Consider the following 922,746-nt stretch of genomic DNA (forward strand, 5'->3'; position numbering starts at 1 on the left):
GTTCAAAAACCTGAATTAAAAACTTAAGTCACAGGCACACAGTCGCCTCTCTTCCCGCAGGAAATATTGGACGGTTTCCGCGGGAGGAGAGGCTTTTTTGATTTTGCGGGACAAGGAAAAGCATGGGGGCGGGTATAAAATATTCCATTTCCATCCCATACTATAGGGTGAATACGGGTCATATAGATGCGTAAAGCGAAAGGAAGATCACCCATATGGAACAATACAGCAATCTAACTTCTGGCAACGAGGAAACGGAAGCGCCAGATCAACCAGAAATTGGGCAAAGACCCGCTTTACCTGCTATGGAGGCTTTGCAGCAACTGGGTCAAACCTCCATGCCTGGAGGCGAGTCCAATATTTTTTGCATGACGATTATCGGTCAGATTGAAGGGCATCTCATTTTACCGCCTCAAAACAAAACGACAAAATATGAGCACATTATTCCCCAGTTGGTAGCGGCAGAACAAAATCCTCGTATCGAAGGATTAATGATTTTGCTGAATACAGTTGGTGGTGATGTAGAGGCAGGACTGGCTATTGCTGAAATGATCGCATCGATGAGTAAACCAACGGTGACTATTGTCATAGGTGGGGGGCATAGCATCGGTGTGCCCATTGCTGTGTCTTCCACTTATTCCTACATTGCGGAGAGTGCGACGATGACCATTCATCCCATTCGTATGAACGGTCTGGTCATTGGAGTACCACAAACTTTTGAATACATGGAAAAAATGCAGGAACGTGTTGTACGCTTCGTCGTTTCTCATTCTCGTATTACAGAAGAGCAGTTTAAGGAACTGATGTTTAAAACCGGTGAGTTAAACCGCGATATTGGTACAGCGGTTGGGGGAGCCGATGCAGTGAAGTATGGATTGATGGACGCGGTTGGAGGTATCGGAGAGGCTTTAAAACAGCTGAACACCATTATTGAAACGCGGCGTCAGCAAAACGGGATCGCTGGGATCCAACAGCAGGCCCCGTATGCTCCTTTTTCTCCCAGTGCCACAGGAACTCCTACAGAGACACTGTCAGGGGAGCATAGCGGGGAGCTACCTCAATGACACTATATACTGTAATGCCAATGGAAATGGTATGGCAAGGGATGTGGAAAGAGGCTGAGGAGCTTGCAGAGGTTCGGGTAGACGGTCTACTTATGCAGGTACAGCCGCTTGAAAGTCGTCGGGGGATCATTGTACGGTTGTTGGACTGTCCGCTGGAAGCCTACCTGAATCCGCGTTATGGACCAGGTCAAGTCATCGAGTGGTCGTAGAAGGTGTCGAATAGTATAGAAATAGGTCATTTACTGCTGAAAAAGAACATATGTGCGGATACCGGGTGACGTGGTATAATATTCTTCTGGGGGGTGACCTTGTATGTCCAGAAGAAGAAAAAGAAAAAAGAAAGCCGCATTTGGCGGAGTTCTAAAATTTGAAATTTACGGCATTGTGCTGATTACATTAGCGGTCATTGCGTTGTCGGGTGAAGCGGCAGTTGGTCGGTCGCTATCCAAGATGTTTGGGCTCGTACTGGGGAAATTCTATTTTGTTATCCCTCTCATTGGCATTTATTATGGTCTGATGGTGATGATTCACCGCAAGTGGCCGAACCAGTGGAACTCGCGTAAAACGGGTTTGCTCCTGTTGGTGTTTGCCTTTACACTTATGAGTTCAATTTCATCTATGGAGCAGCGTTTGGGGCCGATCAATGCGCTTCAGCCGGGCGGAGTGATGACCCAGATACATATAGATATGCGTGAGCAGTTGCTGTCGCCTGACCAGCAGGGCCATACCTCAATGCTGAACAAGGATATCAGCGGGGGGTATGTAGGCGCATTGCAGCTTACTGTTCTGTTGTGGCTGTTTGGTCTCACAGGAGCTAAACTGATCATGATTGTTATGTTCGTCATTTGTTTCATGCTGATGACCCAACTGTCCTATGTGGATTTGGTACGGATTGTAAAGACCAAGCTGCTGACAGTCGGGGGAAGCGTGCGCAAAAAATGGACTGGTAAAGCTACTCCGCTTTCGGCATCTAGCAAAGGTAGTGGAAATAGAAAAATCAAGTCTGAGCCGATTCCTGCCTATGAGGAAGACATGGATGATGACTTTGACGAAATGCAGCCTCCTGCACGCAAACAACCGATTTTCTTTCAGTTGTTTGGTCTCAAAAATTCAGATAAAGCGGACAAGGGGGAGCATTCCGTCGATACGGATGAGGATGATCATGATCTTTCATATGAAGCTGAGGACGCGCAGGCCCAGTGGAGAAACGGAAACCAGAGTGAAGAGCTGTCTGACGTAGTCGAACACGCTGAGCAGGAAGCTGCAATTCCGGTAAAGAGGTCGCCCATTATTAGGGATTTCTTCGAACAAGTAAAGCATGAGGAAAGAAGACCGGAAGCTGAATTTGGTGAGTCCCTGACAGGGGCAGAGCAGACAACTTCCATTATTGATGAATCCCTGGATGATGACTTTGTGGATGCCCATGCGAATACGGATATGGATGATTCGACAACGATCCAGGGGACATTAGAAGGTGCTCAGGGACAAGCTCAGACGATTGCAACTGGGGTTGCAGGCGAAGAGGCTGAAGGTACCCATACAGCTATTCCGGCTCCGCCGCCGCCTAAACCGTACAAGCTCCCATCGTTTCGTTTGCTTGCTAAACCACAAAACGCAGGCAAAGGTATGGGACAAAAGGATTACATGCAAACAGCACGCAAGCTGGAAGCAACGCTGGAAAGCTTTGGTGTGCGTGCGAAGGTGCTGGAGGTTGTCCGTGGCCCTGCCGTAACGCGTTATGAAATTCAGCCGGACATTGGAGTGAAGGTCAGCCGCATTGTGAGTCTGACGGATGACATTGCGCTTGCGCTTGCTGCCAAAGATATCCGTATGGAGGCTCCGATTCCTGGCAAATCTGCTATCGGAATTGAGGTTCCGAATAATGAAGTTTCTATTGTCACGATGCGTGAGGTAATGGAGACAACCGTTTTCCAGGAGTCAACTTCCAATTTATCCATTGCATTCGGACGTGATATTGCAGGACAGACGATTGTTGGTAATTTGGCCAAGATGCCCCATCTGCTTGTGGCTGGGGCAACAGGTTCGGGTAAATCAGTGTGTATCAATGGGATCATCACGAGTATTTTGTACAAAGCAAAGCCGGATGAGGTCAAATTTTTGATGGTCGATCCTAAAATGGTGGAGTTGAACGTGTACAACGGAATCCCGCATTTGTTGGCTCCGGTCGTGACTGATCCAAAGCGTGCCTCACTTGCATTGAAGAAAATTGTAGTTGAAATGGAAAAAAGATATGAGTTATTTTCCAAATCAGGAACCCGTAATATTGAGGGCTATAATAATCTGATGAAAGATAACCCGGATGCATTTCTGCCTTACATCGTCGTTATTGTGGACGAGTTGGCAGATTTAATGATGGTAGCTGCGGGAGATGTGGAGGATGCGATTGCACGACTTGCCCAAATGGCGCGTGCAGCAGGCATCCACCTTATCATTGCAACCCAGAGACCTTCGGTTGACGTAATTACCGGGGTGATTAAAGCCAATATTCCTTCACGTATTGCCTTCGGCGTTTCCTCGCAGGTAGACTCCCGTACCATATTGGACATGGGCGGAGCCGAGAAGCTACTCGGACGTGGTGATATGCTGTTCATGCCAATGGGTGCTTCCAAACCTGTCCGCGTTCAGGGAGCGTTCATGAGCGATCAAGAAGTCGAAAATATTGTTAACTATGTACGTGAACAGGGTGAAGCGCAGTATGATGAAACGCTAGTGCCGGAGGTGGAAGAGGTATCGGCTGATGCAGATGAAATGCTGGATGAGCTGTACGATCAGGCTGTCAACATCATTTTAGAGGCTAAACATGCTTCCGTTTCGCTCCTTCAGCGCCGTATGCGGATCGGTTATACACGTGCTGCTCGACTGATTGACTCCATGGAAGCTCGCGGAGTCATCGGCCCTTACGAGGGCAGCAAGCCCCGTGAGGTCCTTATCTCAATGGAGCAATATCAGCAAAATAAAGTTAGTTCCTAAGCATGATCTCTATCCAGCACTACATTAAAACGCTGTTTGTTCGCATGGTGGTTGTTCTAATATGACAACTCTAAGTGAACAAACAGCGTTTTTTTGTGATGTTTGTTTTTTTGAGGTGTGGCGACTACCTGCTGAAAGAAGATTAAAAGGGTGAATAGCTTTAAGCGGAGCTTGTCATAATAAACGTAGCCATCCTGTTAATCCCACAAAAGAAAGGTAGAGCGCAGCATATGAAAAAGACAATGGTCTGGATTTGCACGGGTATCCTCGCAGCCTCGGCTATTACGTACACAGGACTTTTTAAAAATGACTCTGCACAGCAGCAAGCAGAGCCGCTGAGCACACAGCAGAAAGTACAAGCGGCGCAACCTTCCCAGCCGACATTCAGCTCGGGAGCGGTTGATTTTGGATCTTACGGTCAGGATGTATATGAGTTGCAATCACGTTTGAAGTTGCTGGGCTTTTTTGGCGGGAAAGTGGACAGCCATTTTGGCAGCAGTACACTAAAAGCTGTCAAGGGTTTTCAAAAGGAATTTGGCATCCGTCCCGATGGAGTGGTCGGAGCAAAGACGAAATTAAAGCTGGTGAATGCTACTCCTAACTGGAAGCCAACGGAAACTCCTATGCATCGTAACAATCAAGGTTCCGCTCAGGGACAGACAGCGGACAATAACGATAAAGCGGATCAAAATGATGAAACGATGGGATCGGCCAACACCATGGGACTATCTGAAAATGATCTTAAAATTATGGCCAACGCGGTCTACGGTGAATCCCGCGGCGAGCCATTTGAAGGACAAGTTGCCGTCGCGGCTGTTATTTTGAACAGGGTTAAGTCACCCAGCTTTCCCAACTCACCATCTGGAGTGATCTTTCAGCCAGGAGCTTTCACAGCTGTAGCAGACGGCCAAATCTGGCTCACACCGAATGAGACTGCACAAAAGGCGGTACGCCAAGCCCTGAACGGCTGGGACCCAAGCGGAGGATGTCTTTATTATTTTAACCCAAAAACAGCCACCTCCAAATGGATTTGGTCCCGTCCGCAGGTGAAAACCATCGGGGAGCATATTTTCTGCATGTAAAACGCCGAAGCAGCCGGGAGCTTGTCTCCGGTTGCTTCTTGGCTTTTGCATGGTTAGAATAAAGATTGGTACACTTTACCTCTTTACAGGAGGATGATTTACAGCAGCTAATGCTAATCAAAGGCTAGACGCAAATTGACGTCACAAAGGAGTTTTGGACTTGAACAAAACAGGTTTCGAGCGTGGCACACGCAGACAACTGAGGATTCATGTACTGCCGACCAAGCGCTTTAAGACGTTTGCCATATCGTTGTATGTAGGTACTCCGCTACGTGAGGAAACCGTAACCCGAGTGGGGCTGGTACCTTTCGTTCTGCGACGGGGTACAGAATCGTATCCGCAGACTACACAATTCAGAGAACAGTTAGAACAATTGTATGGCGCGGGTTTCGGATTCGATGTATACAAACGTGGAGATTATCAGATCGTGCAATTTCGCATGGATACGATTAATGACAGCTTTGTAAACAGTCCGGATAGTTTGCTGGATCGTTCGTTTGCTTTTCTCGGAGAAGTGCTGACGAAGCCTGCATTGGAAAATGGTGCATTTCAAACGGGATACGTCCAGCAGGAACGAGAAAATGTGCGTAAAAAGCTGGAATCTATAGTTAACGATAAAATACGTTATGCTGGCGAGCGCTGTATGGAGGAAATGTGCAAAGATGAGCCTTATCGTCTGCACCCTCTTGGTCAACGATCCGATCTGGACAGCATAGATGCACAGAGTTTGTATCAGGCTTATGGAGAATGGCTGAATCATGCTAGCATGGATTTATACGTTGTGGGAGATACGACGCTGGAAGAAGTTGAGAAGTTTGTTGATCGTTATTTTCAATTGAACCGTTCAGCGGAAACAGGGTATGTTCCTGAACAGCCCAAGTCAGTAGAGCGTGAGGTTCAAACCGTTGTAGAGCGTCTTGATGTGAACCAGGGCAAGCTCAACATGGGGTTGCGCACCCCTATTACGTATGGAGACGATCGCTATGCTTCTGCTCTGATGTACAATGGCATTTTGGGCGGGTATCCGCATTCAAAGCTGTTCGTTAATGTAAGGGAAAAGGAAAGTTTGGCGTATTACGCTTCATCGCGGTATGACGGGCATAAAGGGATTGGTACGATTCAATCTGGTATCGAAATTCCTAATTATGAAAAAGCGGTTACTATTATCCGCAAGCAACTGGAAGATACGCAAAATGGAGCGATTACCGAGCTGGAAATGACCCAAACGCAGGCGATGATTCGCAACTTGCTGAAGGAGATGCAGGATTCCGCTTTTGAAATGATCGCCTATGATTTTAACAGACAGCTTTCCGGTAAAGAGCGGACGGTAGATGAACTGCTGAGTCAGGTGGAGGCAGTCAAGGTGCAGGATGTTCAGGATGCCGCCCGGACGTTCCGACTGGACACTATTTATTTCTTGAGAGACCAGAAGGGGGAATAGCGGTGGAGCATATACCTTATGAGCATTTGCAGGAAACGCTGTACTATGAAGTAATGGATAACGGTTTACACGTTTATGTGTTGCCCAAACCGGGTTTTCAGAAGACGTACGCCACATTTGCGACTAAATACGGCTCGGTTGATAATCATTTCCGCGTAGAAGGTCAACAGCCCGTAAAGGTGCCGGATGGCATAGCCCATTTTTTGGAGCATAAAATGTTTGAAGAGCCTGAAGGAGATATTTTTGCTACCTTTTCCTCTAATGGGGCATCGGCGAACGCATTTACGAGCTTTGATCAAACAGTATATCTGTTTTCGGCAACTGAGCGTATTCAAGAAAATTTGACCACGCTAGTCAATTTTGTGCAGCATCCTTACTTTACAGATGAAAATGTAGAGAAGGAAAAAGGCATTATCGGCCAGGAAATCAATATGTATGAAGATAATCCCGATTGGCGGAGTTACTTTGGTCTTATCGAGGCGTTGTACAAGGTACATCCGGTGCATATTGATATCGCAGGTACTGTTCAATCCATCAGTACGATTACAAAGGAAACGCTGTACAGTTGCTATGAAGCTTTCTACCACCCAAGCAATATGATTCTTTTTGTAGTGGGCGGAGTGGATCCAGCTGAAGTAATAGAACTGGTACGTAACAATCAGGCTAAAAAGGACTATAAGCCGCAGGGAGAGATCGAGCGGATTTTCGACGATGAACCCACTACAGTTGCAGAACCACGTCGTGAGGTAAAGCTGGCCGTTTCTCTGCCAAAGCTACTGTTTGGATTCAAGGAGGCTGAAGTAGGCCTAACGGGTGAAGAATTGCTCCGTCATGATCTAGAAACCAAGCTGATGCTAGATCTCCTGTTTGGCTCCAGTACACAACTGTATCAAAAGCTCTACGATGAGGATCTGATTTCGGATAGTTTTGGTCATGAGTACAATAGTACGCAGCAATATGCATTCTCTGCAATCGGTGGGGATACCAAAGACCCGGATCGGCTGTTGGCGAGAATACGTGAAGAGGTGGAGTCCATCCAGAAGCAGGGCTTTGCAGCAGAACATTTTGAACGGGCGCGCAAAAAGAAAATCGGTGGTTATCTGCGTACACTCAATTCACCAGAAAATATTGCGCATGAATTTACAAGACATCGCTTTCGGGGCAGCGATTTTTTCCAACTGCTTCCGATTTATGAAAGTATCACGCTTGAGGATGTAAATCGCCGTCTGAAAGACCATATCCAGTGGGATCAACTCGCAATATCACTAGTGGTGAGTCCGTAATGTCCAGGGAGAGGGAAACGATGACCACCGAGGGCGGAGAATTAAAAGCGATTGGCGATACAACCGTACTGATTACAGGAGCAAGTGGCGGAATTGGTGCGGCTATTGCTGAGCGTTTTGCAGCTGTAGGGATGAATGTGGTTATTCACTACATGAAGTCCCATGAAAAAGCAAATGAAGTTGCCCGTCGTTGCATGGCTTATTCAGGCAAGGTAATGACCGTGTCAGCGGATCTGCGGAGCAAGGAGCAAATCGAACGCATGCGTGAAAAGCTGGATAATCACGGGATGAAGCCGGATATTCTTGTGAACAACGCCGGACTATCTCATTATGGGCTGTTGACAGATGTTTCGGAAGAGGAATGGGACGAAGTGATGGCTGTCAATGTTAAGGGAACCTTTCTGTGCACGCAGGTTTTTATGCCGCATATGATTTCCCAACGCTATGGCCGCATTGTGAATGTTTCATCCGTGTGGGGGATATGTGGTGCTTCGTGCGAGGTGTTGTATTCCACCACCAAGGGAGGCATTAACGCTTTCACTAAAGCGCTGGCTCAAGAGGTAGCACCTTCCGGGGTGACAGTGAATGCTGTAGCTCCAGGTGCAGTGGATACGTCGATGCTGGATCATTTGGATGAAGGCGAAATTACCAGTTTGGAAGAAGAAATTCCTGCCGGACGATTGGCTCGACCTGATGAAATATCGTCCCTGGTTTATTTTCTTGCGCTTCCTGAGTCAGGTTATATTAATGGTCAGGTCATAAGTCCTAACGGAGGATGGGTGACTTAAGGGAAATATCGCTTGGAGGAATCCACCAGTATAGTAAGCGTCTGAGAAGAGCATATTACAACTGTTGATTTTAAATCTGAATCATCTAAGGAGGATTTAAGTATGTCAACAGTTGTTCAGAATTTTGATGTTTGGAAAAAGTTCCTTGGTCAGCGTGTAGAGCAAGCGGAGAAGTTGGGAATCAGCCAAGATACCATTTCAGAGCTTGCTTATGAAATCGGTGATTTTCTGGATGAGAAGGTCGATCCAGCCAACCACTCCAACCGCGCACTGAAAGAACTGTGGGGAGTTGCCGATGAGGACGAGCGTCACACCATCGCCCGGCTAATGGTTAAATTGGCCAAGAGCAACGCATAAGTAGGAACCAACATGAAAAGCTCCCTTTTGGGGGCTTTTCTGTAATGGTTACAGAGCTGTTCTTGTAATTCCATTGTAATTTATATATCATAAACGTGATTGAGGCTTACAACACAATGCAGCCTATCAAATTTCAATAATTGGTTTTGTCGAAAGATGTTATTTTATGATACAATAATGCTTTGATTTGGAGTTGTTGACGGTTTGAATGTGAATGAGGTGCTAACGTGACGGAAGAAACGAAACAGTGGTACATGGAGTACAAGATACATAAAAATCGACCCGGACTGCTGGGAGACATTGCTTCCATGCTTGGTATTCTGGGGGTTAATATACTGACGATCAACGGTGTTGAAGGCGAAAGACGGGGGATGTTGCTTGAAACGGACGATGACGAGAAGATACGTATTCTCGGAGACACGTTAAAAAAAGCGAGCAACATTACAGTCACGGCCTTACGTGCTCCGAGACTGGTTGATATATTGGCAGTAAGACACGGCCGTTACATCGATCGGGATTCGGATGATCGTAAAACATTTCGCTTTACACGCGATGAGCTTGGGTTGCTGGTCGATTTTTTGGGTGAAGTATTAAAGAGGGACGGCAATCAGGTGATCGGTCTTCGCGGGATGCCACGTGTGGGCAAAACGGAATCCATTATTGCCAGTAGTGTATGCGCAATGAAGCGTTGGACTTTTGTGTCTTCAACGTTACTACGACAGACGGTGCGCAGTCAGCTCTCTGAAGAAGAAATGAACCCAAACAATGTGTTTATTATTGATGGTATTGTGAGTACAATTCGGTCAAATGAAAGACATTATCACCTGCTTCAGGAAATCATGAGTATGCCAAGTACTAAAGTGATTGAGCATCCTGATGTATTTGTACGTGAATCAGGATACAGCTTTGACGATTTCAATATCATTATTGAACTTCGCAATAATCCGGCTGAGGAAATTATTTATGATACCTTTACAGCCAGTTATACAGAAGATCTTTAAATAAGCGTAATTACACAAGGAGATGATGACATGTCAGAACTGGGTCAGCAATTAAAGGAGGCCCGGCTGCAAAAAGGATTGAGCCTTGACGATGTTCAGGAAATGACGAAGATACGCAAACGTTATCTGGAAGCCATTGAGACGGGCGATTACAAAGTGCTGCCGGGAAGCTTTTATGTCAGAGCTTTTATTAAAACATACGCTGAAACGGTCGGGTTGAATCCCGATGAGATTCTGGAAGGGCATCAAAGCAATGTGCCTGAACCTGAGCCGGAAGCAGTCATGGAGCCTGTTACACAGAAACGCTCCAGCCGTCCCGCCACGATTGGTAATCTTAAATGGTTGCCTACAGCGTTAATGTGGCTTTTTCTAGTTCTCATTGTTGGGGTTATTTATGCTTATTGGGTGAGCAACAACCATTCAACTCCAAAAACAGCAGAAAACACAACGCCGATTACAACACCAAGTACAACACCAAGTACAACACCAAGTACAACACCAAGTACAACACCAAGTACAACACCAAGTACAACACCAAACACAGCACCAAGCACGTCTACTCCTGATACCACTACGACACAGCCGAACAGTGGTCAAACGACGGCTCCAAATGGTGCTGGCGGGCAGACTCCTGATGCGGGTCAAACTGGCCAAACTCAGCCAGATGGTACCGGGAGTACGGATGCTACTACTCCAGATACTGGACAGCAGCCGGGTACGACTACGCCACAACAAGGTGTAACTGTGGCACAGGACGGCAAGCAAGGCAAGACGACGATTTTCAAAGTTTCCAGTTCAACGGGAGCCGCGGTCAAGGTTGATATTAAAGCGACGGGCGAAAGCTGGCTTGAAGTGTACAAGGGAGAAAATTCCCGTGGAGAAAAGCTGAGTTATGGTATGACTAAAAGTGGAGATGCCATGTCTTTCGATATTGGTCCAGAAGGTTTATATATCAAATCAGGACGGTCTTCTGCCACAGATATTTCCGTAGCAGGTCAACCGATAACCGATAATAAATCGACTACTCGTGTACTGATCCAGCAAGGAGAAGCTTCTTCGACCGGAACGAGCGCAGGAGTGACGGGTTCACCTGCAGATTCTACGACAGGTAGCAGTACGGATTCAGCACAAAGTGGTACAGATTCTACAACTACTGATGGTGAATAAACGCCTTGGTGCGAGGAAATACTAATGACTGTAATTCCTGGAAAGGCAGTCATTTCATTTTCCGCAAAGTGAGGTGTATACGTTATGACCGTCAGCTGGATTGTGACTGGGCTCGGTATAATTGTCAGTTTACTGGGCTATTATCTGACACCGAATGCATGGGGCTATGGCATACTGGGCTTTGGTCTTGCTCACATTGTGCTTGGACTTTTGGATATGTTCCGAACTCCAACACGAAGCCATAATTAGATATTTTGACCGTAAATGAAATAAAGGCGTTTTTGTCAGGAAAACTGGCAAGAACGCCTTTTTAGTCAACGGATTATTGGATTTTTGTAAATGACTAGCCTATAATTAGATATTGAACTTTGTTGTGGAAAGGAAAGTGAAACGATGGCTTCAGAAAATTCATTTGATATCGTCTCCAAAATGGATATGCAGGAATTAACGAATGCGGTTCATCAGACGGAGCGTGAAATTGAAACACGATTTGATTTCAAGGATAGCAAAAGTAGCCTCAAGCTTGAGAAAGAAGCTCTTACGATTGCATCGGAAGACGAATACAAGCTGAATGCGGTGATTGATATTTTGCAATCTAAAATGGCCAAACGAGGTCTGTCCCTTAAAAATGTGGAGTATGGCAAATTGGAACCCGCCTCTTTAGGTTCAGTGCGTCAGCGTCTTTCGCTTAAGCAGGGAATTGATCAGGATAATGCCAAGAAAATTAACATTCTTATTCGGGACTCCAAGCTAAAAGTTAAAAGTCAGATTCAAGGTGATCAAATCCGAGTGACTGGAAAAAACAGGGATGATTTACAGGCGATCATTCAATTGCTGCGTAAAGCTGATTTGCCATTGGAGCTTCAATTTACAAACATGAAATAAAGCCGTTTTCCCTCATACATTTTGTAGGAAAAAATGTTGCTTGATGTGCGGCAGGTTATTTTGACATGCGTTTTGCGCCATATTATACTTGTAACGAAAATGCAGACAATTCAGGTGTATAGCGCTCGTCGATAGCGATTTACATAGGATTGAATTTAATCCGAAAACTGCCATTTGTAATCAAGTACGATAATCAGGGGAGAGTGTGTTGTGAATTTACCCAACAGAATTACAATAACGCGGATTTGCCTTATTCCGGTGATGATGCTGGCTTTGCTGGTGGACTTTGATTTTTATCCGCCGCCGATTGAGATCGGAGCTTTCAAGCTGCCGTATAATCAGCTGATTGCGGCTATCATTTTCCTTGTAGCAGCCAGCACGGATGGTCTTGACGGATATTTGGCACGTAAAAATAATATGGTCACCAATTTGGGCAAGCTGTTGGACCCCCTTGCTGATAAGCTTTTGGTAACCGCCATTTTGGTTTCCTTGGTAGAAATGGGAAAAATCGATTCATGGATTGTCGTTGTGATTGTTAGCCGTGAGTTTGCGGTTACGGGTCTGCGTCAGATTGCCTTACTGGATGGTTCTGTGGTTGCTGCAAGCAATTGGGGCAAATTGAAGACGATCATCCAGATCGTTGCTATTGTAGCGTTGCTCATTAATAATTTCCCGTTTGTTTTTCTTGGTATCCCGTTTGATTTAATAGCGATATGGGCAGCGGTGTTGATCACGATTTATTCGGGTATTGATTATTTTGTGAAAAATATCCACTTGCTGAGCTCCTCCAAAGTTTAACAGGATAAATTTTATGGAAGCAGCAATAGGGACTAAACTTATTGCTGTTTCTTTACATAATTCCCATAATATTCGCAGTACAGGAGGAAGAATTGATGAAAGCTGAAATAATTGCAGTAGGTACAGAGTTATTGCTCGGACAAATAGTGAATACAAATGCTCAATATTTGTCACAAGAGTTGGCTACAATCGGAATCGATGTATATTTTCAGACTGTAGTTGGCGATAACATAGATCGGCTTCAGGAAGCGATAAGAATTGCTCAGAAGCGTGCGGATATTATTTTGTTTTCGGGCGGTCTGGGACCGACTCAGGATGATTTGACGAAAGATGCGATAGCGTCTGTATTGGGGCGAAAATTGCACATTGATCGTCTTGCAATGGACAAGCTAGATCAGTTTTTCCGTAACCGTGGGGTAGAAATGACCGAGAATAACCGCCGGCAGGCACTTTCTATCGAAGGCGCTACTCCGCTTGAAAATGAGACAGGGCTAGCTGTGGGCGACGCAATTGCACAGGACGGTAAATTTTATGTAGTTTTGCCTGGACCGCCTAAGGAACTTAAACCCATGTTTGCAAACCAGGCGAAACCTTGGTTGCTTCAGCAGGCATTGAGTGGTGAGGAGATGCCAATTTATTCAAAAATGCTAAAATTTGCAGGGATCGGTGAGTCAGCTCTTGAAACCCATTTGTTAGATCTGATCCAATCCCAGACAGACCCCACGATTGCTCCTTATGCCAAGGAAGGGGAAGTCACGATCCGTATATCCACCAAGGCGGCTAGCGAAAGTGAAGCATTAATTAAGCTGACGGCTACAGAAGTAGAAATTCAGCAGCGTCTTTCGGAATATATGTATGCAAGCGAAGATGTTACGCTGGAGAAGGTTATCGTAGATCTAATGGCCAAACGCGGACTCACTGTGAGTGCGGCAGAAAGCTGTACAGGTGGAATGCTGATGGAACACATCACTTCTATACCTGGCAGTGCTGTTATGTTTCAAGGTGGCATCGTGTGTTATTCCAATGAAATGAAGATGAAATTGCTCAACGTGCCTAATGATTATTTGGAAGGGGATCATGCGCCAGGCGCAGTGAGTAAGGAAGTAGCCCTTGTGCTTGCAGAGCAGGCGAGAATGATCATGGACAGCGATTTTGGACTTTCAGTTACTGGTGTAGCTGGGCCCGGGTATTCGGAACGGAAGCCAGTTGGTCTGGTGTATATTGGCATTGCTGAGCGCGACAAAGAAACGGAAGTACATGAGCTGAGACTGGGTGGTAACCGTGAAACAATCCGACTGCGATCAGTCAAAGCAATTCTGTACAGATTGTGGCGCAGACTGGTAGAGAACGAGAAACTCTCTTAATTATCTATGTACAGTGTGGCTCATAGAGTTGTTTTAGATAGATATTCATGATATAATCATCTTATCGGAAGAACCGTTGCAAAGCCTTTTGCCAGCGGTTCTTTTTTTATTTTAAGAGACAGGTGTAATTATAGAAGAGTTGCATGAATAAAAAAACGAATGTATGTTCGAAAAAATGCTTGGCAAGCGTGTCAAAACAAGGTATTATTAAAGCACAAACAATGAAGGATGTGAGTTTATTGTCAGATCGTCGTGCTGCGCTGGATATGGCGCTCCGTCAAATAGAAAAGCAATTTGGTAAAGGTTCCATTATGAAGTTGGGTGAGTCCACCCACATGCAAGTGGAAACGATCCCCAGTGGTTCGATTGCTTTGGATATTGCGTTAGGAACGGGCGGCTTCCCGAGAGGCCGAATTATTGAAGTATATGGACCAGAATCATCCGGTAAAACAACAGTAGCTCTTCACGCTATCGCAGAGGTGCAAAAAACAGGCGGACAAGCCGCTTTTATCGACGCCGAGCATGCTCTTGATCCGTCGTATGCCAGCAAGCTGGGTGTCAATATTGATGAGTTGTTGCTATCGCAGCCAGATACAGGAGAGCAAGCACTTGAGATTGCCGAAGCGCTTGTACGTAGTGGAGCGGTAGACATTGTTGTTGTTGACTCTGTAGCGGCACTTGTGCCAAAAGCGGAGATTGAAGGTGAGATGGGAGATTCCCATGTTGGTCTTCAAGCTCGTTTAATGTCACAGGCATTGCGTAAGCTGTCTGGTGCTATTAACAAGTCGAATACCATTGCTATCTTTATTAACCAATTACGTGAAAAAATAGGTGTTATGTTCGGTAACCCTGAAACGACACCAGGTGGACGTGCTCTGAAATTTTACTCTACAGTTCGTTTGGATGTCCGCCGCATTGAAAGCTTGAAAAACGGTAATGACGTTGTAGGTAACCGCACACGTATTAAAGTGGTGAAGAACAAAGTCGCACCTCCTTTCCGTCAGGCGGAAGTGGACATTATGTACGGCGAAGGCATCTCCAAGACAGGCAGTTTGATTGACATTGGTACGGAGTATGACATTGTCGATAAGAGCGGAGCCTGGTATTCCTATGAAGGTGAACGACTAGGTCAGGGACGTGAAAATGCGAAGCAATTTTTGAAGGAAAATCCGAACATTGCTAGTACGATTGAACAAAAAATTCGGGTGGCCAGTAATTTGGTAACGACGGTTGTTCCACCTACAGAAGAAGAGTTGGCACAGCAAGCCAAGGAAGAACAGGAATTGCTGGAGCTTGAATAAAGCTTGGTGAATCCTGGTTTGTGAACTGGAGCCAGGGTTATGACACAGTCCGTTTGAATAGCATGATTCTGATGCCCTGCACAGTTGTGCAGGGCATCTTTGCATTGAATATGGCCTGCGTGTCAGCTACATTTTACTTTTGCGTGGCGGGCGTTCTCAGCTTGCTTTCGTGAATATCAAAGTGAGGGAAGCACATTGCAATTGGAAGATGAAGATGAACACACTTCGAAAGAAAATGAGCAGCAAGGCATTTCCCTTTTTCCTGATCATGAGGAATTGATGGTTACTAGGGTGGAACAGGGGCAGGGCAGGAAACGCGGAAGATACACGATTCATTTGGGTCCGTATTCATTGTCCGTACTGGAAGATGTAATGATCAAGTACAATATGTTCAAAGGAACGACTTTCGTCAAAAAGGAACTGGAAGAAATCGTTCTGGCGGACGAAAAGCAACAGGCATACGTGCACGCGCTTCGTTATTTGGGACGAAAGCCGCGTACACGTCAGGAGATTGAGCAGCGTTTGACACAAAAGGAGATGGGACAAGCTGTTATTGATGAAGTGCTGAATCGTCTGGAGCGGGAACGACTTGTGGATGACGATCTGTACGCACGTCAGTGGGCAAGGCAGCGCATAACAAGCCAACGTAAGGGGAAGATGTGGGTTAGGCAAGAACTTCGTCAGAAGGGCATCTCTAAAGCCTCTATTGGGGAAGCGTTAGGTGAGATCACCGACAATGAGGAGTGGGAGAGCGCTTTGACGGTCGGACGAAAGAAATGGAATCAGGTACGTGGTGATATAATGGAGAAAAAAAGGAAAACCTACCCTTTTCTCATGAGACGCGGATATTCGGGAGATATGACACGCCGGGTAGTCAATCATCTTACTGCGGCCGAGCATGACGCTGCTTCAGATGACGAGGAATTGTTACAGTGGGAGGAATAGTTGCCAAACGGCTGCTGAACCTTTGGCTAATATGAACGGACAGGATGAGCCGGTTATTACATGGAAAGCTACACGCTAGTCTACTAATGTTTGCATTCCCTTGACAATGCCATTTGTCAAATAATAAAATATATATGAAACGATACTCGTGGAACGCCCTTTTTCCTTCCAAAAAAGCGGAATCCACGGGTGAGTTCTCATCGCCAAATAACAAGTGATGCCGCTATGCCAGGCGGAATTGTACATGTGAAAGCATGTGCATATGAAATGAAACGACCTTGTGTCGTAATCTTAGTTTGACGATCAAAGTAAATGTGACAATTGCAAAAAGTCCCAAGGAATGCCTTGGAGGAACCAACGGGGAGGTGAACAGTATGATGACTGCGATCTGGTTCGTTCTCGTTGCTGTAGCCGCGTTATTCTTTGGGTTCGGGATTGGTTATTTTATTCGCAAATCTATTGCAGAAGCTAAGATCTCCAGTGCGGAAGAAGCTGCCGCGCAAATCGTGGAGAACGCGAAAAAAGAGGCAGAAGCGCTGAAGAAGGAAACGGTATTGGAAGCGAAAGATGAAATCCACCGCATCCGTGCCGAAGCTGAAAAAGAAACTCGTGAACGTCGCAATGAAATTCAACGACAGGAACGAAGATTGCTGCAAAAAGAAGAATCGCTGGATAAAAAATTGGAATCACTGGAACGCAAAGAAGAACAAGTGGCCAACAAAGAGAAACGAATCGATGAAACCCAGCAGCAAATTGATTTGATTTACAAGAGTCAGGTAACTGAGTTGGAGCGTATTTCCAATCTGACGATGGAGGATGCAAGAAGTATTATTCTGACCAACGTAGAGCAGGAAGTTCGTCATGAAACAGCTCAGATGATTAAAGAAATTGAACAGCAGGCCAAAGAAGAAGCGGACAAAAAGTCTCGTGAAATCATCACACTGGCCATCCAACGCTGTGCGGCAGATCATGTAGCAGAAACGACGGTTTCTGTTGTTACATTGCCGAACGAAGAAATGAAAGGCCGGATTATCGGGCGCGAAGGCCGTAATATCCGTGCACTTGAAACCCTTACAGGAATTGACCTCATTATTGATGATACGCCGGAAGCTGTTATATTGTCCGGATTTGATCCGATTCGTAGAGAGATTGCGCGTACTGCGCTTGAGAAGCTCGTAGCGGACGGACGGATACATCCGGCTCGTATTGAAGAGATGGTGGAAAAATCTCGTAAAGAGGTGGACGAACGAATCCGTGAGTATGGTGAACAGGCCACCTTTGAGGTGGGTGTGCATAGCTTACATCCGGATTTGATCAAGATCTTGGGACGTCTCAAGTTCCGTACGAGTTACGGACAGAACGTATTGAAGCACTCGATGGAAGTTGCATACTTGACAGGTCTAATGGCCGGGGAACTGGGCGAGGACGTTGTACTGGCAAGACGGGCAGGCTTGCTGCATGACATCGGGAAGGCGCTGGATCACGAAGTGGAAGGATCACACGTTGAAATTGGCGTGGAACTGGCGAAGAAGTACAAGGAACACCCGGTCGTCATCAACAGCATTGCTTCACATCACGGCGACTGCGAAGCGACTTCAGTGATCGCCATGCTGGTTGGGGCGGCAGATGCCCTGTCAGCAGCAAGACCGGGAGCGCGGCGTGAAACGCTAGAGACGTACATCCGTCGTCTTGAGAAGCTGGAACGCATCTCCGAATCTTTTGAAGGCGTTGAAAAATCATACGCGATTCAAGCCGGACGCGAAGTTCGTGTCATGGTACAGCCAGAGAAAATTGATGATGCGGAAGCATTCCGACTGGCCCGCGATATTACGAAAACGATTGAGAATGAACTGGACTATCCGGGACATATCAAGGTTACCGTCATACGTGAGACCCGTGCGGTAGAATACGCAAAATAAAAGTATTTCAATGAAAAGTGGCCGCTGCTTGTAGGGCCACTTTTCATTATGTAAGGCAGACTAGGGAGGGCTTTCTATCAACGTATTATTTATTGGAGACATCGTCGGCAGTGTAGGCAGAAAGGCACTGAGGGAGAATCTCCCTTCGCTAAAATCAAAATACAACCCGCATGTTATTATTGTGAACGGAGAAAATGCGGCATCGGGAAGAGGAATTACCCCAGCCATCGCCAGAGAGTTTTTTGATTGGGGCGTTCATGGGATTACGATGGGAAATCATACTTGGGACAATAAGGAAATATTTGATTTTATAGATGATGAGCCGCGGATCATCCGCCCGGCTAACTTTCCACCAGGAACACCGGGCCGGGGTTATACCGTTGTAAAGGGTGGAGGTAAGGAGCTGGCTATTGTTAATCTGCAAGGTAGAACCTTTTTGCCAGCTATTGACGATCCATTCCGTGCAGCAGATGAAATTGTCGATGAGCTGCGCAAAAAACATAAACATATCCTAGTTGATTTCCACGCCGAAGCAACCTCGGAAAAAATCGCTATGGGTTGGCATTTGGATGGACGTGCTTCAATCGTGGTAGGTACGCACACACATGTACAGAGCAATGACGATACGATTTTGCCACAAGGAACTGCGTATCAGACAGATGCGGGAATGGTAGGTCCTTATGAGGGAGTGCTTGGGATGCAGAAAGAGGCTGTGTTACAGAAATTCCAGACCCAGCTTCCGGTACGTTTTCAAGTGGACATGGGCAAATGGCATTTTCATGCCATCAGCGTAGAGCTGAATGATAACGATGGAAAAGCTCGCAAAATTCAGAAAATCAGACTCAAAGAAGATGAATGGCGGATGGATTAACCTTTTTGTGAGCTACTTAAGGAAAGAATAAGGAAAACTGTCACCAAAAAGCAGGAATTTTTTGCTGACCCTCGAATAACATCTAATAGTGGAATCAAACCATCATCATTCCCAGGGGAGGTACTTACTATGGATGTATTAAAAGTATCAGCAAAATCCAATCCCAATTCAGTTGCAGGCGCACTCGCAGGAGTACTGCGTGAACGCGGAAATGCAGAATTACAGGCGATTGGAGCGGGTGCACTAAACCAAGCCATTAAAGCGGTAGCCATTGCCCGGGGATTTGTCGCACCAAGCGGAGTGGATTTGATTTGTATTCCTGCTTTCACAGACATTGTTATTGATGGAGAAGATCGGACTGCGATCAAATTGATTGTAGAGCCAAGATAATAAATGTAAGTTGCCTGAGCCTGTTTACGATTTGTAAACGGGCTTTTTTGCTTTGTGAGTCTGTTACTATGATTTTTAAAATAAATTTGTGGTGCTTCAATCTATAGATGGAGGTAAGGTGCATGAATGATAAGCTAAAAGTGAATTGGCCAGTTGTTGACTTTCATTGCGATGTGTTATGTAAAATGCAGCTCGATGCGCAGATCGATTTCAGTCATCCATCGCTTGATGTCACAAAAGAACGTTTGCTAGAAGGTAACGTGCGGTTGCAAACGTTTGCTATATATATTTCTCAGGTATTGGGCACGCCAAGATTTGAGCATGTGGTTCGTCAAATTGAGCTGTTCAGGCAGCATGTTACCTCTATCTCCGGTGGGTTGAGACCATTGCTGTGGAAGGAAGACTTGGCAATGTGTAAAAATACGTCAACAGTGCATCAGGAGGAGCAAGTAAAGCAGGCAGGAGAAGAGAAGCGCATGGAAAAGATAACGTATGTGGATGGTAATGGGACGGATCATACATGGGCACCTTGGGCTTTGCTCTCACTGGAGGGGGTAGATGCGCTGGAAGGGAAACCGTTTTATGCAGAATTGTGCTATGCCATGGGAATACGATTGATTGGGCTGACATGGAATTATGCGAACTGGGCAGCTGACGGCATTATGGAACATAGAGGTGGCGGGCTGACTAGCAAGGGGCGCGATTTGGTCAATCGCTGTAATGATCTGGGACTGCTGCTAGATGTATCGCATTTGTCCGTACAGGGCTTTTGGGAGGTGCTGGAGGAGGCCACTCTACCGCCCATCGCTTCGCATTCGAATGTTTTTGCGAGATGTGCTCATCCTCGTAATTTACGGGATGAACAGATTCGTGCACTGATCGCCCGTAATGGACGGATTGGTTTGACCTTCGTCACAATGTTTCTCAAAGAGCAGGGTACGGTAACCGCTGAGGATCTGCTACCGCACATTGAGCATATTTGTTCATTAGGCGGCGCAAGGCATTTGATGTTTGGCTCTGATTTTGACGGTATCGAGCACCATGTGCAAGGGCTGGAGCACTCGGGGAAATATCCGGTTTTTGCAGAACTGCTGCTGAAGTATTACCCTGAGGAGCTAGTCAAGGGATGGCTGGGAGGACATGCGCTGGAATACTTGCAAACGAATTTGCCTTCCAAAATGTCTTCTTAAATAGCTATTTACTAGGAGTTGTTTTTGGCTGCGAATAGCTTGACAAAGTGAGAACGATTACGAAATAATTGGAGCATCTTAGAATTTCATGGTGCTAAAATAAGCATAAATACGGCAGACGTTGGAGCAAGACTGACGGTACACTATGCTGCACCGCCATATCAGAGGGGGCTCCATTACACAATGTTAATAAAAAAAGTTACCTGGCTTGAGCTCTTTTATGACTTATTGTTCGTAGCTGCTGTCTCTAAGGCCACTCATGTTTTACTACATGTTGAGCATGGTAGTATATCGTGGGAACATATGGAAAAGTTTATTATGATTTTCATCCCGATATGGTGGGCTTGGGTGGGACAAACTGTCTACAACAACCGTTTTGGTCAAGACAGTATAACGCATCGAATCTTTATGATCCTGCAATTGTTTTTCGTGTTAATCATGACCGCCAGCCTTAATATAGATTTTGATGCGTATTATGTATCTTTTTTTGTTGGCTATATTGGGTTAAGAGGTTTGACTGTCGTTCAATATTTACTTTCGGCACCTAGAGAAACGGCTCATAAACAGGAAACAGCTCGTTTTTTCGGAACCTATTTTTGGATTGGAATAGTCATCTCTAGTTTCTCCCTCTTCTTTGACTCTTGGGTTCGATATTTGATTTTATATACCGGTATAGCTGTTGATATCCTCGTTCCTTTGATTGGTCGTAAAAAGTTGGTGATCACACCAATCCATACGGAGCATCTTTTAGAACGCTTTGCACAGTTCACCTTAATTCTGCTTGGCGAATCTGTGATAAGCATGCTTTCTGTTTTACAATCCGATCATTTTACGGTTTCTTCTGTTGTATTTGCTGCTTTGGCTTTTGTATTAGTCATTGCAATCTGGTGGCAATATTTTGAGAATATGGAGAAGCGCGTAGATAAATCAAAACAATCAGCAGGACAGACTATTATTTATGGTCATTTGTTTATTTATCTTTCCCTTAGCATGCTAGCTGCTTCGATTCAGCTCTTGTTTTTGGGACAAGCAGACTATATCTTTGTGCTTTGCTTTACCTTTGCTTCTGTTTTTATTTACTTTTTGTCGGTTTTGCTGGTATTTCATCAGTACCGATTAAGTCATCTTAAACCTCGTCTCAGAGTCATTATTTTCTTAACTGGAATACTCTGTGTCCTGTTTATCCTTAATATATTTATTGTCGTTCCCCCTCATCTCATCGTAGCTGAAATCATGCTTTTCTTTCTCTTGTTCGCTAAAACGACGGTTTGATCCGATTTCTATGGACGATATTTAACGCTGATTGGGGCGAAAAAGGAAACTTTATACGCTCTCCTTTTCTTTCTTGGCAAAATAGGAGTATAATAGCATAGATGTGTAAAGTATTGTATAGAGAAAAAGGAGTGACCACACGATGAGTAAGATCGTAACTGTCGGCGTTTCAGCCCGTCATATTCACCTGACTCAAGAGCATATTGAAATTTTGTTCGGAGCAGGCTATCAATTAACTGAATTTAAACCTTTGTCCCAACCAGGACAATTTGCCGCAAATGAAACGGTAGCTGTAATTGGTTCTAAGGGCCAATTTGATAAGGTTCGCATTTTGGGACCTGCTCGTCCCGCATCCCAATTGGAAATCTCTCGCACTGATTCCTTTGCTATTGGTGTAAAAGCACCTGTACGCGAATCTGGTAGCATTGATGGTACACCAGGAATCACGGTAAAAGGACCAGCTGGTGAAGTGGAACTGCAAGAAGGTGTGATTGTAGCAGCCCGCCATATTCATTTCCATACATCTGATGCAGCTAAATGGGACATTAAGGACAAGCAGTTGCTGAAAGTACGTGTCGGCGGCGAACGTGGCCTTGTATTTGAAAATGTTCTTGCACGTGTGTCCGATTCTTTTGCTTTGGATATGCACATTGATACAGATGAAGCGAACGGAGCCGGTGTGAAAAACGGTGACAACGCTGAAATCGTAGACTAATATACACGTATTTAAATGCCGGAAGGCTTAAAGAGTCCGATTCTTGCAAAAGAATCGGGCTTTTTACATACTATATAATTCACAAATACTTCACTTATGTACAAAAAGAACATGAGTTCAAATTGCACTCAATGGTATCTGCGGTTGATCTATGGCGATGGCCTATAAATCATGCTATAATTTAGTGTAATGCCTTTTTTAAAGGTTTTTTTAGAACTTAAAATAAATTTACCCATGCCTGAAGATACAGTAAAATCACAAATTAGCTCGTGAAATAGATAGTGTAAGGAGTGACTAAGGAATGGAAAAGAAAACAAAAGATTACTCCAAATATTTTGATTTCTCGGATGCGAAGATTATTTCTGAAGATGAGCATAGCAAAAAGATCCGTATTCGCGGACGTGAAATCAACATTATGGCGGAGCCGAACCATAGAAAAGAAAAGCAACGCGGTAAAGAGGATGTACAGGTATTATATGATAACGCAGTCCCGGATGAGCTAAAGCATATCGGTGAGGGAAAGCATTATATCGTATACACATTCGGTTGCCAAATGAACGAGCATGATTCCGAAACCATAAAAGGCTTGCTGGAGCAAATGGGCTACCAGGCAACCGAGGATCGGAAGGAAGCAGACATCATTTTACTGAACACTTGTGCTATCCGTGAAAATGCGGAGGATAAAGTGTTTGGCGAGCTGGGTCACCTCAAGCATCTCAAAACAGAAAAGCCAGGACTGCTGCTCGGCGTGTGTGGCTGCATGTCACAAGAAGAGAATGTCGTTAACCGGATTATGCAAAAACACGGTTTTGTCGATATGATTTTTGGTACCCATAATATTCATCGTCTGCCTCAGCTCGTCAAGGAAGCACTCTTTAGCAAAGAAATGGTGGTCGAAGTGTGGTCTAAGGAAGGCGACATTATCGAAAACCTGCCGAAGAAGCGCGAGGGTATGCGGGCTTGGGTGAACATTATGTACGGTTGTGATAAATTTTGCACCTATTGCATCGTTCCCTTTACACGGGGTAAGGAAAGAAGCCGCCGTCCAGAGGATGTTATCGCTGAAGTACGGGATTTGGCACGTCAAGGCTTTAAAGAAATCACCTTACTGGGGCAGAATGTTAATGCTTATGGCAAGGATTTGAAAGATTTGAATTACAGATTCGGGGATCTGATGGATGATATGCGCAAAATTAATATCCCGCGTGTACGTTTTACGACATCACATCCACGTGATTTTGATGACCATTTGGTTGAAGTGCTTGGTAAGGGTGGCAATTTGGTGGAGCATATCCATCTGCCTGTTCAATCCGGTAATACGGATATATTGAAGAAAATGAACCGAAAATATACCCGTGAGCGTGTTCTGGAACTGGCTGCGAAGATTAAAACAGCTGTTCCGCATGTTTCTCTGACAACAGATATCATCGTAGGTTTCCCGGGCGAAACAGACGAGCAGTTTGAAGATACTCTATCCCTGGTGCGCGAGGTCGGCTATGACTTTGCCTACACATTTATTTATTCACCACGTGAAGGTACGCCAGCTGCTTCGATGGAAGATAATGTGCCTATGTCGGTCAAAAAAGAGCGTCTCCGGCGTCTGAACATTGCTGTGAACCAAAACAGCCTTCGCTTTAATAGTCGATTGCGTGGCGAAGTGGTTGAGGTGCTGGTGGAAGGCGAGAGCAAAAATGACAGCAAAGTGCTTGCCGGTCGGACCCGTTCCAATAAGCTTGTACATTTTGAGGGTTCTAAGGACCTGATTGGTTCCTTTGTTCAAGTGAAAATTACGGAACCTATGACCTTTTACATCAAAGGGGATCTGGTTGAAACGGCTGTAGCAGTTAACGGATAAAAGAATATTCTAGCGGGTTGCATGCGGTCTGAGTAAAGGGCTGTGTGCAAGGCCGTCTAAGTGAGAAAAGGAGCGATGGACAATGACAGAGGAGCGGTTGCAACAAACAGAACTTCAATCGGCGGCGCGCCAGCATGATCATTTGGTCAATCGCGAAATGATATTGGCAAAAGCCAAAGAATTGGCAGGTATTTTGGGTAGCAGTGAGGAAGTACAGGTATTCCGAAAAGCAGAAGAAAAGATTCAGGATCATGGGCGCATCCAGCAACTGATTGCAACGATGAAAAAGAAGCAAAAGGAAATTGTAGCATTTGAATCCTTGAAGAATCAAAAAATGATTGCCAAAATAGAGGCCGAACTTCAGGAGCTACAGGAAGAGCTTGACGGTATTCCAATTGTAACCGAGTTTCAGCAGAGTCAGGTGGAAATTAATGAGCTACTGCAAATGGTGATTATGGCGATCCGTGATACCGTTGCCGAGAAGGTAAACGTAGAAGAGGGAAAAAGCACTTCCTCGTCGAATTGCAGTGATTAGAATGAAATCTATGGTGTGGAGGCGTAGCTTCCACGCCTTTTTTTCGAAAGCGTTTTGCCATCGTATATGGTTATAGGACATCAAGAGAAATGGGACAACATAGAAGGGATGGAAGCAAGGGAATGGATAAGTTGGGTAAGATGCTAGAGGGAGAGAATAATACTTTTTGGGAGTATTTAGGGTGTGAACTGATTGCAGCTGATGCAAACGAGGTACAGATCGCTTTGGAGGCCAAACAAGAGCATACCAATGTGATGGGTATTGTCCATGGGGGTGTACTTACTTCATTGATGGATCAGGCGATGGGGATGGTCAGTATGGCTTCACGAAATATGGATCCATGTGTAACGACGAACCTGAATGTTCATTTCTTGTCAGCCATGAGGCAAGGACGACTGGAGGTTAGGGCGCGAATTCTCCATCAGGGAGGTCGCACGATAACTACTGAGGCGGAAGTAAGAGATAGTGAAGGCACACTCGGTTCTACATCTACAGCAACCTTCCGAGTATTACGTACACAAGCAAGTGATTCAGGCAAGGCCTGACACTTGACAAAAATTTTTATTATGTCATAATGAATTTATCAAAACGATATAATATGGTGATGCCAATGGATAGCAATCGTATAAACGAAGAGGCGCAAAAGGCGTCGTACAACATTAAGAAATACCGCACCCCGGATGGAGCTCCAGCGGATATCGTTATGTTTACCTTAACGAAGCGGGAGCGCAAGACGGTAACAAAGACATTGCCGATTCGGGAGCTGAAAGTGATGCTCATCAAGCGCCGCAGTTGGCCTTTTGCAGGACGCTGGGCGTTGCCTGGAGGGTTTTGTCAGGAAGATGAATCCATGTATGGAGCTGCCAAGCGGGAGCTGTTAGAGGAAACGGGTGTGGACGGCGGGCATCTGGAGTATTTGGGTGTATATAGTGGACCGGGACGTGATCCGCGCGGGTGGATCATATCGCATGCGTTTTTTGCGCTGGTAGAAGAATGGATGTTGGAGCAGCGTCAGGCGGCCGATGATGCTTCCGAGGTCGGGCTATTCACGATCCGCGAAGCGTTGGAGGAATTGGAGCTGGCATTCGATCACCGGGATATCATAGTAGATGCTTATCGCAAAATTCAGTTGCAGATGCTTCAGACGACGATAGCCAAGCAATTTTTACCGCTACATTTTACACTGGGTGAATTATATCAGGTGATTCAGAGTGTCGTACCGGATTTCGAAGAGCCAAACTTTATTCGCAAAATAACATCGACTCGTAGCAGGCAGGGAATACTGGAAGAGGTGCGTGATGAGAACGGCAAACCGCTCAGTTCCAACCAGTATTCACAAAGACCGGCACAGTTGTACCGTTTTAGTGACAGAGTACCGCGTTTATCTATCTACACGTAACGTCTAATGTAATAGGTTACGCATAGAACGTACAATTTCACTTTGAGGATAAGGAGCTGACCGTACGATGCAGGCACTAATTGTTATTGATTACACGAAAGATTTTGTGGACGGTAGTTTGCCTGTAGGACAACCTGCGATTGAGTTGGATGAACGGATCGCAGCAATTACGCAGGCATATGTGGATCAAGGGGACTTTGTTGTCATGGCTGTGGATTTGCATGAGGAGAACGACCTTTATCATCCGGAGAGCAAACTGTTTCCTCCACATAATATACGTGGAACCAACGGACGACATTTGTATGGCAAGCTTCGTAGCCTCTATGAGCAACAAAGTGATCTTATCTACTGGTTGGATAAAACACGGTACAGTGCTTTTACAGGCACAGATCTGGAGCTCAGGCTGCGTGAACGTGGTATTCTGGAAGTCCATCTGATTGGTGTGTGTACAGATATATGTGTGCTGCATACGGCTGTAGATGCTTATAACAAAGGTTTTGCTATTACTGTATACAAGGACGCTGTGGCGAGCTTTAATCAAGCTGGACATGATTGGGCTTTGGGTCATTTTGAGGGAAGTCTTGGAGCTGCGGTACAGTCGGCTGAGAATACGGTTTTACGCCAGAAGAAGTAAAATAACTTAACGATTGTGCACCAATGTCCGATAACAAAATGGAGCCGGATATTGCTGAATCTGGGCAGATGAGGCGGTCGCCGCCACAAACCTGGGGACAGTCAGAGAGGATGATTACGATGCAGTCAACGAGCCTCGCATTACATACAGATAAATATCAGATTAATATGATGTACGCCCATTGGGTGAACGGAAGTCACCAGCGTAAAGCTGTGTTCGAGGCGTATTTTCGTAAACTCCCTTTTGGTAATGGATACGCCGTGTTTGCTGGTCTGGAACGCATTGTGAATTATATTGCAAATTTGCGGTTTACAGAAGAGGACATTCGCTACCTATCTGAACAGGAGGAGAAGTACGATCCCATGTTCATGGAGGCGCTTCGCCAGTTTAAGTTTGGTGGAACGGTCCATTCGATGAAAGAAGGGGCACTTGTTTTTCCAAACGAGCCTCTGGTACGTGTCGAAGGAACGATTATGGAAACGCAGCTTGTTGAGACGGCGTTACTGAATTTTATGAACTATCAGACACTCATTGCGACAAAGGCATCGCGCATCAAGCAGGTGGCAAGTGACGATACACTGCTCGAATTTGGAACACGGCGTGCGCAGGAAGCTGACGCAGCGATTTGGGGAGCACGGGCAGCTTATGTTGCAGGTTTTGACGCGACTTCTAATATGCTGGCAGGCGAGCACTTTGGAATCCCGACGAAGGGGACACATGCCCATTCATGGGTGCAGACCTTTATGACGGAGCAGGAGGCGTTTGACGTGTATGCGAAGGTTTTACCAGACCAGGTTACACTGTTGGTAGACACCTTTGACACGCTGGAAAGCGGTGTTCCTCATGCGATTCGGACAGCAAAAATGCTGGAGAGCCAGGGCAAGCGTATGAATGCAATCCGTCTGGATAGCGGTGACTTGGCTTATCTATCCATTCAGGCGCGGGAAATGCTCGATGCTGAAGGCTTAGATTACGTACAAATTGTAGCTTCCAATGATTTGGATGAAAATACGATTTTTAACCTGAAAGCCCAAGGGGCACGTATTGATGTATGGGGTGTAGGAACACAGCTTATTACGGCTTCAGATCAACCTTCGCTTGGCGGGGTGTACAAGCTGGTTGAGCGTGAAGTGGATGGCGAAATGTTGCCGACGATTAAGATCTCGGGTAACCCAGAAAAAGTATCCACACCAGGCAAGAAGGATGTATATCGCATTGTGGATAAGAAGAAAGGGAGAGCTGTGGCCGATTATATTTCTTTCCCGGATGAAGAGCGTCCGCGTAATGGTAAGCGCCTGAAGCTGTTTAACCCTTTGCATCCGTATATGAAGAAGTATGTAGAAAATTATGAAGCTGTACCAATGCTTGAGCCTATTTTTATAAATGGACAGAAGGTATATGAGCTTCCTGAGCTGGATGAAATTCGTGCCTACCATACTTCACAGTTGAAACTGTTTTGGCCAGAATATTTGCGGAAGCTGAACCCTGAAATTTATCGTGTAAATCTGAGCGAGAAGGTATGGGAGCTGAAGCAAAAGCTGATCGACAGCTATATGCAGCCCGAAGTTGAAGAAAAAGAATAGTTGGAAGAGGCACCTCATGAATGTATGGGGTGCCTTTTTGTGTCGCGGCATGTAGGAAATAGGAGCTTATTTATAAATTTCTCTCATCACATGTCGTAGCTCAGGGACAATAATGCGTTCCATTGCCAAACGAACGGCTCCGCGTGAGCCAGGCATAGAAAATACAGCTGTCTGGCCCACAGTGCCAGCTACAGCCCGGCTTAATATAGCTGCTGAACCAATGTCCTCAGCAAAGCTTAAATAACGAAAGATTTCTCCAAAGCCAGGTAGTTCCTTATCCAGTAGAGAGGAGACGGCTTCATATGTAGTATCACGTGGAGAAATACCAGTACCGCCTGTCAAAAGTACAGCCTCGATGTCATCCTGTGCCGCTGCTTCGGATACTAACTGCTGAATACCTTCGTAGTCATCCTTGACGATGACATATCGAACAACCTTATATCCATTGGTTTCTAGTAGATCCATGAGCAGTCGCCCCCCAGTATCTGTTTCCACGGTGCGTGTGTCCGAGACAGTCACGACCATGCAATTAACCTGTTGCGGGGATTCCTGTCGATGCTCCTCTACAGAAGACATATTCATTGAAATGCTCACTCCTTGATCGGTGGTTAGACATACACTTTTTACAATAGAGCAATGACTGAGTGTATGCAAGTCAGAAACAGGGGCTAAAAATCCATGTGATTAATATCCTTGCACTTGCACACTGGAATATAGTACACTTCCTTACATAAGTCGGGATTACTTTGTTTTTATTTTATTGAAAGCGCGCACATCAAATGATTAATCTCAAGGGTCAGCGGGTAATAGTACAGCAGGGTCAACAACTGGGAGGTAATGTAATATGAATCATTCATACCAACAATGCGTGGATGCTTGCCTGGAATGTATGAACGCTTGCAATGTATGTTACGTAGCGAGTTTGAAGGAATATGATTTAGCTATGCTGCGTGAATGTATTCGAGTGAGTAGGGAATGTGCAGAAATATGCGGATTTGCTGCTCAAATGCTGCAGCGTGGAACGGATTTTGCCGAGCAAATCTGTGAGCTGTGCGCCAAGGCCTGTGAGGTATGTGCTGCTGAATGCAGCAAGCATTCCCATGATCATTGCAAACATTGTGCAGAAGCCTGCCGTCGTTGCGTTCAGGCATGCCGCCAATTGGTGGCAGTGTAATTACATATATGGAACCAGTGCCTGAAGAGGAAATAAAAGGTTGCTTTCTACTGAATAGGTTTGTATAATGGTTGGAATTAACGTCATGGAACGGGAGAGTAGCAGCGGAGCCGTATCATTACAGCGAGCCGGAAGAGGTGGAAGCCGGTATGAGGTCCGATGTGAAGCGCACCTGGGAGACGGTTGATCCAACGAACAGAACTTCTAGTAGATCAGCCCGGCAGACACCGTTATTAGTCATTGGAGTGAAATCGCGATTTGTGTAAGTTAGCTGTAGCTACACACCGATTTACGAAGAGTGGTACCGCGGGGATATTAAAGTTCTCGTCTCTTGAATTATTTCAAGAGGCGGGGGCTTTTTTTGTTAGATTCTATAAAAAGAGGAGAGAGATCATGTTGATGAGGATTGCTGCTCAAGCGATATTGGCCCATACGGGCTTGGAGGAGAAAGAAATTTTATCATTATTTGAGGTGCCTCCGCAGCCTGAATGGGGAGATGTGGCGTTTCCCTGTTTTGTGCTGGCTAAAAAGTTTCGAAAGTCTCCACAGCACATTGCACTGGAATTGGCGGAGCTAGTGAATCATGAAGAAGGTTTAACTGCTACAGCATCGGGTGCCTATGTAAATATAACATTGGATCGATCTGTTCATATTCCGCTTATGCTTGCTGAATTGAGCAAGGCCGATTTCCTGAGGCCCAATATCGGGCACGGACAGCGGGTAGTTATTGATATGTCCTCGCCCAATATTGCCAAACCGTTTGGTATCGGTCATCTTCGCTCTACTGTTATCGGTGCTGCCTTGTATCGCATTCTTGGTGAAACCGGATATGTTCCAATTAGTGTGAATCATCTTGGGGATTGGGGAACACAGTTTGGCAAGCAAATTGCGGCCTATAAAAGATGGGGAAATGAGGAGCAGCTACAACATGATCCGATTGGTGAATCGCTGAAGCTATATGTTCGTTTTCATCAGGAGGCCGAGCATGATCCGACTTTGGAGGATGAAGGCCGCGAGTGGTTCCGACGTTTGGAGCATGGGGATGCTGAGGCTCAACAACTATGGGAGTTTTTTGTTGAAGTTAGTCTGGGTGAATTTGATCGTATGTACCAGCGTCTAAACATTACATTTGACCATGTGCTGGGAGAAAGTTTTTACAATGATAAGATGCAGGTTGTTGTTGCTCAATTAAGAGCAAAAGGATTGCTGGAGGAAAGTGATGGCGCGCTCGTGGTTCGTCTGGAAGATGAGGAACTGCCTCCGTGTCTTATTCTAAAAAAGGATGGGACCACCATTTATCCGACACGTGATCTGGCAACAGCGATTTATCGTCATGAAGTGATGAAGGCTGATCGGTTGCTGTACGTCGTTGGTGGGGAACAGAAGTTGCATTTCCAGCAGGTGTTTGCGGTGCTGAAGCATGCAGGGGAGGCTTGGGCGGAGCAATGTGAGCATGTGCCGTTTGGATTAATGCGGTTTGCAGGTAAGAAAATGTCCACAAGACGCGGAAAAGTTGTCAAACTGGAGGAGGTGCTGGATGAAGCTATAGCGCGTGCACAAGCCATCATTAATCAGAAGAACCCCGATTTGCAGGAACAACAGGCAGTAGCTGAGGACGTTGGCATTGGGGCGATTATTTTTGGTGATTTAAAAAACAACCGGCTGAATGAAGTGGATTTTTCGTTGGAGGAGGCGCTGACCTTTGAAGGCGAGACCGGGCCTTATGTGCAGTATACTCATGCGCGCCTCCGCAGCCTTTTGGAGAAAGCTCACGCTCGCGCCGATGTTGATGTTAATACTAATCCTAGCGACAACGACCTTGTCCAAGATAGCCATTCTCGTGATTTGAATGACGTATCGGATGAAATGTTGGGTGACGCAGGTTGGGCGCTACTTAAGCAGTTGGGTCGATATCACGGACAACTGATACGTGCGGCTCGCCAACTGGAGCCTTCGGTTATTGCGAGATTTGCATTGGATACGGCCCAGGCGTTTAACCGTTTTTACGCCAAGGAAAGGATTGCCGATGGTGGACAGTGGCGTATTCAGTTGGCGGAACAAACTGCCGATATTCTGGCATGCGCGCTGCAACTTCTTGGTCTGAAAGCACCGAATCGGATGTAAGCAAAGCGAACAAAGGGGAGCGAGTTTTTGCTGGCGGGATGACTGTTACCCAGACCCGGCTCTTCCAAAGGAATACTGTAAAAGATTAATCTGTTACAGGCACTTTTGGGTATGTATAAAGATTGTGAGCAGAAAAGAGTTAGACGGGTTACACTAATCGCAGGTATTCCACTGTTTTGCAACCAATTTGTGCATATTTGAAACATTTGATGCTTTTATTACGTCGGTAAGTGTAGAAGCAAAGTAAACATGGAGGTGTATCTCATGAAAAAGAACAAAAGCGTGACAGCTGCCCTGCTTGTCATCTGCTCATTGGCAGTAGCTACGTCGGCTTCTGCTTTTCGTGATATAAAGGGAGCTGAACAGGAAAAGGTCGTAAACTCACTTCAGGACAAAGGAATTATTCAAGGAATAACCAAGGATAAATTTGCACCGGATCAAACGCTCACGTATGCACAAGGAGTACACTTGGTTGTTCGTGCAATGGATCTTCAGGTAATGCCTGATTTCACAACGGGTTCCTTTGCAAACATTCCGGCTTCCGCATGGTATGCTCAGTCCTATCGGATTGCAGCCCAACACCAAATCCCTTTGTCACCAGATATTGATCCAAGCACCCGTATGACAAGAGAACAATTTGCGAATATTCTGTATAAAGCAGTGAGTGCAACGGGCGAATATCCAACTGTCCGTATGTTAATTAATGTAGCAGATGGCAAAAAACTAGACCAGGAATCAAATGCAGCCGTTCAATTCTTGCTATTGACCAAAATTGCAAAATTGGACGAACAGAGCAACTTTAACCCGGATCGTAAAGTAACGCGGATGGAGGCAGCAGAAATGGTCTATAACGCATCCGAATTTGTACAAAGTCATAAAACGGTTGAAGCTACTCCTGAAAATCCGGCTGAGCCTGTAGATCCGGTTCAACAAAATAACATTAGTATGAGTATAGAGAAGGCAAATGACCAGCAGAACAAAGTGACAATCACCCGTCTGCAGGCACCTAATCCAGGTTACGGCATTGAAGTGGATCACATCGACTACGTAGATGATACGAATGCAGTAATTTACTACAAGCTGACTAGTCCAAAGCCAGGGGAAATGAATATTCAGGTCATTACGGATACCCACACAAGTACATTAGTAGACAGCAAGTATAAGGTTACGCTTAAAGCAGTAGATGGAACAGTGCTTCCGCCCACAGGAACAGGCACGTCTGTAGCTAAATAAAATTACAAGCCATATGTTATAGATATAAATAAAACCAGCGAGCCTCCAATTTGTAGGGGAGACTTGCTGGTTTTTTTATACCAAATGTTAATCGTTAGCCCTAAGCAATAGGGCTTTCAAGCTTTAAATGCTGACTTTGCCTGCAAGTAGGTCATCTTGCGCAGCATGCGTAGCAGAGGATGAAGCCGAATCTGTTGCAACTGTTCCCGACTGGAGCTGATACATTTGGAAGTAACGACCACCTTGGGCCATAAGTTCGTCATGGCTACCCCGTTCAACAATTTCACCCCGATGCAGCACCAAAATTTGGTCCGCACTGCGAATGGTGGACAAACGGTGAGCAATGATAAAGGTCGTACGTCCCTTCTTGAGTACCTCAAGAGCGGATTGGATGAGCGCTTCCGTTTCGGTGTCAATATTGGCAGTAGCTTCATCCAGAATTAAAATTGCGGGATCAAAGGCTAGTGCACGAGCGAAGGAAATAAGCTGGCGTTGCCCGGCTGATAAAGTGCTGCCTTTTTCAATAACAGGCTCATCGAATCCTTGCGGCAAATGGGCCAGCAATTTGTCGGCTCCAACGTCATGCAGCGCTTTATTCACCTGTTCTCTCGTGATTCGGCTGTCTTCGAGACTGACATTAGAGGCTACCGTACCAGTAAACAAATATGGATCTTGAAGAACAATACCCATATGATGGCGAAGCCATTGCTTAGGGATGTCTTTGACAGACGTTCCGTCAATGGTGATCGTTCCTTTTTGCGGATCATAGAACCGGAATAGCAGGTTGATAATCGAACTTTTGCCTGATCCGGTATGTCCGACAAGGGCAACTGTTTGCCCGGGCTGTGCTGTAAAGGAAATATGTTTAAGTACATCATCCTTTTTGTAGGCAAAGGAAACGTCGTTAAACTCTACCTGGCCTTTGTAGCGCGGCATCGTGCCATCCGTCACCGGCTCTCCAGTTTCGTCCATCAACTCAAATACGCGTCCTGAGGATACGATGGAAGTATCCAGTACGGCCAGTTGGTTAACCATACCCGTCATAGGTTGGAACAGTCGACCCAGCACATCGACGAAGGCATACAATACGCCTAGTGAAACAGCACTACCTGTAGTTCCGAGCGCCTCAGATCCGAAATACCACAACACGACGGCAAAGGCGAGATTTCTCAACACGTTGACTAAATTGTGCGAAGTGAAGGCGTTCAAATTCAGCATTTTATTCTGATGCTTCATATAGTCATCATTCAGTTCTTCAAACTCTTGCTGCGTTTGTTTCTGGTGCCGGAACACGCGAATAATGGACATCCCTTGAATCGATTCATTGATAATCGCATTAATTTCACTGAGTCTGGACCGAATGATCGTATTATAGCGGGTGGCGACCTTGCGATACAATATAATCCACAAGATCAGTAACGGTACAATAAACAGAGAGATAAGACCCAGTCTGAAGTCCAGCAAAAAGAGTGCAACATATACTCCTGCCATCGTCACAATCCCTGAAGTGAAATTTGAGAGCACAGCCACAAACAAATCTTTGACTGCCTCAGTGTCATTCGTAACACGGGATACGACTTTGCCTGCAGGCAAGTTATCAAAAAAGTAAACTGGCAACCGCTGGATGTGCGCGTAGAGATCAAGCCGAAGCTTTTGAATGACCTTGTTCGCCGAGGATTGCAGCCAGTATGTTTTGCCGAATTCAGCAAAAATGGAAATAACCAGGAAGAAGCAGTACCAGCCAATCAGCTGAAAGATACCGGGCATTTCCGGTTTGTAAAAGCTATACAGTTCATCAGCAGTCAGAGCCTTAGCTTCATAGCGAAAGGTGTCGGAACCGCGTGTCACAGTCAGCGTTCCGTTCGTAAAGGAGCGGTTACCGTCAGCCACTTGAACCGAGCCATCGACAAATACGAAAGATTTCCCAACTTGTAAAATCCTCGCTTCGCGACCTTTAGTCTCCCCGGACTCAAAGCGATCTTCACGCTTAAAGTGGGTTCCAGCATAGCTTACAGTGCTGTCCACACTAGTTGTTTCATAAAATGGTTTTTCAATAGCGAGCATATGGTCGTCAATCATCGTTTTGGCAATGAAGGGACCAGCCAGCTCGGCGGCTACTCCGATAGCCAAAGCGATGAGAGCGGCAATAAAGCCTGCTTTGCTCGTCAGCGCGTACTGGAATAGCCTTTTGCCGATATTAGGTTTCATTAGGATACCTCCCCTGAGGTCAGATCAGATTCCACTTGTTGCCGTTCATACTGTTGTCGGTACCATCCGTCAGCCTGAAGCAACTCGTTGTGGGTCCCTTCCTCAATAATGCGTCCTTGCTCCAGCACGACGATCCGGTCTGCATGTTCTACAGCAGAGAGGCGGTGGGTGGAGATCAAGGTTGTTTTACCCGAGCGCTTACGTCGGATATTGTCAATAATCCTTGCTTCCGTCCGGGCATCTACTGCAGATAGTGCATCGTCGAGCAATAGAATATCCGGATCACCGATAAAGGCACGTGCCAGCGAAACGCGCTGCTTCTGGCCGCCGGACAGGGCGATACCTTTTTCTCCGACCAGTGTATCCAGCCCATCAGACAGAGTACCTAAATCCTGGTCGAAGGCAGCAGTACGGATAGCTTCCATAATGTCGTCATCATCTGCACGAGGTTTCCCGAACTGAATGTTCTCGCGCACCGATTTGGAAAACAAAATTTGCTCTTGTGGCACGTAGCCGATCCAGCTGTGTAGTTGTTCTACTGCAATGTCCTCCAGACGTATGCCGGAGATTAAAATATCACCGCTACCTGTTGGATATTCATGCAGTAGCTGTTTGAGCAGAGTGGATTTCCCGCTACCGGTTCTACCGACGACGCCTAGCGTTTCTCCGCGTTTGAGCTCCAGACTCACATGTGACAGATTGTCAATAGTAGAGGTAGGGTAACGGAAGGTAACGTCTTTCATCCTGATGGATTCGAGGCGGTCCACTGGAACTGGTTGAGCTGCATCCTGAACGTCTGGCTGGACATCGAGAGTTTCATTGACCCGGTCCAGGGAAGCGCTACCGCGCTGCATAATGTTAATCAGCTCTCCAATGGCAAACATCGGCCAAATCATCATTCCTAGATACATATTAAAGGAGACCAATTCGCCTAGCGTGATATCGTTATGAAATACCAGATAAATACCATAACCGAGACCAATGACATAGCTAAGTCCTACACATAAACGAATCGTTGGTTCAAAGAGAGCATCCATCCGAGCGACAGCCAGATTTTTACGAAATACATCGTCGGTAATATCAGCGAAACGCTTTTCGTCCATTCGCTCTTGCACATAGGCGCGAATGACTCGGATACCTGCCACGGATTCCAACACCTGATCGTTCATATCACCAAATGCATCTTGTGCCAGTGTGTAACGCTCGTGAACGGCTTTACCGTAAATGCTCATAGCCAGTGCAATAAAAGGTAGGGGCAGGATAGCTGCCAGTGTCAACTTCCAACTTATTAGGGTACCCATGGCAACTAATACAACGCTCAGATAGACCGTAGAGTCTGTCAGTGTCAGCATGCCGAAGCCCGCCGTACTTGCTACGGAGCGAAGGTCGTTCGTAGCACGAGCCATTAGATCGCCAGTGCGATTACGTTCAAAAAATGGAGGGGTCATCCGCAGTAGATGATTCATAAAGCGTGTGCGCAGTAAGCGCTCCACCAGATTGGCACCACCAAACAGCTTGTGCATCCATATGTACGTAATGTAGTAGATGACGGCTAGAATGCCTATGATGTACAAAATATAACGCCAAAGTGAGGACCAGGAAATTGAACCGCGCACAATCTCATCAATGGCACTACCTAGCAGCCGAGGTGGAGCAAGCTCCAGCACACCAACGGCTATCAGCAAAAACAATCCAATGGAGTATCGGCTTCGTTCTCTTTTAAAAAACCAGCTTAAATTTTTAAGTACCGAAAACAAGAGGAATCCCATCCTTTCATGACAAGTTCATTCGAGAGTTGTGTACCATTTTGAAGAAACAACAGGCCTTGCTGCCACAAGTATGATCCGGCAACAGGCGCAAAAAAGGCATACCGTCCGCAGACGATATGCCTTAAATCTCAATATCATATGGCGCGCAGGTATTTTCAGCACACTCACCACTGAAAAACTGCTCAAACGCAGGCAGCCACTCGTATTAAACCATACAACGTGAATGGCCCAATTCTGAAGGATGCAACAGGGGAGATGCTCCGGTATGAAGTTGTTGTGTTTGTAGATGTGGGTAAAATGCAATAGGAAATTTTAGCACCGGTAACACTCCTTTCTTCCTCAAAATGGGTTCATTCTAACATGAGTAATCGTTCAAATTGGTAATAAATTTCAAAATGGATCTCGTATGGTTGAATCTTAACACCCTTTTTTGCGAATTGTCAAACCTTTTTCAAAAAAATGTATATGACTTGTCCAAGAAGCTCGCTGGGTTGGGAAGGTTGGTGGTCATTCTAAAAGATGCTATGATATAGTTGGCAGACGTCATTGTACAAGGAGATGAGCATAACGTATGAGCATACAGGTAACTGAACCTGCGGCACAGTGGTACATTAAGGAACTTAGTTTGAATCGTGGAGATTCGATCCGTTTTTTTGTTCGCTATAGCTCTGGCGGCGGGTTGCATCCAGGCTTTTCTCTGGGAATTGCCGTAGAGCCTCCGCAGCACCCCGTATTAAAGCATGAAGCGGCTGGCATTACGTTTTATATGGAGGACCAGGATTACTGGTATCTGAAGGGCCATCATCTGGAAGTTAAGTATTTGGAGGAACATGATGACATTATTTACACCTATGTTGAGGATGGACAAGCTTAGCGCTCCACTGTCAATCATAGCGTGCAAATAGTTGTTCTTGGACATGAAAAGCGACGGAGTATCGTGTTACAGGAGATGAACCTGTACATGATGCTCCGCCGCTTTTTTGTGGTTAAGGCGGGTATGTCGTATGTTAAGGGTTGTTAAGTATTGGGCCATCGAGTGCAAAATCAAAATCATCAATGTCGTACACATGTACAGGTACGGAAGCTTCGATAATGCGGTGGATCCAGTCCAATTGATCCGTCAGAATAGGTAATGATTCACGCTGAGCTGTCAACACCAGTTCAGTCTCAATTGGATCAAAATATTCTCCGTAATGCGCAGTATCAACAGCATTAATGATAATGAGTGATGTATTGGCATCGAATAGAATAGGCAAGCTCTTGCCCCAAGGCATCTGAAGGGCACGCCGAATTTTCTTCTGATTCAACGGTTCCTCAAAATAACTGATCAACTCGCTTACCTTCCGCTTCACATGTTGATCGTCCATAGGATTATCCATGAGCGGCTCTGTGCTATCCTGGAATTCGTATAGCTCTAGCAGTGATGTGTAAGGCACTATATATTCCACAGGGGCGGGAGATGTAAGTAGTTGGCCGTATATAGCCACCATTACAGCTTCCGTTACAAATTGTCGAGACATCGGTCAAGCCTCCTGCATTTACCAAATTATGCGATATGAGTATACCACAAAGCGGGACTGAATTCAGCCCGACATGCAGATTGCTATCATTTATTCCTATATTTGTTGTGCGAATTTAGCTGCGGCCGATTAACAAGGAAAGCAATCCGGCAGCAATCAGAGGTCCAACAGGAACTCCTTTAAAGAAGGCAACGCCAATGACGGTCCCGATCAGTAGACCTGTCACAATAATGGGCTGTCCAGACATCAAAGTTACTCCGCGGCCGCCAAGATAGGCTACCAGAATTCCGATACCAATCGCGAGCAGTGATTTCCAGTGCAGGAAAGACTCCATCACCTGATTGATACTGATTTTACCGCTGGCTAGCGGGGTCATGACCCCAATCGTCAAAATAATAATTCCGATCGTCAGGCCATACTTTTCAAGCCAGGGAAAAGCAGAATGAAAGCTGGTTACCCGCAGCAGCAGTAATACAACCATGGCAATAGTCACGGTAGAGTTGCCACTAACAATCCCAAGACCAGCCAATACCAGTAAGATAAGTGAACTGTAATCCATACAGATGTTCTCCTTCGTTTATTTAGCTTTGAATATGTTCGGCGATTTGACGCCCGTGCCAGCGGCCTGTTTCAATAAACACTTCATTGGCATTGCTGCCTGAAGCGATGACCCCAGCGACATATACACCTGGGATGTTCGTTTCCATCGTGGCAGGATTAAATTCTGGTTTGTCCAGATCCTCAGCCATGTGGACGCCAACAGACTCCAGTAGTTTTCGTTCTGGGTGAAATCCAGTCAGTGCCAGTACAAAATCATTTTCGAGCCGGAACGCTTCAGTGTCCAGTGGAGTGACTAAGACATGGTCTGGATGAATTTCGGTAATACGTGCGCCTAAGTGCAGCGTGATTTTCCCTTTTTGTACCATACTGTCAAACAGTGGACGAACCCACGGCTTGATGTATTGGGACAACTCGCTTCGACGATATACCATATCAATCGTAGCTCCGACCCGCACCAATTCCATTGCAGCATCTACCGCAGAGTTACTGCCACCGATGACTGCGACCCGGGTTCCTGTATAGGGATGGGCTTCGCTGAAATAGTGCGTGACTTTATCCAATTGTTCCCCGGGAATGCCCAAATAGTTCGGATGATCAAAATATCCTGTAGCCACAACGACATAGCGTGACGAATACGTTTTGGCTATTTCCCCTTTACTCAGAGTATGTACGGTAAATGTACCGTCATCCTGGCGATGAATGGACTGGGCCTCCTCATAATGCTGAATGTTCAAGTTATAATGAGTGGCTACCTTACGATAGTACGCCAGTGCTTCATGACGAAAAGGTTTATCATTAGGGGTGCTGAATGGAACATCACCGATTTCCAGTAGTTCGGCGGTGCTAAAAAACTGCATGTTCGTCGGATACAGAAAAATGGAGTGAACGATGTTGCTTTTTTCAATAATGACAGTTTGCAAACCTCTGCGGCTGCATTCGATTGCAGCGGATAGTCCGCAGGGTCCGCCACCGATAATGATTACGTCGTACATTTGGATGAACCTCCAGTTGTATTGGTTTATTATGCCAGTTTTGTAGGGTTAACATTATTTTGACGATTAAAAACGGATCTTAGGATTGAAGCAAATAGCTCAGTATGTGAGAAGTTTTCAAATAATAATCCTACCGCAATGCGAACACAATATCCAGCCGTTTTCAGAAAGTGATGATGGAAGGTGAAGATTGACAGCTACTTTTAGTAAACATATAATTAGATGTATATCTATTTTGTGTGATTAAATTCGCTTGCATAGCAAGTATGTACTAGTGAAAAGAGGTGCAATAACGATGCAACTGGATAAAATGGTCAATTATCATAAAGCACTTGCTGATCCAACGCGTATGCGAATATTACTTCTTTTGTCCCGTGGGGAGATGCATGGCCAAGCTTTGGCGAAAAAGCTGAATTTGTCCCAGCCGACTGTTACACATCATGCTTCCAAACTCCGTGAGGCTGGGTTGATTAAGGAACGACGTGATAAAAACACGGTGTATTTTACACTGAATCCAGAGCTGATCCGGCAGCATGCCGAGGCGACGGTGCGATTTATTTTCGAAAAAGGAGAGGGGGAGGAAGAGATGTCAGAGTTGAATGAAACGCTGGAGGCGTCGGTCTTACGCAATTTTTTTTCCAAGGACGGCAAGTTGCGCCAAATCCCTGCGCAGTATAAGAAAAAATTAATCGTACTTCAGATGCTGGCAGAAAAGCTGGAGCCAGGCCGCATGTATCCTGAACGTGAATTAAACGAGTGGATCAAGCAATACCATGAGGATTTTGCAACGATTCGGCGTGAGCTGATTATGCATCAGTTTATGTACAGGGAACGGGAAATGTACGAATTGAACCCGCGTGAGATGTGGACGCGCTGGGATCAGGTACACTAAACGAAACTTGACAAAGATTTCAAAAAAGTTTCGTGGGCAGCCTTGACAGACAATTGATGGACTTGTATGATAAAGGAAATTTTAGGAGGAGGCGATGTTATATGCGTACGAACATGAATGGATGGGTTCAGCAGCAGAATGACTTGTCTCCCGCACGGACGATGCACGGTTAAAGACTGTATAGATCTATAGTCTTGGCTTAGCAGTTGGTTGGCAGTAGAACCAACGAAATCCGCAGGGAGTGATTCCCTGCGGATTTTTTATGGTTAGGCATCTTGTTATCCAGTTGCTGGTTCTGGGGAGTGGTCTGTGAAGACTGCTTGCTTAAGTGAACGAACGGATCACATCGGCCTGAATCGTATACCCTCCGCAGGGAAACCCCTGCGGATTTTTTGCGTTGTTTGCATGCGGGGAGAAAAATGTATACCGATCGAATAACACTACGCTCAAAAAATTAACAATGATTTCAGGAGGAAAACAATGAGTATACATGAATACGGTTGGTCTGATTACTGGAACGGTTTTTGGGACCAATGGAAGCAAAGTTTTGAGGAACGCGCAGGAAATACACAGGTACGTCCTGCCCGCTTGATTGCCGATTATGGACAAAAGGTGAAGCTTATCACAATGGATGGAGAACGCTGGGGAGCAGCTTCAGGTAAGCTACGACATGCTATTGTCGATCCGGCGGAAATGCCTGCCGTAGGGGACTGGCTAGCAATCACTACGCCAGATGAAGTGTCGGATGCAGTCATCCATGCCGTCTTGCCACGGAAAAGTCGAATATCTAGACAGGCCGCGGGCTTTGAGACGAAGGAGCAGCTGATCGCTACCAATGTGGATACGTTGTTCCTTGTTAATGCGCTGAATCATGATTTTAATATGCGCAGACTGGAACGGTATTTAATTATGGCTTGGAACAGCGGGGTAAACCCGGTTGTCGTTTTGAGTAAGAGTGATCTTTGTGAAGATGTCGAACAACGGGTTGCTGAAGCGGAGGGAGTTGCCCCTGGTGTACCTGTTATCGTTATTTCTGCTTTGCAGAACGAAGGCAGAGAGCAACTGGAGGCGTTTCTTCAACCTGGCTGTACAGTTGCTTTGACAGGCTCTTCCGGTAGTGGAAAATCCACGATAGTAAACTGGCTCTCCGGGTCTGAAGTTCAACTGACACAGGATGTGAGGGAGGAAGACAGCCGGGGCAGGCACACAACCACTCACCGACAGCTTTTTCCCATCGCAAAGCAAGCCGTTTTGCTGGATACACCTGGTATGCGCGAGCTTAATCTGTGGGATGATTCCATGGGTGTCGCTCATACCTTTACGGATATTATGGAAACAGCGCAGCAGTGCCGTTTTGCAGATTGCAAGCATAAGGGCGAAGCTGGATGTGCAGTGGAGGAAGCTATAGAGAGAGGAGAATTGTCGGAATCCAGAGTAAACAATTATCGCAAAATGCAGCGGGAACTGGAATATCAGGCGCGTAAGGAAGCAGACCGGCGCAGGAAAGATAGCCGTTCAAGCACAACCCCGGGTCGTAGGGATCAGCGAAGCGGCTGGCGACGTGATGTGGAGTGGTAAGCCGAACTGCAGTGAAGCATCAAATGTAAAAATATAAGAAAATCTATGTTGTAGTCGGCATATGGTATAAAGGGGTGAATATATGCCGAACTACAGCATTACGGTGGATTTATCGGATCGTCGTTTATATTTGAAAGATGGAGATCAGATTGTTCTTAGTTATCCAGTCGGTATTGGCAAGCTGGCTACACAGACACCGCATGGGCAATTTACGATTATTAACAAACAGCCCAATCCCGGCGGCCCTTTCGGAGCGTTCTGGATGGGGCTGTCCAAGCCGCATTATGGCATTCACGGCACCAATGAGCCATGGTCCATTGGCAAGATGGTGTCACATGGCTGCATTCGAATGCAGAATAAGGATGTGCTTGAGCTTCAGGAGAAGGTAAGTATAGGCACGCCAGTCACGATACAGCCGTAGCGGTTAGACAACACTAGATACTGTACCTGCTCAGACGTGGAAACCGCGTCATAGGCTGTATCTGTGAAGTGTATTTCATGGCGAACGGCCGTAACTTTAAGTTAGATGCTGCGTTTTGTTACGATTTGGGTTGGATAGGGATACGGGCTTCAATCTGTTTGGAGCCCTCTTTGTCGTCTGCGGATTTGACTAACGGTCCCGAAAGACGTTCTCCTTGTGTACCGTACGCCTGTTTGGCGTTGGTCCACATATCTTCGTTTGGTTCGAAACTTATGACTATGGTGTAGCGGTTGGCAAGGCTCGGCTTTTTAACCCTCATGCTGAAGGAGCCGTCAGGCATAACTTTGGTTTGATCATCGTAGCCAAACTGCCATCGTCCCGGAAAATCAATCGTGAGTTTGACGTCCGACCCTTCCAGCAAATTGCTGCGCGCATATACATGATAATAGTTACCTTCTTGCTTCACATCAGGCTTAATCCACACTTGAGGGCCACCGTAGTCCTTAGGCTTGTTCCAGACGGGCTTAACTAAAGGAGTATTGCGTTCTTGTTCAGGATCAAATTCAGCCCCAATCCGAACTTCATGCAAAAGCTGTTTGTTTTCTTCGTATTGATATACATAAGGACCTTCCAATTTGTTTCCACCGCTACCATACAGATTTCGTATCTCATTGTCTTGGTCATCCGGACGGAACAGAACAGTCAGATCCATACTGCCCTGTATTCCAGGGCGTTGTACCTGAAGTACAAAACTTCCGTCCTTTTGAATGGTGGTCTCATCCGTGTACCCAGTTAACAGGGAGTTTTTGACCGCAAGATTCCCTTTGATCCGTGCTCCGGCCGGGAGGTTGGAATGTCCTGTAACCTTCACGGTATTTTTATCAATGCTAACGCCACCTGATATTTCGACATAGCTGCTGCCTTGCTGATGAACAGGTGTATGATTGGCAGCTCGTTCATCAAGGGATGATGCGCCTTGGTTGGGATTACCCGTTACAGTGTAGGCACGTGCTTCAGCTTCATGTTGGGCCATACTCCGGGTTGAAGCTTTTTCCCTGCTGCATGCAGCCAGCATCGTTAGGATTAAGAATGCACATAAAAGGTTCCAGCCTATTTTTGTAATCATGTGTTTACTCATGGTTTTTGCTCGCTCCTTGTCCATAGCTTCCAGGCTTAACGTGATAAAATTTTCGAAACTTTATGTATTTACCCTAATTAAAGGGTATGTAATCCCGCCTGCTTTATCCTATAAGGAACGTACCTGTTTAAACAACGTACAGAATGGTTAAAAATGGATAGCCTGATCATCCCCTTAAAAAGCAGGGGCAGCTTGCTGTAAAGGAGCCTGAGTCATATGTCCATTGACCGTTTTATCTTAAAAAAGCTGGACAACTGCCGGGAAGAGCATACACGCGCTAATTTACTAGAACTGTTTAGAATACGGATTGAGAAGGCGCAGAATAAGGAACGAGGCGGTAAAAAAGGTTATCGCAGAATACTTTAAATAGAGTCTGATCAAATGCATAAGCTGCGGTAAGTCACATGTATCATGTTTCAAAGCTGCTGATATGGAGAGGGTGCTGAAATGCCCCTCTCTTTTTTGTGTCTAATGTGGACAAAAAAAAGTCCCTCTTAATAGAGGGACAATGCCAATGAATCATTTTCACTAACGCTATGCAGGATGGCTTCACAACCGACAATCTCTATACTGATCAAAGAGTTAAGACATTTTTGAAGGGCACGCTTGCCGCTGGAGATTTTATTCTCCAAAGTGTTACTTAGAAGTTTTAAAGTTTTTTGTACCGGTTGCTTATTTTCTTGATTGAAGTATACGGGAATACGTTTGTTTTGAAATGTAATTAATGTTCTCACAAAAATCACCTCGCCTGAGTTATTTCATGGCTTTATTGTAGTGCCCGTTTCTTAAAATTACCTTAAAAACACCTTATAAAAACATAAAGGTCTGAAAAATTTACAAAGTGTTCACAACAATCTAGGGAACAATCGAATTTAGTTCTAACTAATCGACAAAATGACGTATATAGCCGTATTAGAAATGATTAAATACATATTATTGATACCAATGACTCTACTAATGTGAGAGAATATGACTAAAGTCGCTGTTTTATTTTTAGAGTGGGTATTTTGTAACAAATTGACAGTCTAATAGTCGGATGCTACAGTTACGATAGCCATATTTCCGTTGAAATAGGCTTTTTGCGTGAACTTTGCTATATATTAAGGATCGGGAGGGATGACAGATGATCCTGACCGTGCTTTCAGGACGACAGGAAACAGAGTGGTTTGACATCGAGGTAGCTGATGAATACTCGGTGGAACATTTAAAGCTGATGCTGGGTGTGCGCATTTTCGGCGAACCTCCGGTGGAAGGCATGCAATATATTATGGAAGCAAAGTTCCCGGGAGGGCTTTGGTTCAGGGTGGGGGATAACCAGCTACTCACAGGATCAGGCTTGCGGGAAGGATGTACTGTGCGTATTCAGCGCGCTTTTTCGACAACTCAGGACGAAGCGCCTGTGTATGGAAGGCGTTCTCTGTTTCAAAGTGAAAAAAATGGGTAAATACACACATGAAATTATATGAAACCTTGGTAAAATGAAATAGTAAGCGAAAAGGGGGACTTTTGTCTTGAATGCATTATACCAGCGATCCCCGAGATTAAGGCCGGCGCTCCGAGAGGAGAAGCTGGAGATTTTACGGCCTCCGGCTGAGCCGAGCAAGCCGTCTTTTTCTATTATATCTATACTTATTCCGTTAATGATGACGTTGGTGACTATAGGCTTTTACGTATATATAAGCAAAACAGGCAAGATGGGTAACAGTAACTATTTGATGTTCCAGATGGTCACCGTGGTCATGATGCTTACATCTTATACGATTCCTTTTTTCGTCTATTTAAATAATAAGAAGGAATACAAGCGTAAGCTGGAGGAACGGGACCGGATGTACCGAGAACAACTCCAAAAGCATCGTGAAGAACTTGAAATGAAACGCGAGGAGCAAATTCGCACACTATATGAAATTCACGGTGACCCGCAAATATGCACTCAAATCGTCAAAAACCGCAATAGTTCACTCTGGGAACGATCACCTGAGGATGAGGACTTTTTGCAGGTGCGTATTGGGACTGGACAAGTTCCCTTTCATATTAAATTGCAAATTCCACGCCCAGACGGTTATGACCGAGATCCTTTGTTGGGAGCTGCGGATGAACTGGAAGAAGAATTTCGTCTGGTAGACGCCGCTTCCATTGCATTACCACTGTTTCAATCCAAAGTGGTTGGATTGGTCGGCGAACGGGAGCATACCCTTGCTGCGTTAAGAGTCATCTTGGCACAAGTGACGGTTCGCCACTCGCCAGATGAAGTGAAAATCGCTTCCTTCTACGACGAGCGAGAGGAAAGTGAATGGACTTGGATGCGCTGGCTCCCACATGTGTGGGATGATGACCGAATCCAGAGGATGATGTCAGACCGCAGTAGTAGTGCACATCAATTAGCTGATTTTCTGTTTGCCAGACTGAACCGCCGTAAAAATAATCGCAATGATCGCCAGGGCAAAGGGATGGAAGTCCCGTGTTATATCGTTGTTTTATCTGACACCCAGCTGATTGAGGAAGAACCGTTGCTGCCGTTGTTACTGGAGGACGGTCGAGCCATTGATGCGTGTACGATTGTGCTGGCTTCTCGTAAAGAGGCTTTGCCGATGCAGTGTCAGCTGATTGTGGAAGCTTCCAAAGAGCAGGGCGTATATGCCCGCAAATCAGAATCGGCGGAGGTTGAACAGCAAAGTTTTAAACCGGATCGTTTGTCAAAAGAGGAAGCCGATGCATTGGCGAGGTACATGGCTCCTATTCGCTTGAAGCGTTCCTCTGCTTCTGACATTCCCGCCGTGCTACCTCTGTTTGATATGATGAGCGTAGCGAGTGTGGAAGAACTGGACGTGGCAGATCGGTGGCGACGTAACCGCCATCCCGATACCTTACCTGTGCCGATGGGCGTGCGAGCAGGCGGTAAGCGGATTATGATTAACCTGCATGATAAGATAGAGCGTCAAGGACATGGTCCCCATGGCTTGATCGCCGGTACAACGGGTTCAGGGAAGAGTGAGGTTATCCAGTCCATCGTAGCCTCGCTTGCTGCCGAGTTTCATCCGCATGATCTTGCTTTTATGCTGATCGATTACAAGGGCGGAGGCATGTCCAACACGTTCGTTAACTTGCCGCATGTTGTGGGTACGATCACGAACTTGGACAATAATTTGATTGAACGCGCCAAAATATCTCTTAAAGCAGAACTGGTTCGTCGACAGAAGATATTGAACGATGCAGGCAATTTACAGCATATTGATGAATATTACAGACTACTCCGGCAGCGGCAGGAACAACCGCTGCCTCATCTGGTTATTATTATTGATGAATTTGCACAATTAAAGCGGGATCAGCCAGAGTTTATGGATGAGCTAATCAGTATTGCCGCGATTGGGCGGACACTAGGTGTCCATTTGATTTTGGCGACGCAAAAGCCCGCAGGTGTCGTAGATGATAAGATCTGGAGTAACTCCAGGTTCCGCATCTGCTTACGGGTGCAAAGCGAAGGTGATAGCCGTGACATGTTGAAAATACCGAATGCCGCGTGGATTACGAAGCCGGGACGAGGATATTTCCAGGTCGGTAGCGACGAGGTGTTTGAAGAGATGCAGTTTGCTTGGAGCGGTGCGCCGTATATAGGCAACAGCGATATTTCTTCTGCACTACCTGTACATGAAGTGAGACTGAACGGGAAACGTGAAGCGCTACTGACGGGCGGCGAACGGGCAAGCTCAGGCTTAAAAGGAGAAGAAGCCCCTAAACAGCTTCAAGTATTTATTGATTATATTGCGAATGAGGCTGCTAAGGCAGGGATCGAACGACTTCAGGGACCGTGGCTTCCGCCGCTGCCTGAATTGCTGGATTTAACAAATCTGCCGGCATGCACCGAAATAGATAGTACATCATCACCTTTGGAGTTGAAGGCCCTTATTGGTCTGGTCGATGATTTGCCGAATCAGCGGCAGGACCCAATTTATGCATCGCTGGATCATGGTCATTGGGCTGTGTATGGCATGCCGGGCATGGGAAAGACGACCTTTTTGCATACATTGCTGATGTCCACGGCTCAGCGTTTTGCAGCGAATCATTGGAACGGTTATATCATTGATATGGGTCGAACGATGCGCGACTTTGGGGAACTTCCCCAAATCGGGGCTGTTATGATGGCTGAGGAGGATGACCGGATCAAGCGACTGTTCCGTTATCTGTTCAAGATGGTGGCCGTACGCAAGGAAATGCTTTCCGAGGCTGGTGTCAAAACAATAAGCTCTTATCGACGTTCTGCTGTTGAGGATGTTCCGCAAATTGTCGTAGTTATTGATGGATATCTTAATTTCCGTAATGCTTATCCAGATGAAAATGAACTGCTGGAATCTCTTTTGCGAGAAGGAGGCAGTCTAGGTATTACGTTTATCATTACAGCGAACCGGATTACCGATGTGTTTGAGAAATTCCGCAGTAACATACCGAACGCTGTTTCTTTTGAAATGTCCGACCCGAGTGACTATTACTATGCGGTAGGACGACCAGCCAAAACGCCAGGACCGTTAATTCCAGGCCGCGCTCTGGTTAAAGGGCATGTTCCTCCGCTGGAGTTCCAGACGGCATTGCCTTCACCAGGAGAAGATGAGGCGGAGCGATCAGCACGGTTACGCCGCAATATTGCTGGCATTGTGCAGGAATGGAAAGGCAAGCACGCACCAGCCATCCTCCCATTACCTGAGCGGATTCCATTGTCGGAACTGCTTCAGCAGTGGGATCGGACGAGTGGACCTTCGGGTGCACTTCCTTATGAAGTACCTGTAGGTCTACAGAGTGACGATCTTGAGCCTTTTCTCCTGAATCTGAAAGAAGGGCCCAATTTTATAGTGGGTAGTCCAATGGAGGGTGGAAAAACCTCTTTTCTAATGAGCTGGATTATATCGCTTGCTTATTACACATCACCCGATCAATTGGAGGTCTATACGATCGATACACGCTATGGAGGCGGAGGACTATCTAGATTACGGCATCTTCCTCATGTTAAGGCTGCTGCCGAAAGCGAGGAAGAAATGGGACCTCTGGTACAGAAAGTGTATGATATCGTTCAACAGCGGAACAAGGAGGGGAATGATCCCGAATTGCTCCTGGTCATTGATGATGCGGATATGTTAAGTAAGCAACTGAACGATTTTATGATAAAGGATCAGCTCTCCGCCATTGTACGGTTGGGACGTGATCGCAATGTGCATGTCGTGCTATCGGGTGTGCCATCTGATTTCCCTACCTTTGGTGTGGACTGGTTTAATGATGTCAAGGCAAGCCAAAGCGGTATGCTATTTGGAACACTAGATTCGAATGATCTATCGTTCTTTCGTATCCCTTATTCGGAGGCGAACGCCGCTGCTGGTGGCCTAAAAGTCCTGCCACCTGGGCAGGGATACTACGTACGGCGCAAATTTACCAGGATAAAAGCGGCAATTCCCTTCTCAGAGCAAGTGAGCTGTGAGGATTGGATAACGAAAATTCGTGACCGATGGCATGTTGTAGTTTGAAGGGAGGTGGCTCATAATGTTAACGTTTCAAGCTTCCAAGCAGAAGTTAATAACCCTCAAGGCGAAGGAACTGTTTTTTCTGGCAGGCGTACTGGGTTCTGACAGACTGCTTGGGGTGGAAGATCCGTTTAAGGGCTATCTAGCAGAGGAGTTGGCGGAAGAGTGGGAGCAGGTAAAAGCTACTCTTTTGGAAAAGGGTTATCTAAAGCGGGTAGATAAGGGCAAAGAGCTAGCAATGCCTCCTACCGTTTTTTCAAGAGTCGCTATCGCGGGATTATCCAACAGGGCTTGCCGTATACGCTATGTGCGGGGAGGTAAGCAGTTTGAAGGCTATCTCCATTGCACGAACGAGCGTGTAGTGGAACTCGTGAAATCCGCTGATGAACCCGATGAGTATCGACTGTATGATCTGGGTAATGTGGAAAAGGCTTGCGAGACATTGATTGATAAAATGGGTTGGGTAGATCGACTTGTGCCTGAATCCCCCGCACTTATGTTCTCCAAGCAGGCATTTAATAAAATTTACGAGCAATCGGCAGGAGAAAGTGTGTCTCTGATCAGCAGTAAACTGACCGAGGCTAGCGGAGATGCAGAGGGGGCTGCAAGACTGGCTCAGTCTTTGAGTTCCCGTGTAGCCGAGGGAGAACTGCAATTGCTGGTATGGAACGGCAGGGAGTGGGAATCACAACGGGCAGCCTTTGTCCTGTGTCCTGCAATGAACTGGATATTTCGGATGAGCTCTAGTGGTAACGGAGACTGGCTGATTGCAGCTATGGCTTCAAGAGATCAGTTTGTGGATTTGTTATTAAATTGGTTGAAAAAGTCGGCAGTGAATGAAGAAGTGACAGAAGAAGGGTGATGGATATGCGCATTCGAGTTGAACCGGATGTGCTTCGGGGGCTTAGCGGGCAGCTACAGCATGCGGCGGAGCAAATTCAACAGTTAACAGCAGGTTTGGAGCAGGCGTTACAATCGCTGGATTGGGATGTATCTGCACGCGAGGCGATCTTAAATCATTGGATGCAGGCCAAGCGGATGTCAGAACAGATTCATGCTTACCTCCATACATCAGGTACACAACTGAACCGAAAGGCAGAGCAGTTTCAGTCTGTTGACCACAACTATCAAACGATTCTGTCATTTGCCAGCCAACCATTGGGACGACCCGTCACGATGCTCGATTGGTCGAATCAGCAATCACCGTCTATTCTGCCTGGGCAAGCTTCGGAAGCAGGCAGTCTGATTTCAAACCCGCAGTCTGTCGTACATGCCATTGCTGGTGTACAGTCTTCGGATGTAGAAACGTATCATCAGGATATTCTGATGCAGGCGTCTTCTAGCAGTCCGCAGGATTGGTATTTTACTGATCCGTCTACAACAAGAGATCAACCTGTCGCTTAGTTGGGATCGCGTTCCAGGACATTCTGGATCGACTGCACAATTTACTTGATTCGTTTCGCAATTCCCGACTTTATGGGACTTATTAGGTGGTTGTTTTGTTAATATTATACTGTTAGGTGCTGTTTTATAGTTAAAAAGTGGGATTGTTACAATTAGGTCCTTTGCCTTTTGTAGGGAATTAAATAGCCATAGTACAATTTGAACTAGATAAAACAAAAACATTTTTATCATCAAGGAGGACGCAAAAAATGGCAGGACGCATTTTAATTACCCCAGAACAGGTTGATCAGGTGGCTAACCAATTTAAACAAAGTGGTGAGCAAAGCCAACAGATCGTTTCCAGTTTGACACAGTCCATCTCAGGTATGGAAGGTCAATGGGAAGGTATGACTAAACAACGCTTCTTCCAAGAGTTTCAGGAAGCTAGCAAACAAATGCAAGCTTTCGTAACGACTTTGAACAGCATCAGCCAAGAATTGACAGCTATCGCTAACAAATTCCGTACGGTTGACCAAACGAAATAAGTTGCCTTGCCTGATAGGCATTAACTTATCATATACCACTCTATAAGAAGCAATATGTGAGCCATTCCTCACGGTTTGGCACAGGATGTTCAGGAAAAACCGGGCGATCTTCGGATACCCGGTTTTCTTGCCATCCATAGATGTATATAATAAGGTGAGGAAAACTAGCATACTGAATGATGTAAGGAGAGGGATGTTTCATGTCTTTTCAACCGAATCCGGGAGACGAATTGATCATAAACGGCACAGCTTATGTGGTTGGACGACATCCCGCTGCACCCGGTTTAGCCTATGCTCAAGCAGGGCGGCAGGGAATTGTATACCAGCTGAATGCCAAAAATGGAGCGCCGCATGAGGCAAAAGCCCTTAAAGTGTTTTTTCCGAAGTTTCGCATCCCGGCTATGGTTTATCAATCTGAGCATATGGAAGCATACGGGGATATTCCCGGTTTGCAGGTATGCAAGCGTGATGTGCTCACTCCAGAAAGAAACGGAAGTCTGATCGCCGAGCAGCCTGATTTGCTGTATGCGGTGCTGATGCCATGGGTTCACGGTATGACATGGTTCGATTGTCTCACAGATCAGCGTCAGCTTGAGGCTTCCGATAGTCTGGCTTTAGCCAGAGCATTGGCAGGGATCGGTTCAGCTATGGAGCAAAAAGGATTGGCGCACTGTGATTTATCGGCGCCGAATGTGATGCTTCCGTTTTTTTCTGAAGTGGAACTGCCTCAAGGCACGTCAGCTGTGGAATTGGTGGACGTGGAACAAATGTATAGTACTAAAATGGATCGTCCAGACGCTCTATTGGCAGGTTCGCCAGGGTATGCCGCACATCGTACCGTCCACAGCGGGTTATGGAGTGCGTATGCAGACCGTTTTGCAGGGGCAATTATTATAGGAGAAATGCTAGGCTGGTCTGACCGTGTAGTAGTCGACAAAGCGTGGGGCGAAAGTTATTTTGATCAGCATGAAATGCAGACGCCTTGCGAACGTTATTTTATTTTACGAAAATCACTTGAATCCCGTTGGGGCAGCAAGGTGGTAGAATTGTTCAGCCGCGCCTGGGATAGTCAGGATTTAAGCAGTTGCCCTACTTTTGGCGAATGGCTGGTTGTACTTAATGCGGTTACTGAGCAGGAAATTCCAGTTGAGGCTATAGAACCGGAGCCTGCTGTGACAGAAACAATAGAATCGGTATCGGTGAGTGGCCTTTCCAGTGAAGCTGCATCTTCTTTGTCAGCGCCTGCACCGCTCAAGGCTGAACAGGCTGCACTGCTAAATCAGGCTGCCCTGGAGCAGGGAGAGCGTGGGGTAACGGACAAGCTGTTCCGACAGGCACGTGATTTGGAGCAGCAAAACAAACCTGCTGCAGCGCTGGAAGTATACCGGTCGTTGTATCATTTTGTAGAAGACGGCAGTCCTCTGCATGTGGAGGTGTCGGCTGCGATCACAGGGCTAGAGGAGCAGTTGAATCCCAAGACGCCGGAGCAACCTGAACAATCAAAAGCCTGGTATCGCTCCAAAGCGTTTATCGTGACAACTGCGGCCGCAGTCGTTCTGTTGGCAGCTGGAATCCCAGCCGTGAATATTCTTGCAGATCAGTCCAATCAGCGACAAATCGAGGCAGCCAAGCAGGAAGAGGTAGAGAAGGCTGCAAAGGCGGCCGAGGAAAAGCTGGCAGACGAGCAGGAAGCCGCTCAAAAATTGCTGACGGAGAAACAACGCCAGGAAGCGGAACAGCAGACCAAACAGCAGGTACTTGTCGCTCAAAAGCAACAGGAAGAGCAGAAGAAACAGCAAGCCCTTATTGCTCAACAGGTTAAATATGAAGCTTATCTTGCCCAAAAAGAACAAAATAAGCAGGCGGCTGCCAAGTTGGCGAAGCAAAAAGCGTATGATCAACAGGCAAAGTATGAAAAATACTTGGCTTTGAAAAAAGAGCAGGAAGCCCGTGCCGCCCAGGAAGAGGCAGCTCGTAAGGCAGCAGCCGAGGCGGAACAAAAGCAAAAAGAGTCCATGCATGCACGAAACAAGGAGAACGTTCTTCAGCTTATTTCCCTGTACAACAAGGCATATGCCTCTCAGGAAGGTGGAAGCGCTGCGAAGGCAAAGAGCTTTGCGAAGCGTTTTAGAACACTATATGATAGTAATCCTTCTTATTATCGTTCGGTAGGTGAAGTGGGATATCGGGCTTCCTCGATCTATAACTTTTTAGGAGATACGAATTTTAGACTGCCTAAAATTTAATATTTCATATGTTTATATATGGGCGGAATGATAGATACGAAACAGATGGGGATAGAAGGTAACTGAGGGGAGCATGTACAAACCATGAATTATACAATACAGGCTTCACAACGCACTCCCGCCCTGATCATTTACCTGATTGACATCAGCGCGTCGATGAACATGCTGATGGAGGGGCGGCGGCGTATTGACGTTGTATATGAAGCTATATCGTTAGCGATCCGGCAGATGGTTTTCCGATCAACCAAAGGAAATCGGCTGACAGCACGCTATCGGATTGCGATTTTAGCTTATAGTGACGACGTGTATGACCTGCTGAATGGTGTCAAGGGAATTGATGAAATCGCGGCCATTGGTTCGTTGCCCGATTTGACACCCAAACGATTCTCAGATTCAGCAAAAGCCTTCTTGCAAGCTGAGCGTATTTTGCAGGCAGAATTACCAGGGATGCAGGACTGTCCTGCACCTTTGGTCTGTCATATGACAGATGGGGTTTCCACAGGCGATGATCCGGAACCGATTGCGAAGCGCATTATGAGCATGAGTGTACCGGACGGTAATGTACTGGTGGAAAATATATTTTTATCCGACAGGTTGCTGGAAACGCCTATTCAGGACCCCCGTCGCTGGAAAGGTCTGACACATAATACGCCGTTGCAGGATGAACATGCTGTGAAATTGCGTGATATGTCTTCTGTACTGCCTGAAAGCTATCGAGAAATGCTATTTGAGGCAGATTATCAGTTAGGTGAAGGAGCCATTATGATGCTGCCCGGAACCTGTGCGGAACTGGTGTCCATTGGGTTCCAAATGTCGGCCGCAACGCCTGTACGGTAAGGAGGTAAAAGCATGAATCCACTGCTGTCCCTGCTCCCCGCGAGCAAAAAAAAGGGAATGAATGCAAGGCTGACTCAGCAATTTGCTTACATAAGCTCTCAGACAGGCGATCAGCCTTTATCATCTCATCACAGTCGTTTTATGTGTCGTTATGGCTATGGAAGATCTGCCGAATCTGCCAGTATGGGAGAAAGCGGACAGGATTTCGCCGCAGTACGTATTCATAAATCCGTCTGTTGTTTTGTCTTGTGTGATGGTGTCGGGCTCAGTTACCGAGGAGATTTTGCAGCCCGCTATCTGGGTTCTTCTTTACTGGATTGGATGGAACGGGGACAAGATCTGTCTGCTGATCAGTTGAGGGTGTACCTTGAACGTTTGGCAGGTACAGCGGCAGAGGAACTGGATCGGCAGCCTTTGGATCACGAATCAGGCTTAATGCGTTCGGTATTGGAAGATAAACGTCGTCAGGGAAGCCAGTCCATGTATATTTGCGGTAAAATCGAACTGCCGAAGCGTGGTAGCCGTGGCCGTCTTCGACTTGCCTGGCAAGGGGATTCACGTTTGCGACTATGGAACGGTGCCGAGGAAATCAGCGAGCTGTTCGATCATACCTTTTCTACAGCGGAGCGCTGGTCTACAAGTCGTGGGCCAATTGGTGGGAAGCCTCATTGGTACGAAAGAAGTATACCCGCAGATATGCCGATGAGATTACAGGTGTATACGGACGGTTTATCCGATTTGGACCCCATTCGCGAGCCTGTCCCTGATGAGCAGATACAGGTATTGCTGGATGCATCCCATACCGGGGGACTTGATGATGATGCTGCATTTATTGAGCTGCAGTGGTGAATAAATAAGCAAAAGGACGTTATACAACCGACGTTATACAACCATGGATATGGATGTATAACGTCCTTTTTTTGATGAATACATAGAAAATTACGATTCGTTAAGATATTTATAGAATGTAACGAGGAGGAGAAGGAAAGATGCGCTAATGCGCGTAATATTGGTCCTTTTCTTAAATATCGCAAAGGAATAGCAAAAAATGCGCAAAAATGGTGATTATAAAGTATATCCTTTTGGGTAATCTTGTGATTATACAGATTACTGAAAGGGAGCGATACATATGAGCTACACATATGCAGGAGGCGCACGCTTTGAAGGCAAAACGGCTCTGATCACGGGGGCTGGTTCTGGGATTGGCAAGGCAACGGCCATTCAAATGGCTAGAGAAGGAGCGAATGTCGCTCTTTTTGACGTAAGTAATGAGCGTATTTTGGAGACAGAAAGAGAAATTAATGCTATACGTGAAGGGTCAGCGCGGGCATTTGACGTGGACATTGCCGATCCGGTGCGTGTGGAAAAAGCAGTTCTGGAAGCGGTTGAATTATTTGGCGGTCTGCATATCATTTTTGCTAATGCCGGGATTAACGGGGTCGTCGGACCGATCGAGGATCTGAGCATTGAGGATTGGCGGCAAACATTGTCCACGAATCTGGATGGTACCTTCCTGACGGTGAAGTATACAATACCACATTTGAAAAGGAACGGTGGCGGCAGCATTATTATTACCAGCTCCATTAATGGAAATCAGCGCTTTACCAGCTTTGGAATGTCAGCCTACAGCACATCGAAGGCGGGTCAAACCGGTTTTGCTAAAATGGCTGCGCTGGAGCTGGCTAAGTTCCGTATTCGTGTGAATGTCATCTATCCGGGTGCCATTTCGACGAATATTGATGAAACCACGGAGAAATCGGAAGGGTTAAAGCAAATTACCATCCCCGTCAAGTTTCCCGAAGGAGGACAACCGTTGGCTGATGGGCCGGGTCAACCCGAGCAGGTAGCTGATTTGGTGACATTTTTGGCCTCTGATCATTCGCGACACATTACTGGCGCACAAATTGTCATTGATGGGGCAGAGTCGTTATTGTTTTAGAAATAGAGCATTCTCTGGGACAGAGAAATGTTTTGTGGTATCCTGAGTGTATTGTCTTGGTTACGGTGCGAATGTGAAGCTCACATAAAAACCCCGGGTCCTTCGCACCTCGAAATTTGTCGAAATGGTTTTAAATTAGCTTTCTTCGTTAGAAGTCAATAGTCGATTCAAGCTTTTTTAGCATCGTTTTTTTCGAAAATGTATGGAATTGATATCATTAGGGTATTAATTCCTGCATTTTCGCTGTCGCACTCTATGTGAGTGCGTGGATTGAAATTTGCTAGGACTTGAAGAATTAACAGTAGAAGCTAAAGTCGCACTCTATATGGGTGCGTGTTGGAGACGTAGTATATTTCATAAGGAGGTTTTGTATTGGCTCCGGCGCATTATCGCTACTTTTTGGAGTACGGAAGAAGACAATGACGCTTTTTAGTCAGGTGTTCAATCTCTTCTAATGAAAATCTCAGAACAATACAAACTAACGTATGGCGAAAAAACACAGCTGCTTGCTTCAATGATACTAGAGTATTCTAAATACGTAATAAGATGGGAACGTCACGGTACAATGAATGAAGAAGGAGAGTGGGAGTAATTGAGACAAATGCGGCTCTGGAGTTGAACGAGCTGGACTTGATAGAGGAGAGATTGAAATCTTCTGTATGGCTACATAATTATACTCAATTCACAGCCCTAGGACCTATTAGCACCGAGAACAGTACCATTTTGCGTGGCTCTAAGGGGGAAGAGCGGCCACCTTAGAGCCAGTACATCCCGCCAAGGAATTTAGTAGCAGGACGGCGTGTTTTTATTGAGTGAGTTAATTTGTCCGAAAAGGCACATATAAGTTATTACCTGCCAGTCATTATTTATATTTTTCTAATACACTTTTCTTTAGCTCATTATACTGATTATTAGTAGCTTGTAATGTTTTTTCTTCTGCATCAGTCCCAGATAAATCATGCTTTCCTTGTTCTAAAGCATTAATCCAATATCCACCAAGCGGTTCACTCCATACTAAAAATAAGATGTATTCCTTCCCTTCTTGCATTGGTGTGTAATCTTCATAATTCATTCTAATACTGCTCTGCTTGTCTTGGATCACATAGGTAGGCTCGAATGCTACAAGTTCAGAACCGATTTCCTTTTTTATGGAATCTTTATATACTTTAGTTACTTTGACCTTAGTTTCTGTTCTACCTGAAGGCCCCCAATCAAAATTTTCAATGACATTTTTGCTTTCTCCGGTTGCAATGACTTTAACTACAGCATCGGATTGAGCTTCCGCATCATCTGCATTTGTGAAAATTGCATGGTTGGCTTCAATTTCACCTGTACGTAATATAGATGAAGGGTCTTTCATAGCAATTGGATTAGCATTATGTTGGGCTTGCTTATTTATTGCCGCACTATTTGAATATGAATAGGAAAAAATCCCCATTCCAAGTGCTAGAGAAGCAGCGACCGTCAATACCAGTTTTTTCCGCATGTTTAATCCCCCCATTTCTTAACCACATGTGAAGTATCTGTTGATGTAGGTGATGAGAGAGCATATCTACCTGATTTCATCCAATGTTCTCCTGCATGAGCAGGAGCATTTTGAAAGTGGTTTAAGCCAAGTACATGACCAAGTTCGTGACCAGCATTCATAAATCTTTCTGATTGTGACCAGCCGCTTGTCCAGCCTGCATCTAATACAACTCTAGCCACATCATAATTTGACCCATTTGTTATGGCTCCAGCGTCAACTTGCTGTCCGTTAGAAAGAAAGTAAGAGGTTGATCCGTAAGTACCTCCAGGAAGTGAGTAATTCCCGGCATAAACTTTTAATTTTGCACTTGAGGAACTTCCAGAACTCCATCCAATTCTAGATGATGCTGCATCCCACTTACTTCTCGCATTGTCTACAGCACCAGTTTGGCCGTATGTTGAAAGAGATGAATCGTACCAATAGGAGATATTACTTGCCCCACCTGATATAGAACCAATTTTAATATGCGCGGTTCCAGTGTCAGCGCTTACTGTTGCTGCCATTAAAGATAAAACAAATGTCATTGAAGTGATCATCAATTTCTTTTTCCATTTCACTTTTCTCAATGTTTGTTCCTCCTATGGAATTTTTTATAAATCAACGATCAACTATATAGACGTTGTTATTCAGCAAAAAGTTTCCATATTATAATATTTTTTGTCATTTTTTATTTCAGTAGCCTTGATAAGAGGAGGAGAATGAAAACCTCTGTATGGCTACATAATTAGAATGGCAAAAGTAAAGCTGATCCCTTCTTAGATCAGCTTTACTTTAACTCAATTCACACCCTACGACCCATCTGCAAGGAAAACAGTACCATTTCACTTAAGGGATTTTATGGTTTTAGCGTTCTTCCCTTAAAGAGAATATACGACAGCTCATTTTTGATGATTTTATTATTCTCAATTGTTTTCACATAATCTATGTCATATTCGCGAGTTACAATTTCATCCTTATCTATATTGGGTCTTTTACGATTTCTATTTTCCCCGGCTATGCTATTGTCAGAAAAAATAAAAGTAGTATTTAAATCTTCAATGCCCTCACTAATCTTTTTCCCTGTCATATTCTTAGCTGTAATAGCCAGATGAATTTTTTCTCCCATGGTCAATTTGTACGATAACAAATGGAATGCATTTTCATCATCAACTTGTTCTCTAAAATGATCCAAATCTTCTACATTCTCCATCATAGGTGTCTTCATTAATTCCTTCCCAGAGAGGGAATACAGTTTATTTTGTTGATCCCATTCCTGGTATATATCTAAGTGCTTAGTAAGTACCCCTAAAGGAACAAACATCGCATTTTTATAAAGTACAGGGACGGTATCCATCACGGACGTGTTCGAGTCGGTAACAATCTCAGTGGAGTTCATTTTAAACTCAACCTTGTGCGTTCCAAACTTAATTGTGGCCGTATTAGAAGTTGGGTTATACGTAGTCTGTCCTCCCAACAAATCATTAATGGATCTCAAAGGCACCATATAGCGATTGTTCTGGTCAATATAAGGGGCTTTGGGGGCTGTGAACAAGACATAGTAATTGTTAATCTTCAAAAATTGAGTGCTTGGAGCTATACTCTGAGCTGACATTTTTCCTGTATAGGGTTGAGAAAAGCAAAAAAACAATGCGCCTATAAGTATAATCCTGAACAACATCTTTCCCACAAAATTTCCTCCTTAAAAGAGAGGGGCGAGCAGCCCCTCACAAAATTCAATCTAAAAATATACTATCTGTCTCCTCTCCTCCATGTACGTAATCCACTTCAACTTTACTCCGTGGCATAGAACAATAGTCATAAGTTTGACTGTTTCGCCAAGGGATATTATCTTCTGAATTTGTACCGATATAGGATGTAGCCCAACGAACTCTTCTAATGTAAGATCCGTCATTATAGTCTTGTCGATCTTGTATCTGCCCTATACTTGTCGTTCTTTTGATAAGGTTACCGTTGCCAGTAGCGGTCCAACCTGGGGCCGGCTCGACATAGCTCCTACTTATCTTTTCACCGTCTGCATAACCTGTTACAGTCAAGGCAATGTTACCGTCAGAAGGAATATAAAATTTCATTTGTACTTCCTGATCGGGTTCAAAACGTGGCTTAAAAGTATAAGGGTTCTTCACACCTTCAATAAGCATAAAAGGAGCCCAGTCATTATATTTTGTACTATGCTGCAATCCAACATCAACCGCCATATTGGTGTTGCTCCAACCACCCATATAGATGAATCCTGTGCTTCCATTATAACCACTATTATTATCACGAATCTGTCTAGCACTTGGTAAATGAACTCGTGTACTAGCCCATGCAAACCCTATATGTGACCATACTGAACGATACGGACCGTTTCTCAGGTCTCGACATTCAGGGAAGCTCGCGGAGTTAGTGTTAAAATCCATTGGTGTTAATGAGTGATTTCCCATACACGCTGGTTTAGGCTGTAAGACGGGTAAAGTATATAGCTGCCCCGTTGAATCTTTATACCTATTATTTTTATACGTAGTATCAGTTACGGATGTGAGGGATGAATTCGAATTCTTATACGTAACCTGACTCACTGGTTCCAGGGGGATAACTTCCTGCGTTAAACTTTCCTTGTTTACCAGCACTTATGATGTACATTCAATCTCGTATGATGATGATATAAACAGGGACTATTGAGGTATTTATATGAAAACTGGATTATATTATCATCCAGGCAGAATTAAATCTGACCAATGTCCTGTCATCATGAACGCATGGCATCACAGAGAAGTGGAGGAGCTGGTGATTTTACGCTGTTTGGAGGGGAGGGAGGCGGTTCAGTACAATTCCGTTTGGGATGAACTGATTTTGTAGTGAAAAATTGATTTTTACTTCCATGGACGCCATAAGCGCCCGCCGTTAGATCATGTGAATGCTTTGTTATCTTTTGCCTATACACTACTGCCCAACGATATGAAATCAGCACTGAAAGCCGTCGGCTTGGATGCTAATGTAGGTTATCCGGGATGAGCCTCCTTGACACTGGATATGATGAAAGAGTTTCGAGGCGTATGCCGGCTGTTTTGTCCTGTTTTTGATTAACAAGAAAATGATTAGATAAAGGATTTTACAAAAAAAGAAAATGGGCTGTCATGATGAAACGATGATATAAGGAAAATCGTAATGAAGGCATGGTACAATGAAACAGGATAGGATTATGTATCTCTATTTGAATGTATTTTGGATTTGACCCAATTTAGACGTTTAAAGTATGAACTAGAAGAATTAATAGACGAAAGAGAACTTAGCCTGCATTTCTACAATTTGGGTGATAGCTATAAAAAGAAGAAGAGCATATAGGGGCTAAGGAAGCTTCCAATATGGAAAGCTCACTGATTTTATAAGGTGCGAATGTGAAGCTCACATGAAAACCCCGGGTCCTTCGCACCTCGGAATTTGTCGAAAAGTATAGAAAATGCTATCAGTGAGAAAAAGTCAATGGTTAATTTAAGCCTTTTAGACATTGCTTTTTTCGAAAATGCATGGAAATGATATCATTAGATAATCAATTACTGCATTTTCGCTGTCGCACTCTATATGAGTGCGTGGATTGAAATTCAATCGCCGCTTGCAACTCCGTAGGCGATACCAGTCGCACTCTATATGAGTGCATGGATTGAAATATGATGAATGGAGGACGTCCTCAAGAAAGAAATAGGCGCACTCCATGTGACAATTGACGATGCGGCAGGATTCACGGTCAGTCGTTACGGCATATGGTTTTGTTTGACTGGTATGCTTTGCATAGTTCTCAGGGCTTCAGCCGCAGAAGGAAGAAAATAAAATCGAAGTGAAACGATCTTTGTGATATGTACAATGCTCGCAATGGGCGCGATGAGAGGCAATGATGCGGGGGAATGAGGCAAGAATATGAGGGCGTACAGGGGATAAAATGCGGAAGAACCACCGAAGGATGAAAAATCCAGTGCGGTGGTTCTTTTTTTTCACTCGTCTTGTATGCCATCATTATAGGGGGAGGGGATGAAGGATGTTCCAGGATTTCAAGCTCGTAAGTGACCGCCCGGTCTCGATACAAGTAAAAGAATACGTCAATCGTTTAATTATAAAAGGGGCGCTTCAGGCGGATCAGAAGCTGCCTTCCACACGAGAAATGAGCGTTCTGCTTAAGGTGAGCCGCAATACAGTCATTGCAGCCTATGAAGGCTTGGAGGATGACGGGTTTACGTATGCAATTCCCGGAAAGGGTAGTTATGTGGCCGCCATGGTGGGCCAGTCGGCCGTAGATAACGGAGGATCTGACGGCTCTGCCACCTGGGAGATCGACTGGAAGGCAAGAATGAACGAGTATGCCGTATTGGCTGTTGATCTGGATATGATGAAGCAGGGCATTCGTGCCCAAAAGGGAACTATCTCGTTCACAAGCATCGCTCCGGATGAGCAGCTGTTTGATCTGGGGGATGTAAGGCGAGCTTTTATGGATCGGATGGCAATCGAAGGGCAGGTGCTGCTCAACTACGGCTATGCCAAGGGCTACAAGCCGCTGATTGATTATCTGATTCATTATATGGAGAACAAAGGCGTTGATATAATTGGCAAGGATATGCTGATTACAGGCGGGTTTACAGAAGGCTTTGACATTGTGCTGTCGGCTTTACGCCCTTCTGCACGCCGTGGAGCGGCAATTTGTGAAAATCCGACCCATCACACAGCGATCAAAAATTTGAAGTTGCAAGGATTTGAGATTACCGGCATTCCGATGGAGTGTGACGGTATTGATGTAGAGCGGCTAGAGGAGGTATTGCAGAACAATAGCTTCGATTTGGCCTATTTGACTCCTTCCTATCACAACCCGACAGGCATCGTCATGTCGCCGGCAAAGCGCAGCGCTGTTATGAAATTAATGGCGCGCCATCAGATTCCGGTGATCGAGGATGGATTCAATGAGGAGCTACGCTACTCGGGAGCGCATGTTGCGCCCTTAATAGCGACAGCAGGGCAAGGGAACGGAGTAATCTATATTGGCAGCTTCTCCAAGGTGCTGTTCCCTGGCTTGCGTGTAGGCTGGGTGCTTGGAGACCGAGCACTGATTGACACTCTGGAAAGCATTAAGCGTGCGCGCACCATTCATACCTCAACAATCGATCAATCGATTTTATACCAATATATGCTTAACGGAAATTTCGATAAACATGTAAAAAAAGCACGTACAGAGTATAAGCGCAAATATGAGTTGACAAAGGCATGCTGTGAAGCACATCTTCCTGAGGCGCAGGTGTCTGGTGACGGGGGCTTGCATTTGTTCCTTACCTTCCCGACAGGCGTAAATACGCGCCAGCTGCTAGAAGCTTGCACTGAACAGGGCGTCATTTTCACACCGGGAGACAAGTTTTTTATTCAAGAAGGCGAAGGGACGAATACATTGCGGCTTGGGTTTTCACGAGTAACAGATGAAAATATCGAACGGGGTATTCAAATAATCGGCAAACAGACGCTTAACTTTCTTAAGCATAATGGTTAGAAAAGAGCTACAGAGACGGAATATTGTTCTGAAGAAGCACCAGCGATCAAAAGAACAATCCGTAACCACATAAAGATTTTGAAGAAAAATGAGGTGTCATGATGAAAATTGGTGTTATTATGGGCGGTATTTCCTCTGAGCGTGAGATTTCTTTGCAGACAGGTCAAGAGATGATCAATCATTTGGATCGCAGCCGTTATGAAGTGGTTCCAATGGTGATCGAGCAGCGAGTGGATTTGATCACGCAGGTCCAGCAGGCTGGCATCGATATCGCGCTACTGGCACTACATGGTCAGTATGGCGAGGACGGCACGGTGCAGGGAGCGCTGGAGACGCTCGGCATTCCCTACACAGGCAGCGGTGTCCTGGCAAGCAGCTTATGCATGAATAAGCAGTTGTCCAAGACGCTGCTGAAGGCAGCGGGTGTGCATACGCCTGAAGGCCTTTGTTGGCAGGGGATGGACGATTATGATCCGCAGGTGGTGGAGCGTTTGGGCTACCCGGTAATTGTGAAGCCGAATACGGGGGGATCCAGCATTGGCATCCAGCTTGTACAAAATGAGAAGGAGCTGCTACCAGCTGTTCAGGAGGCTTGCAGCTTGGATCAAGCGATCTTGATTGAGCACTATTATAAAGGGACGGAGATTACCTGCTCCATCGTAGATGGCGAGGTATTACCGATTATTAGCATTAGCTCCGCTCGTTCGAAGTGGTTCGACTACCAAGCGAAATATGAGGTCGGCGGCGCTGAGGAGAAGGTGGTCGAGCTTCCCCCCGTTATTGAGCAGCGTGTGCGTGAGGCGGCACTGGCCAGCTACCGGCTGCTGCAATGCAAGGTCTATGCAAGGGTCGATATGATTTTGTGTCAGGATAGGCCTTACGTGCTGGAAATGAATACATTACCGGGTATGACCGCCAACAGCCTGCTTCCGAAAAGTGCCGCAGCTGCGGGTATAACCTTTACACAACTGCTGGACCATATTATTGCCAGCTCGCTCCATGAGCGTAAACAGGAATGGGGGATGGCATAATATGTTTAATGAAAAGGGTACAGGGTGGTTTGTATCCTCGCGTGTACGGGATATTCGGCCATCGGGAATTCGCACTTTTTTTGATCTGAATGCAGCAGGAGGAGATACAATCGCCCTTGGGGTCGGAGAGCCTGATTTTGTTACACCGGAAAAGGTACGTGAAGCTTGCATTCAGGCATTGCGTGAAGGGCAGACGAAATATACTTCGAATGCCGGCTTGATGGAGCTGCGGGAGGAGATCTCTGCTTATTTTTCCGGCAGCTTCGCGCTTTCCTATGACCCTGAGCAGGAAATGATTGTGACGGTGGGGAGCAGTGAAGCCGTCGACCTGGCGCTGCGAGCAGTGATCGATCCGGGTGACGAGGTGCTGATTCCAGCACCAAGCTATATTGCCTATGAACCCATTACCCATCTGCATGGCGGTAAAATTGTAGAGGTGGCGGCTACGGCAGAGGAGCAATTCAAGCTGACCCCGCAAGCGCTGCAAGCGGCAATTACTCCTCATTCAAAGATTTTAATGATCAATTATCCCTGTAATCCGACTGGAACAGTTATGACGGAGCAGGATTGGCTGCCGATTACAGAGCTCATTATCAAACATAATCTGGTCGTCATTTCGGATGAAGTGTATGCCGAACTGACTTACGGGAGAAAGCATGTCAGTATCGCCTCTTTGCCGAGCATGAAGGAGCGTACGATTGTCATCAGCGGTTTTTCCAAAGCATTTGCGATGACAGGCTGGCGGGTAGGCTATGCGTGCGGTCCGCATGAGCTGATTGCCGGCATGCTGAAAATCCACCAGTACACAGCCATGTGTGCGCCCACCATTGCACAGATTGCCGCGCTGGAATCATTGCGTCATGGCTTGGCTGCCAAGGATGAGATGATGGCGAGCTACAATGAACGTCGCAAGCTGTTTGTGGCCGGCTTGAATGCAATCGGGCTCGCTTGTCATGAGCCTGAGGGGGCTTTCTATGCCTTCCCTTCAATTACTTCTACTGGCATGTCATCTGAGCAGTTTGCACTTCGTATGCTGAAGGAAGCGAAGGTGGCGGTCGTACCGGGACATGTATTCGGATCAGGCGGAGAGGGCTTTATTCGCTGCTCATATGCAGCCTCGCTCGTCGATTTGGAGAAGGCGCTGGAACGGATGGGAAGGTTTATGCAGGTAATGCAGCCGGTATGATGAACAGGGTTAATAACTCAACTTTTGCCGAACGTCTTCATAAAATATTTTACAAATACCTTTATGTTTTTTTGAAAACATAAAGGTATTTTTCTAGGGCGTGTATTCAAACTATAAATCATAGTTAAATGATGGTAAATTGAGATATGAAAAGACGATACGAAATACGCGACGATCAATGGGATCAAATTAAAAAACGATCTAGAGGCGGATTAACTACCTTTTGGTAGTTAATCCGCCTGCCATTTTGCATTAATTGAACATGTGGAACCCGTCGGTGATCAGCGGCATTACCCGCACAGCCAGCTCGGAGGGGGGCTCTGTTCTTCCCTCCACGTTCCAGCGATAGGTAACACCGTATAAAGACCAGCTTAACAGGGTTGCTGCGGTTGCGAGCGACTTCGAGTCCGCAGCGGCGTCTGCTCCAGAGATCAGCTGAAGGGTGAGTTTCTCAAGATGCAGCTTGATATTTTCTTCAAGCAAGAGGGCCACTGAATCGTATTTCTTGAAGCAGTGGTGGCTTGTTTCATGGTAATTACATAATGCCACAATAAGCTCCAGAAGCGTCTTCTTCGTCAAAGGTCCTTTCGTATCGACTTTACAGACTACCATATTCGTAAATGCGTCCAGCAAAAAGGCTTCGAACAGCGCATATTTATCCGGGAAATGTGCATAGAAGGTCGCCCGGTTAATCGTGGCTGCCTTGGTGATGTCACCGATAGTTATCGAGTTGAAGTCCATGATGTTCAACTGCTGAATGAAAGCATCCAGAATTAATTGACGTGTCCGAATGACGCGCGGGTCGTTTGGATTGGGAGGAAGTACACCAGCCATCCTTTGAACACTCCTTTCAGTAAAGATACTAATCTCTTATTATAAACATGTGTTGAATAGACAACAATTATTATCTCCCAATACGACAGTTTTTTTCACTTCTTGCTTAAGCAACAAATTAGTCGGATTGTTGGTTGAAGCGGGAACAGGAGCTTGATACTATTGCACTCATATCCACTTTGAAAATAATTATTGAAACTATAGGAGGCGTAATTCTTGACTAAAGAGCAGCAGCAAACTCATTCACTGGAGGCCTTATTTGAACCTCATACGGTTCATCAATTAACTATACCTAACCGGATTGTAATGTCGCCGATGGCGCGTGCTTTTGCACCGGAAGGAGTGCCGGGTGAGGATACTGCCGCCTATTACCGACGCCGCGCAGAGAACGGGGTAGGGCTCGTCATCACCGTAGGCATGATTGACCATCCGGCTGCAACAAGTGAGCCCGGACTTCCTAGTATCTTTGGCGAAGCCGCTTTGAACGGCTGGAGGGAAGTGGTCAGACAGGTCCATGAGGCTGGAGGGGTCATATTCCCGCAGTTATCGCATATGGGGATGATTCGCCCCGTGGGTTCCCAGCCTTACCCGGACGCTCCGTCGATTGGGCCTTCGGGACTGGATATGCAGGGGAACAAAGTAAGCGAGCCGATGACGGAAGAAGAAATTGCCAAGGTCATCCAATCCTTTGCCGATGCGGCAGTAAATGCACAGCAGGTTGGCTTCGACGGAATTGAGCTGTCGGGCGGTCACGGCTTACTGATCGACCAATTCTTCTGGGAGAAAACCAATCAACGGACGGACCGCTATGGCGGCGATTTCCTGAAGCGTACCCGGTTTGCAGCCGAGATTGTCCAGGCAGTCCGCGCTGCCGTCGGCCCGTATTATCCGATCTCCATGCGCCTGTCCCAGTGGAAAATGGCAGATTATACGGCGAAGCTGGTAGATACGCCGGAGCAGCTGGAGCAATTCCTGACTGTGCTGGTACAAGCGGGCGTAGACATTTTTCATATCTCGACGCGCCGATTCTGGGAACCGGAATTTGCAGGTTCGGAGCTTAGTCTTGCCGGATGGGTGAGGAAGCTCACCGGGAAGACAACGATTACTGTTGGCTCCGTAGGCATGGACAATGATCCCGCAGATGGAGAGGAGGCAGACAACCAAGGACTGAAGGAGCTGCTGAAGCGGCTGGATAACTGTGAGTTTGATCTGGTAGCTGTCGGACGCGCGCTCCTGGGTGATCCGGCATGGGCGAAGAAAATCCGGGAGGGACGGACAGAGGACATTCTAGCCTTTACTCCTGAGTCTGCAGCCAATCTGTATTGATTGCGTGCTTGTCATAAGAAGGTGACATAAGAAAATCAAACAAGCAGGTTAAGACATCCAGCCTTGATCCGCTTGTTTGATTTCATAAATTAGGGTGATGGTATATTTGTATAAAGACAATGTAAACAACCAAACGAAAACAGATGGACGATAAGATCAGAAAAAGAATACACTGACGAAGACGATTGCGGCCTGCTATCCCCAAACCGAAATCCAAAAGTGTATCAGGCTGTGCGGTTTGGAAGGGACGGCGACGGTTCAGTACAATTCCGTTAGGATGGGCTGATCTTACAGCAAAAAGATGATTTTCACTTCCATGGACACCATAAACGCCCGCCGTTAGATAATGTGAATGCCCTATTATCTTTTGCCTATACACTGCTGTCCAACGATATGAAATGGGCACTGGAAGCTGTGGGCTTGGATGCTTATGTAGGTTTTCTGCATAGAGGTTGTTCAGAGTGAGCCTCATTGGCATTGGATGTGATGGAAGAACTTCGAGAAGTATATGCCGGCCGTTTTATCCTTACATTGATTAATAAGAAAAATGATTAAATAAAAGATTTTACAAAAAAAGAAAACGGGGCTGCCATGATGAACGATGTTACAAGGAAAAATCGTAATGAAGGCATGGCACAATGAAACAGGATAGAATTATTTATCCCTATGTGAATGTATTTCGGATTTTACCCAATTCGACGTTTAAAGTATGAACTCGAAGAGTTGATAGACAAAACAGAAGACAGCTTGCGCTTCTACAACTTAGAAGATAACTACAAAAAGAAAGTGGATCATATAGGGGCCAAAGAAGCTTACGATATGGAAAGTCCGCTGATTCTGTAAGGTGCGAATGTGAAGCTCACATAAAAATCCCGGGTCCTTTGCACCTCGAAAAATGTCGAAAAGCAATTGAATCGGTTGCCTTCAGAAAAGGGCAATGGTTGATCCAAGCCTTTTTGGCATCGTTTTTTGCGAGAATGTGTGGAATTGATATCATTAGGGTATGAATTACTGCATTTTCGCTGTCGCACTCCATGTGAGTGCGTGAATGATATGAAAAAAGAAGTCTTATTTCGTGGTCTGCCCAGCAGTGAATAAGTGCAAATTTCTTTTTAACGGATTATTCGACAAATTCCCCCTTACTTTTATACAATAATGAACTAACATTTACTATGTTGAAGTATAAAATAAGGTGGGAGTTGCTTATGAGGATTTCCATTAGTAAGTTTCTAAAGCGTTATGCAACGATTCTATTGAACTACGCAATAGTTATAGGGGTATTTTACGCTTTGGGATATCAGATGAGTGCTATGGGAATCTATGCAATTCTGACAGGAATTGTGAGTGGAGAAATAATCAATTTGGCAATATCAAAGCGAGAGAAATGAACCTATGTATCCCTTGATTACATCAAAATCGGGGGATTTTTCATTTGATTAAAAGGTTCAACAGAGTTTCTACCTGGGAACTCTATATCATTTACTAATAGTAAGAATATGGAGAAATGAAATAGTCATGTCAACTCTGTGAAACCTTTTATTTCGGCAATCCAATTTTACTTTTGCTACTCGTTTTCACAATCTTCCCTTGTGTGTAAGTTATGCTGAATTTTCGCTATAAACATTAGTTGCATAATATATTGACAGATGGTTAATTATGGAGAAGAATAGAGGGTGATTTTTAAAATAATGGAATTTTTATGTGAAGGGTGGTTATGACTTGAAGCATACACCTACGATTTCAGCGGAGTTTGAGGATTATCTAAAACAAAATGATATGACATTGAGTCAATTTGCCGAATATTCAGGGGTTCATCAAAGAACGCTTAGTAATTGGATAACTCAGCATCGTCCTGTTTCCGTACAGCAGCTAGACCGAATCACTGTGGCTATGGATTTGCCAGAAGGCTATTTTTACGATCTATACATAGAAAATTACATCATTGACCTTTCCCCGAATTTTAGGCGAATCGAGCCATTATTGTATCGTTGTGCGGAGCTGGACAAGCTGGATGCAATCCGTCGAATGGTTGGACATATCATGGATAATCCGCTGTATGCGACTAGGCTATTTGATGTTGCAGAAGCATTATTTGAACAGGGACGACATACTGCTGCGCTGCCTCTCTATGAGAATGTCGCAGAAGTGGAGAAATATCAGCATTCTGAACGCTTGGCCACCTGCCAATATCGTATATTCACGATTCAAGTTGGAGATGATCAGAGCCGTAATCTCAAGGCAGCAACGCTATTTGAACCCTTTGTGGAACGTCTGGATGAAATAGACCAACTTGATGCGCTAAAAGATTTGGCGAATGTGTTTCGTTCTTTGCGCTTATGGGACAGGCTTGATGTGACCGCTCGAAAAATGAGAGTTAGAGCGGAAATTCAATATACATTAGAGCATCAGCAGAAAAAACGAAAGCCTGCGGAACTTGAAAAGAGGCTGAGCCGTCCATTGTTTGTGTACATCACCTATTCTGATTTACTGTGTGCCAGTGTATATGAGGCCAAAGGAGATTATGAGCAGGCATTAGAATATACATACGCCTACGCTAATTTAGATTGGGTCAAAGAGACTGACGAGGATACTCTGCATTGGATTAAACAGTTTCAAGATTGGGCGTTATGTAATACGTATGTTAATAAACTACTGTTTGGAGATATAAGCGTGCTTTCGGATTATGTTGAATATATTGCTGCATCAAAAGCCGATAAAGAAATGGTTACTAAGTTACTGAATGTAATGTTTACTGCTAACCGGTATCAGTTAAATGTGAATCACGTACTTGAGCGCTTTGAAACCCTTATTGACTTTTTCGTGAAACAGGGGCAGTCATCATCTGACATGTATACTAAACAAGTTATACCTGAACAGTTTGCACGTCTTGGATATGAGTTAGCTTATTATTATTTGTATCAAGGAAAGTATAACGATGGCTTTAAATACTTGATGTATGCAATGCTAAGGTCACATATAATAAATAATGAGACTTATTTTATAAATTGTATGGGTTTGTTTTTACATTTTCGGGAATATGCGATTACTGAAACTAAAGCGGGTTTTTTAAATCTTATTGAAAAGGTGTGGTTAGAGAATGTTGAAAAAAATGGTACTGCTGATCATCGCGGCTAGTTTTTTGTTTATTGTTACTGTGCCGGTTCATTCGCATAGTCACATCCAACTTAATGACCAAGTCGGAGGAGCCTAAAGGGAATTGGTTAACCTTGCTGTTTAACGGGTGTTGTTGGTTGCAAGTTTAACTCTGAACAACTTGAAACCAACTGAAAATAAACATATACCGACAAAAAGTGCCTCTGGAATATTCCAGAAGCACTTTTTTTGTTAAGCGTATTTTAAAAAAATCCAAAAATTTACGTTTTGCATTAGGATATGACACAGAAGGGGGAATCATGCTGATGAATCCAGGTGTGACTTTACTTCGTGTCGAACGGGCCAGAAAAAGACTGTACCAAGTCCAGAAGAAATACGGATTTTTAACGCATCCCAAAGTGATTGAACAATCCATGAAACTGGATGAACTATTGAATCAATACCAAACCTGCAAACTGAAATCTTAGCTAATTTGTGTGCATGACGCTTTTAAAGGAAGAAGACGAACTCCAATCTCCAAACCCCAATCAAAATTCTAAATCCTATACTTATGAAGAGGCGATAACTTTGTTGAACAAACGAAATCCTGTAACCCCTTTTGGCTGGAAAATCAAAGAAAAGCTAGTCGAGAGGCAAATGGATCAGAGAACATTTTGTGATACCTACCATATTCCTGCTAGTCGCTTGTCTAATCTCATTCATGGAACACGTAAGGCCAAAAAATATAGAGTACAAGTATGTCAATTGCTTGGGATCGAAGAATAACCCTCTTTCTCCTTTATGGAAACAGGGCATCCTAATGATATATAAGCTACAGTGGCAAAGGACTCCAGGTTTCTTTAATATAGATTGTACATAGGATGTTTAATACAAGGAGTGGAAAGGGGCGATGGGGATGTTCTCCAGAATGGCAGAGCAGAAGATTGCCGAGGCGATGGCCAAAGGTGAGTTTGATCATTTACCTGGAGCGGGAAAGCCATTGGTGATCGAGGATTTGTCACATGTTCCAGAGGAGCTGCGGATGTCGTACAAGCTGTTGAAGAATGCAGGCATTTTACCGGAAGAGCTTCAGTTACAAAAGGAATGTGTCCAGCTACGTGATTTGCTTCACGCTTGTCATGAGGCAGGAGAGCAACAACGGATCAGTCGCAGGCTGACTGAAAAATCACTTCGTCTCCGTATGCTGCTGGAGGAAAGAGGGCTGAATACGTCGTCTGTATTTTATGAATATGAGTCCGCTATGCGTAAGCGACTGGAGGAATAGAAGCGAGAGGAGCAAAGGGCGGAATACCCTTGCCCGTACACTTTGATTTCCGTGCTTTACCTCATTACCGTTGCAGTGCAGATAATCTCGTGAGGCATTGCTTCGTCAGGATGACGGGCTCTTTGGGCAGTTTGTCCAAATGAAAGTCATCGATTAAATCCACAGCCTTCACAGGCTCAGGTGAATCCAGCAGCCCGGAAAAATAGGCGAGCCAGCCAATGACTGCTTCCGGTGTGACACCTTGTCGGCGCATAGCTCGGAGTGCTACGCCACCATGTCGTTTGGCAAGCCTTCGTCCATCAGGGCCCAGGACAAGGGGAACGTGTGCGAAACGTGGCGGCTGCAACCCCAAAGCTTGGTACAGTAATAGCTGACGGGGCGTTGAATCGAGAAGATCATACCCGCGTAGTACGTCGGTCATATGCATATCCGCATCATCGACAACGACGGCAAGCTGATAGGAAAACATGCCGTCCGCCCGTTTGACGATAAAATCGCCCCCATCTGCCGCACCAAAGGCCACATGACCTGCTACCTGATCATGAAACGAAATAACGGCATCTGGATTTTGCGGTACTTTAAAGCGAAGTGAAGGGAGTTTATGTTGTGCTTTGGCTACGACATCTTGAGAGCTAAGGTTACGACATGCCCCCGAATACGCAGGCCCTTCACCAGACAGTCCATGTGGAGCATGAGCGGCAGCCAGAATGTCGGCCCGACTGCAAAAACAAGGATACAGTAAATCTTGCTCCTGTAGTATCTCCAATGCAGATTGGAAGCGTTCCAGCCGCTGGCTTTGAGTATAGGGACCGTATGGACCGCCTACGTCGGGTCCTTCGTCCCAATTCAGCCCGATCCAGCGCAAATCTTCCATAATCCCTTGCGCCAACTGGCTGCGAGCTCGCGTCATATCAATATCTTCCATGCGCAAAATATAGGTTCCGCCCAGGGAACGAACGTGCAGCCAGGATAATAAGGCAGTACGAGCGTTTCCTAAGTGTATCCATCCCGATGGTGTTGGGGCAAATCGCCCTCTGATGGGTTGGGCTTGTAATTCCATACGAAAGTGACCTCGATTCTATGTTCCGTCCTTCAGCAATCCATATCAACCATATTATAAAACGAACTTGCCGCGAGTGCATCCCGACAGGTATAGGAGCTAACACAGGAAACTTACATAGCCGCGATGGCCAGACGGGAAATTTAAATATCTGTATAATAGATTTAGAAGGATTATGCACGACAGACCGAAGAGAAGTCCCAGAGGGGTAGCTTAACTTTTTCTATTCAGTGCTCGATAATTACAGGTAATGAAAAATTCACAATAATAAGAAATTAAAACTTAGATTCTACGCATCAAGCGTATCATTGGAGAGATTTCATTGACAGATAAACAACTGCCTATTATGCAAGTGATCCCCGAGCTTAAACATATACTGCAATCCCATTCGGCGGCGGTACTGATTGCCCAGCCGGGAGCGGGGAAAACGACGGTAACACCGCTGGAGCTGCTGCATGAGCCGTGGCTGGCAGGGCAAAAGATGATTATGCTGGAGCCGAGGCGTTTGGCAGCACGTGCAGCAGCAGCGCAAATGGCGAAAGCGCTGGGAGAGCCCACCGGGAAGACCGTGGGTTATCGGGTTCGTATGGATACAAAAGTAGGGCCAAACACGCGGATTGAAGTGGTTACGGAGGGCGTACTGACCCGGATGCTACAACATGACCAGGCGTTGGAGGGAGTCGGCCTGATTATTTTTGATGAGTTTCATGAACGCAGCCTGCATGCAGACTTGGGATTGGCACTTGCCCTGCAAAGCCAGGCGCTGCTGCGACCGGATTTGAAGATATTGATCATGTCTGCCACCCTGGAGGCAGAGCCTGTATGCAGACTATTAGGGGATGCGCCATTGCTGGAATGTCCAGGCACCGTATTTCCAGTAGAAACCTTTCATATGTCCAAACCTTCGTCAACTTCATTAGAGTCCTTTACGGCTGAGACGGTAGAAAAGGCGCTTGATGCTCATGAAGGCGATCTGTTGGTGTTTTTACCAGGGGCTAGAGAAATCCATAGAACGGAACGAGAATTGGCTTCAAAGCATTTACCCGCACACGTCAAGGTAATTCCGCTGTACGGCAGCATGAAGCTGGAGCAACAGGATGAGGCAATACGCCCGTCGGCTCCGGGCAGTCGAAAAGTGGTATTGGCCACCTCGATTGCCGAGTCCAGCTTGACCATCGCCGGGATCACGGTGGTGATCGATAGCGGACTGTCGCGGGAATCGGTGTTTTCCGCGCGAACTGGCATGAGCCGTTTGACCACCGTCAAGGTGTCCAAGGCCTCCGCCGACCAGCGGCGCGGACGGGCGGGCCGCCTCCAGCCGGGCGTATGCTACCGGCTGTGGAGCGCGCAGGAGCATGCGGCGCTCCCCGATGCCAGCCGCCCGGAAATCGTGGCGGCGGATCTGGCCCCGCTCGCGCTGGAGCTGGCGGCCTGGGGCGTGCGCGAGCCCGCCGAGCTGGCCTGGCTGGATGCCCCGCCTGAGGCCGCGTACCGCCAGGCCACAGGTTTGCTGCACCAGCTCGGCTGTCTGGATGCAGCAGCCGATGGCACTACAGGCGGCATCACCGCGCATGGGCGCGAGGTGTCCGTCCTGGGCACGCACCCGCGCCTCGGGCACATGCTGTTGCGCGCAGCCGCCCTTGGCCTGGCCCCGACTGCCGGCCGTCTGGCTGCGCTGCTGCAAGAGCGGGACCCGTTCCGCGCTCATGGCGGAACGGATTTGCGCCCGCGGCTGGATGCCCTGCGCGAGGCGGCCCATGCCCGCGGTACGCACAGCCTGCTGCGGGCAGCAGACGATACGGTGATTCGCCGTATTGTGCAGGAGAGCCGGCAGCTGCTAGCCACGCTGCCAACAGCAGCCGCAGTGCAGGACGAGCCTGACGGCTCCGCGGCTTGCGGGCTGCTGCTGGCCTTTGCGTATCCGGATCGGATCGCGCAGGGCCGGGGGGACGGCCGCTTTTTGCTTAGCGGCGGCCGGGGAACGCGACTCCGACAAGTGGAGTGGATGTCGCGTTCGTCTTATCTCGTCGCCGCTGAAGTGGACGACGAGGGAGCAGATGGCGCCATTCAGTTGGCGGCACCGGTTGAACTGCAAGAGCTGATCCAGCATTGCAGCGAATTGCTGCTAGAACAAGCCAACGTATACTGGGATAGCTCCGCCTCAGCAGTGAGAGCCCGCAAGGTACTGCGGCTGGGCTCACTCGTCTTAAAGGAAACGTCCTATGAGCGACCTCCGGCAGAGGAAGTAGCTGCTGCCTTGATGCAGGGTGTCCGTGAACGAGGTCTGAAGCTGCTGTTATGGAATCGGCAAACCCTCCAGTTGCAGGCTCGTTTGATTTTTATGCACTTCTCGGCGCCTGAGGACTGGCCGGACTGCACGGAATCGGCATTGCTGGATTCACTGGAATCGTGGCTGTTGCCTTTTGCTCTAGGAGCCAAAAATGTATCCGATCTGCAACGGCTGGACAGTGCTGCATTGCTGCTTGGCAGGCTAGATTGGGAACAGCGGCAGCAGCTTGATCAGGAAGCGCCGACGCATATCCGCGTACCCAGTGGTTCCCGCATTCCTGTCGATTATTCGAATCCTGAGGCACCAGCGCTGGCCGTACGACTACAAGAGTTGTTCGGTATGAGGGATACGCCTCGTATTGGACGCGGACGCGTACCCATTGTATTGCATTTACTGTCACCTGCCCAGCGACCTGTCCAAGTGACTTCCGACTTGTCCAGCTTCTGGAGCGAGGCTTACTTTGAAGTCAAAAAGGACCTGAAGGGCAGATATCCCAAGCATTATTGGCCGGATGATCCACTGGAAGCTGTGGCGACCAACAGAGCAAAGCCAAAGCGTTGACCAGCAGCTGTCTTATTATGCGACAGAACGGTGTGAGAAGTAGTGAGCTGAATTCAAAAAATTCACATAAAAACGGAGTAGGCAGAATGGTGCTGTACAAGCGGAAGCGGTCGCCTTTGTCCCCAGGTTTCTACTCTTGCACGTTCATTCAGGAAATCTGGGGACAACAGCGATGGGAAGCACCATCTGACTGAGCAGTGGCTCCATATGTAACTTTTATAGAATGGGTTCAAATTGAAGGGTATCGACTTTTGAATTTTCGTAAAATCGTTTAAACGTCATAATGGCGGGGTAATGAAAGACGAACCACTCAACACCAAAATATTGGGAGGTAACTATCATGACTAATAACTTAAACGATTATAATGAAAAGAAAATTGTTGGTGTTTTTGATACAGAGCAGGAAGCATCTCGTGCGATAGGACAATTGCAGAGCAAAGGAATCCCAAGCAGTGAAATTTCTGTGATCACCCGTGACCGTGACGAGCTAAGGACGATTAGTGAAGAGACAGGCACCAAAGCACCGGAGGGTGTAGCGACTGGGGCGGCTACCGGCGGTATTGTGGGAGGCGTTGCTGGCTTGCTGGCAGGCATCGGGGCCTTGGCTATTCCGGGTATCGGACCGATCCTCGCTGCTGGACCTATCGCGGCTACTCTTACCGGAGCAGCTGTCGGAGCGGGAGCAGGTGGCTTAGTCGGTGGACTGGTTGGGCTAGGTATTCCAGAAGATGATGCACGTCAATACGAGACATACGTCGATCAGGGCAAGATTTTAGTGCTGGTGGATTCAGCTGACCATCACAGAGATGTTTATGATATTTTCCGCACCAACCGTTCGCTGAATGCGGATCGTTACAGAACGTATGATGATACGGTGGCGGAGACGCGGACAGATGCGTACACAGATACTAGAAGGAACCTCTAAACAACTAACGGCTAGTTGAGAACGTGATTTAACAGGCTTTCCTATCTCCTTTGTATATAGGTTGTTTCTACAGCAGCAGTCTTCCCTTTCGGGGAGACTGCTGCTTTTACATGTTAGTGAATCATAGAATAAACCTGAGATAAATGATGCTTTGCTTGCTGTTGGCACGTTTATCCTTCTATATATTTTTACAGAATTGTCGTTATAATAGATTTGAGGATTTTGAAAAATCCTGGATTTATAAATTGCTAGATGTAACAGGAGAGTGACATGAGTCAAAAAGAGAGAATTTCCGAAGTCGCTTTGCTAAGAGGGCTGGCTTTTGCCGCCGTTGTTCTTCAGCATTCCGTCGCACATTATGCGGTTGCGCAGGGGGCGCGCATCCAGGACGGGGTTTTGATGACACTTTTACTGCTGTGTTCCAAATTTGCAGTTCCTGTGTTTGTGTTTATCACGGGCATGGTGCTATTTTACAATTATGACGGGGTCTTAAAGTACGGAACATTTTTACGTAAAAGATTCATGGACATCATCGTTCCTTATATCATATGGTCTCTTTTATACGAATTGGGAAATCAGCTTACCCAAAGTGGAGGATATATTCACCCGCTAGATTTTTTTCAGAAGCTGTTGAACGGGAAAAGTAGTTATCATCTGTGGTACATCGTAATGATTATCCAATGTTATGTGTTATTTCCTGTGTTTCGTTATGCTGTCCGTCGTTTATCTGCGTTACTGCCATCAAAATGGCGACCCGCTGTATTGGCTGGATTCGGCGCGCTATATGTTTTGCTCATGTTCGCCGTTGGACCCGTATACCAAGTGATGGATAAGCTCCAGCTCCCGGTCATTACCTCTTGGTTTACCCTGTACGCTGACCGGAATGTGATCTACTTTTTCTTTTATTTTGTGTTAGGAGCGGCAGCCGGGATGAACGTCAAGCGTTGGAATGCTTGGGTAACCAAAGCACAGATGATATACTGGCCGTTGTTTATCGTGATTACAGGTTACTTACTGTATGAGATGATCGGTCAGTTCCAGACGCCGCGAGGTACAATTCTTTCCTTTAACTATCTGTCTCTACTGCGTCCGGTCATGGCTGTATATTGTGTCGCGTCTATTTTTGTAGCTTATCGGGTAGCAACGTGGATTGCTCATAAGGGGGGACGTGCGGCGAGTATGCTGACGGCCATCGGAACGTTGTCCTATGGAGCGTATCTTCAGCATGCCTTTATGCTGCGTGTGACCTATTATTTTGACGAGACGTTGTTTGCAGACTGGAGCCACGTTCTTCGTATGCTGGCTTCGTTCGTTCTCTGTATGATCTTTTCCGTTGCCGGAACATGGCTGCTGGCACGTTTGCCTCTGGGCAAATGGATCGTGGGGCTTCGGGTTCGTCCTCGCCCGACTGGAGGTCCGCCAGCCTTACAAAAGCAAGCCTGATTTGATAACCCAATCACATATGTTCACAAGAGTATCCCAAAGCCAAGAAATAAGGCCAAGGGATACTTTTCTATCTACATTTGTTTAATAGTATACATACTGATAGACTGGATGTTCCTTTACCAGTAAGGTGAAGGAACATCCATATGGGAGGGTCGCAAAATGAGTGGTCCAGATACAAGAAGCGTTTTTCCGATGAAAAATATTAGAAGTCTGTGTTTTTTAAAAAATGTAGTGGTTAATCCATATATCGAAATCGGGGATTATACCTATTATGACGATGATGATAACCCTTTGGATTTTGAGAAAAATGTCCTTTATCATTTTGATTTTATAGGGGACAAATTAAAGATTGGAAAGTTTTGCGCGATTGCAGCCAAAGCCAAATTTATTATGAATGGCGCTAATCATAATACAAATGCGTTTACCACTTTTCCTTTTGGAGCGTTTGGCGGAGATTGGGAAGTTGGTTTACCCAATTTAAGTGGGGGCTACAAAGGGGACACTGTGGTTGGAAATGATGTTTGGATTGGTTACAATGCTACCATTATGCCCGGAGTTCAAATTGGTGATGGCGCGATCATTGCGTCAAATGCCGTGGTGACTAAAGATGTTCTGCCATATTCCATTGTAGGAGGAAATCCCGCGAAGTTAATTCGTTATCGGTTTGATGAGGAAACTATAGCTATGCTCCAAACCCTGAAATGGTGGGACTGGGACATCCAAAAAATAACAGAATATATTCCTGTTTTGACAAGTAACGATACGGAGGCCTTAAAACAATTAATCCAGTCTTAGTAATCTGTAACTCTATTTTTTAGCTTCAATTACATTATTTCAACATATGAAAAATTCATAATAGTAAAAACAATAAAATCATTTCTCAGCGTTTCGCACACTACTCTATATCGCCTCATTCTATATCTCTCGCCATCTTAAAACAGGTCACAAGGGATGAAGGATTCTCATACTCTCTCATATCATCAAAGGAAATAGTGTATGGACGCAGAGTGGTTTATAATGGAAGATAAGGTGCACGAATAAGGTGTGGAGGAGGCTGTGAAATGGCGTTTATGATATCCCAGCGGGCTTTTATCAAAATTTATCTGATCACAATGGTGGAGAGGCATCGCGGTTATGGATATCAGATGCTCGAATCGATGAAGGATGAGTTTAGTGGCTTTGGGTATGTTCCGCCTCAGAGCGAGGTTTACCGGGCGCTGCATGAGCTGGTACAGGAAGGCGTTTTTTACCGTACTAAGCGATTGAAAGGAACAGACCCGCGCGTGGATTTTCAGGAGATTGTACTCTATCACTTTACAGATGATGGGGAGGAGAAAGCCCGACTGTACAAGAAGCAGGTCAAAGCCGATTTGGACCGTTGCTTAGGTATGCTGCATAAAGCGGAACAAGACAACTATTCCTAACCACGAAAGGATGAGAATGATGGGTAGAAAGCTGAAATGGGGAATTTTAGGCACTGCGGAGATCGCCCAAATCGCTGTAATTCCTGCGATTCAGCAATCCGAACGCGGAGAAGTGCTTGGGATTGCTAGTCGTAATGCGGATAAAGCAGCTGAGGCCGCCCGGGAGTTCGATATTCCGAAAAGTTATGGAAGCTATGATGAACTGTTGGCTGATTCCGAAATCGGAGCGGTGTACATTCCGTTGCCGAACCATCTGCATGAAGAGTGGACCATTCGGGCAGCAGAGGCTGGGAAGCACGTTTTGTGTGAAAAACCATCTTCTCTTAGCTCGGCCGGGACAAGCCGCATGATTGAAGCATGTCAACATGCAGGAGTGATCTTTGCAGAGGCTTTTATGTATCGCTATCATCCCAAACATCGAAGAATTAAGGAAATTATCAATAGTGGGGAAATTGGTGACATTCGCGGCATTCATTGCACGTTTACGTTTAACAATACCGATCAGGCAGATAATGTGCGCTTTAATAAAAACATGGGCGGCGGCTCGCTATATGATGTGGGCGTCTATCCGATATCAGCCGCTCGTATGTATTTGGATCGGGAGCCGGAGGCAGTGACGGTACATGCCTTATTTTCCCCGGAGCATGACAACGTCGATATGATGGCTTCCGGTTTGCTGGAATTTCCGGGTGGAGTCAACCTTACTTTCGATTGTGGCATGTGGGCAGCCAATCGTTCCAACATGGAAATTCTCGGTAGCAAGGGTACGATTGCGATGCCCAAAATGTTCGGTTGGGAAAGAACGTCTGTTGTACCGCAAATTTTCGTCCACGTCGGTTCGGTCACGCGTGAGGAACGTCTGAAAGGCTTTAATTCCTTTGAACTGCAAGCGGATGCTTTTGCTAAAGCGGTGCTTGACGGTGTCCCGTTGCCGTATGAGCCAGAAGATGCGGTGAGCAATATGAAGGTGATCGACGCTTGTATTGAGTCAGCTCGCAGTCGGAAACGGATAGAAATTAGATAAACGGGATCACCGTATTCCTGTAAGACATAAAAAGCAGCCTGTCCAAAGGACAGGCTGCTTTTTTAGATGAACGAATACATAAGCATATAGCATTACATATTTTCATCATAATCGGTGACATCACGCTTGGCGGCAGTTGCAGGCGAGTTTGATGTACCGTATTTTTCCACCGCATCCCATGCGCCCGCATCGTCAAATCGTCCTGCATTCCGTTGGCGAACCTCACCTGCACCCTTGGGCGGCGGAGTCATAACCTGTTCCTCTACAGGACGGTCATTCGATAATTCTCGAGTTGGCGTGTGCTCGATTGTATAGGCTGTATATGGAATGGCTTGCAACCGTTCAAAAGGAATTTCTTCCCCGCTCTCCACACATATTCCGTATGTCCCATCCTTCATTCGTTGAAGGGCTGCATTGACCTGCTCCAGCTCGTCTTGCAACGAATCATTAATCGCCAGATCACGGGACCGTTCAAAGGTTTCTGTCCCTATATCAGCGGGGTGGTTATCATAGGACGAGAGCTCACCTGTAGAATCTGTCAGTGTTTCTCCCAATTGAGCGTTTTCCTGCCCGTTTTGTTCAAAATGCTTTTCTAAATCCTTTTTCTGCTCCAGCAACATATGTTTCAGCTCTGCAAGCTGCGAATCGTTCAAATGGTTCATGATCATCTCTCCCCTTCGTGATCTGTATAAGTGACACGTATGCTCTTTTATACCCGTTCATAGGGCCGGGCAATCAGCAGAGACTTTTATTCCCAGCCTAGAATGTGATATAAAAAGAATAGTGTGTTAAGGAGGGAATAACCGATGGATGAACATATGAAGCGTCGTCTGGATAAACAAAAGCAGTTATTTAAACAACTGGGTATTCAGCTGGACGCGCTCTCCATTCATGAGAAACAGTTTAAGAATAAAATGCGCGGCTATGATCCGGACGAGGTGGATGCCTTTCTGGATGAAGTGATCAAGGATTATGAACGCTTTTATGCGAATATAGCCGACCTGATGGACAAGTGGCAGGAGCAGCAGGCAACCATACGTGATTTGAAAAATGCACCCAAGCCTGCCGCCGACCTTAATGGACTTGACCGTCGTCAACTGGAGGATATCGTTAAGCAGTTGGAATATAGTGTACGCCAATTAAAAGTGCGAGTACGTCCTGAAAATGACTATTTTCCGGAGTAAGATGCAGTAAGCACTGTGTTGGTGCCTCTATTGTGGTATGATGGAAACAAGCATTTTACCAAACATTTAATGAGGCACACACATAAAGGTGGTTAACATGAGTACCCATTTTTCCGTTAGTATCCATTGTCTGCTTCTTCTGGCTGAAGGGGCACCGGAGCGAATGACATCGTCACTTATTGCTTCCAGCATCAATACAAATCCGGTAGTTGTGAGAAGGATTATGAGCCGACTCAAGCAAGCGGGTTTGGTAGATTCGTCACCTGGAGCACGCGGCTTTCGTCTAAGCATGTCCAGTTCAAACATCAATCTGAAAATGATCTATGAGGCGACCAAGGATGAAGGTCCGTTGTTCGCCATCCATACCGATAGTAATCATAATTGTGAGGTAGGCAGGAACATAGACGCATTATTGGATGGTTTATATACCGTGGCAGAGCAGAAAATACAGGCGTTTTTCGAGACCGTTACGCTGCGAGATCTGGAGCAAGCACTTCAGCAGCGCGTGGGGCAACAAAGTTCATCTGTGTAAAGACGCTGGTAAGGAGTAATTGATATGAAAATCATCGTACTTTCAGACACTCATATGCCGCATAGAAGCAAAACGTTGCCTAGTCGGCTTGTACAGGAGTTAAAAGGCAGTGACCTCATTCTCCATGCCGGAGACTGGACGGATTGGTTCGTATATGAACGTCTAGCTGAATTTGCGCCTGTGCAAGGCATTGCTGGAAACAATGATGGAATGGACATCGTGGAGCGTTTAGGCTATCAGCGAATCGTTGAAGTTGAAGGCAAGCGGATCGGTATGGTTCACGGTCACGGCTGGCGAGGAACGACAGAAAATATCGCATTGAATACGTTTAAGGGAGAAACGCTGGATTGCCTGATTTATGGACATTCGCATATTCCGGTGGTCAAAACGATTGACGGTCAGCTTGTCCTTAATCCGGGGTCTCCGACGGACAAACGCGGCGAAGACGAATATTCATTTATCGTGCTGACGATTGAAGCTGGTCAGATGGAAGCACAGCTTGTTCTTTATCCAGATAAACATTGATTTAAAACCAACAACTGTTGATTAAAGGGGAAGCTATGGCCATTTTTGAATTAGAACCGATGAAGCATCATGTGTTGATCTGCAATGGAGGCACATGTATGCGACATGAGGGTGAAGAAGTTACACAGGCAATTCGGGATGAAATTCGTAAACAAAATGCTGAAGCATATATTCACACGACCAGAACTCGCTGTAATGGGCGTTGTCATGATGCTGCGGTTGTGATCGTATATCCTCAAGGGGACTGGTATGGTCAAATGACCCCCGACTCGGGGACTCAACTGGTGCAGAAGCTCGTAACGGGAGAGAAACTGGAACCTCATCTTTTTTATGAGTGTACAGGTAAATCCAGCTCGGAATAATCCAATCAACCATTTATAAGAACAGAGTAGAGAAAATCTTTGCAGAGATTTTCTCTTTTTTGCGTTTAATCCCCGATGTGAAAGGTAAAAGTATACTGTGGACACCAATCCGATAGGGAGGGAAGTAAAATGGCCCCATTTGAAGATAACCTGCACGATCAGAATGAGCAGAAAGGACAGACGGGGAGAGGAACAACGGAGTCTAAACATCAGGAACAGTCGATCAATCGAGATCATGCAGAGCAGTATCCGACAGAGCAGGAAAGCTTGTTTGACCGTTTTGAGAATGAGCAGACGGTAGACGCCATTCCCGTAGAGGATTTGAAGATGGAAAGGCAGGAGGAGAGAGACAAGGATGCAACCAAGCACACCTCTTCCAGTGAGAAAAAATATAATGGTGGCGTATAATCATCAACTAACTGGTAATATTTAAAAAGAAATCTCTTGACTTTAAGATATATGTAATGTATATTAAGTTACGAAAAGTAATTAATTTTTCTCAGGAGGTAACAAAATGGCTAAAGACTTCTTCACAGCTCTGAAAGACAGACGCTCCTATTATGGTATTAGCAAAGAACAAGTCATTTCTGACCAACGGATTCAAGAGATTGTAGAGGAAGCTGTTAAGTACACACCTACCTCTTTCAACTCCCAAACTTCACGCGCTGTAGTGCTGCTTGGAGAGCATCATGACAAACTATGGAATATTACAGAAAATATTTTGCGTGAGGTTGTAGGCAATGAGGAGCAATTCAAGTCTACTGCCGAGAAAATGAACGGTTTCCGCAGCGGATACGGAACAGTCTTGTTCTTTGAAGACAATAACGTGGTGGCTGGTCTACAACAACAATTTGAAGCCTATGCGGACAATTTCCCGATCTGGTCCAACCAATCTAATGGTATGCTGCAATTGGTTGTATGGACGGCTCTGGAGCAAGAAGGACTGGGGGCATCCCTTCAGCATTACAACCCATTGATTGATGAAAAAGTGAAAAACGAATGGAACATTCCTGAGCATTGGAAACTGATTGCTGAAATGCCATTTGGTAAACCGACATTCCAACCAGGTGAAAAAGAATTCCAGCCTGTTGAGGAACGCGTAAAAACATTTAAATAATGTTCACGATAAAATGACGTTTCAGGTTCAGCCTGATTAGAGCACTGTGGTTATCTACAGTGCTCTTTGTCATTCTATTTTTAAGGCATATAAGCTTTTGATATATACGGACACAGGGGTTAATTCATCCGTTAGTGGGTGATATTATGTTTAAAATTGGATGAGAAGTTTACATAGGTGTTATTGCGATTTTATGCAGATGTCTAGGATAACGCGCATTCAAAGGAGGAAAAGTGATGAACTATGATTGCATTATTGTTGGTGGGGGAATTGCCGGATTGCAAGCAGCGATTCAATTGGGGAGATACAGCAGTCATCGAGTTCTAGTGATAGATTCGGGCTATGGTCGATCTACGCTGTGCCACCAGTATCATAATATTTTGGGCTTTCCTGACGGAATTTCTGGTGAAGAGCTGCGACGGCTTGGACGTAGTGAAGCCACGAAACTAGGTACTGAATTTGTTGAAGGGAAGGCGGTAAAAGCCGCCAAAAGAGATGAGCTTTTTGACATTCAAGTGGAGGGAGGATCCGTGTATTCGTCAAAAACGCTGCTGTTGGCGACAGGGCTAACGGACCGTTTTCCAAAGCTGGATGGGTTACAAGCCTGCTTGGGCAACAGTGTATATGTGTGCCCGGATTGTGACGGTTATGAGGTTCAGGATCGCAGTACGGTCGTTATGGGGGCAGGCAAAGCAGGAGCTTCCATGGCTCTGATTTTATCAGCGCGCACCGATCAACTTGTTTATGTCAATCATGAGCGTTCAGAGGTGCCGGACGAGCTGATCGTAAAGCTGCGGGAAAAAGGGATTGGCTATAAGGAAGCAGCCATTTCAGAGATTATAACCGGAGAATGGGGCTGTTTTGAAGGAGTGCGGCTGGCTGATGGACATGTGGTTCGAGCAGAGCGGGGCTTTTTAGCCTTTGGCAGCAATCACGTTCATTCAGAGCTGGCGGAGCAACTGGGTGTACATCTGCTGCATAATAAGCATATTGAGACTCATCCTCGCAGCAAAATGACAAATGTGGAAAATGTATGGGTAGCCGGGGACTTAGGAGCTCATGCCGAGCAAGCGACTGTGGCGATGGGAGAAGGAGCTATGTCAGCGATTTGGATACACAAGGTATTAACTGGTATGAGAACAAAAGAACCGCAGCTCTGAGAGCTGCGGTTTAGAACGATGGGTGTGTACTCGTTGGGAGTTGAAGTTCGAAGCGTTTTAATTGATCGCTCATGCCGTACTTACGTAAAATTTCCGTCTGTTTGTTGCCGATAAGATCAAAATGCGGATAGGGCTGACGCTGATGAATATATTGGGGGTTCAATCCGTTATGGTTGCACCATAAGCGCAGCTTGTCCAAATCAGAACATCCCACCTTGGTGACGGTTGTAATGCCTGGAAAGCGATCATCCAGCCAGTAATGTGTCAGGAAAGCAATTTCACCACGACTGACCTCTCTTTTCCAGGCCATAAGCTCCTGCCGGGTAATGCCAAATGCCATCGTTCTCATCCTTCCTTGGCTCATTCTGAAATCATGAGCTGCTGCGCGGTTGTTCCATTATTTTCGTACTATAGTTTGTATTATGATCCACATGGGGTAACACAATAACAGGAGACCCTGTGTGACGACCTCCTGTTAGCGGTTAAAGCCATCTCTCGGCCCAGCTCTCCACACCATTTAATGCATCACCTAGCTCTTTACCCTTGCGTGTCAGCGAATACTCGGTACGCACAGGCCGCTCTGTGATGACATTGCGAAGGATCAGGCCGGAAAGCTCTAGTTCCTTGATGCGTTCGTTCAGCATGCGTTTACTAAGATCAGGTATGGAGACGTGAATTTCACTAAATCGTTTGGGATGTTCCATCAAAGTATGAATGATGAGAGCGGTCCATTTTTTGCTGATGATCTGAAAGGACTGTTCCACCTTACCGCACAAAAGCTTAGGCTGCCTGTCGTCGCTCATCTGAATCCCCTCAATTTCATTGTTGTTTTAAACAGTATACTAAAAGTAACTCTGTATACCAATAGTAACTATAACGCTTTGTATCAACTGTGACATATTTAACAGTTTTTTTCTCTTTCCTTTCGTCAATCATACCACAGAAAACGTTATCATTACAGGATATATCGAATGTTCACGATTTCGCTAAAATTTGATTGACTTGCCCCTTATTTTGGGTGTATTATGGGTTACGTTAATTCCTCAGGTAACTTTTAATAACCTCATCTTTATAATGGGAAGAAGGAATATTTCATGGATTCAATGACATTTGTCTTATTTGGAGCGACAGGGGATTTGGCGAAACGCAAAATTTACCCTGCCTTGTATAATTTGTTTGTAGAAGGTAAAATTCCGGCTTCCTTTTCTGTAATTGGGATGGGGCGTCGTGAAGTGGCGGATGAGCAATTTCAAAGTAATGTAGAGCAATCCATTAAGGATTTTTCCAGACACGTGAATGAAGACCGTGCACAGATGGATCAGTTCTTAAGTGCTTTCCGTTACAGCGCATTGAACGTCAACCACCCGGAAGATTATAAAAAGCTGCTACAGCTTGCTGAGCAACGTGAAAATGAATTGGGAATTCCGGGGAACCGCATGTTTTACTTATCGGTGGCACCGGAATTTTTTGATGTGATTGCCCTCAATATTCGGGAGAGTGGTTTAGCTGAAACAAAGGGTTGGAAACGGCTCATTATCGAAAAACCATTTGGACATGATCTGGAATCAGCACGTGAGCTGAATGATCGCCTGAGCAGAACCTTTGCTGAGGATGAGATTTATCGTATTGACCATTACTTAGGTAAGCCCATGGTGCAAAACCTGGAAGCCTTAAAATTTGCTAATCCATTGCTCCAAGGGATATGGAACAATCAATACATCGCCAATGTGCAAATTACCGCTTCCGAGACTGTAGGGGTGGAGGAGCGAGCGGGATACTACGATCACTCCGGCGCTATTCGTGATATGGTACAAAATCACATGCTGCAGGTGTTGATGATGACGGCTATGAACAAGCCGGGACATGTCACGGCTGACCAGGTGCGTGATGAAAAAAGCAAGGTGATGGACGCGCTTCGTGCGCTTGATCCTTCCGATATTGCTTCCAACGTGGTTAGAGGCCAATATACCAACGGTGAGATCAACGGAAAAGCAGTTCCTTCCTATAAAGAAGAGCCGGATATCGGACCTGATTCGCAAAATGATACTTTCATTTCAGCTCGCCTATGGATTGACAACGAACAATGGTCGGGTGTGCCTTTCTATATTCGTACTGGCAAACGCATGAAAGAAAAATCTACTCGTATCGTTGTGGAATTCAAAAAGGACAGCACAGATCCTTATGCCGCTCAAGGGCAACCGACTGACCCGAACTTGCTGATCATCCATGTTAACCCGGATGAAAAGGTAACGCTGCGTCTGAATAGCAGAGACCCGCTAAACGCTGGTCAACTGGAAACGGTTCTGATGAATTATCATTCCGAGGCTAAGGATGTACCAGAAGCCTATGAACGACTCATCTTTGATGCGCTGCGCGGCGATTCCACCTTTTTTGCTCATTGGAACGAAGTTGAGCTTTCATGGGTGTGGGTTCAACCTGTACTGGAAGCTTTTGCTCGTGGTGAGGTTCCACTTCACACGTATGCAGCAGGCTCTTACGGTCCAGAAGCTTCAGATCAATTGTTGGAAGAGCAAGGCTTTACATGGTGGTTGGACGAAAAGTCCGAAAGCACTGAAAAAGCAGTCGTTCGTTCTTAACACCAACAAGAAAGTATATACAAAATATATTTGCTACGGCAGGAGGCCTTTACTATGCAAGTAGGATTAATTGGTTTGGGGAAAATGGGCTTGAATCTCGGGAAAAATTTGATCGATCATAAGCATGAACTTGTCGCTTACGACGTCAATGCAGCTGCCATCCAAGAAATGAAGGATTATGGAGCTACAGGTGCTTCTACATTGGAAGAGCTTGTACAGGCAACTCAATCCCCTAGAGTATTGTGGATTATGGTTCCTCACCAAATTGTTGATTCTGTGCTGGATCAGCTTCAACCGATGTTGTCCAAAGGGGACATCATTATTGAAGGTGGTAATTCTCATTACAAAGAGTCTATTGCTCGTCATGCCCGTCTTCAAGAATATGGTATCAGCTTCATGGATGCTGGAACCTCAGGCGGGATGGAAGGCGCACGCAATGGCGCTTGTTACATGATCGGTGGCGATTCGGAAGCTTGGGCGGTTGTTGAGCCTATTTTCCGCGACACAGCAGTGGAAAACGGATATCTGTATGCAGGTAAATCCGGAAGCGGACATTTTCTGAAAATGGTTCATAACGGTGTGGAATACGGCATGATGGCTTCCATTGGTGAAGGATTTGAAGTGCTGGAAAAAAGCAGCTTTGACTTTGATTATGAACAAGTAGCGCGTGTGTGGAACAACGGTTCTGTTATTCGCTCTTGGCTGATGGGCTTGACTGAACGTGCATTCTCCAAAGATGCAAACCTGGACGAAATCCGTGGGGTTATGCACTCTTCTGGTGAAGGAAAATGGACGGTTGAGGAAGCACTGGACATTCAGGCTGCAACTCCAGTCATTGCTTTGTCCCTGCTGATGCGCTACCGGTCTCTTGATGCGGACACGTTCAACGGGAAAGTGGTTGCTGCGCTGCGCAATGAATTTGGCGGTCACGCGGTAGAAAAGAAGTAATAACAATATAAGCTAGTATCTATCCCCGTAGCTTCACAACTGCGGGGATATTGCTATATGTTTTGTCGTTTATTGGAATTTTGCAAAACCTGCATATGCATATTTTTCCTTGTATATCCGCACAATAGGTGAAAAAGGCGGAAGGATGAATAGCATATGTGCAAAAGGTTTTCGTTATCGGCTGATTTGGATGAGGTAAGGGATCATTTTGGTATACAACGGGTGATGTATTATTACAAAACACGCTATAACATGAGCCCCACCCAGCATGTTCCAATTGTGCTGCATCAGGATGGAGAACGGGTACTTGATGAATTTCGCTGGGGATTTATTCCCTACTGGGGCAAGGATTGTGTCAATGCAGACTTGAATACGGTTCGGGTAAATCCGAGTTATCGCAAGATGGCGGAAACCCGACGCTGTATCATTCCATGCAATGGATTTTATTATTGGCGCAAATTGGGTAAACGCATGTGTGCTGTACGGGTGGTATTGCCGGAACAGAAGATGTTTGCGGTCGCGGGGCTATATGAAGTATGGCAGGATAGTCGTAAGGAGCCTTTACGCACCTGTACGATGATGACAGTTCATGCCAATACGGATATACGTGAATTCGATACCCGTATGCCGGCTATTTTGGAAGCTGATCATATAGATTCATGGTTGGACCCGTCTGTCCAGAACATAGATGAGCTGTTGCCTCTACTGCGCACGTATGAGCAAGGAGACATGAGTATCTATCCAGTGACCCCACTGGTGGCCAAGGATGAACATGATAACCGTGAATGTATTCAGGAAATGGATTTGCAGTGGTCCTGGATTAAACCTTAAACGTATGGAGATTTTCATCCATTATTGATCATAAGCTTCCCGCCACCTGCATAGGTATGTATTGGGGAACAAGCGTCATGATCCGGGGAGAGGGGAAACGGCCGAAGGAGTATCTCATATGGGATGGAGGCGATTGGAATGAGTAACGATACACTCATCCAGCTGCTGGTGCTCATGGTGACGATCATCGGTCTGGTCCAAAACCGGTAAGTGGCAGGTTCCAGAAGGCGGGAGAATTGCCGTAGGCAATCTTCCGTTTTTTTCTGTGTTAAAAAGCTCGCAGATTAAGGAAGCTTACGGTACAATAGATGCTAGGCTACAGGTGACAAGACACCTGAATATACGTCTACATACGATATATTTTTAAGGGAGAGCGAATCATGAGTGAATTAACTTCATTACCACCAGCCAAAAAAAGAAAATTGCTGTTTAGCGCAGGGCTCAGCTGGTTGTTTGATGCTATGGATGTGGGGCTGCTTTCATTTATAGTCGCAGCGTTGGCAAAGGAGTGGCATCTGGGATCTGAGCAAATTGGACTGCTGACTGCAATGAATTCTATAGGGATGGTGTTCGGAGCCGCTTTGGCGGGGATTTTGGCTGATCGTTACGGCAGACGTGCTATATTAGTGTGGACATTGTTGATCTTTTCTATTGCCAGCGGCTTATCAGCTTTGGCGACAGGACTCGGAATGCTGCTGGTGCTGCGTTTTATTGCTGGTGCAGGCTTGGGTGGGGAATTGCCTGTTGCTTCGACGCTGGTGTCAGAATCAGTGCCTGTGAAAGAACGAGGAAGAGCGGTTGTGCTGCTGGAAAGCTTCTGGGCGGCAGGCTGGATCCTTTCGGCTCTTATTGCTTATTTTGTTATTCCAAAGTATGGTTGGCAAATGGCATTTATTCTCGGCGCAGTACCTGCGCTGTACGCTCTTTATCTGCGCAGAGCTATTGATGATTCACCGCGTTACAAGCAGCAAAGCGTTAAACTTCCGCTGCGTGCACGATTGGCTTCGATTTGGTCGGAACCCAATCGCAAGTCTACGCTGATGCTGTGGATTTTATGGTTCACAGTTGTATTTTCATACTACGGCATGTTCCTTTGGCTACCGAGCATTATGTTTATGAAAGGTTTCGAACTGGTTAAAAGCTTTGAATATGTGCTGATCATGACGCTTGCGCAACTACCAGGTTACTTTACCGCCGCCTATCTAATTGAAAAGCTGGGGCGAAAATTCGTACTGATCATCTACTTGCTGCTCACAGCAGTGTCCGCCATTTGGTTTGGCACCTCGGAAACGGCGGGAATGCTGCTAGCTGCTGGTATCTGCTTGTCCTTTTTTAATCTTGGTGCATGGGGAGCCATGTACGCCTATACTCCGGAATTGTACCCGACAGCTGTACGTTCAACTGGTGTGGGTATGGCGGCTGCGTTTGGCCGTATTGGAGGCGTTATCGGGCCTTTTGCGGTCGGTATACTCGTAGGACAGGGCGTAGCGTTACCATCTATCTTTGTGATTTTCTTCGTAGCTATCTTGATTGGAGCAGCGGCTGTATGGTTGCTGGGTACGGAAACTAAAAATCAGGAGATTGACTAACCTTTACATTCACCTGTGTAAAGATTCATAATATAAGAGAGAGGAGTGACCTGAAATGGAGCATACCTTTCTGCTCAAGGCAGACTGGAACGGGGGGCGCAACAGCGACGGCCGTATTGAGGCTGGACAGTTGCGGACTGCAATTTCGATCCCGACTGAGATGGGAGGCCCTGGTGTGGGCACCAATCCAGATGAAATGCTGCTCGGTGCCGCCGCTACCTGCTATTTGATTACTTTGGCGGCGATGATGGAGCGCGCGAGTCTCCCGGTGGCATCACTGGCGCTGGAATCCGAAGGGATTGTCGATGTAACGAACAATATTTTTACATATCGCCGAATTGTGCATCGTCCGCAGGTTCAATTGGCCGCCGATGCGACAGAATCGCAGATCGAACAAGCATTGCGACTGGCAGAGCAGGCAGAAACCTCATGCATGATCTCGCGTGCCGTAGCGGGAAATGTGGCGTTGTCCACAGAGCCCGTGGTGGAGCGCGCCTCTTAAAGCGATATTTGTAACAGGAGCAATCATTCCAATTGCCCATCATTTTTTTAATCCAAGGAGGACACAACCATGACAGCACAACAAAAATTGCTCGTATTCGCAGGCTCTTACGCCGAATTGGAAGGTAACGGAGTTTATTCGTACACTTTTAATGAACAGACAGGAGCACTTACACTACAGGATGAGTTCTCCGGCTTGAAAAATCCTACATTCCTGAATGTGGACGTCAAAAATCGGAAGCTGTATTCCATTGGAGAGACGACTTCTGCTGCAGGAGCGAAAGTAGGAGAAGCCTCTGCTTTCGAAATTGACCCAGTTAAAGGAACATTTACATTACTGAATCGTGCGGAAAACGTGGGTGCAACAACTTGCCACATTCAGCGTGACCCATCTGATCGTTACCTTATTGTAGTCAGCTACCACGGAGGTATGGTGGGACTGGTGTCTCTGACTGAGGACGGACGTATCGGTGAGTTGCTGGATGTTAAACAGCATGAGGGCAAAGGAGCGCATCCTGAACGTCAGGATCGTCCACATCCACATTCCAGTTTCTTTAGTCCGGATGGCCGCTTCCTGTTCGTACAAGATCTCGGTCTGGATCTGATCCGCGTTTACACCATTGATGACAGCAAAGGACAACTGGTGCTTCATGGTGAAACGAAAACCCATGCAGGTGCAGGTCCACGTCATTTGACGTTCCACCCGAATGGTAAATTTGCTTTTGTCATTAACGAAGTGGATTCTTCCATTACTTCTTTTGCATATGATGCAGAGGCTGGCAAGCTCACTGAGCTTGAGAGCGTACCGACATTGCCGTCTGACTTTACAGGTGAAAACACAACTGCTGAAATTGCGATTTCGGGGGATGGAGCTTATCTGTACGGTTCCAACCGTGGGCATGACAGCATTGTGATATACGCTGTAGACGGAGCAACTGGCAAGCTGAGCTTGGTTGAGCATGTAGCTGCTGAAGGAGAGCATCCACGCCATTTTGCTTTGACTCCAAATGGTGATCATATGCTCGTGGCCAACCGCGATACCAACAACATTGTTACGTTCAAAGTGGACAAGGCAAGTGGACGTTTGACCTACACTGGGCAACAAGTAACCGTGTCCAAGCCAGTATGCGTACAGCCTTTTTACTTTTCTGTATAAAAGGAGCGCTACATTTATATCATGCGGAGTGGTTAAGTGATAGTGATGCGGATAATGGTCGCTACGAGGACGGATCATTCTTCCGATCGCTGTTGCCCCCAGATTTCTTGTTTGTATGTTCAAGGGTAGAAATCCGGGGACAAAGGCGAACGCTCCGCTTCTTCAGAACAATTCCGTCCTCTCCGCTGCTTTAGTGCTTTTGGCGACCATTTTTTATGCAGAAACAATAAATGAACACGTATATGTTGATGGTACTGATAGATTAACCAAGCATTGAAAATTTTTTAGTGAAAACGGCTCGTAGGATAACCTACAGCCGTTTTTATGTTAGGGCTTAGTCATTTCAAAAGAAGTCACTACCTACAAAAATAATATAAAATTTTATGGTTACAAATAAGATACGAATAATCTCGGCAGGAAAAGGGTACATATGTTATAAGCGGGACAAGAATCTCTCAAGCACTCCGATAATGCAAATCTAGGACAAGCATTGTGAGTTCCATATAAGGGTTAGAGGCTTTAAATAAAAGTATTATATTTGGCCTAAGTATTAGTTTAGGTCGTTGGCTTTTTTAGAGGCAAACTCATGAAAAATGAGCAATGGCAAGGATAAACTGAGTAACGAAGCGGGCAGATGGATTTCGGAGAAGCGATAGCGTTCGCCTTTGGAACTTGATTTTAACCATTAAAATATATTCAAAAAATCAAGCTCCAACAGCGATGGGAGAAACCATCTGATCGCGAAGTGGGCCTCACAGACCGATAAGAGTATATAAAGGAGGAAACGAAATGAAAATTATCATTACGCAAAAGGAAGCCGTTGACAAAGGAATATGGACAGAGATCATGGGGATGTTTGCTGTAACCAAAGAGGACGAAGTATGGCAAAATGAAGAGTTTATTCTCACCGAAGAACAGGCACGTGAGGTCGGGTTATTAAGATAGCAAAGATAAATAGGACATGTTATCAAGTTTTAAGACCAAGTCTTAAAAAATCGTAACTTCTTTTTTATGTATCTGATACACTTTTTAACCGTGCAACGTTTATGATAAGTACACAAGGGTAATGAAGCTTACAGACACCGTGTACATACCCAAACGGCAAGGAGAGATCAGACATGATGAAACTAGCTTCGAAATGGACCGTATTGGCTTTAATGATGATGCTGATTACGACGGCAGGGGCAACAGCGCAAGGCTACACGCCTGTAGCAGCTGCTGAAAATCAGGAGACCGTATATATAAACCAAATGGAGATTCGTGACGGACAAATTTATTTGTCGGCAGACCCGATTGAATGGTATGAAGGCGCGGCAGCTGACAAAGCATTATTGGAGCATGAAGGAAATACAGGATTGGATGGAGCTCCAGATGGCTACTACATCGTAAACAATTCCGTGCAAAATGACGTGTATCAGGTTGCGCCAGATGCTTCGGTAGAGGTGCAGATTTATGATCACACGGGTAACATAGAAGATACAGACGTGCAATGGAACGAATCGATTCCTCTGGCACAGTTTGAGAAAGATTTTGCTAAAAAGGACGTTCTGGACCTGAGTCAATTTCCATACCATATTACGCTTCGTGAGGGTAAAGTTGTAAAAATCGTGCAGCAATTCATTCCCTAAAATAGAAGTAATCTCATTTCACAGACACGTGCTTTCTCCTGATTACAGATCAGGGGAGCACGTGTTTTTATACTTTATAACAAAAAAAAGAGGATATCCAGCCCATATAGGGCGCGGATATCCTCTTCTCTTCATAATATATGATTAGAACGATTTTGCTGTGTCTACTGCACGTTGTACAGCAGAAGCAACGATTTCTTGTGCTTGATCTGGGGATTGATTATGTCCTTCCAGTACAACTTTCACGATGTCTTTCACTCCGAAGAAGGATAAGATGTTGTTCATAAAGTTCAAAGACATTTCAGCTGCAGCAGCTGGTCCTTCGGAATAAACGCCGCCTCTTGCATTCAGCAGGGCTACTTTAGTTTCAGTAACGAGACCAACAGGACCTTCAGCAGTGTATTTGAATGTTTTACCAGCTTGGTTCAGGTAGTCAATGTACGTATGCAGTACAGCTGGAATCGTCATGTTCCAGAGCGGGAAAGCAAATACGACTTTGTCTGCTGCCAGGAATTGATCCAGGTAGCCATTAGCGATGTTTGCCAGGCGAGCTTCTTCTGCGTTCAGCTCCATGCCTCTAGCGGATTTGAACGTGCCGTTGATCATGTTAGCGTTCAAATAAGGAAGCTCGACGGAGAACAGGTCCAGCTCAGTGATTTCATCAGTTGGGTGGGAAGACTTGTAGCTTTCTACGAAGGCGTTATACAATTTAACTGTTGCAGATTCTTCAGCTGTACGATCATTAGCTTTGACAAATAATACTTTAGACATGATTTATTTCCCCCTAAGTAAGTTGAATAAGTAAGTTAAGTTAGTAAGTTACCACGTAATATTACAATATAAAGATAATATCTGTCAACACTTTTATATTAAATTTACTTTGAAAAGCTACTTTATTTTTTACACTGTGAATTTAACTTGTTTCTTTTGCAAAATATCAGTTTTGCGGTAAAATTTAAATGTAAAGTTTAATGAAGAGAATGGTTTGAGTAGGCGAAGAAGAAAATGAACATGGTGCCAGCAAGATATGGCACAATAGTTGAACGAAAAAAGGTGAGTAGCTTGAAGATAGGTTTTTTTGATTCAGGATTGGGTGGAATTACAGTATTGTCCGAGGCACTAAGACGTTTGCCAAACGAAAATTTTGTATACATGGCGGATACCCTTCATGTGCCTTACGGGACGAAAACTCCCCAAGAGGTGCTTGGTTATGTCAAGGCTTCAGTACAAACGATTCTAAAAGAAGATGTTAAGGCATTGGTAATTGCCTGCAATACGGCTACAAGTATCGCGGTTGCGGAGCTAAGGAAAGAATATCCTATTCCGATTATTGGTATGGAGCCAGCAGTGAAGCCAGCGGTCGAGATGAACCGATCCAATGGTAAAAGAGTTCTGGTGTTAGCCACACCATTGACGTTGAAACAATCCTGTTATGCAGCGCTGGTATCCAGGGTTGACGATCATGGGAGCGTGGACTCACTACCTCTGCCGGAGCTAGTACAGTATTGCGAACAGTTGAATTTTGACCGGGCAGAAATGTCCGAATATTTTAACCGTGAGCTGTCTTCGTTCAATCTCGACATATATGGTACGGTGGTATTGGGATGTACTCATTATCCTTTTTATAAGGAAATTCTCAGGGAACTACTGCCTTCTCATATTCAGTTAATTGACGGGAGCCAGGGAACAGTCAGACGGTTGAAACAGGTGTTGTCTGAGCGTAATTTGCTGGAGCCTTCGCCAAAATCCGGTCCATCACAGGAGGGACACATTACATTTCTATGTTCTAGTCAGGATGAGGCCTATGTGCATAAGATGGAGCGGGCGCTTGAAATCTATGCGGAGCATGAAAAGATTTATTTTTAAAAGAAGAGCGGCTGGCGAACGTGTTGGATCTTAATGAAATATCCAAATCGCCAGCCGCATTGTCGATCAGACGCATGGAGGGAGGGCGTAAGATGGATGTTCAACTGATCCTGAACGAGCTTCACGAAACGGGCGTGCTTGAAAGCCATATGCGAAATCTCAAACCGCTGACCGGCGGAACTTCGAGCAAAGTGGTTGTTGTCATGGACGAAACTAAGCCGCGATACGTGATTAAGCAAAATGATCCCGCTGTCGTAGAAGCCGAGGCGGAATTCTTACATACCTATGTACAGGTTGAGAAAATATCGCGTTTGGTTTATGTAGATCCGTTGCACCGTTATTTGGTGTACACGTTCAGGTCGGGGCTCACACAGTATCATGGACGAAACAAAAGCGATTTGTTGCTTCGTCTGGCGACGGAGGTGATCTCGCACTACAAGCCTATTGGAGAGGAACGTCATTATGGTTATTCGGATCATCCGTTTGTGGAATGGAGAGATTTTTTACTGCACAGAATGAAGGAATCCGAAAAAATTATACAAGACGTTTTACCCCCAGAGGATCATCGGTTCGTCCATACCCTTGTGGCCGGATCGCCGCAACGGAATATTAAATATTTGCTTCATGGGGACTGTGGAGTACATAATTTTGTGTTTGCCGAAAATGGTACGTTGACAGGCATTATTGATCCTGACCCAGTCGTGGGAGAGCCTCTGTATGATTTGATATACGCCTTTTGTTCTTCACCCGATAGGCTGACCGTCGATACCATTTTGCCTGCGGTAGAGAAGCTTGGGCCTGAAATGACAGGGGAATACGAGCTGAACAGGGAGGTACTACAAGGATTATACTTTCGTATAGCTACCTGCATTCGCCATCATCCGGGAGATCTAGATCAATATACAGAAGCGTGGACCTATTGGCTAGACAGGGTTCGCTGAAAGGAATAGGGAACATGAGCATACAAGGGTGGAATCATATTTGCTTTTCGGTGTCTAATTTGGAGAAGTCTATACATTTCTATCAGAATATACTAGATGGAAAACTGCTCGTTAAAGGACGTAAGTTGGCTTACCTGGACTGCTTGGGAATGTGGCTGGCTCTCAATGTGGAAGAAGATATCCCAAGAAATGATATTCATCATTCCTATACGCATATTGCATTTTCGATAGCGGAAGCGGATTTTGAGCGCATGCTTAACAAGCTGAGAACTTTTAATGTCACCATTTTGCCCGGACGAGTGCGGAATGAACAGGACAAAAGATCGGTCTATTTTACAGATCCAGACGGACATAAGTTTGAATTCCACACAGGACAATTGCAGGACCGCTTGGACTATTATAGAAACGATAAAAAGCATATGACTTTTTATGAATGAGTAAGCGTTATCAAGAATGATGTGTGAACAAATATTGGATTTACATACAGGAGGAATACAGAAAGTATGTCACTGTCGCAGGAAAGCGGCTCCAAGCAAGCACAAGCCGTTAAAACGATGACGGTTTTTGCAATCACTTGGCCGATCTTTATAGAGATGTTGTTTCACATTTTGATGGGTAGCGTGGATACGTTCATGCTAAGCCATGTTTCTGATGAGGTTGTATCGGCTGTAGGTGTATCAAGACAGTTGATTGAATTTACGATTATACTTTTCAATCTGCTTGGTCTTGGTGTAGGTGTGATTATTGCTCAGCTATTGGGGGCGCAAAAGCATGTGGATGCAAGCCGTGTTACGGCTTCGGCACTAACCTTTAATCTGGTGTTTGGTCTGGCGCTGAGTTTGATGTTTATTGTGAGCCGGGATTTTTTACTATCCTTTTACCATATTACCCCGACGATTAAGGAAAATGCAGAGATTTATATGATGCTGGCAGGGGGTTCGTTGTTTCTGGAAGCACTCATGCTAACTGCAGGTCCGGTTATTCGATCGCATGGTTTTACTAAAGATACGATGATCGTGGGCATTGGTATGAATATATTGCATATCGTGGGAAATGCGCTGCTCATTTATGGCTGGTTTGGTCTGCCGCAGATGGGAGTGGCGGGAGCAGCGATTTCAACGGTTATTAGTCGTGCTGTAGCATGTGTCTGGATTTTTCTACTGCTGTACAAGCGTGTAAGTGCGCCGATTCGCATTCGGTATTATGTACAGCTTCAGTGGAGTAAGCTGGTAGCCATCCTGAAGATTGGTATTCCTGCCGGGCTGGAATGGTTGTCTTATCAGCTTAGCCAAATGATGGTGACCCGGTTTGTCAGCTTTATGGGTACAACGGCGATCGCAACCCATTTTTATACGAATACAATTGTGTACTTTTTTATGGTATTTGGAATGGCTGTAGGTGAGGGGACAGAAATTATTGTTGCCCGCCTGATTGGAGCAGGAGACAAGGAAAAGGCCTATCATCAACTTTTACGGAGCCTGAAATGGTCTTTGGTCATTACAATTGCTGTGATCGTGGTAGTATCCTTTTTCCGATATGAAGTGATGGCGATCTTTACAGATGAGCCGGCGATCATTCAATTAGGGGCAGCGATTTTGCTCTTCTGTATATTGCTGGAGCCGGGCCGAGTGTTTAATCATGTTGTCATTAACTCCTTGCGAGCAGCGGGAGATGTTCAGTTCCCGTTAATGATGGCTATTATTTCAATGTGGGGGATTAAAATCCCGCTAGCATATGTGCTGGGCATTCATATGGGATATGGTGTGCTGGGTGTGTGGATTGCACATGCCTGCGATGAGTGGGTACGAGGCATTTTCCACTATTTACGCTGGAAGGGGCGGAAATGGCAGCACAAATCGCTGTTATCTAAGGCTGAACTTCAGGCGGAATCAGCCTAAGGCTGAAAGAGATTCTACAACAGACATTCTCCAAACGAATTGGAGGATGTCTGTTTTTTTTACAAAAATAAGCAAAATGGGGATGTTCAAACTTTTCAAAAATTGCTAGAATATAGTAACCTCGAATGTAGTAGAGGTTTTCAAAGTTTCAAAGACGGATGGTTTCCGATTGAATCCATGAAGGAGGGAATAGGATGGAACGTAAAGTGCATATCATTCCTTACCAAGTGATCAAGCAGGAGCAACAAGTGAATGAAATACCGCGAGGTGTAGAGCTGATTCAGGCTCCTGCGGTATGGAACCAGACTCGAGGCCGAGGCGTGAAGGTGGCGGTGCTGGACACGGGCTGTGATTCGGACCATCCTGATTTGAAGGCGCGCATTATTGGCGGCCGGAATTTTACGGATGATGATCAAGGTGATCCGGAAATTTTCAAGGATTACAACGGTCATGGTACGCATGTGGCAGGAACCATTGCGGCAGCAGAAAATGCGGATGGTGTCGTGGGTGTTGCTCCAGAGGCAGACCTGCTCATCATCAAAGTGCTAAACAAGCAGGGCTCCGGTCAATATGACTGGATTATTCAAGGCATCTATTATGCGATTGAGCAAAAGGCAGATATCATATCGATGTCACTTGGCGGTCCTGAGGATGTGCCAGAGCTTCATGAAGCAGTAAAAAAGGCTGTAGCTAGCCAAATCTTAGTCATCTGTGCAGCTGGAAATGAGGGAGACGGTGACGACAGAACGGACGAGCTCGGCTACCCCGGCTGCTATAATGAAGTGATTAGCGTAGGTGCTATCAATTTTGACAGGCACGCCTCAGAATTCAGTAATTCTAATAATGAGGTGGATTTGGTTGCACCGGGAGAAGATATTTTGTCCACCGTTCCGGGCGGCAAATATGCGACCTTTAGCGGAACTTCGATGGCTACTCCGCATGTAGCAGGTGCATTAGCGTTGATTAAGCAGCTGGCGAATGCGAGCTTTGAGCGTGATCTCACGGAACCGGAATTATACGCACAACTCATCAAACGCACGATTCCACTTGGCAATTCTCCTAAGCTGGAGGGCAACGGTCTACTGTACTTGACGGCAGTGGAGGAGCTTTCTCGTATTTTCGACGCGCAGCGTGTAGCGGGAATACTAACTGTAGGATCATTGAAGGTTAAATAAACCGTAACTTCAATTCGGATATATAGCGGCTCTCCTAAAGGGAGGGTCGTTTTTTTGGATTTCAATCTTAGGAAAAACTCCATTTACATTGCATTTAAATGTCGGGTAACATATATCTCAAAGATAGGCATGAGTCAGAAGTGGAGGAGAATATGAACGATATCATGGCGCAAGCTGACGAGCTTAGACGAACAGGGCAAGCAGAGAAAGCACGTAAGTTACTTTTAAAGGCAATAGAACAGCAGCAAAATGATGCAGAATTGTGGTATCAGACAGCTTGGACGCATGATTCATTGGGCTTAGAGCGGGAAGCGGTTGCCTATTATGAAAAAAGCCTAGGTATGGCGTTATCTGCAGAATCAAGGAAAGGAGCTATCCTGGGATTAAGCAGTACATATCGTGTATTGGGAGATTACGCCAAGGCGAAAGCGTGGTTGGACACAGGAATGAACGAATTTCCGGATTACAGACCGTTTCGGGTATTTTACGCGATGGTGTTATACAATCTGGGGGAATACGGGAAAGCCATGCAGGAGCTGCTAATGGAGGTGGCTGAGACGACCTCGGATTTATCTACACAGGAGTACTCACGTGCCATTCAATATTATGCAGATAAACTGGATCAGATCGAGGCATAGGTGAACCGGAGTGAGAGCATAAGCAGTAACGTGTATATACGCTCGTACATAAAAAGATCACAGACAGAGAGCACTAATTCTCTTCCCTGACTGTGATCTTTTGCTGTTTATTGTTTAGCTATAGAGTCCGTTACTTGATGAGTTATATAACTGCGATTACTGCGCACCTTCAGTAACGGCGATTTCCTTCTCCAGGTTTTCTCTGGACAGGTTAGCCTTCAAGTAATCCGGGGTATCGGGCAGGACCAGGTGCAGATTGGATTTTTGACAAATGCGGATGGTGCACTTTTCGACGATAAAATCAAAGACATGCCCGCCTCCGGTGCGTTCATCGTTAATAAAATGCAGATGAAATCCGGCTACCCCAATACCTTGAGCATAGGCAGGTGTCCAAAAACCTGTGATCACGCCGGAAGCCTCATTAAAAGTGAAGGTAGGCTGTGACTTGGTCGCTTCGATAAACGGTCTGTATGGTTTAACTTGGTGAGGCACGGTCCGTGTCTTTACTTCACGAAAAGTACCATCCATACGGAAGGCATAGAACAGATTACGGCTTGGAAACAACGTTAACAGCAGAGCCTCCAGCTCTTCACGATGCATGGGACGGTCAATAGTATATGTGAAATCTTCATGAAAAAAGGTGACGGTGGAAAATGGAGTAGTTTCTTCTGGTTTTACGCGATGGGCCGTACCGTCTGGAAGCAAGTGATAAAATTCACCATCGAACGCGATCATCTCGCCATTGAGTTGATCAAAGGTACCGAGTCCGAAATCCCCGTGCTTTTGCAGTTCCTCGAACGCAACGACTCCGTCATAAAGACCATCTAATAAAGCAAGCATGGTGGACGTTTGGTAAATATCATGATCAGTTTCTTGCTTGGTTTCCAATTGTGCAACGGTCATGGCAATACACTTCCTTTTGTAATTGTATGCATTTATTTTCTTTCTTTTTCAATAATAAACGTAAATTTTCAGTAAATAACATGAATAACTCAAAAAAATCATAAAAAAAACGTTATACTCCATAATTGTCATTAAGCCGTCACGAGTGAGTCATGGTTAAGGTTAGTTTAATTGGTTAGGCAGCAGTTTACGTCCCAATTGGATGTTATCCTGGTAATCAATCGGAATATCGACAACCACAGGACCATCGGTATGAAGTGCCTGTTGCAATACACTTTCTAGTTCTTCAGGTGAGTGCACGCGTAATCCAGTGGCCCCGAAGCTTTCAGCATATTTCACTACATCAACATCTCCAAATTTTACACCAGACGTTCTTCCGTATTTAATCTGTTGTTGAAAAGCGACCATGTCATAGGAACCATCTCTCCATACGATATGCACCAACGGTGAGTTAAGACGTACGGCGGTTTCGAGCTCCATAGATGAAAAAAGAAATCCTCCGTCTCCGGAAATAGAAACGACTTTTTGACCGGGGTTGACGAGTGTAGCAGCAATCCCCCAAGGAAGTGCTACGCCTAACGTCTGCATCCCGTTGCTGAATAGAAGGCGACGGGGCTCATACGAACGGAAATATCGTGCCATCCAAATGTAGTGTGAGCCGACATCACAAGTGACTGTGACGTTATCGTCAATCAGGCTGCGCAGTGTGCGAATGAATTGTAATGGATGAATCAGATAGTCATGCTTGTGTACAGGAACAGCTGCTTGCTCGTTTAGATCATGATGAAGACGTTTTAATTGGTTGCAGGAGGTTCTAGATAGCTTTAAGGTAGGCAATTCTTCTGCAAGGCTACTCACAATCAGGGCTATATTCCCGATAAGCTCGTAATCAGGTTGATAATCATGATCAATATCTGCTTGATGATCATCCAGGTGAATGAGGGTTCGGTTTGCAGGAATGTTCCAGTTTTTTGGATCATATTCAATAGGATCATAGCCAATTGTCAGTACCAGATCTGCCGCTCCAAGAAGCATGTCACCCGGCTGATTATGGAACAGACCGACTCTTCCAAAATAGTGGCTTTCCAGTTCCCGGGAAATGGCTCCAGCGGCCTGAAAAGTTTCAACTACAGGCAAATCCGTGTTTCGAATCAGTGCACGGATGGCTGCTGTGGCTTCGGGCGTGCTAGCTTTCATGCCGAGGAGAAGTACGGGCAGCTTGGCTTTTTTGATTTGGCCTGCGACTTGTTTGATGAGCCCGGCTGGTGCGATTCCAAGCTGGGGAAGGGAAATTTTCTCAATGGCTGTTACTTCAGATGACGAAGTCAACACGTCCTGCGGCAGACTGACAAAGGTGGCTCCAGGCTGGGCTGAGGTCGCAATCCGAAATGCGTTAGTTATAGCTTCCGGTACATTATCAGGATGCTCTACTTCTACACTGTATTTGGTAATAGGCTCGAATAGTCCGGCGTTATCCATGGATTGATGCGTGCGTTTCAGGCGTGCGGATCTTGGGACTGCACCTGCAAGAGCGACGACAGGATCACTCTCGGCATTCGCGGTGACAAGTCCTGTCGCCAAATTGGATGCGCCGGGGCCAGAGGTGACAAGACATACGCCCGGCTTTCCAGTTAATCGACCGACTGCAGCGGCCATAAAGGCAGCATTTTGTTCATGACGGCATATGATTAATTCTGGACCCCGATCTTGAAGAACATCAAAAACAGAATCGATCTTGGCACCTGGAATGCCAAAAATATGCGTCACCCCTTGCTTGATTAAACAATCGACAACAAGGTCTGCTCCTCTAGTATCGGTCTTTGCTTGGACAGCTTGAACTTTGGTACTCAATGCTACCACCTCTTCTTCTCATCTTTGAAATAAACTAATGAAATACTTTCAATGTAAAACAATGGATGTATATGACAATTATAATACAATAACTGGTATTTTCAAGAAGGAAATTTTCTGAAAAAGATTGAAAATATATAAAGCGTTTTCAAAGTTTGATTCTTCGGGGAAAATAAAAAATGTGGAGATTTGGAATGGGTTGCTATTGCAATGGCAGATTTCTCGGCGGATGTGAAGGAAAAGGCACCTATCACAATGAGTCTTTTGAAAATTCCTTTTTGCTGTTGGCTGGTGCAAGACATAGACGAAATGCAAAACAGATCTGCCCCAAAGGGTGGAAGGTCGGTTTTTTTGTCCTCTCACATGATAAAAATCACTTTCCTCTACAAAGGATAGCGGTTACAATGTAATTGTTGTTAACGTAAACATTAAATTTAAGGTGAAGTAATCCAACTTGAAATGATGTACAGGTATCTTATTATAGCTATATTATCTTGTGTAATCACGAGGCCTGCTATGTGGTGGCGAATGTTATTGTTGAAAAACAAGTAGAGTACGAACATTTTTGTTAACGTTAACAATTTATTAGGAAACACGATTATAGAAGGGATGAGAGAGTAATGACTAAAGCGTTTTTAGACGAAAACTTTTTGTTGAGCAATCCAACGGCTGAAATCTTGTACCATCAGTACGCCAAGGATATGCCGATTATCGACTATCATTGTCATTTAAGTCCACAAGAAATTTATGAAAATAAAGCGTTCAAGAATATTACGGAAGCTTGGTTGTACGGAGATCATTACAAGTGGAGACTTATGCGGGCCAATGGGGTTGAGGAACGCCTGATTACGGGGGATGGTGAAGATTATGATAAGTTTTTAGCTTGGGCCAAAACCGTACCTACACTAATCGGCAATCCGCTGTACCATTGGACGCATTTGGAGCTTCAACGCTTTTTTGGTGTCTATGAGCTGCTGAATGAACAGAACGCACCAGTGATCTGGGAAAAGGTAAACCAAAAGCTGCAGGGAAAGGGCTTTGGCGCACGTGATCTGATTGTGAACTCGAAGGTAACTGTGGTGTGCACCACGGATGATCCGACAGACCATCTCGAATACCACAAACAAATCAGCAAGCTGACCGATTTCCCAGTGGCAGTGCTGCCAAGCTTCCGCCCCGACAAAGCTTTGGAAATTAATCGTGAAACTTTCCAGCCTTGGGTGGCTCGGTTGGGTGAAGTCAGCGGACTGGATGTTTCTGGCCTGGAAGGATTTTTGAATGCGCTGGCGAGCCGGGTGCGCCATTTCCATGCTGCCGGAGGCCGGGTATCTGATCATGCGCTGGATACTGTAGTCTATGAAGAAACGACACTGGAGGAAGCGGCAGCCATATTCAGCAAGGCGCTGGAGGATGGCCATGTGACTCCTTTAGAGGAGGCGAAATATAAATCATACGTTCTGGTTTTCCTTGGCAAACAGTATGCAGAACATGGCTGGGCTATGCAATACCACATTCACGCTCTGCGTAACAACAACACGGCTATGTTCCGTCATTTGGGACCGGATACAGGCTATGATGCCGTAAATGATGGCTCTATCGCTCGTCCATTGGCGGCATTGCTGGACGCACAGGAGCTGGCAGGAGGATTACCGAGAACCATTTTGTATTCGCTTAATTCGGTTGATTATCCAGTACTGGCAAGTCTCGCGGGCTGCTTCCAATCCGGTGGAACTGTAGGGAAAATCCAGTTTGGCACGGCATGGTGGTATAACGACCATATCGAAGGCATGCAGGAGCAGATGAAGTTGCTGGCTAACTACGGGGTGCTGTCCCGCTTTATTGGTATGCTGACGGATTCCCGCAGCTTCCTCTCCTACACACGCCATGAATATTTCCGCCGTATACTCTGTGACTTAATTGGGACGTGGGTTCAGGAGGGTAAGGCGCCTGAGGATCTGGAACTGCTCGGAGCAATGGTACAAAACATTTGCTACAATAACGCTGAGCAATATTTTAATTTCCCAACGGTTGTTCATAGTAAGTGAAGCTACCGCCTAAGGTGAGAACTCACTAACTTTATAAAAATAGCTCTTGCCAGGAGCTTGTTTCAAACTCCCGGTAAGAGCTATTGAAAACAAAATAGTTATCAACTGAGGATTTTGCAAAAATCCCATAAGCGACTTCCAATGAACAAGATATAGATCGAAATGGTTTAGTTCGTCTATATCTTGCACTTCGGAGCGACTGAAATCGAATTTTGCAAAATCCTGAACTAAATATGTGAAAATAATTACAAACATAGAGGAGTGTGTAGGTATGGGAGTGCCTATCGTGCAGGAGAGCGTCCAAACTGACAACAAGACAGGCGAGCATATTAGCCTGAAAGAAAAGATTTCGTATGGTATGGGTGACTTTGGAAACGGATTCATGTTTGATTTGGGGCAGTTGTATTTGCTGAAATTTTTTACAGATGTAGCAGGGGTTTCTGCAGGAGCCGCTGCAGGCATTTTCTTGGTCAGCAAGCTGTTTGCCGCCATCTGTGATCCCATTGTCGGGTCCTTTGTTGATTATCGCAAACATATCGGTGCACGTGGAAAATTTAGGCCTTTTCTTATCGTTGGAAGCGTTATCCTTGCAATTCTTACGGTTCTAACCTTTATTTCGCCGAATATTTCACCCACAGGCAAACTCATTTACGCCTATGCGTCCTATATGATCTGGGGGATCGGCTACTCTATTGTAAACATTCCATACGGCTCGCTGGGTGCCGCCATTACGCAGGATACTCATCAGCGTGCTTCATTGTCATCTTTCCGTCAGGCAGGATCTCTGGGCGCATTATTCGTCACCAGTGTCGTTGTCATGCCGCTTATTTTACTGTTTCCTAACCATCATGTTGGCTATCCAGTTGTGATGGGGATTATGTCACTCATTGGTGTGATCGCTTTCATCATATGTTACCGAGGAACGAAAGAACGTATTATTAGCCAGTCCGGACCAAAAGAGAAGCTATCTATAGGCGTTATCGTCCATACCTTTACGAATAACAAGCCTTTGCTGGTACTCGTTTTGATGACGATTTTCACCATATCCGCGTACAATATTAAGTCCGCACTGCTGATCTATTTTGCCGAATATAACTTGGGGCATGTAGAATTAATGGCTTATATGAATTTTATTATTATCGGTTCGTCGCTACTGGGTGTGTTGTTCCTGCCTAAGCTGGTACGGCGCTTCGGTAAACGAAAAACAGCTATACTGGGGATGATGGTTAGTGTCATTGCCGACTCCATTAACTTTTTCATGCCTTCAAATGTATATATTTTCACAATCCTGGCCAGTATTTCGTTCATTGGTATTAGTATTCCTAACGGGGTTACCTGGGCATTCGTGTCCGATATCATTGATTATGGCGAATGGTCATCCGGGGAGCGTAAGGAAGGGATTACTTACTCGTTATTTAACTTTTCACGTAAGCTGGCTCAATCCTTGTCTGGCTTTCTATCGGGTATTGGACTAGCGCTCATCGGCTATGTTCCGAATGTGGTTCAGTCCTCTGGAACGCTGCTTGGGATCAAGGCATTACTTTGTCTCTATCCGGCTGTTGCCCTGGCTTTGGCCATGCTGGTCATCGGTAAAATGTACAAGCTGACTGACAGTAGACATGCAGAAATGGTTCAAGAGTTACAGCGTCGACATGCGGACAACCGCGTATAATTTGTGAAAGTCTTCTTTTCCGGGCGGCTCCTGTGGTATGGTGGGTATATAATTTTTTTAGAGCCTCACTAAGGAAAGGATACGTATATGGCAGCTACCATTAAAGACATTGCCAAATTGGCTAATGTTTCCCATACAACCGTCTCCCGGGCGCTCAATAACAGCCCGCTGATTAAAGAAGATACGAAACGCAAAATTATGGAGTTGGCAGAGCAACTCAATTACATTCCAAATTTTAATGCCAAAAGCCTGGTTCTCCAGCGCTCGCATACGATTGGCCTGTTTTTCACCAGTATTTCAGAAGGCACCAGCTCCAGTTTTTTTGCGGATACCATCCGCGGAGTTAATCATGTCATCGGGGTGGATTACAATTTGTTTGTGCGAGGAATTGACGATTACGCCGATTTTTCGGCCATTCACCGCAAGCGTTTTGATGGTATCATTCTGATGAGCCAGAGCGAGGCGGACAACCCTTTTATTTATCATGTGCTTGGTCAAGGTATTCCGCTTGTTGTACTGAATCGGCAGGTGTCCGGTGCGGGGATTGTAAATGTGATTTCTAATGATAAGGAAGGGTCCTATGAAGCGGTCTCCTTTCTCGTTGAAAGCGGGCATGAACGCATTGCGATCATTGAAGGGGTAGAAGGTTTCAAGTCTACCCAGCAACGCCGCGAGGGTTTTATGAATGCGTTGATTGATAGTGGTAAGCCGATTCGACATGAATATATCGTGCAAGGTCATTATGATACTGAAAGCGGAAGCCAGGCCATGAAGCAACTGCTTTCCTTGCAGGAGCCGCCGACAGCGGTATTTTGCTCTAACGATGATATGGCTATTGGGGCCATGAATGCGGTATTCGAAAACGGCTTGAAGGTACCAGAGGATATCTCAGTCATTGGTTTTGACGATATCGGGTTCTCAATGTATACGACTCCACCGTTAACAACGGTCAAAAGACCGATTGAGCAGATAAGTGAGCGCGGAGCCGCCTGCATTCTGGAACGAATTCAGTCACCGTCCAATGAGGGTGAGCTTATATTTATGGAGACTGCGCTTAAGAAACGGAAATCAACGGCAGGCAGACCACGCTGAGTTTCGATTTATTAACAGGCAGGCCAAAGGGGCAGAAACCATGCTAGATGTATGGCTTCTGCCCCTTTTAGGTTGAAATGAGCTCTGCCTCGTCTGTATTTAACGAAAGAGATTGGTTTTAGCCAGTTCTACAATCTCGTCACCGCGTCCGTTCAGCATCGCTTTCATCATCCACAGTGTAAATCCTTCTGCTTGTTTAAGATTAATTTTGGGTGGCATGGATAGCTCTTGACGGTTCACCACCACGTCTACCACAACAGGGCCATCATGAGCCAATGCTTGCTGAATGGCATCCTCCAGCATTGTCGGATCTTCAACCCGGATGCCCTTGAGTCCCATGGCTTGCGCTACAGCACCAAAATCAGGATTCACCAGTTCAGTGCCGTTTTCCAGGAATCCGGCCGCTTTCATTTCCAGCTCGACAAAACCGAGAGCGCCATTATTGAAAACAATGACTTTAATAGGCAGCTGATGCTGCTTCAGGGTGAGCAGGTCGCCCATCAGCATCGTGAGCCCGCCATCGCCTGAGAGGGCAATCACTTGTCGGTCAGGCTCAGTGGACTGCGCTCCGATTGCCTGCGGCAGCGCATTTGCCATCGTGCCATGGTTGAACGAGCCGAGCAGCCGACGCTGACCGTTCATCTGCAAATAACGCGCCGCCCATACAGTGGGAGTACCGACATCACAGGTGAAAATAGCATTTTCCTGCGCGGCGTCACTGATGACCTTGGCGAGATATTGTGGATGGATCGGCGTATGACCTGGTTTACCGACGGCAAGGCCATCCAACTCATGGCGTACCTTGGTATAGTGGGAGACGGTTTTCTCTAGATGCTTGGAATCATGCTTTGACGTTAAATGCGGTAGCAGCATTTCCAATGTGGCTTTTACATCCCCGCATAAACCATACGTCAACGGAGTACGTCTACCGAGATGGGCTGGCTCTATATCTACCTGTAGGATAATCGCATCTTCAGGGTAAAATTGTCTGTAAGGGAAGTCTGTTCCGAGCATAAGCAGGACGTCACAATCCATCATCGCATGGTATCCGGAAGAATACCCGATCAGTCCCGTCAATCCAGCATAATAAGGGTTGTCATACTCCAGATATTCCTTGCCTCGCAGAGCGGATACCATAGGGGATTTTAACTTGTCGCATAGCTGCATGAGCAATTCATGAGATTGTGCACAGCCGGCGCCGCATAGTAACGTAATTCGTTTGCCTTTATTCAAATATTCGGCCAGTCGGGAGATTTCGGAAGCTGACGGATGCACTACAGGTGCAGTGGGATGGTAGACATGTTCAGGCACGGGTACCTTTTCCGCCTCCAAAGCTGCTACATCTCCGGGAAGAACAATGACGGATACACCTGAACGTGAAATTGCCTGTTAAATGGCCATGGTCACCGTTCTGGGAATTTGACGCGGTGTCGTAATAACCTCACAGAAGTGACTGCATTCTCTGAAAAGATGCTCAGGATGGGTAGCTTGAAAATATTCACTTCCGATTTCGTCGCTTGGAATATGAGCGGCAATAGCCAGTACAGGCACCCGATTGCGGTGGCAATCATATAAACCATTAATCAGATGTAAATTTCCGGGACCACTGCTTCCAGCACATACAGCAATGCTGCCACTAAGGTCAGCATCTGCTCCAGCTGCAAAGGCAGCCACTTCTTCATGCCTTACATGAATCCATTCGATTTGACCGTTGCTGCGAATGGAATCAACCATATTATTTAGAGAATCTCCAACAATGCCATAAATCCGCTTGACCCCTGCATTGACCAAAACTTGTACAATAGTATCTGCGATTGTCTTCATAGATGTTCCTCCTGCCTAGTAGGTAGTGTTATCCTGCCCGTGCTTTCTTGCGTCTATTCTCCTGAAATGTATATAAGAACAAGGTCTCGGGATAGGGTGATAGTTAGCCTTAACCGTCTTGGATCAGGTGCGAAACAACAGAAAAAGGACGATATACTTGCAAATTTTTATATAAACGTATATGTTAACGTGTTCATATTATTGTCATTATTATTTTTTTAAACTAAAAATATTGATAAAACTATTTTGTTAACGTGTGCATTGTGATAAAATAACGATGAAATCATTATGGTAATTGTGGGAGGTTACTCCGGATGAAACAAGTAGATGAATTAGACCAATTAAACAGAAAAAGCTTTATCGTTACTGAACCACATCCCGAGAAGGTGCTGCAATTTGGGGAAGGGAACTTCCTGCGTGCTTTTGTAGACTGGCAATTTGACAAAATGAACAAGCTGGCCGAATGGAATACGGGAGTTGTGATTGTACAACCGCAGCCAGGAGGTCTCGTGGAGAAGCTTAACGAGCAGGATGGCCTGTATACGGTTATTCTTGAAGGGATTAAGGATGGGAAGGCCATGAAGGAGCATACCGTTGTGGAGTGCGTCACTCGTGGGATTAATCCGTACGGTTCGGACTTTTTGGAGTATGAAGCATTATCCCAAAAGCCGGAGCTACGTTTTGTCGTGTCAAACACGACGGAAGCGGGGATCGCTTATGCACCAGAGGATCAGCTAGAAGATCGTCCGCAAAAGAGCTTCCCAGGCAAACTGGCCGCCTTTCTGTACAAGCGCTTTCAATTTTTCGGGGGCGATCAGAGCAAGGGACTAGTGATCATTCCGTGCGAGCTCATCGACCGTAATGGAGACGCTCTCAAGGAAATCGTATTGAAATATGCGGACCAATGGAAGCTTGGGGCTGATTTTATTGCATGGTTGGAGGAATCGAATACGTTCTGCAACAGTTTGGTCGATCGGATTGTACCTGGTTATCCCAAAGACCGGATTCATGAGATTCAAGCAGAATTGGGTTACAAGGACGATTTGGTTGTTGTGGGCGAACAGTATCATTTATGGGTTATTGAAGGGCCACAGTGGCTTAAAGAAGAATTACCTGCTCATTTGGCCGGATTGAATGTACTGATTGTCGACGATATGGCGCCATACCGTACACGGAAAGTACGCATTTTGAATGGAGCACATACGGCGCTTACACCTGTAGCTTATTTATATGGCCTGGACACGGTGGGGCAGGCGGTCGAGCATGATATTATGGGAAACTTTATCCAGTCGCTGATTCGAGAAGAAATTATTCCGACGCTGGACTCGCCAGAAGCGGAATTGAATGTATATGCCGACGATGTTATTGAACGATTCCGTAATCCATATGTAAGTCATTATGTCATGAGTATTGCGTTGAATTCGGTGTCCAAGTTCAAGACACGGAACTTGCCATCCTTGCTCCAGTATGTGGCTCAACGTAAGGCGCTGCCTGTCAAAATCGTGTTTTCACTGGCGTCTTTGCTCGTATTTTACCGGGGTGACAGAAATGGCGAGTCGATTGCGTTGGCAGACGAAGCTGAAGTGTTGAGTACGTTTGGTGAACTGTGGAGTCAATATGACGGTACTCTCGCCGGGGCGAAGCAATTGACTGCGCTGGTACTTGGCCGGCAGACATGGTGGGGGCAAGATCTGAACCAGATCGAGGGGCTGGCTGAACAAACGGCACAGCACGTGTATGAAATTACAAGCAGAGGAATGAAGGAGACGCTCGATTCTCTAACCGGGAACAGCGTGCCCAGAGCATAAGCAAGGAGGAGACCGGAATGCTGGAATTCATTCAAATTCATGATCAAGATAACGTGGCTGTCGCCTTGCGTGATTACAAGCAGGGAGAGACACTGGCGTGGGGAGCACAAGAAGAACAACGGGTGGAGCTAGCCGAGGATGTAGCACGTGGGCATAAAATCGCCTTGCAAGATATAGCTGAAGGTGGGCATGTTCTGAAATACGGATATCCCATCGGTCATGCTATTCAGCCCATTCAGGCAGGTCAGCATGTGCATACGCATAATACGAAGACGAACCTGACGGGCGTGGAGGAGTACACTTATAAGCCTAAGCCAGCTCCTCATTTATATGAACAGGAGAGTCGTACGTTTCAAGGTTTTCGGCGAAAGGACGGCCGTGTGGGGATTCGCAATGAGTTGTGGATTGTGCCGACGGTCGGCTGTGTGAACGGGATCGCTGAACTTATTTTAAACCGTTTCAAGCAGGAAGCGGGAGATATTTCACCTTTTGAAAATGCACTTGTGCTCAAGCATAACTATGGTTGTTCTCAGTTGGGTGACGATCATGCACATACGCGCACGATTTTGATTGATGCCGTGAAACATGCGAACGCAGGTGGCGTACTTGTACTGGGTTTGGGCTGTGAGAACAATGAAATGAAAGAATTTAAGGAAGCCATCGGGGAATATGATTCGGAGCGGGTAAAGTTTTTGCTTTCCCAGGATGTGTCGGATGAAGTAGAGGAAGGGGTAAGGTTGCTTCATGAAATTTTTGCGGCCGTGCAAGAAGATCGGCGGGAACCTGTACCTTTGTCTGAGCTGAACATCGGCTTGAAATGCGGTGGATCTGATGGCTTATCGGGTATTACTGCCAACCCACTACTCGGACGATTGTCGGATTATATGGCCGCGCAAGGTGGAACAACGGTCTTGACAGAAGTACCTGAAATGTTCGGCGCGGAGACGATTTTAATGGAGCGCGCTGCCGATGAGCAAGTATTTAATAAGATCGTACATCTGATTAACGATTTCAAACAATATTTTCTGGATTACAAGCAGCCAGTATACGAAAATCCGTCACCGGGCAATAAAGCAGGGGGCATCACGACGCTGGAGGATAAATCACTGGGCTGTACGCAAAAATCCGGGTCTTCCACGGTCACTGATGTTATTCAGTACGGGGAGCGTCTCAAGACCAAGGGACTCAACCTGCTCAGCGCGCCGGGGAACGATCTAGTGGCATCTTCAGCTCTCGCCGCAGCGGGCTGCCAGCTCGTCATTTTCACAACCGGACGCGGTACGCCGTTCGGCTCCTTTGTTCCGACGATGAAGGTCTCAACCAACTCGCCGTTGTATAAGGCTAAACCTCATTGGATCGACTATAACGCCGGTTCATTGGTGGAGGATGTCAGTATGGAAGATGCGCTCCGCAACTTTGTCGATTACATCGTCGATGTAGCCAGCGGAACTTGGGTGAACAATGAGAAAAACAATTTCAGAGAGCTCGCTATTTTTAAAAACGGTGTTACGTTGTAAAAGGCTGTAGTGTAAGGGAGCGGAATTATTCCGCTTCCCTTTTTGAGTTTGTATGCTTCTAAATAGGCATGTTAGAAAACTGGAATATATTATCATAATGTACTTGTCACATGCTTGAATTTATGATATAACTTAATTACGTAATAAATACGTAATTAAGTTATTTTTAGTTAGGATTTAGATCTTACTTTTGTTTGGTGAATATAAAAAGTCGGACAAGGAGGCGGGAACGGTGGATGATCTTGTTCACTCCGACATCACAGATCTAGACACACTTGTTAACATGATTAAGCTGTCTTTTTCATTTGCGGATGGTGCCAATATGATTGCTTTATGCGACCGGCTGTATAGCCATGTCAACCAAAAGTATCAGGAATTGCAGCTCTACAAAGCGCGCAAGAAACCTATACAACCCATACATACCAAACGGCCGCTAGTCTACTACTACGGCTACAGTCATCTCATGAAAGGCATGGCCTTCCAAAAACAGGGCAAGTATGAGGCCGCTCGCGATTGCATCGAAAAATATGCAGAATTGGGCTGGTTTAATGGTCTCGACCAATATGGGGAGGCAGAGGTAGAATATTACCGCTATGCTGCCAGAGCTAATTTGTATGCCCTTGAAATTTTGTCAGGCCATGCCGAAGTGTTGCAGGAATACGTCCAATTTCTTCGTAACAATCCGGAAGAGCTGTTACCGGGGCTTCTTTCCATCGTTGAGGGAGCGTCGAGATACGACTATCCTTTAGAGGCTGTGCTTAAATCATTTGCCGAACAAATTGAAGGTTTTAAATATTTTGAAGAGCCTGTGAATGTATCATATTATTTTCGCTTCTGTTATCAACTGGCTCTTTATTATATCAAGCAAGAACAGTTTACGGTTGCGTTGGGCTATATCCTGCAATCTCTCATGCTGTCCGATACCCTGGGTATGGAACATGAGCATGAGTTTAGGAAATGTACCGCTATATTTGAAATTTTCAGATCCCAAGCTACAGCAACACAGCAAGACCAATATATAACTATTTTAAAAGGAGTGTTAAAGGATGAAAAAATTGATTTCACGCCCTCTGTCGCTCAGTCTGTTTAGTTTGCTAGTGTTTGTTACAAGTCATGACCTCATCACGGTGTTCTATCATGGAGCCAATCATTAAGAACGCAGAAGTAAAGTAGAAAATTAGTTGTTTTTGCAGGTAGGCAGTTGATTTGAAAATATGATGTGGAAGTAAACCCAATAGCAAGTAAGCTCATTAAGATCAGGGCTTACTTGCTATTTGGCGTATTATAAAGACCGATCATAATGTATTTATAACGTGGCACATGTCCCAAAAATATTTAAGCTGTTGTAGGTTTATGCAGCAAACCCTGTTCTGATGGATGCAATGAAATCCTTGTCTGTTGGTAAACGGGGAATGGTTCTTCCGTACTGTATGATCTCCTTTTTAACGCTGCATCCAGTGCCCGTAGCAAGGAACCTATGAATTGCTCTGGAGAATAGAAAATGCTTTTCCCGACCATATGAATGTGAAGCTCGTTATGGTCACGGTTGCTTACAGACAGCAATATACCTTGACCCTGAAAACCCGTACCGATTGCGCGTATTTTGTTTATTCCCGAGAGTAGCATTTCCGTTTTCACCGCACGCCCCTGTTCCTCTACAAATACAGAAATCAGGCGTTTGTCTGTAACGATAACAATTTGGTTACCCCGAAACGTATGGCTCAGGTGTAGAAAATCTTTATATACCCCAATAGTCTGCTCATGCGGAGAAACAATCCCCATCCGTACAAACTCCTCCAGCTCAGTGACATCGGGTTCCTGATGATTTTTAATTCGTTTTTTGATACTGAACTGAATAGTCAGGATGCCCAAGATAGCTATGAGAAAAGCGCTAAGTCGGACGTTAAATATAAAGAACATCAGGACAATAAGGCTGCCTACTAACCACTGTCCCCAAGTTAGATAGCGCAGCTTTTGTTGTACCGTACGGCGATAATAACCGTAGCCCTTTCCCGGTTGATACTCTTTAGTAAACTTTGACATACCACGCATCATGGTTAATCCATAGACGGATAAAATTGTCATCGCGAGCGCCAAGAGCGTCATAAGCCATTCCTGAGCTGCAACGCCAACTAAAGTACACAGACCAAACATGATGAGCCCCGCCCAGCAGGCAACCTTTTTAATTCGAACCTGTTTCTGAATCGAACGAACCAATTCTTCCATTCTTAATCCTCCTGATCTAGGTAAATAGGTAATGATTGGAATCACATATAGTCTTATCGTACCATCTGATACTCTTCTTCGTAAATTAATAGATGTAAAAAATCCAAAGTATGGAAGAAGATTTTTGCGTATTGTCAGATCCCCACCTGAACTTTAGATACCAAAATCAAAAAATCCAGTACTACTCATTCGAAGCAGAAGCCTCTAAAATAATAAATGTAAGTGCTTACATTACAAAGAAGGGAGGTCTTCGTATGAGAACAGGATGGAAGAATCCGCAGCCACAGCCGCCGGTTCGATCGGGTAGAGGGGCATCACTAGCGCGCAAATGGGTTCAACAAAGACATTTGCAGACTATGGCGCTGCTTGGGGTGGTTTGGATGATTATTTTCCATTACATTCCGATGTACGGCATTTTGATTGCTTTCAAACATTTTGATATTATTGGTACCCTATCAAGCGCACCTTGGGCGGGGTTAGAGCATTTTCGTGCCTTTGTGGAGGATGATAACTTTTGGTACATTGTCAAAAATACACTGGGCATTAGCCTGCTCAAGCTGGCCATTGGGTTCCCATTGCCCATTGTATTTGCTCTGTTCCTGAATGAAATACGATCTACTCGGTTCAAAAAATCTATTCAGACCATTTCATACCTTCCTCACTTTTTATCTTGGGTCATTCTTGGTGGGATCTTAACAACGTGGCTGGCAGATACCGGGATGATTAATCAACTGTTGCTAGCCTGGGGTTGGATTGACCAGCCGATCAGTTATTTGGCAGAACCGAGCTATTTTTGGGCTATCGTCGTTAGCTCGGATATCTGGAAGGAGCTTGGATGGTCAGCTATTATCTATTTGGCAGCAATGGCGGGGGTATCTACGGACATGTACGAAGCGGCCACCATTGACGGGGCCGGACGGTTTCAGAAAATGTGGTACGTCACACTTCCCGCTATCAAGGGGACAATATCTATTTTGTTTATTTTGGCGGTTAGCGGCATATTGAACTCCAACTTTGATCAAATTCTCGTCCTGCGTAACTCGCTGAATGAAAGTGCAAGTAATGTAGTTGATATTTATGTATATCAGGTGGGCATTCAGCAGGGCCGTTTTTCGTATTCTACCGCGGTGGGGTTGCTGAAATCGGTTCTTGCTCTCATTTTGCTGCTAATTGCCAATTCGGTGACCAAACGGGTAAATAATACATCCCTATTTTGAAGGAGGACGGCTGCATGCAGCTATTGCAACGCAGAACAGCAGGCGAAGCGATATTCGACTTCATGAACAACGTCTTCATGCTGATCATTTGTTTTGTCACGTTGTATCCCGTGTGGTATGTGCTGGTGAACTCCTTTAACGAAGGAGCAGACGCTATGCGGGGCGGCATTTACTGGTGGCCAAGAGTATTCAGTCTGGGCAGCTATCAGGCCGTATTTGCTAACAACGGTATTATGACTGCGATGGGAGTGACTATTGCCAAGACGCTTATCGGCACGATTGTTCATGTGTTTTTTACCGCTATGATTGCATATGCATATTCCCGTGGGGAGTTGATCGGGCGCAAGCTGTATATGCTGATTGGCACCATTACCCTGTTTTTCGGTGGGGGATTGATTCCGACGTATTTGCTGATTCGTGATCTCGGACTGCTGGACAGCTTTTGGGTGTACATCATTCCTGCAATGTTCAGCTTTTTTGACCTTATTATTTTTATGGCTTTTTTCCGAGAATTGCCGGATGCACTGGAAGAGGCGGCGAAAATAGACGGTGCGAACGATTTCGGTATCTTTTGCCGGATCGTGCTTCCTGTATCCATGCCCGTTGTAGCGACGATTGCCTTGTTTCATGGGGTATACCAGTGGAACGATTATTTTACTGGAATGATCTATATTAATAATACGGATCTTCAGCCGATTCAAACATATTTGTACCGGGTTGTTGCCCAATCCAGCTCTAATCAGATGATGGCTGCTGCACCGGGGGTCGTTGCCCAGTCCGTCACTTCGCAATCGATCAAGCTGGCGACAATGGTCGTGACGACACTGCCCATTGTACTGGTATATCCTTTTCTGCAAAAGTATTTCGTCAAGGGTCTGATGATCGGCTCGATTAAGGGATAGCACATCATCCAAGGGGGAGATTATGATGAACATTCGCAAATGGCAGAAGGGGCTGTTGGCTTCTGTTCTGCTGGTGGGTTTGCTCGGGGCATGTACGTCCGGCGGAGGCGGTACTATCACGGAATTACAAGACGAGAAGACCAAGGCTACCGCAGATGCACCGGGATGGAAGGCGGATATGGAGCCGATTACGTTTGACTGGTATTTGAACTTTTCCTGGTTCCCGAACAAGTGGGGAACGGATATGACCTCGAAGTATGTTACGCAAAAGACCGGGGTCAGCGTCAATTTTATCGTGCCCGCAGGGAATGAAAATGAAAAGCTCAACACCATGCTGGCCTCCGGCAAGCTGCCTGATTTTGTCACGCTTGGTTGGGGAGAGGACGCGGTCAAAAAAATGATTGAGGGCAAGATGGTGCTTCCGCTCAACAAGCTGGCCGAGAAATACGATCCGTATCTGATTAAAATAGCTGATCCGGCGAAAATGTCCTGGTATCGCCAAACGGACGGGAATGTATACGGGTATCCTAACGCTTCTTCTTCGCCACAGGATTATCAAAAATACGGCCAAAATTTTGTTTCCAACCAGACGTTTATGGTTCGGAAGGATATGTACGAGGCAATAGGTAAGCCGGATATGAGAACACCGGAAGGATTTTTGAAAGCGCTTCAAAAGGTGAAAGAGAAATTTCCGGAGGTGAACGGTCAGCCTCTTATCCCGATGGGATTCCACGAATTTACGGATAACGGAAATTATTCTTTTGAAGACTATTTACTCAATTTCCTAGCCATTCCTCATGAAAAGAACGGCAAGCTGGTCGATCGTCGTTCGGACGAAGAGTATATTCGCTGGCTCAAAACATTCCGTCAAGCAAATGAGCAGGGCCTGATCGCCAAGGACGTATTTATCGACAAACGTCCGCAAATGGAGGAAAAGGTGGCACAGGGCCGATATTTTGCCATGTTATATCAGCGCTCCGACTTTGCCACACAACAGGTAATGTTATATGCGAAGGACCCGAACTCCGTCTATATCGCGGTGGATGGACCTTCGAACAGTAAGCTGGACCCGCCGACGCTGGCCGGGCCGGGTATTTCCGGCTGGACGGTGACGCTTATTTCGAAGGATGTCAAAGACAAGGAGCGGGCTATTGAATTTCTGACTTATCTGATTAGCGAGGAAGGAAATCGCGACCTATATCTGGGGGAGCAGGGCAAGCTGTGGGACATGGTTAACGGTAAGCCAGCCTTCAAGCCGGAGGTGCAGGAGCTGCTGAACAAGGATCGTTCTGCTTTTGATAAAAAATATGGCGCCTCCTTTACCTTCTGGATGCTGATGGATACGAATATGAATTTGCAGTGGGCGCCCCCCAGCGTCGAGCCGTATAAGCAGCCAGAGGATTGGACGAAAGGCAAGACGAAAGGCTTCTCCCAATATGACAACATCAAACCGACCGGAACTTCGGCAGAGGGCATTGCGTCAGGCCAGATAGATAAAATTTGGGGCAAGACATTGCCGAAGCTGCTGCTGGCTTACTCAGATGAGGAATTCGACCAGCTGTTTGCTCGCTTTTTGGAAGACCGCAGAAAAGCAGGATACGACAAAGTTATGGCCTATCAGCAAAAAGCCTATGAGGAAAACCTTAAGAAAATTGAACAGTTCACCAAATGATCTAATTCAATGACTTAATCTATTGAACCCCTAAGGATGTGATTTCATGCCAGGCCGTGCACGTTCACAGATGAAGAGCCTGCTGCGCCGCACTATATGGCAGTGGATGAAGGGGACGGCCGATCGGCTTGGCGGTTGCTCCCTTCAAGTTAAGCTCATTGTCGCGTATATCGGAGTCATTTTAATTCCGGTGGTATTGTTCTCGCTATATACCTTTCACCAACTGTACGAGAATACCATGCAAGACATTACCGTACAAAATCAGTATGTGTTGGATACAGAGCTGGCCCATATTCACAGCAATATGGAAATTATGGAGCGAACCGCACAGCTTGCGATCTCAGATCGCAACGTACTTCGTTACCTGACCGAGGAACGTGAAATAAGCAGCGATGAGCTGGTCCAATTCAACTTGAATGTGTTTCCAAATTTACAGCACTTACTGTACAGTAATCCCAATGTAGAGAACATTCGACTGTATACGAGTAATCCTCAGGCACATGAAATATGGCCGATGATTTTCAATGAATCACGACTGCCTAAAGCCTCCTGGCTGAAAACGGCCCAACTCCGACAAGGGAAAATATGGTGGGAAATGTACAAGGGGCCGAAAAGCTTACTTCTGGGGCAATCCCGGCAGGAAAGTGAGACAGTGCAGTATATGGCACTGCTGCGTGAAATTCAGTCTACCGGAGGAAGACACGCAGGGTTGGTAGAAACAAACATGAGGCTGGAGCTATTTTCACCTAGAGTATTTGGAATCCAACAGCGTGATCGCGCATGGCAAATGTTCATTCTGGACGGCGACGATTCCAGCTCAAGGAACGCTGATAAACCAATGTCTTCTACCGATATAGCTACAGCTTCCGCTCAATCAGATTCAATTTCGATCCCTCTGTCCCATGTGCACCATCTGTTTCAGTCCCAAGTTCAGGGACCGGGTGGTGCTTTTGATTTTTCCTATGAGAATAAGCCTTATCTCGGTATGTACCGTTATATAGAAGGGTTGAACGCCTATCTGCTAAATGTGGTGGCGCTGGACGGTCCGCTAGGTGATCTCCGTCAGAAACGCAATGCCATGCTACTCATTATTAGTATGCTGATTTTGTTTATGTCCGTCATTTCTTATACCCTGCATGCCTTCATTCTCAAACAGCTACATACACTGCGTGAATCCATGAAAAAAGTAGAGCAGGAGGGTGACTTTCAGCTTAGAATTCCAGTATATGGGCGGGGAGAAGTGGCTGAGTTGGCTCTATATTTTCGCAGTCTACTGAGTCGGATTAACGGACTCATTGCCGAGGCAGTACACAAGCAGGCCGCTGCTCAGGAGGCTGAACTGCTAGCGCTCAAGCATCAGATTGATTCCCATTTTCTCTATAATACATTGGAAAATTTAAAAATGATGGCGGAGATAGAACGACAGTATCCGCTGTCGGATGCCCTTACCTCCCTTGGCTCGATGATGCGTTATAATCTCCAATGGTCGGGGTCGTGTGTTGCTTTGCGGGATGAAATCCGCCATATTCAGCATTATGTGGCCATCATGAACATTCGCCACGATAACCAAATTGGATTGGAAATTCATCTATCGTCGGCGTTTATGGAACTGGAGATGCTGAAAATGTCGCTGCAGCCTGTAGTTGAAAATGCTATCAAGCACGGTTGGAGTGCATTGCAAAGCCCATTCAGCATCACGATTGAAGCCTGCCCTAAGCAGGATATTATAGAATTGCGCATACAGGATAACGGAGTAGGGATATCTGAAGAAAGAAGAAACGCCATCATGGCTGGTCTAGCGCGAACGGAAATGGATTCCCACGAGCCCGGGATGAATGGGGGAATCGGTTTGTATAATGTGCATCGCCGTTTGAGTATGCAGTATGGCGAAGAGTATGGCATAAGACTGGACAGCATCCACGGACAATCGACGACAGTGACCTTGATTTTGCCTAAACGTTACATGATGAGGGGGGCAGACCATGACGACCAAGCTGTTGATTGCGGATGACGAGAAAAATATTCGAATGGGACTTCAAGCTATGATCGAACGGGAATTTTCCGGTCTCTATGAATGTGTACTGGTCAAGGACGGAATGGAAGCCTGGCAGCATGTGAAGCAGTTTTTGCCCGAGTTGGTGATAACGGATATCCGTATGCCTGTTATGGATGGCATTATGCTGATGCAGCATATTCGCGAGCTAGAGCCGGGTCGCAGACCTTTGGTAATCATTCTCAGTGGATATGACGAGTTCCAGTATGCGCGTGAAGCGATTCGCTGTGGGGCACGGGAGTATTTGCTCAAGCCGATAGTAAGGGAGGAACTGTTCGGTGCGCTGGCAGTTTTGAATGAGGAATTGAAGCAGAGGAACCACCTCATATACGATGGTGTTGTCAGCGTAGAGAAAGATAGACCAGCTGGCGCGAGTGCCATCGTCGATAGAAGCGGTAGCATGACACGTGCTATCCAATACATCCATGCTCATTACAGCGAGGATTTGAATATGGCAGTAGTATCCAATTCAGTATCCTTAAATTATACGTATTTTAGTCAGGCGTTCAAAGCCTATACAGGCCTTAGCTTTGTTCAATATGTAAAAAGGCTGCGCATTACAGAAGCCAAAAAGCTGCTGGAGTGCCAAGGGGGCAAGATTTATGAAATTGCGGCTAACGTGGGCTTTGACAATGCAAAGCACTTTAACAAAGTGTTTCGTGAGCTGGAGGGGATGACCCCGCAGCAGTTTCGAGTGCAGAATCAAAGGGGTAATTAGATATAAAGAGGGGGAAAACTCCACTGCCTTTTTACTCTTATCCTGATATAATATACGTATGCATAACCATGGCCTTCAATCAGAGAGTTTGTATACAATCACACGAATTGCCGAACGGAAGGGGAGAGCATATGGTTATTTATGAAACGGACCAAGCTTACATCATGACGACGCAGCATGACCATGCCCATATTTCAGGTGAGTTGGCTTCACAATGGGAAGAGAGTGCCTTCAAGAATAGACGTCATAAGCAGGATTTTGTATATGCAGCAAGGGAGCATGACCGGGGCTGGATACAGTTAGACGCTGCTCCTTTCTGGAATGATCATGTATCTGCACCTTATACGTTTATTGATTTTCCGCTCAATCCGCGTTTTGTTTTCTATCGTCTTGGGATTGATGAAGTCGAACAAGGTAATACGTATGCGGCGTTGCTGTGTAGCTTGATGTACAAGGAGCTAGTCGGACGGACCGAGCATCAAAACGCTCAGGACAAGCAGATTACGCATGCTTATCAGGAAGCGGAGGCACAGCGTCGTCAGAGGCTCAAACAGGAGCTGGCATGTGGCGTAACCTTCGACCATCAAGTGCGGACGGATGTACGGAGAATGTTGTTTTGTGACGAATTGAGTCTGTTTTTGTGCAGCCGAGAGCCGGGTACGCCTACAGCAGATTATGAATGGTTTGCTGAAGGTTTAAGCTTCCCGGCTGTTCGACATGAAAGCGGGCGAGTTTGGGCCGAGTGGCTATCGGATCAGACTGTAGGTCTTTCCTTTTTTCCTTTCAGGGGCAAGGTAGGGATTACTCATACCTTTAAGAAGGTGGACAAGGAGAAAATTCGTACCTTTGGTCTCCTAGAGGCTTACCGTTCTTCTGAATGGACGCATCGAACCTTTACCGTTGAACATATCATGGAAGTAGAAGAACATAAGGAGAATGCCTGACCGTCTACGGATACAGCCTCGAACAATATTTTGTTCGTAGACGCAGAGAAAAGTCAGAGCAAAGCCTCCCTGAAACCATGCTTCAGAGAGGCTCGCTTTTTTCTAGCTTTAACATTTTACGATTTTGCAGATGTTTTCGCACGATTGACAATAGTCTGTACTTTATTCAATACCTTATCGCGTGCCCCTTTATTTTTCATCAGATACGTAACACCCATTCCCAATGCTGCTACCACCCATTTTTTATTCTTCATGAATAACGCCTCCTTATGATCATGTTGTCATACACGATTGCTTTAAAAGCATCCAAAATGTGAAAAGATGAACGGGATTTTACGATTTAGTGATTCCTTGCACTCGTTCCGCATAACTATGATTTTACCCTTCTCCATCAAATCTTACCCGTTCCTTCGCCAATGAAACGATTACGACTGTCTTTTCATGTTTAATGGATATTATTAAATATCCCGCCACAATTGCTTCAGACGCACATGACAGGGAGGTCTTTGTTATGAGAAAGAAGGAAGTGGTTGCCATGCTGCTCGCCGGCGGACAAGGCAAAAGACTCAAAGGACTTACCCGTACACTAGCCAAACCGGCAGTATTTTTTGGAGGAACTTACCGCATTATTGATTTCCCTCTCAGCAATTGCACTCATTCTGGTATAGACACTGTAGGCGTATTGACCCAATACGAGCCGTTGGTGCTTCATTCCTACATCGGCGTTGGGAGCGACTGGGATTTGGATCGCCTGGATGGAGGAGTTTTTGTTTTACCACCGCACGAGAAAGAAAATGGAAACAACTGGTACAGGGGCACGGCGGATGCAATTTATCGAAACCTGCATTTCTTGGATCAGTATGACCCGGAGCATGTACTCATTCTGTCAGGGGATCACATTTATAAAATGGACTACAGTCGAATGCTTCACTATCACAAGGAGAAGGAAGCAGACTGCACCATTTCTGTCATCAATGTCACGATTCAGGAAGCCAAACGATTTGGGATACTTAACGCCGATGATGACCTGAAAATATATGACTTTGAGGAGAAGCCTGAACAGCCGAAAAGCACATTGGCCTCCATGGGCATTTATTTGTTCAAATGGGAGGTGTTACGTCGCTATTTACTGGAAAGTGCAAGCGATTCTGAATCCTCACATGATTTTGGCAAGGATATCATTCCATTGCTGCTTCAGCATGGCCGGTCGTTGTATGCGTACCCGTTTGCTGGGTACTGGAAGGATGTAGGTACCATTCAGAGCTTGTGGGAGTCCAACATGGATCTTCTGGTTCAGGATCCGCCTTTGGATCTGAACGATCCTTTCTGGCGCATCTATACCCGCAGTCCCAATCAACCGGCCCAGTATATAACCCAACGGGCGATCCTGAAAAACAGCATTGTAAATGAAGGCTGCATGGTGGATGGAGAAGTAAGGCATTCTGTACTATTTTATGGGGTCGAAGTAGGTGAAGGGAGCGTTATTACCGATTCTGTCATCATGCCAAACGTAAAAATTGGGCGCAATGTACGTATCCACCGGGCTATCGTAAATGAGAACATCGTTATTGAAGACAACGCGTTTATCGGACCTGAAGATAGTTCTGATGAGATTATTTTGTTCGATCAGGAAAGCCAGCTTCATGCACGAATTTAACCCGGATAAGGACGGTGTCTGCTATGAGCCGACTCATTGGAGTTATCAACCTGGATCACGAACTGGATCAGTTGAAGGAGTTGACCTATTTCCGGTGCGGGGCCGCAGTCCCCTTTGCCAGTCGATATCGGCTCATTGATTTTACCTTATCCAACATGATGCATGCAGGGGTGCATGATATTGCACTGTTTATCCGCCGCAAATACCGTTCGCTGCTGGATCATCTGGGTGAAGGTCGGCCTTGGGATCTAGACCGCAGACGGGGAGGGTTGTTTATTTTGCCACCGGACTGGAATGATCCGACGGATGCATCACGTGGGGATTTGCAGCATGTGCACAACAATCTGGACTTTTTCCATCGCTCATCGGGGCAAACCATTATTCACGCAGGAACTCAGCATGTCAATAAGGTTGATATCGAGGATGTATACCGTTATCACCGGGAGAAAAATGCAGATGTTACCCTCGTATATAAACCCATCGACCAGCTCGAATCTGAGCATGCTCCTTGTGCACGACTGGAGATTGATGAGAACGGACGAGTAACTGGTATTCATCAGGAGCAGGATCATCATAATATTTATCTGGAAATGTTCGTAATGGACAAAGGCTTGTATCTGGATCAGGTGAAGCATTGCATTGCCCATCAGGATAATCATTTCTTTCGCGATGCCATCCAGAAAAACCCAAGTGGACTGCGCATTTATGCGTATCGTTATGAAGGTTATCACGCGGTCATCAATTCTATCGAGAGCTACTATAAAAATAGCATGAAGCTGCTGGATCAGCAGCAGTATCAAGCACTGTTTCAGAATCAGCCGGTGCATACCAAAATCAAGTATGAAGCCCCGACCCGTTATACGCATAGCGCCGAGGTGGATCATTCACTTGTTGCCAATGGCTGCACCATTGGGGGCAAGGTCGAGAACAGTATTCTTTTCCGTGGAGTGCGGGTAGAGGAGGGCGCGCGGGTAAGCAACTCGATTATTATGCAAAAATGTGTCATCCGTAAAGGGGCAGTTGTGGAGAATGTGGTTTTAGATAAAGATGTACAGCTTTCACCAGATCGAACTCTGATTGGAGACATTAGAGTTCCCTATGTCATTGCCAAGAATAGCGTAATTTAAAGGATATACTTAGCCATTAAAACGGAAATAACAGGAGGTACAACTTTGTTCAGCAATAAAGAAGCATTTAAGCAGGCTTTTCGAGAGCAACTGGTCGGAAGGCTGGGCAAACCGATGCAGGAGGCTCAGTCGGAAGACGTATATAAGGTTTTGGGTGGCATGATTCGTGAACAAGTCGGCAAAAATTGGGCAGAAACGAACCAAGCCTACAAAGAAGGACAAGAGAAGCAGATTTATTATTTTTCACTGGAATTTTTGATAGGTCGTCTACTGGGCAGTAATCTGCTGAATTTGGGCGTACTGGATATGGTTCGACAGGCATTGGGTGAACTGGGCTGGGATCTGGAGGAAATTGAAGAACAGGAGGCAGACGCGGGGCTAGGCAATGGTGGTCTCGGCCGTCTGGCGGCTTGCTTCATGGACTCGCTGGCATCCCTTGGCTATGCAGGACATGGTTGCGGTATCCGATATAAATATGGTCTGTTTGAACAGCGTATTGTGGACGGCAATCAGGTTGAACTGCCGGATTACTGGCTACAGAAAGGGAATGTCTGGGAGGAACGCCGTCCTGACAAAAAGGTTGAGGTTCATTTTTGGGGAAGAGTGGAAACCCGTGAACAGGAGGGACGTCTTGTATTCGAGACAAAGGATGCTGAAACGGTCTGGGCTGTCCCTTACGATATTCCGCTGGTAGGCTATGGTCATGCGCAGGTGAATACGCTGCGGATTTGGAGTGCGGAATCAGCGCTTGATCCCGTTCGAGGACCGATTCGAGGCGAGGGCGGTTATTACCGCTTTCTCGACTACAATCGATCGGTGGAATCCATCTCGGCATTTCTATATCCGGATGACTCCAATTATGAGGGAAAGCTGCTTCGCTTGAAGCAGCAGTATTTCCTGTGCTCGGCCGGATTGCAAAGTATTTTGCGTACGTTTGAGAAGCTTCGTTTACCTTATAGCCAGTTGCCCGATAAAATAGCACTGCACATTAACGATACACATCCGACGCTGGTTATACCGGAACTGATGCGTATTCTGATGGACGTGAAGGGCTTGGGCTGGGACGAAGCATGGGATATTACGACGCGAACCGTTTCATATACGAATCATACGATATTAAGTGAGGCGCTGGAACAATGGCCTGTCAATATGGTACGGGAGCTACTACCTCGTATTTCCTTGATCATTGAAGAAATTAACAAACGTTATTGCGCTATGCTACTGGAGCGTTACCCAGGCCAGGACATCAAAATTGGTGAAATGGCGATTATTCACGGTGAACAAATCCGTATGGCTCACTTGGCAATTGTCGGCAGCTACAGCGTTAATGGGGTGGCTGCGCTGCATACGCAAATATTAAAGGAACGAGAGATGAAGTCGTTTCACGAGCTGTACCCTGACCGTTTTAATAATAAAACAAACGGGATTGCCCATCGCCGCTGGCTGATGCACGCCAACCCGGAGCTGACAAGCTTATACGATGAGACTATTGGCACACGCTGGAGGACCCGTCCAAGGGAGCTCATCGACCTGCTTCGTTACAGTGGGGACGAGTCGTTCAAAGAACGGATACAGGCGATTAAGCGAAATAATAAAGTCAGGCTCGCTGAGCATGTTTTTGCAAAACAGGGCGTGCGACTGGATACGTCCTCCATTTTTGACGTACAGGTCAAACGGTTGCATGGTTATAAGCGACAGCTGCTCAACATTTTGCATGTGATGCATCTCTACAGCCAGCTTAAAAGTAATCCTGGCCTAGATGTGACGCCACGCACGTTTATTTTTGGAGCCAAAGCCGCTCCCGGTTATTTTCTCGCCAAACAGACGATCAAGCTTATTAACAACGTGGCGGACACGATCAATCGGGATGTAGAAGTCAAGGACAAGCTGAAAGTCGTTTTCCTTGAAAATTATTCGGTCTCGCTAGCGGAGCTGATTATTCCTGCGGCGGATGTCAGTGAGCAGATTTCCACGGCAGGCAAGGAAGCCTCAGGCACAGGGAACATGAAATTTATGATGAACGGTGCGCTCACAATAGGTACATTGGACGGAGCCAATGTTGAAATGCATGAAATGGTAGGGGATGCCAATATGTTCATTTTTGGATTGAAGGTGGATCAGATCGAGGCATATTACCGGGACGGCCAGTATTCGGCGCGCAAAACAGCCAATAGTGACGAAAGACTGCGTGAAGTGTTGGATCAACTCGTGAACGATGCTCCTTTTACGCGACATGAACGGGAATTTGAGGCCATTTATCAATCCCTGATTGATCATAATGATGAATACTTTGTGCTCAAAGACTTTGCATCCTATGTGGATACACAGGTTCATATTGAACAGGTGTATCGGAATCCCTCGGAGTGGACTCGGCGTGCTATTGTCAATATGGCGCACTCTGGTAAATTTTCTAGTGATTGTACGATTCAGCAATACGCGGCTGAGATTTGGGACATTGTGCCTCTCCAAAACGATGTCAACAAGCGAATTCTGTCCTAAAACGGCGAAACAGGCGGAATAACATTGCTTTTCGAACGCTGAGGGTTATAATGACAGTATAGACATAAGTAAGGATGGGAGCTGTTTATACTCATTCCTGAACTTGAATTGTACTGTTGAAGGAGTCCTCCTATTGATAAAGCTCAATCCGAAAAGGCTCAAACCTCATAAATCGAAGAAGAAATATAATATGTTTCAAAATATATGGCGTGCGATTCGGCTGAATTTCATCAAGCTATTGCGAGCCCCTGGTGGAGTTAAAAAGATCTCTTTGGGCTTCGCCATTGGCTTTGCGCTGGAGATGATTGTGATTTCCACGGCTTCTCTGGTATACCTTGTTTTTTATCCGATTGTTCGTCTGTCCGGAGGCTCGCTGCCTGCGGCCATTGTGGGTAACGTTGTAGGTAAGCTAACCTTTTTGCCAATTGTACTGATGCCATTCGCCAAGCAAGTGGGGGCTTGGATTTATCCATCTCATTATCCGGTACATGTCAGGGGCGGACGACTTCACGAGCATTCTTTTATGGAGCTGTTTCACGGCAACTGGTCTGTATTCAGAGACTTGCTGCACGGAGGCTTGCACATCCTGATCGGTATGTCGATTTTCGGTGTGGTGCTGGGCATTATCTCGTATTTTGTCATTCAGGTTCTGTATAATCGTTCGCTGCACAAACGGTTGGAGAAGCGGAAGTTGCGTCATGGTGCAGCATTTTCGGCGGCCAGACTGCTGAAGAATGGATAACGATGCATAAGAAAGAAGCTCTTCGAGCCTATTTATTAGGTCCGAAGGGCTTCTTTGAGTTGGGGCAAGCAACTTTTATTTTTGTATTACGTCTAAGGAATATATGTATCCATTCTTTTAAGTCTCTTTTGAGACATCAGGAGGAATTGCCCCATGAAAAAATGGAATTCTATCATTGCAACAGTTGCGGCAATATCCATGCTTTTGGGAACGGCTCTAGTTGCATGGGCACAGCAGCCCGCCGCTGCCATAGCTCAAAACGCACAAACTTCTGTTAACTTGGACCCAACCGCCACTAAGCGTTTAACAGATGTGCTGAACACATTAGCGGAGAAACAAACGATAGAGTTTACAAGTGCAGACACTTCTTTTGACGCTTGGACGGTAAACGGTACTTTGAGCGGGACAGCTAATGCTGATTTCATCCAAAATTACGATTCCAAAAAGGGAATCGTGCAATCCACCAGCATTATTTATGATGCGGCTGATCTCAACAAAGTGATGGACAATAATCTACGCAGCAAGGTTGCATCGTTCCTGAAAACATTTGATTCTGATGGAGTGTTTAAAACGGAGGCCGTCTGGCGTGCATATTCCCCGAATGACGAAGGAGAACTCAAAAATTATTGGGTACTATGGGGGCATGACCAAAGTCTTTACATTGACCTTGATCAAGGAAATAAAATAACGGCCAGCATAATGTATTCGCTCAAAGACGTTAAAGCTTCACTGACCAACAAAGCGAATCGTTCGCTCAAAACACTTGGTATTCCTTCGAGCAATCCGTTCGAATATGTGTTTCGTCAGCATGAAGGCAATGATACCGTTTGGAATTTCCGGGACGATAATGAGTTAAACAACGTGCTGATTGGCGTGAAAACCGGTAAAGTGTGGGCCGTAAAAAACGAGCTTGGCATGGATTGGACGGGGGAAAAGGATTTTGTCAAAGCATTCGCTAAGCCAAAGCTCAGCCAAACTCAGGCGCTTTCAGCTGCGAAGTCGAAAGTGCAATCCCTTTTTGGAATTAACCTAAAAGGATATAGCGTAAAAATTAAGGATAACGAGTATACGTTCTCGCAAAAAGGCGCAGTTACTGTTGTGGGAAAAATCAATAAAAAAGGGGCATTTTATTCCCTAGAGGCTATACCTGCGAATGGAGTTCGAAATTAAGCAGATTGATTTTAATAAAAAGCGTATGATCTCTATAAGAGACATACGCTTTTTACATATTTTGTAACAGGATTGGCTTCATTCGCTCGAATCGTTTACAATACGTGTGCATACAACAATGGACGACAGGTTAATGTACATACAAGGAGTGATGAAGTTGCGGAAGATATGGCAAATCTACTTAACAGACTGGAGAAATGTATTCAAAGTATCGACCGGGACTTTATTAGTCATTGGCATCATTCTTTTGCCTTCTGTCTATGCATGGGTGAATTTGAAAGCGATGTGGGATCCGTATGCGAATACATCTGGGATTAAAATTGCAGTAACCAGCCAAGATCAAGGTGCAGAAGTGAATGGTAAAAAGATTAATATCGGCGATGAGGTTTTGCATAACCTTCAAAATAACAAGAAGCTGGGTTGGACTTTTGTCAATGAAGCGGAAGCACGAAAAGGTGTGTTGAATGGTGATTATTATGCCAGCCTGCTGATCCCGAAAGATTTTTCAGAGAAAATTACGAGTGTGCTGACGGAAAATCCGCAAAAGCCGGAAATTGATTACGCCGTAAATGAAAAAATTAATGCAGTAGCTCCGAAAATTACATCTTCGGGGGCAACCTCTCTGACGAATCAGATTAGCCAAAACTTTATTGAAACTGCCAGCCAGGCGGTATTGACGAAGTTGAAGGAAGCAGGAGTCAAGCTGGAGGAGGAACTCCCGACGATTCGTAACATTGAGAACCGGGTGTTGGAGCTAAATAATCGATTACCGGATATCGATAGGTTGGGCAAACAGGCATTGGAGCTGGAGCAAAATCTGCCGAAAATTAAGGCACAGGGACAAAAGATCATTGCATTGAAGGAGAAAATTCCTGAAATTAACCGTGCTGGTGACCTGGTGCTCAAAATTGACAAAAACATGCCTGAGCTGGACAAGGTAGCCGCTGTTATTTTGGATATCCAAAAAAGACTACCTGATATTCAAAAGGCCGGTGATCGAATTGTTGAACTGGATCAAAATTTCAGCAAGGTAGAAAGCGCACTGGCCACCGCCCTAGAGGACACGCAAACGGCTCTTAAAGTCATTAATGCTGCCCAGAAAGCACTGCCAGAAGTAAAGAAAATAGCGGACTCAGGCAAGGATTTTACAACCGGTTTACTTGAATTTCTGGACAAAAACGAGGGTGCGCTTGATTCGATTGGTACAGTAGTTAAAGAAGACTTACAACTGGTACAACAAATCGCGAATGAAGTTTCTCAGATTACAGACATTATTCGTGGTGTGGATTTTGATCCTAAAGCAGCACAAGCTGCGGTGAATCGTGTCAGCGGTAGGCTGACAACTGCCGTGGGAGTGTTGGATCATATTTCTCAATTGCTGAACCGTGTGAACGGATATTTGCCAAGTCAACCTCTGGATTCACTTATTTCGCGTGTGAGCGGGGTAGAGGATCGTTTCCGTCGTTTGAATAGCACAGTAACTAGCATCGGGGATGCCATTCAGCGCGGCGAAAAGCCTGCGCAAAATCTGCTGGATGACACTGATCGCCTTGCAGGAGAAATCAGTAGCGGAATTGACAGCATTTTGGGCAATTATGATACGGAGTATGCACCCGCCATTCAAAAGGCGCTGGACCAGATCAAATCCGTTGCCCGCAATTCTGCCAATGTGCTGACTACAGCTCAAGAGCAGCTACCGAATATTGAAAAGCTATTAAATGACGCACAGGCTGCAGCAGAATTCGGTCAGCAAGAGCTAACACGTCTCCAGCAGGATCTGCCACAATACCGTCAAAAATTGCATGAAGCGGCGACGACGATTCAGGGGCGCATGGGCGAGTTTACGAATGCTGTGAACAAAGCGGCAGACTTTGTAAATAACGATTTGCCAGCGGTTAAAAGTAAAATTCATCAGGCAGCAGATTTTGTGCGTAATGATTTGCCTAAAGCGGAACAACAGTTTGTCAAAATGGCTGACTTAATAGAAAATAAATTTCCTGAAGCAGAAAAAGCGGTACACCAAGTAGCCAATTTTGTAAGGACCGATCTTCCAGCCGCCGAGGATTCCATACGTCAGGCTGCAGACACAATTCGCAAGCTTAAGGGCGAAAATGCACTCGGACGCGCTATTGCATTGCTCAAGGGGGATGTGAAAAAGGAAAGTGATTTTCTCGGCAGTCCGGTATCGTTGAAGCAGGAGCGGATATACCCAATCCCCAACTATGGTTCTGCGATGTCACCTTTTTACACTACATTGTCGATTTGGGTAGGTGCGATGCTACTGGTCTCGATGTTCAGGGTAGATGTGGATGACCCGGAAGGACAATTTAAAAGCTACCAAGTGTATTTCGGACGGCTTATGACATTCTCCACGATTGGCATTTTTCAAGCGCTGAGCGTATCTCTCGGTGACTTGTTCCTGCTCGGGGCGTATGTGGATGCCAAAGTAGCTTTTGTACTATCCTCTATGCTGATCAGTCTGGTGTTTACGGCGATGACCTATACACTAGTTTCTGTGTTCGGCAATATCGGCAAGGGACTGGCAGTCATCCTGCTGGTGCTTCAATTCTCCAGTTCAGGAGGGACATTCCCGATTGCGACGAGTACACCGTTCTTTCAGGCGCTGAATCCGTTTGTACCGTTCACCTATGCGGTTAGTCTGTTACGAGAGACAGTAGGAGGGATGTTGCCTTCAACGGTGATACGGGATGTGGTGATGCTGTTTGTATTTATCGGTGTTTGCTTCCTGTTTGGATTGGTATTTAAGAAGCCGCTCAGCAAGCATACGAAAAAAATGGCCGAGCGAGCAAAAGAAACGAAATTGATTCCTTGATTGTAAAAAAAGAATGAGTTACGGTGGCTGAAGTGAGCCGCTCCGCGAAGGATTTGATCTTACGATCGCTGTTGCCACGGAATTCTTTGGATTGGATAGGACATGACAAGGTAAGAATCCCATGGCAAAGGCGAGCGCTCCGCTTCTCCAGATTCAAATTCTCCGCTCCGCTGCCCAACCGCCGTAAAGTCACTATTTTTTCATATGGAGTAGGTAGTATGGTAGGAGATGCCTCGCGCTTGCTGCTTCGGCGGTGCGTGGGGCTTTTTTGCATGCGCTATCCAACCTTAAATTGCATTTGGGGTTGTTTCAATGTGGTTTTTTCTGGTGAATAAACGGAGTATGGTCTTTTTTGGCATGTAATTTTGCGGAATTTTAAAATCCTTAGGCAAAGGCGGGAAGCAGTATGGAGTATTCATACTTAGGAAAGTCAGGCTTGAAGGTTAGTCGGTTATGTCTGGGGACGATGAATTTCGGACCAGAAACCGAAGAAAAGGATGCGTTTAAAATTATGGATGCTGCACTGGATGCGGGCATTAACTTTTTTGATACAGCTAATGTATATGGCCATGATCGTAAAGGCTGGACAGAGGAAATTATCGGACGCTGGTTCCAGCAGGGCGGCGGAAGACGCGAGAAGGTCGTGTTGGCAACGAAGGTATACGGAGACATGAAAAATGAACATGACGGACCCAATGCAGGATCAGGCTTGTCTGCTTACAAAATTCGCCGTCATTTGGATACGTCGCTGAAACGTCTTCAAACCGACCATGTAGAGCTATATCAAATGCATCACATTGACCGAAATGTGTCATGGGATGAACTGTGGGGCGTATTCGAGTCCGTGGTGGATCGGGGACAAGTTGATTATATCGGTTCCAGTAATTTTGCAGGCTGGCATATTGCGGTGGCGCAGGCAGAAGCGAAGGCACGGCGTTTTCTGGGGCTTGTATCCGAGCAGCATTTGTACAACCTGAACGAACGTTCCGCCGAGCTTGAAGTATTACCAGCAGCTCAAGAGCTGGGTCTGGGTGTGATTCCATGGAGCCCGCTGGCGGGCGGACTGCTGGGACGGAATGCTTTAGCTGGTACGGGTTCTCGCAGCGCACGCGCCAAAGAAAAGGTGGAGCAGAATCGTGCGAAGCTGGAGCAATTTGCAGCATTGTCCCGCGAGCTGGGTGAAAAGGAAGACGTGATTGCACTGGCTTGGGTACTGTCCCATCCGGCCGTAACGGCTCCAATTATCGGACCACGAACCTTAGAACAGTTAGAGGATGCTCTACGGGTACCTGAGGTCAAATTGAGCGAAGATGTGCTTGCCAAGCTGAATGAGATTTTCCCCGGTCCGGGAAAACCTGCGCCAGAAGCCTACGCTTGGTAATAATACTTCGTACTCGTAATAAAACATCATTCTTTGTGAGAAATAATCGGCAAAAAAGCAGCAGATCAGGAGCTTCCTCTTTGATCTGCTGCTTTTTTTCTGGTGCCTGATCCACACTTGAACGACCGTAACAAGAATAAATATGCGCTAAATGGGATCTATCTTTTTAGATATGATTTTCTGAGTGGTTTTCTTATGATGTGTTACATAACTGTGCAGAATCATGCCGAGGATGACGATGAACATACCCATCCATGATAAAGGAGACGGCATGGGGATAGACAAAAAGATTAATTCTCCCATTAATGCAAAAAGAACTTCCAGCGATTGTGTTGCTTCTACGGTCGCCAGCTTTTGCATATTTTCACGAACCTGATCTGTAGCTTTAAAAAATAAAACCGTAGCGATCACACCTGAAAACATGGCCACCAAAGCAGACTGTATCGTCTGTTCCTTACTCGGCATTCCCGCGCTGAAAACTCCATATAACGAAAGCAATAACCAGAAGGGTAAGCTGGCTAATGTCATCCCGAGCACACGTTGATAGGCATCCAATCGTCCCGCACAGACTTCCATCATTTTACGATTACCTAATGGATAGGCGAATGAGGCGAGTATGACAGGCAGAATACCGAATAAAAAATCTTGGGTAGAAATAGATTGCGACTGTTCGACTTGCATAACAATAATGCCGATTAAAATAACGAGAGACATCAACAGTCCCTGGAGGGGGATTTTTCCTCGTATTTTGACAGGGCCGTTCTCCGTTTGGACAACCTCAGCAAATAAAGGGACAAGCAAAGAACCAGAAATAATGGTAATTTGCCAGGTTCCCGCGATCAACCAACCCGGTGAATAAGCCGATGCGAAGCATAACGGAGCATAAAATAAGCCAAATCCGATGAAGCTCCACCACAACCACGTTCCTGGTTGTTCCTTCATGACTTTCCAAAGAGGCTTAAGCTTTTGTTGGGTCATCACAATGACGACTAGAATAGGAACCATAAACAGATATCGCAATGAAGCACTCCAGATCCAGCTCCCGCCAGACAGCTCCATAGACCGGTTCAGAACAAATGTAAAAGCAAAAAAGAAAGCCGCCAACACACCTAACCAGATTGAGCGCATAGCAATCACCTAATTCTTTAAGTATCGTTATTTCTCATATTAATAACTTTAGATCATTCAATTCAAGAGTTTCTTACAGTTGACAAGGTAAAAGGGATGCTGTATATTACTGAAAGTTGATGTTAATAGTAATTATTACGATTTAAAAAATGAAAATGAAAAGCCAATATTCAAGGGAGCGTAACTGCGATGAATAAGAAAGCAATACCGGTAACAGTGTTGAGCGGATATTTGGGTGCAGGAAAAACAACGATTTTGAATCATGTATTAAACAATCGGGATGGAATGAAAGTGGCAGTCATCGTCAATGACATGAGTGAAGTGAATATAGATGCTGAGCTGGTTAAAAAAGAGGGCGGCTTGTCCAGAACAGAAGAAAAACTGGTCGAGTTGTCTAATGGTTGTATTTGCTGCACATTGCGTGAAGATTTATTGCTGGAGGTCAAGAAGCTGACGGAACAAGGCGATTTTGATTATATTTTAATCGAATCTACAGGCATCAGTGAACCCGTGCCAATCGCTCAAACTTTTACATACGTTGATGAAGGAACGGGCATTAATTTGGCATCGCTGGCAAAACTGGATTGCATGGTGACCGTAGTTGATGCGAACCGTTTCTGGCATGATTTTGAATCAGGAGAAACGTTACTGGATCGCAGACAGGCTACTGGTGAAGACGACACGCGTGATATCTCGGACTTGCTGATTGACCAGATTGAAACCTGTGATGTATTGATTCTGAATAAGTGCGATCTGGTTCAGCCTGCGGAGCTGGACAAGCTGGAGGGTGTGCTGCGGAGATTACAGCCTGAAGCCCGAATCATTCGTACTTCTAAAGGAAAGGTCGCTCCTTCGGACATTTTGAATACAGGGCTGTTCAATTTTGACAAGGCTAGTCAATCCGCTGGATGGATTCGTGAGCTGGAGCTTGAAAGCCATACGCCGGAAACGGACGAATATGGGATCAATTCCTTTGTATATCGCCGTAGAAGACCATTTCATCCTGCGAGATTGGCTGAATTTATGAACTACTGGCCGGAGGAGGTCGTTCGTGCCAAAGGTTTGGCCTGGATTGCAACCCCGCAGGATTGGGCAGCGAGTATTAGCCAGGCAGGACCATCTATTCAATTTGGCCCTGCGGGAAGCTGGCTTGCTGCGTTATCTGAAGAAGAACGGCAGGAGATCGTCGCAGCCGACCCTGAGGCTCTGGACCATTGGGATGAACAATGGGGCGACCGCATGAACGAAATCGTCATGATAGGTATCGGAATGAATCGATCGGACTTGGAAGAAGAGCTAGATGAATGTCTACTGAACGATAACGAAATGGATATGGACTGGTCCAGTTTTGAGAATCCGCTTCCTTGGCCGACATGCTGAAGCTAGTTGATCCATTCAGTAATAAAGTCCATACATTTTTTAGCTGCTGGAGAAACATTTTTTAAGGAAGCGGTAGCGATACCGATAGTACGAGAATGCCTTTCGTCCAAAGGCCGAATAGAGATGTCGTAAGGAATGTGAGACAGGATCATTTCAGGAAGAATACTCACGCCTAGGCCATTCTGCACCATAGCCATAATCGCATGGTCATCTTCTAATTCATATTTGATTTTAGGTGACATATTATGCTGTGAAAAAATATTTCTTACATCGGTGTCACAGCCTGCAACAGGCATAATGAAAGGCTCGTCTCTGAGCTGTTCTACTCGAATTGAGGCTTGCTTTCCAAGAATATGATCGGAAGGAAGTAGACAAAGCATGCTTTCTTCTTTTAATGGCAACGCCTCTAATGTGTCTAACGTGGGTAGGTTCACAAAGCCGAAATCAGCTTCCCCACTGACTATCCAGCTCTCAATTTCATGGTAGTTCCCATCGAGCAGTTTTACTTCAATAAGAGGAAACTGCTCATTGAATTTTTTTAGAATACGGGGCAGCCAATGAATAGAGACGCTTGAAAATGTGCCGATCTTTACGGTTCCGATTTCCAATCCTTTAATTAAAGCTACCTCTTGGTAAAGCTTTTCGTCCATTTGTACAATCTCTCTAAATCGCTTCATTAATCTTTCCCCGTTATTGGTTAATCTGATGCCTGAACGACCTCGGATCAGAAGAGTCAGCCCTAGTTCATGTTCCAATCCAGAGATCGCATGGCTGATTGCTGATTGTGTAAGATTTAAAACTTCCCCGGCCTTTGTGAAACTTCCCATTTCAACTACGCAAAGAAAAATCTTATATTTAAACAAATTCGTGTTCACTCCTATTTTTTTATGAAATATATTCATGAATCATATCAGATATATTCATTTTTTTTATTTATTATTTATGATTATAATCAAATTAAAGAAAGGTTATTTAATTTTGTTTTAGGAGGGTCATATGAATTCAATTGCTAAAACTCCTCGTCCGCCCTATTATGCGGCTATCTTTACTTCTGAACGTACGGAAGGAGATGGCGGATACGGAGTAATGGGAGACAAAATGGTGGAACTGGCTGCCCAACAGCCTGGTTTACTAGGTGTGGAAAGTGTTCGTGACCACAATGGAGTAGGCATTACAGTTTCCTATTGGGAGTCTCTGGACGCTATAAAAAATTGGAAACATAACGAGCTGCACAAGGTAGCGCAGGAAAAAGGGAAATCCGAGTGGTATAAAACATTTGGTTTAAGAGTGAGCAAGGTAGAACGAGATTATTTTTTTACAGTGTAAATAGGTTCAATATCAACGTTAGTGCTTAGCATGAAGCCGAATCTGGAAATAAAGGTTTAATTCCATTATTCCATTAAAAGGACATCCATGAGATGAAGCCAAAGAAGTCCCATATAGGGACTTCTTTGGCTTCTCTGTCAGAAAGGCATCGTCGACCATTTTGGAAAACGTAAACGGTTCTATTCATATTCAGTTCATAAACGTGGGTTATCCTCTCTATAGAAACCGTACAGGGAGGATATGAATGTGGATTATACAGACAGAAAAGAGACCTTGGCCATTGAAGCAAGGGGACTCGTAAAAGCTTTTGGTGACAAGCAGGCGGTTGACGGTGTCGACCTGAACGTGCGTGCTGGCACGATCTACGGTGTGCTTGGTCCTAATGGAGCAGGCAAAACGACTACCATCCGAATGCTGTCAACGTTATTGCGGCCCGATGGAGGATCAGCCCGTATCTTCGGGCACGATGCAGTAAAGGAGCCGCAGGTTGTGCGTCAATTGATCGGGGTGACAGGCCAGTACGCATCGGTCGATGAGTCACTTAGCGCTACCGAGAACCTGATCATCTTCTCCAGACTGCTTGGACTGGGACGTGCCGAGGCGCGTCATAAGGCAGCGGAGCTGCTGGAGGAATTTGGCTTGGCCGAAGCGGCCAAACGACCGCTAAAGCATTTCTCCGGAGGTATGCGCCGTCGGCTGGATTTGGCCGCAAGTCTCATTGCCAAACCGCCGCTGATTTTCCTGGATGAGCCGACTACCGGACTAGACCCGCGCACGCGTGTCCAGATGTGGGACACGATCCGGCGTCTGGTCAAGACCGGTTCCACCGTACTGCTCACAACCCAGTACCTCGACGAGGCGGATCAACTTGCTGACCGAATCGCGGTGATCGATCATGGCCGGGTAGTCGCTGAGGGTACGGTAGATGACCTGAAAGCGGCAGTGGGGGCGTCGACTCTGCAACTCAAAGTGCAAAATCAACAGGACATCGAGAGAGCTGTTCAGATCGTTGAACAGGTGCTTTCAGTTAAGTCCAGCGTGTCAGTGGAAGCTGGAAAGATTATCTCTCCGATGGCCAACGCAGATCGGGTAACGGACCTGCTGATCGCCCTCCGTACCGGAGAGATTCGTCTAGCAGAGATGAGTGTGCAGAAGCCGACGCTCGACGAGGTGTTTTTGTCCATCACTGGTCATGGGGCACAAGTAAACAGACAGCAGACGTCCCAAGGAGCGCATGCTATGGAGGGGGCGAGAGCATGAAGAGTATTACTATTATGACAGGTTCTGATCGCACATTGAAGAAGTCTGTGAGTTTCAGGCAGGCGTTCTTCAATTCCATGACGATGGCCTACCGGGGCATTCTGAAGATCCGGCATACTCCCGAGCAATTGTTTGATGTCACGCTCCAGCCAATCATTTTCACCCTTATGTTTACCTATATCTTTGGCGGCGCCATCTCAGGAGACGTGCAGCATTATTTGCCGGTTATTATTCCAGGCATCCTCGTGCAGACTGTGATCTCGACCTCCGTCGTTACCGGCGTCCAACTACGTGAGGATATGGACAAAGGAGTGTTCGACAGGTTCAAGTCACTCCCAATCGCACGCATTGCGCCTTTGGCTGGAGCTCTGCTTGCTGACAGTATCCGATATACTATTGCGACTGTACTTACCTTCGCCATGGGGTATATTTTGGGGTATCGGCCAGAGGGAGGACTGCTGAGTGTCGCTATCGCCGCGCTTTTGGTCATCGTGTGTTCCTGGGCAGTCAGCTGGATTTTCGCCTTCTTTGGCGTGATTGCCCGCACTGCTTCCAGTGTACAGGGCATCTCCATGATTGTTCTGTTTCCGCTCACTTTTGTTTCCAATGCATTTGTGCCTGTGGACACAATGCCTGGTTGGCTGCAGTGGTTTGTGAACGTCAACCCGATTTCACATCTTGTGAACGCAGTCAGGGAGCTTGCGAATACGGGAACGATTGGCGGGGAACTGGCGATCTCCCTGCTTGGCGCTACAGTCATTGTGGCGATCTTCGCGCCGCTTACGGTGCGTGCTTATATGCGTAAAGCATAAGATGGCGGTCTTCTTGACGAGGATGAGAGATTTAAGGCAGAGTTAGTTAGGGGGGATTGGAATGACGCGTGTATTGGTCGTTGATGATGATCCGCATATTCGTGAACTGGTCGGACACTTTTTGAGAATGGAAGGTCTGGAGGTAGTCGAGGCGGTGGATGGTTTGGACGCGATGCGCATTTTTGATGAAATCAAGGTTGATTTGCTTGTTCTTGATATCATGATGCCGGGAATGGATGGTTGGGAGCTGTGTCGTAAGCTGCGAGAGCAGACCGACCTGCCGCTGCTTATGCTTACAGCCAAAGGCGAGACGTCACAGATCGTGAAAGGCTTCGCGCTCGGAACGGACGACTATCTTGTCAAGCCATTCGACCCCATGGTGCTTGTCGCACGTGTGAAGGCTTTATTAAAACGTTATCGTATCATGGCTTCAAAATCAGTGACTGTCGGAGATCTTGTCCTGCGCAGCGATACATTTGAGTGTCGGGCTGGAGAGAAGGAGATTACCCTGCCGCGCAAGGAGTTTGAGCTGCTCTTCAAGCTGGCCAGCTATCCTGGCAAAACCTTTACCCGCGACCAGTTGATCGAACAGATCTGGGGTTATGATTATGAGGGAGACGAAAGAACAGTTGATGTCCATATCAAGCGCCTTCGGGAACGGTTTCCGGAGGCAAGGCACTCCTTCCGGATCAGTACGATCCGGGGACTGGGTTATCGGCTGGAGGTACGGCAATGAAGAGGGAACCGGGATTCCTCCATATCCTTGCGAGACTCATGCTGGTGTTATTGGTGCTGTATCTCAGCTGGACTGCCGCGTACTTTATTACGGCGGCGATCTATTCGCGCATGTCATGGGCTTTTCATGATTTGTTCGTCTTTCTTATTAATGCGACGCTTGGCTTTTTCTTCTTCGGTATTATCAGTATGACGGTAAGACGCTTCATCCAGCCTAGAGAGCAGCACGCTTTTACCGAAATGATCGATGCTTTAAAACGTATTTCGCAAGGAGACTTTCACATTAATCTGGATTGGGACCTCGGCGGGCGGAACGGAAAACATCGGAGACCGCATCCTTATGTACAGTTGGTGGACAGTATCAATGAAATGGCTGCAAATCTGAAGGCTATGGAAAAACTGCGGGAGGAGTTTATTTCGAACGTATCCCATGAAATCGGCTCACCACTGACCTCGATAATCGGATTCGCCAAGGCGCTTAAGGATGAGAATCTGGATCGTGAGCAGCGAGATCGGTATTTGACGATCATCGAGACGGAGTGTATTCGTCTATCCAAGCTAAGCGATAATCTCATGAAGCTGGCGATTCTGGATTCGGAGCGGCATCCGTTTCGTCCGTCCCTTTATCGGCTGGATAAGCAGCTGATTTCGCTTATTCTCGCCTGCGAACCGCAATGGGAGGCTAAAAAAATCGATATGAATGTTGAGGTGGATATAGTTGAGGTCAACGCGGACGAGGATCTGATGAGCCAGGTTTGGGTGAATCTTCTTCACAATGCCATTAAATTTACACCACAGGGTGGAAGCATATCTATTTCTCTTTCAAGTAACGGTGATCAGGCGGTTATCTGCATTGCGGATACGGGACAGGGCATCAACGAACAGGATCAGCAGCGCATTTTTGAACGTTTTTATAAAGCAGACCAGTCACGGGCCCGAACCGCAGGAGGCAGTGGCTTGGGACTTTCCATTGCTTATAAAATAACAGAGATGCATACCGGCTCTATCTCTGTATCCAGCATGGTGGGAGAAGGAACGGTATTTACAGTTATGCTGCCGCTGCGCAAGAAAGTAATGAAAGGCAGCAGCAACTGTGAAACGTACACCGGCACAGTAATTTAAAAAGGAGCGTCTTCAAAGCCACAAACGGCTGAAGGACACTCCTTTTTAGTTCCCATACTTATACTCTTATGGCATATGCGTATGTGCTCAGGACTTAGATGTATTCACCGGCTGCATCTCCTGTATAGCTTCTTTCAAGCTTTGTGAGCATTGCTCATATAGCTGTTTTCTTTGTTGCTCACTGGAACCAGATGCGAGTTTTTGCAACTCCGTTGTGCATTGTTCCAGCAAAGTCAGCACGGCTTGATTCGAATCCTGCACCTTGTTTAGCTGTACATTATCACTATATTGGTCAATGTACAGTTCTCCTTGCGGGTCCACCTGCGCGAAAAACACATCTTTGACCGTTAGACTCTTTTCCTTTAGCTTGGCATCCAGCCATTGTTGAGTGATCCCCATATATGCCATTTGTTGCTCCATAAGTTGTCCATCCATAATGACTGCTGTTGGTTCCTTCTCCGGTAATTGCTGCATATTCAGATCCTTAAGTGTAACAGGCTGCTTGTCTTTGGTTAACAGCACATTGACTTCGCCACTGGTTTCCATAAGAGCAAATTCCACGTCAGATACTTTGAATACATTCTTGCTTCGAAGCTGCTCCATGAGTTCATCCAGGGTAAGCCGTTCTTTTCTCAGATTATCCTCTAAAATTTTGCCGTCTTTGATCAGGATTGTTGTCCTTCCATCTGTTATATCTCTGATTTTCTTGCTTTTAATTTGCAAATATTCAATGCCAAGTGTTGTCAGTACCCATACTGACAAGGCTATGAGGCCTAGATACCAGGTGGATTCACGCTCCATAGGAATGGTAGCAGCCAGGTTACCTATCGTGATTCCTGTTATATATTCGAACAAGGAAAGCTGGGATACCTGACGTTTTCCAAGAATTTTGGTGATTAAAAATAATATAGCGACAGCCATTAATGTGCGTATAGCAACCTCGGCCCAATCCTGCATTTGCTCAACCTCATTTCATTTCGCCACAAGGGCGCTACTATTCCAAGGATATCCGCGTCAAGGCACATTTAAACTCCAATTTCCCTAAATTTAAATAACCGAGCTGCCAACAAACCGATTGATTACGATATGAAATTAAAATTTTCTATCGTTGAATTGTCAATGTCTATTACACAAGCGATTGACGGAAAAGGGACGGCAGGATACATTATAAATATAATTCTTATTTAATTCATCGGGATTATAAACATTAAGCTCACGGAGGTATGTATATGTCGTCCAAACCTAAAGTTGTATTGTGGAGTAAAACCGGCTGTCATTTTTGTGGAGAGATCAAATCGTACCTGGAATCCCAAAATCAGCCGTATGAAAATATCCAAGTGGACGGAAATGATGCGCTGCGTGACGTGCTGGAGACCAAATATGGTATTCGTTATGTCCCTGTCGTCGAGGTAGGCGGGGATAACAAATATGAAGCACTGCTCAACCCGGATCTGGAAGAGTTGGGTAAAGTGCTGGAAAGTTACAATCAAGTGGTATAAGCCGACGGGAAATCATTATTTTCAAGAGAGGTGGAAGGGTTATGGCTAAGAATAGACAAATTAAATTTGGTGCGATTATTCACGGTGTTGGGGGAAGCATGACGACTTGGCGTCACCCTGAAGTACCTGCGGATGCGAGTGTTAACTTTGAATTTTATAAAACGCAGGCGCAAAAGGCAGAGGAAGGAAAGTTTGACCTCGTATTTATCGCAGATGGCCTGTTCATTAACGAAAAATCCATCCCCCACTTTCTGAACCGTTTTGAACCAATTACGATTCTGTCCGCTTTGGCTGGGGTGACGAAGCATATCGGACTGGTCGGCACACTGTCGACCTCCTATAGCGAACCGTTCACGGTAGCACGCCAGTTTTCTTCCATTGATCATATTAGTGGAGGTCGTGCAGGCTGGAATGTGGTGACTTCTCCGCTGGAAGGCTCTGCCCTTAACTTTAGCAAAGGCGAGCACCCGTCGCATCCGCAGCGCTATAAAATTGCAGAGGAGTATTTACAGGTTACCAAAGGACTGTGGGACTCGTGGGAAGAGGATGCGTTCGTTCGTGATAAGGAAGCCGGCGTATTCTTTGATCCTGAAAAGCTGCATACATTGAACCATAAAGGTGAGTTTTTCTCTGTGCAGGGTCCACTGAACATTGGACGATCCAAGCAGGGACAGCCGGTTATTTTTCAGGCAGGTTCCTCGGAGGATGGCAAAAACCTGGCCGCCAAGGAAGCGGATGCTGTATTTACAGGACATGAAACGTTAGAGGAAGCGCAGCAATTTTATCGTGATGTGAAAGAACGTGCGGTACGCTATGGTAGATCAGAAGAGGATATTGTCATTTTGCCGGGCATATCGCCGATTATTGGCAGCACGACGGAGGAAGCGGAACGTAAGTATGAAGAGATCACTAATCTGGTGACGATTGAGGCTGCGTTAAAATATTTGGGACGTTTCTTCGATCATCATGATTTCTCACAATATCCGCTGGATGAGCCATTCCCTGAGCTTGATGGTATTGGCAGCAATGCGTTCCGCAGCGGTACAGATAAAATCAAACGAGTAGCCAAGGAACAAAACTTGACCTTACGCGAGGTTGCGTTGCGTTCAGCTACGCCGAGAACCTCTTTTATCGGAACCGCCGAGCAGGTAGCGGATCGAGTGCAGGAGTGGTTTGAAAGAAAAGGAGCAGACGGATTCATCATTGGTTCTGATGTACCATCGGGTCTGCATGACTTCGTAAATCTGGTTGTGCCTATTTTGCAGGAACGCGGTATTTACCGTCAGGATTATGAATTTAGCACACTGCGTGAAAACCTGGGCGTGCCTATTCCTGAGAACCGCTATACAGCAGCCAAATCCAAAGTGAAGGTTGACGCATAACAGAAGGAGGAAAAAATATGTCCAAGGTTGTCATCCTATCAGGCAGTCCGTCTACACAATCCCGTTTATACGGCTTGATTAACTATACAACAGAGCAGTTGCAGCAGGCTGGAGCGGAGGTCACATTACTGAATGTGGTCGGCTTGCCAGCTGAGGATTTGATAAAGGCTAACTTTAATAGTCCCGACGTCACTGCATCACTTGCGCTGATTGCAGCAGCGGACGCAGTTATTGTGGCTTCTCCAGTCTATAAGGCGTCCTATTCAGGACTATTGAAAATATTCCTGGATTTGGTTCCGCAGGAGGGGCTAAGAGGGAAACCTGTCTTGCCTTTATTTATCGGAGGCACGCTGGCTCACCTGCTGGTCATTGACTATGCCTTGAAGCCGGTTATTAATGCACTGGGCGGAAGACATATTCTTGGCGGGGTGTACGCAGTGGATCAGTGGGTCGAACGTCTGCCGGATGGACTATACGGGTTGTCCGAAGAATTGGTGGCACGGTTGGAACGTTCTGTTAAAGAACTAAATGAGCTATTAAAGTTATAGATATTTTCAATATTTCCATTGACAGGTCGTTCAGTGAGTTTTATGATACAAAAAAACCAAGTTAACGTATTGGATAAATGTATATAAAACTTACTGGGGGACTTGCGTATGAATATCGAGAATATGGAAGCCTTTGTATACGTGAATCATTATGGGAGCTTTAACAAGGCGGCAGAAGCCTTGTTCTTGTCCCAGCCCTCTGTCACAGCACGGATTCAGACGCTAGAGCGCGAGCTAGAATGCAAGCTGTTCGACCGCCAAAGCAAGCAAACGGTTCTGACGGAGGATGGACGAAAGTTTCTTCCTTATGCGGAGCAGATGCTTCAGGTGCTGCAAAAAGGGAAGCAAAAGCTCCAACAGCGTAAGAAAGCCCCTCAGCAAATTCGAATTGGCTGCACGATATCGGTGTCGAACTACATCATTCCTGAAATATTAAAGCAGCTTCGTGCCCGTTATCCAGAGGTTAACTACAAAATTGTGACGGCTACGACGGATCAACTGGTACATAAACTGTTGAACCGTGAAGTAGACATTAGTTTTGTCCGTAAAGTGATGCATCCGGCTATCCGTACGCTTGCTTTTTATGAAGATCCGATTTCCCTGTATGTATACGACGGCCATCCGTTTATGAAAACAGGAAAGGCCAGCATACAGGATATTCAACGTGAAACACTGGTATTTTTCGAATGCGGATCACTAGATTGGATGAGGATTCATCGCGCTTTTGAATCACTGGAGCAGCCACCGGACATTGCTTTTCAGGTAGACAATGTGGTCACGGCCAAAAAGCTGGTATTGGAAGAAGCGGGTATAGCCTTTTTGCCGGATGTCTGTGTGAACCGTGAAGTGAAAGATCAGAAACTGTTCCGTATCCATGTTCCAGAGGTAGCTGGGGTGTCTATGCAGATTAGCATAATAGCGACCAAAGAAGACTGTGCAGTGACCTCGGATTTTGCAGATGCACTGACAGAAGGTTTCCGGGGTGCTGTTTTGTTATAGAAATGTTCTATAGCTTGGTGGATTGACGTATAGGTTTCCAGGTGTTAAATTAATCACATCCTAAAACCAATTAAACTTATAGGAATTATGAATTATTAGATGTTGTAGCTACCATGTATGTCGCAAACTGCTGATATACAAAGAGATGAGGGGGATTCATATGAAAAAGTGGTTTGCAATATTGTCTGTTATGGCAATCATCCTGGTGTTGGCAGGCTGCGGTTCCTCAGATAACGAGTCTAGCGCGTCAGGTTCAAGCGGAGACGTGAAGAAAATTATCGTAGGCACAGGTACTCAATTCAAAAATGTATGCTTTATTGACGAAAACGGAAATTTAACAGGTTTTGATGTGGAGCTGATTAAGGAGCTGGACAAGCGCCTGCCTCAATACGAATTTGAATTCAAAACGATGGACTTTGGAAATTTGCTGCTAAGTCTCGATGCCGGCAAGATTGATCTGGTATCGCATCAAATGGAAAAAAACCCGGAGCGCGAAGCCAAGTATCTGTTCAACAAAAATCCGTATAGCATTTTTCTGAACAGAGTCGCTGTAGCGAAGGATAACAATACCATTCATTCAATTGATGATTTGAAAGGGAAAAAGGTACTCACCAGCCCAACCAGTAATGCGGCGTATGTGCTGAAAGAGTATAACAAAACCCACGGAGATGCACTGAATATCGTTTATACGAGTGGTGCAGCCAATGATACGGTGCAACAAATTACGAGCGGCCGTATAGATGCTACCGTTACGACAGACTTTGCGAACCGTTTTAACACCGATGAAAAAGGAGAAGTAGCTCTGAAAACCGTTGGTGATCCTTTGACTCAATCGGATGTACTGTATGTACTGAACAAAAATGAGCAAGGGTTGGCGGATGACCTGGACAAAGCCATTCAGGAAGTGAAGGACGACGGTACGTTGTCGAAGCTGAGTATTAAATGGCTTGGAGAGGATTTCACTAAGTCTCTGGAAGATGTGAAAAAAGAAGGTAGCAGTAAGAAGTGAGGATAGACTTGGACATTTCAGCGGTCAGGGTACTCTATGTATTCTGACCGTTGATGTATAGAAAGGAGGCAGGCATATGAGCAGAGAGTTCAATATTGACTATGTTTTTAGCTTTATCCCGAAAATGCTGTCTTACTTACACATCACCTTATTTATTGTGGCAAGCTCGCTTGTATTGGGGCTTATCATTGGTCTGTTGGTTGCGCTGCCTCGCATGTATAACATTCCATTTCTCAAACGTGTTTCTCAAGTGTATGTTTCCTTTTTTCGCGGAACACCTATTCTAATCCAATTGTTTCTGGTGTATTACGGCCTGCCAGAGCTACTAAAGCTGGTGGATATCAATTCCTCTAGATGGGATGTGCTGTGGTTTGCCGTAGCGACCTACGCGCTCAATAGTGGAGCCTTTATTTCCGAAATTATCAGGTCAGGAGTAGAGGCAGTAGATCGAGGACAAATCGAGGCTGCGCAGTCCGTCGGCATGTCAGGCTATCAGACCTTTACACGTATCATAATGCCGCAAGCGCTGGCTGTGGTGGTTCCGGTATTTTCCAATCTGGTGATTGGCAATCTGAAGGATACTTCGCTGGCATTTACGATCGGAGCGATGGAGATGACAGGGAAATCACAGACATTAGGGTCGGCTACCCAGCATTTTGTTGAAACCTATATCGCGTTATCCCTTATCTATCTGGTGATCAGTCTGATTTTACAAAAATTGTTCAAGGTGCTGGAAAATACGCTTCTCCGGCATGAGCATCGGGATGCAGTACAGAAAGAACCCGAAAAACGAAAAAGTTTTGTGGTGCGCTACCTGAGAAGTCCTCGTCTTAGTAAAGGAGGTAAAGGCATATGAGTCTGGATTTTGGATTTATATATACTGCCTTTTTAGGGTTGTTCTCCGCGCTGCCCAACACTTTAATTATTACGGTGGTTTCCGTACTGGCAGGGTTGGTCATCGGTATTATAACGGCACTGGCGCGAATCTATAAGGTTCCTGTGTTGTCCCAAATTTCTCACGGTTACGTTACCTTTATCCGTGGCACACCGATGCTGATGCATTTGCTGCTTATTTATTTCAGTTTGCCTTTGTTGATTGATGCGGGAGCGAAGCATTTCGGCTGGCCTCTGCATTCCAAAGATGTTCCTTATATGGTATTTGCACTCATTTCGTTTTCCATTACCAGTGGCGCGTATATGTCAGAGGTCGTCCGTTCTGGAATCCAATCGGTCAACAAGGGGCAAATCGAGGCGGCTTATGCCGTTGGTATGACGACGTGGCAAGTGCTGAGACGGATTGTATTTCCGCAGGCGTTCGTGGTGAGTTTGCCAAACCTGACGAATTCCGTTATTGGAATGCTTCATGGCTCTACCTTGGCCTTCACGGTTTCGGTCACAGAAATCCAGGCACAGGCTGAAATTCTAGCATCTACCAACTGGAAATATTTAGAGGTATATATCGCGGCTGCACTGCTATTTTGGGGCTTGACGGTATTAATTGAGCGAATATCCGGCTTGGTGGAGAAGAAAATCAATGTGTTTAATGGAGGTCGAGCATCATGATCCGTCTGCAAAATATAACGAAGTCGTTCGGCAAACATGAAGTGCTCAAAGGCATTGATTTGACCGTGAACAAAGGCGAGGTCGTCGTTATTTTAGGCCCGAGCGGTTCAGGAAAAACGACTCTGCTACGCTGCATTAATTATCTGGAAAAGCCGAATGATGGGGAAGTCAGCATTGGCGATTTTACAGTGAACTGCAAGCGACCTGCGAAGAAGGATGTTTTGGCTCTACGTCAAAAGACGGCTATGGTTTTTCAGCAGTACAATTTGTTCAAGCATAAAACAGCACTGGAAAATGTCATGGAGGGACTTGTCGTTGTCCGCAAGGTCAAGCAGGAGGAAGCGAAAAAAATTAGCATTGAAGTGCTGGAAAAGGTCGGTCTGGGTGAAAAGCTGAATCATTATCCAAGCCAACTATCCGGCGGGCAGCAGCAGCGTGTTGGCATAGCGCGTGCCTTGGCGCTGAACCCAGAAGTGATTTTGTTCGATGAGCCGACTTCGGCGCTGGACCCTGAGTTGGTGGGTGAGGTGCTGTCGGTGATCCGCAAGATTGCGAAGGAAGGCATTACAATGATTGTCGTTACACATGAAATGGGTTTTGCGCGCGATGTTTCAAATCATGTGGTATTTATGGATGGCGGTCATATTATCGAGGAAGGCACACCGGACGACATTTTTAACCACCCCAAAGAGGAACGTACCAAACAATTCCTGAAACGGATTACACCGGAATATAACTATTCAATTTAGACGGGAGAGGGAGACATGAGTATTAAAATCGGAGTATTGGATCAAAGCCCTATACACGAGGGGGAAACAGCAGCGCAGGCCCTTCGTAATACGATTAAGCTAGCACAGCGTGTAGAGGAATTGGGGTTTACGCGCTTCTGGGTATCAGAGCATCACGATTCCGAGCAGGTTGCGGGCTCTTCGCCAGAGGTACTCATTTCCCATTTGCTGGCACGTACTGAGCGTATTAAAGTCGGTTCTGGTGGAGTGATGCTTCAGCATTACAGCCCTTATAAAGTAGCTGAAAACTTTAATGTGCTGTCCTCTCTTGCACCGGGTCGCGTAGATTTGGGAATCGGACGCGCGCCGGGCGGGTTGCCGAAATCCACACAGGCATTACAACGAAACGTTCATGATGCCCCTTCTCTCGAAGAAAAAATTGATGAAGTAAGTCGCTATATTCATAATATTCCGTCTGAAGAAGGACCGTTAGCCGGGTTACAGGCGAATCCGATTCCAGAAATACCAGCGGATATTTACGTTTTGGGTACAAGTACAGACAGTGCTGGAATTGCTGCGCGTTTGGGGTTGCCCTACGTTTTCTCGCAATTTATCAATAGTAATGAGCAGGTTGCATTGGAATCATTCCGTACGTATCGGGAGTCTTTCGATTATAGTTATGGACGTGAGCCGAAAGCTCTTTTTGCGCTTTCAGTCATCGTGGCGGACACTTCCGAGGAAGCTGCGAAGTTGGCAGGTGAGCACAAGCTGTACAAAATTCATCTGGCCAGTGGCAAAACGGCTACGGTGGGCACGCTGGAAAGTGCAGAAGAGTTCGGCAAGCAATCAGGTGAAGAATATACAATTGAAGCTACACAAGCACAAATTAACAAAGGGAATAAAGACGAAATCTATGCTGTGTTGACGGAAATTCAAGCGAAGTATCAGGCCGATGAGCTAATTGTTACGACAGGAATAAGGGATATACACAAGCGCGTGCGCTCGTTCGAGTTATTGCATGAAGCTTTTGCTGGGTTGCCTGTGCAGTCCTAGATGTTGTTGGTCTGAGAGAATTGTAACTATTTTGGGTTCACGAAGGAGGAATAGGGATGAGTGGATCAACCGGGACGAAGGAGCAGGTTTTGGAGCAGAAGCTGGTGGACATTCGCCGCCATCTGCATCGAAATCCCGAGTTATCTAACGAGGAGGTTGAAACTACCGCCTTTATCCGCCGTCTGCTGGAAGAACAGAACATAACCATTCTGGATGTGCCGCTGCGTACCGGATTAGTAGCGGAAATCGGCGGACAGCAGGAGGGACCAACTGTCGCGCTTCGTGCAGACATTGATGCGTTGCCTATTCAGGAGGAGACGGGATTGCCTTATGCTTCGGTGCATCCCGGCAAGATGCATGCCTGTGGGCATGATTTTCATACCGCATCCCTGTTAGGAGCAGCCGTATTGTTGAAGCAGCGGGAGCAGGAGCTGAAAGGCACGGTTCGGCTGGTGTTCCAGCCAGCTGAGGAAAAGGCCAAAGGCGCTGTCCAAGTGCTGGACAGCGGTGCGTTGGCAGGGGTGCAGGCCATATTTGGCCTACATAACAAGCCAGACCTGCCCGTAGGCACGGTCGGCATCAAAGAAGGTCCGCTAATGGCAGCGGCGGATGGTTTTTACATCGAGGTGGAGGGTCTGAGCACACATGCGGCAGTGCCGCATGCAGGGATTGACCCCATCGTGGTATCGTCACATATCATTACGGCGCTGCAATCCATTGTGAGTCGGAGCGTTAATCCACTGGATAGCGCGGTCATTAGCGTCACGAAGCTTCACAGTGGCAACGCCTGGAACATCATTCCTGACCGTGCACATTTGGACGGAACAATTCGCACATTTGATGAGAATGTTCGCGCCCAGGTGACTGAGCGTTTCGAGCAGGTCGTAAAAGGCGTTGCCGATGCTTTCGGCACGAAAGCAACCATCCGCTGGATCGAGGGTCCGCCACCTGTGCTGAACGACGGTAAGTTGGCCGTCATCGCGGAGGAGGCGGCCGAAGCGGTCGGTCTGGAAGTCGTTCGTCCCATACCATCCTCGGCGAGCGAGGATTTTGGGTTTTATCAGAAGAACATCCCCGGTGTGTTTGTCTTTGTCGGCACTGCGGGAAGCCAGGAATGGCATCATCCTGCCTTTGATCTGGACGAACGCGCGTTGCCCGGAACAGCGAAGCTACTGGCTTCACTGGCAGAATCGACATTGATATCCATAGAGTAGGAGTGCGAGCCTAGTCTATGGATACTTATCCCCTCCTTGTAGAGGGGATATTTTTGTTTGACGCTATATCATTCCAATGATAGTATAAAATTGTAATTTTATTCAAAATCGAGAGTGGGTGTAATAAGAGAGTAGGCGTTGTCGTTTTAGATGTCTCGTAAAAATAAAAGGTATGGAGGTTAAATAAATGCCGAAGAAAAAAGGAATGATCATGGCTTCTTTTTCATTGGTAGTGGCTGCTTCTTTACTGGTTGGCGGGGCTAACGTGGGTTCAGCAGCCTCAGATTTGGAAAGCACTTCTGATATAGAGTCGACAAATATTAATTTGGCAGCTGCTGATATACCTGCTAAATTTAAGCCATCGGTAGAATGGGTTTGGAAGAATAGAATGGTCAAAGAAGGCTCCACCAACCGTGAAAATTTGATTTTTGATCAAATCTATGCGGGAAAAGGAACGCTAAATTATGTAGTGCGTTGGCAATCCTCTAAAAATATCACTCTTCAGCAGCGTAAAGATATGGCTTCCATGCTGAGTCGCCAAATCAATAATTGGAATAAGCAGTTGAAAGGGTATGATGGCTGGCCTTATAACAATATTACAGTAAAAATAGTAGGCTGGGCCGTTGCGAATCCATCACAGATTCTTAACAAACAATCTAATGAAATCGTTTACACGGATACCATTACGGATGACTTAAGTAAAACAGACCCGAATATTCCAGCTAAACTTCCGGTTGCTCCTAACGCACTATCGAGATTTGAACATTTTATGGACCCTAACTATTCTTACCCGGGTGGACTGGACAAGCGGTTTGATATGTACTTATGGGGAACGTCCAATTTTCAAGGCGGAGCCGGCGGGGATTGGGGGCAACGTATGCCTGATGATTATATCCTGAACACCTTGAATTCGGATGAAATCCAGATTACAGAGCACGAGATGGGGCATGGATTCGGGTTGCCTGACTTCTATGAAGAACATGAGCGTCCACCCGGTGGTTTTCCTGTGCCAACTATTATGTGGGCTGGAAATTCTCCCAAAATAACAGAGTGGGATACCTGGATGTTGCGTTATACCTGGAGCCAGGTCAAGAAGGATACTACTCGTTTTCCTACCCGCTAAAAAATGCTAGAGTAGTGTGAAAAAGCTTATAAATAGAGCCGTTTGTTCCAAAATCAAATTCCGTGGTGGAATTGATTTAGTGAATAAACGGTTTTTTCATTTTATAAAATACCAGTTTTGTGCATGCAAAGATCAAGTATATGTTCCAATATACGATTAAAATGACTAATTTAAATCATTAAGGAAAATATTGACGATGCAATAATCCAGTGATAATATGATTTGTGATTATTTACAAAAAACGACAAGGAGGATTGATAGTGTACTCTTGATCTCCTAGATTAGTTCGCAAACACGAAAAGAGAGGTGATAGAGATCATCGTTTCAAGAAAACTATTGCAATAATACCAATGGATATGGAGGTACATACATGTTGAACAGAAAAGGAATGATGATGGCTTCTTTTTCAGTAGTCATTGCTAGTTCATTACTGATGGGAAATGCTAGTTTTGTATCAGCGGATTCTCATCTAAACGGGGATTCTGTGGTTGCGGCAACGGGTGATTCGACGTTAGCTGATATGCCAGCTTATCTCAAATCCTCAGTGGAATGGGTTTGGAAGAATAGAATGTTGACCGAAGGCTCGACGGCTCGTAAAAATACGATTTTTGATCAAATTTTTGCGGGAAAAGGGACTCTTAATTATGTTATACGCTGGCAATCCTCTAAGCCCGTCACACTGAAGCAACGCCAGGATATTGCTAAAATGATAGATCGGCAGATGAACCATTGGACAGAGCATCTTCAAGGATATGACGGCTGGCCCTATAAGAATATTAAAGTAAAAGTGGTAGGCTGGGCTGTTGCCGATCCTTCACTGCTCCTGGACAAGCAGCCTGACGAGGTCATTTATACGGATACCATTACAGATACACTAGCTTCTGAAAAACCGGAAATTCCTGCTGCGCTTCCGGTTGCGCCTAATGAAATATCCCGATTTGAGCATTTTTCGGACCTGAACTATTCGTATCCAGGTGGATTGGATAAACGCTTTGATATGTATCTCTGGGCCACAGAAAATTTTGGCGGGGGAGCCGGCGGCGACTGGGGACAGCGTATGAATGATGAATACGTTCTGAGTACGGTGAACGCTGATGAGATTGAGATTACTGAACATGAAATTGGGCATGGATTTGGATTAAACGATTTTTATGAAGAACATGAGCGTCCACCAGGTGGATTCCCAACGAACACCATTATGTGGGCCGGCAATTCCGATCATATCACCGACTGGGATGTTTGGATGCTGCGGTATACCTGGAGTCAAATCAAAAAGGATACGGCTCGTTTCCCAATCACGACTAAAGACGACGATGGCCCAATTGAAACAGATCCTGATGAAATCGTGAACATAGCACCTGCGGCAACGGCTAGCAGCTCTTATACTTCATCTTGGGAAAATGTAAGCGCGCTAAACAATGGATTTGAACCTGCCAATTCCAACGATAGAAGTCATGCCGTGTATGGTAACTGGCCTGAGACGGGTACACAATGGGTCCAATATGATTTTGATCAAGAATATATGATATCCCAAACCGATGTATATTGGTTCAAAGATGGCGCTGGCATTGATGTTCCTAAGTCTTACAAGATTAAGTACTGGAATGGTCAGGGCTGGTCTAATGTCAAGCAGGCCAAAGGGCTGGGCACCGTGGTAGATCAATATAATACGACTACTTTTACGCCTGTAAAAACAGCGAAATTAAGAATTGAAATGGTATCCAAAGGATCGGCATCTACAGGAATCTTGGAGTGGAAAGTAGCAGCTAACAAACATTAAACATCATACTATTTGTCCAGAGGTTGTCTCCTACAATATTTGTGGGAGACAACCTTTTCTAATTCATAGCTGAACAGTTAGAGGTTGATGAGATCAGGCTTTTTTTCGTCTTGATTATGACGTTTGTTTCCTTCATATTTGTATCTATGTTTTGCTAAATTCTCGTATAAATGGATCACTAAGAATGAACGGGTGTACGATAGTATGTATAATGGACATCAGACATGAAAGAAAAGAGGACAGAAAGCGATGAGTCACGACGTGAATGCTCCTTACGATGTACATGTAGCATATGGACCGGTGTTTGAGCTGCTCAGCAGCTTACACACCTTTATTTGCCGCAAGGCTTACAAGAAGACCGATTTATCAGCCGGGTGGGCGGAGCAAGTGCGTGGAACGCTGTCCCCAGGCTTGTCCAAATTGCTGGAGTCCATGGAAATCAATGCAGATTGGAAGGTTATTTATGGACTCGTCTGTATGCTTTCTGATCACGGGAAGGTTAAAGAGGTCGTAGACCGTCTGGAGAACCGGAGTGTACAGGAATTAAACGAACTGGCATCAGCCCATGGGATCGAGCTGCCTGACAATATGGAGAAGCTTCGTAAACTTGCTTTGCAACTGCTATCTGGCTGGGACGAGGAGTATTTTCGCCATGTGGATACGAGTATTCTAAGCGGTCTGGAACAGGAAGCTGAACGGAGAAATAAGGAGAAGGGCGTATATAGCACTATGGAGTGGGTGGATCGTACCACTAATGGCTTCCGGTTCGAGCCTTCCAAAGGATTGACGCGGGTGTTGCTGGTGCCTCAATACCATTTTCAGCCGATTAATATCATTTATCGATTTGGGTCGCTCCTGTTGTGCCATTATTCGGCAGGGATTTATGTTCAGGAGGATGATTTTTTATCCCCACAGGAATATCGAATGATCCGAAGTTTGGGGGAGAAGAGCAGGCTTAAGATTTTAAAATATTTGTATCAAAGCCAGTCTCCACGAACCTTTATTGAGATTGTCCGTCATCTCAAGCTGTCCAAGGGAATCACGCACGATCATATTTTCAAGCTCCGGGCCTCTGGCTTCATCCATGCACATTTTGATGGCGAAACATTACTCGGATATAGCGCACGGCTTTCGGCTGTGGATGAAATGCATCGGAGCATTCTTGGCTATATGGAGCGAAATTAGGCTGCACGCACCAGTTAGACTTTAACACTTTAAACAAATAGACGTCGATCATTTGGAATCCAGATGAGTTCACGTCTATTTTTTTACATAAAAAATGGAGTTCTCTCTTTACAGAACCGGAATAGATTCCTATAATGAGATTTATCTTATTAATTACAACTTGTTTGATCGGAATTTACTAAATTAACTCGGGGGGATTATTTTGAAAAAGGGAATTATTCTACTCAGCAGTCTACTTCTGGCAAGTTCTACCTTATTAGCAGCTTGCTCTAGTGGTGGATCAGATAGCGCTAGCGATGCTACTTCGCAAAATAGTGATGTCGCACAGACAGCCGCTACAGCGCAGCCATTAACAAGTCTGGTACAAGCTTCAGATTTATCCAAATTGCCGGAAGTTTCCAAAAAGAGAAGCGACACGATTATTGTTGGTCTGACTGACCCAGCCGGGGTGTTTACTCCGTATTTTAACCAAAGCGGCTATGACGGCAACGTGATTTCGCAGTTGTGGACTCCGCTGGTCACGGTAGACGAGAAGGGGCTTCCGCTGCCCAATCTGGCTAAGAGCTGGGATATTTCTAAGGATAATCTAACGTACACGTTTCATCTGGTTCCCGGTACAAAATTCAGTGATGGCTCTCCTTTGACAGCAGAGGATGTCGCTTTTACCTGGACGTTGATCTATGACAAAGCCTATCCTGGTGACAGCCAAATCCGAAAGCTGAACATTAAAGGCGGCAAAGACTATACGGAAGGCAAGGCAAAACAAATTGAAGGAATCAAGGTGATTGATGCGCAGACCATTTCTGTGACGTTGGAAAAACCAAACGCGCTGGCTCTGCCGATTCTGGGTGACTATGTACTGTCCAAAGCCTACTACGGCAAGGATTACAAGTTCGGACAGCTGGATTATTTTAAAAATTTACATAGTAGCCCTCTGGGAAATGGGGCTTATAAGTTGGAAAAGTTCATTCCAGGGCAAGAAGTTCGTCTGGAGGCGAATGATCACTTTTTCAAAGGCAAACCTAAAACACAGCATTTCATTTACAAAACAGCAGAAGGCGACGCTTGGCAATTCATTGAAACAGGCGATACCGATTTTGCTCAATTCACCGCAACTCAGGAAAATATCGACAAACTAAAAGGGCTTGGCTTTTTAAACATTTTGCCGTATACCCCTAGCACTTACGGATATTTGCAAGTAAATCTTGAAAATGAAAAGCTTAAGGATAAAAAGGTTCGTCAAGCATTGACCTATGGACTGGATCGGAAAAGCATTTATGTCGACGCAGCTCAGGGAGCAGGGGCGGTAGCAAACATTCCAGCTTCCCCAATATTCTGGTCTTACACCACCGATGGAATCAATCCATACAACTACGACCCAGAGCAAGCGAAAAAGCTGCTGGATGAAGCGGGTTGGGCAGAAGGTAGTGACGGCATCCGTGAGAAAAATGGTCAGAAGCTGACCATTCACCTGCTGACCTCTAAACGTCCAGAAACAGACACCTTTATTGCGCTTGCGGCTGAAAATTACAAAGCGATTGGCGTTGACCTACAGCCGGAAATCTTTGCAGACTTTAATGCAATGGTCGCCAAAGTAGAAGGTAAAGATTATGATCTTGCCGCCTTCTCGACAGGCATGCTGACAGATCCTTCAGATGGAATCGAGCAATTCGTCAATGGAGAAGTCAAGGGATATAACAATCCAAAGGTAAAAGAGCTATATGAAAAAGGCTTGTCTACGACGAATATGGAAGAACGCAAGAAAATATATCAAGAATTATATGTGTTGCTAAACGATGAATTGCCCGTAATTTTTACCAACTATAAGAAGACGGTGTATGCCTACAATGGTCGGATGGAACATGTAAAGGTCAGTCCGTTCATTGGCTTGTCTGGTAATCTGTTCGAATGGTCCCTTAAATAAGCCACATTTGCGGGCCCCTTGTGAAGAACATCAGGTTCGGATCAAGGGGCCTCCCAAATGGGGAAACGTAATGAGTAGCCTGACCTTGAATTGAAAGGAGTCTGTCATGAGCTCGTTTTTAACGAAAAGACTGACGTATATGGTTATTATTTTGTTGGCCGCTTCGATGATGATTTTTTTCCTGTATGCCATGACACCGGGAGATTTCATTAGCGGCAACCTGAAGCTGTCGCCAGAGAGAAAGGCGGAGCTGAGGGGAATTTACGGCCTGAATAAGCCTATTCTTGAACGCTATGGAAATTGGCTGGGCAATGCGCTGCATGGAAATTTTGGTTATTCACTTGCCCAGCAGAAGCCGGTGCTGACCTTATTTAATGAGTATATCTGGAACTCGTTTTTGTTGGCCGTTGTATCGACCTTCCTGACCTGGTTTATCGCGGTCATTATCGGTGTGGTTGCTGCTTATAAGCAGTATTCATGGTTTGATACTTTGGTAATGGTGGTGATTTTCGCTGCCATGTCTGTGCCCTCATTTTTTATCGGGTTGTATCTGATTAAAATCGCAGCGGTTGACCTGAAGTGGTTGCCACCCGGTGGCATGCTCAATACGGGCAGTAACGCTACAGGTATGGAATATGTGAAGGAGGTTCTCCAGCATATGACCTTGCCAGTGATCGTTATGACGCTGCTGGGACTGGGATCGTTGACCCGCTACTTCCGTAGCAATATGATCGACGTGATCCAGCAGGATTATATACGCACAGCCCGTGCAAAGGGCTTAAAGGAAAGAAAGGTACTTTTTACGCACGCATTGAGAAATGCATTGCTGCCTGCCATTACGCTCGTTGGCTTCGAATTACCTGCGCTGTTTGGCGGGTCCCTGATTATTGAAAAGATTTTTAATTGGCCGGGAATCGGCCAGTTGTACATGCAATCCTTTTCGCTCCGGGATTATCCGCTACTTATGGGCTTTACGATGCTGATTGCCATATTGAGCGTTATCGGGACACTGTTGTCCGATATTTTGTATCGCATCGCGGACCCGCGTGTGAAAGTGTAAGAAGGGGGCTAAGGAATGTCATCCGTGAGCAGTAATTTGAGCAAGAGCAACGGCAGACTGCGAACAACTGTTAAATCTTCAATGTGGCAGCAAGCGCTCCGGCAGCTGTTCAGAAACAAGCTTGCTATGGCTGGTCTGCTCGTCGTGGTATTTATGTTTTTGCTCTGTTTTATCGGTCCGTTATTTTCTCCTTATTCCGATAATAAAACAAATATATTAATGATGAACAAGGCGCCCAATATCCATCACTGGTTAGGAACTGACAAGCTGGGGCGGGATGTGATGACACGCGTGATGCAAGCAGGTCAAATTTCTCTTACCGTGGGTTTAGCCTCAATGGTATTGTCAGTCTTTCTGGGGGCTACGCTGGGGGTCATATCCGCATATTTTCGCGGGATTGCGGATCAGATTATTATGCGTGTTGCTGATTTGCTGCTGACGATTCCCAGTTTGCCCCTGCTATTTATTATGGGCGCGCTGCTATCGGACTGGAAGGTTCCACCCGATCAGCGGATGTATATTGTCATGTTGATGCTTAGTCTAGTCAACTGGCCGGGGATTGCACGGATGGTGAGGGGCCAGATGCTTAGTTTGCGGGAACGTGAATTTATGCAAGCCGCGACGGTACTGGGACTCTCGAATCGTCGAAAGCTGTTCAAACATCTGCTGCCGAATATTTTACCGTTGTTGATCGTTATCGCTACATTGAATATTGGCGGAGCTATCTTGAGTGAATCTGTACTCAGCTTCTTTGGCCTTGGCGTGCTGCCCACGACACCGACTTGGGGCAATATGATTGATGCCGCTAACAATGTGCTGGATTTTCAGCAACGTCCGTGGTTGTGGATACCGCCAGGACTGTCTATTTTTGCTACAGTCATCGCTATTAATATTTTTGGTGACGGGCTGCGGGATGTACTTGACCCGAAACATAAGAGGTAGGTGATCATACACCATGGACAATTTACTTTCTATTGAACATTTAAGCACTCATTTTTATACAGAAGAAGGAACGGTTAAAGCGGTGGATGATATCAGCTTCCGTGTGAAACCCGGGGAAACGGTATGCATTGTCGGTGAATCGGGATGCGGCAAAAGTATTACCGCGATGTCGATCATGGGTCTGATCCAGAGTCCCGGTGGTAAAGTGGCAGGCGGAAGCATCCGCTTTGAGGAAACCGATCTGCTAGAGCTTAGCAGAAATGAGATGCGCACGATTCGCGGACATGAAATATCCATGATTTTTCAGGAGCCGATGTCTTCATTGAATCCAGTCATGACCATTGGTGAACAGCTATCCGAACCACTGATTGAGCATTTGAAAATGGGCCGTAAGGAAGCTCGTAAGCGAGCACTGGAGCTGATCGAACAGGTCGGTATATCCCGGCCGGAGCAGATTTTAAAAAGTTATCCGCATGAGCTGAGCGGGGGGATGCTGCAGCGAATTATGATTGCCATTGCTGTTTCTTGTGGTCCCAAGCTGCTTATCGCGGATGAGCCAACCACGGCGCTGGATGTAACGATTCAGGCGCAAATCCTGGATATGCTGCGTGAATTTAAAGCCCAATCCAATATGTCGCTCATGCTAATCACCCATGATCTGGGTGTTGTCGCCGAAATGGCTGATTACGTCATTGTGATGTATGCAGGCAAGATCGTCGAGGAAGGCGAAGTGGTACAGCTGTTTAATCATCCCAAGCATCCTTATACACAAGGGTTACTAAAATCCAAACCGGTGCTTAATCAGCGCCAAGAGGAACTGTATTCCATTCCCGGGCAGGTACCTAATCCGCTGGAGCTGACGACTTCCTGTTATTTTCATGACCGCTGTGGGCAGTGCATGGACATTTGTCGTGTAAAGGAGCCTACATTAAAAGAAGTTTCAGCTCAGCAGAAAGCATCCTGCTGGTTATATGAGGAGGCGGTTGTTCATGGCTGAGCCGTTGTTGGAAATAGACCGCTTAAAAACGTACTTTCCGGTGAAGTCCGGGTTTATGAACCGTACTTCAGGACATGTGCGGGCGGTAGACGATATCAGCTTTACGATCCGTCAGGGTGAAACCTTCGGATTGGTAGGGGAATCGGGGAGCGGTAAAAGCACGGTGGGCCGCACGATTGTTAGATTGACGGATAAAACGGACGGTACCGTAAAATACAAAGGGGTGGATCTACACAGCTTGTCAGCCAAAGGGATGCAGGAACTTCGTCCCAAAATTCAGTTGATCTTTCAAGACCCATATAGCTCGCTGAATCCGCGTTTACGGATTGGTGATGCCATTGGTGAGGCGCTACTGGATCACGGTATAGCAACGAAGGAGGAGGTCCGGCAGATTGTGCTGGACGTGCTCAAGCTATGTGGATTGTCAGAGTATCATATCGACCGTTTTCCCCATGAATTTTCGGGAGGTCAACGCCAACGGATCGGCATTGCCCGAGCGCTGGCGCTTCAGCCGGATTTAATTATCGCTGATGAGCCGGTATCAGCGCTGGATGTGTCCATACAGGCGCAGATTATTAACCTATTCGCCAAATTGCAGGCCGAACGGGGTCTGACATATTTGTTCATCTCGCATGATTTGAGCGTGGTGGAACATTTGTGTTCCCGTATTGGCGTGATGTATTTAGGCTCCATGGTCGAAACGGCATCGCGTGACGAGCTATTCGGGAATCCGTTGCATCCGTATACGAAGGCGTTGCTGTCGGCTGTACCTATTCCGGTGCCGAAGCTGAAGAGAGAACGTATTTTGCTCAAGGGGGATATTCCAAGTCCGGTTAATCCGCCTTCGGGCTGCAAGTTCCATACTCGCTGCCCCTTTGCAATCGACCGTTGCTCCAAAGAGATTCCACTCTATCGTGAGGCTCGTCCAGATCATTGGGTAGCTTGCCATTTGGCTGAATGAACAAAGTCAGTCAGCAAATTTTAAAGCCGTTGAAACGACAGACCGTTCACAAGAGTGAAGGGGGCTGCTGTTTCAACGGCTTTTTAATGTCGTGATTCAAACCGCTTGGGTTGACAACACACCTGGAGCAGCGTTATATTAAATAGTAATCGTAATGATTACTATTTAAGGTATAAAATCATGTCCATATCCGTGTTCATCAATCTCGCGGTAGTGATGGTGAACCTTCATGATTGGCATATATCACAAGGAGGAGCTTTACATGGCCAAGAAGTCAAAAGTCGTAAAAGAGAAGAAACGCCAGGAAATTGTAGCTAAATATGTGGACCTGAGACGTGAATTGAAAGCAAAAGGGGACTACGAAGCTTTGCAAAAGCTTCCGCGTGACTCATCTCCAACCCGCCTGAAAAGCCGTTGCGAGCTGACAGGCAGGCCTAGAGGATACTTGCGCAAATTCAAGCTGTCTCGTATCGCGTTCCGCGAGTTGGCACATAAAGGCCAAATTCCAGGAATTACGAAATCAAGCTGGTAAACAGGCACTTATGTCGATCGTCAGCGCATGGAGATTATCTGTGTTGTTAACCTGAGGGTATGTCTGATAGAAGGTTGTAACGGGAATGCTTCATGTCGTAGGGGGACATGGGGCATTCCTTTTCCATGGAAAATATTATCGTTTGTATTGATTCTCCTCAGATGGTTAGGTAGAATATGGACGGGTTAAAAATATACATAACAAACGATTACATAATGTGGATATATCAGATTATGTATACCTCAGGAGGAGCTACAAGATGGAAGTGAAACAGAGAGAGGACTCCTTTTGGAGTATGGTCAAAAAAGGAAACAAATCCTCGGGCTCGGCGGCGTTAGGTAATACCGGCATTGCTCTGATTAAGGGGATTGCTTTTGCCTTGACAGGCAGCGGCTCTATGTTTGCTACGATGATGCATTCCATTGCGGATGCAGTGAATCAAATGTTTGTATTCGCGGGCAGTGTATTGGCAGAGAAAAAACCGACAAAACGCTTTCCTACCGGCTTTGGACGAGTGATTAACCTGTTTTGTATGGTTGCCGTTATTGTTGTAACGATTATGGCCTATGAAACCGCATTGGAAGGCATTCATTTGCTGCAGCATCCGGCTGAATCTACACATGGATTTTGGATTAATGTAGTAGTGCTGATTTTGTCACTAGTGGTGGACGGATTTGTATGGAGCAAAGCGATGAAAGAAGTGCTGCATGAATCCAGAGTAGAAGCGAAGGGGCTAAGCATTTTCACCACTGCGTTCCGCCATGTGGGGCGTGCTGCACCGCCAACCCGTCTGGTGTTTTATGAAGATTTGGTAGCAACAACGGGTGGAGTACTTGCTCTGCTAGCAGTAGTGGTTACATCGCTGACAGATTTTAAACTGCTGGACGGAATTTCGAGTATACTCATCGGTTGTCTGATGGTCGGTGTTGCTTTCCGGGTCGGTTACGACAACATGGTAGGTTTGATCGGTGTATCTGCTCCTCCTGATATCGAAGAACGTGTGGCTTCCATTATTCTAGCAGACACACATGTAACGGATATTTATCAAATGCGTATTTTACAGGAGGGACGCTACTATCACGTGGAAGGGTTGATTGAGCTTACACCGGGCATGACGCTGGCAGATGCTGACGATATTAAATTTAGAGTCGAGGACGCTTTGCTACGTGATCCTAATATCTCAGATGCAGCATTGGGTATTCTGGAAGATGACGGGATTAGAAAATGGAAACAAGAGAAACCCACAGTTTAGAAAAAATGATCAAAGCGAATCTGGACGGGGATTGGCAATAGTGTAAAACAAGAACTTCCATGACCACGGCAACGGGGCATGGAGGTTCTTTTATTTTTTCTCAATTGTTTTACTACCCCTTTGAATTTAGGATGATTGTTAGATACAATGAAAGCGTTAACAAAAAAAGGTGAAACAAATGCTTCTCATGGGGAGGAAATGCAAATGAGTCTTCTGAGGGAGGCTTGGCCTGCTTCGCGGCTCGTTAAGGCGCTGGCTGGCGGCATACAGGATTCAGCAAGGCAACGGTTAAGGAGTAATTGGACAAAAAGGCTGCGGACGACTGTCTCTGAGCCGATATACGCCGAGCTTTGGATGGATATTGAGCGTGTCTGTAAAGATAATCGGGAAGCATCATGGCCTGAACTGCCGTTGTCTCTGTTTCGGGAATTTGCTAATACAGGAGAGCGCAAGCCGTATGAGGATGTGTACTTTGAACGGCGTGGACGACTGGTTGCTATAGTGCTGGAAGCTGTTGTCAAGCCGGAGCCTCGAAAGATGAAAGAGGTGGAAAGCGGTCTGCTGGACATATGCAGCGAGTACACATGGGCGCTTCCTGCACATGTCAATGAAGAGGGCACAGTAACACCGCCTTGGCAGCAGGTGGATTTATTCGCGTCCGAAACAGCACAAACGCTGGTTGAAATTTTATTGCTGCTAGGAGAACAACTGGCTAGCCATGTGGTCGCTAAGGTGCACGAAGAGATTGAACGTCGTGTGCTGGAACCCGTTTTTTGGAAGCCTCGTCATTTTGGATGGGAAACCGCAGATCATAATTGGTCGGCAGTATGTGCTTCCGGTTGCGGAATTGCAGCATTGCTGCTGGTAGAAGACGACTTTTCCAGAGCGGTAGCCATTGAGAGTATGCTGGGCGCGCTGGATTGTTTTTTGGCAGGCTACAGAGAGGACGGGGGATGTCCCGAAGGCGTAGGTTACTGGGTATACGGCTGTGGTTATTTCACTTATTTTGCCGATATGCTGCGTGAGTTTACCGAGGGAGCTGTGGATATTCTGAACTCGGAAAAGGTTAGGCAAATCGCAGCCTTTGCAGAGCGGGTTCATCTGTCGAATGGAATTTTCGCTAATTATTCGGACAGTAGTGAAACTGAACGATTGCCTTCCGGACTCATCTCTCATTTGAATTCATTGCAAGAACGACCATCTACACTCCCTTTCCGCGTACCTGGTCTGTTGGAAGACCCCTGTCGCCGCTGGGCTCATGTATTGCGCAACTTGGTCTGGACGAATCCTCTGGCATTCGGGAGCGGTGAGACCGTTACCAATTATTTGCCGCAACTCGGTTGGCTGATGTGCCGCAACCGCAGTTCCAGCCATAGTGGACCCGGAAGCCAAAAGGGTGAAACAGGTGTCATGCTTGCATTTTCAGCGAAGGCTGGGCATAACAATGAACCGCACAATCATAACGATCTTGGACATTTCATCCTTCATGGCGGTGGCGAAAATATATTGTGTGATCTGGGAGCAGGCCTGTACACGAAAGCCTATTTTTCATCGGGACGAGAGTCGATTATCAATATCTCCTCCGGCGGTCATTCCGTGCCTGTCATCAATGGGACTATGCAGCAATCGGGCACACAGGCAAAGGCGGTTGTGCTGGATATTGCTTTGGATGAGCAGGAGGAGGTACAGACGGGCACAAGGCTTAAGCTTGATTTGACATCTGCTTATCCTGTAGAAGAATTGGCGGTCTTCACCCGCTCCTTTACATGGAATGTGCTGGAGGGAAACGAGGGGGCAAGGCTTACCGTCACCGATCATTTTGAGTTTGAAACGTCAGGTGTGAGTATGAAGTCACGGGATGTGGAGGAGGTTTTGATCAGTCGTATTCAGCCTAATCTGGGAGCAGGCTTCGTGGAATGGAAGGGAGCGAACGCAGTCGTCAGGCTAGATTATGATGCCGGCGTGCTGCGGGCGGGGTTGGAGGCTGTGAAGCACATAGATCATGACGGAGCTCCCTTTGTGTTTTATAAAACATCGCTGCAACTGGATTCCAATCAATGGAACGGTTATGCAAGCGTAGATTGCAATCTGTTTTTTACCATACATTAATTTTCATTTTGAATGGGAGGCAGACAGGATGAATAAGCTGCAGACAGGCAGCGTGTACCCTTGGCAGACGGAGCTGGAGAGATTTATAAAACAGGTGGAAAGCGCGCCAAATCGAGTGAATGACGGATGGACTCACCAACATAAGCTGGCTGTGCTGGAAAAGCTGGTTCGCGCATATGCCCTGCATCAGGATGATACCGGAGCTATCATTGACCCCCATTCTGAAAGTGAACGGTACTACTCCACCCCCTCCTATGCGTTGGCTGCGGCGGTGTTGGTCAAAGAAGGCCGGCATGATTTACTGGAATCTGCTGCTGCGGCCTTGACGCATAGCATAGCTTGTGTAGTGGAGGAAAAAGCGCCAGATCACCACCCAGACTTTTTTCCAATTATGATGATGGGAGCGTATCGGCTCCTTAAAAATCTGCTACCAGAACAAGCCATGGCATGGAAGCAGCAACTGAGCAGAATTCAGCCGGAGCAGACCTACATTTTTACGATGAGCAAAATGAAAAATCCGAACCGGATGATCAACTGGAATGCGATTATGATTTCCGGCGAGTTTTTGCGTGCAACGGAAGGAATTGCAGCCGATTCGGAATGGATGGAGACGTATATCCGCAGCTACCATTTGCCTCGTTTTACCGGGTTGGGCCTGTATCAGGATGGTCCGTTGGATCGGCCCAATAGCCCATTTGCCTACGATATCGTTACACGTTTTCATCTGGGCGTGATGCTGGAGAACGGATATGATGGCAGCTGCGCACTCGAACTGCGTGACCACCTTCGCAGGGGGGCGCTCAGCACATTACTGGCGCTATCCCCGCACGGGGAAATTCCGCCGCGTGGAAGAAGCGCCCAGCATCAGTGGAACGAAGCGGCGGCTGCCTTTGTCTTTACAACACATGCTCAGCAGGCTATTACAGCAGGAGAGCATGGGCTCGCAGGTGCGTTCCGACGGGCAGCAGATCTATGCTGGCAAGCGATTAGTCGCTGGCAGACGGATGACGGCAAGCTGCATATCGTCCGGAACCATTATTCGTCCGAGGCACGACATGGCTTTGAGGTGTACTCAAATCATACCTGTTACAGTCTGTGGACGGCGGCTGTGCTGGCCCACACCCTTCTATATGGGGAGGAGATGGATCACATTTCTCCAACCTTCATCCCGGCGGAGATCGGCAGCCGGGTGTTGGCAACGGATGGCTGGTTCCAGACTGTCATTGCAGCCGTAGACGGGCAGCAAATGCTTGTGCAAACATCGGTCAACGACCCGTACAATGTTCCGGGCATCGTGCGTATTCAGCAGTCTGCGCTGCCGTCGCTGATCGGTCCGTCCTCAGCAGGTCATGCAGACCGCGGATTTACAGGCTTCGCGGAGGGAGATATTTTCCCGCTGAGCTATACTCCGGCCTGGCAAACGGAGGACGGAAAGTGGCACAGCTTGTCGGAAGGCATTCCCGGTACGCTGGAGTTCGACCGGGATGGAGGGATTGACCCGCAGGATGGTGGAGGAACCGTACAGATGGAACAAAGCTCAGCGTCTGACGGAGCAACGGATTTTACACTCCTATGGGAAGGCCCATTCCCGGGAGTGAGGGAAATCCGAACGCATTATCGTCAGGTGCCGGGCAAAATTGAAGTGGCGTATGAGCTTAAAGGCAATATTCAGAATGTAGGGGCACTTATTCCCCTAATGGCGTACGACGGTCGGGAGCGCAGTGTTATTCATCATGTCATGTCAGCTGGGAAAGAAACGGAAAGCATTCGAGTAGAATACGCAGGTGCAAGCCTCGAAGTCATCCCGACGACGGAAGGAACGAACGTGGTTTGGCCGGAAGAATTAGCTTCTGTGGCCTGTCGGAATGGTTTACTTAAGGGAGCGCGTCTGGAATGTGAAGGCAACCGCATTTCCTTTATCATTCGGTTACCTGAATAAATGGAACTGGTGTAGCCATATATATTTTTAAACATGTGGAAAAAGGAGAGGAAAAGAAATGACGAAAGCAGAAGCATGGCTGGAGCAATCGTGGGAGCTGGCTTTGGATAAGACGCTTGCCTTGGCGGCAAGACTGGGGGACGCTTTTCCACATGTTGCAGAGGGTGGACGTTATGATAATCGTGAAGAAGCGTGGTGGACAGCAGGCTTTTATCCGGGGCTCCTATGGCTAGCCAATCGGGCGCGTCCTGACAGTGTGGCAGCCGGGATTGCACAGCGGTGCGAGGGTCTTTTGGAAAAAATACTCTATAATAGCGAAGCTGTAGACCATGATCTTGGCTTTATTTGGCTGCTCAGCGGTGTGGCCGCCCATCGGCTGACCGGAGATTTAGAGTCCAGAAGACGTGGGTTGTTGGCTGCCAATCTGCTGGCTGCCCGTTTTAACGTGAATGGCCGTTTTATTCGAGCGTGGAACTTCCCCTCGAAGGACATGGATACACGGGGCGTTGCGATTATAGATAGTATGATGAATCTACCTTTGCTTTATTGGGCTTCGGAGGAAAGCGGAGATCCGCGTTTTGCCGCTCTCGCTGTGCAGCATGCAGATACCGTAGCACGTGAATTTGTCCGTTCGGACGGCTCTATCGCACATGTGATCGAATTCGATCCAGAGATTGGAAAAAAGGTCGCCGAGCATGGCGGACAGGGATTTGCTCCCGGTTCTGCCTGGGCACGTGGCACGGCTTGGGCTTTGTATGGTTTTACGCTTTCGTATGGGTATACGCGCGATTCGCGTTATTTGAAGGTGGCCGAGAACACGGCTGACTTTTTCCTGTCCCAGCTGGGCGATGTTTGCCTGCCTGTGTGGGATTTTAGAGCAGAAGAAGAAGAGCACCGCGGGGCATGGGATTCATCGGCTGCGGCAATTGCGGCCAGTGGTTTGCTGGAGCTGGCAAAATATTCGACGCGTGCAGAACATTTTACAGAAGCTGCAGCATCTATCCTCGAGGGCTTGCATCATACGTGTACGGCGTGGGGCGAGGAGCATGAGGGATTACTGATGAACGGGACCGTACATTATCCTGAGCAAAAATACATCAACGTTCCCATTATCTATGGCGATTATTTCTTTGTCGAGGCATTGGCAAAGCTGCGCGGAGAAGAAGGTTTGTTTAGTGTTGAATGCAAAAAAAATATAGTGTATAAGCGTGCAAGAACGAACTCATTTTAATCGTACGGTCGTTTGTCAGATTTACGGAATGAATTGTGAGGCAGCGTGTGTGTAATTTCATTTACATATACGCTGTTTTTTTATGCATGAAAAGACTGGATTTATTTCGATGCCAAAGTACTACTTATAGGGGGTTAAGAGATTGTAGTTGCGCTTATTTTGTACCCCATCGGAGAAAAATCATTGTACATAAGCTCTTAACTCCTATGAAAATTTTCATTTTGATGCATGGATATAGGTCCTTTTACTTGTTTAAGAGTATTTACTCGTAAATTGACAATATAGGTGGGTAACCGTATGATATCTTCTTGGATAAAGGAATAAACTGGATTTTAAATCTCATTTGCAAAAGGAGTTATACATATCATGACAGCAACAAGTGATTGTACAAAAAGAATATACGGAGGGTTTTGGATAAGAACAGTAGCGTTTGTGATTGATCTGATCATCCTTACTGCCATAGTCCTTTTAGTAGGGGGCGCAATTTACATTATCCCAGATCTTCTGGACATAAAGGAGACGGGTTTCATACAAGTACTGCTTATGTTGTGGCCGCTGATCTTATGGCTCGTAGTGCCATGGTTGTACTGTGTGTTATGGGAATCATCGAAGGTAAGAGCAACACCGGGTAAGCTTGTGTTCTCTTTAATTGTTGTAGACAAGGAAGGAAAGCGTCTTGGATTCATGCACGCGTCTGGACGGTACTGGATTAAAGCCATTTCCTTTATGTTTGTTCATATTATTTATATTGTGGTCGCTTTTACTGCGAAGAAACAGGGAGTCCACGATCTTTGTACCAACACTTTAGTTGTGAATAAAAAAGAGTTGCAACGACATCAGCAACAATTGCCCTTCCCTCCAGTAGCTTCTAATATCATGAATTAAGGAAATTTCCGTTGCAGAAGATGGGTCTATTATGTAATATTAAGTCAATGATAATGATTATCATTTTCTGTAGACTATATAACTTGGAGGATACATCCATATGCTACATGTAAAAAAATCGACCAAACTCCCTATACTGGCGGGAGTACTGCTCATTATAGCCGTTGTACTATCAGCTTGTAGCTCTCAAGGAAATGTTGTCCAAACTTCCCCTACAGCAGAACAGGCTGCAAACAGCACGGTTCAAAAGGAAGAGGCATCAACAACGTCGACCACCCGAGAATATACAGACTCTCAAAAACGTAAAGTAACGATTCCGGTAAATCCACAGCGGATCGTTTATGTAGGCAGTGATCCGGGGGATTTGCTTGCCTTGGGTGTACGTCCAGCAGGTGCGAGTCTGAGTGTCATTCAGTCACAAATTGTGTACGCGGACCTTACCAAGGATATTACCGATGTAGGCTACCCGGTGAATCTGGAAAAAGTGACGATGCTGAAACCGGACCTTATTCTTCACGACAATTGGGATGAAAAGGCGATTGATACGTTAGCTAAAATTGCACCTACCGTGGCTCTCAATTCCGAACAGGCAACTTTTGAACGTATGCAGGAGCTAGGTAAACTTCTTGGAAAAACTAAAGAGGCAGACCAATTCAAAACCTTATATGACGAGAAGGCCAAACAAATGAAGGCCAAGCTGGATGTTGACATTAAGCCAGGAGAGACAGCGACAGTGCTGTTAGTTATGGGTAAAAACCTGTATGTTATGGGACATCAGGGCGCGTCCGTGTCCTTGTATGATGTGCTTGGCTTTAAACCGGCTCTCAAGGTACAAACAGACCTGATTGATAAAAAAGAGCGTTTTGCTACCATTTCTATCGAGGTGCTTCCTGCATTTATCGGGGATGAACTATTTATCCTGTCGGATCAGAGTAAAGAAACAGTTGCAGTTACTAATAATCTGATGAACAGTGAAATATGGAAGACCATTCCCGCCGTTCAAAACAAACGGGTATATACACTCGACAGCTCATGGAATTTTGATGATGCCATCACGAGAGAACGGCTTCTTGAACAAATTCCAGATCTGATGAAGCAAAAGTAAGCATGGAACCAGCCAGTGCCTGAAAGCATTAGCTGGTTTCTTTGTTTTCTCATTATGCTATGAATACTTCCCTTGCTTAACCTATCTCTTATCAAGCTTTCTCCACCAAATCCTTCGCCAAATCCTCCTCGTAGCGTACTCACACAAACGAACCCTGATGTCCTTTATTTATAGAATTTCATGGAGAAATAAAAAATGTAAGCTGTTCTTACAGTTTTCATGTTCTTTTTAGCTTGTTTTGCGTTATAATGAAAGGATGCACATTATGAACGAATTGGAGGCACAGCCCGATTGACTACTTACCCTTTTGCCTTTGATCCGTCCAAGCCGTTTATTGAGCAGGCAAGTGACTGGATTGCGGATGTATTTTATGAAGTTTTGCCTGAAGTCGGCTTTGAGGTTCGGGATGAACAAATTTATATGGCATTCCAGCTAGAGCGTGCCTATAAGGAAAAAAAGACCATTTTTGCAGAAGCAGGTGTGGGCACTGGTAAAACGCTGGTATACCTGCTGTACGCTATTGCATATGCCCGATACATGAGAAAACCGGCGATTATCGCCTGTGCGGATGAATCGTTAATTGAACAATTGGTAAAGCCGGAAGGGGACATCGCCAAGCTGGCACAGCATTTGAGTCTGACGATTGATGCCAGATTGGGGAAGTCGCCGGATCAGTATATTTGCCTGAATAAGCTGGATGAGGTGCGAGGCGGACTGGATGAGGACGCAGATGTTTTCCGGGATATTTATCAGGAACTTCCGGATTTTGTTCATTTTCCAGATACGTTACAGTCCTTCACTCCTTACGGAAATCGGAAGGAGTATCCCGAGCTAACAGATGGACAGTGGAGCAGACTCGGATGGGATGTATTTCAAGACTGTCTCGTTTGCCATCAGCGCCATCGTTGCGGTCAGACGTTGTCTCGTGATCATTACCGCAAAGCGGCAGATCTGGTCATTTGCTCTCATGACTTTTATATGGAGCATGTATGGACCTACGAAGCGAGAAAGCGCGAGGGTCAGCTGCCGTTGCTGCCGGAGCACAGCTCTGTCGTCTTTGACGAAGGGCATCTGCTGGAGACAGCGGCACAAAATGCACTTACCTACAAGCTTAAGCACGCTCAGTTTGAGTCTATTATTACCCGACTTCTCGAGGGGGAAGTGCGAGAATCTTTGGCAATGACGATCGAAGATGCGATCTCCCAAAGTGAGGCTTTGTTCGCTGCGCTTGATAAGAACAGTCAGCCTGTACAGGGTTCTAATCGCAAGGAGTTCATCCTGAATGAGTCACTAATTCGAGAGGTAAACCGCTTTGGTGAACTGATCGGCACGATTGAGGAAGAGCTTGTATTTGAAAGCGGGCTATTTTCTTTGGATGAGTATCAAGTCAAAATTGTGGAAGAACATTTGGAAATGATTCAAACCGCATTGGCTTTGTTTAAGCGTCCTGAACTTCTCATTTCGTGGGTGATGGAGGATCAGGATGGATTAACGCTTGTGGTTATGCCGAAGATGGTAAAAGAGATTCTCAAAGAACGAGTATTTGCGCAGCATATACCAATCGTATTCTCTTCAGCTACGCTTTCCGTAGAGAGCTCTTTTGACTATATGGCACAGAGTCTCGGTATTGAAAATCCACTAACGTTTTCTGTTGCTTCACCTTATGACTACAGCGATCAGATGCAAGCTGCACTGTACCCGTTGCAAGCGGGGCATGATCCAATCCAGAGAGCGCTGGCACTGCTGGAGAAATCGCAGGGAAGAGCGCTTATCCTGTTTCCTTCACAGGAGGAATTGGCTGCATTCAAGAAGGATCTCGTTGCTTACCCGGAGGCATCAGCCTATCGTTTTCTGTACGAAGGTTCGGCTGAAATCAGCCATCTGATCTCAGCTTTTCAGAATGATGAGGAAAGTGTGTTGTGCGCTGTTACATTATGGGAGGGATTGGATATTCCTGGACCTTCTCTGTCGCACGTCATTATCTGGTCACTACCATTTCCTCCGAATGATCCGGTTTTTACGGCTCTGCGCAAGGATGCAGCAGATCCGTTTATTCAGATAGATATGCCTCACATGGCACTTAGACTCAGACAAGGCATAGGGCGTTTAATTCGCTCGCGTAATGATCGAGGCTGGATATCCATCATGGGCCAGGATTTGAGTCGTCAAGAAGTACGCACACAAGTTGAACAACTACTGCCTGCGGGCGTAGAATGCACCGTAATTGAAGGAAACCCGGAGGGAATAAAAACATGTTGAATTTTACAACGTACACAGTAGATCAGATTAAAGATGCTTTTGGTATTTTGACTGGACAGCGTTATGAATTTATCATTGATGTAGAGGTAGAGGAGGACGACGAGCTATACACTGAAAACGGACTGTATATCCGTTGTCTTTATTTAGTAGACGAAGAAAAGACGGGACTGCTAAAGTATGAATTAATTGAAAAAGTAACGAATAGTTACATTGATCTTGAACTTGAAGATGATGAGCTGCAAGCTGTTGAGAACTTCTGTAAAGAACATGTACAGGATGAAACAGTGAAGTAACAGTATAGAACACTTAGCTAGTACAGCTCGTATATAGCTAACATATAATGAAGATATCAAGGAGTCCTGGGATGACCAGGCTCCTTTTTTATGGTCTAATGAAGAGAACTTATTTGCTCTAGCGCAGTCTATCCCACACATTCACCATAAACAGCATAGTCCCCCCCGCGAGTAACACCCACCCTATGGCGACCCAAACTCCAGCCTCTGGAACCTCGTAATTTTCACCTATAATTGCCAATATCAACACAGGCAGACCGATATTATGCATCCAAAAATGGATATGTGCCAGAATAGTAACTGAAAGTGCAGGAAAGGTCACATAGATCAGACCTATAATTCCAAGTGCAATCCAACCCAACAAATGGATATGAGACTGAACATTGGACAGGCTGTAATCACCCGACAAGCCAATAATTACACTAAGCAGCACACTGAGGGCAAAATATACGGCAGCTATCTTCAGAAATTGCTTTCCCATATATGAACTCCTCCTTATGTTGCACGGGGATATTTTGTGACATCTTCTCTATCATATCGAGCAAGCAGGCAGGGTGTGTGGGTATTGTGACTGGTCCATTTGACAAAAGCTTCAAATACACATAAAATCTTATTGCATCAATACTTACCGTATTACTGTGTTTTCTCGGAGATGATAGCGAACTTCTCCGACAATAGGCGTTAATTTTGACCATTGGTTTATTTTGGATTCGCCATTAAAAGGAGCTTGAAATTATGAATGTATATCAAAATACCCTTGAACTCATCGGACGTACGCCATTAGTGGAGCTGAACAGCTATTCTCTGCCGAGAGGAATTCGCCTGTTTGCGAAGCTGGAGTTTATGAACCCCGGCGGCAGCGTAAAGGATCGGGTAGGTAAGGCTCTAATTGAAAAAGCATTAAAAACAGGTCAGCTGAAGCCAGGTGGGACATTAATTGAAGCAACAGCAGGCAACGCAGGTATTGGTCTTGCGATGGCGGCGCTTCATTATAATATCTCTGTTATTTTTGCTGTGCCTGAGAAGTTCAGCCAAGAGAAGCAGGACCTGATGAAGGCATTGGGAGCACGCATCGTTCATACCCCGACAAGTGAGGGGATGAAAGGAGCTATCGAAAAAACAAAAGAATTGGCTGCTGAAATAAAAGATGCATACTTGCCACGGCAATTCAGTAATCCGGATAATCCCGAGGCATATTATACGACAATGGGACCTGAAATATGGAACGATCTGGACGGCAAAGTGGACGTATTTGTGGCAGGTGCAGGCTCGGGGGGAACGTTTATGGGAACCTCGCGTTATCTTAAGGAACAAAATGCAGCCCTTAAAACGGTCATCGTGGAGCCGGAAGGGTCCATTTTGAATGGCGGCGAGTCAGGTCCACATAAAACGGAAGGAATTGGCATGGAATTAATCCCTGAATTTGTGGATAAAGGATATTTTAATGCCATCCACACCATTAGCGATGTCGATGCTTTTGACCGTGTCAAGGAACTGGCTGCACGTGAAGGTCTTCTCGTTGGCAGTTCTTCAGGGTCTGCTTTACATGCCGCTTTACTGGAAGCCGAAAATGCACCGGATGGCGCACATATTGTTACCATTTTCCCGGATAGCAGCGAACGTTATCTGAGCAAAAAAATATATGAAGGCGGGATATAAAATGAAACGCAAAACAAAACTGATTCACGGCGGACTTCCTACCGATCCCCATACAGGTGCGGTTAACGTTCCTATTTATCAGGTAAGCACTTATGAGCAAGAGGAAATTGGCGTCCATAAGGGATACGAATATTCGCGTACAGGCAATCCGACCCGGTTTGCTCTGGAGGAACTGATCAAGGATCTGGAGGAAGGAAAGCGTGGTTTTGCTTTCGGTTCGGGTATGGCAGCAATTCATGCGGTATTTTCACTGTTTAATGCAGGGGATCATATTTTGCTGACCGATGATGTATACGGAGGAACCTACCGTATTGTAAGCAAAGTCCTCAGCCGTATCGGAATTGAGTCCACATTTGTGGACACGACTGACCTGGAAGCCATCTCCAAAGCAATTCGTCCGAATACGAAGGCATTGTATGTCGAAACGCCCACGAACCCACTTTTGAAGGTTACGGATATCCGCGCTGTTTCGGAACTTGTAAAAAAACATGATCTTTTACTGATCGTCGACAACACATTTGCTACCCCTTATTGGCAGACGCCAATTACACTTGGGGCTGATATCGTCATTCACTCTGCTACCAAGTATTTGGGCGGCCACAGCGATGTTGTAGCCGGCCTGGCTGTTGTGAACAGCGACGAGCTGGGAGAACAACTTCATTTTCTGCAAAACGCCATTGGTGCTATTCTCGGCCCGCAAGATTCTTGGTTATTGATCCGAGGTATTAAAACATTGGGTCTGCGTATGGAAGCGATTGAGCAAAACGCGAAGGAAATTGCAGCCTTTTTGGAAAAACATCCGAAGGTTAGCAAAGTGTACTATCCTGGACTGGAAAGCCATGCACAGCATGAATTGTCCAAAATCCAGGCCGAAGGCTTTGGCGGCATCATTTCCTTTGATGTAGGTAGCGACGCTAACGCGGTTGCACTTCTGAAAAAGGTGAAATATTTTACACTGGCTGAAAGCTTGGGAGCGGTTGAAAGTCTGATTAGTGTTCCGGCACGTATGACGCACGCCTCTATTCCAGTAGAACGTCGTGCAGAGCTAGGTATTACCGAAGGTTTGGTGCGGATTTCGGTTGGGATTGAAGATCTGGAAGATTTGATCGAAGATTTGCAGGCAGCATTGTAAGAAAATAATTGTAATGTTCAAGAGAGGTAGCTGAGGCTGCCTCTTTTTTTGTGTATTGTAGAATAAAGTATTGCTTTTCCTTAATAACCGAGTATAATACTTGGTAATAGATTGAGCCCTAAGGAGAGAGACCCTATGAAACAGATAAAAACACGCAGTTACCTGCAGGTAGATGACTATCTGGATCTTCTTAATTATGCGAAACAATTGAACGATATAGATTGGCAACAGGAGCTCAAAGAAGCCCTGCGGCATCAATTGCTGGAGAATGGCAAAGAGACTAAAGATTCTGAGATTAATACGCTGTGGCGGCATTTTGATCAGATAAACGATGAATTGCTGAGGTTGTTTGATCTCTTACGAAATAGTAATAACGCGGCGGATCGAAACTCGTGGAGCGAACAGATTTGGGAGCTAAAGTTAGAACGCATTAAGTTGGAAAAGCAAATTCAAGCGAGTTATGCACATTTTTAAAACAACGCATAGAAAGATATAAAACAAAAAAGGCACGCAGCTGACACTGCAATGCCAAGAATTCGCGAAATAAGTTGAGACTAATGCCTATACCTAAATTATTGTGAAGTTTGCTTCATGTCACGCATCATTTTCATCATCATCGTCATCATTTCGTCGCATTCTTGCATTTTAGTCATCATCATATCCGTGTTCATATCCATCATATCCATATCAGACATCTTTTCCATGCACATTTTCATGCTTTTCATTTTAGCCATCATGTCTTCCATACACATGGTCATCATCATTTCCATACACATTTTTTCCATTGTTTCTCCTCCTTGGTATTAAAAATAGTAACTTCACCCTAAACATACTATACCCTAGTATTGTTAGCAACAATCATGGCAGCATTAAATAGGTTTTTAGATATAGAAATTTTTAATAACGAAGTGAAGCACTCCGCTTTCTTCGTTTTTTGTTTTATCATAGCTACTTTTTTGAGAAGAACAGAGGAGTACGTAGAGGTAATAACGAATAGTTTTATATAGTTAAATTGAATGTTAAACGGAATATAACCGCGACTACGTCTCTGAGGAAACAAAAACCTGGAGGGGGAATGTTATGAGGTTCACACATCTGGAAAAAGCAACAACTGTGCTGTCGGATCATCCGGTACGTCTGAGGTCTGCTTATGCAGTCGGTCCGGTCATGCTCCCGAAAAATTGCGGTGTGGGCAGGGAATGGACAAGTTATTTTGCCCATGAGGAATGGAATTTGGAAAAGGCTTGTGATGAAGAAGGAGTAGAGCTTTCAGCCGGAGGAAAGGCAGCGTGCCGATTATTGACCGAGCTGGACCCACGGACTGCCGAACTGAATCTAGGTGTTTTTCCGCCTTTGGCCGAACAAGAAAGGCTTTTGCTGGTTTCAAATCTTCGTTGTATGGCTGCACAGGAAGTGATTTTCAGACCCTTTGAAGGAACGGGACAAATTTGGATAGATGGCACACTGGTATATGCGGAATCCGGTCCTTTTCGCTTGTATCTGGAGGAAGGCGATCACACGGTAGTTATCATTGCTGCGTTTATTCCCGAGGAGGCCCGCTCTATTCGTATCAGTGGAAATCAGGTATGCGACGAACCAGATGTGACAGAACTGCATCGTGAATTTGTAGAGCGTAATATACGTTTTCATATGGCTTGGTTAGAGGTTGAAAAAAGTGCTGGCAGGGAGGGTGAAGACAGCCCGATCTTATTTTATTTACTGCGTAAGGATCGGATAGATCTTCCCTTAGATCAAACGTTATGGGTCGAGGTAACAAATGATGAAGGCATGAAGCTGGATCGCTTTCCAGCACATTGGGAGCAGGAGCAAAGCTATGACTGGGATGAAGAAAAGGCCAGGAATACGGGAATGCTGCACTTCACCGTTACATATCGGGATCATGAGGCTGTGGAGCATCATTTTGTGTATTCGGCACTTGTGCGGCCTTTGTCAGTTGTCGTGGAGGGCTTGCAGGAAGAGTATGACCGGTACATTCAAGCCCGCGCTATAGATATTCTTCATTCTGCGCAGAAAATACAAATAGAGGGCCTGCTTGAGGAATTAAAAAGGTTAACGGATTTGCCGGAAGATCCTTTTGAAATCTGGGATTACCGGGTTGTACGTGAATATATCAAGCTATTAAAACAAATCTTCACGTGTGGACATAACGAACAGTCACACTCCCCATCCTTACTTCAAGAAGAACACATCTTTTTGTCTAATGACGGAATTGGGGAAGGATTTTTTGTCTCCCGTTTGGACAATAGTTTGCAACGCTATACAATTCAGCTTCCCAGAAGCTATTCGACTGACCGACTGTATCCTCTGATCGTTCTGATGCCAGGCAAGCGATATGAACTGGGCTTGCCGGATTTTCAGAATCGAGGTTTTGGGCAAGGCTGGGAAGAGGAAGCTATATTCGTTACTTTTTCATGCCGTGGTGTAACGTTGGGCAGTTATATTGGAGAAGCTGCTTTTTTGGAGGCGCTGGATGTCATACTGCAAGCATACCGAGTGGACGAAGAGCGGATCTATCTGACGGGTTATTCGAACGGAGCATATGCGGCCTGGGCGATGGCACAGGCTTATCCTTCTCGGTTTGCGGCTATTGCGGTTATCTCTGGAGCGCCACATCCCAAGCATCTGATAAATCTGTTGAATATGCCAATATTGAATGTATGCGGAGATCAGGATTACTTATTTGCACAAGCATACACAGCCCCTGTAACAGAGCTTCCATCTGATCATTTTAAAGGTGTCGTAGAGCGGAAGTCTAATCACTGGGATACGCATGAGCTGAGACTTCTGGACGGCGTACTGGGTTGGCTTATGCAATGGAAAAGAGATGTCGTACCTCGGCGTATTGCCTATCGTACGGAACGGGGCAGACATAACCGGGCTTACTGGCTGGAACTGACGCGAATGGATGAAAATGAGGAATATGCCGAGTTGTACGGTGAAATGAGTGCCACAGGTGAGTTGGATATCGAGGCAGTTCACGCCGAAGAATTTATCGTTCATCTTTCTCAAGAGGTCATGCCCTTGGAATTGGCCCAAGTTCGTATCGGAGCCCGTATTTTCGTGTTGGACTTGCGGGAATACAGCCGCTTTCGCTTTGTTAAAACACACTCACATAAACGTCCCTCACCTGAATACCGTTTGATTGCTGAACGGGAGGAAGAAAGCAGTGAATGCTTTTCAAAAGAATCGGATGCCAAAAAGGAAATTGTGGATTCGAAAAGCGTGGGAAGAAACGTTTTGAGCCATGGTATGGGTGTGCTTGACGTTTATATGGATCGTCTTCACATTGTCCTTCCATCCAGCTATGCTACACCGGAGGAAGAGCAGGCGGTGAGACGGACGGCGAACGCCTTGGCTAGCCCACGAACAGCAACTTGGAATCCGTATATCGGTGTTCATTATCCGGTGGTGTCTTCCAATGATATTACGGAGGAAGCACTGGCTGATAGCAACGTGATTTGTGTCACTTCGGGCTTGTCCAGACATGAGCTGCTTCAGAAGCACCAAGCCGATCTGCAAATTACATGTACGGAGGAAGGATATACATTGGGCGACGATTTTACGGCAGGCGAGTATTGTCTGTCATATATTCAACCTAGCCCATGGTCTGCAACCCAGCAAATGCTTGTCGTAGCGACCAATTCCCCCCGTATGTTGGGTAAAAACCTATTTATGCGCAGACTGATTATGCCTGGATACTTTAATGGTCTACACCCGTATTTGAATAAAGAGATTATTGTGTATGATAGCAAGGGAGTGCGTGCTTTTAACTTTACTTCCATTAGACATGCGCAGCAAAAACTGCAAGGCCAATAAAAAAGATAACAATGTTATAATAATCTATAATTAAAAAAACCGTCTGGAGGCACGTTGGCGATCCTGACGGTTTTTTGCTGGTTCATTGCAGTGATTTGTGATCGGGATGACGTCATATAAAGAAGGGCATTGTGGCAGCTTAGCTTTTATATTGCTCCATCAGGTACATGATCTTTACTTCATCGGCCAAATCTCCAAAGGGTTCTAACGGATTCTCTTGAATGATATGATATAAACGCTGGACTCTTTCCTTTGGCAGTTTGCGTACATATCTGGAAATGAAAGCGGCATGGGTGACTACGTAGCGCTTTTTACGGACAGCTGCACTGGCTACGCGGACGAGAATATCTTCGCCCCCTGCCAATTCCAGAATACGGCGCTCATAAAAGACTACGTATCGGAATGTCCGGTCCTTGATCAGCTCACGATTGAGTCTGGCAATCTCTCCGATATATCTGACCATAAGCGGCTCGAAGCTCTTGATCAGGAGAGGATCGAGCGTTAATTCCATGTCTTTGCGGAGAACAAAAGATTGCAGCAGGGCGACCTGCTGGAGCCTTATCCGATCATTGTGAATGAGTACAGCCATCTCACGCAGCATTTCATAGGAGACACGCTCACTGAGCTGCCGCAGGGCAACCGCGTTTTTATGATTAACGTTTAGTCCTTCCTGGATCTGCCCTATACGACCTCTGAACAGACGTATAAGCTGCCTACGCTGTTCATAAGGATAAATACCCTGCTGTAGAAGCACCAAGGGCAGCAGAAGAAGCGCACCGACGATACCGCACAAAAGCATTTGTTGTGGCGAGTGGCCGAAAAAGACAGTAGCGGCCAGCAATATGACACTGACAGCAAGGTCTTTACGAAAATAACGTTTGGCTCTGAGTCTGGCATATTGCTCTACAGGAACTAGTGTATCCCGACCACATGATGTGCACTTTTCTTCCCAAAGGGCGGTAAATTGCCCACAACGCTTGCAGACTCTTAGCTTTTGGAAGGCGTGCTCTGTGCGGGTAAATGGGCGAAATTGTACAGCTTGTTTGGAACTATTCATTGCGCTCACTTCTCCGGTTCAGCAGTGCCAGAAGCTCGGTGTCGATTTGTGTAATCGACGGGGCGCGTTTTTTATGTATATAGTAAATTAGTGATTTGATGGCGACAAAAAGAAACATAATCGCCAGACATCCGTATGAGATCATAGTGTACTTCCTCTTTCTGCTTGGATTTTTACTTCAATATTTTACATGGGCGGGTTTCGCTACTGTCATTTTTGTCGTATAAAGGAGAAGGCTGGTGCCCGATTGCCCTTGTTGGGGTATAATTATATCATTACTGCAGGATATTGGTAAAATCACGCGGTATAACAGGCTTTTTGGTTGGATTCAGACCATTCGGGCAGTATTTTCAGCTGGCGCTCATGTAAAACTCATTATAATTTAATAGTAGGGGAGTACAACTGTAATTTAGAATGAGAATTAACCGGCAAAGGGGTACAAGCGATGTTTAGTAGAGACAGAAAATGGTTTTTGGTCATCGGAATCATATGTACAATGATCATGACCTCGATTTTGGCATGGCAGCCACAGATGGCGAATGCCGCTTCACCCTCTGCTTCTAAGGTGGATGCGGTACTGGTCGTCGATGTAAGTAATTCAATGAACACCAGTGATCCTGGGAAAATTGGCAATGAAGCCATGAAAATGTTCATTGATATGCTGTCGACGCAAAATGACAAGGTCGGGATTGTAGCGTATACGGATGTCGTACAGCGCGAGAAAGCCTTGCTTAATATTACATCCGAAGCGGATAAGCAGGAACTGAAGACGTTTATTGACGGACTGAACCGGGGGGCGTATACTGACACCTCCGTGGGTGTCAAGGAAGCGATCCGCATTTTGCAAGATGGTAAAACAGCTGGACATGCGCCTATGATCGTCATGCTGGCCGACGGTAACAACGATTTTAATAAGACGACAGGCAGAACCGAAAGCCAATCCGATCAGGATATGGCACAGGCTGTAGCCGAGGCTAAAAATAGCGGTGTTCCGATCTACACCATCGGGTTGAATGCAGATGGGAAGCTGAATAAAAACAAGCTCGCCGACATAGCGCAGCAAACGGGCGGCAAGTCCTTTATTACAAGCTCAGCGGATGACTTGCCGAACATTTTGAGTGAAATTTTCGCCAGCAATTTGAAGTTGAAAGTGGTGCCTTTGCAGTCCATTACGGCAAACGGCGACTATCAGGACGTAACGGTAACCGTACCGAACGATAGTGTGCTGGAGGCTAACATTTCGATCATGTCCTCGAAACCGGTGGATGCGAGACTGATAGACCCGTCGGGCAACACCAAGCCGATTCCTTCGAGCGATGTGCTGCTGTCCAAGTCCAAAAGCTACTCGCTGATTAAACTGCTCAAGCCTGTGGCTGGTGACTGGAAGCTCCAAGTCAAGGGAGTCCAGCAGGATCAGATTGATATTAATCTGGTGTTTAACTATGATCTGGAGCTAAAAATGGACGCACCGTCCGCCAAATCATACAAGAAAGGCGATGCGGTTCAAATTCGTTCCTACCTGACGAGCAATAGCCAGCAACTTCAGGATCAGGAATTGTATGCAAATATGAATGCTGTTCTGAAGGTCAAGGATCTGGATTCCGGTACAACGAATGAGGTGCCGTTAACCAATGCAGGGGATTCTTTTACCGGTTCCTATACGATTCCAGATGAGCATGACTACGAACTAACCGTTAGAGCAGAGGAGAAGAGCTTCTACCGTGAAACACAGCCTGTAACCATCAGTGCTAAAGCAGGGGCGACGAGCGGTACGAATACAGGCACAACTCAGCCAACAACACCTGCTGAAAAGTCCAAGCTAATGCCACTCATTCTTTTAGGGCTGGGACTGCTCATTCTGCTGGTTGCCGCATATTTCATCTGGAAGGCTGTCAAAAAGGCCAACCGTGGCTTTGTCGGTCAAATCGTACTGGAAATCCGGGATGAGAACACTGGCGAAAAAACGTATCCACAATACAAGAAGCTGAACACCTTCCGGGGCAAATTTAATCTGCACCAGTTGCTGCAACTGGCACCGGAATTTGCTGGAACCGACAAGGTCGTGTTCACACCAGCCAATCAGGATCGTATCATTGTGCACAGTACCCCCGAGATTACGATTGAGAAATCCGGACGGGCTGTAGACACAGGCAACGGTCTTGAACTCAAAAACGGTGATCGTCTGACCATCCCGTTAGCCAGTGTGGACAAAACCATTTTACTGGAATTTATTTCAGTAAACAGCTAAACGAACCCTTAGGAGGTCATATCTATGAAACCAGTAGTTAGAGAGCATATCCAACAATTAGACGTATCACTCGGCGGGGGGATCGTAAGCGATAAGATCAGAGTTGATACTATTGATAATCCTATTTTAATTATCGGACTCGGAGGCACGGGAATTGATGCCCTTCTCCGCTTGAAATATCAAATTAACCGCAGATTCAAGCTTCCAGCAGATCCGATCTCCAAGAAAAAGAGCGATAAACCGGACAATGTGGAATTTCTCGCTTTTGAAACGAATGAACAAGACCGCAACAAAAAATACAAGGGGATTGGTTTGGACCCCATCAATGAGTTTGTACTGCTATCTAATGCGGAAATCGGCGGATTGCTGCAAAACCGCAGCATTCTAGAGCCGTACATTACCGATTGGCTGTCTCCAGAGCTGAGCATTACAGATGGTATGAACGGGGCGGCAGGGGTACGTCAGGCAGGACGATTGCTGTTGTTCACCAAAATCAATCAGGTCGTACAAAGCATTGACAAAAAAATCAAAACCTTGTCTGAAGGCACCAACAAGAAGCTTATGGTGTTCTTGCTGTCCGGTTTGTCCGGCGGTACAGGAAGCGGTACTTTCCTCGACATCTCATATATCGTCCGAGGAATTATTGAGCGTGACTATGGCTCTGCAGGTGTAGACCGTGTAAATACATTAGGTTATCTGTTTACACCGGATATTAATTTAGCGAACAAAAGCCTGAGCGAGCATACACGTGAATATATTAAAAAGAACGGCTATGCTGCACTGAAAGAGCTGGACTATTGGATGAATGTAGACAGCCGTGGTGAACGCTTTAAGCAGCAGTACGGAAATATTTTGACCGTGAACTCGCCGCTTCCGCCGTTTAATCTGTGTCATCTCATTTCGGCCACGAATACGGAAGGCAAGCTGTTGGAAAATGCTTATGATTACTGCATGAATGTCACCGCCGAGAACATCACCAACTTTATGGCGAGTGAGGAAAAACAGTCGGGCGAAGAGTTTGCCATTCATGATTATATCAGCAATATCCGTACCAACATCGCACAAATGAATAAGGCCTATCCGGCAAACTACGATTACAATATTATCGGGGCTTCCTCGGCGGTACTGCCAATGGAGGAAATGACGACATATCTGGCCTATCGAATGTTTGGCAAAATGTCCAAAATGTTTGAGCAATCGCCAAATCAAGAGGATGTAGAGAAGTTTGCCCGCAAGCTGGGCGTGGATTTGGATAGCATGATCAAAAACTTTGAATCCCGTGTACCTGAGCCGCTTCCGGGCTTTGAAAACAGTGAACGGTTAAGTTATAGCAATGTTGTTAAAATGCAAGTTGTCAATATGGACACCGAGCTGGAGCAAACGTTCCTGACGCGTGCCCGCGAAGAGTATATCAAAGCGAAGAAACAGCTTCCTGGCGAAATTACAGGACAGTTTACGGACCAAATCCGCCGGATGTTTCTGCATCCTGAGCAAGGGCCGTTTTATGTATCCCGCATGATTTATACTGAAAAAGGATTTAGCTTGCTGAAAATGCTGCTTTCATATGTTGAGACGTTGCGTGAATCACTGCACCGTATTCCAACGGACATTGAATGGGCACGTGAGCAGGCGAACGAAAAGCTGGGCGATGCCAAGAGCGCGTTTGTGTCCAAGGATAAAAAGAAAAATGCGTACATTGAAGCGAAAATTAATGAATATTGGCTGCGGGCTGATGTGGAACGTACAGAGCAGCTCATTGAATTTTATGAAGACCTGTATGACCTGTTGAACAAGGAAAATAGCCGCATTTATAATGTATTTACTGAAATTTTGAACGCATTGAGCGCAATTTTCGAGAAGAATGGCGATCTGCTGATTAACGGCGAGGAACAGTCCGATCACAAAGGTAACAAAACGTACTATTGGAATCTGGTAAGTGTACCGGATATTTCTGAAGTTGTGACCAAGCTGCTGGATAACCGCAACGGTGACGATTTGATTCGTGATTTTGCCCAAGAATTGCTCGAAAATTCAGATCAATGGGTGAAGGATCAGGATATGGACATCATCAGCTCAATCTCCAATTTCTTGACTGATAAGTTCGGTGATCTCATTACCCGTTCCATGGAGGATTTCCTCGTCATGAAATACGGGCAAGATGAAGCCATTGAAAAATTTGTGGAGCGCTACATTGCGAGCAAACTGGATGAGGAAGCTGTACCTGTGTTCCATCTGAGCAATAGCTCTGGCAACTTGTACTTCCCGTCATGGGGATTCGTTTCAGTACCTGTACAGTCGCCTAATATCCTGAAAGGCGTTCGCAATTATCAAAATAATGCAATTGGCAAATCACACTTTACTATTAAAGAGAGTGAAGTTCGTAATCGGATTTTCTGGCTGAATACGCGTAATGGTGTTCCTCTGTTTGTATATACGCCGCTCAAAGTGTATGAAGAAAGCTATGAAAAAACGATTCTTGACCGCGAAGGTATTGGCCGTCATCTGGTGCAAACAGGTCAGAACAATTGGACTAATCTGCCGTCGCCGATTCCTGAAAAGTCATGGGGCGAAACTTACGTCAATTCGCGTGTGCAAGCTTACAATGCCCGCATTCGTAATGATTTTGACCGTGCCAAGTCACTTGGCGTGATTCGGGAAAAGGATGTCGATCAGAATACGAGCAGCCGCTTCACTGTAATCCGTTCACATGCGCTAGATCTGAATGCGATGCTGGCAGGCTACGATATGCGCTTGCAGGAATCCAAGCCGAATTTGGGTGAGGTAAAAAGAGCATGGTCTGAGTTGAAACGTCTGCTGGCTGAAGGGCTGGAGCAGGCCGGAAGCAAGGACATCTTTGGCAGCATCAATGAAGAAATGGCGAAGGAAAACCTGATCCGTTCACCAGAGTTAACACAGGTGGTTCGTGAAGAACTGGCGAAATATACACAAATTGAAGCGAAAGCCGCTGAACTGGAAGCTTTGCTGGGCAAATATCAGGATGAAGAAAAATGGCTGGATCAGTTCATTCAGGCACTCTATACGGACACGATTACGAAAAAAGGTGCTTTGTACGTCTATGATCGCGACGAAGAGGAAGAGGCTTGGGAGCCGTTTGCCAATGTCATGAAGAGCCGTAATTATGTGGAGTTTGAAGTGTTTACAAACTTCCGTGGTTTGGAAGAAAAGAAATTTGCTGTTCTAATGCGCAAGGCGGATCGCCGTGATGCTGTATTGACTTCATCTGAGGATATTACACCATTGCTGGCGAAGCTGGATGAATTGGCTGCAACTTACACAGAGGCCCGCAATCAATTGGAATATGAAAAGGTGGAGCTGGCTAACGGAGCGGAACTTTATGCATTCTATGCTCAAATGGCTGGAAAATTAAACGACATCCGCAGAAAGTTGAAGTAAAGTATGAGAGAGCAGCTGTTACGTTATGCGGCTGACTATGCAGCCGCAGAGGACCAATTAATCGGAAGCGGGGATGGACGCAGTAGCATCCATTTCCCGTCCGTGTTTCTTTTTATCGGTGATCGCATGAACCCAGTGATGAACACCATTGCAGATATCAACCGGACCAAGTGGGATAACAGCACGGGAGTAACGTATATTCAGATCCGCTCGCAGGAAGAACATGCGGCTGTAGATCGTTCGGTGGATGCTATTGTTCATACGATAGCGGTACCGGAGGAAAGTGGCCACCAAACGATACGCCGTGACTTGCACCAGGCTTTTTATACACATGAATCGCAGCTAATTGAGCTTAACACCGCGTTGCGCCGGGCTAGTGGACATCTGGCAGATTACGGTCGGTTGTATTCTTCGTTCGAGCGTGTCCATTTGTCGATTTTGACGACAGCGGATGACCCCATGAACGTATTAATCCCTGAAATTACGCTGTTGGCGGAGTATATTTTTGCGCAGTCTTTTAAATCGGTACAAATGGATCTGTATGTGTTGGTGAATGAAAGTGATCAGGCTGTCCAATTCGGCTACAGTAGTGCAACGTCCGTTGCTTTCATGCGGGAGCTGGACTATATCCAGAGTCCAGAGTATACGTTTACGGCACCGCTTCATATGACCGAGGACAAATTGACCATTCCAGTATCCCATGCTCCATCACCGTTGTTCGATCTCGTCTATGTGCTGTCCGACAAGAACGAACGCGGCGTAACGGTGCCGAATAGCCTGCGGGAAAGCTGTGACATCATTTGCCACATTCAGCTTCTTAAAAACCGCTATCAGGCAGGAGATTCCTATCGGTCACAGGATGGGGGATACAACAATACATCGTTTAAAAACAACATCATGACGGAATCCGGGCGGCAGGGTTATGTGTCGGCTGGATTTTCCCGAGTCAACCGCCCTAACCAGTCAATCGCGCTCACGGTGCTGTATCACTTTTATGTAAAGCTGCTAGAGCGTATGAGAACAGAGCAGGAGTGGGACATACGCGATAAGCTGAATTATTTTGGTTTAGATGCTGCTGAGCGCGGTCGCACGCGAAATGATCTAGTTCCTGGTAATGAGGCGATCACGGACATGAGTGCACTGATGACCAGCGGAGCCAGCTACGGCTCGTTGAAGCGAATGACATTACGTGAGGCGGAGGAAGCCTTGTTTGGTCAGGGCTGCGAAGCCTTTTTCCGCGATAACTGTGAACGGATTGTGCACAAACGGTTGGGAGATTTTCAGGCGGAATCAGGTCTGCAATTGGCTGTGAATGCAGCTTCCAAGGAATATCCTGAAATCGGCTTATTCGAGTTGACAGACTGGACGGATGAAAATAAAACAGGGAATGTGCTTACGGCCATTCGGGGACTGATTCGGGATACGTCCAATGACTTGCAGATTAGTACCGCTGAACTGGACACCCTGTATAGCGGTCAGGTGGAGGACCAGCCTTTTCAACGACTGCCACTCATGGATAAGCATAATGTGCGCAGCTTGATCCGTTACCTGACCGAGACGGTTTACGGGCACAAGCTGCACATGCTGCGAATTCAAGCGGATTTGGAGTTACTTCGCCGCTATGAACTGGCACTAGAAAAATGGCATGCACAAGCGAAGCATATTACAGTACAACTTTCCAGCCTGGAGCGTGAATTACATCAAGCTGCAACGGACAGTATTCGGCAGGCCGACAGTTACACAGGTCAAAACCTGTTCGAGTATTACGAGCGTGTGACGGAGGATGTCATGCGTGAGCTGGAAAGCAAGCGGGGAAAATCTATATTCTTTGATACCCGGCATATGGGGCCTGTATCCGGATTGCTGGACGGGGGCCTGTCCGCATTGGTGGATCGACTTACGCAGACCTGTCGCACCTTGATTCTCAGTTCGCAGCCGTTTAATCAGACCTTCGAAGAAGAATTATTGCGGCGTGCGAATGTAGCTGCTGCATATGAAAATCGGCTGGTCGTTCCGAAGGATGAGCTGTTTAAAAAACTGTATCAAACGTTAGAGGAACATGGTGGAATTAACGTACGTTTGCTCGACTATACCCATGAGCATCGGTATGAAGAAAAGTACTTCTTTGGTGACTACGAAGGCGAATTTCTTCCTTATGCGATGGATGTGGACATTACTTCGCGTATTTACAAGCTGGGTTTTGTACATGAGCGTCGCAGCAGCGGGGTGGAAAAGCTGCATTTGATGGGCGGCTTCCATCTGGAGGATCTGATGGTTTACCGCAACGGCAAAACGTATTATGAGACATATACTGCGAATGGTTTCGTGTTTCACGGAATCGACGTGGACCGGTTGCCGGAATTGCGGTAGCCACATATTAATCCTACTTTAATGATGGAAGGAAGCAACGATTCTTATGAAGCAGCGTAAATTTAACGTTCTCCTATTGCTGTTCGGCTTGCTGGGCGCTGTAGTAGGCTTCATCTTGGGAGAGCTTATTCTTCACAAATTGATAGGGCACTGGCCGCATATCGTCGTGATTGGGCTGTATTTTGGCATCATGGCACTGTGCATTGGCCTAGGTTGTCTGATCGGCGAATTAATTTCGCCACAGTTAAATGGGCATTCATGGCGGCAGCGCTACTCCGGGTTATCCTGGAAGTTACTGGTGCCTGCTACGCTGGTGATGTTGTTCGTGGCAGGTCTGCTATTGGAGTTGGGCTATCAGGTTAACCCTGAAGGGCGCAAGAGCGTACAGGACCTCGTGCTTGTGATTGATAATTCCGGGAGTATGCAGCAAACAGATCCTGATAATGAACGCCTAACGGCTGCCAAGAGTCTGATTGGCCAAATGGATGGAGACAAGCGGGTAGCCATTGTTTCATTTGAATCTGCTGCGCAGTTGGTTCAGCCATTTACTCCCATTGGCACAGATGCAGAGAAGCAAGCGGTTTATTCCAAAATCGATAGTATGCAGACTATAATGTCAGGCGGTACAGAGATCGGGCTTGCTTTGGACGAGACGATCAAGGAGATTGAAACCCAAGGTAATGCAGAAAAAGGTTCTCTCGTTATTATGCTCTCTGATGGCTTTAGCGATCTGGATACCCAGACAGCATTGGCTCCTTATATCGCCCGCCAGATTCCGATTAATACGATCGGGCTGAAACTGGCAGAGTCGGATGGTATAGCCTTATTGCAAAATATTGCTGACCTAACAGGCGGAACTTATTCTAATGTAGCCAATGCCCAAGGACTTACTCAGGCGTTCGGAAAAATATATAACAAAATCGGTGATCGCACACTGGTAACGGAGCGAACAGGTGAGTATGCCGACAGTCTGTATTTTGCCATTTATCGCGTAACGGCTCTAGTCATTATCGGAGCTCTATTGGGATTAGCTCTTGGGCTGATGTTCGATAACCGTTTTCTGGCTCGGAATTTTGCGATTGGAGGAGTCCCGGCAGGCTTGCTCGCTGGCTTTATTTTGGAAAAGGGATTATCTGGATCGCCTATAGGCGACTTGATGATTCGTTTGGTGGCAGCGCTCATACTGGCAGCCCTTATTGCTGTCTTTTCGCTTGTTCTGCCGATTGCGGAAAATACTCGCCGATCTTCCGGTGGAGGAAGTCAGGGTGCGCCGTCAGGACGCCGGAGAGGGGCACCGGAAGCCCCGACGCGCAATCGACGCAGCAGTGGATTTTAGAACGGGAGGCTGGAACTTATGCAGTATAGGGAAGCACAGCCCGGTGATCCTATTATTTCGGAGCTGAGCCACAAAATTGATGACAACCGGGTTGTGTTACGCTGGCAGTGGCCTGAGGGCGCAGCCGTGGTATATATTGCGAAACAATCAGCCGATGCAGGTGTGAATGGGCAAAATGAAGGTGAAGTTTTACCGCCTTTTTCAAGCCTAAAACTTTTTACACGCGAGGAGTATAAGGCTGCTGGCAGCTATCGTGACCGAATTGAAGGCATTGGACGCGTGCGGTATACCGTATATCCGGCTGTTCGGGAGGGTGGAGACACTTACGTGATCCGTCAGCAAGACGGAGCCAATCAACTGGAGTTGAGCACGGGGAGGGCTAAAATCAGATATGCAGTTCACCATAAAAAAAGCTGGTTTCGCAGCCGCAAAACCGTCCAGATTCAGGTGACAGCCGAAGTTCCTGTCCCGCAGGAGGCGCTTTGCTACGTGAAGAAGCGCGGGGGCTATCCGGCAGATCGGGACGATGGAACCTTGTATCCGTTCACGGCACCTTTTGCCGCGGGACGGAATGTTTTACCCGCTGTTGAAGTGGGGGGAGATGAATATGTGCGGCTGTTTTTTACGGACGGCCAGAAATATGGCACGGTATATGAATTAGTCCCTGAATGAAAGGAGGCCGCAACCGATGAGTTTTCTTAGCAATTTATTCAGAAGAAAGCCACAGGCAGCGCCAAGGCCGTTATTTTATGATATTGTGTGCCCTTATTGCTTTAGTAAATTCTCCCCGGAGGAAGTGGTATTCCGTGCTTCTCATCACCGTGAAGATGACGAGGACTACGCTTTGGGTGAAGATGAGCTGTTGAACAAATATCGGGAGCGTTTTGGTTTGGACAGTGTGCATGATATGGAGGCGATTTTGCATCCCCATGATGTCCCTGAGGAACATCGATTGTATTCTGATCATGTACTGACAGGACTGACGGACCGTTATGGCGAGCTGACGCGTCACCGACTGTGCCCGCACTGCCATAACGAGCTGCCCGTGACCGCGGGTAAGGTGCCTAGCAATATCATTTCGATCATTGGAGCTTCGCAGGCGGGGAAATCTGTTTATATGACCTCCCTGATTCACACGTTGCAGCATGTTACGGCCGATCATTTTGACGCGGCTTGCATGCCGCTCAATGCAGAGATCAGCCGAAAGTTCCGCACCATGTATGAGGAACCCCTATTTGAACGAGGGGATCTGCTTACATCGACACAAAAAGAAAAGATGCAGGAGCCTTTTATCTTCCAGTTTGTATTTAAGGATGAGGAAAAGCCGCCACTGACGCTGGTATTTTTTGATGTCGCCGGTGAGGGAATGGTAGATCAGGACTATCTGGGACTGCATGGACAGCATATTAAAAATTCTGCAGGTATTCTCTTTATGGTCGATCCACTGCAAATCCGCTCTATTCGGGAGCGCATTAAGATTAACCTTGGCGATAAACCGGGTGAATGGGTCTCGCAATATGATGAACCGCGTGATGTCGTACTTACGATGTTCGGTGATTTTATCGCTTATCAGGAAAAAGGGAAAACGGACATTCCGACCGCTGTCGTCCTGACCAAAAGTGATATGCTTACTGCGTTGGCAGATGAAGAAGGCACATACATCAAGACGAACAGCAATATTTTTAATCCGATGGAGCATCGCAAATATATGGATTTGGATGAGTTCGCGAACATTGATGGCGAAGTTCGACGCTTCATCGAAAAGGTGGATAAGCCGTTCAAGGGTACGATGGATGTATATTTTACGGATACGGCCTATTTCGCGGTTTCCGCGCTGGGTAGCAATCCGGTGGAGCAAAAGCTGCAAGGGTTGGTTAGTCCGATCCGTGTGGATGAGCCATTCATTTGGCTGCTTTATAAGTTGAAGTACATTGAGGGGAGAGAATCACAGTGAGTTATTCTACCTCTCATTTAATACAACAGCAGATGTACACACGGGAACGGCGTGGTATTTTCCGTTCTACGGAAGGCTTTGATACAGTGGCTAATTCCAAAGGATTGGATGCTTCTTTTATTAAAAAGGTGCTCCATCCCTTATGTGTATATGATGCGCCTGCTGCTTTGACGGCGCGTGGTGAGAAACAGGAAAGCGTCTATCCGGAAGCCATGCATCTGGTACGGACGGAGTCCGGGGATGTAGTGCTTGGCCGCAGTATTTATAAGGCCGCGGATTTTACTGGGCTGCGGAGCGCCTTTTTCACGCACAACTATGTGATTCCAGCCGGACATGGTGAATCTCCGTCTGACTATAAGCAGTGGCTGAACACATCCTTTGTTGATACCTATGATATTGAGCAGGGAACGGATTTGCCGGAATTGGAGCGTCTACCGGGTGGAAGTGTATTTCCGGCTGTTGACCCGTCTACAGTGCTGGCTCAATTGCAGCTGAGCGAAGAAGTGTTCAAACAGCTTTTATACGCAGTCATGATGTCCGCAGCAGGTCGCAAAAAGGTATATGTAGCGCTGAATGTTCCTGTAGAAGCGGTCGGATCTTCAGCCAAGCAGCTACTGGGTGTGCTGTATGCGGCACTGCCTTATGCATTTCGTAACAGACTCGGATTTCTTACATATGCACAGGAACCGAACAGCAGAAAAGGCATTCACTTGATGTTCGTTGAGCCTTTTAGTTTGCGTCCCGGTGATCGGAATGTGGAAAAGGACTTTGTATTTGACCTGTCTAACCATAGTCGAATACTTAATGTGGATGCAGAGCAGGTGAGACAGCCGTATTTTGACTGGATTGTCCGTACGTTGCTGAATGGTGAGACGCCGGACGATTTCTTCAAATTTGCCGAGCAAATGCTGACGGGCATGGAGGCCGGGCGTGATTTGACGCCATCCAGCTATCATGAGCTCATTACGTTGTACAGAATTGAGCAGGGAGAGCGGGCATTATACAACGAACAACGAATCGCTGTATTACGAAGCTTGACTGATTATTTATCGCCACCCGATTCACTGCCACGTAAAATGAGGCTGAATGATCTGTTTCTATCGTTTTTTGATCATGAATTTGATCGTGTGAAGGATGGATATATTCCAGATGTAGGTCTAGTCGATAGTTTCAAGGACTATTATAAAGTTCATGCACGCAGCAGCGAAAATCGGTTGGTGGAATATTTAATCCGTTCGCTAAACAATGCTTATACTGCCAGAAATACGGAAGCAGTCACGTATATTTATCATACGATTGAAGAGAATCCATCATTAGGCAAGGCATATTTTACGAAAGTGTTGGGTAATCCAGCACTTACAAAAATGCTGTTCATTCCCTACATGGACAGTCAGATGAAAAGAACACCGGATGCCAAGGGACTGCTGGCTGTTGTGCACGAATGGGGCAGTCGGTATATCGAAGTGTCGGCGAATGCCGATTTTCAGCTTTTGGCAGAGTCTGCGCTGATGGGCAGACTGCGTGCCGAAAGAAAACCAGTAGAGGCTGTGGCTGCCATTCACCAACGCTTGCGTCAATGGGACAGCAGCTCTGCCGTAGGCAAACTGTCCCCGCTGGAGCAATCTGGATTGACAGAGCGCTTGCAGGAAGCGTCGGATCGGTATTTACTTACCGAAGTAGAGCTAAAAGAAATATCACCCGATCAGGTCGTACAGATTCCATTTTTTACCCGGCCCGATTTGGTGCAGTGGGTTGGAAAGCTGCCTGCTCCTCTCAAGGGACAAGCAGTGCGATTGATTGCGGCTTATGATTGGTTTAATACGGAGGAACCGGAACCGTCGGTGCTGGACGGCCTGGAGCCTGGCGAAGTAGAAAAGGTACAGGATTGGGCTTATGGCTGGCTGCCCCAGCAGCTTGCGGAAGGCTATTTTGCCCGTCTGTTGCCTGCTTTCTATCGTTCTGACGGGCCGGGAGAAGGAATATTGGACTACGCTCGCCTAGTCAGTTCGATCCGCAAATGGGCGAAGGATAACGATACGATGTATCGCTTTATCCGATGGTCAGAGGAACACCCCGAGTTTGCTACTCCACGTGGCGGTTTCGAACCGGCGTATCGACGTGCGCTACTTCTATTCTTCCAAAAGGAAGGACGAGAGGGACTGCATAAAAAAACGCTGTGGCGTCAATATTTTGAACCTGCAAAGCCTGCTTTTAAAAATTTCTATTTGGCAGCAAAGCGGGAGACGGACACGCCGTTGGTCAAAACACTTCGTCGTTTCCGTAAAGGTGGGGTGATTTCCGGGATTGTGCTGATTGTCATTGCAGGTACGCTAGGCGGCCTTAAAGCAACCGGGGTGATCGGATCTGGTGACACACCTGCGCCTGTTGCTGCTCCGAAGCCTGTACAACAGCCTGTAGAGCCTACAGTGCCCGTAAAAGAGGAGCCTACGGCGATAGTGACACATGTGCCTAATACCAAGTCCACTACGAAAATGGTCAAGCTGTTGTTTGCGTTTCAGACATCGACAGAGCAGGCAGAATTTAAGCCGAAGAAGCTCGTCATTGTCGGGGCGGATCAACAGGAGCACTTATACGAAAATTTTACGCTTGCTGAACAGAACGACAAGGAAGCAGCCAGTAAAGCGAACATTGATCCATCTGGGGACGTAAACACTGGGAACGCCACTACAAAAAGCACAACAGCAGATGGACAATCCACGGATATTGGTTCCACAGCTCGTGGTGGTACATCCAGTGGAAAAAGCGGCGATCAGTCTGGAGCAGTGACAGACAATACGGACGGAGGCTCGACTTCAGAGATTTCTACTGAGGGTAGTGGTAATGGAACCAACACAGACACTGACGCACCATCGGAGTATGATCTGAAGAAGTATCCTTATCGTACGCTGTTGACCATTTGGCAACGGCTGGAGCTGAATGATGCTAGTACGGTTACCGTTGATGGAGAAGAATATCCGCTAGTTCAAGTGAAAACTGCGGAATAAGCAACTATAAAACAGAAATGAATGATGAATGAAGTAAAAGACGGGTTTCCTTCAAGGACTCGTCTTTTATTATGACTATATTTCCATAAAGGATGAATTCGTAATTTGAAATTCACCTTATCTAGTAAAACATCATTTTACGAAAGTATTGACACCAAGTAGGCAGCTGATTAAAATTAGTTGGAATTCAAACTATTAAAATTAGATAGATATGGAGGTTAGTAGTGAGATGGGAAGTGAGGTGTATCCCGTTTGTCTTCCTTGGGAGGAAGAGAGCACGATGTATTTAATTAAATGGATTTTCACTACCGTCCGGCGCGAAATTGAAACAGCACTGCGCCCTTTGGGGCTCACCTCCCCACAATCGCAGACGCTCTATATACTGGCGATGTCGCCTGGAGTCACCAATACGGATTTGGAAAAGCTATTGCTTATTGATAAATCAAGCGTTACCAGCCTGGTTAACGGGATCGTTAAGAAAAACTGGGCAGTACGCAAAAGTCACCCGGAAGATGCACGAATGAAGCAAATCTATTTGACTGAGGAAGGTTTGGAGATTCACAAGATAGCTGAACGTACCATTGAGGCAATTAAAAGCTCGGTAGGTGAAACGTTATCTGTCGGAGAATCGGAGACGCTGCGCGGCCTGCTTAAAAAAATTCTCCACGATTACCGTTATGCAAACACCCGCGTTTGAGCGGATATATAGAGAGTTTGCCCGGATAGGGATATTCAAAAGCAGTGAAATACGATCTTAGATAAGAGGTTTACAGGAGAGGGAGACAACCAAATGATAAATGAACAAACTTATCCCAATGCGGATAAGCTTATGCGTGTGTTAGCTTTCACACTTGTTTTTTCAGTGATGAACGCTTTTATGTTTAATGTAGTTATGCCTGTGATTCGGAAGGAGTTTCATATTAGTGCTTCCGATGTAAGTTGGCTGCTGACTGGCTATATGATCGTGTATGCGGTTGGCTCGGTGACCTACGGCAAATTGGCAGATAAATATCGTCTTAAGGATTTGCTGACGTTTGGGATTATCTTTTTTGCACTGGGTTCGCTTATTGGACTGTTGGCCAATCAATTTTGGATGCTCATTGTAGCTCGTTTGCTTCAAGCTGCAGGGGCTGCTGTTATTCCGGCAACTGCTATGATCGTCCCAGTCCGTTATTTCTCGGCTGAAAAAAGAGGACGTGCTTTGGGCGTCACAGCAATCGGCTTGGCGTTAGGTACTGCACTGGCTCCGATTATTTCCGGTTTGATCACAGGTTTTGCAAGCTGGCGTTTTTTGTTCGTCATTTCCATGCTGCCACTAATCGCATTGCCTTTCTTTCGTAAATATTTGGACGATCAGCGTGGAGAGGATCAGAAGTTCGATTTTCTTGGTGGATTATTGCTGGGTGGAACAGTAGCCTTCTTATTACTTTCGATTTCGCAAACCAATATGATGTTTTTTCTGGTCGGTATGGTGTTATTTGCACTGTTTATATGGCGCATTAACACTGCGCATGATCCATTCATCCAGCCGAAGCTGTTCCGTAACAAGCAATATTCATACGGGCTGCTTATCGCTTTTTTAGGGACGGGGATTAGCTTTGGATTGCCGTACTTGGCACCGCAGTTTCTGAACAGTCTCAATCAGCTTACGCCGGCAATAATTGGACTGGTTATGTTTCCGGCTGCTATTGCTTCGGCTCTATTGGGTAAAAGAGGGGGGCGTTTGGCGGATAGTAAAGGAAATTCGTTTCTCGTCTATACAGCTGTATCGCTTTTGTTCATCTGTTTTATCAGCTTGTCTACGTTTGTGGGTGCATCTCCGTATCTGATTTTATTTTTGCTTATTTTCGGAAACGTAGGTCAGACCTTCATGCAAATTGCCATGTCCAACACGATTTCTCGTACCTTGTCGAAAGACCAGATTGGTGTTGGAATGGGGCTGCTATCTCTGCTGAATTTCATTGCCGGCGCGATCACGACAAGTATTTTGGGCAAAACGCTGGATAGTTCGTCGTCCTTTCATTTGAATCCTGTCGTATCTAATGTGCAGGTGTTCAATTTTAGCAATATTTTTACGGTGCTTGCACTGATTGCGCTTGTGACGATGGGACTTTATGCGTTGCAATTCCGAAGGGGTTCACGCCGTAATACGCCTGCTGTTGAACAAGGATAAACATTTGATGCAAACTCATGCCAAAACAAGGGTATAATATAGAAGGAAAAGTTCATCTATGGAAGGACGGAGTGTCCGGCATGACAAGAAACCTTCAATATGTACCCTATGGTTATGAGCCTCCGATCGAGACGCATAAAGGGACCATGGTCTACTATGATACGTTTGAGCAGATTACAGCCAGAGAGCTGGAGCTTTTTGCCGAAACGGGGGCTGCATTATCTTTTACAAAGCTGGTGCTGTATCCGCTACATGAAGAAACCGTCAGAAGAATGTGGAAGCAGCCGGTACGTTCGTATTACAAGCGGGTGGATGAGCTGGGAGAGTGGCAGCGGGAGCAGGCTTTGAGTGCTGTTGTGATTGAGAGTTGGGAAGGTAAGCGTAAAAAGTATACGCCGATTGAAGCAGCCATCCGTTTTTTGGCGGAAAAGTATACGACCCCACTTTTTTTGTACATGAGTCCTGAAACTGCAAATTTGTGCGCTTCCTATGCATCGTTTGGAGAATGGATTAGAAATGTCAGATTGCTGCTTTCGAGCGTACCCCAGGAACTTCATCCGAAGCTTGCACAGTACCGTAATCGCTGGAACACGGTCGAAGAAGCGACAAACCGTGACTCTAAGGTTGACAAAGCGGAGCATGAATTATAGAATAGAACTAATCGTAAAAATTACTATTGTAATTGTATACCATGTATTCCAATTAAGGAGGAAGAGAAATGCGCGTAATTGTTACCTTGGCATGCACCGAATCCGGTGATCGCAACTATACAACAACCAAGAACAAAAGAAATCATCCGGAGCGTCTTGAAATGAAAAAATACTCTCCGCGTCTGAAAAAGTACACGATCCATCGTGAAACTAGATAATTTGAGGCTTGCTATATAGCAACCTGAATGATCCTGCATCCTGAACGGAGCCTGTAATTCTAATGAATATGGGGCTTCATGAAAGGAGCTGCGGCATGATCTCTCCAGTTAACGATGAAGAAATCGTGTTAAGTTTGCAAAAGCCTGCGTTATGGAACCGGCGAAAACTTGAATTAGTCCAGTGGACAGAGCGTCCAAAGTTAAAGCTTGCACCTAAGAAAACGGCTTTTTATCAAGGCTGTATGATAGATGCCGAGCTACATGGCACGCTTTGCCTTTTGAATCGAAAGCACGTGGCTACCGAGTTCTCCTGTGCTGGTGTCAGCATTTGGGACGAGCCGGAGGACCATTCACTATATGCTTATATAACGATGAAGGCTGACGAAAGATCCGGAGCGTTCGTGCAATGGGCGATGCGATATATGCGGCATCGTTTGCTTGTCGTTTACGAGCTTGAGCGCAACCGTTATGATCTGTCGTCTTTTTTTCTGGGACATAACCGTTCCTTTTGCCAACTGATGGAGTATTGCGCCAGTACGTTTGAGTTTGAAACTAAAACTATATGAAAGATTAGGTGAAACTAATGAAAAAAGATATTCATCCAACATTGAACAAAGTTATCTTTTTGGACCCTAGCTGTGGATTTACTTTCCTGAGTGCTTCCACTAAATATTCGCAAGAAACGATGGAATGGGAAGATGGCAACACATACCCAGTTATCCGTGTAGATACTAGCTCCGCTTCCCACCCGTTCTTCACTGGTAAACAAAGAAACGTGGATATCGGTGGCCGTGTGGATCGCTTTAACAAAAAATATAACCTTAAGTAAGAACAGTCGAGCGTTATGTTTATGGATTATGCTAATAATCCGTGAACATCGCTTTTTAAAAAACCTCCTGCAGATGCAGGAGGTTTTTTTGTCTTAATCTAGACCTGTCATTTATAGCGAAATGAAGCACTGTTCCCATTGGTCGGTAATGGATGCTTTGTCGAGCTGCTCCCCAATGAGTGTGACATATCCCTGACTCACGGGAAGTGCAGTAGGCTGCCACTCCAAGTGATTTCCTGAGAATTGCAAAAGCATTGTACCTTCCTGAGGAAGCACGCAATAACCTTTCGCTCGAAGCAGCGAGGAACCTAACCCGGTTAGAAAGTTTTCTAATCGTTGTTTTTCGAGTGGCTGAGGAGAATATTGATGCAGCGTTAAGCTCTCCAGACGGGAGAACGAATGAGGCTGCTTAGGATCGTGGTCATGACTGTGTGCCGAAATAACTTTGAAAGCCGTACTTCTGGAGACGCTACTGGGTCGTCCGATACTTTTGACGGGAATGGGGACGAACGGTGCATCAGTGAGCTGGACCTGTGCAGGTGCTGGTTGAGGTGTCTGTGCAGGTTTCGCGGCAACGGATGTGGAGGCCAGAACAGGCTCTAGTAGTGGTTCAAGGTCAACCCGGCTATATTCAGTAGTTTGCAGCTTGGCCGTATCGTTGAGCTTGCGGATGCTCTTGACGACCTTCGTCACTTCACGGCTGCTTGCTGCATCCGTCTTGTTCACCACAATGAAGTCTGCGGTGCGCAGCTGTCCGTGCAGGGTGCGAACCAGTTCTTTATCAGCCGTAAAGCGGCTATTGTATTCATGGAACAGCTCAGCATCCACAACACTGATGCTGTGAACCTGATAAAGCCGATCTGCCAGTAGGGGGGAGCGAAGCTCCTCAAGTACTTGCTCGGGGTTGGCTACCCCGGTGGTTTCTATGAAGATCAGATCTGGCTCCTGGCTGAGCAGGGTATGCAGAGCCCCTGCCAGTTCATCTCTTTTGCTGCAACAAATGCAGCCTTCTAGCAATCCTTCTACTGTTACGTCAGGCATTTCCTCTGAAATTATAGCGCTGTCTACATCATATTCACCCATTTCGTTCATTAAAACAGCAGCACGAAGGGGAATTTGGCGGGTATGGGCTAACAGGCGCAAAAGCAGTGTTGTTTTGCCGCTTCCAAGAAAACCACTGATTAAAATAACAGGAACTTTGTTCATCATTTTTCCTCCTTGGTGGGTTTAGTGTACTGTGTTCAAGCGATCAAAGGTAGCTACCGAGTCTGCTTGGGTATAGACATAAGGGGATTCTGGCTGCTCGACAGCGGTTATTTGTTCGGATCGAATTTCAAGTACGGGAGCGTTGCCCTTTTGTGTGGCATGCAGTGTTCCTTCAATGGTCACCCAGGTATCCTTGTCAAAAGACGGGGCTTTCTGGGATTGAACGATGATCCCGAAGGGCATGGCATCGGCAGTACAACACATGACGAGGAATCTACCTACTGCAAATAGGCCTTTACCTGGCAGGTTGTCGTCTTTATAGACAAAGCCGGTCACCTGTACTTTTTTTCCTTCAAAAGCTTGTTTATATAATTCAATGGCTCCAATAGTTTCGGAAAAAATCTCCGGCTTGATCTGTATGATAGGTTGCTGATACAGGCGTTTTGCCAGCTCAGCGAATTCTACATTGTACTTATCAGGCGGAACGAACAGCTTATCCAGCGTTTCCTGACTCCATTTTCCCTCTGGAGGGTACGAAGTTGGGACAGAAGATGCAGTTGATAAAAGGGAGGAGGTGGATGCTTTCGTGGTCTGTGTATCTGTTTTTCGTCGGATATCCGGGTTGGGATACGTGAAGGACATGCCTTTTTTGGCGGCCATATCACTACCAAGTGCCTGATTGGGCAGCAGAGAACCGAACAGGAGCGGGATGAGCAGCATTCCATATACGAGTGTTTTTTTGAACCAGCTTTGCGGCAACGGATGCTCACAATCACATACGTCCTCACCGTCCCGCTCTCCAACGATTCCGTGCCATGCCATCGCCAATGCGATGAACAAGAGTGGTACAGGACAGAGTAGGAGCAGCTTTTGCATATGGGGAGCTAGGTAGTAATGAAGTGCATTCGTACGGTTTAATGAGATAATGTACACAGCCAATCCGATCAGGAGCAAGGAGCGCATGCCGTATTGCCAGCGAATGCTAAAGGTTGAATTCACGTTTGTATTCACCTCCCCAATAACCATTCAGCAGCTATAGAACCCACTAGGACGAGTGAAACAATAAGCAAGCCCAGGATGGCGACAAATTTGGTGCGGAAGGTGCTTAGCAGCATGAGCGTGCCTTTGAAGTCTAGCATCGGACCGAGTACAAGAAAGGCTGCCAGCGGACCCAGTGTAAAGGTATGTGAAAAAGCAGTGGCTACAAAGGCATCGGAGGTGGAACACAACGACAGTATGTAGGCAAAACCCATCATAAAGGCGTACGCTCCGACCGTTCCGTTGCTCAACGAAAGCATTTCATCGCGTGGGATGAAGGTTTGAATGCAGGCTGTTAATAATGCGCCGATAATGAGATATTTACTCATGTCCAAAAACTCGTCACCAGCATGTACAAAAAAGCCCCGCCATGTGCGAGTATGCCGATGAGTCTGATTGTTCTGCTTTTGCTGGTTAAAAGAGAGCAACGACCGTTTGAGCGGATGCACTCGCACAAAGGCATACACGATCAGCCCGATGATCGCGGAGACGGCAAAAGCCAAACCCATTCGAACGGCAGTGACCTCTGGATGGGAAGGGAAAGCCATCATCGTCGCAGCCAGTACCACAGGATTGATAATGGGCCCGCTTAAAATAAAAGTGATACCCATATAGGCAGGCATTCCCTTGAGCATTAATTGGCGAACGACAGGGATCATGCCGCATTCACAGATGGGAAACAGCATACCTAGTAAGGAGGCCAGCAGGACACCCGGTACAGGATGCGCAGGCGCTATTTTGCGAATCCATGTCTCCGGTACAAGCCACTGCAAAAGGGATGAGACGAGCACACCGATAAGGAGAAACGGAACAGCTTCCAGAAAAATACCCATAAATACCGTTTTTAACGGTTGCAGCTGCCCCATATCTAACAAACGAAGCCACTGGGGAGATAGCGTGACAAGCACAGGGATGAGAAAGGCAAACGGAATCATAAAAGGCAGCATCTTCAACAGCGTACTGTTTTTCATTCCACGTCTCCTTGGGAATAAGGGTTCTTATCTACAGCCTATGTCTGTAAGGGGACAATCATGCTCGCTGGATTATGCTTGTATCACCTCCTATATTGACAATTCAAAGAGTGGTCGTATATATTTATGTTTATTATTAGTAATAATTACGATTAATTTTTGATAAAGGATTGCAAGAAGGAAATTTTTACGGTACGATCCATATTAAATGTTGCAAAGACAAGGAGGGGTTATATGATACCGATTGTTGTTTTATCCGGTTTTTTGGGTAGCGGTAAAACCACTCTTCTTCAGCATGCGCTGGCTTACTACAAGGAGAAGGGCCTCAAGCCAGCCATTTTGATGAATGAGTTGGGTGATGTTAATCTGGACGGCAGTTTGGTGAATGGCCAAGCACCCATGAAGGAAATGCTCAGCGGTTGTATATGCTGTACCATTCGCGGGGATTTGGGCGTCGAGCTCATGAATCTTGCTGAGGAATATAAGCCGGACGTGATTATTGTAGAATGTACCGGAGTGGCTAACCCGATGGAGATTGTAGATGCAGTGACAGACGCCTCCATTTATTCTTCTATGATTTTACAATCCGTTATCACGGTCATAGACGCGCGTCAATTTCTGGATTTTGCCTTGGGGAACGAGAGAAGTAAGTCGCTTCGTTTGATGCAGGATCAGCTTCGGTGCGCTTCCAAACTGATTATTAACAAGACCGATCTATTGACTGCGGGCGAGTTACAGAAGGTACAGGCCCTCGTAAAAGAGTTAAATCCATATGCTCTGACTGTGAGCACGCAACGAAGTGACGTGGACGCGGGTATTTTTTTCTCCACTCAAGGAGAGGAGCGTATGGACGTTTCGCGGCATAAGGAATCCGCAGTTGATATTGAGAGTGGACATCCTCATTCGGAAAATCATTTGCACACGTATGATCATGATAACCATACAGACCATCAGTCTCATGATCACCATGATCACGCCCATGACCACGAACATGGGGAGCATTATCATTCCTACGACCATGTAGTTGTTCACACGCATTTCTTTGGACAACCTGTGCGACGATCCGAGTTTGAACAGTTGTTCCGCAGTTTGCCAGCTGAAATTTACCGGGCCAAAGGAATTGTGCGGTTTCTGGAATCAGAGGGCCAGATGATGTTTCAATTTGCCTATCGGGAGCTGGAAATCATTCCGATCCGCCCGCAAAAGCCAGTGAACGATGTAGCGGTTGTCATGGGTGAGAATTTCTCTGCTTCCGAGATCGAGGAACAATTGAGAAAGCTGGAAACGGCCGAAAAGCCATTGAGTAGTTCATGACTTCGAGAACGAGCAACCTTAATCCATCAAGACCCAATCCATCACAACATAATTCTCGCGCACACCTAGCTGGCAAGCCTACTTGGGGATTTACAACAATTCTGCTGCTGACTGCTGGGCTGTTGCTTTCGGTCACACTCGCGGTTATGCTGGGTCCTGTAGCTGTCGCACCGGGGACGATATGGCGAATTGCACTGTCCCATCTTCCCTGGCTGGACCAGTGGATACCCATGACATGGACCAAGCCTGAGCAATATATCGTTTGGGAAATCCGCTTTCCACGCGTGCTGCTAGGTGTTGTCGTAGGAGCAGGACTTGCTGTTACAGGGGCGACTATACAGGCATTAATTCGTAATTCGTTAGCGGATCCCTATATTTTAGGAGTCTCGTCTGGGGCTTCGGTAACAGCCACGTTGGTGATTGTGTTCGGAGCTTTCGGATTTTTAGGACGACTTGCGCTGCCTTTATCTGCTTTTATAGGTTCGTTAACTGCAATGTTTATGGTGTTCGCGTTAGCCCGTGTGGCTGGGAGCATATCGACGACCCGCTTATTGCTGGCAGGGGTGGCGGTGTCTATGATGCTGTCGGCTGTGACTAGCTTTATCGTTACGATGGCCCCGAATGAAAAAGGCATTCGCGATGCGATGTATTGGATGATGGGAAGTCTGGCAGGTGCTCAATGGGACACGCTTTTTATTCCAAGCCTCATTGTAGCCGTTGGAACGGCTGTGCTCCTGACCCGATACCGTTCGCTGAATGCTTTGCTAACGGGTGAAGAGACCGCAGTAACGCTCGGTGTGAACGTACAGGCGTTCCGCGTATTACTAGTTGTTGTGGCGTCTCTTTTAACCGGGGCAGTCGTTTCAGTTAGTGGCTCGATTGGCTTTGTCGGGCTTATGATTCCGCACATCGTTAGGCTGATAGTGGGATCAGATCATCGGCGTGTACTGCCCGTCAGTTTGTTGGCGGGAGCTATTTTTGTCGTGTGGGCTGATGTATGTGCCCGGCTCGTGCTGGCTCCACAGGAGCTGCCGATTGGTATTGTGACCGCTGTGTGCGGAGGACCCTTTTTTGTGTGGCTGCTGCGTCGTAGTTCCTACTCGTTTGGAGGCGAAAAATGAATATAGAAGTCGAATGCGTGACCTTCAGTATTCACGACAAACGGCTGATCGACGGCATCTGTCTCCAGGTAAAAGCAGGGGAGCTGGTCGGATTGATCGGTCCGAATGGCAGCGGGAAATCGACGTTGCTCAAAAATATGTATCGTGTGCTAAAGCCTGACAGTGGTTTGGTTACGTTGGATGGCGAGGATATGCTGCGGATGAAGTATAAAGAGACGGCACGACAAATGGCAGTGGTGAGTCAGGATGCGCCGCAAACGTTTGATTTTTCAGTACGGGACATCGTGCTGATGGGTCGCCATCCGCATAAGAAACTGCTGGAAGCAGATACTGTCGTCGATCATGAACTGGTCGAGCAGGCGCTGGAGCGGGTAGGCATGAATGCTCAGGCGGATCAGGGCTTTGCCACCTTGTCTGGCGGCGAAAAGCAACGGGTATTGATCGCCAGAGCTTTGGCCGGGCAGGCGAAATTTCTTGTTTTGGATGAGCCGACGAATCATCTGGATATCAGGTATCAGCTGCAAATTTTGGATTTGGTCAAAACACTTCGGATAACTACGCTAGCTGCACTACATGATTTGAATTTGGCGGCATTTTATTGTGATCGAATGTATGTATTAAAAGAAGGCAAAGTGGTAGCCTCTGGCATAACGGAGGATGTGCTTCAGCCAGACCTGCTATGGAGTGTATTCGGTGTGGAGACAGAAATCTGCATTCATCCAAAAACCGGGAAGCCGAATATTACCTTCTTACCGGATTCTCTCAGGAGAGGAGGCTATCCATAACGTCAACAGAAAAGGTGATACGATGAGGTAAGATAAACTACAAATAAAAGAGGAGACGGTACATATGAAAAAATATAGCAAGCCCGCGTTACCGCTGGTTATGCTCGCTTTGGCGATGATGCTGTTGTTATCAGCCTGCGCAGCAGGAAACACGGCTCAAACAAGCGATCCATTGGCAAACGGGCAGCAACCTGCCGCATTGCAATCGGCAACCAATAAGACGTCGGTAGAGCTTGAGAACATGGGCGTTAAAATGGCATTTCCCGAGGCGCCCAAACGTGCGGTTACATTGAACCAGCATGCAACTGAGGTTATGCTGGCTCTTGGACTGGAATCCTCTATGGTAGGAACTGCGTATTTGGATGATCAGATTTTGCCAAAATATAAGGCTCAATATGACAAAATCCCGGTACTGGCCGGACAATATCCATCCAAAGAGGTGTTTATGGCCGCTGCACCGGATTTTGCCTATGCGGGCTGGAAGAGTGCCTTTAATGATAAAAATCTGGGTTCCCGTGAGGAGCTAGCCAAACAAGGGGTGCTGACCTATGTACAGGAATCCTCCAATAAACCGGGTCCCACTTTAGAAGATGTGTATCAGGATATACTAAATATTGGGCGTATTTTCAGGGTTGAGGAGCGTGCAGAAAAGCTGGTAAATGACATTCGTGAACAAGTGCAGTCCATTCAGACTCAAATTGGTGTTGTTGAACAGGCACCCAAGGTGTTTGTCTATGACAGCGGAGAAGACAAGCCCTTTACGGCTGCCAACAATTACCTAACGTCTTTGATTGAAATTGTGAAGGCGAAAAATATTTTTGATGATATCGACAAAAGTTTTACCGAGGTAAGCTGGGAAGAGGTTGTGAACCGTAACCCTGATGTGATCGTCATTCTCGACTATGGTGATACTTCACTGGCTGATAAAGAGAAGCTGCTCCTGAGCAAGCCTGCGCTGGCTGGTGTGGAAGCGATCAAAAACAAACGGTTTATAGTCCTGCCATTATCCGCGGCAGCTGAAGGTGTACGTGCACCGATTGCACTGAAAACCTTGGCTGAAGGCTTGTACCCGGACAAAATGAAGTAAACAAACAAAAGAGTTGCCAAAACATTGACGAACCTTGCCTAAACTGTTAAACTTGCTAATGCGTAAAGGTTACGTTTATCAAACGCTTATTTTTTTATTACCAAATCGTAATAATTACGGTAGATGGTTTAATGATCATAAACGACCTGGAGAATCTGCGCAAATGATGATCGCTCAGATGGCTCCAGGCTTTTTAAAGGAAAAGGAGATTTGCGTCATGTTATTGGCCTCATTGGAACAGGTCACATTTGGCTACGGAGACGTTCCTAACTTGGTGGATGCCAATGTTGAAATTTTTTCGGGAGAATTTGTGGCTATTACCGGACCGAATGGTGCTTCCAAATCAACCATGCTCAAACTATTGCTCGGCTTGCTTCAGCCTTGGAAGGGCAAGGTGTTTATGTCTAACCGTACAGGTGAAGGCAAAAAGCTCGTTGTCGGCTTTGTATCCCAACAAATTGCTGCTTTCAATGGCGGATTTCCAAGTACGATTTTGGAATTTGTCCGTTCAGGAAGATATACTCACGGCTCTTGGTTACGCCGTATGCGGTCTGAGGATCATGATCTGACTGAGCAGGCGCTGCGTCAGGTAGGGATGTGGGATTTGCGTCACCGTAAAATCGGCGAATTGTCGGGTGGACAGAAGCAACGTATTTGTGTGGCAAGAGCGCTCGCTCAGGAATCGGATTTGCTCATTTTGGATGAGCCCACGACCGGAATGGATCAAGAAAGCCGCCATCACTTCTATGATCTGATGAATCAGCAGGTTAAGGAATATGGAAGAACCGTGGTCATGGTGACCCATGGACTATCGGAAGTACAACATTATCTGGATCGAATTATTGAGCTTGAAAGGAAGGAAGATGGCGGATGGAAATGCTGCACTACGACTTCATGCAGCGGGCATTTTGTGCCGGTGGGGTAATTGCACTGCTGGCCTCGGTGCTTGGAGTATACCTGATGCTGCGGCGTCAGGCTCTCATGGCGGACATGCTATCGCATGTATCGCTGGCAGGGGTAGCAGCGGGTGCCTATTTAGGCATTAACCCGACGATAACCGGATTTATTGTTGCCGTAATCGGCGCGATTATCGTTGAATACGTCCGCAGGTCTTATAAAACATATAGTGAGATATCTGTGGCTATTATTATGGTAGGTGGCCTCTCGACGGCCGTTATTTTAATGAATCTGAATCAGAGCATCAACAAAGGGTTTTCCGCTTATTTGTTCGGTTCGGTCGTAGCGGTCAATCAGACAGAGCTGATGTTGATGATTGTAGTGGCTGTGATCGGAGGTATTTTCTTTTTTGTATTCCGGCGTCCATTGTATCAGATTACCTTTGATGAAGAAACGGCGAAGACTAATGGTCTTCCTGTCAAGTCCATCTCATTTGCATTTAGTATTTTAACAGGAATGATTGTAGCTGCTGCAATGCCGATTGTCGGTGTGCTGCTTGTCTCCTCACTCATCGTGCTCCCCGCGGCGCTGGCGATTCGAATTGCACCGAGCTTCGCGGCAGCCATCTGGATATCTATGGTCACTGCATTGATCGGCGTATTTATGGGTTTAACAGCATCGTATGAACTCAGTACACCCCCAGGGGGGACGATTGCCATGGTGCTGTTATTATTCCTGATTGTAGGAGCTGGTATTCAAAAGCTGGTCCGTAAGCTGGGCAAGCAACAGGCTTCCCGACGGAAGAATGCGACAGGCCAGTGAGTGTAATTACAGTGAGAATAACTAAAAAATCTAACGCATAAAGGAGTAATGAATATGAATACATGGTTCAAAAAATCATTTGTATTGTCTGCGGGACTAGCACTTATTTTATCTGGCTGCGGAGCCAAATCTGATAATACAGCTACAAATGCTTCCCAAACCGAGCCGAATGCGGCACAAACAGCAGACAAGCTGAATGTGGTCACCACTTTTTATCCAATGTATGAATTCACCAAGCAAGTTGCTGGAGACCATGCTAACGTAACCGCGTTGATTCCTGCTGGTGCTGAGCCGCATGACTGGGAACCGAGCGCCAAAGATATGGCACAGGTTAAGGATGCTGACGTATTTGTTTATAACGGTATTGTCGAGGGTTGGGCAGAACAGGCTTTGAGCAGCGCGTCCAATGATAAGCGTGTTGTAGTTGAAGCGAGCAAAGGATTGAACCTGATGGAAGGCACGGCTGAGGAAGAAGGAGAAGAAGCGCACGCAGAGGAAGGCCATGATCACGATCATGTGCTGGACCCTCATGTATGGCTTAATCCAGTCTTGGCTCAAAAAGAAGTAGAGTCCATTGAAGCAGGGCTTGTGGCAGCCGATCCGGCAAACAAAGCTGATTATGAGAAAAACGCTGATGCTTATATCGCCAAGCTGAAAGAGCTGGATACCGAGTTCAAAACAGGTCTGAAAGATGTAAAACGTAAAGACTTTATTACGCAGCATGCTGCTTTTGGTTATTTGGCTAAGCAATATGGTCTGACCCAAGTACCCATTGCCGGATTATCTCCGGAACAAGAGCCTACACCAGACAAGCTGGCGGGTATTATCAAATTTGCTAAAGAAAATAATGTAAAAACGATTTTCTTCGAAACTCTTGTTGATCCCAAGGTCGCTGAGACCGTAGCTACTGAAATCGGTTCAAAAACCGATGTACTGAATCCGCTCGAAGGATTGACGGATGAAGACAAACAGAAGAACCTGGATTACCTTGGTGTGATGAAAAACAATCTGGAGGCTTTGAAAAAAGCTCTGAATGAATAAGGAATTCTTAAACGAATAAGTTTAAAAACTGACGTCGGAATGATACCGGCGTCAGTTTTTTTGTACTTTTTTGGCTAGTGCTCTAGATACAGTAGATATATAGTCCTTTGTAATTTGCTTTTCAGAAATGATTTACGTCATTGTGAAACGTTTTTTTGAAAACTAATCCTGTAGTAGCTAGTTTCAAATTTCTTTTATAATTCATTGGTAGCGTTTTTATTTTTACAGATTCTTTCTATTAATATTACTGGTTTTTCCACCGATATTGAAGTTTGGGCGTGCATATCATTTGACAACGGATTGGAGAGGTTAATTTGGCAACAGTTATAGTAGTGGATGACTCTTTATTTATGCGTTCTGTGCTTAAGGATATTCTTTTGGATTTAGGTCACGCTGTTATCGCGGAAGCAGAAAATGGGTATGATGCTGTTTTGAAATACGCACACTTTCGTCCCGATTTAATCACCATGGATATTAATATGCCTAAGATGGACGGACTTGAGGCTGTTAAAAAGATTGTAGAGCTTGATCCCCAAGCCAACATTTTGATGTGTTCTGCTTTGGGGCAGCAGGAAGCGATTATAAAAGCATTTCAGGCAGGTGCAAAAGACTTTATTGTTAAACCATTTGAGATGGAAAGGGTCGTGAATGCAGTCACAAAAATGTTGGGGAGTTAATGAATCAAGATTTTTAATACATAAATATTGAACATGTTGAAGCGAGAATTCCATGCTTATTTTCACGAATATGGAGATGAATAGGATGAGCAATCGAGTGTTGTCTCAAAAAGTATTTATAGACGAACTGATCGCTACGATCAAGAATGGAGGGCTTGTCCCTGTAAATTATGAACACCTCGTCAGCGAACAAAGGCAAAGAATGGATGCTCTTAACAATGAACTTACCCTTCGTATTGAGGGATTAGAGACCGATTTGATCTCTGCTTCGACACATTCCATTCCTTTTGCCAATGGCGAAATTATGTTTCTTGCTCGCTATATTGTACTCATTGGGGATCATACCGAGGGATATTTTGTGTTCTATCGAGCAGAAGACTGTGAAAGTCCAGAGGAATATCAATTTTTAACAAGCTCTTATCAACTTCCACATTTATTACTTGAATTATCTCTTTCTTTAAAAGAACATGGTACTAATGAGCCGCTTGATATTCTTACTTATTGGAATGGCCCTGTCTATCCGCTGAAAGATTTGAATAAAGAAGATATTAAGCTATCCACCTATGAGTTTTAAAGCGAGGAAATAGGATTAGGGGCATCGACGTTTGGTAATTACTTATACAAAGGAGTTGAAAAATCAATGATTAGTAAAGTCGGGCAAATTATGTTGTATGTAAATAACCAGGATGAGGCACTGGATTTTTGGACAAAAAAAGTTGGATTTAATGTAATTTCTGAAGAAAATAATGGTCAAGGAATGAGATGGATTGAAATTGCTCCGACAAAGGGTGCAGAAACAAGCATCATTCTCCACAATAAGGAATTCGTTGCTAAAATGTCGCCTGAATTAAATCTCGGTACACCTTCTTTAATGTTTTTTTCGGAAAATCTGGATCAATTATATGACGATTTATCAAATAAAAATGTCAAAGTCGGAGAAATTGTAACTATGCCTTTCGGAAGAATATTTAACTTTGCAGATCATGAAGAAAATTACTTTGCTGTAAGGGAACAAACTAAATCATAAAAGGTAACTTTTAAGTTCAGCTTATATTGTTATGAATTCCCTTGAGAGAGTCAAATCCCTCAGGGGATTTTTTTACATTGATAATCAAACGCATGTTCGCATATAATACAAACAAACGTTCTGATAAGGAGTGAAGGATCATGTTGGAAAAATACGTGGGGCAGATCGTGGAAATCGTGTATTTGGATCGGAAGGGCAAACTGTCTCATCGGCGTATCGAGGTGCATCGTGTGCAGAATGGCTTGATACGAGCCACCTGTTTACAGACAGGCCAGCCACGTGTTTTTCGATTAGATCATGTATTGGCATGGCATCCGGTAACCAGAACAGCATAGGAGGGGCTTACGATGGGGAAAAAGCTTGAAGGAAATGGCATATGGGAAAGCTCGCGCATGATTTTGCCAGAGCATCGGGAGGCATATTTAAGACTGATGAAGGAGCAAGGAAGGCGCGGCAAGCCAGCACTGGACGATCAGGAAATGCAGCAGATTGAACAGGCCATTATCGTATCCTATAACGAACGTAAGCCTATTACGCTAAAAGTGTTCAATCCATTTGATGATGAGGAGCTGCGTGGACTGGTCACGGTGATTAACACAAGTCGGCGAGAAGTGAAGCTGTCCCGTGGGGAAGAGGATTTTAGCTGGATAAAGTTGGAGGAAATTATCGAGGCGGATATATAAAAACAGTCTGACTAAGTCGGAGTGTTTTTTACATTTGTCCCGCCGTTTTTTAAAATTAAGATTGTAGCTCTATGAATCCATATTTAAAATAAAACTGTAATTGCAAAAGGAGGAGTTCAATATGAAAATAAGTAAAAATAATGCTGAACATTATATATGGGGAGATCAATGTGATGGTTGGCGCTTGGTGAAAAATAATGATTTGAGCATTATTCATGAGCGGATGCCCAGAAATACACATGAGGTCAGACATTATCATCATCATGCGCGCCAATTTTTCTTTATTTTATCAGGTACAGCGGTACTTGAAGTCGATGGTGAACGAATCCAATTAGGATCTCAGGAAGGGTGTGAGGTTCCTCCTATGGTGCCTCATCAAATGTTTAATGAAACGAATCAGGATGTTGAATTTTTGGTTATTTCTCAGCCTGCGAGCAGAGGTGACCGGGTTCTGGCCGAAAAATAATATTTTGGAGCAGACATGTTCCAGCGAAGGTTGACAAGTCTTTTTTAGTACCGTATAGTGCTAAATATGATGAAAAAAAATAAAATCACAAATCGGGATGTTGTTCTGCGCATTGCCACCTCATTGTTTCTTACCCAAGGATATCATGCAACAAGTATGGATGAAATTGTGGCTGTGAGCAATGTGTCCAAAACGAACATTTACTATTATTTTAAAAGTAAAGAAGAGCTACTTTCAGCCATTCTGGATCAACTGATTCAAACGTATAATGAGATGATTTATGAAATTGTTTCGCGTAAGGATCAGTCTGTTCAAGAACGTTTTGAAATCCTTCTTCAATTGCTGACAGAGCAAGAGACAGATTGTTTAGGAGGCTGTCCCTTTATTACTCTTTATACGCAAATGCCTCAAGATAGCGCCTTGTTTCGGAATAAAATAAGCCAGTTTTTCCAAAGCCAAATCACTACCGTAGAAATATTGCTGAACGAGGGAAGGGAAAGATTAGAGATTCAGGCTGAACTTCCTGCGAGGTCGACGGCCCAATTCATCGTCTCGGCCATTGAAGGTGCGCTCTTTCTGCAGCATGCAAGCCAGGACCCGAGCATACTCGAAAATTTAAAATTTACTTTAGCACTTCTGCTAAAGTGATTTTTTTAATCTTCATTAGTACTATGAAGTACTAAAAAATAAAAAAGGCAGGTTTCGTATATGGCACATATCTTTATCACGGGCGGCACAGGATTTATCGGCATGCATACGTTACGGCAACTTTCCGAGGAGGAACACACTATTACCGTCCTGGTTCGTTCGCAGCAAAAGTGGGAACAAATATGCAGACAAATGGATTTGGAGACAGCATGGCATATCGGGAAATTAACACCGGTTATTGGCGATTTGAGTATACCTGCTCTAGGATTAAATCCTGTTGACAGGCAACTCGTGGAGACAGCAGATGTGATAATTCATGCAGGAGGTCCGATGGATATTCTGCTGGGAGAGGAGGATGCGAGAGCAGCTTTTCTACAAGCGGCAGAAGAATTGATAACGTTGGCTACACATATTCATGCGAGCAAAGGGTTACGACATTTTATTCATTTGGTTGGGTACAAAAGCCCTTTTAATGATCATAACTGGATTACTCCCGAGCCGGTCATCGCTCATTTGGAACAGGCACCTCCATATGAACGGATGAAATTTTTGGCTGATTTGCGTATCCGTCAAGGAGCACACAAGGAAGGATTTCCGCTTTCGGTTGTCCATTTGAGCGTTGTCATTGGTGACTCAGAGTCTGGGGATACGCCCCAAACTGGTGGGCTAGGCATTCTCGTAGGTTCTACAGCGCGCAAGCTTATGGGACTTGTCCCCGGCGGAAAATCTCATTGGCTTCCCTTGGTCCATGTAGACCATGCAGCCGAATTGATCAGTGTTCTTGCGAAGGAATCACATCCTGCTAGTGAAACATACTACTTGATGGATGACAGGCAGCAGAGTCCAACGATGATAGAGCTGGGAACGAATATGGCGAAGGAGCTTCGTGTCTGTAAACCGCTCGGTTCGATTTCGCCAGCTTGGCTAACCAGTATACTGGGTACTCCTCTGGGCCAAAAGTTAGGTATTCCGAAGGAATCACTCGATTTTATCGTGGATGTGGACTACCCACTGGATGCAGCACGAGAGATTCAACGTAAATACGGGTTGTCACAGGCGATGAACAAAAGCGTGTTCCCATTTGTTATTACTGATCTTGATTTCAGGATTGCTCATTCCACCATAGATACAGATGGATATGTCCGCAACAGACGTGGGCCATTAGCTACACTGGAGCGAAGGGTGAAGAATGGAAATCCAACGATCGTATTAGTTCACGGTACTTTCAGCGGGGCAGATTGTTTGATACCGCTGGCAAATCAATTTCCGGAATCCTCTGTTTGCTTGGTGGATCTTCCCGGTTTTGGCCGTTCCCCATACCATCATAAGGAGAATGTACTAGAAGGCCACATTGAATCGTTAGTGCAGGCTATTCAGGCTTTGGAAACGCCAATCTGCCTTGTAGGTCATTCGTTCGGCGGACTACTAGCTGCTAAGGCATGGGAACGCGTACCTGAGCGTATCAGTAGCTTACACCTATTGCAGCCTGTATTGCATACTGCTCCGCGCAGATATCGGAGCGCACGAATTACGGAGATTATGCTAGGCAGACTCAGCGAGTCAGTCTTACGCAAGCAATTGCTTGCGCAGACTTGTTTTGAAAGTATCGACGATATCCCGTCAGCATACGTCACGTATGTTCTTGAAGAAATGCGTTCCCCACGCGTAAGAAAGACGACTGCGCAAGCCCTAACCATGCTAACGAAGTCCGATAGCTTCCGGTCGGTCCCTGAGATATCCGAAAGAATGTATAAAGAGGAGGTTTCGATTCTATGGGGTGTGAAGGATCAGATCTATAAGTTGCCCGAGCCATTTCATGCCCTGCATACGCTGAATATTCCGGCAGCTCATCATTTTCCGATCTCGCAACCGGAACGAACAGCGCAATATCTAAAGCAGCACATAGGACAGAATAACGTTAGTGTATAAAAATAAAACCAGCCTAGCACATATAAATCAAGTGCAGACTGGTTTTTTATCAATAAATGTCCTTAGCATCTGCTGGGAGAGCTTTTACGTGATGGAGATAGTTTGTAACACGTTGATCGTCCAGAGTCGGATATTTGTAACCATAATGGTTCGCCACTTCCAAGGCAACTTCTCTAAATAAATTTCCCATGATCAAAAGAGACTGCCACATATGTTCATAATCTGCATCCGCAAATGTTTGGATGTAGGCTGTCCAATGTTCAGGCTCAAGGTGGTTCTCGAAATATTTTCCCTGTTTACCCGGATCTGCCGCGAAGTCTGTTCGTATACCAATATGCCATTCCAGCATCAAGTGAAGCGCATCTCTAACAGGCCGATCCAGCATAAATTTAGCATAGGGCAGCTCTTGTCGCCATAATCCTTTAGCCACATAAGTACTGACCCACCAGAACTCGTTGCAGGAATTCGTATAGACATGGGCAGTTGGAGGTATCGTCTTATAATCTTGAAGACTTGGCGGTGGGAAAGGCTCCACAAGCCCGTCTTTATCCAGCAGCAGTACACTTAAGCTGTCTCGGGTCCAATTGGCGATGTTATTCGCAGGGTAGAGTGTAAGATCTATGCGATTGCCGTCCGTAAATAACATGAGAAAAGCAAAACGATCACGGGGCATCGGAGTAGGTTCCATATGCTCATCGGGCGTCTGCATAATGATCAATTCACCAAAATGGTTGATCCAGCGACGTTCCTGAATAAAGCTGTCCATGGAGGATACGAGAAAGACGATATCATAATCCTGAAAAATGTCCCGTGGAGCATGTGGATTGGCGTGTGAACCATTCAGAATCACGGCACGTACCCGTTCGTCCTCTTGAGCAAAATGGAGAATGGTATGAAGCATTTCATGTTCACTTCTCATAATAGTTGTCTCCACAAGCGGTATCTAAAGGAGAAAAACGTGGACAAGGGAGAAATAGAAATAATGGCCACTAGCTCAAGGATCATCAAGGAAAACAACCTCCTGTAAGTTCTTTTATCTGGGAAAAGTCTTCTACCCTTACAATAGCCTATACACAGAAGCCATTCAATTGTGCTGCCGAGGCCTTCTTCATTACTAAAAGTACACTTGACCGAATTGTATGTTTTATCCATAATGAAGCGAGGCATCAAGTACAGACCATCTTAGAGCCTAATCCTCTAATACGTTTAAAGGAGTGATGATGTTTGAATACGAACAAACAAATCAAAAAGCTTATGAGAGGTTTATGTATTTAGATGAATAAGAAAGAATCTCTCATAGGCTTATGGGAGGCAAATCGGACAGATGTGTGCTCATCACATGATTCAAGGAATAGAACTTGCGGAATCTTATTTTTATAAGGCATTCGGTCTTTTTAATACAATGAAGCACCACATATCGATTCAAGGTGTCATTAGCGGCACCATACCGGGTAGAATTTTTTTATCCAATGATGGGGCGACCGCCCGCTTGGGGAGGATATCGTAGCAATAGATCGTGAACTATTAAAGCAGCGGCATCTGATCGTAATTGTAGAGGTGCTGAGCTTCAAGACTTGGTACCTACCGCAAGCATATGCGGGCTCATACCAATTACGGATTCCTGTTCTTCAACCTGCCGTGCTATATCCAGCAAACGGCTACGATGGGAAGGGATGGCCCACTTCTCTTCAAATCCGGGTGCAATCCAGACGGGTCCTTCCACGCCCAGTACACGAGGCTTCGGCAATCCAGCCGCCTCCCAGTCTGCGCGCAAGGCATCCGGTGTATGGAAGTAGGAGCGTGTGAGAAAAGAGGGATAAGCAGCAGGGCGCACATGCTGACCGTCTGTTAGCTCCTGTCTGACCATATCCATGAACGCATCTTCCTCCACAATGGTATTGCACTCACCGTACACCGATAGCCCCCACAGTAGCGAGCCAAACCTGGAAATAGCTGAAGTAATCAGCGTTCCGCCCTTCTTTAAGACACGCGCCGCTTCTTGCAGTGCTTTTACTCGATCCTTCTGTTCCGTTAAATGATATAAAGGTCCCATCAATAGCACGATGTCCGCGCTTTCATCTTTACGATCAAGATTTCTGGCATCCGCGGTTTCCAGCTTGCTGATGATGGGTTTATTCAGTTGCTGCTGACGAGCGAATTCAATGGCTTGGGAAGATAGATCAAATAGATGAACTTCGTATCCCAGCTCCGCCAGCCATAAAGAGTAGACCCCTACACCGCCGCCGATATCGTAAATAACATGAGTAGACTCCCTGAGATAACGTGAAATGATTTCTTTTGATCTTTCCAGTTCTATTTTTCCGATGCCTCGCTCTAACCTGCCTATTTCTGCACCGCCATCATAATAAGCCAGAATTTCATGCGTATCTTTTTCAAGCATAGCGCACCTCATCTCAAGTGATTGGAATAATATAACATTATCACTTACATCATGAACAAGTCTACCGTGTTCAGGATTAAGAAACCATCGGAAGCATTGGGAAAGAAAAAAGCTGTTCCCCAGTAGCTAAACCTACTTTTTGGGAACAGCCCATATTTAAATGATGTTTGTTTCCAGCATGCCTTCGAGATCTTCTTTGGTAAGATGGTAGTGTGCGTTACAAAAGTGGCAATGAGCTTCAGCCTGTCCATCGGTATGGATCATATCTTCTATTTCCTTATTCCCTAAGCTGATAATGGCATTGGTAACGCGCTCTTCTGAGCAGGGACAATGAAATTGTACAGGCATGGTTTCCAGTATGTTCATGTTGCTTTCTCCTAAAATCTGACCCAGAATCTGCTCTGGTGTAAGACCTTCCATGACCATTGCGGAGATGCTTGGAATGCTCTCAATTCGTCTCTCGATAAAACTGATAACCTCTTCTGGTGTATCTGGCATCAGCTGAATAATAAAACCTCCAGCCGCCTGTATAGAGTTATCTGGGTTAACAATAACTCCCGCTCCCACAGAAGAAGGAATTTGTTCGGATTGGACGAGATAAGATGTGAAGTCCTCGCCCAGTTCACCCGATATGAGAGGGACCTGTCCAACAAACGGGTGTTTTAAGCCGATATCTTTGGATACAATTAGCGCTCCATCTGTTCCTACAGCTCTGGCGACATCTAATTTCCCTATCTGATTAAGCTCAAAATGGGTTTGTGGATTTTTTACATAACCTCTAACTTCACCTTTGGAGTTGGTATCGACAAGAATGGTGCCGATAGGTCCGCCACCGTTGATTCTGATCGTCAGTTTATCCTCATCTTTAAGCATGGCTCCCAGCATGACGCCGACCGTCATAGAACGTCCCAATGCAGCCGATGCTGTGGGCCAGGTATAATGACGCCGTTGGGCTTCACTTACCGTTTCCGTTGTTCTCACGGCATAAGCCCGTACCTGATTGTTGTAGGCAAGAGCTTTTACTAAATAATCGTTCATGTTCATATTCCTTTCTGTTAATTAGAGTTCTTTACAAGACCATTTTTTCCTCAATCCAGTTCTCCAAAGAAGTAATTTTGTCATCATATCCTTCTTTAAAAAAGTCGGCGGATAGTGACGCGATGGTTTCCCTTTTCAGAACGGCCTTCCAGGAGGCTTCCGCTTCTTCCATCAAATTTGCCAGTAAACAACACTGATCGTCTTTCTTTAATTCAAGCATTTCATTGTATATACCACTGGAAGAATAAAGGGTTTGTTGTCCCTCAATCGCTAGATAAATATCAAATACCCGTATATCCTCAGGTTTTTTCTTTAATTTGAACCCGCCCTTGACACCAGGTACAGAAGTAATCAAATCGGAGCTAACCAATTTTCGTAACAGTTTATGAAAATAAGTAGGTGAAGCACCTAACTGCTGACTAATGGCCTCCCCAGGTAAAACGGCTTTGTCCGGCAGCATCGTGAGTAGAAGAAGAGCGTAGACAGATTGTTCGACACCTGTTTTCATATGCACTAGCAATCACCTCAATATTTATAACCAGGCTAACGTGGATAAACATTATCCACATATATTGCATAATAGATGAGCTTATCATAAAAGTAAACTGTTTTTTGATAAAAACTAAAAATTTAAATCATTTGCAATTCATAACAGAACACATTATCATAATTGACGTATCAATTGATGGGTCAAAGAATTAAGACGTTGAGGGAAATATGTAAAATAATATTTTGACAGGGGGTTTATATATAATGACTACGGGTAATGTTGCACTATCTATATTAGATCTTGCACCTGTCATTGAAGGCGGCACTCCTGCCGATTCCTTCCGCGACACGGTGGATCTTGCCCAGCATGCTGAACAATGGGGGTACCATCGGTACTGGCTAACGGAGCATCATAATATGCAGGCGGTCGCTAGTGCGGCTACGTCCGTGATCATCGGGCATGTAGCTGCACATACAAACAAGATTCGGGTCGGTTCAGGCGGTATTATGCTGGCTAACCATGCTCCACTCATGATTGCAGAGCAGTTTGGAACCCTAGAGTCGCTCTATCCGGGACGAATTGATCTGGGACTTGGCCGGGCTCCAGGCACGGATCAACCCGCGATGAGGGCACTGCGGCGAGGGCTTCACAGTACTGGGGAAGATTTCCCCGAGCAATTGAATGAGCTGCGTTCTTACCTGAATCCAGCGCTAAACGGAGCTGTTCCGGGAGTAAGAGCGATTCCTGGAGAGGGGCTGGACATTCCCATCTGGTTACTGGGATCAAGCGGATTCAGCGCACAGCTGGCAGGTCAGCTTGGGTTGCCGTTCGCGTTCGCCAGCCACTTTGCCCCGGCTCATTTGTTACAGGCTTTAGAGTTGTATCATCGCAATTTTCGGCCATCCAAAGCACTGGATAAGCCATATGTGATGGTCGGTGTTAATGTGCTTGTTGCAGATTCTGATGAGGAAGCAAAATGGCTCTTTACATCACAAGAACAACAGTTTCTAAATGTGCTGCGCGGGCACAGCGGAGGACTGAAGCCACCAGTGGATGACATGGAAAAGCTTTGGAGTGAGCACGAGAAGGAGATGGTTCGTGGTAATATGCTGGGGTATTCAGCCATCGGCAGTCCTGACACCGTCAAGCAAAAGATGGATTTGATAATCGACCAGACGAGAGCCAATGAGCTGATTACAACCTCTCAGGTATATGACCATCAAGCGCGCCTGCGCTCGTACGAGCTGCTAGCCAAAGTGATGCGTATAGTTGGGTAACTAGATGAGTTAAATAAATGAGGCTGTGCCAGAAAGGTTCTTATAACCGATTCTGACATGGCCTTTATTTTCTGCGTGGAAATGATCGTTTTACAATGAATATATCCGTTTTATAGATGAGTAAAAATTAAAATTTATTTTTGATTATTTTTGTATTACTTATTTTCAAATTAAAACAAAAGTGTTATAGTCTCCATAAACAAAGAATAACCACTGTAATAAAGCCTTTCAAAACTAAAACTAAACTTGGAGGTCTTTTTCCTATGGTACAAAGTCTGTGGATTTCTTCACAAGCATCTGAGCAGAAAAGCACGCTGGAACAGCTCGTATACCGTTCTAACCTGATTGGCACAGATAGGAGTGTGTGCAACTGGGGAGGCGGTAACACTTCGGCCAAAACGACGATACCAGATTTTCGCGGGCGTGAAGTAGAAGTGATGTACGTCAAGGGCAGCGGTTCCGATCTCGCAACAATGAAAGCGCATAACTTCACTGGTCTTCGTATGGAGGATATTCGTCCTTTATTTGAAAGGGAAGATATGTCTGACGAGGATATGGTGGCATATTTGGCGAACTGTATGATAGATGCCAAGCATCCACGGGCTTCAATTGAGACGCTATTGCATGCTTTTCTGCCTTTTAGACATGTGGATCATACACACCCGGACGCGATTATTAGCTTGTGCTGTGCACACAACGGCAAGGAAATCGCTAAGGAAATTTTCGGTGACCGTTTTGTATGGGTGCCTTATATCCGTCCTGGATTTAAGCTGTCGAAAATGATTGCCCAAGGTGTACTCGATCATCCACAAGCTGAATTGGTATTGATGGAAAAGCATGGTCTGGTTACGTGGGGAGAGACATCCGAAGCGGCTTATGCGAAAACAATCGAAATCATTCAAGAGGCAGAAAGCTATATTAAAGCTCGTCAAGAGGAAAAGCAGGCATTTAAAGGCACAAAATATAAAGCGCTTACTTATGAAGAGCGCCGTAGCATGGCATCTCGAGTTATGCCGTCGGTTCGGGGAGCGGTCAGTGATGAGAAAAAGATGATCCTCACCTTTGATGACGCGGAGGATGTGTTGGAGTTTGTGAACGGCCGGGATTCTGCGGCTTTATCCCAGGTCGGGGCTGCGTGCCCGGATCATCTGGTCCATACCAAGATGAAGCCACTCTATGTAGATTGGGAACCGGATGTGGAGGATGTAGAGGGCTTGAAAGTTAAGCTTGCCGAGGGTATAGCAGCCTATAAGGAGCAGTATCAAGCTTATTTCGAGCGCAATCGGCTTGAAGGAGATGTAATGTTTGAGGCTGCGCCACGTGTAATTTTGATTCCGGGTGTCGGTATGATCAACACAGGTAAAAGCTGGAGCAATGCGCAGGTGAGCGGTGCTCTGTACCATCGGGCTATCGCTGTTATGCGAGGGGCAACGACGTTAGGGGAGTTTGTTTCGCTCAGTGAGAACGAGTCATATAACGTGGAATATTGGCCGCTGGAGCTTTATAAGCTGTCACTCGCGCCAGCAGAAGCTGAATTTTCCCGTAAAATCGCGTTCATTACAGGCGGTGCAGGCGGAATTGGCAGTGCAACCGCACGTCGTTTGGTGGATGAAGGCGCACATGTCGTATTGGCAGATCTGAATCTAGAAGGCGCGCAAAAGGTAGCCACAGAGATAAATAGTAGCTACGGAGAAAATCGTGCCATCGCCGTAAAAATGGATGTGACGCAGGAGGAGCAAATTCAGGCTGCCTATGCAGAAACGGCATTGACCTATGGCGGTGTAGATATCATCGTCAACAATGCAGGCCTTGCTACATCCAGTCCGTTCGATGAAACATCGTTAAGGGAATGGAATTTAAATGTGAATGTGCTGGGAACGGGTTATTTTCTGGTTGCACGAGAAGCGTTCAAGCTCATGAAGGAGCAGACACTTGGTGGCAGTATGGTGTTCGTCGGCTCCAAAAACTCGGTCTACGCAGGTAAAAATGTAACGGCCTATAGCTCGGTCAAGGCGCTGGAAGCGCATTTAGCCCGTTGTATTGCCGCAGAAGGCGGCGAATACGGCATCCGTGTGAACACCATTTTGCCGGATGCCATTCTGCAAGGCTCGGCAATCTGGAACTCCAATTGGCGCAACGAGCGCGCTGCCGCCTACGGCATCGAGCCCGACCAGCTGGAGGAGCATTACCGCAAACGGACGACGCTGCTGGTCAACATTTACCCGCAGGATATCGCCGAGGGCATTGCCTTTTTCGCCTCATCCAAGGCTGAGAAAACGACAGGTTGTATGCTGACCATCGACGGTGGCGTCCCCGCAGCATTTACACGCTAGCCGAATTAAAATGAACCTATGTAAGCGATAGACTCATTTCGACGGCTCAACACTTAGGATTAGAATGAACTAATTTAATGTACTAATCTATTTCACTAATCCAAGCCACATGACGATAGTTTCGAAGGGTTGTAAAACACTTTGAAAAACACGTAAATAAGAAATATGACGTATTTACGTGTTCTCATCCTTTATATACACACTAACACTTTAAAAATAGAAGTGACTTTATGGGTGGTCAGCAGCGGAGCGAGCGGAATTGTTCTGAAGAAACGGAGTGTTCGCCTTTGCAACGGGATTTTAACCTTATCATGTGTTATAAAATGAAAAATCTCGTTGCAACAGCGATCGGAAGAACAATCCGCACGCGAAGCGGCCTCCCGTAACTCACTTTATTTTCCAAGGAGGAACCACGATGAGTGACAAAGCGTATGCCTTATTCGAGGAGCAACAGCAACAACGAGGCATTGACCTGGGGCAAGTAAGGGCAAAGCTGAAAGCGCTTAGCATAGAAACACCATCCTGGGGATATGGAGACTCAGGTACACGGTTTAAAGTCTTTCAGAAAACAGGCGTGCCGCGTGATCCATTCGAAAAGTTGGAGGATGCCGCGCAAGTTCATGCCGTGACAGGCCTATGTCCATCCGTTGCGATCCACATTCCGTGGGATACAGTAGACAATTACGGCAAGCTTCGCAGTCATGCCGAAAGCCTCGGTCTGCGGATTGGGGCCGTGAATCCCAATCTGTTTCAAGACGAGGACTACATGCTCGGCAGTGTCACCAATGTAGACCCGGTCATCCGCCGCAAAGCCATCAACCATTTGCTGGAATGCGTGGATATTGCGAAGGAAACGGGCTCTAACGATTTTAGCTTATGGTTCGCAGACGGAACGAATTATCCCGGTCAGGGGGACATTCGCAAGCGGAAAAATTGGATGCTGGAAGCGCTCAGTGAAATGTATAAGGCGCTTACTCCTGACATGCGCATGTTGATTGAATACAAGGCGTTCGAGCCAGCCTTTTACCATACGGATATTGCCGACTGGGGTATGGCGTACAATTTCGCAACCAAGCTGGGGCCGCAGGCACAGGTGCTGGTGGATACAGGGCATCATCTGCCGGGAGCCAACGTGGAGCATATTGTCGCATTTCTAATTGATGAAAAACGATTAGGTGGGTTCCATTTTAATAGCTACAAATATGCGGATGATGATCTGATCGTGGGCTCCGCGAATCCGTATGAACTGTTCTTGATTTTTTATCAAATTTTAAATGCCGCTCAGGATGTAGATGCGGATATTCGCCATACCGTGGACAAAATTGCTTATTTGATCGATCAGTCGCACAATATTGAACCCAAAATTCCGGCGATGATTCGTTCGGTGCTGAATGTGCAGACTCAATATGCGAAGGCACTCCTGATCAATCATGCAGAGGTGGAAGAAGCGGCGAGTCGCCAGGATGTGCTGGGTGCGGAGGATGCTGTACGCCAGGCGTTTGAGTTTGATGTGGCACCATTGCTCAGAGCGATCCGTGAAGAGCAAGGGTTACCAGCAGACCCGATGAAAGCCTACTTAGCGTCTGAGTATGGCACGCAGATTTTGCAAAGAGGCAAGGGTGGTGCAAGCTGGTGAGTATCCTCGCTTATGATTTGGGGGCAAGCAGCGGCAGGGTTCTACTCGGAGAATTGACAGATTCACGTATAGTGGTGGAGGAAATCCATCGCTTTTCGAATGATCCGGTCAAGGTTGGGGAACGTCTGCACTGGGATCTGTTGCGTCTGTATCACGAGGTTCAGCAAGGATTGCTCAAAGCCAAGCATATGGGAGTGAATCCGTCCAGTCTTGCGATTGACTCCTGGGCGGTCGATTTTGGATTAATTGGGGAAACCGGTGAATTGCTGGGGAACCCTTATCATTATCGGGATTGGCACACCCACGGGGTGATGGAAGAAATACAGGGACGGCTGGGAAAAGACTCCATTTTTCAGCGCACAGGCATTCAGTTTTTGACGTTTAACACGATTTATCAGCTGGCTGCTATGCGAAATGCGAGTTCACCGTTGCTGGAGCAGGCAAAGCATTTCTTGATGATTCCTGATCTGCTGCGGTATTTTCTGACAGGTGAAATGTACAATGAGTTTTCGAATGCGACCAGCACGCAATTATATAATCCGTTGCAGCAAAAATGGGATGAAGAGCTTTTGTCTGGAATCAATATCCCCCATTCCTGGTTTGGTGAGGTACTGGAGCCAGGAAGTGTTGCAGGAACTATCCGCTCGTCGGTCATGACCGATCTGGGCATTGGAGCGATTCCTGTGATTGCAGTAGCAGAGCACGATACGGGATCTGCTGTGGCTGCCGTGCCTGCGCTGGAGCGCTCGTTTGCGTACTTGAGCTGCGGAACATGGTCCCTGATGGGAACGGAAACGGCACAGCCTGTAATCAATGACGATACGCTTCGTTTTAATTTTACGAACGAAGGTGGGGTCGGTCGAACTTACAGGCTGCTTAAAAACATTATGGGCTTGTGGATTTTACAGGAGGCGCGCAGAGAATGGGAGCGGCAGGGATACTCCTATTCCTTCCCCGAACTGGTTCATATGGCAGAACAGGCTCCAGCATTCACTTCTTTGATTGACCCGGACGATGAACTGTTTCTGCACGCCGGGGATATGAAAACACGTATTCGCCAATATTGCCGTAACACCGGGCAGCCATTGCCCAAGACGCCGGGAGAAATAACGCGCTGTATTTTGGAGAGTCTGGCGTTAAAGTACCGTTACATTTTGGAGCTTACGGAGCAGGTGTCAGGACAACGGTTTAATGGTTTGCATATGGTCGGAGGAGGGATTCAAAATCGCTTGCTGTGCCAATGGACGGCCAATTCGATTCAAAAACCAGTGTGGGCGGGACCTGCAGAAGCGAGCGCAATCGGCAATCTTGCGGTACAATGGATGACACAGGGAAAGTTCGCCGATATATGGGAAGCACGCCGGGCCATCGCGGATTCTATTTCCGTGGAGGAATATGAACCTGCCGAGTCAGAAGCGTGGGAGGATGCCTACGGGCAATTCCGGCGGGTGGCGAGACTTTTTGTACATTAAAGATGTGGAGTGAGATTGCCATGCTGGTCGCAGAAAGATATGAGATGATTGTGCAGCTCGTTAATGAAAAAGGAAGCATACGGGTGTCCGAATTGAGTGAGTTGTGCAAAGTAACGGAGGAAACGATCCGCCGTGATCTGGACCGCCTGGAGCAGGCGGGACGACTGCGCCGTTCGCATGGGGGAGCGGTCAGTGTCAAAAACGAGCAGCCTGAAACGCCCTATGCAGTACGGGAAATTATGAACGCAGAGGAAAAGCGTAGGATTGCCGAGGAAGCGGTCAAGCAGATTCAGCCGAATGATCGTATTTTGCTGGATGCCAGCACAACCGCCTGGTATATGGCGTCAAGTTTACCGGATATTCCTTTGACAATATTAACAAATTCGATTCGGGTAGCTACAGAGCTTGCGGGTAAGGAAAAAATCGAGGTCATTTCGACGGGGGGGCAGTTGCTTCAACGCTCGCTGTCATTTGTAGGCCCGCTCGCAGAGCGTTCACTAGAAACCTATTATGTGGATAAATTGTTTTTCTCCAGCCAGGGGGTTCATCTGGATCGCGGTATTAGTGAATCGAATGAACTGCAAGCACGTTTGAAGCAGAAAATGGTCAGCATTGCAGACCGTGTGATTTTACTGGCGGATGCGAGCAAATTTGGGCAACAGGCGTTTACGCATGTCGTGAACCTGTCGCAGGTATCCGAGATTATTACGGATTCGCGGTTGTCGGACCCGATTCGCAGTCAACTTGCGGAGCTGGCTATTCCAGTTACGGTTGTGTAAAGCGGGGAGTTTCCAAGGTGAAGGCCGCTTTGTGTTTCATTTGGTCTTACGATCGCTATTGCAGTGGGATTCTTTGATGATGTAAAAAAGTTATAAGTGAGAATCCCACTGCAAGCTTCTAAAGTATCACTTCCCCCGGATTTTTAGCATTGAGTAAAGAATCTGGGGGCAACAGCGATGGGAAGCACCATCTGACTGCACAGTGGCACTATAGGTAACCTTTCAGTTATAAAGTAAGAGCAATTCCATGGACGGAAGGGGTGTTCCGTATGAAGGTATCTTTATTTATTACCTGCCTGAGTGATGCGATTTATCCCAAGGTAGGGGAAGCAATGGCACGCTTGCTTGTCAGATATGGTGTTCAGCTGGATTTTCCGAAGATACAGACATGCTGCGGACAGCCATCCTATAACAGCGGCTATTGGGATGAAACGAGGGTTGCGGCTAAAACGATTTTGAAAGCGTTTAACGACAGCGATTTTGTCGTATCTCCTTCCGGCTCTTGCACATATATGATTCATCATTACCCGGAGTTGTTTAAGGATGAACCCGAATGGCTCGATTCGGCACGGAGGCTGGAGCAAAAGACGTATGAGTTTACGCAATTTATGGTGCAGGTGCTTGGCGTGACCGATGTGGGCGCGTCTTTTCCGCATACGGTAACCTACCATCCGTCTTGCCATGGCACACGTTTGCTCGGCGTGAAGGAGGAACCGATGAAGCTGCTTGGCAGTGTAAAGGGGCTGCAATTAGTACCGCTTCCCTTTGCTGAGGATTGCTGTGGCTTTGGGGGTACTTTTGCGGTGAAAATGCCGGATATTTCGGGAGCGATGGTGACTGAAAAAGTGGACCACATCAGGGAGACCGAAGCCGAGGTACTGGTCGGACTAGATATGGCCTGTTTGATGAACATTGCCGGAAATCTTCGGTATCGGGAGGAGCCAGTTCGAGTGATGCATCTGGCTGAGCTGCTGTACGAAGGGGTGAAGCACGCATGACCGCCGTACACTCACATTCCATGAACCAAAAGGTCAAAAAACGCGCAGAGCTGGCCCTAAATGATGATTTTCTGCGGAATGCAGTTCGTTTCACTACGGAGCGGCTGCGCAACGGCAAGCGGGTGGCTTCAGAGCAGCACGGAAATTGGGAGGAATGGCGTGAACGGGGCCGTCAAATTCGTCTGCATACCATTGCCCATCTGGACTATTACTTAAATCTATTTGTAGAAAATGCCCGTGCCAACGGGGTGCATATTCATTTTGCCGATACAGCAGCCGATGCCGTACGCATTACACTGGATATTGCTGCACATAGCCAAGCTGGCTCCGTCGTCAAATCCAAGTCGATGGTGTCGGAGGAGCTGCATTTGAATCAGGCGCTGGAGGGTGCGGATATCGAGACGATTGAAAGTGACCTCGGTGAATATATTATTCAACTGGCAGGAGAGCCCCCGTCTCATATCGTCATTCCGGCGATTCACAAAAACCGCTATCAGATTGCCGAGCTGTTATCCAAAGAAGCAGGGGAGAAATTGTCCGCGGATACGACGATTTTGGCGGGCTTTGTCCGCAAAAAGCTGCGTGAGAAGTTTCTAGAAGCGGATATTGGCATGACCGGGTGTAATTTTGCCATCGCCGAGACAGGCTCCATGGTCCTGTTTGAAAATGAAGGCAACGCACGAATGGTATCCACTTTGCCCAAAACGCAAATTACACTGATGGGCATGGAACGGATTATTCCATCCTGGACGGATTTGGAGGTGATGGCTACATTACTGCCACGATCCGCTACTGGACAGAAGCTGACCATGTACATGTCTGGTATTTCAGGCCCTCGGCGCAGCCAAGATGCCGATGGGCCTGACGAAATGCACATCATCATCGTAGATAACGGACGTTCACTACAGCTAGGCAATCCCGAGTTTCAAGAGTTGCTGAATTGCATTCGCTGTGGGGCTTGCCTGAATGCCTGTCCGGTGTACCGACACATTGGCGGGCACGCGTATGGCGGGACATATAGTGGCCCTATCGGTGCAGTGCTTACGCCTGCCCTTCATGGCAACATCGAAGAGTGGAACGATATTGCGAGTGCGTCCAGTCTGTGTGGTGCGTGTTATGAAGCCTGTCCAGTCAAAATACCGCTGCATGATATGCTGGTATATTTGCGTAGACGCAAGGTGGAGGCGGGACAAGGAGATAAGCTGGAAACGGCAGGAATGAAAGGTTTTGCGACCGTGGTTTCCAGCTCGAAGCGATTCGCAGCGGCGATTCGGCTAGGGCAGATCGCCCAGAAAGCAGTCGTCCGTAAGGGCGAAATTACCCTTAAGCTGGGCCCCCTAAAGGGATGGAATACGTACCGTGTGGCTCCCTCTTTGGCGAAAAAATCCTTCCGTCAGCAATGGAACACGCTGGAGCATAAGCTGGAGCAGGAACGCAACGTGATGCAGCCGGATGTTCTCAGTCGAATGGAGAAGATTTTGGCAGATAGAAGTAAAGGAGGGACGCAGCATGAGTGAACAGAGTAATCCTTCTGCGCAAGCAAAAGCGGCCCATGAAACGTGGCTTCATCAAATGGAAGCAGAATCCCGTGCCAAGCAGGTACGCTTTATGGACGGCATCGCGACGCGGCTCAAGCGTCCACGACAAACGGAGCCGCCAGTTCAGCCGTTTCGCGGCGCACCTGCATTTTGGCACGAATTCGAATGGAGCGCGGAGCAACGCATCGAGGAATTCACCGCCAACTTTACAAGTGTTGGCGGGCATGTCGTGCGTCTGCCGGATTTGGAGCAGACCGCAGACTGGATCGCGCACAAAGCGCGAGAGCTGGGAGCGGCCTATATCGTCCGGCAGAATGAGCCGGACCTGGATGCGCTCCAGCTGGAATCGGCGCTGCCGGAAGTCCGTTTATCGGTGTGGAACACCGATCCAGTCGAGGATTGGAAGGCCCGCGCCGCCGAGGCGGATATCGGCATCGTCATCGCCGACGAAGCGGCTGCTTACACCGGTTCGGTAGCGGTGCTATCCTCGCCGGAGAAAGGCCGTGCAGTCAGCCTTTTGCCAACTGCACTGATCATTCTTCTGCCAGTAGAGCGCTTGCGAACACGACTGGGCGAAATTCTAAACCGCTTTGACGAAGCTGGGCGTGAGCAATTGCCCGCAGGCATTCATTTTATTACTGGACCGAGCCGCTCGTCGGATATTGAAAATGATCTGACGATCGGTGTACACGGACCGGGTATCGTCTATACACTGTTGATTGGTTAGTTTGTAGATGGATTAGCAGGTAGACTGGCGGACCTTCAATTCAAAAGCAAGGGAGACTGGCTCCAAAGGCTGCCCGTTCAATTGCTGATATAATGTACGGAACATTTCCTGTCCGATTCGCTGCAACGGGTTCGTAATATTGGTCAGTCCCATGGCGTCGGCTACCTGACTTTCATCAGCTTCAAAGCCGACCACTGCCAAATCTCCTGGAACCTTCCAACCTTTACTACGAGCGGCTGAGATAATACCGCATGCCACCAAATCATTGGTTGTCATGATGGCATGGGGACGTTCCTTTAACGACTCCAGCTTGGCGAACGCTCGCATTCCATCCTGCACCGTATGTATACCACTGAGCAACCATTCCTCATTCACTGGCAGCTTCCTTGCTGCGAGCAGGTCATAATAGGCCTGGAGTCTTCTTTGGCTGTTTACGCTGTTTTTTCTGCCTACGGTGCAGGCGATTTTTTCAAATCCCAGCTCGGCCAAATGCTCTAATCCAATCCGAAATCCTTCATAATGATCGAGATAAATGGATGAAATCTCTTTATTTTTTAATGGCTCGCAGGTCACAATCGGCCCATACTTGGTGTAATGCCTCACAGCGGACCAATCCAGCATACGCCGTAAAATGACGATCCCGTCCACTTTTTTCTGCCTCAAAAGCTCTAACGTCGCGCTTTCCAAATCCTGATTTTCCTCCGTTTGGTAGATCAAAACCTGATAATCTTGCTCTTTACCCGCATTGGATACTCCCTTGATGATTTGCATGTAATAATTGTTAATCGTTGGGGTCATGATCCCAATAACCTTGGTACGGCCTACTTTCAACTGCACCGCATTAATATTCGGAATATAATCCAATTCCCGAATGACTTCCATCACCCTGGTCCGCGTTGCTTCACTGACATATGGATGATGATTAAGCACCCGAGACACGGTACTTGTCGATACCCCCGCAATTTCAGCAATTCTTTTTATATTATGCATGACATTCAACTCCAAAAATTTAGTTCTTGACCTGGAATGCATCCCAGATTGTAGCATAAAGCGTATGCAGCAATCCGAGATGCATTTAAAGGACATGGGTTCCGCATACTTCTTCACAAATTATAACCTACTTGGAGGAATGCAACATGGAACAGGCAAAAGGTTTTCCCAAGAACTTTCTATGGGGCGGGGCAGCCGCTGCCATGCAGATTGAAGGGGCTTACAACGTAGATGGAAGAGGACTCTCGATTTCTGATGTATTTACCTTTGATCCAGCACTCGACAAAAAGCATTGGCTGGATCAGTGGCATATGATGACCCATGCGCAGGTCAAGGAAGCATTGGACCCAAACAGCACCAAAAATTATCCCAAACGTCGGGGAAATGATTTCTACCACCGTTATGAAGAAGATATTAATCTGCTGGCCGAAATGGGTTTTAAATGCTTTCGCACTTCCATTTCCTGGACTCGTATTTTCCCGAATGGCGACGAGACAGAACCCAATGAGAAAGGGCTGCAATTCTATGACAAGGTTTTTGATGCCCTGCTGGCCAAAGGAATTGAACCTGTCATCTCGCTGACCCATTACGATATGCCTTTGTATCTTGTCACCGAATATGGTGGCTGGAAAAACCGGAAGCTGATTGAATTTTTCGTCCGTTTTGCCGAGACTGTATTTACCCGTTACAAGGATAAAGTAAAGTACTGGATTACGTTTAACGAAATGAACTGTGTCAAACACCATCCGTTTGTCAGCGCGGGGATCATTGAAGAGAATCACCCGAATCTGGAGCAGGACAAGTATCAATCTGCCCATCATCAGTTTATAGCCAGCGCGCTGGCAGTCAAAGCCTGTCATGAGATTATACCAAACTCCCAGATTGGGTGTATGATCAGCTATCTGTTGCTTTATCCGAATACTTGCAATCCGGATGATGTGCTTGAATGCCAAAAGGAAGAACGAGTGTCCTTCTTTTTCAGTGATGTACAAGCTAGAGGGTATTATCCGTCCTATACCGCACGTATGTTCAAAGAAAAGGGTGTTGTTCTGCATAAAGAACCTGGCGACGATGAAATCTTGCGAGATAACCTCGTGGACTTCGTGTCCCTGAGCTACTATATGTCCAACAATGCCAGTGCCACTGCCGATCAGCATGCCAAAGCAAGCGGAAATCTGATTGGTGGCGTGAAAAATCCTTACCTGGAGCAGTCCGAGTGGGGATGGCAGATTGATCCTAAAGGATTACGTTATGCGCTCAATAACCTGTATGACCGCTATCAAAAGCCACTGTTCATTTCAGAAAACGGCGTGGGTGCGACAGATCAAATGAATCCTGACGGGACCATTAACGATGATTACCGTATCGACTATCTGAAAAAACATATCGAGCAAATGAGGGAAGCCATTGAGGATGGAGTGGACCTGTTCGGCTACACCGCCTGGGGTCCCATCGACATGATCAGTGCTTCGACCTCACAGGCATCCAAGAGATACGGCTTCGTCTACGTCGACCAGAATGATCTGGGCAACGGAACACTGAACCGCTACAAGAAAAAAAGCTTTGACTGGTATAAAAAAGTGATTGAATCGGGCGGAGAAGTGCTCTAAACGGAGGCGTATGATGCATGAAAGGCTTGAGCCTGCTCTTATGCCTGATCTGGGGCTTTAATTTTGTCATCATGAAATTGGGCAATGGAGCCTTTGAACCTGTTCAATTTGCGGCTCTCCGGTTTCTCACAGGGACGCTGCTTCTGTTCGGAATTCTGATGTGGAAACGGGTTCCGAACCCTGACAAGCACACGATAAAATGGTATATACTCTGCGGGATTCTCCAGACTACCTATTTTAATATTGCGATTCAGATATCCCTGAACTACATTAATGCGGGCTTAACCTCCGTGCTTACGTACAGCATGCCGCTGTTTTTATCCATTATGGCTCATTTTATGATTCCTGGTGAGCGGCTGAACACACGCAAAACGATTGGAATTGCTACAGGGGTCTTGGGGCTATTATTTGCTATGGACATTCATTTGGGCGGCAATTTGTGGGCCATGCTGCTTGGGGTGAGTTCAGCGATTGCTTGGGCACTTTCGAACCTGATTATCAAGCTCAAGCTCCAGCATTGCGATAAAACCCAGTTCACGACCTGGCAGATGGCGTTCGGTGCGCTCGGATTGTTATTGTACTCCCTGTTGTTTGAGCGATGGGAGCCGAACTTTAGCGCTGCGTCGATCTTTTATATCTTATTTTCCGGCATTGTGGCGTCTGCTCTTGCATTCCTGCTGTGGACTCATATTCTCACTAGAATGGAAGCAAGTAAAGCTTCTGTTACGCTGTTGCTGGTTCCTATCATCGGTGTTGTGTCCGGCTGGATCTTTCTTCACGAGGCACTCAAAGCGGCTACCTTGCTTGGCATTTTCTTAGTACTGGCGGGCATCTGGATTGTGAATCGTTCAGGGACTCCGAAGCCGCAGTAAGCGGATGGAAGGCTTTTTTTAATAAAGGGTTGACAGAAAAAAAGAAACTCTATTATAATGAAGTCAAGAAAACGATTACAAAAATGAATCTCATAATTTTCAGGGTGTTACTATTTTAGGCATAACCTGAATGGAGTTCCGGTAAATGGGCGATAACGTCTATGAAGCGGTATTCTGTTCAGGTTTTTTAGTGTATGCACATTTTTTAACAGAGTCTTTTAAAAAATGGCCTTCCAGTAAATAAAAGCAGGTGGTCGCATGATTTTGAAGAAAGCGCTTAACAACAATGTCGTTTTAGCAGAGGAAGAGGACGCCCAAGAGGTCATTGCGACAGGAAATGGAATCGCATTCAACCTGAAACCGGGGGATACCATCGATGAGCGAAAAATCACGAAGCTGTTTGTAGTCAAAACTCAGGATTTATCCGCGAAGCTGGCGGATTTGCTGAAAGATGTGAAGATGGAATGTATTGAAATCGCGGATGAAATCGTGGAGTATGCCAGACCGAGATTGGCTGGAGACATTAGTGACTATATTTACCTAGCCCTGATCGACCACATTTCATTCGCCATCCAGCGGCATGAACGGGGAACACCGATTGAAAACCGGTTTCTATGGGAGATCAAGCGGTTTTATCGCGAAGAATTCGCGATCGGAAAACACGCGCTGGAGATGATTCGTAACAGGATCAACATCACGTTCGATGAGAATGAAGCCGGGTTTATTGCCCTTCATTTCGTTAACGCCCGCCTGGATAACCAGAAGCTTGATCTGACGCTAAAAACGTCAAAAGTCATCAAGGATATTATGGATATTGTAAAATACCACTTCAATGTCGAGATTGATGAAGATTCATGGAATTACAACCGTTTTGTAACCCATCTTAAATTTTTTGCCCAGCGGCTTTTTGCCCACGAATCGGCAGACCCGCAGTACATGAATTTGTTCGAAGACCTGAAAATCAAATTTCCAGAAGAGCACAGATGTGTACAAAAAATAGGGGTGTATGTGAATAAGCAGTTTGAGCAGAAATTAACCAATGATGAAATGATGTATCTTATGATTCACATTTCCAGATTGGTCAACAGAACTGAAAACTAACAGGGTGTTACCATTCGTGGGCATTACCTGAGTGATTTCGATACTAAATTGCATTTTGGTATCGGTGATTACTCAGGTTTTTTTATATCAACCAGAGAGCATTGGAGGCAGGCATTATGAGCAAACATGATGAATTAGCGAAATTCATTGTAACTAATGTAGGCGGAGAAGAAAATATACGTGATCTGTACCATTGTATGACCCGTCTGAGATTTACACTTAAGGACAAGCAAAAAGCCAATAAACAGGTTTTGGAAAATTCCGACAGTGTCATTTCCGTGATAGAAAGCGGAGGGCAGTACCAGGTGGTGATCGGCAATCATGTCAACGAGGTTTATGATACGATTGCGAAGAACTATAACCTTCAGGTAAAAAGCGGCAACGAAAAGAAAGAGGATCATGCAAAGGAAGGTAATTTCATCAGTCGTGCTTTTACCGTCATGAGCTCTATCTTCCAGCCGATTGTACCTGCTTTGGCTGGTGCAGGGATGCTGAAAGCTATCCTGGTTATTCTTACACAGTTAGAGTGGTTGGACAGTACCTCCAGTACCTATGCTATCCTTGCTGCCGCAGGCAACGGCGTATTTTTCTTCCTACCACTGATGTTAGCGTTTTCAGCTTCGAGAACATTCAAGACCCAGCCTATCGTATCTGCTGCCATTATGGCCGCTCTGCTGGAGCCTAACTTCACCAAGCTGATGGAAAACACGGGGGATATTGCTTCCTTTATCCACATTCCCGTTGTCCTGATGAGTTATACGACATCCATTATTCCAGCAATTTTAGCCATTTGGCTGTATTCATATCTGGAACGGTTTCTGAAGCGGGTGGTTCCGAAAAGCATTGAATTATTTATGGTCCCGCTTGTTTCCTTATTAATTATGGTTCCGCTTACCGCCATTGTGATCGGTCCACTGGGAGTGTACACCGGTAAAGGTATTGCGGATGGTATTGAATTTTTGAGTACGCAAAGCGGTCTCTTGACTGGGGCCATTCTGGGAGGCGGCTGGACCTTCCTGGTGATGTTTGGTTTACACTGGGGGATTGCACCTGCGATGATCAACAATCTTTCCCTCAAAGGGTTTGATACGATCCGACCTATGATGGCTTCTGCGACCTTCGCCCAATCGGGTGTCGCTCTTGGGGTCTTTCTGAAAGCCAAAGACAAAAAGCTGAAAGCTTACGCACTGTCATCTATTTTCCCTTCACTGTTCGCAGGTATTACAGAACCTATCGTTTACGGATTGTCCGTGAAGCTGAAAAGACCAATGATTGCCGCCGTCATCGGGGGAATGATCGGAGGGGCTATTGCCGGACATTTCCAGACGACCGTGCTTGCTTATGTGTTCCCGGCAATAACAACTATTCCGGCATTCTTTACGAATACAATTGCTTTTTATTTGATTAGTATCATCATTTCATTTGTGGTTACTACCGTATTGACTTATATTCTGGGCTTTAATGAAGGAAACGGGGCAACGAATGCGGAGACAGGAAAGACGGAAGCAGAAAAATCCGAGCCTGCCTTACAAACTGAACCTGGACATACCGAAGTCACCGAGAATGTCTATGCGCCTATCCATGGTCAAATTGTTCCGCTTCATGAGGTGCCTGATCCTGCGTTCTCTACAGAAGCGATGGGTCAAGGAATAGCCATTCTACCGAGTGAAGGAAAGGTATATTCACCGGTTTCTGGGGTTGTCTCGCTCGTATTTCGAACTGGTCATGCGATAGCCATCACCTCAGATAACCATCTGGATCTGTTAATTCATGTGGGACTAGATACGGTTAAGCTGAAAGGCAACTATTTCACGAAGCATGTAGAGCAAGGGCAACGGATTGAACGAGGCGATTTGCTGCTTGAATTTGATATTCCGAAAATCCAGGCAGCCGGTTATGACCTGACCACTCCAATTATTGTTACCAACAGCACTGCTTACCAAAAGGTTACCCAGACACAGCAAAAATCCGTAGATTTGCAAAGTATTTTGCTCACTGTACATTAAATAAAGGAGGAAATGAATTATGACAGCACAAATAGCCAAAAGTTTTCCTAAGAATTTTCTATGGGGTGGTGCTATAGCAGCGAATCAGGCTGAAGGGGCATGGAACGAGGATGGTAAAGGGCCAGCAATCAGCGATGCATTTCGGGGAGGAATAGTAGGCGGGACGTTTGATGATACGATTGATGAAAACAAGTACTACGCCAGCCATGAAGCGATTGATTTTTACCATCGTTATAAAGAAGATATCGCCCTGTTCGCTGAAATGGGCATGAAATGCTTTCGGACTTCCATTGCATGGTCCCGAATCTTTCCGAATGGGGATGATGCCGAGCCAAATGAAAAAGGGCTGCAATTTTACGATGATCTGTTTGATGAGCTACTGAAGTATGGAATTGAGCCGGTCATCACCATTTCTCACTTTGAGCTGCCTCTGAATCTGATTCGTAAATACGAAGGCTGGAAAAGCCGCGAGCTGATTGGATTCTACGTAAAGTATGCGGAAGTTGTCTTCAAGCGTTATAAAAATAAAGTGAAATATTGGATGAACTTCAACGAAATCAACCATTTTCATACCATTCCCTTGGCGGCAGGAGGCATTGTTGTTCAAGACGATGAGCACAAGCTGCCGACCATTTATCAGGCTAGTCACCATGTTTTCGTTGCCAGCGCCCTGGCTACTAAACTGTGTCATGAAATTATCCCAGGAGCGATGATGGGCGCTATGTTATCCCTGAGTCCGATCTATCCGAATACCTGTAATCCGGACGATGTGTTTGAAGCCTATGAGCTGAGAAGAAGATCCTTATTTTATTCGGATGTGATCCTTAGAGGCTATTATCCAAGCTATGCCAAACGGATCTGGAGAGAGCATAACATCATGGTCCAAATGGAGCCCGGGGATGAGCAATTACTGCGAGAGCATACAGCTGATTATTTAGGATTTAGCTATTATCGAAGTACGACACATAAAGCAGGTATGCCCATCTTGGGCAACACAGGGGGAATTATGGGACTCGACAATCCCTATTTGGAAAAAACGCCCTGGGGATGGCCAATTGACCCGAAAGGCTTCCGCTATGTGTGTAATGAGATGTACGACCGATATCAGAAACCTCTGTTTGTTGTAGAGAACGGCTACGGCAGTCATGATGAAATTATGGAAGACGGTTCAATTCATGATCCCGAGCGGGTAGACTATCTGAACAAGCATCTGATCCAGCTGCATGAAGCTATTGAGGATGGCTGCGAAGTGCTCGGCTATACCTGGTGGGGTCCAATCGACATTGTCAGTGCGGGAACAGGAGAAATGAAAAAAAGGTACGGATTTATCTATGTAGACAAAAACAACGATGGTACGGGTACGCTGGAAAGAAGAAAAAAGAACAGCTTCTACTGGTACCAAAAGATTATTGAATCCAATGGGGAAGTATTGTTTGAACAAAATAAAGGAATATAGTCCTGTATTAAATAAAAGTCAGAAACGAACCGGCCAGAGATACGATCTTTGGCTGGTTCGTTTGTTTATGTGTAGGAGTAGAGGGGAAAACGGGTTTCAAAATCTGTTTGTCTGCGATTGCTCCTAACCGAAATGCGGCCATCATGCAGTTCGGTAATACTTTTGGTAATCGCAAGGCCCAGTCCGGTGCCTCCGGTTTCCTTGGAACGTGATTTGTCCACCCGGTAAAACCGTTCAAACAAGTGCGGGACATCTTCCGCAGGAATTGGGGTGCCGTAGTTGGTGCAGATTACCACCGCCTCGTCGTCTTCGCGTCCTATGGTGATATCGAGGCGTTTGCCGTCTTTTCCGTATCGAATAGCGTTGGAAAACAAATTTTCATACAGGCGTACCAGCTCGTCGGTATCGGCTAGAATCCGAACAGGCTCGACGATTCGGACACGGTAGGACATGTCTGCCTGTTCCAGCGAGGGTACAAATTCCTCAGCAAGCTGAGTGAGCAATTTGCCGAGATCTACAGGCTCCAGCTCCAGTGGCAGACTGCCACCGCTCACACGCGTGTATTCAAACAGCTCGTCGATCAGCTTTTTAAGCGTCAATGACTTTTCATAAGCAATGTTCACATAATAGCGCAGCTCAATTTCATCCCGATAGCGATCGGTTTCAATATATTCCAAAAAACCGATCACGGATGTTAGCGGGGTACGAAGATCATGAGATACGCCGGTGATCAGGTCGTTTTTGGCTTTGGCGGAAGCCCGTTCTTCTTCCAGTGAGAGACGGAGCTTGTCCGCCATGGTGTTCATATTTTTCGCCAAGGTACCCAGCTCGTCCGCTGAAGAAACAGGGATCGTATAGGACAGATCTCCATCAGCAAACTCCTGCATCCCCGTCGTAATTTCGCGAAGGTAGCCAATCGTATTTTTGGTAAAAAGGAAAAAGAAATAGATATATGTAGGTAGCCCGCCCACCAGCATGATCAGTGGGGACCCAATGTGATTTACGGTCCAGCGAACCAGACGGGTGCCAAAAAATGAACGGGAAGGGTTCAGCCATAGTAGCAAAGATGCTCCATAATAAAACACCATCAAAATCAGTCCAGTTAGAGCGAAAGCGGCAAGGCTAAGGGCTGCCAGCTTCCAACCCAATGTGTCATATCGTTTTGCCTTCAAGACGTGAATCCTCCATTAATCGAATTTTTCCATTTTGTAGCCAATGCCCCACACCGTTTTCAGGTATTTGGGTTTTCTCGGATCAGCCTCAATTTTCTCGCGAATTTTACGCACATGAACCATCAGCGTGTTGTTGGATTCCAGATATTGCTCCTTCCACACTTTTTCATAGATCTGCTCCATGCTCAGCACTTGACCACGATTACGTGCCAACAGCTCGACAATGGCAAATTCACGCGGGGTCAGCTTAATGGATTCTCCAGCGAGAGTGACCTCATGCGTAGCAGAATTAATGGAGAGTTCATCCAGTATCATTTCATGCTCCAATGCAGGGGAGGAGTGGGTGTATTTCCGTACTCTGCGCAGCTGGGATTTGATGCGTGCCACCAGCTCCAACGGGCTGAACGGCTTAGTGACATAATCATCGGCCCCAACGCTGAGTCCTGTGATTTTGTCCATATCTTGTCCCTTCGCAGACAACATAATAATCGGAAAATGCTCGGTTTCCCTGATCTTCATGCAAGCTTCAACCCCGTCCATATTGGGCATCATCACATCAAGCACCATCACATCTATCGATTCCCGACTGACTTGCTCCAGCGCTTCCAGTCCGTCTCGTGCCATAAGCAGTCGATATCCTTCATTTTCCAAATAAATTTGCATCAGCTTAATAATTTCAGGTTCATCGTCTACTAATAAAATGGTTCCGTTATGCATGGTTGTGCACCCTTTCTGTTCTTTCCAGCAGTATACAATATGGGCGTATTATATACCTTTTTAAAGTTGGAGGCTATGGACACTCATCTCAGTTCGCTTGCTTGGGGTCGTTAGCCTTTGGATAGTGCTGTTTCAGTTGAAGAAATACGGTTTTCTTGCTTGAATTGTCTTTTTTCTATTTCTGGTAGTTGACCGAACAAGATCCAAGCAAATGGAAGGAAACGGGAGATGATCGACACGACGAGCCAAGAGCAAAGAAGTGCAAAGCAAAAACCTCCGGCATACCACACATGAATAAGCTGCGGAGAACTGATATGTGGTGAAAACTGCCGATACAGGAGTAGGAAGAACGGATGAATCAGATACACACCAAAGGACAGTGTGCCCAGACGTTCCAGTTTGCGAGTGACAAAGGAATGTTGTCGTCTGTACATTAAAAAGGAAATCTGTAGTATTACCAGCGTGCTAGACAGGCTGTACATATTATACATAAGTTCAAAAACTAGCGAATTGTACGAGATTCCGTACATTCTATTTTCGTACCACATATAGACATGCATGGTGGCTGAAATCAGCCATAAAGCCCAAATTGCGATCCATGCCAGCACTCCGGCAATACTTCGTTCCCCCTTACGCATCAGAAACCACGTTCTCAGCTGTGGGTAGTAGTAACCGAGAGCAGCACCCAGCATGTAGCAGGCTATATAAGACAGTGCCCAACTGCCCTTATTTTGAACCTGAAATAGAAATTTATTTCCAATAACAAATGACCACTGTACCAATAGCCCAAGGACAATAGACCATTGTGGAAGTTGCCGACAACGCTGGAACAGCCACAATACGAATGGGAATGCAAGATAGAATTGCATCATGATAAAAATATAATATAAATGAGTATAAGCTTTGCCTGTGGCCAGTTTCAGAGCAAAGCTCTTCGCAAGTGTGACTATATTCCATGGTTCGGAGCTGCCAGCCGTAAGGGACAGGAAGAAATAAAACAGAGAGAACATGACATAAGGTAAGAGGATGTACAGCAATCTCTGCTTATAAAAGCGGCTTAAGAGCTGTCGTCCCATCGGACGATCCTTGTAGTTGTAGAACAGCACCATACTGCTAAGCGCGATAAATACGGGGGTTCCATACTTCATCAACACATTGAGCGCATTGTATACAACATATAGGCTGGAATTTGTAAGCTGAACCGTTGCATAAGAAGTGGCATGTACCATCAAGACGGCTAAAATCGCCATGGCTCTGACCAACTGCAATTCGGGAATTTTTTCTTTGGTCTTAGGCTTCATAAGCTTCATTTCCTTTCAGGAGTGAACTGTATCTTGTTGAACTCTTTCTATTAAAAGATAAAGTTCTTAACAACCTTGAAGGGAAGGGCTTAAGAAACGCTTATGAACTTCTTAACTTTTGTTAAGAATTGAGGATTTTGCAAAAATCCCATAAGCGACTTCCAATGAAGAAGATATAGATCGAAATGGTTTAGTTCGTCTATATATTGCACTTCGGAGCGACTGGAATCGAATTTTGCAAAATCCTGAATTAAAAAGAACTTCCATAGCCTCAAAATGAGTGGCATGGAAGTTCTTTTTTATACTCATGATCATTCGTTATTTGCAGCGTTTGATAGGTGCGCGTCTAATTTGTCCACGAATGGCACCGTTCGGATGACGGATCGTGTGGACATTGACGTAGGCATTGCCCTCTCTAATTTGGCACACCAAATCATAAATGGTTCTGCCTCTGAGCGGACCGATAAGATCACATGCACGTAGCACACCACTAACGACGCCTCTTCTAACGGTTATCCCAAACTTCGAAGGACCAAACAGTGTAGCAACAACAGGACCATTTTCACCTCTTCGTCCCAGATGAATATGCGCTTCGGTTACTCGTGAGATATTGCGCACAGTCAGTTCAAAGCTTAATTGCTGGCTCGTTGGACGGTAACGAAATTCGGCTGTTCCTGTTGCATTTGTTCTGACAGGAGGCACTTCATTAGCCCCCCTTAAGGTGGCTCTAAACTTATTAGACATGACATCCCTCCTTTCCCAGTGTTGGTTTAGTGTATTCACAGGGCCAGAGAAAGGGCTGCACATTAGCCTATTCATCAGAAGTTGTGTGTTTTACAAGTTATTCAGTCCAAGCACAAAACAAACTTTTTCATAGTCTATGAGTATCTGATAGAGAGAGGAGGGGAAACCATGGGAACATTTATTGATGGAAGAACATCCCAAAATGCTTCGACAGCTAACTCTATTGCCATTCCGATCACGGTTTTGAATACGCCTCAATTGTTTGGGCAGATCGGATTAAACACACTGGGAGCTACAGGTACGCCAAGGGTTCTGCTTAAAGGAACCATATCGCTTCAACTTCCGCTTGCTTTAGTCGGAATAACGATCACTATTGTAAGAGGTACCCTGGTCACTGACCCTGTTGTTTATTCGGCTACGTCTACTTTCAGTTTGAGTTTATTAGCTCCACAGGTTATTGCGTTCTCAGCCGATGACTTTAACCCGCCGATTACACCACAATTGGTTTATACAGCTTTTGTTTCTTCTAACCTGCTAGGTACAGTACGAGTAGGTCCAGAGAGCTTTGACGGAATTCTGGTTGCGGATTAATGCAGTAATTTTGAATTAACGAAATTTTGCTTCAGGAAGCTTCGCAGAGGTATCTGCGAAGTTTTTTTGTGTAGAAGTACAAGTTTCAGCTTAACGAATAAACTACTTTTCTTTTGCATAATAATCACATAGGCATAACCCTGCAACAATTGGTAGAATTTTATGTATGCGCTTACAAAAAATAAATTCTTTGCTTCGTACAATTGAAAATCTGGAGGAGGAATGAAGAATGAAGTGGAAAAAAGGATTGACTGGTATGCTTTTAGCAGCTTTTTTATGTGGTGCACCAGGTGTGGGCATAGCTACGCCTGCACATGCATCCGCTGGTGAGTACAAGTTTGATTTTGGAGGAGGTACGGTCGAAACGGGTTATACTGGCGTGAGCGCTTCGCTGTCCTATGACTCAGCACGTGGCTATGGCTTTCGTACCCCTGAGAATATGCGTAATGTCAGCGCTTCGGGGACTGGAGTGGCAAGTGATGCGGTACGGTTCCTGGCTACAGGTACGAAAAGCGAGAATACTTTTGATGTTGATCTTCCTCCTGGTTTGTATGAGGTGTCGGTTACTTTAGGAGATACCTCTCGTTCGAGTATTGCGGCTGAAGGGGTGTATCAGGTCATTAATATGACAGGGAATGGGGCCAAGGATCGCTTTCAAATTCCAGTGACAGATGGACAGCTAAATCTGCTGGTTACTGAAGGCAAAGAGGGCGCGGTCTTCACACTCAGTGCATTGGAAATCAGGCAATTATCTAGCAATCCGGTTACGAATCGAACGATTTATATCGGTGGAGATTCTACGGTTTGTAACTATTATCCGCTAGATAGCAGCGTGCAGGCGGGATGGGGCCAACTGCTGCCAGAGTTTGTGAACACGAATACTTTTCAAATTCGCAATATGGCATCAGGAGGCCAAATTGCTAGAGGCTTCCACCAGGACGGTCAGTTGGAGGCCATCGTCCAATATATTAAGCCGGGGGATTATTTTATTCTCCAATTGGGCATTAATGACACCAATCCAAAGCATAACGAAAGCGAAGCCGAGTTTAAGGACTGGATGCGGGATATGATTCGGCAGGTTAAGGCTAAAGGGGCGACGGTAATCCTGTCAACTCCGCAAGGACGAGCCACTGACTTTAATGCTAACAATGTACACAACGCAGAAAATAGATGGTATAGAAGCGCTATTTTGGCACTGGCTCAAGAGGAACAAACGCCTTTAGTCGACCTGAATGTTCTTAGCTCAGCTTATTTCACTTCTATTGGTAAAGACGCTACACTGGCCTTGTATATGAACGGCGATACACTCCATCCAAACTATGAAGGTGCAAGGGAACTGGCCCGATTGGTAGCACAGGATTTAAAAAGGCAGGGTCTGAGCGGATTCTAAATTTAAACGATGGGTTTTCCCCTGTTTCTTACATTCGTTAGGAGCAGGGGTTTTTAGCCTCTGTTCAGGGTGCTATAATTATTGAAAAAGCAATAGTAATACGGAGGAATTAGAACATGCAGCCTTTCACTGCCCGTGTGCTTCAAATTATACTGTTGATCCCTGAGGGAAAAGTAATGACTTACGGTCAAATTGCGGCAGAGGCCGGAAGCCCAAGAGGTGCCAGGCAGGTGGTGCGAATTTTGCATACATTGAGCCAAAAACACCGACTTCCTTGGCATAGAGTAGTCAACCGTTTGGGGGAGATTGCTTTGCAGGAGGATGAGTCCGCATCCCTGCAGCGTCTGTATTTGGAGGAGGAAGGCATACGTTTTAATGAAAGCGGGCGAATTCCACTGGATCAATATCTCTATGATCCGCAGGCGGAGATGGAAGAATAGGAACGGAACGAGCTATGCGGTTTTATATTAGATTTGATTATCACAAAAATCCGGGACAAATCAATTATCGATTTGTCCCGGATTTTTTTCATCTAGCATACGAAGCAGATAACTAGAGGTAATCTGTTATTTATAGCATAAGATTCACTTGTCATTTTATCCGATAAGATGCTGCTGATCCCGTTGGGCAAGGTGAAAAGAAATGCTGTTCATCAGCGGTATATCGTTATTTTTCCGGGCTTCCCGGATTAGTTGTTTCTTTTTTTGTTCTGATTCACGTAAAAAGCGGGTCATCCACAAATCAGACGGTTCGTTAGTGGTTGTCATGCGAGATTCTTTTATCATCTATTAACCCTCCCAGTGAGCGGCTGTTATTCTTTCTCTAGTATATGTTCCAAACCTTAATAGATGCTGTTGGTTTCCTTAAAATTAGCTGAAAATTAGGTAAAGTTCAGGTAAAAATAGGTTGAATCAATATCTCATTGGACGAAAAGTAGTATAAAGCGAGTAATCAGGAAGTAAAGGTTACAAAAATGTATTGTTTTGACACCTTGTACCAACATAAACCTGAAAGTACAATTAGAATGCAGAGAGTTCGTGGAAGTTTATGTCGAAAAAAATGGAAAAGATTCGGGGAATGAACCGAAAGGGGAGAGATTCATCTATGAAGCAAAAAGCGGCTGTCGTGCTGCTTGTATTGTCCTTATCATCAGGATTGGCCTCCACTGTACAGTCTGAGAGTTTATCAGGAAATGTAGCATCAAGTACGTCGGTTAGTCCATCTACTGCGGCTACATCAAAGACATCATCCGTAACGGGTCAGGCTTTACCTACATTAACACTCAAGCAGGCCGTGGAATGGGCACAGACGAACAGTTACAATACGCGTACCGCCGAACGGGACGTTGAGCGTCGCAGAATGGAACTGAAAAATGCAGAAAAGGATCTGGGAAATGCATTTGTTGATTTTATAGACGGTGAATATGTTGATGATAATACCTCTTGGAGAAGTTATAACTCTTCGACGCTATCTTATCTAGCCAGCAAAAAGCAGGCGCAGTTCGCCAAAGACCAGATTTATTTTAATGTGATGAAAAGCTATCAAAGTGTGTTCGTGGCAGAGAATCAAGTGAAAAATGATCTAGAAGCGCTTGAAATTGCCCAAGCGGAGGAAAAGATTGCACTTGCCAAATTTGCGCGCGGCAAGCTGTCTGAGTATGCAAAAAACGAGAGTACACAGGCCAGAAGCCAGGCTCAGCAAACAGTAGAACAGGGGAAAATTGCGTTGCAAAAATCCAGGGATGCTCTGAACTTCCTCATGGGACAACCTAACGGAACAGCCTATGAAATGGTGGATCGACCCGTGTACAAGGAACCAAAGAAACTGGATATCGAATTACATATACAACAGCTGACAGACATGAATCCAAATTTATGGAAGCTGGAGGATAGCATCAAAACTTCGGAACTTAATGTGAGATACTTCGATTTTAACAACGGTGCAGGTGCTTACGATCTAGCTAAAATGGATGTCGATACGGCTAAAGAGGAGCTCGACAAAGGTCAAAAGGATTTTGCCGAATCACTCCGTAATTTGTATGCCACGGTTAAGGAAAACCAAAAAAAATACGTACAACTGGAAGAAAGCTTGCGTACGGCAAAAGAGGCCTTGGAGTTATCACGCAAAAAGTGGGCCAGAGGTCTAATTATAGAGATGGAATTGAAAAATAATCAGTTGAAAGTGAACCAGATTGAACGGCAAATGGAAGAGCTGGCGATCGAGTTGGATCAAAATGAGTATACGTTGAACAAGCCATGGAGCACATAGGGAGGAAAAGGCGTTGGCAGAAACGGTTTTAAATGATGCTTTAATCAAGTTACGGAAAAAACGGAGAAAAAAGTGGATATGGACTGCAATTGTTCTACTGATTGTAGGTGGAGGCGGAGCGGCAGTATATCTGAATCTGCCCAAGGAGCAGGCGGCACCATTGGTTCAGGATGAGACGCTTAAAGTAGAGCGCGGCGATGTGAGTGAGAAGCTGGACACGTCCGGTACCGTGCAAGCGTCCAAGGAAGTGAAGTTAAACTTCACGAGTGCAGGCGATAACAAGCTGGCAGTGGTAAATGTGAAAGCCGGGGACAAGGTGAAAAAAGGACAGGTGCTGGCTCTTCTGGACAGTTCAGAAATTAAAATGCAAATTCAGACTGCGTCTGATACTTTGGAAATATCCAAATCCAAGCTGGCTGAATTGGAGAAAGGTCCGAAGGCAGAGGACATTGAAATTCAGAAAACAAATGTACTTCGGGCCAAAATGGCTATCGATACAGCGCAAGAATCATTTGAGCTGGAAGAAGCCGAAAGTCAGAAGAAAACTTCCCAAAAGCAGTTGGAACAGGCGCGAAAGGCATATGAAGACCAAAAGTTTTTACATGATGCTGGTGCGGTGTCCAACAGTGAATTGGAGCAGGCAGAGCAAGCACTTGATAAAGCACAGACGGACTATGATGGTCTGGATCTGCAGTTCCGCAAAATCATGTCGCAAAAACGTCGCACCATTTCAGAAGCTGAAATCGGATATCGTACGGCAATGGCAGAGCTTCGCAAAATTCAGGTTCCGGCTGATGCATCCAATATTCAAGCCTCACGGATAGAGGTTCGAAGACAGGCGACGGAACTGGAGCAGAAGAAAAATGAATTGAACAAGCTTCAGGTCACAGCACCTTGGGACGGGGTAATCTTGAAGGTGAACGGGGATGTAGGGACCAGTCCGACGGCTCCATTCATTGTCATGAATAACTCGGATTCCAACGATCTTAAGGTGGTTGTGAAGGTAAGTCAGACCGACATTGTCAAAGTAAAGAAGGGGCTCTCAGCCGTGTTGACTACCAATGCATATCCGGGTGAATCGTTTCCAGGGAAAGTGCAATTCGTCTCACCGGAAGCCTCTACGGATGAAGGGATGACGACGTATCTGATGGAATTGTCTGTTCATGACCCGAAAGGCAAGCTCAAAACGGGCATGATTATGAATGTGGCCGTTATTTTGGGAGTACACAAAAATGTACTGTTCGTACCTGCGACTGCGCTGAGATCCGAAGGGGGACAGGATGGCGTGTATGTTTCCGCCAATAACGCTGCGAATCCAGGGGCGCGCACATTCAAGCCCGTAGAACTCGGATTTTACACGCCAGATCGAGTCGAGCTCAAGTCAGGTGTAAAGGAGGGTGACACGCTTATCGTGCCTGCTCCTGAACCTCCGCCGGACCCTTCCGCTATGGGCGGCATGCAGGGAGGCTTTTAAACGGGTATGAGATACGTCATTCAGATTGAGGATTTGAAAAAAGTGTATCAGGTCGGAGATCAGGAAATTCATGCCCTGCGTGAGGTACAACTTGATATTGCTGACGGTGATTTTGTTGCGATCATGGGACCGTCTGGATCAGGCAAGTCCACGATGATGAATGTCATCGGCTGTCTGGATTTACCTACATCGGGACAATTTTATTTGGATGGCTATTCGATATTAGATGCCCGCGAGGATGAACTGGCTATTATACGTAATCAGAAAATCGGATTTGTATTTCAAAAATTCCATTTGCTCCCGCGAGCAACGGCCTTGGAGAATGTGGAACTGCCTATGATCTATGCGGGTATTTCTGCCAAGGAGCGTCGTTTGCGGGCAATGGAGGCCCTCACTAGCGTAGGTCTAGGCGATCGGATGAACAATAGGCCGAACGAATTGTCAGGCGGTCAGCAGCAGCGGGTGTCAATTGCGCGCGCACTTGTGAACAATCCGGTCATTCTCTTGGCGGATGAACCGACAGGCGCATTGGACTCCAAAACAAGTGTTGAAATAATGGGGATTTTTCAGCGTCTAAATGATCAGGGGAAAACGGTTGTATTGGTTACTCATGATCAGGAGGTTGCGGAATATGCCAAGCGTCTGATTCATTTTCGGGATGGGCGGATTGAAGAGGATCAGCCTGTTGGGAAACGAAGAATGGCGGCAGAGGAAGTGAAGGCATGAAGTTTAAGGAAATTATCCGTGTATCGCTCAACAGTTTGCGAACCAATATGCTGCGATCTTTGCTGACCATGGTGGGCATTATTATCGGAGTGGCCGCTGTGATTATGATTGTAGCCATCGGTAAAGGATCAACGGCTACGATTACATCTCAGATCAACAGTATGGGAAATAATCTGCTGATGATCTATCCTTATGCTCCATATGATGGCTCCAGCTCCATGTCGTTCAGTCAGACGAAAGGAATATCTCTGGAAGATATCGATGCGCTAGAGCAGCAAAAAGCAGTAGCAGAGGTAGCACCAAGTGCCATGACCAATGCAGATATTACGTGGAGTCGCAATAAGGTCAGCGCGCAAATTGAGGGGACTTCGCTGGCATTCGTTCATGTGAGAAAGCTGTCACTAGCTCAAGGCAGGTCGTTTACCCACTATGAAGTGGATAAACAAATGAATGTGGCCGTGCTTGGGAGTGATGCGGCCCGTAATATTTTTGGTCCGGATGCCTCCAGAGCGGTCGGTGAGACGATCATGATTAAACAGCTTCCTTTTAAGGTGGTTGGTGTGCTGGCAAATTCCAATTCCAATATGAGTAACAGTGGTCAGCAGGTATATGTACCGATTACAACGGGGATGGAACGGCTAGGCAATATGAGTATTCAGCAGGTGAACGCCTCCGCAACAACAGAGGAGAAGATTAATCAGGCAAGTGCTGAAATTCGGCAGGTGCTACGTGCCAGACATGAGCTAAAGCCATCAGAGGGCGATGACTTTCAGATCATGACCCAGACGGAAATCTTAAAAACAGTGTCCGGGGTTGATCGAATTATGAATATGCTGCTGGTCGGTGTAGCTGCAATTGCGCTTGGCGTTGGAGGTGTCGGCATTATGAATATTATGCTGGTGTCCGTCACGGAACGTACGAGGGAGATCGGGATTCGTAAAGCGATTGGTGCGCAACGCAGTGATATTATGCTGCAGTTTGTGGCTGAGGCTGTTTTTCTCAGTCTGATGGGTGGACTGGTTGGCGTAATGGTGGGTCTCGGAGGTGCAAAGCTGCTCGAGAAGTTCGTCCAAATGCCGATTGTGTATTCGATAGAGCCCGTGCTTTACTCTTTTCTGTGCTGTATGGGGGTTGGAGTGTTGTTCGGAGTATATCCGGCGCGAAAGGCGTCGAAGCTGCGTCCAATTGATGCTTTAAGATACGAATAAGGGAGCGGGTACTTTGCCTTACTCGAAAGAGCAGGGTGCAAAGTACCCGTTTTTTGTGTTAAATAAGTGTTTTAAATGATAAAAAGACATGAATAACCGCCTTAATTTTATATATGTGATGTTTTATATGCTTTTTATGGTTGATTTATTGTTATATATGACGTATTATATTCAATATTAGATCGCAAGAAAAAAGGAGGGACGTTCATCATCGACCTTACGGCAAGACAAGTAGAAATTTTAAACATCGTACAAAAGCATGCCCCGATTACCGGGGATCAGATTGCGGAAATGCTTAATCTCAGCAAGGCGACCATTCGGACCGATCTATCCAAATTGGGCATTCTGAATTACATAGATGCAAAGCCCAAGGTCGGATATTTTGTTGGAAAGCGGGGCACGCCGAACCGGGAGGAAAAATTCCGGCTGTTGCAAATGAAGGTCGGCGATCTTCATGGAGTTCAAGTCATCGTACGAGAAACAACAACGATTCAGGAAGCTGTCGTAGCTCTCTTTTTGGAAAATGTGAGCAATTTGATCGTCACCGATGAAGACGGAGATTTGGCAGGGGTAGCTTCCCGCAAGGATTTGCTTAAGGTAACGTTAGGGAATCCCAATGCAGCAACCATTCCTGTCAGCCTTGTGATGACCCGACAGGCGAATGTTGTCACCGTTTCCCCAGAGGATACGGTATTAGAGGCAGCACGCAAAATTATTGCCCGTCAAATCGACAGCCTGCCTGTTGTCGTCCCTTCCGACTCCGACAAGCCAGGGGAGCACTGGAAAGTCGTGGGACGCATTACAAAAACGAATATTATTAAAATGTTGCTCGATATGGTAGCAGAGGATTAATGGGAGGAATCGAATGGTTCAGGTGAGCAGTCATTTTATAGCGATCTGTTCAGACTCGATTGGCGAGACGGCAGAAGCTGTCGTACAGGCGACCATGCGCCAATTTGAGTTACCGGACACAGAGATCAAAAGATTTATGAACGTGAGGGATGAAGACGAACTGAGTCGGGTGATGGAGGAAGTAGCCGAGCGTAAAGGCTTCGTAGCTTATACGCTGGTACAGCCAGAATTGAGAGAAGCGATGAAAGAGGAGGCTGTCCGGCTGAATGTGCGGGCTGTCGACATTATGGGACCGATGATGCAGGCGTTTGCCGATACGTTCCATAACGATCCCAAAGAGAAGCCTGGTCTGCTGCACCGACTGGACGATAACTATTTTCGCCGTGTAGAGGCCTTGGATTTTGCGGTTCAATATGATGATGGCAAAGATGTCAGCGCCATTCTCAAAGCGGATATTGTATTGCTTGGAGTATCCCGTATTTCCAAAACCCCTTTATCCATGTTTCTCGCGCATAAAGGTTATAAAACGGTCAACATACCGATTGTACCGGAGTTGACACCGCCTGTTCAGTTGAAGGATGTTCAGCGTGGTCGAGTATTCGGATTAACGATCGAGCCAGAGTTACTGTTGAAAATACGCAGTGAGCGACTAAAGGTTATGGGGCTTCCTAATAATGTGCAGTATGCTACAGCGATGAGGATAGAAGAGGAAATAGCGTATGCGCAGTCTTTGTTTAAAGAGCTGAATTGTCCGGTTATTGATGTTACAGATAAGGCGATTGAAGAGACGGCAGGTTTAATTATCAGAATGTTATAGAGCCTAGTAGCTGCTCATATAACTAAAAATTAAAATCGTAGGACACAGGAGTTTAATAGATAAATAGAAAGATTGCAGCAAAGTTGCCCTAAATAATTCATTTGCTTAAGGGTAACAATTAATTTTTAGGAGAGGTGGAGGGATAGGTATGGAGAGTCAAATGGCATTGGAATTCGTTCGGGTAACAGAGGCAGCGGCACTGCAATCAGCACAATGGACAGGGCGTGGAGATAAGAATAGCGCAGACGAGGCGGCTACGGTAGCCATCCGCACTCATTTTAATGCGGTATCCATGGACGGCACGGTCGTCATTGGCGAAGGCGAAATGGATGAGGCTCCCATGCTGTATATCGGGGAAAGAGTAGGCAATCGCAGAGGACCGGCTATGGACATCGCTGTCGATCCACTAGAGGGAACCGAAACGGTAGCAAATGGTTTGAATAACGCTCTGTCGGTCATTGCTGCTGCACCTCGTGGTAGTCTACTCCACGCTCCGGATATGTACATGCAAAAAATGGCCGTTGGCCCGGCATTGGCTGGAAAGCTGTCACTTGAGGACCCAATTCCAACTACATTGTCAAAAGCTGCACGAGTACTCGGTAAATCCTTGTCTGATCTTACTGTGTCCATTCTTGATCGTACACGGCACGCCGGGATCATCAAGCTTCTGCGGGAAAGCGGCGTTCGAATCAAACTGCTTGGCCATGGGGATGTGATGGGCGCGATTGAAACATGCCTGGATAGCGGTGTGGATTTGCATATCGGTTCTGGTGGCGCTCCTGAGGGTGTATTGGCCGCTGCAGCGCTGAAATGCATGGGCGGAGAAATCCAGGGTCGCCTGCTGCCTCATGGTGAAGAAGAGATTGAGCGTTGCAAGCGTATGGGCATTACTGATCCCGGTGCGTTGCTTTCCATGGATGATATGGTCGGACGCCAAGGCGTGATGTTTGTGGCTACAGGTGTGACACCTGGAGAGTGGTTGCAGGGGGTTCGTTCTCTTCCCGGTCACAGAGCGGAAACTCATTCAGTCGTAATGCACTCAGAAACAAAAACGATTCGCTTCGTGCGGAGTATTCATCATACAGCGGATTCTTCCGGTACGCTTGCGGTAGCGGCATCCTCTTGAACATTGAAGTCATGGCTTCCTAAATCTGTTCCCACAGTAGGCGAAAGGTTCTTCTTCACCTTGCATCGTCCAGAGGTGAATTCAAAGCAGAAGTTTCGTATGCTGTAAACACAATACGGAGATTAAGTTTATCGTTTAACAAACAAGGAACGATAGTTCAAAAAAAACAGCGGTATCTAGGACTCATCCAAGGATACCGCTGTTTTTCATATTTCGGGGTCAATCTAACTGTCATGGAACAGATGAAGTTATCAACTTCATGGAATACGCATTGAGTATAATCTCACTTTCATTGAGTGACGTAAGCGTAATTATTTTTGCCGTTTTTTGGTCCGTATTAGAAATGTGGTTTTCATTTACGTGCTTTTTTTTATTAAACACACAGTCAGATAACCTAGTGCTACTACTCCTGTGCTTATAAAGCAAACTCTTAAACCATCTATTTCTACTTTTTGAGTAAGTAAATAAATAGCGAAGAGGCCAGTGAAAAATGTAAGGATTAAGTTCATAATAAATTTCTTCATAATTATCAACTTCCTCTGAGAAAAATGCATCCAAAAAGAATATAAATAGTATTACTAGCATCAAAATCAAATGAAATACAAGAAGGATCAACCTTCGAAAACATCTAAGAACTAATTGACAAAGCCAATCCTTATGTAAAATTAGAATAAAACAGATTTAAGTAATACTTCCACCCATGGGGAGTATGAATCACTTTGATGTATTATCTATAGTTGTCTATCAAAAGGAATTAATTCCAAGTTGATTTAATTTGGTATACATGTTAGATTACTAGTCCAGCCGATAGAACAAGATCAAAGATTTTTAATAAGTTCGAACAAGCTGGGAATTTTTACAGGTAGACTTGATCGGTTTAAATTGATATATTATTATTCCAGCCCGAAAGTGATTGTTAACTAATAAGGTTTGGATAACTCACCTGTAATTATTTACAGGTTGATTAAATTAGATGAAAATGTTATATTATTGTTCTGGCTCAAAAAGCCGCGTGAAAATTTGATCTTTGAAAACTGAACAACGAGTGAGTACGGATTTTGTTTACAAAATCCAACGCTGAAATTTTGGTACATGCCGTCAGGGTGTATGAAATGGAAGCGAACAAGAGATATTTTATCTCGTCAGTTTCAACATGAGCTTATCGCTCTTTCTATAAACCAGCTTCGGTTAGTCTTTAATGGAGAGTTTGATCCTGGCTCAGGACGAACGCTGGCGGCGTGCCTAATACATGCAAGTCGAGCGGGGTCGTTTGGAAGCTTGCTTCTAAACGACCTAGCGGCGGACGGGTGAGTAACACGTAGGCAACCTGCCCACAAGACAGGGATAACTACCGGAAACGGTAGCTAATACCCGATACATCCTTTTCCTGCATGGGAGAAGGAGGAAAGACGGAGCAATCTGTCACTTGTGGATGGGCCTGCGGCGCATTAGCTAGTTGGTGGGGTAAAGGCCTACCAAGGCGACGATGCGTAGCCGACCTGAGAGGGTGATCGGCCACACTGGGACTGAGACACGGCCCAGACTCCTACGGGAGGCAGCAGTAGGGAATCTTCCGCAATGGGCGAAAGCCTGACGGAGCAACGCCGCGTGAGTGATGAAGGTTTTCGGATCGTAAAGCTCTGTTGCCAGGGAAGAACGTCTTGTAGAGTAACTGCTACAAGAGTGACGGTACCTGAGAAGAAAGCCCCGGCTAACTACGTGCCAGCAGCCGCGGTAATACGTAGGGGGCAAGCGTTGTCCGGAATTATTGGGCGTAAAGCGCGCGCAGGCGGCTCTTTAAGTCTGGTGTTTAATCCCGAGGCTCAACTTCGGGTCGCACTGGAAACTGGGGAGCTTGAGTGCAGAAGAGGAGAGTGGAATTCCACGTGTAGCGGTGAAATGCGTAGATATGTGGAGGAACACCAGTGGCGAAGGCGACTCTCTGGGCTGTAACTGACGCTGAGGCGCGAAAGCGTGGGGAGCAAACAGGATTAGATACCCTGGTAGTCCACGCCGTAAACGATGAATGCTAGGTGTTAGGGGTTTCGATACCCTTGGTGCCGAAGTTAACACATTAAGCATTCCGCCTGGGGAGTACGGTCGCAAGACTGAAACTCAAAGGAATTGACGGGGACCCGCACAAGCAGTGGAGTATGTGGTTTAATTCGAAGCAACGCGAAGAACCTTACCAGGTCTTGACATCCCTCTGACCGGTCTAGAGATAGGCCTTTCCTTCGGGACAGAGGAGACAGGTGGTGCATGGTTGTCGTCAGCTCGTGTCGTGAGATGTTGGGTTAAGTCCCGCAACGAGCGCAACCCTTATGCTTAGTTGCCAGCAGGTCAAGCTGGGCACTCTAAGCAGACTGCCGGTGACAAACCGGAGGAAGGTGGGGATGACGTCAAATCATCATGCCCCTTATGACCTGGGCTACACACGTACTACAATGGCCGGTACAACGGGAAGCGAAATCGCGAGGTGGAGCCAATCCTAGAAAAGCCGGTCTCAGTTCGGATTGTAGGCTGCAACTCGCCTACATGAAGTCGGAATTGCTAGTAATCGCGGATCAGCATGCCGCGGTGAATACGTTCCCGGGTCTTGTACACACCGCCCGTCACACCACGAGAGTTTACAACACCCGAAGTCGGTGGGGTAACCCGCAAGGGAGCCAGCCGCCGAAGGTGGGGTAGATGATTGGGGTGAAGTCGTAACAAGGTAGCCGTATCGGAAGGTGCGGCTGGATCACCTCCTTTCTATGGAGAATCGTTTCCTGCAATGGAAACATTCAAATAAGCAAGTACAATGTACCTGCGACTGGATATTCAATTCGGTTCATCACATTCGTGTGAATGAAATGAATATCCTTAACTTACTCACTCGTTGCTCAGTTTTGAGAGTTCAAACTCTCACATAGGATTTCCAAAATATACTTGTATTCAAGTGTTGAGGAATTTGATATGATGTTTTTCCGGGGTTAAAGCCGGAGAGAATATGCACCTTGAAAACTGGATACCGAAACGAAATTGCGTTTTAGAATATTCCTTTAAGCTGATCTTGTGTAAACAAGTGAAATAAAGGTAGCTGCCTTGAATTTCATTCACACATTTGTGTTGAACCGAAATTCAAAGCAAATCGTATTTACCATGTAAATACTAGGTTAAGCTACAAAGAGCACACGGAGGATGCCTAGGCGCCAGGAGCCGACGAAGGACGTGGCGAACAACGATAAGGCCTCGGGGAGCTGTAAGCAAGCTTTGATCCGGGGATGTCCGAATGGGGAAACCCGGCTGTCTTCATCGACAGTCACTTTCTGCTGAATACATAGGCAGAATAGAGGCAGACCAGGGGAACTGAAACATCTAAGTACCCTGAGGAAGAGAAAACAATAGTGATTCCGTCAGTAGCGGCGAGCGAACGCGGATTAGCCCAAACCAAGGAGCTTGCTCCTTGGGGTTGTGGGACGTCTCACATGGAGTTACAAAGGAACCGGTTAGATGAAGAGGTCTGGAAAGGCCCGCCAGAGAAGGTAAAAGCCCTGTAGTTCAAAACTTGTTCTCTCCGAGACGGATCCCGAGTAGTGCGGGGCACGTGAAACCCCGTATGAATCCGGCAGGACCATCTGCCAAGGCTAAATACTCCCTGGCGACCGATAGTGAAGCAGTACCGTGAGGGAAAGGTGAAAAGCACCCCGGAAGGGGAGTGAAATAGATCCTGAAACCGTGTGCTTACAAGAAGTCAGAGCCCGATCTATGGGTGATGGCGTGCCTTTTGTAGAATGAACCGGCGAGTTACGTTCCCGTGCAAGGTTAAGGTGAAGAGCTGAAGCCGCAGCGAAAGCGAGTCTGAATAGGGCGAATGAGTACGTGGACGTAGACCCGAAACCGGGTGATCTACCCCTGTCCAGGGTGAAGGTGCGGTAACACGCACTGGAGGCCCGAACCCACGCATGTTGAAAAATGCGGGGATGAGGTGGGGGTAGCGGAGAAATTCCAATCGAACCCGGAGATAGCTGGTTCTCCCCGAAATAGCTTTAGGGCTAGCCTCGGAAAAAAGAATCGTGGAGGTAGAGCACTGATTGGGTGCGGGGCCCGCAAGGGTTACCAAGCTCAGTCAAACTCCGAATGCCATAGATTTAGTTCCGGGAGTCAGACAGTGAGTGCTAAGATCCATTGTCGAAAGGGAAACAGCCCAGACCATCAGCTAAGGTCCCCAAGTGTGTGTTAAGTGGGAAAGGATGTGGAGTTGCACAGACAACCAGGATGTTGGCTTAGAAGCAGCCACCATTGAAAGAGTGCGTAATAGCTCACTGGTCGAGTGACTCTGCGCCGAAAATGTAACGGGGCTAAACACACCACCGAAGCTATGGCTTGATGCTTGCATCAGGGGTAGGGGAGCGTTGAATGCGGGTTGAAGGTGTACCGTAAGGAGCGCTGGACTGCATTCAAGTGAGAATGCCGGTATGAGTAACGAAAAGATCTGTGAGAATCAGATCCGCCGAAAGCCTAAGGGTTCCTGAGGAAGGTTCGTCCGCTCAGGGTAAGTCGGGACCTAAGGCGAGGCCGATAGGCGTAGTCGAAGGACAACAGGTCGAAATTCCTGTACCACCGTAATCCGTTATGAGCGATGGGGTGACGCAGTAGGGTAGTGACGCGGACTGATGGATGTCCGTCTAAGCAGTGAGGCTGGTGTGTAGGCAAATCCGCACATCGTAAGGCTGGGCTGTGATGGGGAGCGAAAATTGTAGTAGCGAAGGTCATGATCTCAGACTGCCAAGAAAAGCCTCTAGCCAGGAGAAGGTGCCCGTACCGCAAACCGACACAGGTAGGCGAGAAGAGAATTCTAAGGCGCGCGGAAGAACTCTCGTTAAGGAACTCGGCAAAATGACCCCGTAACTTCGGGAGAAGGGGTGCCTCGGTAGGGTGAATAGCCCGAGGGGGCCGCAGTGAAAAGGCCCAAGCGACTGTTTAGCAAAAACACAGGTCTGTGCGAAGCCGCAAGGCGAAGTATACGGGCTGACGCCTGCCCGGTGCTGGAAGGTTAAGGGGAGTGGTAAGCCCTTCGGGGCGAAGCTATGAACCGAAGCCCCAGTAAACGGCGGCCGTAACTATAACGGTCCTAAGGTAGCGAAATTCCTTGTCAGGTAAATTCTGACCCGCACGAATGGCGTAACGACTTGGGCGCTGTCTCAACGAGAGATCCGGTGAAATTTTAATACCTGTGAAGATGCAGGTTACCCGCGACAAGACGGAAAGACCCCATGGAGCTTTACTGCAGCTTGATATTGAATTTGGGTACGATCTGTACAGGATAGGTGGGAGCCGTTGAATCTTGAGCGCCAGCTTGAGAGGAGGCATCCTTGGGATACCACCCTGATCGTATCTAGGTTCTAACTTGGTACCGTGAACCGGTGCGAGGACAGTGTCAGGTGGGCAGTTTGACTGGGGCGGTCGCCTCCTAAAGAGTAACGGAGGCGCCCCAAGGTTCCCTCAGAATGGTTGGAAATCATTCGAAGAGTGCAAAGGCAGAAGGGAGCTTGACTGCGAGACCTACAAGTCGAGCAGGGACGAAAGTCGGGCTTAGTGATCCGGTGGTACCGCATGGAAGGGCCATCGCTCAACGGATAAAAGCTACCCTGGGGATAACAGGCTTATCTCCCCCAAGAGTCCACATCGACGGGGAGGTTTGGCACCTCGATGTCGGCTCATCGCATCCTGGGGCTGAAGTAGGTCCCAAGGGTTGGGCTGTTCGCCCATTAAAGCGGTACGCGAGCTGGGTTCAGAACGTCGTGAGACAGTTCGGTCCCTATCTGTCGTGGGCGTAGGAAATTTGAGAGGAGCTGTCCTTAGTACGAGAGGACCGGGATGGACGTACCGCTGGTGTACCAGTTGTTCCGCCAGGAGCACCGCTGGGTAGCTATGTACGGAAGGGATAAGCGCTGAAAGCATCTAAGCGTGAAGCCCCCCTCAAGATGAGATTTCCCAGTATGTAAGACCCCTTGAAGACGACGAGGTAGATAGGTTGGGGGTGGAAGTGCAGTAATGCATGGAGCTGACCAATACTAATCGGTCGAGGGCTTATCCTAAAATAAAACGCAAATGAGTTTCGGATCCAGTTTTCAGGGTGTAACCTTGAAGGTATGTACAAGTGACATACGACAAGCGCATGGCTATTCATTCACACGATAAGTGATGAACCGAATAACCGTACGGTAGAATTTACGATGTAAATTCATGTTTGGTGGCGATAGCGGAGGGGTTCCACACGTACCCATCCCGAACACGACCGTTAAGCCCTCCAGCGCCGATGGTACTTGGACCGCAGGGTCCTGGGAGAGTAGGACGTCGCCAAGCAAGATAAAAGAGCACAGCCTTAACGGGCTGTGCTCTTTTTGTATACCATAAGGCTTTTGCGTTTTGGAAAATATACAAGAAACCCATACATATACTCCATTCCACTAAATTAAAAAGATTGGGGCATAACTACAATAAAGCTTACAACACTCTGCATATCGACCGATAGTGAAGTCAAATATAATGAATTTATAAAGCAGCAAGTCTCCAACAACAGGGAGACTTGCTGTTTGCCGTTACTTTTTTTTTGAGGGGGTCAAAGATTAAAAGTAAGGCTATAAATTTCTAGAGAACAGGCACTTTTGAAGCGAGATAGAAACGTTTCTATTAGAGTTTGAAAAGAAAATTCATAGCTTTGGAAGAGAAAAACTCAATCCGAACTGAATTTTTTAGACGAAGAGTCAGAAAAAAATATGCAAAATTTGGTCCTTTAGGACTATGAAATAACAATATTTATTACAAAATTAAAGAATTATTAATTTTGGCTTATGTGAGCTTGATAGAAATTCGATCCATTATTTAGGAGGTTAAAGAGAGTTGCGGAAAAAGGCGGAATTTGTCGGATGATATCAGGTTGAATTTGTTACATTTATGTTAATGGCGTGTAAAGATAAAATTGTTGTAGGATAAGGGGTTGGAGCTTCAATGTAAATCATAATGAGTTTAGTTTTACAAAATTCGTGAAAACCTAAAATTTCGTTTTAAACTAAATTAACAGATCATGATTGACAGATAACTAATACAAAAAGTGAAATTGTTGCTTATGAAGTTTGGAAACAAATAACATAATATGGATTTTGTTTTATTTTTATGAGCTCTATCAATTTAGCCCTTTTGTCCCATGCCAAGCGGTTTTAAAGTTTGTATATTTAAAAACAGTTAGAAAGTGTTGGAAGAAAAAAAGAGATATAAGGATTTATTGTAAAATTATGAACTGCATAGAGGATGGAGGAATTCATATGACGACTCGATCACAATCTTGGTTTGCGAAAACAGAGGTCCAACCGACTGCGAAGCTCCAACTATTTTGCTTCCCCTACGCCGGTGGTGGTGCTTACATATTTAACTCTTGGAAGTCTAGGTTTGCGCCTGACATTACCGTGTTGCCTATACAACTTCCAGGACGTGAAAGCCGTTCAACAGAAGCTCCAATGGATACTCTTCAAGACATCGTTCAATCGCTGGTTCCCGCAATGGCTCCATACATGCATAAGCCGTTCGCTTTTTTTGGGCACAGTATGGGGGCACTGATTGCATTTGAAACAGCACGGCAATTGTACAGCAAAACTGGAAAGCTACCTGTGCACATCATCATATCTGGTAAATCCGCACCACATCTTCCATACTCCAAAAAACGACTCCATGATTTAGCAGACGATTCTTTCACCGAAGAGCTTCGTTTAATGCAGGGAACACCTGAAGAGGTGCTGCAAAATGCAGAATTGATGCAAATTATTATGCCTCGTCTGCGTGCAGATTTTAAGGTATGTGAAACTTATGTTTATCAGCCGGGAAATCCACTGGTATGTCCGATGACCGTTTTAGGCGGAATGAAGGATTTTGAGGTTAGCACAGATTCACTCCATGCCTGGCAACAGCATACGACATCACCTATGGATGTTCGGATGTTCGAAGGTAATCACTTTTTCATCCATGAACAAGAACAAGAGGTTATGTGCGCAGTCGAGAACATTCTTTCCGCATCCTCGCCGATGGCCCACGCGGCGGCAGCTCATACAGCTTACAACACAAACACCCTACAACCACGATTCAGACAGAGTTGAATGTCCCACACATCACGATACACTTCGTTATTACCATCTCAGCAACAATCGACAACCAACCCACAACCAAGATGCAAATTCCAGCATAGTTCAAAATCGCATTTTATTCTGTACGGATACTCATGCATCCAAACCCATAGTTTATCTCAACGACGTCCACAGCCAATATAAAAAGTTCGCACTGAAAAAGTGTGGGCAACGAAAAGAGGGATGCCCTTGTTTCGATCAAATTCTGCTTTTCGGAGACTCGCACGTTATGTAAGGCCGTATAATCTATGGGTTTTCATAACGGTGATCGCCTCCTTGTGTTTGGCAGCTATTGACATTATTTTGGGTAAGGCTATTGAGCAAATGGCACAGGGGACATTCTCCTCTACCCAGAACATGATCTATCTGGTTGTTGGTATGACGCTAATTGGAATGCCCTGTAAGTTTGTGATGAGGTACGCTTCAGCGCGATTTAGTGTTAGTGCTCTGCGCGACTTGAGAGGCGATCTCGTACATAAGTTTTGCGATTTACCAGTTTCCAGCGTGGAAAGGAAATTCACCGGAGATTTGGTATCCCGTCTAACCAATAATACGGCAGTATTACAGAACTTTTTTATCCAGCAGTTTTCCAATCTGTTTTATTTACCGCTTGTGTTTACTGCATCACTCATATTGCTTTTACTGACAAGCTGGAAACTGATATTGGCAAGTCTTGCGCTCATGCCAATAGGAATGATCATAACATCACTAATGAGCAAGCCGATTGAAAAATATTCCGCGGATCTTCAGGAGAAAATTGCTCATTTGAACGCTGTGGGGCAAGATGCAATCGGAGGAATCCCTATCGTCAAGGCATTCAATATGCAAGCTGTGCTGTTGAAGAAGTATATGGTGATTATGGAGGAGGTCGTCAAGCGCGGCTTAAGGCTAGAAAAGCGCTATGCAGCCATTACTCCAGTAGGTGTGATGATGCTGGCAACACCGATTATTTTGGTCATTGTATACGGAGGATACCTGATACAACAAGGAGAGCTGAATGCTGGAGGCATTGTACTTTTTTTATACCTGATTTCGTTCATACTGCAGCCGATTGCCATGCTGCCGACAATCATTTCGCAAATGAAGGAAGCGGGTGGAGCCGCAAAGCATTTGTTTGAGGTGCTGGATTGGCAGAATGAACGTCAGGACGGCGAAATGACCTTGGTAGATCAGAGGCGAGAGAATAGGGCGCCTCATTTGGAAAACGATGCAGATGGGAAAGCCAACCGAATGAGTGAAGGCGGAGCAGAAAGCGATGATGACGTTGATGGTGTTGCTGTAGTCAGCTTTGAGCATTTGACCTTTGGCTACGATGAAGGGAACACAGTGCTGAAGGATATCAGCTTCCAGGCAGGGCAAGGGGATATGGTGGCGATTGTCGGTGCCAGCGGTGGCGGTAAAAGCACGATTTTCAAGCTGCTTTGCGGATTTAGTGAACCTGGAGAGCATGCCGGAACCATTCAACTATTTGGAAAGAGTTTGACAGATTGGAATTTAACAAGCCTGCGCAGTCATATTTCGATGGTATCTCAGGAGTCGTCGCTTTTTCCGGCCACCATTGCAGAAAATATCGGATATGGACGTCTGGAGGCGACTCGGGAAGAAATTGTCCAGGCGGCGAAAGCGGCACATGCTCATGATTTTATTGTTCAACTTCCCGAGGGCTATGAAACCCTGTTGAGCGAGCGGGGAGGCGGATTGTCTGGCGGTCAAAAACAGCGTATTTCTATAGCAAGAGCATTACTGAAAAATGCTCCGCTACTTCTATTGGACGAGCCGACTTCAGCACTCGATAGTCAGTCGGAGGCTCAGGTGCAGAATGCGATGAATGCGGTAATGCAAAACCGGACGGTACTGGTCATTGCTCATCGACTGTCAACTGTACGTCAGGCGAACCGTATTATTGTACTTGATCAGGGGAGCATTGTGGAATCGGGTTCTCATGAGGAATTACTAGGTCGTGATGGTGTGTACCGAAAGCTGTATTTGAAAAATTTTGAAGAAGAACAGCATACGGTGGAAAACGGTAATTCGTTGCCTGAGGAAAGGAGTGAGCGTCGTGACCTTCAAGCAGGGGTTTTATGAATTTAAGCAGTTGATGTCCCTGATGAAGCCGCACCGAAAATGGTATTTTACCGGGCTGGTTGGCAATAGTCTGACCAATGCCAGCATCACGATTTTACTTTCTTTCGTGGTGCATTATTTGCTGAATTTCGCAGTTAATGGCGATGTACAGGAGCTATACCGAGCGGTCTATTTGGTCAGTGGTACATTTTTGGCATTAAGTCTTATTTCCCCCCTGTGCAGCTATATGTATAAACGGTGTGTAAAGCTGGCGATTGCCGATGTACGAATGAAACTATTTGGCCACATTGTCAAGCTATCGTACGAAAAAGCCGAAAAACACCATTCGGGTGATCTTGTATCCCGTATGACGAACGATGTACAGGCGCTGGAGCAGGCTTACACCGTTCATATCCGCTCGATTATACTAGAAATTTCGCTTTTCTTGGGCTCGTTGGTCATTTTGATGGTTCTGGATTGGCGATTTGGGATTATGGCGGTTTTACTTGGGCTGGCTTCAGCCTGGATAAATGCTCATTTCGCGAAGAAAATGCGAAAGACGAGTGAAGAGTTACAGGGACGGATGAGCAGGTTCACGGAACGATTGAGTGATTTGCTTTCCGGTTTGCAGACGGTGAAGTTGTTTGGGTTGAGGACAAAGGTAGGAGGACTTTGTAACGATGCAAGCGAGGACATAAACCGCATCAGCATCCGGCAGGGACGTCATATGGGCTTGCAGGATATGTGCAATTTTGTCATAGAGTTCATCACGCTGGGCGGTGTGCTTGTCGCTGGATTGATTCTGGTATCGCAGAAGCAAATGGAACTGGGAGTATTGGGACAGATTGTGCAGCTGCAAACCGGTATTTCAACGGTGTTTTTGGAGCTAGGGGCGGCTGTAACACTGTTACAAAACTCCTTGGCAGGCTTGGCGCGTATTCGCGAAATTCTGGATGAGTCGAAGGAAGAGGAGCAGTTCCCCGCGGCTAAAAAGAAGGAACCGCTGACTAGGCTTATCGATCCCGAGTCGGCAGCTTTATCAGCCCGTGAATCTGGGGAATTCTATGGCGATGTTGAGACCTTGCGTTCAGACCACGCCATTGAACAGACTCCGGCTGCGCTGGAGCTGCACGACATCACCTTTGGCTATCAGTCTGACCATCCAACGCTGCAAAGGTTAAACTTGGTCGTGCCGGAAGGGCAGGTAACCGCGCTTGTCGGCCCGAGTGGTGGTGGCAAAAGCACAGTCATGAAGCTGTTGCTGGGATTTTACCCACCGGACGAAGGTGTGCTGCGGGTTCGTGGTCGCTTGGCAGAAGAATTTCCGTTGGATGAGGTCAGGGATTTGATGGCCTATGTACCACAGGAGGCTACGCTGTTCCACGGTACAGTAGCGGATAATATCCGTTTTGGCTCACCGGCTGCCACGGATGAGGAAGTAGAGGCTGCGGCCAAAACAGCCTATGCCAGCGGCTTCATAGCCGAGCTGCCAGAGGGGTACGACACGATTGTCGGTGAACGCGGAGCCAATTTGTCCGGCGGTCAAAGACAGCGGATCGCAATTGCCCGGGCTTTGCTCAAAAATGCACCGATTTTGCTATTGGATGAAGCGACCTCGGCTTTGGATGCAGAATCGGAATATGAAGTCCAGCAGGGCTTAAACGAGCTGATGAAGGATCGTACGACATTAGTTATTGCCCATCGATTGTCTACGATTGAACGGGCGGATACGATCTGTGTCCTTGCCGATGGCGAACTGAAAGAGCAGGGTACCCATGATCAGCTCCTTGCCGAGGGCGGTCATTATGCAGAGCTGTATGAGCTTCAATTTCGAAAGCATCCCGAGGAACAAACCGCATAAATATGCGAATTTCCTTTTTACCAATATCTATTTTGCGAGGAGAGAGACGGATGACACAGCAAGATGTTCAATTGTTTTCGCTAAGCCAGCCACAGCAACGGATTTGGTATACGGAGCTTCTGTATCCTAATCGGAACACATCAACAATTATTGCAACAGTAAAAATCAGGGGAACTGTTCGTATAGATGCCTTGCAACAAGCAATGAACCGGGTGATTGCCCAGAATGATTCTTTCCGTATCAAGATCACTGCTCAGGATGGGATTCCATATCAATATGTAGAGCCGTTTACGGCGGAAAGTATAGAAACGCTCCAAGTTACCCCGGAAGAAGCAAAGGAATGGCTAAAGTGCTATAATCCACAGCCATTCTCATTGTTGGATTCGCAGTTGTACCGATTTGTTATCTTGCAGCTCGGAGCAGAAGAAACCTGGTTTAATTTTAAAATGCATCATATTATTTCAGACGGTGTGTCCATGAATCAGGCCATTAATGAAATCACCGGACATTATATGGATATTGTGCATGGTACAGGTCAAGATGCACCGACCAAAGGCAATCCCTATCTGGATTTTATCCAGGTAGAGCAAAGCTATGAGCAATCAGACCGTTATCAAAAGGACAAAACGTACTGGACAGAAAAGTTTGCCGATTTGCCAGAGACTACAGGTTTGAAATCATATAACCCACTGACACTGAGCACAGCTGCACGCCGGGAGAGCTTTATACTGGAACATGAGTTGTATCGTGGTGTTACGTCTTTTTGCGAGGAACATAAAATTAGTATTTTTACGTTCTTCCTGGCAGCTCTGTATATTTATTTGCATAAAGTGACGGGAGAGCAGGACTTAACCGTGGGGACACTCTATGCCAACCGTACGTCTAAGAAGGAAAAGGATACCATCGGTATGTTTGTCAGCACCGTGGCTACGCGTCTGTTGGTCGAACCAGAATCCGAACTGCTGACCTTCCTGCAGGGTGTAGGGAAGGAGCAGGCGTCCATTTTGCGCCATCAGCGTTACCCATACAACAAAATTATTCAGGATTTGCGTGAACAGCAAAGCAGTCTGGACATTCAGCGTCTGTTTGGTGCTTCTATTCAGTACCGTACATTGAGTTTCTCCCGGTTTGATGAAGCCATTCAACAGGTAGATAACGATTTCTGCGGAGATACGGTGAACGACTTCGATATTCACATGGTTGAAATGCTGGATGACGATAGACTCGTGCTGTACCTAGATTATCGTACCGAGCTGTTTAGTGAACAGGAAATTGCTCGAATTATTCGACAATTTTTGAGTGTGGCGGAGCATATGGTGCAGGGCCCACACAAGCGGATACAGGAATTGTCGCTAATCGGTGAGGAAGAACGGGCGCAAATCGTCGACGTATTCAATGCTACTGGGGTGGAATATCCACACGAAGCAGGCATTCATGAGTTGTTTGAGGAACAGGCTGAACGTACACCGAATCAGACAGCAGTTGTGTTCGGAAATGCCCGTTTAACTTATGGCGAACTGAATGTAAAAGCAAATCGACTGGCTCACACGTTGCGCGGACACGGTGTTACCGCCGAGCAAACTGTAGGTATCGTTGCTGAGCGTTCCACGGATATGATTGTCGGCATGTTGGCGATTCTCAAAGCGGGCGGCGCATATGTGCCGATTGACCCTGATTATCCGGCTGAACGTGTACGTTACCTGCTGGAAGATTCGGGGGCGAAGTTGCTGCTGGTGCAGCATGCAGAACAGAAACTGGAGGAATACACCGGAATCGTACTGGGTCTGAGCGATGCTAAGGTGTACGGGGCAGAGGATGACCAAGGCTTGAATACCGTACATTGGGAGCAAAACGAGGCTTATCATGCGGATTATACCAATTATACTTATCTGAAAAATGAGATTTTAAATGAATCATCCTCGTCTGTCATAGACAGCACTGCTGGAGAACAAGAACGTAAATTTGGAAACCGACTAGCTTATTTGATGTACACTTCGGGCACGACCGGACAGCCCAAAGGGGTTATGGTAGAACATCGCAATGTCGTGCGTTTGGTGAAAAGTACAAACTATGCGCAATTAGATGCTGATACACGCATTTTGCAAACTGGCGCCGTTGTCTTTGACGCGTCCACCTTCGAAATTTGGGGTGCGCTATTGAATGGTGGACAGCTCGTGCTGGTAAGTCAGGATGTCATTTTGGACGCTCCAAAGCTCAAGGAAGCCGTGCGCAACCATGGTATCACGACAATGTGGCTGACTGCGCCGCTCTTTAACCAGCTATCTCAGCAGGACTTGGAGCTGTTCGAGGGGGTACAAGAACTGCTGGTCGGTGGTGATGTGCTGTCCGTACCGCACATTAACCGGGTGCTGGAGGCTCATCCGTCCCTGCGGATCATTAACGGCTATGGGCCGACAGAAAATACAACTTTTTCTACAACTCATGCGATTGCCAGCGTGCAATTGGAAGCGGTGCCGATTGGGCGTCCGATTCACAACTCCACAGCGTATGTCGTAGACCGTTCCATGCAGCTTCAGCCTGTCGGGGCATGGGGGGAGTTGATCGTCGGCGGCGACGGGGTGGCACGTGGCTACCGGAACCGTCCGGATTTAACGGCTGAAAAGTTTGTAGACAGCCCGTTCCGCAGCGGAGAGCGCTGCTACCGCACAGGCGATTTGGTGCGCTGGAATGAGGACGGGACGTTGGAATACAAAGGACGGATTGACGCACAGGTGAAAATCCGGGGCTACCGGATTGAGTTGGGCGAGGTGGAAGCACAGCTGCTGAAGCTGGAGGCGGTGCAAGAAGCCGTCGTCATTGCACGTGAGGATGAGCAGGGGCAAAAGCAGCTCTGTGCATATGTAGTCACCCTTGCGGATATCGCGGCTAGCGAGCTGCGAAGCGCCTTGAGCCAAGAATTGCCGGGTTACATGGTACCGTCATATTTTGTGCAGCTGGAGCAATTGCCGTTGACACCAAATGGCAAAGTGGATCGTCGGGCATTGCCGCAACCAGAAGGAAGCGTGGATTCCGGTGAGGATTACGTAGCGGCACGTAATGAGGTAGAACGTACGCTAGTGTCCGTGTGGCAATCTGTACTTGGTATTGAGCATATTGGTGTGCTGGATAACTTTTTCCATCTGGGGGGCGACTCGATTAAGGCCATCCAGGTGTCTTCAAGACTGCTGCAAAATGGTTACAAACTGGAAATGAGAGAGTTGTTCCAGTATCCGACGATTGCTGAGCTGAATGGACGAGTGCAGCGGGTGAGCCGTGTTTCCGATCAAGGAGAAGTCAGTGGAAACGTGGCATTGACACCGATTCAACACTGGTTCATTGAACAGCAGCCATCCAATCCCGAACACTATAACCAGGCGCTGATGCTGCATCGTGAGGATCGATTGGATGAAACGGCGCTTCGTCAGGCACTGCAACGCATTGTCGAGCACCATGATGCTTTGCGCATCGTATTCCGCCAAAATGCGGACGGTGGGTATGAAGCATGGAACCGTGGCGTGCAAGAAGGAGAATTGTACAGCCTCGAAGTGGTTGATTTTACAAATGAGTCTGACTTTGCTCATTTGCTGGAGAACAAAGCCAGCGAAATTCAAAGCAGTATCCGTCTAGATGAAGGCCCTTTGGTGAAGCTGGGTCTGTTCCATTGCACCGATGGAGACCATTTGTTGGTAGCGATCCACCATTTTGTGGTCGACGGCGTGTCTTGGCGTATTTTGCTAGAGGATTTGGCATCCGGTTATGAGCAGGCTTTACAGGGCGAGTCTGTCCGTTTACCCAACAAAACGGATTCCTTCCGTCTGTGGGCAGATCAGCTATCCGCTTATGCGAACAGTGGAGCGTTGGAGAATGAGCGTGCGTATTGGGAGCAGATTGAGCAAGCAGGGAAGAGTCAGGCATCCTTGCCTAAAGATTACACTCGTAAATCTCAGGCTAAGCCACAGCTTCGCGATGATCGGACTTTGACAGTAGCGTGGACGGTAGAAGAAACGGAACAATTCTTGAAACAAGCTCATCGCGCCTACAATACGGAAGCAAACGACCTGTTGCTGACAGCTCTGGGCACTGCAATTCAGGAGTGGGCAGGCATCCGTGAGGTGCTTGTAAATCTGGAGGGGCACGGACGGGAAGCTATTTTGCCGGATGTGGATATTACGCGGACGATCGGTTGGTTTACCAGCCAATTCCCGGTTGTACTCGATATGGGCGAGGAACAGAATGTGGGACGGCGTGTCAAGAACGTCAAAGAAGGACTGCGCCGTTTGCCGCATAAAGGGATTGGATACGGGATTTTGAGATATCTTGCTGACAGGGAAGGGGAAGCACCTTTTATCAGCGAGCCGGAAATCAGCTTTAACTATCTCGGACAATTCGATCAGGATTTAAAGAATAATGCCTTTCGCATGTCTCCGTATTCCATCGGAGCTTCCATTAGTGACACGTTAACCAAGCGGTATGCTCTGGATATCAACGGCATGATCACGGACGGTGCACTGGAGTTGACGATCAGCTACAGCAACAAAACGTTCATGAAAAAGTCAATCAAAAAGCTGGCTGATCTGCTTCAGGAGAGCTTGCGTCAGGTATTGGCTCACTGTGTGGAAAAAGAGTTGCCAGAGCTGACGCCAAGCGACTTGTCCTTCCAAGGACTGACAGCTGGAGAGCTGGATCATATTGTAGAGCAGACGGCTGCTGTGGGAGAGCTGGAAAACATTTATTCGTTAACACCCATGCAAAAAGGCATCCTGTTCCACGGCTTAATGGAGCCGAAATCCGGGGCGTACTTTGAGCAGGTGACATTTGATCTGCAAGGCAGCTTTCAAGTGGAGGCTTTTGCCGAAAGCTTAAATCAACTGGTGGATCGCCATCAAATATTCAGAACGAATTTTTATAGCGGCTGGAATGAGCAGCCTTTACAGGTGGTGTACCGCCACAAACATGCCGGGTTCCGTTTTGAAGATGTGCGTTCAATGGGACAAGGAGAGCAGGACGCATACATTGCTGATTTTGCTGAGCGTGACAAAGTCGAAGGCTTTAATTTCAGCTCAGGCGAGCTGATGCGGGTGTCTGTTTTGCGTACAGGCGAGGAATCGTACCGTTTTGTATGGAGCTTCCACCATATTTTGATGGACGGCTGGTGCTTGTTCCTGGTTGTGGGGGAAGCATTTAATACGTACTTTGCCATCCTCGAAGACCGCAAGCCGGAGCTTGTCCCGATAACGCCATACAGCGAATATATTGAATGGCTGGAGCGACAGGACAACGCGGAGGCTGAACGGTTCTGGAGTGATTACTTTGCTGATTTCGAGCAGCAGACGGTATTGCCGCAGGCAAAACAGCTGGACGGTCACGCTAAAGAATATGAAGTGGACAAGCTTTCGTTTACACTGGGCCGCGAAGTGACGGAACGAATGAACAAGCTGGTTAAGCAAAAGCAAGTGACGGTCAACACCCTTCTGCAAGCAGCATGGGGCGTTGTGCTGCAACGGTATAACAACAGTCGGGATGTTGTATTTGGCAGTGTCGTATCCGGCAGATCAGCGGATATTCCGGGCATCGATAAAATGATTGGTTTGTTCATTAATACGGTTCCTGTACGGATTCACAGTGAGAAAGATATTACGTTTGCTGCGTTAATGAAGCAGATACAAGAGCAGGCACTGGCTTCCCGTGCTTATGAAACCTATCCGTTGTATGAAATTCAGGCCCTGACAGAGCAAAAACAGGACCTGGTGAACCATATTATGGTGTTTGAAAACTACCCAGTGGAACAGCGTATGGAGCAAATGGGTAGCCGTGGTGAGAATGGTTTTACGATTGCAAATGCTTCCGTATCGGAGCAAACGAACTATGATTTCAACATTACGGTTGTGCCGGGTGATGAAATTCATGTCCATTTGGAGTACAACGCGCGAGTATTGGAACGCACAGCTGTAGAGCAAATCCGCGAGCATTTGCTGCATATTATTGAAGAAGCGATTAACAGACCAGATGCGCTGGTAGATGAGCTTGAGTTGGTGACTGCTTCGGAAAAAGCAAAAATCATCGACGGTTTTGGATCAGTGGGCGTATCTGCATGGAGTGATGAAACGCAATCAGAAGGGTTGTTCCACGCCTATGTGGAAGAACAAGCGCAACTTGTGCCGGATCACGTGGCAGTTGTATACGAGGAGCGGCAGCTTACGTATCGCGAGCTGAACGAGCGTGGGAACCAGCTTGCTCGTAGATTGCGGAATGAAGGCATTGGGCGTGAATCCATTGTTGGTATTTTGAGCGAGCGATCGGTGGACATGCTGGTCGGCGTATTGGCGGTATGGAAAGCCGGAGGTGCATATGTACCTTTAGATGCGGATTATCCGTCTGACCGTATCCGCTTTATGCTGGAGGACAGCGGTGCGACAGTGCTGCTTACGCAAACAGGTTTGCAGGAGCGTGCCCAAGCATGGCTGAATGAAAGCCGAGGGGCTTTGGCCGAAGGAAAGGCTGAGGGTGAGCTGGAAACGGCGGTTAGCATTGAAACGATGGAAAGAGACAGCCTTAATGAGGGATTAAGCTTGAAATCAGATTCGGAGTCTGATAGCGAAGCAGCATCCGAATCCGCAGTGAACTTGCGTCTACACACCGTACTGGCGCTGGACGATGAGTCGTTGTACACCGGGGATGCCACGGATGTGGAGCACATCAACGAACCGCAGGATCTGGCGTACGTGATCTACACGTCCGGTACAACGGGACGTCCAAAAGGGGTCATGATTGAGCATCACAGTCTGGTAAACACAGCCGCGGCCTACCGCCGAGATTATCGTCTGAACCAGTTCCCGGTACGGTTGCTGCAACTGGCGAGCTTCTCCTTCGACGTGTTCGTCGGCGATATTGCGCGGGCGCTCTATAACGGTGGCACGATGGTTATCTGCCCGAAAGATGATCGCATTGACCCAAGCCGTCTATACGGCTGGATTCACGATTATCAGATTACGGTGTTCGAATCAACCCCGGCCTTGATTGTACCGTTTATGCAGCATGTGCATGAACAGGGGCTGGACATGAGCAGTCTGGAATTGCTGATCACCAGCTCGGATAGCTGCAGTGTGACGGATTACCGCGTGTTGCAAGAACGATTTGGCGCAGATATTCGCATTATGAACAGTTACGGCGTCACGGAAGCGGCGATCGACTCCAGCTTCTACGACGAAGAACTGTCGAAGCTGCCGGACAGCGGCAGTGTACCGATTGGTCAGGCGTGGCTGAACGCACGCTTCTACATCGTGGACAGCCAGCTGAATCCGGTGCCGATCGGTGTGCTGGGCGAGCTGTGCATTGGCGGAGCCGGGGTAGCACGGGGATACCTGAACCGTGCGGACCTGACGGCCGAGAAGTTCGTAGCGAACCCGTATGTAGCCGGTGAACGATTGTATCGCACAGGTGACCTCGCGCGGTGGATGCCAGACGGCAATGTGGACTTTATCGGCCGGATGGATTATCAAGTGAAAATTCGGGGCTACCGGATCGAGCTGGGCGAGATTGAAACGGCAATCCAGCGGGTGCCGGGTGTGCGTCAAGCGGTAGTCATCGACCGGACGGACGAGCGTGGACACAAGTACTTGTGCGGGTACATTACAGGAGAAATCGAGCTGCGGATCGAGGAGGTACAGGCCGAGCTGGAAGCAGGACTGCCAGCACATATGGTACCTGCACGTTTGATGCGTCTGGGGACCTTGCCACTGACCCACAATGGAAAAATCGACCGCAAGGCCTTGCCGGAACCGGAAGGAAGCATCCATACCGGGGCAGCCTATGTGGCTCCACGTACTACGGTAGAACAGGTTTTAGCTTCAGTGTGGGCCGGGGTGCTGGGTGCCGAAACGGTAGGCACGCAGGATAACTTCTTTGAACTGGGCGGCGATTCGATCAAAGCGCTGCAAGTATCATCCCGATTGCTGCAAGCAGGGTATCGACTGGACATGAAGGATTTGTTTAGCAATCCGACGGTAGCGTCACTCAGTCCTTTGCTTCGCACAGATGGCAAGATTGCCAGCCAGGAAGAGGCAGTAGGTAAGGTAGATCTGACACCCATTCAACGGTGGTTCTTCGAGCAGCAGCCGGTTGATCTGCACCACAGCAACCAGGCGATGATGCTGTATCGAGCTGGGCGCTTTGATGTCGACGCGCTGCGCCGTACGATGGAACGTATTGTCCAGCATCATGACGCATTGCGCACTGTATTCCGTGAGACGGAGCAAGGCTATGCCGCTTGGAACCGCAGTGTGAAGGAAGGCGAGCTATACACGCTGGACATCGTAGATTTTAGCAGAATTGAAGACGAATCCACCGCTGTAGAAGCCAAGGCGAGTGAAATTCAAGCGAGCATTCACTTGAGCGAGGGTCCACTTGTGAAGCTCGGTCTGTTCCATTGCGCTGAGGGCGATCATTTGTTAATCGTCATTCATCATTTGGTCGTGGACGGTGTATCGTGGCGTATTTTGCTGGAGGATTTGGCATCGGGTTATGAGCAGGCCGTTACAGGTAAAACGGGTAAAGCTATTCGACTGCCGCATAAAACAGATTCATTCCAGGTATGGGCTAAACAGCTGTCAGCCTACGCGAATAGTGCGACGATAGAGCGGGAGCTCGCATACTGGCAGCATATCGAACAAGCAGAAGCCAGCCTAGCGAAGCCTTTGCCGAAGGATTTTGCGAATGACAATGCACTGCTTGGCGACAGTGAGGTTGTGACGGTCCGCTGGACGAAGCAGGAAACCGAGCAGCTGCTCAAACAAGCTCATCGCGCATACAACACGGAAATGAATGATCTGTTGCTGGCTGCGCTCGGAAAAGCCGTCTATGACTGGTCTGGTTCCGAACGAGTGCTGGTCAACCTCGAAGGCCATGGACGGGAAGCCATTGTACCGGATGTGGATATTACGCGGACGGTCGGCTGGTTTACGAGCCAGTTCCCGGTTGTTCTGGATGGAAGTCTGGGACAAGGAGGAAATACCGCTCGTCTGATCAAACGGGTCAAGGAAGGGCTGCGTCATATTCCGCAGAAAGGCATCGGCTATGGTATTTTACGATACCTGTCGGATACAAATGTTCTGGAGAAAGCAGACGTGCAGTTAAAGGCGCAGCCTGAGATCAGTTTTAACTATCTGGGTCAATTCGATCAGGATTATAAAGGCAACGATCTGGATCCTTCCTCCTATTCCATCGGTGTGCCTGTTAGCACGAACGCGTCTATGGATTTTGCATTGGATATTAACGGAGTAATCGAGGACGGCGAGCTGGTTTTCACTATTCGCTACGGCACCACACAATTCCGTCATGAAACGATTGCACGGCTTGGAGAGCTGCTAGCATCCGGCTTGCGTGAGGTGATTCATCATTGTGTCGCCCAAGAGAGAACAGTGTTGACCCCAAGTGATGTCCTGTTAAACCATGTAACGCTAGACGAGCTGGAGCAATTGGTGGAAGATACGCGAGATCTGGGCGAGCTGGAAAATGTGTATGCCTTGACACCGATGCAAAAGGGCATGCTTTTCTACAGTTTAATGGATGAGAATTCGGCAGCTTATTTTGAGCAGGCCACCTTTGAGTTGCACGGACGGTTTGATGTGGTTGCTTTCGGCCAAAGCTTTGATCTGCTCGTACAGCGTCATGAGGCGTTACGGACGAACTTTATCAGTTCATGGAAGGATGAGCCTGTGCAGGTTGTCTTCCGTGACCGCAGCGGAGAATTGTATTACGAGGATTTGCGCGAACTGGAAAAGGAGAAACGTGAAGCTCATGTTGAGGCATTTATCCTTGCGGATAAAGCCAAAGGATTCCGCCTGTCAGAGGATGCACTCATTCGTGTCTCCATTCTGCAAACTGGGGATGAAACGTACCACTTTGTTTGGAGCTTCCATCACATTTTGATGGATGGCTGGTGCTTGTCTTTTATGACACAGGAGGTATTCGGCAGCTATCTAGCAATTCGTGCGGGTCAGGAGCCAGTACTGGAGCCTGTTACGCCGTTCAGTCGTTTTATTGAATGGTTGGAGCGTCAGGATCGTGAGGCGGCTTTGCAGTACTGGAGCAGGTATCTGGCTGATTATGAGCAGCAAATTACGCTTCCACAGCAAAAAACACAGCCTAAATCCATACAAGCCGGGGAATATGTCGCTGAAGATATGGAATGTGACTTCCAGCCAGAGCTGGTGGCTCAGATCGAACGGGTGGCGAAGCAAAATCAGGTGACGGTCAATACGCTGATTCAGACAGTATGGGGCGTTTTGTTGCAAAAATATAATAACAGTTCGGATGTCGTGTTCGGCAGCGTTGTGTCCGGTCGTCCAGGGGATATTCCAGGTGTGGAGCACATGATCGGGCTATTTATTAATACGATTCCAGTGCGCGTGCAGTCAGAAGAGGGCGAAGCCTTTAACGAGCTGATGAAACGAACACAGCAGCAAGCACTGGCTTCCAACGCTTATGATGCGTTCCCGCTGTATGAAATTCAAGCACTCACCGAGCAGAAGCAGGATTTAATCAATCATATTATGATATTTGAAAATTATCCGGTGGAGCAACAGGTAGAGCAGCTGGGAGGTAAAGGACAGGAACCATTCACGATTTCGAATGTGGTGGCTACAGAGCAAACCAACTACGATCTGAACGTAGCTGTTATGCCGGGAGAAGGTATTAAGATTCGGTTTATGTATAATACGCTCTGCTTTGATCGGAAAGGCATTGAGCGTCTGTATGGACATTTTATCCGTCTCTTGGAGCAAATTTCGCTCAACCCAAATGTTCGGGTTGAAGAGTTGGAATTGGTCACAGCAGCGGAAAAGCAACAGATTACAGCGGCATTTAATGACACTGCTTGTGCATTTCCGTCCAAACAGACGATCCATCAGCTGTTCGAGGATCAGGTGGAGTGTACGCCAGACCAAGTGGCATTGGTGTTTGGAAATCAGAGTCTGAGTTATCGGGAGCTGAATGAACGGGCCAATTCATTGGCCCGAATGCTTCAAGCCCAGGGAGTAGGACCTGACAAACTGGTGGGTCTGATGGTGCAGCGCTCAGTGGAAATGATCGTAGGTCTGCTGGCCGTTCTAAAAGCAGGTGGTGCTTATGTGCCGATCGATCCCGAATTTCCGTCATCTCGTATTGAATACATGCTGGAAGACAGCGAGGCCGCAGTGCTTCTGACCAGTCGTGAGCTGGCAGAAGAGCACCACGGCCATGCTAATACCATGTTTCTTGAGGAAGCAGCATTGTATCAGGGAGAAAGCAGCAACCTGGAGACGATTGCCCACCCAGAGCATTTGGCTTACGTCATCTATACCTCGGGTTCGACTGGAAATCCGAAAGGAGTTATGCTCCAGCATCGCTCGGTACTCAACTTTATTACCGGGATGCGCGAAGCCATTGACTTTGAAGCGAGCCAAACCATTTTGTCACTCACGACCATTTCATTTGATATTTTCGTCTTGGAAACCATCTTGCCCCTGCTGGGTGGAATGTCTGTTGTGCTTGGCGACCGCCAGCATCAGGTGAACCCGCAGGCGCTTGGTGAGTTGATTACTCAACATTCTATTGAGATGTTGCAAATGACCCCATCCCGGCTGCAAATGCTGCTGGGTCATGAAGCAGGTTCCCGCGCGCTGCGAAACGTGAAGGTCATTATGGTCGGGGGTGAAGCCCTTCCGTCCAAGCTGCTCGCAGCATTGCAAGATATAAACGGTCCCCGCATTTATAACATGTACGGACCTACAGAAACGACAGTGTGGTCGGCCGTACAGGAACTGACCCATGCTCAAGACATTAATATCGGACGTCCTATCGCGAATACCCAAATCTATATCATGAATGCGAGTGGAGAATTGCAGCCAGTTGGTGTGCCAGGCGAGTTATGTATTGCAGGGGAAGGATTAGCCCGTGGGTATTGGAAACGCGAAGAACTGACGGTCGAGAAATTTGTAAATAATCCATTTGCTGGTGGCAAGGTAGGCCATGAGCGGATGTACCATACAGGCGATTTGGCGAGATGGACGCCGGACGGCAACATTGAATATTTGGGGCGGATGGACCATCAGGTAAAAATCCGGGGCTACCGGATCGAACTGGGCGAGATCGAATCGCAGCTGTTGCAGGTGGAGTCGGTACAAGAAGCGGTCATCATGGCCCGTGGGGACGAAACGGGCCAAACACAGCTAGTGGCGTACTACGTCGCGAGTCAAGAGCTTGGAGCCGGTGAACTGAGACATGAGCTGGGGCGGGAGTTGCCAAGCTATATGATACCGTCGTATTTCATTCAGTTGGAGCAGATGCCGCTGACACCAAACGGTAAAATCGATCGCAAGTCCCTGCCAGCACCGGAAGGCAGCCTGCAAAGCGGAGCGGATTATGTAGAGCCGCGCACTGCACCGGAACGGGCACTCGTAGCGGTCTGGCAATCCGTCCTAGGCGTGCCAATCGTCGGAATGTTGGACAATTTCTTTGATCTGGGCGGCGATTCGATCAAGGCGATTCAAATCGTGTCCCGTGCGTTCCAGGCAGGCTACAAGCTGGACATGAAGGATTTGTTCCGCTATCCCATCGTCGCAACCCTGGCACCGCATATGCACGAGGTCAGTCGTATGGCAGATCAGGGAGAAGTGAGCGGAGAAACGACGTTGCTTCCGATCCAGCACGGGTTCTTTGCGCAGGAGCAAGTGGATGCGCCTCACTTTAATCAGGCCGTTATGCTGCACCGGGAGCAGGGGTTTGACGAGTCTGCTCTGCGTCAGGCGCTTGGCAAATTAACAGAGCATCATGATGCTCTGCGGATGGTGTTCAGCAAGACCGAGCAAGGCTATAAGGCATGGAATCGCGGAATACAGGAAGGCGAGCTGTATCACCTGGATGTGTTGGACTTTAGGAATTTGACGGATGAAGCCATGCTCAGCGCGGCAATTGAGGCGAAAGCCAGTGAAATTCAAAGCAGTATCCAACTGCATGAAGGGCCGCTGCTTAAAGCGGGGTTGTTCCACTGTGCCGATGGGGATCATCTGCTGATGGTGATTCACCATTTGGTGGTGGACGGGGTATCCTGGCGTATTTTGTTTGAGGATTTGGCTACTGCCTATGAACAGGCCGTTCATCAGGAAGTGCTTCAGCTGCCGGACAAAACGGATTCCTTCCGTTCCTGGTCTGGGCGACTTTCCGCGTATGCGAATAGCACAGCCATGGAAAGTGAACACGCCTATTGGGAGCAACTGAACGCAGCCGCTTGGGCTGACCAAGTACGTTTGCCTGAGGACCAAGTGCAGGCTGAGCCATTTACCCTAGCTGACACGGATACAGTGGTTGTCCAGCTTACGGAAGAAGAGACCGAACTGCTGTTGAAGCAAGCACACCGCGCATATAACACGGAAGTGAACGATCTGCTCCTGACTGCTTTGGGCATGATGCTGTACACATGGACCGGCCATGAACGCAGCCTGATCAACCTGGAGGGACACGGACGTGAGGATATTTTGCCGGATACGGACATTTCTCGTACGGTAGGCTGGTTTACGAGTCAATATCCGGTATTGCTGGACATCGGTCGTGATCACGCTTTGTCGGGACGCATCAAACAGGTCAAAGAGAGCCTGCGTCATATTCCGAATAAAGGAATGGGCTACGGAATCTGGAGATATTTGAGTGAATCCGGCCAAACGGTTGGTCAGCAAGCAGATGCACGGCACCTTGGTCAACATCAAGGTTTTGCCGAGCCACAAGTGAGCTTTAACTATCTCGGCCAGTTTGATCAGGACTTGCAAAACAGCGATATGCGTAGGTCTCCTTACTCGATTGGATCAGTCGTTAGTGACCGAACGAAGATGAAATATGCTCTGGATGTGAGCGGAATCGTAACGAACGGCATCCTGGAACTGGACATTCGGTATAACGGCAAAGCCTTCCGTAAGAACACGGTCCACATGCTAGCCAATCTGCTGAAATCCAATCTGCTTGAAATGATCGAGCATTGTGTCACACGGGAGCGGACCGAATTGACTCCAAGTGATGTATTGCTAAAAGGTCTGACTCTGGAGCAATTAGATACGATTAAGGAGCAGACCAAGACGGTTGGGGAACTGGAAAATATGTATCCGTTAACGCCCATGCAAAAGGGGATGCTGTTCCATAGTTTGATGAATGCAGAAACAGGAGTGTATTTTGAACAGGCGACCTTTGATCTGGAGGGGTACTTTGAACCGTCCCTATTCGAGGAAAGTCTGAAGCTGCTGGTTAGCCGACATGCTATATTACGGACGAATTTCTACAGTGGTTGGTATGGCCAACCGTTGCAGATCGTCTATCGTCATAAAAATCCGAGCTTCCGTTATGAGGATGTCAGAGGGCGTGAACACGCTGTAGCTGAATTTGTGGCCCAGGATAAAGCTCGAAACTTTGATGTAAGCAAGGATGCGCTCATGCGCGTAGCCGTCTTCCGCACGGGTGATAGCTCCTACCGTTTTGTATGGAGCTTCCATCATATTGTGATGGACGGCTGGTGCCTGTCGCTGGTGACGGACGAAGTGTTTGGTGCATATGTTGCCCTGCTGGAGCACAAGCAGCCAGAGCTCGCACCTGTCAAGCCGTATAGTGACTATATCGAATGGTTGGAACATCAGGATGCACAGGAAGCGACCCGTTATTGGAGTGACTATTTGGCGGGTTATGAGCAGCAAACCTTGTTGCCTGGTGAGAATGCGCAAGCTTCTGTAGTCGCACGGGATGAAGAACCAGACGGAAGCGGTGCGGGTTCCCATTCCGGCTATGTTTCGGAAAAGCTTCCATTTATGTTGGGTAAAGAACGGACCGCGGCATTGAACCAAATGGCCAAGCAACAACATGTCACGATTAACACATTGCTGCAAAGCGTGTGGGGCGTTATTTTGCAGCAATACAATAATCATCAGGATGTTGTATTTGGTGGTGTAGTATCTGGTCGTCCGGCAGACATTCCAGGCGTAGAGAACATGATCGGTTTGTTTATCAACACGATTCCGGTACGCATTTGCAGTGCACCGGATGCTACATTTGCTGAAGTATTGCAGCGCACACAGGAGCAGGCTTTGGCCTCCGGTGTCTATGACACGTTCCCGCTATACGATATCCAGGCACTGACTGCACAAAAACAAGACCTAATTAATCACATTATGGTCTTTGAAAACTACCCGATCGGGCAACAGATGAAGCAGGTGGGTGGTTCCGGTGAGACAAGAGCACAAAATGGCTTCTCTATTGCCAATGTGGCACTTGCCGAACAAACCAACTACGATTTCAACCTGATTGTCGTGCCTGACGAGGATATCTCCATCCTGCTTGAATACAATGCTCTGGTGTATAACCGGTCTGCCATGGAGCGTATCCAGGGCCATATCGACCACGTCATCGGACAAATCGTGGACAATCCGAATATCCGTGTGAATGAGCTGGAATTGGTAACCCCGCAAGAACAGGCACAGATCGTTCAGGTGTGGGGGGATACGGCGGCAGCCTATCCGCAGGATCAAACGCTAAGTGCACTGTTCGAGCAGCAGGTAGCCAACACACCGGATCAGGTGGCGGTGTTGTGCGGATCGGAATCGTTGACCTACCGTGAGCTGAACGAGCGAGCCAATCGTCTCGCACGCACCTTGCGTGCGGAAGGTGTTGAACCGGATCAGCCTGTAGGCATACTGGTTCAGCGCTCGCTGGACATGATCGTAGGCATCTACGCGATCCTCAAAGCAGGCGGAGCCTACGTGCCCATCGATCCAGAATATCCGGCGGACCGCATCCGCTTTATGCTGGAGGACTCGGAAGCGAAGCTGGTGCTGACGCAATCGCATCTGGCAGAGCAAGCATCGCTGAGTTTCAACGGCCAGGTGCTGGTGTTGGATCGTCATGAGCAGGATGGCCAAGATATTTACCACGAAGACGGCTCGAATCTGGAGCCACTGACCGGGCCGCACCATGTAGCCTATGTCATCTACACCTCCGGCTCCACGGGAAAACCGAAGGGCGTGATGGTGGAGCACCATTCCGTGCTGAACCGGATTTTGTGGATGCATGATCGTTACGGCTTGAGTGCGGAAGATACGATTCTGCAAAAGACCGCCTTCACCTTCGACGTGTCGGTGTGGGAGCTGTTCTGGTGGTCGCTGGTCGGCTCGAAGGTGAGCCTGCTGTCAGTCGGAGGGGAAAAGAACCCGGAAGACATCGTCGACACGATTGCTCGCGATGGCGTGAGTACGATGCACTTTGTACCCGCCATGCTGCATGCGTTCCTGGAATATGTGGAGCAGCAGCCACGGGAAGTGATGCAAGCGAAGCTGGGAACGTTGCGTCATGTCTATGCCAGCGGCGAGGCATTGCCGCCACAGCATGTGGCACGATTCCAACGGCTTGTGTCGAGCCTGGCTGGAGCCAAGCTGATCAACTTGTACGGCCCAACCGAAGCGACGGTGGACGTATCGTACTTCGATTGCGAGCCTAATGAAGCCTATTCGGTCATTCCGATCGGAAAACCGATTCAAAACATTCGTCTGTACATCGTGAAGGAAGGCACGGAGCAATTGCAGCCGATTGGGGTTGCGGGTGAGCTGTGCATCGGCGGTGTCGGCGTAGCCCGAGGCTATCTGAACCGTCCAGAGTTGACGGCAGAGAAATTCGTAGCCGATCCGTTTGCAGGCGGAGAAGCAGACTATGAACGGATGTATCGCACAGGCGATTTGGCGAGATGGATGCCGGACGGCAACATTGAATATCTGGGCCGGATCGACCATCAAGTCAAAATCCGGGGTTACCGGATTGAGCTGGGCGAGGTCGAATCGCAGCTGCTGCAAGTGGAATCGGTACGCGAAGCCGTGGTCATGGCGCGTGCAGACGAAACGGGCCAAAAACAAATGGTGGCGTACTATGTCGCGGGGCAAGAAATGGGTGCTAGCGAGCTGAGAAGTGAGCTGGGCCGGGAGCTACCAAGCTACATGGTGCCATCGTACTTTGTACAGCTGGAACAGATGCCGCTGAGTCCAAATGGGAAAATCGACCGCAAGGCCCTGCCAGCACCGGAAGGCAGCCTGCAAACCGGAACAGATTATGCAGAGCCGCGTACCGCGCAAGAACGAGCTCTGGTAGCGGTCTGGCAGTCGGTACTGGGACTACAGACTGTTGGTATTTTGGACAATTTCTTTGATCTGGGCGGCGATTCGATCAAGGCGATCCAAATCGCATCGCGTGCGTTCCAGGCCGGCTATAAGCTGGACATGAAGGATTTGTTCCAGTATCCAACGGTTGCAGCACTGGCACCGCATATGCATGAGGTCAGCCGTATGGCAGATCAAGGAGAAGTGAGCGGGGAAACCGCTTTGCTTCCGATCCAGCATTGGTTCTTTGCGCAGGAGCGCGAGCGTCCGCAGCACTTTAATCAGGCGGTCATGCTCTATCGTGCCAAGGGCTTTGATGAGACGGCGGTTCGCCAAGTCATGGATCACATCGTAAAGCATCATGATGCGCTTCGTACGGTTTTCCGTCAGGCTTCATCCGGTTACGAGGCTTGGACACGTGGTGTAGATGAAGGCGCGTTGTATACGCTGGAAACCGCAGACTACTGTGAACAAGTAGCCTATGCGGAAGCGCTGGAAGCAAAGGCAAATGAAATTCAAAGCAGCATCGACCTGTCCGCAGGACCTTTGGTCAAACTCGGATTGTTCCGCACAGCAGAGGGAGATCATTTGCTCATAGCCATTCACCATTTGGTGATAGACGGGGTGTCGTGGCGGATTCTGTTTGAAGATTTCTCGACAGGCTACGAGCAGGCGATCAAGGGCGAGCCTGTACGATTGCCCTATAAAACGGATTCCTTCCAAACATGGGCACGGGAGTTGTCGTTTTACGCCAACCGTTCTGCGGAGGCATCGGATACAGTCTACTGGCAGCAGCTGGAACAGGCCAAAGCGGAAGCGGCGCCGCTGCCGAAGGATTTTTCCTATGAGGGCTCCTTGAATGCAGACAGCGAAGTGCTGACGGTAGAGTGGACCGAAGCTGAAACTCAGCAACTGTTAAAGCAGGCACATCGCGCCTATAACACCGAGGTCAATGATTTGCTGCTGACTGCGTTAGGATTGGCAATGCACAACTGGACAGGCGCAGGACAGGTGCTGGTGAATCTGGAGGGACATGGCCGGGAAGCGATCCTGCCAGAGGTGGATATTACACGTACGGTAGGCTGGTTTACAAGCCTGTACCCGGTGCTGCTGGAGATAGGCAAGGAAATGGCACTGACACAGCGGATTAAAGAAACGAAGGAAGGTCTGCGCCGAATTCCGCATAAAGGGCTGACGTATGGCACATGGCGCTACCTGTCCCCTGCGTTCGCATCGGATGAAGCGCGTACGATTGGAGCAGAACCGGAAATCAGCTTTAACTATTTGGGACAGGTCGATCAGGATGTACAAAACAGTGGAATCACATTGTCATCCTATAGTGCAGGGGAGACAGAGGATGCCCATTCACCGCTGCAATATACGCTGGATTTGAACGCGATGATCTCGGAAGGCACGCTGCGCTTGACGATCGCTTACAATCGTAAGCAGTATCGCAAAGAAACGCTGGAACGTGTGGCGGGACTGCTGCAATCTGCTTTGCAAGAGGTGATTACACATTGTGTCGCTCAGGAACAGCCGCAGCTGACGCCGAGTGATGTGTCCTTCAAAGGTCTGACGACGGGAGAACTGGAACAAATTGCGAAACAGGCTGCACGTACAGGGGAGCTGGAAAATGTATACGCGCTGACGCCGATGCAAAAGGGCATGCTCTTTTACAATCTGATGGACTCGCAATCGGGAGCTTATTTTGAACAGGCCTCCTTTGATCTGCAAGGACATTTTAATATCGATGCGTTTGCGGCAAGTTTGGATGTATTGGTGCAGCGGCATACGGCACTGCGCACGAATTTCTACAGCGGCTGGAAGGATGAACCGCTGCAGGTCGTGTACCGCAATAAGCGCAGCGAACTGTATGTAGAGGATTTGCGGGATATGGAGGAAGAGCAGCAAAACGAGTACATCCTCGAATTTACGCGCAAAGACAAGCAAAGAGGCTTTGATCTGGCACAAGATGCCTTGATGCGTGTCGCTGTTTTGCGCATAGGTGAGGATGCGTACCGTTTTGTGTGGAGCTTCCATCATATCGTGATGGACGGCTGGTGCTTGTCGCTGGTGACAAACGAAGTGTTTGCAAGTTATTTTGCGCTATTGGCCCATAAACAGCCGGAGTTGTCGCCTGTAACGCCGTACAGTCAATATATCGAATGGCTGGAGCAGCAGGATCGTCAGGCCGCATCAGGTTACTGGAGCAAGGTTCTGGAAGGATATGAGGAACAGTCCCGCCTGCCACAGGCAAAAATCCAGGGTAAGACGGGGTATCAGGCGGAGCGTCTGGATTTTGACTTGGGCGCGGAGCTAACGGCAGGCATTCAGCGCATAGCCAAGCGTTATCAGGTAACGATCAATACGTTGATGCAGACGGTGTGGGGCCTTTTGCTGCAAAAATATAATGGCACAGATGATGTGGTGTTTGGCAGCGTGGTATCTGGACGTCCGGCAGACATTCCAAATGTGGAGCACATCATAGGTCTGTTTATCAATACCATTCCTGTACGCATCCGCAGTCAAGTGGACAGCTTATTCTCAGACGTGATGAAGCAAACCCAGGAGCAATCCATTGCTTCCCATGCCTATGATACGTACCCGTTGTATGAAATTCAGGGATTGTCGGAGCTTAAGCAGGATTTGATCAATCATATTCTTATTTTTGAGAACTATCCGGTAGAGGAACAATTGGAGCAATTAGGCAACGACGATGAGTCCAGCTTCAGTATCACAGGAGCCGAGTCTGTCGAGCAGACCAACTATGACTTTAACCTGGTGGTACTGCCGGGGAACACCATTCACATGAGTTTTGGTTATAATGCCTTGGCCTTTGAACGGGAAAGTGTAGAGCAAATTCGAGGTCATCTGGTACAGCTGCTGGAACAGGTGACAGCGAAGCCGGATATCCGTGTTCATGAACTAGATATGGTAACCGCGCAGGAGCGTGAGCAAATCGTCGAGGTTTGGGGCAATACTGCGGTAGCCTATCCAAACGAGCAAACGATCCATGGCTTGTTCGAGGCGCAAACCGCGCGGACGCCGGAGCAGACAGCACTGTTCTTCGAAGGAGAGCAGTTGACCTATCGTGAACTGAATGCACGTGCCAATCGATTAGCTCGTACCTTGCGTAACCAAGGCGTGACGAAGGATCGTCTGGTAGGTCTGATGACCGAGCGTTCGGTGGACATGATCGTGGGCATCTTCGGGATTTTGAAGGCCGGGGGTGCATATGTCCCTATTGATCCAACCTATCCGGAGGAGCGTATCCGCTACATGCTGGACGACTCGGGTGCGAAGCTGCTGTTGACGCAAAGCCATCTGGTAGACAAAGTCACGTTTGACGGCCGCATGCTGGTGCTGGATGGAACGCAGGATGTGTACCATGAGGATCATTCCAATTTGGAACCGTGGTCCGGTCCGAATGATTTGGCATATGTGATTTATACGTCGGGTACGACGGGGCAGCCAAAAGGCGTAATGCTCGAGCATCATGGGCTATGCAATTTGAAAACGTATTTTGATCAGACGCTTCGGATGAGCACGTCGGATCATGCGTTGCTGTTCGCCAGCTATTCGTTTGATGCGGCTTGCTGGGAAATCTTTCAGGCGCTATTCTGCGGAGCCACGTTGTATGTGCCAACGTCAGAAACGATTTTGAACTACGAGCGGTTTGAGCAATATATGGCGGATCATCAAATCACCGTGGCCGCTTTGCCACCGACCTATGCGGTCTATCTGGAGCCAGAACGGATGCCAAACCTGCGTATTCTGTTCACTGCGGGTTCCGCATCTTCAACAGAATTGGTATACAAGTGGAAGGATCAGGTGGCGTACTACAACGGCTACGGTCCCACCGAAAACTCGGTGGCGACGTCCATCTGGCCCGTATCCGAGGATGAGAGAGCCGGACAGATGATTTCTATCGGACGCCCTGTGCCGAATCATCGGGTATACCTGGTGGATGTGCATGGACATTTGGCTCCGATAGGCGTAGCGGGTGAACTGTGCGTGTCCGGTCCGGGTCTGGCTCGGGGTTATCTGGATCGTCCAGAGCTGACGGCTGAGAAATTTGTATCGAATCCGTTTGCGGCTGGTGAAGCAGGGTATGAACGGATGTACCGTACGGGTGACTTGGCGAGATGGATGCCAGACGGCAACATCGAATATTTGGGCCGGATCGACCATCAGGTGAAAATCCGGGGCTATCGGATCGAGTTGGGCGAGGTCGAGGCACAAATTTTGAAAGTAGAAGATGTACAAGAGGTCATCGTACTGGCCCAGGCGGACGATCAAGGGCAAAACCAACTGGTAGCGTACTATGTTGCTGAACGGGAAGTAAGCGCGGGTAAGCTACGCAGCTTACTGGGCGAGGAGCTACCAAACTACATGGTGCCTCCGTATTTCATCCAGCTGGAGCAGATGCCGTTGACACCGAATGGTAAAATCGACCGCAAGGCACTGCCAGCACCAGAAGGCAGCCTGCAAAGCGGAGCGGATTATGTAGAGCCGCGCACAGCGCTGGAGCAGACGTTAGTGTCCATTTGGCAGGCTGTATTAGGAGCGAAGAGAGTCGGGATTTTGGATAATTTCTTTGATCTGGGTGGCGATTCGATCAAGGCAATCCAGGTATCCTCCCGTTTGCTGCAAGCGGGCTACAAGCTGGACATGAAGGATTTGTTCCAATATCCTTCCGTCTCGCTGCTGAGTGGTTATGTACACAAGGTCAGCCGTACAGCCGATCAGCGGGTGGTTTTGGGAAGCGCCAAGCTAACCCCGATTCAGCAATGGTTCTTTGGACAATTATCAGCAGAGCCGCATTATTTCAATCAGTCGGTGATGCTGTATAGAGCACAAGGCTTTGATGAAGCCGCATTGCATCAAACGGTGACCAAGGTAACGGAGCATCATGATGCGTTGCGTATGGTCTTCCGTCAGACCGAACAGGGCTATGAAGCGTGGAATCGCGGTTTGAACGAAGGTCAGCTGTACAGTCTGGACGTTGTGGATTTGACGGATGTGCAAAACATTGCAGATGTTGCAGCAGCAATTGAGGTGAAAGCCAATGCCATCCAAAGCTCCATTCGTCTGGACGAGGGAGCACTGGTCAAGCTGGGACTTTTCCGCTGCATAGATGGGGATCATTTACTGATTGCGATTCACCATTTGGTGGTGGACGGCATTTCATGGCGGATTGTGTTTGAAGATTTTGCCGCGGGATATGAGCAGGCGGTTCGTGGAGAAGCCATTCGTTTGCCATATAAAACGGACTCGTTCTCCACTTGGGCAGAGCGCTTATCACAATATGCGAATAGTCCGGCCATCGAAGACGAACGCGAATACTGGCACCGTCTTGCCCAAACGGAAGTTGCATCGTTGCCTAAGGATCAAGAGCGAGCAGAGGGACAACATTCTCTAATCAGAGACACTGCGACGGTGAGCGTAGCTTGGAGCGAGCAGGAAACACGACTGCTGCTGCAGGAAGCACACCGTGCGTACCACACCGAGGTCAATGATCTGCTGTTAACCGCACTCGGCACAGCGTTATATAACTGGAGCGGTCAGGAGCGCGTGCTGGTCAATCTGGAGGGACATGGCCGGGAAGCCATTGTTCCAGATATCGACATCACCCGTACCGTGGGCTGGTTTACAAGCCAATATCCGGTGCTGCTGGGTGTGGACGGAAAGGCGGAAGTAGGGCAGCGCATCAAGCGGGTGAAGGAAGACCTGCGTCATGTGCCGCATAAGGGCATTGGCTACGGTATTTTGAAATATATGTCTCAGGATGATGCCCATCCTTCCTGGACCTTGCAGCCTGAAATTAGCTTTAACTATTTGGGACAATTTGATCAGGACTTGGAAAATGGGGATATCACGCTGTCTTCACATCCAGGTGGAGAGCCGATGAGTGATCATACCGTTCTGGAGCATCCGCTGAATGTGAACGGAATGATTACAGCGGGCGCGCTGACACTGGAAATTCGCTATGACAGTAAGGTATATCATCAGCAAAATGTAGAAAACTTTGCGCAGTTGCTGCAGGAAAGCTTGCAGGAAGTGATCGCTCATTGTGCCTCCAAAGAGCGGAGTGAACTAACACCAAGCGATGTATTGTTCAAAGGCTTGACACTGGAGCAACTGGAGCAATTGACGGAGCAAACAGCTTCTGTGGGCGAGCTGGAAAATGTATATGCTCTTTCGCCAATGCAGAAGGGAATGCATTTCCATAGCTTGATGGAGCCGGAGTCAGGCGCCTACTTCCAGCAAGCCTCGTTTGATCAAAAAGGGAGCTTTGATGTAGCTGTTTTCCGCAAGAGTCTGGATGTACTGACACAGCGTCATGAAGCGCTACGGACGAATTTCCATATGTTTGAGACAGGGCACAGTCAGGAGCCATTGCAGATCGTGTTCCGTCACAAAGATAGCGACCTTTCCTTCCAAGATGTACGCGGCATGCAGGAAGCGGAGCAACAGGCGTATATCCAGGCGTTTAAGCAGGAGGACCAGGCTTGGGGCTTTAATCTCGGTACCGATGCACTCATGCGCGTACAGGTATTGCAAACAGATGAAGAAACGTATCACTTGGTATGGAGCTTCCATCACATTGTCATGGACGGCTGGTGCTTATCGCTGGTTACTGGTGAAGTGTTTGGTACGTACTTTGCATTGCTGGAGCAGAAGCAGCCGGAGCTTGCTCCTATCACACCATATGGCCAATATATCGAATGGCTGGAACGTCAGGATGAACGTGCGGCAAAAGATTATTGGAGCAGCTATTTGGCGGGCTTTGAACAGCAGACGTTGTTACCTGGATCAGATGCTTCATCGAAAGACCAAGCGGCGGACAGCAGGGAAAATACTGTATCCACTACCACAAGCGACACCAGCAAATATATCTCTGAAAAAATAACGGTAGATCTGGATCCAACGTGGAGCGAAGCCATACACCGGATTGCGAAGCAGCAGCAGGTCACGATTAATACGCTGATGCAGAGCGTGTGGGGCCTTATTTTGCAGAAATATAATAACAATGAGGATGTTATTTTCGGTAGTGTCGTATCTGGACGTCCGACGGATATTGCTGGCGTAGAGCATATGATTGGTTTGTTCATTAATACGATCCCGGTGCGGATTCAAAGTGAACGGAATGCCACTTTTGTGGAAGTGATGCGGAAAACGCAGGAACAGGCACTGGCCTCGGGAGCCTATGACAGTTTCCCGCTGTATGAAATTCAGGCGCTGACGGAGCAAAAGCAGCATCTGATTAACCACATTATGGTATTTGAGAATTATCCGGTAGAGGAGCAAGTCGAGCAGTTGGGTGAAGTTCGTCCGTCCGCTTTTGAAATTACGAATGTAGAGGTTGTTGAGCAAACGAATTATGATCTGGACTTGATTGTGATGCCAGATGAAACCTTCCGCATCATGTTTAGATACAACGCCAATGTATATGATCGGTCTACGATAGAGCGAATGCAGGGACATGTACTGCATGTCATCGAGCAAATCGTGAATAATCCGCATATCCGAGTGAATGAGCTGGAATTGGTAACACCGGAAGAACAGGCACAGATCGTTCAGGTCTGGGGGGATACGGCGGCAGCCTATCCGCAGGATCAAACGCTAAGTGCACTGTTCGAGCAGCAGGCAGCGAAAACACCGGATCAGGTGGCAGGGTTGTGCGGAGCGGAGTCGTTGACCTACGCGGAGCTGAATGAGCGAGCCAACCGTCTCGCACGCACCTTGCGTGCGGAAGGTGTTGAACCGGATCAGCCTGTAGGCATACTGGTTCAGCGCTCGCTGGACATGATCGTAGGCATCTACGCGATCCTCAAAGCAGGCGGAGCCTACGTGCCCATCGATCCGGACTATCCGGCGGATCGTATCCGGTTCATGCTGGAGGACTCGGGAGCGAAGCTGGTACTGACGCAGTCGCATTTGGCCGAGCAAGCGTCACTGAGTTTCGACGGCCAGGTGTTGGTGCTGGATCGTCATGAGCAGGATGGCCAAGACATTTACCACGAAGACGGTTCGAATCTGGAGCCACTGGCCGGACCGCACCATGTAGCCTATGTCATCTATACCTCCGGCTCCACTGGGAAACCGAAGGGCGTGATGGTGGAGCACCATTCTGTGCTGAACCGGATTTTGTGGATGCATGATCGTTACGGCTTGAGTGCGGAAGATACGATTCTGCAAAAGACCGCCTTCACCTTCGACGTGTCGGTGTGGGAGCTGTTCTGGTGGTCGCTGGTCGGCTCGAAGGTGAGCCTGCTGTCAGTCGGCGGGGAAAAGAACCCGGAAGACATCGTCGACACGATTGCTCGCGATGGCGTGAGCACGATGCACTTTGTGCCCGCCATGCTGCATGCGTTCCTGGAGTACGTGGAGCAGCAACCACGGGAAGTGATGCAAGCGAAACTGGCAACGCTGCGCCATGTCTTTGCCAGCGGGGAAGCATTACCGCCACAGCATGTGGCGCGGTTCCAACGGCTTGTGTCGAACCTGGCTGGAGCGAAGCTGATCAACTTGTATGGCCCAACCGAAGCGACGGTGGACGTATCGTACTTCGATTGCGAGCCTAATGAAGCCTATTCGGTCATTCCAATCGGAAAACCGATTCAAAACATTCGTCTGTATATCGTGAAGGAAGGCACGGAGCAATTGCAGCCGATTGGGGTTGCGGGTGAGCTGTGCATCGGCGGTATCGGCGTAGCCCGCGGTTACCTGAACCGACCGGAGCTGACGGCCGAGAAATTTGTGAAAGACCCGTTTGCAGGCGGGGAAGCCGGGTATGAGCGGATGTACCGCACAGGCGATTTGGCGAGATGGATGCCGGACGGCAACATTGAATATCTAGGCCGGATCGACCATCAGGTGAAAATCCGGGGTTACCGGATTGAGCTGGGCGAGGTCGAATCGCAGCTGCTGCAAGTGGAATCGGTACGCGAAGCCGTGGTCATGGCTCGTGCGGATGAAACGGGCCAAAAACAAATGGTGGCGTACTATGTCGCCGGACAAGAGCTCAGAGCCAGCGAGCTGAGAAGTGAGCTGGGCCGGGAGCTGCCAAGCTACATGGTGCCATCGTACTTTGTACAGCTGGAGCAAATGCCGCTGAGTCCAAATGGCAAAATTGACCGTAAGGCCCTGCCAGCACCAGAAGGCAGCCTGCAAAGCGGAGCCGATTATGTCGCACCGCGGACGTGGGTGGAAGTGAAGCTGGCACACATTTGGCAGGATGTGCTGGGCCTCACGCAGGTTGGTGTGAAGGAAAACTTCTTCGAGATTGGCGGACACTCGCTGCGGGCGACGACACTGGCCTCGAAGATTCACAAGGAGCTGAACAAACCGCTTCCACTGCGCAGTATTTTTGAAGCACCAACCATTGAACAGTTGGCAACGGTGTTAGAAAGTCTGGATCAAGTAACATACGCGTCCATTCCGGTAACGGAAGAACGCAGCTTCTACCCGTTATCTTCGGCGCAAAAACGACTGTATGTATTGCATCAGTTCGACCCGAACGATGTGAACTACAACATGCCGTCGGTGCTGCAAGTGAGCGGTTCGCTGGATGTGAAACGAGTAGAAGGCGTGTTCCGTCAATTGATCGATCGCCATGCAACCTTGCGTACCCGCTTTGAGCTAGTGGACAATGAGCCGATGCAATGGGTTGAGGACACCGTGCCGTTCGAGGTGGAATATACGAAGGTACAGGCAGAGAGTGCAACTACGAATACAGATCAAGACACAGCTACGGACACGACGGTCAGCCAGGAAGCACAAGAACGGGTTCGGCAGTTTGTCCGTCCGTTTGATCTGAAAGCTGCACCGCTGCTGCGGGTAGGCTTGGTGGACTTGGGCGTACAAGGAGCAGAGCAAGAACCACAGCATTTGCTCATGCTCGACATGCATCATATCGTTTCGGATGGTATGTCGATGGAGGTACTGACCGATGAATTTGTCCGCTTGTATGGCGGTGAAGAGCTATCGCCATTGCGGATTCAGTACAAAGACTATGCGGTATGGCAGCAAAGCGAAGCCCATCAGGAGTGGATGCAGCGTCAGGAAGCGTACTGGCTCGACACCTTCCGGGGCGGAGTGCCTGTGCTGGATCTGTCAACCGACTTTGCCCGACCGGCGGTGCAGAGTACGGCAGGGGATACGATCGAATTCGGACTGGAGCGTGAAGTTAGCGAACGCCTGAAAGAACTGGCTTCACAAACAGGCGCAACCTTGTATATGGTGCTGCTGGCGGCGTACACTACGCTCTTGCATAAATACACAGGCCAAGAAGACATTGTAGTGGGAACGCCGATTGCAGGACGACCGCATGCGGAGCTTAGTAGTCTGGTAGGTGTCTTCATTAACACGCTGGCAATCCGCAATTATCCGTCTGGCGACCAATCGTTCCTGGATTATCTGCAAGAGGTGAAGGAGCATGCGCTCAGTGCTTATGAGCATCAGGACTACCCTTTTGAAGAGCTGGTTGAAAAGCTGAATTTGACGCGAGATACGAGCCGAAATGCGCTGTTTGACACGATGTTTGAGTTGAAAACATTGGAGCAACAGGAATTGCAGCTGGAAGGTCTGGCCTTACATTCGTATCCGCTGGGAAATAATACGGCCAAATTTGATCTGACTCTGGATGCAGTGGAGCAGCCAGAAGGCATTCTGTGCAGTCTGGAATACAGCACGGCGCTGTACAAGCCTGAGACCATTGCGCGATTGGCACAGCATTTTACCGAACTTGTACGTGCAATTTCACTTCATCCGCAGCAGCCACTGGCAGCTTTGGAGATGGTACCTGCCGAGGAAAAAGCACAAATCATCCATGGATTTGGAAATGTGGGGGTATCCGATGTTGCTGCTGTTGAAGCAGAAGCCTTATTCCATACCTTTGTGGAAGAACAGGCACAGCTTGTACCGGATCACGTGGCGGTGGTGTACGAGGAGCAGCAGCTTACGTACCGCAAACTGAACGAGCGTGCGAACCAATTGGCGCGTAGATTGCGGAATGAAGGCATTGGACGCGAGTCGATTGTCGGCATTTTGAGTGAGCGTTCGGTGGACATGCTGGTCGGCGTATTGGCCGTGTGGAAAGCTGGAGGCGCCTATGTACCGCTGGATGCAGACTATCCGTCCGAACGTATTCGTTTCATGCTGGAGGACAGCGGCGCGACGGTACTGTTGACCCAAACGGGCTTGCAGGAGCGTGCACAGGTATGGCTGGAGGAAAGCCGACAGGCCTTGACGGGAGGGCAGTTTAAGGCCGAGTTAGAAACAGCGGCTGGAGCTGGAACGATGGAATCAGGTACTCTCCATGGAACCCTGAATGGAACAGCAGATTCGCCACCTAGCGAAGCAGCATCCGAATCCGCAGCGAACTTGCGTCTGCAGACGATGCTGACGCTGGATGATGAGTCGCTGTACATCGGTGATACCACAGACGTCGATCATATCAACGAACCGCAGGATCTGGCGTATGTGATCTACACGTCCGGGACAACAGGACGTCCGAAGGGCGTCATGATCGAGCATCACAGTTTGGTGAATACGGCTGCGGCGTATCGTCGGGATTACCGTCTGAGCAAGTTCCCGGTACGACTGCTGCAGCTGGCGAGCTTCTCCTTCGACGTCTTCGTCGGGGATATCGCGCGGACGCTCTATAACGGCGGCACGATGGTTATTTGTCCGAAAGACGACCGGATTGATTTTAGCCGTTTGTATGGCTGGATTCGCGATTACCAGATTACAGTGTTCGAATCGACCCCGGCCCTGATCGTACCGTTTATGCAGCATGTGCATGAACAGGGGCTAGACATGAGCAGTCTGGAATTGCTGATTACCAGCTCGGATAGCTGCAGTGTGACGGATTACCGGGTACTGCAAGAACGATTTGGCGCAGATATTCGCATTATGAACAGCTACGGCGTCACGGAAGCGGCGATCGACTCCAGCTTCTACGACGAAGAACTGTCGAAGCTGCCAAGCAGCGGCAATGTGCCGATTGGTCAGGCGTGGCTGAACGCACGCTTCTACATCGTGGACAGCCAGCTGAATCCGGTGCCGATCGGCGTACTGGGCGAGCTGTGCATTGGCGGAGCCGGAGTGGCACGAGGCTATCTCAATCGTGCGGACCTGACGGCCGATAAATTCGTAGCGAATCCATATGTGCCAGGTGAACGATTGTACCGCACAGGTGACCTGGCACGGTGGATGCCGGACGGCAATGTGGACTTTATCGGCCGGATGGATGATCAGGTCAAAATCCGGGGCTTCCGGATTGAACTGGGCGAGGTGGAAGCACAGCTGCTGACCGTGGACGGCATTCAGAAAGCCATCGTCACCGCCTGGGAAAACGAAGACGGAGACAAGGATTTGTGTGCCTATGTCGTAGCCTCTGAGGCGCTGAATTTGCCCGAGCTGCGTAACATGCTGCAGCCCAAGCTACCGGGTTATATGATCCCGACGTATGTGGTACAACTGGATCATTTCCCGCTGACACCGAACGGAAAAATTGACCGCAAAGCGTTGCCTGCACCGGAAGCGCGCCTCGAAGGAGGCACGGCGTACGTGGCACCGCGGACATTGCTGGAAGAGCAACTGGTACGTATTTGGCAAAGTGTTCTGAATCATCCGCAGATCGGTATTAAGGACCATTTCTTTGAAGTGGGAGGACATTCTCTGCGCGCCACAACACTGATGGCAAAAATCCATCAGGAGCTGAATTACAAGCTGGCCCTGCGAGATATTTTCCAATATCCGACGATTGAGCAACTGGTGCAGGTGATGGGAGAAGATCAGACACAACAAACGTATGTATCCATCCCTGTTGCGGAGGAGCGCGTATATTATCCTGTTTCCTCGGCGCAAAAACGGATGTACGTGCTGAGTCACCTGGAAGGCGGAGAGGTTAGCTACAATATGCCAGGCGCTTTGATCATTGAAGGTTCCTTGGATAAAACGCGACTGGAGCAAGCCTTCCGCCAGCTGATTGTCCGTCATGAAGCCCTGCGAACCCGATTCGACATGGTGGATGGCGAGGTTATTCAATGGATTGAATCCGACGTCGCATTCAACGTGGAGCATGTGCAGGCAAGCGAAGAAGAGACCCAGCAGTATGCACTGGACTTTGTACGTGCATTTGATCTCGCACAAGCACCGTTGCTGCGGGTTCAGCTGGTGGAAACCGGACCGGAGCGTCACGTCATGCTCTATGACATGCACCATATTATTTCGGATGGCGTCACTGAAGGAATTATCGTGCAGGAGTTCTCTCAATTGTATGAAGGTAAGGAACTGCCGCCACTTCGCATCCAATACAAGGACTATGCCGTTTGGCAGCATGCCGATATGCAAAGTGAACGTCTTCGTGAGCAGGAAAGCTATTGGCTGAACACGATGGCTGGTGACATTCCAGCACTGGATATGCCTACGGATTTTGCAAGACCAGCCGTACAGCGTCTGGAAGGAGCTCGATTGGAATTTGCGATCAGCCTGAAGGACAGCGAGCAGTTGAAACAGCTGGCCGCGCAAACCGGCTCCACCTTGTACATGGTGTTGCTGGCCGCGTATAGCACGCTCTTGCATAAATATTCGGGGCAGGAGGATATTATCGTCGGCACGCCGATTGCCGGAAGACCGCATGCGGAACTGGAGGGCTTGGTAGGCGTATTTCTCAACACGCTGGCGATCCGCAATTATCCGTCTGGCGACAAAACGTTCCTGGATTATCTGCAAGAGGTGAAGGAGCATGCGCTCAGTGCTTATGAACATCAGGAGTATCCTTTTGAAGAACTGGTTGAAAAGCTGAATTTAACGCGGGATACGAGCCGGAATGCGCTGTTTGACACGATGTTTGAGTTGAAAACATTTGAGCAGCAGGAGTTCGAACTGGAGGGTCTGACCTTTAAGACGTATCCGACGGACAATAACACGGCCAAATTTGATTTGACCTTGGATGCAGTAGAGCAGCCGGAAGGCATTCTGTGCAGTCTGGAATACAGCACGGCGCTGTACAAGGCTGAGACCATCGCGCGATTGGCACAGCATTTTACCGAACTCGTACGTGCAATTACACTTTATCCGCAGCAGCCACTGGCTGCTTTGGAGATGGTAACTGTTGAGGAAAAGGCACAAATCATCTATGGTTTTGGAGATGTAGGGGTATCGGATGTTGCTGCGGTAGAAGCAGGAGCACTGTTCCATACCTTTGTGGAAGAACAAGCGCAGCTTGTACCGGATCACGTGGCGGTGGTGTACGAGGAGCAGCAGCTTACGTACCGCACACTGAACGAGCGTGCGAACCAATTGGCGCGCAGACTGCGAAATGAAGGTATTGGCCGCGAGTCGATTGTCGGCATTTTGAGTGAACGTTCGGTGGACATGCTGGTCGGCGTATTGGCGGTATGGAAAGCTGGAGGTGCCTATGTGCCGCTGGATGCGGACTATCCGTCCGAACGTATTCGTTTCATGCTGGAGGACAGTGGTGCGACGGTACTGTTGACCGAAACGGGCTTGCAGGAGCGTGCACAGGTCTGGCTGGATGAAAGCGAAGCTACAGTCGAACTCGTAGCGCACTTGCGTCTGCATACCGTGCTGGCGCTGGACGATGAGTCACTGTACACCGGAGATACGGCAGACGTCGATCACATCAACGAGCCGCAGGATCTGGCGTATGTGATCTACACCTCCGGTACAACGGGACGTCCGAAGGGCGTCATGATTGAGCATCGCAGCTTGGTGAATACGGCTGCGGCGTATCGTCGGGATTACCGTCTGAACCAGTTCCCGGTACGGTTGCTGCAATTGGCGAGCTTCTCCTTCGACGTGTTCGTCGGCGATATTGCGCGGACGCTTTATAACGGTGGCACGATGGTTATCTGTCCGAAGGACGACCGGATTGATCCAAGCCGTCTATATGGCTGGATTCGCGACTACCAGATTACGGTGTTCGAATCGACCCCGGCTTTAATCGTACCGTTCATGCAGCATGTGCATGAACACGGACTGGACATGAGCAGTCTGGAACTGCTGATTACCAGCTCGGACAGCTGCAGCGTGACGGATTATCGGGTGCTGCAAGAACGATTTGGCGCGGATATCCGTATTATGAACAGCTACGGTGTCACGGAAGCGGCGATCGACTCCAGTTTCTACGACGAAGAACTGTCGAAGCTGCCAAGCAGCGGCAGTGTGCCGATTGGTCAGGCGTGGCTGAACGCACGCTTCTACATCGTGGACAGCCAGTTGAATCCGGTGCCGATCGGTGTGTTGGGTGAGCTGTGTATTGGCGGAGCCGGAGTAGCACGGGGGTACCTGAACCGTGCCGACCTGACGGCCGAAAAATTCGTAGCGAACCCGTACGTACCGGGTGAACGATTGTATCGCACAGGCGACTTGGCGCGGTGGATGCCAGACGGCAATGTGGACTTTATCGGCCGGATGGATTATCAAGTGAAAATCCGGGGCTACCGGATCGAGCTGGGCGAGATTGAAACGGCAATCCAGCGGGTGCCGGGCGTGCGTCAAGCGGTAGTCATCGACCGGACGGATGAGCGTGGACACAAGTACTTGTGCGGATACATCACAGGAGAAGCTGAGCTGCGGATCGAGGAGGTACAGGCCGAGCTGGAAGCAGGACTGCCAGCACATATGGTGCCTGCACGTTTGATGCGACTGGAGACGATCCCACTGACGAGCAACGGCAAAATCGACCGCAAGGCCTTGCCGGAACCGGAAGGAAGCATTCATACTGGTGCAGCCTATGTGGCACCGCGTACCACGGTGGAGCAGGTACTGGCTGAAGTATGGGCCGGGGTGCTTGGCGTGGAAGCGGTAGGAACGCAGGATAACTTCTTCGAGCTGGGTGGCGATTCGATCAAGGCCTTGCAAGTATCATCCCGATTGCTGCAAGCAGGTTATCGACTGGAGATGAAAGACCTGTTCAGTCATCCAACCGTGTCTGCATTGGCACTGAAAGTCCAATCGGTGACCAGATTGGCGGATCAGAGCGAAGTGGTGGGCGCTGTGAAACTGACACCTGTTCAACAATGGTTCTTTGAGCAGAACCTGACGGATGCTCATCATCATAACCAGTCCATTATGCTGCATAGCAAGGACGGTTTTGATGAAGCGGCCCTGCGCACGGCGATGGATCACGTCGTGAGCCATCACGACGCACTGCGTATCATTTTCCGTCCTAGTGAGTACGGATATGAAGCCTGGAACCGCGCGGTTGGGGAGGGCGAGCTGTATACGCTGGATCGGGCCGACTTCAGAAATGAGTCTGAGGTATCTGCGGCAATCGAGGCCAAAGTGAATGAAATTCAAGCGGGTATTCATGTAAGCGAAGGACCGCTGGTGAAGCTGGGGCTGTTCCATTGTCCCGATGGAGATCATTTGCTGATGGCTATTCATCACTTAGTGGTGGATACCGTATCTTGGCGCATTTTGTTCGAGGATATTACAACAGCCTATGAGCAGGCATTGAACGGACAAACCGCTCGTCTTCCGCACAAAACGGATTCGTTCCGCACCTGGGCTGATGGGCAGTCTCAATATGCGAACAGTCTGGCAATGGCAGCAGAACTCGCATTCTGGCAGGAAGTTGAACAGGGAATGTATGAGCCGCTTCCAAAAGACGAATCCCATTCTCATTCCTTGAATAGGGACAGCGAGAACATTACGGTCACGTGGACAGCTCAGGAAACGGAGCAGCTGTTAAAACAGGCGCATCGTGCCTACAACACGGATATGAATGATTTGCTGCTTACCGCATTGGGACTGACTATTTATCGCTGGGCGGGCCTGGAACGAGTGCTTGTGAGCCTGGAAGGTCATGGACGGGAGTCCATTTTGCCAGAACTGGATATTACGCGCACCGTGGGCTGGTTTACGACTCAATTCCCGGTTGTGCTGGATATGAGCGTGGGGCAAGACCTTTCACAACGCATCAAACATGTGAAAGAAGGGCTACGCCGCATTCCGCAAAAGGGCATTGGCTACGGGATGTTGAGATACCTGTCCGCAGCACGTGAACAAGAGTGTTTTGCAACCGAACCTGAAATCAGCTTTAACTATTTGGGACAATTTGACCAAGATATGCAAAATCAATCCATTGGCGTATCTCCTTACTCTAGCGGTGCAGAGCTTAGCGCCCATGCAGCTAGAACGCACACGCTGGATATGAACGGACTGATTTCCGAAGGCGAGCTGCAATTGACGATCAGCTACAGCAAGCAGGAATATCGCCATGAAACGATGGAGCAGCTAGCCGAAGCGTTTAGAATCAGTTTGCAGGAAATCATTACGCATTGCACAAGCCGCAAACAGCAAGAGCTGACGCCAAGCGATGTTATGCTTAAAAATGTAACCATGACCGAGCTGGATCAGTTGGTAGAACGGACTCGTGACATGGGGGAACTGGAAAATGTATATGCGCTGACGCCGATGCAAAAAGGCATGTTGTTCCATAGTCTGATGGATGCAGAGTCAGGTGCTTATTTTGAACAAACGACCTTTGATTTGCATGGACGCTTCCAAGCCGATATTTTCCAAGATAGCTTGAATCATTTGGCACAGCGGCATGAGATATTTAGAGCCAATTTCATCAGCGGTTGGCAGGATGAGCCTGTGCAGGTTATTTTCCGCCGCAAGGAGGTTGGTTTTAGATGTGAAGATTTGCGTCATCTGAATGAGCAGGAGCGTGACGCGTATGTGAAGGAATTTATTCGCAAGGACAAGGCAGCCGGATTCGATTTGTCCCGGGATGCGTTGATGCGCGTGGCGATTTTACGAACAGGTGACGAGGATTATTATTTTGTGTGGAGCTCTCATCACATCTTGATGGATGGCTGGTGTGTGGCATTAGTCACGGATGAGGTGTTTGAGGCTTACTTTGCAGCCGTGGAGCATAGAGAGCCGAAGCTTGCCCCAGTTACTCCATACAGTCAGTATATTGAGTGGCTTGAAGCACAGGATGTAGAAGCAGCTGCTGCGTACTGGAAGGATTATTTGCTCGGCTATGATCAGCAAACTTCGATTCCGACCGGAAAAGTAGGCGTGAAAGCGGACGGTGCACAATTTGAGCATATCCTGTGCGATCTGGGCAAGGACTTGACCGGACGTATGGAAATGGTGGCCAAGCAGCACCACGTGACCCCGAATACATTGCTGCAAACGGCCTGGGGCTTACTGCTTCAAAAGTACAACGGTAGTGACGACGCTGTTTTTGGCGGTGTAGTGTCTGGTCGTCCAGCGGATATTCCGGGGATCGAAAATATGGTGGGCTTGTTCATTAACACCATTCCAATACGTATCCGCAGCGGGGCTGAGGACACCTTTGCCGACATGATCAGAACGAATCAGAAGCAGGCGCTGACTTCTCAAGATTATGAAACGTATCCGCTGTATGAAATTCAAGCCTTGAGCGAGCAAAAGCAAGATCTGATCAACCACATTATCGTGTTTGAAAACTATCCGGTGGAGGAGCAGGTCGAGCAACTTGGCGAAGGTGCAGAGTCGGATTTTGAAATTCGCAATGCCGGCATGATTGAACAAACCAACTATGATTTCAATCTGGTCGTTATGCCGCAGGAAGCGATAAAAATCCGATTTGAATACAATGCGAAGTTATATGATCGTGAAGCCGTTGAACGGACTCAGGGCCATCTGATACAGCTGTTGGAGCAGGTGGTGGCGAAGCCGGACATTCGAGTGCAGGAGCTGGATATGGTAAGTGAGCAGGAGCGTGAGCAAATTCTCAGCGTATGGGGAAATACAGCTGCTGAGTATCCAAGCAAGCAAACGATCCATGGCTTGTTCGAGACACAAACGGCGCAGACACCGGAACAGGCAGCGTTGTTCTGCGAAGGAGAGCAGCTGACCTATCGCGAGCTGAATGCACGTGCGAATCGTCTGGCGCGCACCTTGCGTAGTCAAGGCGTGACGAAGGATCGTCTGGTGGGTCTGATGACCGAGCGTTCGGTGGACATGATCGTGGGCATCTTCGGGATTTTAAAAGCCGGGGGTGCATATGTCCCAATCGATCCGACCTATCCAGAGGAGCGTATCCGCTACATGCTGGACGACTCGGGTGCGAAGCTGTTGTTAACGCAAAGCCATCTGGTGGACAAAGCAGCTTTTGACGGTAACGTGCTGGTGCTGGATGGAGCACAGTCGGTGTATCACGAAGATGATTCCAATTTGGAGCCGTGGTCCGGTCCGAACGATTTGGCATATGTGATTTATACGTCGGGTACAACGGGGCAGCCGAAGGGCGTAATGCTCGAGCATCATGGGCTATGCAATCTGAAAACGTATTTTGATCAGACGCTTCGGATGAGCACGTCGGATCATGCGTTGCTGTTCGCCAGCTATTCGTTTGATGCGGCTTGCTGGGAAATCTTCCAGGCGCTATTCTGCGGAGCCACGTTGTATGTGCCAACGTCAGAAACGATTTTGAATTACGAACGCTTTGAGCAATATATGGCGGATCATCAAATCACCGTGGCCGCTTTGCCGCCGACCTATGCGGTCTATCTGGAGCCGGGACGGATGCCAAACCTGCGTATTCTGTTCACTGCGGGTTCTGCATCTTCAACAGAATTGGTGTACAAGTGGAAGGATCAAGTGGCGTACTACAACGGCTACGGTCCCACCGAAAACTCGGTGGCGACGTCCATCTGGCCCGTATCCGAGGATGAGAGAGCCGGACAGCTGATTTCTATCGGACGCCCTGTGCCGAATCACCGGGTATACATGGTGGATGTGCATGGACATTTGGCTCCGGTAGGCGTAGCGGGTGAACTGTGCGTGTCCGGTCCGGGTCTGGCTCGGGGTTATCTGGATCGCCCAGAGCTGACGGCTGAGAAATTTGTATCGAATCCGTTTGCAGCTGGTGAAGCAGGCTATGAACGGATGTACCGTACGGGTGACTTGGCGAGATGGATGCCAGACGGCAACATCGAATATTTGGGCCGGATCGACCATCAGGTGAAAATCCGGGGCTATCGGATCGAGTTGGGCGAGGTCGAGGCACAAATTTTGAAAGTGGAGGACGTACAAGAGGTCATCGTACTGGCCCAGGCGGACGATCAAGGGCAAAACCAACTGGTAGCGTACTATGTTGCTGAACGGGAAGTAAGCGCGGGTAAGCTACGCAGCTTACTGGGCGAGGAGCTACCAAACTACATGGTGCCTTCGTATTTGGTACAGCTGGAGCAGATGCCGTTGACACCGAACGGTAAAATCGACCGCAAGGCACTGCCAACACCGGAAGGCAGCCTGCAAAGCGGAGCGGATTATGTAGCACCGCGGACATGGGTGGAAGTGAAGCTGGCGCAAATTTGGCAGGATGTGCTGGGTCTGGCGCAGGTCGGTGTGAAGGAAAACTTCTTCGAGATTGGCGGACACTCGCTGCGGGCGACGACGCTAGCCTCGAAAATTCACAAGGAGCTAAACAAGCCGCTTCCACTTCGCAGTATTTTTGAAGCACCAACGATTGAACAACTGGCAGCGGTCATGGAAGGTCTGGATCAAGTGGCGTATGCGTCCATTCCGGTGACGGAAGAACGCAGCTCCTACCCGCTTTCCTCGGCGCAAAAACGACTGTATGTGCTGCATCAGTTCGACCCGAATGATGTGAACTACAACATGCCGTCAGTGCTGCAAGTGAGTGGTCCGCTGGACGTGAAGCGAGTGGAGGACGTGTTCCGTCAACTGATCGCCCGCCATGCAACGTTGCGTACCCGCTTTGAGCTGGTGGACAGTGAGCCGGTGCAATGGATTGAGGACACCGTGCCGTTCGAGGTGGAATATACGAAGGTACAGGTAGAGGGTGCGACTGCGGACACGAGGATCAGCCAGGAAGCACAAGAACGTGTGCAACAGTTTGTACGTCCGTTCGATCTGCAAGCCGCTCCGCTGCTGCGGGTAGGCTTGGTAGATTTGGGTGTACAAGGAACCGAGCAGGAACCGCAGCATTTGCTCATGCTCGATATGCACCATATCGTCTCGGATGGTGTGTCCATGGGAGTACTGACCGATGAATTTGTCCGCTTATACGACGGTGAAGAGCTTTCGCCAATGCGTATACAGTACAAGGATTATGCGGTATGGCAGCAAAGCGAAGCCCATCAAGAGTGGATGCAACGTCAGGAAGCGTACTGGCTCGACACCTTCCGGGGTGAACTGCCTGTGCTGGATCTACCTACGGACTTTGCCCGTCCGTCGGTACGAAGTACGGCAGGTGATACGGTGGTGTTCGGGCTGGAGCGCGAAGTTAGCGAACGCCTGAAGGAACTGGCGGCGCACACAGGCTCTACGCTGTATATGGTGCTGCTGGCAGCGTACACCGCGCTCTTACACCAATACAGCGGGCAAGAAGATATTGTAGTCGGCACACCGATTGCAGGACGACCGCATGCAGATTTGGAACCGATCCTCGGGATGTTCGTCGGTACGTTGGCATTGCGAAACTATCCGACAGCGGAACATTCCTTCCGAAGCTACGTGGAAGAAGTGAAAGTTTGTGCTCTGCAAGCCTATGAACATCAGGACTACCCATTTGAGGAACTGGTGGAAAAGCTAAATGTGAAGCGGGATATGAGCCGCCATCCGCTGTTCGATACGATGTTTACCCTGCAAACCACCGAGGAAGGCGAACTGCAACTGGCAGATCTGAGCTTCCGTCCATACGGCCTGGAACAAACGCCAGCGAAGTTTGATTTGACGCTGGAAGCCAGAGAGGAAGAGGCAGGTATCCAGTTCGGATTGCAGTATGCAACTGCGTTGTACGAGCGCGAAACGGTAGAACGGATGACGCGTCACTTTGTTCGCTTGGCCGAAGCCGTGGCGGTGAACCCGGATGCGAAGCTGGGTGAGCTAGAGTTGATTACGGCAGAAGAAACCGAGCAGATTCTAAAGGTGTTCAATGATCCGAATGCGCACAGCCTGCTTGGAGCATTACAAGGCTGTTCGCTCAGCGAGCGCTTTGAAGAGCAAGCAAAGCACAACCCTGAGCGGATAGCAGTTGTGTCTGGAGCCACCGCGCTGACCTATGCCGAGCTGAATGAACGGGCGAACCAATTGGCTCGTGTGTTACGAGCCAAAGGGGTTGAAGCAGATCAACCGGTAGGGGTATTGCTGGAACGTTCTGCGGATATTCTGGTGAGCATTCTGGGGGTACTTAAGGCCGGAGGCGCGTATGTGCCGATGGATACGATGTATCCACAGGAGCGCATCGACTACATGCTCCAAGACAGTGGGGTCAAGGTCGTGATTACAAGCAGAGTCGCCAACTTATCGCTCAGCTTGCCATCCCTAGTACAAGCTGTAGTTCTTGACGACGAGGACGTTCAAGCTCAGTTGGGAGCACAGAATGCGAGCAACCTAATCCCTGTCGCCCGCCCGCACAACCTGGCCTACATGATTTACACGTCAGGCACCACCGGTCAGCCGAAAGGGGTCATGATCGAGCAGGGCAGTGTTAGCAATCTGGTAGATGCTTTATTGGAACGAGTATACAGCCGTTATGAACAGCCGCTTCATGTTGCATGGCTGTCGGCATTTGTATTTGACGCTTCAGTGAAGCAAATCTTTGCCAGCTTGCTGTTAGGCCACACCCTGCACGTGGTGTCCCGTGACGTCAGTCTGAGCGGAGAGCATTTGATCGCCTACTACCGCACGCACCGGATTGATCTGTCGGACGGCACACCTGCGCATCTGCATATTTTGAACGAAAGTATCAGTGTGACGGAAGCGCCGGAAGTGAAGCATTACCTGATCGGTGGCGAAGCATTATCCGTACAGCTGGTAAATGTGTTCCTGCACAAGTGGTCCGGGTATCGTCCAGTCATTACAAACGTGTACGGTCCGACCGAAACAACGGTAGATGCGACCGCTTATACGATTGAAGATGTGGAAGCCCTGAACGCACTGCTGGAAAAAGGGGAGCACACGGTATCCATCGGAACGCCGATAGCGAACCAGTCTGTGTACATCTTGAATAGCCAGCAACAGCTGGTACCGATCGGTATCGCAGGTGAGCTTTATATCGGGGGTGCAGGCGTGGGACGAGGATACCTGAACCTGCCAGAACTGACGGCAGAGAAGTTCGTCCTGAATCCGTTCGCTGATGCGGCAGCAGCCGACCAAGCGGACAGCACTCACGCAAACCGGATGTACCGGACGGGCGACTTGGCACGGTGGATGCCAGACGGCAGTATTGAGTATTTGGGCCGGATCGACCACCAGGTGAAAATCCGGGGCTACCGGATCGAGCTGGGCGAGGTGGAAGCGCAGCTGCTGACCGTGGACGGCATTCAGAAAGCTGTGGTCACAGCATGGGAAAACGAAGACGGACACAAGGATCTGTGTGCCTATATCATAGCTTCAGAGTCCCTGAGTTTGCCGGAGCTGCGCAATGCGCTGCAGCCGAAGCTGCCGGATTACATGATCCCGACGTATGTGGTACAACTGGATCGTTTCCCGTTGACACCGAACGGGAAAATCGACCGCAAGGCGTTGCCGGCACCGGAAGCACGCCTCGAAGGAGGCCTGGAGTACGTTGCACCGCGGACACCGCTGGAAACCAAGCTAGCCCAAATCTGGCAGGATGTCTTGAAGCTGTCCAGCGTAGGAGTCACCGACTCATTCTTTGACGTGGGTGGACACTCTCTGCGGGCAACGACGCTGGTGGCTAAAATCCATCAGGAACTGGACAGTCGGATTACGCTGCGTGAGGTGTTCCAACACTTCACGATTGAGCAGCAAGCCCAGCTCATAGCAACGCACGGTACAGACACCTATACGGTGATCCCTGCGGCGGCGCAACAGGCGTACTACCCGGTTTCCTCGGCTCAAAAACGATTGTACATTTTGAGCCATCTGGAAGGTGGGGATCTCAGTTACAATATGCCGGGTGTATTAACCGTGGAGGGACCGCTTCAGGCCGATCGGCTGGAGGATGCGTTCCGTCAGTTAATAGCCCGCCATGAAACGCTGCGGACTTCCTTTGAAATGCTGGAAGGCGAGGTCGTTCAGCGGGTTTACGATCAAGTGGAGTTTGCAGTAGAGTACCTGCAGGCCAGGGAGTCCGAAGCCGAAGCCTATATCGAGTCCTTTGTACGTAGCTTTGATCTTCGCCAGGCACCACTGCTGCGTGTCCGTCTCATTCAAACCGGACCAGAGCGCCATCTCCTGATGTACGACATGCACCATATTATTTCAGACGGTGTATCGTCTAACAATATCGTGCAGGAGCTGGTACAACTGTACGAGGGACAGGAATTGGAGCCACTGCAAATTCAGTACAAGGACTACGCCGTGTGGCAGCAGCAGGAGATGCAGCGTGAGTCATACCAACGCCGGGAACACTTCTGGCTGGAGCATTTAGCCGGAGCATTGCCGGTACTGGATTTGCCAATTGCTTATCCTAGACCTGCTGTTCGCAGCTTCGAGGGTGCGATGTATGAATTTACAGTGGACGCGAATGTATCGGAGCAACTGCGCCGAATTGCGGCACAGACTGGAAGTACGCTGTACATGGTGCTATTGAGTGCCTACACCGTTCTGCTGTCCAAATACAGCGGTCAGGACGATTTGATCATCGGTACGCCGGTAGCAGGCCGCTTGTTGCCTGAACTGGAGCCACTGATCGGAATGTTCGTCAACACGCTAGCCATCCGGCATCAGCCGAAGGGCAACCAAACGTTCCACAGCTACTTGCTGGAAGCCAGAGATCGTACGCTGCAAGCCTTCGAGCATCAGGATTATCCACTGGAAGAGTTGGTGGAAAAGCTGGATGTAGCACGGGATGCAAGCCGTAACCCGTTATTCGACACTATGTTTGTACTGCAAAATACGGAGTCACAGGAAGCGAAGCTCGAGACGCTGTCCTTCAGCCCGTATGTTCAGGAGCATCGTATCTCTAAATTCGATTTGACCTTGTCCATGAGTGATGAAGATGGGGAAATCAAGGGTTCCTTTGAATATTGCACGAAGCTATTTGGGGCCGACGCTATTGAGAGATTAACCAGAGATTTGATAGCGATCCTGTCCCAGATTGGGACCAATCCAGATTTGCCGTTAAGCGATATTCAGGTGAACACAGACGAGCAGCCAGAAGGCTTCTCGCCGGATTCCATCGATTTTGTTTTCTAAATCAGTTTTCTAAAATGCAATGATTTCACTTTGCGTGTGCAGAGGGCGGCGGCTTGTCCGACTGCCCTTGCCTGCAAAGTATTCTTTTTCTGACACAACGCTCATGTATGTAACAACGCACCATCCAACCGGGGGAACAGGCCCCATGAAGCAGGAGGGATGTCATTGAAAGCCTTATTTGAGAAGGAAAAAAATTACTGGGGTCATAAACTGGAATCTGAGGATCATATCATCTGCCTACCATACACCAACCAGGTGTCCAGAAGTACAACTGTAACGAGTTTAAATTCCCATACGTACACACTCACATTTCCAACTGAAATTTCCCAAAGAATATCATCTATAACAGGTGGCGCTCCATGGGCCGTGTTTATGGTCCTGCTTGCTGGAGTAGAGAGCTTATTGCATAAATACACAGGTGAGGAACGTGTGCTGCTGGGCATCCCGGTAGCCAAGTCTGGCAACGGTGCTACTAAGCCGATCAACCATCTGCTTTTATTGAAAAATACGCTGGATTCCAGCACAACCTTCAAAGCTTTGCTGTCTCAAATCAAAACCTCTGTCGGCGAAGCTATTGAACATCAAAACATTCCTTTTTGGAACTATTCTGAATTACTTGACATTCAACGTAATGAGGATGGAAAGCCTCTTATTCACACCACAGTATCCTTGCAAAATATTCATATATCTGAATTTTTGAATCACGTACAATCCGAACTACATTTCCAGTTTCAATGGGAACATGAAGCGGTCTCCCTGAACGTAAAGTATAGTAGCGACCGTTATAGCGAGACGACGATTGAGCACTTTGTTGAGCAGCTTCTGCGGCTGTACACTATTGTTTTGCAGCAGTCAGAGTTGGCGATTTCCACAGCACAAGTACTGTCAGAGCAAGAAGTAGAGCAGCTGGTCCATACCTTCAACGATACAAATGTGGATTATCCACGTCATGCGTCTATTCATGAATTGTTCGAGAAACAGGCGAAGCAGGCACCACAGCAGGTGGCGGTAGTGTGTGGGCAAGATAGCCTAACCTATGCAGAATTGAATGAAAAGGCCAACCGACTGGCTCATTCTTTACGTAAGCAGGGAATCCGCACCGAGCAGACGGTCGGCATTGTAGCTGAACGCTCGATTGAGATGATTGTCGGTATGCTCGGAATTCTCAAAGCAGGTGGAGCGTATGTACCCATTGATTCTGATTACCCGGATGAGCGGGTACGCTATTTGCTGAAGGATTCCGGTGCGGACATACTGCTCGTGCAGCGAATGGAACATCGGCCCACTGATTTTAAGGGATTGGTGCTTGACCTTAGCGATGCTGCAATTTATGGAACGGATGATGCTGATCGTTACGATCCAAATTTGCCGAATGATCACGGGACGAATACTGATCCGGGATACGTGGACTGCCTAGATCCGTTCTACTCCATTTCCGCCAGTCCCGAACTTGCTTCTACGACAACCATACAACCAGAAACCATGCAACCAAAAGCTACGCAATCAGAACAAGCAGAACAAATACAGCAGGCTTATGCAGCTAAAGAACAACCGAAGGCGAGCGCAGCTGGTCGCTTGGCCTATATTATGTACACCTCAGGGACTACAGGCCAGCCCAAAGGGGTTATGGTGGAGCACCGTAATGTCGTGCGTTTGGTGACAAACACAAATTATGCACGCTTGAATGCCGACACGCGCATTTTGCAGACCGGGTCTGTTGTCTTTGACGCGTCCACCTTCGAAATTTGGGGTGCGCTATTGAACGGTGGACAGCTGGTGCTGGTGAGTCAGGATGTTATTTTGGACGCGCCCAAGCTCAAGGAAGTTGTCCGCAATCACGGCATTACCACGATGTGGCTAACCGCACCGCTCTTTAATCAGCTATCCCAGCAGGACTTGGAACTATTTGAGGGGATGCGGGAGCTGTTGGTTGGTGGTGATGTGCTGTCCGTACCGCATATTAACCGGGTATTGGAGGCCCATCCGAATCTACATATCATTAACGGCTACGGTCCGACGGAAAATACGGCCTTTTCCACCACACATGCCATTACCGGCGTTCAATCGGCATCTGTGCCTATTGGTAGCCCAATCCATAACTCGACGGCATATGTCGTGGACCGTTCGATGCAGCTCCAGCCTGTTGGAGCGTGGGGGGAACTGATCGTCGGCGGTGACGGGGTGGCTCGCGGATACCGCAACCGCCCAGACCTGACGACCGAAAAGTTCATCGACAGCCCATTCCGTGGCAGCGAACGCTGCTATCGTACAGGGGACCTGGTGCGTTGGAATGCGGACGGGACGCTGGAATATAAGGGACGGATCGACGCGCAGGTAAAAATCCGGGGCTACCGGATCGAGCTGGGCGAGGTGGAAGCGCAGCTGTTGAAGCTGGAGGCAGTCCGAGAAGCTGTTGTAATTGCACATGAAGATGAGCAGGGGCAAAAGCTGCTCTGCGCATATGTGGTCACCCATGCGGAAGTAGCGACAAGTGAGCTGCGTAGCGCTTTGAGTCAGGAGCTGCCGGGCTACATGGTACCGTCGTATTTTGTACAGCTAGAGCAGTTGCCACTGACGCCCAACGGCAAGGTGGATCGCCGAGCGTTGCCACAGCCAGAGGGAGGTGTAAGCTCAGGCGCAGAATATGTACCTCCTCAAAATCAATTACAAGCACAACTGGCTAGCATCTGGAAAGATGTACTGGAGCTTGAGCGCATTGGGATTAAGGATAACTTTTTTGAGGCAGGAGGACATTCCCTGCGGGCGACACATGTCATATCACTCATCTATAAGGAATTGCATAAAAATGTGCAGCTAAAGGATCTGTTCCAGCATCCGACAATTGAACAGCTGGCGCAGGTTATTGAAGCACTGGAGCAAACCACCTATGAATCCATCCCTGTTACGGAGAATAAGCCATTTTATGCGGTCTCTTCGGCTCAAAAACGGATGTATATCCTCAATCAGCTTGATGGAGCGGGAATTAGCTATAACATACCTGGTGCCCTGACTCTGACCGGTTCACTTGATCACAAGGCACTGGATAACGCGTTCCGTCAGCTTATTGAACGCCATGAAACATTGCGCACAAGTTTTGAGACCATGAACGGTGAACCTGTCCAGCGAGTACATGACGAGGTTCCTTTTCGCATGGAATTGACCTATGCTCACGGAGCTGCCCCAAAGGAAACGGATGAGCTGGTACATAACTTTGTTCAGCCGTTCGATCTGGGGCAGGCTCCGTTATTCCGAGTTGGTTTGATTGAAACAGACCCAGAGCATCATATTTTGCTCATGGATATGCATCATATCATTTCGGACGGTACCTCTATAAATGTACTAATTCAGGACTTCATTCATTTATATGCAGGCGACACGCTGCCATCGCTGCGCATTCAGTATAAAGACTACGCCGCTTGGCAACAGAAGCAGCAGCAAAGTGAACGCTACCGGGAACAGGAAAACTACTGGCTCAATACCTTCGCAGGAGAGCTACCTGTGCTAGATCTACCGACTGATTATCCACGCCCGGCGGTGAGAAGCTTTGAAGGAGATGTGCTGGAATTTACGCTTGACCAACGACAAAGCGAAGGCTTAAAAAGCATTGCGGTGCAGACGGAATCGACATTATATATGGTGTTGTTGGCTGCCTATTCGGCTTTGCTTAGCCACTATAGCGGGCAGGAAGATATTATTGTCGGTTCGCCAATTGCAGGGCGGCCCCATGCAGATCTTGGCAGTCTGATCGGGATGTTCGTGAATACACTGGCAATCCGTAATTATCCAGAAGGCGGGAAAACGTTCCGCGATTATGTGTTGGAGGTCAAGGATAACGCGTTAAAGGTTTTTGAACATCAGGATTATCCGTTTGAAGAGCTGGTAGAGAAGCTGGGCGTGGATCGAGATTTAAGCCGTAATCCGTTATTTGATACCATGTTTGCACTGCAAAACCTAGAGCAAAAAGAGCAGCAGCTGGCAGGGCTGCAATTGGCATCCTATCCAAGTGAACAAACGACGGCCAAATTTGATTTGAGTCTGTTCGCAGTGGAGGATGGAGAACAAATCTCCTGTGCTCTTCAATACGGAACTCGGCTGTACAAACGGGAAACCATTGAACGACTGACTGAACATTTGCAGCAGCTTATCAATGCGGTTATAGAACAGCCGGATATCGTTCTTTCGGCTATTGAAATGGTTTCGGCCCAAGAAAAAGAGCTGCTTGTGCAGAGATTCAATGATACGGTAGCAGACTATCCGTATCCACGAGATCAAGCACTGCATGTGTTGTTCGAGGAACAGGTAGCGCAATCACCAGACCGGCTGGCCGTCACCTTTGCGGACATGCAGCTTACCTACCGCGAGCTGAATGAACGTGCCGACCGTCTGGCACACATACTTGCTTCCCATGGAATACGGCGCGGCTCCGAGCCAGAGACACAGCGAGTAGGGATTATGGCTGAACGCTCCATTGAAATGGTCGTCGGTATGCTGGCGATTTTAAAGGTCGGAGGGGCTTACGTTCCCATTGATCCCGATTATCCTGAAGAGCGTATCCGTTATTTACTGGAGGATTCCAGTGCGGGGCTGTTACTGTTACAGCGACGTGAACAGATGCCTTTTGAACCCGGCATTCCGGTCATCGATTTGAGTGATGAACAACGATGGAATAGCAAATCTGAAGGTGACGCTCATACCGATGGAACAATTGCGTTTACAACAGGGGGATCTTCCTCAGATCTTGCGTATGTGATCTACACCTCTGGTACGACAGGCAAGCCGAAGGGCGTGATGATTGAGCACCGTAATGTCGTGCGCCTAGTGAAAAACAAAAGCTATGCCATGCTTGATGAAAATACACGTATGCTGCAATTGGGCGCAGTTGTGTTCGATGCCTCCACATTTGAAATTTGGGGAACGCTGCTGAACGGGGGACAACTGTATGTGGTAAGTCATGACACTATACTGGATGCCTCCAAGCTCAAACAGGCAATTGACAAGTATCGTGTTAACACGATGTTCATGACCACGGCTTTATTCAATCAGTATTCGCAGCAAGAAATCGGAGTGTTTGCGTCCTTGAAGGAGTTGCTCGTGGGTGGTGATGTGTTGTCTGTACCACACGTCAATCGTGTGTTGAAGGAGTACCCGCAGCTTCGCCTGGCCAATATTTATGGGCCGACGGAGAACACCACCTTTTCCACCATCTATGACATTACAGAACCGCAAACCCAGGCTATTCCCATTGGACGTCCAATTGATCACTCGACCGCTTATGTGGTCAATCGTTCGTTGAAGCTGCAACCTATCGGAGCCTGGGGAGAGCTGATTGTCGGTGGCGACGGTGTTGGGCGAGGATATCTGAATCGGCCCGAGCTTACAGCGGAAAAATTCATTGAAAGTCCATTCCGGTCTGGAGAATATTGCTATCGTACAGGGGACTTAGTGCGTTGGCGTGCTGATGGTGTACTGGAGTACAAGGGAAGAATGGATGAACAGGTCAAAATTCGCGGCTACCGCATTGAACTGGGTGAAATTGAAACCCGTTTGTCCACGATTCCAGGTGTGAAGGAATCGGTTGTTACCGTGCGGCAGGACGATAACGGACAAAAGCAGCTGTGTGCCTATTTTGCAACAGACAGTGAATTGAGCGCCAGCGACTTACGTAACATTTTGTCGCAGGATCTGCCTGGCTATATGGTGCCGTCCTACTTTGTGCAGCTCTCCAGACTGCCTTTGACGCTGAATGGCAAAGTAGACCGCAGGGCACTGCCCGCACCTGAGCAAAATCTCGATACAGGTATGGATTATGTGGCACCCGAAACGGATGTTCAACAGGCACTGGCTACGGCTTGGGGAGCCATTCTTGGTATCCCGAAAGTCGGAATACAGGATAACTTTTTCCATTTGGGTGGTGACTCCATCAAGGCCATCCAAGTATCGTCCCGCTTGTTTCAGGCTGGATACAAGCTGGAAATGAAGGACTTGTTCAAATACCCGACAATTGCGGGACTAAGCACAACTATTCAGCCTGTTAACCGAATAGCCGAGCAGGGCGAGGTTACAGGAAATGTAGTGCTTACACCGATTCAGCGCTGGTTTTTTGAACAGCCAACGGGAGAACCACACTATTTTAACCAATCTGTCATGCTCTATCGTCAGGAAGGCTATGACGAACAGGCACTACGGCGGGCGCTCCATCAGATTACATCGCACCATGATGCATTGCGTATGGTTTTTAGTTTGTCGGAGAACGGATGTACAGCATGGAACCGCAGTATAGAGGAAGGCGAACCGTACCATCTGGAGTGTTTTGACTATAATGACAGCAATGTAAGCAAGCAAGATTTGTCGAAGATAATTGAAGCGAAATGCAATGAAATTCAATCTGGTATTTCCCTAAGCGAAGGTCCGCTGATGAGACTGGGGCTGTTCCGTTGCCCGGATGGAGATCATCTGCTGGTCGTGATCCATCATTTGGTGGTGGACGGGGTATCCTGGCGCATTTTATTCGAGGATTTGGCGACTGCCTATGATCAAGCCTCCAAAGGTGAACAGGTGATTCAGCTGCCTCATAAAACAGATTCGTTCCAAACATGGGCCGAGCAGCTGCACGCTTATGCCAACAGTCCAGCTATGGAACGTGAGCGTGCGTATTGGGGGAAACTTGCACAAGCGGATCTGGCTCCTTTGCCGCAGGATTACGGGCATAACGAGCACGAAAAGCCATTGATTGGCGATAGTGAGTCGGTTACTGCTTTGTGGACACATGCAGAGACAGAGCAGCTGCTCAAACAGGCTAATCGTGCCTACCGTACAGAAATTAATGACCTGTTGTTGACGGCGGTAGGAATGGCATTGCAAGCATGGAGTGGAAATGATCGGTTCCTGATTAATCTGGAGGGACATGGACGTGAAGCCATTTTACCAGAGGTGGACATTACCCGAACGATAGGGTGGTTTACAAGCCAATATCCTGTTTTGCTCGATATGCCGGAAGAACTGGCACTTTCGCAACGGATTAAGCGTGTGAAGGAAGGACTGCGCGGTATCCCGCAAAAAGGGATTGGCTACGGTGTACTGAAATATTTAGCCGACCGTCAGACACAGGCACCGGAGGCATCTCCAGCCATATTTACGACAGATCCCGAAATCAGCTTTAACTATTTGGGACAGTTCGATCAGGATATGAAAGGGAACGACTTGCAATCATCCTCATATGAGGGTGGGATGCCGCTGAGCCCGACCATGGCTCGAACGTATACACTTGATTTTGGCGGTATCATTTCGGGAGGCCAACTGGGTCTGACGATTAGCTATAGCCGTACCAGCTATAGACCGGAGACGATCGAGCGATTGGCGAAATTATTGGAATCGAGCCTGCGTGAAATTTTGGCGCATTGCATCCATAAAGAACACCCAGAGCTTACCCCAAGTGATATTTCCTATAAAGGAATGAGTGTGGAGGGCTTGGACAGCCTCTTATCTGAAATGGGTGCTGCGGGTGAGATCGACAATGTATATGCACTGACCCCCATGCAGAAAGGGATGCTGTTTCACAGCCAGCTAGATAGTCAAACAGCAACGAATGACGCGTATTTTGAGCAGGTTTCTTATGATATGCGAGGTCAGATGGACATTCGGGCTTTTGCAGAAAGCCTGAATATTCTGGTTCGGCGACATGAGGCGCTGCGTACACATTTTTATTTTGGCAGGGATACGGAACCGTTGCAGGTGGTGTATCGAAATCGGGATTGCGGCTTTCAATATGAAGATTTACACCATCTAGATGAGGATGCAAAAGGTACCAGGGTGAAAAATTTCAAGCTACAAGATAAAGCACGGGGCTTTGATCTGCGTCGGGATGTCCTGCTGCGTGTAGCGATTTTACGTACCGGAGAAGACAGCTATCATTTTGTATGGAGCTTTCATCATATCGTCATGGACGGCTGGTGTCTGTCCCTTATAAATAAAGAAGTGTTTGAAAGCTATGCAGCACTTCAGGAGGGCAGAGTACCAGAGCTGGCACCGGCAGTGCCGTACAGCCGCTTTATTGAATGGCTGGAAGCACAGGATCGCAAGGCGGCAACCGACTACTGGAGCAGCTATTTATCCGGGTATGAGCAGCAAACAGCATTACCAGCTGTAAAATCCGGTCGCAAGAGTGAAGGCAACACGGCTAGTGATTGGGTGACGGTTTTGGAACGTGATTTGACCCTCCGGGTGGAGGAGACGGCTAAACGATATCAAGTGACCATGAATACGTTATTACAAACCGCATGGGGGATTGTGCTGCAAAAATATAACAACCACAGTGATGTCGTATTTGGCAGTGTCGTCTCAGGTCGTCCATCAGATATTATCGGGGTAGAGGATATTATCGGCTTGTTCATTAATACCATTCCAGTTCGCATTCTTAGTGAGGCAGGGGAATCTTTTGCAGAAGTTATGAAGAAAACGCAGGAGCAGGCGCTGGCTTCTCATGCATATGATACGTATCCACTGTTTGAGATCCAGGCATTGACCGACCAGAAACAGGATTTAATTAACCATATTATGGTGTTTGAAAATTATCCAGTAGATGAGCAGGTCGAGGAACTGGGAAGTGACGGGCAGGATACATCCCCGATTTCCAACGTGGTGGCTGCAGAGCAGACTAACTATGATCTGAGCTTAGTCGTTATGCCTGGAGAATGCATCAAGATTCGTTTTATGTATAACGCGTTAAGTTATGAACAAACAGGCATTGAGCGTCTGCATGGACATTTTGTGAACCTGTTGGAGCAAGTTTTGCTTAACCCGAATGTTTGCGTAGAAGAGCTGGAACTGGTTACAGCGGCGGAAAAACAACAAATTACAGGAGAGTTTAATGACACTGCCTCTGCATTTCCAAGCAATCACACGATCCAAAAACTGTTTGAGGAGCAGGCAGAGCGCACGCCGGATCATATTGCCGTAGCTTTGGGTCATCAATCATTGACCTATCGGGAACTCAATGAGATAGCCAACCGTTTAGCGCATACGCTGCGTGATGCAGGGGTGAAATCCGATGAACCTGTGGGTATTTTGACGGAGCGCTCACTGGATATGATTACGGGAACACTCGCTATTTTGAAGGCTGGTGGCGCGTATGTGCCGGTAGACCCTCAATATCCGGAGGACCGTATCCGTTATATGCTGGAGGACTCGGGAGCTAAGCTGCTGCTGGCTCAGCAGGATTTACTAGATTGTTGCTATTTTGACGGACAGATTGTGAATCTGAATGAGGATACGTCCTACAGTGCGGATGCTTCCAATCTGGGTATAGATGGAGCGGGTAATCATGCTGCTTATGTCATTTATACCTCAGGTTCAACAGGTAAGCCTAAGGGTGTCGTTGTTGAGCATCAAAGTGTCGTGCGCCTTGTCCGCAATACGGATTATGTGCCATTTGATGAATCGACCCGAATGCTGCAGACTTGCGCGTTTGTATTTGATGTATCTACGTTTGAAATTTGGGGCGCGCTGCTGAACGGCGGTCAGCTTGTTCTTGTGCATAAGGATAATCTACTGGACGCGGCCAAGCTTAAAGAGACGATACGGGATCATCGCGTCACCATGATGTGGCTGACCACTCCGTTATTTAATCAGCTTTCACAGCAGGATAGTAAACTTTTCGGCGATGTGAAGTATTTGCTGGTTGGTGGTGATGTTTTGTCTGCACCCCATATTAACCGGGTCCTGCGCGATAATCCGGACATCAACATCATTAACGGCTATGGTCCAACGGAAAATACAACCTTTTCGACGACGTATCACATTACGGAAGAACAGCTGGATTCTGTGCCGATCGGACGCCCCATCCGCAATTCGACGGCGTATGTTGTGGATTCGTCATTTAACCTGCAACCGGTCGGAGCTTGGGGTGAGCTGGTTGTCGGCGGAGACGGAGTTGCACGTGGTTATCTGAACCGTCCTGAGCTGACGGCTGAGAGATTTCTTGCTAACCCGTGGGTGGACAGAGATCGCCTGTACTGTACGGGAGACCTTGTTCGCTGGCGTGAAGACGGCATACTGGAATACGCTGGACGGATTGATCAACAGGTTAAAATTCGCGGTTACCGGATTGAGCTGGGCGAGGTGGAGGCGCGGCTGGCAAGTGTACCGTCCGTGCGGGATAGCGTTGTTATCGCTTTGCGGGATGGAGCGGGTCAGCAGCAATTATGTGCTTACTTCACTGCCGATGAACAGCTGACCATCCGTGAGATTCGAGCTGCGATGTCGGCCAGTCTGCCGAGCTATATGATTCCATCCGCATTTGTACAGCTGGATCGGTTTCCGCTGACGACAAACGGCAAAATCGACCGCAAAGCTTTACCTGTGCCGGACAAAGGGCTGCACACGGGTATAGAATATGTCGCACCGCGAACTGATGTGGAACAGTTGCTGGCAGCCATTTGGCAGGAAGTACTTGAAATTCCACAAGTGGGTATCCACGATGACTTTTTCACGTTGGGTGGACATTCCTTGAAAATACTGGAGCTTATACGCAAAGTTCACCTTGCTACAGATATTGAGCTTCCCATCCGTAGTGTTCTGGACTTCCCGACTATAGAAGCGCAGGCGCTCACATTATTGAAAGCCGATCTGGAATACAAGGCCGATAGTCCAATCATTCGGTTGAATGAACACGGTCCGATCTCCATCTTCTGCTTTCCTCCTATGCTTGGATACGGGCTGTCGTTCGCGGAGCTTGCGAAACAACTGGATCAGGACGCAGTCGTGTATGGATTGGAGTTCGTGGATGATGCTGCGGATGAGCAGGCAATGCTGGCACGTTACGTTGATTTGATCGTCAGCACGCAAGCGCAAGGCCCGTATGTGCTGCTTGGTTATTCCATAGGTGGTAATCTGGCGCATAAGGTTGCTGACACACTGGAACGTCAAGGTCATACTGTATCCGATATTTTTATGCTCGATTCGGTCAAAAGGGCGCAAGCCCTGCCCTTCACAGTTGAAGAAACAGAGCATGAAATTCATGACATGCTGGAACAGGTTCCCGACTCCTACCGTGAGCTGTTGAATGAAACGTACCAACGTAAAATGATCGCTTACGCGGTATATGGCAACCAGCTTGTGAATACAGAGAGCGTTCAGGCGAATATTCACGGCTTTGTCGCCGTTGGATCGGAAACGGTCAAGGGTACAGGAGATAATCAACTTTTATGGAAAGATGCTACACAAGGTAGCTATGAAGAGCATAGCTTGATTGGCAATCATTATGAACTGCTGGAACCCGGATTTATCGAGGAAAATGTAAAAAGTATCCGTGCCACCATACAAAAGATAACTCGGAACACGGACAAAGACATGACACAAGACTTGGCACATCATAAATCTTGAAAATCTACGGTCGATGATGTAACGAACTGAATCACTAATTTTTAATCTGTAACACATGAATCCTGATCGACAGGTAAGAAGCCTTCTGCTTACGCGACTCGATCAGGATTCGCTTTATTATGTGCACTCCCGCGATGGGAAGTGCGATGATTCCATAGCGCCATGCTGATGGCTTCCATACGGAGTATAAATATCTGCTCGCTATGCAATCACCGCACGGTTCAAATCATTAAATCAACTTCATACGTAAGGATGGTACTTCAATATGAAGAATAAAGGCATTTGCTACCTATCCGCTTTTTTAGCAGCGTTGTTTCTCTCGAACCTGCTCATTGCTTCGGCATGGGCAACAGACAGCATAACACCTGATTCATTGGAAAAAACAGTGGACAATATTATGAGTACAGAATTGGAAAAATTGCATATTCCAGGGGCTGCGGTCGTCGTGACTCAGGAAAACCAAATCCTCTTTAGTAAAGGCTATGGATATGCAGATCTGGAGCGGAAAGTGGCATTCGATCCAGCGAAGACCATTGTTCGTGTCGGCTCTCTAACCAAATCATTTAGTGCAAGTGCCACGATGCAGCTGGTTGAGCAAAACAAGCTTGATTTGAATGAAGACGTGAACAGCTATCTCCACAGCTATAAAGCTACGCAATACCAAAATCAGCCTTTCAATTTGCATCAGCTTTTGACACATACCTCGGGATTGGATGAAGCGCTGTACAACATTAACAGCTCCACTCGGGCAGGCGTTTTGCCCACAGAGCAGTATCTCAGCACGTATTTTCAAAATCAGCCTCCCATCCGCAAACCTGGAATTCAGTATGATTACAGCAATGTCGCCTACGGTCTGATCGGTAATATCGTGGAGCAAGTAAGCGGTCAGGGACTGAATGATTACCTCCGTACACATCTGTTCCAGCCGATGAATATGCCCAGCGCGACACTGGAATTGCCATTAAATCATCCTGCACTGGCCCAGTCGTATCAGTGGAAGGATGGAGCGTATTTGAAACAGCCTTTGTCGTATATCAATCTGCCGGGAGCAGGAGCGTTGAACGTCACACCCAACGAGTTTTCCCATTATCTGATCACTCATTTAAATCAAGGCAAGTATGAGGGCAAAGTGGTGCTCCAGCCACATACGGTAAAAGTGATGCATGCGCAGCAATTTGCAGTCGATGCACGCCTGGATGGCGTGGGTTACGGATTTTTTCGTGGTCATTTGGAGACGGGAGTACCTATGCTGTGGGCTACCGGGGAAATTGATGATTTTATTTCCGAAATGGTATTGATTCCGTCCCAAAAGATCGGTATTTTTGTGATCATTAATTCAGCTGACACGGACACCCTGCTTCATGGAAAAGTCATCAATGCGATAGCCCAAATGCTGCCCTCAGAGCCGCAGGCCGTTTCGCAGTCACTAGCTCGCTCTTCCACACAAGTGAAACTTTCGCCAGAGATCGAGGGCGTATATCAGGTGGATTCTAATCCTGTTCATGGTTGGGGAAAATGGATTCGGATACTGGGAAGCATTACATACACCGTGCGAATTCAAGATGATCATACGTTAATTGTTAAAGGAAAACACCCAAATGAGAATGAAGCAACAGACAAAGTTTTTCAAGCAGCAGGTGATGGATTGTTTGTAGAAAAGGGGGGCCAGCTTAAAATTTTGCTGTATCAGGAAAACGGTACTTGGATGATGGTTGCCCCAGATAGTAAGACCATGAAGCAGACGACACTTTGGCACCGTACCTGGACTCTGCTTGTCAGCTACGCTGCCGCCTCCTTATTTTTCATCACAACCTTGCTGATTTGGATCGTAAGATATGTGATCAGAGATATCCGTAAAACGAATAATCACATTTCATCCAACCTTGCATTCATTGCGTCACTAAATTCGATTTTTCTCGGGGTGCAGGTCATCTATGGTAACAATCAGATAGTGTATGGCTATTCCGCCTGGTATATCTGGGGAATTTGCACGTTACCGCTCATTTCGGCTCTCATTGCCGTATGGGTATTGATCGTGAATGGCGCAAAGCTGATTACAGGGGAAAGGAGACCCCGGGCTGCTGGGAAAATCCTATTTGCGGTACTCACATTGTTGCATACGGTGTATCTCTTTTATTGGAATTTACTTCCTATTCATTATTCCTAAAGATTTACAAAACAATGCATATTCGAACATAAATGAATGCTAAAATTTGTATCTAATGCCCCTTAGAGGGGCTTTAAACCAACAAACAGGAGGGAAATAATGGGAATCTTTCGTCGTTTTACATCCCGTAGCTTCAAATACGCAACTGCTATGGTTTTCACTTTATCGTTGTACGCTGGTGTTGCGGGCAGCATACAACCGGTACGGGCAGAAGGTCCGGCGGACCCAGCCCCCTTCATTGCTGCGAAAGTGGTCAATGAGAACGCTGGTAAAAAAGTGCTGTTTGATAATACACATGGACAGACAGCTGGCGCAGCAGATTGGGTGATTGATGGTGGATTTTCAGACTTCGGCCAAGCCCTCGCGAGCAATGGCTATGATGTACACGAGCTTCGCCAATCTACGCCTATTACTTACAATGATCTAAAGAATTATGATGTATTTGTTACGGCAGAGCCAAATATTCCTTTTAAACAGAGCGAACAGGCTGCAATGGAGCAGTATGTAAAAGCAGGCAATAGTATTTTTTTCATTGGAGATCATTATAACGCGGACCGCAACAAGAATCGCTGGGACGGATCGGAGAGCATCAATGGCTACCGTCGTGGTGCATGGGAAGACCCTGCGAAGGGAATGAGTGCGGAAGAAAAAAGCTCAGCAGCGATGCAGGGCGTAGTCAGCTCAGATTGGCTGGGCAGCCAGTTTGGTGTGCGCTTTCGCTACAATGCATTAGGCGATATCACAGCCAATCAGATTGTCGAGCCAGCGCAGGCGTTCGGCATTACAGCTGGAGTGAGTAATGTGGCAATGCATGCAGGATCAACACTCGCGATTATCGACCCAGCGAAAGCCAAGGGAATCGTATATCTTCCTAAAACCAATCAGGCTTGGGGCAACGCGGTAGATCAGGGCGTTTATAACGGAGGCGGCATTCCAGAAGGACCTTATGCAGCTGTATCGAAAGTAGGACTAGGCAAAGCTGCTTTCATTGGGGACTCGTCTCCTGTTGAAGATGCAACGCCAAAATATTTGCGCGAAGAGACAGGAACCAAGAAGACAACGTATGACGGTTTTAAGGAGCAGGATGACGCTGTGTTACTGGTCAATATCGTAGACTGGTTGTCCAACAAGGAGGAGTATACCAGCCTGACGGAAGTGAAAAGCTTACAGCTGGACCAGCCGACGGCATTACTGCCTTTTGAAGAGCCACAGACTTCCACGGAACCACAAGCCGAGCCGTGGTCCGCTCCGGCAGCCGGCTACAAATGGTGGGATCAGCAAACATTCAAAGCAGGGTCCTACGGCGGATCTACAGCCAGTGCGCAGCCTGTGTACAGCATCGTTCGGCAAGAGCAGCTGCCCAATGCACAGCCTTTTCAAATTCGAGTTACTGCCGACCAACTGGCTCCCAACAGCACGATTAGCGGATTCAGCACAGGTATTTACGTAGCGGGCGGCAATCAAGTAGCCCAGATTCAAAATCCGGATGGAAGCTGGCCAACCTCATATGGCTATAGCGGAACATTTAGTCTGGAGTCCAACAGCAAAGGGCATGCCTATAAGGACTTGACGGTGCGGATCAAGCCGGGAACCAGTGGTTCAGCTAATCTTAGACTGAGGCAAAACGGCAGCAATCTGCTGACCCAATCCGTCGTGCTGGCTGATGTGCCGGCCCAGCCGTTGCCTGAGGAAGGCAATACGGTTCCAGCTCGTATCAGTGTCGCAGAAGCACGGAGTCTCCCGGCTGGCAAAGTCGTGACCTTAGAGGGTGTTGTGACGACAGAACCAGGTGCATTCGGTGGTCAAGCCTTTTACATGCAGGATGAAAGTGGTGGGATTTATGTATATCAAAACCAAAGTGGCTTTCACCGAGGTGATCGAGTAAAGCTTACAGCAAGCTTGGCACTGTATAATAGTGAGCTAGAGTTAACCGATCCAGTGGCAATTGAAAAAACGGGAGAAGGACAACTTCCGGAAGCTGTACAAGTCACCGAACTCAGTGATGCGAACCAAGGACAGTTGGTTGAGCTTCCAACGGCAATTATTCGTAATGTGATGGACGCGACTCCCGTAGGTTCGTTTGAATTTGATGCAGTATCTGGTGAAGTAAGTCACCATGTGCGCGTCGATGCACGTACAGGCGTAACACGGACATCTTTTCCATATCAAGAAGGACAGCAAGTGAAACTGAAGGGAATTTCGGCGATTTTCAAAGGGAATTATCAGTTAAAACCGCGTGGACTGGATGATTTTTCAGCTCAGGCAGGCGCAGCTTTGCAGGAAGTAGAGCTTTCACTGGATCAAACGACCCTCAACATTGGGGATACGGCAGCGACACATCTCAAGGGTACGCTGACAGATGGCAGCGAAGCTGATTTAAGCCGCGCTTCTGTTCAGTATATCAGCAGTCATGAATCCGTTTCGCTGGATACGTATGGAGAACTTAAGGCCCTAAAAGAGGGGAGCGCGGAGATTACAGCCAGCGTCACCTTGGACGGACAAACAGTGGTATCCAATCCTGTAACCGTTAGAGTCGAAAAGACTGCTGTAGGTGAAGTGCCGGGAAAACCTGTGCTGTCGCATGATAACGGGCAGGACACTGGACTGAAGGATGGCAACTACAACATCACCATGAATCTGTGGTGGGGTACGAATGGTGATGAACTTAAGTTGTATGAAAACGACAAGCTGATTGGCACCGAATCATTGCAAGCCGCTTCCCCTGGAGCACAGCATGCAGTCATTCCTGTTACAGGCAAGACCAATGGTACCTACACGTATACTGCAGAACTGATCAACGCTTCTGGTAAAACGACCAGCGACCCGTTAACTGTCGAAGTGACCGATGCTTCCCCTGGCATTCCAGTGCTGTCTCATGACAATTGGGACGGTGACGGTACCTACACCCTTACAATGAACATGTGGTGGGGCACGAATGCGACAAAATACAACTTATATGAAAATGGAGAACTGATCGACGCCCAGGATCTGCCAAGCAAAAGCCCGCAGGCCCAAAGCGCAGTCACTAACATCCAAAATCAAAAGCCGGGTACATATGAGTATCGGGCCGAGTTAGTCAATGCTTCAGGAGAAGTTTCTAGTCAAACGATAAGTGTAGAAGTAAAGGGCCATTAAGTAGAAATGATGGGCCGTTAAAAAGTAAGAGCATCTATAGACCTTGTGAGAGTCTATAGATGCTTTTTTATTTTTTTACGAAGCGGGAATTATCATTTATGATTGGGTTGGCGAAGCGGAAAGTCCCTCTATATCTGAGGAGCCATAGAAGAACATGGCAACTAGAATCACAATAATGACAACCTCTGCAAAATATTCTCCATCAAACTCACTCACCACATAAGTCTCCTTTCGCCACTTGTTAATTATTTATTTTCTGTGAAAAGGCTTGTATCACCTGGTCCAGTGTCATATTCCCATTATCATTTAAAAATTTTACCATATTATCGACATTGGAAGGAGTAGATGCTAGTGTTTTGTATTTTCCTGTGAGGCCTAAAAACAATGTTGCTTGTCTGTATAAAGTCACGGAATCGACGTTTAGTTTTCCTGTTAGTAGGAGGGCTGCCACTAAGACCTCCACATTTTTCCCTTGAAGAGCAGAAAAGATAGCCGAATTACTGTTTAAGCCATTTTTCTTTTGACCGTTGAGGGGGGATTTGGATTTACGATTCCCATTCCCATTGCCATTCTTTCCTAAGGAAGCCATCGAATCTTCCTCCCGCCATATACTGTTCTTGCCTGGTCTTTATGAAAATTCGGGACAAGGACAGTGGCACTACACGTGCTCATCAAAATACGTTTTGATCATATGATATGCGAACAAGAAAGCATTGGTTACTATAAGAATCGCTTTGAATGTAGGTAGTTGACTACTATCACCCTGTAATTTCTTTTCGCATGTTGGTCCAATATAGGTTAAACTACAATAAAGCAAGCTAAATGAGCATTTTGCATACATCCCAAGAGCGTTTCCAATCAGCAATGTTTAGACCGAAACGGTTTAGTTCGTTTATTGTATTTTTGAGCGTTGAATTGGAATTAAGCAAAATGCTGAAATAGGAGTTGTAGATAAAATATGTCGAATGAAGAAGTATTGTTAACTAAAGAGGGATTGGCCAAGCTGGAGGATGAGCTTAAGGAACTGAAGACCGTAAAACGTAAGGAGCTAGCCGAACGCCTTAAGTTGGCTATCAGCTACGGCGATTTGAAGGAAAATAGTGAGTATCACTCAGCCAAGGATGACCAAGCATTTATGGAAACCCGCATTCTCATATTGGAGAAGATGCTGACCAAAGCCCGGGTCGTGGACGAGAGTAATTTAGACCTTAGAACCGTTAGTATCGGATCGACTGTCATTCTGAATGACATCGAATTTTCGGAGAAGATGGAATACAAAATTGTAAGTCCTGCTGAGGCGGATGTTCTGGATAACAAAATTTCCTATGAGAGTCCTTTAGGCAAGGCACTTTTGGGGAAAGAAGTGGGCAGTATCATTCATGTGGATGCACCCATGGCTGTAATCAAATATGAGTTGCTTGAAATTAAGCTCACATAGTTCATTCCCGATTCCCTTAATGAGGGGGCCGGGATTTTTTTATTTCTCGCTACTTACATACCGTCCATGTGGAGCACAGTTGCACTCCACATACTGGACAGGATTTTCTTTACTCCGCTATAGCGCACTAAGTTAGTCCGTCATTAGGAAGCCTGCTTGCTCCAATGCAGCGCAGGCATCGTTAATTTTATCTTCATCCGAGGCATTCAAGGTATGCAGGTGGATGCCTCCCGTCAGCTGGGACAAATAAGTGGCCTGGGTGGAACTGATTTTACGGATAAAATCGTCCACTTCCTTGCGAGTTCCAACCCGTATCGGAGCAGTTAGATCCCCGTATACCGGATGCTCAACAATAACATCCTGCACACTTACACCGTAGTCCACAATCAGCTTTAGTTCCTCTTCTGTCTGTTCAGGTCGATGTTTACACACAATAATTCGTGAGGCTAAGGGGGCTGTCTGACCCGCAGGCTCCATATAAATGTATCCTTGACTCGTTGCAAGGATAGGCTCTTGGCTTGCTTTTAACAGGGAAATATCCTGTACAATTACTTGTCTGGAAACGGAGGATCTGCGTGCCAGTTCGCTCCCGGTCAGCGGTGATTCGCTCTTCAGCCACAACAGCAGCTGTTCGCGGCGATCCGTACCTGACCGCTTTAAAGATTCAGTCAACGGGATAAGCTCCTTTCTTGTCGATGCGTCAGGTCTGTCAAAATATCTACCAGTACATTCAATTCCTCGATGGTGGTTGCCCTTCCGAAAGAAATACGGATAAATTGTAATGCTTCACGGCCGGATGCTCCAAGCGCTTGTAAGGCAGGCGAAGGATCGTGGTGTCCGGCAGCACATGCGCTTCCGGTTGATATACAGACACCTCTGCGATTACATTCCAGCATAACATATTGTCCCTCGTAACCGTGAAAAAAACATCCTACTATATGATGAAGCACTGCTTTATTCTCGCTTTCCTGTACGACCCAACGTAACGGAATGGATCTTTCCTGAATTTTCGTAATAAAGTGTCTTCTCAGGGTAGCATATCGCTCCTGATGCGACTCCATCTGTTCGGTCATCATTTCTGCCGCCGCGACAAAGGCTGCAATCCCGGGAACATTAACCGTTCCAGGACGAAATCCGTTTTCATGTAGCGTATCAGGGTACACGGGACGCCACGGGGTTCCGGGTTTGAGATATGCAGCACCGACACCTTTAGGGCCATACACTTTATGGCTCGATACAGAGAGTGCATCTACTCCCATGGCTTCTACATCTACGAGAATATTCCCAAATGTCTGTACCGCATCACTGTGCAGCAAAATACCCCGTTCGCGTAGCAGGGGAGATAAGGCAGCAAGGTCCTGAACCAGTCCTGTTTCCGAATTGGCGTGTTGTACAGATACAAGTCCGGTGTTTTCTCTCAGGTGAGGTAAAAGAGCTTCGCGAGTCATTCGTCCTTCCCGATCCGGTTGCACAATGGTCAGTTCATAGCCCTGCCGTTCCAGCAAAGTAGCAAGGTTGTACATCGAGTGATGTTCCAAAGCGCTCATGATCCAATGCTTTTTATGCTGCGGCAACCCGCTCAGGATCGATTGCACAATCAACATATTGGATTCTGTTCCCCCGGTTGTAAAATAGATGCCTTCCTTTTGCCCGCCAATTATATTCGCCATCCGTTGCCTGCTGTAATCCAGCGCGTAAGTTGCTTGACCGCCCGCATCATGGAGGCTGCTGGCATTTCCGAACATTTCCTTATTTAATACGTTATACATATTTAAAGCTTCGTCACACATAGGTGTGGAAGCGGCATAGTCCAGATAAATCACAGCAATTCCTCCCTGCTTAAAAATAATTCCATTCAAAAACTCTTGAGATTATTGTAGGCATGTGTAAATATAAGTGTCAAGACACTTGTAAACATGTATGTACACAAAGCGGTTATCTGTTCGTGAGAGCGGGAACGATCAGCCGCATCGATATGGAGGGATTCTAATGTCTATGCTTGACGTTTTACAAGGAAATCGAGGGCTTATGCCAGAGCATTATAAGACACTGACGGTTGCTGACATGGAGCAGCGAGTGGCCGAGCTGAAACAAAAATGGGGACCCAAGCTGCTCATACCGGGCCATCACTATCAGAAGGACGAGGTTATTCAGTTTGCTGATATAACAGGAGATTCTCTACAGCTTGCTCAAATGGCTGCACAAAATCAGGAAGCGGAGTTTATTGTATTTTGTGGGGTTCATTTTATGGCGGAGACAGCGGATATGCTGACTACTGACCGACAAACCGTTGTACTGCCGGATATGCGCGCAGGCTGCTCAATGGCAGATATGGCGAACATGGAGCAGACAGAACGAGCGTGGAAGCATTTACAGGAGTTGGTAGGAGATACGATCATTCCGTTAACGTATGTAAATTCCACAGCAGAGATCAAAGCCTTTGTAGGACGGCATGACGGGGCTACCGTGACCTCTTCGAATGCCAAACAAGTGCTGGAATGGGCGCTGAAGCAAAAGGAACGTATTTTGTTTTTGCCGGATCAGCATTTGGGCCGCAATACAGCTTACGATCTTGGAATTCCGCTGGATGAAATGGCCGTGTGGAATCCCATGACCGATCAGCTGGAGACTGAACAGGACCCGGCAACCGTAAAAATTATTTTATGGAAAGGGCACTGTTCAGTACATGAAAAATTCACGGTAGATCATATTCGCAACGTCCGTGAGCGTGATAAGAACGTCCGGGTCATCGTTCACCCCGAATGCTCTTATGAAGTCGTGCAGCTCGCAGATTGCGCTGGCTCCACAAAATTTATCATCGATACAATTCGCGCGGCAGAGCCGGGGACCCAATGGGCCGTCGGCACAGAGATGAATCTCGTGCAACGAATCAAGCAGCAGTACCCTGAACAGCAGATTGAATCGCTCAATCCTGATATGTGTCCCTGCTTGACCATGAATCGGATCGATCTTCCGCATTTGCTGTGGGCAATGGAGCAGATTGATCGGGGAGAGCCTGTGGGTGTGATTCGTGTGGATGCTCAGGTCAGACAGGATGCTGTACTGGCACTGAATCGTATGCTTGCTATCCGTTAAGCTTTTGCCTTTTCTGAGAGATTGCTGCTTGAAATTTTTGGCCTTATTTTAAAGAAGCAGGGAGCTTAACAGCATGTATACGGTTTCCACTTTGAATAAATATCATTCCGCCAGATTTGAGCGTTGGACCGAAGGAACGCGAGCCTGTGTTGACAGTAAACACGGGCTTCAAGGTCATCAGGTCATAGCCATGAAATACGCCATCTGATTGCCCGACATAGACTCCTTTACCAAATACGTCAGCTTGAACGGTCGGATTATCGCCGTCGTAATGAATGAATTGACCTGAGGTCAGCTTCATGGCGATCAATCCGCCCGTGCTAAAATCTTGATAGAATATGCGACCTTCATGAATGGACGATAAAGGAACAAGCTGGTTATATCCAGCTTGCGACCACTTGCGAGCAGGTTTGCTGTCTGGTTTATAGTTCCAAAAGTCATAGGAAGCTAGTATCTTTCCCTGAAAGACATAAAGGTCTTTACCGTACAAAAAAGCAGAACCGTATATGCCTCCAGATTGGAAAGTGCCATCTTTATTTTCAACCTCAGTCCATCGGTACTGACGATCTCCTTTGGATTCACCTGTCTTGAGGTCGTACTGTGATATCTTAATTTTTCGATTTATCGGGTCATCATTAATCATAAACGTATTGGCAACAGAGTAGACGATCCCGTCTTTAACGGCCAGTGGAAAAGAACTTCTGAAGCTGTCCCAAAGCTTTTTGCCGGTTTTAGCGTCATAGGCATTAATCTGTTCAAAGGTCAGGCTGCCCTGTACATTATAGTTGCGGATAAGCACACCGTCAGTTTCCATTATTTCGCCCAAACCACTGTATGAGTTCTTATCCTCACTGATTTTCCACTTCACCTTGCCACTGACAGCATCAATGGCAGCCGTTTGCACCGATTGCATAATATATATAGTTGGACCAATGCGCTGAATACCATATGCTTCAGTAAATCCCAGTGGAGTGGACCACACTTTCTTGCCAGCTTCTGTAACGGCATAGATAGAACCGCTTCGTGTCATTCCGTAGATGATACCTTTGTTGTACGTTAAAACAGGGGTAAGCTGATCACCATATTGCCACAATTTCCGACCGGAACTGGCCTCAAGGGCAACCAGTCTATGGTTCGAGTCAACCGCGAACACCTTACCGTTTTCCGCTATTGCTACCGCCTGATCTGGATATCGGCTTCTATCGATTGGGATAACGGGAAAAGACCAGGAAGGTTTGATCACAGGTGCTTGGATTGTGGTGCTATAAGCGCCGTTACTCATGGAGACCGCAGACGGCTCTGCACTTGCCTTTTCAGCGTATACATTGCTGATCAAGGGCAGCCCAATGCTGGCTAACGCCAATCCTGTAAGCAATGTGCTGTGTATCGTTTTTCTCATACGCGTTGGCTCCTTTAATGGTTAATAGGGGAGTAAGGCTTTACAGAAAGTCACCTTTGATTAGACTGTAAATAAAGCCAAAAGTTTCATGTTGTGTTTACATTTTGGTTGTTTTGAGCATAAATCCTTAAATTCAGTTGCTTGTGTCCAACCTGTATCTCTAATTAAAGATTAGTCGCTTGTCCGGTTTTCGTGCTATAATTGTAGCAACAAACCGAAGGAGGTGAATCTCTTGTTTGAGCTCCAGGACCTACTCCCTTATTTATTTACAATCGGCTTGCTGTGCACAGTGACTTATACATATCTCGCTCATTTGCACGGCAATGTACCCGAATGCTGGGTCGAAGGCGGGCCCGTAAGGTCTCATGCTTCTCCACAGATGCCGATGTCTGCCCGTGGACAGGACATGCCTGTCCGGCTGGCCCGACATATCCGGCGTAAGGAAGCGCCGGATGAAGATGCATCCGATTGTTCTCCCTCGTTGAACGATGGCACAGCCAATCAACGAGGAGGAACATATGAAACGATTCAAGGGATTCACCTTTTGGGGTAAAAAAGAACGGATATTTGGATTAATGGTAGCGTTGGCGGTGGTCATGCTGCTGTCTGGTTGTGGTGCGAATGCTGCGGAGATAAATGCACAGACACCCGGATTTTTTAATCATTACGTGGTGTTCCCGCTTTCTTGGCTTATTCAGCAATTGGCGCAATGGTTTGGTGGAAGCTTTGGGCTGGCGATTATGACTTTGACATTCATTGTCCGGCTGGCCTTACTGCCTCTTATGATGCGTCAAACGCGTGCCCAGCAGGGGATGAAGCGTAAGATGAGCGCCATGCAGCCCGACTTGGACCGAATTAAGAAGAAGTATGAAAACAAGAAAGATACCACCAGCCAGCAGAGTATGCAGCAGGAAATGATGTCGCTTTATAAAGAGCATCAATTCAATCCGCTTAATATCGGTTGTCTGCCTATTCTCATTCAGCTCCCGATCTTGAGCGGTATGTACACTGCAATCCGCTTAACCCCGGAGCTGGCGTCTCACTCCTTCCTATGGTTCCGGCTCGGACAGCCGGACTGGATTTTGGCAATCGTCGTCGCAGTTGTATACTTGGCACAGGCCAAGCTTTCTCAGCTTCAGATGACGCCTGACCAGCGCAAGCAATTTGCGATCATGGGCTATCTTTCACCGATTATGATGGCGGTCTTTTCCTTTAATGCCCCTTCTGCCATGCCATTATATTGGACAGTAAGCGGCACCTTTTTGCTGCTTCAGTCGCTGTGGTTCCGCAGACGCTATCCAATAGAGGAAGCAGAGAGTAAGGTTAAACTTGGAGAAGTCACACCAACCTAAATAGAAGATGATATTTGTTTAACTTGGGAATTGCGCTTATAGTATGCCACGTGGAATCATAGGATGTCATTCGAGCCGTTTATAAGGCTTAGAATGGCGTCCTTTTTTGATGGTGCTTTTTCGCTACATTCCGCTTGTGATTTTGTAGTCAATATGAAATCCTTATATCATAAATGATTCTTAAAGTTGGGAGAGGCTATATATGAGAACTCCAACCACGTCCATAGAATGGTATGATAATCAAATAAGGGAGGACGGATGCTATTGCATGAGAAGCGTGCAAAAAGCACCGGGCTATATACCAACAGGGATGTCTCATGGGCGCCCGATCCCGACCTTTTCTAAAAAATGGGTTTCAACATGTGGAGGATGCACCTAGTCTTTGAATGAAATGATAACAGAAAAAATGGGTAAAGTAAGATATATACGAAAGCTAATGCTGCACTTTGTTTTATCACGCAATGAATATTATGGAGGAACTATAGAAAATGAAGCAAACACCAACAAAGCTGCCCATTTCCTTAGCACTGCTCACATGTATAGTATGTGCGCTCGGTTTTGGCTTAATCGCATTATGGGTGAGCGACCATCAAATACGGTATTTTGACCAGAAAATTATTACGGCTATTGGACAGCTGGAGTCGCCCGCCATGACCCATCTAATGAAATTTTTCACCATGATCGGCAGCGGGATTCCAGTTCTGATCATCATTTTAATTGCCATGTTCGTGCTCTATAGAGTATTGGGACACCGCAGAGAACTGCTTTTTTTGGCGGCTGGTGTGTTGGGATCGGTAATGCTGAATACGATACTGAAATTGATTTTTCAGCGTGCGAGACCGGAGATTAACCGTATTATTGAAGAGAATGGATACAGCTTTCCGAGCGGACATTCCATGACAGCTTTCAGCATGTACGCTGCGCTGACATTTTTAGTGTGGAAGCATGTTCCTTCTAGGCTGGGGCGTATCCTTCTTATTGTGCTCAGCAGCCTGCTGATTGTAGCAATCGGAACGAGCCGCATTTATTTGGGCGTACATTATCCGAGCGACGTTGTGGGTGGCTATTTTATGAGTGGCTGCTGGATGGCGGCTTGTATTTGGTTTTATCAGCGGTACGAAGAACGACGAATGCTGCCACTTCGCTCCAAATCGACAGCATAACAGGTAGCATAAATAATGAAGCATATAAAAAAGCAGACGCTTTAGCGTCTGCTTTTCATTTGGACAGAGGAAGTGTGTTCAGTCATCTTAGTTCTGGCCTGTTCACGAGGCTTGAGTCCCAGCTTCTGCTCCCATTTTTCATAAAATATAATAGCCGCCTGCATGAAGATGCTAGGAAGCTTCCGGCTTCGAATGAATTGATGAACGCCGACGGCACAACCTGCACCAATAAGCGCACCTGCCAAAATATCCGAGGGATAATGCACTCCGGTCCACACGCGGGATACTGCGATGAGTACAGCCAAGATAACCCAGAGAACACGAAATTTTTGATGATGAAGCCATAAAATGGCAGCCAGAGCAAACGCTCCAAGTGCATGGTTACTCGGGAATGAAGCATTGGGATCATGATGAATAAGTTGAATGACTGAATGTCCGACAAAAGGCCGATCTCTGTAAAACAAATGTCCAAGGCCCCAACTAATTACAAAGCCGATACAAACCGTTATAACGGCTTCTAAAACCATCATCCGATGCGGCATTTTAAAAGTGAACCAGTAAATCAGCAAAGCCACTCCGAATAAATATGGTGCATATTGCGCCAAGAAACGCATGGTTTCATTCAAAAAGGCGAGGGAATTAGCCAGTTCATTGATCCAGTGAAATAAAGCATAGTCTACATTAATTAACATGAATAAATTACTCCTTAACATCAAAAAATTGAATAACAAAGTTATATTATAGAGCGACTACACGGATAAAAGCTTAAAATCAAATAAAAAATGAATGTCATTTCCATTACTCATTTGTTTTTTCTATAGAAAATAGGTGGTTTTGCGATGGAAAAGTCGGTGCTGGTCATTGATGATGAAGAGAAGATATCTAGATTGCTTCAGTTGGAGTTATCCCATGAAGGATATGCAGTTGAAATCGCACAGACGGGCAGAGAAGGATTGGAAAAAGCTCTAGCACGTACATGGGATATCATCATTTTGGATGTAATGCTGCCGGAGATGAACGGGGTCGAGGTACTGAAGCAGATTCGAAAAGTGGACAATCATACACCAGTAATTATGGTCACTGCACGTAACACGACTCCTGATAAGGTTTCAGGTCTGGATGAAGGTGCCAATGATTACATTACGAAGCCTTTTGAGATCGAGGAGTTATTAGCGCGGATGCGAGCCAGTATGAGGTATCAAATGGAGCCAACAGCTACCGCTTTACAAGAAGAGGATAAGCCGCCGTCTAGGCTCCAAGTAGATAGTTTGGTGTTGGAACGCAAAACTAGGTCAGTGATGCGGGAAGGAAACCGAATCGAACTGACGCCCAAAGAATTTGATCTGCTTCTCTATCTGATGGAACACAAAAATCAGGTATTGCAGAGGGATCAAATGATTCAGAACGTGTGGGGGTTTGATTTTGTCGGTGATACGAATGTCGTAGATGTGTATATCCGATATGTTCGCAAAAAAATTGATCATGGATACAAAAAGAAATTGATTAAAACCGTACGTGGTGTGGGGTACTGCATCAGGGAGGAAGAACATTGAAGCTGCGGACCAAAATCACCCTGCTCAGTTCTATTTTAGTGATGTCAATACTTCTGTTTGTGGATGTCACGGTTCATCTATTGTTCGTCAAAATCGCTACGAGAAATGAAAGAGAAGTGCTGCAAAATAAGTGGACTGAAATTATTGCCGAAACCGGACCTACCATGATTCTAAAGAATGCATGGAGTCCCAAACTGAAAGATGAGCTTTCCGGAGACACCACTCTGAGGGTGTTTGATCAGCAATCCCGACTTTTGTATGAAGTAAGTCGCCAGTTCCGCTTTAAGCTGGGCGATATACGTTTTAACACTTCTCAAAGCTCTCAACTGACAGATATACAGGGTCATAAAATTCTGGTAATCCATCTCCCTGTGCTTTCTCCGGAGGGCAATCAGAAGGGAACGCTGGAGATCGTGGAAAAATGGGATGCACTCGAAACCAATCTCGATATTTTAAATACGATTCTCATCACATCGACTTTAGGGGCTATGTTGCTAAGTTTGGTAGGGAGTACAATTTTGGCGAATGCGATATTGCTGCCGATTTCCAGTAGTATTCAAACGATGCAGGAAATTGAAAGAAGCTTGAAATTCAAAAAAATCCCCGTTGGTGGTCACAATCAAGATGAATTGTCCCAAATGACCACTACTTTTAACCGAATGATGGAGAGATTAGAAGAAAGCTTTCAGAGTCAGCAGCAGTTTGTTTCAGATGCCTCACATGAGCTGAATACGACACTTATGATTATTGAGGGCTATGCCAACATGCTGCGGCGGTGGGGCACGCGTGACGAGGACATTCGTAAGGAATCCATTGAATCGATCTATGAAGAAACTCAGCGAATGCGTACGATGACACAGCAGTTGCTGACTCTTGCCTCCTCACAGCAGAAAGACCCTGAGCCGCATGAGCGGATCGAAATGATCGGTTGTTGTCAACAGGTAGTAGCGCATCTCAAGCCTGTACATGATCGTCAAATTTCTATTTTAACAGAAGAGAAAGAAATTTGGCTGGATGCCAACCTGACGAAAATGAAGCAGTTGCTAGTAATCCTGCTGGATAATGCATTAAAATACAGCTCGGATGAGATCGAAATAGGGTTATCTACAGATGAAAAGGATGTCTATATCCAGGTTAAGGATTATGGGATCGGAATACCTGAGGGCGAGATCAAGCGGGTCTTTGAACGATTTTATCGGGTAGATAGCTCCAGACATCGTAAAACCGGAGGAACCGGGCTGGGGTTGCCAATTGCCAAGGCAATTACAGATGCCCATCAGGGTACGATACGCATGGAGAGCGTAGAAGGAGAAGGAACAGTAGTCAAAGTCACGCTGCCCCAAAGACAACAGGAAAGGCTGTCCCGCGAGTAGTAATATCTACTCGCGGAACAGCCCTTTTTATTGTTACTTGTAAGTTAAGCATTCGGTGGATGGGAATCATCTAAAATTTATGCTAAAGAACACGACGTGCTGTTGTGTAATTGCGACTCCACCATCCCGAATTTAGATCTGTAACCGTTACGCCGCCTTTACCATACGTATGCAGAATTTTGCCGTTTCCCATGTAAATGGCTACATGATGAATTGGTGCATAGAAAAAGACCAAATCGCCTTTTTTCAGCTGACTACGTGGTACGAAAGTGCCAACGGTTGATTGCTGTCTGGACGAACGTGGAAGCTTGATACCATTTTGTCCAAATACATATTGAGTGAATGAAGAGCAGTCAAAAGAGCTTGTATTGCCAGCTGGGGCTCCATGCTCATAACGCACGCCCATAAACTGGGAGCCTGTAGAAATAATCTGATCAGCTTTACTTGCCGAAGCAGCATGAGTGGTGGCTGGTCCAACGACGAAGCTCCCTGCGCTCAATGCCAAAGTCATAGTAAAGCAAATACCCATCCACAATTTTTTAGAAGTATGTTTCATATATAAATTCCTCCGTTATTCGTATTGTGTTGATGTCCTGAAATGACAATAACACAAATAAAATATCCGGAATTTACCACTCATGGTTACAAACCTGTTACCTCAACGCTTTGTCCTCATTTATTAGAAAACGATGAGAATTTTCTCCTTAATTTTGGCTTGACAAATTGTATAGACTCCACTTATAGATAGGCTCGTATGACAAAAAGCGACTTGCAGACGATTGGCACAAGCAATCACGCAAAATATACATACCTATATACTACAATTTATAACTTGTACGGGAGTATGCTCTTAATCCCGTTGACATTGTAGGGATCACACCGTATTTCCGGTCAGGAAGGGGAATTCGTATGGCTTCAAAGCAGAATAAAGCACTCAAAAAACGGCGTCTAACCATTGTTCAGGTCATTTCCAACTATCCAGATGCACAGCCGGTACCCTCCAACAAGGGCGGAACGGAAAAGGTCGTTCATGAATTAACTGAGGAATTGGTGAGACGAGGGCATCATGTATCTCTTTTTGCCGCCCTTGGGAGCAGGAGCAGTGCGCGGTTGATTTCCTATCCCAAGGGTTTGAAACATAGTCAGATCCCCCAATATGTACTCCGGCATATGCCTTCCGACACACATATCATTCATGACCATACCTTTCGTTCTGCTGTAGGGCGTAGGAAGCTGCCTTGTCCATCAGTATGCACCGTTCATCTTCCAGTGAAGAGACACGGTAAAAACCCGGTATATGTCAGTAAACGAGCACGTCAGCTGATGGGCAGGGGCAAAGGGTATTATATCTATAACGGCATTAACACACATGAATACGAGTTCAGCAGTGAGAAGCGTGGCTACTTGCTGTTCATGGGCAGAATTATAAGAAATAAAGGTGTATTGCAGGCCATTCAGGTTGCAGAACGAACAGGAAAAAAACTGCTTATTGCAGGTCCTATCAAAGCACCAGAATTTTTCCGTAAAGAAATTCAGAAACGAATTCAGCGCAATCCGAATATACGCTATGTGGGGGCAGTTGGAGGCGATGAGAAACAGAAATTGCTGAAACATGCAGAGTGTCTGTTGTTTCCGACACTGTGGGAAGAGCCATTCGGACTCGTTATGGTTGAGGCTATGGCTTGTGGAACACCGGTGCTGGCATTAAAAAATGGATCTGTTCCCGAGGTACTATCGGGCTTTCCACAGTTGATTTGCAAATCGGTTAGCCAAATGGCACGAAAAGCACAGCAAAAAAACTACCCGTCACCAGCGAAGCTGCGTTTGTATGTGACTCAAAGATTTACCAACAAACAGATGACTAGTAACTACTTAAGACTATACCGTGAAATCATCCGTCGGCGAGAACAAAAGAGAGGACAACGGCAGCCTATACGGAGGTGAAGGGGATGCAGGTCAAACGATATATGCTCGGAAAGGGCTCTTGGGCAACTCCCTATTATATAGCCACAGGGGGACAGAAAGGTCCGTGTGTGATGGTGGTGGCGGGGATACATGGTAAAGAAATAGCAAGCATACGAGCTGCTGAGAAACTGGTAAAGCTTTTGAATCAGCAAAAACTGCGATTTAGCCAGGGTAAGCTTATAATTGTACCGATTGTAAATCAAGAGGCTTACCGCAAACGGATTAGAGGAATACCTGATCTTAATCGAACCTTTCCGCGCAAAAAAAAGCAGCTGGCAACACAACCACTTTCCGCTGCTCTATTCAAATTAACACAAAAGCATCAACCTGAATGGTATCTCGACTTGCATGAGGCTAACGGATTGTCACAAAAGGATGCCAAGGTGCTTGGTCAAACGCTAATCACCAACAAAGCCAATCCGGTGGTTCCTGCGGTTCGCCGGATTATTAAGCGAATGAATCGCTCCATCCAGGTGAGCGACCGACATTTCAACATTCGGCTGCATGAGCTCCCAGGTTCCTCCCGCACTGCTGCAGCCCGTATTTTAGGTGCACGCGCGGTTACCGTGGAAACGGGTTGGAGCCTGCCCAAGAAAGTACGCATACACTATCAGTTGGAGATCGTCCAGCATTTTTTAAAAGAAGCCGGAATGGTCAAGCCCAACGAGGTATATTTATCTGCTAAGGTTAGAGCTGTTACCTTAAGAAAATATAGCATTACAAAATAAAATCGCTTCTGGAGCAAGGATTTTTTCACCTTGCTCAGGAGCGATTTATTATGTGCGACCTTCGTTCAGAATCCGTAGCGTGCTGATGTTATATCTGAGGATTTTGCAAAAATCTAATAAGCGACTTCCAATGAACAATTTATAGATCGAAATGGTCTAGTTCGTCTATATATTGCACTTTGGAGCGACTGGAATCGAATTTTGCAAAATCCTGATCTATGTGTTGTCAGGCCTCGGATTTATAGAAGGCATTCACCAAGCTGTTCCCCAGACGTATCTCAATCAGCTCCAGTGGTGTATCCAGATCGGCACGGATCGTGTGATACGTATCAACCGGAATGCTAAATACAGAACCGCTTGCGGCAGCAAAACGTTCTCCGTTCAGCATGACCTCTCCACGACCGGACACAATCGTCCATACTTTAAGTCCACTGCCGTGAATACGGCCATTCAAGCGGTGATCTGGCAGTACCGTCAGCCGTATGGCCAGTATATCGTTCAGACTGCGATGATCAAATTCGTCCAGCACCCGGTAACTACCCCAAGAGGTTTCACCATGCATGGGGTGAAGTTGAAGTTTACCTAGCTGCTCCTTGATTACGTGGGCATGGCTCTTGGACGCAATGAGAATGCCGTCGGGACTCGCAGCAGCAATAATATCTTCCACGCCAATGACATGAATTGGATAGGGTAGCTCATTGACGATGTGCGTGCCACGAGTCTGCCCACTAATCTGTCCACGCCCGATCACTTGGCTGCTTAGCTGCTCTGTTAGAGCCTGCCAGTTGCCGATGTCATGCCATTCGCCATCGTAGGGCAGGACGATGGCATGTTCGGCACGCTCTGCAATCTCTTCGTCGAAACTGCGAACCGGGAGGCTATCATACATTGCGCATAATGCTTTATCGTTCAGCGGCAAATAACTTCGCTCCATACAGGACAGCATATACCGTAATGTAAAAGCGTAAACACCACAGTTCCACAGCGCGCCCTGATGCATAAGCTGTTGTGCCCCGGAGAGATCCGGCTTTTCTGTGAAGCGAGCAACTTGCGCATAAGAAGTTTTCCCTTCCCGTATCATTTGCAGACCCGGAACGACATAGCCGTATTGGTCGGAGGGATGAGTAGGCCTTGTCCCAAGCATAGCCAGATCGGCTCCGCTCTCAAGCAATAAGCCGGAGAGCGCTGTTATGCTATGGAAGAAATCCTCCCCTGCAAACATGTCCGCTGGAGCAATGCAGAGAACTTCATCCAGCCCCGTGCCTCTGGTGTGAAAATAAGCAGCCGCCAGTGCAGCTGCGGTGAAGGTTCCCCGTTTGGCAGGTTCGCCTAGAACGGGCAGACGACCTTCTGTATGGCGAAAGGCTAGATTTACCTGACTCCGATGAGCCAGAAGCAGGGCTGAGGAATCCAGCCCGGCTAAGGTGAGCTGACGGTACACCCGGCTGAGCATAGATTCCTTTCGCCCGTCAGGAGCGGACAACAACCGGAGAAACAGCTTCGACCGGATTTCGTTGGATAGTGGCCATAGCCGTTTTCCGGCACCACCGCATAACAATACGATGCGCACGGACGTTTCCTCCTTCAATGCAGATCCATTTGGACTGCATCATTTTGCAGGATTTTAAGAACTATTTTAGCGATGATTCAATCTTTGTTTTTGGAGTAAGCTGGTACACCTTGCGTTGATGAAAAGATAAGGAACGATAGCTCTTGGCCAAGACATCCAATTGTTTTTGTGACAGGGAAGAAGCCCGACTATGAAGCGCTTTATTCAATGACTTGCGCAAAATCATCCGAGAGGGCTGATTGCTGTATAAATAATTGGCATACGTTTCATATTCGGAAAACCCAAACTGTTTTGTCCGGTCTATACTGTGGATAATTGCGTTGTACCAAGGTTTTCCATGCCGGGCCTCGATAACTTGCTTGAGCTGGGTAAGCCGCGCTTTTTCAAAAAGCATATAGTGAGTAACAAAGGACTTTGGTGAGGGCGCTTTAACGCCCATCAACTTGTGATGGGTGCGAAAATACTCAGGCTGGCTCCAGCTGCGGTAGTAAAAAATCGTTTTTCCGTCTTTACGGAACGTATGTGGACGAATCAAAATCGTGTCCGCGTCAATGACGAGAAAAAAAGAGGCTTTACTGATTTTGTCGCCATTCATTTTGAGCAATTGTTGATACAGCCAACCTGAGCGGTCCCAGCGCGTTGTCCCGTAATGAATATGTTTTTTGGTGATGGGCAGCACCGTTTTTTCGTCTATAAATGTACATTTCTTGTTTGCGCATAGACGGCGAATCCCGGTGCTTTGCGGTGAAACGATATAAATAGTTCCAATTCGGTGCTGAACGTGACGGCGCAGACTGTCAATCACCAGCGGTAGTGTGGCAATATCTTTATCAATTGCGGGAATCAGAACATCGATTGTAAGAGAACCCTCTCGTGGCCCATCCGATTGCGCTGACATGTTATTCACTCCCTATATGTGCAAATATACGCTCCCAGCGTCTCCCAATATCGTATGCTTGGACAGGCGTTTTCGACCGGGCAAGGTCAAACGTCCATTTCTATGCAGGACAGGGCTGATGAAGCTTCGAATGGGGAGTTAGCGCATACGATAGATTGATCTTTTTTAACAGGAGCGTTCTACCTGAGAGTAGGGAGGAGAGGGGCAAGTGAATTCTTCACAAGCGCAGGCGTTGCGCAGCAAATGGCATAAAACCCAATTGTTGCTCCAGCATGGAAGCATCAAACCTTATGTACCAGAAACTCGCAAATATAACAAAGCAAATTTGAAGTCAATGCTGGAGAAATACGGTATGGTCTATGTAAAACCCGAGCGAGGAACCTTTGGTAAAGGTGTAATGAGAGTAGAGCAGGAGGCCGGCCAGCGTTTCGCCTATCAATATGAGGAAACGCGTCAAGAATTTAAACATTTGGATGCACTATATACCAGCCTATCGAAACATACGGGGAAGAAAAGTTATCTCATTCAAAAGGGAATCCATTTACTACGCCATCAAATGCGTTATTTTGATATTCGGGTCATGGTGCAGCGTAATGAAAAAGGGCTATGGGAGTCTACCGGAATTATTGGACGTCTTGGTCATCCCCGTAAAATCGTGACTAACTATCATAGTGGTGGTAAGCCGATGGCCTTGGAGCAGTTACTAAAATCCCATTTATCGCAAAGCAAACAGGCGGAACTGGTCAAGAAACTAAATGAACTGGGTCTTACCATCGCTAAACAATTGCAAAAAACATATCCGAATTTCCGGCAAATTGGTGTGGACATTGGACTGGATCATCACTTTATCCCGTGGATTATTGAGGTGAATACGAAGCCGGACCCATATATTTTTAACCAATTAACAGATAAGTCCATGTACCGTAAAGTGTTAAGCTATTGGCGACTGGCTAATGAAAAAAGGAAAGTCTCCGTCCCAAGCAAAGATACAAACAAAGACAAGAATAAAGACAAGATTAAAGATAAAAATAAGAATGTAATTAAAGATTCAAAAAAAGAAAAAATATCTTGACCAGTGGATTGCTTCATTGCAAGCAGCTAATACAAAAAAGGATGAATTTTTCATAATTCATCCTTTTTTATTGCCTATTTTTTTAAATAATTGTTCTAAAAACTCTGATGAAAATCTGCTGGTGCTTTTTATTAGGATATTCATTTTTTAAACGCGCCAAGTACCCAGTTGTTTACGTATAAGTACGATTTGTCCACTATGATATGCATCGTGCAGCGTCCACCGCGATAATTCTGCACCGAGAGTTTCGGAACCGAAAGGCTTATCCAGATCAGCATCAGTCAAAGCAGTAATGGCGACAAGCAGTTGGTTTACAAGAGCTTCTGCTTCTTTCAGTGTCTTCTGCCATCCTTCATGGTCCTCTGCATTCCCCGGCGGACCGAATGTCTCATCGTTGCTTATTCCAGTTGAGCTTACAGGCCGGTCAGTTAAACGTCTCAAAATACGCTCATTGTAATAATTAATGTGACGAACCGTTTGCCAAATCGTGTTTCCTCCACCTGGTGGTGTCCAAGTGGCTTCCTGTGTATTCACACCGTGAAGTGCTGCGGCAAGAGGAACAATCCATTCTTCCTTATCCCATGAATTTTCTCTTTGCAATACCAGCATATTTACTCGATCTCGGCTCACCTAACCCAACTCCTTTTTGTAGGAATGTAACTAGCTAAATGTAGAATAAATCGTTACAATTAATAATGTAGCATGACAAAATAAGATTTGCAACCAGTTAAAATGATTTTAGTGGTTACAGGCGGTAGGGGGAACTCTTTTGAATACACTTTGGACTGATTTTGTAAACAGCAAATGGCACGACTGGAGAGGTAGCGGGCGTTCAGAAGATCGGTTGTTGAAGCCGGAATGGCAAAATAAATTCCTCATACAGTGGCAATTTTCCGCTCCGGTCCCAGCCAGTGCAGAAGATATCGAAGAAATGCAAATTCTCCGGCGGGAATTGCGCAGCTTCGCTGAGCACCTGACTTCCGGAGGACAAATGACATCTGATCTGGTGGATACGATTAACCGGAAGATGATGGAAGGGGGGCCGGTCACTCGCTTATTAAAGCAACAGGATGAGCATTTCAACATTGTGCTGGAACCCGTGGCAAATGGTTGGAAAAAAGTGCTGGCAGAGGTTGTAGCCGATTTTGCCCAGGCATTCGTCAATAGCGGCGGCTCCAGAATTCGTATTTGCGATAATACCGATTGCCGATGGGTATTTTACGATGATACCCGAAATCGGTCAAAGCGGTTTTGCGACGATAAAATGTGCGGTAATTTGATGAAGGTACGCCGTTTTCGCGAACGTAAGAAAAAGTAGATGAAGCGATAGAATTTACACGAGCAGTACATGTTGAGCCCACTCCTATATGAACAATGGAGTGGGCTATTTAAAATTGAACAACCTGTGACCCTGTGCTATGCTTACATGAAAGAGAAGCTAGACGTACTAACGATGATCTTTACTATGCGTATAAACATCTGATGATACGACGAATAGAAAGGATGTACAGCCATGAATTCTGTCATTGAACTTAACAATGTAAGCTGGAAGAGAGATAACCGCACCATACTGGACCAAATCAATTGGCAGGTAGCTGAGGGAGAGCACTGGGCTGTACTCGGCTTGAATGGGTCAGGTAAAACAACGATGCTCAATATGATTAACGGTTACATATGGCCAACCACAGGTAGTGTCGGTGTATTGGGCCATACCTTTGGAGATGTGGATCTGAGGGAACTGCGCAAATCTATCGGTTGGGTCAGTTCCTCTTTACAGGAAAGAATTAATGGGAGTCAGCGTACGCAGGATGTTGTCATTAGTGGCAAATTTGCCTCCATTGGACTTTATGATCAGACGACGGATACAGATTATGAACAGGCCGTTCAGCTTATGACGCAACTGGGGTGTGCTCATCTCGTGGATCGGTTGTATCAGGGATGCTCACAGGGAGAAAAGCAAAAAGTGCTTATCGCCCGCGCATTAATGGCCTCGCCCAAGCTACTGATTTTGGACGAGGCATGTAATGGTTTGGACTTTTTCTCCCGGGAAGCATTGCTGGATAGCGTTCGCCAGTTATCGGAGTCGCCGGCTTCGCCGAATTTACTGTATGTTACACATCATATCGAAGAAATTCTACCGATGTACACGCATACGATTCTAATCCGCCGGGGCACGATATTTGCCAAAGGTAAAACGACTGATATTCTAAGCAGTGAAACGCTTAGTGCTTTTTTTGAAACGCCTGTGCAAGTAGAATGGAGACAGAATCGCGCATGGCTCTCTATGGTGTAGAGAGTCTTTTTTGCTCGCTAACCTGCTACCAACATAATCAGAATAGGCAAAATCAGGAATGAGGCAAGCGTGCTCCACAGGATGCAGGTGGAAACCAATTTTGGCGATGCATTAAATTTTTCTGCTAAAATGACAGCATTCACAGCAACCGGCATCGAGGCCAAAATGAAGAGAACGGAGAACAAAAGGCCTGAAATACCGAGTATCAGCATAGCAAGACAAGCCGCAAGCGGCGAGAGCAGAAGCCGAATTGTTAGTCCGGCGTAGCTGGCTTTTTTAATAGACGACTCCAGCTTGAATATTTTTACATAAGCCATCTGGGTACCAAGGATCGCCAGCACGACCGGAGAATAGGCAGCAGCAATCATCGAGACGCCTGACTGAATCCCTAAGGGAAGATGCCAGTCCAGCAGCCGCAGTCCCATGGCGAGTAGAGCTGCATAGATCGCAGGAAGTGAAAACACCGACTTAACAGCACTTTGAACAGAAAATTCAGAGCGGGCTGCAAAGTAAACGCCAATGGTATTGACCATAATCATCTGAATGACGACATACACGGAGGCTTTATCCAGACCGAGCTGCCCAAAGGCAAGTAAAATAAGGGGCAGGCCATAATTTGCACTATTGGTCAGCGTAGAGATTAAGGTAAGTCCAGCCGTTTCCGGAGTGCTCAGTCTAAAGATTTTCCCCGCTAATTGTGCAATTCCCCACAACAGCAGCAGGTTCAGTATTGAAAAAGCGGCAGTCTGCGCCACATCATGCCAGGAAAGCTGTGCTTTGAGTAGCGTGTCCAGAATCATTGCGGGGCTTAAAAAATATAAATACAAAGTCGAGAGCGGTTTCGTTTCCAGCTTCATGAATTTGCCGAGTAAAAATCCGGCGATCACCGGAATGGACAGCGGAACGATAACGGATAATAGAGTTGAAAGTACGATTTGAATCATGAATTCCACCCATCCTTTCTGTAATGACATTTTCCATTATAAGACGCTACTTTCGGGCCCGTCCAAGATGAAAATACAATCAAGGTCATAGGTACATACTATGAAGCTTTCGACACTTATTGTGAAAACAACAAAAGGGATGCCCACAGCCATGTTGAACGGCTAATAGGGCATCCCTCTTGTTATAATGAACTAATGATGCTGCTGATTTATGCAGTAGCCACGGTTTCCGCTTTGGTTCGGCAATCGTCAGAGCAATAGTGCTGATGCTGTTCTTCGCAATCCGGACATACGATATGCTGAAGATTGCACACCGGGCAGTTGATATAATGATCGCTCGGCGTTTCACAATGGAAGCACTTGCCGACGATGACGTCCTCATCCGTATGATTGATCGGAATCGAGATTCGTTCGTCAAACACGTAGCATTTACCGTCAAACAAACGTCCTTGTACTTCCGGGTCCTTGCTGTAAGTCACAATGCCGCCATCCAACTGGCCTACATCGTTAAATCCTTCTTTGATCAGAAGACCGGACAACTTTTCGCAACGGATACCTCCGGTGCAGTACGTCAGGATTTTCTTGTCTTTGAGCTGAGTCATATTGTCGCGAATCCATTGTGGAAATTCACGGAACGATTCGACTTCGGGGCGAATAGCCCCACGGAAATGACCGATGTCATATTCATAGTCATTACGTCCGTCCAGAACAACTACATCTTCATCTTGAAGCTGTTCATAAAACTCCTTTGGTGACAGACGCTTACCGCTAATTTCATTAGGGTCCAGCTCATCTTCATGACGCAGCGTAACAAGCTCCTGACGATGGCGTACAAATATTTTCTTGAACGCATGACCGTCAGACTCATCTATTTTAATAACGATATCGTGGAATTTCGGATTGGCGCGCAAATCACGCATATATTGCTCCGTTTGCTCTACTGTACCAGACAGTGTTCCGTTGATTCCTTCCGCAGCAATCAAGATTCTTCCCTTGACGCCCAGCTCCTTGCAGTAAGCCAGATGCTCTGCCGTAAAGGTGGCAGGATCTTCAATGTTGACATATTTGTAAAACAACAAAATTCGATAAGCATGTTCACACACGTAAAATCACCCTCTGATTCAAGTCAAAGTTTTTTAACAAGCAATTTTAAATGTACCACATTCTTTAAGTTAGTCAACTTAAATGTATAAAAAGTGGAAATGGAAAAGATGACGAGCGACAAAAGTAAGGGTTTACATTATAATAGTGACGTAGTGATGAGGGGATTTTTAGTAGCAGGATGAGTTCTACTAGATGAAAGGATGAATGAAATGAAACATCATTTGACAGCGCATACACCACCTATGGGGTGGAATAGCTGGGATTGCTACGGTGCAGCAGTACGGGAAGAGGAAGTACGGGGAAATGCTCAATATATGGCGGAGCACCTGAAGGAATATGGTTGGGAATATGTCGTGGTAGATATTCAGTGGTATGAGTCAGGAGCAGTATCTTCACAGTATCGTCCGTTTGTCCCATTGGAAATGGATTCATTTTCACGTCTTATTCCAGCGGTGAATCGTTTTCCTTCGGCAGCAGATGGACGAGGCTTCCAAGCTCTTGCGGAATATGTACACGGACTGGGATTGAAATTTGGTATACATATTATGAGAGGCATCTCCCGTCAGGCGGTGCACCAGGATACCCCGATTTTGGGAACCACAGTTACGGCGAGACAAATTGCGCATCCCAACTCTATTTGTCCTTGGAACACAGATATGTATGGGGTAGATGCATCCAAGGAGGGCGCACAGGAGTACTATAATTCGTTGTTTGACCTGTATGCAGAATGGGGTGTAGATTTTGTCAAAGTAGATGACATTGCTGCATCACGTCTCTATGGTATTCATTTAGCGGAAATTGAATTGATTAGGCGAGCTATCGCCCAATGCGAACGTCCGATGGTGTTGAGTCTATCGCCTGGTCCGGCACCGCTGGAGCATGCATCCGATTTAATCGCAAACGCGAATATGTGGCGTATGACTGATGACTTCTGGGATGTATGGCCTTTACTGTATGGTATGTTTGAGCGCTGCGAAAAATGGGCGGAACATGTAGGTCCAGGTCACTGGCCGGATTGCGACATGCTACCACTGGGTCATCTGGGTATTCGTTCGGTAGATTCGGTAGATTCCGGCAGCCATGACCGATGGACACGCTTTACGAAGGATGAGCAGCTAACGATGATGACCTTGTGGAGTATTTTCCGGTCTCCACTGATGTTCGGGGGGGAACTGCGGGATAATGATGTATGGACCCTTTCCTTGCTAACTAATGAAGAAGTGTTAAATGCTCATCGCAACGGTTTGAATGCGCGGCAGGTGTATAGAAAGGATGAACATATCGTTTGGACTTCACATAACGAGGAAGGTCATGTATATGTAGCTTTGTTTAATGCTGGAGATGAAGCTTCAAAGGTGCGTGTATCATTAAAAGACCTTGGTATTGAAGGGCAGGCAAATGCCAGAGATTTATGGAACCATGTAGATTTAGGTGTTTTAGCACAAGAACTGTCCGCAGATTTACCTCCTCACGGAGCAGCTCTATTTATTTTGAAATAGAGGATTTTGCAAAATCCTGAATAACATAATGTAAGGAAGAACTATGCGCAGTTCCAACCCAAGCACCTTATCGTAAAAGTGGAAGGCATCTTTACGATAGGGTGTTTTTTGCATGTGTAACTTTAGGATATTTTAACGAACTCGACATTATTCTTGGGAATATGACATTTGGAACGTGTTAATTTTATATAGTGCCTATTTCTGTACAAATTTAAATCATTCTAACGAATAGACTCGAGAAAGGAGTCAAATGATGAAATTAAAAAAAATCCACAAAAATGAACAGGACGAGCCTTGGCCCTCTAGCAAACCAATACTATGTATCGGGGGGGCCAATCTGGATCGTAAAATCATGATTAAAGGTACATTTCAGCTTCATACCTCCAATCCGAGCAGTACAAGGCTGCAATCTTGCGGTGGGGTAGCACGAAATGTAGCCGAAAATTTAGGGAGGTTGAGCCAGCGGGTCAGCCTGCTAACTGCGGTTGGGGACGATGCGGAAGGTGAATTTATTATCGAACAATCCAGCCGCTACATGCACGTGGTTCCTCTGCAAGTCAAAGGTGAACCGTCAACTGGGGTTTATACTGCCTTGCTGAACGAGCGTGGTGAACTGATTGTAGCGACAGCAGAAATGGAGATTTATGATCAGATTCGTCCTTCAGTAATTTTTGAAAATGCTCCTTTAATCGCCTCGTCCCGACTGGTTCTGCTGGACACTAATTTCTCTATGAACGTAATTGCGGCCACCATACATGTCTGCCATGAGCATCGGGTTCCGATTGTCGTTTCTTCGGTATCAGCCTCCAAGATGAGAAAGCTTCCCCGAAATTTGCATGGGGTGGAATGGCTGGTATGTAAACCGGTGGAGGCTGAAGCCTATTTGGGGCTAGAACTTACAGATGATCAGCATATGTTGGATGCCACCCGAATTTTTCACAAACTTGGGGTTCAAAATGTCATTTTTATCTGCGGTGCTGAACGTGTTTTGTACGCCTCTCAGGATGGAACTCATGGACAAATTCCTATGCATCCCGTTCAAGAGGTCATTGATGTCACAGGCGCAGATGATGCTTTTATTGCCGGGATGATTTATGGAATTACCCAAGGTTATCCTATGGAGCAAGTGTGCCAATTTGGAATTAGCTGTGTCGACTTGACCCTGCAAACGGATCGGACGGTTTCAGAGACCCTTTCTATGAATAAACTCCATTCTAGGTTTCAGGAGCTGTATGGCACACATTCGCAAAATTTTGTGTTTTTCAAGGGCGTGTATTTTAAAAAGAAAGATACATAAGTAATCAAGAGAACTCTACCCTACAACAGCGTGTATTTGGAGCTTCACGTACGTAATGGTCTCAATTATTGAATTTGTAAAAGGAGCATGTTGTCTGATGGACAGTGTGAAATACGTAATTGTTTTTCTGCCACTGTGCCTCCTTTATTTGCTTTTAAAGGGAGGTTCTTTGGTAGTAGGTTTACTCTATCGATTGATCTACTCAATGCTGCCCTTACATGCAGGACAGGATAACGAGTTTCGTGCTGTGCAGCACGCTAAACGTATTATCGTGATCGGCTCGCCGGGAAGCGGTAAGACTTTTTTGGCCAAACGTCTTTCCATGTGGACTCAATTGCCGTATATCTCTTTGGATGATTTGTATTGGGGGCCGGAGTGGAAGCGGAGCACAGACGAGCAATTTCTCAAACAGCTGGGTGAAGTGCTCCAAAGGGAAGAGTGGATCATCGAAGGGAATTTTCATGAACGTTATTTTACCGAGCGACTCCAGCGCGCCGATACGATCATTGTGATGGATGTCAGCACGATTGAAGCGATAACAGGTGTTATCACACGTTCGCTTAACCGTTTTTTATTTTCCAGGGAGCTACCCAAAGGAGTAAAGGAGGAAGCAGTTCGTATTTGGGATATTTCGCCTCGCTTTGTCCGCTTTGTTCTGGGTTTCCGCAGGCGTATTCGTCCTAAAATCTGGCCGCTCATTATGCAATATGGTAACCAACGGAATTTGATTATCTTGAAATCTAAATATCGTTCATGTCCCTGGACAGCTCCAGATAGACGATTATCTCCTTGACTAGAACTTACGTTTCGTGTAAAGCGGTGAAAATTGTAATATATAGGAATAGTGTAGACCAAGGATCAAAGGTTCAATACCCGCTGTACAGAGAAGAAACTCATGGGCTGAAAGGTTTCTCGCCGCGAATGAACGTTTCCCTGCCTTGCGAGCTGTAGCGGTTTGTAAGATAAACCGTTACCGGCTAGACGCCGTTATCTGATGAAGGACCGTTCCGTGTATGGCTACGGTCAAATTAAGGGTGGTACCACGACACATTCGTCCCTGACGGATGTGTCTTTTTGCGTACATTTTATCGTCCATACAAGGAGGAAGCTACACATGCGCCAAAGCCAATTATTACTGACAACCTTGCGTGAAGCACCCGCAGAGGCCGAAGTGATCAGTCATCAGCTTTTGCTGCGGGGAGGATTTATCCGCCAACTGGCGGCTGGAATGTACACCTACATGCCACTGGGAAGACGGGTGCTCAGAAAAGTAGAGCAAATTGTACGGGATGAAATGGATCGTGCAGGGGCTGGAGAACTGCTGATGCCTGTATTGCAGCCAACGGAGCTGTGGCAAGAATCAGGGAGATACGATGTTTACGGTCCTGAGCTGATGCGTTTGCAAGATCGGCATGATCGGGAGTTTGCTTTGGGGCCTACACATGAAGAGGTCATTACGTCTTTAATACGAAGTGAAGTGAATTCTTATCGCAAATTGCCTGTAACGCTGTATCAAATTCAAACCAAATTTCGGGATGAACGACGTCCTCGATTTGGCCTGCTTCGCAGCAGAGAATTCTTAATGAAGGATGCCTATTCGTTTGATGCACATTGGGAAGGACTAGATCATACCTATTGGACCATGTTCCAGGCATATCATCGTATTTTCACCCGCTGTGGTCTAAATTTTCGTGCTGTAGAAGCAGATGCGGGTGCCATTGGTGGCGAAGGTGAAACCCATGAATTTATGGCTCTAGCTGATATTGGAGAGGACACAATTGTAGCATGTACCTGCTGTGAATATGCAGCTAATCTTGAAAAAGCCGTGGCGCGGTCGACGGGTGAAATAGAAATAGCCCCAGTCTCAGATGAAAATGAACATGTCAGCCATCCTTCTTTCGATACAGCTAAAATGGAAAAATTCCATACTCCAGGTCTGCGTACAATAGATCAACTGGTTGAATCGCTTCACATAGAACCTGAAGAAATCATCAAAACACTGATTTATATGGCTGACGATCAACCTGTTGCTATAGTTGTCAGGGGTGATCATGAGGTCAACGAAGTGAAAGTTAAACATATTTTAGGTAGTGAAAAATTCGAAATAGCAAGTGCAGACATCGTATCAAAGGCGACTGGAACCCCCTCGGGGTTCATAGGCCCATGCGGATTGACGATCCCTGTGTGGGTAGATTACGCCGTTGTCCAAATGTCCAGCGGTATCGCGGGCGCGAACGAGCTGGATTATCATTATCGACATGTGAATCCAAGGCGCGATCTAGATCTTCGGCATGTAGCTGACTTGCGGAATGTCATAGAAGGGGATAGATGTCCTCGATGTGACGAAGGGGAATTGAAACTTCATCGCGGGATTGAGATCGGACACGTATTTAAACTAGGCACCAAATATAGTGAGAAGCTGGGTGCGACTTTTCTGGATGCTTCCGGAACTGAGCAAGCGATGATTATGGGCTGTTATGGCATTGGCGTATCCCGGATCCTTTCTGCCATTGTAGAGCAAAATCACGATCAGAACGGAACGAATGATATGGCCTTATGCGCTGGCCCCATTTCAAGTTCATATTATTCCGATTTCTGTGAAAGACAGGCTTCAGATGCAAATCGCCGAGAAATTATACAACCAGCTGCAGGATCGTGGTGTGGAGGTGCTGCTGGACGATCGGGAGGAACGGCCTGGGGTTAAATTCAAAGACTCCGATTTAGTAGGTATTCCCGTGCGCATCGTCGTTGGTAAAGATGCCGAACACGGGAAAGTAGAGTTAGTGGAACGAAAAAGCTGCAACAAAGAGACGATTCATATCGAAGACGTAGAGAGACGAATATTGGAACTACACTAAGCATCTGTATCCCGTAGAATATGACCTTCTCCAAGTGTAATCTCATGAAAGCCCGCCATCTGACGTGCCTGAAACCAGATGGGCTTGTCCCGACCAATCATAATGATATTTTGAATGTCGGCAGCACCTTCCGAGGGGAGCGAGAAAGTTGTGACATAGGCGAATTCTTCACGCAACGTTGTGTGAATGGCATTGATCAGGTGATCGTGTTCACTTTTGCCCATTAAATTCATGATCAGGGAGCCTTCGGAATCCAGCTTTTCTTTGGCCATCTTGAAAAATTCCCAGGATATTAAATGCAGGGGCGTACCCTGCTCCGTGAAGGCGTCCAAAATAATATAGTCATAAGCATCCGGCGCTTCCCTCTCCAGAAGGCAACGTCCATCGCCAACAGTCACATTATCCTGATCGTATCCAAAGAATGTTCGGCTGAACTCTACGACTTGTGCATCCAGCTCGGCAATCTTAAAGCGTTTATCTGTAAAATGGCCCGCTATTGTACCTATACCATGCCCAATAACAAATACATCTTCAAATGACGGATCGTTCAGCTCCATGAGATGGACGATTGCCCTCGGATATTCGAACACAATGCGTTGCGGATGGTTCAAGTCCACTGCGCCTTGGACGGCTGTATTTGAAAACTGCATCACCCGAAATAATCCCTTTTCACCATACAGCTCAGTGGTTTCGTATACTGTGATTTCATGATTATGGCTCAACTTTTTGTACAAGACATCCAAGTAAATGATCTCCTTTAAGTCAGACTTCCTCCTCATCTTAGACATGGATAGGGGGATTGTCCATAGATGAGGAGAATTGAAAGTTCACATTTCCAAGCATCCCTAATTAGGTAGAATTGTTTATTTTTCCATAACGGAGTTGTTTGAACTTGTTCGTATGTCCTTTAGGAGATATAATATACAAGGATATAATGAAGTTCGTTGTGTATATTCATACAGGAAGAGAGCGGGATATTATGGGACGTAAGTGGAATAACATTAAAGAAAAGAAGGCATCCAAGGATGCTAATACGAGTCGTATATATGCTAAATTTGGCGTGGAAATTTATGTGGCAGCCAAACAGGGCGAACCTGATCCTGAATCCAATCGGGTATTAAGAGTCGTTTTAGAACGTGCAAAAACGTACAATGTACCCAAAGCAATCATTGACCGTGCTATTGAAAAAGCAAAAGGTGCTGGCGATGAAAACTACGTAGAGCTTCGTTATGAAGGTTTTGGACCGAACGGTTCCATGGTCATTGTAGATGCACTGACCAATAACGTTAACCGTACAGCATCAGATGTGCGTTCTGCTTTTACTAAAAATGGCGGTAGCTTAGGCGTGAGCGGATCTGTAGCCTACATGTTTGATTCAACAGCAGTTATTGGTCTGGTGGGTAAAACCGCAGACGAAGTGCTGGAGCTGCTGATGGAGGCAGATGTAGAGGTACGTGACATCATTGAAGAAGATGAAGCCGTCATCGTATATGCAGAGCCTGATCAATTCCATGCTGTGCAGGAAGCTTTCAAACAAGCAGGAGTGACTGAGTTTACCGTTGCGGAGCTCACTATGCTTGCCCAAAATGATATTTCTCTTCCAGAAGATGCACAAGTTCAATTCGATAAATTGATTGATGCATTAGAAGATTTAGAGGATGTTCAGCAGGTTTACCACAATGTAGACTCTGAGGAATAGTCTTTGTTGATTAGCTTATAAAAACATCGTATTTCGATACGGTGTTTTTTTTGTATAGTCATCACCGAACCTCAGTCACTAACCTATGGCGGAGTGGCTGAGATTATCGGGAAAGTAACTTTAGAGGATTACTCGTGTGTTGAGACGATCCAGTAGAAGCTATTCAGGAAGCAATCAAAGATTATCTGCTAAAAACGAAGAATGTAAAAATTAATGATCGAAATTCTTTCCTAATAATTCATACCTCTTTTAAAGTTCCTCCCATTAAAGTAGCTATTCGTCGCCAAACTGTTGGAGGCCCCTGGCCTGGATATATTCCCCTCGTCATTGACATTTTGCTTTTAAGTTTGATCAAAACCAAAAGAGCCTCCCTGAAAGGGGAGCTCTTTTGACTTAGAAATTTTACTCGATAAGCAGTTCGGTCATGTACCGTTCCTCTGATGCGGTCCAATCTACGTACTCTCTGATGACTGCAATCATCACCGTGATAAGATGAATCCGCGGACTGAATTTGAGCAGTTGAGCGGGTCAAAGTAGACCGGAAATCTGTGCACTGCATTCCTTCAATTTTTTACTTACCGCACGGTCTTTCTTTCGGCTTAATCGTGCGGTAGGGCCAGATATAGCCAATGCTGCGATCACTTTACCATTATAAAATATTGGTGCAGCAACACAGCGTAAACCCACTTCTGTTTCTTCATCATCAATGGCGTATCCTTGTTGACGGATTACATTTAGATGCTCTTTTAATAAATGGTTGTCGTCAAAGGTATGCTTTGTTGCTTTGTGCTGGGTAAGATGTGTAAGCATTTTTTTTAGTTGTTCATCACTTAGGTGCGCCAGGATAACTTTCCCAAAGGCACTTAGATGGGCATAAGCGGAATCACCTACACGTGTATGGCTACGGATGGTATGATTGCCCTCCACCACTTGTGCTGTCATGACTTTCATTCCATCTAAAACCCCGATATATGCGGTTTCGCCAAGTTCCTGCGCTAATTGATGCAGGGATGGCACAACTAACCAATTAAGTCGAGTGTTAGCAGACGATGAATGGTGCCCCTTTAATTCAGAAGCTTTGTACGTGTGACCATCTTTTTGAATAAAACCTGTCATTTCCAGCGTATATAGAAGACGAAAAGTTGTAGACTTGTTAAGGTTAAACCGGTGCATGATCTCAGTCAGTCTCATGGGTTCACCTTGCTGCAACGCGTCTAGAATGAGTAGTCCTTTTTTTAAGGTTGCAACCTCATATTGATCCATTGATTCACCTCTAAACATCTTTTTAATTTAGTCTTAATGACTATCAATGTGTTTCAGATTTATTGAAAGCGGGAAATTATTTATTATAATTGAATTATTGACATATAAATAAAAACCATTGCATTCCATTTTAACTTGTATGAAGTAAAATTGTACAGATTCGGTCTTTCGCCAGAGGACTTCAACTAATCACAATGAATATTCTGTTGTAGAAGGATAGATTCAAAAATAGGGGCACGCATGCTCGTACATGCACGATTGGGGTGTATAGGTTACATCGAAAGTAGCTCTTGATTAACTGATTACGAATGAAAAAGAGAGGGAAAGAGCTTTACGCCCAACCCTCTCATGTATATTAAAGTGGTTATGCTCATGCTCATAACCACTTATTCTCCTTTCAAAAACAGACGAATGCCCTCAACTGCGTACGCATGATCCAACTCGCCTGTCAATCCCCCGACCGTTACAGACCCGACTACGCCAACACCTTTGACACGGATGGGAATAGATCCGCCAACCGCTTGATACTCTTCAGTGGAAAGCAGGGAGTGTTCTGCATGAGAAGCACCGCTTTGGATAAAGCGCTGGTCGATGTAGGCAGAACTGCGGTTATAGTGATCGACGATTCTTTTTTTGCGAAATAACCATACGTAGTTTTCTTCCGAAGTACCATCCATTAGATGCGTAAACACGGGAACTCGATTACGTTCAATATGCACGGCCACCGCTACGTTGTTTTCTTGAGCATACTGCACAATCCGGTTGCCAATGGCAAGTGCATCTTGATGGCTAAAACTTGTGAATTCCAATTCTTTCTCTAAAAGATCTAATGATTTTAAATCCATTTATCCTCTCACCTCAACAAAAAAGATTCTGTTTCTTATCCATTCTGAAGTTTATAGTTGCCAGTAAAAAGGCGAATCCTGCCATAATTGTGCCGATCCAAGCCGTGTCCATGATGTGCAAATGGTCTACTGCAAGCCCGCCTACTGTTGAACCAGCTGCTATCCCAATATTAAATGCAGATATATTTAATGCAGAAGCGACATCTTTAGCAGAAGGTACCAGCTTTTCTGCAAGTATTAAAATGTAAGCCTGAACGCCGGGAGACATCATAAAGGCAAACAAACCCATTAATATGAGGGACAAAATGGTGAGCGTCTTGTTGGGCAGTAGCCATATTTGCAACAGCAGGGCAATGCCCTGAGACAGGAATACGAATCGAAGCGCCTTTACAGGATGCCCATTTGCTAATTTCCCCCCGATAATATTCCCAATTGCCACAGCAACACCGTAAACCAACAGCAGCCATGAAATAGACGAGGCTGAGTAACCGCCGAAGCCCATTACCGTCATTAGCAGTGCAGTGATGATCCGAGGGTTGACAATCAAACTTCCAACATCTCTAAGGCTCGGTGAGTGCAATGTACGTGGAACTTTTTCTACGGCTACAAGACTGACCAACAAAGCTATCAGCCCCAATACAGCCACCACGGCAAATGACATCCGCCAACCAAACTCCTGTCCGATATATGTCCCAAGGGGAACTCCAAGAATGGTCGCGACGGTTAGCCCGGTGAACATGATGGAGATGGCGGTACCTTTTTTGTTAGCAGGGACCATATCTGCGGCCACTGTCGCTGCAACTGCGAAAAATACGCCATGAGCAACAGCTGTAATTATCCTAGACAAGAGCAAAATGGAATAGGTAGAAGCTACTGCTGCCAGAGCATTCCCTGCAGTGAACGCGATCATGAGGAACACCAAGTATCCTTTTTTAGGCAATTTTCCGGTTAGAACTACGACGATCGGGGTTCCAATGGCAAGGGCCACTGCATACCCAGACACCAGCGTCCCAGCTTGGGTTACTGATATGCCAAGATCTGTGGCTACCTCTTGCAGAATCCCGACAATAACAAATTCCGTCGTTCCAATGGCAAAAGCACTTAGCGCAAGTGACATTAGAGCTATGAAGATTTTTGAATTCATACTTTCACCTCCTTTATGTAGGCTAATATTAAGTGAGAAAGTATTGATGTTCAAATAAAGAGAAATTGTTTCTATTTTTGAAACTTTGGTGAGAGCATACTGCCAACTTAAGAATCGGATGTCCTTAATAAAACGAAAAAATGATCTTAAATAAGTGCTTTGCAATTATGATTCCATATTATCCAAATGATACACATCCATAGTATCGATAATGGTTTCAATATTTTTTCGGTATGTTTGATAATGCTCGGTGTTTACATGTGTGGAGATGGCATTTTCATCAGCCCAAGTTTCATAAAAGACAAATATACCTTTCTCTTCGAGCGACTTATGAAGCTTATATTGTATGCAGCCTTTTTCTGCACGCGATGGTTCAATAGTTTGAGTAATTCATTGCATAGCTGCTCCTCTTGTCCTGGCAATATTGAGTAACATCTGATCAATTGAATTGAATAAAGAAGTTATAGGCACACTTGAATGAATATTCTAAATCCTTCCAGTGGAAGTGCAAGGGATACCCCCTTCTAGTCTTCTAAGTTTTGGTACATTAAAAAAACAAAAATGTCCAGTGAAGCTTATATAAAATGTGGCACATTCTATAAGAGGATTGAATTATCAATCCTTTTCATAATTGATTTGACTTTTAATAAAAACGCTGGAATGCCTGTAGATTATGCAGATATGCTGGCGGGATTGGATAGAAGGATACGTGAAAATGGAAGTAATAAATGAAGGGGCATTTGAATCAACCCGTCATATTCAAGAAGAGGGTTCATTGATCTAGTGGCAAGCGTGATACGTTCCTGGTTATTTATTTTTAGGGTCATAAGAATAACCAGGATATTTGACGACGGGCCATTTTACCTTTCGTAAATTAGAGATCACATCAGTACCTACATGTAAATTACTCTGAACCAGTTCTGTTGGCGTGAGAGCCATCCATTGATTCAAGGAAACATCCGCAAAACGGTCACTCTTAAACATTTCAAGAAACCATAGTGAGCTAGTGCCAGTATTTTGAATGTAATGACCATAAGCAAAAGGCACATATCCGACATCTCCGGCTTTAAAATCAAATGTGCGGGCCGCGCCATTACCACCAAAGACAGTCATCCGTCCTTGCCCTGTCAGATAGTATTGCCATTCGTCATTATTGGGGTGCCAGTGCATTTCTCGCATGGCTCCGGGCTCAATCTCAACAAGGGCAGCTGCGATGGTTTTGGAAATCGGAAAATTGGAGGAGTCAACGATTCGTACGCTTCCGCCCGGCGTTTTGATTGGGGGCTGGGCTAGTAATTCATGCTTGAAGGATTGGGGCAATGTCCCGTAAGGAGAGGGAACCGCTTGGCTTTGAATTGAACCGGGAACGGAATCCTGATAGATGTATACTTGATCTTGAGGAATCGCTGCAAAATCAGCTTCTGGTACACCAAAATTTGCAGAAAGTACGTCTTTGGGAGTATGTGCGAACCAATCCGAGATGGATAGGGTGTTCAGATCGGAGAAACTGCCATCATCAAAAACCAGCAAAAATTCGCACCCATCCTCAAGCCCCTGTATAGAGTGCGGAATGCCAGGAGGAAAATACCAGAGATCCCCAGGACCCACATCAGCAATAAAATTACGTCCATTTTGGTCAACTGCCGTAATGCGAGCACTTCCCAACAGCATATATGACCATTCCGCCTGCTGATGCCAGTGAAGCTCACGTACACCACCCGGTGTCAAACTCATATTCACCCCGGCAAGGGTAGTAGCAATAGGTAATTCTCTTACCGTTACTTCTCTTGACCACCCACCATGATTAAGCTGCATATGAGCATCAGAAAAAGAAAATCTCATATTTGGAATGAGACCATTGTCCGTTACGGGGGGAACCAGCATATCGGGATTCTGTAGATCCCTCATCACATCACGTGGACCCTTGTCGATACCCCCAGCACCATCACTTCTGATGGGTTGGGGGATTCTTGCATTTTTCGGGCAATCATTATGCATCATTAGATCTTCCTCTCCAGGTTGAAGCTTGATAAAGTATGGGATAAGAGAAAATACGCATAAAGATTTTATGATCATGTGGTGAGTTTTATGCTGTATGCGTCAGATCTGTAAACTGTGCCTGAATGATTTGAGCTAAATCGTGTGGACTCAACTCCAGTTGGGTCCCAATTTTCCCACCGCTCACAACGATGGCTTCCAGTTCCAATGCAGGCTGGTCGATAAAAGTAGGGTAGAGCTTTTTCATTCCTATGGGGGAGCAGCCACCGCGAATATATCCCGTATACTTTTGCAAATCCTTAACTGGAAGCATTTCAATTTTTTTCTCTCCCGCGGATTTGGCTGCTTTTTTGAGATCAAGCTCTTTATGTACAGGAATTACAAAAACAAACAGATTTTGTTTGCCATGTGCAACCAAAGTTTTGAAAACCATTTCCGGGGCTCTCTCAATTTTCTCAGCCACATTCATCCCGTCTATTTTTCCATCTTGATGATCATAACTCAAAATATTGTATTGTATATGTTGCCCGTCCAATATGCGCATGGCGTTTGTTTTGCTGGCACTCATCTTATTTCTTCCTTTCTTTAGAGTGTTTCCAAGTGATCCACGTAATCCTTTGCATCCTTAAGGGAAAGATCCTTAGCGGTTCTCAGCTCTTTTATGGCTTGAATCTTTTTTCCTTCCCTAATTAGCAGGAGCAACCTTTCATTGATATCTTCTGAAGCTCCTGCATCTAGAACATGTGGAGGAGTGGCAGCGATGGTACCTGACAGCGATGTGCCTTGTATTCCTGAACGATTTTCAAGACGCTCCACGTCGGATTTCAAGTCATTAAGCCGAGATTGAAGGCTGTAGACCTTAATTAAAAGTATGACGGAGAGGAGCAACGCGATTATTGCTATATACTCAATAGCAGACAACAGAATCCCCCCAATTTCACTTAGTTTCATCGCAAAGATGCCGCACTAAAAATTTGATTCTTATTTCTAGTATAGCATGATGATCGAAGAGAAGAGGAAGAGGCTCATTCCTCTTGAAGCGGTAACACGGTTTCGTCTTTGTCTATATCCAATTTAGATAATCGGCGTTGAAAACTTTCTTTCCAATTTGATTCAATCATGTCGGCGGCGGCTGCGAAATTTTTAGCTATAAGTGCACTGATTATTTTTTGGTGTTCTGCAACTGATGACTCTGCGCCCAAAAAACCGTCAAAGTATGTCACCTCATAACGGCGCAGCTTTTTTTTCAATCCCTCCAGCACATAAATCAATTCTTCATTTGCCGACAGATCAATAAAAACCTGGTGGAATTGAGCATCATATTGTTGCGCAAGGATTGCATTTTCTTCCTTTAGCGCCCGCTTGAGCTCTCCATTTAATAATTCTAATTCTTTAATATGCTTAGATTCAATTTTTTCTTGAGCAAACGAAACAGCAAGCTTCTCAAGTGACCCGATGATGGGGTACAGCCGATAAGCCTGTTTAATATCAACAGGTGCTACCTGCGTCCAGCTATTGGCTTTAGTCTGAACCATTCCTTCTTCTTCCAGTCTTAAAATAGCTTCACGGATAGGTGTACGGCTGGCTCCTAGAACTTCCGCTAATTCTTGATCCTTTAACTTATCTCCAGGCTTTAAAACACCACTAATAATCCATTCCTGCAGCTGAAGGTATACTTGCTCACGTATAGATGAACGCTTAACTTTGGTTGCATGTTTGGATAGCAATGATTAGACCTCCTTCGAATTTTATTTGAATGTAATATATCACATACAATTCATGAGTATCAATGATTGCAGCCCGATTTCATATACATTTCATATCGCAAACCAAGTTGACAGTATATAGTCTGATGGGTAACATGTAATATATCACATGCAATATTTCGTTAACAAAACTAAGATATTTAGTATTTTAAGAATAAAAGGAGACATGTATGCAGGACATGACAGCATTAAAATACATGACAAATGAGAAGGCGCGTAAAGCAGAATTCAAGAAAATATCAGTAAAATTTATGAATAGGAATATGGCCAAAAAGGTTAGAAACTTCCATAAAAGCTTTCCTGAATATGAAGTCACTCCACTGCACAGCTTGAAAAAGTTGTCACGCAAGCTCAACGTAGGGAACATATGGATAAAAGACGAATCCTACAGATTCGGATTGGGTGCTTTTAAAGTATTAGGCGGGTCCTTTGCCGTCGGCAAGTATCTGGCAGATAGACTGAATATGGATATTTCAGAGCTTTCTTTTGAAAAGTTGAAGACCGAAGAGATCAAGGGACAATTGGGCGATATTACTTTTGTAACAGCTACAGATGGAAATCATGGTAGAGGGATTGCTTGGGCTGCTAGCCAACTAGGGCAGAAATCAGTCGTGTTTATGCCAAAAGGATCTTCTGAAGTTAGATTAAATCATATCAGAAATGAAGGGGCAGAAGCCTCTATTACGGAACTAAACTATGACGACACTGTTAGGTTGGCCAATACCTATGCTACTGAGCATCATGGGGTTTTGCTGCAAGATAGTGCATGGGAAGGCTATGAAGAAATTCCAACTTGGATTATGCAGGGCTATGGGACGTTGATAGATGAGGCATTGGAACAGATCCGAGCGGTGGGTGATGATTATCCGACACATGTATTTTTACAGGCAGGTGTTGGTTCATTTGCAGCAAGTATACTGGGATATTTGATATCTCATTTTGGTGAAAAAAGACCGACAACGGTTATTATTGAGCCCAATGAAGCAGCGTGCATCTATAAATCAGCGGCGGAAAATGACGGAAAGCCTCATGCTGTAACAGGTTTTATGCCCACGATTATGGCTGGACTTGCTTGTGGGGAACCTAGCACAGTAGCTTGGGAACTATTGAGAGATTATGCGGATATGTATATCACCTGTTCGGATTTTGTATCGGCAAAGGCCATGAGGATGCTTGGAAATCCATTACCTGGTGATCCCCAAATTATATCTGGTGAGTCTGGCGCTGTTGGCTTAGGTGTTTTGAGCTTGCTGCGGAAGCAAGAAAATCTAATTGAAGCTGCAGCTCAGCTTCAATTAGATGAAGACTCCAGAATCCTCATCATAAGCACGGAAGGGGATACAGATCCCGAGGCATACAGACAAATTGTATGGGAAGGCAAGTATCCATCTTTTTCATGAGAATGAGCAAAAATTTTAGAATGAAAAGGGGAATGCAAAATGGTATTTAAAAGTTCCAACCTATGCATTGATGAAGCACGTTTACTGGATCGGATTCAATCGCTTGGACAAATGGGACGTGACCCTGAACAAAAGCTGACCAGGCTGGCAGCTTCTGCTGCAGACAAGAGTGGTCGTGACGCCTTGGTAGCCTGGATGAAGGAGGCTGGTCTGGAGGTTGTGGTTGACCGTATTGGAAACATCTTTGGCATATGGAAAGGTGCAAATGATACTCAACTAGCTCCGGTGCTGATTGGGTCGCATATTGACACAGTGATCAATGCCGGTGTGTACGATGGTTGTTATGGTGTGCTTTCCGGTCTTGAGGTCATTCAGACATTGCAGGTTTCTGGCTTTATTCCTGCTCGCTCTATTGTTGTGGGTGCTTTTACAAACGAGGAAGGGGTGCGTTATGCCCCTGATATGATGGGTTCGCTGGTATATGCAGGTGGACTCCCGCTTGAGGACGCATTAGCCTCTTTGGGAACAGACGGCACTATACTGGGAGAAGAGTTGGTGCGCATCGGGTATGAAGGAACAGAGGAGCCGGGTTTTATGCTGCCCCATGCTTATGTGGAGCTTCATATTGAGCAGGGCCCAGTACTGGAAAGTGTCGGCGTTCCAATTGGTGCAGTTGAGAACCTTCAAGGAATATCCTGGCAGCGCGTTACTATTGAGGGAGTTGCCAATCATGCCGGGACTACACCAATGTCGATGCGCAGAGATGCGGGACATGCAGCAGCCTGTGTCATCACATTTTTAAGGGACCGGGCGACAAGGTCGCAGACGCCTACGGTGGCTACGGTTGGTTGTCTTAGCATGGAGCCTAATGCGATTAATGTTATTCCTTCACGCGCCACGTTTACTGTTGATTTGCGTGATCCTGATGAGCAGAGATTGCAGGCTGAAGAAGCGGCGCTGACCGAGTATCTTAGAGATCTTGCAGCTACCGAAGGGGTAACCATCACGACCGAGCGAATGGCCCGTTTTGATCCAGTTGCTTTCGATGCCAACATTGTGGAGTTGATAGAGGCTGCTGCCATGCAGCGCGAGCTGCGCTCCAAGCGAATGACATCCGGCGCTGGTCATGACGCTCAAATGATGGCTCGCATTTGTCCGGCAGCTATGATCTTTGTTCCAAGTATTGGCGGCATTAGTCATAATCCGCGCGAATACACGCCGCGACCGGATCTGGTAGCTGGAGCCAATGTACTATTAGACGTTATTAAACATCTTGCTGGTGATGTATAAAATCAAACGGAGTACCTATGGTTCAAAATCTGCGGTAATCCGTTTTTCTTATCCAAATGAGTACAAATTGACTTTTTGCAGGCAGAGCGTTATATTACAACTTATTATAAACCTTTTAATAAATACTGGAAAAGGAGTGTATTCAAATACAACCAGTCTCCAATAATACCATTCGGGTTAAACAAATTAATGTAGAGTTAGTTAAAAACACACTGAAATCCAAGGAATATGCAACCAAGTCATCCATAGCCAGTATCACAGGTCTTAGTGTGGCAACCTGCGGAAATATTCTGAATGAGCTTCTTCAAACCGGGGAAGTATTAGAGACGGAATTGGAAGAGTCGAATGGCGGACGTCCGGCTAGACGTTACAAATATAACGCTGACTATTCTTATATTATCTGTTTAAATGTGAAAACGGAAGGCGGTATACATTCTCTTACTTATGCTGTTGCCAATTTGCTTGGTGATATCATCATCGAGAATACTTCCAATGTGCCTCATATTGATTATGAGGTCATAGAAACCCAAATTGGAGAGCTGATTAATAACTATGGAAACGTCAAAGCCATTGGGATTGGTATCCCCGGGGTTGTTCATCAAGGGATTATCGATGTTTGTGATCTCGACCTGCTCATAGGAGTCCCTGTAGGTCCTCGGCTTCAAGATAAATACGGATTAGAAGTTACCATTGAAAATGATATGCATTTGACAGTCTACGGATTTTATAACATGCAGAATTATGATGAGGATAAAACCTTTGCTATTGTTACGTTTCCCAAAGACAATTTCCCCGGCGCGGGTTTTATTGTCGATGGACATTTGTTAAAAGGAAATACCAAATTTGCGGGGGAGGTTTCCTTCTTACCCTTTGATTTAACAAGAGAGGAACAGCTTAAACAGTTAAATAGCACAGAGGGATTTGTTCCTTTGGCGATCAAAACGATAACTTCCATTATTGCGATTATAGATCCTGTATCTATCGCTTTGACTGGAGAGTTATCCAAGCCGACTCTGTTGGACGATATTTATAACGGCTGTCTAAAAGATGTACCCAAAGAACATATGCCCGAGATTTTTGTGAAAAACGATACGCATGATGAATACATGCGTGGGTTGATTTCGGTGACCCTTGAAAGTCTGACGTACAATTTGCAATTGGTGGAGAAAAGGAAATAGGGCATCGTTCAATAAAGCATGAGAGGATGAGATTAATGACTCAAAAATCGATTGCATGGACTACAGGGACATGGACTAATCACCCTGTATCATCCATAGAAGAAGACCAGTTCCTTAAAGTTGAAACCAGAGAAGGAAGCGACTACTGGGAAAAAACTTTGTATGGATTTGAACGCAGTAGCGGACATTCCCTGCTTACAGACTGGGAAGAAGGCTCTGCCATCGAAGTCACGTTTCAATTAGGCTCATTTACGGAGCTCTACGATCAGGCCGGTATAATGCTGTATCAAGGACAGCAAAAGTGGATTAAAGCCGGAATCGAATTAAATGATGGAATTCCTCAACTGGCAGTCGTAGTCACAGATGGCTATTCCGATTGGTCATTAGCTCCTGTACCTGATTGGGTAGGGAAAAATGTGACGATTCGTGCTTCACAGCTTCAGGATGCAGTTATCATTAGAGCCCGAACCGAAAATCAAAGCTGGCGCACCGTACGTGTAGCACGTTTTCCTTATGAAACGGGACAACAGGCGGGTCCTTTTGCCTGCGCGCCGACTCGAGCCGGCTTTCAGGTTATCTTTACACGCTGGGTAAGCACTGAACCAGATAGAGATATTCATGTAGATCCGCCATTTGAAGAATAGCCATTTTACTCAATAATAGAAGAGTTATAAATATGGGAGTAATTATTGGAGATAATACAATTATAAGCTCTGGAAGTTTTTAAAATAATACTTGACATGAAACGCGTTACAAACCTTAAGATTCAATTAGAAGTACTTTATAACACATTAGCATAGAGGTAACGTATTTCTATCCTAGTTAATGAAAACATCAGCAAAGGCGGAGAAAATATGAGTACACATTTTCCAAAAGATTTCCTGTGGGGCGGAGCAGTTGCTGCTAATCAGCTCGAAGGCGCTTATCAAGAAGATGGAAAAGGCTGGTCCATTCAGGATGTAACTCCTCGTGGTGGTTGGGGGCCCGTTACGGATGTACCAACAGAAGATAACATGAAATTGATCGGTATTGATTTTTATCATCATTATAAAGAAGATATCAAACTTTTTGCGGAAATGGGCTTCAAAGTGTTCCGTACTTCTATCGCATGGTCACGTATTTTCCCTAAAGGTGACGAACTGGAGCCTAACGAAAAAGGCTTGCAATTTTATGATGATTTGTTTGATGAACTTCACAAATATGGAATTGAGCCACTCGTTACATTATCTCACTATGAAACACCTTTACATTTGTCCAGAGAATACGATGGTTGGGTAAACCGTAAGCTTGTTGATTTTTATGAGCGCTATGCTACAACTGTATTTAATCGCTACAAAGATAAAGTTAAATACTGGTTGACTTTCAATGAAATCAACTCCATTCTTGAAGCACCATTCATGAGTGGAGGAATTAGCACACCAAAAGATCAACTTAGTGAGCAAGATCTTTATCAAGCTATTCACCATGAGCTTGTAGCGAGTGCAAGAGCGGTAAAAATCGGTCATCAGATCAACCCTGATTTCAAAATTGGCTGTATGGTGCTGAGTATGCCTACTTATCCGCTGACACCTAATCCAGACGATGTCATTGCTGCGATGGAATTTGATCACAGAAACATGGCATTTGCCGATATTCACGCAAGAGGTCAATACCCAGGTTACATGAAACGTTTCTTTAAAGAAAACGGAATTTCTATTCACTTTGAACCAGGTGATGCAGAAGATTTGAAGCATACCGTTGATTTTATCTCGTTCAGCTATTATATGAGTACTTGTGAGACAGCTGACGAAGCTAAAAAAGTCAAAGGTGAAGGTAACATCCTTGGTGGTGTCAGCAATCCGCATCTCGAGGCAAGTGAGTGGGGCTGGCAAATTGATCCGCAAGGTCTGCGTTATGTCCTGAATACGTTCTATGATCGCTTCCAAAAACCACTGTTCATCGTTGAAAATGGCCTGGGCGCCGTTGATGAACTGATCACGAATGAAAAAGGCGAAAAAACGGTTGAAGATGACTACCGGATCAACTACCTGAATGATCATTTGGTTCAAGTTGGAGAAGCTATTGAGGACGGAGTAGAGGTTTTGGGCTATACGTCTTGGGGATGTATTGACCTTGTCAGCGCATCGACCGCTCAGCTTAAAAAACGTTATGGCTACATTTACGTAGATCGTCATGATGATGGCAGCGGTACACTTGAAAGATATCCGAAGAAATCGTTCCATTGGTACAAAGAAGTTATTGCTACGAACGGTGAAAGCTTGAAACGTTAATTTATAAAAACAAGTGATTAAGTTTTAATTATATAATGAAGGTTTGTTTTACGTAGCGATCGCTTCTACTCTTTTACGAGAAAGCGGTCGCTAATTTTTTTGGGAGTTAGCAATTAAACTACAAGCTTAGTACGCAGAGCTTCCATAATTGATTCATGAGCCATATTTTTGATAATGGATGATGAATAGATTGGAAAAATATTAATCATTGAGTTATATTAATACTTATTAAAACACTCATAATAACTATGTGATATCTAACTAAATAAGCAAAGCGAGGATGGACATGACAGAAAAAGAAAAATCACAACTAGGACTCCTATACAATGCTAATTATGATGAAGAGTTAATTGAAGAACGTTTACACGCTAAAGTTCTCTGCCACGAATATAATCAGCTCCATCCTAGAAATATCGAAGAACGAGAAACACTCATCAAAACTTTACTTGGGAAAACAACTGATAGATTCTTGATTGAGCAACCTTTCGTATGTGACTATGGCTATAACATTGAAATCGGTGAAAATTTCTATAGTAACCATAATATAGTTATGCTTGATGGGGCAAAAATCGTTTTTGGTGATCATGTGTTCGTTGCTCCTAACTGCGGTTTTTATACTGCGGGTCATCCTCTTGATGTAGAACAACGTAATGAGGGATTGGAGATTGCATTTCCAATTAGAGTCGGCAATAATGTGTGGATCGGTGGTAATGTCAGCGTTCTGCCTGGTGTTACTATAGGCGATAACTCCATTATCGGTGCAGGAAGTGTCGTTACCAAAGATATCCCTTCTGGTGTGATTGCTGCTGGAAACCCTTGCACGGTAATCCGTAAAATCACCGAAGATGATAAGACTAAGTATAAAAGGAACTAACAATAAACTACAGCTCACTCGGAGCTGTAGTTTATTTTCTTAAAAGAGTATTATCAAACGAAAGAAAATTTTTGCACAGATTTGTTCAGGGAATAATGCAATAATGTACTTAAGTGGAATATTTTTTAGCCTATTCAGAAAGGAAAGAACAATCATGAAATTGATGTTTATATCAGATATTCACGGCTCGCTGCACTGGTTGCAATTGGCACTGGAAAAGTTCAGGGAGGAGAAAGCCGATCGTCTTGTCCTGCTCGGAGATTATATGTACCACGGACCACGTAATCCGTTACCAGAAGGGTATAATCCGGCAGAAGTGGCCGCTCTGCTGAATAAGTATAAGTCCCATATTGCGGTTTCTGTGCGCGGGAATTGCGATGCAGAGGTGGATCAGATGCTACTTGAGTTTCCTATGATGGGTGATTATGCTTTGCTGTACCATGAAGGACGGAGAATCTATGTCACGCACGGACATGGCTTTAGTATCGGAAATTTACCACCACTGGAAGCGGGAGATGTGTTCATCCAGGGACATACTCATATTCCGGTAGCGGATGTGGAAAATGGGGTCTTTATACTGAACCCCGGTTCGATCTCGCTGCCAAAAGAAAACTATCCATCCTCTTACGGTGTGCTGGAGGGAGCACAATTCACTGTGAAGGATTTTGATGGGAATACGGTGAAAGCAATCACGTTTTCAAAGTAATTTACTCAAATGTGATTGTAAATGATTAAAACTTTTCCGCTTCGATTGAGACAAAGATCATATTATTGTATGATAGGAGCGGAGTCTACATTATGAAAAAGAAAGAGAGCTTCAATACATGCAAATTAAGGATTCACATTATAAGATGCCGCCTGAATGGGCGCCACATGAACGCACGTATATTTCTTGGCCTGTAAAATCTTCAATGGTTTACCCGAATATGCATGCTGATGTATGCAAGGGCTATGCCGGAATTGTACGCGCCATGGCGGAATTTGAACCAGTTACTGTGGTCGTAAATCCGGATGATCTGGAGAGCGTTAAGGCGCTTGAACTTGGGGAACGTGTAGAACTGCTGCCGATTGAGCACAGCGATGCGTGGCTGCGTGACAATGGCCCTACTTTTCTCACAGACGAGCATGGACAGCTGGCAGGTGTAAACTGGAAGTTTAACGCCTGGGGTGGTAAATACGCTCCATGGGACCTGGATGACCAGGTTGCGCCGCAAATTTTGGACAAACTTGGAGTTCCACGGTTTGATGCACCGCTTGTGATGGAAGGCGGCTCACTGCACGTAGATGGCGAAGGCACACTGATTACAACCGAAGAGTGTTTGCTCAATTCCAACCGAAATCCGGAATTAAGCAGAGAAGAAATTGAACGGTATGTATGTGAGTATACAGGTGTAGAGAAAATAATTTGGCTAAAACGTGGTCTTAGTGGCGACGAAACAGATGGCCATGTGGACAATATTGCTTGCTTTGCAGCTCCTGGCAAGGTCATTATGCAAGTATGTGATGATCCTGAGGATGAAAATTACGAAATCACGCAGGAAAATCTGCGTATTCTGGAGCAAGCAACGGATGCCCAAGGCCGTAAGCTGGAAGTGATTCGGATCGGTCAGCCGCCGCGTGTGGATTATGAAGACAGCCGATTGACACTGAGCTATATTAACTTCTACTTTGTGAATGGCGGTATCATTTTGCCAGTGTTTGGCGGCACTGCCGCTGAGAGCGATCTTGCAGCTGAGCAAGTGCTAGCAAATGTATTTCCAGATCGCATCATTCGTACTGTAGACGGTATGGCGGTCATCCGTGAAGGCGGTAACGTACACTGTACGACCCAGCAGATGCCTGCTGTAAAGCGTTGAACGATACAACATCTAAAAGGAGGACTAAAGTGAGAAAAGTAAAAGTGGCAGCGACTCAAATGAGCTGCTCTACCAATATCGAAGAAAATATAAGCAAAGCAGAGAAGCTAGTACGTGAAGCGGCTGCGCAGGGCGCACAAATTATTTTGCTGCAGGAGTTGTTCGAGACTCCATATTTCTGTCAGAAGGAAAAGTCTGATTATTATTCATATGCAACTGAGCTGGAGCACAACAAGGCGGTTAACCATTTTAAAAAGATCGCCAAAGAATTACAAGTTGTGCTGCCAATCAGTTTTTATGAAAAGAAAAACTACGCGCGCTACAACAGTCTTGCTGTAATTGACGCAGACGGTGAAGTGTTGGGTAAATACCGCAAAAGTCATATCCCAGACGGTCCTGGGTATGAGGAAAAATTTTATTTTAATCCGGGCGATACCGGTTTTAAAGTATGGAATACACGTTATGCCAAAATTGGGGTAGGCGTGTGCTGGGATCAGTGGTATCCTGAGGCGGCTCGCTGTATGGCGCTTATGGGCGCAGAACTTTTGTTCTATCCGACAGCTATTGGCTCGGAACCGCAGGATTCTGCCATTGATTCCAAAGATCACTGGCAGACTTGCATGCTGGGTCATGCTGCTTCCAATCTGATCCCAGTCATTGCTTCCAATCGGATCGGAACTGAAACAGACGAGGACTCCAGTATTACATTCTACGGTTCATCCTTTATTGCTGGGCATCAAGGTAACAAGATCGCAGAAGCGGGTCGTACCGATGAGGAAGTGCTTACTGCTGAATTTGACCTGGATGAGCTGGAAGTAGGACGGATTGAATGGGGCATTTTCCGTGACCGTCGTCCTGAACTATACAATATGATTGCCACCTATGATGGTGATTTAAAAGTATAATCTTTATACGGATAGACAAGTCTCCCTTGACGTCAAGCTGAGGTGCTTCCTTTCATTGGACTCACCCGGCTTTTCGGGCAGGGGATTTTTGGTTTCTGAATGGAATACTTCTAGTGATGGATAGGAGGAAGGAAAATAGCAATGAGGCGTAAGGGTATAGACCAATCGCTCGCACAGTTCACAACTTGGGCAGAAGAAGATCAAGAGTGGGAATACTCGCGTGAAAGAGATATGGCTATTCTGGGCTTGTGGGACGAATACACATTATCTGCTCAGTGTTTATGTGAACGAATGGCTACCGAAACCCACCAAATCAGACCTTCTGAGTATGATCCGTTCCCAACTCAGTTTGAATGGATGAAACAGGAAGAAACAGACTTGATTATTGATGGAATATGGTCAGCTGATTTGCATGGTGATCATTGTCTGTTTATGAATATTGGGGAGCATCACCCAGAACGGCATACATCTATTGAGGCTTATATTTACGATACCCAGGTGATCGACGAAGGATTTTTTCTTAAATATCTGAACACCTCTCCTAAAGCCACAGCCTACGTACCTTTATTCAGAAAAAATGGATATGCCACAATGTGTGGACTGCTGGACAGATATGTTAGGGAAGGGATTTTGGAGCGTGTACCCAACGGTTTCAAAAGAACGGATCGGTAGATGGTCCGGAATATAAGCATGATTTTTTCACACTAAAGGAACGTTCCTCACAGGATTGTTCCTTTTTATGTCTAAATCCAGTTAATCTATAGACTGAAACTATGATTCGCTACATAAAATAGCATTAGAATTTATGGATTAGATGATATAAAATCAAGTCATAAGGAATGATCGTACTCAATAACATCTCGATATTCCCAAAAGTGAAAAAAATCACATATGAGAATTCTTTAATGGAAGCTTGAACATGAAATTTGTAAACTCGCAAGGAGGAAGAACAATGAACCACTATCCTGCTATCTTTGAACCTCTAACCATACGACGCATGACCTTGAAAAATCGGATTGTTATGCCCCCGATGGGAACTAACTTTGCTGCCATGGACGGAAGCTTTGTTCAGGATCATATTGACTATTACGTGCAACGGGCCAAAGGTGGTACCGGCTTGATAACAGTAGAAAATGTTTGTCTGGATTTCCCGATGGGTACAAACGGAACAACCCAGTTGCGTATGGATAACGATCAGTTTATTCCCGGACTGTTTAGATTAACAGAAGCCCTGCACTCTTATGGAGCCTGTGTTTCTGTACAAATTAACCATGCGGGTGCTTCGGCTTATGCGGGACGACTGAACGGAGTTCAGCCTGTATCTTCTTCGAATATTCCTTCTAAAAAGGGCGGAGCCATTCCAAGACCTCTGCAAAAAGAAGAAATTTACGCCATTGTGCGCAAATACGGAGAAGCAGCGGGAAGAGCGCAACGAGCAGGATTTGACTGTGTTGAAATTCATGCGGGACACTCCTACTTGCTGAGTCAGTTTCTTTCACCGATGTATAATAAACGCACGGATGAATTTGGCGGCAGCGCAGAAAACCGTACTCGTTTTGCCAGATTAGTCATTGATGAAATTCGTTCAGTGGTGGGCCCATTTTTCCCTATTTGCTTACGTTTTAGCGCGGAAGAGTTCACAGAAGGTGGGAACACACTGGAAGATACACTCGAGTTATTGGAGTATCTTAATGATGAGGTAGATATTCTGAACGTTTCTGCTGCTCTGAATGATTCCATCCAGTTCCAGATTGACGGGATGAACCTGCCGGATGGTTGGCGCTCATATATGGCTAAAGCGGTAAAAGAAAAATTCGGGAAGGTCACGATGACCTCAGGTAATATTCGGAGCCCACAGGCTGCGCAGGATATTTTGGAGAGAGGTGACGCTGATCTTCTGGCTATGGGTAGAGGGTTGATTGCAGAACCGAACTGGGTGCTTAAAGTGCAAAACGGATACGAACATTTGCTTAGAAAATGTATCTCTTGCAACATTGGTTGTGCCGATCATCGTATCTCCAAAAGTAAACCGATTTGCTGTACGGTAAATCCAGATCTGTTCAAGGAAGCTGAATACCGGAAACAACGTGTTAAAAACAATGTTCAGGTTGTTGTTATTGGTGGGGGCACTGCTGGCATGGAAGCAGCATGTACGGCAGCCGAAGTAGGCTGCAAAGTAACCCTCTTTGAGGAGAAACCAGAGTTGGGCGGCTTGGCTCGTGATATTGCCCGCTTGCCGGACAAAACACGCATCAATGATTTCCCAGATTATCTGATTCAACGCACCAAACAGTTAACCAATCTGAACATTGTAACAGGGACCCGAGCCGATTTGGCGATGATTAGTGCCCTGAATCCTGATATTATTGTCAATGCGACGGGGGCCACACCACTTCTTCCGCCAATTGCAGGTTTACATGAGCAACTGGGCAAACCGGGCACAAAAGTGTTCTCCATCTTTGATCTTTTGCATAACATGGAGAAATTCCAGGAGTTTGAAGGTAAACGCATTGCAGTAGTTGGTGGCGGAGCTGTGGGACTGGATGTCGTCGAATATTACGCAGAACGTGGAGCACAAGAGGTTTCCATCATTGAGATGATGCCGCTACTGGGTAAAGACCTGGATATGATTACTCGCATTTCCATGATGAAAATGGTAGAGGAGCGGGAAGTGAACGTCCATACGGAAACAGCTTTGACAGAAGTGTGTAGCGACCGCTTCAAAGTAAAGCATGGAGAACAGGAGTTTGAGATTCCTTTTGATCTTGGATTCGTATGCTTGGGTATGCGTTCATACAGTCCGCTGATGGACAGCTTGCTCGAATATGGTAAAGAACATCAAGTAGAAGTTATTAATATCGGGGATAGTAAACAAGCTCGTCGTATTATTGATGGCACACGTGAAGGTCGCAATATTCTGAAAACCATTCAACGGGTAGACGAATTTAAACATGAGTTTTCTTATTCTTACTGATTTGACAATACAAGTGATGGGTGTTCACGAGGGCAACTCAGTGAATATTGAGGTTGAAGAGACGACTTGTCTTTTCAGCCTTTTTTATTTGAGTTTTTCCTGGAAGAAGATTGATTCCTCTGTCATTTCAAAGGTAAACTATGGAAAGCATAATAGTAAGTAACGCTATTTTAACGTGGGGGTATGAGCGTGAATCAACTCTTTAGTGAAATACCAGGTGCCAGCATGTGGAGCAGCGTGGAAGAGATTCATAGAGGCTGGTCCAGTGATAAAAAATATTATATTCAAACTACTGACAGTAGGGACTTGCTGCTAAGAATGTCGGATATGGTTCATTATGATAAAAAGAAACGCGAGTTTGAAGCTGTAACAAAGCTGAATCACGTGGAGAATCTGTTAATGTCCCGGCCGCTTGAATTTGGGATTTGTCATGATGGCCAATCTGTGTATTCTCTGTTCACCTGGATCGAAGGGAAAGATGCTGAAGAGATTATTCCCACGTTAACCGCAGCACAACAGTATCAACTCGGAGTTCAGGCAGGAGATGCACTAAAAAAAATGCATGAGATTCATGCGGAGCAAGATCGAGTCCCATGGGCTGAACATTATAATGCCAAAATCAACAGATATATTACAAACTATAAGTCATGCGGTATTCCCCTAAAGGGAGCAGATCAAGCCATAAGCTTTATTGAGACAAACCGCCATCTATTAGAAAATCGTCCCCAGACTTTTCAGCATGGGGATTATCATGTGGGCAATATGGTGGTTACCCCATCTGGTGAACTGGGTATCATCGATTTTAATAGAATGGATTATGGTGATCCTTGGGAGGAATTCAATAGAATTACCTGGTGTGCAGCATTAAGTCCTTTATTCGCTTCGGGCCGTATCCACGGTTATTTTAATAACCATGTACCTGATTTATTTTTTAGATTAATGGCTCTGTATATTGCAAGCAATCAGCTTTCATCGATTCACTGGGCCATTCCATTTGGCAAAGAAGAGGTAGACGATATGGTGCAACGAGCTGAAGAGGTTTTGGAAGCGTATGATTACTTTCAGACCTATATACCGAAATGGTATGTGCCCAGTTACAGCGACTTGTAAAAGCGAAGATCGCCGCTCCTGGGGAGTGACGGTCTTTTTTTAGCATTCTATTATTGTTTCTTAATCTTGTACGTAAATTCCCAAACGGCTTGATGACCAGAATAACGTCCACGGTTTTCAGTAACCGTCACTCTTAACTTAACGGTAGAACCTTTGGCAGAAACCGAGGAGACCTTTACATTCTTGGTGGCTTCGCCTTCATCAGGAATTTTGTCTTGTTCCTCAGCGTACGCATACAGCTTTATGCTACCATTCGATTTGACCTTCACCTTCACGCTGTTACCTTCACTAATGGATTGACCAGCCACCTGGGCAGCAATGGCCCATTCGTTGCCTACGTGATCGTTGGATGCCAAGGTTGCTTGTTGAAACGTAACGATATACATTGATGTTGCCGAAGCTGCGAGCGCGTACGTTCCATTGAACATCAGGGATACCACTACCAATAGAATAGCTGATGCTTTCGTCCATACTCTATTCATTCGCCTGTCTCCTTCAGTTGGATATATTGAGGGAATTCCCTCTATTCTAATTATCGTTTGCATCAAATGGAATTGTTAATGGTTGGTAAAAATAGAGTTTGACTTCTTATTGCATCACTTGTGATCTAACATGATTATGACTTGAATTTATTTAGTAGAGAAAGGGAAGGGAAAATCTGATGAAAAAAATATATAGCGAACAAGAACTCATAGATATGACTATTAAACAGCTTGAACAAACTTCAATATATGAAGAGCAGTATGAGCAATATGTAAGACGACCTTTCCGTACGGATTTTTATGATGATCTGAGCCCGTATGTGCAAGTGGGCAAGCGGGGTTATACGCTCCAGATGTATGAAAGAGGCATACAGATGCTGAACAAGCTTACGAAAGAGGAAGAGGATGTGATTTATTGGATCATCGAAGATACAATTCACATCATTGCTCATCTGAATCTGCTTCGCAAATATAAAGTGGATAACATAAATACTCATTTAAAATATACCAAGGAGATCACGAAGGAACTGACAACTGCAATGAACAAAGCATTTTATGAAATTGGAGGAATCTATCAGGAATGGCATGAAGCGAATCGAAGGGGAGCACTGGAGAACCCATTAAAGTAAAACAAAAAATAAAGAAACAGTTGACAATCACTAATATAAAATTTACACTTTTATATTAGTGATAATGATTATCAATATCACTAATTTTAAGGATGTTCTGCACTTACTATAATTCAAAGGAGATTTACAACATGCATCGTATGATGAACAAGAAATTTCACATGATTTTATGTGCACTATTCGTAGTGATTTTCGTTATTTCAGGTTGTGGGAATGCTGGCAGTTCCTCTGATTCATCTGCTAAACCCGCGTCGCCCACGAAGGAAGAGGTAAGCAGTGATTCTGATACGCGTACAGTCTCTACGGTAAAAGGAGATGTGAAGGTGCCCGCTAATCCTCAACGGGTAGTAGTGAACTGGTATGTTGGCGATGTATTTACACTAGGGATTAAGCCGGCCGCAGTAATGGGGTGGAAACAAGAAACGATGCCTTTTTACGATAAGTTTAACGACATCCCCAATATTGAAAAGTGGGAAACTGAGGAAATTATGAAGTATGATCCTGATCTCATCATTACATATGATACAAAGGATTATGATAAGCTCTCTAAAATTGCGCCTGTTCTTGTGATACCTGAGGATAAAATGACCTCCCTAGAACGTTTGAAATTTCTTGGTCAGGCCACAGGACATGAAGCAGAAGCAGACAAAGTGATTTCACTGTTTGAAAGCAAGTTGAGTCAGGCCAAAGAAAAGCTAAATTCCGACATATTCAAGGACAAAACGTTTAGCATTTTCGAGGACTGGGGCAGTGGCTCCTACGGAATATATTATGAAACAGGCTCACGTGGAGGAACGTTGCTTTACAATTATCTGGGGCTTCACAAACCGGAAAAGCTCAACACATTGGTTAAAAATTCCGGAGAGAGTCGAGGTTCTTTATCCTACGAGGTAGCTGCTGAATACTTTGGAGATTATGTCCTTTGGTTTAAGCAGGAAGGCAAGGAATCCGAATATGCGAAGACAAAAATCTGGAGCAGTATTCCAGCCGTTAAAAACGGACATATCATCGAAATTCCAGCGAAATATGCAGGACTGTTCTATTATTCGGACGTTGCTAGTATGACGGGGCAACTAGATTATATTATTAGCAAATTGCTGGAACAGACTAAGTAACGATGCATAATTGACCAACTAAGGGTGTAATCGATGTCTACTCACAAAGAACCAAATAAAAAAGGAATATTTCATTTTATAGGCTACATGATCATGGGCGTGTTCCTACTCCTGGTGGTTACCGCAGCATCTATTACCTTTGGTGCTGCGGAAATGAGCCTGAAGCTGGCGTGGGGAGCTATATTTCAGTTTGATCCCAACATTACGGAACATCAGATTATTCACACCTTGCGTTTTCCACGTACCGTGGCAGATATCATAGTAGGGTGCAGCTTGGCTGTGTGTGGGGCAATTATGCAGGGAACCACTCGTAATCCACTAGCGGATTCGGGACTCATTGGCATAAGTTCAGGCTCGACATTTGCTATTGCGTTATGTATGGCCTTTTTGCCTGGTCGCACCTACGGAGAAACTATGCTGTATTCTTGCCTAGGTGCAGCAACCACTACAGGCATTACGTATTACATCGCATCTATAGGCAAGCGAGGAATGACGCCTCAGCGACTGGTGCTGGCAGGAATGTCCATCTCCATGCTTTTTGGTGCGTTTAGTACGTTTATCGCTATTAAGTATGAGATTGGCCAAGCCCTTGATTACTGGTCTGCTGGTGGTACAGCCAGTGCCAAGTGGGGCGAATTAGCTTTCATTGCGCCACTGTTTGTAGTGGGTTTGGTCTGTGCCATCGCGCTTTCTCCCTCGATTACGATTTTGAGCTTCGGGGAGGATGTGGCATCAGGCTTGGGTATTCATGCGAATAGGATTAAGCTGTTTTCAACCTTAATTGTATTAATTTTAACAGGGTTATCGGTTATTGTGGTTGGCCCTGTTGGCTTCGTTGGTTTGATCGTGCCACACATTATGCGCCATCTGGTCGGAACGGATTATCGGTATATTATCCCGGCCTCAGCTTTGTATGGAGCAGTCTTTCTGTTGGCGGCGGATTTACTCGGACGACTGATCAATCGCCCTCACGAAACACCCCTTGGCATTATTTTTGCCTTGGTGGGCGTACCCTATTTTCTCTACCTTGTGCGCAAGCAGAGGAGGGAGTTTAGTTGAAACTGTCCCGTAATACCAGGGGGATCAGCATTATTTTACTGTTAGTAGTGCTGACGCTGCTAGTGGCTGTACTCAGTATGAATGTTGGGAAAATGAACCTTTCTCCACTCGAAGTTTTCAAGGTCATCATTGGCGAAGGAACGAGCAAACAGAACCTGATCGTGTTTGACTTTCGGCTGCCACGTATTGTGCTCTCTATATTGGTAGGTATTGGCATGGGAATATCAGGCTGTATTATGCAAAGCTTGCTCAAAAACGACATGGCCAGCCCGGGGACACTCGGCATCAGCTCAGGTTCAGGGTTATTTGTACTTATGTATATTACGTTGTTCGCTAGTGAAGGATTGCTATCGCCTATTCTTCTTCCAGGACTGGCTTTTGCAGGCGGCCTTACGGCAGCATTTTTGATTTTTATGTTTGCTTTCAGGCGGGGAAGAGACATCTCGCCTACAGGCTTAATTTTAACCGGTGTCGCTATGGGCAGTGGCTACAGTGCATTATCTCTGATGTTGACACTCCGGCTAGACAAGCAACAGTATGACTTTGCTCTGAGATGGCAGGCTGGAGACCTGTGGGGGGACGACTGGAGCTATATTATGGTGCTACTCCCGTGGGTGCTTATCATTTGCTTTTACGTTTTTTACAGGTCGAACACACTCAATACGTTGAATTTGGGGAATCAGACAGCATCGGGGCTCGGCGTAGCAATTAAAAGGGAGTTTATCGGCTTGACGATTGCTGCCGTTGCGCTCGCTTCTGGTAGCGTGGCACTTGGCGGAAATTTCTTTTTTGTAGGTATGGTCAGTCCCCATCTAGCACGCAAGCTAGTAGGCCCCAATCATAAGCTATTGTTACCTACGACGGCATTAGTTGGTGCACTCGTCATTTTGATTGCTGACACACTTACTCGGACGATTAGTTTTGGTGCAGATATTCCAACCGGAATTATTATCACCATACTGGTTACCCCTTATTTCCTCTACTTGCTGTCGAAAGCCAGTTAAACGCATAATAAAAAGACGCTAACCCATGTCCATGCAAAATATGGCTGGGTTAACGTCTTTTTTATTGTTCTTTGGGCGATTCTTCATTGTCATAACTCAATTGCCATTCAATTCCAAACTTATCTTTAAGGCTACCGTAGCATTTGCTCCAGAATGTTTCTTGAAGCTCCATGTTTACGGTCCCGCCTTCTTTTAACTTATGAAAGTACGATCGAATTTTCTCTTCGTCCTTATTGACGATAGCGAGGCTGATGTTGTTTCCGGCTACGAAAGGCATACCAGGAAAAACGTCTGAAAACATGACATTACTACCATCAATTTGAAGCCGCGTGTGCATGACCAAATTTTCGGCTTCTTCTGGTAGAGGATAATCGGGATTGGGGGGTGCTTCACCGAACGTCATGATATGTGGTTTCTCAGTCCCAAATGCCTCTGCGTAAAACTCCGCTGCTTCACGACAGTTTCCATTAAAGTTAAGATAAACATCAACAGACATGTGTTTCACTCCTTTAAGGATCATTATTTTTCCATGCTATACGACCTTATTTCATTATTTACCTGCAAACTAACAAAAATACAATAAGATCCGTTTTGCGAAAGTATTTGCGCTTAATGTGTTCAATTTTTAAAACAAATGGGCATTATGATCAAAGTAATGGTATGATAGCTTAGTTAAATCCGAACGACTAGTAATGGAGTGATCATATGGGTGGAAAAAGCAAGGGCGGCGGGACCGGCAGAGGTACAGGTAGTAAGGGTTGGACACGCTGGAACAAAACTGCGAAGCCAGTAAGGACAAAAAGCGCTTCTACAAGCGCACCGGGAAGCAAAGCGGCAGGTGGCACAAAAGGCGGCACTGCCAAACCAACAAGGAATAAAAGCGGCGGCAACAGTAGCAAATAAGCCGGGAAAGTATAAGTTGTCGTAAACGGCGAACATCTGATTAAGCAAGAACAATCAGGTGTTTTTTTAATTATTTTACTTATACTCGCATATTACAATCAGAAGCAGGTGAATCGTGAGAATTAACAAGTACATAAGTGAGACAGGATTTTGCTCACGTCGGGAAACCAATAGGTTGATTGCAGCAGGACGAATTACGATTAATGGAAATGTTTGTGAAGCGGGCGCGGAAGTAGAGCCACAGGATATCGTGCTGATTGATGGAGAAGCTATTCCGCTTAATTCCATTGAACCTGTATATTTGGCTCTGAATAAGCCTATAGGCATTGTTTGTACCGCAGCGGAGCAAGTGGCTGGCAATATTATTAGTTATGTCAATTATCCTTCACGTATTTTTGCCATTGGCAGGCTGGATAAAGCGTCAGAGGGACTCATTCTATTAACCAACGATGGAAGCATTGTCAATCAAATGATGCGTTCCGAGCATGGTCATGAGAAGGAATATATAGTGACTGTAGACAAACCTGTTACAAACGAGTTTACGCAGGCCATGTCTCGTGGCGTTGAAATATTGAACGTCATTACCAAACCGTGCAAGGTTGATCGTACGAGCGAATACGAGTTCCGCATTATTTTGACGCAGGGTCTGAACTTGCAAATTCGCAGAATGTGCAAGGCCTTGGGGTACAGGGTGCTAAAGTTGGAACGTGTTCGAATTATGAATATTACCTTGGATCATCTGGAACGTGGGCAATGGAGACATCTGGAGAGGGAGGAACTGGAGCTACTTATTTCCGAATTGAAATACTGAGAATAACAAAAGGAGCACATGGCGGATCAATCCCGCTGTGTGTTTTTTTCTACCACGCATGTCCAGGTTAACTGCGAAATAAGTAACTGTAAACTATCATTTTGCAAGCTATTAACAATAATAACTTTGCAAAAATTACATAAATATACACAGAATTATTTACCCACTTATGAACAGACTCTATAAGGTAGTTAAACAAAAATAGAGGAGAATGAAGTTATGTCACAAATGTTAGATGCACAGGCCAGAGAAAATGGAACAAAATTTTTGATTTACGCTCAAGACAAAACTGTATCTGGATTCGAAGAACCTGAAGTTGTTTACATTAACATACCGGCTGGAACAATCGAAGCAGGCCCTGAAGACGATCGATTATATGTGGTTGACGCTCTGAACAAAAAGGAGTTTGGATCTGAAGAGTCTCCTCCATTTCGTTATCGGTATGTGGGACCGCATAATCCGGCTGTTCAACCTAATTCTCAAGGTCACTTCGATCATCTGCGCCCCGGTGAGCGGGCCTTTTCCGCTGCAACGATGTATGCAACAGTTCGTCGGGTACTAGAAATATGGGAAGATTACTTTGGACGGAAAATTACTTGGCCTTGGACTTCCGATATTCCCAAGCTGCTGCTCATCCCTTTGGTAGAATTTCAGAATGCTTGGTCAAGTCCTGCTGGTTTCCTTGAATTCGGATCTCCAACTGGAGGACCAGAGAATCCGTATTGTGAAAATTTTGATGTCCTTGCTCATGAACTTGGCCATACCATAAAGAACTCAATTATTGGAATTCCCTCTCGTTCTAATCGTACCGATGAATACGACGGGCACCATGAAGCATTTGGCGATCTAGTATCCATCGTTTCCTGCTTACATTTTAATTCTGTTGTTGATCATCTTTTGAACAGTACCAAAGGTAATTTGTTCTCTAGAAACGAGTTAGCTCGCGTAGGGGAGTTGAGAAATGGGCGAGAAATTCGTTTAGCATTTAATGATAAAAAAATGCGTGGTATTAGCAGAGAAGAACACGCGTTATCAGAACCTTTTACAGGTGGAGCATTTGATATTCTGGTTGAAATTTTCCAGCGTAATTTAATTGAACGCGACCTGATTTCCCAGGAGCTTGGTGATCTTTCTTTCCATGTCGATGGTAATCAAATACCTGGAGTTCAGCAGCAATTCGCTGACAAATATCTAGGGAAAGAAGAGGAGTTTAAAGATGCCTTGCTCGATGCTCGCGATAAATTTGGCAGGTTAATGGCAACGGCTTGGAGTAAAACGTCCAAGGATCAATTACACTATGGAAAAGTTTTAGGAAATATTCTGGAGGCCGACCGACAACTTTACAACGGCAAATATGAAGGTACTATACGTGGTTGCTTTGATTGGCGGGGCATAACAACTGAAACTATGCTGGAGCCGCTGCAATTTCAAATTCATGTGGTGGACGAGTTGGTTACTGTATGACCCGAATTTATATAGCACGGCACGGGGAAACTGAAGGTATTTTGGCGAACCGGATGGAATCACGATTGGATTCACCGCTGACAGATGTGGGATTAAAACAAGCTTCTGCCTTGGAAAACAGGTTAGAGGATATACCGTTTACAAAGATCTATTCCAGCCCCAGCCAAAGAGCGGCTCGAACAGCTTCAATTATAAAAGGCAATCGAAGTATTGACATTACACTGGATGATCACTTGTACGAACTGGATATTGCGGGGTGGGACGGGCGCACCAGAGATGACGTTGCTCAAGCTGATCCTATTTTGTTTGAACAGTTTACAAACCACCCTGAGTTGTTTCACCCTGCCCAAGGAGAAAACTTTCAGGATTTGCAGAAACGGGTCATAACTTTTGTCACATCGATTCAGGTTAAACACGTTGAAGAAACGATACTGATCGTTTCTCATTCTGGCGTCATTAAAATGATTCTTGATTTTGTCGAATCTAAACCTTTGAGTGAGTATAGGAACCGTCGTAGTATTCCAAACGGAAGCTTAAGCATTGTTAGTATTGAGGAACACGGGGCGGTAGTAGAGCTTGAGGCTGATGTTCAGCATCTGCAAGATTTAATAATGGCTTAAGAATTTTCAAGCTAGATGCACTGAGAGATACAAGTCCAGTTCGAGAAGGAGAGACAGGAATATATATCCTGTCTCTTACTTCATTTCTTATGGACGAAGGTTATCATTATCTGAATAGTAATGGAATTGTATAGCAACGATAGCTTTTAATAATACTTTATATCGTATAATGTACTTAGTAGCATAAGCGAAAAAAGGGAGATGAACGATATCCATATTTCTCAATTGGATCATTTGGTTTTGACAGTTAGAAATGTGAATACAACCTGTGATTTTTATAGCCGAGTATTAGGGATGGAAGTTATCACTTTTGAAGAGGGAAGAAAGGCACTTCACTTTGGACAACAAAAAATAAACCTGCATGAAGTAAGTAAGGAGTTTGAACCAAAAGCAAAAATGCCCATGTCTGGTAGTGCTGATCTATGTTTTATAACTGACGTCCAACTATCAGATGTGATTTTCCATTTGGATAGCTGTGGAATACCTATTGAAGAAGGTCCTGTAAAGAGAACTGGCGCATTAGCTCCTATAACATCTGTTTATATAAGAGATCCTGATGGTAATCTGATCGAAATTTCGAACTATTGAATAGTGTCCCCTAACCATAGGCGCTTTCGAGTCAATAGCTTGGCCCAATGTTCAGAGCAAGAATACCGCTGTTAAAAGGTGCCTCCGGTCAGTTCAACCTTGTTGTCATAAGCTAAAAAGCTGCGGCGAGGCCCCCAGGGATGTTCGTCGTCATTCTCTTTCTAAACTGCAAGTTCCACTCACTAAAGCCCAGACCCCACATTTGTATAAACAACCGTAAACGTATATCATCCCATGATTGACGATCCCGCCGTCGATCTCCAATAGCTTAGCTCACGTACATTACCGAACACTAGCAGGCGACGTCGCCTCAGCAAAGGCGCGGGAGCGTCCTTAAGTATTATCCATTAATGGCGGAAGAAGCTTTATATAATCCTGCAATAATATACTATATGCCTTTTATCTTAAGATGTAATATTCATGAGAATACGTTAAAGGAGTTTTCCTCATGAATATTACATCTGTTTTAATTTACTGTTTTATTGCCACTTTTACACCAGGTCCAACTAATATCGTTATATTATCTACAGTCCATAATTTTGGGGCAAAAAAAGCAATGAAATATACGTATGGAGCAACTCTAGCTTTTGGTTTATTACTTGTTATTTCTGCTATATTGAATACTATGCTTATAACAATCATACCGAAAATTTTAATTGTTATGCAGATAATCGGAAGCTGTTATATGTTCTATCTCGCCTATCAAGTTTACAAAATGGATACATCCAATCCAACCGTAAACCAATCAGCTACCTTTATGTCAGGCTTCCTTATGCAGTTTCTAAATCCAAAGGTAGTACTATTTACAATGACTGTAATTCCTAGTTTTATTATGCCCCACTATATCGCAATACCTGCGGTGACGATAAGTATTGTCGCTATAACGCTTATTGGATTTTTAGCATTTATAACATGGGTTCTTTTCGGTGCAATTTTCAAGGAGTTTTTACAAAAGCATAAAAAGACTGTTAATGTAATGATGGCCTTATTTTTAGCTTATGCGGCCATAATGATATGGATGTAGGTAAGCTTGTTAGGGGTGATTGAAATGGACAAATTTATCTATAAGAAATCAGCAGGGATTACTGCATTATCAGCAAGTCTTTCTGAATTTAAGTATAAGAAGCACTCTCACATGGAGTATGCAATAGGCGTAACATTGCGTGGAATTCAAGAGTATACCTTGGATGGCAGCTTACAGTTATCCTATCAAAATGGTGTGATGCTTTTTAATCCAGAACAGGCGCATGACGGAATGGCACATAATGAGGTGGGGCTTGATTATGTCATGCTATATATTGAGCCACAATTGCTTTTAGAGATTATTGAGCACAAGGATATCGTACGGTTTTCAACGCCAATTGTGTATGACTATAGTCTTGAACAAAAAATATTAAGTCTTTCTAATGCTATCTTAAGCGAAAAAGATGAGGCTTTGTGTAGCGAATTACTTTTATCCTTGACGGATTGCCTTTTTCAAACCAATCTTTCTACAGACAATAAGAAAGAGAACGTGTTAATTCGAATAGCGAAGGATATGATTCATACCAACTTAGAACATGTACTTAAACTTGACGAGATATGTAAAGAGCTTAATTTATCGAAATTTCAGTTTATCCGATTATTCAATGCTCATACTGGAATTTCACCATACCAATACTTTCTTAACTGCAAGATCGAACGTGCAAAGCAGTTAATAGAAAAAAATAGAGATATTTATTCAGCAGTAGCAGAATGTGGTTTTGTTGATTTAACCCATTTAAATAAACACTTTAAAAGTGTATATGGAACAACAGCATTTGAATATATGTCACATTTAAATTGAGGAGGAGGGGATACGTTGAAACAAACTACAGATTTGTTGAAAATGAAGCAAAACAATGAAAAGATTGTCATGTTAACAGCCTATGACTATCCTTCTGCAAAGCTTGCAGAACAAGGGGGCGTTGACGTCATATTGGTTGGTGATTCGCTTGGAATGGTTGTTCTGGGTTACGATTCAACAATTCCAGTTACAATCGAAGACATGATTCACCACACGAAAGCTGTTAAACGAGGAGCGAAGGATACATTTATCATTACGGATATGCCGTTTTTAACCTATCATTTGTCTGTTAGAGATACATTAATCAATGCTGGGGAATTAGTTCAAGATGCCGGTGCCCATGCGGTGAAGCTGGAAGGTGCCAATGAAGTCGTCGAACATATCGCCGCCCTGACAAGAGCAGGAATTCCTGTTTGCTCCCACCTGGGGCTGACTCCGCAAACTGTTGGAGTTTTAGGCGGATATAAGGTGCAGGGAAAAGATGCATTAGCCGCTAAAAAATTGCTGGAAGATGCTAAGAAATGTGAAGCGGCTGGAGCATTTGCTCTTCTTTTGGAATGTGTTCCAAGACAACTTGCAGAAGAAGTAGCCAAAGCCCTTTCGATTCCGGTGATTGGAATTGGTGCTGGATTGGATGTGGATGCCCAGGTTCTCGTATATCATGATATTTTAGGCTATGGTGTTGAACGAGTTCCTAAGTTTGTGAAACAATACCATTCGCTGAATCCGTTTATATTGGAGTCCATTCAAGCTTATACTGCTGATGTGAAGAATAAACGGTTTCCTGAAGAAAAACATACTTTTACGATGAAGGAAGAGGAACTGAAAGTACTTTATGGAGGTAAGGCTGGTGATTCTCGGTACTGAAGATCCGATTATCCCTTATGAACACGGAAAAAGTCTGGCTAACGAAATTACAGATGCGCTTTTACTGAGTTCAATAAAACAGCGGCAGTCCAGGACTTTATTTTTCCGTCCATGGCTGCCGCTGTTTCTATTACTTGGATCAGTCTAATGTAGTATCGTTTTACTCTTTGCCATTCCTCGTTCAACTAGTGCTAGGTTCAACTAACGTTTTCCGTTAGGTAATTAGCAAAACACATAAGGGGTTATACAAAATAATGCTTGTTTTCAATAACCCATTGAGTAAATGTTCTGGTTGGCTTGCCTGTAACTTGTTCTACTGTCGGTAGAACTGTATAGGCTCCTTTAGGAGGGTTTTTCCCCATCTCTATAATAAAATATTCAATAAATTCATTGTCATAGCCTTTGCTTTTCCAATCTTGTTTTACTTGTTCTTCTGTAATTTTAACAAGATCAATGTATTTATCTATAACTACAGAAATTTGTTTAACCATACTTCTTGGAGACAATGCTTCTGGTCCTGTCAAATCATATGTCCGCTTATCATGGCCTTCTTCTGTTAGTGCCTTTACTGCGACATCAGCGATATCAGCTTCATGAATTCTAGCGCTTAAACTATCGGGGAAAGCCGTACGAATAAGTCCTTCTTTTTGGATTGATTCTGTCCAACCACTGTAAAGTGCATTTTTCATAAATTCCACTGGCTTTAATAAAGTCCATTCCATTCCGCTATTTTTAATAACGTCCTCAATTGGGTTCCCTTCAAAATCTATCAGGGCTACAATTCTTGCAACATTAGCTTGTTTTGCCATCTGAATAATTCTTTTGTTTTTTATAAATTTTTCGTCCGTTTGTTCACTCTGAGTGATCAGGAACAAGCTATCTATAGTATGGAGATGTGCTTTTATAGTTTCGGGAATATCAAGATCACCTAGAACTACTTGTGCTCCTTTAGGCAAGTTGCTTTCCTTCCTTGATAATGCCTTTACTTCTATATCTTTTGCAAGTAGTTGTTCAACAATACGACTTCCCACACTTCCTGTTGCTCCTGTAACTAGAACTTTCATTCCTTATATCCTCCCAAGATTAATTATTTAGGTATTACTTTCGATTAGATACTCCTCATGGTCTACTGCTATTTGAAGGTTACTTGGTTATAATAAAGTGTGGTGTAGCACCATAGTCAAGGAGGGATTTCATGGAGAATAATGTTCAAACTCATTTAACGTCAGGACAATTTGCAAAAGTAATGGGTATTAGCAAGGATACTTTATTTCACTATGATCGACTTGGAATTCTTTCTCCTGAATTTAAAGCTGAAAATGGGTATAGATATTATTCAATTAATCAAATTGATGTTTTTAAAGTGATTTCAATACTTAAAGAATTAGAAATGCCATTAAAAGAGATAAAAGAGTATTTAAATAAAAGGTCACCTCAGGAGCTCATTGTCCTACTTGGGAAAGAAGAGGCAATGCTGAATTCAAAAATTAAACAACTGCAAAAAATGAAAAGTATAATATCAGAGAAGAAACGTATTACCCAAGCAGCAACTGAGATCATTTCAACTGATATTATTATTGAGGAAAAAAAGAAGGAGTTTTTGGTAGTAACAGAGGCTGATCCTTACACAAATGATAAAAGCATTTACGATTCTATGATAAAACACGAAAAGTACTTGAACATTTATAGTATTGATGCTTCCCATACAGTAGGCTGGATGAGAGATACTAAAAGAGTCTTAGCAAATGAAACATTCAATTATGATTATCTTTTTACTAGAGTTAGTAAAAAATCAAATTATTCAAATTTCAAGCGAGAAAAAGGAACATATTTAATCGCGTACCATACAGAAGGATACTCGAGCGTATGTGACACTTATGATCGAATAATAAATTATGCTAAAGATAAGAGCATAGAATTACAGGGGTTTTTTTATGAGGATGTTTTGTTAGATGATCTTTCAGTTAGAGGTTATGAAGAGTATTTAATTAAGATCTCTGTTCAAATTTTAACCATCCATGCATCCCAATAAAACAGCTTCCTCGCTGTAGTGAATGCCTAATGTCTGTTGAGCCGTACTTACTACTATTAATTGGGGTGATCTACAGGTCGCAAGAGATAATAAATGCAAGCATTCAAAAAAACATCTTGAAAATAGTACCATATCGAACTATAATTTTAGTACGACATGGTACTTTTTTTGAAAAAATGGAGGTGCAAATGAGAATTATAAAAGGAAGATCTGTTTTTTTATCAGCATCAATAGATGCATTGCTGGCTAGAATAGTTTCAAGAAAACACAGGGAATCTGAGGTTGATACTTTAACAGCAACACAAGCAAGGATTTTGTTTTATCTTTGGACAAAAGACGAAATACCTATACATGAAATCTCAAGGATTACCAATCTTCAAAAGTCAACTTTAACGAGTATATTAACTAAGTTGGAAAAAGCAGGACATATCAGTTTTATGCCTTGCCAAACAGACAAACGGAAAACAATAGTTAAAGTAGTGAATAGAAATGAAAATCTAGTGGAATTGAACAAAAAAATTATTGATGAAGTCGGAGAGATTTTTTACAAGGGATTTAGCGAGGATGAAATAGCATTGTATCAAAGTTTCTTAATAAGAACTTTAGATAACCTGATAGAATGCGAGAATGAAAAAAAGTGAGAATCCTAATTCAAATCAAATGATTCCAGACCAGTATCAATAATATATTCAAGGAGAGAGAGTATGAATAAAAAACTAAGAATTGTATCCTTCGCACTTTTAGCAACATTGGTTTTTGCCACACAAAAGGAAAGTTTCGCAGCAGCTGAAAGTCCTCCTACAGATGTTATTAGTATGGCTCCTACCTATAAAGATGTGGTGTATGCAACCGTAACTAATGACGATGGAAAGAAAAAAGAGTTAAAAATGAACATCTTCAAGCCGGAGGGTGTAACCGAAGCAACTCCTGTCTTGGTGTATGTTCATGGAGGAGGATGGCTTATAGGGGACTATCAGGGCGATGATGCTCCTAAAGATGCAAAAAAGAAAACAGCCGCACCACCAAATCGACCATCACAAATGACAGGTAGAGCCACAGATCAAGTGGCTACAGATTCAGCATACCAAGTTTTTAAAAAAGTATTAGAGGATAAAATCACTTTCGTTTCCATAGATTATCGGCTAAGTGGCGAAGCTATTTTCCCGGCTCCAATGTATGATGTTAAGGGCAGTATCAGATATCTGCGTGCACATGCCAAGGAATACGGTATTGATCCAGAAAAAATTGTAGTTGCAGGAAATTCTGCAGGTGGACATCTGGCTACCGAACTCGCTGTTACCAGTGATATAAAAGAGCTTGAAGGTGATGTTGGGGGCAATCTTGAGTATTCAAGCAAAGTAATGGCTGCAGTTGATTTTTACGGTCCAACAGATATGTTTACCATGGGACCTGAGATGGACCCAACCCTGCAATCTCCTGAGGAGGCAGCCGAAACACATGACTCTCCACGAGCAGCTGAAGCCAAACTTCTTGGATTTGATAAAGAAGGACAAGGTGTGGCAGTCCTGAGAGATATTCGGGATAAAAAACAAACCAATTCTCCTTATTGGGAAAAAGTAAAGTTGGCAGAATTGGCAAGTCCTATAAATTATGTATCTTCAGATGATCCACCAATGTTTATTGCACATGGAGGACGTGACAGTTTAGTATCTATTCAACAAAGTTGGAGACTTAGAGATGCTCTTAACCATACTGGAGTAGAAAATATTTTTATGTCTAACTCTAAAGCACCTCACGGAGGCCAGGGTGAAGATGTCAATAATGCAGCTATAACTTGGGTAACAAAAAAATTGCTTAATAAATGAGCTATTCTAAATATTCATGTTATTTTATTAAAAAAAGGGAGCCCCATTTATGGCGGTTCCCTTACCCATTGGATATCAAGATGAAATTGTTGCTTGAACGGAAGATGCCGACCGAACAATAGGATCAGATAATTTTGTAGCGGAAAATGCTCATATGTGAGATGTCATGATGATTTTAGAACTCTATCCTGAGGGGTAGGGCTTTTTTTGGTTTGTTCTATTTAATAAATAGTCTGTGCTTGTTTGGTGGAAATTGGCCAGTAGTCCTTCAATTATTCCTAGTGAAATATTCGCTAAAATTCAATATTGATATTTCCAATAGGATATTCTTATTTTTAGAGAACAAAATGCATCTACGGATTCCGAAATTTACGCAAAGTCTGTATCAAGAAGGAGAAGATGAAATGAGTATCTTGGAGGATTTATATTACGGAAAATGGTATCCAAGTGAACGAATCAAACCGAAGAACCCTGAACTTGAACTAACTCATCAGAAAATATCCGCTTCTATGGAGACTCTAAAAGCAAGATTGCCAGAACAAGATTATAAGTTAATTGAAGAACTATCTGATTTAAATGATGTCTTAATTTCTATATTATCTGCTTCGGATTATATTTCTGGGTACAAAACGGGAGTTTTGATGATGGTAGAAATATTTGATGGGAAAAATTATCGAAACTAAGGTATACCTTTGTAAAGTAAAGGGAAAGAAAACTTTTACAGAATAGAGTTAAAAGGCAAGGGCCGGACGCTATAGCGTACCGGCTTATTTAATATAAGACGGTTGTTAATCTTATGATCATATAACTGAAATAAGATATATTTTCATGAATATTCAGCAGAAGATGAGGAGTTATAGAGGTGCTTTTTTATAACAAAGAAGAAGCTGTATTTGATAAATATAAGTCAGAGGTCATAGGTTTAAGTCTTCTTATTCTTTTAACAATTAGGAGTAGAGATGGTTTTCCATAAATTTGAATAATGTTATTATGTCTGAACGAACCTAAACCGAGGTAAATTATGACAACAATTAAAGTGACACCTGAACAACTTATATCCGTCTCTAAGAAATTTGAGCTTGCGCAGCAAACGGCGATGCAAATGAATAGTCAGTTATCGCATCAAATTTCGTTTATGGAACGATTTTGGGAGGGTATAACAAAGGAGCAATTCTATTATAGATTCCAAACATCTCAGAAGAATATGAATGACTTTGTTACACTGACAGAATCTATTGCAAGAGAACTGCGTCATCATGCTGAAAAATTCAGATTAGCTGATCTGATGGAAGCAAGCAATATTGATGTGGGTTGTTTACCTCCTCCACCTAATACGTGTGCTGTTCCTACTCCAGATACACGAAATGCATTTCAGAAATCGGCAGATAGCCTAACTGAACTGGGTCAGGACTTTGTAAACGCTAATTCGGTACGTTATGAGAAGAAATTTAATTCAGTCTGGAGCTTCCTAGATTATATGTCGTACGGCATTCCGAAGGGAATGTATCAAGGGTACGTGGAACGGGCAGCTAAACAAAACGATTCATGGAATGACATGCTCAATTTCGGTACATTTGGAGTATCGGGCATGATTCAGGGAGCATTTAATCCCACAAATGCATGGTCAAAAGAACACTGGGCTAATATGATCGGTACAGCAGGATTATTTGGAGGAGTAAGTTCAGTAATCAAACCCAAGATTAGTTTGAAAACATCTATTAAGTATGAGGGAGCAGTGGACTTACGACAAATTTCTTCGGACGGGTTGCGTAATGAATTGCCATTAACAGATGTCCAGAAAACGGAGATTATCCAGTATACTAAATCGTTGGATTTTCCCGAAGATAATATAATAATGAGTAGACCTGGTTTTTATGATGATTGGAATACAGGTATGATGTACGATAGATTTATTATAATACAGATGTATTACCAGCAGAGCATACAGGAGTTGGAACCTTAAGTGCTAACTCGCGTGTGTCAGCCAAGGCAACGATTGCACATGAAATTGTGGGACACTATGAGGCATATAAGGCAGGGAGAGCATTTGAATTATATGATGTTACTCCAGATGCATTTAAAAGAAATTTTGCTCTAGATGAAGCCCAAGCTAGTATAAGAGCTGCAAGGTTCGCTCCCGATTTAACATCAATAGAAAGGATGACGCTACTGAGGGATGCCATAACCCGATTAAAAAGTGCTGATTTGCGTATACGTGATGTTAAGGGAGAACTTTATATTGAAGAACGATAAAGGGGCAACGTTTAAAATGGAAAAAATAATGGATGTTAGTTTAACTTTTGAGTCAAAAGATGAAGGTACAATTATAGTAGGAACAAACAAAGGATTAGACCATTTAACCTACCCAGAAATAAAAAAAATGATAGGTAATAAAATTCTTATTAAATATGCAAATCAAAATGAAATGGTATTAAGCGTTAGCTCTGTTCAAATTTCAACTTCAATGGCTGAAAAGAAGAATATTGGAATATGCATTGGTAAGTTAGCATCTCCTGATCTTGTTCAAGTGGGGGCAAGTATTTACAGTTTGGAACATTAATTAATATCTGTTTAAAGGAGGAATAAAATGAATATAGTAAAAAAATTGAAGAAGGAAAATGTTCAATAGATGAGTTAGAAAATTTGCTAGAAGAAAAGAACCCCATAGTTTTATATCATGCAATGACACATATCGGAAAAGAAGGCATTCGTATTGAGGAAATATTTAAAAAATTAAATGGATTATCTTTAAAAAGGGAACATCAAGATAAGCTGTTAGGCCATTATAAGTTGGGAGACTTAGCAATAGCTACTATGATAAAACTTGGAGAAAAAGAAGATGAGATAACTGGGTTTAAGTTATTAGATGAATTTGAAAAAAAAGATGGTTTTCCGTTTATTTGAAGAAATCGAATGGTAATGCCTCTTGTCCATCTGGATAAATGTACTCAGTTAAAAACTTATTTCACCTCGAACGCTGAGGAGAAATAAGTTTTTTTATATCTAAATGGAGAAAAAACAAATGAACAGGATGCTTAATCAAGCTGTAGTGCTTTCGTCTCAATTTATTTTAAGAGTTTAGATTAAGTCCAGAATCGTCGGAAATGTGGATCTAGAGGAATCTACTTAGAAGTGGGAAAGTCCACCATAGATGAGTAAAGGATATTACGGAGTATTGGTGGATGAACGCTAGCTGTATTTTTCTTCAATAAAGGAATTGTTTAATATTGAGCTAGTTGCTTACGAGATTGGAGAACCTAAACCCCGAACGTTTTCCAAGGCAAGAGATATGTGAGCGGACTGATCGTTCATAACGAATAGGGAACTAATGATATTTTTTACGACCATCAGCGTCATTGCTTAGAAAAGAATATACCTTTTGGTTTTAATACTACATATAAAAAAAGTGTGGAAAGGGCAAGAAATAAAGAGGAGGCTCGAATAAAAATAGAGAATGCAAATGCAAATTTATTGCTAATTTAAGGTCATCAAGATAATATTTGGAATACTAACGAGGCATGTGTAGAAATAATGAGTATTTTGAAAAAAAACAATTATAAATACAAATACAATCTTTTAGACTATAAGGATTTAGGTCACTCATTACCATTACCGTTTATTATACCTTTAAGCGAAACATTGAACTTAAAAATGGGTGGAGGCGTTTTTACTTGTGGGGGTACTTTAAAAGGAAATTCTTTTGGTCAATCAGATTCTTGGCAGAAAACAATAGAATTTTTTATGAATTAGGGCGTGTCTTCAACTCAGGCAAGCCAGACCATAATGGTTGCCAAGGCCAAAAAAGACTTGAATGTACACGCCAATTTATCATAGTGAGTCGTCAGATGACGATAAATTCTTTACTTTATTAAAGAAGCATTCCACCAAATAACGTTTTTTTGTAAACGTCCTGATCATATTTTAGGGTGACTCGGCGATTTTTCTTTCCGGGAATCACTGGAATAGCCTGTTATTCCTTCAAAAACATGCGAATGGCATGGATATCATACGCGCGGTCGGCAAACACTTGGGATGAACATTCCGGGATTATTCGTTTTAGGATCCATGTTTTTTTCGACAAACACTAATGATGGAAGGAGATGAAGGAGTGAACGGTGTTTTATCCCAGTCCGAATATTGATTTTCGATATAAAAGCCGCGGCTCGTTAATAAACGCTGAAGCGTGTCATTATCAGTAAAGCGACATGCAATTCGAGAAGTTGTTTTCTCCGACCCCCAATCTCGGAACGTGACCCAGTGCATGATCTGGTTACTTGAATCATACGACTGTGTCCCAGAAACCTTGACTTTAATTCCATCCTTATCGATAAATTTTCCCCAGATGCTTTCCTCTTGGTTGGATAAATCGGTTCCCAAGGGGTTTCGTGTTTCAAAAACAAACATCCCATTTGGCTCTAGGTGCTTGTAGACGGTTTCGAGTAAGGCTCGTTGATCCTCATCGCTCAAAAATGCCTGGAATGCATTTCCTGTCAAATAAATCATGGAAAAACGCTTTTCGGAATCGAATGTACGAGCATCAGCTTCAATAAAATCCACAGGCAAACCTTGAGCTTTAACCCGCGCATATTCAAGCATCGATGAAGAAATATCAACACCTGTTATATGTATCCCCGATTTTGATATATGAATGGTTGTCAATCCTGTACCACATGCAAGTTCTAGAACCTCGCCTGGGTTCAATCTAGCCATATCAAGATAAAAATTATATTTATTAGTCTCGCCGCCAAATTCAAGATCATAATTAATCGGGTCTCGATACTCTTCAAGATTATCGTGATTTATCAATATGAATCATCCCTCCACTACAATACAGATTTCTTTAAATCATCCTTCATTATACCATCTATTTCTCGGTTTTTCGATATATGGAAACCATGTTGATGTTTTATAAAAAAGGAATGGCTCCCAAGCACTTTTTTTAAAAAAGCCGCTAATTTAGCGGATCGGATGAGGCAATATCTTTTTACTGGACGAGAGCGTGTCTTTAAACCTAATTTAACATCTCTTGAAAATTACACTACTAAGGGATGCCATAACCCGTTTAAAAAGTGCTGATTTACGTGTACGTGATATTAAGGAGGACTTTATATTGAAGAACGATAAAGGGGTTAACGTTTAAAATGGAAAAAATAATGGATGTTAGTTTAACTTTTGAGTCAAAAGATGAAGATACAATTATAGTAGGGACAAACAAAGGATTAGATCATTTAACCTACCCGGAAATAAAAAAATCATAGGTGATAAAATTCTTATTAAATACGCAGATCAAAGTGAGACGTAAAAAAGGCGGTTTCCCCTTTGGGGGAAACCATTCGTTATACATAATTCTTTTAAATATTTACTAAATATCCGCATTAACAATACTCTTAATTTTTTATGTGAAATACTTTTAGTATTTATTCATCTTTGTTATAGGAATTTCTTCATTTCATAAAAGGCTAATTCCCTGTGACCTGCTTGGCAGTGTTGCTCACCACCTGTTTCTTTAGTAAATACTTTGGTTGTAATGGACGCAGCATTGATTAATTCTTGTTGGATTTGTGCGAGTCGGCTAATAGGTACGTATTGATCATCTTCTCCAGCTAGTAAAAGAACATCTTGATTAATGAATGCCCCAATGCCTTGCATTGTGTGCTTTTCAAAATTTTTAATGAGATCAAAAGGCGTTGCTTCACCGGTGTTTTCCATCCCTTTGGTAATCTTCCAATGCAAATCAATATTGTGAGTCATCATCTGTTCGAATAATGAATTCACTTGATCTACTTCATTACGATTGACTAGCTGCATTATACTCTGATACGTTTCTTCTGGCATGCCCATTTTTAAGGCATCTAAGCCGCAATAGAAAATGTTAAAAGCAACTACTTTATCGATTCTCTTTTCGAAGGCTGCCGCACGCATAGCTAAATACCCTCCCCAAGAAGCACCTACGAGACTTACACGATCTAATTTGAAATAATCAATCACCGCTGATATGGGCTTTTCCCAGTTATGAATGAATTTTAGTCCGTTTTTTAATGCAGTTCCTTGGCCTGGACCATCAAATACAATAATATTGTAATGAATTCCCTTCATGAATTTCATCATTTTAAGCATCTCTTCCATGTAAGAATCATACCCACCAAAGACAAGTAATGTTTTCGTAGCTCCAGGCGCCAACAATTTTACAGCAGGAAGATAGGAATCTTCATAGGGAATCTTGTAGGATTCATAATCAAAATCATGAAAGCCTTTATAGAATGTTTCTCTATATTTTTGATACATTTTTTCTTTATTGGGGTCTGTATTTGCAAGATAAAATTCTGCAGCTTGATAGTAGACTGAGGCTAAGTCATAGTCCTTGCTATCTTCGCGTTTCTTTGCAAAATAGAGCCAAGCTTCATACCAGCTATGGGTGTCGTTTAATTTCGGAATCATTTTTTCCAAGTCAGCTTGTGCTCGATCATCTTCTTGGTAATAATCATTGATAAAACGATTAATTTGAAGATTGAATTGTTCATTATTTACATATGATTTAAACATATATTTTCCTCCTTCAATTTGGGTATGTGCTTACTATAGAGTATAGTTACTACATAAAAAATAATTAGTATCGCATAATCTGTAAGATATCTTACATGTTATATATGAAGTGTTCGAAAACTTACACATAAGGAGCAAGTGGTTAAATGAATGAAGATATCAGAATTTATAAAACAAAAATAGCTATTGAGCGAGCTTTAATAGAATTACTCCAACAACATGATTTTAAAGATATTACGATCAAAAAAATTTGTGATCAATCTCTTATCGGACGTTCTACTTTTTATAGTCATTATTTGGATAAGTACGACTTGCTAGAAAAAATAGTTAAACAGTATGCTTCTGATTTTAAAGTTGAAATTGAGCAGCGTTTTGATCCCATGGAAGAAGGCGAAAAATGTCAAAGACGCGAACATCATTCTTCTTTTAGATCAAATGCAAGAATATATTTTTAATCAGTTAAAGTCTGACTTGTATCAAGGTTAAATGTTTTAGCTAGTATGAGGGCGGTGAGATTACTTGGTTGATATAGAAAAGAACTTTAAACATAAAGAATATGCACCCCTCGAAGGGATGTGTTTCAAGCTACGAGAAATTGAGCATATCAAGAATCAAGCAAATGATTGGGAGCTAAGACTGCAGTTTATCGAATCCCACATGATTCTTGTTGCGGCAAGCGGTCAAGGCTGGCTAACGATTGATGGGCAATTCACCGAACTTCGACAGGGCAGCGTTTACGTGTGTACGCCAGGAGAACTCATCGAAGCAGCCGCGCACTCCTTTGATGAACGAGGGTTTTATTATCTTCGATTTGATGTTATGGACGATGAGGTATCTTCAGCCCATTCAATGCAGATTATTAAGAAGAACAGCCCGTTTCCGGCTAAAGGGGAAGTTATCATTACGTCGCCGGTTTCTGTTAATACGTTGTGCGATACCATTAACCAATACTTGCAGGATGAGGATCATTTAAAACGGTTTCGCGGGCAAATTCTCTTTCAAGAACTGCTGCATACCATCTTGCAAGATGCCCATCTTGTACAAGGAAACGATTCGGAAACAGTCCTAGACTATATCAAAGGCTATATAGAGCAGCATTACCAGAAAGAACTGACAATCGATCACTTGGCCAAGGTGGGGGGAATGAGTACCCGTCATTTTATGCGATTATTCAAAAAAAGGTATGGCTGCAGCGCGATAGATTATTTGGCAGTTTTCCGAATTGAGCAGGCACAACAGCTGATGAGATCGGGTGGGCAAAATCGTCTTCGGGATATTGCACGACATGTAGGTTATCATGATGATACTTATTTTCGGCGAAAATTTAAACAGGTATCGGGTGTGCCTCCAGCGGCATTTATGAAGAACAGCAGAAAAAAAATAGTCGCCTACGATTTCCCCAACATTGGGCAATTGATTGCGCTTCAAATTAATCCTTTCGCCGCACCAGCCGATCACCCATGGACTGGTTATTACAAGCGAAAGTATCACATGGATGCCGTGCTCCCTCTAAGTTCAAATCAATGGATCAAGAGAGAAGAAATTCGACTTGCTGAACCCGATTTTATTGTTGGTATCGACACTCTGGTATCTCCTGAGGAACAGGATATGCTGAGGAAAATTGCACCTGCATTTTTTGTACCCTGGGTGAAGAACGATTGGCGTACGCATTTGAGCTTAATTGGGAAATTTCTGGACAAGACCGTAGCAGCCGAGACTTGGCTTGAAAAATATGATCGAAGGGCTCTTTTTGTAAGAGAGCAAGTGAAACATGTATTCAAGGATGATCGTCTCCTCATTCTGAGAATCACCGGTGATCGTTACAATGTTTTGGGCAGTAGAAGCCTAGGCACAGTATTTTACGATGATCTGCATGTTCTGCCTGTGCAAGGCGTCGATCTTTTGAGTCAAAATCAGCAGATAACGCCTGACCAACTAGCGAATTTTGATCCAGATCGTTTATTGCTCATCGTAGACGAGGACATTCAGTCACAATTAAGTTGGCAAACACTCATGAATTCTAAGCTATGGAGTGATTTGAAAGCTGTCAGGAACAGCCGGGTGGACTTCCTTCCCTCATATCCTTGGGTAGAATATACGGCTTTCACTCATGAGCTTATGCTGGATGAAGTTTTAAAGATTTGGCGGGATCGTGCATGAAAAAAAGTCGCTATCGTCAATATTCCGAAATTATAAATTCATCTATACTCCTAATATATGATAATGATAATCAATTTTAATTAGAGGTTGTCATAAATAAATCAAATGATCAGGAGGACCACCGAAGAATGAAGCAACAACGACATATAATCGCAGGTTTAATTATCGTATTGTTCGTCATTGTATGTACAGGTTGTGGAGCCAATAATGCAGGAAACACAGCTAGCAATTCTGAAAAAGCGAATAAAGGAGCCACTGCTGAGCAGCACGTTATTTCAACTTTAAAAGGGGACCTTAGTATTCCAACGGAGCCCAAAAGGGTCATTGGACTTTCTGTTGTTTACCCGGAGTTGTTATATGCACTTGGCGTTACGCCTGTTGCGGTACAAAACTATCATCCGGATTTCCCATCCTATTTAAAGGAACCGTTTAAAGATACACTGAAGATGGGAATTGCCCAAACTCCTAATTTTGAAGCTATTCTGGCCTCTAAGCCGGATTTAATTATTGCCCCTACGTGGTGGTCCGACAAGGATTATGCTCAGCTTTCCAAAATTGCACCAACGGTGCTTTTACCGCAGCGGGATGATTGGCGTGATGAGTTACGGGATATTGGCGAGGTTCTAGGCAAAGTGGAACAGGCTGAAAAGGTCATTCAGGATTTGCAAACAAAAGAAACTGAAGCGAAGGAGAAACTCCATTCTCTAGTTGGTGACGAGACAGTCATGTACATGATGATTATGGCGAAGGAGATCGTTATTTACGGAGAAAATAGTGATCGGGGAATCTTCATCCATAAGACACTAGGTCTAAAGCCGATTAAAGAATATCCACAGGGTGAGCTAAGTCTATCCATTTCATTGGAAAAAATTCCGGAATATAATCCTGACCATATCATTTTGCAGTTAGATGATGACTCCAGCCAAGAAGTTCGGAATAGATATGAGGAAATGCTGAACAGTTCTTTATGGAAAAACATGACAGCCGTGAAAAAAAAACAGGTTCACATGATGGGAGGCAAGGAATGGTTTAGTCTTGGCATGTCTCCATTGGCAGATCTTCATGCTATTAATGATGTCGTTCATGCTTTTGAAAAATAGAGAACAATAATGGGAGTGTATGCTATGGGCACGGTTGATTTTCAACATTTGGAAGAAAAATTTTTCCTTACTTTGAATGAGCTTGATAAAACCGTGCTTACCATCCCTGCATTTGATCTATTAAAAGTTGAAAATATGAATCACTTAATTGACACATATAGCACGCTCATCAAAGCTAAAGAACGTTCTGCAGCGGCAGCTTTTTTTATTAGCTGGTACGCGGGGGTATGCGGTGCGATGCAGCACATGCTGTATCAAGGCAACGTGTTGCTTTTGGATTTATCATTATCTAATTTATCCGTACAATTATATGTAGTTGACGGCTATCCGCTTTTTTCATTTAAAATCAACGAAGTACGATTTAACCAAATTTCGATAATGGACCGGGACGAGGGATACAAGAAATCGCTTGATTCCTTTTACAGGGAACAGGTAACGCCTATAATCCAACTTTTGTCCCAACTTGCCCCCATAACCGCTATTCCATTATGGGGACAAATCGTTAATGCGTTGTATGCTCAAATGGAAGAAGAGTTGGCCGAAGTGTCTAATGAAGAAAGTAGAACCAGGATCATTTCTTTTTTCAAATTGCTCACACACGATGTCGATGCTAGTGCGTTCGGACTCCGTAATAACCCGTTTAATATTAAACCAAATTTCATTGAACACCCAAATATCCCTGATCAAAAAATGTTAGTGAAAACAGCTTGTTGCCTGGCTTATTGCTTGGATCGTGAATTTGGTTACTGTTACACATGTCCGCGATTAAAAGAAAAGGATCGGGCATTAATGAGAGCGAATGGACGTTGTTGAAAGAACATCTGCTTTGATTGGATAACAACGATTGAAGCTATGGAACTACGATTTTGATGGGCATGTTGCGTACGAACAATATAATTTTTATAGTTGTTATAGGAATTTCTTCATTTCATTAAAGGCTAATTCCCAGTGACCTGCTTGGCAGTGTTGCTCATCACCCGTTTCTTTAGTAAATACTTTGGTTGTAATGGACGCAGCATTGATTAATTCTTGTTGGATTTGTGCGAGTCGGCTAATAGGTACGTATTGATCATCTTCTTGATAATAATCATTGATAAAACGATTAATTTGAAGATTGAATTGTTCATTATTTACATATGATTTAAACATATATTTTCCTCCTTCAATTTGGGTATGTGCTTACTATAGAGTATAGTTACTACATAAAAAATAATTAGTATCGCATAATCTGTAAGATATCTTACATGTTATATATGAAGTGTTCGAAAACTTACACATAAGGAGCAAGTGGTTAAATGAATGAAGATATCAGAATTTATAAAACAAAAATAGCTATTGAGCGAGCTTTAATAGAATTACTCCAACAACATGATTTTAAAGATATTACGATCAAAAAAATTTGTGATCAATCTCTTATCGGACGTTCTACTTTTTATAGTCATTATTTGGATAAGTACGACTTGCTAGAAAAAATAGTTAAACAGTATGCTTCTGATTTTAAAGTTGAAATTGAGCAGCGTTTTGATCCCATCGAAGATGGCAAGGTGGCAAATGCCATAGAACTTGTAACCGATAATATGATTAAAAATAAGCTCGAAATTTCAACATTGTTAGCCGTTCATGAAGTAACAGCAGATCTACGTAAGGAATTTGAACAAATTTTGTTTAGGACTTGCTTAGATTATTTAAAGCAACAGAATTCTTCAACTTCGATCGCATTGGAGTATTTAGCAGAATTATATGCTGCTAACTCAATGATGTCTATTCAGTGGGTCTTGAAAAATGGCAAAAATGCTAATATCATTCTTCTTTTAGATCAAATGCAAGAATATATTTTTAATCAGTTAAAGTCTGATCTATATACAAGTTAGCACGCGTGGATTATGGGTTGCAGGAATAAACAATAAAGATCTATTTTGTGAAATGCAAAATAACACTTTGTTAATTTGTGATTGAACTTTAACAAAGTGTTATTTAAAATAATCTTCTCGTTCACAACATCGTTTCACCAAAAGGTAGCTTGCTGGAACTTTAACTTTATAATCCTTGGGTAAGTCCTAATATCTGATCATTAACATGTACATTACTTAATCCCCCGTGGTAGCAAACTACGGATGCAATGTCGAGATCTAAATACTTTTTCAATGAGAGACGAGCTGCATCCATATCCGGTGTGGTCGGGGCATGAATACCCCCGAGAATGCCGTTTACACTGTACATCGAATCCCCGGCAATAAGAGTCTTACTTTGCATTAAATAAAGGCTGATATGACCCGGAGTATGCCCAGGCGTATGGATGACGCGAATCCTGCCACAAAACGGAAGTTCCTGGCCATCTATTAAGATATCATCCACTTTGCCCTTCGGGGGATTCACAAGGTGACCATCTTTTAAAAGAGGGATCTCCCCCTGAATATACGGCTTATCCAGTTCGTGTGCATAGACTTTAATATGACTGCCACACTCCTGCAAAATCTCAGGAAGACTTCCTATATGATCCACATCTTGATGCGTCAAAATCACAGCTTTTAGTTGACCAAACGACACGCCTACCTTTTCCATAGCCACGCGTAAATCTTCAATTTGCCCGGGAAATCCTGTATCTATTAATACAGCCATTTCTCGATCCCACAAAAGAATGGGGTGAATTATATTCCCATGAAAATCTAGCTGAAGCATTTCTACTCCCTGTGAAATTTCCATAATATCGGGCCTCCGTACAATGTAATTGCCACCCATGCTAAAATAGGTTCATGGGGCGAATCCAACTCTGTGGCGTTGCCGTTCCTTAATGTCAATGGATACGGTGCGAATGGATGTAATAGGAATAACAAACGTCTGATATTGCGTAACGTATTTAACGAACTTGTCGTCAATCTGATCCAATATCCCGTCGCATACATTTGTCCCATCTATAAAATGAATAGTTACTTCCTTGCCTTGTAAGCTTGCTAACATGATATCACCTCGTATTATTTCTTGAAGTTTCTTGCGGTTCATTAGGTTTTGAGCATACTCTACAAAGAAGTTATCACTTGATCAATAACACCATATTCCAGTGCCTCCTGAGCGGACATGTAAAAATCCCGGTCCATATCTTTTTCGACTTTTTCAAAAGATTGCCCGGTCCGTTCAGCTGTGATACGGGTTGCCTTTTCACGAGTCCATAAAATTCGTTTTGCGCTGATCGCAATATCGCTGGCCTGACCTTGTGCGCCACCATGCGGCTGATGGATCATGATTTCACTGTTCGGCAACGCCGAACGTTTCCCTTTGGCGCCCGCCAGCAAAAGGATCGCTCCAAACGAAGCAGCAAATCCCGTACATATCGTGTGCACATCGGGTTTGATGTACTGCATCGTATCATAAATGGCAAATCCTGCGGAAGTAGAACCACCCGGGCTGTTGATATACATGTAAATTTCTTTTTCCGGATCTTCTGCCGCCAGGAACAATAATTGAGCAATAATACTGTTAGCCAAATGGTCATCAATGGCTGCCCCGACAAACACAATACGATCCTTTAATAGTCTTGAATAAATATCGTACGATCTTTCACCTTGAGCGGTTTGCTCGACAACATAAGGCACATAAACACTCATTTTTTATACCCCCAATTTCCTGTTTCCAGTTGATTTCTCCTTGTAAACGAACCGAGGCCGTAAAAAGATACGGAGGCTTCAATGGGAAAACGATTTGCGTAAATGGTGTAACTTTTACAACTACTTGTTCGTTTACATTGGAGGTAGCAAATGGCTTTGCTCTAGGAAAGGGCAGAATAAGACCGTGGAGGAGAGGACCTATGCGCATAGATGATTCTATACAAATGACAGATAATATAATAAACATCGAGAACTTGGAGGAATTACAGGCGGTCCTGAAACGTTACTGTCTGTCGCTTACGAAATCAACTTGGGATGCGGAAGAACTGGCTCAGGACACTTGGATCAAAGCATTAGGCAAGTTAAATAGCTTCGAGCATACAAATCCCGAAGCGCTTTTGCTACGGATTGCTAAGAACACCTGGATTGATGACATACGGAGAAAAGCAGTCTACACTCGGATATTGAATAGGGAACAAGCGAGAGTAAATGTACCCGATCATGGATCTTTTGAAATCGAGATAGCGTTGCAATCCTTAATGAAACATTTATCTCCGCTTCAAAGAACTGTTTTTTTGCTGCGAGATGTGTTTGGATATTCGATTCGTGAGACATCCGACAAGCTTGAAACAACGGAGGGAGCGGTAAAAGTTGCACTCCACCGGGCACGAAAATCGCTTGGAGCAGTCAGGGAGGATCTCCTCAAAGGAGAGTTATCCTTACCGGAAAGTGAAAACTCGAAGACTTTTCTAAGGGCGTTGACGGCAGCATATCAGATGGGAGATATTGCAGCAATGGTTATGCTCTCCCATCAGGATGAAATGGAGCCGGACGTGGTGATCGGAATCGTCAATCATAAGCTGCACCGGAGTCTCGCTTCAGTAAAACAAACGGATTCCCATATCATGAATATGATAGCGGCGTAGTTTGCGAAGAGAAATGTGGAGCGGATCATAGTGGTTGTTTCTGATGAAACAAGTTCCCGGTCATTCCAATTTACGAACAGATTGTTCGGGATTACAGGCAGTAGGGTGAAAATCATGCGGGGCAGTAACAGAGGCAGCGCACAGCCAATGATGGCAAAGAGTCCATGGTGGCTGTGCGGAAATATCGGTGATATCATTCAGGAATAATATTTAATTTTTTATATTAGAAAGTGAACCCTGAGAGCTAACACCTATGAATTGTTAAGTGATTCGTTCAGAAAAAGAGTAGATCGTTTTGTACTTAAATTATGGAATGATACATCTTCGGAGATAGTCGATGTTTATTCATCCGTTGTTGTTAATCTAAATTTAAAAATGAGTTACAACTTAATGAAAGACTCTTTAGAAAGAGATCTAAATGAAGAAATCCGAGAAATTATCGAGGATACAATTAACGAGATAGGCGAGGATATAGAGGTCCCATTTAAAATGAATTGATATGTGGATTTTAAAGTTGAATACATATTACATCTATGAAAAAGCTTTTCTAATATTGGGGAAGTGTCAACTTTGCTGGTACTCCCCCGTGTAGATCAAGAGGATACTATCGGTGCATTAGACAAGCACATTGGTGAATTTGTCTGGTAAAGCAATCTACCTGAACGAAATGAGTGTAATATTCCAAACGCACTTTTATTGATAACGATGCAAGAAGCCATCAACTAATTTGGCGTTTGTCATCTGAATTACGGACTGATTTTCCAGTTCCTCGGCCATATCATCATCCGTCATGGACATGAAAAAAATAATATCTTCTTTGGATTGGCCGAATTGATTAAAAAGTACATCGTCTGTTTCCTTAACTACCTTGGCCATAATTTTTATCATTTCATCTTTATAGTCAAACACATTTTCGGTTGCATACAGAAATTTGCTAATATGATTCAAGTGTGTTGTATCGCCATATTGATATTCGCAAAATCCCCATCTATAATAATTTTCATCTTCCTTGCTGTTGCACAGGTCTTGGGCCTTCATGTTTGTGATATATTTAGCAAGTGATTCCTCCGTATTAACAGCAAGAAACAATGTGACAAAATCGCTGTCTGTGCCAAAAGCACAAGCGTAAACCTTCTCATTCTTCACTTCTTCCAGTATGCTTTTAAGATCATCCAAAAATCCTGCCCTAAATCTTTCCTCAAATTCATTCAGAAAATTGTTCATCTGGTTCATATACTCCTTTATGAGTTTTATGCTTGATTATATATTACATTATTAGCACGACTCGTGTAGCCTGCCGTTATTCTCTTTCTATTCTTGTAGCGACAGTCCAAGGATCGTCATAGTTTACGAATGTCACTGGCAGAAAAAATGTTTTAGAAATCCTTTCATTTGTTTAAAAAAAGTTGTTATAATTGTTAGATCAGTGTGTAGAGATATTGGTACTAGTTTTAATGACCAAAAATATATGTCGCATGATACGTCTACCATCTGAAATATTTTTATTTCGGAGGGAAACAATATGTATAAGGAAGAAAGACTGCCTCAAAACGCAAAAGAAGGTATATTATTTTTATTGATTATTTCAATTATTTCAGTAAACACGATCGCCCCGATTATTATGGGATTGGAGCGCGGCTTTAGTAAAGAAAATTATTTAGAAACACTAAAGATTATTCCGTTTATGTGGATTATCGTTGTTTTGTTAGTTAGATTGGTTGCGGGACCGTTAGTGGGTAAAGTGATACCCAAATTTGTAGGACAAACAGATGGATTTAATGCTAGAGTTTTATTGAATACTTTATTGAACGTTGCGGTCTTATCTATTCTTCTAACCATTATAGGAACTTGGGTTGGTACGAAACAAATAAGCCTAGAACCTTTCCAGAACTTCTTTCATAGTTGGTTTAGAAATTTTGGTGTAGCATTTTGGATTGAGCTATTGATTGCTCAGCCAATAGCAAGATTTGCAATGAAAAAAATACACGCAAGACAGGCTAGCCAAGAGAGAGTGTAAATCCGTAACACGATACCAAAGTCATAATAAAAAACCGCATAACAACGTGGTTTTTCGTAAATCGGTAAAGTTACAAACCATGTAAAAAAAGCGCTGGTCCCAGGCTGGAACCAGCGCTTTTTCGCGTTTCGGATTACGAACTTTCGTCAGGCCAAGCAGGCTGGGGTGGCGACTTATTTCCTAAAATGACGCATTGCCGTCCGTTCGCCTCTATGCTTACTGGGCCGTTAAAATCAGTGGTCCGTCCGACGTAACTGCGATCGTATGCTCATATTGCGCCGACAACTTGCCGTCGGCCGTTCTCGCCGTCCACTGATCGTCGTCGATCGTGATACGGAACGTACCTTGGTTGATCATCGGTTCAATCGTAAACACCATGCCTTCCTTTAACCGAATGCCTTTGCCGGCTACGCCGATATGCTCGTAGCTTGGCTCCTCGTGCAGGCTCCGCCCGATCCCATGCGCCAGCAGATCGCGTACGACCGAAAAACCGTTTGATTCCGCATGCTGTTGAATCGCCGACGTTATGTCGCCGAGCCGGCCCCCCGGGAGTGCCCGGGCGATCCCCAGATCCAAGCATTCCTTTGTCACCTTCATTAATTTTTGCGCTTCCGGCCGGATATTGCCCACCGCATAGCACCAGCACGAATCGCCGAACCATCCGCCGTATTCCACGACGATGTCGAGCTTCAGCAAGTCGCCGTCCATAAGCGCCTGGTTTGAAGGAATGCCGTGGGCCACCACATCGTTGACCGAAATGCAGGTTTCGGCGGGGAAACCGTTGTACCCTTTCGTAAACTGCTTGCCGCCCAGCTTGGTGATGTGTCTGGCAACAAAGTCATTGATTTCCCGGGTGGTGATCCCAGGCTCGATCAGTTTGGCCACCTCGCGGTAGCAGTCCGCAACGATTTGGCTCGCCGGCTTCATCTCTTCGATTTCCCTAGGTGATTTTAAAATGATCATCTTTGTGTATTCGCTCCTTATCAATTCTATAATTTTAAAAACCGGGCGATATCCATGGCCTCCTCGTGCAGCTTTCCGCGGCGAAGCGAAAGCGAGGCGCAGCCGGCCAAGGCGGCCAGCAGCATTTCCGCGCGCTGTAGCCGATACGGCGGCTCCGCCGCGTTTCCGCCGGAAGCGGCAGTCCCGTCCGCCGCACGACCGGTTTCCAGCAGCGCGGCAAGCGGCGCGAGCACCTCCCGCCGAAAGGCGGCCGAGAGCGGGGCCGAGCGCGCTTCAGGCAGCGAGGCAAAGCCCTCACCGGCCAGCTTATGCAGCAGGTACAGGGCGTGGTCCTCCGCCCAAAGCTGCAGCAGCCGAATGCCGGCGGCGGCGACGGGGCCAAGCTCTGCGGCAGCGGCCGGTTCGCGGCTTCCGCTTTGGGAATCCGCGGCAGCCGAGTTCCCGGTGTCCGCCGCAGCAGCCAAGCCGAAATGCCCGCCCGCTGGCGCCTCCCCCGAAGCCGAAGCGCGCGGGGCCTCCAGCCATCCCCCGGCCCGCTCCAACGCGTCCCATAGCAGATCGTGGAGCAAATTGCCCTTATTACTGTAATAATGGTATACCGTGCCATAGCCGAGTCCCGCTTGCACGGCCACATCGCGGATTTCCAGTAAAGGCCCTTTATTCAAAAACACATCGGCAGCGGCTTTCCGGATTTGCGTCAGACGCCGCAACCGGATCTCTTCGTTTTGTTCCTTCGTGCGTGGAGACATCTCGTCCGTTCACCTCTTTTATTTTTGACCTACTCTTATGTCAATATAAAACATTGGCTTGCGAATAACAAGAGTCGGGCAAACAAAAGTCCCGGCAACACCTCATAAACGAATGAAGATCAGTTATATATCAGCTCAATTTTAATGGTGGATTGTACTGATATCATTTAGCTGGTCCCAGGTGAGCAGAAGTTATGCTATACTTGCGAGGTAAAAGGGGGTGCCTACTGATGGAGAATCTATTGGGATTGTCTGTGACTTCTTACACTCATGCAAAGCCAATTATTAGGAAAGCGTTACTTTGTATGGGGCGAAACAATTTTTAACGCTGAACAAGCTTTTTTAATATTTTTGGCTTTGCACCTTATTTTAAAGAATCAAAATAAGGGGCGAGCAAAATTGAAATATACGAATGCTACAAAAGTTTTACCTCAAAAACTAATTATGGAAATTCAAAAATATGTTCAAGGAGAGACTCTGTATATTCCTAAGCCAAAAACGGAATATATGGATTGGGGCAGTTTGAGTGGGGGGAGAAGGTTGCTTGAACAGCGAAATGCCGCAATCAGAATTGCTTTTCAAAATAGTAGTAGTATCGAGCAATTAGCTAAGGAGTTTTTCCTCTCTACCGAAACTATTAAGAAAATTGTTTATTCACATAAAAATACCTAGTTTGCAAAGTGGCGTGGTACTCTACCCGCATAAATGAATTTAATTTTGGCTTCATAACGTGGTGAGCTTAGGGCGTGATCGGATGATCGCTGTGAACGACCAATCCGTCACGTCTTTTTTATTTGGCAAAAGGTTTGATGTGTGTTTGCATTACCTCCCACATCCAGATTCCGAAATACGTTTTTGGCATTTCATTTTCTCTCTTGAACTTTTTACATACCGTTCTTGATCCCAAAATTCCGCTCACCCTCCCTCGATGATCCAACAGAACCATTCTATTTCAAAGGCTGTACTTCATTTTTTCATTATTGTTTTTATGTCAAAAATGATTCTAACTCGTTGTTTTCATTTATAAAGCTAATTTTAATCTTTAAAATATGAATATAAACGACAGCAACAATTGAAATATGTATTGATTCATTGTCTTTAAAACAAGAAAGCGGGGAAACGATTACTATGGGGGAGCAAAAAAGTAGGAGTAGACATCTGATTGATCCAGAAATTATCAGTGCAGTTGATTTAATACCAACAACCGATCTTACCGAATCTACACTAATGGAAGCACGTAAAAATCAATCTCAAATGATGCAACAAATAGATGTAACGCAGATGTTCCCTATTACATTAGAAAAAAAGATTGTGCCAAGTTATTTTAGTGGTCCAGATATTCAAATAGAAATCATTAAGCCCAAACAATCAAAGCATCATAAGATGCCTCTATATTATTCGATACACGGAGGCGGGATGGTCTTAGGAAGTCCAGTCGTGGATCGCCCTGCTAATGCATCTCTTGCTTCACAACATGGTTTTTGTTGTGTATCTGTGTACTATCGCCTAGCACCAGAGCATGTACAGCCAAGTCAGTTACAGGATTGTTATTCGGGCCTAAAATGGTGTATTGAACATGCGGAAGAGTTAGGGATAGATACTCAGAAAGTTGCCGTAGGGGGCAGCAGCGCTGGCGGCGGATTGGCGGCTGGCCTAGCCTTGTACATTCTTGATCAGAAGAAATTCGAAATCCATCATCTAAGATTAATGAGGCCAATGCTAGATGATCGCACAAGCACCGCACCAGAGCATCCATACGCAGGAGAGTTTATTTGGACAAAACAAAGCAACTATTTTGGCTGGAAATCTGTATTGGGGGATGAACCGGGTCAGGAGGAGGTAAGTGAGTATTATGTGCCGGCCCGTGCTAAGTCATTGGCCGGGTTACCACCGACTTATATAAATATAGGTACCCTTGATTTATTCATTGATGAAGCCTTAGTTTTTGCAAAACAACTGGCCTTTGATGGTGTCTTAGTGGAATTACATGTCTATCCCGGGTACCATCATATGTCTCCCGCGTTTCCGGATGCACATTTTTCAAAAGAAGGGGCTAGAACAAGTGAATACGCCTTACTGAAAGCTCTGGAGATATTTGATATATAATCTAATGAGTATAATGTTAAACTCTAATAAGGTACGATTGCAGTAAATAAAGCACTGATGGAGAATATCCATCAGTGCTTTTTCATACCTACAACTACGGAAGTGGTGATGTCCCATGACAACGAGCAGCAAACCGAATAGACTAGCCAAGGAAAAATCACCTTATTTGCTACAGCATGCTCACAATCCAGTAAATTGGTTCCCTTGGTCAGATGAGGCTTTTGAAATTGCTAAGCGTAATAACAAGCCTATTTTCCTATCTGTCGGCTATTTCACTTGCCATTGGTGTCACGTTTTCTTAAGCCTCAAAAAAAAACCCTTACTGAGTAAGGATTTAGTTAAATTGAATAGATATATTCAGATTGTACGTACCTTTATCATATATATACTCTATTCTGGAGATAATCATTTTTGCAATCATATTCTTATCATGTCCAGTTGCAGATTCAGAAGACCAAATGTCTTTAAATGACTTTATTAATTTCATCCGTTCTTTATTCTTTTCTCTGCTGTCGTAGTTTATCTCATAACGATGGACCGCTAATTCGGATTCGAGAGCAGATATTTCTTGTTGCCGTTTAACTTTACGCTCCTCATACTCTTCTCGTGTATATTCCTCCATTTCATACATTTCCTTTATCTTAGACAGCGCTCTGTTGAGCTTGGTTAACTGAGTTTCTTTTTCACGAATGATCCGCTCTAATTTTTCGATTACATCAGTGTTGATGTAATTATCACTATCAATAATTCTCTGTTCGTAATCGGCTATCCCCCGATCTATAAAGTCAGTAAGGATATTAACCTTTACGCCACTGTTGCTACAATAGTTGCCAAAGTGGTCGTATTTATTACAGGCCTTAATTGAGTTAGTGCTATAACCATCAGAGCGAACATTATAACGCATCATTTTCTTGCATTTCCCACAAAACACTAGGCCAGACAGGGCATATGTTCCTGCCTTTGCGCGATTCGGTACAATTTGACCTTTCTCTAACATTGCTAATAATTTCATGTGTTCTTCCTCAGTTTTTACAGCGGCATGACAGTTTTCTACAATGACCCATTCTTCTCGTGGATTGATAACCAGTGGCTGAGCTTTCTTTTTTTTGTGACCGGATCCTTTTGTTTTGTTCGAAATTATTTTCCCTGTATCGTATTTGAGTGCCATAATCCATTTTTAGGTCCGGGACCGGGAATGCTACGTCTATTAAAATCCCAGCCAATTGATTCTAAGCTTTCACCTCCAAAAATCCTGGATTTCATTTCTTGGTAGACAACATTTTTTTCGGGAACGACCTCGATCCCTTTTATTGCTGCTACATAAACATAAGGAAAAGGAGCCGGTCCATTTGTCCATTTGCCAAGCCTTGCTCCAATTTTCTTTCCGCGTTGCAAATTTTTCGTAGTTGTCTTATATTCCTGACGAGCAAGTAGTCCTCTTACATCCACAAGCAAATCGTCCGTATCATCAACGAGGTTATATATTTTTTCGGGTGTGACTATGTACGTCTCACTATCACGGAAGATACGTTTTATCTTTCCTTGATCCTCAAGTTCCCCTCTGCCAAGACGCTGATAATCAACTACAAGAACAGCATCATAAATACCTTCCTCAACGTCAGACAGCAAACTTTTAAATCTAGGTCTATACTCTATTGTTTCAGAACTCGCTATTTCAACGTATTCAACATACTTTCATCCATGCTTCACACATATCTCTCTCAAGATGAAGCGGTGCTTTTCAAGATCTGTATCTTCTTCTCCACGGCTTTTTCGAAGATAAAGAGCGACATATTTTATTATGTATGAAGTATTATCCATAACAAGACACCTTTCCAAATGTAATGACACAAATATACAACGATTAGAAAAATAATCAATAATTTTTTGTTAATTATTCGAAATAACTATAAATCATTAGGTTTTATATAGTGTATTCTTATAATATGGAAAACAAAGAGAGAGCAGCACCCGACACGACAATATACCTGTTTGACGGTGGTAGGCGTAAGACCTACAGAGAGCCGCAAGGGTAGGACAAGCGGGCATGGTGCTCTTTCTTGGGGCAATGCATAAGGCAGAAGGGAGCCGAAAGGCGCTAAGCGTGCAGTACATCCCTTGACCACATAAACAATACTCCACTCTTGTTATTTGCGTCTGCCAAGCGCATTCCTCATGCATGGTGATCCTAGCCGCTAAAGAATGGATCAGGAGCGCAGGCCGGACGCGTAAGCAAGTACCGGATTCCAACAAAGCTTATATCATGATGTGGTGGCGGAAGAGAGACGCGGATAATCCCATTACGCAGTCAAAGGGAGTAAATAGCAAAGGCTGTATGCAAGGGTGAAAGTCCCTTGTCCACATCTATTATCATAACCGCAATGGGGTATATCCACGAAGGTTCGATTCCTTCTCGCGAAAAAGAATGGGTGGGTGTATCGGTGGTTCGAATCCGCCAGCAGTTTCATGCAGAATGCGAGGTGCGCTGCGGGGGTCAGTTCCCCACAGTCCTGGTTCAAATCCGGGCTTCTGCTAACATGGAATAAAAACCCATTTTTTGTTGAATAATTACAATAAAATACTTATAATGTAAATGTTCATAGATACCTGTAAAAACTTTATCAATCTTGAACACTCTAATAGTTTCTATACATATTGTTTGATTGATAAAGTATACAGGATAAAAAATCAAAGAAAGTGGGCTTATGAGTATGAAGAACATTAAAAAGGCTTCTGTAGTATCTGTTTTGTCTCTAGCTCTTGCAATTCCGTTATCTGCTTCTGCAGCAGCTACGGATGTTGCACCAGCTACAACTGACTCAACAGCAGTTTCCCAATCTGCAAACACATCGACCGATGTGAATACACCAAAAGCGGGAGATCATGTTATTACTCCTTATGCCACTAAATCGGTGGTTGATAGAACTCTCCGCAACACAGAACTTACAGAAAATTTCGATATACCGGCAGGTTATGGCTATGTTAAAGTATGGATACGTAATGACGGTAAGCAGCCAATTAAATTTTCGGTGAACAGAGGCTCAGAAACAGGTACACAAATGTTGTCTGGAACTGTAGAACCTGGTCGCACTTACAGTGAAATTAGTTCAAGCGCTTGGCCTGGTGCTAATAAGTATTATGTATCTCTTTCCTCGGGTAAAGCATACATGGAGGGCGAGCTTTCAGTTCGTATAGGCACTTCACGAGGAGAACTGTAATAATCACATTATAGTTATTTAAATGCAGTGAGGAGGTCGGCTATCGTGCCGACCTTTTTAGTTTCTTCAATATCACTATTATGCACGGTTAGCTCAGTGGTAGAGCGCAGGCGGGCCCGAGTAAAACAGACCTAAAGTCGTGGGTTCAATTCCCACACCGTGCACCTAAATAAATGGATGAATGAGAGTGGCGTATATGCGCTGCTCTTTTTGTTTTCACAATAAGAGAAAAGGAAGTGTTTTGTAATGAGTACAGAAGCAAGCGCAGTACGTAATGGCGGATACGGATATCTTGGTTCGGATAATATCTTTAAGGTGGTAAATACCGAGGCTGAGGCTCTTAAATATAGCCCCACTGGTAAAGTGGTAAGCTTTGCTGGTCCACACGCATATGGTAACCCTGTTTGTGCCTACGGGTACAGGTGAATACGACCAGTTGGCTATCAAGCTGCATGCGGATGGTAGCCTGACTGAGAGCGAGGGTTTTACGATTCCTGCTCACATGGCAAAGGTAGTCAAAGAGCTGCAATAGTGTTTATCCCCGGATCAGCTCCGGGGAATTTACAGTGCCTAAAGGTAAATGTGCGGTTCGAGTCCGCAGGGCGCTATTTGGAATCCATCATTTCAAAAGATGGCCCCAGTTTGTTCGTGAATGTAGGGACATTTTGCAGAACATAGTTCGCCGCAGAAGCGATGAAAGCAAGGGCGATAGCGGCTATGATCGCAGTTTTCACATTGTTCTCAATCCATTGCAACAAAATACATACCTCCTTTCGAACTAATACTTTCGGCGCATAAAAAGGAATATCCTTCCTGTATGTCGAATTGTTGTGTCGAAGGAGGTGTTCTGGTGGATTTCAATACCCTTATAGATGATGCTCTTACTGCAGCTTCTACTCATATTAACCGAGAACCACGGAATAAGTTGGCTCAACTGAATAGAGCTAAGAACTTGACAACAACTCATGCAATAACCGAGTCGTTCAGTATTCTAACGGAAGAAACAAAGAATGAACTACTTATGCTGCTTGATAATCTGGCGCACACTAATCTAGGTTTTCTACAAATAAAGGCAGTCAAGTCAAAGCTTCAGTCTTTCATAGTAGGAGAATATCAGAATCATAAAGAGCATCTTGTTAAAATGCGTATATATCGCGATGAATATAATTTTAATGATTTTATACAGAAAGAATTAAATGATGTACTTTCAGCGATTGAAATTAAAATTTGTATTATTAATCAAGCTGCTAAAAACAGAATGTACAAAGCTATTTGGGAAGTTTCGAGGATTGTTGTTACTGCTGTTATCGGCGGTATCATGGGGGCATATATAAAGAGTTGGATAGCACCATAATATTATATTTCGCTTCTCCCGATATATGAAAAGAGGAGGTGAAAAAACTCATGGATGAGTATTTAAAAATGAGTCGTGAGCAACTAGAAATCGCTGAAAAGGAATTAACGGCAGTGGAAAAAGAAAACTCTAGGCTCTATATGGAGTTTCTTATATTACTAAGACAATATAAAGCTAACGAGGAATCCTATTCGGAGAAGGATTTTTCTTTTTTCATTGATAACATTACGAAATCACTAGAGACAATGAAGATTACAAACAAGGATTTACGAGAACAGATCGAATTTGTTAGGCAGACAAAAGGTTAAAGATAAGCACCCTAACTGGTGCTTTTTTTATTTACTGAAAGGGTGAAGGCCAATGTTCATGTGGCAGACAAAAGCCTACCAAGAATGGTTTGAGTGCGATCCTAGTAAATCCATTAAAAGGCGACCCTCAAAGTCGCCCTTTAATTATGTTCTTAATGTCGATAATATTTCTTGAATAATCATCACACACATATTAGCACTGATAGTGTTGTTCTATTTTTATAGACAACAGCTAATAAAATTAGAGCCAAGAGTAGTGAAATTCCACATTCCCTGAATAAGAAAAACCGATTCGAAGTTAATTTCACCACGTTCCCTTTTGACTTTCTCTAGATGTTCTTCACACTCGGTCAGGAAAGTGGAATTAGTCAAACTATTATAAAAATCTTTATTCGTATAACTTGAGGAATAATTTACTTCTATAATTGAAAGCCTTATTAAATTATCGACCGATGCGCAATATCTATTTACATTTTCAAAAGTTAAGTCTGGAAACGGAAAAACATTTCTAAACCATATACCATGGCCAGTGCCTTCTAAGGGTTTCATAGCTACGTTGGCAACCCCCACAGTACCTTTACTCCAATAAACTAAAGAGGATAGAACTTTTGCATCAAAGGGAGTAAGTTGCTTGATGATTTCAACAAAAGAAGGATGAACGTTGTATTGTTGCTTCGCATCCATAGATATTTAAAGGTGCTTCAATTCTATCTGTTGAAGGGATGTGATTATGTTTTTCAACTATTTCATTTTTAAGCGCCTCAATTTTTGCTTCCAACTTAATTCTGGCTTTTAGAAAAGGATAGAAAATAACGTAAAATGTATTCCCAAAACCTTCACCTAATTCAGAAGTGGGCTTGTCTAATAAATTTTTTTAGACTCTTCAGGAATGGTGTCAAGTACAGCGGTTGTAAGCTCAAGATATTCTTTTTCCATAACATAGACCTCCAATTTTTCAATAAGAATATTTTACCAGATTGAGTGGTCGAATAATAGAAGTAGTTAAGATATTAGAATTACAAAGAGAACGGTACTCCTTGCAAGCCGAGTGCACGACTCAATCCTAAGATAATTAAGCGGTGAATGTTTATACGCCATATACATTCATAATGAATATTTGTGGTGGACAATCATACCCCTCTAGTGGTGGACAATTACCCCCCTAAGAAAGAAAAAAGAAATAAAAGAATAGTAATATATATAATATATAGCTCATTTAGAGTTACTAGATCATACATCGTTCTATGCATTATGCATAAAAGGACGGTGTATTTGTTGTTCATACATAAACAAAGAGAAAGGGTGAATGGGAAAATGATTTGTCAGGAGAAAGATGCAGAGTTGATATTATGCCAAAGCGGATATTAAGACCATGCAACCACCCAGGATGTAATCAACTTGTTGAGAAAGGATATTGTGACAAGCATCGTAAACAGAGAGATCAGCGCAGAGGTTCAGCCACTCAACGTGGATATGATCATAACTGGAGACAAGCCCGATTAATCTTTCTCCAAAGAAACCCACTCTGCATTCGCTGATACGAGAAAGGAAGGTTAACCCCTGTAACTGTGGTCGATCATATTACACCGCATAAGGGTGATCCTGAGCTGTTCTGGGATAAGAAGAACTGGCAACCTCTATGCGAGACTTGTCACAATATCAAGACTGTTACGGAGGATGGAGGCTCCACTCCCGAAATAAGTTATAATAAAGAAGGACAAAAGGTTGTGAAGTACCGGAGTCAAGGGTATAACATAACAGCCACTGTGCTGAACAAACCCTCAGAAGAAGCGATTAAAGCAGCCAACAAGGTGTACAATGAGTTATTCTATAAATTCAATCCAAAAGACCTCGTTTGAGGTCTTTTAGTTTTCTTATGAAATGGTTATATTGAAAGTGTAAGAAAGAATATAAGTCTTTGGGAGGTTTAACGATGAGAGAGTTTATTGAAGGCAAGGAACGGAAGGCTAACCGCTTAATAAATGAAAAGTCTCCCTATCTACTGCAGCATGCGTATAACCCAGTGGATTGGATGGCTTGGGGCCCCGAAGCCTTTCAAAAAGCCTCTCGGGAGGGTAAACCTGTATTTTTGTCAGTAGGCTATTCCTAGTGGGGCTTAACTCAACTTGCCATTGGTGTCATGTAATGGGGAGAGAATCTTTCGAGGATGAAGAAGTAGCTGAGGTATTAAACAGGGATTACGTATCCATTAAGGTGGATCGTGAAGAACGTCCGGATGTGGATCATATCTATATGTCCATCTGCCAGACGATGACGGGGCATGGAGGCTGGCCACTGACGATATTGATGACGCCGGATCAGAAGCCTTTTTTTGCGGGGACGTATTTGCCCAAGGAGCAGAAATTTGGCCGTGTCGGACTCTTGGAGCTGCTGGACAAGGTGGGTACCCGGTGGAAAGAACAGCCCGAAGAGCTGGTGGAGCTGAGTGAGCAGGTGCTTACCGAGCATGAGCGGCAGGACTTGCTTGCAGGTTATCGTGGTGAACTGGATGAACAGAGTTTGAATAAAGCTTTCCATGAGTACAGCCACACATTCGATAAGGAATATGGCGGCTTCGGGGAAGCTCCTAAGTTTCCTTCTCCGCATAACCTGTCTTTTTTGCTGCGATATGCACAGCATACGGGGAATCAACAGGCACTGGAAATGGCAGAGAAGACGCTGGATGCGATGTCCCGGGGCGGAATCTATGACCATATAGGCATGGGCTTCTCACGATACTCCGTGGACGAGAAATGGTTGGTGCCGCATTTTGAAAAAATGCTGTATGACAATGCTCTGTTGGCCATCGCGTATACAGAGGCTTGGCAGTTGACAGGTAAGGAACTGTACCGACGGATTACAGAACAAATCTTTACATATATCGCAAGAGACATGACGGATGCAGGTGGTGCCTTTTATTCGGCGGAGGATGCGGATTCCGAAGGAGAAGAGGGGAGATTCTACGTCTGGGACGACTCTGAGGTAAGGGCTGTACTAGGCGAGAATGCCGCCTTTTTCAACGATTTGTATGGAATTACACCTTACGGAAATTTTGAAGGCCACAACATTCCAAACCTGATTGATATCAATCTGGAAGCCTATGGGATCAAGCGTGACTTGACTGAGCAGGAACTGGAGCAGCGGGTTAGTGAGCTACGCGCCAAGCTGTTTGCTGCCAGAGAGCAGCGGGTTCATCCTCACAAGGATGACAAGATTTTGACCTCGTGGAACGGGTTGATGATTGCTGCTCTGGCGAAGGCGGGACAAGCTTTTGGAGACACGAGATATACAGAGCAAGCTCGGAAGGCTGAGACGTTTTTGTGGAACCATTTGAGACAGGAGAACGGACGGCTGTTGGCACGTTATCGGGACTTAGAAGCAGCTTATCCCGGTTATGTAGATGATTATGCTTTTTATGTGTGGGGCTTGATCGAGTTATACCAGGCGACCTTCGATATAGAGTATCTGCAACGGGCGTTGACGCTCAATCAAAATATGATCGACTTGTTCTGGGATGAGGAACGGGACGGATTATTCTTTTATGGGTCAGATAGTGAGCAGCTAATTGCCAAGCCTAAAGAAATCTATGACGGTGCGATTCCGTCGGGAAATAGCATCGCGGCCTATAATTTTGTGAGGCTTGCGCGGCTAACGGGTGAATCTCGATTAGAGAACTATGCAGCCAAGCAGTTTAAGGCTTTTGGCGGTATGGTTGCTCATTACCCGTCAGGCCACTCCGCGTTGCTCAGCGCGTTGTTGTATTCGACGGGAACGACGAAGGAGATTGTGATTGTAGGTCATAGGGACGATCCGCAGACCGTACAGTTCATTCAGGCGGTTCGAGCTGGGTTCAGGCCGAATACGGTCGTTATTTTGAAGGATGAAGGACAGTCGGAGATTGCAGAGACGGTTTCTTATATCCGTGATTACGATCTTGTGGAAGGCAAACCAGCCGTATATGTGTGTGAGCATTTTACCTGTCAGGCACCTGTTACCAGGCTTGAAGATCTGAAGGTGTTGTTGGATTGAACTGAATAAAGCGATCGAATCTAATCCCCTTGGGGGCAGTAAGCATATGGTAATTTTCGAAAATGACCCTATGTTTGCTACCTTCAAGGGGATTATTTTCATGTTAAGAGGTAGGTACAGTGAAATGAAACTAATATTTTCTTAACATGTGCTACGCATTTTTTTTAATATTTTTTAGGTATATTATATCAAAGAACCGGTTCCGACCAGCCTTGCTGTTTTCGAAAATAAGTACATATACCTATTTAACTAGCGTGTTTATATCTTTTATGTCCAGGCGTTTTAGCAGCAGATGTGAAAAATGTGAAAGAGAGTCTGTCGGGTGATTGTCATCATCGGCAAGACGAAGAGGTTCACCAAAGGTTAGGAAATCTAGGTAATGAAATGGAGATGTTTATTAATGAAGAAGTTATCGGGAAAAAAGTGGCTAGTCGCAAGGATGCTCAGCAAAAATTTTAAAACGAAGCTAATGGTCGCCTTTATTGCATTTCTGATTTTACCGTCCATGATCGTGGGGGCTTTGTCGTTTGTGAGCGCCAGTCAGCAGATTCGAAACCAGATTGAAGAAAGTGCCGAGCAGGCTATCATCCGCACTAATTTTATTATTGAAAGTACTATTGAGCCCAAGGTACATGACGCAGAATATTTTGCAGAAAGTCTAAAAGGCAATCGGGTAGAGACGGAGGAACAAGCGGCCAAACTGGAAGAGTTTTTCAAGCAATATGCTGCACTTCATCCTGAAGCAGAATCCATCTCTTATGGTACGAAGGATGGTAAATTTATAACCTATCCACAGAAGCAATTACCAGACAATTATGATCCACGGGTCAGACCTTGGTACGATGAAGCGATAAAAGAGCAAGCAAAGACAGCGATTAGTTCTCCCTATCTTTCGGCAAGCTCGAAGCAAATGACGGTTACGGTGTCCAGGGCAACGTCAGATGGATCGGGTGTTATTGGTATTGACCTGAAAATAAGTGGTATTAAAGAGACGTTGAACAATATTAAAGTAGGTCATGAAGGTTATGCCATATTGCTGGACAGCAACCATACTTACATTGTTCATCCGACGAAGGAAGCAGGTACCAAAATTACAGATATTGAATCACGCATGTTTCAGAGCGATACTGGTGAATACGAGTATGAGTATGAAGGCCAGCCCAAATATATGAACTATGCGACTAACAAGCTGACTGGCTGGAAGATAGGCGGAACGCTGTATTTGTCTGAAGTCGATGAAGCAGCAGGACCGATTTTGATCAGCACTTTACTAACCATCGTCGGTTGTCTTGTGATTGGTATTATCATTGTTTATTTCCTGATTCGTTCCATCATCAAACCGATTTTAAAGTTAAAAGAACAAGCGGTAAATGTGAGCGCCGGAGATCTGACACAGGACATTCAAGTAAAGAGCGAGGACGAGATCGGAGAATTAGGAGTGGCTTTTCAAAATATGCAGAATAACTTGCGATCTGTCATTCAGAACGTAGGGAACAGTGCAGATCATGTCGCCCTTTCTTCCAATGAACTGACAATAAGCGCGGAACAAACCAGTGCTGCAAGTGAGCAGGTGTCCCAGGCTGTGCAAGAAATTGCCAGTGGTGCAGAGAAGCAGACTACAGGGCTGGAAAATAATTCGGTGGCCCTGGATGAAATTGCACAAGGGATCACCCAAATTGCTGAACGATCGATTTCGGTAGCTGATTTGGCCAAACGATCTGCCTTGCAAGCCGAGGAAGGACGAAAGTCTGTTGAGCAGACAGGCGAGCAAATGAATTCCATTCATCAATCAGTAGAGCGTTCCAACCAGATGATTCAAACCTTGCAAGCACGCTCTCATGAAATTGGTGAAATTACGAAGGTTATCGGCGATATCTCCAATCAGACAAACCTGCTGGCATTGAATGCAGCTATTGAGGCAGCCAGAGCGGGTGATCATGGAAAAGGCTTTGCCGTCGTTGCTGATGAGGTGCGTAAGCTGGCAGAGCAGTCTCAGACATCCGCCACACAGATTGCCACCTTGATTGCCGAAATTCAGCATGAAACCGAAACAACAGTGAAGACGATGGACAGGGTCACGACTGAGGTGCAGAATGGACTGCAGATTTCCAAAGCAACCATTGTCAAGCTGGGTCATGCGATGGAAGGCATTCGAGAGACAACACCTCAGGTAGAGGAGGTCGCTGCGATTGCAGAGCAAATATCAGCCAGTGTACAAGAGATTGCAGCGACAGCCAACGAGCTGGCGACGATTGCAACCGGTAATGCCTCCACATCTGAGGAAGTTGCTGCCTCCTCACAAGAGCAACTGGCTTCCATGGAGGAAATATCAGCTTCTGCACAGTTGCTTTCAACCATGGCTACTGATTTGAAGGTGATGATCAGCCGTTTCAAATATTAAAATGAACTTGAACCCTATGGAATGTATAGTAGAATGAATGCTCGGGACAGTTCTTTAAGCCTTATGGCATAAGGAATCTGTCCTGAGTTTTTTTATATTTTCGATATATCGTACAAAACATGGAAGATTATAAGGGGGCGAACACTTGGTTCGAGATTTAGTGCTATATGCTATCGTGATATTATTGTTAGTTTTGGTTTTTCAGCGTCAACTTGTTCGTCAGGCGATCACAGGTGTATTTTATGGAGGGGCGGGAATTCTGTTCTTATGTTTTGGCCTAAGCGATAAAACACCGTTGACCTGCGTGCTAGAGTTAGGGATGGGTCTAATGTTCATGACTCTGTTTGTGCACACTTTAACCACCGCTAAGTATACATATGGACAACGTTTGTTAAACAAAGACCGTGATCTGCTGAATTTACTTCGGGTTCAACCTGGCTTTACATTCAGGCTGGAGAAAAGTGGTGATGAATTTTATTATATGCTGCTTGAAGGTGAATTGCTGGAGCGCGTGGGTCTGAATATGCAAGTCAACTACAATAAAAGGGAGCATGTGAAGCGTCTTGGGGACATTTTGGAGCTCTCCTCTGAAACGATGGAGCAGCTTTGCCAATACTACAAACAGGCCTGGTTCGGTGATCGGACCGTATTTGAATTGGATTTTTGGGAATATTCGGCTCTCATTACCTTACATCCGGTTATGGAGGACGGGATTACTAGGTATGTTATCGGTCACGTATTGGACATTACGGAGTATAAAGCCTCAGAGCAGAAAAGAAAGGAGATGGACGAGGCTAACCGTGCGAAAAGCATTTTTTTGGCTCATATGAGTCACGAAATCCGCACCCCGCTGAATGGAATCATCGGTCTGTCAAAGTTGTTAAATAAGACTGAACTGACTGCCGTTCAAAGAGATTACCTCCACAAGCTTCTCACTTCCTCTCGTACCCTTTCATCCATGCTCAGTAACGTATTGGACTTTTCCAAAATGGAAGCCGGCAGTCTGGAACTGGAAAAGGTAGAATTCGAGCCGGAAAAAATGCTTCGGCATCTCGCAGATACCGTTGGAACTTTACTTGAAGATAAGGAAATAGAGGTCGTATTTATAACGGACCCAGCGTTACCGAAAAGCTTTAAGGGAGACCCGCTTCGAATGGAGCAGGTGCTTTCAAATCTTCTGACCAACGCCATCAAGTTTACGGATCAGGGACATGTATTGTTACAGGTAAAAATGCTAAGTCAGCAGGAAGGGCGAGTAGGCGTTTCTTTTATGGTAGAAGATACGGGCATAGGAATTTCCGAGGCGTGTATGGACAAGCTATTCGTCCCTTTTATCCAGGCGAGTACATCAACCAGCCGCAGATATGGGGGCTCTGGGCTGGGTTTGGCCATTAGCAAGCATTTGGCTGAAGCTATGGGCGGGAAAGTAGAGGTGAAAAGCCGATTAGGAGAGTACAGTCAATTTTACTTTAATGTCGAGCTGGAAACTGGGGAATTGAATGCAGGAAGCACACGAATAGAAAAACAAATCAAAGGCAAAGCCTTAATTGTTGCGCAGCATGAACTGGTGAGATACAGCTTGAACAAACTACTGCAAGATTTGGGGCTAAAAACATTCACTATTTCATCCTTCCAAGAAAGTGTGGACGCTTTTCAAAAGGGTGAGCATTTTGATTACGTTATCATTGATATGGGGATGGAAGGTTTGAGAGAACTGGACTCCCGGAGGCAGTGGCTTCAAATGCTGGATAGGCAGATAGCTCAGATCATTGGACTTACAACCGTGTTTCAGATGGAAACAATAGCTGCAGGGGACATGGATCATAGTGTGGATGCCTTTTTGTCTAAGCCCGTTACCCGGAACGCTCTGCTGGAGGTTCTCTGCTGGAAGAAGGAACAGTCAGTGCCTGCAGATAGTAATACTCTGGAGACTCATGCGACGATGAGTTCCTGCAAAGAGATAGGGGATACAACACAAAAGTATCAAATTCTCATAGCAGAGGATAACGAAATTAACCAGGTGGTGATTACCGAGTTTTTAGCAGAGCGTAACTTTGAGGTAACGATGGTCACGAACGGAAGAGAACTAATAGCGTTACTGGAACTACGTTACTGGGATATGGTGCTGCTTGATTTGCATATGCCAGAGATGGATGGTTTTGAGACGGCGAGACATATTCGGAGAAACAAAGCTTTTAACAGGCTTCCCATTATCGCTTTTACCGCTGATGCTGTGCAGCATGAACAGGAAGTTTGTCTTCGTGCCGGTATTAATGCCGTGTTGCTCAAGCCTGTCCATGAACTGACCGCTGCTAAAGTGTTAACTAGCTGGATTAATTTAGCGTGGCTGCAAGATTTACATGGTATTCACGCTGAGCAGTCGATAGCAGGTATGGATGGCAAGGTGTATATTTTTCAATTTGCCCTTTACAAATGGATACAGGAATACCAGTATCTCGATAAAAGAGTTGTGAGAAAAATGGACAATGGGCAGTTATCTTCTGCTCTTCGATTAATCCACTCGCTTAAGGGAGGAACGGGGAACCTGTGCGCGCCTGAGTTGCTGGCAAAGGTAATAGAGCTGGAAAAGGCATTGAAGCGCAGCAATGAAACCTCAACAGGAGAACTGTATCCAGACTGGAAAGAGCATCTGAGCACGGTTCAGAAAGATATTAACCAAATCAAGTCATCACTTCCCTGGAGCTGACCGTGTTATTGCATAAATTTGTAGCCGATTCCCCAGATGGTCTTAATCAATTGCGGTTTCTTAGGGTCTTTTTCGATTTTTCTGCGTAAATGATTAATATGTACGTCCACGGCCCTCTCGTTAATAAAGGAGTCTGTGCCACGGAGAGCCTGAATCAAAGCATACCTGCTGAATACAATTCCCCGGTTCAAATAAAAAAGCTTCATGAGCTCAAATTCTGAATATGTTGTCTCCACATTCTGTCCGTTAACGGTAATCATTCTTCTCGCTAAATCCAAAGTAATGCCCGTTTCAGGTTCAGGTGCTCTGCCTCTTCCTTGCAAGCGCGTGATTTCAATACGACGGAAAAGAGCCTCCATCCGTGCTTTTAGCTCTTGCATACTAAAAGGTTTGCAAATATAATCATCTGCTCCCAACGTAAGTGTACGAATGCGCTCTGATATGTTGTTTTCTGTAGAAATCACGATGATGGGGACGTCCGTATGCTTGCGTATCAGTGGGCAGGGATTCACGCCATCCAAATCTGGAAGCAGCAGATCCAGCAAAATAATATCGGGCTGTACGATCTTAAGCCTGGCAATACCCTCAGACGCTTGTTCCACTCGAGTAACGTTGTAGTCTTCTCCTGTTAAATACAAGGAAAGGGTATCTCCCAGCATATTGTCGTCTTCAATAATCAAAACATTAGACATGATCATATTTCCTTATCTTTCTATCAAATTCGAGCCAAATAGTTAGGATAACTGCAATGTTTACAACAAGTTTTTGGCAGGTCCTGTTGATAGAGTAAACTCCTTTGGACAGTCTGTCAAAAGATCAGGTTTGTTGTGGCAATCCTGTGGACAAATAGTCCAGATGTATATCTATTTGATATGGAAATGTACTATTTTTGAGATTTATTTCTATAATACGACATTTTTCGTTTTATTTTAACAATATACTACAAGCCGTTGATGATGAATTACAAAAATTTAACAAAACACCTCAGAAACACGCATTGACTTAAATGAAAATTATGGTATTTTATTACATAGGAGTTGACATCCTCTGATAGGCCTCTTAGAAAAACCCACTATTTAATCTTCTACTAACCTACTCTCAATGTGCTATCTCTGTATTTAATTTTCGTATTTTAATTGTTCTTGCGATCGTACTTATGATTCTTTGGTGTGGATATCCCATTGTGAATTCAGACTGTCTTCTCATTTAGATTACATATTTACATTTTTTTGCTTTCCATGCTTGTATTTTTCAAAAATCAGGTCAGCGGGAGGACGAGAGATCATGAACACATTCGAAGCGCTGGAATCCAATGTAAGATCCTATTGCAGAAGTTTTCCAGTTGTTTTCAACAAAGCTAAAAACGATGTACTATACACGGAGGCAGGCAAGGGTTACATTGACTTTTTTGCCGGGGCAGGGGCTTTGAACTATGGGCATAATAATGATTTTATGAAAAACCGGATTTTGGATTATTTAACTTCCGATCGGATTATGCATGGTCTGGATATGTACACGACAGCCAAGCAAGAGTTTATGGAGTCTTTTTCAGAGCGTATTCTCCAGCCCAAGGGCTTGAATTATAAGCTGCAATTTTGCGGACCGACCGGAACCAATGCAGTGGAAGCAGCACTGAAACTTGCACGCAAGGTGAAAAACAGAAATGGTATTTTCGCTTTTATGGGCGCGTTCCACGGGATGTCGCTGGGTAGTTTATCTATTACCAGCAACAACTCCATGCGAGAGAGCGCAGGGGTTCCCCTGAACAATGTTACCTTTATACCTTATAACAGCACATTTAACGGAATGGATACCATTTTGTATATGGAGCAGCTTTTAACAGACACCCATTCGGGTGTGGAAAAGCCTGCCGCGATCATTTTGGAAACGGTACAGGCTGAAGGCGGTATTCATATTGCAGATACCGAATGGCTGCGTGATTTGCGACAGCTGTGCGATGATCATGATATTTTGCTCATTGTTGACGATATTCAAGTCGGTTGCGGCCGGGTTGGTTCGTTCTTCTCATTCGAGCGGGCTGGAATCGTTCCGGATATGGTTGTTTTATCCAAATCGATCAGTGGATACGGATTGCCAATGTCGCTGTTGCTACTCAAGCCAGAATTGGATATATGGAGTCCGGGTGAGCATAACGGCACCTTCCGTGGAAATCAGCTTGCTTTCGTCGGGGCAAAGGCTGCGCTGGAGTTCAGAGATACGGTAGAGCTGGAAGCACAAGTGAAGGAAAAAGAGGCTTTTGTTCAGCAGTTCTTGCGTGAACATATCCAATCGATAGATCCTCTTATTGAAATTCGCGGCATGGGACTGATATGGGGGATTGATGTATCTCATCTGGGAGAAGCGTTCGCCAAGGAGGTAGCGACTCTCTGCTTTAGTAGAGGACTTATTATTGAACGTGCTGGGCGTAACGATACGGTAATTAAAATCATGCCAGCGTTAACGATAAGCTTGGAAAACTTGCGTAAGGGCTGCGACATTATTAAAGAAAGTATGGCACAGGTAACCAGTACGTTGGTTACGATGTAAATCGATCAGTAAAGCCCCTTGGCTGGAGCTACCATCTGCTGTAAAGCAGGTATGGCAGGCGCCGTCCAAGGGGCTTTCTAGTAAAAAATTAAGAAATAACCGTTTGCGCGTATTTTTGTGCGGATTGCTCTAGTTGCTCATCGGTCAATACTGCAGCACCATATTGTACGAAATAAGGGAGCAATTTGAGACCAATCATATGGCCTGTAGCTTCCAGAGGTCTCAACAGCTCTTCGATCGTATACCTGTTCCGTCCGTCATGTTGATAATTTTCCTCAACGCTGGCAGCAGACAAGGCGATCAACAACTCTTTGCCCTGTAGCTTGCCCCCTTCGCTTCCATAAGCCCAGCCGTAGGTTAGAACCTTATCCAGCCATTTTTTCAGTAGGGAAGGAGTGCTGTACCAGTAAAAAGGGAATTGCAGAACGATACGGTCATGCTGCTCTAGCAGTTCCTGCTCTTGGGCGACATTGATTTGCTCATCAGGATATACTTCATACAGGTTGTGAACGGTCACGTCAGATTGTTTCTTGAGTTCTTGTACCCATCTTTTGTTAATGCGAGATTCCGCAAGATCAGGGTGAACGACAATAACGAGGGTTGACATTTAAAAAACCATCTCCTTCAAACTTATTTATTGTAAGTAAATAACCAATACATATGTAACTATTTTAGTTTCAACTTATGGAAATGTCAACTCTATTAAATTTTAAGCTCTATATTCAAAAGACTCCGGCAAGCGCATGCCGGAGTCTCATCAAATGAAGTGTTTTTACATTAAGCGATATGATTAAGAGCAACAATTTTGTTTTTCCCGGAGCGCTTAGCTTGATACAGATAGTCATCTGCTTGCTGAAAAAATACATCTTTATCTTTGTTCATTTCCTCTGTATAGCTTTTCAGTCCAATGCTTACGGTTACAGAAACGAGTTGCAATTTCTCCTGAAAGGTCATTTTCTCCACTTCACGACGGATGTTTTCGACGATCTGATAAGCTTCTTCGAAAGTATGCTCGAACATCAAAATAGCAAATTCCTCACCGCCATAGCGAGCTGGAATGTCATTTGCGGTAATCTGTTCTGTAATGATTTGCGAGATGCCTTCCAAAATTTTATCTCCGAACTGGTGTCCGTAAGTGTCATTGATCTTCTTGAAATTATCAATATCCACTAGCGCCAGATGGATGATCGCGCCTTGTTCGGCATATTCGAGTGCTTTTTCATAAAAGTTTTGAAAGGACAAATGATTGTACAGCTTCGTCAAACCATCGGTCATTGACATTTTGCTGATAATCGCGTTACTGATCATTAATTCCTGCTGGGCACGTTGTGTTTTATACAAATCCACTAACAAATCGCGGCCGCTAGCCTGAATAATGAGAGCAATAAAGGTGGACATAATCAAAAAGGTTGGAATCGCCACGATATCAAAGTTTGACAAATAGGTACGAAATGATCCATCCACTGCCAGCAACAGAAAAAAGACGACCACTTGTAATACAAAGGAAAGCCATATTAAGCGACGATTGAAGAACAGGATAGAAGAGAAAATAGGCAACAAGCACAACGCTGTAATAATCCGGATATCATAGTTTAGGCGAATAATCATCCAGCAAATGACGGTACTTGCCATAAACAGGATTGCAAAAGAATACCTGTTAAATTTAAAATGAGCCAACTCTGCCAGTAAGTTGGAACCACTCATGATTAGCGTGGGAACAATAAGGGTTCCGACGTAAAATTCATAAGGCGAAGCGGGGTAATCAAGAAATAAGTAGCTGCCCAGCTGGACGATAAAATGTACAGCTATAATCATCCAATACAGTAATAACATTTTGCGTACCCAGCGGGCTTGCTTTGTTTTGTAATCCATGGTTTGAGTAAGCCGTTTTGTCTTGTTCATGATGTCACCACACTTAATGTATCTTTAGCCATTCTCGTATTATAAGATACTATCTGATGAAGTTGAAGCTAATTTTTTTGAAGGCCATGAACTTGTTAGCCTAGCAACACTTTTACTTGGTGGATAGCCCTGTCCCCTGCAACAGGCAGAATATTATTCGTAAGGACGGTGCCATCTAAGGTAACTGTAACTACACCCTTGGAGACATGCTGTGGATTCGTGATATGAATCACGTAGGTATCACCGCGGAAGACACGGGTGACTGTGAATTCGTCCCAGGCTGTAGGAATGCACGGATCAATACGCAGACCATCCCATTCGGGCTGAATACCGAGAATGGATTGAGTAATAGCTATAAAGTTCCATGCCGCTGTACCCGTCAGCCAGGAATTTTTGGCTTCGCCTGCACGAACAGCATCCTTGCCCGCAATCATTTGAGCGTACACATACGGCTCGGTGCGGTGAATGTCGCTGATGTCCTCCAGATAGGCAGGCGCGATTTTGCTATACAGCTCGAAAGCGCGATCCCCACGTCCTATTACGGCTTCCGCCATCATAATCCACGGGTTATTGTGACAGAAAATACCAGCATTTTCCTTATACCCGGGAGGGTAAGATGAGATTTCGCCCAGATTGATGTAGTAGCGAGAATACGGTGGATTTTGCAGCACAATGCCGTAGGGAGTTTCTAACCGATCACGTGTAGAATCGAGAGCTTTTTGAGCTAGACCTTCTTCAACGCCAATTCCTGCCATGACACAGAAGCCTTGAGGTTCAATGAAAATTTGGCCTTCCTCACAATCCTTGCTCCCTATTTTGTCTCCATAATGGTCATAAGCACGTAAGAACCATTCCCCGTCAAAACCATGCTCCAATGTGGCTGTTCGCATACGATCCACATATGCTTGTGCTGTTGCCGCCTCCTCATCCAATCCTCTGCGCTTGCATAGCTCTATAAAATCCGGTCCCGTATATACGAATAGTCCGGCGATGAACACGGATTCGGCTATTCGACCCTCCAGATTCTGAGTTGTCTGATAGGACTCATCTGGTGTAGCAGAAAAACAGTTGAGATTCAGACAGTCGTTCCAGTCAGCCCGGCCAATGAGTGGAAGACCATGCGGGCCCAGATTACCCACAACGTGGTAAAAAGAACGCTTCAAATGTTCAAACAGCGTAGCCGTACGCTCTACATTTCCGTCAAAGGGCACTTGTTCATCCAGTATGCCAAAGTCTCCCGTTTCTTTGATATACGCTGCGGTACCGACAATAAGCCACAACGGATCGTCGTTAAAGCCACCGCCAACCTCGTGATTTCCTTTTTTGGTTAACGGTTGGTACTGATGATAAGCTCCGCCGTTTTCAAATTGAGTAGAGGCGATGTCGATAATCCGTTCCCGTGCCCGCTCCGGTATTTGGTGGACGAAGCCGAGCAAGTCCTGATTCGAATCCCGGAAGCCCATACCACGCCCGATACCAGATTCAAAATACGATGCGGAACGCGACATATTGAACGTAACCATACACTGATAAGGGTTCCATATGTTTACCATTCGGTTCAGCTTGTCGTCGTGGCTTTGAAGGGTATACTTGGACAGCAGATTGTTCCAATAGGTTCGCAGCTCACTCAAGGCTCGTTCTACATCGGCTTCATCCGCAAACTGCGCAATCATGGCATGTGCCTGTTTTTTGTTAATAACACCGGGAGACTCCCATTTTTCTTCCTCGGGATTTTCTACATAACCGAGTATAAAGTTACAGCTTGTTTCTTCGCCTGGCTCCAGCGTTATCTCAATGCAATGTGATCCGACAGGGGACCATCCGCTGGCAATAGAGTTTGAGGCTTGCCCAGCGGCGACCGTTTGAGGCTGATCTAATCCGTTGTAGAGCCCCAGAAAAGCTTCACGGTCTGTATCATAACCCGCTAGCGGACGATTAGCAGAGAAAAAAGCATAGTGATTGCGACGTTCACGGTATTCCGTTTTGTGATAAATGACAGAATCTTGTATTTCAACCTCACCCGTATTCAAGTTGCGCTGGTAGTTGGTCATATCGTCATAGGCGTTCCACAGACAAAATTCCACGAACGAGAAGAGTTTGATCTTTTTGGTTTGTAACGATGTGTTCTGAAGTTTAACCTGATGGACCTCGCCGTCAAAGGATAGGGGCACAAAAGCCAGCTGCGTAGCTCGAATACCGCTGCGTTCCCCCATGATTGAGGTGTAGCCAAGTCCATGGCGGCATTCATACTGCTCCAGCTCCTGTTTGACTGGCATCCAACCTGGAGTCCAATAATCCCCATCATCATAAATATAAAAATAACGACCACCGTTATCGACAGGAATATTGTTGTACCGGTAACGTGTTAAGCGACGTAAGCGAGCATCCCGGTAAAATGCATAGCCGCCACTTGTATTGGAGATCAGTCCAAAAAATCGTTCATTACCTAAATAATTAATCCAGGGATAAGGGGTTTGAGGGGTGTGGATGACATATTCTTGATTGACATCATCGAAAAAACCGTACTTCATGGCGCAGAACTCCTTTCGATTTGAAAAAATAAAAGACCCAACACATGATTATATTCAAACATAGAGCCGTTCTTTCTTTAGAAAGACATTTCCTGCCTTATATAAAATGTGCTTGATTTTCTCAACCTTTCTTCTGGAATTTGCAAAATATTTGAAATGGGTAAATATACCTTTTTATGCTAAAATGAAAAAGTTAGAACTTAGCAAGGCAGGAGGTTGCAAGAATGGCACCTATCACATTATTTTTCATCCCGTATGCAGGCGGATCGGCGTCGGTCAGCTTCAAATGGAAAAAGTTGCTGCTTCCGCAGATTAAGCTTGTTCCACTGGAATTAGCGGGCAGAGGTATTCGTTCTGGGGAACCGCTAAAGGAAAGCATTGAGGAGATGAGCGAGGATCTGTTGCACAAGATCAGCGAAGAGATAGCCCCCGGTGATCCTTATGCCATATACGGCCACAGTATGGGGACGATGATCTCATTCGAGCTGTACTACAAGCTGGTGGACGGTGGATATGGCAAGCCTGCTCATCTGTTCGTTTCGGGTGGACGGGCACCGCATGTCCCAAGAAATTCCCCGTGGTTACACGATCTGCCCGCAGATCAGTTCAGGACGCATTTGCAGCGGTACGGTCAGCTTTCGGAAGCGATTTTTGACAATCGGGAATTATACGACTATTTTATGCCGGTGTTAAGAGCGGATTTCAAAGCTGTCGAGTTGTATAAGTACATGGCTAAAGCCGCACCTTTACATTGTCCTATCTCCGCTTTGACGGGAATGACCGATAACACGGTGACCTTACAAGATGCGGAGGCATGGGCATACCATACGGATCAGCAATTTCGTATGTTTACCTTTGAGGGAGGACACTTTTTTATTCATGATGAAGTGGAACGGATTACGAACATCATCAATGAGACCTTGGAGCAGAGTACAGTAACAAGTAGCATACAACAATAAAAATAAGAGGTGATTTTTAGTGACAGTAGGTGTATTGGCACATTTGTTTGGCAAGTTGCCTTATCGCGAATTGGCTGCAAAGGTAGGCGCAGCGGGCTTTACTCATGTTCAGCTGGCTCCGTGGAGAGCGATCAGTGATGTGGATTTTAATAAACCGGGTAAGTTCAATCCGGGATTGGCACTGTCTATCGCAGAAGAATTTCGTAAGCATGGTGTATCCATATCGGTGCTTGGGTGCTATTTGCATTTTTTTATACAGGATGAGGAATTGCTGCGTGAAAATGTAGAGCGCTTTAAAGAGCTGATCCGATATGCGGGGCTGTTAGGAGCACCAATGGTAGCAGCCGAAGTCGGACGTAATGAGGATGGTACCGCCTATACGGAACGTGACTGGAGAGTTGTAAGGGAAGTAGTGCGTGAATTAGCAGATGAAGCGGAGAAGTGGGGCGTATTCGTAGGATTGGAAGCTGCAAACGATCACTTGGTCGGAACTGCCGTAGAGTTGGCTGCCTTTCTGGAGGAAGTGCCTTCTTCACACATCGGTGTTGTGATTGATCCGGGTAATCTGCTAAAAACGGAAAATCTGGCGCAGCAGGATGAGATCATTCGCGAAGCTTTCCAACTGCTGGGCCCCCGGATTATCGCAGCGCATGCCAAAGACCGGCGTTTGTCATCGTCAGGTGAAATTGAGACGGTGCCGCCGGGTTTTGGAGACATGAACTATGGCCTCTACATGGAATTGCTGGAGCAGTACAAGCCGGGGGTTCATATTATTATGGAAGCTGCTCAGGAGCATGAGATGGCAGAATCCAGACGTTATATCGAAGGTCATCGGATAGCCGCTCAGAAAGCGCAACAAGTGCAGACGAAATAATGTATTCTTTCATAATACTCAGGAATGCTACGTTAATAATTCCAGAGACTTGGAAGCGCCTCCTTTTCCAAGTCTCTGTTCCTTTATCCTTGCACAACCGCCACGATCACAATGACCCAGCTTGCCAAAAAAGCCAACCCGCCAATGGGGGTGATTGCCCCAAGCTTTTTCACACCGGATATACTAAGGGCATACAGACTGCCGGAGAACAGGAGAATACCCACCAGCATAACCCAGCCTGCGGTAACGATGAGAGAAGAATGGACAAGGTTGTCAGCAAGAACTCCAAGCAGCAGCAAACCCAGTCCGTGAGCGATTTGATATTGAATTCCTGTCTGGAATATGCTCATCATGTCTACGGAAAGTCTCTTTTTCAATGCGTGTGCGCCGAACGCTCCTAAAGCTACGGCTAAAAACATCACGATACAACCAAGCAATAGTAAAATTTTCATGTTTTAACGCCTCCCTGTGAAATAGTACCGATTCCAATCGATTTCGTCAATTTTCCTTGTGAATCTCTAAACTTATAGAATTTTTCGACTCTCATTTGGCGCCTAGTGTGGTATATTTTTTCCAGGGCCAATGCGAAGCATTTGGAGCAATAGACAGCGTGTCCTCCACCTTTTTTATGGGAAAGTGAGGTGATGATGCTGTCTTTTTGTGCTGTCGTTTTTCGGAATAAAATCTTGTGTAAAGCCAAAATTGATAATGGAGAGGATGAATGCAAAAGTGATCAGCAGAAAATCAGTGTTCAGGAAATCTGTCTCTATGGTCATGTCAGCCATTTTGGTACTTCCGTTAACCTTGGGCTTATTTCAGGCAGGACCCGACCGTGCATCAGCCGCAACACCGGAATCGACACGCTTTCTACAATTGTATAAACAGCTGAAGGATCCGGCTAGCGGATACTTTTCAAAAGAAGGCATCCCTTATCATTCCGTTGAAACGCTTATGAGCGAGGCTCCGGATTACGGACACTTAACGACTTCAGAAGCGTACAGCTACTGGATGTGGCTGGAAGTGCTGTATGGTCATTATACCGGGGATTGGGGGCATTTGGAATCTGCATGGGACAACATGGAGAAATATATCATTCCTGTTAATGAAGGCGACGGTAAGGAAGAACAGCCAACAATGAGTAACTACAACCCGAACAGCCCCGCCACCTATGCCGCAGAATACTCACAGCCGGATCAATACCCAAGCCGTCTGAGTGGACAGTATGGTGCTGGCAAGGATCCACTGGACTCTGAGCTAAAGGCAACCTATGGCAACAACCAGACTTATCTGATGCACTGGTTGTTGGACGTGGATAATTGGTACGGCTTCGGAAATCTTCTGAATCCGTCGCATACAGCAGCCTATGTAAACACCTTTCAGCGCGGGGAACAGGAATCGGTCTGGGAGGCTGTACCACATCCATCGCAAGACAATCAAAAGTTTGGCAAGCCTAATGAAGGCTTTATGAGCTTATTCACGAAGGAAAATAATGCCCCGGCACAGCAATGGCGTTACACGAATGCCACCGATGCAGATGCACGGGCAGTTCAAGCGATGTACTGGGCTAAGGAATTGGGATATGACAACTCCGTATATTTGGATAAAGCCAAAAAGATGGGAGACTTTTTGCGGTACGGCATGTACGATAAATACTTCCAGAAAACCGGAAGCGCTTCCAATGGAAGTCCAATTGCTGGTACGGGCAAGGATGCCAGTCTTTATCTGATGGCATGGTATACAGCCTGGGGCGGCGGACTTGGCCAAAGCGGCAACTGGGCTTGGCGTATTGGTGCCAGCCATGCACATCAGGGCTACCAAAATGTCGTCGCAGCGTATGCGTTGTCCGATCAAGATGGTGGATTAATACCGAATTCACCAACGGCGGGACAGGACTGGGCGACCTCGCTGAAGCGCCAACTGGAGTTTTATACTTGGCTGCAATCCGATGAGGGGGCTATTGCAGGCGGAGCGACGAATAGCTGGGATGGTGCCTACAAGGCTTATCCATCTGGCACAAGTACCTTTTATGGCATGGCTTATACAGGGGCTCCTGTATATAACGATCCACCGTCGAACAACTGGTTCGGGATGCAGGCTTGGCCTGTCGAGCGGGTTGCCGAGCTGTACTACATTTTAGCCAAGAAAGGGGATACTTCGTCCGAGCAGTTTAAAATGGCTAAACAAGTGACGGAAAACTGGATAGCGTGGTCCAAGAGCTATGTATTTGCCAACGAACGGCCTGTGACTGATGCACAGGGATACTATTTGGACGCTCAAGGTAAGCGTATTCTGGGTGGCAAGAATCCGAAAGTGGCTACTACAGCGGCTAAAGGTGAGTTCTGGCTGCCGAGCAATCTGGAATGGAGCGGAAAGCCTGAAACCTGGAGCGGATTTGCCAATCATAAAGGGAATACCAATCTCCATGTGGTAACAAAGAATCCGGGGCAGGATGCCGGAGTGCTGGGCAGCTATGTTAAAGCACTTACTTTCTTTGCTGCTGGAACGAAAGCTGAAAAAGGAGACTATTCCGAGTTAGGCAAGGAAGCTAAGGATTTGTCTAAAGCTTTGCTTGATGCTGCATGGGGTTATAACGATGGTATAGGCATTACAACGAAGGAAGCGCGGGAGGATTATTATCGTTATTTTACCAAAGAAGTGTATATCCCGAGCGGCTGGAGTGGTAAGACTGGGCAAGGCAACACGATCCCTGGCACCGACGCTACACCGTCTGATCCGTCTAAAGGTGGTAATGGTACGTATTCCAGCTACAGCGATATCCGCCCTAATATCACCAAAGATCCGCAATGGTCCTATCTTAAAGATAAATACACGACTTCATGGAACAAGCAGACCAAAAAATGGGATAAAGGCGCTCCAGAATTTACGTATCACCGTTTCTGGTCCCAAGTTGATATGGCAACGGCTTATGCCGAGTATGACCGTCTCATTAACGGTAGTGGACCAACCGAGCCTACAGCTCCCAAAGCTCCGGCAAATGTGAAGGCAAACGCGGGGGATGCTCAGGTTACACTGACCTGGAGCAAAGCGACGGGTGCCGATAGCTATACAGTCAAGCGCTCGACAACCAGTGGTGGCCCTTATACCACAGTAGCAACGGTAACAGACAGCACTTACAAGGATACAGGAGTGGTGAATGAAACCACTTATTATTATGTGGCAAGTGCAACAAATTCTTTAGGAACCAGCCCGGATTCTGCTGAGGTCAGTGCCAAGCCTACGGCAGCACCCATTCCAGCAACGGGAGATGTGATTGCCCAATACCGCGTGGGCGACACCAACCCGGGAGATAATCAAATTCGGCCACTGTTCCGTATTGTAAACAAGGGTAAAGAGGCCGTTGATCTGAAAAATGTCAAGCTGCGATACTACTACACCGTAGATGGCGACAAGTCACAGGAATTCCATTGTGACTATGCACAGTTGGGCAGTAGTAACGTTCAGGGACGTTTTGTGAAACTGGATAAGGCCGTTACAGGCGCAGATTATTATCTGGAAATCTCCTTTGGAGCTGGTGCGGGAAGTCTGGCAGCAGGGGAAAACACAGGGGACATTCAGATTCGCATGAACAAGACGGACTGGAGCAACTATAACGAAAGTGATGATTTTTCCTACGATCCAACCAAGACATCTTATACGGATTGGGACAAGGCACCTTTGTATATAAACGATAAACGTGTCTGGGGTCTGGAGCCTTGATTGTAAACTAATTGTAGAGATTACGGGCGGAACGTGAGATGTTGAATTCACTTCCGTCCGTTTTTTTGTGATCGGATTCGTGGTACACTATGATCGTTACATTATTACATACATGACCGAGGTGACCTGAGACATGAATGACAATTTGGCACAGGCTCTGAATGAGCAAATGAACTTTGAATTTTACTCCGCTCACGTATATCTGGCGATGGCTGCTTATTGCTCCAGTGAAAGTCTGGATGGGTTTGCAAACTTCTTCCTGGTACAAGCTGAGGAGGAACGGTTTCATGCCATGAAACTGTATAAATACATTAATGACCGTAGAGGACGCGCCACATTGGCTGCATTGCCGGAGCCAAAAAACAGCTACGACTCCATGCTGGACGTATTTGAGCATGGCTACAAGCATGAGCAGCAAAACACGCAAAAATTTTATCATCTGGCTGACTTGGCCCTCGATGGACGTGAGCATGCAACGATCCATTTCCTGAAATGGTTTATTGATGAGCAAGTCGAAGAGGAAGCTCTGTTCGACAGTGTTATCCAGAAGCTTAAGCGCATTGAAAGAGACAGCAATGCCTTTTATATGCTGGACAGCGAGTTTGCCAAACGTAGCTTTACTGCCCCTGCGGAGTAACACAGCATACATGTTGTGTTTGAATGCCGGAGATATGGCCAGCATTTTATTCGTCTAGAAAGTAAAAAAGCCCGATTTTCGGGCTTTTTTGCGTTGACTTTAATTAACGAATTCCCATCTTTCTAGGGGCTATTGTTATTTTAAATGGAGTTATAGAAAAAATTAATTTGTCGCTGGATGTTGAGCATGCTACAGTTATGTTAACTTTTATATCTGATTAAATAGATAGGATTAGTTATGTAGTGGTTCATTCGTTTTATAAAAACACTATAAGGAGGCGGGTTAGTATGAGTGAAATCTATCGTCTGGCACTCCAAGAGGACGCAGAAAGATTGCAGTATGTGACGTATGAGGCGTATGAAACAATTCGGCAGTTGGAGCTTCGATGGCCTGCCACTCAGGCAGACGTGGCTCTCATTCAAGAAAACATTAAAAATAATGATTGCTATGTGCTGGAAGTAGACGGTGTCATTCAGGCTACCGTTAGCCATCTCAAAAATAGAGCCCTTAATTTTATAACCGATCTACCGTTTGTGATGTGGTTTGCTGTAGACCCGGCTGCACAGGGCAAAGGATATGGGAAAAAACTGCTGAATTGGGTAGAGCAAACGATTATTCGTGACAAGGTCGGTGCTCCTGCTGTGACACTGGCGACTGCGGAAAAGCATCCCTATTTGCTATCCATGTACGAGCGTTGGGGGTATGAACGTATCCATGCTTTTGACCATGGAACAGGGGACGGGACGATGCATTTACTGCGCAAAGTGGTGAATCCTGAACTATTCTCCACCTACATTCGTGAAAAAAATGAAGCTGAGACAGCTAACCGAAATTAGACGCAACCATAGGGGAACGGACGAAGCCGATTCGTTCGCAGAAGGGGGGCAGGAGCGAATGAAGTTTGTATTGTTCAGCCTAATGGCTAATCTGCCTAATGCGATTACCGGAGAAGCCTGGAGTTCGCAGCAAAAATTCCAAAATGTAATTAAGCAGGCTGTGCTCGCAGAGGAGCTTGGTTTTGATGCGTATGGTGTGGGGGAGCGGCATGGTGCGCCTTTTTTGTCGTCTTCACCTCCACTCGTTCTGACCGCTATAGCAGCGAGAACTGAACGGATCCGTCTGCTGACGATGGTAACGGTGCTTAGTATACTTGACCCGGTACGCGTAGCTGAGGATTATGCGACATTGGATCATTTATCGGGCGGAAGATTAGAACTGATTATCGGAAAAGGCAATGATCCACGGCATTACCCGTTGTTTGGAATTACGGAGGAAGAGCAGTGGGAGTCGCTAGCAGAACGCTATCGTCTGCTCAAACGGCTATGGAGCGAGGAAGAGGTTACGTGGGAGGGCAACTATCGGCCCCCGCTGTATCAGGTCACGACACAGCCACGCCCGTATCAACAGCACATTCCAATATGGCATGGAAGTGCCTCCAGTACATTATCGACGGAGCTGGCTGCCCAATATGGAGAGCCTTTATTTTCCTCAAATTCTTTCCATCCTCAGGCCAAGTATAAAGCCTTAATTGATCATTACCGTGAACGGCTGGCTTATTACGGTCATGACCCGGCTCAGGCTGTAATTGGTGCCGGAGCTGGGAGCTTGTACCTGGCGGATACAGACGAGGAAGCGATCAGACGCTATCGCCCGTATTATGATGCTTACCACTCGACGGCGGCGGCTCAGCATAATCAATCCCCGTTTACAAGTTTGGAGGACAATATCCGCAACGGTCCAGTTCTGATTGGTTCTGCGGACAGCGTACTCGAAAAAATACGGAACTATTATACTGCGTTCGGCCATCAAGTACTTAGCATAAGCGTGGATGGGCTGGGAGAGCAGGAGCAGCTTGAACAGCTGCATCGGTTTGCCGAGGATATCATTCCTGTGCTGCGGCGAGAGATTCCCAGCACTATTTGGCAGCAGGTGCCGAACCTACACAAAGAAAATGGATCACTGGCTGCTATTCCTAATGGGGCTCCCTCCATTTCTCCTATTTTTCAGTTGTGATTGATTAATAATACCACCCTCTCTCATGAAAGCAACCGAAGTAGCGGTGTTTTCGGGTCCATTGCGACTGAGAGAGGGTCTTTTTAGTTATAGACAAATTGACAGAGGTAAATAAAAATAGTAACGTAATTGTGTATTTATTAAAATCATATAAAATTAATCGGATTAATTAAAATTTAAAGATGTGGAATCTGATGATATAAAGGAGGAATTTTTTTTGAGCGACTCGCAATCTAGCACGACCAAGCGCTGTATAACAGCCGAGGATTTATATCGACTTCACTGGGTTAGCGATCCAGCAATTCATCCTATTAGTGGTGAAATCGCTTACGTAGAACAGTATATTAATAAAGAGCGGACAGATTATAACTCAGGAATTTGGCTATTATCGTCCGAAGGCGCTAGCGCATTACCCTTTACATATGGACCGAGAGATGAAACGCCTATCTGGTCACCAGACGGATCACAACTAGCTTTTCTCCGTACAACAGACGGCAAGCGCCAGGTATGGATTATTCCAGAACGCGGAGGGGAGGCACGACAGCTTACACACGTAGAGAACAATGTTCGTTCATTAGCCTGGTCTCCTGATGGGACCTGCATATCGTTTGTAGCTAAAACGGCCGAGAACCCGTTAAGCCCTACATCCGATGGAGGAACTCAGGAGGCACAACTTAAGGGACGAGTCGTTAATCGAACGAAAGCTAAATCCGACGGATATGGACTGTGGGATGATACTCGTGATCACTTGTATGTAGCTGATGTGACTTCGGGGCACACAGTTCAACTGACTTCCGGCGCTTATGATGTGGCGGAGCCTGTGTGGTCACCGGATGGTCAACGTATTTTATTCGTCGCCAGAATAGCAGAGCATTCGAAAGAGGATACGGATTTACGTAAGCAAAATGATTTGTTTACGATAGTTCCTGTGATTTCAAATGGTGATGCAGCAGCACCGCTTAAGCTGACCCATTCTGAACTGCACATCGAGAGTGCTGCTTATTCTCCCGACGGTTCAACGATTGCCTTTTACGGTCATGATCGACATGCCAAAGACGCTACTCAGACCCGACTGTACACGGTTCCTTCCAGTGGGGGAACGGCAGTATGCGTTAGTGAGATGCTTGACGCTCACCTCGGTAATGCGGGTATGAGTGACATGCGCTCACATCTTCATGTAGGACCACCACGCTTCAGTGCGGACGGTCAATCTCTGTATACGCTGGTTACCCATGAAGGAAATGTGCACGTATATCAGTTTGCGCTTGATGGAACTTTTAAAATTTTAACCCAAGGAGAACGGGAAATTTACCAATTCGAGCTTACTTCGGATGAGCAGCATATCATTGCCGCTTCCACCGATGTAGCTTTACCAGGTGATTTGTTCCGGATTGCGATTCATTCAGGAACTGAGGAACGGCTGACACGAGTGAATGATTCTCTGCTTGATGAGATTGAGATCAGTGTGCCTGAGAGCTTCTGGACTAAGGTTGAGGATGGACGACGGGTGCAGGGATGGGTGATGAAGCCTGCTGGGTTTAAGGAGGGGGTATCTTATCCTGCTATTTTGGAGATTCACGGTGGTCCTCATGCCATGTATTCCAATTCTTTTTTTCATGAATTTCAGTTGCTGGCCGCTCAGGGATATACAGTCATCTACACGAATCCGGGAGGAAGCCGAGGGTACGGACAGTCTTTTACCAATGTCGTCCTTGGAGATTATGGCGGGCGCGATTACACCGATCTGCTGAGCGCAGTTGACGAGGCTATACGTCAATTTCCATTCATTGATCCGGAAAGGCTGGGTGTAACAGGAGGAAGCTATGGTGGCTTTATGACAAACTGGATTGTCGGCCATACCGATCGTTTCCGCGTAGCTGTAACCCAGCGCTCCATATCCAACTGGCTATCGATGTATGGGGTGAGTGACATAGGGTACTCGTTTACAGAAGACGAAGTGGGCGGGAATCCGTGGGAGGATTTCGAACTCCTGTGGAGACAATCTCCGCTGGCTTATGTGCAGCAAATCAACACACCGCTGCTCATATTGCACGGGGAGCAGGATCTGCGATGTCCTATAGAGCAGGGAGAGCAGCTGTTTACAGCATTACGTCGCTTGGGGAAACCTACGCAATTTGTCCGTTTTCCAGCTTCAAGTCACGAGCTTTCACGAAAAGGGCACCCGCAGCTTCGCGTGGAACGACTGCAACGTATAACCAATTGGTTTGCCCAACACGAATTATAAGTAAATCGATTTCTTGTATTAATGTAAAAATGTCAGGTCCTAATCATAGGACTTGGCATTTTTAGTATGCCTTGCTACAATTCTCTCAACCTCATACAAAAGGAGATATATAATGGCCGAGCCCTTAAAAAATATGTACACGGAGAATTTTCTTCAACAATTCGGTGAAAAAGTACAGTCTGCGTACAGGCCGTTCGATACCATCGGATTCATCCATCAAGTGATGGATAAAAAATGGGATGAGCTGGAGCTAAAAGAACGAATACGGCGTATTTCGTTAACATTAGGGGCATTTTTGCCCAGTAAATATGAAGAAGCTCTGGATATTCTTTTTGCTATAGACGAGCATTGCAGTGGTTTTCCGTATTTGTTTTTCCCCGATTTTGTGGAGGTGTATGGGCAGGGAGAAGAGCATTGGGACCTGTCCATGAAGGCACTGGAGGGCTTCACATCAAAGTCCTCTGCGGAGTTTGCCGTGAGAACCTTCCTCCTGCGTGAACCGGAACGGATGATGCAGCAGATGACGACCTGGGCGGGACACCAAAATGAACACGTTCGCCGTCTTGCCAGCGAAGGCTGCCGTCCACGGCTACCCTGGGGACAGGCGTTGCCTGTGTTTAAGCGAGATCCTGCTCCAGTGTTTGCCGTATTGGAATTACTGAAGGCCGATCCATCACTATATGTACGTAAAAGTGTAGCCAACAACCTGAACGATATTGCCAAGGATCATCCTGATGTGGTCATTGCTATGGCTCAACGGTGGAAAGGAACACATCCTGACACCGACTGGATTGTGCGTCATGGCTGTCGGACCCTGATTCGCAAATCCATCCCCGAAGTGATGGCAATGTTCGGCTATGCGGATGAAACAGACGGGGCGCCGTTGGTCACGGGAGCCTCTTTCACCACAGACCCTGCCATGCTAAAGCTAGGTGATAGCTGTGAGTTGAGCTATGCGCTTCAGCTTCGTGAAGGTGACCCGGTACGAGTCCGCATCGAGTACGGCATCGACTTTGTGAAGGCGAGAGGACAAGTCTCGCGTAAACTGTTTTTGCTATCTGACAAAACGGTCCCTGGAGGAACCCATCTTACAGGTACACGGACACACCGTTTTGCAGACCTGACAACTCGTCGACATTATGCGGGAGCGCACCGGATTGCACTGCTCGTAAACGGTCAGGAAGCGGCTTCTACAGTGGTAGAACTCCAGTTGTAGATCATGATAGTAGTGAAGAAAAAGAGCCTGAAATTAGGCTCTTTCTTTTTGTCGTTTGCTTTACAAATTTTATTTTTTTCCAAAAAAATGATTCTGGTATTAGAACCTGGTACTAAGACGTGTTATACTACAGTAAGAAAGTGGATCTCATCTTATGTATAAAGGGGAAGGTATAATTTGACAGATCAACAACAATGGCTTGCGCCTGAATATTACAATATGACTTCGGAAATGGAACACCATGATGCTGGTAAAACCGCACTCAAGTGGCTGAGTGAGACAGGAGAATACGAAGAAATCACCTACGGAGATCTGTTGAAAAAGGCTAACCGACTGGCTGGAGGACTCGCAAATCTGGGATTTAACAAAGGTGACAGAGTTCTGGTCGTAGTACCACGGCGTATTATTGCGTATGTAATTTATCTGGCCTGCTTGAAGCTGGGGCTTGCGGTCATTCCATCTTCAGAAATGCTACGTGCCAAGGATATTGCATATCGTCTTCGCCATTCAGAAGCGCGCGCAGTCATTGCCTGGACCGGAGTAACAAGCGAAGTGGACAAAATAAATGATGATTTGCCTGCTCTGGATTATCGTATCGTGGTCTCCGGGGACGACACGGCAGATGTATCTGGCTGGCTCGTGCTGAATGAGCTGATGAATGGACAGGAAGATACTTTTGAAGCTGTGAAGACGCACCGTGACGACATGGCCATTCTGGCCTATACTTCGGGCACCACGGGAAACCCTAAAGGTGTTGTACATAGCCATGGCTGGGGATATGCTCATCTGCGGATAACATCACCATGGTTGGATATTCAAGCTTCAGATATAGTATGGGCTACAGCTGCACCGGGATGGCAAAAGTGGATTTGGAGTCCGTTCTTATCCGTACTGGGAAATGGAGCGACCGGATTCGTATATAATGGTCCGTTTCGTCCAGGTCGGTATTTGCAGTTTATGCAGCAGTATGGAATCCAAGTGTTGTGCTGTACGCCGACAGAATATCGGATTATGGCGAAAACGGATGGTTTGGATCAATATGATCTATCCCAATTGCGCAGCGCAGTTTCTGCGGGAGAGCCTCTCAATCAGGAGGTCATTAACAAGTTTCAGGAGCAGTTCAACATTACGATTCGTGACGGCTATGGTCAAACGGAGAGCACATTAATTATTGGTAATTTAAAGGATGCACCTCTGCGTACAGGCTCGATGGGCAAATCCATTGCACCGGGACTCGTTGAGGTCGTAGACGAGGATGGCATTCCACTGGCTCCGGGGCAAGTGGGGGATATTGCAGTGCGTGCCGATCTGCCGGCATTATTCCATACGTATTACCATGATCCAGAACGCAAATTAGCTAGTGTCCACGGAGATTATTTTGTTACGGGAGATCGGGCTCGCAAAGACGAGGATGGATATTTCTGGTTCGAAGGACGTGGTGATGATATCATTATCAGTTCTGGCTATACTATTGGTCCTTTTGAAGTAGAGGAAGCGCTTATGAAGCATGACTCCGTGCAGGAATGTGCTGCGGTAGCCAGCCCTGACGAAATCCGTGGGCATGTTGTAAAAGCCTTCATCGTACTCAAAGCTGGGGTAGAAGGATCACCGGCGTTAGTGAAGGAACTGCAACATCATGTGAAAACATGGACGGCACCTTATAAATATCCACGAAAAATAGAGTTTATTCAAGAGCTTCCTAAAACCAGCTCGGGTAAAATACGAAGAGTGGAGCTACGTGAACTGGAGAAGCAGTCCGTACTGTAGTGATGAAATCATTTAATAGAATTAAAACGGAACAGGAGTGTGGAAAAATGAGTACATTCGAATCATTGTTGGAGCAATACGCAGAACTGGTCGTAAGAGTAGGGGTTAACATTCAGCCTGGACAGGTGTTTTTGGTAACGGCACCACTGGAAACTGTTGAGTTTACACGCCTGATTGTCAGCAAAGCCTATGAAGCAGGCGCTAAATATGTACAGGTAGAGTTCGAGGATGATTCCATTACACGTAGTCGTTTTGAACATGGTGACGAAGCCAGCTTTGATTACTACCCTGCTTGGAAGGCAGAAATGATGGAGAAATTTGCCGAAGAGGGAGGAGCCACACTAACGATTAAAGTGCCGAACCCGGATTTATATCAAGGCATTGATCCACAAAAGGTTTCTCGTGCGACCAAGGCGGCGGCTACGGCGAGAGAAGGCTATGCTCACTATACCCGGAATGCTAAGATTAGCTGGTGCCTGATTAAAGCACCCACGAAGGCATGGGCCGATAAAGTATTTGCCGATGTGGCAGAAGAGGACCGGATTCGTGTCATGTGGGATACGATTTTCGAAATGAACCGTGTAGATGGCTCCGATCCAGTTCAAAACTGGCAGGGGCATTTAAACAATCTCGAACAGCTACAAAACAAGCTGAATCATAAAAACTATAAAATTCTCCACTATCGTGCACCAGGAACAGATTTGAAAATTGAATTGGCCGAAAGACACATTTGGCGCGGCGGTGGTGGTGAAAACGCCCAAGGAATTTATACCGTGGCGAATATGCCAACAGAAGAAGTGTTCACGATGCCTAAGCGTACAGGTGTGAATGGTCATGTCACAAGTACCATGCCACTCAATTTAAATGGACAACTGGTGGATCGCATAACGTTTACCTTTAAGGACGGTAAAGTTACTGAATATACAGCAGAATCCGGCGAGCAGCATTTGACTCATTTGCTCGCTACGGATGAAGGGGCCAGCTATTTGGGAGAAGTTGCACTGGTGCCGCACGATTCACCGATTTCCAATCTCAATCGCATTTTTTACAATACAGGTATCGACGAAAATGCCTCCTGCCACTTGGCTCTAGGCAGTGCGTATCCATTTAATATGGAAAATGGCACACAAATGAACCGGGAGGAGCTGCTCCAGAACGGTGCCAATGTCAGCCTGACTCATGTTGACTTCATGATCGGCTCAGCTGAGCTGGATATTGACGGCGAACTGCAAGACGGAAGTAAAGAAGCAGTGTTTCGCAAAGGAAATTGGGCTATTTAGGCCTTTTCTCAATCTCCATTCAATCGACCCGCAAACGATCTTATTCGTTTTGCGGGTTTTTCTATACCTAAATCTCAAATCGCCCCTTGTTTTGTGAAATATAAAGTGCTAAACTGAGTTTAAACAATAATTTAAACAACGTTTTAATTGTTGTTTGAAAAGTTGCTTATATAAAGTTGCTTATATAAAGTTGTCCATTTCATTCATCCGTTATGATTGGACGAAATAGGAGGAGGAAAAACATGAATCACCCAGACAAAAAACAACAAACCAAAGAAAAAATCTTAGACGCTACGTTGGAATTTATTCAAAAGGAAGGTTTTGAGGCGGTTACAATCAGAAAAATTGCCGACCTGTCTGCTACTAATATTTCTTTAGTTAATTATTATTTTGGCTCCAAGGAAAATCTGCTCAGTGAAGCTATTGAAGTGATATTAAATGGCTTTCAGCACACCTTTTCTATTTTGGACAATACAGCGATGCCCCCCCAAGATAGACTGAAACAATTTTTACTTAACTATCTACAGGTCATTCGTCAATATCCAGAGCTTCTTTCGCGAATTATTGCCATGGGCAGCACGCCCTTTATATCTCAACAGGAATACGGTAGGTTTTTAAACATCATGGGATTTCCAAAGGTTCAGAGCACGATCAAGGAGCTGACAGGTGAGCAACAGCCGGAGCGCTTGTTAGCGATGATGCTGCAAATATTTGGAGCTATTTTTCTGCCTGCACTGATGAGTCCGATTCTTGAATCAGGGGCAGTTGTGGAAATACCTTCAATAGAGGAACAATTAAATCTGCTGTTCGAAAGATATTTTGATAAAAAATAAATCATAGGGGTGACTAATATGAATTTTTTAAGAAAATATTGGCAAGATGCAGGGGCTATAATCGGTGTGGTTGTATGTATTGTTTTACTTATGAATCCAGCTATCCTTTCGGATATAACAGGCATGTTATGGTTAAGTTTTGTAGCTATATTGTTTCATCAATTTGAGGAGTACCGCTGGCCTGGATATTTTGCTGGTTTATTTAACAACGTTATGTTTAAAAGTGACACACCGGATCATTACCCCTTAAACACTCAATCAGCGATGATTATCAATGTGGCAATTGCCTATGTGTTTTATCTGCTCCCCGTATGGTTCCCGCAAGTAGTCTGGCTTGGGCTCGCACCAGTTTTTATGGGATTCTTTCAGGTCGTCTGGCACGGTATCGTTGTCAATATTAAAGCAAAAACCTTATATAATCCTGGCTTGTTTACGGCACTTCTCCTGCATGTTCCAGTCGGAATCTGGTATATTCATGAAATAGTACAGCGAGACATCCCAACGGCAATAGACTGGATTGCGGGTACGATCTACTTTGTTTTTGCTGTATACATCTTCATCATTAAAGGGAATATATGGTTGAAGAAGAGTGACTCTCCTTACTCCTTTTCTAAACAACAGCTGGGAGCTTACGGTCGTAAATAGGGTATGTTAGAAAATCATCAATGTCCTTGTTTACAAGTTGGATACAAGTAGAGGTATTCTGGAAACGAGGTTCGGTTACACTTGCTTTGTACCCATGAACAAGGAAAGAGTGATCTTATAATGAAGCATACACATCAATCTCATGATCGTAAAAAATTGGCTTGCAAGCTAATCACCACTAGTGCTTTCTTGGCTATAGGTTTTGCTGTGATGACAGGATGCAGCAATAGCGGGGAAGCAAAATCAACTGCTCCTACTAAAGCAGAAACAGTTACACCGCCTGCTAGTTCTACAGATCAAAACACGGATCTCAATACTAATGGGCAAGGCACCAGTAGTACAGCTTCATCTCACAGTAAACACAGCTCCGCAGCCGCTATATTCAGCGCAGCCAAGCAGGGAACCTTACCGAATTTGCCTAAAGATCTTGGCTTGGGAACTAGCAGCGATCTGTTATTTGAGCTTTGGGGGAAATCCGAGTCAGGTTCTACAGGTCCTATGAGAAGCTACGCTAAGTATCATACAGACATCATGCTGGATGGAAGCGATAAAGTTACAGAAATTACATCTTCCGATCCAGACTATAAGAAGTTGCTTATCAAACAAGTTGTTGACGAATTGGGCCAACCTACGGAAACCGTTGACACCTCTAGAGACATACCTGACACAGCAGAAGCTAATTATACGATCAATAATACATCAGGACTTAGTTATTATTTAGTATTTTCCTATCAAACCAAAACGCAAAAGGTCAATTATATCCGGTTATATTTTAACTCTAAGACGCCATAATTGGATGTATATAACAGAGTCGTTTCCGTCAGAATTGCGGAGGCGACTTTGTTCAAACTCATTGCATTTTTAGGTTATGTCGTTTATAATGATTTGTAATTGATTAATCACTAATCAGAAAACTGTGCTAAATAAAAGGATGAAAAAAACATGGCTAAAGCTACGTCAACATCTATAAATCGCCAAAAGGAAATCATATCTGCTGCCATTGAAGTGTTTGCAGAGATGGGCTACTACCGAGCTACAACAGCCAAAGTTGCGGAACGGGCCAATATTTCTCAGCCCTATGTCTTTCGTTTTTTCGCTACCAAGGAAGCGTTGCTTGTTGAAGCCCTGAAGGTTTCATTTGCACGTATCATAGACTCTTTTCACAGAGTTATTCATTCGGCCTCATCTGAACAGCTCGAGCAAGAGCTAATTGCAGCCTATTCGCAAATTATGATGGAATACCGCAATGAAACACTTTTGCAAATGCAGGCGCAGACGATCCGGGAGGATGAGATTGTAAGTGTGATGCAGCAAGGATTCCGTGAAATTCATACGACGGTTTATGATGCTTTCCGACGAGCAGGTATTGAACAAGCAATGGAAAGAACGATGCTTTTTCTCGCCAGAGGTATGCTGTGTAATATTTCGATGTCGTTGGATCTGCCAGAACTGATGAAAAAAGACGATTAATTTTGGTTTATGTATTAGAGTCGCGTTTTTGCGCGGCTTTTTTTGCTTTTAATTTTATTTTGTTCAAGACATGATTTCGTTTCTTCTGAGAAAAAACGGCCAAATAAGTTGACAAGAGAAGCGAGTCTCGTTATTCTTATACCCATAGGGGTATATGTATAAAGAAATTCAACTAAGCTAAGCCCCCTCAAAAAACAGGCGGAGGTTATAGAATGTCATCAACTAACAATATCCAAGCAGATCATATTCTTGATTGCAAAGGGCTAGCTTGTCCTATGCCTATAGTAAAGACAAAAAAGGCTATGAATGAGCTCGTTCCCGGAAAGATTATGGAGGTTCAGGCGACTGACAAAGGTTCAATAGCCGATTTTCAGAGCTGGGCCAAAAACACCGGACATCAATATTTGGGCACTCTCCAAGAAGGAGATGTAATGCGACATTATTTACGCAAAGCAAATCCGGCTGAAGTGAAGAAGGAGCAAATATTTTCTTCTACGATAAGCCATGAAGAGCTACAAGCAAAATGTTCTGGAAAAGAGAACTTCATTTTGCTTGATGTTCGTGAACCCGCTGAATTTGCGCTTAAACATATCCCTGGATCTAAGCACATCCCTCTTGGCGAATTGGAGAACAGACTTTCTGAGCTGAACTTGGAAGAAGAGATCGCAGTGATTTGCCAAGCTGGAGCACGCAGTGAAATGGCTTGGCAGTTATTAGTTTCCAAAGGCGCTAAAAAAGTCAAATCTGTGCTTTCAGGCATATCCGAATGGGCTGGAGAGACTAAGGGAAGCGAATCCATATGAGTACGACAGCAGGAATTTATACAAATAATCAAGAACATGCTCAGTCCAAAACAACGATTGTATTATTCAGCGGGGAGCTGGATAAGGCGATTGCTGCATTCATTATTGCAAATGGAGCGGCAGCATATGATCATGAAGTAACTATTTTCTTTACTTTTTGGGGGCTAAATACGTTACGCAAGGATGAAATCGTGAGCACCAATAAGGGAATGCTCGAAAAAGCCTTTGGCTGGATCATGCCTCGTGGACCCAAAAAGCTTGCACTATCCAAAATGAATTTTGCCGGACTCGGTCCACAGATGATCAAGCATGTCATGAAAAAGCACAATGCGCTTTCCTTGCCGCAGCTTATAGAGTTGGCACGAGAGCAGGGGATCAAGCTCGTCGCCTGTGCCATGACCATGGATTTGTTAGGACTGCAGCAAGAAGAGCTAATCGACGGTTTAGAATATGCTGGTGTAGCCGCCTACTTGGGGGACGCTTCGCAGGGGAAGGTGAATCTATTTATTTAGGGTATCCTATTTATTTTTTTGGTTTATAATATACCTATACGTGTATATGGTAAGTCAAAAAAGGAGTGCATTACTTATGGATTACAATTACAGTGATGAACTGAAAACGCGCCTGAGGAGGATTGAGGGACAGGTGCGTGGGGTACTTCGTTTAATGGATGAAGGAAAATCGTGCAAAGACGTCGTTAGCCAGTTATCTGCCGTACGTAACGCATCAGATAAAGCGATTGCCCAAATTGTAGCAGAGAATCTACAACGATGTATATTGGAAGAGCAAGAGGCTGGAGGAGACACGGATAAGCTGGTTAAAGAAGCGATTCAGCTTCTTGTGAAAAGTAGATAGTCATGTCTCCAGAGTTCAAGTTAGTGGGCAATGATGTCATATGTACAATATATATAATAGCCATAATTAAAGAGCTCGCTGCCTCTAGTTGGTAGCGGGCTTTTTTAATTGGACAATTTTAGGAATAACCCTCTGTTTATGCTGAGGTAGACAGGTGTAAATAACACATAAGGAAAACAACTTCTTCCGGGAGGCCTATTTATGGAGGTATTTGTTACGATTGGTGTCAAATTGATCATCAGCTTTTTTGGCTTGTGGATCATTACTTTTATTACAGGTCGGAAAACACTCAGTCAGTTAACACCACTCGATTTTCTTACATCATTGTTGTTAAGCGAAATTGTGGGAAATACGTTATATGACGATAAGGTGACCATTGGGCAGCTTTTGTTTGCTTTGGCGCTATGGTGCGCGCTGGCCTACTTTTTTGAAAAGGCGACGACCCGTTTTGTGAAATTTGGATATATGGCAGAAGGCCGAACAGTGCTACTCGTGGATAAGGGTCAGGTCAATCAAGAGATGCTTGAAAAATATGATATAGAATTTACCCAGCTGCTCTCCATGCTACGCCAGCAAAATATTTTTTCTCTTCGTGAGGTCTGGTACGCCACGTTAGAAACGAATGGTTCATTGTCAGTCATGCGCAAACCCGAATATGAACCACCCGCCGCTCAGGATATGGGAATAGATGCACAGCCTGATCTTTTTTCTGTTACAGTCATTGATAAAGGAAAGCTCCTGAACGAATCTATGCGTGGGAAGTCAATCGATATTGAAGAGATTAAAGTAAAGGTGCGAGAGCAGGGATATAATAGTATCGACGAAATCGCCTACGCAGAGTTTAGCGAGGATGGAACACTTCACATCGTGCCGATGAAATAGAAAAAGCACAATAAAAAAGGCTGAATTACGAAGCGGGCTGTTTTTTAGCTCGGTATTGTTCTTTTTAATAATGAAGCAGCGGTAATTCTTTCAAGCTTCAAAGAAGCTGTGGAGGCCATCTCTGTAATCAAGCCCTCCATTAAATCGGAAAGCAAGTTTTGGTCAATCAGTCCTTCAATATAAAAAACGGCAAATTTCCAGGTTTCAGAACATTTCTAATCCAACGTGTTAACACAACTGAACCCCCTCTTTTTTGATAAAGCATATCTTTGCCCTGCAACCCCAAAATATACGCTATTTTTATGAATTGGATACTTAATGAAAGACACTTGGAAGCCTCATAATTCTCCGAATTTCGCAGATCAACCAGCACAGGGTGCAGAGAAGTTTGACTAATAGAATATTTGAGTCCCGGATTGAGGAGACTATCTTTTATGGGTTTGAAATTTTTTCAGAAAGTGGTGATCAGTTTGAGTTTCTCGGATGATCAGCTTATCTGTCTCCGGTTTGAGGACGAACTAGGGTATTTTGCTAAGGCTGCTGCTCCTCCTATTTATGAGACTGCTCCATTTTTCTTTGATACTTACGAAGATTATGCTGAAGCGGCTAATAATGAAAAGGAGCATTATGTCTATTCGAGGGGAACCAATCCTACCGTTCAGATTGCAGAGCAAATGATTGCTGCGCTGGAAGGTGGGGAGGACTGCAAGTGCTTTGCTTCCGGAATGGCTGCTATCAGTGCCGCTCTAATGTGTAGTTTATCCGCAGGGGACCATCTGATTCTGGTCGGACACATATATGAAACCTCCGTCAGCCTAGCCCAATATTTAAAGAGGTTCCATATAGACTATACAATCGTACATTCGACTTCTACGGAAGCAGTTGCTGATGCCATCAAACCGCAGACCCGTGCTATTCTTATGGAGTCTCCTACCTCATTCACATTCGATATGGTAAATATTCAGGAGGTAACTTCGCTTTCCAAAGCGACGGGTATACGTACAATCATAGATAATTCATGGGCTACACCCCTTTTCCAAAAACCATTGGAATGGGGCGTAGATATCGTTGTTCACTCCGCATCCAAGTACTTAGGTGGTCATAATGATTTAATTGCAGGGGCAGTGATCGCTTCTAAAGAGATAATAAACCGTATGTATGCTGAAGAGTATGAGCTGATTGGCGGCTCGTTAGCCCCTTTTGAAGCCTGGCTACTCATTCGGGGTCTAAGAACGCTCCCGCTCCGTATGGAAGCCCATCAAAGGAATGCTCTGTTGGTTGCTCGTTTTCTATCAGATCATCCGGCCATTTCCAAAGTGAATCATCCCGGACTTCCTTCTCACCCACAACATGAGCTGGCATGTAGACAGCTCAAAGGGTATGCCGGATTATTCAGTTTTGAACTAAAGGATTCGACTTATGAGGATATATGTAGAGTAATCAATAAACTGCGACTGATCCGGATCGGTGTATCTTGGGGGTCTATGGAAAGCCAGGTGATCTCACCAAACTACGGCTTCAATAAGCAGAGTCTAAAAAAACAACACATGCCTGAATCGCTTATCCGCCTGGCTGTAGGGCATGAGCCTGCTGAACTTTTGATACAGGATTTAGCTACAGCTTTAAGCTAACATGAATTTGATACAATCCCTGGCGGATATCCATAAACCCGTATTTATTGGTTTGGGAAGGTATGATTATTTGGTTGCACCTGTTTCATTATGGGATAGGGTCGATGACACCTACGAAAACGTGAAAAAAGTGATTTTTGAATATAGTGGGCATAACCCGATGTTTGAAGAACCTCATTGTTTTGATCAAACATTAGCCAAATGGATTAATGATGATCACTAGGATTTTAAACGGTCGATTCCTATTTAATAAGGAGTCGACTTTTTTGATGTTAACAAATCAAGATCATGCCTGAGCTTAGGGAAGATATCTAACATACAGTTGACGGAATGAATAATCACGATTTTGTTTATTATACTAAGCTTGGAGCGCAGTAGCATGGATCAGCGAGATTTGATCGACTGTATGCTGAGTTTGATACGTTGTTTGACAGAAAACAAAATTATGATACTGTAAATTTGACACAGCTGCGTCCATCGTTTTGATGGCGTAACCTTTAAATAAGTAAGTCTAAAGAAAGAGGGATAAGATTGTTTTCAAAACGGCAAAAAGAAATACTCTTATACTTAATTAGTTCTAATCATCCTGTTACTGCTGCATGGATTTCTAAAGAATTAAATGTTAGTGATCGAACCATACGTAATGATTTGAAGTATATACAAATTAAGTCTGCTCCAATGGGTCTAAAATTAGAATTGATTAGGGGAAAAGGATACGACATAAAAATTACCGATAAAGATTTGTTTAATCAAAATTTCAATGACTTAACTAATGATAAACTCAGTCATTCTACAATTGACTTTTCTGAACAAGATAACCGAGTTATTTATTTGTTGAGCCGTTTCTTGTTAGAAAATAGCTATATAAAATTAGTGACTATTGAAGAAGAAATGTTTGTATCTAAATCTACAATACAAAACGATTTAAAAGAAGTGCGAAAAATACTGGAAAAGTACAACCTGAATTTAGTAAATCGCCCCCACTACGGCTTGTATATAGAGGGTGATGAATTTATGAAACGAACATGTTTATCAAATTATTTATACAAAAGAGAAGAAAACTTCGATCAATCTCATGAGGACTTTCCTTTATTTGATAAAAAGGAATACAAGAAAATTAAAGAAGTAATAATCGAAAAAGTAAACAAATACAAAATTGAAATATCAGATATTTCTTTAGAAAACCTTGCTATTCATTTAATTATTGCTTGTAAGAGGATCGAAGAGGGATTTTTAATTGATAATCCGTCGGTATATTTACAAAAAGACTACCCTTTCGAAGAAATAGTAGCCCATGAAATTGTCAAAGAAATTGAAGACTTTACAGGATTGCTATTTCCTGATTCGGAGATCAATTATGTTATTACCCATTTGGTAGGTACTAAATTGCTTCCAAAAGAAAGTTTGTCAGAGTACAGTAAGTTGGATGAAGTCGGATCCATTGTGAGTTGTATTCTGAATAAATTACAGAAAGAATTAAATTGGGATTTCAATCATGACGTTGAATTCATTCAAGCACTCACACTTCACATTAGGCCTGCAATGAACAGACTTAGGTACAAAATGAACATTAGAAACCCTTTATTAAATGAAATTAAAGTAAATTATCCAGCGGCATTTGAAGGAGCTCTTATAGCCAGCAAGTGTATTAACAATTTTTTGAATTTAGAAGTTGGAGAACATGAGGTGGCTTTTATCGCTTTACACATTGGAGTTGCTTTAGAAAGAATGAAAAATAAAAACAACAAGATAAAAAAAGTGATTCTTGTATGTGCTTCAGGTGTCGGAAGCGCAAAGTTACTGTATTATCGATTGATTAATTTATTTGAAAATAAGTTACAAATTGTAAATACAATCAGCTATTACAAATTAGCAGAAGCCGATTTATCCTCTATAGATTTTATAATCAGTACAGTTCCGATCAAAGAGGATATAGGGATACCCGTCTATGTTGTAAATACCTTTTTAGATGATAAGGATCTAAATCGAATCAGGAACCTCTTATCCTCTTCAGAACAGCAAGGAGAAGCTCATACTTATCTTGAGCCATCCCGGGTGTTTGTGAAAAAAGAATTAGCAACAAAGGAAAGCGTTATTCATTTTTTAAGTAGTGAGTTGGTTAAACAAGGTCTTGTACCTGATGATTATGTATCTTTAGTATTAGAAAGGGAGGCATTGGCTCCAACAAGTTTTGGTAATCTAGTAGCCATTCCACATCCGACTCTTCCCGTTACGACAGAAACTTTCTGGACCATATGTACGTTAAAACGCCCAATTCGATGGATTGATAAGCAAATGGTACAGTTGATTTGTTTATTAAACATTAAAGAAGGAAACAATGTCGATTTAGAAAACATGTATAAGAAACTCGGTTCGCTTATAGAGAATAAGGAGATCGTCCAACGAATTCTAGCCAAAGACTCCGTGGAAGAAATCATGCAGTTACTAAACTGAAACAACAAGGAGCCGTTTTTTACACCACAAACGTTTCCTATTGTTTTTGGAAAAAGGTTCGGTTAAAAAGAAAGCGATTTAATTGTAAACTTAAGTTGTTCAGTAAATGAAGGAATTTAAGGGGGAAAAGATTATGAATACAATTATGTTAGTATGTGCAGCAGGAATGAGTACAAGTTTATTAGTAACGAAAATGCAAAAAACAGCTGAGGAAAAAGGCATAAAAGTAGATATTTTTGCCAAATCGGCTTCTGAAATTGAATTTACTTTGAAAGAGAGAAATGTAGACATCATATTATTAGGGCCTCAGGTGAAATATTTGAAAAAGCAATTAGAAACTAAATTGGCAGATAAAAGTATTTTTATTGAAGCTATTAATATGCAACATTACGGTATGATGAACGGTGAAAAAGTGTTAGAAGATGCATTACAGTTAATAAAAAGCAAATAACAAAGGATTTGAATTAAGAATTTGTTACTAAACAATAAAAGGTAAGAGGGGAGAAGTTATGGTAAAAGAAGAATACTATACGGTGGCGTTTAACATTATTAGTAACGTAGGTACAGCTAAAAGCTTAGTAATTGAGGCACTTTATGCGGCAAAAGAAGGAGAATTTCAATTAGCAGAAGGAAAGTTAGAAGAGTCAAAGCAATTTTTTAGAGAAGGACATAGAGCGCATTCTTCATTAGTAAAAAGAGAAGCAAATGGAGAGCAACTTGATTTCTCACTGATATTAATGCATGCAGAAGACCAACTCATGAGTGTAGAAACCATTTCACTGCTTGTTACAGAAATGATCGAGCTATATAAGCGTTCAAAATAGAGATTGTTCAAGCCAAATAGAAGTGGCATCGCTACAAGAAATTACATCTTCGGGAGAGGACACGATGTTATGGGTAAAATAACTGAGTTTTTAGAAGAAAAGGTAATGCCAATTGCAGGCAAAATTGCTGGTCAACGGCATTTACAAGTACTTCGCGATGCAATGGTTCTAACAATCCCATTTATTATTATCGGTTCCGTGTTTCTAATCTTAGCAAATCTGCCAATTCCAGCTTATATAAACTTCTTAAAAGCTCATCCAGATATCAAAGCAACCTTACTTTATCCTTACAATGGTACATTTAATCTGGTCGCATTAATTGCTACCTTTGCTGTCGGATATAGGCTAGCTGAGAGTTATAAAGTGGACCCACTTGCTTCAGGGGCTGTAGCATTATGTTCGTATTTTGTTGTCACGCCTAATACAACTTTTACGGTAGATAAAGTGGTCACAACAGCAATGAATGTTAATTACTTTTCGAGTCAAGGCTTATTCGTAGGATTGCTTATTGCAATTTTCTCGACAGAAATTTACCGTAGGGTCGTTCAAAAGAATATTGTTATCAAAATGCCAGATGGAGTTCCGCCCACTGTTGCAAAATCCTTTACAGCAATTATTCCAGGTTTTATTGTCATCGTGAGTGTATGGGTTATACGTTTACTTGTTGAAAACTTTACTCATTTTGAAAACGTTCACACTATCGTCGCAAAACTTCTACAACAACCTTTAACCAATGTTGGTACAAGCCTAGTTGGTACAATCTTTGTATTCTTATTAATCAATTTGTTATGGGCGATTGGGTTACATGGTTCTACAATTGTAGGTTCTGTCATGTTACCTATCTGGTTACAGTTGACATCAGAGAACGCAGCTGCCTACGCAGCAGGATTGCCCGTCGATAATATTGTTACGGCAGAATTTAGATATCTTATCTTTATCGGTGGATCCGGTGCAACACTTGGTCTTGTGCTCGCAATGTTTTTCTTTTCTAAGAGTAAACAATTGAAGCAAATGGGACGACTAGCCATTGGACCCGGACTATTTAATATCAATGAACCGTTAATCTTCGGTATGCCAATCGTATTAAACCCAATCATTTTGATTCCGTTTCTTATAACACCAGTTATTAGCGTGTTGATAACCTATCTATCTATGTATTATGGATGGGTAGCGAGCCCCATTGGTGTGTTGCCTCCTGGGACAATGCCAATACTTATAGGCGGATATCTGATGACTGGCAGTGTCTCGGGGATCGTCTTACAGCTTATTTTGTTTGCTGTATCCTTTGTTATTTACTTCCCGTTCTTTAAGATCATGGACAATCAGAAATATAAAGAAGAACAGAAGGCGCTTGCAAGTTAAGATGAGATCATCAATTAAAGCCTGTTAGAGTTTCTTAATGCATTTCTGTTCATAAAAATAATAGTTTGTTGACATAGAATCTATGTCTAATAGGAGGGTTATCATGTTTAAAATGAAAACAAAATTTCCAGAAGATTTTTTGTGGGGTGGAGCAACGGCTGCAAATCAACTAGAAGGAGCAAGTGATGTTGGCGGCAAGGGACTTTCTCTGGCTGATGTATATACGTTTGATGAAAAGATGCCGAAAGAGCAATGGTCAGATCAGTGGCATTTAATGACTCATAAGCAAATAGAAGAAGCTCAAGATCCTACAAGTAAAAAATATTATCCCAAAAGACATGGGATAGACTTTTATCATCATTATAAAGAAGATATCGCATTATTTGCAGAAATGGGCTTTAAAGCTTATCGCATGTCAATTGCCTGGACTCGTATTTTTCCGAATGGTGATGAGTTAGTACCCAATGAGGAAGGATTGGCGTTTTATGATCGTGTTTTTGATGAACTGAATAAGTATGGAATAGAGCCTGTTGTTTCTTTATCTCATTATGAAATGCCACTACATCTTTCAACAAAGTATGGTGGCTGGGTGAATCGTAAACTAATAGATTTCTTTGTTCGTTTTGCTTCAACTGTATTTGACAGATATAAAAACAAAGTGAAATATTGGATGACTTTTAATGAAATTAACTGTGTGACCCATCACCCATATGTAAGTTTAGGGGTTATTGAGGAAAATCACCCTAATATTGAACAAGCAAAATTTCAAGGCGCTCATCATCAATTTGTAGCAAGTGCTCTTGCAACCAAAGCATGCAAAGAGAGTAATCCTAAAGCAATGGTAGGATGCATGGTTAGTTATCAGTTGCTTGTTCCTTATAGCTGTGATCCAGATGATGTTCAAGCTACAGTAGATAAACAGCGTACCTCATTGTTCTTTACAGATGTTCAGGCGAGAGGCTATTATCCTGCTTACACAGCTAAAATGCTTGCAGAAAAGAATGTAGTACTGGAAACAGAACCCGAAGATGAACAAATTATGAGAGATTATCCGGTTGATTACGTGTCCTTTAGCTACTATATGTCTAGCGCAGTCAGTGCACATCCAGAAAGAATCGAAGGAGCGGTAGGAAATCTACTTACAGGAGGAGTTAAAAATCCTTATTTGCCAACAAGTGATTGGGGATGGCAGGTTGACCCTAAAGGTCTACGAACTGCTTTAAACCAATTGTATGATCTTTATCAAAAACCATTATTTGTTGCTGAAAATGGATATGGCGCTTTAGATGTATTAGAGGAGGGCGATAAAATTGAGGATGATTATCGTATTTCTTATTTAAAAGAACATATTAAACAAGTAAAAGAAGCAATTGCAGATGGTGTAGATGTATTTGGCTACACGAGCTGGGGCTGTATCGATATGATTAGCGCCGGAACTAATCAAATGTCAAAACGCTATGGATACATTTATGTAGATCAGGACGATATGGGCAGAGGTACAAAACGTCGCATAAAGAAAAAATCATTTTATTGGTATAAAAATGTTATTGCTACGAATGGAGAACAATTAGACTAAATTTTTAAAAGGAGAATGGTTACCTATAGGCTTGTCTCATCAGGGGCAGCTTGAGGAAGCATTCTCCTCTTTTTATAAATCGATATGTCAGCGGCTTGGCAAAACGCATGCGCTTCTCACTAGCTCAAATCGTCAATCAGTTCATGTTCGTCACCAATATCCAACTTTAGCGAAATATTGTTATCATAAGTTCCAACGGTAATCTTTTAATTTCAATTACGGACAGCCAGAAAATCAAAAACATATAGAAGATGATAAACAAGATTGACAAAATATTAGAAAAAAGAAACGATCTCGATTTATCTGATAAAACAAACAAAGTAAATAGACTGTTGGGTAATATTACTTCATCCTTGTTGTCTGTGACTTGACGGCTTAACTAGGATCTGTATAATAACCGGGAGATCATGTTACATTGATAGTCTAATTCCCGTTTTTTATGCTCTATCAGAAACAATTCTAAGACTCATAGAACTGAACAATTTAGTAAAGCAATGATATGGAGGTTGTTATGAAATACGAAATTATTTTATTTGATGTCGATGATACGTTGTTTGATTTTAAAAAGGCAGAAAGTCATGCGCTACATAATACATTTACCCAATTTGGATTGCCACAAGGGGCCACTGAGTATAAAGCTAGTTATGATGAAATCAACAGTGCGTTGTGGCGAGAGGCAGAGGAAGGACACATTACCTCAGCGCAACTGCGTGTGGAACGGTTTAAGCGATTATTTACTAATCATGATCTAGATTTCAATCCAGATGCCTTTAGTGCTTTATATTTACGTTATTTGGGTGAAGGTGCTTTTTTGATGCACGGAGCGGTTGAATTATGTGATATGCTGTCTGATTGTCGTTTGGCGGTCATTACGAATGGAATCAAAGAGGTGCAAACCTCCAGAATTCAGCTTTCACCGCTGCGTGATGTATTTGAGCAGGTAATTATTTCAGAGGAAGTGGGTTGCCAAAAGCCACAAGCTGGTATTTTCGATTATGCATTTACTAAGCTAGCCATTTCAGATAAAAGTAAGGTTCTCATGGTCGGTGATTCTTTGACCTCGGATATTCAAGGAGGGAACCAATACGGAATCGATACCTGCTGGTTCAACCCTGCTGGGAAAACAAACGTGTCTGGCATTCAACCCACTTATGAAATAAAAAGCCTGATGGAGTTATCGAATCGTGTGCTTTCAAAGCGTCTCGTACTGAATCGTACATCGGCTGAAATTAGATGAATAATGTCGAAATCAGAAGGCCGGAAATTAAGGACATCGAAAAGATAAATGAATTGTTTAGAATTGTGATTATAGACACGTTTGCTAAAGAAGGCATTGGTTATATGTTGGAAGACATAGAGGAGGAAATTGAGACTAAGAGGGTATATTTGGAACGTGACTTTGAGAGTCACGGTGAACAACGATATTTCTTAATCGCTGTAGATGGGAATCAAATAATGGGTTCTATTGAATATGGACCGGTAAGTGAACTAATAAGTAAATCTACCAATGCTAGATTTAAAAATTTGTGCGAGGTAGGAACTGTATTTGTTCACCCTGACTACCAGAAGATTGGGGTAGGGAATTTATTGTTGAAATCAATGTATCTGGCGCTGAAGAATAGAGGAGTAGAAGAATTTTGTTTAGATAGTGGATATCATATTGCGCAGAAAATATGGAAAAAGAAATTTGGAACTCCTGATTATTTATTAAAAGATTATTGGGGAGCAGGCTCTGATCATATGATATGGAGAATCAAAGTCAAGGATGCTATTAAATGATCAATTGCTTGGCAATCTCTTGTGTGTCTTTAATCTACAGGGACCAAAGTTATAAAACAAGGCAGGCCGGAAAATCGGCCTGCCTTGTTTTAATTTTTTTATCGTCACTGGCTGGTCCATGATTAGCAGGAGACAGCTTTAAGGCGGAAGGTAGAGCTGGCGAAATCTCCAGTGAGATCGGAGACAACAAGCCCAATTCTCATTAGGCGGTCACCTCCGAAAATTTCTCCATCAAATGCTACGCGGAAGGGGGAACCGCCATCTTCCACTAAGGTATTACCCGTATGGACTGCAGTGTTGCCCGCCGCTCCGTGTTCGATTATATACTTTTTATCTGGGTCAAGTCCTTTTAGAGTTAGTCGCCGGATGGGCCCATTTGGTTCAGCTAGTACACGGAAGTAAGCGACAAAAGCTTCGGACTGGTCCTCGCTAACGAACATCCAGGCCGTGTCGCCTCGGCCCTCAAATGGACTAAGGAGTCGATACATATCTCCTTGCTGTACAAGGGAACGAATTTCCTTATACTGGGCGATTTGTTTGGCAGCGAGCTCCTTTTCTTCATTTGTAAAGGCAGTTAGGTCAAGTTCGTAGCCAAAATTCCCGCTCATTGCCACGTCGCCGCGTATAGCGAGGGAGGTGATTCGCCCCACCTGGTGATTCGGTACATTCGATACGTGTGCGCCCATGGTACTGGCCGGATACACGATGCTTGTGCCGTACTGGATAGCCAATCTTTCAATGGCATCAGTATCGTCACTGGTCCATGTCTGCGGCATATAGTAGAGCATTCCTGGATCGAATCGTCCACCGCCTCCGGAACAGCTTTCGAACAAGATGTCCGGGAACTGGGAAGTCAGACGTTCCAGAAGATCGTAAAGTCCGAGCATATAACGGTGCGCAGTTTCCTTTTGTCGCTCGCTAGGAGCTGTAGCCGAAGCAATCTCCGTCATATTACGGTTCATGTCCCACTTGACATAAGTAATCGGAGCGATCGAGAATACGGAGCTAAGCGTCTCGTACAAGTAGTCGCATACTTCCTTGCGGGAGAGATCGAGCACCAGTTGGGATCGGCCTTCCGTCCGCCGCCGACCTTCCGCATGCAGGCACCAGTCGGGATGGTTGCGGTACAGTTCACTATCAGGTGATACCATTTCCGGCTCAACCCACAAGCCAAACTGTAATCCTTGTTCATTAACCCGTTTGGCCAGGTCGGCAAGCCCGCCAGGCAACTTGCGACGGTCTTCAAACCAGTCCCCAAGCGAATTGTCGTCGTTGTCGCGCTTACCAAACCAACCGTCATCTAGAACAAAGAGCTCAATTCCAAGGGGGCCTGCTTCCTTGGCAATCGCTTCGATTTTATCAGCGTCGAAGTCGAAATACGTGGCTTCCCAATTGTTCACGAGAATAGGACGCTCTTTGTCACGGTAAGTCCCCCGGCAAAGACGTGTACGATAGAGTCGGTGATAGGTGCGTGACATGCCCCCAAGACCTTCTTCGGAAAAGACCAATACGGCTTCAGGGGTCTGGAATGACTGACCCGGCTCAAGCCGCCAGGAGAAGTCAAAAGGATTGATTCCGATACTTACACGAGTCTGGTTGAACTGCTCTACTTCTGCCTGTGCGACGAAGTTGCTGCTGTAGATTAGACTGAAACCGTACACATCCCCACGATCTTCAGTCGCATCAGGACGAAGCAGTGCCAGAAATGGATTCATTTGGTGACTGCTGGAACCCCTTCGGCTCTCGAGCCGAAGGGAGCCGGGTCCGAGATCGCGGCGTTGGATATGTCTTTCCCGAACCCAGGCTCCAGGTAAGTAGAGAGCTTGGTAGTTGGAATCGGCGAAGTCGACAGAGGCGCTCATGGCGTGTTCAATATTTATGGTAGCGCTTCCCTTTTGTTCAAAAAGAGTAGACCTAGCAATGGCACTGTGGTTCGCAAATACAGTATAGAGCAGTGTAGTCTTAAGCCCCGTGTATTGATCTTCAAGGATCAAAAAGAGGGTTGTGGCTTCATCATCCGATTCGGCATAGACGGAAGGAAGTCCCTCGAGGTTTGGTTTACCCGCTTCAATACGGTAACCACTATACTTCAGCTCCGTAGTCCGAGTTCCATCCACAAGTGCAACCTGGTAAGCTGGTTGACGAAAGTCGCTTGTTCCATACTGGGGGTATTCCTGAGGAAGCGTGTCCAAAGAAATTGTACGGCTGGAAGAAACGGGAGTGGGAGAGAAGGAGCAACGCTCCCTAAGCTCCAATATACTTGCGAGACTTTGGTCATGATGAAGTTGAGCTCCCCAATAGACATGTGCGGGATATCCTTCTACAAGCTGGATAATATAGCTGCAATCCTTGGACTGCAAATGAAACAAACCAAGCGCCTCGTTAACATGAATGTTCATGATATTCACTCCTTAGGGGTTTATCATTATTGTTTTACGTAAGGATACTGATCAATGACAATAAGACTCTCAAGTACTGAAGTTAGCCTTTTTTGCATGAGCTCTCCCGAATGACAAGCTTAGTCCCGATCACGCTGTACGCAGGTGGTTCACGCCCCTCAAACCGTTCAGAGAGCAGTTGCACGGCAGCCTTTCCCATCTGTTCAGGATATGCACGGACAGTGGTTAGCGGAGGCTGCACGAAGGCTGCCATCTCAATGTCGTCGAAGCCGACAACAGCCATATCCTCTGGTACCTTGACTCCATGTCCATGAAGGGCGCGGAGGGCACCAATGGCGAGCGGATCGCTTGCAGCGAAGCAGGCCGTCGGTCGTTCCTGTTGGGTTAGAAGTTCGTTCATCATGAGATAACCATCCGCGGTACTCCAGGCACCTATACGGACGAATTGAGGATTGTACAACCCCTGTTCCCGCATGAATCGTTCAAAATAATGCGCTCTTCGCTCACCGTCGCTCTTACCGCCGATAAATCCGATTTGTCGGTGACCAAGCTCAAGTAGATGTCCGAGTGCCTGATCAACAGCTTGCCGGAAATGAAGTCGTACAGAATCATACTCTAGCTGTTCATGGTACTGGTCGACAAGGACAATGGTGTTCTTGTCAGGATGAAGTTTGAATACCTCTTCAGGATCAACGCCGCCCACAACAATCAGACCGTCAGCCTTCTGCAGGGTGCCAATGGATGAGCGGCCCCGCAAGGTCTGGCCCAACGTCAGTCCAAGCTCTTCACAGCGCAGTTCGATTCCACGGCGGATCGAGGCGTAATACGGATCGTCTCTTTCCTCCTCAATAGAACACCACAGCAGGAGGGAGACCGTTTTCCCGGCACGTTCCGTATTCTGCTTTAATTGCCTCAGCCGGGTAGGCTTATACCCGAGTTGCTCGGCAACCAAAAAAATTCTGCTTTTGGTGTCTGGGCTTACGGACAGTGACAGATCGTTATTTAAAACCCTTGAAACGGTTGCGGCAGACACACCCGCTTCGCGGGCAATGTCTTTAATGGTTGCCAAAAGAGCTCACACCTTTTTAGTTAATAATTTTACTAAAAATCGACTTTATCCTAACACATCTTTAAAGCACTTTCAAGATAGACGGTTGAATTTTTTTAACATTATTTTTGATCTACTACTGTAGAGATTGTTTGTGTTAACATGATGAATATTCTCTTGATGACGGAGGGGTCCTAGTTGAATATTCTGTCACTAGCTCGTAAGTGGTTTGGTCGACTTCGCTTTAAAAGCAAGGTTATAACGGTATTTCTTCCGCTAATTATTGTTTCTCTGCTTACTCTTGGACTGTTGTCCAACCAGCTTTTCAGCCGTTCTTTGATAGACCGAACCACCAGCAACGTGGTCGATGAGTCTCAGCTTATCTTGTCTCGGACCGATTACATATTCAGCAGTGTGGAAACGGCGGCCAATATTATGGTGACGAATATTAACCGGATGTATGATTCATACGGTGCCAAACCTGGTACTGCGATGGAGCCTATTCAGTTTGGAAACTTGATGCAGAGCCGCCTATCCATTGATTTGTCAATCTTTCGTGAGGTGGATGCCGCTGTATTCATTGATAATGAAGGGACAATTTTCGCCTCTTATACCGAAAGCGGGGATGATCGCAAGATCTATAGCATGCTTAAGCGGGTAAGGGAATCCGAAAGTTATGGACAGGCACTCTGGTTTGATATGGAGAAGAGGGATTTCCTAACACCAGATCCGAACTTTCCGGTTTTGACGTTGGGGAAGACGGTCATTAATATAGACACGGGCGAACCCTATGGAACCCTTTTTCTGTTAGTGAAGGAAGAAGGTTTGTCCGATTACTTCCGTTCCAGCGATCCGGATACGCCCAAATCGTATTATTTTTTAGATAACGGAATGCGGGTGGCGGTGGCAGAAGACAATGAGATGCTGATGAATCCGGTGAATCCACAGCTAGGTGAGGCCATCCAACGTTGTGCGCCTAAAGCATCCCAAGGAACGTGCTCATTCGAGTATGAGGGTAACCTGGTAACGGTCACTGATTATAACCGGATGGAGTGGAAGTTGGTCAATATTGTTTCTCTTAGCCTGCTTACGGCTGATGTCCGGCAAAATGTTAGATTGTCGCTCTTAATCGGCGTATTGTGCCTTGTTTTTTCCTGGCTGGGCGCTAGCTTTCTATCCAAAATGGTCGTTAGCCCTCTCGAACAACTGACTAGGGCCATGCGAAAAGTAGTAACTGGTGACTTGCAAGCGGTTACGACAGTCCGCACAGAAGATGAGATCGGTACGATTGCTGAAGCGTTTAACTTTATGGTAAGACGAGTTCGGGAGCTGCTGGATGAGGTAAGGCAGGAACAGAACCGTAAGCGTGAATATGAGCTCGCACTGATAAGCGCCCAAATTAAACCGCATTTTCTGTACAACACTTTGGATACCATTTATGCACTCAATGAGTTAGATCGTAATGATGAGGCTAGAGATACTACAAAAGCGCTGGCAGATTTTTATCGAATGGTGCTGAACAAGGGAAGGGAATTAATTACTTTAGAAAAGGAAGCTCAGATTACTGATGATTACCTGACGATTTTGCAAATCCGTTATCCCGATGTGTTTCGCTATGAAGTGGATATCCCTCCCGAGCTTGCAGGTACACCTATCCCGAAGCTCTCGCTTCAGCCGCTTGTCGAGAATTCGATTTACCATGGTCTTAAGAAGAAAGGAACAAAAGGTTTTATCCGTATTTTTGCCTTTAAACAGGGCGATATGGTGATCGTTCGGGTGGAGGACAACGGTGTGGGGATGGATGAATTCCAAGTTCAGACTATTATGTCCAGACATTTACCGAAAGAAGGAATACGATCAATCGGTACCTACAGTGTTCAGCAACGACTGAGTCTGTATTTTGGCGAGGAGTATGGGATATCCGTTCAAAGTATTCTCGCGGAGGGAACAACTGTTGACCTGTCGCTGCCGATGCTGCCAAAGGGGAGTGAACACCAAGATGTATAAAGTGATGATTGTCGATGATGAGCCGCTGTTCCGAGACTTTCTGCGTATAAAGATAGATTGGGAAAGTCATGGCTTTCGGGTTTGCTGCGAAGCAAGGAACGGACAGGAAGCACTTCAAGAAGCCGAGCGGCATCAGCCGCATCTCGCCCTCGTAGATATCAATATGCCCTTCATTGATGGAATTGAATTAGCCGAGAGGTTGAAAGTCAAGTTCGAACGCATCGTTATTGTATTCATATCCGGACATAACGAATTTGAATACCTACAGAAGGCGGTTCGAACCGGAGTGCAGGATTATTTGTTGAAGCCGTTCAATGCAGAAGAAATGCTCTCGATGTTGGAACGTATTAAGCCGAAACTACCGGTGTTTCTGCAGGAGAGCGAAAGTACCGAGTGGGGTAAGCATGGTAGCGAAGCGTTGCACGGCAGAGCAAGTATGCCTGATTTGGGCCATCTGCGTGATGCAGTCGTGCTAGACCTTAGATTGAAAGACAGTGAAACGTTAGAGGAAGTCCGTAAGGCAATCCAGCAGCTTAGTATGTATAAGTGGGGGGATGAATACGCGGACGCGATGCTTATGGGAATCGTATCTCTAGCACTTTCCTTTGCAAGTGAACGCGGCATTCCTTATGATCGGCTATGGGATGAAGGTTTGAACAAGTCTCCTTACGACCGGCTCCGGGAGTTAGATTCCTGGGAGGCTGCTGAAGGATGGATGCTCGCTTTGTACCGCAGGCTGATCCAATTGATGGAGAATATGCACTCTACGAAGGCTTCCAATCTTTTTGCTGCGGCGATCACCTATATTGAGGAGCATTATGCAGACACAGAGTTGTCTGCTGAGCAGGTTTCGTGCGGGGTTTTCGTCGATCCCAGCTATCTGCGGCGCGTCTTCCGCAAGGAGTCCGGCTTCTCCATAGTGGATCATATTACACACATTCGGATGAAGAAGGCTAAGGAGCTCTTACTGAACAGAAATCGGAAGTTGGCGGAAATCGCTGAAAGTGTTGGATACAGTGACCCCAATTATTTCAGCAAATGCTTCAAGAAACGCTTTGGCATGACACCGACTGAATATGAGCAACTCCAAAAAAGGTAGCTCTTGTCCTGCGAGGCAGAACAACATCGATTTAAGCCTGGCGGTTTTCCTATATGGAGAACCGCTGCTCTATTTGTCCCGTTTTTTACTGATTATGCCCGTTTTATTCCTTAATCAAGAAAAGAAGCGGGAGTATACTGTAGTCATGCAAATGAAAGCGCAAACATAAAACACACTACATAAGGGGGATTAAACAAAATGAAAAAAACTTACAGAAGTTGGGGTGCAGCTTTGCTAGTGCTCACCATGTCTATTGGATTGGTCGCTTGTGGTGGAGATAAATCAGCTTCCTTCCAGGGCGGGACGGGAGACACAACGATCAAATTGAAGGTATATGCGCAGCATTTTGACGCCGATACCACCAAGCCGTTCGATTATGCGGTGGAAGAACTCAAAAAGGACATGCCAAACGTTGAGATTGAACTGGATCCTGCCGTTCAGGACGGATACCAGAAGCTGAAGACTTATGCAGCGACAGGAAACATGCCGGATATTTATTTCACGGATTGGCCAACTCTGCAAACTTTAGCAAAATCGAAAAATGTCGAGGTGCTGGACAACTATGAGACAACAGCTAAATTCAAGGAGAATCTTAATCCGGGTGTTGAATCTCGTTTAGTAGCTCCAGATAATCATGTGTATGCTTATCCGGATACAGGTATTGAATTCCAGCTTATCTATTACAACAAGTCGATTTTTGAGAAGGCGGGGATCGAAACGCCGATTAGGACGATTGATCAAATGGGCGAAGCAGCTAAAAAGTTGAAAGCTGCAGGTTATGTGCCCATGTCGATCTTTGCCAAGGAAAAGTGGATTACGACTGCTTTTTATAATGGGCTGGTCACAAGAGAGCAGCCACAAGGATTCGGAGCACTTGATCAGAAAGGTGTAAAAGCATTGCCAGAAGCGTTTGTAACGGCAGCACAGCAGATGAAGCAATTGCAGCAAGCCGGATTGTTCGACGCAAATGCCACGAACACCAATTATGATCAGGCATCGTCCCTGTTCTATCAGGGAAAGGCTGCCATGTTTGTGAACGGACAATGGGAAATTTACAGTTCACAGGAAAAGCTGGGCGACCAGGTCGACTGGATGTATTGGCCAGCAAAGGATGAAGCAACCTACGAGAAGTCCAAATATTTTATCGACGGTGCAGGTTCGCCACAGGGTTACGCAGTATCGTCGAGTAGCGAGAACAAGGAAACTGCCGTAAAGGTAGCAGCATTCCTTGCGACAAAGTCAGCCGAGTATAAATATACCCAACTCGGAAGTCCTATCGTTTCGCCGAAAGTGGATAAGCAAATCGCCTCCAATGTTCCAGCAATGATGCAGCGAGTCGCCAAAGAGTTGCTGCCAAACGCCAAGGAATATGCTCAGCTTCTGAGCAATACCAAAATTCAGAACACAATCAATGACAATACCCAGAATCTGATGGTGGACAACTTTTTGGTAGAGGGTTTTGTGAACAATTTGAACAGTACATTGGAGAAAGAAAACTGAGGAGAAAGAAAACTGATAATCCAGGGACAAGCAACCTCTGGCGACATAAGTCGCTGGGGGGGGAGCCGTCCCGAAAATAAGGGGTGGAAGCAACACATGAATAAATATTTGGGGAACAAACCGGCTCTGGCACTGTTTCTGCTCCCTGCTTTGATCCTGTACAGTGTGATCCTGATTTATCCCGTTCTGCAGACCGTTCTTCGTAGCTTTTATGATTGGGATGGTCTTAGTGCGCCGATCTTTTCGGGATTGAGTAATTACCGGGAGCTCTTTTCCGATTCTTTACTTTCCACTTCGCTTAAGAACGGATTGATATTTGCAATTGTACTGGTGGTCTTCCAGATTGGACTGGGAACGCTATTGGCGCTGATCTGTGCAGACCCGCGTACACGCGGGCGGAAAATACTGAAAACGGCTTATTTTATTCCGGTTGTTCTGTCGGTAACTGTGGTGTGCCAGCTGTGGATCGCCATTTACGACCCGACCAACGGACTGATCAACCGGCTGTTCGATCTTTTGAATATCCCGTATCAGCAAAATTGGCTGAGCTCCCCGACAGCATCAATTATTGCCATCGCCTTCGTTAATGCCTGGCAGTTTATGGGGTATCAATTCGCGCTGCTATATGCAGGGGTTAAGTCAGTACCTGAGGACTACTTTGAAGCCGCCACGATTGACGGTTGCAGCAAATGGAGAGCGCATCTGCATGTTACACTTCCTCTGATGAGGGAAACGTACAAATTCTGCTTCATTATCGCGATTACCTCTGGGATAGGCGCCTTTGTGCAGATGCTGATTATGACCAACGGGGGGCCTGGTACTACAAATTATACAATGACATTCATGATTTACCGCTATGCTTTTATGGAGAGCAACTATGGCTATGCGTGTGCTGTATCTGTGCTGCTTGTACTGATCTCGCTGCTGGCAACTGTAGTTATCAATAAGCTGTTCGATCGCGGACAAACCGCCTAATGAGGTGCGTATTGAAAAGGAGAACGAAATGAGTAAAACCGCTGTGAGCAAGTTCAGACAAGCTGTCCTGCAGATACCGCTGTGGTTGTATGTGATTGTTTCGATTTATCCGTTGTTCTGGATGGTTTCCTACTCGTTGAAGAACAATGATGAGATCTTTGTTACCAACCCATTCGGACTACCAACGCATTTTCGTTACGAAAATTACATCAATGCCTGGACGCAATTTAATATTCCTCGTTACTTTCTGAACAGTCTGGTCGTATCAACGATTTCGACTCTGTTTATCCTTTTACTGGCACTGATGTTTGCCTTTGCAGTGGCTCGCATGAGGTGGAGGTTTCGGTCTGCTGTCCGAACTTATATGATCATAGGAATGTTTATGCCGCTACAGGTTATTATGATACCGCTGGCGATTCTGGTTCGCGATTTTCATCTTACGAATACGTATGGAGCTCTTATTCTTCCCTATATCGCAATTGGTCTTCCTTTCTCGTCAATGATTTTCTATGGGTTCCTGGCAGGAATTCCTAAGGAGATTGAAGAGGCGGCATGTATGGATGGAGCTAATATTTATAGACTGTTCCTGAAAATCATTATGCCGCTTGCAATGCCTGCAATTGCGACTGTAGCCATTTTTCAGTTCTTGAACAACTGGAATGAGTTCACTTTGGCCTATATTCTGATTTCTGATGAGAATATGAAGACCTTGCCGCTAGGCTTGCTTTTCTTCCAGGGCTCCTACAGCACGGATTGGGGAGCCATGGGAGCTGTTATGACTATCGCTTCCCTACCGATGGTACTAGTCTATCTGTTCTTGAGTGAACAAGTGGAGCGGGCAATGACGGTGGGTTCCGCTGTAAAAGGATAGAAAGGATAAACTGCCCGGGCTTGAGAATCAGAAAAAGATTCTCTAGCCGGGCATTTTTGTTATGTACATACGCTAGTTTAATCTGACGATGGTTTGTGGCTAATCAGAAACCTTACAACAAAATAAAGGTTTTTGTAAGTTTCAACTGTTGTTCATTATGTAGAAGCTGTTATGCTGGTAAACAGCTAGGCAAGGAAAGAAGTGAGCAGACTTTGAAAGATCCAAAGCAAAGTTTCAATGAAACATTAAAAATTCCTAAAAGAACCATTATAACAGTCACCGTTATCGTTATTATAATTATATTGTTAATCACTCTGGTGCTCGGCACCATGCATATTATTCGGGATTCAATATACACCACCATGAAAACCTCCTAAATCTACAACCAAGGGGGTTAGATTGTTGTTATTGCTTGAACGATCAAATAAAGGCATTATATAGAGAAATCAGTTGTTAAAAATTCAAGCACTAAGAAGGTAGAAAACACGATGCAAAAGATATTAATAGTAGAGGATGATCCTCAAATCAGTTCCTTGCTCCAATCTTATCTTGAGAAATATGGTTATCAAGGGATTAACGTTTCAAATTTTGATCAAGTTCTGGCTATCTTTCAAGAGGTAAAGCCTGATTTGGTACTACTTGATGTGAATCTACCTCGCTTTGATGGATTTTATTGGTGCAGGCAAATACGGACTCAGTCTACATGCCCCATCCTTTTTGTGTCTGCACGCGATGATAAAATGGATCAGGTCATTGCTTTGCAAAACGGAGCAGATGATTACATTACGAAACCATTTTATCCCGAAGTACTGTTAGCCAAAGTAGAAAGCAATCTGCGACGTGCCTACGGCTCTTATGCTGTTGCCCCAAAATCACGTTCCTTAAAAGTGGCAGATTTGACGCTATATCCCGATATTATGGAACTTGTATTCCATGACAAGCAGGTAGAAATTAGCCAGAAGGAAGCAGCACTGCTAGAGCTATTGATGACGTATCCTAAGCAGGTTGTGGGTAGAGTTCATCTCTTAGAAGCTTTATGGGATGATCACCAATATGTGGGCGAAAACACACTGAATGTTTATGTCACTCGGGTCCGCAAAAAGCTGAGTGAGCTGGGACTAGGGGATATCATAGAGACGGTTAGAGGGGCTGGCTATCGGCTTCACTTGACTGAGGAGGAAGAACGGTGAAGCTTTTTTGGCGTGACCATTTTTCGCTGGTGATTTTTAATATCATCCAACTTTTTCTTGTGTTAAGTATCTATTGGATGGATGGTTACCGTAACTGGTCGACGGCCCTGTATTCCGTCTTTTTTGGGGCCTCCATATTGCTGGTTTATTTGCTCTTCCGGTATGTCATGTACTCTGGTTTATATCGCATATTATCCACTGCAAACATTAGAGATTTAGATGAGCTTATTCAGATGAAGGTACTTAATCCGTTAGCCTCTTCTTTGCAACATTTGCTTTTACAATATTATCGATTGTATCAGTCCCGAATTCATCAGTTAGAGCATCAGCAGCGCGATCATATTACGTTTATCAATCAGTGGGTTCACCAGATGAAAACTCCTCTTTCTGTTATTCATTTAATCCTCAAAGGAAAAATAGATCCCGAATCGGATCAGATACACGATGAGATTGATCGAATGGGAAAAGGACTAGACATGATTTTATATATGTCACGGTTGGAATCTTTTGAACCTGACTTTCATGTCGAGCCTGTTGTATTACGAAAACTGGTTAGTGATGTGATTTATGATAACAAAAGATTATTGATTCGCAACGAAATTTATCCTTCCAATGAAGTGGACGAGCAGTTGAGTGTGATTACCGATGCCAAGTGGCTAAGATTCATAATTAACCAATTGGTGACCAATGCGGTGAAATACTCTTCAGGTCATGCCCACAGTCTGAAACTAATGTCTGACGTAAGAGAGCATGTCATTGTGTTGGAAGTACAGGATGAGGGGATTGGTATCCCTAAAAAAGACGTAGAACGGGTATTTGAGGCTTATTATACAGGTGAAAATGGGCGGAAGTATCGTGAATCAACCGGGATGGGACTCTATTTGGTGTCTGAAATCTGCAAAAGACTGAATCATGACATTCAACTGAAATCGACGGTTGGTGAAGGGACGACGGTTCAAATCCTGTTTTCAATTCACAAATGAGAAACCTTACAACACATTTAAGGTTTTTGTAATGTTAATCGATCGCTTCACTTGTCTGGATGGATTATGATCATAACATAGGAAAAGGAAGGGAATGAATTATGGAGATTGTACGAATGGATCAAGTCACCAAAATATACTATGGCAAGGTTCCCTACCGAGCCCTTAACAACATCCATTTAACGATCAAACAAGGCGAGTTTGTTGGTATTATGGGGCCGTCGGGTAGTGGGAAGACCACATTATTAAACATGATTTCGACCATTGATATGCCGACTTCTGGCGAGGTTTGCATTAAAGGTGAAAATTTAAATCAGCTCAAGAAGGATAAGCTGGCTTTATTTCGTCGCAAAGAGCTGGGACTTGTATTTCAGGACTATAATTTGCTGGAAACCCTCACTTTGGGAGAGAACATACTGTTTCCTCTGATGCTGAATAAAAAAGGATTAAAGGAAATGGAGCACAAACTGGAAGAGGTAGCGAAGAAACTGGATATTTTTGATATTTTGGATAAACGACCTTATGAGGTGTCAGGGGGACAAAAGCAACGGGCAGCCATTGGTAGGGCTATGATTCACTCTCCTTCACTCCTGCTCGCAGATGAGCCCACTGGAAATCTCGATTCCAAGTCTTCACGTGTTGTGATGGAAATGCTGGGACTTATCCACCGTGTAGATTATTCCACAATTGTGCTGGTAACACACGGTGCAATGGAAGCCAGTTATTGTGATCGGGTAATTTTTATTAAAGATGGTGAGTTATATAATGAAATCCATCGTAGTCATAGTCAGCAAATATTTTTTCAGGAAATCATAGATATGCTCTCCTTTTTGGGGGGAAGTAGACATGCACATGAGCTTTCGTCTGTTAGCATGGAATAATCTCAAACGCAATGTACGTGCTTATGTACCTTATTATTTAAGCAGCTCATTGATGATTTCGATTTTTTTCGTATATGCGATATTTATTTTTCACCCGGATGTCTCAAATGCAATCACAGCAGCTAATGTAAAAAAAGGATTACAAGTTGCTGATCTGTTGATTTTTGTATTTTCCTTTTTTTTCGTATTATACACAAACCATATCTTTGTTGCTGCACGTAAGAAAGAATTGGGTGTACTGACCATTTTAGGGACACATCACAGACAAATTTATTTTTTGGTGGCATATGAAAATCTAATTATAGGTTTTTTATCCTTGGTTACCGGGATTATCGGAGGATTTATTTCAGCGAAATTCTTTCTGCTTTTGGGCTCCAATGTTATAGGAATGTATTTAACGTTTTATTTTCCTTGGAAAGCACTGGCTTTCACAGGAATTGGCTTTATGTTTTTGTTTATATTGATCTCACTTGTGTCTGTTTTCTTCATACGCCATTTTAAATTACAGCAGCTTTTTAGCAAGCTTCCACAGCTCAAAAAGGAATTAAAAGCTTCATGGAGTCTGTCCTTTCTTGCAATAGCGTTAATAGGAGCGGCTGTATATTTAATGAAGCTTGATTTTCCACCATACATTTATCTGGCACCGTATCGTTTAGGGACTCTTTCTTTTTATATATTGCACTATTCGGTTGGAGACACATTTAAATACACAATTGTAATGGGGTTTATTGGTACTTACTTATTTTATACTCAATTATGTGTACTATTCATTCAATTGCTTAGAGCTAACAGGAAATGGTCTTGGAGCGGAACACGTTTGTTATGGTTATCTGAGATCACATACAAAATTAGGAATAATGCCGGGCTGTTTTCATTGATTACCTTAATTTCTATCATTTCCTGTGTAGGAGCAGCGTCAACTTTTGACTCCATGCAGCAGCAAAAAAGATTTCTAAGGGAGCAATCTTATTCATTTGCACTTTCTTCTGATGTTGTAAGTTCTATAGAGCTTGAAAAAGAGATTGACCAAAATCTTTATACGGCTGGGGTGGATTATTCGAAAAGTGAAATACTGATCTTTCCCTTTCGTGAACAGCTCGCACCTGTGATGAAACAATCCAACTATGAAGCTCTTACTTCCAGGTTTAAGGAACTAAAACAGACAGCTGCACTTCGGGATCATCAAGGCTTTTTCATTTTTGATTCAAATGGAATGTCTTTAGAAGAACAGAAAACCTTTTTTGAAAAAAAGCTAACTTACAATCAAGGAAAATCTCAGATTATGAATATTCAGATTATGGATACTCAGAAGATAGACCATAGCACAAAGTTTGTTGAAAACATCATCTCTGAACTAGGAAGGTTACTTGTTGTTTCAGATCGAACTTACGACCATTTAGTTGAACAACGGTACTTCAATGTTCCATTAGCATACAAATCTGTTTATTATTTTGTGCCAAAATGGAAGAATGGTCAACTTTCATTAGAAACTTCTGAAACTCAACAGGAGATATGGTTGTATTCCGTGTTGGCCAACAAGGTGAATAAAGGGGTGCTTAACTCTAGAGCAGTGGATTATTTGACATCGGAGATGGATCTGAATATTAGTGAATTTATTGGCGGATTTATCGCCATTATTATGTTGGCAAGCACTGTAAGTCTGTTGTATTTCAGATTGTATGTAGATCTTCAACGGGATGAGGAAATATACCGAGCTTTATCGAAAATCGGACTAAACTCAAGGGAAATGAGACGAGCTGCATCCAGACAAATTGCTTTCCTATTTCTTCTGCCATTAGTCGTATCATCCATAGGAGTAGTGCTTTGTTTATTTATGTCAGAACCATCTGGAATATATGTAGTACCCTTTCATCTTACGCTTATTCAGATTATGCTTTGCTTTTGGGCAATCCAATTCTTTTCCTTTCTTATTGTACGTTTCCTGTACCTTCGTCAATTGGATTTAAAGATGCTGTAAAGAGCGATAAGCCGTGTGTGAAAGAATAGCAGGAGGGCAGGATTATACCTCCCTTCTGGAATCTGCACGGATGATAGAAGATGCAGTTCTCAATTCACGACATCCTTGATGGGGAGTTGTGCAAAGAAATTGTAATGAAGAGGAAGAATATAAATTCATATAACAACGTATTTATTAGACTTAATGAAACTTAGAAAGAGGGGGGTTCTATGAAAAAACGTATGTTCATTTTATTGTTGTTGGCCTTATCGGCCAGTTCATTTTCAGAGTCCTTTGTTCATGCAGAGCAGCAGCAGGTTTCCAATGCAAGTGTGAAAATAACACTGAGTCAAGCACAGCAATGGGCACGATCCAATAGCTTTAGCTTGAAGGAGGCCCAGCAAACGATAGATCGTAACCGGATTAACCTAAAAAATGCAGGTAAAAATCTGGATTTTATTCCGGCAGGTACAGGCAACGGTGAAGAAGATGCGGCTAGTAGTTCAGCCTGGAAAGGGTATGCCTCATCGACAGTTTCTTATTTGGAATCCAAAAAGCAAATCGAACTTGTCCAAGATCAGGCCGATTACACTGCAATGAAGAATTATTATGACGTACTTCTAGCTGAAAACAAAGTAAAGAGCAGTGAGGATGCACTTTCGCTCGCACTACTGGAAGAAAAAGCTGCTGAAGCGAAGGCCAACCGTGGAAAAATTTCTCCAGGTGATCAAAGTACGATTATTCAGACTCGTATAGAGGCTCAAAAGAATGTAGACATTGCAAAGGCTGCACTGCAAAAAGCGATGGATTCACTAAATACGCAAATGGGCCAACCTCAAGGTACGGTGTATGAACTGGTGGATCGACCTGTTTACCGGAAGATGGATAACACGAATTTAGATACGCTTGTGACGCGTGCCATCTCGGCGAGTCCTTCGGTATGGAGACAGGAGGAGGCAGTCAAGCTAGCAAAAATGGAAATTAAATATTACACGTGGAACTCGGGAACTGACGATTATGAAATTAAACAGATTGATGTAGACTCAGCGGAAGGCGGATTGGAAAATACCAAGGATCAATTAGCAGAAACACTGAAGAATATGTACTTTAACTTACAGCAGAGCTATGAACAATACGAACAAATGCAAAGTAATTTACAGAACGCTAATAAGGTATTAGAAATATCTCGTAGAAAAAAGGAACGAGGATTTGCTACAGGTACGGAAGTAGCCACTAATCAGTTAAAAGTGAAGCAAATTGAACGGAATAAGGATGAACTAATTGTTCAAATGACGCTGCTGCAACATGCTTTAAACAAACCGTGGAGCGTATAGGTTTTAGAAAAAATACATTTTAAGGGGATATAACATTGTCGGAAACAGAAAAGAAAGATGCATTGCAAGTGTTAAGCAGGAAAAAAAGATTGAGAGGGATCATAGGTATTCTTGTCTTGATCATTATAGCGGGAATTGGAAGTTTTGTTTATATGAAAAAGGGGCAGGAAAAGCCCGTGGAGAGTCCTGCGAACCAGATTGTACAGGTACAGAAAACAAACATGACGGATTCGCTTAAAGTGACTGGGACCGTTCAGGCTTCCAAGGAAGTAAATATTAATTTTACAAATGTCGAGGGTGCCAAGCTCATCGCTGTCAATATCAAAGCAGGAGATAGTGTCAAAGCAGGTCAGGTTCTAGCACGATTAGATGATTCGGATGCCAGGCTGCAAATTAAGGATGCCGAATCCAATGTCGCGATTGCAAGGGCCAAGCTGGAGGAAGCCAAGCGCGGACCCAAAACCAATGATATCGAGCTCCAGAAAACCAATGTCTTAAAGGCACAAATGGCGATTAAAACAGCCAAGAACGATATGGAGTTAGAGGAAGCCGCAGCACAAAAGGTGGCAGTCAAGGTGACTTTGGATAAGGCCCAGAAGGATTATGATGACCAGGCTTATCTGGTTCAGAATGATGCGGCAGCAGAAAGTGACCTGGCGACAGCCAAGCAAAATCTGGATAAGGCAAAACTGGATATGAGCAATGCGGAGCTGCAATACAAGAAGGCACAGACCAAACAGACTGAGGCAATTGAGGAGGCGGAAATGGGCTTTAAAACAGCTTTAATACAATTAAAGGCTGCACAGTCCCCGCCTGAAGCTTCCAACATCCAATCTGCACAGGCTTCTTTACAGCAGGCTGAAACGGCATTAGAGCAGAAGAAAAGTGTCCTGAGCAAATTACAGGTTACGGCACCGTGGGACGGGATCATTTTGAAGGTCAACGGCGATGTGGGTACTAGTCCTACTGCACCTTTTATTGTAATGAATAACTCCAATACAGGCGTTATGAAGGTTCTTGCCAAGGTTAACGAAAGTGATATTGCTAAATTGAAGACCGGACTTCAGGCTACAATGCACTCGAATTCATTCCCGGACAAACAATTTAAAGGCGAAGTACGCTTTGTTTCTCCAGAGCCGGTGACGGAATCGAATGTGACTACATACAAAATTGAATTGTCTTTGGATAGCCAAAAAATAAGGCTGCAACCGGGGATGAACATGGATGTATCACTCCTCTTGGCTGAACGTAAAGATGCGCTGTCTGTTCCATTGTTTGCACTGAGATCTGAAGGTGGAGTGGACGGAGTATATGTAGCGAAGAACCCAGCAAACCCTGCAGATTATGAATTCAGACCTGTGAAGCTGGGTGTTTATACAGCAGATCAGGCCGAAATCAAGTCCGGTGTCAAGGAAGGCGAGACCATTGTTATTCCGCCTCAGGGCGGTGCTGGTTCGAATGGCAGTCAAGAGGGCCAAGACCCTGATGGGGGTCAGGCACAATGAACGAAGTTCAATTAAATAAAAACGTTATTGAAATTAAAGCATTAAAAAAAATATATGAGGTAGGCGGACAGGAGATTCAGGCTCTACGTGGTGTGAATTTATCTATTAGCGAAGGTGAGTTTGTTGCCATAATGGGTCCCTCTGGTTCGGGTAAGTCCACCATGATGAATGTCATTGGTTGCCTCGATCATCCTGATACCGGGAAGTATTATCTGGATGGGTATTCCATATTGGATGCTCGTGAGAACGAGCTTTCCGAGATTCGAAATCAGAAACTGGGTTTTGTGTTTCAAAAATTCTATCTACTTTCCCGAACTACAGCATTAGCAAATGTAGAGCTACCTATGATGTATGCAGGTATACCTGCCAAGGAACGCCGGGAACGAGCCGTGGAGGCGCTTCGAAGTGTAGGCCTTGCAGAACGGATGTACAACAAACCTAACGAGCTTTCTGGCGGTCAGCAGCAACGTGTCTCTATTGCGCGTGCGTTGGTGAATAATCCTGTTATTCTGCTGGCGGATGAGCCAACGGGGGCACTGGATACGAAGACGAGCGTCGAGATTATGGAGCTGTTTCAGGGTTTGAATGAGCAGGGGAAAACCATCGTCTTGGTTACTCATGAGCTGGAAATCGCTGAATATGCCAAGCGGTTGATCAGCTTTCGGGATGGGGATATTGAGCGTGATGAAAGCATTACCAATAGAAGAATTTCATCACGGATGGCGAGCCTATGAATTTGATGGAAACGATCCGTGTATCAATTAATAGTTTAACGACCAATAAGCTGCGCTCCTTTTTAACGATTCTCGGTATTATTATCGGGGTGGCAGCGGTTATTGCCATTATGGCGATCGGAAACGGCTCTACAGCTCGCATAAAAGCAGAAATTAATAAATTAGGGAATAACGTATTGATGGTTGTTCCAGCTATGACAATGGTCGATGGTGAAATAGATTTGGACAACACTCCATCGTTTACTTGGGCTGATGTCGAGGCGTTGGAGCAAAAGAATTCTATAGATGCATTGATGCCGAATATATCGAGCAATTCTAAAGCTGCGTGGGGGCGATATAACTATAACGCTACTATTGTAGGGACTTCCACTTCATTCTATAAGGTCAAAAAGTTTTCCTTTGCCGAGGGCAGAACATTTACCAACGATGAAATGGATAAACGCATGAATGTCGCCATTCTTGAAAGCCAAGCGGTTCAACGTCTTTTTGGTGGAGATACCCAAAATGTATTGGGACGAACGTTTCAAATTAAACAGATCCCTTTCAAAGTAATCGGAGTATTAAATACTCAGCCAGTAACGAAATTAAGCTACAGTACTAATGAACAAATTTACATCCCTGCTACAACCATGATGAACCGTCTGGGTGAGAAGAATATTACGGGATTGGACGTGTCCGCCAAGTCACCAGCTTTGATGGATCAGGCTCGTTCAGACATATTGGATAGCTTGCGTGTAACGCATCAGCTAAAACCCTCGGAACCGGATCAATTTCAAATCATGAGTCTGTCAGAGGCAGCAGGTGCAGCCTCCGGTGTAGATAGTATCATGACCAGCTTGCTGGGTGGTGTAGCCGCGATATCGCTCGTGGTAGGGGGAATCGGAATTATGAATATTATGATGGTTTCGGTTATAGAGCGTACAAGAGAAATCGGTATTCGGAAAGCTATTGGCGCCAAGCCAAGAGATATTATGATTCAATTCCTATCTGAAGCGGTCATCTTTGGTCTGTTAGGAGGTACAATCGGGGTTGTAACAGGCATAGGAGCGTCCAAAATAATCGAAGCTACGGCACATATGACCATTGAATTTACGATCTCGCCTATTATATATTCGTTTCTTAGCTCTGCGGGCACAGGCATCCTATTTGGAGTATACCCGGCTTATAAAGCAGCAAGTTTAAAGCCTATAGATGCATTGAGATACGAATAATTGTATTGGCACATGGTCGCAAAATGAACACGTAAACAGCTTCTAGATTTTTGGAGGAACATATACTATGGAAAAAAGCTATACGCATAATAGAACCAGAGCTCATCGGATGAAGAGAAATAGAAGAAGACTACTGTTTATTATTATCATTTGTATTGTTCTAATTATTTTAAAACTCTTTGATATCTTTAGTAGTAAACAACAGCCGGTAAAAACGATTGAATTTGCAGAAAAAATAAACTCAGTATCAACCGACAAATTAAATAACGAATCCAAAGGGAGCGAATCACCTCTAAAAAATGTTTCGGGTGTTGAAGATGCAGCATTTGTTGAAAAGTACTTGAATCAGCAAATGCAAGGGCATCGGCCTGAGGGAAGAGACGGTAAAAAAGTAGTCTATTTATCTTTTGATGATGGCCCATCGGTCACCGTAACGCCTAAAATATTAGATGTTCTTAAAGAAGAAAATGTGAAAGCAACGTTTTTTGTAGTAGGAAAAGCAGTAGAAGAAAATGAAGTGGCTAAAAAAATAACAAAAAGAGTGGTTAAGGAAGGACATGCTATCGGAAATCATACCTACTCACATGACTACAGTTATTTGTATCCTAATCAGACTGTGAATTTGAGTGTTTTTATGAACGATATTGAAAAAACAAATCAAGTTTTAAAGCAAATATTGGGACAGAATTTTTCCACAAGAGTAATCCGTTTTCCAGGCGGCCATATGACATGGCAGAGAAATGATCCCGATGGTATGGAAGTGCTGGACAAAGCTCTACAGGCTAAGGATTATCATCAGATTGACTGGAATGTGTTACCTAAAGATGCAGAAGGTGCACCTAAGAATGCTGAACAATTAATTCGCGAATTCATAAGGAACATGGGGACTAGGGAAAAAGCAGTGGTACTCATGCATGACACTTATGGGAAGGAAGAAACAGCCAAAGCCTTGCCTGAAATCATAAGATATTAAAAAAAGCAGGGATATGAATTTAAGACAATAAAGTGACTTGCCGAGTCCAAACAAAACAGAAGGGACAAGCAATAATATGGATATTAAAGGTGTGGAGGATCTATATTTATCTTGCAAATCAGACCTCTTTGGCTATCTATTGAGGATATTGCATAACAAACAGGATGCTGAAGATTTGTTGCATGAGTGCTTTATTCGGTTTATAAGAGCTTCACCTGACTTGCCTCAAGATCGTATTCGATTTTATCTTCTGAGAATTGCTAAAAATTTAGCTATAGATTTAATCAGAAAACGAAAAAAAATGGATGAATACAACTTACGTAAGGAGCTGCTCCACTATCACTGGGATATCCTCGATTTTGAAATTCAGGAAGAGGTTAATCGAATTCTTTTGATGGCAAGTAATACCGAGCAAAGGACGGTACTTGAATTGCGTTTAGTCCGAGGATACTCCATAAAAGAAACGGCTAGAATCTTAAACAAGAGTGAAAATTCAGTAAAGTCTTCGCTACACAGAGCTTCAAAACGCATTAAATTAAGATATATTTCCTGACTGATTTGGACGACAGCAGACATTCTTTTATTCAGCAAATTGAAAGTACTAAATCTAAGAAAGAGAATAATTTCTTAAAGAGGAGTAGACATAGAGTCTGCTCCTGTTTTCGCTCGCTACAGAGATAAAACAATAAGATCGATATTTTCCACCATAATAGATAATAAATATCCCCTTTTTTTGGATTGTTTCTATTTATAATGAAAACGCACCCATAACAATCAAAGGAGCTGATTTGTTTTGACACGTAACAAACGCTTAAGAAGATTGTCCACCGCCATGTTAACGGTGCCTATGCTCACGATGTTCGCTTCAGGTGCAATGGCAGAGCAGGAAATGAACGGACATAAGCCTCCGGTTTCTAGTGGAAGCGGCGTATTTTATGAAATTTATATCAATTCTTTTTATGATTCGAATGGAGACGGACACGGTGATTTGAAAGGAATCACACAAAAACTTGATTACTTAAACGATGGCAAACCCCATTCGGGAAAGGATTTGCAGGTCAGCGGCCTCTGGCTTATGCCCCTTAATCCATCTCCAAGCTACCATAAATATGATGTAACTGATTACTATCAGGTGGACCCGCAGTATGGGAGTCTAAATGATTTCCGCACCTTGATGAAAGAAGCGGACCGAAAGGGCGTCAAGGTGATCATGGACCTTGTTATCAATCATTCGAGCAGCGAGCACCCATGGTTTAAGGAGGCCAGTGCCAACCCACAAAGCAAATACCACGACTATTACGTATGGGCGGATGAGAACACAGATTTGGAAGAAAAGGGCTCGTGGGGTCAGCAGGTATGGCATAAGAATCCGAATGGCGAAGGGTATTTCTACGGTACATTCTGGTCGGGCATGCCGGATCTGAACTTTGACAATCCCGAAGTCCGCAAAGAAATGATCAAAGTCGGCAAGTATTGGCTGCAGCAGGGTGCAGACGGGTTCCGGCTTGACGCGGCGATGCATATTTTTAGAGGACAGACGAAGGATGGTGCGGATAAGAACATCGCTTGGTGGAATGAATTCCGTTCCGAGATGGAGAAGGTAAATCCAAATGTATATCTGGCAGGAGAGGTATGGGACAAACCGGAGACCATAGCTCCTTATTACGGACCGCTCCATTCCCTGTTTAATTTTGACCTGGGTGGAACGATTTTGAACTCCGTGAAAAACGGCCGAGATCAGGGTATCGCGGCATTCGCCGAGAAAACGCTGCAACTGTACAAATCGTATAATAAGGCGGCACTCGATGCTCCGTTCCTGAGCAACCATGACCAGACCCGTGTCATGAGTGAACTGGGCGGGGATGTGCGAAAAGCCAAGCTGGCTGCTTCCATTCTTTTGACGCTTCCGGGTCAGCCGTTCCTCTATTACGGGGAAGAAATCGGTATGAAGGGAGAGAAGCCTGATGAGTATCTTCGTGAGCCTATGCGCTGGTACAAGGGAGATGGCCCTGGTCAAACGACGTGGGAGAAACCCAAACACAACACAGGCGAGGTATCGGTGGAAGCGCAGCTGAGGGACGATGATTCCCTGCTGGAAAGCTATCGCACACTCATCCGTCTGAGGGAAGAACATGAAGCTTTACGCAGCGACAGTCTGCAACCTATACAAGCAGGTTCTGCCAGCGTGACCGCATTTAAACGTACTTCAGGCAAAGAAACACTGTATGTATATCATAACCTGTCTGGAGAGCCGGTTACCCTGCAGATGAAAGATTTCGATAAGGGTAAATGGAAAGTGGTCTTCTCCACCTCAAAGAATGTAAAGGTGAAGAAAGGAACAGTTACAATTCCGGCTTACAGTTCTCTAATTACCGAAGAAGACAGGAAGAGCTGAATATACGGCAAAATTACCGTTCAGATGAATCAGGATATATATCGATGAATCCAGTTTGGGTGTTAACAGCACCCCATTTTTCTATATAAGTTTTGCTGCATACGAATAGAGGATTTAAAACCGTCAGGAGATCAGTTAAATGTCAAAAAGACAGTTTTTACGACGATTGTGTGTTGAACCGGGAAAATTACTCGTTTCAACTAGACCACTTCGATGTAAAGCACGCCCCTTAGAGTGCACACAGGGAAGGATAAATGCATTCTCCAGTGTATATTCCAAGGGGCATTATTTAATACCCTCAATCATAGTAAAGATCGGACGATTCCATATGATTATAAAGGGGGTATGCCTTCCGGTACATTTCGGCTCTTGCTCTTAGCAAGCAACTTCTCATCGAACGGCAGATTCTCTTTGATCGCCCACAGGTCGTCATAGCTGAGAATCCAGCGATCGGCTCTGGACAGATCCTGCCGGCCGGAGCCAGGGTTGTGGAAGCCGATGCAGTGCATTCCTGCACTTTTGGCTGCCTGGACCCCGTTCTGTGAATCTTCAATAACGATGCAATGGGCCGGTGCAATGCCTAGCTGTTCGGCGGCGTATAAGAAGATGTCCGGTGCCGGCTTGCCCTGCAATACCTCTTCACCGGTGATTCGAATGTCGAAGTAACGGCCAAGTCCTGTCTTTTCCATAATGAGATCAATTAGCACCCGTGGAGAGGAAGAGGCTACCGCGACCGGAATCCCTTTCTCTTGCAGCCAGTCCAGCCACCGTTCCAGTCCGTCGATCGCCACAAGGCCCTCGTGTGCAATCATCGTCCGCATCACATTTTTTCGGTGATAGGATAGGGCCTCTTCCACCGTATTGGTGAGCTGATGTCTGTCCAGTACCTGACGCCACATAGATTCGAGTGTCACTCCAACATAGGTATGGTGCTCTTCTTCCGTCATGGACGCACCGAAATGGGCAAAGGAATTGCGCTCGATCTCAAAATAAATCGGTTCGCTGTCTACTAGGACCCCGTCCATGTCGAAGATGACTGCTTTGACCGGAACGGACGCTGATGGGCCTCCCAAGCATTCATTATTTGGCTGCGCATCATGATGAATGGTTGTCATGTCCATTCTCCTCCTTGTTCGTATCTGGATTAGTTACCGGAACCGTTCGATTGCAGCACAACCTTGATTGCCTGTGAAGAAGGCTGAAGGGTCCGCTCGTTGATATTGCATCCGAGGGTCAGAAAAGCCTCACGGTAGTCATCAAGCGGATACGAGTGGGTAATGATTTTTTTGGCGGGAATGATCTGCTGCTCAATCAGGTAATGCGCCGTGGAGAACGTGCCCAGAGAATCAATCGAGCCGATGATTTTAAGGCTACGGTCAACGACCTCTTTCGGATTAAATGAGCTTATCCCATCTCTCAGCCCCACCAGCATCAAATACCCGCCGCTCGCAAGCTGGCTTAATACCTCAGTGCCGACCACTCCTGTGGTATCCACAATCATGTCCACCTGATTCTTTAACGGAGCTAGCTCATGAATGGCCGACTCCAGTGTGGCGTGCGCGGACCATCGCTCAGGGGCAATGGAATCCGCTATGGCGAGCCGCTCCTCCGAGATGTCAACGAGGCAACCAGTTACACCTTTCGAAGCAAGAGCATAGCTGTACAGAATCCCGATCGGACCTGCGCCTAGAATAACGGTTGTGAAGTTCGGCAGCAGGTTAATCTGGTTGATCCCGGTTAGCATACAGCTCAGCGGTTCGGTCAGCGTCGCTTCTTCGTAGCTGATATGATCCTTCAGCTTGTACAAAAAACGGTCCTCAGTCACATAATAATCGGTGAACGTACCGTCGGCGCTGACTCCGGTCTCTGTTACGGCTTTATGTGTGCAATGATTCTGTCTTCCTGTCCGGCACATTTCGCATTGACCGCAGTAATATGTTGGATCAATCACCACACGGTCCCCAGGCTGCAGTGAACTGACGGCTGATCCTACAGCGATCACATCCCCCGCTGATTCGTGGCCCAAGATCGTGGACGGCACGGCATGATATTTGCCACTAATGATGCCTAGATCCGTACCGCATACGCCTGTCGCCCGAATCCGGACAAGTACATCGTTATCTTTTTTAATCTCCGGGATAGGTCTTTCCTCAAGTGCGACATCCCAAGCTGATTTGTATACCAGTGCAAGCATGAATAATTCCTCCTTTTGCCTGTTAGGCAGATGGTTAGTGTAGGGTGGTCAGAACAGTGTCAAGCCGCTTAACAATTTCTACAATCTCGTCTTCTGTAGCCGTGAGGGAAGGTCTCACTTTGACCACATTGCCATAACCGTAACGGGAGCCTCTGAGAATTAGCTGCTGTTCGGCAAAAGCGCGGTCGATAATCGCATTGCTCTTAACTGCATCTGGGGCATCGTCCTCGTCGACAATTTCCAATCCCCACATCAATCCGACGCCGCGAGCCTCACCGATGATGCAATCGTGCTTATTGGCCATCTCTGTCAGCAGGGTTCCGAGCAGGCTTCCTTTGGACCGAACGGCTTCCAGAAAACCGGGCTCAGATACAACCTCCAGCGTGGCTTTGGCTGCCGTAACCGAGATTAGATTGCTACCTGAGGTGAAGGAGTGCTCGTGCTTCTCCAGGACATTAAGCCGAGACTGCATCAATACCGCTGCTACCGGTACACCAATGCCGCCGAGACCCTTGGCGAGAGTAATGATATCTGGCTGGATATCCAACAGCTCACTTGCAAACATGTAGCCTGTCCGCCCAATCCCGGTCTGCACCTCATCAGCGATCAGGATCAGCCCGTACTCGTTGCACAGCTGACGGAGCCGCTTAAAATATCCTGCAGGTGGGATGATATTGCCTCCGTTGCCCAAGATGGGTTCAATAATCATGCAGGCCACAGAGCCTGAGCTTGCATACTCAATGGCATCCGATATGGCTTCGACGCATTGATAGCCACACTTGTCAGGCGAAGAATTAAACGGGCAGCGATAGCAGTAGGGAGCAGGTACATGCAGGGAATTTGCTGCAGCCGAGTTGGGAAATTTCCTCCGCCGGAAGGCGTTGCCGGATATGCCTGTTGCGAACTGGGTCTGCCCATGATGGGATAGATACAGGCTGATTATATCGAGCGCTCCGGTATATTTCTGGGCTAGCTTTACAGCGCATTCGTTCGCTGTGGAGCCGGTAATATCTCTCATCCATCCCGCGTCGATGCCGTTCGGCGTATACTGGATCAGATGATCCAGGACTTCCTCGACGTAAGGCTCGGTAAAGGATGAGGACATGTGGGCAAGATTGGCGACTTGTTCCTGTACCTTGGTGACCACATGAGGGTGATTATAACCGAGCGAGAGATTGAAAGTGCCAGATACGCCATCCAAATATTCCTTACCCGAATCGTCAATCAGAGTAATGCCTTTTCCGTATCTGAAGCGTTCTTTGGTTAAGGTATGCACGATGTTCCCCTCCATATCAGAATATACATTCTCATTAAGTACATCCTTAAAAAGTGTACTGCCCTGTTACAACATAAAGCGGTGGGCCTCACCTCCCCCAAGAATAAAGAATTTCATCCTTCCTTGCCCTGATGTACAAGGGAGTCAACTACCCGTCTGCTCTTGCCATTCCACAGATGCGAGAGAATGACTGCCAGCAGCAAAATTAGGCTGAAAGCCGCCAAAATCCAAAGGGTAGCCGTCACCGACCATTCGCTCATGCTCCAGCCTGTTACATATTGAAGAACTGCTCCGCCAATTCCGCCTGACGCAATCAGAATGCTGGTCGTTCTCTCGGTCATTCCCGGAATTAGCAGGTTCGCATAGACGAGGGCAATACAGAAGAGACCGGACATGAATAACCCTGCACCAAAAATCAGAAGATATGTAGCCCACTGACTGGCTACAAACGCCATTGCGACCAGAAAGCAAAAAGTTCCGATTCCGCTCCACAGCAGGAAAGGAATATATCCTGCTGACTCAGCAATCTTCCCTGAGAACATGCGGCCGATGATCATCGCAATCCAGAGTATGCTAACACCCAACGAGGCTATGGATTCCCGAATTTGCAGGGTCTCGATCAGAATAGAGGGCAGGAAGTTCATGAGCCCCAGTTCAAGCCCCATGTAAACAAAGAAGAATACAATGAATATTCCCAGTAACACACGGTGCTGTACCGAGTACCGGGCTTGTTCGACCGATCGCTCAGAGGTTTGGAGATCTGCTTGGATAAGGTGGGAAGAGGAGGAAGCAGGCATGGTAATCCAGAACAGTCCCAGAATAAACGTCAGAAGGGAGATGGTGTAGAAGGTCAGATACCACATTCCAAGCCAGATATACAGGCTTACCACCGCGGGAATGAGCAGTGCACCAAGTGCAAAATAGACATCCAGCTTGGACATGGCTACGGCTTTCTGTTCTTCGGTGAACTCAATCGTGAACGCTCCGATGGACGACTCAATGATGCCTGAGCCGAAACCAACCCAGATGGTCATCACGATAACCCAGGTCCATGAGGGGAGTACACCCAAGAAGGCATACCCTGCCACGATACTAACCAGAGCAATGGACAGCATAGACTTGCGACCGATGTGTAGAGCCATGAAGGGGGAGAACAGAACGCCGACAAGAAATCCGAAAAACTGAAGGAACAACAATAATCCGCCATCGCTGTATCCCCGTCCATAGTAAGGCAGTAGAACCGGCAGTAATGCTCCAAGCACCACACTAGTAATGCCGATTAACAGATAGAAAGCACAACTTAAAGCGAATAGTCTCTTCAAGGTCCGTCCCTCCATAAGTCTATATTTTTTATATGGATTCTGTTGCTTTACTAGATTATACCTTTTTATTGGAAATGTATATATCTATTTATATAAAAAATGTAAAAATAATCGTTCGACAATTTTACACGTATTTGCTTAATCCAGTTAAGGCGAAACCCGGTTATCTGAAGAAACTGCATGCGGAAGGGAGAAATAAGATCAGCCCAAATTGTTTTCGGGCGCCAAACCGCTCATAATTGAGGCATAACTTTGTGTTTGCAAAATTAGGTTAGTAAGGATACCTAACAGTTGTTTTACTTAATACAACTATGATTGATAGGGTAGGAAAAAGAATGTTAACCGCTTACAATTCAAAAGGGAGAGGGAATTTTATTCGAAAGTTGAGAAGGAGAAAAATGAAGAGGAGAAGAAGGAATGCAGTGCAGCATAATTATCAATAGTCATGTGTACGGCTTTTTTGAACTTTACAACAAAAGGAGTCATCCAAAATGAATTTTTATTTAGAAATCCCGGAGCTTGACCGACATTTTCCTTTCCGGAGTTTTATTAATAAAGGCGACGTGCTTTGCTATCCTCATTGGCATAAAGAAATTGAAATTATTTATGTGACCCAGGGAACCTTGGATCTGGGAATTAACGATATTTCGATACGCATGAAACAAGGTGAAGTTCAGTTTATAAATGGGGGTGATGTTCATTATTTCTTGGCTTCTCCCGACAGCGAACGGGTGGTTATTCAATTTGATCTGAGCTTTTTTCAAGAGGTCTCCACATTAAGTGATCAGAAACGCCCTCTTAGATATATATTTACGGAGATGGAGCAATCAAGCTGGAACTGGCCAGAAGAAACAGCAGCTAAAATGCTTCCTCTGATTCAAAGCATTTATGATGAGAACGTCAACCACCACGAAGGTCATGCCTATATGATCAAAGCCAAGTTGTTTGAGATGTTGACTCTTATTATGCGCGAAGTGCCGAGAAGCATGACGCCAAGGCTTCCTGAAATCTCTGAAAGAACCTTAACACAATCAAAGGACACCCTTTATAAACTGGAACGTATTTTTGAGTATGTGGAATGCCATTATCATGAAACCATCTCATTGAAGAATGTCGCTGGTTATATGGGTTTCAGTCCCTATTATTTCGCCAGACTGTTTAAGAAGAATACGGGGATGACCTTTGTAGCATTTTTGAATGATTACAGACTGAATAAGGCAAAATGGATTTTGTTGAATGAAAACAATCCGATCACTGAGGTCGCAGAGGCAGCAGGGTTCAGTAGTGTAAAGACGTTTCATCATCTCTTTAAGGAAGCGACAGGAACATCACCATTGAAATACCGCAGGACAATATTCGGGAATAATACAGCAAGAAATGAGGAGGAAAGCTTTTCATGAGATTTGTATGATAGAGCTATCCGACGAAGTGAAGGGAGAGTTACGAGGACATTAAAATTTATGGATCCATGAGCAACCGCTTGATATGCGGTGGGCTTAAATCAGGAGTGGAGGAAGATGAAAATGGGCAATCGTATATACAATGTAGTCATTATCGGTTATGGAGGCATGGGAAGCTACCATGTTCAATTGATCGAATCTAATCAGCAACTTGCCGTTGGCGGTGTATATGATATTGTCGATTACCGAATGGAACTGGCTGCGGCTGCCGGCTATAAAACCTACACTAGCCTGGATGCCGTTCTGGCCGATCAGGCCGTGGATATTGTTTTGATAGCAACACCTAATGATGTTCATAAGGAAATCGCGATCCAGGCACTACAAGCCGGAAAACATGTCATTTGTGAAAAGCCGGTTACGATAACGAGCGCGGATTTATTGGACATTGTTGAGGTGGCGAAGAAAGAAAATCGTGTGTTTACAGTACATCAGAACCGTAGATGGGATGAAGACTTCCGAATTATCAAAGATATAATTGGCAATAAGACCGTAGGCGAGCTTTTCCAGCTGGAATCGCGAGTTCAGGGGGCTAATGGGATTCCAGGTGACTGGCGGCAACTAAAGGCGTATGGAGGAGGAATGCTGCTAGATTGGGGAGTACATCTATTGGACCAGCTGCTTCAGATTACGGACAGCAAAATAGAAAGCGTAGCTGCTACCCTAAGCTATATTTTGGGGACTGAAGTGGATGACGGCTTTACCAGCTTTATTGAGTTCAAGGATGGCCTGACAGCAGTCATTGAAGTGGGTACAACCAATTACGTAAAGCTGCCGCGCTGGTATATTAAAGGAACCGAAGGAACCGCAGTGATTAGGGATTGGGATTTGAGCGGAGAGATCGTCACCCGAAATCCAGATGTCGCTCACGTGGAACCCAAGCCGATTCAAGCAGGTCAAGGATTGACGAAAACGATGGCGCCGCCTTCTGAGGAATCCACCCTTAAGTTCCCGATTGAGAAAATATCTGCTGCTGCAGAAAGCTTTTATGAAAATTTTGTCTCCACCATCGAAGGAAAAGCGGAGATTGCGATCAAAAGCGAAGAAGTACACCGTGTATTGGTGCTGATTGAGACGATTTTTGAGGCGGCGGCAACGAAAAGCGTGATTCGAAGAACTATTTAGATCTGCTTTATTTTCGATCCGTCATAAGAGAGATATATAGGAGCCTGGAGAGAACCAAACAGATTTATTTAATGAAATTTTGGGATGCATTTAAGTAATCAGAAACCTTTGAAATGGTGAGCAAAATAATTTTGCCCACCATAAAACACAAGCGGGTATCGCTCCACAACCGAATTCTATTACTTGATCATTTTTAAGTTGCTGAGATTTCGAATAGGTTTAATTTACACGTAAAGAGAAAAAGATGTTTTTACATAAAATCCGCTATTTCCTCCTTATAAATCAACATATTCCACTCTAAATTCTTCCATAAAAACATAAAATAATCCATGAAAGTGCTAGAATAATCATTTGTATGAGAAAAGAGGAAGGGAGAGATCGTTTATTGTACTGTGCGACCAGAAGAATATAGATGAAGGGACGTAGAGAATGAGGAGTTATAAACGAAGATCCTGGAAACGCTTATTTTTACTCATGATCACGGGGATACTTGTATTAACATCAGTAAGTGTTGTTACGCCGATCAATGCTGATGAATTGCCTAAAAACGTTACAAGTACATCAGTAAAACTTTCATGGAAAGCCTCCGAAGACATCGCCGAAGGTAGTAGAGTATCAGATTACGATCTCTATCGCAACGATTCTCTCATCAAGCAAAATATCTCCGATGCAACATATGCCAATCTGCCGAAGAACCTTGATTTGACAGCCCTTCCAGACAACCAAGCGGTAGTTTACTATTTTAAGAAAAGCCGTGGCTGGAGCGATGTAAATATCCACTATGCTCCCGATGGTTCATCCTGGACATCCCCGCCGGGTATCAGTATGAATGAAAACGCTTGCTTGGATTGGGCCAAAAAAACTATTGATCTTGGCTCCAAAACATCGATGAAAGCAGCATTTAACAACGGCTCTGTCTGGGATAATAATAAAGGCGCTGATTATCATTTAGCTGCTGGTTTAAGTACCATCAAAGACGGCATCGTCACAACAACAGGAGCTAAGAATCCGTGTAACCCTCCAGTTATTGATTTAGAAGCACCTTCTATACCTCAATTATTGACAGCCAATGCCGATGGACTACGAATCCAATTAGAATGGGATCCTTCTGTTGATAATGTTGGTGGAAGTGGAATCGGCGGGTATGAGATCACTCGCACAGGAGGAACTAAAGGCAAAAAGGTCTATACGACGACCCGTACTACCTTCCAAGATTCATTATTGGAAGCGAAAACGACATATACGTATACAGTTAAGGCATACGATAAAGCAGAACCAGCCAACAAATCGGAAAGTAGTATTGAGGTAAGTGCAACAACAGGAACTTCATCACCTCCTGCTCCAAAGGGAAGCCCGATCGGAACAGATATGCGTGAAGATTCAATTTACTTTGTGATGACTGCCAGATTCTATGATGGGGACCCTTCGAACAACCGAGGTGGTGCGAATCATGTTTCAAGCGGCAATGCAGCCAACAGTGATCCAATGTTTAGGGGCGATTTTCAAGGGTTAATCAATAAACTGGATTATATCAAGGCTCTTGGCTTCTCAGCGATTTGGATTACACCGGTTGTATTGAATCGATCTGACTATGACTTTCACGGCTATCATGGTTACGATTTTTTTCGAGTGGATCCCAGGTTAGAGTCACCAGGTGCAACATACCAGGATTTGATTAATGCTGCACACGACAAAGATATTAAAATTATACAGGATGTTGTGTACAATCACTCTAGCCGCTGGGGTGCAAAAGGTCTATTCACGCCAAAAGTATTCGGTATTCGAGATAATCAGTGGAGCTGGTACTATGACGAACCTCAAGAAGGAATCGAGTACGATGGCCTTCAGCAGAATGACGCAGGCAAGCCGTATAACGGTGACCTATGGTCAACGAAGGAACCGGAGGGCAACACCTGCCGGAATTGGGGAATCCCAATGAACTCAAAAACCTACAATTGCCAATGGCCAAACCCCACCTCTGGCATGTTTCCTTCACAGTACTATCACAGTTGCTGGATCGGCAATTGGGAAGGGGAAGATTCACGGAGTTGTTGGCTGCATGAGGATCTGGCTGACTTTAATACAGAGTCGAAGCCTGTCCAAGATTATTTAATTGAAGCGTACAATCGATTTATAGATATGGGCGTAGACGGGTTTAGGATAGACACCGCTGTGCACATTCCACGCGTTACCTGGAACCGTCATTTTCTTCCTGCAGCGCAGGAGCGGGCGATTGAGAAGTTTGGTGAAAAAGGACGTAATTTCTATATGTTCGGTGAAGTGGGTGCTTTCGTTAACGATAAATGGAACCGAGGTTCTGTGAATCATTCGGCTCAATTCTTCACCTGGAAGGAACGCAAAGAGTATAGCACCAATGATGAAGCAGCTGCGCTGGAACAATATCAACACGAAAATAATCTTGGTACAGCCAATCAGCCTTTATCCGATAATGCATTCCTCAAAGGAAATTTGTATCATGAACCGGACCATTCGCAATCCTCCGGGATGAATGTAATTGATATGAGGATGCATATGAATTTTAGTGATGCGAATAACGCATTTTGGAATGGCAAGGATTCGGATGACAGTTATAACGATGCGACCTATAACGTAGTGTATGTTGATAGCCATGATTATGGACCTAACAAGTCATCGACCCGGTATACGGGGGGCACGGCTGCGTGGGCTGAGAATATGAGTTTAATGTGGACTTTCCGTGGAATTCCAACATTGTATTATGGCTCAGAGATCGAATTTCAGGCAGGCAAGCCAATCGACTGTGGTCCAACGTGTCCATTAGCAACCACAGGACGTGCTTACTATGGAGATCATATTGAAGGTACAGTAGTAGCCTCCGATTTCGGACAGGTAGCTTCTGCTTCAGGTTCGGTTGCTCAAACCCTGCAGCACCCACTTGTAAAGCACATTCAGCGACTGAATCAAATTCGAAGAAGTATTCCTGCCTTGCAGAAAGGACAGTATTCTACAAAGGATGTAAGCGGACAAATGGCGTACAAGCGACGTTATACGGATTCATCAAAAGGCATAGACAGTTATGCTTTAGTTACTGTTAGTGAATCAGCTGTTTTTCGGAATATTCCTAACGGCACTTATAAAGATGCTATTACTGGAGACGTCAAAGAGGTCACGAATGGAACGCTCAATCTGACAGTTTCGGGCAAAGGAAACTTAAGGGTATATGTACTTGATCTCCCGGGTAATCCTGCTCCCGGTAAGATCGGTGAAAACGGGCCTTTCTTGAAGCCTTAATTTTTAAATATAAGAAGTATGGAGGGAATGACATTCCTAGGAGTGTCGGTGGTTTGAGGTTTTAAAAACACACTCATAAACATATGGGTGTGTTTTTTTGGTGTTGAGGATGAGTCGTTCATGCCATTAACAGAATTTTATCATGATTAAGTAATTCCCCATATTCCTCGTCATTGATTGAAAGTAGCACAGATAACAAGAAGATGTAACATTTTCCGTAGCTTAGTACGTTAATGTAGACACCTTAACGTACTTAAGAGTATTCTTATGTGTACTTAAGAAGGACCCCGTTGCAACCAAAACTAATGAAATGTAAGTATATAAAGGAGGCCCATATGTATGAAGTCTCATACCTCTGACCGTATTAAAATCCCGCCAGGATTGTGGGCAGGATTATGTCAATTAGGGTTTGGCGCCCACGACGTCGCTCGCAAAGCACAACTGCCGATCACCATTATTACGGAACCAGTAGTCACCACCGCCCAATATTTTGCGATCTGGCAGGCATATTCTGATCTCATTGGTGACACTGCCCAAGGAATCATCAAGCTTGCGACCGTCTTTGATACAGCGAAGTACCCACCGACCGTCTTAGCGACTTACCACGCTCGGGACTACCGCGACGCTCTAAACCGAATGGCTCGGTACAAACAACTGTGCCCCCCGGAAAGCCTACATATCACTGAGGAGGGCGAGCACTGCACAATTGATTTGGAATGGCTGTCTCCCGAGCAATCTGGACCGCCGATGCTGGTTGGTATCACGCTGGCTTGTCTTCTGGAGATTGGACGCCGGGGCACAGGTCAACCTTTGACCGCGCAGCTTGTTGAATTTTCGCACTCCATGGGTGATGTACAGGCGCTTGAAGCTTACTTCGGCTGTCGCATCCGGATTGGTGCAAAACGTAACCGATTGACGCTACATCGAAGAGATCTGGACCGCCCCTTTGTCTCGTACAACGAAGAGTTGCTGGAAATCCTGACTCCTGTTCTGGACCGATCGTTGGATGAACAGCAGCGCAGCCGCTCAATTACCGAGATGGTCAAATGGATCATGAAACGTAGCCTTACAGGAGGGCGCCCTGACATTCAGGCTGTGGCGAAGGAGCTCAGTATGAGCGATCGTACCTTGCAGCGCCGACTTACTGACGAAAACACGAGCTTCAAGCTTCTGTTGACACAAGCTAGACATGAGCAGGCACGAAAGTACTTGGCAGACCCCTCGCTTGATATTAAAGAGGTGGCATTCTTGATTGGATATGAAGACCAGAACTCGTTTTACCGCGCCTTCCGCCTATGGGAGGGTGATACACCTTCAAATTGGCGGACTGAACATCTAGGTACAAACTTGATATCAGGAGCACGGTAGGACTGCCGACTATTCATTGATACAATTCCTAATGAGTTTTGTCATTTGGCGTGTTAAACAAGAACTTTGGCGCATTATACTAGTTACTCGACAATCCAGACAAGATAATATAATCACTATCCGGAGCACAAGACTGTTTTAAAAAAGGAGAAGTGTATTATGGATATGGGATTAAACCATAAAACAGCTTTAGTTACAGGATCAACGAAAGGTATAGGTAAAGCAATTGCCATTGAACTAGCCAAAGAAGGTGTTAATGTACTAATTAATGGACGAAATTATGAAGAGGTAGAACGAACTGTAAATGAAATTAAGTCAGATTTCCCAGCTACCTCTCCTCAAAATGCCACAGCCGATATTGTGGATATTGGACAAAGAGATGCTTTATTCGAAAAATACTCCAATATTGATATTTTAGTTAACAATACGGGTATTTATGAAATTATGCAATATGAGGACGTAGACGATGAAGTATGGGAAAAATACTTCCGCACTAACGTTCTTGCAGCAAATGGATTATCAAAATTTTATTTACCTAAAATGTTGAAAAATGATTATGGCCGCATTATTTTTATTGCGAGTGAAGAAGCAATTATGCCTTCAGGACAAATGCCTCAGTATTGTATGACAAAATCTATGTTGTTATCATTGTCAAAAAGCTTATCTAAATTAACAATAGGAACAGAAGTTACAGTCAATACGATCATGCCAGGACCAACACTCTCTGAGAATGTGCACCAAATAATTGAGAGTATGTATCCTCATGAAGATATGACTTTTTCAGAAAAAGAGAAAGATTTTATGGTTACCAACCTGCCTCAATCTGAAATACAGCGATTTATCAAGCCTATTGAAATAGGTAGACTAGCTACATTTGTATGTAGTCCTTATGCATCTGCATTTAAAGGTTCTCCAATCCGTATGGATGGGGGAATGGTACCGACTATTTTTTAGCGATTGTGGAGAGGCTTGTTGAAATTAGCGCTGACATTGCGGAACCATATGATAAGATGAAGTCAAATATTACTCGAGGGTAGGATGAGGATCATGAACCATTTTGCTATGTATGGAAAGTTGACGGCACGTCCAGGGCAAAGGGACGCTCTTGCAGACATCTTGCTAGAAGCGGCCGATCTGTTGAAGTCGAATAATGACTGCAACTGCGTGCTCTAGGGGGGAAATGCCTGTAGGGTCATGATGCAATTGCTGTGGTAGCAGCAGGATAGTCCTAATGAAACGCTTTTGTAACATATGAAAGGTTTGCAGATAAAATTGGCCCTGGTATAATAAGGGTAATTCACAAAGGAGAGATTTTTTTGTCTGGAGCTGTTCTTTACTAATCCAATTCCATAAAAGAGGTTTTCATGCACCTACTATTCGTCTGCCCAATTTTTGCATTACGGGTGGGATTTGAAAGCTTCGGAATTAGTTAAGAACAACGGATATTACCAGATCCTTAGGGACACCTGTTATAATGAGTCCAATCCGTGCTGGTTCAGCGCGGATTTTTTTGTGGCTCAAATAGCAGGTGATATGAGGGTAGGAATGACGTATGTTCATTCCTGCCCTTTTCTAATTTTTAGCAAAGGGGGATAGAAGGGAATTACTCCAATTTGGTCAAATACAAGCAGATTTCTTGAAGATTCAATCTAAGTAAATAGAAAGGTGGACAATACATGAAACTTCAAACGAATCGGCTCATATTAAAAACACTTGATCTTAATTTAATCGAAGCAGCAGCCCAACGTGATATAGGTGCTATTGAAGCTTTGGGTTATAAAACCAGTGATGAATGGCCGGGTCCTGATTTCTTTGAAGCTTTACCTTATTTTCGAGAACTTTTGATAAAAAATAATGGCACTAGAGGTTTTGACTCTTGGATCATTGTGGAGAAGGATACCCAAGAAATTGTTGGAGGGATTGGTTTTTTAGGAGATCCTGATCAGAACGGTATGATTGAGATCGGTTTTGCAACAAATGAAAGCCATCGCCGCAAAGGCTATTGCTATGAAGCTAGTCAAAAATTAATAGAGTGGTCCTTAAATCATGAAGAAGTCCAAATCATAACGGCAAGATGCGTACCTGACAATATCAGCTCTAAGAATTTGTTATTGAAGTTAGGATTCGAAATTGATCACAAAGATGAAGAATTGCTTTATTGGAAATATGAAATGAAGAGAGTAGGAGGGGGTCAGCAGAAATGATCCGTCGAGATCTAGATGACGTAGATTTCATAAGAGCAAATTTAATGGGGCCTAGTTCGATTATCATGCTCGAGGAGCTATCGAAAAATTTGCCTTTGCAGAAAGGAATGCGAGTGCTAGATTTGGGCTGTGGGACAGGACTTACTTCTATCTATTTGGCGCAAAAGTTTGGCATAACCATGTTTGCTGTCGATTTATGGATTAGTGGAACTGAAAACTATAGAAGATTCAGAGAGTTTGGTTTGGAAAGCCAAATTATCCCCATCCATGCAGATGCCTGCCACTTGCCTTTTGCGGAACAATACTTTGATGCAGTTATAAGCGTAGATGCGTATCAATATTTTGGAGCAAATGAGCAGTACTTAGATGACCATCTTACGCCGCTAGTTAAAGAAGGAGGTAAATTGGCTATAGCGATGCCAGGGGTAAAGATGGAGTTTGATGGGGTTATACCCGTGGAACTGCAGCCGTTCTTGTCACTTAGTGAGGTTGATAATCAGTGGCATACATGCGATTGGAGGCGGAAATTATGGCAACAGTCGCCAAATGTTTACGTTGAATCGGTAAGAGAAATGAGATGCTTCTCGAAAGCTTGGTATGAATGGCTTCAGTGCAACAACGATTATGCACGTGCTAATAATGCATTGCTGAATGCAGATGACGGGAAGTATATGAACCTAATCTCGCTGATTGCTACTAAGAAATAGCGATATCCGGGGACAAAAGTTCCCAGTCCTATGGGGTGGAATTCGCTAAACTAACTAAAAACGATAGTTCAACGCTATCAAAAACAGCCGAGCGCTCGGCTGTTTTTTAACTAACGGGCAGATTACATGAAGTGGTTAATCGATGCCAGGGTCGGACTTACAGGCTTAAGTCGGAAGAGTAATACGGGAGAAGTTGACCCATGCAGGCCTTCACAAGCTTTCTCAATTCCCGACGGGTCTACCCGAATATGGAGAGGCTTTAGAACTTGTATCCATGGCATTTTTCAAACACGGATTGTCGATATTCCAAAATACTGTTTAACAGTACTTTTTTTCTCTCTCATATCATCATTTTCTTTTGAAATGCCGATATAAAATTGAGTCTAGAGAACTATTTTATACATAAATTTTACCTAAAGGAAGTGGAAAGAGATGTTGAAAAAGAAATGGCTTATCACCCCGTTGGTTGCGACGACACTGTTTTTCGGTCAATCTGCATTCGCGGCAAACACGTTTTCTGATGTGGAAGGAACAAAATATGAATGGGCTGCCGAATCGATTCGTTCCATGGTCGACAAGGGTGTTGTCAAGGGTTATGCAGATGGGACCTTCAAGCCAAGCAAAACCATAACGAAAGCGGAATTTGTACATATGTTTCACAAGCTTTTTCCAGAAATCGATCATTCTTCCGGCGAATCTTCCGACTTTGTGGATGCGCGTAAACACTGGGCGAATAAAGATTTTGCAGCAATATTCAACGGGGACTATGTTTGGCCGTATGCTGAAAGTGTTGGGGGGAAATATCCAAACTATCAATTCTATGTCAAGCCTGACAAACCATTGACCCGCTGGGATGTGATGATGATTGCCTCTCTTCGGACGGATTATACCAATCAGACGCTTCATCCTGAGATAGAGGAAGTGATTTCCGCAGCTGCGCAGTACAAGGATATGAAAGTTCGTCAGGCCAATTACAATGACAATTTCTCGGCCTACTATCCGGTGCTGTACATCGACAAGACTGGAGAAGAGTACTCCTATGATGGCGATTCCCAGGATCAAAAGGCAGAAGCATTCTACACCCTAACCAAGATGGGGGTCCTTACCGCTAATGAAGGATACCTTCTCCCAAAAGCGCTAGTCACACGGGCTGAAGCTGTTACCATTTTACAGCGTTTGTACGAAGCCACAACGAAGTGATTTTTATAAATCAATGATGATCTGACAAAAGCAAAAAAAGATCCAACAAACGGCTTCATTTACACCTCAAAGGGTGGTGCTGTTAGGTTTTGATGAGCCGAATTCAGAAAATAAACAAATCCAAAAGTATGTTGATGAATATGTGGAAAAATTGAGATTTCAAACCGCTGATCTGAACAAATCAAATCAGCGGTTTTTTTTGTTTAACGATAGAAGCCAGTCAATAGTTTAGAATATGAAAATTTCATGTAAATTCATTAAAAAGCTGAAAACAATTCCTTTTTTTAAACAAAAGAGGGCATACTTTTTGTTTATAAAATATATGTAGTATATATCACTGTACTTTAATTCATTTTAATGTTTATAATAAATTAATAGCCTTAATCTATGTCTTACACTCATCTATGATGCTGAAGTTTCTAAGTATTGAGTCTGAACTTCCAGCACACTCCATTTTTTTACACTTCCAAGTCTACTTACACACTTTTATTTCTGACTACATCATGAAACTCAAAAACGTTTCACTTTAACATGTCGATTACTGTTTGTGGCAAGATATTTTGTTGTTTTTGCTGTGTCTATCTTAAATACATAGTAATGTGAACATCTGAATCCCCAAAAACATTTTTGTTTTACCGCTTTTTATGGAGAGGAAAGGGGTTTGACATGAGTAGCATGACTTTGCTTTTTTCAGGACAAGGGTCTCAGTATGTCGGGATGGGTTCGGCATGGTATGGCGGTTTTTCAGAGGCAGATCACATTTTTGAAGAGGCTGCTGATATTTTGGGGTATGATTTGAAAACTTTATGTATGAAAGGACCCATCTCCCAATTATCGAGAACATCCTACACCCAGTCTGCACTTCTCACAATTAGTGTAATCGCATTCAGACGTTACATGCACGATGTTGGGATTATTCCTAAATTTTCTGCAGGGCATAGTTTGGGTGAGTATTCTGCATTGGTAAGTAGCGGAGTCTTATCGTTTGGCGATGCTTTGCGGGTGGTACAAGAACGGGGACGCTTTATGGAAGAAGCCTCAGAGGCCGGCCTGGGTTGCATGATTGCTGTTCGGGGGGCTGATTTAAATCTGCTGGAAGAGCTGTGCGATCACTATTCCGTAACCAGTCAGCCTATTACCATCGCTTGTTATAACTCCTCCTATCAATACGTCGTTTCTGGTCATCATGCCTCTGTTGCTGCGGTGGCGGGACAATTAGAGCAACGTGGGTTCCAAATTACCCGTTTGCAGGTAAGCGGCCCTTTTCACAGCCCGCTTATGCAGCATGCTGCTGACCGATTAGCATTGGAACTGCAAAAATATACGTTTCATGAACCGCTGTGGCCTGTCATTTCTAATGTTACAGCACTGCCATATACGGATGCCAACAGCATTCGTCAAGGTTTGCATTTACAAATGATCCATCCAGTGCGGTGGATACAAACGATGCAGTATATGGAGAAACATGGGGTGAAGCAGGGAATTGAATTAGGACCGCGAACGGTGCTGAAAAACTTGGCGAAGGAAACAAACATCGCTTTTGAGGTGCTTTCCTTGGACAGAGACTTGGATCGGATTGAACTGGAACGTCGTTTTTCGATCCGTGATTGGTTGGTCAAACCGCTGGCGGTGGCGGTGTCTACACCCAATGCCAATTGGAATGAGGATGAGTATCATAAGGGGGTTATTTTACCTATTCGCAGGTTGGAAGATTTACTCAAAAGCATAGAATCGGGCAGATCTTCTTCTGCTTATGAACTAAGACGCGAAGCGCTGGAGTGTATTTGCCTGATATTGCAAACCAAACAAGTATCTGCAGGAGAGCAGGAGGAAGTTTTAGACCTTTTGAGGAGGGATCAGGATGGAGCAGTTTCAAACTTTAATTGAAATCATTCAGGACCGAGCCAGTAGAGCTGAAAATGGGATTATTTTCATTTCGGGTGATACACAGGAGGAGTATGTAAGCTACAGTCAACTTCTGGAGCAAGCACTGCAGGTACTTCATCAATTGCAGGAAAAAGGAGTACAGCCTGGCAATAAGCTAATTATGCAAATTGAAGACAATCATACCTTTGTGAATGTGTTTTGGGGCTGTCTGCTCGGCGGAATCGTTCCCGTACCTGTAAGTATCGGGAATAATGATGAACATAAAATGAAGCTGTTTAAAATCTGGAGTACCCTTACTTGCCCTTACATGATTGCGGATCATAAAGTATTAGAGCAGTTAGAAAAGTATTCTCATCAGCATGAGATGCTGGATTTCTTTGATTCTGTGAAAGAAGCGACCTTTTCTAGCCATGATTTTGATTATTCCGATCAGAACAAAGGGACCATTCATCAATCCAGACCGGAGGATTTGGCGTTTATTCAATTTTCCTCTGGTTCAACAGGTGATCCCAAGGGAGTCATGCTGACGCATGAGAATCTCGTACACAATATTCGGGATATCGCCAGTCAAACGGGAATGACTTCAAGTGATGCGTATCTGGGCTGGATGCCACTCACACATGATTTGGGATTGATCGCTTTTCATTTAACCTGTATCATCGCCCATGCCAAGCAGTTCATTATGCCAACAGCTCTTTTTATAAGACGTCCTTCATTATGGCTAAAAAAGGTGTCGGAGCATAAGGTGACTCAAATCTGTTCTCCTAACTTCGGGTATAAATTTTTCCTTGATCAGTATAAATCCAAAACAGCGGATAACTGGGATTTGTCAAGTGTTCGCATGATTTTAAATGGGGCTGAGCCCATATCGGTGGAGCTTTGCCATGTATTTATGGAAGCCATGAGTGTACATGGATTAAAAAAAAATATCATGTATCCTGTATACGGCTTGGCAGAGGCAAGCGTAGGTGTCTCCACTCCACCTTTGGATAAAGATAATTTTGTTACTATTCATTTAAATCGGCAGCAGCTACATGTAGGTGAGCCTATAGAAGAAGTAGATTCATCCGATAAGCGTTGTCTTACGTTTGCGGATTTGGGCTACCCCATGGCCAGCACCTCTGTTCGCATTTGTGATGAGCAAAATCAGGTACTAAAGGACGATGTAATCGGATACACCCAAATTTGCGGCAAAAATGTGACTGCCGGGTACTATAACAATCCTGAGGCTACCGCAAAGGTCAAGACAGAGGATGGCTGGCTCATTACCGGAGATTTGGGTTTTATGAGAAACGGACGACTGGTGATTACAGGCAGAGCCAAGGATATCATTTTCGTGAACGGCCAGAACATTTATCCGCATGATATCGAAAGGATTGCAGAGGAACTGGACGGGGTGGATCTGGGGAAAGTGGCTGTCTGCGGTGTACATGATGCACAAACTAGACAGGATCGTATTGTTGTTTTTGTGATGCACACAAAAAAAATAGAGTTATTTTTGCCAACAGTCCAAAGGCTGAAAAGCCATTTGAATTATCGGGGAGGATGGCATATTCAGGACGTAGTTCCAATCCGCCGTATTCCCAAAACAACTAGTGGAAAGGTTCAACGCTACAAGCTGGCTCAGAGCTACGAGCACGGAGAATTTGATGTAGTATTGGCAACCCTGGCGGAGGCCACTCGAATCACACAGGAAGCGAACGATGCCCCTGTACATCAAGGTGAGATCGAGCAAAAACTGATTGGGATTTGCCAAGCTATTTTAAATGTACAGTCAATTGGGACGGAAGACAGCTACTTTGATATCGGTGTAACTTCCTTACAACTCGTTCAGATCGTGGACCAATTAGAGGAACAGCTCGGGATTCATATTGAGGTAACGGACTTTTTCTCTTATCCGACTATCGCCAAGCTAGCTGGTTATATATCCAGCCAGGATTTAGGTCATAAGGTGATTACAGCACCGCAATTGGAATCCAAAGAGGAGGTAGAGGACCTGGATATTGCTATCATTGGCATGTCCGGTAAGTTTCCTCATGCGGATACACTGGAGCAGTTTTGGGCGAATGTAGCTTCCGGTACAGATCATATCAGTCCATACAGCGACGAAAGAAAAAAGGATGCCGAAGCTTTTATTTCCCGTCTGAATATGGAAGGCCGAAACATGCAAATCGCCGAAGGTGGCTATCTGGACGAAGTGGACAAATTTGACTACACCTTCTTCAAGCTGACTCCACGGGAAGCTTCTCTGATGGACCCGAATCAACGTTTATTTCTGCAAACTGCTTGGAGCACGATTGAGGATGCAGGCTATGGAGGAAAACAGCTGTCGGGGAAAAAGGTAGGGGTGTATGTTGGATTCTCCAAAACCAGCTTTGAATATGAACGATTGTTGTCCGAAGTGGAGCCAGGAGCGCTTCCAAACTTTGGCATAGGCAATCTTCCGTCCGTTATCTCCAGTCGGATTGCGTATTTGCTTGATTTAAAAGGACCAGCACTGACCATTGATACGGCATGCTCCTCGTCACTCGTAGCGGTACATCTGGCGTGTAAGTCGATTTTGAATGGAGACTGTGAGATGGCTTTGGCCGGTGGAGTAAAGACCATTTTGCTGCCGTTGAAAGCTGGCATTGGCATGGAATCCTCCGATGACCGGGCACGAGCATTCGACGATCAGTCGGACGGCACAGGCTGGGGCGAAGGCGTTGGAGCCGTTCTCTTAAAGCCGCTCCGCCAAGCGGAAAAAGACGGAGATCACATTCTGGGTGTGATCAAAGGAAGCGCGATTAATCAGGACGGCAGTACGATTGGAATTTCCGCGCCCAATGCGCTGGCTCAATCAGAAGTCATTTCGCAGGCGTGGCGTGATGCACGGATCGATCCCGAGACGGTAAGCTATATTGAAGCCCATGGTACTGGCACCAAGCTGGGCGACCCCGTTGAAATTAAGGGCATTACCCAGGCATTCCGCAGATTTACACAGCGCAAGCAGTTTGTGGCGATAAGCACGGTTAAAACGAATATTGGGCATTTATACGAAGCTGCTGGGATTGCGGGATTGATCAAATGTGTGCTGTCGATGAAGCATCAACAGATTGCACCGCTCGTTCATTTTCGCACACCCAACCGGAACATCCATTTTGAAGAATCTCCGGTGTATGCCAACACTAGACTCAGGGAATGGAAGACAGACGGATTTCCGAGAAGATGCGGGGTGAGTTCCTTTGGCTTCAGCGGGACAAACTGCCACGTGGTGCTGGAAGAATATATAGCGAAAAAGAGTGCGGACCAAGAAACCACCGACCGAAAAAATGGATCATCGCCATTGCTGCTGACACTGTCGGCGCGAACTGAAGAAGCTTTAAGTGAGTTGATTGCACGGTACGTGGATCGCTTTGAACGTGAGGAAGAATTGCCGATGGAGGATGTCTGCTATACGGCTAACACGGGCAGAAGCCACTTGACATACCGAGTGGCTGTGATAGCCGAAGGAGCGGAGGCCCTGAGAGCGAAATTACTTCAGCTTTATGAGCAGGGCAAGGCCATTGAAGGTGTATACATTGGAAAAGTAGATAGTAGTAGTGGTACAGAAACAGCCGTCGGAAGCTCGGACACTTTGCAAGCACTGGAGCAAGTAGCAGTGAAGTACGTACAGGGGGCACAGATAGACTGGAACACGATATACGCAGGTCACCCGTACAAAAGGGTTTCTCTACCTACGTATCCGTTTGAAAGGAAAAGGTGCTGGATTCATGTTCCAGAACAGGTTCGAGCAGAGCAGAACGCGCCCGTTTATAAAAAACCAATAGTAAGGGAGTCTGAAAATATGGGGAATGAGTATTCGACTTCAGCGTCGTTTACTGAGCAGCATAAATCTTCCATTCAACAAAAGCTAGCGAAAATGATCGGTAATGTGTCACAACTTAGTCTTGAGGAACTGGAACCGCAAACACATTTTCTAGAACTAGGGCTGGACTCCATTAATTTGTCCCAGGTCCGCCACAGCATCAAGGATACATTCGACCTGGATGTCCCAATGAATGAATTTTTTGAATCGCTGACCACGCTCGAACTATTGACTAGCTACGTCGCAGATCAGGTAAGTATTTCCTATTCAGACGAGGCAGCAGTTGGTGCTGTGGAAAGCCAACCGAAAATACCCCTTCATCGGGTAGATGCTGCTACAGTATCAACCTGGACAGGGCAGGATTCCAGCGCAATTGGTACATCGTCTCATGGAATAGTTACGTCCGGGCAAGAGCCATTTCAAAGCACAACAGTAATAGCGACTTCTGGGAGTGTCGAGCAGATTTTGCAGCAGCAGCTGCACGTGATGTCACAGCAGCTTGATGTGCTCCGAACTCAACCGACTCCTCCGACATCCGTTTCCCAATCATTTCAACCGGAAAGGAATTTGCCGTCAGCAAATAGAGAAAGCGCAGAAATCATTGAAACCAAACAGGAAATCGCAACTGCATTAGCTACTGTTCCACCGGTACTAGCTGTTCCGAAGAATGCAGGCCAGGAATCAAAACCGTTTACACCTTATAAAAAGCTGGAGGTCAAAGCCCATGAATTGCTTTCACACCGACAAGAACAACATCTGCAAGAGCTGATTGAGCGCTATACTGCTCGGACGCGAAGCACCAAGCAGTACACTCAGCAGTATCGGTCTGTCTACGCGAATAACCGTAATGTAGCCGGATTCCGGCCTATTTTGAAGGAAATGGTCTATCAAATTGTTTCTCAACGTGCAGATGGGTCCAAAATTTGGGATTTGGATGGGAATGAATATGTGGATTTGACCATGGGCTTTGGTGTTAATCTGTTTGGACACAATCCAGCCTTTATTCGTGAAAAAATTGAGGCAGAGCTAAATAACGGCATGTGTGTCGGACCCATGTCCAACATGGCAGGACAAGTCGCCGAGAAGATTTGCAAGCTGACCGGTGTAGAACGGATTGCTTTGTACAATTCCGGCACCGAGGCGGTTATGGTTGCCCTCCGTTTGGCACGTGCTGCCACCGGGCGAGCCAAAGTAGTCATTTTTGCTGGCTCCTATCATGGTACGTATGATGGTGTGCTTGCGTTGGGTAGTGCAGGCAATAATAAGGAGCATTCCACACCTCTGGCGCCTGGCATCTTGCAGCATATGGTGGACGATATCGTTGTACTCAACTATGGAACGGACGAATCGCTGGATTATATACGTACACATGGGCAGGAGCTGGCTGCTGTGCTAGTGGAGCCGGTGCAAAGCCGTCGTCCCGATTTTCAGCCAAAGGCCTTTTTGCAGGAGGTTCGTCAAATCACGGAGCAATCCGGTACAGCCTTTATTTTTGATGAAGTGATTACAGGCTTCCGGATTCAACCGGGAGGCGCTCAAGCGTGGTTTGGGGTACAAGCTGACCTTGTGACCTACGGTAAAGTTATTGGCGGCGGGATGCCGATCGGCATCGTAGCAGGGAAAGCCGCCTTTATGGATGGGATTGACGGAGGCACCTGGAGCTTCGGAGATAATTCCTATCCTCAGAATGAGCATCGGCGAACCTTTGTAGCCGGTACATTCTGTCATCATCCGCTGGCGATGGCGGCATCCCTAGCAGTGTTGGATTATTTGGAAAACCACGGCGAACAGCTGCAAAATCAGTTGAACAGCCGTACTTCGACGTTGGCAGCAGAGTTAAATAGTTACTTTACCAACGAGCAGATACCCATGAAGATTGTTCACTTTGGTTCACTATTTCGCTTCGTACTCAAGGGTGATCTGGAACTTTTCTTCTATCACATGCTGGAAAAGGGTATTTACATCTGGGAAGGGCGGAACTGCTTCTTGTCGACCGCTCATACGGAGGAAGATATTGCGCGGATCATACAAGCTGTCAAGGACAGTGTAGATGAGCTGCGTAAAGGGGGATTCTTGCCTGATCTGACCCCGAACGGGAAAGGCCCAGGTCCAGGTAAGCAAAGTGTGTCTATAGCCGACCCTTCAAAAGTATCGACAGTGGACGTGGATGAAATGGTCATCCCACTAACCCCCGATCAAAGGCAGTTCTGGTTCGCTTAATGTCAAGAAACGAAGTGACTTCCATCTTGATACGCGAACGTATATTAATGTGAGACGTTAAGTGAATTGTCCAATCCCGTATTGATGTTGCCGAAAAATTGAGAAAGTGCCCTTTGGCGTCTTTACGCTCCAAATTGGATAAAATGTCAGGTTCTATTCTTAGGACTTGGCATTTTTAGTAGTGTGGGCATCGTTATGAAAAAGCCAGTCGGAGAGGAAGAAAATCGAAATTGGGCCGTGAGGCTGCGCTGAATCGACAGGAGTCAACAAAGGTCATATTTTGCAAGTGGTTGTAATCGCTCGCAAAGGGCAGAGCAACCATATTCAAGCTTACTAGCGCAGACATAACTTTATTCGTCATCATGAATTCTTACAATGCGTATAGCTTTATCGAATTAAATTGTCATAAATTAGATGATGAATTCTAACATTTACTTTTAAATTGAGTCTTTAATTTAAGTTTTGATTATCATAACTTTTAAACTTTATGAGGACGCATGTCAGCGAGTAAAAGAAAAGATTTGAGTTTTTAAGAATCAATACTGGAAAAAAACTATATCCTGCATAATAAGTTGAATAAAAGAATTTAGCCATTAATGGTTTAATAAAACAAATTAGATCCTCGTTTTACCAGATGGATAATTATATTTTATTAGTATAAGGATGGTTCCTTATACAGTGGACCGTTCATATTTACCTTCCTATGAGAACTTTATCTTGTACCCCTAGCTAGGTTATATCGTGCTTTTTAGGCTAGCGTCACAGTTGGAAAGGATAAAATTAATTCCTTGAATAACCCATAGTAAAGGAGTCTGAAAAGATGGTGAATGAGTATTTTTCGACGGAATCTGCTTCCAATCCGCAAAAATCTACGATTACTAATAAACTGTCAAAAATAATCGAAAGTGTATCCCAACTCAGTCCAGACGAATTAGAGCCGCAAAAACATTTTTTAGAACTGGGTTTAGACTCTATTCTTCTGTCTCAGGTTAGACACAGCATTAAAAGTACGTTTGGCTTGGATATCCCGATGAACGAGTTTTTTGAATCACTGACTACGCTGGAGTTGCTGACAAACTATATTGCTGATAGGGTAGCCTCGACCTCTGAAGAATTGTTCCAGAATTCGGAGGAGCATCAGCTGGCTGCGTCGTCTAGTATAGCTTCTTCGGTACCTTCCGTTTTGTCGGGTTGGAGTCAAAAATCTACTATCCCTATAGAAGGCCCCGCACCACAAGAAAGCAAGCTATCAAATAAGGATGTATTTGCGGGGAGAGAACGAGTTTTAGAAATGCAACTTCAACTCATGTCGCAGCAGATGGAAATACTGTGTCAATCTCGGCCTGGACCAGTGGCAATGCCTGAATCGCTTTCACTACAAACTGCTGTCGAGCCTCAGACATCCGCGATGAAGGAGGTAGCTGCCACAGTTACTTCTGTTTCCCCCGTACAGGCTTCTGTGTCAGCTGTTTTGCCAGACAGAAAAAAATCGAAAGCATTTGTTCCTTTTCAAAAAATAAATGTACAAGCCCATAATTCACTTTCACTTAGGCAGGAAAAGCATCTGCAAAAGCTGATTGAACATTACACGATGCGTACACGAAAGACCAAAGAGTATACTCAGCAATACAGGTCTGTATATGCCAATAACCGGAATGTGGCCGGATTTAGGCTTGCTCACAAGGAAATGGTGTATCAGATTATATCCCAGCGTGCAGAGGGTTCTAAAATTTGGGATTTGGATGGTAATGAATATATTGATTTGACGATGGGGTTTGGGGTCAATTTGTTTGGTCACAACCCATCCTTTATCCGTGAATCGATAGAGAAGGAAATACATAACGGGATGTGCCTTGGACCGATGTCTAATATGGCCGGGCAGATTGCCGAAAAAATTTGCAAAATGACAGGCATGGAACGAATTGCGCTATATAACTCGGGGACAGAGGCGATTATGGTCGCTCTTCGGTTAGCACGGGCTGCCACCGGGCGCGATAAAGTGGTGATTTTTTCTGGTTCCTATCACGGTACCTTTGATGGAATATTGGCATTGGGGGGGACAACGGATGACAGGGAACAACATTCCACTCCCCTGGCACCTGGTGTACTACAGCACATGGTGGACGATGTCGTTGTGCTCAGCTATGGAACGGACGAGTCACTCCATTATATCCGCTCCCATGCCCATGAACTGGCTGCTGTTCTCATAGAGCCAGTGCAGAGTCGTCGTCCTGATTTCCAGCCCGCAGCTTTTCTGAAGGAAGTACGCCAGATTACGGAGCAATCCGGGACCGCGTTCATTTTTGATGAGGTAATTACGGGCTTCCGTATTCAGCCAGGGGGTGCGCAGGCGTGGTACGGCATTGAAGCCGACCTTGTAACTTACGGTAAAATCATTGGCGGCGGTCTTCCCATCGGTATCGTGGCAGGGAAAGCATCGTTCATGGATGGAATTGATGGAGGGATGTGGAGCTTCGGAGATGACTCTTATCCACCGCATGAGCAACAGCGGACGTTTGTAGCGGGAACTTTTTGCCATCATCCCCTGGCTATGGCAGCTTCCCTAGCCGTACTAGAGCAGTTGGAGAAGGACAGGGGGCAATTGCATAACGAGCTAAATAGTCGTACGAAGGCGTTCGTAGCAGAACTGAATCACTATTTTACGGAGGAACAGATACCTATAAAGGTCGTTTATTTCGGTTCCTTGTTCCGCTTCGTCCTTAAAGGTGATTTGGAACTATTCTTCTATCACATGCTGGATAAAGGAATTTATATATGGGAAGGCCGGAACTGTTTTTTGTCAACGGCTCATACTTTGGAAGATATAGAGCGGATTGTACAGGCAATTAAAGAGAGCGTTAATGAGCTGCGCAAAGGAGGATTTCTGCCGGATCTGCACCCTCATGAAAACGATCTAAATAAGGCTTTTTTTCCTGAAACTGCAACTGCAGACCTTAAGGAATCGACGATTAAGCTGACTCCGGATCAGAAGCAATTATGGCTCGCCTCAGTCTCGGATTCAAAGGAATCGCAGTCGCTTCATGAGACTGTTTTACTGCGTTTCGAGGGTCCGCTACATGTTAAGGAATTTAATGAGGCTGTCCATCGCATCGTTAAACGCCACGAAGCCTTACGCACCTTTATGGGGGAGGACGGAGAAACGCAGATCATCGCCCCGGCAATGGCTGTCAGCATTCCGCTACATGATATCAGCAGTATTTCTGTAGAGGAACAGAAACATGATATCCGTGTTTGGATGGATAAGGACAGGGAGACCGTATTCCCAATAAGTGCGGGGGAACCTTTATTCCGTATCCAGCTTTTAAAAACGTCGAATGAGAAGCACATCGCTGCATTTACATTTCATCATCTGATTGCAGATGGCTGGTCCATCGGTGTGTTTTTCCATGAATTGGAACGATTTTATTCCGCTTGTGTACAGGGGGAACACTGCACGCTTCCCGATCCTGTTCCGTTCCGAGATTTCGCAGCATGGCAGCAAAACCAGTTAGAGGCAGGTGGAGCGGCTGCCCTTGCTTTTTGGTCAGATGTACTTGCGAAACCATTGCCCGCCCTTGACTTGCCGTCTCTCCAACGCAACATCAGCTCTCCTTCTTCGCGCGGAGCACGGCACACCATTGTGGTGGATGCACCTCTGGTGAAGCAACTGAAATCAGTCAGTATTCGGCTTGGCAACAGCTTGTTTGTGACTTTATTGTCTGTTTTTCAGCTTTTCTTGCACAGACTGACAGGCCAAAATCAAATAATGGTAGGTATTCCAACCGCAGGGCAATCTCATATGGGTGTGTCCCCGCTAATTGGCAACTGCGTTAACTTGCTCCCAGTGATTTGTGAGGTAGACTCTGGAGCAACGTTCACGGAATTCACACAGACGGTCAAGCGAGTAATGCATACGCTGGATGCTTATCAGAAATACAGCTTTGCCGGACTTGCCCAGTTAGGATTAAGCCATCTGCCCGTTCTGAAGGTGTTATTCAATATGGACCGCCCCATTCCGGAGTTTGACTATTACGGACTGGAAACAGAATTGCTGGAGCACGAACTATTGTTTTCTCAATATGAGTTGTTTTTGAATGTTACGGAATCTGGTCAGCATTTGCGGCTTGATTTTGACTATGCTGCGAGTCTTTTTCAACAAGACACTATGGAAGTATGGGCGCAATACTTTTTACATCTGCTGAGCTCAGTTGTGCAGGAAGACGGAATGCGTATATCTGCGCTGTCTTTGCTTCGAAGTACGGAAAGGGAGCGGCTTTTGGAAGTGTGGGCGACATACGCGGATTCTAAAGGGAATTATCCTTGTGTCCTGGACAAATATAAACATCCGTCTCCTACTGGTACCATCGGACAAGTATATTTGGCCACATCCGCTGGTTTACTGGGAACGACGCTGGAATGGGCTTATATCGAGGTTGGAGGGAGAATGCGACATATCGGTGCAGCCAACCGAGATGTTCTTATTCGCGGTCATCAAGTGAATCTTGAGCAGATAGAGAACCATCTTTTGCGAGCACTGGATTTGGATGCCTGTGTTTTGACGGCACGGAAAGACGGCGAGAGCAGTAACTCTTCGTATCTAGTGGCTTATATAGTGGACAATAATTCTAATTCGTGGGATATAGCGAAGCTGAAAGAGAGTGTTAGCTCAATACTTCCTGATTATGGGCAACCTCGCTTTTGGGTTCTGATGGATAGCATCCCTCTTTTGGCTGATGGGAAGCCGGATTTTCAATTATTGCCGAAACCAGAAGATATCAGGATAGAAGACTCGCAGAAGCAGGTTTCTGACAGTAATATGACTGAGGACAAACTGATATCCATATGTAAGGAAGTTTTGAATGTATCTGATATCGGATACAACGATAATTTTTTTCAAATGGGTGGAGACTCCTTAAAAGCGACTGTTCTTCTAAGCAGAATTAACAAGGAATTCGAAGTATATATTCCGCTGGTACAAATTTTACATTTGCAAACGATTGCACAACTGGCGGCACATGTAAAAGGAGGACAAAAGCGAAAGTTTGAGCCGCTTGTTCCGGCAGATTTACAGCCCTTTTATCCGGTATCTCCCGCTCAAAAAAGAATGTATGTGCTGGATCAACTGGGTGGAGGTGCAGCGTATCATGTATCGGGTCAGCTGCATATAGAGGGAGAGTTACACGTTTCCAGGTTCATTGATGCAGTGAAGGAGGTTTTTTCACGGCATGAATCCTTTCGGACGTATTTTGAGATAGTAGACGGGGAAACCGTGCAGAAGGTACAGGATGTGCTTTCACTGGACATTCCTGTTACTCCAATTTCCGAAGAGGATGCTAATCACGCCCGTGAACTGTTTATTCAGCCATTTGACCTGAGTAAGGCTCCTTTAATTCGTGCTGAGCTATTCGCAATCCATCGTGACCAGTTTATGTTGCTGATCGATATGCACCATATCATTTCAGACGGCTTCTCGATGGCAGTATTAATGGATGAAATCAGCACGCGGTATCAGGGTATGCCACTTGCCCCCATTGACGTTCACTACAAAGACTATGTCGTTTGGCAAAAACAACATTATGCCGGAGACAGCCAAGCAAAGGATGAAGCATTTTGGTTAGACACGTTGGACGGCGAGCTCCCTGTATTAGACCTGCCAACTGACTTTGCTCGTCCGTCAAGTCAGAGCTTCGCAGGGGGCAGCCTTACCTTCATTGTGCAATCCAAGCTGACGGATAGACTTAATCAATTGGCAAGAGATACGGGAACAACGCTCTTTATGGTGCTTTTGGCAGCTTATAATGTGCTGTTAAGCAAATACTCCGGGCAAGAGGACTTCCTCGTAGGTACACCGGCAGCGGGTAGAGGGCATGCGGATACGGAAGCGATGATCGGCATATTTGTGAATACTTTAGTTCTCCGTAATCGACCGCTGGCATCCCAGCCATTCAGTGCTTTTCTGGAAGACGTAAAACATAACACTCTGCTTGCGTTGGAGCACCAGGAATATCCATTTGACCAACTGGTCGACAAACTGGATCGAGTACGCGATGTAAGCCGCAATCCCATCTTTGATACGATGTTCAGTCTGCAAAATAAGGGAATAGAGGTCATTGAACTCGGCGGACTTCGTTTGCAGCCGAATGAGTTTAATGCAGGTGTATCGAAGTTCGATCTTTCATTACATGTAACGGAAACTCAAGACCAGTTAACTTTCACCTGGGAGTATGCGACCAGCCTGTTTAAGTTGGAGACGATTGAGCGATTTGCCCTCCATTATATAAAAGTGTTGGAAATCGTAACTCAAGATGTCGAAATTCGCTTGGCTGACATGGATATGCTGACAGAAGAAGATAAGCACTTACTACTATATGAGTTCAACAACACCTCTGCCTATTTTCCGCGGGATGCAACGATTCACGGAAGGTTTGAGCAGCAGGTTAGCAGGACTCCAGATGACATGGCAATCATATTTGAAGATAAGTGTATGACTTACCAGGAGTTGAATGAGCTGGCGAATCGTTTAGCGCGAACGCTGCGGGCAGAAGGTGTGGGACCGGATCAGCCGGTGGGGATTATCGCTCAGCGTTCACCTGAGATGATGATTGGCATCTATGCAATTCTAAAAGCAGGTGGAGCTTATGTACCCATTGATCCGGGATACCCACAGGAAAGAATTCAATATATGCTTGAAGATTCGAGAACACAACTGGTGCTGACACAACCACAGTTTGCAGAACAGCTGAAGCAATATGCGGACTGCAAGGTAATGGTGTTGGATTATGCTTCCACGATCATGGCTTTGCAAGCGTCCAGGTCGACGGAGCCTACGACAGACTGCATGAGTAGCTGGCATGAAGATGCCTCCAACCTTGAGCCTCTAGCAGAACCAAACCATGCGGCCTATATCATCTATACATCCGGTTCCACAGGGAAACCGAAAGGGGTTATTGTTGAACACCGCTCAGTCGTGAATCGGCTCTGCTGGATGCACAATAGATATGGTCTGAGCGCAGAAGATACGATTTTGCAAAAAACTGCCTTTACTTTTGACGTATCCGTTTGGGAGTTGTTCTGGTGGTCGATGGTGGGCTCTAAAGTAAGCTTGCTGCCAATCGGTGGAGAAAAGTCTCCCGAACAGATACTGAACACGATTAATGAAGACAAGGTGAGCACCCTTCATTTTGTACCCGCGATGCTGCATATTTTTCTGGAATACTTGGAGCAGCAACCAAGGGAAATGGTGCAAGCAAAATTGAAAACGTTAAAACATGTATTTGCCAGTGGTGAAGCATTGCCTCCTCAGCATGTGGCGCGTTTCTATCGAATTATGTCAGGGTTTGGAAGCGCAAAACTAATTAACTTGTATGGTCCAACAGAAGCTACTGTAGACGTTTCATTCTTTGAATGCGAGCCTGTGGAAGAGCACTCGGTGATCCCGATCGGTAAACCGATTGATAATATTCATTTGTATGTTGTACAGGAAGGTACGGAGCGATTGCAGCCGATTGGAGTGGTGGGAGAACTTTGTATCAGTGGTATAGGAGTAGCCCGTGGCTATCTTAATCGACCGGAACTGACAAAGGAGAAGTTCGATGCCAATCCGTTTAACAGCGGAGCGGAGGACTATGAGCGGATTTACCGCACAGGAGATTTGGCGCGTTGGATGCCTGACGGCAACATTGAGTATCTGGGTCGGATCGATCAACAGGTAAAAGTGAGAGGATATCGTATTGAACTGGGCGAGATTGAAGCGCAGTTGCTGTCTGTAGACGGAATCCAATCAGCAGTAGTCGTAGCGCGGGAGAACAAAGACGGCTACAAGGATTTGTGTGCATACTTTGTGGCTTCTGAGCCATTAAGTCCGCTGGACGTGCAGAATGCGCTCAAGCAGAAGCTGCCGTTTTATATGATTCCAGCATATGTGGTGCCTATGCAGCAGCTTCCTCTTACGGCTAATGGAAAAACTGACCGAAAAGCTTTGCCTGAGCCGGACCGCCATGATTCTCTACAAACGGATTATGTTGCTCCGAGAACTGATGTCGAAAGGGCGCTGGTCGTGGTATGGCAAGACGTTTTGGGATGTGACCCTATAGGCGTTCGAGATCATTTTTTTCTGCTTGGCGGCGATTCTATTAAGGCCGTTCAGGTTGCCTCACGTCTGCGTCAGCATGGTTATTCCCTTGACATTTCTCTTTTGATGGAGCACCCGTTCATTGAGGATCTCAGCAAGCTTGTGACAACTTTGTTCCGCTACACAGACCAGAATTCGATAGATGGAGAGATTCCATTAACATCGATTCAGCGGCAGTTGAATGAACTGGGCACATTTTACACCTTGCGGACGGCAACATCCATGCTATTTGCAGGCAACCCGGACTTCGATGAGGATCTGTTACGGTCTGTGCTGCAAACATTAACTACTCATCACGAGGGATTACGGCTTGGTCTGGCGTCGATCGACGAACCGTCTACCCTTGTATACCGAGATGAAAATGAAGAATGGTTCACACTTGATGTGTTCTCTCTTGTAGATGATGACCATGAAGCTAGCAAGCAATTACAGAGCGAATGCTTCCAGATTCAAAATAGTTATGGAATGTTTGAGGGACCCAGAGTACGCGCAGGCTTATTCCGGATGTCGGGTTCCGACCAGTTCTTCCTTTCTGTAGATCCGCTAGTGGCTGATCCCATATCTTGGCGTATCCTGCTTGAGGATTTCACAACTGCCTATGAACAAGCTCTCAACGGGGAACCGATAGTGCTTCCTGACAAAACAGATTCTTACCGCTCCTGGATGCGGTGGCTAGAAGACTATGCAGACAGCAAAAAGCTGGCCAAAGAGAAACTCTACTGGCTGGATAAGGTTAATTTCGATGGAGAATTTATACCGAAGGACCATGAGACACCTGCACATTCCGAAACACTTCGTCCAGTAGACAATTGCATCATACAGCTTTCGGACGAGAAAACAAGCCAGCTGTTGACACGGGCTAACCAAACCTATAATACGGTGACCGCTGAGTTACTACTTGCTGCATTGGGACTGACTATAGCGCAATGGTCCGGACAGTCTAAGATTGCCATTGGATTTGAACATTATGATCGGGAGCAACAAACTGTGACTTCGGACAAACCAGACCTTTCAAGAACCGTAGGACAATTCGGTTCCATATATCCGCTTGTTTTGGACATGGAGCCTGGGGAAGACAGTTCTCTTTTGCTCAGAAACGTGAAGGAGACGGTCCGGCAAGTACCCAACCAGGGTTTAGGATATGGATTACTAAAATATGGTTCTGCAACCTACGGCAGATCGGAATTTAATGCTAAGTATTACCCGGAAATTGGCTTCCGCTTGATTCATTCTGAATCGGTCAGTTCCTCTCACTTTCATACATCGCCTATGGATGTTGAATTATGGTCCGACCAGAATTGTAGCGTTTCAGGTTTAGCCTATCCCCTCTATCTGGATGGGTGGATAAAAGACGGTAAGCTTTCCATCTGCATGCTTTATAACCGTCACGCGTATGAAGCAGATACTATCCGAATGCTTCTGTTGCGTTTTGAACATCATTTGTCGGGCATTATTCAGCATTGTCTGGACCAATCCGGACGGCAACTAACACCATCGGATGTGGGAGCACGTGGTTTGGATCTAGATGAGTTTGAAGACATGAAGCAGTTTTATGAGAATCTATAACGATTCGTACGAGGAGGATATCCATGATCAAAGGACTTGAAATTGAAAAAGTGGTCAACTTGACTCCCTTACAGGAAGGAATGCTCGTTCATGCGCTGATGGAACCAGAATCACAGGCTTATTACGAGCAATTACGTATTTCTATTCGAGGAGATCTGGATTGGAATGCCCTGCAAAAAAGCTTTCAGCTACTGGTTCAGCGTCATGAAACGCTGCGCTCGAACATTTATCATAAATCCGCTTCTCGTTCGCGGCTGATTGTCTTTAAGAAGCGAAATACGGCGATTACTTACGAAAATATGACAGAACTGACCGGAAAGGAGCAAGCCGACGCTATTCGTAGATTTATGGATGTGGACCGTAACACCCATTACGATTTGAGCAGGGATATGCTCATCCGGATGGCTGTACTTCAAACGGATAAAGATGCCTATACGCTGCTTTTAAGTTTTCATCATATTATTATGGACGGCTGGTGTCTTGGCATCATAATGGACGAGTTGTTAACGGCCTATGAGGCCTATCATACAGGCCGTTCCGTTCAATTGCCTGAACCACGACCTTACACCGGGTATGCCGACTGGCTTGAAGAACAGGATCAGGAGGCCGCCAAGAATTACTGGAGTTCTGTATTACAAGGCTACGAACAAACAGCTGGACTTCCGATGCTAAAAACTCCAGCTACAACTTCTGAAAAAGACGGCTATCTGCTACAGGAATATAGAACGTCGCTGACGGAAAAAGAGACCAGCACTTTGCGTGCGATTGCTGAATGCAATGGGACCACGCTCAGCAGTCTTTTTCTGGCCGCCTGGGGAATTGTACTTGGTCGTTACAACGGAAGCAAGGACGTAGTTTTTGGCACGGTTGTATCTGGGCGCCCGTCGGAATTGGATGAAGTAGAGCGAATTGTTGGATTGTTCATTAACACCATTCCATTACGAATTAGATTAAATGAAGAAAAGAGTTTTGTTGAATTGTTGCGCGATGTCCAGAGAGCCTCTGTCCAAGGAAGGATGAACGGATACTGTTCACTTGCTGAAATCCAGTCGCAATCTGCACTCAAGCAACGCTTGCTTGATCATATCGTTGTATTCGAGAACTATCCGCTGGAAAACATGATCGGGAGACAGGACTGGCAAGACAAACTCGGGTTCATTATTGAGGACGCCCGGTTATTCGAAGAAATACCGTATGACTTTAATATTGAAGTTGAAGACAAGACGGCAATGAGTTTTATATTGTCCTATAACGGCAAGGTTTACAACGGTGAAGCGATGAAGCATCTGGCCAATCACTTGAAGCATGTCTTCCTCCAAATTGCCAGTAATCCGGATGTTTGCCTCCGTGACGTTCGGCTGTTAACAACCGAAGAAGAGGCAAATTTGACGAAAACATGGAGCGGACCCGTTGTCCAGTTTCCTTCACTTACTTTTCACGGGATATTCGAAGCGCAGACGGAGCGTACACCGGAACGAGCGGCCGTCATATATGAAGATACGCTGCTCACTTACAAACAACTCAATGATAGAGCAGACGCTCTTGCCCATTTTTTGCAGAAGCGTGGAATTACACGGGAGAGTCTGGTCGCTGTCATGGTTGACAGGTCTGTTGAGATGATAGTGGCGGTGCTGGGAATTATGAAAGCCGGAGCTGCCTATGTGCCAGTAGACCCCGTGTATCCAGAAGAGCGTATTGAATATATGCTGCGTGACTGTGGAACGACGATTGTGCTTACGCAATCTCACCTGACGGGCTGGCTGAAAACAATGGATTTTATGGGCGAGGTAGTCGATCTCGCTACCTTGCCACTCCAGCCCGAGATGGATTCGAACAAGCAGTATACCTCCACATATGAGCCCAGCTCTTTGGCGTATGTCATTTATACATCGGGTACCACAGGTAAGCCCAAAGGCGTTATGGTTGAACATCAACAATATGTCAACACCGCACTCGGTTACAGACACAGCCAAGGATTTAAAGATTTCCCTGTTAAGCTACTGCAAATTGCCAGCATGTCGTTTGATGTGTTTGCATGCGATTTGGCCAAGGCATTTGTCAATGGAGGTACCTTGGTCATTTGTCCTGAAAACGTGAGAAATGATCCAGCTGCCTTGGCTACACTGTTGGAGCAGCAGGAGATTACTACGTTTGAGACGCCGCCTGTGCTTTTAGCTCTGCTATTGAATTACATCTATGAGCATGGTACAAATATCAGTTCCCTAAAGCTGCTTACTACTGGAGCAGATAGCTTGGCTGTTGCAGATTACCGTAAGATGTTGACACGTTTTGGCAGCAAGATGCGGATTATTAATACGTATGGAGTTACCGAAGCCGCAATCGAATCTAGCTTTTATGAGGACGAGCTGGAAAAATTGCCTCTGTCCGGAATTGTCCCTATCGGCAGAGCTCTACCAAATCATAAGTTATATATTGTTGATGAAAGGATGCGTCCGGTCCCTGTCGGTGTAACGGGCGAGCTGTGTATTGGTGGAGCTTCTGTAGCGCGGGGATATCTGAACAGACCGGAGCTTTCAACTGAGAAATTCGTGTCTGATCCGTTCTCGCCTGGTGGACGCTTGTATCGTACTGGAGATCTGGCGCGCTGGCAGCCAGATGGGAATATTGATTTTATCGGGCGAGCTGACTACCAATATAAAATTCGCGGATACCGGATTGAGCCTGGAGAAATCGAATCTATTTTGCTCGAAACGGAAGGAGTGCGCCAGGCTGTTGTTGTTGATCGACTGGACACAGCGGGACAAAAGTATTTATGTGCCTATGTTGCAGGTGCAGCTGAGAAAGACATACTGCGAGATAAACTGGCTCAGCAGTTACCAGTCTACATGGTTCCAGCCCAAATCATTGTATTGGAACAGTTGCCATTGACCCATAACGGGAAAATAGACCGATCCAATCTGCCCGAACCAGATGAAATAGCACCGTTGGATAGCGTATATGAGGCACCACAGGATGAATTGGAAAAAACAATTGCTTTGATCTGGGAAGAAGTGATCGGTGTTAAACCAATTGGATTACACAACAACTTTTTCGAGCTTGGCGGGGACTCGATTAAAGCATTGCAAATTGCAATACGCTTAAATGCCAAAGGCCTGAAAATGGAAGTAAAGGACTTATTCCGTTACCCTGAAATTCACCTGATAGCGCCGTTTATAAAAAAAATTACCCGTATCATTCCCCAAGGGATTGTAGAGGGTGAGGTAGAATTGACACCCATTCAACTCGATTTTTTTCAGCATCATCGGAGAGATCGTCATCATTATAATCAGGCGGTCATGCTGCAAAATGATGAAGGATGGAATGAATTATGGCTGAAAAACGCCATGGACAAGCTGGTAGCCCATCACGATGCATTACGGCTCATTTTTGTGGAAGAGGAAAAGGGAGCCTCCGCCTATAACAGGGGAGTGAACGAAGGTGAGTTCTTTACATTAACGAGCTATGATTTGACACAATCAAGCCAGCCTGAAGAAGAAATCCGACACATTGGTGATGAGCTGCAAAGCAGTTTGGATCTGCAACGAGGTCCTCTCATACGTTTGGCTTTATTCCATTTATCCGGTGAAGATCATCTGATGATCGTTATCCACCATCTTATTGTAGACGGTGTGTCTTGGAGAATTTTGCTGGAAGATTTGGGCACCGCCTATGATCAGGTAGCTCGTGGTGAGATGCCGAATCTGCCCGCCAAGACTGATGCTTACAAAGAGTGGGCTTCAGGACTGACCACTTACGCCGAAAGTGTACAGGTACGCCAAGAAATCAGCTACTGGAACAATGTAGATTCACGCAGGATACGTCGGTTGCCAAGAGATCATGAAATCGCGGTTAGTCTGATGCAAGATCGACGCCAAGCGGAGGTGGTACTCAGCAGGGATGAGACGGAAAAGCTGTTGAAGCATGTACATCATGCCTATCATACGGAAATGAATGATCTGTTGCTTACAGCCTTGGGTCTGGCTTTTTATGAATGGAGCGGTTACAACGAAATCCCGATTTTGCTGGAGGGGCACGGCAGGGAGGAGATCATTAAAGATTTGGACATCTCTCGTACAGTCGGCTGGTTTACCTCCCTGTATCCCTTTGTAATCGAGGTCAACAGACCCGAGAACTTGGCCTATCAGATCAAAATGGTTAAAGATAAGCTGCGGCGGGTGCCTAATAAGGGCGTCGGTTATGGTATTTTACGTTATTTGACCAAGGACCAGACTAAAGCCGCTTCTCTAGTCGCTGCACCATTCCCGGAAATCAGCTTCAATTATTTGGGACAATTCGACGAAGAAAACAAGACAGACATGCCTTGGCGTATTTCCCGATTAGCAGACTTAGCCAATGGTGAGAGAAGCCCGCGTGCGGAAAAGACGAATACATTTGACATTAACGGCATGATCACGAACGGAATCCTTCGGTTTGAATTTGAATATAACGGGCTTGAATATGGTGTAGCAACGGTAGAGCGATTAACGATCGGCTTTAAAAAACATCTATTGAATCTTATCCATCATTGTTGCACTAAAGATCAGGCGGAGCGCAGCCCTACGGATTTTACATATAATCAATTGTCTATGGGGCAATTTGAACAAATATCAAGCCGATTATCGGATAAGCTGGGAAATCTGTTGAAATAAATGATATCAGCAAGTTGAAACTCAAATTCTGCATGGATAAAGGAAAGGTGAATGATTTGGCACAGGTAAATATTAAAGATATCTATGCGCTATCCCCGATGCAGGAGGGAATGTTGTTTCATTCCATCCTCGACGCAAAATCAGAAGCTTACTTTGAGCAGACCGTTATTACCTTTAATGAAGTGCTAGATGTTCATTTGGTTCAGCAAAGCTTGCAGCAGCTCATGAATCGATATGATATATTCCGTACCATTTTTATGTATAAAGAAACAGAATGTCCGCTTCAAATTGTCCTGGAAGAACGTGAAGCGTTGCCTGTTCATTTCGAAAATATCAGTGTTTTTCCTGAAGCTGAGAAAAGGGGGCATTTTACTGACTTTTTAAAGACAGAGCGTCAAGCGGGTTTTGACTTGGAAAAAGATGTTCCGATTCGACTTGCCCTGTTTCAATGGGATGATGACTCTTGCAGGCTTGTCTGGAGTGTTCATCACATTATAATGGATGGTTGGTGCATGGGAACGGTAGCCCAGGAATTTTTTACTATGTATACTTCCCTTCGGTCCGGAGTGCCTGCACAATTGGATACGGTATATCCGTACAGCAGTTTTATCCAGTGGCTAGAGCAACAGGACAAGGAAGAAGCGACAGCCTATTGGCGTGGGTATTTAAATGGGCTTGAAAATGAAACAATTTTGCCGGGTTATAACCGTCCATTGAATCCAATCTTCGAAGCAGAACGTTACACATGCAAGCTGGGGAAAGAACTGACTCAAGGAATGGAGAGAATAGCTAAACACTACCACACCACAGTCAGCACTGTATTTCAGACGGTATGGGGATTATTGCTTCAAATGTACAACCACAGCCGGGATGTTGTGTTCGGGTCCGTAGTATCCGGCAGACCAGATGAAGTTCCGGGAATTGAAAATATGGTTGGATTGTTCATTAACACAATACCAACACGCATAACCAGTGATGCGGACCAGAGATTCTCAGATCTGCTGATATCTGTACAAAACTCCAACATCGAGTCTACTCAGTACTCTTATTCTTCCTTGGCAGATATTCAGAATCACACGGATTTGAAACAAAATTTAGTCCGTCATATTGTTGTTTTTGAGAACTATCCTTATTCAGAGGAGCTTATTCATGCGGAAAAAGGGCCTGATACACTTCAGGTTACCGACGTGGAGGATATTGTACAGACCAACTATGATTTTAATGTGATTGTCGTTCCTGGATCACAGTATGAAGTTACTTTTAGTTACAATCGGCTGGTTTACGATGAAAATTGGATTAGGCTAATTGCAGCTCATCTTAAAAAGGGACTGGAACAGATTGTTCAACAGCCGGATCTACTGATTTCCGATTTGGAATTTCTGACGACGGAAGAGAAAAGTCAGGTTTTATCCCAATTTAGCGGAGTACAGATCTCATATCCTTCTAGTGATACCATCCATCTTTGTTTTGAAAAACAAGTAGAAAAGACACCGAATACAACAGCAGTTGTCTGTGAGAACTTCAGTCTGACTTATGCTGAGCTGAATGAACGTGCCAACCGACTAGCTCGTACCCTACGTAGTTACGGCACAACAACCGATCGGCTGGTTGGACTCATGACTGATCGTTCTATAGATATGGTGGTCGGCATCCTCGCTATTCTTAAAGCAGGAGGGGCATATGTACCCATCGATCCGTCATATCCAGAGGAACGTATCCGTTATATATTTGACGATTCCGGTGCAGACCTGCTTTTGACGCAAAGCCATCTTGTGGAAAAGGTCAAAGAGGCCGCTTTTGGAGGAAAAGTCCTAGTATTGGATGATGATCCAACTATATATCACATGGAAGGATCAAATCTGGAGGCTGTATCAGGAGCAAACGACCTAGCCTACGTCATATATACTTCAGGTACTACAGGACAACCTAAAGGTGTAATGCTGGAGCACCATGGATTGTGTAACCTGAAAACGTATTTTGATGAAATATTGCAGATAAGTCCGTCAGATCATGCCCTACTGTTTGCGAGCTACGCATTTGATGCTGCCTGCTGGGAAATATTTCAGGCGCTATTTTGTGGCGCAACACTTTACGTGCCTACTTCGGAAATCATACTGAACTACAACCAGTTTGAACAGTACATGGCGGATCATAAAATTACGGTGGCGGCATTACCTCCTACCTATGCCGTCTATCTAAATCCAGAACGAATGCCGGATCTGCGTATTCTGTTCACCGCTGGTTCCGCTTCCTCGATGGAGCTCGTAACCAAGTGGAAGGATCAGGTCGCCTATTTTAATGGCTATGGACCGACGGAAAACTCGGTAGCAACGTCCATTTGGCCGGTGTCGGAACACCCCGGAGCAATCGATACCATTTCCATAGGACGTCCCGTACCCAACCACCGGGTGTACATGATCGATGCTCTTGGTCATCTTTTACCTGCTGGAATAGCAGGAGAGTTATGTGTAACCGGCCCAGGATTGGCTCGCGGTTATCTTCACCGCTTGGAATTAACGGCTGAACAATTTGTGGCTAATCCGTTTTCAGGTGGGGAAGCGGGCTATGAACGCATGTATCGGACAGGCGACCTGGCAAGATGGATGCCTGACGGCAACATTGAATACCTGGGCCGGATCGATCAGCAGGTCAAAATTCGCGGCTACCGGATTGAACTGGGCGAAGTTGAGGCGGCTATGCTGAAGGCAGATCGCATGCAAGAGGTCATCGTACTCGCACATGCAAACAGCCAAAACCAACACGAACTGGTTGCCTACTACGTGGCGGAACGGGAAGTGACAGGGAGCGAGCTTCGCAAGCAGCTGAGTGAAGAACTCCCGAATTATATGGTTCCCTCGCACTTTGTTCAGATGGAGCAAATGCCACTCACACCTAACGGCAAAATCGACCGTAAGGCATTGCCGGCACCGGAGCAGATTTCCCGTTCTACGCAGGAATATAGTGCTCCACGGACGGCAGAGGAGCAGGTTCTGGCTCGTGTGTGGGAGGCTGTACTGGGCGGCGGTCCGGTCGGATTGACGGATCAATTTTTTGATCGGGGCGGGGATTCGATCAAGGCGATTCAGGTGTCCTCACGCTTAATGCAGGCAGGATACAAGCTGGATATCAAAGACTTGTTTAAGTACCCTGAGGTTGCTGAGCTAGCTACGCACCTGCGTGTTTCGGATACCCAATTAGCTGATCAGGAAGAGGTCAGCGGAGCTGTGCTGCTGACACCGATTCAGCAGTGGTTTGTGGAACAAGAGCAGCCTGTGCCGGACCACTTTAATCAGGCGGTTATGCTTCACCGGGAGCAGGGATTTGAGGAAGAGCCACTACGCCAGGCACTGACGCAGTTGGTGGTGCACCATGATGCGTTGCGGATGGTGTTCCGCAAGGCAGAGCAAGGCTGGGAAGCGTGGAACCGCGGAGTGAAGGAAGGGAAGCTGTATGATCTGGAAGTGGCCGATTTCAAAGACGTGCCGATCGGTCCCACATTGGGTCAAGCTATAGAAGCCTGGGCCAGCACTATTCAGAGTAACATCCGACTGGATGAAGGACCTCTGCTGAAAGTGGGCCTGTTCCACTGCGCTGATGGGGACCATCTGCTACTGGCTATTCATCATATGGTGGTAGACGGTGTATCGTGGCGGATACTGTTGGAGGATTTGTCGAATGCCTATGAGCAGGCTGTACGTGGAGAAACCATACAGCTCCCGACGAAAACGGACTCCTTCCGGGTCTGGTCGGAACGGTTGTCAGCCTATGCCGACAGCCTTGAGATGGAAAGTGAGCACGCGTACTGGGAGCAACTGAATGAATTGACGGCATACCAGTCTTTAAGGCTTACGGAATTGCTGAATTCTAAAAAACCATTGACCATAAATGACACGGCTACTTTGAGCTTGAAATTCACGAAAGAAGAGACTGATCAACTGCTAAAGCAGGCCCATCGCGCGTACAACACAGAAGTGAACGATCTGTTGCTGACGGCACTCGGCAAGACGTTAAGCACTTGGTCTGGCAGTGAGCAGGTTGCAATTCTTCTGGAAGGCCATGGCCGGGAAGAAATCATGAAGGATACGGATATATCACGAACGGTCGGCTGGTTTACAAGTCAATATCCAGTGCTGCTGCGGATTAACCGGGAAGATGATATCTCCGGGCACATCAAACGGATGAAGGAGATGCTGCGCAGCATTCCACATAAAGGGATTGGATACGGCATCTGGAGATATCTCAGCCAGAACGGACCGTCCGAGGCAACATACGCCGAGCCACAGATCAGCTTTAATTATTTGGGCGAATTTGATCAAACGCTACAGCACAGCGAAACGCGCATGTCACCGTACTCCAGTGGAGCAGATGTTAACGAACAGACCCGTATGCCGTGTTCCCTGGATGTGGGGGGCATTGTAACAGACGGAATGCTTGAACTGGATATTCGTTATAACACAAAAGTATTACAGGAAGATAACGTAGTAAAACTAGCCAGGGAGCTCAAGCAGGACGTGTTGGAAGTGATTCGCCACTGTGTATCACGGGAGCGTTCTGAATTGACGCCGAGTGATGTGCTGCTTCCGGGTCTAAGTCTGGAAGCATTGGACCGGATGGTGGAACAGATTCAGCCTGACGGAGAGCTTGAGAATATATACCCCATGACGCCGATGCAAAAAGGCATGCTGTTCCACAACATGCTGGATTCCCGGTCCAGCGCGTATGTGGAGCAGTCCACCTTCGAACTGAAGGGAACGCTGGATCTCGTAGCGTTTGCTGCCAGTCTGGACTTGCTGGTGCAGCGTCATTCAGCACTGCGGACTAACTTCCGGAGCGATTTGCAGGATGAGCCCTTGCAAGTGGTATACCGGAGTAAACGCGGAGATTTGTACGTGGAGGATATACGTGAGAAGGAGAAGGCGGCGCAGGAGCAGTATATCGAGGAGTTCGCGCGTCGGGATCAGCAGAAGGGGTTTGATCTGGCAAAGGATACGCTGATGAGAGTATCCATCTTCCGTACATCAGACGATTTATACCATTTTGTATGGAGCTTCCACCACATCATAATGGACGGCTGGTGCTTGTCACTGGTCACCAATGAGGTATTTGGAGGATATACCACCCTTACAGAAGGAAAGCCACCACAATTGCCTGTGGTAACACCATACAGTCGATACATCGAATGGCTGGAGGAGCAGAACCGTAAGGAAGCAGTGGAGTATTGGAGTAGTTATCTGCAGGGCCATGAGGAGACGACGGTCTTGCCTCAGGCCAAAACAGGGAAGGCGAAGGGATATGAGGCTGAATATCTGGAATTTGATTTAGGTATAGACCTGACGGCGGAACTTCAGAAGCTGGCAAAGCAAGAACAGGTGACGATAAATACGCTGATGCAAACAGCCTGGGGTGTTTTACTGCAAAAATATAACCGCACAGAGGATGTAGTTTTCGGTAGTGTGGTATCGGGACGTCCAGCGGACATTGCGGGAGTAGAGCAAATGATCGGACTTTTCATTAATACCATCCCAGTCCGTATTCAAGGTGGACCGGCAGCTGCATTTGCTGAGTTAATGAAGCAAACTCAGAGGCAGGCGCTTTCTGCCAATGCCTATGACACTTTCCCACTATATGAAATTCAGGCACTGACCGAGCAGAAGCAGGATTTAATCAAGCACATTATGGTATTCGAAAATTATCCGGTGGAACAGCAGGTAGAACAGCTGGGAAGTGATGGGCAGGAACCATTCACGATTTCGAACGTGGTGGTCACAGAACAAACCAACTACGATTTGAATGTTGTCGTGATGCCGGGAGAAGGCATCAAGATTCGTTTTATGTATAACGCATTGAGCTTTGATCAAACCGGGATTGAGCGTCTGTATGGACATTTTGCCCGTCTGCTGGAGCAAATTTCATTCAACCCGTATATTCGCGTTGAAGAACTGGAAATGGTGACAATAGCGGAAAGACAACAGATTACAGGCGAGTTTAACGACACGGCTTCTGTATATCCTCGTAATCAGACGATCCAAAAGCTGTTTGAGGAGCAGGCTGCGCGTACGCCTGATCATATTGCTGTAGCTTTGGGGCATCAATCTCTAACCTATCGGGAACTGAATGAGAAGGCTAACCGATTAGGGCATACGCTACGGGCTGCCGGAGTGAAGGCCGATGAGCCTGTCGGCATTCTAACGGAGCGCTCGCTGGATATGATTACGGGAACACTCGCTATTTTGAAGGCTGGCGGAGCGTATGTGCCGGTAGACCCTCAATATCCGGAGGACCGTATCCGTTATATGCTGGAGGATTCGGGAGCCAAACTGCTGCTGACTCAACAAGATTTTCTGGATCGTTGCTATTTTGATGGACAGATTGTCAATCTGAATGAGGATACGTCCTACAGTTCGGATGCTTCCAATTTGGGGATAGATGGAGCGGGCGAACATGCTGCTTATGTCATCTATACCTCGGGATCAACAGGCAAGCCTAAGGGCGTCGTTGTTGAGCATCACAGTGTCGTGCGATTGGTACGTAATACGGATTATGTGCCGTTTGATGAATCGATCCGAATGTTGCAGACTTGCGCATTTGTATTTGATGTGTCTACGTTTGAAATTTGGGGGGCGCTACTGAACGGAGGTCAGCTTGTACTCGTGCATAAGGATGATCTTTTGGACGCAGCTAAGCTCAAGGAGACCATACGGGATCATTGCATCACCATGATGTGGCTGACTACACCGCTATTTAATCAGCTTTCGCAGCAGGACAGTAAATTGTTTGGAGATGTAAAGTATTTGCTGGTCGGAGGCGACGTGCTGTCTGCACCGCATATTAACCGGGTGTTACGGGATAATCCGGACATGAATATCATTAACGGCTATGGACCAACGGAAAATACTACTTTTTCGACGGCTTATCATATTAAGGAAGAACAGCTTGATTCTGTGCCGATCGGGCGTCCTATCCGCAATTCGACGGCGTATGTGGTCGATTCGGCGTTTAACCTGCAGCCGATTGGAGCATGGGGTGAGCTGGTTGTTGGCGGAGACGGAGTCGCACGCGGTTACTTGAACCGTCCTGAATTGACGGCTGAGAGATTTCTTGCCAATCCGTGGGTAGACGGAGATCGCCTATACTGCACGGGAGACCTTGTTCGCTGGCGTGAAGACGGTACATTGGAATACGCTGGACGGATGGATCAACAAGTTAAAATTCGCGGCTACCGAATTGAGCTGGGCGAGGTCGAGTCGGCCATGCTGAAAATAGATCGTATCCAGGAGGTCAGCGTACTGGCCCATGCGACAAACCAAAACCAACACGAACTGGTTGCCTACTACGTGGCGGAACGGGAAGTGACATGGAGCGAGCTTCGCAAGCAGCTGAGTGAAGAACTCCCGAATTATATGGTTCCCTCGCACTTTGTTCAGATGGAGCAAATGCCACTCACACCTAACGGCAAAATCGACCGTAAGGCATTGCCGGCACCGGAGCAGATTTCCCGTTCTACACAGGAATATAGTGCTCCACGGACGGCAGAGGAGCAGGTTCTGGCTCGTGTGTGGGAGGCTGTACTGGGCGGCGGTCCGGTCGGATTGACGGATCAATTTTTTGATCGGGGCGGTGATTCGATCAAGGCGATTCAGGTGTCCTCACGCTTAATGCAGGCAGGATACAAGCTGGATATCAAAGACTTGTTTAAGTACCCTGAGGTTGCTGAGCTAGCTACGCACCTGCGTGTTTCGGATACCCAATTAGCTGATCAGGAAGAGGTCAGCGGAGCTGTGCTGCTGACACCGATTCAGCAGTGGTTTGTGGAACAAGAGCAGCCTGTGCCGGACCACTTTAATCAGGCGGTTATGCTTCACCGGGAGCAGGGATTTGAGGAAGAGCCACTACGCCAGGCACTGACGCAGTTGGTGGTGCACCATGATGCGTTGCGGATGGTGTTCCGCAAGGCAGAGCAAGGCTGGGAAGCGTGGAACCGCGGAGTGAAGGAAGGGAAGCTGTATGATCTGGAAGTGGCCGATTTCAAAGACGTGCCGATCGGTCCCACATTGGGTCAAGCTATAGAAGCCCGGGCCAGCATTATTCAGAGTAACATCCGACTGGATGAAGGGCCTCTGTTGAAAGTGGGCCTGTTCCACTGCGCTGATGGGGACCATCTGCTACTGGCTATTCATCATATGGTGGTAGACGGTGTATCGTGGCGGATACTGTTGGAGGATTTGTCGAATGCCTATGAGCAGGCTGTACGTGGAGAAACCATACAGCTCCCGACGAAAACGGACTCCTTCCGGGTTTGGTCGGAGCGGTTGTCAGCCTATGCCGACAGCCCTGAGATGGAAAGTGAGCACGTATACTGGGAGCAATTGAATGAACTGGCGGCATCCGAGTCGCCCCAACTTCCAGTGTCCCAAGAGCATAGCGATAAGTTTATGCAGCAAGACATGGGTATCGTAAATGTGAGGCTTACGAAGGAAGAGACTGATCAACTACTGAAGCAAGCCCACCGCGCGTACAACACAGAAGTGAATGATCTGTTGTTGACGGCACTCGGCAAGACGTTAAGCGCTTGGACTGGCAGTGAAAAGGTTGCGATTCTTCTCGAAGGACATGGCCGGGAAGAAATCATAAAGGATACGGATATATCACGGACGATTGGCTGGTTTACGAGTCAATACCCGGTACTGCTGCGGATTAACCGGGAAGATGATATCTCCGGGCACATCAAACGGATGAAGGAGATGCTGCGCAGCATTCCACATAAAGGAATTGGGTATGGCATCTGGAGATATCTCAGCCAGAATGGACCGTCCGGGGCAACATACGCTGAGCCACAGATCAGCTTTAATTATTTGGGCGAATTTGATCAGACACTGCAGCATAGCGGCATGCATTTTTCTCCATATTCCAGCGGAGCTAATACTCATGAATTGACCCAAATGTCCTGTGTTATGGACGTGGGAGGACTCGTTACAGATGGCATGCTGGAACTAAGTATTCAATACAACATTAAGGCACTCCAACAAAATGCTGCTGAGCTACTAGCAGAGCAATTCAAGCAGAACGTGCTGGAAGTGATTCAGCATTGTGCATCTCGGGAGCACTCCGAATTGACGCCAAGTGATGTGCTGCTTTCGGACTTAAGCCTTGAAGAACTGAACCGGATGGTGGAGCAGATTCAGCCTGACGGAGAGCTTGAGAATATGTACCCCATGACGCCGATGCAAAAAGGCATGCTGTTTCACAACATGCTGGATTCCCAGTCGATCGCCTATGTGGAGCAGTCCACCTTTGAACTGAAGGGAACGCTGGATCTCGCTGCATTCGCCGCCAGTCTGGACTTATTGGTACAGCGTCATTCAGCTCTGCGGACCAACTTCCGGAGCGATTTGCAGGACCAGCCGCTGCAAGTGGTGTACCGGAATAAACGCGGAGAACTGTACGTAGAGGATATACGTGAGAAGGAGAAGTCGGCGCAAGAGCAGTATATCGAGGAGTTCACGCGTCGAGATCAGCAGAGGGGCTTTGATCTGGCAAAGGATGCACTGATGCGTGTATCTATCTTGCGTACATCAGATGATTCATACCATTTTGTATGGAGCTTCCACCACATCATAATGGATGGCTGGTGTTTGTCGCTGGTTACCAACGAAGTCTTTGGAGGATATACCGCCCTAGCAGAAGGGAAGCAACCGCAATTGCCTGTGGTAACACCATACAGCCGATACATCGAATGGCTGGAGGGACAGAACCGTCAGGAAGCAGCGGAGTATTGGAGCGGTTACCTGCGAGGCTATGAGGAGACGGCGGTTTTGCCGCAGGCCAAAACAGGGAAGACCCAGGGATATGAGGCCGAATATCTGGAATTTGATTTGGGTATAGACCTGACAACGGCCCTACTGCAATTGGCAAAGCAAGAACAGGTAACGATAAATACGCTGATGCAAACGGCCTGGGGTGTTTTGTTGCAAAAGTATAATCGCACAGAGGATGTCGTTTTCGGGAGCGTGGTATCTGGACGTCCAGCGGACATTGCCGGAGTAGAGCAGATGATTGGACTATTCATTAACACGGTTCCCGTCCGTATTCAAGGCGGACAAGCAACTGCATTTACAGAGCTGATGAAACAAACTCAGCGACAGGCGCTTGCTTCGGGATCATACGAAACGTTCCCACTCTATGAGATTCAGGCACAGGCAGAGCAAAAAGTGGAACTGATTAATCATATTATGGTATTTGAGAACTATCCGGTGGATGAACAAATTGAGCAATTAGGTGAAAGGGAGGAAGCTGATTTTAAAATAACCGGAGCAGGAGCGGTTGAGCAGACGAATTACGATTTTAACATCGTGGTGTTACCGGGAGAGACGCTTCGAGTTCATTTTGGTTACAATGCCCAGGTATATGACTATGAAAGGGTAGAGCAGATTCAGGGGCATTTGCTGCAACTACTGGAGCAAATCAAGATCAATCCAGCTGGCCGGATTTGCGAGCTGGATATATTAACCGCGCAGGAACGCGAGCAAATGCTGGATGCTTGGTGTGACACGACAGCAGCATATCCACGGGAGCAGACGATTCACGGGTTGTTTGAGGAGCAGGTCTTGCGGACACCGGAGCAGGTAGCTGTATATTTTGAAGGAGCGCAAGTGACCTACCGTGAATTAAATGAGCGAGCGAACCGTCTGGCGCGTACTTTACGCAGTAACGGTGTGATGGCAGACGGCCTAGTCGGCCTGATGACAGAGCGATCGATTGACATGATTGTCGGCATCTTGGGTATTTTGAAGGCAGGGGGCGCCTACATTCCGATCGATCCGACTTATCCGGAGAACCGCATCCATTATATGCTGGACGATTCAGGTACGGAACTGCTGTTAACGCAGCAGCATTTGGTTGAAAAAGTGGAATTTAGGGACAAGGTACTGCTGTTGGATGCAGAAATGGGCGAAGGAAGTGCAGATGCAAGTACGGCTGAGACAAAAGGAAAGGCTATATCCGCATATCACAGGGATGGTTCGAATTTGGAAGCCACATCCGGTCCTCATAACCTAGCGTATGTAATCTATACGTCTGGAACGACAGGCCAGCCTAAGGGAGTCATGCTCGAGCATCGTGGACTCTGCAATCTGCATACGTATTTCAGGGAGACATTGCGAATCAGCAGTTCCGACCGTGTTGTATCGTTCGCCAGCTTTTCCTTTGATGCGGCATGCTGGGAAATGCTTCAGGCGCTCTTCAACGGGGCCACTTTATGTATCCCGACATCAGAGACCATTCTCAGCTATGACAAGTTTGAGCAGTATATGGCGGATCATCACATTACAATTGCAACGCTGCCCCCAACCTATGCCATATATTTGAGCCCAGAAGGAATGCCGGAACTACGTATCCTGTTCACGGCCGGATCGGCGACCAGCACTGAGCTGGTTACTAAATGGAGAGACGGTGTGACCTATGTTAACGCCTACGGTCCAACGGAAAATTCCATAGCAACGTCTGTCTGGCCTGTACCGAGAGGTCCCGAAGCAGGGGGGGCTATATCAATCGGACGCCCTGTACCGAATCACCGCGTGTATATGGTCGATGCACATGGGCAGCTTGCACCAGCAGGAATCCCCGGTGAACTGTGTGTATCCGGTCCAGGATTGGCACGCGGTTACCTGCACCGCCCGGAATTAACGGCTGAACAATTTGTGGCTAATCCGTTTTCAGATGGGGAAGCGGGCTATGAACGCATGTATCGGACAGGCGACCTAGCAAGATGGATGCCTGACGGCAACATTGAGTACCTAGGCCGGATTGATCATCAGGTCAAAATTCGCGGTTACCGGATTGAATTGGGCGAAGTTGAGGCGGCTATGCTGAAGGCAGATCGCATGCAAGAGGTCATCGTACTGGCACATGCAAATAGCCAAAACCAACACGAACTGGTTGCCTACTACGTGGCGAAACGGGAAGTGACGGGGAGCGAGCTTCGCAAGATGCTAAATGAAGAACTCCCTAATTATATGGTCCCTTCACACTTCATTCAATTGCAGAACGTACCTCTTACGCCAAACGGTAAAATTGATCGAAAGGCACTGCCGATACCAGAAGGTCGTTTGGCCGACCATGTTGCACCGCGAACGTGGATGGAAATAAAATTGGTAGACATCTGGCAGGATGTACTGGGTCTACCGCAAGTAGGCATCAATGAAAATTTCTTTGAAATTGGTGGTCATTCGCTGCGGGCGACGACACTGACTTCTAGAGTTCGCAAAGATTTAAACAAACCGATGGATTTGCAAAACATATTTGAGGCACCGACGATCGAGCAATTGGCGGCCTTGCTTGAAGAACAGGATCAAATCATATATGCATCCATTCCGGTGGCGGAAAAACGCGACACTTACCCGCTTTCTTTCGCACAGACACGGATGTATGTGCTTCACCAGCTGGATCCGGAAGGAATAAGCTATAACACCACATCAGCACTGAGAGTAATCGGTCCGATAGATATGAAACAGGTGGAAGAGGTATTCCATCAATTAATTTCACGTCATGCGGCCCTACGGACAAGCTTTGAACTGGTAAATGGTGTGCCGATGCAACGGGTCCACGATACGATTCACTTTGAGTTGGAATATGCCACAATATCAGAATTGTGGACAGAATCCAATGAACTTATGCTTGAAAAATTTGCAGAAGAACATGCCCGTTCCTTTGTGCGCCCATTTGACATGAGGATCGCTCCGTTGCTACGTGTAAAGCTGGTCAAATGGGGATTGGACGAAGAAGGACAGGAGCCGCAGCACTTATTGATGCTTGATATGCACCACATCGTTTCAGACGGGGTATCCATTGAAATATTAGCTGGTGATTTTGCCCGCTTATATAGCGGTGAAGTATTATCTCCGCTGCGTATTCAATATACGGACTATGCTGTGTGGCAGCATAGCAAAACTCAGCAGGAGCGAATAAAGAATGAGGGAGAGTACTGGCTGAATAGATTTAGTGGTGATTTGCCTCAACTGGATTTGCCAACTGATTTTGAGCGTCCGGCAACACGATGTACGAAAGGTGACGCTGTAGAATTTGAAATGGGACGGGAATTGACCCAGTCTTTAAAAGAACTGGCGGTGCAAACGGATTCTACGCTGTACATGGTACTTATGGCTGCATACACAGCATTGTTGCATTATTACACAGGGCAGGAAGACATCATTGTCGGTACTCCGATTGCAGGTAGACCGCATGCTGACCTGGAGCCTATGCTCGGTATGTTTGTCGGCACGCTCGCATTACGTAATCATCCTCACGCTGAACAGACGTTTTATAACTGCATTGAGGACGCCAAGACATGTGCACTGCAAGCATATGCACATCAGGATTATCCGTTTGAGGAACTGGTGGAAAAGCTCGACCTGAAACGAGATATGAGCCGTAATCCGTTGTTCGACACGATGTTTGTATTGCAGAATGTGGAGAAAAAGGAAGTGAAGTTGGACAAGTTGTTCTTCCGCTCTTTTGGCATAGAGCAGGTTTCTGCGAAATTCGACCTGACGCTTGAAGTCAGTGAGGAGGAAGCATCTATCCAGCTCCAATTTCTGTACGCTACATCTTTGTTTAAACGGGAAACGATAGAAAGCATGGCAAGGCATTTTGTACAGTTGGTCAAAACCGTTGTAGCCGATCCGAATACAAAACTGGGCGAAATGACACTGATTTCGGAAGAAGACAAAGGGATTCTAAAAAAACATAGGGATACCCTAAAGACTTCTCGCTACTGGAGTACTCTGCTCGAAGGCTATGAAGAAGCACCTCAATTGCCATATGCCAATCTGATGGGACGCAGTCCATATCAGACAGAGCATCTGGAGATTAATTTGGATGTTGAACGAACGGTGGCACTGCAGCGAATTGCACTGAATGAGCAGGTGACGATAAATACACTGCTGCAGACAGCCTGGGGAGTTTTATTGCAAAAGTATAACGGTACAGATGATGTGGTGTTCGCTTGCTCCATATCAGGTCCTTTGACAGATATATTGGAATTGAGGCATTCAACTGGACTGGGCAACCACACCTTACCAGTTCGCATTCGAACCAAAGCAAGAGCGAACTTTATCGGCTTGATGAGAAAAGTGCAGCAGCAAACCGATGAATCTGCGGTATATGAACATTTACCAATGTCTGAAATGGTTACAACGAAAGTGCAACAACTGGCACTCTTTGGCCATAGAATGGTGTTTGAGACTACTTTGGAAGAGGCCAATACTGAGCAAGAAAGCTACGATTTAAGCATCGTAGTACTTCAGGGAGATACGCTACGAATTGATTTTGCCTACAATGCCCAGGTATATGATCATCAAAGTGTGTCGCAGATTCAAGGACATCTACTACAGTTGCTGGATCAAATTATAGCGAATCCGGATAGTTTAATTGAGGAAATGGATCTGTTGACTAAGCCGGAGCGGGAGCAAATCATCCAGGTGTGGGGAAATACCACGGCAGAGTATCCGCGTGAACAAACAATTCACGGACTGTTCGAGGAACAGGTTTTGCAGGCTTCGAATCAGACAGCGGTATATTTTGAAGGTCAACAATTGACCTACCATGAATTGAACGAGCGCGCTAATCGGTTGGCCCGTACTTTACGCAGCTATGGCGTGAAAGCCGATAGTCTGGTTAGTCTGATGACAGAGCGTTCCGTAGATATGATTGTGGGCATTTTGGCAATTTTAAAGGCGGGGGGAGCATATATCCCGATAGACCCAACCTATCCGGAGGAACGCATCCGCTACATGTTAGACGACTCAGGTACCGAACTATTGTTAACGCAACAGCACCTGACGGAGAAGGTACTGTTTGGAGGCAAGGTGTTGGTGCTTGACAGTGAACAGGACGGAGTCGCTTCCGATACAAAAAAAGCGGATGTACGCGGGGAAATGCTGTCCGTATATCATCAAAACGGTTCGAATCTGGAGGCTGTATCGGGTCCAAACGATCTAGCATATGTCATCTATACGTCCGGGACGACGGGTCAACCTAAGGGAGTAATGCTTGAGCATCACGGTCTTATTAATCTTAAAACCTACTTTGAGCAAAAGTTGAGTATTGGCTTGTCCGATCGGGTTGTCATGTTTGCTAGTTATTCGTTTGATACGTCATGCTCGGAAATAATCCAGTCTTTACTATGCGGAGCGACATTGTATATACCTTCTTCCGAGACTATTTTGAATTATGAACGTTTCGAGCAGTACATGGCTGCCTGCAAAATTACAATTGCAACGCTGCCGCCAAACTATGCTGTATACCTGAACCCGGATCGCATGCCTGATTTGCGTGTTCTGCTTACAGCAGGATCGGCCTCTACCGCAGAACTGGTGTCCAAATGGAAGGACCGGGTGGCTTATTACAATGCGTATGGTCCTACCGAAAATTCCGTTGCAACGTCTCTTTGGCTGGTATCGGAAGAAAATTCTGAGTTAGGTGGAATCATATCCATCGGGCGGCCGGTATCTAATCACCGCGTGTATATGGTGGATATACACGGAAATCTTTCACCTGCAGGAGTCCCTGGTGAGCTGTGTGTATCCGGTCCGGGGCTGGCACGCGGCTATCTACACCGTCCAGAGCTGACAAAAGAAAAATTCGTAGCCAATCTGTTTGCAGCAGAGGAAGTTGGCTATGAGCGAATGTACCGTACAGGTGACTTGGCACGATGGTTGCCAGATGGGAACATTGAATATTTGGGTAGGATTGACCATCAGGTCAAAATCCGCGGGTATCGGATTGAGCTCGGTGAGATTGAAGCGCAAATTATCAAGGTGGACGGTGTTAAAGAATCTATTGTCATGGCTCGTGCAGATCAGCAGGGAGACTATCATTTGGCTGCTTACTACGTAGCTGAAAAAGAAATTAGCGGCAGTATGATGTTGAATTTGCTGAATGAAAAATTGCCGAACTATATGGTACCGTCGTATTTTATACAACTGCAGAACATGCCGCTGACACCGAACGGGAAAATTGATCGCAAGGCACTGCTGGCATTCGAGGAACATGCTGATTTGACTGCAGAATATGCAGCGCCGCGCACTGCCATGGAGGTGAAGTTAGCGCAAATCTGGAGAGAGGTACTCGACGTTCCGTCCGTTGGAATTCATCATAATTTCTTTGCCATTGGCGGACATTCACTTCGTGCGACTGCGTTGGCCGCAAAAATCCACAAAGAACTGAATATTGAGCTACCGTTGCGTTATGTATTTGACTTTCCAACAATTGAGCAAATGGCGCAGGCTGTTCATGAATTGTCTCCAAATCCATTTGCAGCGATTCCTGTTGCCGAATTGAGAGACAATTATCCGGCATCTATAACTCAAAATAGACTATACGTTTTGAGCAGCATGAATAACTACAATATGTCTGCCTTGCTTTTGATGGAAGGGGAACTGAATTTTTTAAGATTAGAAAGAGCGCTTAAGCAATTAATTCAGCGTCATGATACATTGCGAACCTCTTTTGAATTCGTAGATGATAAACTGGTACAACGGATTCACGACAATGTCGACTTCACTTTGGAGGTTGTGCAGGGACATGGCGAGAACGAAGCAAGAGCATTTATGAGACAATTTATCAGACCTTTTGATCTTGGGAAGGCACCGTTACTTCGAGCTGCTCTTTTGCAAGAATCTCCACAGCGTCATTGGTTTATGTTTGACATGCATCATGTGATTTCAGATGGTGTATCCATGAGTATATTGCTGAACGAGCTGCCCGCACTGTACGAAGAAAAAACGTTGCCCGCCTTGCGAATTCAATACAAGGATTATGCGGTATGGCAGCAAGGAGATATTGGTAGCTCATGGATGGAAAAACAAGAAGGATACTGGCTCAAGCAAATGAGCGGCGATATTCCGATTTTGGGTATCCCAGTCGACTTTGAAAGACCTGCAACACGTAGCGCTTCGGGCAGCACTGTTTCCTTTGCCATTTCACCTCAGGACGTGGACCGTTTGAAAGAAATCAGTTTGCAGGCGGGAGCTACTTTATTTATGGTATTACTGGCGGCCTACAAGACTCTATTGTTCAAGTACAGCGGTCAGGAGGATATTGTTGTTGGAACACCTATTGCAGGTAGACAGCATCATGATTTGCAGCCGGTCATCGGTATGTTTGTCAACACGCTTGCATTGCGGAGCTTTCCTGAAGGGGACAAGTCATTTTATGAATATGTTCAGGAAGTAAAGGACCAGGTGCTTGACGCCTTTGAGCATCAGGATTATCCGTTTGAATTGCTGGTGGAGAAGCTGAATGTACAGAGGGACCTGAGCCGAAATCCGTTGTTCGATACTCTTTTTGAGCTAGATAACATGGACTCTGGTACGACGGAATTCCAAGACTTACAGGTTACTCTGTGCCCAGGCGAACAGAATATGGCAAAATTCGATTTGACACTTACGGCCATGGAAAGCTCTGAAGGTTTGGTTTTCAGCTTCACATATGCCGATAGCCTGTACAAGAGAAGCACGATTAAACGAATGGCCGATCACTTCATCCAGTTGATTAAAGCTGTTGTAGATGAACCACAGACAAAGCTTTCTGAAATTGAGATCATTACGCCGCAGGAAATCGAAATGATATTGGACGTCTGGGGAAATACCGCGGTGAAATACCCATGTGAAAAAACCATTCATCAATTATTCGAGGAACAGGTAGAGAAGACTCCAGATCAAGTAGCTGTAGTTTTTGGAGATAGCCAGATCACATATAACGAATTAAATGTGCGTGCAAACCAACTGGCTCGCGTGCTAAGAGCAGAAGGAGTCCAGGCGGATCAATTGGTCGGAATGATTATGGAGCGCTCTATCGAAATGATTGTAGGGATTTTTGGTATTTTAAAAGCTGGTGGGGGATATGTACCTATCGACCCTGAGTTTCCGCAGGAACGTATGCTCTATATGTTACAAGACAGCCATATTAGGCTTATGGTTGCCAAGCCAGAAATGGCCGCGAAGGTACCGTCGGATGTGCTGGTCATTTCACCTGATAGTCACAGGCTATCCGCAGAAGACTGTTCCAACTTGGCTGAAGTATGTGACCCTGGCCATTTGGCTTATGTGATGTATACCTCAGGTACAACGGGCAAACCCAAAGGAGTAATGATTCAACACTCTAATGTCGTTAATATGACAACCGCATTTAGACAACAAGTATATAAGAAATACAAATCGCCAATGCGGATGGCATGGCTATCGCCGTATGTATTTGATGCATCAGTGAAACAAATTTTCCCATGCCTGCTTCTCGGGCATGCGCTTCACGTGGTGCCGAGAGAGATTAGCACCAATGGTCATCGTTTGGCTGACTATTTCAGATCCCAACGGATTGATTTTACTGATGGTACACCGGCACACATGCATATGCTGACGGAAATGCAAGACTCCGTTACAGATCTGAATGTGCAGCATTTTATTTTTGGAGCAGAGGCGCTGCCCAGTCATCTCGTTAAAACATTTTTGAGCACCCGGCCCGGATATCGTCCGCAAATAACTAATGTTTATGGTCCTACCGAGTGCTGCGTAGACACAACTGCGTACGACATTGACGGGGAGACGATGACAGCTTGGACACATACGGTGCCGATTGGCAAGCCAATGGCTAACCAGCACGTATATATTATGGATATGAATCGGAAGTTGGTTCCGATAGGAATTGCAGGTGAAATCTACATCGGTGGTGATGGAGTAGGGCGAGGTTATATGGGAAATCGTGAGCTGACAGATGAGAAATTTATAGCTGACCCCTTCAAACCAGGAAAACGTATGTACCGCACAGGAGATTTGGCGCGATGGATGGCAGATGGAAATATTGAATATTTAGGCAGGATGGATCATCAGGTGAAAATTCGGGGTTACCGAATTGAACTTGGAGAAGTGGAAGCGCAAATAATGAACCTGCCTGCGATCCGTAAAGCGGTGGTTATTGCTCGTGAGAATGAATCAGGACAAAAAGATTTATGTGCTTATTTTGTGGCTGATAGGGATCTGACCATTCAGGAATTTAAAGCAGCGTTAGTTCCCAATCTTCCGGTGTACATGCTGCCAAGCTATTTTGTTCAATTGGAGAAGATGCCGTTGACCACTAACGGAAAAATTGATCGTAAATTGCTTCCTGTGCCGGAAGGAGACATTCAAACAGGTGTTGAATATGCAGCCCCGCGAAACGACATGGAACGGCATATGGTAGATATTTGGAAACAGAATCTGGGTGTCAGTATTGTTGGCATTGATGATAACTATTTTGATTTAGGCGGACACTCCCTAAAAGCCATTCAATTGGTTTCACAGGCTGAGGCTGTTGGCATTGAAATAGGGATTAATCAGGTGTTTCAATATCAGACTATTCGCCAAATGTCAGAGTATATGCGAGCAGACACTTCGATGCCGGATATGTTAATACGTGATATTGCCGAGGCAATCGACATCATCGAAAAGGCTTATGACGTATATGCTCATTTCCAATCAACAACTGTTGAAGGGCGAGATCAATTAACTTTGCACATAGATCCTTTCGATTCTATACAAGCAGAGGCCCTGAAGAAAGTCATTTTGTCACGCCTTCATCCTGACCTTCATCCACATCATTTGCTTCCTTTTGAAGCAGCTGCTCAAGTACCTGACTGTGAAGAGCTGTACACAGATACGATGGTAGACGATGAAGCTGCGAAGCGGCATGCTGAGGAATGGCTGGAATATCTGCTGCGGATGAATGACCAATGGAACAGCACGATGCTGGAAGGAGAGCCTTTACAACGCTATGCGCTTGCTCCCGCTCAACATTATCATTTGGAGCATCCGCAATCCTCAGGAGGTGTCATTCCTTTTGATAGTTACCTGCTGGATGTAGAACGGTTATCTGCAATCATGCAACGCCTGATAGAGCGCCATGAACTCTTTAGAAGTGTGTTGGTCCAAACGGATGTCGGATGGGAATGGGAAATGTTGTCCATGAAGGAGCGCATGGACATTCCAATGATAGATTTATCGAACTACGGTGCAGAGATGCAAAATCGTATACTCTCACATATATTGCCTGCATTCTTTATGAACCCTTATGAAACAACCGGAAACTTATTATATCGCATTGCGCTTGTCCGCCTCAATTTAAGGGATCATTTGCTGCTGCTCCCTTGTTCACATCTCATCTATGATGGCATGAGCGGAGAGGTCGTTAAGAGTGAGTTGTACCGTGCATATGAAGATATGAGCAATGTAAAAGGGCAACTAGCAGGAAGCTACCGTGATTATGTGAGTCAGGTCCGGAAAGGACCTCAGGGCATGGGCGATCAAGAGATTGTTGACAAATTTCGCTTGTCCGCATTTGCTGCTGCTTCGGATGCTGTAGTCCTCGCAATTGATGAGCGCAACCATACAACGGGCACAGATGTGACAGTAGAACTTGCAGATTTGAATGATTCTGACGCAATCGGACACATGTGGGACTTGGCTATACGCCTAGCTAACCGCTTTTTCCGCAGATATTTGCAAGTGGACGAGATTCCTATTCTTCTCACCAATTATGGACGGGCATACGAGGACAAGCAGTATTTTGATATTATAGGTGAATTTATAGACCAAATCCCTGTACTGCTTACAGATGCGGATGAACATGGGCATGAGATCAGAAACAGTATGCAGTTGGCCGTATCGCGTAACCTGAATTTTCTAAATCTCATATACAATGATGAAATGGCTTCGTTGTATCCGCAGTCTAATAGGTATCTGAAGCATAGCCTGAATAAGCTACCTATTGTCTTCAATTACCTTGGCGAAGCGTCGGATAAATATCAGCTGTTTAAAAATATCGAGCCAGAAGAGAGGGACATTTATCGGGATTCAATCATTTTCTTTACCGTTCAGCATGTGGAAAATGTATTGCAAATCTCGCTGGAACTTCCTTTTGAAGAAAATTCAGAAACCGTTAAAGCGTTGATGGAAACAGAGCTAGCGAATTTACTAGTAACAGACGAAAATGGAATAAAGTCCACCTAATCTTCACTCAAGGCATTAAAAACAAGCTCCGAGTTCAAAATAGGGAAACTGGCCCCAAAGCTTTCAAATGGCTTTGGGGCAATCTAAACAAACCACAAAAGCCGCAAGTCTCCAATAACCCTGGAGATTTACGGCTTTTGTGGTTTGAATGTAGCGAAGTTTTATGTAGCAATGTCGCTGAATTAAAACTTGTTGTAGTAGATCTTTACGCCAAATAAATGACATTTGATGCATGATGATTGGTGCCGCGCGCTGGTTTGAGATATGAACTTACTGAACCTGAGACTCATGCAATTGCGCTGACTCCCGGTGCCGCCGACTCATGAATACCAAAGACAATGCAATTACCGTGAGGATAATCCCAAGCATTTGAAACCCCTTGAAGCTAAACGTACCTCCCATTACGATAGCTATCAATAATGAAGAGATAATGGTTCCCAGATATCTGGATGTGTTAAATAATCCGGATGCTACACCGATTATTTCTTTTGGAGAACTTTGGAACAGGGCTGCTTGCATACCTACATTGTTCAAACCGTTGCTAATTCCGAATGCAGCTAAAGCCAAACACACGCTGATAACCGGTGAAGTTGGATTCAATGTCACGAGCCATACTGACCCCAATGTCATCAGAATTGCGGACACCAGCAATGCCGGTCTGGGTCCTGATTTATCGATCCATTGTCCTGCAATTGGAGAAGTAATTAGCGAGCACAAGCCTAAGCTTAGCATGAGAATGCCTGTTTGGAACTCGCTGACATGACGTACCATTTGCAAGTAGGACGGAAGCCCGAAAAAGAGCGAGTAATATAGTACATTAACGAGCATGAATTCAACATTCACCCAAGTCATTGCAGGGTACTTGGCGAATGTACGTAAAGGAATAAAGGGTGATGTCGCTTTTAACTCATGTCGTACGAATATCCCCAGCGCAACGAGACCTATCAGCCCGACAATTACATTTACTAATGAGATATGTCCAAATGATTTTGCTGAGAGTAATCCGACGAGCAGGGTAACCAAAGCCACTGTGAAGAGTAGAATCCCTGATGCATCAATCAATTCAAACCATTTACGAAAGGACATATTGCGTGCTACGGATGTTGGCAGTTCATCCTTAGGAATATTCCTCCAAGCCAATACAAAGCTGGCCACCACAAACGGAATATTGATGATAAAGATAGCAGGCCAATTCCACCAATGAATCAAGACCCCGCCAATAAAGGGGCCAATTGCTGCTGCTCCAGATAGGAATATGGACAAAACAGACAGCGCAGTTGCTTGTTTCTCTGTAATATGAATTCGAACAATAGCCATTCCAACCCCAACCATCATGCTTGTTCCGATGGATTGCACAATGCGGAACACGATGAGCCACCCGAAATTTGGTGATAATGGAGCCAATAATGATGCAATGAAGGCTACAACAAGCCCGGTAAGAAATATCTTTCTACGACCGAATAAATCGCTGGCTTTTCCCATGACAGGTTGAGCGATGCTACTTGCAATGTAGAAAGAAAAAATAATCCAGGAAACACCTGTAAAGTCAAGCTGGAACACATTTTGCAGACTTGGAATTGCAACAGAAACCATCGAAGAATTTAATGGGTTCAATAGTATCCCTAGACCAACTGAAATCATTAACCACCAGCTGCGAACGCTCATTTCTGGTCCCCCCATAGCGAATTAATGTCATCGTACTTGAAACCGATTATTTATTCCAACGCATTTGATGTTATAATCTCATTGACTTGGGGGAATGAATGGAGGATCATAATGGAACTTCTTCAACTGCAATATTTTCTGACGGTAGCTCGTTTGGAACATGTGACCGAAGCTGCACGAAGTCTGCACGTTACTCAATCGTCGCTGAGCAAAACGATTCAGCGCCTGGAGGAAGATCTGGGGGTTCCTCTATTCGATCGAACAGGGAGGAAACTGCGATTGAATGAGTTCGGAAGCAGATTCCTTCACCGTGCAGAGAGGGCTTTATTTGAATTGGAGCAGGGGAAGCAGGAGCTTAGTGATTTATCCAGCCCGGATCATGGCACTCTCGAATTGGCGGTGACCACCGCTAGCACATTACCCAATATCCTTCGAGAGTTTCGGAAAAAGCGACCCTATATTCAATTTCATGTGCAAATGCTGACCACGCAGGAAATGGTAACGCTTCTTCATAGAGGCGAGGTCGATTTTTGCTTGTCCTCACCCCCAATAGAGGGAGATGACATCGAATGCCAAATCGTGTTTATCGACCCAATCCTTCTAGCTGTTCCAAAAGGGCATCGGCTGGCAGATCGAAGCAGTGTAACGTTGACAGATCTAAGGGATGAATGGTTTGTCGGTGTAAAGAAAGGCTACGGTACTCGCGATTTAGTGGACTCTGTATGCAAATCGGAAGGATTTGTACCTAAATATGTGTATGAGGGGGATGAACCTGCAAGGCTTAGTACTCTTGTGGAAGCTGAAATTGGCATAGCCTTCATACCAAGCACGGCAAGGAATTCACGGGAACATCTTAAATATCTCCAAGTAGAAAATCACGAGCTGGTACGGGAGATTGCTTTATTATGGCACAGGAGTCGGTATATTTCGCGGGCTGCTCTGGAATTCCGTGAGGTAGTTGTAGAATATTTCGAAGCGATATCCAAACAGACAAATTAATCCCAAATATAAGCGAAATAAAAAACATTAACAGAAGCGGTAGCGTAGGACATGTTAACAAAACGTCCTAAGCGGCCGCTTATTCTTGTATTCAACTGCAAAATTTGTAATTTCGATTTGTACGCTGCCATACACACACGTCCAGCTATTGAAGGAGTTTTGGTTTGTACTAACCCATCCTTCTCAGCTGGCGAAACTGCTCCGGCGTGATGCCTGTATGCTCTCGAAACCTCTTGATAAAATAGCTGCTTTGATGAAAGCCGGTTTCCAGTGCAATCTGCTTTACAGTGAGTGCCGTGGATACAAGGAAATGTTTGGCCAGCGTTATTCGGCATTGGAGCAAATATTGAGCTGGAGTACTACCCATGATCTGATGGAAGAGTCGGCTAAAATGAAAGGAGCTATAACCTGACGTCGCAGCCATTGTCTTCAAATCGAGCATGTTTCGACAATGCATACGAATATATTCCGCCGTATGACGAATCCTCTCATGGACGGTGCCGCCGGGAGAGGTGCCGAAAATTTGGTGGGAATGATGGACGATCTCCAGAAGGACTTCGTAAAGCAGGGAAGAGATCCGTACATCATAGTCGTGACGGTAAGTTTGGGCAAGTTGCAACATTTCTTCCATCAGCGGTTTTAAACGTTCTGGCCGGTGGAGCGAGAACAGATACGGTTCATGCATGCTTCGACCTTGTAATAGCGAATCTACATCCTGCCCGTCAAAATGAATCCATTGGACATCCCAGGGATCCTCGGGTTTAGTTCGATATTGCTGCGTCGTATGCTTGCCGAAAAGAAAGCCCATGCCAGGGGTAAGCTCGATTTCCTTCCCATCATGCACAATAACGCCTTTGCCTGCAAAAATGATATGTAAATTGTATTCTTTCAGTAATCCTGCATTCCTTCGCTCCCCATGATTGGGGAAGTGCTTGTAACGCCCTAACGATTCGGGAAACAGCATACCTTTATTTAGAATGGGCGAAGGAAGATAACAATCTATTTTAATCATGTATCCATCTCCTTGAGTAAGTTAGCAAAAAAGTAATTCAATTAGCAAAATCGAGTTATTCTAATCCTTTTATTCTTATATTACAATAGATACGATTATCAGAGAATCACATTTTTGTACTATCATTTCTACTGAAGGAGAATTGGAGCATGCCGAAATCCTTATCTTTAGATCGCTTTCATTTGGGAGCTTGTTATTATCCTGAGCACTGGGACGAATCGTTGTGGTCGGACGATCTCATAAGAATGAAGGAACTGGGCTTCAGCATCATTCGGATTGGAGAATTTGCTTGGTCGATCTTCGAGCCGGAGGAAGGAAAGTTCGAATTCACGCTGTTTGACCGTTTCTTGGAGCAGGCAGACGCGAACGGGATTCAAGTGATCATGGGCACACCAACAGCTACGCCACCGGCATGGCTTACTTATAAGTATCCCGAGGTGCTGAACGTATCCATGGAAGGAGTCACGTTCCAACACGGTCAGCGTCGGCATTATAACTACAGCAGTCCCGTTTATTTGGAGCTTTGCGCACGTATTACAAGAGAGATGGCACAACATTACAAAGATCATCCGGCCATCATTGGGTGGCAAATTGATAATGAACTGAACTGCGAGATAAACGTCTTCTATGCCGAGGCAGATCATCAGGCTTTCCGGCGCTGGCTAGAGGCAAAATACGGTACGTTGGGGCAACTCAACAAGACCTGGGGTGCTGTATTCTGGAATCAAACTTATGACAGCTGGAAGCAGGTCCATCTAACTCGTCCGACCGTATCCGGGTCAGAGAATCCTCATCAGGCTTTGGACGAGAAGCGATTTATATCCGATAACACCATTTCGTTTGCCAAGCTACAAGTGGACATACTTCGGTCAGTAGCGCCTAATCAGTGGGTGACAACCAACGGTGTATTCGGGCATTTGGATAGCCATAAAATGACGGATCAACTGCTTGATTTTTTCTCGTACGATTCTTACCCTCAATTCAGTACCATTTATCCGGACCAAGGGGAGAAGCCATTGCTGGATCGCAAGTGGGGGCTTTCTTTAAGTAATGTCAGAGGGATGTCACCAAATTTCTGCGTGATGGAGCAGCAATCCGGTCCAGGAGGATGGGTGAACAGGATGGAGATGCCATCTCCGCGCCCGGGGCAGATGCGATTGTGGACCTACCAAAGCATTGCTCACGGAGCAGACATGATTTTGTATTTCCGCTGGAGAACGGCAACGTTTGGTACGGAAATGTATTGGCATGGAATTAATGATTATCACAATCAGCCGAATCGTCGGGTCGCAGAAGCAGGCCGCGTCGGAAAGGAGCTGCAAAAGGTTGGAGGGCGGATTCTTGGCAAACGTTACGTGGCAGAGGTTGCTCTACTTCGTGACTATGATAACGAGTGGGATGGCGAGTTGGATAAATGGTATGGTCCCTTGACAAAGCAAAGTGAGCTCGGCTGGTACAAGGCACTGCAGTATGGACATATACCTTCGGATATGGTTACAATCCGTCCGGGTATGGAATCAGAACAGCTGCGGGAACTGGCCAATTACAAGGTGCTGGTATACACGCATCCGGCGATCCTACGAGACAGTACGGCAGCTATGTTACAGAAATATGTAGAGGATGGGGGCATCCTGATCTTCGGCTGCCGCACCGGTTATAAGAACGAGTTCGGTCAATGCCGCATGCAGCCACTCCCAGGCCCTGCAGCCGCAATGAGCGGCGTTCACGTAGAGGACTTTACGATGATAAATGGGACAGCATCACCTGTATCGGTGCGATTTAAGGATCAAGCTCTTGATTTTTGGGCTCCAGGCTTCAACGATATATTGAATGTTCATGCTGATACGGTAGAAGTACTCGCAGAGTACGCATCAAGCTACTATGAAGGGAAACCGGCCTTGACCGTCAACCGTGTCGGCAAGGGACTGGTCTACTATTGGGGTGCAGCTTTTGACTTAGCGTTAGCGGCTGAGCTCCTAAGACAGCTGCCGGTGACATCTCCGCTTGCGGGGTGGTGCAAAGCTCCTTCGACGGTAGAAGTCGCTATTCGTGCGGATGTACAAGAAGAGCTGGTATTTCTACTGAATTACAGCGGAGAAACGGCTCAGGTTAAACTGAGTGTTGAGACGGAGGAGCTCCTTTCCGGTAGCAGGCTTACTGGTACCGTACCTTTGGAACCGTATGGAGTATGGGTATTAAAGAAAGATTAAAATGAAGAGAGCATCAGCCGCTGATCTTAATCCGAAGATCAGTGGCTTTTTATTGCATATAGCAAGGGAATAACGTGTTGCTTTTGTGTACAGGGTTCGGCTCAATAATCGCTGTCTTTCCTATGGGTTCTTGAACCAGAGAAAACGGACATGATCGGTATTTAATACAAAATTAATAATTTAATACAAGTTTATTGACTCTTTCAAAGCATACAAGTAAACTTATTGTAATATAATCACAGTAAATTGAGATGGGTGATGCAATGCTTGAGCTTAGTTTTGATGATCCGGACAAGCTGGTAACGGTTACGCATGCTTTATCCACCCGTTCCCGAGTTGATATTCTCCGCCTCTTGATTTCTAAAAACCTTAATATTGTAGAAATAGCGGAAGCTCTTCAACTTCCGGTGTCTACGGTAGCCAACAATATCAAGGTTCTGGAGGCAGCTAGACTGATTAATACAGAGCTGCTGCCTGCCTCTCGCGGCGCGATGAAGATGTGCAGCCGCAATTATGATGACATTCATATTGCGCTAAATCTTGAAAAAGCAGTACCCAAAGGGGATGTACAGATCTACGAAGTGGACATGCCGATCGGTCATTATAGCGATTGTGAGGTTTCACCGACGTGCGGTATGGCCAATGCAGACGGGATGATCATACGCGAGGACGAACCGGCGAGTTTTTTCCACCCGAAGCATATCGGAGCCCAGATGATATGGTTCCGCAAGGGCTATGTCGAGTATTTAATGCCGCTCGAAATACCGGCAGGAGCGCGAATAGAATCGCTTGAGCTATCGATGGAAATGTGTTCTGAAGCACCAAACTATGACAACAATTGGCCTTCTGATATTTCCTTGTGGGTTAATGGCGTGGAGATTGGCATGTGGACGTGTCCCGGTGATTTTGGAGACAGGCGCGGCAAGCTGAATCCTGCCTGGTGGTATGAGTGGTCTACCCAGTATGGGTTGCTCAAGACCTGGCGAGTAGATAAAGAGAAGACTGCGCTGGATATGGAGAAGGTTTCCTCGGTTACACTGGATCAGCTCAACCTGCAAAACAGCCACAAGTTGCGTCTGCGGATCGGAATTAAGCCAGATGCGGTGCATCAAGGTGGGCTCAACCTGTTCGGAAAGCAATTTGGAGATTATGATCAGAATATCAAAATGACTGTGAATTATGTCATGGATTGAGATATTGGTGAAGTGGATAGGCTTTAGTTGCAGGTGCTCTGTAGCTAAAGCCTTATTCAGTTTATTAGTTACATAAAATTAACTTGAAAGCGTTGACATTAAAAATGCATCGCTATATAATCCCCTAAAGATACAATAATAGTGTAACAAATTGATTTTATTGTTTGTATTTCGCAGCCGAAACAAAGGGGAGACACTCGCATGAAAAAAATTGGATGACTGTTTGGGGCCATGCCAATATCGAAAATTTATGACCAGGAAGCAAAGGATGACGATCGGACCTACAGCTGATAGCAATACACTGTAAAGTCATCAGGCTAAGGCGACTAATTATATATCAAAGGATAGGTGGAAACTGTATGACTACAAACGCTTATATCAAAAATTATCCAAGGCCGCAATTTGTCCGCAAAGAGTGGCTGGATTTGAATGGGGAGTGGGATTTCGCCTTCGACGACGGCAAAATGGGTGAAAGCGAGCAATGGTATCATCATTTTCCGAAGGGAGCCAAAATCCACGTACCTTTTACTTATGAAACCAAGGCAAGCGGGATCGGAGTCGAGACCTTCCATCCGGTGGTCTGGTACTGCAGGAGCGTGCAGGTCCCGCAGGAGGCAATAGCGAAAAGGACAATTCTACATTTTCAGGGTGTAGATTATAAAGCGAAATGCTGGGTGAACGGAATTATGGCTGGTGAGCATGAAGGAGGTTATGCTGCGTTTTCTTTCGACATCACACCCTATATCACTTACGACTCGGAGAATAGCATCGTGCTTAAAGTGGAGGATAGTCAGAGCTGCACGCAGCCCCGGGGAAAGCAGCGTTGGGTGGATCAAAACTTTGAATGCTTTTATGTACAGAGCACCGGAATCTGGAAAAGTGTGTGGATTGAATATGTGAATGAGGTAAGAATCAATGAGGTCAAGATAACACCGGATATCGACCGTCATATGATCCGCTTTGAATTTCAGCTCATGGGTATCGAGGGTAAAGATAATTTACGCCTAGAGACACGGATTACGCTGAAAGGACAGCATGTGAAAAAGGTCAGCTTATCTGCCGACAGGCCCTGGATAACGGTAGAGGTCCATGTATTTCATGAAGCCGGTGGTCCATGGAAGCAGTGCTTGTGGTCACCGGAATCGCCAAACTTGTTCGATGTAGAGTTTATTCTGTATGAGGATGAGAAAGTGAGCGACAGGGTGTATTCTTATTTTGGCATGCGGAAAATATCGATTGAAAACGGGCAGATTCTATTGAATAATGGCCCTCTCTACCAGCGGCTGATTCTGGATCAGGGCTACTGGCCGGAAACACATCTGACTCCGCCGTCTGAAGAAGCCCTTATCGAAGATATCGATAAAATAGCCGCGATGGGATATAACGGGGTTCGTAAACATATGAAGTTGGAAGACCCTCGCTTTTTATATTGGTGTGATGTGAAAGGCATGCTCGTCTGGTCGGAAATGGCGTCGACCTTTGAGTTCAATGATCAGGCGGTTAGCCGCTTTACGAAGGAATGGCTGGAAATCGTGCCACAGCAGTACAATCATCCAAGCATCATAACTTGGGTCCCGTTCAATGAATCGTGGGGCATATCGACCATTGGACATGATGTAAGGCAGCAGCAGTTCACGCAAACCATCTATCATCTGACGAAGACGATTGATCCGTATCGTCCGGTGATTACCAATGACGGTTGGGAGCATACAGTCTCGGATATTTTAACCCTTCATGATTATGTGGAGACGGGCGAAGAGTTTTTGGAGCGATATCAGGACAAGGAAAGCATTGTAAACAACAGCATCTCCTTTAACAATTGGAAATATGCCTTTGCAGAAGGATATACCTACCGGGGACAACCAATTATCATAAGCGAATTCGGCGGCATTGCCTTCCAGACGGACAAGGGCTGGGGATACGGAAACCAGGTGGATTCAGTCGAAGCTTTTATCGAACGTTTCCGTGCAATCACCGGAGCAATTAAAGCGACCCCCTATCTCTCGGGCTATTGCTATACACAGGTAACTGATGTACAGCAGGAAGTCAACGGATTGTTGACGGAAGACCGAGAACCGAAGGTTCCGCTTGAAGTGATTCGGGAGATAAATCTGGCTTGAAAAGATAATTAAATTTCTAGAACGGCTGCATGATGTTGTCCAGTCATTGCTGCATTCACCTGTCGTACAAGACTTTTGTTACACACAGCTGACGGACGTGGAACAGGAATCAACGTTCTGCTGACGCATGATAGATAACCGAAGATGCCGACCGAACAAATCAGAGCCATTATGGAAGGCCGCCTTTCCTCTTCGGTTGGAGAATAAGAGGAAGTATATGAATACGGCATCTTCAGCATTTAGAGCTAAATAAACAAAGTGTCACTGCTGTTAACCATAAAGTTTAACTTGGGATAGCAGTGTTGGAAAACGGGACAACTTTTCGCACACAGGATTTTTAGTAGAAAACTGGATTTAATTATTTTGGTTTTTTGTTCCCCACTCACATAACCCTTCCAAAACAGGTAATAGCGTTTCTGCTTTATCTGTGAGACTGTACTCGACTTTAGGGGGGACTTGAGGATATTCTTTTCGATTCACCAGACCATCCGCTTCCAATTCTTTTAGTTGTGAACTCAATGTTTTATAAGTAATAGCTCCTATCTGTCTTTTCAGATCATTAAAGCGAACTGTTCGGTTTTCGGCTAGGAGATAAATAATAACCATTTTCCATTTACCACCAATCAATGAAACTGTATAACCAAAAGGTGTATCTTGAATATTTTTAACTTTACCTTTAAATTCAGTCATACTCATGTTTACACTATCCTTTCGGGTAGTACCTATCAAAATAGTGCGTACTACGTTTTTATTTGTGTTCAGTTTATACTAACCTTACTTTTGAAGTAAAGGAGAGAAAAACATGACTAAAAAAACAATACGCCTGTTAATGCCACAATGGCAAGGGGGAAACAATCCTAATTACTCTTTTGGAGCCGAACTGCTTGCTTGGCTAGCTCCGGATAATGAACAACCCCTTATTCATGTTCCAGTTCAAGCTTATAAGGGGACTCCGCTTGAAAACGAAAACGGTATGAATGGGAGAAAACAGCTACTTGAACAGTTAGAGGCTGCTCAGCATATCATTGATGCTCATAAGCCAGATCGCATTGTAATGTTTGGTGGTGACTGCTTAGTGGAACAAGCTCCATTTGCCTATTTGAACGAACGATACGGTGGGGAATTAGGTTTAATTTGGATCGATGCTCACAGTGATTTAGTTAGATATGTGGGCTATGACAACGGTCATACATTACCGCTCGGAAATCTTTTGGGAGAAGGAGATGAGGAGTTCGCAAAACATGTGAAAATCCCACTAAAACCTGAAAATGTCTTTATCGCGGGATTAGCGGCTCCTACAGAACAAGAAACAGAAGTCATTTCAGAAGCGTTTCAAAGACTAGATATAGCTCCTGTAGAATCAGACACAGAAGTGATTCAAAGACTAGGAATTAAAACTGCAGGAACCAAAGAGTTAACGAATAGTACTGAATCTATAAGAGAGTGGATTAAAGAAAGTGGCATTAAGCACCTAGCTATTCACCTTGATTTAGATGTGCTTGACCCAAAAGCATTTCGTTCTTTATTATTCGCCAACCCTGAAGCACCTTATAATTTTTCTCCTGCGGGAACAATGCAAATGCCTCAGCTACTTAATCTGATTAAAGAACTATCTGAAGAAACAGATGTAGTTGGATTAGGTATAACGGAGCATATGCCGTGGGATTCTATTAACTTAAAGAATCTGCTTGGAGAGATACCTATTTTAATATCTTAGGATAATCGTTTATTATTTTATATTATCTTTTTTAAAAGGACAATCAATCAAGGAGAAGGGGGCGTATGATTTCAGGAAAGATAGGGCGATTGAATATAAATTAAAATGAGGGAGTTGACCTGTAGGGATATGGTCTTTTTATCAGTTTGTCTGTTTGTACTCCGCTTATACTTTTCGGAAGCTACACATTAGGCGAATATCCCCTATAATGGATTCTTAAAACTAAATTACAGGAGCGTCTTAGTATGTCAAAATACGTTGAAATCGGTTACCCAATATATGAAGGAATGCCTGTTTATCCAGGATTGCCAGAAGTGAAGTTAGAGCCTAGAGAGCGTTTGGACAAAGGGGATGCCTGGAATGGAAGTGTGTTAAGTATGTATCTTCATGTCGGCACCCATGTCGATGCACCGTGGCATCATTTAAATAACGGTAAGGGAATAGATGCTGTTCCGATTGAAGAATTCATCTATCGAAAACCGCTATTAATTGATTGTCCTCTTAATCCGAACGGCTTTATTACCATTGAAAAGCTTCAGGAATATGAAGAGCTGCATGAAGCGGATATTCTCATCTTTAATACAAGCTATTGGAAACACCGAGATACGAATTTTGAGAAATACGCTAATAACTTCCCAGCCGTCTCTCCCAAAGCAGCGGAATTCATCCGTAAAAATTTGCCGAACTGCAAAGCTGTGGCCATTGATACCATAAGCATTGAAAATCTGGAAGAAGCCAAAAGAAACGGCTATTTTGTTCACCATGCCTTCTTAGACCATGAAAAATATGAAGAGCCGACAATGCTCATTTACGAAGACATAAACCCTGCACCATTAATTGGTAAAAAGCTCTTATCTGCTTTCACAGCACCACTTCGCATTAAAAATCACGATGCATCTATGGTTAACATCATTGTTGAAGTCGAAGAATAAAAGCAAACGAGGAACAATAAGTTGATGGAACACAGGTGCAGACTTTAGCACTGCAAGGAGAGACAACAACATATACGCATAAGAAGTCGCCATTTTGGCGGCTTTTTTGTTTTAGCGAAAATCTACGCTAAGCCTTCAGATGTAATCAACTTATTTTGATAGACGTTGGTTAGCCGCTATCTATTTGTTTTGCTTTTTATAACATGGCGTGTCAAATGTGCGGGCATAAATTCTTCTATATAGCACCATAATAACAATAATTTGAAAAAAATATTTTCATAAGAATGAAAAGGAAAATATTACTTTAAGCATATTCTTATCTCTAATATTCTTTATGAAGTTGAATTCTAGTTGTTATAAGGATTATTTTTTACTCTTATAGAACTATTTTAATCTATTCATTTGAGGTCGATATAATTGAGGTGCTTTTATTCGTAAAAGTCAAATTTTATAAGGAACTGGTATCAACTCGCTAGAATGAAAAATAATGTAGCATGCAATCAGAAGTGTCATAGGGAGAAATATCACAGTGAAATCAATTAAATGAATACGATGGTAAAAATCGACCAGCCGTTCCTTTAGAGAGAAGGTGGTACATAAGAATATTGGGGATTCTGTTAATTATGAAAACGAGAATTAAAAAATGGAGGTTATGTTATGCACAAAAAATATGGAATGATTTACTTCTTACTTATTCTGTTAATCGCTTCGACTTTCTCACAGACAGCATCTGCACATACGGTGAATCCTAATGGACAAGCCACAACCAAGGAAGTGATGAACTGGCTCGCTAATCTGTCATCGGAAAATCGCGTAGTGTCAGGAGCATTCGGCGGGTACACTAATGCGTCATTTTCTATGACCGAAGCTAATCGAATTGAAAATGCAACAGGTCAGTCCCCTGCCGTGTATGGCTGTGATTATTCAAGAGGATGGATGGAGATTTCTAATATTGCCGATTCGATCGATTATAGTTGTAACACCGATTTAATCTCTCATTGGAAGAACGGAGGTATACCTCAGATCAGTATGCATCTGGCTAACCCTGCGTTTAACTCTGGAAATTATAAAACCCCAATCTCAAACAGTCAGTATGAAAGAATCCTAGACTCATCAACTGAAGAGGGCCAGCGATTAGACGCTATGTTAAGCAAAATTGCCGATGGCCTTCAGCAGTTAGAAGATGAAGGTGTTCCTGTTCTTTTCAGACCTCTTCACGAAATGAACGGAGAATGGTTCTGGTGGGGACTCACCGACTATAACCAAGAGGACAGCGAACGTATCACTTTATATAAACAGCTTTAAAAAAAAGTCTATCATTATATGACCGATACAAGAGGACTGGATAACCTGATATGGGTATACGCACCAGACGCCAACCGAAACTTTAAGACAGACTTTTACCCTGGATCTTCATATGTTGATATTGTTGGATTAGACGCTTATTTCTCAAATCCTTATTCGATTCAAGGATATGACGAGTTAACAGCTCTTGATAAGCCTTTTGCTTTCACAGAAGTCGGTCCGCAGGCAACCAATGGTAGTATGGATTATTCTTTATTTATCAATGCCATCAAAGAAAAATATCCGAAAACCATTTATTTCTTAGCTTGGGATGAGGGATGGAGCTCCGCAGCTAATAAAGGTGCCTACAATCTTTATAATGATGGTTGGACACTGAATAAGAGGGAAATGTGGGAAGGCAGTTCACTTGCATCATTTGCTGAATAATTGATCATTAGTTCGTTAAACAGGACTATGAAGAATGCAAGTTCTTCATAGTCTCTTAAAAAACATGTCCTTTAGGGAGTTACAATAACATTTGCATGATTCAGGCGCATTGTTATGAGTTTTTCAAATAGATTTTAAAACTTTTTATTAATCAAGGAATAGTACTGGAGTACAAAAATATATATGCTTTAGATCGCTTTGATGAAATTTCATCGCTGGAGGACGGTATAGAAAATCAATCGAAGCGAAATAAGTAATGTAACTCTAAATAGAAAGCGGTTAAAGGAGGAGTCTTTATAACGCCTCAGGGATGAAGATTTGAATAGAAAGCTATGAAGAGAGGGGGAAACCCAGAAAAGACAATTTAGGTAAATTAGTGAACTTCAAGAATAATGTAGAACTAATTAATCAGTCGTTTATTTATATGAATTGGAGGTTTTGGGGTGAAAAAAACCATAACATGTTTGATTTTGTTTGGTCTGCTTATTAGTCTGTTGCCAATCAAAAATGTGAGCGCTTCCGAAAACCTTGTTCTCACCAAATCGGCAACTGCAAGCTCCGTCGAAGATTCGAGTAAGGCGGCTGATTTTGCGATTGACGGGAATTCACTAACTAGATGGTCTTCACAATATTCAGATCCACAGTGGATAAGTGTAGATCTCGGCAATACTACCGAAATCAATGGGGTTACGCTTAACTGGGAAGCCGCTTATGCGAAGTCCTACCAAGTTCAAACATCAACGGATAATGATCATTGGACTACCGTCTATTCCACTACGACTGGAGAGGGAGGAATCGAGAAGATATCTTTCGAAGCAACAAACGCAAGATATGTAAGAATGAACGGCATTGAAAGGGCTACTAGCTACGGATATTCTCTCTGGGAATTCGAAGTGCATTCAGCCAACGAACCGGAGGATAACACACCTCCAACAGCCCCCTCCGGCCTGACTAGTTCCTCCGTATCCGATACGACGGTAAGCTTGAAGTGGACGGAATCTACAGACAATGTAGGGGTTGCCGGCTACGACATCTACAACGGATCAAACCTGATAGGCTCCAGTGCGTCAACGTCCTTTATCGTTACCGGCTTAACAGCTAACATGGCGTACAGCTTTTATGTGAAAGCCAGAGATACTGCTGGGAACGTATCGGCTGAAAGCAATGTGATTGATGTGGACACTAGCGCATCCGACACAAGTATTGTTTCAGGTGAAATTTATAAACTAACAGCACAGCATAGCGGAAAAAACCTAGAGGTAGCAGGAAACTCCACTGCCGATGGAGCCAAGGCGCAGCAGTGGACAGACAGCGGCAGACCCCAGCAGAAATGGAAAGTGATCGACGTTGGCGACGGATACTATAAACTGATTGTGCAATCCAGCGGTAAAGCATTGACAGTAGCTGGAGGCTCTTTCGAAGATGGTGCTAATGTGCAGCAATGGACAGACAACGAATTATCTAATCAAAAATGGAAGATTATTAGCGTCGGCGGCGGATATTATAAGCTGCTCGTTAAATCTAGCGGTAAAGCGCTGGATGTAATCGGGGGTTATACTAATGACGGGGCAAATGTACAGCAATGGGTCGATAACGGAAATGATCAGCAGAAATGGAAGTTTACGCTTGTTGAATCGACGGCTGATACGACAGCACCAACGGCACCAGCAAACCTGAACAGCTTTTCCAAAACAAGCACTTCGGTAAGTCTTGTATGGGATGCTTCAACAGACGATGTAGGTGTTACCAGCTACGATGTGTATAATGGAACAACCTTGGTCGATTCAACCAACACGACAAGTTATACGGTGACGGGGCTTACCGCCAATACAACGTATAGCTTCACAATAAAAGCTAGGGATGCAGCAGGGAATGTTTCCACAGCAAGCAATATCATAACTGTGACGACAAATGCTACCTCTGAGAATACAGGCTTTTATATTAATGGAACAACGCTGTACGATGCCAACGGAAATCCTTTTGTAATGAGAGGAATCAATCACGCTTATACATGGTATAAGGGGCAAGAGTTGGCAGCGATCCCTGCCATTGCGAAAACGGGAGCGAACACTATCAGAATCGTACTGTCGGATGGTCAGCAATGGACAAAAGACAATCTGTCTGAGCTACAGAATTTAATCACTTTATCAGAGCAAAACAAATTGGTTGTTGTCCTTGAGGTACATGATGGTACAGGGTCTGATAGCGCTACTGTATTGAATAATATTGCGAATTACTGGATTGAAATGAAAGGCGCACTCATTGGAAAAGAAAGCACCGTTATCCTCAATATTGCGAATGAATGGTATGGAACATGGGATGGCGGAGGCTGGGCGCAAGGCTATAAGTCTGTTATACCCAAGCTTAGAAATGCCGGCATCAAAAACACAATCATGGTTGACGGTGCAGGATGGGGGCAGTATCCGCAATCTATTTTCGACTACGGAACAGAAGTCTTTAATGCAGATCCACTTAAAAATACGATGTTTTCCATTCATATGTACGAATATGCCGGTGGAAATGCTGCTACAGTAAAAAGCAACATGGATAATGTACTGAATAAAAACCTGGCTCTGGTGATTGGCGAATTCGGCATCAAGCATACGAGCGGTGATGTTGATGAGGCTACCATTATGAGTTACGCTGAGCAAAAGGGAGTAGGTTATCTAGCATGGTCTTGGAAAGGAAACAGCGCGGGTCTCGATTATCTGGATATGGCTACTGACTGGGAAGGAACAAGTTTTACGGAACAAGGTCGCATTATTATTGAAGGTCCCAATGGTATTAGGGCGACATCGAAATTAAGCACAGTTTATAGCGGTTCAGCCGACAAATAGCCTTCTTACGCACTTTCCAATCTTGCGGGCGCATCACCGATATTTCTGATTATTTGTGTTGTATTATATGTACTAAATCCTCTTTTTCGGAAGGCAAAGGCCGATTTCTAGTATGTTAAGGAGAAATCGGCTGTTTTTTTAAAATTGTTCCCAGTGCAGCGCTTGAGTTAGCTCCGTTTGCTCAATTAATGCAATCTCCAACAAACCCAGAATACATGAAGCCATGCTCCCAGCTATTCCTTTGAAACGGTTTGGAACCCCTGAATTATTACAAAAATCCAACGAATTTAGTTTTATGAATGAACAGAGCTGAGAAATGACAACTTAAGAAAGTAGTATACATCACAATTTCCAAAGGAGGATATCTGTTATGGCTCACCAGAAGAAAAGGAAAGAAGCAGCCTGGAAGTCACGAAAGCAAGAACAGCATCCCCATGGTAAAGTCAAATCGCTCAAGGAGCTGTCCAGCGAATAGGAGTGAGGAGTATACTGCTTGGAAGAGAAGGACTGTCGGTGAAATTCACCGGCAGCCTTCTTTTTGCAATAATTTCGCTTACATAAAGAATTCCCTTAATGCTGCAACTGGATTTACTAACAACCATCTAGCTATTGCCTGTAAGCTTTTCAGATTGCGGACCTCATTAGGATGAAAACACCGATACAGCGTTCTACTATAGAGAGTATCTTCTTAAATTCGTTTTTCTGAAGGTTGCCTGTTCCGGCTAAGAATTGAAGCATCTCCTGTCCAGGAGATGCTTCTTCTACGTTATGATTGGGTAGTCTGAGATAAGCTGATTTATCAGGATATGATTGAATTCAGGAGACCCTGCTTCACCTGATCCGACAGTGGCATAAGTGGAAGACGCAATTGCTCGGCAGCAATAATCTCTTGCTGGGTAAGCCACCACTTGATCGCAGCCGGGGCTGGCTCTGCAAATACATGTTGGATCATCGGTTCCAGTAGCATGAAACTGTCTCGCGACCCGTTCATGTCGCCAGCCACAAAACGTTGGTATATATCCACATACTTCTGGATATTGAGATGAGCGGATGCAAGCATACCGCCGGCAGCTCCCTGGCATAGCATGGCATGGAAATAGGCATCCTCTCCGCAGAGGACAGGCTTAGTCTCGTACTGGGTCAATTTTAAAAGCAGATCAAGACCGCCCGTGCTGTCCTTGAGCCCAATTACGCCATCCAGGTCCAGCACTTTGCGTATTGTATCTATTGTCATGCGACTGCCTGTGCGAACTGGAATCTCATATACAAGCACAGGCAGGCCTACACGAGATACGACACGGAAATGCTCCAAGATTCCTTCCTGCGTCGGCCGGTTGTAATACGGAGTGACCACCATGGCTGCATCCGCTCCTAATTCAGCCGCCATTTCCGTCCGATGCACCGTTGAATAAGTATCGTTCGTTCCCGTGCCAATGACGATCGGAACGGTTTTGTTCATGCTCTTCAGAACATCCTGCGTCACCTGTACCATTTGCTTCACTTCATCCCAGGATACGGTTGGCGACTCTCCTGTCGTACCGTTAACGACCAGACCCTGGATGTCATGGCCTGCAAGATAGGTAACATACTTCCGGTACGAATCAATGTCCAACTTATAGTCACGCGTAAAAGGTGTAATCAGCGGTATGAAAATCCCATGAATATGTTGTTCGTTCATCATCATCAGTTATCCCTTCCCGTTGAATTAAATCTAATGTAACATAGGAGACAGCATCAGAGTTATCTATAATAAACGATGATTCTAATCAAAATTTTCGATGGGGTGGCCAGATTGGATTTCATTTATCTTCAGACATTTCGGGAAGTTGCCATTCGTGAAAGCTTTACAAGAGCAGCAGAAGTGCTCGGTTACGCACAATCCAGCGTCACGACCCAGATTCAGAAGCTGGAGAAAACGTATCAAGTCAAATTGTTCGAGCGCTACAGCAACAACAAGATTCGTCTTACCTCCGCCGGGGAAGAGCTATTCAAGCTTGCCGGACAAATGCTGGAGCTTTTTGAGCAATCGAAAGAAAAATTGGCTAAGCAGGGCGGGGGCTCCATGACGATCGGTACTATGGATTCCATCGCTTCGTATTTTCTGCCGCCGTATATGCAGGCGACTCGCAAAGAATACCCTGATCTGAACATACGATTGCATACGGATCGCGAAGAGATGATTTTGCACCAGGTCAGGGAAGGGGAGGCCGATGTCGGGCTGATCCTCGCGGACGATTCAAGCAATCCGGCCTTGCAGTGGATTACGATTCGAGAAGAACCGCTTGTACTGATTGTCCATCCGAACCATCCGCTTATCGATAAAGAGAGAATCGGCCTGGATGATCTGGTAGATGCCGAGTGGATTATGCCCGAGCATACGTGCAACTACAGACAACTGCTGGAGAGAGTGCTTCGAGCAAATGGAATCACCTATCGCGTGAGTCTGGAGCTGGGTAATCCGGAAGCGATCAAACGGAGCATCAAAACTGGAGAGGGTATATCCATTCTACCTCTAATGGCTGCACTGGAGGAGATTGAACGGGAAGAGCTGAAGGTGTTACCCTTTGAGCATGCTGAGCTCAAGCTGGAAATTCAGCTTGTTCTTCATCCCAAGAAGTGGGTGTCCAATGCATTGAGCTTTTTTATGGAGAGCATGAGAATGTAGATTTTCCTCCACATCAAAATTAATATACAGTATGAGCGCTTCCTAGTGGATACCAGAAGCGCTCACAGTTTAACGTGCCGAAGAGGATGAGGACTTAGAATGAAAAGAGGAAGCAAAGTTTATTCAAATTATCTACGTATTTTTTTGAAAAAAAGCAATCCATATTTGCATTCAAAACTTGACAGCAAGTAATTTTTTCACTAAATTAAATGCATGCGCATGTTTTTTTTAATTTGGTAATGTGCTAAAGCATTCGGTTACTTAATGTTTAATTAGAACAAGACGATCGACCTTACTGCCCAAGAATGGTGATATTTATGTTAATGGGAAAGGACAAAATATAATAATGAGGAGTGATTAGATGAAGGTTTTGGTGGTAGGTTCAAATGGACAAATTGGACAACACCTTATCCGTTTTTTGGAAGAAAACAAAGAACACACAGTCCGTGCGATGGTTAGGAAACAAGAACAAGCTGATGCTTATCAAAAACAGGGCGTTGAAACGGTCCTTGCAGATTTGGAAGGGACTGTAGACTCCATTGCAGAAGCCGCTAAGGGGTGCAATGCTATAGTGTTTACTGCTGGCTCTGGTGGGAAAACGGGATATGAAAAAACATTGTTAATTGATCTTGATGGTGCTGGAAAAACAATTGAAGCGGCTGAAAAGGCAGGTATTGATCGTTTTATTATGATCAGTGCAATTCAGGCGAATAACCGGAAGAACTGGCATGACAATATTATCCCCTACTTTGCAGCAAAGCATTATGCGGATAGAATGCTGGAAAGCAGTAGATTGAATTATACAATCATAAGACCGGGGATTCTTTTGAATGAAACGGGTACGGGAAAAGTGGCTGCTGCGGAGAATATCACCTATGGCAGTATCCCTCGTGAGGATGTAGCCCGTGCCATTGTGGCAGCTTTAGATGAGAAGAACACATACAAGCGAGCTTTTGATCTGATTACTGGTGACGTTTCAGTTGTCGATGCATTGCAAAAAATCTGAAGATAAGGATCAAGTATGAACCAAACAATAAAGAATTATTTGCACCAATTACATTGAAAAGCGGAATCACTCTGATGAATAGCGTAGTTATGGCTCCGATGACTACGTGTTCAGGCAATGCCGGTTGTACGATATAGACGAAGAAGTGGCTTACTACAACAAACGAGTAAATGGCGTAACTTACTTTGAAGTTTTGAAATCATGCCTAAAGTTGACAAATGAAACAAACATGTTAGTATATATGCGTGTGCATGCATTTGATTGATGTATTTCATAATATACCTCAGAGAGGAGTCTTTCTCACATGAAAGATTTATTTAGTCCCTATACAATTAAAGGTTTGGAATTGAAAAATCGCGTAGTTATGCCTCCAATGTGCCAATATTCGGTTGACAAAAAGGATGGGATAGCCACAGATTGGCATTATATACACTACGTTAGCCGAGCGGTAGGCGGAGCTGGCTTTATCATGATTGAAATGACAGATGTAGAGCCGGATGGTCGTATCTCCGATTTTGATCTTGGTTTATGGTCAGATGAGCAGATTCCTGCTCTCAAACGGATTGTAGATGCTTGTCACAGCTACGGTGCCAAAGTGGGAATCCAGATCGCGCATGCCGGACGCAAGGCGGAAGATGCTGAAGTTCCTGTAGCGCCATCTGCCATTGCATTTGATGAAAATTCAAAACAACCTCGCGCGCTTACAACAGAAGAGGTTAAAGGACTAGTTGAGAAATTTCGTGCTGCTGTAGCTCGCGCTGTCAAGGCTGGATTCGACACCATTGAAATTCATGGTGCACATGGCTATTTGATTCATCAATTTCATTCGCCGCTTACGAACAAACGGGAAGATAGATACGGTAAAGACCTTACCCTTTTTGGTCGGGAGATCATTCAGGCAGCGAAGGGCGAAATGCCGGAAGATATGCCGCTCTTGATGCGTATTTCTGCCAAAGAATACGTAGAAGGTGGATATGGTATTAAGGAAAGCATTGCTTTTGCCAAGGAATATCAAAAGGCAGGAGTAGATATGTTTGATATTTCATCTGGCGGTGAGGGACCTATAGCTGCATGGGGCAGACCAGGAACTCACGCAGCGTATCAAGTCCCCTTGGCAAAAGAAATCAAAGAAGCTCTGGATATTCCAGTGATGGCCGTTGGAAGACTAGAAGATCCAATTTTGGCGAATGCAGTTATCGGAAATGAAGAGGCCGATCTGGTTGCTGTGGGTAGAGGGATGTTGAGAAATCCTTATTGGTCACTGGAAGCCGCATCAAAATTGAAAAAAGAAACTGCAATCCCTACACAGTATACTACAGGGTTCTAAGACCGACTGTATGCATTATTGGTTGATCCTGCTTGAGTCAGCAAAATTCGGGACGGAAGATTGGACGATTTAATTTTGTAGAACTAAAAACATCAGGAGGTTCTTGGATAGTGCCTAACACAAGCACATTGTTCGAATCTACAAAAATAGGAAATATAGTGCTGAAAAATCGATTAGGTGTTGCACCTATGACACGCACGAGTGCTTCTCCAGAAGGCTTTGCAACGGATCAAATGGCACAATACTATGCTTCATTTGCACATGGCGGGTTTGGTTTGATTATTGTTGAGGGAACCTATACAGATGAACTGTTTAGTCAGTGTTATTTCAACCAGCCCGGGATGGCCACTGACGAACAGGCTAAATCGTGGGAAAAGGTGGTGGAAGCTGTTCATAAGGCTGGCGGAGCAATTATTGTTCAGTTAGAACACGCGGGTGCTTTATCTCAAGGTAACCGATTCGAATCAAATAAATTGGCTCCATCAGCAGTGCAACCACAAGGAGAGCAACTTGCGTTTTATGGCGGTGAAGGAGCTTTTTCGATGCCTGTGGAAGCAACGAAGAAAGATATTGAAAACGTAATTAAGGGATTTGTGAATGCTGCTGTTCGTGCCAAATCAGCTGGTTTTGACGGCGTAGAAATTCACGGTGCAAATGGTTATTTACTGGATGAGTTTCTTACGGACTATACAAACCAGCGAACGGATGAATACGGAGGTTCGCTCAGCAATCGTGTTCGATTGTTGGTTGAGGTATCAAGTGCAGTTCGGCAAGCCGTAGGAGAAAACTTTATAGTTGGGATTCGAATCTCCCAAGGGAAAGTAAATGATTATGAGCATAAGTGGGCTGGTAAAGAAGAAGAGGCAAAAGTGATTTTCCAACAGTTAGGACAGTCGGGGCTTGATTATATCCATGTCACGGAATATGAGGCTTGGCAACCAGCCTTTCAAGACAGTAGTAGGCAATCTCTTGCTGAACTTGCCAAGAAGTATGGAAACATTACAGTGATGGCTAATGGACACCTGGAAGACCCATCTAAAGCAAGTCAGATGGTCGAAAATTGTATAGCCGATATTATTACTTTGGGCAAAGGATCTCTTGCTAATCATAATTGGCCTGTCAAAGTTAAAAATGATGAACCGCTAGCTATATTTGACCAGGAAAAGATTTTAAGACCGAATGCAACGATAAAGGACTTTGAATTGGTCGATTAAGAAAAAAGTACGTCCTTTAGACCTTCTGTAAAGTACTCTATCAAGGTACTCTACAAAAGGTCTAATTGAATGAACTCTGCGATCACGGAGAGCATGGAAGAAGGTTTGCAATTGTGGAGGGAGAAGTGCGTAAGATTGCCGAATATGCCCCGAAAGTTACGTTAGCTGGTTGTTGTTACTGATACGTTTCCTGATATGATAAACAACGAGCAGGATTAACGGGAAAGCGATGGCATGGGTGAGATCCCAATCTACCCAGTAGGCTGGGATCTCCTTGACGTAAAAAATAATATTTTTTGCAATCAGATGCGACAGTCCGTAAATCAGAAATGCCACTGGAAAGATCAATGGCCGATAGGATTTTAGCTTTAGTAGCTGAGCTGTCCCCAAAACAAATGCGTAAAAGAAAAGCGCTGTTTTGAAATAGGTGCTAATGATCCACGTGGTGGCCATTAAAGCCTCAATCCGCTGCAAAAAATTAGCAATGTTGATTCTCTGGGCAAGAATATAGGCAGCGTAAAATTCGTGTTCTGAGAAATATGCCCCGAGTACTGTTAGGGAGAGAAACAAAATGAGGTTGAGTCCAACAGCCCCGATCAACAAAGAAATGAATATATTGCGGCTCGTATTGCTTTGTTTTTGGACATAGGGATACACCATGAAGAACACGCACATTTCTCCAAAGGGATAAAATACACCGAACATAATGGTGTGCAGCATGTCAGGAAATGATGTATTCAAAATAGGATGGATACGCTCTATCTGGACATCGGGGAACAGGAGAACGATTAGGCAGATCAGAAAAAACGCAAAGAAAGGAAAAAAAATCTGGGCTGCTCTGCCCAGCGTTTCAAGACCCAGCCGCAAGCCATACACCAACAGAAAAATCGCCATGAAGCGAATGACCCCGCCGGGTGTCCCTTCGTAAATCTGTGTGCACATGAAATCTTCGATTTCTCTGATATAGGTGGAGGCTGCAATCAGGAAAAAGAATAAATAACTCAACGCTACAGCTCCACCCACCCATTTTCCTAATACTTGTAATGAAAGCTCAATAATCGTTTTAGTTGGATCAATATTTGATGTAGATATCATCAGCTTTACGCATGCAAGTCCTAGCGGAATACTAATCAAGGCGGCAATCCACGCATCCTCGTGGGCTCCGGTTGCCATTGCTGCAGGATACACAAGTGCCATTTCACCGATTAGCGAGAAAAGTCCAAGTAACATCATTTGAGCCGTACTGATCCGGTCTTTTTCAAGATTCATGAGATTCCTCCAAATCTGCTGCAAACTGCCCCTCAAGTTTTCTTTTGTCATTCCCTTTAGTATGTGATTTTATAACATAATTATTAATTGATAGTCGAAAAGGAATGGTAAGGGGATAATTATCAACTTCTTCTGTCATACTATTTTTAGTTTGCTCACGGAATGCGGAGGTTGTGACATGAAGGATACAATTACTGGCACATTATCACACCACTTGGAGGACAATTTGGTGCAGTTGGTTCAACTGCTCGGGACAAGCACCGATTTGATCACTAAAAAGCTGGAATTGGATGAATCTACGCATATCGCTTTGCTTTATATTGATGGTCTTGTGGATACACAGGTTCTGCATAACTCCATATTATTTTCGCTTCAGGAACGCTGTACCCCTGATCAAATGAGAGATCTTGATGCCAATCAGAAGATTGAGCTTTTGCGAAAACGTATGCTGATTGCGGGGGATCTATCCGTCACGCATGACCTTGGGCAATTTGTTCATGAGCTGTTATCCGGTAATATCATGGTGCTGGTTGACGGAACATCCAGCGCCCTACGGATCGGACTGCCTGGATGGGAGGACCGCAATGTAGGCGAACCAAGCTCACAATCAGTTGTACGTGGGCCGATGGAAGGGTTCACGGAAAATATGCGGACAAACACGGCGCTGATCCGGAGGAAAATTAAAGATAGCCAGTTATGGCTAGAAACCTTCCAAATTGGTAAGGTGACTCAAACCAGTGTATCCATTATGTATCTCGCCAACATCGCAAATCCTGACCTGGTGCAGGAGGTGAAGCGTAGATTGGCCAAAATAGATACCGACAGTATCCTGGAGAGCGGATATATTGAGGAGTTTATTCAAGATACGGCTGCTACGCCGTTCCCCACGATCTATAACAGCGACCGGCCGGATACCATCGCAGCGGGAATCCTAGAAGGCAAAGTGGCGATTCTTGTGGATGGAACACCATTTGTCCTGTTGGTGCCTACCTTTTTTGTCGCCTTTTTTCAATCTGCCGAAGATTATTATCAGCGGGCCGATATTGCCACCTTGCTGCGGTTTATCCGTTTTCTTTCCTTTTTCATTACGTTGCTTGCCCCTTCTTTTTATGTGGCGGTTACGACTTATCATCAGGAGATGATCCCTACCAATCTGGTTATCAGCCTTGCCGCACAGAGAGAAAACGTTCCTTTTCCCGCATTTGTGGAGGCGATGCTCATGGAATTAACGTATGAGATTCTGCGGGAAGCGGGAGTGAGGATTCCGAAAAATATAGGGCAGGCGATATCTATTGTTGGAACACTTGTTATAGGTCAGGCGGCGGTTGCAGCGGGTTTTATTTCATCAGCAATGGTTATCATTGTATCCATTACGGCCATATCCAGTTTTGTGATACCAGAGACGGGCATGTCGATCGCTGCAAGAATCATTCGCTTTGTTCTTATCGGACTAGCTGGCTTTATTGGACTATACGGAATACTATTCGGTATCTTTTTAATCGTGCTGCATTTGGCGGGTCTGCGTTCTTTTGGCATGCCCTATATGAGTCCGATCGGTCCATACCGTTCAAATGATCTGAAGGATTCCATCTTCCGCTTTACCTGGACGCGTTTAAAGACAAGGCCGGCAGAAAGTATGATTCAAAATCTTGACCGTCAAAGCACAACCAAGCAAAAGGAGTCGGCAGATGAGCCCAAAAAACCGTAAAACTGTTTCGCGACTGCTGCTTACCCTTTTGGTCCCTATGCTTCTCAGCGGGTGCTGGGAAAGACAGGAGTTAAATGAAATGGCCTTTGTGCTGGGAATGGGGCTAGATAAGGCTGAATCTGGCTATAAGGTTACACTGCAGGTAGTTATTCCTTCAGCAATTGCCTCGCAGGCGGCAGGAGGGACGGGAGGGCCCGGGGTGCCGGTGATTGTATCTACCTTCACGGTCCCCACGATTTATGAAGCCCAGCGCAAGTACAGTCTCGAGAGTGCGAGAGCTGGCTACTATGGACATATCCGTATACTGGTGATCGGAGAGGAGCTTGCCCGGGCCGGAATTGGCGAGGCACTTGATATGCTGAAGCGGAGCCGAGAGCCGCGTAATGATTTCTATGCCATGGTCGCCAAAGACACCACTGCCGAAGATGTTCTGAAGGTCCTTACCCCGCTTGAGAGATTGCCGGCAAGTAAATTATATAATTCCCTGGACAAATCTTATAAGACATCGGGCAAAACAGTCGCTGTTTCTTTGAACCAATTTATTGAAGATTTGTTGTACGAGGGGAAGAATCCGGTGCTAACCGGAGTGAAGATGTCCGGCAGTGTTAGTGAAGGCGAAAAGAAGAGCAATGTGGAAAATAGCTCGCCCACAGCCAAATTACAGTACAGTAATATAGCCGTATTTCGGAAGGATAAGATGATCGGGTGGTTAAGCGATAACGAGACGATTGGCTACAACTATATCACCAATAACGTTGTCAAAAGCTCAGGTCCTGTAATAGGAGACGACGGACGGCCCATCGTCATTGAAGCACTTCATACAGACACCAAACGTAAAGTCAAGATGATTGACGGTGAACCACATATTTACATCCATGTAAAGGCCTTGTGTAATGTTGAAGAGGTAATGAGCAAAGATAATCTGGAAGCAGAGCGCGTGATTACAGGGCTGGAAAGGAAATCGGAAGAACGAATTATCTTGCGGATGAAAACTGCAGTTAAGCAAATTAATGAGCGCTATAATGTGGATATTATGGGCTTTGGACAGTTGATCTACCGTGCCAACCCCCAAGCTTGGGCTAGGCTACAACAGAAAAAAGGGGACAATTACCTGAAATCGCTACCTATCCATTACAAAGCCAGCGTGTCGATTAACCGAATTGGCATTACAGACAAATCTTTTATTGAAGATATCAAGGAGTGAGCGAAATGGTGTTACTGCTATTTCTGGCAACAGCGGCGGTTTGTGTGGTCATCGATGTGCCTTTGCTGACACGAGGAAGCAGGCGCCGTGACCTTCTGGTCTGGGGGTTGTTCTGGATCATGGGCATTGGTGTGGTGGTCTGCTCCTTGTACAAAATCAATGTGCCGAGCCCATTGCTTCTGATCATGATGATCTATAAACCGGTTAACAATCTGTTTACATCCTGGTTTTATTAGTTGTAAGGAAATTCACTTTTTGTACCTCGAAAAGCGCTCCGTTCCTAATAGTTTGATCTTGTTGATATCATGGGTCACAGTTGAGTGGCGGGAGATGGTTGCTTGAACAGCGAAATGCTGCTATCAGAAATGCTTTTAAAAATAGTAGTAGTATCTTTGATTTTAATGGTATAAGTGAATGTTGGTAAAAGCAGCAGCAGTCTAAGACTTTATTTTTCAAGTCCTAGTGAGCTGCTGCTTTACTTTTAGAAGCAGTCTCTTACATATCCCCGATAAGCGAGAAAAGCCCAAGTAATATCATTTGAGCCGTACTGATCCGGTCCTTTTCAAGATTCATGAGATTTCTCCATTGCAAACTGCTCCTCAAGTTTTCTTTTGTCATTTCCATTGGACTTTTGTGTAGAAAAATTGGTAAAAATGCAAGCTGGTTACGGAGGTTTTTTTGTATTCCATATTTTCTCTAATTGACTTTGTAACCCGACATTATTATTATCTTATACTATAAGATTAATTATCTCATACTATAAGGTATTAGCGAGAAGGTGTTGTGACCATTGGATTATAAAGCATTAGCGAAAGAACTATTCGAGTATATCGTCAAATCGCGGAAACCAGCATTAGAGGAACGAGGGCACTTTTCACGTGGCGAAATGGGGATTCTCATTTGTCTGAATTTCAATAAGGACGGGGTTACCTCTGGTCACTTGAGCGAATACTTGTCCGTTAGTACGGGACGGGTGGCAACGGCACTGAAGAGCCTGGAGAAGAAAGGACTAGTTGTACGGCGTACTGATGTCAACGACAAACGTAAAGTGATTGTATTCATTACGGATTCAGGTAAGCAATTTATGATTGATAGGTATAATGAAGGAATCGCATGGACCGAGAATGTTCTTCGAAAATTAGACGAAGAAGATGCCAAAGAACTGATCCGACTCATTAAGCTTATTGTCTCTAGAAGCTGAATTTCTATGCAGAGCAGGATGCACTATACTTCACCAAACATCAAAGACTATCAGATAAAAGGAGAGCAACAGAATGCTAAAGATATTCAAATATCTCAAGAAAAATGAATGGATGCTTGTGCTTTGCAGCCTAGCCTTCATCGTTGTGCAGGTATGGCTTGATCTGAAGCTACCTGATTATATGGCGGAAATTACGACCAAGCTGCAAACGGAAGGAACGCCTGTGTCAGAACTGCTGATTCCCGGCAGTTACATGTTGTTTTGTGCCGTCGGCAGTATGATTGCATCTATTATTGTGGGATATTTCGCGGCAAAGGTGGCTGCAGGGCTGGCTATGCGTCTGCGTGCGATGGTCTTTGACAAGACCTTATCCTTTTCAATGGAAGAGATGAACAACTTTTCGACGGCAAGCCTCATTACCCGCTCCACGAACGATGTTACGCAGATTCAAACGGTGGTTGCGCTGGGGCTGCAGGTGATCATCAAGGCACCGATTCTGGCCGTGTGGGCCATTGTGAAGATTGCGGATAAAAACTGGCAGTGGACCGCCTCCACAGGAGCGGCCGTGGCTGCTCTGATCCTGATGCTAAGTGTCATTGTTGTTTTCGCTCTTCCAAGTTTCCAGAAAATCCAGCGTCTCACTGATAATCTGAACAGGGTAACACGTGAGCATCTGATCGGACTTCGGGTAGTACGCGCTTATAATGCAGATCAGTATCAGCAGGAGAAGTTCGAGCAGGCTAACGTCGAGTTGACGAATACAAACCTGTTTGCGAACCGTTTAATGACGATGATTGGCCCAGGTATGACCTTTATTATGTCAGGTCTGAGTGTCTCTATCTATTGGATCGGCGCTTACCTGATTAACGGGGCGGCCGTACCAGACCGCATCACGCTGTTCTCCAATATGGTCGTATTCTCCTCTTATGCAATGCAGGTGGTTATGGCCTTTATGATGGTAAGTATGATATTCATCCTGATGCCTCGCGCCTCGATCTCTGCCAAACGGATCATGGAGGTTTTGAATACCGAATCCAGCATCATTAACGGGCATGAGACGACTGGAGAAGAGAGCGTTATGGGGCAAGTGGAATTCCGTAATGTCAGCTTCAAATATCCGGACGCGGAGGAGGCCGTGCTTCGCAACATCAGCTTCACGGCGAAACGAGGCGAGACGGTTGCCTTTATTGGCGCTACAGGCAGCGGCAAAACCAGCGTGATCAATCTGATTCCCCGTTTCTATGATGTGACCGAGGGAGAGGTGCTTGTGGACGGTGTGAATGTCAGGAACTATAATCAGCAGGCACTCCATAACAAAATCGGGTATGTTCCCCAGAGAGCTGTACTGTTCAACGGTACGGTGGTATCCAACGTTTCGTACGGTGATAACGGAAGAGCAGGAGCTTCGGAGAAACTTGTCAAAGAAGCCGTTGGTATTGCTCAAGGAACGGAGTTTGTCGAAAAAATGGATGGTCAATATCAGGGTAGAATTTCGCAAGGTGGGGCGAACGTGTCCGGTGGTCAAAAGCAGCGGCTGTCCATTGCGCGTGCCATCTACCGTCAGCCGGAAATTTATATTTTCGATGATTCCTTCTCGGCATTAGACTACAGAACAGACCGGATTCTGCGCTCCGCTCTCAAAAAAGAAACCGGCCACGCTACGACACTTATCGTTGGTCAGCGCATAGGTACGATCAAAGACGCTGATCGGATTATCGTGCTGGACCAGGGAGAGATTGTAGGGAGCGGCACGCATGAAGAGCTGATGACGAACTGCAGCACCTATCAGGAGATCGCATATTCGCAGCTTTCGAAGGAGGAACTCATACATGGATAAGAATGAACACACCGTCGATAGCCAGCAAATGAAAATGAATCAGGGAGGTCCCATGGGTAAAGGCCCTGCGGGGGGCAAGGGTGCTGGTGAAAAAGCAAATAATTTTAAAAAGACCATCAGACAGCTTGTATCCTACAGCAAGGACTATGTGCCTATGATTGTACTAGCTATGGTACTGGCCCTGGTCGGCTCCACCCTCAACGTGATTGGTCCGGATAAGCTCAGTGATATTGCCAACCTGATTCAGGAAGGAATCGTAACCGGGATTGATGTAAGTGCTGTTCAGAAGATTGTTCTTGTATTGGCGCTTTTATATGGATTTGGTCTTATCTTTAACTATTTCCAGGGCTTCATTACAGCAACCGTCTCACAGCGTCTTACAAAGAAGATGCGGACAGAGCTGTCTCGAAAAATCGATCATATGCCTTTGAAGTATTTTGACTCTACGAGTTACGGCAATGTGCTTAGCCGCGTAACCAACGATGTCGATACCATCGGACAAACGTTAAACAACAGTCTCGGCACACTTGTCAGTGCGCTGGCTACCTTCGTGGGCGCCTTGATTATGATGCTTTATACGAACTGGATCATGACCGTTACCGGAATTGTAGCTACGCTGATCGGCTTTTGCCTGATGAGCGTGATTATGAAGCATTCACAGAAATACTTTGTAGCACAGCAAGCGGAGCTTGGCCAGATCAACGGTCATATTGAAGAAACCTATGCTGGTCATAACGTGGTCAAGGTATATAACGGGGAACAAGCAGCCAAGGAAGTGTTTCATGGCATTAACAGCCGCCTATATACAAATGCATGGAAGTCCCAGTTCATGTCTGGTCTGATGATGCCAGTCATGATGTTCATTGGGAATTTTGGTTATGTCGCGGTCTGTGTTGTGGGAGCTTTGCTGGTCAACCAACAGACTATAAGCATTGGAACTATTGTCGCCTTCATGGTGTATATTCGACTGTTTACACAGCCCTTGTCGCAGCTGGCACAGGCCGCAACCAATCTGCAATCGGCCGCCGCCGCCAGTGAACGTGTATTCGAATTTCTGGGTGAAGAAGAATTGGCAGATGAGCGTCACAAGACCACAAAGCTGGACACCGCCAAAGGGGAAGTCGAATTCAAACATGTCCGTTTCGGCTATAATGCAGACCGTATGATTATCAAGGACTTCTCCATGAAAGCTGAAGCTGGCCAGAAAATTGCCATTGTCGGTCCGACAGGCGCCGGTAAGACCACGCTCGTGAATTTACTCATGAGGTTTTATGAGCTGAACGATGGAGAAATCTACATTGACGGAACGCCGATTAGCCAATTAACGCGTGAGAATATTCATGAATTATTCTGTATGGTGCTTCAGGATACCTGGCTGTTCGAAGGAACGATTCGTGACAATATCGTCTTTTCCAAAGATCATGTTACCGATGAGCAGGTGGAAGCTGCATGTAAAGCGGTGGGGCTGCACAGCTTCATTAAAACACTGCCGCAGGGCTATGATACAGTGCTGGACGACAAAGCTAATCTCTCTGCCGGTCAAAAGCAATTGATTACCATTGCAAGAGCGATGATTGAAGATTCACCCATGCTCATTCTGGATGAGGCTACAAGCTCGGTTGATACGCGTACAGAATTGCTGATTCAACAAGCGATGGACCAGCTGACTGTGGGGAAAACCTCCTTTGTGATTGCTCACCGACTTTCGACGATCAAGAATGCGGATCTGATTCTGGTCATGAAGGATGGTGACATTATCGAAATGGGTAACCATGAGGAATTGCTGGCTAAAGGCGGCTTCTATGCCGATCTATACAACAGTCAGTTTGAACATGCATCCTAAAAGTAACTGCTTGAAAGCATAACAGGTATCCATATAGTTCCAACCGCATTGACATCAGCATGTGGACATTATAAGTTATGAAAGCCAGAATTTCTTAATCATAATTGTGGAGGCAAATCAATGAACCAGCGTTTTCGAATCACCCGTTCCATGCAGGAAAGTCCTGTGGAGCAATCCATTTCCCTGGAGGAGTGCAAAGATTACTTTGCATCCCAGCCAGACTTTTCGTATTCACGAGTGCTAATCATACAAGGTGCTGAGAGCACCATGTCGATCGAGGGAGATTTTTTCATGTGGAAGTATGCTGACGTAGAAATACCTTTTCGCCATTACATGGGGGATGTGTATGTGGCTATTTCCGATGAGGCTGTCGTGCCTAAGATGATTGAAATTGCAACAGATTTGCAAGCAGATGTGGTGGATGGGTGAAGAACTATTCACTATTTTTATTCTGCTGAAGGTTATTGACTTCGTAGTGTATCTTTACAGCAATGGACAGTGCTGATTTCTGAATGCTGACATCGAGTTACATAGATGTCAGCATTTTTGTTAACCACGCAAATGCAGTGGACATAGTAAAGCTACAAAATGATAGACTTCACCCGCTGATCGCCTCTTATTGGCAGATGTGAGGAAAACGGAGGACCTGATATGTAAATATACTGGGAAGAACAATCCATTACCACAAAATACATAATCATTGGCTCGATGCTAAGAGACTTAACAGCTGGATCAACGAAAGGGGGAACGTATGCTATGTTAGAGATGTTTCGTTGTTTCTCATTACGGCTGTCTGGGTGTGAACTGGGTTATATTTAAAATTTTTACCAAAGTGACTTTGGAAGCAAAATTTGGTTCGAATGGAATTATGATGGTAAAGAATATAAAGGTATTGGAAATGGCTTCGATACCACGATATTCTCTGATGAATATAGCAAGTATGGTGATTTTACAGGTAGTTTTGTTGGCTTGACCTGTGCCGATCGTGTTAAACCATCAACCATATGCTGATTTTTATTTTTTTGAATATATTGTTGATGAAATGAATGAATAAATAAGTATTATTAGTTACCAAATGGTTACTATAGAACATTAAGGTGCCTACTTCACAAAAAACACGAGCGAACTTATTATGAATTTGAAAACCTAAGTTAAATTAATATCGTAACTTTGAAGTCTTTAGTTATCAATTATGATATTGATGTGTGAGGGAGATTTACTGATCAAGCAGGAACCTTTTACTTCAATGGTGATGGGCACGAAACGAAAAGGATAAAAAATTTTGAAAGGAATTTGAGAATGACAATTGAAGCGAATAAACAACAGATGCACCGGTTTACAGAGTTCATAAATACGGCTAGCGTAAAGCTAGCAGAAGAACTTATTGCCCCAGATGCGATTTTCTATGTCCCAGCACGGGAAGATGCGATGAAGGGACCGGATGGATATCTTGCAATTATCCAAATGATGCGAACCGGCTTCCCTGATATCCAATGGACACTGAAGGAGATGATTGCTGAAGGCGATAAGGTAGCTGCGCGATTCATTATGCGAGGTACGCACCAAGGCAGTTTCTTCGGATTTCCTCCAACCGGGAAAACCATCGAGGTTCAAGCGATGAATTTTTATCGATTCTCTGGTGGACAAATTGTAGAAGAATATGGTCAACCCGATATGCTTGGATTACTTCAACAAATTGGCGCTGTTCCAAGTTCGTAGAGGTTCATTTCAATACGACATCTGATGGTGTTCTTTTTTCGATGGATATGTAGCTAAGTAGGACAAATGTTCGTCTAAAATGGAAGCTACATAGGAAGCTTTCCATTTTAGACGAATAAAAGACATACACTGTTTGTGCTGTGAACATTCGTACTTTGTTATGAAATATAAATAAAATAATGCCTGAGCCTTTGAATGAGCTATACGCATCAAGACATCAATTCATTCGAGGCTCTCTCTTAAAATCTCTAATCCTCTTCTTAATTCCTCTAAAGAACTAGTGGATGAAAGCGCTACTCTTAGATAATTTTCTTCTGCATTCCCACCGCTCAGAAATCGATTGGTATGAAATACACGAACCCCTTTTTCCAGAAAAAAACCTTCAGAATAAGCTTCGTGCATAACTTTTGGTAAAGGTAGCCATCGATAAAAACTCAGTGGATGTCCCCCGTGGAGAGTATTTGGGAAGAATTCAGCAAATAACTGATTGGCTGTCTCGGCCAATTGTTTTTTCTTCGTAACAATCATATTTGCTTTTCCTGACAGAATCAGCTCAGTTACGATCTCTGCGTCCAAAGAGGATGTTTTGACGTTGACGTTGTATATAGCCTTCATCATTGTGTCTTTGAATGCTTCGTTAAACACGATATAGGCCACTCGAAGACCTGAGCAGATGGATTTGGCGGTGCTACAAATATAAACCGTTTGTTCAGGGAGCAGATGATACATTGGCTGACCATAATGATCTATAATGTCCGCTGACAAAAAGGCATGAATGTCGTCCTCAATTAGGATCAAATGATGTTTTTGAATGATCTGAGCTAATTCTTTTTTTCGTTTTTCCGGAATTATAATGGTCGTGGGATTAGCGCAGGAAGGCATTAAAAACACACCATGTAAATTCGATTGAGAACATTGGTCTTCCAGAGCTTCAGGTAACATACCATACTCATCCCCTGAAATGGGAACTAGTTTGATACGAAACATTTTGGAGACTTCAATAAAATTGGCATACGTATACTGGTCAACCGCAATTCGGTCCCCGGGTTCAAACAGTGCTAAGAGTGTAATAGCTAATGCATTTTGGGCTCCTGAAACGATCGCCATATGTTCAGTATCGGCCTGGATGCCAAAAGCCTTCATCCAATTTAAAAATCTAGGAATTACTACAATTACTGATCTACAAAAACATGTAAGTAAGCTTCGATTTGCCTCACAAGGAGAAGTTGACCAACGTGCAGACGGAATTCCAGCTCTAGAGAAAGTGTATGGTAAGTTCAATTGGAAGTCATCTAAAGTATATGATAACAGCTTGAAATATGAAGTGCTTAAAAACAATGAAGCGGATGTTGCCCCAGCTTACACAACAGAAGGGCAACTAGTTAATAAAGATCAGTTCACACTGTTGGAAGATGACAAACAAGTATGGCCTCCGTATAACTTGGCTCCTGTTGTTCGTGATAATGTGCTGGATACAAATCCAGAGATAGCTGAGGTTATTAATAAGGTGAGTGCGGCGCTGGATACGGAAACGGTAACCGCCTTGAATGCAAAAGTGGACGTGGATAAAAAAGAATATGAAGATGTGGCAAAAGAATTTTATGACTCAATTAAATGAGTGTGGGGGATAACATGAGTCTTATTGCAATTGAATTCCAAAATGTGTGCAAAACATACGCAAACTCCAATGACTTAGCTGTTGATCATGTCAATCTGTCTATTAGGGAAGGCGAATTTATAACCATACTGGGTTCGTCCGGATCAGGAAAAACCACACTATTGAAAATGGTAAATCGTTTAATTGAACCTACCCAAGGGAAGATAAAACTATTTGGTGATGACATTGCTGAAATTGATCCTGTAGCGCTACGGAGAAGGATTGGCTATGTTATTCAGCAAGTGGGTTTGTTTCCTCATATGACCATTGGACAAAATATTGCTACTGTGCCCCGGCTTTTGAAATGGGAAAAAACGAAGGTGGATGAAATGGTGCACAAATTGTTACTTTTGGTTGGGTTAGATCCAGTAAACTACCTAAATCGTTACCCTTCTCAACTATCGGGAGGTCAGCAACAGAGAATTGGACTAGCCAGGGCCTTAGCAACAAATCCTAATACAATGTTATTGGATGAACCTTTTGGAGCCATAGACGCCATGACTCGTCTAAATTTGCAGGATGAACTTCTGCGGATTCATGGGGGAGTTAAGAAAACCTTCCTATTCGTAACGCATGATATCAATGAAGCATTTAAGCTGGGAACCAGGGTAATAATCATGAATCAAGGTAAAGCCTGTCAGTTTGATACGCCAAGAGAAATTGTTGCTCATCCCGCAGATGAATTTGTCGCATCGCTTATTCAATCTTCAAGAGAGCAAGAACGTTTCTGGGAGGGGTTAAAGTGATCGAATATGCCATTAAGCATCCGGATAAGTTAGGAATTGCATTACTGGAGCATGTGGAGATGCTAATTGTGATCATGCTGATCTCCATTGTCGTCACAGTACTCTTAACAATTTTAGCCCTGACTTCAAAAACGATATCCAGGTTACTCATTTATATCTTTTCGATTCTTTATTCAATTCCCAGCTTGGCCCTTTTCGCAATCATGATCCCCGTGACAGGTTTGGGTAAAACGACAGCGATCACCGTGCTCATAGCATATAACCAATATATCCTACTACGTCAGTTTATTGCAGGTTTGAATCATGTTGAACAGTCTATTATTGAGGCAGCCACTGGGCTTGGTATGAGCCGTATTCAGGTATTGCTTCATGTTCGTGTGCCTTTGGCCATCAAAGCTCTTTTTACAGGATTAAGGCTAGCATCCGTATCTACGGTTGGAATGGCGACTATAGCAGCATTTATAAATGCAGGCGGGTTAGGCTCGATATTAAATGATGGCTTACGAACCATGAATATAGATAAGATTCTGTGGGGAAGTGTATTGTCAGCGTGTCTCGCTATTGGAACGAATGCATTATTCATTCAGTTTGAAAAACGAATCTACATTAGATCGGGGAGATCACTTTTATGAAGGCTGTTGTACTGGAAGGGGCCTGTAAACCTGAAGAACTAAAGATAAAAGAAGTTCCAATCCCCAAAGTTAAACCAGATTGGGTACTTGTTAAGATCAAAGCTTTTGGAATAAACCGCTCTGAAATGTTTACAAGACAGGGACATTCCCCATCCGTCAAATTCCCACGGATTATTGGTATTGAATGCATAGGGCAGATCGAAGATCCATCTGACAGCACATTTCAAAAAGGGGAGCGTGTTGCTTCATTAATGGGGGGATTAGGCCGAGAATTTGATGGAAGTTATGCTGAATATGTTTTGATTCCTTCAAAACAGGTTTATTCCATTCCAATTGAAATGAAATGGACTGAGCTCGCTGCAATTCCAGAAATGTATTATACGGCGTATGCGTCCTTATTCGAATGTCTCCAATTAACTGATAACGAAGTGCTTCTCATTCGCGGTGGGACGAGTTCTGTTGGTCTGGCTGCCCTTCAGCTAGCAAAAAGTACAGGCGCCACAGTCATATCAACCACTCGGAACAGCGGAAAGCTAGCATATCTTCAGCAGGCTGGAGCAGACTTTGCTTTACTCGATGATGAGTTTTTTACAAAAGAAGTTTATAAAATCGCTCCAAATGGCGTAGACAAGGTCCTGGAGTTGGTCGGCACCGTCACAATAAAGGAATCATTGCAACTGGTTTCAGAGCAAGGGACCTTATGCATGTCAGGGATACTGGGAAATGAATGGACACTTGATTCCTTTGAACCGTTAATTGATATACCGACAGGTGTTTATTTTACGGCATTTACAAGTGAAGTTATCAAAGAAAACGTACTAATCGACCTGTTCAATCATATTAAAGAACATGGAATTGTTCCGCCGATTGCTAAAGTTTTCAAGCTAGAAGAAATCCGGGAAGCTCATCTTTTAATGGAGAGTAATGATGCGAATGGTAAGATCGTAATTTTGAACGATTAGTTCAGAAGATTAAGATTTCAAGGGTAGTGACACATCGTTGTTGATGTTCTCTAGAACGTGATGCAAGCCTAAATGTGCAAGATATTAATAAAATTAAATTCAAAAATCTTATATTTGAAAAAATATTCAAGCGATATCAGTGAAAGAGGCCTTACACCATAATTTATAGAGGTGTAAGGCTTTTTCTATAAGGGATTACCAAACTTTAATATAATTTTTACCTTTTTTCAAAAGTGTAATCGGCCCTATTGGAGACTTTTCTACTCTCTGCATATCCAACAAATCAGTATCCAGAATCACTTCACTACCATCGGGGCGCTCAAATTCAGCGTCAACGATACGTACCCGTGCTAGTGTTGCTGTTGAATGTACTTCACCGAGAAAAACATCAAAATTTTCCGGTAATTCACAGGAAAGATAAACTTCTTCTCCCTTATCAACTATTTTGAAGTTTGGATGAAAGCTTTTGTCAACTATCTTATCTTTTTCTCTTTCAAACGGTTCTGCTCCGGCCAAATACGCATTGTTATTAATATAAACAGGTTGTTCCACCAAGTTAAATATTTCAGCGTCTCCGGGATTTTTGTGTACGTTTTCAATATACTCTTCTAAAGAAGCCGTGTGGTTTTTATAATGGGACGTTCCGACACCTTCTAATCCATCAGCTCCAATGAAAATATTATTATAAAAACGGTCATCACCGCCGTAAATAAAAGAAAAACCTGCGATTTTGGTGCTGTGGGGGAGGTGATACTGTGTAGAACGTGTCATTTCTTTCCAATGATTCATCTTTCCGCAGATTAGGTTGTTTATGTAAGCTCCACCCTGTGACACATTGTCCAGAGAATATTCAGAAGCCATTATATTGTGATCAACGATATATGGCCCATGGCTTACTTCAACAAACAAATCGCGATTATTGCTATAAAATAAATTCTTACTAATCCTTGTTCCCTGTGTCTGCCAATCTGACCATAATCCTAAAGAGCAGTCATGGATACGGTTATGGTGAATCTGGACATCTATGGCTGCATGGAGCTTGATTCCTGCAATTTCGTGACCGTAGAATTCACGTTTCAGAGCAATATTATATATATGGTTGTGATGAATTTCACTAAATACACCGCCTAAGTGACCCACAATTCCATTTTGACCGCAATCATAAATCGTATTATTACGGATAATATGGGAGCCGATTTTTTCCTTGCACCAGCCATTACGTTCAGCAGAAAAGACAGATTCAAGCTGGTACTGGTATCCGGGTTTGTCTTTCCGGACGGAGCGATAATTATGCCCGGTGGAGGCTTCTTTACCAATACTGATGGCACTGCATTTTGCATCGTGAAGGATATTGTTTTCAATAATCCAACCCTTGCTCCAATTGGCGCCAAGCAGTCCAGGCTGATCCGCTGTCGGAGGTGCCCATGGTGTTGCGGCCTGTGCCATTTCAAAGCCTCTTACTGTAATATAATCAATCCCTGTCTCTTGGGGATAGAAACAAGATCTGCGAACGTTAACCTCAACAAATTCTTTGTTCGGATCAGCGCCTTGGAAATTTGCATATATGGTTGTATTATCAGCATTCACTTCTGCAAACCAGACATATTTTGTCTGTTCCTGATTATGAACAGGAACCATTTTTCTTGTCCAGTGGTCCAATACTTCTGTTGTAACCTTCGGATCGATCAGTTGTTCAAAGCGGCTAACTTCATAAAAAGACATACCGTTTAAATAAACGTCTCCTAAATGCTTGGTTTCCTCAATTGTTACGAGCCAATCTCCGGACACTTCAAGAGCATATGGGTTATAGTTACCAAAAAACTCATTCGGCAATATAACCTTCCAGACATTCCCTTCTGCATGCTGCCAACTTTGAATATGCTCTGAGCCTTTAATGATTACTTTTTCACCTTTTGCAGCTTGATAAGTAATTCTTCTCTTGGTGCTTAATCCTTTAAATTTTGGTTTTACCCATTCACGATATACCCCTTCATGGACAATAACCGTGTCTCCTGCCACAGCAGCAGAAGCTGCTTTATTGATTGTCAGAAATGGATCTTCCTGACTCCCCTGGCCGTGATCTGAACCAGTTTTTGCTACGTGATACTCCATAGTCTTATATCCTCCTTTAAATTCAATTTATTTTATTATAGGAAATAATATTTGTTAATTCTATCCAAAATGTAGTACACTTTAAGACAATATTAGTGTTCTGGCAAAGGAGAGTTGTATGGTCTTATTTGAAAAACATGGAATGGAGGGGGAAGAATTCTTTCATTTTTTTCCATTGAAGAATTATAGCTTTCCCCTTCATTTTCACCGCGCATATGAAATGATCTATGTTAATGATGGACAGCTATATGTATCCATTGATCAAAAAGAGTATCTTTTGAAGGAAAATGATCTGGTCTTTATCTTTACAAATCAAATGCATGAATTTAAGACCATCGATTACTCTAATATTACAATCATCCTTTTTTCGCCAGAATTGATCGGCGACTTTTTTATGAATTTAAAAGGCTTAATTCCAAATGACAGTGCACTGCATTTGGAGAGAGCTATTGATTTTAGTAAGCTGAATTCAATCTATAGCCAGAAAAGTTTTTTATATGCTGTTTGTGCTGATCTGATAAATCAGAAATCTTTTACCCTGGTTAAGCAATCACCTCAGACAAAGGTGCTCTATAAGATGCTGCTTTATGTGGAGGAAAATTATTCTAATGATTGCACATTAAAAGACATTGCAAAACATCTGCAGTATGACTATCCTTATCTATCAAAGTTGTTTGTCCAACAAATGAACATGACCTTCACGGACTACTTAAATCATTATCGGATTTCACAGGCATGCTATTTGCTGAAAAATTCCCAGCAGGCGATTGGTGAAGTTGCAATCAAGTGTGGTTATAACAATTTAAGAACCTTTCATCGTAACTTCAAGGAAATAACCAGGAGAGCGCCTAGAGAATATAGAGCAATGGACTAAAGAAGAACGGCATAAGCATAAGGTGAATGCGTTGAGCACTTTGTTGACTTTCAGCTTAAACTAGCTGGTGATTATGTTGAAATATAATCATTAATTCTCAACAATCTTCAGATCATAATTTACGATCCTTCTAATCCAAAGTTTTGCTAGCAATAAATTAGAAAATCCATAAACGCAGCGCCATCCAATTACCAAGAATTTTTCTACATGACGCACAACATTTTGAATCGGTTAATGTGAACAGCTGCGGCAATCTCTTGTCTTCTAAAAGCCGTGATTTACGAGGGCTTATCAGGATATCTGATGAGTGGTTTCAAAGGGTTCGTTCGTTTCCTGTCTGGTCACAGGGCAGAAGCTCACTCGGTTGTGATGCGCTCGGCAACAAAAACGATTCGATTCGTACACAGTATACATCACACAACAAATGTTTCCGGTACGTTCGCTGTGGCAGTATTCACTTCATTCTTAAGGGCCAAGTCGCCAAAACTTAAAAATAGTAAGTCTCTTGCAACTTAGAGACTTGCTATTTTGTGTTTTCGGTTCATTAAATTTTGTGAAAAAAAATAGTTCCAAAGTTATGAATTTTCTAAAAATTTATACTTTTAACAGCCGAAGGGCACTGCGGTTGGTACGTCATGTCGGAACGAGGAGATTGATTCAAAAAAATTGGTTGGTAAACTTGAGCTATGAGTTAATAAAAAAATGTCGGATGACAAAAGCATGTTGCATTAGGAGCCGCCTAAATGGCGGCTTTTTTTGTTTTAAGAAATCAAGTTCTTGCTCCGAGCCAAGGACAAGAACTTGATTATTCCATTGCCGATTAGATATCTACCTATTTAATGCTCACTATACCGACCATCCAGTTGTCGCAGGAGCAGACGACCTCATTCTGGAGTGGTTGAAGTGAGGTTCGTTGACTGGCAAAAAAGAAGCCCTTAGTGAGCTTTTTTTTAGATAGTTCTTTAATAAATAACCAAATTTATAAATTTATACTGTGCAGCTTTGAAAAAGCTCAATAAACTTCTGAGCTGCTGAAGAAAGGGGCAAGTCTTTTTTGATAGCAATACTTAAAAACCTTTTAGGTATGATTTCTTGGATGGGCACTATGAATAGCTGTTGTTGATCCAAATCGCGGCGAACAAAATCCTCGATTACACACGATATGCCCAAACCTTTTTTAGCAAACTCAATTAACAGTTCCATGGTACTCAGTTCTACTTTAGGTATTACTTTTAAGCCATATGAAGTGAAAAAGTTGTCAATATATTTTCTTGTATTAAGTCCTTTCTGCATCAGAATGATCGGGTAATTTTCTACTAGTTCTTTTAAGAATATTGGTTTATCACATATTTCTTTAAATCTCTCACCTGCTACAAAACAATCTTGTATTTCTATTTTTCCAATCACCGTCAGAGAATCTCTGCTTCCGTTCAGATTGATGATTCCTATGTCAACTTCGCCTGACTCTAGCTGCTTAATTGTAGAATGAGTAGATTGATCTTTGATATAAATCTCGATATTAGGGTAAGCCAAGGAGAATGTCTCCAGGTATTGCATCAAGAAGTTACTACAAGCTGTTGTGCTTACGGCTATTCTTAGTTGGCCAGCATCTAAATTCCTTAATTCCAAAAATTTTCTTTCAGCCGCCTGTAATAACTCATAGCTTTGTTCTACATATTGAAATAATATCTCTCCTTCCGTAGTAAGGGACACTCCTTGTGCTCTTCTATGGAACAATTGTCCACCTAGCTTATTTTCAAGTAGTTTTATGGACTGACTAACTGCCGATTGTGATGTAAACAGTTCCTTTGCCGCATTAGACATACTTCCAGCTTTTACTGTGATATAGAAGATCTTATAGAGTTCATAATTAATATCCATATAAGTATTTAGTATACCTCCTATACTTATTATTAATTTTACTTATTATAGTGCGTGAATTATACTCGGGTTGTCAATGATTAATCGATAAATTGAGAAGGTGACCAATCTAGTATTCCCATATTTAAGTTATATTATTGACTCATCTGTAGGGGATATTCAATCTTCAGAATTTGAGAGGGGATAATACTGTGAGGCGGGATTACTTACTTTTGCCATGGACACACTTGAAACCGTTCTTTTGGTATTTTCTTTTCTCATGGTTCTAAAATCGGATAAACGATTTATTGAAGCACTTCGTTCAATTTCCGATTGGCTAATTGATCAAAGTAAGAGAAAGGGGAAAATACATGGCTATCATATTCATAATTTTCGCATTATTGGCAGGAATGGCCTTGCCTACACAATTTAGTGTTAATGCGCAGCTAAGGACGGTGGTGGGATCACCTATTGTTGCTTCGGCCATTTCTTTTACAGTAGGTGCCATCTCATTAATAATCATATCTTTTTTTGTAAAAGGATCGTTGTTCAAAAAAGAATGGTTTGAAGCTCCCTGGTGGATGTGGACAGGAGGACTACTGGGTGCTTTCTATGTATTGGCGACAACCATTCTCATGCCCAGAATAGGAGTAGCAGCTACGGTTGGATACGTTTTAGCTGGACAAATAATCGTGTCGGTGATCATTGATCATTTTGGATTAATTGGTGCTAGTATGCACACTTTGAATATTCCTCGATTATTGGGAGCTCTTTTGGTTATTGCAGGAGTCTTTATCGTACAAAAATTTTAAATACATTTGGGGGAAACATACATGAGCAAAATAAGAAAAGACTTTCTGTGGGGAGGAGCTATTGCTGCTAATCAAGTAGAAGGTGCACATCGCAGGGATGGAAGAGGGTTAAGTACCGCTGATATTCAGCCGTTTATTCCAGGAGCTGATCCTATTGATCTACATTTTAATAACATGGATTCAGAAACATACGAAAAATACAAACATGGGACATATTATTTCCCTAAGCGCCAAGGAGTACATTTCTACGAACGATACCGTGAGTATATCGATGCGTTAGCAGAAATGCATGTAAAAACATTGCGGTTGTCTATTTCTTGGAGCAGGATTTTTCCGAATGGAGATGATACCGTTCCAAACGAGCAGGGTTTGGCCTTCTATGATCGATTATTTGAGTACATGAAAGAAAAAAATATTGAGCCAATCGTCACGATTTTCCATTATGAAATGCCTTTAAATTTGGTTGAGCAATATGGCGGTTGGACAAACCCGAAACTGATTGATTTCTTCGTGAAGTATGGGCAAACCGTCCTGCAAAGATATCACCAAATCGTTAAATATTGGATCATTATCAATCAAATTAACCTTGTCCACAAAGAGGCATTTGCCTCCCTTGGCATACTGAAAGATAAAGTTGATCATTACGAGCAGTCTCAGTTTCAAGCGGTTCATCACCAATTCGTTGCTTCTGCAAAGATTACTGAGTTTGGCCACAAGCTAAATCCATCCCTTCAAATGGGAATGATGTTGGCCGATACATTAACCGCCCCTTATTCATGTGAACCTGCAGATGTCGAACTGAATTTCAGACGGAATCGAATGCAATATTTCTACAGCGATGTTCTGATTCGAGGCGAGTATCCAGAATATGCATCGACGTATTTCGAAGACCATGACATCCAGCTGGAAATTACGGAATCGGAGAAAGAGTTGCTTCGGAACAATACAGCCGATTTCCTTGCAGTCTCTTATTACTGGTCAAATACTGTTAAAGCTAGTGAGAATACGATGGACCCTAATTCTACCGTCAAAAATCCCCATTTGAAAGCGAATCGCTGGGGCTGGTCCATAAATGCTTCAGGATTATATCTCTGCATGTCTAAATATTGGGACAGGTATCATGTTCCCATGATGGTGGCTGAAAATGGTCTTGGATTTAAAGATGTTTTAACAGCGGGCAATAAAGTTCATGACGATTATCGCATCGAATACCACCAGGAGCATATTGCAGCACTGAAAGAGGCAATACATGAAGGGGCAGATGTTTTTGCCTATTGTACCTGGGCCCCTTTCGACATCATCAGTGCAGGTACTGCTGAAATGAGCAAAAGATATGGCTTTATTTATGTGGACTATGATGATGAAGGTAATGGAAATGGGCAATTCCATTATAAAGATAGTTTTTACTGGTATAAGCAAGTTATTGATACAAACGGCGAGGATCTTAATAGAACCACCAACGATTAGGATGAGAATCACTAAATGATTAAGGCACCCCCGGATCATTTTGTATCGTTTTTGTAATACGGTATGTGGAAAATGGTCCGGGCATTTATAATAGGGGGGACAACTATGAGTTATCAAAAATTGGCAAAGGATATTCTGGATGGCGTAGGAGGAAAAGAGAATGTAAATGCGGTGTGGCATTGTGCCACTAGATTGAGATTTAAATTAAATGATGTGAGTGCTGCAGATACCAAAAAGATTGAAAACACAGATGGGGTCATTACCGTCGTCGATAGTGCCGGACAGTATCAGGTGGTTGTTGGTAATTCCGTTGCTCAAGTCTATGATGCACTAACATCATTACCTGGAATGGACTTACATGTTTCTAGCAGCAATGAAAGCGCTTCAGAAAAAATAACTGGGAAATTTAATCCTGTCAGTCAGTTGATGGATTTTGTTTCGGCCGTATTTACGCCATTTCTGGGAGCCTTGGCTGGATCCGGAATTTTGAAAGGCATTCTAGCTTTATTTACAACAATGAACTGGATATCGACCGACAGTGGTGCGTATAAAATATGGAATGCAGCAAGTGATGCCATTTTCTATTTTTTGCCGATTTTCTTGGCATTTACTGCGGCCAAGAAGCTGAAAGTCAACCCATTCGTAGCCGTTTCGTTAGCTGGTGCACTCATTCATCCGTCTTTAGTAGAGATCGTATCCAATTCACAAACGATTGATTTCTTTGGCATACCGATCATACCAATTACGTATACAGCGTCTGTGTTTCCCATTCTGTTGTCGATTTGGGGCCTCTCTTACTTGGAACCTTTGTTGAACAAATTCTTTCCGGAATCAATTCGTAATATGCTAACCCCTCTGGTTTCTCTAGTGATCATGTTGCCTCTAACATTGGCTGTTATCGGCCCTCTAGGCACAAAGATCAGTGACCTGTTCGCCATGGTATTGTTAGCAATCTTTGGTTTCTCCCCATTACTTGCTGGGTTGGTTTTAGGAGCGTTCCATCAGTCGATTGTCATTTTCGGAGTCCATTGGGCGCTGATTACGCTGATGATAAACAATGTCGCTAATCAAGGATACGACCAATGGTTGCCGATTGTATGTGCAGCCGTACTTTCTCAAGCAGGTGCTGCTCTAGGCGTATTTTTGAAAACCAAGGATGCCAAAATCAAAGGCCTATCGGGTTCTGCAGCAATCACAGCCATTTTTGGTATCACTGAACCGGCAATTTACGGCGTAACCCTTAAATTAAAGCGTCCATTCTACTGTGCAATGATCGCTGCTGGTATTGGAGGCGCTGTTATTGGATCGTTTGAAGTACATGCATCCACATTTACATTTCCTAGCTTGTTGGCTATTCCAACTTATTTAGGCCAAGGTTTCATTGGAGAAGTCATCGGATTAATTATTGCATTCTTTGGAGCCGTCATTTTAACTTATTTCTTCGGTGTTTCGAATAAGAGTGTGACGAATTTGAGTGATCAAGCAAATCCAAACGAGGTTGTGGTACCTGTGAATGGCCAAATTGTTCCTTTAAGCAGTGTAAGCGATGAGGTGTTTGCTTCTGAAGCGATGGGTAAAGGAGCAGGGATTGTTCCAATTAGCGGAATTGTTACAGCTCCGGTAAACGGAACGGTAAGCAGCGTGTACAAAACCGGGCATGCGATTGGCATTGTATCTGATTCCGGTATAGAACTTTTGATTCATATCGGTATTAATACTGTGAAATTAAAGGGACAACACTTTAAACCATTGGTTAAGGAAAATGATAGAATTGGCATTGATGACAAATTAGTTGAGTTTGACTTGGAGCAAATTAAGGCTGCGGGTTATGATCCTACGGTAATGGTTATTGTTACGAATTCATTTAATTATGATCAAGTGCATGTGAATCTGGAGGATCCAAATTCAAAACAGTTATTACATGTGATTCCTGCAAAACCTAGCGTTTCATCTTCAAATTTGGTTTAACACAGGACAGCATGGATTTGATCTTGGAAGTAAATTAAAAAAACGTATAACAGCCAGCTATAGCTATTATAGCTGGCTTTTTTTAGTAGATAGTTCTGTTGTTAACGAAGAAAAGGATTAAGATATTACGAATGCTTGGGCAGTTCAGCATCTGTTGTTCCTCCAACACTCATAACGAAAAATTTTACTGCAAACGTGCTTAGTAGTCTCCCCTTCGAAAAGATATTAGCCGAATGGTGAACAGAATGTTTCTGTGGACTGAAGATCCTTTAGTATGAATTTTAAGTGTTCTCTAGCTGATTGATTCAATGGTTGTAAGGGTAAAGGAAGACTGGGACTTGAGATCAAGCCAATTATTTCTGCTGCTGCTGAAACAACGCGAAGGCTGCCATATTGGCGAAATAACGACCAAAGCGGTTCAAGCTGTGTTGAGAGTCGACTTGCTTCGTCAGCACAACCATCCAGAGCAAATCGGGTTATTCTCAAGCACGCCCTTGGAAACAAACCACCAAGAACTGAGTACCATACTTCACAGCCTGCATCCAAGCCAGTGACTGCGGATGAGTCTCCACTTACTCCTATAGTTACATGGGGAGGAATGGCCGTTCGCAGTTTTCTAATGCGTGCCTTGGCTGCTTCAGGATCAGAAGGCACTCCAGGAATCTTGATAGAACGAACGTTAGGCAGCTCAGCAATCCGACCGTGCAACTCATCACTGAAATGAAAATGTGTAGTCCCCGGATTATCATATACGCAGAGCGGAATAGAGAGCGAGCTTGTCACCTGTTCATACAACGAATATACCTCTTCATTTGTTAATGCCTGGTAAGAAACAGGAGCCAACAGCACTGCGCTTGCTCCTGCTCTTTGTGCATCTTCCGCTAATCGAAGTACTTCAGAAGTACGAATCGCACTTATACTTGTCATCACGGGAATCCCCTCAGATGAATGGACAGCAAGTCGAAGCACACGTAAACGTTCTTCTCGATTAAGATATGCATAATTTCCAGTTGAACCCAATGCACCAATTGAGTCTACACCAGCTGCAACTAATCGTTGAATTAGTGTCACAAATGCTTTTTCGTTAATACCTGTCTCGTTAACTGGGGTGAGTGGAAAAGCAGATAATCCACAGAACATAAAGCTACACTCCTTTATTAATTGGCCTTCAAAATACAAACACATTATAAAAATGAATTAGACACAATTAAAGTACCAATTGAGAGACAAATAACAGTACCAATTCTTCTAGAGAAACCTAATATCGAAACAAAGAGATATGAGCATCAAGCTTCAGTCTCAACTTGGATAGTACATCTTTTAACAGATCAGGTTAGTTGAACAAGATAAAAAGCATTCTATATAGAATGCTTTTTATCTTTCTCATGATTTAGTGATGTATCAGAGTGTGTTAATATGCGGTCAAGTACTTTTTCAGTAAGTGGCATAAAGTAATTGAGTATTAGCCCCCCTAAACAAACGGTTAACAAAGTTCCAATGCCAATGGGGCCATTTAAGATGACTGCTATGATCAAGAATATAAGATAGATGAGTGTTCTCGAAAAAAATAGATTTGTTTTAGTTAATTCTTGTATGATTAATGTTAATCGGTCAACTGGAATTGGTGCAAAATTTGTCTGTAAATATGTTGCAGTTCCTAATCCTACAACAACTAAACCAATTCCAAAACAAACAACTTTGCTGTACCATAGTTCAGGTGCTATCAAATTGTGTAATAAAAAAAGCCACATATCAATACCAATACCCGTTATAAATGCTGTTAACAACCCCAAAACTTCTGGTCTTTGTCTTTTTAAAAGCGAATTACAACATATCAATATTATAGCTATTATGATTTCCCAACTTCCCACAGTAAGCCCCAAATTTATGGACAGTCCTACCAAAAGTGCATCAAAAGGTGAAGTCCCAAGGTTTGATTGTATAGTGAACGAAATTCCAAGGGATAATATAAAAATTCCTAATACGAAAAAAACATATTTCACTTTACTAGACCTCTTTAACATAATTTTTTTTGTTGCAAATGCAATAAAAATAAGGTAAATTCAATATATATCATTTTTATTGCATTTGCAACAAAATAGGTGCGAAGGAGTTAACTATGAAGGAAGTGCTTCGTGAAATTGGAATGATCGCAAGGGCATTAGATTCTATAAGTAATATAGAATTTAAAGAATATGACCTTACAAAAGGGCAGTATTTGTACCTTGTACGAATATGTGAAAACCCAGGAATCATTCAAGAAAAGTTAGCTGAGATGATAAAAGTAGATCGAACAACTGCATCTCGTGCTATAAAAAAACTTGTAATTAATGGTTTTATTGAAAAGAAAGAAGATAACCATAATCAAAAAATTAAAAAACTCTATCCAACAGATAAAGGGAACAATGTTTATCCTTTTATAAAAAGAGAAAATGATTATTCCAATAACGTTGCATTAGAGGGATTTTCAGAAAAAGAAGTAGAAACTATTTTCAATCTTCTTCAAAGAGTAAGAGAAAATATAGGGGAAGACTGGGAATTTGTAAAAAAGGGGAACAAGAGAAATTATTGATTTACATGAAGGAGCGATACATTAAAGTGACCGTGAAAATAATAAAGTGCAGCCGTGAAAATTTACAAATACTCCAAGAAATAAGTATTGAAACATTTAATGATACTTTTAAAGATCAGAATTCACCTGAAAATATGAAAGCTTATCTAGAAAGAGCATTTAACTATAAGCAGTTGGAGGAGGAATTGTCCAACGACTCTTCAGAAATCTTTTTCATCTATTTTAATGAAGAACTTGCTGGATACTTAAAGGTAAATATGAATGATGCCCAATCCGAAAGAATGGGTGATGAGTCGCTCGAAATTGAGAGGATTTATATAAGAAACAAATCTCAAAAACATGGGCTTGGTAAATATCTGCTAAATAAAGCTATGGAAATTGCGATTGAACATAATAAAAAGAAGATCTGGCTCGGGGTATGGGAAAAAAATGAAAATGCCATTGCTTTTTACAAGAAAATGGGGTTTGTTCAAACTGGCGCACACTCTTTTTATATGGGGGATGAAGAACAAATTGATTTCATAATGACCAAAACAATGATATAAGTTTAGGATGATATACGAATTCTTATTAATTTTTATATTGTAATTTAATCACTAATCTGTATAATATTAACTATAATTGAATTAAAAAATGTTTTCTAGGGTTCCGCGATGTAATATCGGCTGGTCCGAGAGAAAACTCACAGTCGTCGTACTGTGCCACGGAGGGATAAAAGCCTGGGAGAAAAACTGCTGTATGCAGTATTCTCTCAGGCTTTTTTTTATTGCTGCTATAAATCCATACTACATTTGCAGCATTATCAAAAAGGAGGAAGCACAGAATGAACAAGACATGGTTATCTGTTGTAATTGCGGCATTATTTGAAGTTGGATGGGTCATCGGCCTGAAACATGCTAGCGGATGGTTAGAGTGGGGGGGCACTTTAGTTGCCATTTTAGTAAGTTTCATACTCATGATTATGGCTTCCCGTACGCTTCCGGTAGGTACGGTGTATGCAGTGTTTGTCGGCTTGGGAACGGCCGGCACTGTATTGGCAGAAATTTTGTTGTTTGGTGCTGAGGTACAGGGATCTAAATTGTTGCTAATCGGGGTGCTTCTGCTCGGAGTTGTAGGCCTCAAAATACAGAGCAAAGAGAAGAAACAAGGAAAAGAGGTGCACTGACGTATGAACTGGGTATTTCTAATTTTGGCAGGCGTATTTGAGATGATGGGAGTTCTCATGATTAATAAGCTCCATAAAGATCGGGATTTCCTGTCTGCTTTTTACCTGCTTGCAGGCTTTGGGTTGAGCTTCTTGTTTCTATCCCTGGCCATGGAAACACTACCAATGGGAACGGCCTACGCTGTCTGGACCGGTATTGGAGCTTCTGGAGGGGCCATATTGGGCATGATCTTTTACAGTGAACCGCGTAATACCGCGAGAATTCTGTTCATCGCGATGGTACTCGGTTCAGCAGTTGGCCTAAAGCTGGTAAGCTGATTAATGATGGAATTAGACATACTGGTCATCTTAGAACAGCAGCGGACTATCTGAATGCTTATGGGCTATCATTAAATTTAAAAATAGAAAGAAAAGACCAGCGTGCAGACAAAGTATCGATAAGAAATTTTGTCTGCATGTTTTTTTGCATTTGCTTATCCTTCTATACTCTGATCTTTAGGATCGCCGCGTTGTGTTTTCAGTTTTAGAAAATGAAGAGTCATTTGAAGCTTCAGACGAATATCACCATCGCTTAGATCAATCTCGAAAAGCTCACGTATCCTGTTGATTCGATAGAACAAAGTATTTCTATGAATAAAAAGTGTTTTAGCAGCAATATTTGGAGTGTCCACATATTGAAGATAGGCTTCAAGGGTAGGCAGCAAACTTGTTTTGTGGGCATTGTCATAAGCAATTAACTTTTGGATAACTGGATGGCAGAAGTCAGCGAGATCGTTCTGTTCCGATATGATCTTTCCAATATGCTCGCAGAGATAGTCCTCATACATATACACTGGCTTGTTAGAATTAAGTTGGAACCCAATCTCGATGGCGGTTAGGCATTGCTTATAATATTTTCGTAAACAGGTTAAATGACTAAAGCAGTCACTCAGCGAAGCAGTTAGGCCGTTTACTTGGAGAAATTCCAGAATTCGTTTGTCTTCAGCAATGATTTTACAGGATGAATCAACGAGGGAAATGAGAAATACAATACGTCCCTGATATACGATCCAACGGCTATCCGGAAGTAATTGGATCATATGCTGTGCAACCAGCTGAACTTTCCCCTCAAAAAAGCCGTTCTTCAGGTCTGTCAAGGTCATCACTCTCAGGTAAGGTGTAAGCGTCCATTCCAGATGAGCCAGTCGCATTGCGATGACATTAGCATCATTGAGCTCGCCTGTAAGCAGTTCGGAAAGCAAAAAACTATGCATCATTCCTTGATTGCAATTATAAAAGTCGTTCTTTTGCAATTCTACCGAAACCAGCTCACAAAGAAATTGTACGAGTTCAAAATCAATATCTGTAAATTTACGATCCAGTTCCATAACACTGACCTGCGCGAATTCTATACCATGTACGTACACAAAAGCTGTTATCCAACAGTCGTTGGTCTCGGGATCGCGTGAATAATAAGGAATAAGAGCCATACGGGTCAGTTCGTACAGATTAGATTTCTTCATGCTCTCAATATTACTGTCAAGAATATAACCCAAATTTCGCTGCTGTTCGATATCAGGTCGGCTGGGGATGGGGGCCTGACACATAGCGAGTAACTTATAGCCTGCGTCGACAATGATTACCGGATTACCAAAGATGCGGGAGGCCTCGTTTGTCAAGTATTGCAAACCTTTGTTTGAGTAAAGTGCGGATATCAGAGTGTGCATATGCTCAATGAGCCGATTCTCATGAGCAAGTATAGATGAAATCTTTCCCGAAAGATCCAGCAGATCCAGTCCATTTGGCAGAAGGGTAAGGCAAGTATAAGAGTCTACAAGTGCATCACAATCCTGAATGCAAAAAAGAGGAGTGTCTGTAGGAAAGTCCTTTGGCAAATTCGAAAGCTTACCTATATAAGCCGTATCAGCCTGGAAAACGGAACTCAACCGCAGGATAGTAAATTCACTGATTTCTTTTGTTTGCATGGCCTCTTCGGGCAAGGAAAGATAACAGTCGCTAAGTTTTCTGATTATTTTTTGAATTTTCACGAGAGCAGCCTCCAAAAGCTTTTTAATCCTTGTGCAATATTACAAAACATCATCACTATATTAGACCATATTTAAATTCCAGCACATGGGATATAACGTTTTTATTATATATACTGAATTTATTACACGCTGCAATAAATGACACTTTCATCAAAAAATGAGTAATATTGTTTAAAATCAAAACTCTGTGAGCGAATGGTTTTGGAATTATGTAAGGAAATTTATGCGAAATTAGTGGAGAAAGCTGAAACTCTCGCATGGATTTGCTTCAGGATCTATGCCTAACAAATACAAATAGCAGGAGGATATTAATGAAAATTTTAGGGATTAGTTGCGGTAGAAGGATGAGTAATTCAGAAATCCTTGTCAAGGAAGCTCTGATGGGTGCTGAAGAGATAGGTGCCGAGGTAGAGCTTATACGTCTTAATGACCTGCAAATTAAACCTTGCACCGGTTGTAATGCTTGTGTAGTCAGCCTGCTTGAAAAGTGTGGCTCAGGAGATTGTGTGATAAAGAACGATGATTATGGATTTATTGAAGAAAAAATAATGGAATGCGACGGGTTAATTGTAAGCTCAGCCATTTATGAGAAGAGTCCGAGTGGACTGTTGAAGACTCTGAATGACCGGATGGGCCCCTCCCATGACATTGCCTTCCGAATGATTGCCAGGAAGCAACGCGAAGAAAGAGGAATAACTACTGGTAAAGGCCCAGATGAAAGAAGCTTTAAGCAAAGAGTGGCTTCTCTTATAGCTGTAGGAGGGAGTGAGTGGGACACACTTGCACTGCCAATGCTCCATCTTTTCACGCTGCCGATGCAAATCAATGTTGTAGACAAAATGCTGGTCAATTGGGTTGGCTTGCCTGGATCAGTAGTCTTCAAGGAAAATGAATTGAACAGAGCTAGGCAATCTGGTCGTCATGTTGCTGAAACACTAATGAATCCGAATACGGAAGCGAAATATATTGGCGAATCTGGTTTATGTCCAATCTGTCATTCCAAACTCGTTGAAATCAGGAATCATGATGATAATTACCCTGCAATATGCGGAATTTGCGGTGTAAAGGGTACTTTGGAGGTTGAACAGGGCAAAGTTAAATTCAATGTCTCGGAAGAAGATAGAGCGCATTCTCATGTTCTAATCTCTGGGAAATTCGAGCACGCGGATGAATTATATAAAGTTTCATTAAAGCCTAATTCCAAGGCTGGCGAGTTGCCTGAAAGATTAAAAAAATACAAAAACTATTTATCTTATTCCAGACCTGCTCGTAATTGATATTCCGGATAAAGTGCTTATTCTTTTTTTGAAAGGCTGAGAGCGAATTTGGCTGGTAAGATGCTTGCGGGAGCAGGCATGGTTGAAGCTGGTCTAAACGGCGTCAGGTTTTCATCTTACACACTCTTTTGGTTTATAGGACCTAAGATCATTAATGATTAATTTAGTTGTTGGGAAAACTTCAAAAAGTATCACTCTGGAATATCACTTAGTTATGTAAAGGTCAGTCAGATGCAATAAGGTTCTGAACATAAATCCTTTGTTGCTGTAACTAACCGTTAAACTCCCTTGAAAAGATTCATCAGACTAGCTCCAATACGTGAACTAATCACCTACACAGTTCTTCAGGGACTTTCATGAGGCAGCCTTTTGAGGTGCTCGTTCTTGAGAATCCCCCGTTCGGGCGTGTACTTTCATACAACTGACTTTGATTTAGAATTTGATCCATACTTCAAATGAACGGTTGTTCAAAAAAACATTGGAGGGATTTTTCATGCGTTTGGGAGGAAAAGTTGCGGTCATTACAGGCTCAGCATCAGGAATGGGGAAAGCGATTGCAGAGTTATTTGCAAAAGAAGGCACAAGTGTTATTGTTTCAGACCTGAACATTGAAGGAGCTGAAGCGGTTGCAGCAGGAATTAAATCAGCTGGCGGAACCGCCGTCGCAGTAAAAACCAATGTTGCTGATTTAAATGATATTCATGCTATGATCGATACTGCTGTTAATGAATTCGGAACTCTCGATATTTTGGTTAACAATGCGGGCGTTATGGATAACATGGCGCCTGTAGGAGATGTGGACGACGAGACATGGGATTTTATATTCGATGTTAACACAAAAAGCGTTATGCGTGCGATTCGCAAAGTCATCCCGATCTTCCTGGATAAAGGGAAGGGAGTGATTATAAATACGGCATCTACGGGCGGCTTCAGCGGCGCGCATGCAGGCGCTGCTTACACTGCCTCAAAGCATGCGGTAATCGGTATTACGAAAAACACGGGGTTCATGTATGCTCAAAAAGGTATCCGATGCAATGCCATTGCGCCAGGAGCGACAGCCACAAACATTACTTCAACGATTCATAACTTAAATGAGTTTGGCGCGTCCAGAACGAAGGTTACACAAGGCGTAATTCCTCGCGTAGGGCAGGCGGAAGAAATCGGAAAAGTAGCCCTTTTCCTGGCTTCAGACGAATCGAGCTTTGTGAACGGGGCTGTTATAGCCGCTGACGCGGGTTGGACGGCAGGCTTCTAATCCACTGTTTAACGAGCACACATGCTTCAAAATATATAATCATGGAAGTAAGATCCTTGCAAGGTTAAAGTAATATTGGAAGTACGATTACTCGTTTTGCAGTGGCTGCAGGATATGACGTTGTAGAGAATAGGGATGTAACCAATCGTTGTAAGAGGCGATTGATTACATCCCTATTTTGGCGTGGAGAAATCAATGTCGTCATTAGTGACTTTTCTTCAGAATCATCTGAGGAAGCTCTAGCAACAATCTGTCCATCGTGAGCGGATCATCGAAATTGTACTTGTTCTCGGTAAGAATAATACGATCGATGCTTTTCGAGTTCCAGTATGGTAACTGCATCAGTCTTCTGTATAACCGGATCGTACGGGGATCGTTATCCATGAGAATAAAATGGGTATCGGCTTCATAGCTACAGGCATGTTCCGGTCGCGTCAGTTGAAAAGGAATGCCTGCCCGAATTAGTTCCTTCACCTTCGGAGGAGGCTGCATGCCGTCAGGGTGGTATACAGTAACTGCAAAGCCTTTCATGCTCATGATGTAGAGATTGCCTTCAACGATGGAAAACACAGCTGCTGTTTGCTTAACATCCATATGCTTCGCCAGGCCTATCCACATTCGTTTACTTGCAGCGCGATGCCGATAAATCCATTGTTGTGCAAGCTTCTGCCGGTTCATTAGCTCTGCTGTTTGCATGATTCTTGAATAGACGTGTTCATAGCGATCGATGAGCACGGTTGGGGCAATGGATGCCAATTCTTCGATCCAATCTTGACGGAAACCAGAATGAATGATCAGGTCAGGAAGAAGCTTACGTATTTTGCCCGGTTCACCCAGTAATCCAATATCTTCAATACCATTAATGGAATCCCAGTACAGACCTCTTTTACCTATGATCTCCACATCTGCGCCTATCGGCGTGATACCCAAGGACAATAGATCGCCCAGCGAATAACCAACGGCAACGATCCGTTTGTAAGGAACCTCTGGCATGAGCACGGGAGATGAGCTGACTGAAGCAGCCTTCTCGTACTGGCGGGGAGTGATCCCTTCCGTTTGTCTAAACTTGCGCGAAAAGTAACTCTCATCCTTAAATCCCACGGCTTGGGCAATCTGTGCAATCGTGTCCTCGGTCTGTAACAACAGCCGCTTGGCATGTTTCATACGAATATCCAACACATAGTCCAACGGTTTTTTTCCTGTAATGGACTTGAATAAGGTACTGTATTGCCATTTAGCCACACCTGCGATGCTGTACAACTGGCGGGCCGTAATGTTTTGCTGATAGTGAGATTCGATATAAGTGACGGTATGCTTCACCGCTTGAATGTTATCGGATATTTCCGTATTCCGTCGAATGTTTTCCATCAGGAACAGGAGTAGTTCCTGCAACGCAATCTGCTGTTTCAATCTCGACTCTTCGGGGACGGGAGTGGGGCGCTTCAATGAGAGGTCGAGCGTTCCTGCCAAATCAAGTAACCTTGATTCGTCAGTAATGTTCATGCGCGTCTCGTACGGAATCGTGGACAGTAATTCATTGGCTGGTTTCGACTCTCCAAGCCGGTATACACTGAACACGATGACGATGGCCGCCGCGGTATTCAGCTGCGTGGCGGACGATGAAGCCCCCAATGTTTCTTCGTGCGGATCGACGAATTGAATGCTGGCCTGCGCATCAGGTGCAAGCAGTAAGACATCGTTTTTTTCGGTCTGCACGAAATGCTTCCTCAAGTGCAACACACCGGATGTCGACTTAAACACGACGAGGCGATGCGCCCCAGGCGAGCTCGGGATAAGCTGTTTGCAGGACAGTCTGCGGAAAAGGCTCACGCTTTGAGGGATGTATATGTCGTATCCTTCATTCGGCAAAAAGGAAATTTCTTTTCCGTCAATTGTTGAACGTTCCATGTTGTGCTCCTTAACCAAATGTATTTTGAACCGCGGTTCCAAACAAGACATGCATAGACAAGTCAATTGTCGCAAGTCCGGTTCTGTTTTTTGTGCTATAAAAAATCAGAAATATATCCATTGTTCAATCATACCAAACTCCTTAACATGAATTGAAGATGATTTTCATTCTCATTAATGTTTTAGGGGGCTTTACCATGCGAAAGAGAAAAATGTTCCAAGGCATACTTGTCATGCTATTTATGCTTCTGCTTGCTGTGGCAGCGGCATGTTCCAAAAAAGAGGAGGCAGCACCATCTGCGTCAGCTAACGGGGAACAGGAAAGAGCTAAAGAAATAACGGTTTCATGGATGAGGGATTTGGGTCCATCTAATCCGCACGCGTACTATCCATCACAGCTGTTCTCACAATCCATGATTTACGAACCCCTGGTTGAGTACGGCGAAGGGGGAGAAATCAAGCCTCATTTGGCCACCAGTTGGGAGATTAGCGAGAACGGCAAAGAATATACTTTCCATCTTCGGAAGGACGTCCAATACTCGGACGGAACACCGTTCAACGCCGCTAGCGTCAAGCGTAACATAGACGCGATCCTGCAAAACAAGACGACGCATAGCTGGCTGGGAACGGCCAAATTGCTGGATCACCTCGAGCTTGTTGACGAGTACACCGTCAAGCTTGTCATGTCAGAGCCGTACTATCCGGTTTTGCAGGACTTAACAACCGTGCGTCCATTCCGCTTCTTGGCCGATGCAGGCTTCCCGGAGGGGGACAATACGCTGGAAAGCATTCAGTCTCCCATCGGCACGGGGCCATGGATGCTTGAAGAATACAAGCAGGATGAATACAGCGTATTCGTAAAAAACCCGAACTATTGGGGCGAACAGCCTGAACTGGACAAGATCACGGTCCGCATCATACCGGATGCCGAAACTCGGGTACTAGCCTTCGAGAAAGGCGATCTTGATCTCATTTTCGGAGAGGGTTCCATTAGCCTTGACGAATTCACGCGCCTGCAAAAGAACGATGCATTCGAAACGGAAGTATCGGGCCCGTTGGGCACGCGAAACTTAATCCTGAATACGCAGAATGAAAAGCTGGCTGATATGCGAGTAAGGCTTGCATTGCATCACGGATTTGACAAGGCTGCGATGGTCAAAGGCATCACGTCTGACGTGGAACAGCCTGCGACGCAGGTGCTAACGACCGATTATCCTTACGTTAGCCAGACGTTCCCTGGATTTGCATACGATGCCTCCAAAGCAGCAGCTTATCTGGACGAGGCAGGATGGAAGGTTCCGGCATCGGGCGGTACCAGGGAAAAGGATGGCGAGAAGCTGTCGTTTGAGCTGATGTACGATACAACTGACCGCATCCAGAAAGCGATGGGCGAGACACTTCAGGCCGAATGGGCTGGACTTGGCGTTGAACTTCAGTTGACGGGACTTGAGCTGACCGAACAGACCAAACGTTTCCGTGAGGGAGACTATGACATGAACTTCTGGTTCAACTCCGGAGTGCCTTACGATCCACATACATTGGTCAATGCGGTAGCGGAGCCTACCTTTGGCGTTGCAGAGGCACATCTCAATATTGAAGGCAAGGCAGAGCTTGACAAACAGATCAGGCAAGTACTGGCTTCCGTTGACGAGAAACAGAGACAAGAGCTTTATGATCAGATTTTACAAAAAGTTCAGGAAGAATCGGTTATTATACCCCTGTCCTATATTCGTCAATATAACGTATACCAAAAAACACTGGATAACGTTTCATTTCCGGAGAGCAGATGGGATCATCCATTTAATAGCATTCACCTAAAATAAAGAAAAGGAAGGGCCACTCATGGCAGGTTATATTTTTAGAAGAGCACTGACGCTGGTTCCACTCGTGCTGTTCGCCACCTTCGTAGCTTTTGTGCTAATGAGGCTCTCTCCGGTTGATCCGGCCGAGGCGTATTTCTCGGCAGCTCATATCAAGCCTAACGAGCAAATGCTACAGGAGAAGAGGGGAGAACTGGGGCTGGACGATCCCTTTATGTCTCAGTACGTGCAATCTGCTGTTCGCATGCTACAGTTGGACCTCGGGACGTCGTACCTGTCTTCCAAGTCTGTCTGGGGAGAGATTTGGCAACGGTTGCCCGCAACGTTGCAGTTGACGGGGAGCAGTATGTTGATCGCTTTCGTAGCTGTTGTCACACTAGGGTATCTCTCGGCCGTGCACGCCGGGCGGTGGGTAGATTATGCGGTGCGCATTCTTTCCTACATCGGTGCATCCTTACCGCAATTCATGCTGGGTTACTTACTGATCTATCTGTTTGCCCTCCACTGGGACTTGCTTCCCGTGGAAGGAAAGGGCACATGGCAGCATTTGATTTTACCATCATTGACTCTCTCTTTGGCACTTGTGGCAACCTATGCCCGACTGTTTCGTGAGAGTATTCTGGAGCAGATGAAGCAGGCTTACGTGGACTATGCGCATATACGAGGACTAAAGCCGCGCAGCATCATGCTCAGACATGTGGTTCGACTGGCCATCCTCCCCATCATTACCGGATTCGGTATGAATCTGGGTAGGCTTATCACGGGAACGATTGTGGTAGAACGAGTATTCTCCTGGCCCGGTTTGGGGCGGTTTTTCGTGGAATCCATTTTCAACCGCGATTTACCAGTCATTCAGGGCTATGTTTTTTTTGCTGCCTGTCTTTACTTATGCACAAGTCTCCTAACCGATCTTCTGCACATGGCTGCTGATCCGAGGCTTTCCTTGCAAGAAAGGAGCAGGTAGGAATATGAAATTGAAAAGTTTGTTTTTTGGCAAGCGGCTGGTCGTAGGCTTGTGCCTGTTCTTTTTGTGTGTTTGCGCAGTAACAGCTATCTTTGCTCCATGGATAGCTCCCCATGATCCGAACCAGATACGAATGGCTGACAAGCTCGTTCCATCCTCGGCTGAGCATTTACTGGGTACCGACCATTTGGGCAGGGATGTGTTGTCCAGACTCATCTATGGTGTCCGGATTACATTTGGACTGGTGTTGGGTGTCTTTTCCATATCTGTGCTGGTTGGTGTATCGATCGGCATGTTATCCGGTTACGTAGGCGGTTGGCTGGATCAGCTATTAATGCGGATTTGCGACGGCATGCTTGCATTTCCGAACCTCGTCCTTGTGCTTGGCATCGTTGGTATGCTTGGACCAGGGATATATCAGGTCATTATTGCACTGCTGCTGGTACAGTGGGTGTACTATGCACGTATGACCCGGGGTTTGGTGTTGCATCTGCGTTCCGAGCCGTATTTGCTGGCTGCCCTTATTAGCGGTTCCAGCCGATTAGCGATCCTGAGAAGACACGTTTTCCCGCATATTTTCCCGCAAATTGTGGTGATCGGTACGCTAGAGATGGGGTGGGCCATCATGGATATTTCAGCTCTTTCCTTCCTGGGACTCGGCATTCAGCCGCCTACCGCGGAATGGGGAGCGATGATTAATGAAGGACGCGGCTATTTGCGCGAACACCCTTCCATAATGCTATATCCGGGATTGTGTATTTTACTTGTAGTCACTGCGTTCAATGTACTGGGGGAGTCGCTCTCCCAACTGCTCGGCGTAAATAAAGTGAAGGAGAGGAGCACCCGCAATGTTCGAAGAACATCACGTCAGATCGGCAACTCCTGAACCATTGCTTGCACTTCATAATGTCTGTGCCGATGTGATCGAAGACGGCGCTTCTCAACGATTGCTGCATGATGTTTCGTTTTCGTTGCAGCCTGGACGCGTCGTAGGTCTTGCAGGACAGAGTGGCAGCGGCAAAACGCTAACCTGCCGATCGATTCTTCAGCTACTCGATCCTGCCATCCGCATAAACGGCAGCATCAGACTGAGAGGTGATGAACTGAACGGCATGACTGAAGAGCAGTTACGCACCATTCGCGGAAACGATATTGGATATATTGTTCAAAATCCAATGAATGCACTGGCTTCTGTTCATACCATCGGAAGCCAGTTTGTCGAATCGATCCGCACACATGCCCGGTGTAGTAAAAAGGATGCGTTGACACTGGCTGTGCAGGCACTTGAAAGTGTAAGGCTGCCTGATCCGCCGGAACTTCTCAAACGATATCCGTTCGAGCTTAGCGGAGGCATGCTGCAACGCGTGTTGATTGCGCTAACGATGTGTCTGTCACCCTCCATCGTCATTGCGGACGAGCCCACCACAGCCCTCGATACCATTAATCAATACCATGTATTGGAGGAACTAGAGAGACTGCGGATGAACCAGGACGTTGCCATCCTGCTTATTACGCATGATCTTGACGTCATCGCAGAGATGGCAGATGAGGTCATCGTGATGCATGAAGGACGGATCGTGGAACATAACGACGTATTATCCATATTCAATCGACCACAACATTCCTATACACAAGAATTGCTACGCAGTCGGTTGAATGAATGGAGGGAAGAATGATGGCACTGCTAGAACTTTCTGGCGTCACTCACACGTATGATTCTGCGAACAACTCTTGGTGGAAATCGAAACAGAAGTTGCAGGGAGCAGTCGTGAAGGATATCTCCATGACGCTGGAGGCAGGACAATGCATCGGTTTGTTGGGGGGGAGCGGTGCAGGCAAGAGTACACTCGGCAAAATCATGCTTGGCTTGCAGCGCCCTCAACGGGGCTCAGTACTTATTGATGGTAAGGATATGTATGCTTGCGACAATAGAACGAAAAAGCAATTACGGAAGCATGTACAGGCCGTATTTCAGGATTGTTATTCTTCGGTAAATCCCAAGATGACGGCAGCACAAATCATCGGGGAGCCCCTGGACAATTTCGAGCGACTAACGAATGGGGAAAAGGATTACCGCATCGGCGAAGCTTTGGACATCGTGGGACTACCTGTAAGTGCCATGAACAAGCTGCCAAGACAATTCAGCGGTGGACAACTACAGCGCATTAACATTGCACGCGCCATGATCTCCAGACCCAGCTTTATCGTGCTCGATGAAGCTGTCAGCAGCTTGGATATTGCCAACCAGGTACATATTATCGACGTTTTACGCGATTTAAAGGAACAACGGGATATGTCCTACGTATTCATCACGCACAACCTGAAGGCTGCTTTTGCGCTATGTGACCGATGGACTGTATTAGATCAGGGTAGGTTATGCGGTAGCTTCTCTACGATAGCCGAGATGAAGGTATCCAGGGAACCAGCAGTTAATCAGTTGTTAGACGCCTCATTATCCGGACGTCCGGAGTTGGGTACAATTCGGAAGGACAGGCCTTTCTATGTTGACGCAGGGCAGCGTAAAGGCGCCTGGGCATGAATCGAAGCAAAGATTTGCCATACGCTCGCAACGGTGTATTTTCCCCCGTGTTGCTACGCCTATATGTCCTCACTTTTTTGTTTTATAGTGCTAACGCCTTCGTTCAGATGATATTGCCTCTCTATACGCAAAGCATTGGCTATGGAAACGACAAGATCGGCATGATCGTGGGGATGTATTTGCTAGTTAGCATGCTGCTGCGACCATGGGCGGGAATCGTCGTTGAACGATTCGGGATTGCCCGCATTCTCCGTTTTATTCTGGCGGGGCATCTGTTAGTTTTGCTATTGTTTGTATGGCAGGGCAACGTTTCTTACATTATTATCCGGGGTTTGCAAGGCGCTGTCGCCGCATTCTTTTCGTTGACCGTGCAAATGGCTGTTATGGACCTGTTGCCCGAGCGTGACCGTGCTCAGGGATTATCTCTATACTTGTTGTTTGGTTTGCTACCCTCGGTTATGATGCCTGCACTGGGATGGATCGCCTGGGAAAAAGCTGGACTGAACGGATTTTACGCAGGACTTTTGGTTTTGAGCGCATTGACGCTCATCTCGGGCTATGGAACAGGAAGAGCCACGCAGCACATCAAAGCGGCAAAGCGTCCCGCGGAGCAAACGACAACCAAGCATGAAATAGATAGAAGCGCACGATCCACGCTCTGGAACCGTCACTTCATGCTAAGCAGCCTCGTGATGATGAGCGCAACGATTGGGTTTGGCGCGGTAACGGCGTTTCTTGCCTTGTATGTGATACAGACCGGAATCGGCAATGCGGGGGTGTTTTTTGCTATTCAATCGGGCGTGATCGTGACAGCAAGATTTGCTTTCCGTAAGAATCTGCCTTCGGACGGGAACTGGCATTCCGTATATGTCGGCATGCTGTTGGTTTCGCTTACGATAGGTCTGGCACTTGTGGCTTTTGCCCCAGTAACAGGTAATGCATGGATGCTGTACGGGGGCGGTGCGATGATCGGCTATGGCATAGCTAATGTGTATCCTGTGCTTGCCGCTTACCTGAGCATCACACTCGGAAAAGAACGCCGAAAAGTATGGATGGGGTTATTTATCTCCATGTCCGATTTTGGAACCGTGATTGGTAGTCTCGTTCTAGGCCTGGTGGCAGACTCCGCCGGTTACAGAGCCATCTTCTGGATTTCTGCCAGCGTTTCTCTCTGCGTTGCCTTGTTTGTTGCCTTGAGTAGCCGCTGGATGAATGCCCAGCCGTAAGATTAAGAGAACATACACTTACCTGATCAAGAATCGAGTTTAGCATTGGCATCGTTGAGAGATGGCAAGCTGCCAGTCATCGGTGTAAGTTAGATATGGGGTAGGGCTTAAATCGTTCTTGGACGATTTAAGCCCTGTTTTGTTCGTCGGCAAATAAGTCTTGAACGTTCTTGAAGTGAATATCGCTAAGAACGCTCGATATTTTTTCTATGGATAAACGGTCCTGTTTTTGAACCCAGTAAGATGCAATGCTGTGAAACATCGTTTCCAAAATTCGAGTAAACGTATGTGGGTCAACGTTTCGGATATCCCTGATGTACAGTGACACAAAGTTTCACCCTTTTGAGGAGTTTGTAACATTTAGAGCGGCAGTAAATTTGGAATTACTTAGTGGTACGGCTAGATATAATTTTGCTTAAATCGACATTATATAGTTTGGTTTGACAAAAATGATCTTTTTCGAAAGAGGAGTGCAAAGTACTTTGACGAATTAGGTTTTTAATACTATTTTTCACAATGAGGCGGGCATATGTATAAACCTATTATTTCAAAAAAACTCGGGGTAAATAGATGGTTTGCTTTTAGTAAGAAGTTAAACCGGGAGGTTAGGCTATATGGACAACTTGAGTATGACCACTGGGTATTAATTGAAATGGATCCGCAAGTAATAAACTATTGCGAAAAGCCCTTAGAAATTAATCATTCATACTTTGGAAGACCTGACACGGCCTTGATCGATATGTGGGTGAAAAGGAAAAGTCAAGAGGAGTTTATAAATATTGCCCACTCCCATCAATTGGACTCTCATAATGAAAATTACTCTTGTTTTGTTTCATGTTATTTCGGAATAATAGATCAAAGTAAACGTTTTCACGAAACGTCGTTCCAATTTGTCTAACGAACTCGGAATAGGATTGAATGCGCTTCAAATTGTTGTTAAGTTATATCCGTAACCTCAAGTCCTAGGCTACTTGACGCACATACATCAACGAGGAAGAAAGGGATAACCTGATGAGTAAAAAGTACGAGAAACTTGCCATACAAATTATGGAGATGGTCGGTGGGGAACAAAACGTTGCATCCTTGGCTCATTGTCAGACAAGACTGCGTTTTGTTCTGCATGATGATAAGAAAGCTAATAAAGATGGTGCCAAGAAGTTGGAGGGCGTAGCCAACGTTGTTGAAAGTGGTGGACAATTTCAAGTCATTATTGGAACACAGGTTGAAGAAGTGTATGAGGAAATCACTAAACATACAACATTAACAGACAATGAAAATCCGGATCAGAGCAATAAGAAGAAGCCGAATTTGTTAAATCGATTCATTGATTTTATATCTTCCACATTTAGCCCGGTTATTCCGGCAATCACAGGAGCAGGAATGACCAAGGCATTACTTGCCTTGCTATTATTGTTCGATTTGATCTCAAGAGAATCCCAAACGTATTACATCATTGCATTTATGGCCGATTCGGTCTTTTACTTCTTGCCGTTTTTCCTGGCGTATAGTGCAGCTCAAAAGTTGAAAACCAGCCCTTTCCTCGCGGTTGCTTTGGCTGGGGTGTTATTGCACCCGAATTTCATTCAATTGCAAACTGCTGGAGAAGAAGTTCATTTATTTGGACTGCCAGTCAGGCTGGTAAGCTATAGCACCTCTGTTATACCTATTTTATTGATTGTTTTTGCTCAGTCCTATATTGAACGTTTCCTCAAAAAACTATTTCCAGATGCCATCAAGATCATTTTTGTTCCGATGTTTACGGTTCTGATCTCTGGAATATTAGGTTTAACAATTATCGGTCCGATGGGTTCTTATGTCGGTGATTATATTGCGATTGGATTTGAATGGTTAGCCAATTACGGCAACTGGATTATTGTTTTCCTGGTAGCAACTTTATGGCCGATCATGGTGATGTTCGGTATTCACTATAGTATTTCTCCACTCAGCCAAATGCAGTTAGCAACAACTGGACTGGAAAATATTATTGGACCAGGTGCGATTCTTTCAAACATATCACAAGGGGTTGCAGCCCTGATCGTCAGTATGAAAGTAAAAGACTCCGCTCAGAAAAAAATAGCTACGGCAACGGGCACAACCGCATTAATGGGGGTTACGGAACCGGCACTTTACGGCATCAATTTACCCAAACGTTATCCGTTGATCGCAGCCATGATTGGTAGTGCGTTAGGTGGACTGTACGCAGGATTAACCAATGTGTTTCGATATGCAACAGGAGCTTCGGGAATTCCGGCTATCCCTCTTTATATTGGGGAAAACATCTGGAACTTGTATAACATCTTGATTGCTCTCGTGATCACTGTGGTTGTGACGGCCGTGTTAACGTATATTCTCGCGCTCAAGTATGAAAAGGACGAGAGTAAAGAAGCAGTTGAGCCGGATCATGCGGACGAACAGCTTCCAGCAATTCAGGACAGTATTATTAATAGCCCTTTGAAAGGAACAGCATTACCCCTAACAGAGGTTGCGGATGAAGCGTTCTCTTCAGAAGCCCTTGGAAAAGGCGTGGCTATCGAACCAAGCGAGGGCAGAGTGGTTGCACCTTTCAACGGTAAAGTGACGGCAGTGGCCCGTACAAAACATGCAATCGGACTGCAATCAGAAAACGGAACGGAAGTATTGATCCATATCGGCATAAATACCGTTAAGCTCAAAGGTCAACATTTTGAAACGCTTGTAGAAGAGGGACAACAAGTGGTTCAGGGTCAAGAGCTGGTATTATTTGATATCGAAAAAATCAGAGAAGCCGGCTTCAGTACGCAAGTACCTGTTATCGTAACGAATTCAGCCGAGTATTCCAATGTAACGGCAACGATAGAGAAAACAGTAGATTTTAATGCACCATTGCTAACTTGTGTTAAATAATAAATGTATGAGGTGGATATCATGGGATTACGGCCTGACTTTCTATGGGGCGGAGCAACCGCGGCTAATCAAAGCGAAGGTGGATATAATTTAGGCAATAGAGGGTTAGCGAATGTCGATTTGGTGCCAACTGGAGAAGATCGGGCGGGAGTAAGCGCTGGTAAAATAAAAATGCTCGAATTCGATGATCAGCACTTTTATCCTGCCAAAGAGGCCATTGATATGTATCATCATTATATGGAAGATATCCAGCTATTTGCGGAGATGGGCTTTAAAACATATCGCATGTCGTTATCTTGGTCGAGAATCTTCCCGAATGGTGATGACGTAGCGCCGAATGAAGAAGGCTTGGCATTTTATGAGAGAATATTCTTGGAATTACGTAAGCATAATATTGAACCTCTCGTAACGTTAACACACTTTGATGTACCGCTTACGCTGATTAAGAACTACGGTTCATGGCGTAACCGGAAAATGATTGAGTTCTACGAAAATTATAGCCGAACGGTGTTTTGCCGCTACAAAGGTCTTGTGAAATATTGGCTTACCTTTAATGAAGTAAACATGATTTTGCATGCACCATTTTTAGGGGCTGGCTTGTGCTTCGAACCAGATGAAGATGAAGAACAAGTTAAATACCAAGCGATGCATCACCAGTTGGTAGCCAGTGCTGCTGCAACGAAGATCGCCCACGAAATAGACCCGGACAATCTGGTTGGATGTATGCTTGCGGGAGGAAACAACTATCCTTATTCTTGCCGCCCCGAGGACTACGCCAAAGCCATAGAAAAGGATCGGGAGAATTATCTGTTCATTGATATTCAATCAAGGGGCGCATATCCGAATTATGCGCTTAAGAAATTTGAGCGGGAGAACATTCATATTGAAATGGAGAACGGTGATCAGGAGCTGTTAAAACAGCACACGGTGGATTATATATCCTTCTCTTATTATGCTTCAAGGGTTGTATCTACGGACCCATCAGTGACGCATGAAACGGCGGGAAATATCTATAAATCTGTTAAAAACCCATATTTGAATTCTTCAGAGTGGGGTTGGCAGATCGATCCAATGGGACTCAGATCTGCGCTGAACATGTTATATGATCGATACCAGAAACCATTGTTCATTGTAGAAAATGGTTTGGGTGCTATGGACGTTCCAGATGAGAATGGTTATGTTGAAGATGATTACAGAATCGATTACTTGCGTGAGCATATCAAAGCCTTCAAGGCTGCTGTTGAAGAAGATGGCATTGAACTACTCGGATATACCAGTTGGGGCTGCATTGATCTGGTAAGTGCAAGTAAAGGTCAGATGAGCAAACGATATGGATTCATATATGTTGATCGGGATGATGATGGGAATGGAACATTGAAACGTAGCAAGAAAAAATCATTTTATTGGTATCAAAAAGTGATCCAAAGCAACGGTGAGGATTTAGCATAACTATGTTATAGTTAACCAAAGGTTGTGATGGTGGATGTACCTATTTCAAAGAATTGAAGAGGTCATATTGCAATATAATGATACCAGGAGAGCCATTGGTGAGTTTGTGCTCAAGGAAAAATCAAATCTGCGCCGTATGAGCATGGATGAAGTAGCGAAAAGCACGTATACTTCAAAGGCCACTTTGGTTCGCTTTGCCAAAACCGTTGGATATTCGGGCTGGCGTGAGTTTATCGTCGCTTTTATGGATGAAGTTGTGTATGAAGAGAAATCTCGTGCAGAGATTGATGCCAATTTTCCTTTTAAAGAAAAGGACACCCTTCAGGTGATCGCAAACAGTATCGCCATTTTACAGACCGAAAGCATATCAGATACGATGAATCTGCTTGATATGACGATGCTTGATCAGGCAATGAGTTTATTATTTAACTCAAGAAAGATTACTGTATTTTGCATTAGTCCTTATATTTATTTGGCAGAGGTCTTTCGACGTAAAATGCTCACCATCGGGATCGCTGTTGAGATTGCCAAACCTCTTGAAGCAAGTTTGTCAGCACAGGCTTTAACGGATCAGGATTGTGCGATTCTCATTTCATATTCTGGTAATAATGAAATACTGGAGCCCATCTCACATATCAAAACGTTGAAAAAACGCGGCGTCAACATGATTGGGATCACCAGCGTCGGGGACAATTACATTAAAAAAAATGTAGACTGTATACTGATGATGTCATCGAGAGAACGGTTGTATAGCAAAATTTCTAATTTTGCGACAGAGGAATCGGTACACTTTTTATTAAATGTGCTGTTCTCGTGCTATTTTAAGCAACATTATCAAGAAAATATCGATCATAAGATTTTCAGTGCAAAAGAGATTGAGCGACAACGATATTCAACACTCAATCTGATGAAAGAGAATCATCAAGCGCATGAATGATCGGGAATGACAATAGCATGATGGAGTGTAGCAGCCGTTAATCCTTTAGGATTAGCGGCTTTTTTTATTTTAAGGAACCAAGTTCTTGTCCCAAGCTAAAAGGACCCTGCAGCGATTGCACTCAAAACTTGCAACTTGTTTAACCCCAGCAATTTTAATTGGACATTCGCTCCTAGCGCAGGTTGCCAATTCAAATCCGTTTAAATTAAATGTTTGACATGAGTAACCAAACTGATGAATATAAGATACTTCAAAATACAGTTGAAGCATATATGTAAACCATATTTCTCTTGAGATCTTGGACCATCTGCCCGAACAAGAGAAACGATCAGGCATGATGTCGGGTGATAGGAACATTATCTCATTAATTGCTGCGAAAATCGCAGTTTTTTTATTTTATGGGATAAATTTCTTGTCAAAACCAAATGACAAGAAATTTATCCCATTTCCGATTTTGACAAGAATATTATCTCATTCCTGAAGAATCAATCCGGGTTATTGAATCATTTCACGAACGAGCAGCGACTATCATAGGAGCATCCCTTAAATCACAGGCTTGATCGTTCACGGCAGAAAGTGAAAAATCTGTAATCTCAGGATCATCATCGGAAGTATTGAGAAGCGGATAGGCGAATTGAAGATTTCAAACATTTATACAATAAGAAACGTCCCTGTTGTCTTCCATATCTTCAGTCTTTTTAACCGCTGGCACAAGGTTCCGCAGCTAAGTAACGTACGATATACACCTCGCCGTTTGATATACCAAGAAGCAGTCAGCTTTCTGCTGGCTGCTTTACTTTTGGTTGTTATTTTGAGCGAGATGTTGACGCTGCTCCAAAATGCAGAATATTGTCGATAACTTTCGATGGCAGGTTAAGTAAGGTTGAACCTCTGTTTTGAAATCCGGATAAATTCGGACGTAGCTGCAGTTTCATAAGTATCTTTACGACGTATGAATAGAGTCGGTGTTATATAAGATTTATCCGATATCTTATGAGAGCGTAAGTTATATTGAACCATGGCTCTCTCAATTACCGAGCGAGGTAAAAGGGAGACACCAAGGCCAGCGTGAATACATCCGAGGATCCCCTCCAATGTTCCGAATTCCATGATCTTAGCAGGAATAATTCCTTGCAAATGTAACCAATCCTCGAGTTTTCGTCGGTATGAACATCCAACACGAAATACCAGTAAAGTCAGATTCCGCAATTGTTCGGGCTGACCGATTGAGGGAAACTGTTCTCCTGATATGAGTGCAAGTTCCTCAACACCTACCTCAGTAATATCGAGCTCAGCATGATCAACTGGTGCAGCTACGAAAGCTCCGTCCAACTCATATTTCAACACTAAATGGATAAGTTCTTCCGTCGTTCCAGTTTTTAATGCCAAATCCACCTCTGGATAAGATTTATGGTAATCGGTGAGAATAGACGGTAGCCGAATCGCAGCTGTGGTTTCGGGCGATCCGATCCGAAGCGGCCCTCTTGGGATTGTGTTATCTGCCACGACTCGTTCCGCCTCTTGAGTAAGAAAGACAATTTTCTCAGCATAGGACTTGAGTGTCTCTCCTGATGTTGTGAGCCGAACCCCTTGGCGTCCACGACGAAATAGCGCTATTTTCAGTTCTTTTTCAAGCTGCTGGATACGGATACTTATACTCGACTGAACATATTCCATTTTTTCGGCTGCTTTGGTAATGCTTCCTTCGTTTGCAACTGCCAGAAAAATCTGCAAGTCCCGGATGTCCACCGTCATTCCTCCATCTAATTATTGATTATTTTAATATTACCAATCGTATAAGTTCATTTTACACGATATTTGTGAGGAGTTACAATTAGTTTAGTAAGCGGCAGGTCTTTTGAAGAAAACAGGAGGTTGTAGTATGACGACTTATCATTCATTAGAGATAGAAGGATTAAACGTATTTTATCGTGAGGCTGGTAATCCGAATAATCCAGTCATTTTATTGCTTCATGGCTTTCCGTCCGCAAGTCATATGTTTAGAGAGCTAATACCTATTTTAGAAAAAAATTACTATTTAATTGCTCCTGATTATCCGGGGTTCGGGAATACCTCATCACCTGACAGAGAAGATTTCCAGTATACATTTGACCATATTACTGAAATTATCGAAACTTTCATCGATAAACTAGGGCTTGCTAAATATGCGTTATATGTCTTTGACTACGGAGCCCCTATTGGCTTTCGTATAGCTATGCACCATCCAGAACGTGTAACAGCAATAATAAGCCAAAATGGCAACATTTATCGTGAAGGACTAGGGGAAAAATGGGCGGCACGAGAAGATTATTGGCGTTATCCTACACAAGAAAAAAGAGAAAGTTATAGGACAGCATTTGCGCCTAACACGATCAAGGGCCAATATGTTGATGGAACAAAGGAAAGCCAAGTTTCCCCAGATAGCTATACTCTGGATATTGCTTATATGTCCCGGCTGGGAAATGATGAGAAACAATTGGATTTAATTTTTGATTACCAAAATAATGTGAAAATGTATCCGGAGTTTCAGCAGTATCTTCGCGAATATCAGCCGCCCTTATTAGCAACGTGGGGTAAAAATGATGTTTCATTTATTCCGGCTGGTGCTGAAGCTTTTAAAAAGGATTTACCTAAAGCCGAGATACATTTATTAGATACTGGGCACTTTGCATTGGAAACACATGCATATGAAATTGGAAAGCAAATGTTGGATTTTTTGAAAAACAATAAAAGGGTGGAATAGGGATAATTTGAATTTAGAAGGGTGACAAGTCAGTCTCATGGAGAATTCAGGAGCTAAAAATGCGAAATTGTTTAATTCCACAAAGACCATGATCGGTGGATTAGTTATGCTCATCATTTCAATGGGGATCGGACGTTTTTCATATACTTCCATACTTCCATTGATGCAATCACAAGCTCATCTATCCGCTACGGAATCCGGATATTTGGCAGGGAGTAATAACTTGGGTTACCTTATCGCTGCATTTGGTGCAGGTTTCATAACATGGGGGTCCCGAAGAGCCTATCATCTCCGGATGCAATTGGTACTCTGCATTATTTTAACAGGACTTATGGGAATCACTTCATCATTTTTATGGTGGATGGTTTTGCGCTTTCTGACTGGAGTTAGCAGTGGTCTTATTTTTGTTCTATCATCAAGTTTAGTGTTGGATGTGCTGTTTTCAGATAAACGTGAAAAATGGGTAGGTATATTTTACGGCGGGGTTGGTATAGGCATTGTTTTAGCTGGGTTACTTACGCCTGTTCTTAGCTTTTTCACTTGGAGGGGAACTTGGATCGGGCTTTTGATTATCAGTATCATCCTCATCATACCTGTTTGGTCATTTATCCACGATAAAGAGCCGAAACCTATAACTCAAAATGCTGAATCCCTGAGTTCATCAGCGGAAAATCCATCTATCTTCGGCTGGCTACTTGTTGCTTATGGACTTGAGGGGTTAGGTTATATAGTAAGCGCGACGTTTCTTGTGGCGATGGTTAAGCAAATGCCTCATATGTCAATTTTTGCTGACTTTAGCTGGATTATCGTTGGGATAGCGGCGGTACCATCAACAGTGATCTGGTCCTGGTGGGCGAGTAAAGTCGGTTACATCAAACCATTGATTATTGCGCTTATCCTGCAAGCTATTGGGATCATACTGCCTGTATGGCTTCCCAATATATTCGGCGTGACGTTAGGATCTGTCCTTTTTGGAGGCACGTTTATGGGCATTTCCATGCTTGCTCTCGCCGCGGCTCGTATGTCTAGACCATCCAGTGGTAATAGAGCAATTGCTTTGATGACAGGATTTTATGGTATAGGTCAAATACTCGGTCCAATCGGAGCCGGAATTGTGTTGGAAGTGGCGCATAGCTACAACCTATCATTACTTCTTTCTGCTTTGGTGCTTGTTGCTGCTGCTATTATATTGCTATCCGGTGCAGTTAATTCAAGTAAAAAAAGAGCGACAGGAAATTTGCAGCATGCTCGTATTCATCCTGATCAAGAGCTTAGTTAGATCCTGGGCAGTTTGCATTGGAATCAGATACAAATGGAATTGGTGAATTGATTCCTTTAATTGGAGGAATGAAAAATGAAAATAGGTTTTTTTGATTCTGGTATTGGAGGCATTACTGTATTGCATGATACATTAAAAGTTTTACCTAATGAAGATTATATGTATTACGCAGATACATTAAATGTTCCATATGGGAACAAAACAAAAGATGACATTAAAAAGTATGTTTTAGATGCTATAGAATTTATTAGCCAGCAAAAAGTAAAAGCGATAGTAATTGCTTGTAATACTGCCACAAGCGCAGCAATCGAGGAAATAAGGGCAAAATCCAGTATTCCAATCATTGGTATGGAGCCTGCTGTAAAACCAGCTGTTAAAACAAAAAAAAATATAGATAAACGAATTTTGGTAACTGCTACTGCTTTGACTCTAAGGGAAGAAAGACTTCAAAATCTTATTACTAAATTAGATAACGAACATGTTGTTGATTTATTACCTCTTCCGAAATTAGTTCAGTTTGCAGAAAGTTTTGAGTTTAACGAGCAAATAGTGCTGCCTTATCTTCAAGAACAATTATCTATATATGATTTAAGTAAGTATGAAACCATTGTTTTAGGATGTACTCACTTTTCTTACTATAAAAATATATTTAGAACACTATTTTCATCGGATGTTAATATCATTGATGGAAATAATGGAACTGCAAAAAAATTAAAAAAAGTATTGGAAGAAATGAATTCTTTAAATGAAGGCAACGGCAATATTTCATTCTATTGTTCAGGGGTCAAAGTCGAGGATAAGGCTAAATTAAAAGATTTTAATAACCTGTTCAAAAGGTTGGATGCTATTAACGAATATAATTAAAAAATCTGAGATTTTACAATAAAAGGAGGTTTTTAAAGGTGTTTGAGACTGATTTGACGCGTGCTTTTAAAATTCGATACCCGATTTTTCAAGCGCCGATGGCTGGTGGCGTTTCGACACCCGAATTAGTAGCGGCAGTTTCAAATGCCGGTGGGCTAGGTAACCTGGGGGGCGGATACTTAACGCCGGAGCAACTCCGTAGCGAGATCCAAAAGATCAAGCAACGAACGGACCAGCCTTTCGGAGTAAACTTGTTTGTGCCTGAGCAATCAGAAGAGTCGGAAGAAGCCATTTACCGGATGACAGATTATCTGAATAAATACCGCATCAAACTTGGCACTGCTCAAAATCCAGCAATTATGAAGTTTTCAGAATCATTTGAGGAGCAGGTACAGGTACTGTTGGAGGAGCGTGTTCCCGTATTTAGTTTCACTTTTGGCATACCATCTCAAGACGTGATCCAAACCATGAAACAGCATGGAATATTCATCATTGGAACTGCAACAACTGTTGATGAAGCCAAGCAATTGGAAGCAGCTGGTGCAGATGCAATTGTGGCTCAGGGGAGCGAAGCAGGAGGGCATAGGGGGACCTTCATGAAAGATCCTTCCCATGCTTTGATAGGAACCATGGCTATTGTTCCGCAGATCGTTGACCATGTGTCGATCCCGGTCATCGCAGCGGGGGGAATCATGGATGGGCGGGGACTTGCAGCAAGCCTTGCATTAGGAGCCGCTGCAGTACAGATGGGCACTGCGTTTCTAGCCTGCCCCGAGAGCGGCGCCCACGAAACGTACAAACAGAAAATCCTCTCGACAAATGAGGACTCCACTGAAATTACACGTGCATACTCCGGAAAAGCTTCAAGAGGCATTCAAACAAAATTTATGATTGACATGCATCAGTACCCAGGAACAATTCCGGCTTACCCCATTCAAAACGCGATGACCCGGGACATTCGTCAGGCGGCTGCAAAAGCGAACAAACCCGAGTATATGTCACTTTGGGCGGGCCAGGGTCTTCGGTTAGCAGGCGACCAACCTGCCGCTTCAATTGTAAAACAAACCATTGATCAAGCCAGTGTTCTTGTCCGGAAATTTTCTTTTATTAGAATGGTTGATAATAAATAGGAAAAAATAATTTTTATTAAAAGGAGGAAGTTAAAATGCCATTACTTCGTTTTGATCTTATTAAAGGACGAGATAAAGCAGGCCTGAAAAAACTTTTGGATGTTGCCCACCAAGTTGTTGTGGAAGCTTTTGACGTTCCTGAGCGAGATCGTTATCAAATCGTTCACGAACACCCGGCGGACCATATGATTATTGAGGATACTGGGCTAGGATTTAACCGTACCGATAGTCTAGTTATTCTCTCCATAATAAGCAAAGCCCGGCCAAAAGAGAAGAAACAAAAGCTCTATTCCTTACTGGCTGAAAGGTTAGAAGCTGAATGCGGCATCGCACCAACCGATTTAATGGTATCTATTGTTGAAAATAATGATGATGATTGGAGTTTTGGACTGGGGGAGGCACAATTTTTGACCGGTAAGTTAAGCTGATTCAACGCTAGCCGTTTCGATCTCAATCGGTAATATAACCAATATTAATCGCCCTTAAATTGGCCTGGTAGGCTAGTTGAAGGGCGATTTCCATGAGTCTTGGTATTGAGATGATAAAATAGGCTTATGGATGTTCAAAAATTACAATTACATACAAAGGGTAGCATCTAAATTTGAGTTTCGATTCTTACAGATGCCGGATATCATCAGAATCTCTTCAGAACCTTCTACGGCTAGATGGAGAACGCGAAAAAGACGTTCATTCTGAGTAAGATAAGCATAGTTACCAATTGAGCCTAAAAATAAGGTATCTTGTTGCGGCTTACAATACAGCATCTCTTCCTCATTGACCGAGTATAGGCAAAACTATCTTGAATTTTGGGGACAAAAGGCTATAATCATAATTCTTCCGATAGTAGAGATCTGAATTAGCTGGTCTCTAACCATCGGAGGTGTTCTTTTGCATATGGCAAATCCCTTTGTGCTCAATTTTCATTTATAACTGCAAATTGGAAATCTATCGTGTTATTCAGTAGAGCTAACGGTGCACCGCCAATGGTTTAACGGGCAGGGCAAGCAAACAATATGTTTATCCAATCATTCTGATGTGTAACAACCCAATTCATAGTAAGTATTATTGTTGAAATCAAAGCTTTTAATCACGTCAAGACCAAGCTTTTTGGTATGGGCAGCGTATGATCTGTGATTGATGTGGTTTATAAAAGTTATCAATATCGGATATTTTTTACTCATTTGCATTCTGGAAAAATCAAAAACCTTTCGGAGTACTTCCGTACCCCTGTAATCCATATCAATGCAAATTGGCCCATACTGATAAGTGTTTTCTGTAGAAAGCGTAATTCCCTTATATTCTGTATCTTTCAAATCGTCAGTCATATATTGAAAAAGAGGCCACTTAGCCCAATACTTCCACGAGGCAGCCATTACATAAGCAACAATCTTCTTGCCATGACATGCAATTGTAATTCCATTTTCCTTTTCAATTAATTCCTTAAACTGTTCTTCTGTAAATAAGGTTGTAACGAAGCCATCGGGTTTGTCTTTTTCACTAATGGTTGTAATGTGATATTTTTTTTGTAATTTCACTATAGCAGATATATCATCAACAGTAGCATTTCTATAAATCATTGTTATCCTCCTATATGAAATGAGCTAAAAAACTTATACCTCAGCATACATCATAATTGAAACCATTTTAAATGACAATTATTGAATTGTTTATGGGTACAGCGCCTACACATTTGGTTTGCAGTTATTTCATTCATTCCAGTCGATTGCTATCCGCTTCCCGGAACCTTGAAATCAAGGCAGACGTAATTTTTACTAAAGTTATATGAGTGTTTTGGACATTATAAAATATATTTTATCACCCCCGGATTTCTTCCCGTAACGGATCGATATCTTCTGTAATTGCAATATTCGTAATGTCCGCTTGTGTCAATTGAAACAGGAAAGGGAGGCATTTTTTCAGAACCGCTTTTTGTATCATGTTCAGTGCAGGCAGGTAGAGATTAAAGAAAATTTCAAAATTTTTTAGATGCAACGCCATATCCGACATCCCATGACCTTCATCCTTGTAAAGCGGGTGTTCTTCGCCATCTTCATCGCGTACAGTGGGGCGAATCTCTATGGGGTTCATTCTGCCATTGAAGTCGCCCCCCGCATTGATCCAGTCCCCATTGAGGTTCATACACAGTTCCCGATATTCGGATTCAGGATTGACAAAGATAATCTTAATCAGGATTTCTATACAGATAAGTCGCTGAAATCGCGGCTTTTTTTGTTTTAACGATGCAAGTTCTTGTCCCGAGCTAATGACCTGCGCCACCATGAAAATCAGAAGAGGGAAATTATAGATTTAGATTCAACTATGCATGCTGAAATAGAAAAAAATGGCATTTTATCTGCAATAGCTACAGAAGAATTGATTGATGTTGCTATGGTAAAGCTTAAAACAATTTGGGATACAGATGATCGTGTTGGTTTGTATCAGGTTCAACTATGAAGAAATCGTTATTTAAGATGAAAAGTTTTAAACCAATAAGTGTGACCATGAAAATTTGCGAAAATCCAAGTGATGAAAATAAAAGAATTCAATCTTACGTTGTAGCAAAGTTAAGGACATAAAAACAAGCATTTTAAAATCGCCTTTAGTAGGCGATTTTTTATTTTTGACTGGAATAATATTCATCGATTATAGTTAAATGTGGGGAATGAGATAATATTCTTGTCATCGACAAGTGGGGATGACAAGAGACAAATGATTTAGCCATCCATATATAATTACGTAAAATAATAATTTTACGAATAATTATTTATACACTATTTTGATAATAAGGAGGTTGGTCATCAGATGAATAAAGACATGCGACTTCATTACATAAAACGTATTGATGAAAAATGTGAAGAGCTACCCTGGTATGTTACTGAATACATAGATACTCGTAAACGTAAGCTGTCACACACAACCTTACTGAACTACTGCCATGATTTCATCATTTTTTTGACTGGCTCGTTTCCGAGAAATTTGCAGCTGACTGTCGTAAGGAAATTGAACTTTCAGTTTTAGAAGCGCTAACTGTTCGTGAAGTAGAGAATTTTTTATCCTTTTTGGAATATCATTTGGGAAATACAAAACTTACAATTAACCGGAAGCTATCGGCATTAAAATCCCTTTTTAATTACTTGCAAAACAAGGCTGAGACTCAGGACCTCAAACCATATATTCAGCGGAATGTGATGGCTAAGATTGAGTTTAATACCAGTAAGGAGACTCAAGAAACAGTTGCCAATCGTATAGAAGGAAAAATACTTCGGGAAGACGATTTCGAGAAATTTCGTCAGTTTGTGGCCCATGATTTCGGTGAGGTCAATAGAGCAAATAAAAGATTAATCCATTTCCATGAGTTTAATCGTGAACGAGATACAGCCATAGTATCCCTGATACTTGGATCTGGACTTCGCTTGTCAGAAGTAGCGGGTATTAATCTCGATGATATTGATATGAATAAAGCCCTCGTACGCGTTCTACGTAAGGGAAATAAAGAACAATACGTATATTTTAGTCAGCAAGCTTTATTTGATATGCAGGATTACTTGAAAATCAGGGCCATTAGATATATGACTGAAAAATCAGAAAACTATCTTTTTATAGCTGCGCCAATTGGTCGAAAAGGAGTAAGTAAGACGTCTAACACCTAGGTCCATTGAAAAGCTTGTTGAGAAATATGCAAAGGCATTTGGCAAACCTGCAGTGACAGTGCATTCTTTGAGGCATTCATTCGCAACTCGTTATCACCTGGAGAACAATAACGTACCTAGGTTGAAGAATCAGTTAGGGCATTCGTCTATACAAACAACCATGATCTATACACATTTGTCTGATGAAGAAATGAGAACTGCAGTTAATAATATGGATAAGTTTGAATATTAAAATGACACAAAGTTTAGCCCTTTAGGTAATGAGTGACACAAAGTTTGACCCGTTGAAGGATACGGTGACACAACTTTCTTAAACATGGCTTATTTGTGCCTTCTATAAATGTTAGAAGGGCTAATCTTTGTGTCACTGGACATTTTGGTCGTTCCTCCACAAAATAAGGAAAAGTCAAAAAAACGTGATGAGGCCATGCAGAAGTACTTAAAACAGCGCAAAAATCAAACTATTTAGATTCACTGACTGTATTTAAAGATCAAGTCGCCAAGTTGGCGGCTTTTTCATTTCTTGAAATTCATGTTACTTAAGTGATTTTAGAGGAAAATCATCTCCCTACAATTCACATATTAATCTATATAAAATGGGGGAAATTTCGAGGTTTATACATGAAAGTAGATATATTTATCCATGAACCAGTAAAAAACGGAGGAGCGTTCTTGTTTGAAATTATCAATTTGCTTTGTGTCACTGGACATGTACATCGACACAAAGTTACCAACCAAAGAAACCCTTATTTTATAAGGGTTTTTCTGTTTTTAGTAGGCAACTTTGTGTCATTATTTCGTGACACAAAGTTGCCTACTTGACTGGAGAAGTAAAAGTCTTATGCAATAGCATTACTGATACAGCTATGCTTATCTGTTCAGAAGCAAACTTTAGAAAATGAATAACGCTTTTCCAACAAGCGTTCACATGAAAAAATCCGTTCGATACTCTTTTAGAATTCGACAGAAAAGGTGTTTTTTCTACAAAGGAGTGTTTAATCAAAGATCGAATATATAGAACTTAGTCAAACTTATACAAAATATTGGAGGAAATGCATATTATGTACTCACCAGTCCGAAAGATAGAGAATGAGATGGGGAGAAAAAGATTTTATGTTTTTAATAAAAGGCTTAGTAGGGAGGTCAGACTTTATAACTCTCTTCAATATGATCATTGGGTATTAACTGAAACTGACCTTTCTGTCTTGGATTACTGTGAGAGGCCACATAAGATCACAGTTTCTGTGACTGGTAAAGTTGTAGAAACAGTTTTTGATATGTGGATTAAATCAGCAAATGAGGAAAAGTTTATATTCATAAAGTATTCCTCTCAAATAGACCCTGATGACAAACGTTCAAGTCAAAAAGCTACATAGAATTTCTTTTAATCGGTTCATTTGATGCCAGGCTTATGGCGCAAAATGCTTTAACCGCAGCAGAATCTATTGGACTTGGTGGCGTTTTTATTGGTGGTGTGAGAAGTAACATTAATGAATTATCTGAAATTTTGAATTTACCGAAGTATGTGATTCCTTTGGTGGGACTATGTATTGGTAGTCCATCTGGAAATAAACCTGAACTCAAGCCAAGGTTGCCTAAATCCATGGTTTTACATGAAAACCAGTATCAAACACTCGATAAACTGAAATTAGCAACTTATGATAAGACCATGTTGAAGTATTATGAAAATCGACCTGTAAAGGCCCCTCTCTCAGCGAAAAAAGTAAAAGGATGGAGTGACCACATCCATGATCATCTGCAATGAAGTATTCAGCCACAAATGATGGACTATCTCCACAAACAGGGATATGCCAAAAAATGAAGCAGGGAAGAAACTTTTTTGACCAGAAGGAAGTTCATCATAAATTAATTTGACACATCAAATTCGTCGTGATATAGTTAGCCCGCTAAATAACATTCGAGTCGAGGGATGATGAATTAATGACAGATCAAGTGGATTGTGATATTCGTCAGTCGTTAGATCGAATCTCCTCCCAAATGCGTCGAAATTATAGTGAATCTCTCAGGGAACTTAACCTTTATGTAGGGCAAGATAATTTGCTGTATCGTCTGTGGTTGGGTGATGGGGTAACACAAATGCAACTATGTGAACACTTAAAATGCGAACCGCCTACGGTAACGAACATGGTTAAATCATTGGAGCAGAACGGATTTATATATCGTAAACGTGATGAACAAGATGCAAGGATAATGCGCATTTTCCTAACGGACAAAGGCAAAGAATTAGAGACACCGGTTGAGATCAAATGGAGACAGCAGCAGGAAAAACTACTTCAATCCATTTCTACGGAAGATCGGCTGATATTAAGACAATTAATGCAACAAATCGAGAATAATCTATCATGAGTTCTCCATCTTCTTTAATATATTTAGCAAGCTAAACATTTGCTGATTTAATAACACAACGAGAAATGGTGCATTATTATTGGCTGCATCCCTATGTGTAATCATCCGAAGAAGGGGGAGTACCAGCGTCGCTGTCACCAGGGACAAAGTAGATGGATAAATATGTTAAATATAAGTTCTGGGAATTTCGCTATGATTGGAGAAATACCAGCGTCTCAAACGTATGGAATAAACCTACATTTATCTTGTTGGGTTGTTTATGTTAATGTGCAAAGACAGAGCTTGGCTGCCGACATTGATCGGCAGCCTAGTCTTATTTGGAGATTGAACTATCGTTTCCCGTTAGCGCAAGTACATTACATTAATTCACCGTCTTAATCTCCAGGCCGTGACCGTGACATTTAAAGTTATAGTTAGGGTTTTTCATAACCTCTTCTTTCTGAAGTTCATACATGGCAATTTTATAGTTTATTTCTTCCATGTGTTTAAAACTTTCGTCAATTTTCTTCTGAAGTTCCAATTTATGCTGTATCAACATCTCCTCTCTTTGCAAAAAGGTGCTATTTCCCAATTCATAAAGTTCCTTGTAATCCTTGATTTTTGAAAGAGGCATTCCTGTCTCTTTGAGACAACGAATAAAAGAAATCCAATCTATTTGTTGTTGGTTATAAACTCTACGGCCTTTTTCGTCACGAGATATATTTGGTAATATCCCCTGCTCTTCATAAAACCTAAGTGTCTTTGCAGATACATTTAAATTCTCCACTACGTATGTCATTGAATACAACATCTACTTGTCCCACCTTTAGTTACAGTTACTGTAACTAAATATATATCATAAAGAGAATGAAAGCACAACAATTCTATATGTAATCATATAAAAATAAATCCTTGACCTACTGTAACGGTAACCAATTACACTGAAACAGAAAATAAAATATGATAGCGAGGTTAAAGAAATGAATCAAAAATATAGTAGGTTATTTGAATCCTTCACATTCAGAAGTGGGATAACAATGAAGAATAGAATTGTTATGGCACCTATGACAACCTGGTCAAGCAATGACGATCTTACCATTTCGGATGACGAAGTAAAGTATTACAAACAAAGAGTGAATGGAGTAGGACTCGTCATTACAGGGTGTACTCATGTTACACCGAATGGACAGGGTTTTACGAATGAATTCGCCGGGTACAATGATGAATTTACTCCAAGTTTACGAAAATTAGCTGAGGCAGCGAAAAGTGGAGGCTCTCCTGCGATCCTACAGATTTTTCATGCTGGCAATAAAGCTTTGCCCGAATTGGATGCAGTTAGTGCGAGTGCATTGCAACCCGAAATTACTAATTTAGGTTCAACTCCAGAAACAAGAGAACTATCACATGAGGAGATTTTGTCGATTGTACGTGCTTTTGGAGACACAACAAGACGAGCGATAGAAGCCGGATTTGATGGCGTCGAAATTCATGGGGCACATGGATTTTTAATTCAAAACTTCTGGTCGCCAGCAACGAATCAACGGACGGACCAATGGGGAGGATCACTTGAAAATCGCTTGCGTTTTCCATTGGCGATTATTAACGAAATCAAAAATGTCATTGAAAAACATGCTACAAAACCATTCATTTTAGGATACCGATTTTCACCTGAAGAATCCTCCAAAGTGGACGGATTACGTATGAAAGACACGTATGAATTAATCGATATTCTTGTTGAACAGAATTTGGATTATATACATGCTTCATTAGATAATGTGTCTTCAAAGCCGGTAGATAGTCAAGGTGAAAAAACACGGCTTGAATTAATTCTTGAAAGAGCAAACGGTAAGGTACCTGTGATGGCTGCTGGTTCCATAATAACACCGGATGATGCTCTTAAAGCTGTGGAATTAGGATTGCCGCTAGTTGCCATTGGGCATGCGTTAATTATGAATCCTACTTGGGTTGAAATGGTCGCAAATGGACGAGAAGCCGAGGTAGATTCTGAGTTGAACGTTTCAAAACTCGACCAGCTTAATATTCCAGAAAAACTCTGGAATGTAATTCAAGCAATGCCCGGTTGGTTTAATATTGGGAAATAAAAAGTAGTCCTAAAGGCTACTCAGATTGACGAGAAACCCACGTCTTTTATGAGACTTCGGGTTTCTTTTGCTAATTCTTAAGTGCTCCGTCCATCCGTAGTTCGGTAGGGCAATTCTTACTGTTGCGGACACACATACTGCGAATGTTTCGATCTTGAAGGGGTACCGCCAGCAAAACGCAGATTTACAACGCTAAGGAATTCTGAGTACAAAAATAGCCGGTTTTCACACGTTAAGGGTGTAACCGGCTTTTATGCTATCCTTGGTTCAGCGGACGTAATGATTCTAAGATACTAGGCGTTGCATCAGCCATTTTTGTTAAGCCTATATTGGTACCCATAGCCATGAGCGATGCCAGAACAATCGGTTTTTCTTCGGATTTAGGTTGACGATTGGTTGAAGCATGAATGAATTGCTCGTCAAACCCAGTCCAACTTGCTACTTCTAAAAGTAGGTCTGTTAGCTTTACCCGTGGCAACATGCCGTAGAGAGCAGCGCTATATTGTTTCGCCTCTTCTGGAGCATCTTTTTCAAGCCGATTAACATGTAGTCTACCTTTTTCAACGTTTACTCCATCAAGCGCATCGATGTTGTCACCAATCCACTGTAATCGACGGAAGCTACCATACGTGCCAACAGAGGAAGAACTTAAGCGTTATTACGAAGTAGTCTGGAAGTCGAAAAATTTCCAGGACATGTTGATTGTCAAGACACTCATGTCTACCGGTATCCGCGTTAGCGAACTAATCAATATTCGGCTGACGGATATTGATTTTTATTACTGCCAAGTTCGCATTAATAATGGAAAGGGCAGCAAGGATCGCATCGTTCCATTCCCTCAGTCATTTAAAGAACTGCTGGCCATGCACGCTGACGCGATGAAGAAAAAACATGCGGTCTATTTATTTGAATTATCGTGGAAGAAAAAGTACACGGATCGGGGAATACGAAAGATTTTGGCCAAATATTCGGAGGAAGCTGAACTTGCTCAAAACCTGTCGCCACACAAGCTGCGTCATTTTCTGTTGACCTGGCTCAAAAAGCAGCGCATCGATGACGCACTCATACAGCCGTATTCCGGTCATGAAAGCCGGAAGTCATTGGAAATCTATTCGAAGCTTGCAATCACAGATGCCCAGCAAGAATATAACGAGGTTATAAATAAATTCCCCATTTAATTTACATCTACTTTGCCCTTGGTGACAGCTACGCTGGTACTACCCCAAGAAGAAAGGTTACCTTTTGAAAACAATTGCTATTATCGGCGCTGGGCCCGGTCTGGGTTTCTCATTGGCCAAAACATTTGGAAAACATAGTTTTCGCATAGATTTGATATCTAGAACACAAGATAAGCTTAAATCAATACGCAGAATAGTTGAATGAGATGGGGATTGAAGCCAAGGGATTCGCTGCGGATATTACCAATAAGATGTAACTAACCGCAGCATTTCAACAAATTAGAGATACATTTGGCACAATCGATCAGGTAGGTGGAATTTAGCTCCTTTAATGGAAATATGCCAGTGACGCCTGTCTTAGACAGATGAAAGCGCACATCAGATTTTCAACAATGTAGTCATTGGAGCCATTAATACTGCTAGACAAGTTATTCCGGAAATCATTGCGCGTGGTCAAGGCACGCTTCTTTTTACAAGTGAACTATCCGCCATGATTCCAAGTTCCATGTTTGGAAATTCAGGTATAGCCATGTCCGGGTTGCGGAACTATATCCTTAATTTGCATGAGTGGTTACTACCTCACGGCGTATTTGTTGGGCATCTTTCCATCAGTCCACTTATCAAGAAAGATACAAGTTTTGATCCAGATCAAGTGGCTGAGGCATGGTACGACCTATACGTACGTAGAACACAGGCAGAAGAGACCTTTCCCAAGGGTATCAAGCAGTTATTGAATTAATGAGATTACCTGTACGGAAGAACATAGAGATTTTTCTTGAGTGATTGATTTGTTGAAAGATCCGGGTCATGGATAAGTTAACAAAATTCAAAATAATGGAGATGTTTTACATTGAGTAAAAAAATTCGTACAGGAATAATAGGTGCTTCAATTAATAACGATGGGCGAGCGGTACACATATTCCAGCCATTGAACACTTGAATGAGTTTGAGCTTACGGCAGTTGGGACAAGCAATATAGAGAGTGCGAAGAAGAGCGCAGAAGCTTTTAACGCAGATCACGGCTTTGATAACATGGAGGATTTGGCCCAACATCCTGATGTGGACATGGTAGTCGTCAGTATTAACGTCAAGGAACATTATAATGCCATTAAAGCCATTGCTCCTGCTGGAAAACCGATATATTGCGAATGGCCACTGGGATCAAATACTGCTGAAGCGCTCGAAATGCAGGAATGGGCAGCTTCCGGCCAGTTGCCAAATGCAATTGGATTACAGGCCAGACAAGCCCCGGCAATTCAATATGTGAAAGATTTAATGGCAGAGGGTTATGTTGGAAAAGTATTATCTGCTAATCTAAAGATATTTATTGATGGAATGGGTGGTGTGGGTGACAAGTCCACTGCGTACTTGTTTGACCGGAAGGTCGGAGGGAACTTGCTCACCATTGTAGGTGGACACAATCTGGATGCATTTACCTACATGCTTGGGGACTTTACAGCACTTTCTGCCGTCACAGCACAACAGTTCCCTGAAGTCGAATTGTTGGATATCCACAAAATCATTAAAAAGACGACGGATGATCAAATTCTGATTACAGGAAAATTGACTAACGGTGCAGCAGCCAGCGTTCATATTCAAGGTGGAGTCAAACATCAGACAGGACTTACGCTTGAAATTTTCGGAGACAAGGGCACGATCGTGCTGAGTGCGCCTGCTTCAATTCAATTCGGGTCACACCAATTACGCGGTGCAGGACCTACTGACAAAGAGCTTCGTGAACTAACAATTCCCGATTCCTATTACTGTGTGCCAGATTCCCTAAAAGATGACTCAGGATTTGTTCTGAATATGGCTCAGGCTTACCGTAAGTTTTCCCAAGATATCCTAGAAGGAACCTCCTTAACACCTAGTTTTGCGGATGCGGTCAAACTTCATCAGTTACTTGATACCGTCGTAAAAGCAGCATAAACCGGTGTACGTCAGTATTTATAGATCCTATTGCTAGTGAATTTTTGAATATTATGCAATGGAGTGGGGGTTTCATCCGAATTCGGTAGGCGCATTTACGGTAACAAGGGCTATGTCCTTTATGAATTTCCCCTTGATGAACTATATCAGAACAATCTCACCAAGACCGATTTTGTTTATCATTGGCGAACATGCGCATTCTAGATATCTTAGTGAAGATGCATACGAAATGTCTACAGAGCCCAAAGAACTGTATGTGGTTCCTGATGCTGGTCTAGCCATTGGATCTCTACGATAAAATGGAGTTAATTCTGTTTGATAAACTAGAATCATTTTTCACAGAAAATATGTAAATGGATATTGCATTGATGTAAACCGGAAGAGCTCGAGAGAAGAATCGGTCTCTAAAAGGAGATTTTATTTTTTTTGAAGAAGAAATAATAGATGTGATTATCTATTTTACACTGCGGTGGCGGTCATTTTGACCGCCGTTTCTAATACAATAAAGAGCTATAGTTCGCATCAACTTAATCTGAAATAATTAAGTTTTAATTTTATAGAGTTGCCATACATGTTTGTGTCGCTTCGAAAAGTACATTGTGTAAGTTTGTGAAAAAATGGAATAAAAAGCGAATAGGTGTGATTGAATCAGGTGGCACGAAATTCATATGCGGGGTAGGCAATGAAAAAAGTCAGAAAAAAAGCGCTTCAAAGATTATTGAAACGTTTCCAACTTAGTGCTATTATAATTCCTATAAGAGAGATGGGGGGGTTAAATGCCAAGTATTAGAGATGTAGCTAAGATAGCTGGTGTTGCTGTGGGAACAGTTTCCCGCGTTATTAATAACTCGGGCTCTGTAAAACCAGATACACGCAGGAAAGTGGAGAAAGCTATACAAGAACTGAATTATTTTCCTAATGAAGTCGCTCGAAATTTCAAGATGAGCAAATCCAAGATGGTAGCCTTGCTACTTCCAAGTATCTGGAATCCTTTTTTTTCTGAACTGGCTTATTACATTGAGGATGAGTTGGATCGGGAAGGCTTTAAGCTCATGTTATGTAATAGCGGCGGCAAGCCCGAAAAGGAACTGTATTACCTGGATATGTTACGGCAAAACAAAGTGGCTGGTATTGTCGGCATTACTTACAATGATATAGAAAATAGCGTAAGCAATGACATTCCGATTCTAAGTATTGACAGACATTTCAACAAAAAAATCACTTGTGTAACCTCAGATAATTATGAGGGAGGCCGTCTAGCTTTGAGGGAACTTGTTAAAGCAGGGGCCCAGAAACCGGCTTTTATGGGAAGTGTAACTTCCGTTTTTAGTGAAACTATGAATCGAAGAAAAGGTTTCATTGATGAGGCGAAAAAATTAGGTGTAGACTATGTTGTATACGAGAAACCAGATCCTATTGTGGACGACGAAGCCTATTTTGGCGAATTTCTATTTAAGCATCAGGATGTGGACGGCATTTTCGCTATTACGGATATGTTTGCCGCCAAATATATAGAAAGAGCAGGTAGGCAGGGGATTCGTATTCCAGAGGATGTAAAGGTCATCGGTTACGACGGCATTCAGGATCATCGTTATTTTCATCCGATATTGTCTACAATCAGGCAGCCAGTGGAGGAGATGGCACGTCTGACAATCAGACTACTGTATCAAAAGATCGATGGTATAACTTTAGATCAGCAAGTGTATCGTCTCCCCGTTATCTTCAGACAAGGCGAAACTACATGATTTTAATTGTAAAGATTTTAGCTCGTAAAGTCGGATCACAGTCTGGATATGCAAACTTGACTTTTTCTTATAGAAAATTGGAAACGTTTCATTTTACAATCAGACTACTCAGTTAAAAGATCGAAGGAATAAGTTTGAAACAGCAAATGTATCGTTTTTTGTTATCTTAGACAAGTTTTTTTACATTGGAAAGACTTCAGCTCATTCGGTGGATTTATGGTATGGGCCACCGACTGACGTTTTTCTTATAACAAATTGGAAACGTTTCAAAAATGAAAATATTCCTTATACAAGAAAGGGATTGTAATGGTGAATTCAAGAACTAGTGAGTTGGATCATTCCACGATCAAGCCGAATCGCAAAATATGGAACCAGATCAAACGTGACTATGAACTGTATCTGTTTTTGCTGCCAATTATTATTATTTATCTCGTATTTAAGTACTATCCGATGTATGGAATACAAATTGCTTTTAAGGATTTTTCACCAAGTCGGGGGATCTGGGGAAGCGAGTGGGTAGGCTTTAAGCACTTTATTGATTTTTTCGATTCCTATAACTTTTGGACGATTATGACGAATACACTTACACTCAGTGTTCTATCGCTTGTGTTTAGCTTCCCAGCTCCGATTATTATAGCGATTATGTTGAATCAGATGCTGGCCAAAAGATACAAGAAAATTGTACAAACTGTAATTTACGCACCACACTTTATATCTACCGTAGTGCTCGTCGGTATGCTTAATGTTTTTCTGTCTCCAAACAGCGGAATCGTGAATCACATCATCACCTTGTTCGGAGGAGACCCCATTATGTTTTTGGCCGACGAAGGTTGGTTCCGTCCTTTGTATATTTTATCAGGGGTTTGGCAAGAGACAGGTTTTGCTACCATCATTTACCTTGCTGCGCTGGCAGGGGTCAATCCAGAATTGCATGAAGCCGCGATAATGGATGGAGCAAGCAAATGGAAGCGCGTAATGCATGTGGATATTCCAAGCATTTTGCCGACGATCGTCATCTTATTGATTCTCGCACTCGGTAACATTATGGGCATCGGTTTTGAAAAGGCTTTCCTTATGCAGAACGATTTGAATTATGCCACTTCCAATATCATTCCGACCTATGTTTATGAAATCGGGATTCAAAAGGCACAATACAGCTTTTCTACGGCAATTGGTCTGTTTAATTCAGTTGTAAATATTATCCTGATAATCACCGTCAACCGGATCGCCAAAAAGTTGACTGAAACCAGCCTGTGGTAAGGGGGAGTTCATTTTGAATCAATTATTAAAGAGAAAAAGCAAGGGAGACATGTGGTTTGACATCGTCAACTACGTCATGTTGACCATAGTTATGCTGCTTGTATTATTCCCGTTGTATTTTGTGTTGATTGCTTCACTCAGTGACCCCAATCTCATCTACTCAGGAGAAGTATGGTTTTTTCCAAAGGGTTTTACGCTGGATGGATACGGGCGGATATTCAGTGATTCATCTATATGGATTGGTTATGCCAACTCGATTTTATATGCGGGTCTAGGAACATTAATCGGAGTAGCCGTGACCGTATGTGCAGCTTACCCATTAGCTCGTAAAGGACTGGCGGGAAAATCGGCGATTATGTGGTTTTTACTGATCTCCATGTTTTTTAGTGGAGGGCTGATCCCAACCTACTTGCTGATCAAAGATCTTCACATGCTGAATACGATCTGGGCACTTGTTATTCCTGGAGCGGGAGGTGTGTTCAATGTCATTATCGTAAGGACTTTTTTTCAGTCGACCATCCCAGATGAAATGTGGGAGGCAGCTTCGATCGATGGTTGTTCCAATACCAGATTTTTTTGGAGCATTGTATTGCCTTTGTCTAAGTCCGTTATAGCCGTAATGGTACTATATCATGTTGTCGGCTTCTGGAATGGTTTCTTTGACGCTTTGATCTACTTGAACGACGAAAACAAGTATCCGTTGCAACTGGTTCTGCGCAACATTCTTGTCCAGAATCAGGCCAACTCGGGCATGATGATAGACGTGGAATCTTACGCAGCGAAGATGCGCGTTACAGAGCTTATCAAATATGGTGTCATCATGGTATCCAGTCTACCGTTGCTGATTTTGTATCCTTTCCTGCAAAAATACTTTGTTAAAGGCGTGATGATCGGCTCGATCAAAGGCTAACATTGTCATGGTGCCTGAAAGGGGGAATGTGCAACAGAATCGATAGATCCAGCATTCAGACAAATATATAACAAGGGCAAGGTAAGTTTTCAACTTGTGGAATGACATAAAGGAGGTTATGTACGATGAAATTATTCAAAAGTGCTGGAATTCTAATGCTGGCCGGAGTGTTTGCGCTTAGCGGATGTTCGGGAGGCGGTGGCGAGTCAAAAAATCAGATGGTAAATCCGGATCAGGATGCGAATTTTAATAAAACCGGTCTTCCGATTGTTAAAGAACCGGTGACCTTAAAGATGGTCTCCCCGAAAGCTGCTTTAGCGCCGGATTACTCGAAAATGGAAATTTTCAAGCGGCTGGAAAAACAAACAAACGTAAAGATTTACTGGGAAAACATTCCAGACACTGACTTTGCAGAGAAGAAAAATTTGTTGTTGGCCAGCGGAGATTTGCCAGACGCATTTTACGGAGCCGGATTCACAGATTACGATCTAATCAATTACGGTAAAGACGGAACCATCATTCCGCTGGAGGATTTAATTGATAAATATGCGCCTAACTTGAAAGCGCTTCTCGATCGTCGACCCGACATTAAATTAGCCATCACAGCGCCGGATGGACACATCTACGGACTGCCGTCGTGGGAAGAGAATAAGCTCGATACCAACCCCTTCTTTCACGTCATCAATAAAAATTGGCTCGATAAGCTGGGCCTGAAAGTCCCTCAGACGCTGGATGAATACACGCAGGCTTTGATTGCCTTTAAAACGAAGGACCCGAACGGCAATGGCAAGGCTGATGAAATCCCATCAAGCTTTATGCATATGCAATGGTGTAGTGACATTGCCGGCATATTCGGAGCTTTCGGTCTTCCGGATAATTTGGAACACCGGATCGTACGCGAAGGTAAAGTGATCTTTACCGCTTCGCAACCTCAATATAAGGAAACATTAAAATATATTCATGATAACTGGTATAAGCAGGGCCTGATTGACCCAGAATCGTTCACCCAGGACGCTGCTCAGTATTTAGCAAAAGGCAAAACACCAGATGAAACGCTTGGCTCCTACGTTTGGTGGGAAGTCGAAGAGGTTGTCGGACCGGAGCGTAGTAAGGATTATGCTCTGTTGCCCCCGCTTAAAGGCCCAAATGGAGATCAAATGATCGGCCGCAACAACGGCGGCGGTCCGGGACGAGGTGGCTTCGTGATTACAAAGGAGAACCGTTATCCGGCAATGACGATGCGTTGGATCGATCAACAGTATGACCCTTACATGGCGGCTCAAATTCACTGGGGTCCGTTGGATGTCGTATTCAAGAAGGACGAAAAAGGAAAATTGGTGAACCTGCCGCTTCCTGAGGGAGCCTCCGCAGGTGAATTCCGTCAAAAAGTGGCTCCAGGTACAGGAAATCCGGGCGTCATTACTTTCGATGACTTCGGAAAAGTTGTTGATATGGAACCCCGGGCTCAGAAGCGTGCTGATTATTTGGAGAAATATTACACTCCATATATGACAAAGGAAAACTATCCGAGTATCTTCTTTGAGCCGGATGAACTAGATAAAATCAATCGGATTGAGCCAGAACTTATTAAATATGTAAATACCCAAAGAGGCAAGTTCATCGTCGATGGCGGCGTAGATGAAAAGTGGGACAGCTATGTGAAGACACTAGAGAAGATGGGGCTGAACGAATTAATGGAGATCTATCAAAAAGGGCTGGACCGTTATAATGCAAATTTAATAAATAAATAATCAAAGGATAGGTGGGGAGAAACTGTGCTTGATGTAATAACCATTGGGGAAGTATTGATAGACTTTACTCCATCAGGTCGTACAGCGGGAGGCAACGAGCAGTTTGAATGCAATCCTGGAGGGGCTCCGGCTAACGTAGCAGCTGCTCTATCCCGTTTAGGAGCTAGAGCGACGTTGATTAGCAAAGTTGGGGATGATCGATTCGGTTCCTTGCTGCACGATACCTTGATGAACGGCGGCATCGACGTGTCTGCGCTTTCGTTTACAGATGAAGCCAATACAACGCTGGCATTTGTCCATCTGGATGACAACGGAGACCGATCGTTCAGCTTCTACCGGAAGCCAGGAGCGGATACATACTTGCGCACGCAGGATGTCCCGTTTGATAGGATTGAAAACTGCCATGCACTGCACTTTGGTTCTGTGTCGATGACCCATGAGCCGGTCCGTACGGCAACAAGAGCAGCAGTTGTGAAGGCTAAAGAGGCAGGAGTCCTGCTTTCATTCGATCCGAATATCCGGTTTGCTTTATGGGAGAGTAAAGAGGAGGCGAAACAGAATATCCTTTGGGGGATGAAGTATGCCGACATCCTGAAAATATCGGAAGATGAGCTCCGCTTTATAACTGGTACAACTGATGTGGAAAAAGGCTCCTTAGAGCTGCAACAACAATTCGGCATCGCCTGGATCGTCGTAACTTTAGCGGAAAAAGGCTGCTATTACCGGTTGGCTGGTCATGACGGATATGTGCCAGGTTTTCAAGTGAAGGCCATCGATACGACAGGAGCCGGCGACGCTTTTCTGGGCTGCTTGTTATATAAGATACTGGAAGCCGGTGTTTCTTTGAATCAGTTGACAAAACAGCAAATCATCAGCATGCTAACTTTTGCTAATGCCGGCGGTGCATTAGTAACCACACGGAAAGGGGCTCTTCAATCTATGCCGACGACAGATGAGATTAAACAGATGATCGAGACAAATAAACAGCACGATGATGATATATTAAGGCCGGGTTTTCATTTTTCACCTCACTCCCATTGGTTGAATGATCCGAATGGATTAGTCTATTACGAGGGAGTCTATCATCTGTTTTATCAGCACCATCCTTATAGCAATCAATGGGGACCGATGCACTGGGGTCATGCCGTAAGCCAAGACTTGGTTCATTGGGAGCATATGCCTATCGCTCTGTTCCCGGATGAGCATGGCGCAATTTTTTCCGGTTGCTGTGTGGTTGACTGGAATAATAGCAGCGGACTGTTCGATGGTTCCCATGGATTGATCGCGCTCTTCACTCATGCAGACATCTGTCCGGAGACCGGACAACCTCGCCAGCGGCAAAGCCTGGCTTACAGTAGCGATAAAGGACGAACTTGGCACAAATATGAGGGGAATCCAATACTCGCCGAGTATGATATGGTTGACTTCCGGGACCCCAAGGTGTTCTGGCATTCGCCAAGTGAGCGGTGGATTATGGCTCTTGTCGCGGGAGACCACGTTCGGTTTTATCGTTCGGACAATTTGCGTGAATGGTCGTTGTCAGGCGAATTCGGAAAGAATGAAGGCTCGCATGACGGAGTTTGGGAATGCCCTGATCTCTTTGAATTGCCGATTGATGACAGCGGGCGTTCCAAATGGGTACTTATCATAAGCATCGGAGATGATCCGAACTGTCCGGAAGGCTCACGCACGCAATACTTTATCGGAGAATTCGACGGAAATACGTTCATCAATGACAATCCGGCCGATCATATCCTGTGGCTGGATTATGGCCGGGACAATTATGCGGGGGTCACTTGGTCGGATATAGCTGAGCAAGACGGACGGCGCGTGATCATCGGATGGATGAGCAACTGGAAATATGCCAACCAAACGCCTACCGGAGCCTGGAGAGGCGCAATGACTCTACCTCGCGTCTTATCATTGACCAGCCGAGACGAGGGCGTAGTTCTGACTCAAATGCCTGTCCGGGAAATAGAGCAGCTGCGAAAAGGAACGCTCTGCTGGAATGAGGTCAAGGTTACGCCGGCGGTGCCGTTTACGCAAAAAATGAATGATGTTCTGCTTGAGATTGAAGCGGATATCGACATTCGTTCCGGGGATGAGGTTCATATCAAAATGAAGTCCTCTGGGCAAAGTGAGACTATTATCGGATATGACCCTGTGCGCCAATGGCTATTCATCGACCGTTCGATATCGGGCCTGACTGACTTCCACCCGTCGTTTGCGTGCAAGCACGGTGCTAGAATGGTTCCGGAGAATGGAAAGATCAAGCTGCATATCTGGCTGGATCGCAACGCGGTTGAAGTGTACGCGAATGAGGGTTTGGTTGCACTGACGGATCAAATATTCCCTGATGCTCCGATGGATCGTATTGAGATAAGTACGAAATCAGGGGAAGTTGTACTGAACTCGTTTCATATGCATGCTCTTAACTCCATTCATATTCCCAATGGTCCAACGGAGCAGACATCAAGGAGGGTTGAGGTATGAGCCATGCAACCGATAATCGGGGATTGATCATGTATTGGGCATTCAATGAAGAAACCGGTACAAGCGCTCTGGAGAGCGTATCCCAAGTCCAGGATAATATCCAGTACGTATTTAACCAAGCGGAGTTTACTAAACCTTGCCCTCCACGGTGGAGACAGGGAGTAATTGGAAATGGGCTCCTGTTCGATGGTTATTCGACTTACATTGCGCATTCGTTCGATGAGGGAAGTCAGAACACCGAGCCAGAGTATCGATCAGCGCTAAGCATTGGAGTATGGATAGCCCCACGCTCCTATGAATGGGGGGATGATGGCAAATTGTCCGCCATTGTGAACCGCTACAACCTGGATCGCAAGCAGGGTTATCTGCTCGGCATGTTCCGTCACGGTTCCTGGTCCTTCCAAGTCGGGCTGGAAGGAGGGGACTGGAAGGAACTTTGGTCGCCGGACGGCCATGAACTGCCCAAGAATGAATGGTCATACGTGAATGCTGTGTTCGATGGGAACCAAGGGGAAATCAAGCTGTATTTGAACGGCAGTGAAATTGCTTCGGCAGCCTTGCCTCGTGGTTCCCGCCTGGCTGAGGCGACGGACTCGGATCTTCTAATCGGCAAGAATAACCATAGCAGCCTGCTGGCGGAAGTGTTCAGCCTGCACATGTTTAGCGGTATCGTTGATGAACTCAAGATTTATAATCGGGCGCTGAGCGCGGAAGAAGTGGCCGCTTCTTATCGGCATGTGCTGGATACCTTTCACGAAGGTATCCGGCCGCAATTAAACTATGACGAGATCAAGCTGGACCGGACGCCACTGCTGCTTGATCGGCACAGACCGCAATATCATGTTAGCCCGCCAGCCCATTGGATGAACGAACCCCATGCACCGATCTATTTTGACGGGCAATATCATTTGTTCTATCAGCATAACCCGCATGGGCCGTTCTTTCATCAGATCCATTGGGGACATTGGGTAAGTCAGGATTTGGTGCATTGGCGTGATCTACCCGTGGCCCTGGCGCCCGAAAAGGATCAGCTCGCACCGGACGGGATCTGGTCGGGAAGCGCAACCTATGATGCAGACGGCCTGCCTGTCCTGTTCTTTACGGCAGGTAATGACAGCGCTTCGCCGAATCAGAGCGTGGCGCTTGCCCGAAGCACCTATACCCTTGACGGAAACCCGGATCTGGTTCACTGGGTCAAACATCCGGAGCCGTTGATCGTGCAGAAGAAGGGAATGGGCGCATTTGGGGATTTCCGGGATCCGTTCGTATGGAAGGATGATGACGGCTGGTATGCTCTGGTCGGGTCCGGAATCGAAGGCGGAGCAGCACTGGCATTTGCGTCACAGGATATGCTGAATTGGACGTATAAAGGGCCGTTTTTTAAAGCAGATATTCAGAAGTTTCCTTACCTTGGACCCATCTGGGAGCTCCCTGTGCTTCTTCCCCTTGGCAGTGACAAGCAGGGGGTGAACAAACATCTCCTGCTTGTCAGCCCTGTGGGGAAGGGAGCGGATGTCGAGGTGTTCTATTGGATCGGACAACTTGACAAGCAAAATCTTTCGTTCATCCCCGATCAAGAAGAGCCTCAATTGATTGACGTCGGGGATTTCCATTTTACCGGACCGAGTGGAATGGTTGATCCGAAGACCGGCAGAAATATCGTCTTTACGATAGCCCAAGGCGACCGGACGTCCGAGATGGAATATAAGTCGGGCTGGGCTCATAACGGCGGCTTGCCGTTAAGCGTGTATTTGAGGGATGACGGACGTCTGGGAATAGAGCCGATTCAGGAGCTTCAATCGCTGCGTGGCGCCAAGAGGCTATCACTTCGGGACCAGTCATTGGCTGAAACTAATGTACAGCTCAGGGATGTTCATGGTGACATGCTTGAGATTCAATTGGAATTGGAGCCCGGCAGCGCCAAACAATTCGGAATCAAGGTCCGTTGTACGCCGGACGGAGAGGAAGAAACTCTGCTGTATTATGATTGGAATCAAGCGATGCTCGTGGTTGACCGGTCGAAAACGACGCTGCATCCGGGAGAAAAGTGCAGAGGGGTTCAGGGCGGTAAGCTGGAGCTACTTGGGGAGAATCTGAAGCTTCATATTTATTTGGACCGCTCCATGGTCGAAGCCTATGCAAACGGATTGAAAAGCCTGACAACCCGGGTGTACCCGAGCCGTATGGATGCTTTGGGACTCGAGATTTGGGGAGATGGAGAAGCGTTTATTAAATCCTTGGATATATGGGATATGCAGTCCATTTGGTAAGACGATTGCTTAGGCGCTCCTTACCAATCGGGTCATGCAGCAAATGATCAAGTAACTTTGCATTCCTCCGATTGGAAACGTTTCATTCATATTCTCCCTTCTTCATGACTATTCACTTTGTACAAGGAGAGCATTTCGAAATGAGGTATCGATGTTCGCAAGTATAACAAGTTTCGAAGGAGGCTCGAGAATGAGGAAAGCCAAAAGAAGAAAATCTTGGATATCGGGAATGGTTATATGGGCTATGGTTCTCCAGCTTGTTGTTCCGGGAATCTCTGCCGCATCCGAATCTAGAACTGTTGCTGGAGAAACGCCCATTCCTAAGAATGATGTGAGATCATCGGTTACGGATGCGGTTTATCAAATCAAAAATATTCCTAAGAATGACGTGGGATTGTCAGTTACGGATTCGGTCTATCAAATCCGGAATCCTGGATTTGAAACAGGAGATTTGACGGGATGGACTGTTGTCAAAGGCAATGCGTTCGGTCCGAATAGCGTAACCGACGAAACGACTTGGTGGGCGGAAAAAATACCGTATAACCAGAAAGGCGCTTATCATTTAAACGGCTGGAAGTATGACGAATCTGCGACTGGTGTACTTCGTTCCAGCACTTTCGAGCTGGGCGGCAGCGGCTGGATCAGCTTCAGGCTTGGCGGTGCGAAGAACCCAGACAAGGTATTTATAAATATTGTGGAAGTCGATACGGGACAAGTTATTGCCCGATACGGAAATAGCGCATTCGCCGACGTTGGCTTCCCGGATCCCGCGCTGGGCATGCGGCTTGCCAATATGGTGCAATACAAGGCGGATCTTTCCACATATTTGGGCAAGAAACTGTATGTGGAGGTCGTCGATAATGCAACCTCGGATTGGGGAATAATTTTTGCGGACGCTTTCTCCATGTACCATGAATCGGAGCCAGCTGAAGGAATTGTTGCTACGGATATCAAGCCAGATTTCAAACGCTATGAAATCGATAATCCAAGCTTTGAAACCGGAAATCTTGATGGCTGGACGGTTGAGGGAGATGCTTTTGAAGTGACCGATGAAGCTCATGCGAGCAAAGAAGGGAACTTCTATGCCAAATCCTCCGTGCAAGGAAAGGGCTCCACCACCTCCAATACTTTCACGCTTCAGGGAACCGGAACAATTAAATTCACTATTTTGGATATCCTCAAACCGGAAAACGCATATGTCGCACTTTACGATGCGACCAACAACACATTGCTTATGAAAACCGGGAATGTCAGCGCGAACGAGAAAATCTCATGGAAAGTGCAAGAACACTACAACAAGAAGCTCTATGTAAAGGTTGTCGATCATTCCAATGAAGCCAGCATTGCCGTTGATAGTTTCCAAGCAAGTGGTAGGGGTACCATTTTCTACTTAAATCTTGATGAGGGCGCAGGAAAGAAAGCGTTGGAGAAAGTACACAATCTTAAGCACGATGTGAACTATGTATTTAGCACCGCCAGGTATATGGCATCGAAGGATCCGAGATGGACTCCGCGCGGAATAAAAGGCGGCGCCTTATTGTTTGATGGATACTCGAATTATATTGAGGTCAATGAAAAGGATACTGTGCCTGTAAGCGACGCGTTAACCATCGAAGCTTGGGTTGCACCGCGCAGCTATGAATGGGGAGACGGAAACAAGCTGTCTGCGATCGTAAACCAATCCGATCAGGATAAAGCGGAAGGCTTTTCTCTTGGAATGTATCGGCACGGTACATGGTCGATGCAGGTAGGCATTGGCGGCCAGTGGATTCAGGTATGGGTAAAGGATCACCCGTTGGAAAAATACAAGTGGAATTATGTGGCCGCTACTTTCAGTAAAGAAGATGGAAAGATTAAGTTATATCTAAACGGTGAGGAAGTGGCTTCCCAAGCAACCCCCGTCAACGTTCCGATCACACCATCTACCGAAAGCCTGATCATCGGGAAAAATAATAAACCTGTAGAGTTGGCAGGGTTGTTCTCCTTCAATATGTTCAGCGGACTCCTAGATGAAGTGAAGCTGCATAATAAAGCCCTTACGAACCAGGAGATACTTACTGGATATGAGAGCGTGAAGGCGCTTCATGGAGGTTCGATTCCGAAAATTCCGAATGCGGACATTGATGAGGATCCAAGTGTGTTTGACGGAGATCAGCACCGTCCTCAGTACCACGCGATGGCTCCGCAAAACTGGATGAATGAAGCACATGCACCGATTTATTATAACGGCAAATACCATTTATTTTATCAACATAACCCGCAAGGTCCATACTGGCATCAAATCCACTGGGGGCATTGGGTGAGTGACGATATGGTGAACTGGGAAAATGTAAGACCTGCTCTCGCGCCCGAAGCGGGCACCCTTGATCCGGACGGCACGTGGTCAGGCAGTGCAGCGTATGATCGAAATGGGAATCCTGTCCTGTTCTATACCGCCGGCAACGACTCCCTGTCGCCGAACCAAAGAACAGGGCTGGCAACTCCGGCGGATTTGTCCGATCCCTATTTGGAAAAATGGGTGAAATATCCTAAGCCGGTAACGGAGCAGAACGGGAAAGGAATCCATAACGAGTTCCGTGACCCGTTTGTATGGTATGACAAAGAGGTGGATAAGTGGTATCAGTTAGTGACGTCTGGCCTTCCAGACTTCAGTAGCGGCACAGCTTTGGTGTATGTATCCGACGATATGTACAATTGGGAATATAAGGGGCCATTATACGTTAGTGACAGAAGCCGTTATCCAGAGTTGGGTACGGTATGGGAGCTGCCAGTGTTATTGCCGTTAGGCACGGATAGTACGGGCAAGCAAAAATATATTTTCATGATTAATCCCCATGAAAAGCCGGAGCATGTTCCTCCAGCGAACGATGTGCAAAGAGATGTTGAGGTCTTTTACTGGATCGGGACCTGGGACCGGGATAACTTTAAATTTATTCCTGATCAGGAGGCACCCTCCAAAATGGATGTAGGTGACGGCTATTTAACCGCAGAGAGCGGTCTGGTCACACCTGACGGAAGAACAGTCGTATTCTCCATGGTGCAAAATGTAAGAACACCACAAGCCGAATATCAATCTGGATGGGCTCATAATTTAGCTTTGCCGTTTTCCCTAAGCCTCGATAAGCATGATAAATTGCATATCGAACCGATTAAAGAACTGCAGAGCCTTCGAGGGAAAAAATGGGTTGATTTTTCGGACAAAAATTTGGAGAGTGCCAATCAATTGATTAAAAATGTCAAGGGCGACATGCTAGAGATTGTGATGGAGATTGATCCGCGTGAGGCTCAGAAATTCGGTCTCAAGGTGCGACGCTCGGAAAAAGGCCAAGAAGAGACGCTCATTTACTACGACAAGAAGAACGGGACATTCAATGTGGATCGAACCAAGAGCAGCATTGATCCGGATGTGCGTGTGGACGGCATTCAAGGAGGATATGTAGATCTTGACGGAGAGAACTTGAAACTCCATATCTTTCTCGATCGCTCGGTCATTGAAGCCTTTGCAAATTACAAGAAGAAGCTGACAACTCGTGTCTATGTAGGCAGATACGACTCCTTGGGCTTGCAGATCTGGGCCGATGGCGATATCACTGTCAAGTCTATGCAAGTATGGGATATGAATGCCTTAACGGGTAAACCGGCTGCTCCGGTCTATGTGCCCGATAACTGGGATAGCTCCGTGTATAAGGATATTACAGAGCTGCCTAACCATGATTTTGCTACAGGCGACTTAACAGGATGGATTACGGAAGGAGACGCCTTCCAGAATGTCCATGTGACCAATACCCAATTCTTCTGGGACACCATTTACTTCAACCCGTCGCATAAAATTCCGGGCGGCTACCATTTATGGGGCTTCAACGAGCAAGCCGGCGGCGACAGCTTGACAGGAGCGCTAAGATCTCAAAATTTCGTCCTTGGTGGGAACGGTAAGATCAACTTCCTTATCAGCGGCGGCCGGGATATAGACCGTCTGTATGTTGCGCTGGTTCGGGCGTCGGACGGCAAAGAGTTATTTAAAGAGACAGCGACCAATTATGAAGAATATCAACGGAAGATTTGGGATGCGTCGGATTATATCGGCGAGGAGCTTTACATTAAGGTGGTTGACCACTCCAAAGGCGGGTTTGGACATATTAACGTCGATGATTTCAACGTACCTGTTCAGGTAAAGAAGAAGACCAACAACTGACCTTGTCAATACAGAACACCCGTGAGTCCTGCAGTCACCCCAAGCAAACCGAATAGTCAGAGCAGCTTGTCATTCGAAATGGCAAAGGAGAACGGCAGGTACTTGTAAAACGAAGCTGAATCAATTTTATTTGGATGGGAGATAAAAATGTATTTAATTTAATGATTCGGTGTAGCAAATGACGTGCTTTATAACTCTGGGATTAAAACAAATAATCAACAAAAGCCTATAATCCCTTGGCGGAGCCAAGGGATTATAGCTTGGTGAGCGCACATTAATGAAGAAATAATGACTTCTAACCTTAGTCAGAGAAAGGTTTCATGATATTGTTTAATATTCAGCTGAAGGGTATGCCTTTTTTGCTAATCGAGAAGAAGGTTCGTTCCGGGTAGAGCATGAGATTTTACGTGAAGTTCTAAACACATAACATCGTTGTTTTTCTCATTCTGATCTTGATCATCATGCAGTTTTACTCGGTTCCACACCTCTCATTATAATGACGAATGTTTACCTAGCAGTAGCAGGAGAAGTGCTTGGTAGCTTTATTACAGGTATGCCAATCGGCTTTGCCATCCCCAGTTCGAGGCTTTATAGATACGGGTTATTTAATCCTCTCACCAGGTTGTGGCAGTCTTTTCAAGATGCTCGGGCTCCGCACTTGAAATCATGGACATGTAGTAAGTGAAGCTGACAAAGCACACTGCCCCTGCCATAAGTATTTCGATATCCCTTCTTGCACAGATTGATTGGTTATGTTCTGCAAAATAGCGATCCATGTAACTAGGATAGTAACCATACGCTTAAACATCGAAAAGAAGAAGTTTCGGTTTCGGTATATCCATTTAAATAATTAAATCTATTTAGTAAAGGGACTATTCCCTATGAAAGGTAGCCCTTATTTATTTCAAGAAGCATTGTTAATGTTATTTTTATCATCCGAGCTTTAATTGCAGACTAAAAAGGGGATTATTTCTTCAAGCGTAATACTTGTTGTCTGACTTCCTTTCTCTGCAATTTACATTGTTCTTCCATTTCGTCATGATATTGATTTCGCTCCCTTTGACTCCTATTTTAACGTCTTTGATGGCTTTACTAATTTCTGAATGATAGCCCTCTAGATCAAGTTTTTTTTCATCTCATTCTTTCCCCAAGACTCTCCATCGTACCACGCCATTTGAAGTTGAAAAGCGACTTCATCCGCAAGTGCTTCAGTTGGAAGCTCCAAGATTAATTCTTCAGCCATCCCGTCCCTCAATACCACACAGAACCTACTGTTTTGGACGATTGAATAATACAATTAGAGGTCCTCCTTTTAGAATGTTTTTTATTATGCGCATATCTCGGTTAAAGGACAAAATTCAGTTTAAAAACTGACTCTACGTGAATGAAGTGTATGATTCAGCAACACTTATGATTATGCAGGATTTTCAGGTGTGGGCTAAAGCTTGTTTTGAAAAGACAGACTTTGATACGCATGCAGTAGTTAGCGTTGTGACAAATCAAACATCGGATGATGCAAACGGATGCAATATTGACAGTGACACCATATGGCTACAAATAGCACGAGTTGGCAATTCCTTTGCATTCCACTATTCACTGGATGGACTCAAATTTGTAATGATGCGCTTTTTTACGCTGCCAGTAGACGAGACCATCAAGGTTGGTCTTGAAGCACAGGCGCCGACAGGCCAAGGCGGAGCGCGGATTTTCCAGAACTTCTCGTTAGTCAATAAAACATTGAAAAACATTCGTTTCGGCGAATAAGCTTAAGCCAACCCGCCAATGACTGTAGAATCGATGCTTGCGGGTTGGATTCTTGGGCTTGATTCAGCGGTTTCTGTGCTCCTGGAGAGTTATGCAATAATGGTTTTTGAAAAGATTTGATAAAACGCGGATGATCAACTTATTTCTTTTAACAATAGACAGCACAAGTGAATGACCGTGAAAGTGCTTAAGAAAGTGATAGTTGACTGATCGTTCCCAAATGAAATATACTACAATTATAAAAAAAACTTATCGTTTCGAGAATGATCATTCTCGAAAGTTCTGGTTTGTATTTAATGTAACACTTAAGAAGCAAAATTTTTTTCATAATTTAAGAACGATCATTCAATAAAAGGGGGTGTATAAAAATGGATATTTCAAAACGAGTTGCTATTGTCAGCGGTTCAAATCGAGGTTTAGGCAAACATCTAGCTCTTAAACTTTTAGCAAGAGGAGCTAAAGTATACGCTGGTGCGAGGAACCCAGAATCAGTCGATCTGCCTGGTGCTATTCCACTACAACTCGATATTACTGATCCGAAATCTATGGTAGCTGCAGCAGAGATCGCAGGGGATGTTACCCTTCTAATTAACAACGCTGGTTCAGCAACGGGTGCTTCTCTGCTCACAGGTGAGCTGGATGATATTCATTTGTAATTCGACACTCATGTTTTTGGTACACTTTCAATGATTCGCACGTTCGCACCAGTGATTGAGAAAAATGGAGGGGGTTCGATTCTGAATATCCTATCCGTATTATCTTGGATCAATATAGGCGAAGGAGGGGCATATTCAGCTGCAAAATCTGCTCAATGGGGAGTAACAAATGCATTACGCTTAGATTAGCTGCTAAGAACGTTAGGGTTGCCGGATTGCATGTAGCGTTTATGGACACGGACATGACAGCTGGCATCCATGCGTCTAAATCATCTCCAAAGGACATCTCTAGAACCGCAATCGATGGGATTGAAGCCGACCTCTACGAGATTGTTGCTGATGCTACAAGTCGGGAGGTACAGCAGGGTGTTGCCGGAGGAGTTCCTTCCCTGTACCCACAATTATTTCAATAAAAATAACGCTGCTCGATGCTTGTAGTGAAAGTATTGGTATTGATCGTGTGAAACTATAATAAATGAGATTTGGATATTACAGTATATTAACATATTAGGAGGAGTGAAACATGCGTTTTCTCGTTCATGTCAAAATTCAACCAGATGCACCGCAGGAAGAAATTGCGGAACAGTTGCCAGCAGAACAAGCACGGTTCGCAGAATTGGTGGAGCAAGGGGTGATCAGTAAGTTTTATCTCTCCCACACGAGGGATGAGCATTGGTCCATTTGTATCGCTGACAACCAGGATGCTTTAAAAATCGCTTTGGAAACATTGCCATTTTATAAATTTATGATTATAGAATACACCGAACTAGTTGACGAATAATAACTAAGTATTAATCCAGAATCGGGGTGTTAAAATATAGTTATGCAAAAGCCTACTTTCACAAATTAATCTTGAGAAAGTAGGCTTTTAAATAATAGGATGATGCTTATCGTTGAAATCTGAAGTGAATATATCGTAATTCGTTGGTGAATGAGCATTCTATATGAAGCAAGGTGGGGTACACCTAGTGCCACTCCTTGAACTATAAGACTTTAGAAGGTAGATAGAGGTGTTCATTTTATCGAGGAAAACAGGCTCATTTATTTGATTCGAAAAGTTTCAAAATTGTTCATATTCATTATGCCATAGCTAACCTCCCGCCAGCTTTTGTTTATATATGCCAAAAGAATGAAGAGATCTATCCATAATCTTTATGTATGATAAATAAATCTAAAACAAGAAATGATTCTTTCTTTACTTATCGTTCCCGATATGCTACATTAGTTTTGGGAGGGAGTTTTATGGCAAGAAGTAAAGAGTTTGAAGTAAACGCAGTATTGGACAAAGCAATGATGCTTTTTTGGGAACAAGGTTACGAGAAGACATCCATGAGTGATCTGGTTAAGCATATGGGAATCCACCGCAGAAGTCTGTATGACACATTTGGCGACAAACATTCGCTATTTCTTCAGGCTATGGATCGTTATATCAACAAAGTTGAAGTTATGCTTACTGGAGAGGTGAAACAATCTAAGACTGCAACAGAAGCTCTGCAGATCATTTTTGGATTCATGGTTTTAGAAGAAGAGGATTCACCTTCTGGCTGCTTAATGGTAAATTCAGTGACGGAACTGGCTGCACGAGATGCCGATGTGGATACCAAATCTATTGAATCATTCGCCATAACAGAGCAGATGTTCGAGCAGATTATTCTTTGGGGGCAGCGGGATGGAGAATTCACCTCTGATTACGATGCCAAGGAGTTGGCAGAGTATCTGCATAATATTTCGGTTGGTATAAGGGTTATGGGAAGAGCTTCGATTGATAAAGAAAAACTACTTCGTATAGTGAATGTATCAACGAAATTTCTGCGAGGCTAACCAATTTTTTTTGCACTTACTAGAATGATCGTTCCTGTGTTGCGTGGATGTCCCTTTACTTAAGTTAATTTCCCAATTGAACAGGATATTCCCTCTTTTTATAATGAATATTCTAAAAAGAGGGATCCAAGAAGGAACAAATCAATATCTAGCATGATTGTACTTGTACCATGCGTAAATAATGGGATTGGTTTTGAAGCAGCCAGCCAGTAATTACTGTTGGGCAAGAAACCTGTAACGAAGATGAGTTATAAAGTTATACATTAAAGTGTTCATTAGTGATTACCTTACAAACTTATAATAATTAATTGAGGTGGATTAAAATGGGTAAAACTGTACTTATTACTGGCGCTTCGGGTGGAATTGGCAAAGAGTTGGCGGATCGTTTTGCCAAAGATGGCCACAATATGGTTCTCGTGGCAAGAAGTGAGGCTAAGCTTGTAGAATTGGCGAAAGGATATCGCGAAAGATACGGTGTTCACGTAAAGGTGTTCGCGAAGGATGTAACGTCACCGGGTGTGGCTGAAGATATTGCTGCCGAAGCTTAAAAAGGAAGGAATCGCCGTCGACTATCTGGTCAATAATGCGGGCTTTGGCTTGTATGGGTCATTCTTGGAAACAGAGTTGGAACAAGAAATGAATATGATCGATGTCAATGTCAAGGCTTTAACGATTATGACGAAGTTGTTCTTGCCAGATATGGTCAAACGGCGCCAAGGGGGAGTGATGAATGTGGCTTCTGTAGCGGCTTTTTACCCAGGGCCTCTAATGGCAGTTTACTTCGCTACGAAGGCATACGTCCTTTCATTCACAGAGGCGCTGGAGAATGAACTGACTGGAACGGGCGTGACTGTAACGGCTCTATGTCCTGGCCCAACGGCAACTGGTTTCATCGATCGTTCGGACGTGGGATCTTCCAAGCTGTACCAAAGCGGTGTTATGGAGGTCGGAGTGGTGGCAGACGAGGCGTACCGCGATTTCTTGCGTGGCAAGACACTGATCATTCCAGGAGCAATTCACCGGTTCATTACGTCCCTACCACGGTTTTTACCTCGTAAAATGATGACTGGTCAAATCAGAGTTCGTACAGAGAGTGTAACTAGATGATCCAAAAGGCTACGTCTAAAGTAATAAATTGTGCGGCACAAGTTAATCGCTAATAGATTGAAATTCTCAGGAATATCACTAACTGATCAACAATGGTATTCTGAAGTTTGGTTTGCAAAAGCTGAAGAGGCCGGGTTGAAATACATGGCTTTAATTACTCCGGAAAAGGCAGTAGCCAGTTCCATCTTAAAAGACTCGACATAGAGTTGCAAGGAAGCTACTCCACTGAAAACTTTGATTCTATGGAGGAGGCTCTGCGGTGGTTATTCGAAAACATATAAGGTGTTCCATACAGGTTTCCATTATAATGAAAAAAATTTATGACCTACTTAGAATCAGTTTCTTAAATCACTCTTAACACTTTTCAGTTTCAGTGTATACCAAGGCAAAGAGTGAGACAACAATTTGGGTTCAACAAATAAACCAATAGATAAGTTATAAACGAGGAGGAATTAAGAATGAAATTAACAGGGAATACTATTTTTATTACAGGTGGCGGTTCAGGGATTGGACGTGGACTAGCAGAGGCATTACACAAACTTGGAAACAAGGTTATTATCGCAGGGCGGAGTAAAGAGCGTTTAGAGGAAACCATCAATGCGAATCCTGGCATGTCCGCAGTGGTGCTAAATATACAGGACCCTGCCAACGTAAAGTCAGTCGCCCAGCAGCTAATTGAAGAATACCCGGACCTAAATGTCCTGTTTAACAATGCCGGTATTTATGTACCCGATGACCCATCGGATGTAGTTGACGAAGATGTTTTGGTTCAGACAGTCAACACAAACCTGCTCGGTCCGGTCCGTATGGCGTCTGCGTTGCTGGGTCATTTGAAGTCCAAAGATGAAGCTTATATCATCAACACGACTTCGATACTTGGATTCGTACCAGTGGTAAGGGGAGCTATATATTCTGCGACGAAAGCAGCGCTTCATTCCTATACGCTGACCCAACGGTATATCCTTAAAGACACATCGGTGAGAGTATTGGAAATTGCGCCGCCATTGGTTCAAACGCAAATGATGAATTACGATCCGAATGTGATGCCACTTGTGCCATTTATTGAAGAAACCATGCAAGTACTTGGTACAGATACGGATGAGGTGCTGGTAGAAGAAGCAAAAATGTATCGCAATAATCCGGGCCCGAACGAAGGCATTCTTGTGAATCAAGTAAACGATATGTTGACTGGTCAATAATTCGCATTTTAAATAAAGTATGTTATAAATACGTGGAAATTGGAGTATGTATAAAAATTTAAGAACGATCATTCAAAAAAGGAGTAGTGAAAAAAATGGATATTTCTAAACAAGTTGCTATTGTAAGTGGTTCAAATCGAGGTTTAGGCAAGGAGCTTGCTCTTGAACTTCTAGCAAGGGGAGCTAAAGTATACGCTGGAGCGAGGAACCCAGAAACAGTCGATTTGCCGGGTGCTATTCCACTACAGCTCGATATTACTGATTCGAAATCCGTAATTGCTGCAGCGGAGGCTGCTGGGGATGTGACCCTTCTGATCAACAATGCCGGTACCGCAACTGGCGCTTCTCTGCTCACAGGTACGCTGGACGATATTCATTTGGAATTCGACACTAATGTTTTCGGTACACTTTCAATGGTTCGCACGTTTGCACCAGTGATTGAAAAGAATGGGGGAGGTTCGATTCTTAATATTTTATCTGCGTTATCTTGGATCAATATAGGTAACTCAGGCGCATATTCAGCTGCAAAATCTGCTCAATGGGGAGTGACGAATGCATTACGCTTAGAATTAGCTCCTAAGAACGTTCGGGTTGCCGGATTGCACGTAGCATTCATGGACACGGACTTGACAGCAGGCATTCAAGCACCTAAGTCATCTCCAAAGGACATCGCAAGAATTGCGATAGATGGAATCGAAGCGGGTCTCTACGAGATTGTTGCTGATGACACAAGCCGGAATGTGCAACAAGGCCTTTCTGGTGGGATTTCTTCTCTATATCCGCAATTATTCCAATAAAATTACACAATATGCGTTAGAAAATATTATGAAAATATTAGGAGTGGTACAACATGCGTTTTCTCTCTCATGTCAAAATTAAACCAACAACAACGGAGGAAGAAATTAATGAACTGTTACCGACGGAACAAGCTCGATTTGCTGAATTAGTGGAACAGGGACTGATTAAATCGTTTTACCTTTCCCACACAAGGGACGAGCATTGGTCTATTTTAATTGGAGACAGTTTAGAAGAGGTTCGAGTTGCTGTGGAGTCATTGCCATTTTATAAATTTATGGAAATAGAATACACCGAACTGGTCGACGAGGAGATCTAGGTACAAACGAAGTATGTAATGGTTTGTTGTTGCGTTCTATCGTCATCAAACGGAGGAAACTATATAACGACATAGCAGATTTCGGGGAGAGGGGCGTGATCTTTGTTGTCAGGTTAAGCGGCTAGAGCCTCCGCCTCTTTGTATTCGTGTGCTTATAACCCTTACTCTGTTTGTCTCGTGAATGTTCGATTTTTGACCACAGGGACGATATTGCGCTTGAGTTCTTCCAGAAATCGAGCATGGAGGATATCCTTTTTCACGTCGACTAGTTCGACTAGAGTAATGTAATTACTGGAGCAAATTCAGGAATCGGTAATGAGACTGCGTTGGCGTTTGCTGCTTGGGGAAAAAATTGATCATTGTTGCCAGAAGTTAAAGGCGAAAATCTTAACACCAGCTATTACGGAGTCAGAATTTGCACAAAAATCAATAGATACTGAAGCTTTTGATTTTGAAGCAAACATGCCTAAATATCATACTGCTAAGCAAATGGCAGGTTTCATGGTGAACCTATATGATAGCAACGAAGTGGTAAGAATTGTAGATCGAAATTATACCTTCAATTTAAAGAGGAAAAATTAATCCAGTTATTTTATAATTTTAAATCTATTTGTAAATATGTAGAATTCAATTTATATCACTTAAATAGGAGGAATAAAGATGGCGAGATTATGGAGTAAAACAAAAATTGGAAACATGGAATTGCCTCATCGACTAACGATGGCGCCAATGACACGCAGTAGAGCACAAGAAGATGGTACACCTGGAGAGTTGGCTGCACTTTATTATGCTCAACGTGCCTCCTTGGGACTTCTAATTACGGAAGGTGTACAACCATCAGACGATGGTCAAGGATACTTAATGACACCTGGGATCTATACAGAAAAGCATATTGAAGGATGGAAAAAGGTTACAAGTGCTGTGCATGAAGCAGGCGGATACATCTATATTCAATTAATGCACGTCGGTCGTGTATCGCACCCTGATAATACACCACATCATCGGCAGCCGGTTGCACCATCTGCAATTGCCCCAGGAGTAGAAGCGTTTACGGCTACAGGAATGCAGCATATCCCTGTACCACGTGAGCTGAGTAAAGAAGAGATTCAAACAACCATTCAAGATTATCGAAAAGCTGCAGCTGCAGCTATTGCAGCAGGCGCTGACGGTGTTGAAATTCATGGAGCAAATGGATATTTAATTAACCAATTTATTGGAGAAAATTCAAACACGCGGAGAGATGAGTATGGTGGTTCTATAGAAAATCGTGCTCGCTTTGCGATTGAAGTAGCCAAAGCCGTCGTTGACGAGATTGGATCAGAGAGAACTGGTTTCCGTATTTCTCCAGGAACCCCTCTTGGCGGAATTCAAGATGGTGAACAAGGGCCAGATCTTTACCGTTATTTGACGAAAGAATTAGCTAAATTGAATTTAGCTTATCTTCACGTAATGCACCTTGGAAATGATGAATTGCTTCAAGACATTCGTTCCTTATGGGCTAATCCGTTGTTAGTCAATCGGGCTGGACGGACAATAGACAATATCAGTGTTGATATTGATAGTGACCTTGCTGATCTAGCTCCTGTTGGAGTATGGTCATTAGCTAATCCGGATTTTGTGGAACGACTTAAAGCAGGCGCTCCATTAAATGAAGCAGATCCTGCAACATTTTATGGCGGCGGGAGCAAGGGATATACGGATTATCCTACATTGAAAGAATTAGAGCACCAGGAAAGTAAGTAATTGGCTTCAAATTAAAATTAAAAATTATAGAAATAGAAATGCTCAAAATGGCGTACAAATGAAAAATTGTACGTCATAAATTCATCTATTAGTAAACGTCTTAAGGAACAACTTTCTAAAGGAATCCTATTTTGGTACAGCCTCTTGGATCAGCCAAAAGATCAGTGCTTGACATGTGAATTGTATTATACTAAAAAGTATTTTCTGCTTTGAGGAACTGCTCCATGTCGTTCTAAAACCTGATATTTGCTTCATTAAATTTGGCTCAACCTAATAATCAGTGCTTGACAGTCAAGCCAATACCCGATGATGGTTACATTCCACGAGAATGTCGGCTCTGTAGCGGCCATAGTGTCTGGTGAAGTAATGCCGACGTTGGTAAGCCTTGATGCGATTATGCCGGCCCTCAACGGTTGCGTTTAAGGTTGCGCCTGAAAAGGGAAGAGACCTCTGGAAAAAGACTTTATATGGTTTTGAGTATGAGGATGGGTCGGCTTTGTTGGCGGATTGGGATAATAACACAGCGGTTGAGGTGTCTTTTCAACTTGCGTCATTTACAGAGCTTTACGATCAGGCAGGCATTCTGTTATATCATGGCCCGGAGCAATGGATTAAAACGGGGGTTGAAATCAATGACGGCATTCCCCAGCTTTCCGCAGTCGTAACCGAGGGCTATCCTGACTGGTCGCTTGCGGCCGTGCCGGAGTGGGTCGGGGAAGAGGTCACCCTGCGCGCCTCCATTATGAAGGATGCCGTGATTATCCGGGCACGGACGGAGCATCACGAATGGCGAACGATTCGTGTGGCGCGTTTTCCCTACACAACCGGGAATCAAGCCGGTCCTTATACCTGTTCGCCAACTCGTGAGGGCTTTGAGGCCACCTTTACTCGCTGGGACTTTACAGAGCGGGATCAAGACCTTCATATCGATCCTCCGGTAAAGTAAACGAATAGGCTTTAGAGTAAGCTGTACTCACCGCATAGTGAGTTTCTGACTAGCGGATGTGGAACAACGAAACGAAGGGTTAGAAGTTGTTTTTCCAATTACTATTGGAAATAATGTGTGGATAGGTGGGAATGTTATCGTCCTTGCTGGGGTAACAATAGGGGACAATTCGATCATTGGAGCAGGAAGTGTTGTCTCCAAAGATATTTCTTCCGGAGTTATTGCATTAGGAAATCCTTGTAGAGTAATTCGCGAAATAACTGAAGAGGATAAGTATAAATATAAAAGGAACTAAAGCACGAAATGGTCAAGTGAAGTGCACCCCTTAGAATGGACATTGGAATAAACCCCTGGTTTATCCGATGAAAATTCTAGGGGGTGCATTTTTAATGGCAATAAAGGGGCAGAAGTTTAAGCGATATACACACGAGCTAAGAGTGAAAGCCATCAGATTACATATCGAAGAAGGATGGACTTATCGCCAGATTAATGAGCATTTAGGAATAGTAGACGAAAATCGGATGAAAGTATGGATGAGGAAGTATCGAATGTTGGGGGAGTTTGGACTGTTGGATCGCCGAGGCCGTCAAGAGGCATACATCGATGAGGAACGGCACATTCAAAGTCTTAAACGGGAGAATGAGATGCTAAAAAAGTGTTTGGAAATCTGGATGCGGGAGGTGCGAGCCAAAAGTACAGGGCCGTTGAGCAGGCCACAGCGTGGTATGGAGTAGCCGAGCAATGCAAAGTGTTTAAGGTATCACGTAGCGGCTACTATGCCTATTTGAAGCGAAAAGCTGAGGATAAGGATCATGAACTTAAAAAAGTCATTCAAGCTTTGTATGCGAAGTATGACGGCAAATATGGATACAGACAGCTCCAACTCTTCCTCCTTCAGGAGCACGGACTACTGATCAATCACAAGAAGGTGCTGCGGATCATGCAGGAGCTTGGATTACGTTCTAAAATCCGCCGTAAGCACCGTAATAACTATGCACCATCCGTACGCGAACGAGTTGCAGAGAGCTTGTTACAACAACATTTTCAAGCCGACGCGCCAAACCAGAAATGGGTGACAGACATTACACAATATAGTGTTGCAGATACGTGGCTCTACCTCTCAGCCATTAAAGATCTATTCAATAACGAGATCATTGCCTACCATATGGATTTGCGTAATGACACTCAGTTGGTCTTACAAACCTTTGAGAAGGCCTTTGAAACGCATAAAGACGTGACTGGGTTGATCGTTCACAGCGATCAGCGATCCCAATACACGTCTATTGCGTACCATGACATGCTGCCACAGGTTGGCGCCCAAATCAGCATGTCACGCCGAGGCAATTGTTATGACAATGCCTCCATGGAGAGCTTCTTCTCACATCTCAAAACGGAAGGGCTCTACCTCTATGATATACGAAGTGTGGAAGAGGCGCAAAGACGAATTGAAGCATACATCACGTTTTACAACGAGTCTAGACCGCAAAGAAAACTACAAAAAATGACGCCGGTTGAGTACCGGCGCCACCTTGTAGCCTAGGTGTTTTTTCAATGTCCACTAAATGGGGTCTTGACCATTTTAGCGGCTTTTTTATTTTTATCGGTACAAGTTCGTGTCCCGAGCTAAGGACAAGAACTTGTACCGATTGCCGGAATGGACAAGAACATAGTCCGATTACCGATTAGATGAGTATCTAAATGAAAAGCACTGTATAAGTAGCATAATACAGGGCAGTTTTCACATTCTTATGGAAACAAAGACTCGATAAGAAAAACACGGGCAGCTAGGGATTTCAAGGAGCGTAATCCATAATTCTTTAATTATTTTGTTTTATTTTCATTTTATACGTACGCCTTCCAATTCTTCGATTTGTAAATCAGCAATGGAATATAAGACAGCTCTGCCAGCCATTTTCACACGATCATTTTCAAGTTTGCAGTATAAAGTTCCACCACGTTTAGAAAGCTGTCTTGCTGTTAACTCTTTTTTACCCAACCGTTTTGCCCAGTAGGGAATAAAGTTACAGTGCGCGGAACCGCATACTGGATCTTCATTTACGTTTAACTTTGGAAAAAAGCTTCTAGATGCAAAATCGAATTTTTCGCTTTTCGCTGTAATGGAGACACCAAGACCGTCTGGTAACTCTTTCAGTTTAGAGAAATCAGGTGTAGCAGTTTGAACCGCTTCTTCACTTTCCAATACAAACATTAAGTCACGGCTTAAATACGTTTCTATAGGGGTAACACCAAGCGCTTCAACCATTTGCTCTGTTAAAGAAAACTCTTCTGGCATTCTGCTCGGAAAATCCATCTCATAGAGGTCTCCGTTTTTCATCACAATAAGCTCTCCGCTCATCGTTTTGAAGGTAATTTGTTCCATATTATTTTCATAATAGTTTGCAATCACATATGCTGTCGCGAGTGTGGCATGTCCACAAAGATCTATTTCTTCGGCAGGAGTAAACCATCTTAGGTGATATCTATCACCCTCTTTAACCGCAAAAGCAGTTTCGGAAAGATTATTTTCAGTAGCAATTTTCTGCATAAGATGATCTGAAAGCCAGTTGTCCATAATACAAACTCCGGCAGGATTTCCTTCAAACAGGTTCTCTGCAAACGCATCAACTACAAAGTATTTCATTGTCTTTTCTCCTTTTTTTATCGAGTTTGAAGTGAACATAGGAATTTTTCAATCTTTGAATAGAAAACAAAATTTAAAATAATTAAAAAAAATTATGGCGTTGAGCGATCATGACAAAATGTTCATGTTGTTTTTTTAGATTTCCCATTCGCAAAAACAGCTCCCAACATGGCCAAAGCTCCGCCAGCTAATGCGCCCCTTGATATTTGCTCACCTAGTAAAAATACGCCAAGTATAACAGTCCATATGGGTAACAAGTTAATAAAGGGGGCTCCCTTTGCCGCACCCATCAGCTTAATACCCGCATTCCAACAAACATAGGCAACAACGGATGCAAATGTACTTACGTAAAGAATGCAGAGCCATGCGGTTGGTGTCATATTAATAGTAGCCGGGTCAATCCTACCTATACAGCTAATCGCACTAAAGATGCTTCCATAAACTGCTGCACCAGCAGTTTATGTCAGTGGATCAATCGATGCGCTATACTTCTTTCCTAGAACCGTATAAAAACTCCAAGCGACACACGACAGAAGAATTAAAATATCGCCCATAAGTGAACCGCTACCCGAAACTGGTTCTTTACTTTGAAATAACAAATAAACACCAACAATTGAAATTAGGGATCCGATCCATGCACGACTTGATACTTTCTCTTTTAAGACAAGGGGGGTGCATAACAAAATAAATATCGGAATCAAAGCTGAAATCATACCAGCCCTTGATGCACTGACTAGTGTTAATCCCTCATAAGTAAGCGTCGAGAAAACGAAGATACCTAGAAAACCAAGTAAGGAGAACTCTTTCCATTTCGAGAATAATGGAAGTTTCTGTTTACTTGCACGTATCATACCAAATAAAATGAGGGCTGAAATTGCCCAACGAATAGTGTTCAGCAACGTTGGAGGCAGCGCCGGGGAGAGATATCGACCACAGATGTAGTTTCCCGACCAGAATAAGGTCGCAACAATTAAAAGTAAAAGCCCTTTTTTGCTATTGTTGAGCATAGAAATCATCCTTACTGCTAACCGGGATACCCGGTTCATTCTTATTTTCCAGATGTGCAACGTTACTTCAGAGTCAGACTTGATCCGTAATCTTCATTGATAACCTTCCTTACTTGCAAAACTCAATGTCTATTTGTTATTGAAATAGATAATAATACATAGAGTTTATCCATCGAAGGTGTATAACAATCAATAATTGACTACAACACTAAATACTGAAATTTCATGAGATAATAACCCTCCCTTGATTGGAGTTACGGATAATTAGATTTAACTCAAATCGACATCCCAATCTTTACATACGTCTACCCAACCTAAAGGTGAAGAGTATATTTCCAATTCCTGCAAGGACATTTTAACCGCACTGTTTGCGCTTCCTCCAGCGGGAAATAGGGTATCGAAACGTTTAAGGGATACATCTAAATAAACAACAACATCTTTGTTAATAGCAAAGGGGCATACCCCGCCTGGTAGGTGGCCTACACGGTTTTCCACTTGATCACTAGGAACCATTTTTGCTTTTTCATGAAAATAGTTTTTGTATTTTTTATTATCTATCTTTGCGTCCCCAGCCGTCACAATTAGGATTACATTATCGTTCAGATAAAATGACATGGTCTTTGCAATCATCCAGGCTCACAACCTATAGCCATGGCAGCTTGTTCCACTGTCGCAGATGACTGGCTCAATTCTATTAGTCGGTGCGATAATCCATATTGCTCAAAATACTGTTTCACTTTTTCAAAGGACAAGGTGAATCTCACTCCTTCTTTTTCACTAAACAGATGTCTTAGTGTTATAATATTAAACAACAATATAGACATCATAAACGATCAAAGTGTATAACACTCAACAATCAACTATAACACTAATGGGTGATTAAAAATGTATATTGATATTCAGCGAAACAATGGCATTTCTATATCAAAGCAAATTGGATTGGCGATTGTGGATCAAATTCTTTCGGGTTTTTTACAAGGGGAGGAACAGTTACCTTCAGTCCGTGCGCTTTCCAAGGAAATCGGAGTGAGTTTACTAACGGTCGTCAAAGCATATCAAGAATTGGAGAAAGAGGGATATGTTTATTCCGTACAGGGGAGAGGCACCTTTGTGCTCAACAAGCCGAATAATTACTCCATAAATAAGTCAGAGGAACAAATTGCGCAAGATTGGCAGTTATCTGTTCAGGATTATTTGCCTCGATCCCAGTTTTCTCAATTTCATATTGTACCGGAAAAAATTCATTTATCCTCTTCGATGGTTGATCCAGAGTTGCTTCCTGGTTCACTTTTGGACCACGAGTTGCGGCACCTTATTGGAAAACAGAGTCACTTTTTTTCTAGTTATGGGGAAATTCAAGGAGATATGCAGCTTAGATTGGCCATGCAAACCTACTTATCTAAAAAAGGGATTCATACACAACCTGCAAATCTGCTGATCACGAACGGATCGCAGCAAGCTATTGACTTAATCGCACGTACATTTGTTGGTCCCGGTGATGTGGTCGTGTTGGAAGCTCCAACTTACCCTGGAGCCATCGATATTTTTCGCGGCCGTGGCGTCACCATCTTAACTGTACCGGTGGATAAAGAAGGGATGCGGCTGGATATTCTTCAGCATCTGTGTGATACGTATCGTCCGAAGATCATTTATACCGTTCCTACGTTTCATAATCCTACGGGTACCGTGATGAGTAGTAAAAGGCGAAGGAACTTATTGGATATTGCTCAAGCGATGCAAACCATTATTGTTGAAGACGATCCATGGAGCGAGGTGTTTTATGATCAAAAGCCGCCAGCTCCAATAAAAAGCATGGATGAGCATGGACATGTGATCTATTTAAAAGGGTTGAGTAAAACACTGGCACCTGGATGCAGGATCGGTGTTCTCGCTGCATCGGGTTCTATTTTCAAGCGGCTCCTTTCAGCCAAAGCTAACACGGATTTAGGGACTCCGTTGATCACTCAGAAACTATTATTACCTTTTATAGAATCCCATAAAATGGTTGATCACATGGATAAAATGAGAAATGCGCTTAAAGCCCGACGAGACTTGGTTATTGAACTTCTTTCGAAACATTGTCCTGATGGCGTCTCGTGGTTTATTCCAAGTGGAGGACCTAACCTGTGGATCACTCTTCCTCAATGGATGCAGTCTCATCACGTTCTCTTGGAAGCAAAAAAGAAACAAGTTTCATTTTTACCAGGTTCGACGTGCTTCCCTGTAGAACATGAGAACCATCATCTCCGAATAAGCTTTTCTTATGTGAATGAAGAATTACTGCGCGAGGGCGTAATCATACTGTGTGAAATCTTTAGGTCTATGATGAAAGATAAAGGTACAGGCCATTCACCTCCATATATGATTACCTAAATAATAGAAGAGTCACAAAACCTACGAAGTCGCTAATTTAGTGGCTTCTTTTGTTTAAGACATAAGCGTTTGTCATAATATGAAGTCTCATAAATAGATCGCTATGCTCATGCGATTAGAACAGCCCACATGCTATTTTTCTAATTCGATATTCATCTTGTTCGTTGTTGTTAAGGTGATAAATCGTTTAATTATGGACGTTATTCTCAATCCTATACTCTCTAGGTGTCATCCCAACTTTCTTTTTAAATACCTTAATAAAATAACTACGAATTAAATCCACATTCTAATGATATTTCTTGTATGTTAAGCGTGTTATAACTTAACAAGTGTTTGGAAGATTCCACACGATGCTGTAGCAAATATTCAATGGGCGAACAATTCAAAAAGGAATGAAAACAGCGAGACGCTTCACTTTTACTGATGTTGGCTGACAACGAAATATCTTCTAACGAAACTTCGTTCATATAATTCTGATGAATAAAAGTTAGCATGTTTTGTAATCTTACTTGGTGTTTCACATCTTTTTGGGATTGAGTGATTTTAGGAATTTGATCCAGATGATTGTAGATGGATTGCCAGATTTGATTCAGATTGCACTGCACTTGCATTTCAAAACAAGCTCCTTCCAGAGATTCTGCATTCTGATGTATATCGGGAAAATCACCAAAAGGACTTTTCAAGCCATACTGATGCAACAATGAAAAGATAGACGAAAGTTTGTTTAAAATTTCATTGTGCCAAGGGTTATCGGCATGCAAAACAAAATAAGGTAATTCCGAGTTAGCAAGAATAGGCCGTACATACGTTTTATAAATGATACTCGTATGTGGCGAGATCAACTCAGCAGAGAAAACAATGTTAGGACATTTACATCGATCGTGTTCACTGATTTGTTCAAATGAATGCAAACGTATTAGCGCTAACAAAAATGCCGTCTCCTGGATTCAATACAAGAACTTGATTACCAATTTGGGCTCTAAGGGAACCGCCTTGTACGATGAAGAATTCCGGTATGACTATGAGAGACGAATTGCTTCTGGTAAGTTATTTACTGATTACTGTGAAGGACTGCCTGAAGATAGAATGCAGGCGAAAAAAAGAATGCTTGCCTTCAATTCAACAGCACCAGATGCCTTGGATAAGCGCGCCCAGCTTATAACTGAAATATTTGGCAAAGAAACAAACGTGTGGATTGAACCGCCTTTCTACTTTTGCTATGGAACAAACATTGAAATTGGTGAAGGATCTTACATTAATTTTAATTGCAATTTTGTTGACGACACTAAGATTATTATCGGGAAAAACGTGATGTTCGGTCCAGCTGCAACAATTGCTACTGTGGGACATCCGATCCACCCGGATTATCGGGGATATATGTACGCAGATCCTGTGAAAATCGAGAACAATTGTTGGATCGGGGCAAATGTGACTATCTGTCCTGGGGTCACTATCGGTGAAAATACTGTTATTGGTGCCGGGAGTGTAGTAACAAAAGATATTCCGGCGAACTCCGTAGCTGTGGGTAATCCTTACAAGGTATTGCGCGCAATTGACGAACATAATCAAAAGTATTATTACAAAGACAGAAAAATTACGAAAGATGATCTGGATGAAGAAGCCAATTTGAGATAGTTCACAGTTGAGGGAGAATTAAAATGATTAAATTAGTGCTCACTGATATGCGCTTATGAGAATTTGCTGAGCAATACGGGCGATGGATTCGTCAAAAGCTAGCAAAAGTTTCGAAGCAGGACATTAAGAGCTAAAACTTGAGCCGGTGAAAAAAGGGGCTTGAAATAAGCTGGATCGAATTTAAGCGTGTGTAAGAAATAAAGAAAAGAAAGGACACCCTCTATCTCTATCAAGAGAGGTATCTTTTTTCATGAGATCCTAATCAGATCATTCAATGTTGAGAATTGGTGGGAAAACGATACACTGTGTCACTAAATTAGCTTTATATAAAAGAGAAATTAGAGAGTACTTAAAGTGATGTATTCGTAGCAATACCTCATAAAAGAAAATACGATTTTTGCATTATAATACCCGATTTTGTGGAAAAAAACAAAGAAGATTGAGTACAATTTTTAAAGAATTAGATGTTTTATGAAAGCAGGGGGTAGAGTGCAAAAACGTGTAGAGCTGGTAAATACAGCAGGCGCTAATTTTAATCGTACGTTCAATCGAGAGCTTGTACACCTCGTCATTCCTATCGCATTGCAGAACCTTATAGCGGCAACTGCAGTCTCGGCGGATGTTGTATTAAAAACTCTAAAGAAAATATAGTATGACTAGGAGCCAATGGATTGCGGTATACTATATCTATACTAGTGAGTCCATTACCCAGCGTCGTGAACTGGCAGATAAAATGTGTATAAAAGAACCCAGCAGCTAGTATTTCTGAGGATGAACTTCAATCGTTTAAAAATGTACTCAGTATTATGGTTTCAAATGCTTTAAAAGTGAGAACTAAGATATTTAAGTCAGTGATTTCGCATCTTCAATAAAAGAGTGATTAACCTGAGAAAGAAAAAAGAACTTCCGTAAATGGGAAGTTCTTTTTGCCTAAAATCATTCGTTTAGCATGAAGTGGCTGATTCAAAAAAGGATTTCAGGGGATCCGAAATGTTATGTGACTGAAAGCATATAATGTTTTAAAAGACGTATATCTTCTCTTGAAACGAGCGCGAGCTTTTCAATATCTTTCGAAAACGTTATACAGCAAAATTTAAGGCTACCTGCGAAAATTAAGTTCGGTACCTGTAATGCAGCAAATAACTTATTTGCTGCATTACTGTGCAGACTGCAGGGAGGCTTTATTGGCATTTTCAATATCATTTTTACTCAATAGTAGATTGCAAACGGTAAAACCTACCGCAACCGCAATGAGCATTCCCGAAATTGCATAGACAAAGTAGGGGCCGATGTATGCCGGAATACTGAAAATACTGGACAGTACATATCCGTACAAACGGACACCAAAGAAACTAATGTAGGCGGAAGCAACCGTACTGGCAATCGTGGCAGCCAAGAAGGCTTTTTTGTACTTTGCTAACACCCCGAACAAAGCGGGCTCTGTTATTCCCAGCAAGCCGGAGACGGCAGCGGAGACGATAATTGTTTTTTCTTTCGAGGTCTTCACTTTAAAATACACGGCAAAGGTTGCGCCTACAATCGAGAAGTTAGCCATACACATCATCGGCATTAACATATCGTAGCCTTGTGTTGCAAAGTTCTGCAGCGCAATTGGGGTCATGGCATGGTGCATGCCCGTAAAGACAGCTATTGGACGAATCGCACCAACAACCACACCAGCCAGAACAGGGGAGATGTCAAACAAGCCTTGAACCAGCCAAGCCAGTCCGTTTCCTAAATAGACACCGATTGGACCAATAACAGCTAAAGCCATAAATCCAGAGATAAATAGAGTCAACGTTGGTGTAACTACCGTTCTGAGCACTTCCGGAACAATCTTGTTAACCCAGCCATAAATATAACTCATCGCCCAAACGGCAAAAATAATCGGGATGACGGTTCCGCTATAGTTGAAAACTGGAATCGGGAGCAGATTAAGGAAATGAAAGGAGGATATTTCACCGGCTTTCGCCGCATCCACCATCGTTGGGAACATAATAGTTGCCGCTATGGCAATGGCCAAATACTGATTGGTCTTGAAAATCTTGGCCGCCGAGGCTGCCAGGAAGAATGGCAGGAAAGTGAACACACCGCTGGCCATCATATTTATTATTTGAAAGGTCTCACTCTTATCCGAGATGTAATGAAGTGCAGTCAAACCGGCAATAAGTCCTTTGATTAATCCCGCACCTGCAATTGCTGGTACAATGGGCCCGAATACGCCAGATACTATGTTCATGAAGAGAGTAACAAAACCTACTTTTTGCTTGCTTCCCTTCTCCTCTTCAGGACTCTGCGCATCCTTTAGCTTGAGCTCATTAGCTAGAACGGTGTAATATTCTCCGACTTTAGGACCTATTATTATTTGAAACTGGTCTTGATTGAACTGCGCACCAAGTACTGGGTCCAACTCTTTGATTTTCATAATATCTACTTTATTTTTATCTTTCAGCTCAAATCTAAGTCGTGTCATACAATGCCAGGCGTTTTCAATATTCTCCTCACCGCCTATTCCTGCAATCATGTCCTTAATCGCTTTCTCTTTGCTCATTAATAATTCTCCTGTCCTAATGGATATTGGTTCCGCTTACACACTGAATAGTATCATAAAGAAACTTCTAATAAAAGCAGTCCAAAATGGTTAGTCTTTCTCAAAAAAACCTTTATAACAAAGGGTTTTTATTCATTTTTCATCATAATTGGACTGATATCTTTCGTTATTCAATCGGTTTACCAAACCAAATTGATTCTTCCTTTCAAACTATGGTTCAATACTCTTAGAAATTGTAGAAAAGAGGAGAAACATGAACCCTTCCATCATCACTAATGTGGAAAGCTTTATACTAAAACCTGACCGTCATAATCTGGTGGTTGTCAGGGTAAATACAGATAATGGAGTCATTGGATATGGCTGCGCCACTTTTCAGCAACGGCCCAAAGCCGTCCAGCTCGTCATAGAGGAATACCTCAGACCGATTTTACTTGGCCGTGACGCCAACCATATTGAAGACTTGTGGCATATGATGATGGTCAATTCATACTGGCGCAACGGACCTATTCTGAATAATGCAGTTTCCGGTGTTGATATGGCTCTATGGGACATTAAAGGCAAGCTCGCCGGTATGCCATTGTATCAGCTGTTTGGCGGCAAATCACGGGATGCCATTCCGGCATATACTCATGCAGTTGCTGACAATATTGAAGATCTGTACAGCGAGATCGATGGACTCCTTGAACAAGGATACAAGCACATCCGTTGCCAGCTTGGCTTCTACGGGGGGAATCCTTCACAGCTGCACTCTCCGGCCACTTCCACAGCGGGCTCCTATTATGATCAGGACGAGTATATGGAGACTACGGTCAGAATGTTTGATCTTTTGCGGGAAAAGTATAACAACCGGTTCCATATTCTTCATGATGTTCACGAGCGGTTATTCCCCAATCAGGCAGTGCAGTTTGCCAAAGCGGTCGAACCGTATAAGCCCTACTTTATCGAGGATATTTTGCCGCCGGATCAGAATGAATGGTTAGGGCAGATCCGCTCACAAACGTCAACGGCGATTGCCACAGGCGAACTGTTCAACAATCCGCTGGAATGGAGAAACCTGATTGCGGGTAGACAGATTGATTTCATCCGCTGCCATGTATCCCAAATCGGGGGAATTACACCTGCGCTGAAGCTTGGAGCATTATGCGAGGCTTTCGGGGTTCGTATCGCCTGGCATACACCATCCGATATTACGCCAATTGGAATTGCCGTCAATACACATCTCAACATTCATCTGCATAATGCAGCGATTCAGGAGAATATTCCGATTAAAGCAAACACCCGCAGCGTATTTTCGCACAATATTGACGCCATTGATGGCTATATTTATCCGCTTGATCTGCCGGGCATCGGCGTGGAGTTCAATGAGGAACAGGCAGGTGCCTTCCCGGTGGAATACCGTATGCATGAATGGACACAGGCCAGATTACCCGACGGGACGCTAATGACGCCGTAATTAAGGCGCAGCAAAAGACTCTCCGGCACAGGCGGTCAGCACGGAGAGTTTCAGGTCAATTATTAGCTGCGTATCAGAGGTTTCTTCTTTTGTGATGCTCGTTGTTGAAGGCCGTCAAGTACGTGCACTTATAGTCGACAGCGACAATTTCACTGATTTCAAAAATGGTACCGTTATTCAGTATTCCACGGCTTGAAATTTTCATTGCTGGGCTTTTCTTTTTTTGCTGCAAGAACATCGCTTGTTCTTTATCAAGCGAGATTGCCTCATAAGTATTCAGGTAATGTGAGATAGTGAACTTATGCTTTTTCACAAATGACTGAATGGAATTCTCGGCATCCTTCTGTGTTAATACAGGGAATAATGTCGCAGGCAATCTCGACTGCTCAATCTGCATTGTCTGATAGTTAACGATTCTCAAGCGCTGGTACATCCACACTTCATCCTCGGAAGTTATATTAAAGATTTGCTGGTCACTAGGGGTGGAAGGAAGCTTCTGCAGCTCGATGACCTTAGACTGAATATTGGAATAAGGATTCTCTGTAAGTGAGTTGTAGATCAGCGGACTAGCTTGAATATTTTTGTTAATAAAAATACCCGAACCCTGGACAACCTTAACCATACCCATATATTTCAGCTTCTTAATGGATTCTTGTATTGTAAATCTGGAAACCTTATATTGCGCCGCCAATTCTCTTTCTGTAGGAAGCTTCCAGTCTGAATAATGTTTTTGATAGATTTTACTGAGCAGATCATGGATGACAAAGTCTCTTTTGTTCACAAGGCAGGCCCCCTATTCGTTATTTCATTGCTATTCTAACACACAGTTACAGGAGGAAAACCTATGTTTGGGTTTAAGAAAAAAAAGATAGAATCGCCTTCCATAGATATTTCATCGCCTCTCTCCGGTCAATTCTTAGCTCTGAATGAAGTTCAGGACGAAGCCTTCTCAAGTAAAGCGATGGGCGAGGGATTCGCCATCTTGCCAGATTCCGGCAAGGTCATTGCTCCTTTTGACGGCATTATCGCCCATATCATGGAAAAGAGTAAGCATGCTATTCTCATCGAGCACAAGAACGGCGTTCAATTGCTCATTCATGTTGGCATGAATACCGTTTCTCTTAAAGGGAAGGGCTTTACAGCTCATGTAAGCAACAGCGACCGGGTAAAAAAAGGGCAGCTTCTACTGGAATTTGATATGGAAACTCTCCGGGAAAACGGATGTTCTACTGTTACGCCCATCGTTGTTCCAGGAGGACAGGACACCTTCTCGCGGGTCGAGGTTGTAAGCGAGAGTAAACAACCTGAGAACGAGACGGTGTTACGTATATTTTATTAAGCTGTTCAGGGCTGCCTTGTAGCAGTTTTGAAGTCTGCATTTCATATTTTGAAAATTAAATAGGTTTTCGCTAATAATTGAGTAGGAGGGGGTAGCAAGCCCCCGTCCTCTCACACCACCGTACATGCTTGAATTCAGCAAATCTCAGAAGGATACAACAATATTAGGTGTAACGACGTATTAAAAAGCCCTAACACATTCAAAATGGCTTTTGATCATTAGGTCTGGATTATAATGCAATAATTAAGTTGTTTTCGCTAATAATTTGATTACAGTGGTATAAATAACGGTTGTACGCTGTATTACTTATAGCCCTGCCCACATACCAATAGCAGCAATCTCCTGTCACACAAGGGATTGCTGCTATTTCTCGGTCTCATTTTGAAGCTATAAACGGTCTCATTCATGCTTAAAAACAGTCCTAACTCAACTTTCGCAGCTGGAAAATCGGTTTAAACCCTTGAGAGAGTAAGAAGAATTCAATACAATTACTCGTATTGACAAAAAACACCTCGCTTGTTTGGTATCATGGAAGTGTTGAGCCCATGCCAACAAGAAAGGTGCGTAACTCTACGTTACAACAACATTCCCTGTCTGAAAAAGATGGTGAGAACTGGTTATGAAACAGAATTTGAAATTTCTATTGTCCAACCAGGGGTATCAATATTAGAGATCACAAATTCTATGAAACAAATTATCCTAGCAACAGATACTTATTTAAAAGATACGTTTGGTTTACGTTTGACATGCTTTTTTAGTAATTAGATGGATATTTGGGGCTTACAAAGACATAAAAAATGAGCGTGCAACTGTAAAGAGTTGTACGCTTAGTTTATATTTTATGCGATTAGAACCGTGTAATTTAAAATTTAATTTTTACTGATTTAAACTCTAGCATAGTTTAATCGACAACTGATGAAGTGCCGATATTGAATATTATATCGGATGTAAAGCAAGTAAACTATTAGAACAGTGGGGTAGGTAGATGAAACGAATTACAAATGAGAACTATTATACTGCTGATGAACCTTTTAATGTTTTTGGTTACCGAGATCCTCTGACAGGTGAATATCAAAAAATTACGGAGAGCTATCTGATAGAGTCGATTGATGAGCTCAAGCATAGTGAACTCATTACTCCAGTAATTAAAGAAATGATTGAAGTATCTAAAGCTCTCTTTGCTTACGGTTATTTGTACTGGAGCTTTTTGACACTATCTATGGATCAAGCGTTTAAGGCTTTCGAGGCCACGATTGCCCATGTTCATGAAAAGATATACGGGTCAAATTACACTGGAAATACGCGTTTGCAGCTTTCCTCTATGATAGATAGATTGTCAAAGAGAAATATTATTAATCAAGAAAAGAAGTCTAGATATCACAATCTAAGAAATATTAGAAATATGAACGCTCACCCATCTTTTCAAATGCAACTTGGATTGCCTTCTTATGATGTATTGAAGGATATATGTACAGAGATAGATTTCTTGTTTCATGCTTTACATAATCAGGACAAGTGAAGTATCGATTTTATTAAAAAATCGTAATGAGAGATTGGATGCGAACGTGTCCTAAACATTGTTAGCAAGATTCGCAAAAAGTGGAAGCAGAGGGATATGAAATCAAGCGAACGCCCAGAGAACGGGGTGTAGATGGGCTACCTATCTGCTCGCCTTGACTATGGCCCTAACGGACATCGTACCGGCGTCTCCTGCAGAACACGCATCGGCGGCATCGGCTATAGCGCCCTCGCAAGGAGAGTTTACGCAGGATCAGCTCGACAGCTTGGCTTATCTGAACGAGATTCGGGCGTAGGCAGGCGTAGGCCCGTTGGAACTGGGTGCGAGATTGTCGCAGGCGCACGCGGCTTATTACAATACTACCCGCTTCGAAGGATTGACGGCCCATAGGGAGAAGCCGGGCACGCCAGGATTTAGGGGAGTGACGGCCGGAGATCTGGGCAAAGCAGCCGGATGGCCAAACACATCGGTAGCTGAAGTTATGTCTTTTAAAAATGCAACGACATGAAAGGAGCCGACGTTGGATTCTACGGAGCTGAGAATCCGAATCCGCTTGTCCACTTCGGTGTTGAACACTCGGGTGGCATCATCTCGGCTGCGGCAGGCTGCGGCATTGATTCGTTCGAAGCGAGCATCGTGGTGAACTGAAAGGCGAAACGGTATTCTTATATCCGGAGGATGTGCTGGACTGGTACAGCGTCTATACGGTGAAGCTCGATTATACGCTGTATAAGGAGTTGCAGCGACGAAGCAAGTACCTGGTCGTTCACGACAGGAAAAGGAAACACAATGCAGGGCTTATACGCCCAATACGACGAATTGGTGCTGAATCCGGGAAGCAAGTTGCCGATGAAGATCGTGGCCTCTTACGATGACGGCATATTTGGAACCCCGAAAACGGCGATTGCCTACTCCAGCAGTTCGCCTGCTGGTCTGAAAGTCTCGGCAGAGCACACTCGAAGGGGTTAAGCCCGGAAATTACAAGGTTACGCTCAGCTCTGGGGCGGTTAGAGGTACGGTGCCGGTGCGGGTATTCGAACACCTCAAGAGCAAGCGCTATCCAGCAACGGATCCCACCAAGATCAAAGATATCGCAGGATGCTCCGATCAAGCGGCGATTGAGTGGGCACTTCGTTCCGGAGTCGCCGGAGCAGACGCAAACGGTAAATTCCGCTCAGTAGATCCCGTGAGCGAAGCGCAGTTTCTCATCATGCTGCTGCGCTCCTACAAAGTCGATGATGAATCGTATGCTTCCAATAAGAAGAAGAAGAAGAAGAAGCACTGGGCGAAAGGAGCCTACAAAGTGGCGGCGGCTCGCAATCTGTTACTCTTCAGTACACGTCCGGGCAAAAGTGACCCCCGGGACAAGTCAATTAACCGCTATCGAGCGGCTGGCCTGATCGCGTCTATGGACGGAGATTTTCCGTATGCGGTGAACTACGTACTGTCTCATGATTAAATGCGCGGAACCGAAGGCAATCAGATGTGGATGTTCGGTTCAAACGATATCGTTACTCGGGCGCAGGCGGCAGTGATCTTGATGCAATTGCAGTCCGGCATGGAGCAATTGGTTGGTGCACCGAATTCGGTCACTTCCGAGAATAAGCTACCTAACATCTGTTTCCGGAAGTGTATATCAAACCGATACTTGGTAGCAAGACGTTGATTGCTGAATTTCGAGCGGACGGCACGCTGTTGGTGGAAGGACAATTCGTGGATCAGGCGAACAAGCAGTGGGAGATTCATATCAATCAACACCAAAATAACGAGCGAATTGGGAATATATTTGGATGTGAGCCTAAGAACACAAGGAACGACCTATTCGATCGGGGTCAAAAGAGGCAAATTGAACGCTTCGGATTTTTCAAGAAGACCTAACAAAAATTATTCGCCAACGAAAGGCGAATAATCGTCCGCCTGGTGCGGACGCTTCAACGTGTCGAGAAAGTCGAATTAGATGTATAGAGGAGTCTTAATTTTCATGTCCTCCCTCTTAAAATCAGGAATTATCAATTTCTCTGGTAATGCGAATATGGTAGCAGAATATGTTAACGGAGGAGAACGAATGAATTATTTAAGTGAAGAAGATTTCAGGAGGCTTTGGAAAAGTGCTCTCAAATCTGTTGATACATCTGCGTTGCTTTTTTTAAAGGAGTGTCATGCGCGTTACATCTTTTATCGTTAAATAGAATATGTTAGGCTTGCGAATAGTCATTATAATTAAAAAGCCATAAAGAGGATGAGTGCAATGCTTAATATAAGAATGTTAAAAGCATTCAGTGGTGATAGTTTTATCATCTCATATAATAATGGAGATGGTAGAAATACAAATATTTTAATTGACGGTGGAATTGCTAGAACATATCGTACTTTAAAAAAAGAAATAAAGGACATTGAAAAAAGAAATGAAGTAATAGACTTACTCATTTTAACTCATACAGACAGTGATCATATCGGTGGTATACTAAAATATTTTCAAGATGAAGACATGAACCACCACTTGATAAGAAAAGTTCTGTTCAATTCGGCTAGTTCTCTCTCAAAGTACTTCAACACAGATATTATAAAAAGTAGAGAACTGACCTTATCGCCGTTAAACTCTGAGTGTTCTTATCGAGAGGGGAAAAGTTTAGAAGACTATCTTAAAAAAAATAACATTTGGAATGATGAAATAATAAAATTCAAAGATAAATTTCTTTTATCTGGGGCTAAACTTACCATATTATCTCCGACGATTGATACACTTAAAGAATTAAATAAGAACTGGGAACTAGAAGAAAACAGCGATACCGAGTGTGGTGGTAATAATAATGATTATAACTACACTTTAGAAGATTTACTCAAAAAACCATTTTGTGAAGATAGATCACTTGCAAATAAATCTAGTATTGCTTTTCTTTTTGAATACTCTGATAAAAACATTCTAATGTTAGGTGATGCTCATGCTTTAATAATAGCGAATTCTTTAAAGAGCATGGGGTACTCAACCAAAAATAAACTTAAATTAGATTGTGTAAAGCTATCTCATCACGGAAGTAAGTTCAATACTTCCGAGGAGTTGCTATCAATTTTGGATTGTTCCCGTTATTTAATATCAACAAATAAAAGTAATCGTCCACACAAGGAGACTTTGGCAAAGATTATTAATTCTCAGCAAAGGGTGTCTTTTTATTATAATTACGAGCACCCGGGGCTTTTTAATACTGAAGAAAAAACATTATATAACTTTTACGAATATGTGATATCAAATATTGTATTGGAGGAATAGAGAGAATGCATACGTCAAAGGAACTACCACACTGCATCCGTTACAACTTTACATACAAATCAGAATCTAAGTACGGAAGCGGAATTATCATTCAAATGAACAGTGATAAGTATGACATGATATTAACAGCAAGTCATTGTTTGTTCAATGCGACTGAAGGACAATTTGATTTTTTTGGCATTGATCTAGAAGTAATTGCTATACATATTCTTAATAACTTGGACATTGGTGCCATAATTATTAAAAAAGCTCCAAAAGGAATGGCGAGTAATGTCCCTTTTAAGCTAGGAGAATTTAATTATGAGAATTCATTACTCTGTGGTTTTCCGTATCTAAAAAAAGATACTGACGCAGCCTTTGAATGTATAGAGGCAAATTTTAAGGGGAACACGAGCTCAACGAGTAAAAGAATGACCTATAACATTGATTTTTCAGATAGCTTCGATCGTTCTAAGAAAGAGTTGCTTGAAGGTATGTCCGGCTCACCACTTCTAGTTTCAAAGAATAAGGCGCTTGTCGGTATTTTTATTGGAACTTTACTTCCTGATGGTGCTTACAGCGAAGTGCAGGTTATTCCTCTAAGCGCAATAATTGATGAGTTACGAGAGCTCGATATTGTTTATCTTGAAGACGGGAGTTTTGAAAATGGGATATCATGGTTGAACATAAAAGAAGAGAATTCTGCTGCCATTAAGGGTCATAATGAACTTTATTCTTTATTAATTGGTAAAAGCGGCGCCGGAAAATCTGCTTTCATTAAAACGTTTTTAAAACATTCAAATCTAATTAATTCTACCGGAAATGGCCGAACTACACGATCAAGTACTGAATATGAAATTTTTCAGGATCTAAAAATGCCTAATGTTGAAATTAAATTTTTTAATAAAGAGGATTTTGTTAAATTTCGCATTAATCAGTGCTATCAAATTCTAGATGAATCAACTGATAATAAAAATACAAAAACTAAAGAAGAAGGCATCCTTCACTTATCCGAGTATTCAATAAAACCAACTCAACTTTTAAACAGTACCCTTCGTAATGAGGACTTTTTCGATTATGAAGAGCTGGACTTTTGTACAGAAGAGAGAATCCCTCATCAGATATTAAATATTTTTAAGTCTCTATTTGGTATTGATCCAAATATTACTATTCCTGTGAAATATTCGACGGATCAATATTTTCACTTAATTAGTAAATTAGGGATTGAAAGAGATCCAGAAAAAAGTAAGAATGATTATGATCTTGATGATGTAGTTAGAGTTTTATTTGAAAAAGTATACGATGTTGTAATTAGCACATTAAAGAAAAAACATAGCATTTTATTTTCAAAGGAAAATCAAGTCACAATTAAACTTCACCCTGATATGAATGAGCAGGAAAAAGAGTTTTTAGAATGTTCATTAAAGGTAATGGAAAATGAAGGGGTGAAGTACTCCTATACGGGATTCATTGAAAAAGTCATTGTGAAAGATAGAGTAAGCGATGATTACATTAAGGTTTTTAAGGATTTACATATTTCCAAGATAACTTTAGTGGATACTTATGGGTTAGATCATGCTACTAGTTTGAGTAAGGACCTGTTAGAAAAAAGACTACCTAAGCTAATGGAAGATTACCCCAAAATGAATACGGTGTTCTATTTAAGAAAGCTAGGGTCTGATTCTCCCTCTGATCTAGAGTTAGCAATTCCAACCATATATAATATTAATCCAAACTTCAGAATTTATATGGTTTTTACTGACATAGATGCGAATCAATCAGTGATTAACAGTATGAGCAAAGACCCTGTTGTAGATCTCTGGGCATTAAATAAAAAAAACAAAATAAATGTTGTTAATTATTTTAATTCTAGAATTACAGGATATATGGACGAAGACCATCCTATTCAACAGGCTTTAAAAAACAACGGTGTCTCAAAAGAACTGGCGGATAATATATATAAAGTAATCAAGGATAAACTAATACCGTATTGTTCAAATGAGAATGGTAGTGAACGTTCTCAGTATCTTAGAAATAATACTTTTCATATAAAAGAGTTATTGAGGTCTATTATTCGAAAAGAGTATTTGGGTACTGGGTTCATTAATATTAAAAAAATGGAACTCAATTTTAACGCCAACACTCAACCTCCAGAACTGAAAGATAGATTAATATTTCTATTGGAAGAAATGTTTGATGCTGCAAGTATTACATGGTTTAATGGGTACTCGGGACATGGGCACTGGAGAACACAGACCGCTAACATTGAGCGTTTAAATCGAGATGTACTTGGATATTGGGGCACCTATAGAGATGTATGGAACTGGAGATTTTTTGATGCATACAACAAAGTATTTTCTAAGTTGTCCTCTGATGATTTTGCACTGTTCTTTTCAACTGATCCTCAAATGAATGATGCTGCAGCAATACAGCAACTATTAAATAATTTTTCTACGCATTTTTTGAGTTGTCCAGAACATAAACTGTTTAGATTTCCAGTTGAACCAACGTTATGTTTAGATTGTAATCTAGATAAGTGCTTTAAGCAGATACTTTTATCTAGTTATAAGGATAATGAGCTCAAAGAGAGTGTACATGATAAGCAAAGGAGTGATTGGCTTAATGATCGCTCAAACTTCCGTGAACGATTCCACAAAATTGATTCAGAGGTATATGATTATTTCCTTGAGGAATTTTCGAACTACTTTTTTGATGAGTGCAAAAAGCATAACGCTCGAATTGTTACTGAAGTCTTAAAAGAAAAACATGGTACAGAGTTTAAAAAAATTGGTGATTTAATAAAAGATTCTTTAAAGAATTTCGAAAGAGATCTCTCTGAACAAAGACTTTATGAAATTATGTCGCAAATAGACTTATATGCGTGAGTATTTGATAATTAGAGGTCACCCATCAAATTCAATTTAAAGAGCAACCGGCGAGAAAATCAAGTTTCCTACGCCTGCTCGGTACAAAAACGATTTTCCGTTTCTGAAAGAGGTCGACAGCTGGGCACTCGCTAACGTGCAGCTCAATTTGAAATAGGGGTACCACCAATTCTTCAAACGCCGGGCTACCAGCTTTCCCAAAAGGAAATCCCGTAAAAAATCTGTTACTGAAAGTCACTCCAAATTCATGGGAAAGTAAATTTGTCAGTGATCCCTGCGTACTAAAGCATCGGGATCACTGGGTGATGTTTTATTTTGACTTTGACGGGAAGACAGTTCATTGGATCAAGCAGCCTAATCCTATTATCGAACCTGGTCCAAACGGGAGTTTGGATAGTATTTACGCCCATAAACCGTCTGTTGTTTATCATGAAGGCACATTATATCATTTTTACTGTGTGCATTCGACCAAGCCATCCGGATAACATCACATCTATAAATTAAAGTGAAGAACTGGAATTCGACTTTCTTAGAGTCGAAATTTAAGTTGACTCCAAGCCGAGGGAAGATGGAGCTGATTTAAGTACTATGAAGTCGCTATTTAAGCGACTTTTTTGCATTGTAGAATTACTTAAAGTCCCCCTCTAGCCTGGAGTTCAATCAATAAGGGACACCAGTGTGTTTTTTCTCATTCAGTTGGTACAAAAAAACAAGACAAGTAATTTCTTGATAATATTTTCTTTGTAAATTGAAAAAAGGAAGCTCGAAAGCTCCTCTCCATAGATTAGGGTCTTTCAATTCTTCCTAGAGCTTCCGCTAATTTCTCATTCATCGATGGATCTTGATTGTCAATCTTAGAGATTAACTCCGTAAACATTTTTCTGAGTTGCTGAATGTTTGTTGTAAGGTAACCATCCATTTGAGCGCCTGTTTTCTCGTAAATACGCCCGTTCTCAAGGTCTCTTAGTTTGTTTCCAATTTCATGGATTTCTCTACTGTACTTTTCAGTAATCCCCAACGGTTCAGTCATGTTTTTTACCTCCTTAGTTTTTCTGGTTAAGATCTAGACTAAAAGAATTCGACATCAGTTTACAAAACCCCTTTTTAATTAAGACAAAAGAGCTTGGATTAATAGATATCCAGATACAGCAAAGCGAGCGTATGAGGTTATATTTCCCTGCTCCCCTAAAGTAGAAAAGGAGTTAAGAGGCCAGCTCATATAGTTTATTCAAATACAATATTTTTCTGATTCCTGAAGCATTCGACAAAAAAAGTGTTTTATAGACAAAGGAGTGCAGTATATGAGGTTGAATATAAAATATAGTGCTCAAAATACAAATTTTGGAGGATTGTTGCACTTGTATTCACCGATTAATAAGATAAAAAATGAAATGGGTAGGAATAGATTTTTTGTATTTAGTAGAAGGTTAAATAGAGAGGTTAGACTATACAATTCACTTCAATATGATCATTGGGTTCTAACGGAATCCGATATTACAGTCATGAGTTACTGTGAAAGACCGTTAGTATCTATTGCAGGTAAAGTTGTCGAAACAGTTTTTGATATGTGGATTAAATCAGAAAGTGAAGAAAAGTTTGTCTTTATACGTTACTCCTATGAAATAGATCCGGATAACAAACGTTCAAGCGAACAAGCAATTAATGAAATGTATGCTCAAAAAATATGGTGCGCAGAGAACAATAAGACACATTGTGTTCTGACCGAAGAAGATATACGACACAACTCCACTATTATTGCAAATAAAAAAACGTTGATTCCTTTTTTCACTCCACTTTCTGACATAAAACCAGAAGTGTATGAGCTGATTTATAGATCAGCTTTAAATGGTCCTATGACAGTTCGTGACTTAGAAAAATCCATTCAATCTGAATATCATCCTGTGATAATTCGGAATTCTATATTTGTACTGATCCTTCATGGGATACTCACTTTTAATCAAGATCAGGACTTACTTTGTGGATTGACGGAGGTGCAGTTGAATGTCGAGAAGACGTATCTTAGATAGTATAAATATCGATCCAAAACATAAAGACATCTCAAATTGGCCAATTGTTAATATCATGCAACTTGAACCTGTAGAGAGAGATATATTCAAATAACGAGAAAATGCAGTGAAGCTATACATGCTTCATGAAGAAGTAACTTTAGAAAAAATCACAGAACAAACAGGCGTAAGTAAAAAAGAATTAATCATTTTTATAAAAAAATGTTTAGAATTTGATCCAATAACTGAAGCAATCTGGGGATTTAGAGCATTTAATCCCACATAAGAGAACTAAAAAGTATGATAGAAGTGCAACCACAACTTTTTTGCCACAACATCAAAGGCCAAAATTAAATGGGGCGTTCAACAAACTCCTTGAACAGTATCCAGAAATTGAAGAGAAGATCACTTCAGCATATTTAAGACGGAAAGGAAAAAGTTCTACGATGCCCACAATCTTAACTGATGGCATCCATAGATCATTCCTGAGTTTATGCGAAAAGAATGGTCTAGGAATACATGACTATCCTTTTAATACCAATGATAAAGGATACCGGTCACTATATCGTTTCTTTAAAAAAATTGAGAATAATTATTTTTCAGAAGGTGCAAAGCGTTACGGAAGGGAAGCAGCAAGACAAGCGCGGATGGGAACGCCAACACACGAACTGATATTAAAAAGGCCTTTTCAACGCGTTCAGTTTGATGGACATAAGATTGATGCGATGTTTACTATCACATTTAAAACCCCTGAAGGAGACTTATTTACAGAAGTTGTTGAACGGGTATGGCTTCTTGTAATAGTTGATGTGGCAACTCGAGCTATATTAGGTCATCACCTCTGTGTAAATAAAGAATATAACAAAGACGATGTCTTGCATTGTATTCTGGTGAAAATGTTGATCCGGAGATGATCGATACTATTAGTCAAAATACGGGTTTTGTGAATATGTCTAAAGAAAACCGCATAGCAGCTTGGCTTTACCGTCTAATTGTTTTCTAATAACATTAGATTCCATACTTTTATAACATTTTTCTCAGAACTATAATACTTTGTTTGTAATTAAGTGTTATGACTTCATAGTCCCGTCAAGTAGACAATAAAAAAGCATGTTTATTAAGCGACCGCAAACCTGGAGTTCCCCACAGAAATTGCCCTCATGTTGAGAAGGATTTATTTACTAACGTCTCTTATAAACAAAATAAAGCGAAACTAACCGGACTGATTAGGATCGCTTATAATGTAAGCTTTAATATTATACAACCTTATATGTTTCACTTAAAAAATTAGGAATGGTATCTCTTTTATTTAAATCATAAGATTCCTTTGCTGCTGTTAATGAATCAGCAAATGGACTATCGGCGACAGAAACGGACGTCGTTTTTGCTACATCTTTCAGGTTCTCATTGCCCAAAATATCTTGGTCGATCCCTTTATAAAAATAATAATCTTCAGAATAGCTAAAAATAATGTAGTTAATTACCTTTAATTTTTCTTCGGACGATAATTTTTTGAATTGTTTAAAGAACTTTGAGTATCTATTTTCACCATTTCTACAAAACATCATTACTACGCTGTGATTTTCAAGCGGAAAGACACATATATGAACACTCTTTATTACATAATCGCTTAAGTGGTTATATATGTCATTGATGGTGCCACCTTCAAGATCCGAGACTAAGGCGATATTATTCTGGAATGCGATTGGAAAAACATAAGGAATGGATTCAAAATATGATAAATAATAATTATTATCCCATTTTGATTGACAAGCTTTTTTAGCGTACTTGAATTCGTCAATATATTCTTTTAGATCTGTTGACGCTATAGCTTCCATGTGACTCATCATTTCATGGTTGTCAAATTCTTTGGCTATATTTTTATATAATTGAATTTCCAATTGCCTTTTGCTAATACTTTTCAGGTGATTTTTCATTGCTATTTGAGCAAGCATCTTGTCGGTTGGGCCTTCTTGATAGTAAGCCTCAGGATTTTCATAATCACTGAAAACCGAACTATCACAATCTCTACAGATTATCTTAAAAGTACCAGCCTCACCTAGTCCTTTGTCTTTATCCAGCATAGGCATATCAACTAAATTACCTGAATGATAGAATTTACCGGCAACAGATATGTTCTGAAGGCAGAACTTGGGCACCGAATGTGAATTGCAGAAGCTACTACATTCCTTTTCACAAATAAAGCACTCATCATTTTTAGCATCAGCTCTACTTACCTTGAGGAGGCTCCCTAATCTTTTGCTAAATTCAACTTTCTTCTTATTATCAAAAGTATTTTTCTCATCTTCCGTTAACCCTAGCTTAAGTAAAGAAACTTTGTCCAACTTTAATCTCCCCCAAATTAAAGTGTTTTCACAATTCTAAGAATTCGCTTTTTAATTTTATTCGGCTCCACCTTTTAGCTTAACTCTAGTAGTAGGAATTCTACTACGTTCTATTGGGACTCGTTCTATGTGATATTTTCAATAAATTAAACAGGCTGACTGAACTAAAGAAGCCCTTAAGCACGAGACCCCTTTACTGGTCATTAACGATTTAAACTCTTAATTTACTTTTTTTATGTGGTTATCATATCTAGTTTGGTCTCCCATCTGTTTGATAGAGCCTGCCCGTATCTTTTTCATCTCTTATCAATCAAACTCTCTGTGTATAGCTTAGGTGGGATGATTATGACATTACCCAGAGAATGTCTTATGCTTCGAATGGCAATAAAGCTCAAGGATCACTTTGATATCAGTGTTAAAAGTTCCATCCAAGTTCAGCATCCGATCCTTTTTCCTGAATGGTTGATTTCTTTTCTCTGGCTTCTTTACTCGCTTTCTGTCTCTGTTTTTTCTTCTCCAAGAGCTCTTTTTCTGCTAATTTACGTTTTCGGCCAGCAAACCAAAGAGGTAAGGCGTCTGGAAAGACATTACGTTCTAGCTGCAAGCGACCACTTTCAGACAACTTCTCATAGGCATCCCATATCGTTTCATCGTTATGCAACAGTTCAACCCTATGCAACATTTTGGACTTCCCTTGGATAAATGACAACAAGTCCCGTCCTTCATTTCTTGTAAGATAGGTCAGCTGGGTGGGATCTTTGGCTTGATAACCATTCAAGAGTAAAGTCTCCTCAATCTGATGACGCAATTCTTCATTGATTAAAAAGTCACCGTAGTCCCCTCGGAAGAATTCACGAACTTGATGTTCATGTTCTTCGGCTTGGTCTATAAGCTCTTGTAGTTCCTGTAGATGGTTCTCCTGGCTCTTGAACTTTTCTTCTGCGAGTCGCTGCGCTTCCCAGGTCTGATGTATTAACGCTATGGGGTTTATCGCTTTTTCCGCCTCTTGGCCCACCAATTTCCCACTTTCAAAATCGATTCCTATTTCGGTTAATTCTGTTGTTTCAGGATTGAACGTAGGATGAGACCCCTCTCCGAGTGCACCTAATGGGATCCCTGTAAACGTAATACTACCAGTCGATTCTTCTACAGGGACTTGAATAAGCGGTGTCAAAAGAAGAGTTGGCACAATATCCTTATCAGCAATTCGTGCGATGCGATAAACCTCGTCGGCAGAAGTCCATGATGAGTCGGCAGAAGTCCATGATGACTTGGTTAATAATGCACGAGTACGAAAAGATTCATTATCCGGATCTCGACGAATTAAGAATATATTACCTGTATAATTCACTCCAAGCACATAACCATACAAATCCATTAACAACAGAAATGCTTTGCTGTCTTTTCCATTTACAGTGAAAAGATTTTCCCCGCCGGGATTAAGGGGGACCATTACAAATTCTCTGAGATCCGGATCGTACTCTTCTTTTTTTGCAGCAGTATAGCCTTCAAAAAAGTCATCTAAAAGAAGGACCCACGCAGTAGGCACTCCTTCCTCAAAGTAAGCATTAACTCGCTTGGCCATGGTTGCAAGATAAATGTTTGAAGCTTGAACCTCTACAACCAACCGGAGCCTTTGAGTGTGGTGAGTTCCTGTAAATGCAGCTACATCAGCTCGAATCTTTTTCCCGTTAATCCGGTGTTTGTGTTCTTCTCTTACTTCGTAGCCTGCCTCAAGCAGCTTTTCAAAAAGAAAACGTTTCGTCATCGCATGAGCTAATGATTCGCTTTCAAAACAGGCCTCATTGTTCAAATGATAAAAAGACGGACGGCGAATGGCTGGGTGTTTAGCGTCATTATCCTTCTTATAATATCCCCTGTTGTAAACCAATCGATGCTCACAAATAGGGCAAATCAATTGATGTTCTTTGGGGCTGCGGATTCGCTTCACCTCTTCTGCCGTGACAGTGAAGCTATCTAGTTCAATGTATTCCTGCTCCTTAAACGTCTGGATTCTACCACTTGGGAAGTCAGTTTCCCATCCATTATAACTGGCTGTATAAGCGAATTGAGGCATTAGCCCTCCCCCTACAAAGAGAAATTGAACTTAGCACTACTCACTACTTAATCACGCATCGTTTACATACATTAATCCATATAGCTTGTATTTTAATTATACTAAAACATTTCTATTACGAACATATGTCCTTTTTTATTAAGTTGCGTCTATTCCTTTAGATGCTTGCCAGCAATTTCTTGAACCCTCGAATCATTCCAGTTGTATTCACATAGTATTTTCTGATCTTCAACATATCTTATTTGTTAGAGGCTCAACACGAAAAATATTTTTCTCTGTGAATGCCCTAGTCGACTGGCATCAGTATTTCGAACATTCCCTACTACCTTGGATACAGGGTACGAAAACATGGAGTCAGTCGGGTACGGCTGCAGCATGCCCAGTAGATCTTCTAAATTTGTCGATCCGGATCTAGGATCTAGCCAAGCCTCCCCCTGTTTTATTCGAAGATTTACAGGCTAGATCCTTCTTGATCTTCGTTTGCAAGTTCATCTAACGTTTTTTGGCTGCAAAAATTAACTTTTAAATTTTGACGGTCATAATCTCTATAACGAATTATTCTATTTTGTACTTCGAATATGAAATTATATTCTATATAAATTTCCCCCTCTACAATTTTAATGGTTTTAATCAATTCTGATATAAACTTACATACAAAGCTAATGTCACTATATATCAGTTTGGTTTTAATTTTCTCATGGAGTAATCGTTCACTTACATTCGGGGTTTTTTCCATTTCTTTGTAATATTGAATTTTTAAATGATCTTTAAATTTCTCATATTGATCATCACTAACTTCTTCTAAATAGCTCTCATACGTTTGTTGCATTTTTTTGTTTTCATAAGTCAAACTCTCAAAATCATCTTCACTAGGTTTGAATTTTTCTCTATTGCTGCAATATATCCACTTTTTAAAGTAGGAAAAATTCATGGCTAAATCACTAATGATTCTGTTAAATGCATTCCCAAAACCGTAATCGTATAAATCTACTTTGCATTCAGTTTTTTCTAAAATTATATAAGTTATTAAGGGGTTCTGAATGAATGGCATTTCCATGCCTATTGTAGTTTGAAAAAAATAATCATGCGGGAGATTGAAAATTTCTACAGCACGTATTAGATGCTCAATTTTAGGGAATCTTTTACCTTCAAAATAATCATCAATAGCATTAATCTCAAACCCCAATAGTATCCCTATTTCGTACTTTGTATAGTTTGATTGATGAAAACGATAGATAGTGTTTAATTTATCAGCGAATTTAGAGACACTAAACTTATAATTGCCTTCGAAGAAATCATCTTCTTCTTTAAACATGAAGTATTCTGATTTTTGATTCTTTAAAAATTCAATATCTTCATTTTTGAGTTCATACCTTCCCAAGTGAGTAACTTTATAGAGCAAATTATTTATATCATCGATATTTGCTTTAATTGAACTAGTGTTTCTACGATAGTAGATTGTGTTTTCACTAATAATTGGGTTTCCTTTTTCATTATATAGATCTACTGGTGATACCAATACTTTTTCCGAATCATGTACGTATAACAGACCAACTGTTTTTTCAGCTTCTTCTTTATGGATACTATAGTAGTTTAGGTCAAATACTACTTGCTTCCCAACTACACTTATTATTTTTTGACCTAATGATGTAGGATCAATCTTTTTTTCTACCCCAAGAATTTCACAGTTATCATCGACACCTAATACTAACCATCCACCACCACTATTAGCGAAGGCTAGAATATCTTTTAGTAAATTTGCAAATGCAATATTGGGACTTATATGTATGTCTCTTTTGTAGTCCCATTTGTTATTTTCTGTTCCAAGTCCAACTAATTCAAAAAATTTGTCTTGAGAATTATACATGATATCGTTCCTCCATATAGATGGGTTTTTCATTCAATGGAAATTATCAGGTCAATTGAATACAGGGTATGAAAACATGGAGTCAATCAGGTACGGCTGCAGCATACCAGGAGATTTTATGAATTTGTCCGATCTGGATATAGACAAGCATCCTGCATCTTCTTACCCAAGATCACAGGCATTCAGTCAAGTACATTTTGGACCAACTCATTCAGTCGAGTAGTAATTATGGTGCAGCTGCGAAGCACTCCCCTCACTCTCCTGTTTCCATTCATAAAAATTCTAAGATTAATATGACCTAGGAACAAACGAAGTTAGATTAATACTCACTCTTTATGTAATTTAGATTCCAATTAACAGAGTTTTATCGTGATAGCAGTAACTACCAGACAGAATGAGGATACCTACTACATTGTTTGCAGCCCAGAGTTTACAATTACGATAGAATTTGACGAAGATGATTGTCTTTATCTAATTACCAGAGTTCTACACTTTTGCAAATCATCCCTCAGGACAACGAATTGTGATCCAGGAAGATCAAATACTTTTTGTAATATAAGAGTCTGTATATCTCTATTAAACTCTTCATACAGTGTATTAATGAACACATTGTTCTTGTACATTTGCTCAGTTAAGTCCAACTTTTTTTCTCCTTGCCAAATCCATTTCATTGATACACCTAAGCCAAGACCATTATGTTCTTCAACACGATCATCCGTCACAATACCAACGGCTTTAATGATCAATGCTTTCGATGACTGTCCCGTTAAGGACTTGATATATATAAAATCGCCTATCTTGACCTTACTAAGCATTTTGTGCAAGGCAGGTGCATCCTGAAGTCCATTTTCTTGTCGTACGTACAATCATACATAGCACTAATACCGTAAATAGCCATTTCAGAATATACCTCCTTAGTAATGTGCAGTTATATTAATATATGTTGTTGTCCCCCGACACATTGCAATGCCATACGGGGGGTGGGGGGCTTGTAGAAAAAAAACACCTATAAGTCATTCTTTTGGACGTTTTCATAAATAAATGAATTGGAAAGCAATTCGACCAATGTTGAGTTTTCAGAAAATTCCATTTTACTCACCTCCGTTAGGATACCATTCCGGCACCAGCAAGTCGTTTAAGGCAGAAGTTCGAATGACGCTTCTTTCACATCGCGGGAACTCGATCCGATATAAACCTTGAACTCCCCCGGTTCGGCCTCATATTTTCGATCCGAATTCCAAAAAGCCAAATTCGCTTCGGCGATGGTGAAGCTGATTTCTTGTGCTTCGCCTGCGGCTAACGTCACCTTTTTGAACCCCTTAAGCTCTTTCACCGGACGGACCACGCTGCCATAAAGGTCCTGAATGTACAACTGGACGATTTCCTCTCCCTGTACCATCCCTGTATTGGTAACCGTCACGTTAGCGGTAATTGTCTCCGAAGCATTTATACGCAATTGAGATAACCGAATTTCCGAATACTCGAACGTAGTATAGCTTAGCCCGTAACCGAAAGGATACAACGGGTCATTGGAACCATCTATATACTTGGAAAAGAACTTTAGATGCCCATTACTTTCCGTTACAGGTCTCCCGGTGCTAAAGTGATTGTAGTATACCGGTACTTGTCCAATATGAGCGGGGAAACTCATCGTCAGTTTGCCGGACGGATTATAATTGCCAAAGAGCACATCTGCTATGGCATGCCCGGCTTGAGATCCCAGGAACCATGTCTCCACAATGGCGTCCACATGATGCTCAAACCAATCCAGCACAATAGGCCGTCCATTTGTTAGAACCAGTACGGTCGGTTTGCCTGCCTTAACAACTGCTTCCGCCAGTTCCTGTTGACCCTTCGGCAGAGTAATATCCATACGGGATGCAGCCTCGCCAGACATTTCACTGTTCTCACCAAGGGCAAGAATAACGATGTCCGCTTGTTCCGCCGCAGAGACTGCCCGCTCCAGTCCTCCTACAATCTCCTCCTCAACCTTGCACCCTTCTTCGAGCAAAAGATTTGCCGCCAGTACTCCCTGTTCTTCAATCCCTTGCCAGAGCGTAACGGTTTCATTCGCATATCGGGACCACTGCCATGGTCCCAGCAGGTCCTTGCTGTCACTGAATGGACCAATCACAGCTATCTTCCGTTCCTTGCTTGTAATAGGGAGCAAACCGTTATTTTTCAACAAAACGATGGATTTCTGTGCCAGACTCCGACTCGCTGCTAAATGACTCGGATGGAAGTGATATTCCTTTTCTATTTCCGGACGTACATAACGGAACGGGTCGTCCATAATGCCGATCTTATACTTAAAGGTCATAATCCGACGTACCGCTTGGTTCAATTGCTCTTCCGTAACGAGTCCCTGTTCGATCAATTCATGCAAATGATCATAAGAACGAGTCACCATTTCAATATCCAACGTTGCATCAAGAGCCTTTTTTGCTGCTTCTTTGCTGTCCCTTGCGTTCCCGTGAGCGACGATTTCATCAATGGAGCCGTAGTCGGAAATCAATATACCGTCAAAGCCAAGCTCCCCTCTCAGCAAATCGTTAAGGAGGTAGCGGTTTCCTGCCACTGGAACCCCCTGGTAAGTATTAAAGGCATTCATCACCGATCCGGCGCCCACTTGAATCCCCTCCATGAAGGGCGGTAAGTAAACATTCCGCAGGGTGCCTTCCGAAATATCTACCGTATTGTAATCTCTTCCTGCCTCGGCAGCTCCGTATGCGATAAAATGCTTTAAACAAGCAATGAGTGTGTCAGGGTCGTGTAAGCTGTTACCTTGGTAGCCTTCTACTTGAGCTTTGGCGATTAGACTTCCCAGATAAGGATCTTCGCCTGCGCCTTCCACGACGCGACCCCAACGCGGGTCCCTCGTAACATCGACCATCGGGCCGTGGTTAAATGTGATACCACTGGCGGTAGCCTCTTTTGCGGCAATCGCACAAGCTTCCTTGATAGATTCCAAATCCCAACTGCAAGACCAAGCAAGTGGCACGGGAAATACCGTCTGAAACCCATGTATAACGTCAAAATTAAATAGCAACGGAATACCATGCGGGGATTGCTCTACCGCTATTTTTTGGAGTTCGAACACTCGGCGACCGGTTACGGCCGACAGAATCGAACCAGCTCGGCCTTCCGCAACCAGTTTCTCCGGTGAGTCAGACGCAATCTCTGATCCAAGCGAGAGGTTTGTAGACATACACTGACTCATTTGACCGATCTTATCAGTAATCGACATCTTGCTGAGAAGAGCTTCAACGGCTAGATAAATCTCTTTATCGTCGCGTTGCTTTACATCATACTTCCGGTAATGAGCTATTTCAGAAATGAGCGTATCTGCGAGCGATGGGCCAGGCCCTTTCGCACCTTTTACGAAGAATGCTTCCTGGAAGGGAAGCTTGATCCTGCCCTGGAACTCTTCATCTTTAAAAGTCAGTTCAAATTCAAGCGTTTCATTTGGCACAAATGATGATGTCCCCTTAGCCTGCAGTGTGTTGCCTTCTACAGTCAACTCAGTGATATCGATGGGGAACGGAAACGGTTCAAGGGCGACCGATAATACATAAGTTTCTTTCTTTTCAATGACAAACTGCATTTTAATAGTGGATTGTGGCGTTTGATGCAGAAAACTCCAAGTACCAATCATACGATTCAACTCCTCAACATGTTTTTAAATCAACCTTTCACCGCGCCGATAGCCAAACCTTTCACGAAATACTTTTGGAAGAAAGGGTAAGCAATCATGATCGGAGCGATGCTGATCACAGCAATCGCCATGCGGAAGGCTTCGCTGAGAATCTGTGTCATTGACTCAGCGGCCAGTGAACTTACAGAGCTATTGTTGGACAAAAATTGAATGTTGCTCATCAATTGATTCATCACGTTTTGCAAGCTGTATAGTTTGGGATTTGTGATATAAATCAAGCCATTGAACCAGTCATTCCACCATTAAACAACAAGGTGAAGATGAAGAACTGTAGAAAAGCGACGATATATCCGCCAGAAATGTCCCGGCGCGATAACGGATAAGCTAGCAATGAGGTAATAATCAAACTGGCTGTCGTTCCGAATACGGTAACGAGTATAGTGGTTCCATATGCATTAAAAATCAATGACGATTGCTGCCATATATATTCATAAGCCGCAAAATCAATTTCCCTCGTGAAGAAGGAATATCCATTAATTCAGTCATATTTTTTGCAGGCTTTTTCGGATGAATTTACCATCGTCTCTTCTTTATTACTACTACAAGCCGACAATAGTAACATGGAGATGATGAGCAACGCACCAAACAACTTCAGCCTTTTCTTCATGGTTATCCCACATTTATATTAGACTTCCCACTTGCGAAACCGTTATCAAAAGGTAACAATTAGCGGGTAACTACAGTTTACTTTAGCCGAAACCTCAGCACTGCTCCCATAACGACTTCCCGTTATTCATATGACGACTTTCGTGTTCAAAGATATACGGGAGTCACACCTCCCGAATATCTTATTAATGGCTGAGAAAAACGATTGGACATAGGGGGATGCACCACATGTCCAATCGTTTTTTCTATCATCTTCTAGTTGCGAACTACTGGCTGATAGGCTTAAGAACAACTTCCACACGATGGATCCGGTCATCTGGAAAGAGAGGCAACAGATTTCCACTGATGTGGCTTCCGTCCACCTGTATCTCCGGTTGTCCTTTGGACAACCGTGATGGGTTCCGGATGGTGATTTCATAACGCGTGCCACGGAATTCCCTAAACACCTGGGCTTCTTCCCAATCTGCCGGGAAGCACGGGTCAATCCGGAGGCCATCATAGTCCCGCTTTATCCCCATAATTCCCTCCAAGAGGGACATGAGTCCCCATGCCGAGGTTCCGGTTGTCCATGATTGGTAGGACTTCCCATAATATTTGGGGTGAATTGAATAACAATTAGTGAAGACATACGGCTCCGCTCCAGATTGTGTGGATGGATTTGCTTCACTGTCTGGAATGATCTTCAGCAAAGTGCGTAGTGCTTCTACTCCTCTGCCTGCCTTGCAATCCGCCATAATCTTGAAACCGGTCGCGTGGCAATAAACTCCGCCGTTCTCAAATAGCCCGGGAAGCATGCCTGCCATTCTACCTACATGGGAAGAATATTCGGTATAGGGAGGCATATTGATCGGGAAGCCAAAATCATGCTCCATGCTATCCATAGATTCCAGCACCTTGGGTAGCTTCTCTTCATCCGGAATCTCAGCAAGTACCGCCCATGATTGTGCGTTAATATAGATTTTACTCCCTTTGCTATCTTTGGAACCAATATTCTCCTCTTTGCTAAGAGCGCGCATATACCAGTTTCCGTCCCAAGCCGTATCATTAATCGCTTGGCGAAGGATATGGTACTGTTCTTCCAGGTAACCCGCATAAACGTTGTCGCCCAGTCGCCATATCAACGCTGACAGCTCTTTCAAGGCATAACAGAACTGCTCGGACAACATGACGGATTCCGCATCCGGGTCTGTCGTAATGTTCAAGGCATCGTTCCAATCCGCGAAGAAAATTCGCACCAGGCCATGCTTCCCTTTGTCTTCAATCAACCGGTTGATTGCAACCTTCACATGCTCCAGCATTGTTGCGGAGCCTTCATCCTGATATTCGATCTCCATATCCAGAAGAGAATAATCTCCGGTTTCTTTAATCAACTCACACACCGCCCAGATAATCCAGAACGGCTGGTCTGAGTAGCGGGTAGCATCATATGGATACCAAGTCAGCACAGCATGTCCTGCCTTAAACTGATGCCGCAAGCATTCTATAATTTCCTCCTTGGCCCTTTCCTGTCTGTAATTTAGAAGGGCTACAGCAATCTGAAGATTATCCCGAACCCCCTTCTTGCCGACAATGCAGAAGTCAATCTGTTTTTTCACCCATTCGTTCATAAGCACGTTCAACTTTTCATGAGGGGTAACTAAATAGAGGCTAGAGTATTTGCACTTCTGGTGCTCCTTTGTTTCCAATAATGCTTGTTCGATACGCTCCCCGTTGCTGTATTGCTCCGCCGTTTGAACGGCTTCTTCCAACGATTCACTGACCCCCAGCACATAATATAGCTCCTTCTCTTCACCAGCTGCCAGTACTAGCTTGTTCTGCAAGACCCCACCGAGGTTGACAAGCGTAGTTAAAGAATTCGTACAATCTCTCCCTTTCACTACAACGTCCGGCCGCTGGAACAACGGTGCTGGCATGGCATCCAACCTAGTATATGACCCCAGATCTCCCAAAAACTCTCCCAGATTGCCATCAAAGGCGTGGACGGTTTCCGAGCAGGCGATATAACTGTTGTATCTGTTATGGGGCGCGAAGGGATGTTTGGACTGGCAGTAAATACCGTTCAGCCTCTCATCAAAGAAGGTTTCACAGCTCCTGTACATTTCGTAATACCGCGGGTAATTAAAGCCTTCAAGCTCAAAGCTCACGGTAGAAAATACGCTGATATTCTTAACTTTATCCGTATTATTCCTGACTTTGACTACCCATACCTCGTTATAGCCTTCATGCGGAACCAAAAGCTTCCAGGAAGCATGGACGCCGTTCTTTTGTGATTGGAGAATGGAATATCCAATATTGTGCTCACATGAGAAATCCTCGACTTCTTCATTTAATGGGCCTTCCCCTATATTCCAGTACACATTGGCGTCATCATCGCGCAAGTACAGGTATTTGGCATCCTGATTATTGATCATACACATGTCTGCTTTTGAATTGATATAATAGCTTCGGCCATGCCCAATTTGGGAAACTTGTGTGCAATATCCTTGCTCGCTCCACAAATAATTGTACCAATGCCTCGGGGGCCGTGGCGTATTAATAATACAAGAGTTACCTTTATCAGAAAAATGATGAATTTTATCTACTTTCATTTTCTCACTCCTAGTAAACGGTTATGGAAATAGAGGAATTGTTATCTCCTTTGGGAGAATCCCGACATTGCAGGTCTGATTGGTATTACCTATTACCGCTTTCTCTTCGAAATGATACTTTAGTGTTTCAGTTCTGTAATCGTTACATTTGATGAAAATGCCTTTCGTTCAACAATAGTTTTTTCACCTATAATCTCAAAGGTACCTTTTAATCGAATATCTTGGGATGAAGCACCTATAAACACGTCCATCTTACCTGGCTCCACAACTTGATTCATATTCAAGTCATGAAATGCCAGTTGCTTCATGTTTACCTTGAAAGAAACCTTCTTTGTTTCGTTAATGTCCAAGCTAATCCGTGCAAATCCAACCAGTTGCTTCACAGGTCTTGCAACACTGCTCACCCGATCCCGGATATAAACCTGTACAACTTCATCCCCGGCAATCTGTCCCACATTGCTCAGCTTAAATAAGATATTCAATTCTCCGTCAACTTGAACCGAGCGGTCGTGTTCCAGGTCGCCGTATTCAAATTGCGTATAACTTAATCCATGACCAAATGGATATAACGGTCTATTTTGGGTAGGGTCGATATATTCAGCCCATTCATTTATTTCAACATAGAGCGGTAGTCTGCTGTTATACATGGGAATCTGACCTGCTTCATTGACAATAGTCACCGGCAGCTTTCCACTAGGGTTCTTCTGTCCGGTAAGGATATTCATAATGGCTTCGGCTCCAGACTGTGCAGGCAGCCACGAATAAAGGACTGCTTTACTGTATTCGCTTACCAATGGAGTAGCTAATGGACGGCCATCAACAATAATTGAAATCACCGGTTTATTCAACTTAAATACTTCTGCCATCATTTCCAGTTGAGAATTTTCAAGACCAATGTTGTGATTATCTTTGTTTTCACCGCAAGTCGCTTCAGGATCAATCATGCTTTCTTTACCACCTAATACGGCAATGACGATATCCGCCTGTTGCACCACAGCTTTTACCGCTTCAATCCCTCTGTCGATAGGTTTGAAGATATTGCAGCCTTTGGCGTGCAGCACATGTTCTTTCCCAAGCTCTTTCTCCAACACATCTTTTACCGATTTACAATCCGGGTAGAACATTTGAACAAATTCTTCATTCGTTTTATAGACTCTTTTCGAGGAATCTGCAGAAGCTAAATTCTGTCTGATCATATTCATAATGATTTCTCTTTGTTCAGGGGTGGGCTGGTCATCAAATTCAATTCCCATGGACTTTAAAGACTCTTTATTGTCGGTTATGGCCCCTGTATAAAGTAATCTCAGGAAGCTGTCTTCTTCGGATTTGTCGAAATCACTACTTCTTGTACTGGCCGACCCTACCGATGAATAACCACCAAAGAAGTTGGTTTTGGTGTCTGAGACGGGGCCGATCAGCGCTACTTTCAGGCTCTTTTTGAGCGGCAGAATATTGTCCTCATTTTTTACCAATACCATCGATTTCTCCGCAATCTCCCGTGATAACTCCACATTCTCCGCTTTTTTAATTTCATAAAAAAAATCGCCATCATCATAAGGATTCTCAAATAGCCCTAACCTGAATTTGGTCTCAAGAACTCGTCTTACGGAATTGTCTATATTGGCCTCTTCCAGTTCACCTGATTCAACCGCTTTTATTAAATGCTGGTAACATTGATTGCCGGGTTGTTCCACATCTAGTCCGGCTTTAAGTGCCAGAATGCCTGCCTCTTTATGATCTTCTGCCACTCTATACCGTAATGTTGCATGCGTGATACTGCCATAATCAGCCACAACCAAGCCATTAAATCCCAACTTGTCTCTCAGAATATCGGTAAGCAGCCACTTTGACGTAGACACAGCCTGGTCATTTAAAATCCCATAACTATTCATGATCGCTTTCACATCCGCCTCATGAATAGCCGCTTCAAAGGGGAAGCAATAACTATCCAACAATCTTCGCTCGTCGACTTGCTGTTCTCCGCCGCCTTTTCCCCCTTCAGCATTACCATAACCGACAAAGTGCTTAGCGGCAGCCATGATCTCATGATCACCTTGGACGCCTTTGACGAACGCCACGCCCATTTGCGCAACTAAATAGGGGTCTTCTCCATAGGTTTCGCCGATTCTTCCGAATCTCGGATCCCGTCCCAAGTCGAACAGGGGGGAATGCACAGCCTTGAATCCATATGCCCTTAGTTGTTTTTTGACGACCTCACCCATTTTTTGTGCCAACGCCGGCTCCCAGGAAGAAGCAAGATTAAGAGACTGCGGAAAAGTAGTTGCGCCTGGGATCTGCGCCCCTGCTATCCCTTCACTATGAAACAGCGCAGGGATACCTAATCTGGTTTCTTCAACAAGAAACTTTTGTATGCCCTTTATTGTCTCCTTATCCTTCTTATTGTCACCCGTTAGGGAGTCGTTTAAATAACTGATGGTACCAATGCCATCTTTTAATTTACCGTGTCTAGTATCATACACGGTTTCTCCACCATATGAATTTGCACAAGTTAATTGGGCCACTTTCTCCTGCAGTGTCATTCTTCCAATTAAATCTTCGACTCTCTCATGAATAAATTTACTGGCATCTTTGTAAATCATCATTCTTCCCCCCAAAAAATTAAAGTTTCCATCAACTGTGAAGATGTTTTAACTCAAGTTTACTCTGAGCCTGAAAAAAGCCAGCTCTACTCCCTGAACGGCGTTTCGTTATTCATTCCACGACTTTCCTCGCAGGGTTAGGGAGCCTTAAGAAATAACCATGTACATACTTCTTTCTACTTATTATAAAACTTTGCAGGACCAGCACTCTACGGGGGAAAGTTTTGATTTTCTTCGTTTTTTTAAGCGCTTACTTTTTGATTGACTTGGGAAGGCGGATCCATACAGTGGTTCCCTTACCAGGTAGGCTGGTAAAGGACAATCCATACAACGACCCATAGTGCAGTTGAATCCGCTCTTGAATGTTCTTGATGCCAAACCCGCCTGTGGTTTTGCTAACAGGCCTGATTAACAAAGCCTCCACTACTGCTTCCACCATGCCGATGCCGTCATCGCTGATCTCCACGACCAGATCGCCCTTCTCCTCCATAGCGGATATCTGGATTATGCCCGTCTCCGAATCTTTCTCTAAAATGCCGTGCAGAATCGCATTCTCGATTAAGGGCTGCAGCATGATTTTGGGCACCTCACAGCCCAGCAGCAGCGGTGAAACCTTCATGCTCAGTGTAATCGCACTATTAAATCGCATGTTTTGGATCGACACATAGGATTCAATATGCCGCAGTTCACTCTCCAAAGTGACGGTCTCACTGCCGTTCGACAGGCTCAAACGATAGAACAAAGCCAGCCGGTCTACCACTTTGGATATCTCCTCATTACCGGATTCAATAGCCATAACATTGATTAGATCCAGGGTATTGTAAAGAAAATGCGGGTTAATCTGTGCCTGCAGTGCCTTCAACTCCTTGTTCTTCACTTCGCGCCCGAGCGTGTAGGTCTCCTCCATCAACCGCGATACATTCTCCACCATCATATTAAAATTAGTTGTTAGCTCTCCGATCTCATCTTGGTTGGCCGGAAGCGGTGACATGCGTAAATTGCCGTCCTTGACCTTGCGCACATGCCGAATGAGCTGCCGGAGACGTTTGGTTGCCGAACCAGCAATAACGAAGGACAGAATAAAGGTAAGGGGAATAATGAATAAAAAAATTAAGATCAGCCGGTTGCGCATCCGGTTGCTGGATTCCAGTATGTCCGAGTAGGGCACAATCATCGCTATACTCATATCCGTCTCAGGGATTGCCTCCAGTCCAAGCAGGATTTGCTGCCCATTGAACTCTATAGTGTCGATTTCCCCATCGGCCGGAACCAAAGACAGCATATCCTTAAATTCCTTGGAGGTATACAGAAATTCACCAGAGGTGCTTAGAACATCACCGCGGTTATTGAATAAGACTACGGAGGTAGACGAAGTGGCAACAGCATGTTCCAACACGGAACGAACTGTGCTTTGCGAGATCCGGGCACGCACAAGGCCATCACTCACCTGTATATTGTGCGCATTTGGAATGACTCGCAAGACGGATACTTCATCGCTGCCCTCTTCCTGTTCAATAGCGGAGGAAGGCAGCCAGGTGAAGACGGAATGGGAAGCGATAAAGTTCTTGAACCAGAGGCTGTTCTCCAATTTGTCCATGTTCAAATAGTCGGGACTTTCTGTGGCTGAAGCAAGCCCCTGCTTCATATAGAGCTGAACAGTTTCAATATCCGAATTGTAGCGGGATTGCGCCAGTATCCGGTCGAGCCTTCTGGCATCCGTTCCCCAGAGATTGATATCCTCATACCGTCTCGGATCTTCGGCTACCAGAGTCTGAACGGTATCATTGAAGGCAATGAAGTTCAACACTTCATTAACTGTCTCTGCACGGTAATGCAGGTAGGATTTGGTTTCCTCCAACATTTTGTGGGCCGAAGTCAACGCTTGCTTCTCCATTTCATTCGCGGTTAACAACAGATGCAGGAAGAGCAGCAGGGCCAACGGGATAATGATCACCAGCATATAGGAAGCGAACAGCTTATGGCGGATGCTAAAATCAGCGAACGCTCTCCTGGACTTCAGTTTCATTTGGCCATCCTCTCCCGGTACTCCGAAGGCGTGCAGCCTGCGCATTTTTTGAAAAAGGTGGTAAAGTAATTGGCATCGGTGAAGCCAGTCCGTTCTGCAACCTCATACAACTTCAATTCCTTGTCCAGAAGTAGTTCCTTGGCCTTTTCCACTCGCAGCGAGGAAATATATTCCTTGACGGTGCCCCCTCTCTGCTTCTTGAACAGGGAGCAGAGATAAGTTTCGCTCAACGCCACATGATCAGCAATATCTCGAATTGTGAAACCCCTTTCATGAAAGTACTTGTGAATATAATGCAGAATCTCTCTCATTTTAGCCGAGCTACCTTCCCCTTCCGGCGGTACCAGGAACAAGTCCAGGAAGGAGAGGATGTATTTTTCCATGCTTGCCAGGTCGGGAACACGGTCAATCTCCTTCCAGATATACCGCCGCTCCATGTCCTCATCCGTATCCGTAAACCCCATTTGCACAGCTGTATCGAGAATGACCAGCAAGAGTTGGAAATAGGAATCCTTGAGCCGGACAATATTCAGATCACGTGCTGCCCTGGCCTGCTTGGTCCAATTCACAATAAGACTGCGGGCAGTTTCCAGTTCCCCCTGCTTCAGAAGTCCGCGCAGACTGCGCACCATGTTCCAATCGGTAGCAAGTGATCTGTTGCCACCAAGTGCATTGGCAAAGATTAGCCGATCACCCTCGCTGTAATAATGCAGACTGCACACATCGAGAGCAGTTCTGTATGCATTGGGAATTTGCAACTGTTCTTTTACCGACTCTCCGACCCCCATACAGAAACGGATATTGCTGCCTATGATTCCGGCCGCTTCGGCGTAGAGATCCTCCAATACCTTACGTTGTTCCCGGTAGCTGCAGCCGAAAATCCCCGGCAGAATAAAGATTAAAAAATTCCGTGAATCGAAACCGCAGATGCCTTGCAGCGAAGCCAGCTTGTTATTCATATTCAGCTCCCTCAACACTGCCTCTTGGACCAGCCTCGGATCTTTGGGATATTGCGGTGGCTGCCAGTACATGCACGATGCAAGTACAGTATACGGTCCTTCCAGAGGCAAAAGAAAGGTTTCTCTACTCTCCAAAGCCTTCGACACATGGAGCGAATCAGGAACTGAAATAAGTTTGCGGACCATCTCCTGTCTCAGATAAGGCAGACCTTCATCATAGGCCTCCTGCAGTTGGCGCTCATCCATTCGTTTTTGCTTATCCTTTTTTCTGGACTCCACTGCCTCCCGAACTGCCTCCCTCACCTTATCTAGATTGATCGGCTTTTCAATAAAGTCGAGAGCATTCAGCCGGATCGCTGACATTAGATATTCCTTGTCCGAGAATCCGCTCAGGAACAGTAGCTTACATGAAACATCAATCTTACGAAGCTGTTGCGCGAATTCTATACCATCCATCTTCGGCATCCGGATATCACAGAGCACGATGTCGGGACGAAAGCTCTGGAACCTCTCCAGAGCAATCATGCCATTGCGGGCCGTTTCCAGCTCATTAATACCCAACTCCCCCCAGGCAATATGCTTGCACAGCATTTCCCTGGTTCTCTCTTCATCCTCTACGATCAGCAGCCTCATGATGTGCTCACTTCCCCTACAACGTTTTCATTCATTATATATTAACAACGCTGCTCCTATCCCCTTCATTCCTTCTCTCCGTCTTCTTCTATGGATTCATCATTGCCTAGGTTCTCATTATGACTCCGACATCGTTATCAATAGCTTAGCAGAGACTCAAATTGTTCAACGGTATTGATACACTTACACAAAAGGAGGATGGATTGCTGCCGACTGCTAATCCATAAGAGGCTTCGTCCCCATTCAGAATACGCCCCGGATCCATTTGTCTATAACGAACGTTCCTTCCTCGATGCTAATGTTGTCCACTTTGGAAGTATCGCCGCGCTTAAGCAGAAATTCAAATGAACATCCAATGCCGACTAAAATAAATTCGTTATCCGACGCTTCGATTACGAGGCCGCCTGACACCGGTTTCCCTTCCTGCATGCGCCGGTAGTTTACTTTCAAATCATACTTGGTGAAAGACAATATACAACCGGGCTCACGATTTTGAATAAATCCCGTCATTTTCCCTGTACCACGATACTTCTGAATGATCCCCTGCATATTGCCAAGAAGCTCGTAGCTGCGTGCGAGGTAGGGGCCGGTTCCAGTTGAAACAAAGGCAGAAAAGTCGATATTCAGAGCTAAACCCAGTTCGATATGTGCATTGTCATTTGAAGGCAGGACAACGATGCTTTCAATGCCACTAAGAGAAAAGCACAAGGCATTATGTTTTCCAATCGCATAAAATACGTTGTCACTGAAGCGACGTCTCTTCTAGTTTCGGGAATAAACAGCGGGTTGTCGTTCCTGGCCGCATACTCCTCACAAACCTCGGCAAAATTGGGAACTTAAATATCCGGCGCATAAAGACAGATGGTCGGAGCCGTCGCCTTCCAAATCTGCATGACCTTTGCTATCGGCCCGCCGGTAGGATAAGACCCGGGCGTCCACGGGAATTGCTCAAGCCATGCATTCACGAACATAGGAAGAGCGTACTCATCAGAACCACTGCTAGCGATTCGTTCGATGGCCCGAGCGTAATGAAAAGCCATAAAGTATTCTTCCGCATCATCCGCAAACGCCTCCTTCCATGAACCTACCTTGCCAAAAATCGCAGCCAATTCATCGGGGATCGAGTCGTTGAATTGCTCGTTCCCATGATCGGAGTAATCACGGTCGCTGCCCAAGAATCCGATTTCATTCTCAACTTGTACCATGATAACGGTATGGCGATATCGTATCGGAAGATTCTTTATTCTGATATACCGCCCGAAAGTAGGTCTCGTAGTCCCTTTTAACTCAGCTTGGAACATATGAGGATTTTCCGTTCTTCCATAACCCGAACCATAAGAATACCAGTCGCAGGTTTTCTTCCCGGGCTTGTTCAATAATTCCATCAACTAGATGAAAGTCAAACTCCCCCTGCATCGGTTCGATCAGTTCCCAATAGACCGGTACGATTACTGTATTTAAGTGTAATTCTCTAAGTTGAGGCCAAACCTTATGCTTCATATAGTTCAAGTCAGAGCACTGGAGTTATGGATCTCCCCTGCCAGTGCAATAAATGGATTTCCATCGACATACAAATTAAATATCCCATTTTCCTTCTTTAACAGGGGCATCAAGCTAATATTATTCATCATCTTTCACTCTCCACTTGATATTTATTACAAACATTTTCTCAGTTCGTCGTATACTAACATCTGCCAAAAGAAGCGCAGCTCCTGCTGCGCTCTTCAAAGAAGTACCATGATCGGTAACTCATTCATTTCCCTATTCGGCGGTGATCAAATGTTATTTCTTCTTTGCCATAAATTCTTCAGCCTGGGTCTGCACCTCTGCTTTGACCTTATCCAGACCAGCACTGTTCAGATTTTTGGCCAGTTCGTCAAATGCTTTGTCTACATCCTTGACCGAGCCGATATAGATTGGATTGGCATACTGTGTCGAAGCATTGGCCAAGTTTGCAATCTGCGTCTTGACATTCTCCGAGTTGAAGGAGAAGCCTTTAAATACGAAGTCTGAGGTATTATATTCGTTCTGCTTCTTCCAAAAGTCAATATAAGTCTGTGGCCAGGTACTCATCGGCTTAAACAAAGCCTTATTTACGAACCAGAAGCCCGCAGCATCCGGAGGATAGGTATTTGTATCGGCTGTTACCCCTTCCGGCAGCCCGATTTTATCGTCTGGTGTGATGACATAGTTCTTGCCTTCGATCCCGAAATAAGTCAAATACACATAAGAAGGATCCTCCATAATAAGGTCGAACGCCTGCATCACACGTTCCGGATTTTTGGAATTGGCCGCAATGGAAATTCCAGCTCCTATATAATTTCCAATTGGGACCTTACCATTTGGCATCAAGGACGGAATGATATAGGTTTCAATTCCTTTTGCTTGAGCAGCTTCTAGGGTGGATGCAATATCTATGCTGTTGCCAAACGCTACCGCAGATTTGCCTTCCACAAAATTATCCTTGGAGCGGATCTTATTTGCATACGGATTTTTGTTAACATAACCCTTGTCATACCAGTTCTTCATGATGCCGGCAGCATATTTCTGTGCGCTTAGGTAAGGCTCCTCTACCATGCTGTAGATTTTCCCAGTCGGATCTGTAAAATCATATGCTACTCCTTGAGCTAATGGTCCACCTCCAACGGAGCTAACATATCCGATCTTGTCACGCATCAGATGTTGATACGGTGTTGGTAAATCGACCTGTGAGTCCAAGTTTAGGCCGATCATATCCGGATGGTTCTTCTTAACAGCTTCCAGATAAGGGCCGATTTCAGAGAGGGTCTTCACCTCAGTAAGGCCTGCTTCCGCCATTATATCCTTACGAAGTACAGACACAAAAACATTGCTGTCTGGGGTGGTTTTTGGAATCATAAAGATTTTACCGTTGATCTTGGCTTCCTCCCAGGCGGAAGAATCTATAGAAGCTGATTTTTTCGGCATATATTTGGCTATATCCTCCGGCTTAAGCTCATAAAAGGCTCCTTTATTCGCTTGTTCGACATAATAATTCCAATCTGCCGAAAAGATAAAATCCACATCTTCGCCTGAGGCCAACAACAATGGATACTTCGACTGCACATCCCCCCAGCCGATATAGTTCAGTTCAATGGTGGCATTGATGTCCTTTTTCAGTTTTTCATTGAGCTTCACGAGCACATCCGGCATACCCTTCGGTGCTTCACCGAGCAGGTAACCCTTCAGCACAACCTCTTTCTGATCCGTTTCTGGCCCTGTCGCGGCATCGTTGCTACTTGAGCAGGCAGATAGCAGCATCGTCAGTGACAGCAACGTTGTCAGGATCAACATAACTTTTTTCTTTGCTTTTCTCACTCTTATTCCCCCTCTGAAAATCGCAATTATATATAAATCCCCATTTATGCAGGATTTACAAACGTATTGCCTCTGCATCCGCACAGTAGGGTTTACCCTTTTACGGCGCCAATTGTAATACCTTTTACGAAGTACTGCTGAAGGAACGGAAACAGAATCACAATTGGTCCTGTAGCAATCACTGTCATAGCAAGCTTGAACGTTTCTTTAGGCGTGTCAAGAGCCGACATATGTTGGGCCATAGCCGCAGACATGTTCATTGAAGACAACATTTTATAGAGTAAATATTGCAATGGCACGTATTGCTCTTTGTCAGTAAACATCATCGGGGTCCACCAGTCATTCCAGTAGGCCAGAATGGTGAACAAACCAATAGAAGCGAGTGCAGGCTTGCAGAGCGGCAACACCATCTGCCAAAAAATCCGAAAGTCTCCCGCCCCGTCAATTTTGGCCGATTCCACTAGCGGCTCTGGCACAGAGCCCTGTATGAAGCTGCGCAGAATCAGCACATACATAACATTGAACATGGGGAGCAAAATTAGTACTGCAAGAGTGTTCTTCAGATGCAAATAACTGGTGATCCAGATGAAATAAGGGGCCAATCCACCGTTAAACAATGTGGTGAAGAACAGAAAAAATGCTAGTTTATTCCGGTACTTTACTTCCTTACGGTACATTACATAGGCCGCCATCGTGGAGAACAGCAGCGAAAGCACCGTTCCAACCACCGCCACGATCAGCGAGACGCGGTAAGCAGAAAGAATCTCACCGAGATTGCGGAAGATGTAGGCATAGGCATCCAACGAAAAGCCGCGTGGCAGAAAGGAATAACCCTTGGCTAAAACCTGCCCTTCTTCCGAGATAGAGCCGGAGATTAGAACGATAAAAGGCATCAAACATAGAACTGAGATAAGCGAGACAACAATGTATGTGAAGGCCTGAAAGACGGGCGCCGAATTCAATTTGTTTTTTGTCATAAAGATTCCTCCTTTCTTATGGTCAAGTTAGAACAGTGCGTTATCCTTGTCATAGCGACGGACAAGGTAGTTAGCGAACAGGATAATAATCAGTGTGAGTACCGATTGATAGAGCCCCACCGAAGAAGCCATGCCAAAATCCTGCGTGCCCATCAGCGAGCGGAACACCAATGTATCAATAATATCTGTGGAATTCATAAGCGCGCCGTTGTTGCCGATCAGTTGGTAGAACATATCGAACTCTCCTCGCATAATCCTTCCTAGCCCCAACAGAATCAGCACTACCACTGTAGGCTTGAGCAAAGGAAGCGTGATTTTCATGATTTTTTGAAAACGGCTAGCACCGTCAATTGTTGCTGCTTCATAAATCTCTTGATCAATCCCTACAATTGCCGCTAGATATAGGACACTGCCAAAGCCAACCCACTTCCACACGTATAGCAGCGGGAGCAGAAGATACCAATAGCCGCCAGACGAATAGATGTCTATAGCTTCAAACCCGATATTCCTCAGGAAAACGTTTACAATTCCGAATTCATAATTCAGAAAATTATACACAAATGCGGACACTGTAACCCAGGAAATAAAATAAGGCAGAAACATAAAAGTTTGGGTAGCCTTTTTGAAAAATTTGTTGTATGTCTCCGAGATCAGCACCGCGGCTAAAATTGAGAAGAACGTATAAAATCCCAGAAACATCAGATTGTACATAATCGTATTCTTGGTCACAAGCCATGCCTTGCCGGATTGAAAAAAATATTCGAAATTCTCCACTCCGTTCCATGGACTCATGAAGATGCCGTCCCTATAGTTGAATTCCTTAAAAGCCATAATGATGCCTGTCATCGGTATATAGGCAAAGATGATAAAAAAAACAGCAATCGGGATGAACATCGCATATAGCACCCAGTTTTTCCTTAGCTCCTGTAGTGGGGACAACCATTTAACCTTTTTGGGGGTCCGCACCGCAACCTCCTCTATTTTGGAACTCATAAGCAGCCTCCTTCAGTATGTTTCTCTGTGTCCTCCTTTATTGTAGTAGGCTTCAAAGCCTTCACCTACGGGGAAAAGTTTCGATTTCCTTTGAGATCTTATGTTAGCGCTTACTTTCCCCTTAACTTTGGAATATGTACTCACACAGTGGTTCCCTTACCAGGAAGGCCGGTAAAAGATAATCCGCCCAAAGTTCAGCTGAATCAGCTCTTGAATGTCCAGATGCCGAAGCCTCTAGGCGACTCGGCTCTTGCTCCGGCTGGACTTCTAATAAGCTGGTTGTGTCTAGCTTGGCTGGCCACGCTAATAGAAAGCCGATGGTTCACCACCGGCTTAGATTCCTCCTTTTTTTAATCCGTACACTATAACGGCCTACTGCATCTCGCAACGCTCACGAAATAATCGGTTAAATTGCTTTTTGCTGCACTGAACTTTTTACCTCTAGCCTTATTTCCTTTCCAGCAGGAAATAGATAGTAGGGATTGTTCCGTCCAGAACGAAGGTCACGCCGTCATGAGTAGGAGCACATTCGATGCTGGCGATTGGCGTGCCCACCGTGTCCAGAGCAGTAAGCGTTGCGGACTTGCATCGCACGTACAAGGTCCCTTCCGGGGTGTCCGCGTATAGCTTCCCCTGAAAGTCGACAGTCGTAAATAGGCCTTCCGTGGTGAAGATGGTTTTGTCCATGCCGGTGTGGCCGAGGACCGTCAAAAGGTAGGTTTCTGAGTGTTCTACGGAAGTGCCTTTTACAGGCAGCAATGCCGCTGAGATGCGATGGTTGATAAGAGACAGGGAAATATCCTTCGTCAACGTGATGCCGTCCGAAGGATCGCCGCTGAAGTAAGATGGCGACCAGGCGTAATATACGGCGCGTTTAGCCTGAGAAAGATCGCCATTGTTTACAAATCCGGCGGTAATAGCAACGTCGGCGTCACCGGTATAAGCATCCCCTTGATCCAAGAATACGTTGCGCAGTCTTGTGATGTAAGCTAGATAGGCGTTCGGCATACTGAAAGCTGGCGGCAGGGTCTTCAGATCGTTCTGCGTGAAGACCATATCCACCCGGTGCTCCGCCGGACGCACGAGGTCCCCGAGAAACAATGCGGCCATAAAACCGAACTGACAGATCAGGGTTGGATCGTTCTAAGCATCAAAAATGTTGGTAATCTCATCGGCAGGCTGGTCGTTTCAGCTTTCAGACGTAGGATAGCAGTAAACGATGAGACCATCCCAGTCGTTCAGACAGGCATAGGCTGCCATCGAAATGAACGCCGTGGAGTGGAACGGGTTAACACCATACTCGTTCCACTCGCTCAAGATAAAGGGTTTGCCCGCCACCACTGCCGTGCTGGCCATCTGAAGCATGTTGGTGCGGAGAAACAAGCCGTCCTTATGAACGGTCAATGGATTGGAAGTTACATATTCCCGCATATCTGCCACTTTCGGCTTAGCCTCGTCGAAGAGCGGTATCGGATGGTTGAAGTAGGTATGTTCTCCATCAAGTCGCCGTCAGCATGGGAATAAACATCCGCAGCGCCGTTTAACAGGTTGCTAGTCACAATGGGTACTTTCGCCCCCAGAGAGCGAACATGGTCAATCATTGTGCCATAATACCGACGGTTAATATAAATGCCGAATTCTGTGAAATGGGGATAGCGGGGCTCTCTATACCTGTCCATTCACCCATAGGGTTATTCTGAACCTGATAGAAATCTCCCTCCGGGAAAAGCACGGTGCACTCCTCCGGATCTTCCTCTGTGCCTAGAGCACAGACGCCATTAAATGTCCAGGCATCGGCCAGATTCTTCCTTGTATCATATTTGGCAAGCAGGTACCGGTTAAAGCGGCGTTGCAACTCCTGTCGGTACGGTACGATGCCTTTTGTATCCTTTATATCTTCCGTGCCCTTAAAGACCGAATCCTCATTACTGATCTGAATGGTCATAACCGCCGGATCGTCGATTAGGGCTAAGCCAGTGTAAGGATTCACGTGGCAGAGGAGCTTCGTTGCATATTCCTTCTGAAGTTGAATCAATTGTTCATTGACATGTTAAAGCTAATCTCCCGTTTATAATCTCAGGAGCAGCATCAAAGCTGATGGGGGACACCGTTGACCATCATGACTTTACTGCCTGCCTTGAATTGTATAACTGTCTTAATAAAGGTAGCTGTTCGCGACGGGGTATCCCACATCACATCCTTCTCGGAAACTCCATGCAATGTGCTACATAACGCAGCGGAATATAAGCCATACCTTCTTTGACATAGGGAGCCCGGTCACGGGTTGTGGCGGATCGGGGAGTAAAACCGACAAACAGAAAACCTCGTCCGATGGACCTACTAATAAAACGATTACATGACTGTTAGCCCGTCCGGCGGACGGAGCGATCGTGCAGACGATGCGCGAACTGGCGAAAGCGGAATCCCTTTTTATGGGATTAAAGCAAGAATTAAGCTCAGGAGGAAATCCTGGACTTTTTTTAAGTCAATATTGAATGTACTCACATGGAAGATTCTCAAACCTCATGGTTCTATCCTGTCTTGGATATAGCTCTTCAATTTAAATCTTACATCTATATGAGACTAAATATATTTCTTCTTAGTTAGGATCCTCACTCAGATTTATCGAACGGATCACTTTGGCAGGATCCCCCCCCCTCCTGATGCGACGATTACGTTATGTCCAATCGACACAGCTCTTCCGCCTACCCAAACATTGTTGCCAACAGAAACAGGTGCTCCATTTTCAGGACCTTTAATTCGTTCATATGGATCTATGGGGTGTGATGCCGTATAGACATGAACGCCAGGACCCAACAAACAGTTATCCCCTATCCGAACCTCGCATACGTCTAGGATAACTTCAAGATGAATGTTTTTGTCCACAACCGTTCGCCCCTACTAATGATTCTTATACAAGAAAAAACGAATAAAGGCAGTCGATCAAGTTGATCGGCTACCTTCTCGTTTGATGAATGGTTAACGTTTCCCGTATGAGATCAATCAATGGATACCCCCACAATAGTTACATTAACGCGGTCAATGCTTACTCCAGTGAAATTTTCAACAGCTTCCTTAACATTCGATTGAAGTACCTTACAGACTTCTGGCATGTTTAATCGGTGTTGAATGGTTATGCATAAGTGAATATCGAGTCCTGTAGCGGTTTCCTTTAACTCAATGCCATTTTGACTACTGTTTCCGCCGAAGCGACTAGTAATATTTTTAATAATTCCATTTGATGCGCACGTGATCCCGGTAATAGCATTTGCTGATTTGAGAGTGATTTTAGAAATAATTTGTTTGGATATATTGATTTTCCCCATCGCATTTTCAATGAACATACATCATCCCCGCCTTCAATACTTGATTAGAGAAGTTTACTTCCCTGTGAATGATATATAATGTATCTTTTGAAACAAATTTTATCATTGTTAAGCACTATGCACTTACAATTTATGCTCTTTAAAACCATGATAAAAAGTATTCACAACCAACTCAGCTGCGGAATTTCTGGCAATATTCCCTTCCACTACTTGCTGCCAAGTAAGAAATAGAAGTGAGTACAGGACATTGATAATCCAGTTTTTATCAATATTTGCATGAAAATACCCTTTCTGTTGCAGAAACCCAATTGCATGTAGTATAGGTTCTCTTAACTTCTCATCTTCTTCCTCGATTTCTTTGTTAGCATTGACGCTAGCATCATGGTTCAGAAAATAAATTTTATCACCGAGTGGAATCAAGGCCTCAATGAGCTCAGGAATATAGGATTCGTAATTCTCTTCATCCAACCTGATATCTTGCGTAGTCTCTGCAACAACTTCTATAGCACGAAACCCTAAATAAATCATCAATTGTTCCCGGCTCTCAACATAACGATGCAAGGTTGCAATGCCGATTCCTGCAGATTCGGCAATCTCATGCATGGAAGCACTCGGCTTCTCAATCAAGCACTTAGTCGCTTCATCTAAAATAGTATTCAATCGCATTTGCTTAATTGACGTAAGTTCTTGCTTCTTCATATCGCACCTCTTGGTGAGCAAATGTTTTTTGCATTCAATAATGGTTCACTTGAAAGTATAACAGGAATCACACCTCAAATTTATTGTTTTTTTAATTGCTAGGATACAAACTTTAATCCAACTATACTAAAGATAATTCCGCCGACGAATGCTAATTTTTTAACATTCTTAGGCTCTTTGAAAACATACATACCTAACAGTACACTTCCTGAGGCACCAATACCTGTCCAGATCCCGTAGCCAATACTAATTGGAATTTCTCTTAAAGACAAAGAAAGAAAAATAAAACTTAACCCGAGAAACAAAGCGAAAGTAAATGTATGCTTCAGTTTAGTGAAACCTTCTGAAAATTTCAAAAATATGACCCCACCAACTTCAAATAAACCTGCTAGTACTAAAAAGAACCAACTCATATTCTATACACCTGCTTCTTTTTTTGGTTGATTAGATACTAACTTTAGACCTATAATACAAAAAATCAGCGTACACACTAACATTATTTTAAGTGCACTTACTTTATCTCCTAAAAAAATCATTCCAACAAGAGCGGTACCAAAAGAGCCAAGTCCCGTAAAAACTGCATAGGCTGTAGATACAGGTAGGATTTTTATGGATTTCGCAAAAAAATAGAAGCTTCCAACCATTAGAATGACAGTAGGGATAACAATTTCTATTTTTGTAAACCCATCTGAAAATGCCAAACCTAAGGCCCAACCTATCTCTAAAATTCCTCCAACAATAAGAAACAACCATTCCATGCAAATATTTCCTTAACTGTCATTATTAGAATCATCCCAATCCTGCTGTCACATCAAACATAAATAACTTATAATAAAGTATTTATCTTTAAACGGCGTAGTTCATCCAGAAAAACGTAGACCACTTGATTTCGTCAACTAATGTGGTTCATAAGCTCAGGGATTAGGGGATTACCTTTCTTTTTTGCACCTTTATCATTCCTATCAAAGCTTAAAATGAAATAAAACTTTATTTATTGATAGAACATTCTATCATTTATGTGTATTGTAAACCAAAGAAAATTTAATTGCAACTTTTATTATTTTGGGACTATGTTCTTATCCAGCCTGCATCACTAAAGTGCCTCATGTCACCCATATCAACAAGAAATGAACTCTTTATGAAGAAATTCTTGAGGATTGCACGTGGATCTCCGTGTTATTCATGAAGAGTACATTGTAAAGAATATTGAGAGTAGACAAACTGACAAACTTTTTGTTTATGCTATCCTTTTTCCGATCAAACCAAATAACCTCCACAGCTATGGAGGTATTGGCCAATTATGAAAACTCGGGGGTTAATTATTCCAATAAACCTTGTATTCTGGATCAATGCCGGTTCCACTAAACATGCCAATATCAAAACCATTACTAAAATCAAACCCTTTACTTACATCAAAGGTTTTTACGGTATCCTGAATAGCCTTTATACGATCTTTACGATCCGTTTCTAAATAATAAAATGCGTCGGTATAATGATGTTTCTGTAACATCTTCGCTAAGTATAGCGCGTCTTCCAAGGCCACTGAGCTCCCATATCCAGTATTCGGGTTTATTGTGTGTGCAGCATCTCCTATGACAACAACCCTTCCTTTCGACCAACTCGGAATAGGGTCAACACAATATATTTGCTTAGGGATAATATTGAAAGAATTTTTGATGATCTCAGACAACGCCCCATGTTCACCAAAACGTCGTAACAAATCTGATTTCATTTCATTCAGAGTTTTTAATTCGAATTCCTCTCTTGAAATTTTCCTTTCCTGATATCCAGATGCTTGCCAAGAGAGGTTCAATTCATTGGTTGGATGGCTTTTGGACACTAGGAAATTGGCATTTTCTGCGAAATAAAATAGCTCATCACCACTCAATAGGTTTTGTACTAAATTACTATCAATATCCTTCAATGCTCCAATTCCATATAATGCCCATGATTTCGCATATTTTAATAAGTTATCAGGGAACATTTGGTTCCTTACGATGGAATGTAAACCATCAGCACCAACCAATACAGTACCCATTACTTGTTGACCATCTTCAAAATAGGCGATTACGTTCGAAGCATCTTGTGAGAAGCTGGTGAGCTTTTTATTATAATGAACAGCAACGCCACTAATGTTAGCTTGTCTCATCAGAACTTCAACAAGTTCGGACCGCTGCATGTAAATGGATCGTCTGCTAAAAGTAGAATTCTGCATTAAATTAATTGAAGCGATTTCTATATTGTCAGTAGTTAAGAGCCGCATCCGATCGGCAGAGTGACTATTCATTTTGACTTGTTCTTCAATCCCTAATTCTGTCATCACATGGACGCCACTTTTGTTGATACGAAAGCTGGATCCTTCAACTCTCTTGTAAGGGAAATTTTCATATACTTCGCAATCCATTCCTGCTCTTTTCAAAAAGATAGCCAATGAAAGTCCACTAATCCCCGCGCCTATAATGATAATCTTTTGGGTCATATTTTTCCTCCTAATAACTCGTTAATTGGGTAGCATCATCCAAAATTCCACTTAGTTTGAACTTTCTTTTTTTGTTTTAGAGGTCTATCACCTCTCCTAATTAATAATTTATTGTATCTTTTGATAGTATTTTATATCACAATTAAACATAAATCAAATTCTTATCAGATCTACAAGCATTATTTAGTATCGACATTTATATGTATAATTTGGGTTGAATGAATTCTATTGATAACATGAAGTGGAGTATGTGTGTTGATTTAGGGGGTGAGACTCCTTGATATTTGCTAGATATCAAGGAGTCTCACAACTGGATAAGAAATTGATATTACTAAATTTGATGGTCATGTATCAAAAGTTCATTAACTTCGTTTAACGTTGGTAGTGATGAATTGGCGCCAACCTTTGTGCAGACTATTGCACCTACTTTATTTGCAAATTGAACATGATCTTTTAAAATTTCGAGATTTAATTCCTTGCATTATTTAGCATGCTAATTTGATAGAGTAGTGCTCCAACAAAAGCATCCCCAGCATCGGTTGAGTCAATTGACCGAACGGGATAACTGGGAACCTGAACTGCATTTACTCCGTCGGATATATATGTACCTGCCTTACCAAGCGTTACAGCAACATGCTTTGCACCCCATTGGTGTAAGGAAACCACTGCAATTTCTCTAACTGTTATGCCTGTAATCAATTGTAGCTCTTCCTCACTCACCTTTACCAAGTCAGATATGGCGATGCCTCGCTTTGAAAACACAATAAATTCCTCAACACGTTCTAACCACAAATCCACCCGATAATTAGGGTCAAATGAGACAAAGCAATCATGTTTAACAGCGTCCTCCATGGCATCAAAATAAGTCTGCCTGAACGGCTCATCCATCATGGCAGTCGCCGATCCGAAGTGAATAATCGCTGCTTGATAATTTCATGATTTTGATTAAACTTAACGATTCCATAATAAATCATGGCGAAATATGATTTCTTACAGTAATAGCATGAAAGCCAGGTATTTTCTCCAGTTCTCAAATAGCTATTGGTTCGTTACAAAGCTTATCTATGATTAAAGTGTATAGTTCATTTCTAAGTTCATTAATAGGCACGTAATAAGGAATAAGAGTTTTTTTATTTGCAAGTAAAATTAAGTTGCTTCTAATTTCCTCATCAGTAACAACTCGATGTTTATATTTCATTTCTTTGCACCATATTTGCTGAGCTAATAATTCTTTTAGTGTTTTCTGTTTAACTCGATGATCATTGATATTAATCTCATAGGCGTTTCTTAAAAAAATGAATACCTCTTCCTTCGCTGTTTTAACCCACATATCAAATACAGTTTGAATAATCTCGCGAGCAACTGATACTACGATTTTTTTTGGCCTCTCACAGTAATTTTCTACGTTAAGATCCGTTTCAACCATTGGCCAGTGGTCATATTGAAGTGGCCTGTAGAGTCTAATTTCTCTTTTCAATCTTCGGCTAAAAGCGAAAAATCTGTTTCGACCCATTTCATTGTTTATTTCCTTAATAGGAGAATACATCCCCAATACACCTCAATATTTTTTAACTTTTCAATTTTTTAGGATTTCGTCACAAATCCAATGTTTTCTTTTGTTGAAAAAACACTACTTCTACTTAAAGTGCTGGAAAATTTTCAATTATCTGATATAGGTCACTATGAGGACTTTTTTGACAATTAAACATAATAACGCCCCAAGTTCAGTTGATCGTAAGTACGCTTCACTTAAATCCTTATTCAATTATCTGTCACAACTATCTGAGAATGAACATAGCTCTTTCCCTTATTTAAAACGTAATATGAGGGAAGTGTTTTCCGTAAATCATGCAAATAACATTAAAACAAAAGCAACGCGCATCGAAAATGAAATTCTTTTGGATAATAAAATTTTTGAATTTCGTTTATTTATAACTGAAAGGTTTAAAGAAATCGTCAAGTATAATAAACGTTTGCTTAACTCACATCTAAAAAATGTGGAACGTGACTTAGCTCTTATAAGCTTAATCCTCGGTTCAGGTATGCGAATTTCGGAAGCGATTGCGTTAGACCTAAATGACATTAATCCGCATAAATCCATATTATTCGTAATCGCAAAGGAAATAAAAAAGATTCTATAATAATAAGTGATAACGCTCTTCAAGATCTTACATCCTACCTACAAATTCGAGAAAGTCGTTACAGTGTTGCCGAACAGCAAACGGCTGTTTCCTTTCTCTTCCGACTGGTCCATCCGGGAAAACAAATAGGTTGACGGTGAGAGCTGCCCAGAAAATGATGGAGCGATACGCAAAAGCTTACGGTAAGCCTGGTCTATCTATGCATAAACTCAGACATTCTTTCGCAACCAAATTCAATAAGGAGAATAATAATTTGGAAATGCTAAGGGAACAACTAGGACACACTGATGTCAATATGACGATGGTTTATACTAAGATAGGAAATGAAGTGAGTGGAAAATCGCTTAATGAGCCAAATATCTGAGTGTATTATGGAGTTTTTACTCTGAGGTACTGCATATTTTTTTGCCCTGTAGCTCCTGACCTGCCCGATGGGAATTAGCCTTAATGATCAAACTATGCGAACTGATCGGGTCGAGATGCGGAACAACAGCACGCTTGGGGCTTTTCCATCATAACATTAATCTCCTATTAGGGAACCAAGGATGTATACTTGTTCCAATCAAGTAGGTAACTTTGTGTCACTTACGCAGCCAAGTAGGCAACTTTGTGTCACAAAATAATGACACAAAGTTGCCTACTAAAAAATCAAAAACCCTTATAAAATAAGGGTTTCTTTGGTTGGTAACTTTATGTCGATGTACAATTGTCCAGTGACAACAAGTTTACCGAATTAGAGATTATGACAACAAGTTTACCCCTTTTCTTATATGACTTTTGTTGGAACAAGCCTAATAATAATTTTGAACTCCATATTTCTGGTCTCATTCTTCTTGAAAGGTATAAACTTGTTGTCACATCTTCATATTTAAGCTCTTATTTAAATAAAATCATTATTACAAGTAGTTATAAATTACTTTTGTTTTCTATCAAGGTTTACATCACTTATCCATATTGTTAACTGCTTTCCTCATTTCTTCATCAGTTAAATGTGGATAGATCATGGTCGTTTGTATTGAGGAATGTCCTAATTGGTTTTTCAATCTAGGCACATCATTGTTCTCTAAGTGATAACGCGTTGCAAATGAATGTCTCAGAGAATGCACGGTACTGAAGTATTTAAAGAACGATTTAACAGGCACCCCATATGATTAAAGGGTGCCTGTTTTAAATTCATTATTTTTAGCTGGCTTTGTGTTACACTTTTTAACCAACCGATCCTAGTTCTCACTCCGGAGAGCATCTACGATACTAACTTTATTCAACCTGTACATCGGCCCAATCGTTGCGACGATCGTCGTAATCATCGAACCTGCGAAAGCGATGCTGATACTGTACCACGGGAACACCCAATCTGTATCCAAAGCACTCGCAAAGAGAACTTGTATTCCATAATTCAGCGTCGTCCCTAGGATAATTCCGATCACGGCTGCAAATAGTCCATAAAATGCGCCTTCTAAAATAATCATTTTTCTCACTTCCTTCTGGGTCATGCCGATGGCCTTGAGGGTTGCAAATTCTTTCGTACGAAGAATTAGATTCGTACTTACTGTATTTACAATGTTCAAGAAAGCAATTAGAACAATGACACCGATAAAACCGTAAAGCAAGATACTAAAAGTCTTTGCATCGTTTTTAGCTTGAGCGACCTCTGCCACTCGATCATGGTAGTTAAAACCAGCGTTTTTATCAGTTAATGATTTAAGATAGTCCGTTATAGGATGATTTGATATATCAGGATTAGCGAGGATAAATATTCTGGAATAAGTGTCGTTACCCATAATCTTGGAGTATACTTTCGGCGTCGTAATGAATGATAGATCTTGACCTGTACTATATTTCTTCGATAACAAATCTTGATCGACAATTCCGACCACAGTCACGGTTTGATATTTATTATGATTTCCGTCAATTGTTCGGATTTTGATGTGATCTCCAACCTTAAATTGGGTTTGATCGAGAATTAGTCGTTTGCCTTCTTCTGTCATCATCATTATTTTTTGTAGGACGATAACGCCATTCTCTTGGTTCATTTTCTCTTTGTCAATCTTTCCGGCCGTGAGTTTGGATTGCAGAGCATCCAAGCCATTGTCTCCGTAGGACACAAGGAAATTATTATCTGTTCGATACCCTCCCCCTTCGGTAACGATGTATCGATCCTTATGAAATCCATAATATTTGGGATTGATCTTATCCTTAGGGATGATTGCATCTACTTGATTCCTGTAAAATTTGTAGGCTTGTTGAACAGCATCAAGCTTAGAAACATCCCGATACACAGTATCGTCTATTCGACTTGAAGGACCATCATAGGAAAGCGAATAAGAATACTGCGCACCTGAGAGCTGTGTTATTTGCTGCATGAAATCAACCAAACCACTAAAGACAATAAATAAAATAATACTAATAATCATGGAAAAGGCTGTAATCCGGAAACGTTTCTTGTTCCGTTGCAAGTTTCTGCTTGCGAATTGCCCTACGACGCCAAACAGCTTTTTAACAAACAGAGACTTTTTGACCTTTGTGATATTTTCAACCTTCGAGCTACCCGCATTTTTCAACGCTTCAAGAGGATATACGCGAGCTGCTTGTTTTGCTGGTCCAATAGCGGAAAGGTATACGCTCAGCAAGCCCAATAAACCGGCAGAGATTAGAATTGGTAGGGAAATGACCATTCTCATATCATTTAAGAAACCTAACGTTAACAAGCTGATATTGTAAAACAATACCTTCATAAAAAGGGTTCCTGTGAGAATCCCGATGGGTATGCCGATCAAGCTTATCAGGGTTGCTTCTTGCATCACAATTTTGCGAATTTGGGCTGGTGTAGCTCCAATGCATCTTAACATACCAAATTGTGAAATCCGCTCCAGTACAGAAATATGAAAAATATTATAAATCATTGCAATCGTACAAATCATTATAATCGCAATGACAGCAGCGAAAGTTAGGATTAAGCTGTTATTCACACCTTCATAAATGCTTTTGCCATACAATTTAAGCAGTTCATTATTGTACTCAATTCTTACATTTTCAATAAAGTTATCCCTATCCAGTTGCATAGCGGAACCTTGTTCGACATTACTCAGCTGTAAAGAGGACATCAAGGCTTCCGTCTTTTCTTTGATGTTCTTCAAAGATTTCATTTTGACGTAAATAAAGTAATTTTTGTTGTTATCGATACTCTTGTAATCATTGAAAGTAATTGCAGGAAAGATGTATCCGGAAGACCAATTCTCTTTGCTTGACGGCTTCATAAAGCCTACAACAGTATATTCTCTTTGGGATTGAGCTTGGAAGGCTTCGTCAAGATCCCAACCAGTATCGCCAAGTCCGTTAATCTTTTTGTCTTCACCAGTTGACGCCACCTTCCGGATTCCAAGGTTTAGCGTAATTGTTTCTCCAAGCTTTGGTTTTTTTGAAAAATAACTCAGACTCGAAGATGAAAGGATAATTTCATCCGAATTTTCCGGGTACCTGCCCGAGTCTAGCTGTGACTGAAGCATGTTCATTGCATTCGCATTATATCCCTTGACATTCAAGTACCGGTAGGGTGCGGCAAACGGATCTTCCTTCTTTTCCTTCTCTTTTGTTTCCCTAAGGACAGCATATCCTTCTCTACTGATGACGCCGGCACTTTTTACGGCTGCATTGTTTTTGACTTTCGGGATTGCTTCTCCTGAAATACCATTGAAAGAGACGTGGTAATCTCCGAAGTCCTGCATGGTTTGTCTGACTGACTTATCCCAATAGCTCACCCCGATTGTTCCAATGGAAGTAAACAGTGTAACCGACAAGATTATACCGAATATTGTAAGCATCGATCTTTTTTTCTGTACCTTTAAATATTTTCCGGTAAGATCTGTGTAGCTTTTCAACTTTCACTCACCTCATTTGCTTGTAGAAGGACTCCGTCTTCGATTCTTACGACTCGATCTGCAATTTTAGCAATATTCAAATCGTGCGTGATCATGATTAACGTCTGATTATATTTTTTAACGGAAAACGTAAGTAAATCCATGATATCCCTGCCGCTTTTACTATCCAGATTTCCGGTAGGTTCATCCGCCAAAATAATCGACGGTTTATTAATTAACGCACGGCCAATCGCCGTTCTTTGCTGTTGTCCGCCTGACAATTCGGATGGAAGATGATGTATCCGCTCGGTCAGACCTAATATACCCAGTAATTCCTGAACATAATTTTCATCTACCCTTTTGTTCTCCAATAGCATCGGTAACTTGATATTTTCCTCTGTAGATAGGACCGGGATCAGATTGTATGATTGAAAAATAAATCCAATTTTCCGTCTTCGGAATACAGCGAGCTCCTCTTCACTTCTGGAGTAAAGATCCGTACCATCGATGATGACCTGTCCACTAGACGGGCGGTCCACTCCACCTAGAAGATGCATTAAGGTACTTTTTCCTGATCCACTGGCTCCTACGATGGCAACAAATTCTCCCTGTTGAACAGAGAAATTTACATTTTTTAAAGCTTCAACCTTTGCCTCTGCACTTCCATAAGTCTTACATAAATCAATAGTTTTTAGTATTTCCACCTGTTTACCTCCTGAGCTAATGTTTCACTTTGTATGTTTGTTATTATAAAGATCGAAGCTTACAATAAAGTGAAGAGGAAGCTTACGTTATTGTAAGCTTCCTCCACTATTCCATTTATTAAACGAAACTCTAAATTCTGTTCCTAGCCCTAACTGACTTACAACGGTGATCATACCGCCTTGCTCTTCAATAATGGACTTGGATAAGGACAAGCCAATGCCAAGACTTTGCGGCTTTGTCGTTCTTCTCCCTCTATAAAATCGTTCAAAAATGTGAGGCAAATCTTCTGGGGAAATGCCTTCTCCTTGATCTCGAATGATTACTGTCTGGAATAATGAATTTTTTTCTAAAATAACATCAATTCCTCCCTCTAGTGGCGTATGTTCCAGTGCATTTTTAATCAAGTTAATCAAGGCTTCTATTAGCCATTCTTCATCCACCCAAACATACATATCTTCTCCACCATGAATGTGAATCTTCTGCTTCCTTTGCTCGGATAACATTCGCAACGAATGTACAGCATGATCGATCATTTCTCTTACTCGAACGCGTTCTATCAGGAAAGTTATTGCTCCGGCTTCGACCCGTGCCAGCTTCAGTAAACTGATAATCAGCCATTCCATTCGCTCTAGTTGTTGACGGCCTCGATCCAGAAATTTCGTTCTCATTTCTTCCTTCATATGAGGATCTTTTAGCAAATTTTCATTAAAAACGATGAGGGTTGCTAGTGGCGTTTTGAGCTGATGCGAAATATCGGAAAGCAGGTTGCGCAGAAACATTTTCTCTTGTTGGAGTTGCCGAAGACTGTTGTGTAACCTTTCGGCCATCGCGTTAAAGTTTCGTCCTAATGCGCCAAAGTCTCCTTCATCATTCTCCGGAAGCGGTTGATCAAACTGATGTTCAACAACTTGCTCCGCTGCAAAGGTTATGGTTCGAATTTTGTTAAATATTTTGCGGTATTCCCATCCCAATAACAGTAGTAATGGAATACTATAAAGCAAAACCTGAACCGCCGTTTTCATGGGTAAGGCGTTATCCGAGAGTACAGGTTGATCGTTTACGGGCATATCCTCCTTATATGCATATTGAGCCAGGCTGCGTTTTCCCTCTACGATTTCATCTTCTTGTGCACCCTGAGTGATAAAGTGGATAATTTCATTTTCTAGTTGAGGAGCTTGCTTCAAAACATAACCAATCAATGCAGCATTTTGATTAACCACGGCCTTATTGATCTGACTGACTTGATAACTCATATAAAAGAATATGATTACCGCTAACATAACTTGTAATACGATCGCTTTAACAGTAATAGACTTCCACTCTGGATTACGGACGAATTCATTCATGGTTTATCTCCCTACAATATCTGCATTCCATTTATATCCGACTCCTCGAACGGTAATGATGTATCTCGGTACTGCAGGAACATCCTCGATCTTCTCTCTTAACCTTCTGATATGAACTGAAAGGGTGTTGTTATCAATGAATTCTCCTGACATATCCCACAGACTGTTAAGGATGATACTTCTGCTGCAAATTTGCTTGGGGTGAGTCATTAACATTAATAGCAATCGATATTCCAGCGCTGTCAATAAAAGTTCCTGATTGTATTTAAGAACAATTCCTTCTAGAACTCGAACTTCAATATCGTCGGATATCCATCTATTCGGTTCATCCGTGGGCTTATGATTGCGCCTTAATACGGCTTTCATTCTAGAGAGAAGTTCTTTGGTACGGAGCGGTTTGGTCATATAATCATCTGCTCCCAAATCAAGACCAGCAACAACATTTGTCTCCTCATCCAAAGCTGTCAAAAAAATGATGGGAACCTGGGATAATGCACGGATTTCCCTACACAGGTCATACCCTGAACCATCAGGTAAATTTATATCCAACAAAATTAAATCGATGTCGTCTGTCTTTAATGCCTTTCTGGCTTCTTCCAAGCTACCGGCAAGAACAACGGCATATCCTTCACTTGTTAAAGTATATTCAATACCGAACACCAAATTATCATCATCTTCAACCAGTAAAATTCGATTCATTGAGCACCTCAGTTTAATTCAAGAAAGTTTTTAAAATGCTTACTTATTATCGTACAGAACTCCATTTAATTCCGCTTTTCAAAAAAATGGCGGCGGTAAAACTACACCGTTTTTCCACTGTATCATGAAAGATATCTTTCACAAAGCTGTTTAGTGGAAAATTTATTAAAGACAACTCTGGTTCACCCATTAAACGTCCCAAAAAATATCAACCAATGTGGAATAATTTTTAAGTTGAGAAAGCCTATTTCTAAGCCACAAAAGACATGTAGGTACTTAAGCGGCGCCCAGTGAGGGAAAATTTTCTGTTGTTCATGCCCAAATGGAGAAGGCAGGCTCCCTTTCGGGCTAAATGTCGGGCTATTTTCTTCACATTCTGTGCAATGGCGTCATCAACACCTGTTGCTGCATCTTGGCTTTGCCCCGCATTCGGCAACGACGGTACCCGTGTAGATTTTTGGCATCAGCAAAGCTACGCTCAATGGTTTGAGCGCGGTACTTGTAGATCTGCTCGCCTTCGGCGCTTTTCCGGTAGAACTTATTCTAGTCCAGTTAGGCTTTGAGTCTACTAAGTATTCTTCGAAATAGCGTTCATAAAAATGACCTTTGGGGAGCCATTAGAAATGTGATCCGATCTAGTTCATCTATATCCAAAAAAATTTTTCTCATTTGCTATACACTTCTTTTGTTATCTTTATAGTATTGATCAAGAGTGTCAAAAATAATAAAAGATAAAAAAGCTTCCTTTAGAATTTCATGATTGTCATTGTATAATCAGCATAATTTCAAATAGGCATTCCCTGTTATTTAGGGTTTGCAATATAAAAAGTAATCTTATATCATTTTCAGTGAATGAACGATCACTAACTTAAATAAAAGGAGAAATGTCTTATGAATGAAATGGATACAAGCCGTACACTGCGTTTGTTATTCCCTCAATGGCAAGGAGGGAACAACCCTCCTTACGTTCTGGGAGCTCACTTGTTAAATTGGCTTGCTCCCAAGTCTAATGGTCCTTTTGAAGAAGTACCCGTCGATCTGAACCCTAATGTAGAAAAAGAACAAGGTATAATTGCCAAAAGTACCGTATTGCAACAAGCTAGATCAGCCAAAAGTCTAATTCATAAACATAACCCTGAACGTATCGTTGTCCTTGGAGGGGATTGCAGTGTAGAACTTGCTCCTTTTTCTTATTTGAATGAGAAATATGATGGAGATGTTGCTCTGTTATGGGTAGATGCTCACCCTGATGTCTCGATCCCTGAAGACTTTGAAAATCATCATGCTCATGTTCTTGCCAATTTGCTTGGGGTAGGTGATCAGGAATTTGTTGCAGAGGTGCCTCATCTTTTTAAACCTGAACAAATCCTATATGTAGGATTGAACGACATGATCGATGCTCTTCACTCAGAGCCCATGAAAAACATGAAATTAGATATTGTAGGTCCCGATGAAATTAAGCAGGATAGTTCTAAAGTGCTCCAATGGCTAGCTGAGAAAAAACCGTCCAAGATTATTATTCATTTTGATCTGGATGTACTGGATATGAAAGAATTCCGCTCTCTTCTGGTTGCTTATCCGGGAACATACGAAGAATACACCAAAAGCTTCCCACAAGGATCAAGTATGGAAACCATTATCCGAGTTTTGCAAGATGTAGCCAAATCCTATGATGTAGTCGGTCTAGGGATCACCGAACATTTCCCTTGGGACTCTTATTTCTTGGCGAACATGCTGTCTCGTTTACCTCTGCTTGGAGATATTGATAATAAAGAGCGTCCAGTCTTTAATACACTTTAATCCAAATGCAGACTATGGTAATGTACATGGTATGATGGATGTACATTATTTCGCGAAACAAGGAGGTTGCAGGGATAAGAGCCAAGAAGGTATCCCTGTACATTTGAAGTACAATGAATAACTCTGAACCGCCTAAATCGAAACGAATGAAACAAAAAGACGATAGCAGACGCTTGCTCATCGAGGCTGCTGTTCGATGTTTTTCACGCAATGGATTTCACAAAACAGGCATTGTCGAAATTGCAAAAGAAGCAGGAATGAGTGCAGGGAATCTGTACCGCCACTTTCCAAGTAAAGATGCATTTATTATTGCACTGGTGGAAGAAGAACAGCGCCATGCTTTGGCCAAAATGGAATTTAGAGAAACCAAAAAAGATCCTCTCGGACAGATTCTGACGATTATAACTAGTTGTGTCAGTAATCCCGTATATCCTATGGACCAGAGATTATGGATCGAAATTTTGGCTGAAGCTTCACGCAATAAGGGCGTGCGACATGTCTTCAATCAAAGTGATATCATCATGCGTGAATCATTCAAGAATCTGCTTACAAGTGCTATTCATGAAAAACAAGTAGATCCAGATTATGATGTGGAGACCCTTTCTCTTTGGTTATATGCGCTGATTGACGGCCTTATTGCACGTACAGCCACTGACGAACAATTCAGTTTTGATCACCATATGAGTCAATTCAATCAACTGATTCGCCAAGCATTAAAACCCAAAGAGCTCCAATAAAAGAAACAGCGGTAGCTATGGACGAGAAAATAAAGTCTTAGACTGCCGCTGTTTTACGGTTACTTTAATGGCGCCTCCGTCAGCTGTTTTTTGGCGTACAATAACCATCCTCGCAAACATTGCCTGATTCTTGGTTTAGAGTCGTATCTAACGTCATCAGCGGATGTTCCTCGTCCCATACTTTTTGCAGCGCCTCCAGAAACACTTCACTTGATTGTGCGCCTGAAATCGCATATTTGCGGTTGATGACAAAGAAAGGTACACCTGTAGCTCCAAGGCTGCTTGCTTCATGCCCATCTGCACGAACTTCATCCACATATTGCGTGCTTTCCAGCACGTTGAGCGTTTTCTCGCGATCCATACCGGCTTCCGCCGCTATGTCAGCCAGTGTGTCCGCGTCGCCGATATGCTTGGAATCTGTGAAATATGCTTTATACAGAAGCTCCAACACTTCCGCACTCTTGCCATAGGTAGCCGCAAACTTGATCAATCGATGCGCATCGAGCGAATTAGTAGGGATTATTCGGTCAAATTGAAAATCCACTCCATCACCCTTCGCTTGTTGGGCAAATTGTTTATGCATGGCCTTGGCTTCTTCTCTGCTGCCACCATGCTTTGAAACATACAAGTCGTGTACATCGTTAGCTGGATTTTTCTCGGCAAAAGGATCTAGCTGGAAGCTCCGGTACTCCACATTCACTTTATCTTTGGATGCAAACCGCCCCAGCCCGTCCTCGAAACGCTGTTTTCCGATATAACAAAATGGGCAGCCAATATCCGACCAAATCTCTACTTTCATTTCGTTCCTCTCCCTTCACTTGATAAACAGATCGAATCCTTTCTCAACTGTTGTATACAATCGGCATTTGATGAATTAAGGATGGCTCGGAAGCTGCATGATACATAAATTTAGCGATATTTTCTCGGGATATCCCCATTTTTGCTGGCTGATCGCCTAGCGAGTAAGCATAATGAACGTTTTCCTTATGCCTTACATTTGGATTAATAATCCGAACTACTGTCCAGTCTAAAGAAGATCGCTTGATGATTTCCTCAAGCTTTTTCATTTCGTGATAACCATTTGGAAACATCACCTTGGCCATAATTCCCGGTACAACTGTGGCAATCGAATTCCGATCCTTATCAGATTTCAAAGTTGGAGTAGCAAGTGTAATGAGTCGTTTTTTATTTAACTTTCTCATCGCATTTACAATAACCTCATGACCATCCGCAACAGGGGTACCTTTTAATTTTCTGGACGTATCAAGTGCGGGTCCCAATGTGCTAATGACAACATCGGCATTCGACAGTGCTTGTTCCACCAAGTCTTGATTAGATAATTGACCCTCGACAACATTTATCTTCTCATGTTTCTGTCCAATTTTCCCCGCATTTCTAGCATAAAGGGTAACGTTATCCCCGTTTTGAATTGCTACCTCAGTCAAAATTTTTCCAATCGCACCACTACCACCAAAAAGTGTAATGTTCATTAGTCGATCACCTCGATATTTTATTGTTAGATTGCTCTTTTGACCCAATGAACATTTAGGTTACAGCAAAACTTTATCGAACTTTTGTTGAATATATAACGTCCGTTGGTTATTATTATATGGATTATGATGATTGCTTCAATCGCCAATAAAGTGATTTTTGTTTTATATCCAACGGATTCAACTGATTTGTTAAATATCTTCTGGGGGCTATACATTATGGGAGTTAAAATCGATCGAAGAATCTTAAAAACAAAGGCAGCCATATTTAATGCATTTATAGGTTTGATCTCGGAGAAGGATTTTGAAGAAATAACTATTAATGAGATTGCGGATCGGGCGAATGTTAACAGAGGAACCATTTATTTTCACTACACCGATAAATACGATCTTCTTAACAAATGCATCGATGAGCATTTGAGCAGAATGATCTCCGTTTGCATCTCAACCGATCCAAATCAGGAAAAGGTTGATTTTATCCATTCTTTGTTACCTGTTTTTCAATACTTTGAGCAGAACCATACGTTTTTCGCTTCCATGCTTTCGAATAAAGGAATTCCTGCTTTTCGGGAGCATATGTTGGAGATCGTGACAGGGAATATAAAAGACCAAGTCAATATGGAGGACCTTAATAAGGGGTATGACAAGCTATTGATCACGCAATTTATGGCCTTTGCATTCATTGGGGTAATCGAATGGTGGATTATAAATAACATGCCACATTCACCGAAATACATGGCCGAACAGGTATGGGGATTGTTTAAAAGGAATCAGGTATACCCTTCATAAGCGAGATAACCCGTTTTTTAACTTATAGATTAGCGAAAACAAGTTATTTGAGAACATCATGTATTACACGATGTTCTCAACGAGTATGAAAAAATTAGGTATCACAATTTTGCATAGTTACTAATCGTCCTTCTTCTTAATAAGACCCCCAAAGAATACTTTATTTTCCTTGAACACCTATATGCTTAATGAAATATGTTAGAGGAACCATGCCAAATCCTGAGCTTGGCGACCCTTTTCCTCAAATACTTTTTTTGAAAATGAACTATCTCGATGCTTGGCGTTCATTTCTTATCTTTTGTCTATACATCCCTGGAGCCAAACCAAAATGTTTGCGGAATAGTTTATAATGTAAAACGCGTTGCACCGCAGGTTCCCCAGCTGTATTGATAAGTCTATCCAAAAGATCAGGTATTTCTGTCATACTTAGAAGCCAATCCGTATCCCCGGGCAACTGATTCACAGTAATGACTTTAGCTCCTGCATAATTCCTTGTGATCAGCTCCTTCACTTCCATGAAATCATTCTCGTCTATTTGTATAAGAAGAACACTCATGAGTTCCTTCCCCCTTTTATGCTCGAAGTATACGAATAGTTTTATGGAATAAAACATAACGTGAAACAGTACACACTCCAAACAAAACTTGATTTACACCATAAAACTCTAGATTAAGACACTATTAGGATGTTCATTTTCATTGCTATAATAACTATATGTTAAATAAACTAACTCGAGGAGACTAAACCATAATGGAAAGTATAAAAGAGTTAAATGTATATCCTGAAAAAGGACATAGCATCATGTTTGTGTTCCGAAGAAAACCAGGGATGTCACTTGAAGAGTTTCGCTATCATTATGAATTCACTCATGGACCTCTTGCTACCAAGCTTCCGGGGCTTATTTCTTATCGGCAGCATCCTACTCGTAAACCGGGGAAGGGAGATGAAGCTTATGTCCCCGACGAAGCACCCTATGATGCTGTTTCGTTATACATCTTCGAAAATGCAGCTGTAGCAGAGGCAGCTTGGGTTTCGCCGCAAGGTTTGTTAGTGGATGAAGATACACTAAAATTTATAGATACTGAGACCATGATCAGCTTGCCTGTTATCCCTCGGCAAGTCCTCTAAATTCATGTTCATAACATTAAATTTGGAACAGCCGAAACACCTCCATTCGTTATGGAACATGTTTCGGCTGTTTTACCTCTACTCTGTAATGATTTTTCCATTGGTAGCGATGACTTCTTTGTACCAATTGAAACTCTTCTTTCGTGTTCTCTCAAAAGTTCCCGATAAATCATCGTGACGATCGACATAAATGAAGCCATAACGTTTACGCATCTCTCCGGTGGAGTTGCTTACGATGTCTATGCATCCCCAACTAGTGTATCCCATGACCTCGACTCCATCTTGAATCGCTTCTGCGACTTGCACATGATGCTCGCGGATATAATCAATCCGATAGTCATCCTCAACAATCCCCTTCTCATTCGGGACATCTATTGCGCCTAGGCCATTCTCGACAATAAACAAAGGTTTTTCATATCTGTCATAGAACTGATTTAACGTGTAGCGCAATCCCTAATGTTTAGGATTTCCTTAATTAATCTTGTGATATTTGCCGCTTCAGGTACATTTTCGTTCATTTGAGCATTAACGATATGGAGGGCAATAAAGCCAGCCTCATCTTCAGGGAGTTCCACACCAAGACGCTCTTTAATTATGGACAGAGCTTCCATGCCGATTCCAAATTCCAATCTATAGAATCGTTTTATTTCCCAAAGGAGTGCATTATGAATATCTATCCCTTGTTGATGACGTTCGATTGTAAAATTAATATGATCGGGAAGCGAAATATATATGCTTTCATTCAGTTTTCGATTCGTTTTCTGCATAGCATAGTTAATAATATCTTCTGTAAGCGACATAATCTCCAACGATATTTTGTTTAATAACGTCTTTAGTCTATCGGTAAGTTCCTTATTCTCAAGGCTGAATACTTTCTCAATTTTGGACTTATCAACGGTGTCGCCTTTTTTCTTTTGAAAAGCGATCCCTAAGCCCATAATCACCAATTCCTTGTTGTCTTCATTCATCGCCGTGATCACATTATTGTTGATCACTCTTGAAATCAACATGAATATCCCCCCAATGTTCAAAAAGCATAAAAAAAAGACAAGTCTCCATTGACCACTGCGCTTGTCTGAATTGTATGTGATTCTAACATTTTGCTCAAATGAACGTCAATTATCAAATTTAATGTAAGGCTGTGTAGCCATCAACATTTTTGTTGTGCTTTACTTACCTACGAACATGATTTGTTTGGCTAAAATAAGACTTCTCAGACAAATAAGAGACAATTAATAGGAATACTTCTTCAACCATATTTTACACTCAGTAGTGAAGTAAACTTCTCGCTGCTTTGAACCCTTCCCATTTACAATGACAGAGCAGTTCTCCCAATTTTGATCCTCAATGTTTATCTTTTCGACCTCTCCAATACGGCAACCTGTGCTGTAGAGAAACTCAAGTAGTGCCTTCTCCCTTAATGTCTGACAGGATATCTTCAGATGAATTACATCTATCTCCAACAAAAATTTAGAGTGAAGGGTTGGTAGGTAGATATGTTTCTTCATATGCAAAATGGAATAAGGTACGCACAATGCTACTTGGCTTCAACCTAACGGACTGCTTAGCTATGTATTCCTTAAGTAGATTCGAGATATTTCAGAAATATCTAAATCCCCGAGTTCCGTAACTAGCATTTTGAGCGGAAGGGCATAGGCTTTCAATGTATTTGAACTAAACCTTTGGATTCGCTTATCCGCTTCATAATGACGCCAAAGTTCGCCTTAAATTCATAATATTACTTGGATTTTCGTAAATTCTCATTGCTACACTCAATGGTGTAAAAGTATTCATCTTAAATAACAATTTCTTCATAGTTTTAGTACTTAGCGGGCATTTAAATTCATTAAAATTAATCGTTCTAGCTGCATTTGGAAGCATGATTTCAATCTTTTGTTTGTGCCTTACATCTGAGTTGTGTTTTAGAATTGCTCTCGGAATACTATTCTGTAACATATAGCCTGGTTATGACTTTGAAACTGAATTTGAATTACGCAAATTGCTCACTAAAAAAGTCGCGACTCTAATGCGTACTTAAATAAAAGAATATCCTCAAAGAGGATTATCTTACTTCTTGTTATAAAAAATGGACTATCGTTTTTCATACGAAAATTCAATCAAGATAAAGCACCTTTGAGGATAGCTCATTTGAATACTTAAGCAAAATCCCCGCCGTTACTGGATTCTTAAGGGAATGTCTGTCTCATTCAGATCTTATAAACAGTCTCCTTTAGTGCTATAACTTGTCTCATTTGATGTTATAAACCACATCTCTCCTTTCTGGATAAACTCTTCAAACACTAATTTGATTTGTTCCTTGCCAGTTGCAGCAAGCCCCATTCCCAGCAACATCGCTTTTCCCAATGTAGATTTCATTATTTCAACTCCTTATTATCAATAAATTACTCCTTAACCAGCTTCCTGTGCACTACTCGTCGTATCTTCTTTTCCCGTTGCATCATGGCAAGATACTGTGATGCTACCTAGGTCCATTATCACCTTGACGTCCTTTCGGTCCGCTTCTTTCATCGATTAAATCCACAAGTTTATTCTCATATGTTTTTCTATAAGGTTTAGGAAGTTTTTCTTTTAGCCAACTTTCCTTTGTTCCTTTCCAGATTTCAAAAAGAGTAACCTCATTTGAATTATCAATATCATCTGAAAGAACGGCACTTACAAAAGCTGGTTCATGTTCCATCGCTCTCATATTAGCAGATCATAGTTCTTTGAATTCTTCCTTTTTTTCACTTTTAATTTTAAATCTTATATAGAGTATTACGTTTTCTTTATTATTACTCATAAATATCCTCCAACTTAATAAGTTTAAACTTATCATTAAATAAATCAACAAAGCTTATGACTGAGACAAAATTCCTTTAACAAACAATGAGACACTGTGCTTGTAGAACTCTTCCTCGGTGACGAGTTGGGACTGATATTGCCGGTGAATCAGCTCGCTCATCTGAAATCCGTAGCACATCGAGAGAAAAGACATGGCGGCAAGACGCTCATCCTGTCTGGCTATAACTTTTTTCTTCTGCAGGCGTTCAAAATATTCAACCAGCAAGGAGTGCAGCTTCACCGGCGGATCGGCCAGCACTCTGTCCAATTCGGGTAGCATTCCTTTGTCGCGGATGCCAATCAAAATGATGTCCGCATTTTTATGGAAAAACAAACGGTACTGCTGACTTACATTCAGCAGATCGACTTCCGGATTATCGGTCGCGTCCTCTTTTAACAGCTTCTCAAATTGCGGGATATCTGAATGTCTTTCAATGATGGCTTCCAATATGCCTTGCTTGCTTCCAAATTGCCGGAAAATCGTAGATTCATTGACTTTAGCTTCCGTTGCAATGGCTTTGGTGCTTACTCCCCGATAGCCCTTCTTTTTGATGAGCCGTGTCGCGGCTTCAATGATTCTGTCTGATGTTTGCATTGTATTTCTCCTTTTGCATATGTTAAACCTATTCTACTACAAGTTTTGCATATGCAGCAGGGTCGGGTTCATCATTTTCATAAACGTTTATTTAAGGCAAATCGCTTCTTTTTTCCCAGCGGCTTGGTTCCGTAATCTTGACATGATCAGGCACCAATTGCGTGAGCGTGCCTAATTTATCAAATGTAATCTGGATTCGGTCAGAGGGCAACAGCCATTGTTCGGTCTCGATTGCGCAGCAATCCGGTATCGTCCCCATTCCTATAATCGTGCCCGGGAGCGGCGTGAAAACTTTGAGAACCTCCTCCATCACTTTTGCAGGGTGTGCAGAATACTCGGATGTGCTTCCCTTCCAGTGCAGTCTCTCCCCGATGCGTACATCCACATCCAGTACCAGCGGGTTGTCGATTTCATCCGGCGTAACCAGAAATGGTCCTATTCCTTTGCTGCGATCAAAATCTTTGCAGCGCGTCGGTCCGGTCAGCGCCTGGAAATCCGGCCACTGCACATCGCGGACAGTACTGTCGTTAAAAATAACATAACCTGCGATGCAGTTCCCCTTCCCTGTAACAAAGGCCAGCTCCGGCTCGATATCCAGGTAGGAAGAGTACGAAGGCCAATGAATCGTATCCCCATCGCCAATTAATGCATTATGGTTACACTTGTAATAACTGAAAGTTACTTTATTCGGATCTTTCTGGAATTTTTCGGAAATTTTTCGTTTAAGCTCTTCTCTTTCCGGCCCTGTATATTCTCTTTGCAACAGATTTACGCCAGCATTTCTCAGATGTCTTGGCGTCAGCCCGAAATCGATAAGCGCAGCCGGATTCGGAACCGGCGGCAGCAGTTTTACCGCTGCAATCGGGCAGATTTCATTTTCATTGAATTGATGCAACTGTTCGACAGCATATTGCATCAATTCCTTAGCGGCATCATAACTTGTCGGCAAATAATGAAGATAGCTGTCTATACTTTCAAGACTGTTAATGAATGTTTCCTGCTTTTTCATGATTGCGGCAAAAGACACGACAAATTTCTCGTTAATTACAAGCCCAAACAAAGGTTCCTGGGATGTCTTGGTTTGAAAGGTTACTAGCTTCATGTTGCAGCTCCTCCATCCATGTAGTGTGATGTTTTTCTGTTACTATCATATAGCATAGAAAAAATGCATGCAAGTACGTGCTTGCATTTTTTGTTTTCCATTCTCTATAATAAAGACATAGTCAGTATGCCTCACCCCAAAAACATATACGCAAAGGAGAATTTTTATGAAGTATGGACGTATTATACAAAAACCTCGCGTTAAATTTTTTGAAGTCGCAGATGGCGTCTTTGCCGGTATTTCGCCGTATCGCGGGATCAGTTGGGCCAATGCCGGGTTCATCAATAAGGGTGAAGGGCTGGTGTATGACACGTTCTTCGATTTGTTCCATGCACGGGAAATGCGGAAGGCTTTTATGGAAGTAAGCAATGGCGGCTCTCCCGCATATGTGGTGAACTCGCACTATAACAGCGACCATGCCTGGGGAAATAAAGTGTTTGAAGATGCTTGCATTATTATGCACAAGGAAGCGTCCAGAGAGCGTCTTACCGAAAATATCGCCTGGATGGACAGCGTCATCAGAAGAGGAAAGGATTCTCTGGAATCGACTTCGGGCGAGCGATTTTTTGCAGCGGAATTTGAAGGATTCGACCTGGAAGGCGTAGAATGGGTGCTCCCGAATATTGAGATAAAGGACGATATCAACATCCGTCTTGGCGATACGGAAGTTATGATTTACAACGTAGCTCCGGCCCACTCTGACAGTGACTTGCTGCTGTGGATGCCAAAAGAAAAAGTGCTGTTCGCCGGCGATGTCGTGTTTAACGGTTGTACAGCATACAGCGAAGAAGGAACCCTCAATTGGGTTAAAGTGCTTGATCGCATTATTGATGAAATTAAACCCGAAATCGTTGTTCCAGGACATGGCGCCATCTGCGGCCTGGACTTCGTGAAGGAGCAGAGAAACTACCTCCTGAATCTGATCAGCGAGTTCAACAAGCATTACAATGACGAAATTGATTCCTTGTCCCTGACCAAGCAAATTGATATTTCCCGCTTTCTTCATTGGATTCAGCCAGAACGCTTGTATGTTACAGTGGATATCCTATTGAAAAGCAAACGAGGGTTACCACCCCTTCCAATTTGGAACGAGGTGCCTGCTAAGCTGGAAGACATGAAAGCTTTTTTGACCGGAAAATATGGCAATCAGATCAAGCCATGGGACCCTATGAGTGTTTGGCAAGAATAGTGCATGCAAGCCGTTATTAAGTGATGGTTGTCAGGGAATGCGGATGAACGATGTGGAAGTAGAGCAAGTACGTATCAGATCATGAGGGCTCAGAGAGTCGATGGTTGCTGTGAACCGATCCTCACCTGATACCGAATGGGCTTCTGAGTCGCTTCGCTGAACAATGAGCTTCTTCACCACGAGTGGCTCAAACTCGCCGAGGCGGTCGCGTGGCACGGAGATCTCTTGTTCGCCGTACTCGCTGACCACAGTTTTCTTGCTTTTGCCATTCCGGCTGTTTGGCGTCTCCTTGGCCTTCACATCGTGCTTCTCGTAGCCCAGATGCGTTTCCATTTCCGCCTTCAGCATCTCCTGGATTTACTATTGAAGAAGACTAAAACGGTACAAATGCTGCCCCTCTTTAGTAGTAATCAGGCCATAAGATTCAAGTTTCTCAATTGCGGCTATTGCCCAGCTATTTAGATCAATATTAAATCGGAAAAGAAACAATATTCTTGTCTTTTTCGGCAACGGAACCAAGTTCTTTTCATCAGCTCGGGACAAGAACTTGGGCCAATTGCCACTCCCCACTATTGCTGCGCAATTACAATTATTTCAGCAACTTGTATCGGTACAATTTTTATGACACAAAAGTTCCAACATTACATCTTTTTTGTGTCATTTCCCCTTTAAGGGGTAAATATATGTCTGGTAAAAAATGTACGGGTTGTTCATAACCCTCTCAAGGATAGAGACTATCAGATGCTTAAGGAATGAAAAAAATGATTTAGATGTTCGGCAAACAATTTAGGATTTTCCATAGCGGCAAAATGACCGCCTCTATTCGCTTTCTCCCAGTACGTAATATTATAGACGCGTTCTACCCAGCTTCGAGGAGGCGTGGGCAGCTCCTTGGGAAATAAGGAGACCCCTGTTGGAACAGTAACACGCTGACCTTCGGTGAAATGCAGTGGCATTTTGCTGCCTTCAGTATATATTCGTATGGAAGAAGCAAGCGAATTGGTGAACCAGTAAATCGATATGTTAGTGAGGATATGATCAAGTGAGAAAGACCTTTCGATATCCCCGTCACAGTCACTCCAACCTTGAAATTTTTCTACCATCCAGCTGGCAAGACCGGTTGGGGAATCACTTAGTGCAAAAGCCAGTGTTTCCGGCTTCGTTCTATGAAGGGCGCTATAAGCACCTTCTCGGTCCAACCACTCAGCTACGATGTCTAAGTAAGCTTGCTCTTCTTCGCTAACAGATGGTGTATTCGGAGTGAGGGGTGGCTTGTAGCTTCCAGGAATATAATTGAGATGAAGTCCCCTTACCCGTTCGGGGTACATGAATGCTAACCATGTTGAAACCCCTGCTCCAATATCCCCTCCCTGAACCAAATACCTTTCGTAACCCAAACGATCCATAAGTTTTGCCCAAAGCGTGGCTACGTATTTGGACCCCACTCCCGGTCGTGTGGGTTTACTCGAAAATGCAAAGCCTGGCAATGAGGGAATAATCACGTCAAAAGCCTCTTCAGCATGTCCACCATATAGCGACGGAGTTGTTAGATAAGGTATTAGTTCTAACATCTCTACAAATGATCCTGGCCATCCATGAGTCAACAACAGTGGTCGTGCGGATGTGCCTTCACCCCGGACGTGTACAAAGTGTATATCGAAGCCATCCACATGTTCCATAAACTGTGGGAAACGGTTTAACCATGCTTCCTGTTCACGCCAGTTGTATTCCGTGCCCCAATAATCAACTAATCTCTTCATAAAGGAACGGTCTGTCCCCAGAGCCCATGGTTCTACAGAGAAACTCGAAGGCCATCGAACCTGTTTTAGTCTGATAGACAGATCATGCAGTTGTTGCTCTGGAATTGAAATTTTGAACGGTTTCATTTATTGTTTCCTCCCTTGTAGATTAATTTACGACCAGAAGGATTCTATTGTATGATGGATCTGTTCATTAATAAAATCGAAATATTCAAAATCATTATCATTTTTATCGATAGAAATTAAACCTAAGGAGAACATCAATGGAAATTAGACACCTTATTACATTTCAGACGATTATCGAAATCGGAAGTTATACAGGGGCTGCATCGCAATTGGGATACACTCAGTCCACGATCACTGCCCATATACAATCGCTTGAAGAAGAGATTGGCGGGGAGCTTTTCACTTACGAAAGAAGGCATTTGAAACTTACTCAATTAGGGAGAGAATTAATACCTCTGGCAGAAGATCTACTGGCTACTCATGACCAGATTAGAAATATACGAAGCAACCAGGAGGTTAAAGGTGTTGTAAAGGTGGCTGCACCAGAGTCTTTAACGATTTCTAGATTAAGTCCGATTATAAGGGAATTCTCTTTGAAATATCCTCATGTCAAATTCATCCTTACCAACGGTACATGTGAACAAAACCAGGTTGACTTAATCAGTGGACGTGTAGATGTGGCTTTGATGGTCTACCCGGAAATACATCCGGAAAAATGCATTCATTATTTTTTGGCCCAGGAGAACATTGTCCTGGTGTGCAGCAATGACGGTCCAGACCATTTCGATGAATATAAGCGAGAGAACACCAACCATTTTTTTATTACGAATGAAGAAGGCTGTAGTTATCGGACCATGTTTGAAAGATATCTTGTAAAGCATGATATTCATCCATTTCAAACCATGGAGTTATGGAGTATAGAGGCGATTAAACAAACTGTTATGAGTGGGCTTGGATTTTCTTTTTTGCCTTATATTACAGTTAAAGAAGACGTGAATAGAGGAAAACTTAAAATCGTAAGTCATTCCGAAAAGTTCGATCCGATATACTCTCATATGCTGATTAAAAAGAAAAAGTGGTTATCTCCAACAGTGAAAGCTTTCTCTGAATTTGTCATAAAGTCGATCCGTGAAACGGATAACGAGATCGAAAGATCAAGATGACCACCATTTGTTGGATAATTGGTATTATCTATTCGAATCGTAATATTCTTTTTGCCTTTGGCTGCATGAGATGTCGTATCAGGTAATGAAATGACATCTGAGTAATGGTATTCGGGGGACAATAAAAAAACGGCCTTCATGCTGGATCATTCAAAAGAGGCCGTTTTTTTCACGTGTAACATCGCTCATCCCTTTTCGTCGTATATTTAGGCGAACATGGAGCTTACATCTTCTATCTCTAAAATGGTGCGCTAAAAATTTACCCTCTTTGATTCCACCCATCAGAAATTTCAAGCTTTTGGGCAGCGAGCTTGGAATAAGGACAACATCAAAGGCCTGAATGCTGTTCCAATTTGGATCATTTAGCATACGGTTAAACCATTCCAAGCCATTCCAGGGTTTACACCGTTTCTGCAACCAGTCGCTCAGGTCGTTGATGCTACTTTATAGTTCTAAAAGAACCAAGTGCACATAAAACAAATGAGTTAAAGTTACTAGTGGCTCGATATTGTACTTCATTCGCTTTTTCATCATCACCATTCGGAAAAATTCTAGACCATGAAATTGACATAAGATAGGTTTTAAACCCCATCTCAGCAAATAATTTGATATCCTCAAAATAATGATGATACATATCAATGGCTTCTTTGGCTGGATAAAAGTGTTGATCATCAAATTCAAGCATTTTAATTTTACCAGCGACTATTCCTACTCAATCTTCGCCTGTAGGCAACAAATCAACATTTGCCAAACCACGATTACCTAAATTGTATCCGCCTTCACTTTGATTCGCCGCGGTTGCACCGCCCCATAGAAAGTTAGGATCTAATCCCATTTCATCTCATATTAATATTGTTTTACTAACGTTAGTAGTGGTTCATTAAAATGTACTGATGTTTCAGTTGTTACTGTTACACTGGCATAATCGTTTGTGTTCGTTACGATCATAGGTACTTGGGTGGTAAAGGCCGCTTCTTTGATTTTATCAATATCGAATAAAAGCAATTCTTGTCCGAGTTTTAGACAGTGGCTTAGTTAGAAGACAGTCTCTATTTGAGTGGATCAATCTCCAATAATCTCAATAAGGTGTCATTTAACATAAAAAAGAACTCATTTTCTTAAATGAGCTCTCATTTTATGTTTTTCATATATGCTAGCTTTAAAAGACGTTTAAGATAGCAGTTGTATTGGTTAGCTATTTTCCAGTGTTTAACTTCGGTTATTCGGGTTTGTTCACCCCTAAGCTACAGCGAACCTCCAATTCTGGATTTGTTGCCAATTTAACAACCAAATCCGCAACACTCTTGCGTGAAACAGCACCGCCTTTAAACAGTTCACCTTTTTGTGTGGTCTCATAGTCAATTTCATTAGAATTTGTAAACCATGCAGGACGCAAGATTGTATAATCAAGAGATGAGGCTTCAATGACTTGAGCTGATTTCCGATAAGGATTTAGAACACTTCCATACTTCTCACCAGGAACTTCATCATAAATACCCATAGAACTAATAAAAATGAGGCGTTTCACCTCACTAGCATCCATAGCTTCTACGATATTTTTGGCCATGTTCTCTAGATCGCCTGATAAATTGGCATAGACAATATTCTGCCCTGTCATAGCTTCCTTTAGGTTTTCAACATCCATTACATCGCCTTCAATAACTCGAATGCGATCGGATTCCATGTTTTTCATTCTTCTTGAATTACGGAGAAAAAGTGTCAATTGAGCATCCGTTTCTTTAAGGAATAAATCAATTGCATGACGAGCGATTCCGCCATTTGCACCCAGGATTAATACATTACTCATGTTATGATAACACCCTTTCAATTCAGATAAGATCAGGATAGGCAAACTATTCGAAAGTAGTACCTGTCCTTAATATAGAAAGCTCTAGATCATGGGATAATTTATTGATTAACCTTGCAATGTTGACATACGATCACGAAGCGAATACGCACATCACTACGTAGCACACGCTCATATATTTCGTCCACATGGTCTGCACGGATGAGCTCAATTTTAGCGGCAACACCCTGCTCTCCAGCAAAATCAAGCATTTCTTGAGTTTCCTGGATTCCCCCTACGTTTGAACCCGCAATGCTTCTGCGCCCATCTCCAGAGACTCTTCTTGTTTATTCATGGTCTGACTCAAAACAGTTACTTCCGCACCCATAACATGAGCAAATTGCACCGCCAGATGACATCGTTTGAACATAAGTCTCTCCGTTCGATCATATTTTTTCGAATGGGCATTCGCACTGGGAACACGTTGTACATGCGTTTTACATATCGTCTTTATCGACTGCTTAATTCATTTATCATTGTCTATTTTTGCATGACAGGTACACCATTTAGAATTAGGACGTCATACCAAGGACTGGATGTGGCACATATGGCTCTTCCAGCAATGCCATTTCTTCAGGTGTTAATTGGATCGACAAGGCGGCAATCGCATCCTCGATATGAGATATTTCAGTCGTACCTACAATCGGAGCTGTTACTGGATCCTTATGAAGCAACCATGCTAATGCGATTTGCGACATTGGTACTCCGCGTGTTTCAGCTACTTTCGCTACACGTTCAACGACTTGGCGATCCGAATCGGCTGTTGCGGAATAAATCGCTTTACCGATAGCATCCACTTTGGCACGTTCGTCCGTTTCACCCCAAGGTCGTGCCAGTCTGCCGGCAGCTAGAGGACTCCATGGCATCACACGAATCTTTTCTTCTGTACACATAGGGAGCATCTCCCGCTCCTCCTCACGGTACATAAGGTTGTAATGATCCTGCATTGCGACAAATTTAGTCCAGCCATTACGTTCAGCGACATGTTGTGCTTTTAAGAACTGCCAGGCGTACATCGTTGAAGCACCAATATACCGTGCTTTTCCTGCCTTCACCACATCATGCAAGGCCTCCATCGTCTCTTCGATCGGTGTATTGTAATCCCAGCGGTGAGTGTAATACATATCTACATAATCCGTTCCAAGTCTCATAAGCGTTTTATCAATTTCACTCATGATGGCTTTACGGGAAAGTCCGCCTCGGTTTGGTCCCTCAGCTACAGGGTAAAACACCTTTGACGCTAGGACTATTTCATCTCGATTTGCATTCTCTTTTAGAATTCGGCCAGTGATTTCCTCACTGGTTCCACCAGAATATACATTGGCCGTATCAAAGAAATTAATACCTGCCTCCAGAGCTTTCTTGATCATGGGACGACTGCGTTCTTCATTGAGTGCCCACGGGAAATCTCCCCGTTCTCCGATACCGAAGCTCATACAGCCCAGACAAATCCGCGATACATCCAAGCCGGTACTTCCAAGTTTCACATATTCCATTTGTAATTCCTCGCTTTCGCAGGTTATATTTTACTTCAACATTCGAACCTTTTCCCATTGTGATAATTCACATCAATGTATTAGGCAAAATTGATGTATTATGTTACACATGTGTATTATAAACGCAATTAGAATACCTTCAATGACCAATAGGATGTGATCCGTGAATTAGTACACAAATCGATTGGAATTGTGAAATTGCTTTATATCTTACTGGGAAGAGAATAGAGATTATATAAAAATTAAGATATGGATTAGAGACTTCTTTTCTTCTTCCTTTTTATAAATGATTCCGGTAGATTTTAGTTTCAAAAATATCAAATGCTTCAAGTATCACCTTTACTGTATCTCCAGATGCGGCTAATGTAGAAATGATCTCTTCATTTAATCAACTTTAGTGACTTGGCCATTATTTCTCCCCTTTTTTAATAATTCTTCTGTGAATTGTAAGTTGTTAAGTTCTTGCCCTCTTTTAAATAACATTGATGCACTAAGTAACACGTGTGTATAATTATAAATAGAAATTACGGCTCAGCAATGACTAATTGATCTTGATTTGAGCATTAATACACCAATCTTTAAAGGCTGTGAATTATATGATCTTATCTATAAGAAAGTAAGGTGGTCGTCCCGATGACTAAAGTGGATCGAAGAGTTGTCAAATCGCAAGAAGCCATAAAAAAAGCGGTTATAGAACTTATGGCTGAAAAAAATTTCAATCAAATTACCATTCAGGATATTTCTGATAAAGCAAACGTAAGCCGAAGAACGATCTATCTTCATTACTTAGATAAATACGATTTGTTGGACAGGCTTATTGAAGAACATATCAACGAACTGGAGAAGCTTCGAGCAGCGTCATCAGAAATGAGTTTTATAGATGGGGGACTAATCTGGTTCGAGTATCTCGAAAGTCATTACTTATTTTTTTCGACCATGTTAACAAGCCAGGCTGGAGTATCATTCCATAATCGCTTTCTGGAATTCGTCATGGAAGGTTTAAAAGAAGAGGTGAATACTCAGGAAGGAAAGAATCAGGGTTTAAGTGATGAGGTTATTCTTCGCTTTATTGCAGCCGCTTATGTCGAAGTCGTTGAATGGTGGTTTAATAATGAAATGCCCTACCCGCCCCAAATCATGGCTAAGCAAGTGGGAGCATTGATAGAACGTATTGTTTAAGACTAAGCTGTTAACTAGCCAATGAAACTCGCCCCATATGGAAGCTACTCCCTGCAAGTAGATAGCACTTAGAAGACATCGTAAACTGCCTTAGTTCGATACTCGATCGGACTAAGGCAGTTTATTTTTTTGAATACGTTTGTATTTATAAAAATGGATGGAATATTTACGTTTCAAGAAATCATGGCAGTGCTTAAGACAAATACTGACCCCCAAGTCGTTATGAAACAACAGGTTCCGTACTTCGTTTAAATATCACATTTTATGTTAGCAATGAACTTATGTCTAAATAATCAAGTCAGATTTCGCTCTAATAGCACACCTAATTGTTCAGCAACTACTTTAGGCGGATCAGGAATTTCTTTCTTAAAATAGGATTCAGTTATACCAACAATGGCGTTCCCTATAAAAAGGAGAATGACTTCACTACTTAAATCTTTATTTATGCCCACGGTCGTATCCACTTCACCACTTAATTCCTCAATTACAAACTTAAGAAACTGATTACGGAAATAAGGAGCACCCTTGCTAGATAGCATGGTCGAAAAGAAGGAAAAATGAGCTTCAAAGTATTCAAACCAGATCAGATTTGCCTCAACAAAATCCAAATCTGTAGCGGATCTGCACAATTTCCTCAGTTCGGTGATATGTTCCTCAATGAGCCTATCCAATAAATCATACTTATCCAAATAATGAAGATAAATGGTCCTTCGGCCCACGTTAGCCCTATCGGTGATATCTTTTATTGTTATTTGATCAAACTCTTTCTCAGACATCAGTTCTATAAAAGCTTTCTTAATAGCCTCTTGTGATTTGAGTATTCTTCTGTCAATTTTGGTCATATTATAGCTCACCATTTTTCCTATGTTATTGCACAATTTTCTCGGAAGTGCGCGTTAATAAACGAATTAAGGTCAATTGAATATTGAAAAGATTATGAATTCGATTAAAATTATACACATTCGAGCAATAATGCGTCAACGCGCATTTAAGTACCAAATCTTTTGCAACAATTAATTTCAAAAAAAAGGAGATCTTTAAACATGTCTAACATGCAAGAAAAAGTTGTTATTATTACTGGAGCTTCCAGTGGCATCGGAGAGGCTGCTGCCGTTGAACTTGCCGCAAAAGGCGCAAAATTGGTCCTTGCTGCGCGTCGCGAAGACCGATTGCAAGCCTTGCAGGAAAAAATTCAGCAAAATGGCGGACAAGTGGTATATAAAGTTACAGATGTCACGTCTCATGCACAAATGGAAGAATTAGCTACCTATGCGATCGACCAATTTGGACAGATTGATGTGTTGGTCAATAATGCGGGTATCATGCCGCAGGCCTTTATGTTCAAGAAAAAAATTGAAGAATGGGATCAAATGATTGACGTGAATATCAGAGGCGTCCTGTATGCGATTGCTGCAGTCCTTCCATCTATGAGAGAACGCAAATCCGGACATATCATCAATCTGTCTTCCGTAGCTGGCCACAATATTTATCCTGGCGGGACCGTTTATTGCGGTACGAAGCATGCGGTTAGAGCCATTTCGGAAGGTTTGCGCCAGGAAGAAGCCATCAGCGGTTCTCAAATTCGCGTAACCAATATTTCTCCAGGTGCAGTCAACAGTGAGTTAGTGGAAACCACTACAGATGCGGAGACTAAAGCAGGTTTGGACGATTTTTATAAAGTGGCCATCGATGCGGACAGCATCGCACGAGCAATCGCGTTTGCCATTGAACAGCCTTCAGATGTAGGGATCAACGAAATGATTATTCGTCCTACCGTTCAAGTAGGCTAATTCTCCCCCTCATTGACTACCCCACTGGTTGGACATTGGGGTAGTATTTTTTATATCAAGGAGTTGAAATAATGGAAAGGCCATATATCATTTGCCACATGTTAACCTCATTGGATGGAAGGATCGTTGGAGAGTTCCTGGATGACGATCGATCCGCAGTTTATATTGAGGAATATGAGAACCTGCATCGTCAATTCGGAGGCCAAGCATGGGCTTGCGGCAGAGTGACAATGGAAGAACATTTCACCTTGGGTAATCAACCTGATTTCGCGTCGGATTCAATTTTGCCTATCCCCAGAACGGATTATGTTGCAAAAAAGGACGCAAAGACTTTTGCCGTAGCTGTTGATCCTTCGGGGAAATTAGGCTGGACAAAGAGCAGTATCTCTGATGGAAGTAATAATAGATCAGAAGATCATATTATCGAGGTGCTTACAGAGCAGGTATCTGACGCCTATCTGGCTTATCTCCGAGACCTTGGGATTTCATATGTTTTTGGTGGAAAACAATCATTGGATTTAAATAGAGTCGTCGAAAAGCTAAAACGATTATTTCCCATCGATCAATTGATTCTGGAAGGCGGAGGAGTCGTGAACGGCTCTTTTCTAAGTGAGGGATTGATCGATGAGCTGAGCCTGATCATAGTTCCAATTGCCGACGGGACATCAGAATCTGCATCCGTGTTTGAACTAGACCCTGCCTTAAACCAGCATCCCCCCTCCCATTTTTCTTTAAAAAGCGTTGAAACCTTGAAAAATAATGGGCTCTGGATTAGGTATATAAAAAAACAAGAATAGCTACTATTAACTGGAGGTACACATATGGAATATCGAACAGTCGGAAGAACCGGAATTCAGGTGTCCAATTTATGTTTGGGTACGATGTCTTTTGGGGCAAATGCAGATGAAGAAACATCTAAAAAGATGTATAGACGTTCCCGTGAAGCAGGAATCAATTTTTTTGACACTGCCGATGTTTATGCTTTAGGCCGCTCTGAAGAAATTCTCGGCGATTGTATCGCGCATGAGCGAGACAACATCGTTTTAGCGACAAAGGTGTTTTGGCCTACAAATGCTGACGTAAATGCCAGAGGCTTATCCCGCCGGCATATCATGCAAGGGATTGAGGGTAGTCTCAAACGTCTTAAAACGGATTATATTGATTTTTATTTCGTTCATGACTTTGATCCGCGAACACCAATCGAGGAAACCCTGCGTGCATTAGATGATTTGCAGCGCCAAGGAAAGATCCTCTATCCTGCAGTCAGCAATTGGGCTGCTTGGCAGATCGCCAAAGCACTAGGGATCTCGGCCAAGGAACAGTTGGCCCGATTTGAACTCATCCAGCCGATGTACAACCTGGTGAAACGGCAGGCTGAAGTCGAAATTTTACCACTCGCTGCTTCTGAACAAATTGGGGTCATTTCTTACAGTCCTCTTGGAGCTGGACTTCTTACAGGTAAATATGGAGTGAATAAACGTCCGAAGCAAGGCAGGTTGGTGGATGAAAAAAGATATACGGATCGCTATCTGGATGAAATGAACTATGTCGTAGCAGATCGGTTTACCACCTATGCCGCAGAACGTGGAATCAAGGCAGCAACGCTGGCCGTTGCTTGGGCGATGTCTAATCCTGCCATTACGGCTCCTATTATTGGCGCGCGAAATCTGGAACAGCTCGAAGATTCACTTGATGCCGCCGATGTAGACATGACACCGGAATGGCGTGAGGAAATCTCTTCCCATTCCATTACACCACAACCCGCAACCGACCGGGGTGAAACGCTTTTACCGAATTGGACTTAGCTTCATCTTCTTGCTAGAGCTAAAACAGGCTGTCTCAGGGGTTAGTATCAGAGACAGCCTGTTCGCATTATCAAAACTAAGGGCCCTGGTTCAATCTTAATTTGTTCATTAATGGACTTAATTAACTTTATTATCAATTAATCCTTAAATAAATCTCTTTATAATAATTTAATGACAGAGTTCATACTTAGCAATATCTTGTTGTTATGCAAGGATGTTTTATTAATGTGAATTCATCTAGAAAAAGGTTGTTATGATCATAGGTGCTTCTAGAAAGGGAATCCGAGAGATTACGAAGAGTATTTATTTATTGCAGATGAGAAACATTCGTTTTTTATTTTTTGAGTGGGGCGGTATTGTATGACAACAAAAGATAAAATTTGGAGTAAAGATTTCATATTAATCAGTTTAAGTAGTTTTTTTATGTTTTTGACATTTTATATCTCAGTAACTTCTTTTCCTTTATATATTCGTGATACGTTGCATGGAAATGCGCAACAAATGGGCTTGGTGGTTACATTTTATGTTATAGGTAGTGTGTTAGCACGACCTTTCACCGGACAATGGGTTGATCGTTGGGGTAAAGAAAAGCTTGCACTCATCGGTACAGGCATCTTCTTAATCACTTGTATAAGTTATTTTAGTGCAAATGCGATTATCGCTTTTTTGTTGCTTCGTTTTATACATGGTACCAGCTATGCCACTATATCTACTTCTACGAATAGCATTGCTGCTTCTCTTGTTCCAGCTTCACGGCAAGGAGAAGGTATGGGCTATTTCAGTATGTTTATGAGTATTGCAATGGTTATCGGCCCTGCTCTTGGACTTTATATTTGGAAAGACGGAAATGTCCAATATTTATTCACGACAATTAGTGTAATTGCAGGATTATCTTTGGTTTGTCTTATTTTCTCCATGCAACGGGCACCTGTCCCTGCAAGAAAAGCGAAAGAAGTACAGTCTAGTGATGCTAAAACTGCACTTCGCTGGCATAATATATTTGAAAGAAAAGCAGTTCCTGTATCAATCGTAGGGTTTATGTTGGCTTTTTCTTACGGCCCAATTGCAGGATTTATTGCACCTTTTACTAGCGAAATTCGTGAACCTACTGTATCGGGCATCTTTTTTATTATATTCGCTACCATGATTGTCCTTTTCCGTCCGTTCGTGGGCAAATTATTTGACAACTATAATGAGCATATTTTATTTTATCCGGGCATGATCTTCTTTGCACTTGGATTATTTGTATTAAGTCAGGCTCATACGGGCGCCTGGGTCATGATTGCGAGTGTTTTCTCCGGTATAGGATATGGGGCGCTGTTTCCTTGTCTACAAGCTACTATACTAAAGCTATCTCCTTCTAATCGGATAGGGGTTGCAAACGGCACATTTTTTTTGCTTTTTGATCTTGGGTATGGCGTCGGCACTTATGTTATGGGGATCGTCGCTTCTCTCTCAAACTATAGTGTGATGTACATGTCTGCTGCTGGAATAGCGATCGTTTCTCTTATCCTGTACTATGTTTTACATCATCGTCAAGTACATTATTAATTTATGTGGAAAATTACGAGGAGTATTCTGCTAAGCTGCAGACCTCCTCTTTTTGGATTTAGGATAATTATGAATTTTGTTCATCTTCATATCTTTTCATTAACAAGCACTATGCTCAATAGGAACCAATAATACACCTTGGAACGGGCAGATGAGAGATCAATTATTTTGAGATTCTTCTTTATTGTTTTCATGCTTGACTTCCTCTCAAATAGCCAAGTCCGTAAGTCTTTATTAAGGTCTAATTATTACTTTAAGTGCTTCACGGTTGTCCATGGCACGATAACCCTCTGGAACACCATCCAGATCAACGGTTACGTCAAATACACGACCAGGTTGAAGGGTTTCATCAAGGATATCTGGTAATAATTCTTCCATGTATGCACGCGTTGGCGCGGGACCTCCCGTTAGCGTAATATTACGCCCGAAAAGACTTGCAAAACCGATGGGAGCTTCTTCATACTGCGGCACACCAACACGACTGATCACCCCGCCGGCCCGGACAGCTCCAAGACTCATCTCGTAAGCTGGCATCAGTCCGACACATTCGAGAACGACATGCGTTCCTTCCCCATTCGTGAGTTCCCGGACTTTTGCGATCCCCTCTTCTCCACGCTCTGGAATAACATCTGTGGCGCCAAACTCTATACCAAGATCTGTCCGTTCCTTATGACGTCCCATAAGAATGATTTTCTTGGCACCGAGCTTCTTCGCTGACAGAACAGTAAGAAGACCAACCGCTCCGTCACCTATAACCGTTACCGTCGTATTCTCATTCACGCCTCCCATCACCGCTGCATGATAGCCAGTGCCGTATACGTCAGACAAGGTCAACAGAGACGGCAGTAAAGAAGAGTCTTCATCAATTTCATCTGGCAATTTGAACATGCTTCCTTGTGCTTGAGGTACTCGAACAAACTCCGCCTGACAGCCGGTCATAAAACCTCCATGCACACATGAAGTCATCAATCCTTCTTCGCAGAATGGACATGTGTTATCTCCATAAGCAAAAGGAACAACAACCAAATCGCCTTTTTTGAATCCAGAAACTTCCGAGCCCATTTCTTCAATCCTTCCGATCACTTCATGCCCCATCGCTTCGCCTTCGCCATGCTCATGGGCATGCATGTTGTGATAAGGATGCAGATCGCTTCCGCAAATGCAGGCAGCAACCACTTTCAAAATGACATCGGTCGGATGTTGCAGTTTTGGAACGGGTATTTCTTCTACGCGAACATCACCAGCAGCATACATAATATTTGCTCTCATACCAACTAACCACCTTTTCTTTGACAAAGCATGTTTTATTTATATCGTGCAACCGCAGGGATACTCGCTACGTTTGTGAGCTGAGATATCGTCTCATTGGTTCCGCTTCGTATTCCCCTCATTACGGGCAGAATCCTTTTTCAATCTACAGGCCGAATAATGCACAGATCAAGAATTATTGGGCTCCTACGATAGGATGCGGAACATAAGGTTCTTCCAGAAATGAAATTTCTTCCTGGGTTAATTTTACCGATAGAGCACCTACAGAATCTTCGAGTTGCTGCATTTTCGTTACACCCACAATAGGGGCAGCTACCGATTCCTTCTGCAGCAGCCATGCAAGTGCGATATGACTGCGGGCTACGCCGCGCTTCTCTGCAACTAACGCCACTCGTTCAACGATCAAGCGATCTACATCAGCGGTTGAATCGTACTTTGATTTTTGAATAAGATCGGTTTCGGACCGATGCGTGTTTTCCGACCAATCGCGAATCAATCTTCCTGATGCAAGTGGACTATAGGGAGTCACCGCAATCTTTTGGTCCGTACAAAGTGGCATCATCTCCCTTTCCTCTTCACGGTAGATGAGATTAAGGTGATTTTGCATGGATACAAAACGAGTCCAGCCATTTGTCTCCGCTACATGCAATGCTTTTTGAAATTGCCATGCATACATGGCCGACGCACCGATATATCTTGCTTTTCCTGACTTGACCACATCGTGCAGGGCTTCCATGGTCTCTTCAATAGGGGTGTTATAATCCCAGCGATGGATGATATAGAGATCTACATAATCGGTCCCTACTCTCTTCAGACTTTTGTCGATTTCACTCATAATGGACTTTCGAGAAAGCCCCGCTCCATTGGGACCTTCATGCATACGTCCCCAGACCTTTGTGGCGAGAACAATTTCATCTCGATTCGCATAATCCTTCAGAGCTCGTCCAACGATCTCTTCACTGGTTCCACCTGCATAGATATTCGCTGTATCAAAAAAGTTGATACCGAGCTCAAGAGCTCTTTTAATGATAGGTCGGCTGTTCTTCTCATTAAGCACCCATTGATGCCCTCCTGGAAGCACATCTCCAAAACTCATACAGCCCAGGCAAACTCGGGAGACATCCATTCCGGTATTTCCAAATTTAATGTAATCCACAAAGAAAACCTCCATCCCATTGTTTATGAAAGTTGCGCTTAAGATGCCCTTTGAATCCGAAGGTCTACAGTTGGTCAAACCATTCATCATTGACAGCTTCAAACCAATCTGTTGCCCCGGGTGTCATAGCGAGGTGTACAAACCAGCTATCTTTTGTCGCACCGTGCCAATGCTTCACGTTAGGTGGAATATTGACCACATCACCCGCTGTGAGCAATCGGGCAGGTTTGCCCTCTTCCTGATACCAGCCTTTGCCGCCGGTGACTAGCAGAACTTGTCCAACCTGGTGAGCATGCCAGTTGTTGCGGGCCGCGGGAGCAAAAGTAACATTTCCAATCGCGGTATTTAGTGGCGAAGGATCCGTAAATATCATCTGTAAGTAAGCATCACCCGTAAAGTTTGCTTGTACCTTTTCCCCTAACGGAAAAATGGTACTGTTGCTGAGCTGTTCATTTTCCATGATCGATTCCTTCTTTCTGTTTAAAGATTATACGTTCTTCTTATTCGCCCGCAGGAAAATCAGTAGAAGCTGCGAGTTCAGTCTGCTTTTCGAAGTCGGCAACCCGGGCTTTCAACGTCGAAATGGTGTTTGCCAGTGCTTGAGATCCAAGTACCATTCGCAACGGCGCCGGTTCTTTTTCCACGCTTTCTATAATACGGGCTGCCATTCTTGCAGGGTCACCGGGAGCTTGCCCCTTAGAAGCGTCCAGCATGTTCAAAAAGCCATGAGCCGGGTTACCGTCGTACTCTGGCATTAGGTTCGCTACCTGTGCGCTGCCGTAGCGGAATTCAGTACGGGCGCCTCCCGGCTCCACCAATGTAACACCGATTTTGAAAGGTGCAACTTCCTGAGCGACGGACTCACAAAAACCCTCAATGCCAAATTTGGTGGCATGGTACATCGAGTTCCCTGGAAAGGCTACCTGTCCACCGTAGGAAGACAGCTGGATGATTCGGCCGCCGCCTTGATTGCGCAGATGTGGCAGAGCTGAACGGATAAACTGGATGGATCCAGTTAAATTGGTGGCGATGATGTGATCCACCTCGGCGTCAGAGAGTTCCTCGGCGGCTCCGAATAGGCCATAGCCCGCATTGCTTACGATCACGTCGATCCTTCCAAATTTCTCAAAAGAGCTGTCGACCAGTTTATGAATCGCATGAATATCGGTTACATCTAGAATCTCGCAAGTGAAGATATCTGGATACTTCTCGATGAGGTCGGCGACCTTGTTTTTATTACGAACCGTGCCGATCACCTTGTTCCCCTTTTCAAGCAGCTGTTTAGTCATCTCATAACCAAAGCCGCTGCTTACACCTGTAATAAGCCATGTGCGATTTTTCATTACAAATCCTCCTTTATTCCGATTGGGTTGCTGCGTCATTCACACACCGAAGAGCATTCAGGCTGCGTGGATAACCAATGAAAGGCAGGCACTGAGAGATAACCTTTATCAGAAACACCTTATCATTTCCAAGTCTTATGTTGGCGGCAGCGTGGCTGATTAACTGGGGTTCACATCCACCTTGAGCCAACAGAAAGCAGAATGTAATCATCTCTCTTTGTTTGTAATCCAGCCCTTTTCGGGTATAGTAATCGCCAAAGCAGTTAGCTGCGAGCCAGTGATTGATGTGCCTAACTTCTTCCGGTCCTGATTTCCAGAAATCCTGCATGCTTTCACCAAAAATGTCCACCTGTGCCTGAATCCCTGCTTCTAAACGAGTTTCTGTGGTTGTCGTTACCTGACTCGGTAAAGGCAATTCAACACCTCGAGAAGTCAATACTTCGTTCACGGCATGCAGAAAAGGAAATACCCTTCCAATGCCTAAATAAGGTACGGACTGATAGACAATTTCTTTTGCTTCCACAGGAGTAACGCCGAAGTTGAGTGCTGCTGGAAGCATAGCTTTAAACTCATCAATACCTTGGCATCCAATCAAAACGGATAAAATGGCCATCATTCGAGTGTGATCATCCATATCGTCCTGATTTACGACTTCATCAAACGCAAAATTATCGAATCGTTCAATAAACTCCGGATCGGTTTTCAGGAACTTCGATTCATAGCCTGGAAACATTTTTTCATGATACTTCTTGGCTGCTTCAGTAATTTTCATGGTTTATTCCTCCTACCTGAACCTAATAAAAAGCCGGTTTATCGCCTGCTGTATTTGGCTTGCTAATCCCCCAGCTTTGGCGAATCCCCCATTCTTTTGATTCCGCTAATTTAATAACCAAGGCAGCAATGCTTTTTCTTGAGATCTCCGTACCTGTCAAAGGTTCACCTTTCTCAGTTAACTCGTATTCCACTTCGTTCTTGTTCGTGAACCAGGTACATCTTAATATCGTATAATCAAAATCAGATTCTTCAAGCAACCTTGCTGATTTCCGCCAAGCATCCATGCCGCTGCCAACCATTCGCTTATTCCATTCTCCGAATTTGCCAGGCACTTCATCATAAATACCTAAAATATTGATAAATATTCCCCTTTTAACATTCATCGCATTCATAGCCTCGATCATGTTCTGTGTTTTCTGAACAATATCAGAGCCGCCCAAGTTAGCATAGACCACATCCTGTCCCGCCATGGCTTCCTTCAATCTTGCAAGATCGTTCACATCACCTTCAATAACACGTTCCCGAGCGGGATCCACAATGTTCAATCTGCCTGAATTACGCAAATATAAGGTCAACTGAGCATCTGTTTCATTGAGGAATAAATCAATGGCATGGCGGGCAACGTGTCCGTTAGCGCCCAGTATTAGGACCTTTGTCAATTTTCATTCACTCTCCTAACCTATATGCAGCCTCATTATTATTTTTCCAGAATGATAAACGAAGAATGAGGCAATCTGTGAATTGACCCATTCTTCATAAAATAAACCAACGATTACAATGTAGACATATCGATGACAAAGCGATACCGAACATCACTCCCCAGGACACGTTCATATGCCTCGTCAATCTGATCGGCACGAATGACTTCGATCATCGGAGCGATGCCATGCTCAGCAGAAAAATCGAGCATCTCCTGTGTTTCTTTGATACCGCCAACGTTGGATGCCGTAATACTCCGGCGCCCCGCAAATAAGGAGAAAACATTATATTGATCAGGCTTATTTGGCAGACCAAGATTGACCAGTGCCCCGTCCACATTAAGAATAGAAAGAAATGCATCAACATCGATATTCGAAGATACGGTGTTTAAAATCAAATCAAATTGACCAGCTAGCTCTGTGAACGTAGCAGGATCCGTGGTGACATAATAGTGACTTGCGCCAAAACTAAAAGCTTCGTCTTTTTTGTTTGTACTATGACTCAGTACAGTAACCTCTGCGCCCATTGTATGGGCAAATTGAACAGCTAAATGGCCCAGACCTCCCATCCCCAGAACGGCTACCTTCTTACCTGTTCCGGCGTTCCAATGTTTTAGAGGAGAGTACGTGGTAATGCCTGCACAGAGGAGCGGACTTGCCGCATCCAGTTCCAAGCCGTCTGGAATGCGTACAACAAACTTATCTTTGACAACAATTTTTTGGCTATATCCACCGTAGGTCAGGTCTCCGTCGTAACCAATTGAGTTAAATACGACCACTACCCCTTTCTTACAAAACTGCTCTTCACCTCTCCGGCAGAAGTCACATTCTCCACACGAGTCAACAAAGCAACCCACGCCGACACGATCACCAACAGCGAACTTTGTCACATCACTACCTACAGCTGAAACAACGCCTGCAATTTCATGACCCGGAACCATTGGAAAAACTCCGCTGCCAAAATCATTATGAGCATTGTGAATATCAGAATGGCAGATACCACAATACTTAATGTCAATTAAGACATCATCCGGCCGCAAATCTCTCCGTTCTATCGTAGCTTGTTCAAATGCTGCCTTTGCACTGGGAACGCTAAGTACTCGAGTAGTTATGTTTTTATGATAGTTACACATGTTATACAACAACCCCTTCTATATATGAATGTTTCGGATCTGCATGATCTTTCATTCTTTCTGATAATTAATATGCACAATTATTTTAATGATCATATGTCTATTATTATAATCCAATTAAATTACTTGCCAATTGTTAATTTGAAGTGATTTGTTCATTAATGAATAGAAATATCGAATTTGTTCATTTTGTACACTAATTTTTTTGAAGAGAGGCTTCTGTCTAACTCCATTCGCTCCATACATTTATATTGATAAAATAATAAACACCTGTTTATAATTATAAAAAAGTATAAAAGTATAATCCTTATGTTTTTTTTGATAAAAAAGAAAGTTCGGTGAGAAATATGCCTAAAGTCGATAGAAGAATTCTTAAAACACAGGAAGCATTAAAAACAGCAGTACTTGAACTGATGGCTGAGAAAAATTTCGATGATATCACGATTCAGGATCTCTCTGATCAAGCTAACGTCAGTCGAGGAACGATTTACCTTCACTACATGGACAAATACGATCTACTGGATAAACTTATTGAAACCCATATTAATGAGCTTCGGGAAAGATGCAAAGCAGCAGCAGATTTGGATTTTGTAACGGGGTCCGTGATTTGGACGGAATACCTTGATAGCAATTACGCATTTTTCTCCACAATGCTGGCAAGTAGAGGAGCGCCTTTCTTCCGCAGACGATTCATGGAACTCCTTATTGAAGAATTTGAAGACGAAGTAGATGACACTAAGGGAAAGAACAAAGGATTAAATAAAGATCTTGTCGTTCAATTTCTAGCTTCTTCGTATGTGGGGGTAGTGGAGTGGTGGTTTACGAACGAAAGACCTGTAACCCATCTAGTATTGGCTGAACAATTGGGAAGCTTGTTGGAAAGAATTTGTGAGTAGAAAGTAAACATTTAGTTCAATAATATAATATAAAAACTACTCTATAGTATTGTTTAATCTTATTCTTTTCTAGATTGTCCATCGTGCAAGGACACGGTCCTGCATGCCTTATATTTGAACAAGGAAAAGCTGCATTCGAGGATAGCAAAAGTTATATGCGAATGATTAGGACTAGTGCAGCTTCCCCCTGTAATTGAAGTAGGTGCTTCCCAAGTAGCCTCTGAGAATCGGTATGGTTTTAACAAGAGTTGATTGGATGATTCCCTCGATAGTGAGCACTTGAAATTATATTTGCCGCTGATCGCTTAGATCTTGTTCGGTTAACGATCGCAGCATTCAACAATACTCAGTATTTTGAAATGGTTAATCATGGTATTTAAATATTTTTTTGTGAATTCGAACATTCCCTCTGATGTAAAGGTTAGCCAAATGTTCTGAAATGCCCATGTTTATTGTTGTTAATCCCAATTTTACACGTAATAAAATCAGCTGGTAGACCCTTCACATCTTGAGCACGGAAGACTAGGTGTTAATCAACGAAACTTCCTTAAGAACAAGAGATGATTACATTCCTATTTTGTTGAATACATGATCTGCTCCAAGTGCCAAAAGCTCCGCTTTCTTGGTTGAGGTTCTAGATACCGCAATGATTGTTGCACCAGCGTCGCGTGCGATTTGAATAGCTGCTAGACCAACGCTTGAAGACGCTGCGAGTTGCGGCTATCCGTCTTGTTGTGGAGGCAAGTACCTCCTGTATTGCCATCTCATCTACTCCAGTTATATTCCAACTACCGGATGAGGAACATAAGGTTCTTCAAGCCTTGTTATTTCATCTGGAGTAAGCTTAACAGATAATGATTTCACAGCATCCTCTAAATGATATGACTTCGTTGCCCCCACAATCGGAGCTGTAACGCCTTCTTTTTGAGCCACCCATGCTAACGCAATCTGAGCCCGAGAAACACCTCGATTTGTAGCAACCTCAGCTACTCGTTCAACGATTTTACGGTCCGCATCGATCATATTGTAGTAAAATGCTTTGCCGGTTTTGTCTATTTGGGAGCGTGCTGTAGTATCGTCCCAATTTCGCGTTAACCTTCCCTTGGCTAAAGGACTCCAAGGAATGATTCCGATTCCTTCCTCATGACAAAGAGGTAACATCTCTCGTTCTTCTTCTCGATATAATAAATTCAAATGGTTCTGCATAGAAACAAATTTGGTCCAACCATTTTTCTCGGCGACATGCTGTGCTTTTAAGAATTGCCAGGCATACATGGAAGAAGCACCAATATATCTTGCTTTACCTGCTTTGACTATGTCATGCAGAGCTTCCATGGTCTCTTCAATCGGAGTGGTTTTATCCCAGCGGTGGATTTGATATAAGTCGATGTAATCGGTTCCTAACCGTTTCAGGCTATTATCGACCTCAGTCATGATTGCTTTACGAGAAAGACCTCCTCCGTTTGGTTGTTCTCGCATACGGAAGTAAACCTTTGTAGCAATAACAACCTCTTCACGACGGCCGAATTCTTTAAGTGCTCGTCCTACAATTTCTTCACTCGTTCCATCAGAATACACATTAGCTGTATCAAAAAAATTGATACCAAGTTCAAGAGCTCTTTTAATAAAAGGCCTACTTTCTTCTTCATTTAATGACCAAGGAGCGATACCTCTTTCTGGAACACCATAACTCATGCATCCCAGGCAGATTTGCGAAACATCCAAACCTGTTTTTCCAAGTTTAACGTAATCCATTGATTCGTCCTCCTCTCATTAGTAGTATAAAAGTAGATGCTTTACTATTTCTTGCATTCACCTCGACCGTACCTCTGGCACCCCTGGAACTTTGATTTACTGTGTTTTAGGCATTGAAAAAATGTTGGCCTTATACTCAAACAAGCCAATGCAGTTACATAATTCTATTATGCTAAAAATGGAAAGGAATACGATAACATAATCTTATTAAATAATTGCCTATTTCTATCAAGGAATTACCCTCAGTTATTGTATCCTCCTTCATATTGATTGGATGCAGTTGCGCCATCTTATAAGAACGTGCTTATAGCTAATAAACTACTCGGAAGGTTTAGCCAATTTTTAGCAACGAAAAAAAACCTCCGCTCAACAAGATTAAGTCCATCTTATCAGATGTCTATTTTTTCTTGTCTACTAAAAGGGGATATATACATAAGTGACTTTATAAATAAAATTTTCTGCGGTCGCTTGTCGTTAATCTAAAAAACACACGAAGGTAAATAATTTTAAACTGATAGCCAAACTTTCTCGCTTTCTTCATTACAAAAATTGACATTTCATAGGAAAATAAGTAGTATAATTAGAAACATTTATACTGTAAATGTGCCTTTCTCATCCCCCTCTATTCAAATTCCTGATCCTATCTATTTTAAGGAGTGAAAATGCTATGTGCGCACGAACGCTAAAAGCGAATACAAGGAATGTAATGGGTAACTATTGCAAATGGATCGCAGTTGGTATGATTTTAACTTTCACGGGATGTCCGCTTGCATCCGCCGCGCCTTCACCCTCATCCTCTAGTAAAACTAGTGAACCCGTCTCCTCCCTAGTTACATTTCAATTGCAAGAGGCTACGATTGCTCAGATGCAGGACGCGATGAAGTCAGGAGCACTGTCAAGTGTCGAGCTCACCGCCCTGTACCTTAACCGGGTATATGCCTATGATTCTAGTGGCATTCGGCTGAATTCCATCCCTGTTCTGAACCCCAACGTACTAAAAGAAGCCGCTCAGGCTGATCAACTAATGGCACAGGGTATTAAGACCGGTCCTCTGCAAGGCATCCCCTACACGGTTAAAGACAGCTACAAGGTTAAGGGCCTTACTGTCGCTTCTGGATCTCCGGCTTTCAAAAACCTGATGGCAAAGGACGACGCCTTTACAGTAGAGAAGATACGTAAATCCGGTGGGGTGCTCATTGGTAAAACCAACATGCCGCCAATGGCAGCAGGGGGAATGCAAAGAGGCGTTTATGGCCGTGCTGAAAGTCCGTACAATCCAGATTATTTGGCTGCAGCCTGGTACTCTGGCTCCTCTAACGGATCTGGTGTATCAACAGCCGCCAACCTCGCTGCCTTTGGTATGGGGGAAGAAACGGTATCCTCTGGAAGATCACCAGCATCTAACAATGGTTTAATTGCTTACACGCCATCGCGGGGGGTAATCTCCATTCGGGGGAATTGGCCGCTCTTCCCTATACGGGATGTCGTTGTCCCACATACGAGGACTGTCGAGGACATGCTCCGCTTGCTTGACGTGATCGTTGTAGAGGATAAGATCACCAAGGGTGATTTCTGGCGAGAACAGAAAGCCGTTCGCCTCCCTTCTGTCAACAGTGTCCGTCCCAAATCCTATTTAGAGCTGCGAGACATTCAAGCTTTGAAAGGCAAACGCATTGGCGTTCCGAAAATCTATATCGGTAAGGACCATGAAACCACAACTCCGATCAAATTCAGACCTTCGATACAGGCATTATGGGAAAAAGCTGTAAAGGATTTAACTGCTCTTGGAGCTGAGGTTGTGGAAGTTGACTTCCCCTTGCAGGCGAACAGCGAGAAAGACCGGGCAACAGCGAAAACACCTGAAGAACGTGGTTTGATGCCAGCAAAGTGGGTTGAAAAGGAATTCGGGTTGCTTAATCCTTACGCAGCTGAGGAATTTCTTAAAAGTGTGGGCGATCCGAATTTCCCGTCATGGGCTAATATAGACCCCGCAACCGTCTTCCCGAATCCGCCCGGTTCGGTAGATGCCAAACGTGGCAGAGACCTTGGCCACTATGACGTATTTATTGAAACCATAAAGAAAGGTGTCACCCCTTATGAACAAATTCCTCAGTTTCATGAAGGACTACGGGGGCTTGAAAATGTACGAAAGATTGATTTTGAAAATTGGATGAAGCAAAACAACCTTGATTTTATTGCATTCCCGGCAAATTCAAATATCGGCAAAGCTGACTCCGATGTGAATGAAACATCCTATGAGGAGGCTTGGGAGAATGGCAACTATTTCTCCAATACGAATTTCATTCTACGCGAGTACGGGATCCCAAGTGTGTCTGTGAGTATGGGCGCTATGAAGGATACCGGAATGCCCGTTAATCTGACGATGGCAGGTGCCGCATACAGCGATAATGACCTGCTTCGTTACGCTTATTCCTATGAGCAGGCTACCAAAAACCGTCCTATTGCAGCACGCACGCCAGCGCTTGAGGATGAAACCTTTTCCTATAACCCGCAAACTGCTCTCCCACCCTCTAAACGCAAGGAAACAGGAACCCCTGAACTTAAGTTGAATGCTTCAATCACGGATAATGTTCTCGCTTTGGAAGGTTCAGTCACAGATCAAAGCGATATTGCACAGCTTAAAGTTTATGTCAATGGCATTCGTGTCGATATTACAGAAGATAAAGCCAATTGGTCAGCAACGCTTCCAACTACTAAATACAAACAGGGTGGTTCCTCCCAAGCCGATACGCTGCATATTCTCGTACTGGCCAAGGATATTTACGGAAATACCTCTGCTCAAGTCAAGTCTGTCACTTTACCCCAATGATAAAGGACATCATAGAACTGACTATAATTGTGGGTTCCCTGACCGTAAGGTTATCATTAGAAAAGCTATCGCTGCAGCTGGCCTGAGCGACGGGATAGAGTGTAATATCCTATTCCTATTGCTGTTGCAATCCCGCTTCCATTTAATTGCTATTTGAAGGGAGCGGGCTGTAGCCCAGCTATCACCAAATAACTTATGGTCGAGAGTACAGAATTCTTAGGAGACCTAAGAATTTTTAGTGCCTTCATGCATTTTTTATAAGAGTTTCTCCATAAACCCTAAATTTGATAGAGACAAGGTATTAGTCAATCCTCAAGAAAGGCAATACGTATCAATTCTTTTACTCTGCTCAACTTCTTCGAATCAAAATTCTGCAACATACTTAAGATTTCATTTTTTTGTTGTAAATCTATAGGTGAGCTAATCTTGTTAGTAGATAACTTGTAATCTTCGTGTTCATCCTCTGCTTCAACAGGAACCATTTCTGATCCAACCCATGAAGTTTCCAATACTTCTCTCATTAATTCTGAAAGAAAGCGTATCTGATCGAGGTTATAACGACTTAGAAAAATCCTAAAATTATCATCCATATGTTCATGAAGTTGCTGATGCAATTTGAAAGCTTGCTCACCAGATGGAGTTAAACGAAATAATACTTCTTTTTTATTGGAAGATAATGATTCAGCATGTATAACTCCTAGTTTCACCAGCCGCTGAGTTATTTTTGATACGCTACCTCTAGGAATACCAAAATGCCTAGAAATTGTAATGCCATTGACTGGCTCTAATTCTCCTATAGCATCCAAGACATGGAGCATCTGAACAGATGCTTCCTTTAAAAATTCGATAACGACCGATTCAGTAGCATTTTTAATCATCCATCTTCTTTCTTCATCTTCGCCTTCTGACTGAAATCGCTTCTGTACAGCAGCAATGTGACCTATTATATCTGTTATTAAAAGCGTTTGTTCAACATTATCATTCATTTTTACAATCTCACTCTCTTACTTTTAAGATTTTATATTAGAGAATAAAGAAATATTCTCAGATTTTATATTTCTAGTATACCAAGTGATTATAAAAAATAAAATACAAGGAAACATTATTGACAACAGAGAAACAAAAATATATTATTGTATCCATAAAAACAATTTTGTTTCCAAGAAAACAAAGTACAAGAAAGGAATTTTATATGAATATTCTTATTATATTTGATCATCCTTATGGAAGTGGTGCTTCAGAAAATGTTCTTCACAATAGAAGCTATTCAGCCGCCTTGTTGGCAGCTACCATAAGAGGTTTGCGTTCAAGTGGTCACCGAATCGATTTGATTGATTTGCATAAAGACGGCTTCAATCCTGTTATGTCTGCTTCTGACCTCGCGTCTTGGCGAACAAAGGAAGTAATTGATCCTCTAATTGCAGATTATCAACAGCGACTACTCGAAGCAGATCACCTTATTTTTATCTTTCCTATCTGGTGGGAAGGAATGCCAGCAATGATGAAAGGTTTCTTGGATAAGGTATTCGCAAAAGGAATCGTGTACAGCGAGCCTAAACCAGGGCGTTTATTTAAGTGTCTGCTTCCTCGTTTGAAGGGTGCTTCTTTACTAACTGTTATGGCAACTCCAACATATATTTATCGATGGCTATTTGGAAATCCAATCACCAAAATGATGTTTCGTGGAACTTTTCGAAAAATGGGTATAAACTCACTTAAATGGTATAATTACTCAGGTATGGAGAAGCGAACTCTTGAACAGCGCCAATTGTATCTAATGGAAACGGAAAAACTTTTCGCAAAACGTTGGCCTACTACTTATTGACTATTGCACAATAAATAGAGTGAATCGCTACATTTTTCACTAATATTTTTGGTAAGTTTCATCTTCCGAAACGGCTTGCAAGCTTTCAGGAGTTCCCACGACTCGGCCTAAAGAGAACTTTCTAAGCATGTTTGGCATTTGTCTCCCTCTGCATATACGCATAAATTAGATCATCATAAATAATCACACAGCAAGCCTGGATTTGATAATCCTAAATACTAGCATTCGCGATTGCATTTTTTGTAGTAATTGCTACACTATATATATTGATAATGAGAATCATTATTAAAGGTGCGGGTAACAGGTGACCAGCCTCAATGAAATAAGGCATTACCACCTCTTTGGTTGTGATTGCAAGCACTTCGTGCCTTCCATTAGTCGTCAGCACCTCTCTTCCCCGTCGTCTATATACTCCTCAATCACCAGCGTACCATCCAATATATATTCATCCTGCTGAATGCTATGACGCAACCGCGTCTTCAATCTGTTCGAAAGAGCGGATTATTGAAATATTAAGGCTTCCCTGTCCGGAGACTGGTTTCAAATTTACAGGTGTCTGCCATTCCTCCAGACAGCTCACAATATCTTCCCTTGAGTTGTAGTGCGGTAGCGGTTGAAAGGAAGATTCATAAATAAAGAACAATAGATTAATCTCATTTTTAAAACCAAGAAACATTCCATTACAAATACGGCGACTTCTCTCCAGTGGATTCCAGAGAAAAGTCGCTATTTGGTTTTAAGTTTCGATAAAGGGTCTGGTTTAGTACCCCAAAAAGGCTTTGCAATCTGCTGACCTTGATCAATCTTCGTCCTTACTCGTCTTCACAGGTTGTTTTAGCAAGCTTCCAGTCACTCACAAGTTGCTAAAAGTTAGAACACAACTTTATTGTCTGTACACAACTTTCTTCGAACAATAAGGTTGTGTACTAGCGAGTCAACTACAAATATTTTCACCTGTGCGATATGCAATAAAGTTGTGTACCAAAATCCAATATTTGTGATTTATATTTTTTATTAAATTCTAAAAATATGTACTTTAAATCCTTATAAATTGTTCTCCTGTCTTTAACTTTTCTAATATTTCTTTACCTTAATATCGCTCTCTATTTAAACCAAAGCAACCGTCCTGATTTTAACAAAGCCTGATGACACTTGTTCATCAGGCTTTTGATTTTACTAAAAGTGATTCTTTTATTATGTTTCCTTAATATTTAGTACACAACTTTATTGTCTGTAGACAATGACACCACACAACAATTGTGTGGTGTCATAATTAATGAGAAAACAACAAGCTGAATATATGATAATTCAACGATCATTTTCATAATTAGTGAGAACTCAGTGACTCGAAGTTATTCGGTCCACCCTAATTTTTCAAATTTTATGAGAATATACGCAACTCTAAAAATGCGTATTTATACAATCAATAAGAAGTTGTACTACTTCTTCATTGTCAATTGTTAGTGAATAATAATGTTTTAGACTAAACAATAAAGAACTAGACTGAGATAACAAAGTTATAGACTGGCGACGCGTGGCCCGCATGCACAGCTGCATTTGCGCTCCCGACTCTTCCGGAATGAAGTCAGCTTTGCGATCAGCGCGCTAGCGACAGCGGCCGGTGTAATTAGAAAATATAGTCTTAGACTGGTAAATAAAGTATTAAAGATATAAACTACGAATATGCTTTTTCTTGAGCCCTCTCATATGATGAGAGTAATTCAGTATTCGAGGAGATGATCTTCTGAATAAGAACATAGGGATTAAGGATATTTTGGTAAGGTTCGACGAGATTTCGAAGCATTATGTTCGGGAGCTGGACAAGTATAGTCTGGCGGAACTGTGTCGCAAGCCAAGCGAGAACGAATGGTCGCTTGGTCAAATGTACCTGCATCTGCCCCATTCCACGCTGAACTTGCAGCTCCGTCTTGCGGAGGAGTGCATGGCGCTCGGTGGCGGCAACGAGGAGGGCGGCGGGAAGACGGAGGCCGGCCATGCCGTGTTTGAGCAAGGGAGCTTCCCACCGGTTCGCATTCAGGTACCGGCCGACTTGCAATATACGCCTCCACAGCCAGAAAGCAAGGAGCAGCTTGTCGCCAAGCTGGAGGAAGCAAGGCGCCGCATGCATGAGATTGGGGCGTCGCTGCAGAACATAGACCCAGAGCGGCTGCAGCGAAAGGCGACTCATCCGGCCGTAGCCTTCGGCGCGTTAAACGCGGTCGAATGGTTCACGATGGTGGAGATGCATTACCGTCATCATCTTCTTCAAAAGGAGCGGCTGGACGCTTTCTTACAAACTGCAGAGTTATTAGGCTAACAGGACACGATAGCTGAATGTTGACCACAACAGCGGCCAGTCTAGGAATTTATTTTCGCGTCCTTATCTGCCGCTGTTGCATTTGTCGGATCAGTCTAAAACTTTATTTTCTTCGGACATCAAATATGATTATTTTTCTCGTTCAATCTGTAAATTTGAATTGCTCAATGATTTTCATAAGTAGTGAGAAAAAGCAAAAACTCACTTTGCATCTTTATGCATGATAATGAATACGGATTTTCGCGATATCTTCATCTTAATTATACACAGCAAAAAGACCACTATCTAGTATTAGATAGTAGTCTCAGTTTAAAATACTCTATTCACTTAAATTAAAATCATTTCGCCTTCTATTCTTCTACAGAAACATAAATACTTAATCCAGATTATGTAGTATTAATAAGCCAAGTAAGCAGAATTCGATTTGGGAGCCAGGGTCAGATAAATAACGGCTTGTATTAAATGAACATCACACTCTGACATCCCTATAAATTGACATGCTTGAAACACCGAAACAGTGATTTCCAACGCCCTATTGTCTGCCAGACCTACGTCCTCACTTGCAAACCTAACGAGCCTACGAGCGATAAATAAAGGATCTTCACCTGATTCCAACATTCTTGACAACCAATAAATAGATGCATTCACATCACTATTTCGCATGGAATTATGCAATACAGAAATGATCGGACTATGTTCTTGTCTATTTCGGCAACCGATACAAGTTCTAGTCCTTCACTCGGGTACCGATAAAATAAGCCGCATAGCAAATTTAATGGCAGTCACTAAATTAGTCCTATCATTTTATTTATTTTTTGATTAATTGCATGATTCCTTTAGGAAAAGTTTCCTCTGCCTCTGTTCTTTTATCATAAAGACTGTACCAAGCATCTGCCACTTGATCAGGATCAAAACTTGTGCCCTGCTTGATTAAAGGACTAATGGATAAATGGCCCACAAATACTCCAAGAGGAAGCAAACGCTCGTGTTATAGTTCCGGAGTCCTGACATGGCGATACCTGAATTTCCAAACATCGGGCTTGGACTCATTGCGGAAAGATCGCTTGTAAAAAGAAGCGCCCCTTCACCCCGTTCTGTCATTTCTGGAATGACTTGTCTGGCTGTATTTATAGCTCCAATGACAACATTGTTGAAAAATTGAAGTGCGCTCTCATCAGTCGTTTCCAGAACAGATGTCGTAGTAACATTTCCACTATGCGGATTAAACTCCATTACATCGATTGTACCGAACGTATTCTTAATTTCTTGAAAAGCCCTGATAAGTTGCATTTTGTTAGTGATATCGGCAGCAAAACCCTGAGCTTCAATGCCCATCTTACCAAGCTGCTCTGCATATTGGTCCAATTTCTCCTGTGTTCTTGAAACGAGTGCGATACGAAAACCGTTTCTTCCAAAAGTCTTGGCTAGTGAGAAGCCTAGACCAGGTCCTGCACCGATAATAAGCATTGTTTTCAATTCATACTCACCTTCCATAGAGACATTGATCTTCTTGATACAGTCCATATTTACCTTAGGTAACTGCTCTATTTTTTTATATACGCATCAGTAGACCTTCATTGAATCGACATCTTGGATTTGTCCTTCCAACAAGGTTTGAAGAAGTTTGCGTTCACGATTCGAGTCGGAAATCTCCCCAGCGGGCTACTTCTTCCTCATTTGTGTTCACTGTCTCCTGTCCACGTAGTGATCTTATCACACATCAATAAAAATATAAAGCTGAGTTACTTGACTTTGGTTGATTCCCCCTTTATATTTGTCCTTGTAAGTATCTTGCACTGGAGGTTTTAACATGAATAGACTTAAAGGTAAACGAGCACTTATCACGGGCGGCACCAGCGGAATTGGCTTGGAAACGGCCAAGCAATTTCTGTCTGAAGGCGCTGAATTGATTGTCACCGGAGTAACCCCAGCAAATGTAGAAAAAACGCAAAAGGAACTAGGAAATCAAGTCCTTGTGCTTCAAGCAGATTCCCGAGATCTCAACGCCCAACGTCAACTGGCAGAGCGCATTGAACAACATTTCGGTAAGCTGGATATTGCCTTTTTAAATGCAGGTGTATCCGACTGGCGTCCATTCGAGCAAATTGATGAAAATAGCTTTGACCGCTTATTTGCCATCAACGTAAAAGCTCCATTTTTCTTAATGCAGGCGCTGGTTCCCGTGATGGCGAACCCCTCCTCTGTCGTCCTGATGGGATCAAACAGCTCTCATGCTGGATATGCAACTTCTAATGCTTACGCGGCTACTAAAGGTGCCATTTCCACCTTGACCAAAGCCTGGAATTCTGACTTATTATCGTCTCACGGAATTCGCTTCAACACTGTGAGTCCTGGACCGATTGATACGCCGCTTTATGATAAGGATAAGCTCGGCGTATCTACCGAAATTCAAGAAATGGTTATGAACGGCATTCGTGATAGCATTCCAGCCGGGCGCTTAGGTACAGCCAAAGAGATTGCCAAAGCTGTTGTCTATCTGGCTTCGGATGAGTCACGCTTCACCATTGGCGTTGATTTGGTTCTGGATGGCGCGCAAACCATTCTTTAATGTGTTAGTCCTATTGCTGCTTAAGCCCTCCGCAGGTGCTTAGGCAGCTTTTTCTTTTAGAATACGGTCAATTGTTGTATAGTACAAGAGAGGGTGCTACCCCTCTGATAGGACTTAAATCCAACTTTGGAGTGGAAATATGGGAACAAAATCAACTTACCATGAACGTATAAAGGAAGAAAAAAGGGCATGTGCTATTGCCGCTGCAAAAGAACTGTTTTTTGAAAAAGGGTATGCGCGCACCACGTTAGCTCAGATTGCAAAACTTGCTGGTCTCTCTACAGGAACATTGTTCAATCATTTCCCGACCAAGGAATTGATCTTCGAAACCATCGTCAAGCATTTTTGGGAGCTTGATCCCGAATGGGACGTTCCACCGGTACTGGGCTCTCCATTGCAAGGATTGATAAAGTTCGGACGAGATTACGCATGCGTGCTGACTCGTGATGGAATGGCTCCTTTATTTCGGGTCGTCATTGCAGAGGCCAAGCAGTTCCCCGAGCTCAGTCTTTTTCATTATGAATTGGGTGAAGGTGCTGTTCATCAGAAATTGACGCAATATTTATTAGATGAAGTTCAATTGGGTAATATAAACCTGCCGGATGCGGCAAAAACGGCCAACGAATTTATGAGTATAATTGCTGGGCAGGTGCTATGGCCCAAAATGTTGCTGCTTGATTTCAGTATCTCCCGAGAGCAGGCTTTTCAAATAGCGGACGAGGCTGCACATATGATAATAAATAAGTATGCTCGCTAAAACAGACGAATACGAGTGATCTCCTATAACGGGAGTCCCTCGTATTCGTCTGTTTTACGTTCTAGTCTTAGACGCACTCTGTTTATAGAAAATGAAGAACAATCGGGTTTTTCCCATCTTATAATCGATGTTCCCCCTCTTACCTCATTATACTTAATTAGATGTAACTTATTGTTTCTGAGGAGAACTCCTTTAATCTCATTATATTACTAACGGGGTTAATACCCACTAAGTACTCTCATGATTCCAATTATAATCAAAGTATGAAAAGAGTATCGATATCACTCATTTCATTATTGGTATATTATTACATCACTGATTATTGATCTAATCAACCTATTCATGTAATAGAAGAAAAGGCGAGAAGAGGAACGCCCCGCTCATGTGCCACATTGTGCAGCCGTGCGTTTCATTCGCGCCTTTTATGCTTCTAATGTATCATTGAAAATCCATCATATGATGCCCAAATTATTCTAAATTGCTAAGTTTAATATAAGTTTTTTGAGATTTTTTGTGCCATATACTCAATTTTAGGAATCATCAAGTTGTCATCTATCATTTTAATTTTATCAGGTTTAAACAACTGAATTTTTTTTAGATTGTAATAGTCAAATAGCACTTGATACACGGTCAAATGGTTCTCCACCAAATACTTTACATCTAAAATGTTTCTTAATATCTCATCTTGCATAACGATGAGCCTACCATCAATCTTATTAAAAAAACCCTCTTTTATTCCTTCATCATAAAAAGCTAATTCCTGATATTCTCGTTGCTTCATGGATTCTTTTAGTCGCTCATAGTTCTCAGGGTAACTACTTTCAAGATCCCTTAGGAAAATGTCTGTGAAGAACTCTTTTAATAAGATTGTTTGTTCAAATGTTTGCTGAAATCGCTGAACAATTACTTGGTCAGAGTCAGAATCTTCAATAATTTCGTGGATATATTCTACACAAATACTCACAATAAACGTTATGATATCTTCTTTGGTAGAGAAATATTTATATAAAGTGGCCCTGCTTATATCCATGATTTTTGCGATTTCATCCATTTTTAGACTTTGAAATCCATTTTTTTTAACGTACGTTAACAATCTGCTAGTAAGAGTTATCCTCATATTATGTTGTTTTTCATTCTGCCGTTCCATCTAAGCGCCCCCTAATACCTTATATTATATCTCATAATCATCATTTTAAACAAACTATACTAAATAGACATTTTATACTCCTTTTGTTTACTTTATTCACCTATCATGATATTATGTTTTTGTTCCTATGAATAACAGAGATGAAAATTCATATTGAACGAACTACGATTGGATACCTTTTTTAACTAGGCTTTAAACATTTAGGTGATAACAATCTAATTTTCATTATTTAAGGAGGAACAAAAATGCATACTCGAAGTCTTGGTCAACAAGGTTTAAAAGTCTCTTCTATTGGATTAGGTACTATGGGGATGTCAATGGCATACGGTCCTTCAAATGAAGATGAAGCAATAGCAACTATTCGTCGAGCTTATGAGCTTGGAGTTAATTTCTTTGATACAGCAGAATTATACGGATATGGAACTGGTCACAATGAACAGTTGCTGGGTAAAGCTGTAAAGGATTTTCGTGACAAGGTAGTACTAGCTACCAAATTTGGATTTGACATGACAGCCGAACCACTCGGAACACGTTTTAATAGCCGTCCAGAAAATATTCGTAAAGTAGCAGAAAACAGCCTTCGCTATCTGCAAACGGATTACATTGATGTTTTCTATCAGCATATCCCAGATCCCGATGTTCCTATCGAGGAAGTAGCTGGAGTCGTTGGAGAGCTTATTCAAGAAGGCAAAGTTAAATATTTCGGTTTGAGTAACACTGGTTCAAAAACTATTCGTAAAGCTCATGCGGTTACCCCGGTTTCTATGCTTCAGACCGAATACTCCATATTCGAGCGTGAGATTGAGGACAACGATATACGCACGACTTTGAATGAACTGGGTATAGGTTTAGTGCCTTACTCTCCTTTAGGCAGAGGGTTCCTAACAGGTGCTGTTAAACCGGCTCAAGACTACGCCGAAGACGATATGCGTCGTCACGACGAGCGTTGGCAAGGTGAAAACTATATCTATAATCTACGAGCAACGGAACAACTTAATGAACTGGCTTCTAACAAAGGTATTTCTGTAGCCGAATTGGCACTAGCTTGGCTTCTCGCCCAGGGAGAAGATATCGTCCCGATTCCGGGTACACGAAGTGCTAAGCGGGTTGAGCAAAACGTTGCTGCTGCTAATGTCAATCTTACAGAGGCTGATCTTCAACGTATTAAAGAAATCCTCCCACACGGATCAGCCGGTAGTCGGTACCCTGCCGAAATGATGGAGAGTTTCACAAGAGATTGATAATTTTGTTTATAGAATACTGAATTTAAGTATAAAATAAAAAACAGTTGACTAGAATTTATTCATAGTCAACTGCTTTTTTAATTGACCACTTAAAACTCTATATCGCTCTGTTGAATAAACCTATAATTTCTAGTGTATGTTTTCGATGCTTTTCAGTAATCTACGTGGGAAAGTACTGCTGCTAAGATCACGCCGAAAGGACAAAAAGTTTCTTTGCGCGAATACCCTTGAATGTATCTGCAATCATTCGCTTTATGGGCTTCTTCGTTTTTGATTAACCATTGTACTCTTTACGGCCAGTGTGTGTAGAGATCATATATGGGTAGAACTATCCACCTTGTGTAGGCTCACCGTAAATGTCTGCCCCATCGTAGGTAGGAATATTTCCTTTGAGGCAGTTATCACATTTCACCCCAGAAGGGTTCATACATCCGTTACAATCCCGGCAATCTCGTGTCCAGGAACGAATGGATAATTCAAGCGCCCCCCTCTAGTTAACTCTAGGTCAAATGTTTATCTTATTTTTTATCTTCGATGCACTTTGACATGCATTTATAGCATGGTAGAATTCACTCGGATCAATCCTAGAGTTAACCCGAAGTATACTCCTAGTAGAAAGGAATTCATTGTACATGACCTATTCAATCAGTGAAGTTGCTAAAAAATTAGACCTTACGGTATATACATTGCGTTACTACGAAAGGAAGGACTCATGCCTTTTGTAGAACGTACCACGAGCGGAACACGCTTGTTCAAAGACTCCGACATTGACTTTCTTAAGATCATTCAATGTCTGAAACTGACTGGGATGTCTATTAAAGACATTAAGGACTTCGTTGAATGGTGTTCTGAAGGGGACTCCACACTGAAGCAAAGATATGACATGTTTACGGAGCGAAAAGCTATTGTGGAAGGACAAATGGAGGAACTACGAAGAACCATGGAAGTCTTTGAGCACAAATGTTCTTACTACGAAACTGCTTTGGAAGTTGGAACCGAAGAGATTCACAAAATTAAATCGATAGAAAATGCCCTCACCAATTGATGGCACGCACAAAAAAAGTAGCTTGAAATCCTTTAACGGATTCCAAGCTACTTTTTTGGTAAGTCTCTGCTCACCATATTGAATAGCACTTCAGGAATGCTCATCTATTACTTGTAGAAGTAGCTGCATCATGTTTCCAAAAGCTTCAGTGCGCCCAGCTCCACCGCAGAGTTTACGATCAAGTAACCTGATGGCGTGTCCTCTACCTCACTGATCATAACTTCGAAAATTTTATACAGTGCTTCCACTGCTGTCTTGGACGCTTTAATTTCTGCGAGTAAAGTGTTGCTGACCTTACCTCTGTAACGATCCATTGCCTGCAAAAACAGCGAATGTTTGTCATCAAACATATCATAAAATTTTCTTGGCCAAAAGTTAAAGAAAACTTCTGAAAAATTCTTTTTTTATTCTTGAAAACAATCGAAAGTAGAATCAGCCCATTTCAACTATTTGAAATCTATTCAAATTTGGAGAGTTCATCTGAGTTAATTTCGTTGTATAGGCTATATCCTTAAGTATTCTACCACCTGAAATACGCATTTCAACATTTCTTATTTGAAGCTGCTACTGAGCACATGCGCATTTGAGTATGGAGCGCAGACATGCAATGCTCAAGTCAGTGCTTGGCCTTGATTTAAGCAGCTTTGCTTTGGATCATCGCGTAACTGCCGATATGCTTCCTGATCCGAATCAGCCAGTCCGCAGCCGGACACATGCTGAGCTTTTGCGCCGGTTTATTATAAATCATCAGCCTACAGTGGAAGATGTGTTGGCAAGACCCGAGGTCGTCGGATCTGCTCATTGGGTTTCCGTTGGAACAGTTGAGGACGTATTGCACAATATTATTGAGCGGTTTGAGGCTGGGGCTATTGACGGATTTATAGCTCTTCCAGGCGGTTCAGAAGAATCTATGAAAATATTTTTCGAAAAACTAATGCCGCAGTTGGTTGAAAAAGGCTTGTTCAGAAGCAAATATGCAGGTTCGACTCTGAGGGCACATTTGGGTATTTAACACCTGATACTGTCGAGAACAAGACATTAAAAGTCGCTATTTTAGCGGCTTTTTTTGTTATAACGGTACAAGTACTTGTCTCGAGTCGAGGAAAAGAACTTATACCTATTGCCGTAAATGTGTTTTTTCGATCATTAAACAAATAAGTTCTTAAAGTACAACCCCCAATTTAAAATCAGTTGATTTTTTTTGGGTGCTTTGTGTCATGGGTAGATAAAAGGATAAACAGGGTAACCGCCCTTTTATCCATGTGACAGAGGCTATTACTTAGCGTATTCAGCCATTACAATATTTCGATATACCCTTCTGTTCCATGCACGCGAATTCGTTGCCCATCTTTTATCAGCTTGGTAGCATTCTCCACTCCGACAACTGCGGGTAAGCCATATTCACGTGCGATAACGGCTCCATGAGTCATCAGTCCACCAACTTCGGTGACTAGGCCTTTTATGGATACAAACAATGGTGTCCAGCTGGGGTCAGTAAAGGAGGTGACTAATATATCTCCATATTCTAGATCAGCATCTTCCATGTTTAAGATGACACGTGCTCGCCCCTCTATAAGTCCAGAAGAAACAGGTAGACCTACAATAGCTTCGGTTGGGAGATTTTCTCGTTTGTACTCACCTGCAATGATTTCACCGTCAGACGTGATAACACGTGGCGGAGTTAGTTTTTCGAAAAATTTGTAATCGTCTTTTCGTTTACTGATGATCTGATAATCCAGTTTATTTGTGCGTACGACTTCATGAAGTTCTTCAAAAGTGAGATAGTATATATCTTCTTTTTCAAGAATAACGCTAGCTTGTACGAGTTGTTCAGCTTCTTTCAGTAAAGCCTGCTTATAAACGAAGTAGCGATTAACCATGCCATATTTGGGATATTCACGATAACCGATGAAATTCCGGATTAAGCTGATCACTCGTTTTGTCTCTTCAGCTTTTTGTTCACCATCCGGTAATTGCTTCAATCGATCTAATAACTCTTGTTCTTTTTCTAAAGCTTCCTGTCGCCCCTGCTCAAATTTCCGATGGCTAGCATTAGGCTCAAAGTTTTTGATATTACTGAGAATCATGGGGACAAGTGTAATTGGTTTTTCACTCCAACGAGTTCTTGAAATATCAATTTCACCGGCACATCGCATTCCGTATTTGTTGAGATAAGCATAGATAGCGTCTTGAGTTTCCTGTCCACCATCAAACTTAACCAGTTCATCCAAAAAATGATCCTCTTTTACATGTTGTAAATAATCAATGACTTCCGGATAAGGACGAATCACATCTGCGACATCCAATAGCGCCAGACCCATTTCCGAAGTAATGTTGTTTGGTACAGATTGAGAAAGCGTATCTGCTGCGTTTTTTTCACCTAACCACTCGTACATTTTTTCATTGATCCATGACGAAGCATTCATAGCAGTCATAAAAACCTTTGAACTTTGTGGGTCAAATAAGATCTTCTTTAATTCCTGGAGATCTTCCAGAATAAAATCAAATAAATCTGCTCCTGATTTCGTTTGGATGTTTTGTTTTAATTCTTCTATCGATGTTTGAATGTTCTTAATCAAATCAGAAACGATTGCCGGATCGTTTTCGATTTGTGCTTGAAAACCTGCAGACGACAACCCTTTACTGCTATTACCGGAACTCCGTTCTTTTCTATCATCTGATAACGATTTTATAAAATCTCGCTCTATTAGGGTCATAAATGCGTCTTTTATGAGCGGATCGTTTTTTCCCAGGGTATTTAAGAAAGTTTCTCTGCTGACAGGTGAAGCCAGCATAGGTGTAACATCAACAAACAACCTTCCCCCGGCTTTACGCATGGGTGCAGAAGTTATTAACAGGTAAAAAGACAATCCCAATGGTTTTATCGGGTCAGTCATCATTTGTTGATGACCGACAGATACGTAAACGTGATTTTCTTGATCATTCGCTTCAGGGATCGGGTATAAAGTCGTGATTGGACGACTCTGGAGAATATAAAAAGTATCATCAACCAAACACCATTCGATATCTTGTGGATAGCCAAAATAAGCTTCGATCTGTCTTCCCATACGTGCCAGTTGTAAAATTTGTTGTTCAGTAAGGGTTTGAGTCTTTTGCTGATCGGGATCGATCTGCCGGGTCTCTGTTCCGCCTTCTCTTCGTCCATAGATAGCCAATTTTTTGGTTGCTATCCTCTTATCGATGATTTCCCCTTCCTGTACTTTATAACAATCGGCAGATACCAAGCCAGAGACCAGTGCTTCTCCAAGTCCAAAACTGGCATCGATGGATAGCAGCTTCCGGTTGGATGTAATCGGATCAGCGGTAAATAAAATTCCTGAAGCCTGTGGGAAAACCATCCTTTGAACGATAACGGATAAATAAACTTGACTGTGGTCAAATCCATTTTGCATACGGTAGATAACCGCGCGATCCGTAAACAGGGAAGCCCAACATTTGCTGATATGGTGCAAGATTGCTTCTTTGCCGATGATATTTAAATAGGTGTCTTGTTGGCCAGCAAAAGAGGCATGTGGCAAATCTTCAGCAGTCGCACTAGAACGTACTGCATAAGCATGTTCCTCTCCGAACCGGGAGAGATAGTGAGTAACTGCTTCCACAACATCGGAAGGAACTTCTACTTCCATAATGATTTGTCGAATCTGCCTGCTGATTTCACCAATTTGAGCTCGTTCTTCTGCTTTTAGCCTTGTTAGTCGGTCCAACAATGCATAATACATTTCTTTTTGTTCGATGGCTCTTTGATACCCCACTGTTGTAACACAAAAACCTTCTGGTACATGTATTCCTTCAATTTTTGATAATCCCCCTAAATTCAACCCTTTTCCGCCAACGAGCAAAAGCTGCGTTTTTTCCATTTCCTGAAAACCGAGAACCAAAGAACTCATTCAATATCTCTCCTAACTATTAAATTGAGAAAAAAACATTTGACAAGAGTTTAGCGGCATGGTAAAGTTTAATTATAAGATGTGATGATTTTGTCCATTAAAATTTTCTAAATCGTAATCTGATTATATCATCGTGTCTGTTTTATATGCAATATAAAAGAACCTGATAAAACTATCCAGGTTCTTTTTTGATTTCCCCTATCATTAGTCACATCAAAAACCATGGCTCGAGCCGAACTCAGTTACTGCATAGTTCCCTATCGGTCCTATGTAGCCTAAGGAAATCCTGAAGTTGCGTCGGGTTCTTAATGAGCTAACCTGCCCGCTAGTTCAGCGAACGAAGCGCGTATAGTGAACCTCTTATATTTTTTCCGGGCACGTTCATCTTTGCACTTGGGAAAATGGGAAAACATGAAAGTTTCTATAATTCACTTCATCTCACATGTGATTCTATAGGCTCTTCTTTATGATAAACTAAAAAGAAGATAATTTATTTCATTCTCTATTCCTGGCTTACACTTACTGTGAAACAATGTGATATGTAATAATATATCCAGGATATGTTTGTTACATTTGCCAAATTTACTTTACTTTCACTTACGTTTGTTATAAGCCCGCGTCAACTAGCTCTTCAAAAGCCGGTACAGCAGCACCTCTCTCTTATTCTCAAACGTTCGCTGTATCTCCAGAAATTCAGGTACCTCCGACAGCCGGGAGGGTCTGTACCCGGGGCCACCGCAGCCGCATGAGTGGTAAGCGTATCCTTGTTGATATAGTAGCTCCACCTTTTTCCACTGCTTAATATCCGTTTGCTTTGGGGCCTGAAAATCATGACCCATGTCATGCATGGATGCCTGGCATTGCGGACAGACATGGCCAACCCGTTCATGTATTTCAAACCGTGATGTCTGCTTATATACCTTCCTGCAGGTAAAACAGGCAAAGATATCTTTATATGGGCCGTACATTGCGTATCTGCACATATTGTTCCCCCCTTTATAATCTAGAATTGATCTGGCATTTTTTACTTACATCATGGAAATATTTCAGTATTTTTTTCAATTGTAATATAATTCTCCTTTTTACGCAGCGGTTTAGGAGGTTTACGGCGAGCGGTTGCGTAAAACATTATACCCGACTACTCGCCCAATTTTATGGTCTTAAAACAGGGAATCTTCATTTTTGTCCTGTTTGAATGCAGGTGTCGGAACTTTCATTCTATACGAATCAAGCCTTAAGAGCTTTTTCCTCCCCCCACACTATTTTTACTTGACCTACTATAATGCGTCCCTTGCTCAAATAAATTAAACTGAATTCGGGTAAACAGCCGGAACATTGTACACCTCCCTGTACAGTTGATTTTTTATGAATTTAAATTGCGAGTCTGTCAAAAGATCGGGATAGCTCATGATACATAAAGGAAAATTAGAATTTCCCGCGCGCAGCGGAGGCTGAAGATACTTGTAGTTCCCTAATCGAAACCCAAGACGCTCGTAAAACCTGATCCTTCTCTGCTTTAGCTCATCTTCTGGCGGTTCGACTTCCAGGATTACTGGCAAAGTAGATTGCTTTATAAACCGCTTCATTAAACGTTTTCCTATCCCCCCTCCCCGAATCGTCGGGGAAACAGCAATATTCTCTACATATCTAAAAATCTCAAATTCCCAACCCGCGAGAAAAGCGATCACTTCGCCTTGCTTATTCTCCTCAGTCAGCAGACGATAACGCGGATTAGAAAGTAATTCCTTCTGTTCTTCATAGTTTCGATATTCGATGATAGGAAAGGATTCTTTCATAATAATGAATATTTGATCAAATATCTCACGTTGAATCAAATTGCTCACTTCCTAGCTATAATTAATTTCTATCCTGTATGAACCACACTAAACCCTGGTATTATACTAGAGTCAAGAATTTTAATTACATTTAGAAATGTAAAGGTGTGAGTGTAATGAAAGACTATTATAAAATAAGTGAAATATTGAAACTTTATGGAATTGGTATTGATTCATTGCGGTATTATGAGAAGTTAGGCGTATTGAAACCTCAACGTGATGTGAATAGTTACCGCATTTACGGTCTTAACGATATGTACAAGTTAAATATCATTCGCGATCTTCGTCTATTAGATTTCTCCATGCAACAAATCAAAGAGTACTTGGATTATCAGAGTATTGACAATACTTTGGAACTACTGCATGAAGAACAGGTGCTCATTCAAAAGCAGTTAAAGGAGCTCCAAACGAAGGAACAAAGATAGTACATGAAAAAAAGATTCATGACTTCGGAAATCAACTTTATGCAGCTTCTGTATCGGTTGATGAGCTAAAAGATGGCGCACCGGTTGTGTTTAACTCTGTTTTTTTTATTCTGGATCAAGATGAAAATGAATATGACTTTACTCTTCCCGCAGGAGAATATCTTTCACTTTATTATCGTGGAAGTTATCATCAAAGCACAGACAGAATAATAGAAGTAATTACGTATGCAAAAGAAAATAACTTGAAAATATTGGGCAGTCCTTTTGAAATTTACGAGGTTGATAATCGAGATACTATACTTGAGGAAGAGTATTTAACGGAAATACAAGTTAGGGTTGGGAATCAAACAGTCACAAGCTGAGGGTATTGCTGAAGTTAATAAGAAAGGCAAACATCAAGGTTTAATAACGGTCACCAATTTAGGCTTGATTTAATTTAAGGTATTAAGCTGTCCCAAGCCAGACAAGAACTTGACCAGACATATGCTCGTACAATGAATAACTGTACGAGGGACTACAGGATACTGAACCTTACGGTTGCCCCATGACCTTCTTCGAAGAGTACAGTCAATCATAGTGTTCTCCATAATACAACTTGATGCGTTCTGCTATTTTTTAAAAAATTTCAGCCCTTTTCCCGTCGCTTCAAGAAGGATTCCATCTGCCATGTATACAAGGCCGCAAACTCCTGTGAGGATTCCTCCAGTTTGAACACCGCCTGACGATAAATAACAATACTCACCAGCAAAAATGGAATGACACAGGCCAGCACGTTGCCGGCCTTAAATTTTGCTGCAGTCTCGCATTTCTTACTCGCTCTATCACCGACATATCCAACTCGTAGAACAGTCCCCATGATTTACTCACTTCTTCAATATTCATACATGTTAATTTGAGCTAGCCCCTTATTTCTTGATATAATCAGCGAACTTCCGGAGAAAATCGAGCGAATGGATATCCTCTCTGAGATGATGATGAACCAGATCATCCATTTTGGTTGTTTCCTTATTCAGTATGTATTCAAGCATAGCCTGGTGCTCATGCCAGATGCCCATCAGCTTCCCTGTTTCCAGCATATGCAGCTTGCGATATCTGATGTAGTGAACATTCGACTGCTGAATGAGCTGCCAAAGAAACCCCCGCCCCACCAATTGGAACATGGTTTGGTGAAACTGATCATCCAGACTGAGAAATTGATCCGTAGCATGATCTTCTTCAATCACAGCTCTCTGTCTGTCCAGAATATCGCTCAGCTTCTGTACATCGCTTAATGCAATTTGCGAAGAAAGCTCCTTCATAATCTCCTTTTCCAATGCGCTTCTTAAGTAAATAATTTGTTCAACGGACTCCAGATCAATATAGGACACAATGTTCCCCTTCTTGGGATAAATATCAATGTAGGACTCAAGCGCAAGCCACTTCAATACATCGCGTAGCGGAGTTCTGGACAGCTGGAAGCGTTCTGACAAGGTCGTCTCGCTGAGAAGAGTACCCGGCTTTAAGGTCAGTGACAAAATATCTTTTTTCAACAGTTGCATGATTTCTTCTTTTGTAAACATATCATTCCTACCTTCACTTTATATATCTAGTTTTATTATAAAGCATTTTGAGGTGACGAACTCCTCTGAAATTATCATTGACAAGAACAAATCCTATAATTTATGATCAACTCAAACTTGTATACAAGACAAACGAAATACAATCAGGGAGGGTATCGTTATGAATATGACCTGGAGATGGTATGGGGAAGGCAACGACAATATTACACTGGATCATATCCGGCAAATTCCGGGAGTTATGGGCATTGTCTGGTCTTTACATGATAAGGTAGCCGGTGAAGTATGGGAAATGGAGCGAATTCAGGAGGTAGCTGATCAGATTACGAGCAAGGGCTTTAGTACGGCGGTCGTAGAAAGTGTAAATGTCCACGATGATATCAAAATCGGCCTGCCATCCCGCGATCAATATATTGACATTTATATCGACACTATTCGAAAATTAGCCAAAGTGGGAGTTAAGGTGATTTGCTATAACTTTATGCCTGTCTTTGACTGGACAAGAACAGAGCTGTATAAGGAACTGCCTGACGGGTCCAACGCCCTCTTTTATGAAAAGGCTGCCATTACCGATGATCCTCGCCAAATGGTGGATCGGATTCTTGAGGGAGCCGGAAAGTTCACCATGCCTGGCTGGGAACCGGAGCGGTTGGCGAGACTGGATGAACTTTTTGCTGCTTACGCGGATGTCACAGAAGACAAGTTGTTTGACAACCTGAAGTATTTTCTTGAGCGCATCATCCCGGTCTGCGAGGAGGTTGACATCAAGATGGCCATTCATCCTGATGATCCGGCATGGCCCATCTTCGGATTGCCGAGAATTGTCCGTAGTCGTGAGACCATCCAGCACATCCTAGATGCAGTGAACAGCCCATATAATGGTCTAACCTTCTGCACAGGCTCACTGGGGAGCAATCCTGAGAATGATTTGCCTGCCATGATTCGGGAGTTTCATGATCGTATTCATTTTGCGCATATTCGTAATGTCAAGGTGTTTGAGAATGGTGACTTTATTGAAGTGTCACACCGCGGGAAGGACGGAAGCGTCGATGTTCCGGAAGTAGTTAGAGCTTATCACGAGAACGGCTATCAGGGATATGTACGCCCAGATCACGGCAGACATCTATGGGGGGAAGAAAAGAATTGTCGGCCAGGCTACGGTTTGTATGACCGTGCACTGGGAGTTATGTACTTGCTTGGTGTCTGGGATAGTCTCGCTCAAGGCAAAGGAGTGAAATAAATGCTCCAACTTGACCGGAAAGGCCTTTCAGACAAGGCGACCTGGAAAGCAGCAGACATCGAACTGCCAAAATATGATCTGGAGCTTGTAGCCAATAACACCCGAGTTAGACCGCAATGGGTGCATTTCGGCGCAGGCAATATTTTTCGAGGGTTGATAGCCAACGCGCAGCAACAACTGCTGAATAGATTGAAAGCGGATACAGGTATTATTGCAGCCGAAGCCTTTGATTTTGAAATGATCGACAAAGTCTATAAGCCTTACGACAATTTAACCTTACTGGTGTTGATGAGTGCAGACGGAAGATTTCACAAGAGCGTGGTCGCAAGCATCGTTGAGGGACTCGCAGCAGAGCAAAATCGTCCAGACGACTACCTCCGTCTGATTGAAATATTTGAAAATCCGTCCCTGCAGATGGCCAGCTTTACTGTCACGGAAAAAGGATACGCCCTGACTGGGCCCGACAGCAAGTATCTGGCTGTTGTGGAGAGGGATTTGACGAATGGTCCTGAACAGCCGATGCATGTGATGAGCATAGCTACTTCGCTTGCCTATCGGCGTTATCTGAAGGGGCGGCATCCAATGACCTTTGTGAGCATGGATAATTGCTCCCATAACGGCGATCTGTTAAAGGATAGTATGATTGCTATCGCCAAGGAGTGGACTCGCAGAGGCCTGGTAGAGGAAGGATTTGCAGACTATCTGCAGAATGAGGAGAAAATAACCTTCCCCCTGACCATGATTGACAAAATCACCCCCCGCCCTTCCTTGCAAGTACAGTCTGCTCTTCGGGGGCTGGGGTTAGCCGACATGGAGATGATCGTTACCTCCAGGCATACGTATACGGCTCCCTTTGTCAATGCTGAGGTTAGCGAGTATTTGGTCATTGAAGACAAGTTTACGAACGGGAGACCTGCACTGGAGGACGCTGGCATCATCTTCACGAATCGGGATACGGTGGACAAAGTGGAGAAGATGAAAGTCACTACCTGTCTCAATCCGCTGCATACAGCGCTGGCCCTAGCTGGGTGTCTGCTTGGGTATGAGCTTATTGCAGATGAAATGAGGGATCACACATTGCGTCGTCTGGTGGAAACCATTGGCTACAAGGAAGGTTTGCCTGTTGTAGTTGATCCCGGTATTATCCAACCGAAACCATTTATTGACGAGGTATTGCAGGAACGCTTCGCCAATCCCTATATTCCGGATACGCCTCAGCGGATTGCGACAGATACCTCTCAAAAGATGAGCATCCGTTTTGGTGAAACCATAAAGTCTTATGCTAGCACAGCAGGACTTGACCCTGCGAACTTGACTGCTATTCCCTTGACCATTGCGATCTGGTGTCGCTATTTGCTGGGAGTGGATGATCAAGGAGCACCCTTCACACTCAGTCCGGACCCGTTACTGGATACATTACAGGGATATTTGCAGAATACGAAGCTGGGCGATCAGACCTCCGAGGTCCGCTGCCTCCTCAAGGATGACAAACTGTTCGGTGTCCGATTATATGAGATTGGTCTGGGCGACAAGATTGAAGCCATGTTTCATGAGATGCTGGCAGGTCCTGGTGCAGTCCGAAGCACGATAGAGAAGTATGTAAACTAGAACTTATATTAATGCAATCCCCCTGCCAGAAACATTGGTCAGGGGGATTGCATTAATGAGAACCAATTCTTTAAATAATCAACATCCACATGACTAAGTATCTGTTCTTCTCCCCTTTTTTTGGATTCACAAAGTAATATCAAATCTCGGAACGGCGTCTATAATATTTTTACTATGTTCATGTGCCGAGTCATTCGAGAGTAATTCTACACCGGCGTGTACTAGCGCTCATAAAGGTCCGCGAATTCCGTTATTTAGCTCGCTAGAATGCACGTTTTAGAAACAAATAGTAGAATTAACATTCTAGTATCATGAAAAAAATGTAATTTTAATATAAGTTGTATGGATAGATTAGCTATATGGAGAAGTTTTTTCTTTTGTAATTGAAGTTTTGTGAATCACCCTTATGCCACCCCCTACTTTATGCAGATACTCCGTCAAATAACTCCGTCAAATCCCCAGTGTCATACTCAGATGTGCTTACTTCGGCCTACAGTATAATTTGTTTATTCTCAGAACACGTGAGCAACATCACTTAAGTTGCTTATTATTTAGAAGGTCACAATCACTTTGCCCTGGGAGTGGCCCGTCGACACTTTAATCAGCGCCTTGTTAATGTCACCAAACGTATAAGTTGAATCTATAGAGGGCTTGATATTTTCTTTTTCAACAAGTTTAGTGATTTCTTGTAATTGACTTCCATTGGCTTGCACAAATAAAAAACGATATTCATTTTGATTCTTACGCGCTAAAGAATCTAAGCGAGCACCCACTAGACCAAACAATGCTTTTTTCCACATTGGAAAATGATTATCAACCGCAAAGCGATAATTAGGTCCGGCTTTCAATGATACCAATTTCCCTTGTCGTTTTAAAATGCCCAGTTCAGCTTTGATCTCTTTGGTACCCAAGGTGTCGATCACATAATCGATATCGGACAGTATGTTAGCATAATTCTCTGCCTTATAATTTATGAATTGATCAGCCCCGATCGACAGTGTACGTGATCTGCCTCTTTCACTGCCACTTGTAATAACATATAATCCCATTGATTTGGCAATGGGGATTGCCATAGCGCCAAATCCTCCGGTTCCTCCAGGAATGAATAGCTTTTTATTCGGCTGGGCATGGAGTACATCGTGCAATGCTTGATAAGCAGTCAAGGCAGTAAGGGGTACCGCAGCAGCTTCAATAAAAGATAGATTTTCAGGCATGATGGATAAAGCATCTTCATCCACGGCCGCATATTCAGCAAAAGCACCGATTTTATTAAGCGGCAACCTCGTATAAACAGGGTCACCAACCTTAAAATTCAAAACATCATCACCAACGGCTTCAATAACGCCAGATAGTTCATTCCCTAAAGTTAATGGCAACTTATAGTCAGCAATCATCCGAACACTGCCATTCAGATTAAGAATGTCCAGTGGATTTACACCTGCAGCTTTTACTTTGACAAGAACCTCATGGCTATTGATATGTGGTATGTTAATATCATTTAATTCCACTTGGATTTTTTTTGAATATTTCTGTATTTGTGCTGCTCTCATGATTCATCCTCTTCCTTTGCTAATTTTGGGGTAGCACACCATGAATGCAATCACTAGTTAAGAGTGTAGGTGGATCAAAATAAATATTCAGTGCTTGGCTAATAAAATCAAGGTAGAGTAGATAAATCATGGCGTACAACTTTCAGTCGTACGCCATGATATACCATATTCACTATTGTTACCCCTCTTGGGATTCTAATTCTTCCATCGTAGGATAATCCGTGTAACCTTTGCTTCCCAGACCAAAGAATGTTGTCGGATCTGCTTCGTTCAATGGAGCACCTTTTTGAAGTCGTTCCACTAAATCTGGATTGGCTAATGACCACACACCAACGGGCACCAGATCAGCAAGGCCACTATCTATATCCACGCTAAGATCTTCCTGAGCTCGTCCAGCACGATTGACTAACAATGGATTCGTCCAGATTGAGCGAATGTCTTGGAGCAGCTTTTCATTTCCAAGATGCATGACATGAAGGTAAGCTAAATCCAATTGAGCTAATTCCTTTACAAGGTAGCGATAAAGTTCAGGACCTTGTTCACCATCTTGGATCCCACCAAGAGGTGTCCCTGGCGAAATACGGAAGCCTGTTCTTTCTGCTCCAATTTCTTCGATGATGGCTTTCGTTACTTCGATCGCAAAGCGAGCACGATTTTCTATAGATCCCCCGTATCCATCTGTCCGTGTATTCGAGTTTTCTCCGATAAATTGATTAATCAGATAACCATTGGCTCCATGAATTTCAACGCCATCCGCACCTGCTTTAATAGCCGCTGCTGCTGCTTTCCGGAAATCAGCAATGGTCGTTTGAATGTCCTCTTCACTTAACTCACGAGGAACGGGAATGTCCTGCATACCTTTAGCAGTAAACATTTCTACACCGGGCGCGATTGCAGATGGCGCAACAGGTTGGCGATGATGTGGTGTATTATCAGGGTGCGACATGCGACCAGCATGCATTAATTGGATATACATATATCCACCTGCTTTATGCACTGCATCTGTAACCTTTTTCCATCCTTCAATATGTTTATCCGTATAGATCCCAGGTGTCCATAAGTAACCTTGTCCATCATCAGAAGGCTGTACACCCTCAGTAATAATGAGTCCCATTGACGCTCGTTGAGCATAATAAAGAGATGTTAGCTCTTCCGGTACACCATCTTCTTGCGATCTACTACGTGTCATTGGTGCCATTGCTAAACGATGTGGTAACTCCATTTCTCCAATTTTCGTTTTACTCCACAACTTCTCCATTCTGATACTCTCCTCTTCAAATGAAATTATATGGATATATTAATTCGATTTAAAATTCTGAAATTATTGGATAGATTTCGCCTCTCAGATTGAAATCATAGTTCTGGTCTACAATCCCTACCACCTCGTTGCTATCATAAAGATCTACCATGAAGCCCGCCATTTGTTTGGCAGTGTGGTACTTAGGCATGTTTGCTTTGTAATCAAATTCTTCAGCATCTATTGATTTCTTCACGAATTCCGTTTCCGTTATAGCTGGTGCTAAAACTTTTGCCTTTAGTTTTGCCCCTTTTAGTTCTAGTTCTTTTGCAAGTCCTTCTGTGAAGGCACTAACGTAATATTTTGATGCAGAATAAGCAACACTCCCAACAGCAATGGCATATCCGAGTGCGGATGAGACGTTAATTAACTGAGTTCCTTCTACATCAGCATAATCTCGCACATATAGTGTAGAAAGGATCGTCAAGGATTCGATGTTAACACGTAACATAGTTTCAACTTTATCTAAATTCTGTTCTGCTACAAAAGAAGCTTCACCGAGCCCCGCATTGTTAATCCATGTCTCAATTTGGTATTCCTTTAAATTGTTATATAGTGTGTAAGCCTGATCTGTAACAGACAGGTCACTTGTACGAACAATAACATTTACAGTAGGATCAATATCCTGAATTGCTGATTTAAGTTCTTCTAATTTATCCAATCTTCTAGCTACCAAAATTAAGTTTTTGCCGCGTGCAGCAAACGCCAATGCCGTCTCATATCCAATCCCTGAACTTGCTCCTGTGATAACTGTATACTTCATAATATTCTCTCCTTCATAACATGCAGATTAGTATAAATGAGTTTTAAAGACGATTTTAGAATGATCATTCTTATTAGGGTAAAAAAACAGTTAGATCTAACTTGCTATTAGCATATCAATTTTAGAACGAACAGTAAAGAATTTTTTTATGGCTAAGAATTTTAATTTTGGAGCGGTATTCCTTGACTTGTTTGAGGCATAAGATACAAGTTCTTTCTTCCGCTAGAGGGACAAGAACTTGTATCACGGAAACAAACTTCCATTTGGGTGACTCCTTTTGCCTGCCATGCTGTAATTCCACTTTTAATCTAAAGCGGACAGTGTCATATCAATAATATTCTTTAATTTTTGCTGATCCGTTGTTGTCTTTACCAACGTACGTAGCCCCAACCACGCATTCATTAAATAATGAGAAATAACTACAGGATCAAGGACAGCCTTGAACTCACCCGATTGTTGACCCTCCAGAACAAGGTTAGTCAAGAATTCCTCAGTTCGCGAATAACTCTCATCAACTAAGGATGCAACTTCAGGATCCAACACGCCGAGTTCCACGCCTGAATTCACGAGAAAACACCCTAGAGGTTCTCCTTCATTTCTTACTGTCGACTCAAACAACTCCCGAATTAATTCTTTGATCGGTTTTTGTTTTTCAATCAGAAACCTCATTTTGTTGGTCTGCTTCGTTTCATATCGTTCGAGAGCTTTCATAAATAAGGCATGCTTATCCCCAAAGGTATCATAAATACTTCTTCGGTGAATACCCATAAACTCAACCAAATCTTGCATTGAAGTTTTCTCATATCCTTGTGCCCAGAATAGTTGTATTGCTTTATCTAATACTTCATTAACTTCAAATTCTTTTGATCTTGCCATCGTCATCACCTCGAATAATCATTATACAATTTAGTGAACGATCGGCAAACTGGAAATAAAAAAGTGAATACATTACAGCTATGAGGCTTATCTTATATATTTAACGTAGGAATCTCCGTTTGTCTGCTTGTAACCAATCAGGCGTCCAGCCTTTTTCCAGCGCATCCAGGGTTACTCCCGGCGGAACGATGGCATCTATCGCATCCAGGATATCAGTGCTCAATCGGATGTCACTACCCTTTAGCGTTTCACGTAGTTGCTCAATTGCTCTTGCCCCCACAATGGCGGAAGTAATCGACGAATGAGCTTGTGTAAATGCCATGGCGAGATGAGGCAAACTTAATCCTGCTTCATCTGCAAGAGTTTGGAGCTTGGCGATGGCTTCAAATTTGGTGCGATTTTCTTCTCGATTAGGGTCAACAACAGATTTTAAGCGTCCAGCGAAGGTGGCTGCTCTTGAATCCGGGGCAACGGCTGCTCCTAAACGATATTTCCCCGTTAGTAAGCCACCCGAAAGTGGGCTCCAAACAAGTACGCCCATTCCGTATTTTGCTGTTGCAGCAAGCAGATCGAATTCGATGCTTCGATTCAAAATGGAATACGGGGCTTGCTCGGATATAAAGCGTGCGGTATTTTTGCGTTCACTAGTCCATTGTGCTTCGGTCACTTGCCATGCCTGGAAATTGGATGTACCAATGTAGCGAATCTTCCCTTCACGAACCAAGTCCGTAAGTGCGTCAAGACTCTCTTCAATATCGGTATGGAGATCCGGCTGATGTAGTTGATATAAATCGATATAATCCGTTTGCAACCTTCTCAAACTATCCTCTACTGCACGCTTAATCCAACTTTTCGAGTTACCGGATTGATTGATCCCACTGCCCATGGGCATTCCGCCTTTCGTGGCCAGAATAACATCCTGTCTGCGTCCTTTTAGGATGTGACCCAGAATTTCTTCGGATTGACCACTTGAATAGACATCCGCTGTATCGATTAGGTTAATGCCTCCTGCCAAAGCTTCATCCAGAATGATTGCAGCTTCTTTCTCCGTATTATTCCCCCAAAAACCAAAAGTACCTGTACCTAATACAAAACTGCTTACTTTAAGGCCTGTATTTCCTAATACACGATATTCCATGTTCAATCCATCCCTTCTCCATCTGTTATAACGAGAATGATCATTCTAATATGCGTAGAAGAGCTCCACGGCAAGATCTCACACCACTCCTCATAACTCTTGGCTTCTTATCCGTGTATTCCTCCCACGCCAACAATATAACATATTTAGAATGATCGGTAAAGAATGATTTTATGACCGAAATTAAGATCAGGTCTTTTAGGAGTATAATCCGACCACGCCAAAGATGTTCGATGAAGAATGCAAATTGAATGGCTGTCTGTATGACGGGGATCCGGAAAATGTAGCGGAGAAAAATCCGTTTCAGTTCATCATATTTTCGATTATTGACTCCTCGTCAGTTTAAAGTTAGGTTACCAAGTGAACCCTCTCATTACCGGTTGAATGCACACGTGAGCTTTTCTTATCTGACGTACTTATGACGGTTATTTTGCTTTGTCATTTCTCTTTTAGTATTTCTCTATAATTCTATCAATTTTAAAAGATCTGTTTAACTAAGCGGAAGAATTCACTACGCCTGACGCCTCCAACCCCTATCCTATTTATTAAAAAGGACTTCCACAACTTCTCGATCTGTCGAATTTCCCGAAAATGAACTAAGAAGACTCCAAAGCCGCGGTCAAAACAGAGCTGAAGTCTTCTTTTCAATAGAAATGAACATTCCAAGCGGGATGTAAAAATTACATTAGTTTACGTATCTAACGTATGCAAAGGCAGGTTTTCCGGTAAAGCCGCCGGACGCAGACATGTGCTTTGCATTGGATAGAAGGTCTGCTGATCGGAGGAATCGTGGAACGCCCACATCGCCTCCAGCACATGATAGGCCAATTCACCACTGGCGCGGTGAGGACGTCCGCTGCGGATAGCGTAGGCCATATCGGCAACACCGATGCCCCTTGTGTTCTCCTGGTAGCCCGGCAGCAGCGGTACCTCTGTCCATTCTTGCTCGCCTAGCAGCCTATAGCGAACTGGCCCTCCGAACGTGTTCGGGTCAGGCACCTGTAGCGTGCCATGAGTGCCGTATACCTCGATCGGTGGCAGAGTGCTTCCACCAAAGATGTCAAAGCTGGTAATCAGCGTGCCGACAGCCCCCTGCTTGAAGCGCAGCAATCCGGCCACATGGGTCGGTATATCGACCGGGATGGTCTGGCCTCTCTTTTTCTCGCTCGTAATCATTCGTTGATCCATCGCCTTGCTTGTCATGCCCGAAATGGTAGCAATCGGACCCAGCAATTGCACCAGAGCCGTCAAATAATAGGGGCCCATATCAAACATTGGACCGCCGCCGACTGCATAATAAAATTCAGGATCAGGATGCCAATGTTCATGTCCACGGCTCATCATGAAAGCCGTAGCGGCTACCGGACTCCCAATGACTCCGTCTTCAATCAGCTTCAATGATGTCTGTATACCGGAACCGAAGAAGGTCTCCGGTGCGCAGCCGACAAGCAGTCCCTTTTGATGAGCAAGATCCAAGACAGCCTGCCCCTGCTCACGGGTGACGGCAAGTGGCTTCTCCACATAAACATGCTTGCCTGCCTCAAGAGCTCTGAGACAAACGTCGGCGTGAACGCCCGGAATGGTCAAATTAATAATGAGTTCGATCTCCGGATCAGCCAAAATCTCATCTACCGAATATACATTCGGAACATTAAACGCTACCGCCTGCTCCTCTGCCCGACCTTGGTCCAGATCCGCTACTGCGTACAGCTCTAGAATGTCGAAACGATGGCAATTTTCCATGTAAATTCCGCTAATTTTACCACACCCGATAATGCCTACTTTCATTTTGTTCATGCCTGGGCTCCCTTCTTCTTCAGAAAAAATGGATAATGGCATTCTTTTATTTCATCGGATACTATTAGAGACTGGCAATACGAATTCAATCAGGACATCATTGCATAAGGGCACATGCCTAACGGTATTACCGTCCGTGTTGTCTGTTCTCCTTCTGTGCTCTGTCCCTTTCTGACCATGGTGAGTTCAGGTGGTCAAACTCTTTGCCAGAGGTACTACCAATTCATCCGATCCACGTTACCGCTGCTGGTTGTCTGTCATGCCTGTATAAGCCTCTGCCAGAGAGCTGCCCTGGGTGGCCACCGCCTGTTTGCCTGCTGCTGCCCACAGAAACCCGCTGCGCATCATCTCGGTCACTTGAGGCATATCTATGATATCTGCGTGATGGCCCAACGAATTGTAGAAGACGCGTCCGTTCCCCCAGCGCTTCGTCCATACAACAGGCATATCCACTGGCCCATTGGCTGAATGGGGACCTGTTACGACCGGGAAGCGTGTGGTTGCCAGCACTTCAACTGCCGGGTCTACGTGGAGGTAATACTGCTCGCTTTTGACCTGAAAATCCTTAATGTGCTCTAGAAGTGGGCTGGAGCCGCGCTTCATGCTCACCATGTACTCCACCCCGTCATTGCCGGGATGCGCAACCCATTGCCCGCCTGTCATGAACTGCCAGTCCACGTTGTTCCGGAAGGCATCACACATGCCGCCATGGCAGCCTGTGAGACCTACACCGCTTTGAACGGCTGCTGAGACATTATTGACTAGTTCCTGCTCAATCTGTCCCATGGTCCACATTGGAACGATCAAGTCCAGGTCAAGCAGTTTCTCTGCATCCTGGTAGGCTTCAAGGGTATTAGACACCTCCACCTCGAACTGCTCTTCCTTCAAAATGCGTTCAAAAATGGCCGCCACCTGCTCCGGCTCATGTCCGTTCCATCCACCCCATACAATCAGTGCCTTGCGCATCTTTAATCCACTCACCTTTCGGAATGTATTGTTATACTACATTTCTTCAATGGATACCCAGCGGCGTTCCTCTATGGATCGTTCTACCGCTTCAAGCACAGCCTGACAAGCGACACCGTCGTGGAAGTTCGGCGAAGGTTGTCGTCCTTCGGAGATGGCACTCAACATCTCAAGCATCTCGTGGGTGAAGGTATGCTCGAATCCAATTGTATGTCCTGCAGGCCACCAGGCTTCAGAGTACTTATGTGCCGGATCGGTGGCGAGTACGCGGCGAAAGCCCTGAACGTCCTCCTCATCCTGTGTGAAATACACTTCCAGTTCGTTCATTCGTTCAAAGTCAAACCGCACGCTGCCTAGGCTACCGTTGATCTCGAATGAATTTGTGCTCCGATGTCCGGCAGCAAAACGTGTGGCCTCGAAGCTGCCCAGCGCACCTCCGGTGAAGCGTGCCAGGAACAGCGTGGCATCATCGACTGTCACTTCTCCCATCGGAGCATTTGCTTCAGCACTCCTTTTGGAGCTCAACCCGCTCATCTCCAAAGCCAACGGGCGCCGTTTGATGAATGTCTCGCTCATGCCGATCACTTCATGGAACTCGCCGACCAAGAAGCGAGCGAGATCAATCAGATGGGCGCCAAGATCACCATGAGAGCCAGAACCGGCCACTTCTTTTTGCAGCCGCCATACCAGCGGGAAGGACGGGTCCATGATCCAGTCTTGAAGGAAGAAAGCACGGAAATGATAAATTTTGCCTAGGCGACCACTCTCGACTAGCTGCTTTGCCAGCTGAACAGCCGGAGAAAAGCGGTAGTTGAAGCCTACCATATGTCTGACCCCTGCTTCCTCTGCTACCTGCAGCATGTCACGGGAATCCGCCAGCGAGAGTGCAAGCGGCTTCTCACAGAACAGATGCTTGCCATGGAGGGCAGCCTCAACGACAATTTCCTTATGGGCATTACTCGGGGCGTTAATATCAATGAGATCAATATCGTTACGTTTCACTAGATCACGCCAATCCGTAACACTTTCGGTCCAGCCGAACTGGCGGGCAGCCGCCTGAACCCCCTGCGCGTTGCGTCCACAGATAACGGACATCTCTGGCTGCAGCGGGGCATCTGGGAAGAACATGGGTAGACTACGGTAAGCGTTGCTGTGAGCCTTGCCCATAAATTTGTAACCAACCATTCCGATACGAAGACGATTAGACATGTCGTGATCCTCCTTATGGGTCTGAGTTTCAACGAGTTTTTGACGATTGGTGTTATGGACGAATGGATGACGCCCTGATAATCAGCTCTGTGGACAGGAGTTCTCTTATCGAGTCGGATCCGATCAGTTCCAGGGCTGGAATAAGGTCCAGAGAATCGGGTATAAGCTTCGTGGCTGCAAGCTCTCCCATCTCATAAAAAGGAACGCGGACACTGCTAAGCGGCGGAACAGCCATCTCAGCCGCATCCGAATCGTCATAGCCTACAAACGCTGGGAACCGGTCAACTGGCAGTCCGCGCTCACGGAGACCCTGCATTACCCCGAGGGCCATCCGGTCGTTCGCCGCAAATACGGCATCAATATCATTCAATTTGTCTGCTATTGTAGCTGAGGCTTCGAGCCCGCTTCGACGGCTGTAGTTACCTTCCAGAAGCAGATCGTGGTCATATTCAATACCAGCCTCCTGAAGCGCGGTACGGTAACCCTTCATTCGCTCAGTACTATTGGAATAGATATCCGGGCCGTTGAGAAAGGCAATCCGCTTGTATCCCTGCTCGATGAGGTGACTTACAGCCGCCCGGCTGCCTTCCACATGGTCTGCATCCACTTCACAGAACGATTGCCCTTCAAAATGGTGATTCATGACGCAGAACGGACGCCCTTCTTCCTGAAGTCTCTTTAGAGCTTCCACCTCATCGTGGTCATCCCTGGCTCCAAGGATGATACAGGTATCGATCCTTTGCTGGCGGAAAAGACTACTGTAATCAATCCGTTCCCCCGGCTTCCGGAACAATAGAAGCAGATCGAGCCCGCTGTCTCTGGCCTTGCTTCCGATACCACTCAGCATCTCAGAGAAAAAATAGGCTGAGAACAGGTGCGCCTTCGGGACATAAGGCATAACTACACCAAGATGGCCACTCTTGCTTCGGGCAAAGTTACGGGCCAGCGCACTGGGAACATATCCAAGCTGATTAGCTGCGTCCAGAACCCTTCTCCGCGTATCCTCTTTGATAGGACCTACTGCATTTAAGACCCGGGATACCGTCGCTTCAGACACGCCGGAAAGTTCTGCTACTTCCTTGCGCGAAACGATATTACCCACCTCCAAATCATTTTATGTACGCGCGTACATTTTCTCATGCAGCCATACCTCTGTCAATCCCAAAAAGCGTGCTTCAAAGATGAATAAGCTCATTTCTCTACTGAAAGGACATTGTCTCGCAATTCCTGCTTGCCAGCAGATTGAACGGAATATCCCAGTCCCAGCAGTCGGTGCCGCGAACAAATAAATGTTTATTAACTATTGCGCTAACGGGTACGAAAGTTCAATAAAATAGCGGCAGTTCTAGGACTTTATTTCCTCGTCCATGACTGCCGCTATTTCGATTTTAGGGATGATTTTAATGTTATTTACAGGCATTCAACAGTTTCCATATGGGCGGTAAGATTCGTACTCAGCACGTAGAATCGATGCAAAATTCCCTTGCCGAAGGTCTACGTCGCGTCAGCATCGAAATCTTACTACTTTTTACCGTCTGCTAAGTCCCTTTGAAAAAAATGAAACTGCCTGGTTTACAGGCAGCAAGTTAATGAACATCGGACTTTACTCACTCCGCCTCATAAGGCAGGACAGGATTTTAATATCGCGGAGAAATACGATTTCTCATCTCAATTATTTACGTTAACAAAAGAGACTTTCTCAAGACCGGGATATGACTTGAAGAATTAGATCAAAGACCCGTTCTTCTCTCCAGTTCCTCCGTATATCTGGCGCCCATCAAAGTGATCTGCGAGGCTGCGCTGTTAATATTGCGCACATCTTCGGATGTGAGTTCAATGTCCACTGCGCCTAGATTTTCTTCCAGACGGCTTAATTTCCGTGTGCCCGGGATTGGAACGATCCACGGCTTCTGGGCTAGCAGCCAGGAGAGTGCGATTTGGGCTGGCGTTGCTTTTAACTGCTCAGCCATCTCTTTAAGCAGGTCGACCAGCACCTGATTGGCCTCCAGGGCTTCTGGAGTAAAACGTGGAAGAACGCTACGCAAGTCGCCATGATTGAATGTCGTATTTGCATTAAAACTCCCCGTCAGGTACCCCTTGCCCAAAGGACTGAACGGAACGAAGCCAATACCGAGCTCCTCTAGGGCAGGGAGGAGTTCCTCTTCGGGGCGTCTCCACCACAGGGAATATTCACTCTGAATTGCAGTGAGTGGCTGAACCGCGTGTGCACGACGAATGGTCTTCACTCCTGCTTCAGACAATCCCCAGTGCTTCACCTTTCCTTCCCGGATCAGATCTTGCACGGCTCCCGCTACCTCTTCGATCGGCACATCTGGATCGACCCGGTGCTGATAGTACAGGTCGATGGCTTCAATCTTGAGCCGTCTAAGCGATTCTTCGGCAACTTTCTTGATATGCTCAGGGCGACTGTTCATCCCGTACTGCTTGCCATCCTGGATATTGAAGCCGAACTTCGTGGCAATCACGACTTGATCTCGAACAGGAAGAAGAGCTTCGCCCAAGAGTTCTTCATTCGTGTAGGGTCCGTATACTTCGGCAGTATCAAAGAAAGTCACGCCACGCTCGACCGCTTTCCGAATGACCGAGATCATTTCCTTTTGGTCCGAAGCCGGTCCATAACCGTAACTCATTCCCATGCATCCAAGTCCGATTGCGGAAACTTCCAGACCGCTATTTCCCAATTTACGCTTTTCCATCATACATCTTCCTTTCTTAATATGATTCTATTTTTATTTAGTTAGAGAGTTGGTCATTATAAATGTTATTATTTTCCATTAGTTAATTGGCTTACTATCCTATCAAGAGAACTATTATATAATTTTTTGAAAAATTCATGTTCTTCAAACTCTATTAATGTGATAAGCCTTTGAACCAATAAGTTCCTAAACCAACGATTCAAATAATTCATCTCCTCCCTTTTTTAAACTTGTTCTTTGATAATGTCGTTATGCTTACGGTAGTTTAGAGGCTTCTGTCACTCCATCCGCTTCAGCTGTTATATTGTTCTCCCCCTTGCTTGATTCTGTGAGCTTAGTCTTATTATGCCGAACAGAAAAAGCGAAGCGATATCTCATTCGTCTTAAATGATTGCCCAATCCTATTACGGCTACTGTTGCTACAGGCGGATAAGTCTTATAATGGGACCAGACAAACCTGCAAGGAGGATTTGAATGTCCGAGAACCTTATTCAACAGCAACAGGAGCTTACCGGATTAATCGAGCGTCACTCGCTTCAGAATAGCACCAAGGAAACGGCGATCCCTTCCCTATTTTTCTATCAGCATTCCAGCATAACTGAGCCCGCGTATCGGGTTTACAAGCCTTCTTTTTGTGTTGTCGTTCAAGGTCTGAAAGAAATTTTGCTGGCACAGGAGAGATTTGAATATGGACCGTCCAATTATCTGATCGCTTCCATGAATCTGCCTGTGATCGGTCAAATTATAAAAGCGTCTGCTGACTCTCCTTACCTGAGTCTCAAGCTCGAATTTACACAGAACCAGATCCTTGAAGTGCTGAACGATTGTGATATTAAGGTCACGTCAAAAGATAATGCCAAGCGTGCCCTGTTCGTCGGCCGGATGGAATCGTCCATTCAGGACGCCGTGCTCAGGCTTGCCCGTCTGCTGGACACCCCGGGAGAAATCCCATTTCTCGCCCCGCTTTACACGAGGGAGATTCTGTACAGGCTGCTGCAGGGGCCCTATGGAGTCGAATTGGCTCAGATTGCAGTCGAAGGAAGCAGCACCTATCGGATCCGGGAAGCTATCGACCATATTGTCCGAAATTGGGACCAGTCTTTTCGGATCGAAGATCTTGCAGACACCGCCAGCATGAGTGTTTCTTCGTTCCATCGGCATTTTAAAGAGGTAACCGCCATGAGCCCAATTCAGTTCCAAAAACAGCTGAGACTTCAGGAAGCTCGCCGCATCTTATTGGCTGAATCGGCGGACGCCGCAGACGTCGCTTTCAGGGTTGGTTACGAGAGCTCTTCCCAATTCAGCCGTGAATACTCCCGCACGTTCGGTGCTCCTCCGAGAGCGGACATCAAGCGATTGAAGGAAAAATATGACCAGGTCATGAATGACTAGGCCCAATTCGGCAGCAGCGTCTCACCCCGGTCTGTAGCAGGCGCGGGAGTCACCGAAAGTCTGGAAATCTCATCGCGCCACTCTGGAGTCATCTCTACATCGACAGCGTCCAGTGAGTCTTCCAGCTGCGCGAGGTTTCTTGCGCCAATAATTGGCGCCGTGATCATAGGATTGGACATCGCCCAGCTACCGCAAGCGTTGAGGGCTTCACGCCTCGTTCTGCTGCATGTGCAGTAAAGCGGTCGGCGACGGCAAAATTCATTTCATCCGCATAGCGGTCCGTATACCGCTGCTCTTCGACCAGCCGTCCTTGCTCCGGTCGTTTGTTCGTTCCGTATTTGCCCGTAAGAATCCCGACTCCCAGAGGGCTGTACGAAGTGACCCCAATCTGCTCGGAAGCGGCAAGAGGCAGGATTTCTACCTCAGCCTGACATTTGACCAGGTTGTACATCGGCTGGATCAATTCAAAGCGTGCCAGCTCCTCCTTGGCAGAGATGCCGACCGCTTTGGCAATCTGCCAGGCCGACCAGTTGCTCACCGCTGGGTAAAGGATTTTACCCAGCGCTTGGAGATCGTCGAGTGCACGAAGCGTCTCCTCCATTGGCGTATTTTCGTCGAATATATGCACGAAGTAGAAGTCGATGCGGTCCGTCTTCAGGCGTCGCAGACTGTTTTCCACTTCAAGCATGATATGACGGCGGGAAAGCCCCCTAGTATTTACGTCCTGTCCCATCGGATAGAAAACTTTGGTGCTCAGTACAATCTCATCCCGGCAGTCCTCGATGCACTCGCCCAGAATTTCTTCGGAGCGACCCTGGCTGTACACGTTTGCTGTATCGAAAAAGTTAATACCAGCTTCGCGGGAGCGGTTGAACATTTTTTTGGATGTTTCTTTATCGGCATTTCCGCCGAAGGACATCGTGCCAAAACATAAATTAGAAACCTTGATTCCTGTTTTTCCTACTGTACGATAATTCATCGTCATTCCTCCTGATGTTGACTTACGCCTGTTGTGTGGTAGGGCGAATAATCATTTCATTGATCGCAACATCTCCTGGCTCTTCAATCGCAAAAGCAATCGCACGTGCGATACTTTCCGCTTTAATCGCTCCTTGATATAACTCATCGTAGGCTTGTTTTAACTCTGCATCCGTGATTCCCTCTGTCAATTCAGTGCTGACAGCTCCTGGTGAGATATTCGTTGTACGAATCTGGGTACCGCTGATCGCCTCTTCTTGACGTAAACCTTCTGTAATCGCCCTTACGGCATGTTTGGTCGCGCAATATACAGTGCCGCCGGGGTAGACATTATGTCCGGCAATAGAAGACAGATTAATGATATGGCCAGATTTCTGTTCCCGCATCGCAGGCAGAACAGCAGCAATCCCGTACAAAAGGCCCTTGATATTAATATCAATCATCATATCCCATTCATTAATTTTCTTCTTAAAGAGAAACGATTGCGGCATGACTCCGGCATTATTGATAAGTACGTCGATTTTCCCAAACTCTTGAAGTGCATACGAAGCCAACTCCTCCACTTGTTCATGCGATGTCACATCGGTTACTTTGTAGATGGCTGTACCCCCGCTTTGTTCAACTTCTTCTTGCAGCTTTTGTAAACGATCCTCACGGCGAGCCGCCAGCACAAGCTTCGCACCTTTAGATGCCAGTTCTTTGGCCGCTGCCTCTCCGATTCCGCTGGAAGCACCTGTAATAATAACGACTTTATCTTGAATATTGGACATAGAGAATGAACATCCTTTCTAATTTGAATTGCTTAATTGAGGTTCTGAGATTGGATATAAAATGTTTGCTTTGAGACTTGGTTTTCTTTTGCGAATAGTTCTTTGGCCACTGTAATAGCGGACATCGCCTTCGGCCAGCCCGCATAAAGGCAAGATGGGTAATGACTTCGATCAGTTCCTCTTCCGTCAGGCCGTTGTCTTTGGCTTTACTCAAATGAAAGCCCAATCGTTCGCTGTGCAGCCGTAAGTTTTTGAGTATCTGACATGTGATATCTCCTCTTTCTTCATTTGCATTGATCCTTCATATAAATGCATCTATAATTGAAAGAGATACATTATTGAACTTGTGTCTATTATTATAAGATGATACAGAATGCTTGCAATTGTTAAATACGCTTGATTTGTTCATTAATAGACATATAAGTTAAAACAGTCAATTATCATTTAGAAGTTTAGGGGTTGAACACAGTGAAAGTGGACAGGAGAATACTCAAAACACAGGAAGCCTTGAAAAAAGCATTAACGGAGTTGATGGCCGAAAAGAGTTTCGACCATATTACGATTCAGGATCTATCCGACAAAGCGAATGTAAGCCGGGGAACCATCTATCTTCATTACGTGGACAAATATGATTTGCTGGATAAGCTGATCGCTGCACACATCAATGAACTTCGAAGATTATGTATTGAATCGGCTCATTTGAGCTTTACAGAGGCCGAAATTGTTTGGTTTGAATATTTTGAGGCTAACTATTTATTTTTCTCCACGATGCTGGTGAGCAAAGGCGCCCCTTACTTCCGCACTCAGTTTCTTGAATTTATGATCGATGAACTTCGGGAAGAGGTCGACATGAATGAAGCAAGAAATCGGGGACTAAACGAAGAGGTGGTTGTCCGTTATGCAGCGTCCGCTGTGGTAGGGATTATGGAGTGGTGGTTTTTGAATGATAAACCTCTCCCTCCTGTCGAGATGGCAGAGCAAATAGGCATGCTGTTGGACCGGAAATTGTGAATCTGATAAAAAAAGAGTAGCAGGCTACTATGTCTGCTACTCTCAAATCAGCGAGTCAGAAGCAACCCTAGCGAGTTGCTTCTTTAACATTCAGTTCGTTAACTGATCTAAAAGTATTATAGATCGTGTTTATCAGGGCCAAATACAAGATTGGCGGACTGCTTGGCTTTCTCAATGACATTCATGACCTTCTCGCTATGTTCAAGCATATCCGAGACTTTTCCAAAATCTTTTTCTTCGATGATACGATCAAACTCAACGAATTCGTCATACATTCGATGCGGATGATCTTTTAAGTCAACCCGAATTGGCGTTTCCTTATTCGCAGTGTAATCAAAGCAGTCGCATATATTAGCTGAACTTGCCATGTGTATATAGCCCTTATTGCCTTGAATGTTCACGGCATTGGGGGCCGTACTATCTTTTGAACCTATGCAGACACACTTGAAATCACCGTAATCAAGCAGCAGCATACCTGAAGTATCAATTCCACGCTCCATGTTCGCCCAATACTCCACTTTCTTAGGGCTCCCGAAGAATCCAACAACAAAATGAATATTATATAAATTAATATCCATCAAGGCTCCACCGGACATTTCCGGATTAAACGCAGGCTGGATTATTCCCGCTTTGAAAGCTTCATATCGAGATGAGTATTGAGAATAGTTGCATTCAACTATTTTGATCTCACCAAGTTTAGGTAGATACTCCTTTATTGACAAATAATTTTTCAAATATTGATTCGTTATGGCTTCCACCAATACCAGTTTTCTTTGCTGAGCAATTTCTTTTAGCTCTAGAAATTCTTGCAAATTGGAAGTAAACGGCTTCTCACAAATGACATGTTTACCACTCAATAATGCTTCTTTGGCATATGAATAATGAAGATGATTAGGCAACCCGATATAAACTGTATCCACATCACGGTTCATCAGCATCTCACTGTAATCCGAATAAATCTGAGATATTCCATATTTACTTTTCAAATCCAGTAATTTCTCCTGGTGGCTAGGTCTAGAACAAATGCCCTTTAATAAAATGGCCGGGATTTCCTGAATAAAGCTCAATAGATCCCCTACGATCATCCCTGCTCCGACAATTCCCAACTTCATTTTAGTTGCACTCCTCTATACCTTTTTCAAGTATTTCCATACAAATTATCGTTTCTTCGTCTTTAATCACTTTTTCTTTACCAAATACGATCGACTGATAAATATCGTCATACACTCGGGCATAGTCTCCCTTTTCAGAAACGACTTTTTCTTCATGATACTCGCCTTTATCATCCAGATATGTTAAGATGCCGTAATGCTCGGGCAGGTCGATGCCGAAATCGGCGTGTCCCTTAGGCAGATAGTATAATTTCAGATGCTCCTCCTGACGATCCTTCGTTTGCTTTATAAAAACGCCTTTTTTGCCGTATACAACAAAACTCGGCCGCTCTTTTAAGCGAAAAAAGCTGGATTTGATGGATACCTTGAGCGAGGGATAATAAAAATCCAGATCAAAGTAATCATTCATTCTCCCAGAACCCAGCAATTGACGAACATCGTAATGGATTGTGTCCGGCTTCCCAAAATAGGAAAGAACCTGGTCAATGGTATGAACGCCATGTCCATATAGGTAACTGTTATACTTGGAAAAATGAGAAGTGGAGTTCGGGACCTCAGGGCGATAATAATCGTAATGCATCTCCACTTCCAGCAAATCTCCAAGTTTTCCTGATTCAATAACCTTCTGGGTAGTGAGGAAATCCGAGTCGTAACGTCTATTCTGATAGCATTGTATAACCAGATTTTTCTCTTTAGCATATTGGAAGATCGACACGGCTTCTTCTTTGGTTAACATAAAAGGTTTCTCAACAAGTACATTTTTCCCGTGGTCAAGCGCCATTTTTGCATAGTCGTAGTGGGATTCTACAGGTGTACAGATAACAATCAACTGAATCTCCTTATCGTTCATTAGAGATTCAATATTATCTGTATACAGCACGTCAGGGATTTTTTCCCATTCCCCTTTATCTGGATTACGTGCGTATATCGTCTTCACTTTCAAATCATCTCTGTTCAATGAAAAAGGAAGATGATAACGGTTCGTGCTTTTCCCATTTCCAATATAACCGATGGTAAGCATATTATTTCCCCCTTAGGCTCTTTTTCATTTATTATAGAAGAAGAACGTTGATCGTAAAGGATTTGCCGCCAAAATGGTACAATCAACCGATTATTTTTAAAAATGGTTGTTTATTTTTAAACAAAATGTTTATTTCATATTATTTATCAAACGTTATTTCAATTGAACCGGAGTGAACCTGTTGAAAATACTGATGCAATTATCAGAAATGCAAAACTTTACACCAAACGAAAAAAGCATTGCGTCCTATATTTTGATTCACAAGGAAAGTATCCTGCACTTAAATATTCAGGAGCTTGCAAAGGCAACATATACTTCGCATTCCGCGATTAATCGATTAACACATAAACTTGGGGTATCGGGCTTCAAGGAGTTTATAATCAAACTTGCTCGGGAATTTCAGCAGAATACCCAGAACATTTCCAATGTAGATCCCAACTATCCATTCGGTTTTGATGAATCCCCACTTCAAGTGGCGAAAGAAATTGCAGAATTAATGAAAGAAACGATTGAAAAAAACTTTACATTCATGGATGATGATTTATTGTCGCAAACAGCCCTACTGCTGGATCAAGCAAAAAGAATCTTTATATATGCGTTAGGCGATTCACAAATCCGTGCGAAAAGTTTTCAAAATAAATTGGTAAAAATAAACAAGTACGTAGTCATAGCCACGGAGCTGTCTGAATGGGCTTACCATACGGCTAATCTTACGACACAGGACTGCGCTGTGTTTTTAACTTACCACGGAAAGTCGCCGATTTTTTTAAAAGCAGCACGGCATTTCGCACATGAAAATATCCCTTTTATCACAATTACAGCAACCAATCAAAATGAATTGGCCAAACTCAGTAATATCTGTATCCAAGTGCCTAATGACGAAGTAAAACATGCCAAGATTGGTACATTTTCGTCGCAAATTGCCTTTGAGTATGTATTAAATGTGATTTACTCCTGTATCTATAAAATCGACTACTTGAAAAACATGCAAATCACAACACAATCGTTGAAGAATTCGCATCTCAATGACATGATGAATGACGTATAGAATGAATATAGCACTAAAACAAAAAGTCGCCAGTATGGCGACTTCATAAGCATATATATTGTTCTCCTCGGTCAAAAATCAACTTTCATCGATTGCTTTTCGAATATTATAATCATTGATATCGATATCTAAATCCATTCCAAGTACCAACTTTGCCAGCTGATTTCCAATAAAGGGGCCCATGGTCAACCCGGATGCTCCAAGCCCATTTGCCGCTATAAGGCTATTCCAGCCAGGGACAGCTCCGATTACCGGTAGAAAACCGGGTGTAAAAGGACGGAAACCAACTCTTACCTCCTGAAAAGTGCTGTTTGCTAAATCAGGGGCCAATTCTAAACCTTTATTCAGAATTTCCTGCATCCCACCTGCTGTTACTCTCGTATCGTAACCTTCGATTTCATTTTCGTGAGTCGCCCCTATTACGATCTTCTGTTTATCAAAAGCCAGCAGATATTGATCAGAAGGCGGTATGATTACAGGCCAGGTGCCTGTGTTTTGCCTATTAGGAACCTGCAAATGCATAATTTGTGCTTTTTGATAACTAACCTTAAAATGAATGCCCAAAGGCAGCAGTAGTTGATTTGCCCATGCACCTGCACAAACAATGACCTTGTCAGCCGAGAAGCTTTTTGCACCGACCGCTACTCCTATTACATGGTCGGACTCATATTGAAGCGTAGCATCTCCATGTATAAGGACCGCCCCGTTTTTTTGTGCTGATCGGACCAACGCATCCCGTAGCGCACGACCATCTATACGGGCGGCACCGCTAATATGAACAGAATGATAACCTTCTACTAACAAAGGAAACCGTTCATGGGTTTCTTTTTCATTTAACCGGGTAATTTCACCGATTTCCGGTGCATCTGCTTGTCGTAAGTGTGCCCGCTCCTCCATTTTTTTGATTTTCTCCAAATCATCATGAATACTGAGAGCACCCACTTGAGCATAGCCTGTTTCTGTTTCTCCCTCGCTTTTGAGTTCTTCAATCAACCCAGGATAAAAGCGTGCGCCTGCCTTTGCCAGCTGGTACCAAGCCTGATTACGTCGCTGTGATAGCCAGGGACAGATAATGCCAGCTGCGGCATCAGTAGCCTGTCCTTTATCTTTGCGGTCTACAATAATGACATTAGCACCCATTTTTGCTAACTGGTATGCTGTCGATGCCCCCAGAATTCCTGATCCAATTACGATGACCTTCTTCATGATTACATCCCTTTCCTAAATCACTGTATCCATTATAGCGAATACTACATGAATGCATAGAGTTTGAAATTCGAGATTAGGATGATTATCTATGAATGTATGTCTCTAAGTTCTTTGCGTAAATATTGCCCCGTGTAGCTCAGCTTAAAGTCGGCCACTTGTTCCGGGGTCCCGGTACATACGACGTTCCCTCCATTGTTACCACCTTCGGGTCCCAGATCAATAATATAGTCTGCATTCTTGATCACATCCAGATTATGCTCGATAACAACAATGGTATTCCCCTCCTCGGTCAGCACATGAAGTATATTGATCAATTGCTGCACATCCGCAACGTGAAGTCCTGTAGTGGGTTCATCCATAACATATAGCGTTGAACCCGTAGCGGGCTTCAGCAGTTCTGATGCAAGTTTCACTCGCTGTGCTTCTCCACCTGATAGCGTTGTAGAAGACTGACCCAGCTTCACATAACCCAACCCCACTTTACAGAGCGCCTCGATTTTCTTCCGTATTTTCGGAACATACTCAAAAAATACAACAGCTTCGTCCGCAGTCATCTCCAAGATATCTGCAATGCTTTTCCCTTTATAGTGAACTTCCAGAGTTTCCCGATTGTATCGCTTCCCCTTACAGACGTCACAGGGCACATACACATCGGGCAGGAAATGCATTTCGATTCTCATCAATCCATCACCCGTACAGGCTTCACAGCGTCCACCCTTAATATTAAACGAAAAGCGACCCGGGCCATATGCACGTACCTTGGCTTCGTTTGTCATGGCAAAGAGGGAGCGAATATTATCAAAAAGACCGGTGTATGTGGCCGGGTTGGAACGAGGAGTCCGTCCAATCGGGCTTTGATCCATATTAATAATCTTATCCAAATGCTCTATGCCATCAATTTGTGAATGTTTTCCTGAGCGAGTGTGAGCTCGATTTAGTGTCGCCGCCAGCTTTTTATAAAGTATCTCGTTAACAAGGCTGGACTTACCAGACCCGGAAACGCCCGTAACACACGTGATCGTTCCTAATGGGATGGATACATTGATGTTTTTCAGATTGTTTTCCGCTGCTCCCACAATAGTCAGATAATGTCCATTGCCTGGTCGACGGTTCTCAGGCACGGGAATCCATCTTTGATGCGACAAATATTGGCCTGTTATCGAACGTTTTTCAGCGGTAATTTGGTCAAGTTCTCCCTGAGCAACCACTTCTCCTCCATGCATACCAGCACCCGGACCAATGTCCACAATCCAGTCTGCTTGCCGGATCGTCTCTTCGTCATGCTCTACCACAATGACGGTGTTGCCCAAATCACGCATTTCCTTCAAAGCGGAAATAAGCCGTTCATTGTCTCGCTGGTGCAAGCCGATCGAGGGCTCGTCGAGAATGTACAGCACTCCCGTTAGACGCGATCCAATCTGGGTGGCCAAACGAATGCGCTGACTCTCCCCGCCTGAAAGTGTTCCGGCAGTTCGGTATAACGTCAAATATTCCAACCCGACATTTTTCAAAAATACAAGTCGGTCAACAATCTCCGTCGTAATCGGGTCGGCAATCATAGCCTTAGCTGGGGACAGATGCATATTTTCGATAAAATGAATGGCCTCGGTAACAGACAGCTTGCAGAAATCTGAGATGTTCATATCACAGACGGTTACAGCAAGAAGCATCGGTGCTAGCCGATCACCGTGACAGTCGTGGCAAAGCAAGGCGGACATATAGCCTTCAAGTTCTTTCCGCATTGTATCGGACTGAGTTTCCCGATATCGTCGATCCAGATTGTTGACAATCCCTTCGAATGCCTGGTACAGCACCTTCTCCCGTTGACTGCTTTCCCACCTTAGTTCAAGTTTTTCACCTTGTGTTCCATAGAGGAGCATGTCCAATGCTTGCTGTGAAATCTGATCAAGAGGAGTATCCAGATCAAATCCAGCCTTTTTTCCAATCGCTTCAAAATACATTTTGCAATAGGAGTTGGTCTCGACGTTTCCCCATCCGATAGCCTTAATAGCGCCCGAGTTCAGTGTTTGACTGCGATCGGGAGCGACTTTGATCGGGTCAACCTCAAGATGAAAGCCAAGTCCCGAGCAAGTCGGACAGGCGCCGTACTGATTATTAAAAGAGAACATGCGAGGAGACAGCTCCTGCATGGAGAATCCGCAACGGGCACAAGCAAAACTTTGGGAGAACAGCATGTCCTCACCGCTATCCATCCGGTGAACCAATACAGTATCGCCGGACAAAGTAATGGCTGTTTCAATAGAGTCTGTCAGTCTCTGAGTTTCCCCCTCTTTGACTACCAGACGGTCCACTACAATAGCGATAGTATGTTTCCTGTTTTTATCAAGTTGGATCTCTTCCGATAGGTTCTTAACGATACCGTCTACTCGCACACGTGCATAGCCATTGGTTCTCGCTTGTTCAAAAATGTGCTGGTGCTCCCCTTTTTTATCTTGTACTAAAGGTGCGAGCACCATATATTTCGTTCCTTGAGGAAGCCTATATATTTGATCTACAATTTGATCGACAGACTGGCGCGTAACTTCATTTTTACAGGATGGACAATGCGGTGTTCCAACCCTTGCCCACAATAACCTCAAAAAATCGTAAATTTCAGTTACAGTGCCCACTGTGGAACGTGGATTGTTAGATGTCGTTTTTTGTTCAATGGCAATTGCGGGTGAAAGTCCTTCAATCGAGTCGACATCTGGTTTATTGATCTGCCCGAGAAATTGTCTTGCGTAGGAAGATAGTGATTCAACATAACGCATTTGTCCCTCAGCATATAGCGTATCGAATGCCAGGCTGGATTTTCCCGAGCCGCTCACCCCGGTGATCACAACGATTTGGTCTCGAGGAATTTGAATATCAATATCTTTCAAATTATTCTCCCTTGCCCCATGAACGTTAATAAAATTTCGCATGTACTGCTCCTCCTACCCAAGCTGACGCTTTTCAATATCCTCTTTCAAATACCTGCCTGCATCGTCCGCTGAAAGATTCAAAACATACATTAGTTCACTTACCAGCATCTCTCGAGCCATACTCAGAATGGACCTATCATGAGAATTCATTTTCAAATTGTAGGCTTTGGAACAAATCATATCCCTGATGATGCCAAAATGATCATGAAGAAGCCCTGACTCGATCTTGGCCTGCAAAAGGCAGCGACGTTCAGAAGGGTTCAAAGGAAGTTGAGCATATTCTCCAAAAAATTGAGCTCTGGAACTCAAAAAGTAATCCACATTGGACAAAGGTCGGATACATTTTTGCAGTGCTCTCTGTTGCGGAATAAACATGCGAAGTCCTTGTTTAGGAAAATACAAGTTATAGGAACTTTGTAGGTTTTCCAAGTCATCTTCTTTCTCTACAGATTCGAGAATACATACACCATACATTGGATAAAAAAGAAGTTTTTTAGACTGTTCCATGAAAACCTCCACTGTTCTTCAGTCTACCTTTGCTCCATAGGAGCGTATAAACAGGATTGCCTGCTCTCTATCCATTCGCGCGCCTTTAATATTCAAGGTTTTCAAATCAATTCCTTCAAGATTGGCACCACGTAGATCGGCTCCCTGCAAGTTCGCTCTGCTCAAAGTTACTCTCGTTAGGTCAGAGTCTCTCAGGTCAGCTTTCGTCAAATCCGTATCTGAAAAATCTGCTTCATAAAAACGAATTCCTCTCAAATCCTGTTTCCCCAGCTTGGTATGCCTTAGATTAGTGTAGGACCAGTCTCCTTGACTCAAAGTGACACCGTCCATTTGAGCACCTGCAAAGTCCGATCCTGTCATTTTACAAGAGCTGAATTTGGAAACAAAAAGGTTAGCACCATTGAAAGAACAATTTTCAAAAGCTGATTCTGTATGCACAGATCCACATAGAGCAGCACCTTTAAATTCACATTCAATAAAACGACAATGGCTTGTCTCGATCTCATCCAATGAAGTATTCATGAATGTACACTTTTTAAAAGTGCAGCGTACGAGTTCTCCATACCGCAAATCTTGTCCATCAAAATGAACCGCTTCATAATCCTGATCTTTGTATTGATACACTGTATATCCCCGCCATTTAATTGATTTTCAATTCTTATGAGTAGACAATCATGTTGAAAGTCTATAAGTAAATCTCAACTTTTTTTAATATATCATATACCTGTCAAGTACCTGTCTAAAATGGAGGGAAAGTCAAGTGCATTTTTTTTGAAACCAATATTCAGTGGTTCAGTCTTCATTTTCACTTAATGCAAATAGACATTGAGTTCCTCTATCTACTGCATCGAAATAAAAACACTCCTGACATACTGATGTCAGGAGTGTTTTAGAAAGGTTTAACCGACAGGTCGTAACTGAGACACCAGTCGGTTATTAATAAGGATCGTTTAGTATATTTGATTGCTATGTGTCTTGCTGAACGGATGATGCTTCTTTACGAAAAACTGTAAAATAGAAAATAGCAAAGCCTATAATCCATATGCCCAAAATCAAAAAAATAGAGCTGAACATAATTTTGCTTTGTGCTCCTTGATCAAGTACGGATCCAAGAATAGACGTTCCGATAGCCCCCGCCATAAAGCTTCCCATCATATAGATACCCATACCAACTCCGGTTTGGTTGCCGCTTAATGTTCGAGAAATGGTGTTTGCCATTGTAATCTGAGCAAATGTTAATCCAGCATTCGCTAGAATTAAGATAATCGCAATCACGGCAGGAACCGCGTCCATAAAAATACCCAATATGAGGTATGCCATCACTTGGAACAGGAATGCCAACGAGAATACAAATCGATTGCCCTTTGCATCCGCAATTCTTCCACCCGCCAACCCAAGCAATGCAGCAATCAAAGCACCTGGAAACATCACGAGTCCTGTGTTTACAGAAGATAAGTGATGTATTGAGCTTAACACCTGCGGGATCAAATACGGAACACATAAATTAAGTGTAAGAATCATACAAGCGATAATCAACCCTATCGTATACCTTGTATTTTTAAAAAGTGTCGGTTCAATAAAGGGTTCATCCGTTTTGTTAATGCGAATGATGAATAATATGAATATTAGGATAGTAGCCGTAAAATAACTCCAGCTGTGTCCAGTAATGGAGAGTAGCAGCAGCGTAATTGAAGCTGCAAGCAAAATACCTCCTATGAGATCAGCTTTTCCTTTTGAAGGTGTTTCATTTATTAAATACCTCCTGAAAAGAGGGATTGTAATAATTACTAGAAATGAAATCAAAAATAGGTAACGCCAGCTTGCAAATCCAATAACAAATCCAGCAATAATTGGGCCTATTGCTGTCCCTAAGGCCATTCCTGCAGAGGTAATCCCTAAAGCTTTGCCACGATTTTCGATAGATATATAGCGAATCGGGATCAACATGGATGAGGCCGGAACAACAGAAGCCCCTATGGATTGGAAGATTCTGCTCGCAATAACCATCCAATAATTAGAAGAAAATAAACCGACAATAGATCCTAGCGCAAAGCAACATAATCCAAAGGTAATCAGGTTTTTCAACCTAAATATGTCCGCCAATTTTCCGTAAGCCACTGATCCAATAGCATATATGATGATATATGCTGTTACAACCCAGCTTACTTGGGAAGAGGATAATTTAAATTCCTCACGTAATGAAGGTAGAGCGACATTGAACATTGTAGAGTTCATAACTGAGATTACCATTGCAAACGCGAGTATCCAGATAATGGAATATGACTCAGATTGTTTAGTACGATTGTTAGCTGACACAGCGCCCTCCCTACTTACGATCAAGCGGAGATTTAGCCACCACGTTCAGATCAAGTTCGTCAATAATAGCCATTACACGATCCATACGGAGCGGGCCTGGTTCTGTTGGAAAGGTGTATGCTTCGTGAGGCTCACCCAATGCTCGGAAAAAGGGCTCAAACAATCCGGTTACCAACATCCCTACGACCTTCGTATAATGAGAATCCAGTCTGTAAGAATGAAGTGTTCCTGCCGGAACATGAAGAAAATCTCCAGGAAATAGTTTTACTTCCTCCCCATTCGCCCACATCGTCATTTGTCCCTGTACACAAAAGAAGGTTTCCGTATGATGATTATGAAAATGTTCCACGATAGGGTCCCCTTTCGGGCCGTCAGAAGCTATAAAAATGTATTCCCCATTCGTATTCTCTTGAGTGGCTAGAATTCTGTGGAGCTGATCTCCAGTGAGTAATCGGTCTCCCTCTCCATTTTCCAGAACATAAGGGGCTACGCTTCTCGGATTATGGCTTCCTTCAGGCAAGTTATACACTCCCCATTTAACAACATCTTGAAGGAATACAATGTCTGCTCTATTGGAAGCTTCAGTCATGTGATTCTCGGAAAACGTATTCATCGCTGTAACAGGGTGTTCAAAGTATTTATATGGTTCTCCCAAAACCTCATAAATATCCGTGAGATTACCATGAATCGAATAGGAAGCAAAGCGATTTCGGTGCCCAACCATTTGATATGCATGTGCGATTCCTGGTGGAATATGAACATAATCCCCGGCAGTCAACAAATAGTTAATTCCATCGAGCATAAATTCAATCTTGCCTTCCATTACATAAATAGATTCAAAGGCATCCTGATGTTTGTGCAGCGGGAAGCTCTCTCCTTTCCCACCTGAAATCGTCATTAACTCGAGTACACCACCCGTGCTTTTGAAATCGGCAACAACAGTAGCTACCTGTTGACCAAATACATACTTTCTTCCGTCCCCGCTACGCAGCAAATAAGGCATTTTTTCTTCTGGAAGTTTTGTAGTTAAACTAACACTCATCATATATTCCTCCTTTGTGTTTATATTTAAAATTTTAATAGTTTTGATTACTCTCTTAAATGGTCACGGACGACATCTTGTAGGTAATTGCGACCTAGTAACAATTGAATACATATTAAAAATTGATATAATAAAATTTATGACTAAAAATTGTATACTTTATACCAACAAAGGAGGGGATCAAATTGGTTAGCGAAGAGACATATTATCTAGAACATATTTTCACAAATGGGACTCCAATCTCTCTTTGTCCTATCCAAATAAAGGGGAATATTCAAAAACATGCTCATGATTTTTATGAAATATCATATATTAAAGAAGGAGACGGTATACTAAAATTCTCTACTCAGACGTTGCCTGTCTCCAAGGGAGATATTATTTTTATCCCCTATGGAAAAGAGCATCTTTTTATTCAAAGTAATAATATTGATCATTTGCCGCTTAAGGTTATGAACTGTCTTTTTGACAAGCAAGTACTTACACTACCTGGAGAACCTTCCAATAGCCAAATTCAAGAGGATTTTTATCGTTTGGCCCTTCTTTTTCGGGAATGTACTGACTATATTCAAGTTCGAGAAAACGCAAAAGAATTTGCTAAAATTATGTACACTATTGAAATGGAGCAAAAATGTAAATCGACCGGATTCAGATATAAGCTTTATTTATACTTAATAGATTTATTAGATCATATCAGCCATGCCATGCAACAAGTAGCTCATGTTTCCAAGCCAGTCATAGCGGATCCCATTCAGTATACGATTGATGATATAACCAGAAATTATAAAAATCCGTTGTCGGTCGATCAAATTTGCAAGCAATTTTTAATTAGCTCACGTCAATTTCAACGCAAATTTAAAAAAGCTAGCGGAATGACCTATACAAAAATGCTGCAGGATATTCGTATTCACGAGAGTTGTAGCTTACTATTAGATACCAGTTGGAGCGTTCAAACGATCGCACTTGAAGTCGGTATTCATGATATGAAGTATTTCTATCGAATTTTCAAGGAACGATGTGGATTGACCCCGCATGAATTTCGTTTTAATGCCTGTTCGAATATACAGTAATGCGAGATCTTATCTTCATATAGCAGAAAACAATAATAGCCAAATCCAGCAGCGTGTCTCATTTTGAAAACTTATACTGCGAAACATCTTGATTCTCCATGAAAAAATCTTGACCTCGTGTTAACTCCAGGTATTATAATTAATGCATTCATTAAGCATTAAATGATCCCTTACGAAGGTGACGAGAGATGACAACAAATTTTAAAATGAAGGAACTTATGGAGCAATTCCAAGTCAGTGAGGATACCTTACGGTATTATGAGAAAATGGGTCTTCTTCCTCCCGTGGCCCGAAAAAATAATGGACACAGGATATATAACAATTCACACAAAGAGGCACTTCTTATGATCAAGTGTTTAAAAAAAGCCGGAATGTCGCTGCAGGAGTTAAAACCTATGATCCAGCTTCAATTAGATGAGAGCAACATATCAAATATTGAATGGTACGATAGACTTTACGATTATCAAAAAAAGATAGATCAGCAGCTGCAAGAACTTCAGGAAATTAAGGATATGATTGAATTGAAACTGCAAACCGGGCAAAAATTTGGCCATAACTTTTTGCCACTTGAGACCCAAACTTAATCTTTTTTTCGATTCCTGATCGCTCTGCTTGACCTAGTGTTTACACCAGGTTGTAAGATGTGCATTAGAGTCCTTCCTAGGATTCCACGTCATACAAAAGGGAGCTTATAAACATGAACAATACAATAGCAATAGGAAAAACAGGATTAAAAGCATTTAAACTTGGTTTTGGGGCAGGTGTGGTAGGTAATTCAATGATGTATCCAAAAGTTGATGATACTCTAAGCCGACAATTAATTAGGACTGCCCTTGAAAAAGGGATCAATTTCATTGATACCGCATTTCTGTATGGAATGGGCCACTCTGAGGGGTTAATCGGTGAAGCCATCCGGGATTATGGTGGCCGTGAACATCTTGTAATCTCTACTAAAGCTTCTTCTAACCCCCAATTTAATCAAGGTCATCTGGAAGTCGACAATAGTCCAGCTGCATTACGTAAGGCTGTGGATGACAGCCTGATGAGATTACAGACAGACTATGTTGACATTTTCTTTCTTCATTTTCCCGATAGCCGTACCCCGCTGGCTGAAGCTGCTGACACACTTGCAGAGCTGAAGAAGTCAGGGAAAATCAAAGCCATCGGCGCTTCAAATTTAAGCTTTGAGCAGCTTCAGGCTTTTAATGCTGATAAGCACTTGGATGTTCTTCAAGCTGAATACTCACTACTGGTTCGTCATGTAGAAGCCGACGTTATTCCTTATTGTCTAGAGCACGAAATTTCACTGATTCCTTTTTTCCCGCTCGCATCAGGTCTGTTGGCCGGTAAATATAAGAAGGATGATGTTTTTAATGACACTTCACGAATGAATAATCCTTTATTTCAAAAAGAAGCATTTCTAGCAAATTTGGAACGCGTGGATCGATTCAAAGCATTCGCGAATGACAAGGGTGCAGATCCTGCACAGATTGCACTAGCCTGGCTATTAACGCGTCCAGCCGTTGATCTAATCATTCCAGGTGCAACCAAGCCTGATCAAATCGAGTCCAATCTTCAAACTCTGGGTGTTCGACTAACAAGTGACGAGCTTAAGCAACTCGATATTCTTTTCAATCAAGATAACTTGTTTACAGAGTAACAGTTTGTCATTGTTCTACATACACTTCCTAATACACAAAAAGGGTTCTAAAGTGAAAACTCTAGAACCTTTTTTTTCAGAAGCATTTATTTTGTAATCGTAATTTGTTTGGATGCAGTATTATAGTTCACCTGATACCCCGAAAGCTCGCTAATCACTCGTAGTGGAACCAGCGTGTAGCCGTTAACAATAACCGGAGCTGTGATGTTCGTCGAATAACTCCGGGAGTTGTTTAACTCATACACGGCAAGGGTCGAATTCTTGACTTGAAGCACTACTTGTTTGCCGTCTGTAGGTCGAGTCAGAATGATCTTTTTGGTCGCCTTTTCATAATTTACCTCGTAACCTATCCGTTCACTGATAAAGCGCAGCGGGACCATCGTCGCCCCATTTATGATTCGCGGAGCCTGAGCCATCGTCGTAGCACGACCATCGACATAAGCTGATTTAGCTCCTGGTGTCAGGGTGAACGAAGTTGAATATGAGGAAACCGCATTGTTAGGGTATGAGGACGTTGTACCAGAAGTTGTTGTTGTAGAACTCGTCCCGGATGATGAACTACTGGTACCAATCGCTCTATTGCGAATAGCTTCTAACCGATCTAGCAAATCGCTTTTACGGGTTCCGCTCGGCAGATCACTGATTGCATCTCTGGCAGAACGCCAGTCCGAGGCATTCAGACTGTTTTCTGCAATTCGCATCAAATCTCTCGCTTTCTCATAATTCGATGAACTAGATGACGAAGAAGAATAGTAACCATCCGAATCCGTGCGTTCTGATATCTTTACACCGCTAGATTCTCTTCCATTACTATTGACAGTCACGACCTTAATCTCATACCAGCGTCCTTCTCGCAAATCCGTGATTTTATAGGACTCAGAGCTTGTAGTTCCCTCATAATCTCCATCAACATATATCTTCACCTTGTCGGCTTTACTCGGCATATCGTAGGTGATTTTGATCCAGGTGTCACTTTTGCTATCTACTTCAAGATTGGACACTTCTGACGAATTGGAGGACGTACTGTCCGTTGTGGCAGTCAGTTTCACACCGGAGGACAATGCGCCTGTGCTTCGCTTGGACCTAATCGTGAACGAATAGGCCTGCCCTGAAGAAAGATTGTTGAATGTATAGGATGTTCCTGATGAATCGGTTACCAGTTGCCCATCCTTATACAGACTGACCGTACTAATTCCGCTAGGCCTTGTCCAGGAAACAGAGACGCTATAGTTATTAACTGATGTCACTGAAGCTCCTGTCACTTCGGGCACGGTATCAACGGTGAGCGCTGAGGTCGTAACCGGAATACTGATTCCTCCAGAGATGTTGCCGGATTTGTCAATAGTCTTGACCAGAACTGTATAATTTGTGGAAGCAATCAATCCACTGAACGTATAAGACGTCCCTGTAGTTCGCTGCACTTCCTTACCATTTAAATAGATGATCGCTTGGCTCAGGTCAGCATCCTTAGGCAATATGTAATTTACGGTAAAAGCGTTATATCCGACATTCGTCGCTGTTAGCCCGCTTACCTCTCCTGGAGGTGTCTTATCTACAGGGACATCAATGGAAGCCGTTTTGGCCTGTACTGTCGTACCTTGTGATTCATCTCCGCTCTTATTCACCGTCTTCACTCGAAAGGTATAAGTCGTATTCGGCTGTAAACCGCCCAACATATAAGAGTTACTTCTAATATTATCTACATACACATCGTTAGTGACACCAACCACTTTTACATGGTCGAAATTAAGGTCCGACGGATTAGTCCAGGACAAATTTATTTTTGTTGTTTCTGTAGGAACCGCTGTCAGATTGCTTACCTCTGCCGACGCGATATTTGCAGTAACCATTTGGCTCGACATTACTTTTAGCATTTGGTTGAGATAGGTGTTCTGACCATAACCTTTTGTTAACGTAGTCACTTTCGTGCCTGAAGTAACCGGCACATGACGACCTTGAGCGGTTGCTAATTTGGTATGTAACTGTGCTGTATTCAGTCCTGTCAGATTTGAGTTATGCCTCTCAGTCGGCAACGCGCTAGCCACTGCATCGGGGGCCAAAATGCCATATCCCGTATTCAAAATCAGTGTAGCCGTTGCGAACGGAGCCATCCATTGACGCAAACGTTTTTTATTCATGATCTATGCTCTCCTTGATACCAGTATGGAAATTTTATTTGTCAAACTAATAAGTTAAGCTTACAAACCCTTCTGCTGCCATCCAGCTTTTAAAATTCACACTATAATGTACACACGTTCATTTAACTGTTATCGGAATTTGCATACAAAATGTTTAGGTTTCACACTAGCATTTTTACTGATAGGGTCACGCAAACAACATATGCTAAGCCTTCGAACTTGACCAGCTTAGTGTTTTTTCTTACTCCAAGCCATCTTTCTAAGCCCAATTGTTTGTTTCAATTTCATCACTTTTTGCTCGTTCTCTCGATAGCGTGTTAATATCGGAGTGGCTTTATATTTTATGTTTTTTGCTATTAATAGATTAGAACATGCAACCAGTGAATAATGGATACACATTTTGACAAGTTAAACGAAATTACGATTATCGTTTCCGGGAACGATAATCTGTGGGACCTTGGAATCAGCGAAATGAAGCATTGATGGGAGATACTTCAATCATGTGAAAACTCTGACATAACCTTGGGATTCAGCTGTAAATATTCGATATATCGTAACTTTCTACCGTTTAATAACATTGCATTATAGGATATATTAAATTTTAAGCAATAGAAGAAGGAGGTGTATTATGTTCAAAAATGTCTTTAAGATGTTTGGTGTCATTGGTAATATTGAAGCGATTTCATATCTGCTGCTTGTGTGTATCGCCATGCCACTTAAATACGCAGCTGGAATGCCGCAAATGGTAAGTTGGGTGGGTATGATCCATGGGGTACTGTTCGTGGCTTATGTGGTAGCGACTGTGGTCATGCTGATTTTCCGAAAAATAACGGTATTACAAGGTCTTGCAGCCTTGATTGCCTCACTCTTGCCGTTTGGCCCCTTCATTTTTGATCGTAAGGTGCTAAAGAAAGCCGAAGCACGTGCCAGTCATACCAGCCCGATAAAAGCTACATAAGCATGTACAAGGGCAAGGCCCACACAACAACGCGGCTTTCTCTTCCTACTCATGCAGCAGTATACAAAAACAACCGATGGCTCTTAACCACTCGGTTGTTTTTGTATACACGAATTGTAAATTGTTACTTTCCCACAGCAGTAAGGGAGACCCTAACTTTGTCATTCTTTTCGTCCCTTTCTGCTATATTTATGTAATCACAACAACTAATCTCTCGGGTAATTTACACTCATAATATCCATAAAAGGAACTTTATCCGTTTCTCCATTACTCTCAACATGAACCTTTCCCGTTCTCGGGTCCATTTTAACGATCTGTCCGCGGGTTGTTTCTTGACGTCCCCATACGGTCAATACAACTTCGGATTGCTCTCGTTGTGCTTCTACAAGCTGGTTCCCAATTTCCTCCAGTACAAATTCATCCCGAGTAGGCCGTTTGGCTACCTTCGCTTTTGCCACTTGCTATCACCCTTCCTTTCGTGCAAAATCAAAAATCAAATTCATTCCATTTTACCATACTTTTCATCATTTGGTGCTGGTAATGTGAGTAAAATTACGTCTCAGGTACACAAAAGAGCCGAGTTCTCAAAAACGAGAACATCGGCTCTCTAAAGTTGCTTGTTGGAGCTCATTAGGAGCGATTGAAAATCGAAGAGCCAAGATTATTTGACTAACTGTGGAATGTAATCCACGATATTATAAATAGGAGCACTGCTATGCTGCGTAACGGCCAAAATTAATGCACCCTCAAGCATCGAAATGATAAGTACTGCCAGACTGTGTGCCTTTTCCTCTGTCCAGCCCGACTCCTGAAGACGCTCCATATAAATGCGCTGCCAATCTGTAAATGTATTCACACAAGCATGACGTAGCGATTCGCTGATACAGGAAGTTTCCGCAGCAGCCCAGAAGCTAATCGGCATGAAGCCGTCAAAGCCGATACGGTCTGCGTCCTCAGCTGTATTACGAATAAAATCCTGAATGGCTAGTACAGGATTATCGTTTTTGTCCAGTGTCTGTTTTAATTTTTGCTTAATAAACTCATTCCCTCTTCTTATGCACTCCAAAGCTAATTCTTCTTTACCACGCGGAAAATAATAATAAAGTGATCCCTTCGGTGATCCACTTTCCGCAAGAATCTGATTCAGTCCGGTCGCGTGATACCCCTGATGAAAAAAGAGCTTCGACGCGGTTTGTACAATATTCTCATATGATTCGGGTTTAGCAGCCATATACAGCATCCTTCATTATATAATATTTGAAACTTTTACTTTGACAAAAAAATAACAACATGTTTATTATATATAGACCGATCGCTATAATTCAATACCCATTAATTTATTTGGAGGAACAAAAACAACATGAGTACAATGAGTCAAACGAATTCACCCTCTGAACCCAAAACGTTCAAGGTGCTACCTATTATGATTGCCCTGCTCCTTAGTGGCTTTATTGGAATGTTCAGTGAAACGGCACTTAACATTGCACTCAATGATTTGATGCAGATTTTGCATATTACAACTGCAACAGCCCAATGGCTGACGACCGCTTATCTGCTGACACTCGGTATTTTAGTACCTGTATCGGGATTGCTGATTCAAACCTTTACGACAAGACAGCTGTTTGTTACATCGTTGCTGTTCTCAATAGCTGGTTGCCTCGTTGCTGCACTTTCACCTACTTTTTCAGTGCTATTGATCGCTCGTATTCTTCAGGCCATTGGTACAGCGCTGTTATTGCCGTTGATGTTTAACACCATCTTGATCATTTTCCCGGCTGAAAAGAGAGGCGCGGCTATGGGAATCATCGGATTGGTAATTATGTTTGCACCTGCGGTGGGACCTACCATTGCAGGACTGGTACTGCAAAATCTGTCTTGGCACTGGATCTTTTGGATTTCTCTTCCGTTTTTGGTTCTCTCGCTGATTTGCGGTATTTTATTTATGCAAAACGTTTCAAAAACGACCAAGCCCAAAATTGATCTTTTATCTATCCTCCTGTCTTCCATTGGCTTCGGCGGTGTCGTGTTTGGTTTCAGTAAATCTGGAGAAGGTGGCGAAGGTTGGGCTAGCCCGATGGTTCTGCTTCCTGTGATCGTCGGTCTGGTATCGTTGATACTGTTCTCTGTACGTCAATTGAAAATGAAGCAGCCAATGTTGAATTTGCGTGTGTTTAAATATCCAATGTTCGTTATCGGCGTTATTATGGTGTTCCTATGTATGATGACGATCCTTTCTACGATGCTGATTCTTCCACTCTTTTTGCAAAAAGGGCTGGCTCTGTCTGCTCTAACAGCAGGTTTGGTACTTCTGCCTGGTGGGATTATCAACGGTCTCTTGTCTCCCATTATGGGCTCCCTATTCGATAAATTTGGTCCCAAATGGCTTGTTATTCCAGGCCTTGTAATTGTGGCCGCTGTTTTGTTTTTCCTGTCCGGCATTACAACAACTTCAACTCTCGTACTCATTATTGTGCTTCATAGTTGCTTGATGATCGGCATTTCCATGATTATGATGCCAGCTCAGACAAACGGCCTTAACCAGCTCCCTATGGATCTATACCCAGACGGAACGGCCATTATGAGCACGCTCCAACAAGTTGCTGGTGCTATCGGTACAGCTGTAGCGGTAAGCATTCTCTCGAAAGGCATGGACAGCTATTTGAGCCAATCCAGTATGCCTGAATCCGTAAATGAAATGGCTAATGCCATGGCAATCGGATCACAAAATTCATTTTTCTTTGCGATGATCATCAGTGTGGTCGGTTTGATCCTTGCGTTTTTCATCCGCAGAGTTCATGTTGAACATGGCACTGCCAAAGCACCCATGCATTAATTCATAAATTTTTTCCCATCCCAAAATTAAAAATATCTAAATATACTTAGAGGCTGCTAACCATCTCACTATTGGTTATGCAGCCTTTTTTCATATGAATTTACATACACATTCATCAATTACATATTTACAAAGCTCCTTCATTTGGTTACGATATGATTTATGAATTAAAGCGTAAAAATTACGATTACTATTAAGGAGGACTCCCTGTTGTTTAAGCGTTCGTATTTTAAACTATTTATACCTGCGGTGATTGCGGTGATGATGGCAGCCTGCGCTTCATCTCCGTCAGCTTCACCCTCTCCATCTGCTGCACCACAAGATAAAAGTGTCACCTTATTGTTCAATGTGCAAAGCCCTTCTATAGATCCTCATTCAGATGTAAATTACACAGCTGTTCGTGCTGGAGTAAGTGAAACACTGATCAAAGTGAACAAGGATCTTAAGCTGGAAGCTTGGCTTGCAGACAAATGGGACAGCAAGGACGGACAGCACTGGACCTTCAACATCCGACCAGGTGTGAACTTCCACAGCGGTAAAGTCGTCAATGCCGCTGCTGTCAAAGCCTCCTTGGAAAGAGCGCTAAAGCTCAATCCATCGGTCAAAAATGCGCTACATATCCGTGATATTCATGCGGATGGACAGATTTTGACCATTACGACAGACAAGCCTTTCCCGGAATTTGTGTCCGAGCTGGTTCATCCGAATACGGCTATTATAGACACAACAGCTACAGGTGACCTCCCATCAGGAACGGGACCGTTCAAGGTTGCCAGTTTCCGTGCTGGAAGTGAACTGAATTTAGATCGCAATGAACAATATTGGAACGGTGAAGTAAAGTTGAAACATGCTAAATTCATGTTTAACGAAGACGCCAATGCACGTCAGCTTGCTTTTCAAGCCAAAACTGCTGATATTGTGTATCGCCCGCCAATTGAAAGCCTGGAGCTATTGAAAGCTGATTCTACCGTTAAGGTTGACTCACTTCCTAGTTTGCGAACGCATCAGCTTATTTACAATATGAACAATAACGATCTGAAAAAGACGGCTGTTCGTAAAGCATTTGATAACCTGATCAACCGGGATGAGATCGCCAGTGGTATCATGTCTGGTCAGGGAACCCCTGCTCAAGGCCCGTTCTTGCCCAACTTTCCTTTTTCACCGGAATATATTACGAAACAGTTTGATTTGAATGCTGCCCGAGAAGGCTTCAAGCAAGCTGGATATACAGTACAGAACGGAAAAGTTGCGAACCCCGACGGCAAGCCGCTTCATCTTACATTGCTAACTTACCAGTCGAGAGCGGAGCTTCCACTCATCTCTCAGCTGATTCAGGCTAACGCTAAAGAACTTGGCATTACGATTGATATCCGTCAGGTTGATAATATTGACGAATATCTTGCCGCTCATCAGGATTGGGATTTAGCGACTTATAGTAGCATTACAGCACCGCGTGGCGATGCAAGCTATTTTCTGAATGCGGCTTACATGCCTGACGGAGCACTGAATTATGGGCGTGTGCATGTACCGGAACTCACGGGTATGATTTCACAGCTGAACACAACCGTGAATGAGGAAGAACGCAACAAGCTGGCGCTGAAGGCCGTCACGCTGATTGACCAAGAAAATCTGCAATCCTTTCTGGTCCATCCAAACAACGTAGTGGCCTATCGCGATTACGTACATAACTGGGTAACTAGCCAAAGTGAATACTACTTGCTGACCCAGGACCTGGATGTGAACTAGCATGTTTAAATCCATCGCCAAAAAGTTTCTTGAACTGGTCTTGTTCTTTCTTATTCTTTCCTTTGTGAGCTTCTGTCTGCTTAAGCTTGTTCCGGGCGATCCCGTCCGGAACATTCTCCGAGTCGACGATGTAGCTGTGTCCAATCAGCAAATTATGGATATGCGCAGCCAACTGGGGCTGGATCAACCATTACCTGTGCAATATGGTAAGTGGTTGGTTCAGTTGCTTCAGTTTGATTTTGGACAATCTTATTTAACCCATCGTCCAGTATTCACAGAGTTTATGGAAAAACTGCCTTATACACTGCTGCTTACCGGAGGGTCTCTGTTCATTATGCTGCTGATAGCTCTCCCGTTGGGAACGATGGCGGCGCTCTACCGTAACCGCTGGATTGACAGAGCCAGTCGTGTGTTTGCCTTAATCGGCTCCTCGATTCCCAGCTTTTGGCTGGGGCTTTTGTTTATCGAATGGTTTGCAGTTAAATTACGTATTTTGCCGTCTATGGGTGAAGGAACCGCTTTTCATTTGGTACTCCCTTCTCTTACCTTGGGATTGGCAATGGCGGCCGTTTATGTACGAATGATCCGCGCAAGTCTGATTGAAAGCTCGGGGCAAGACTTTATCAAAGCGGCGCAAGCGCGTGGAATCAGCCCCATCCGCATTTTTTTCAGACATATGTTCCGTCACAGTCTAGTTCCACTCATTACGGTATTCAGTGAGAGTATAGGTAGCCTACTGGGAGGCACAGTCGTGATTGAAGTGCTATTCGCCTATCCAGGGCTGGGCAAATGGATTGTGGATGCCATTGCCGCAAGGGATTACCCCATTATTCAGGGCTATACCGTATTTATGGCTGCATTCATTGTATGTATCAATATTTTGGTAGAGCTGTCCTACCGTTGGGTCAATCCTGAAATCGCTTTGAAGGAGAAACGTTTATCATGATAAAATCCGTACATGCGGAAAACAGGCAGCTCACTAGAACGCGATTGTCCAATACATGGATCGTGTCGCTCTCCATCCTGCTCATTCTTGCAGCAATTACAGTCGTTCCGTTTCTTGCTCCGCAAGATCCGTATCGTATCCAGATGGGGAATCGACTACAATCGATCAGCGCTACACACTGGCTGGGAACAGATCATTTGGGCAGAGATGTACTATCGAGAGTGATAGCTGGACTTCGGACGACTGTCGGAACCAGTTTATTGATTTTGGCCGTTTCGCTGGTTGTCGGGGTCCCTCTTGGTCTGCTTTCAGGGTTTATTGGAGGCTGGATGGATCGTGTATTCAAACGGGTGGTCGATGCCTTCATGACATTACCTGATTATATTTTTGCCATTGTACTGAGCGGTTTGCTCGGACCAGGCTTAGTAAATCTTATTTTCGCGGTGACTGCGGTAAAATGGGTGGGTTATGCACGCCTGGTGCGTAGTACCGTTCTGGCTGAAAAGCAAAAGGATTACATTTCGTTATCCATACTGGCGGGTACCTCCTCCCTACGGATTGTCATGCGGCATATTCTCCCCCATGCAATTGGGAATGTTCTTGTGCTGGCTACGCTGGATATCGGCAAAATCATTTTAATGATTGCCTCCCTATCTTTTTTGGGCTTAGGTCCACAGCCGCCAATTCCTGAATGGGGTACGATGCTGAATGAAGGACGAGCGTATTTTCAAATGGCTCCCCACCTGATGCTTGTTCCAGGGATAGCTGTCGTGCTAACAGTGCTACTGGCGAACGTATTTGGAGACAAACTGTGCGACCGTTATGATGTTAAAACCCGGACAGAGGAGTGAACTGGCACATGCTGACTATTGAAGGCTTAACAATTCGGACAAATGTAAAAACGATTGTAGAGCAACTGAAGCTTGCCGTTCGTCCGGGGGAATGGTGTGCTCTAGCCGGCGAAAGCGGTAGTGGCAAAAGCATGACGGCATTTGCTATCGGCGGCCTCCTCCCCTCTTCTGTTACAGCGGAAGGAATTATTGCGTGGAAGGACAATAATTTGCTGGATCTATCCGCTAAACAAAGACGTTCTTTGCTTGGTAGTGAAATATCTTACATTTTTCAAGACTACCACGGGGCTTTCACCCCCTTTCTGCGTGTGGGCAGCCAACTGGACGAGCTGATGCGCGCCCATGGCAAACAAGATCGCAAGGCGCGCAAACAGCGCTGTATCGAGGTGCTGGAGCGCGTACAGCTTCCCGCCGAGCGCGTGTACCGCAGCTATCCGTTCCAGCTCAGCGGCGGTCAATTGCAACGGGCAGCTATTGCGGCTGCACTGCTACTGGAGCCGAAGTTGCTTATTGCCGACGAGCCTACAACCGCGCTGGATACGCTCACAGCTCATCGTGTGCTTCAGCTCATTGACCAAATCCGGGCGGAAACGGGTATTTCCGTCTTGTGGATCACTCACGACCTGCGTCATGTACGCAAGTATGCAGATCGAATCGCAGTGATGCGCGAAGGTTCGCTGGTTGAAACTGGTGAAACGCAAGCGGTGCTGAACCATCCGGCCCACCCGTATACTCGTCGTCTACTGGCGGCTATTCCACCGCTGTCTCCGGGCGCTCCAGCACGTTTGCCTTACAACAGCACTGAAGAACAGAACGCATTGGAAAGGAGCGCTTTACATGAATAATCAAGCCGCCTGCGCTCAGCAGCAAGATACGTCTAATGCTGTCGTGACCGTCTCCGGTTTGACGAAGGCTTACGCTGGAGGTAAAACGGTGCTGCAAGATGTTGCTCTGTCGATCTCCCCCCAAGAATGTCTGGGTATCGTCGGGGAAAGCGGCAGTGGGAAAAGCACACTCGCTCGCTGTATTTTGACATTGGACCCGTTTGATCAAGGTGAGCTTAGACTGGATGGACAGTCTATCCGTGGGCTAAAGCGGAGCGAATTAAAACGGATTCGCAGCAGGCTGGGTGCAGTATTTCAACATCCATCTGCGGCTTTGAACCCCAGACTAACCATCCTGCAATCCCTAATGGAGCCGCTGGACCAGCTTAAGTGCTATGTTCCTTCCTTTATGGTGGGTATGTCCTCAGAACGTCGGGATATAGCAGAACATTTGCTTGAGATGGTAAAGCTTCCAGCCAGCTATCTGGACAAGTTTCCACATCAGCTCAGCGGTGGGGAAAAGCAGCGTGTAACCATCGCACGTGCTATCAGCACAGAGCCGAATTTTATCGTATTGGACGAGCCAACAGCAAGTTTGGATGTGACTACACAAGCCACCGTTTTGAATCTGCTCAAGGATTTGCAGGATGAATTAGGACTGGCTTATCTGTTTATCTCGCATGATCTGGCGGCTGTGCACTTTATGAGTGACCGAATCATGGTCATGAAAGAAGGCAGTGTGCTTGAGCATTTTCCCAAGGAAGCATTATTTCATTCGGATCGCCATCCCTATACACAATCATTACTGGAGGTTTTTTCAACATGTTGCCTTCCCACCGAGCCTATCTTGCTTTAGCTATCCCTTTAATTATTTCGACGATTACAACCCCGCTGCTCGGTGCGGTGGATACAGCAGTAATCGGTCATTTAAGCCATTCCGCGTATTTAGGCGGTGTAGCGGTGGGCACTCTTATTTTCAATACTTTATATTGGTTGTTTGGTTTTCTGCGAGTCAGCACATCAGCTTTCACGGCACAAGCCGCAGGGGCACAAAATAACGACCAGGGCATAGCTGCTCTCATGCGCCCACTGGCCATTGCTTTACTCATTGGTGCGGTATTCGTTGTGTTACAAAAGCCAATTCTGCTGGCTTCTCTCCAGCTAATTCATCCGGCGCAGGATGTGGCGGCGCAGGCAGCGATTTATTTTAACATTCGTATTTGGGGAGCACCCCTTACATTGGTGAACTATGTGCTGCTAGGCTGGCTGATGGGTTTGTCCCGCGTGAAGGCTACATTGTTTTTGCAAATTTCGATGAATGTGATCAATATGGTATTAGCTATTGTATTTACACAGATCATGCATTGGAATGTCACGGGTGTAGCAAGCGCTACTCTGATTGCGGAAGTTCTTGCATGTGTATTGGGTCTGGTGCTGGTGTTCCGCTCATCAATTTGGAGAGAATGGAAGCAAAGCGGACAGATGAATTGGCGAGGTTGGTTTGGAGCTTCAGAGTTGAAAAATGTCATGGCAACAAACCTTGATCTCATGATTCGCACAGCCTGTCTGCTGACAATGTTTAATCTGTTTACGGCACGCAGTGCGAGCTTTGGAACCGATCAGTTGGCGGCGAACGCTATTTTGTTGCAGATCCATTATATTATGGCTTACTTTTTTGACGGGTTCGCCAACGCCAGTAGCATCATGACGGGTCAGGCTCGGGGTGCCGGGGATCGTAAAATGCTGCAAAGGGTTATTCACTTGTCCTGGTTCTGGACACTGGTGACCAGCGTAGTGACGGGAGGATTATATCTCGCACTGAAAGAGCCGCTTATCTCACTATTTACGGGTAATGCTACAGTGATTAGCCTTACAGGCTCTTATAATGGATGGCTTGTGGTCTTTCCGCTGGCAGCCGGGCTGGGACTGGTATTCTACGGTGTGTTTACGGGGATGACAGTAACGTATCCGATCCGTAATTCGATGCTGATGTCATTGCTCTGCTTTTTGATCGCTCTCTTCTGGTGCGTTCCCCATTATGGGAATCACGGACTTTGGCTATCCTTTATCGTATTTGCACTAGGACGGTCACTGTTTCTTGTAATCTATTTACCTCGCTTGCAGAGGATATAGCAGCACCTGATTTACATCGCTCTCAAAAACAAAGGATGTCCCATCCACCATGTACGTGGTGTTGGGACATCCTTTTATTATTTATTCATACGGCTTTCAGGTTAGGAGTTTGCAGATACCTCTACTCGCCTTGAGGAACGGTCAAGCCCAAACCTTCGGCTATACGGCGTCCGTATTCAGGATCAGCTTTGTAGAAATGTCCGATCTGACGTAGTTTGATTTCATCACTTTCTACGGGCTTCATCGCATTTACGATGTTTCGGACCAGACGTGCGCGCTCTTCTTCACTGAGCAAGCGGTATAGGTCACCCGGCTGTGTGTAGTGATCATGATGATCGTAGGCTACACTTTGAGCCTCGCCAGACACTTCAAAAGGGGCAATTTTATGCGCCGGTGATTCTTTGGGTCCACCGAGACTATTAGGCTCATAATAAACAGATCCTCCGCCATTGCTGTCACTGCGTAATGCACCATCACGTTGGTAGTTGTGTACTTCCGCATGCGGACGGTTGATCGGCAACGAATTGTGATTTGCACCTACACGGTAGCGATGTGCATCTCCGTAGGCAAACAGGCGTCCTTGCAGCATTTTATCCGGGGATGCCTCAATACCAGGAACAAATGAACCCGGGGAGAATGTCGCCTGCTCTACCTCAGCAAAATAGTTCTCAGGATTGCGATCCAGCACCATGCGTCCAACCTCGATCAGCGGGTAATCCTTTTGAGACCATACTTTTGTCACATCAAATGGATCAAAGCGATACGTATCTGCATCTTCTACCGGCATAATCTGCACATGAAGTTTCCATGCAGGAAAATCACCTTTTTTGATGGCATTAAACAAATCTTCTGTATGATAATCCGGATTTTCACCAGCAATTTTCGCAGCCAAATCCACATCAAGATTTTGCACACCTTGCTCTGTTTTAAAATGATATTTCACCCATACTGCCTGCCCTTCGGCATTTACCCACTTGAACGTGTGACTACCGAAACCATGCATATGTCTAAGTGTAGCTGGAATACCGCGGTCAGACATAAGGATACTTACCTGATGCAGCGATTCAGGAGATAGGGACCAGAAATCCCAGACCGCATTCGGGTTTTTCAGATGGGTTTGGGGATGACGCTTTTGCGTATGAATAAAGTCAGGGAATTTAATGGCATCCCGAATAAAAAACACAGGTGTATTATTGCCCACGAGATCATAGTTGCCTTCTTCTGTATAAAACTTCACCGCAAAACCACGCGGGTCGCGCACAGTATCGGACGAGCCCAGCTCACCAGCCACAGTCGAAAAGCGAATAAACATCGGTGTACGCTTGCCAACTTCAGACAAGAAGCTTGCTTTTGTATATGCAGACAAATCATTAGTGACTTCAAAATATCCGTGCGCCCCTGCACCTTTTGCATGAACGACACGTTCCGGCACACGCTCCCGGTTAAAATGCGCCAATTTCTCCAGCAGATGCACATGCTGAATTAGTGCGGGACCCCGTGAGCCTGCTGTGATCGAATTTTGATTATCTCCAACAGGAGCGCCCCAGCTTGTAGTCAGGTTCGTTGGTTGGTTACTCATGATTGACATCACCTCTTGAATGAATTGGTTGTTGGTTGACTATGTGCCTTTCACTATAAATTGTGCACAAACAAAAATCAATACTTTTTTATAATTATTACAATCTAGGATTTAGAATTAGTTTAAAATCATAAACAAAAAAGCAAGCCCTATAAGGCTTGCCGTATATGCACTACTGTATTAATTTACTAATAGGTATGCTTCAATTTTTATGTTCTATAATGATTACTTTGATCACTTCTCGAAGTTTTGGCATGGAGGCTTTCAGACAATATTCATGTAGAATTCATCATAAGATCATAAAAGCAGCTGCTTCCTATCGAGAAAATCCAAGATATCCTGAACCGACTGGATTACCTCCCGACCTTCAGTCGATGCGATTAGATCGGGTTCCAGCGGTGCTTCATAGGGAGCATCAATACCCGTAAAATGATGAATTTCTCCGGCACGCGCTTTCTTGTACATTCCTTTTGGATCGCGTCGCTCACATTCCTCCAAGCTGCACTGTATATAAATCTCATAGCAACCTTCCTGCTGTAAAATCTCCTTTACCATTTTACGATCTTCACGATAAGGGGAAATGGTGGCGCAAATCGTTAGAACACCTGCATGTGCCATTAGCTTTGCTACTTCAGCAATACGGCGGATATTTTCTTTGCGGTCAGCGGGCAGGAAACCTAGATTCCGATTTAAACCGTGCCGAACATTATCCCCATCTAAAATAAACGTGTGTATGCCTCGTGCGTATAACGCTTTTTCAAGTGTGGAGGATACCGTTGATTTTCCCGAACCTGACAGCCCCGTAAACCAAAGCACCGGACTTTTATGGCCATTCAAAAGCTGACGCGCTTGCTTATCAACATCGGACACATGCCAGGTTATATTCGAAGATGGATTCATTCAGCACCTTCCTTTTTCATGAGATATTATAGTAAACGATTTAATGCGCTGCCTTTACTTTAAGAAAGAACATTTTTAAAGCTGTTTAAGGTACGTTGGTCTGCTTTGTGATCCAACACTGCAAAAACAATCCGCTCAAACAGCAAACCATATCCTTCATCTACAAGCACTTGCTTGAACCAGAGGGCAACCTCTTCCGGCTTATTGCGGAATACTCCGCAACCATAGGCTCCCAGCACAAGATGTTCTACGCCGTTTTGCTTAGCCATTCCAAGAATGTAACGGATCCGCTCCAGCATCACTTCACCAATCCGATTCACCTGCTCTGGTTCCCGTTCTCGCACAACTCCAGCATTTACAGCAGGTGCGGTCAGGAAATCGACTTGATACGGCTTCTCCAACAATGTCCCGTGATCATTCCGAAATACCGGAACTTCAGGCGAATAAATCATATAATCTGAATAAAAACAGCTCCGCAGCTTCCGATTATGTCCATACATCTCTTCCATTTGTGAAATGCAAGGATACAATGCTGACGATCGAGCCAAGCTTTCTTCTTGAGCCTGGCTGCCTCCAAGAAATCCACCTCCCGGGTTTTTAGCTGATGCAAAATTCAAACATGCCACATGGACCAGCTTCTCTTCAACCTGGAGTCTGTATGCCGCCTGCAAGTACTTTCTCCCGTAATTTCCATCTTTGCAAAGATCGCCTGTTGGTCTATACGGGAAGAAGACCCTAATGTGCTTTTTATTCTTTGCTCTGCCTCTTGCTTTACAGCTACCAGCTGAGAAGGTTTATATAACTTCGAGCCTGTGACCGCATTCCCAATCTCTTTTGCCATATTTACTTGCACTTGTTTGATATTCGTATAATATCCATTTTCCAAAATGGATAGTGTTTCCTGCGCCATATGCGATCGGGCATCCCGGTTGCTCCGGGAATTCATTGTATTTTTCATGATGACTATTTCTCCTTTTTCAATACATCCTCACGTAAATTCGTCAATATTTCTCCTAGCCAGTTCGTGCCACGCCATAGCTTGCGGTTCCGTATACGAGCATCGCTCTCAGCTAAGCCTACACCCCAAATGGTGTCGGTCGGACTAGCCTCAACCAGAGTGGTTCCTTTCGTTTTAAGCAGGTGCTTGAGCAAATTCGGATTTTGTGTAAACTTGGCATAATTACCGTCATACACAAATTGCCGGCAATTGGCCTCCCACAAGGATTGGTCAAATCCGCGCACGCTGCGGCCACGGGCTTTTTGCTCCCTTGGGGTAGGGGCTTGCATAATTTTCAGGGCCGCCTCTTCATCCCCAAAAAGCTGTGCTTTTTTCAACATCATATATTGCTCGGCACAGTTAAACTCCAATCCATCCACGACAAAATCAGAAGGATACCATTGCGAGAACGGCGAATGACTGCGATAAAAAAACGTAAACTTTTCCATGAAGATTCCTCATTTCATATTCCTTATGCTACATAAAACGCGATCGAGGCTTAAATCGGTATAACTTGGACGGACGATGTCCGGCTGCCTTTCTATACTCATTGGTTTCTTCCACGAGATCAGCTATTTTACGACGAAAAGCTGCGGCCAACAGCTCCTTACCTAGAATAATTTCATACACCTGCTGAAGCTCACTCAGTGTAAATAGAGCTGGCATCAGGTGAAACGCGATATCTGTGTATTCTATTTTGCTGCGCAGACGCTCTATACCGTACGCAATAATTTTTGCATGATCAAAAGCAATTCCTTGTGACTCCAGCACTTCTCGCTTGATTTCAATGGTTCTTCCCTTAAGAATTTCAGTTATTTTTACTTTGGCTGACAGATGGATGTCCCCATGCTTCAATGTGATGTCAATGTCTTGTTCCCATGTGTAGCCTTCTGGCTGATTCGTCCGCGTCTCCTGAGCTACGCTGTAATCCAGCTCAAACCATTGGGCATCAGCGGCATCATCCCCCGCCTGTACCTCCAAGGAATCGTGGTCCACCAATGCCATGTAAGCGCAGCTGATTACCCGCATACGAGGATCACGTGCCACATCTCCCCAAGTATATAGCTGCTCCATATAAATTTGATCCACATTCGTTTCCGTTTTAAGCTCGCGTCGTGCAGCCTCTTCCAGACTTTCATGTATGCCTACAAAACCACCCGGCAACGCCCATTGCCCTATATAGGGATGCTCCCCTCTTTGGATCAAAAGAAGCTGGAGGGTCTTCTCCGGCAGCTTCCGGTAATTTTGTTGGAGCTGATCCATTACCGTAAATAGCAGCATATCTACCGTTACGGATGGGCGCTCATATTCATTCGCATCATAAGCGGCCAAGAACTCCTCTTCCGTCAAGCCACTGTGATTATGTTTCGATCCATCTGTCACTTGCGTCACCTACCTGTTCATATATGGGTCATTTGTCGCTTTTGATTAAAAAGTGACGAATGCTTTATGTAATTTTTAATTTAAATCAATTGATAAAAACAAAATGTTAATATCAATACAATAATATATAAAAAGTGCTTCGTCAATAGGGTGCATAGACCTATTTTCAATCGTTTGATAGTACTATTAGACTGTTTACTGAATTTTACTTGTTGCTTATTGTCATATCATGTATGATATTTTGGTCAATATAGGAAATACAACATACTAAACACGTAGGGAGAAGATCTAATTGTCTAACCAGTTTAACCCGCAAAACAATCAGCAAGGAGCACCATCCAGACCAGCCCCTGTTTACCCGCCTCCTGTATCATTCAAGGAGTGGATGATCAGTTTACTTTTGATGGCTATACCGGTAGTTGGACTTATTATGCTGTTTGTGTGGGCTTTTAGCGGCTCGACTAATCCGAGCAAAGCTAACTACGCTAAAGCAGGCCTTCTTTGGGCCGCTATTGTAATCGTGATCTATATCATTATGGCTGTTGCTCTGTTGCCTGCTATCATAAGTTCATTGAATTCAAACAGCTACTATTGATTCCAAGTACATAGCAAAATAACCTTCTGATGTATCAACCAGATACATCAGAAGGTCTTTAAACTAAACTGCCGACCCCGTCGGCAGTTTTTATTTGATCACTTTTCGTTTTACTCCTTTATTCTCACAGCATAACGATTCATCATTCCCGGCATCCCCTGAAAATCAAGTTTGCCATGAGCGATCAAATATTGAATCCGGTATTCCAAAAAAGTATCGCTTCTTGGCTGCGACCACTGCGTTAAAGCTTGACCTATTATTTTTCCGGTGTTCACAAATCCCAGTTTATCCGCTAACTGTAGCCTACTAATCATATCCAGCAAGGCCTGATCCAAATAATCCTCCGGCACATGAACAATACGGTCATTGTCCCATAATCTCAGGACACTATCTTGCTCGCTAAGCTCCAACCACTCCCGTTCGTATCGACGTCGGTCTTCCATACATACCACATTAAGTTCATCTTCACTTCGCTTAATAAACCGTTCGATTTCTTTCGAATGCACCACGCCCATGGATAAAGGGAATGGACTCTCATTATATAAATGATCATCCGGCTCCCGCTCCAAGGTATCCGTGACATTAATGACCCGAATAGGTGTAGCTCTTTTGCGCAAGAGATATAATACAAAGCGTAATCCGACCTGCTCGTCAGCATTAGAGCCACACCAAATCGTGATCGACTTCTCATCTGGAATTTCACTTAGGGTAACCATCATCTGTTCAATACGGTGCTCCCAATTGGCGTAATGGAAAAACTCATAATGCATCATCCGTTCAGCCAACCAGCCGTGACGGTTTTCTTGTCCTTCTAATGTTTCCAGCCTCCACAATGGTCCTATGGAAAACTGATCATTAAAAGACAGCACGATACTCTCAAGCCGCAATCCTGCACCCGAAAGTCCTACCTTCATCGAGCCTGCGGCAGACTGAGAAAACAATAGATGCACATGCCTCTCCCGGGTGCGCTCATGCTCCAGACGCTCATTTCGGCTCGTTTCCACATCATTTGCCCACTGTTCTAATATAGGATTAGCCCATTCAGGATTTTTGTCTGATAAGGCTGCAGCCTGCTCCAGTACACTATGTACAAAACCTCTAAGTCTTCGACCCTTAAAAACCTCATCGTAGTCTTCATCAAAATTCGGTTCATTATGAGATAACAACAAATCCCTGCCTCCTTTGATCTAATTAATTCAAACTTGTCTTTCGACCAGAAATATCTTTAGAATAGGCGTATAGCTATCACTTCTTACTCTACAATAAAATACCACAGATTGGTTACTCGACTGGAGGAAAAGAAATGACATCGGAGTGGCAGAGATTACAGACCAAACTGCCGGAATGGGTAGAACAAAGCCGTCATGAGTATATTCATGGCAAGGTAGCAGCATATATTCCCGAACTGTCCAAAGCCCCGGCCGACGCGCTGGGTGTTGTTGTAATGAACGGTGCGGGTGAAACCGTAGTGGCCGGGGATACGGAAATCCAATTTACGATGCAAAGTATCTCAAAGGTATTTACGCTCATTCTGGCCTTGATGGATAATGGAGAGGACGTTGTCTTCTCTAAGGTGGGTATGGAGCCTACCGGAGACCGTTTTAATTCCATGCTAAAGCTAGAACTGGTCGAGCCGGGTATTCCGTTTAACCCACTGATTAACGCCGGAGCGATCGCAGTCTCCTCTCTGATTCGCGGGAACAGCCCAGAAGAGAAGTTTGCCCGTGTTCTCCAATTTTTCCGTCTGCTTACCCACAATGACACACTGGAATATGATCAGGATGTCTACGATTCAGAATCTGCCACAGGCCATTTGAACCGTTCCCTTGCTTATTTTCTAATGGAAAAAGGAATTTTAAGAGGTCATGTGGAGGATGTGCTTGAAGTTTATTTCAGACATTGTGCTGTCAAATTGAACTGTACAGATTTAGCACGTATGGGACTTGTACTAGCATACAACGGCCGTGATCCGGTGACAGGTATACCGCTGATTCCCCGCCGATATGTACAGATCGCCAAAACATTTATGACGACATGCGGCATGTATGACGCCTCAGGGGAATTTGCCATTCAAGTCGGACTACCTGCCAAAAGCGGCGTATCAGGCAGTATTATGACGATGGTACCCGGACGATATGGCATTGGACTGGTTGGACCTTCTCTGAACCGTATGGGCAACAGTACAGCCGGTGTACACTTGCTGGAGAAGATATCTCGGGATTTGGACTGGAGCTTATTCTAAGTATACGAAAAAAGGGTATTCCCAGCCTTTACGGCTTATAGGAATACCCTTTTTTGTTGCATGTCTTCTATGTTACGAGATTTGACCGTTAATCAGTTTAATTTGAATACGGAACGGATCAGCTACATACTTGGCGCCGTCGCGTTCTTGCATTCCATAGCCTGCTGCCTCTAAACGAGCTACAATGGCATCCAATTCATTCTGATTCGGTACGATCAATTCAAAATAATCCAATCCGGCAGCGTGCTCAGGAGCTGGTGGCGCTCCTTCACCTGCCCATATATTCAAGCCCATATGGTGGTGGTAACCACCTGCGGAAACGAACATGGCTGAAGAGCCATACCGGCACGTAATGTCAAAGCCAAGCACATCGCAATAAAATTGCTGTGCTTTGAGCAAATTAGACACATGGAAGTGGACGTGCCCAATTACCGTTCCCTGCGGTAGTCCCTGCCAAGGTAGATTTTCGGAAATCGCAACCAAGTCTTCTGCATCCACGGGATCTGTTCCCATAATGTAAAATCCATTTGCATCCTTTTTCCACTGATCACGGGGACGATCTGCATAGATTTCAATTCCGTTATTATCAGGGTCATGGATATATAGGGCTTCACTTACATCATGGTCTCCCTGTCCGATTTCAATCTCATGAGCCAGCAGATTACGTAAAGACAGGCCCAGAGCTACACGGTTTGGGACAAGAATAGCAAAGTGATATAACCCGGCAGCAGATTGGCGCGGCAGAATAACTGCATTTTCAATATAGTTAAGGATCAGTAGCGCATGCTTCCCATCGACAGTCAATTCAGCGGTTTCCGCCGTTTGACGCAGCAGCTGAAAACCAACGACCTCTGTATAAAATTGAATAGAACGCTCCAAGTTACTAACCTTTAATGAAACCTGCCCGATTTTGGTGTTGTCATGAATATGTGCTGTCATGAGATTTCCCTCTTTCTACATGGATTGGAGGACTAAAGCTAATCAAAAATTATTGTTTGGTTGACTCACGACGGCTGAACAAAGAATCCAGAGACAAGCGAGTCGTTGGTGCAAATACCAGATGAAGAGCTACCAGAATAAAAGCAATATCCAGCTCATAGCCAGCGCCTTGACCATTCCCCATCAACCCGCCGGACAATTTTGCTGTAAAAATGGCGCCGATCAAAACAATAACCAAAAGCCCAGATACATAGCGAGTAAGCAATCCAAGAATCAATGCAATCCCGCCGACCAACTCAATCACCGCAACGACATAACCTAAAAATCCTGGAACACCAATGCTGGAAAACCAGCCTGCCACATTACCCAACCCCATTTGGAATTTAGCAATTCCATGTGCCAAAAACAAAATTCCGAGCGCCACCCGCATAATTGTAGAAATGTTTTTGCTTGCTGAACTCATGTTTATCTCTCCATTCTGTTTGTTTATTACACTCATACAAGTGCATATGAATAATTAATTTATATTACTAATAGTTTGGTTAAAAAAATAATATAGTCTGAATCTCTGCCGCACCACATTAGTGTGAATCAAACTCGAATTATTAGTAATAGAAATAATTATTTTGTAATGTGAATTTATCATAAAAAACTGTAGTCTGTCAACAAATTATTTGGTATGATAAATATTAAATTAGTATACATTATATTCCCTTAAAGGAGGAACGCTCTATGGGTATAGGATGCAACATACGCGCCGCTCGTAAACGTAAAAATTTATCCATCCAGCAAATATGTGAACGAACCGGACTATCGCAAGGGTTTATGAGTCAAGTAGAAAATAATAAAACCTCCCCTTCCATCGCAACATTGGACAGCATCGCTAATGCGCTTAAGGTTCCCCTTGCTTTTCTGCTTCTTAAAGAAGAGGAACGGATGCAAGTGATTCGCAAGGACGAGCGTCGTAAAACGTTATATGGTAAAAACAACCTCCAGGTTGATCATTTGGGGGGGCAAGGAAACGTTAAAATGATGCTGGTGGACATGCCGCCAGGCTCATCTACAGAAGAGGAGCATGCTCATGCGGGGGATGAGATTCATTTTATCTTGGAGGGCACGGTATACGTGGAGCAAGGCGAGGATTCAGCTACTTTGGAAGCAGGAGATTCCTTTAGCTGGAGGGCAGCTATCCCCCATTATGCCAAAAACGTGGGTGAAAACAACGCCCGTATCCTGATTTCCGTATTTCTCGAAGCAGAAAATGACGCATAATAGATATTTACGCAAGAACGAAGCAACAAAAGTACAAATCCTATCGAAAAAAGCGCGTACCGGAAGTATCTTTACTTCAACGATCCGCGCTTCTTATATTTTCATTTGCTATTGCTGCTCTTAACTTATTTAATCGCCTGCTGGGCATCTGTACGCGATTCCCACGGCAGCTTGAAGGTTTTCATAATTTGTTTGGTATTAGCCGGGAGTCCAGTTATCGGATCACCAGTAGTACCCAGCAGTTCTTCTTTTTTATCCGTAGTAATACGCCCATAGAAAGTGGTACTGCTGTCTCCCCATCCTGTAGTGAACTCGTAGATCAGCGGCTTATTTATTTTCGGATAAGTTCCCCACTGATTTTTGGCTTTATTCTCCAAAAAACGCCCCAGCGGGTCGTATTCCATTGTAAATTCTTTATCAAAGGGAGCTCCCACATACCCTTGATAGGTGACAATCGGAAAACCGTCCTTCACTTCAACCAGACTCAGCACATCCCCGTTCACTGTAAAATACCGTAATGCTTCACCTTGGGGGAACATGTAGACACTGGACAGAAGCTCAGTGTTAGGACGGTGTGCTTCTATATAAGGATGGACAGAACTTCTGTTTATGCGGATTAACGCTTCGCGTGCTGCCACGAGATCTCCCTCATATATTTGTTCTTTTAGTTTACCGTGAATCGGCGGCTGAATCTGAATCTGTGTATTTGTCTTCTCCAACGTATAACCTAAATCAAGCGAAACATCTCTCAGAGGTATATATACTTCTTTACTTACAACTTCAAAGGTAAGTTGCTGCTGGTTCTTACGTGATCGCTCCTTAAGAACCAAGGGTTCTGCCCACTTTTGTAGCGTGACCTGCTTCTTTTTGACATCCCAGTGGTAGGTTGCACCTACAGCTTCGGCTAAAGGTTTAAGCGGAACCATGAGCTTTCCGTCGATCAATAGAGGTTTAGCCTTGCTGTCTATAGGTTGTCCGTTTATAACAATATCTATGAACTGCGTTGATTGAGACGCTATGGCACCCCGTTCAGCAGCTTCGGCAACCGCTTGATGCATTGTGGTCAAGAGTAAGGATAGCATTAACAAGGCGACAAACAATCGCTGAAATCCTGCTCGTTTTAGCTTCATCATCAGTCTCCGTTCACTTAATAAACTTGTTCATTCCTGATCTATCTCTTTTTGGCTGCGTCAATGTCTCCAGGATTCAGACCTTCCCATATGTTTGGGATACTAACGGTCTCTGGATGCTCAAATACGAGAAACGCAGTCGGCAAATACCGCTCTCCATATTCAGAAGAAGGCTTGTTCACAATGGCATTATCCTTAACGAGCACCGTTGAAGAACCTCCATCCAGATTAGCACCGATAACCGCTCCGTGTTTAAGCAAAATATTTTGCATATCATACAAGTTGGCACCAATACTGTACCCAGGCTGACGACCGTCGATGGTCACGAATATAATGGCCCCGTCTGCTCTTTGTCCCATTGCGGTACGGGGAGCAATTCCCCACCCCTCGCTTGCATTGCGAATCAGACCTTTCCCATTCACGATAAGGCGTGGTTGAAAAGTAACCGCTTCTTGCACATTCATTTTGGACAACTCAGACAACGAATAGTGACCGGCTATCATTTTTCCCTGCTTATCAATACCTACGATTTGAACAGAGGCATTTTTACCCATATCATTGTAGTATATCTCACCCTGGGAAATGACAACGCCAATTGGTTTAAAACCATTCCCATTCCAGTTGGGGTCGGCAAAGCCACCGCCATTTACGCCAGCAACAGCTCCTAAACGTTCGACCATACTAGATACCCTTTCTCCCCGGCCGACCTTGGCAGGAACCCCGAGCCGGATTTTAGTGGGGTCATGCACCGTCATAACATAGCCATGATAGTTACGGCCCGATACCTCTTCCACTTCAACCAGCGGCGTTTGTTGTACTTTGGTCGGTATCAGATCAGACAGATTGATTGTATGTCTGTCCTTCTCCTCACCCATCGCTTCAAAACGGGCCGAATATTCAGCCACACGTTTTTTCGCCTCTGCTTCCCCGATAAAGTACTTCGCCCAGTGACGATGTTGGGTCGTGATCAGCGTATCCGCAGCCAAATAGCGCATGTCCTTGCCAGATGACGTTAAGAACAACCACGCACCACCCCCTATTCCTGCTACCAGGAATACAATAAACAGTCGCAGTATAAAACGACCGAATTTTCCTTTTCGTTTCTTTTTTCTATTTTTCTGCCTGCGAGCTGCTGCACGCTTTGGCAAGACTTCCGGTTTCATTCATCATCTCTCCTGTTATTGGTGACTTCTATCTTATTCATCACTATGGCCCATCAAATGATCTGTAACGATAGGCAGCGACATCTAACGACAATATCATAAACTAATTTTGTAGAATGATAGTGTCAATTTTTTAACAGATTCATCCACTCTGAAAAAAACACAGGAAAAAGTCCTCCACATGAATGTGAAGGACTGTAATTAAGGGTACTCTACGCTTTTTACGGAGCAGCCTCCGGTTCGAGCAGCATGAACAGCTCTTTCATCTGCTGTCGCTTGAGTTTGGGACTAAGCACATACAATGTATCGCCCGGTTCAATCACCGTCGTGCCTCTCGGGGCAATAATTTGCTCGTTCCGAATGATGGCTGTGAATAAAATATCTTCAGGCAACTGTATATCCTGAATCGCTTTGCCCGCTATGGACATCCCTTTTTGCACCTGAATGTGGTTGATTTCCGAAGTGGTTTTTCCCAGAGAAACTAATTCCAGCAGTGAAGGAGATGACGTCTCGTTAGGGTCCATCAAGCCAAGCTTCACCGCTAGCCACGAAATAGTGGTACCTTGAATAATCGCAGAAGTGAGCACGACGAAAAATACAACGTTAAAAAACAAGGGTCCTACATCCATCTCATCCAGTAAAGGATAGGTTGCTAGTACAATAGGTACCGCCCCCCGCAGTCCTGCCCAGGATAACAGTGTCTTTTCGCGCACAGAGTACCTGGAAAAAAGTAAGCTTAAGAACACGCCTATTGGACGAGCCACGAGCATGAGGATGAAGGAGAGCGCCAAGCTTTGCCACGCAATGCCCAGCAATTGATCAGGAAAGACCAATAGCCCGAGCAGGACAAACATCATAATCTGCACCATCCAGGCGAAACCATTGTTAAAATGGATAATGGATCGCTTGTAGGTCAAGTCGGAATTTCCCAAGACAATGGCCATGACATAAACCGCCAGCAATCCGCTTGCCTCCAGTAACGATGCCGCCGCATACGTCAAGACTGCAAATGCCAGAGCCATCACAGGATACAAACCGGATGAATCAAAATTCATTTTATTAATCGCATATACACCTATGCGTCCGAGTACAAAACCAACGACTAAACCAAAACCCATTTCCCATAAAAATAACAAGATATGTATCCAAATGGATTGCTCAGGGTGATGTATCAGCTCGATCAATGTTACCGTGAGAAATACAGCCATCGGGTCATTACTGCCGGATTCCGCTTCGAGCGTTGAGGTAATTCGTTTTTTGATGTTTTTACCTCCTAGAACGGAAAACACGGCCGCCGCATCGGTCGATCCGACAATAGCGCCAAACAGCATGGATTCCATCCAGCTTACGCCTAAAATAAACTTGGCGCATACGCCAATGACTACGGTCGTAATGATGACCCCTAACGTTGATAACGATAACGCAGGTCGAATAACCGGTTTAACGTCTGCAAACTTTGTCTGCATCCCGCCTTCAAACAAGATTACAATGAGCGCGAGAATGCCCACCAGCTGTGTGATAAAGGCATTATCAAAATAAATAAACTGACTGAGCACCATACCTACGGCAATAAACAAAACAAGCGCAGGCATACCGAAACGGCTGGAAAATTTGGTAGTCAGCACACCGACCAGCAGCAAGCTGGACAGCAAAAGCACAATCAAATTAATAAGGGTTGTCTGTTCCATACGGCTTCTCCTATCTTGAAAATAGATGTTCAATTTTTCGCCTTCTATCTATATACCCTCAAATCACACGGAATACTAATCTTAAGTAAAAAAATATATGAGAAAACCAAAAAATCCAGCTCATGGTCTGTGCTAAATCGCACTCCATGAGCTGGTTTGTATATTTTTTATAAGGCTTAAGCAGAGACAATCGTCGTGCTTTAGGCTTTAGGATGAATCATATGCGCAGGTACAACATATTGATCGAACTGTTCTTCAGTCAACAGTCCGCTGCGGAGTGCCGCTTCTTTTAGGGACAGCCCTTCTGCATGAGCAAGTTTGGCGATTTTAGCGGCATTTTCATATCCGATATGTGGATTCAATGCCGTCACCAGCATCAGTGAATTATTCAAATTGTGCTCAATTTTAGCGAGATCAGGCTCGATGCCAATCGCACAGTTGTCATTAAAAGCAATCATGGAATCAGCCAGCAGATGAACAGACTGCAAAAAATTGTATATGATTACTGGCTTAAACACGTTCAGTTCAAAATTACCCTGACTCGCAGCAAAGCCAATAGCTGCATCATTACCCATTACTTGCGTAACGACCATTGTCAGTGCTTCACTCTGAGTCGGATTCACCTTGCCTGGCATAATGGAGCTACCCGGCTCGTTAGCAGGAATCGTGATTTCGCCCAAGCCGCTACGCGGACCACTTGCCAGCCAACGAACATCATTGGCGATTTTCATCAAATCGGCAGCGAGCGCTTTGACTGCTCCATGTACGGCCACCACTTCATCGTGGCTGGTCAGTGCATGAAATTTATTGGGTGCAGAAGTGAACGTTTTGCCAGTGAAACTGGAAATTTCCGCTGAGGTTCGGGAGCCAAACTCTGGATGAGCATTAATTCCTGTCCCCACCGCTGTACCGCCAATCGCCAGCTCCTTCATGTATTGCACCGTGTCGATGATCATTCGCTTGCTCTTGTCTAACATTGCATACCAACCACTTATTTCCTGACCCAGCGTAAGCGGTGTCGCATCTTGTAAATGGGTTCGTCCAATTTTTATAATATCCTTGAATTGCTCTGACTTCTGTTGAAAAGTCTCTTTCAGCTTATCGATGGCAGGCAACAAACGGTCCTCCACTGCAATGACACCCGATACATGAAGCGCCGTGGGAAACGTATCATTCGAGCTTTGCGACATGTTAACATCGTCATTGGGATGCAGCTTCGTATCCTTTCCCTGCTCTTGTAACCATTGGCTCCCCAGATGAGCAATCACTTCATTCACATTCATATTGGACTGCGTACCGCTCCCTGTCTGCCATACAACCAACGGGAAATGGTCATCGACCCGCCCTGCGAGAATCTCGTCCGCTGCATAAATAATCGCGTCCTGCTTCTCCTGTGATAGCTTACCCAGCTTATAGTTACTGATCGCCGCGCTCTTTTTAAGCACCGCGAACGCCTGTATGACCTCTAATGGCATTTTCTCCGAGCCAATCGGGAAATTTTCCTTGCTGCGCTGTGTTTGCGCTCCCCACAGACGGTCTGCCGGTACTTTGATTTCGCCCAACGTATCCTTTTCGATGCGGTAGTTCAACTCATTTCCTCCTCTTGGCCTATGTAATTCAGACAAAATATGGTGATCTCTCTTGCCTATTATACATTAAATTTCAAATGTTATCATTTATTTTGCAAGCGCTTTTTTACGATGAGGCCAGAGGAGGCAAAAGGAGATTTCCGCTACTATCCTGGGTCACTAAGTTCAGCTAATGGTGATATTTCTTTTGCCATGGACTTCTTTTCTGCCCAGTAGCTTGTTCAGCGCATCGATGTAAGCTTTGGCGCTAGCTTCCAAAATATCAGTACTTGTGCCTCTTCCTAGTGCTGTGTACTCACCTTGCCTCAAAATGGCGTGTACTTCCCCCAACGCATCTTTGCCATATGTTACAGATTGGATCGAATAATCCTCCAACTCCACCTCTTCACCACTGGCCTTGTCTATAGCATGGAAAATCGCATCTACAGAACCGTTACCCATTGCTACTTCATCAATTGCTGTCCCATCTTGTTTACTCAACCGAATGGATGCGACTGGAACCGACTGATTGCCATAGGACACCTGAATGGAATCCAGTGTGTAAATTTGAGGCGAGGCATTGCGGCTTTCATCCATCAGGACGAGCAAATCTTCATCCAACACCTGTTTTTTCTTATCCGTCAAGGCCTTGAATTCGCGGAACGCCTCTTGCAGCTGTTCCTCCGTCAAAGCTTCAAACCCCATGTCTGCCAGTTTTTCTTTAAATGCATGTCGACCCGAGTGCTTACCCAATACAAGTTTACTTGTCTTCAGACCAATACGCTCAGGGGACATGATCTCATACGTTGTACGCTCTTTAAGCATTCCGTCCTGGTGTATACCGGACTCGTGCGCAAACGCATTGGCTCCAACAATGGCCTTATTTCCCGGTACCGACATCCCCGTACGTTTGCTCACCAGGCGACTGGTGGCATACAGCTCCTCCAAAACCAGACTCGTTTGTGCACCATAAAGCTCGGTTCTGGTATCAAGGGCCAGTGCAACTTCCTCGATAGGTGTATTTCCCGCTCGCTCACCGATGCCATTAATAGTACCTTCAAATTGGTCTACACCATTACGGATGGCCGCCAGCGTGTTAGCTGTTGCCATGCCAAGATCATCATGACAATGTGTGCTAAGTTGTATTTTTTCGATACCAGGCACTTGTTGTTTTACGATTCTAAACATTTCACCGAACTGATCCGGCGAGGCATATCCCACCGTATCCGGTAAATTGACGACTGTCGCTCCAGCACGAATCGCCATATCCACGACTTCACAAATAAAGTCAAGCTCGGTACGGCTAGCGTCCTCTGCTGAAAATTCTACCTTGCTGAAATACTTGCGTCCATAACGAATGGCAGCAGCAGCGGTCTCTAATACTTTCGCTTTATCCATTCGCAGCTTATGTTGGCGGTGAATGGGTGAGGTAGCCAGGAATAAATGAAGACTGGCATCCTCAGCTCCTCGTAGCGCCTCTCTGACTGCATCAATATCCTGCTCTTTCGAGCGTGCAAAACCAACCAGTGTTGCTTGGGTAACCTGTTTGGCAATCTCCTGCATGCTGATAATCTCACCAGGCGAGGTTGCTGGAAAGCCGGTCTCAATCCGATCTACGCCTAATTTTTGCAGCTGAAGGGCAATTTCCACCTTTTCTGAGCTGGTTAAGCTAACTCCTGGTGATTGCTCTCCATCTCTTAACGTTGTGTCCAACACCCATATTTTGCGCATACAGATACCACCTTTGGTTTGATTTTAGGAGATGCTCAAGTAAAAGGCTCAAAGATCATTATATTCATCTGATCATCTGATGTTTAAGGGTAAAAAAATTTATGAACTTCCCATATGCTTTTGCAGCTCCAGCTTGGTGCCGTCCAAATGTTGAATGCTATACAGCTCGGCAGCCTTGCCATCCTGATCCCGGATTGCTTCATATATTTTTTCATGCTGCAAAGTAAAATGATTTTGCATCGCTGGATCGGTAATGAGATTGTTCAATGCCTTGCGAATAGCCTCTACAAAGCTGCCATATACGTCTGTAAGCACCTTATTGCGAGTAGCTCCGGCAACAGCCAAGTGAAAAGTGATATCCGCATCTAAGTACCCAGACAAATTTCCAGCGGCCAAAGTTGCAGCACGACGGTCCAGCGCCGCACGCATTAAGTGTAAATCCTCGTCGTTACGACGTAATGCAGCCAATCTGGCAATCTCTAGTTCCAACACACTCCGCACTTCATAAACTTCAATAATTTCAGCACGGCTTAGACGGTAATCCAATGGTTCTTGAGAAGTCGTCGGTTGGCAGACAAAAGTTCCGTGTCCTTGCTTTTTCTCTAATAGACCGGCATGTACTAGAACGCTAACCGCTTCACGTACTGTAGATCGCCCGACTCCGAATAGCTTCATGAGCTCAGGCTCGGTTGGAATCTTAGTGCCCACATCCCATTCACCAGCAGCAATTTTTCGTTGCAGCTGTTCAGCTACTTCATCGGCGATTTGCTTGCGTTTGACGGCTTGAAAAGGAAAATTCATCTGATCATCTCCTGTTTCGTATCATACTATGACTGCTTGGCATTCTGCAACCTTTTTCGTCCTCCTTCCCCATTAGCCCTTACCTGTGCTTTACATACCCAAATAAAGCCTGCACCGTTGGACACGATACAGGCTTATAAGGATAAAATTAAATGCTAGGATTTCGATTTATTAGGTGAAATACAATACAAACGGCTGGTTGCTTCAAAAATATGGCCTGGAGCCAATGCAATCAATCCGATCTCCTCCGCTGGTAGGTCCGGACGATTCGGTGCATTGATCATGTTCATTTGCGGCTCAGGACAGATGAATTCCTTGTTCGCTTTGTTATTCCAGATCATCCAATGCTTATAAGCTGTACCTACATCGTATACGAGGGTAGCCCCTGTCTTACTGTGTGTCAGTTCCATGTAGTTGCGTCCATTTTGCGGAGCTGCCGTGTAATGATTATCCATAGAGGCAAAATAAGGACTAACTCCCGTCGTCTTCAGCAGTTCCTCTTCCGGAGATAAAGGCTGGAACTGACCTGTGGCCAACAACCGTTCCGTCAGCTCACGACGCTCACCGATTGTGACCTTAATCTTGTAATCCTCAGGCGAGCTATCGGGTACGAACGGAACACGAATCGCTGTGTGAAAGGCAAATAAGTTGGGGATCGGTTGATCGCCCTCGTTATGGATCACATAACGCTGATGCAGGCCAAATTCGTCCAGGCTGTACGTTAACTTCATAGTAAAGGTGAAGGGTAAATAGCGGAACATCGGATGTCCTTCCCTTACATGCTGATTCATTACCACATAGCTACCTTGCTCCCCGGAACCGTAGTCCTCAACCTCCCACCGAACAGTGTGTAAAAAGCCGTGCAGATGGTTGTGGGTCGCCTCTTCATTTATCGGCAGCTCATATGTAACACCATTCCACAGGAATTTTCCATCCTCATACCGATTCGGAGGGAACAGGAAAGGAATTCCGTAAACGGACGGGCTTTGCTTAAAAGCCTCTATGCTCTCAGCATCTGGTTCACGCAAAAAAGAATATCCCGTTTCATTGTCACGAAAAGAAATCAGATTTGCGCCGTTTCCCGGCAGGGCAACTGCTTCATATCGTCCAAATTTAAGACGAATCGCCGGTATTCCATAATAAAGATCACCAATTGCAGCATGTTGTTGTGTCATCAAAAAATCCTCCTTGATGAAATGACGATGTTTAATGAAAGCGTTTAGCTTTTGGCTTGACTATACCATGCTGAGCAAAAAAATTCCACGTCCACACAAAAAACGATGCCCCGCAAGGCATCGTCCTTCACACATCACTACACATAACGTCCCTGTTTGGGTACAGCCATGTGCTCAAAATCTCCCGCCAGTCGCTCCAACTGATCTGTCAGCTCAGCACCATGCATGTAATGACCATGTCCTGTGACTGCAATCTCAGGCTTTAACTTGGCCAGCATTTCCACCGAACGCTGCGCAGCTTGCCAATCTGTTGTAAAATACGCAGGAGGCCCATGTATTTCTTTTTCCTGTAAAATAACGGCCAGTGCCGATTCCTGTTTCACCGTAATAAAAGCGTCACCGGCCACCATTAACCTTCTTCGCTCATGAAAAAGCGATACATGACCAGGTGTATGTCCTGGCGTATGCAGCCACTTCCAACCAGGGGCACCAGGGACACTGCCATCTCGGGGCAGGGAGGTGATGCGATCATCGAGATCTATAGCATCATTAGGGTATAAGAAGGAAATGCCCGACATTAAACCTCCCCCTACACTAGGATCAGGTTTTTGATAATCCTTCATTCCCGTCAAATAAGGTAATTCCAAAGGATGTGCATAAACAGGTGTACCCCAATGCTGTACCAACTCAATAACCGAACCTACATGATCAAAATGACCATGTGTAAGCACAATAGCGATCGGAGGGCCAGTAAACCGTTCCTCTGCCAGGCGTATAATCGAGTCTGTAAATCCTGTCATCCCCGTATCCACCAGCACCCAGGAACGGCTTCCTGGCTCCCCAATAAAACACATATTTACAAACAGCGTCCGTAAGCTCAGGAGATCGGGAGCAGCCTCTTCATTTGCCGTCATTCCTTCGGTGAACAGATGATTTGCCAAAGCTTCACCCTCCTATTCACATGGAATTTCTTGTTAATATCGACCTTTAGGCTTCCCCCATGTCAGCAGATTATGCGGACACTGCTAAATATAATCCGCTTGTCACGAAAATAGACCATGTTTACATTACTCGGGTAATTTGCTCCATGCCGTATCTAGCAAATAGTCGAACAAATCATCGTTCTCCTCAATCCAGCTATCCATTTGCAGCATCTCTTCCTCCACCCGTGGCTCTCCCGCAAAATGGAGACTGTAATCCCACTCCTTTCCCCTTTTGCTGTGGAACGTGATTTCATATACAGAACTCTGTCCCTCTACTTTAAATACCACTTGGCCCAGATAAGCACCATTCTCATCTTTTGTCATATGTGCCTGTTGAATATGTACTTCTTTCACTTCCTGAGGTGAATTTTGCTCTGTCATTCATCTATCCGCCCTTTCATTTTCACTAAATAGTACCAAAACTGATTTGTGAACCTTTTCGTTACATTGTACAATATATAAGCTATGTGTGGAATTTGCAAAAAAACTGTGCAAGTTACCCAAGCCTTGTTTAAGGCTTTTCGTGAAATGGAGGAAAGTTACATGTCAGATTTTCAACAAAAATTGCAAAAATATGCCGAGTTAGCCGTTCGGGTCGGCGCCAATGTCCATCCTGGGCAGACACTCATCGTTCATGCACCAATTTTGTCCGCCGAACTCGTGAGACTTATCGTCAAATCAGCGTATACTGCCGGAGCCAAGCTGGTTACAGTAAAATGGAGTGATGAGACTATTACTCGATTACAGTATGAACTAGCTCCTGATGAAACTTTTAATATTGCTCCCAAATGGTACGCAGCCGAAATGACTGAAGAGGTCGAAAATGGCGCAGCTGTACTGCATGTCATTGCAGAAAATCCGGATTTGCTTCAGGGGATTCCGTCCAGCCGGATTACTGCTGCCCAGCGCGTGCGGTCACATGAATTACGTCAATATCGCGAGTATCAAATGGCCGACAAATTCAGTTGGTCTCTGATTGCTTATCCTTCTGCAGAGTGGGCTGCCAAAGTATTCCCTGATCTGCCAGCTTCAGAGCAAATGGATAAACTGTGGGATGCCATTTTCAGCACCGTGCGTGTGGATCTGGATAACCCCGTGGAGGCGTGGAAAGAGCATTTGAAAACTCTTTCCAGCAAATCTGATATTTTAAATGCCAAACGCTATAAAAAGCTGCATTATCTGGCTCCAGGCACAGACCTCACCATCGAATTGGCAAAAGATCATCTGTGGGTAGCTGCAGAAAGCGTCAACCAACAGGGACATACTTTTGTAGCCAATATGCCTACCGAGGAAGTGTTTACAGCTCCGCTCAAAACGGGAGTGAACGGTAAGGTCAGCAGCACCAAGCCACTTAGCTACAGCGGAAATATCATCGACAACTTTTCACTGACTTTTGAAAATGGACGTATTGTCGATGTACAGGCAGAAACCGGTTTGGAAACTCTTCAGCATCTCGTAGAAATGGATGAAGGTTCACACTATCTGGGGGAGGTTGCTCTCGTACCTCACAAGTCACCTATCTCTGATAAAAATATTTTATTTTATAATACGTTGTTTGATGAAAATGCCTCTAACCACTTGGCCATCGGTAATGCTTATGCATTTAACCTTAAAGGCGGCAAGGATATGACTCAAGAGCAGTTGGCTGCCAACGGCCTGAATTCCAGCCTGACTCACGTCGACTTTATGATCGGTTCAGCTGAAATGGACATCAACGGCGTTACCGAGGACGGTACTGAGGAACCTATCTTCCGTAAAGGAAATTGGGCGATCTAACACGGCAAAAAGGCTCTCAACGCTTCATGCGTGAGAGCCTTCTTGCTTCATTCTATAGGCTATGTTAGATCTATTTTACAACGTGTTAATCCAAGAATTCGCTGCAATTCCAAAAACAATTTGTATCACGCTGATGATGAAAAAGACAATAAGACAATTTACAACTCTTCGATTGTTGGTTTGATGCATGGATAAAGATGATTTCACATAAAACATACTGCCTAATATCCCCAAACACAGACCAAAGATGCCAGCAAATAGCCATCCTATAACCAAACTGACTACGACAAAAGCCCAACTCCAGCCGGGAACTTTACTCACAGGAACATAAGGTTGATTGGACCCAAGATACACACCGTCCACGGCTAAATCTGCTTTGTTGCCAATGACAACAACATTTACAGCTTTTTCTTTCAATCTAATTGGAAAATCAATCAAGTTCAAAAATGCGTTCTGGCTTTTAACCTTCTGCTCGCTTCCATTTACAATAATTTTTCCACCAGTTAAGCTACGCTTGTACTCAATACTATATTGAGTACCTTGATCTTCTACATTCCATTTTGCCATCGCTAAACCCCTCTCAAATTTTAGGGGAGCCATAAATATACTCCCGGCATTTCCTGATTATGTACCCTAAAAATCATAACATAAGCTGCAAGTTAAATAATGGGAAAAAGGCCGCTGATCAGCGACCTTTGATTCTACTTTATTTCGTATGGGGTTAGTTTCTATGTCCAATCTTAGCCTTGTAGGCAAGTGAATACTGGTCAGCCGCTAAAATCGCATCAAGCACATCATCCGCTGTGACAGCAAATGGTAGATTGTGAGCAGTTTCGCCTTCTTTGGTAGCAGCCTGAGCTACCCGGTACAAATCCTCTCGGGAAGCTTCCTGGAGCTTAATGTCTTCCAGCGTGACAGGCAGATCGAGTTTTAGATAAAAGTCAATATACCGCTCCACCTCGGACAAAGGTCTTTTTTCCAAGGCAAACTGGACTAAGGTGCCAAAAGCTACCTTCTGACCATGTGTCAGGTGATGAATGTCTCCTTCCAGAACGGTAAAACCATTGTGAATCGCATGTGCGCCTGCCAAACCGCCGCTTTCAAAGCCCAAACCGCTTAGCAACGTATTGGCTTCCACTACCGCTTCAAGCGCAGGTGTGACGACTTTGCGTTTCACGGATTCGTAAGCCTGCAGTCCGTAATCGAAAAGAACTTCCTCACACTTGGACGCAATGGCTTCTGCCGCCAAGGTTGGCAAACCACCAGCCATTGTCGTTGCGCGAGCTTCAATGACCGCACGGGCTTCAATCCACGTCGCCATAGCATCCGCAATGCCTGAGGAGAGGAACAAAGGCGGTGCTTGAGAAATGACTTTCGTGTCCACCAGAATCAAGCTCGGATTTTTACTGAAAAAGGAATACGTATCAAATGCACCCTCATCGGTGTACAAAACGGATAGTGCACTGGTGGGTGCATCTGTAGAAGCGGTTGTTGGAATAATCACAACCGAGGAACCGAGTAGTTCATTAACGGCTTTGGCAGTATCCAGCGTTTTACCACCACCTACACCAATGACAATGTCGACCTGGGCGCTTCGTCCCTGATCCGCAATACGGTTGACTTCATTTTTGGATGCTTCCCCTTGAAACTCAATTTTAACCGCCGTAATATCAGCCTGTTCCAGACTTTTTACCACGCGGTCGGCTGCAATCTCCCAAACCAGCTTGTCCGCAATAACCAAGGCAGTATGACCTAATGGCTTAACATACTCACCTGTTTTATCAATCACATTTTTCCCTTGCACATATTTACCTGGACTAATAAATACTTTTTCGCTCATCGTTTAACTCTCCCTTCCAAGTTTGTACAATTTCTATTATACGGCTGAAAGGGCACACATCTCAATTTCGAAACCAAGATCTTCAATCATTTGATGATCAAATGTGACCTCTTGGCCTTCTGTCGTTAAATAATCTCCTACAAAAATTGAATTCGCTGCATACAGGCATAGCGGTTGTAACGAGCGTAAATTCAACTCTCGTCCACCTGCAACGCGTATTTCTTTGGATGGACAGATGAAGCGGAACAGTGCCAGCACCTTCAAAGCTTGGATAGGTGATATTCGCTTTGCTCCCTCCAACGGGGTTCCCGGGACTGGATTCAAGAAGTTAACCGGAATAGAGTCAGCATCTAACTCCCGTAAGGCATAAGCCATTTGAACGATTTCCTCATTCGTTTCCCCCATCCCGATAATAACGCCAGAGCATGGAGACATTCCGTGAGATTGAGCCATTTTCACAGTTTCGACGCGTTGATCGTATGTATGTGTGGTTGTAATCGAGGGATAGTTGGCCTTACTTGTATTTAAATTATGATTGTATCGATGTACCCCAGCCTCTGCCAACCGCCGTGCCTGATCTCCCTTGAGAATCCCTAAGCAGGCGCAAATTTTGAGCGGCATCGTGCGATTAATTTCTTGCACTGCCTCAATCACCTGATCCAGTTCTCGATCTGTTGGACCTTTGCCGGAAGCTACGATGCAATAGGTCCCTGCTCTCCGCGCTACGGCTTCCCTAGCTCCAGCCAACAGTGATTCCTTGTCCAACATACTGTACTTGCTCACAGGCGCCGTGGATACGATAGATTGTGAGCAATAACCGCAATCCTCCGGGCATAGGCCACTTTTGGCATTGATGATCATGTTGAGCTTTACTTTTTTTTCATAGAAATGATGCCGCACCCGAAATGCAGCTTGCATAATCGGTAATAATTCCTCATCGTCGGCTACCAGTACCGCTATGCCTTCTTCCAGCGATACACGGCTGCCGTGTATTGCTTTTTCAGCCAACGAGTCCCATTCTATAACCTTGTTTAGTAAATTCATACTTCTTGCCTCCCAAAATTTAATGATCATGTAAATGGATAAGATTTTCAGCGTAGAGGAAGTTCTTTTTTATTGTCAACCTAAAACGATATAATTAGGTTGACAATTACACGAACATCATATCAATTCATGTCCATTCTGTAAAGAAGACAAATTAAAAAGCGACCCCACATCGTTCAAGGCCGCTCTCTAGATTTATTCCGTTATGAGACTCCTGCTTCTTCCACGATGATAGGCTGTTTTATCAGCCGAATACGTGAAATCCGCTTGTTTTCAACTTCTTCTACCGTGAACATACATCCCTCAAACACTACAGACTGGCCAGGTTGTGGGGGAATAACCTCGACATGTGAGTATAGCCAGCCCCCTACCGTATCATAATCCTCATGATCAAGATCCAGTCCAAAGCGATCGTTCACTTCATCAATTAATAACATGCCGTCAATGGAAAATTCCTCGTCATTAATCTGCTCACAACTCGGACGTTCCTGATCGAACTCATCCTGAATTTCACCAACGATTTCTTCCATAATATCTTCTAGTGTTACCATACCCGATGTACCGCCATATTCATCAATCAAAATTGCGATTTGCGTCTTGCTACGCTGCATGCGTTTGAGCAGATCACTAATTTGCGTAGATTCAGGGACAGCAAGAATCGGTCGAATCATCGTACGGGTATCCAGTGTGTTCGCCCGTAGAAGGTCCTTAATATGGATAAAGCCGATAATATGGTCCTTATCTTCAGCGCAGATTGGATAACGGGTTCTCATGCTTTCCGTCGCAATCGCGAGATTTTCTTCTGTGGACTCATTACTGTATAAGCAGATCATCTCAGTTCGCGGAATCATGATTTCCCTGGCGGTCGTGTCGGTAAAATCAAATATATTATCAACAAGCGCCAATTCCGTATTATCAATTAGTCCGCTCTTATTGCTTTCTTTCATCAGAATGCGTATTTCATCTCCGGTATGCGCGGAATCGTCATTCTCGGATACCGGCTCCAGACGGAATAAACGCAGCAGGCTGTTCGCCATTCCATTCAACGCCCATATGAATGGATACATCAACTTGTAAAACCAAGTCATCAGCATGGCTGAATACAGCGTAATGGTCTCAGATTTACGAATAGCTATCGTTTTGGGCGCCAATTCACCCAACACAATATGCAGAATCGTAATGACAATAAATGCAATAACCACGGCAGTACCGTGCACATATACCGCTCCTAATCCGGCGGCTGTAAATACAGGTTCGATCAAATGTGCGATGGCCGGCTCTCCGATCCATCCTAGTCCCAACGATGCTAGTGTAATACCCAACTGGCATGCAGACAAATAAGCGTCCAAGTTGTGTAACATATTGGCGGCGTACACGGCCTTTTTATTGCCCGCTTCCACCAATGTTTCAATACGGCTGCCTCTGACCTTCACCATGGCAAATTCCGCAGATACAAAAAAACCATTCAATAGTACTAATGCAAAAACAATAAATAAGTTAAACATACTCGGTAAAGGGTCACTCAATATGCTCCCCATCAGCCGTCATTACGGCAGACAGGCGCACCTCCTTCGGATAGTTTCATCATAGACAGAACGATAACACATCATAAGCAGCGTCAACTTCCCAACACATTCACTCCTTCCGGCTTCCAAAGCCATATTCCGCATAAATGATTAGATCATTCATCAGCTTATATTTAATTATATAACTATACTCTATACAGTCAAACCACAAGCAATGTCAGAAAAAACAGCTCCCCTATCATTTAGGTCGTAAAGCTCTCGTTTTCGCCGCTTACCACCAAGAAAGCTACTATATTTGAGAAAGATTATAAACAAAATACATCCCCTGCCGTCTGGCAGAGGATGTAGACTCATATATATGAAGGCATCAGCGAACCGGGGATGCACCCGGGTTCCCGATGACGCCAGGATATTGGTACAACAATGGCTCATCAAATGTTGCATAGTCCAGGTTTAACATCAGTAGAATGGTCCGTTTGCCCGTCGCCGGATCACTAATAATAATGTGGTCCCGACCTGCTGCTTCCAGAATGCCTTTGAATATTTTCGCATTCCATTCCCGGTTATTTTCATAGGTCATATAAAAGGTTCCCGTTTTTCCTAAGTTCAAGCGTAAAATATTTTCGATGTATGATTGCTCGTATTGCGGAGTCTGAACCTGCACTACGGTACCCGTTGGTGTCATAGGGCTGCCACTACTTACTTGAGGTGGAAAGCCAGTCATAGGCTGCATGGTTCCGATTGGAGTCATCCCTCTTGGCCATTCGGGATATCCATTGCCGGAAGCATAAGATACGGGACGGTAAGCTTGCTGTGAAATCATGTAAATTCCTCCTAAAATGGTTTTAATTTTATTCTTCAAGCCATTCTGTAAATTGTCTAATATACATTAGGACAATCCTGTACAGTCGGGCTAAAAAAGCAGTGGGCTTTAAAACGTCCGGTATTGACCTGGCTATACCAGGTATCTGGGCAGTCTCCGGCAGGTCTAAAAAACCATAATGCATTGGATGCCGGACGTATTTTCTCTCCATTGATTACACGCTGGGCAAGTCGAATGTCCCGATCACGGGCTTTCTGATAAAAATACCCCTTCTGAGTAGCCTCAAACCCGCCGGGGCTTTGAAACACCATGTCATTCATCATACGTATGCCCTGGAAATCCAGGCAATTGGATAAAATCCGGTTCACCCCAACATTACCGACCATGAGCATTCCCTGCTCTCCTTCGCCTTCGGCCTCAGCCCGCATGAGCCGGGCGAGGGTCCTTACATCCTCTGAGTTGGTCTTGATTACAGCCACCGCGTCCCCTCCTCGCTTCTCCATCACATACCCTATCGTATGGTACAAATGCCCAATGGGTGACAGTCCAGAAAACAAAAAAATAGCCCCAAGATTGGGACTACTCATTCAGGCTTTGATTATGGCTCGTAAATCATTTTACGTGTCATGCCACCATCTACTACCAGATTCGTGCCTGTTACAAAATCATTGCCGGGTTGTGTCAAATACAGGCAGGCCCGTGCGATGTCTTTAGGGGTTCCTACTCGCCCAGACGGATGCTGTTGATGGTCTTCTGTACGCAGTTGCTCAAAATCTCCGGTTTCAATCCACCCTGGACTGATGCAATTGACCTGAATCCCGTCCTTTCCTAACGATATAGCCATCGCGTGTGTAAGGGCCGCAATGGCTCCTTTGGATGCCGCGTAGGCTTCTGTATCCGGCTCTGACATGAAAGCTCGTGTAGAGGTCATATTGACCACAGAGCCACCTTCTGCGTTTCGTTTCATTACCTTAGCCGCTTCCCTAGTGGCAATAAAACAGCTGCGCACGTTTGTATTCAGAATGTCATCCCATTCTGCTATCGTTAACTCATATGGAGATTTCCATTTGGACACGCCAGCGTTGTTAATTAGCGTATGAATCGTACCGTATTCTTCTTCCGTGGCACGGATTAGCGCTACAATATCTTCTTCCTTCCGCACATCACAAGGAATAAAAATAGCCTGATAGCCCTCGTTCCGGGCTGCTGCAGCGGCTGCGGCACCCTCTTCCTCATTGTGATCCGCAAATACAACATGGGCACCCTGAGCAGCGTAGGCAAAAGCGACCTCTTTCCCGATGCCATGCGCCGCTCCTGTTACAATAACAACTTGTCCCTCAAATGACACAAATCATTCCTCCTCTGAACTACTCTGTTCTAGTATATATGTACCAAAATGTGCTGTACAAGAAACATCTACAGCCCCTACCCTGGTTTCTCGCAGAAGGCTGTAAATGAATCCAAAAATAATTAGACTGAATTCTACATTTTAACCTGTTCCAAGCTATAGCGATTAAGACGCTGAAACCCGATATACCTTGTACCCTGAAAAGTAAGCCGTCCCTCATCACCTTCAGCGCATTGACCATATTCTTCCCCAGATACCTTAAACTCCATCCGGTCGCCACTTTCCACCTCAAAGGTTACGTAATAGAAAGTATAGGTACGAGTCCCTTGTTCCTCCTGCCGCCTCTGTTGGAGATGTGTCCTTCTGGCTGTAATTCGGGAACCGACCGTCAATACAGGCTGCCTTTTATTCCGACTCCATTCCATGACTTCCCTGCCTGCAGACAACACGACAATACCCAACACGACAACGAAAAATACGGGCAGTACCGTGCCCAGCCAATCGAACATCCATAATGACTCAAAACCCATGCACCGCACTCCTCTCCGCCAGGCATTCCACAGGGAAACCACCGGGCATCCTGACATGACCTAAGCTTTCTATAACAGTATATGTATGTTCCTGCCCAAATTTGATAGCAACTCTCAAGAACGCCAAGAGCCCCCACGGAATAATCCGGGAGGCTCAAGATATGGCGATATCAGAATGATGCATCGATTTACACATGTACAAGCTGGAGATAACGTTGTGTTTCATCCAGAACTTCATGATCTTCGTCTTCAGCGTAACGCTCTGCACACTGCTTGCAGTCCTCTTCAGTCGTGCAACCATAGGCATCCTGGCAAGTATAACAAAATTGAAGGTAGTATTGGGTTAACATATGATCCTGATTCGCTCTCATGATTATCACTCCTATCGTTGTTTACAGGTTTAGTATAACAGCGGCTTATTCGTTGGTTTGTGATTTTTTTCACATATAGTCGTATAAAATTTAAATTTTTTAAAAATAAAACGCCCTGGGAAAAACAATCCAGGGCAATCAGCTTTATAGCGATTATAAAATTCTCCAGTTCGCACCGCCGTCCTTCGTTTTCAGCAGCAGTGACTTCTTGTCATCAAGGCGTTCCAAAAGAAGCCAACCCACCGAAGAAGAAGCGAAACGGAGCTTGACCGATCGTGGGTAGTCTTTTAGCTTCAAAGGTAGTACTTTGTTGCCTGTGAGACTTGTCCACGTCTTCCCCCCATCCAATGTACGACTCAATCCAGTTTCGGTTATGATCCACCCTTCCTTTTCGTTTAGAAACGTACGGCCAGGGATAATAGAATTAATGTTGCTACTCAGACCCAAAGGCACGCCGTTCCATTGGGTCCCTGTATCGTTTGTAAACAGTCCGTTATATTTTATGACGTTATCCCCATAGCAAAGAACCGGAATCCAGTACGAGGCACTGCTCCCTTTTAGAGACTGCTGGGCTTCTGCTTTGGCCCGAGGGCAACCCTGTATTCTGTTAGCTACCGGAGTCCAGGTTTTCCCTTGATTCGAAGTCTTGTATAGCTTAACACTGCTATCCAGATTGATCGCTACAAAACCCTGATTGTTGGAAGAAAAGCTCATTCCCGCCAGACTGCCCCGATCGGGTAAACCTGAGCCTGTTTTGTTGGATGTCATACCAGAACTTTGCGCAACTTTATTCCACGTGGCTCCCCCGTCAGTGGTGTGATACAACAGTTTTTGTTGATCCTGCTCATTCAGTTTTACATATGCCATGATCCAGCCAGTAGTTGGATTTACATATTGAATCGAACTCACATGATCCCCGCTAGGAAGCGCTGAAACATCCCAGCTCTGTCCTCCATCTGCTGTTCTCAGAATGACGGTTGCTGTTTTATCCAAATTTTGACGGACAACCCAACCGTGACGAGAATCAGTGAAACTGATGTCCTTTCCATATTCAAGCTTGTCTTGAAATTGGACGTTTTCGGAGGGGGAAATATTATTCCATGTCTTTCCGCCATCATGAGTATCATAAAGCCGGAGCTCATTATGGGTAACTCCCCAAACTAACCCTTTATTGTTATCAATTAAATGAAAATCCGCTATTCGCGTCTGAACTACATATTTGGCGTTGGGATCGCCCACCTTTGGAGTCACTGGTGGATTAATAGTAATCGTCTGACCCTGGTCATCAGGTTCCTCAATCGGAGGTTTAGTTAACGTTTCTGGGGCTTCAGCAGAACAGGCAGTCAGTAGAATGCCCGTCAGCAGCAGTACTCCCCCCAAGAGCGCACGCCAGCGCAGTTTCATATAAAAATCCTCCCTCGATGGCATGCTGTAATCACGTGCCAAAAGCTTATCTGAAACAGAATTATACCATAAACGCCTCTATGTGACACTTTTCGCGTAATGACAAAAAAAACCAGACCCTTCACAAAAGTGCAGGATGCCGGCTTTTTTATACTAGAATTTATTAAGATTTACGGTTCAACAAACTTTTGTGGTATCCATAGAAGAAATAGATCAGCAATCCAAGCAGGAGCCACACAATGAATCCAATCCAGGTGCTAATATGAAGCTGAAGCATCAGACCGATGCAAACCAAAGCACTCAAAAGCGGGAGCACCGGAACCCAAGGCACGGTAAACCCTCTTTTCAAATCCGGACGTTTCTTACGTAAAACGATGACCCCAACCGATACCACAGCAAAAGCGAATAAAGTTCCAATACTCGTCAGATTGGTCAGTGCATGTAACGGGAACAATCCACTAGCCAATGCGATAATGCTGCCCACTAGCCAAGTACTTCGAATCGGCGTTTGAGTTTTGGCATTTATTTTAGATAAAAAAACGGGTAAAAGGCCATCACGTGACATAGAGAAAATTAACCGCGTTTGACCATATAAGAGCACCAGTAAAACGGTCGTCATCCCCGCAATCGCACCGACTGAAATCAATCCGGCCACGAAATCCTGATGAATAAAGCGGAGAGCAAACGCAACAGGATCACTTACCCCCAACTGCGTATAAGGTACCATTCCTGTTAGTACAACTGAAACCGCAATATACAGTACCGTGCAGATCGCTAAAGAAGAAATAATGCCGATGGGCATATTCCGCTGCGGATTGCGAACCTCTTCGGCTGCAGTTGAGATGGCATCAAAACCCAGATAAGCAAAAAATACGATTGCCGCAGCACTCAAAACACCAGAAAAACCATAAGGCAAAAATGGTGTCCAGTTGTCAGGCTTAACATAAAAGATACCGATCCCAATAAATAGCAATACAACTCCGACTTTAACACAAACCATTATTAAATTGAATCGGACCGTCTCCTTGGCTCCGAGACTCAGTAACAGTGTGATGAGCATAATGATACACACGGCTGGTAGATCAATAATGGTTCCCTTGGTTGAATCGAAGGCTGCGGTTAAAGCCAGCGGTAAATGTACATCAAATCCAGCCAGCAAGCCTTGAAAGTAAGCAGACCATCCACTACTCACAGAGGCGGCCGCCACTCCATATTCCAGAATCAGGTCCCAACCCAGTACCCAGGCCAAAATTTCTCCAAATACAATATAACTATACGCATAAGCGCTCCCAGCTGCGGGAACTGTAGATGAAAGCTCCGCATAGCACAAGGCTGCTAGTACGCAGGCAATACCTGCAATAACAAAGGAGAGCATCAATCCAGGACCTGCATTTTCTGCTGCTGCCTTGCCAGTAATAACAAAAATCCCGGTACCGATAATACATCCTACACCTAACATGGTGAGATCAAAGGCACCCATTGTTCTCTTTAAGTGACCTGTAGATCCGCTTTCCTCGTGCGGGAGCAGTCCTGTTTTTTTTCGAAATAAGTCCATATCCTAATCCTCTTTCCATAATTTCATGCGTCAATATCGGTGCTGCAACGCTTTAGTGCGTGTCCCTATCATTCGATTAATTATTAGCGAGCTCGCCTTTGAAGTCAAGGAAAAATGTCATATTTCTTTGCGGTGGGTAAATATATACGGTACACTAAGTTAGAAAGATAAATTTTTAAGAAATACCCCAAAATGAAAAGGTATTCAACCCGAGAAGGAGATGAGGATTTTATGAGCTTAAAACCTTACAAACGAAGTAGAGTGGCCATTGTCGGCATGGGAGCGGTTGGCACAACAACCGGCTATACCCTACTGCTGCGCCAACGCATGTCAGAACTTGTCTTTATTGATGTCAACGTCAAAAAGGCGAAGGGGGAAATGCTCGATATGAATCATGGGCTTCCCTTTCTCGGCGGTGTCAAAGTGTGGGCAGGTGATTATGAAGACTGCCGTGATGCAGATATCATTATTGTTACAGCAGGGGCTTCACAAAAGCCGGGAGAAACGCGCATTGATTTGCTGAAGCGTAATGCCGAAATTTTTGAAAGTATTATTGATAATATCGTTAAGGTCAATACACACGGCATTTTGCTGATCGCTACCAATCCAGTGGACATCCTCTCCTACATCTCTTGGAAACGCAGTGGTTGGCCTTCAAGCAGAGTCATTGGATCAGGTACGTTGCTGGACAGCGCACGCTTCCGCTATTTGATCGGGAAGCAAAAGGGCATCGATCCACGAAGCATCCACGCCCATATTATTGGAGAACACGGTGACTCCGAGTTACCTGTATGGAGCACAGCCAACGTAGCTGGAACTCCACTGGAACTGGGTGAAGAAACGAAAAATGAAATTTTTGAAAATACCAAGAATGCTGCCTATGAAATTATAGATGCTAAAGGCGCAACTTCTTATGCTATCGGGCTGGCTCTCGACCGAATCGTAGCCGCCATTCTCGGGGACGAGGGGTCGGTACTTAATGTGTCCACCTTGCTGGAAGATTATAACGGAGTATCTGATGTATATTTAGGTGTTCCAAGTATCGTAGATCACAATGGGGTACGTGAAATTTTGGATCTTCCGCTCAATGACGAGGAACGTGCAAGGTTGCTTCAATCTGCGGACAAGCTGAAAGATCAAATTAGCAAAGTTCATATGTAGATCGCGAACATAAAAACTAAACAAAACTGGCCTCCACAGCGGTAATATCCGTCGAGAGGCCAGTTTTTTAGTCATTATAATGTAAAAGTTCAGTTTGTCGTCCAGCTATGCAATCGAATTACCAAGGTGGCGTATCGCCATCCACATCCTCAATTTCATGCTGGCGTTTCTCTTTTAGCCGCTCAGCCACCGTTTCAAACGATTCAGGTTGGAGCAACTCAATCGGTGAAAATCCCTTTTCAAACGTAAATGCATCACCTTCAATAATAAGTGCATATCTATCATGAAGTTTCGTGATATGCAGTTTGGCGCCAAAGTCGGACAGTAGCCCCCGCACGGCCGTATCATCTAGTTTGAAACGAACTTCAATTTCTGGTTTCAGCTCGACAATATGCTGTGCAGCCTCTACGACCTGAAGGGGTTCCCATTTCCCTTGCAGATCCCGTTTTTCGCTAGCCGCCCACAATTCCAGATCGCGCTCTTCCTGCTGTCTTTCCTCATTAGATGCATCCGGCCATTTGGTTTCTACATAGTTCTGAACGAAGCCCATGACATGCTCATTGACGATTTCCGGCATGGATTGCTCATAGGTCACGAATTTCAAAAAATCTTCAAAATACCGGGCATGCGAAGACTGGTGAATTTTAAGCTCCCACTCATCGTTCATCCCCTCCTCAAGCATGTAAGGATACATGATGGATTTCATATTACGGGCAGAAATAGCCATTTCGACCTCACTTACCAGACTGCTTTCAGTAATTCTGGCAATTTTAGGTTCGAAATCACATTTAAGCACAAAAATAAACGGATCATCCGAGTGTGTATTCAAGGTAGCCTGTACAATGATCAGCGCTCCGCCGCGTACTGCGCTCGTATCCAGATACATCCGCACCAGATCGTCACAAGCATTTTTAAAATCTTCCTTATCCTCTGCTGCCCGCAGTCGGGCGAACATATTGAAATTCGGATTACTGCTCAATTCATGCTCCGGTTCGACGATAAAGCGGCCGATTTTGGTCGGTGCTTGCTCTGTGCTGGGGTTTTTTTCAACCTTCCGCTTGCTAATACGAGCAAATTCCCCGTCCAGAAATTTTTTAACATCGCTTTCGTCATAATCGTAGTCGTCCATTGTAGCGTAATGCTTATAGGACTTACCACCCTGTCCTTCTTTTCCATCTACCTGAATTACAAAAAAAGATAAAAAATCCACTTGAAAGTTCATTTACGTTCCATTCGCTCCTTTTCAGGCATGTACGCGTAATTATATCACTATGATTTTAAAAGGTACATCGGATTCAGATCCCTATTATTAGATAAATAGTTTGGTTAACATAATATTCATTATGTTTATCATTTTTTTTCGTTTAGATATCATTCCCAATTCACAAGTTTAAAGTGAGTACTCTTACCACTAATCTAATTCACGCCTTTAAGGATCATTGACCTCTTTATTTTCCATGCTCTACTTTCTTCATGATTTCAAAAAATATTTGACTAATCAGTAGTTAATTTATTATATTATCTATTATTATATAGACAAAAATATGTTTTGTTTATATAAAATGATATTTCAAGGGAATTGCGCCCTGAAAACAGGAAAGGAGAGTTTGTTGTTGTTTAAAAATCCATATATAAGGACCATTATCGCCTCCAATGCGCTGCTAAATTTGGGCATTTGGGTGCGCAACTTTGCCATACTGTTGTATGTAACAGATTTGACTAATAATGATCCCGTATACGTATCGCTCATTTCGGTTGCTGAATTCATGCCTATTTTTCTGTTCGCTATCATTGGAGGAACATTCGCGGACCGTTGGCGGCCCAAACGGACCATGATTAGTTGCGATTTGCTATCCGCGGCCTCTATTTTTATTGTTTTGTTGGCATTATGGTACGGGTCATGGCAGGTGCTTTTGCTGTCCACTTTCTTTTCAGCCATTCTATCTCAATTTTCTCAGCCGTCTGCGATGAAGATATTTAAGCAGCATGTAGCACCAGAACAGCTACAGGGAGTGATGGCCCTTTTTCAATCTCTCATGGCATTATTTATGGTTATCGGCCCTGTTATCGGTACATTTATTTATCAACACTTTGGAATTTTCACTTCAATGTCTATAACCGGAATATTGTTTCTCATCTCGGCGCTTGTTCTGACTCGTATTCCACAAGATGAACAAGCGCTTGAGATAGATGATCAACCAACTCATTTCATTCAAGAGCTTAAAGAAGGAATACGTTATGTATGGAATAACCGCACACTTCGCACGCTTGGGGGAACATTTACCGTAATTGGGCTGGCGGTCGGACTTATTCAACCATTAATGGTTTTTGTCGCCATCGAGAACCTTGGACAAAACAAGGAATTCCTGCAATGGCCGTTAATGGCGAACGGAGCGGCTATGCTGGTGGGAGGAGGCCTGATTATGGGGGTTGCCAAAAAAGTACAGCCGCAATTGCTGCTGGTGGCCGGACTTTTGGTCAGCACACTGACAACCTTTGGAGTCGGATGGTCGCACAATATTGTGCTGACAATGGCACTACAAGTTTTCAGCGGCCTATTTTATCCTTGCATTCATATCGGTATCAACACAATGATGATGAAAAACGCCGAAGCTGCTTTTATCGGCCGCGTCGGTGGTGCCCTCTCTCCCCTGTTCTCCGGGATGATGGTCGTCGGTATGAGTATCGGGGGAACATTCAAACACGAATCCTCCCTGAACACCGTATATACCGTGAGCGCCGTCTTGTTTTTGGTCGGAGCGATGCTGTTGTTACCATTGCTTCGTGACAGGCAGCCCGTACAAGCTGTCATAGCCGATGATTCTAAATAACAGCACAAGAAACCGCCCCTGGAGATATGATATGGCATCCTCCGGGGGCGGTTTCTTAATGTTTGTATCATGATTTCATACAGATTATGACTCTCTTCCTTCATGCTGTCTTTTCCACAATCGTGCATACAGCCGTACTTTTTCCGCTACCAGAAGGCCCTACAAGCGCTGTGAAAGAACGGAATGGCATAAACATGCTCACATCCAGCAGTACAGGCAGGTCACCATACCCAAAGCTTATGCGCCTCAGCTCAATATCGTGTCTTTCCGAAGGCAGCTGGTCACCCGGCATCAAGGTGCCTTTTTCAGTGCACTTATTTTATTTCTTTCATAAAGCTCCTGAAGTTTTCAACGATTTCCTTTGATTTGGTATGGTGTAAATAATGTTCTCCTTCAAGTGTCATTACTTTTCCATGAACAGAATTTTTGACTTGCTCTTCATGTAGTGGTATCCATCTTTCCACATCTGTATTATTCGCTTGTATAAAGAAAATAAGGGGCAGATTTTTTGGGAATGTTAAATTTTTAGCTGCTTTAAAATTAGGATAAATATTTTCCATTTCGTTTGAGGTGCTGGAATTATACATGTTTTTTAGAGAAAGAATTCTCATTTGTTCTTTTGTTTCATCATCATAGGGTAGTCCAACATATGGGTCACCAGTTAGTTTCATTACCAATCTGGCTAAACCTGATTTTTTGAGAAATTTAAACGTCTTTATTGGTAATTCAGCATCCATACCACCTTGTGTTGGAACACTGCTATCAATCCCGACAAAAGCACTCACTTCGTTTTCATATTTGTTCACATAATCCAGTCCGTAAATGCCTGCAATGGAATGACCCATTAGAATATATCGGTCAATTTTAAGACTCTGTAAAACTTCATGAATTTCACTTACAATATTCTCTGTGTTTCGTTCCTTTTCGGTTAGATCACTTAATCCATAACCAAAAGGCTCAATAACGACGACTTTGTAAAATGGAGATAGCTCTTCCACTAGCGGTTTAAAATCAAGTGCTGGTGCTGCTGTTCCATAACCTGGTAGTAACACGACGGTCTCTTCGCCTTTTCCTTGAATCAAAACATTCATTTTTTTCCCATCTACAGGTACGAACTGACCATAGGATTGTATTTTTCCTTGCTCTGATTTGCTGCTGATAATATTAACTGTATAGACAACGGCTAGAAAAAGCACGATTGCTATAATTATTGTTCCTATTATTTTAAGCAAAATGCTTCGTACTTTATTTGTTCTCGTTCCATTCCTCATTTTCATTACCTCTCTTCGTTTCACGCTCAACTTCTCCTGTCCCCATTCTGTTTGTTGGGCTACCTTAACGAGCCGCTAATGAAAGCTTAACGAAAGAAGATGTACTCCCTATGACGACAATATGAACGGAGTATGAACAAGCAAAAAAATGCTACGTTGTCCAAGGAAACTGCACATTATGCTGTATCATGGAAAATGCGGTTTAGATAATCCGAATGATACCCTATGAATCTAACTAATCTGGTGGCGTTGTGATTGGCAAGGTGACAATGACGGTCGTTCCTTGGCCAGATTCACTTTCCACTCGAATGTCGCCTTGATGAAGCGATACGATCTGTTTAACGATGGCGAGTCCCATACCACTACCGCCATATTTACGACTGTGGGAACGATCAGCTTTAAAAAATCGCTCGAATATACGCTTCTGGTCCTCAAGGGAAATACCAATGCCCGTATCGGATATTCGGACTGTTACGCTTTTGATATCTTGCTTGATGCTGACATTAATAACGCCGCCATCCTTGGAAAATTTGATGCTATTTCCGAGTATGTTCGTCCATACCTGGTTTAATTGATCTTGATCCGCCAATAGACGAACGGTCTTCAAATTGAGCTCGAAACGGATGTTGCGAGCCGACCATTGCGGCTGGATCGCGACGATGACTCGTCTGATCTGTTCATCAAGGCTGAACGTGACCAGCCGCATCTGCTGTGACTGCGATTCAAGCAAACTCAGCTTTAGCAGGCTATCGCTCATCTTGGACATCCGATCTGCTTCCGCGATGATGATATCGAGATAACGGCTTCGCTCGTTATCTGCTATGTCTACTTGCTTGAGTGCTATAGCATAACCGGATATCGAAGTGAGCGGCGACTGAACTTCATGCGACACATTCGTGACGAACTCCCTACGCATCTGCTCAAGTTGCTGTAGATCATGCATCATTTCTTCAAAGCTGCGAGCCAAAGTACCTAGCTCACCCTTTTGCTTAATATTCAGCTTGACGTTGAAATCTCCAACTGCTATACGTCTGGTCGCTTTTGTCAGCTTTTTGATCGGTCTAACTAGGAATATAGAGGCAACCAAAATCAATAGGCTTCCTGTTACCAACGAATAGGTCAAAAAAGTAAATAACCATTTTTGGGCAAAAGAAGCGGAAGGATACATAAGCGGCTCCACAAACATCGCTTTCATTCCCATTTCAGTTTTCAACCTCAGTCCCAAGAGGTTCATTGAAACACTACTCGGATTAACTTGAACAACTTCTCCACCCAATACTTTCCTTACTTGATCCATCGTCACAGTAACAGGTTTTTGTCCGTTAAGCGTTCCGTAAGACTGGAACTGCCCCGTTTCATCAAAAATTCGAATATAATAGGAATCGAGTTGTTTCATTCCACTTACGAATAAGTCCGCTTCACGTAACGGAATGGTTTCGTAAACCCGGACAATGTCCTGACCAAAGTTAAATAAAGTGGTTTGCAAATTTTCGTTCAATTTCTCTTTAAACACCCAAAATGTTACAAAAAAAGCAATGATCGTGCCCGCGAGGACGGAGACCAGAAATGTCAGGACAACACGTGTATATAAGGATCTGATCATTCGTAAACCTCAAGCCGGTAGCCAAGCCCACGCACCGTCTCGATACGAAAATCGGGTGTAGTCGCGAACCGTTCGCGCAGGCGTTTAATATGTACGTCTATCGTTCGATCATCTCCAGTATAATCGATCCCCCAAATTTGATCGATCAACTGCTCGCGTGTATACACTTGTCCAGGTGTTCCAGCGAGCTTATACAGCAATTCGAACTCCTTGAGCGGCAACGTGAGTGACTCCGTCCCTCTCATCACCTTATAGGTCTGCCGATCAAGGATGACGTTGCCGAACTGGATCGTCTGCGTGGTGCCAATCCGATAGCGTTTCAGCAGTGCTCTGACCCGAACTGTCAATTCCAGTGGATCAAACGGTTTCGTCAAATAATCATCTATTCCAAGTTCGAAACCTTTCACTTTCTCCCATGTTTCGCCTCTCGCAGTCAGCATAAGTAAGGGAAGATCAGGATTGGCTCTTCTGAGCTCCTTGCATAAAGTCCAACCATCCATTATCGGCATCATAATATCGAGCACGACAAGATCGACATGCGTTGTAGCGTAGACGGTCAGTGCTTCCTTGCCGTCTGCGGCTTCGGCTGTTGCGAATCCGTCGTTGCGTAGAAATAAACAGACGAGTTCGCGAATGTTCGCATCGTCGTCAGCAACCAGTATAGTAGGCATTCGTTTCCTCTTTCCCTGTTTTCATCCCATATTGAAGTAACCATTATACTATAAATAAAATTGAATCGCTCCTATTCTTCCTATAATTTTACAGTGTTATTCTTCCCGGTTTCCGCAGGTCTCAGAGCCCTCATCATGGCCCTGTTGTCCTGATTTACCAATACCCAAAGGGCGGGCACTGCGGGACGTCTTAAATCCCTGCCTCGGTTATACTTTTTTTGCTTCTTGAAACCAGGAATGCTCATCATTTGTCATAAGGACACTCCTGTTAATTAAAAACACCCTACTAGTATTAATGGGGACAGAGCTATAAGTTCCAGTGCCTTACTCTCCAAAAAAAGCTGTCGGGTTATGCCCTGATAAGGATGAGATGACAATTCCTAAGCAATAGCTCGCATGTCAGGAGTAATTAGCGTCTCCATACAAGCAAAAGATTGCTCCAGACGAATATCCAGTTCTTGTAGCAATTCTCCCCATATCAAAGGGTTAAAACGCAGCTCCATGTGATTCATCGCCTTGCTTGCTGGCATCGCCGCATGGATCTTCACATCATTCATGTAAATGAGCTGTACATGCCTTCCATGCTCACGCTCTGAACGAAATTCATCCACGGACCAGACGGCTGAATAGTCGATGTTCAGCGCTAGCTCTAAATAAGGCGTAACGAACCTTCTTGTAATCTGGACTGGATCATGAAATAGCATTTTACTGTGCGAAAGCTCGAAGCCTTTACGTAAAAAATGTGTACGATGCACACCGCTTCCCCACTGTTCGGGTATATGATAAATATGTTCATGTTTCAATGCCGATTGAGTGAGATCATTTTCATCGTTTATAAGGTTTGAATCGGCTATCTGGTTATAGTAATCATTAAATGTAGACGGAGAATTATGTATCTTCATCTTATTATCGCTTCCTCCCTTATCTGGATTCGTAGTGCATACGAGTTCCATTCATGATTACAATTATAATGATTATCATTCTCATTTAAAAGATAATAACATCCATTCGCTACTAAGTTAACATAATATTTATTGCGAGATTAATTTTCTATTCTGTAGTTTTAACATATCAATATCTAATCTCTGTTGTTTACTTTATTGAATTTTCAAAATATGGATGCTTGAACATAACTTATGGATACAGAAATAAAAAACCTTTAAGACTGCTTATAAGTAGTCTTAAAGGTTTAAATATGAGGAATGATAACGCTTTATAAAGTTGGCGATTTAAATCATATCCAGCGCTGTTTTCAGCACGTTCGCTCCATTCATCATTCCATAATCCATCATATTGATTACAGTGACTGGAATCTCGTTGCCCACTTCTTTCTTCACGTCATCTTCCGCGTGTCCCATTTGGGGGCCCAGCATAACAATATTGACCGGCATATGCTCTCTTATGCTACTCTCACTACAAGCTTCGATTACAATTTCCACATTTTGTGCACGAGCCGCCTCTTTCATTCTCTCCACCAGCATACTTGTAGAAAATCCTCCTGCGCAAGCCAGCAATATCTTTTTCATTTATCAGGCGTTTGCTTCCTTCGAGGACAGGGCTCGAAACGTAGCTCTTAGCTCGGAACGGACTGTGATAGCTAAGTAATGCCAAGTTTCTACAGTCAAGTATTTCCATTTCCGAAAAAGTCTATCGTAGCAAAATTGCGAAAAAATCTACCTCGACAGACAACATAAATTTTTTTCATTATTTTTGAACTCCTTAAACTGTTCATGCAGAATTCTCCCTTCGCCCTGGGTATATGAATTGTTATGTATTGGACTTACATAGTGCTTACTTGCTGAATATCCCCAGTACCCTCAAGGTTTAATGTCTCCTCTGCCCATCGTCCATTCTCACAAGATCAAGAAAGTGTTGCATTTTTGCTAACGCATAATAACTTCCCCAGACTTTCCCTCGGCTCCCCTTGATTCTTCTTATTGAAACAAAGCATCGTTCCTTTTATATCCCGTGTTCCAAGGCTCTATTATGCTCAGGCCCCTTGCCATAAACAATTTTTCTTCCTTATTTGCATGCTTTTCTAACCTTTCACCCCTCATCATATTCGCAATTTCGCTACACTTCCTCACCTCTATCCCGAGTCGCTGGCCCCCGGTTGACGAGAAAAAAAACACGCATTATGATTCAAGTGAAAATATTCACAATTCATTCCGGAGTGAAAGTGAATGTTTTCACACAATAAACAGAATATCCGCTTTTCTATTTTTCTACTTATTCCGTGATGACGGCAATTAGCTTGCACATGACACTCGGCAGCTTGCCCGCACGTAATGTGAACTTCTAATCTATGTACTTATATCCATATGATTTCAATCATTTTATTGAAGGAGTGAGCACTCTATGTCCAAAATCATTTCAGCGAGTGAAGCAGCAGCACTTATCCCGGATGGAGTCACCATTGCCGCAAGCGGCTTTGGGCTCTCCTGTTGGGCCGAGGAGATGGGTATCGCCATCGAAGAACGATTCTTGGAATCTGGTCATCCTCGCAACCTAACAGTTGTTCATGCCAGTGCGGTCGGCGACCGCCGGACCAAGGGAATGAGCCATCTAGGCCATGAAGGTCTGATCAAACGCTGGATCGGCGGGATCGCCCTTGCTTCGCCTGCTATGGCTAAATTAATTGAAGACAATAAATGTGAAGCCTACAATTTGCCGCAAGGCGTAATCACACAGCTGTTCCGTGAAATTGCTGCCAAACGCCCAGGTGTCATTACCAAGATAGGCATGGAGACCTTCGTCGATCCTCGTGTGGAAGGCGGCAAAATGTCAGCCTGCACAACGGAGGAGATCGTCAAGCTGATTGAACTGGAAGGCGAAGAATGGCTGTTCTATAAGAGCTTCCCGATTCAGGTCGCATTGATCCGCGGTACCATAGCTGACGAGAACGGGAATTTGACGCTGGAAAAGGAAGGCCTGCATATGGAGGTTCTACAGATTGCTCAGGCAGTGCGCAATTCTGGCGGTATCGTAATTGCTCAGGTAGAGACTGTGGCCAAGAACGGGACCCTGCATCCGAAGGATGTTAGAGTGCCAGGCATTCTGATCGATCATCTAATTATCTCCGAACCGCAAAATCATTTCCAGACTGAAAACACACAATACAGCCCTGCCTTCGCAGGACATGTGAAGGTACCGATGGACGCCATGGAAGTGATTCCGCTCGACGAGCGTAAAATTATCTCCCGTCGTTCCGCAGCTGAGCTAGTACCAAATACCGTTCTGAATCTTGGCGTGGGTATTCCGGTATGTGTGGCTACGGTTGCGGCAGAGGAAGGCGTCAGCGACCAATTGATTCTGACAACCGAAGCAGGCTCAGTCGGCGGCGTACCAGCAGGCATCAAGGATTTTGGGCATGCGTACAACTCTGAGGCCATCGTAGATCATGTGTCCCAGTTCGACTTTTACGACGGTGGTGGTATTGATCTATCCGTGCTAGGGCTGGCTCAGACCGACGAATCCGGGAATGTGAATGTCAGCAAGTTCGGTACCCGTGTTACGGGCTGTGGCGGCTTTATCAACATTTCCCAATCAGCCAAAAAGCTCGTCTTTGCCGGAACTTTCACAGCAGGAGGCCTGCAAATTGCTGTTGAGGACGGCAAGCTTCGGATTGTACAGGAGGGTAAAACTAAGAAATTCCTGAAGGAGGTCCAGCAAATTACCTTCAGTGGCTCTTATGCGACCAAGGTCAAGCAGCAGGTCGTCTATGTGACGGAACGTGCGGTATTCCAGCTGCAAGATGGAAAAATGACACTGACAGAGATCGCGCCTGGCATTGATTTGCAGACCCAGATTCTCGATCAGATGGACTTCATGCCTGTCATCTCACCAGAACTGAAGGAAATGGACGCCGGCATGTTCTGTGAACATTGGGGTAAGCTGCATGACGTGATTACGATCAAGGGTAGCGAGCAAGCGAAGCATGAGGCTGACGCTTTGACTACTGTATAGTACAGCTCAAGAGATACCGGTAGCTGTCAAACGGACTACCAGACACGAATTATGGAATTGCGGAGTAATGCTTCATCCCACGCGCACTGATCCTGCATCAGAAAGGACCAACACGAAATGGAAAATGTACAACTGAATCGCTGGCGCATTCTAATCGCCGCGACCCTAATCAATATTTGCGTCGGCTCCATTTACGCCTTCAGCATTTTTGCAATGCCACTGAGTAAAATGCTTGCAGTGAGCATGCCTGAAATTATGATGGCCTTTACGATTAACGGCGCAATTGCACCGATTCCGGCGATTCTTGGCGGAAAGCTCGTAGACCGGGGAGGTGCCAGAATTGCCATCTTCATTGGCGGCACCATGTTTGGACTTGGCTTCATCTTGACTGGCCTTGCGACTGCACCTTGGATGCTATATCTGACGTATGGCATCATTTCTGGTCTTGGACAAGGTGTCGTCTATGCGGCAACAATCGGTAACACCATCAAGTTCTTCCCAGACAAACGCGGACTCGCGGCTGGAATCGTGACCGCAGGTTATGGCGGTGGAACAGTAATCATTGCCCCACTTGCAAACGCGATGATTACCCACTCAGGAGTTCAGACCACTATGATGATCCTTGGCACCTCCTTTCTGATCGTCATTTTGGCAGGTGGGCTATTTACTCAAGCTTGTCCGGCAGGATATATTCCTGCTGGTTGGAAACCACCGCAGACGTCAGGTTTACGTCCGGTTGCCGTGAACTTGAACTGGCGGCAGATGATCAAGCAACCCCTGTTCTACGTCATTGCTTGCCTGTTCCTGATCGGCGCTTTATCTGGCATGATGGTTACATCCAATGCTTCCGTCATTGGCCAGACGATGTTCGGTCTATCGGCCAGTATAGCAGCCTTGTTCGTGAGTCTTTATTCGCTTAGCAACTGTCTGGGACGCATTTTCTGGGGAGCCATATCAGACAAGATTGGCCATCTGCGTTGTCTGATGATGATCTATCTGGTCATTGCCACCATGATGCTGACACTTGCATTATCCGGCTCCATAGTTGGATTTTCTATTGCCATTATTGGCATCGGCCTGTGCTTTGGTGGTACGATGGGCGTCTTCCCTTCAATCGTCGGACAGAAATTTGGCATGAAATACTATGGTGTCAACTACGGAATAACCTTTATCGGCTATTCCGGTGCCGCATTCTTTGGACCGCGAATTGCCAACTCGGTAGCTGCCGCCAATAACGGCATATTCACCAACGCCTTTTACATTGCGCTCGTTATTGCCTTGGTCGGGTTCGCGCTGACATTCCTGTATAAGGCCTTGGAAAATGGTAAGAACCCTGCACCAGCTGCTGTTGAAAACGTTTGATCAATCCGTTGCTATATTAGCAAATCACTATTTTTAGTATTAAGTATAGTACAACCTATAAATTTATATTGGAGGAATTAACCATGAATATTACAGAACTGCTCGGTATCCAGTACCCTATTTTCCAAGGTGCTATGGCCCAAATTGCCCGTGAACCACTCGTAAGTGCTGTATCCAATGCTGGCGGGCTGGGCATTATTGGCTCTGGCGGCATGTCGGCTGAGGTACTTCGTGAAGAAATTCGCAAGGTTCGCGCAGCCACCAACAAACCGTTTGCCGTAAATCTGATGCTGATGATGCATAATATTCCCGAATTGATCGAGGTTATCGTCGAGGAAAAAGTCAACATTGTTACGACGGGCGCGGGCACACCAGCTCCGTATATGCCAATCTTCAAGGAGCATGGCATTAAGGTGATCGCCGTCATCCCTTCCGTCAAGATTGCCAAAAAAATGGAGGCTATCGGCGTACATGCCCTCGTGGCCGAAGGTACAGAAGCTGGCGGCCATGTCGGTGAAACAACCACCATGGCACTCGTTCCACAGGTTGTTAGCAACGTATCCATCCCTGTCGTTGCCGCAGGCGGCATTGCCGATGGACGCGGAATTGCAGCAGCCTTTGCACTCGGCGCACAGGGAGTTCAGGTCGGAACGCGCTTCCTCACCACCGTCGAATGCCCGACGCATGACAATTTCAAGCAAGCCGTCATTGACGCCGACGATACCAGCACTACGGTTACTGGACGCAGCATCGGTGGACCCGTCCGCAGCATCAAGAACAGCATGATCGCCGAATACCTCAAGCTGGAGCAAGAGCATGCCTCCCGTGACGAATTGGAGAAGATCAGCCTTGGCTCCCTGCGCAAAGCCGTCTTCGAAGGTGATACAGATCGCGGTTCGGTCATGGCAGGACAAATATGCGGCCTGTGCGACGAGATTACGACAGTTGAGCAGATGATTACGACAATGTTCAGCGAAGCGCAGGCACTGCTAAATCGTCTTGGACAGACACAGATTACTGGTGAGCAGATAGCATCAGTATAATATAACTTGTAAACAAAGAAAAAAACGGACCATATCCATATTTAATAGGAAGCGGTCCGTTTTTTGATTAGATTTGCGTGCTAATTTTTGTCTGGGTAACCTCTGTTGTTCGTAGCGTAAAGCAGATATAATAAAAATGAAACAATCATTTCAGCATAGCCTCGATAATCCAAAAGTGAGTTGATCGATCATGACCCGACGTATAGATAAACGTTCCACCGATGAGAGCGATCAGTCCCCTGCCCCTCTGTTTGTCACGGATTCCAAAGGTAATATTTTAATCTCCAATGAATTCACTGCCTTGACTATCGGCATTCCGTTGGAGGAGCTGTTGCGCTACAATGTACAGGACCTGGTGAAAGCCGGCTACTACAAGGAATCAATAACAATGAAAGCAATACAGTCCAAACAAAAGGTAACCCAGTATATCAACACTGTACGTGGCTTTAAGCTCAAGTCCACTGCTCTTCCAATACTTGATAGTACAGATGAGGTGCAGCTCGTTGTTACCAGTACTAACAACTATAAAGGTGGATTATCCATCATAGCTGCCCCTACGCTGCCACATGCGTATGAGAACAGCAAACGTTCAGTCACTTCAGCCACTGTACTTAAGAATAACGGGATCATTGCTGAGAGCCTGGCGATGAAGCAAATTATTCAGGTGTGTGACCAGATCGCTTCTTACAATAGCAAAGTACTGATTTTGGGCGAATCAGGGACAGGCAAATCAGTAATTGCCAAATACATTCACCGCCAGAGCGCGAAGTGGAACGGACCTTTCATTCCGATTAATAGTGCCGCTATTCCAGCCGCATTATTCGAATATGAGCTGTTCGGATATGTTCAGGGGGCTATGCCCGGCTTAATGGACGAGAAGCAAGGCTTGTTCGAGGTGGCCAGAGGAGGCGTTTTGTTCTTTGATGAGGTCGCCGAGCTTCCACTGGAAATACAGGCCAAACTGCTTGATGTGCTTGAGCGTGGTGAATTCCGGCGTGTGGGGAGCACCGAAGCCATTCTCATTCAATGCCGGATGATATTTGCTACCAATCGTGATCTATGGAGTATGGTGAAAAAAGGATTGTTTCGCGAGGACTTGTACTATCGAATCAATGTCATTCCGATCCATATCCCGCCGCTACGTAGTCGCAGACTGGATCTCGTCGGACTGATTTCCAGCTTTATTGCTCATTTCAATAAGGTATATGATAAAAAGTATGTATTGCCAGCGGACGAATTTCAAAGAATGCTAGCCGAGCCATGGCATGGGAATGCGCGTGAGCTTCGTAATTACATCGAACGATTGATCGTAACTGATCAGACCGTGCTGCGCCAGCAGCAGCCGGTCGAACAAGTTACAGACTGGTTCACATTGGACCATTTCATTCAGGCCAATCGCAGTCAACTGAGCGGGCTGAAGGAATATACGGCGTTAACCGAGGGACGATACATTCAGCAGATGCTGCAGGTCTGTGGTGGCAATAGTGCCGAAGCAGCCAGACAGCTAGGAATTGATCGCTCCGCTGTTTATCGTAAGCTGAAGAAGATGGAGGACATTCTTGCAAAGCTGAAGGTTTAACTACGAAGTACAGAGCACACAGGGCCTATCCTTCCCATTTTCATAGAAGTCACCTATACTAGTGGCTTTCATACAAAAAAGCGTGTCTCAGGTTAAAGGCACGCTTTTTTGTAACGGTTTATTTTTCTCAATTATGCACCCGTCAAAATAAAATGAATGTCATACTTCAAGATCATGTGTTTGCTTGTAGTTATATATAGCGCCTAGCAAATTGGCTTCATTGCCTAATTTACTTTGCTCAATATCTGCACGCACAAAATTTAAGATCGAATCTAGATATAGCTTCTCTAGCTCTTCTTTAATGGTAACAACGAGTAAAGGATTCGCAGATATGCCTCCCCCAATTACAAAATTTTCAGGGTCAAGAATTGTTTGTAAATTAATAATCTGAGTTGCAATGTTTCTACAGTATTCTTGAAAAATCGTTGCTGCTCCCTCTGTAATTCTAAGCAAAAAAACACCTGCTCTTCGGCAGCTGTTCCTCGCCTTTCGTATTTCTTGAGACTATCCGATCCATTTGTCCGTTCTAATCGTTCAACCCTTTGCCCCCTACAGAATGGGCTGTGTGTATTTTTCAACCCTTGAAACGCGCGTTTTGAACTGCTTCGGTTCTGAAAAATACAGCAGATACGCTCTCTGGCGTCCGAGCGTCAACGCTTCAAACGCCGTTTTTAGGTCCGGTCGCTCCTCGAATTTAAGCCGCAGTTCTTCGGGAACCGTATACTCGGCATGTTTTTCAGTTCCACTGCAAGACCGGCTTCCTCCATCCAAACAGCGCCTCCTCCTAAACACTGTTGGACAAATAGCCGCGCTCAGGGTCAAAGATCATCTTTTGAACGGGTTCTATCCGCTCGTCTATAATTTCTATACGGTGTCTTCCATATTCAATTTGACAATACCGGGATAATTTAATGTAATGAAATAATGCGAGCCGTTGCATTCAATAATTCTCGAAAACTTGCTCTGATCGTTATATTTATGCCCTTTGTCACTGGCAGTTTTATAAAGTTTACGGCCGCTTTGGTAGATGGTGTGGTATACTCTCCAATCCAGCGCTTAGTTTATAGTCAAGCATGAACGTGCGAGCAGCGGAGAGATTGTTGTTCCTTTTCATAATTGATATATCTACAACTCAGTGCATGTAGCGCGTTTATTGGTGCTCGGCAAATCTCCACCAGGCAAATGTTCCGACTATTCCGGCTATTCCCGTAGACGCAAGAATGATTATACTACTCAACTTTAAAAACCCGGTGCTTTGAAATACCGACGGGATGGTCCACGGAAAATAGGGGGCGAATCCAAAAGAGGCCAAAACATTTGAGAGAATGACGATTATCAGGATGAGTCCTAATGGTGCCAAGTATCCCTTGCTCACATTGGCCAGAAGAGTGCCTGGTGTGGTAACAATAATAAACAATAGCGATGTTATAATGAATTTAAAGAAGATATTCCAAATAAAAGAAGCTGACCCGCCCGCAACTCCTAGAATACCCCCCACGGCAAAACCTATGGCAAACATATACATGGAAAGTAATAGGCTCCATGCTAAAATTACAAGAAATTTGGACAGTACAATTTTCGATCTGGAAACGGGCTTTGCAAGCAAATCTTTAATTGTTTTATCCGAAAACTCTCGTCCAAATACCCATGCCGCGATAAAGGTGTACCCGATAAGTCCCAGCGGGGCAAGACTATCAAGCAATTCGGTTAAATACATTTTCCAATTGATGCCGCCGGCGTCACTGGATAAAATAATTCCGACTCCCATCATGATTGGCCCAAATGCAAAAATAAGAAACACCAACCAAAACTCATTGGCACGGATAATCTTGCGAATCTCACAATGTAAAACAGAAAAAATATTCATTATATATTCCCCCTTGTCATACCAATTGTGCGGAGAAAATATCCTTCCAAATCCTCCGTAATCACTCGAAGCAATGTTGGCGGTTGATTGGATTTAACCAGCAGTTCGGCCAGTCGTTCAGGACTATCCGCTGCGTGGTCATCGGTTAGTTTAATATAGCCGTCTATTGTCTCCTTAAATTCATATCCATGCTCTTCAAGCACCTTCTTTAAGGCATGTTTGTCGCGGCCATTCACCACTAAGTTTTTCTGTAACGATTGCTCCAGCTTATCCATTGCGACTTCTTTAACAAGATGGCCATTGTGAATAATCCCAATGCGTGTGGAAACTTTCGAGAGCTCCTCTAACAGATGGCTGGATATAAAAACAGTTACGCCGAAATTTTTCGCTAGGCTATATAACATATTCCGTATCTCCGCCACGCCTGCGGGATCGAGGCCATTTATCGGCTCATCCAATATTAGAATTTCCGGATTGTGAATCATTGCTTTCGCAAGTCCCAGGCGCTGTTTGTTTCCTAAAGAAAGATTCTTTGCCTTTTTCTGTTTGTGCGGCTCAAGCCCCAACTTATAGATAACCCGATTTACGGAATCTTTGTCAGGCACCCCTTGCATGCGTCGTGCTATGTCAAGATTTTCAACTACAGTTAAATCGGGATAAAAAGTAGCCTCCTCCAAATATCCAACCTTGTCCCATAATTTATAGTTTCCGGCATCGACCTTTTCACCTAACATGTAGAGCTTGCCGGAGGTTGGCTTGAGCATCGCCAAGAGCATCTTTATGGTCGTTGTCTTTCCAGCGCCATTCAGTCCCAAAAATCCAAATATCTCTCCTCGGCTCACCTCCAGCGAAAGATTGTTCAATGCGATATAGTCGCCAAATTTTTTGTGCACTCCCTCAATTTGTATGGCGGGCGTTCCTCCATTTTTTTCCTTTGATAAAATACTCATAGCTTTCAATTCCTCCATAAAGAGAGAGCTTATTCAGGATTCTAAAAACGACACTCCTGAACAAGCTCAATCAGAAATTTTTCATATCTACTTTATGATGTCCTGGCAATCGCTTAAGCGAGGCGAGGCTGGCCCAAGCCCAATTGAGCAGAGCCAATTCAGCGCTACCTCATGCAGCACGTTGATGTTGTCTACCTGACAGTGTTCTAATCCGCCAAGTCGTCTATCCTCTATCGGGTAGAACGTCTTGTTTTTCGAGCCCGCTTGCTCGTAATTCTTCAAGGCTTGTGTCAGCGGATTTGGCTGAACCAATATCTCTTCCGCTCCGTGCATTACAAGAAGCGGACATTCTATCTGGTGGAGCACGCCCTCAAGATCATAGGCAAAACGCGGATTCCCCGCAAAATCCTCCAAGCTTTTTGCCCCCAGAATTCTCATGCCGTGTGCGGCCAGACTCGGCGGCATCCATTTAAGCATGGCATCCCAGTCGAAGGCGTGCGTACCGCCGTCGGAGATGACGGCAGCAATCCTGTGATCGAACGAAGCGAATCGCAGCGAGTCGTAAGCCGCAAAACTCTCCCCGTGCACGATAATCTTATCGGGATCGACTTCCGGTCTTGTTAGAAGAAAGTCGATTGCTCGGGAATGAAAAGCCTCACTGTCCGCCCGTCTCCCCTTTCCCTTTTCGTACAGCGATAGGCCGGTGCCAGGCTGGTCATAGACCAGAAAGTTATATCCACACGAAATGAAGGCGGGACCTAGCCAGAAATAATTTTCAATTGACCACTCGTCGCCACCGTTAAGAGCAAAAAGGGTCGGCTTTGGACCTTTTATCCAGGAGGGGGAGAAGAAGTACCCCTCCAGCTTAACATCCTCGTAATCAACTTGGATCTTCTCCGGGCGGACATCGAAGTACTTTCCGGCAGCTTCGAAGAGTTCATTTACCTTCTTAAAGATACGGATTTTCTCGATGTCATCATCCATCACCGCATACTCTGCGATTCTGTAGTAATTGCAGGCGCGAATGTAGCAGTTTCGTGCTGTATACCAGTTTCCAGCCGTTTCGGCATCCTTGCCGTGTCTTTCCAATGCCTGAGCGGTTATGAGCCATTCCCTGTGCCACGTATCCTTGTCATCGGGGTCGATTTTTTTGCAGGCCTCGTAGATCTCGGTGACGTCCGTAGCACCGAGGCTTGCCATACCCAAAGCTTTGGTGACTTGGTATGACATCATGTAGTTATTGGGCCAACGGCTGAACTCAATTGACATTGCAACATCCTCCTTTTCCAGTTCCAGTGATTGTAGTTTTTTTACTACAAGTAATTTTTACAACACAAAGATAAAGCTTCTTTAAAAGAAAAATAAATGTTTATAAAGAGAATATAAAAAACTATAAACCGCTGAAAAAACAAAAAAGGCTGCTGCCTAGGTTTTCACACCTGGCAGCAGCCTTTAACTTTGTTGTAAAAGAAGATGTGCAAAAATAAAGTCAGCGTTGTGCCGCCCGGGGAAGGCTAAATCTTATCCCCAAACCGCCATATTCGGAAGGGTAGGCAACAATTTCGCCCCCGTGATGTTCAATAATGGATTTACAGCTTGCAAGACCCAGCCCCAGCCCGCCCTTTTGGATTTGCCGCGATTTATCCACAGTGAAAAATTTGAGGAACAGAGAAGAAATATCCTTATCCGGCACTCCAATTCCATTATCCTCGATTTGGAAATAGGCATAATGTCCTAGCGGGTATCCGGTCATATACACTTTCAGCTTATTCTTCCCTCCATATCTTACAGCATTGCTAAAGAGGTTGCCGAAAACCCGACGGATCATCGGTTCATTGACCATTAGCAATATATTTTCCGTGAATGAATGACGGCAAGTAAGCTCGTTGTCAAGTCCCGCCAGCTCGTACTCATATTCAAGGGCAATTTTTTCAAATAATTTTGATGCTTTTACAGGTTTAGCTACCATGGATTCCAACTCCAGTTTTTCTTTGGTGAAGCTGGAGAAATCATTGATGAGTTCGACCATATATTCTGACTTCCTTTGAATCAATTCATAATATTCCTGCTTTTCAGTTTCTGGTAAGTCCTTGTGTGTAGCCAGCAGTTCAGTAAAACCGTTAATAGATGTCAGGGGTGTTTTCAAATCGTGGGCGATTGCCGCAATCATATCGGTTTGCTCTCTGTGGGCGAGTTGAAGCCTATGCTCCATCTTATTGAAGTGCTTATAAAGTTCTCCGATCTCGTCATTACTCCTCAAAGCTAGCGGAGGCATTGGATGTACAATATTCACTTCTTCCAGCCTGGTATTCAGAAGCTGAATGGGTTTCTCTATGCAAAAATGAATATAGATAATCAGAATAATAAATATGAAAAAGGCAATGGCAAATATGGGCAGGAGCAATGCTATATATCGCGAGTCCAGCAATGAACTGCGTATAGGGGAATATACTGCAAAGACAAGCTTCAGGTACATTCCAATTGAAAACATAAATATTATAAGCATCAGCAGGAATAAGAGGGGAAGTTTTATTTTCAGTTTCATACTATTGCTCTCTTTCCGTGTATTTATATCCTATACCCCATATGGTTTTAATAAATTCATATTCAGGACCAAGTTTCTTACGGATATTTTTTATATGGACCGTTACGGTATTTATTTCTCCGTATTCGTCTCCCCAGACGTTTTCATATATCTGCTCACGAGTCAATACATGATTGGGGTGACGCATAAGAATAGACAAAATTTGAAATTCCTTCGTTGATAAGTCGAGCTTCCTGCTATGCAGGAATGCTTCAAACGTCTTATCGTTCAAAATGAGCGGAGCATCCGCCTTTTCGTTACTGGGACTAAGTTCATCCCACTCTTTAAACAGCCTGTCCACTTTTCTGAAGTGGGCCTTTATCCTGGAGGCAAGCTCCCGAATACTGAAAGGTTTGGTCATGTAATCGTCTGCTCCTATTTCGAGCCCGACGATTTTATCAATGTCCTTATCACGCGCACTTAAAAACAGAATTGGAACATTATAAGATTTTCGGATACTTCTGCAGACATCAAGTCCATCCATATCAGGCATCACTATATCAAGAACGATGAAATCAATGTGGTTTTCTTCCAATGCAGATAACGCTTCTTTCCCGGAACATGCCGAAATTATTGCAAATTGCTCGTACCTTAAACTCTTTGTGATGAGTTTTACGATTTCTTCATCGTCGTCTACAACTAATATCGTTTTTGGCATCTTTATACCTCCCAACCTCTTTAAATGGACTGCATTTATAACACAAGAGCCGCATGGACTCGAATTGACAAAAAAAGTCGCGCTCAAAGCGCCTCTCCAGTTCCGGATACGCTGGAATAAGAGCTTGAGCAACGCCTTGGGGAATTCTGGATTCAACAAGCTGGTGTGCCCTTCAATAGCGGTCGAGTTATGAGCATCAGTGTCAATTTAGAACAGATAAATATACGAACATTTATTCCTTTCGGATAAATAATATCAACAACCAGCGCAAAATCTTTCTTCTTATGCGGGTTCATGAATTTCATGATTCAGGATTCTTTGGTACCGGCTACGGATCTGATATAAATAATAATTCCTTAATCTTGTTGATGCAATTCTCCACTTCGTAAATAGAATCAAGGTATAAATATTGAATTGCATCGTCCGTAGAAGTACGTGCACCACCATGAACACAAAGCTTGATATTAACCTCTTCCAGCATTTTATTTACCAAGATTTTATTTCTCCTTGTTAATCTATCCAGAGTGTCTCTGTGCTCTGTATACCCATACTCCACTAACGAGATCTCATTTTTGTGTTTACTTGTTACATACTCTCGTAGAGTCATGTCCCCCTGTCTCTTTAAAGCACCAATCAGCACAAAATCACTAGGGGAAATAAACTTTGTTAATGCTCTTAATGAAATATCTTCGCTATCTTTAAATTTATTGAAGTCCTCTCTTTATCATAAGATCCGTCATCAAATGAACTTACTGAAGTTTGATAATAAGAAAATTCCCTATCACTATCCCCAATAATTACCTTTAAGCGATTCATAAACTTTTCTCCATAGATAGCGCTAGCAAAGCTAACCATTTCTTTCTTTTTTAGAAAAAGTTCTTCCCGCTCTTGTAAACTTTTTTGTAAAAGAAGATTCAGGATATATCTCAATCGATCTTCCATGAATGGTAGGGATATACACTTCACATTCCACAAATGCATTAGGAAATTTACCTTTTAACCAATTGTACATTATCCTGAAAGTAACCTTCTATAAAAAATAAAAAAAGGCTCAAATCTTTGGTAGAATGGTGTTTGTTGAGAACAAAATCACCCAAAGAGAGGAGCACCTTTTAGGTGAAGTCTACTACACCCATCCATAAAATCAAGACCTAATTTTCCCTAAACCAGTCCACAAACATCGGAGGAAGCAAGATCTTCCTCGATTATCTCGAAAAAATTAAACTGAGCCTGGAGTGGGAATCTATCGATTTGTGGCGCTTTTACAACCAGCGGTGTTGTATGGAAAACTACATCAAGGAAGTCATAGTCGAACCACCGTACTCAAACTGGCGAAGGCATTCGCCAATCGCCACACCTGGAAACGGATGGAATATCGAATCGCCCTATTGGAATGAGCGCTCCTAAAATTTCACATGGAAATGTAGATGCCCGGTCTCCTGGGGAGGGGAATCTACGTGCTGGTAAGCCGTTTTGGAATATTCCCCCTGTTAATACACCCTGATTCTTACAGGTTTTTTGAGCGGTGAGTCTCTGGCTTCTTTGATCTTACGGGCTTTCGGAATTCAGGATAATATATATTATGTTATTTTTATGATCACCATTGTATCGAATTAAAGAAGTCGACCTTGACTTCAACGCCTGTCCAATCGTATAGTATGGTTATATCTTCAATTAAGGGAGAGATTTTGATGTCGGTGAACGTTCTTAACTAAGCAATTGCATATTCAGGGAGTATCATCAGGCGCTTGTACCCTTCGGGGACAGGTTTGTTTGTTGCCGTGTTGTTACCCTGATATTAGTTAAGAACATGCGGATATCATAAATCGCCTTCGGGATTATCTTCATCCAGGCCCTATTCCGTGCTGTGTTCAGCGCGGTTTTTTTGTTTTCAGATTTTGTAACTTCCCTTTAAACGTCTTCCATTCGATCCAAATAGCTTAGCAAAGAGCTGTTGCGTGAATAAATTGGAAACATGGAACTCGGAACTACAAAAGCTGCATAACAGGCTTATTTGATGATAAATTCCCTCTTTCCTTAAGGGCGGAGAATGAACGTTTTGTTCATTCTCCGCCCTTTTTTATTTTAACAGCAAGGTTCCCAAAATCCTGACACTACACAACTAAAGGAGAGATTTATTCATGAACGAAACTACAATGCTGCGTTTGGAATATGATCAAATTAAAACAAGAGTTTCCGAATGTGCTTTTTCTTACCTGGGTAAGCGTCACGCTGCTTCTATGCGGCCAATTGCTGATATCCGTACAATTAAGATTCGTCTTGACGAAACAAACGAAGCCTTACAGATCATTCGCCATGGAGCAAGCGTCCCTGTTCCTTCGTTGGAAGGAATGGAGCACATTCTTCATCTGCTCGGGACCGGGTATATGTTCAGCGAGCGCGATTTTTCTCATATGGCCCAATTCATTAGAAGCTGTATTCAACTAATAAAATATATGCATTCCAAGGCGGACGCTGCTCCAACCGTCAGCGCTTATGCATCTTCCATGTATAGCATGGAGCCACTTCTATCCGAAATCGAAAGATGTATTCATTCGGGACGTGTGACGGATATCGCCAGTAAAGAACTAGCTAAAATTCGCAAAAAAATTGCGGTCACTGAAGAACGTATTAAGAGAAAACTTGACTCTCTCACCAGCCGTCACCGATCCATTATGCAGGAAAATATGATTAGTCAGCGCAATGGCCGTTACGTGCTTCCAATCAAAAAAGAATTCCGTAAACAAGTGAAAGGCAATGTACTGGATGAATCGGGAAGTGGTCAAACGGTTTACGTTGAACCTGCCGAAATCACGAATCTGCAATTCGATCAGAGCGCGAACATGGCAGAAGAATCAAAAGAAGAAATGAAAGTACTGGGAGACCTGACGGCAATGGCTGAGTCATACAACCGGGAACTAAGCATCAATACAGAGACGGTAGGTGTACTGGATTTTTTATTAGCAAAAGCCAAATACGCCATGACTCTGGATGCTGTCCCTGCCGAACTTAACCTTGACGGGATTATAGACATCCGAGGTGCACGTCACCCGTTGATGTCCAATACCATGGTGCCGCTTGATTTCTCAATTGGTGAAGGATATTCCTCACTCATCATCACCGGACCGAACACAGGTGGAAAAACGATGGCCCTCAAAAGCGTCGGTCTATTAACATTAATGGTGCAATCTGGGCTACTGGTACCTGTTTTGCATGGCAGCCGAATGGCTGTATTCGAGGAAATTGTGGTTGACATCGGGGATGGACAAAGCATTGAACATGCTTTGAGTACCTTTTCTGCACACATCCGCAACATGATTAGCATTTTAGAAACAACAGGCAACTCTACTCTGATTCTGATTGATGAAATGGCATCCGGCACCGATCCGGGAGAAGGAGTAGGCCTTTCTATCGCGTTGCTAGAAGAATTCCATCGTCGCCGAGCGACAGTAGTGGCTACAACGCACTTTAGCGAAATCAAGCATTTTGCTGAAAACACACCGGGATTTCAGAATGCTCGTATGGAGTTTGATACCGAAACGCTGCAACCATTGTACCGACTTCGCATTGGAGAGGCCGGAGAAAGCTATGCATATGCAATTGCCTTGAAGCTGGGCATGTGGACACGTATTATCGAGCGTTCTGAGGCCATTTCTGCAGGCAGAGCGTCTCGGAATACACAGGAATCGTTTGTTATTCCCCCTTCTGTAGATGATGAAAAGTCTGATGATGCAAATAAGCCTCTCCCTAAAAAAGCGGCTTTAGACGGTACAGTCACAAAACGGGGGAAACAAGAAATTCCTCTCAAAACCAAGCCATTTGCCCTTGGTGATAGTGTTTATGTAGGCTACCTGAATCGGACTGGAATTGTATACAAAACCGAGGATGAACGGGGGAATGTCGGGATTTTGATCCAAGGACAGAAGCTGAGCATTAACAAAAAGAGGCTCGTCATTCACATCGCTGCTACTGAGTTGTATCCTGAAGACTATGATCTGGATATTGTTTTAGAAACCAAGGAAAACCGCAAAAAACGAAAACTGCTGGGACGCAAGCATGTTGAAGGAGTGATGATTGAATCTCCCCCGGAAAATGAAATATAGACGCATGCGTATATTCTCAATATAAAAAATAAGCTATTTTTATACTGTCAGTGAAACTTGAATCTGCAAGCGGACACTTGAAAAGAGTGATCCACTTGCAGATTTTACCACACAAAAAAACATAATATATATTATGTAAACTTATTGATTCCTTACTAGACAGACAAGATAAATCAGACATCCAAAGTTCATGTAAAACTCGGCTTCTAACCTTCAATCCAGCTTCATTATATAAAGCTCCTATATCAAACATCTGTAATGCAAAAAAGGCGTGTCCAAAGTTAAGGCACGCTCTTTTGTTGTTATTTTATTTGTTTGTAATACTCAATCCCGCACTCATCGAAATATAACTTTAGTTATCATTCAAGATGATAGGATTGTTTGTAGTTATATATAGCACCTTGCAAATTCGCTTCATTGCCTAATCTACTTTGTTCAATATCAGCACGCACAAAATTATAGAAAGAATCCTTATAAAGCTTTTCTAGCTCTTCCCTAATGGTAATAACCAGTAAAGGATTTTCAGATATGCCTCCCCCAATTACAAACTTTTCAGGATCAAGTATGGATTGCAAATTAATGATTTGTGTTGCGATGTTCCTACAGTATTCTCGAAAAATCGTTTGGACCGTGCCATCACCTTCTTCAATGAACTTGAATATCTTTTCACCTGTCATAGAATCTGCAGGAAGGTCTTTGGCTTTCGCAACGGTTTTAGTTAAAACAAAACTACTCCCTTGCATACCAAGCAGATAATCATCATTGTCTGCATTTTCGTTGTTCGTTCTAATGAAGGAGAACTCTCCAGCTGATAAATGATGGCCCTTCAGCAATTTACCTTGAGAGATGATTCCACCGCCCATCCCTGTTCCAACGACCAGAACGACACCATCGGTAATCTCTTGTAATGAACCACGCCATGCTTCTCCAAGAGCAGCACACTTTCCATCATTTTCAATCGCTACAGGCTTGTGAAACGCTTTCTTAAAAACGTCAAGCATATTTATATCATTTATATATCTTAATGAACCGCCATGCACCATGTGACCGCTTTCCGAATTCACAATACCTGGCATGCTGACGGCTATACCTTCACATTCATCCATAAACTGATTATGAATTTGCTTCAAAGCTACAAGCAGATTCTCAAGTGAGTCCAATGGAGTTTTAACTTTCCCCTTGCACATAAATTCACCTTGAAAATACAAACTAAATTTAATAAAAGAGCCACCAATATCAAAAACCAGTATTTTATTTTTCATGCTACGTATAGTCCTTTCATGAGGCAATTTGGGGTCTTCTCTCCATTACGATAATTAATATTATTGTTTTTGTAAATCCATCATTTTTTTTATCGTTAATAAGACACCGTTTTCTTCGTTGGATTTAGTGATAAAACTGGCTGCATTTTTAGTATTCTCACATGCGTTTTTCATAGCAAAACTATATTTTGCTATACTCATAAGTTCCACATCATTTTCACCATCTCCAAAAGACAGGGTCTCATCCTCAGTAACCCCCAATATCTCTTGGAGCTTTCTTACCGTCTCCCCTTTATGGGTATGAAGTGCTGTAATATCCAGCCAATTTGCTTCAGAATCAACGATATAAATTTGATCCATTAGAGTGTTTTCAACATGTTTTCTTAATAAGGAACTTCTTCCAGCTGGATCATATACAGTTATTTTAAGAAAGCTACTGTTGATTTGATCAAATGAATCAATCTTAATCACTTCTTTATACGAGCCTTTCACAATTTTATAGTATTCGTCTTGAATATGAGAATGAACAAATGCTGCTTCCGTTGTACATGCTATGATAATGAAATCATTGGAAAAACTTTCGATATCTCTTATCGCTTGTAATGCTAAATTGCGTTCAATCGTAAACTCTTTGACGACGACTCCATCCTTTTTAATCCGCGTAGCACTGTCCCCTAAGATCCAGATCCCTTTTCCGTGCTCGCCAAATAATTCTTCTACTCTTTCACACTGCTTGCCTGTACAGGCTACAAAGGAAATATTATTTTCTTGCATTTCTCCATACACCTGATTAAATAATTCTACATCGAAAGTGCTACTATTATTCAGAAAAGTACCATCCAGATCACTTACTACCAGTTTAAACATATATAAATCCCCCTTAAAATTAAAGATCTTTATTAGTCAAGTTTAATTTATGGATTTTCATTTTCTTTCCATGGATCAACATCAAAATCTCTATTAAAATCTTCAAACATTCATTTAATAGGTGCATTACATACCCTGTACACTTATTAAACCATTTAATTAAACATATTAATAAAGTGAGTAAAAAAAGTTTCTTTATTAAGTAGACATACAAAGTTATTCAAAAAAATCATCGATGGAGCGGTAAGGTTTTACTTCCTTAGGCTGCCCGGATAATGCTAAGCACCAATAAGTACCACCCCATATAACTGAGCAAAGTAAAATCAGTGAGATCATAGAGTGCCCTCGCTTTCTCTTTTAGGTTACACGTTTACTTTAGCTGATGAAACGCGTTTCAGGTCAAGTGATAATTTATAGAAAAGCACATTTTTGTCATGGATGTTTATGATTTAAGATATAATCTTGGGTTAACCGTTCAAAGTTCTCTTTTTCAATGTACGATTCACTTGTTCTGAACTGAACAGCATAAAAAGGAAGCAACAAAATGAGTCCTCCTGTAATTGCAGTAAGTTGGCCAGCCAGAATTAACATACGATTATTTATTTTTAAAGTTACGAACCCCGTAATAAGCCTGCCTATCGTAATTCCACCGTAGTATAAGGATATCCAGCCAGCTGCAGTTTCGGCTGTAATGTTTCTGGCCCCTACCAAATAGCTGGCTCCCCATAAGCCCACCATGGCTTCCACACCACAATAAAACAAAAAAGCAATAAGCGTGTTCTTAACTCCTTTCATTCGAATTAGCTTTTTTTTGGGGATGTTCTTAACTTGTACAGTATTGTGATCTCTCTGTGAGTAGTCTGATTGGATTTCGGTTATGGGATTTTGTATCGCGGCAACACGTTGCCATCATTTTTCTCCCTCTCTTCACTACACATATATACATTATTTAAAGACAATGATTGGACGTTCCAATTCTTTTAGAGTTAACCCTCTCAACCCTGTTTTAAAATCATCATAAAATAAATCTGAGAGAATAACCTCAGGGTACAAAGGCATCTTATGCTTAGATTTGTAGGATTCTAAAAAATGAAAGAAAGACACTTCTTCTATATTCTCTCTATAGATCACAATTCGATCAGGATCAAATACAGATTGTAATATTTGAATAATTTCACATATACTATTGAAGAAAACTTCCGTTCCCTTGCTCTCATCCCAAACTATCGACGGAAGGAATTTGATTTCACCAGCCAATCCATGTTTGCCTTTTAAAACCCCATTTCGCAAATAAATCCCCATTCCTGGTGGAGAATTCTCAGGAAAATAAATAGCCAGTACACATTGATCTTCATCTATTTGTTCTCTATAGACGTAACCACATACAGCGGCATTTACGTCATTCTCCACAATAACCGGCAAACCAAATTTGCTTTGAACATCCTCTGCCAACCGAATTCCATTTAATCTTTCATGACTGCTGACTGTAATTTCTCCATTTACAGATTGTCCCGGGATTCCTATTCCAATAACTTTAATGGAAGGATAGAGAGAAATGATGTCTTGAATCGTGGAATAAAATTGTGAAGCATTAAAAATTTGAAAGGGATGCTCTTCTTTCATCAGAGCATCCTCATTTAAATTAACTACCGTAGTACACACTACATCTGTCCCTTGTTTTTCATTAATATGTATAATCAGTGCTAGACTATACTCATAATTAAAACGATAGGTTAACGCATGCCTGCCTCCGTTTGAAGGAACGATTTCATCTTCAAAGATCTCTCCATTATTAAGCAATTCCTGCATAAGGGTATTGATAGTTACCACACTTAAATCAGTCAATGCGGCTAGTTGAGGTTTTGTTGTCTTACTAATCTGTTTCAATACTTTGCGAACCAGGTTCAGATTTATTTCTTTAATTAAATTTGTATTAGCTTTTTCCATACATAACACCTTCTTTTTATAAAATCATAAAACAACTTTATAAACCATTTTTATAAAGTTGTTTTACTAATTTTGCAGCAAAATATTACCTTTGTCAAGGCAATATCGTACTAACTTTTAATACACTATTGCTTTCCAGCTTATCTTGAATTGTTCTCATGCTTAACATAAGATGATCGCTAAAATAAGGAGGCTAATCTATTGAAGAATGCTGTTGAAGAACCAAAATTGAATCGTATGCGCAAAATGATTGGATGGCAGCTAATCAGTATCAGGTTGGAGCAAATCAATCAAAAACAAAACTAACACTATGAAAAAGAATACTACGTTCATGATTGTAATGACCTAAAGCCGTTGATGTGATTTTCAAGTCAGGATGTAATTCTGTCCATTAAGTTTACATAATAATAATTATGTAAACTTAATTTTCATATAATCTCAAATTTCATGCTATACTTACAATCCTGATATTGGTATCTGAATATCCAGCTTATCCATTGCTTTTTCCTTTTCCCGATCAGTGACATGTGTATATACTGTGGTTGTCTGAATGGATGAATGCCCCAGTAGCTCCTGTACGGTACGCAGATCTGCTCCCTTACGTAATAGCATTGTCGCAAATGTATGTCTCAGCTTATGGCTAGAATAAGCCTCCCTACGTTCTATACTCTTATCTTGCTGGAATCGTTCGAACGTTTCTGTAGCGATCTGTTGAATGGTGCGCACTGCCAGACGGCGGCCTTTCTGGGATACGAACATCGCATCCTCTTTACCTCTCCACGGCGTCAATCTTTCCTCCAACGCATGCTCTACAAAATCACATACGGCTTCCGGTACCGGGAGAGTACGCCACTTACGTCCTTTACCGAACACATCTAAGGTACGTCTTTCTCGGCTGTAATCCGAGACATTCAATGAATGAACCTCCCCCACCCGCAATCCCATATAGACCATCAGCAGAAAAATAGCCATATTACGATTTGCATATTTCCCCTCCACCGCGAGCAAAAACGGATGAATATCCTTTTCATCCAGATAGACGGGCATACGATTCTTTTCAGTTTTTGCTTTTTTAATTCCAGCTGCCGGATTTGTACTGCATAACTCAAATTCCTGTAGCGCTTTAAAAAAACTGTTCACCGCTGCATGCTTCCGGTTCCGCGTACTATCTCCGGCGCCTCCCTCCCGCGCTTTAGACAAATACGACATAACATGAATCTTCTTCACCTGATCGAGTGGTTTTTCACGCAACGTACGTAAAAATTGCTTTACATCCCCCATATAATTTTTTTGCGTATGTATCGTATATCCCGCATCCTTCATCCAGATCAAAAAAGCTTCCAGCTCCTCATTATATATTTCATCAGTTTCTTCAGTTGTATCGAGCTCCACATGTCGCAACTCTTTTTTCATCCCGTTCGCCTCCAATTCAGTTCATATTCCGAAATATACTGTAAAACGATCATTTTCGTCTGATTTTTATCGACAATCCAATCGACATCTTATGCAGGAGAGATTCTAAAAGTCGTTTTAAACCTAAACAGCGTATAATTTATATTATACGCTGTTTTTTTAGCCCTTTCTAAGTATAAATAAAGCGCTCCCCTCTTGTCCAGCCTGGTATCGCCTTCAAGCAGACATTTCAAAGCACTTAACGGGGTGGCATAGGGTCAGAGGGGGTCGATCCCACAATGTAGACGAATTAAAACACGCTCAAGAAAAGTTCACCTAATGTAATTCATTCATATCCAAAACAAAACTAAATAGCCAATAGTCTTGCATGCGGCACCACTTCTCTACTTCATCAGCAAGCTGGGAGCGCTACTTTCGATCGGTAGCAGTCAAAATCGCCATAGGGGCCAAAACATGAATATCATGTGCAGTTTCCAGCTCGCTATCCAGATCACCCTCCGGCGCGTGCACCATCTCCATATGATAGCCTGTTAGCTGATTGTAATTTTCACCCACTAGCAGCAGTGGATCACCAAGAATTTCACCGATTTTCGAGATGATGACCGTGTGATCCAGCTTCTGGTCAAATTTCGAGCAGAGCGTAGAAACAGTCTTGTTCACAGGAAAAGCATGAACTGGCCTGCCTGACGGCAAATTTCTGCTGGACGCCTACATGCCTTATCATTTAAACTATTAAAAATTAATTTTCGAAGGAGTGAGATTACAACGACAGCATGAGGCTCCAGCACCCGGATCTTACAAACGAAAATACAAACATCACTTTCTGTCAGCCGAAACCCTGATTAATAACTACATAATAATTATTATGTAAACTAAGATTGGAGGATGATTGTATGATTAACAAATTGTACTGGTTACCGATCGGTCAGCTTGATATTGACCGCTCCTCACTCAACCATCATGCACAGCCCGGTGAACTGGTGCGCCTGCAAATCTGGTCGTATCTGCTGGAGACAGATCACGGTCCGATTCTCATTGATACTGGTATGCCGGATTCGTTTATCGACAATCCAAATTATTTTAAAAGTACACCGTTTGAAGGGCGCTTCATTCCCCATATGTCAGCCGATGATAGTATCGTGGCTGTACTGGATCGGATCGGCTATCAACCGGACGATATCTATGCCATCGTAATCTCTCATATGCATATGGATCATGCTGGAGGTAATCCGCATTTTCCGAATACACCGATTTATGTGCAGCACACCGAAGCAGACGCTGCGATCGGTAACCTGGAGTATGCGCCACCGGAATGCGTGCAGGCGGACTTGAATTACCGACTGCTTCAAGGGGATCATGAGCTGGTTCCAGGTTTGCAGCTGTTCTATACTTCGGGTCATCAGTCCGCGCTGGTCACAACAAAGGAATCGGGTCCGGTCATGCTGACGATTGATGTTGCCTACACGCAGGAGAATTACGCAAACGACGTGCCATTTGACGGCTTTAACCGTGAACAGGCACGCCAGTCAATCGCCCGCATTCAGCAGATTGTGCAGGAGGTTAAGCCGAATCTGTTGTTCTTCGGTCATGATCCTGAGCAGGTAGCCGTTCAGCCGGTATATCCACAATACAAATAATGATGGTAAAGCAGCTATTTCTCCACCACTCCGGATCTTTTCGGTCCGGGGTCGTGGAGAAATAGGTATTATGAATGCACACAAAATAGACGTATCTGGAGCCGTGCTTCATTCGGATCATGGCTTCCAGTATACGTCTACGGCGTACAACACACGACTTGAAAAGTTCAGCCTCAAAGGCAAGTGGTGCGGACTGGTAGAATAGTCGTAATTCGGCCAGCTCCCCTCATGATCTCAATTTCTTCATTTGATTTTTAAATAATCATTATTGTATCTCCTCACTTCCAAAATGTTATAGCCTCTTATTCTTTTCTTTTCATTAGGTAGTTGTAATGACTCCGACATTTAGAACTGCAAAATTTGGTTAACTGAGCTCGCTGATATGGAATAAACCAATGATTGCATTGAATACACCTTTGCAGTTCTAGTTGCCCCCCTCTATAGCTTTCAGCAAACTGATAAGTGATTCCATATACATTCGCTTTAACCGGTCGGGTTCATCTATAAATTCTGTATGTAAATGCTGATCTTTAGAAACCTAGCTAACTTTTAAGCGCACAAATTGATTTCCTGCAAATACACAATTGATCCTTTGTATTAACTCCCTATTAAGCCCCTGCTTGTTCAGGACAGCCTGAGCAATATCCAATACGCTCCTTACGGACAAATATTTTAAATGGATTAATACACTAAATCCGTTTATATCAAAAAACATGAGCTAGTCAAATTATATATATGAAGTTAATTACGCCTAATCCCCTGTTATCGCCAGCATCAGGAAGTATATCTAAGAACTCATGGGGTGAGTCGCTGTCGACACGGCATGGATGATGAGAAAAAGTAATTTGCAGTCTCGCTCCGTTTTCCCTTGATCATCCAGCACGATATACTTAAAGAAGTCGAAAGGCAACCTTCTATTCAGCCTATGCTCATTTCAAAAATGTAGGTTTATTCATGACAAAGGGAGTGTTTATTTATTTATGAGTACCGAAATGCTGGAACGTCGAAGTGAAATTCTAAAACGAAACATCCATCAGTTGCTGGTTCAGGAAAATCAACACGGCGTGACACGTCAGGAAAATTACACGTTGCATAAAATGATCAGAGAGCTGCATCAAACCTCTCATGCCTTGAATACTTCCCGTTGAGATGAAAGGCTGCTAAATCAAATGAAAAAAATAACCTTCAGCCCCACTGCCTTAGTGGTGTTGAAGGTTATTTGTTGTGTGTAGCCTTTAATTGACAGATGGTACCCTTTCGTGATGTTACCCTTTGGAGCGACTCAGCAGATATAAGAAGTATGGCGCACCAATGATGGCTACAATCAAACCTGTCGGAATTTCTTTCTGTAAAGGTAAGGATCGTGTGATCGTATCCGCTACAAGTACCAGGAGTGCTCCGACTAAAGCACAGGTTACCAGCAGCATTTTATGCTTCGGACCCACCAGCTTTCTCGCCAAATGTGGAGCCACCAAACCGACAAAGCCGATACCACCACTAACCGAAACACTAGAACTGGCCAATCCAACCGCAGCAGCGAGAAGGAGAATACGTTCCTTTTCGATAGGTGTACCCAACCCCGATGCCGTCTGATCTCCCAGATTAAGCACATTCATCACATTTGCTTTGTAGTATGCGAAAGGAAGCAATACAATCAGCCAAGGCAACAGAGCCATTACGAATTTCCAGTTTGAGCCCCAGATGCTTCCTGCTAACCAATTAGCTACAAACGTGTAGCTTTCAGGTGTCAGTTTAAGAGTCATAATGATCATCGCAGCACTGATACCCGCCGCTACGCCAATTCCGCTCAGCAGTAGCCTTGTCGGGGAAATTCCTTCGCCTTTCTTGTAAGAAAGCGCGTAGATCAGAATAGCAGCTGCTCCTGATCCAATCAGCGCAAGAGCGGGAAGTAAAAACAATGAATTCGTAGTTTGCATAGATGGAAAAAGCAATACAAACAGCATAACCATCAGCCCGGCGCCCGCATTAATCCCCAGAATACCAGGGTCCGCTAGACCGTTACGCGAAACCCCCTGCATGATGCAGCCAGAAACAGCAAGACCTGCACCGATAAGAAGGGAAATAACCATTCGTGGCAATCGGAATTCAAATAGGATTAATTCCTGCTGTGGAGTCCCTTGTCCAAACAAGGTTCTAAATAGCTCCATTGGCGAAAGCCGGATGGTTCCCGTATTCGCGCTTATGGTGAACGCAGCAATGAGCAATACGAGCAGAATAATTACAACCATCCAATCATGGATTTTTTTACGATGACTAGCTTTGGCAATAGCCCCATTCGTAACGTTATTCATCTTACAGTGCCCTCCTTTCTTTACGTGCCAGATAAAGGAAGAACGGAACCCCAATTAAGGCAATAAGTACGCCCACCGGCGTTTCCTCAGGTGCGTTAATCATACGGGCTGCCAGATCGGCAAACACAATGAGTAAAGCTCCCATAATGGCCGAGCATGGAATAATCCAGCGATAATCGACGCCAACCAGCTTGCGGGTTATATGGGGAATAATTAATCCCACGAAACCTATAGAACCAACCAACGACACTGCTGCACCCGCCAGAATCAGAACAAGAATCATCCCGACTACCTTTACCACCCCAGTTCGCTGACCAAGACTCAACGCAATTTCGTCTCCCAGACTAAGCAGTGTAATAGAGCGCGACAACATGAGAGCGCCGATAAAAGCTGCCACAACCCAAGGCAAAACTATACCGAGCTGAACCCACTTGGTTCCACTAAGCCCTCCGGCATACCAAAAGGCTAAATCCTGTCCAACATTAAAGTACAAACTGATCGCATCTCCTAAGGCGGACAGCAATGCCGTGACAGCTGCGCCCGCCAATACAAGACGAACTGGCGTAAGACCTGATTTGGAGATGGAGCTTGTACCATATACCATCACAACAGCCAGAGCTGCACCAACAAAGGAATACAACATTAACTGTAAAAAGGAAGATCCGGGAAAAAGGGCGAAGCAAATCGCCATCGCCAAGCTGGCTCCCGAGTTCAGTCCAAGCAAGCCCGAGTCAGCAAGTGGATTTCGAGTCATTCCTTGCATAATTGCACCTGCTACAGCAAAGCAAACTCCGATTAAAACCCCACCCAGAATCCGAGGTAGACGGATTTCCCAAATAATTTGATGGTTTTGCAACTCGGGTTTAAAATGAAAAACGGCGTTCCATACCTCTTCCAGCCTAATAGAGGCTGCACCAAAAGATAGGGATAGCGCGATACCGAACGCTAAAAGTCCAAGCCCAGCTGTCAGGATAAGCGAAGCTGCCCATGGTCGCGAGTGGAATTGAGTCGGCGACTGGTTATGATTACTTTGAGCGGGGCTATCCGATGATTCTGATAATTTCATAACTATTGTTCACCCTTACTGTTGAATAGTATGTAGCTATCACGAACTGTGTTGAAGATGATGTTGATAATGAGAATTATTATCATGCAATCTTTACTATTGTAAATTAATGTGGCAACGGCTTCAATAGCAAATTTCGAGGAATGCCTAATGCTCTGCCCTATTGTGAAAAAATAAAGCCCTTCGGCATAAATACCAAAGGGCTGCCAACAACACCGAAGCGACTACTTCTGTGCGGCGTTCTCTTTATTCCGCTGGACGATCATATCTGCGATTTCTTCAGCTTGCCCTACAATAGCAATGGGATCAAAGTACCAATATCGATCCTCCTGGAGCTCAAAAACCTTACCTTGCCGGACCGCATTCAGTGATTTCCATATGCTGTCTCCTTCGTAACTGCTCAAATTCTTGTTAACCGTCAGAAAGATATAAGAGCCGGTATATTGATTAATGACTTCTTTTGACACCGATTTCCATTGAGTCTCACCTAATAATTCTTTTTGGACAAGCGGTGGAGGTGTCAAATTCAGTCCTCTGTATACCGCCTGTCCTCCTCTGCCAAAATTATCACCATATACATAGTATTCTTTTTCCGAAGCTTCCATTACGGTGAAAGTATCTCCAGGCTGAACAATTCCCTTTAGCTTGTCACGTGCAGCCTGCATCCGCTGATCGTATTGAGCAAGCCATGTTTTGGCTTCCTGTTCTTTTCCAAGCAGCTCACCAAAAGCTGTCAGTTCCTCATGCACATTCTTGTACGTTCCATAAGGAATCACGATGGTCGGAGCAATTTTACTGTATTTTTCATATTCAGAAGCATCTTTGGAACCAATCAGAATCAAGTCAGGCTCCAGAGCCAATACTTTTTCAATGGATACGCTGCCGCGGTCTCCAATGCTTGCAATGCCCTGCACAAGCTCCTTCGAAAACGGATTATCCAGATAATATTTAACGCTTCCCACAGGTTTAATTCCTAGTGCTAATAAATCATTCTGGTACATATCTACTACAATCCGCTGAGGGTGAACTGGTATTTTAATATCTCCATGAATCGTTTTGACTGTTTTCGTTTCCTCTGACTTTTGTTCGCTAGAAGTTTGATTCTGCTTTTCATCCGGTTGCTTTACGTTTCCACCACAGGCGGTAAGAGCTAAAATGACTGACAGAAGCATCATCACAATCCACATTTTCTTTGTCAAACCCGTTCATTCCTCTCTCTATTTACGGTGTCATATCGGCCTACTTACGTTCCATATTGAGCTTGGTGCAGGCGGCTATATGCCCCTTTTACTGCCAATAACTCTTCATGTCTGCCTTGCTCGGCAATCCCTTGATCTGCAACTACGATAATGCGGTCAGCATTTTTGATCGTTGCCAAACGATGCGCGATAACGAGTGTCGTACGGCCTTGGGATAGCTCTGTCAGCGCCTGCTGAATCGCGGCTTCTGTCTCTGTATCCAATGCTGATGTTGCTTCATCTAAAATGAGAATTGGCGGATTTTTAAGGAACATCCGGGCAATTGACAAACGTTGCTTTTGACCACCTGACAGCTTCACACCTCGCTCACCGATCATTGTATCCAGACCATCCGGATATGAGCGAACAAGGTCTTCAATCTGAGCTCGACGAGCAGCATCCCAGATTTCTTCTTCCGAAGCATCGAGCTTACCATAAGCGATATTTTCACGAATCGTTCCATCAAAGAGGAATACATCCTGCTGAACAATTCCAATCATGGATCGCAGCGATTCCAGCTTCATTTCACGGATATCCATCCCATCAATGGTAATGCTGCCTTCCTCGACATCGTAGAAGCGAGGCAACAAACTGCAAAGTGTCGTTTTACCTGCTCCTGAAGGACCCACAAGTGCTACGGTTTCTCCTGCATGGATAGATAGGTCCACTTTGCGTAATACCTTGTCTTTGTTCTCGTAACCAAACGTTACACCTGCAAATTGAATATCTCCATTAAGATGGTTAACGGTCTTGGCCCCTGGCAGATTTTCTACATCCGATTCACTTTCCAGCAAATCCAGATACCGTCGGAAGCCAGCAATCCCTTTCGGATACGTTTCGATGACAGAATTAATTTGTTTAATCGGCCCCAGGAATACATTAGACAGCATCACAAATGCGATAAATTCCCCGTAGGTCATCTGTCCTTCGATAACAAACCATGTTCCACACACAAGCACAAACAATGAAACCAGCTTCATTAGTATAAAACTAATCGAGGAATTCCAGGCCATAATCCGGTACGCGATCAGCTTCGTTTTACGGAAACGCCCATTATTTTCAGCAAAACGTTCCATTTCATGTGCTTCGTTGGAGAACGCTTGAACAACGCGAATCCCGCTGACATTATTTTCAATACGAGCGTTATAATCCGCAATATCAGAAAACATACGATGGAAAGCAGCAGACATTTTACGGCTGAAATAAAGAGACAAGTAAATCATGAGGGGTACAATGATGAAAGTCAGTACAGCCAGCTTCCAGTTTATACCGAGCATAATACCAAAGGCTCCCCCCAGTGTCATCAACGCGATGAACAAATCTTCGGGGCCGTGGTGGGCAATTTCCCCAATATCCATCAGATCGTTGGTCATACGTGAAACAAGATGCCCTGTTTTGTTATTGTCAAAAAAGCGAAAAGATTGCTTTTGTACCCGATCAAACAGCTTTTTACGCATATCCGATTCGATGTTAATACCCAGCTTGTGCCCCCAATAGGTAACCACGTAATTCAGCGCAGCACTTATGACATAAATACCGAGTAGAGCTAGGCAGGCATATAAAATCCATTTCCAGTTCCCGCTGGGCAGCAAATCATCGACCACCCGGTTGACTGCAAGCGGAAAAGCCAACTCCAGCAGTGCAGCCAGCAAGGCACAAGAGAAATCAATGATGAACAAAGTCCGGTAAGGACGGTAGTATTCAAAAAATCGTCTAAGCATGGTCATGACTTCTCCTTTCTAATTTCGAGTAATTATTTAGGATCGACGGAAAGCATGGTAACGGCTTCATCCAACGATTTGTCAATAGCAAGCGGTGAGTAGGTAAACCACGGGTCAGCTTTGATGAAATACACTTTGTGGTTCTTGACAGCCGGGAGATTTCTCCACAGTGCACTTTGCTCAATTTGCTTAAGCATTCCGTCCTTAGTCGCTTCATCATAAACCAGCATAATAATACGGTCTCCTGACAGTTCAGGTAACTTTTCCATTGAAATGCTATCGTATACAAAGTTAAACTTCGGGTCCTTCTCCAACTTCTGCCTTATGTACTCAGGAGGATTCAATTCCAGTGAACGGTAAATAACATGTCCTACATTCCGCGCTCCGTATACCCTTAACACATTCTTATCGTAGGCCATATAAATCGTAACCGTTTCATCTTTTTTGAATTTTCCAGCCAGCTTCTTTCGACCTTCTTCACCCTTTTTGTTGAAACTAGCGATCCACTGCTCGGCTTCCTTGTCCTTACCCAGCACGCCTGCGACATTCCGCAGTTGCTCAAATACATCGCCTTCTCCAAACGAAACGACTACGGTTGGAGCAATTTTCTCCAGCTGCTCCTTCACTTCGGGCGTTGTATATTCTGTTGTGATGATCAGGTCCGGTTGTAGCTCCAGTACCTTTTCTACATTTGTCGGGTTCCCAATATCCGCAACTCCGTCAATCTTACCTTTTAAATAGTCGCCTTCCAACAAATGGGAAGCAGCACCTGCAGGCTTAACTCCCAAGGCCAGCATAGCATCCAAATATTGTGTCGTGACAACTCGCTGTGGATTTGCAGGGATACTGATCTTATTGCCAGTAGCATCAGTATATTCGCGCATGACAACCGTTTTGGATTGCCCGGAAGAATCATTAGTGCTGGTCTTGTCGTTTGTCTGGTTGTTGCTAGCTGCGTTTCCACATGCGCTCAATACAATCATCAAAAGAACCACAAGACAAAGCGTGGATTCCCATTTTAATCTGTACCTTTGTTGCACAATATACGTCCTCCTTAGATATATACAATTCATAATATGATAGTGATTCTCATTATCATATAATTGTTATTCTATCTTTTACCGTCTCTTCTTACAATACAAAAATTAAAAACTTCCATTTATGTGGTATGTATCGTCATCGTAGAATAGTCAAAAAAAGGACTGATGCGCATTACAGCATCAGTCCGAGAAGCTTAATAGGTTGGGTCAAGCGCCCGTTTTATTTGGATTGATCCACTAACTCCAGCTTAGCGGGAATTGATGTTTTCACGGTTTTACCTTGAAGTACATCCTTGGCTGCTTGCACCGCCAATTGTCCAATAAGCTCGGGTTGCTGAGCTACGGTAGCTGTCAGTTTCCCTTCCTTAATTGATTTAAGCGCATCCTCGTTACCGTCAAAACCGATGACTGGAATGTTCTTACCTGAGCTTTGGATTGCTTCGATGGCACCCAATGCCATTTCATCATTGTGGGCAAATACAGCCTGAACGTCCGGGTTGCCTTGCAGCAGATTTTCCATCACATTCAAACCTTTGGTCCGATCAAAATCGGCCGATTGATTGGCTATGACTTTCAGATCCTTATCTGCTACTTCATGGAAGCCTTTCCCACGTTCACGGGTAGCGGATGCTCCTGGAACACCTTCCAGCTCAATCACTTTGGCACCTTTTCCAACTTGATCAATCACATATCTGGCAGCCATTCGTCCTCCCTCTACGTTGTCTGAAGCGACGAGTGCTTTTACGTCTCCTTTGTCAGCAGAACGATCCAGTGTAATAACCGGAATGTTCAATGCATTCGCTGATTGTACCACAGTGGAGATGGCCGACGAATCTGTCGGATTAATGAGTAACGCGTTTACTCCCTGTTGAATCAGATCATCCACGTCATTACTTTGTTTCGCCGAATCATTTTGTGCATCCACAACAATGACCTGCAATCCTTGTTTTTTGGCCTCTGCCACAACTCCATCTTTGAGAGAGACGAAGAATGGATTGTTCAGCGTTGAGATCGACAATCCGATTTTAATGTCCTTCAGGTTCGCGGCCGCTTTAGGTTTCGCCCATTCGGGCGGCTCCAAAGAACACCCTGTCATGAGCAGGAGCAGCAAGGCAGTCATGATTAATGTAAGCTTTTTCATATTTATGTGTCTCCTTCTACGCAGATTAGGTGTATTATGCGGATTTTTTACGGTCAATCAATACAGCAATAGCGATGACTATCCCTTTTACTACCATTTGATAAAAAGAGTTAACCCCCAGCAAGTTCAAGCCGTTGTTTAGTGTGCCAATGATAAGCACACCAATTAACGTACCTACGATTCGTCCGCGTCCTCCTGAGAGGCTTGTTCCACCTAATACAACAGCCGCAATGGCGTCCAATTCATAAGAAGTACCTGCTGTCGGTTGCGCCGAGTTCAATCGTGAGGTCAAGATAGCTCCCGCCAATGCGGAAAGCATTCCAGCCAGAGAGTAAATCCAAATTTTTACACGCGGTACTTTAATACCAGATACAATCGAAGCCTTCTCGTTACCACCAATGGCATACGTTTTACGTCCGAATGGTGTTTTATGCAAAATGATCCACAGAACAGCAAAGGTAATGAGCATCGTAATCGCTGGAACCGGAATACCGAACTGATAGCCACGACCGAACAATTGAAATACCAGACTGTCTCCGAGTCCTGTAATAGGGTTACCGTTGGTATAAACGAGTGTTAATCCTCTGAAAATGGTCATGGTTGCTAGTGTAGCGATGAACGGAGCCATTTTACCTTTCGTAATCATCAAGCCGTTGACCATCCCCATCACGCCACCCAATGCACAACCGATGATAATCGCCAAAATAGGATCGAACCCAGCCAGCATCATATTTGCGACAAACGCACTGGATAGTGCTAATATGGAGCCGACTGACAAATCAATTCCGCCTGTAAGAATAACGAAGGTCATACCGAACGCAATTAACGCATTAATGGATACCTGGCGCAATAAATTCAAAATATTAAGCGGTTCCAAAAAGCTGGGATTTAAAACCGATACGATAATTACCAAAATAATGAGTCCCAACAATGGGCCAAGCTTCTGTGTGATTTGTGACATTTGAAAGCCTTTGCTGCTTTTTGATTCATTCATAGTTGTCATATTACTGTCCTCCTGTAGCTAGCGTCATAATATTTTCTTGTGTAGCTTCTTCCCTGCTCAGCTCTCCGCTGATTTTTCCCTCGTGTACCACGACAATACGATCGCTCATGCCGAGTACCTCAGGGAGTTCCGAGGATACCATGATAATCGCGACTCCACGTTCGGTCAGTTCGTTCATCAACTGGTAGATTTCCCGCTTGGCTCCCACATCCACACCTCTCGTCGGTTCGTCAAGAATGAGCACATTTGGACCAATACCTACCCATTTAGCAATAACCACCTTTTGCTGATTACCACCTGACAAACTGCGAACCGTTGTTTCGCCCGATTGGGTTTTAATTTGTAAGCGCTTAATTAAAGTGTTAACAAAATCTAGCTCTTTTTTACCTGAAATAAATCCTTTTGAAGTAAAGCTGAACAAATTCGGCAGCACCATATTTTCCCGGATGGAAAAATCCAGCACCAAGCCCTCATCTTTTCGGTCTTCTGTAATGAAGCCTATCCCTAGTTTCACCGCATCATCCGGCTTACGAATAGATACTTTTTTTCCACGTACATGAATCTCACCACGATCCAAAGCATCCAATCCAAATAACGCCCGCATGATCTCGGTCCGTCCCGAGCCCATCAAACCTGAAAAACCTACAATTTCCCCAGATCGTACAGTAAAATTCACATTTTCAAATAACCCTTTATGCGAAGCATTTTTGACCTCCAGCACCACTTCTCCCAAAGCTGGCGTTCTTACCGGATAGCGTTCAGTCAGCTCTCTACCTACCATTTTCCGTACAACTTCATCAAAATTCGTATCGGGAATCGCCTGAGTATCCACCGTTTTCCCGTCACGCATGATGGTAATCCGATCACAGATCGCGAATATCTCCTCCATCCGATGTGAAATATACACAATCGAAACACCATCTTTTTTCAAGGAAGTAATAACCTCGAACAGCTTCTGAATTTCCCGTTCGGTTAAGGCGGCTGTCGGCTCATCCATCACGATAACTTTAGCATCCGTCATGAGTGCTTTGGCAATTTCAATCATCTGCTGTTGACCCACTGAACAATCGCCTGCTTCACCGTTCAATGGAAGATTTACCGAAAGCTTGCTGAATTGTTCATTTGCTAGCGCTTTCATTTTGGAGCTGTCTAGTAAGCCCCACTTGGATGTCATTTCCTTGCCGATAAATAGATTTTCCAGCACGGTCATCTCCGGCCACACATTCAGTTCTTGGTGAATAAAAGCAATTCCTTTTTGCTCCGCTTCTTTGGGGTCGGCAAAATAGGTTTCCTGACCGTCAATGATGATCGTTCCCTCATCTCGCCGATGCAGTCCGATTAAAATATTCATCAGCGTTGATTTGCCTGCACCATTTTCACCCATGAGGGCATGTACTTCTCCTTCACGAAGATCAAAGTCAACACCACTCAGTACCTGATTGGTTCCAAAGGCTTTGTGAATTCCTTTCATTTGAATCTGCATGCTGTACCCTCCTTTTTATTCAACATTGATTTATCCAAAATGAACTCCTGCCTGCAAAATACAATTGGCAAACGGCTTAGCCTCTCCTGTACGAATGACCGCCTTCGCATACCGGGTCAGCTCCTTGAATTGTTCATGAGGGCAAAACTCAATGACGGCTGCCTGCTTATTAAGCTGTGGCTGTTCTAATTGCTCCCCTGCAAAGGTGCGCATAATATACTGTAATGCTTGTTCATTTTCTTGTTTGATTTCTTCGGCCAGCGTTACTTTTTCGATCACCATATCTGCTGCAATGACATCAACGACGTCCTGAAAGGATGGAACACCCAATTTAAGGGCCAAATCAATTTTTGTAACGCCTTCAGGAACAGGTAAGCCGGCATCAGCCACGACAATATAGTCTGTGTGGCCGAGATCCGACAGTATTTTGGATATATGACTGTTTAGGATTCCATGTTTCTTCATATTATATTTGCTCCTCCACTTCACGACGGGTTGGCATTCCACCTTGGGCTCCAAATTTGGTAACAGACAATGACGCAGCACGATTAGCAAATTTCACACTGTCTGCCAGCGAATTTCCTTCAGCCAATGCCACTGCAAAAGCAGCGTTAAACGTATCTCCTGCACCTGTTGTATCAACGGCTTCTACTTTATAAGTAGGAACCACGACTTCCTGTTCTCCGTCGAAGAACCGTACACCGTTGCTGCCCTCAGTCACAAACAGCTTGTTGGGATATTTGCGCAGCGCCTCTTGAAGGCTCATATCCTTAAACATAATGGCAGCTTCATGCTCATTAGGCGTAATGTAGGTCGCATTCGCAATTACGCTGTCATCCACCTCGCGAGCCGGAGCTGGATTCAGCAACAATGGTACCTGGTACTTCGCACAAATTTCGCTTACATAAACAACCGTTTCCGACGGTATTTCCTGTTGAATTAGCACAATATCCGAACTTCGAATGACGTCAAGCGCTTCTTCCACATAGGCAGGTGTCACTTCATTATTTGCTGCTTTTACCACGACAATACTGTTATCACCTTCAGCTAGTACAATATGCGCTGTGCCGCTTTCCATATGTGTAACCGGTTTCACATAGCCAGTATAAACATGGTTTTCTTCAAAATTACGTAAAATCTGTTCTCCAAAATGGTCATCCCCTACACGTCCAATCATCGTAACGTCCGCTCCGAGTCGGGCTGCGGCTACTGCCTGATTGGCTCCTTTACCTCCAGGTACGGTTGTAAAGCTTTCACCCAATACCGTTTCACCAGCACCGGGACGTTTGGACGAAGTAACTACGAGATCCATAGAACTGCTTCCGATAATCGAAATTTTAGCCATCATAATCCACCTTTCTCGTCGTTTCCCGTTCTATAAATTTGACGGGCAATTGTATGCTTGAATAGGTAAGTACTTTCGAATGAAGATTAGGTACGCTTGAATTCGTTACTTGCGACTGCTCAATCAACTGAATGAGTAGCCCTGCTGCTTCCCAGCCCATTTCATAAGCAGGTTGTCGGATCGTTGACAAAGGCGGGAATAACAAACTACTTAATGGTATATCATCAAACCCGATAATTTGAACATCATCCGGGATTTTCTTTCCTAATCTATGTGCCTCATGCATCACTGCTGTAGCCACGATATCGTTACTTGCGATAACTCCGTCCGTATCCGGGTACTTGCTAAACAGCTCTTTGGCCCACGACTCGGCCTCCTTGAACGAAAAGGAAGTTGTCTCGACCACATGGTAAGCAATTCCGGATTGCTGAAGCTCTTCAACCGCCCCGCGAAAACGGTCTTGTGCTGGACGAATATGTGCAGGGCCCTGCATGACTGTAATTTGTTTGCTGCCGCGGGCAACCATTTCTTGAGCAGCCAAGCAACCGCCATGGGCTCCATCCGCATATACGGAGAGGCTGTCACTGGAAGTTCGATCGAGAAAAACGACCGGGATCTTCAGTTTGGCGTAACAATCGGCATTGGGATCATTGGTAGAAGAAATAACACCAACGACATTATTTTGAACAAAAGTATCCATGTAATCCAATTCTTTTTGGCGATCTTCATCACTATTACCGAAAATAATCCGAAAATCATTTTCCTGCATTCGATCCTCCACCCCACGAGCTAACAAGGGAAAGTAAGGGTTCGTAATATCCGGCAGCAGCAGGCCGATTAATCTGGATTTCTTTTTATACAAAGAACGTGCAACTTCATTAGGCTTGTAATTTAACTGCTTCACAGCAGCCTCTACCTTTCGCCGTGTATCCTCATGTACATATCCAGTTTCATTAATAACTCTGGATACAGTCGCTACGGAAACACCTGCAAAGCTGGCGACTTCTTTAATTGTTGTCATAGTGTAGGTTCAACTCCAATGTGTAACCGGTTACACATATAAAATATCACAGCATTAATTTTTTGACAAGCATTAATTATTTGCACGTTGAATGCTTTAGCTTTATAATTCTTATTGTAACTAATGAAGTTCCACCTTTATACACATTCTAAAGGGGGGAGCACCACTCCCGGTTACTCAATAAAATACGTATACATGGAGGCTTTTTCCTGATGAATATCGAAGTTTGGTCTGATTATATGTGTCCATTCTGTTATATCGGCAAACGCCGTTTGGAGCAAGTATTACAGCAATTCCCACATCGCAATGAGGTGCAATTGACATTCAAGAGTTTTGAATTGAACCCGGATGCTGTGAGAGATAGTGGTAAAACGATCAATGAAGAACTATCAGCTAAATATGGGGTCAGTCTGCAAGAGGCTCAGGCTATGAATGATCGAATGAACGAAAACGCACGCTCTGCGGGTCTTGATTATAATATTCATGCCATGGTGCCGACGAACTCTCTTGATGCTCACCGCTTAACACTTTGGGCTCAAACACAAGGCAAAATGCTGGAGCTGAGCGAGCGTTTATTCCAAGCTGTTTTCATCGAAGGCAAGCATACAGGGGATCATGAAGTGCTAGTAGCGCTGGCTACTGAAGTTGGTTTGGATCAAATGGAAGCGGCTGCTATATTAGCCAGTGACCGTTTTACCGACGAAGTTAGAGCTGATGAAGCCGAAGGCGCTGAGTTGGGTGTTCAGGGTGTGCCATTCTTTGTATTTGATCGAAAATTTGCTGTTTCTGGTGCCCAGCCGGAGGAAGTATTTCATGATGCGCTTCAAAAAGCATGGGATGAACGCTCACCTTTCACTATGATAAGCGGCAGCTCGTCCAAACAAGATGCAGGTGGTTTATGTACCGATGAGGGTTGTGAGCTTCCAGGCCGTGAGGGCTGAACAGTCCGTGAATGAAGATTTTCTACTTCCTAAATAAATTTAAAAAAAGCGTGCCAGCACCCAATTAAACCTGAGGCTGGCACGCATCTTTATTTTATAACGATTTAATCATTCCGCCATCCACAAGGATGGTACTCCCTGTCAAATAGGATGAAGCTGAAGACGCCAGAAAAGCAACAACTTTACCGAACTCTTCAGGCTCTCCATACCGTCCCAATGGAATGCCCTCTTCTGCTTGTTTGCGAACCTGATCCGTCGTTTGCTGGGTTTTCTCAGCTCGATGCTCGTCCAAGCTACGCACGCGATCAGTTGCAATTCTCCCCGGTGCTACAGTATGTACCAGAATATTATGAGGAGCTAATTCCAGAGACAATGTTTTTGCCAATCCAGCAACTCCAGTACGCAGCGTATTTGAAATGATTAACCCCGGAATTGGCTGCTTGACTGAGGAAGAAGCAATATTTAAAATCCTACCGCTTTGTTGTTTTTTCATATATGGTAACACCTCACGGATCAACCGGATATGACTAAGTAAATTTTGTTCAAAGGCGTGCATCCACACTTCATCTGTAAAATCATCAAAGGTACCGGCAGGAGGCCCACCCGCATTGTTAACCAGAATATCAACGGTGCCAAACAAATCAGCTGTACGGCGGATAGCCTGGGAGATATGTTCTGGTTTTGTTACATCGCAAACTACATATTCAACGCGGCCACTCGCTGTTTCCAGTAATTCCGCCTGCGTCCGCTGAAGCTCTGCTTCGTTCCGTCCTGAAATGACGACATTCGCACCCTCACGTGCCAGCTCCCGTGCGCTTGCCTTGCCGAGTCCTTTACTGGAACCTGCAACAAAGGCTGTTTTTCCCGTTAATCCTAAATCCATCTATGACACTCCCTTTTCTCAGCGTTCTCTATTTAATTGTACACATGACCAGCACATAATGCGAATAGCTTGGTAGTATCATGAAGGCTATCTATCTTCTCACCATTAAAAAGAATACGAAATCATTAATTGCAAGGTAAAACAAAAAGGCCTGACATTTAGTCAGGGGCCCTTTTTATTTTAAAAATTTTGTTTGTTTACAGCACGTTATGATGTTGATGCAGGTGTTGTTGGCTGCTCGTATACAACAACGGACTGGCTCTCAGGCTCCCATTTAACATTTGTCCCCAAGGCCTCTCCGATTACCCTTACAGGTACCATTGTCGTCCCATCCACTATGGATGCTGGCTGCTCGATAGAATACGGCTGACCGTTAATATATGCTTTCGGACTGTTAACAAATAATTTGACGGACACGCCGTTACGGGTGACAGTAACAGCCTTTTCTTTCGGATTCCAGGAAACCTTTGCATCCAAAGCTTCGGAAGCCGTTCTAAACGGAATAAGTGTGGTCCCATTGCGGTTAATCGGTTTGGCATCGTATTCTTCACCATTCACGAACAGCTTCATACCCGACGGCCGTCCGGCCTTCTTCGAGAATTCACCCAGCTTTTTGTAGCTGTCCAGATCGGACACATTAGCCAGTACCGCCTCCTTCTGCATGTAAACGGCATCAGTCACATTTCCGTTTTCAGCCAGTAGCTCAGCTGCCTCAGTCAGTGCTTTACCAGAATTCCGGATCAATTCAAGTTCAGCAACCTGCTCCGGAGTCAAACGGTCCGGGTATTTCGTAAGCAGCAGGTTCGCAATAACCGCTCCTGCCGGCTTATCCTTCGTATTTTCTACCGCGTGAAGCAGACCCTTGTAACCGTTGCGTCCCTTGTGACCATTATGGTCTTTGGACTCCTCGTATGTATCATCTGTTACTGCAACAGGTTCGGTTTTTCTGATTTCTGCGTGTTTGTCTTTTTTACTGTTTTCATCCTTTTTCCGGGATGTTTTGTCCTTTTGTTTTTTGGACTGATCATTGTCTGAGTCATGGGGATTGATTAGCTCTTCCCCGCTCTTTTCATTCCCGTCTTTAACAGACGTCTTTGCTTCCTGTTTGTTCTCCTGATCATTTCCGCGTCCCTGCTTGGCTTCAGCGGTTCCCGCTGCCAATCCCAAGACCAGTATACACGCTAGTAAGGCTGTCCAAGTGTTTCTCATGATGCGATTCCTCCTTATAGTAAAGACCAGGCTCAAATGTCCCTAGATGTATTAACGGCTTCTCTAAGCTGATTTTTTATCTTTTCTTATCTAATGTGTGAGACACCAATATAGCTGCAGTCCAGATTACCAAAACCACTATAAAATTTTATTATACGCCTAACCTATTTACACAGTATAATGAGAATTACACATGCATTTTTAAGAATCAGCCTTTACATTCGCATAATAGAAAGAAGATGAAACAGACATGTTCGGCACCATTCTTTTGGACGTTGTTTTACCTATTTTTGTACTTATCGGTTTTGGTTGTATCATGCAATATTATTTTCGACTGGATTTGTATACCTTAGCTAAAATCAATTTTTACTATATTACCCCCGCAGTTGTGTTTACGGGTCTTTATAACTCAGAAATTTCTTTAATGCTCATGGGTGAGGTTTCACTTTTTTATGCCTTGTACATAGCTATTCTGTACGTAATCAGCACTACCGTCGCCAGATCTCTGAAATACAGCCCCGGATTGCGTGGAGCTTTTACAAATAGTGTAATGCTAGATAATTCAGGGAATTATGGTCTGCCAATCAATCAGTTGGTGTTCAAAGGTGACCCGTTGGCCATTTCCGTTCAAGCTCTGATTATGACCTTTCAAAGCTTTGTCACATTTACATACGGCACTTTTGTTGTGCAAAACGGCAAGGCCAATACTCGAAAAATATTAATTAATTTTTTTAAAATGCCTGTTCCCTATGCGCTTGCGCTAGGTTTGCTCCTAAATCTGCTGCATAGTCCATTGCCTAATTTACTGGCTGAACCTTTGAATTATATTAGTCAGTCGATGGTTGCCGTGGCTCTGCTTACTTTGGGAGCACAAATTGTGCAATATCCCTTTCGTTTGCGCCGGACAGCCGTCTACATCAGTATGGTATTACGCCTGATTGTTGGTCCAATGGTCGGTTTTATGCTCGTCTTGCTGCTGGGTCTTAAGGGGATTCCCGCTCAAGCCTTGCTCATTGCATCGGGTATGCCTACCGGCGTTAATACAAGTATTTTGGCGGAAGAATATAAAAATGAACCCGATTTTGCCGCACAAACAGTATTACTTTCTACGATTGTGAATGTCATTACGATGACACTGTTAATTTCAGTATCCCGGCATCTTGTTTGAGGTGTATGATAAATATAAAAATTTGATTAGAGACGCTTGTTGTCTAAGGACAGGAGCGTTTCTTTTTCGAGATAAAAGAACATATGTTCCTGTCAGTGTTTCTTTTTCTACTTAAAGTGGTGTGTTTGTTTTGTGGAGATTGTATGCGAGAAAGAGTTTTTTTCTATTATGAATTTTTCATATAATGAAATAATTATATGATTTAATTTGAATCTCTATTAGTTGCTGTTTTCAACTTGTCGTTGCTTTTTCCAAAAAAAAGAATGCGGGACAATAAGGTCGTCAAAAATAAAGCCAGCTCACTCATTAGAGTGGCTGACTTAGGATTATCCTTATTAAGATTTATGGCTCAATTCCCCATTGCTTGCTTCCAGACAGGTAAGCGGTTATTTTAGCAGAATCTTGTAAACTGTTTGCTGTGGGATTAAATGAATAATCATCGGTTTGTGTGTAACTGCTCCAGTCCTCTTTGGATATCCGGGTTTGCAACTCCACACTTTGACCGGGTTCTAAAGAACCAGCAGCCGATTTAAACCCGATTTCTGCATAAGAATCTGCCCCTGGCTTCGCATTGGATAATGTTTTGAAGCTAGCAATCACATTCCCTGTACCGACGCTCGACCAATCCGTGAAGAAATTTTGTGCTTTCTCCCCGTTAATGGTGTAATAATAACGCAATGTCACGTCTGCTAGGGAAATTGATGAGGTTCCCGTATTGGTTATTTTAAATTTGGAACTGATTGTATTGCTTGTGGCGGATACATTCCCATTGAAGGTTTGCACCTTCAGAATGCCCTCGCCTGTTCCCGGCTCACTTGGCGTATCTCCTTTCACCGTAATCGTGAATAACGCATCATTGCCTGTACTAAAATGGAAGTTTAGCGTAGTCTCTCCTTTAGGAAGTTTAGATAAATACTTGTTGGTAAGAACGACTGTTTCTTCACTAAGCGTATAATCTTCACCTTTGTTCAACACCACACTCCCCTGCTTGATAGCTTCTAGCGTATTGCCATTAAGTGTTAGCTTGACAGTAAGATCTGTATTGCTATTATTCACTCCATAGGTTGCAGTCGTTGGTGAAATACTTGCTTGCCCAGTAGATGGCTGATCACCACCCACACGATCTGCCACCAGAATGCCGCGGCCATTCGTTCCCAGATAAGCACGTCCATATACCCGAGGGTCCCCAATAATTTTGGTCACTCGAGCATATTGATGCTTGTCATCATTAATGCGCGCCCAGTTTGCGCCAGCATCGTCCGAACGGTAAAATCCACGTGTACCATCAATTTTACCAACGATAAATACCGCTGCATTCGTACGGTTCGGCGCTGCCTTACCAAAGCCTACAAAATCCGCTTCCTGCACATTAGAGAGCTTGGTGAACGTAGCGCCGGAATCCTTGGAATGCCATAAGCCGTATGGTCCTCCATCCTCGGAGCCTCCGGCGAACCACACATCTCCTTCTGATCCTCGTACAGCATCAATATCAGCATTGCCTGCTGTCGGTAAGCCAGTTGCCGCTGATGGCGTAAAGGATACGCCTCCATTGGTGCTCACATATATTTTCCCGGAGGCAAATGCGTAATATTTATTAGGGTTCACTCGGTCAGAGACGATCTTTGCATTCGCTGGAATCCCTGTGCTTGCTGTCCATGAGTTGCCGCCAGTTTTGGAGTAGAACACACCTTTGTCTGATGTACTCCACAGCAAGCCATTACCATCTGCTGCTACGGCGATGCTGCCTCCTCCTGCTGTACCGGAAGGCTCGCTATTTGCTTTATACCAGTTGGCTCCGCCATCATTGGAAAAACCGATGGATTTGGCATTTGGATCTTTTTTATAATCCGCTTTACCTACCCGGGCCATAAAAGAAGGATTCAGCTCGGCATAATCAATGCTTTCGCTGCTTGTAAAGGTCGGATTATCCAGCATTTTAGCTGGAGCCTTGAATAAATCGTCATGTCTGAATCCAGAGACATCACCTACTGCGCTCACCAAAGGCGCGCCGGTTGGAGGGCTCACCAGATCCAAAATTGCCGTTTCCTCTACCCCTTTAGCGGCTACTGAAATATCCAGCTTTCCTCCTTTATCCCAATTGGTCAGATTTTTAGAACCATAAATCGTAGCTCCGGTGCCGTACAACATATGGTCTGAATTAAATGGATCTATCTCCAGATCTCCAATCATCCACCCCAGCTTGGGCGATACTTCCGGTGGAGCAGGGTTGGCATTGAAAGTCAGCCAAGGCGCACCGCTTATATCCAGATTGTATTTCAGCTTACGAGACGGATAACCATCAAATTCCCAAATAGGACTCCAAGTTGCCCCACTATCAGTGCTGCGATAAATCGTTTCATCCGGCCACCAGGCATTCAACGTAGCAACCATGAGTGTACCTGGCTTCTGGGCATCCACCGTCAGTCCACCATATCCAAAATGATTGTCCGCACTACTGCTACCTATGGGGCTAATGTTAGTCCACTGCCCGCTTGCTGTATTCAATTTCCACAGTTCACCCTTTGATCCATCATATGGACCTGCTCCATCGCTATACGAAATATACAGGTTACCGTCCGGTGATAACACACCGTGATGTGGCAAATAGCCCGTAGGCTGTCCCGCTATAGCAGACCAGGTTGTCCCGCCATCTGTACTGCGATAGACACTTTGCTTTTTATCTGCAACACCTACATAGATCGTCTGCGTTGCTTTACTGGAAGAGCCTGTTTTTTTGTCAAAGGTGATCCACGCTAAACCGACAATGTCGCTGGTATATTCATTGGAAGGATCCTGTACATACGTCCCTGGATTCGGGAAACTGCTTACCTTGCTCCAAGTTGCTCCAAAATCAGAGCTTTTCCATAGTCCATTACCACTTCGAGCTCCAAAGAACAAAATATTATTCTTATTTGGATCAATCGTCAGACGTTCACCCATTGAACGCCCCGGCATATTACCCCCCACCTTAAAAGGAAGCTTGGTTGTCTGCCACGTATTGCCCCTGTCGGTAGAACGCATAATTTGCCCATTTTGTTTATCCCATGAATTAGTATACGTACCTGTAGCTATATATACACGATTCGGATCAACAGGATCAGTCGCTAGTGCATCGACACCATTTTTGTTCCAATCCTCCCAGCCCACAGAATCCGTCAGCGGAATCCAACTCTCATTGGCAGCATTCCAGCGGTAAGCTCCTCCAATATCTGTACGGGCATAGATTAGGTCTTTTTCCGTTTCATTAAAAATAATGCCAGGTACAAAACCACCACCTCCACCCGTAACGACACTTTTCCAACTGTAATCGTCACTTGAAGCAGCATGAGCCGGTGCTATCATTCCTGTCCAGGAAGCACCCGCTACCACAAGCGCCAAACAAGCAATTCTCAACCTGTTTTTTGCCTTAGTCAATGAATTCAACCTCCTTCTTCATTATCAATTGAATTTGCGAGTCATTTTGGGATAAAAGTAATCAGCCGATTCTGAATTCGTTCCTATCGTTATCGTTGCTTCTCACAATTCTGACAAATGTCCTCTCAGACTCACCCCCATTCAATCCCAATAAATACGGTGCAACACTTTTTTGTTAGCGCTTACATTGTTGTCTTGCTCAATAGATTCGTCATCTTTTTCCCATTTCCTTGTGCGAAAAATCAAGATAATACAATTTTATCTCCTGCTCCGCAGCTTATAATAGGAGGTTTGAACTTCCTTCAGAGTTAATACCTTTTATTTAATTCTATTATGAATTTTTCATGTAGTGAATTAATTACTTCATTTTCATTCTTTATGGGTGTCAAAATACTTTGATTTACAACAAAAAACCGCGCTATGCGCGGTTCCAGCTTCCGTTATACGTCGTCAGTCATAAACATATGCCTATTATTGCAAGTATTCAAGCGCCAGAGCTAAAAAAATATGCCCTGAGACGAGCAATGCCCGCTCATCAAAATCAAAGTGAGGATGGTGATGAGCAAAATGCGTTGGTTCATCCTCATTGCGTGCACCCACATGAATGAAGGCTCCTGGTCGTTGCTCCAAATAATAAGCAAAATCCTCTGCTCCCATGACCGGCTTCAAATCCAAAAAAGCGTCTGCTCCATACAGTCGGCCGATGAGCTCGCGTACACGTTCCGTTTCGGCTTCGGCATTCACCAAAGAAGGATAGCCATTCAGATAGTCAATTTCGTATCCGGCATGATAAGCCTCAGTCAACCCCTTGACGATACTGCGAATTTCATTCTCGACTTCCTTACGCACTTCCTTATTAAACGTACGTACGGTGCCTTCAATTTTGGCCTTATCTGCAATCACATTAAAGGCAGTTCCAGCTTGAAATACCCCAATCGTTAACACTGCTGATTCAATAGGGTCCACCCTGCGACTAACCACCTGCTGCAACCCGTTCACAATTTGACTGCCGATAACAATAGAGTCCACCGTCTGATGCGGTCGTGCGCCATGCCCGCCTTTACCGTTGATCTGGATCGTAAACGCGTCGACAGCCGCCATCGCGGGTCCACTCTTTAATCCAATTTTACCAAAAGGAATTTCAGATGCGAGGTGAATACCATATACCGCCTCTACCCCATCCAGACAGCCATCCTCAATCATAAACTTGGCTCCGCCAGGCGGTTTTTCTTCCGCATGTTGAAAAATAAACACAAGCTTTCCCTTCAGCGCCTCACGGTTATGGCTCAACACGCGTGCCACTCCAAGTAACGCAGCCGTGTGACCATCATGTCCGCAGGCATGCATAACACCCGGAACGGTCGATTTATAAGGCACACCCTTTTCATCCTGAATGGGAAGTGCATCAAAATCAGCACGAAATGCAATCGTTCTACCTGGCTGACCGCCTTCTAAAAACCCGAGCACACCGTTTCCACCCACATTCGTTCTTACCTCAATACCAAAAGAGCGCAAATGATCGGCGATAAATGCAGACGTATTCGTTTCTTCAAAAGACAGCTCGGGATGCTGATGTAGATGTCTTCTCCACGCAATCAGCTCTTGTTCACCATCTTTTAATTCCTGAACCCATTTTTCTAGCATAATACCCTCTTTTCCTATTGAATTTATATACTTCTATCCTTATCTTACCATGAACAGCCTGTAGAATGTAGCTCTCTTATCATGCCGATAGCAGATCAAAGGAGGGGGTTGAACCTAGGCCGGGTAATGACAAGCGGCATAATGTCCTGTGCTAATCTCTGTCAGCTCAGGCGATTCCTCACGGCAGCGCGAGGTCGCTAGTGGACAGCGGGTATGAAAACGACAGCCGGATGGAGGCTTCGCAGGCGAAGGAATCTCACCTTGTACCGTAATTAGCTCCCGGCGGTTTTTCGGATTTGGGTTAGGTATCGAGGCAACAAGCCCTCGGGTATACGGATGAGCAGGATGCCTGAACAATTCGTCACTTGGCGCAATTTCTACAAGTTTCCCCAAGTACATAACCCCTATCCGGTCTGAAATATGGCGAACAATGTGCAATCCGTGTGCGATAAACAAATAGGTCGTATCCAGCTTACGCTGTAAGTCCTGAAGCAGATTGACAATTTGCGCCTGAACGGAAACATCCAAAGCCGACACTGCCTCATCCGCTAAAATAAACTGCGGTTGCAGAGCAATGGCACGGGCTATCCCGATACGCTGCCGCTGTCCTCCCGAAAATTCATGCGGAAACCGCGTAACCAGCGAAGGTGATAATCCAACAGCGCTCAGGAGTTCTTCCACCCGTTCCTGCTTTGCCTTGCCATACAACCCTTCATGAACCGCAAGCGGCTCCCCTATGATATCTCCCACATTCCACCGTGGATCAAGTGATCCGTAGGGGTCTTGAAAAATCATCTGCATATCACGGCGAACGGATCGCAACTCAGAATTTCCTAAACGTGTCAGCTCCCGATCCTGGAACCATACCTGCCCTGAGGTCGGACGTTCCAGCTGCATCAGCAGCCGGCCTAAAGTAGACTTACCGCTGCCGGATTCTCCAACCAATCCAAAGGTTTCGCCCTGCCGGATTGAGAACGATACATCATCCACCGCCCGGATCGAAGCACCAGTCCGACCGGGAAAGCTTTTTTTCACCGGATAATACTTGCGAATTCCATCCACTCTAAACAAGTCCTGCTTGTTCTGGACGGTTTCCGTGATAGTCTCATTGGATTTAGGGGAGTTCTTTACCTGTACGCCATGACTGCTCACCTTAGCCCCATCAACAGCAGATACGTTCGTCAATTCTTCCTTTACTTCGGTTGCCTTTGCAACAGCATCTGCCGTGATCTGCCCTTTCACCGATAGCTCTGCAATAAGCCAATCGCCGGACGCAGCCAATTGCTCCGAATGCCAGCAAGCTACCTCGCGTTCATCCTTGGCTGCCAGCGGTGGCGCTTCGTTTTTGCATTGATCCGTCGCATGCGGGCAACGCGGGTGAAACAAGCAGCCGGAAGGCAATGCACTCAGGCTCGGAATTGCCCCCGGGATCGAAAACAGCTTGCTGCTGCGATCTGTATCCAGTGTTGCCACCGAACGAAGTAACCCTCTAGTGTAAGGGTGCAATGGCAGCTCGAACAGTTCTTCCGTTGCTGCTTGCTCCACAACTCGACCGGCATACATCACAACAATTCGATCCGCAACCTCTGCCGCAATACCCAAATCATGCGTAATCAACAGAATCGACATGTTGAATTCTGTCTTTAATTCCTGAAGCAATTGCAAAATTTGTGACTGAATCGTTACATCCAGCGCCGTTGTTGGTTCATCCGCTATTAGCAGCTCAGGGCCACATGAAAGTGCCATTGCAATCATCGCCCGTTGCAGCATCCCACCGGACAGTTCTCCGGGGTATTGCTTCATACGAATTTCCGGTTCAGGAATGCCTACCCTGTTCAGCAAATGAACCGCATGAGCCCATGCTTGCTTTCGTGTCTTCCGGTCATGCTCCATGATGATTTCTATCAGTTGATACCCGATAGTGTACACCGGATCAAACGCCGACATCGGCTCTTGAAATACCATCGCCATCTTTTTGCCACGAAGTGAGCGTAATTCCTGCTGTGACAAAACGGTCAAATCTATGCCCTGCAACCGTATTTGTCCTTGGGCAATTCGTCCGTTCTCATAATCGATTAGCCGCATAATCGCCTTGGAGGTAATCGTTTTTCCGCTACCGGATTCACCGACGAGGCAGACCGTTTCTCCCGCCCTGATCGTCAGTGATACGTTGTCGAGTGCTTGCAGCAAACCTTTTTTAGTGTGAAAATCGACCGACAAATGTTCAATCTCCAGCAATGATGACAAACGAACTCCCTCCTTCTATAGCACTTTAGAATAGGCTCCCTGATGCTAGTTTGCGTTCTTTTTCGGGTCCAAATGGTCTCTCAGCTTGTCGCCCAAAATATTGACTGACAACACAAACAACGTAATAGCTAGGCCAGGAAAGGTACATATCCACCAAGCTACGGTCAAATATCCTCGTCCTTGAGACAATACTGTTCCCCAATCCGGAATTTCCTTTACCGTGCCAAGTCCCAGAAAGCTTAATCCCGATCCGGCTAAAATAGCGCTACCGATGCCAAGCGTCGCCATCACGAGCAAAGGGGACAAGGAATTAGGAAGCACATGACGCCAAAAGATGCCGAAAGGTGTAACTCCGATGGAACGCGAAGCAGTGACGTAAGAACGTCCTTTTATACTCATAATTTGACCTCGCATAACTCTTGCATAACCGGGGACAGCAGATATGGCTACCGCCAGCACAATATTGAACAAGCTTGGACCAAGAGCCGCCGCAATCGCCAAAGCCAGCAGAATTCCGGGAATAGTCATCAAAATATCTATAAATCGCATCAGTATCGAATCCACTGTACCGCCAATGTAACCTGAGAGCGCACCAATAATTCCACCCACCAGACCGCCGACGAGTACCGACATAAAGCCAATAAACAGAGAATCCCGACTTCCGTGAACAACCAGACTGAATACATCCCGCCCAAAATAGTCCGTTCCGAACCAGTGAGACGCACTCGGTCCTTGTAATATATGGTCGCTTAACATTTCTGTGGGTGCATAAGAAGCAATCCATTGCGGAAACGCCGCACAGACGATTACGAACACAATAATCAGTCCTGCCGCATATACGAACCCATCCGACACTCCACCGAGCCGCCACCTTCCAGTTTGCCGAGCTACCCGCAGCTTTCTTTCCTTCCAAATTGTTTTGGCAGCCATTGTTTCTCTCAACCGTTTTCCTCCTCCCTGAATCCTTCCGGCTTACGCCGAGCGTCTAACCCTTGGATCAATGAACGTATACGATATATCCACCAGTAGATTTACGATCACATACATGATGGCAGAGAACAATACAACTCCCTGCACAACTGGCAAGTCTTTAGCCATAATTGCATCCGCAATTAAACGCCCAATGCCTTGCCGTGAAAATACCGTCTCACTCACAACTGCTCCGGCCAGCATTTCTCCCATCAGCATCCCGATCATCGTTATCGCTGGAATCAACGCATTGCGTAGCGCATGGCGATACATAATAACCTTCTCAGACAAACCCTTGGAACGGAGCGTTACGATGAACTGCTCATTAATGACTTCCAGCATACTGTTACGCACCATTCTGACAATGAACCCTGCACCGACAATGCCCAAAGTGAGAGACGGAAGCACAAGGGTTTTCCAACCGTCCGAGCCCATAGCAGGCAGCCATCCCAAGTGAATGGAGAAAATAAGCAACAGCAGAATGCCTGACCAGAATGTGGGCATAGAAATGCCGAACAATCCAACGATTCGTGCGATGATATCAATCGGCTTATTCCGGTGAATGGCCGACAGCACTCCAAGCAGGACACCGATAATGACCGAAATAGCAGAACCTGCAAGCGTCAGCGCCAGTGTAGGCGGGAGATTGACCCATATTTTAGGCAGCACCGGATCAGCATTGAGCAGTGATTTTCCAAAATCACCTTGTAGCAGATTTCCGAAATAGTTCAAAAACTGAACATGAAAAGGCTTATCCACTCCCAGCTTATGACGCAAATTGGCGATCATCTCTGGCGTGGCCGTTGAAGGGTCAAGAATCGAATCTACCGGGTCCCCCGGAAGCAAATACAAAATGCTGAATACCAAAATACAGGAACCCAGAATGACCAACAAAGAAGTAACCAGTCTTTCTGCAACTGCTCTGATCATAGCCCACACTCCTTCCCGTCTGGATGGCCCCAGAAACTATTTAGCAATACTATTTTTGAATACGCACATCGTTAAAGAGCGGATAACCCACTAAATCGAATTTGAGACCCTGCACTGACTTGTCTGCTCCAACCGTATAAGGGAAAACATAAATCGGAATGATGACGGCCTGATCACGGATTAGCTGTTGCACCTTTTTATAAATCTCCTCCCGCTTGACATCATCCTGTTCAATAGCTCCCTGCTCCAACAGCTTGTCGACCTCTGGATTGGAGAAGTTAGGAAGTGTAGGCCGCTGATTTGGTGCCGCTGTGTGGTAAAAAGCATATAAAGCGTTCGGGTCCACATTGACCTGGCTATTTCCGTAGAAATCATAGTTTCCGTTCGTATATACAACTGTTGCAATATCCTTGGTAATTTCAATCTTCACATCAACACCGATTTTCTTCAGCTGCTGCTGAATAATGGCTGCAATGTCGTTTCGTTTTTCACGGTTCGGAGTTCCGTCTACATAATGCAGCGTCAGACGTTGTCCATCCTTCACCCGGAAACCATCCGTTCCCTTAACCCACCCCAACTCATCCAGTAATTGATTGGCCTTGTTAAGATCAGGCTGCAAACCGTTTTCCAGTGATTTATCATATCCAAAAATACCTGGAGTGAGTGGCGACCAAGCCTGTTCATAAGTTCCTAGATACAGCGTTTTGACGATCGTCCCCACATCAATACCATATTGTAATGCCTGCCTCGCCTTCAATTCATTCCACGGTGTCTTCTTTTGGTTAATGAACAGCGTATATGGCAGTCCTAGGGTGTTGACCTGCAACAATTGGAAATTAGGGTCACTCTTCAACATTAAAATGTTCTGCGGTGGGACGGTTTCAGCGGCCAAAGCCTGCCCACTCTGCACACTGCCGATCCGGGTCGCCTCCTCCGGAACAATTTTAAAGGTCACGCTGCCCAAATACGGCGCTCCCTGATTCTCAATAGTTTCCGGTGCCCATTTGTAATCTGGGTTACGTTCGATTTTGATCTCTGAATTTTCGTCCCATTTTACAAACTTAAAGGGGCCTGTACCCACTGGATGCTTACCGAATTGATCTCCATATTTTTTAACTCCTGCCGGCGAAACAATGGCTACAGCCGGAACACTTAAATTGCTCAAAAATGCCTGCGATGGTCGTTTCAGATTCAATTTAATCGTGTATTCGTCAATCACTTGTGAGGATTCATAGGGAGCCAGCAAGTTAGCGGCATTACCTACTACGGCTTGCGGATCAATAATCCGATCATAGCTAAATTTAACGGCTTCCGCATTAAACGGGGTTCCGTCATGGAACTTAACATCCTTGCGCAGCTTGAATGTATAGCTTTTGCCATCCTCGGAAACACTCCATTCGGTTGCCAGCCAAGGCTTAATCGTATTGTCCGGCAGCTTTACCACCAAGTTATCGAATATCGCACGATATACCCGAGATGCTACTGCCAATCCACTCTTATGCGGGTCCAGTGAATCCGGCGATGTTGCCAGTGCATAGGTAAGATCTCCACCTTCTGCAGCTTGCCCGCCTCCTGCTGCATTCGCCTCAGTATTCGTAGAATTGGCCCCGCTATTACCCGAGCATGCCGATAAGACCAGCACCATCGACAGGGTTAAAGCTACCATTTTTGCAAATCGACTTGTTCGTTTCACCTAAAAACACTCTCCGATCTGATGGGTGATGTTATGATTACATTGCATTTTTGGAGCCGACGTTTCATTGTTGATAATTCCAATCAGATATATATGAATTATGCTAATAACTGTATACCTGCGTTTTTATAGTGTCAATGCAGGTTCTAATTGGAATGATCTATAGATGGATAGAAGACTTGAATTGACAACAAAAAAGAGCCGATAGGATACTCTCCCCGACTCTTTTTCATTACTGACTTCCTATTTCGAATTTTTCAGGTATTGAAAAACTGACTGATATTCCCTCTTACCGGATGTGTCTGTTCCCTGTACTCACCTTTCGTATAGCTTCCAATCACCTTACGCCAAAAGGATTGTGCCGGCCTATTCGTGCTCATTTGGGTCACCTTCCAACGTCCGTTAAAGCGTCCAAACAGCTCATGAGCCGCCCAAGTCCCAACTCCATTATGCCGATAAGGACGAAGTACAAAGAACTCAGCCATGTAGTAGTCAGCTTCTCGATTGCTGGACATTCGGTCAACGAGTGCAAAACCCACAGGAATATCCTGTCTCCAAATCAGAAAAGGTAGCTTCTGTTCACCGCTTGTCCAATATTGATACAAGTCTGGATAAGCCGGGAATGTCCCCTTCTCAGTGACATCAATTCGAAGATAGGCTGTAAAATCATATAAATAAAATTGCATGAGCTGTACAATAATGTCCTTTTGCGACTCCGGTACACACTTAATAGACAGCTTCAGTTCCGATTTGATATTATACCCCATACTTTCACCTCTCTTGGCGGTTCAATCTGTTCTTTAACTTCGAATTACATCCCATCCAGTGCTGTTCAAAATATGCTAAAATACATATATATTATGACCGGACGAGGTGGAACCCAATGAATATACAAAAGATCATCGACCGGCGCAAACTAGATGAAAAAATGCCGGGATTACCATGGTACGTGCAGCAATTTATGGATTATAAGCTGCCCGACCTTTCCCCTTCCACATTACTAGAATATGTGCGGGATTACGAAGCTTTCTTTTCATGGCTTCGCTCGGAAGGCTTGTCTACCGGAGAAACGAATGCCCAAGTCACATTGGAAGAGTTGGAGATACTTCATATGGACAGTATTACAGGCTTTCGATTATTTCTGTCTACTAAGCGCGAAGGCTCCAACTCCCGTATAACCATTTCACGTAAACTATCGTCTCTGCGTTCGCTTTTTCATTATTTAAGTCAAATCGCTGAGGATGAAAATTTTTATCCATTGCTCAAACGCAACATTATGGCCAAGGTCGAAATCAAGCGTATACATAAACCCAAGGATACGGCGGCCAAGCTTAAAGGTAAAATACTGGAAGAGGAAGAACTGCTTGAATTCATCGGTTATATTTATGAAGGCTATGGTCAAGATTTGGCCGATAACAAGCAGGCGTTATACTCCTATGAAATAAATAAGGAACGAGATGCCTGCATCGCCAGCCTCATTCTGAACTCAGGCCTGCGCGTATCTGAAATCGTCAATCTGAATCTGGACGATTTAGACATAAACAATAAATTATTATATGTGTACCGCAAAGGCAATAACGACGAAACCTTTAAAACGCCGGTGTATTTCCGCGAGCAATCCAAAGATGATCTCGTACTTTATTTGTCCCTGAGACATACCCGTTACCGCGCTCCAAAAAAAGAAAAGGCTCTCTTTGTCACACGTCCTAACGGCAGTACAGAAGGCAAACGAATGACCAAAAGAGCGATTCAGGCAATGATCATTAAGTACGCCAAACGGTTCGGCAAGCCTTACCTTACCGTGCATAAGCTTCGTCATTCCTTTGCTACTGACTATTATTTACAAAATGATATTTACAAAACAAAGGAACAGCTGGGGCACGCTTCGACAGAAACAACAGAAGTGTATGCTCACCTGACTGACAAAACCATGTCTCAGGCGATCGAACGGCGGGTAGAGACTCTAACCGACTCAGCCGATTGATGTCTCACCCCTGCTCATTCCTCATTCCTTCTATCTGCTTTTGAATCTGTTCGAGTAGCCAGCGGCCTGCGGGTCCGTTGGCCTCGGCAGGAAATATCTGTATCATTTCATCTGAGTAGTGACCTTGAGCCCAATCCATTTGATGCTCCCAAACCGCTACTCCCTGTACATTTGTCAGCTTATCGGTAAGCTGAGCATCCGATTGTTCCCGCACCATGACCAGCTTCGGATAATCCTCTTGCTTGAAGCCTTCTAGCAACACACAATCATAGGCCTGAAAATGCCGGATCAGTCCGGTGACAGGCTGACTATTCTCCTCTACAATGGCTGTTCTTCCAGCCGAAACAATAGCTATGCCTTCAGCACCCGCCTGTCGGTGCTTGTACGTATCTGTACCCTCATGATCCATTTCAAATTCATGTCCATCATGCTTGATCACTGCTACGCGTAGACCTGACTTCTGCACATAACGAATCAATCCTCCGAGAAAGGTCGTTTTTCCCGTATTTTTGAATCCGACGATTTGACATACAAATGGATGTTTCGTATTCACGTCACCTGTCCACCTTGAAACACCAGTACACGTACCTCTTCACCTTCGCGTAATCCTTCTGTTGTGGGAGGAATCACGATCAGACAGTCGCTGTCCTTAATGGTCACCATGACACTGGATTCATCTACTCGCGCAGGAATCGCGTATACTTGCCCACCACGTATCTCCAGAGAGCTGCGTACAAAGCGTGTATAGTTGTTTACCTTCATATAATCTGCGCCTAACTTCGCCGTCCAGGTTTGTAAATATGGATGTGCCGAAGATAACATCATTTGGATCGTCGGCCGTACAAACAGCTCACAGCCTACAAAGCACGCACCGGGGTTACCTGAAAGCGCAAATAACAGCTTGCCGTCAATCACTGCGACTGTGGTCACACTTCCTGGACGCATCGTGACCTTGTTGAACAGCATATTCACATCTTCCTGTCGTACCAGATCACCCATAATATCATAATCCCCCACCGATACTCCTCCACTCGTGACCACGATATCATAGGCAGCTATCGCTTCACGTACAGAAGTACGGGCAAGGCTCAAATCATCATGAATGGCTTGTAAAATAAACGGCTCTCCTCCTGCCTCTCTAATTTGAGAAGCCAACATATATGTATTACTGTTTCGAATTTTCCCCGGTTGTAACGGCTCATCCACTGCAAGTAATTCCGATCCTGTAGAAAAAACGGCCACCCTTGGCTTCCTGTAAACTGGTACCCGATGTACTCCAAAAGTAGCCAGTACCGAGATGTGCCCCGTTCCCAGGCAGGTTCCCTTACTAAGCAAAAGCCGACCTTCCTGAATCTCATGACCAATCTGTGTCACATTTTTGCCAGCTTCTATACGCTTCTTCAAGCCGACATATGTCTGTCCGTTTTCCTCACGCAGCTGTGTCGCTTCCAGCATGACAACCGTGTCCGCTCCTTCAGGTAATTGCGCTCCTGTCATGATGCGGGCAGCCATTCCAGTCTCCACCCGCTTGTCCGATACGGTGCCACAAGGAATTTCATCAATCACATGTAGCCAGATTTCCTGACCGGACGAGCACACTTCAGTGTCCGAGCCAAGGATCGCATAACCGTCCATACCTGAGCGACGAAAACGGGGATACGGGTGTGGTGCGGTCAAATCCATCGCCAAATAACGTCCATGCGCCTGCTCCAGCTCTACGTCTTCCCTTTCACCCTGTTTTACATAGCTAGCTATCCTGCTTTGTGCCTCTTCCACCTGAACTGCTTTACGCTGGAATTTTTCTGAGTTTAATGATGTATGATTCATAATCTCACTCCGTTCTTCTAAAATGCCCTCTTTCTGTTATAACGCTAAAACCGTTATCTGGCAAATCGGGGGGGGTCTAAGTATGTATGGCAATAAAAATAACCCGTGAATTCTACGGGTCATTTCTATAACTTTTTAAGTGCTTTAAGCTTATTATGAGACATAGAGCAAGTGAAGTCAGATTCTTCGAATCGTACCTCCAAATGCGTTAGACTCGATCTCACAAAACCAAGTCGTGATAGCTGAAAAGCTTCCTTGCAAGTCTGTGCGGTTACCCCGATCGTATAAAAATAATGTCTAGAGTAACGCTGTACATAATCAGTTCTTTTCTTTTTTCTTGAGCTCAGCCGGTATCGGTTTAGCGCCAAATACTGTTTTTTCGTTTTTGGTAGATTCGTTAGCGTATTTTCCCAGTCTTAAACTTAAAGCTCTCGCCAATTTCTTATCCATTTTCGTTCACCTCCTTTCCATAAAGGAAGAATACTGAATGCTTGAATAGCTAAAGATAAGCATATTATGTGGGATTGTACAAAAAAATTCACCGCACAAATTAAAACACATACCGTTTTATAATATTTGTGGTTATTGGTCTTATGAATATAAATAAAATGATTGGGTGCATAAACTAAAAACACTAATACTGAACAAGCATTAATAATCAAAATCGTTGATAAATTTAAAGAGACGAGAGGTATAGTTACACATATTGCCGTTGTAAAACAGACACAAAATGTAAGATTGCTGAAGTGTGCCCCTCCTGAAAATCTTCTTACAAACATGATAGTTACTAGAGCTAATAACGACCCCCAAAAATGCCCAGTCATCCAAGCTATAATCGCAACCATTAGTATCGAAGACACTTCGGTAATTTTTATACCAAGCGCATATTCCATCACTTCTACACTTGTTGGACCATCAGGATCAGCTTTTTTTATTTCCGTTGCGATGTACCGTGATAGCGCTTCTAGCATCCTCATAATCTCCTCTCTCTGAAAAGAAATACGACACGCCGAAAGTAAGCAATGAAATGGATAGTAATCCTATTGTATTTGAGCTATAGAGCATATACAAAGTAATAAAAATGGTGACAGCTGATATTAGAGCACCTAGAATCAACATTTTATTTAGGGATGATAAGTAATTTTCAGCTCTTAAAAAATCATGTGGAGGCTGAATTATAAACGAGAAACCAAAGTTATATTTTCCCATTATATAAGAAATAAAGCACGCAATAATAATAGAAGTTAACTGAATAACGTAAATAGAAGAGCCAGAAGTATCATTAATAGCACCTGGTTCTGCTACTCCAAAAAAATACGCAAACAGAAATACAAAAAGTTGTAAATTAATGTAGGCCGTTAGACCAGAACCAGCAGAAAAAGCTGCTAGATGGGTTTTGATCCCTAAACCAAATCTAAAAAAGATAACCATTAACAAATACTGAAGCGGCAAATCTAATTTAGGCAAGCCTATAACTTCCCTCATTAGAAAGGAAAACAAAGCTATGCCAATTGCATAGAATAATATTTTTGTGCGATATTCCCTCACGGGAAGCATATAAAGCTTTAAGACCAAAATAACAGCGGCCAAAGCATCGAATACACCAAGTAATATATATAAAAAAGCAGATAACACAGATACACCATCCTCTTATTTCGCCTGTTGTAATTGTATATTTTACTTATAGATGTGGCAATGAAATAATCTAGTAAACTGGTAATATTTGTTTTTATGTAAGGTAAATATTTATTTTTGTCATCAAAAAATATAAAAAGAACGATTTTAAAATCGTCCTCTTGTTGCAGTTTTAGCCTGGAACCTTCTGAATTATCTATCTGGCATCATCCTTTTGTCGAGCTGCTCAAGTACAAGCGGCCAAGCCTGTTCATGTTGGTTTCTTGAATTCTCGTCTGGAAAACCTGCATGCGTTAAGTAAAGATGCGTGCCATTACCGCGAGGTTTAAGCTCAACAGTGAGAACTGTTTCAGCTCCCTTGGTACCGCCTTCGCCAGTAATCCAAGTCAGCTCGATCAGTCGGTTTTGCTCAAGTCTTAGAAATCTTCCGTAATGTGGATGACGCTTCCCCTCAAAATGTGTTTCGAAAAAGAAGGTCGTATTCACTTTTGCCTCCATTAATACTGATCCTCGGGCTGCAAACCAACTGTCAAACTGCTTCGTCCACGCCTGATACAGAACATTCGGAGAACACTCCATTTTTCGTTCCACCATTAGATTAAATGGTCTTTGTGAAAGATCTGGCCAAGAAATAGATTGTACCATTTAATTTTCAATCCCTTCAACCAAACAGAGTTTTAATTATCTATTCATTATTATATCCATAAAGGTGTAGGTTTGGCTGTGCCGCTAGATGATCACCAACATCATCTCTAAAAATAAAAAAAGGAACTGTGCATTAGTACCACAGTTCCGCAAATCTTTTGTTTTCAAATAAATTGACGATACCCCTCATCGTCGACTTCGTCGGCTGATTTTACCTGAACCGCTACGTGTTTTGGGCTTACTATAAGATTTACGCGGCGAATCAAATATGCTGGAACCGCCGCTGCCGCTCCGGTCACGTGAAATCGAGCCTCTGCTCGGTGAACTGCTGGACCCTCTGTCGAACAAACTTCCGCTTGACCCAACGCTAGAATCCGAGTTCTTTCCTCTACGGGTAACCGAACCTTTCCGCTCCACCGTAATCGGCGGAATCGCCTTTTTCTCCTGCACCGTAGGAGCACGATATTGGCCCTGAGAAGGTCGGTATACATCTCTGCTGGAGTAGCCCCGATAGGAGCCTGAACCACGCAATGAATCAAACAGAGCATCCAGCACAGTTGCGGTTAAGTATCCTTTTAGAAAGCTTGAACTGTAATTTTGTTCGACATACTTTTTACTGTCAATTTCAATGAGTGTATCTTCCTTCTTAGCTGGATCTTGCTGCAAATGGTACCACTCATCGCTATATACCAGAAACATCCGCTCATTGCTCTGCGGTGACATTTGTTCCGGTGTACGCTGCTCTTTCAATTCCTCCGCTACTTCCGGGACTGTCTTGCCAGCTGCCCGGTATACATACGAGGTCGAGTTTCCGCTGCCACTAACCGATTCCAGCGGATACGTATCTTTTACACTTGGCGCGCCGCAGCCGCTTAACACGGATACGAACAAACTCAGCGCCACAATGACCTTTAATGCATACTGCCAGGTGCGTTTGCTCATGTGTAACCCTCTCCTAGCTTGCCCGAATAACCTTGACGTCTCCGGTAATCACTTCTTCTCCTTCATAAAGCATAAAGCGACCGTCCTGCCACTCTACCCGCAACAGATGGTAATCATCAGACTGGTACTGCCACACATGCTGCTCTCCACCCTGTCGGAAAGGAGCACGGCCCATGACGGTAACATGCCCAGAATACTGCTCCTCCAAATGATACGTTGTATCATCCAGCTCTAAAATGGTCGGCACTTCCTCGGGGTTGTCAAGTCTGCCGTCGATGGCCTGATATAGTCCGAATTGCAGTGTTTCCCGTTCCTCAATATGAAGATAACTGACTTGATTACCATCCTGAAGCGTCAAAACAACGGCATTCCGGGCACGATTATGTACACGACCTACCACTTCATAGGTGACAAGCGACACTTCACAGATATCACCTGGATTTAAGTGAAGCATGCTTTTCTCTGCTTTCGGCGGCTCCGGCTTAGCAAATAGATTTGAAATTCGTTTCCACACACCCATGGTTATATTCCTGCCTTTCTTAGCCTAGAAGCATGCTGTAATGATCAAGGCGCCAACCAGATGCAGCGCTCCTGAAAACAGACCGAAACCAATTTTACCTTCCTGTGTACCTTTATCCAGATCAAACTGAGCCCAGTACCGCAACAGCAGACGTACAATAACTTCCAAAACAAGCAGGATGACAAAGGCGATCACAGAATACACAAGCGCTTCGAGCAAATTATTAGCTGTAGCGATAGAGCCTGACAAGATATAGCCTTGTGCAACTAACTTCATAATCATTCGTACCGTTACGGCCATATTTCCAGCCTTCACTTCGGCAAAATCCTTATACTTCGTAAATAAAGAGTCGACATACATTAATGCGAAGATCAAAATAGCCCCCGCACCAGTCCATACAAGCATTGCTTTCATCGTTTCTAAAAAATGCATTTCATACCATCCTCCACATCTTCTTGACCTTCATATAATGTTTTACGCCTCCAGGCAGGGAAAAGCGAAGGAGAAAACGTTTCTCCTTCGCTTCCTGAGCAATCACACTTGGCGGCACTGCTAAAATGTTCTTATTTATTTTCGTATTGCTTCAACAAAGCGGCAAGCTCATCGTCCACGGCGCTTTTCTTATCCAGCTCTTTGAACTCCTCATCCAACGATTTTTCCTTAGAAGACATTTCGTTGCTCGCTTCGGCACGTGCTTCTGCTTGCAGCATTTTTTCTTCCATACGCTTCAATCCAGCAGTTGCCGTATCAGAGCTAAAACCGTTCATAGCTTTGTTAATTTCAGTTTGCGCTTTAGCTGCATTATAACGGGCAACCAGTGTCTCGCGCTTGTTTTTCATTTCTGTCAGCTGTCTGCGCATTTCATCCAGCTTGCCACGCAGATTATCGGCTGCAGCTTTGTTCTGTTCGTAACCAGCTTTGAACTCATTCATTTTTTGTTCAGCAGATTTCTTTTCTTCCAGCGCGCGACGAGCCAGATCTACATTTTGTGCTTTTGCAGCGGTATGTGCCTGTTCTTCGCGTTTCTTTACCAAAGCAGCCTGTTCTTCGTATTGCTGTTTGAATCTCTTTTCAATAGCAATTTGAGCGGCTACCGCTTTCTCTGCATCTTCCAGGTCCTCTTGCATATCACGAATGTATTGATCCGTCATTTTAATTGGATCTTCTGCCTTGTCAATAATGGCGTTAATGTTGGACATCGTAAGATCTCTTAATCGTTTGAAAATAGACATGTGAAGTTCCTCCTAGAGTTGAATGCTTAAATTTTAAGCTCTGTACACATGTTTACGCAAGCTTTGCAAAGAGGGTTTCAAAAATATCTAAAAGCCGCGCAAGTAAGGCTCTGGGATATCGGCCTGTACTTTTAGCTCCCGCGATGCATGCAACGCCCAATAGGGATCACGCAGCATGGCACGGCCTATTGCTACCAGATCAGCTTCTTTCTGCTGAACAACCCGACGAGCGTCCTCGTAATCATCCAGTAAGCCAACAGCAATTACAGGTACATTCAGCTTTTCACGGATGGTATGAGCCAAATCCACCTGATAGCCGGCACGCGCAGACGGGCCTCCGCCAGAACCAATCGGACCCTCACCACCAGAAGAGATATGGAAAATGTCCACACCCGCATCACGATATCGTTCCCCTACGCCTGTTATGTATTCCACATTATATCCATCTTCGACGTATTCTTTGGCAGATATCCGCATAAGCACAGGCATATCAGCAGGAAGAACCTCTTTAACAGCATGTATGACCTCAACACCGAACAATGACAAATCCTGCCCATATTCATCTTCTCTGGCATTTGTTAAAGGGGAATGAAATTGATGGATCAGATAGCCGTGAGCACCATGTATCTCGACCGTGTCAAAACCTGCTTCCACCGCACGGCGCGCGCCTTCTTTGTATGCCTGAACCAGTTCCCTGACTTCAGCTGTCTTTAAGGCGTGCGGCTCTTTAAAGCGTTCGCTAAAAGGAATGGAGGACGGACCCACAGGTTGCTCAGCATCTTCAGCCTTGCGTCCAGCGTGGCCTAGTTGAATGCCAATTTTGGCACCATACTTGTGGACTTCCTCTACAATCTTACGATATGCAGGAATATGTTCGTCACTCCAAATACCCAAATCACGATCTGTAATACGTCCATCTGGATGGACCGCTGTCATTTCCACAATAATAAGTCCAGTGCCTCCTACTGCCCGGCTCACATAATGGACATGATGCCAATCCGTTGGATTTCCGTCCTTGGCCTCCACACTGTATTGGCACATCGGGGGCATAACAATCCGATTTTTTAAAGAAAGCCCCTTTAATTGATAAGGAGTAAACAAGTCGGTCACTTTTATCCATCCTTCCTTCAATTCCATGTCTGTATAATTATGAATTGCATCCCCATTATACACCAGCTGTCGCGGTATACCGAATTCGTTGTAAGGCTAAAACTTGCGAAAATGCTCCTGTTTTCGGTCATGTTTAAGAGAATATGTACGATTAGCTCCATCATCTTCATTGATAATCGTTTCATCGTGGACTTCTTTCCAGTCGTTTATGAGCCGAACTTGGTAACCAGCATATTTTTAATAGGACAGGTACATAATAGTCGAGAGCACCACTAGGTACCACTGCACGGAAAGGGGGGATACATATGCCGTACAGGGGAGTGTTGCCATGCTTGGCACTGTTACTAGCATTTTCAAGTTTACCCGTTCACGCGGATGCGCCTCCCAACATCGGAACGCCCCATCCCAAGGAAGCAGCTGTTGCTTCTTCTGTACAACAGAGCACAGATCGAGCAACTCCTACATTAGCAATGCTGCGAAAAAAACATGCGGACATTTTTAAAATGTGCGGCCCACACACCCGCCAAATTGCCCTAACCTTTGATGATGTGCCCGATTCTAGGTATACGCCGCAGGTTTTGGACGTATTACACGCCAATGGCATCAAAGCCACCTTTTTTATCGTCGGTCACCGTGCGGAAAAGCATCCGGGGATCATACGCCGTATTATCCGTGAAGGCCATGCTATAGGAAACCATTCCTATACTCATCCGGATTTTAGGAAGGCCACACCAGAACGCTTTCGCAACCAGATTACAAAAACAGAACGTATTTTACAAGCCAGCGCAGGTTTTCGCCCTAAGTTGATTCGTCCACCCTACGGTGAAATCACGGAGCCACAAATCCAATGGGCACGTCGTCATGGCTACATGATTGTCAATTGGAATGTAGACTCTCTCGACTGGAAGGGACTAAGTAAAACACAAATTCAGCGCAATGTGATCCCAGCTACCGGGCCTGGCTCTATTATTTTAATGCACGCAGGTGGAGGTCAAAGTTCCAACTTGCAAGGCACTGTCCAAGCTCTGCCGGGTCTAATTCACACTTTAAAAGCTAAGGGCTACAAATTTGTGACAGTCCCCCGGCTACTCCACACATCGGAACGGAAATAACCATATGTTTAGGATTGAGCTGCAAGCTAAAGAAACGTAAAAAGGCTGTCTTACCAGCAGAAGTTTTCTGCTCGTCAAGACAGCCTTTTTTACGGATAGGACCTGATAAGAGTCTGACCTAGTTATATATGGTAGGATACAGGCATTAAGTTTACATAATATATATTATGTTTAATTAAACCGTATATACGTACAATGCTATTTATCAATAACGTATAGCTTCACATTTTGAAATCCAAAGTCGTTCACAAATGATTTGTTGCCAGGAATAAAGATATCAATCCGTTTTCCTGTAATGGCGCTGCCCTGATCGCGAGCGACAGCTACAAAAGAATGATCCGGCAAACCTGGGTGGGAATAGCCTGTAACCAGTACTTTCGTGCCCATCGGAATGACGTTCGGGTCTACCGCAATTGTACCTAGTTTAAGCGGATTGCCGTAGTAGTCCACTGCTC

Annotated in this window: 748 protein-coding genes, 1 tRNA gene, 3 rRNA genes, 34 pseudogenes, 1 riboswitch and 1 other annotated feature (1 of these 788 running past the window's edge); of the genes and pseudogenes, 492 read left to right on the plus strand and 294 right to left on the minus strand. The window is 44.4% G+C overall.

Features of this window, described 5'->3' with window-relative positions:
* Positions 1–215: 215 nt before the first annotated feature.
* From KAI36_RS10365 to KAI36_RS10500, 28 genes are all read left to right on the plus strand, one after another.
* A complete protein-coding gene (locus KAI36_RS10365) occupies positions 216–1,064 on the plus strand; it encodes a ClpP family protease (protein ID WP_220027663.1) in 849 nt (282 codons plus the stop codon).
* The gene (locus KAI36_RS10370; RefSeq protein ID WP_023988229.1) at positions 1,061–1,273 is read left to right on the plus strand and encodes a YlzJ-like family protein; all 213 of its coding nucleotides are present in this window, start codon (positions 1,061–1,063) and stop codon (positions 1,271–1,273) included. Before KAI36_RS10365 ends, KAI36_RS10370 begins: the two co-directional genes overlap by 4 nt.
* Before the next feature lie 103 nt (positions 1,274–1,376).
* Positions 1,377–4,055 carry an FtsK/SpoIIIE family DNA translocase gene (locus KAI36_RS10375; RefSeq protein ID WP_220027664.1) on the plus strand — a complete coding sequence of 893 codons (2,679 nt, stop codon included), beginning with the start codon at positions 1,377–1,379 and terminating at the stop codon, positions 4,053–4,055.
* A 230-nt stretch (positions 4,056–4,285) separates the two neighbouring features.
* Entirely contained in the window at positions 4,286–5,137 is an 852-nt protein-coding gene (sleB, locus tag KAI36_RS10380) for a spore cortex-lytic enzyme (RefSeq protein ID WP_023988231.1), read from the plus strand.
* A 160-nt stretch (positions 5,138–5,297) separates the two neighbouring features.
* Positions 5,298–6,578: an EF-P 5-aminopentanol modification-associated protein YfmF gene (gene yfmF, locus KAI36_RS10385; protein ID WP_209941797.1), complete on the plus strand. Its 1,281-nt coding sequence runs from the start codon at positions 5,298–5,300 to the stop codon at positions 6,576–6,578.
* Between the two features lie 2 nt (positions 6,579–6,580).
* Positions 6,581–7,861, plus strand: coding sequence for an EF-P 5-aminopentanol modification-associated protein YfmH (gene yfmH / locus KAI36_RS10390; RefSeq protein ID WP_023988233.1), 1,281 nt, complete (start codon positions 6,581–6,583; stop codon positions 7,859–7,861).
* A gap of 20 nt (positions 7,862–7,881) precedes the next feature.
* The gene (ymfI, locus tag KAI36_RS10395; protein ID WP_023988234.1) at positions 7,882–8,649 is read left to right on the plus strand and encodes an elongation factor P 5-aminopentanone reductase; all 768 of its coding nucleotides are present in this window, start codon (positions 7,882–7,884) and stop codon (positions 8,647–8,649) included.
* Between the two features lie 102 nt (positions 8,650–8,751).
* Entirely contained in the window at positions 8,752–9,006 is a 255-nt protein-coding gene (locus KAI36_RS10400; RefSeq protein WP_013309950.1) for a DUF3243 domain-containing protein, read from the plus strand.
* 227 nt (positions 9,007–9,233) lie between these two features.
* Positions 9,234–10,007 (plus strand): DUF3388 domain-containing protein, encoded by a 774-nt coding sequence (locus tag KAI36_RS10405; protein WP_013370747.1) that lies wholly within the window; start codon positions 9,234–9,236, stop codon positions 10,005–10,007.
* A gap of 30 nt (positions 10,008–10,037) precedes the next feature.
* Positions 10,038–11,174, plus strand: a complete 1,137-nt coding sequence (locus tag KAI36_RS10410; protein ID WP_220027665.1) for a RodZ domain-containing protein — start codon at positions 10,038–10,040, stop codon at positions 11,172–11,174.
* An 84-nt stretch (positions 11,175–11,258) separates the two neighbouring features.
* Positions 11,259–11,423: a hypothetical protein gene (locus KAI36_RS10415; protein WP_023988236.1), complete on the plus strand. Its 165-nt coding sequence runs from the start codon at positions 11,259–11,261 to the stop codon at positions 11,421–11,423.
* 144 nt (positions 11,424–11,567) lie between these two features.
* On the plus strand, positions 11,568–12,059 hold the full coding sequence (locus KAI36_RS10420; protein ID WP_013309953.1) for a YajQ family cyclic di-GMP-binding protein: 492 nt from the start codon (positions 11,568–11,570) through the stop codon (positions 12,057–12,059).
* Positions 12,060–12,269: 210 nt separating this feature from the next.
* On the plus strand, positions 12,270–12,857 hold the full coding sequence (pgsA, locus tag KAI36_RS10425) for a CDP-diacylglycerol--glycerol-3-phosphate 3-phosphatidyltransferase (RefSeq protein WP_013309954.1): 588 nt from the start codon (positions 12,270–12,272) through the stop codon (positions 12,855–12,857).
* 95 nt (positions 12,858–12,952) lie between these two features.
* Complete coding sequence (locus KAI36_RS10430; protein ID WP_220027666.1) at positions 12,953–14,221, plus strand: competence/damage-inducible protein A; 1,269 nt, start codon at positions 12,953–12,955, stop codon at positions 14,219–14,221.
* A 239-nt stretch (positions 14,222–14,460) separates the two neighbouring features.
* Entirely contained in the window at positions 14,461–15,522 is a 1,062-nt protein-coding gene (recA, locus tag KAI36_RS10435; protein WP_220028091.1) for a recombinase RecA, read from the plus strand.
* A gap of 195 nt (positions 15,523–15,717) precedes the next feature.
* Positions 15,718–16,467, plus strand: a complete 750-nt coding sequence (locus KAI36_RS10440; RefSeq protein ID WP_220027667.1) for a regulatory protein RecX — start codon at positions 15,718–15,720, stop codon at positions 16,465–16,467.
* A 374-nt stretch (positions 16,468–16,841) separates the two neighbouring features.
* Positions 16,842–18,386 carry a ribonuclease Y gene (gene rny / locus KAI36_RS10445; RefSeq protein ID WP_013309958.1) on the plus strand — a complete coding sequence of 515 codons (1,545 nt, stop codon included), beginning with the start codon at positions 16,842–16,844 and terminating at the stop codon, positions 18,384–18,386.
* A 76-nt stretch (positions 18,387–18,462) separates the two neighbouring features.
* The gene (locus KAI36_RS10450; protein WP_013309959.1) at positions 18,463–19,257 is read left to right on the plus strand and encodes a TIGR00282 family metallophosphoesterase; all 795 of its coding nucleotides are present in this window, start codon (positions 18,463–18,465) and stop codon (positions 19,255–19,257) included.
* Positions 19,258–19,386: 129 nt separating this feature from the next.
* Positions 19,387–19,647, plus strand: coding sequence for a stage V sporulation protein S (locus tag KAI36_RS10455; RefSeq protein ID WP_007430104.1), 261 nt, complete (start codon positions 19,387–19,389; stop codon positions 19,645–19,647).
* Positions 19,648–19,769: 122 nt separating this feature from the next.
* Positions 19,770–20,837, plus strand: coding sequence for a dipeptidase (locus KAI36_RS10460; RefSeq protein ID WP_220027668.1), 1,068 nt, complete (start codon positions 19,770–19,772; stop codon positions 20,835–20,837).
* A 183-nt stretch (positions 20,838–21,020) separates the two neighbouring features.
* Positions 21,021–22,109, plus strand: a complete 1,089-nt coding sequence (locus tag KAI36_RS10465; protein ID WP_220027669.1) for a low temperature requirement protein A — start codon at positions 21,021–21,023, stop codon at positions 22,107–22,109.
* Between the two features lie 142 nt (positions 22,110–22,251).
* Positions 22,252–22,824 carry a phosphate propanoyltransferase gene (pduL, locus tag KAI36_RS10470; RefSeq protein WP_025722070.1) on the plus strand — a complete coding sequence of 191 codons (573 nt, stop codon included), beginning with the start codon at positions 22,252–22,254 and terminating at the stop codon, positions 22,822–22,824.
* Between the two features lie 301 nt (positions 22,825–23,125).
* Entirely contained in the window at positions 23,126–24,679 is a 1,554-nt protein-coding gene (miaB, locus tag KAI36_RS10475) for a tRNA (N6-isopentenyl adenosine(37)-C2)-methylthiotransferase MiaB (RefSeq protein ID WP_023988244.1), read from the plus strand.
* Positions 24,680–24,761: 82 nt separating this feature from the next.
* On the plus strand, positions 24,762–25,214 hold the full coding sequence (locus tag KAI36_RS10480) for a YlbF/YmcA family competence regulator (RefSeq protein ID WP_023988245.1): 453 nt from the start codon (positions 24,762–24,764) through the stop codon (positions 25,212–25,214).
* Positions 25,215–25,336: 122 nt separating this feature from the next.
* A complete protein-coding gene (locus KAI36_RS10485) occupies positions 25,337–25,759 on the plus strand; it encodes a PaaI family thioesterase (RefSeq protein ID WP_025719091.1) in 423 nt (140 codons plus the stop codon).
* A 65-nt stretch (positions 25,760–25,824) separates the two neighbouring features.
* On the plus strand, positions 25,825–26,613 hold the full coding sequence (locus KAI36_RS10490) for an NUDIX domain-containing protein (protein ID WP_023988247.1): 789 nt from the start codon (positions 25,825–25,827) through the stop codon (positions 26,611–26,613).
* Positions 26,614–26,680: 67 nt separating this feature from the next.
* The gene (locus KAI36_RS10495; RefSeq protein WP_220027670.1) at positions 26,681–27,247 is read left to right on the plus strand and encodes a cysteine hydrolase family protein; all 567 of its coding nucleotides are present in this window, start codon (positions 26,681–26,683) and stop codon (positions 27,245–27,247) included.
* Between the two features lie 119 nt (positions 27,248–27,366).
* Positions 27,367–28,830: a nicotinate phosphoribosyltransferase gene (locus KAI36_RS10500; protein WP_023988249.1), complete on the plus strand. Its 1,464-nt coding sequence runs from the start codon at positions 27,367–27,369 to the stop codon at positions 28,828–28,830.
* 66 nt (positions 28,831–28,896) lie between these two features.
* Here KAI36_RS10500 and KAI36_RS10505 read toward each other — a convergent pair whose 3' ends face one another.
* Positions 28,897–29,412 carry a MogA/MoaB family molybdenum cofactor biosynthesis protein gene (locus KAI36_RS10505; RefSeq protein ID WP_071558850.1) on the minus strand — a complete coding sequence of 172 codons (516 nt, stop codon included), beginning with the start codon at positions 29,410–29,412 and terminating at the stop codon, positions 28,897–28,899.
* Positions 29,413–29,674: 262 nt separating this feature from the next.
* Between KAI36_RS10505 and KAI36_RS10510 the strand changes: the two genes are divergently transcribed.
* The 3 genes from KAI36_RS10510 to KAI36_RS10520 all read left to right on the plus strand — a co-directional run bounded on the left by KAI36_RS10510 (position 29,675) and on the right by KAI36_RS10520 (position 33,361).
* The gene (locus KAI36_RS10510; RefSeq protein ID WP_023988251.1) at positions 29,675–30,004 is read left to right on the plus strand and encodes a four-helix bundle copper-binding protein; all 330 of its coding nucleotides are present in this window, start codon (positions 29,675–29,677) and stop codon (positions 30,002–30,004) included.
* Positions 30,005–30,081: 77 nt separating this feature from the next.
* Positions 30,082–30,339 (plus strand) — a binding site (T-box leader).
* Between the two features lie 58 nt (positions 30,340–30,397).
* Entirely contained in the window at positions 30,398–32,128 is a 1,731-nt protein-coding gene (gene argS, locus KAI36_RS10515; protein ID WP_220027671.1) for an arginine--tRNA ligase, read from the plus strand.
* 264 nt (positions 32,129–32,392) lie between these two features.
* Positions 32,393–33,361 (plus strand): S-layer homology domain-containing protein, encoded by a 969-nt coding sequence (locus KAI36_RS10520; protein ID WP_220027672.1) that lies wholly within the window; start codon positions 32,393–32,395, stop codon positions 33,359–33,361.
* A gap of 123 nt (positions 33,362–33,484) precedes the next feature.
* On the opposite strand, the gene KAI36_RS10525 is transcribed toward KAI36_RS10520, so the two are convergent.
* Together KAI36_RS10525 and KAI36_RS10530 are read right to left on the minus strand one after the other, a co-directional pair.
* On the minus strand, positions 33,485–35,569 hold the full coding sequence (locus KAI36_RS10525; protein WP_220027673.1) for an ABC transporter ATP-binding protein: 2,085 nt from the start codon (positions 35,567–35,569) through the stop codon (positions 33,485–33,487).
* The gene (locus KAI36_RS10530) at positions 35,569–37,326 is read right to left on the minus strand and encodes an ABC transporter ATP-binding protein (RefSeq protein WP_220027674.1); all 1,758 of its coding nucleotides are present in this window, start codon (positions 37,324–37,326) and stop codon (positions 35,569–35,571) included. Before KAI36_RS10530 ends, KAI36_RS10525 begins: the two co-directional genes overlap by 1 nt.
* 82 nt (positions 37,327–37,408) lie before the next feature.
* Between KAI36_RS10530 and KAI36_RS10535 the strand changes: the two genes are divergently transcribed.
* Together KAI36_RS10535 and KAI36_RS10540 are read left to right on the plus strand one after the other, a co-directional pair.
* Entirely contained in the window at positions 37,409–37,561 is a 153-nt protein-coding gene (locus KAI36_RS10535; RefSeq protein WP_193373350.1) for a hypothetical protein, read from the plus strand.
* A 348-nt stretch (positions 37,562–37,909) separates the two neighbouring features.
* A complete protein-coding gene (locus tag KAI36_RS10540) occupies positions 37,910–38,212 on the plus strand; it encodes a HesB/YadR/YfhF family protein (RefSeq protein ID WP_220027675.1) in 303 nt (100 codons plus the stop codon).
* 133 nt (positions 38,213–38,345) lie between these two features.
* Here KAI36_RS10540 and KAI36_RS10545 read toward each other — a convergent pair whose 3' ends face one another.
* From KAI36_RS10545 to KAI36_RS10555, 3 genes are all read right to left on the minus strand, one after another.
* Positions 38,346–38,858: an ADP-heptose synthase gene (locus tag KAI36_RS10545; protein ID WP_220027676.1), complete on the minus strand. Its 513-nt coding sequence runs from the start codon at positions 38,856–38,858 to the stop codon at positions 38,346–38,348.
* Positions 38,859–38,973: 115 nt separating this feature from the next.
* Positions 38,974–39,417 (minus strand): DUF441 domain-containing protein, encoded by a 444-nt coding sequence (locus KAI36_RS10550; protein WP_039273550.1) that lies wholly within the window; start codon positions 39,415–39,417, stop codon positions 38,974–38,976.
* 22 nt (positions 39,418–39,439) lie between these two features.
* A complete protein-coding gene (locus tag KAI36_RS10555) occupies positions 39,440–40,411 on the minus strand; it encodes a YpdA family putative bacillithiol disulfide reductase (RefSeq protein ID WP_220027677.1) in 972 nt (323 codons plus the stop codon).
* A 295-nt stretch (positions 40,412–40,706) separates the two neighbouring features.
* Between KAI36_RS10555 and KAI36_RS10560 the strand changes: the two genes are divergently transcribed.
* The 3 genes from KAI36_RS10560 to KAI36_RS10570 all read left to right on the plus strand — a co-directional run bounded on the left by KAI36_RS10560 (position 40,707) and on the right by KAI36_RS10570 (position 43,302).
* Positions 40,707–41,303, plus strand: a complete 597-nt coding sequence (locus KAI36_RS10560) for a DUF2087 domain-containing protein (protein ID WP_068940675.1) — start codon at positions 40,707–40,709, stop codon at positions 41,301–41,303.
* A 480-nt stretch (positions 41,304–41,783) separates the two neighbouring features.
* Complete coding sequence (gene rsgA / locus KAI36_RS10565) at positions 41,784–42,881, plus strand: ribosome small subunit-dependent GTPase A (protein ID WP_025719067.1); 1,098 nt, start codon at positions 41,784–41,786, stop codon at positions 42,879–42,881.
* Between the two features lie 82 nt (positions 42,882–42,963).
* Entirely contained in the window at positions 42,964–43,302 is a 339-nt protein-coding gene (locus tag KAI36_RS10570) for a L,D-transpeptidase (RefSeq protein ID WP_220027678.1), read from the plus strand.
* Between the two features lie 118 nt (positions 43,303–43,420).
* Here the strand turns inward: KAI36_RS10570 and KAI36_RS10575 are convergent, their stop codons facing one another.
* Positions 43,421–44,440 (minus strand): flagellar motor protein MotB, encoded by a 1,020-nt coding sequence (locus KAI36_RS10575; RefSeq protein WP_256703236.1) that lies wholly within the window; start codon positions 44,438–44,440, stop codon positions 43,421–43,423.
* Positions 44,441–44,656: 216 nt separating this feature from the next.
* Here KAI36_RS10575 and KAI36_RS10580 point away from each other — a divergent pair, with 216 nt between their 5' ends.
* Positions 44,657–44,806, plus strand: coding sequence for a hypothetical protein (locus KAI36_RS10580; RefSeq protein ID WP_023988262.1), 150 nt, complete (start codon positions 44,657–44,659; stop codon positions 44,804–44,806).
* A gap of 128 nt (positions 44,807–44,934) precedes the next feature.
* Here KAI36_RS10580 and KAI36_RS10585 read toward each other — a convergent pair whose 3' ends face one another.
* The gene (locus KAI36_RS10585; RefSeq protein ID WP_013370782.1) at positions 44,935–45,174 is read right to left on the minus strand and encodes a hypothetical protein; all 240 of its coding nucleotides are present in this window, start codon (positions 45,172–45,174) and stop codon (positions 44,935–44,937) included.
* Positions 45,175–45,563: 389 nt separating this feature from the next.
* Here KAI36_RS10585 and KAI36_RS10590 point away from each other — a divergent pair, with 389 nt between their 5' ends.
* The 9 genes from KAI36_RS10590 to KAI36_RS10630 all read left to right on the plus strand — a co-directional run bounded on the left by KAI36_RS10590 (position 45,564) and on the right by KAI36_RS10630 (position 56,894).
* The gene (locus KAI36_RS10590; RefSeq protein WP_220027679.1) at positions 45,564–45,884 is read left to right on the plus strand and encodes a hypothetical protein; all 321 of its coding nucleotides are present in this window, start codon (positions 45,564–45,566) and stop codon (positions 45,882–45,884) included.
* A 67-nt stretch (positions 45,885–45,951) separates the two neighbouring features.
* Positions 45,952–49,947 carry a type VII secretion protein EssC gene (gene essC / locus KAI36_RS10595; protein WP_220027680.1) on the plus strand — a complete coding sequence of 1,332 codons (3,996 nt, stop codon included), beginning with the start codon at positions 45,952–45,954 and terminating at the stop codon, positions 49,945–49,947.
* Between the two features lie 16 nt (positions 49,948–49,963).
* On the plus strand, positions 49,964–50,806 hold the full coding sequence (locus KAI36_RS10600) for a hypothetical protein (protein WP_220027681.1): 843 nt from the start codon (positions 49,964–49,966) through the stop codon (positions 50,804–50,806).
* Between the two features lie 5 nt (positions 50,807–50,811).
* On the plus strand, positions 50,812–51,348 hold the full coding sequence (locus KAI36_RS10605) for a WXG100 family type VII secretion target (protein ID WP_220027682.1): 537 nt from the start codon (positions 50,812–50,814) through the stop codon (positions 51,346–51,348).
* A gap of 248 nt (positions 51,349–51,596) precedes the next feature.
* Entirely contained in the window at positions 51,597–51,872 is a 276-nt protein-coding gene (locus tag KAI36_RS10610; RefSeq protein WP_013309990.1) for a WXG100 family type VII secretion target, read from the plus strand.
* 200 nt (positions 51,873–52,072) lie between these two features.
* Entirely contained in the window at positions 52,073–54,118 is a 2,046-nt protein-coding gene (locus tag KAI36_RS10615; protein WP_220027683.1) for a serine/threonine-protein kinase, read from the plus strand.
* Between the two features lie 84 nt (positions 54,119–54,202).
* Positions 54,203–54,955, plus strand: coding sequence for a vWA domain-containing protein (locus KAI36_RS10620; protein WP_013309992.1), 753 nt, complete (start codon positions 54,203–54,205; stop codon positions 54,953–54,955).
* A gap of 12 nt (positions 54,956–54,967) precedes the next feature.
* Positions 54,968–55,804, plus strand: coding sequence for a hypothetical protein (locus tag KAI36_RS10625; RefSeq protein ID WP_013309993.1), 837 nt, complete (start codon positions 54,968–54,970; stop codon positions 55,802–55,804).
* A 280-nt stretch (positions 55,805–56,084) separates the two neighbouring features.
* Entirely contained in the window at positions 56,085–56,894 is an 810-nt protein-coding gene (locus tag KAI36_RS10630) for an SDR family oxidoreductase (protein WP_220027684.1), read from the plus strand.
* 862 nt (positions 56,895–57,756) lie between these two features.
* Here the strand turns inward: KAI36_RS10630 and KAI36_RS10635 are convergent.
* The 4 genes from KAI36_RS10635 to KAI36_RS10650 form a co-directional block, all read right to left on the minus strand.
* Complete coding sequence (locus tag KAI36_RS10635; RefSeq protein ID WP_220027685.1) at positions 57,757–58,380, minus strand: hypothetical protein; 624 nt, start codon at positions 58,378–58,380, stop codon at positions 57,757–57,759.
* A 2-nt stretch (positions 58,381–58,382) separates the two neighbouring features.
* Entirely contained in the window at positions 58,383–58,988 is a 606-nt protein-coding gene (locus KAI36_RS10640; RefSeq protein ID WP_220027686.1) for a hypothetical protein, read from the minus strand.
* Positions 58,989–59,257: 269 nt separating this feature from the next.
* On the minus strand, positions 59,258–60,079 hold the full coding sequence (locus KAI36_RS10645) for a copper amine oxidase N-terminal domain-containing protein (protein WP_258382319.1): 822 nt from the start codon (positions 60,077–60,079) through the stop codon (positions 59,258–59,260).
* A 55-nt stretch (positions 60,080–60,134) separates the two neighbouring features.
* On the minus strand, positions 60,135–60,845 hold the full coding sequence (locus KAI36_RS10650) for a YrpD family protein (protein WP_346730197.1): 711 nt from the start codon (positions 60,843–60,845) through the stop codon (positions 60,135–60,137).
* 247 nt (positions 60,846–61,092) lie between these two features.
* Here KAI36_RS10650 and KAI36_RS27560 point away from each other — a divergent pair, with 247 nt between their 5' ends.
* From KAI36_RS27560 to KAI36_RS10675, 6 genes are all read left to right on the plus strand, one after another.
* On the plus strand, positions 61,093–61,260 hold the full coding sequence (locus KAI36_RS27560; RefSeq protein WP_256703364.1) for a hypothetical protein: 168 nt from the start codon (positions 61,093–61,095) through the stop codon (positions 61,258–61,260).
* A gap of 54 nt (positions 61,261–61,314) precedes the next feature.
* Complete coding sequence (locus KAI36_RS27565) at positions 61,315–61,416, plus strand: CRISPR-associated endonuclease Cas1 (RefSeq protein WP_346730198.1); 102 nt, start codon at positions 61,315–61,317, stop codon at positions 61,414–61,416.
* Positions 61,417–61,632: 216 nt separating this feature from the next.
* Positions 61,633–61,746 carry a CRISPR-associated endonuclease Cas2 gene (locus KAI36_RS10660; RefSeq protein WP_231517282.1) on the plus strand — a complete coding sequence of 38 codons (114 nt, stop codon included), beginning with the start codon at positions 61,633–61,635 and terminating at the stop codon, positions 61,744–61,746.
* A gap of 688 nt (positions 61,747–62,434) precedes the next feature.
* Complete coding sequence (locus KAI36_RS10665; RefSeq protein ID WP_220027688.1) at positions 62,435–63,925, plus strand: aminotransferase-like domain-containing protein; 1,491 nt, start codon at positions 62,435–62,437, stop codon at positions 63,923–63,925.
* A gap of 101 nt (positions 63,926–64,026) precedes the next feature.
* Complete coding sequence (locus KAI36_RS10670) at positions 64,027–64,956, plus strand: D-alanine--D-alanine ligase (RefSeq protein ID WP_220028092.1); 930 nt, start codon at positions 64,027–64,029, stop codon at positions 64,954–64,956.
* A gap of 1 nt (position 64,957) precedes the next feature.
* Positions 64,958–66,142: an aminotransferase class I/II-fold pyridoxal phosphate-dependent enzyme gene (locus KAI36_RS10675; protein ID WP_220027689.1), complete on the plus strand. Its 1,185-nt coding sequence runs from the start codon at positions 64,958–64,960 to the stop codon at positions 66,140–66,142.
* Between the two features lie 252 nt (positions 66,143–66,394).
* Here the strand turns inward: KAI36_RS10675 and KAI36_RS10680 are convergent, their stop codons facing one another.
* Entirely contained in the window at positions 66,395–66,976 is a 582-nt protein-coding gene (locus KAI36_RS10680; protein WP_025722387.1) for a TetR/AcrR family transcriptional regulator, read from the minus strand.
* Between the two features lie 216 nt (positions 66,977–67,192).
* On the opposite strand from KAI36_RS10680, the gene KAI36_RS10685 reads away from it, so the two are divergent.
* The 6 genes and pseudogenes from KAI36_RS10685 (at position 67,193) to KAI36_RS10710 (ending at position 72,680) form a co-directional block, all read left to right on the plus strand.
* Positions 67,193–68,302, plus strand: coding sequence for an NADH:flavin oxidoreductase (locus KAI36_RS10685; RefSeq protein WP_220027690.1), 1,110 nt, complete (start codon positions 67,193–67,195; stop codon positions 68,300–68,302).
* Positions 68,303–68,507: 205 nt separating this feature from the next.
* Positions 68,508–68,976: pseudogene (gene cas1, locus KAI36_RS10690) on the plus strand (CRISPR-associated endonuclease Cas1); the annotation flags it as partial.
* A gap of 1,045 nt (positions 68,977–70,021) precedes the next feature.
* A complete protein-coding gene (locus tag KAI36_RS10695; RefSeq protein WP_220027691.1) occupies positions 70,022–71,437 on the plus strand; it encodes a helix-turn-helix domain-containing protein in 1,416 nt (471 codons plus the stop codon).
* Positions 71,438–71,715: 278 nt separating this feature from the next.
* Positions 71,716–71,883: an aspartyl-phosphate phosphatase Spo0E family protein gene (locus tag KAI36_RS10700; protein WP_220027692.1), complete on the plus strand. Its 168-nt coding sequence runs from the start codon at positions 71,716–71,718 to the stop codon at positions 71,881–71,883.
* 103 nt (positions 71,884–71,986) lie between these two features.
* Positions 71,987–72,181, plus strand: coding sequence for a Rha family transcriptional regulator (locus tag KAI36_RS10705; protein ID WP_053326560.1), 195 nt, complete (start codon positions 71,987–71,989; stop codon positions 72,179–72,181).
* 124 nt (positions 72,182–72,305) lie between these two features.
* On the plus strand, positions 72,306–72,680 hold the full coding sequence (locus tag KAI36_RS10710; RefSeq protein WP_069080479.1) for a DnaJ family domain-containing protein: 375 nt from the start codon (positions 72,306–72,308) through the stop codon (positions 72,678–72,680).
* 64 nt (positions 72,681–72,744) lie between these two features.
* Here KAI36_RS10710 and gluQRS read toward each other — a convergent pair whose 3' ends face one another.
* On the minus strand, positions 72,745–73,740 hold the full coding sequence (gene gluQRS / locus KAI36_RS10715; RefSeq protein ID WP_220027693.1) for a tRNA glutamyl-Q(34) synthetase GluQRS: 996 nt from the start codon (positions 73,738–73,740) through the stop codon (positions 72,745–72,747).
* A 322-nt stretch (positions 73,741–74,062) separates the two neighbouring features.
* Between gluQRS and hrpB the strand changes: the two genes are divergently transcribed.
* The 6 genes from hrpB (at position 74,063) to KAI36_RS10745 (ending at position 81,410) form a co-directional block, all read left to right on the plus strand.
* Positions 74,063–76,591, plus strand: a complete 2,529-nt coding sequence (gene hrpB, locus KAI36_RS10720) for an ATP-dependent helicase HrpB (protein ID WP_220027694.1) — start codon at positions 74,063–74,065, stop codon at positions 76,589–76,591.
* Positions 76,592–76,931: 340 nt separating this feature from the next.
* Positions 76,932–77,516 carry a general stress protein gene (locus KAI36_RS10725; RefSeq protein ID WP_220027695.1) on the plus strand — a complete coding sequence of 195 codons (585 nt, stop codon included), beginning with the start codon at positions 76,932–76,934 and terminating at the stop codon, positions 77,514–77,516.
* Positions 77,517–77,786: 270 nt separating this feature from the next.
* Positions 77,787–78,959, plus strand: a complete 1,173-nt coding sequence (locus KAI36_RS10730) for an acyltransferase (RefSeq protein WP_220027696.1) — start codon at positions 77,787–77,789, stop codon at positions 78,957–78,959.
* 162 nt (positions 78,960–79,121) lie between these two features.
* Positions 79,122–79,757 carry a CatB-related O-acetyltransferase gene (locus KAI36_RS10735; protein ID WP_220027697.1) on the plus strand — a complete coding sequence of 212 codons (636 nt, stop codon included), beginning with the start codon at positions 79,122–79,124 and terminating at the stop codon, positions 79,755–79,757.
* Between the two features lie 266 nt (positions 79,758–80,023).
* Positions 80,024–80,386, plus strand: coding sequence for a replication termination protein (locus tag KAI36_RS10740; RefSeq protein ID WP_013310011.1), 363 nt, complete (start codon positions 80,024–80,026; stop codon positions 80,384–80,386).
* A 19-nt stretch (positions 80,387–80,405) separates the two neighbouring features.
* On the plus strand, positions 80,406–81,410 hold the full coding sequence (locus KAI36_RS10745) for a Gfo/Idh/MocA family protein (protein WP_220028093.1): 1,005 nt from the start codon (positions 80,406–80,408) through the stop codon (positions 81,408–81,410).
* Positions 81,411–81,502: 92 nt separating this feature from the next.
* On the opposite strand, the gene KAI36_RS10750 is transcribed toward KAI36_RS10745, so the two are convergent.
* Positions 81,503–82,072, minus strand: a complete 570-nt coding sequence (locus KAI36_RS10750) for a TraR/DksA C4-type zinc finger protein (protein ID WP_220027698.1) — start codon at positions 82,070–82,072, stop codon at positions 81,503–81,505.
* A gap of 144 nt (positions 82,073–82,216) precedes the next feature.
* Here KAI36_RS10750 and KAI36_RS10755 point away from each other — a divergent pair, with 144 nt between their 5' ends.
* The 7 genes from KAI36_RS10755 to KAI36_RS10785 all read left to right on the plus strand — a co-directional run bounded on the left by KAI36_RS10755 (position 82,217) and on the right by KAI36_RS10785 (position 86,290).
* Entirely contained in the window at positions 82,217–82,594 is a 378-nt protein-coding gene (locus tag KAI36_RS10755; protein ID WP_023988297.1) for a DivIVA domain-containing protein, read from the plus strand.
* A gap of 97 nt (positions 82,595–82,691) precedes the next feature.
* Positions 82,692–83,126 (plus strand): Rrf2 family transcriptional regulator, encoded by a 435-nt coding sequence (locus KAI36_RS10760; protein WP_013310015.1) that lies wholly within the window; start codon positions 82,692–82,694, stop codon positions 83,124–83,126.
* Positions 83,127–83,150: 24 nt separating this feature from the next.
* Positions 83,151–83,651, plus strand: a complete 501-nt coding sequence (locus KAI36_RS10765) for a metallophosphoesterase family protein (protein WP_025722873.1) — start codon at positions 83,151–83,153, stop codon at positions 83,649–83,651.
* 35 nt (positions 83,652–83,686) lie between these two features.
* A complete protein-coding gene (locus tag KAI36_RS10770; RefSeq protein ID WP_025722872.1) occupies positions 83,687–84,013 on the plus strand; it encodes a (2Fe-2S) ferredoxin domain-containing protein in 327 nt (108 codons plus the stop codon).
* A 129-nt stretch (positions 84,014–84,142) separates the two neighbouring features.
* On the plus strand, positions 84,143–84,421 hold the full coding sequence (locus KAI36_RS10775; protein WP_220027699.1) for a hypothetical protein: 279 nt from the start codon (positions 84,143–84,145) through the stop codon (positions 84,419–84,421).
* Positions 84,422–84,527: 106 nt separating this feature from the next.
* Positions 84,528–85,130, plus strand: a complete 603-nt coding sequence (locus tag KAI36_RS10780) for a nitroreductase family protein (protein WP_220027700.1) — start codon at positions 84,528–84,530, stop codon at positions 85,128–85,130.
* 236 nt (positions 85,131–85,366) lie between these two features.
* Entirely contained in the window at positions 85,367–86,290 is a 924-nt protein-coding gene (locus KAI36_RS10785) for an NAD(P)/FAD-dependent oxidoreductase (protein ID WP_220027701.1), read from the plus strand.
* Positions 86,291–86,300: 10 nt separating this feature from the next.
* Here the strand turns inward: KAI36_RS10785 and KAI36_RS10790 are convergent, their stop codons facing one another.
* Together KAI36_RS10790 and KAI36_RS10795 are read right to left on the minus strand one after the other, a co-directional pair.
* Positions 86,301–86,630, minus strand: coding sequence for a hypothetical protein (locus tag KAI36_RS10790; protein ID WP_023988302.1), 330 nt, complete (start codon positions 86,628–86,630; stop codon positions 86,301–86,303).
* Positions 86,631–86,772: 142 nt separating this feature from the next.
* Positions 86,773–87,093 carry a winged helix-turn-helix transcriptional regulator gene (locus KAI36_RS10795; protein ID WP_007430161.1) on the minus strand — a complete coding sequence of 107 codons (321 nt, stop codon included), beginning with the start codon at positions 87,091–87,093 and terminating at the stop codon, positions 86,773–86,775.
* Between the two features lie 291 nt (positions 87,094–87,384).
* On the opposite strand from KAI36_RS10795, the gene zwf reads away from it, so the two are divergent.
* From zwf to KAI36_RS10835, 8 genes are all read left to right on the plus strand, one after another.
* On the plus strand, positions 87,385–88,887 hold the full coding sequence (zwf, locus tag KAI36_RS10800; RefSeq protein WP_220027702.1) for a glucose-6-phosphate dehydrogenase: 1,503 nt from the start codon (positions 87,385–87,387) through the stop codon (positions 88,885–88,887).
* A gap of 54 nt (positions 88,888–88,941) precedes the next feature.
* Positions 88,942–89,835, plus strand: a complete 894-nt coding sequence (gene gnd, locus KAI36_RS10805; RefSeq protein ID WP_220027703.1) for a phosphogluconate dehydrogenase (NAD(+)-dependent, decarboxylating) — start codon at positions 88,942–88,944, stop codon at positions 89,833–89,835.
* Between the two features lie 156 nt (positions 89,836–89,991).
* Positions 89,992–90,666 carry an SOS response-associated peptidase gene (locus tag KAI36_RS10810; RefSeq protein ID WP_220027704.1) on the plus strand — a complete coding sequence of 225 codons (675 nt, stop codon included), beginning with the start codon at positions 89,992–89,994 and terminating at the stop codon, positions 90,664–90,666.
* Positions 90,667–91,046: 380 nt separating this feature from the next.
* Positions 91,047–92,255 (plus strand): MFS transporter, encoded by a 1,209-nt coding sequence (locus KAI36_RS10815; protein ID WP_220027705.1) that lies wholly within the window; start codon positions 91,047–91,049, stop codon positions 92,253–92,255.
* Between the two features lie 55 nt (positions 92,256–92,310).
* On the plus strand, positions 92,311–92,757 hold the full coding sequence (locus KAI36_RS10820; RefSeq protein ID WP_220027706.1) for an OsmC family protein: 447 nt from the start codon (positions 92,311–92,313) through the stop codon (positions 92,755–92,757).
* 69 nt (positions 92,758–92,826) lie between these two features.
* Complete coding sequence (locus tag KAI36_RS10825) at positions 92,827–93,912, plus strand: lactonase family protein (protein WP_220027707.1); 1,086 nt, start codon at positions 92,827–92,829, stop codon at positions 93,910–93,912.
* A 789-nt stretch (positions 93,913–94,701) separates the two neighbouring features.
* Positions 94,702–94,857 carry a hypothetical protein gene (locus tag KAI36_RS10830; RefSeq protein WP_220027708.1) on the plus strand — a complete coding sequence of 52 codons (156 nt, stop codon included), beginning with the start codon at positions 94,702–94,704 and terminating at the stop codon, positions 94,855–94,857.
* 173 nt (positions 94,858–95,030) lie between these two features.
* Positions 95,031–95,540, plus strand: coding sequence for a hypothetical protein (locus tag KAI36_RS10835; protein WP_025723668.1), 510 nt, complete (start codon positions 95,031–95,033; stop codon positions 95,538–95,540).
* Positions 95,541–95,684: 144 nt separating this feature from the next.
* Here KAI36_RS10835 and KAI36_RS10840 read toward each other — a convergent pair whose 3' ends face one another.
* Complete coding sequence (locus KAI36_RS10840) at positions 95,685–96,311, minus strand: FMN-dependent NADH-azoreductase (RefSeq protein ID WP_025723667.1); 627 nt, start codon at positions 96,309–96,311, stop codon at positions 95,685–95,687.
* Positions 96,312–96,551: 240 nt separating this feature from the next.
* Here KAI36_RS10840 and murI (KAI36_RS10845) point away from each other — a divergent pair, with 240 nt between their 5' ends.
* The 6 genes from murI (KAI36_RS10845) (at position 96,552) to KAI36_RS10870 (ending at position 102,058) form a co-directional block, all read left to right on the plus strand.
* Positions 96,552–97,406: a glutamate racemase gene (gene murI, locus KAI36_RS10845; protein ID WP_220027709.1), complete on the plus strand. Its 855-nt coding sequence runs from the start codon at positions 96,552–96,554 to the stop codon at positions 97,404–97,406.
* Between the two features lie 92 nt (positions 97,407–97,498).
* Positions 97,499–98,347 carry a phosphotransferase gene (locus KAI36_RS10850; protein ID WP_220027710.1) on the plus strand — a complete coding sequence of 283 codons (849 nt, stop codon included), beginning with the start codon at positions 97,499–97,501 and terminating at the stop codon, positions 98,345–98,347.
* A 14-nt stretch (positions 98,348–98,361) separates the two neighbouring features.
* Positions 98,362–98,784 carry a metallothiol transferase FosB gene (fosB, locus tag KAI36_RS10855; RefSeq protein WP_220027711.1) on the plus strand — a complete coding sequence of 141 codons (423 nt, stop codon included), beginning with the start codon at positions 98,362–98,364 and terminating at the stop codon, positions 98,782–98,784.
* 66 nt (positions 98,785–98,850) lie between these two features.
* Positions 98,851–100,245, plus strand: a complete 1,395-nt coding sequence (locus KAI36_RS10860) for an MATE family efflux transporter (protein WP_220027712.1) — start codon at positions 98,851–98,853, stop codon at positions 100,243–100,245.
* A gap of 194 nt (positions 100,246–100,439) precedes the next feature.
* A complete protein-coding gene (locus KAI36_RS10865; protein ID WP_220027713.1) occupies positions 100,440–101,420 on the plus strand; it encodes a S8 family peptidase in 981 nt (326 codons plus the stop codon).
* Between the two features lie 152 nt (positions 101,421–101,572).
* Positions 101,573–102,058 carry a tetratricopeptide repeat protein gene (locus KAI36_RS10870; RefSeq protein ID WP_220027714.1) on the plus strand — a complete coding sequence of 162 codons (486 nt, stop codon included), beginning with the start codon at positions 101,573–101,575 and terminating at the stop codon, positions 102,056–102,058.
* A 156-nt stretch (positions 102,059–102,214) separates the two neighbouring features.
* Here the strand turns inward: KAI36_RS10870 and budA are convergent, their stop codons facing one another.
* Together budA and alsS are read right to left on the minus strand one after the other, a co-directional pair.
* The gene (gene budA, locus KAI36_RS10875) at positions 102,215–102,961 is read right to left on the minus strand and encodes an acetolactate decarboxylase (protein ID WP_071640653.1); all 747 of its coding nucleotides are present in this window, start codon (positions 102,959–102,961) and stop codon (positions 102,215–102,217) included.
* A gap of 162 nt (positions 102,962–103,123) precedes the next feature.
* Complete coding sequence (gene alsS, locus KAI36_RS10880; RefSeq protein ID WP_220027715.1) at positions 103,124–104,821, minus strand: acetolactate synthase AlsS; 1,698 nt, start codon at positions 104,819–104,821, stop codon at positions 103,124–103,126.
* Between the two features lie 611 nt (positions 104,822–105,432).
* Between alsS and uxaC the strand changes: the two genes are divergently transcribed.
* The 3 genes from uxaC (at position 105,433) to KAI36_RS10895 (ending at position 109,621) form a co-directional block, all read left to right on the plus strand.
* Positions 105,433–106,857: a glucuronate isomerase gene (gene uxaC / locus KAI36_RS10885; RefSeq protein ID WP_220027716.1), complete on the plus strand. Its 1,425-nt coding sequence runs from the start codon at positions 105,433–105,435 to the stop codon at positions 106,855–106,857.
* A 271-nt stretch (positions 106,858–107,128) separates the two neighbouring features.
* Entirely contained in the window at positions 107,129–108,529 is a 1,401-nt protein-coding gene (locus KAI36_RS10890; RefSeq protein WP_220027717.1) for an MFS transporter, read from the plus strand.
* 87 nt (positions 108,530–108,616) lie between these two features.
* Positions 108,617–109,621: a LacI family DNA-binding transcriptional regulator gene (locus KAI36_RS10895; protein WP_071640663.1), complete on the plus strand. Its 1,005-nt coding sequence runs from the start codon at positions 108,617–108,619 to the stop codon at positions 109,619–109,621.
* A 99-nt stretch (positions 109,622–109,720) separates the two neighbouring features.
* Here KAI36_RS10895 and poxB read toward each other — a convergent pair.
* Positions 109,721–111,445: pseudogene (poxB, locus tag KAI36_RS10900) on the minus strand (ubiquinone-dependent pyruvate dehydrogenase).
* A 314-nt stretch (positions 111,446–111,759) separates the two neighbouring features.
* On the opposite strand from poxB, the gene KAI36_RS10905 reads away from it, so the two are divergent.
* From KAI36_RS10905 to KAI36_RS10915, 3 genes are all read left to right on the plus strand, one after another.
* Positions 111,760–113,253 (plus strand): tagaturonate reductase, encoded by a 1,494-nt coding sequence (locus KAI36_RS10905; protein ID WP_220027718.1) that lies wholly within the window; start codon positions 111,760–111,762, stop codon positions 113,251–113,253.
* Positions 113,254–113,270: 17 nt separating this feature from the next.
* Positions 113,271–114,770 carry a UxaA family hydrolase gene (locus KAI36_RS10910; RefSeq protein WP_013310046.1) on the plus strand — a complete coding sequence of 500 codons (1,500 nt, stop codon included), beginning with the start codon at positions 113,271–113,273 and terminating at the stop codon, positions 114,768–114,770.
* 232 nt (positions 114,771–115,002) lie between these two features.
* Positions 115,003–115,860 (plus strand): DNA-binding protein, encoded by an 858-nt coding sequence (locus tag KAI36_RS10915; RefSeq protein ID WP_071640674.1) that lies wholly within the window; start codon positions 115,003–115,005, stop codon positions 115,858–115,860.
* Positions 115,861–116,105: 245 nt separating this feature from the next.
* On the opposite strand, the gene KAI36_RS10920 is transcribed toward KAI36_RS10915, so the two are convergent.
* Positions 116,106–116,996 (minus strand): hypothetical protein, encoded by an 891-nt coding sequence (locus KAI36_RS10920; protein ID WP_220027719.1) that lies wholly within the window; start codon positions 116,994–116,996, stop codon positions 116,106–116,108.
* A 254-nt stretch (positions 116,997–117,250) separates the two neighbouring features.
* On the opposite strand from KAI36_RS10920, the gene KAI36_RS10925 reads away from it, so the two are divergent.
* The 6 genes from KAI36_RS10925 to KAI36_RS10950 all read left to right on the plus strand — a co-directional run bounded on the left by KAI36_RS10925 (position 117,251) and on the right by KAI36_RS10950 (position 124,502).
* Positions 117,251–118,213 carry an ABC transporter permease gene (locus KAI36_RS10925; protein ID WP_220027720.1) on the plus strand — a complete coding sequence of 321 codons (963 nt, stop codon included), beginning with the start codon at positions 117,251–117,253 and terminating at the stop codon, positions 118,211–118,213.
* Between the two features lie 14 nt (positions 118,214–118,227).
* Positions 118,228–119,115, plus strand: coding sequence for a carbohydrate ABC transporter permease (locus KAI36_RS10930; protein WP_025722962.1), 888 nt, complete (start codon positions 118,228–118,230; stop codon positions 119,113–119,115).
* A 25-nt stretch (positions 119,116–119,140) separates the two neighbouring features.
* Complete coding sequence (locus KAI36_RS10935) at positions 119,141–120,787, plus strand: type 2 periplasmic-binding domain-containing protein (protein ID WP_220028094.1); 1,647 nt, start codon at positions 119,141–119,143, stop codon at positions 120,785–120,787.
* Positions 120,788–120,833: 46 nt separating this feature from the next.
* The gene (locus KAI36_RS10940; RefSeq protein ID WP_220027721.1) at positions 120,834–122,798 is read left to right on the plus strand and encodes a sensor histidine kinase; all 1,965 of its coding nucleotides are present in this window, start codon (positions 120,834–120,836) and stop codon (positions 122,796–122,798) included.
* Entirely contained in the window at positions 122,770–123,558 is a 789-nt protein-coding gene (locus KAI36_RS10945) for a response regulator transcription factor (protein ID WP_220027722.1), read from the plus strand. The genes KAI36_RS10940 and KAI36_RS10945 overlap by 29 nt, the downstream gene beginning before the upstream one ends.
* Positions 123,559–123,689: 131 nt before the next feature.
* Positions 123,690–124,502 carry a DUF3891 family protein gene (locus KAI36_RS10950; protein ID WP_023988333.1) on the plus strand — a complete coding sequence of 271 codons (813 nt, stop codon included), beginning with the start codon at positions 123,690–123,692 and terminating at the stop codon, positions 124,500–124,502.
* Positions 124,503–124,618: 116 nt separating this feature from the next.
* On the opposite strand, the gene KAI36_RS10955 is transcribed toward KAI36_RS10950, so the two are convergent.
* Positions 124,619–124,756, minus strand: a complete 138-nt coding sequence (locus tag KAI36_RS10955) for a hypothetical protein (protein WP_023988334.1) — start codon at positions 124,754–124,756, stop codon at positions 124,619–124,621.
* 257 nt (positions 124,757–125,013) lie between these two features.
* Between KAI36_RS10955 and KAI36_RS10960 the strand changes: the two genes are divergently transcribed.
* The 7 genes from KAI36_RS10960 (at position 125,014) to KAI36_RS10990 (ending at position 135,911) form a co-directional block, all read left to right on the plus strand.
* The gene (locus KAI36_RS10960; RefSeq protein WP_076160182.1) at positions 125,014–126,159 is read left to right on the plus strand and encodes a glucose-1-phosphate adenylyltransferase; all 1,146 of its coding nucleotides are present in this window, start codon (positions 125,014–125,016) and stop codon (positions 126,157–126,159) included.
* A 23-nt stretch (positions 126,160–126,182) separates the two neighbouring features.
* Positions 126,183–127,286: a glucose-1-phosphate adenylyltransferase subunit GlgD gene (gene glgD, locus KAI36_RS10965; protein ID WP_071640687.1), complete on the plus strand. Its 1,104-nt coding sequence runs from the start codon at positions 126,183–126,185 to the stop codon at positions 127,284–127,286.
* A gap of 45 nt (positions 127,287–127,331) precedes the next feature.
* On the plus strand, positions 127,332–129,785 hold the full coding sequence (locus KAI36_RS10970; RefSeq protein ID WP_220027723.1) for a glycogen/starch/alpha-glucan phosphorylase: 2,454 nt from the start codon (positions 127,332–127,334) through the stop codon (positions 129,783–129,785).
* Between the two features lie 190 nt (positions 129,786–129,975).
* On the plus strand, positions 129,976–130,527 hold the full coding sequence (locus tag KAI36_RS10975) for a DUF2062 domain-containing protein (protein ID WP_028542387.1): 552 nt from the start codon (positions 129,976–129,978) through the stop codon (positions 130,525–130,527).
* A gap of 153 nt (positions 130,528–130,680) precedes the next feature.
* Positions 130,681–131,697 (plus strand): hypothetical protein, encoded by a 1,017-nt coding sequence (locus KAI36_RS10980; protein WP_220027724.1) that lies wholly within the window; start codon positions 130,681–130,683, stop codon positions 131,695–131,697.
* A gap of 157 nt (positions 131,698–131,854) precedes the next feature.
* Positions 131,855–134,530, plus strand: a complete 2,676-nt coding sequence (locus KAI36_RS10985) for a YhgE/Pip domain-containing protein (RefSeq protein WP_220027725.1) — start codon at positions 131,855–131,857, stop codon at positions 134,528–134,530.
* Between the two features lie 406 nt (positions 134,531–134,936).
* Positions 134,937–135,911, plus strand: a complete 975-nt coding sequence (locus KAI36_RS10990) for an aldo/keto reductase (protein WP_220027726.1) — start codon at positions 134,937–134,939, stop codon at positions 135,909–135,911.
* Between the two features lie 147 nt (positions 135,912–136,058).
* On the opposite strand, the gene KAI36_RS10995 is transcribed toward KAI36_RS10990, so the two are convergent.
* Entirely contained in the window at positions 136,059–137,039 is a 981-nt protein-coding gene (locus KAI36_RS10995; RefSeq protein WP_220027727.1) for a DMT family transporter, read from the minus strand.
* Positions 137,040–137,228: 189 nt separating this feature from the next.
* Here KAI36_RS10995 and KAI36_RS11000 point away from each other — a divergent pair, with 189 nt between their 5' ends.
* Positions 137,229–138,419, plus strand: coding sequence for a GTP-binding protein (locus KAI36_RS11000; protein WP_220027728.1), 1,191 nt, complete (start codon positions 137,229–137,231; stop codon positions 138,417–138,419).
* Between the two features lie 2 nt (positions 138,420–138,421).
* Here KAI36_RS11000 and KAI36_RS11005 read toward each other — a convergent pair whose 3' ends face one another.
* Positions 138,422–139,321 carry a LysR family transcriptional regulator gene (locus KAI36_RS11005; protein ID WP_071558822.1) on the minus strand — a complete coding sequence of 300 codons (900 nt, stop codon included), beginning with the start codon at positions 139,319–139,321 and terminating at the stop codon, positions 138,422–138,424.
* 94 nt (positions 139,322–139,415) lie between these two features.
* On the opposite strand from KAI36_RS11005, the gene KAI36_RS11010 reads away from it, so the two are divergent.
* From KAI36_RS11010 to KAI36_RS11030, 5 genes are all read left to right on the plus strand, one after another.
* On the plus strand, positions 139,416–139,745 hold the full coding sequence (locus KAI36_RS11010) for an antibiotic biosynthesis monooxygenase family protein (protein WP_220027729.1): 330 nt from the start codon (positions 139,416–139,418) through the stop codon (positions 139,743–139,745).
* Between the two features lie 240 nt (positions 139,746–139,985).
* Positions 139,986–141,005, plus strand: coding sequence for an ATP-binding cassette domain-containing protein (locus tag KAI36_RS11015; protein ID WP_220027730.1), 1,020 nt, complete (start codon positions 139,986–139,988; stop codon positions 141,003–141,005).
* Complete coding sequence (locus tag KAI36_RS11020) at positions 141,002–141,817, plus strand: ABC transporter permease (RefSeq protein ID WP_220027731.1); 816 nt, start codon at positions 141,002–141,004, stop codon at positions 141,815–141,817. The genes KAI36_RS11015 and KAI36_RS11020 overlap by 4 nt, the downstream gene beginning before the upstream one ends.
* Before the next feature lie 61 nt (positions 141,818–141,878).
* Entirely contained in the window at positions 141,879–142,553 is a 675-nt protein-coding gene (locus tag KAI36_RS11025) for a response regulator transcription factor (RefSeq protein WP_220027732.1), read from the plus strand.
* The gene (locus KAI36_RS11030; protein ID WP_220027733.1) at positions 142,550–143,674 is read left to right on the plus strand and encodes a sensor histidine kinase; all 1,125 of its coding nucleotides are present in this window, start codon (positions 142,550–142,552) and stop codon (positions 143,672–143,674) included. Before KAI36_RS11025 ends, KAI36_RS11030 begins: the two co-directional genes overlap by 4 nt.
* A gap of 87 nt (positions 143,675–143,761) precedes the next feature.
* Here KAI36_RS11030 and KAI36_RS11035 read toward each other — a convergent pair whose 3' ends face one another.
* Positions 143,762–144,631: a DUF421 domain-containing protein gene (locus KAI36_RS11035; protein ID WP_028542379.1), complete on the minus strand. Its 870-nt coding sequence runs from the start codon at positions 144,629–144,631 to the stop codon at positions 143,762–143,764.
* Positions 144,632–144,903: 272 nt separating this feature from the next.
* Between KAI36_RS11035 and KAI36_RS11040 the strand changes: the two genes are divergently transcribed.
* The 27 genes from KAI36_RS11040 (at position 144,904) to KAI36_RS11170 (ending at position 175,246) form a co-directional block, all read left to right on the plus strand.
* Complete coding sequence (locus KAI36_RS11040) at positions 144,904–145,173, plus strand: glutaredoxin family protein (RefSeq protein ID WP_023988351.1); 270 nt, start codon at positions 144,904–144,906, stop codon at positions 145,171–145,173.
* A gap of 41 nt (positions 145,174–145,214) precedes the next feature.
* Positions 145,215–146,555 carry an LLM class flavin-dependent oxidoreductase gene (locus tag KAI36_RS11045; protein WP_023988352.1) on the plus strand — a complete coding sequence of 447 codons (1,341 nt, stop codon included), beginning with the start codon at positions 145,215–145,217 and terminating at the stop codon, positions 146,553–146,555.
* 17 nt (positions 146,556–146,572) lie between these two features.
* Positions 146,573–147,103 (plus strand): NADPH-dependent FMN reductase, encoded by a 531-nt coding sequence (ssuE, locus tag KAI36_RS11050; protein ID WP_220027734.1) that lies wholly within the window; start codon positions 146,573–146,575, stop codon positions 147,101–147,103.
* A 108-nt stretch (positions 147,104–147,211) separates the two neighbouring features.
* On the plus strand, positions 147,212–148,102 hold the full coding sequence (locus tag KAI36_RS11055; RefSeq protein WP_013310069.1) for a LysR family transcriptional regulator: 891 nt from the start codon (positions 147,212–147,214) through the stop codon (positions 148,100–148,102).
* Between the two features lie 160 nt (positions 148,103–148,262).
* A complete protein-coding gene (locus tag KAI36_RS11060) occupies positions 148,263–149,111 on the plus strand; it encodes a transporter substrate-binding domain-containing protein (RefSeq protein WP_220027735.1) in 849 nt (282 codons plus the stop codon).
* 76 nt (positions 149,112–149,187) lie between these two features.
* A complete protein-coding gene (locus tag KAI36_RS11065; protein WP_023988355.1) occupies positions 149,188–149,967 on the plus strand; it encodes an amino acid ABC transporter permease in 780 nt (259 codons plus the stop codon).
* The gene (locus KAI36_RS11070) at positions 149,964–150,674 is read left to right on the plus strand and encodes an amino acid ABC transporter permease (protein WP_023988356.1); all 711 of its coding nucleotides are present in this window, start codon (positions 149,964–149,966) and stop codon (positions 150,672–150,674) included. The genes KAI36_RS11065 and KAI36_RS11070 overlap by 4 nt, the downstream gene beginning before the upstream one ends.
* Positions 150,671–151,423, plus strand: coding sequence for an amino acid ABC transporter ATP-binding protein (locus tag KAI36_RS11075; RefSeq protein WP_025722945.1), 753 nt, complete (start codon positions 150,671–150,673; stop codon positions 151,421–151,423). Before KAI36_RS11070 ends, KAI36_RS11075 begins: the two co-directional genes overlap by 4 nt.
* Before the next feature lie 15 nt (positions 151,424–151,438).
* Positions 151,439–152,455, plus strand: a complete 1,017-nt coding sequence (locus KAI36_RS11080) for an LLM class flavin-dependent oxidoreductase (protein ID WP_025722944.1) — start codon at positions 151,439–151,441, stop codon at positions 152,453–152,455.
* Positions 152,456–152,511: 56 nt separating this feature from the next.
* Entirely contained in the window at positions 152,512–153,669 is a 1,158-nt protein-coding gene (locus KAI36_RS11085; RefSeq protein WP_220027736.1) for an amidohydrolase, read from the plus strand.
* 187 nt (positions 153,670–153,856) lie between these two features.
* Complete coding sequence (locus KAI36_RS11090) at positions 153,857–154,792, plus strand: dockerin (RefSeq protein WP_220027737.1); 936 nt, start codon at positions 153,857–153,859, stop codon at positions 154,790–154,792.
* A gap of 370 nt (positions 154,793–155,162) precedes the next feature.
* The gene (locus tag KAI36_RS11095) at positions 155,163–156,572 is read left to right on the plus strand and encodes a discoidin domain-containing protein (RefSeq protein WP_220027738.1); all 1,410 of its coding nucleotides are present in this window, start codon (positions 155,163–155,165) and stop codon (positions 156,570–156,572) included.
* Between the two features lie 249 nt (positions 156,573–156,821).
* On the plus strand, positions 156,822–157,757 hold the full coding sequence (locus KAI36_RS11100; RefSeq protein WP_220027739.1) for an ArsR family transcriptional regulator: 936 nt from the start codon (positions 156,822–156,824) through the stop codon (positions 157,755–157,757).
* Between the two features lie 202 nt (positions 157,758–157,959).
* The gene (locus tag KAI36_RS11105; RefSeq protein WP_220027740.1) at positions 157,960–159,681 is read left to right on the plus strand and encodes an ABC transporter substrate-binding protein; all 1,722 of its coding nucleotides are present in this window, start codon (positions 157,960–157,962) and stop codon (positions 159,679–159,681) included.
* Positions 159,682–159,787: 106 nt separating this feature from the next.
* A complete protein-coding gene (locus KAI36_RS11110) occupies positions 159,788–160,741 on the plus strand; it encodes an ABC transporter permease (RefSeq protein WP_061831922.1) in 954 nt (317 codons plus the stop codon).
* A gap of 15 nt (positions 160,742–160,756) precedes the next feature.
* A complete protein-coding gene (gene opp4C, locus KAI36_RS11115) occupies positions 160,757–161,683 on the plus strand; it encodes an oligopeptide ABC transporter permease (protein WP_025724170.1) in 927 nt (308 codons plus the stop codon).
* A 13-nt stretch (positions 161,684–161,696) separates the two neighbouring features.
* Positions 161,697–162,680, plus strand: coding sequence for an ABC transporter ATP-binding protein (locus KAI36_RS11120; protein WP_023988366.1), 984 nt, complete (start codon positions 161,697–161,699; stop codon positions 162,678–162,680).
* On the plus strand, positions 162,673–163,641 hold the full coding sequence (locus KAI36_RS11125; RefSeq protein ID WP_220027741.1) for an ABC transporter ATP-binding protein: 969 nt from the start codon (positions 162,673–162,675) through the stop codon (positions 163,639–163,641). Before KAI36_RS11120 ends, KAI36_RS11125 begins: the two co-directional genes overlap by 8 nt.
* 262 nt (positions 163,642–163,903) lie before the next feature.
* Positions 163,904–164,173, plus strand: coding sequence for a 30S ribosomal protein S14 (rpsN, locus tag KAI36_RS11130; protein WP_220027742.1), 270 nt, complete (start codon positions 163,904–163,906; stop codon positions 164,171–164,173).
* A 259-nt stretch (positions 164,174–164,432) separates the two neighbouring features.
* On the plus strand, positions 164,433–165,425 hold the full coding sequence (locus tag KAI36_RS11135; RefSeq protein ID WP_023988369.1) for a cation diffusion facilitator family transporter: 993 nt from the start codon (positions 164,433–164,435) through the stop codon (positions 165,423–165,425).
* Between the two features lie 204 nt (positions 165,426–165,629).
* Positions 165,630–167,534 (plus strand): heparinase II/III domain-containing protein, encoded by a 1,905-nt coding sequence (locus tag KAI36_RS11140; RefSeq protein ID WP_220027743.1) that lies wholly within the window; start codon positions 165,630–165,632, stop codon positions 167,532–167,534.
* Between the two features lie 28 nt (positions 167,535–167,562).
* Positions 167,563–169,473, plus strand: a complete 1,911-nt coding sequence (locus tag KAI36_RS11145) for a glycosyl hydrolase (protein ID WP_220027744.1) — start codon at positions 167,563–167,565, stop codon at positions 169,471–169,473.
* Between the two features lie 58 nt (positions 169,474–169,531).
* A complete protein-coding gene (locus KAI36_RS11150; protein ID WP_220027745.1) occupies positions 169,532–170,704 on the plus strand; it encodes a glycoside hydrolase family 88 protein in 1,173 nt (390 codons plus the stop codon).
* A 366-nt stretch (positions 170,705–171,070) separates the two neighbouring features.
* A complete protein-coding gene (locus tag KAI36_RS11155) occupies positions 171,071–171,589 on the plus strand; it encodes an RDD family protein (RefSeq protein WP_220027746.1) in 519 nt (172 codons plus the stop codon).
* Between the two features lie 100 nt (positions 171,590–171,689).
* Positions 171,690–172,694 (plus strand): ABC transporter substrate-binding protein, encoded by a 1,005-nt coding sequence (locus tag KAI36_RS11160; protein WP_220027747.1) that lies wholly within the window; start codon positions 171,690–171,692, stop codon positions 172,692–172,694.
* A 291-nt stretch (positions 172,695–172,985) separates the two neighbouring features.
* On the plus strand, positions 172,986–174,953 hold the full coding sequence (locus KAI36_RS11165; protein ID WP_220027748.1) for an ATP-dependent DNA helicase: 1,968 nt from the start codon (positions 172,986–172,988) through the stop codon (positions 174,951–174,953).
* Complete coding sequence (locus tag KAI36_RS11170; protein WP_023988376.1) at positions 174,947–175,246, plus strand: DUF6509 family protein; 300 nt, start codon at positions 174,947–174,949, stop codon at positions 175,244–175,246. The genes KAI36_RS11165 and KAI36_RS11170 overlap by 7 nt, the downstream gene beginning before the upstream one ends.
* Before the next feature lie 118 nt (positions 175,247–175,364).
* On the opposite strand, the gene KAI36_RS11175 is transcribed toward KAI36_RS11170, so the two are convergent.
* Positions 175,365–175,727 carry a hypothetical protein gene (locus KAI36_RS11175; RefSeq protein WP_220027749.1) on the minus strand — a complete coding sequence of 121 codons (363 nt, stop codon included), beginning with the start codon at positions 175,725–175,727 and terminating at the stop codon, positions 175,365–175,367.
* Between the two features lie 254 nt (positions 175,728–175,981).
* On the opposite strand from KAI36_RS11175, the gene KAI36_RS11180 reads away from it, so the two are divergent.
* The 3 genes from KAI36_RS11180 to KAI36_RS11190 all read left to right on the plus strand — a co-directional run bounded on the left by KAI36_RS11180 (position 175,982) and on the right by KAI36_RS11190 (position 178,511).
* Positions 175,982–176,905 carry a PLP-dependent cysteine synthase family protein gene (locus KAI36_RS11180; protein WP_023988377.1) on the plus strand — a complete coding sequence of 308 codons (924 nt, stop codon included), beginning with the start codon at positions 175,982–175,984 and terminating at the stop codon, positions 176,903–176,905.
* Position 176,906: 1 nt separating this feature from the next.
* A complete protein-coding gene (locus KAI36_RS11185; protein WP_025724184.1) occupies positions 176,907–178,037 on the plus strand; it encodes a bifunctional cystathionine gamma-lyase/homocysteine desulfhydrase in 1,131 nt (376 codons plus the stop codon).
* A 135-nt stretch (positions 178,038–178,172) separates the two neighbouring features.
* Entirely contained in the window at positions 178,173–178,511 is a 339-nt protein-coding gene (locus KAI36_RS11190) for a hypothetical protein (RefSeq protein ID WP_220027750.1), read from the plus strand.
* A 98-nt stretch (positions 178,512–178,609) separates the two neighbouring features.
* Here the strand turns inward: KAI36_RS11190 and KAI36_RS11195 are convergent, their stop codons facing one another.
* Positions 178,610–178,822, minus strand: a complete 213-nt coding sequence (locus KAI36_RS11195) for a hypothetical protein (protein ID WP_013310103.1) — start codon at positions 178,820–178,822, stop codon at positions 178,610–178,612.
* Between the two features lie 295 nt (positions 178,823–179,117).
* Between KAI36_RS11195 and KAI36_RS11200 the strand changes: the two genes are divergently transcribed.
* Entirely contained in the window at positions 179,118–181,874 is a 2,757-nt protein-coding gene (locus KAI36_RS11200; RefSeq protein WP_220027751.1) for a PHB depolymerase family esterase, read from the plus strand.
* A 139-nt stretch (positions 181,875–182,013) separates the two neighbouring features.
* Here KAI36_RS11200 and KAI36_RS11205 read toward each other — a convergent pair whose 3' ends face one another.
* The gene (locus tag KAI36_RS11205) at positions 182,014–182,931 is read right to left on the minus strand and encodes a hypothetical protein (protein ID WP_025724186.1); all 918 of its coding nucleotides are present in this window, start codon (positions 182,929–182,931) and stop codon (positions 182,014–182,016) included.
* Positions 182,924–183,076 carry a hypothetical protein gene (locus tag KAI36_RS11210; RefSeq protein ID WP_023988385.1) on the minus strand — a complete coding sequence of 51 codons (153 nt, stop codon included), beginning with the start codon at positions 183,074–183,076 and terminating at the stop codon, positions 182,924–182,926. The genes KAI36_RS11205 and KAI36_RS11210 overlap by 8 nt, the downstream gene beginning before the upstream one ends.
* A gap of 300 nt (positions 183,077–183,376) precedes the next feature.
* Between KAI36_RS11210 and KAI36_RS11215 the strand changes: the two genes are divergently transcribed.
* The 13 genes from KAI36_RS11215 (at position 183,377) to KAI36_RS11275 (ending at position 201,128) form a co-directional block, all read left to right on the plus strand.
* Positions 183,377–185,179: a vWA domain-containing protein gene (locus KAI36_RS11215; RefSeq protein WP_220027752.1), complete on the plus strand. Its 1,803-nt coding sequence runs from the start codon at positions 183,377–183,379 to the stop codon at positions 185,177–185,179.
* A gap of 24 nt (positions 185,180–185,203) precedes the next feature.
* Positions 185,204–188,593, plus strand: a complete 3,390-nt coding sequence (locus KAI36_RS11220; protein WP_220027753.1) for a tubulin-like doman-containing protein — start codon at positions 185,204–185,206, stop codon at positions 188,591–188,593.
* 3 nt (positions 188,594–188,596) lie between these two features.
* Entirely contained in the window at positions 188,597–190,963 is a 2,367-nt protein-coding gene (locus KAI36_RS11225) for a transcription initiation factor TFIID (RefSeq protein WP_220027754.1), read from the plus strand.
* A 46-nt stretch (positions 190,964–191,009) separates the two neighbouring features.
* Positions 191,010–192,299, plus strand: coding sequence for a vWA domain-containing protein (locus tag KAI36_RS11230; protein WP_220027755.1), 1,290 nt, complete (start codon positions 191,010–191,012; stop codon positions 192,297–192,299).
* A gap of 18 nt (positions 192,300–192,317) precedes the next feature.
* Positions 192,318–192,971 (plus strand): hypothetical protein, encoded by a 654-nt coding sequence (locus KAI36_RS11235; protein ID WP_053325328.1) that lies wholly within the window; start codon positions 192,318–192,320, stop codon positions 192,969–192,971.
* Positions 192,972–192,987: 16 nt separating this feature from the next.
* Positions 192,988–194,253 carry a TRAFAC clade GTPase domain-containing protein gene (locus KAI36_RS11240; protein ID WP_023988391.1) on the plus strand — a complete coding sequence of 422 codons (1,266 nt, stop codon included), beginning with the start codon at positions 192,988–192,990 and terminating at the stop codon, positions 194,251–194,253.
* Entirely contained in the window at positions 194,250–197,258 is a 3,009-nt protein-coding gene (locus tag KAI36_RS11245) for a GAP1-N2 domain-containing protein (RefSeq protein WP_220027756.1), read from the plus strand. Before KAI36_RS11240 ends, KAI36_RS11245 begins: the two co-directional genes overlap by 4 nt.
* A gap of 229 nt (positions 197,259–197,487) precedes the next feature.
* Complete coding sequence (locus tag KAI36_RS11250) at positions 197,488–197,955, plus strand: MarR family winged helix-turn-helix transcriptional regulator (RefSeq protein WP_013310113.1); 468 nt, start codon at positions 197,488–197,490, stop codon at positions 197,953–197,955.
* Positions 197,956–198,048: 93 nt separating this feature from the next.
* Complete coding sequence (locus KAI36_RS11255) at positions 198,049–199,431, plus strand: MFS transporter (RefSeq protein ID WP_220027757.1); 1,383 nt, start codon at positions 198,049–198,051, stop codon at positions 199,429–199,431.
* A gap of 80 nt (positions 199,432–199,511) precedes the next feature.
* The gene (locus tag KAI36_RS11260) at positions 199,512–200,081 is read left to right on the plus strand and encodes a hypothetical protein (RefSeq protein ID WP_220027758.1); all 570 of its coding nucleotides are present in this window, start codon (positions 199,512–199,514) and stop codon (positions 200,079–200,081) included.
* 68 nt (positions 200,082–200,149) lie between these two features.
* Positions 200,150–200,299: a 50S ribosomal protein L33 gene (gene rpmG, locus KAI36_RS11265; RefSeq protein WP_007430271.1), complete on the plus strand. Its 150-nt coding sequence runs from the start codon at positions 200,150–200,152 to the stop codon at positions 200,297–200,299.
* A 95-nt stretch (positions 200,300–200,394) separates the two neighbouring features.
* Positions 200,395–200,865 (plus strand): hypothetical protein, encoded by a 471-nt coding sequence (locus tag KAI36_RS11270; protein WP_069079659.1) that lies wholly within the window; start codon positions 200,395–200,397, stop codon positions 200,863–200,865.
* 17 nt (positions 200,866–200,882) lie between these two features.
* The gene (locus KAI36_RS11275) at positions 200,883–201,128 is read left to right on the plus strand and encodes a type B 50S ribosomal protein L31 (protein WP_013310118.1); all 246 of its coding nucleotides are present in this window, start codon (positions 200,883–200,885) and stop codon (positions 201,126–201,128) included.
* A gap of 111 nt (positions 201,129–201,239) precedes the next feature.
* On the opposite strand, the gene KAI36_RS11280 is transcribed toward KAI36_RS11275, so the two are convergent.
* From KAI36_RS11280 to KAI36_RS11290, 3 genes are read right to left on the minus strand one after another with little or no spacing between them, the layout of a single operon-like run.
* On the minus strand, positions 201,240–202,337 hold the full coding sequence (locus tag KAI36_RS11280) for a CobW family GTP-binding protein (RefSeq protein ID WP_220027759.1): 1,098 nt from the start codon (positions 202,335–202,337) through the stop codon (positions 201,240–201,242).
* A gap of 18 nt (positions 202,338–202,355) precedes the next feature.
* Positions 202,356–203,333 carry a TIGR03943 family putative permease subunit gene (locus KAI36_RS11285; RefSeq protein ID WP_220027760.1) on the minus strand — a complete coding sequence of 326 codons (978 nt, stop codon included), beginning with the start codon at positions 203,331–203,333 and terminating at the stop codon, positions 202,356–202,358.
* Positions 203,334–203,341: 8 nt separating this feature from the next.
* Positions 203,342–204,343, minus strand: a complete 1,002-nt coding sequence (locus KAI36_RS11290; RefSeq protein WP_220027761.1) for a permease — start codon at positions 204,341–204,343, stop codon at positions 203,342–203,344.
* A gap of 234 nt (positions 204,344–204,577) precedes the next feature.
* Here KAI36_RS11290 and KAI36_RS11295 point away from each other — a divergent pair, with 234 nt between their 5' ends.
* The 15 genes from KAI36_RS11295 to KAI36_RS11365 all read left to right on the plus strand — a co-directional run bounded on the left by KAI36_RS11295 (position 204,578) and on the right by KAI36_RS11365 (position 216,840).
* Positions 204,578–205,657, plus strand: coding sequence for a CobW family GTP-binding protein (locus KAI36_RS11295; protein WP_220027762.1), 1,080 nt, complete (start codon positions 204,578–204,580; stop codon positions 205,655–205,657).
* Positions 205,654–206,778: a FecCD family ABC transporter permease gene (locus tag KAI36_RS11300; RefSeq protein ID WP_220027763.1), complete on the plus strand. Its 1,125-nt coding sequence runs from the start codon at positions 205,654–205,656 to the stop codon at positions 206,776–206,778. The genes KAI36_RS11295 and KAI36_RS11300 overlap by 4 nt, the downstream gene beginning before the upstream one ends.
* Positions 206,775–207,563, plus strand: coding sequence for an ABC transporter ATP-binding protein (locus tag KAI36_RS11305; protein WP_220027764.1), 789 nt, complete (start codon positions 206,775–206,777; stop codon positions 207,561–207,563). Before KAI36_RS11300 ends, KAI36_RS11305 begins: the two co-directional genes overlap by 4 nt.
* A gap of 64 nt (positions 207,564–207,627) precedes the next feature.
* Positions 207,628–208,650, plus strand: coding sequence for an ABC transporter substrate-binding protein (locus tag KAI36_RS11310; RefSeq protein ID WP_220027765.1), 1,023 nt, complete (start codon positions 207,628–207,630; stop codon positions 208,648–208,650).
* Between the two features lie 217 nt (positions 208,651–208,867).
* Positions 208,868–209,575, plus strand: coding sequence for a metal ABC transporter ATP-binding protein (locus KAI36_RS11315; protein ID WP_025724201.1), 708 nt, complete (start codon positions 208,868–208,870; stop codon positions 209,573–209,575).
* On the plus strand, positions 209,521–210,369 hold the full coding sequence (locus KAI36_RS11320) for a metal ABC transporter permease (protein ID WP_023988405.1): 849 nt from the start codon (positions 209,521–209,523) through the stop codon (positions 210,367–210,369). Before KAI36_RS11315 ends, KAI36_RS11320 begins: the two co-directional genes overlap by 55 nt.
* A gap of 54 nt (positions 210,370–210,423) precedes the next feature.
* A complete protein-coding gene (locus KAI36_RS11325; RefSeq protein WP_220027766.1) occupies positions 210,424–211,410 on the plus strand; it encodes a metal ABC transporter substrate-binding protein in 987 nt (328 codons plus the stop codon).
* Positions 211,411–211,724: 314 nt separating this feature from the next.
* Complete coding sequence (locus KAI36_RS11330) at positions 211,725–212,087, plus strand: response regulator (protein ID WP_023988407.1); 363 nt, start codon at positions 211,725–211,727, stop codon at positions 212,085–212,087.
* Positions 212,088–212,172: 85 nt separating this feature from the next.
* Positions 212,173–212,661: a hypothetical protein gene (locus tag KAI36_RS11335; protein ID WP_220027767.1), complete on the plus strand. Its 489-nt coding sequence runs from the start codon at positions 212,173–212,175 to the stop codon at positions 212,659–212,661.
* Between the two features lie 66 nt (positions 212,662–212,727).
* Complete coding sequence (locus KAI36_RS11340) at positions 212,728–213,114, plus strand: VOC family protein (protein WP_220027768.1); 387 nt, start codon at positions 212,728–212,730, stop codon at positions 213,112–213,114.
* 140 nt (positions 213,115–213,254) lie between these two features.
* Positions 213,255–213,449: a hypothetical protein gene (locus tag KAI36_RS11345; RefSeq protein WP_013310131.1), complete on the plus strand. Its 195-nt coding sequence runs from the start codon at positions 213,255–213,257 to the stop codon at positions 213,447–213,449.
* A 12-nt stretch (positions 213,450–213,461) separates the two neighbouring features.
* Positions 213,462–213,797 (plus strand): YolD-like family protein, encoded by a 336-nt coding sequence (locus KAI36_RS11350; RefSeq protein WP_013310132.1) that lies wholly within the window; start codon positions 213,462–213,464, stop codon positions 213,795–213,797.
* Between the two features lie 121 nt (positions 213,798–213,918).
* The gene (locus KAI36_RS11355; protein WP_025724206.1) at positions 213,919–214,263 is read left to right on the plus strand and encodes a cupin domain-containing protein; all 345 of its coding nucleotides are present in this window, start codon (positions 213,919–213,921) and stop codon (positions 214,261–214,263) included.
* 66 nt (positions 214,264–214,329) lie between these two features.
* Positions 214,330–214,911, plus strand: coding sequence for a TetR/AcrR family transcriptional regulator (locus KAI36_RS11360; RefSeq protein WP_258382281.1), 582 nt, complete (start codon positions 214,330–214,332; stop codon positions 214,909–214,911).
* Between the two features lie 60 nt (positions 214,912–214,971).
* Positions 214,972–216,840, plus strand: coding sequence for an alpha/beta fold hydrolase (locus KAI36_RS11365; protein WP_220027769.1), 1,869 nt, complete (start codon positions 214,972–214,974; stop codon positions 216,838–216,840).
* A 49-nt stretch (positions 216,841–216,889) separates the two neighbouring features.
* On the opposite strand, the gene KAI36_RS11370 is transcribed toward KAI36_RS11365, so the two are convergent.
* The 4 genes from KAI36_RS11370 to KAI36_RS11385 all read right to left on the minus strand — a co-directional run bounded on the left by KAI36_RS11370 (position 216,890) and on the right by KAI36_RS11385 (position 220,793).
* The gene (locus KAI36_RS11370; protein ID WP_220027770.1) at positions 216,890–217,759 is read right to left on the minus strand and encodes an aminoglycoside 6-adenylyltransferase; all 870 of its coding nucleotides are present in this window, start codon (positions 217,757–217,759) and stop codon (positions 216,890–216,892) included.
* 648 nt (positions 217,760–218,407) lie between these two features.
* Complete coding sequence (locus KAI36_RS11375; RefSeq protein WP_220027771.1) at positions 218,408–219,241, minus strand: class I SAM-dependent methyltransferase; 834 nt, start codon at positions 219,239–219,241, stop codon at positions 218,408–218,410.
* 156 nt (positions 219,242–219,397) lie between these two features.
* Positions 219,398–220,279 (minus strand): Hsp33 family molecular chaperone HslO, encoded by an 882-nt coding sequence (hslO, locus tag KAI36_RS11380; RefSeq protein ID WP_220027772.1) that lies wholly within the window; start codon positions 220,277–220,279, stop codon positions 219,398–219,400.
* Between the two features lie 31 nt (positions 220,280–220,310).
* Positions 220,311–220,793 (minus strand): RrF2 family transcriptional regulator, encoded by a 483-nt coding sequence (locus KAI36_RS11385; RefSeq protein WP_481856515.1) that lies wholly within the window; start codon positions 220,791–220,793, stop codon positions 220,311–220,313.
* Positions 220,794–221,032: 239 nt separating this feature from the next.
* Between KAI36_RS11385 and KAI36_RS11390 the strand changes: the two genes are divergently transcribed.
* The 8 genes from KAI36_RS11390 to KAI36_RS11425 all read left to right on the plus strand — a co-directional run bounded on the left by KAI36_RS11390 (position 221,033) and on the right by KAI36_RS11425 (position 231,529).
* Positions 221,033–222,046 carry an LLM class flavin-dependent oxidoreductase gene (locus KAI36_RS11390; RefSeq protein WP_220027774.1) on the plus strand — a complete coding sequence of 338 codons (1,014 nt, stop codon included), beginning with the start codon at positions 221,033–221,035 and terminating at the stop codon, positions 222,044–222,046.
* A 263-nt stretch (positions 222,047–222,309) separates the two neighbouring features.
* Positions 222,310–224,379, plus strand: coding sequence for a bifunctional aldolase/short-chain dehydrogenase (locus KAI36_RS11395; RefSeq protein WP_220027775.1), 2,070 nt, complete (start codon positions 222,310–222,312; stop codon positions 224,377–224,379).
* 415 nt (positions 224,380–224,794) lie between these two features.
* Complete coding sequence (rhaI, locus tag KAI36_RS11400) at positions 224,795–226,015, plus strand: L-rhamnose isomerase (RefSeq protein ID WP_220027776.1); 1,221 nt, start codon at positions 224,795–224,797, stop codon at positions 226,013–226,015.
* Positions 226,012–227,487 (plus strand): rhamnulokinase, encoded by a 1,476-nt coding sequence (rhaB, locus tag KAI36_RS11405; protein ID WP_220027777.1) that lies wholly within the window; start codon positions 226,012–226,014, stop codon positions 227,485–227,487. Before rhaI ends, rhaB begins: the two co-directional genes overlap by 4 nt.
* A gap of 20 nt (positions 227,488–227,507) precedes the next feature.
* Complete coding sequence (locus tag KAI36_RS11410; RefSeq protein WP_023988422.1) at positions 227,508–228,266, plus strand: DeoR/GlpR family DNA-binding transcription regulator; 759 nt, start codon at positions 227,508–227,510, stop codon at positions 228,264–228,266.
* Positions 228,267–228,535: 269 nt separating this feature from the next.
* Entirely contained in the window at positions 228,536–229,264 is a 729-nt protein-coding gene (locus KAI36_RS11415; protein WP_025724218.1) for a (Fe-S)-binding protein, read from the plus strand.
* Positions 229,261–230,781: a LutB/LldF family L-lactate oxidation iron-sulfur protein gene (locus KAI36_RS11420; RefSeq protein ID WP_220027778.1), complete on the plus strand. Its 1,521-nt coding sequence runs from the start codon at positions 229,261–229,263 to the stop codon at positions 230,779–230,781. Before KAI36_RS11415 ends, KAI36_RS11420 begins: the two co-directional genes overlap by 4 nt.
* Complete coding sequence (locus tag KAI36_RS11425) at positions 230,774–231,529, plus strand: LutC/YkgG family protein (protein ID WP_220027779.1); 756 nt, start codon at positions 230,774–230,776, stop codon at positions 231,527–231,529. Before KAI36_RS11420 ends, KAI36_RS11425 begins: the two co-directional genes overlap by 8 nt.
* A 12-nt stretch (positions 231,530–231,541) precedes the next feature.
* Here KAI36_RS11425 and KAI36_RS11430 read toward each other — a convergent pair whose 3' ends face one another.
* Complete coding sequence (locus tag KAI36_RS11430) at positions 231,542–232,519, minus strand: LacI family DNA-binding transcriptional regulator (RefSeq protein ID WP_220027780.1); 978 nt, start codon at positions 232,517–232,519, stop codon at positions 231,542–231,544.
* Between the two features lie 146 nt (positions 232,520–232,665).
* Between KAI36_RS11430 and KAI36_RS11435 the strand changes: the two genes are divergently transcribed.
* The 5 genes from KAI36_RS11435 to KAI36_RS11455 all read left to right on the plus strand — a co-directional run bounded on the left by KAI36_RS11435 (position 232,666) and on the right by KAI36_RS11455 (position 239,564).
* Positions 232,666–234,129 carry a glycoside hydrolase family 1 protein gene (locus tag KAI36_RS11435; RefSeq protein WP_220027781.1) on the plus strand — a complete coding sequence of 488 codons (1,464 nt, stop codon included), beginning with the start codon at positions 232,666–232,668 and terminating at the stop codon, positions 234,127–234,129.
* A 17-nt stretch (positions 234,130–234,146) separates the two neighbouring features.
* On the plus strand, positions 234,147–235,001 hold the full coding sequence (locus KAI36_RS11440) for a DMT family transporter (RefSeq protein WP_220027782.1): 855 nt from the start codon (positions 234,147–234,149) through the stop codon (positions 234,999–235,001).
* A 258-nt stretch (positions 235,002–235,259) separates the two neighbouring features.
* Positions 235,260–236,102: a BglG family transcription antiterminator LicT gene (gene licT / locus KAI36_RS11445; RefSeq protein ID WP_023988429.1), complete on the plus strand. Its 843-nt coding sequence runs from the start codon at positions 235,260–235,262 to the stop codon at positions 236,100–236,102.
* Between the two features lie 116 nt (positions 236,103–236,218).
* Complete coding sequence (locus KAI36_RS11450; protein WP_220027783.1) at positions 236,219–238,108, plus strand: beta-glucoside-specific PTS transporter subunit IIABC; 1,890 nt, start codon at positions 236,219–236,221, stop codon at positions 238,106–238,108.
* Between the two features lie 19 nt (positions 238,109–238,127).
* The gene (locus tag KAI36_RS11455; RefSeq protein WP_220027784.1) at positions 238,128–239,564 is read left to right on the plus strand and encodes a glycoside hydrolase family 1 protein; all 1,437 of its coding nucleotides are present in this window, start codon (positions 238,128–238,130) and stop codon (positions 239,562–239,564) included.
* 65 nt (positions 239,565–239,629) lie between these two features.
* Here KAI36_RS11455 and KAI36_RS11460 read toward each other — a convergent pair whose 3' ends face one another.
* The 4 genes from KAI36_RS11460 to KAI36_RS11475 all read right to left on the minus strand — a co-directional run bounded on the left by KAI36_RS11460 (position 239,630) and on the right by KAI36_RS11475 (position 243,498).
* Positions 239,630–240,736 (minus strand): sensor histidine kinase, encoded by a 1,107-nt coding sequence (locus KAI36_RS11460; RefSeq protein ID WP_025724229.1) that lies wholly within the window; start codon positions 240,734–240,736, stop codon positions 239,630–239,632.
* A gap of 15 nt (positions 240,737–240,751) precedes the next feature.
* Positions 240,752–241,453 carry a response regulator transcription factor gene (locus KAI36_RS11465; protein ID WP_023988433.1) on the minus strand — a complete coding sequence of 234 codons (702 nt, stop codon included), beginning with the start codon at positions 241,451–241,453 and terminating at the stop codon, positions 240,752–240,754.
* A gap of 110 nt (positions 241,454–241,563) precedes the next feature.
* Positions 241,564–242,754: an acyltransferase gene (locus KAI36_RS11470; protein ID WP_220028096.1), complete on the minus strand. Its 1,191-nt coding sequence runs from the start codon at positions 242,752–242,754 to the stop codon at positions 241,564–241,566.
* A 318-nt stretch (positions 242,755–243,072) separates the two neighbouring features.
* Positions 243,073–243,498 carry a CHRD domain-containing protein gene (locus KAI36_RS11475; RefSeq protein ID WP_025723330.1) on the minus strand — a complete coding sequence of 142 codons (426 nt, stop codon included), beginning with the start codon at positions 243,496–243,498 and terminating at the stop codon, positions 243,073–243,075.
* Positions 243,499–243,666: 168 nt separating this feature from the next.
* Here KAI36_RS11475 and KAI36_RS11480 point away from each other — a divergent pair, with 168 nt between their 5' ends.
* From KAI36_RS11480 to KAI36_RS11490, 3 genes are all read left to right on the plus strand, one after another.
* Entirely contained in the window at positions 243,667–244,089 is a 423-nt protein-coding gene (locus KAI36_RS11480) for a hypothetical protein (RefSeq protein ID WP_220027785.1), read from the plus strand.
* A 229-nt stretch (positions 244,090–244,318) separates the two neighbouring features.
* Complete coding sequence (locus KAI36_RS11485; protein WP_220027786.1) at positions 244,319–245,479, plus strand: rhamnogalacturonan acetylesterase; 1,161 nt, start codon at positions 244,319–244,321, stop codon at positions 245,477–245,479.
* Between the two features lie 116 nt (positions 245,480–245,595).
* On the plus strand, positions 245,596–245,919 hold the full coding sequence (locus KAI36_RS11490; RefSeq protein ID WP_023988438.1) for an MGMT family protein: 324 nt from the start codon (positions 245,596–245,598) through the stop codon (positions 245,917–245,919).
* 156 nt (positions 245,920–246,075) lie between these two features.
* On the opposite strand, the gene KAI36_RS11495 is transcribed toward KAI36_RS11490, so the two are convergent.
* Positions 246,076–246,264, minus strand: a complete 189-nt coding sequence (locus tag KAI36_RS11495) for a hypothetical protein (RefSeq protein WP_013370989.1) — start codon at positions 246,262–246,264, stop codon at positions 246,076–246,078.
* 319 nt (positions 246,265–246,583) lie between these two features.
* Between KAI36_RS11495 and KAI36_RS11500 the strand changes: the two genes are divergently transcribed.
* The 17 genes from KAI36_RS11500 to KAI36_RS11580 all read left to right on the plus strand — a co-directional run bounded on the left by KAI36_RS11500 (position 246,584) and on the right by KAI36_RS11580 (position 325,035).
* On the plus strand, positions 246,584–247,747 hold the full coding sequence (locus KAI36_RS11500; protein ID WP_220027787.1) for a TolC family protein: 1,164 nt from the start codon (positions 246,584–246,586) through the stop codon (positions 247,745–247,747).
* 13 nt (positions 247,748–247,760) lie between these two features.
* Positions 247,761–249,221: an efflux RND transporter periplasmic adaptor subunit gene (locus KAI36_RS11505; protein WP_220027788.1), complete on the plus strand. Its 1,461-nt coding sequence runs from the start codon at positions 247,761–247,763 to the stop codon at positions 249,219–249,221.
* A 6-nt stretch (positions 249,222–249,227) separates the two neighbouring features.
* Positions 249,228–249,947 (plus strand): ABC transporter ATP-binding protein, encoded by a 720-nt coding sequence (locus KAI36_RS11510; RefSeq protein ID WP_061832084.1) that lies wholly within the window; start codon positions 249,228–249,230, stop codon positions 249,945–249,947.
* A complete protein-coding gene (locus KAI36_RS11515) occupies positions 249,944–251,155 on the plus strand; it encodes an ABC transporter permease (RefSeq protein WP_076294097.1) in 1,212 nt (403 codons plus the stop codon). The genes KAI36_RS11510 and KAI36_RS11515 overlap by 4 nt, the downstream gene beginning before the upstream one ends.
* Positions 251,156–251,392: 237 nt before the next feature.
* Positions 251,393–252,007 (plus strand): helix-turn-helix transcriptional regulator, encoded by a 615-nt coding sequence (locus KAI36_RS11520; protein WP_258382320.1) that lies wholly within the window; start codon positions 251,393–251,395, stop codon positions 252,005–252,007.
* A 13-nt stretch (positions 252,008–252,020) separates the two neighbouring features.
* Positions 252,021–252,824, plus strand: a complete 804-nt coding sequence (locus KAI36_RS11525) for a pyruvate, water dikinase regulatory protein (RefSeq protein ID WP_220027789.1) — start codon at positions 252,021–252,023, stop codon at positions 252,822–252,824.
* Between the two features lie 148 nt (positions 252,825–252,972).
* Positions 252,973–253,950: a class II fructose-bisphosphatase gene (gene glpX / locus KAI36_RS11530; protein ID WP_013310165.1), complete on the plus strand. Its 978-nt coding sequence runs from the start codon at positions 252,973–252,975 to the stop codon at positions 253,948–253,950.
* Between the two features lie 1,195 nt (positions 253,951–255,145).
* Positions 255,146–256,701 (plus strand): 16S ribosomal RNA (locus KAI36_RS11535).
* 402 nt (positions 256,702–257,103) lie between these two features.
* Positions 257,104–260,030, plus strand: a 23S ribosomal RNA gene (locus KAI36_RS11540).
* Between the two features lie 151 nt (positions 260,031–260,181).
* Positions 260,182–260,298: ribosomal RNA gene (rrf, locus tag KAI36_RS11545) — 5S ribosomal RNA — on the plus strand.
* Together the 16S, 23S and 5S rRNA genes form the textbook arrangement of a ribosomal RNA operon.
* A 959-nt stretch (positions 260,299–261,257) precedes the next feature.
* Positions 261,258–262,082, plus strand: coding sequence for a thioesterase II family protein (locus KAI36_RS11550; protein WP_220027790.1), 825 nt, complete (start codon positions 261,258–261,260; stop codon positions 262,080–262,082).
* A 216-nt stretch (positions 262,083–262,298) separates the two neighbouring features.
* Positions 262,299–264,194 carry an ABC transporter ATP-binding protein gene (locus KAI36_RS11555; protein ID WP_220027791.1) on the plus strand — a complete coding sequence of 632 codons (1,896 nt, stop codon included), beginning with the start codon at positions 262,299–262,301 and terminating at the stop codon, positions 264,192–264,194.
* On the plus strand, positions 264,169–266,034 hold the full coding sequence (locus KAI36_RS11560) for an ABC transporter ATP-binding protein (RefSeq protein ID WP_220027792.1): 1,866 nt from the start codon (positions 264,169–264,171) through the stop codon (positions 266,032–266,034). The genes KAI36_RS11555 and KAI36_RS11560 overlap by 26 nt, the downstream gene beginning before the upstream one ends.
* Before the next feature lie 50 nt (positions 266,035–266,084).
* Complete coding sequence (locus KAI36_RS11565; RefSeq protein WP_220027793.1) at positions 266,085–308,354, plus strand: non-ribosomal peptide synthase/polyketide synthase; 42,270 nt, start codon at positions 266,085–266,087, stop codon at positions 308,352–308,354.
* A 165-nt stretch (positions 308,355–308,519) separates the two neighbouring features.
* Positions 308,520–319,733, plus strand: coding sequence for a non-ribosomal peptide synthetase (locus KAI36_RS11570; protein WP_220027794.1), 11,214 nt, complete (start codon positions 308,520–308,522; stop codon positions 319,731–319,733).
* Positions 319,734–319,998: 265 nt separating this feature from the next.
* Positions 319,999–321,900 carry a serine hydrolase domain-containing protein gene (locus tag KAI36_RS11575; RefSeq protein WP_220027795.1) on the plus strand — a complete coding sequence of 634 codons (1,902 nt, stop codon included), beginning with the start codon at positions 319,999–320,001 and terminating at the stop codon, positions 321,898–321,900.
* A gap of 99 nt (positions 321,901–321,999) precedes the next feature.
* Positions 322,000–325,035 (plus strand): endonuclease, encoded by a 3,036-nt coding sequence (locus KAI36_RS11580; RefSeq protein ID WP_220027796.1) that lies wholly within the window; start codon positions 322,000–322,002, stop codon positions 325,033–325,035.
* 241 nt (positions 325,036–325,276) lie between these two features.
* On the opposite strand, the gene KAI36_RS11585 is transcribed toward KAI36_RS11580, so the two are convergent.
* Positions 325,277–325,624, minus strand: coding sequence for a hypothetical protein (locus KAI36_RS11585; RefSeq protein WP_025721144.1), 348 nt, complete (start codon positions 325,622–325,624; stop codon positions 325,277–325,279).
* A 369-nt stretch (positions 325,625–325,993) separates the two neighbouring features.
* Between KAI36_RS11585 and greA the strand changes: the two genes are divergently transcribed.
* Positions 325,994–326,473 carry a transcription elongation factor GreA gene (gene greA / locus KAI36_RS11590; RefSeq protein ID WP_013310174.1) on the plus strand — a complete coding sequence of 160 codons (480 nt, stop codon included), beginning with the start codon at positions 325,994–325,996 and terminating at the stop codon, positions 326,471–326,473.
* Between the two features lie 132 nt (positions 326,474–326,605).
* Here greA and KAI36_RS11595 read toward each other — a convergent pair whose 3' ends face one another.
* Together KAI36_RS11595 and KAI36_RS11600 are read right to left on the minus strand one after the other, a co-directional pair.
* The gene (locus KAI36_RS11595; protein ID WP_028541390.1) at positions 326,606–327,145 is read right to left on the minus strand and encodes a transcription repressor NadR; all 540 of its coding nucleotides are present in this window, start codon (positions 327,143–327,145) and stop codon (positions 326,606–326,608) included.
* Positions 327,142–328,296: an IscS subfamily cysteine desulfurase gene (locus KAI36_RS11600; RefSeq protein ID WP_220027797.1), complete on the minus strand. Its 1,155-nt coding sequence runs from the start codon at positions 328,294–328,296 to the stop codon at positions 327,142–327,144. The genes KAI36_RS11595 and KAI36_RS11600 overlap by 4 nt, the downstream gene beginning before the upstream one ends.
* Positions 328,297–328,462: 166 nt before the next feature.
* On the opposite strand from KAI36_RS11600, the gene nadA reads away from it, so the two are divergent.
* A complete protein-coding gene (gene nadA / locus KAI36_RS11605) occupies positions 328,463–329,569 on the plus strand; it encodes a quinolinate synthase NadA (protein ID WP_220027798.1) in 1,107 nt (368 codons plus the stop codon).
* A gap of 43 nt (positions 329,570–329,612) precedes the next feature.
* Here nadA and KAI36_RS11610 read toward each other — a convergent pair whose 3' ends face one another.
* Complete coding sequence (locus KAI36_RS11610) at positions 329,613–330,968, minus strand: outer membrane protein assembly factor BamB family protein (RefSeq protein WP_220027799.1); 1,356 nt, start codon at positions 330,966–330,968, stop codon at positions 329,613–329,615.
* A 223-nt stretch (positions 330,969–331,191) separates the two neighbouring features.
* Between KAI36_RS11610 and KAI36_RS11615 the strand changes: the two genes are divergently transcribed.
* From KAI36_RS11615 to KAI36_RS11625, 3 genes are all read left to right on the plus strand, one after another.
* Complete coding sequence (locus KAI36_RS11615; protein WP_258297964.1) at positions 331,192–331,521, plus strand: hypothetical protein; 330 nt, start codon at positions 331,192–331,194, stop codon at positions 331,519–331,521.
* Positions 331,487–332,320 carry a membrane protein insertase YidC gene (yidC, locus tag KAI36_RS11620; RefSeq protein ID WP_025721137.1) on the plus strand — a complete coding sequence of 278 codons (834 nt, stop codon included), beginning with the start codon at positions 331,487–331,489 and terminating at the stop codon, positions 332,318–332,320. The genes KAI36_RS11615 and yidC overlap by 35 nt, the downstream gene beginning before the upstream one ends.
* Before the next feature lie 488 nt (positions 332,321–332,808).
* Entirely contained in the window at positions 332,809–333,483 is a 675-nt protein-coding gene (locus tag KAI36_RS11625; protein WP_220027800.1) for a phosphatase PAP2 family protein, read from the plus strand.
* A 41-nt stretch (positions 333,484–333,524) separates the two neighbouring features.
* Here KAI36_RS11625 and KAI36_RS11630 read toward each other — a convergent pair whose 3' ends face one another.
* On the minus strand, positions 333,525–334,214 hold the full coding sequence (locus tag KAI36_RS11630) for an undecaprenyl-diphosphatase (RefSeq protein WP_481856516.1): 690 nt from the start codon (positions 334,212–334,214) through the stop codon (positions 333,525–333,527).
* A gap of 108 nt (positions 334,215–334,322) precedes the next feature.
* Between KAI36_RS11630 and KAI36_RS11635 the strand changes: the two genes are divergently transcribed.
* Together KAI36_RS11635 and KAI36_RS11640 are read left to right on the plus strand one after the other, a co-directional pair.
* The gene (locus KAI36_RS11635; protein ID WP_025721131.1) at positions 334,323–335,036 is read left to right on the plus strand and encodes a response regulator transcription factor; all 714 of its coding nucleotides are present in this window, start codon (positions 334,323–334,325) and stop codon (positions 335,034–335,036) included.
* Positions 335,033–336,409, plus strand: coding sequence for a sensor histidine kinase (locus tag KAI36_RS11640; protein ID WP_220027802.1), 1,377 nt, complete (start codon positions 335,033–335,035; stop codon positions 336,407–336,409). Before KAI36_RS11635 ends, KAI36_RS11640 begins: the two co-directional genes overlap by 4 nt.
* Positions 336,410–336,491: 82 nt before the next feature.
* On the opposite strand, the gene KAI36_RS11645 is transcribed toward KAI36_RS11640, so the two are convergent.
* Complete coding sequence (locus KAI36_RS11645; RefSeq protein WP_220027803.1) at positions 336,492–336,965, minus strand: C40 family peptidase; 474 nt, start codon at positions 336,963–336,965, stop codon at positions 336,492–336,494.
* A gap of 353 nt (positions 336,966–337,318) precedes the next feature.
* Here KAI36_RS11645 and KAI36_RS11650 point away from each other — a divergent pair, with 353 nt between their 5' ends.
* Complete coding sequence (locus tag KAI36_RS11650) at positions 337,319–338,353, plus strand: glycosyltransferase family 4 protein (protein WP_220027804.1); 1,035 nt, start codon at positions 337,319–337,321, stop codon at positions 338,351–338,353.
* 5 nt (positions 338,354–338,358) lie between these two features.
* Positions 338,359–339,102 carry a M14 family metallopeptidase gene (locus tag KAI36_RS11655; protein ID WP_220027805.1) on the plus strand — a complete coding sequence of 248 codons (744 nt, stop codon included), beginning with the start codon at positions 338,359–338,361 and terminating at the stop codon, positions 339,100–339,102.
* Positions 339,103–339,328: 226 nt separating this feature from the next.
* Here the strand turns inward: KAI36_RS11655 and KAI36_RS11660 are convergent, their stop codons facing one another.
* On the minus strand, positions 339,329–340,672 hold the full coding sequence (locus tag KAI36_RS11660) for a sugar phosphate nucleotidyltransferase (protein ID WP_220027806.1): 1,344 nt from the start codon (positions 340,670–340,672) through the stop codon (positions 339,329–339,331).
* Positions 340,673–340,733: 61 nt separating this feature from the next.
* Complete coding sequence (locus KAI36_RS11665) at positions 340,734–341,570, minus strand: DUF6492 family protein (RefSeq protein WP_025721119.1); 837 nt, start codon at positions 341,568–341,570, stop codon at positions 340,734–340,736.
* 208 nt (positions 341,571–341,778) lie between these two features.
* On the opposite strand from KAI36_RS11665, the gene KAI36_RS11670 reads away from it, so the two are divergent.
* Complete coding sequence (locus KAI36_RS11670) at positions 341,779–342,642, plus strand: YheC/YheD family protein (RefSeq protein WP_220027807.1); 864 nt, start codon at positions 341,779–341,781, stop codon at positions 342,640–342,642.
* A 147-nt stretch (positions 342,643–342,789) separates the two neighbouring features.
* Here the strand turns inward: KAI36_RS11670 and KAI36_RS11675 are convergent, their stop codons facing one another.
* Positions 342,790–343,272, minus strand: a complete 483-nt coding sequence (locus tag KAI36_RS11675) for a DinB family protein (protein ID WP_209942066.1) — start codon at positions 343,270–343,272, stop codon at positions 342,790–342,792.
* A gap of 139 nt (positions 343,273–343,411) precedes the next feature.
* Here KAI36_RS11675 and KAI36_RS11680 point away from each other — a divergent pair, with 139 nt between their 5' ends.
* Together KAI36_RS11680 and KAI36_RS11685 are read left to right on the plus strand one after the other, a co-directional pair.
* On the plus strand, positions 343,412–343,960 hold the full coding sequence (locus tag KAI36_RS11680) for a CGNR zinc finger domain-containing protein (RefSeq protein ID WP_220027808.1): 549 nt from the start codon (positions 343,412–343,414) through the stop codon (positions 343,958–343,960).
* Between the two features lie 195 nt (positions 343,961–344,155).
* Positions 344,156–344,935, plus strand: a complete 780-nt coding sequence (locus tag KAI36_RS11685; protein WP_053325369.1) for an ABC transporter ATP-binding protein — start codon at positions 344,156–344,158, stop codon at positions 344,933–344,935.
* A 17-nt stretch (positions 344,936–344,952) separates the two neighbouring features.
* Here the strand turns inward: KAI36_RS11685 and KAI36_RS11690 are convergent, their stop codons facing one another.
* On the minus strand, positions 344,953–345,879 hold the full coding sequence (locus tag KAI36_RS11690) for an AEC family transporter (RefSeq protein ID WP_069080113.1): 927 nt from the start codon (positions 345,877–345,879) through the stop codon (positions 344,953–344,955).
* A 209-nt stretch (positions 345,880–346,088) separates the two neighbouring features.
* On the minus strand, positions 346,089–346,982 hold the full coding sequence (gene trhO / locus KAI36_RS11695) for an oxygen-dependent tRNA uridine(34) hydroxylase TrhO (protein ID WP_220027809.1): 894 nt from the start codon (positions 346,980–346,982) through the stop codon (positions 346,089–346,091).
* Positions 346,983–347,192: 210 nt separating this feature from the next.
* On the opposite strand from trhO, the gene KAI36_RS11700 reads away from it, so the two are divergent.
* From KAI36_RS11700 to KAI36_RS11715, 4 genes and pseudogenes are all read left to right on the plus strand, one after another.
* Positions 347,193–348,482 carry a glycoside hydrolase family 27 protein gene (locus KAI36_RS11700; RefSeq protein ID WP_220027810.1) on the plus strand — a complete coding sequence of 430 codons (1,290 nt, stop codon included), beginning with the start codon at positions 347,193–347,195 and terminating at the stop codon, positions 348,480–348,482.
* 253 nt (positions 348,483–348,735) lie between these two features.
* Positions 348,736–349,779, plus strand: a complete 1,044-nt coding sequence (locus KAI36_RS11705) for a carbohydrate kinase family protein (protein WP_220028098.1) — start codon at positions 348,736–348,738, stop codon at positions 349,777–349,779.
* Between the two features lie 97 nt (positions 349,780–349,876).
* A complete protein-coding gene (locus KAI36_RS11710; RefSeq protein WP_220027811.1) occupies positions 349,877–350,572 on the plus strand; it encodes a P-loop NTPase family protein in 696 nt (231 codons plus the stop codon).
* 321 nt (positions 350,573–350,893) lie between these two features.
* A pseudogene (locus KAI36_RS11715) lies at positions 350,894–352,637 on the plus strand (proline--tRNA ligase).
* Here the strand turns inward: KAI36_RS11715 and KAI36_RS11720 are convergent.
* Entirely contained in the window at positions 352,634–353,416 is a 783-nt protein-coding gene (locus tag KAI36_RS11720; RefSeq protein WP_220027812.1) for a spermidine synthase, read from the minus strand. The pseudogene KAI36_RS11715 and the gene KAI36_RS11720 sit on opposite strands and share 4 nt — an antisense overlap.
* A 200-nt stretch (positions 353,417–353,616) precedes the next feature.
* Here KAI36_RS11720 and KAI36_RS11725 point away from each other — a divergent pair, with 200 nt between their 5' ends.
* A complete protein-coding gene (locus KAI36_RS11725; RefSeq protein WP_013310214.1) occupies positions 353,617–354,336 on the plus strand; it encodes a YebC/PmpR family DNA-binding transcriptional regulator in 720 nt (239 codons plus the stop codon).
* Between the two features lie 528 nt (positions 354,337–354,864).
* Here the strand turns inward: KAI36_RS11725 and KAI36_RS11730 are convergent.
* The 8 genes from KAI36_RS11730 to KAI36_RS11765 form a co-directional block, all read right to left on the minus strand.
* Entirely contained in the window at positions 354,865–355,599 is a 735-nt protein-coding gene (locus KAI36_RS11730; protein ID WP_220027813.1) for an IclR family transcriptional regulator, read from the minus strand.
* A 386-nt stretch (positions 355,600–355,985) separates the two neighbouring features.
* A complete protein-coding gene (locus KAI36_RS11735) occupies positions 355,986–356,444 on the minus strand; it encodes a heme-binding protein (RefSeq protein ID WP_076294592.1) in 459 nt (152 codons plus the stop codon).
* Between the two features lie 13 nt (positions 356,445–356,457).
* Positions 356,458–357,588, minus strand: a complete 1,131-nt coding sequence (locus KAI36_RS11740; RefSeq protein WP_346730199.1) for an MFS transporter — start codon at positions 357,586–357,588, stop codon at positions 356,458–356,460.
* A gap of 165 nt (positions 357,589–357,753) precedes the next feature.
* Positions 357,754–357,978 carry a putative quinol monooxygenase gene (locus tag KAI36_RS27215; protein WP_346730205.1) on the minus strand — a complete coding sequence of 75 codons (225 nt, stop codon included), beginning with the start codon at positions 357,976–357,978 and terminating at the stop codon, positions 357,754–357,756.
* Between the two features lie 417 nt (positions 357,979–358,395).
* A complete protein-coding gene (locus KAI36_RS11750; RefSeq protein WP_220028100.1) occupies positions 358,396–359,586 on the minus strand; it encodes an oxalate decarboxylase family bicupin in 1,191 nt (396 codons plus the stop codon).
* 88 nt (positions 359,587–359,674) lie between these two features.
* On the minus strand, positions 359,675–360,154 hold the full coding sequence (ybaK, locus tag KAI36_RS11755) for a Cys-tRNA(Pro) deacylase (RefSeq protein ID WP_076294590.1): 480 nt from the start codon (positions 360,152–360,154) through the stop codon (positions 359,675–359,677).
* 17 nt (positions 360,155–360,171) lie between these two features.
* Positions 360,172–360,537, minus strand: coding sequence for a ribosomal protein L7/L12 (locus KAI36_RS11760; protein ID WP_481856517.1), 366 nt, complete (start codon positions 360,535–360,537; stop codon positions 360,172–360,174).
* A 74-nt stretch (positions 360,538–360,611) separates the two neighbouring features.
* A complete protein-coding gene (locus KAI36_RS11765) occupies positions 360,612–361,313 on the minus strand; it encodes a GntR family transcriptional regulator (RefSeq protein WP_220027814.1) in 702 nt (233 codons plus the stop codon).
* Positions 361,314–361,522: 209 nt separating this feature from the next.
* Between KAI36_RS11765 and dpaL the strand changes: the two genes are divergently transcribed.
* The 12 genes from dpaL to KAI36_RS11825 all read left to right on the plus strand — a co-directional run bounded on the left by dpaL (position 361,523) and on the right by KAI36_RS11825 (position 375,209).
* Entirely contained in the window at positions 361,523–362,752 is a 1,230-nt protein-coding gene (dpaL, locus tag KAI36_RS11770; RefSeq protein WP_220027815.1) for a diaminopropionate ammonia-lyase, read from the plus strand.
* Between the two features lie 39 nt (positions 362,753–362,791).
* The gene (locus KAI36_RS11775) at positions 362,792–364,042 is read left to right on the plus strand and encodes a Zn-dependent hydrolase (RefSeq protein WP_220027816.1); all 1,251 of its coding nucleotides are present in this window, start codon (positions 362,792–362,794) and stop codon (positions 364,040–364,042) included.
* Positions 364,043–364,311: 269 nt separating this feature from the next.
* Entirely contained in the window at positions 364,312–365,220 is a 909-nt protein-coding gene (locus KAI36_RS11780) for an ROK family protein (RefSeq protein ID WP_025721092.1), read from the plus strand.
* A gap of 35 nt (positions 365,221–365,255) precedes the next feature.
* Complete coding sequence (locus tag KAI36_RS11785) at positions 365,256–365,864, plus strand: DUF1349 domain-containing protein (protein WP_013310225.1); 609 nt, start codon at positions 365,256–365,258, stop codon at positions 365,862–365,864.
* 210 nt (positions 365,865–366,074) lie between these two features.
* Complete coding sequence (locus KAI36_RS11790; protein ID WP_220027817.1) at positions 366,075–367,490, plus strand: glycoside hydrolase family 1 protein; 1,416 nt, start codon at positions 366,075–366,077, stop codon at positions 367,488–367,490.
* 286 nt (positions 367,491–367,776) lie between these two features.
* On the plus strand, positions 367,777–368,364 hold the full coding sequence (locus tag KAI36_RS11795) for a sugar O-acetyltransferase (protein ID WP_220027818.1): 588 nt from the start codon (positions 367,777–367,779) through the stop codon (positions 368,362–368,364).
* Positions 368,365–368,518: 154 nt separating this feature from the next.
* Positions 368,519–369,070: a phosphodiesterase gene (yfcE, locus tag KAI36_RS11800; protein WP_220027819.1), complete on the plus strand. Its 552-nt coding sequence runs from the start codon at positions 368,519–368,521 to the stop codon at positions 369,068–369,070.
* 118 nt (positions 369,071–369,188) lie between these two features.
* Positions 369,189–370,220, plus strand: a complete 1,032-nt coding sequence (locus tag KAI36_RS11805; protein WP_220027820.1) for an agmatine deiminase family protein — start codon at positions 369,189–369,191, stop codon at positions 370,218–370,220.
* Between the two features lie 29 nt (positions 370,221–370,249).
* A complete protein-coding gene (aguB, locus tag KAI36_RS11810) occupies positions 370,250–371,125 on the plus strand; it encodes an N-carbamoylputrescine amidase (protein ID WP_025721082.1) in 876 nt (291 codons plus the stop codon).
* Positions 371,126–371,266: 141 nt separating this feature from the next.
* Positions 371,267–371,797, plus strand: coding sequence for a hypothetical protein (locus KAI36_RS11815; RefSeq protein WP_220027821.1), 531 nt, complete (start codon positions 371,267–371,269; stop codon positions 371,795–371,797).
* Positions 371,798–372,077: 280 nt separating this feature from the next.
* Positions 372,078–374,099, plus strand: coding sequence for an NAD(P)/FAD-dependent oxidoreductase (locus tag KAI36_RS11820; RefSeq protein ID WP_025721079.1), 2,022 nt, complete (start codon positions 372,078–372,080; stop codon positions 374,097–374,099).
* Positions 374,100–374,288: 189 nt separating this feature from the next.
* Positions 374,289–375,209 carry an aminoglycoside phosphotransferase family protein gene (locus tag KAI36_RS11825; protein ID WP_220027822.1) on the plus strand — a complete coding sequence of 307 codons (921 nt, stop codon included), beginning with the start codon at positions 374,289–374,291 and terminating at the stop codon, positions 375,207–375,209.
* A gap of 50 nt (positions 375,210–375,259) precedes the next feature.
* On the opposite strand, the gene KAI36_RS11830 is transcribed toward KAI36_RS11825, so the two are convergent.
* A complete protein-coding gene (locus KAI36_RS11830; protein ID WP_220027823.1) occupies positions 375,260–375,691 on the minus strand; it encodes a hypothetical protein in 432 nt (143 codons plus the stop codon).
* A 179-nt stretch (positions 375,692–375,870) separates the two neighbouring features.
* Here KAI36_RS11830 and KAI36_RS11835 point away from each other — a divergent pair, with 179 nt between their 5' ends.
* From KAI36_RS11835 to KAI36_RS11850, 4 genes are all read left to right on the plus strand, one after another.
* The gene (locus tag KAI36_RS11835; protein WP_220027824.1) at positions 375,871–376,320 is read left to right on the plus strand and encodes an Imm63 family immunity protein; all 450 of its coding nucleotides are present in this window, start codon (positions 375,871–375,873) and stop codon (positions 376,318–376,320) included.
* Positions 376,321–376,451: 131 nt separating this feature from the next.
* Positions 376,452–377,435 carry an ABC transporter substrate-binding protein gene (locus KAI36_RS11840; RefSeq protein WP_220027825.1) on the plus strand — a complete coding sequence of 328 codons (984 nt, stop codon included), beginning with the start codon at positions 376,452–376,454 and terminating at the stop codon, positions 377,433–377,435.
* A 33-nt stretch (positions 377,436–377,468) separates the two neighbouring features.
* Complete coding sequence (locus KAI36_RS11845) at positions 377,469–378,494, plus strand: FecCD family ABC transporter permease (RefSeq protein WP_220027826.1); 1,026 nt, start codon at positions 377,469–377,471, stop codon at positions 378,492–378,494.
* A complete protein-coding gene (locus tag KAI36_RS11850) occupies positions 378,491–379,498 on the plus strand; it encodes a FecCD family ABC transporter permease (protein ID WP_023988496.1) in 1,008 nt (335 codons plus the stop codon). The genes KAI36_RS11845 and KAI36_RS11850 overlap by 4 nt, the downstream gene beginning before the upstream one ends.
* A 61-nt stretch (positions 379,499–379,559) precedes the next feature.
* Here KAI36_RS11850 and KAI36_RS11855 read toward each other — a convergent pair whose 3' ends face one another.
* Positions 379,560–379,994 carry a VOC family protein gene (locus KAI36_RS11855; protein ID WP_220027827.1) on the minus strand — a complete coding sequence of 145 codons (435 nt, stop codon included), beginning with the start codon at positions 379,992–379,994 and terminating at the stop codon, positions 379,560–379,562.
* Between the two features lie 209 nt (positions 379,995–380,203).
* On the opposite strand from KAI36_RS11855, the gene KAI36_RS11860 reads away from it, so the two are divergent.
* The 9 genes from KAI36_RS11860 to KAI36_RS27695 all read left to right on the plus strand — a co-directional run bounded on the left by KAI36_RS11860 (position 380,204) and on the right by KAI36_RS27695 (position 386,724).
* Complete coding sequence (locus tag KAI36_RS11860) at positions 380,204–380,401, plus strand: DUF3934 family protein (protein ID WP_013310240.1); 198 nt, start codon at positions 380,204–380,206, stop codon at positions 380,399–380,401.
* Between the two features lie 115 nt (positions 380,402–380,516).
* Positions 380,517–381,212 (plus strand): pseudouridine synthase, encoded by a 696-nt coding sequence (locus KAI36_RS11865; RefSeq protein WP_220027828.1) that lies wholly within the window; start codon positions 380,517–380,519, stop codon positions 381,210–381,212.
* 219 nt (positions 381,213–381,431) lie between these two features.
* Complete coding sequence (locus tag KAI36_RS11870; RefSeq protein ID WP_220027829.1) at positions 381,432–382,676, plus strand: gluzincin family metallopeptidase; 1,245 nt, start codon at positions 381,432–381,434, stop codon at positions 382,674–382,676.
* Positions 382,673–383,296 (plus strand): histidine phosphatase family protein, encoded by a 624-nt coding sequence (locus KAI36_RS11875; RefSeq protein WP_220027830.1) that lies wholly within the window; start codon positions 382,673–382,675, stop codon positions 383,294–383,296. Before KAI36_RS11870 ends, KAI36_RS11875 begins: the two co-directional genes overlap by 4 nt.
* Positions 383,297–383,521: 225 nt before the next feature.
* Complete coding sequence (locus KAI36_RS11880) at positions 383,522–383,884, plus strand: VOC family protein (protein ID WP_258297988.1); 363 nt, start codon at positions 383,522–383,524, stop codon at positions 383,882–383,884.
* A 448-nt stretch (positions 383,885–384,332) separates the two neighbouring features.
* The gene (locus KAI36_RS11885; protein WP_220027832.1) at positions 384,333–384,908 is read left to right on the plus strand and encodes a LysE family translocator; all 576 of its coding nucleotides are present in this window, start codon (positions 384,333–384,335) and stop codon (positions 384,906–384,908) included.
* Positions 384,909–384,932: 24 nt separating this feature from the next.
* Positions 384,933–385,709, plus strand: coding sequence for an AraC family transcriptional regulator (locus KAI36_RS11890; RefSeq protein WP_220027833.1), 777 nt, complete (start codon positions 384,933–384,935; stop codon positions 385,707–385,709).
* Positions 385,710–385,724: 15 nt separating this feature from the next.
* Positions 385,725–386,576, plus strand: coding sequence for a 3-methyl-2-oxobutanoate hydroxymethyltransferase (gene panB, locus KAI36_RS11895; RefSeq protein WP_220027834.1), 852 nt, complete (start codon positions 385,725–385,727; stop codon positions 386,574–386,576).
* Positions 386,560–386,724, plus strand: a complete 165-nt coding sequence (locus tag KAI36_RS27695; protein WP_481856518.1) for a hypothetical protein — start codon at positions 386,560–386,562, stop codon at positions 386,722–386,724. Before panB ends, KAI36_RS27695 begins: the two co-directional genes overlap by 17 nt.
* 94 nt (positions 386,725–386,818) lie before the next feature.
* On the opposite strand, the gene KAI36_RS11905 is transcribed toward KAI36_RS27695, so the two are convergent.
* Complete coding sequence (locus tag KAI36_RS11905; protein WP_220027835.1) at positions 386,819–387,640, minus strand: NAD(P)H-binding protein; 822 nt, start codon at positions 387,638–387,640, stop codon at positions 386,819–386,821.
* A gap of 131 nt (positions 387,641–387,771) precedes the next feature.
* Between KAI36_RS11905 and KAI36_RS11910 the strand changes: the two genes are divergently transcribed.
* The 8 genes and pseudogenes from KAI36_RS11910 to KAI36_RS27220 form a co-directional block, all read left to right on the plus strand.
* Positions 387,772–388,608 (plus strand): MerR family transcriptional regulator, encoded by an 837-nt coding sequence (locus KAI36_RS11910; RefSeq protein ID WP_025718964.1) that lies wholly within the window; start codon positions 387,772–387,774, stop codon positions 388,606–388,608.
* A 188-nt stretch (positions 388,609–388,796) separates the two neighbouring features.
* Positions 388,797–389,249 carry a MarR family winged helix-turn-helix transcriptional regulator gene (locus KAI36_RS11915; RefSeq protein ID WP_025718962.1) on the plus strand — a complete coding sequence of 151 codons (453 nt, stop codon included), beginning with the start codon at positions 388,797–388,799 and terminating at the stop codon, positions 389,247–389,249.
* A 63-nt stretch (positions 389,250–389,312) separates the two neighbouring features.
* Entirely contained in the window at positions 389,313–390,434 is a 1,122-nt protein-coding gene (locus tag KAI36_RS11920) for an alpha/beta hydrolase (RefSeq protein WP_220027836.1), read from the plus strand.
* Positions 390,435–390,838: 404 nt separating this feature from the next.
* Complete coding sequence (locus KAI36_RS11925; RefSeq protein ID WP_220027837.1) at positions 390,839–391,117, plus strand: DUF6809 family protein; 279 nt, start codon at positions 390,839–390,841, stop codon at positions 391,115–391,117.
* A 338-nt stretch (positions 391,118–391,455) separates the two neighbouring features.
* Positions 391,456–392,687, plus strand: a pseudogene (locus tag KAI36_RS11930) (WXG100 family type VII secretion target).
* The gene (locus tag KAI36_RS11935; protein WP_258297994.1) at positions 392,674–392,994 is read left to right on the plus strand and encodes a hypothetical protein; all 321 of its coding nucleotides are present in this window, start codon (positions 392,674–392,676) and stop codon (positions 392,992–392,994) included. Before KAI36_RS11930 ends, KAI36_RS11935 begins: the two are co-directional and overlap by 14 nt.
* Positions 392,995–393,077: 83 nt before the next feature.
* Positions 393,078–393,338: a hypothetical protein gene (locus KAI36_RS11940; RefSeq protein ID WP_258382283.1), complete on the plus strand. Its 261-nt coding sequence runs from the start codon at positions 393,078–393,080 to the stop codon at positions 393,336–393,338.
* Between the two features lie 591 nt (positions 393,339–393,929).
* Positions 393,930–394,184 (plus strand): annotated as a pseudogene (locus tag KAI36_RS27220) (acyl-CoA thioester hydrolase/BAAT C-terminal domain-containing protein); the annotation flags it as partial.
* A gap of 306 nt (positions 394,185–394,490) precedes the next feature.
* Here KAI36_RS27220 and KAI36_RS11950 read toward each other — a convergent pair.
* Positions 394,491–395,240: a class I SAM-dependent methyltransferase gene (locus tag KAI36_RS11950; RefSeq protein WP_220027838.1), complete on the minus strand. Its 750-nt coding sequence runs from the start codon at positions 395,238–395,240 to the stop codon at positions 394,491–394,493.
* 624 nt (positions 395,241–395,864) lie between these two features.
* On the minus strand, positions 395,865–396,977 hold the full coding sequence (locus tag KAI36_RS11955; RefSeq protein ID WP_220027839.1) for an alpha/beta fold hydrolase: 1,113 nt from the start codon (positions 396,975–396,977) through the stop codon (positions 395,865–395,867).
* Between the two features lie 146 nt (positions 396,978–397,123).
* On the opposite strand from KAI36_RS11955, the gene KAI36_RS11960 reads away from it, so the two are divergent.
* From KAI36_RS11960 to KAI36_RS11975, 4 genes are all read left to right on the plus strand, one after another.
* Positions 397,124–397,432: a TetR/AcrR family transcriptional regulator gene (locus KAI36_RS11960; RefSeq protein ID WP_258382285.1), complete on the plus strand. Its 309-nt coding sequence runs from the start codon at positions 397,124–397,126 to the stop codon at positions 397,430–397,432.
* Between the two features lie 202 nt (positions 397,433–397,634).
* Positions 397,635–399,137 (plus strand): AraC family transcriptional regulator, encoded by a 1,503-nt coding sequence (locus tag KAI36_RS11965; RefSeq protein WP_220027840.1) that lies wholly within the window; start codon positions 397,635–397,637, stop codon positions 399,135–399,137.
* A 128-nt stretch (positions 399,138–399,265) separates the two neighbouring features.
* A complete protein-coding gene (locus KAI36_RS11970; protein ID WP_220027841.1) occupies positions 399,266–400,237 on the plus strand; it encodes an ABC transporter substrate-binding protein in 972 nt (323 codons plus the stop codon).
* Positions 400,238–400,261: 24 nt separating this feature from the next.
* A complete protein-coding gene (locus KAI36_RS11975; RefSeq protein WP_220027842.1) occupies positions 400,262–401,050 on the plus strand; it encodes a hypothetical protein in 789 nt (262 codons plus the stop codon).
* A gap of 96 nt (positions 401,051–401,146) precedes the next feature.
* Here the strand turns inward: KAI36_RS11975 and KAI36_RS11980 are convergent.
* Positions 401,147–401,398 (minus strand): annotated as a pseudogene (locus KAI36_RS11980) (alpha/beta hydrolase); the annotation flags it as partial.
* 134 nt (positions 401,399–401,532) lie between these two features.
* Here KAI36_RS11980 and KAI36_RS11985 point away from each other — a divergent pair.
* Positions 401,533–402,108, plus strand: a complete 576-nt coding sequence (locus KAI36_RS11985; protein WP_220027843.1) for a TetR/AcrR family transcriptional regulator — start codon at positions 401,533–401,535, stop codon at positions 402,106–402,108.
* A gap of 166 nt (positions 402,109–402,274) precedes the next feature.
* On the opposite strand, the gene KAI36_RS11990 is transcribed toward KAI36_RS11985, so the two are convergent.
* From KAI36_RS11990 to clpP, 3 genes are read right to left on the minus strand one after another with little or no spacing between them, the layout of a single operon-like run.
* Complete coding sequence (locus tag KAI36_RS11990) at positions 402,275–402,940, minus strand: MBL fold metallo-hydrolase (RefSeq protein ID WP_220027844.1); 666 nt, start codon at positions 402,938–402,940, stop codon at positions 402,275–402,277.
* 48 nt (positions 402,941–402,988) lie between these two features.
* Positions 402,989–403,195 carry a hypothetical protein gene (locus KAI36_RS11995; protein WP_220027845.1) on the minus strand — a complete coding sequence of 69 codons (207 nt, stop codon included), beginning with the start codon at positions 403,193–403,195 and terminating at the stop codon, positions 402,989–402,991.
* Positions 403,196–403,254: 59 nt separating this feature from the next.
* Positions 403,255–403,839, minus strand: coding sequence for an ATP-dependent Clp endopeptidase proteolytic subunit ClpP (gene clpP / locus KAI36_RS12000; protein ID WP_013310269.1), 585 nt, complete (start codon positions 403,837–403,839; stop codon positions 403,255–403,257).
* A gap of 224 nt (positions 403,840–404,063) precedes the next feature.
* On the opposite strand from clpP, the gene KAI36_RS12005 reads away from it, so the two are divergent.
* Both KAI36_RS12005 and KAI36_RS12010 read left to right on the plus strand, forming a co-directional pair.
* The gene (locus KAI36_RS12005) at positions 404,064–404,765 is read left to right on the plus strand and encodes an RNA polymerase sigma factor (RefSeq protein WP_258382286.1); all 702 of its coding nucleotides are present in this window, start codon (positions 404,064–404,066) and stop codon (positions 404,763–404,765) included.
* A 30-nt stretch (positions 404,766–404,795) separates the two neighbouring features.
* Positions 404,796–404,972, plus strand: coding sequence for a hypothetical protein (locus tag KAI36_RS12010; RefSeq protein WP_220027847.1), 177 nt, complete (start codon positions 404,796–404,798; stop codon positions 404,970–404,972).
* Positions 404,973–405,458: 486 nt separating this feature from the next.
* Here the strand turns inward: KAI36_RS12010 and KAI36_RS12015 are convergent, their stop codons facing one another.
* Positions 405,459–405,989 carry a DUF4303 domain-containing protein gene (locus KAI36_RS12015; RefSeq protein WP_220027848.1) on the minus strand — a complete coding sequence of 177 codons (531 nt, stop codon included), beginning with the start codon at positions 405,987–405,989 and terminating at the stop codon, positions 405,459–405,461.
* Between the two features lie 298 nt (positions 405,990–406,287).
* On the opposite strand from KAI36_RS12015, the gene KAI36_RS12020 reads away from it, so the two are divergent.
* The gene (locus KAI36_RS12020; protein ID WP_025718943.1) at positions 406,288–406,782 is read left to right on the plus strand and encodes a DUF2798 domain-containing protein; all 495 of its coding nucleotides are present in this window, start codon (positions 406,288–406,290) and stop codon (positions 406,780–406,782) included.
* A 216-nt stretch (positions 406,783–406,998) separates the two neighbouring features.
* Here the strand turns inward: KAI36_RS12020 and map are convergent, their stop codons facing one another.
* Entirely contained in the window at positions 406,999–407,745 is a 747-nt protein-coding gene (gene map, locus KAI36_RS12025) for a type I methionyl aminopeptidase (RefSeq protein ID WP_023988527.1), read from the minus strand.
* A gap of 26 nt (positions 407,746–407,771) precedes the next feature.
* A complete protein-coding gene (locus KAI36_RS12030; protein WP_220027849.1) occupies positions 407,772–408,494 on the minus strand; it encodes a TetR family transcriptional regulator in 723 nt (240 codons plus the stop codon).
* Between the two features lie 399 nt (positions 408,495–408,893).
* On the opposite strand from KAI36_RS12030, the gene KAI36_RS12035 reads away from it, so the two are divergent.
* From KAI36_RS12035 to KAI36_RS27225, 3 genes and pseudogenes are all read left to right on the plus strand, one after another.
* Entirely contained in the window at positions 408,894–409,166 is a 273-nt protein-coding gene (locus tag KAI36_RS12035; protein ID WP_220028103.1) for a CD3324 family protein, read from the plus strand.
* A gap of 456 nt (positions 409,167–409,622) precedes the next feature.
* Positions 409,623–410,600: an alpha/beta hydrolase fold domain-containing protein gene (locus tag KAI36_RS12040; protein ID WP_220028104.1), complete on the plus strand. Its 978-nt coding sequence runs from the start codon at positions 409,623–409,625 to the stop codon at positions 410,598–410,600.
* A 115-nt stretch (positions 410,601–410,715) separates the two neighbouring features.
* Positions 410,716–410,895 (plus strand): annotated as a pseudogene (locus KAI36_RS27225) (DUF255 domain-containing protein); the annotation flags it as partial.
* A gap of 39 nt (positions 410,896–410,934) precedes the next feature.
* Here KAI36_RS27225 and KAI36_RS27230 read toward each other — a convergent pair.
* Together KAI36_RS27230 and KAI36_RS12050 are read right to left on the minus strand one after the other, a co-directional pair.
* The gene (locus tag KAI36_RS27230; RefSeq protein WP_258382338.1) at positions 410,935–411,768 is read right to left on the minus strand and encodes a recombinase zinc ribbon domain-containing protein; all 834 of its coding nucleotides are present in this window, start codon (positions 411,766–411,768) and stop codon (positions 410,935–410,937) included.
* A complete protein-coding gene (locus KAI36_RS12050; RefSeq protein WP_220028105.1) occupies positions 411,738–412,274 on the minus strand; it encodes a recombinase family protein in 537 nt (178 codons plus the stop codon). The genes KAI36_RS27230 and KAI36_RS12050 overlap by 31 nt, the downstream gene beginning before the upstream one ends.
* A 680-nt stretch (positions 412,275–412,954) precedes the next feature.
* On the opposite strand from KAI36_RS12050, the gene KAI36_RS12055 reads away from it, so the two are divergent.
* From KAI36_RS12055 to KAI36_RS27235, 4 genes are all read left to right on the plus strand, one after another.
* On the plus strand, positions 412,955–413,146 hold the full coding sequence (locus tag KAI36_RS12055) for a hypothetical protein (protein WP_220027851.1): 192 nt from the start codon (positions 412,955–412,957) through the stop codon (positions 413,144–413,146).
* Between the two features lie 159 nt (positions 413,147–413,305).
* Positions 413,306–413,818: a hypothetical protein gene (locus KAI36_RS12060; protein WP_069081088.1), complete on the plus strand. Its 513-nt coding sequence runs from the start codon at positions 413,306–413,308 to the stop codon at positions 413,816–413,818.
* An 82-nt stretch (positions 413,819–413,900) separates the two neighbouring features.
* A tRNA-OTHER gene (locus KAI36_RS12065) sits at positions 413,901–413,982 on the plus strand.
* Positions 413,983–414,209: 227 nt separating this feature from the next.
* The gene (locus KAI36_RS27235) at positions 414,210–414,350 is read left to right on the plus strand and encodes a hypothetical protein (RefSeq protein WP_258382288.1); all 141 of its coding nucleotides are present in this window, start codon (positions 414,210–414,212) and stop codon (positions 414,348–414,350) included.
* Between the two features lie 73 nt (positions 414,351–414,423).
* On the opposite strand, the gene KAI36_RS12075 is transcribed toward KAI36_RS27235, so the two are convergent.
* Positions 414,424–414,576: a hypothetical protein gene (locus KAI36_RS12075; RefSeq protein ID WP_155766938.1), complete on the minus strand. Its 153-nt coding sequence runs from the start codon at positions 414,574–414,576 to the stop codon at positions 414,424–414,426.
* 92 nt (positions 414,577–414,668) lie between these two features.
* Here KAI36_RS12075 and KAI36_RS12080 point away from each other — a divergent pair, with 92 nt between their 5' ends.
* Both KAI36_RS12080 and KAI36_RS12085 read left to right on the plus strand, forming a co-directional pair.
* Positions 414,669–415,172 (plus strand): hypothetical protein, encoded by a 504-nt coding sequence (locus KAI36_RS12080; RefSeq protein WP_220027852.1) that lies wholly within the window; start codon positions 414,669–414,671, stop codon positions 415,170–415,172.
* A 50-nt stretch (positions 415,173–415,222) separates the two neighbouring features.
* Complete coding sequence (locus KAI36_RS12085) at positions 415,223–415,480, plus strand: hypothetical protein (protein WP_069081090.1); 258 nt, start codon at positions 415,223–415,225, stop codon at positions 415,478–415,480.
* A gap of 219 nt (positions 415,481–415,699) precedes the next feature.
* Here the strand turns inward: KAI36_RS12085 and KAI36_RS12090 are convergent, their stop codons facing one another.
* Entirely contained in the window at positions 415,700–416,164 is a 465-nt protein-coding gene (locus tag KAI36_RS12090) for an Abi-alpha family protein (RefSeq protein ID WP_220027853.1), read from the minus strand.
* A gap of 884 nt (positions 416,165–417,048) precedes the next feature.
* Between KAI36_RS12090 and KAI36_RS27570 the strand changes: the two genes are divergently transcribed.
* From KAI36_RS27570 to KAI36_RS12115, 4 genes and pseudogenes are all read left to right on the plus strand, one after another.
* Positions 417,049–417,339 (plus strand): HNH endonuclease signature motif containing protein, encoded by a 291-nt coding sequence (locus KAI36_RS27570; RefSeq protein WP_346730200.1) that lies wholly within the window; start codon positions 417,049–417,051, stop codon positions 417,337–417,339.
* A gap of 74 nt (positions 417,340–417,413) precedes the next feature.
* Positions 417,414–419,509, plus strand: a pseudogene (locus tag KAI36_RS12105) (thioredoxin domain-containing protein).
* A gap of 400 nt (positions 419,510–419,909) precedes the next feature.
* Positions 419,910–421,910: a methyl-accepting chemotaxis protein gene (locus KAI36_RS12110; protein WP_220027855.1), complete on the plus strand. Its 2,001-nt coding sequence runs from the start codon at positions 419,910–419,912 to the stop codon at positions 421,908–421,910.
* Positions 421,911–422,055: 145 nt separating this feature from the next.
* Positions 422,056–424,617, plus strand: a complete 2,562-nt coding sequence (locus KAI36_RS12115; RefSeq protein WP_220027856.1) for a response regulator — start codon at positions 422,056–422,058, stop codon at positions 424,615–424,617.
* Positions 424,618–424,622: 5 nt separating this feature from the next.
* Here KAI36_RS12115 and KAI36_RS12120 read toward each other — a convergent pair whose 3' ends face one another.
* Entirely contained in the window at positions 424,623–425,309 is a 687-nt protein-coding gene (locus KAI36_RS12120; protein WP_103744913.1) for a response regulator transcription factor, read from the minus strand.
* A 592-nt stretch (positions 425,310–425,901) separates the two neighbouring features.
* Here KAI36_RS12120 and ectB point away from each other — a divergent pair.
* Complete coding sequence (gene ectB / locus KAI36_RS12125) at positions 425,902–427,164, plus strand: diaminobutyrate--2-oxoglutarate transaminase (RefSeq protein WP_103744914.1); 1,263 nt, start codon at positions 425,902–425,904, stop codon at positions 427,162–427,164.
* 88 nt (positions 427,165–427,252) lie between these two features.
* Here the strand turns inward: ectB and KAI36_RS12130 are convergent, their stop codons facing one another.
* The 3 genes from KAI36_RS12130 to KAI36_RS12140 form a co-directional block, all read right to left on the minus strand.
* Complete coding sequence (locus KAI36_RS12130; RefSeq protein WP_220027857.1) at positions 427,253–427,771, minus strand: NAD(P)H-dependent oxidoreductase; 519 nt, start codon at positions 427,769–427,771, stop codon at positions 427,253–427,255.
* Positions 427,772–427,941: 170 nt separating this feature from the next.
* Entirely contained in the window at positions 427,942–429,066 is a 1,125-nt protein-coding gene (locus KAI36_RS12135) for a GGDEF domain-containing protein (protein ID WP_220027858.1), read from the minus strand.
* A 95-nt stretch (positions 429,067–429,161) separates the two neighbouring features.
* The gene (locus KAI36_RS12140; protein WP_220027859.1) at positions 429,162–431,597 is read right to left on the minus strand and encodes a glycoside hydrolase family 94 protein; all 2,436 of its coding nucleotides are present in this window, start codon (positions 431,595–431,597) and stop codon (positions 429,162–429,164) included.
* A 224-nt stretch (positions 431,598–431,821) separates the two neighbouring features.
* Between KAI36_RS12140 and KAI36_RS12145 the strand changes: the two genes are divergently transcribed.
* Both KAI36_RS12145 and KAI36_RS12150 read left to right on the plus strand, forming a co-directional pair.
* Positions 431,822–432,556, plus strand: a complete 735-nt coding sequence (locus KAI36_RS12145) for a thioesterase II family protein (RefSeq protein ID WP_220027860.1) — start codon at positions 431,822–431,824, stop codon at positions 432,554–432,556.
* A 19-nt stretch (positions 432,557–432,575) separates the two neighbouring features.
* Complete coding sequence (locus KAI36_RS12150) at positions 432,576–433,430, plus strand: sugar phosphate isomerase/epimerase family protein (RefSeq protein ID WP_220027861.1); 855 nt, start codon at positions 432,576–432,578, stop codon at positions 433,428–433,430.
* A gap of 83 nt (positions 433,431–433,513) precedes the next feature.
* Here KAI36_RS12150 and KAI36_RS12155 read toward each other — a convergent pair whose 3' ends face one another.
* Positions 433,514–433,882 (minus strand): DUF423 domain-containing protein, encoded by a 369-nt coding sequence (locus tag KAI36_RS12155; RefSeq protein ID WP_025721785.1) that lies wholly within the window; start codon positions 433,880–433,882, stop codon positions 433,514–433,516.
* A gap of 316 nt (positions 433,883–434,198) precedes the next feature.
* Between KAI36_RS12155 and KAI36_RS12160 the strand changes: the two genes are divergently transcribed.
* The 25 genes and pseudogenes from KAI36_RS12160 (at position 434,199) to KAI36_RS12280 (ending at position 461,419) form a co-directional block, all read left to right on the plus strand.
* Positions 434,199–437,147 carry a glycoside hydrolase family 48 protein gene (locus KAI36_RS12160; RefSeq protein WP_220028106.1) on the plus strand — a complete coding sequence of 983 codons (2,949 nt, stop codon included), beginning with the start codon at positions 434,199–434,201 and terminating at the stop codon, positions 437,145–437,147.
* Between the two features lie 133 nt (positions 437,148–437,280).
* Positions 437,281–437,784: a ferritin gene (locus tag KAI36_RS12165; RefSeq protein ID WP_013310291.1), complete on the plus strand. Its 504-nt coding sequence runs from the start codon at positions 437,281–437,283 to the stop codon at positions 437,782–437,784.
* Between the two features lie 287 nt (positions 437,785–438,071).
* Positions 438,072–438,620 carry a GNAT family N-acetyltransferase gene (locus tag KAI36_RS12170; RefSeq protein ID WP_220027862.1) on the plus strand — a complete coding sequence of 183 codons (549 nt, stop codon included), beginning with the start codon at positions 438,072–438,074 and terminating at the stop codon, positions 438,618–438,620.
* 58 nt (positions 438,621–438,678) lie between these two features.
* Positions 438,679–439,797, plus strand: coding sequence for an LLM class flavin-dependent oxidoreductase (locus tag KAI36_RS12175; RefSeq protein WP_220028107.1), 1,119 nt, complete (start codon positions 438,679–438,681; stop codon positions 439,795–439,797).
* A gap of 217 nt (positions 439,798–440,014) precedes the next feature.
* Positions 440,015–442,042, plus strand: a complete 2,028-nt coding sequence (locus KAI36_RS12180) for a S9 family peptidase (RefSeq protein WP_220027863.1) — start codon at positions 440,015–440,017, stop codon at positions 442,040–442,042.
* Positions 442,043–442,154: 112 nt separating this feature from the next.
* Entirely contained in the window at positions 442,155–443,258 is a 1,104-nt protein-coding gene (locus KAI36_RS12185; RefSeq protein WP_220027864.1) for a DNA alkylation repair protein, read from the plus strand.
* A 177-nt stretch (positions 443,259–443,435) separates the two neighbouring features.
* A complete protein-coding gene (locus KAI36_RS12190; RefSeq protein ID WP_220027865.1) occupies positions 443,436–445,025 on the plus strand; it encodes an acetate--CoA ligase in 1,590 nt (529 codons plus the stop codon).
* Positions 445,026–445,072: 47 nt separating this feature from the next.
* The gene (locus tag KAI36_RS12195; protein ID WP_220027866.1) at positions 445,073–446,305 is read left to right on the plus strand and encodes an aminopeptidase; all 1,233 of its coding nucleotides are present in this window, start codon (positions 445,073–445,075) and stop codon (positions 446,303–446,305) included.
* Positions 446,306–446,547: 242 nt separating this feature from the next.
* Positions 446,548–447,138, plus strand: coding sequence for a TetR/AcrR family transcriptional regulator (locus tag KAI36_RS12200; protein ID WP_103744905.1), 591 nt, complete (start codon positions 446,548–446,550; stop codon positions 447,136–447,138).
* Between the two features lie 18 nt (positions 447,139–447,156).
* Entirely contained in the window at positions 447,157–447,783 is a 627-nt protein-coding gene (locus tag KAI36_RS12205; RefSeq protein WP_103744904.1) for an HXXEE domain-containing protein, read from the plus strand.
* A 120-nt stretch (positions 447,784–447,903) separates the two neighbouring features.
* Entirely contained in the window at positions 447,904–448,575 is a 672-nt protein-coding gene (locus tag KAI36_RS12210; RefSeq protein WP_103744903.1) for a DUF4309 domain-containing protein, read from the plus strand.
* A gap of 150 nt (positions 448,576–448,725) precedes the next feature.
* On the plus strand, positions 448,726–449,253 hold the full coding sequence (locus tag KAI36_RS12215) for a TetR/AcrR family transcriptional regulator (protein ID WP_023988550.1): 528 nt from the start codon (positions 448,726–448,728) through the stop codon (positions 449,251–449,253).
* A gap of 212 nt (positions 449,254–449,465) precedes the next feature.
* The gene (locus KAI36_RS12220) at positions 449,466–450,056 is read left to right on the plus strand and encodes a sulfurtransferase TusA family protein (protein ID WP_220027867.1); all 591 of its coding nucleotides are present in this window, start codon (positions 449,466–449,468) and stop codon (positions 450,054–450,056) included.
* Entirely contained in the window at positions 450,053–450,568 is a 516-nt protein-coding gene (locus KAI36_RS12225; RefSeq protein ID WP_220027868.1) for a DsrE/DsrF/DrsH-like family protein, read from the plus strand. The genes KAI36_RS12220 and KAI36_RS12225 overlap by 4 nt, the downstream gene beginning before the upstream one ends.
* 76 nt (positions 450,569–450,644) lie before the next feature.
* A complete protein-coding gene (locus KAI36_RS12230) occupies positions 450,645–450,911 on the plus strand; it encodes a metal-sensitive transcriptional regulator (protein ID WP_013310304.1) in 267 nt (88 codons plus the stop codon).
* 201 nt (positions 450,912–451,112) lie between these two features.
* The gene (locus KAI36_RS12235) at positions 451,113–451,793 is read left to right on the plus strand and encodes a YetF domain-containing protein (RefSeq protein ID WP_220027869.1); all 681 of its coding nucleotides are present in this window, start codon (positions 451,113–451,115) and stop codon (positions 451,791–451,793) included.
* 470 nt (positions 451,794–452,263) lie between these two features.
* Positions 452,264–453,424, plus strand: a complete 1,161-nt coding sequence (locus tag KAI36_RS12240; protein ID WP_220028108.1) for a trans-sulfuration enzyme family protein — start codon at positions 452,264–452,266, stop codon at positions 453,422–453,424.
* Positions 453,420–453,647 (plus strand): annotated as a pseudogene (locus tag KAI36_RS12245) (alpha/beta fold hydrolase); the annotation flags it as partial. The gene KAI36_RS12240 and the pseudogene KAI36_RS12245, both read left to right, overlap by 5 nt.
* Before the next feature lie 308 nt (positions 453,648–453,955).
* Positions 453,956–455,878 (plus strand): BglG family transcription antiterminator, encoded by a 1,923-nt coding sequence (locus KAI36_RS12250; RefSeq protein WP_258297927.1) that lies wholly within the window; start codon positions 453,956–453,958, stop codon positions 455,876–455,878.
* Between the two features lie 133 nt (positions 455,879–456,011).
* The gene (locus tag KAI36_RS12255; RefSeq protein WP_220027870.1) at positions 456,012–456,329 is read left to right on the plus strand and encodes a PTS sugar transporter subunit IIB; all 318 of its coding nucleotides are present in this window, start codon (positions 456,012–456,014) and stop codon (positions 456,327–456,329) included.
* Positions 456,330–456,387: 58 nt separating this feature from the next.
* A complete protein-coding gene (locus KAI36_RS12260) occupies positions 456,388–456,702 on the plus strand; it encodes a PTS sugar transporter subunit IIA (RefSeq protein WP_023988561.1) in 315 nt (104 codons plus the stop codon).
* A gap of 69 nt (positions 456,703–456,771) precedes the next feature.
* A complete protein-coding gene (celB, locus tag KAI36_RS12265; RefSeq protein ID WP_023988562.1) occupies positions 456,772–458,064 on the plus strand; it encodes a PTS cellobiose transporter subunit IIC in 1,293 nt (430 codons plus the stop codon).
* Positions 458,065–458,167: 103 nt separating this feature from the next.
* Positions 458,168–459,640, plus strand: coding sequence for a glycoside hydrolase family 1 protein (locus KAI36_RS12270; protein ID WP_220027871.1), 1,473 nt, complete (start codon positions 458,168–458,170; stop codon positions 459,638–459,640).
* Positions 459,641–460,151: 511 nt separating this feature from the next.
* A complete protein-coding gene (locus KAI36_RS12275; RefSeq protein ID WP_220027872.1) occupies positions 460,152–460,877 on the plus strand; it encodes a YjjG family noncanonical pyrimidine nucleotidase in 726 nt (241 codons plus the stop codon).
* Positions 460,874–461,419, plus strand: a complete 546-nt coding sequence (locus tag KAI36_RS12280; RefSeq protein WP_220027873.1) for a GNAT family N-acetyltransferase — start codon at positions 460,874–460,876, stop codon at positions 461,417–461,419. The genes KAI36_RS12275 and KAI36_RS12280 overlap by 4 nt, the downstream gene beginning before the upstream one ends.
* A 122-nt stretch (positions 461,420–461,541) precedes the next feature.
* Here KAI36_RS12280 and KAI36_RS12285 read toward each other — a convergent pair whose 3' ends face one another.
* Positions 461,542–463,818: an alpha-galactosidase gene (locus KAI36_RS12285; protein ID WP_220027874.1), complete on the minus strand. Its 2,277-nt coding sequence runs from the start codon at positions 463,816–463,818 to the stop codon at positions 461,542–461,544.
* Between the two features lie 82 nt (positions 463,819–463,900).
* The gene (locus KAI36_RS12290; protein WP_025723649.1) at positions 463,901–464,887 is read right to left on the minus strand and encodes a LacI family DNA-binding transcriptional regulator; all 987 of its coding nucleotides are present in this window, start codon (positions 464,885–464,887) and stop codon (positions 463,901–463,903) included.
* A 177-nt stretch (positions 464,888–465,064) separates the two neighbouring features.
* Between KAI36_RS12290 and KAI36_RS12295 the strand changes: the two genes are divergently transcribed.
* From KAI36_RS12295 to KAI36_RS12370, 16 genes are all read left to right on the plus strand, one after another.
* Positions 465,065–466,873, plus strand: coding sequence for a sensor histidine kinase (locus tag KAI36_RS12295; RefSeq protein WP_220027875.1), 1,809 nt, complete (start codon positions 465,065–465,067; stop codon positions 466,871–466,873).
* Positions 466,866–467,972: a response regulator transcription factor gene (locus KAI36_RS12300; RefSeq protein ID WP_220027876.1), complete on the plus strand. Its 1,107-nt coding sequence runs from the start codon at positions 466,866–466,868 to the stop codon at positions 467,970–467,972. The genes KAI36_RS12295 and KAI36_RS12300 overlap by 8 nt, the downstream gene beginning before the upstream one ends.
* A gap of 198 nt (positions 467,973–468,170) precedes the next feature.
* Positions 468,171–469,472 carry an ABC transporter substrate-binding protein gene (locus KAI36_RS12305; RefSeq protein ID WP_220027877.1) on the plus strand — a complete coding sequence of 434 codons (1,302 nt, stop codon included), beginning with the start codon at positions 468,171–468,173 and terminating at the stop codon, positions 469,470–469,472.
* A 96-nt stretch (positions 469,473–469,568) separates the two neighbouring features.
* Positions 469,569–470,447: a carbohydrate ABC transporter permease gene (locus tag KAI36_RS12310; protein ID WP_220027878.1), complete on the plus strand. Its 879-nt coding sequence runs from the start codon at positions 469,569–469,571 to the stop codon at positions 470,445–470,447.
* A 28-nt stretch (positions 470,448–470,475) separates the two neighbouring features.
* The gene (locus tag KAI36_RS12315; protein WP_025723644.1) at positions 470,476–471,318 is read left to right on the plus strand and encodes a carbohydrate ABC transporter permease; all 843 of its coding nucleotides are present in this window, start codon (positions 470,476–470,478) and stop codon (positions 471,316–471,318) included.
* 488 nt (positions 471,319–471,806) lie between these two features.
* The gene (locus KAI36_RS12320) at positions 471,807–472,508 is read left to right on the plus strand and encodes a response regulator transcription factor (RefSeq protein ID WP_076160469.1); all 702 of its coding nucleotides are present in this window, start codon (positions 471,807–471,809) and stop codon (positions 472,506–472,508) included.
* Positions 472,505–473,491, plus strand: a complete 987-nt coding sequence (locus KAI36_RS12325) for a sensor histidine kinase (protein WP_023988572.1) — start codon at positions 472,505–472,507, stop codon at positions 473,489–473,491. The genes KAI36_RS12320 and KAI36_RS12325 overlap by 4 nt, the downstream gene beginning before the upstream one ends.
* Positions 473,492–473,592: 101 nt before the next feature.
* Positions 473,593–474,372: an ABC transporter ATP-binding protein gene (locus KAI36_RS12330; protein WP_220027879.1), complete on the plus strand. Its 780-nt coding sequence runs from the start codon at positions 473,593–473,595 to the stop codon at positions 474,370–474,372.
* On the plus strand, positions 474,338–476,350 hold the full coding sequence (locus KAI36_RS12335; protein WP_220027880.1) for an ABC transporter permease: 2,013 nt from the start codon (positions 474,338–474,340) through the stop codon (positions 476,348–476,350). The genes KAI36_RS12330 and KAI36_RS12335 overlap by 35 nt, the downstream gene beginning before the upstream one ends.
* Before the next feature lie 209 nt (positions 476,351–476,559).
* A complete protein-coding gene (locus KAI36_RS12340) occupies positions 476,560–477,663 on the plus strand; it encodes a TolC family protein (protein WP_220027881.1) in 1,104 nt (367 codons plus the stop codon).
* A gap of 35 nt (positions 477,664–477,698) precedes the next feature.
* Positions 477,699–479,168 (plus strand): efflux RND transporter periplasmic adaptor subunit, encoded by a 1,470-nt coding sequence (locus KAI36_RS12345; protein WP_220027882.1) that lies wholly within the window; start codon positions 477,699–477,701, stop codon positions 479,166–479,168.
* Complete coding sequence (locus KAI36_RS12350) at positions 479,165–479,902, plus strand: ABC transporter ATP-binding protein (RefSeq protein WP_025723380.1); 738 nt, start codon at positions 479,165–479,167, stop codon at positions 479,900–479,902. The genes KAI36_RS12345 and KAI36_RS12350 overlap by 4 nt, the downstream gene beginning before the upstream one ends.
* On the plus strand, positions 479,899–481,113 hold the full coding sequence (locus KAI36_RS12355; protein WP_220027883.1) for an ABC transporter permease: 1,215 nt from the start codon (positions 479,899–479,901) through the stop codon (positions 481,111–481,113). The genes KAI36_RS12350 and KAI36_RS12355 overlap by 4 nt, the downstream gene beginning before the upstream one ends.
* Before the next feature lie 67 nt (positions 481,114–481,180).
* Positions 481,181–482,086: a polysaccharide deacetylase family protein gene (locus tag KAI36_RS12360; RefSeq protein WP_220027884.1), complete on the plus strand. Its 906-nt coding sequence runs from the start codon at positions 481,181–481,183 to the stop codon at positions 482,084–482,086.
* Between the two features lie 76 nt (positions 482,087–482,162).
* Positions 482,163–482,639: an RNA polymerase sigma factor gene (locus KAI36_RS12365; RefSeq protein WP_220027885.1), complete on the plus strand. Its 477-nt coding sequence runs from the start codon at positions 482,163–482,165 to the stop codon at positions 482,637–482,639.
* A gap of 240 nt (positions 482,640–482,879) precedes the next feature.
* A complete protein-coding gene (locus KAI36_RS12370) occupies positions 482,880–484,481 on the plus strand; it encodes an alpha-amylase family glycosyl hydrolase (protein WP_220027886.1) in 1,602 nt (533 codons plus the stop codon).
* Positions 484,482–484,813: 332 nt separating this feature from the next.
* Here the strand turns inward: KAI36_RS12370 and KAI36_RS12375 are convergent, their stop codons facing one another.
* The 4 genes from KAI36_RS12375 to KAI36_RS12390 form a co-directional block, all read right to left on the minus strand.
* A complete protein-coding gene (locus KAI36_RS12375) occupies positions 484,814–485,596 on the minus strand; it encodes an HAD family hydrolase (RefSeq protein ID WP_220027887.1) in 783 nt (260 codons plus the stop codon).
* Between the two features lie 29 nt (positions 485,597–485,625).
* On the minus strand, positions 485,626–486,675 hold the full coding sequence (gene gutB1, locus KAI36_RS12380; protein ID WP_220027888.1) for a 2-amino-2-deoxy-D-mannitol dehydrogenase GutB1: 1,050 nt from the start codon (positions 486,673–486,675) through the stop codon (positions 485,626–485,628).
* Between the two features lie 34 nt (positions 486,676–486,709).
* Entirely contained in the window at positions 486,710–487,951 is a 1,242-nt protein-coding gene (locus tag KAI36_RS12385; RefSeq protein WP_220027889.1) for an aspartate aminotransferase family protein, read from the minus strand.
* 113 nt (positions 487,952–488,064) lie between these two features.
* Positions 488,065–489,273: an MFS transporter gene (locus KAI36_RS12390; protein ID WP_220027890.1), complete on the minus strand. Its 1,209-nt coding sequence runs from the start codon at positions 489,271–489,273 to the stop codon at positions 488,065–488,067.
* Positions 489,274–489,764: 491 nt separating this feature from the next.
* Between KAI36_RS12390 and KAI36_RS12395 the strand changes: the two genes are divergently transcribed.
* From KAI36_RS12395 to KAI36_RS12455, 14 genes are all read left to right on the plus strand, one after another.
* Positions 489,765–490,673: an AraC family transcriptional regulator gene (locus KAI36_RS12395; protein ID WP_220027891.1), complete on the plus strand. Its 909-nt coding sequence runs from the start codon at positions 489,765–489,767 to the stop codon at positions 490,671–490,673.
* A 117-nt stretch (positions 490,674–490,790) separates the two neighbouring features.
* Entirely contained in the window at positions 490,791–491,855 is a 1,065-nt protein-coding gene (locus KAI36_RS12400) for a Gfo/Idh/MocA family protein (RefSeq protein WP_220027892.1), read from the plus strand.
* Between the two features lie 474 nt (positions 491,856–492,329).
* Complete coding sequence (locus KAI36_RS12405; RefSeq protein WP_258382289.1) at positions 492,330–495,125, plus strand: alpha-amylase family glycosyl hydrolase; 2,796 nt, start codon at positions 492,330–492,332, stop codon at positions 495,123–495,125.
* Between the two features lie 339 nt (positions 495,126–495,464).
* A complete protein-coding gene (locus KAI36_RS12410) occupies positions 495,465–496,493 on the plus strand; it encodes a helix-turn-helix transcriptional regulator (RefSeq protein ID WP_220027894.1) in 1,029 nt (342 codons plus the stop codon).
* A gap of 159 nt (positions 496,494–496,652) precedes the next feature.
* Positions 496,653–497,447, plus strand: coding sequence for an SDR family NAD(P)-dependent oxidoreductase (locus KAI36_RS12415; protein ID WP_220027895.1), 795 nt, complete (start codon positions 496,653–496,655; stop codon positions 497,445–497,447).
* Between the two features lie 93 nt (positions 497,448–497,540).
* Complete coding sequence (locus KAI36_RS27240) at positions 497,541–497,666, plus strand: hypothetical protein (protein WP_258297945.1); 126 nt, start codon at positions 497,541–497,543, stop codon at positions 497,664–497,666.
* Between the two features lie 503 nt (positions 497,667–498,169).
* Positions 498,170–498,697 (plus strand): GNAT family N-acetyltransferase, encoded by a 528-nt coding sequence (locus KAI36_RS12420; RefSeq protein WP_220027896.1) that lies wholly within the window; start codon positions 498,170–498,172, stop codon positions 498,695–498,697.
* Positions 498,694–499,404, plus strand: a complete 711-nt coding sequence (locus KAI36_RS12425) for an SAM-dependent methyltransferase (protein ID WP_258382290.1) — start codon at positions 498,694–498,696, stop codon at positions 499,402–499,404. Before KAI36_RS12420 ends, KAI36_RS12425 begins: the two co-directional genes overlap by 4 nt.
* A 432-nt stretch (positions 499,405–499,836) precedes the next feature.
* Entirely contained in the window at positions 499,837–500,604 is a 768-nt protein-coding gene (locus tag KAI36_RS12430; RefSeq protein WP_220027897.1) for an S-layer homology domain-containing protein, read from the plus strand.
* 666 nt (positions 500,605–501,270) lie between these two features.
* Positions 501,271–502,491: an ACP S-malonyltransferase gene (gene fabD, locus KAI36_RS12435; RefSeq protein WP_220027898.1), complete on the plus strand. Its 1,221-nt coding sequence runs from the start codon at positions 501,271–501,273 to the stop codon at positions 502,489–502,491.
* Entirely contained in the window at positions 502,466–508,558 is a 6,093-nt protein-coding gene (locus tag KAI36_RS12440; RefSeq protein ID WP_258382291.1) for an aminotransferase class III-fold pyridoxal phosphate-dependent enzyme, read from the plus strand. Before fabD ends, KAI36_RS12440 begins: the two co-directional genes overlap by 26 nt.
* An 823-nt stretch (positions 508,559–509,381) precedes the next feature.
* Positions 509,382–518,255, plus strand: a complete 8,874-nt coding sequence (locus tag KAI36_RS12445) for an amino acid adenylation domain-containing protein (protein ID WP_481856521.1) — start codon at positions 509,382–509,384, stop codon at positions 518,253–518,255.
* A 23-nt stretch (positions 518,256–518,278) separates the two neighbouring features.
* Complete coding sequence (locus tag KAI36_RS12450; protein ID WP_220027900.1) at positions 518,279–522,904, plus strand: non-ribosomal peptide synthetase; 4,626 nt, start codon at positions 518,279–518,281, stop codon at positions 522,902–522,904.
* A 32-nt stretch (positions 522,905–522,936) separates the two neighbouring features.
* Positions 522,937–543,939 carry a non-ribosomal peptide synthase/polyketide synthase gene (locus KAI36_RS12455; protein WP_220027901.1) on the plus strand — a complete coding sequence of 7,001 codons (21,003 nt, stop codon included), beginning with the start codon at positions 522,937–522,939 and terminating at the stop codon, positions 543,937–543,939.
* Between the two features lie 270 nt (positions 543,940–544,209).
* Here the strand turns inward: KAI36_RS12455 and KAI36_RS12460 are convergent, their stop codons facing one another.
* Positions 544,210–545,604: an MFS transporter gene (locus tag KAI36_RS12460; protein WP_220027902.1), complete on the minus strand. Its 1,395-nt coding sequence runs from the start codon at positions 545,602–545,604 to the stop codon at positions 544,210–544,212.
* Positions 545,605–545,715: 111 nt separating this feature from the next.
* On the opposite strand from KAI36_RS12460, the gene KAI36_RS12465 reads away from it, so the two are divergent.
* On the plus strand, positions 545,716–546,603 hold the full coding sequence (locus KAI36_RS12465) for a LysR family transcriptional regulator (RefSeq protein WP_220027903.1): 888 nt from the start codon (positions 545,716–545,718) through the stop codon (positions 546,601–546,603).
* Positions 546,604–546,772: 169 nt separating this feature from the next.
* On the opposite strand, the gene KAI36_RS12470 is transcribed toward KAI36_RS12465, so the two are convergent.
* Entirely contained in the window at positions 546,773–547,615 is an 843-nt protein-coding gene (locus KAI36_RS12470) for a helix-turn-helix transcriptional regulator (protein ID WP_220027904.1), read from the minus strand.
* Positions 547,616–547,764: 149 nt separating this feature from the next.
* Here KAI36_RS12470 and KAI36_RS12475 point away from each other — a divergent pair, with 149 nt between their 5' ends.
* The 3 genes from KAI36_RS12475 (at position 547,765) to KAI36_RS12485 (ending at position 553,138) form a co-directional block, all read left to right on the plus strand.
* Positions 547,765–549,825: a beta-galactosidase gene (locus KAI36_RS12475; RefSeq protein ID WP_220027905.1), complete on the plus strand. Its 2,061-nt coding sequence runs from the start codon at positions 547,765–547,767 to the stop codon at positions 549,823–549,825.
* Between the two features lie 263 nt (positions 549,826–550,088).
* A complete protein-coding gene (locus KAI36_RS12480) occupies positions 550,089–551,018 on the plus strand; it encodes an ArsR/SmtB family transcription factor (protein ID WP_023988598.1) in 930 nt (309 codons plus the stop codon).
* Positions 551,019–551,377: 359 nt separating this feature from the next.
* The gene (locus KAI36_RS12485; RefSeq protein WP_220027906.1) at positions 551,378–553,138 is read left to right on the plus strand and encodes a glycoside hydrolase family 2 protein; all 1,761 of its coding nucleotides are present in this window, start codon (positions 551,378–551,380) and stop codon (positions 553,136–553,138) included.
* Positions 553,139–553,492: 354 nt separating this feature from the next.
* On the opposite strand, the gene KAI36_RS12490 is transcribed toward KAI36_RS12485, so the two are convergent.
* Complete coding sequence (locus KAI36_RS12490) at positions 553,493–553,834, minus strand: winged helix-turn-helix transcriptional regulator (RefSeq protein ID WP_076294731.1); 342 nt, start codon at positions 553,832–553,834, stop codon at positions 553,493–553,495.
* Positions 553,835–553,940: 106 nt separating this feature from the next.
* Between KAI36_RS12490 and KAI36_RS12495 the strand changes: the two genes are divergently transcribed.
* The 5 genes and pseudogenes from KAI36_RS12495 (at position 553,941) to KAI36_RS12515 (ending at position 560,830) form a co-directional block, all read left to right on the plus strand.
* A complete protein-coding gene (locus tag KAI36_RS12495; protein ID WP_220027907.1) occupies positions 553,941–554,855 on the plus strand; it encodes an arginase family protein in 915 nt (304 codons plus the stop codon).
* A gap of 245 nt (positions 554,856–555,100) precedes the next feature.
* A complete protein-coding gene (locus KAI36_RS12500; RefSeq protein ID WP_220027908.1) occupies positions 555,101–555,787 on the plus strand; it encodes a cyclase family protein in 687 nt (228 codons plus the stop codon).
* Positions 555,788–556,462: 675 nt separating this feature from the next.
* A pseudogene (locus KAI36_RS12505) lies at positions 556,463–557,518 on the plus strand (glycosyl hydrolase).
* A 443-nt stretch (positions 557,519–557,961) separates the two neighbouring features.
* On the plus strand, positions 557,962–560,355 hold the full coding sequence (locus tag KAI36_RS12510; RefSeq protein ID WP_220027909.1) for a cellulase family glycosylhydrolase: 2,394 nt from the start codon (positions 557,962–557,964) through the stop codon (positions 560,353–560,355).
* Positions 560,356–560,725: 370 nt separating this feature from the next.
* Positions 560,726–560,830, plus strand: coding sequence for a DUF6254 family protein (locus KAI36_RS12515; protein ID WP_023988604.1), 105 nt, complete (start codon positions 560,726–560,728; stop codon positions 560,828–560,830).
* A 324-nt stretch (positions 560,831–561,154) separates the two neighbouring features.
* On the opposite strand, the gene dapA is transcribed toward KAI36_RS12515, so the two are convergent.
* Positions 561,155–562,036, minus strand: a complete 882-nt coding sequence (gene dapA / locus KAI36_RS12520; RefSeq protein ID WP_220028111.1) for a 4-hydroxy-tetrahydrodipicolinate synthase — start codon at positions 562,034–562,036, stop codon at positions 561,155–561,157.
* Positions 562,037–562,111: 75 nt separating this feature from the next.
* Here dapA and KAI36_RS12525 point away from each other — a divergent pair, with 75 nt between their 5' ends.
* From KAI36_RS12525 to KAI36_RS12540, 4 genes are all read left to right on the plus strand, one after another.
* Positions 562,112–563,020, plus strand: a complete 909-nt coding sequence (locus KAI36_RS12525) for a LysR family transcriptional regulator (RefSeq protein WP_375162971.1) — start codon at positions 562,112–562,114, stop codon at positions 563,018–563,020.
* Positions 563,021–563,381: 361 nt separating this feature from the next.
* Complete coding sequence (locus KAI36_RS12530; RefSeq protein ID WP_220027910.1) at positions 563,382–564,026, plus strand: SDR family oxidoreductase; 645 nt, start codon at positions 563,382–563,384, stop codon at positions 564,024–564,026.
* Between the two features lie 304 nt (positions 564,027–564,330).
* A complete protein-coding gene (locus tag KAI36_RS12535; RefSeq protein WP_053325445.1) occupies positions 564,331–565,353 on the plus strand; it encodes an NADH:flavin oxidoreductase/NADH oxidase in 1,023 nt (340 codons plus the stop codon).
* A gap of 110 nt (positions 565,354–565,463) precedes the next feature.
* Positions 565,464–566,567, plus strand: a complete 1,104-nt coding sequence (locus tag KAI36_RS12540; protein WP_220027911.1) for an NADH:flavin oxidoreductase — start codon at positions 565,464–565,466, stop codon at positions 566,565–566,567.
* Positions 566,568–566,723: 156 nt separating this feature from the next.
* Here KAI36_RS12540 and KAI36_RS12545 read toward each other — a convergent pair whose 3' ends face one another.
* The gene (locus KAI36_RS12545; RefSeq protein WP_220027912.1) at positions 566,724–567,836 is read right to left on the minus strand and encodes a GerAB/ArcD/ProY family transporter; all 1,113 of its coding nucleotides are present in this window, start codon (positions 567,834–567,836) and stop codon (positions 566,724–566,726) included.
* Between the two features lie 178 nt (positions 567,837–568,014).
* Between KAI36_RS12545 and KAI36_RS12550 the strand changes: the two genes are divergently transcribed.
* From KAI36_RS12550 to KAI36_RS12590, 9 genes are all read left to right on the plus strand, one after another.
* Positions 568,015–569,544, plus strand: coding sequence for a spore germination protein (locus KAI36_RS12550; RefSeq protein WP_220027913.1), 1,530 nt, complete (start codon positions 568,015–568,017; stop codon positions 569,542–569,544).
* Positions 569,525–570,748 carry a Ger(x)C family spore germination protein gene (locus tag KAI36_RS12555; RefSeq protein ID WP_220027914.1) on the plus strand — a complete coding sequence of 408 codons (1,224 nt, stop codon included), beginning with the start codon at positions 569,525–569,527 and terminating at the stop codon, positions 570,746–570,748. Before KAI36_RS12550 ends, KAI36_RS12555 begins: the two co-directional genes overlap by 20 nt.
* 5 nt (positions 570,749–570,753) lie before the next feature.
* Positions 570,754–570,984 (plus strand): hypothetical protein, encoded by a 231-nt coding sequence (locus KAI36_RS12560; protein ID WP_104496413.1) that lies wholly within the window; start codon positions 570,754–570,756, stop codon positions 570,982–570,984.
* 554 nt (positions 570,985–571,538) lie between these two features.
* Positions 571,539–571,949, plus strand: a complete 411-nt coding sequence (locus KAI36_RS12565) for a MarR family winged helix-turn-helix transcriptional regulator (protein WP_160790024.1) — start codon at positions 571,539–571,541, stop codon at positions 571,947–571,949.
* Positions 571,950–572,022: 73 nt separating this feature from the next.
* Positions 572,023–573,786 carry an ABC transporter ATP-binding protein gene (locus tag KAI36_RS12570; protein WP_220027915.1) on the plus strand — a complete coding sequence of 588 codons (1,764 nt, stop codon included), beginning with the start codon at positions 572,023–572,025 and terminating at the stop codon, positions 573,784–573,786.
* Entirely contained in the window at positions 573,779–575,629 is a 1,851-nt protein-coding gene (locus KAI36_RS12575) for an ABC transporter ATP-binding protein (RefSeq protein WP_220027916.1), read from the plus strand. Before KAI36_RS12570 ends, KAI36_RS12575 begins: the two co-directional genes overlap by 8 nt.
* A gap of 120 nt (positions 575,630–575,749) precedes the next feature.
* A complete protein-coding gene (locus KAI36_RS12580) occupies positions 575,750–576,058 on the plus strand; it encodes a hypothetical protein (RefSeq protein WP_025723019.1) in 309 nt (102 codons plus the stop codon).
* A gap of 486 nt (positions 576,059–576,544) precedes the next feature.
* Entirely contained in the window at positions 576,545–576,640 is a 96-nt protein-coding gene (locus KAI36_RS12585; protein WP_481856522.1) for a hypothetical protein, read from the plus strand.
* A 288-nt stretch (positions 576,641–576,928) separates the two neighbouring features.
* On the plus strand, positions 576,929–577,348 hold the full coding sequence (locus KAI36_RS12590; RefSeq protein ID WP_220028114.1) for an ester cyclase: 420 nt from the start codon (positions 576,929–576,931) through the stop codon (positions 577,346–577,348).
* A 222-nt stretch (positions 577,349–577,570) separates the two neighbouring features.
* On the opposite strand, the pseudogene KAI36_RS12595 reads toward KAI36_RS12590, so the two are convergent.
* Positions 577,571–578,500 (minus strand): annotated as a pseudogene (locus KAI36_RS12595) (aminotransferase-like domain-containing protein); the annotation flags it as partial.
* On the opposite strand from KAI36_RS12595, the gene KAI36_RS12600 reads away from it, so the two are divergent.
* The 4 genes from KAI36_RS12600 to KAI36_RS12615 are packed head-to-tail and all read left to right on the plus strand — an operon-like array spanning position 578,475 to position 581,345.
* The gene (locus tag KAI36_RS12600) at positions 578,475–578,966 is read left to right on the plus strand and encodes a glycine betaine ABC transporter substrate-binding protein (RefSeq protein WP_220027917.1); all 492 of its coding nucleotides are present in this window, start codon (positions 578,475–578,477) and stop codon (positions 578,964–578,966) included. The pseudogene KAI36_RS12595 and the gene KAI36_RS12600 sit on opposite strands and share 26 nt — an antisense overlap.
* Positions 578,963–579,751: an ABC transporter ATP-binding protein gene (locus KAI36_RS12605; protein WP_258382292.1), complete on the plus strand. Its 789-nt coding sequence runs from the start codon at positions 578,963–578,965 to the stop codon at positions 579,749–579,751. The genes KAI36_RS12600 and KAI36_RS12605 overlap by 4 nt, the downstream gene beginning before the upstream one ends.
* A complete protein-coding gene (locus KAI36_RS12610; RefSeq protein ID WP_220027918.1) occupies positions 579,748–580,383 on the plus strand; it encodes an ABC transporter permease in 636 nt (211 codons plus the stop codon). The genes KAI36_RS12605 and KAI36_RS12610 overlap by 4 nt, the downstream gene beginning before the upstream one ends.
* Positions 580,380–581,345, plus strand: coding sequence for a zinc-binding alcohol dehydrogenase family protein (locus KAI36_RS12615; protein WP_220027919.1), 966 nt, complete (start codon positions 580,380–580,382; stop codon positions 581,343–581,345). The genes KAI36_RS12610 and KAI36_RS12615 overlap by 4 nt, the downstream gene beginning before the upstream one ends.
* 195 nt (positions 581,346–581,540) lie before the next feature.
* Here KAI36_RS12615 and KAI36_RS12620 read toward each other — a convergent pair whose 3' ends face one another.
* Positions 581,541–583,457: a right-handed parallel beta-helix repeat-containing protein gene (locus KAI36_RS12620; RefSeq protein ID WP_220027920.1), complete on the minus strand. Its 1,917-nt coding sequence runs from the start codon at positions 583,455–583,457 to the stop codon at positions 581,541–581,543.
* Between the two features lie 118 nt (positions 583,458–583,575).
* Between KAI36_RS12620 and KAI36_RS12625 the strand changes: the two genes are divergently transcribed.
* On the plus strand, positions 583,576–584,331 hold the full coding sequence (locus KAI36_RS12625) for a helix-turn-helix transcriptional regulator (RefSeq protein ID WP_220027921.1): 756 nt from the start codon (positions 583,576–583,578) through the stop codon (positions 584,329–584,331).
* A gap of 987 nt (positions 584,332–585,318) precedes the next feature.
* Here the strand turns inward: KAI36_RS12625 and KAI36_RS12630 are convergent.
* Positions 585,319–586,212, minus strand: coding sequence for a LysR family transcriptional regulator (locus KAI36_RS12630; RefSeq protein WP_220027922.1), 894 nt, complete (start codon positions 586,210–586,212; stop codon positions 585,319–585,321).
* Between the two features lie 350 nt (positions 586,213–586,562).
* Between KAI36_RS12630 and KAI36_RS12635 the strand changes: the two genes are divergently transcribed.
* The 3 genes from KAI36_RS12635 to KAI36_RS12645 all read left to right on the plus strand — a co-directional run bounded on the left by KAI36_RS12635 (position 586,563) and on the right by KAI36_RS12645 (position 590,438).
* The gene (locus KAI36_RS12635) at positions 586,563–587,003 is read left to right on the plus strand and encodes a DMT family transporter (protein WP_023988632.1); all 441 of its coding nucleotides are present in this window, start codon (positions 586,563–586,565) and stop codon (positions 587,001–587,003) included.
* A 21-nt stretch (positions 587,004–587,024) separates the two neighbouring features.
* On the plus strand, positions 587,025–588,470 hold the full coding sequence (locus tag KAI36_RS12640) for a glycoside hydrolase family 1 protein (RefSeq protein WP_220027923.1): 1,446 nt from the start codon (positions 587,025–587,027) through the stop codon (positions 588,468–588,470).
* Positions 588,471–588,575: 105 nt separating this feature from the next.
* A complete protein-coding gene (locus KAI36_RS12645) occupies positions 588,576–590,438 on the plus strand; it encodes a beta-glucoside-specific PTS transporter subunit IIABC (RefSeq protein WP_220027924.1) in 1,863 nt (620 codons plus the stop codon).
* 225 nt (positions 590,439–590,663) lie between these two features.
* On the opposite strand, the gene KAI36_RS12650 is transcribed toward KAI36_RS12645, so the two are convergent.
* Entirely contained in the window at positions 590,664–591,578 is a 915-nt protein-coding gene (locus KAI36_RS12650) for a dihydrodipicolinate synthase family protein (protein WP_220027925.1), read from the minus strand.
* Between the two features lie 218 nt (positions 591,579–591,796).
* Positions 591,797–592,441: a YczE/YyaS/YitT family protein gene (locus KAI36_RS12655; protein ID WP_220027926.1), complete on the minus strand. Its 645-nt coding sequence runs from the start codon at positions 592,439–592,441 to the stop codon at positions 591,797–591,799.
* A 116-nt stretch (positions 592,442–592,557) separates the two neighbouring features.
* Here KAI36_RS12655 and KAI36_RS12660 point away from each other — a divergent pair, with 116 nt between their 5' ends.
* From KAI36_RS12660 to KAI36_RS12675, 4 genes are all read left to right on the plus strand, one after another.
* Positions 592,558–593,010: a MarR family winged helix-turn-helix transcriptional regulator gene (locus KAI36_RS12660; protein WP_220027927.1), complete on the plus strand. Its 453-nt coding sequence runs from the start codon at positions 592,558–592,560 to the stop codon at positions 593,008–593,010.
* Between the two features lie 26 nt (positions 593,011–593,036).
* A complete protein-coding gene (gene paiA / locus KAI36_RS12665; RefSeq protein WP_220028115.1) occupies positions 593,037–593,555 on the plus strand; it encodes a spermidine/spermine N(1)-acetyltransferase in 519 nt (172 codons plus the stop codon).
* A gap of 84 nt (positions 593,556–593,639) precedes the next feature.
* Positions 593,640–593,738: riboswitch (guanidine-I (ykkC/yxkD leader) on the plus strand.
* A gap of 95 nt (positions 593,739–593,833) precedes the next feature.
* Positions 593,834–594,175: a DMT family transporter gene (locus tag KAI36_RS12670; protein ID WP_025723001.1), complete on the plus strand. Its 342-nt coding sequence runs from the start codon at positions 593,834–593,836 to the stop codon at positions 594,173–594,175.
* Positions 594,176–594,178: 3 nt separating this feature from the next.
* Positions 594,179–594,493 carry a DMT family transporter gene (locus KAI36_RS12675; RefSeq protein WP_220027928.1) on the plus strand — a complete coding sequence of 105 codons (315 nt, stop codon included), beginning with the start codon at positions 594,179–594,181 and terminating at the stop codon, positions 594,491–594,493.
* Between the two features lie 155 nt (positions 594,494–594,648).
* Here KAI36_RS12675 and KAI36_RS12680 read toward each other — a convergent pair whose 3' ends face one another.
* The gene (locus tag KAI36_RS12680; RefSeq protein ID WP_220027929.1) at positions 594,649–596,202 is read right to left on the minus strand and encodes a PucR family transcriptional regulator; all 1,554 of its coding nucleotides are present in this window, start codon (positions 596,200–596,202) and stop codon (positions 594,649–594,651) included.
* A gap of 311 nt (positions 596,203–596,513) precedes the next feature.
* Here KAI36_RS12680 and KAI36_RS12685 point away from each other — a divergent pair, with 311 nt between their 5' ends.
* Both KAI36_RS12685 and KAI36_RS12690 read left to right on the plus strand, forming a co-directional pair.
* Positions 596,514–597,479, plus strand: coding sequence for a flavodoxin family protein (locus KAI36_RS12685; protein WP_220027930.1), 966 nt, complete (start codon positions 596,514–596,516; stop codon positions 597,477–597,479).
* 493 nt (positions 597,480–597,972) lie between these two features.
* The gene (locus KAI36_RS12690; RefSeq protein WP_220027931.1) at positions 597,973–598,734 is read left to right on the plus strand and encodes an SDR family oxidoreductase; all 762 of its coding nucleotides are present in this window, start codon (positions 597,973–597,975) and stop codon (positions 598,732–598,734) included.
* Positions 598,735–598,938: 204 nt separating this feature from the next.
* Here the strand turns inward: KAI36_RS12690 and KAI36_RS12695 are convergent, their stop codons facing one another.
* Positions 598,939–600,642 (minus strand): helix-turn-helix domain-containing protein, encoded by a 1,704-nt coding sequence (locus KAI36_RS12695; RefSeq protein WP_220027932.1) that lies wholly within the window; start codon positions 600,640–600,642, stop codon positions 598,939–598,941.
* A 197-nt stretch (positions 600,643–600,839) separates the two neighbouring features.
* Here KAI36_RS12695 and nikA (KAI36_RS12700) point away from each other — a divergent pair, with 197 nt between their 5' ends.
* The 9 genes from nikA (KAI36_RS12700) (at position 600,840) to KAI36_RS12740 (ending at position 612,460) form a co-directional block, all read left to right on the plus strand.
* Positions 600,840–602,465: a nickel ABC transporter substrate-binding protein gene (nikA, locus tag KAI36_RS12700; RefSeq protein WP_220027933.1), complete on the plus strand. Its 1,626-nt coding sequence runs from the start codon at positions 600,840–600,842 to the stop codon at positions 602,463–602,465.
* A 19-nt stretch (positions 602,466–602,484) separates the two neighbouring features.
* Complete coding sequence (locus KAI36_RS12705) at positions 602,485–603,426, plus strand: ABC transporter permease subunit (protein ID WP_220027934.1); 942 nt, start codon at positions 602,485–602,487, stop codon at positions 603,424–603,426.
* A gap of 4 nt (positions 603,427–603,430) precedes the next feature.
* A complete protein-coding gene (nikC, locus tag KAI36_RS12710) occupies positions 603,431–604,312 on the plus strand; it encodes a nickel transporter permease (RefSeq protein WP_220027935.1) in 882 nt (293 codons plus the stop codon).
* A complete protein-coding gene (locus KAI36_RS12715; RefSeq protein WP_220027936.1) occupies positions 604,275–605,102 on the plus strand; it encodes an ABC transporter ATP-binding protein in 828 nt (275 codons plus the stop codon). Before nikC (KAI36_RS12710) ends, KAI36_RS12715 begins: the two co-directional genes overlap by 38 nt.
* Positions 605,099–605,965 carry an ATP-binding cassette domain-containing protein gene (locus tag KAI36_RS12720; protein WP_258382293.1) on the plus strand — a complete coding sequence of 289 codons (867 nt, stop codon included), beginning with the start codon at positions 605,099–605,101 and terminating at the stop codon, positions 605,963–605,965. Before KAI36_RS12715 ends, KAI36_RS12720 begins: the two co-directional genes overlap by 4 nt.
* Positions 605,962–607,191: a staphylopine family metallophore export MFS transporter CntE gene (cntE, locus tag KAI36_RS12725; protein WP_220027937.1), complete on the plus strand. Its 1,230-nt coding sequence runs from the start codon at positions 605,962–605,964 to the stop codon at positions 607,189–607,191. The genes KAI36_RS12720 and cntE overlap by 4 nt, the downstream gene beginning before the upstream one ends.
* A gap of 1,011 nt (positions 607,192–608,202) precedes the next feature.
* Entirely contained in the window at positions 608,203–610,074 is a 1,872-nt protein-coding gene (locus tag KAI36_RS12730; protein WP_220027938.1) for a beta-glucoside-specific PTS transporter subunit IIABC, read from the plus strand.
* Positions 610,075–610,095: 21 nt separating this feature from the next.
* A complete protein-coding gene (locus KAI36_RS12735; RefSeq protein ID WP_220027939.1) occupies positions 610,096–611,523 on the plus strand; it encodes a 6-phospho-beta-glucosidase in 1,428 nt (475 codons plus the stop codon).
* A gap of 34 nt (positions 611,524–611,557) precedes the next feature.
* Positions 611,558–612,460: a MurR/RpiR family transcriptional regulator gene (locus tag KAI36_RS12740; protein ID WP_258296918.1), complete on the plus strand. Its 903-nt coding sequence runs from the start codon at positions 611,558–611,560 to the stop codon at positions 612,458–612,460.
* Positions 612,461–613,333: 873 nt separating this feature from the next.
* Here the strand turns inward: KAI36_RS12740 and KAI36_RS12745 are convergent.
* A complete protein-coding gene (locus KAI36_RS12745) occupies positions 613,334–614,209 on the minus strand; it encodes a LysR family transcriptional regulator (protein WP_220027941.1) in 876 nt (291 codons plus the stop codon).
* Between the two features lie 133 nt (positions 614,210–614,342).
* On the opposite strand from KAI36_RS12745, the gene KAI36_RS12750 reads away from it, so the two are divergent.
* The 5 genes from KAI36_RS12750 to KAI36_RS12770 all read left to right on the plus strand — a co-directional run bounded on the left by KAI36_RS12750 (position 614,343) and on the right by KAI36_RS12770 (position 618,904).
* Positions 614,343–615,203 carry an alpha/beta fold hydrolase gene (locus tag KAI36_RS12750; RefSeq protein ID WP_220027942.1) on the plus strand — a complete coding sequence of 287 codons (861 nt, stop codon included), beginning with the start codon at positions 614,343–614,345 and terminating at the stop codon, positions 615,201–615,203.
* Positions 615,204–615,240: 37 nt separating this feature from the next.
* Positions 615,241–616,482, plus strand: a complete 1,242-nt coding sequence (locus KAI36_RS12755; RefSeq protein ID WP_025722164.1) for a YbfB/YjiJ family MFS transporter — start codon at positions 615,241–615,243, stop codon at positions 616,480–616,482.
* 75 nt (positions 616,483–616,557) lie between these two features.
* Positions 616,558–617,346, plus strand: a complete 789-nt coding sequence (gene murI / locus KAI36_RS12760; protein ID WP_220027943.1) for a glutamate racemase — start codon at positions 616,558–616,560, stop codon at positions 617,344–617,346.
* Between the two features lie 38 nt (positions 617,347–617,384).
* Positions 617,385–618,476 (plus strand): NAD(P)H-dependent flavin oxidoreductase, encoded by a 1,092-nt coding sequence (locus KAI36_RS12765; RefSeq protein ID WP_220027944.1) that lies wholly within the window; start codon positions 617,385–617,387, stop codon positions 618,474–618,476.
* A gap of 35 nt (positions 618,477–618,511) precedes the next feature.
* The gene (locus KAI36_RS12770; protein WP_025722166.1) at positions 618,512–618,904 is read left to right on the plus strand and encodes a tautomerase family protein; all 393 of its coding nucleotides are present in this window, start codon (positions 618,512–618,514) and stop codon (positions 618,902–618,904) included.
* A 597-nt stretch (positions 618,905–619,501) separates the two neighbouring features.
* On the opposite strand, the gene KAI36_RS12775 is transcribed toward KAI36_RS12770, so the two are convergent.
* Together KAI36_RS12775 and KAI36_RS12780 are read right to left on the minus strand one after the other, a co-directional pair.
* Positions 619,502–620,053 (minus strand): GNAT family acetyltransferase, encoded by a 552-nt coding sequence (locus KAI36_RS12775; RefSeq protein WP_025722167.1) that lies wholly within the window; start codon positions 620,051–620,053, stop codon positions 619,502–619,504.
* A gap of 238 nt (positions 620,054–620,291) precedes the next feature.
* Entirely contained in the window at positions 620,292–620,564 is a 273-nt protein-coding gene (locus KAI36_RS12780; protein ID WP_220027945.1) for a hypothetical protein, read from the minus strand.
* Positions 620,565–620,726: 162 nt separating this feature from the next.
* Here KAI36_RS12780 and KAI36_RS12785 point away from each other — a divergent pair, with 162 nt between their 5' ends.
* The 5 genes and pseudogenes from KAI36_RS12785 (at position 620,727) to KAI36_RS12805 (ending at position 624,493) form a co-directional block, all read left to right on the plus strand.
* On the plus strand, positions 620,727–620,930 hold the full coding sequence (locus KAI36_RS12785) for a hypothetical protein (RefSeq protein WP_220027946.1): 204 nt from the start codon (positions 620,727–620,729) through the stop codon (positions 620,928–620,930).
* 348 nt (positions 620,931–621,278) lie between these two features.
* Positions 621,279–622,358 (plus strand): annotated as a pseudogene (xerS, locus tag KAI36_RS12790) (tyrosine recombinase XerS).
* 829 nt (positions 622,359–623,187) lie between these two features.
* Complete coding sequence (locus KAI36_RS12795; RefSeq protein WP_220027947.1) at positions 623,188–623,502, plus strand: hypothetical protein; 315 nt, start codon at positions 623,188–623,190, stop codon at positions 623,500–623,502.
* A 35-nt stretch (positions 623,503–623,537) separates the two neighbouring features.
* Complete coding sequence (locus KAI36_RS12800; protein ID WP_258382294.1) at positions 623,538–623,891, plus strand: nitroreductase family protein; 354 nt, start codon at positions 623,538–623,540, stop codon at positions 623,889–623,891.
* Between the two features lie 176 nt (positions 623,892–624,067).
* Entirely contained in the window at positions 624,068–624,493 is a 426-nt protein-coding gene (locus KAI36_RS12805; protein ID WP_220027948.1) for a MarR family winged helix-turn-helix transcriptional regulator, read from the plus strand.
* Between the two features lie 361 nt (positions 624,494–624,854).
* Here the strand turns inward: KAI36_RS12805 and KAI36_RS12810 are convergent, their stop codons facing one another.
* Positions 624,855–625,283, minus strand: coding sequence for a MerR family transcriptional regulator (locus KAI36_RS12810; RefSeq protein ID WP_061828399.1), 429 nt, complete (start codon positions 625,281–625,283; stop codon positions 624,855–624,857).
* Positions 625,284–625,452: 169 nt separating this feature from the next.
* On the opposite strand from KAI36_RS12810, the gene KAI36_RS12815 reads away from it, so the two are divergent.
* The gene (locus KAI36_RS12815; RefSeq protein WP_220027949.1) at positions 625,453–626,574 is read left to right on the plus strand and encodes an NADH-dependent flavin oxidoreductase; all 1,122 of its coding nucleotides are present in this window, start codon (positions 625,453–625,455) and stop codon (positions 626,572–626,574) included.
* A gap of 289 nt (positions 626,575–626,863) precedes the next feature.
* Here the strand turns inward: KAI36_RS12815 and KAI36_RS12820 are convergent.
* Positions 626,864–627,190 (minus strand): annotated as a pseudogene (locus tag KAI36_RS12820) (Tn3 family transposase); the annotation flags it as partial.
* 13 nt (positions 627,191–627,203) lie between these two features.
* Between KAI36_RS12820 and KAI36_RS12825 the strand changes: the two are divergent.
* The 11 genes from KAI36_RS12825 (at position 627,204) to KAI36_RS12875 (ending at position 644,302) form a co-directional block, all read left to right on the plus strand.
* A complete protein-coding gene (locus KAI36_RS12825; protein ID WP_258382295.1) occupies positions 627,204–627,752 on the plus strand; it encodes a tyrosine-type recombinase/integrase in 549 nt (182 codons plus the stop codon).
* Between the two features lie 505 nt (positions 627,753–628,257).
* The gene (locus KAI36_RS12830; protein WP_258382296.1) at positions 628,258–628,491 is read left to right on the plus strand and encodes a dehydrogenase; all 234 of its coding nucleotides are present in this window, start codon (positions 628,258–628,260) and stop codon (positions 628,489–628,491) included.
* 179 nt (positions 628,492–628,670) lie between these two features.
* Positions 628,671–629,681: a Gfo/Idh/MocA family protein gene (locus KAI36_RS12835; RefSeq protein ID WP_346730207.1), complete on the plus strand. Its 1,011-nt coding sequence runs from the start codon at positions 628,671–628,673 to the stop codon at positions 629,679–629,681.
* Between the two features lie 58 nt (positions 629,682–629,739).
* Positions 629,740–629,979 (plus strand): alpha/beta hydrolase family protein, encoded by a 240-nt coding sequence (locus KAI36_RS12840; protein WP_258382297.1) that lies wholly within the window; start codon positions 629,740–629,742, stop codon positions 629,977–629,979.
* Positions 629,980–630,457: 478 nt separating this feature from the next.
* Positions 630,458–631,426: a LacI family DNA-binding transcriptional regulator gene (locus tag KAI36_RS12845; RefSeq protein WP_220027952.1), complete on the plus strand. Its 969-nt coding sequence runs from the start codon at positions 630,458–630,460 to the stop codon at positions 631,424–631,426.
* Positions 631,427–631,732: 306 nt separating this feature from the next.
* Complete coding sequence (locus tag KAI36_RS12850; protein ID WP_220027953.1) at positions 631,733–632,686, plus strand: ABC transporter permease; 954 nt, start codon at positions 631,733–631,735, stop codon at positions 632,684–632,686.
* Between the two features lie 13 nt (positions 632,687–632,699).
* A complete protein-coding gene (locus KAI36_RS12855) occupies positions 632,700–633,596 on the plus strand; it encodes a carbohydrate ABC transporter permease (protein ID WP_103048545.1) in 897 nt (298 codons plus the stop codon).
* 125 nt (positions 633,597–633,721) lie between these two features.
* Complete coding sequence (locus KAI36_RS12860) at positions 633,722–635,347, plus strand: ABC transporter substrate-binding protein (RefSeq protein WP_220027954.1); 1,626 nt, start codon at positions 633,722–633,724, stop codon at positions 635,345–635,347.
* A gap of 24 nt (positions 635,348–635,371) precedes the next feature.
* Entirely contained in the window at positions 635,372–637,840 is a 2,469-nt protein-coding gene (locus tag KAI36_RS12865; RefSeq protein ID WP_220027955.1) for a PfkB family carbohydrate kinase, read from the plus strand.
* A complete protein-coding gene (locus KAI36_RS12870) occupies positions 637,837–640,110 on the plus strand; it encodes a GH32 C-terminal domain-containing protein (RefSeq protein WP_220027956.1) in 2,274 nt (757 codons plus the stop codon). Before KAI36_RS12865 ends, KAI36_RS12870 begins: the two co-directional genes overlap by 4 nt.
* A 190-nt stretch (positions 640,111–640,300) precedes the next feature.
* Positions 640,301–644,302, plus strand: coding sequence for a GH32 C-terminal domain-containing protein (locus KAI36_RS12875; protein ID WP_220027957.1), 4,002 nt, complete (start codon positions 640,301–640,303; stop codon positions 644,300–644,302).
* Positions 644,303–645,416: 1,114 nt separating this feature from the next.
* On the opposite strand, the gene KAI36_RS12880 is transcribed toward KAI36_RS12875, so the two are convergent.
* Positions 645,417–645,599, minus strand: a complete 183-nt coding sequence (locus KAI36_RS12880; protein ID WP_220027958.1) for a hypothetical protein — start codon at positions 645,597–645,599, stop codon at positions 645,417–645,419.
* 83 nt (positions 645,600–645,682) lie between these two features.
* On the opposite strand from KAI36_RS12880, the gene KAI36_RS12885 reads away from it, so the two are divergent.
* From KAI36_RS12885 to KAI36_RS12950, 17 genes and pseudogenes are all read left to right on the plus strand, one after another.
* Positions 645,683–646,066: a DUF1349 domain-containing protein gene (locus tag KAI36_RS12885; protein ID WP_258382298.1), complete on the plus strand. Its 384-nt coding sequence runs from the start codon at positions 645,683–645,685 to the stop codon at positions 646,064–646,066.
* 368 nt (positions 646,067–646,434) lie between these two features.
* Positions 646,435–646,722: an SDR family NAD(P)-dependent oxidoreductase gene (locus KAI36_RS27245; RefSeq protein ID WP_258382299.1), complete on the plus strand. Its 288-nt coding sequence runs from the start codon at positions 646,435–646,437 to the stop codon at positions 646,720–646,722.
* Positions 646,723–646,752: 30 nt separating this feature from the next.
* Positions 646,753–646,911, plus strand: coding sequence for an SDR family NAD(P)-dependent oxidoreductase (locus tag KAI36_RS27250; protein WP_258382300.1), 159 nt, complete (start codon positions 646,753–646,755; stop codon positions 646,909–646,911).
* Positions 646,878–647,135: a Rossmann-fold NAD(P)-binding domain-containing protein gene (locus KAI36_RS27255; RefSeq protein WP_258382301.1), complete on the plus strand. Its 258-nt coding sequence runs from the start codon at positions 646,878–646,880 to the stop codon at positions 647,133–647,135. The genes KAI36_RS27250 and KAI36_RS27255 overlap by 34 nt, the downstream gene beginning before the upstream one ends.
* Positions 647,136–647,245: 110 nt before the next feature.
* Entirely contained in the window at positions 647,246–647,503 is a 258-nt protein-coding gene (locus tag KAI36_RS12895; RefSeq protein ID WP_220027959.1) for a muconolactone Delta-isomerase family protein, read from the plus strand.
* A 461-nt stretch (positions 647,504–647,964) separates the two neighbouring features.
* A complete protein-coding gene (locus tag KAI36_RS12900; RefSeq protein WP_220027960.1) occupies positions 647,965–648,543 on the plus strand; it encodes a TetR/AcrR family transcriptional regulator in 579 nt (192 codons plus the stop codon).
* Between the two features lie 323 nt (positions 648,544–648,866).
* Positions 648,867–649,091: an SDR family NAD(P)-dependent oxidoreductase gene (locus tag KAI36_RS27260; protein WP_258382302.1), complete on the plus strand. Its 225-nt coding sequence runs from the start codon at positions 648,867–648,869 to the stop codon at positions 649,089–649,091.
* The gene (locus KAI36_RS12905) at positions 649,060–649,650 is read left to right on the plus strand and encodes an SDR family NAD(P)-dependent oxidoreductase (RefSeq protein ID WP_258382303.1); all 591 of its coding nucleotides are present in this window, start codon (positions 649,060–649,062) and stop codon (positions 649,648–649,650) included. The genes KAI36_RS27260 and KAI36_RS12905 overlap by 32 nt, the downstream gene beginning before the upstream one ends.
* A 458-nt stretch (positions 649,651–650,108) precedes the next feature.
* Positions 650,109–650,849 carry an SDR family oxidoreductase gene (locus KAI36_RS12910; RefSeq protein WP_192513328.1) on the plus strand — a complete coding sequence of 247 codons (741 nt, stop codon included), beginning with the start codon at positions 650,109–650,111 and terminating at the stop codon, positions 650,847–650,849.
* A gap of 95 nt (positions 650,850–650,944) precedes the next feature.
* Complete coding sequence (locus tag KAI36_RS12915; protein WP_220027961.1) at positions 650,945–651,646, plus strand: SDR family oxidoreductase; 702 nt, start codon at positions 650,945–650,947, stop codon at positions 651,644–651,646.
* A gap of 53 nt (positions 651,647–651,699) precedes the next feature.
* Positions 651,700–651,963 carry a muconolactone Delta-isomerase family protein gene (locus tag KAI36_RS12920; protein ID WP_220027962.1) on the plus strand — a complete coding sequence of 88 codons (264 nt, stop codon included), beginning with the start codon at positions 651,700–651,702 and terminating at the stop codon, positions 651,961–651,963.
* Positions 651,964–652,278: 315 nt separating this feature from the next.
* Positions 652,279–652,545: a hypothetical protein gene (locus KAI36_RS12925; RefSeq protein ID WP_192513325.1), complete on the plus strand. Its 267-nt coding sequence runs from the start codon at positions 652,279–652,281 to the stop codon at positions 652,543–652,545.
* A gap of 78 nt (positions 652,546–652,623) precedes the next feature.
* Positions 652,624–653,706 (plus strand): alkene reductase, encoded by a 1,083-nt coding sequence (locus tag KAI36_RS12930; protein WP_220027963.1) that lies wholly within the window; start codon positions 652,624–652,626, stop codon positions 653,704–653,706.
* A gap of 421 nt (positions 653,707–654,127) precedes the next feature.
* Positions 654,128–654,652 (plus strand): annotated as a pseudogene (locus KAI36_RS12935) (DUF1349 domain-containing protein); the annotation flags it as partial.
* A 55-nt stretch (positions 654,653–654,707) separates the two neighbouring features.
* Positions 654,708–654,947, plus strand: a pseudogene (locus KAI36_RS12940) (DapH/DapD/GlmU-related protein); the annotation flags it as partial.
* A 94-nt stretch (positions 654,948–655,041) separates the two neighbouring features.
* Positions 655,042–655,386: a transposase gene (locus KAI36_RS12945; RefSeq protein WP_258382304.1), complete on the plus strand. Its 345-nt coding sequence runs from the start codon at positions 655,042–655,044 to the stop codon at positions 655,384–655,386.
* The gene (locus KAI36_RS12950) at positions 655,308–656,192 is read left to right on the plus strand and encodes an IS3 family transposase (RefSeq protein ID WP_220027965.1); all 885 of its coding nucleotides are present in this window, start codon (positions 655,308–655,310) and stop codon (positions 656,190–656,192) included. Before KAI36_RS12945 ends, KAI36_RS12950 begins: the two co-directional genes overlap by 79 nt.
* A gap of 297 nt (positions 656,193–656,489) precedes the next feature.
* Here KAI36_RS12950 and KAI36_RS12955 read toward each other — a convergent pair whose 3' ends face one another.
* The 4 genes and pseudogenes from KAI36_RS12955 to KAI36_RS12970 all read right to left on the minus strand — a co-directional run bounded on the left by KAI36_RS12955 (position 656,490) and on the right by KAI36_RS12970 (position 659,052).
* The gene (locus KAI36_RS12955; protein ID WP_220027966.1) at positions 656,490–657,293 is read right to left on the minus strand and encodes a PhzF family phenazine biosynthesis protein; all 804 of its coding nucleotides are present in this window, start codon (positions 657,291–657,293) and stop codon (positions 656,490–656,492) included.
* Between the two features lie 122 nt (positions 657,294–657,415).
* Complete coding sequence (locus KAI36_RS12960) at positions 657,416–657,724, minus strand: DMT family transporter (RefSeq protein WP_220028119.1); 309 nt, start codon at positions 657,722–657,724, stop codon at positions 657,416–657,418.
* A gap of 27 nt (positions 657,725–657,751) precedes the next feature.
* The gene (locus KAI36_RS12965) at positions 657,752–658,300 is read right to left on the minus strand and encodes a DMT family transporter (protein WP_220027967.1); all 549 of its coding nucleotides are present in this window, start codon (positions 658,298–658,300) and stop codon (positions 657,752–657,754) included.
* 270 nt (positions 658,301–658,570) lie between these two features.
* Positions 658,571–659,052 (minus strand): annotated as a pseudogene (locus KAI36_RS12970) (YbaK/EbsC family protein).
* Between the two features lie 133 nt (positions 659,053–659,185).
* Here KAI36_RS12970 and pdxR point away from each other — a divergent pair.
* Complete coding sequence (pdxR, locus tag KAI36_RS12975; RefSeq protein WP_220027968.1) at positions 659,186–660,673, plus strand: MocR-like pyridoxine biosynthesis transcription factor PdxR; 1,488 nt, start codon at positions 659,186–659,188, stop codon at positions 660,671–660,673.
* Between the two features lie 187 nt (positions 660,674–660,860).
* Here the strand turns inward: pdxR and KAI36_RS27700 are convergent, their stop codons facing one another.
* Both KAI36_RS27700 and KAI36_RS12985 read right to left on the minus strand, forming a co-directional pair.
* Entirely contained in the window at positions 660,861–660,956 is a 96-nt protein-coding gene (locus KAI36_RS27700; RefSeq protein WP_220027969.1) for an AraC family transcriptional regulator, read from the minus strand.
* Positions 660,940–661,602: a helix-turn-helix transcriptional regulator gene (locus tag KAI36_RS12985; RefSeq protein WP_258382305.1), complete on the minus strand. Its 663-nt coding sequence runs from the start codon at positions 661,600–661,602 to the stop codon at positions 660,940–660,942. The genes KAI36_RS27700 and KAI36_RS12985 overlap by 17 nt, the downstream gene beginning before the upstream one ends.
* A 31-nt stretch (positions 661,603–661,633) precedes the next feature.
* Here KAI36_RS12985 and KAI36_RS12990 point away from each other — a divergent pair, with 31 nt between their 5' ends.
* Together KAI36_RS12990 and KAI36_RS12995 are read left to right on the plus strand one after the other, a co-directional pair.
* Positions 661,634–662,308, plus strand: coding sequence for a sugar O-acetyltransferase (locus KAI36_RS12990; protein WP_258382306.1), 675 nt, complete (start codon positions 661,634–661,636; stop codon positions 662,306–662,308).
* 471 nt (positions 662,309–662,779) lie between these two features.
* Positions 662,780–662,959 (plus strand): hypothetical protein, encoded by a 180-nt coding sequence (locus tag KAI36_RS12995; RefSeq protein WP_220027972.1) that lies wholly within the window; start codon positions 662,780–662,782, stop codon positions 662,957–662,959.
* A gap of 505 nt (positions 662,960–663,464) precedes the next feature.
* Here the strand turns inward: KAI36_RS12995 and KAI36_RS13000 are convergent.
* On the minus strand, positions 663,465–664,859 hold the full coding sequence (locus KAI36_RS13000; RefSeq protein WP_220027973.1) for a PTS transporter subunit EIIC: 1,395 nt from the start codon (positions 664,857–664,859) through the stop codon (positions 663,465–663,467).
* Positions 664,860–665,112: 253 nt separating this feature from the next.
* On the opposite strand from KAI36_RS13000, the gene KAI36_RS13005 reads away from it, so the two are divergent.
* A complete protein-coding gene (locus KAI36_RS13005; protein ID WP_220027974.1) occupies positions 665,113–666,312 on the plus strand; it encodes an enolase C-terminal domain-like protein in 1,200 nt (399 codons plus the stop codon).
* Between the two features lie 73 nt (positions 666,313–666,385).
* Here the strand turns inward: KAI36_RS13005 and KAI36_RS13010 are convergent, their stop codons facing one another.
* Positions 666,386–667,093, minus strand: coding sequence for a GntR family transcriptional regulator (locus tag KAI36_RS13010; RefSeq protein WP_220027975.1), 708 nt, complete (start codon positions 667,091–667,093; stop codon positions 666,386–666,388).
* A 63-nt stretch (positions 667,094–667,156) separates the two neighbouring features.
* Here KAI36_RS13010 and KAI36_RS13015 point away from each other — a divergent pair, with 63 nt between their 5' ends.
* The 11 genes and pseudogenes from KAI36_RS13015 to KAI36_RS27705 form a co-directional block, all read left to right on the plus strand.
* On the plus strand, positions 667,157–667,651 hold the full coding sequence (locus tag KAI36_RS13015; RefSeq protein ID WP_220027976.1) for a PTS sugar transporter subunit IIA: 495 nt from the start codon (positions 667,157–667,159) through the stop codon (positions 667,649–667,651).
* Between the two features lie 985 nt (positions 667,652–668,636).
* A complete protein-coding gene (locus tag KAI36_RS13020; protein WP_220027977.1) occupies positions 668,637–669,170 on the plus strand; it encodes a hypothetical protein in 534 nt (177 codons plus the stop codon).
* 154 nt (positions 669,171–669,324) lie between these two features.
* A complete protein-coding gene (locus tag KAI36_RS13025) occupies positions 669,325–669,465 on the plus strand; it encodes a hypothetical protein (protein WP_220027978.1) in 141 nt (46 codons plus the stop codon).
* Positions 669,466–669,480: 15 nt separating this feature from the next.
* Positions 669,481–669,678, plus strand: coding sequence for a hypothetical protein (locus tag KAI36_RS13030; RefSeq protein WP_220027979.1), 198 nt, complete (start codon positions 669,481–669,483; stop codon positions 669,676–669,678).
* The gene (locus KAI36_RS13035; RefSeq protein ID WP_220027980.1) at positions 669,675–669,818 is read left to right on the plus strand and encodes a hypothetical protein; all 144 of its coding nucleotides are present in this window, start codon (positions 669,675–669,677) and stop codon (positions 669,816–669,818) included. The genes KAI36_RS13030 and KAI36_RS13035 overlap by 4 nt, the downstream gene beginning before the upstream one ends.
* A gap of 141 nt (positions 669,819–669,959) precedes the next feature.
* Positions 669,960–670,139 carry a hypothetical protein gene (locus KAI36_RS13040; RefSeq protein WP_220027981.1) on the plus strand — a complete coding sequence of 60 codons (180 nt, stop codon included), beginning with the start codon at positions 669,960–669,962 and terminating at the stop codon, positions 670,137–670,139.
* Between the two features lie 217 nt (positions 670,140–670,356).
* Positions 670,357–670,629, plus strand: a complete 273-nt coding sequence (locus tag KAI36_RS13045) for a hypothetical protein (protein WP_220027982.1) — start codon at positions 670,357–670,359, stop codon at positions 670,627–670,629.
* A gap of 170 nt (positions 670,630–670,799) precedes the next feature.
* Positions 670,800–671,048, plus strand: coding sequence for a hypothetical protein (locus KAI36_RS13050; RefSeq protein WP_220027983.1), 249 nt, complete (start codon positions 670,800–670,802; stop codon positions 671,046–671,048).
* A gap of 370 nt (positions 671,049–671,418) precedes the next feature.
* The gene (locus tag KAI36_RS13055; RefSeq protein ID WP_220027984.1) at positions 671,419–672,438 is read left to right on the plus strand and encodes a ComEC/Rec2 family competence protein; all 1,020 of its coding nucleotides are present in this window, start codon (positions 671,419–671,421) and stop codon (positions 672,436–672,438) included.
* Between the two features lie 5 nt (positions 672,439–672,443).
* Complete coding sequence (locus KAI36_RS13060) at positions 672,444–675,302, plus strand: hypothetical protein (protein WP_220027985.1); 2,859 nt, start codon at positions 672,444–672,446, stop codon at positions 675,300–675,302.
* A 52-nt stretch (positions 675,303–675,354) separates the two neighbouring features.
* Positions 675,355–675,519, plus strand: a pseudogene (locus KAI36_RS27705) (RNA-guided endonuclease TnpB family protein); the annotation flags it as partial.
* A gap of 567 nt (positions 675,520–676,086) precedes the next feature.
* Here the strand turns inward: KAI36_RS27705 and KAI36_RS13065 are convergent.
* Positions 676,087–676,332, minus strand: a complete 246-nt coding sequence (locus KAI36_RS13065; protein WP_220027986.1) for a hypothetical protein — start codon at positions 676,330–676,332, stop codon at positions 676,087–676,089.
* A 271-nt stretch (positions 676,333–676,603) separates the two neighbouring features.
* Here KAI36_RS13065 and KAI36_RS13070 point away from each other — a divergent pair, with 271 nt between their 5' ends.
* From KAI36_RS13070 to KAI36_RS13080, 3 genes are all read left to right on the plus strand, one after another.
* Complete coding sequence (locus tag KAI36_RS13070; protein WP_220027987.1) at positions 676,604–677,329, plus strand: hypothetical protein; 726 nt, start codon at positions 676,604–676,606, stop codon at positions 677,327–677,329.
* A gap of 118 nt (positions 677,330–677,447) precedes the next feature.
* Entirely contained in the window at positions 677,448–677,594 is a 147-nt protein-coding gene (locus tag KAI36_RS13075; protein ID WP_220027988.1) for a hypothetical protein, read from the plus strand.
* Between the two features lie 40 nt (positions 677,595–677,634).
* Entirely contained in the window at positions 677,635–678,222 is a 588-nt protein-coding gene (locus KAI36_RS13080) for a hypothetical protein (protein WP_220027989.1), read from the plus strand.
* A 342-nt stretch (positions 678,223–678,564) separates the two neighbouring features.
* Here the strand turns inward: KAI36_RS13080 and KAI36_RS13085 are convergent, their stop codons facing one another.
* From KAI36_RS13085 to KAI36_RS13215, 29 genes and pseudogenes are all read right to left on the minus strand, one after another.
* On the minus strand, positions 678,565–679,653 hold the full coding sequence (locus KAI36_RS13085) for a hypothetical protein (protein WP_220027990.1): 1,089 nt from the start codon (positions 679,651–679,653) through the stop codon (positions 678,565–678,567).
* Positions 679,654–680,068: 415 nt separating this feature from the next.
* Positions 680,069–681,730: a competence protein CoiA family protein gene (locus KAI36_RS13090; protein WP_220027991.1), complete on the minus strand. Its 1,662-nt coding sequence runs from the start codon at positions 681,728–681,730 to the stop codon at positions 680,069–680,071.
* Positions 681,731–682,181: 451 nt separating this feature from the next.
* The gene (locus KAI36_RS13095) at positions 682,182–683,597 is read right to left on the minus strand and encodes an AlbA family DNA-binding domain-containing protein (protein WP_220027992.1); all 1,416 of its coding nucleotides are present in this window, start codon (positions 683,595–683,597) and stop codon (positions 682,182–682,184) included.
* 467 nt (positions 683,598–684,064) lie between these two features.
* Complete coding sequence (locus KAI36_RS13100) at positions 684,065–684,463, minus strand: hypothetical protein (protein ID WP_220027993.1); 399 nt, start codon at positions 684,461–684,463, stop codon at positions 684,065–684,067.
* A 269-nt stretch (positions 684,464–684,732) separates the two neighbouring features.
* On the minus strand, positions 684,733–687,252 hold the full coding sequence (bglX, locus tag KAI36_RS13105) for a beta-glucosidase BglX (RefSeq protein ID WP_220027994.1): 2,520 nt from the start codon (positions 687,250–687,252) through the stop codon (positions 684,733–684,735).
* A 29-nt stretch (positions 687,253–687,281) separates the two neighbouring features.
* Positions 687,282–687,473, minus strand: coding sequence for a hypothetical protein (locus KAI36_RS27265; protein ID WP_258382307.1), 192 nt, complete (start codon positions 687,471–687,473; stop codon positions 687,282–687,284).
* 53 nt (positions 687,474–687,526) lie between these two features.
* Positions 687,527–687,718: a hypothetical protein gene (locus KAI36_RS27270; RefSeq protein WP_258382308.1), complete on the minus strand. Its 192-nt coding sequence runs from the start codon at positions 687,716–687,718 to the stop codon at positions 687,527–687,529.
* A gap of 466 nt (positions 687,719–688,184) precedes the next feature.
* The gene (locus tag KAI36_RS13115) at positions 688,185–690,506 is read right to left on the minus strand and encodes a GH36-type glycosyl hydrolase domain-containing protein (RefSeq protein ID WP_220027995.1); all 2,322 of its coding nucleotides are present in this window, start codon (positions 690,504–690,506) and stop codon (positions 688,185–688,187) included.
* A 119-nt stretch (positions 690,507–690,625) separates the two neighbouring features.
* Positions 690,626–693,109, minus strand: coding sequence for a glycoside hydrolase family 3 N-terminal domain-containing protein (locus KAI36_RS13120; protein ID WP_220027996.1), 2,484 nt, complete (start codon positions 693,107–693,109; stop codon positions 690,626–690,628).
* 247 nt (positions 693,110–693,356) lie between these two features.
* On the minus strand, positions 693,357–695,132 hold the full coding sequence (locus tag KAI36_RS13125; RefSeq protein WP_220027997.1) for a sensor histidine kinase: 1,776 nt from the start codon (positions 695,130–695,132) through the stop codon (positions 693,357–693,359).
* Positions 695,129–696,724 (minus strand): response regulator, encoded by a 1,596-nt coding sequence (locus tag KAI36_RS13130; RefSeq protein ID WP_220027998.1) that lies wholly within the window; start codon positions 696,722–696,724, stop codon positions 695,129–695,131. Before KAI36_RS13130 ends, KAI36_RS13125 begins: the two co-directional genes overlap by 4 nt.
* A gap of 243 nt (positions 696,725–696,967) precedes the next feature.
* Positions 696,968–697,432, minus strand: a complete 465-nt coding sequence (locus tag KAI36_RS13135; protein WP_220027999.1) for a DUF5597 domain-containing protein — start codon at positions 697,430–697,432, stop codon at positions 696,968–696,970.
* Positions 697,433–697,560: 128 nt separating this feature from the next.
* On the minus strand, positions 697,561–697,929 hold the full coding sequence (locus tag KAI36_RS13140; protein ID WP_220028000.1) for a hypothetical protein: 369 nt from the start codon (positions 697,927–697,929) through the stop codon (positions 697,561–697,563).
* A gap of 82 nt (positions 697,930–698,011) precedes the next feature.
* Positions 698,012–698,224 (minus strand): beta-galactosidase, encoded by a 213-nt coding sequence (locus KAI36_RS13145; protein WP_220028001.1) that lies wholly within the window; start codon positions 698,222–698,224, stop codon positions 698,012–698,014.
* A 5-nt stretch (positions 698,225–698,229) separates the two neighbouring features.
* Positions 698,230–698,355 carry a hypothetical protein gene (locus KAI36_RS27275; protein WP_258382309.1) on the minus strand — a complete coding sequence of 42 codons (126 nt, stop codon included), beginning with the start codon at positions 698,353–698,355 and terminating at the stop codon, positions 698,230–698,232.
* Between the two features lie 151 nt (positions 698,356–698,506).
* On the minus strand, positions 698,507–700,060 hold the full coding sequence (locus tag KAI36_RS13150; protein WP_220028002.1) for an ABC transporter substrate-binding protein: 1,554 nt from the start codon (positions 700,058–700,060) through the stop codon (positions 698,507–698,509).
* A 92-nt stretch (positions 700,061–700,152) separates the two neighbouring features.
* Positions 700,153–701,037, minus strand: a complete 885-nt coding sequence (locus tag KAI36_RS13155; protein ID WP_220028003.1) for a carbohydrate ABC transporter permease — start codon at positions 701,035–701,037, stop codon at positions 700,153–700,155.
* Between the two features lie 27 nt (positions 701,038–701,064).
* Positions 701,065–702,030 (minus strand): ABC transporter permease, encoded by a 966-nt coding sequence (locus tag KAI36_RS13160; protein ID WP_220028004.1) that lies wholly within the window; start codon positions 702,028–702,030, stop codon positions 701,065–701,067.
* Between the two features lie 447 nt (positions 702,031–702,477).
* The gene (locus tag KAI36_RS13165) at positions 702,478–703,140 is read right to left on the minus strand and encodes a hypothetical protein (protein ID WP_220028005.1); all 663 of its coding nucleotides are present in this window, start codon (positions 703,138–703,140) and stop codon (positions 702,478–702,480) included.
* A gap of 78 nt (positions 703,141–703,218) precedes the next feature.
* Positions 703,219–703,461, minus strand: coding sequence for a hypothetical protein (locus tag KAI36_RS13170; protein WP_220028006.1), 243 nt, complete (start codon positions 703,459–703,461; stop codon positions 703,219–703,221).
* 166 nt (positions 703,462–703,627) lie between these two features.
* A complete protein-coding gene (locus KAI36_RS13175) occupies positions 703,628–704,020 on the minus strand; it encodes a hypothetical protein (protein WP_220028007.1) in 393 nt (130 codons plus the stop codon).
* 668 nt (positions 704,021–704,688) lie between these two features.
* Positions 704,689–704,889: pseudogene (locus tag KAI36_RS13180) on the minus strand (DapH/DapD/GlmU-related protein); the annotation flags it as partial.
* Between the two features lie 140 nt (positions 704,890–705,029).
* Positions 705,030–705,374, minus strand: coding sequence for an Asp23/Gls24 family envelope stress response protein (locus KAI36_RS13185; RefSeq protein ID WP_220028008.1), 345 nt, complete (start codon positions 705,372–705,374; stop codon positions 705,030–705,032).
* Positions 705,375–705,479: 105 nt separating this feature from the next.
* On the minus strand, positions 705,480–706,055 hold the full coding sequence (locus KAI36_RS13190) for a TetR/AcrR family transcriptional regulator (RefSeq protein ID WP_220028009.1): 576 nt from the start codon (positions 706,053–706,055) through the stop codon (positions 705,480–705,482).
* A 98-nt stretch (positions 706,056–706,153) separates the two neighbouring features.
* Entirely contained in the window at positions 706,154–706,468 is a 315-nt protein-coding gene (locus KAI36_RS13195; RefSeq protein WP_220028010.1) for a DMT family transporter, read from the minus strand.
* A 3-nt stretch (positions 706,469–706,471) separates the two neighbouring features.
* Positions 706,472–706,813 (minus strand): DMT family transporter, encoded by a 342-nt coding sequence (locus tag KAI36_RS13200; RefSeq protein ID WP_220028011.1) that lies wholly within the window; start codon positions 706,811–706,813, stop codon positions 706,472–706,474.
* Positions 706,814–707,370: 557 nt separating this feature from the next.
* Positions 707,371–708,534, minus strand: coding sequence for an FAD-dependent oxidoreductase (locus KAI36_RS13205; RefSeq protein WP_220028012.1), 1,164 nt, complete (start codon positions 708,532–708,534; stop codon positions 707,371–707,373).
* A gap of 468 nt (positions 708,535–709,002) precedes the next feature.
* Complete coding sequence (locus KAI36_RS13210; RefSeq protein WP_346730208.1) at positions 709,003–709,452, minus strand: PfkB family carbohydrate kinase; 450 nt, start codon at positions 709,450–709,452, stop codon at positions 709,003–709,005.
* 112 nt (positions 709,453–709,564) lie between these two features.
* Positions 709,565–710,011, minus strand: coding sequence for a hypothetical protein (locus tag KAI36_RS13215; protein ID WP_220028014.1), 447 nt, complete (start codon positions 710,009–710,011; stop codon positions 709,565–709,567).
* Positions 710,012–710,228: 217 nt separating this feature from the next.
* Here KAI36_RS13215 and KAI36_RS13220 point away from each other — a divergent pair, with 217 nt between their 5' ends.
* Positions 710,229–710,675, plus strand: coding sequence for a site-specific integrase (locus KAI36_RS13220; protein ID WP_220028015.1), 447 nt, complete (start codon positions 710,229–710,231; stop codon positions 710,673–710,675).
* Between the two features lie 136 nt (positions 710,676–710,811).
* On the plus strand, positions 710,812–711,039 hold the full coding sequence (locus tag KAI36_RS27710; protein WP_481856519.1) for a tyrosine-type recombinase/integrase: 228 nt from the start codon (positions 710,812–710,814) through the stop codon (positions 711,037–711,039).
* 577 nt (positions 711,040–711,616) lie between these two features.
* On the opposite strand, the pseudogene KAI36_RS13230 reads toward KAI36_RS27710, so the two are convergent.
* The 6 genes and pseudogenes from KAI36_RS13230 to KAI36_RS27280 form a co-directional block, all read right to left on the minus strand.
* Positions 711,617–711,796 (minus strand): annotated as a pseudogene (locus tag KAI36_RS13230) (tyrosine-type recombinase/integrase); the annotation flags it as partial.
* A gap of 99 nt (positions 711,797–711,895) precedes the next feature.
* Positions 711,896–714,553, minus strand: a complete 2,658-nt coding sequence (locus KAI36_RS13235; protein ID WP_220025077.1) for an ABC transporter permease — start codon at positions 714,551–714,553, stop codon at positions 711,896–711,898.
* Positions 714,550–715,236, minus strand: a complete 687-nt coding sequence (locus KAI36_RS13240; RefSeq protein ID WP_220025078.1) for an ABC transporter ATP-binding protein — start codon at positions 715,234–715,236, stop codon at positions 714,550–714,552. The genes KAI36_RS13235 and KAI36_RS13240 overlap by 4 nt, the downstream gene beginning before the upstream one ends.
* A gap of 87 nt (positions 715,237–715,323) precedes the next feature.
* Positions 715,324–716,583, minus strand: coding sequence for a HAMP domain-containing sensor histidine kinase (locus tag KAI36_RS13245; RefSeq protein WP_220025079.1), 1,260 nt, complete (start codon positions 716,581–716,583; stop codon positions 715,324–715,326).
* Positions 716,584–716,586: 3 nt separating this feature from the next.
* Positions 716,587–717,282, minus strand: a complete 696-nt coding sequence (locus KAI36_RS13250; protein ID WP_220025080.1) for a response regulator transcription factor — start codon at positions 717,280–717,282, stop codon at positions 716,587–716,589.
* 250 nt (positions 717,283–717,532) lie between these two features.
* Positions 717,533–717,798 (minus strand): annotated as a pseudogene (locus tag KAI36_RS27280) (transposase); the annotation flags it as partial.
* Positions 717,799–718,173: 375 nt separating this feature from the next.
* On the opposite strand from KAI36_RS27280, the gene KAI36_RS13260 reads away from it, so the two are divergent.
* Positions 718,174–719,082, plus strand: a complete 909-nt coding sequence (locus KAI36_RS13260; RefSeq protein WP_034095032.1) for an arginase family protein — start codon at positions 718,174–718,176, stop codon at positions 719,080–719,082.
* Between the two features lie 146 nt (positions 719,083–719,228).
* Positions 719,229–719,819 carry a TetR/AcrR family transcriptional regulator gene (locus tag KAI36_RS13265; protein ID WP_220025081.1) on the plus strand — a complete coding sequence of 197 codons (591 nt, stop codon included), beginning with the start codon at positions 719,229–719,231 and terminating at the stop codon, positions 719,817–719,819.
* A gap of 79 nt (positions 719,820–719,898) precedes the next feature.
* Here KAI36_RS13265 and KAI36_RS13270 read toward each other — a convergent pair whose 3' ends face one another.
* On the minus strand, positions 719,899–720,618 hold the full coding sequence (locus KAI36_RS13270; protein WP_220025082.1) for a DsbA family oxidoreductase: 720 nt from the start codon (positions 720,616–720,618) through the stop codon (positions 719,899–719,901).
* 43 nt (positions 720,619–720,661) lie between these two features.
* Entirely contained in the window at positions 720,662–721,309 is a 648-nt protein-coding gene (locus KAI36_RS13275; RefSeq protein ID WP_220025083.1) for an NAD(P)-dependent oxidoreductase, read from the minus strand.
* 219 nt (positions 721,310–721,528) lie between these two features.
* Between KAI36_RS13275 and KAI36_RS13280 the strand changes: the two genes are divergently transcribed.
* Positions 721,529–722,098, plus strand: a complete 570-nt coding sequence (locus tag KAI36_RS13280; RefSeq protein WP_177235816.1) for a TetR/AcrR family transcriptional regulator — start codon at positions 721,529–721,531, stop codon at positions 722,096–722,098.
* A gap of 265 nt (positions 722,099–722,363) precedes the next feature.
* Here KAI36_RS13280 and KAI36_RS13285 read toward each other — a convergent pair whose 3' ends face one another.
* Positions 722,364–722,654 carry a hypothetical protein gene (locus KAI36_RS13285; RefSeq protein ID WP_220025084.1) on the minus strand — a complete coding sequence of 97 codons (291 nt, stop codon included), beginning with the start codon at positions 722,652–722,654 and terminating at the stop codon, positions 722,364–722,366.
* A 194-nt stretch (positions 722,655–722,848) separates the two neighbouring features.
* Between KAI36_RS13285 and KAI36_RS13290 the strand changes: the two genes are divergently transcribed.
* Positions 722,849–723,226, plus strand: coding sequence for an EthD domain-containing protein (locus KAI36_RS13290; RefSeq protein WP_220025085.1), 378 nt, complete (start codon positions 722,849–722,851; stop codon positions 723,224–723,226).
* Between the two features lie 78 nt (positions 723,227–723,304).
* On the opposite strand, the pseudogene KAI36_RS13295 reads toward KAI36_RS13290, so the two are convergent.
* From KAI36_RS13295 to KAI36_RS13325, 7 genes and pseudogenes are all read right to left on the minus strand, one after another.
* A pseudogene (locus tag KAI36_RS13295) lies at positions 723,305–723,679 on the minus strand (family 1 glycosylhydrolase); the annotation flags it as partial.
* Complete coding sequence (locus tag KAI36_RS13300) at positions 723,661–724,236, minus strand: PRD domain-containing protein (RefSeq protein WP_220025087.1); 576 nt, start codon at positions 724,234–724,236, stop codon at positions 723,661–723,663. The gene KAI36_RS13300 and the pseudogene KAI36_RS13295, both read right to left, overlap by 19 nt.
* Before the next feature lie 222 nt (positions 724,237–724,458).
* Positions 724,459–724,734 carry a tyrosine-type recombinase/integrase gene (locus tag KAI36_RS13305; RefSeq protein WP_258382161.1) on the minus strand — a complete coding sequence of 92 codons (276 nt, stop codon included), beginning with the start codon at positions 724,732–724,734 and terminating at the stop codon, positions 724,459–724,461.
* 706 nt (positions 724,735–725,440) lie between these two features.
* A complete protein-coding gene (locus KAI36_RS13310) occupies positions 725,441–725,602 on the minus strand; it encodes a hypothetical protein (protein WP_220025088.1) in 162 nt (53 codons plus the stop codon).
* Positions 725,603–725,705: 103 nt separating this feature from the next.
* On the minus strand, positions 725,706–725,933 hold the full coding sequence (locus tag KAI36_RS13315; RefSeq protein ID WP_220025089.1) for a hypothetical protein: 228 nt from the start codon (positions 725,931–725,933) through the stop codon (positions 725,706–725,708).
* A 147-nt stretch (positions 725,934–726,080) separates the two neighbouring features.
* Positions 726,081–726,662 carry a TetR/AcrR family transcriptional regulator gene (locus KAI36_RS13320; protein WP_220025090.1) on the minus strand — a complete coding sequence of 194 codons (582 nt, stop codon included), beginning with the start codon at positions 726,660–726,662 and terminating at the stop codon, positions 726,081–726,083.
* Positions 726,663–726,753: 91 nt separating this feature from the next.
* Positions 726,754–727,764, minus strand: a complete 1,011-nt coding sequence (locus tag KAI36_RS13325) for a fumarylacetoacetate hydrolase family protein (protein WP_220025091.1) — start codon at positions 727,762–727,764, stop codon at positions 726,754–726,756.
* A gap of 166 nt (positions 727,765–727,930) precedes the next feature.
* Between KAI36_RS13325 and KAI36_RS13330 the strand changes: the two genes are divergently transcribed.
* Positions 727,931–728,953, plus strand: coding sequence for an MBL fold metallo-hydrolase (locus tag KAI36_RS13330; protein ID WP_220025092.1), 1,023 nt, complete (start codon positions 727,931–727,933; stop codon positions 728,951–728,953).
* Between the two features lie 168 nt (positions 728,954–729,121).
* On the opposite strand, the pseudogene KAI36_RS27715 reads toward KAI36_RS13330, so the two are convergent.
* Both KAI36_RS27715 and KAI36_RS13340 read right to left on the minus strand, forming a co-directional pair.
* Positions 729,122–729,310: pseudogene (locus KAI36_RS27715) on the minus strand (transposase); the annotation flags it as partial.
* A gap of 380 nt (positions 729,311–729,690) precedes the next feature.
* The gene (locus KAI36_RS13340) at positions 729,691–730,839 is read right to left on the minus strand and encodes an epoxide hydrolase family protein (RefSeq protein WP_220025093.1); all 1,149 of its coding nucleotides are present in this window, start codon (positions 730,837–730,839) and stop codon (positions 729,691–729,693) included.
* 137 nt (positions 730,840–730,976) lie between these two features.
* Between KAI36_RS13340 and KAI36_RS13345 the strand changes: the two genes are divergently transcribed.
* Complete coding sequence (locus KAI36_RS13345) at positions 730,977–731,882, plus strand: LysR family transcriptional regulator (protein WP_220025094.1); 906 nt, start codon at positions 730,977–730,979, stop codon at positions 731,880–731,882.
* Positions 731,883–732,362: 480 nt separating this feature from the next.
* Here the strand turns inward: KAI36_RS13345 and KAI36_RS13350 are convergent.
* The 4 genes and pseudogenes from KAI36_RS13350 to KAI36_RS13365 form a co-directional block, all read right to left on the minus strand.
* Positions 732,363–732,717 (minus strand): annotated as a pseudogene (locus tag KAI36_RS13350) (family 1 glycosylhydrolase); the annotation flags it as partial.
* A 384-nt stretch (positions 732,718–733,101) separates the two neighbouring features.
* Positions 733,102–733,689, minus strand: a complete 588-nt coding sequence (locus tag KAI36_RS13355) for an SDR family oxidoreductase (protein WP_220025095.1) — start codon at positions 733,687–733,689, stop codon at positions 733,102–733,104.
* Positions 733,690–733,790: 101 nt separating this feature from the next.
* Positions 733,791–734,083, minus strand: a pseudogene (locus tag KAI36_RS13360) (hypothetical protein); the annotation flags it as partial.
* A gap of 157 nt (positions 734,084–734,240) precedes the next feature.
* Positions 734,241–735,224 (minus strand): aldo/keto reductase, encoded by a 984-nt coding sequence (locus tag KAI36_RS13365; protein WP_220025096.1) that lies wholly within the window; start codon positions 735,222–735,224, stop codon positions 734,241–734,243.
* 633 nt (positions 735,225–735,857) lie between these two features.
* Here KAI36_RS13365 and KAI36_RS13370 point away from each other — a divergent pair.
* Positions 735,858–736,403 (plus strand): TetR/AcrR family transcriptional regulator, encoded by a 546-nt coding sequence (locus tag KAI36_RS13370; protein ID WP_220025097.1) that lies wholly within the window; start codon positions 735,858–735,860, stop codon positions 736,401–736,403.
* Between the two features lie 293 nt (positions 736,404–736,696).
* Here the strand turns inward: KAI36_RS13370 and KAI36_RS13375 are convergent, their stop codons facing one another.
* Positions 736,697–737,245, minus strand: a complete 549-nt coding sequence (locus KAI36_RS13375; protein ID WP_220025098.1) for a TetR/AcrR family transcriptional regulator — start codon at positions 737,243–737,245, stop codon at positions 736,697–736,699.
* A 201-nt stretch (positions 737,246–737,446) separates the two neighbouring features.
* Between KAI36_RS13375 and KAI36_RS13380 the strand changes: the two genes are divergently transcribed.
* From KAI36_RS13380 to KAI36_RS13395, 4 genes are all read left to right on the plus strand, one after another.
* Positions 737,447–738,193 (plus strand): SDR family oxidoreductase, encoded by a 747-nt coding sequence (locus KAI36_RS13380; protein WP_220025099.1) that lies wholly within the window; start codon positions 737,447–737,449, stop codon positions 738,191–738,193.
* A gap of 98 nt (positions 738,194–738,291) precedes the next feature.
* Complete coding sequence (locus KAI36_RS13385; RefSeq protein WP_220025100.1) at positions 738,292–738,990, plus strand: dihydrofolate reductase family protein; 699 nt, start codon at positions 738,292–738,294, stop codon at positions 738,988–738,990.
* A gap of 24 nt (positions 738,991–739,014) precedes the next feature.
* Positions 739,015–739,998, plus strand: coding sequence for an aldo/keto reductase (locus KAI36_RS13390; RefSeq protein ID WP_220025101.1), 984 nt, complete (start codon positions 739,015–739,017; stop codon positions 739,996–739,998).
* A 360-nt stretch (positions 739,999–740,358) separates the two neighbouring features.
* The gene (locus tag KAI36_RS13395; protein ID WP_220025102.1) at positions 740,359–741,549 is read left to right on the plus strand and encodes an MFS transporter; all 1,191 of its coding nucleotides are present in this window, start codon (positions 740,359–740,361) and stop codon (positions 741,547–741,549) included.
* Positions 741,550–741,783: 234 nt separating this feature from the next.
* Here KAI36_RS13395 and KAI36_RS13400 read toward each other — a convergent pair whose 3' ends face one another.
* The 7 genes from KAI36_RS13400 to KAI36_RS13430 form a co-directional block, all read right to left on the minus strand.
* Positions 741,784–742,818, minus strand: a complete 1,035-nt coding sequence (locus KAI36_RS13400) for a zinc-binding dehydrogenase (RefSeq protein WP_220025103.1) — start codon at positions 742,816–742,818, stop codon at positions 741,784–741,786.
* 175 nt (positions 742,819–742,993) lie between these two features.
* Entirely contained in the window at positions 742,994–743,974 is a 981-nt protein-coding gene (locus KAI36_RS13405) for an aldo/keto reductase (protein ID WP_276572444.1), read from the minus strand.
* 64 nt (positions 743,975–744,038) lie between these two features.
* Positions 744,039–744,434, minus strand: a complete 396-nt coding sequence (locus KAI36_RS13410) for a cupin domain-containing protein (RefSeq protein WP_220025105.1) — start codon at positions 744,432–744,434, stop codon at positions 744,039–744,041.
* 40 nt (positions 744,435–744,474) lie between these two features.
* Positions 744,475–745,317, minus strand: a complete 843-nt coding sequence (locus KAI36_RS13415; RefSeq protein ID WP_220025106.1) for an SDR family oxidoreductase — start codon at positions 745,315–745,317, stop codon at positions 744,475–744,477.
* 13 nt (positions 745,318–745,330) lie between these two features.
* Complete coding sequence (locus KAI36_RS13420; RefSeq protein WP_220025107.1) at positions 745,331–746,089, minus strand: carboxymuconolactone decarboxylase family protein; 759 nt, start codon at positions 746,087–746,089, stop codon at positions 745,331–745,333.
* A 22-nt stretch (positions 746,090–746,111) separates the two neighbouring features.
* Entirely contained in the window at positions 746,112–746,750 is a 639-nt protein-coding gene (locus KAI36_RS13425) for an SDR family oxidoreductase (protein ID WP_220025108.1), read from the minus strand.
* Between the two features lie 113 nt (positions 746,751–746,863).
* The gene (locus KAI36_RS13430; RefSeq protein ID WP_220025109.1) at positions 746,864–747,922 is read right to left on the minus strand and encodes an NAD(P)-dependent alcohol dehydrogenase; all 1,059 of its coding nucleotides are present in this window, start codon (positions 747,920–747,922) and stop codon (positions 746,864–746,866) included.
* Positions 747,923–748,269: 347 nt separating this feature from the next.
* On the opposite strand from KAI36_RS13430, the gene KAI36_RS13435 reads away from it, so the two are divergent.
* Entirely contained in the window at positions 748,270–748,818 is a 549-nt protein-coding gene (locus tag KAI36_RS13435; RefSeq protein ID WP_220025110.1) for a TetR/AcrR family transcriptional regulator, read from the plus strand.
* Positions 748,819–749,382: 564 nt separating this feature from the next.
* Here KAI36_RS13435 and KAI36_RS27580 read toward each other — a convergent pair.
* A pseudogene (locus tag KAI36_RS27580) lies at positions 749,383–749,502 on the minus strand (zinc-binding dehydrogenase); the annotation flags it as partial.
* A 93-nt stretch (positions 749,503–749,595) separates the two neighbouring features.
* Positions 749,596–750,573, minus strand: coding sequence for an aldo/keto reductase (locus KAI36_RS13445; protein WP_220025111.1), 978 nt, complete (start codon positions 750,571–750,573; stop codon positions 749,596–749,598).
* A gap of 667 nt (positions 750,574–751,240) precedes the next feature.
* Here KAI36_RS13445 and KAI36_RS13450 point away from each other — a divergent pair.
* A complete protein-coding gene (locus tag KAI36_RS13450) occupies positions 751,241–753,403 on the plus strand; it encodes an amidase (RefSeq protein ID WP_220025112.1) in 2,163 nt (720 codons plus the stop codon).
* A 305-nt stretch (positions 753,404–753,708) separates the two neighbouring features.
* Here the strand turns inward: KAI36_RS13450 and KAI36_RS13455 are convergent, their stop codons facing one another.
* Positions 753,709–754,389, minus strand: coding sequence for a winged helix DNA-binding protein (locus tag KAI36_RS13455; RefSeq protein WP_025723225.1), 681 nt, complete (start codon positions 754,387–754,389; stop codon positions 753,709–753,711).
* A 119-nt stretch (positions 754,390–754,508) separates the two neighbouring features.
* Between KAI36_RS13455 and KAI36_RS13460 the strand changes: the two genes are divergently transcribed.
* Positions 754,509–755,228, plus strand: a complete 720-nt coding sequence (locus KAI36_RS13460; protein WP_258382162.1) for an NAD(P)H-dependent oxidoreductase — start codon at positions 754,509–754,511, stop codon at positions 755,226–755,228.
* A 1,744-nt stretch (positions 755,229–756,972) separates the two neighbouring features.
* Entirely contained in the window at positions 756,973–757,545 is a 573-nt protein-coding gene (locus KAI36_RS13465; RefSeq protein ID WP_025723223.1) for a DinB family protein, read from the plus strand.
* 399 nt (positions 757,546–757,944) lie between these two features.
* Here KAI36_RS13465 and KAI36_RS13470 read toward each other — a convergent pair.
* Positions 757,945–758,256: pseudogene (locus KAI36_RS13470) on the minus strand (AAA family ATPase); the annotation flags it as partial.
* 219 nt (positions 758,257–758,475) lie between these two features.
* On the minus strand, positions 758,476–759,012 hold the full coding sequence (locus KAI36_RS13475) for an SDR family NAD(P)-dependent oxidoreductase (RefSeq protein ID WP_258297044.1): 537 nt from the start codon (positions 759,010–759,012) through the stop codon (positions 758,476–758,478).
* Positions 759,013–759,355: 343 nt separating this feature from the next.
* Here KAI36_RS13475 and KAI36_RS13480 point away from each other — a divergent pair, with 343 nt between their 5' ends.
* Both KAI36_RS13480 and KAI36_RS13485 read left to right on the plus strand, forming a co-directional pair.
* Entirely contained in the window at positions 759,356–760,114 is a 759-nt protein-coding gene (locus tag KAI36_RS13480; RefSeq protein ID WP_025723222.1) for an SDR family oxidoreductase, read from the plus strand.
* A gap of 139 nt (positions 760,115–760,253) precedes the next feature.
* Positions 760,254–760,871 carry a TetR/AcrR family transcriptional regulator gene (locus KAI36_RS13485; RefSeq protein ID WP_025723221.1) on the plus strand — a complete coding sequence of 206 codons (618 nt, stop codon included), beginning with the start codon at positions 760,254–760,256 and terminating at the stop codon, positions 760,869–760,871.
* Positions 760,872–761,358: 487 nt separating this feature from the next.
* On the opposite strand, the gene KAI36_RS13490 is transcribed toward KAI36_RS13485, so the two are convergent.
* Complete coding sequence (locus KAI36_RS13490) at positions 761,359–762,018, minus strand: TetR/AcrR family transcriptional regulator (protein WP_149096545.1); 660 nt, start codon at positions 762,016–762,018, stop codon at positions 761,359–761,361.
* A gap of 245 nt (positions 762,019–762,263) precedes the next feature.
* Between KAI36_RS13490 and KAI36_RS13495 the strand changes: the two genes are divergently transcribed.
* Both KAI36_RS13495 and KAI36_RS13500 read left to right on the plus strand, forming a co-directional pair.
* Complete coding sequence (locus KAI36_RS13495; protein ID WP_220025113.1) at positions 762,264–763,259, plus strand: aldo/keto reductase; 996 nt, start codon at positions 762,264–762,266, stop codon at positions 763,257–763,259.
* A gap of 635 nt (positions 763,260–763,894) precedes the next feature.
* Positions 763,895–764,307, plus strand: a pseudogene (locus tag KAI36_RS13500) (MerR family transcriptional regulator).
* 128 nt (positions 764,308–764,435) lie between these two features.
* On the opposite strand, the gene KAI36_RS13505 reads toward KAI36_RS13500, so the two are convergent.
* Positions 764,436–764,657 (minus strand): hypothetical protein, encoded by a 222-nt coding sequence (locus tag KAI36_RS13505; protein WP_025723218.1) that lies wholly within the window; start codon positions 764,655–764,657, stop codon positions 764,436–764,438.
* A 221-nt stretch (positions 764,658–764,878) separates the two neighbouring features.
* Here KAI36_RS13505 and KAI36_RS13510 point away from each other — a divergent pair.
* A pseudogene (locus tag KAI36_RS13510) lies at positions 764,879–765,319 on the plus strand (LLM class flavin-dependent oxidoreductase); the annotation flags it as partial.
* Between the two features lie 283 nt (positions 765,320–765,602).
* On the opposite strand, the gene ppsA reads toward KAI36_RS13510, so the two are convergent.
* The 3 genes from ppsA to KAI36_RS13525 form a co-directional block, all read right to left on the minus strand.
* Complete coding sequence (gene ppsA / locus KAI36_RS13515) at positions 765,603–768,215, minus strand: phosphoenolpyruvate synthase (protein WP_220025114.1); 2,613 nt, start codon at positions 768,213–768,215, stop codon at positions 765,603–765,605.
* 623 nt (positions 768,216–768,838) lie between these two features.
* The gene (locus tag KAI36_RS13520; protein WP_220025115.1) at positions 768,839–769,198 is read right to left on the minus strand and encodes a hypothetical protein; all 360 of its coding nucleotides are present in this window, start codon (positions 769,196–769,198) and stop codon (positions 768,839–768,841) included.
* Between the two features lie 321 nt (positions 769,199–769,519).
* Positions 769,520–770,050: a GNAT family N-acetyltransferase gene (locus KAI36_RS13525; protein WP_258382163.1), complete on the minus strand. Its 531-nt coding sequence runs from the start codon at positions 770,048–770,050 to the stop codon at positions 769,520–769,522.
* Between the two features lie 146 nt (positions 770,051–770,196).
* Here KAI36_RS13525 and KAI36_RS27290 point away from each other — a divergent pair, with 146 nt between their 5' ends.
* Positions 770,197–770,475 (plus strand): MerR family transcriptional regulator, encoded by a 279-nt coding sequence (locus tag KAI36_RS27290; protein ID WP_258382164.1) that lies wholly within the window; start codon positions 770,197–770,199, stop codon positions 770,473–770,475.
* A gap of 86 nt (positions 770,476–770,561) precedes the next feature.
* The gene (locus tag KAI36_RS27295; RefSeq protein WP_258382165.1) at positions 770,562–770,837 is read left to right on the plus strand and encodes a GyrI-like domain-containing protein; all 276 of its coding nucleotides are present in this window, start codon (positions 770,562–770,564) and stop codon (positions 770,835–770,837) included.
* A 263-nt stretch (positions 770,838–771,100) separates the two neighbouring features.
* Here KAI36_RS27295 and KAI36_RS13535 read toward each other — a convergent pair whose 3' ends face one another.
* Together KAI36_RS13535 and KAI36_RS13540 are read right to left on the minus strand one after the other, a co-directional pair.
* Positions 771,101–771,331 (minus strand): hypothetical protein, encoded by a 231-nt coding sequence (locus KAI36_RS13535; protein ID WP_220025116.1) that lies wholly within the window; start codon positions 771,329–771,331, stop codon positions 771,101–771,103.
* 49 nt (positions 771,332–771,380) lie between these two features.
* Entirely contained in the window at positions 771,381–772,034 is a 654-nt protein-coding gene (locus tag KAI36_RS13540) for a GntR family transcriptional regulator (protein ID WP_220025117.1), read from the minus strand.
* 160 nt (positions 772,035–772,194) lie between these two features.
* Between KAI36_RS13540 and uxuA the strand changes: the two genes are divergently transcribed.
* The gene (gene uxuA, locus KAI36_RS13545) at positions 772,195–773,271 is read left to right on the plus strand and encodes a mannonate dehydratase (RefSeq protein ID WP_220025118.1); all 1,077 of its coding nucleotides are present in this window, start codon (positions 772,195–772,197) and stop codon (positions 773,269–773,271) included.
* Entirely contained in the window at positions 773,272–774,879 is a 1,608-nt protein-coding gene (locus KAI36_RS13550) for a mannitol dehydrogenase family protein (protein ID WP_220025119.1), read from the plus strand. It abuts the gene before it with no gap.
* A 551-nt stretch (positions 774,880–775,430) separates the two neighbouring features.
* Here KAI36_RS13550 and KAI36_RS13555 read toward each other — a convergent pair.
* The 10 genes from KAI36_RS13555 to KAI36_RS13600 all read right to left on the minus strand — a co-directional run bounded on the left by KAI36_RS13555 (position 775,431) and on the right by KAI36_RS13600 (position 787,192).
* Positions 775,431–776,429, minus strand: coding sequence for an NADP-dependent oxidoreductase (locus KAI36_RS13555; RefSeq protein WP_220025120.1), 999 nt, complete (start codon positions 776,427–776,429; stop codon positions 775,431–775,433).
* A 178-nt stretch (positions 776,430–776,607) separates the two neighbouring features.
* A complete protein-coding gene (locus KAI36_RS13560) occupies positions 776,608–777,687 on the minus strand; it encodes an alkene reductase (protein WP_220025121.1) in 1,080 nt (359 codons plus the stop codon).
* Between the two features lie 49 nt (positions 777,688–777,736).
* Positions 777,737–778,489 carry an SDR family NAD(P)-dependent oxidoreductase gene (locus tag KAI36_RS13565; RefSeq protein WP_220025122.1) on the minus strand — a complete coding sequence of 251 codons (753 nt, stop codon included), beginning with the start codon at positions 778,487–778,489 and terminating at the stop codon, positions 777,737–777,739.
* Between the two features lie 303 nt (positions 778,490–778,792).
* Entirely contained in the window at positions 778,793–779,365 is a 573-nt protein-coding gene (locus KAI36_RS13570; RefSeq protein ID WP_220025123.1) for a TetR/AcrR family transcriptional regulator, read from the minus strand.
* A 100-nt stretch (positions 779,366–779,465) separates the two neighbouring features.
* Positions 779,466–780,503, minus strand: coding sequence for an aldo/keto reductase (locus KAI36_RS13575; protein WP_220025124.1), 1,038 nt, complete (start codon positions 780,501–780,503; stop codon positions 779,466–779,468).
* Between the two features lie 690 nt (positions 780,504–781,193).
* Positions 781,194–782,300 carry a Gfo/Idh/MocA family protein gene (locus KAI36_RS13580; RefSeq protein WP_220025125.1) on the minus strand — a complete coding sequence of 369 codons (1,107 nt, stop codon included), beginning with the start codon at positions 782,298–782,300 and terminating at the stop codon, positions 781,194–781,196.
* A 237-nt stretch (positions 782,301–782,537) separates the two neighbouring features.
* Entirely contained in the window at positions 782,538–783,266 is a 729-nt protein-coding gene (locus tag KAI36_RS13585; RefSeq protein WP_220028126.1) for a ThuA domain-containing protein, read from the minus strand.
* Positions 783,267–783,302: 36 nt separating this feature from the next.
* A complete protein-coding gene (locus tag KAI36_RS13590) occupies positions 783,303–784,475 on the minus strand; it encodes a Gfo/Idh/MocA family protein (protein WP_220025126.1) in 1,173 nt (390 codons plus the stop codon).
* A gap of 52 nt (positions 784,476–784,527) precedes the next feature.
* The gene (locus tag KAI36_RS13595) at positions 784,528–785,583 is read right to left on the minus strand and encodes a LacI family DNA-binding transcriptional regulator (protein ID WP_220025127.1); all 1,056 of its coding nucleotides are present in this window, start codon (positions 785,581–785,583) and stop codon (positions 784,528–784,530) included.
* A 622-nt stretch (positions 785,584–786,205) separates the two neighbouring features.
* Positions 786,206–787,192: an aldo/keto reductase gene (locus KAI36_RS13600; RefSeq protein ID WP_258296954.1), complete on the minus strand. Its 987-nt coding sequence runs from the start codon at positions 787,190–787,192 to the stop codon at positions 786,206–786,208.
* 474 nt (positions 787,193–787,666) lie between these two features.
* Between KAI36_RS13600 and KAI36_RS13605 the strand changes: the two genes are divergently transcribed.
* The gene (locus tag KAI36_RS13605) at positions 787,667–788,584 is read left to right on the plus strand and encodes an AraC family transcriptional regulator (RefSeq protein WP_025722789.1); all 918 of its coding nucleotides are present in this window, start codon (positions 787,667–787,669) and stop codon (positions 788,582–788,584) included.
* 125 nt (positions 788,585–788,709) lie between these two features.
* Here the strand turns inward: KAI36_RS13605 and KAI36_RS13610 are convergent.
* The 3 genes and pseudogenes from KAI36_RS13610 to KAI36_RS27720 all read right to left on the minus strand — a co-directional run.
* Positions 788,710–789,569 (minus strand): annotated as a pseudogene (locus tag KAI36_RS13610) (aldo/keto reductase); the annotation flags it as partial.
* A gap of 16 nt (positions 789,570–789,585) precedes the next feature.
* The gene (locus tag KAI36_RS13615) at positions 789,586–790,332 is read right to left on the minus strand and encodes an SDR family oxidoreductase (protein ID WP_025722787.1); all 747 of its coding nucleotides are present in this window, start codon (positions 790,330–790,332) and stop codon (positions 789,586–789,588) included.
* Positions 790,313–790,558: a carboxymuconolactone decarboxylase family protein gene (locus KAI36_RS27720; protein WP_375162973.1), complete on the minus strand. Its 246-nt coding sequence runs from the start codon at positions 790,556–790,558 to the stop codon at positions 790,313–790,315. Before KAI36_RS27720 ends, KAI36_RS13615 begins: the two co-directional genes overlap by 20 nt.
* 242 nt (positions 790,559–790,800) lie before the next feature.
* Here KAI36_RS27720 and KAI36_RS13625 point away from each other — a divergent pair, with 242 nt between their 5' ends.
* The gene (locus tag KAI36_RS13625) at positions 790,801–791,343 is read left to right on the plus strand and encodes a TetR/AcrR family transcriptional regulator (RefSeq protein WP_023988832.1); all 543 of its coding nucleotides are present in this window, start codon (positions 790,801–790,803) and stop codon (positions 791,341–791,343) included.
* 116 nt (positions 791,344–791,459) lie between these two features.
* Here the strand turns inward: KAI36_RS13625 and KAI36_RS13630 are convergent, their stop codons facing one another.
* Together KAI36_RS13630 and KAI36_RS13635 are read right to left on the minus strand one after the other, a co-directional pair.
* A complete protein-coding gene (locus tag KAI36_RS13630) occupies positions 791,460–792,455 on the minus strand; it encodes a Gfo/Idh/MocA family protein (RefSeq protein WP_220025129.1) in 996 nt (331 codons plus the stop codon).
* A 1-nt stretch (position 792,456) separates the two neighbouring features.
* Positions 792,457–793,476 (minus strand): Gfo/Idh/MocA family oxidoreductase, encoded by a 1,020-nt coding sequence (locus tag KAI36_RS13635; protein ID WP_220025130.1) that lies wholly within the window; start codon positions 793,474–793,476, stop codon positions 792,457–792,459.
* A gap of 181 nt (positions 793,477–793,657) precedes the next feature.
* Here KAI36_RS13635 and KAI36_RS13640 point away from each other — a divergent pair, with 181 nt between their 5' ends.
* A complete protein-coding gene (locus KAI36_RS13640; protein WP_220025131.1) occupies positions 793,658–794,524 on the plus strand; it encodes a MurR/RpiR family transcriptional regulator in 867 nt (288 codons plus the stop codon).
* Between the two features lie 78 nt (positions 794,525–794,602).
* On the opposite strand, the gene KAI36_RS13645 is transcribed toward KAI36_RS13640, so the two are convergent.
* From KAI36_RS13645 to KAI36_RS13670, 6 genes are all read right to left on the minus strand, one after another.
* Positions 794,603–795,730, minus strand: a complete 1,128-nt coding sequence (locus KAI36_RS13645; RefSeq protein WP_220025132.1) for an NAD(P)/FAD-dependent oxidoreductase — start codon at positions 795,728–795,730, stop codon at positions 794,603–794,605.
* A gap of 89 nt (positions 795,731–795,819) precedes the next feature.
* A complete protein-coding gene (gene uvrA, locus KAI36_RS13650) occupies positions 795,820–798,657 on the minus strand; it encodes an excinuclease ABC subunit UvrA (RefSeq protein WP_220025133.1) in 2,838 nt (945 codons plus the stop codon).
* Between the two features lie 12 nt (positions 798,658–798,669).
* A complete protein-coding gene (locus KAI36_RS13655; protein ID WP_220025134.1) occupies positions 798,670–799,164 on the minus strand; it encodes a hypothetical protein in 495 nt (164 codons plus the stop codon).
* Positions 799,165–799,182: 18 nt separating this feature from the next.
* A complete protein-coding gene (locus KAI36_RS13660; RefSeq protein ID WP_220025135.1) occupies positions 799,183–799,788 on the minus strand; it encodes a pentapeptide repeat-containing protein in 606 nt (201 codons plus the stop codon).
* A gap of 342 nt (positions 799,789–800,130) precedes the next feature.
* A complete protein-coding gene (locus KAI36_RS13665; protein WP_220025136.1) occupies positions 800,131–801,480 on the minus strand; it encodes an MFS transporter in 1,350 nt (449 codons plus the stop codon).
* A 10-nt stretch (positions 801,481–801,490) separates the two neighbouring features.
* Positions 801,491–802,522, minus strand: coding sequence for a quercetin 2,3-dioxygenase (locus KAI36_RS13670; protein WP_220028127.1), 1,032 nt, complete (start codon positions 802,520–802,522; stop codon positions 801,491–801,493).
* Positions 802,523–802,707: 185 nt separating this feature from the next.
* On the opposite strand from KAI36_RS13670, the gene KAI36_RS13675 reads away from it, so the two are divergent.
* From KAI36_RS13675 to KAI36_RS13685, 3 genes are all read left to right on the plus strand, one after another.
* Positions 802,708–803,589, plus strand: coding sequence for an AraC family transcriptional regulator (locus tag KAI36_RS13675; protein WP_220025137.1), 882 nt, complete (start codon positions 802,708–802,710; stop codon positions 803,587–803,589).
* A gap of 188 nt (positions 803,590–803,777) precedes the next feature.
* Positions 803,778–804,173, plus strand: a complete 396-nt coding sequence (locus KAI36_RS13680) for a MerR family transcriptional regulator (RefSeq protein ID WP_220025138.1) — start codon at positions 803,778–803,780, stop codon at positions 804,171–804,173.
* A 113-nt stretch (positions 804,174–804,286) separates the two neighbouring features.
* A complete protein-coding gene (locus KAI36_RS13685; RefSeq protein ID WP_220025139.1) occupies positions 804,287–805,249 on the plus strand; it encodes an aldo/keto reductase in 963 nt (320 codons plus the stop codon).
* Positions 805,250–805,335: 86 nt separating this feature from the next.
* Here KAI36_RS13685 and KAI36_RS13690 read toward each other — a convergent pair whose 3' ends face one another.
* Positions 805,336–807,387, minus strand: coding sequence for a fibronectin type III domain-containing protein (locus KAI36_RS13690; RefSeq protein WP_220025140.1), 2,052 nt, complete (start codon positions 807,385–807,387; stop codon positions 805,336–805,338).
* A gap of 628 nt (positions 807,388–808,015) precedes the next feature.
* On the opposite strand from KAI36_RS13690, the gene KAI36_RS13695 reads away from it, so the two are divergent.
* Complete coding sequence (locus KAI36_RS13695) at positions 808,016–808,345, plus strand: DUF3817 domain-containing protein (protein WP_220025141.1); 330 nt, start codon at positions 808,016–808,018, stop codon at positions 808,343–808,345.
* A gap of 206 nt (positions 808,346–808,551) precedes the next feature.
* On the opposite strand, the gene KAI36_RS13700 is transcribed toward KAI36_RS13695, so the two are convergent.
* Together KAI36_RS13700 and KAI36_RS13705 are read right to left on the minus strand one after the other, a co-directional pair.
* Complete coding sequence (locus tag KAI36_RS13700) at positions 808,552–808,803, minus strand: YolD-like family protein (protein ID WP_220025142.1); 252 nt, start codon at positions 808,801–808,803, stop codon at positions 808,552–808,554.
* Positions 808,804–809,006: 203 nt separating this feature from the next.
* Positions 809,007–809,576: a TetR/AcrR family transcriptional regulator gene (locus KAI36_RS13705; RefSeq protein ID WP_220025143.1), complete on the minus strand. Its 570-nt coding sequence runs from the start codon at positions 809,574–809,576 to the stop codon at positions 809,007–809,009.
* 138 nt (positions 809,577–809,714) lie between these two features.
* Between KAI36_RS13705 and KAI36_RS13710 the strand changes: the two genes are divergently transcribed.
* From KAI36_RS13710 to KAI36_RS13740, 7 genes are all read left to right on the plus strand, one after another.
* Positions 809,715–811,178, plus strand: coding sequence for a DHA2 family efflux MFS transporter permease subunit (locus KAI36_RS13710; RefSeq protein WP_220028128.1), 1,464 nt, complete (start codon positions 809,715–809,717; stop codon positions 811,176–811,178).
* A gap of 210 nt (positions 811,179–811,388) precedes the next feature.
* On the plus strand, positions 811,389–812,924 hold the full coding sequence (gene nikA / locus KAI36_RS13715; protein WP_220025144.1) for a nickel ABC transporter substrate-binding protein: 1,536 nt from the start codon (positions 811,389–811,391) through the stop codon (positions 812,922–812,924).
* A 1-nt stretch (position 812,925) separates the two neighbouring features.
* Positions 812,926–813,870 carry a nickel ABC transporter permease gene (gene nikB, locus KAI36_RS13720; protein ID WP_220025145.1) on the plus strand — a complete coding sequence of 315 codons (945 nt, stop codon included), beginning with the start codon at positions 812,926–812,928 and terminating at the stop codon, positions 813,868–813,870.
* Entirely contained in the window at positions 813,867–814,721 is an 855-nt protein-coding gene (nikC, locus tag KAI36_RS13725; protein ID WP_220025146.1) for a nickel transporter permease, read from the plus strand. Before nikB ends, nikC (KAI36_RS13725) begins: the two co-directional genes overlap by 4 nt.
* Positions 814,722–814,729: 8 nt before the next feature.
* The gene (locus tag KAI36_RS13730) at positions 814,730–815,566 is read left to right on the plus strand and encodes an ABC transporter ATP-binding protein (RefSeq protein ID WP_220025147.1); all 837 of its coding nucleotides are present in this window, start codon (positions 814,730–814,732) and stop codon (positions 815,564–815,566) included.
* The gene (locus tag KAI36_RS13735; protein WP_220025148.1) at positions 815,559–816,401 is read left to right on the plus strand and encodes an ABC transporter ATP-binding protein; all 843 of its coding nucleotides are present in this window, start codon (positions 815,559–815,561) and stop codon (positions 816,399–816,401) included. Before KAI36_RS13730 ends, KAI36_RS13735 begins: the two co-directional genes overlap by 8 nt.
* Positions 816,368–817,678 carry an MATE family efflux transporter gene (locus KAI36_RS13740; RefSeq protein WP_220025149.1) on the plus strand — a complete coding sequence of 437 codons (1,311 nt, stop codon included), beginning with the start codon at positions 816,368–816,370 and terminating at the stop codon, positions 817,676–817,678. Before KAI36_RS13735 ends, KAI36_RS13740 begins: the two co-directional genes overlap by 34 nt.
* Positions 817,679–817,799: 121 nt before the next feature.
* Here the strand turns inward: KAI36_RS13740 and katA are convergent, their stop codons facing one another.
* From katA to KAI36_RS13765, 5 genes and pseudogenes are all read right to left on the minus strand, one after another.
* Positions 817,800–819,257, minus strand: a complete 1,458-nt coding sequence (katA, locus tag KAI36_RS13745) for a catalase KatA (protein ID WP_220025150.1) — start codon at positions 819,255–819,257, stop codon at positions 817,800–817,802.
* A 297-nt stretch (positions 819,258–819,554) separates the two neighbouring features.
* Positions 819,555–820,157: an adenylyl-sulfate kinase gene (gene cysC / locus KAI36_RS13750; protein ID WP_220025151.1), complete on the minus strand. Its 603-nt coding sequence runs from the start codon at positions 820,155–820,157 to the stop codon at positions 819,555–819,557.
* 59 nt (positions 820,158–820,216) lie between these two features.
* Positions 820,217–821,115 (minus strand): annotated as a pseudogene (locus tag KAI36_RS13755) (TIGR02452 family protein).
* A gap of 5 nt (positions 821,116–821,120) precedes the next feature.
* Complete coding sequence (locus KAI36_RS13760) at positions 821,121–821,603, minus strand: riboflavin biosynthesis intermediates N-glycosidase (protein WP_220025152.1); 483 nt, start codon at positions 821,601–821,603, stop codon at positions 821,121–821,123.
* Positions 821,604–821,631: 28 nt separating this feature from the next.
* On the minus strand, positions 821,632–822,537 hold the full coding sequence (locus KAI36_RS13765) for an NUDIX hydrolase (protein ID WP_220025153.1): 906 nt from the start codon (positions 822,535–822,537) through the stop codon (positions 821,632–821,634).
* Positions 822,538–822,829: 292 nt separating this feature from the next.
* Between KAI36_RS13765 and KAI36_RS13770 the strand changes: the two genes are divergently transcribed.
* Positions 822,830–823,132, plus strand: coding sequence for a hypothetical protein (locus KAI36_RS13770; RefSeq protein ID WP_220025154.1), 303 nt, complete (start codon positions 822,830–822,832; stop codon positions 823,130–823,132).
* 110 nt (positions 823,133–823,242) lie between these two features.
* Here KAI36_RS13770 and KAI36_RS13775 read toward each other — a convergent pair whose 3' ends face one another.
* Positions 823,243–824,301, minus strand: coding sequence for a DUF1835 domain-containing protein (locus KAI36_RS13775; RefSeq protein ID WP_220025155.1), 1,059 nt, complete (start codon positions 824,299–824,301; stop codon positions 823,243–823,245).
* Between the two features lie 134 nt (positions 824,302–824,435).
* Here KAI36_RS13775 and glsA point away from each other — a divergent pair, with 134 nt between their 5' ends.
* Entirely contained in the window at positions 824,436–825,374 is a 939-nt protein-coding gene (gene glsA, locus KAI36_RS13780; RefSeq protein ID WP_220025156.1) for a glutaminase A, read from the plus strand.
* Positions 825,375–825,446: 72 nt separating this feature from the next.
* Here the strand turns inward: glsA and KAI36_RS13785 are convergent, their stop codons facing one another.
* Positions 825,447–826,313, minus strand: a complete 867-nt coding sequence (locus KAI36_RS13785) for a VOC family protein (RefSeq protein WP_220025157.1) — start codon at positions 826,311–826,313, stop codon at positions 825,447–825,449.
* Positions 826,314–826,362: 49 nt separating this feature from the next.
* Entirely contained in the window at positions 826,363–826,776 is a 414-nt protein-coding gene (locus KAI36_RS13790; protein WP_013310427.1) for a DoxX family protein, read from the minus strand.
* A 269-nt stretch (positions 826,777–827,045) separates the two neighbouring features.
* Here KAI36_RS13790 and KAI36_RS13795 point away from each other — a divergent pair, with 269 nt between their 5' ends.
* On the plus strand, positions 827,046–827,585 hold the full coding sequence (locus KAI36_RS13795) for a helix-turn-helix domain-containing protein (RefSeq protein ID WP_023988862.1): 540 nt from the start codon (positions 827,046–827,048) through the stop codon (positions 827,583–827,585).
* Positions 827,586–827,710: 125 nt separating this feature from the next.
* Here KAI36_RS13795 and KAI36_RS13800 read toward each other — a convergent pair whose 3' ends face one another.
* The 9 genes from KAI36_RS13800 to KAI36_RS13840 all read right to left on the minus strand — a co-directional run bounded on the left by KAI36_RS13800 (position 827,711) and on the right by KAI36_RS13840 (position 838,205).
* A complete protein-coding gene (locus KAI36_RS13800) occupies positions 827,711–828,718 on the minus strand; it encodes a copper amine oxidase N-terminal domain-containing protein (RefSeq protein WP_258382166.1) in 1,008 nt (335 codons plus the stop codon).
* A gap of 38 nt (positions 828,719–828,756) precedes the next feature.
* Positions 828,757–829,878, minus strand: coding sequence for a phosphodiester glycosidase family protein (locus tag KAI36_RS13805; RefSeq protein WP_220025158.1), 1,122 nt, complete (start codon positions 829,876–829,878; stop codon positions 828,757–828,759).
* A 221-nt stretch (positions 829,879–830,099) separates the two neighbouring features.
* Entirely contained in the window at positions 830,100–831,566 is a 1,467-nt protein-coding gene (locus KAI36_RS13810) for a potassium/proton antiporter (protein WP_023988873.1), read from the minus strand.
* Positions 831,567–831,766: 200 nt separating this feature from the next.
* Positions 831,767–833,155, minus strand: coding sequence for a class II fumarate hydratase (gene fumC / locus KAI36_RS13815; RefSeq protein ID WP_220025159.1), 1,389 nt, complete (start codon positions 833,153–833,155; stop codon positions 831,767–831,769).
* 165 nt (positions 833,156–833,320) lie between these two features.
* Positions 833,321–834,865 carry a 2-isopropylmalate synthase gene (locus tag KAI36_RS13820; RefSeq protein WP_220025160.1) on the minus strand — a complete coding sequence of 515 codons (1,545 nt, stop codon included), beginning with the start codon at positions 834,863–834,865 and terminating at the stop codon, positions 833,321–833,323.
* A 99-nt stretch (positions 834,866–834,964) separates the two neighbouring features.
* A complete protein-coding gene (locus KAI36_RS13825; protein WP_220025161.1) occupies positions 834,965–835,666 on the minus strand; it encodes a FadR/GntR family transcriptional regulator in 702 nt (233 codons plus the stop codon).
* Positions 835,667–835,821: 155 nt separating this feature from the next.
* Positions 835,822–836,841, minus strand: a complete 1,020-nt coding sequence (locus tag KAI36_RS13830; protein WP_103049203.1) for an aldose 1-epimerase — start codon at positions 836,839–836,841, stop codon at positions 835,822–835,824.
* 137 nt (positions 836,842–836,978) lie between these two features.
* Positions 836,979–837,782 carry an MBL fold metallo-hydrolase gene (locus tag KAI36_RS13835; protein WP_220025162.1) on the minus strand — a complete coding sequence of 268 codons (804 nt, stop codon included), beginning with the start codon at positions 837,780–837,782 and terminating at the stop codon, positions 836,979–836,981.
* Between the two features lie 126 nt (positions 837,783–837,908).
* On the minus strand, positions 837,909–838,205 hold the full coding sequence (locus KAI36_RS13840) for a hypothetical protein (RefSeq protein ID WP_220025163.1): 297 nt from the start codon (positions 838,203–838,205) through the stop codon (positions 837,909–837,911).
* 162 nt (positions 838,206–838,367) lie between these two features.
* Between KAI36_RS13840 and KAI36_RS13845 the strand changes: the two genes are divergently transcribed.
* The gene (locus KAI36_RS13845; RefSeq protein WP_220025164.1) at positions 838,368–839,600 is read left to right on the plus strand and encodes an aminopeptidase; all 1,233 of its coding nucleotides are present in this window, start codon (positions 838,368–838,370) and stop codon (positions 839,598–839,600) included.
* A 75-nt stretch (positions 839,601–839,675) separates the two neighbouring features.
* Here KAI36_RS13845 and KAI36_RS13850 read toward each other — a convergent pair whose 3' ends face one another.
* From KAI36_RS13850 to bcaP, 11 genes are all read right to left on the minus strand, one after another.
* The gene (locus tag KAI36_RS13850; RefSeq protein WP_220025165.1) at positions 839,676–840,167 is read right to left on the minus strand and encodes a hypothetical protein; all 492 of its coding nucleotides are present in this window, start codon (positions 840,165–840,167) and stop codon (positions 839,676–839,678) included.
* Positions 840,168–840,321: 154 nt separating this feature from the next.
* A complete protein-coding gene (locus KAI36_RS13855; protein WP_220025166.1) occupies positions 840,322–841,440 on the minus strand; it encodes a glycerol dehydrogenase in 1,119 nt (372 codons plus the stop codon).
* Between the two features lie 36 nt (positions 841,441–841,476).
* Entirely contained in the window at positions 841,477–842,484 is a 1,008-nt protein-coding gene (bioB, locus tag KAI36_RS13860; RefSeq protein ID WP_220025167.1) for a biotin synthase BioB, read from the minus strand.
* A 203-nt stretch (positions 842,485–842,687) separates the two neighbouring features.
* On the minus strand, positions 842,688–843,989 hold the full coding sequence (locus tag KAI36_RS13865; protein WP_179085934.1) for a hemolysin family protein: 1,302 nt from the start codon (positions 843,987–843,989) through the stop codon (positions 842,688–842,690).
* Between the two features lie 388 nt (positions 843,990–844,377).
* Positions 844,378–844,833: a spore coat protein GerQ gene (gene gerQ, locus KAI36_RS13870; RefSeq protein ID WP_023988884.1), complete on the minus strand. Its 456-nt coding sequence runs from the start codon at positions 844,831–844,833 to the stop codon at positions 844,378–844,380.
* A 56-nt stretch (positions 844,834–844,889) separates the two neighbouring features.
* A complete protein-coding gene (locus KAI36_RS13875; RefSeq protein ID WP_025720708.1) occupies positions 844,890–845,312 on the minus strand; it encodes a cell wall hydrolase in 423 nt (140 codons plus the stop codon).
* Positions 845,313–845,431: 119 nt separating this feature from the next.
* On the minus strand, positions 845,432–846,181 hold the full coding sequence (locus KAI36_RS13880; RefSeq protein WP_220025168.1) for an SDR family NAD(P)-dependent oxidoreductase: 750 nt from the start codon (positions 846,179–846,181) through the stop codon (positions 845,432–845,434).
* Between the two features lie 134 nt (positions 846,182–846,315).
* The gene (locus tag KAI36_RS13885; protein ID WP_013371386.1) at positions 846,316–846,711 is read right to left on the minus strand and encodes a DUF2500 domain-containing protein; all 396 of its coding nucleotides are present in this window, start codon (positions 846,709–846,711) and stop codon (positions 846,316–846,318) included.
* 188 nt (positions 846,712–846,899) lie between these two features.
* On the minus strand, positions 846,900–847,082 hold the full coding sequence (locus tag KAI36_RS13890) for a hypothetical protein (RefSeq protein ID WP_025720704.1): 183 nt from the start codon (positions 847,080–847,082) through the stop codon (positions 846,900–846,902).
* Between the two features lie 153 nt (positions 847,083–847,235).
* Positions 847,236–848,486: a WD40/YVTN/BNR-like repeat-containing protein gene (locus tag KAI36_RS13895; RefSeq protein WP_220025169.1), complete on the minus strand. Its 1,251-nt coding sequence runs from the start codon at positions 848,484–848,486 to the stop codon at positions 847,236–847,238.
* Between the two features lie 163 nt (positions 848,487–848,649).
* The gene (gene bcaP / locus KAI36_RS13900) at positions 848,650–850,041 is read right to left on the minus strand and encodes a branched-chain amino acid transporter BcaP (protein ID WP_220025171.1); all 1,392 of its coding nucleotides are present in this window, start codon (positions 850,039–850,041) and stop codon (positions 848,650–848,652) included.
* 231 nt (positions 850,042–850,272) lie between these two features.
* Between bcaP and KAI36_RS13905 the strand changes: the two genes are divergently transcribed.
* The gene (locus KAI36_RS13905) at positions 850,273–851,202 is read left to right on the plus strand and encodes an L-lactate dehydrogenase (RefSeq protein WP_013310450.1); all 930 of its coding nucleotides are present in this window, start codon (positions 850,273–850,275) and stop codon (positions 851,200–851,202) included.
* Between the two features lie 118 nt (positions 851,203–851,320).
* On the opposite strand, the gene KAI36_RS13910 is transcribed toward KAI36_RS13905, so the two are convergent.
* Positions 851,321–852,424: a DUF3900 domain-containing protein gene (locus KAI36_RS13910; protein ID WP_220025172.1), complete on the minus strand. Its 1,104-nt coding sequence runs from the start codon at positions 852,422–852,424 to the stop codon at positions 851,321–851,323.
* A 391-nt stretch (positions 852,425–852,815) separates the two neighbouring features.
* Here KAI36_RS13910 and KAI36_RS13915 point away from each other — a divergent pair, with 391 nt between their 5' ends.
* Entirely contained in the window at positions 852,816–854,033 is a 1,218-nt protein-coding gene (locus tag KAI36_RS13915; protein WP_220025173.1) for an MFS transporter, read from the plus strand.
* 127 nt (positions 854,034–854,160) lie between these two features.
* On the opposite strand, the pseudogene KAI36_RS13920 reads toward KAI36_RS13915, so the two are convergent.
* From KAI36_RS13920 to KAI36_RS13945, 6 genes and pseudogenes are all read right to left on the minus strand, one after another.
* Positions 854,161–854,328 (minus strand): annotated as a pseudogene (locus KAI36_RS13920) (ABC transporter ATP-binding protein); the annotation flags it as partial.
* A gap of 19 nt (positions 854,329–854,347) precedes the next feature.
* Positions 854,348–855,310: an alpha/beta fold hydrolase gene (locus KAI36_RS13925; protein WP_375162974.1), complete on the minus strand. Its 963-nt coding sequence runs from the start codon at positions 855,308–855,310 to the stop codon at positions 854,348–854,350.
* A 229-nt stretch (positions 855,311–855,539) separates the two neighbouring features.
* Entirely contained in the window at positions 855,540–856,907 is a 1,368-nt protein-coding gene (locus tag KAI36_RS13930; protein WP_220025176.1) for a sensor histidine kinase, read from the minus strand.
* Positions 856,904–857,578 carry a response regulator transcription factor gene (locus tag KAI36_RS13935; RefSeq protein ID WP_025720690.1) on the minus strand — a complete coding sequence of 225 codons (675 nt, stop codon included), beginning with the start codon at positions 857,576–857,578 and terminating at the stop codon, positions 856,904–856,906. The genes KAI36_RS13930 and KAI36_RS13935 overlap by 4 nt, the downstream gene beginning before the upstream one ends.
* A 380-nt stretch (positions 857,579–857,958) precedes the next feature.
* Positions 857,959–858,480 (minus strand): hypothetical protein, encoded by a 522-nt coding sequence (locus KAI36_RS13940; RefSeq protein ID WP_258382167.1) that lies wholly within the window; start codon positions 858,478–858,480, stop codon positions 857,959–857,961.
* Between the two features lie 327 nt (positions 858,481–858,807).
* A complete protein-coding gene (locus tag KAI36_RS13945; RefSeq protein ID WP_220025178.1) occupies positions 858,808–859,104 on the minus strand; it encodes a PTS sugar transporter subunit IIB in 297 nt (98 codons plus the stop codon).
* Positions 859,105–859,936: 832 nt separating this feature from the next.
* Between KAI36_RS13945 and KAI36_RS13950 the strand changes: the two genes are divergently transcribed.
* The 4 genes from KAI36_RS13950 to KAI36_RS13965 all read left to right on the plus strand — a co-directional run bounded on the left by KAI36_RS13950 (position 859,937) and on the right by KAI36_RS13965 (position 865,528).
* Entirely contained in the window at positions 859,937–861,544 is a 1,608-nt protein-coding gene (locus tag KAI36_RS13950) for an acyl CoA:acetate/3-ketoacid CoA transferase (protein ID WP_220025179.1), read from the plus strand.
* 117 nt (positions 861,545–861,661) lie between these two features.
* Complete coding sequence (locus KAI36_RS13955; RefSeq protein WP_220025180.1) at positions 861,662–862,906, plus strand: L-lactate MFS transporter; 1,245 nt, start codon at positions 861,662–861,664, stop codon at positions 862,904–862,906.
* An 83-nt stretch (positions 862,907–862,989) separates the two neighbouring features.
* On the plus strand, positions 862,990–863,949 hold the full coding sequence (locus KAI36_RS13960; RefSeq protein ID WP_023988901.1) for a DUF561 domain-containing protein: 960 nt from the start codon (positions 862,990–862,992) through the stop codon (positions 863,947–863,949).
* Between the two features lie 190 nt (positions 863,950–864,139).
* On the plus strand, positions 864,140–865,528 hold the full coding sequence (locus tag KAI36_RS13965) for a sigma-54 interaction domain-containing protein (RefSeq protein ID WP_220025181.1): 1,389 nt from the start codon (positions 864,140–864,142) through the stop codon (positions 865,526–865,528).
* Positions 865,529–865,687: 159 nt separating this feature from the next.
* Here KAI36_RS13965 and KAI36_RS13970 read toward each other — a convergent pair whose 3' ends face one another.
* The 9 genes and pseudogenes from KAI36_RS13970 to KAI36_RS14010 all read right to left on the minus strand — a co-directional run bounded on the left by KAI36_RS13970 (position 865,688) and on the right by KAI36_RS14010 (position 872,529).
* Positions 865,688–865,981: an ROK family protein gene (locus KAI36_RS13970; RefSeq protein WP_258382168.1), complete on the minus strand. Its 294-nt coding sequence runs from the start codon at positions 865,979–865,981 to the stop codon at positions 865,688–865,690.
* A gap of 73 nt (positions 865,982–866,054) precedes the next feature.
* Positions 866,055–866,304: pseudogene (locus tag KAI36_RS13975) on the minus strand (YdeI/OmpD-associated family protein); the annotation flags it as partial.
* 374 nt (positions 866,305–866,678) lie between these two features.
* Positions 866,679–867,395 carry an ABC transporter permease gene (locus tag KAI36_RS13980; protein WP_220025182.1) on the minus strand — a complete coding sequence of 239 codons (717 nt, stop codon included), beginning with the start codon at positions 867,393–867,395 and terminating at the stop codon, positions 866,679–866,681.
* Positions 867,395–868,345: an ABC transporter ATP-binding protein gene (locus tag KAI36_RS13985; RefSeq protein ID WP_220025183.1), complete on the minus strand. Its 951-nt coding sequence runs from the start codon at positions 868,343–868,345 to the stop codon at positions 867,395–867,397. Before KAI36_RS13985 ends, KAI36_RS13980 begins: the two co-directional genes overlap by 1 nt.
* 87 nt (positions 868,346–868,432) lie before the next feature.
* The gene (locus KAI36_RS13990; RefSeq protein WP_220025184.1) at positions 868,433–869,614 is read right to left on the minus strand and encodes an alpha/beta hydrolase family protein; all 1,182 of its coding nucleotides are present in this window, start codon (positions 869,612–869,614) and stop codon (positions 868,433–868,435) included.
* A gap of 220 nt (positions 869,615–869,834) precedes the next feature.
* A complete protein-coding gene (locus KAI36_RS13995) occupies positions 869,835–870,890 on the minus strand; it encodes a HAMP domain-containing sensor histidine kinase (RefSeq protein WP_220025185.1) in 1,056 nt (351 codons plus the stop codon).
* A gap of 1 nt (position 870,891) precedes the next feature.
* Complete coding sequence (locus tag KAI36_RS14000; protein ID WP_220025186.1) at positions 870,892–871,587, minus strand: response regulator transcription factor; 696 nt, start codon at positions 871,585–871,587, stop codon at positions 870,892–870,894.
* A 328-nt stretch (positions 871,588–871,915) separates the two neighbouring features.
* Positions 871,916–872,080 carry a hypothetical protein gene (locus KAI36_RS14005; RefSeq protein WP_220025187.1) on the minus strand — a complete coding sequence of 55 codons (165 nt, stop codon included), beginning with the start codon at positions 872,078–872,080 and terminating at the stop codon, positions 871,916–871,918.
* 182 nt (positions 872,081–872,262) lie between these two features.
* Positions 872,263–872,529: a hypothetical protein gene (locus KAI36_RS14010; RefSeq protein ID WP_220025188.1), complete on the minus strand. Its 267-nt coding sequence runs from the start codon at positions 872,527–872,529 to the stop codon at positions 872,263–872,265.
* Positions 872,530–872,784: 255 nt separating this feature from the next.
* Between KAI36_RS14010 and KAI36_RS27725 the strand changes: the two are divergent.
* Positions 872,785–872,984 (plus strand): annotated as a pseudogene (locus KAI36_RS27725) (hypothetical protein); the annotation flags it as partial.
* Positions 872,985–873,728: 744 nt separating this feature from the next.
* Complete coding sequence (locus tag KAI36_RS14015; protein ID WP_220025189.1) at positions 873,729–875,690, plus strand: endonuclease MutS2; 1,962 nt, start codon at positions 873,729–873,731, stop codon at positions 875,688–875,690.
* 359 nt (positions 875,691–876,049) lie between these two features.
* Here the strand turns inward: KAI36_RS14015 and KAI36_RS14020 are convergent, their stop codons facing one another.
* From KAI36_RS14020 to KAI36_RS14045, 6 genes and pseudogenes are all read right to left on the minus strand, one after another.
* Positions 876,050–876,952, minus strand: coding sequence for an ROK family protein (locus tag KAI36_RS14020; RefSeq protein WP_220025190.1), 903 nt, complete (start codon positions 876,950–876,952; stop codon positions 876,050–876,052).
* Positions 876,953–877,012: 60 nt separating this feature from the next.
* Positions 877,013–877,819, minus strand: a complete 807-nt coding sequence (locus KAI36_RS14025) for an HAD-IIB family hydrolase (RefSeq protein WP_220025191.1) — start codon at positions 877,817–877,819, stop codon at positions 877,013–877,015.
* A gap of 531 nt (positions 877,820–878,350) precedes the next feature.
* Positions 878,351–878,728 (minus strand): annotated as a pseudogene (locus tag KAI36_RS14030) (MFS transporter); the annotation flags it as partial.
* A gap of 36 nt (positions 878,729–878,764) precedes the next feature.
* Entirely contained in the window at positions 878,765–879,766 is a 1,002-nt protein-coding gene (locus tag KAI36_RS14035; protein ID WP_220025192.1) for an ROK family protein, read from the minus strand.
* A 456-nt stretch (positions 879,767–880,222) separates the two neighbouring features.
* The gene (locus KAI36_RS14040) at positions 880,223–881,179 is read right to left on the minus strand and encodes a tyrosine-type recombinase/integrase (RefSeq protein ID WP_220025193.1); all 957 of its coding nucleotides are present in this window, start codon (positions 881,177–881,179) and stop codon (positions 880,223–880,225) included.
* 408 nt (positions 881,180–881,587) lie between these two features.
* A complete protein-coding gene (locus KAI36_RS14045) occupies positions 881,588–881,839 on the minus strand; it encodes a hypothetical protein (RefSeq protein ID WP_220025194.1) in 252 nt (83 codons plus the stop codon).
* Positions 881,840–882,072: 233 nt separating this feature from the next.
* Here KAI36_RS14045 and aiiA point away from each other — a divergent pair, with 233 nt between their 5' ends.
* From aiiA to KAI36_RS14055, 3 genes are all read left to right on the plus strand, one after another.
* Complete coding sequence (gene aiiA / locus KAI36_RS14050) at positions 882,073–882,816, plus strand: quorum-quenching N-acyl homoserine lactonase AiiA (RefSeq protein ID WP_220025195.1); 744 nt, start codon at positions 882,073–882,075, stop codon at positions 882,814–882,816.
* 70 nt (positions 882,817–882,886) lie between these two features.
* Positions 882,887–883,021 (plus strand): hypothetical protein, encoded by a 135-nt coding sequence (locus KAI36_RS27300; RefSeq protein WP_258382170.1) that lies wholly within the window; start codon positions 882,887–882,889, stop codon positions 883,019–883,021.
* Between the two features lie 775 nt (positions 883,022–883,796).
* Entirely contained in the window at positions 883,797–883,964 is a 168-nt protein-coding gene (locus tag KAI36_RS14055) for a hypothetical protein (protein WP_007432475.1), read from the plus strand.
* A 117-nt stretch (positions 883,965–884,081) separates the two neighbouring features.
* Here KAI36_RS14055 and KAI36_RS14060 read toward each other — a convergent pair whose 3' ends face one another.
* The 11 genes from KAI36_RS14060 to KAI36_RS14110 form a co-directional block, all read right to left on the minus strand.
* Positions 884,082–885,128 (minus strand): FecCD family ABC transporter permease, encoded by a 1,047-nt coding sequence (locus tag KAI36_RS14060; RefSeq protein WP_053325571.1) that lies wholly within the window; start codon positions 885,126–885,128, stop codon positions 884,082–884,084.
* Position 885,129: 1 nt separating this feature from the next.
* On the minus strand, positions 885,130–886,194 hold the full coding sequence (locus KAI36_RS14065; RefSeq protein WP_025720646.1) for a FecCD family ABC transporter permease: 1,065 nt from the start codon (positions 886,192–886,194) through the stop codon (positions 885,130–885,132).
* 224 nt (positions 886,195–886,418) lie between these two features.
* Positions 886,419–887,381, minus strand: a complete 963-nt coding sequence (locus KAI36_RS14070) for an ABC transporter substrate-binding protein (RefSeq protein WP_220028130.1) — start codon at positions 887,379–887,381, stop codon at positions 886,419–886,421.
* Positions 887,382–887,437: 56 nt separating this feature from the next.
* Positions 887,438–889,153, minus strand: a complete 1,716-nt coding sequence (locus tag KAI36_RS14075; protein WP_220025196.1) for an ABC transporter ATP-binding protein — start codon at positions 889,151–889,153, stop codon at positions 887,438–887,440.
* Between the two features lie 32 nt (positions 889,154–889,185).
* Positions 889,186–890,193, minus strand: a complete 1,008-nt coding sequence (locus KAI36_RS14080; RefSeq protein WP_220025197.1) for an ABC transporter substrate-binding protein — start codon at positions 890,191–890,193, stop codon at positions 889,186–889,188.
* Positions 890,194–890,413: 220 nt separating this feature from the next.
* Positions 890,414–891,334: a ribose ABC transporter substrate-binding protein RbsB gene (gene rbsB / locus KAI36_RS14085; protein ID WP_220025198.1), complete on the minus strand. Its 921-nt coding sequence runs from the start codon at positions 891,332–891,334 to the stop codon at positions 890,414–890,416.
* 34 nt (positions 891,335–891,368) lie between these two features.
* Entirely contained in the window at positions 891,369–892,337 is a 969-nt protein-coding gene (locus tag KAI36_RS14090; RefSeq protein WP_013310465.1) for an ABC transporter permease subunit, read from the minus strand.
* 1 nt (position 892,338) lies between these two features.
* Positions 892,339–893,820 carry a sugar ABC transporter ATP-binding protein gene (locus KAI36_RS14095; RefSeq protein ID WP_220025199.1) on the minus strand — a complete coding sequence of 494 codons (1,482 nt, stop codon included), beginning with the start codon at positions 893,818–893,820 and terminating at the stop codon, positions 892,339–892,341.
* A 30-nt stretch (positions 893,821–893,850) separates the two neighbouring features.
* Positions 893,851–894,285, minus strand: a complete 435-nt coding sequence (gene rbsD / locus KAI36_RS14100; protein WP_209942462.1) for a D-ribose pyranase — start codon at positions 894,283–894,285, stop codon at positions 893,851–893,853.
* Position 894,286: 1 nt separating this feature from the next.
* Positions 894,287–895,165, minus strand: a complete 879-nt coding sequence (gene rbsK / locus KAI36_RS14105; RefSeq protein WP_023988929.1) for a ribokinase — start codon at positions 895,163–895,165, stop codon at positions 894,287–894,289.
* Positions 895,158–896,186: a LacI family DNA-binding transcriptional regulator gene (locus KAI36_RS14110; RefSeq protein WP_104494587.1), complete on the minus strand. Its 1,029-nt coding sequence runs from the start codon at positions 896,184–896,186 to the stop codon at positions 895,158–895,160. The genes rbsK and KAI36_RS14110 overlap by 8 nt, the downstream gene beginning before the upstream one ends.
* Positions 896,187–896,398: 212 nt before the next feature.
* On the opposite strand from KAI36_RS14110, the gene KAI36_RS14115 reads away from it, so the two are divergent.
* The gene (locus tag KAI36_RS14115; RefSeq protein WP_220025200.1) at positions 896,399–897,127 is read left to right on the plus strand and encodes a DsbA family oxidoreductase; all 729 of its coding nucleotides are present in this window, start codon (positions 896,399–896,401) and stop codon (positions 897,125–897,127) included.
* A gap of 94 nt (positions 897,128–897,221) precedes the next feature.
* On the opposite strand, the gene KAI36_RS14120 is transcribed toward KAI36_RS14115, so the two are convergent.
* Positions 897,222–898,010 (minus strand): SDR family oxidoreductase, encoded by a 789-nt coding sequence (locus tag KAI36_RS14120; protein ID WP_220025201.1) that lies wholly within the window; start codon positions 898,008–898,010, stop codon positions 897,222–897,224.
* 207 nt (positions 898,011–898,217) lie between these two features.
* On the minus strand, positions 898,218–899,219 hold the full coding sequence (locus tag KAI36_RS14125; RefSeq protein ID WP_220025202.1) for a copper amine oxidase N-terminal domain-containing protein: 1,002 nt from the start codon (positions 899,217–899,219) through the stop codon (positions 898,218–898,220).
* Between the two features lie 250 nt (positions 899,220–899,469).
* Here KAI36_RS14125 and KAI36_RS14130 point away from each other — a divergent pair, with 250 nt between their 5' ends.
* Positions 899,470–900,387: an AEC family transporter gene (locus tag KAI36_RS14130; RefSeq protein ID WP_220025203.1), complete on the plus strand. Its 918-nt coding sequence runs from the start codon at positions 899,470–899,472 to the stop codon at positions 900,385–900,387.
* Positions 900,388–900,729: 342 nt separating this feature from the next.
* Here the strand turns inward: KAI36_RS14130 and KAI36_RS14135 are convergent, their stop codons facing one another.
* The 7 genes from KAI36_RS14135 to KAI36_RS14165 form a co-directional block, all read right to left on the minus strand.
* Positions 900,730–903,801, minus strand: coding sequence for a X2-like carbohydrate binding domain-containing protein (locus tag KAI36_RS14135; RefSeq protein ID WP_220025204.1), 3,072 nt, complete (start codon positions 903,799–903,801; stop codon positions 900,730–900,732).
* Between the two features lie 471 nt (positions 903,802–904,272).
* A complete protein-coding gene (locus tag KAI36_RS14140; protein ID WP_220025205.1) occupies positions 904,273–905,445 on the minus strand; it encodes a M20 metallopeptidase family protein in 1,173 nt (390 codons plus the stop codon).
* A 114-nt stretch (positions 905,446–905,559) separates the two neighbouring features.
* A complete protein-coding gene (locus KAI36_RS14145; protein ID WP_220025206.1) occupies positions 905,560–907,692 on the minus strand; it encodes an ABC transporter ATP-binding protein in 2,133 nt (710 codons plus the stop codon).
* Between the two features lie 45 nt (positions 907,693–907,737).
* Positions 907,738–908,634, minus strand: a complete 897-nt coding sequence (locus KAI36_RS14150) for an ABC transporter permease (protein WP_220025207.1) — start codon at positions 908,632–908,634, stop codon at positions 907,738–907,740.
* A 30-nt stretch (positions 908,635–908,664) separates the two neighbouring features.
* Positions 908,665–909,591: an ABC transporter permease gene (locus tag KAI36_RS14155; RefSeq protein WP_220025208.1), complete on the minus strand. Its 927-nt coding sequence runs from the start codon at positions 909,589–909,591 to the stop codon at positions 908,665–908,667.
* A 49-nt stretch (positions 909,592–909,640) separates the two neighbouring features.
* The gene (locus KAI36_RS14160) at positions 909,641–911,257 is read right to left on the minus strand and encodes an ABC transporter substrate-binding protein (RefSeq protein WP_220028131.1); all 1,617 of its coding nucleotides are present in this window, start codon (positions 911,255–911,257) and stop codon (positions 909,641–909,643) included.
* A 284-nt stretch (positions 911,258–911,541) separates the two neighbouring features.
* The gene (locus tag KAI36_RS14165; protein ID WP_220025209.1) at positions 911,542–912,051 is read right to left on the minus strand and encodes a GNAT family N-acetyltransferase; all 510 of its coding nucleotides are present in this window, start codon (positions 912,049–912,051) and stop codon (positions 911,542–911,544) included.
* 116 nt (positions 912,052–912,167) lie between these two features.
* On the opposite strand from KAI36_RS14165, the gene xerS (KAI36_RS14170) reads away from it, so the two are divergent.
* The gene (gene xerS / locus KAI36_RS14170) at positions 912,168–913,268 is read left to right on the plus strand and encodes a tyrosine recombinase XerS (RefSeq protein WP_220025210.1); all 1,101 of its coding nucleotides are present in this window, start codon (positions 912,168–912,170) and stop codon (positions 913,266–913,268) included.
* 4 nt (positions 913,269–913,272) lie between these two features.
* Here the strand turns inward: xerS (KAI36_RS14170) and mobB are convergent, their stop codons facing one another.
* From mobB to KAI36_RS14220, 11 genes are all read right to left on the minus strand, one after another.
* The gene (gene mobB / locus KAI36_RS14175) at positions 913,273–913,821 is read right to left on the minus strand and encodes a molybdopterin-guanine dinucleotide biosynthesis protein B (RefSeq protein ID WP_025722668.1); all 549 of its coding nucleotides are present in this window, start codon (positions 913,819–913,821) and stop codon (positions 913,273–913,275) included.
* Positions 913,818–915,095 (minus strand): molybdopterin molybdotransferase MoeA, encoded by a 1,278-nt coding sequence (locus KAI36_RS14180; RefSeq protein WP_220025211.1) that lies wholly within the window; start codon positions 915,093–915,095, stop codon positions 913,818–913,820. The genes mobB and KAI36_RS14180 overlap by 4 nt, the downstream gene beginning before the upstream one ends.
* A 318-nt stretch (positions 915,096–915,413) precedes the next feature.
* Positions 915,414–915,545: a hypothetical protein gene (locus KAI36_RS27305; RefSeq protein WP_256703320.1), complete on the minus strand. Its 132-nt coding sequence runs from the start codon at positions 915,543–915,545 to the stop codon at positions 915,414–915,416.
* Positions 915,518–916,066, minus strand: coding sequence for an accessory gene regulator ArgB-like protein (locus KAI36_RS14185; RefSeq protein ID WP_181127277.1), 549 nt, complete (start codon positions 916,064–916,066; stop codon positions 915,518–915,520). The genes KAI36_RS27305 and KAI36_RS14185 overlap by 28 nt, the downstream gene beginning before the upstream one ends.
* Positions 916,017–916,730: a hypothetical protein gene (locus KAI36_RS14190; protein WP_025722666.1), complete on the minus strand. Its 714-nt coding sequence runs from the start codon at positions 916,728–916,730 to the stop codon at positions 916,017–916,019. The genes KAI36_RS14185 and KAI36_RS14190 overlap by 50 nt, the downstream gene beginning before the upstream one ends.
* Positions 916,731–916,922: 192 nt before the next feature.
* Positions 916,923–917,375, minus strand: a complete 453-nt coding sequence (locus KAI36_RS14195; RefSeq protein WP_220025212.1) for an SRPBCC family protein — start codon at positions 917,373–917,375, stop codon at positions 916,923–916,925.
* Between the two features lie 186 nt (positions 917,376–917,561).
* Positions 917,562–918,317, minus strand: coding sequence for a DUF4247 domain-containing protein (locus tag KAI36_RS14200; protein ID WP_025722664.1), 756 nt, complete (start codon positions 918,315–918,317; stop codon positions 917,562–917,564).
* Between the two features lie 13 nt (positions 918,318–918,330).
* Positions 918,331–918,837, minus strand: a complete 507-nt coding sequence (locus KAI36_RS14205) for a DUF4178 domain-containing protein (protein ID WP_007432513.1) — start codon at positions 918,835–918,837, stop codon at positions 918,331–918,333.
* A 24-nt stretch (positions 918,838–918,861) separates the two neighbouring features.
* Positions 918,862–919,269, minus strand: coding sequence for a DUF350 domain-containing protein (locus KAI36_RS14210; protein WP_013310484.1), 408 nt, complete (start codon positions 919,267–919,269; stop codon positions 918,862–918,864).
* 131 nt (positions 919,270–919,400) lie between these two features.
* Positions 919,401–920,069 (minus strand): PspA/IM30 family protein, encoded by a 669-nt coding sequence (locus KAI36_RS14215; RefSeq protein WP_013310486.1) that lies wholly within the window; start codon positions 920,067–920,069, stop codon positions 919,401–919,403.
* A gap of 87 nt (positions 920,070–920,156) precedes the next feature.
* Positions 920,157–921,179: an NADH:flavin oxidoreductase/NADH oxidase gene (locus KAI36_RS14220; protein WP_023988950.1), complete on the minus strand. Its 1,023-nt coding sequence runs from the start codon at positions 921,177–921,179 to the stop codon at positions 920,157–920,159.
* A gap of 305 nt (positions 921,180–921,484) precedes the next feature.
* On the opposite strand from KAI36_RS14220, the gene KAI36_RS14225 reads away from it, so the two are divergent.
* Complete coding sequence (locus tag KAI36_RS14225; RefSeq protein ID WP_220025213.1) at positions 921,485–922,291, plus strand: polysaccharide deacetylase family protein; 807 nt, start codon at positions 921,485–921,487, stop codon at positions 922,289–922,291.
* 198 nt (positions 922,292–922,489) lie between these two features.
* Here the strand turns inward: KAI36_RS14225 and KAI36_RS14230 are convergent, their stop codons facing one another.
* Positions 922,490–922,746 carry the 3' portion of a 3D domain-containing protein gene (locus tag KAI36_RS14230; RefSeq protein WP_220025214.1) on the minus strand. Its footprint extends 412 nt past the window's final position, so 257 of the gene's 669 nt are visible here — the last part of the coding sequence; its start codon lies beyond the right edge, outside the window; it ends in the stop codon at positions 922,490–922,492.

This window comes from Paenibacillus sp. S02 (assembly GCF_019454065.1).
In the GTDB taxonomy this organism is placed as follows: Bacteria; Bacillota; Bacilli; order Paenibacillales; family Paenibacillaceae; genus Paenibacillus; species Paenibacillus polymyxa_B.

Bases quoted from the DNA above. Each gene is read 5' to 3' on its own strand.
- KAI36_RS10365 (WP_220027663.1), top strand. From the start codon at position 216: ATGGAACAATACAGCAATCTAACTTCTGGCAACGAGGAAACGGAAGCG.
- KAI36_RS10370 (WP_023988229.1), top strand. From the start codon at position 1,061: ATGACACTATATACTGTAATGCCAATGGAAATGGTATGGCAAGGGATG.
- KAI36_RS10375 (WP_220027664.1), top strand. From the start codon at position 1,377: ATGTCCAGAAGAAGAAAAAGAAAAAAGAAAGCCGCATTTGGCGGAGTT.
- sleB (WP_023988231.1), top strand. From the start codon at position 4,286: ATGAAAAAGACAATGGTCTGGATTTGCACGGGTATCCTCGCAGCCTCG.
- ymfI (WP_023988234.1), top strand. From the start codon at position 7,882: ATGACCACCGAGGGCGGAGAATTAAAAGCGATTGGCGATACAACCGTA.
- KAI36_RS10400 (WP_013309950.1), top strand. From the start codon at position 8,752: ATGTCAACAGTTGTTCAGAATTTTGATGTTTGGAAAAAGTTCCTTGGT.
- KAI36_RS10410 (WP_220027665.1), top strand. From the start codon at position 10,038: ATGTCAGAACTGGGTCAGCAATTAAAGGAGGCCCGGCTGCAAAAAGGA.
- KAI36_RS10415 (WP_023988236.1), top strand. From the start codon at position 11,259: ATGACCGTCAGCTGGATTGTGACTGGGCTCGGTATAATTGTCAGTTTA.
- KAI36_RS10420 (WP_013309953.1), top strand. From the start codon at position 11,568: ATGGCTTCAGAAAATTCATTTGATATCGTCTCCAAAATGGATATGCAG.
- KAI36_RS10430 (WP_220027666.1), top strand. From the start codon at position 12,953: ATGAAAGCTGAAATAATTGCAGTAGGTACAGAGTTATTGCTCGGACAA.
- rny (WP_013309958.1), top strand. From the start codon at position 16,842: ATGATGACTGCGATCTGGTTCGTTCTCGTTGCTGTAGCCGCGTTATTC.
- KAI36_RS10455 (WP_007430104.1), top strand. From the start codon at position 19,387: ATGGATGTATTAAAAGTATCAGCAAAATCCAATCCCAATTCAGTTGCA.
- KAI36_RS10460 (WP_220027668.1), top strand. From the start codon at position 19,770: ATGAATGATAAGCTAAAAGTGAATTGGCCAGTTGTTGACTTTCATTGC.
- KAI36_RS10465 (WP_220027669.1), top strand. From the start codon at position 21,021: ATGTTAATAAAAAAAGTTACCTGGCTTGAGCTCTTTTATGACTTATTG.
- pduL (WP_025722070.1), top strand. From the start codon at position 22,252: ATGAGTAAGATCGTAACTGTCGGCGTTTCAGCCCGTCATATTCACCTG.
- miaB (WP_023988244.1), top strand. From the start codon at position 23,126: ATGGAAAAGAAAACAAAAGATTACTCCAAATATTTTGATTTCTCGGAT.
- KAI36_RS10480 (WP_023988245.1), top strand. From the start codon at position 24,762: ATGACAGAGGAGCGGTTGCAACAAACAGAACTTCAATCGGCGGCGCGC.
- KAI36_RS10485 (WP_025719091.1), top strand. From the start codon at position 25,337: ATGGATAAGTTGGGTAAGATGCTAGAGGGAGAGAATAATACTTTTTGG.
- KAI36_RS10490 (WP_023988247.1), top strand. From the start codon at position 25,825: ATGGATAGCAATCGTATAAACGAAGAGGCGCAAAAGGCGTCGTACAAC.
- KAI36_RS10495 (WP_220027670.1), top strand. From the start codon at position 26,681: ATGCAGGCACTAATTGTTATTGATTACACGAAAGATTTTGTGGACGGT.
- KAI36_RS10500 (WP_023988249.1), top strand. From the start codon at position 27,367: ATGCAGTCAACGAGCCTCGCATTACATACAGATAAATATCAGATTAAT.
- KAI36_RS10505 (WP_071558850.1), bottom strand. From the start codon at position 29,412: ATGAATATGTCTTCTGTAGAGGAGCATCGACAGGAATCCCCGCAACAG.
- KAI36_RS10510 (WP_023988251.1), top strand. From the start codon at position 29,675: ATGAATCATTCATACCAACAATGCGTGGATGCTTGCCTGGAATGTATG.
- argS (WP_220027671.1), top strand. From the start codon at position 30,398: ATGTTGATGAGGATTGCTGCTCAAGCGATATTGGCCCATACGGGCTTG.
- KAI36_RS10520 (WP_220027672.1), top strand. From the start codon at position 32,393: ATGAAAAAGAACAAAAGCGTGACAGCTGCCCTGCTTGTCATCTGCTCA.
- KAI36_RS10525 (WP_220027673.1), bottom strand. From the start codon at position 35,569: ATGAAACCTAATATCGGCAAAAGGCTATTCCAGTACGCGCTGACGAGC.
- KAI36_RS10535 (WP_193373350.1), top strand. From the start codon at position 37,409: ATGATCCGGCAACAGGCGCAAAAAAGGCATACCGTCCGCAGACGATAT.
- KAI36_RS10540 (WP_220027675.1), top strand. From the start codon at position 37,910: ATGAGCATACAGGTAACTGAACCTGCGGCACAGTGGTACATTAAGGAA.
- KAI36_RS10545 (WP_220027676.1), bottom strand. From the start codon at position 38,858: ATGTCTCGACAATTTGTAACGGAAGCTGTAATGGTGGCTATATACGGC.
- KAI36_RS10550 (WP_039273550.1), bottom strand. From the start codon at position 39,417: ATGGATTACAGTTCACTTATCTTACTGGTATTGGCTGGTCTTGGGATT.
- KAI36_RS10555 (WP_220027677.1), bottom strand. From the start codon at position 40,411: ATGTACGACGTAATCATTATCGGTGGCGGACCCTGCGGACTATCCGCT.
- KAI36_RS10560 (WP_068940675.1), top strand. From the start codon at position 40,707: ATGCAACTGGATAAAATGGTCAATTATCATAAAGCACTTGCTGATCCA.
- rsgA (WP_025719067.1), top strand. From the start codon at position 41,784: ATGAGTATACATGAATACGGTTGGTCTGATTACTGGAACGGTTTTTGG.
- KAI36_RS10570 (WP_220027678.1), top strand. From the start codon at position 42,964: ATGCCGAACTACAGCATTACGGTGGATTTATCGGATCGTCGTTTATAT.
- KAI36_RS10575 (WP_256703236.1), bottom strand. From the start codon at position 44,440: ATGAGTAAACACATGATTACAAAAATAGGCTGGAACCTTTTATGTGCA.
- KAI36_RS10580 (WP_023988262.1), top strand. From the start codon at position 44,657: ATGTCCATTGACCGTTTTATCTTAAAAAAGCTGGACAACTGCCGGGAA.
- KAI36_RS10590 (WP_220027679.1), top strand. From the start codon at position 45,564: ATGATCCTGACCGTGCTTTCAGGACGACAGGAAACAGAGTGGTTTGAC.
- KAI36_RS10600 (WP_220027681.1), top strand. From the start codon at position 49,964: ATGTTAACGTTTCAAGCTTCCAAGCAGAAGTTAATAACCCTCAAGGCG.
- KAI36_RS10605 (WP_220027682.1), top strand. From the start codon at position 50,812: ATGCGCATTCGAGTTGAACCGGATGTGCTTCGGGGGCTTAGCGGGCAG.
- KAI36_RS10610 (WP_013309990.1), top strand. From the start codon at position 51,597: ATGGCAGGACGCATTTTAATTACCCCAGAACAGGTTGATCAGGTGGCT.
- KAI36_RS10615 (WP_220027683.1), top strand. From the start codon at position 52,073: ATGTCTTTTCAACCGAATCCGGGAGACGAATTGATCATAAACGGCACA.
- KAI36_RS10620 (WP_013309992.1), top strand. From the start codon at position 54,203: ATGAATTATACAATACAGGCTTCACAACGCACTCCCGCCCTGATCATT.
- KAI36_RS10625 (WP_013309993.1), top strand. From the start codon at position 54,968: ATGAATCCACTGCTGTCCCTGCTCCCCGCGAGCAAAAAAAAGGGAATG.
- KAI36_RS10630 (WP_220027684.1), top strand. From the start codon at position 56,085: ATGAGCTACACATATGCAGGAGGCGCACGCTTTGAAGGCAAAACGGCT.
- KAI36_RS10635 (WP_220027685.1), bottom strand. From the start codon at position 58,380: ATGCGGAAAAAACTGGTATTGACGGTCGCTGCTTCTCTAGCACTTGGA.
- KAI36_RS10645 (WP_258382319.1), bottom strand. From the start codon at position 60,079: ATGTTGTTCAGGATTATACTTATAGGCGCATTGTTTTTTTGCTTTTCT.
- KAI36_RS10650 (WP_346730197.1), bottom strand. From the start codon at position 60,845: ATGGGAAATCACTCATTAACACCAATGGATTTTAACACTAACTCCGCG.
- KAI36_RS27560 (WP_256703364.1), top strand. From the start codon at position 61,093: ATGAAAACTGGATTATATTATCATCCAGGCAGAATTAAATCTGACCAA.
- KAI36_RS10665 (WP_220027688.1), top strand. From the start codon at position 62,435: ATGTTCCAGGATTTCAAGCTCGTAAGTGACCGCCCGGTCTCGATACAA.
- KAI36_RS10670 (WP_220028092.1), top strand. From the start codon at position 64,027: ATGAAAATTGGTGTTATTATGGGCGGTATTTCCTCTGAGCGTGAGATT.
- KAI36_RS10675 (WP_220027689.1), top strand. From the start codon at position 64,958: ATGTTTAATGAAAAGGGTACAGGGTGGTTTGTATCCTCGCGTGTACGG.
- KAI36_RS10680 (WP_025722387.1), bottom strand. From the start codon at position 66,976: ATGGCTGGTGTACTTCCTCCCAATCCAAACGACCCGCGCGTCATTCGG.
- KAI36_RS10700 (WP_220027692.1), top strand. From the start codon at position 71,716: ATGCTGATGAATCCAGGTGTGACTTTACTTCGTGTCGAACGGGCCAGA.
- KAI36_RS10710 (WP_069080479.1), top strand. From the start codon at position 72,306: ATGGGGATGTTCTCCAGAATGGCAGAGCAGAAGATTGCCGAGGCGATG.
- gluQRS (WP_220027693.1), bottom strand. From the start codon at position 73,740: ATGGAATTACAAGCCCAACCCATCAGAGGGCGATTTGCCCCAACACCA.
- KAI36_RS10725 (WP_220027695.1), top strand. From the start codon at position 76,932: ATGACTAATAACTTAAACGATTATAATGAAAAGAAAATTGTTGGTGTT.
- KAI36_RS10730 (WP_220027696.1), top strand. From the start codon at position 77,787: ATGAGTCAAAAAGAGAGAATTTCCGAAGTCGCTTTGCTAAGAGGGCTG.
- KAI36_RS10735 (WP_220027697.1), top strand. From the start codon at position 79,122: ATGAGTGGTCCAGATACAAGAAGCGTTTTTCCGATGAAAAATATTAGA.
- KAI36_RS10740 (WP_013310011.1), top strand. From the start codon at position 80,024: ATGGCGTTTATGATATCCCAGCGGGCTTTTATCAAAATTTATCTGATC.
- KAI36_RS10745 (WP_220028093.1), top strand. From the start codon at position 80,406: ATGGGTAGAAAGCTGAAATGGGGAATTTTAGGCACTGCGGAGATCGCC.
- KAI36_RS10750 (WP_220027698.1), bottom strand. From the start codon at position 82,072: ATGAACCATTTGAACGATTCGCAGCTTGCAGAGCTGAAACATATGTTG.
- KAI36_RS10755 (WP_023988297.1), top strand. From the start codon at position 82,217: ATGGATGAACATATGAAGCGTCGTCTGGATAAACAAAAGCAGTTATTT.
- KAI36_RS10760 (WP_013310015.1), top strand. From the start codon at position 82,692: ATGAGTACCCATTTTTCCGTTAGTATCCATTGTCTGCTTCTTCTGGCT.
- KAI36_RS10765 (WP_025722873.1), top strand. From the start codon at position 83,151: ATGAAAATCATCGTACTTTCAGACACTCATATGCCGCATAGAAGCAAA.
- KAI36_RS10770 (WP_025722872.1), top strand. From the start codon at position 83,687: ATGGCCATTTTTGAATTAGAACCGATGAAGCATCATGTGTTGATCTGC.
- KAI36_RS10775 (WP_220027699.1), top strand. From the start codon at position 84,143: ATGGCCCCATTTGAAGATAACCTGCACGATCAGAATGAGCAGAAAGGA.
- KAI36_RS10780 (WP_220027700.1), top strand. From the start codon at position 84,528: ATGGCTAAAGACTTCTTCACAGCTCTGAAAGACAGACGCTCCTATTAT.
- KAI36_RS10785 (WP_220027701.1), top strand. From the start codon at position 85,367: ATGAACTATGATTGCATTATTGTTGGTGGGGGAATTGCCGGATTGCAA.
- KAI36_RS10790 (WP_023988302.1), bottom strand. From the start codon at position 86,630: ATGGCATTTGGCATTACCCGGCAGGAGCTTATGGCCTGGAAAAGAGAG.
- KAI36_RS10795 (WP_007430161.1), bottom strand. From the start codon at position 87,093: ATGAGCGACGACAGGCAGCCTAAGCTTTTGTGCGGTAAGGTGGAACAG.
- zwf (WP_220027702.1), top strand. From the start codon at position 87,385: ATGGATTCAATGACATTTGTCTTATTTGGAGCGACAGGGGATTTGGCG.
- gnd (WP_220027703.1), top strand. From the start codon at position 88,942: ATGCAAGTAGGATTAATTGGTTTGGGGAAAATGGGCTTGAATCTCGGG.
- KAI36_RS10810 (WP_220027704.1), top strand. From the start codon at position 89,992: ATGTGCAAAAGGTTTTCGTTATCGGCTGATTTGGATGAGGTAAGGGAT.
- KAI36_RS10815 (WP_220027705.1), top strand. From the start codon at position 91,047: ATGAGTGAATTAACTTCATTACCACCAGCCAAAAAAAGAAAATTGCTG.
- KAI36_RS10820 (WP_220027706.1), top strand. From the start codon at position 92,311: ATGGAGCATACCTTTCTGCTCAAGGCAGACTGGAACGGGGGGCGCAAC.
- KAI36_RS10825 (WP_220027707.1), top strand. From the start codon at position 92,827: ATGACAGCACAACAAAAATTGCTCGTATTCGCAGGCTCTTACGCCGAA.
- KAI36_RS10830 (WP_220027708.1), top strand. From the start codon at position 94,702: ATGAAAATTATCATTACGCAAAAGGAAGCCGTTGACAAAGGAATATGG.
- KAI36_RS10835 (WP_025723668.1), top strand. From the start codon at position 95,031: ATGATGAAACTAGCTTCGAAATGGACCGTATTGGCTTTAATGATGATG.
- KAI36_RS10840 (WP_025723667.1), bottom strand. From the start codon at position 96,311: ATGTCTAAAGTATTATTTGTCAAAGCTAATGATCGTACAGCTGAAGAA.
- murI (WP_220027709.1), top strand. From the start codon at position 96,552: ATGGTGCCAGCAAGATATGGCACAATAGTTGAACGAAAAAAGGTGAGT.
- KAI36_RS10850 (WP_220027710.1), top strand. From the start codon at position 97,499: ATGGATGTTCAACTGATCCTGAACGAGCTTCACGAAACGGGCGTGCTT.
- fosB (WP_220027711.1), top strand. From the start codon at position 98,362: ATGAGCATACAAGGGTGGAATCATATTTGCTTTTCGGTGTCTAATTTG.
- KAI36_RS10860 (WP_220027712.1), top strand. From the start codon at position 98,851: ATGTCACTGTCGCAGGAAAGCGGCTCCAAGCAAGCACAAGCCGTTAAA.
- KAI36_RS10865 (WP_220027713.1), top strand. From the start codon at position 100,440: ATGGAACGTAAAGTGCATATCATTCCTTACCAAGTGATCAAGCAGGAG.
- KAI36_RS10870 (WP_220027714.1), top strand. From the start codon at position 101,573: ATGAACGATATCATGGCGCAAGCTGACGAGCTTAGACGAACAGGGCAA.
- budA (WP_071640653.1), bottom strand. From the start codon at position 102,961: ATGACCGTTGCACAATTGGAAACCAAGCAAGAAACTGATCATGATATT.
- uxaC (WP_220027716.1), top strand. From the start codon at position 105,433: ATGACTAAAGCGTTTTTAGACGAAAACTTTTTGTTGAGCAATCCAACG.
- KAI36_RS10890 (WP_220027717.1), top strand. From the start codon at position 107,129: ATGGGAGTGCCTATCGTGCAGGAGAGCGTCCAAACTGACAACAAGACA.
- KAI36_RS10895 (WP_071640663.1), top strand. From the start codon at position 108,617: ATGGCAGCTACCATTAAAGACATTGCCAAATTGGCTAATGTTTCCCAT.
- KAI36_RS10905 (WP_220027718.1), top strand. From the start codon at position 111,760: ATGAAACAAGTAGATGAATTAGACCAATTAAACAGAAAAAGCTTTATC.
- KAI36_RS10910 (WP_013310046.1), top strand. From the start codon at position 113,271: ATGCTGGAATTCATTCAAATTCATGATCAAGATAACGTGGCTGTCGCC.
- KAI36_RS10920 (WP_220027719.1), bottom strand. From the start codon at position 116,996: ATGGAAGAATTGGTTCGTTCGATTCAGAAACAGGTTCGAATTAAAAAG.
- KAI36_RS10925 (WP_220027720.1), top strand. From the start codon at position 117,251: ATGAGAACAGGATGGAAGAATCCGCAGCCACAGCCGCCGGTTCGATCG.
- KAI36_RS10930 (WP_025722962.1), top strand. From the start codon at position 118,228: ATGCAGCTATTGCAACGCAGAACAGCAGGCGAAGCGATATTCGACTTC.
- KAI36_RS10935 (WP_220028094.1), top strand. From the start codon at position 119,141: ATGAACATTCGCAAATGGCAGAAGGGGCTGTTGGCTTCTGTTCTGCTG.
- KAI36_RS10940 (WP_220027721.1), top strand. From the start codon at position 120,834: ATGCCAGGCCGTGCACGTTCACAGATGAAGAGCCTGCTGCGCCGCACT.
- KAI36_RS10945 (WP_220027722.1), top strand. From the start codon at position 122,770: ATGACGACCAAGCTGTTGATTGCGGATGACGAGAAAAATATTCGAATG.
- KAI36_RS10950 (WP_023988333.1), top strand. From the start codon at position 123,690: ATGGTTATTTATGAAACGGACCAAGCTTACATCATGACGACGCAGCAT.
- KAI36_RS10955 (WP_023988334.1), bottom strand. From the start codon at position 124,756: ATGAAGAATAAAAAATGGGTGGTAGCAGCATTGGGAATGGGTGTTACG.
- KAI36_RS10960 (WP_076160182.1), top strand. From the start codon at position 125,014: ATGAGAAAGAAGGAAGTGGTTGCCATGCTGCTCGCCGGCGGACAAGGC.
- glgD (WP_071640687.1), top strand. From the start codon at position 126,183: ATGAGCCGACTCATTGGAGTTATCAACCTGGATCACGAACTGGATCAG.
- KAI36_RS10975 (WP_028542387.1), top strand. From the start codon at position 129,976: ATGTTTCAAAATATATGGCGTGCGATTCGGCTGAATTTCATCAAGCTA.
- KAI36_RS10980 (WP_220027724.1), top strand. From the start codon at position 130,681: ATGAAAAAATGGAATTCTATCATTGCAACAGTTGCGGCAATATCCATG.
- KAI36_RS10990 (WP_220027726.1), top strand. From the start codon at position 134,937: ATGGAGTATTCATACTTAGGAAAGTCAGGCTTGAAGGTTAGTCGGTTA.
- KAI36_RS10995 (WP_220027727.1), bottom strand. From the start codon at position 137,039: ATGCGCTCAATCTGGTTAGGTGTGTTGGCGGCTTTCTTTTTTGCTTTT.
- KAI36_RS11000 (WP_220027728.1), top strand. From the start codon at position 137,229: ATGAATAAGAAAGCAATACCGGTAACAGTGTTGAGCGGATATTTGGGT.
- KAI36_RS11005 (WP_071558822.1), bottom strand. From the start codon at position 139,321: ATGAATATATTTCATAAAAAAATAGGAGTGAACACGAATTTGTTTAAA.
- KAI36_RS11010 (WP_220027729.1), top strand. From the start codon at position 139,416: ATGAATTCAATTGCTAAAACTCCTCGTCCGCCCTATTATGCGGCTATC.
- KAI36_RS11015 (WP_220027730.1), top strand. From the start codon at position 139,986: ATGAATGTGGATTATACAGACAGAAAAGAGACCTTGGCCATTGAAGCA.
- KAI36_RS11020 (WP_220027731.1), top strand. From the start codon at position 141,002: ATGAAGAGTATTACTATTATGACAGGTTCTGATCGCACATTGAAGAAG.
- KAI36_RS11025 (WP_220027732.1), top strand. From the start codon at position 141,879: ATGACGCGTGTATTGGTCGTTGATGATGATCCGCATATTCGTGAACTG.
- KAI36_RS11030 (WP_220027733.1), top strand. From the start codon at position 142,550: ATGAAGAGGGAACCGGGATTCCTCCATATCCTTGCGAGACTCATGCTG.
- KAI36_RS11035 (WP_028542379.1), bottom strand. From the start codon at position 144,631: ATGCAGGATTGGGCCGAGGTTGCTATACGCACATTAATGGCTGTCGCT.
- KAI36_RS11040 (WP_023988351.1), top strand. From the start codon at position 144,904: ATGTCGTCCAAACCTAAAGTTGTATTGTGGAGTAAAACCGGCTGTCAT.
- KAI36_RS11045 (WP_023988352.1), top strand. From the start codon at position 145,215: ATGGCTAAGAATAGACAAATTAAATTTGGTGCGATTATTCACGGTGTT.
- ssuE (WP_220027734.1), top strand. From the start codon at position 146,573: ATGTCCAAGGTTGTCATCCTATCAGGCAGTCCGTCTACACAATCCCGT.
- KAI36_RS11055 (WP_013310069.1), top strand. From the start codon at position 147,212: ATGAATATCGAGAATATGGAAGCCTTTGTATACGTGAATCATTATGGG.
- KAI36_RS11060 (WP_220027735.1), top strand. From the start codon at position 148,263: ATGAAAAAGTGGTTTGCAATATTGTCTGTTATGGCAATCATCCTGGTG.
- KAI36_RS11065 (WP_023988355.1), top strand. From the start codon at position 149,188: ATGAGCAGAGAGTTCAATATTGACTATGTTTTTAGCTTTATCCCGAAA.
- KAI36_RS11070 (WP_023988356.1), top strand. From the start codon at position 149,964: ATGAGTCTGGATTTTGGATTTATATATACTGCCTTTTTAGGGTTGTTC.
- KAI36_RS11075 (WP_025722945.1), top strand. From the start codon at position 150,671: ATGATCCGTCTGCAAAATATAACGAAGTCGTTCGGCAAACATGAAGTG.
- KAI36_RS11080 (WP_025722944.1), top strand. From the start codon at position 151,439: ATGAGTATTAAAATCGGAGTATTGGATCAAAGCCCTATACACGAGGGG.
- KAI36_RS11085 (WP_220027736.1), top strand. From the start codon at position 152,512: ATGAGTGGATCAACCGGGACGAAGGAGCAGGTTTTGGAGCAGAAGCTG.
- KAI36_RS11090 (WP_220027737.1), top strand. From the start codon at position 153,857: ATGCCGAAGAAAAAAGGAATGATCATGGCTTCTTTTTCATTGGTAGTG.
- KAI36_RS11095 (WP_220027738.1), top strand. From the start codon at position 155,163: ATGTTGAACAGAAAAGGAATGATGATGGCTTCTTTTTCAGTAGTCATT.
- KAI36_RS11100 (WP_220027739.1), top strand. From the start codon at position 156,822: ATGAGTCACGACGTGAATGCTCCTTACGATGTACATGTAGCATATGGA.
- KAI36_RS11110 (WP_061831922.1), top strand. From the start codon at position 159,788: ATGAGCTCGTTTTTAACGAAAAGACTGACGTATATGGTTATTATTTTG.
- opp4C (WP_025724170.1), top strand. From the start codon at position 160,757: ATGTCATCCGTGAGCAGTAATTTGAGCAAGAGCAACGGCAGACTGCGA.
- KAI36_RS11120 (WP_023988366.1), top strand. From the start codon at position 161,697: ATGGACAATTTACTTTCTATTGAACATTTAAGCACTCATTTTTATACA.
- KAI36_RS11125 (WP_220027741.1), top strand. From the start codon at position 162,673: ATGGCTGAGCCGTTGTTGGAAATAGACCGCTTAAAAACGTACTTTCCG.
- rpsN (WP_220027742.1), top strand. From the start codon at position 163,904: ATGGCCAAGAAGTCAAAAGTCGTAAAAGAGAAGAAACGCCAGGAAATT.
- KAI36_RS11135 (WP_023988369.1), top strand. From the start codon at position 164,433: ATGGAAGTGAAACAGAGAGAGGACTCCTTTTGGAGTATGGTCAAAAAA.
- KAI36_RS11140 (WP_220027743.1), top strand. From the start codon at position 165,630: ATGAGTCTTCTGAGGGAGGCTTGGCCTGCTTCGCGGCTCGTTAAGGCG.
- KAI36_RS11145 (WP_220027744.1), top strand. From the start codon at position 167,563: ATGAATAAGCTGCAGACAGGCAGCGTGTACCCTTGGCAGACGGAGCTG.
- KAI36_RS11150 (WP_220027745.1), top strand. From the start codon at position 169,532: ATGACGAAAGCAGAAGCATGGCTGGAGCAATCGTGGGAGCTGGCTTTG.
- KAI36_RS11155 (WP_220027746.1), top strand. From the start codon at position 171,071: ATGACAGCAACAAGTGATTGTACAAAAAGAATATACGGAGGGTTTTGG.
- KAI36_RS11160 (WP_220027747.1), top strand. From the start codon at position 171,690: ATGCTACATGTAAAAAAATCGACCAAACTCCCTATACTGGCGGGAGTA.
- KAI36_RS11170 (WP_023988376.1), top strand. From the start codon at position 174,947: ATGTTGAATTTTACAACGTACACAGTAGATCAGATTAAAGATGCTTTT.
- KAI36_RS11175 (WP_220027749.1), bottom strand. From the start codon at position 175,727: ATGGGAAAGCAATTTCTGAAGATAGCTGCCGTATATTTTGCCCTCAGT.
- KAI36_RS11180 (WP_023988377.1), top strand. From the start codon at position 175,982: ATGAATGTATATCAAAATACCCTTGAACTCATCGGACGTACGCCATTA.
- KAI36_RS11185 (WP_025724184.1), top strand. From the start codon at position 176,907: ATGAAACGCAAAACAAAACTGATTCACGGCGGACTTCCTACCGATCCC.
- KAI36_RS11190 (WP_220027750.1), top strand. From the start codon at position 178,173: ATGAAACAGATAAAAACACGCAGTTACCTGCAGGTAGATGACTATCTG.
- KAI36_RS11195 (WP_013310103.1), bottom strand. From the start codon at position 178,822: ATGGAAAAAATGTGTATGGAAATGATGATGACCATGTGTATGGAAGAC.
- KAI36_RS11200 (WP_220027751.1), top strand. From the start codon at position 179,118: ATGAGGTTCACACATCTGGAAAAAGCAACAACTGTGCTGTCGGATCAT.
- KAI36_RS11205 (WP_025724186.1), bottom strand. From the start codon at position 182,931: ATGAATAGTTCCAAACAAGCTGTACAATTTCGCCCATTTACCCGCACA.
- KAI36_RS11210 (WP_023988385.1), bottom strand. From the start codon at position 183,076: ATGATCTCATACGGATGTCTGGCGATTATGTTTCTTTTTGTCGCCATC.
- KAI36_RS11215 (WP_220027752.1), top strand. From the start codon at position 183,377: ATGTTTAGTAGAGACAGAAAATGGTTTTTGGTCATCGGAATCATATGT.
- KAI36_RS11220 (WP_220027753.1), top strand. From the start codon at position 185,204: ATGAAACCAGTAGTTAGAGAGCATATCCAACAATTAGACGTATCACTC.
- KAI36_RS11225 (WP_220027754.1), top strand. From the start codon at position 188,597: ATGAGAGAGCAGCTGTTACGTTATGCGGCTGACTATGCAGCCGCAGAG.
- KAI36_RS11230 (WP_220027755.1), top strand. From the start codon at position 191,010: ATGAAGCAGCGTAAATTTAACGTTCTCCTATTGCTGTTCGGCTTGCTG.
- KAI36_RS11235 (WP_053325328.1), top strand. From the start codon at position 192,318: ATGCAGTATAGGGAAGCACAGCCCGGTGATCCTATTATTTCGGAGCTG.
- KAI36_RS11240 (WP_023988391.1), top strand. From the start codon at position 192,988: ATGAGTTTTCTTAGCAATTTATTCAGAAGAAAGCCACAGGCAGCGCCA.
- KAI36_RS11250 (WP_013310113.1), top strand. From the start codon at position 197,488: ATGGGAAGTGAGGTGTATCCCGTTTGTCTTCCTTGGGAGGAAGAGAGC.
- KAI36_RS11255 (WP_220027757.1), top strand. From the start codon at position 198,049: ATGATAAATGAACAAACTTATCCCAATGCGGATAAGCTTATGCGTGTG.
- KAI36_RS11260 (WP_220027758.1), top strand. From the start codon at position 199,512: ATGACAAGAAACCTTCAATATGTACCCTATGGTTATGAGCCTCCGATC.
- rpmG (WP_007430271.1), top strand. From the start codon at position 200,150: ATGCGCGTAATTGTTACCTTGGCATGCACCGAATCCGGTGATCGCAAC.
- KAI36_RS11270 (WP_069079659.1), top strand. From the start codon at position 200,395: ATGATCTCTCCAGTTAACGATGAAGAAATCGTGTTAAGTTTGCAAAAG.
- KAI36_RS11275 (WP_013310118.1), top strand. From the start codon at position 200,883: ATGAAAAAAGATATTCATCCAACATTGAACAAAGTTATCTTTTTGGAC.
- KAI36_RS11280 (WP_220027759.1), bottom strand. From the start codon at position 202,337: ATGATGAACAAAGTTCCTGTTATTTTAATCAGTGGTTTTCTTGGAAGC.
- KAI36_RS11290 (WP_220027761.1), bottom strand. From the start codon at position 204,343: ATGAAAAACAGTACGCTGTTGAAGATGCTGCCTTTTATGATTCCGTTT.
- KAI36_RS11295 (WP_220027762.1), top strand. From the start codon at position 204,578: ATGATACCGATTGTTGTTTTATCCGGTTTTTTGGGTAGCGGTAAAACC.
- KAI36_RS11300 (WP_220027763.1), top strand. From the start codon at position 205,654: ATGACTTCGAGAACGAGCAACCTTAATCCATCAAGACCCAATCCATCA.
- KAI36_RS11305 (WP_220027764.1), top strand. From the start codon at position 206,775: ATGAATATAGAAGTCGAATGCGTGACCTTCAGTATTCACGACAAACGG.
- KAI36_RS11310 (WP_220027765.1), top strand. From the start codon at position 207,628: ATGAAAAAATATAGCAAGCCCGCGTTACCGCTGGTTATGCTCGCTTTG.
- KAI36_RS11315 (WP_025724201.1), top strand. From the start codon at position 208,868: ATGTTATTGGCCTCATTGGAACAGGTCACATTTGGCTACGGAGACGTT.
- KAI36_RS11320 (WP_023988405.1), top strand. From the start codon at position 209,521: ATGGAAATGCTGCACTACGACTTCATGCAGCGGGCATTTTGTGCCGGT.
- KAI36_RS11325 (WP_220027766.1), top strand. From the start codon at position 210,424: ATGAATACATGGTTCAAAAAATCATTTGTATTGTCTGCGGGACTAGCA.
- KAI36_RS11335 (WP_220027767.1), top strand. From the start codon at position 212,173: ATGAGCAATCGAGTGTTGTCTCAAAAAGTATTTATAGACGAACTGATC.
- KAI36_RS11340 (WP_220027768.1), top strand. From the start codon at position 212,728: ATGATTAGTAAAGTCGGGCAAATTATGTTGTATGTAAATAACCAGGAT.
- KAI36_RS11345 (WP_013310131.1), top strand. From the start codon at position 213,255: ATGTTGGAAAAATACGTGGGGCAGATCGTGGAAATCGTGTATTTGGAT.
- KAI36_RS11350 (WP_013310132.1), top strand. From the start codon at position 213,462: ATGGGGAAAAAGCTTGAAGGAAATGGCATATGGGAAAGCTCGCGCATG.
- KAI36_RS11355 (WP_025724206.1), top strand. From the start codon at position 213,919: ATGAAAATAAGTAAAAATAATGCTGAACATTATATATGGGGAGATCAA.
- KAI36_RS11360 (WP_258382281.1), top strand. From the start codon at position 214,330: ATGATGAAAAAAAATAAAATCACAAATCGGGATGTTGTTCTGCGCATT.
- KAI36_RS11365 (WP_220027769.1), top strand. From the start codon at position 214,972: ATGGCACATATCTTTATCACGGGCGGCACAGGATTTATCGGCATGCAT.
- KAI36_RS11370 (WP_220027770.1), bottom strand. From the start codon at position 217,759: ATGAGAAGTGAACATGAAATGCTTCATACCATTCTCCATTTTGCTCAA.
- KAI36_RS11375 (WP_220027771.1), bottom strand. From the start codon at position 219,241: ATGCTTGAAAAAGATACGCATGAAATTCTGGCTTATTATGATGGCGGT.
- hslO (WP_220027772.1), bottom strand. From the start codon at position 220,279: ATGAACGATTATTTAGTAAAAGCTCTTGCCTACAACAATCAGGTACGG.
- KAI36_RS11390 (WP_220027774.1), top strand. From the start codon at position 221,033: ATGACTACGGGTAATGTTGCACTATCTATATTAGATCTTGCACCTGTC.
- KAI36_RS11395 (WP_220027775.1), top strand. From the start codon at position 222,310: ATGGTACAAAGTCTGTGGATTTCTTCACAAGCATCTGAGCAGAAAAGC.
- rhaI (WP_220027776.1), top strand. From the start codon at position 224,795: ATGAGTGACAAAGCGTATGCCTTATTCGAGGAGCAACAGCAACAACGA.
- KAI36_RS11410 (WP_023988422.1), top strand. From the start codon at position 227,508: ATGCTGGTCGCAGAAAGATATGAGATGATTGTGCAGCTCGTTAATGAA.
- KAI36_RS11415 (WP_025724218.1), top strand. From the start codon at position 228,536: ATGAAGGTATCTTTATTTATTACCTGCCTGAGTGATGCGATTTATCCC.
- KAI36_RS11420 (WP_220027778.1), top strand. From the start codon at position 229,261: ATGACCGCCGTACACTCACATTCCATGAACCAAAAGGTCAAAAAACGC.
- KAI36_RS11425 (WP_220027779.1), top strand. From the start codon at position 230,774: ATGAGTGAACAGAGTAATCCTTCTGCGCAAGCAAAAGCGGCCCATGAA.
- KAI36_RS11430 (WP_220027780.1), bottom strand. From the start codon at position 232,519: ATGCATAATATAAAAAGAATTGCTGAAATTGCGGGGGTATCGACAAGT.
- KAI36_RS11435 (WP_220027781.1), top strand. From the start codon at position 232,666: ATGGAACAGGCAAAAGGTTTTCCCAAGAACTTTCTATGGGGCGGGGCA.
- KAI36_RS11440 (WP_220027782.1), top strand. From the start codon at position 234,147: ATGAAAGGCTTGAGCCTGCTCTTATGCCTGATCTGGGGCTTTAATTTT.
- licT (WP_023988429.1), top strand. From the start codon at position 235,260: ATGATTTTGAAGAAAGCGCTTAACAACAATGTCGTTTTAGCAGAGGAA.
- KAI36_RS11450 (WP_220027783.1), top strand. From the start codon at position 236,219: ATGAGCAAACATGATGAATTAGCGAAATTCATTGTAACTAATGTAGGC.
- KAI36_RS11455 (WP_220027784.1), top strand. From the start codon at position 238,128: ATGACAGCACAAATAGCCAAAAGTTTTCCTAAGAATTTTCTATGGGGT.
- KAI36_RS11465 (WP_023988433.1), bottom strand. From the start codon at position 241,453: ATGCATAACGGAACCATTTTATTAGTAGACGATGAACCTGAAATTATT.
- KAI36_RS11470 (WP_220028096.1), bottom strand. From the start codon at position 242,754: ATGAAGCCTAAGACCAAAGAAAAAATTCCCGAATTGCAGTTGGTCAGA.
- KAI36_RS11475 (WP_025723330.1), bottom strand. From the start codon at position 243,498: ATGTCTAATAAGTTTAGAGCCACCTTAAGGGGGGCTAATGAAGTGCCT.
- KAI36_RS11480 (WP_220027785.1), top strand. From the start codon at position 243,667: ATGGGAACATTTATTGATGGAAGAACATCCCAAAATGCTTCGACAGCT.
- KAI36_RS11485 (WP_220027786.1), top strand. From the start codon at position 244,319: ATGAAGTGGAAAAAAGGATTGACTGGTATGCTTTTAGCAGCTTTTTTA.
- KAI36_RS11490 (WP_023988438.1), top strand. From the start codon at position 245,596: ATGCAGCCTTTCACTGCCCGTGTGCTTCAAATTATACTGTTGATCCCT.
- KAI36_RS11495 (WP_013370989.1), bottom strand. From the start codon at position 246,264: ATGATAAAAGAATCTCGCATGACAACCACTAACGAACCGTCTGATTTG.
- KAI36_RS11500 (WP_220027787.1), top strand. From the start codon at position 246,584: ATGAAGCAAAAAGCGGCTGTCGTGCTGCTTGTATTGTCCTTATCATCA.
- KAI36_RS11510 (WP_061832084.1), top strand. From the start codon at position 249,228: ATGAGATACGTCATTCAGATTGAGGATTTGAAAAAAGTGTATCAGGTC.
- KAI36_RS11515 (WP_076294097.1), top strand. From the start codon at position 249,944: ATGAAGTTTAAGGAAATTATCCGTGTATCGCTCAACAGTTTGCGAACC.
- KAI36_RS11525 (WP_220027789.1), top strand. From the start codon at position 252,021: ATGGTTCAGGTGAGCAGTCATTTTATAGCGATCTGTTCAGACTCGATT.
- glpX (WP_013310165.1), top strand. From the start codon at position 252,973: ATGGAGAGTCAAATGGCATTGGAATTCGTTCGGGTAACAGAGGCAGCG.
- KAI36_RS11550 (WP_220027790.1), top strand. From the start codon at position 261,258: ATGACGACTCGATCACAATCTTGGTTTGCGAAAACAGAGGTCCAACCG.
- KAI36_RS11565 (WP_220027793.1), top strand. From the start codon at position 266,085: ATGACACAGCAAGATGTTCAATTGTTTTCGCTAAGCCAGCCACAGCAA.
- KAI36_RS11575 (WP_220027795.1), top strand. From the start codon at position 319,999: ATGAAGAATAAAGGCATTTGCTACCTATCCGCTTTTTTAGCAGCGTTG.
- KAI36_RS11580 (WP_220027796.1), top strand. From the start codon at position 322,000: ATGGGAATCTTTCGTCGTTTTACATCCCGTAGCTTCAAATACGCAACT.
- KAI36_RS11585 (WP_025721144.1), bottom strand. From the start codon at position 325,624: ATGGCTTCCTTAGGAAAGAATGGCAATGGGAATGGGAATCGTAAATCC.
- greA (WP_013310174.1), top strand. From the start codon at position 325,994: ATGTCGAATGAAGAAGTATTGTTAACTAAAGAGGGATTGGCCAAGCTG.
- nadA (WP_220027798.1), top strand. From the start codon at position 328,463: ATGTCTATGCTTGACGTTTTACAAGGAAATCGAGGGCTTATGCCAGAG.
- KAI36_RS11610 (WP_220027799.1), bottom strand. From the start codon at position 330,968: ATGAGAAAAACGATACACAGCACATTGCTTACAGGATTGGCGTTAGCC.
- yidC (WP_025721137.1), top strand. From the start codon at position 331,487: ATGAAACGATTCAAGGGATTCACCTTTTGGGGTAAAAAAGAACGGATA.
- KAI36_RS11625 (WP_220027800.1), top strand. From the start codon at position 332,809: ATGAAGCAAACACCAACAAAGCTGCCCATTTCCTTAGCACTGCTCACA.
- KAI36_RS11635 (WP_025721131.1), top strand. From the start codon at position 334,323: ATGGAAAAGTCGGTGCTGGTCATTGATGATGAAGAGAAGATATCTAGA.
- KAI36_RS11645 (WP_220027803.1), bottom strand. From the start codon at position 336,965: ATGAAACATACTTCTAAAAAATTGTGGATGGGTATTTGCTTTACTATG.
- KAI36_RS11650 (WP_220027804.1), top strand. From the start codon at position 337,319: ATGGCTTCAAAGCAGAATAAAGCACTCAAAAAACGGCGTCTAACCATT.
- KAI36_RS11655 (WP_220027805.1), top strand. From the start codon at position 338,359: ATGCAGGTCAAACGATATATGCTCGGAAAGGGCTCTTGGGCAACTCCC.
- KAI36_RS11665 (WP_025721119.1), bottom strand. From the start codon at position 341,570: ATGTCAGCGCAATCGGATGGGCCACGAGAGGGTTCTCTTACAATCGAT.
- KAI36_RS11685 (WP_053325369.1), top strand. From the start codon at position 344,156: ATGAATTCTGTCATTGAACTTAACAATGTAAGCTGGAAGAGAGATAAC.
- KAI36_RS11690 (WP_069080113.1), bottom strand. From the start codon at position 345,879: ATGATTCAAATCGTACTTTCAACTCTATTATCCGTTATCGTTCCGCTG.
- KAI36_RS11700 (WP_220027810.1), top strand. From the start codon at position 347,193: ATGAAACATCATTTGACAGCGCATACACCACCTATGGGGTGGAATAGC.
- KAI36_RS11705 (WP_220028098.1), top strand. From the start codon at position 348,736: ATGAAATTAAAAAAAATCCACAAAAATGAACAGGACGAGCCTTGGCCC.
- KAI36_RS11710 (WP_220027811.1), top strand. From the start codon at position 349,877: ATGGACAGTGTGAAATACGTAATTGTTTTTCTGCCACTGTGCCTCCTT.
- KAI36_RS11720 (WP_220027812.1), bottom strand. From the start codon at position 353,416: ATGAGGAGGAAGTCTGACTTAAAGGAGATCATTTACTTGGATGTCTTG.
- KAI36_RS11725 (WP_013310214.1), top strand. From the start codon at position 353,617: ATGGGACGTAAGTGGAATAACATTAAAGAAAAGAAGGCATCCAAGGAT.
- KAI36_RS11730 (WP_220027813.1), bottom strand. From the start codon at position 355,599: ATGGATCAATATGAGGTTGCAACCTTAAAAAAAGGACTACTCATTCTA.
- KAI36_RS11735 (WP_076294592.1), bottom strand. From the start codon at position 356,444: ATGGATTTAAAATCATTAGATCTTTTAGAGAAAGAATTGGAATTCACA.
- KAI36_RS11740 (WP_346730199.1), bottom strand. From the start codon at position 357,588: ATGAATTCAAAAATCTTCATAGCTCTAATGTCACTTGCGCTAAGTGCT.
- KAI36_RS11750 (WP_220028100.1), bottom strand. From the start codon at position 359,586: ATGCATAATGATTGCCCGAAAAATGCAAGAATCCCCCAACCCATCAGA.
- ybaK (WP_076294590.1), bottom strand. From the start codon at position 360,154: ATGAGTGCCAGCAAAACAAACGCCATGCGCATATTGGACGGGCAACAT.
- KAI36_RS11760 (WP_481856517.1), bottom strand. From the start codon at position 360,537: ATGAAACTAAGTGAAATTGGGGGGATTCTGTTGTCTGCTATTGAGTAT.
- dpaL (WP_220027815.1), top strand. From the start codon at position 361,523: ATGCAGGACATGACAGCATTAAAATACATGACAAATGAGAAGGCGCGT.
- KAI36_RS11775 (WP_220027816.1), top strand. From the start codon at position 362,792: ATGGTATTTAAAAGTTCCAACCTATGCATTGATGAAGCACGTTTACTG.
- KAI36_RS11785 (WP_013310225.1), top strand. From the start codon at position 365,256: ATGACTCAAAAATCGATTGCATGGACTACAGGGACATGGACTAATCAC.
- KAI36_RS11790 (WP_220027817.1), top strand. From the start codon at position 366,075: ATGAGTACACATTTTCCAAAAGATTTCCTGTGGGGCGGAGCAGTTGCT.
- KAI36_RS11795 (WP_220027818.1), top strand. From the start codon at position 367,777: ATGACAGAAAAAGAAAAATCACAACTAGGACTCCTATACAATGCTAAT.
- yfcE (WP_220027819.1), top strand. From the start codon at position 368,519: ATGAAATTGATGTTTATATCAGATATTCACGGCTCGCTGCACTGGTTG.
- KAI36_RS11805 (WP_220027820.1), top strand. From the start codon at position 369,189: ATGCAAATTAAGGATTCACATTATAAGATGCCGCCTGAATGGGCGCCA.
- KAI36_RS11815 (WP_220027821.1), top strand. From the start codon at position 371,267: ATGAGGCGTAAGGGTATAGACCAATCGCTCGCACAGTTCACAACTTGG.
- KAI36_RS11820 (WP_025721079.1), top strand. From the start codon at position 372,078: ATGAACCACTATCCTGCTATCTTTGAACCTCTAACCATACGACGCATG.
- KAI36_RS11830 (WP_220027823.1), bottom strand. From the start codon at position 375,691: ATGAATAGAGTATGGACGAAAGCATCAGCTATTCTATTGGTAGTGGTA.
- KAI36_RS11835 (WP_220027824.1), top strand. From the start codon at position 375,871: ATGAAAAAAATATATAGCGAACAAGAACTCATAGATATGACTATTAAA.
- KAI36_RS11840 (WP_220027825.1), top strand. From the start codon at position 376,452: ATGCATCGTATGATGAACAAGAAATTTCACATGATTTTATGTGCACTA.
- KAI36_RS11845 (WP_220027826.1), top strand. From the start codon at position 377,469: ATGTCTACTCACAAAGAACCAAATAAAAAAGGAATATTTCATTTTATA.
- KAI36_RS11855 (WP_220027827.1), bottom strand. From the start codon at position 379,994: ATGTCTGTTGATGTTTATCTTAACTTTAATGGAAACTGTCGTGAAGCA.
- KAI36_RS11860 (WP_013310240.1), top strand. From the start codon at position 380,204: ATGGGTGGAAAAAGCAAGGGCGGCGGGACCGGCAGAGGTACAGGTAGT.
- KAI36_RS11870 (WP_220027829.1), top strand. From the start codon at position 381,432: ATGTCACAAATGTTAGATGCACAGGCCAGAGAAAATGGAACAAAATTT.
- KAI36_RS11875 (WP_220027830.1), top strand. From the start codon at position 382,673: ATGACCCGAATTTATATAGCACGGCACGGGGAAACTGAAGGTATTTTG.
- KAI36_RS11885 (WP_220027832.1), top strand. From the start codon at position 384,333: ATGAATATTACATCTGTTTTAATTTACTGTTTTATTGCCACTTTTACA.
- KAI36_RS11890 (WP_220027833.1), top strand. From the start codon at position 384,933: ATGGACAAATTTATCTATAAGAAATCAGCAGGGATTACTGCATTATCA.
- KAI36_RS11905 (WP_220027835.1), bottom strand. From the start codon at position 387,640: ATGAAAGTTCTAGTTACAGGAGCAACAGGAAGTGTGGGAAGTCGTATT.
- KAI36_RS11910 (WP_025718964.1), top strand. From the start codon at position 387,772: ATGGAGAATAATGTTCAAACTCATTTAACGTCAGGACAATTTGCAAAA.
- KAI36_RS11915 (WP_025718962.1), top strand. From the start codon at position 388,797: ATGAGAATTATAAAAGGAAGATCTGTTTTTTTATCAGCATCAATAGAT.
- KAI36_RS11920 (WP_220027836.1), top strand. From the start codon at position 389,313: ATGAATAAAAAACTAAGAATTGTATCCTTCGCACTTTTAGCAACATTG.
- KAI36_RS11925 (WP_220027837.1), top strand. From the start codon at position 390,839: ATGAGTATCTTGGAGGATTTATATTACGGAAAATGGTATCCAAGTGAA.
- KAI36_RS11955 (WP_220027839.1), bottom strand. From the start codon at position 396,977: ATGTTTAAATCATATGTAAATAATGAACAATTCAATCTTCAAATTAAT.
- KAI36_RS11960 (WP_258382285.1), top strand. From the start codon at position 397,124: ATGAATGAAGATATCAGAATTTATAAAACAAAAATAGCTATTGAGCGA.
- KAI36_RS11965 (WP_220027840.1), top strand. From the start codon at position 397,635: ATGATTCTTGTTGCGGCAAGCGGTCAAGGCTGGCTAACGATTGATGGG.
- KAI36_RS11970 (WP_220027841.1), top strand. From the start codon at position 399,266: ATGAAGCAACAACGACATATAATCGCAGGTTTAATTATCGTATTGTTC.
- KAI36_RS11975 (WP_220027842.1), top strand. From the start codon at position 400,262: ATGGGCACGGTTGATTTTCAACATTTGGAAGAAAAATTTTTCCTTACT.
- KAI36_RS11985 (WP_220027843.1), top strand. From the start codon at position 401,533: ATGAATGAAGATATCAGAATTTATAAAACAAAAATAGCTATTGAGCGA.
- KAI36_RS11990 (WP_220027844.1), bottom strand. From the start codon at position 402,940: ATGGAAATTTCACAGGGAGTAGAAATGCTTCAGCTAGATTTTCATGGG.
- KAI36_RS11995 (WP_220027845.1), bottom strand. From the start codon at position 403,195: ATGTTAGCAAGCTTACAAGGCAAGGAAGTAACTATTCATTTTATAGAT.
- clpP (WP_013310269.1), bottom strand. From the start codon at position 403,839: ATGAGTGTTTATGTGCCTTATGTTGTCGAGCAAACCGCTCAAGGTGAA.
- KAI36_RS12005 (WP_258382286.1), top strand. From the start codon at position 404,064: ATGACAGATAATATAATAAACATCGAGAACTTGGAGGAATTACAGGCG.
- KAI36_RS12015 (WP_220027848.1), bottom strand. From the start codon at position 405,989: ATGAACAATTTTCTGAATGAATTTGAGGAAAGATTTAGGGCAGGATTT.
- KAI36_RS12020 (WP_025718943.1), top strand. From the start codon at position 406,288: ATGTATAAGGAAGAAAGACTGCCTCAAAACGCAAAAGAAGGTATATTA.
- map (WP_023988527.1), bottom strand. From the start codon at position 407,745: ATGATCATTTTAAAATCACCTAGGGAAATCGAAGAGATGAAGCCGGCG.
- KAI36_RS12030 (WP_220027849.1), bottom strand. From the start codon at position 408,494: ATGTCTCCACGCACGAAGGAACAAAACGAAGAGATCCGGTTGCGGCGT.
- KAI36_RS12040 (WP_220028104.1), top strand. From the start codon at position 409,623: ATGGGGGAGCAAAAAAGTAGGAGTAGACATCTGATTGATCCAGAAATT.
- KAI36_RS27230 (WP_258382338.1), bottom strand. From the start codon at position 411,768: ATGGCACTCAAATACGATACAGGGAAAATAATTTCGAACAAAACAAAA.
- KAI36_RS12060 (WP_069081088.1), top strand. From the start codon at position 413,306: ATGAGTATGAAGAACATTAAAAAGGCTTCTGTAGTATCTGTTTTGTCT.
- KAI36_RS27235 (WP_258382288.1), top strand. From the start codon at position 414,210: ATGGTAACCCTGTTTGTGCCTACGGGTACAGGTGAATACGACCAGTTG.
- KAI36_RS12085 (WP_069081090.1), top strand. From the start codon at position 415,223: ATGGATGAGTATTTAAAAATGAGTCGTGAGCAACTAGAAATCGCTGAA.
- KAI36_RS12090 (WP_220027853.1), bottom strand. From the start codon at position 416,164: ATGGATGCGAAGCAACAATACAACGTTCATCCTTCTTTTGTTGAAATC.
- KAI36_RS12110 (WP_220027855.1), top strand. From the start codon at position 419,910: ATGAAGAAGTTATCGGGAAAAAAGTGGCTAGTCGCAAGGATGCTCAGC.
- KAI36_RS12120 (WP_103744913.1), bottom strand. From the start codon at position 425,309: ATGTCTAATGTTTTGATTATTGAAGACGACAATATGCTGGGAGATACC.
- ectB (WP_103744914.1), top strand. From the start codon at position 425,902: ATGAACACATTCGAAGCGCTGGAATCCAATGTAAGATCCTATTGCAGA.
- KAI36_RS12130 (WP_220027857.1), bottom strand. From the start codon at position 427,771: ATGTCAACCCTCGTTATTGTCGTTCACCCTGATCTTGCGGAATCTCGC.
- KAI36_RS12135 (WP_220027858.1), bottom strand. From the start codon at position 429,066: ATGAACAAGACAAAACGGCTTACTCAAACCATGGATTACAAAACAAAG.
- KAI36_RS12140 (WP_220027859.1), bottom strand. From the start codon at position 431,597: ATGAAGTACGGTTTTTTCGATGATGTCAATCAAGAATATGTCATCCAC.
- KAI36_RS12145 (WP_220027860.1), top strand. From the start codon at position 431,822: ATGGCACCTATCACATTATTTTTCATCCCGTATGCAGGCGGATCGGCG.
- KAI36_RS12155 (WP_025721785.1), bottom strand. From the start codon at position 433,882: ATGAAAATTTTACTATTGCTTGGTTGTATCGTGATGTTTTTAGCCGTA.
- KAI36_RS12160 (WP_220028106.1), top strand. From the start codon at position 434,199: ATGGTCATGTCAGCCATTTTGGTACTTCCGTTAACCTTGGGCTTATTT.
- KAI36_RS12165 (WP_013310291.1), top strand. From the start codon at position 437,281: ATGAATGACAATTTGGCACAGGCTCTGAATGAGCAAATGAACTTTGAA.
- KAI36_RS12170 (WP_220027862.1), top strand. From the start codon at position 438,072: ATGAGTGAAATCTATCGTCTGGCACTCCAAGAGGACGCAGAAAGATTG.
- KAI36_RS12175 (WP_220028107.1), top strand. From the start codon at position 438,679: ATGAAGTTTGTATTGTTCAGCCTAATGGCTAATCTGCCTAATGCGATT.
- KAI36_RS12185 (WP_220027864.1), top strand. From the start codon at position 442,155: ATGGCCGAGCCCTTAAAAAATATGTACACGGAGAATTTTCTTCAACAA.
- KAI36_RS12195 (WP_220027866.1), top strand. From the start codon at position 445,073: ATGAGTACATTCGAATCATTGTTGGAGCAATACGCAGAACTGGTCGTA.
- KAI36_RS12200 (WP_103744905.1), top strand. From the start codon at position 446,548: ATGAATCACCCAGACAAAAAACAACAAACCAAAGAAAAAATCTTAGAC.
- KAI36_RS12205 (WP_103744904.1), top strand. From the start codon at position 447,157: ATGAATTTTTTAAGAAAATATTGGCAAGATGCAGGGGCTATAATCGGT.
- KAI36_RS12210 (WP_103744903.1), top strand. From the start codon at position 447,904: ATGAAGCATACACATCAATCTCATGATCGTAAAAAATTGGCTTGCAAG.
- KAI36_RS12215 (WP_023988550.1), top strand. From the start codon at position 448,726: ATGGCTAAAGCTACGTCAACATCTATAAATCGCCAAAAGGAAATCATA.
- KAI36_RS12220 (WP_220027867.1), top strand. From the start codon at position 449,466: ATGTCATCAACTAACAATATCCAAGCAGATCATATTCTTGATTGCAAA.
- KAI36_RS12225 (WP_220027868.1), top strand. From the start codon at position 450,053: ATGAGTACGACAGCAGGAATTTATACAAATAATCAAGAACATGCTCAG.
- KAI36_RS12230 (WP_013310304.1), top strand. From the start codon at position 450,645: ATGGATTACAATTACAGTGATGAACTGAAAACGCGCCTGAGGAGGATT.
- KAI36_RS12235 (WP_220027869.1), top strand. From the start codon at position 451,113: ATGGAGGTATTTGTTACGATTGGTGTCAAATTGATCATCAGCTTTTTT.
- KAI36_RS12255 (WP_220027870.1), top strand. From the start codon at position 456,012: ATGAATACAATTATGTTAGTATGTGCAGCAGGAATGAGTACAAGTTTA.
- KAI36_RS12260 (WP_023988561.1), top strand. From the start codon at position 456,388: ATGGTAAAAGAAGAATACTATACGGTGGCGTTTAACATTATTAGTAAC.
- celB (WP_023988562.1), top strand. From the start codon at position 456,772: ATGGGTAAAATAACTGAGTTTTTAGAAGAAAAGGTAATGCCAATTGCA.
- KAI36_RS12270 (WP_220027871.1), top strand. From the start codon at position 458,168: ATGTTTAAAATGAAAACAAAATTTCCAGAAGATTTTTTGTGGGGTGGA.
- KAI36_RS12275 (WP_220027872.1), top strand. From the start codon at position 460,152: ATGAAATACGAAATTATTTTATTTGATGTCGATGATACGTTGTTTGAT.
- KAI36_RS12280 (WP_220027873.1), top strand. From the start codon at position 460,874: ATGAATAATGTCGAAATCAGAAGGCCGGAAATTAAGGACATCGAAAAG.
- KAI36_RS12285 (WP_220027874.1), bottom strand. From the start codon at position 463,818: ATGAACATTCATGTTAACGAGGCGCTTGGTTTGTTTCATTTGCAGTCC.
- KAI36_RS12300 (WP_220027876.1), top strand. From the start codon at position 466,866: ATGTATAAAGTGATGATTGTCGATGATGAGCCGCTGTTCCGAGACTTT.
- KAI36_RS12305 (WP_220027877.1), top strand. From the start codon at position 468,171: ATGAAAAAAACTTACAGAAGTTGGGGTGCAGCTTTGCTAGTGCTCACC.
- KAI36_RS12310 (WP_220027878.1), top strand. From the start codon at position 469,569: ATGAATAAATATTTGGGGAACAAACCGGCTCTGGCACTGTTTCTGCTC.
- KAI36_RS12315 (WP_025723644.1), top strand. From the start codon at position 470,476: ATGAGTAAAACCGCTGTGAGCAAGTTCAGACAAGCTGTCCTGCAGATA.
- KAI36_RS12320 (WP_076160469.1), top strand. From the start codon at position 471,807: ATGCAAAAGATATTAATAGTAGAGGATGATCCTCAAATCAGTTCCTTG.
- KAI36_RS12330 (WP_220027879.1), top strand. From the start codon at position 473,593: ATGGAGATTGTACGAATGGATCAAGTCACCAAAATATACTATGGCAAG.
- KAI36_RS12335 (WP_220027880.1), top strand. From the start codon at position 474,338: ATGCACATGAGCTTTCGTCTGTTAGCATGGAATAATCTCAAACGCAAT.
- KAI36_RS12340 (WP_220027881.1), top strand. From the start codon at position 476,560: ATGAAAAAACGTATGTTCATTTTATTGTTGTTGGCCTTATCGGCCAGT.
- KAI36_RS12350 (WP_025723380.1), top strand. From the start codon at position 479,165: ATGAACGAAGTTCAATTAAATAAAAACGTTATTGAAATTAAAGCATTA.
- KAI36_RS12355 (WP_220027883.1), top strand. From the start codon at position 479,899: ATGAATTTGATGGAAACGATCCGTGTATCAATTAATAGTTTAACGACC.
- KAI36_RS12360 (WP_220027884.1), top strand. From the start codon at position 481,181: ATGGAAAAAAGCTATACGCATAATAGAACCAGAGCTCATCGGATGAAG.
- KAI36_RS12365 (WP_220027885.1), top strand. From the start codon at position 482,163: ATGGATATTAAAGGTGTGGAGGATCTATATTTATCTTGCAAATCAGAC.
- KAI36_RS12375 (WP_220027887.1), bottom strand. From the start codon at position 485,596: ATGACAACCATTCATCATGATGCGCAGCCAAATAATGAATGCTTGGGA.
- gutB1 (WP_220027888.1), bottom strand. From the start codon at position 486,675: ATGCTTGCACTGGTATACAAATCAGCTTGGGATGTCGCACTTGAGGAA.
- KAI36_RS12395 (WP_220027891.1), top strand. From the start codon at position 489,765: ATGAATTTTTATTTAGAAATCCCGGAGCTTGACCGACATTTTCCTTTC.
- KAI36_RS12400 (WP_220027892.1), top strand. From the start codon at position 490,791: ATGAAAATGGGCAATCGTATATACAATGTAGTCATTATCGGTTATGGA.
- KAI36_RS12405 (WP_258382289.1), top strand. From the start codon at position 492,330: ATGATCACGGGGATACTTGTATTAACATCAGTAAGTGTTGTTACGCCG.
- KAI36_RS12410 (WP_220027894.1), top strand. From the start codon at position 495,465: ATGAAGTCTCATACCTCTGACCGTATTAAAATCCCGCCAGGATTGTGG.
- KAI36_RS12415 (WP_220027895.1), top strand. From the start codon at position 496,653: ATGGATATGGGATTAAACCATAAAACAGCTTTAGTTACAGGATCAACG.
- KAI36_RS27240 (WP_258297945.1), top strand. From the start codon at position 497,541: ATGAACCATTTTGCTATGTATGGAAAGTTGACGGCACGTCCAGGGCAA.
- KAI36_RS12420 (WP_220027896.1), top strand. From the start codon at position 498,170: ATGAAACTTCAAACGAATCGGCTCATATTAAAAACACTTGATCTTAAT.
- KAI36_RS12425 (WP_258382290.1), top strand. From the start codon at position 498,694: ATGATCCGTCGAGATCTAGATGACGTAGATTTCATAAGAGCAAATTTA.
- KAI36_RS12430 (WP_220027897.1), top strand. From the start codon at position 499,837: ATGTTGAAAAAGAAATGGCTTATCACCCCGTTGGTTGCGACGACACTG.
- fabD (WP_220027898.1), top strand. From the start codon at position 501,271: ATGAGTAGCATGACTTTGCTTTTTTCAGGACAAGGGTCTCAGTATGTC.
- KAI36_RS12440 (WP_258382291.1), top strand. From the start codon at position 502,466: ATGGAGCAGTTTCAAACTTTAATTGAAATCATTCAGGACCGAGCCAGT.
- KAI36_RS12450 (WP_220027900.1), top strand. From the start codon at position 518,279: ATGATCAAAGGACTTGAAATTGAAAAAGTGGTCAACTTGACTCCCTTA.
- KAI36_RS12455 (WP_220027901.1), top strand. From the start codon at position 522,937: ATGGATAAAGGAAAGGTGAATGATTTGGCACAGGTAAATATTAAAGAT.
- KAI36_RS12460 (WP_220027902.1), bottom strand. From the start codon at position 545,604: ATGAGCGTTCGCAGCTGGTGGTTAATGATTTCAGTTGGTCTAGGGATA.
- KAI36_RS12465 (WP_220027903.1), top strand. From the start codon at position 545,716: ATGGAACTTCTTCAACTGCAATATTTTCTGACGGTAGCTCGTTTGGAA.
- KAI36_RS12470 (WP_220027904.1), bottom strand. From the start codon at position 547,615: ATGATTAAAATAGATTGTTATCTTCCTTCGCCCATTCTAAATAAAGGT.
- KAI36_RS12475 (WP_220027905.1), top strand. From the start codon at position 547,765: ATGCCGAAATCCTTATCTTTAGATCGCTTTCATTTGGGAGCTTGTTAT.
- KAI36_RS12480 (WP_023988598.1), top strand. From the start codon at position 550,089: ATGCTTGAGCTTAGTTTTGATGATCCGGACAAGCTGGTAACGGTTACG.
- KAI36_RS12485 (WP_220027906.1), top strand. From the start codon at position 551,378: ATGACTACAAACGCTTATATCAAAAATTATCCAAGGCCGCAATTTGTC.
- KAI36_RS12490 (WP_076294731.1), bottom strand. From the start codon at position 553,834: ATGAGTATGACTGAATTTAAAGGTAAAGTTAAAAATATTCAAGATACA.
- KAI36_RS12495 (WP_220027907.1), top strand. From the start codon at position 553,941: ATGACTAAAAAAACAATACGCCTGTTAATGCCACAATGGCAAGGGGGA.
- KAI36_RS12500 (WP_220027908.1), top strand. From the start codon at position 555,101: ATGTCAAAATACGTTGAAATCGGTTACCCAATATATGAAGGAATGCCT.
- KAI36_RS12515 (WP_023988604.1), top strand. From the start codon at position 560,726: ATGGCTCACCAGAAGAAAAGGAAAGAAGCAGCCTGGAAGTCACGAAAG.
- dapA (WP_220028111.1), bottom strand. From the start codon at position 562,036: ATGATGAACGAACAACATATTCATGGGATTTTCATACCGCTGATTACA.
- KAI36_RS12525 (WP_375162971.1), top strand. From the start codon at position 562,112: ATGATTCTAATCAAAATTTTCGATGGGGTGGCCAGATTGGATTTCATT.
- KAI36_RS12530 (WP_220027910.1), top strand. From the start codon at position 563,382: ATGAAGGTTTTGGTGGTAGGTTCAAATGGACAAATTGGACAACACCTT.
- KAI36_RS12535 (WP_053325445.1), top strand. From the start codon at position 564,331: ATGAAAGATTTATTTAGTCCCTATACAATTAAAGGTTTGGAATTGAAA.
- KAI36_RS12545 (WP_220027912.1), bottom strand. From the start codon at position 567,836: ATGAATCTTGAAAAAGACCGGATCAGTACGGCTCAAATGATGTTACTT.
- KAI36_RS12550 (WP_220027913.1), top strand. From the start codon at position 568,015: ATGAAGGATACAATTACTGGCACATTATCACACCACTTGGAGGACAAT.
- KAI36_RS12555 (WP_220027914.1), top strand. From the start codon at position 569,525: ATGAGCCCAAAAAACCGTAAAACTGTTTCGCGACTGCTGCTTACCCTT.
- KAI36_RS12560 (WP_104496413.1), top strand. From the start codon at position 570,754: ATGGTGTTACTGCTATTTCTGGCAACAGCGGCGGTTTGTGTGGTCATC.
- KAI36_RS12570 (WP_220027915.1), top strand. From the start codon at position 572,023: ATGCTAAAGATATTCAAATATCTCAAGAAAAATGAATGGATGCTTGTG.
- KAI36_RS12575 (WP_220027916.1), top strand. From the start codon at position 573,779: ATGGATAAGAATGAACACACCGTCGATAGCCAGCAAATGAAAATGAAT.
- KAI36_RS12580 (WP_025723019.1), top strand. From the start codon at position 575,750: ATGAACCAGCGTTTTCGAATCACCCGTTCCATGCAGGAAAGTCCTGTG.
- KAI36_RS12590 (WP_220028114.1), top strand. From the start codon at position 576,929: ATGACAATTGAAGCGAATAAACAACAGATGCACCGGTTTACAGAGTTC.
- KAI36_RS12600 (WP_220027917.1), top strand. From the start codon at position 578,475: ATGCCAAAAGCCTTCATCCAATTTAAAAATCTAGGAATTACTACAATT.
- KAI36_RS12605 (WP_258382292.1), top strand. From the start codon at position 578,963: ATGAGTGTGGGGGATAACATGAGTCTTATTGCAATTGAATTCCAAAAT.
- KAI36_RS12615 (WP_220027919.1), top strand. From the start codon at position 580,380: ATGAAGGCTGTTGTACTGGAAGGGGCCTGTAAACCTGAAGAACTAAAG.
- KAI36_RS12620 (WP_220027920.1), bottom strand. From the start codon at position 583,457: ATGGAGTATCACGTAGCAAAAACTGGTTCAGATCACGGCCAGGGGAGT.
- KAI36_RS12625 (WP_220027921.1), top strand. From the start codon at position 583,576: ATGGTCTTATTTGAAAAACATGGAATGGAGGGGGAAGAATTCTTTCAT.
- KAI36_RS12630 (WP_220027922.1), bottom strand. From the start codon at position 586,212: ATGGATATTAATTATGAACTCTATAAGATCTTCTATATCACAGTAAAA.
- KAI36_RS12635 (WP_023988632.1), top strand. From the start codon at position 586,563: ATGGCTATCATATTCATAATTTTCGCATTATTGGCAGGAATGGCCTTG.
- KAI36_RS12640 (WP_220027923.1), top strand. From the start codon at position 587,025: ATGAGCAAAATAAGAAAAGACTTTCTGTGGGGAGGAGCTATTGCTGCT.
- KAI36_RS12645 (WP_220027924.1), top strand. From the start codon at position 588,576: ATGAGTTATCAAAAATTGGCAAAGGATATTCTGGATGGCGTAGGAGGA.
- KAI36_RS12650 (WP_220027925.1), bottom strand. From the start codon at position 591,578: ATGTTCTGTGGATTATCTGCTTTTCCACTCACCCCAGTTAACGAGACA.
- KAI36_RS12660 (WP_220027927.1), top strand. From the start codon at position 592,558: ATGAAGGAAGTGCTTCGTGAAATTGGAATGATCGCAAGGGCATTAGAT.
- KAI36_RS12670 (WP_025723001.1), top strand. From the start codon at position 593,834: ATGAACAAGACATGGTTATCTGTTGTAATTGCGGCATTATTTGAAGTT.
- KAI36_RS12675 (WP_220027928.1), top strand. From the start codon at position 594,179: ATGAACTGGGTATTTCTAATTTTGGCAGGCGTATTTGAGATGATGGGA.
- KAI36_RS12685 (WP_220027930.1), top strand. From the start codon at position 596,514: ATGAAAATTTTAGGGATTAGTTGCGGTAGAAGGATGAGTAATTCAGAA.
- KAI36_RS12690 (WP_220027931.1), top strand. From the start codon at position 597,973: ATGCGTTTGGGAGGAAAAGTTGCGGTCATTACAGGCTCAGCATCAGGA.
- KAI36_RS12695 (WP_220027932.1), bottom strand. From the start codon at position 600,642: ATGGAACGTTCAACAATTGACGGAAAAGAAATTTCCTTTTTGCCGAAT.
- nikA (WP_220027933.1), top strand. From the start codon at position 600,840: ATGCGAAAGAGAAAAATGTTCCAAGGCATACTTGTCATGCTATTTATG.
- KAI36_RS12705 (WP_220027934.1), top strand. From the start codon at position 602,485: ATGGCAGGTTATATTTTTAGAAGAGCACTGACGCTGGTTCCACTCGTG.
- nikC (WP_220027935.1), top strand. From the start codon at position 603,431: ATGAAATTGAAAAGTTTGTTTTTTGGCAAGCGGCTGGTCGTAGGCTTG.
- KAI36_RS12715 (WP_220027936.1), top strand. From the start codon at position 604,275: ATGTTCGAAGAACATCACGTCAGATCGGCAACTCCTGAACCATTGCTT.
- KAI36_RS12720 (WP_258382293.1), top strand. From the start codon at position 605,099: ATGATGGCACTGCTAGAACTTTCTGGCGTCACTCACACGTATGATTCT.
- cntE (WP_220027937.1), top strand. From the start codon at position 605,962: ATGAATCGAAGCAAAGATTTGCCATACGCTCGCAACGGTGTATTTTCC.
- KAI36_RS12730 (WP_220027938.1), top strand. From the start codon at position 608,203: ATGAGTAAAAAGTACGAGAAACTTGCCATACAAATTATGGAGATGGTC.
- KAI36_RS12735 (WP_220027939.1), top strand. From the start codon at position 610,096: ATGGGATTACGGCCTGACTTTCTATGGGGCGGAGCAACCGCGGCTAAT.
- KAI36_RS12740 (WP_258296918.1), top strand. From the start codon at position 611,558: ATGTACCTATTTCAAAGAATTGAAGAGGTCATATTGCAATATAATGAT.
- KAI36_RS12750 (WP_220027942.1), top strand. From the start codon at position 614,343: ATGACGACTTATCATTCATTAGAGATAGAAGGATTAAACGTATTTTAT.
- KAI36_RS12755 (WP_025722164.1), top strand. From the start codon at position 615,241: ATGGAGAATTCAGGAGCTAAAAATGCGAAATTGTTTAATTCCACAAAG.
- murI (WP_220027943.1), top strand. From the start codon at position 616,558: ATGAAAATAGGTTTTTTTGATTCTGGTATTGGAGGCATTACTGTATTG.
- KAI36_RS12770 (WP_025722166.1), top strand. From the start codon at position 618,512: ATGCCATTACTTCGTTTTGATCTTATTAAAGGACGAGATAAAGCAGGC.
- KAI36_RS12775 (WP_025722167.1), bottom strand. From the start codon at position 620,053: ATGATTTATAGAAATGCTACTGTTGATGATATATCTGCTATAGTGAAA.
- KAI36_RS12780 (WP_220027945.1), bottom strand. From the start codon at position 620,564: ATGAACCCCATAGAGATTCGCCCCACTGTACGCGATGAAGATGGCGAA.
- KAI36_RS12795 (WP_220027947.1), top strand. From the start codon at position 623,188: ATGTACTCACCAGTCCGAAAGATAGAGAATGAGATGGGGAGAAAAAGA.
- KAI36_RS12800 (WP_258382294.1), top strand. From the start codon at position 623,538: ATGGCGCAAAATGCTTTAACCGCAGCAGAATCTATTGGACTTGGTGGC.
- KAI36_RS12805 (WP_220027948.1), top strand. From the start codon at position 624,068: ATGACAGATCAAGTGGATTGTGATATTCGTCAGTCGTTAGATCGAATC.
- KAI36_RS12810 (WP_061828399.1), bottom strand. From the start codon at position 625,283: ATGTTGTATTCAATGACATACGTAGTGGAGAATTTAAATGTATCTGCA.
- KAI36_RS12815 (WP_220027949.1), top strand. From the start codon at position 625,453: ATGAATCAAAAATATAGTAGGTTATTTGAATCCTTCACATTCAGAAGT.
- KAI36_RS12830 (WP_258382296.1), top strand. From the start codon at position 628,258: ATGTTTGGAAATTCAGGTATAGCCATGTCCGGGTTGCGGAACTATATC.
- KAI36_RS12840 (WP_258382297.1), top strand. From the start codon at position 629,740: ATGGAGTGGGGGTTTCATCCGAATTCGGTAGGCGCATTTACGGTAACA.
- KAI36_RS12845 (WP_220027952.1), top strand. From the start codon at position 630,458: ATGCCAAGTATTAGAGATGTAGCTAAGATAGCTGGTGTTGCTGTGGGA.
- KAI36_RS12850 (WP_220027953.1), top strand. From the start codon at position 631,733: ATGGTGAATTCAAGAACTAGTGAGTTGGATCATTCCACGATCAAGCCG.
- KAI36_RS12860 (WP_220027954.1), top strand. From the start codon at position 633,722: ATGAAATTATTCAAAAGTGCTGGAATTCTAATGCTGGCCGGAGTGTTT.
- KAI36_RS12870 (WP_220027956.1), top strand. From the start codon at position 637,837: ATGAGCCATGCAACCGATAATCGGGGATTGATCATGTATTGGGCATTC.
- KAI36_RS12875 (WP_220027957.1), top strand. From the start codon at position 640,301: ATGAGGAAAGCCAAAAGAAGAAAATCTTGGATATCGGGAATGGTTATA.
- KAI36_RS27245 (WP_258382299.1), top strand. From the start codon at position 646,435: ATGGATATTTCAAAACGAGTTGCTATTGTCAGCGGTTCAAATCGAGGT.
- KAI36_RS27250 (WP_258382300.1), top strand. From the start codon at position 646,753: ATGATTCGCACGTTCGCACCAGTGATTGAGAAAAATGGAGGGGGTTCG.
- KAI36_RS27255 (WP_258382301.1), top strand. From the start codon at position 646,878: ATGGGGAGTAACAAATGCATTACGCTTAGATTAGCTGCTAAGAACGTT.
- KAI36_RS12895 (WP_220027959.1), top strand. From the start codon at position 647,246: ATGCGTTTTCTCGTTCATGTCAAAATTCAACCAGATGCACCGCAGGAA.
- KAI36_RS12900 (WP_220027960.1), top strand. From the start codon at position 647,965: ATGGCAAGAAGTAAAGAGTTTGAAGTAAACGCAGTATTGGACAAAGCA.
- KAI36_RS27260 (WP_258382302.1), top strand. From the start codon at position 648,867: ATGGGTAAAACTGTACTTATTACTGGCGCTTCGGGTGGAATTGGCAAA.
- KAI36_RS12910 (WP_192513328.1), top strand. From the start codon at position 650,109: ATGAAATTAACAGGGAATACTATTTTTATTACAGGTGGCGGTTCAGGG.
- KAI36_RS12915 (WP_220027961.1), top strand. From the start codon at position 650,945: ATGGATATTTCTAAACAAGTTGCTATTGTAAGTGGTTCAAATCGAGGT.
- KAI36_RS12920 (WP_220027962.1), top strand. From the start codon at position 651,700: ATGCGTTTTCTCTCTCATGTCAAAATTAAACCAACAACAACGGAGGAA.
- KAI36_RS12925 (WP_192513325.1), top strand. From the start codon at position 652,279: ATGAGACTGCGTTGGCGTTTGCTGCTTGGGGAAAAAATTGATCATTGT.
- KAI36_RS12930 (WP_220027963.1), top strand. From the start codon at position 652,624: ATGGCGAGATTATGGAGTAAAACAAAAATTGGAAACATGGAATTGCCT.
- KAI36_RS12945 (WP_258382304.1), top strand. From the start codon at position 655,042: ATGGCAATAAAGGGGCAGAAGTTTAAGCGATATACACACGAGCTAAGA.
- KAI36_RS12955 (WP_220027966.1), bottom strand. From the start codon at position 657,293: ATGAAATACTTTGTAGTTGATGCGTTTGCAGAGAACCTGTTTGAAGGA.
- KAI36_RS12965 (WP_220027967.1), bottom strand. From the start codon at position 658,300: ATGCTCAACAATAGCAAAAAAGGGCTTTTACTTTTAATTGTTGCGACC.
- pdxR (WP_220027968.1), top strand. From the start codon at position 659,186: ATGTATATTGATATTCAGCGAAACAATGGCATTTCTATATCAAAGCAA.
- KAI36_RS12995 (WP_220027972.1), top strand. From the start codon at position 662,780: ATGAAAGCAGGGGGTAGAGTGCAAAAACGTGTAGAGCTGGTAAATACA.
- KAI36_RS13000 (WP_220027973.1), bottom strand. From the start codon at position 664,859: ATGAGCAAAGAGAAAGCGATTAAGGACATGATTGCAGGAATAGGCGGT.
- KAI36_RS13005 (WP_220027974.1), top strand. From the start codon at position 665,113: ATGAACCCTTCCATCATCACTAATGTGGAAAGCTTTATACTAAAACCT.
- KAI36_RS13015 (WP_220027976.1), top strand. From the start codon at position 667,157: ATGTTTGGGTTTAAGAAAAAAAAGATAGAATCGCCTTCCATAGATATT.
- KAI36_RS13020 (WP_220027977.1), top strand. From the start codon at position 668,637: ATGAAACGAATTACAAATGAGAACTATTATACTGCTGATGAACCTTTT.
- KAI36_RS13035 (WP_220027980.1), top strand. From the start codon at position 669,675: ATGAAAGGAGCCGACGTTGGATTCTACGGAGCTGAGAATCCGAATCCG.
- KAI36_RS13040 (WP_220027981.1), top strand. From the start codon at position 669,960: ATGCAGGGCTTATACGCCCAATACGACGAATTGGTGCTGAATCCGGGA.
- KAI36_RS13055 (WP_220027984.1), top strand. From the start codon at position 671,419: ATGCTTAATATAAGAATGTTAAAAGCATTCAGTGGTGATAGTTTTATC.
- KAI36_RS13060 (WP_220027985.1), top strand. From the start codon at position 672,444: ATGCATACGTCAAAGGAACTACCACACTGCATCCGTTACAACTTTACA.
- KAI36_RS13065 (WP_220027986.1), bottom strand. From the start codon at position 676,332: ATGACTGAACCGTTGGGGATTACTGAAAAGTACAGTAGAGAAATCCAT.
- KAI36_RS13070 (WP_220027987.1), top strand. From the start codon at position 676,604: ATGAGGTTGAATATAAAATATAGTGCTCAAAATACAAATTTTGGAGGA.
- KAI36_RS13075 (WP_220027988.1), top strand. From the start codon at position 677,448: ATGCTTCATGAAGAAGTAACTTTAGAAAAAATCACAGAACAAACAGGC.
- KAI36_RS13090 (WP_220027991.1), bottom strand. From the start codon at position 681,730: ATGCCTCAATTCGCTTATACAGCCAGTTATAATGGATGGGAAACTGAC.
- KAI36_RS13095 (WP_220027992.1), bottom strand. From the start codon at position 683,597: ATGTATAATTCTCAAGACAAATTTTTTGAATTAGTTGGACTTGGAACA.
- bglX (WP_220027994.1), bottom strand. From the start codon at position 687,252: ATGATTGGTACTTGGAGTTTTCTGCATCAAACGCCACAATCCACTATT.
- KAI36_RS27265 (WP_258382307.1), bottom strand. From the start codon at position 687,473: ATGAGCAACATTCAATTTTTGTCCAACAATAGCTCTGTAAGTTCACTG.
- KAI36_RS13115 (WP_220027995.1), bottom strand. From the start codon at position 690,506: ATGAAAGTAGATAAAATTCATCATTTTTCTGATAAAGGTAACTCTTGT.
- KAI36_RS13120 (WP_220027996.1), bottom strand. From the start codon at position 693,109: ATGATGATTTACAAAGATGCCAGTAAATTTATTCATGAGAGAGTCGAA.
- KAI36_RS13125 (WP_220027997.1), bottom strand. From the start codon at position 695,132: ATGAAACTGAAGTCCAGGAGAGCGTTCGCTGATTTTAGCATCCGCCAT.
- KAI36_RS13130 (WP_220027998.1), bottom strand. From the start codon at position 696,724: ATGAGGCTGCTGATCGTAGAGGATGAAGAGAGAACCAGGGAAATGCTG.
- KAI36_RS13140 (WP_220028000.1), bottom strand. From the start codon at position 697,929: ATGGTACAAGTTGAGAATGAAATCGGATTCTTGGGCAGCGACCGTGAT.
- KAI36_RS13145 (WP_220028001.1), bottom strand. From the start codon at position 698,224: ATGAAGCATAAGGTTTGGCCTCAACTTAGAGAATTACACTTAAATACA.
- KAI36_RS27275 (WP_258382309.1), bottom strand. From the start codon at position 698,355: ATGATGAATAATATTAGCTTGATGCCCCTGTTAAAGAAGGAAAATGGG.
- KAI36_RS13155 (WP_220028003.1), bottom strand. From the start codon at position 701,037: ATGACAAAAAACAAATTGAATTCGGCGCCCGTCTTTCAGGCCTTCACA.
- KAI36_RS13160 (WP_220028004.1), bottom strand. From the start codon at position 702,030: ATGAGTTCCAAAATAGAGGAGGTTGCGGTGCGGACCCCCAAAAAGGTT.
- KAI36_RS13165 (WP_220028005.1), bottom strand. From the start codon at position 703,140: ATGGCCGCATTGTTTCTCGGGGACCTCGTGCGTCCGGCGGAGCACCGG.
- KAI36_RS13170 (WP_220028006.1), bottom strand. From the start codon at position 703,461: ATGCGGGAATATGTAACTTCCAATCCATTGACCGTTCATAAGGACGGC.
- KAI36_RS13185 (WP_220028008.1), bottom strand. From the start codon at position 705,374: ATGTTCATTGAAAATGCGATGGGGAAAATCAATATATCCAAACAAATT.
- KAI36_RS13190 (WP_220028009.1), bottom strand. From the start codon at position 706,055: ATGAAGAAGCAAGAACTTACGTCAATTAAGCAAATGCGATTGAATACT.
- KAI36_RS13195 (WP_220028010.1), bottom strand. From the start codon at position 706,468: ATGAGTTGGTTCTTTTTAGTACTAGCAGGTTTATTTGAAGTTGGTGGG.
- KAI36_RS13200 (WP_220028011.1), bottom strand. From the start codon at position 706,813: ATGGAATGGTTGTTTCTTATTGTTGGAGGAATTTTAGAGATAGGTTGG.
- KAI36_RS13205 (WP_220028012.1), bottom strand. From the start codon at position 708,534: ATGACCCAAAAGATTATCATTATAGGCGCGGGGATTAGTGGACTTTCA.
- KAI36_RS13245 (WP_220025079.1), bottom strand. From the start codon at position 716,583: ATGAATGAATTCGTCCGTAATCCAGAGTGGAAGTCTATTACTGTTAAA.
- KAI36_RS13250 (WP_220025080.1), bottom strand. From the start codon at position 717,282: ATGAATCGAATTTTACTGGTTGAAGATGATGATAATTTGGTGTTCGGT.
- KAI36_RS13260 (WP_034095032.1), top strand. From the start codon at position 718,174: ATGAATGAAATGGATACAAGCCGTACACTGCGTTTGTTATTCCCTCAA.
- KAI36_RS13265 (WP_220025081.1), top strand. From the start codon at position 719,229: ATGAAACAAAAAGACGATAGCAGACGCTTGCTCATCGAGGCTGCTGTT.
- KAI36_RS13270 (WP_220025082.1), bottom strand. From the start codon at position 720,618: ATGAAAGTAGAGATTTGGTCGGATATTGGCTGCCCATTTTGTTATATC.
- KAI36_RS13275 (WP_220025083.1), bottom strand. From the start codon at position 721,309: ATGAACATTACACTTTTTGGTGGTAGTGGTGCGATTGGAAAAATTTTG.
- KAI36_RS13280 (WP_177235816.1), top strand. From the start codon at position 721,529: ATGGGAGTTAAAATCGATCGAAGAATCTTAAAAACAAAGGCAGCCATA.
- KAI36_RS13285 (WP_220025084.1), bottom strand. From the start codon at position 722,654: ATGAGTGTTCTTCTTATACAAATAGACGAGAATGATTTCATGGAAGTG.
- KAI36_RS13290 (WP_220025085.1), top strand. From the start codon at position 722,849: ATGGAAAGTATAAAAGAGTTAAATGTATATCCTGAAAAAGGACATAGC.
- KAI36_RS13300 (WP_220025087.1), bottom strand. From the start codon at position 724,236: ATGTTGATTTCAAGAGTGATCAACAATAATGTGATCACGGCGATGAAT.
- KAI36_RS13305 (WP_258382161.1), bottom strand. From the start codon at position 724,734: ATGAAGAAACATATCTACCTACCAACCCTTCACTCTAAATTTTTGTTG.
- KAI36_RS13310 (WP_220025088.1), bottom strand. From the start codon at position 725,602: ATGAAATCTACATTGGGAAAAGCGATGTTGCTGGGAATGGGGCTTGCT.
- KAI36_RS13315 (WP_220025089.1), bottom strand. From the start codon at position 725,933: ATGAGAGCGATGGAACATGAACCAGCTTTTGTAAGTGCCGTTCTTTCA.
- KAI36_RS13320 (WP_220025090.1), bottom strand. From the start codon at position 726,662: ATGCAAACATCAGACAGAATCATTGAAGCCGCGACACGGCTCATCAAA.
- KAI36_RS13325 (WP_220025091.1), bottom strand. From the start codon at position 727,764: ATGAAGCTAGTAACCTTTCAAACCAAGACATCCCAGGAACCTTTGTTT.
- KAI36_RS13330 (WP_220025092.1), top strand. From the start codon at position 727,931: ATGAAGTATGGACGTATTATACAAAAACCTCGCGTTAAATTTTTTGAA.
- KAI36_RS13340 (WP_220025093.1), bottom strand. From the start codon at position 730,839: ATGAAACCGTTCAAAATTTCAATTCCAGAGCAACAACTGCATGATCTG.
- KAI36_RS13345 (WP_220025094.1), top strand. From the start codon at position 730,977: ATGGAAATTAGACACCTTATTACATTTCAGACGATTATCGAAATCGGA.
- KAI36_RS13355 (WP_220025095.1), bottom strand. From the start codon at position 733,689: ATGAGTAATGTATTAATCCTGGGTGCAAATGGCGGAATCGCTCGTCAT.
- KAI36_RS13365 (WP_220025096.1), bottom strand. From the start codon at position 735,224: ATGGAATATGTGAAACTTGGAAGTACCGGCTTGGATGTATCGCGGATT.
- KAI36_RS13370 (WP_220025097.1), top strand. From the start codon at position 735,858: ATGACTAAAGTGGATCGAAGAGTTGTCAAATCGCAAGAAGCCATAAAA.
- KAI36_RS13375 (WP_220025098.1), bottom strand. From the start codon at position 737,245: ATGACCAAAATTGACAGAAGAATACTCAAATCACAAGAGGCTATTAAG.
- KAI36_RS13380 (WP_220025099.1), top strand. From the start codon at position 737,447: ATGTCTAACATGCAAGAAAAAGTTGTTATTATTACTGGAGCTTCCAGT.
- KAI36_RS13385 (WP_220025100.1), top strand. From the start codon at position 738,292: ATGTTAACCTCATTGGATGGAAGGATCGTTGGAGAGTTCCTGGATGAC.
- KAI36_RS13390 (WP_220025101.1), top strand. From the start codon at position 739,015: ATGGAATATCGAACAGTCGGAAGAACCGGAATTCAGGTGTCCAATTTA.
- KAI36_RS13395 (WP_220025102.1), top strand. From the start codon at position 740,359: ATGACAACAAAAGATAAAATTTGGAGTAAAGATTTCATATTAATCAGT.
- KAI36_RS13400 (WP_220025103.1), bottom strand. From the start codon at position 742,818: ATGAGAGCAAATATTATGTATGCTGCTGGTGATGTTCGCGTAGAAGAA.
- KAI36_RS13410 (WP_220025105.1), bottom strand. From the start codon at position 744,434: ATGGAAAATGAACAGCTCAGCAACAGTACCATTTTTCCGTTAGGGGAA.
- KAI36_RS13415 (WP_220025106.1), bottom strand. From the start codon at position 745,317: ATGAAAAATCGCACATGGCTTATTACAGGTGTAAGCAGCGGCTTTGGT.
- KAI36_RS13420 (WP_220025107.1), bottom strand. From the start codon at position 746,089: ATGAAAATTACTGAAGCAGCCAAGAAGTATCATGAAAAAATGTTTCCA.
- KAI36_RS13430 (WP_220025109.1), bottom strand. From the start codon at position 747,922: ATGTGTAACTATCATAAAAACATAACTACTCGAGTACTTAGCGTTCCC.
- KAI36_RS13435 (WP_220025110.1), top strand. From the start codon at position 748,270: ATGCCTAAAGTCGATAGAAGAATTCTTAAAACACAGGAAGCATTAAAA.
- KAI36_RS13445 (WP_220025111.1), bottom strand. From the start codon at position 750,573: ATGGATTACGTTAAACTTGGAAAAACAGGTTTGGATGTTTCGCAAATC.
- KAI36_RS13450 (WP_220025112.1), top strand. From the start codon at position 751,241: ATGTGCGCACGAACGCTAAAAGCGAATACAAGGAATGTAATGGGTAAC.
- KAI36_RS13455 (WP_025723225.1), bottom strand. From the start codon at position 754,389: ATGAATGATAATGTTGAACAAACGCTTTTAATAACAGATATAATAGGT.
- KAI36_RS13475 (WP_258297044.1), bottom strand. From the start codon at position 759,012: ATGCTTATTATCGGTGCAGGACCTGGTCTAGGCTTCTCACTAGCCAAG.
- KAI36_RS13480 (WP_025723222.1), top strand. From the start codon at position 759,356: ATGAATAGACTTAAAGGTAAACGAGCACTTATCACGGGCGGCACCAGC.
- KAI36_RS13485 (WP_025723221.1), top strand. From the start codon at position 760,254: ATGGGAACAAAATCAACTTACCATGAACGTATAAAGGAAGAAAAAAGG.
- KAI36_RS13490 (WP_149096545.1), bottom strand. From the start codon at position 762,018: ATGGAACGGCAGAATGAAAAACAACATAATATGAGGATAACTCTTACT.
- KAI36_RS13495 (WP_220025113.1), top strand. From the start codon at position 762,264: ATGCATACTCGAAGTCTTGGTCAACAAGGTTTAAAAGTCTCTTCTATT.
- KAI36_RS13505 (WP_025723218.1), bottom strand. From the start codon at position 764,657: ATGTTTGATGACAAACATTCGCTGTTTTTGCAGGCAATGGATCGTTAC.
- ppsA (WP_220025114.1), bottom strand. From the start codon at position 768,215: ATGAGTTCTTTGGTTCTCGGTTTTCAGGAAATGGAAAAAACGCAGCTT.
- KAI36_RS13520 (WP_220025115.1), bottom strand. From the start codon at position 769,198: ATGTGCAGATACGCAATGTACGGCCCATATAAAGATATCTTTGCCTGT.
- KAI36_RS13535 (WP_220025116.1), bottom strand. From the start codon at position 771,331: ATGGGGACTGTTCTACGAGTTGGATATGTCGGTGATAGAGCGAGTAAG.
- KAI36_RS13540 (WP_220025117.1), bottom strand. From the start codon at position 772,034: ATGTTTACAAAAGAAGAAATCATGCAACTGTTGAAAAAAGATATTTTG.
- uxuA (WP_220025118.1), top strand. From the start codon at position 772,195: ATGAATATGACCTGGAGATGGTATGGGGAAGGCAACGACAATATTACA.
- KAI36_RS13550 (WP_220025119.1), top strand. From the start codon at position 773,272: ATGCTCCAACTTGACCGGAAAGGCCTTTCAGACAAGGCGACCTGGAAA.
- KAI36_RS13555 (WP_220025120.1), bottom strand. From the start codon at position 776,429: ATGAGAGCAGCACAAATACAGAAATATTCAAAAAAAATCCAAGTGGAA.
- KAI36_RS13560 (WP_220025121.1), bottom strand. From the start codon at position 777,687: ATGGAGAAGTTGTGGAGTAAAACGAAAATTGGAGAAATGGAGTTACCA.
- KAI36_RS13565 (WP_220025122.1), bottom strand. From the start codon at position 778,489: ATGAAGTATACAGTTATCACAGGAGCAAGTTCAGGGATTGGATATGAG.
- KAI36_RS13570 (WP_220025123.1), bottom strand. From the start codon at position 779,365: ATGGCAAGATCAAAAGAATTTGAAGTTAATGAAGTATTAGATAAAGCA.
- KAI36_RS13575 (WP_220025124.1), bottom strand. From the start codon at position 780,503: ATGGAATATCGTGTATTAGGAAATACAGGCCTTAAAGTAAGCAGTTTT.
- KAI36_RS13580 (WP_220025125.1), bottom strand. From the start codon at position 782,300: ATGAACAAAATGAAAGTAGGCATTATCGGGTGTGGTAAAATTAGCGGA.
- KAI36_RS13585 (WP_220028126.1), bottom strand. From the start codon at position 783,266: ATGCGCAAGGCACTGATTGTATGGGGTGGATGGAACGGACATGAGCCG.
- KAI36_RS13590 (WP_220025126.1), bottom strand. From the start codon at position 784,475: ATGTCTAATCGTCTTCGTATCGGAATGGTTGGTTACAAATTTATGGGC.
- KAI36_RS13600 (WP_258296954.1), bottom strand. From the start codon at position 787,192: ATGGAAAAGCGTAAATTGGGAAATAGCGGTCTGGAAGTTTCCGCAATC.
- KAI36_RS13605 (WP_025722789.1), top strand. From the start codon at position 787,667: ATGTCCGAGAACCTTATTCAACAGCAACAGGAGCTTACCGGATTAATC.
- KAI36_RS13615 (WP_025722787.1), bottom strand. From the start codon at position 790,332: ATGTCCAATATTCAAGATAAAGTCGTTATTATTACAGGTGCTTCCAGC.
- KAI36_RS13630 (WP_220025129.1), bottom strand. From the start codon at position 792,455: ATGAAGTTGGGAATTGTCGGAGCAGGGATGATCGTAGGGGATCTATTG.
- KAI36_RS13635 (WP_220025130.1), bottom strand. From the start codon at position 793,476: ATGCTTACCATCGGTTATATTGGAAATGGGAAAAGCACGAACCGTTAT.
- KAI36_RS13645 (WP_220025132.1), bottom strand. From the start codon at position 795,730: ATGAAGAAGGTCATCGTAATTGGATCAGGAATTCTGGGGGCATCGACA.
- uvrA (WP_220025133.1), bottom strand. From the start codon at position 798,657: ATGCGAAATTTTATTAACGTTCATGGGGCAAGGGAGAATAATTTGAAA.
- KAI36_RS13655 (WP_220025134.1), bottom strand. From the start codon at position 799,164: ATGGAACAGTCTAAAAAACTTCTTTTTTATCCAATGTATGGTGTATGT.
- KAI36_RS13670 (WP_220028127.1), bottom strand. From the start codon at position 802,522: ATGAGTGTTAGTTTAACTACAAAACTTCCAGAAGAAAAAATGCCTTAT.
- KAI36_RS13680 (WP_220025138.1), top strand. From the start codon at position 803,778: ATGACAACAAATTTTAAAATGAAGGAACTTATGGAGCAATTCCAAGTC.
- KAI36_RS13685 (WP_220025139.1), top strand. From the start codon at position 804,287: ATGAACAATACAATAGCAATAGGAAAAACAGGATTAAAAGCATTTAAA.
- KAI36_RS13690 (WP_220025140.1), bottom strand. From the start codon at position 807,387: ATGAATAAAAAACGTTTGCGTCAATGGATGGCTCCGTTCGCAACGGCT.
- KAI36_RS13695 (WP_220025141.1), top strand. From the start codon at position 808,016: ATGTTCAAAAATGTCTTTAAGATGTTTGGTGTCATTGGTAATATTGAA.
- KAI36_RS13705 (WP_220025143.1), bottom strand. From the start codon at position 809,576: ATGGCTGCTAAACCCGAATCATATGAGAATATTGTACAAACCGCGTCG.
- KAI36_RS13710 (WP_220028128.1), top strand. From the start codon at position 809,715: ATGAGTCAAACGAATTCACCCTCTGAACCCAAAACGTTCAAGGTGCTA.
- nikB (WP_220025145.1), top strand. From the start codon at position 812,926: ATGTTTAAATCCATCGCCAAAAAGTTTCTTGAACTGGTCTTGTTCTTT.
- nikC (WP_220025146.1), top strand. From the start codon at position 813,867: ATGATAAAATCCGTACATGCGGAAAACAGGCAGCTCACTAGAACGCGA.
- KAI36_RS13730 (WP_220025147.1), top strand. From the start codon at position 814,730: ATGCTGACTATTGAAGGCTTAACAATTCGGACAAATGTAAAAACGATT.
- KAI36_RS13735 (WP_220025148.1), top strand. From the start codon at position 815,559: ATGAATAATCAAGCCGCCTGCGCTCAGCAGCAAGATACGTCTAATGCT.
- KAI36_RS13740 (WP_220025149.1), top strand. From the start codon at position 816,368: ATGTTGCCTTCCCACCGAGCCTATCTTGCTTTAGCTATCCCTTTAATT.
- katA (WP_220025150.1), bottom strand. From the start codon at position 819,257: ATGAGTAACCAACCAACGAACCTGACTACAAGCTGGGGCGCTCCTGTT.
- cysC (WP_220025151.1), bottom strand. From the start codon at position 820,157: ATGAATCCATCTTCGAATATAACCTGGCATGTGTCCGATGTTGATAAG.
- KAI36_RS13760 (WP_220025152.1), bottom strand. From the start codon at position 821,603: ATGGAAAAGTTTACGTTTTTTTATCGCAGTCATTCGCCGTTCTCGCAA.
- glsA (WP_220025156.1), top strand. From the start codon at position 824,436: ATGACATCGGAGTGGCAGAGATTACAGACCAAACTGCCGGAATGGGTA.
- KAI36_RS13785 (WP_220025157.1), bottom strand. From the start codon at position 826,313: ATGACAGCACATATTCATGACAACACCAAAATCGGGCAGGTTTCATTA.
- KAI36_RS13790 (WP_013310427.1), bottom strand. From the start codon at position 826,776: ATGAGTTCAGCAAGCAAAAACATTTCTACAATTATGCGGGTGGCGCTC.
- KAI36_RS13795 (WP_023988862.1), top strand. From the start codon at position 827,046: ATGGGTATAGGATGCAACATACGCGCCGCTCGTAAACGTAAAAATTTA.
- KAI36_RS13800 (WP_258382166.1), bottom strand. From the start codon at position 828,718: ATGATGAAGCTAAAACGAGCAGGATTTCAGCGATTGTTTGTCGCCTTG.
- KAI36_RS13805 (WP_220025158.1), bottom strand. From the start codon at position 829,878: ATGAAACCGGAAGTCTTGCCAAAGCGTGCAGCAGCTCGCAGGCAGAAA.
- KAI36_RS13810 (WP_023988873.1), bottom strand. From the start codon at position 831,566: ATGGAACAGACAACCCTTATTAATTTGATTGTGCTTTTGCTGTCCAGC.
- KAI36_RS13820 (WP_220025160.1), bottom strand. From the start codon at position 834,865: ATGCGCAAAATATGGGTGTTGGACACAACGTTAAGAGATGGAGAGCAA.
- KAI36_RS13825 (WP_220025161.1), bottom strand. From the start codon at position 835,666: ATGAATTTTCCTTTTCAAGCCGTCAAACGCAAGCAAATCGCCGATGAA.
- KAI36_RS13830 (WP_103049203.1), bottom strand. From the start codon at position 836,841: ATGACACAACAACATGCTGCAATTGGTGATCTTTATTATGGAATACCG.
- KAI36_RS13840 (WP_220025163.1), bottom strand. From the start codon at position 838,205: ATGACAGAGCAAAATTCACCTCAGGAAGTGAAAGAAGTACATATTCAA.
- KAI36_RS13845 (WP_220025164.1), top strand. From the start codon at position 838,368: ATGTCAGATTTTCAACAAAAATTGCAAAAATATGCCGAGTTAGCCGTT.
- KAI36_RS13850 (WP_220025165.1), bottom strand. From the start codon at position 840,167: ATGGCAAAATGGAATGTAGAAGATCAAGGTACTCAATATAGTATTGAG.
- KAI36_RS13855 (WP_220025166.1), bottom strand. From the start codon at position 841,440: ATGAGCGAAAAAGTATTTATTAGTCCAGGTAAATATGTGCAAGGGAAA.
- bioB (WP_220025167.1), bottom strand. From the start codon at position 842,484: ATGAATTTACTAAACAAGGTTATAGAATGGGACTCGTTGGCTGAAAAA.
- KAI36_RS13865 (WP_179085934.1), bottom strand. From the start codon at position 843,989: ATGTTTAACTTATTTATTGTTTTTGCATTAGTACTATTGAATGGTTTT.
- gerQ (WP_023988884.1), bottom strand. From the start codon at position 844,833: ATGATTTCACAGCAAGCTTACCGTCCCGTATCTTATGCTTCCGGCAAT.
- KAI36_RS13885 (WP_013371386.1), bottom strand. From the start codon at position 846,711: ATGGGTTTTGAGTCATTATGGATGTTCGATTGGCTGGGCACGGTACTG.
- KAI36_RS13890 (WP_025720704.1), bottom strand. From the start codon at position 847,082: ATGAGAGCGAATCAGGATCATATGTTAACCCAATACTACCTTCAATTT.
- KAI36_RS13895 (WP_220025169.1), bottom strand. From the start codon at position 848,486: ATGAAACTGCGCTGGCGTGCGCTCTTGGGGGGAGTACTGCTGCTGACG.
- bcaP (WP_220025171.1), bottom strand. From the start codon at position 850,041: ATGGACTTATTTCGAAAAAAAACAGGACTGCTCCCGCACGAGGAAAGC.
- KAI36_RS13905 (WP_013310450.1), top strand. From the start codon at position 850,273: ATGAGCTTAAAACCTTACAAACGAAGTAGAGTGGCCATTGTCGGCATG.
- KAI36_RS13910 (WP_220025172.1), bottom strand. From the start codon at position 852,424: ATGAACTTTCAAGTGGATTTTTTATCTTTTTTTGTAATTCAGGTAGAT.
- KAI36_RS13925 (WP_375162974.1), bottom strand. From the start codon at position 855,310: ATGAAAATGAGGAATGGAACGAGAACAAATAAAGTACGAAGCATTTTG.
- KAI36_RS13930 (WP_220025176.1), bottom strand. From the start codon at position 856,907: ATGATCAGATCCTTATATACACGTGTTGTCCTGACATTTCTGGTCTCC.
- KAI36_RS13935 (WP_025720690.1), bottom strand. From the start codon at position 857,578: ATGCCTACTATACTGGTTGCTGACGACGATGCGAACATTCGCGAACTC.
- KAI36_RS13940 (WP_258382167.1), bottom strand. From the start codon at position 858,480: ATGAAGATACATAATTCTCCGTCTACATTTAATGATTACTATAACCAG.
- KAI36_RS13945 (WP_220025178.1), bottom strand. From the start codon at position 859,104: ATGAAAAAGATATTGCTGGCTTGCGCAGGAGGATTTTCTACAAGTATG.
- KAI36_RS13950 (WP_220025179.1), top strand. From the start codon at position 859,937: ATGTCCAAAATCATTTCAGCGAGTGAAGCAGCAGCACTTATCCCGGAT.
- KAI36_RS13955 (WP_220025180.1), top strand. From the start codon at position 861,662: ATGGAAAATGTACAACTGAATCGCTGGCGCATTCTAATCGCCGCGACC.
- KAI36_RS13960 (WP_023988901.1), top strand. From the start codon at position 862,990: ATGAATATTACAGAACTGCTCGGTATCCAGTACCCTATTTTCCAAGGT.
- KAI36_RS13965 (WP_220025181.1), top strand. From the start codon at position 864,140: ATGACCCGACGTATAGATAAACGTTCCACCGATGAGAGCGATCAGTCC.
- KAI36_RS13980 (WP_220025182.1), bottom strand. From the start codon at position 867,395: ATGAATATTTTTTCTGTTTTACATTGTGAGATTCGCAAGATTATCCGT.
- KAI36_RS13985 (WP_220025183.1), bottom strand. From the start codon at position 868,345: ATGAGTATTTTATCAAAGGAAAAAAATGGAGGAACGCCCGCCATACAA.
- KAI36_RS13990 (WP_220025184.1), bottom strand. From the start codon at position 869,614: ATGTCAATTGAGTTCAGCCGTTGGCCCAATAACTACATGATGTCATAC.
- KAI36_RS13995 (WP_220025185.1), bottom strand. From the start codon at position 870,890: ATGAAACTGAAAATAAAACTTCCCCTCTTATTCCTGCTGATGCTTATA.
- KAI36_RS14000 (WP_220025186.1), bottom strand. From the start codon at position 871,587: ATGCCAAAAACGATATTAGTTGTAGACGACGATGAAGAAATCGTAAAA.
- KAI36_RS14010 (WP_220025188.1), bottom strand. From the start codon at position 872,529: ATGGAAGATCGATTGAGATATATCCTGAATCTTCTTTTACAAAAAAGT.
- KAI36_RS14015 (WP_220025189.1), top strand. From the start codon at position 873,729: ATGAACGAAACTACAATGCTGCGTTTGGAATATGATCAAATTAAAACA.
- KAI36_RS14020 (WP_220025190.1), bottom strand. From the start codon at position 876,952: ATGAAAAATAAAATACTGGTTTTTGATATTGGTGGCTCTTTTATTAAA.
- KAI36_RS14025 (WP_220025191.1), bottom strand. From the start codon at position 877,819: ATGTTTAAACTGGTAGTAAGTGATCTGGATGGTACTTTTCTGAATAAT.
- KAI36_RS14035 (WP_220025192.1), bottom strand. From the start codon at position 879,766: ATGGAAAAAGCTAATACAAATTTAATTAAAGAAATAAATCTGAACCTG.
- KAI36_RS14040 (WP_220025193.1), bottom strand. From the start codon at position 881,179: ATGAAAAAAGAGTTGCGACATGTGGAGCTCGATACAACTGAAGAAACT.
- aiiA (WP_220025195.1), top strand. From the start codon at position 882,073: ATGATTAACAAATTGTACTGGTTACCGATCGGTCAGCTTGATATTGAC.
- KAI36_RS27300 (WP_258382170.1), top strand. From the start codon at position 882,887: ATGAATGCACACAAAATAGACGTATCTGGAGCCGTGCTTCATTCGGAT.
- KAI36_RS14055 (WP_007432475.1), top strand. From the start codon at position 883,797: ATGAGTACCGAAATGCTGGAACGTCGAAGTGAAATTCTAAAACGAAAC.
- KAI36_RS14060 (WP_053325571.1), bottom strand. From the start codon at position 885,128: ATGAATAACGTTACGAATGGGGCTATTGCCAAAGCTAGTCATCGTAAA.
- KAI36_RS14065 (WP_025720646.1), bottom strand. From the start codon at position 886,194: ATGAAATTATCAGAATCATCGGATAGCCCCGCTCAAAGTAATCATAAC.
- KAI36_RS14070 (WP_220028130.1), bottom strand. From the start codon at position 887,381: ATGTGGATTGTGATGATGCTTCTGTCAGTCATTTTAGCTCTTACCGCC.
- KAI36_RS14075 (WP_220025196.1), bottom strand. From the start codon at position 889,153: ATGCTTAGACGATTTTTTGAATACTACCGTCCTTACCGGACTTTGTTC.
- rbsB (WP_220025198.1), bottom strand. From the start codon at position 891,334: ATGAAAAAGCTTACATTAATCATGACTGCCTTGCTGCTCCTGCTCATG.
- KAI36_RS14090 (WP_013310465.1), bottom strand. From the start codon at position 892,337: ATGACAACTATGAATGAATCAAAAAGCAGCAAAGGCTTTCAAATGTCA.
- KAI36_RS14095 (WP_220025199.1), bottom strand. From the start codon at position 893,820: ATGCAGATTCAAATGAAAGGAATTCACAAAGCCTTTGGAACCAATCAG.
- rbsD (WP_209942462.1), bottom strand. From the start codon at position 894,285: ATGAAGAAACATGGAATCCTAAACAGTCATATATCCAAAATACTGTCG.
- rbsK (WP_023988929.1), bottom strand. From the start codon at position 895,165: ATGGCTAAAATTTCGATTATCGGAAGCAGTTCTATGGATCTCGTAGTT.
- KAI36_RS14110 (WP_104494587.1), bottom strand. From the start codon at position 896,186: ATGACAACAATTAAAGAAGTCGCCAGCTTTGCAGGTGTTTCCGTAGCG.
- KAI36_RS14115 (WP_220025200.1), top strand. From the start codon at position 896,399: ATGAATATCGAAGTTTGGTCTGATTATATGTGTCCATTCTGTTATATC.
- KAI36_RS14120 (WP_220025201.1), bottom strand. From the start codon at position 898,010: ATGGATTTAGGATTAACGGGAAAAACAGCCTTTGTTGCAGGTTCCAGT.
- KAI36_RS14125 (WP_220025202.1), bottom strand. From the start codon at position 899,219: ATGAGAAACACTTGGACAGCCTTACTAGCGTGTATACTGGTCTTGGGA.
- KAI36_RS14130 (WP_220025203.1), top strand. From the start codon at position 899,470: ATGTTCGGCACCATTCTTTTGGACGTTGTTTTACCTATTTTTGTACTT.
- KAI36_RS14140 (WP_220025205.1), bottom strand. From the start codon at position 905,445: ATGCTAGAAAAATGGGTTCAGGAATTAAAAGATGGTGAACAAGAGCTG.
- KAI36_RS14155 (WP_220025208.1), bottom strand. From the start codon at position 909,591: ATGATCAGAGCAGTTGCAGAAAGACTGGTTACTTCTTTGTTGGTCATT.
- KAI36_RS14160 (WP_220028131.1), bottom strand. From the start codon at position 911,257: ATGGTAGCTTTAACCCTGTCGATGGTGCTGGTCTTATCGGCATGCTCG.
- KAI36_RS14165 (WP_220025209.1), bottom strand. From the start codon at position 912,051: ATGGGGTATAATATCAAATCGGAACTGAAGCTGTCTATTAAGTGTGTA.
- xerS (WP_220025210.1), top strand. From the start codon at position 912,168: ATGAATATACAAAAGATCATCGACCGGCGCAAACTAGATGAAAAAATG.
- KAI36_RS14180 (WP_220025211.1), bottom strand. From the start codon at position 915,095: ATGAATCATACATCATTAAACTCAGAAAAATTCCAGCGTAAAGCAGTT.
- KAI36_RS27305 (WP_256703320.1), bottom strand. From the start codon at position 915,545: ATGGATAAGAAATTGGCGAGAGCTTTAAGTTTAAGACTGGGAAAATAC.
- KAI36_RS14185 (WP_181127277.1), bottom strand. From the start codon at position 916,066: ATGCTAGAAGCGCTATCACGGTACATCGCAACGGAAATAAAAAAAGCT.
- KAI36_RS14195 (WP_220025212.1), bottom strand. From the start codon at position 917,375: ATGGTACAATCTATTTCTTGGCCAGATCTTTCACAAAGACCATTTAAT.
- KAI36_RS14200 (WP_025722664.1), bottom strand. From the start codon at position 918,317: ATGAGCAAACGCACCTGGCAGTATGCATTAAAGGTCATTGTGGCGCTG.
- KAI36_RS14205 (WP_007432513.1), bottom strand. From the start codon at position 918,837: ATGGGTGTGTGGAAACGAATTTCAAATCTATTTGCTAAGCCGGAGCCG.
- KAI36_RS14210 (WP_013310484.1), bottom strand. From the start codon at position 919,269: ATGCATTTTTTAGAAACGATGAAAGCAATGCTTGTATGGACTGGTGCG.
- KAI36_RS14215 (WP_013310486.1), bottom strand. From the start codon at position 920,069: ATGTCTATTTTCAAACGATTAAGAGATCTTACGATGTCCAACATTAAC.
- KAI36_RS14225 (WP_220025213.1), top strand. From the start codon at position 921,485: ATGCCGTACAGGGGAGTGTTGCCATGCTTGGCACTGTTACTAGCATTT.